This window comes from Amycolatopsis sp. CA-211722 (assembly GCF_056828465.1).
The window spans coordinates 4,782,103-5,704,848 of sequence record NZ_CP184752.1 but is presented as its reverse complement, the minus strand read 5'-3'; the positions used below and the strand labels follow the sequence as shown (position 1 = coordinate 5,704,848).

At 69.9% G+C, this 922,746-nt stretch carries 796 protein-coding genes, 5 pseudogenes and 1 riboswitch (2 of these 802 cut by a window edge); of the genes and pseudogenes, 333 read left to right on the top strand and 468 right to left on the bottom strand.

Features of this window, described 5'->3' with window-relative positions; genetic code table 11:
• From ACOCEP_RS27125 to ACOCEP_RS27090, 8 genes and pseudogenes are all read right to left on the bottom strand, one after another.
• A protein-coding gene (locus ACOCEP_RS27125; protein ID WP_482331835.1) for a TetR/AcrR family transcriptional regulator crosses the window boundary here: on the bottom strand, window positions 1–358 show its 5' portion. 14 nt of this gene lie to the left of the window's left edge; 358 of the gene's 372 nt are visible here — the first part of the coding sequence; the start codon lies at window positions 356–358; the stop codon falls past the left edge of the window.
• A 72-nt stretch (window positions 359–430) separates the two neighbouring features.
• A pseudogene (locus ACOCEP_RS27120) lies at window positions 431–496 on the bottom strand (TetR family transcriptional regulator); the annotation flags it as partial.
• Window positions 497–613: 117 nt separating this feature from the next.
• Entirely contained in the window at window positions 614–1,828 is a 1,215-nt protein-coding gene (locus ACOCEP_RS27115) for an MFS transporter (protein ID WP_482331833.1), read from the bottom strand.
• Window positions 1,829–1,935: 107 nt separating this feature from the next.
• The gene (locus tag ACOCEP_RS27110) at window positions 1,936–3,459 is read right to left on the bottom strand and encodes an aldehyde dehydrogenase family protein (RefSeq protein ID WP_482331831.1); all 1,524 of its coding nucleotides are present in this window, start codon (window positions 3,457–3,459) and stop codon (window positions 1,936–1,938) included.
• A 63-nt stretch (window positions 3,460–3,522) separates the two neighbouring features.
• A complete protein-coding gene (locus ACOCEP_RS27105; RefSeq protein WP_482331830.1) occupies window positions 3,523–4,362 on the bottom strand; it encodes an SDR family oxidoreductase in 840 nt (279 codons plus the stop codon).
• The gene (locus ACOCEP_RS27100; RefSeq protein ID WP_482331829.1) at window positions 4,359–5,519 is read right to left on the bottom strand and encodes an FAD-dependent monooxygenase; all 1,161 of its coding nucleotides are present in this window, start codon (window positions 5,517–5,519) and stop codon (window positions 4,359–4,361) included. The genes ACOCEP_RS27105 and ACOCEP_RS27100 overlap by 4 nt, the downstream gene beginning before the upstream one ends.
• On the bottom strand, window positions 5,516–12,562 hold the full coding sequence (locus ACOCEP_RS27095; protein ID WP_482331828.1) for an amino acid adenylation domain-containing protein: 7,047 nt from the start codon (window positions 12,560–12,562) through the stop codon (window positions 5,516–5,518). The genes ACOCEP_RS27100 and ACOCEP_RS27095 overlap by 4 nt, the downstream gene beginning before the upstream one ends.
• A gap of 298 nt (window positions 12,563–12,860) precedes the next feature.
• The gene (locus ACOCEP_RS27090; protein ID WP_482331827.1) at window positions 12,861–14,159 is read right to left on the bottom strand and encodes a hypothetical protein; all 1,299 of its coding nucleotides are present in this window, start codon (window positions 14,157–14,159) and stop codon (window positions 12,861–12,863) included.
• Between the two features lie 602 nt (window positions 14,160–14,761).
• Between ACOCEP_RS27090 and ACOCEP_RS27085 the strand changes: the two genes are divergently transcribed.
• The 3 genes from ACOCEP_RS27085 (at window position 14,762) to ACOCEP_RS27075 (ending at window position 16,877) form a co-directional block, all read left to right on the top strand.
• Entirely contained in the window at window positions 14,762–15,499 is a 738-nt protein-coding gene (locus tag ACOCEP_RS27085) for a sensor histidine kinase (RefSeq protein WP_482331826.1), read from the top strand.
• A gap of 3 nt (window positions 15,500–15,502) precedes the next feature.
• Window positions 15,503–16,153 (top strand): response regulator, encoded by a 651-nt coding sequence (locus ACOCEP_RS27080; RefSeq protein ID WP_482331825.1) that lies wholly within the window; start codon window positions 15,503–15,505, stop codon window positions 16,151–16,153.
• Window positions 16,154–16,253: 100 nt separating this feature from the next.
• Entirely contained in the window at window positions 16,254–16,877 is a 624-nt protein-coding gene (locus ACOCEP_RS27075) for a response regulator transcription factor (RefSeq protein ID WP_482331824.1), read from the top strand.
• Between the two features lie 6 nt (window positions 16,878–16,883).
• On the opposite strand, the gene ACOCEP_RS27070 is transcribed toward ACOCEP_RS27075, so the two are convergent.
• The 15 genes from ACOCEP_RS27070 to ACOCEP_RS27000 form a co-directional block, all read right to left on the bottom strand.
• Window positions 16,884–18,203, bottom strand: a complete 1,320-nt coding sequence (locus ACOCEP_RS27070; RefSeq protein WP_482331823.1) for a COG1470 family protein — start codon at window positions 18,201–18,203, stop codon at window positions 16,884–16,886.
• Between the two features lie 220 nt (window positions 18,204–18,423).
• Window positions 18,424–22,440: a VWA domain-containing protein gene (locus ACOCEP_RS27065; RefSeq protein WP_482331822.1), complete on the bottom strand. Its 4,017-nt coding sequence runs from the start codon at window positions 22,438–22,440 to the stop codon at window positions 18,424–18,426.
• A 200-nt stretch (window positions 22,441–22,640) separates the two neighbouring features.
• The gene (locus ACOCEP_RS27060) at window positions 22,641–23,615 is read right to left on the bottom strand and encodes a zinc ribbon domain-containing protein (protein WP_482331821.1); all 975 of its coding nucleotides are present in this window, start codon (window positions 23,613–23,615) and stop codon (window positions 22,641–22,643) included.
• 3 nt (window positions 23,616–23,618) lie between these two features.
• Window positions 23,619–24,158, bottom strand: coding sequence for a phage tail protein (locus tag ACOCEP_RS27055; protein WP_482331820.1), 540 nt, complete (start codon window positions 24,156–24,158; stop codon window positions 23,619–23,621).
• Entirely contained in the window at window positions 24,155–26,116 is a 1,962-nt protein-coding gene (locus tag ACOCEP_RS27050; RefSeq protein WP_482331819.1) for a putative baseplate assembly protein, read from the bottom strand. The genes ACOCEP_RS27055 and ACOCEP_RS27050 overlap by 4 nt, the downstream gene beginning before the upstream one ends.
• Window positions 26,116–26,526, bottom strand: coding sequence for a GPW/gp25 family protein (locus ACOCEP_RS27045; protein WP_482331818.1), 411 nt, complete (start codon window positions 26,524–26,526; stop codon window positions 26,116–26,118). Before ACOCEP_RS27045 ends, ACOCEP_RS27050 begins: the two co-directional genes overlap by 1 nt.
• A 1-nt stretch (window position 26,527) precedes the next feature.
• Entirely contained in the window at window positions 26,528–26,809 is a 282-nt protein-coding gene (locus ACOCEP_RS27040) for a PAAR domain-containing protein (protein WP_126730963.1), read from the bottom strand.
• A gap of 180 nt (window positions 26,810–26,989) precedes the next feature.
• Window positions 26,990–28,810, bottom strand: coding sequence for a VgrG-related protein (locus ACOCEP_RS27035; RefSeq protein WP_482331817.1), 1,821 nt, complete (start codon window positions 28,808–28,810; stop codon window positions 26,990–26,992).
• Window positions 28,803–29,567, bottom strand: a complete 765-nt coding sequence (locus ACOCEP_RS27030; protein ID WP_395875279.1) for a CIS tube protein — start codon at window positions 29,565–29,567, stop codon at window positions 28,803–28,805. Before ACOCEP_RS27030 ends, ACOCEP_RS27035 begins: the two co-directional genes overlap by 8 nt.
• A gap of 2 nt (window positions 29,568–29,569) precedes the next feature.
• Window positions 29,570–30,016 (bottom strand): phage tail protein, encoded by a 447-nt coding sequence (locus tag ACOCEP_RS27025; protein ID WP_482331816.1) that lies wholly within the window; start codon window positions 30,014–30,016, stop codon window positions 29,570–29,572.
• Between the two features lie 11 nt (window positions 30,017–30,027).
• Window positions 30,028–32,337, bottom strand: a complete 2,310-nt coding sequence (locus tag ACOCEP_RS27020; protein WP_482331815.1) for a hypothetical protein — start codon at window positions 32,335–32,337, stop codon at window positions 30,028–30,030.
• 58 nt (window positions 32,338–32,395) lie between these two features.
• On the bottom strand, window positions 32,396–32,554 hold the full coding sequence (locus ACOCEP_RS27015; protein WP_016333592.1) for a DUF6760 family protein: 159 nt from the start codon (window positions 32,552–32,554) through the stop codon (window positions 32,396–32,398).
• Window positions 32,551–32,991 (bottom strand): hypothetical protein, encoded by a 441-nt coding sequence (locus ACOCEP_RS27010; protein ID WP_073842281.1) that lies wholly within the window; start codon window positions 32,989–32,991, stop codon window positions 32,551–32,553. The genes ACOCEP_RS27015 and ACOCEP_RS27010 overlap by 4 nt, the downstream gene beginning before the upstream one ends.
• 4 nt (window positions 32,992–32,995) lie before the next feature.
• Window positions 32,996–33,439: a phage tail protein gene (locus tag ACOCEP_RS27005; protein WP_482331814.1), complete on the bottom strand. Its 444-nt coding sequence runs from the start codon at window positions 33,437–33,439 to the stop codon at window positions 32,996–32,998.
• Between the two features lie 15 nt (window positions 33,440–33,454).
• Window positions 33,455–34,996 carry a phage tail sheath family protein gene (locus tag ACOCEP_RS27000; protein WP_482331813.1) on the bottom strand — a complete coding sequence of 514 codons (1,542 nt, stop codon included), beginning with the start codon at window positions 34,994–34,996 and terminating at the stop codon, window positions 33,455–33,457.
• A gap of 198 nt (window positions 34,997–35,194) precedes the next feature.
• Between ACOCEP_RS27000 and ACOCEP_RS26995 the strand changes: the two genes are divergently transcribed.
• Window positions 35,195–38,554, top strand: coding sequence for a phage tail protein (locus tag ACOCEP_RS26995; RefSeq protein ID WP_482331812.1), 3,360 nt, complete (start codon window positions 35,195–35,197; stop codon window positions 38,552–38,554).
• Window positions 38,555–38,853: 299 nt separating this feature from the next.
• On the opposite strand, the gene ACOCEP_RS26990 is transcribed toward ACOCEP_RS26995, so the two are convergent.
• The 5 genes from ACOCEP_RS26990 to ACOCEP_RS26970 form a co-directional block, all read right to left on the bottom strand.
• Window positions 38,854–39,579 (bottom strand): eCIS core domain-containing protein, encoded by a 726-nt coding sequence (locus ACOCEP_RS26990; protein WP_482331810.1) that lies wholly within the window; start codon window positions 39,577–39,579, stop codon window positions 38,854–38,856.
• A 113-nt stretch (window positions 39,580–39,692) separates the two neighbouring features.
• Window positions 39,693–41,666, bottom strand: a complete 1,974-nt coding sequence (locus ACOCEP_RS26985; RefSeq protein ID WP_482331809.1) for an ATP-binding protein — start codon at window positions 41,664–41,666, stop codon at window positions 39,693–39,695.
• Window positions 41,663–42,322 carry a Pvc16 family protein gene (locus ACOCEP_RS26980; RefSeq protein WP_482331808.1) on the bottom strand — a complete coding sequence of 220 codons (660 nt, stop codon included), beginning with the start codon at window positions 42,320–42,322 and terminating at the stop codon, window positions 41,663–41,665. The genes ACOCEP_RS26985 and ACOCEP_RS26980 overlap by 4 nt, the downstream gene beginning before the upstream one ends.
• A gap of 176 nt (window positions 42,323–42,498) precedes the next feature.
• Entirely contained in the window at window positions 42,499–43,284 is a 786-nt protein-coding gene (locus ACOCEP_RS26975; protein WP_482331807.1) for a S1 family peptidase, read from the bottom strand.
• A gap of 393 nt (window positions 43,285–43,677) precedes the next feature.
• Entirely contained in the window at window positions 43,678–43,863 is a 186-nt protein-coding gene (locus ACOCEP_RS26970) for a hypothetical protein (protein WP_482331806.1), read from the bottom strand.
• A gap of 280 nt (window positions 43,864–44,143) precedes the next feature.
• Between ACOCEP_RS26970 and ACOCEP_RS26965 the strand changes: the two genes are divergently transcribed.
• Together ACOCEP_RS26965 and ACOCEP_RS26960 are read left to right on the top strand one after the other, a co-directional pair.
• A complete protein-coding gene (locus ACOCEP_RS26965) occupies window positions 44,144–45,325 on the top strand; it encodes a hypothetical protein (protein WP_482331805.1) in 1,182 nt (393 codons plus the stop codon).
• Between the two features lie 138 nt (window positions 45,326–45,463).
• A complete protein-coding gene (locus tag ACOCEP_RS26960; RefSeq protein WP_482331804.1) occupies window positions 45,464–45,658 on the top strand; it encodes a hypothetical protein in 195 nt (64 codons plus the stop codon).
• On the opposite strand, the gene ACOCEP_RS26955 is transcribed toward ACOCEP_RS26960, so the two are convergent.
• Window positions 45,659–46,180, bottom strand: coding sequence for a CGNR zinc finger domain-containing protein (locus tag ACOCEP_RS26955; protein ID WP_482331803.1), 522 nt, complete (start codon window positions 46,178–46,180; stop codon window positions 45,659–45,661).
• Window positions 46,181–46,292: 112 nt separating this feature from the next.
• Between ACOCEP_RS26955 and ACOCEP_RS26950 the strand changes: the two genes are divergently transcribed.
• Both ACOCEP_RS26950 and ACOCEP_RS26945 read left to right on the top strand, forming a co-directional pair.
• Window positions 46,293–47,171, top strand: coding sequence for an alpha/beta fold hydrolase (locus ACOCEP_RS26950; protein ID WP_482331802.1), 879 nt, complete (start codon window positions 46,293–46,295; stop codon window positions 47,169–47,171).
• 38 nt (window positions 47,172–47,209) lie between these two features.
• Window positions 47,210–47,440 carry a hypothetical protein gene (locus ACOCEP_RS26945; protein ID WP_482331801.1) on the top strand — a complete coding sequence of 77 codons (231 nt, stop codon included), beginning with the start codon at window positions 47,210–47,212 and terminating at the stop codon, window positions 47,438–47,440.
• 98 nt (window positions 47,441–47,538) lie between these two features.
• Here ACOCEP_RS26945 and ACOCEP_RS26940 read toward each other — a convergent pair whose 3' ends face one another.
• Complete coding sequence (locus tag ACOCEP_RS26940) at window positions 47,539–48,498, bottom strand: GlxA family transcriptional regulator (protein ID WP_482331800.1); 960 nt, start codon at window positions 48,496–48,498, stop codon at window positions 47,539–47,541.
• A gap of 72 nt (window positions 48,499–48,570) precedes the next feature.
• Here ACOCEP_RS26940 and ACOCEP_RS26935 point away from each other — a divergent pair, with 72 nt between their 5' ends.
• Entirely contained in the window at window positions 48,571–49,383 is an 813-nt protein-coding gene (locus ACOCEP_RS26935) for a dienelactone hydrolase family protein (protein ID WP_482331799.1), read from the top strand.
• A 23-nt stretch (window positions 49,384–49,406) separates the two neighbouring features.
• Window positions 49,407–49,916, top strand: a pseudogene (locus tag ACOCEP_RS26930) (GNAT family N-acetyltransferase); the annotation flags it as partial.
• On the opposite strand, the gene ACOCEP_RS26925 reads toward ACOCEP_RS26930, so the two are convergent.
• Entirely contained in the window at window positions 49,913–50,689 is a 777-nt protein-coding gene (locus tag ACOCEP_RS26925; RefSeq protein ID WP_482331798.1) for an endonuclease I family protein, read from the bottom strand. The pseudogene ACOCEP_RS26930 and the gene ACOCEP_RS26925 sit on opposite strands and share 4 nt — an antisense overlap.
• A 157-nt stretch (window positions 50,690–50,846) precedes the next feature.
• Here ACOCEP_RS26925 and ACOCEP_RS26920 point away from each other — a divergent pair, with 157 nt between their 5' ends.
• The 3 genes from ACOCEP_RS26920 (at window position 50,847) to ACOCEP_RS26910 (ending at window position 53,315) form a co-directional block, all read left to right on the top strand.
• Window positions 50,847–51,278 carry a PPOX class F420-dependent oxidoreductase gene (locus ACOCEP_RS26920; protein WP_482331796.1) on the top strand — a complete coding sequence of 144 codons (432 nt, stop codon included), beginning with the start codon at window positions 50,847–50,849 and terminating at the stop codon, window positions 51,276–51,278.
• Between the two features lie 482 nt (window positions 51,279–51,760).
• On the top strand, window positions 51,761–52,192 hold the full coding sequence (locus ACOCEP_RS26915; RefSeq protein ID WP_482331795.1) for a hypothetical protein: 432 nt from the start codon (window positions 51,761–51,763) through the stop codon (window positions 52,190–52,192).
• Between the two features lie 220 nt (window positions 52,193–52,412).
• On the top strand, window positions 52,413–53,315 hold the full coding sequence (locus tag ACOCEP_RS26910; RefSeq protein WP_482331794.1) for an alpha/beta fold hydrolase: 903 nt from the start codon (window positions 52,413–52,415) through the stop codon (window positions 53,313–53,315).
• A gap of 6 nt (window positions 53,316–53,321) precedes the next feature.
• Here the strand turns inward: ACOCEP_RS26910 and ACOCEP_RS26905 are convergent, their stop codons facing one another.
• Together ACOCEP_RS26905 and ACOCEP_RS26900 are read right to left on the bottom strand one after the other, a co-directional pair.
• Window positions 53,322–53,984, bottom strand: a complete 663-nt coding sequence (locus tag ACOCEP_RS26905; RefSeq protein WP_482331793.1) for a response regulator — start codon at window positions 53,982–53,984, stop codon at window positions 53,322–53,324.
• On the bottom strand, window positions 53,981–55,102 hold the full coding sequence (locus ACOCEP_RS26900) for a sensor histidine kinase (RefSeq protein WP_482331792.1): 1,122 nt from the start codon (window positions 55,100–55,102) through the stop codon (window positions 53,981–53,983). Before ACOCEP_RS26900 ends, ACOCEP_RS26905 begins: the two co-directional genes overlap by 4 nt.
• A gap of 71 nt (window positions 55,103–55,173) precedes the next feature.
• Here ACOCEP_RS26900 and ACOCEP_RS26895 point away from each other — a divergent pair, with 71 nt between their 5' ends.
• From ACOCEP_RS26895 to ACOCEP_RS26880, 4 genes are all read left to right on the top strand, one after another.
• Entirely contained in the window at window positions 55,174–55,731 is a 558-nt protein-coding gene (locus ACOCEP_RS26895) for a Chromate resistance protein ChrB (protein WP_482331791.1), read from the top strand.
• Window positions 55,728–56,150, top strand: a complete 423-nt coding sequence (locus ACOCEP_RS26890) for a YkvA family protein (protein ID WP_482331790.1) — start codon at window positions 55,728–55,730, stop codon at window positions 56,148–56,150. Before ACOCEP_RS26895 ends, ACOCEP_RS26890 begins: the two co-directional genes overlap by 4 nt.
• A 279-nt stretch (window positions 56,151–56,429) precedes the next feature.
• Window positions 56,430–58,739 (top strand): PQQ-dependent sugar dehydrogenase, encoded by a 2,310-nt coding sequence (locus ACOCEP_RS26885; protein WP_482331789.1) that lies wholly within the window; start codon window positions 56,430–56,432, stop codon window positions 58,737–58,739.
• A gap of 328 nt (window positions 58,740–59,067) precedes the next feature.
• Window positions 59,068–59,646 carry a hypothetical protein gene (locus ACOCEP_RS26880; RefSeq protein WP_482331788.1) on the top strand — a complete coding sequence of 193 codons (579 nt, stop codon included), beginning with the start codon at window positions 59,068–59,070 and terminating at the stop codon, window positions 59,644–59,646.
• A gap of 2 nt (window positions 59,647–59,648) precedes the next feature.
• On the opposite strand, the gene ACOCEP_RS26875 is transcribed toward ACOCEP_RS26880, so the two are convergent.
• The 3 genes from ACOCEP_RS26875 to ACOCEP_RS26865 all read right to left on the bottom strand — a co-directional run bounded on the left by ACOCEP_RS26875 (window position 59,649) and on the right by ACOCEP_RS26865 (window position 61,681).
• Window positions 59,649–60,083: a VOC family protein gene (locus tag ACOCEP_RS26875; RefSeq protein ID WP_482331787.1), complete on the bottom strand. Its 435-nt coding sequence runs from the start codon at window positions 60,081–60,083 to the stop codon at window positions 59,649–59,651.
• Complete coding sequence (locus ACOCEP_RS26870; RefSeq protein WP_482331786.1) at window positions 60,083–61,069, bottom strand: aldo/keto reductase; 987 nt, start codon at window positions 61,067–61,069, stop codon at window positions 60,083–60,085. The genes ACOCEP_RS26875 and ACOCEP_RS26870 overlap by 1 nt, the downstream gene beginning before the upstream one ends.
• A gap of 63 nt (window positions 61,070–61,132) precedes the next feature.
• Window positions 61,133–61,681: a cysteine hydrolase family protein gene (locus ACOCEP_RS26865; RefSeq protein ID WP_482331785.1), complete on the bottom strand. Its 549-nt coding sequence runs from the start codon at window positions 61,679–61,681 to the stop codon at window positions 61,133–61,135.
• Window positions 61,682–61,775: 94 nt separating this feature from the next.
• Here ACOCEP_RS26865 and ACOCEP_RS26860 point away from each other — a divergent pair, with 94 nt between their 5' ends.
• The gene (locus ACOCEP_RS26860; RefSeq protein ID WP_482339832.1) at window positions 61,776–63,584 is read left to right on the top strand and encodes a glycoside hydrolase family 5 protein; all 1,809 of its coding nucleotides are present in this window, start codon (window positions 61,776–61,778) and stop codon (window positions 63,582–63,584) included.
• A gap of 7 nt (window positions 63,585–63,591) precedes the next feature.
• On the opposite strand, the gene ACOCEP_RS26855 is transcribed toward ACOCEP_RS26860, so the two are convergent.
• Together ACOCEP_RS26855 and ACOCEP_RS26850 are read right to left on the bottom strand one after the other, a co-directional pair.
• The gene (locus tag ACOCEP_RS26855; RefSeq protein WP_482331784.1) at window positions 63,592–64,029 is read right to left on the bottom strand and encodes a VOC family protein; all 438 of its coding nucleotides are present in this window, start codon (window positions 64,027–64,029) and stop codon (window positions 63,592–63,594) included.
• Window positions 64,007–64,576, bottom strand: a complete 570-nt coding sequence (locus tag ACOCEP_RS26850) for a PadR family transcriptional regulator (RefSeq protein WP_482331782.1) — start codon at window positions 64,574–64,576, stop codon at window positions 64,007–64,009. Before ACOCEP_RS26850 ends, ACOCEP_RS26855 begins: the two co-directional genes overlap by 23 nt.
• A gap of 124 nt (window positions 64,577–64,700) precedes the next feature.
• Between ACOCEP_RS26850 and ACOCEP_RS26845 the strand changes: the two genes are divergently transcribed.
• Window positions 64,701–65,084: a nuclear transport factor 2 family protein gene (locus ACOCEP_RS26845; RefSeq protein ID WP_482331781.1), complete on the top strand. Its 384-nt coding sequence runs from the start codon at window positions 64,701–64,703 to the stop codon at window positions 65,082–65,084.
• Between the two features lie 93 nt (window positions 65,085–65,177).
• Here the strand turns inward: ACOCEP_RS26845 and ACOCEP_RS26840 are convergent, their stop codons facing one another.
• From ACOCEP_RS26840 to ACOCEP_RS26815, 6 genes are all read right to left on the bottom strand, one after another.
• Complete coding sequence (locus ACOCEP_RS26840; protein ID WP_482331780.1) at window positions 65,178–65,834, bottom strand: DNA alkylation repair protein; 657 nt, start codon at window positions 65,832–65,834, stop codon at window positions 65,178–65,180.
• Window positions 65,835–65,903: 69 nt separating this feature from the next.
• Window positions 65,904–69,287, bottom strand: a complete 3,384-nt coding sequence (locus tag ACOCEP_RS26835; protein ID WP_482331779.1) for a hypothetical protein — start codon at window positions 69,285–69,287, stop codon at window positions 65,904–65,906.
• A gap of 53 nt (window positions 69,288–69,340) precedes the next feature.
• Entirely contained in the window at window positions 69,341–72,421 is a 3,081-nt protein-coding gene (locus tag ACOCEP_RS26830; protein ID WP_482331778.1) for an ATP-binding protein, read from the bottom strand.
• Entirely contained in the window at window positions 72,421–73,047 is a 627-nt protein-coding gene (locus ACOCEP_RS26825; protein ID WP_482331777.1) for a hypothetical protein, read from the bottom strand. The genes ACOCEP_RS26830 and ACOCEP_RS26825 overlap by 1 nt, the downstream gene beginning before the upstream one ends.
• 24 nt (window positions 73,048–73,071) lie before the next feature.
• A complete protein-coding gene (locus ACOCEP_RS26820; RefSeq protein WP_482331775.1) occupies window positions 73,072–74,703 on the bottom strand; it encodes a CATRA system-associated protein in 1,632 nt (543 codons plus the stop codon).
• A gap of 3 nt (window positions 74,704–74,706) precedes the next feature.
• Window positions 74,707–75,375 carry a toll/interleukin-1 receptor domain-containing protein gene (locus tag ACOCEP_RS26815; protein ID WP_482331774.1) on the bottom strand — a complete coding sequence of 223 codons (669 nt, stop codon included), beginning with the start codon at window positions 75,373–75,375 and terminating at the stop codon, window positions 74,707–74,709.
• Between the two features lie 164 nt (window positions 75,376–75,539).
• Here ACOCEP_RS26815 and ACOCEP_RS26810 point away from each other — a divergent pair, with 164 nt between their 5' ends.
• A complete protein-coding gene (locus ACOCEP_RS26810) occupies window positions 75,540–76,475 on the top strand; it encodes an SEFIR domain-containing protein (RefSeq protein WP_482331773.1) in 936 nt (311 codons plus the stop codon).
• Window positions 76,476–76,575: 100 nt separating this feature from the next.
• On the opposite strand, the gene shbA is transcribed toward ACOCEP_RS26810, so the two are convergent.
• Both shbA and ACOCEP_RS26800 read right to left on the bottom strand, forming a co-directional pair.
• Window positions 76,576–77,226, bottom strand: coding sequence for an RNA polymerase sigma factor ShbA (shbA, locus tag ACOCEP_RS26805; protein ID WP_482331772.1), 651 nt, complete (start codon window positions 77,224–77,226; stop codon window positions 76,576–76,578).
• 3 nt (window positions 77,227–77,229) lie between these two features.
• Window positions 77,230–77,655: a hypothetical protein gene (locus ACOCEP_RS26800; protein WP_482331771.1), complete on the bottom strand. Its 426-nt coding sequence runs from the start codon at window positions 77,653–77,655 to the stop codon at window positions 77,230–77,232.
• A 285-nt stretch (window positions 77,656–77,940) separates the two neighbouring features.
• Between ACOCEP_RS26800 and ACOCEP_RS26795 the strand changes: the two genes are divergently transcribed.
• Window positions 77,941–80,337 carry a hypothetical protein gene (locus tag ACOCEP_RS26795; protein WP_482331770.1) on the top strand — a complete coding sequence of 799 codons (2,397 nt, stop codon included), beginning with the start codon at window positions 77,941–77,943 and terminating at the stop codon, window positions 80,335–80,337.
• Window positions 80,338–80,351: 14 nt separating this feature from the next.
• On the opposite strand, the gene ACOCEP_RS26790 is transcribed toward ACOCEP_RS26795, so the two are convergent.
• On the bottom strand, window positions 80,352–81,323 hold the full coding sequence (locus ACOCEP_RS26790) for a hypothetical protein (protein ID WP_482331769.1): 972 nt from the start codon (window positions 81,321–81,323) through the stop codon (window positions 80,352–80,354).
• Between the two features lie 263 nt (window positions 81,324–81,586).
• On the opposite strand from ACOCEP_RS26790, the gene ACOCEP_RS26785 reads away from it, so the two are divergent.
• The 4 genes from ACOCEP_RS26785 (at window position 81,587) to ACOCEP_RS26770 (ending at window position 85,931) form a co-directional block, all read left to right on the top strand.
• Window positions 81,587–81,745, top strand: a complete 159-nt coding sequence (locus tag ACOCEP_RS26785; protein WP_482331768.1) for a hypothetical protein — start codon at window positions 81,587–81,589, stop codon at window positions 81,743–81,745.
• A gap of 192 nt (window positions 81,746–81,937) precedes the next feature.
• Window positions 81,938–84,115: an ATP-binding protein gene (locus ACOCEP_RS26780; RefSeq protein ID WP_482331767.1), complete on the top strand. Its 2,178-nt coding sequence runs from the start codon at window positions 81,938–81,940 to the stop codon at window positions 84,113–84,115.
• A 153-nt stretch (window positions 84,116–84,268) separates the two neighbouring features.
• Entirely contained in the window at window positions 84,269–84,670 is a 402-nt protein-coding gene (locus tag ACOCEP_RS26775; protein WP_482331766.1) for an STAS domain-containing protein, read from the top strand.
• 22 nt (window positions 84,671–84,692) lie between these two features.
• Entirely contained in the window at window positions 84,693–85,931 is a 1,239-nt protein-coding gene (locus ACOCEP_RS26770) for a PucR family transcriptional regulator (RefSeq protein WP_482331765.1), read from the top strand.
• Between the two features lie 4 nt (window positions 85,932–85,935).
• On the opposite strand, the gene ACOCEP_RS26765 is transcribed toward ACOCEP_RS26770, so the two are convergent.
• Entirely contained in the window at window positions 85,936–86,334 is a 399-nt protein-coding gene (locus ACOCEP_RS26765; RefSeq protein ID WP_482331764.1) for an STAS domain-containing protein, read from the bottom strand.
• 92 nt (window positions 86,335–86,426) lie between these two features.
• Here ACOCEP_RS26765 and ACOCEP_RS26760 point away from each other — a divergent pair, with 92 nt between their 5' ends.
• The gene (locus tag ACOCEP_RS26760; protein WP_482331763.1) at window positions 86,427–87,365 is read left to right on the top strand and encodes a universal stress protein; all 939 of its coding nucleotides are present in this window, start codon (window positions 86,427–86,429) and stop codon (window positions 87,363–87,365) included.
• A 10-nt stretch (window positions 87,366–87,375) separates the two neighbouring features.
• On the opposite strand, the gene ACOCEP_RS26755 is transcribed toward ACOCEP_RS26760, so the two are convergent.
• On the bottom strand, window positions 87,376–87,735 hold the full coding sequence (locus ACOCEP_RS26755) for a hypothetical protein (RefSeq protein ID WP_482331762.1): 360 nt from the start codon (window positions 87,733–87,735) through the stop codon (window positions 87,376–87,378).
• A gap of 71 nt (window positions 87,736–87,806) precedes the next feature.
• Here ACOCEP_RS26755 and ACOCEP_RS26750 point away from each other — a divergent pair, with 71 nt between their 5' ends.
• Complete coding sequence (locus ACOCEP_RS26750; protein WP_482331761.1) at window positions 87,807–88,886, top strand: carboxylate-amine ligase; 1,080 nt, start codon at window positions 87,807–87,809, stop codon at window positions 88,884–88,886.
• 100 nt (window positions 88,887–88,986) lie between these two features.
• Here the strand turns inward: ACOCEP_RS26750 and ACOCEP_RS26745 are convergent, their stop codons facing one another.
• Genes ACOCEP_RS26745 through ACOCEP_RS26730 form a run of 4 tightly spaced genes read right to left on the bottom strand, consistent with a single transcriptional unit; the run spans window position 88,987 to window position 93,505 of the window.
• Window positions 88,987–89,217 carry a hypothetical protein gene (locus ACOCEP_RS26745; protein WP_482331760.1) on the bottom strand — a complete coding sequence of 77 codons (231 nt, stop codon included), beginning with the start codon at window positions 89,215–89,217 and terminating at the stop codon, window positions 88,987–88,989.
• A 36-nt stretch (window positions 89,218–89,253) separates the two neighbouring features.
• Window positions 89,254–90,177 carry an alpha/beta hydrolase gene (locus tag ACOCEP_RS26740; RefSeq protein WP_482331759.1) on the bottom strand — a complete coding sequence of 308 codons (924 nt, stop codon included), beginning with the start codon at window positions 90,175–90,177 and terminating at the stop codon, window positions 89,254–89,256.
• Window positions 90,164–92,188: a CocE/NonD family hydrolase gene (locus ACOCEP_RS26735; RefSeq protein WP_482331757.1), complete on the bottom strand. Its 2,025-nt coding sequence runs from the start codon at window positions 92,186–92,188 to the stop codon at window positions 90,164–90,166. Before ACOCEP_RS26735 ends, ACOCEP_RS26740 begins: the two co-directional genes overlap by 14 nt.
• Before the next feature lie 3 nt (window positions 92,189–92,191).
• Window positions 92,192–93,505: an ATP-grasp domain-containing protein gene (locus ACOCEP_RS26730; RefSeq protein ID WP_482331756.1), complete on the bottom strand. Its 1,314-nt coding sequence runs from the start codon at window positions 93,503–93,505 to the stop codon at window positions 92,192–92,194.
• 74 nt (window positions 93,506–93,579) lie between these two features.
• Between ACOCEP_RS26730 and ACOCEP_RS26725 the strand changes: the two genes are divergently transcribed.
• The 3 genes from ACOCEP_RS26725 to ACOCEP_RS26715 are packed head-to-tail and all read left to right on the top strand — an operon-like array spanning window position 93,580 to window position 97,220.
• A complete protein-coding gene (locus ACOCEP_RS26725; protein ID WP_482331755.1) occupies window positions 93,580–95,094 on the top strand; it encodes an FAD-dependent oxidoreductase in 1,515 nt (504 codons plus the stop codon).
• Window positions 95,094–96,191, top strand: coding sequence for a carboxylate-amine ligase (locus tag ACOCEP_RS26720; RefSeq protein ID WP_482331754.1), 1,098 nt, complete (start codon window positions 95,094–95,096; stop codon window positions 96,189–96,191). The genes ACOCEP_RS26725 and ACOCEP_RS26720 overlap by 1 nt, the downstream gene beginning before the upstream one ends.
• Before the next feature lie 18 nt (window positions 96,192–96,209).
• Entirely contained in the window at window positions 96,210–97,220 is a 1,011-nt protein-coding gene (locus tag ACOCEP_RS26715; RefSeq protein ID WP_482331753.1) for an iron-containing redox enzyme family protein, read from the top strand.
• Here the strand turns inward: ACOCEP_RS26715 and ACOCEP_RS26710 are convergent.
• Complete coding sequence (locus ACOCEP_RS26710) at window positions 97,188–97,403, bottom strand: CDGSH iron-sulfur domain-containing protein (RefSeq protein ID WP_034322975.1); 216 nt, start codon at window positions 97,401–97,403, stop codon at window positions 97,188–97,190. The two genes, ACOCEP_RS26715 and ACOCEP_RS26710, sit on opposite strands and share 33 nt — an antisense overlap.
• Window positions 97,387–98,079, bottom strand: a complete 693-nt coding sequence (locus tag ACOCEP_RS26705; protein ID WP_482331751.1) for a methyltransferase — start codon at window positions 98,077–98,079, stop codon at window positions 97,387–97,389. Before ACOCEP_RS26705 ends, ACOCEP_RS26710 begins: the two co-directional genes overlap by 17 nt.
• A 354-nt stretch (window positions 98,080–98,433) precedes the next feature.
• Between ACOCEP_RS26705 and ACOCEP_RS26700 the strand changes: the two genes are divergently transcribed.
• The 3 genes from ACOCEP_RS26700 to ACOCEP_RS26690 are packed head-to-tail and all read left to right on the top strand — an operon-like array spanning window position 98,434 to window position 101,103.
• A complete protein-coding gene (locus tag ACOCEP_RS26700; RefSeq protein WP_482331750.1) occupies window positions 98,434–98,865 on the top strand; it encodes a DUF4383 domain-containing protein in 432 nt (143 codons plus the stop codon).
• A 28-nt stretch (window positions 98,866–98,893) separates the two neighbouring features.
• Window positions 98,894–99,859 carry a glycosyltransferase gene (locus ACOCEP_RS26695; protein WP_482331749.1) on the top strand — a complete coding sequence of 322 codons (966 nt, stop codon included), beginning with the start codon at window positions 98,894–98,896 and terminating at the stop codon, window positions 99,857–99,859.
• A 29-nt stretch (window positions 99,860–99,888) separates the two neighbouring features.
• The gene (locus ACOCEP_RS26690) at window positions 99,889–101,103 is read left to right on the top strand and encodes a glycosyltransferase (protein WP_482331748.1); all 1,215 of its coding nucleotides are present in this window, start codon (window positions 99,889–99,891) and stop codon (window positions 101,101–101,103) included.
• Window positions 101,104–101,656: 553 nt separating this feature from the next.
• Here ACOCEP_RS26690 and ACOCEP_RS26685 read toward each other — a convergent pair.
• Genes ACOCEP_RS26685 through ACOCEP_RS26675 form a run of 3 tightly spaced genes read right to left on the bottom strand, consistent with a single transcriptional unit; the run spans window position 101,657 to window position 104,308 of the window.
• A complete protein-coding gene (locus ACOCEP_RS26685; RefSeq protein WP_482331746.1) occupies window positions 101,657–102,562 on the bottom strand; it encodes a glycosyltransferase family 2 protein in 906 nt (301 codons plus the stop codon).
• On the bottom strand, window positions 102,552–103,424 hold the full coding sequence (locus ACOCEP_RS26680) for a glycosyltransferase family 2 protein (protein ID WP_482331745.1): 873 nt from the start codon (window positions 103,422–103,424) through the stop codon (window positions 102,552–102,554). The genes ACOCEP_RS26685 and ACOCEP_RS26680 overlap by 11 nt, the downstream gene beginning before the upstream one ends.
• Window positions 103,421–104,308, bottom strand: coding sequence for a polysaccharide pyruvyl transferase family protein (locus ACOCEP_RS26675; RefSeq protein WP_482331744.1), 888 nt, complete (start codon window positions 104,306–104,308; stop codon window positions 103,421–103,423). Before ACOCEP_RS26675 ends, ACOCEP_RS26680 begins: the two co-directional genes overlap by 4 nt.
• A gap of 70 nt (window positions 104,309–104,378) precedes the next feature.
• Here ACOCEP_RS26675 and ACOCEP_RS26670 point away from each other — a divergent pair, with 70 nt between their 5' ends.
• The 11 genes and pseudogenes from ACOCEP_RS26670 to ACOCEP_RS26620 form a co-directional block, all read left to right on the top strand.
• Complete coding sequence (locus ACOCEP_RS26670; RefSeq protein WP_482331743.1) at window positions 104,379–105,338, top strand: NAD-dependent epimerase/dehydratase family protein; 960 nt, start codon at window positions 104,379–104,381, stop codon at window positions 105,336–105,338.
• 253 nt (window positions 105,339–105,591) lie between these two features.
• Complete coding sequence (locus ACOCEP_RS26665) at window positions 105,592–107,232, top strand: carbamoyltransferase family protein (protein WP_482331742.1); 1,641 nt, start codon at window positions 105,592–105,594, stop codon at window positions 107,230–107,232.
• Window positions 107,229–107,792 (top strand): D-sedoheptulose-7-phosphate isomerase, encoded by a 564-nt coding sequence (locus ACOCEP_RS26660; RefSeq protein WP_482331741.1) that lies wholly within the window; start codon window positions 107,229–107,231, stop codon window positions 107,790–107,792. The genes ACOCEP_RS26665 and ACOCEP_RS26660 overlap by 4 nt, the downstream gene beginning before the upstream one ends.
• The gene (locus ACOCEP_RS26655) at window positions 107,789–109,147 is read left to right on the top strand and encodes a PfkB family carbohydrate kinase (RefSeq protein ID WP_482331740.1); all 1,359 of its coding nucleotides are present in this window, start codon (window positions 107,789–107,791) and stop codon (window positions 109,145–109,147) included. The genes ACOCEP_RS26660 and ACOCEP_RS26655 overlap by 4 nt, the downstream gene beginning before the upstream one ends.
• On the top strand, window positions 109,147–109,833 hold the full coding sequence (locus ACOCEP_RS26650; protein ID WP_482339831.1) for an SDR family oxidoreductase: 687 nt from the start codon (window positions 109,147–109,149) through the stop codon (window positions 109,831–109,833). Before ACOCEP_RS26655 ends, ACOCEP_RS26650 begins: the two co-directional genes overlap by 1 nt.
• Window positions 109,824–110,768 carry a glycosyltransferase family 9 protein gene (locus tag ACOCEP_RS26645; RefSeq protein WP_482339830.1) on the top strand — a complete coding sequence of 315 codons (945 nt, stop codon included), beginning with the start codon at window positions 109,824–109,826 and terminating at the stop codon, window positions 110,766–110,768. Before ACOCEP_RS26650 ends, ACOCEP_RS26645 begins: the two co-directional genes overlap by 10 nt.
• Window positions 110,761–112,068 carry a UDP-glucose dehydrogenase family protein gene (locus ACOCEP_RS26640; RefSeq protein WP_482331739.1) on the top strand — a complete coding sequence of 436 codons (1,308 nt, stop codon included), beginning with the start codon at window positions 110,761–110,763 and terminating at the stop codon, window positions 112,066–112,068. The genes ACOCEP_RS26645 and ACOCEP_RS26640 overlap by 8 nt, the downstream gene beginning before the upstream one ends.
• On the top strand, window positions 112,065–112,676 hold the full coding sequence (locus ACOCEP_RS26635) for a flavodoxin family protein (protein ID WP_192745011.1): 612 nt from the start codon (window positions 112,065–112,067) through the stop codon (window positions 112,674–112,676). Before ACOCEP_RS26640 ends, ACOCEP_RS26635 begins: the two co-directional genes overlap by 4 nt.
• Window positions 112,677–112,712: 36 nt before the next feature.
• Window positions 112,713–113,093: a hypothetical protein gene (locus ACOCEP_RS26630; protein ID WP_482331737.1), complete on the top strand. Its 381-nt coding sequence runs from the start codon at window positions 112,713–112,715 to the stop codon at window positions 113,091–113,093.
• A 97-nt stretch (window positions 113,094–113,190) separates the two neighbouring features.
• On the top strand, window positions 113,191–113,865 hold the full coding sequence (locus ACOCEP_RS26625) for a DUF6766 family protein (RefSeq protein WP_482331735.1): 675 nt from the start codon (window positions 113,191–113,193) through the stop codon (window positions 113,863–113,865).
• Between the two features lie 33 nt (window positions 113,866–113,898).
• Window positions 113,899–113,997: pseudogene (locus tag ACOCEP_RS26620) on the top strand (hemerythrin domain-containing protein); the annotation flags it as partial.
• 380 nt (window positions 113,998–114,377) lie between these two features.
• Here the strand turns inward: ACOCEP_RS26620 and ACOCEP_RS26615 are convergent.
• The 6 genes from ACOCEP_RS26615 to ACOCEP_RS26590 are packed head-to-tail and all read right to left on the bottom strand — an operon-like array spanning window position 114,378 to window position 120,077.
• Window positions 114,378–115,049 (bottom strand): phosphate signaling complex PhoU family protein, encoded by a 672-nt coding sequence (locus ACOCEP_RS26615; protein ID WP_482331734.1) that lies wholly within the window; start codon window positions 115,047–115,049, stop codon window positions 114,378–114,380.
• Complete coding sequence (locus ACOCEP_RS26610; RefSeq protein ID WP_482331733.1) at window positions 115,046–115,783, bottom strand: metallophosphoesterase family protein; 738 nt, start codon at window positions 115,781–115,783, stop codon at window positions 115,046–115,048. The genes ACOCEP_RS26615 and ACOCEP_RS26610 overlap by 4 nt, the downstream gene beginning before the upstream one ends.
• Window positions 115,780–116,589 carry a nucleotidyltransferase family protein gene (locus ACOCEP_RS26605; RefSeq protein ID WP_482331732.1) on the bottom strand — a complete coding sequence of 270 codons (810 nt, stop codon included), beginning with the start codon at window positions 116,587–116,589 and terminating at the stop codon, window positions 115,780–115,782. Before ACOCEP_RS26605 ends, ACOCEP_RS26610 begins: the two co-directional genes overlap by 4 nt.
• Window positions 116,586–117,641: an NAD-dependent epimerase/dehydratase family protein gene (locus ACOCEP_RS26600; protein ID WP_482331731.1), complete on the bottom strand. Its 1,056-nt coding sequence runs from the start codon at window positions 117,639–117,641 to the stop codon at window positions 116,586–116,588. The genes ACOCEP_RS26605 and ACOCEP_RS26600 overlap by 4 nt, the downstream gene beginning before the upstream one ends.
• Window positions 117,642–117,669: 28 nt before the next feature.
• Window positions 117,670–118,713: an FUSC family protein gene (locus tag ACOCEP_RS26595; RefSeq protein WP_482331730.1), complete on the bottom strand. Its 1,044-nt coding sequence runs from the start codon at window positions 118,711–118,713 to the stop codon at window positions 117,670–117,672.
• Entirely contained in the window at window positions 118,713–120,077 is a 1,365-nt protein-coding gene (locus ACOCEP_RS26590) for an aldehyde dehydrogenase family protein (RefSeq protein ID WP_482331729.1), read from the bottom strand. Before ACOCEP_RS26590 ends, ACOCEP_RS26595 begins: the two co-directional genes overlap by 1 nt.
• A 105-nt stretch (window positions 120,078–120,182) precedes the next feature.
• Here ACOCEP_RS26590 and ACOCEP_RS26585 point away from each other — a divergent pair, with 105 nt between their 5' ends.
• Together ACOCEP_RS26585 and ACOCEP_RS26580 are read left to right on the top strand one after the other, a co-directional pair.
• On the top strand, window positions 120,183–121,670 hold the full coding sequence (locus ACOCEP_RS26585; protein ID WP_482331728.1) for an HAD-IIIA family hydrolase: 1,488 nt from the start codon (window positions 120,183–120,185) through the stop codon (window positions 121,668–121,670).
• Complete coding sequence (locus tag ACOCEP_RS26580; RefSeq protein ID WP_482331727.1) at window positions 121,667–122,692, top strand: glycosyltransferase family 9 protein; 1,026 nt, start codon at window positions 121,667–121,669, stop codon at window positions 122,690–122,692. Before ACOCEP_RS26585 ends, ACOCEP_RS26580 begins: the two co-directional genes overlap by 4 nt.
• Here ACOCEP_RS26580 and ACOCEP_RS26575 read toward each other — a convergent pair.
• From ACOCEP_RS26575 to ACOCEP_RS26540, 8 genes are all read right to left on the bottom strand, one after another.
• Window positions 122,655–123,509, bottom strand: coding sequence for an SDR family oxidoreductase (locus ACOCEP_RS26575; protein ID WP_482331725.1), 855 nt, complete (start codon window positions 123,507–123,509; stop codon window positions 122,655–122,657). The genes ACOCEP_RS26580 and ACOCEP_RS26575 overlap by 38 nt on opposite strands.
• Window positions 123,510–123,813: 304 nt before the next feature.
• A complete protein-coding gene (locus tag ACOCEP_RS26570; protein ID WP_482331724.1) occupies window positions 123,814–124,824 on the bottom strand; it encodes a TauD/TfdA family dioxygenase in 1,011 nt (336 codons plus the stop codon).
• Window positions 124,821–126,209: a cation:proton antiporter domain-containing protein gene (locus ACOCEP_RS26565; protein ID WP_482331722.1), complete on the bottom strand. Its 1,389-nt coding sequence runs from the start codon at window positions 126,207–126,209 to the stop codon at window positions 124,821–124,823. Before ACOCEP_RS26565 ends, ACOCEP_RS26570 begins: the two co-directional genes overlap by 4 nt.
• A 9-nt stretch (window positions 126,210–126,218) precedes the next feature.
• Window positions 126,219–127,031 (bottom strand): dimethylargininase, encoded by an 813-nt coding sequence (gene ddaH / locus ACOCEP_RS26560; RefSeq protein ID WP_482331721.1) that lies wholly within the window; start codon window positions 127,029–127,031, stop codon window positions 126,219–126,221.
• Window positions 127,032–127,049: 18 nt separating this feature from the next.
• Window positions 127,050–128,309 carry an ATP-grasp domain-containing protein gene (locus ACOCEP_RS26555; protein WP_482331720.1) on the bottom strand — a complete coding sequence of 420 codons (1,260 nt, stop codon included), beginning with the start codon at window positions 128,307–128,309 and terminating at the stop codon, window positions 127,050–127,052.
• Window positions 128,306–129,457, bottom strand: a complete 1,152-nt coding sequence (locus ACOCEP_RS26550; protein ID WP_482331718.1) for an NAD(P)/FAD-dependent oxidoreductase — start codon at window positions 129,455–129,457, stop codon at window positions 128,306–128,308. The genes ACOCEP_RS26555 and ACOCEP_RS26550 overlap by 4 nt, the downstream gene beginning before the upstream one ends.
• Before the next feature lie 102 nt (window positions 129,458–129,559).
• Window positions 129,560–131,128: a carbamoyltransferase C-terminal domain-containing protein gene (locus ACOCEP_RS26545; RefSeq protein WP_482331717.1), complete on the bottom strand. Its 1,569-nt coding sequence runs from the start codon at window positions 131,126–131,128 to the stop codon at window positions 129,560–129,562.
• Between the two features lie 87 nt (window positions 131,129–131,215).
• Window positions 131,216–132,667, bottom strand: a complete 1,452-nt coding sequence (locus ACOCEP_RS26540; RefSeq protein WP_482331716.1) for an NB-ARC domain-containing protein — start codon at window positions 132,665–132,667, stop codon at window positions 131,216–131,218.
• 187 nt (window positions 132,668–132,854) lie between these two features.
• On the opposite strand from ACOCEP_RS26540, the gene ACOCEP_RS26535 reads away from it, so the two are divergent.
• Complete coding sequence (locus ACOCEP_RS26535) at window positions 132,855–133,547, top strand: hypothetical protein (RefSeq protein ID WP_482331715.1); 693 nt, start codon at window positions 132,855–132,857, stop codon at window positions 133,545–133,547.
• Entirely contained in the window at window positions 133,531–133,881 is a 351-nt protein-coding gene (locus ACOCEP_RS26530) for an MmcQ/YjbR family DNA-binding protein (protein ID WP_192745033.1), read from the top strand. Before ACOCEP_RS26535 ends, ACOCEP_RS26530 begins: the two co-directional genes overlap by 17 nt.
• Before the next feature lie 352 nt (window positions 133,882–134,233).
• On the opposite strand, the gene ACOCEP_RS26525 is transcribed toward ACOCEP_RS26530, so the two are convergent.
• From ACOCEP_RS26525 to ACOCEP_RS26465, 13 genes are all read right to left on the bottom strand, one after another.
• The gene (locus tag ACOCEP_RS26525; RefSeq protein ID WP_482331714.1) at window positions 134,234–134,563 is read right to left on the bottom strand and encodes an avidin-fold protein; all 330 of its coding nucleotides are present in this window, start codon (window positions 134,561–134,563) and stop codon (window positions 134,234–134,236) included.
• Window positions 134,560–135,804 carry a glutamate synthase-related protein gene (locus ACOCEP_RS26520; RefSeq protein ID WP_482331713.1) on the bottom strand — a complete coding sequence of 415 codons (1,245 nt, stop codon included), beginning with the start codon at window positions 135,802–135,804 and terminating at the stop codon, window positions 134,560–134,562. Before ACOCEP_RS26520 ends, ACOCEP_RS26525 begins: the two co-directional genes overlap by 4 nt.
• Window positions 135,801–136,796: an asparagine synthetase A gene (locus ACOCEP_RS26515; protein WP_482331712.1), complete on the bottom strand. Its 996-nt coding sequence runs from the start codon at window positions 136,794–136,796 to the stop codon at window positions 135,801–135,803. The genes ACOCEP_RS26520 and ACOCEP_RS26515 overlap by 4 nt, the downstream gene beginning before the upstream one ends.
• Complete coding sequence (locus tag ACOCEP_RS26510; RefSeq protein WP_482331711.1) at window positions 136,793–138,103, bottom strand: methylaspartate mutase; 1,311 nt, start codon at window positions 138,101–138,103, stop codon at window positions 136,793–136,795. Before ACOCEP_RS26510 ends, ACOCEP_RS26515 begins: the two co-directional genes overlap by 4 nt.
• Entirely contained in the window at window positions 138,100–138,564 is a 465-nt protein-coding gene (locus ACOCEP_RS26505; protein ID WP_482331710.1) for a cobalamin B12-binding domain-containing protein, read from the bottom strand. Before ACOCEP_RS26505 ends, ACOCEP_RS26510 begins: the two co-directional genes overlap by 4 nt.
• Window positions 138,561–139,841, bottom strand: coding sequence for an ATP-grasp domain-containing protein (locus ACOCEP_RS26500; RefSeq protein WP_482331709.1), 1,281 nt, complete (start codon window positions 139,839–139,841; stop codon window positions 138,561–138,563). Before ACOCEP_RS26500 ends, ACOCEP_RS26505 begins: the two co-directional genes overlap by 4 nt.
• Window positions 139,838–141,601, bottom strand: coding sequence for an ABC transporter substrate-binding protein (locus ACOCEP_RS26495; RefSeq protein ID WP_482331708.1), 1,764 nt, complete (start codon window positions 141,599–141,601; stop codon window positions 139,838–139,840). The genes ACOCEP_RS26500 and ACOCEP_RS26495 overlap by 4 nt, the downstream gene beginning before the upstream one ends.
• A 31-nt stretch (window positions 141,602–141,632) precedes the next feature.
• Window positions 141,633–142,889, bottom strand: a complete 1,257-nt coding sequence (locus tag ACOCEP_RS26490; protein WP_482331707.1) for an MFS transporter — start codon at window positions 142,887–142,889, stop codon at window positions 141,633–141,635.
• Window positions 142,890–142,895: 6 nt separating this feature from the next.
• The gene (locus ACOCEP_RS26485; protein WP_482331706.1) at window positions 142,896–144,515 is read right to left on the bottom strand and encodes a class I tRNA ligase family protein; all 1,620 of its coding nucleotides are present in this window, start codon (window positions 144,513–144,515) and stop codon (window positions 142,896–142,898) included.
• A gap of 2 nt (window positions 144,516–144,517) precedes the next feature.
• Window positions 144,518–144,883: a cupin domain-containing protein gene (locus tag ACOCEP_RS26480; protein WP_400564203.1), complete on the bottom strand. Its 366-nt coding sequence runs from the start codon at window positions 144,881–144,883 to the stop codon at window positions 144,518–144,520.
• 23 nt (window positions 144,884–144,906) lie between these two features.
• Complete coding sequence (locus tag ACOCEP_RS26475) at window positions 144,907–146,220, bottom strand: lysine N(6)-hydroxylase/L-ornithine N(5)-oxygenase family protein (RefSeq protein WP_482331704.1); 1,314 nt, start codon at window positions 146,218–146,220, stop codon at window positions 144,907–144,909.
• Window positions 146,221–146,279: 59 nt separating this feature from the next.
• The gene (locus ACOCEP_RS26470; protein ID WP_482331703.1) at window positions 146,280–147,536 is read right to left on the bottom strand and encodes an ATP-grasp domain-containing protein; all 1,257 of its coding nucleotides are present in this window, start codon (window positions 147,534–147,536) and stop codon (window positions 146,280–146,282) included.
• Window positions 147,537–147,640: 104 nt separating this feature from the next.
• Window positions 147,641–148,126 (bottom strand): winged helix-turn-helix transcriptional regulator, encoded by a 486-nt coding sequence (locus ACOCEP_RS26465; RefSeq protein WP_482331702.1) that lies wholly within the window; start codon window positions 148,124–148,126, stop codon window positions 147,641–147,643.
• Between the two features lie 92 nt (window positions 148,127–148,218).
• Between ACOCEP_RS26465 and ACOCEP_RS26460 the strand changes: the two genes are divergently transcribed.
• Window positions 148,219–148,767: a dihydrofolate reductase family protein gene (locus ACOCEP_RS26460; RefSeq protein WP_482331701.1), complete on the top strand. Its 549-nt coding sequence runs from the start codon at window positions 148,219–148,221 to the stop codon at window positions 148,765–148,767.
• Between the two features lie 121 nt (window positions 148,768–148,888).
• On the opposite strand, the gene ACOCEP_RS26455 is transcribed toward ACOCEP_RS26460, so the two are convergent.
• Window positions 148,889–149,296, bottom strand: coding sequence for a VOC family protein (locus ACOCEP_RS26455; RefSeq protein WP_126730788.1), 408 nt, complete (start codon window positions 149,294–149,296; stop codon window positions 148,889–148,891).
• Window positions 149,297–149,456: 160 nt separating this feature from the next.
• Here ACOCEP_RS26455 and ACOCEP_RS26450 point away from each other — a divergent pair, with 160 nt between their 5' ends.
• The 3 genes from ACOCEP_RS26450 (at window position 149,457) to ACOCEP_RS26440 (ending at window position 151,048) form a co-directional block, all read left to right on the top strand.
• Window positions 149,457–150,047: a GNAT family N-acetyltransferase gene (locus tag ACOCEP_RS26450; RefSeq protein WP_482331700.1), complete on the top strand. Its 591-nt coding sequence runs from the start codon at window positions 149,457–149,459 to the stop codon at window positions 150,045–150,047.
• Between the two features lie 315 nt (window positions 150,048–150,362).
• Window positions 150,363–150,842 carry a DUF2975 domain-containing protein gene (locus ACOCEP_RS26445; RefSeq protein WP_482331699.1) on the top strand — a complete coding sequence of 160 codons (480 nt, stop codon included), beginning with the start codon at window positions 150,363–150,365 and terminating at the stop codon, window positions 150,840–150,842.
• Window positions 150,842–151,048 carry a helix-turn-helix domain-containing protein gene (locus ACOCEP_RS26440; protein ID WP_482331698.1) on the top strand — a complete coding sequence of 69 codons (207 nt, stop codon included), beginning with the start codon at window positions 150,842–150,844 and terminating at the stop codon, window positions 151,046–151,048. Before ACOCEP_RS26445 ends, ACOCEP_RS26440 begins: the two co-directional genes overlap by 1 nt.
• Here the strand turns inward: ACOCEP_RS26440 and ACOCEP_RS26435 are convergent.
• Window positions 151,045–152,358, bottom strand: coding sequence for a cytochrome P450 (locus tag ACOCEP_RS26435; protein ID WP_482331697.1), 1,314 nt, complete (start codon window positions 152,356–152,358; stop codon window positions 151,045–151,047). The genes ACOCEP_RS26440 and ACOCEP_RS26435 overlap by 4 nt on opposite strands.
• Window positions 152,359–152,429: 71 nt before the next feature.
• Here ACOCEP_RS26435 and ACOCEP_RS26430 point away from each other — a divergent pair, with 71 nt between their 5' ends.
• Entirely contained in the window at window positions 152,430–153,050 is a 621-nt protein-coding gene (locus ACOCEP_RS26430; RefSeq protein WP_482331696.1) for a UdgX family uracil-DNA binding protein, read from the top strand.
• Between the two features lies 1 nt (window position 153,051).
• On the opposite strand, the gene ACOCEP_RS26425 is transcribed toward ACOCEP_RS26430, so the two are convergent.
• Both ACOCEP_RS26425 and ACOCEP_RS26420 read right to left on the bottom strand, forming a co-directional pair.
• A complete protein-coding gene (locus ACOCEP_RS26425; protein WP_482331695.1) occupies window positions 153,052–153,243 on the bottom strand; it encodes a hypothetical protein in 192 nt (63 codons plus the stop codon).
• Window positions 153,244–153,326: 83 nt separating this feature from the next.
• Window positions 153,327–154,289, bottom strand: a complete 963-nt coding sequence (locus tag ACOCEP_RS26420) for a TIGR03557 family F420-dependent LLM class oxidoreductase (RefSeq protein ID WP_482331694.1) — start codon at window positions 154,287–154,289, stop codon at window positions 153,327–153,329.
• Window positions 154,290–154,400: 111 nt separating this feature from the next.
• Here ACOCEP_RS26420 and ACOCEP_RS26415 point away from each other — a divergent pair, with 111 nt between their 5' ends.
• The 3 genes from ACOCEP_RS26415 to ACOCEP_RS26405 all read left to right on the top strand — a co-directional run bounded on the left by ACOCEP_RS26415 (window position 154,401) and on the right by ACOCEP_RS26405 (window position 156,035).
• The gene (locus ACOCEP_RS26415) at window positions 154,401–154,733 is read left to right on the top strand and encodes a plasmid stabilization protein (RefSeq protein ID WP_482331693.1); all 333 of its coding nucleotides are present in this window, start codon (window positions 154,401–154,403) and stop codon (window positions 154,731–154,733) included.
• Window positions 154,734–154,797: 64 nt separating this feature from the next.
• A complete protein-coding gene (locus ACOCEP_RS26410) occupies window positions 154,798–155,250 on the top strand; it encodes an ATP-binding protein (protein WP_482331692.1) in 453 nt (150 codons plus the stop codon).
• Window positions 155,247–156,035, top strand: a complete 789-nt coding sequence (locus ACOCEP_RS26405) for a SigB/SigF/SigG family RNA polymerase sigma factor (protein WP_482331691.1) — start codon at window positions 155,247–155,249, stop codon at window positions 156,033–156,035. The genes ACOCEP_RS26410 and ACOCEP_RS26405 overlap by 4 nt, the downstream gene beginning before the upstream one ends.
• 176 nt (window positions 156,036–156,211) lie before the next feature.
• Here the strand turns inward: ACOCEP_RS26405 and ACOCEP_RS26400 are convergent, their stop codons facing one another.
• The 3 genes from ACOCEP_RS26400 to ACOCEP_RS26390 all read right to left on the bottom strand — a co-directional run bounded on the left by ACOCEP_RS26400 (window position 156,212) and on the right by ACOCEP_RS26390 (window position 157,593).
• Window positions 156,212–156,541 (bottom strand): DUF3140 domain-containing protein, encoded by a 330-nt coding sequence (locus ACOCEP_RS26400; RefSeq protein WP_482331690.1) that lies wholly within the window; start codon window positions 156,539–156,541, stop codon window positions 156,212–156,214.
• A 30-nt stretch (window positions 156,542–156,571) separates the two neighbouring features.
• A complete protein-coding gene (locus tag ACOCEP_RS26395; protein ID WP_126730769.1) occupies window positions 156,572–157,033 on the bottom strand; it encodes a hypothetical protein in 462 nt (153 codons plus the stop codon).
• A 98-nt stretch (window positions 157,034–157,131) separates the two neighbouring features.
• Window positions 157,132–157,593 carry an SRPBCC family protein gene (locus tag ACOCEP_RS26390; RefSeq protein WP_482331688.1) on the bottom strand — a complete coding sequence of 154 codons (462 nt, stop codon included), beginning with the start codon at window positions 157,591–157,593 and terminating at the stop codon, window positions 157,132–157,134.
• Window positions 157,594–157,729: 136 nt separating this feature from the next.
• On the opposite strand from ACOCEP_RS26390, the gene ACOCEP_RS26385 reads away from it, so the two are divergent.
• From ACOCEP_RS26385 to ACOCEP_RS26360, 6 genes are read left to right on the top strand one after another with little or no spacing between them, the layout of a single operon-like run.
• Window positions 157,730–158,143 carry a phage holin family protein gene (locus ACOCEP_RS26385; RefSeq protein ID WP_482331687.1) on the top strand — a complete coding sequence of 138 codons (414 nt, stop codon included), beginning with the start codon at window positions 157,730–157,732 and terminating at the stop codon, window positions 158,141–158,143.
• A complete protein-coding gene (locus ACOCEP_RS26380; protein ID WP_482331686.1) occupies window positions 158,140–158,445 on the top strand; it encodes a DUF3618 domain-containing protein in 306 nt (101 codons plus the stop codon). The genes ACOCEP_RS26385 and ACOCEP_RS26380 overlap by 4 nt, the downstream gene beginning before the upstream one ends.
• On the top strand, window positions 158,442–158,708 hold the full coding sequence (locus tag ACOCEP_RS26375) for a DUF4235 domain-containing protein (RefSeq protein ID WP_482331685.1): 267 nt from the start codon (window positions 158,442–158,444) through the stop codon (window positions 158,706–158,708). The genes ACOCEP_RS26380 and ACOCEP_RS26375 overlap by 4 nt, the downstream gene beginning before the upstream one ends.
• Window positions 158,709–158,710: 2 nt before the next feature.
• The gene (locus tag ACOCEP_RS26370; RefSeq protein ID WP_482331683.1) at window positions 158,711–160,006 is read left to right on the top strand and encodes an NAD(P)/FAD-dependent oxidoreductase; all 1,296 of its coding nucleotides are present in this window, start codon (window positions 158,711–158,713) and stop codon (window positions 160,004–160,006) included.
• A 13-nt stretch (window positions 160,007–160,019) separates the two neighbouring features.
• Complete coding sequence (locus tag ACOCEP_RS26365; protein WP_482331682.1) at window positions 160,020–160,523, top strand: hypothetical protein; 504 nt, start codon at window positions 160,020–160,022, stop codon at window positions 160,521–160,523.
• Window positions 160,524–160,552: 29 nt separating this feature from the next.
• Window positions 160,553–162,343: a thiamine pyrophosphate-requiring protein gene (locus tag ACOCEP_RS26360; RefSeq protein ID WP_482331681.1), complete on the top strand. Its 1,791-nt coding sequence runs from the start codon at window positions 160,553–160,555 to the stop codon at window positions 162,341–162,343.
• Between the two features lie 82 nt (window positions 162,344–162,425).
• On the opposite strand, the gene ACOCEP_RS26355 is transcribed toward ACOCEP_RS26360, so the two are convergent.
• The 3 genes from ACOCEP_RS26355 to ACOCEP_RS26345 form a co-directional block, all read right to left on the bottom strand.
• Window positions 162,426–163,187: an SDR family NAD(P)-dependent oxidoreductase gene (locus tag ACOCEP_RS26355; protein WP_482331680.1), complete on the bottom strand. Its 762-nt coding sequence runs from the start codon at window positions 163,185–163,187 to the stop codon at window positions 162,426–162,428.
• Window positions 163,188–163,219: 32 nt separating this feature from the next.
• The gene (locus ACOCEP_RS26350) at window positions 163,220–163,819 is read right to left on the bottom strand and encodes a TetR/AcrR family transcriptional regulator (RefSeq protein WP_482331679.1); all 600 of its coding nucleotides are present in this window, start codon (window positions 163,817–163,819) and stop codon (window positions 163,220–163,222) included.
• A gap of 277 nt (window positions 163,820–164,096) precedes the next feature.
• Window positions 164,097–164,465 (bottom strand): winged helix-turn-helix transcriptional regulator, encoded by a 369-nt coding sequence (locus ACOCEP_RS26345; protein ID WP_457955643.1) that lies wholly within the window; start codon window positions 164,463–164,465, stop codon window positions 164,097–164,099.
• 79 nt (window positions 164,466–164,544) lie between these two features.
• On the opposite strand from ACOCEP_RS26345, the gene ACOCEP_RS26340 reads away from it, so the two are divergent.
• Window positions 164,545–165,069 (top strand): GNAT family N-acetyltransferase, encoded by a 525-nt coding sequence (locus tag ACOCEP_RS26340; protein ID WP_192745067.1) that lies wholly within the window; start codon window positions 164,545–164,547, stop codon window positions 165,067–165,069.
• Here the strand turns inward: ACOCEP_RS26340 and ACOCEP_RS26335 are convergent.
• Entirely contained in the window at window positions 165,066–166,142 is a 1,077-nt protein-coding gene (locus tag ACOCEP_RS26335; RefSeq protein ID WP_482331678.1) for a TetR/AcrR family transcriptional regulator, read from the bottom strand. The genes ACOCEP_RS26340 and ACOCEP_RS26335 overlap by 4 nt on opposite strands.
• A gap of 106 nt (window positions 166,143–166,248) precedes the next feature.
• On the opposite strand from ACOCEP_RS26335, the gene ACOCEP_RS26330 reads away from it, so the two are divergent.
• Together ACOCEP_RS26330 and ACOCEP_RS26325 are read left to right on the top strand one after the other, a co-directional pair.
• Window positions 166,249–167,439 (top strand): cytochrome P450 family protein, encoded by a 1,191-nt coding sequence (locus ACOCEP_RS26330; RefSeq protein ID WP_482331677.1) that lies wholly within the window; start codon window positions 166,249–166,251, stop codon window positions 167,437–167,439.
• 26 nt (window positions 167,440–167,465) lie between these two features.
• Window positions 167,466–168,323, top strand: coding sequence for an LLM class F420-dependent oxidoreductase (locus ACOCEP_RS26325; protein WP_482331676.1), 858 nt, complete (start codon window positions 167,466–167,468; stop codon window positions 168,321–168,323).
• On the opposite strand, the gene ACOCEP_RS26320 is transcribed toward ACOCEP_RS26325, so the two are convergent.
• Complete coding sequence (locus tag ACOCEP_RS26320) at window positions 168,298–169,698, bottom strand: serine/threonine-protein kinase (protein WP_482331675.1); 1,401 nt, start codon at window positions 169,696–169,698, stop codon at window positions 168,298–168,300. The two genes, ACOCEP_RS26325 and ACOCEP_RS26320, sit on opposite strands and share 26 nt — an antisense overlap.
• A gap of 178 nt (window positions 169,699–169,876) precedes the next feature.
• On the opposite strand from ACOCEP_RS26320, the gene ACOCEP_RS26315 reads away from it, so the two are divergent.
• Window positions 169,877–170,620, top strand: coding sequence for an IclR family transcriptional regulator (locus ACOCEP_RS26315; protein WP_482331673.1), 744 nt, complete (start codon window positions 169,877–169,879; stop codon window positions 170,618–170,620).
• Window positions 170,621–170,958: 338 nt separating this feature from the next.
• On the top strand, window positions 170,959–172,521 hold the full coding sequence (locus tag ACOCEP_RS26310; RefSeq protein WP_482339829.1) for an amidase: 1,563 nt from the start codon (window positions 170,959–170,961) through the stop codon (window positions 172,519–172,521).
• 178 nt (window positions 172,522–172,699) lie between these two features.
• Here ACOCEP_RS26310 and ACOCEP_RS26305 read toward each other — a convergent pair whose 3' ends face one another.
• Complete coding sequence (locus ACOCEP_RS26305; protein ID WP_482331671.1) at window positions 172,700–173,239, bottom strand: TetR/AcrR family transcriptional regulator; 540 nt, start codon at window positions 173,237–173,239, stop codon at window positions 172,700–172,702.
• Window positions 173,240–173,329: 90 nt separating this feature from the next.
• Window positions 173,330–173,929 (bottom strand): TetR/AcrR family transcriptional regulator, encoded by a 600-nt coding sequence (locus ACOCEP_RS26300; RefSeq protein WP_482331669.1) that lies wholly within the window; start codon window positions 173,927–173,929, stop codon window positions 173,330–173,332.
• 37 nt (window positions 173,930–173,966) lie between these two features.
• Between ACOCEP_RS26300 and ACOCEP_RS26295 the strand changes: the two genes are divergently transcribed.
• Window positions 173,967–174,455 (top strand): anthrone oxygenase family protein, encoded by a 489-nt coding sequence (locus tag ACOCEP_RS26295; RefSeq protein ID WP_482331667.1) that lies wholly within the window; start codon window positions 173,967–173,969, stop codon window positions 174,453–174,455.
• Here the strand turns inward: ACOCEP_RS26295 and kstD (ACOCEP_RS26290) are convergent.
• The 5 genes from kstD (ACOCEP_RS26290) to ACOCEP_RS26270 form a co-directional block, all read right to left on the bottom strand.
• Window positions 174,443–176,188, bottom strand: a complete 1,746-nt coding sequence (kstD, locus tag ACOCEP_RS26290) for a 3-oxosteroid 1-dehydrogenase (protein WP_482331665.1) — start codon at window positions 176,186–176,188, stop codon at window positions 174,443–174,445. The genes ACOCEP_RS26295 and kstD (ACOCEP_RS26290) overlap by 13 nt on opposite strands.
• Window positions 176,189–176,318: 130 nt before the next feature.
• Window positions 176,319–177,356, bottom strand: coding sequence for an LLM class flavin-dependent oxidoreductase (locus tag ACOCEP_RS26285; protein ID WP_482331663.1), 1,038 nt, complete (start codon window positions 177,354–177,356; stop codon window positions 176,319–176,321).
• Window positions 177,356–177,874 (bottom strand): SRPBCC family protein, encoded by a 519-nt coding sequence (locus tag ACOCEP_RS26280; RefSeq protein ID WP_482331661.1) that lies wholly within the window; start codon window positions 177,872–177,874, stop codon window positions 177,356–177,358. Before ACOCEP_RS26280 ends, ACOCEP_RS26285 begins: the two co-directional genes overlap by 1 nt.
• 48 nt (window positions 177,875–177,922) lie before the next feature.
• Window positions 177,923–178,438 carry a winged helix-turn-helix transcriptional regulator gene (locus ACOCEP_RS26275; protein ID WP_482331660.1) on the bottom strand — a complete coding sequence of 172 codons (516 nt, stop codon included), beginning with the start codon at window positions 178,436–178,438 and terminating at the stop codon, window positions 177,923–177,925.
• Between the two features lie 61 nt (window positions 178,439–178,499).
• Entirely contained in the window at window positions 178,500–179,423 is a 924-nt protein-coding gene (locus ACOCEP_RS26270) for an NsdA family TPR-like regulatory protein (RefSeq protein WP_482339828.1), read from the bottom strand.
• 539 nt (window positions 179,424–179,962) lie between these two features.
• On the opposite strand from ACOCEP_RS26270, the gene ACOCEP_RS26265 reads away from it, so the two are divergent.
• Window positions 179,963–180,376 carry an SsgA family sporulation/cell division regulator gene (locus ACOCEP_RS26265; RefSeq protein ID WP_482331659.1) on the top strand — a complete coding sequence of 138 codons (414 nt, stop codon included), beginning with the start codon at window positions 179,963–179,965 and terminating at the stop codon, window positions 180,374–180,376.
• Window positions 180,377–180,422: 46 nt separating this feature from the next.
• On the opposite strand, the gene fgd is transcribed toward ACOCEP_RS26265, so the two are convergent.
• The 5 genes from fgd to ACOCEP_RS26240 form a co-directional block, all read right to left on the bottom strand.
• Window positions 180,423–181,427, bottom strand: a complete 1,005-nt coding sequence (gene fgd / locus ACOCEP_RS26260; RefSeq protein WP_034319550.1) for a glucose-6-phosphate dehydrogenase (coenzyme-F420) — start codon at window positions 181,425–181,427, stop codon at window positions 180,423–180,425.
• Window positions 181,428–181,772: 345 nt separating this feature from the next.
• Window positions 181,773–182,249 carry a DIP1984 family protein gene (locus ACOCEP_RS26255; RefSeq protein WP_457955657.1) on the bottom strand — a complete coding sequence of 159 codons (477 nt, stop codon included), beginning with the start codon at window positions 182,247–182,249 and terminating at the stop codon, window positions 181,773–181,775.
• A 44-nt stretch (window positions 182,250–182,293) separates the two neighbouring features.
• Window positions 182,294–182,821, bottom strand: a complete 528-nt coding sequence (locus ACOCEP_RS26250) for a hypothetical protein (RefSeq protein WP_482331658.1) — start codon at window positions 182,819–182,821, stop codon at window positions 182,294–182,296.
• 17 nt (window positions 182,822–182,838) lie between these two features.
• On the bottom strand, window positions 182,839–183,255 hold the full coding sequence (locus ACOCEP_RS26245; RefSeq protein ID WP_482331656.1) for a CBS domain-containing protein: 417 nt from the start codon (window positions 183,253–183,255) through the stop codon (window positions 182,839–182,841).
• A 59-nt stretch (window positions 183,256–183,314) separates the two neighbouring features.
• On the bottom strand, window positions 183,315–184,508 hold the full coding sequence (locus tag ACOCEP_RS26240; protein ID WP_482331655.1) for a zinc-dependent alcohol dehydrogenase: 1,194 nt from the start codon (window positions 184,506–184,508) through the stop codon (window positions 183,315–183,317).
• A 90-nt stretch (window positions 184,509–184,598) separates the two neighbouring features.
• Between ACOCEP_RS26240 and ACOCEP_RS26235 the strand changes: the two genes are divergently transcribed.
• Window positions 184,599–184,958 carry a VOC family protein gene (locus tag ACOCEP_RS26235; protein WP_482331653.1) on the top strand — a complete coding sequence of 120 codons (360 nt, stop codon included), beginning with the start codon at window positions 184,599–184,601 and terminating at the stop codon, window positions 184,956–184,958.
• Between the two features lie 289 nt (window positions 184,959–185,247).
• On the opposite strand, the gene ACOCEP_RS26230 is transcribed toward ACOCEP_RS26235, so the two are convergent.
• Window positions 185,248–185,448 (bottom strand): hypothetical protein, encoded by a 201-nt coding sequence (locus tag ACOCEP_RS26230; RefSeq protein WP_482331651.1) that lies wholly within the window; start codon window positions 185,446–185,448, stop codon window positions 185,248–185,250.
• A gap of 135 nt (window positions 185,449–185,583) precedes the next feature.
• Here ACOCEP_RS26230 and ACOCEP_RS26225 point away from each other — a divergent pair, with 135 nt between their 5' ends.
• Entirely contained in the window at window positions 185,584–186,090 is a 507-nt protein-coding gene (locus tag ACOCEP_RS26225; RefSeq protein WP_482339827.1) for a GNAT family N-acetyltransferase, read from the top strand.
• Here the strand turns inward: ACOCEP_RS26225 and ACOCEP_RS26220 are convergent.
• Complete coding sequence (locus tag ACOCEP_RS26220) at window positions 186,015–186,950, bottom strand: DMT family transporter (protein ID WP_482331649.1); 936 nt, start codon at window positions 186,948–186,950, stop codon at window positions 186,015–186,017. The genes ACOCEP_RS26225 and ACOCEP_RS26220 overlap by 76 nt on opposite strands.
• Before the next feature lie 389 nt (window positions 186,951–187,339).
• Between ACOCEP_RS26220 and ACOCEP_RS26215 the strand changes: the two genes are divergently transcribed.
• Complete coding sequence (locus ACOCEP_RS26215; protein WP_482331647.1) at window positions 187,340–189,610, top strand: tetratricopeptide repeat protein; 2,271 nt, start codon at window positions 187,340–187,342, stop codon at window positions 189,608–189,610.
• Between the two features lie 89 nt (window positions 189,611–189,699).
• Here the strand turns inward: ACOCEP_RS26215 and ACOCEP_RS26210 are convergent, their stop codons facing one another.
• Window positions 189,700–190,908 (bottom strand): cytochrome P450 family protein, encoded by a 1,209-nt coding sequence (locus tag ACOCEP_RS26210; protein ID WP_482331645.1) that lies wholly within the window; start codon window positions 190,906–190,908, stop codon window positions 189,700–189,702.
• Window positions 190,909–191,055: 147 nt separating this feature from the next.
• On the opposite strand from ACOCEP_RS26210, the gene ACOCEP_RS26205 reads away from it, so the two are divergent.
• Window positions 191,056–192,558: a GGDEF domain-containing protein gene (locus ACOCEP_RS26205; RefSeq protein ID WP_482331643.1), complete on the top strand. Its 1,503-nt coding sequence runs from the start codon at window positions 191,056–191,058 to the stop codon at window positions 192,556–192,558.
• 310 nt (window positions 192,559–192,868) lie between these two features.
• Here the strand turns inward: ACOCEP_RS26205 and ACOCEP_RS26200 are convergent, their stop codons facing one another.
• Window positions 192,869–193,816, bottom strand: coding sequence for a phosphatase PAP2 family protein (locus ACOCEP_RS26200; protein ID WP_482331642.1), 948 nt, complete (start codon window positions 193,814–193,816; stop codon window positions 192,869–192,871).
• A 110-nt stretch (window positions 193,817–193,926) separates the two neighbouring features.
• Between ACOCEP_RS26200 and ACOCEP_RS26195 the strand changes: the two genes are divergently transcribed.
• The 4 genes from ACOCEP_RS26195 to ACOCEP_RS26180 all read left to right on the top strand — a co-directional run bounded on the left by ACOCEP_RS26195 (window position 193,927) and on the right by ACOCEP_RS26180 (window position 197,387).
• Entirely contained in the window at window positions 193,927–194,616 is a 690-nt protein-coding gene (locus ACOCEP_RS26195) for a response regulator (RefSeq protein ID WP_482331641.1), read from the top strand.
• Window positions 194,613–196,025 (top strand): ATP-binding protein, encoded by a 1,413-nt coding sequence (locus tag ACOCEP_RS26190; RefSeq protein ID WP_482331640.1) that lies wholly within the window; start codon window positions 194,613–194,615, stop codon window positions 196,023–196,025. Before ACOCEP_RS26195 ends, ACOCEP_RS26190 begins: the two co-directional genes overlap by 4 nt.
• Window positions 196,022–196,519 (top strand): hypothetical protein, encoded by a 498-nt coding sequence (locus ACOCEP_RS26185; protein ID WP_482331639.1) that lies wholly within the window; start codon window positions 196,022–196,024, stop codon window positions 196,517–196,519. Before ACOCEP_RS26190 ends, ACOCEP_RS26185 begins: the two co-directional genes overlap by 4 nt.
• Window positions 196,520–196,715: 196 nt before the next feature.
• Window positions 196,716–197,387 carry a VldE C-terminal domain-containing protein gene (locus ACOCEP_RS26180; protein ID WP_482331638.1) on the top strand — a complete coding sequence of 224 codons (672 nt, stop codon included), beginning with the start codon at window positions 196,716–196,718 and terminating at the stop codon, window positions 197,385–197,387.
• Here ACOCEP_RS26180 and rnhA read toward each other — a convergent pair.
• From rnhA to ACOCEP_RS26160, 4 genes are read right to left on the bottom strand one after another with little or no spacing between them, the layout of a single operon-like run.
• A complete protein-coding gene (gene rnhA / locus ACOCEP_RS26175; protein ID WP_457955678.1) occupies window positions 197,384–197,866 on the bottom strand; it encodes a ribonuclease HI in 483 nt (160 codons plus the stop codon). The genes ACOCEP_RS26180 and rnhA overlap by 4 nt on opposite strands.
• A 21-nt stretch (window positions 197,867–197,887) precedes the next feature.
• The gene (dinB, locus tag ACOCEP_RS26170) at window positions 197,888–199,078 is read right to left on the bottom strand and encodes a DNA polymerase IV (protein ID WP_482331637.1); all 1,191 of its coding nucleotides are present in this window, start codon (window positions 199,076–199,078) and stop codon (window positions 197,888–197,890) included.
• A gap of 45 nt (window positions 199,079–199,123) precedes the next feature.
• On the bottom strand, window positions 199,124–199,417 hold the full coding sequence (locus ACOCEP_RS26165) for a putative quinol monooxygenase (RefSeq protein ID WP_482331635.1): 294 nt from the start codon (window positions 199,415–199,417) through the stop codon (window positions 199,124–199,126).
• 25 nt (window positions 199,418–199,442) lie between these two features.
• Window positions 199,443–199,862: a DUF6010 family protein gene (locus ACOCEP_RS26160; protein WP_482331633.1), complete on the bottom strand. Its 420-nt coding sequence runs from the start codon at window positions 199,860–199,862 to the stop codon at window positions 199,443–199,445.
• A 93-nt stretch (window positions 199,863–199,955) separates the two neighbouring features.
• Here ACOCEP_RS26160 and ACOCEP_RS26155 point away from each other — a divergent pair, with 93 nt between their 5' ends.
• Entirely contained in the window at window positions 199,956–200,894 is a 939-nt protein-coding gene (locus ACOCEP_RS26155) for a GlxA family transcriptional regulator (RefSeq protein WP_482331632.1), read from the top strand.
• Here ACOCEP_RS26155 and ACOCEP_RS26150 read toward each other — a convergent pair.
• Complete coding sequence (locus tag ACOCEP_RS26150; RefSeq protein WP_482331631.1) at window positions 200,891–201,181, bottom strand: hypothetical protein; 291 nt, start codon at window positions 201,179–201,181, stop codon at window positions 200,891–200,893. The genes ACOCEP_RS26155 and ACOCEP_RS26150 overlap by 4 nt on opposite strands.
• 230 nt (window positions 201,182–201,411) lie before the next feature.
• Between ACOCEP_RS26150 and ACOCEP_RS26145 the strand changes: the two genes are divergently transcribed.
• The 3 genes from ACOCEP_RS26145 (at window position 201,412) to ACOCEP_RS26135 (ending at window position 211,309) form a co-directional block, all read left to right on the top strand.
• Entirely contained in the window at window positions 201,412–202,854 is a 1,443-nt protein-coding gene (locus tag ACOCEP_RS26145; protein ID WP_482331630.1) for a glycosyltransferase family 39 protein, read from the top strand.
• A gap of 78 nt (window positions 202,855–202,932) precedes the next feature.
• A complete protein-coding gene (locus ACOCEP_RS26140) occupies window positions 202,933–204,144 on the top strand; it encodes an HNH endonuclease signature motif containing protein (protein WP_482339826.1) in 1,212 nt (403 codons plus the stop codon).
• Between the two features lie 1,675 nt (window positions 204,145–205,819).
• The gene (locus tag ACOCEP_RS26135) at window positions 205,820–211,309 is read left to right on the top strand and encodes an ATP-binding protein (protein ID WP_482331629.1); all 5,490 of its coding nucleotides are present in this window, start codon (window positions 205,820–205,822) and stop codon (window positions 211,307–211,309) included.
• Between the two features lie 83 nt (window positions 211,310–211,392).
• Here the strand turns inward: ACOCEP_RS26135 and ACOCEP_RS26130 are convergent, their stop codons facing one another.
• The 8 genes from ACOCEP_RS26130 to ACOCEP_RS26095 all read right to left on the bottom strand — a co-directional run bounded on the left by ACOCEP_RS26130 (window position 211,393) and on the right by ACOCEP_RS26095 (window position 228,142).
• Window positions 211,393–211,926 (bottom strand): bifunctional nuclease family protein, encoded by a 534-nt coding sequence (locus tag ACOCEP_RS26130; RefSeq protein ID WP_482331628.1) that lies wholly within the window; start codon window positions 211,924–211,926, stop codon window positions 211,393–211,395.
• Between the two features lie 23 nt (window positions 211,927–211,949).
• Window positions 211,950–213,707, bottom strand: coding sequence for an aa3-type cytochrome oxidase subunit I (ctaD, locus tag ACOCEP_RS26125; protein ID WP_482339825.1), 1,758 nt, complete (start codon window positions 213,705–213,707; stop codon window positions 211,950–211,952).
• Window positions 213,708–213,861: 154 nt separating this feature from the next.
• Complete coding sequence (locus ACOCEP_RS26120; protein WP_482331627.1) at window positions 213,862–215,007, bottom strand: glycosyltransferase; 1,146 nt, start codon at window positions 215,005–215,007, stop codon at window positions 213,862–213,864.
• Window positions 215,008–215,799: an alpha/beta fold hydrolase gene (locus tag ACOCEP_RS26115; RefSeq protein ID WP_482331626.1), complete on the bottom strand. Its 792-nt coding sequence runs from the start codon at window positions 215,797–215,799 to the stop codon at window positions 215,008–215,010.
• A gap of 2 nt (window positions 215,800–215,801) precedes the next feature.
• Window positions 215,802–216,101 carry an acyl carrier protein gene (locus ACOCEP_RS26110; protein WP_482331625.1) on the bottom strand — a complete coding sequence of 100 codons (300 nt, stop codon included), beginning with the start codon at window positions 216,099–216,101 and terminating at the stop codon, window positions 215,802–215,804.
• The gene (locus ACOCEP_RS26105; RefSeq protein ID WP_482331624.1) at window positions 216,098–220,345 is read right to left on the bottom strand and encodes a beta-ketoacyl synthase N-terminal-like domain-containing protein; all 4,248 of its coding nucleotides are present in this window, start codon (window positions 220,343–220,345) and stop codon (window positions 216,098–216,100) included. The genes ACOCEP_RS26110 and ACOCEP_RS26105 overlap by 4 nt, the downstream gene beginning before the upstream one ends.
• Window positions 220,346–220,348: 3 nt before the next feature.
• Complete coding sequence (locus ACOCEP_RS26100) at window positions 220,349–226,828, bottom strand: SDR family oxidoreductase (protein WP_482331623.1); 6,480 nt, start codon at window positions 226,826–226,828, stop codon at window positions 220,349–220,351.
• Window positions 226,829–227,236: 408 nt separating this feature from the next.
• Entirely contained in the window at window positions 227,237–228,142 is a 906-nt protein-coding gene (locus ACOCEP_RS26095; RefSeq protein ID WP_482331622.1) for a LysR family transcriptional regulator, read from the bottom strand.
• Window positions 228,143–228,213: 71 nt separating this feature from the next.
• Between ACOCEP_RS26095 and ACOCEP_RS26090 the strand changes: the two genes are divergently transcribed.
• Complete coding sequence (locus ACOCEP_RS26090; RefSeq protein WP_482331621.1) at window positions 228,214–229,203, top strand: YeiH family protein; 990 nt, start codon at window positions 228,214–228,216, stop codon at window positions 229,201–229,203.
• Here ACOCEP_RS26090 and ACOCEP_RS26085 read toward each other — a convergent pair.
• Both ACOCEP_RS26085 and ACOCEP_RS26080 read right to left on the bottom strand, forming a co-directional pair.
• The gene (locus ACOCEP_RS26085; RefSeq protein ID WP_482331620.1) at window positions 229,181–230,356 is read right to left on the bottom strand and encodes an MFS transporter; all 1,176 of its coding nucleotides are present in this window, start codon (window positions 230,354–230,356) and stop codon (window positions 229,181–229,183) included. The genes ACOCEP_RS26090 and ACOCEP_RS26085 overlap by 23 nt on opposite strands.
• Before the next feature lie 124 nt (window positions 230,357–230,480).
• On the bottom strand, window positions 230,481–231,377 hold the full coding sequence (locus tag ACOCEP_RS26080; RefSeq protein WP_482331619.1) for a DMT family transporter: 897 nt from the start codon (window positions 231,375–231,377) through the stop codon (window positions 230,481–230,483).
• Between ACOCEP_RS26080 and ACOCEP_RS26075 the strand changes: the two genes are divergently transcribed.
• Entirely contained in the window at window positions 231,376–232,800 is a 1,425-nt protein-coding gene (locus ACOCEP_RS26075) for an aminotransferase-like domain-containing protein (protein ID WP_482331618.1), read from the top strand. The genes ACOCEP_RS26080 and ACOCEP_RS26075 overlap by 2 nt on opposite strands.
• A gap of 37 nt (window positions 232,801–232,837) precedes the next feature.
• Window positions 232,838–233,536, top strand: a complete 699-nt coding sequence (locus ACOCEP_RS26070) for a Crp/Fnr family transcriptional regulator (protein WP_482331617.1) — start codon at window positions 232,838–232,840, stop codon at window positions 233,534–233,536.
• Here ACOCEP_RS26070 and ACOCEP_RS26065 read toward each other — a convergent pair.
• Window positions 233,508–234,068 carry a hypothetical protein gene (locus ACOCEP_RS26065; protein ID WP_482331616.1) on the bottom strand — a complete coding sequence of 187 codons (561 nt, stop codon included), beginning with the start codon at window positions 234,066–234,068 and terminating at the stop codon, window positions 233,508–233,510. The two genes, ACOCEP_RS26070 and ACOCEP_RS26065, sit on opposite strands and share 29 nt — an antisense overlap.
• 351 nt (window positions 234,069–234,419) lie before the next feature.
• Here ACOCEP_RS26065 and ACOCEP_RS26060 point away from each other — a divergent pair, with 351 nt between their 5' ends.
• Window positions 234,420–235,940 carry a sialidase family protein gene (locus ACOCEP_RS26060; protein WP_482331615.1) on the top strand — a complete coding sequence of 507 codons (1,521 nt, stop codon included), beginning with the start codon at window positions 234,420–234,422 and terminating at the stop codon, window positions 235,938–235,940.
• Between the two features lie 56 nt (window positions 235,941–235,996).
• Here ACOCEP_RS26060 and ACOCEP_RS26055 read toward each other — a convergent pair whose 3' ends face one another.
• The 5 genes from ACOCEP_RS26055 to ACOCEP_RS26035 form a co-directional block, all read right to left on the bottom strand.
• Entirely contained in the window at window positions 235,997–237,406 is a 1,410-nt protein-coding gene (locus tag ACOCEP_RS26055) for a DHA2 family efflux MFS transporter permease subunit (protein WP_482331614.1), read from the bottom strand.
• A gap of 81 nt (window positions 237,407–237,487) precedes the next feature.
• Window positions 237,488–237,955, bottom strand: coding sequence for a hypothetical protein (locus tag ACOCEP_RS26050; RefSeq protein ID WP_482331613.1), 468 nt, complete (start codon window positions 237,953–237,955; stop codon window positions 237,488–237,490).
• Complete coding sequence (locus ACOCEP_RS26045) at window positions 237,956–238,225, bottom strand: DUF1905 domain-containing protein (RefSeq protein ID WP_482331612.1); 270 nt, start codon at window positions 238,223–238,225, stop codon at window positions 237,956–237,958.
• Window positions 238,226–238,263: 38 nt separating this feature from the next.
• Window positions 238,264–238,770, bottom strand: coding sequence for a flavodoxin domain-containing protein (locus ACOCEP_RS26040; RefSeq protein WP_482331611.1), 507 nt, complete (start codon window positions 238,768–238,770; stop codon window positions 238,264–238,266).
• 88 nt (window positions 238,771–238,858) lie between these two features.
• On the bottom strand, window positions 238,859–240,067 hold the full coding sequence (locus ACOCEP_RS26035; RefSeq protein WP_482331610.1) for a nitric oxide synthase oxygenase: 1,209 nt from the start codon (window positions 240,065–240,067) through the stop codon (window positions 238,859–238,861).
• Between the two features lie 377 nt (window positions 240,068–240,444).
• Between ACOCEP_RS26035 and ACOCEP_RS26030 the strand changes: the two genes are divergently transcribed.
• Window positions 240,445–241,461: a CobW family GTP-binding protein gene (locus ACOCEP_RS26030; protein ID WP_482331609.1), complete on the top strand. Its 1,017-nt coding sequence runs from the start codon at window positions 240,445–240,447 to the stop codon at window positions 241,459–241,461.
• 285 nt (window positions 241,462–241,746) lie between these two features.
• Window positions 241,747–242,013, top strand: a complete 267-nt coding sequence (locus ACOCEP_RS26025) for a hypothetical protein (protein ID WP_482331608.1) — start codon at window positions 241,747–241,749, stop codon at window positions 242,011–242,013.
• Window positions 242,014–242,074: 61 nt separating this feature from the next.
• Here ACOCEP_RS26025 and ligD read toward each other — a convergent pair whose 3' ends face one another.
• Genes ligD through ACOCEP_RS26010 form a run of 3 tightly spaced genes read right to left on the bottom strand, consistent with a single transcriptional unit; the run spans window position 242,075 to window position 245,351 of the window.
• A complete protein-coding gene (gene ligD / locus ACOCEP_RS26020) occupies window positions 242,075–243,082 on the bottom strand; it encodes a non-homologous end-joining DNA ligase (RefSeq protein WP_482331607.1) in 1,008 nt (335 codons plus the stop codon).
• Window positions 243,079–244,158 (bottom strand): ATP-dependent DNA ligase, encoded by a 1,080-nt coding sequence (locus ACOCEP_RS26015; RefSeq protein WP_482331606.1) that lies wholly within the window; start codon window positions 244,156–244,158, stop codon window positions 243,079–243,081. The genes ligD and ACOCEP_RS26015 overlap by 4 nt, the downstream gene beginning before the upstream one ends.
• A gap of 20 nt (window positions 244,159–244,178) precedes the next feature.
• Window positions 244,179–245,351, bottom strand: coding sequence for a DUF1015 family protein (locus tag ACOCEP_RS26010; protein WP_482331605.1), 1,173 nt, complete (start codon window positions 245,349–245,351; stop codon window positions 244,179–244,181).
• Window positions 245,352–245,462: 111 nt separating this feature from the next.
• Here ACOCEP_RS26010 and ACOCEP_RS26005 point away from each other — a divergent pair, with 111 nt between their 5' ends.
• Window positions 245,463–246,983 carry an MDR family MFS transporter gene (locus ACOCEP_RS26005; RefSeq protein ID WP_482331604.1) on the top strand — a complete coding sequence of 507 codons (1,521 nt, stop codon included), beginning with the start codon at window positions 245,463–245,465 and terminating at the stop codon, window positions 246,981–246,983.
• Here the strand turns inward: ACOCEP_RS26005 and ACOCEP_RS26000 are convergent.
• Window positions 246,980–247,870, bottom strand: coding sequence for a TIGR03854 family LLM class F420-dependent oxidoreductase (locus ACOCEP_RS26000; RefSeq protein ID WP_482331603.1), 891 nt, complete (start codon window positions 247,868–247,870; stop codon window positions 246,980–246,982). The genes ACOCEP_RS26005 and ACOCEP_RS26000 overlap by 4 nt on opposite strands.
• 122 nt (window positions 247,871–247,992) lie before the next feature.
• Here ACOCEP_RS26000 and ACOCEP_RS25995 point away from each other — a divergent pair, with 122 nt between their 5' ends.
• Window positions 247,993–248,739 (top strand): thioesterase II family protein, encoded by a 747-nt coding sequence (locus ACOCEP_RS25995; RefSeq protein ID WP_482331601.1) that lies wholly within the window; start codon window positions 247,993–247,995, stop codon window positions 248,737–248,739.
• On the opposite strand, the gene ACOCEP_RS25990 is transcribed toward ACOCEP_RS25995, so the two are convergent.
• Entirely contained in the window at window positions 248,729–251,440 is a 2,712-nt protein-coding gene (locus ACOCEP_RS25990) for an ATP-binding protein (protein ID WP_482331600.1), read from the bottom strand. The two genes, ACOCEP_RS25995 and ACOCEP_RS25990, sit on opposite strands and share 11 nt — an antisense overlap.
• 110 nt (window positions 251,441–251,550) lie before the next feature.
• Here ACOCEP_RS25990 and ACOCEP_RS25985 point away from each other — a divergent pair, with 110 nt between their 5' ends.
• Both ACOCEP_RS25985 and ACOCEP_RS25980 read left to right on the top strand, forming a co-directional pair.
• Window positions 251,551–252,147, top strand: coding sequence for a hypothetical protein (locus tag ACOCEP_RS25985; RefSeq protein ID WP_482331599.1), 597 nt, complete (start codon window positions 251,551–251,553; stop codon window positions 252,145–252,147).
• A complete protein-coding gene (locus ACOCEP_RS25980; RefSeq protein WP_482331598.1) occupies window positions 252,144–252,656 on the top strand; it encodes a YceI family protein in 513 nt (170 codons plus the stop codon). Before ACOCEP_RS25985 ends, ACOCEP_RS25980 begins: the two co-directional genes overlap by 4 nt.
• On the opposite strand, the gene ACOCEP_RS25975 is transcribed toward ACOCEP_RS25980, so the two are convergent.
• Together ACOCEP_RS25975 and ACOCEP_RS25970 are read right to left on the bottom strand one after the other, a co-directional pair.
• Complete coding sequence (locus ACOCEP_RS25975; RefSeq protein WP_482331597.1) at window positions 252,657–253,088, bottom strand: DUF6292 family protein; 432 nt, start codon at window positions 253,086–253,088, stop codon at window positions 252,657–252,659.
• Window positions 253,089–253,188: 100 nt separating this feature from the next.
• Window positions 253,189–253,632 (bottom strand): MarR family winged helix-turn-helix transcriptional regulator, encoded by a 444-nt coding sequence (locus tag ACOCEP_RS25970; protein ID WP_073847073.1) that lies wholly within the window; start codon window positions 253,630–253,632, stop codon window positions 253,189–253,191.
• A 104-nt stretch (window positions 253,633–253,736) separates the two neighbouring features.
• Here ACOCEP_RS25970 and ACOCEP_RS25965 point away from each other — a divergent pair, with 104 nt between their 5' ends.
• Complete coding sequence (locus tag ACOCEP_RS25965; protein WP_482331596.1) at window positions 253,737–254,135, top strand: DUF5313 domain-containing protein; 399 nt, start codon at window positions 253,737–253,739, stop codon at window positions 254,133–254,135.
• Between the two features lie 101 nt (window positions 254,136–254,236).
• Here ACOCEP_RS25965 and ACOCEP_RS25960 read toward each other — a convergent pair whose 3' ends face one another.
• Window positions 254,237–255,175, bottom strand: a complete 939-nt coding sequence (locus ACOCEP_RS25960) for a hypothetical protein (protein WP_482331595.1) — start codon at window positions 255,173–255,175, stop codon at window positions 254,237–254,239.
• Between the two features lie 228 nt (window positions 255,176–255,403).
• Between ACOCEP_RS25960 and ACOCEP_RS25955 the strand changes: the two genes are divergently transcribed.
• Entirely contained in the window at window positions 255,404–256,345 is a 942-nt protein-coding gene (locus ACOCEP_RS25955; RefSeq protein WP_482331593.1) for a pseudouridine synthase, read from the top strand.
• A 63-nt stretch (window positions 256,346–256,408) separates the two neighbouring features.
• On the opposite strand, the gene ACOCEP_RS25950 is transcribed toward ACOCEP_RS25955, so the two are convergent.
• The gene (locus ACOCEP_RS25950) at window positions 256,409–257,014 is read right to left on the bottom strand and encodes a hypothetical protein (protein ID WP_482331592.1); all 606 of its coding nucleotides are present in this window, start codon (window positions 257,012–257,014) and stop codon (window positions 256,409–256,411) included.
• A gap of 126 nt (window positions 257,015–257,140) precedes the next feature.
• On the opposite strand from ACOCEP_RS25950, the gene ACOCEP_RS25945 reads away from it, so the two are divergent.
• Entirely contained in the window at window positions 257,141–257,719 is a 579-nt protein-coding gene (locus tag ACOCEP_RS25945) for a hypothetical protein (protein ID WP_482331591.1), read from the top strand.
• 69 nt (window positions 257,720–257,788) lie between these two features.
• Window positions 257,789–258,415 (top strand): alpha-ketoglutarate-dependent dioxygenase AlkB, encoded by a 627-nt coding sequence (locus ACOCEP_RS25940; protein WP_482331590.1) that lies wholly within the window; start codon window positions 257,789–257,791, stop codon window positions 258,413–258,415.
• Window positions 258,416–258,418: 3 nt separating this feature from the next.
• Here the strand turns inward: ACOCEP_RS25940 and ACOCEP_RS25935 are convergent, their stop codons facing one another.
• Window positions 258,419–259,693 carry a cytochrome P450 gene (locus tag ACOCEP_RS25935; RefSeq protein ID WP_482331589.1) on the bottom strand — a complete coding sequence of 425 codons (1,275 nt, stop codon included), beginning with the start codon at window positions 259,691–259,693 and terminating at the stop codon, window positions 258,419–258,421.
• A gap of 257 nt (window positions 259,694–259,950) precedes the next feature.
• Between ACOCEP_RS25935 and ACOCEP_RS25930 the strand changes: the two genes are divergently transcribed.
• Complete coding sequence (locus ACOCEP_RS25930; RefSeq protein ID WP_482331588.1) at window positions 259,951–263,076, top strand: ATP-binding protein; 3,126 nt, start codon at window positions 259,951–259,953, stop codon at window positions 263,074–263,076.
• A gap of 65 nt (window positions 263,077–263,141) precedes the next feature.
• Here ACOCEP_RS25930 and ACOCEP_RS25925 read toward each other — a convergent pair whose 3' ends face one another.
• The 5 genes from ACOCEP_RS25925 to ACOCEP_RS25905 form a co-directional block, all read right to left on the bottom strand.
• Entirely contained in the window at window positions 263,142–263,993 is an 852-nt protein-coding gene (locus ACOCEP_RS25925; protein WP_482331587.1) for an ABC transporter permease, read from the bottom strand.
• On the bottom strand, window positions 263,990–264,970 hold the full coding sequence (locus ACOCEP_RS25920) for an ATP-binding cassette domain-containing protein (RefSeq protein ID WP_482331586.1): 981 nt from the start codon (window positions 264,968–264,970) through the stop codon (window positions 263,990–263,992). Before ACOCEP_RS25920 ends, ACOCEP_RS25925 begins: the two co-directional genes overlap by 4 nt.
• A gap of 23 nt (window positions 264,971–264,993) precedes the next feature.
• Window positions 264,994–265,566 carry an NADPH-dependent FMN reductase gene (locus ACOCEP_RS25915; RefSeq protein ID WP_482331585.1) on the bottom strand — a complete coding sequence of 191 codons (573 nt, stop codon included), beginning with the start codon at window positions 265,564–265,566 and terminating at the stop codon, window positions 264,994–264,996.
• Window positions 265,567–265,667: 101 nt separating this feature from the next.
• Complete coding sequence (locus ACOCEP_RS25910) at window positions 265,668–266,567, bottom strand: ROK family protein (protein ID WP_482331584.1); 900 nt, start codon at window positions 266,565–266,567, stop codon at window positions 265,668–265,670.
• Entirely contained in the window at window positions 266,564–267,973 is a 1,410-nt protein-coding gene (locus ACOCEP_RS25905) for an APC family permease (RefSeq protein ID WP_482331583.1), read from the bottom strand. The genes ACOCEP_RS25910 and ACOCEP_RS25905 overlap by 4 nt, the downstream gene beginning before the upstream one ends.
• 214 nt (window positions 267,974–268,187) lie before the next feature.
• Here ACOCEP_RS25905 and ACOCEP_RS25900 point away from each other — a divergent pair, with 214 nt between their 5' ends.
• Window positions 268,188–268,664, top strand: coding sequence for a hypothetical protein (locus ACOCEP_RS25900; protein WP_482331581.1), 477 nt, complete (start codon window positions 268,188–268,190; stop codon window positions 268,662–268,664).
• Window positions 268,661–269,584 (top strand): hypothetical protein, encoded by a 924-nt coding sequence (locus ACOCEP_RS25895; RefSeq protein WP_482331580.1) that lies wholly within the window; start codon window positions 268,661–268,663, stop codon window positions 269,582–269,584. Before ACOCEP_RS25900 ends, ACOCEP_RS25895 begins: the two co-directional genes overlap by 4 nt.
• A gap of 6 nt (window positions 269,585–269,590) precedes the next feature.
• On the opposite strand, the gene ACOCEP_RS25890 is transcribed toward ACOCEP_RS25895, so the two are convergent.
• Window positions 269,591–270,424 carry an alpha/beta hydrolase family protein gene (locus ACOCEP_RS25890; protein ID WP_482331579.1) on the bottom strand — a complete coding sequence of 278 codons (834 nt, stop codon included), beginning with the start codon at window positions 270,422–270,424 and terminating at the stop codon, window positions 269,591–269,593.
• Window positions 270,425–270,608: 184 nt separating this feature from the next.
• Between ACOCEP_RS25890 and ACOCEP_RS25885 the strand changes: the two genes are divergently transcribed.
• The gene (locus ACOCEP_RS25885) at window positions 270,609–271,688 is read left to right on the top strand and encodes a DnaJ domain-containing protein (protein WP_482331578.1); all 1,080 of its coding nucleotides are present in this window, start codon (window positions 270,609–270,611) and stop codon (window positions 271,686–271,688) included.
• A 148-nt stretch (window positions 271,689–271,836) separates the two neighbouring features.
• Here ACOCEP_RS25885 and ACOCEP_RS25880 read toward each other — a convergent pair whose 3' ends face one another.
• On the bottom strand, window positions 271,837–274,335 hold the full coding sequence (locus ACOCEP_RS25880) for a M14 family zinc carboxypeptidase (protein WP_482331577.1): 2,499 nt from the start codon (window positions 274,333–274,335) through the stop codon (window positions 271,837–271,839).
• Window positions 274,336–274,570: 235 nt separating this feature from the next.
• Between ACOCEP_RS25880 and ACOCEP_RS25875 the strand changes: the two genes are divergently transcribed.
• Entirely contained in the window at window positions 274,571–275,260 is a 690-nt protein-coding gene (locus tag ACOCEP_RS25875) for a DUF998 domain-containing protein (protein ID WP_482331575.1), read from the top strand.
• 92 nt (window positions 275,261–275,352) lie between these two features.
• Complete coding sequence (locus tag ACOCEP_RS25870; RefSeq protein WP_482331574.1) at window positions 275,353–276,018, top strand: class I SAM-dependent methyltransferase; 666 nt, start codon at window positions 275,353–275,355, stop codon at window positions 276,016–276,018.
• Here ACOCEP_RS25870 and ACOCEP_RS25865 read toward each other — a convergent pair.
• The gene (locus ACOCEP_RS25865) at window positions 275,924–276,568 is read right to left on the bottom strand and encodes a hypothetical protein (protein ID WP_482331573.1); all 645 of its coding nucleotides are present in this window, start codon (window positions 276,566–276,568) and stop codon (window positions 275,924–275,926) included. The two genes, ACOCEP_RS25870 and ACOCEP_RS25865, sit on opposite strands and share 95 nt — an antisense overlap.
• Window positions 276,565–276,897: a hypothetical protein gene (locus ACOCEP_RS25860; protein WP_482331572.1), complete on the bottom strand. Its 333-nt coding sequence runs from the start codon at window positions 276,895–276,897 to the stop codon at window positions 276,565–276,567. Before ACOCEP_RS25860 ends, ACOCEP_RS25865 begins: the two co-directional genes overlap by 4 nt.
• 363 nt (window positions 276,898–277,260) lie before the next feature.
• On the opposite strand from ACOCEP_RS25860, the gene ACOCEP_RS25855 reads away from it, so the two are divergent.
• The 11 genes from ACOCEP_RS25855 to ACOCEP_RS25805 all read left to right on the top strand — a co-directional run bounded on the left by ACOCEP_RS25855 (window position 277,261) and on the right by ACOCEP_RS25805 (window position 287,519).
• Complete coding sequence (locus ACOCEP_RS25855; protein WP_482331571.1) at window positions 277,261–278,550, top strand: helix-turn-helix transcriptional regulator; 1,290 nt, start codon at window positions 277,261–277,263, stop codon at window positions 278,548–278,550.
• Window positions 278,547–279,296 carry a hypothetical protein gene (locus ACOCEP_RS25850; protein ID WP_482331569.1) on the top strand — a complete coding sequence of 250 codons (750 nt, stop codon included), beginning with the start codon at window positions 278,547–278,549 and terminating at the stop codon, window positions 279,294–279,296. The genes ACOCEP_RS25855 and ACOCEP_RS25850 overlap by 4 nt, the downstream gene beginning before the upstream one ends.
• On the top strand, window positions 279,287–279,883 hold the full coding sequence (gene dcd, locus ACOCEP_RS25845) for a dCTP deaminase (protein ID WP_482331568.1): 597 nt from the start codon (window positions 279,287–279,289) through the stop codon (window positions 279,881–279,883). Before ACOCEP_RS25850 ends, dcd begins: the two co-directional genes overlap by 10 nt.
• Entirely contained in the window at window positions 279,867–280,949 is a 1,083-nt protein-coding gene (locus ACOCEP_RS25840) for a thiamine-phosphate kinase (protein WP_482331567.1), read from the top strand. Before dcd ends, ACOCEP_RS25840 begins: the two co-directional genes overlap by 17 nt.
• Before the next feature lie 251 nt (window positions 280,950–281,200).
• Entirely contained in the window at window positions 281,201–281,962 is a 762-nt protein-coding gene (gene fabG / locus ACOCEP_RS25835) for a 3-oxoacyl-ACP reductase FabG (RefSeq protein ID WP_482331566.1), read from the top strand.
• 3 nt (window positions 281,963–281,965) lie between these two features.
• On the top strand, window positions 281,966–282,418 hold the full coding sequence (locus ACOCEP_RS25830; RefSeq protein ID WP_482331564.1) for a MaoC family dehydratase: 453 nt from the start codon (window positions 281,966–281,968) through the stop codon (window positions 282,416–282,418).
• Between the two features lie 90 nt (window positions 282,419–282,508).
• Entirely contained in the window at window positions 282,509–283,534 is a 1,026-nt protein-coding gene (locus ACOCEP_RS25825; protein WP_482331563.1) for a phosphotransferase family protein, read from the top strand.
• 2 nt (window positions 283,535–283,536) lie between these two features.
• Complete coding sequence (locus ACOCEP_RS25820) at window positions 283,537–284,760, top strand: acyl-CoA dehydrogenase family protein (RefSeq protein ID WP_482331562.1); 1,224 nt, start codon at window positions 283,537–283,539, stop codon at window positions 284,758–284,760.
• Complete coding sequence (locus ACOCEP_RS25815; protein ID WP_482331561.1) at window positions 284,757–285,938, top strand: acyl-CoA dehydrogenase family protein; 1,182 nt, start codon at window positions 284,757–284,759, stop codon at window positions 285,936–285,938. Before ACOCEP_RS25820 ends, ACOCEP_RS25815 begins: the two co-directional genes overlap by 4 nt.
• Window positions 285,935–287,050, top strand: coding sequence for an acyl-CoA dehydrogenase family protein (locus ACOCEP_RS25810; RefSeq protein WP_482331559.1), 1,116 nt, complete (start codon window positions 285,935–285,937; stop codon window positions 287,048–287,050). Before ACOCEP_RS25815 ends, ACOCEP_RS25810 begins: the two co-directional genes overlap by 4 nt.
• An 82-nt stretch (window positions 287,051–287,132) precedes the next feature.
• Entirely contained in the window at window positions 287,133–287,519 is a 387-nt protein-coding gene (locus ACOCEP_RS25805; RefSeq protein ID WP_482331558.1) for a DUF7715 family protein, read from the top strand.
• A 3-nt stretch (window positions 287,520–287,522) separates the two neighbouring features.
• Here the strand turns inward: ACOCEP_RS25805 and ACOCEP_RS25800 are convergent, their stop codons facing one another.
• Window positions 287,523–288,140, bottom strand: a complete 618-nt coding sequence (locus ACOCEP_RS25800) for a TetR/AcrR family transcriptional regulator (RefSeq protein ID WP_482331557.1) — start codon at window positions 288,138–288,140, stop codon at window positions 287,523–287,525.
• Window positions 288,141–288,314: 174 nt separating this feature from the next.
• Here ACOCEP_RS25800 and ACOCEP_RS25795 point away from each other — a divergent pair, with 174 nt between their 5' ends.
• Both ACOCEP_RS25795 and ACOCEP_RS25790 read left to right on the top strand, forming a co-directional pair.
• Window positions 288,315–291,098 (top strand): AAA family ATPase, encoded by a 2,784-nt coding sequence (locus ACOCEP_RS25795; protein ID WP_482331556.1) that lies wholly within the window; start codon window positions 288,315–288,317, stop codon window positions 291,096–291,098.
• Window positions 291,099–291,393: 295 nt separating this feature from the next.
• Window positions 291,394–293,760 (top strand): ATP-binding protein, encoded by a 2,367-nt coding sequence (locus ACOCEP_RS25790; protein ID WP_482331555.1) that lies wholly within the window; start codon window positions 291,394–291,396, stop codon window positions 293,758–293,760.
• A 236-nt stretch (window positions 293,761–293,996) separates the two neighbouring features.
• On the opposite strand, the gene gntA is transcribed toward ACOCEP_RS25790, so the two are convergent.
• The 15 genes from gntA to ACOCEP_RS25715 form a co-directional block, all read right to left on the bottom strand.
• Window positions 293,997–294,701: a guanitoxin biosynthesis heme-dependent pre-guanitoxin N-hydroxylase GntA gene (gene gntA, locus ACOCEP_RS25785; RefSeq protein ID WP_457955758.1), complete on the bottom strand. Its 705-nt coding sequence runs from the start codon at window positions 294,699–294,701 to the stop codon at window positions 293,997–293,999.
• A complete protein-coding gene (locus ACOCEP_RS25780; RefSeq protein WP_482331554.1) occupies window positions 294,698–295,456 on the bottom strand; it encodes a 4'-phosphopantetheinyl transferase family protein in 759 nt (252 codons plus the stop codon). The genes gntA and ACOCEP_RS25780 overlap by 4 nt, the downstream gene beginning before the upstream one ends.
• A complete protein-coding gene (locus ACOCEP_RS25775) occupies window positions 295,453–296,199 on the bottom strand; it encodes a thioesterase II family protein (protein ID WP_482331553.1) in 747 nt (248 codons plus the stop codon). The genes ACOCEP_RS25780 and ACOCEP_RS25775 overlap by 4 nt, the downstream gene beginning before the upstream one ends.
• Window positions 296,196–297,254, bottom strand: coding sequence for an HAD-IIIC family phosphatase (locus ACOCEP_RS25770; protein ID WP_482331552.1), 1,059 nt, complete (start codon window positions 297,252–297,254; stop codon window positions 296,196–296,198). The genes ACOCEP_RS25775 and ACOCEP_RS25770 overlap by 4 nt, the downstream gene beginning before the upstream one ends.
• Entirely contained in the window at window positions 297,251–298,390 is a 1,140-nt protein-coding gene (locus ACOCEP_RS25765) for an acyl-CoA dehydrogenase family protein (RefSeq protein ID WP_482331551.1), read from the bottom strand. Before ACOCEP_RS25765 ends, ACOCEP_RS25770 begins: the two co-directional genes overlap by 4 nt.
• A 12-nt stretch (window positions 298,391–298,402) precedes the next feature.
• On the bottom strand, window positions 298,403–298,654 hold the full coding sequence (locus ACOCEP_RS25760; RefSeq protein ID WP_007029786.1) for an acyl carrier protein: 252 nt from the start codon (window positions 298,652–298,654) through the stop codon (window positions 298,403–298,405).
• A 104-nt stretch (window positions 298,655–298,758) separates the two neighbouring features.
• Window positions 298,759–299,604, bottom strand: a complete 846-nt coding sequence (locus ACOCEP_RS25755; protein ID WP_482331550.1) for a 3-hydroxyacyl-CoA dehydrogenase family protein — start codon at window positions 299,602–299,604, stop codon at window positions 298,759–298,761.
• Entirely contained in the window at window positions 299,601–302,531 is a 2,931-nt protein-coding gene (locus ACOCEP_RS25750; protein WP_482331549.1) for a type I polyketide synthase, read from the bottom strand. Before ACOCEP_RS25750 ends, ACOCEP_RS25755 begins: the two co-directional genes overlap by 4 nt.
• Window positions 302,532–302,539: 8 nt before the next feature.
• Window positions 302,540–311,266 carry a type I polyketide synthase gene (locus ACOCEP_RS25745; RefSeq protein WP_482331548.1) on the bottom strand — a complete coding sequence of 2,909 codons (8,727 nt, stop codon included), beginning with the start codon at window positions 311,264–311,266 and terminating at the stop codon, window positions 302,540–302,542.
• Window positions 311,267–311,291: 25 nt separating this feature from the next.
• Window positions 311,292–322,280 carry an SDR family NAD(P)-dependent oxidoreductase gene (locus ACOCEP_RS25740; protein WP_482331546.1) on the bottom strand — a complete coding sequence of 3,663 codons (10,989 nt, stop codon included), beginning with the start codon at window positions 322,278–322,280 and terminating at the stop codon, window positions 311,292–311,294.
• Window positions 322,281–322,313: 33 nt separating this feature from the next.
• Window positions 322,314–344,009, bottom strand: coding sequence for an SDR family NAD(P)-dependent oxidoreductase (locus ACOCEP_RS25735; protein WP_482331545.1), 21,696 nt, complete (start codon window positions 344,007–344,009; stop codon window positions 322,314–322,316).
• 39 nt (window positions 344,010–344,048) lie between these two features.
• Window positions 344,049–348,362, bottom strand: a complete 4,314-nt coding sequence (locus tag ACOCEP_RS25730; protein ID WP_482339824.1) for a type I polyketide synthase — start codon at window positions 348,360–348,362, stop codon at window positions 344,049–344,051.
• Between the two features lie 392 nt (window positions 348,363–348,754).
• Window positions 348,755–358,564: an SDR family NAD(P)-dependent oxidoreductase gene (locus ACOCEP_RS25725; RefSeq protein WP_482331544.1), complete on the bottom strand. Its 9,810-nt coding sequence runs from the start codon at window positions 358,562–358,564 to the stop codon at window positions 348,755–348,757.
• An 18-nt stretch (window positions 358,565–358,582) separates the two neighbouring features.
• Window positions 358,583–358,804 carry a hypothetical protein gene (locus ACOCEP_RS25720; RefSeq protein ID WP_219152973.1) on the bottom strand — a complete coding sequence of 74 codons (222 nt, stop codon included), beginning with the start codon at window positions 358,802–358,804 and terminating at the stop codon, window positions 358,583–358,585.
• Window positions 358,804–365,193 carry an SDR family NAD(P)-dependent oxidoreductase gene (locus ACOCEP_RS25715; RefSeq protein WP_482331542.1) on the bottom strand — a complete coding sequence of 2,130 codons (6,390 nt, stop codon included), beginning with the start codon at window positions 365,191–365,193 and terminating at the stop codon, window positions 358,804–358,806. The genes ACOCEP_RS25720 and ACOCEP_RS25715 overlap by 1 nt, the downstream gene beginning before the upstream one ends.
• 304 nt (window positions 365,194–365,497) lie before the next feature.
• Here ACOCEP_RS25715 and ACOCEP_RS25710 point away from each other — a divergent pair, with 304 nt between their 5' ends.
• From ACOCEP_RS25710 to ACOCEP_RS25690, 5 genes are all read left to right on the top strand, one after another.
• Complete coding sequence (locus ACOCEP_RS25710; protein WP_482331541.1) at window positions 365,498–367,189, top strand: flavin monoamine oxidase family protein; 1,692 nt, start codon at window positions 365,498–365,500, stop codon at window positions 367,187–367,189.
• A 19-nt stretch (window positions 367,190–367,208) separates the two neighbouring features.
• Window positions 367,209–368,621, top strand: a complete 1,413-nt coding sequence (locus ACOCEP_RS25705) for a class I adenylate-forming enzyme family protein (protein ID WP_482331540.1) — start codon at window positions 367,209–367,211, stop codon at window positions 368,619–368,621.
• Window positions 368,622–368,648: 27 nt separating this feature from the next.
• The gene (locus tag ACOCEP_RS25700; RefSeq protein WP_482331539.1) at window positions 368,649–369,587 is read left to right on the top strand and encodes an ACP S-malonyltransferase; all 939 of its coding nucleotides are present in this window, start codon (window positions 368,649–368,651) and stop codon (window positions 369,585–369,587) included.
• Complete coding sequence (locus tag ACOCEP_RS25695; protein ID WP_482331537.1) at window positions 369,584–371,128, top strand: MFS transporter; 1,545 nt, start codon at window positions 369,584–369,586, stop codon at window positions 371,126–371,128. The genes ACOCEP_RS25700 and ACOCEP_RS25695 overlap by 4 nt, the downstream gene beginning before the upstream one ends.
• A 276-nt stretch (window positions 371,129–371,404) precedes the next feature.
• Window positions 371,405–374,149: a LuxR C-terminal-related transcriptional regulator gene (locus ACOCEP_RS25690; RefSeq protein ID WP_482331536.1), complete on the top strand. Its 2,745-nt coding sequence runs from the start codon at window positions 371,405–371,407 to the stop codon at window positions 374,147–374,149.
• Window positions 374,150–374,156: 7 nt separating this feature from the next.
• Here ACOCEP_RS25690 and ACOCEP_RS25685 read toward each other — a convergent pair whose 3' ends face one another.
• From ACOCEP_RS25685 to ACOCEP_RS25655, 7 genes are all read right to left on the bottom strand, one after another.
• Window positions 374,157–376,880: an AAA family ATPase gene (locus tag ACOCEP_RS25685; protein ID WP_482331535.1), complete on the bottom strand. Its 2,724-nt coding sequence runs from the start codon at window positions 376,878–376,880 to the stop codon at window positions 374,157–374,159.
• 9 nt (window positions 376,881–376,889) lie between these two features.
• Window positions 376,890–379,628, bottom strand: coding sequence for an AAA family ATPase (locus tag ACOCEP_RS25680; RefSeq protein ID WP_482331534.1), 2,739 nt, complete (start codon window positions 379,626–379,628; stop codon window positions 376,890–376,892).
• A complete protein-coding gene (locus ACOCEP_RS25675; protein WP_482331532.1) occupies window positions 379,625–382,318 on the bottom strand; it encodes an AAA family ATPase in 2,694 nt (897 codons plus the stop codon). Before ACOCEP_RS25675 ends, ACOCEP_RS25680 begins: the two co-directional genes overlap by 4 nt.
• A gap of 461 nt (window positions 382,319–382,779) precedes the next feature.
• Window positions 382,780–383,445 (bottom strand): helix-turn-helix transcriptional regulator, encoded by a 666-nt coding sequence (locus ACOCEP_RS25670; protein ID WP_482331531.1) that lies wholly within the window; start codon window positions 383,443–383,445, stop codon window positions 382,780–382,782.
• Between the two features lie 486 nt (window positions 383,446–383,931).
• The gene (locus tag ACOCEP_RS25665) at window positions 383,932–384,096 is read right to left on the bottom strand and encodes a hypothetical protein (protein ID WP_482331530.1); all 165 of its coding nucleotides are present in this window, start codon (window positions 384,094–384,096) and stop codon (window positions 383,932–383,934) included.
• A gap of 297 nt (window positions 384,097–384,393) precedes the next feature.
• Window positions 384,394–385,179, bottom strand: coding sequence for an SDR family oxidoreductase (locus ACOCEP_RS25660; RefSeq protein ID WP_482331529.1), 786 nt, complete (start codon window positions 385,177–385,179; stop codon window positions 384,394–384,396).
• The gene (locus ACOCEP_RS25655; RefSeq protein ID WP_340683043.1) at window positions 385,176–385,928 is read right to left on the bottom strand and encodes an SDR family oxidoreductase; all 753 of its coding nucleotides are present in this window, start codon (window positions 385,926–385,928) and stop codon (window positions 385,176–385,178) included. The genes ACOCEP_RS25660 and ACOCEP_RS25655 overlap by 4 nt, the downstream gene beginning before the upstream one ends.
• 122 nt (window positions 385,929–386,050) lie before the next feature.
• Here ACOCEP_RS25655 and ACOCEP_RS25650 point away from each other — a divergent pair, with 122 nt between their 5' ends.
• Together ACOCEP_RS25650 and ACOCEP_RS25645 are read left to right on the top strand one after the other, a co-directional pair.
• Window positions 386,051–386,665 carry a TetR/AcrR family transcriptional regulator gene (locus ACOCEP_RS25650; protein ID WP_482331528.1) on the top strand — a complete coding sequence of 205 codons (615 nt, stop codon included), beginning with the start codon at window positions 386,051–386,053 and terminating at the stop codon, window positions 386,663–386,665.
• Between the two features lie 158 nt (window positions 386,666–386,823).
• A complete protein-coding gene (locus tag ACOCEP_RS25645; RefSeq protein ID WP_126731884.1) occupies window positions 386,824–388,197 on the top strand; it encodes an MFS transporter in 1,374 nt (457 codons plus the stop codon).
• On the opposite strand, the gene ACOCEP_RS25640 is transcribed toward ACOCEP_RS25645, so the two are convergent.
• A complete protein-coding gene (locus tag ACOCEP_RS25640) occupies window positions 388,156–389,115 on the bottom strand; it encodes a helix-turn-helix transcriptional regulator (protein ID WP_482331527.1) in 960 nt (319 codons plus the stop codon). The two genes, ACOCEP_RS25645 and ACOCEP_RS25640, sit on opposite strands and share 42 nt — an antisense overlap.
• A 115-nt stretch (window positions 389,116–389,230) precedes the next feature.
• On the opposite strand from ACOCEP_RS25640, the gene ACOCEP_RS25635 reads away from it, so the two are divergent.
• Window positions 389,231–389,695 carry a nucleoside deaminase gene (locus tag ACOCEP_RS25635; RefSeq protein ID WP_482339823.1) on the top strand — a complete coding sequence of 155 codons (465 nt, stop codon included), beginning with the start codon at window positions 389,231–389,233 and terminating at the stop codon, window positions 389,693–389,695.
• Here ACOCEP_RS25635 and ACOCEP_RS25630 read toward each other — a convergent pair.
• Entirely contained in the window at window positions 389,692–390,951 is a 1,260-nt protein-coding gene (locus tag ACOCEP_RS25630; protein WP_482331526.1) for a GGDEF domain-containing protein, read from the bottom strand. The two genes, ACOCEP_RS25635 and ACOCEP_RS25630, sit on opposite strands and share 4 nt — an antisense overlap.
• 224 nt (window positions 390,952–391,175) lie before the next feature.
• Between ACOCEP_RS25630 and ACOCEP_RS25625 the strand changes: the two genes are divergently transcribed.
• A complete protein-coding gene (locus ACOCEP_RS25625) occupies window positions 391,176–392,126 on the top strand; it encodes a chitinase (RefSeq protein ID WP_482331524.1) in 951 nt (316 codons plus the stop codon).
• A 286-nt stretch (window positions 392,127–392,412) separates the two neighbouring features.
• On the opposite strand, the gene ACOCEP_RS25620 is transcribed toward ACOCEP_RS25625, so the two are convergent.
• The 13 genes from ACOCEP_RS25620 to ACOCEP_RS25560 all read right to left on the bottom strand — a co-directional run bounded on the left by ACOCEP_RS25620 (window position 392,413) and on the right by ACOCEP_RS25560 (window position 408,385).
• Window positions 392,413–393,981 carry a type 1 periplasmic-binding domain-containing protein gene (locus tag ACOCEP_RS25620; RefSeq protein ID WP_482331523.1) on the bottom strand — a complete coding sequence of 523 codons (1,569 nt, stop codon included), beginning with the start codon at window positions 393,979–393,981 and terminating at the stop codon, window positions 392,413–392,415.
• A gap of 20 nt (window positions 393,982–394,001) precedes the next feature.
• Window positions 394,002–396,032 (bottom strand): hypothetical protein, encoded by a 2,031-nt coding sequence (locus tag ACOCEP_RS25615; RefSeq protein ID WP_482331522.1) that lies wholly within the window; start codon window positions 396,030–396,032, stop codon window positions 394,002–394,004.
• Between the two features lie 174 nt (window positions 396,033–396,206).
• The gene (locus tag ACOCEP_RS25610) at window positions 396,207–396,755 is read right to left on the bottom strand and encodes a hypothetical protein (protein ID WP_482331521.1); all 549 of its coding nucleotides are present in this window, start codon (window positions 396,753–396,755) and stop codon (window positions 396,207–396,209) included.
• Between the two features lie 122 nt (window positions 396,756–396,877).
• Entirely contained in the window at window positions 396,878–397,147 is a 270-nt protein-coding gene (locus ACOCEP_RS25605; protein ID WP_126731876.1) for a hypothetical protein, read from the bottom strand.
• A gap of 86 nt (window positions 397,148–397,233) precedes the next feature.
• On the bottom strand, window positions 397,234–397,866 hold the full coding sequence (locus ACOCEP_RS25600; protein ID WP_482331520.1) for a TetR/AcrR family transcriptional regulator: 633 nt from the start codon (window positions 397,864–397,866) through the stop codon (window positions 397,234–397,236).
• Window positions 397,863–398,702, bottom strand: a complete 840-nt coding sequence (locus ACOCEP_RS25595) for an SDR family oxidoreductase (RefSeq protein ID WP_482331518.1) — start codon at window positions 398,700–398,702, stop codon at window positions 397,863–397,865. Before ACOCEP_RS25595 ends, ACOCEP_RS25600 begins: the two co-directional genes overlap by 4 nt.
• 68 nt (window positions 398,703–398,770) lie before the next feature.
• Window positions 398,771–399,937, bottom strand: coding sequence for an acyl-CoA dehydrogenase family protein (locus tag ACOCEP_RS25590; RefSeq protein ID WP_016333218.1), 1,167 nt, complete (start codon window positions 399,935–399,937; stop codon window positions 398,771–398,773).
• Window positions 399,934–401,886, bottom strand: coding sequence for an acetyl/propionyl/methylcrotonyl-CoA carboxylase subunit alpha (locus tag ACOCEP_RS25585; protein ID WP_482331517.1), 1,953 nt, complete (start codon window positions 401,884–401,886; stop codon window positions 399,934–399,936). Before ACOCEP_RS25585 ends, ACOCEP_RS25590 begins: the two co-directional genes overlap by 4 nt.
• 5 nt (window positions 401,887–401,891) lie before the next feature.
• Window positions 401,892–403,490 (bottom strand): acyl-CoA carboxylase subunit beta, encoded by a 1,599-nt coding sequence (locus ACOCEP_RS25580; protein WP_046199778.1) that lies wholly within the window; start codon window positions 403,488–403,490, stop codon window positions 401,892–401,894.
• Window positions 403,487–404,635: an acyl-CoA dehydrogenase family protein gene (locus ACOCEP_RS25575; RefSeq protein WP_482331516.1), complete on the bottom strand. Its 1,149-nt coding sequence runs from the start codon at window positions 404,633–404,635 to the stop codon at window positions 403,487–403,489. Before ACOCEP_RS25575 ends, ACOCEP_RS25580 begins: the two co-directional genes overlap by 4 nt.
• Complete coding sequence (locus ACOCEP_RS25570) at window positions 404,632–406,329, bottom strand: acyclic terpene utilization AtuA family protein (RefSeq protein WP_482331515.1); 1,698 nt, start codon at window positions 406,327–406,329, stop codon at window positions 404,632–404,634. The genes ACOCEP_RS25575 and ACOCEP_RS25570 overlap by 4 nt, the downstream gene beginning before the upstream one ends.
• Window positions 406,326–407,120, bottom strand: a complete 795-nt coding sequence (locus tag ACOCEP_RS25565; RefSeq protein WP_482331514.1) for a TIGR03084 family metal-binding protein — start codon at window positions 407,118–407,120, stop codon at window positions 406,326–406,328. Before ACOCEP_RS25565 ends, ACOCEP_RS25570 begins: the two co-directional genes overlap by 4 nt.
• Before the next feature lie 404 nt (window positions 407,121–407,524).
• Complete coding sequence (locus ACOCEP_RS25560) at window positions 407,525–408,385, bottom strand: NAD(P)-dependent oxidoreductase (RefSeq protein WP_482331513.1); 861 nt, start codon at window positions 408,383–408,385, stop codon at window positions 407,525–407,527.
• Window positions 408,386–408,435: 50 nt separating this feature from the next.
• On the opposite strand from ACOCEP_RS25560, the gene ACOCEP_RS25555 reads away from it, so the two are divergent.
• The 10 genes from ACOCEP_RS25555 to ACOCEP_RS25510 all read left to right on the top strand — a co-directional run bounded on the left by ACOCEP_RS25555 (window position 408,436) and on the right by ACOCEP_RS25510 (window position 422,176).
• A complete protein-coding gene (locus ACOCEP_RS25555; protein ID WP_482331512.1) occupies window positions 408,436–408,828 on the top strand; it encodes a MerR family transcriptional regulator in 393 nt (130 codons plus the stop codon).
• Window positions 408,825–409,295 carry a tetratricopeptide repeat protein gene (locus ACOCEP_RS25550; RefSeq protein ID WP_482331511.1) on the top strand — a complete coding sequence of 157 codons (471 nt, stop codon included), beginning with the start codon at window positions 408,825–408,827 and terminating at the stop codon, window positions 409,293–409,295. Before ACOCEP_RS25555 ends, ACOCEP_RS25550 begins: the two co-directional genes overlap by 4 nt.
• Window positions 409,296–409,336: 41 nt before the next feature.
• Window positions 409,337–410,176: an enoyl-CoA hydratase-related protein gene (locus ACOCEP_RS25545; protein ID WP_482331510.1), complete on the top strand. Its 840-nt coding sequence runs from the start codon at window positions 409,337–409,339 to the stop codon at window positions 410,174–410,176.
• Entirely contained in the window at window positions 410,173–410,781 is a 609-nt protein-coding gene (locus ACOCEP_RS25540; protein WP_482339822.1) for an acetoacetate decarboxylase family protein, read from the top strand. Before ACOCEP_RS25545 ends, ACOCEP_RS25540 begins: the two co-directional genes overlap by 4 nt.
• 223 nt (window positions 410,782–411,004) lie before the next feature.
• Window positions 411,005–413,995, top strand: coding sequence for a ribonucleoside-diphosphate reductase subunit alpha (locus ACOCEP_RS25535; protein WP_482331509.1), 2,991 nt, complete (start codon window positions 411,005–411,007; stop codon window positions 413,993–413,995).
• A 70-nt stretch (window positions 413,996–414,065) separates the two neighbouring features.
• A complete protein-coding gene (locus ACOCEP_RS25530; protein WP_482331508.1) occupies window positions 414,066–415,142 on the top strand; it encodes a ribonucleotide-diphosphate reductase subunit beta in 1,077 nt (358 codons plus the stop codon).
• Window positions 415,143–415,419: 277 nt separating this feature from the next.
• Window positions 415,420–415,641: riboswitch (cobalamin riboswitch) on the top strand.
• A 99-nt stretch (window positions 415,642–415,740) separates the two neighbouring features.
• The gene (gene metE, locus ACOCEP_RS25525) at window positions 415,741–418,014 is read left to right on the top strand and encodes a 5-methyltetrahydropteroyltriglutamate--homocysteine S-methyltransferase (protein WP_482331507.1); all 2,274 of its coding nucleotides are present in this window, start codon (window positions 415,741–415,743) and stop codon (window positions 418,012–418,014) included.
• A gap of 137 nt (window positions 418,015–418,151) precedes the next feature.
• On the top strand, window positions 418,152–419,597 hold the full coding sequence (locus tag ACOCEP_RS25520) for a cytochrome P450 (protein WP_482331505.1): 1,446 nt from the start codon (window positions 418,152–418,154) through the stop codon (window positions 419,595–419,597).
• Window positions 419,598–419,794: 197 nt separating this feature from the next.
• On the top strand, window positions 419,795–421,642 hold the full coding sequence (locus ACOCEP_RS25515; protein WP_482331504.1) for a diguanylate cyclase domain-containing protein: 1,848 nt from the start codon (window positions 419,795–419,797) through the stop codon (window positions 421,640–421,642).
• A gap of 69 nt (window positions 421,643–421,711) precedes the next feature.
• Window positions 421,712–422,176: a peroxiredoxin gene (locus tag ACOCEP_RS25510; RefSeq protein ID WP_482331503.1), complete on the top strand. Its 465-nt coding sequence runs from the start codon at window positions 421,712–421,714 to the stop codon at window positions 422,174–422,176.
• On the opposite strand, the gene ACOCEP_RS25505 is transcribed toward ACOCEP_RS25510, so the two are convergent.
• From ACOCEP_RS25505 to ACOCEP_RS25490, 4 genes are all read right to left on the bottom strand, one after another.
• On the bottom strand, window positions 422,163–422,693 hold the full coding sequence (locus ACOCEP_RS25505; protein WP_482331502.1) for a GNAT family N-acetyltransferase: 531 nt from the start codon (window positions 422,691–422,693) through the stop codon (window positions 422,163–422,165). The two genes, ACOCEP_RS25510 and ACOCEP_RS25505, sit on opposite strands and share 14 nt — an antisense overlap.
• A gap of 239 nt (window positions 422,694–422,932) precedes the next feature.
• Window positions 422,933–424,144 carry an LCP family protein gene (locus ACOCEP_RS25500; RefSeq protein ID WP_482331501.1) on the bottom strand — a complete coding sequence of 404 codons (1,212 nt, stop codon included), beginning with the start codon at window positions 424,142–424,144 and terminating at the stop codon, window positions 422,933–422,935.
• A 94-nt stretch (window positions 424,145–424,238) separates the two neighbouring features.
• A complete protein-coding gene (locus ACOCEP_RS25495) occupies window positions 424,239–425,495 on the bottom strand; it encodes a class I SAM-dependent methyltransferase (RefSeq protein WP_482331500.1) in 1,257 nt (418 codons plus the stop codon).
• A 22-nt stretch (window positions 425,496–425,517) separates the two neighbouring features.
• Complete coding sequence (locus ACOCEP_RS25490) at window positions 425,518–426,213, bottom strand: alpha/beta hydrolase (RefSeq protein ID WP_482331498.1); 696 nt, start codon at window positions 426,211–426,213, stop codon at window positions 425,518–425,520.
• Between the two features lie 131 nt (window positions 426,214–426,344).
• Here ACOCEP_RS25490 and ACOCEP_RS25485 point away from each other — a divergent pair, with 131 nt between their 5' ends.
• Both ACOCEP_RS25485 and ACOCEP_RS25480 read left to right on the top strand, forming a co-directional pair.
• The gene (locus tag ACOCEP_RS25485; protein WP_482331497.1) at window positions 426,345–427,073 is read left to right on the top strand and encodes a sugar isomerase domain-containing protein; all 729 of its coding nucleotides are present in this window, start codon (window positions 426,345–426,347) and stop codon (window positions 427,071–427,073) included.
• 89 nt (window positions 427,074–427,162) lie between these two features.
• Complete coding sequence (locus tag ACOCEP_RS25480) at window positions 427,163–428,311, top strand: serine hydrolase domain-containing protein (protein ID WP_482331496.1); 1,149 nt, start codon at window positions 427,163–427,165, stop codon at window positions 428,309–428,311.
• A 91-nt stretch (window positions 428,312–428,402) separates the two neighbouring features.
• On the opposite strand, the gene ACOCEP_RS25475 is transcribed toward ACOCEP_RS25480, so the two are convergent.
• A complete protein-coding gene (locus ACOCEP_RS25475) occupies window positions 428,403–430,268 on the bottom strand; it encodes an ABC transporter ATP-binding protein (RefSeq protein WP_482331495.1) in 1,866 nt (621 codons plus the stop codon).
• A gap of 146 nt (window positions 430,269–430,414) precedes the next feature.
• Here ACOCEP_RS25475 and ACOCEP_RS25470 point away from each other — a divergent pair, with 146 nt between their 5' ends.
• Entirely contained in the window at window positions 430,415–431,716 is a 1,302-nt protein-coding gene (locus ACOCEP_RS25470; protein WP_482331493.1) for a glycosyltransferase family 87 protein, read from the top strand.
• Here ACOCEP_RS25470 and ACOCEP_RS25465 read toward each other — a convergent pair whose 3' ends face one another.
• From ACOCEP_RS25465 to ACOCEP_RS25445, 5 genes are all read right to left on the bottom strand, one after another.
• Entirely contained in the window at window positions 431,717–431,926 is a 210-nt protein-coding gene (locus tag ACOCEP_RS25465) for a helix-turn-helix domain-containing protein (RefSeq protein WP_003071237.1), read from the bottom strand.
• Window positions 431,927–432,104: 178 nt separating this feature from the next.
• On the bottom strand, window positions 432,105–433,733 hold the full coding sequence (locus tag ACOCEP_RS25460) for an ABC-F family ATP-binding cassette domain-containing protein (RefSeq protein ID WP_482331492.1): 1,629 nt from the start codon (window positions 433,731–433,733) through the stop codon (window positions 432,105–432,107).
• 142 nt (window positions 433,734–433,875) lie between these two features.
• Window positions 433,876–434,544, bottom strand: a complete 669-nt coding sequence (locus ACOCEP_RS25455; RefSeq protein ID WP_482331489.1) for an acVLRF1 family peptidyl-tRNA hydrolase — start codon at window positions 434,542–434,544, stop codon at window positions 433,876–433,878.
• A 377-nt stretch (window positions 434,545–434,921) separates the two neighbouring features.
• Complete coding sequence (locus ACOCEP_RS25450) at window positions 434,922–437,789, bottom strand: S8 family serine peptidase (protein ID WP_482339821.1); 2,868 nt, start codon at window positions 437,787–437,789, stop codon at window positions 434,922–434,924.
• Between the two features lie 213 nt (window positions 437,790–438,002).
• Window positions 438,003–439,565, bottom strand: coding sequence for a deoxyguanosinetriphosphate triphosphohydrolase family protein (locus tag ACOCEP_RS25445; RefSeq protein WP_482331488.1), 1,563 nt, complete (start codon window positions 439,563–439,565; stop codon window positions 438,003–438,005).
• A 43-nt stretch (window positions 439,566–439,608) separates the two neighbouring features.
• Between ACOCEP_RS25445 and ACOCEP_RS25440 the strand changes: the two genes are divergently transcribed.
• Both ACOCEP_RS25440 and ACOCEP_RS25435 read left to right on the top strand, forming a co-directional pair.
• Window positions 439,609–440,736 carry a lycopene cyclase family protein gene (locus tag ACOCEP_RS25440; RefSeq protein WP_482331487.1) on the top strand — a complete coding sequence of 376 codons (1,128 nt, stop codon included), beginning with the start codon at window positions 439,609–439,611 and terminating at the stop codon, window positions 440,734–440,736.
• A 72-nt stretch (window positions 440,737–440,808) separates the two neighbouring features.
• Window positions 440,809–442,494 carry an EAL domain-containing protein gene (locus ACOCEP_RS25435; RefSeq protein ID WP_482331486.1) on the top strand — a complete coding sequence of 562 codons (1,686 nt, stop codon included), beginning with the start codon at window positions 440,809–440,811 and terminating at the stop codon, window positions 442,492–442,494.
• A gap of 77 nt (window positions 442,495–442,571) precedes the next feature.
• On the opposite strand, the gene ACOCEP_RS25430 is transcribed toward ACOCEP_RS25435, so the two are convergent.
• The 3 genes from ACOCEP_RS25430 to ACOCEP_RS25420 are packed head-to-tail and all read right to left on the bottom strand — an operon-like array spanning window position 442,572 to window position 445,691.
• Window positions 442,572–443,732, bottom strand: coding sequence for a sulfotransferase family protein (locus ACOCEP_RS25430; protein ID WP_482331485.1), 1,161 nt, complete (start codon window positions 443,730–443,732; stop codon window positions 442,572–442,574).
• A gap of 10 nt (window positions 443,733–443,742) precedes the next feature.
• Entirely contained in the window at window positions 443,743–444,525 is a 783-nt protein-coding gene (locus ACOCEP_RS25425) for an SDR family oxidoreductase (protein ID WP_482331484.1), read from the bottom strand.
• A complete protein-coding gene (locus tag ACOCEP_RS25420; protein ID WP_482331483.1) occupies window positions 444,522–445,691 on the bottom strand; it encodes a hypothetical protein in 1,170 nt (389 codons plus the stop codon). Before ACOCEP_RS25420 ends, ACOCEP_RS25425 begins: the two co-directional genes overlap by 4 nt.
• 87 nt (window positions 445,692–445,778) lie before the next feature.
• Between ACOCEP_RS25420 and ACOCEP_RS25415 the strand changes: the two genes are divergently transcribed.
• Entirely contained in the window at window positions 445,779–446,657 is an 879-nt protein-coding gene (locus ACOCEP_RS25415) for an IclR family transcriptional regulator (protein WP_482331482.1), read from the top strand.
• A 57-nt stretch (window positions 446,658–446,714) separates the two neighbouring features.
• Here ACOCEP_RS25415 and ACOCEP_RS25410 read toward each other — a convergent pair whose 3' ends face one another.
• On the bottom strand, window positions 446,715–447,182 hold the full coding sequence (locus tag ACOCEP_RS25410; protein ID WP_482331481.1) for a nuclear transport factor 2 family protein: 468 nt from the start codon (window positions 447,180–447,182) through the stop codon (window positions 446,715–446,717).
• A gap of 77 nt (window positions 447,183–447,259) precedes the next feature.
• Between ACOCEP_RS25410 and cysD the strand changes: the two genes are divergently transcribed.
• Together cysD and cysC are read left to right on the top strand one after the other, a co-directional pair.
• The gene (gene cysD, locus ACOCEP_RS25405) at window positions 447,260–448,168 is read left to right on the top strand and encodes a sulfate adenylyltransferase subunit CysD (RefSeq protein ID WP_482331480.1); all 909 of its coding nucleotides are present in this window, start codon (window positions 447,260–447,262) and stop codon (window positions 448,166–448,168) included.
• Window positions 448,168–449,994, top strand: coding sequence for an adenylyl-sulfate kinase (cysC, locus tag ACOCEP_RS25400; RefSeq protein ID WP_482331479.1), 1,827 nt, complete (start codon window positions 448,168–448,170; stop codon window positions 449,992–449,994). Before cysD ends, cysC begins: the two co-directional genes overlap by 1 nt.
• A gap of 8 nt (window positions 449,995–450,002) precedes the next feature.
• Here the strand turns inward: cysC and ACOCEP_RS25395 are convergent, their stop codons facing one another.
• Genes ACOCEP_RS25395 through ACOCEP_RS25385 form a run of 3 tightly spaced genes read right to left on the bottom strand, consistent with a single transcriptional unit; the run spans window position 450,003 to window position 452,461 of the window.
• The gene (locus ACOCEP_RS25395; RefSeq protein WP_482331478.1) at window positions 450,003–450,656 is read right to left on the bottom strand and encodes a response regulator; all 654 of its coding nucleotides are present in this window, start codon (window positions 450,654–450,656) and stop codon (window positions 450,003–450,005) included.
• Window positions 450,653–451,882, bottom strand: a complete 1,230-nt coding sequence (locus ACOCEP_RS25390) for a sensor histidine kinase (protein ID WP_482331476.1) — start codon at window positions 451,880–451,882, stop codon at window positions 450,653–450,655. Before ACOCEP_RS25390 ends, ACOCEP_RS25395 begins: the two co-directional genes overlap by 4 nt.
• Before the next feature lie 9 nt (window positions 451,883–451,891).
• Window positions 451,892–452,461 carry a TetR/AcrR family transcriptional regulator gene (locus ACOCEP_RS25385; protein ID WP_482331475.1) on the bottom strand — a complete coding sequence of 190 codons (570 nt, stop codon included), beginning with the start codon at window positions 452,459–452,461 and terminating at the stop codon, window positions 451,892–451,894.
• A gap of 135 nt (window positions 452,462–452,596) precedes the next feature.
• Between ACOCEP_RS25385 and ACOCEP_RS25380 the strand changes: the two genes are divergently transcribed.
• Window positions 452,597–453,769, top strand: coding sequence for an MFS transporter (locus tag ACOCEP_RS25380; protein WP_482331474.1), 1,173 nt, complete (start codon window positions 452,597–452,599; stop codon window positions 453,767–453,769).
• A 13-nt stretch (window positions 453,770–453,782) separates the two neighbouring features.
• Complete coding sequence (locus ACOCEP_RS25375; protein WP_482331473.1) at window positions 453,783–455,747, top strand: ABC1 kinase family protein; 1,965 nt, start codon at window positions 453,783–453,785, stop codon at window positions 455,745–455,747.
• Here the strand turns inward: ACOCEP_RS25375 and lepB are convergent.
• From lepB to ACOCEP_RS25330, 9 genes are all read right to left on the bottom strand, one after another.
• Complete coding sequence (gene lepB / locus ACOCEP_RS25370; protein WP_482331472.1) at window positions 455,671–456,471, bottom strand: signal peptidase I; 801 nt, start codon at window positions 456,469–456,471, stop codon at window positions 455,671–455,673. The two genes, ACOCEP_RS25375 and lepB, sit on opposite strands and share 77 nt — an antisense overlap.
• Before the next feature lie 22 nt (window positions 456,472–456,493).
• Window positions 456,494–456,823 carry a YnfA family protein gene (locus ACOCEP_RS25365; RefSeq protein ID WP_125687586.1) on the bottom strand — a complete coding sequence of 110 codons (330 nt, stop codon included), beginning with the start codon at window positions 456,821–456,823 and terminating at the stop codon, window positions 456,494–456,496.
• A 228-nt stretch (window positions 456,824–457,051) separates the two neighbouring features.
• The gene (locus ACOCEP_RS25360) at window positions 457,052–457,459 is read right to left on the bottom strand and encodes a metal-sulfur cluster assembly factor (RefSeq protein ID WP_034311811.1); all 408 of its coding nucleotides are present in this window, start codon (window positions 457,457–457,459) and stop codon (window positions 457,052–457,054) included.
• Window positions 457,456–457,905, bottom strand: a complete 450-nt coding sequence (gene sufU, locus ACOCEP_RS25355; protein WP_007029705.1) for a Fe-S cluster assembly sulfur transfer protein SufU — start codon at window positions 457,903–457,905, stop codon at window positions 457,456–457,458. The genes ACOCEP_RS25360 and sufU overlap by 4 nt, the downstream gene beginning before the upstream one ends.
• Window positions 457,905–459,191, bottom strand: a complete 1,287-nt coding sequence (locus tag ACOCEP_RS25350; protein ID WP_482331471.1) for a cysteine desulfurase — start codon at window positions 459,189–459,191, stop codon at window positions 457,905–457,907. The genes sufU and ACOCEP_RS25350 overlap by 1 nt, the downstream gene beginning before the upstream one ends.
• A gap of 54 nt (window positions 459,192–459,245) precedes the next feature.
• Entirely contained in the window at window positions 459,246–460,016 is a 771-nt protein-coding gene (gene sufC / locus ACOCEP_RS25345) for a Fe-S cluster assembly ATPase SufC (protein ID WP_016333168.1), read from the bottom strand.
• A gap of 36 nt (window positions 460,017–460,052) precedes the next feature.
• Window positions 460,053–461,225, bottom strand: a complete 1,173-nt coding sequence (gene sufD, locus ACOCEP_RS25340; protein WP_482331470.1) for a Fe-S cluster assembly protein SufD — start codon at window positions 461,223–461,225, stop codon at window positions 460,053–460,055.
• A 2-nt stretch (window positions 461,226–461,227) separates the two neighbouring features.
• Window positions 461,228–462,634, bottom strand: a complete 1,407-nt coding sequence (gene sufB, locus ACOCEP_RS25335; protein WP_435832241.1) for a Fe-S cluster assembly protein SufB — start codon at window positions 462,632–462,634, stop codon at window positions 461,228–461,230.
• Between the two features lie 38 nt (window positions 462,635–462,672).
• Window positions 462,673–463,473, bottom strand: coding sequence for a helix-turn-helix transcriptional regulator (locus ACOCEP_RS25330; protein WP_482331469.1), 801 nt, complete (start codon window positions 463,471–463,473; stop codon window positions 462,673–462,675).
• Between the two features lie 281 nt (window positions 463,474–463,754).
• On the opposite strand from ACOCEP_RS25330, the gene mptB reads away from it, so the two are divergent.
• The 5 genes from mptB to ACOCEP_RS25305 all read left to right on the top strand — a co-directional run bounded on the left by mptB (window position 463,755) and on the right by ACOCEP_RS25305 (window position 469,176).
• A complete protein-coding gene (mptB, locus tag ACOCEP_RS25325) occupies window positions 463,755–465,341 on the top strand; it encodes a polyprenol phosphomannose-dependent alpha 1,6 mannosyltransferase MptB (RefSeq protein ID WP_016333165.1) in 1,587 nt (528 codons plus the stop codon).
• 19 nt (window positions 465,342–465,360) lie between these two features.
• Window positions 465,361–466,287, top strand: a complete 927-nt coding sequence (locus tag ACOCEP_RS25320; protein WP_360970793.1) for an ABC transporter ATP-binding protein — start codon at window positions 465,361–465,363, stop codon at window positions 466,285–466,287.
• Window positions 466,284–467,081 carry an ABC transporter permease gene (locus ACOCEP_RS25315; RefSeq protein ID WP_482331468.1) on the top strand — a complete coding sequence of 266 codons (798 nt, stop codon included), beginning with the start codon at window positions 466,284–466,286 and terminating at the stop codon, window positions 467,079–467,081. Before ACOCEP_RS25320 ends, ACOCEP_RS25315 begins: the two co-directional genes overlap by 4 nt.
• A gap of 64 nt (window positions 467,082–467,145) precedes the next feature.
• A complete protein-coding gene (locus ACOCEP_RS25310) occupies window positions 467,146–468,114 on the top strand; it encodes a COX15/CtaA family protein (protein ID WP_482331466.1) in 969 nt (322 codons plus the stop codon).
• A 114-nt stretch (window positions 468,115–468,228) separates the two neighbouring features.
• Complete coding sequence (locus ACOCEP_RS25305; RefSeq protein ID WP_482331465.1) at window positions 468,229–469,176, top strand: acyl-CoA desaturase; 948 nt, start codon at window positions 468,229–468,231, stop codon at window positions 469,174–469,176.
• 78 nt (window positions 469,177–469,254) lie between these two features.
• On the opposite strand, the gene ACOCEP_RS25300 is transcribed toward ACOCEP_RS25305, so the two are convergent.
• Window positions 469,255–470,121: an ATP-grasp domain-containing protein gene (locus ACOCEP_RS25300; protein WP_482331464.1), complete on the bottom strand. Its 867-nt coding sequence runs from the start codon at window positions 470,119–470,121 to the stop codon at window positions 469,255–469,257.
• On the bottom strand, window positions 470,118–470,426 hold the full coding sequence (locus tag ACOCEP_RS25295; protein ID WP_240597397.1) for a hypothetical protein: 309 nt from the start codon (window positions 470,424–470,426) through the stop codon (window positions 470,118–470,120). The genes ACOCEP_RS25300 and ACOCEP_RS25295 overlap by 4 nt, the downstream gene beginning before the upstream one ends.
• Before the next feature lie 95 nt (window positions 470,427–470,521).
• Between ACOCEP_RS25295 and ACOCEP_RS25290 the strand changes: the two genes are divergently transcribed.
• Both ACOCEP_RS25290 and ACOCEP_RS25285 read left to right on the top strand, forming a co-directional pair.
• On the top strand, window positions 470,522–471,493 hold the full coding sequence (locus ACOCEP_RS25290; protein WP_482331462.1) for a quinone oxidoreductase family protein: 972 nt from the start codon (window positions 470,522–470,524) through the stop codon (window positions 471,491–471,493).
• On the top strand, window positions 471,490–472,017 hold the full coding sequence (locus tag ACOCEP_RS25285; RefSeq protein WP_482331461.1) for a GNAT family N-acetyltransferase: 528 nt from the start codon (window positions 471,490–471,492) through the stop codon (window positions 472,015–472,017). The genes ACOCEP_RS25290 and ACOCEP_RS25285 overlap by 4 nt, the downstream gene beginning before the upstream one ends.
• 63 nt (window positions 472,018–472,080) lie before the next feature.
• On the opposite strand, the gene ACOCEP_RS25280 is transcribed toward ACOCEP_RS25285, so the two are convergent.
• The 5 genes from ACOCEP_RS25280 to ACOCEP_RS25260 form a co-directional block, all read right to left on the bottom strand.
• Window positions 472,081–472,326: a cold-shock protein gene (locus tag ACOCEP_RS25280; protein ID WP_449698049.1), complete on the bottom strand. Its 246-nt coding sequence runs from the start codon at window positions 472,324–472,326 to the stop codon at window positions 472,081–472,083.
• Window positions 472,326–472,898: an FKBP-type peptidyl-prolyl cis-trans isomerase gene (locus ACOCEP_RS25275; protein WP_073847008.1), complete on the bottom strand. Its 573-nt coding sequence runs from the start codon at window positions 472,896–472,898 to the stop codon at window positions 472,326–472,328. Before ACOCEP_RS25275 ends, ACOCEP_RS25280 begins: the two co-directional genes overlap by 1 nt.
• Window positions 472,899–472,908: 10 nt before the next feature.
• Window positions 472,909–475,164 carry a HelD family protein gene (locus ACOCEP_RS25270; protein WP_482339820.1) on the bottom strand — a complete coding sequence of 752 codons (2,256 nt, stop codon included), beginning with the start codon at window positions 475,162–475,164 and terminating at the stop codon, window positions 472,909–472,911.
• 70 nt (window positions 475,165–475,234) lie between these two features.
• The gene (locus ACOCEP_RS25265) at window positions 475,235–476,416 is read right to left on the bottom strand and encodes an MFS transporter (protein ID WP_482331460.1); all 1,182 of its coding nucleotides are present in this window, start codon (window positions 476,414–476,416) and stop codon (window positions 475,235–475,237) included.
• A gap of 647 nt (window positions 476,417–477,063) precedes the next feature.
• A complete protein-coding gene (locus ACOCEP_RS25260) occupies window positions 477,064–478,077 on the bottom strand; it encodes a heme o synthase (protein WP_482331459.1) in 1,014 nt (337 codons plus the stop codon).
• A gap of 298 nt (window positions 478,078–478,375) precedes the next feature.
• On the opposite strand from ACOCEP_RS25260, the gene tkt reads away from it, so the two are divergent.
• The 7 genes from tkt to ACOCEP_RS25225 all read left to right on the top strand — a co-directional run bounded on the left by tkt (window position 478,376) and on the right by ACOCEP_RS25225 (window position 488,289).
• Entirely contained in the window at window positions 478,376–480,478 is a 2,103-nt protein-coding gene (gene tkt / locus ACOCEP_RS25255; protein WP_482331458.1) for a transketolase, read from the top strand.
• A gap of 10 nt (window positions 480,479–480,488) precedes the next feature.
• Window positions 480,489–481,601 carry a transaldolase gene (gene tal, locus ACOCEP_RS25250; protein WP_482331457.1) on the top strand — a complete coding sequence of 371 codons (1,113 nt, stop codon included), beginning with the start codon at window positions 480,489–480,491 and terminating at the stop codon, window positions 481,599–481,601.
• Between the two features lie 8 nt (window positions 481,602–481,609).
• Window positions 481,610–483,229: a glucose-6-phosphate isomerase gene (locus ACOCEP_RS25245; protein WP_482331456.1), complete on the top strand. Its 1,620-nt coding sequence runs from the start codon at window positions 481,610–481,612 to the stop codon at window positions 483,227–483,229.
• A complete protein-coding gene (gene zwf, locus ACOCEP_RS25240) occupies window positions 483,226–484,755 on the top strand; it encodes a glucose-6-phosphate dehydrogenase (protein WP_063270998.1) in 1,530 nt (509 codons plus the stop codon). Before ACOCEP_RS25245 ends, zwf begins: the two co-directional genes overlap by 4 nt.
• The gene (opcA, locus tag ACOCEP_RS25235) at window positions 484,752–485,753 is read left to right on the top strand and encodes a glucose-6-phosphate dehydrogenase assembly protein OpcA (protein WP_482331455.1); all 1,002 of its coding nucleotides are present in this window, start codon (window positions 484,752–484,754) and stop codon (window positions 485,751–485,753) included. The genes zwf and opcA overlap by 4 nt, the downstream gene beginning before the upstream one ends.
• On the top strand, window positions 485,750–486,505 hold the full coding sequence (gene pgl, locus ACOCEP_RS25230) for a 6-phosphogluconolactonase (RefSeq protein WP_125674957.1): 756 nt from the start codon (window positions 485,750–485,752) through the stop codon (window positions 486,503–486,505). Before opcA ends, pgl begins: the two co-directional genes overlap by 4 nt.
• 581 nt (window positions 486,506–487,086) lie before the next feature.
• Complete coding sequence (locus ACOCEP_RS25225; RefSeq protein ID WP_400943168.1) at window positions 487,087–488,289, top strand: sensor histidine kinase; 1,203 nt, start codon at window positions 487,087–487,089, stop codon at window positions 488,287–488,289.
• A gap of 154 nt (window positions 488,290–488,443) precedes the next feature.
• Here the strand turns inward: ACOCEP_RS25225 and ACOCEP_RS25220 are convergent, their stop codons facing one another.
• The 9 genes from ACOCEP_RS25220 to ACOCEP_RS25180 form a co-directional block, all read right to left on the bottom strand.
• Window positions 488,444–488,785: an RNA polymerase-binding protein RbpA gene (locus ACOCEP_RS25220; protein WP_034311760.1), complete on the bottom strand. Its 342-nt coding sequence runs from the start codon at window positions 488,783–488,785 to the stop codon at window positions 488,444–488,446.
• 65 nt (window positions 488,786–488,850) lie between these two features.
• Window positions 488,851–489,081 carry a preprotein translocase subunit SecG gene (secG, locus tag ACOCEP_RS25215; protein ID WP_016333144.1) on the bottom strand — a complete coding sequence of 77 codons (231 nt, stop codon included), beginning with the start codon at window positions 489,079–489,081 and terminating at the stop codon, window positions 488,851–488,853.
• Between the two features lie 140 nt (window positions 489,082–489,221).
• On the bottom strand, window positions 489,222–490,007 hold the full coding sequence (gene tpiA / locus ACOCEP_RS25210; protein ID WP_034311753.1) for a triose-phosphate isomerase: 786 nt from the start codon (window positions 490,005–490,007) through the stop codon (window positions 489,222–489,224).
• The gene (locus ACOCEP_RS25205) at window positions 490,007–491,215 is read right to left on the bottom strand and encodes a phosphoglycerate kinase (protein ID WP_275451466.1); all 1,209 of its coding nucleotides are present in this window, start codon (window positions 491,213–491,215) and stop codon (window positions 490,007–490,009) included. Before ACOCEP_RS25205 ends, tpiA begins: the two co-directional genes overlap by 1 nt.
• A 9-nt stretch (window positions 491,216–491,224) precedes the next feature.
• Window positions 491,225–492,229, bottom strand: a complete 1,005-nt coding sequence (gene gap / locus ACOCEP_RS25200; RefSeq protein WP_038515534.1) for a type I glyceraldehyde-3-phosphate dehydrogenase — start codon at window positions 492,227–492,229, stop codon at window positions 491,225–491,227.
• Window positions 492,230–492,413: 184 nt separating this feature from the next.
• On the bottom strand, window positions 492,414–493,595 hold the full coding sequence (locus ACOCEP_RS25195; protein ID WP_482331454.1) for a winged helix DNA-binding domain-containing protein: 1,182 nt from the start codon (window positions 493,593–493,595) through the stop codon (window positions 492,414–492,416).
• Window positions 493,596–493,636: 41 nt separating this feature from the next.
• Window positions 493,637–494,890, bottom strand: coding sequence for an acyltransferase family protein (locus tag ACOCEP_RS25190; RefSeq protein ID WP_482331453.1), 1,254 nt, complete (start codon window positions 494,888–494,890; stop codon window positions 493,637–493,639).
• A 541-nt stretch (window positions 494,891–495,431) separates the two neighbouring features.
• Entirely contained in the window at window positions 495,432–496,316 is an 885-nt protein-coding gene (locus ACOCEP_RS25185) for a helix-turn-helix domain-containing protein (protein ID WP_482331452.1), read from the bottom strand.
• 112 nt (window positions 496,317–496,428) lie between these two features.
• Complete coding sequence (locus tag ACOCEP_RS25180; RefSeq protein WP_482331450.1) at window positions 496,429–496,881, bottom strand: Imm1 family immunity protein; 453 nt, start codon at window positions 496,879–496,881, stop codon at window positions 496,429–496,431.
• Window positions 496,882–497,123: 242 nt separating this feature from the next.
• On the opposite strand from ACOCEP_RS25180, the gene ACOCEP_RS25175 reads away from it, so the two are divergent.
• The 6 genes from ACOCEP_RS25175 (at window position 497,124) to ACOCEP_RS25150 (ending at window position 502,654) form a co-directional block, all read left to right on the top strand.
• Window positions 497,124–498,590: a helix-turn-helix domain-containing protein gene (locus ACOCEP_RS25175; protein WP_482331449.1), complete on the top strand. Its 1,467-nt coding sequence runs from the start codon at window positions 497,124–497,126 to the stop codon at window positions 498,588–498,590.
• A gap of 169 nt (window positions 498,591–498,759) precedes the next feature.
• A complete protein-coding gene (locus tag ACOCEP_RS25170) occupies window positions 498,760–498,954 on the top strand; it encodes a helix-turn-helix domain-containing protein (protein WP_482331448.1) in 195 nt (64 codons plus the stop codon).
• Window positions 498,951–499,271: a WhiB family transcriptional regulator gene (locus ACOCEP_RS25165; RefSeq protein WP_482331447.1), complete on the top strand. Its 321-nt coding sequence runs from the start codon at window positions 498,951–498,953 to the stop codon at window positions 499,269–499,271. The genes ACOCEP_RS25170 and ACOCEP_RS25165 overlap by 4 nt, the downstream gene beginning before the upstream one ends.
• Window positions 499,268–499,606: a hypothetical protein gene (locus tag ACOCEP_RS25160; RefSeq protein WP_482331446.1), complete on the top strand. Its 339-nt coding sequence runs from the start codon at window positions 499,268–499,270 to the stop codon at window positions 499,604–499,606. The genes ACOCEP_RS25165 and ACOCEP_RS25160 overlap by 4 nt, the downstream gene beginning before the upstream one ends.
• Entirely contained in the window at window positions 499,603–500,352 is a 750-nt protein-coding gene (locus ACOCEP_RS25155) for a hypothetical protein (RefSeq protein WP_482331445.1), read from the top strand. The genes ACOCEP_RS25160 and ACOCEP_RS25155 overlap by 4 nt, the downstream gene beginning before the upstream one ends.
• A gap of 169 nt (window positions 500,353–500,521) precedes the next feature.
• Window positions 500,522–502,654 carry an FtsK/SpoIIIE domain-containing protein gene (locus ACOCEP_RS25150; protein WP_482331444.1) on the top strand — a complete coding sequence of 711 codons (2,133 nt, stop codon included), beginning with the start codon at window positions 500,522–500,524 and terminating at the stop codon, window positions 502,652–502,654.
• 600 nt (window positions 502,655–503,254) lie between these two features.
• On the opposite strand, the gene ACOCEP_RS25145 is transcribed toward ACOCEP_RS25150, so the two are convergent.
• Together ACOCEP_RS25145 and ACOCEP_RS25140 are read right to left on the bottom strand one after the other, a co-directional pair.
• On the bottom strand, window positions 503,255–504,835 hold the full coding sequence (locus ACOCEP_RS25145; protein WP_482331443.1) for a recombinase family protein: 1,581 nt from the start codon (window positions 504,833–504,835) through the stop codon (window positions 503,255–503,257).
• Window positions 504,836–505,239: 404 nt separating this feature from the next.
• Window positions 505,240–505,662, bottom strand: coding sequence for a nitroreductase family deazaflavin-dependent oxidoreductase (locus tag ACOCEP_RS25140; RefSeq protein ID WP_482331442.1), 423 nt, complete (start codon window positions 505,660–505,662; stop codon window positions 505,240–505,242).
• An 87-nt stretch (window positions 505,663–505,749) separates the two neighbouring features.
• On the opposite strand from ACOCEP_RS25140, the gene ACOCEP_RS25135 reads away from it, so the two are divergent.
• Window positions 505,750–506,688: an AraC family transcriptional regulator gene (locus tag ACOCEP_RS25135; protein ID WP_482331441.1), complete on the top strand. Its 939-nt coding sequence runs from the start codon at window positions 505,750–505,752 to the stop codon at window positions 506,686–506,688.
• Here the strand turns inward: ACOCEP_RS25135 and ACOCEP_RS25130 are convergent.
• From ACOCEP_RS25130 to ACOCEP_RS25110, 5 genes are read right to left on the bottom strand one after another with little or no spacing between them, the layout of a single operon-like run.
• A complete protein-coding gene (locus tag ACOCEP_RS25130; RefSeq protein ID WP_482331440.1) occupies window positions 506,672–507,085 on the bottom strand; it encodes a PIN domain-containing protein in 414 nt (137 codons plus the stop codon). The two genes, ACOCEP_RS25135 and ACOCEP_RS25130, sit on opposite strands and share 17 nt — an antisense overlap.
• Window positions 507,075–507,341 carry a type II toxin-antitoxin system Phd/YefM family antitoxin gene (locus ACOCEP_RS25125; protein ID WP_482331439.1) on the bottom strand — a complete coding sequence of 89 codons (267 nt, stop codon included), beginning with the start codon at window positions 507,339–507,341 and terminating at the stop codon, window positions 507,075–507,077. Before ACOCEP_RS25125 ends, ACOCEP_RS25130 begins: the two co-directional genes overlap by 11 nt.
• A gap of 47 nt (window positions 507,342–507,388) precedes the next feature.
• Window positions 507,389–511,852: a hypothetical protein gene (locus ACOCEP_RS25120; RefSeq protein ID WP_482331438.1), complete on the bottom strand. Its 4,464-nt coding sequence runs from the start codon at window positions 511,850–511,852 to the stop codon at window positions 507,389–507,391.
• A gap of 10 nt (window positions 511,853–511,862) precedes the next feature.
• Window positions 511,863–512,603: a hypothetical protein gene (locus ACOCEP_RS25115; protein ID WP_046199931.1), complete on the bottom strand. Its 741-nt coding sequence runs from the start codon at window positions 512,601–512,603 to the stop codon at window positions 511,863–511,865.
• A 47-nt stretch (window positions 512,604–512,650) separates the two neighbouring features.
• Complete coding sequence (locus ACOCEP_RS25110; protein ID WP_482339819.1) at window positions 512,651–514,102, bottom strand: hypothetical protein; 1,452 nt, start codon at window positions 514,100–514,102, stop codon at window positions 512,651–512,653.
• Window positions 514,103–514,211: 109 nt separating this feature from the next.
• Between ACOCEP_RS25110 and ACOCEP_RS25105 the strand changes: the two genes are divergently transcribed.
• Both ACOCEP_RS25105 and ACOCEP_RS25100 read left to right on the top strand, forming a co-directional pair.
• On the top strand, window positions 514,212–514,649 hold the full coding sequence (locus tag ACOCEP_RS25105) for a PPOX class F420-dependent oxidoreductase (protein ID WP_192745238.1): 438 nt from the start codon (window positions 514,212–514,214) through the stop codon (window positions 514,647–514,649).
• A gap of 542 nt (window positions 514,650–515,191) precedes the next feature.
• Complete coding sequence (locus ACOCEP_RS25100; protein ID WP_482339818.1) at window positions 515,192–517,696, top strand: PQQ-dependent sugar dehydrogenase; 2,505 nt, start codon at window positions 515,192–515,194, stop codon at window positions 517,694–517,696.
• Window positions 517,697–517,804: 108 nt separating this feature from the next.
• Here ACOCEP_RS25100 and ACOCEP_RS25095 read toward each other — a convergent pair whose 3' ends face one another.
• The gene (locus ACOCEP_RS25095; protein ID WP_482331437.1) at window positions 517,805–518,416 is read right to left on the bottom strand and encodes a TetR/AcrR family transcriptional regulator; all 612 of its coding nucleotides are present in this window, start codon (window positions 518,414–518,416) and stop codon (window positions 517,805–517,807) included.
• A gap of 84 nt (window positions 518,417–518,500) precedes the next feature.
• On the opposite strand from ACOCEP_RS25095, the gene ACOCEP_RS25090 reads away from it, so the two are divergent.
• Window positions 518,501–519,379, top strand: a complete 879-nt coding sequence (locus ACOCEP_RS25090; protein WP_482331436.1) for a sterol desaturase family protein — start codon at window positions 518,501–518,503, stop codon at window positions 519,377–519,379.
• Here ACOCEP_RS25090 and ACOCEP_RS25085 read toward each other — a convergent pair.
• Together ACOCEP_RS25085 and ACOCEP_RS25080 are read right to left on the bottom strand one after the other, a co-directional pair.
• The gene (locus ACOCEP_RS25085; RefSeq protein WP_482331435.1) at window positions 519,353–520,357 is read right to left on the bottom strand and encodes a glucosyl-3-phosphoglycerate synthase; all 1,005 of its coding nucleotides are present in this window, start codon (window positions 520,355–520,357) and stop codon (window positions 519,353–519,355) included. The two genes, ACOCEP_RS25090 and ACOCEP_RS25085, sit on opposite strands and share 27 nt — an antisense overlap.
• An 85-nt stretch (window positions 520,358–520,442) precedes the next feature.
• The gene (locus ACOCEP_RS25080) at window positions 520,443–521,366 is read right to left on the bottom strand and encodes a hypothetical protein (protein WP_482331434.1); all 924 of its coding nucleotides are present in this window, start codon (window positions 521,364–521,366) and stop codon (window positions 520,443–520,445) included.
• 59 nt (window positions 521,367–521,425) lie between these two features.
• Here ACOCEP_RS25080 and ACOCEP_RS25075 point away from each other — a divergent pair, with 59 nt between their 5' ends.
• The 5 genes from ACOCEP_RS25075 to ACOCEP_RS25055 are packed head-to-tail and all read left to right on the top strand — an operon-like array spanning window position 521,426 to window position 527,245.
• Entirely contained in the window at window positions 521,426–524,185 is a 2,760-nt protein-coding gene (locus ACOCEP_RS25075; RefSeq protein WP_482331433.1) for an FHA domain-containing protein, read from the top strand.
• Window positions 524,143–524,376 carry a hypothetical protein gene (locus ACOCEP_RS25070; protein ID WP_482331432.1) on the top strand — a complete coding sequence of 78 codons (234 nt, stop codon included), beginning with the start codon at window positions 524,143–524,145 and terminating at the stop codon, window positions 524,374–524,376. Before ACOCEP_RS25075 ends, ACOCEP_RS25070 begins: the two co-directional genes overlap by 43 nt.
• 3 nt (window positions 524,377–524,379) lie before the next feature.
• Complete coding sequence (locus ACOCEP_RS25065; RefSeq protein ID WP_482331430.1) at window positions 524,380–525,594, top strand: glycosyltransferase family 4 protein; 1,215 nt, start codon at window positions 524,380–524,382, stop codon at window positions 525,592–525,594.
• The gene (locus ACOCEP_RS25060; RefSeq protein WP_482331429.1) at window positions 525,588–526,295 is read left to right on the top strand and encodes a class I SAM-dependent methyltransferase; all 708 of its coding nucleotides are present in this window, start codon (window positions 525,588–525,590) and stop codon (window positions 526,293–526,295) included. Before ACOCEP_RS25065 ends, ACOCEP_RS25060 begins: the two co-directional genes overlap by 7 nt.
• Window positions 526,292–527,245, top strand: coding sequence for a prenyltransferase/squalene oxidase repeat-containing protein (locus ACOCEP_RS25055; RefSeq protein ID WP_482331428.1), 954 nt, complete (start codon window positions 526,292–526,294; stop codon window positions 527,243–527,245). The genes ACOCEP_RS25060 and ACOCEP_RS25055 overlap by 4 nt, the downstream gene beginning before the upstream one ends.
• Before the next feature lie 61 nt (window positions 527,246–527,306).
• Here ACOCEP_RS25055 and whiA read toward each other — a convergent pair whose 3' ends face one another.
• The 4 genes from whiA to uvrC are packed head-to-tail and all read right to left on the bottom strand — an operon-like array spanning window position 527,307 to window position 532,133.
• Entirely contained in the window at window positions 527,307–528,296 is a 990-nt protein-coding gene (gene whiA, locus ACOCEP_RS25050; RefSeq protein WP_005152315.1) for a DNA-binding protein WhiA, read from the bottom strand.
• 18 nt (window positions 528,297–528,314) lie between these two features.
• The gene (locus ACOCEP_RS25045; protein ID WP_482331427.1) at window positions 528,315–529,289 is read right to left on the bottom strand and encodes a gluconeogenesis factor YvcK family protein; all 975 of its coding nucleotides are present in this window, start codon (window positions 529,287–529,289) and stop codon (window positions 528,315–528,317) included.
• Window positions 529,276–530,133, bottom strand: a complete 858-nt coding sequence (gene rapZ / locus ACOCEP_RS25040; RefSeq protein WP_482339817.1) for an RNase adapter RapZ — start codon at window positions 530,131–530,133, stop codon at window positions 529,276–529,278. The genes ACOCEP_RS25045 and rapZ overlap by 14 nt, the downstream gene beginning before the upstream one ends.
• Before the next feature lie 50 nt (window positions 530,134–530,183).
• Entirely contained in the window at window positions 530,184–532,133 is a 1,950-nt protein-coding gene (gene uvrC, locus ACOCEP_RS25035; protein WP_482331425.1) for an excinuclease ABC subunit UvrC, read from the bottom strand.
• Between the two features lie 238 nt (window positions 532,134–532,371).
• On the opposite strand from uvrC, the gene ACOCEP_RS25030 reads away from it, so the two are divergent.
• Together ACOCEP_RS25030 and ACOCEP_RS25025 are read left to right on the top strand one after the other, a co-directional pair.
• A complete protein-coding gene (locus ACOCEP_RS25030; RefSeq protein ID WP_482331424.1) occupies window positions 532,372–533,109 on the top strand; it encodes a S1 family peptidase in 738 nt (245 codons plus the stop codon).
• Window positions 533,110–533,203: 94 nt separating this feature from the next.
• Complete coding sequence (locus ACOCEP_RS25025; RefSeq protein WP_482331423.1) at window positions 533,204–533,983, top strand: exodeoxyribonuclease III; 780 nt, start codon at window positions 533,204–533,206, stop codon at window positions 533,981–533,983.
• Between the two features lie 423 nt (window positions 533,984–534,406).
• On the opposite strand, the gene ACOCEP_RS25020 is transcribed toward ACOCEP_RS25025, so the two are convergent.
• From ACOCEP_RS25020 to rpe, 5 genes are all read right to left on the bottom strand, one after another.
• Window positions 534,407–534,850 (bottom strand): PH domain-containing protein, encoded by a 444-nt coding sequence (locus tag ACOCEP_RS25020; RefSeq protein WP_125674999.1) that lies wholly within the window; start codon window positions 534,848–534,850, stop codon window positions 534,407–534,409.
• 17 nt (window positions 534,851–534,867) lie between these two features.
• On the bottom strand, window positions 534,868–535,374 hold the full coding sequence (gene ribH, locus ACOCEP_RS25015; RefSeq protein ID WP_016333121.1) for a 6,7-dimethyl-8-ribityllumazine synthase: 507 nt from the start codon (window positions 535,372–535,374) through the stop codon (window positions 534,868–534,870).
• Window positions 535,371–536,645 carry a bifunctional 3,4-dihydroxy-2-butanone-4-phosphate synthase/GTP cyclohydrolase II gene (locus ACOCEP_RS25010; RefSeq protein ID WP_482339816.1) on the bottom strand — a complete coding sequence of 425 codons (1,275 nt, stop codon included), beginning with the start codon at window positions 536,643–536,645 and terminating at the stop codon, window positions 535,371–535,373. The genes ribH and ACOCEP_RS25010 overlap by 4 nt, the downstream gene beginning before the upstream one ends.
• A gap of 53 nt (window positions 536,646–536,698) precedes the next feature.
• A complete protein-coding gene (locus ACOCEP_RS25005; protein WP_016333119.1) occupies window positions 536,699–537,322 on the bottom strand; it encodes a riboflavin synthase in 624 nt (207 codons plus the stop codon).
• A 113-nt stretch (window positions 537,323–537,435) separates the two neighbouring features.
• Entirely contained in the window at window positions 537,436–538,104 is a 669-nt protein-coding gene (gene rpe, locus ACOCEP_RS25000) for a ribulose-phosphate 3-epimerase (RefSeq protein ID WP_482339815.1), read from the bottom strand.
• 145 nt (window positions 538,105–538,249) lie between these two features.
• Between rpe and ACOCEP_RS24995 the strand changes: the two genes are divergently transcribed.
• From ACOCEP_RS24995 to ACOCEP_RS24985, 3 genes are all read left to right on the top strand, one after another.
• The gene (locus ACOCEP_RS24995) at window positions 538,250–539,485 is read left to right on the top strand and encodes a sensor histidine kinase (protein WP_482331421.1); all 1,236 of its coding nucleotides are present in this window, start codon (window positions 538,250–538,252) and stop codon (window positions 539,483–539,485) included.
• Window positions 539,482–540,141, top strand: a complete 660-nt coding sequence (locus tag ACOCEP_RS24990) for a response regulator transcription factor (protein ID WP_482331420.1) — start codon at window positions 539,482–539,484, stop codon at window positions 540,139–540,141. Before ACOCEP_RS24995 ends, ACOCEP_RS24990 begins: the two co-directional genes overlap by 4 nt.
• A 174-nt stretch (window positions 540,142–540,315) precedes the next feature.
• On the top strand, window positions 540,316–541,440 hold the full coding sequence (locus ACOCEP_RS24985; RefSeq protein WP_482331419.1) for a serine hydrolase domain-containing protein: 1,125 nt from the start codon (window positions 540,316–540,318) through the stop codon (window positions 541,438–541,440).
• On the opposite strand, the gene ACOCEP_RS24980 is transcribed toward ACOCEP_RS24985, so the two are convergent.
• The 4 genes from ACOCEP_RS24980 to ggt all read right to left on the bottom strand — a co-directional run bounded on the left by ACOCEP_RS24980 (window position 541,437) and on the right by ggt (window position 546,324).
• The gene (locus ACOCEP_RS24980; protein WP_482331418.1) at window positions 541,437–541,943 is read right to left on the bottom strand and encodes a flavoprotein; all 507 of its coding nucleotides are present in this window, start codon (window positions 541,941–541,943) and stop codon (window positions 541,437–541,439) included. The two genes, ACOCEP_RS24985 and ACOCEP_RS24980, sit on opposite strands and share 4 nt — an antisense overlap.
• Window positions 541,940–543,382: an RsmB/NOP family class I SAM-dependent RNA methyltransferase gene (locus tag ACOCEP_RS24975; protein WP_482331417.1), complete on the bottom strand. Its 1,443-nt coding sequence runs from the start codon at window positions 543,380–543,382 to the stop codon at window positions 541,940–541,942. The genes ACOCEP_RS24980 and ACOCEP_RS24975 overlap by 4 nt, the downstream gene beginning before the upstream one ends.
• Window positions 543,379–544,305, bottom strand: a complete 927-nt coding sequence (gene fmt, locus ACOCEP_RS24970) for a methionyl-tRNA formyltransferase (protein WP_482331416.1) — start codon at window positions 544,303–544,305, stop codon at window positions 543,379–543,381. The genes ACOCEP_RS24975 and fmt overlap by 4 nt, the downstream gene beginning before the upstream one ends.
• A 207-nt stretch (window positions 544,306–544,512) precedes the next feature.
• Window positions 544,513–546,324 (bottom strand): gamma-glutamyltransferase, encoded by a 1,812-nt coding sequence (ggt, locus tag ACOCEP_RS24965; RefSeq protein WP_482331415.1) that lies wholly within the window; start codon window positions 546,322–546,324, stop codon window positions 544,513–544,515.
• Between the two features lie 97 nt (window positions 546,325–546,421).
• Here ggt and ACOCEP_RS24960 point away from each other — a divergent pair, with 97 nt between their 5' ends.
• Window positions 546,422–547,801 (top strand): pyroglutamyl-peptidase I, encoded by a 1,380-nt coding sequence (locus tag ACOCEP_RS24960; protein ID WP_482331413.1) that lies wholly within the window; start codon window positions 546,422–546,424, stop codon window positions 547,799–547,801.
• A 72-nt stretch (window positions 547,802–547,873) separates the two neighbouring features.
• Here ACOCEP_RS24960 and ACOCEP_RS24955 read toward each other — a convergent pair whose 3' ends face one another.
• The 13 genes from ACOCEP_RS24955 to pyrR form a co-directional block, all read right to left on the bottom strand.
• Window positions 547,874–549,964, bottom strand: coding sequence for a primosomal protein N' (locus ACOCEP_RS24955; protein ID WP_482331412.1), 2,091 nt, complete (start codon window positions 549,962–549,964; stop codon window positions 547,874–547,876).
• 196 nt (window positions 549,965–550,160) lie between these two features.
• Window positions 550,161–551,363, bottom strand: coding sequence for a methionine adenosyltransferase (gene metK / locus ACOCEP_RS24950; protein ID WP_482339814.1), 1,203 nt, complete (start codon window positions 551,361–551,363; stop codon window positions 550,161–550,163).
• A gap of 96 nt (window positions 551,364–551,459) precedes the next feature.
• Window positions 551,460–552,680 carry a bifunctional phosphopantothenoylcysteine decarboxylase/phosphopantothenate--cysteine ligase CoaBC gene (coaBC, locus tag ACOCEP_RS24945; protein ID WP_482331411.1) on the bottom strand — a complete coding sequence of 407 codons (1,221 nt, stop codon included), beginning with the start codon at window positions 552,678–552,680 and terminating at the stop codon, window positions 551,460–551,462.
• Window positions 552,673–552,942: a DNA-directed RNA polymerase subunit omega gene (rpoZ, locus tag ACOCEP_RS24940; protein WP_005152353.1), complete on the bottom strand. Its 270-nt coding sequence runs from the start codon at window positions 552,940–552,942 to the stop codon at window positions 552,673–552,675. Before rpoZ ends, coaBC begins: the two co-directional genes overlap by 8 nt.
• Entirely contained in the window at window positions 552,939–553,595 is a 657-nt protein-coding gene (gene gmk / locus ACOCEP_RS24935) for a guanylate kinase (RefSeq protein WP_482331409.1), read from the bottom strand. Before gmk ends, rpoZ begins: the two co-directional genes overlap by 4 nt.
• Complete coding sequence (gene mihF / locus ACOCEP_RS24930) at window positions 553,592–553,909, bottom strand: integration host factor, actinobacterial type (RefSeq protein ID WP_003096398.1); 318 nt, start codon at window positions 553,907–553,909, stop codon at window positions 553,592–553,594. The genes gmk and mihF overlap by 4 nt, the downstream gene beginning before the upstream one ends.
• Window positions 553,910–554,016: 107 nt before the next feature.
• Window positions 554,017–554,856: an orotidine-5'-phosphate decarboxylase gene (pyrF, locus tag ACOCEP_RS24925; RefSeq protein WP_482331408.1), complete on the bottom strand. Its 840-nt coding sequence runs from the start codon at window positions 554,854–554,856 to the stop codon at window positions 554,017–554,019.
• Window positions 554,853–558,167, bottom strand: a complete 3,315-nt coding sequence (gene carB / locus ACOCEP_RS24920) for a carbamoyl-phosphate synthase large subunit (RefSeq protein ID WP_482331406.1) — start codon at window positions 558,165–558,167, stop codon at window positions 554,853–554,855. Before carB ends, pyrF begins: the two co-directional genes overlap by 4 nt.
• Before the next feature lie 2 nt (window positions 558,168–558,169).
• On the bottom strand, window positions 558,170–559,303 hold the full coding sequence (carA, locus tag ACOCEP_RS24915; RefSeq protein ID WP_482331405.1) for a glutamine-hydrolyzing carbamoyl-phosphate synthase small subunit: 1,134 nt from the start codon (window positions 559,301–559,303) through the stop codon (window positions 558,170–558,172).
• Complete coding sequence (locus tag ACOCEP_RS24910; protein WP_482331404.1) at window positions 559,303–559,812, bottom strand: PH-like domain-containing protein; 510 nt, start codon at window positions 559,810–559,812, stop codon at window positions 559,303–559,305. The genes carA and ACOCEP_RS24910 overlap by 1 nt, the downstream gene beginning before the upstream one ends.
• Complete coding sequence (locus ACOCEP_RS24905) at window positions 559,809–561,101, bottom strand: dihydroorotase (RefSeq protein WP_482331403.1); 1,293 nt, start codon at window positions 561,099–561,101, stop codon at window positions 559,809–559,811. The genes ACOCEP_RS24910 and ACOCEP_RS24905 overlap by 4 nt, the downstream gene beginning before the upstream one ends.
• A 166-nt stretch (window positions 561,102–561,267) precedes the next feature.
• Entirely contained in the window at window positions 561,268–562,200 is a 933-nt protein-coding gene (locus ACOCEP_RS24900) for an aspartate carbamoyltransferase catalytic subunit (RefSeq protein WP_482331401.1), read from the bottom strand.
• Window positions 562,200–562,793: a bifunctional pyr operon transcriptional regulator/uracil phosphoribosyltransferase PyrR gene (gene pyrR / locus ACOCEP_RS24895; protein ID WP_192745266.1), complete on the bottom strand. Its 594-nt coding sequence runs from the start codon at window positions 562,791–562,793 to the stop codon at window positions 562,200–562,202. Before pyrR ends, ACOCEP_RS24900 begins: the two co-directional genes overlap by 1 nt.
• A gap of 260 nt (window positions 562,794–563,053) precedes the next feature.
• On the opposite strand from pyrR, the gene bldD reads away from it, so the two are divergent.
• Entirely contained in the window at window positions 563,054–563,542 is a 489-nt protein-coding gene (gene bldD / locus ACOCEP_RS24890) for a transcriptional regulator BldD (RefSeq protein WP_003096372.1), read from the top strand.
• A 110-nt stretch (window positions 563,543–563,652) separates the two neighbouring features.
• Here the strand turns inward: bldD and nusB are convergent, their stop codons facing one another.
• The 3 genes from nusB to ACOCEP_RS24875 are packed head-to-tail and all read right to left on the bottom strand — an operon-like array spanning window position 563,653 to window position 565,810.
• Complete coding sequence (gene nusB, locus ACOCEP_RS24885; protein WP_063274190.1) at window positions 563,653–564,117, bottom strand: transcription antitermination factor NusB; 465 nt, start codon at window positions 564,115–564,117, stop codon at window positions 563,653–563,655.
• Entirely contained in the window at window positions 564,117–564,680 is a 564-nt protein-coding gene (efp, locus tag ACOCEP_RS24880; protein WP_034311660.1) for an elongation factor P, read from the bottom strand. Before efp ends, nusB begins: the two co-directional genes overlap by 1 nt.
• 38 nt (window positions 564,681–564,718) lie before the next feature.
• On the bottom strand, window positions 564,719–565,810 hold the full coding sequence (locus ACOCEP_RS24875; protein WP_482331399.1) for a M24 family metallopeptidase: 1,092 nt from the start codon (window positions 565,808–565,810) through the stop codon (window positions 564,719–564,721).
• Window positions 565,811–566,102: 292 nt separating this feature from the next.
• Here ACOCEP_RS24875 and ACOCEP_RS24870 point away from each other — a divergent pair, with 292 nt between their 5' ends.
• Window positions 566,103–566,540: a B-4DMT family transporter gene (locus ACOCEP_RS24870; protein ID WP_482331398.1), complete on the top strand. Its 438-nt coding sequence runs from the start codon at window positions 566,103–566,105 to the stop codon at window positions 566,538–566,540.
• On the opposite strand, the gene ACOCEP_RS24865 is transcribed toward ACOCEP_RS24870, so the two are convergent.
• The 11 genes and pseudogenes from ACOCEP_RS24865 to ACOCEP_RS24815 form a co-directional block, all read right to left on the bottom strand.
• Window positions 566,495–567,979: a glycoside hydrolase family protein gene (locus ACOCEP_RS24865; protein ID WP_482339813.1), complete on the bottom strand. Its 1,485-nt coding sequence runs from the start codon at window positions 567,977–567,979 to the stop codon at window positions 566,495–566,497. The two genes, ACOCEP_RS24870 and ACOCEP_RS24865, sit on opposite strands and share 46 nt — an antisense overlap.
• Window positions 567,980–568,039: 60 nt before the next feature.
• Window positions 568,040–568,964 (bottom strand): annotated as a pseudogene (locus ACOCEP_RS24860) (GNAT family N-acetyltransferase).
• Complete coding sequence (aroQ, locus tag ACOCEP_RS24855; RefSeq protein WP_482331397.1) at window positions 568,961–569,392, bottom strand: type II 3-dehydroquinate dehydratase; 432 nt, start codon at window positions 569,390–569,392, stop codon at window positions 568,961–568,963. Before aroQ ends, ACOCEP_RS24860 begins: the two are co-directional and overlap by 4 nt.
• Complete coding sequence (gene aroB / locus ACOCEP_RS24850; RefSeq protein WP_482331396.1) at window positions 569,389–570,498, bottom strand: 3-dehydroquinate synthase; 1,110 nt, start codon at window positions 570,496–570,498, stop codon at window positions 569,389–569,391. Before aroB ends, aroQ begins: the two co-directional genes overlap by 4 nt.
• 8 nt (window positions 570,499–570,506) lie before the next feature.
• On the bottom strand, window positions 570,507–570,914 hold the full coding sequence (locus ACOCEP_RS24845) for a hypothetical protein (protein ID WP_482331395.1): 408 nt from the start codon (window positions 570,912–570,914) through the stop codon (window positions 570,507–570,509).
• Window positions 570,911–571,435 (bottom strand): shikimate kinase, encoded by a 525-nt coding sequence (locus ACOCEP_RS24840; protein ID WP_482331394.1) that lies wholly within the window; start codon window positions 571,433–571,435, stop codon window positions 570,911–570,913. The genes ACOCEP_RS24845 and ACOCEP_RS24840 overlap by 4 nt, the downstream gene beginning before the upstream one ends.
• A complete protein-coding gene (gene aroC, locus ACOCEP_RS24835; RefSeq protein WP_482331393.1) occupies window positions 571,432–572,619 on the bottom strand; it encodes a chorismate synthase in 1,188 nt (395 codons plus the stop codon). The genes ACOCEP_RS24840 and aroC overlap by 4 nt, the downstream gene beginning before the upstream one ends.
• Before the next feature lie 48 nt (window positions 572,620–572,667).
• Entirely contained in the window at window positions 572,668–573,279 is a 612-nt protein-coding gene (locus ACOCEP_RS24830) for a prepilin peptidase (RefSeq protein ID WP_482331392.1), read from the bottom strand.
• Between the two features lie 720 nt (window positions 573,280–573,999).
• Entirely contained in the window at window positions 574,000–574,629 is a 630-nt protein-coding gene (locus ACOCEP_RS24825; RefSeq protein ID WP_482331391.1) for an anti-sigma factor family protein, read from the bottom strand.
• The gene (locus ACOCEP_RS24820) at window positions 574,626–575,138 is read right to left on the bottom strand and encodes a sigma-70 family RNA polymerase sigma factor (RefSeq protein WP_125675061.1); all 513 of its coding nucleotides are present in this window, start codon (window positions 575,136–575,138) and stop codon (window positions 574,626–574,628) included. Before ACOCEP_RS24820 ends, ACOCEP_RS24825 begins: the two co-directional genes overlap by 4 nt.
• A complete protein-coding gene (locus ACOCEP_RS24815; protein WP_125675063.1) occupies window positions 575,135–575,503 on the bottom strand; it encodes a hypothetical protein in 369 nt (122 codons plus the stop codon). Before ACOCEP_RS24815 ends, ACOCEP_RS24820 begins: the two co-directional genes overlap by 4 nt.
• A gap of 131 nt (window positions 575,504–575,634) precedes the next feature.
• Here ACOCEP_RS24815 and ACOCEP_RS24810 point away from each other — a divergent pair, with 131 nt between their 5' ends.
• Entirely contained in the window at window positions 575,635–576,078 is a 444-nt protein-coding gene (locus tag ACOCEP_RS24810; protein ID WP_482331390.1) for a QcrA and Rieske domain-containing protein, read from the top strand.
• Window positions 576,079–576,144: 66 nt separating this feature from the next.
• On the opposite strand, the gene ACOCEP_RS24805 is transcribed toward ACOCEP_RS24810, so the two are convergent.
• Together ACOCEP_RS24805 and ACOCEP_RS24800 are read right to left on the bottom strand one after the other, a co-directional pair.
• A complete protein-coding gene (locus ACOCEP_RS24805) occupies window positions 576,145–576,600 on the bottom strand; it encodes a PTS sugar transporter subunit IIA (RefSeq protein WP_482331389.1) in 456 nt (151 codons plus the stop codon).
• A pseudogene (locus tag ACOCEP_RS24800) lies at window positions 576,597–576,842 on the bottom strand (PTS sugar transporter subunit IIB); the annotation flags it as partial. The gene ACOCEP_RS24805 and the pseudogene ACOCEP_RS24800, both read right to left, overlap by 4 nt.
• Window positions 576,843–577,066: 224 nt before the next feature.
• Here ACOCEP_RS24800 and ACOCEP_RS24795 point away from each other — a divergent pair.
• Genes ACOCEP_RS24795 through ACOCEP_RS24780 form a run of 4 tightly spaced genes read left to right on the top strand, consistent with a single transcriptional unit; the run spans window position 577,067 to window position 580,291 of the window.
• On the top strand, window positions 577,067–577,855 hold the full coding sequence (locus ACOCEP_RS24795; RefSeq protein WP_192745282.1) for a GntR family transcriptional regulator: 789 nt from the start codon (window positions 577,067–577,069) through the stop codon (window positions 577,853–577,855).
• Entirely contained in the window at window positions 577,852–579,108 is a 1,257-nt protein-coding gene (locus tag ACOCEP_RS24790; RefSeq protein WP_482331388.1) for a PTS transporter subunit EIIC, read from the top strand. The genes ACOCEP_RS24795 and ACOCEP_RS24790 overlap by 4 nt, the downstream gene beginning before the upstream one ends.
• A gap of 40 nt (window positions 579,109–579,148) precedes the next feature.
• On the top strand, window positions 579,149–579,415 hold the full coding sequence (locus tag ACOCEP_RS24785; RefSeq protein ID WP_007031200.1) for an HPr family phosphocarrier protein: 267 nt from the start codon (window positions 579,149–579,151) through the stop codon (window positions 579,413–579,415).
• 60 nt (window positions 579,416–579,475) lie between these two features.
• Window positions 579,476–580,291, top strand: a complete 816-nt coding sequence (locus ACOCEP_RS24780) for a serine hydrolase domain-containing protein (protein WP_482331387.1) — start codon at window positions 579,476–579,478, stop codon at window positions 580,289–580,291.
• Window positions 580,292–580,408: 117 nt separating this feature from the next.
• On the opposite strand, the gene ACOCEP_RS24775 is transcribed toward ACOCEP_RS24780, so the two are convergent.
• A complete protein-coding gene (locus tag ACOCEP_RS24775) occupies window positions 580,409–581,350 on the bottom strand; it encodes a D-2-hydroxyacid dehydrogenase family protein (RefSeq protein ID WP_482331386.1) in 942 nt (313 codons plus the stop codon).
• A gap of 48 nt (window positions 581,351–581,398) precedes the next feature.
• Between ACOCEP_RS24775 and ACOCEP_RS24770 the strand changes: the two genes are divergently transcribed.
• Entirely contained in the window at window positions 581,399–582,058 is a 660-nt protein-coding gene (locus ACOCEP_RS24770; protein ID WP_482331385.1) for a maleylpyruvate isomerase family mycothiol-dependent enzyme, read from the top strand.
• A gap of 3 nt (window positions 582,059–582,061) precedes the next feature.
• Here the strand turns inward: ACOCEP_RS24770 and ACOCEP_RS24765 are convergent, their stop codons facing one another.
• Window positions 582,062–583,261 carry an endonuclease/exonuclease/phosphatase family protein gene (locus tag ACOCEP_RS24765; RefSeq protein WP_482331383.1) on the bottom strand — a complete coding sequence of 400 codons (1,200 nt, stop codon included), beginning with the start codon at window positions 583,259–583,261 and terminating at the stop codon, window positions 582,062–582,064.
• A gap of 139 nt (window positions 583,262–583,400) precedes the next feature.
• Between ACOCEP_RS24765 and ACOCEP_RS24760 the strand changes: the two genes are divergently transcribed.
• A complete protein-coding gene (locus ACOCEP_RS24760) occupies window positions 583,401–583,823 on the top strand; it encodes a hypothetical protein (RefSeq protein WP_482331382.1) in 423 nt (140 codons plus the stop codon).
• Between the two features lie 17 nt (window positions 583,824–583,840).
• Window positions 583,841–584,506, top strand: a complete 666-nt coding sequence (locus ACOCEP_RS24755) for a TetR/AcrR family transcriptional regulator (RefSeq protein WP_482331381.1) — start codon at window positions 583,841–583,843, stop codon at window positions 584,504–584,506.
• 109 nt (window positions 584,507–584,615) lie between these two features.
• On the opposite strand, the gene ACOCEP_RS24750 is transcribed toward ACOCEP_RS24755, so the two are convergent.
• From ACOCEP_RS24750 to ACOCEP_RS24715, 8 genes are all read right to left on the bottom strand, one after another.
• Window positions 584,616–585,875, bottom strand: a complete 1,260-nt coding sequence (locus ACOCEP_RS24750) for a GrpB family protein (RefSeq protein WP_482331380.1) — start codon at window positions 585,873–585,875, stop codon at window positions 584,616–584,618.
• A gap of 218 nt (window positions 585,876–586,093) precedes the next feature.
• The gene (locus tag ACOCEP_RS24745; protein ID WP_482331378.1) at window positions 586,094–586,948 is read right to left on the bottom strand and encodes a shikimate dehydrogenase; all 855 of its coding nucleotides are present in this window, start codon (window positions 586,946–586,948) and stop codon (window positions 586,094–586,096) included.
• Complete coding sequence (gene mltG, locus ACOCEP_RS24740; protein ID WP_482339812.1) at window positions 586,938–588,374, bottom strand: endolytic transglycosylase MltG; 1,437 nt, start codon at window positions 588,372–588,374, stop codon at window positions 586,938–586,940. Before mltG ends, ACOCEP_RS24745 begins: the two co-directional genes overlap by 11 nt.
• Before the next feature lie 344 nt (window positions 588,375–588,718).
• Window positions 588,719–589,222, bottom strand: coding sequence for a Holliday junction resolvase RuvX (gene ruvX, locus ACOCEP_RS24735; protein ID WP_482331377.1), 504 nt, complete (start codon window positions 589,220–589,222; stop codon window positions 588,719–588,721).
• A complete protein-coding gene (alaS, locus tag ACOCEP_RS24730) occupies window positions 589,215–591,878 on the bottom strand; it encodes an alanine--tRNA ligase (protein WP_482331376.1) in 2,664 nt (887 codons plus the stop codon). Before alaS ends, ruvX begins: the two co-directional genes overlap by 8 nt.
• A gap of 91 nt (window positions 591,879–591,969) precedes the next feature.
• Complete coding sequence (locus ACOCEP_RS24725; RefSeq protein ID WP_016333063.1) at window positions 591,970–592,278, bottom strand: hypothetical protein; 309 nt, start codon at window positions 592,276–592,278, stop codon at window positions 591,970–591,972.
• Window positions 592,275–592,673 carry a DUF948 domain-containing protein gene (locus ACOCEP_RS24720; RefSeq protein ID WP_007031187.1) on the bottom strand — a complete coding sequence of 133 codons (399 nt, stop codon included), beginning with the start codon at window positions 592,671–592,673 and terminating at the stop codon, window positions 592,275–592,277. The genes ACOCEP_RS24725 and ACOCEP_RS24720 overlap by 4 nt, the downstream gene beginning before the upstream one ends.
• 130 nt (window positions 592,674–592,803) lie before the next feature.
• A complete protein-coding gene (locus ACOCEP_RS24715) occupies window positions 592,804–593,313 on the bottom strand; it encodes a hypothetical protein (RefSeq protein ID WP_482331374.1) in 510 nt (169 codons plus the stop codon).
• Window positions 593,314–593,431: 118 nt separating this feature from the next.
• On the opposite strand from ACOCEP_RS24715, the gene ACOCEP_RS24710 reads away from it, so the two are divergent.
• On the top strand, window positions 593,432–595,510 hold the full coding sequence (locus ACOCEP_RS24710; RefSeq protein ID WP_482331373.1) for a phosphocholine-specific phospholipase C: 2,079 nt from the start codon (window positions 593,432–593,434) through the stop codon (window positions 595,508–595,510).
• Window positions 595,511–595,578: 68 nt separating this feature from the next.
• On the opposite strand, the gene ACOCEP_RS24705 is transcribed toward ACOCEP_RS24710, so the two are convergent.
• Window positions 595,579–596,169, bottom strand: coding sequence for a hypothetical protein (locus ACOCEP_RS24705; protein ID WP_482331372.1), 591 nt, complete (start codon window positions 596,167–596,169; stop codon window positions 595,579–595,581).
• 153 nt (window positions 596,170–596,322) lie between these two features.
• Between ACOCEP_RS24705 and ACOCEP_RS24700 the strand changes: the two genes are divergently transcribed.
• Both ACOCEP_RS24700 and ACOCEP_RS24695 read left to right on the top strand, forming a co-directional pair.
• Window positions 596,323–596,985, top strand: coding sequence for a VOC family protein (locus ACOCEP_RS24700; protein WP_482331371.1), 663 nt, complete (start codon window positions 596,323–596,325; stop codon window positions 596,983–596,985).
• 423 nt (window positions 596,986–597,408) lie between these two features.
• Complete coding sequence (locus ACOCEP_RS24695; RefSeq protein WP_482331370.1) at window positions 597,409–599,790, top strand: chitinase C-terminal domain-containing protein; 2,382 nt, start codon at window positions 597,409–597,411, stop codon at window positions 599,788–599,790.
• Window positions 599,791–599,940: 150 nt separating this feature from the next.
• Here the strand turns inward: ACOCEP_RS24695 and ACOCEP_RS24690 are convergent, their stop codons facing one another.
• The 11 genes from ACOCEP_RS24690 to ACOCEP_RS24640 form a co-directional block, all read right to left on the bottom strand.
• Entirely contained in the window at window positions 599,941–600,519 is a 579-nt protein-coding gene (locus ACOCEP_RS24690) for a 1,2-dihydroxy-3-keto-5-methylthiopentene dioxygenase (protein ID WP_482331369.1), read from the bottom strand.
• Window positions 600,516–601,148: a methylthioribulose 1-phosphate dehydratase gene (gene mtnB / locus ACOCEP_RS24685; RefSeq protein WP_037343883.1), complete on the bottom strand. Its 633-nt coding sequence runs from the start codon at window positions 601,146–601,148 to the stop codon at window positions 600,516–600,518. Before mtnB ends, ACOCEP_RS24690 begins: the two co-directional genes overlap by 4 nt.
• Window positions 601,145–601,861 (bottom strand): acireductone synthase, encoded by a 717-nt coding sequence (gene mtnC, locus ACOCEP_RS24680; RefSeq protein WP_482331367.1) that lies wholly within the window; start codon window positions 601,859–601,861, stop codon window positions 601,145–601,147. Before mtnC ends, mtnB begins: the two co-directional genes overlap by 4 nt.
• Window positions 601,858–602,868, bottom strand: a complete 1,011-nt coding sequence (locus ACOCEP_RS24675) for a s-methyl-5-thioribose-1-phosphate isomerase (RefSeq protein ID WP_482339811.1) — start codon at window positions 602,866–602,868, stop codon at window positions 601,858–601,860. The genes mtnC and ACOCEP_RS24675 overlap by 4 nt, the downstream gene beginning before the upstream one ends.
• Window positions 602,868–603,998 carry an acyl-CoA dehydrogenase family protein gene (locus tag ACOCEP_RS24670; protein ID WP_482331366.1) on the bottom strand — a complete coding sequence of 377 codons (1,131 nt, stop codon included), beginning with the start codon at window positions 603,996–603,998 and terminating at the stop codon, window positions 602,868–602,870. The genes ACOCEP_RS24675 and ACOCEP_RS24670 overlap by 1 nt, the downstream gene beginning before the upstream one ends.
• Window positions 603,995–604,723 carry a nucleoside phosphorylase gene (locus tag ACOCEP_RS24665; RefSeq protein ID WP_482331365.1) on the bottom strand — a complete coding sequence of 243 codons (729 nt, stop codon included), beginning with the start codon at window positions 604,721–604,723 and terminating at the stop codon, window positions 603,995–603,997. The genes ACOCEP_RS24670 and ACOCEP_RS24665 overlap by 4 nt, the downstream gene beginning before the upstream one ends.
• Window positions 604,720–605,577: an ABC transporter permease gene (locus ACOCEP_RS24660; protein ID WP_482331364.1), complete on the bottom strand. Its 858-nt coding sequence runs from the start codon at window positions 605,575–605,577 to the stop codon at window positions 604,720–604,722. Before ACOCEP_RS24660 ends, ACOCEP_RS24665 begins: the two co-directional genes overlap by 4 nt.
• On the bottom strand, window positions 605,574–606,578 hold the full coding sequence (locus ACOCEP_RS24655; RefSeq protein ID WP_482331362.1) for an ABC transporter permease: 1,005 nt from the start codon (window positions 606,576–606,578) through the stop codon (window positions 605,574–605,576). Before ACOCEP_RS24655 ends, ACOCEP_RS24660 begins: the two co-directional genes overlap by 4 nt.
• Window positions 606,575–608,092 (bottom strand): ABC transporter ATP-binding protein, encoded by a 1,518-nt coding sequence (locus ACOCEP_RS24650; RefSeq protein ID WP_482331361.1) that lies wholly within the window; start codon window positions 608,090–608,092, stop codon window positions 606,575–606,577. Before ACOCEP_RS24650 ends, ACOCEP_RS24655 begins: the two co-directional genes overlap by 4 nt.
• Window positions 608,073–609,110, bottom strand: a complete 1,038-nt coding sequence (locus ACOCEP_RS24645; protein ID WP_482331360.1) for a BMP family ABC transporter substrate-binding protein — start codon at window positions 609,108–609,110, stop codon at window positions 608,073–608,075. Before ACOCEP_RS24645 ends, ACOCEP_RS24650 begins: the two co-directional genes overlap by 20 nt.
• Window positions 609,111–609,178: 68 nt before the next feature.
• Window positions 609,179–610,747, bottom strand: a complete 1,569-nt coding sequence (locus ACOCEP_RS24640; protein ID WP_482331359.1) for a purple acid phosphatase family protein — start codon at window positions 610,745–610,747, stop codon at window positions 609,179–609,181.
• Between the two features lie 476 nt (window positions 610,748–611,223).
• On the opposite strand from ACOCEP_RS24640, the gene ACOCEP_RS24635 reads away from it, so the two are divergent.
• Window positions 611,224–612,477 (top strand): HNH endonuclease signature motif containing protein, encoded by a 1,254-nt coding sequence (locus ACOCEP_RS24635; RefSeq protein ID WP_482331358.1) that lies wholly within the window; start codon window positions 611,224–611,226, stop codon window positions 612,475–612,477.
• 940 nt (window positions 612,478–613,417) lie between these two features.
• Here ACOCEP_RS24635 and ACOCEP_RS24630 read toward each other — a convergent pair.
• The 11 genes from ACOCEP_RS24630 to ACOCEP_RS24580 form a co-directional block, all read right to left on the bottom strand.
• The gene (locus tag ACOCEP_RS24630) at window positions 613,418–614,485 is read right to left on the bottom strand and encodes a hypothetical protein (protein WP_482331357.1); all 1,068 of its coding nucleotides are present in this window, start codon (window positions 614,483–614,485) and stop codon (window positions 613,418–613,420) included.
• Between the two features lie 155 nt (window positions 614,486–614,640).
• Window positions 614,641–616,008, bottom strand: coding sequence for a replication-associated recombination protein A (locus tag ACOCEP_RS24625; protein ID WP_482331355.1), 1,368 nt, complete (start codon window positions 616,006–616,008; stop codon window positions 614,641–614,643).
• Between the two features lie 43 nt (window positions 616,009–616,051).
• On the bottom strand, window positions 616,052–616,900 hold the full coding sequence (locus tag ACOCEP_RS24620; RefSeq protein ID WP_482331354.1) for an SGNH/GDSL hydrolase family protein: 849 nt from the start codon (window positions 616,898–616,900) through the stop codon (window positions 616,052–616,054).
• A 75-nt stretch (window positions 616,901–616,975) separates the two neighbouring features.
• On the bottom strand, window positions 616,976–618,163 hold the full coding sequence (locus ACOCEP_RS24615; protein WP_192745310.1) for a phosphotransferase: 1,188 nt from the start codon (window positions 618,161–618,163) through the stop codon (window positions 616,976–616,978).
• 79 nt (window positions 618,164–618,242) lie between these two features.
• The gene (locus ACOCEP_RS24610; protein WP_482331353.1) at window positions 618,243–619,184 is read right to left on the bottom strand and encodes a DUF389 domain-containing protein; all 942 of its coding nucleotides are present in this window, start codon (window positions 619,182–619,184) and stop codon (window positions 618,243–618,245) included.
• Entirely contained in the window at window positions 619,184–620,956 is a 1,773-nt protein-coding gene (aspS, locus tag ACOCEP_RS24605; protein ID WP_482331352.1) for an aspartate--tRNA ligase, read from the bottom strand. Before aspS ends, ACOCEP_RS24610 begins: the two co-directional genes overlap by 1 nt.
• Window positions 620,957–621,073: 117 nt before the next feature.
• A complete protein-coding gene (gene merB / locus ACOCEP_RS24600) occupies window positions 621,074–621,649 on the bottom strand; it encodes an organomercurial lyase (protein WP_482331351.1) in 576 nt (191 codons plus the stop codon).
• Window positions 621,650–621,969: 320 nt separating this feature from the next.
• A complete protein-coding gene (locus tag ACOCEP_RS24595; protein ID WP_482331350.1) occupies window positions 621,970–623,877 on the bottom strand; it encodes an intein-containing Rv2578c family radical SAM protein in 1,908 nt (635 codons plus the stop codon).
• A gap of 131 nt (window positions 623,878–624,008) precedes the next feature.
• Window positions 624,009–624,956 (bottom strand): sucrase ferredoxin, encoded by a 948-nt coding sequence (locus ACOCEP_RS24590; protein WP_482331349.1) that lies wholly within the window; start codon window positions 624,954–624,956, stop codon window positions 624,009–624,011.
• 85 nt (window positions 624,957–625,041) lie between these two features.
• Window positions 625,042–626,223, bottom strand: coding sequence for a cupin domain-containing protein (locus ACOCEP_RS24585; RefSeq protein WP_482331348.1), 1,182 nt, complete (start codon window positions 626,221–626,223; stop codon window positions 625,042–625,044).
• Complete coding sequence (locus ACOCEP_RS24580) at window positions 626,224–626,355, bottom strand: hypothetical protein (protein WP_255431246.1); 132 nt, start codon at window positions 626,353–626,355, stop codon at window positions 626,224–626,226.
• A gap of 172 nt (window positions 626,356–626,527) precedes the next feature.
• On the opposite strand from ACOCEP_RS24580, the gene crcB (ACOCEP_RS24575) reads away from it, so the two are divergent.
• The gene (crcB, locus tag ACOCEP_RS24575) at window positions 626,528–626,938 is read left to right on the top strand and encodes a fluoride efflux transporter CrcB (protein WP_482331346.1); all 411 of its coding nucleotides are present in this window, start codon (window positions 626,528–626,530) and stop codon (window positions 626,936–626,938) included.
• Window positions 626,935–627,309: a fluoride efflux transporter CrcB gene (crcB, locus tag ACOCEP_RS24570; RefSeq protein ID WP_482331345.1), complete on the top strand. Its 375-nt coding sequence runs from the start codon at window positions 626,935–626,937 to the stop codon at window positions 627,307–627,309. The genes crcB (ACOCEP_RS24575) and crcB (ACOCEP_RS24570) overlap by 4 nt, the downstream gene beginning before the upstream one ends.
• A 1-nt stretch (window position 627,310) precedes the next feature.
• Here the strand turns inward: crcB (ACOCEP_RS24570) and ACOCEP_RS24565 are convergent, their stop codons facing one another.
• Window positions 627,311–627,736 (bottom strand): MarR family winged helix-turn-helix transcriptional regulator, encoded by a 426-nt coding sequence (locus tag ACOCEP_RS24565; RefSeq protein ID WP_482331344.1) that lies wholly within the window; start codon window positions 627,734–627,736, stop codon window positions 627,311–627,313.
• 86 nt (window positions 627,737–627,822) lie between these two features.
• On the opposite strand from ACOCEP_RS24565, the gene ACOCEP_RS24560 reads away from it, so the two are divergent.
• Window positions 627,823–628,899, top strand: coding sequence for an NAD(P)/FAD-dependent oxidoreductase (locus ACOCEP_RS24560; protein ID WP_482331343.1), 1,077 nt, complete (start codon window positions 627,823–627,825; stop codon window positions 628,897–628,899).
• Between the two features lie 51 nt (window positions 628,900–628,950).
• Here ACOCEP_RS24560 and ACOCEP_RS24555 read toward each other — a convergent pair whose 3' ends face one another.
• The 3 genes from ACOCEP_RS24555 to ACOCEP_RS24545 are packed head-to-tail and all read right to left on the bottom strand — an operon-like array spanning window position 628,951 to window position 632,887.
• Window positions 628,951–629,901, bottom strand: a complete 951-nt coding sequence (locus tag ACOCEP_RS24555; protein WP_482331341.1) for an LLM class F420-dependent oxidoreductase — start codon at window positions 629,899–629,901, stop codon at window positions 628,951–628,953.
• Window positions 629,898–632,012, bottom strand: coding sequence for a S9 family peptidase (locus ACOCEP_RS24550; protein WP_482331340.1), 2,115 nt, complete (start codon window positions 632,010–632,012; stop codon window positions 629,898–629,900). Before ACOCEP_RS24550 ends, ACOCEP_RS24555 begins: the two co-directional genes overlap by 4 nt.
• 20 nt (window positions 632,013–632,032) lie before the next feature.
• Window positions 632,033–632,887 carry a PPK2 family polyphosphate kinase gene (locus ACOCEP_RS24545; RefSeq protein WP_482331339.1) on the bottom strand — a complete coding sequence of 285 codons (855 nt, stop codon included), beginning with the start codon at window positions 632,885–632,887 and terminating at the stop codon, window positions 632,033–632,035.
• A 156-nt stretch (window positions 632,888–633,043) separates the two neighbouring features.
• Between ACOCEP_RS24545 and rocD the strand changes: the two genes are divergently transcribed.
• Both rocD and ACOCEP_RS24535 read left to right on the top strand, forming a co-directional pair.
• Window positions 633,044–634,246, top strand: a complete 1,203-nt coding sequence (rocD, locus tag ACOCEP_RS24540) for an ornithine--oxo-acid transaminase (RefSeq protein WP_482331337.1) — start codon at window positions 633,044–633,046, stop codon at window positions 634,244–634,246.
• Window positions 634,247–634,277: 31 nt separating this feature from the next.
• A complete protein-coding gene (locus ACOCEP_RS24535) occupies window positions 634,278–635,639 on the top strand; it encodes a DUF2252 domain-containing protein (protein WP_482331335.1) in 1,362 nt (453 codons plus the stop codon).
• A 287-nt stretch (window positions 635,640–635,926) separates the two neighbouring features.
• On the opposite strand, the gene ACOCEP_RS24530 is transcribed toward ACOCEP_RS24535, so the two are convergent.
• Complete coding sequence (locus ACOCEP_RS24530) at window positions 635,927–636,802, bottom strand: FAD-dependent oxidoreductase (RefSeq protein WP_482331334.1); 876 nt, start codon at window positions 636,800–636,802, stop codon at window positions 635,927–635,929.
• A 69-nt stretch (window positions 636,803–636,871) separates the two neighbouring features.
• Between ACOCEP_RS24530 and ACOCEP_RS24525 the strand changes: the two genes are divergently transcribed.
• Window positions 636,872–637,480: a phosphatase PAP2 family protein gene (locus tag ACOCEP_RS24525; RefSeq protein WP_482331333.1), complete on the top strand. Its 609-nt coding sequence runs from the start codon at window positions 636,872–636,874 to the stop codon at window positions 637,478–637,480.
• Here ACOCEP_RS24525 and zapE read toward each other — a convergent pair.
• On the bottom strand, window positions 637,434–638,468 hold the full coding sequence (gene zapE, locus ACOCEP_RS24520) for a cell division protein ZapE (protein WP_482331331.1): 1,035 nt from the start codon (window positions 638,466–638,468) through the stop codon (window positions 637,434–637,436). The two genes, ACOCEP_RS24525 and zapE, sit on opposite strands and share 47 nt — an antisense overlap.
• A 98-nt stretch (window positions 638,469–638,566) precedes the next feature.
• Between zapE and ACOCEP_RS24515 the strand changes: the two genes are divergently transcribed.
• The 10 genes from ACOCEP_RS24515 (at window position 638,567) to ACOCEP_RS24470 (ending at window position 645,398) form a co-directional block, all read left to right on the top strand.
• The gene (locus ACOCEP_RS24515) at window positions 638,567–639,313 is read left to right on the top strand and encodes a pyrimidine reductase family protein (protein ID WP_482331329.1); all 747 of its coding nucleotides are present in this window, start codon (window positions 638,567–638,569) and stop codon (window positions 639,311–639,313) included.
• The gene (locus tag ACOCEP_RS24510; protein WP_482331328.1) at window positions 639,310–639,867 is read left to right on the top strand and encodes an RNA polymerase sigma factor; all 558 of its coding nucleotides are present in this window, start codon (window positions 639,310–639,312) and stop codon (window positions 639,865–639,867) included. The genes ACOCEP_RS24515 and ACOCEP_RS24510 overlap by 4 nt, the downstream gene beginning before the upstream one ends.
• Window positions 639,867–640,292 carry a hypothetical protein gene (locus ACOCEP_RS24505; protein ID WP_482331327.1) on the top strand — a complete coding sequence of 142 codons (426 nt, stop codon included), beginning with the start codon at window positions 639,867–639,869 and terminating at the stop codon, window positions 640,290–640,292. The genes ACOCEP_RS24510 and ACOCEP_RS24505 overlap by 1 nt, the downstream gene beginning before the upstream one ends.
• A 255-nt stretch (window positions 640,293–640,547) precedes the next feature.
• The gene (locus tag ACOCEP_RS24500) at window positions 640,548–640,997 is read left to right on the top strand and encodes an Asp23/Gls24 family envelope stress response protein (protein ID WP_457955994.1); all 450 of its coding nucleotides are present in this window, start codon (window positions 640,548–640,550) and stop codon (window positions 640,995–640,997) included.
• Window positions 640,997–641,173, top strand: a complete 177-nt coding sequence (locus tag ACOCEP_RS24495) for a hypothetical protein (RefSeq protein ID WP_276369296.1) — start codon at window positions 640,997–640,999, stop codon at window positions 641,171–641,173. Before ACOCEP_RS24500 ends, ACOCEP_RS24495 begins: the two co-directional genes overlap by 1 nt.
• On the top strand, window positions 641,170–641,526 hold the full coding sequence (locus tag ACOCEP_RS24490) for an Asp23/Gls24 family envelope stress response protein (RefSeq protein WP_482331325.1): 357 nt from the start codon (window positions 641,170–641,172) through the stop codon (window positions 641,524–641,526). The genes ACOCEP_RS24495 and ACOCEP_RS24490 overlap by 4 nt, the downstream gene beginning before the upstream one ends.
• A 15-nt stretch (window positions 641,527–641,541) precedes the next feature.
• Window positions 641,542–642,078 carry a DUF6286 domain-containing protein gene (locus ACOCEP_RS24485; RefSeq protein WP_482331323.1) on the top strand — a complete coding sequence of 179 codons (537 nt, stop codon included), beginning with the start codon at window positions 641,542–641,544 and terminating at the stop codon, window positions 642,076–642,078.
• Window positions 642,075–642,662: an Asp23/Gls24 family envelope stress response protein gene (locus ACOCEP_RS24480; RefSeq protein WP_482331322.1), complete on the top strand. Its 588-nt coding sequence runs from the start codon at window positions 642,075–642,077 to the stop codon at window positions 642,660–642,662. Before ACOCEP_RS24485 ends, ACOCEP_RS24480 begins: the two co-directional genes overlap by 4 nt.
• Window positions 642,663–642,690: 28 nt before the next feature.
• Entirely contained in the window at window positions 642,691–643,770 is a 1,080-nt protein-coding gene (locus ACOCEP_RS24475; RefSeq protein ID WP_482331321.1) for an ATP-dependent DNA ligase, read from the top strand.
• 71 nt (window positions 643,771–643,841) lie between these two features.
• The gene (locus ACOCEP_RS24470) at window positions 643,842–645,398 is read left to right on the top strand and encodes an alpha/beta hydrolase (protein WP_482331319.1); all 1,557 of its coding nucleotides are present in this window, start codon (window positions 643,842–643,844) and stop codon (window positions 645,396–645,398) included.
• Between the two features lie 356 nt (window positions 645,399–645,754).
• On the opposite strand, the gene ACOCEP_RS24465 is transcribed toward ACOCEP_RS24470, so the two are convergent.
• A complete protein-coding gene (locus ACOCEP_RS24465; RefSeq protein ID WP_482331318.1) occupies window positions 645,755–645,997 on the bottom strand; it encodes a DUF2630 family protein in 243 nt (80 codons plus the stop codon).
• Between the two features lie 90 nt (window positions 645,998–646,087).
• Between ACOCEP_RS24465 and ACOCEP_RS24460 the strand changes: the two genes are divergently transcribed.
• Window positions 646,088–646,444, top strand: a complete 357-nt coding sequence (locus ACOCEP_RS24460) for a thioredoxin family protein (RefSeq protein WP_482331317.1) — start codon at window positions 646,088–646,090, stop codon at window positions 646,442–646,444.
• 86 nt (window positions 646,445–646,530) lie between these two features.
• On the opposite strand, the gene ACOCEP_RS24455 is transcribed toward ACOCEP_RS24460, so the two are convergent.
• Window positions 646,531–647,460, bottom strand: a complete 930-nt coding sequence (locus ACOCEP_RS24455; RefSeq protein WP_219153149.1) for a proline dehydrogenase family protein — start codon at window positions 647,458–647,460, stop codon at window positions 646,531–646,533.
• Window positions 647,461–647,479: 19 nt separating this feature from the next.
• Complete coding sequence (pruA, locus tag ACOCEP_RS24450; protein ID WP_436462453.1) at window positions 647,480–649,108, bottom strand: L-glutamate gamma-semialdehyde dehydrogenase; 1,629 nt, start codon at window positions 649,106–649,108, stop codon at window positions 647,480–647,482.
• Between the two features lie 206 nt (window positions 649,109–649,314).
• Here pruA and ACOCEP_RS24445 point away from each other — a divergent pair, with 206 nt between their 5' ends.
• Window positions 649,315–650,829, top strand: a complete 1,515-nt coding sequence (locus tag ACOCEP_RS24445; RefSeq protein WP_482331315.1) for a PucR family transcriptional regulator — start codon at window positions 649,315–649,317, stop codon at window positions 650,827–650,829.
• An 81-nt stretch (window positions 650,830–650,910) separates the two neighbouring features.
• On the opposite strand, the gene ACOCEP_RS24440 is transcribed toward ACOCEP_RS24445, so the two are convergent.
• The 5 genes from ACOCEP_RS24440 to ACOCEP_RS24420 all read right to left on the bottom strand — a co-directional run bounded on the left by ACOCEP_RS24440 (window position 650,911) and on the right by ACOCEP_RS24420 (window position 654,563).
• The gene (locus ACOCEP_RS24440) at window positions 650,911–651,147 is read right to left on the bottom strand and encodes a S1 RNA-binding domain-containing protein (RefSeq protein ID WP_482331314.1); all 237 of its coding nucleotides are present in this window, start codon (window positions 651,145–651,147) and stop codon (window positions 650,911–650,913) included.
• Between the two features lie 152 nt (window positions 651,148–651,299).
• Window positions 651,300–652,340, bottom strand: coding sequence for an LLM class flavin-dependent oxidoreductase (locus tag ACOCEP_RS24435; RefSeq protein ID WP_482331313.1), 1,041 nt, complete (start codon window positions 652,338–652,340; stop codon window positions 651,300–651,302).
• Window positions 652,341–652,347: 7 nt separating this feature from the next.
• Entirely contained in the window at window positions 652,348–652,740 is a 393-nt protein-coding gene (locus tag ACOCEP_RS24430) for a DUF6221 family protein (protein WP_240597634.1), read from the bottom strand.
• 226 nt (window positions 652,741–652,966) lie between these two features.
• Entirely contained in the window at window positions 652,967–653,986 is a 1,020-nt protein-coding gene (locus ACOCEP_RS24425) for a DNA polymerase domain-containing protein (protein ID WP_482331312.1), read from the bottom strand.
• 19 nt (window positions 653,987–654,005) lie between these two features.
• Window positions 654,006–654,563, bottom strand: coding sequence for a GNAT family N-acetyltransferase (locus ACOCEP_RS24420; protein ID WP_482331311.1), 558 nt, complete (start codon window positions 654,561–654,563; stop codon window positions 654,006–654,008).
• A gap of 24 nt (window positions 654,564–654,587) precedes the next feature.
• On the opposite strand from ACOCEP_RS24420, the gene ACOCEP_RS24415 reads away from it, so the two are divergent.
• The 9 genes from ACOCEP_RS24415 to ACOCEP_RS24375 all read left to right on the top strand — a co-directional run bounded on the left by ACOCEP_RS24415 (window position 654,588) and on the right by ACOCEP_RS24375 (window position 661,694).
• Window positions 654,588–655,274, top strand: a complete 687-nt coding sequence (locus ACOCEP_RS24415; protein ID WP_482331310.1) for a TVP38/TMEM64 family protein — start codon at window positions 654,588–654,590, stop codon at window positions 655,272–655,274.
• 166 nt (window positions 655,275–655,440) lie between these two features.
• The gene (locus tag ACOCEP_RS24410) at window positions 655,441–657,042 is read left to right on the top strand and encodes a serine/threonine-protein kinase (protein ID WP_482339810.1); all 1,602 of its coding nucleotides are present in this window, start codon (window positions 655,441–655,443) and stop codon (window positions 657,040–657,042) included.
• A 72-nt stretch (window positions 657,043–657,114) separates the two neighbouring features.
• Complete coding sequence (locus ACOCEP_RS24405; RefSeq protein WP_038515722.1) at window positions 657,115–657,420, top strand: hypothetical protein; 306 nt, start codon at window positions 657,115–657,117, stop codon at window positions 657,418–657,420.
• Between the two features lie 19 nt (window positions 657,421–657,439).
• The gene (gene msrB / locus ACOCEP_RS24400) at window positions 657,440–657,862 is read left to right on the top strand and encodes a peptide-methionine (R)-S-oxide reductase MsrB (protein ID WP_037304420.1); all 423 of its coding nucleotides are present in this window, start codon (window positions 657,440–657,442) and stop codon (window positions 657,860–657,862) included.
• 67 nt (window positions 657,863–657,929) lie between these two features.
• Window positions 657,930–658,757 (top strand): TIGR04222 domain-containing membrane protein, encoded by an 828-nt coding sequence (locus ACOCEP_RS24395; RefSeq protein ID WP_482331309.1) that lies wholly within the window; start codon window positions 657,930–657,932, stop codon window positions 658,755–658,757.
• Window positions 658,750–659,532: a TIGR04222 domain-containing membrane protein gene (locus ACOCEP_RS24390; RefSeq protein WP_482331308.1), complete on the top strand. Its 783-nt coding sequence runs from the start codon at window positions 658,750–658,752 to the stop codon at window positions 659,530–659,532. The genes ACOCEP_RS24395 and ACOCEP_RS24390 overlap by 8 nt, the downstream gene beginning before the upstream one ends.
• Window positions 659,533–659,615: 83 nt before the next feature.
• The gene (locus ACOCEP_RS24385; protein ID WP_482331307.1) at window positions 659,616–660,548 is read left to right on the top strand and encodes a TIGR04222 domain-containing membrane protein; all 933 of its coding nucleotides are present in this window, start codon (window positions 659,616–659,618) and stop codon (window positions 660,546–660,548) included.
• Entirely contained in the window at window positions 660,538–661,353 is an 816-nt protein-coding gene (locus ACOCEP_RS24380) for an MbnB/TglH/ChrH family RiPP precursor modification enzyme (protein ID WP_482331305.1), read from the top strand. Before ACOCEP_RS24385 ends, ACOCEP_RS24380 begins: the two co-directional genes overlap by 11 nt.
• On the top strand, window positions 661,350–661,694 hold the full coding sequence (locus ACOCEP_RS24375) for an SCO6045 C-terminal-like domain-containing protein (RefSeq protein WP_482331304.1): 345 nt from the start codon (window positions 661,350–661,352) through the stop codon (window positions 661,692–661,694). Before ACOCEP_RS24380 ends, ACOCEP_RS24375 begins: the two co-directional genes overlap by 4 nt.
• A gap of 16 nt (window positions 661,695–661,710) precedes the next feature.
• Here ACOCEP_RS24375 and ACOCEP_RS24370 read toward each other — a convergent pair whose 3' ends face one another.
• From ACOCEP_RS24370 to hemE, 4 genes are read right to left on the bottom strand one after another with little or no spacing between them, the layout of a single operon-like run.
• Window positions 661,711–663,057, bottom strand: coding sequence for a CoA transferase (locus ACOCEP_RS24370; protein WP_482331302.1), 1,347 nt, complete (start codon window positions 663,055–663,057; stop codon window positions 661,711–661,713).
• The gene (gene hemQ, locus ACOCEP_RS24365; RefSeq protein WP_465330216.1) at window positions 663,057–663,749 is read right to left on the bottom strand and encodes a hydrogen peroxide-dependent heme synthase; all 693 of its coding nucleotides are present in this window, start codon (window positions 663,747–663,749) and stop codon (window positions 663,057–663,059) included. Before hemQ ends, ACOCEP_RS24370 begins: the two co-directional genes overlap by 1 nt.
• Window positions 663,750–663,774: 25 nt before the next feature.
• Window positions 663,775–665,154, bottom strand: coding sequence for a protoporphyrinogen oxidase (gene hemG, locus ACOCEP_RS24360; protein WP_482331301.1), 1,380 nt, complete (start codon window positions 665,152–665,154; stop codon window positions 663,775–663,777).
• Window positions 665,151–666,221, bottom strand: a complete 1,071-nt coding sequence (gene hemE, locus ACOCEP_RS24355; protein WP_482331299.1) for a uroporphyrinogen decarboxylase — start codon at window positions 666,219–666,221, stop codon at window positions 665,151–665,153. The genes hemG and hemE overlap by 4 nt, the downstream gene beginning before the upstream one ends.
• A gap of 88 nt (window positions 666,222–666,309) precedes the next feature.
• Here hemE and ACOCEP_RS24350 point away from each other — a divergent pair, with 88 nt between their 5' ends.
• The 3 genes from ACOCEP_RS24350 to ACOCEP_RS24340 all read left to right on the top strand — a co-directional run bounded on the left by ACOCEP_RS24350 (window position 666,310) and on the right by ACOCEP_RS24340 (window position 669,972).
• The gene (locus ACOCEP_RS24350) at window positions 666,310–666,873 is read left to right on the top strand and encodes a DUF3000 domain-containing protein (protein ID WP_482331298.1); all 564 of its coding nucleotides are present in this window, start codon (window positions 666,310–666,312) and stop codon (window positions 666,871–666,873) included.
• Between the two features lie 1,048 nt (window positions 666,874–667,921).
• Window positions 667,922–668,638, top strand: a complete 717-nt coding sequence (locus ACOCEP_RS24345; RefSeq protein WP_034318331.1) for a response regulator transcription factor — start codon at window positions 667,922–667,924, stop codon at window positions 668,636–668,638.
• 68 nt (window positions 668,639–668,706) lie between these two features.
• A complete protein-coding gene (locus ACOCEP_RS24340; RefSeq protein WP_482331297.1) occupies window positions 668,707–669,972 on the top strand; it encodes an HRDC domain-containing protein in 1,266 nt (421 codons plus the stop codon).
• Window positions 669,973–669,978: 6 nt separating this feature from the next.
• Here ACOCEP_RS24340 and ACOCEP_RS24335 read toward each other — a convergent pair whose 3' ends face one another.
• Window positions 669,979–670,635 (bottom strand): TetR/AcrR family transcriptional regulator, encoded by a 657-nt coding sequence (locus tag ACOCEP_RS24335; protein WP_482331296.1) that lies wholly within the window; start codon window positions 670,633–670,635, stop codon window positions 669,979–669,981.
• Window positions 670,636–670,812: 177 nt separating this feature from the next.
• Here ACOCEP_RS24335 and ACOCEP_RS24330 point away from each other — a divergent pair, with 177 nt between their 5' ends.
• From ACOCEP_RS24330 to atzF, 5 genes are read left to right on the top strand one after another with little or no spacing between them, the layout of a single operon-like run.
• Entirely contained in the window at window positions 670,813–672,279 is a 1,467-nt protein-coding gene (locus tag ACOCEP_RS24330) for an amino acid permease (protein ID WP_482331295.1), read from the top strand.
• A gap of 11 nt (window positions 672,280–672,290) precedes the next feature.
• Window positions 672,291–673,073 (top strand): DUF1989 domain-containing protein, encoded by a 783-nt coding sequence (locus ACOCEP_RS24325; protein WP_482331294.1) that lies wholly within the window; start codon window positions 672,291–672,293, stop codon window positions 673,071–673,073.
• A complete protein-coding gene (locus ACOCEP_RS24320; protein WP_400569948.1) occupies window positions 673,070–673,684 on the top strand; it encodes an urea amidolyase associated protein UAAP2 in 615 nt (204 codons plus the stop codon). Before ACOCEP_RS24325 ends, ACOCEP_RS24320 begins: the two co-directional genes overlap by 4 nt.
• Complete coding sequence (gene uca, locus ACOCEP_RS24315) at window positions 673,681–677,247, top strand: urea carboxylase (protein ID WP_482331293.1); 3,567 nt, start codon at window positions 673,681–673,683, stop codon at window positions 677,245–677,247. The genes ACOCEP_RS24320 and uca overlap by 4 nt, the downstream gene beginning before the upstream one ends.
• Window positions 677,244–678,857 carry an allophanate hydrolase gene (gene atzF / locus ACOCEP_RS24310; protein WP_482331291.1) on the top strand — a complete coding sequence of 538 codons (1,614 nt, stop codon included), beginning with the start codon at window positions 677,244–677,246 and terminating at the stop codon, window positions 678,855–678,857. Before uca ends, atzF begins: the two co-directional genes overlap by 4 nt.
• Window positions 678,858–679,098: 241 nt before the next feature.
• Here the strand turns inward: atzF and bla are convergent, their stop codons facing one another.
• The gene (gene bla, locus ACOCEP_RS24305; protein ID WP_482331290.1) at window positions 679,099–680,019 is read right to left on the bottom strand and encodes a class A beta-lactamase; all 921 of its coding nucleotides are present in this window, start codon (window positions 680,017–680,019) and stop codon (window positions 679,099–679,101) included.
• A 185-nt stretch (window positions 680,020–680,204) separates the two neighbouring features.
• Between bla and ACOCEP_RS24300 the strand changes: the two genes are divergently transcribed.
• Window positions 680,205–681,446, top strand: a complete 1,242-nt coding sequence (locus ACOCEP_RS24300) for a thiolase family protein (protein WP_482331289.1) — start codon at window positions 680,205–680,207, stop codon at window positions 681,444–681,446.
• On the top strand, window positions 681,446–683,557 hold the full coding sequence (locus ACOCEP_RS24295) for a 3-hydroxyacyl-CoA dehydrogenase NAD-binding domain-containing protein (protein WP_482331288.1): 2,112 nt from the start codon (window positions 681,446–681,448) through the stop codon (window positions 683,555–683,557). Before ACOCEP_RS24300 ends, ACOCEP_RS24295 begins: the two co-directional genes overlap by 1 nt.
• 156 nt (window positions 683,558–683,713) lie before the next feature.
• Here the strand turns inward: ACOCEP_RS24295 and ACOCEP_RS24290 are convergent, their stop codons facing one another.
• Window positions 683,714–684,262, bottom strand: coding sequence for a permease-like cell division protein FtsX (locus ACOCEP_RS24290; RefSeq protein ID WP_482331287.1), 549 nt, complete (start codon window positions 684,260–684,262; stop codon window positions 683,714–683,716).
• A gap of 78 nt (window positions 684,263–684,340) precedes the next feature.
• On the opposite strand from ACOCEP_RS24290, the gene ACOCEP_RS24285 reads away from it, so the two are divergent.
• Entirely contained in the window at window positions 684,341–685,942 is a 1,602-nt protein-coding gene (locus ACOCEP_RS24285) for a CehA/McbA family metallohydrolase domain-containing protein (RefSeq protein ID WP_482331286.1), read from the top strand.
• A 49-nt stretch (window positions 685,943–685,991) separates the two neighbouring features.
• Here ACOCEP_RS24285 and ACOCEP_RS24280 read toward each other — a convergent pair whose 3' ends face one another.
• The 4 genes from ACOCEP_RS24280 to ACOCEP_RS24265 form a co-directional block, all read right to left on the bottom strand.
• The gene (locus ACOCEP_RS24280; protein ID WP_482331285.1) at window positions 685,992–686,816 is read right to left on the bottom strand and encodes an aldo/keto reductase; all 825 of its coding nucleotides are present in this window, start codon (window positions 686,814–686,816) and stop codon (window positions 685,992–685,994) included.
• Between the two features lie 26 nt (window positions 686,817–686,842).
• Window positions 686,843–687,970: a sensor histidine kinase gene (locus tag ACOCEP_RS24275; RefSeq protein WP_482331283.1), complete on the bottom strand. Its 1,128-nt coding sequence runs from the start codon at window positions 687,968–687,970 to the stop codon at window positions 686,843–686,845.
• Window positions 687,967–688,644, bottom strand: coding sequence for a response regulator transcription factor (locus tag ACOCEP_RS24270; protein ID WP_185927010.1), 678 nt, complete (start codon window positions 688,642–688,644; stop codon window positions 687,967–687,969). Before ACOCEP_RS24270 ends, ACOCEP_RS24275 begins: the two co-directional genes overlap by 4 nt.
• Before the next feature lie 181 nt (window positions 688,645–688,825).
• Window positions 688,826–690,307, bottom strand: coding sequence for a PucR family transcriptional regulator (locus ACOCEP_RS24265; protein ID WP_482331281.1), 1,482 nt, complete (start codon window positions 690,305–690,307; stop codon window positions 688,826–688,828).
• A gap of 111 nt (window positions 690,308–690,418) precedes the next feature.
• On the opposite strand from ACOCEP_RS24265, the gene ACOCEP_RS24260 reads away from it, so the two are divergent.
• From ACOCEP_RS24260 to ACOCEP_RS24240, 5 genes are all read left to right on the top strand, one after another.
• Complete coding sequence (locus ACOCEP_RS24260; RefSeq protein WP_482331280.1) at window positions 690,419–691,870, top strand: sodium:solute symporter family protein; 1,452 nt, start codon at window positions 690,419–690,421, stop codon at window positions 691,868–691,870.
• 21 nt (window positions 691,871–691,891) lie between these two features.
• Window positions 691,892–692,845, top strand: a complete 954-nt coding sequence (gene speB, locus ACOCEP_RS24255; RefSeq protein WP_482331279.1) for an agmatinase — start codon at window positions 691,892–691,894, stop codon at window positions 692,843–692,845.
• Window positions 692,842–694,497 (top strand): thiamine pyrophosphate-binding protein, encoded by a 1,656-nt coding sequence (locus ACOCEP_RS24250; protein ID WP_482331277.1) that lies wholly within the window; start codon window positions 692,842–692,844, stop codon window positions 694,495–694,497. The genes speB and ACOCEP_RS24250 overlap by 4 nt, the downstream gene beginning before the upstream one ends.
• A complete protein-coding gene (locus ACOCEP_RS24245) occupies window positions 694,494–695,900 on the top strand; it encodes an aminobutyraldehyde dehydrogenase (protein ID WP_482331276.1) in 1,407 nt (468 codons plus the stop codon). The genes ACOCEP_RS24250 and ACOCEP_RS24245 overlap by 4 nt, the downstream gene beginning before the upstream one ends.
• 80 nt (window positions 695,901–695,980) lie before the next feature.
• Window positions 695,981–697,432 carry a purine-cytosine permease family protein gene (locus tag ACOCEP_RS24240; RefSeq protein ID WP_482331275.1) on the top strand — a complete coding sequence of 484 codons (1,452 nt, stop codon included), beginning with the start codon at window positions 695,981–695,983 and terminating at the stop codon, window positions 697,430–697,432.
• On the opposite strand, the gene ACOCEP_RS24235 is transcribed toward ACOCEP_RS24240, so the two are convergent.
• Complete coding sequence (locus ACOCEP_RS24235) at window positions 697,411–699,060, bottom strand: arabinofuranosyltransferase AftB family protein (protein ID WP_482331274.1); 1,650 nt, start codon at window positions 699,058–699,060, stop codon at window positions 697,411–697,413. The two genes, ACOCEP_RS24240 and ACOCEP_RS24235, sit on opposite strands and share 22 nt — an antisense overlap.
• A 162-nt stretch (window positions 699,061–699,222) precedes the next feature.
• Complete coding sequence (locus ACOCEP_RS24230; RefSeq protein ID WP_482331272.1) at window positions 699,223–700,038, bottom strand: oxidoreductase; 816 nt, start codon at window positions 700,036–700,038, stop codon at window positions 699,223–699,225.
• 90 nt (window positions 700,039–700,128) lie between these two features.
• On the opposite strand from ACOCEP_RS24230, the gene ACOCEP_RS24225 reads away from it, so the two are divergent.
• Window positions 700,129–700,653 carry a TetR/AcrR family transcriptional regulator gene (locus ACOCEP_RS24225; protein ID WP_482331271.1) on the top strand — a complete coding sequence of 175 codons (525 nt, stop codon included), beginning with the start codon at window positions 700,129–700,131 and terminating at the stop codon, window positions 700,651–700,653.
• 339 nt (window positions 700,654–700,992) lie between these two features.
• On the opposite strand, the gene dxs is transcribed toward ACOCEP_RS24225, so the two are convergent.
• Window positions 700,993–702,897, bottom strand: a complete 1,905-nt coding sequence (gene dxs, locus ACOCEP_RS24220) for a 1-deoxy-D-xylulose-5-phosphate synthase (RefSeq protein WP_482331270.1) — start codon at window positions 702,895–702,897, stop codon at window positions 700,993–700,995.
• Between the two features lie 254 nt (window positions 702,898–703,151).
• Here dxs and ACOCEP_RS24215 point away from each other — a divergent pair, with 254 nt between their 5' ends.
• From ACOCEP_RS24215 to ACOCEP_RS24195, 5 genes are all read left to right on the top strand, one after another.
• The gene (locus ACOCEP_RS24215; RefSeq protein WP_482331269.1) at window positions 703,152–704,561 is read left to right on the top strand and encodes an aldehyde dehydrogenase family protein; all 1,410 of its coding nucleotides are present in this window, start codon (window positions 703,152–703,154) and stop codon (window positions 704,559–704,561) included.
• Window positions 704,562–704,577: 16 nt separating this feature from the next.
• Window positions 704,578–706,089, top strand: a complete 1,512-nt coding sequence (locus ACOCEP_RS24210; RefSeq protein ID WP_482331267.1) for an APC family permease — start codon at window positions 704,578–704,580, stop codon at window positions 706,087–706,089.
• Window positions 706,086–707,639 carry a GMC family oxidoreductase gene (locus ACOCEP_RS24205; RefSeq protein ID WP_360089449.1) on the top strand — a complete coding sequence of 518 codons (1,554 nt, stop codon included), beginning with the start codon at window positions 706,086–706,088 and terminating at the stop codon, window positions 707,637–707,639. The genes ACOCEP_RS24210 and ACOCEP_RS24205 overlap by 4 nt, the downstream gene beginning before the upstream one ends.
• Window positions 707,640–707,871: 232 nt before the next feature.
• A complete protein-coding gene (locus ACOCEP_RS24200; RefSeq protein WP_482331266.1) occupies window positions 707,872–708,414 on the top strand; it encodes a DUF1062 domain-containing protein in 543 nt (180 codons plus the stop codon).
• Between the two features lie 366 nt (window positions 708,415–708,780).
• Window positions 708,781–710,037: an HNH endonuclease signature motif containing protein gene (locus tag ACOCEP_RS24195; RefSeq protein ID WP_482331265.1), complete on the top strand. Its 1,257-nt coding sequence runs from the start codon at window positions 708,781–708,783 to the stop codon at window positions 710,035–710,037.
• Window positions 710,038–710,169: 132 nt separating this feature from the next.
• Here the strand turns inward: ACOCEP_RS24195 and ACOCEP_RS24190 are convergent, their stop codons facing one another.
• The 3 genes from ACOCEP_RS24190 to ACOCEP_RS24180 all read right to left on the bottom strand — a co-directional run bounded on the left by ACOCEP_RS24190 (window position 710,170) and on the right by ACOCEP_RS24180 (window position 713,935).
• Entirely contained in the window at window positions 710,170–710,514 is a 345-nt protein-coding gene (locus ACOCEP_RS24190) for a hypothetical protein (RefSeq protein ID WP_482331264.1), read from the bottom strand.
• A gap of 191 nt (window positions 710,515–710,705) precedes the next feature.
• Window positions 710,706–711,911, bottom strand: coding sequence for a class I SAM-dependent RNA methyltransferase (locus tag ACOCEP_RS24185; protein ID WP_482331263.1), 1,206 nt, complete (start codon window positions 711,909–711,911; stop codon window positions 710,706–710,708).
• Window positions 711,908–713,935: an APC family permease gene (locus ACOCEP_RS24180; protein WP_482331262.1), complete on the bottom strand. Its 2,028-nt coding sequence runs from the start codon at window positions 713,933–713,935 to the stop codon at window positions 711,908–711,910. The genes ACOCEP_RS24185 and ACOCEP_RS24180 overlap by 4 nt, the downstream gene beginning before the upstream one ends.
• Before the next feature lie 152 nt (window positions 713,936–714,087).
• Between ACOCEP_RS24180 and ACOCEP_RS24175 the strand changes: the two genes are divergently transcribed.
• Together ACOCEP_RS24175 and ACOCEP_RS24170 are read left to right on the top strand one after the other, a co-directional pair.
• Window positions 714,088–714,753, top strand: coding sequence for a potassium channel family protein (locus ACOCEP_RS24175; RefSeq protein ID WP_482331260.1), 666 nt, complete (start codon window positions 714,088–714,090; stop codon window positions 714,751–714,753).
• Window positions 714,753–715,409 carry a potassium channel family protein gene (locus ACOCEP_RS24170; RefSeq protein WP_125780267.1) on the top strand — a complete coding sequence of 219 codons (657 nt, stop codon included), beginning with the start codon at window positions 714,753–714,755 and terminating at the stop codon, window positions 715,407–715,409. Before ACOCEP_RS24175 ends, ACOCEP_RS24170 begins: the two co-directional genes overlap by 1 nt.
• Here the strand turns inward: ACOCEP_RS24170 and ACOCEP_RS24165 are convergent.
• The gene (locus tag ACOCEP_RS24165) at window positions 715,406–716,134 is read right to left on the bottom strand and encodes a DUF3159 domain-containing protein (RefSeq protein ID WP_482331259.1); all 729 of its coding nucleotides are present in this window, start codon (window positions 716,132–716,134) and stop codon (window positions 715,406–715,408) included. The genes ACOCEP_RS24170 and ACOCEP_RS24165 overlap by 4 nt on opposite strands.
• 9 nt (window positions 716,135–716,143) lie before the next feature.
• Window positions 716,144–716,524, bottom strand: coding sequence for an OB-fold nucleic acid binding domain-containing protein (locus tag ACOCEP_RS24160; protein ID WP_192745386.1), 381 nt, complete (start codon window positions 716,522–716,524; stop codon window positions 716,144–716,146).
• 103 nt (window positions 716,525–716,627) lie between these two features.
• Here ACOCEP_RS24160 and ACOCEP_RS24155 point away from each other — a divergent pair, with 103 nt between their 5' ends.
• Entirely contained in the window at window positions 716,628–717,335 is a 708-nt protein-coding gene (locus ACOCEP_RS24155; protein ID WP_482331258.1) for an alpha/beta fold hydrolase, read from the top strand.
• On the opposite strand, the gene ACOCEP_RS24150 is transcribed toward ACOCEP_RS24155, so the two are convergent.
• Window positions 717,332–717,985, bottom strand: coding sequence for a DUF3710 domain-containing protein (locus tag ACOCEP_RS24150; protein ID WP_482331257.1), 654 nt, complete (start codon window positions 717,983–717,985; stop codon window positions 717,332–717,334). The genes ACOCEP_RS24155 and ACOCEP_RS24150 overlap by 4 nt on opposite strands.
• The gene (gene dut, locus ACOCEP_RS24145) at window positions 717,985–718,467 is read right to left on the bottom strand and encodes a dUTP diphosphatase (protein ID WP_482331256.1); all 483 of its coding nucleotides are present in this window, start codon (window positions 718,465–718,467) and stop codon (window positions 717,985–717,987) included. Before dut ends, ACOCEP_RS24150 begins: the two co-directional genes overlap by 1 nt.
• A gap of 24 nt (window positions 718,468–718,491) precedes the next feature.
• Between dut and ACOCEP_RS24140 the strand changes: the two genes are divergently transcribed.
• Window positions 718,492–718,992 carry a DUF3093 domain-containing protein gene (locus ACOCEP_RS24140; protein WP_482331255.1) on the top strand — a complete coding sequence of 167 codons (501 nt, stop codon included), beginning with the start codon at window positions 718,492–718,494 and terminating at the stop codon, window positions 718,990–718,992.
• Between the two features lie 87 nt (window positions 718,993–719,079).
• Here the strand turns inward: ACOCEP_RS24140 and ACOCEP_RS24135 are convergent, their stop codons facing one another.
• On the bottom strand, window positions 719,080–719,388 hold the full coding sequence (locus tag ACOCEP_RS24135; protein WP_005164528.1) for a DUF4193 domain-containing protein: 309 nt from the start codon (window positions 719,386–719,388) through the stop codon (window positions 719,080–719,082).
• Between the two features lie 454 nt (window positions 719,389–719,842).
• Here ACOCEP_RS24135 and cei point away from each other — a divergent pair, with 454 nt between their 5' ends.
• Window positions 719,843–720,526 (top strand): envelope integrity protein Cei, encoded by a 684-nt coding sequence (cei, locus tag ACOCEP_RS24130; protein ID WP_482331254.1) that lies wholly within the window; start codon window positions 719,843–719,845, stop codon window positions 720,524–720,526.
• 70 nt (window positions 720,527–720,596) lie between these two features.
• Here the strand turns inward: cei and ACOCEP_RS24125 are convergent, their stop codons facing one another.
• A complete protein-coding gene (locus ACOCEP_RS24125) occupies window positions 720,597–721,415 on the bottom strand; it encodes an inositol monophosphatase family protein (protein ID WP_482331253.1) in 819 nt (272 codons plus the stop codon).
• A 67-nt stretch (window positions 721,416–721,482) separates the two neighbouring features.
• Between ACOCEP_RS24125 and ppgK the strand changes: the two genes are divergently transcribed.
• From ppgK to ACOCEP_RS24110, 3 genes are all read left to right on the top strand, one after another.
• Window positions 721,483–722,244 carry a polyphosphate--glucose phosphotransferase gene (gene ppgK / locus ACOCEP_RS24120; protein ID WP_482339809.1) on the top strand — a complete coding sequence of 254 codons (762 nt, stop codon included), beginning with the start codon at window positions 721,483–721,485 and terminating at the stop codon, window positions 722,242–722,244.
• A gap of 246 nt (window positions 722,245–722,490) precedes the next feature.
• Window positions 722,491–723,891 (top strand): RNA polymerase sigma factor, encoded by a 1,401-nt coding sequence (locus ACOCEP_RS24115; RefSeq protein ID WP_482331252.1) that lies wholly within the window; start codon window positions 722,491–722,493, stop codon window positions 723,889–723,891.
• Between the two features lie 93 nt (window positions 723,892–723,984).
• Window positions 723,985–724,503, top strand: a complete 519-nt coding sequence (locus ACOCEP_RS24110; RefSeq protein WP_482331251.1) for a pyridoxamine 5'-phosphate oxidase family protein — start codon at window positions 723,985–723,987, stop codon at window positions 724,501–724,503.
• 40 nt (window positions 724,504–724,543) lie between these two features.
• Here ACOCEP_RS24110 and ACOCEP_RS24105 read toward each other — a convergent pair whose 3' ends face one another.
• A complete protein-coding gene (locus ACOCEP_RS24105; protein ID WP_482331250.1) occupies window positions 724,544–725,743 on the bottom strand; it encodes a hypothetical protein in 1,200 nt (399 codons plus the stop codon).
• 46 nt (window positions 725,744–725,789) lie between these two features.
• Entirely contained in the window at window positions 725,790–726,167 is a 378-nt protein-coding gene (locus ACOCEP_RS24100; protein ID WP_482331249.1) for a hypothetical protein, read from the bottom strand.
• A 63-nt stretch (window positions 726,168–726,230) separates the two neighbouring features.
• Between ACOCEP_RS24100 and ACOCEP_RS24095 the strand changes: the two genes are divergently transcribed.
• Window positions 726,231–727,022, top strand: a complete 792-nt coding sequence (locus ACOCEP_RS24095; RefSeq protein ID WP_482331248.1) for a class I SAM-dependent methyltransferase — start codon at window positions 726,231–726,233, stop codon at window positions 727,020–727,022.
• Entirely contained in the window at window positions 727,019–728,206 is a 1,188-nt protein-coding gene (locus ACOCEP_RS24090; protein WP_482331247.1) for a hypothetical protein, read from the top strand. Before ACOCEP_RS24095 ends, ACOCEP_RS24090 begins: the two co-directional genes overlap by 4 nt.
• Here the strand turns inward: ACOCEP_RS24090 and ACOCEP_RS24085 are convergent.
• Together ACOCEP_RS24085 and ACOCEP_RS24080 are read right to left on the bottom strand one after the other, a co-directional pair.
• Window positions 728,198–728,407, bottom strand: a complete 210-nt coding sequence (locus tag ACOCEP_RS24085; protein WP_482331246.1) for a hypothetical protein — start codon at window positions 728,405–728,407, stop codon at window positions 728,198–728,200. The genes ACOCEP_RS24090 and ACOCEP_RS24085 overlap by 9 nt on opposite strands.
• Window positions 728,404–728,991, bottom strand: a complete 588-nt coding sequence (locus ACOCEP_RS24080) for a hypothetical protein (protein ID WP_482331245.1) — start codon at window positions 728,989–728,991, stop codon at window positions 728,404–728,406. The genes ACOCEP_RS24085 and ACOCEP_RS24080 overlap by 4 nt, the downstream gene beginning before the upstream one ends.
• Before the next feature lie 110 nt (window positions 728,992–729,101).
• On the opposite strand from ACOCEP_RS24080, the gene ACOCEP_RS24075 reads away from it, so the two are divergent.
• The 3 genes from ACOCEP_RS24075 to ACOCEP_RS24065 all read left to right on the top strand — a co-directional run bounded on the left by ACOCEP_RS24075 (window position 729,102) and on the right by ACOCEP_RS24065 (window position 732,467).
• Window positions 729,102–730,301, top strand: a complete 1,200-nt coding sequence (locus ACOCEP_RS24075) for a sensor histidine kinase (RefSeq protein WP_482331244.1) — start codon at window positions 729,102–729,104, stop codon at window positions 730,299–730,301.
• Window positions 730,298–730,960 (top strand): response regulator, encoded by a 663-nt coding sequence (locus tag ACOCEP_RS24070; RefSeq protein WP_482331243.1) that lies wholly within the window; start codon window positions 730,298–730,300, stop codon window positions 730,958–730,960. Before ACOCEP_RS24075 ends, ACOCEP_RS24070 begins: the two co-directional genes overlap by 4 nt.
• Before the next feature lie 67 nt (window positions 730,961–731,027).
• Window positions 731,028–732,467 (top strand): APC family permease, encoded by a 1,440-nt coding sequence (locus tag ACOCEP_RS24065; RefSeq protein ID WP_482339808.1) that lies wholly within the window; start codon window positions 731,028–731,030, stop codon window positions 732,465–732,467.
• On the opposite strand, the gene ACOCEP_RS24060 is transcribed toward ACOCEP_RS24065, so the two are convergent.
• The 3 genes from ACOCEP_RS24060 to ACOCEP_RS24050 are packed head-to-tail and all read right to left on the bottom strand — an operon-like array spanning window position 732,442 to window position 734,366.
• Entirely contained in the window at window positions 732,442–733,110 is a 669-nt protein-coding gene (locus tag ACOCEP_RS24060) for a DUF6885 family protein (protein WP_482339807.1), read from the bottom strand. The genes ACOCEP_RS24065 and ACOCEP_RS24060 overlap by 26 nt on opposite strands.
• Complete coding sequence (locus ACOCEP_RS24055; protein ID WP_482331242.1) at window positions 733,110–733,526, bottom strand: GNAT family N-acetyltransferase; 417 nt, start codon at window positions 733,524–733,526, stop codon at window positions 733,110–733,112. Before ACOCEP_RS24055 ends, ACOCEP_RS24060 begins: the two co-directional genes overlap by 1 nt.
• Window positions 733,527–733,571: 45 nt before the next feature.
• Complete coding sequence (locus tag ACOCEP_RS24050) at window positions 733,572–734,366, bottom strand: EamA family transporter (protein WP_482339806.1); 795 nt, start codon at window positions 734,364–734,366, stop codon at window positions 733,572–733,574.
• A 339-nt stretch (window positions 734,367–734,705) separates the two neighbouring features.
• On the opposite strand from ACOCEP_RS24050, the gene ACOCEP_RS24045 reads away from it, so the two are divergent.
• From ACOCEP_RS24045 to ACOCEP_RS24035, 3 genes are all read left to right on the top strand, one after another.
• Window positions 734,706–734,885 (top strand): DUF7455 domain-containing protein, encoded by a 180-nt coding sequence (locus ACOCEP_RS24045; protein WP_016332937.1) that lies wholly within the window; start codon window positions 734,706–734,708, stop codon window positions 734,883–734,885.
• Between the two features lie 105 nt (window positions 734,886–734,990).
• Entirely contained in the window at window positions 734,991–735,854 is an 864-nt protein-coding gene (locus ACOCEP_RS24040; RefSeq protein WP_482331241.1) for an alpha/beta fold hydrolase, read from the top strand.
• Entirely contained in the window at window positions 735,835–736,440 is a 606-nt protein-coding gene (locus tag ACOCEP_RS24035) for a TetR/AcrR family transcriptional regulator (RefSeq protein WP_482331240.1), read from the top strand. Before ACOCEP_RS24040 ends, ACOCEP_RS24035 begins: the two co-directional genes overlap by 20 nt.
• Window positions 736,441–736,497: 57 nt before the next feature.
• Here the strand turns inward: ACOCEP_RS24035 and ACOCEP_RS24030 are convergent, their stop codons facing one another.
• The 5 genes from ACOCEP_RS24030 to ACOCEP_RS24010 form a co-directional block, all read right to left on the bottom strand.
• Window positions 736,498–737,679, bottom strand: coding sequence for an ROK family protein (locus ACOCEP_RS24030; protein WP_482331239.1), 1,182 nt, complete (start codon window positions 737,677–737,679; stop codon window positions 736,498–736,500).
• Between the two features lie 11 nt (window positions 737,680–737,690).
• Window positions 737,691–739,151, bottom strand: coding sequence for a sugar ABC transporter permease (locus ACOCEP_RS24025; protein WP_125675294.1), 1,461 nt, complete (start codon window positions 739,149–739,151; stop codon window positions 737,691–737,693).
• Window positions 739,152–739,174: 23 nt separating this feature from the next.
• Entirely contained in the window at window positions 739,175–739,948 is a 774-nt protein-coding gene (locus tag ACOCEP_RS24020; RefSeq protein WP_005164482.1) for an ATP-binding cassette domain-containing protein, read from the bottom strand.
• A gap of 79 nt (window positions 739,949–740,027) precedes the next feature.
• On the bottom strand, window positions 740,028–741,161 hold the full coding sequence (locus tag ACOCEP_RS24015) for a sugar ABC transporter substrate-binding protein (RefSeq protein ID WP_482331237.1): 1,134 nt from the start codon (window positions 741,159–741,161) through the stop codon (window positions 740,028–740,030).
• A 325-nt stretch (window positions 741,162–741,486) separates the two neighbouring features.
• The gene (locus ACOCEP_RS24010) at window positions 741,487–743,241 is read right to left on the bottom strand and encodes a DEAD/DEAH box helicase (RefSeq protein WP_465365674.1); all 1,755 of its coding nucleotides are present in this window, start codon (window positions 743,239–743,241) and stop codon (window positions 741,487–741,489) included.
• Between the two features lie 264 nt (window positions 743,242–743,505).
• Here ACOCEP_RS24010 and ACOCEP_RS24005 point away from each other — a divergent pair, with 264 nt between their 5' ends.
• Window positions 743,506–744,609 carry a YihY/virulence factor BrkB family protein gene (locus tag ACOCEP_RS24005; protein WP_482331236.1) on the top strand — a complete coding sequence of 368 codons (1,104 nt, stop codon included), beginning with the start codon at window positions 743,506–743,508 and terminating at the stop codon, window positions 744,607–744,609.
• A 123-nt stretch (window positions 744,610–744,732) separates the two neighbouring features.
• Complete coding sequence (locus ACOCEP_RS24000; protein ID WP_482331234.1) at window positions 744,733–747,855, top strand: efflux RND transporter permease subunit; 3,123 nt, start codon at window positions 744,733–744,735, stop codon at window positions 747,853–747,855.
• A gap of 291 nt (window positions 747,856–748,146) precedes the next feature.
• On the opposite strand, the gene ACOCEP_RS23995 is transcribed toward ACOCEP_RS24000, so the two are convergent.
• Both ACOCEP_RS23995 and ACOCEP_RS23990 read right to left on the bottom strand, forming a co-directional pair.
• Entirely contained in the window at window positions 748,147–748,983 is an 837-nt protein-coding gene (locus ACOCEP_RS23995; RefSeq protein WP_482331233.1) for a hypothetical protein, read from the bottom strand.
• Window positions 748,984–749,106: 123 nt separating this feature from the next.
• Window positions 749,107–749,349, bottom strand: a complete 243-nt coding sequence (locus ACOCEP_RS23990; protein ID WP_007033595.1) for a DUF3039 domain-containing protein — start codon at window positions 749,347–749,349, stop codon at window positions 749,107–749,109.
• 58 nt (window positions 749,350–749,407) lie between these two features.
• On the opposite strand from ACOCEP_RS23990, the gene ACOCEP_RS23985 reads away from it, so the two are divergent.
• From ACOCEP_RS23985 to ACOCEP_RS23970, 4 genes are read left to right on the top strand one after another with little or no spacing between them, the layout of a single operon-like run.
• Complete coding sequence (locus ACOCEP_RS23985) at window positions 749,408–750,214, top strand: sporulation protein (protein ID WP_482331231.1); 807 nt, start codon at window positions 749,408–749,410, stop codon at window positions 750,212–750,214.
• Window positions 750,214–750,858, top strand: coding sequence for an HD domain-containing protein (locus tag ACOCEP_RS23980; protein WP_482331230.1), 645 nt, complete (start codon window positions 750,214–750,216; stop codon window positions 750,856–750,858). Before ACOCEP_RS23985 ends, ACOCEP_RS23980 begins: the two co-directional genes overlap by 1 nt.
• A gap of 9 nt (window positions 750,859–750,867) precedes the next feature.
• A complete protein-coding gene (locus ACOCEP_RS23975) occupies window positions 750,868–751,785 on the top strand; it encodes a pseudouridine-5'-phosphate glycosidase (protein ID WP_482331229.1) in 918 nt (305 codons plus the stop codon).
• Entirely contained in the window at window positions 751,782–752,654 is an 873-nt protein-coding gene (locus ACOCEP_RS23970; protein ID WP_482331228.1) for a carbohydrate kinase family protein, read from the top strand. Before ACOCEP_RS23975 ends, ACOCEP_RS23970 begins: the two co-directional genes overlap by 4 nt.
• 73 nt (window positions 752,655–752,727) lie before the next feature.
• On the opposite strand, the gene ACOCEP_RS23965 is transcribed toward ACOCEP_RS23970, so the two are convergent.
• Window positions 752,728–753,081 (bottom strand): DUF3099 domain-containing protein, encoded by a 354-nt coding sequence (locus tag ACOCEP_RS23965; protein WP_126731478.1) that lies wholly within the window; start codon window positions 753,079–753,081, stop codon window positions 752,728–752,730.
• Between the two features lie 17 nt (window positions 753,082–753,098).
• Window positions 753,099–754,364 (bottom strand): amidohydrolase, encoded by a 1,266-nt coding sequence (locus ACOCEP_RS23960; protein WP_482331226.1) that lies wholly within the window; start codon window positions 754,362–754,364, stop codon window positions 753,099–753,101.
• Window positions 754,365–754,391: 27 nt separating this feature from the next.
• Between ACOCEP_RS23960 and ACOCEP_RS23955 the strand changes: the two genes are divergently transcribed.
• The 4 genes from ACOCEP_RS23955 (at window position 754,392) to ACOCEP_RS23940 (ending at window position 759,611) form a co-directional block, all read left to right on the top strand.
• The gene (locus ACOCEP_RS23955; protein WP_482331225.1) at window positions 754,392–755,888 is read left to right on the top strand and encodes a DUF7782 domain-containing protein; all 1,497 of its coding nucleotides are present in this window, start codon (window positions 754,392–754,394) and stop codon (window positions 755,886–755,888) included.
• Window positions 755,888–756,313 carry a D-aminoacyl-tRNA deacylase gene (gene dtd / locus ACOCEP_RS23950; protein WP_482331224.1) on the top strand — a complete coding sequence of 142 codons (426 nt, stop codon included), beginning with the start codon at window positions 755,888–755,890 and terminating at the stop codon, window positions 756,311–756,313. The genes ACOCEP_RS23955 and dtd overlap by 1 nt, the downstream gene beginning before the upstream one ends.
• A 263-nt stretch (window positions 756,314–756,576) precedes the next feature.
• Window positions 756,577–757,608 (top strand): sigma-70 family RNA polymerase sigma factor, encoded by a 1,032-nt coding sequence (locus ACOCEP_RS23945; RefSeq protein ID WP_126731471.1) that lies wholly within the window; start codon window positions 756,577–756,579, stop codon window positions 757,606–757,608.
• 344 nt (window positions 757,609–757,952) lie between these two features.
• On the top strand, window positions 757,953–759,611 hold the full coding sequence (locus ACOCEP_RS23940) for a fumarate hydratase (RefSeq protein WP_482331223.1): 1,659 nt from the start codon (window positions 757,953–757,955) through the stop codon (window positions 759,609–759,611).
• Between the two features lie 208 nt (window positions 759,612–759,819).
• Here ACOCEP_RS23940 and ACOCEP_RS23935 read toward each other — a convergent pair whose 3' ends face one another.
• From ACOCEP_RS23935 to ACOCEP_RS23895, 9 genes are all read right to left on the bottom strand, one after another.
• A complete protein-coding gene (locus ACOCEP_RS23935) occupies window positions 759,820–760,254 on the bottom strand; it encodes a hypothetical protein (protein WP_482331222.1) in 435 nt (144 codons plus the stop codon).
• 167 nt (window positions 760,255–760,421) lie between these two features.
• On the bottom strand, window positions 760,422–760,898 hold the full coding sequence (locus tag ACOCEP_RS23930) for a hypothetical protein (protein WP_482331220.1): 477 nt from the start codon (window positions 760,896–760,898) through the stop codon (window positions 760,422–760,424).
• 36 nt (window positions 760,899–760,934) lie between these two features.
• Window positions 760,935–761,732 (bottom strand): ABC transporter permease, encoded by a 798-nt coding sequence (locus ACOCEP_RS23925; protein ID WP_482331219.1) that lies wholly within the window; start codon window positions 761,730–761,732, stop codon window positions 760,935–760,937.
• Entirely contained in the window at window positions 761,710–762,567 is an 858-nt protein-coding gene (locus ACOCEP_RS23920) for a 2-aminoethylphosphonate ABC transporter permease subunit (RefSeq protein WP_482331218.1), read from the bottom strand. Before ACOCEP_RS23920 ends, ACOCEP_RS23925 begins: the two co-directional genes overlap by 23 nt.
• Window positions 762,564–763,625 carry an ABC transporter ATP-binding protein gene (locus tag ACOCEP_RS23915; RefSeq protein WP_482331217.1) on the bottom strand — a complete coding sequence of 354 codons (1,062 nt, stop codon included), beginning with the start codon at window positions 763,623–763,625 and terminating at the stop codon, window positions 762,564–762,566. The genes ACOCEP_RS23920 and ACOCEP_RS23915 overlap by 4 nt, the downstream gene beginning before the upstream one ends.
• Window positions 763,622–764,641 carry a 2-aminoethylphosphonate ABC transporter substrate-binding protein gene (locus tag ACOCEP_RS23910; protein WP_482331216.1) on the bottom strand — a complete coding sequence of 340 codons (1,020 nt, stop codon included), beginning with the start codon at window positions 764,639–764,641 and terminating at the stop codon, window positions 763,622–763,624. The genes ACOCEP_RS23915 and ACOCEP_RS23910 overlap by 4 nt, the downstream gene beginning before the upstream one ends.
• A gap of 16 nt (window positions 764,642–764,657) precedes the next feature.
• Window positions 764,658–765,332, bottom strand: coding sequence for a phosphonatase-like hydrolase (locus ACOCEP_RS23905; RefSeq protein ID WP_482339805.1), 675 nt, complete (start codon window positions 765,330–765,332; stop codon window positions 764,658–764,660).
• Complete coding sequence (locus ACOCEP_RS23900; protein WP_482331215.1) at window positions 765,326–766,438, bottom strand: TIGR03364 family FAD-dependent oxidoreductase; 1,113 nt, start codon at window positions 766,436–766,438, stop codon at window positions 765,326–765,328. Before ACOCEP_RS23900 ends, ACOCEP_RS23905 begins: the two co-directional genes overlap by 7 nt.
• A 183-nt stretch (window positions 766,439–766,621) precedes the next feature.
• A complete protein-coding gene (locus ACOCEP_RS23895) occupies window positions 766,622–767,398 on the bottom strand; it encodes a GntR family transcriptional regulator (RefSeq protein WP_125687912.1) in 777 nt (258 codons plus the stop codon).
• A 327-nt stretch (window positions 767,399–767,725) separates the two neighbouring features.
• On the opposite strand from ACOCEP_RS23895, the gene ACOCEP_RS23890 reads away from it, so the two are divergent.
• Window positions 767,726–768,532, top strand: a complete 807-nt coding sequence (locus tag ACOCEP_RS23890; protein WP_482331214.1) for a S1 family peptidase — start codon at window positions 767,726–767,728, stop codon at window positions 768,530–768,532.
• 411 nt (window positions 768,533–768,943) lie between these two features.
• Here ACOCEP_RS23890 and ACOCEP_RS23885 read toward each other — a convergent pair whose 3' ends face one another.
• Window positions 768,944–770,050, bottom strand: coding sequence for an NAD(P)H-dependent flavin oxidoreductase (locus ACOCEP_RS23885; protein ID WP_037343648.1), 1,107 nt, complete (start codon window positions 770,048–770,050; stop codon window positions 768,944–768,946).
• 8 nt (window positions 770,051–770,058) lie between these two features.
• Window positions 770,059–771,675: an acyl-CoA synthetase gene (locus ACOCEP_RS23880; RefSeq protein WP_482331213.1), complete on the bottom strand. Its 1,617-nt coding sequence runs from the start codon at window positions 771,673–771,675 to the stop codon at window positions 770,059–770,061.
• Window positions 771,676–771,733: 58 nt separating this feature from the next.
• On the opposite strand from ACOCEP_RS23880, the gene ACOCEP_RS23875 reads away from it, so the two are divergent.
• Entirely contained in the window at window positions 771,734–772,522 is a 789-nt protein-coding gene (locus ACOCEP_RS23875; protein ID WP_482331212.1) for a crotonase/enoyl-CoA hydratase family protein, read from the top strand.
• Between the two features lie 68 nt (window positions 772,523–772,590).
• On the opposite strand, the gene ACOCEP_RS23870 is transcribed toward ACOCEP_RS23875, so the two are convergent.
• On the bottom strand, window positions 772,591–774,150 hold the full coding sequence (locus ACOCEP_RS23870) for an acyl-CoA synthetase (RefSeq protein ID WP_482331211.1): 1,560 nt from the start codon (window positions 774,148–774,150) through the stop codon (window positions 772,591–772,593).
• Window positions 774,151–774,202: 52 nt separating this feature from the next.
• Between ACOCEP_RS23870 and ACOCEP_RS23865 the strand changes: the two genes are divergently transcribed.
• The 3 genes from ACOCEP_RS23865 to ACOCEP_RS23855 are packed head-to-tail and all read left to right on the top strand — an operon-like array spanning window position 774,203 to window position 777,455.
• The gene (locus tag ACOCEP_RS23865) at window positions 774,203–775,231 is read left to right on the top strand and encodes a Zn-ribbon domain-containing OB-fold protein (RefSeq protein WP_482331210.1); all 1,029 of its coding nucleotides are present in this window, start codon (window positions 774,203–774,205) and stop codon (window positions 775,229–775,231) included.
• An 8-nt stretch (window positions 775,232–775,239) separates the two neighbouring features.
• Entirely contained in the window at window positions 775,240–776,295 is a 1,056-nt protein-coding gene (locus ACOCEP_RS23860; protein WP_482331209.1) for a thiolase domain-containing protein, read from the top strand.
• A complete protein-coding gene (locus tag ACOCEP_RS23855) occupies window positions 776,292–777,455 on the top strand; it encodes a thiolase domain-containing protein (protein WP_482331208.1) in 1,164 nt (387 codons plus the stop codon). Before ACOCEP_RS23860 ends, ACOCEP_RS23855 begins: the two co-directional genes overlap by 4 nt.
• Before the next feature lie 98 nt (window positions 777,456–777,553).
• On the opposite strand, the gene ACOCEP_RS23850 is transcribed toward ACOCEP_RS23855, so the two are convergent.
• The 4 genes from ACOCEP_RS23850 to ACOCEP_RS23835 all read right to left on the bottom strand — a co-directional run bounded on the left by ACOCEP_RS23850 (window position 777,554) and on the right by ACOCEP_RS23835 (window position 780,985).
• On the bottom strand, window positions 777,554–777,754 hold the full coding sequence (locus ACOCEP_RS23850; RefSeq protein ID WP_482331207.1) for a hypothetical protein: 201 nt from the start codon (window positions 777,752–777,754) through the stop codon (window positions 777,554–777,556).
• Window positions 777,755–777,770: 16 nt separating this feature from the next.
• Window positions 777,771–778,793, bottom strand: coding sequence for a YhjD/YihY/BrkB family envelope integrity protein (locus ACOCEP_RS23845; protein ID WP_482331206.1), 1,023 nt, complete (start codon window positions 778,791–778,793; stop codon window positions 777,771–777,773).
• Window positions 778,794–778,942: 149 nt separating this feature from the next.
• Complete coding sequence (locus tag ACOCEP_RS23840; RefSeq protein ID WP_482331205.1) at window positions 778,943–779,731, bottom strand: transglutaminase-like domain-containing protein; 789 nt, start codon at window positions 779,729–779,731, stop codon at window positions 778,943–778,945.
• Window positions 779,732–779,758: 27 nt separating this feature from the next.
• Entirely contained in the window at window positions 779,759–780,985 is a 1,227-nt protein-coding gene (locus ACOCEP_RS23835; RefSeq protein WP_482331204.1) for a cytochrome P450, read from the bottom strand.
• Between the two features lie 243 nt (window positions 780,986–781,228).
• On the opposite strand from ACOCEP_RS23835, the gene ACOCEP_RS23830 reads away from it, so the two are divergent.
• The gene (locus tag ACOCEP_RS23830) at window positions 781,229–782,392 is read left to right on the top strand and encodes a steroid 3-ketoacyl-CoA thiolase (protein WP_482331203.1); all 1,164 of its coding nucleotides are present in this window, start codon (window positions 781,229–781,231) and stop codon (window positions 782,390–782,392) included.
• Here the strand turns inward: ACOCEP_RS23830 and ACOCEP_RS23825 are convergent.
• Together ACOCEP_RS23825 and ACOCEP_RS23820 are read right to left on the bottom strand one after the other, a co-directional pair.
• On the bottom strand, window positions 782,389–782,874 hold the full coding sequence (locus ACOCEP_RS23825) for a pyridoxamine 5'-phosphate oxidase family protein (RefSeq protein ID WP_073846858.1): 486 nt from the start codon (window positions 782,872–782,874) through the stop codon (window positions 782,389–782,391). The two genes, ACOCEP_RS23830 and ACOCEP_RS23825, sit on opposite strands and share 4 nt — an antisense overlap.
• A 41-nt stretch (window positions 782,875–782,915) precedes the next feature.
• The gene (locus tag ACOCEP_RS23820) at window positions 782,916–783,770 is read right to left on the bottom strand and encodes an SCO6745 family protein (protein ID WP_482331202.1); all 855 of its coding nucleotides are present in this window, start codon (window positions 783,768–783,770) and stop codon (window positions 782,916–782,918) included.
• A 55-nt stretch (window positions 783,771–783,825) separates the two neighbouring features.
• Here ACOCEP_RS23820 and ACOCEP_RS23815 point away from each other — a divergent pair, with 55 nt between their 5' ends.
• Window positions 783,826–784,701: a GNAT family N-acetyltransferase gene (locus ACOCEP_RS23815; protein ID WP_482331201.1), complete on the top strand. Its 876-nt coding sequence runs from the start codon at window positions 783,826–783,828 to the stop codon at window positions 784,699–784,701.
• A 329-nt stretch (window positions 784,702–785,030) separates the two neighbouring features.
• Here the strand turns inward: ACOCEP_RS23815 and ACOCEP_RS23810 are convergent, their stop codons facing one another.
• Together ACOCEP_RS23810 and ACOCEP_RS23805 are read right to left on the bottom strand one after the other, a co-directional pair.
• Window positions 785,031–785,945, bottom strand: a complete 915-nt coding sequence (locus ACOCEP_RS23810) for an SDR family oxidoreductase (protein WP_482331200.1) — start codon at window positions 785,943–785,945, stop codon at window positions 785,031–785,033.
• On the bottom strand, window positions 785,942–786,739 hold the full coding sequence (locus ACOCEP_RS23805; RefSeq protein WP_482331199.1) for an SDR family oxidoreductase: 798 nt from the start codon (window positions 786,737–786,739) through the stop codon (window positions 785,942–785,944). The genes ACOCEP_RS23810 and ACOCEP_RS23805 overlap by 4 nt, the downstream gene beginning before the upstream one ends.
• 92 nt (window positions 786,740–786,831) lie before the next feature.
• Between ACOCEP_RS23805 and ACOCEP_RS23800 the strand changes: the two genes are divergently transcribed.
• The 5 genes from ACOCEP_RS23800 to ACOCEP_RS23780 are packed head-to-tail and all read left to right on the top strand — an operon-like array spanning window position 786,832 to window position 791,026.
• A complete protein-coding gene (locus ACOCEP_RS23800; RefSeq protein ID WP_482331198.1) occupies window positions 786,832–787,581 on the top strand; it encodes an enoyl-CoA hydratase family protein in 750 nt (249 codons plus the stop codon).
• On the top strand, window positions 787,581–788,438 hold the full coding sequence (locus ACOCEP_RS23795) for a CoA transferase subunit A (RefSeq protein ID WP_482331197.1): 858 nt from the start codon (window positions 787,581–787,583) through the stop codon (window positions 788,436–788,438). Before ACOCEP_RS23800 ends, ACOCEP_RS23795 begins: the two co-directional genes overlap by 1 nt.
• Window positions 788,435–789,160, top strand: a complete 726-nt coding sequence (locus ACOCEP_RS23790; protein WP_482331196.1) for a CoA-transferase subunit beta — start codon at window positions 788,435–788,437, stop codon at window positions 789,158–789,160. The genes ACOCEP_RS23795 and ACOCEP_RS23790 overlap by 4 nt, the downstream gene beginning before the upstream one ends.
• Window positions 789,157–790,203, top strand: a complete 1,047-nt coding sequence (locus ACOCEP_RS23785; protein WP_482331195.1) for an NAD(P)H-dependent flavin oxidoreductase — start codon at window positions 789,157–789,159, stop codon at window positions 790,201–790,203. The genes ACOCEP_RS23790 and ACOCEP_RS23785 overlap by 4 nt, the downstream gene beginning before the upstream one ends.
• A 31-nt stretch (window positions 790,204–790,234) precedes the next feature.
• Window positions 790,235–791,026 (top strand): alpha/beta fold hydrolase, encoded by a 792-nt coding sequence (locus ACOCEP_RS23780; RefSeq protein WP_482331194.1) that lies wholly within the window; start codon window positions 790,235–790,237, stop codon window positions 791,024–791,026.
• A 1-nt stretch (window position 791,027) separates the two neighbouring features.
• Here ACOCEP_RS23780 and ACOCEP_RS23775 read toward each other — a convergent pair whose 3' ends face one another.
• Entirely contained in the window at window positions 791,028–791,504 is a 477-nt protein-coding gene (locus ACOCEP_RS23775) for a DUF2000 domain-containing protein (RefSeq protein ID WP_482331193.1), read from the bottom strand.
• A 103-nt stretch (window positions 791,505–791,607) separates the two neighbouring features.
• On the opposite strand from ACOCEP_RS23775, the gene ACOCEP_RS23770 reads away from it, so the two are divergent.
• Window positions 791,608–792,075, top strand: a complete 468-nt coding sequence (locus ACOCEP_RS23770) for an Lrp/AsnC family transcriptional regulator (protein WP_016332885.1) — start codon at window positions 791,608–791,610, stop codon at window positions 792,073–792,075.
• Here the strand turns inward: ACOCEP_RS23770 and ACOCEP_RS23765 are convergent.
• The 4 genes from ACOCEP_RS23765 to ACOCEP_RS23750 all read right to left on the bottom strand — a co-directional run bounded on the left by ACOCEP_RS23765 (window position 792,072) and on the right by ACOCEP_RS23750 (window position 795,601).
• Window positions 792,072–792,629: a sugar O-acetyltransferase gene (locus ACOCEP_RS23765; protein WP_482331191.1), complete on the bottom strand. Its 558-nt coding sequence runs from the start codon at window positions 792,627–792,629 to the stop codon at window positions 792,072–792,074. The two genes, ACOCEP_RS23770 and ACOCEP_RS23765, sit on opposite strands and share 4 nt — an antisense overlap.
• 208 nt (window positions 792,630–792,837) lie before the next feature.
• Window positions 792,838–793,962 carry a DUF1996 domain-containing protein gene (locus tag ACOCEP_RS23760; RefSeq protein WP_482331190.1) on the bottom strand — a complete coding sequence of 375 codons (1,125 nt, stop codon included), beginning with the start codon at window positions 793,960–793,962 and terminating at the stop codon, window positions 792,838–792,840.
• Between the two features lie 365 nt (window positions 793,963–794,327).
• On the bottom strand, window positions 794,328–795,083 hold the full coding sequence (locus ACOCEP_RS23755) for an anti-sigma factor family protein (RefSeq protein ID WP_482331189.1): 756 nt from the start codon (window positions 795,081–795,083) through the stop codon (window positions 794,328–794,330).
• On the bottom strand, window positions 795,080–795,601 hold the full coding sequence (locus ACOCEP_RS23750; protein WP_233224236.1) for a sigma-70 family RNA polymerase sigma factor: 522 nt from the start codon (window positions 795,599–795,601) through the stop codon (window positions 795,080–795,082). Before ACOCEP_RS23750 ends, ACOCEP_RS23755 begins: the two co-directional genes overlap by 4 nt.
• 255 nt (window positions 795,602–795,856) lie before the next feature.
• Here ACOCEP_RS23750 and ACOCEP_RS23745 point away from each other — a divergent pair, with 255 nt between their 5' ends.
• The 5 genes from ACOCEP_RS23745 to ACOCEP_RS23725 are packed head-to-tail and all read left to right on the top strand — an operon-like array spanning window position 795,857 to window position 799,336.
• Window positions 795,857–796,417, top strand: a complete 561-nt coding sequence (locus ACOCEP_RS23745) for a hypothetical protein (RefSeq protein ID WP_482331187.1) — start codon at window positions 795,857–795,859, stop codon at window positions 796,415–796,417.
• On the top strand, window positions 796,401–797,168 hold the full coding sequence (locus ACOCEP_RS23740) for a DUF4142 domain-containing protein (RefSeq protein ID WP_482331186.1): 768 nt from the start codon (window positions 796,401–796,403) through the stop codon (window positions 797,166–797,168). The genes ACOCEP_RS23745 and ACOCEP_RS23740 overlap by 17 nt, the downstream gene beginning before the upstream one ends.
• The gene (locus ACOCEP_RS23735; protein ID WP_482331185.1) at window positions 797,161–797,766 is read left to right on the top strand and encodes a ferric reductase-like transmembrane domain-containing protein; all 606 of its coding nucleotides are present in this window, start codon (window positions 797,161–797,163) and stop codon (window positions 797,764–797,766) included. Before ACOCEP_RS23740 ends, ACOCEP_RS23735 begins: the two co-directional genes overlap by 8 nt.
• 18 nt (window positions 797,767–797,784) lie before the next feature.
• The gene (locus ACOCEP_RS23730; RefSeq protein WP_007033644.1) at window positions 797,785–798,021 is read left to right on the top strand and encodes a ferredoxin; all 237 of its coding nucleotides are present in this window, start codon (window positions 797,785–797,787) and stop codon (window positions 798,019–798,021) included.
• Window positions 798,014–799,336 (top strand): NAD(P)/FAD-dependent oxidoreductase, encoded by a 1,323-nt coding sequence (locus tag ACOCEP_RS23725; RefSeq protein WP_482331183.1) that lies wholly within the window; start codon window positions 798,014–798,016, stop codon window positions 799,334–799,336. The genes ACOCEP_RS23730 and ACOCEP_RS23725 overlap by 8 nt, the downstream gene beginning before the upstream one ends.
• Window positions 799,337–799,620: 284 nt before the next feature.
• Here the strand turns inward: ACOCEP_RS23725 and ACOCEP_RS23720 are convergent, their stop codons facing one another.
• Window positions 799,621–800,073: a winged helix-turn-helix transcriptional regulator gene (locus ACOCEP_RS23720; RefSeq protein WP_482331182.1), complete on the bottom strand. Its 453-nt coding sequence runs from the start codon at window positions 800,071–800,073 to the stop codon at window positions 799,621–799,623.
• A gap of 67 nt (window positions 800,074–800,140) precedes the next feature.
• On the opposite strand from ACOCEP_RS23720, the gene ACOCEP_RS23715 reads away from it, so the two are divergent.
• Window positions 800,141–801,283, top strand: a complete 1,143-nt coding sequence (locus tag ACOCEP_RS23715; RefSeq protein ID WP_482331181.1) for an MFS transporter — start codon at window positions 800,141–800,143, stop codon at window positions 801,281–801,283.
• Here the strand turns inward: ACOCEP_RS23715 and ACOCEP_RS23710 are convergent.
• Genes ACOCEP_RS23710 through ACOCEP_RS23695 form a run of 4 tightly spaced genes read right to left on the bottom strand, consistent with a single transcriptional unit; the run spans window position 801,267 to window position 804,903 of the window.
• On the bottom strand, window positions 801,267–802,418 hold the full coding sequence (locus ACOCEP_RS23710; RefSeq protein ID WP_482331180.1) for an acetyl-CoA C-acetyltransferase: 1,152 nt from the start codon (window positions 802,416–802,418) through the stop codon (window positions 801,267–801,269). The two genes, ACOCEP_RS23715 and ACOCEP_RS23710, sit on opposite strands and share 17 nt — an antisense overlap.
• Complete coding sequence (locus tag ACOCEP_RS23705) at window positions 802,411–803,013, bottom strand: TetR/AcrR family transcriptional regulator (RefSeq protein WP_034317213.1); 603 nt, start codon at window positions 803,011–803,013, stop codon at window positions 802,411–802,413. The genes ACOCEP_RS23710 and ACOCEP_RS23705 overlap by 8 nt, the downstream gene beginning before the upstream one ends.
• 7 nt (window positions 803,014–803,020) lie before the next feature.
• A complete protein-coding gene (locus ACOCEP_RS23700; RefSeq protein WP_482331179.1) occupies window positions 803,021–803,788 on the bottom strand; it encodes an SDR family oxidoreductase in 768 nt (255 codons plus the stop codon).
• Complete coding sequence (locus ACOCEP_RS23695) at window positions 803,785–804,903, bottom strand: acyl-CoA dehydrogenase family protein (protein WP_482331178.1); 1,119 nt, start codon at window positions 804,901–804,903, stop codon at window positions 803,785–803,787. The genes ACOCEP_RS23700 and ACOCEP_RS23695 overlap by 4 nt, the downstream gene beginning before the upstream one ends.
• Window positions 804,904–804,975: 72 nt before the next feature.
• Here ACOCEP_RS23695 and ACOCEP_RS23690 point away from each other — a divergent pair, with 72 nt between their 5' ends.
• From ACOCEP_RS23690 to ACOCEP_RS23665, 6 genes are read left to right on the top strand one after another with little or no spacing between them, the layout of a single operon-like run.
• Entirely contained in the window at window positions 804,976–806,466 is a 1,491-nt protein-coding gene (locus tag ACOCEP_RS23690) for a FadD3 family acyl-CoA ligase (RefSeq protein ID WP_482331177.1), read from the top strand.
• Window positions 806,463–807,296 (top strand): enoyl-CoA hydratase, encoded by an 834-nt coding sequence (locus tag ACOCEP_RS23685; protein ID WP_482331176.1) that lies wholly within the window; start codon window positions 806,463–806,465, stop codon window positions 807,294–807,296. The genes ACOCEP_RS23690 and ACOCEP_RS23685 overlap by 4 nt, the downstream gene beginning before the upstream one ends.
• Window positions 807,296–808,429: an acyl-CoA dehydrogenase family protein gene (locus tag ACOCEP_RS23680; protein WP_482339804.1), complete on the top strand. Its 1,134-nt coding sequence runs from the start codon at window positions 807,296–807,298 to the stop codon at window positions 808,427–808,429. Before ACOCEP_RS23685 ends, ACOCEP_RS23680 begins: the two co-directional genes overlap by 1 nt.
• Window positions 808,426–809,355: an acyl-CoA dehydrogenase family protein gene (locus ACOCEP_RS23675; RefSeq protein ID WP_482331175.1), complete on the top strand. Its 930-nt coding sequence runs from the start codon at window positions 808,426–808,428 to the stop codon at window positions 809,353–809,355. The genes ACOCEP_RS23680 and ACOCEP_RS23675 overlap by 4 nt, the downstream gene beginning before the upstream one ends.
• Complete coding sequence (locus ACOCEP_RS23670; protein WP_482331174.1) at window positions 809,352–810,323, top strand: acyl-CoA dehydrogenase family protein; 972 nt, start codon at window positions 809,352–809,354, stop codon at window positions 810,321–810,323. The genes ACOCEP_RS23675 and ACOCEP_RS23670 overlap by 4 nt, the downstream gene beginning before the upstream one ends.
• A 4-nt stretch (window positions 810,324–810,327) precedes the next feature.
• Window positions 810,328–810,735: an HIT family protein gene (locus tag ACOCEP_RS23665; RefSeq protein ID WP_482331173.1), complete on the top strand. Its 408-nt coding sequence runs from the start codon at window positions 810,328–810,330 to the stop codon at window positions 810,733–810,735.
• On the opposite strand, the gene ACOCEP_RS23660 is transcribed toward ACOCEP_RS23665, so the two are convergent.
• Complete coding sequence (locus tag ACOCEP_RS23660) at window positions 810,726–811,625, bottom strand: RNA polymerase subunit sigma-70 (RefSeq protein WP_482331172.1); 900 nt, start codon at window positions 811,623–811,625, stop codon at window positions 810,726–810,728. The genes ACOCEP_RS23665 and ACOCEP_RS23660 overlap by 10 nt on opposite strands.
• 63 nt (window positions 811,626–811,688) lie before the next feature.
• Here ACOCEP_RS23660 and ACOCEP_RS23655 point away from each other — a divergent pair, with 63 nt between their 5' ends.
• A complete protein-coding gene (locus ACOCEP_RS23655; RefSeq protein ID WP_482331170.1) occupies window positions 811,689–812,057 on the top strand; it encodes a nuclear transport factor 2 family protein in 369 nt (122 codons plus the stop codon).
• Between the two features lie 738 nt (window positions 812,058–812,795).
• Here the strand turns inward: ACOCEP_RS23655 and ACOCEP_RS23650 are convergent.
• Entirely contained in the window at window positions 812,796–813,977 is a 1,182-nt protein-coding gene (locus ACOCEP_RS23650) for an HNH endonuclease signature motif containing protein (RefSeq protein ID WP_482339803.1), read from the bottom strand.
• Between the two features lie 490 nt (window positions 813,978–814,467).
• The gene (locus tag ACOCEP_RS23645) at window positions 814,468–814,752 is read right to left on the bottom strand and encodes a DUF6881 domain-containing protein (RefSeq protein WP_482339802.1); all 285 of its coding nucleotides are present in this window, start codon (window positions 814,750–814,752) and stop codon (window positions 814,468–814,470) included.
• A gap of 84 nt (window positions 814,753–814,836) precedes the next feature.
• Here ACOCEP_RS23645 and ACOCEP_RS23640 point away from each other — a divergent pair, with 84 nt between their 5' ends.
• A complete protein-coding gene (locus ACOCEP_RS23640) occupies window positions 814,837–815,886 on the top strand; it encodes a fatty acid desaturase family protein (protein ID WP_482331169.1) in 1,050 nt (349 codons plus the stop codon).
• Between the two features lie 31 nt (window positions 815,887–815,917).
• Window positions 815,918–816,268 (top strand): hypothetical protein, encoded by a 351-nt coding sequence (locus tag ACOCEP_RS23635; RefSeq protein ID WP_016332860.1) that lies wholly within the window; start codon window positions 815,918–815,920, stop codon window positions 816,266–816,268.
• On the opposite strand, the gene ACOCEP_RS23630 is transcribed toward ACOCEP_RS23635, so the two are convergent.
• The 6 genes from ACOCEP_RS23630 to ACOCEP_RS23605 form a co-directional block, all read right to left on the bottom strand.
• Window positions 816,256–817,389, bottom strand: coding sequence for a S8 family peptidase (locus ACOCEP_RS23630; RefSeq protein ID WP_482339801.1), 1,134 nt, complete (start codon window positions 817,387–817,389; stop codon window positions 816,256–816,258). The genes ACOCEP_RS23635 and ACOCEP_RS23630 overlap by 13 nt on opposite strands.
• A 122-nt stretch (window positions 817,390–817,511) precedes the next feature.
• Entirely contained in the window at window positions 817,512–818,066 is a 555-nt protein-coding gene (gene hsaB / locus ACOCEP_RS23625; protein ID WP_482331168.1) for a 3-hydroxy-9,10-secoandrosta-1,3,5(10)-triene-9,17-dione monooxygenase reductase subunit, read from the bottom strand.
• A complete protein-coding gene (gene hsaC / locus ACOCEP_RS23620; protein ID WP_038516029.1) occupies window positions 818,063–818,977 on the bottom strand; it encodes an iron-dependent extradiol dioxygenase HsaC in 915 nt (304 codons plus the stop codon). Before hsaC ends, hsaB begins: the two co-directional genes overlap by 4 nt.
• Complete coding sequence (hsaD, locus tag ACOCEP_RS23615) at window positions 818,977–819,825, bottom strand: 4,5:9,10-diseco-3-hydroxy-5,9,17-trioxoandrosta-1(10),2-diene-4-oate hydrolase (RefSeq protein WP_482331167.1); 849 nt, start codon at window positions 819,823–819,825, stop codon at window positions 818,977–818,979. The genes hsaC and hsaD overlap by 1 nt, the downstream gene beginning before the upstream one ends.
• Entirely contained in the window at window positions 819,825–821,000 is a 1,176-nt protein-coding gene (gene hsaA / locus ACOCEP_RS23610; RefSeq protein WP_482331166.1) for a 3-hydroxy-9,10-secoandrosta-1,3,5(10)-triene-9,17-dione monooxygenase oxygenase subunit, read from the bottom strand. Before hsaA ends, hsaD begins: the two co-directional genes overlap by 1 nt.
• A gap of 43 nt (window positions 821,001–821,043) precedes the next feature.
• Window positions 821,044–822,642 (bottom strand): FAD-binding protein, encoded by a 1,599-nt coding sequence (locus ACOCEP_RS23605; RefSeq protein WP_482331165.1) that lies wholly within the window; start codon window positions 822,640–822,642, stop codon window positions 821,044–821,046.
• Between the two features lie 99 nt (window positions 822,643–822,741).
• On the opposite strand from ACOCEP_RS23605, the gene kstD (ACOCEP_RS23600) reads away from it, so the two are divergent.
• The 7 genes from kstD (ACOCEP_RS23600) (at window position 822,742) to ACOCEP_RS23570 (ending at window position 829,064) form a co-directional block, all read left to right on the top strand.
• Window positions 822,742–824,412, top strand: a complete 1,671-nt coding sequence (kstD, locus tag ACOCEP_RS23600) for a 3-oxosteroid 1-dehydrogenase (RefSeq protein ID WP_482331164.1) — start codon at window positions 822,742–822,744, stop codon at window positions 824,410–824,412.
• On the top strand, window positions 824,409–825,548 hold the full coding sequence (locus ACOCEP_RS23595; protein WP_482331163.1) for a 3-ketosteroid-9-alpha-monooxygenase, oxygenase component: 1,140 nt from the start codon (window positions 824,409–824,411) through the stop codon (window positions 825,546–825,548). Before kstD (ACOCEP_RS23600) ends, ACOCEP_RS23595 begins: the two co-directional genes overlap by 4 nt.
• On the top strand, window positions 825,545–825,805 hold the full coding sequence (locus ACOCEP_RS23590; protein ID WP_350594423.1) for a hypothetical protein: 261 nt from the start codon (window positions 825,545–825,547) through the stop codon (window positions 825,803–825,805). Before ACOCEP_RS23595 ends, ACOCEP_RS23590 begins: the two co-directional genes overlap by 4 nt.
• Window positions 825,802–826,827 carry a 2Fe-2S iron-sulfur cluster-binding protein gene (locus ACOCEP_RS23585; protein WP_482331162.1) on the top strand — a complete coding sequence of 342 codons (1,026 nt, stop codon included), beginning with the start codon at window positions 825,802–825,804 and terminating at the stop codon, window positions 826,825–826,827. The genes ACOCEP_RS23590 and ACOCEP_RS23585 overlap by 4 nt, the downstream gene beginning before the upstream one ends.
• A gap of 10 nt (window positions 826,828–826,837) precedes the next feature.
• Window positions 826,838–827,701 carry a MaoC/PaaZ C-terminal domain-containing protein gene (locus tag ACOCEP_RS23580; RefSeq protein WP_482331161.1) on the top strand — a complete coding sequence of 288 codons (864 nt, stop codon included), beginning with the start codon at window positions 826,838–826,840 and terminating at the stop codon, window positions 827,699–827,701.
• 52 nt (window positions 827,702–827,753) lie between these two features.
• On the top strand, window positions 827,754–828,503 hold the full coding sequence (locus tag ACOCEP_RS23575) for a class I SAM-dependent methyltransferase (protein ID WP_449698654.1): 750 nt from the start codon (window positions 827,754–827,756) through the stop codon (window positions 828,501–828,503).
• Between the two features lie 99 nt (window positions 828,504–828,602).
• Entirely contained in the window at window positions 828,603–829,064 is a 462-nt protein-coding gene (locus ACOCEP_RS23570) for a riboflavin kinase (protein ID WP_073846827.1), read from the top strand.
• A 257-nt stretch (window positions 829,065–829,321) separates the two neighbouring features.
• On the opposite strand, the gene ACOCEP_RS23565 is transcribed toward ACOCEP_RS23570, so the two are convergent.
• The 7 genes from ACOCEP_RS23565 to ACOCEP_RS23535 form a co-directional block, all read right to left on the bottom strand.
• On the bottom strand, window positions 829,322–829,888 hold the full coding sequence (locus ACOCEP_RS23565; protein WP_482331160.1) for a DUF5134 domain-containing protein: 567 nt from the start codon (window positions 829,886–829,888) through the stop codon (window positions 829,322–829,324).
• Between the two features lie 73 nt (window positions 829,889–829,961).
• Window positions 829,962–831,131 (bottom strand): lipid-transfer protein, encoded by a 1,170-nt coding sequence (locus ACOCEP_RS23560; protein ID WP_482331159.1) that lies wholly within the window; start codon window positions 831,129–831,131, stop codon window positions 829,962–829,964.
• On the bottom strand, window positions 831,131–831,526 hold the full coding sequence (locus tag ACOCEP_RS23555) for a MaoC family dehydratase (protein WP_482331158.1): 396 nt from the start codon (window positions 831,524–831,526) through the stop codon (window positions 831,131–831,133). The genes ACOCEP_RS23560 and ACOCEP_RS23555 overlap by 1 nt, the downstream gene beginning before the upstream one ends.
• Window positions 831,523–832,437 (bottom strand): bifunctional MaoC family dehydratase N-terminal/OB-fold nucleic acid binding domain-containing protein, encoded by a 915-nt coding sequence (locus ACOCEP_RS23550; RefSeq protein ID WP_482331157.1) that lies wholly within the window; start codon window positions 832,435–832,437, stop codon window positions 831,523–831,525. Before ACOCEP_RS23550 ends, ACOCEP_RS23555 begins: the two co-directional genes overlap by 4 nt.
• Window positions 832,434–833,606 (bottom strand): acyl-CoA dehydrogenase family protein, encoded by a 1,173-nt coding sequence (locus tag ACOCEP_RS23545; protein ID WP_482331156.1) that lies wholly within the window; start codon window positions 833,604–833,606, stop codon window positions 832,434–832,436. The genes ACOCEP_RS23550 and ACOCEP_RS23545 overlap by 4 nt, the downstream gene beginning before the upstream one ends.
• 4 nt (window positions 833,607–833,610) lie before the next feature.
• Entirely contained in the window at window positions 833,611–834,675 is a 1,065-nt protein-coding gene (locus ACOCEP_RS23540) for an acyl-CoA dehydrogenase family protein (protein ID WP_482331155.1), read from the bottom strand.
• 87 nt (window positions 834,676–834,762) lie between these two features.
• Window positions 834,763–836,154 (bottom strand): WS/DGAT/MGAT family O-acyltransferase, encoded by a 1,392-nt coding sequence (locus tag ACOCEP_RS23535; RefSeq protein ID WP_482331154.1) that lies wholly within the window; start codon window positions 836,152–836,154, stop codon window positions 834,763–834,765.
• A gap of 66 nt (window positions 836,155–836,220) precedes the next feature.
• Here ACOCEP_RS23535 and ACOCEP_RS23530 point away from each other — a divergent pair, with 66 nt between their 5' ends.
• The gene (locus ACOCEP_RS23530; protein WP_482331153.1) at window positions 836,221–837,468 is read left to right on the top strand and encodes an alpha/beta hydrolase fold domain-containing protein; all 1,248 of its coding nucleotides are present in this window, start codon (window positions 836,221–836,223) and stop codon (window positions 837,466–837,468) included.
• Between the two features lie 434 nt (window positions 837,469–837,902).
• Here ACOCEP_RS23530 and ACOCEP_RS23525 read toward each other — a convergent pair whose 3' ends face one another.
• The 3 genes from ACOCEP_RS23525 to ACOCEP_RS23515 all read right to left on the bottom strand — a co-directional run bounded on the left by ACOCEP_RS23525 (window position 837,903) and on the right by ACOCEP_RS23515 (window position 844,043).
• On the bottom strand, window positions 837,903–839,087 hold the full coding sequence (locus ACOCEP_RS23525; protein WP_482331152.1) for an SWIM zinc finger family protein: 1,185 nt from the start codon (window positions 839,085–839,087) through the stop codon (window positions 837,903–837,905).
• Complete coding sequence (locus ACOCEP_RS23520; protein WP_482331151.1) at window positions 839,087–841,852, bottom strand: DEAD/DEAH box helicase; 2,766 nt, start codon at window positions 841,850–841,852, stop codon at window positions 839,087–839,089. The genes ACOCEP_RS23525 and ACOCEP_RS23520 overlap by 1 nt, the downstream gene beginning before the upstream one ends.
• 115 nt (window positions 841,853–841,967) lie before the next feature.
• Entirely contained in the window at window positions 841,968–844,043 is a 2,076-nt protein-coding gene (locus ACOCEP_RS23515) for an acyl-CoA dehydrogenase family protein (protein ID WP_482331149.1), read from the bottom strand.
• A 144-nt stretch (window positions 844,044–844,187) separates the two neighbouring features.
• On the opposite strand from ACOCEP_RS23515, the gene kstR reads away from it, so the two are divergent.
• Window positions 844,188–844,835, top strand: a complete 648-nt coding sequence (kstR, locus tag ACOCEP_RS23510; RefSeq protein ID WP_038523880.1) for a cholesterol catabolism transcriptional regulator KstR — start codon at window positions 844,188–844,190, stop codon at window positions 844,833–844,835.
• Between the two features lie 272 nt (window positions 844,836–845,107).
• Here kstR and ACOCEP_RS23505 read toward each other — a convergent pair whose 3' ends face one another.
• The 3 genes from ACOCEP_RS23505 to icmF are packed head-to-tail and all read right to left on the bottom strand — an operon-like array spanning window position 845,108 to window position 850,219.
• Window positions 845,108–846,097, bottom strand: coding sequence for a TIGR03557 family F420-dependent LLM class oxidoreductase (locus tag ACOCEP_RS23505; RefSeq protein WP_350599102.1), 990 nt, complete (start codon window positions 846,095–846,097; stop codon window positions 845,108–845,110).
• Window positions 846,094–846,939 (bottom strand): LLM class F420-dependent oxidoreductase, encoded by an 846-nt coding sequence (locus tag ACOCEP_RS23500; RefSeq protein WP_482331148.1) that lies wholly within the window; start codon window positions 846,937–846,939, stop codon window positions 846,094–846,096. The genes ACOCEP_RS23505 and ACOCEP_RS23500 overlap by 4 nt, the downstream gene beginning before the upstream one ends.
• Window positions 846,940–846,982: 43 nt before the next feature.
• Window positions 846,983–850,219, bottom strand: coding sequence for a fused isobutyryl-CoA mutase/GTPase IcmF (gene icmF, locus ACOCEP_RS23495; protein WP_482331147.1), 3,237 nt, complete (start codon window positions 850,217–850,219; stop codon window positions 846,983–846,985).
• A 135-nt stretch (window positions 850,220–850,354) separates the two neighbouring features.
• Here icmF and ACOCEP_RS23490 point away from each other — a divergent pair, with 135 nt between their 5' ends.
• The 3 genes from ACOCEP_RS23490 to ACOCEP_RS23480 all read left to right on the top strand — a co-directional run bounded on the left by ACOCEP_RS23490 (window position 850,355) and on the right by ACOCEP_RS23480 (window position 852,007).
• Window positions 850,355–850,693: an ArsR/SmtB family transcription factor gene (locus tag ACOCEP_RS23490; RefSeq protein WP_482331146.1), complete on the top strand. Its 339-nt coding sequence runs from the start codon at window positions 850,355–850,357 to the stop codon at window positions 850,691–850,693.
• Window positions 850,686–851,339, top strand: coding sequence for a DUF899 domain-containing protein (locus ACOCEP_RS23485; protein WP_482331145.1), 654 nt, complete (start codon window positions 850,686–850,688; stop codon window positions 851,337–851,339). Before ACOCEP_RS23490 ends, ACOCEP_RS23485 begins: the two co-directional genes overlap by 8 nt.
• A 110-nt stretch (window positions 851,340–851,449) precedes the next feature.
• The gene (locus ACOCEP_RS23480) at window positions 851,450–852,007 is read left to right on the top strand and encodes a dihydrofolate reductase family protein (protein ID WP_482331144.1); all 558 of its coding nucleotides are present in this window, start codon (window positions 851,450–851,452) and stop codon (window positions 852,005–852,007) included.
• A gap of 37 nt (window positions 852,008–852,044) precedes the next feature.
• On the opposite strand, the gene ACOCEP_RS23475 is transcribed toward ACOCEP_RS23480, so the two are convergent.
• Genes ACOCEP_RS23475 through ACOCEP_RS23460 form a run of 4 tightly spaced genes read right to left on the bottom strand, consistent with a single transcriptional unit; the run spans window position 852,045 to window position 857,253 of the window.
• Window positions 852,045–852,608 (bottom strand): GTP-binding protein, encoded by a 564-nt coding sequence (locus ACOCEP_RS23475; protein ID WP_007033694.1) that lies wholly within the window; start codon window positions 852,606–852,608, stop codon window positions 852,045–852,047.
• Window positions 852,609–852,636: 28 nt separating this feature from the next.
• Window positions 852,637–853,383, bottom strand: a complete 747-nt coding sequence (locus tag ACOCEP_RS23470; protein ID WP_482331142.1) for a DUF742 domain-containing protein — start codon at window positions 853,381–853,383, stop codon at window positions 852,637–852,639.
• 7 nt (window positions 853,384–853,390) lie between these two features.
• The gene (locus tag ACOCEP_RS23465; protein ID WP_005166055.1) at window positions 853,391–853,843 is read right to left on the bottom strand and encodes a roadblock/LC7 domain-containing protein; all 453 of its coding nucleotides are present in this window, start codon (window positions 853,841–853,843) and stop codon (window positions 853,391–853,393) included.
• Window positions 853,840–857,253: a sensor histidine kinase gene (locus ACOCEP_RS23460; protein WP_482339800.1), complete on the bottom strand. Its 3,414-nt coding sequence runs from the start codon at window positions 857,251–857,253 to the stop codon at window positions 853,840–853,842. Before ACOCEP_RS23460 ends, ACOCEP_RS23465 begins: the two co-directional genes overlap by 4 nt.
• Window positions 857,254–858,222: 969 nt before the next feature.
• Between ACOCEP_RS23460 and ACOCEP_RS23455 the strand changes: the two genes are divergently transcribed.
• Window positions 858,223–858,645 (top strand): DUF485 domain-containing protein, encoded by a 423-nt coding sequence (locus tag ACOCEP_RS23455; protein ID WP_482331141.1) that lies wholly within the window; start codon window positions 858,223–858,225, stop codon window positions 858,643–858,645.
• Window positions 858,642–860,216 (top strand): solute symporter family protein, encoded by a 1,575-nt coding sequence (locus tag ACOCEP_RS23450; protein WP_482331140.1) that lies wholly within the window; start codon window positions 858,642–858,644, stop codon window positions 860,214–860,216. Before ACOCEP_RS23455 ends, ACOCEP_RS23450 begins: the two co-directional genes overlap by 4 nt.
• 192 nt (window positions 860,217–860,408) lie before the next feature.
• Here ACOCEP_RS23450 and ACOCEP_RS23445 read toward each other — a convergent pair whose 3' ends face one another.
• A complete protein-coding gene (locus ACOCEP_RS23445) occupies window positions 860,409–860,978 on the bottom strand; it encodes a TetR/AcrR family transcriptional regulator (protein WP_482331139.1) in 570 nt (189 codons plus the stop codon).
• Between the two features lie 138 nt (window positions 860,979–861,116).
• Between ACOCEP_RS23445 and ACOCEP_RS23440 the strand changes: the two genes are divergently transcribed.
• Window positions 861,117–862,046, top strand: coding sequence for an MFS transporter (locus ACOCEP_RS23440; RefSeq protein ID WP_482331138.1), 930 nt, complete (start codon window positions 861,117–861,119; stop codon window positions 862,044–862,046).
• Window positions 862,047–862,669: 623 nt separating this feature from the next.
• The gene (locus tag ACOCEP_RS23435) at window positions 862,670–863,422 is read left to right on the top strand and encodes an HAD family hydrolase (RefSeq protein WP_482331137.1); all 753 of its coding nucleotides are present in this window, start codon (window positions 862,670–862,672) and stop codon (window positions 863,420–863,422) included.
• A gap of 4 nt (window positions 863,423–863,426) precedes the next feature.
• On the opposite strand, the gene ACOCEP_RS23430 is transcribed toward ACOCEP_RS23435, so the two are convergent.
• Window positions 863,427–864,338 carry a hypothetical protein gene (locus ACOCEP_RS23430; protein WP_482331136.1) on the bottom strand — a complete coding sequence of 304 codons (912 nt, stop codon included), beginning with the start codon at window positions 864,336–864,338 and terminating at the stop codon, window positions 863,427–863,429.
• Between the two features lie 161 nt (window positions 864,339–864,499).
• Here ACOCEP_RS23430 and ACOCEP_RS23425 point away from each other — a divergent pair, with 161 nt between their 5' ends.
• From ACOCEP_RS23425 to ACOCEP_RS23385, 9 genes are all read left to right on the top strand, one after another.
• Entirely contained in the window at window positions 864,500–864,970 is a 471-nt protein-coding gene (locus tag ACOCEP_RS23425; protein ID WP_482331135.1) for a hypothetical protein, read from the top strand.
• 295 nt (window positions 864,971–865,265) lie between these two features.
• Window positions 865,266–865,535, top strand: coding sequence for a hypothetical protein (locus tag ACOCEP_RS23420; protein ID WP_482331133.1), 270 nt, complete (start codon window positions 865,266–865,268; stop codon window positions 865,533–865,535).
• Window positions 865,513–865,842 (top strand): helix-turn-helix domain-containing protein, encoded by a 330-nt coding sequence (locus ACOCEP_RS23415; RefSeq protein ID WP_482331132.1) that lies wholly within the window; start codon window positions 865,513–865,515, stop codon window positions 865,840–865,842. Before ACOCEP_RS23420 ends, ACOCEP_RS23415 begins: the two co-directional genes overlap by 23 nt.
• Window positions 865,839–866,093, top strand: coding sequence for an AMED_5909 family protein (locus ACOCEP_RS23410; protein ID WP_482331131.1), 255 nt, complete (start codon window positions 865,839–865,841; stop codon window positions 866,091–866,093). Before ACOCEP_RS23415 ends, ACOCEP_RS23410 begins: the two co-directional genes overlap by 4 nt.
• A 386-nt stretch (window positions 866,094–866,479) precedes the next feature.
• Entirely contained in the window at window positions 866,480–868,063 is a 1,584-nt protein-coding gene (locus tag ACOCEP_RS23405) for an FtsK/SpoIIIE domain-containing protein (protein ID WP_482331130.1), read from the top strand.
• Window positions 868,060–869,733, top strand: coding sequence for a replication initiator (locus ACOCEP_RS23400; protein ID WP_482331129.1), 1,674 nt, complete (start codon window positions 868,060–868,062; stop codon window positions 869,731–869,733). The genes ACOCEP_RS23405 and ACOCEP_RS23400 overlap by 4 nt, the downstream gene beginning before the upstream one ends.
• A 16-nt stretch (window positions 869,734–869,749) precedes the next feature.
• On the top strand, window positions 869,750–869,962 hold the full coding sequence (locus tag ACOCEP_RS23395) for a helix-turn-helix transcriptional regulator (protein ID WP_482331128.1): 213 nt from the start codon (window positions 869,750–869,752) through the stop codon (window positions 869,960–869,962).
• Between the two features lie 39 nt (window positions 869,963–870,001).
• Window positions 870,002–871,267 (top strand): tyrosine-type recombinase/integrase, encoded by a 1,266-nt coding sequence (locus ACOCEP_RS23390; RefSeq protein WP_482331127.1) that lies wholly within the window; start codon window positions 870,002–870,004, stop codon window positions 871,265–871,267.
• A 38-nt stretch (window positions 871,268–871,305) separates the two neighbouring features.
• Window positions 871,306–871,893: an MFS transporter gene (locus tag ACOCEP_RS23385; protein WP_482331126.1), complete on the top strand. Its 588-nt coding sequence runs from the start codon at window positions 871,306–871,308 to the stop codon at window positions 871,891–871,893.
• Here ACOCEP_RS23385 and ACOCEP_RS23380 read toward each other — a convergent pair.
• The 5 genes from ACOCEP_RS23380 to ACOCEP_RS23360 all read right to left on the bottom strand — a co-directional run bounded on the left by ACOCEP_RS23380 (window position 871,890) and on the right by ACOCEP_RS23360 (window position 874,761).
• Entirely contained in the window at window positions 871,890–872,243 is a 354-nt protein-coding gene (locus tag ACOCEP_RS23380) for a DUF3817 domain-containing protein (RefSeq protein ID WP_034322453.1), read from the bottom strand. The two genes, ACOCEP_RS23385 and ACOCEP_RS23380, sit on opposite strands and share 4 nt — an antisense overlap.
• A 23-nt stretch (window positions 872,244–872,266) precedes the next feature.
• On the bottom strand, window positions 872,267–872,638 hold the full coding sequence (locus tag ACOCEP_RS23375; RefSeq protein ID WP_482331125.1) for a hypothetical protein: 372 nt from the start codon (window positions 872,636–872,638) through the stop codon (window positions 872,267–872,269).
• A 115-nt stretch (window positions 872,639–872,753) separates the two neighbouring features.
• On the bottom strand, window positions 872,754–873,638 hold the full coding sequence (locus ACOCEP_RS23370; protein WP_482331123.1) for a lytic transglycosylase domain-containing protein: 885 nt from the start codon (window positions 873,636–873,638) through the stop codon (window positions 872,754–872,756).
• A gap of 131 nt (window positions 873,639–873,769) precedes the next feature.
• Window positions 873,770–874,252, bottom strand: coding sequence for a helix-turn-helix transcriptional regulator (locus tag ACOCEP_RS23365; RefSeq protein WP_482331122.1), 483 nt, complete (start codon window positions 874,250–874,252; stop codon window positions 873,770–873,772).
• A 353-nt stretch (window positions 874,253–874,605) separates the two neighbouring features.
• Window positions 874,606–874,761: a hypothetical protein gene (locus ACOCEP_RS23360; protein WP_191254788.1), complete on the bottom strand. Its 156-nt coding sequence runs from the start codon at window positions 874,759–874,761 to the stop codon at window positions 874,606–874,608.
• Window positions 874,762–874,894: 133 nt separating this feature from the next.
• Here ACOCEP_RS23360 and ACOCEP_RS23355 point away from each other — a divergent pair, with 133 nt between their 5' ends.
• Both ACOCEP_RS23355 and ACOCEP_RS23350 read left to right on the top strand, forming a co-directional pair.
• Window positions 874,895–875,680 (top strand): crotonase/enoyl-CoA hydratase family protein, encoded by a 786-nt coding sequence (locus ACOCEP_RS23355; protein WP_482331121.1) that lies wholly within the window; start codon window positions 874,895–874,897, stop codon window positions 875,678–875,680.
• Window positions 875,681–875,690: 10 nt separating this feature from the next.
• Window positions 875,691–876,215: a GNAT family N-acetyltransferase gene (locus ACOCEP_RS23350; protein ID WP_482331120.1), complete on the top strand. Its 525-nt coding sequence runs from the start codon at window positions 875,691–875,693 to the stop codon at window positions 876,213–876,215.
• 74 nt (window positions 876,216–876,289) lie between these two features.
• Here ACOCEP_RS23350 and ACOCEP_RS23345 read toward each other — a convergent pair whose 3' ends face one another.
• Together ACOCEP_RS23345 and ACOCEP_RS23340 are read right to left on the bottom strand one after the other, a co-directional pair.
• A complete protein-coding gene (locus ACOCEP_RS23345) occupies window positions 876,290–877,438 on the bottom strand; it encodes a CaiB/BaiF CoA transferase family protein (RefSeq protein ID WP_037343411.1) in 1,149 nt (382 codons plus the stop codon).
• 28 nt (window positions 877,439–877,466) lie between these two features.
• A complete protein-coding gene (locus ACOCEP_RS23340; protein WP_482339799.1) occupies window positions 877,467–878,618 on the bottom strand; it encodes an acyl-CoA dehydrogenase family protein in 1,152 nt (383 codons plus the stop codon).
• A 104-nt stretch (window positions 878,619–878,722) separates the two neighbouring features.
• On the opposite strand from ACOCEP_RS23340, the gene ACOCEP_RS23335 reads away from it, so the two are divergent.
• The 3 genes from ACOCEP_RS23335 (at window position 878,723) to ACOCEP_RS23325 (ending at window position 881,967) form a co-directional block, all read left to right on the top strand.
• A complete protein-coding gene (locus ACOCEP_RS23335; RefSeq protein WP_482331118.1) occupies window positions 878,723–879,337 on the top strand; it encodes a TetR/AcrR family transcriptional regulator in 615 nt (204 codons plus the stop codon).
• 103 nt (window positions 879,338–879,440) lie between these two features.
• Entirely contained in the window at window positions 879,441–880,238 is a 798-nt protein-coding gene (locus ACOCEP_RS23330) for a hypothetical protein (RefSeq protein ID WP_482331117.1), read from the top strand.
• 115 nt (window positions 880,239–880,353) lie between these two features.
• A complete protein-coding gene (locus tag ACOCEP_RS23325) occupies window positions 880,354–881,967 on the top strand; it encodes a succinic semialdehyde dehydrogenase (RefSeq protein WP_482331116.1) in 1,614 nt (537 codons plus the stop codon).
• A gap of 73 nt (window positions 881,968–882,040) precedes the next feature.
• Here ACOCEP_RS23325 and ACOCEP_RS23320 read toward each other — a convergent pair whose 3' ends face one another.
• From ACOCEP_RS23320 to ACOCEP_RS23280, 9 genes are all read right to left on the bottom strand, one after another.
• Entirely contained in the window at window positions 882,041–885,067 is a 3,027-nt protein-coding gene (locus ACOCEP_RS23320) for a helix-turn-helix transcriptional regulator (protein WP_482331115.1), read from the bottom strand.
• Between the two features lie 63 nt (window positions 885,068–885,130).
• Window positions 885,131–885,343 (bottom strand): hypothetical protein, encoded by a 213-nt coding sequence (locus tag ACOCEP_RS23315; protein WP_482331113.1) that lies wholly within the window; start codon window positions 885,341–885,343, stop codon window positions 885,131–885,133.
• Between the two features lie 160 nt (window positions 885,344–885,503).
• Window positions 885,504–885,713 (bottom strand): DUF397 domain-containing protein, encoded by a 210-nt coding sequence (locus tag ACOCEP_RS23310; RefSeq protein ID WP_482331112.1) that lies wholly within the window; start codon window positions 885,711–885,713, stop codon window positions 885,504–885,506.
• 12 nt (window positions 885,714–885,725) lie between these two features.
• Window positions 885,726–886,613, bottom strand: a complete 888-nt coding sequence (locus tag ACOCEP_RS23305; protein ID WP_482331111.1) for a helix-turn-helix domain-containing protein — start codon at window positions 886,611–886,613, stop codon at window positions 885,726–885,728.
• A 442-nt stretch (window positions 886,614–887,055) separates the two neighbouring features.
• Window positions 887,056–887,955: an acyl-CoA thioesterase II gene (gene tesB / locus ACOCEP_RS23300; protein ID WP_465434612.1), complete on the bottom strand. Its 900-nt coding sequence runs from the start codon at window positions 887,953–887,955 to the stop codon at window positions 887,056–887,058.
• 327 nt (window positions 887,956–888,282) lie between these two features.
• Window positions 888,283–889,707 (bottom strand): pyruvate kinase, encoded by a 1,425-nt coding sequence (gene pyk / locus ACOCEP_RS23295; protein WP_126734855.1) that lies wholly within the window; start codon window positions 889,705–889,707, stop codon window positions 888,283–888,285.
• Window positions 889,708–889,817: 110 nt separating this feature from the next.
• Window positions 889,818–890,483, bottom strand: coding sequence for a DUF2461 domain-containing protein (locus ACOCEP_RS23290; RefSeq protein ID WP_016332804.1), 666 nt, complete (start codon window positions 890,481–890,483; stop codon window positions 889,818–889,820).
• 73 nt (window positions 890,484–890,556) lie between these two features.
• A complete protein-coding gene (locus ACOCEP_RS23285; protein WP_482331110.1) occupies window positions 890,557–891,777 on the bottom strand; it encodes a glycoside hydrolase family 18 protein in 1,221 nt (406 codons plus the stop codon).
• A 209-nt stretch (window positions 891,778–891,986) separates the two neighbouring features.
• Entirely contained in the window at window positions 891,987–892,328 is a 342-nt protein-coding gene (locus tag ACOCEP_RS23280) for a winged helix-turn-helix transcriptional regulator (RefSeq protein WP_482331109.1), read from the bottom strand.
• A 104-nt stretch (window positions 892,329–892,432) separates the two neighbouring features.
• On the opposite strand from ACOCEP_RS23280, the gene ACOCEP_RS23275 reads away from it, so the two are divergent.
• Both ACOCEP_RS23275 and ACOCEP_RS23270 read left to right on the top strand, forming a co-directional pair.
• Window positions 892,433–892,903 (top strand): group II truncated hemoglobin, encoded by a 471-nt coding sequence (locus tag ACOCEP_RS23275; RefSeq protein ID WP_482331108.1) that lies wholly within the window; start codon window positions 892,433–892,435, stop codon window positions 892,901–892,903.
• 39 nt (window positions 892,904–892,942) lie between these two features.
• On the top strand, window positions 892,943–894,385 hold the full coding sequence (locus ACOCEP_RS23270; RefSeq protein ID WP_482331107.1) for an aromatic amino acid ammonia-lyase: 1,443 nt from the start codon (window positions 892,943–892,945) through the stop codon (window positions 894,383–894,385).
• Window positions 894,386–894,461: 76 nt separating this feature from the next.
• Here the strand turns inward: ACOCEP_RS23270 and ACOCEP_RS23265 are convergent, their stop codons facing one another.
• A complete protein-coding gene (locus ACOCEP_RS23265) occupies window positions 894,462–895,979 on the bottom strand; it encodes an amidohydrolase family protein (protein WP_482331105.1) in 1,518 nt (505 codons plus the stop codon).
• 132 nt (window positions 895,980–896,111) lie between these two features.
• The gene (locus ACOCEP_RS23260; protein WP_034322513.1) at window positions 896,112–897,137 is read right to left on the bottom strand and encodes a 6-phosphofructokinase; all 1,026 of its coding nucleotides are present in this window, start codon (window positions 897,135–897,137) and stop codon (window positions 896,112–896,114) included.
• 281 nt (window positions 897,138–897,418) lie between these two features.
• On the opposite strand from ACOCEP_RS23260, the gene ACOCEP_RS23255 reads away from it, so the two are divergent.
• Entirely contained in the window at window positions 897,419–898,495 is a 1,077-nt protein-coding gene (locus tag ACOCEP_RS23255) for a 3-deoxy-7-phosphoheptulonate synthase (protein ID WP_482331104.1), read from the top strand.
• A 107-nt stretch (window positions 898,496–898,602) separates the two neighbouring features.
• Here the strand turns inward: ACOCEP_RS23255 and ACOCEP_RS23250 are convergent, their stop codons facing one another.
• Window positions 898,603–899,088, bottom strand: a complete 486-nt coding sequence (locus tag ACOCEP_RS23250) for a polyadenylate-specific 3'-exoribonuclease AS (RefSeq protein WP_482331103.1) — start codon at window positions 899,086–899,088, stop codon at window positions 898,603–898,605.
• Window positions 899,089–899,108: 20 nt separating this feature from the next.
• The gene (locus ACOCEP_RS23245; protein ID WP_016332794.1) at window positions 899,109–899,870 is read right to left on the bottom strand and encodes a lysophospholipid acyltransferase family protein; all 762 of its coding nucleotides are present in this window, start codon (window positions 899,868–899,870) and stop codon (window positions 899,109–899,111) included.
• 214 nt (window positions 899,871–900,084) lie between these two features.
• Between ACOCEP_RS23245 and ACOCEP_RS23240 the strand changes: the two genes are divergently transcribed.
• From ACOCEP_RS23240 to ACOCEP_RS23230, 3 genes are read left to right on the top strand one after another with little or no spacing between them, the layout of a single operon-like run.
• Entirely contained in the window at window positions 900,085–900,855 is a 771-nt protein-coding gene (locus ACOCEP_RS23240; RefSeq protein WP_482331102.1) for an alpha/beta hydrolase, read from the top strand.
• Window positions 900,852–901,343 (top strand): hypothetical protein, encoded by a 492-nt coding sequence (locus tag ACOCEP_RS23235; protein WP_482331101.1) that lies wholly within the window; start codon window positions 900,852–900,854, stop codon window positions 901,341–901,343. The genes ACOCEP_RS23240 and ACOCEP_RS23235 overlap by 4 nt, the downstream gene beginning before the upstream one ends.
• A gap of 20 nt (window positions 901,344–901,363) precedes the next feature.
• A complete protein-coding gene (locus ACOCEP_RS23230) occupies window positions 901,364–902,506 on the top strand; it encodes a glutamate--cysteine ligase (RefSeq protein WP_482331099.1) in 1,143 nt (380 codons plus the stop codon).
• A gap of 62 nt (window positions 902,507–902,568) precedes the next feature.
• Here the strand turns inward: ACOCEP_RS23230 and ACOCEP_RS23225 are convergent, their stop codons facing one another.
• The 7 genes from ACOCEP_RS23225 to ACOCEP_RS23195 all read right to left on the bottom strand — a co-directional run bounded on the left by ACOCEP_RS23225 (window position 902,569) and on the right by ACOCEP_RS23195 (window position 907,786).
• Window positions 902,569–903,441 carry an NUDIX domain-containing protein gene (locus tag ACOCEP_RS23225; protein WP_482331098.1) on the bottom strand — a complete coding sequence of 291 codons (873 nt, stop codon included), beginning with the start codon at window positions 903,439–903,441 and terminating at the stop codon, window positions 902,569–902,571.
• Between the two features lie 4 nt (window positions 903,442–903,445).
• A complete protein-coding gene (locus ACOCEP_RS23220; protein ID WP_482339798.1) occupies window positions 903,446–904,405 on the bottom strand; it encodes an ROK family protein in 960 nt (319 codons plus the stop codon).
• A 16-nt stretch (window positions 904,406–904,421) separates the two neighbouring features.
• Window positions 904,422–904,841: a hypothetical protein gene (locus ACOCEP_RS23215; RefSeq protein WP_482331097.1), complete on the bottom strand. Its 420-nt coding sequence runs from the start codon at window positions 904,839–904,841 to the stop codon at window positions 904,422–904,424.
• Entirely contained in the window at window positions 904,838–905,980 is a 1,143-nt protein-coding gene (locus ACOCEP_RS23210) for an ArsA family ATPase (protein ID WP_482331096.1), read from the bottom strand. Before ACOCEP_RS23210 ends, ACOCEP_RS23215 begins: the two co-directional genes overlap by 4 nt.
• A 14-nt stretch (window positions 905,981–905,994) precedes the next feature.
• A complete protein-coding gene (locus tag ACOCEP_RS23205) occupies window positions 905,995–906,435 on the bottom strand; it encodes an SRPBCC family protein (RefSeq protein ID WP_465412053.1) in 441 nt (146 codons plus the stop codon).
• Window positions 906,436–906,564: 129 nt separating this feature from the next.
• Window positions 906,565–907,353, bottom strand: coding sequence for a metallophosphoesterase family protein (locus ACOCEP_RS23200; RefSeq protein ID WP_482331095.1), 789 nt, complete (start codon window positions 907,351–907,353; stop codon window positions 906,565–906,567).
• 22 nt (window positions 907,354–907,375) lie between these two features.
• Entirely contained in the window at window positions 907,376–907,786 is a 411-nt protein-coding gene (locus ACOCEP_RS23195) for a polyketide cyclase / dehydrase and lipid transport (protein ID WP_482331093.1), read from the bottom strand.
• 125 nt (window positions 907,787–907,911) lie between these two features.
• Between ACOCEP_RS23195 and ACOCEP_RS23190 the strand changes: the two genes are divergently transcribed.
• Window positions 907,912–909,702, top strand: a complete 1,791-nt coding sequence (locus ACOCEP_RS23190) for an AMP-dependent synthetase/ligase (RefSeq protein ID WP_482331092.1) — start codon at window positions 907,912–907,914, stop codon at window positions 909,700–909,702.
• A gap of 213 nt (window positions 909,703–909,915) precedes the next feature.
• Here the strand turns inward: ACOCEP_RS23190 and ACOCEP_RS23185 are convergent, their stop codons facing one another.
• The 3 genes from ACOCEP_RS23185 to ACOCEP_RS23175 all read right to left on the bottom strand — a co-directional run bounded on the left by ACOCEP_RS23185 (window position 909,916) and on the right by ACOCEP_RS23175 (window position 913,409).
• Window positions 909,916–911,010, bottom strand: a complete 1,095-nt coding sequence (locus tag ACOCEP_RS23185) for an FAD-dependent oxidoreductase (protein ID WP_482331091.1) — start codon at window positions 911,008–911,010, stop codon at window positions 909,916–909,918.
• Between the two features lie 65 nt (window positions 911,011–911,075).
• The gene (locus tag ACOCEP_RS23180; RefSeq protein ID WP_482331090.1) at window positions 911,076–912,020 is read right to left on the bottom strand and encodes a ferritin-like domain-containing protein; all 945 of its coding nucleotides are present in this window, start codon (window positions 912,018–912,020) and stop codon (window positions 911,076–911,078) included.
• A gap of 144 nt (window positions 912,021–912,164) precedes the next feature.
• Complete coding sequence (locus tag ACOCEP_RS23175) at window positions 912,165–913,409, bottom strand: aspartate aminotransferase type Ic (RefSeq protein WP_482331088.1); 1,245 nt, start codon at window positions 913,407–913,409, stop codon at window positions 912,165–912,167.
• A gap of 177 nt (window positions 913,410–913,586) precedes the next feature.
• On the opposite strand from ACOCEP_RS23175, the gene ACOCEP_RS23170 reads away from it, so the two are divergent.
• A complete protein-coding gene (locus tag ACOCEP_RS23170) occupies window positions 913,587–914,090 on the top strand; it encodes a hypothetical protein (RefSeq protein ID WP_482331087.1) in 504 nt (167 codons plus the stop codon).
• Here the strand turns inward: ACOCEP_RS23170 and ACOCEP_RS23165 are convergent, their stop codons facing one another.
• The 9 genes from ACOCEP_RS23165 to ACOCEP_RS23125 all read right to left on the bottom strand — a co-directional run.
• The gene (locus ACOCEP_RS23165) at window positions 914,091–914,585 is read right to left on the bottom strand and encodes a hypothetical protein (RefSeq protein WP_482331086.1); all 495 of its coding nucleotides are present in this window, start codon (window positions 914,583–914,585) and stop codon (window positions 914,091–914,093) included.
• Window positions 914,582–915,070: a hypothetical protein gene (locus ACOCEP_RS23160; protein WP_482331085.1), complete on the bottom strand. Its 489-nt coding sequence runs from the start codon at window positions 915,068–915,070 to the stop codon at window positions 914,582–914,584. The genes ACOCEP_RS23165 and ACOCEP_RS23160 overlap by 4 nt, the downstream gene beginning before the upstream one ends.
• Entirely contained in the window at window positions 915,070–916,305 is a 1,236-nt protein-coding gene (locus ACOCEP_RS23155) for an MCE family protein (RefSeq protein ID WP_482331084.1), read from the bottom strand. Before ACOCEP_RS23155 ends, ACOCEP_RS23160 begins: the two co-directional genes overlap by 1 nt.
• Window positions 916,302–917,507 (bottom strand): MCE family protein, encoded by a 1,206-nt coding sequence (locus tag ACOCEP_RS23150; RefSeq protein WP_482331083.1) that lies wholly within the window; start codon window positions 917,505–917,507, stop codon window positions 916,302–916,304. The genes ACOCEP_RS23155 and ACOCEP_RS23150 overlap by 4 nt, the downstream gene beginning before the upstream one ends.
• Complete coding sequence (locus ACOCEP_RS23145) at window positions 917,504–918,685, bottom strand: MCE family protein (protein ID WP_482331082.1); 1,182 nt, start codon at window positions 918,683–918,685, stop codon at window positions 917,504–917,506. Before ACOCEP_RS23145 ends, ACOCEP_RS23150 begins: the two co-directional genes overlap by 4 nt.
• Entirely contained in the window at window positions 918,682–919,713 is a 1,032-nt protein-coding gene (locus ACOCEP_RS23140) for an MCE family protein (protein WP_482331081.1), read from the bottom strand. Before ACOCEP_RS23140 ends, ACOCEP_RS23145 begins: the two co-directional genes overlap by 4 nt.
• Complete coding sequence (locus ACOCEP_RS23135) at window positions 919,710–920,747, bottom strand: MCE family protein (RefSeq protein WP_482331080.1); 1,038 nt, start codon at window positions 920,745–920,747, stop codon at window positions 919,710–919,712. Before ACOCEP_RS23135 ends, ACOCEP_RS23140 begins: the two co-directional genes overlap by 4 nt.
• 301 nt (window positions 920,748–921,048) lie before the next feature.
• A complete protein-coding gene (locus ACOCEP_RS23130) occupies window positions 921,049–922,383 on the bottom strand; it encodes an MCE family protein (RefSeq protein WP_482331079.1) in 1,335 nt (444 codons plus the stop codon).
• A protein-coding gene (locus tag ACOCEP_RS23125) for an MlaE family ABC transporter permease (protein ID WP_034322613.1) crosses the window boundary here: on the bottom strand, window positions 922,380–922,746 show its 3' portion. It continues 482 nt past the right edge of the window; 367 of the gene's 849 nt are visible here — the last part of the coding sequence; its start codon lies off the right edge, out of view; its stop codon occupies window positions 922,380–922,382. Before ACOCEP_RS23125 ends, ACOCEP_RS23130 begins: the two co-directional genes overlap by 4 nt.

Genomic DNA, 922,746 nt, shown 5'->3' with positions numbered 1-922,746 from the left:
AGATCGCCCGCTCGGGCAGCAGGAACCGAAGCATCCGTTCGAAATCGTCCGGCGTGGGCGGATCGTCGGTCAGGAGAGCCTGCAGAAGCAGTCCGTCGATGGCGCCGACGAAAACCTGCACTCGGGTGGGATCGGCGGTGTAGCGGGCGGCGAAGTCCGCGACCGCGGCCAGCCAGCGGTTGGTCGCGGCGCGGAGGGAGGTGTCCTTGGCGGCGAGCAGGTACAGCTCGTACTCGGCGAGCAGCGGACCGGTCTCGCGGACGACTCGCGCGAGCAGTTCGGCCAGTGCGCGAAGGCCGTCCGCGCCGTCGTCGGTGGCCTCCGCGAGCGCCTGCATCCGAGCGGCGTCGGTGTCCATGCAGCCGGTGAGCGCGGCCCTGAGCAGTTCCTGGATGCTGCTGAAGTAGTAGGAGGCCGAGGTGAACGGCTGTCCGGCTTCCCTGGCGACACTGCGGTGGCTGACCCCGGCGACCCCGTCACGGGCGACTACGCGCAGGGTCGCGTCGATCAGCTCACGTTTCCGCCGTTCGCCCTTGAGCCGGCGCCCGTCGGTGGTCGTCTCGTCCAGTGGAACACCTCCTCGTCCGACCTGTGCGGGCCCAACGATACCCAGTCACACCGCGGGGACCGGCTTCTCCTCGCCGGTGGCGATCGCCTTGGTGAGCAGCGGATAGCCCGCCAGCCCGATGACCACCGCGAGAAGACCGGCGACCAGGGCGACGTAGAAGCCCGCCTCGGCGCCCGCCGTGTCGACGACGCCACCGGAGATGGCCGCGCCCGCCGCGACACCGACGTTCAGCCCGGTGATGGCCCACGTCATCCCCTCGGTCAGGGCGGCGGCCGGGACGATCTTCTCCACCAGCGTCATGATCACGATCATCGTCGGCGCGAAGAACACACCCGCGAAGAAGATCGCGACGGCGAGTCCCGTGATACCGGAGACGACGAGCAGCGGCAGCGTGGTGATCGCGGTGCCGGTGACGCCGAGCAGGAGCAGCCGCGGCAGCGGCACGGTGAGGTTGAGCGTGCCGAACAGCAGACCCGACACGGCGGAGCCGACCGCGTAGACGGAGACGACGATCCCGGCCGCGGCCGGGCTCCCCTGCTGTTCGGCGAACGCGACGCTGACGACGTCCACGGTGCCGACGATCGTCCCGCCCGCGACGAGCGCGAGCACCAGCACGAGCACCGACGGCGACTTGATCACCGTGCCGTTGCCGGAAGCGGCCGCGTCGTGCACCGGGGGTTCGGTCGAGCGCTGTGCGGTGAACAGCAGGCCACCGATCAAGAGCAGGACGGCGGCGAGCAGCGGGCCCGCCTGCGGGAACAGGGTGGTGCACAAGGCGACCGAAAGCGCCGGGCCGATCACGAAGGTCATTTCGTCGACCACGGACTCGAACGAGAAGGCGGTGTGCAGCCGGGGCGAATCACGGAAGATCACCGACCAGCGGGCCCGGATCATGGCCGCCATGTTCGGGATGCAGCCCGCCGGGACGGCGAAGACGAACAGCAGCCAGGCGGGAGCCCCGTAGCTGGTCGCCAGGAGCAGCCCGCCGAGCGCGGCGACGCTGATCCCGGTGGCGGGCAAGAGGATCCGGCTCTGACCGCGACGGTCGATCAGCCGTGACACCTGCGGGCCGAGCAGGGCCATGGACAGCGTGAAACAGGCCGAGACGGCTCCGGCGAGCGTGTAGTCGCCGCGAAGCTGGGAAAGCATGGTGATGATGCCGATGCCGACCATCGGCATCGCGACGCGGGCGACGAAGCCGGCCGCGGTGAAAGCCAGGGACCCTCGGGCCGCGAACAGTTCGCGGTACGGGTTAGCCATGACGGATCCTTCGTGGTGTGAGGCCGAGACGGACCAGGAACTTGAACGAACGTTAGAGATTCTACAGCTCACCTCGACCGGTCACGTCAAGGAGGAAGTGACGCAGGTCACTCGATCTGCCGGGAGAGCTGTATCCAGCGAAACCGGTCGGCGACGTAGGCGGAGTCGCAGAAAGTGGCGTTGGCGGCGGGCGACGCCGCGCCGTGGAAGTCGGAGTAGACCGCCGACTGACTGAGGAACCAGTCGCCGGTGAGGTTCGCCGTGACGGAGACGCCCAGGTCGGCCCCGAGCGCCTCCCACACCTCGTGGCGCCGGGTGTGTGTCCCGATGACGTACGCGCCCTGCCGCTCGACGATCTCGCGCGCCACCTCGACCGGATCGTCGGCGACGGTGACCTGGAAGACCGGTCCCGGTTTGCCCGGCCGGTCGGCGGCCCGGTCCTGGCCGACCCGCACCAGGCCGGGCGAGCGGACCCGGGCCCGCGGGAAGCCGGGGTGCCGCACCGGGCCGGGCGCCAGAAGGACGTCTTCGGCCGGATCGATCTCGTCACTCGAGGGATCCACCAGCGCGCCGAGCAGATACGCCGCGGAGTCCTCTTCGGCGACGATCGCGCCGATCCCGGCGATCAGGTCCGCGATCACCCGGTCCGGGGCGAGGACGCCCGAGCCGGTTTCGACGCCGGTCACCGGGAGCACCACCGTCCGGATCGAGGCGGGCAACTGTCCACTGTAGAGGCAGAGCGAGGTGGCCGTGTTCCGGATCAGGCCGCGGTAGTCGCCGGTGGCCTCGATGACCAACGGGGTGGCGCCATGGCTGTGGTAGCGGCCGGTGCGCGGCACCGCCGTCCCCGCACCGTCCACCATGGACACGAGCGGGTGGCCGCTCAGGTCGTCCCCCGGGGCCAGGCACACCAGGTCCGGGGAGAAGCCGCTTCGTTCCAGCACCGAGCGAGCGGTCCGCACCACCAGCGCCAGCGGAAGGATCGCGCCGGGATGCGGGGTGAGCACGACGGCGTTACCCGTGGCCAAGGAGGCGAACAACGGCGGGAAACCGTTCCACAGCGGGAAGACGTCGCAACCGTGCACCAGCCCGATCCCGCGCGGCACGGCGCGGAACGACTTCGCCAGCGAGATGCCCGCCTTGGTCCAGACCACGTTCCTGGGCACCCGGGTCTGCTCGACGGTCGCCATGGCGACCGCCTCCAGCGCCCGGTCCAGCGCGTGCCGCGTCCCGTGCCAGGCCATCAGGGTCCCGTGCCCGCTCGCGTGCATCGCGGCGTGCGCCAGATCCCCGGACAACTCCTCCAGCGCGAGCACGATCCGTTCGCAGACCTGGGATCGCACCTCGATCCCCGCGTTCGCCCAGCCGGGGACGGCGGCCCGCATCGCGGGCAGCAGGACGTCGGGATCCAGGCGCGGATAGGTGATCCCGAGGTCGAAACCGTACGGGGACCGTTCACCGCCGACGGTGCCGATCGCACCCGGCTGGCCGAGGTCGAAAGGCGAGCCGAGCAGCGCCCGGAACCGCCCGTCCCCCGAATCGAACAGGGAGACGTCCTCGGAAAACGGTGTCCAATAACGGTTTCGGGTGGCCATCTCGGCGATGGCCCGTTCGACGAGCGTGGCGGTCATGGGTGTCCTCGACGGTGGGAAGGCCGCGGCCGTGCCTGGGGGACGAACGGCCGCGGCCTGGCTTCACGGGCGGGTCAGCGCGGTGAACCGGCGGTCGAGCAACCGGTCCGGGAGCAGGCGGGCGAGGCGGGCGGCCGCCCGGGAGTCCTTGCCGACGCGGTAGCGGGTACGCGGACGGCGTGCGGTCAGCGCGTGCAGCACGGCTTCGGCGAAATCGTTCGCCGAAGTGGTGCTGGCGCGGGCGCCCGCTTCGTTCGCCTTGAGGAACCGTTCGAAGGGGACCCGGTAATGGCCGCCGCGGGGCGAGCCGTCGAGGACCGATCCCGACGTGTCGGCGAGCTTGCCCCAGATCGGGGTCAGGATCGCACCGGGCTGCACCACCGAAACGCTTATCCCCCAAGGGGCCAGCTCACGGCGCAACGCGTCGCTCATGGCCTCCTTGGCGAACTGGGCCATCGCGTACGGACCGAGGTAGGGCACCACCAGGCTGCCGAGACCGGAGGTCACGTTGACCACCCGCCCCCTTGCCTCCCGCAACTGCGGCAGGAACGCCTGGGTGACCGCGACCTGGCCGAGGACGTTCGTCTCCAGCTGATCCCGGAGCCGGTCGGCGGGCACGCATTCCACCGGTGCGGACACACAGATGCCCGCGTTGTTCACCAACGCCTTGGCACCGCCCGCCCGTTCGCCGACGGTCTTGGCCGCCAGCACCAGCGACGCCTCGTCGGTGACGTCGAGGTGCACCGGGATCACCGACCCCGCGGGCGCTTCCGCGGCCACCGACTCGCCGTCCGGCAGCCGGCGCACGCCGGCCACCACGACGTGGCCCTTCCTGGCGAGGGTGAGCACGGCCTGCCTGCCCAGCCCGGACGATGCCCCGGTCACGACCACCGCCCCGGTCACGACGCCACCGCTTCCAGGCCGGGGAAGGCCAGCGTCGCCCGCGCCCGTTTCACCAGCACCGAACGCGGGATACCGCGCATGTACAGGTACCGGTAGAACCGGCGCAGGGGCGGCTCGATCTGTTCCATGTCGCTGATCGCCCGGGAGTTCGCGACCATCGCCCTGGTCCGTTCACGCCGCGCGTCCTCGTAGCGGCGCAGCCCGGCCACCGGGGTCTCGGCCGAGGCCACCGAATGCGCGAGGACGACGGCGTCCTCGATGGCCATGCACGCACCCTGGCCGAGGCTGGTCAGCATCGGATGGGCCGCGTCGCCGAGCAGCGTGACCGGCCCGTCTCCCCACGATTCGAGGAAGGCACGGTCCCGGCTCGGCACCGCGATGATGTCGTCGCCGTCGGTGCGGGTGATGGTCGCGGTCACCTCCGGCGCCCATCCCTCGAAGACGCGCTCGACGTCGCCACGGTCGCCACGCCAGTCCGCCGACCGCTCGGCCGGCATGTTGAGCGTGCCCCACCAGTAGATCCGGCTGCCGACGTCGACCAGGCCGAATCGCCTGCCGGCACCCCAGTAGTGCCCGATGTAGCCGGGAGTCACCTTCGGGTGCCGGTAGCCGGTGAGCGCCAGCCAGCAGACATAGCCGCTGTCCCTGGCCACCTCCGGACCCGCGATCCGCTTGCGCACCACGGAGTTGAAGCCGTCCGCGCCGATGAGGAGGTCCGCGGCGACGGTCTCGCCGTCGTCGAACTCGACCACCACGCCGCCGTCCTCGTGGCGGTAGCCGGTGACGGTACGGCCCAGCCGCAGCGCGCCGGTGTCGAACGCGTCGAGCAGCGCGCCCTGCAGTTCGGTCCGGCTGATGCACACGCTGGGGGCGCCGAACTCGTCGCAGATCTCCGCGAACGGCATGTCGCGCATGAGACCGCCCCCGGCGGTACGGATCTCGAAGCGGCGGACCACCGCGCCCCGTTTCTCCAGGCCGAGGTCGATGCCGAGGCCGTCCAGCGCGGCGACGGCGTTGCTCATGACCGACAGGCCGGATCCGGCGGCCAGCAGCTCGGGCGCACGTTCGTACACGGTGGCGTCGATGCCGAGGCGGCGCAGGGCGATGCCCGCGGTCAATCCGCCGATACCGGCGCCGACGACGATCGCGGTGGTCACTTCCCCACCTCCGCGTGGTCGAGCGCGCGAGCGATGACCTTGGCGACGTACCGCACGTTGGGTTCCTCCATCAGATCGAGGTGGTCGCCCGGCACGTCGACGATGTCGAGGTGCCCGCCGGTCCACCGGGTCCAGCCATTGCCGGGATCGCGGTGCTGCGTTCCCAAGGTGTCGTGCATCGGCGCGAGGACCGGCGGAAGCGGGCCGGTCGCGTGCAGGAGGGTCATGTCCTGGTCCACCACCGGCGGCCGGTAGTTCCGCAACGCCTCCCAGTGGGCCGCGAACATCGTGAACAGCCTGCGCACCAGCGCGCCCGTGCTGCCCGGTGGCAGGACTCCGGCGTCGACCGCGAGGTCGGCGATGAAGGCGAACTTCTCGTCGCCGGTCAGGTCCTCCGGGATGGTGGTGACCGGGGCGGCGCCGCCGTGCTCCAGCCAGAGCAGTTCCCAGAAGAACCAGCGGATCAACGCGTCCGGATCCGCTTCGGACCGGCCGTCGTCCGACGGGGCGATCGAGTCGATCAGGAGCAGATCGGCGATCTCCTCCCCCGCCTCCCTCAATTGCCTTGCCACTTCGAAGGACACGAACCCGCCGAAGGACCAGCCTCCGATCGAATACGGGCCGTTCGGCTGCACCCGGCGGATCGCCGTGACGTAGGCCGCGGCGATGCGCTCGACCGAGTCGATCGGTTCGCTGCCCGGGTCGGTCCCCGCCGCCTGGAGCCCGTAGACCGGCAGGCCGGCGGGCAGGTGGCGGGCCAGCGGGAGATAGCAGAGCACGTTGCCGCCCATGGGATGGACGAGGAACAGCGGACGGCCGTCGCCACGGTTGATCGGGACCAGCGGGTCGTATTCGGCCCGTGCGCCGCCGGTGCGCAGCAGCGCGGCCAGGTCGGCGACGGTCGGCGCGGCGACGAACGAGCCGAGCGGGACCGACACGCCATACCGGCGTTCGATCAGGACGACGAGCCGCATCGCGGTCAGCGACGTGCCGCCGAGCGCGAACACGTCGTCGCGCACGCCGATCCCCGGTACTCGCAGCAGTTCCTCGACCATGCCGAGCAGGACACGTTCGTAGTCGTCACGGGGCGCGACCGGCGGCTCCGTCCGGACCGTCCGCAAGGGTGTCGCGCGCAGGGCGCGGTCGTCCCGTTTGCCGCTGGGGGTGAGCGGAAGCGCGTCGATCCACTGCACCTGGCCCGGGATCAGGTGATCGGGCAGCGTGGCCCGCAGCTCCTTGCGGATATGCGCGGTGAGGTCGGCGTCCTCGGTGCCGACGAGGAAGGCCACCAGGTGGGCGTCGGTAGCGTCGCGGCGAATCGCGACCACCGCGACGTCGTGCACCGCGTCGCCGCCCGCCTTGGCGATGGCGAACTCCACCTCCGCCGGCTCGACGCGGAACCCGCGCACCTTGACCTGGCTGTCCGCCCGGCCCAGGCAGGCCACGGCCCCGTCCGGCAGCACGATCCCGAGATCGCCCGTGCGGTAGAGCCGCTCCCCCGCGCGCAGCGGATGGGGCACGAACCGCTCGTCGGTCAGGTCCGGCCTCCCGACGTACCCGTCGGCGAGGCAGACACCGCCGAGGTGGATCTCCCCCTTCGCGCCGGGCGGGACCGGCCGCCTCCGTTCGTCCAGCACCAAGACCTCGGATCCGGCCACCGCCGTGCCGATCGGCGGCAGCGCCGGGAAGCGCGCCGGATCACCGGTCAAGGTCGAGGCGGTGACGACATGCGACTCGGTCGGGCCGTACTGGTTCTCCACGACGACCCCCGGGAGGCCGGCGCAGAACCCGCGGATGGATTCGGTGACGCGCAGCTGTTCGCCCGAAGAGTTGATCACCTTAAGCGCCGAAGGGACGATGCCGAGGGTGACCGCGGTTTCGGCGAGCTGCTGCAGGGCGACGTACGGCAGGTAGATCCGCTCGACGCGCTCGCCGTCGATGAGCCGCAGCAGGCCGGGCAGATCGCGCCGGGTGTCCTCGTCGACCAGGACGAGCGTGCCCCCGCCGCAGAGGGTGGAGAACACCTCCTGGAAGGAGACGTCGAAACTCAGCGGAGCGAATTGCAGGGTCCGCCCGCCGACGGCGCCCGACGGCCGGCTGTTCTGCCAGGCCACCAGGTTCGCCAGTGAGCGGTGCGGCATCGCCACCCCCTTAGGCTCCCCGGTCGAGCCGGAGGTGAACAGCACGTACGCGGTGCTCTCGGGCACCGGGCCCTCGAGTTCGGCCGCGGGCGGCGTCGCCAGCAGCGCGTCGACGTCCAGTACCGGTGTCTCACCCGCGATCCGCGCGTGCTCCGGCCCGGTGATGACCGCGACGGGCGCGGCCTGCCGCACCATGGCGGCCAGCCTGCCCTCCGGGTAGCCGACGTCCAGCGGGAGACTCGCGCCGCCTGCCAGGGCCACACCGAGCACGGCGGCGACCAGTCCGGCGGACCTCGGCAGCGCGATACCGACCGGCGCGCCGCGGCGAAGGCCCGCGGCGAGCAGACCGCCCGCGATGGACGCGGCGCTCTCGTGGAGCCGCCGGTAGGTCCACTCTTCGCCGCCGTCGATCAGCGCGATCGCGCCGGGGTGGTCCTCCGCCCGCTCGACGAACCAGCGCGCGACGGTGTCCTCCGGCGCGGCGGCCGGCGCGGTTCGCGGCGAGCCCGCCTCGGCCAGGAAGTCGAAACCGGCCTCCTCGTACGGGAACTCGACGATCCGTTCCAGCACGCCGGCGTACGCCTGCTCGAAAAGCGCCGCCTGCGCCGGGGTGATCGACGCGCCGTCGTAGTCCAGCCGCAGGTACAGGCTGCGATCACCGGGATCGGTGAACGCGTTGACGAGCAGGGTGAACTCGGTCTGTTCCCAGGTGCGGAACTCGCGCAGCAGCACCCCGTCGGTGGTGTACAACGGCTCCAGCACATGGAAGTGGACGTAATTGAACGCGGTGTCGAACACCGGCTCGCCGCCCTGGCCGTCCTGGATCGCGCTGAGCGGGTAACGACGGTGCGGATGGTCGTCCTGTTCCCGGCGGAACGCGGCGCGGACGGCGTCCAGCCAGGTCCCGCCGGTGTCGACCCTGGTGGGCAGCGTGTTGAGGAAGAGACCGACCACGCGTTCGGCATGGGCCCGCTCCGGCCTTCCGTGTGTCACCAGACCGGTGACGATCTCCGGGGAACCGGTGAACAGCCGCAGTGCCAGGCAATGCGCGGCGAACAGCACCGATTTCACCGGCACCGCGTGCTCCGCGGCGAAACCCCGGACCGCGGAGGTCAGCCTGCCGTCGATGTCCAGCCGGTTGGTGAAGAAGCCGCCGTCTCCCGGGCCGGTCATCTGCGCGGTCGGCTCCAGCCTCGTCCTCGGCGCGTCGTCGAGCACCGCCGCCCAGTACGCCGCGTCCACTTCGGACTCGAGGGCGGCGCGCTCGGCCTGCGCGTACTCGGCGGGCGAGGGCAGCTCCGGCTCCGGGACGGCCGGGATGTCCTTGCCGATGCCGTGCAGATAACCCTGGACGATCTCGCGCAGGACGTTCGCCATGCTTCCGCCGTCGAGGACGGCGTGGTGGAAGCTGACCACGAGTTCGACCGAATCCTGCAGCAGGTGCACGCGGAACAGATAGAGGCCGGGGACGTCGAACCGGTAGTCGTGGAACCGCCGTTCCTCGATATGCCGGGCGATCTCGGCCTCCGCGGCTTTCGCGGTGTGCTCACGCAGGTCGACGATCTCCAGGGTGCCGCTCACCGACGGATGCACCACCTGCAGCGGCTCGGCGTGACCGGCGAGGGCGAACGAGGACCGCAACGCCGGATGCCGGGCCACGACCCGCTCGACCGCGGTGACGAACTCCGGCTCGGACCATTCGAGCTCGAAGCCGTACCGGAAGACGTCCCGGTAGAGGGCCGATCGTTCGTTCCTGCGGCTGTGGAACAGCATGCCGAGCTGCAACCTGGTCACCGGGAAGGCGTCGTCGGCGCCCGCCAGTCTGCTCCTGTCCACTTTGGACACGAGGGCGAACGGAGCGGTGCCGGGGTCCGCCGTGTCCGCTCCCGTCCCGGCGACCGAGGCGAGATCGGCGACGGTCGGGTTGCGCAACAGGTCGCTGAGCGAGAACCGCACTCCCCGTTTCCCGGCCTCGGCACGGACCCGCAGCATGAGGATCGAATCCCCGCCGAGGACGAAGTAGTTGTCCCGCACTCCGACCGAGGGGACCCCGAGCACGTCGGCCCACACCTCCGCCAGCACGGCCTCGACCGGGCTGGACGGTTCACTGGAGCCGACGGTGACGGCGCCGGGCTCGGGCAGCGCCCGTCGGTTCGTCTTTCCGTTGGGCGTCAACGGGATCCGATCGATCCGGAGGAAGCGGGACGGGATCATGTAGTCGGGCAGCGACTCGGCCAGTCCCGCGCGGAGAGTCGCGGGCGCGATCTCGGCGCCGTCGCCGGACACGTAGTACCCGACGAGATGGGTGCCCTTGACCTCGTCCGTCCGGTCGATGACGACCGCCTCGCGCACCCCGGCCAGCGCGGCGAGCGCGTCGCGCACCTCGCCCAGTTCGACCCGGTTGCCGCGGATCTTCACCTGGTCGTCCAGTCTGCCCAGGTATTCGAGGGAACCGTCGGAAAGCAGGCGCGCGAGATCTCCGGTCCGGTAGATCCGCTCGCCGGGCGCGAAGGGCGCGGCGACGAACTTCGCGTCGGTCAGTTCGGGGCGATCGAGGTAGCCACGCGCCAGGTTGATCCCGGCGACGCACAGTTCGCCGGGCAGCCCCGCGGGCTGGTGGTTCCCGTGCGGGTCGAGGACGTAGAGCGACGTGTTGTCGATGGGCTTGCCGATCGGGACCCGTTTCGGCGCCCGGACCGCCAGCGTGTCGCAGTCGTGATAGGACACGTCGACCGTCGCCTCGGTCGGCCCGTAGAGGTTGACCAGCCGCACACCGGGGCCGAGCGTCCGCGCGCAGAGTTCGACGTGCCCGGGCGGCAGGGCCTCACCGCTGCAGAAGATCCGCCGCAGTGAGCCGAGGTCCGTCCGGCCGGGCCGATCGCCGATCGCGCGCAGGAACGGGCCGAACATCGACGGGACGAAATGCAGCACGGTCACCCGGTGCTCGGCGATCCTGGCGATGATCCGCTCCGGATCGCGCTGCGCCCCCGGGGCCAGCAGCGAGACCGCCGCGCCCTCGATACCCCACCAGAACAACTCCCAGACCGACACGTCGAACGATGTCGGCGTCTTCTGCAGGACGACGTCGCCGGGACCGATCGGGTACGCGCGCTGCATCCACGCCAGCCGGTTGACGACCGATCGGTGTTCGACCATCACCCCCTTGGGGTTTCCGGTCGTGCCCGAGGTGTAGATGACGTACGCGACGTCGTCCGGTCCCGCCTGCCGGCCGGGGCGGGCGGCAGGGCCGTGGAGGAGATCGGTGACCGGGACACCGGGCACGTCGATCCCCGGCCCGGTGAGCGTCACCTTCGCCGCGCTGTCGGTCAGCAGGAACGAGACGCGGTCCGCGGGATAGGCCGGGTCGATCGGCACGTAGGCCGCGCCCGCCTTGAGCACCCCGTACAGGGCGACGATCAGCCGAGGGTCGCGCTCGTGCAGGACCGCGACCCGGTCGCCGGGACCGATACCGCGCTCGATCAGGCCGCGGGCCACCTGGTTGGCCTGTGCGTCCAGTTCGGCGTAGGTCAGCGCGCCGGCGACGGCGACGGCGTCCGGAGTCCGATCGACGACGTCTTCGAACCGCTCGACGACGGTGCGCTCGACGTCGTGCGCCACCGAGGGCCCCGCCGTCACCGCGGCGAGGAAGGCGCGCTCGGCCTCGCTGGTCATGACGAGACCGGTGACCGGCCGGGCCGGTTCGGCGAGCCCGTGCCGCAGGAGCGACAGCACGTGGCCCGCGGCGGCCTCGATGGCGAGGTCGCCGTCGAAGACGTCGGCGGCGAAGGCGAAATCGATGTCGATCCCGCCGTCCGGCGTCGTGTGCAGATGGATCGCCAGCGCGTCGCTCTCGTGCGCGGAGGCCGCGTGCGTGGTCGCCCGGCCCACCCCCGGGATCTCGACGGGCTCCGGATGACGCAGGTACGAAACGGTGACGTCGAAGAGTGTGCGCCCGCCCGCCGCGGGCAGCTCACGGATCAGGTCGCCGAGCGCCAGCCGTTCGTGGTCCTTGAGCAACGACGTCGCGGCGCGCACCTCGCCCGCGAGGTGGCGCAGGGTCTGACCGGAATGGACGAACAGGCGCAGCGGCAAGGTGTTGGCGAACTGGCCGACGACCTCTTCGGTTCCGTGCGCGGCCCGGTTCAGCAGCGGTACCCCGACGACGACCTCCTCCGCGCGGTGCAGCCGGGACAGGTAGACCGCGACGGCGGCGGTGAAGAAGGAGAACGGCGACTCGCCCAGCTCCAGCATGCGGCCGACGGTGCCGGCGTCGAGGCGTTCCCGGTGCCTGCCGCCGTCGACCGCGGCGACCTCACGGCTGAACAGCGCCGGGGTGGCGTCGGCCAGTTCACCGAACAGGGCCCGCCGGTCCCGGACGTGTTCCTCGGAAGCCCGGTACTCCGCCTCCGTGGCCAGGAAGTCCACATAGGACGGTGCGGAGGGCTGCGGGGTGCCCGCCAGGTCGGCCAGCACGGAGTCCACATAGAGCGTCAGCGACCGGGTGTCGGCGACGATGTGGTGCGCTTTGACGACCAGTACCGTGTCGTCGCCGTCGGCCAGTACCGTGACCTCGGCCAACGGACCGTCGAGCGCGACGGCGGTCCGCGCCGCTTCGCCGATCCAGGCGTCGGCGCCATCGGGTGGGGTGACGACGCCGACCTCCGGCAGGTCGGGGCCGACCCACTGCTCCGGTGTGCCGTCCCGGTCCGCGATCCGCAGGCGCAGCGCTTCGTGCCTGCCGAGGCCGGCTCTGGCCCGGTCCGCCAGCGCCGCCCGGTCCACGTGACCGGTCAGCCGTTCGGCGATCACCACGGTGAACTGCGGGTGGTCCGGCCGCCTGACGGCCGTCGCCCAGATGTCACGTTGATACGCGGACAACGCCAGGTGCATGAAATCCCCCATCGGGTGTGGTTTACGGGAATCGGCACGATGCATTCGACGAGCCGTTCAAGAGCGTGTCACCGGAACGGGGATTTCTCGATGCCCGCGACCAGAAGAATGCCGCGAATGGCCATCTCGATAACGGTTTACACCGTCGACCACCCCCGGCCGTGAGGCGGCTCACAATACCGGGGCGGAAACGAAAAAAAGGCGTCCGCCCTTTCGGGCAGACGCCGTATCCACTGCGGACAAAAGGCCTCGGTCGGCCGGATTTCTCACCGGCCGGACATTACCGGCAGGTGAACCGCGGCCCCGTGACTCAATAGCGCGCGGTCAGGTGGCGGAACCGGGAGCGGACCGGATCGAGCGCGGACGCGACCTGATCGCCGATTCGTTCCGGGCAGGCGACCAGAAGGGAAACCCGATCGCTCGTCGCGACCGGATCCACGCGAACCACTTCTTCGCCGGGCTGCACGTGCGCGAGCAATTCGGCGACACGTCCGCGGGCACCGTCCAGTGTGCCGACCGTCGCCGGGCTCATGGTCCGCAGTGCGCGGCGTACCCGCTCGTCGTCGAACCTGGCGCCCTCGGTGAGCACCCGGAACGCCGCGATCGCGGGCGAGACCACTGGGTCGGACGCCGCGATCGCGGCCAGCACCCGCCGGACGACCTCCTGGTCCACCGCGTACGCCAGCCGTTGCCTGCTCACCACGAGCAGCCACACCGCCGATCGGTCCGGCGCGGCGAGCCCGGCCTCCGTCGCGTCGCGCAGCACGTCGAGCGCGGCCCTGTCGAACGCGGTTTCCAGGCAGGCCAACGCGTTCGCGGTCTGCGCCGCGAGCCGGGCGTAGGTGGTGGCGAACACGTCGGCGAGCCGCGCGCGCATCAGGCCGGATTTCTCCCGGCCGAGCGCCCGCGGGACCGTCAGCCGCACGACGTCGAACCGGCCGACACTCTCGGCCAGCGGAATCCCGTGGTGGGTATAGATATCGGGTTCCCCGAGCGCGCGATGACGCGGGTCCTGGACGGTGATCCGGAGCGTCCGGTCACGCTGGAGATCGGCGCGGAGCTTGAGGACGAACGAACGTCCGTCCAGTTCGATCAGGTGCATGCCGCCGCCGACCCGGGTGGCTTCCGGCGCCTCGCGCAGGACAGCGCCGGCGGCCAGTTCGAGCAGCGCGTCCTCGAAGCGATCGAGGCTCTCGGTGAAATCGCCGTGCGACGCTCCGCAGAGCGGCTTGCCGAGACGGGTCAACGCGTCCGGGGACGGATCCGGCGCGGGACTCTTCAGCAGCCGCAGCTCGGCGCGGGGCGCCGGGACCGGCCGGTGGGCGCGCTCCCCGCCCACCATCCTCATCGCGGGCCGAGGGCCTCCGGTCGCCTCGTACCAGAGAGCGCGGAAGCGTTCCGGGTCGCCGCGCAGGAAACCCACCACGCGCTCCAAGGACTCCCACGACAGCAACTGCGGAGTCCGGAAGAGTTTCGAAAGCGTGGTGTGACTGCACCCGACACCCCGGGCCATACTGCGCAGACTCGGCCAGCCGGCCCGATGATGCAGGTCGTGCAGAGCGTCCTGCAGATTCTTGACCGGGCCTTCCGGCAAAGGCGGTTTCGTCAACGGCTTCACCACTCGCGCCCTCCAGCGTCACTTTTGTGGCGCGTCACCGGCCGACGCCGGGCTCACTCCGCCACACCCCCGGGCCGCCTGGTCCAGACGGCTTTGAAAGTCTAACAACTGTGCAAGTAACTACGAGTCTAGCGACGCATGCGATCATCCGACCAACACCGCGCGAACATTCGACGAACCGCATTTCGTTCCCTTGAACGAAATGCGGCGCGCGGAGTTGTCAACCGATGTCACCCCCCTGCCGCAGCCGGTATCGACGTCGCCTTACCCCGGGGAATTCGCCGAAATCGCAGCGGCAGGCGGGTTCCACTCAGGAAACCGCACCGATCACGGACCGCCGCCGTCCTCCAGCGTCGGCCCGACGGCATCCTCGCGACTCCGCTCGACACTCGCGGTCCATCCCAGGATCCGGAAACCTGAGCGACCGCTGTATGACGAAGGGGATTTTCCCCGCAGGCGGCAAGTCGAACGTCCGGCGGCACGTTCGCATCGGCCCCAAACCGTTACCCGGCCAGGCGGCGGACGAGGAAACGCCGGAGCCACGTTCCGCGACTAGTACAGCGAGTGACCAGAACGCTACGCACGATCTAGTCGTGAGAACTGGTTCCCCCGGACGCCATGGGTTCCAGCTCCTGCCGCCGGACGGGGGAAGAATGCGCCGGACCTTCGTCGTCACCGACGTCGTTCGTCCTGCCGGGTACGAAAACCGGCTCAGGACGGTGCTCGACGATCTCCACGACGGCGTCGGACCGACCCTCGCCGTCGCGGTGCTCGGGCTGCGCGCGGCCCGCGATCTGCTCGGCCGCGACCGGGCCGGGGCCGAGCGCCTCCTGGCCCGGCTCGAGGAGGAACTCCACGGAGCCATCACCGAGTTGCGCCGCATAGTGACCGACGCGCGCCCGCCCGCGCTCGACGAAGCGGGCCTAGTCACGGCCGTGCGCCGGTATGCCGGGCTGCTCGCCGAACGCGTACCCGCCGAACACGGCCCGCTGGCCGTGGCGGTCGAGGTCCGCGGTGAGCTGCCGCCGCTGTCGGCCGAGGTGGAGGTCGCCGCGTACCGGATCATCCGCGAGGCGCTCGTGAACATCGCCCGCCACTCCGGCGCCCGGCAGTGCGCGGTGCGTCTCTGGCCGCTGGACGGCGATCTGCGCGTGGAGATCGTCGATGACGGCGTCGGCCCCGGCGGTGAGGCGCCGCCCGTGCTCGGCGGGACCGGGCTGCGGTCGATGCGGGAACGCGCCGCCGGCCTCGGCGGCGGCTGCGCGATCGAGCCGGTGTCCTCGGGCGGCACCCGGATCGCCGCCTGGCTGCCGCTGGCCACCAAGGAGTGAGCGATGCTCCCGGCCCTCCGTGTCCTCGTGGTGGACGACCATCCCGCCTTCCGGGCGGCCATCTGCGCGATCCTCGACGGCACCGACGGCATCGAGGTCGTCGGCCAGGCTCCGGACGGCCTCACCGCCGTCGCGGAAGCGGGCCGGGTGGAGCCCGACGTCGTCCTGATGGACCTGAACCTCCCGGACCTCGACGGCGTCGAGGCGACCCGCCGGATCGTGGCCGCCTGCCCGCACACCGGTGTGCTCATGCTGACCATGTTCGAGAACGAGGCCGCCGTGTTCGCCGCCATGCGCGCGGGGGCGCGCGGTTACCTGCTCAAGGGCGCGCGCAACGAGCAGGTCGTCCGCGCGGTACGGGCGATCGGCGACGGCGAGGCGATCTTCAGTCCCGCGATCGCGACGCGGGTGCTTTCGTTGCTGGGCACGGAATCCCGGCGCGACGAGTCCTTTCCGCAGCTGACCGCGCGCGAGCGGGAGATCATGCTCCTCATCGCGCGGGGCATGGGCAACGCCTCCATCGCCGACCTGCTGGTGCTCAGCCCGAAAACGGTGCGGAACCACGTGTCCCACATCTTCCGCAAGCTCCAGGTCACCGACCGGGCCCAGGCCATCGCCAAGATCCGGAGGGCGGGCGTCGCCCGATCGGAGTAGCGAAGCGGGACATATCGGGACTCCGGGTCCCTGTTCGCGGAACGCCGGCCGCACGATCCTTGAGCAAGGAGGAAACACCGTTCGCGGGGAGGGTTCATCGATGCTCGTCGACCAGATCCCGGTGCTGCTTCACGCCACCGACACCATCACGCACGCGGGTGTCACCGCCGCGCTGCGCTCACGCCCGGAGATCCGCTTCGCCGAAGACTCCGACGAGACGGCCGTCGTCTTGGTCATCGTCGAACGGCTGAACGAACAGGCCCGGCAGTTGCTGCGCAGCCTCCACTGCGCCGGCCGCGCGCGGATCGTGCTGGTCGCCGGCGAGGTGGACGACTCGGAATTGCTGGACGTCGTGGGCAACGGCGTCTCCGCGATCATCCGCCGGGGCGACGCCACCCCCGACACCCTGGTGCGGCTCGTGAAGGCCGCGGCCGCCGGGGAAGGCGCGCTGCCGCCGGATCTGCTCGGCCGTCTGCTGTCGCGGGTGTCGCGGTTGCAAAGGGACGTGCTGCAACCGAACGGCTGGGATCTGGCCGGGATGTCGCAACGCGAGACCAAGGTGCTGCGGATGATCGCCGACGGGTTCGAGACGAAGGAGATCGCCGACCGGCTGAGCTACTCCGAGCGAACGGTCAAGTCGATCCTGCACGACGTCACCAACCGTTTCCAGCTCCGCAACCGCGCCCACGCCGTCGCGTTCGCCTTGCGCGAGGGACTGATCTGACCCGGCCTATTCGATCCGGCCGGAGAAGGAGACCGACGGGGTGCACCGGGCGCCGCCTCCCGGAGCCTGGCAGCTGACCGCGAGCACGATCTTCTCCCCCGGGGCGAACCGCCAGGCCTGCAACCAGTGGTGGTCGAGGTCGCGGAAGTTCGCGAGGCCGACTTCCAGCAGGACGGTCTTGGTGCCGCCGGCGTCCCGCAGCAGCCGCAGGGTTCCGTTGTCGCCACGCGGGTTCTGCAGGATCAGGTCGGTGACGACCAACGTTTTCGCGGCGTCCGGGAGGGTGTAGGGGAATTCGGCGAAGCGGTTGACGTTCGAGTCGACGGCCGCGTCCGCCGCCACGCGGAAGTCGGTCGGGGTTCCGGCGGCGGTGCCCGCCGGGTTGGGGACGCCGTTCGACGGCCTGGGGGCCGGAGCCGCGCCGTCCACGGGCGGGGTCAGGCCGACGGCCTTCATCGCGTCTTCGGAGTTCTGTTTGGCCTGCCCGGCGTCCTTCTTCGCCTCGCCCGCGGCGCCACCCGCGTCCTGCGCCGCCTTGATCACCTCCTGGTTCTGTTCCTGAGCGGCTTCACGCGCGGCCGATTTGACCGCGGGCCTCAGCACGGTGAACCACAGCGCCACCAAGGCCAGCGCCAACAGCAGCAACGCGGCCAGCGCCGGCAGGAGCCATTTCGGCAGCAACTGCCGCTGCACCATGGTGCCTTCGGTCTTGAGCGGTTCGGCGTCGTCGGCGATGACGAACACCTGGAAGCGACGCCGGACGGGCTGCCCGCGCAGGAACCGTTTCCGGGGCCTGGCCCGGAGACGGACGAACGCGGCCGTGCCCGGCGCGAGGTCGGCCCGGTTCCGTTCGAGCTCGAAGTCGAGCTCGTCCTCGGGGTCGAGCGCGCTCAGTTCGACGGCGACCGGATGGTTCCCGCGGTTGTCGACGGCCACTTCGAAATCGGCCTTGGCACCGGCCTCCACTTTCGCCGGGACGACTTCGGCGGTCACCTCGGTGAAGGCGCCGACCCGGATGGTGCCCTCTTCGACCACCGACCCCGCCGGGTCCTCGCTCGAAAAAACCCTGACACCGAAAGGGATCACGCCGGCCTGGACGTCGGACGACCGCGGCGGCGCGAACCGGACGACGACCGTACCCGCCTCCCCCGGCATCAGGTTCACCGTGGCCGGCTCCGCGGTGGCCCAGGCACCCGGATCGCCGACGACTTCGATCGCGAACTGGTCGACCACCCGCCCGGCGTTGCGAACGGTCACCGAGCAGCTGATCTCCTGGCCCGGTTCCGCGACCAGGCCCGCCTCCGACAGCGTCGCCGTTGCTCCCATACCCGGAAGTCTGCGCGTCCGGCGCTCCCACCGGCACCGGCGGACGGGAGTGCGGCCGTGCGGCGGTCGTTGCCCATAGGGGCAGCGTCTTCCCTCAGCCTGACGGCGGGGCCGGTGGTGGGCTGAAGGCCCCCATCGCCGCGCCTGACGCGACGAAAGGAGCCTTCAGCCCGGCGGCGGGAAATCGTGACCTACCCGACCCGAATCCGCCGGCGGACACTCAACCCCGGGTGACGAACGGAGGTTGCAGGGTGCGCAGCACCACCAGGATCGGCTCCGACCGCGCCTGCCCGAATTTCGGGCCGCCCACCGAGGTCACGGTCACGGTGCGCGGGCCGATCAGGTCGTGATGGAAGATCAAGAAGCGTGCCTCGAATCTTCCGTCCGCGCCTACCGTGACCAGGCCCGGCGCGGAGATGCCGGCCGACCAGGCCAGCCGGACCACCGCGCCCGGCGGGAAGTCCGTTCCCCGGACCCGGGGGACGAAGCCGAGTGTGCCGACCTTCGGGTCCAGCTCGACCACCGGCTGCCGGACCACCACTCGCGCGTCCGCCGTGTTGTCCGCGGGGTTGTCGTCCGGTCCCGTCGTGCTCACCGTTCCGGACACCTGGCCTTCGAAAGCGGCCTTCGCGGCCAACGAGATCCGGACCGTCACGGTCTGATCGGGCGCCAGCGTCCCGAGTGCGCAACTTCCGCCGCCCGGCGCGCATCCGGGTGCGGCCGAGGTCGCGGGGAGTCGCGGTGGAAGCTGGGTCACGAGCCGGACGCCCGGCATCGCGGCCCTGGATCCGTTGTGCACCAGGTACGTCAGCACCACGTCGTCGCCGCCGGCGAACAGCGGGACCGCCGAGACGGACATGCCGACCGACAGGGATCCGGGGATCACCGGTGGCGCGGGCTTGCCGCCGACCGTCACGACCGCGGTCGCGGAGTTGTCCCGCGGGTCGGCGTCCTGGCCGCTGGTGGTGATCGTGCCGGTCGCCGCCTGCGTACCCGCCGTCAGGCCCGTCGCGCCGAACCGCACCCGTACCTCCTCGCCCGGCACCAGCGTGCCGAACGCGCACACCGGCCCGGGTGTGCAGGTGCCCTTGGTGGGCAGGGCCGCCGACGTTCGCAGCCCGGCGGTCAGCCGGACGAACAACCCCACCACGGGTGACGCGGTGGCACCGCGATTGGTGACGACGAACTCGAACGTGGTGAGCCCCTCGAACGGGATCGCGGCGGGCACCGCGGTCGCGCTCACGGCGAGGTCGGGAATCCGCTGGAACGCGGGCTGTTCGGCCCCGCCGGGGCCGGCGATGAGGATCCGGCCCTCGCCGCCGGTGAACGGCACGACCGCGACGTGTGGCGGGGACTCACCCAGGGCGTTCGTGTAGGCGATGAGCCCGCCGTCCGGCGACCAGGCCGGGTCGTCGACGAATCCCGTGCGCTGCACCAGGATCCGGCCCGGCCCGCCGTCCGCGGGGGCGACACAGACCTGGGTGTCGCCGCTCTGGAACGCCAGCGTGGCCCCGTCCGGCGAGACGTCCGCCGCGCCTTCCGCGCCCGCGCCGCAACCCGGCCCGAACAGCGTCGAAAGGTCACGCTGGTCTCCCGGCACGACGACGTCGGGCGACGGCTGCGTCAAGGACACCTGCCACACCCGTTTCCGCCGGTCTTCCCCCGGCGGGACGACCGCCATGACCGCGGTCTCGGCGGCCGTGCCGTTCTTCCCGGTCGCCCGGCACGTCACCGTGGTGGCCCCGACCGGGAACAGGCTGCCGGACAAGGGCGTACAGCTCGTCGTGAGCGGGCTTCCGTCGACGTCCACCGCGCTCGCGGGATACTCGATCACCGTGGGGCCGGTCCCGGTCACCGTCCGGTCGTGCAGGGTGATCAGGGGCAGAGCGGGATCTTTGACCCGCACGGTGACGTTTTCGGTGTAGCCCGGCCGCACGACGGTTTCCCCGTTCAACCGGAACTCCACGCGGCAGCGCGGGAAGGAACCCGGCGCGGCCGTCGGGGCCACCGTCACCGTTTCGGTGAATCGCGCGTCCGTGCCGCCCGGAACACGAAGCGGGCCCGCGGGATCGAACGTCATCGTGAGCCCGGGATCGCAGAAGCTCACCGGCTGGACGCTGACCGGGAGGTCGCCGATACCCGCGATGATCGCCTCCGCGATCTGGCCCGCGTCGGTGCCGGGCGTGAGGACTCCGTCGGTCGCCTTGGTGATCGCGGTCGCCTGCCCCCGCGCGTCGAGTCCGTGGTCCGGATCCTCGCTCGACCCACCGGTGACCGCGGGCACCGCCACCACGCTGATGTCCGCGGCGTTCAGTGCGGCGATCACCTCAGCCCTCGCCGGGTTCTCGTGGCTCGCCGCGTCTCCGACCAGGACGACGATCCGGCTGCTGCCCGGGCGGAAGGTGATGGCGCCGCTCGCGACCTGGTGCAAGGCCAGAAGCCAATCCTCGGCGGTGTCTCCACCACCGTCCGCCTTGATCCGCGCGAGCGCGTCGGACAGCAGCTTCCGCTCGGCTTCGGTGCCCGCCGGGGTCAGCGGCTGCTGAACGTAGAACGGCCGCGGGGCCGGGTCTTTCGCGTCGCCGAAGGCCACGACGGCGAAGTTCGCTTCCTTCTCCCGCTCCCGCACGCTGTCGATGACCGTGCCGAGGTTCGTCTTGACCCCGTCGATCACTCCGCCCATGGAGCCGGTCTGGTCCATCAGCAGGACGACGTCCGGCAGCGACCGGATCCGGTCGGTCTTCACCGTCTTGCCGATCCGCGCCGAACCGCCGCGCCCGACGGGGACGTCCACCACCGCTGGGTCCACTTTGGACGGTTCCGGCGGCCCGACCCGGGTGGCGGCCCGGGTGAGCGTGATCTTCGTACCGTCCGCCGACCACACCGGCTGAGAATCGTCACCGCGCAGATGCGCCGGGATCGGGACGTCGCCGAGAAGGCGGCCGTCTGCGACGCGCACGATCCGCACGAAACTGTCGGAACCCTCACCGCTCGAAACGGTCCGGGTGAACGCGATCTTCGCCGCGTCCGGCGACCATGCCGGATGGCGCTCCCGTTTGCCGTCCTCGGCTCCGGTCAGCGGCCGCGGCGCGCCCCCGTCGGCGTTCGCCACGACGATCCGGCTGTTCCGGGATTCACCGGCGTCGAATTCCGTGTAGGCCAGCGAAGCCCCGTCCGGCGAGAAAACGGGATCGGTTTCGTCCGCGTCCGGCCGGTTCGTGAGGTCGCGGCGATCGCCGCCGCGCGCGTCCGCGCTCCAGATGTCGGTGGTCTCCCCACCGCGGAGCTGGGTGAACACCGGCTGCCCACCGGCGCGGAACGTCGGTTCGGTCTCGCCGGCCCCGGGCTGCCCGGAGATCACCGAGACCTGACCGCCGGGCGGGGCGACCTGTTTGACGTCGCCGAGCGGATCCGGTTGACGCGTGGTGAAGGCCAGCCGCGCGCCGTCCGGCGACCACGCGGGCTCGGACGAGTCACCCGGCTCCGGCACCGCGGGGATGACCGGGCCACCGGTGTCGGCCATGACCACGACGTCCCCGGCCGGGTCGAACCTGGTGGTGGTGAACGCGATCCGGGAACCGGTGGGCGCCCAGGCGGGCTGGGTGTCCGCGCCGGGTTCGGCGGTCAGGCGAGCGGGCGCGCCGCCGCTCGCCGGCACGGTGTAGAGGTCACCGGCGGGGTCGTCACCGGTGCCGCTGAACACGAGACGGCCGCCGTCGGGCGACCAGCTCGGCGAATCGTCCGCCGCCGGGCCGGAAGTCACTTGCCGCAGACCTCGGCCGTCGACGCCGATCACGAAGATGTCCTTGCTGCCCGCGCGTTCCGAGACGAACGCGACGGAGGAACCGTCGGGCGACAACGCCGGACGCGTATCGGCGGTCGCGTCGTCGGTCAGGCGGGACGGCACCCGGGTGCCGTCCCGGAGGTACCAGATCTCGCCGTCGCGTTCGGCACCGTCGCGGACGGGCCGTTTGCTGACCCACACCAGGCCGCCGTTGCCCGCGGACGCGTCGGAATCGACACCCCCGGCGCCCGGGGGCAGCGCCGCCACCACGCCCTCGCCGGTGGCCTGGACCAGGCCGGTGGTCGCGGCGCTGACGTAGCCGACGCGGTAGGGCGCGGCGGGCGGCGCGGGCTGCTGCGCCGCGGTCGGCGCGAACACCCCGGTGATCGCCGCTCCGCCCAGCACCGCGACGAGCGCGATCGATGCCACCGCTCGGTTCGGGCGCATGGTCATCCAGTCCTTCCTCAGTGGTCGCCGCCGGAAGGTGTCGCGAAAGCCACTTTCGGGACATCACACGTCGCGAAAGTGGCTTTCGCGACGCCTGATCGCGAGGGGTCGAAAGCCACTTCCCCCGCCGTTGCCAAAGCCACTTTCACAACCTCCAACGTTGCGAAAGTGGCTTTCGCGACACGCCACCCTCGCCTTACTTCACCTCAGCCGGCCTCGAACAGCTCGATCTCGGAGATCGCCACGTCGCCACCGTCCAACGAGCGATGCAGCCCGACCACGTGCAGCTCGACCCCGGTCGCGCCCGCGCTGTTCTCGATCGGGACCTCCTGGGCGTCCGGCGTGTCGGCCAGCACCATGTCGTAGGTCTTGCCGGTGGAGAACACGAGATGCAGGGTCTTCGGCCGGTGCGCGGCCTGGAAGTTCGCGCCGTCGCCGGAATGCACGATCGCCTTCCGCAGATCCACCGGACGGTCGAAGGTGAACACCAGTACGGGTTCGCCCTGGGCGGCCGCCGCCCAGAAGGTGTTCTTGGCGTTGTCGCTGACCAGGTTCCCCGGATGGCCCGGCGACTGCGCGTTCGCGGTCACCTTGCTCGGGCGCACCGGGTTCAGCTTCGTCTCGAAGATCCCCGTCACCTGGCTCCACAGGCCGACCGCGGCGGTGTTGATCGCACCCCGGAACGGCTGGTACAGCGCGTAGATCAGCGCCGAGAGCACCAGCATCACCGCGATCACCCGGCGGACGGCCCTGCCGACGCTGCGTCGCGCGGCACCGGCCCGTCCGACGCGGCGGCGGACACCGTCCTTGCCCGGCCGCTCCCCCGCCTTGTGCTCCCGGGGGCCGCGGCGGAACAGCCGACGCCACCACGACGTCTTCACGACTTCCGACTCGGCCAGGGACGCGCCGCAGCGGCCGCAGAAGTTACGGGTGGGGACGTTGCCCTTGCCGCATCTGCCGCAGATCAGGTCACCTGGTTTGAGGACCTGCTCCTCGGCCGTCCGCTGCTGCGGCTGCCGTACCGGCGCGAGCGGTTCGGCGGGCTGCACGACCTGGGCCTGGGCGACCGGTTGACCCACCGCGACGGGTTCCTCGTCGTCCCATTTCAGGTACCGCCCGCATTCGCCGCAGAACTCGACGTCGGCGGGGCCCTGATGCCCGCACTCCCGATAGATGACCATCCGCTACCCCTCCACCACTTCCACCGTGACGCGCACGTGGGCGGGCACCGAGTCCACGACCGTCGCCGTCAGCCGTCGTTCGTCGATCCGGTCCCGCCCGGGCACCCGCACGCGCACGTGGACCCACGGCGGACCCGGATCCGGGAGCGGCGCCCCCGGCTCCGGTGATGCCACGACGCCGCCGCTGTCGGTCACCTCGACCGCCCCACCGGTCAGCAGCCGCACGTGCTCGGCGAGCCCGCGCTGCGTCCCGCGCCACCGATGCAGCTCGACCGACCGGAGCACGAGTTCGCGCAGCCGGGCCTCGCTCCAGCCCTCGTCGACGCGCAACGCCACCCACCGCGCCAGCCAGCCGACGAAGTCCGCCGGCGCCAGCTCCGGGTCGAGGTAACCCGGGAAGTTGTCCAAAGTGGCGAAGACCGGTGCGAGCACTTCGTCGAGCGCGCCGGTGAAGCCCTGGACGAACCGGTCCTCGGCGTAGACCGAGGGCAGCTGCTCGCCGATCGGATGCGGGCTCGGCAACCCGGGCACGGCCGTTCTCATGGGCCACTCTCCCGGACCCGGACCTGGTGCCCGAACGAGAACGCGAGCGCGTGCGGCGGCAGGTCGAGCCGCTCGACCTGCTCTCCGCGTTCCCGCGTGATCGGATTGGCCGCGAACAGGCGGACGTCCTCGACCAGCTCGACCCCGGGAAGCCGTTGCAGCACCGCGAAGACCTCGCCGGACTGCACCGGACGCCCGAACGGCCAGCCATCGCCGTCCGGCCCGCCGGTGAGCGGGTTGAAGTAGTCGTAGAGCGCCTGCGTCGCCCGCGGGCCGAGGGCGCCGGGGCTGGTCCGGCGGCGCGCCTTCAACCGGGCGACGACCGTGACCCCGTGGTAGAACGGCGCTTCCACGGACACGAGGGCGCCGACACAGCGGCGTTCGTCCAGATACCGCTCGATCCGGGTGCGCATCCCGGGTTCGAGCATCAGCGTCGCGAAGTTCAGCTCGCCGGTGTCGGGAACCGCGGGCACGACGAGGACGCGGATCGCGCCGGTCTCGCGGCCGTCGGGGCCGTGCGCGGGGACACAGCGCACCCTCGCCGCCTCGGGCGCCGCTTCGCGGGCGAGCTGCTCGTAGTCCTCGGCGGTGACCGCGCGGTCGCGGGTGCGCAGCAGCAGCGGGCCGCGGACCGCCGCGTCCCGCACCGACTCGCCGTCCACCCCGCCGGTCGCCGGCCGGCGGTTCGCCACGGTGCTGACGAACGGGATCGGATCCCGTTGGACCTCGAGTACTTCGCGGGCGACGTTCCCCCGCCGTCCGCCTCCGGCCCGGTAGGCCGGCACGCGGATCGCGGCGGCCTTGGCCGGAACGGCACCGTAGAACCGCATGCCGCCTTCGGGCTGGCGCACGGCCGGGCCGAACGCGATCTCGCCGGTGACCCGGTCGAGCTGGACGTGCCGATCGTCCGGACCCGACTCGGCGAACGAGGACACCTCGGTCCACACCTGCCAGCCGTCGGGACCGGACACCTCCACCACCAGCTCGTCCCCGCCGGCGACCACCGGACGCCTGCCGAGCGGGAACCGCTGGCCGGGCAGACCGTCCGAGGTGCCCACGATCTCGCCGCGCACGACCTCGGCGTGCACCGCGCCGACCGTGCCGCCGATCGTCGACGCCTCGACCGCACGCAGCCGCGGTGGCCGCTGGAAGAACGGCTGGTGTTGCTTCGGTTCCGTCAAACGGCACCGGATCCAGCCCGCGTGCCTGCCGGCGAGCACCGATTCCGCGTGCCCCGGCGGCACATGCAGGACGACGTCGCCGGGCCGGTTGAACGCGCCGGTGCTGTCCCGGTCGATCTCAGCGGCCGCCCAGCCGTGCCCGTCCCATGCCTCCCACACCCACGGCGGGTCGTGCGGGTCGACGCCCTGTCCCTCGACCTCGCAGTCCATCCGCAGCAGCACCGCGCAGCCGGGCACGGCGTCCGACAGTCCGAAGTAGACGGAATCGCCGGGCGCGGGACTTTCGGCGAAACACGCGGGTTCGCCGCCGACCAGCAGTTCGTCGGTGCGGTCGACCGGTGGCGCGCCGGTGTCGGACCCACCGGTCGCCAAGCCGTGGAGCGAACACGGCACGATCGTCAGCGTCCGCTCCACGGTGAACACGACCGGGTCCTCGACCTCGTCGCGCACACTCGCGACCTGGTTCCCCGCGGGGACGACCACCGGGACCTCCCGCGCCGCCGAAAGCCAGAACGTCACGTCGGCGCGCGCGGCGGCCGGCGGGAACAGCCGTACGCCGATGAGGTCGAGGAATCGCAGGTAGTGCAGATCCGGCACCCGGTTCAGCCGGTAGAGCACCTGGTCGACCATCTGCGCGAACGTTTCGATCAGGGTCACGCCGGGGTCCGAGACGTTGTGGTCCGTCCATTCCGGACAGTTGCGCTGGACGAGGTACTTGGCCTCGTCCACCAGGTCCTGGAACCGGCGGTCGTCGAGGTTGGGCAGGGGCAGCGACATCACGCACCGTCCGGAACGGACTCGTGCGGCGGGATCACGTAGAACGGGAAGACCAGGTTGCGCGGGTCGTTGGTCCCGCGCAACCGGTACTTGACGTCGATCAGCAGCGTGCCGCGTTCGGCCTCGGAGAACCCGACCACGACGTCGGTGAGCGTGATCCGCGGCTCCCACCGTTCCAGCGCGGTGCGCACCTCGTAGGCGATCTGCCCGGCGGTGGCCGCATCGGCGGGCGCGAACACGAGATCGTGCACCGCGCAGCCGAACTCCGGGCGCATCGGCCGTTCACCGGGAGCGGTGGCCAGTATCAGCCGGATGCTCTCGACGACCTCGCGTTCCCCGCCGACCAAGGCGATCGAACCCGTCGCGTCGGTGCGCACCGGGAAAGCCAGTCCCCTGCCGAGGAAATCCACGTCAGCCTCCGATCAGGACGGTCGGGCAGCCGAGGACGATCGGTGCGCCGCAAGCGGCGAGATCGCCCATCCGCGCCGCGGGCAGGCCGCCGATCAGCACCGTCGGGCAGCCCGGTGGCGCGATCGGTGTCGGCGGATGCACCGCGGGCGGCGGGAACGAGCAGGTGTGCACCGTGCCGACGGTGGCGGCGGGCATCCCGCCGATGAGCACGGTCGGCACCCCGGGTCCGGCGATGACGCCCGGGTGCCCGGTCGGGTCGCCGACCCTCGCGGCTGGTGGCATTCCCACTCCCCTCACTGTCTGCCGGCGGTCGAAGACCGGGCCGGTCTCGGTCGCCGGTCCGGCTGGTGTGCGGAGCGGCCGGTGTGTCGCGAAAGCCACTTTCGGGACGTCAGGTGTCGCGAAAGTGGCTTTCGCGACATGCCACGAGCGTCTGTCGCATACATCCCAGCTCCGCCCCCTTCAGTTGATCTTGACCACGCTGCCGCGCACGGTCACCATGCCGCTCGCGGTCAGCTCCGCCTGGCCCTGTCCCTTGACCGAAACCGTCGCGCCTTCGACCTGCACGCCCGCCGTGCCCGAAAGTTTCAGGCTGCTGCTCGCCTCGACGGTCGCTTCGGTCATCGACTTCACGGAAACCTTCTGTCCCTTGAGCTCCAGCGGACCGCTGCCCGCGTCGATGCTCACCCCGTTCCGCGCCTTCACCGTGACACCCTTGCCGCTGGTCACTTCGATCATCTGGTTCTTCTGGTCGAGCTTGACCGCCAGCTTCCCGTCCCCGGAGGCGACGACGATGCCGTCCTGTTCGGCGAATTCGAGCTTGTGCCCCTTGCGGGAAACGAAGCCCCGTACGGCGATCTCGCCGCTGTTGCCGTCGATCGGCGACGCGGTGAACTTCGGCACCGCGTCTACGCCGTTATACAAACCGCCGAGGACGTACGGCGCCTCGAAGTCGCCTTGTTCGAAGCCGACGAGCACTTCGTCACCGACCTCGGACAGGACCATCGCGCCCCGCCCGTTCCCGGCGCCGGGCTGCACCGTGCGCGCCCAGTTGCTGGTGAAGTTCTGATCCAGCCAGGGAAAGGTCAGCTTGACCCGGCCGAGCCCGGCGGGATCCCTCGCGTCGCTGACCACGGCCGGCACCACTCCGGGCCACGTCGACGCCCCGGAACCACCGGCGATCAGCCCGTAGAGGGAGCGTTCCTGCCTGCCGGAGACGGCGAACTCGGTGGTGTAGCCGACTTCCGCGTTGAACAGGTGCCGGGTGCTGGTGAGCGTGTACTTGCCGGCGAACGGTTTGCCCACGCCGGTCAGCGTCACCGCCGCGCCGGCCCGGAGCTTCGGGTTGCCCTTGGCCACCCCGTCGAGTTCGGTGCACGCGCCGCCGAGCCGTTCGGCCAGCGCGACCGCCGCGGCCTTGGCCTCGGCCTGCGTCCGCCGCGGCGTATCCGCCGAGACGTACTTGGGGCTGGCGAACTTGTTCGCGAGCGCGACCGGGTCGACACCTTCGACCTCGGTTCCCGCGTTCGCCGGTTTTTCGACGGCCACCAGGGGTTTCTTCCGGTCCATGTCCCAGCCGCGGGCTTCGACCTCGGGCACCTGCTCGGCCGCGGTGACGCTGGCGCGCAGGCTGACCAGGGTCCGATGCGCTTCGAGCACCAGCGGGTCGGTGTTGGCCTTCGCGGTGACGGCGGGTGCGGCCGAAGGCTTCTCGGCGAGGCTGAAGTCCAGCGCGCCGCCGCGCACCGCGATCTGGGCGCCGACCGATTCGGCCAGCCGGGACAGGAACTCCCAGTCGCTCACGTTGTCCTGGCTGAACTGCGTATGCGGGCGGCCGCCGACACCGCGGACCGCGTCGATCTTGCCGACCTTCAGCCCGGCCCGCTGGGTCACCTTCCGGACGACGTCGGCGAGGCTCATCCCCGGGTAGACCGCGACCCGGCGGCCGCGGAACAGCCGGTGCGCGTGGTCGTAGCCGCGTACCTCGGTGAAGGTGCCGATCCGGTCGAGGTCGATCGCGACCGCGGTGACCTCGCCGGAAAGCAGCTCTTGCGGTCCTTCGGGATCGGAGGTCTGCACCTTCAGCTTGACGGGCACACCGACCGTGAACTTCCCCTTGTCCAGCACCACGTGCCCGGAGTCGCGGAAGCGCAGGACGAACATGTCCGGCAGGTTCCGGCTGTCGTCGACATAGGCGTACGAGAGCAGCGTCTTCACGTCGTCGGGAAGTGGACCACCGGCGACTTCGACGATGAGGTTGTTCGCGAAGCTCTCGTTAGCCATCGAGTTCCTCCAGCGCCGGTACGAGCAACCGGGTGCCAGGACGCAGCCGCATCGGGTCGTCGATGTCGTTGGCGTCGGCGATCTCGCGCCATTTCCCCGCGTCGCCATAGGCCCGGAAAGCCACCGCCTGCAGGGAATCGCCGGCGACGAACACGTGGGTGTCCCGTGCCGCCAGCGCGCCCGAGGTCGGATTCTGCCCGCTCAGCTCGCCGGCGATCTCCTCCAGGTTCACCGTGCACACCGCGCGCACCGGGGTGCCCGACGGCGTGAACAGCGTGTACTTAGCGGTGACGTTGGCGACGTAAGCGGGGAAGCCGGTCATACCGCCCCATTTGAAGATCACCCACGGCGGCGAACCCTTGCCGTGCTGGCGGCTTTCCTCGGTGGCGACACAGCAGGTGAAAAGCTGCTCGACCTTCTTGACGACGGCGTCGTCCATCTTGTCCGTGGCGTCGAGGAACATCTCCAGCGCGAGCTTGCACGGGTCCGAGCCCTTGAACTCCGGCGGGCCGCTCTTCTTCGCGTTGCGCTGCGGATCACGGCCCCATTTGGCGTTCTTGGTGAGCGAGAGTTCCTTGGGGTTGAACTGGAACTTGATCTCGAACAGCTTGGCGCCGGGCTGCCCGGTGCCACCGGACTGCGGTGGTTTGCGGACCTCCAGCAGCGCGCGCTGGAGATTGTTCGGCGCCGGTTCGCCGGAGCCGTACGCCGCGGGCGGCTGGGATCCGGCGGAGGTGAACGTGACGGGCGAGGACATGGTCAGCCCTTCTTCGCCGGGCTGAGAAAGCCGTGGTGGGCCAGTTCGAGGGTCTCGGTGGCGACCTTCGGGGAGTCGGGCGAGAGTTGCGGCCCGCTCCAGCGCACGGGGACGACACCCTCCAGCGACCAGCTGGCGATCACGGTGCCGTCGAGGGTGCGCGCTTCGATGGTCGCGGTCTTGCGCTCGATGCCGCCCGCCATGCCGGCGAACCATTTCGTGATCTGCGCGCTGGCCTCGGTGACCGGGCGAGAGAGCTTGATGTTGGAGTACTTGATCCGCGTCGGGAGCTGCCAGACCATCCCGTTGTTGCCGCCCTCTTCCCGCTGCTCCATGACGAACTCGCAGCCCAGCCCGTCGCAACTGCTGAACGCGCCGAGGTTGCCGAGGTTCTTGTCGTCGAGCTTGACGACGTAGCAGACGGCGACGGCTTCTTCCGCGTCCGGCATCGGTTTCTCCTTCAGTGCGGGCGATCGGTGAGTGCGCCGCGGCGCTCACGGTCGAGGCGGAGTTCGGTCTTGAGCCGCCGGAGCAGCGGGTCGAAAAGCTTCTTGACGAGTTCCTCGGTCTCCGGCTGCGCGGCCGGTGCCGCCTGTGCGGGTACCGGCGCTACGGTTGCCGGCGCCGGTGCGACGGGCTCCGGCGGTGGTGCTTCCGGCTCGCGTTGGAGGACCTGGGGTTCCGGCTGTCGCGGACCGCCGACGGGTGGCAGGTTGAACACAAGGCCCTTGACGTCGGCGACGGGCTCGCTGGGCACAGTGCGTTGCACGGATCGCGTTTCGGCGGGTCTCGCCAGCGGAGGCATCGTCGTCGGCTGTTGGAAGGTTTCCGCGTCTTGGCGTTGAACAACCGGCTTGGCCGTAAACGTCTCCGGCATGAGCGGAGTCCTCGGTGATACGGAAGGCAGCGGCGTGGCACCGCCCCCGCTCGGCAAGGCGGCCAGGGTCGGGCGCTGGTCCACCACCGACGGTGCGGGCGAGACCGCGTCCGTGCCATCGACGACTCGTGCCACCGGCAGCGGTGACGTCGAGATCACCGATACCGGTGGCGCGCTCACCGAGCCGTCCGGCGTCCCGGGCGGCTCTGGGGTTGCTGTCGTCCCGGACCGGACTCGCGGGGGTTCGGGCGGGTGGAAGGTGGTGTCGGGTGAAGAGCGCGACGAGGTGACCGTCGGCAGGCTCGGTGGCGGTTCGAGCGCCCGGGAGACCAAGATCGGCGCCTCTGCATGCTCCTGTGGCGGTTCGTCGCGGAAGCGCTGCACCGGCCTCTGAACGAATGTATGCTCCCCCACCGATTCGTCGCGGAGGCGCTGCACCGGTCTCTGAGCCGGTATCGGTCCCGCTGGCGACTCTTCCCGTAAGCGCTGAACCGAAGCCAACGCCCCTGGCGATTCGTCACGTAAACGCTGAACCGGACTGTGAGCCGACGCAGGCTCCCCCAGTGAGTCAGGGCGCTGCACCGGCCGCTCAACCAAAGCGGGCTCCCTGAGTGACTCATGGCGCCGCGCCGGCCCCTGGACCGACAGCGGCCTTACTGGCGACTCGTCGCGCGAACGCTGCACCGGCCGCTGAACCGAGGCAGGCTCGCCTGGCGATTCATGACCCGGTACTGGCCCCCGGCCCGAGGGCGGTTCCGCCGGCGATTTGTCGCGCCCCACCGGCGACTCATCACGCAAACGCTGCACCGGCTTCCGAACCGAAGCCCCGGCCTGCGGCACGTCGCGGTGTTCCGGCGACGGAAGTTCCAGAGCCGATTCGACGACCGAACGCTGGACGGCTGGTGCGGAAGTCGGCGTCTCCACGGGCATGACCGGAAGAGTCCGCTCCTCCCGCGCCACCTCAGCCGGCGCCGAAACCGTGGGCAGCACCGGGGTCTCGACGTCGCCCGCCAGCGGCGCGTCCACCTTGGTGACGTTTTCCTGTACTGCTGGTATGTCGACGATCGGCGCCTCCGTCTGGACCGAGTCCGGCAAGATCGGCGCGCCGAGCCCCAACCGCCGCGGGGCCGCCTCGACTTGTTCCGTCCTCTGGACGACCGGCAGCGCGGGCCGCGGCGTCACCACCTCCGGCGTGGGTGGCTCGGCGGGGAGCGGGCCCGGAACAGGGACCGGCACGGTCTCGACATCGACCGGCTCGGACGTGGACACGAGAAGATCGTGGTCAGGCTCGAAAGTCTCGCCTGCCCGCGGTTCGGCCGCGAGCTCCGGCGTGGGGACCGGAGCGCTCGGGGATTCCGACCGGATCGCTGGGACCGTCCTCACCGGCGGGCGCGCCGACGAGCCCGCGGTGGTCAACGGCATCGACGGCCGCTCGGCGTCACGCGACGCCGCCGCGACGGCCGGTAACACGAGCGTCGCCGTCGGCTCCAGCGCGACTGTCGGCTCCGGCTCGTCCGGAATCGGCTCCTCATACGACTGCACGGCAGGCACGGATTCCTGTTCAGGGCCGAAGCTCCCGGTCACCGGACCGTCCGGTTCGGCGGCGCGCTGCGCCGACATTCCCCAAAGTCTCGACAGCACACCACGTTTGCGGGCCGACCGTTGCACCACAGGCAGATCCGGCGGTGCCATCGGTGCCCGCGCGAGACCCTCGACGACTCCCGCGGGCTCCGCCGGACCGACCCGATGCCCCAGCGGCTCCAGATACGCCGGACTCCGCCAAGACGTCAGCGTGGCACTGAAATCCCGCACCGGATTGATCAGCGGATGCTCGGCGACGGCGCGCTGGATCGGCGGCAGGCTTCGCCATTCGGCACGGGTCACCGGCAGCATGGCCGGCGCCTCCGGGGGCGGGCCGGGCTCCTTCCTGCGCCACCTCCACATCGCCACGTCACCGTCCCTCGCTCATCCGAGTGTTGATCCGGGCGATCTCGGCGACGTAGGTCAACCGGTCGTGGTGTTCGAGGTCGAGGATGTCGTCGAGCGACCAGTGCAGGTGGTAGGCGACGTACGCGACTTCCTCGTGCAGCCGTCCGGCCGCGTACGTCACGATTCCCCCAGGCGGCCACCGGCGACGTCGACGACGAACTCGTGGCCGCACTCCGGACAGGCGACACCCGCCCGCGTATGGCCTTCGCTGTTGATCCGCCGGTACATGTCCTGCAGGAACGCCAGATCCGAAGCGAACAGGTTCTCGATGACCCCGGCGTGCACATCGGTGACGTCACCGATCCGGGTGATCACCCTCGCCAGCAGCACCACCGTGAGGAACGCCGAGTTCTCCCGGACCCGGTCGTCCCGGAGCGGGACGAGCTCGTCCCGCGCGGTCGCCAGGCGCATCACCCCGGAGTGGTGCACGTTGCCCGCGTCGTCGACGTAACCGCGCGGGAGTTCGAACGCGAACTCGGTCCGCAGCTTCGGCCGCGCCTGCGCTTCCGGCACGACGGGGGCTTCCTCGGCCGGCGCCGAGGCCATCACCCTGCGCATCGGCTCACTCGACTTCCATCTGCTCGTAGGTGACCACGAGCTTCTCGGTGAGCACACTGGTGTCGCCCGCCTTCAGCGCGCCGATCTCCAGGCTCTTCGGCCACGCGTTGGTGAGTTTGTAGCGTTTGAGCGGAGTGCCTTCGTAGTCGTAGACGATGATCGCGCCGCCCTTACGAGCGGAACCCATCTTGCCGAAGTGCGCGTCCTTGACCCACTTCTCGAAGCTGCTGTCGTCGGTCAGGCCGCGGGTCAAGGTCACCTCACCCGCCTTCGGGCGGCCGGGGAGCTTCTTGATGACGTACTTGCCGTCCACGGTGTTCTGTTTGAGCTCGATGACGTCCTGCTCCATCTTCAGCCCGGAGACCTCGGAGATCTGCTTGATCTGAACGCCGTCGATCTCGAGCCCGAAGGAGCAGCCGACGGCCTTGTCAAGATCGGGAAGTGCCATTTCGGAGCCCTTTCACTATTCGTTGACCAGGCTGGTGCCGCCGGACATCTGGGCCAGCCGGAAGATCACGAACTCCGCCGGTTTCACCGGCGCGATGCCCACTTCGCAGATCACCTGGCCGAGATCGATCCCCTCGGCCGGGTTGGTCTCCCGGTCGCATTTCACGAAGAAGGCCTCGTCGGGAGTGAGGCCGAACAACGCGCCCTTGCGCCACTCCATCACCAGGAAAGCGCTGATCGTGCGCCGGATGCGGGCCCACAGCGCGTCGTCGTTCGGCTCGAACACGACCCACTGGGTGCCGTTGAGGATCGACTCTTCGAGGTAGTTGAACAGCCGCCGCACGTTGAGGTAGCGCCACGCCGGGTCGCTCGACAGCGTCCGCGCTCCCCAGATGCGGATGCCCTTGCCGGCGAAGGAACGCACGCAGTTCACGCCGATCGGGTTGAGCAGCTCCTGCTCCGCCTTGGTCAGCTGGGTCTCGAGCGCCAGCACACCGCGGACGACCTCGTTCGCCGGTGCCTTGTGGACACCGCGGGTCGCGTCGGTGCGCGCCCAGACCCCCGCCATGTATCCGCTCGGCGGCACGAACGTGTTGGTCCCGCTGGCCGCGTCGAGCACCTGCACCCACGGGTAGTACAACGCCGCGTACTTCGAGTCGTACCCGGCCTGGTCCATGCGCCAGGTGCGGACGTCCTGCGGGGTGAGCCCTGGCGGCGGATCGACGATCGCCATCCGGTCACCCATCAGCTCGCAGTGCGCGATCATCGCCAGCTGCACGGCCTTGACCCCGTCGAGGTCGATCAGATCGCGCTGGTGGGCGGCCATCAGGTCCGGCACCGCGACCATGGTGATCTCGTCGATCGCCTCCAGGCCACCGAAACCGGTGCGATCGGCGACGTCGCCGACGTAGTCGTCGGCCGCGATGCGACGCGGGACGGGCGGCGGCTGCGGCGGCTCGGTGAGCACGGCGGTGCCCCGGTCCGGTTTCGCCACCGCGCCACCGGTCGCGAGTTCTTCGATGGTGATGAAGCTCGACTTCTCGCGCACCAGCGTGACGACGTTCTCCTTGGTGCGCTTGGTGGTCACGTTGTGGGTCTCGACGACCTTGCCGTCCTTCTTGACGAGCACGGTGAACCGGTCGTCGCCCGGGTTCTCGCCGCTCGGTTCCGTGACTTCGACGGTGAGCTCGCCCGGTTGCCCGCCACTCGTGAGCTCTTTCGCGACGAAACGGTAGCCACCGAGCACGGCCTGCCGTGTCGCGGCCTTCGCCGCCGCACCGTTTTCCCGGTCCCGGGGCCCGCCGATCCGGACGATGTAGCAATTGGCCCCGCCATTGAGGAAATATCCGTAGACCGACTGCGCCAGATAGCAGCCTTCGACGAAGTCACCGAAGGTCTGGGTGAACTGGGTCCAGTTGGACACCAGGGTGGGCGTGTTGAAGGGGCCGTCCGCCGCGAAACCGACGAAGGCGGCGACCGCGGTGCCCACACCCTCGATCGGCCGGGCGCCCGCCTCGATCTCCTCGACGTACACACCCGGGGTGAGATAGGTGGGCATGCGGGGCCTCCCTTGTCGGCACTGTCGGCGCGCTCTCTGTCATCGGCGATGCTCCGGTGTGGACGCGCACGGCGAAACGACCAAGCGGATAGGTCGGCGGGAACCAATCTCTGCCCGAAAAGGCAGCTGCCCGTTCGGGCAGCGGGGCCCGCCCTTCCGGCTGTTGGCAACCGGCCCGGCGAAGCCGAAAGTGAAGACATGCCGGCGGGCCGGGACAAGGTGGGACAGGCCCCGGCCGCGCAACCCGCGCGGCCGGTCAAGCCCGCGCGCCGTGCCACCCCGCCGACGCTGCTGCGGCTGCAGGCCGCCGCGGGCAACGCGGCGGTGACCCGTCTCGTCGGTTTGCAGCGCAGCGGCTGCCCCGCTCCCCCGGTCGCGCCCACCGGCGTGACCCCGGCGTCCGACCCGAAGTTCGGTTCGCTCAAGAAGGACGTCAGCGGGCAGGCGAAGGCGGCCAAAGCGCATCCGCCCGCCTCCGCCGAGGTGAAAAAGGCGCAGGACGCCGCGGTCGCGCCCGCCGACGACAAGGAAGCCCAAGCCAAGGCGGCGCAGGCGGACAAGATGGCCGCCGCCGAACCGGCCGGGTTCGACAAGGCCGCCTTCGTCGCCGCGGTGAACGCCGCCGTCGCCAAGCAGGCGCCGCAGAATCTCGACGAGGCCGACAAGTTCGCCTCGTCCGGCAAGGCGGACCAGATCAAATCCGAGGTGATGGGCAAGGTCACCAGCGGCAAGGACGCTTCCGCCAAGGACGTCACCGAGCGCACCAAGGAAACGCCGGATACCGGCAAGGCAACGGAAAAACCGGTGAAACCACTACCGGAAACCCCGCCGCCGCCCGCGTTGTCCCCGCCGGACGCCCGCAAGGCCACCCCGGACAAGGCCCCGCCCGCCCAAACCGACCTTCGCGCCGACCACTGCGAAACCCAAGGCAAGATGGCCGAAGCCGGGGTCACCGACCAGCAGCTGGCGCAGTCCAACGAGCCCGAGTTCACCGGCGCGCTCGTCGCGAAACGGGAGGGCGAACAGCACACGGCGTCGGCGCCCGCGGCGGTTCGCGAGTCGGAGGCTGGCCAGTTGGCCGCTGTCACGGGCGCGGCACAGGCGTCCGGCCAGGCAGCGATGGCGGGGATGACCGGCGCGCGGGCGTCGTCCGGGCAACGCGGGCAAGCGGCGAAGTCGGCCACGAAGACCAAGGACGAGCAGGACCGGGCCCGGATCACCGCGGAGATCAAGGCGATCTTCGACGAGACCAAGACGAAGGTCGAGGGTGTCCTCGGCGCGCTCGACGACCAGGTGGCCAAACGGTTCGAGACCGGCGAAGCGGCGGCGAAGGCCGCTTTCACAGCCGACCACCAGGCGCGGATGAAGAAGTACAAGGACGAACGCTACGACGGCGTCACCGGCGCGGCCCGCTGGACCTACGATCTGTTCGCCGGCCTGCCCGCCGAGGCGAACAACCTCTTCCTCGAAGCCAAGAAGGTCTACGAGTCGAAGATGCGGGGCGTCATCGGGGAGATCGCCGATTTCGTCGGCAAGCAGCTGACCGACGCGAAACGGCTGATCACCGAAGGCCGCGAGCGCGTGCGCCAGAAGGTCGACTCGCAGTCCCCCGCCCTGCGCAAGATCGCGGGCGAGGCCGCCAAGGAGTTCGGGAGCCAGTTCGACGAACTCGAGAGCTCCGTCGACGAGAAACAGCAGGCCCTGGTCGACGATCTGGCCCAGAAGTACAGCGAGGCCCGCAACGCCGTCGACGAGGAGATCAAGGCACTGCAGGCGGAGAACAAAGGCCTGTGGGACAAGGCGAAGGAGGCGGTCGGCGGCGCGATCGACACGATCCTCAAGCTGAAGGACATGCTGCTGAGCGTGCTGTCGCGGGCGGCGAACGCGGTCGGCCTGATCATCGCCAAACCCATCGAGTTCCTCGGCAACCTGGTCACCGCGGTCAAAACCGGTGTCGTGAACTTCGGCGCGAACATCGTGCAGCATCTCAAGGACGGCCTGAAGGGCTGGCTGCTCGGCAACCTGGCCGCCGCGGGCATCGAGATCCCGGAGACCCTGGACGCCAAGGGCATCCTGAAGATGATCATGTCGATCCTCGGGCTGACCTGGGCGAGCGTCCGCGCGCGGATCCTCCGCTTCATCCCCGAACCCGTGCTCGCCAAACTGGAGCAGACCTTCGAGGTGGTCAAGATCCTGATCACCGAAGGCGTGCCGGGGCTCTGGCGCTGGGTGGTCGAGAAGCTGGGCGACCTCAAGGAGATGGTGCTGGGCCAGATCAAGGAATTCGTGATCGAGAAGATCGTCAAGGCGGGGATCACCTGGATCATCTCGATGCTCAACCCGGCGGCCGCGTTCATCAAGGCCTGCAAGGCGATCTACGACATCGTCATGTTCTTCGTCGACAAGGCCGCCCAGATCAAGGAGTTCGTCTCGTCCGTGCTGGACTCGGTCGAGTCGATCGCCCGCGGCGGGGCCGGCGCGGTGGCCGGGCTGATCGAGCGCACGCTGGCGAAGGCGCTGCCGATGGTGCTCGGGTTCCTGGCGAGCCTGCTCGGGCTGGGCGGGATCTCGGAGAAGATCAAGTCGATCCTGGAGAAGGTCCAGGCCCCGGTCGGCAAGGTGATCGACACGGTGGTCGGGACGATCGTCAAGGCGGGCAAGAAGATCTGGTCGAAGCTGAAGGGCAAGGGAGCCAAGGTCCTCGAAGGCGCGAAGGCGCTCAAAGACGCGCTGTTCGCCAAACTCAAGAAGAAGACCGCGGTCACCATGAAGGGCAGCAGTCACTCCCTCTACATGGAAGTCCGCGGCGGCCGTCCGGTCCTGATGATGGCGAGCGACGCCGACCCCCTGGTGGACAAGATCGACCGGGCACTCAAGCACGACATGATCAAGAGCAGGCCCGCCGTGGCGACCCAGCTGTCACAAATGCGCGGCATCGTCGTCGGGCACGAGACGAAACTGAAGGACGCCCTCGCCACGAACGCCCGGGAGGAAATCCAGCGGGCCGAGGCCGAGATCTGGCAGGAGCGGCGCCTCATCGCCTCCACTCTGCAGGCGATCGGTCACGAGATCGACCTGGACATGCTCAAAGAGTCCACCTACGTACTGGGCGGCGAGGTCCGCGCCGAGTTCCGCACGGACGGCAAGTTCCGCCCCACGTTCTACGGGGGCTTCAACGGCCCCGCCAAACTCAAGCGCCAGTCGGAGCTCAGCCGCCTGATGAGCCAGAAACTGCGGGAAGCGACTCGCTGGCAGCACGACCCGGTGTACAAGATGAGCACCTCCTACATCTGTCCCGGCAAGGACTACAAGACGCCGCACCTGGTTCCGGGAATAGGGAATTCCGCGATAAACCTCGATCACAAGGAACCTTCCGTGATCAAGCACTGGAACGCCACCGGACGAAAATCCGACCAGGATGCCCGCACGAAGTTCTTCAACGACCTCGAAAATCTCCACGGCATGTGCGGAACCTGCAACAAATCCAATGGGGCCGCGGAAAGCGGAACAGGTATCTGGACCATCCAGCCTGGTTTCAAGGGGCCGGACGGCACCTGACGGACCCCTTCCAGGGACTCGTGAGTGGTGAGGACGGTTATTGAGCCGTAGGGCAAAGGTGTCCTGTCGGGTGGCGAGTCCGTGGTGCTGGGCGAGGTGAAGGGAGCTTTCCCCGCATCGCACGCGAGGAAAGTCCCCTTCGCCACAGGTGGTGCGGTCCTTCTGCCTGACTGAAGGCTCGGACACGTCGCGAAAGCCACTTTCGCGACGCCTGATGTCCCGAAAGTGGCTTTCGCGACACCGAAGCCCGCATCCAGCAAGCGCCCGAACACGCCGTATTTGCCTTACGGGTCAGGGAACTAAGCCTCTTCGTCGGTCTCTTCCTCGCGCTGTACGTAAGTCTGCGCCATCTTCTCCTCTTCGCCGTCCTCGGCCTCGGGAGCTTCTTCGCGCTGGACGTGCGTCTCGCCGTCGTCCGCACACCGCTGGACCGCGGGCCCGGCGGCGGGCGCCGGGGCGGACATCAGCCGGTCGGCATTGGCGACGGCCTCGCGCTCGAACCGGTCCGAAGGATCCGAGACCTTCACCCCGCCACCGGCGTCGGTCCCGTCCACCGGCCCGCTCCGCTGCTGGACGACGTGCGTCAGCTCGTGCGCCAGCATGTGCTTGCCCGCGTCCGACCCCGGGTCGTACTTGTCCCGCTGGAACACGATGTTCGAGCCGACCGTGTAGGCCTGCGCGTTGACGGATTTCGCCGAGTCGTGCGCCGCGCCGTCGGTGTGCACCCGGACGTCGCCGAAGTCGTGCCCGAAGCGGCCCTCCATGTCCGCACGCGTCGAGGCGTCCAACGGCGCGCCGCCGGAGGTGACCACGTCGTGGACCGGGGAGCGCTCCTCCTCGACCAGGGTGCTCACCCCGGAGTTGCCCACCGCGCGCTGCAGATCCAGCATGCCCGCCGGACCGAGGACGTCGGGGCGCCCGGCCGCGGCGGCGCGGCCCAGCAGGCCGCCCTCGTCCCGCTCCGGCCGGTCGCCTTTCGGCCGCAGGCTCGCTTCGAAGTCGTTGTCGTGGCTGTGCCCGCGCATGGTCCGCTCCCTCGGGTCGCTACGCCGCCTGTCCAGCTTGCGCCGTCGCGGCGCGACGCACCAGGCTGCCCCGCACGGCCGAACGGGCGGCATCGGCCGCCCGAACGGGCAGCTCAGCCATCGGTCACCAGTGCCAGGTACGGGCCGAACTCGCGGTCCAGGCAGAGCCTGCCCAGCTTGCGATACTCCCGCGCGACCGCGCCGACCAGATCCGTCATCGCCACCGGGCGGCCGGCCTCCGCCGCGAGATACGCGCCGGTCACCGCGGCCGAGCGGATATGCCCTCCCGCGAGCTCGAACGCTTCGGCGAGGAAGCCCAGGTCCAGGTCGTCGGCCCGGGGCAGCCGGGCGCCGAGGCAGCGGTCCCACAACTGACGCCGCAACTCGACGTCCGGCAACGGGAAGTCCACGATCACGTCCAGCCTGCGGGTGAACGCCTCGTCGAGATTCGCCCGCAGGTTGGTGGCCAGCACCGCGATGCCGTCGAAGGTTTCCATCCGCTGCAACAGGTACGCGCTTTCGATGTTCGCGTACCGGTCGTGGGCGTCACGGACCTCGGACCGTTTGCCGAAGATCGCGTCCGCCTCGTCGAACAGCAGTACCCCGTTGACACCGGCGGCCTCGGTGAAGATCCGTTCGAGATTCTTCTCCGTCTCGCCGACGTACTTGTCGACCACGGTCGCCAGGTTCACGGTGTAGAGGTCCATCCCCAGCGAGGCGGCGATGACCTCGGCGGACATCGTCTTGCCCGTCCCCGAATCCCCGGCGAACAGTCCCGTCACACCCCGGCCCCGTCCGCCGCCCGGCCGCATCCGCCACTCGTCGAGCACCTGGTCCCGGTAGCGCGCCCGCGCGGCCAGTTCGTCCAAAAGGGACAGTACGCCCGCGGGTAGCACCAGGTCGCTCCAGCCGACCCCGGGTTCGATCCGCCGGGCGAGCCGCTGCAGACCGGCCGCGTTCTGGCTCCGCGCTCCCGCGCGCAGGTGGGACGTCCGCACCGGCCCGCCATCCGCCAGCGCCGTCACCGACGCCGCCTTCGCCGCTCGGGCGATCTGCCCCGGTCCCAGCACGAAATGCGCGGTCGCCTCCCCCGGGTCGACGTCCGGAGCGAGCCTGCCGTCGAGATGGCCGCGCCAAAGACCCACCCGGCTCGCCGCGGACAACGGGAACGCGTCGAGCTGCAAGGGCGGGACGACACTCCACCGCGGGTCCCAGGCCCCGGTGCCGTGGACGATCACCGGAACCGCCGGATGAAGGAGTCTCTCCAGTCGCGGCGAGTCTTCGACCGGGCCCAGCACCAGCCCCGCGCCGCGCAGCAACGCCTCCCGCACGAGCGAACCGGTGAGCTCGTCCTGCCACCGCGCCGCGTCGACCACCAGCGCGGGAAAACCGGCACCGGCCAGCGCCGCGGCACCGAGTTCTGCGGCACCCCCACCGGGATGTTCCCTCAGGTGGACCAAGCCGACCTGGCCGCTGATCGCCCGGGTGAGCCGGTCCGCACCGGCCACGTCGGCGGACTCCGTGCCGAGGCGGGCGCAACCGGCGAGTTCCGGGGCGAGCCGATCGTCGCCCAGCAGGTGGTTCACCACCCGGTCGGGGACACGAAGCGTGCGTGACAGGAAGGGACGGTCCTGCTCCTCGAGGGTGAGGAGGCCACAAGTGATCAGTGGAGCGTCGGCGTCGAGCCGCGCCCGGCCGGCGGCCGACGCTTCAGGGATTCCGCACAGGCGCAAGGCCAGACCCGCTGTCGCCCGGCGGCGGGTCACGTCGTCGTTCAGGTAGCCGTAGAACTGTTCGAACCGGCTGTCGAGGTCGGGCGCGAGCGCGACCAGCAGCAGTTCGACGTCGACGCCGGTGAGTCCCGCGCGCTTCGCCAACGGGTTCAGGCGGCCGTCCGGCACGGAATCCGTGAACGGCGGGAACGGCTCACGGTGGCCTTCCAGCAGCGCGTCGATCGTCTCGTTCGACAGGTACAGCCCGCGGAAGGGGTCGTCGGGGTTCGGGTCGGCGGCCCGGCGGCTCTCGACCGCGTCGCGGATCCGCCGTTCGAGCCGGGCCAGCCGCTCGAACAGGTACTCCAGGCTCATCGGGTTTTCCGGTGGGTGCGCGCCATCGCGACCCGGCGTTGCCCTTCGACCGCCCCGCTCTCCGCCACATGGTGCCCGGTCACCTCGCCGTCGCCGGTGTCGAGCTTCAGGCCTTCCTGCGGCGGCCGTTCCGCCGGGTACACCCGTCCACTGTGGACAGGAGCGGAGATGACGACGTCCAGCGAAGGTTTCAGTTCGCCGCCCAGCGCGGTCCAGACATCGGCGAACGCGCGGTCTTCGGGCGGCGGCAACGCGACCGTCATCGGCACCGGCAGGCCCATCCGCGCCAGCGACCCGGTGAGCACCGACTCCGGGACCGCGTCGTGGGCGAGCAGGCCGAGCAAGAGGTCGGACAGCACGCGGTGCTCGTCTTCCGGTCGCTGCGTCCACGCGGTGACCAGATAGGACAGCTTGATGTGCCGGGGCGGCAGGTGCCGCGCCGCGACCTTGCCGAGCGGGTCGTACTCGTTGAGCAGTCCCCGAGAGCGACGGCGCAGATCCTCACGGACGTCGTAGAGGTAGACGTTCACCGTGGGAGCGTTGCGCCGCGACGCCCACTCCTTGGTCGGCGCGTCGAACGCGACTTCGATCTCGCTGCCACGCCGGGCCTCACCCCGTACCAGCCGCCGCAGCGCCTCATCGACCTCATGGATCACTGCGGACCTCCTCGGACGGCGGTCTTCCCACGATGGCCGCGGCGGCGCCGGCCGGCCAGCCGCGCGACGGCAGACCTTCGGGTACACCCGGCTGCCCCAACGGGCACCAGGCTCGGCCCGCGCCGGGCGTGCCGCGAAAGCCACGTCCGCGGTGGCTTTCGCGGCACGCTCCGGAATCACGCCACGGTCGGCGTGCGGCCCGTCTGCTCGGCGATCCAGTCCCGGTACACCGTCACGTCGGTCCAGATGCCCAGCCCGCTGGCGCATTTCGGATCCGCGTCACCATCGCGGCTGGTCGCACCGACCAGTTCCCACTCACCGGGCCTGCCCTTGATCTGCGGCCCGCCCGAGTCGCCGTGGCAGCCCATCGCGTCCGGCGTGTCGGAACCGGTGCAGATCTCCTTGCCCGCGACGAGGCTGCGGCAGTCTTCCGCCGGCCTGACCTTGGTGTCCAACTCCTGGAGGATCTCCGGTGCGCCGCAGTTCTGCTCGACGCAGTGCTCGCCCCAGCCGAGGATCCGGGTCCCCGTCCCCGCGCCGCCCACGGTCTCGGCGATCTTGATCGGCTTCTCGGTCACCGGTTTGTCCAACCGCACCAGCGCGATGTCCTGGCCCAGCGGCTCCTTCCCGGTGAAGTCCGGGTGCACGACGATCCGGCTGACCCCGGTCTCCGTCCCCCCGCTGTTGTGCTGCCGCGCCCCGATCCTGGTCCTGATCTGCCCCGGCTGCGCTCCCCGCACGCAATGCGCCGCGGTCACCACCCAGTCCTCACTGATCAGCGAGCCGCCGCAGAAGTGCCGCCCGCCCTCCTGCAGCGACACCATGAACGAGTAGTCCTCGGTGGCGTCGTGCCCGCCGATGACGTAGGGCGTCGGCCCGTCGGCCGCCGCCGCGATCCCCGGCACCAGCATCGCTCCCGCCGCGGCCAGACCGACCATCAGTACGCCTGTTTTGCGAAGCATTATCGTGAACTCCCCGTAGACGACGAATTGCTGACAGTCGTCACGCTATGGGGTGATGATCACAGCTGGATCGGCTCATCGGCCGGGTGTACCTCGGCCGAATGGCCGACCCAGCGTGACAAACCGGGGGCCGAGCGGTGACCTGATGAACGGACGCCTGTCGGCGCACCCGGTGACGGTCGCGACGGCCGGCAGGTCAGCGATGGAAGCCCATTCACGACAGACCACGGCCCCTCATCCCGGAGACGCCGTACCTTTGCCCGATGACCTTCGGCCGAAGCGACGGCGGCCACCCCGGACTTGACGAGTTCGGAGAGCCACCCGTGGCCCGCCCGTCCTCGGCGCTTCGCGCTCCGGCATCGCTGCCAGTCGTTTTCACCGCGCCTCGCAAATTCAGCCACGGCTCTCGATCCAGAGCATCACCATGCTGATCACCGCGCCGCCGGCCGCCGTCGCCGCTCCACGCACGAAACACCACCACACCAGTTCGCCGAACTTCGACCTTTTCCGGCCGGATCGCCGCGCCGGCCGGTGCGGCCGTCGCATTTCCGTCATGTCGCCGACGATTCGACGCTTCATTCGCTGACTCCTCGAACATTGCCGCATTACTGCCTGATTGAGGGCAACCCTAGGTCGCGTCACCACGGCCGGTCACGTCATCGGCGTTCGCTCGAGGTGGATCGCGATCCACCAATTGTCGACGCCCACGCTCGCCGACACTCCAAGGCCACTCAGCGCGTGATACTTGACGCCTGCCACAGGTTTGCGGCGTACACCCGGCAGGTAGCATCGCGACATGTCACTCCACGAAGTCGACGATTCCTGGCCCGGAACACCTTGTTCTTCCGATGGATGGGTCATGACGATGGACACGTACGAGTTTTTGGCACGACATGCCGTCATCCGCCTTTCCGCCTGGCGAAATCCCGAAAAACCCGATGGGCCGAGCCGACGACGGCAGGCCTGTTTCGACCATCTGCGCGCCGTCCGGCAACTTCAAGTGGAACTTCGCACCCAGGAATCGACCATCGCCGGCGAAGCGATCTTCCACAAGATTCCTTTTTCGACGATCGGACGTGCGCTGTCCATCGAAAAGAGTTCCGCGCACAAGGCGTACGCGACGGTTTCCGCCGAGGCGCCACGAATTTCTTGCCTGGCCGCCGAATGGCGATCCGGGCCACCGGGCACCTCGGTGGCCCGCAACGCCATCCGCCAAGGCGTCAACGTCACCCGCATCGACCTGCCGGAAAAGGCCGATCCCGCACCCCGGGAATGGGTCGGAATCCTCGTCTTCCTCAAGTCGGCTCGATCACTGCGGGCAGCCATCGATCAGACGGAGAGGGACATAGTCGCCGAGTTGCGGTCCCTCGGCGTCCCCTGGAAGACGATCGCCGGGGTGCTGGATTCCAAGACGACCGCCACGCAGAAAAGATTCCGCGGGGGATTGCCCGAGAGAAGACTGACCGCTCTGGCTCACGAGGCCGAAGCCATCACCGCCCTCCAGGAGGGGCATGGTGACCCAGAGGATTACGATGCGATGACAGTGGGGCGCGCCATGCGCTTCGCGTTGCACAAGTTCAAGTCGGTGCGGAGCTCGACTCTCGATTACGTCGACCGGCTGCTGGATCGGCCCCGTTCCGGAGTCACCGCACGGTCGAACTCCGACGCGAATTCCCTGTGGCAAGCCGAAACGGCGGAAAGAATTTCGCAGGCTGTTCTTCCAGTCCTGATTCCGGGCGTGTGCAACCTGGCTGTCGAAGCCATGCTGGAGTTCGAAAGATTGGCCGAGGGCGACGGCGTCGAATACGCCACCTTCACCCTGTACCTCTTCTTCCTGTTCGCCCTGTCGTTCAGCTACGTGGCGAATCTGTACAGGATCACCTTCGCCCTGGGCGAATCGACCAGGGGTCTGACGGCCGAAGAAGCGCAAACCTGCATGGAGGCCGCGGTCGCCGGTGCGGGCGTCGCGAAGATCGCCGTGGAGATCGCAGAGGCCTTGCTCATCGACGAGCTCGTCCAGAACATCGATCGTCCACGATGACGGACAGCTCCAACCGGCTGCGAGGTCAGCAGAGATCGGGGACGTGGGGACGGAAGACGACCTGGCCGAGGGTGCCGCGTTCGCCGGGCTCGGCCCACGCGCTGTTCGCAGGCGAAGTCGTCGAGGCCGACGACTCCCGTGAACACCGTCACCGGCAAGGCATTCCATCGGATCAGGGTCCGCACCATCGCCGCGATCGAGCTCGACGTCGCGGACACCGGCCTGGAGCGTTCGCCCGCGCCCGGCGACATCGTGACCGGGACCTTCTTCCTGACCGGGAGCCTGGGACCGCAGGAAACCGCGGTGAAGCAGCGCGGCTGGTTCAAGCGGTAGCTAGGCCGTGCGTTCGCGGCGATAGTGACGAGCGGCTTTCGCCCGGTTGCCGCAGGTCTCCATGGAGCACCATCGTCTGGTGCCGTTCCGGGTCGTGTCGTCGAAGTACAGCGTGCACACCGGATACGCCGAGCACCGCTTGATCCGTTCCGGGCGTCCGCGAAGCAGGCTCAAGTAGCCGTACGCCGCGAGCCACGCGGGTCGCCACGCAGCTTCCCCGACCTCGATCACTTCCTCGGGATCGCCTTGCCGCAGCTCCGGCCGCAACCGCCCGCGCGCCAGCACCTCGTTCAAGGCTCGTTCGGCTGAAACGCCGGGGCTTTCGAGCGCCGCGCGCAGCACGGAACGCGTATGCCGCAACGGTTCCTCCGCTCCCGGTGTCTCCGGAAGTCCGTGTTCGGCCAGCCAGGCAGCGACCCCGCCGGGCTCGTCGAAGACGTCCCGCTGCTCACCACGGTCGGGCCACGTGGTGTTCAGCAAGTCCAGAGCGATCGGCTCACCGACCAGGGGGCGTTGCGGCACAGCGTCATCCTACCCTCCGTCAACCGCTTGACAGGTTAGGTCTCCTCCTGCTTATCTCTAACCGTTCTCAAGTAGTTAGACAGTTAGATTCAGTCGCGAGGAGCACCCACCCATGTCCGAAGCCCTCCAGTCCGTTCAGCACCGCACGGCGACCATCGACGGCCGCAGCGTGTTCTACCGGGAAGCCGGGGACCCGACCGCGCCGACCGTGGTACTTCTCCACGGTTTCCCCACGTCGTCGCATATGTTCCGCACGCTGATCCCCGCACTGGCCGACCGCTACCACGTCATCGCCCCCGACCACATCGGCTTCGGGTACTCGGACGCCCCGCCCGTCGACCGGTTCGACTATTCGTTCGAGAAGCTGACCGCGATCACCCTGGGCCTGATCGACACACTCGGCCTGGACCGCTTCGCCCTCTACATCCAGGACTACGGCGCCCCCATCGGGCTCCGCATCGCGAGCCGTCACCCGGACCGGGTCAGCGCTCTGCTGGTCCAGTCCGGCAACGCCTACGTCGACGGCTTCACACCGTTCTGGGACGTCCTGTTCGCGCACGCCAAGGACCGCGAAACCCACGAAGGCGCCGTGCGCGAGCTCCTGAAGCCCGAGGCGACCCGCTGGCAGTACACCCACGGCGTCCCCGCCGAGCGGCTGGACCGGCTCACCCCGGACACCTGGACCCTCGACCAGACCCTGCTCGACCGCCCCGGCAACCAGGAGGTGCAGCTGCAGCTGTTCTGGGACTACCAGTTCAATCTCGACGTCTACCCCGACTTCCAGCGGTACTTCCGCGAGCACCGTCCGCCGACGCTCATCACCTGGGGCGAGCACGACGAGATCTTCGGTGCCGACGGCGCCCGCGCGTTCCTTCGCGACCTGCCCGACGCCGAACTGCACCTTCTCGACGCCGGCCACTTCGCACTGGAGACACACGGCACGGAGATCGCCGCCCTCATCAGGGACTTCCTCGGCCGCCTCCCCCGCTGACCACGGCCGTATCCTCGAGGTGAGGCGGAGGTGGGAAAGTGACGGACGAACAGCTGCTCATCGAGTTCGCGCTGACCCGCATGGACCATCCCGGCCTCGACCTCGAGGAAGTGGCCACGCTGACCGTCCGTCGCCTCGGCGAGGACCGGATGCTGGACTTCGCCGGGCGCACGCTCGCCAGCCGCGGTGAACTACGCGGAGCCGCCTTTCCGGCCGCGGTCGAACACGTGCTCCGCGTGGTTCTCACCCTGCGCGGCCCGGACGACTGACCGGCGGAGATCTTGCGCCGGCAGCAGACAGAGAGCGCCGTCGAGAATCGGCATCAGATTCCTGCCGGTGAAGTCCGAAGCCGACTACTGGAGGAGTGTCACACGCGTCGGAAGGCGGCCCGATAGTCACCGGGCCGCCGTCCGGTGTGCTTCGCGAAAAGCGCCGCGAACGTCCCCGGATCCCGGTAGCCGACGGCGGCGCAGATCGCGGCGACCGTCCGATCCGTCGTTTCGAGGAGATGACGGGCGCGCCGGACGCGCGAGGAACGCAGGTACTCGAGGGGCGTCTGCCCTGCCTCCTCCGCGAACCGCCGCAGCAGCGTCCGGGTGCTGACGTCGAACCGTCCGGCCAAGGCCGCGAGGTCGTAGCGGACGGCCAGGTTCTGGTCCAGCCAGCGCATGACGCGACGGGAGAACGCGTTGCCCGGCTGTGGCAGGAGCCGCGTGTCGACGTAGGGCGTCTGCGACGTCCTCGCGTCGTCCACCAGCGCCACCCGCGCCGTCGTCCGCGCCACTTCGGCTCCGCTGTGCTCGCGGATCAGCTCGAGCGCGAAGTCGTACATGGCACTGAAGGCCGCCGTCGTCGTGACTCCCCTGTCGGTGACGACGAGCCGCTCTGGCCGGACTTCGGTTTCAGGACACCGCTGAGCCAGTTCGTCCGCGAAGAGCCACGACGTGGTCGCGCGGCGATGGTCGAGCAGCCCGGCCGCGGCCAGCAGGAACGCGCCGACACAGAGCGAGACGACGACGTGGCCCGCGGCGGCGTGCGACCGGATCGCTTCGATCTCCGGTGAGAGGTTCGCGATCTTCGCGTCGATGTCCTGCCCCGGTACGAGCTCGAACCCCGGCACGACGAGGACGTCGACTTCGCGCAGCGGCGCGACGGCCACCCCCACACCGCCCGACGCCGCGACCCGGCGACGAGGGGAAACGACGGAGACCTCGTACCCGGCCCGGCCCGGCCCCGCGACGTGCGTGGCCATCGTGAGGAGATCGGGAACACCGAACACCTCCGACGCGAAACAGCCCGGGTAGGCCAGGACCCCCACTCGCAGCATATGGCGAGATTACCCCGGCATGCGGCGATCCGGCCTATCCCCGCGAAGGCCGCGCCGGTCGAGACTTTCGCCATGCGTGGACACCCTGACGATGCCCTCACCGACTTCTCCCACCGGCTCGTGGAGGTGGACGGCGTGACGAAGACGGTGCACGTCGCGGGATCCGGGCCCGGCGTGGTGCTGATGCCGGAGATGCCCGGCATCAGTCCCGACGTCCTCCGGTTCGCGCGATGGATACGGGACGCCGGCTTCACCGTCTACGTCCCCTCGCTCTTCGGACACGACGGTGCCTATCCCACCGCGGAGGCCGGCGAGGAAGTGGTGCGCCGCGCGTGTGTCAGCGCGGAATTCCGGGCGTTCGCCGGAGGTGGGACCAGCCCTGTCACACGGTGGCTGCGGGGGCTCGCGCGGATCGCCCACGCCGAACGCGGCGGCCCCGGGGTCGGTGCGATCGGCCTGTGCTTCACCGGCAACTTCGCCCTCACCATGGCGCTCGAACCCGCCGTCGTCGCACCGGTGGTCAACCACCCCTCACTGCCGCTGGACGATCAGGGCGCGCTCGAACTCTCCGACGACGACGCGACCGAGGTCCGGGACCGGATCGCGCGCGACGGCCTGAAGGTGCTCGCCTACCGCTTCGAAGGGGACCGCTGGTGCACCGGACAGCGGTTCGCCGCCTACCGGGCTCTCCTCGGCGACGCCTTCGACGGACGGGTACTGCCGGACAGCGCCGCGAACACCGGCCCTCCCCCGTTCTTCCGTGATCTGGTCGGCACGCCGCACAGCGTCTTCACCGCCCATTTCGTCGACTCCGAGGGGCATCCCACGCGGCGCGCGAGGGACGAGATCCTCGCGTTCCTCGCCGACCGGCTGACGGCAGGGTAGAAACGGGGTGGCGTCGAGATCGAAAGGGGACCGCCATGTCCGAGCCGCGCCGAGCCCACGTCTCCGACCACGACGCGATCGTCGACCGGGTTCAGCGGTGGTGGGGCGATTCGCGCACCCCCGCCGAGGCCCGGGAACTCTCCCTGCTGCTCCCCAAGCTGTTCCTGCAGTTCTTCTCCGGAACGAGCCTGGTCCTGGAGGACGAGACGGGAATCCGCGCGTTCCTCGTCGGCTTCCACTCCCCCGACGACGAAGTCCAGGCATACATCCATTTCGTGGGCGTGGACCCGGAACTCCGCGGACAGGGGACGGCACGCCGCCTGTACACGACCTTCTTCGAGCACGCCGCGGAGGCGGGCCGCACGGAAGTCCGGGCGATCACCTCGCCGGGGAACGCCGGATCCATCGCCTTCCACCGCGCCATGGGGTTCACCCTCGAACCCGGTGATCGGCGGATCGACGGTCTCCCCGTGCACACCGACTACGACGGCCCTGGCCAGGACAGGGTGTGCTTCGTCCGGAGGCTCGCCTAGCCGTAGATGGAGGCGGCCCATTCCGGGTGGTCGATGAACGGGTTGCGGTTGTGCTGGAACTGGTCGTGGATGACCTGGTTACGCCGCTGCTCGGTGGCGTCGGGCGGGTCCTGGGTGTGCCAGCTCAGCAGGACCGAGATCCGGCCGATGTTGGGCTTGGACCCGTTGCCGACGGCGTCGTTGGGTTCGAGATCGGGGAAGCCGTCCGTGCCGTCGTAGCGGACGCCCATGTACAGGATCATGCGGGCGACATCGCCCTTGACCGCGTCGCGCGGTTCGAACGAATCGTCATCGGTCAAGCTGCCGGGCGCTTCCTCGACCGGGGAACCGCCGGCGTCGAAGTCCTTGTTCCCCCGCGTGCTGTTGACCGACGCGTCCTCCGCGCGCAGATGGTGCAGGTCGGTACCGGGGCCGACAGCCGTGCCGAAGTCGCCGTGCGACTTGGCCCAGACGTGTTCCCGGTTCCAGTCGTCGACTCCCCCGCCGTTGGCCGTCTTCGCCTGGGAGCGGCCGCTGTAGAGCAGCACGACGTTCGCCTTGTTGGCCGGATCCTCGTCGGTGGCCCTGATCCCGTCCCAGACCTGGTCGTAGGTCAGTTTGGTGCCGGTACTGATGATCTTGTGCAACGCCGCCTTGAGCTCGGGCCCGGTCTTGCCGAGCGCGTCCTGGTAGTAGTCGTCACCGGACGGACCCGCGAGGGTCGGCGACGCGAAAGCGATCCCCGCCGTGACACCGAGCGCGAGTACGACAGAGATCCGGCGGGCTGGCCGCATGGACTGTTCCTCTCCCCAGAGGCGCCGGCCCGGATCGTCGTCTCGTCTGCCACGACCCCGGCAACGCACAAGTCGTATGGTTGGAAAAATACTTTCATGTCTGTCAAGGGGCAGCCCCAGGTGCGACAATCGTCGTCCCGACCCGCCGGAGGACCACGTGGCCGAGTTGAGCGAACAGATCCGCGAGTGGGTCGCGGCACCGAGGTTGTGGCACCTGGCCACGGTGAACCAGGACGGCTCCCCCCAGGTGTCCCCCCTGTGGATCGACGTCGAAGGCGACCACATCGTGTTCAACACCGCCGTCGGCCGGGTGAAGGAAGAGAATCTGCGCCGCGAGCCTCGGGTGTCGTTGTCCTGCCTGGACACGGAGAATCCGTATGACCGGGTCGTCATCCACGGCCGGGTCGTCGAGTTCGTCGAAGGCGAGGAGGCGGGTCGATGCCTGGACCTGCTGGCGAGGAAGTACGTCGGCACAGACCGGTCCGAATGGCGGAGACCGGGCGAACGGCGGGCCAAGGTCCTCGTGGAGCCGATCCGCTCCCGTCAGGTTGTCGGGGTCGAACCCTTCCGGCAGGGACATCGGCCGTAGCCGACGGCGAGCGCGCACCCCTTGTCCACAAGGGACACCAGGGCTCGCCCGAGGCCCGATTCGAGCGCTTCGTGCCGAGGGTCGTGAGTGGCAATGCTCGTTCTAGTGAGCCGTAGGGCGAAGGAGCCCTTCACGGACCGGCGCTCGGGGTGCTCGGCGAGGTGAAGGGAGCTTTCCCCTCATCGCACGCGAGGAAAGTCCCCTTCACACAGCTGGTGCGGTCCTTTGAGCGACGGAAGGCTCGGACACGTCGCGAAAGCCACTTTCGGGACGTCACGTGTCCCGAAAGTGGCTTTCGCGACACCGAAGCCCGCATCCAGCGAGCACCGAACACGCCATATCCGCCTTACGGGTCGATAACCGTCTTCACCACTCACGACCCCGCGCGAAATGTCCTGTGTGGACACTCCGCGCCGCGAACTGATATCGCTTCGAGACCCGAACGACGCAACCGCGAGCCTGGTCCGCTACGTCCACGTCGCATGAGATGGATCGCGGTATGCCTCCTGCTGCTCGTGGCGAGCTGTGGCACCGGCCCGGCGCAGGCGGAACTGGAGGCCTTCACGAAGCTCGGCTCGGCCGCCGGCCTGGCGGGCTTGGAGCCCGTGGAGCTGGGAACGGCCGGCGCTCCAGGGTTCCTGCGAACCCTGGAGCAGGCCAAGATCCCGCATCCGGACGAAGCCCGTGCCGCGCTGGCGTACGCACCGCCGTCCGACCGGCGCGGTTTCGCCTTCGTCGTGCCCGGTTGCGCCGAGGACGGCGCCGAACTGACCGTCGAAGGCGACACGCTGACCGCGGAACTCACCGGCGGGGAGAACGTCAACTGCGCTACAGCGAACTACTTTCTCACCGTTTTTTCCGTTGAACGCGACTCGATCCCGGCCACACCGAGGCTGTCGACGATGCCGCGCTAGCCCCGCCGCGGTTCCACACTCGCATCAGGCAGGACGAGCGCGGGCCGTGCGGGCAAGGCGGGGATCCTCGCCGACGGCGTGGACGTGTTCCTGCGCGCCTACGGCTGACGTCCTGTCCCCCGGGCGAGCTACACACAGGTGTCCTCCGCATGGTGACGATTCGCGGCTGCCGGATCCGTAGCGTGCCAGGTGAATCGTTCCCCGGTACCAGGAGTTCATCATGTCCCGTAAGGCATCCGCTCTGATCGCGCTGTGCTGCGCAGTGGCAGGCGTGGCATTGTCGGCCTGCGACGAAGCCACGGAAGCGGAACCGGAGGCGCCCGCGAACAGCACCGCCGCCACAGAGGATCGAGCCGCGTTCACCGGAACGCGGAAGATCAAGGTCGGCGAGCGTTCGGTGAACGTGTCGTGCGCCGGTGAGCCGGTCGTGGGACGGCCGCTCGTCGTCCTGCTGCATGGTGGGGGCGACGACGTCACGAAGCTGGCCGGGCTCCAGAACACGCTGGCCGCGCAGGGCCGGGTCTGTTCCTACGACCGGCTCGGCGCGGGCGCCAGCGACCAGCCCGACGGACCGCAGAGTTTCGAAAGCACCGGGAAGATCCTCACCGGAGTGCTCGACCAGGTCGCCGCCGGCGAACCGGTCGTGCTGGCCGGGCATTCACTCGGCGGGCTGATCGCCGGCAGGTACTCCCCCGACCACCAGGACCGGATCAAGGGCCTGGTGCTGATGGACGCCACCTCACCGACCCAGGAGGCCGATCTGCGGGAGCAAATCCCGGATTCGGCCACCGGTATGGCCGCCGAACTACGGCAGCAGACCTTGGCGGTGTTCGCGGGTCAGGGCCCGGAGAAGCTGGTGGTCACCGACGGCGAGGTCCGCTCCGCCGGGAACATCCCGGTCGAGATCGTCCAGCACGGAAAGCCGTATCTCACCGCCGTCCCCGAGTACGGCGAGGGCCTTGAGCGCGCGTGGTCGGAGGGCCAGCGGAAGTGGCTCGCGCTGTCCGGCCGCAGCAACCTGAGCACGGCCACCGACAGCGAGCATTACATCTACGTGGACCAGCCGGATCTCGCCGCGCGGGCGATCCAGCGCGTCGCCGACGAGGCGGCGAAGTCCAAATAGGACGGTTCAGGTGGCGAGGCCGTGCCGGAAGGCATAGATGACCGCCTGCACCCGGTCGCGGAGGCCGAGTTTCGCGAGCATGCGCGACACGAACGTCTTGACCGTCTCCTGGCTGATCATGAGGGTCGCCGCGATCTCGCTGTTGGAGAGGCCGTCCGCGAGGAGACGGAGCACCTCCAGTTCCCGGGGAGTCAGCGGACCGCCGTCCGGGCCCTGGCCCTCCGGGGGCCGGATCCGGGCGGCGTACCTGCCCACCAGCTGCCGGGTCACCTCGGGATCGAGCAGGGCCGCGCCGTCGGCCACGGTGCGGATCCCGTGCAGGAGCCGCTCGGGCGGGCTGTCCTTGAGCAGGAACCCGCTCGCGCCGGCACGCAAGGCCCGGTAGACGTACTCGTCGAGGTTGAACGTCGTCACCACCAGCACCTTGCCGGGCTCGGCCACGCCGGCGCCCGCCAGCAGGCGGGTGGCCTCGATACCGTCGAGCACCGGCATGCGCACGTCCATCACCACGACGTCCGGGCGCAACCGGGCGGCGAGGTCGACCGCGGTCCGCCCGTCGCCGCATTCGCCCGCCACCTCGAGATCGGGCTGGGCGTCGATGATGGTCACCAGCCCGGTGCGGACGAGCATCTGGTCGTCGCAGACCAGCACCCGGGTCGGGGTGGTCACGACGGGTTCCCCGCGGGGATGCGGGCGCGGACGGAGAACCCGCCGTCGCCTCGGCGGCCCGCGCTGAATTCGCCGTTCAGGACGTCGATCCGTTCGCGGAGTCCGGCAAGGCCCCGGCCGCTACCCTCCGGGGAATCCGGCGTCCGACCGGACTCGTCCGTGTCGACGGCGACGGTGATCTCCCCGGCGCCGTGGCGCACCAGCACCGAGGTGCGGCTGCCGCGGGCGTGCTTCAGCGCGTTGGTCAACGCCTCCTGCACGACGCGGTAGGCCACGGGACCGGCGTCCCCCGCCGCGGGCACGCCCTGCTCGGAGAACTCGACCGGCTGCCCCGCCCGGCGCGTGCGCTCCACCAGGGTCGGGATCGCTTCGGCGCCATGGCCGGGGTCGATCACGTCGAGCAGATGACGTAGGTCGGAGATGGCCAGCCGCCCGGTGTCGGCGACGGCGGTCAGGCTCTGATCGAGCCGCGCGCCGGTCAGGTACCGGGCCGCTTCGGCCTGGACGACCATCGCCGTGACGTGATGGGTCACGACGTCGTGGAGTTCGGCGGCGATCCGGGCGCGTTCGGCCGTCCGCGTCTCTTCGGCGACGCGGAGCCGTCGTTCCTCCTCCGCGACCCGGCTGGACCGCAGCCACGTCCCGATCCCCCACGCCAGCACCAGCGCGAGGTAGAAGGTCACGTACCCCGAGACGGGCTCCGTCCCGCCGAGCGAGGCGAACGCGATCGCCGTCGCGAGGAAAACCGCCGAGAACGCGATCGCCGCCACGCGGCGGTGCCGGTCCAGCCGGAGCCCCACGGTCAGCAAGGCGATCGGCAGGGCCGTGCCCGCCACCGAGTGGTAACCCCCGAACTGGTCGATGGCGAAACCGAGTGAGACCAGCGCGAAACAGGCCACCGGCCACCGGGCGCACACCACGAGCGGGACACATTGAAGTGCGATCCCGGCGACGGCCAGGAGGTCGTACGGGCGGTTCGGCATCCCGCCGAACTGCGTGCCGTGGCTCTGCAGCGCCGGGAGCAGTGATCCGGCGAAGAGGGTCAAGGCGACTGGGAGATACCAGACCGGGCCGAACAGCCGACGCCACTGCTCCGAGACCCGCCGTAGGGAGACCACGAAGCGGATCTTATTCCGAACGGGTGAATGGCCCCCGCCTGAGCTCGATGTTACGGATGTAACATGTCGATGTGACAGATGAACCGCGCGAAGAGGACTGGCTGGTGATCAGCGTGTCCACCGCCGGCGGCCCGGACTCGCTGCGTGTCCAGGTCTGGCGCAAGCTCCGCTCCCTCGGCGCGCTCTACCTGCAGCAATCGGTGTGCCTGCTCCCCGCGCGACCGGAGGTGACGCGAGAGGTACGCCGTCTCGTCGACCGGGTACGCCATCAAGGCGGGTCGGCGCGCGTGCTGCCGATGGCGTTCACCGACCCGTCCGAGGAAAAGTCGGTGATCGCCGAGCTGAACGAGGCCCGCGACGCCGAGTACGCCGAAGTCCTCGAGCGGCTTCCCGAACTGCGGCGGGAACTCGCGGACGAGCAGGCGCGCGGCAACGCCACCTACGCGGAAGTCGAAGAATCCGAGGCCGACTTGAACCGGTTCCGCGGCTGGCTGGGCAAGATCACCGCCCGCGACTATTTCGCCGCTCCGGGCGGTCAGGAGGCCCGCGACGCCGTCGAACAGGCCGCGGTCGAACTCGCCGCCTTCGAGGCAGCCGCCCTGCGCGCCGAAGCCCCCGGGCCACGATGACCGGGTCGTTCTGGTGGGATCTGCTGCTCGGCCTCGCCGGCGCGCTGCTCGTCGCCTGGCTCGCGCTCGTCGTGGCACTCGCCATCGCCCGGCCGCGCGGCGGACTGCTCCGTGAGGCGCTGCGGCTGCTGCCCGACGTACTGCGGCTGATCCGCCGTCTGGCCGCGGACGAGACCCTGCCGCGCGGCGTGCGGATCAGGCTCACGCTGCTGCTGGTCTACCTCGCCCTCCCCCTCGATCTCGTCCCCGACTTCATCCCCGTTCTGGGTTATGCCGACGACGCCATCATCGTCACCCTCGTGCTGCGTGGCGTCGTCCGCCGCGCCGGGCTCGACGCCGTCCGCGCGCACTGGCCCGGCACGGACGACGGATTCGGCGCGCTCGCCCGCCTGACCGGGTTCCCCGCCGCCACGGGCTGAGGTGGGCACGACCCGTCCGGAAGGCACGGGCGGTGTGGATTTTGGTGCGTTGGATGACCCGAAATCCACACGGTCGCCACAGCGGCCACGCGGCGCGGCGGAGCAAGGGACCTTTGCTCTCGTTTCTCTCGATGTTGAGACAAGTGGTAGCAAAGGTCCCTTGCTCCCCTCAGCGTCGTGTGCGCGTTTTCTGGCAGCCGCGTAACAACTTCCGGCCTTCTCGCGGCATACCGGAGAGCCGTCTTTGTTCCGGCCGGTCCCCGCGCAGGAGGAGTTCGTGTGCTGACTTCCCGTCGTTTCCCGTTCCCCCGAAGATCACGGCGCGCACTGGCGGTGGGCGTGGTCGGCCCGCTGGCCGGCGCGCTCGTGGTCGGTCTCGTCACCGTCGCACCCGCCGAAGCCGCGGTGCCGGCCGGATTCACCGACACGGTGGCGATCGGCGGGCTCAGCTCGCCGACCGCCACCGCGTTCGCGCCGGACGGCCGGGTGTTCATCGCCGAGAAGAGCGGCCTGGTCAAGGTCTTCGACTCGCTCGCCGATGCGACGGCGACGGTGTTCGCCGACCTCCGCCCGCAGACGCAGGACTTCTGGGATCGCGGCCTGCTCGGCCTCGCCGTCGACCCCGCTTTTCCCGCCAGGCCGTACGTCTACGTCTCGTACACCTTCGACGCGGAACCCGGCGGGACCGCGCCGCGCTGGGGTGACACCTGCCCGACCCCACCGGGCGCGACGGACAAGGGTTGCGTCGTGACCGGCCGGGTCTCCCAGCTGACGATGGGTTCGGCCGGCACGGCCGTCAGCGAAAAACCGCTGGTCACGGGATGGTGCCAGCAGTTCCCCAGCCACTCGGTCGGCGCGCTCGCCTTCGGTCCGGACGGTGCCCTGTACGCGGGCGGCGGCGACGGCGCGAGCTTCACCTTCGCCGACTACGGCCAGGCCGGGAACCCGTGCGCCGATCCGCCCTCGCCTGCCGGGACGAACCTCGCGCCGCCGACGGCGGAGGGCGGCGCGCTGCGTTCGCAGTCGCCGCGGCGCCCGGCCGGGCAGCCGGTCCTGCTCAACGGCACGGTGCTGCGCATCGACCCGGACACCGGCGAGGGCGTCCCCGGCAACCCGTTCGCGAACAGCACCGACGCCAACGCCAGGCGCGTGATCGCCTACGGCGCACGGAACCAGTTCCGGTTCGGTTTCCGGCCGGGTACCGCCGAGCTCTGGGCGGGTGACGTCGGCTGGGACACCTGGGAGGAGATCAACCGCGTCGCCGACGTCGGCGACGGCGTGGCGGAGAACTTCGGCTGGCCCTGCTTCGAAGGCAGCGCCAGACAGGCCGGTTACGACGGCGCGAACCTCGACCGCTGCGAATCCCTGTACTCCTCCGGCGGGCATTCCGCCCCGTACTACGCCTACAACCATCGTGCCAAGGTGGTGGCGAACGACCCCTGCCCCACCGGGGGCTCGTCGATCAGTGGGATCGCGTTCGAATCCGGCAGCAACTACCCCGCCGAGTACTCCGGCGCGTTGTTCTTCTCCGACTCGTCCCGTGGGTGCATCTGGGCCATGCAGGCCGTCGGCGGTCAGCCGAGCCCGAGCCGTCTCGTCCCCTTCGTGACCGGCGCCAACGTCCCGGTGCAAGTGCTCACCGGACCGGGCGGCGACCTGTTCTACGTCGCGCTCGGCAGCGGCGAACTCCGTCGCGTGAGCCATCCCGGCGGCACCAACCGGCCGCCTTCCGCGGTGGCCACGGCGACTCCGACGAGCGGACCGGCGCCGCTGACGGTGCGGTTCGACGGCACGTCCTCCACCGACCCGGACGCCGGGGACACCCTGTCCTACGCCTGGGACCTCGACGCGGACGGCGCTTACGACGACTCGTCGGCCCCCGACCCCACCTGGACCTACACCGCGGCCGCCGCCGTCGACGCCGGATTGCGGGTGACGGACTCCCACGGCGCGAGCGCGACCACGACGGTGCGGGTGACCGTCGGCAACCCGGAGGGCCTCGACCCGGTGCCGGTCATCGACAGCCCGGCGAGCACGCTGACGTGGTCCGTCGGCCAGAGCGTGCCCTTCTCCGGCCGCGCCGTCGACGCCCAGGACGGGCAACTCCCCGCTTCGGCCCTGTCGTGGCGGCTCGCGATCCGGCATTGCGCGACCAACGGCACCTGCCACACGCACAACGTCCAGGACTTCCCCGGCGTCGCGGCGGGATCGTTCGTCGCACCGGACCACGACTACCCGTCGTACCTGCAGCTGACCCTGACCGCGACCGACTCGACCGGCCGGACCGGCAGCAAGACGGTCGACCTCCAGCCGAAGACGGTGGCGCTGAACTTCACTTCCAATCCCAGTCAGGCGATGCTCACCGTCGGCGGCACGCAACAGCGCACGCCGTTCTCCCGGACGGTGATCGCCGGATCCACCAACTCGATCAGCGCGGACAGCCCGCAGAATCTGCCGCCGCTCAACCTGAAGTACGCCTACACCGGCTGGGCGCACGGCGGGGCGCGGACGCAGAACATCATCGCGCCGGGTACCTCCACGACCTATCAGGCGAAGTACCGGCTCTGCTGGCTGTTGAACCCCTGCTGAGCCGTCGCGAAAGCAGGTCGTGAGTGGCGCCGCCGTTTCCAGTCCGTGAAGGCCTCCTTGAGGGACTCTGGGTCCCTCAAGGAGGCCTTCACGGACCTGACCCCGATCAGCCGCGGCAGGGCCGAAGGCTCCTTTTGTCGCACAGGACTCGGCGAAGGGAGCCTTCAGCCCCACCACCGGCCGAACCCGGCGCGTCGCCGAAAACGTCCATGATGGAGTACTCCAGCACGCTTTTCGTGAAGCCGTAAGAACCCCGAAAGGATCGGAACCCCCACCGGAGAACCCCCGTCGGATCGCCCATCCAGATCCCGCACGGAAGGTGCCTCCGATGACCTACCCAGGCCTGCCCGACCAGCAGAACCCACGCCCCGCGACCATCAAACCCGGTGTCGCCATCGGGATCCTGGTCGCGGTGATCGCGCTGGTCGCCTTCTGCGTCACCGCGTTCGCCGCACCAGGGTTCCTGCTCCGCAAGGGACCAGGGATCTCGCTGCCCGTCCCGCCCACCAGCACGACGACCACCTCGTCACCCACGACCACCACGGAAAGCCCGAGCAGCACCAGGGTCAGCCGTCCGAGGATCACCATCACCAGGCGTCCGGCCCGGCCGCCCGAAAAGGGCGTTCAGGTGATCGCGGACTTCCTCGCCAAGATCGCCGCCGGGGACAAACCGTCGGCGATCGCGCTCGCTTGCGAGGCACAGAAGAGGTTCATGGACGACAAGATCGATTCCCTGATCCCGCTGGGTTCACAAGTGCACGTGACGACCACCAGCGGAACGGCCGCGTTCGTCCTGGCCGACGTCGCCGGAGTCGCCAAAGGACGGTCCGCCAGGGGCACCGTGATCTCGGATCGCACGGCGGACGGGAACTTCTGCGTGACGACGTTCAGCATTCGCACCGCCTGACGTCAGTCGAGACAGAACTCGTTGCCCTCGATGTCCTGCATGACGATGCAGGACTCGTTCTCCTCGTCGGCGAGCATGACCCGCTCGCAGACCGCGCCGAGCGCCTCCAGGCGGGTGCGCTCGGCCTGGAGGGCGGCGAGACGCTCTTCACCCACGAGCCCGCTGCCCGCGCGCACGCAGAGATGCACGCGGTTCTTGACGACCTTGCCTTCGGGAACGCGCTGGAAGTACAGCCGCGGGCCCACGCCGGTGGGGTCACCGCAGACGAAGCTGGCGTCCTGCTTCTCGGCCGGGAGCGTGCTGCTGTAGTCGTCCCAGGTGGCGAACCCCTCCGGCGGCGCGGGCACGACGTAGCCCAGAACCTCGCACCAGAATCGGGCGAGCCGCTCGGGTTTCGCGCAGTCGAACGTGACCTGGACCTGTTTCACCGACGCCATCAGACCACCCTAATCGCTGTCGAACGGATCAAGCCCGCGGCCCGCAGATCGGCCCAGACCTGTGCGGGAACCTCCACGGCGAAGGATTCCACGTTCCGCCGCGCCTCTTCGGCGGACCGCATCCCGACCGCGACGCCGGCGACGGCCGGATGCTGGAGCGGAAAGGCCATGGCCGCTTGGGGAAGCGTGACACCGTGCGCCTCGCACACGTCGGCGATCCGGTTCGCCCGCTCCACGACTTCCGGGGTGGCGGTCGCGTAGTCGAAGTGCGCTCCCTCGACCGGCCGAGGAACGGCGAGCAGCCCGGAGTTGAACACCGACGCCGCGATCACCGACACACCGCGTTCCTCGCAAGCGGGCAGGAAGGTGTCGAGCGCGCTGTGGTCGAGCAACGTATGGCGGCCGGACTGCATGATCACGTCGACATCGGTCTCCTGGACCAAAGTGGTCAGCATCGCCGTGTCGTACATGCCGGCGCCGATCGCACCGACGATCCCTTCCGACCGCAGCTGGGCGAGGGCCGGGTAGCCGTCGCGCAGCGCGTCGTCGAAGTACTCCTCGGCGTCGTGCAGGTACAACACGTCGATCCGGTCGAGGCCCATCCGCTCCAGGGAATCCTCGACGCTGCGCCGGATCCCGTCGCGAGTGAAGTCCCGCACCCGGCGGTGCGCCGCGGGGACGTGGAAGCCCGCCGGATCCATCTTCCCGGCCGGATCCTGGGGTACCAGCAGACGGCCGACCTTCGTCGACAGGACGAAGGAATCACGCGGCATCGTGCGGAGGAACTCGCCGACGCGGCGTTCGGAATGCCCGATCCCGTAATGCGGTGACGTGTCGTAGTACCGGATCCCGCCGTCCCACGCCGCGGCCAGCGCGCCCGCCGCGGTCTCGTCGTCCAGCGGCGCGAACAACCCGCCGAGCGGCCCGCCGCCGAAACCCAGCCGCGTCACCTCGACGTCGGTGCGCCCGAGTCGTCTTGTCTCCATCCGTGGCCCCCTTGGTCAGCTCGCCGATCACCGTGCCACATCCGGGCGCTTCGCTCGCGCGATTTATTCGCCGGGCCAGTCCTCGCAGGAGACGACCTCGAAGCCCCGGCTCGGGAACACCTTGCCGACGAAGAAGTCGTGCGTCTCCGGATCGCCGTCGGCGCAGCCGTCGCGCAGCACGGTCACGTGGTAGCCGCGATCCGCCGCGTCGTAGGCCGTCGCGGCCACCATGGCGCTGGTCGCGACCCCGGCGATCGCGACCGTGCCGACCCCCCTTGCGCGGAGCACCAGATCGAGGTCCGTGCCGGCGAACGCGCCGGCCCGGCGTTTCAGGACGACGACGTCCTCGTCGGCGACCGGCAGATCGATCTCCGTCCCGGCCGAACCTTCGTGGAAGGTGTCCCCCGCCTCGTGGAACGACGCGAACAGCGCGTTCCCGGGCGGCAGGTCGGCTCCGTTTCCGCGGAGTGCGAAGTGGACGAACACGATGAGCGCACCGGCCGCGCGCGCACGCGGCAGCAGACTCCTGATCGGCGGCAGGACTGTTCCGGTGAACGGGTAGTTGCCGGTGATGCCTCGCTGGAGGTCCCCGATGATCAGCGCGGTGGTCATGAGCGGAAGCTACCCGATCGTCCGTATACAACCGGCCGCGTGACTGGCTAGCCTCCGGCGGGTGAGGATCGAGAGTGCGCTGCTCGCCGCCCTGATGATCGCCGGGACCGTGGTCCCCTCGCCCGCCGTCGCGAGTGCGGACCCGTCGGGCTGGGTGGCGCCGCTGAGCACGCGCGGCCGCTACATCGTCGACGCGGCCGGCGACCGGTTCAAGCTGAAGGCGGCCAACTGGCACGGCGCGAGCGGGACGTGGACCGGCTCGGGTGACGTGCACGATCCGGCCGCGCACCATGCCGGCGAGATCGCCTACCAGACCCCGCTCGGGCTGGACCGGGCTTCGATCGACACGATCATCGACGGACTGGCCGAGCTGGGCCTGAACAGCGTCCGGCTTCCGTTCTCCAACGCGATGATCCACGACAGCAGGCCGGTCCCCGACCTTCCGGCGAACCCGGAACTGCGCGGTCTCACCCCGGTGCAGGTCTACGATCGCGTCGTCGCGCGGCTGACCGCACGCGGGTTCGCGGTCATCCTCAACAACCACACCACGACCTCCCGCTGGTGCTGTGGGCTCGACGGCAACGAACGCTGGAACACCGCGCAGACCGAGCAGCGGTGGCAGGAAGACTGGCTGTTCATGGCCCGCCGCTACGCCGCGAACAAACGGGTCGTGGGCGCGGATCTGTACAACGAGGTCCGCCGCGACGTCTTCGACGATCCCAACTGGGGCTGGGGAAACGGCACGGACTGGCAGCGCGCGAGCCAGCGGGTGGCCGACCGGATCCTGACCGAGGCCAATCCCGACCTGCTGCTCATCGTCGAGGGCATCAACTGGACCGGCCTGCCCGTGGACGGTCTTCCCCACGGCAGGCCCACACTGGAGCCCGCCCGTACGTTGTCGCATACGCTCGTGGACTCCGGGAAACTGGTGTACGCCGCGCATTTCTACGGGTACACCGGGCCGAACCATTCCGGGGCGACCGGGACCGGCGAGACCCACGATCCGCGCTACCGCGACCTTTCGCCGCAAGAACTGCGTGACGTGCTTTACCGGCAGGCGTTCTTCGTCTCGGCGGAGACGGGAAAGCACTACACCGCGCCGCTCTGGATCAGTGAGTTCGGCGAAGGGCGGCACACCACCGACGCGGCGAGCCGAGCGTGGTTCGAAAACTTCGTCGGCTATCTGGCGGAGACGGACACGGACTTCGCCTACTGGCCCGCTGTCGGGTTCCACGAGGGCGACACGGGCAACGGCTGGTCCTTGCTGTCGTGGGACACCGCGGGCCGGCGCGCGGACGTGCTCGACGGCACGGACTGGCGCGGACCCGCGTGGCGTCGGCTGGTGAGCGCTCCGTCCCGATCCGGGCGGATCCCCGAGCCGGACCGCTGGTCGATGCTGAACCTCGACTACGCGGATTTCCAGGCCTCGCGCAAGGTTCGCGCGATGGCGGACTGGAATCCGGGAGCGCGCAAGGGAGCCTGCCCCGACGGCCAGCGGCTCGCCGGACTTTCCCATACCGGGAACCGGGGTTTGTGCACCGGCAGGCTCGTCGTCCCGGCGGGCTACGCCGTGGTTCGCGGGGAGACCTACGTGGACACCGACTGGGCGTCCGGCTACACCAAGGTGCAATGCCCGCCCGAGCACGCCGCGGTCGGCTACAGCGTCACCGGCGCGGCGTTCTCCGCGCTCCTGTGCGGCAAATCCGCCACTCCGCTCGGCAGGGCGGGCCGGACCGTCTGGTTCGACCGCGGCGACGACCGGCCGTCCGGGAATCCCGGTGGCGATTACGCTTCGGGCCACTACAAGGGCCAATGCGCTCCGGGTGAACACGTCGCCGGTGTCGCGTATACCGGGCGGGTCGGTTCGAATCGCACTCCTGACGCGTTGTTGTGCCGCGCCTGAGCGCGGTTCAGACGACGAAGACGCAGAACGGATGCCCGGCCGGATCCGCGTAGACGCGCAAGGGTTCCACCGGGTCTTCGCTGCGGTCGTACCGGAGCCGACCGCCGAGTTCGAGGACGCGGGCGTGCTGCGCGTCGAGTTCCTCGACCGAATCCACGGTGAGGTCGAGGTGTAGCTGCTGGGGCACCGGTTCGGCGTCGGGCCAGCTCGCTTCGGCCAGCCTGTCGACCTGCTGGAACGCGAGTTGCGCCCCGCCGTCCGGATTGCGCAGGACCAGCCAATCCTTGTCCTCGGTTCCGGGCGGTGGCGCTTCGTCCCCCGGGCGGTAGTCCCACACCAGCAGCCGCCGGTAGAACTCCGCCAGCCCACGGACGTCCGTGCCGTCCAAGACCACCTGGCGGAACTTCGGACCCGTTGTCCGCTCAGCCAAGCCGAGCACCCCCATCACGTCGATCGAGCACCGCGAGAACCGTTTCGCACCAACGAATGTTCTCCTGTTCGAACGCTATCCCACGGGCGAGGGTCAGATACGGCCCGACACGGGGCGCGCCGGCGAGGAACTCCGCCTCGGCGGACTCTCCGAGCAGACGCTCGCGAAGGCGCTCGAACCGTTTGAGCTTCGTCTCGGCGATGGCCATCCTGTCCGCGACCGCGCGCCGGACCTCCTTGTCGTCGCCTGCCTCCAGGGCTTGGACCTGGACCAGCAGCTCGTCGCGGATCGCCGTCGGCTTCGGTGCCCGGGTGGTGAACTCGGCGAGCTCGGCCGCACCCGCGTCGGTCAGGGAGAAGAGCCGTTTGTTGGGGCGCCGTTCCTGCTCGACCACCCGGGCCGCCACCAGGCCCTGCGACTCCATCTTGTCCAGTTCGCGGTAGAGCTGCTGCGGTGTCGCGGTCCAGAAGTTGGCGACCGACGCGTTGAAGCTCTTCGCCAGGTCGTAGCCCGAGGACTCGCCGTCCAAGAGCGTCGCGAGGATCGCGTTCCGCAGCGCCATGGCGTGATGATAGTGCCACGCGGATTAGTCGCAAAGTTGATTAGACACTTTGATGGACAGTAGCTCGATGATCACCTACGCTCGGCGACATCTACTCAACAAGTTGACTATGAGGAGATCGCCCATGCCCACGTTCCGTGAAGCGGTCGAAGCGAAGGACGCCGCCGCGATCGAGGCGTTGCTCGCCGACGACGTGGTCTTCACCAGTCCGGTGGCGTTCAAGCCCTATCAAGGGAAGGCGATCGCGGCGGCGATCCTGCGCGGTGTGCTGCGCGTGTTCGAGGACTTCCGCTACGTCCGCGAGATCCACGACGGCGCGCATCACGTGTACGAGTTCGAAGCGACCGTCGACGGGTTGGAGATCAACGGCTGCGACCTCCTGACCTTCGACGCCGACGGCAAGATCACCGACTTCAAGGTGATGGTCCGGCCGCTGCGGGCGGCCGAAGCGCTCGCGGCGCGGATGGGCGCCCAGTTCGAGGCCATCAAGGCGGACGCGCTCGGCTGAGCGGCCCGTCGGGAAGTACGTGAAGGACCCCTTCATGTACCTAGGCGCAATGAAGGGGTCCTTCACGTACTTCGGGGACAGACGACCCGCGGGTCAAGCCTGCCGTCGCACCATTTCGGCGATCCAGACGGGCGCGAACGGCGAGGTGCAGTTCGGCGGCGTCGGATAGTCCTTGAGCACTTCGAGCCGCTCCCCGATACCGATCGCCCGGGCACGGTGCTCCGGGTGCTCGATCCCGATCTGCGCCAGGCAGTGGTTCATCGCCCATTGCAGGCGATCCGGCGCGGTCTTCATCTCCGCTTCGACGACGTCGAGCAGCCGGGCGAGGTCGAGCCCCTCGGGCTTCTTCACCACACGTTCGGTGGTCAAGGCCCACCCGGCGCTCGCGACCACGGGATCCGGATCGGCGGACCACGCCAGGCGCAGCTCTTCGGCGTGCGGACTCTTCTTGACCACGTAGTTCACGAGCCAGTCGTGCACCTTCGGGGTACGCGCCTCGCGCACCATGCGGTCCAGCTCGTCGCGGTCGAAGGCCTTCGGACGGCAGATCAGGAGCGCGAGCAGTTTCGCCGCCGTGTCATCCGTTTCCCACAGCTCGCGCGCGAGTTCCTGCTGGGTTTTCAGCCGTTTCGCGATCGCACGCAGCTTGCCGAGGTTCACCCCGTGGTCGTCGCCGTGTTTCTCGTTCACCTGCCGTGCGCGCGGATCTTCGAGCGCGGCCAGTTCGGCCATCACCTCGGCTGTCGTCATTTCGGCCTCCCGTGAGGTCAGCCTACGAGGCGCCCGGGTGAAGTGCCCCTCCACCCGGGCGCCGCGACGTCAGCCGCGTCGTGCCAGGTCGTCGGCGTGCTCTCGCAGGAGCGCGGCCACGCGCGGCCAGCCGACGTTGATCCGCCGGGCCCAGCCGCGATGCCGCCGCGCGAGCTCTCCCGAGTCCCCGTCCTGGACGGTCAGGCCGGTGGCGAACCCTTCCCGGAGGTACCCGCCGTCGGCGACGTCGAGGACGTCCCGGACCGGCTCCGGCGGCCAGCCGTCGCCGGCGACCGGGGAACCGCTCGCCAGCAGGGTGCCGATCGCCCGGTCGCCGAAGTGGGCCCTGCCTCGTTCGGCGAACTCCGCCCGGGCGCGCGCGACCCAGGTCTTGAGCGCCGCACCGTCGAGATCGGAGCCGGTGGCGCCCGGCATGACGCGGCTCTCGAAGATCGTCAGCCACGCGCCGACCAGTTCCACGCTCGGGGCGCCGTCGTCCTCGGGCTGGATCCGGGTGCAGAGGTCGACGAACGCGCCGGGGTTCTCGGCGAGGATCCGCTGGAGGCTCCGCGGCTTCCGGTGATGCTTGAGCGCCGCGTGGAACCGCAGCTCCAGCCGCGCGACCGCGACGTCCGAACCGCCCGCCTCGACCAGATGGTCCAGCAACGGTCCCACGTTCGCGAGGGCCTTGCGGTCGGGTGCCTCGACTCCGTCGGCGGACGCCTGGAGCAGCACGTCCTCGATCAGGGACACGGGCAAGGACGGCGGTTCGGCCGCGCGCACGGCCAGTGCGAGCGCCTTGACCGCGGCCCACGGGCGGCGCCGCGCGAGCTGCGTGACGAAGACCGATTCCTGTCCTTCCGGAAGCGGCCACGGGGCGACGTGCGTCCAGTAGCCCTCGAGGACCGCGTCGTCGGCGGCGTCGAAGAGCGCCGGCGCGTGGTCCACCGGAATGGCCAGGAGGTAGTCGACCAGCCTGTCCTGTTCCTTGAGCTGCGTCGCGACCCCGTGCCGCCACTCGTCGCCCTGAGAGCGCGCCATCTCGCCCGCCCAGCCCGCCGCCCAGTCCTCGCGCCCGAGTTCCGCGAGCGCGTCTTCCTGGAGGTCGTCCGCGGCGACCTGGGCCGCGACCGCTCCGACCAGCCTGGGCAGGGCGCTCTCGGCCGCGAGGGCGCTCAGCCCGGACGCACCGTGTTCGCGCAGGACACCACTGACCGCGTCGCGGCGAAGACGTTCGATCTCGGCGGCACGTGCGTCCGGGTCGAGGGAGTCTCCACCGTCCAGGTACGGATTACGGCCGAACAACAGGCCGTGCCGCCCTGGGTTGACCGCGGGCTCGACCATTTCGGCGCAGGATTCCAGCCACTGCAGCAATTCCTCCGGCAGCGTCCAGCCGGCGCCGTCGTAGTGACGATGCTCGGCGATCACTCCCGTGAGCAGGCCCCACAGACGAAGCCGTTCGTCCGTGGAAAGGCGTTCGGCGTCCAGCCTCGTGAAGGCCTCCACGACGCGATCCCACTGCGCGGTGTTCAGCTCGGGCAGGCGCTCGAAGAACTCGCACCACCGATGAGGCCGTTCCGCCAGGGCCGCCAGCGCCGAAGCGACCAGCTCGTCTTCGAACTCCGGCCCGTCGGCGACGGCGACCGGCGGCGCCGGGACCGTCCATTCGAGACGGACCTGGGGCCGCTTCGGGCTCGCGAGAAGGTGTCCGCGCGGACCGCGCAGCAGAGCGAGAGCCAGCCGCCAGCCCGCTTCCGGAGACCGCCTGCCGATCGCCTTGACCAGCTCGGTCCGCTGACCGGCGGGCAGATCGAGGTACGGATACCACGGTTGCACGAGGGTGATCAGGGATTCCAGCGGCTGGTCGCCGGCCTCGCGGCCGGGCCGCGTCAGTTCGGCCAGCAGCGAGACCACCATCGGCAGCGCGTCGTCGGACCGGCTGACCGTCTCCAGCGCCGCGATCAGTCCCTCGGAACTGCCGCTCAGCGGTGACGGGTCGCTGGTCAGCGCGTGATCGACGGCGCCGAGGAACTCGTGCGGAGCGGCTTCGGCGAGCAGGGGCAGTACGTCCGCGAGCGACCGCCAGAGCACACCGTCCGCGTCGTCGTTGGCTCGTCCGAGCAGTTCGCGGACGAAACGCGTGGCGTGCTCCGCGCACGCGATTCCGCCCGGCGGTGTCGTCTCCCCCTCGGACGCCAGAAGTGCCGCGCTCCGCGCCAGCCCGTGCCGCAGCTCCGACGACCACTTCCGGCCGGGCTCCCGCTCCGTGAGCACCTTGACGGCTTCCTCGTGCCAGCGCCGCAGATCCTGCGCGCCGAGCCTGCCGTGCAGGAGCGCCCAGGCATCGTGGGGATCCGCCAGCCGCACCGTGTCGCCCGACCGGGCGAGCAAGGGATCGTCTCCGGCCTCGGACCTGGCGAAGAAGCGCGTGAGCTCGTCGATCTCCCGTCCGGCGATCGCGGCGATCTCGTCCAGATCGTGCCGCGATCCCGCCGACCACCGGCCGATCAGCAGGAGCGGCGCGGCGAGATCGCGCTCCAGCGGGTTCACCCACTTCGGGAGATCAGCGGCGACGGCGAGCCTCCGGCGCAGGGCGCCGAGACTCAGCCGGGCGATGTCCGCGCAGGCGGCCGCGTCGGCGGGCGGGATTCCGGCCGCGGCGAACGTCTCGACCGCCTCGTCACGCGGAATCCCGGGCAGCTCCAGGAGATCGGCACCGTCGCGGTCCGGCGTTCTCCGCACCACGACGACGTGGCCGCCGGCGGTGTCCTCCCCCACCTCGACGCCGTCCACCACGGCGACGAACGGTCCTTCCAGGTCGCGACAATGCCGCCAGCCCTCCGCGCTGGACACCCGGACCGCGCGGAGGCCCGGCCGGTGGGCCGCCACCGCGGTCGCGACGAACGCAGCGACCTCGGTACGGCTGCCGGCGTACACGGGCAGCACCGACGGCGAGGCGTCCAGCCAAGCGCAGAGCCGGTCCACTTCACGGCCCCGGCCGAGCACCGGAAGTTCCTCGGGCAGGACGGGACGCGTCTCGTTCCGCCAGGATTCGAGCCACTCGGCCAGGTCTTCGAGACCCTGGACGACGCCGATACCCAGCTCCGGGGCGACGCGAGTCAATTCGGTGATCAGGCCCGCGATGTCCTGTTCCGCCGTGCGACCGCCGAGCCGCCGGTACCGCGGCCGGGAAAGCCCGGCGATCTCCGCGGGCATCACGGCGTCGTCGACGAGGACCGGAACGACCTTCTTCCCGAGGCGCGACGCCTCGGCGATCTCTTCCTGGGCCGCCTCGTCGAGCCCCTCGGTGCCGATCGGCACCACCAGGACGGACGCGGCGTCGCCGGACCGGACGACCCGGTCCCTTCCGAACACGTGACCGAGACTCCGGTCGAGACCCCCGAGCCGGTCCTGACCGTCACCTTCCCGGGCGGTGATGAAGATTCCTGCCATGGTGCGAAATCCTTTCCAGCGAGCACAGTTGCTGAGGCGTACGGGCTGCGGTTTCACTCGGCTTCGCGGCGGGCGCGGGCGAGCACCTCCTCGACGCTGAGCGGACTGGCCGGATGGTGGGTCAGGCACAGCGGGGTGGTGACCCTCTGGAAGCCGAACGCCTCCCCCGACACGTAGAACTGGGCGCGTTCCAGCCGCGAGATGTCGTCGACGGGGCTGCCCTTGGCCCTGGCGAGTTCGTTGGCGGCGGCGATCTGCGCCGGGCTGTTGAGCCTGCCGAAGAACTGCGTCATCGCGTTACCGACGACCTGGTTGTGCAGTCCCTTGGGCGCCTGGGTGGCGAACAGCAGCCCCAGGCCGTACTTCCGGGCCTGCGAGGCGAGCACGATGGTGCTGCGGGTGCTCGCGGTGAGCGTCCCGGACGCGGCGAGCATCTGCGCCTCGTCCATGACGAAGAGGGCGCCGAGTGGCCGGTCGCCGGCCGGATTCCGCTTGGCCCAGGCGAAAAGCTCCATCTGGAGCTGGTTGACGAAGTTCTGTCGCTGTTTCTCCGACGGCAGCCCGACGAAACTGATGACCGAAACCCTCGCTCGCTTGCCTTCCCCGGGAGCGAGCAGAAGCGCCGGATCGACGGGCTCGCCGCCGCCCGCCAGCAGCGGGTCGTTGACCATGGAGGCCTTCAGCAGCTCGGCGAGCTCGGCGGCCAGCCTCCTCCCGTTGTTCAAGGTGCTCACCCCGTCGGGCAGGTCTTCGAGCACCTCGATGAGTTCGGGCAGGCTGCGTGATCCGGTACGGGCGTGGTGCACGACGGCCTGCCGCAGCACCGCGAGCCCGACGGTGGTCTTGGCCGTTCCGCCGGTGAGCTTCACTTGGGGAGCGAGGGTCGCCACGGCGACCTCGACGGCCGCGTTGAACTCGTCCTCGTCGTCGAGCACACCGGCGAAATCGGGCAACGGCTGGAACGCGAGCGGCCTCCCGCCCGCCCGTCCCGGTGTCCACACGACGACGTCGGTCTCGGCCAGGTACCGCTTGGCGAGTCCGGCGTCGTCGGCTCCCCACGCCTCGGGTGGCTCCGGCCAGGCGTCCCCGAGCCGGGCGAGGTCGTTGTTCGGATCCAGCACGATCGCCGAAACGCCCTGCAGCGCGCATTCCTCGACGATCCGCCGCAGCAGCACCGTCTTCCCGGAGCCCGAACCCGCGAACACCGCCGCGTGCTTGCGCAGGGCAGCCAGTTCGATGCGGACCGGTTTGCCGTTTCCCGCCACCGTTCCCAGGGTGATCTCCCCCTCGACGGCCGGCGCGTGTGCCTCACCGGCAGGCTGCCGTTGGAGGGGCTCGGGCAGGACTTCCGCGAGGAGTTCCGAGCGCCCGGCGGGGCGCCGGTCGACGAGCCACTCGTGGAGTTCACGGCTGCCCTCGGCGAACATCTTGTCCAGCGCCCAGAACGTGCGGATGTCCGCGTCGGTCAATTCGCGCGCCCGGCCACCGTCCTGTTTGAACGCCTTGAGTTCCGCTTGGGTCTTGACCCCTCTCGACCACGCCAGATTCCGGATCACGACCAGATGGCGGTTCTCGGCTCCCTTCCGGACACCAGCCGCCGAACGCGCCTTGCGGAAGCGGTGCAGCACGGCGACGGGATTCGGCGCCGCGATCGCGCGGAACGCCCAGTGCTCCTCCAGATCGGAGGCCTCGTCCACCGTACGGGTGAGCCAGGCGTGCAGTTCGTTCCGGTCGCTCTTGGCCCCGTAGACCCACTCCAGGTTGTCGTCGCCGACCTCGGTGATCCATCCCCGCAGTGCCGCGGACAGCAGGCGGGGCATCACCTTGTCCTCGACCTTCGCGTCGAGCAGCTTCGCCGGGTCTGCCTCCGAGCGATGCTCCTCGAACCGTTTGTCCAGCTCGGCGAACCGATCGGCGGTCATCGCCGGACGCGGCGGTCCGGCCGACCGCACGCCGCCTTCGTCGAACGTGGTCAGCTCGGCGATCCGGCCCGCCCGCACGCAGGCGTCGATATGCGCGCCGATCCGTTTCAGCACGTCTCGCGGGGACATCTCCTCCCAGTCCCCGTCGAAGGCGGCCGGTGACACCGGCCAAGTCGGGTGCGGTGGCACGAACTTCATCGCCTCGTAAGCGACGCCGAGTCGCTTCTCCACCAAAGCCCTGCCGACTTCGGCGTCCCGGACCCGGCCGAGGATCAGGGCTTCCCGGAAGCGGTCCGGGACGGTGTCGGTGGCCTTCTCCTTGAGCAGTTCCCACGTGCCGGGGAGGCAGGCGAGCACCGTCATGGTCCGTTTCGTCGCCTCCCTCAACCCCATCAGCCCGTCCGCGATCTGCGCGACGAGCAAGTCCTGTTCGTCGCTGTTCCGCACCCGGTGGAAGGTGGCCGCGGAGCGGGCGACCAAGGTGTCGAGCTGGTCGACGGCGATCACGATCGGACCGGTCAGCGCGAGCAACCGCGTGATGTTGCGGACCTGGGTCTTCGCGGATCTGGGATCGGAGCGGATACCCCATTTGCGGCGGTCCCCCGATTTCGACTCCGGGAACACGCCGAGGTAGTCGTCCCCGACGTAGTTCTTGTTCGGGTCCTCGCTCGCGTAGAGCACCAGCGCCCGGGCCGTGTCGGCGCATTCCCTGGCGACGTCCCGATCGAAGGCGCTCAGGCCTTCGACGAACGTGTCGACGTCGCTCTTGGACAAGCCCCGCTCGCCCAGGATCCTCTTGGTACCGTTCGCATCGATGCTCGCGCGGAGGCAAACGCGCCGGAGAAAGCTGGTGAGCTGTGGGAAGCCCGAGCCGTCGAGCCGCGAAAGACCCCGGCGCATCGCCTCCGCGGTGTTCTCCCAGAACGCGTCGCCCGCAGTGAGGTCGTTGAGGAAGAAGTAGCCACGGGCACCATGGGCCTGTTTCCGGACGAGGCCGAGCAGGTGGGTCTTGCCCACGCCCTTCTTCCCTTGGAGGACCAGCCCGATCGGGCTCGGGCCGTCGCTGGCGACGGCCTCCCTGATCCCCGCGCTCACCTGTGTCAGCACGCCGGTGTGCAGGCCGTCGACGTGATACGGCGAATCACGCCACACATGGTCGGGTGTGTCGGCCCAGTCGAAGCGCAGGGCGGCGAGCGCGCTCAGCTCGTCCATCACGGCGCCTCGATCGAGATCAGATGGTTGTCGTCACCGCCGACGCGGATCGCCGCCGCGTGGTCGGCGGCGGTGAGCGCCTTGCGGTTCGATTCCGGCACGAGGTCCGCCTGGCCCGACCGGCTGAGTTCCTTCAGCACCGAGTCGACGTCCGCAGTGGACGCTTCGCCGAGCATCGGCCGCAGCTCCACCAGCGCGACCCAGTCACGCGGCGAGCGGGCGAGCTTGCGGTAGGCGATCCGGATCCGGGACTCGATCTCCTCTGCGGTCACCTCGACCTCGGGCATGAAGAGGTCGGCGAGCCGGAGCTTCTCCCGCCGGAGGTGCCTGCCGAGTCCGCCGAGCAACACGTACAGCGCGCTGCCCAGGCTGGTCCGGGGCGACGGCGCCTCTGCCTCGCTCAGCTCGTCGTCGCACCAGGCCCAGCCACGCTCGGTCAGCTCGTGGACGAAGGCGCGCCCGCGCTTTTCGCTGGCCACCAGGTCGAGGCCGTTGAGCTGACGACGTACCTCACCGTCGAGGGCGAAGCCCACGATCTCGCGCAGCTCAGGGTTCGACACCTCGCGTGCCAGCACCATCAGCGTGAGCATCGCCGCGGTCTGCTTCTGTCCCAATCGATCCGTCATCCGTGATCCTTCCGTACCTGGTTGCTACTGATCGAGGAATCCGCTGAATCCTTGGCTCGTCGCCCTGGCCTCCGAGGTCCGCACGGCCCACTCGATCGCCATGCGGGTGTCGGACGGTGGGAGCACACGGCGTTCCCGATTCGGTTCGGTCGTCCGGGTCCGCGTCACCGACATGAGTTCCTGGGTGAGGTCCTGTACCCGCTCCCGGTCCCCCGCGCCGATCGCGATCTGCAGATCGGCGACGATCTCGTCCACCAGTGCCCACATCAGCGGGCGCAGCCGCGCGTGCGCGGCCTGCCGGAGCACGCCTGCCACATCGAGCTCGCCCGGGTCGACGAGCGCCGTCGTTCCGGTGAGCTGGTCCACGAGGCTGCGGGCGATCTCCATCGGCCCCCGGGACGGGCCGAACTGGAGATGACGCAGATTGCCGACGTAGCCCGGCAGGGTGTTCGGCTTGGTCTCCTCGGTGAGCACCGGGACGACTCGGCGATCCTGGCCGAGCGTCCGGTGCAGGAACAGTTCGACCTCGGCCGACTGCCACCGGCTCACCTCCCGATCGACGATCAGGCACAGATGTTTCGCGTCGTCCTCGGTCTTTTCGAGCATCGACCGTTCGCCGGAGAACGACAGCACCGGCCGGAAGCCGAGCTCCACCAGGTATTTCATGAGTTCCTCGGCGAGCCGCATCGTCGGCCTTGTCGTGCTGACGCGGACGTCGCGGGCGAACGTGCGCTTCTCCGCGCGGACCGCGGCGACGTAGGCGTCCCGGTTCTCCGCGAGCAGATCCGTCCGGTCGAAATCGTGCGCGACGACCGCCGCGACCGTCTCCAGCGCGAAGCTGACCTGGTCGGCGGTCGGGCTGAGCTCCGTCATCACCGGGAGCTGCTCGCCGAAGGTCCAGAAGGAGACATACGGCAACGTCAGATGACGGGACATCACGTCGGGAGAGACGTCGCGGTCGAGCCAGCTGCGGAACAGGTCCTTGGTCTCTTCGAGACAGATGCGGCGCCACTCCTCCGAGCGGGCGTATTCCTCGCGGGCGTCGAATCTGGACAGCACCGGGAGAACGGTCAGCTGCGGACGGTCGTAGGGCATACGGTCGCGGGCGGCGTTGGCCCGGTCGGCGATGTCGACCGCGCCCTTCATGCTCTGCACGTTCGCGGTGAAGAGGACGACGAGCCGGTCCGGAAGATGGGCGGTGCAGATGCCCCCGATATCGGAGATCCCGGTGCGGCTGTCGATGAGGACGTAGTCGTAGGCGGCCGTCCACTGTTCCCGGCACAGTTCGAGATAGTCGCCGAAACCCTGTTCGTACAAGGCTTCCCAATCGAGGTCCTGCACACGCCGGAAGTAGTCGTCGTCCGCCCGGCCGGCCGTGATGACGTCGAGTTTCACCTTCCCGGTGAGCCGGGTCGTATGCGCGCCGGGACGGAGCCTGCCCTCGCGGAAGTCGTCGATCAGATCCACGACGCCACCCGACGGCGGCGCGCTCATCATCGGCCGGAAGTAGGTGTCCAGACCGGGCGCTTCGAGGTCCCAGTCCAGGCACAGCACCCGATTTCCCCAGCGGGCCAGGAGAACGGCGATGTTGGCCAGCGTGAAGCTCCGCCCCACACCGCCCTTGAAGGAGTAGAAGGTGACCACGGTTCCCGGCATGGGTCAGAACCTCGGCAGCTTCGACGGCCTCGGCGGGTCGGGCGGCGGCGTCTCGACCGGCCACTCGGACGACCACGGCGGCGCCTGGGCGATGATCTCCACCAGTTCCTCCACCATCCGTTCCAGCTCGCGGTCGAAGTCGAGGTACTCGTGAGTGTTCTGATACTGCGGATGCGGCTTGTTCCAGTTCCGGAAACTGCGCATTCGGCGCTCGTGGGCGTAGCCGGGGTAGTATTCCGAGTCGCTGAAGATCACCGGGTAGATCAACCTGCCGGGTTTCGCCGCGCCGACGGCGACGATTTGCTCCCGTTTCGCCATGGTGTGCCATTCGGCGAGGCACCCCTCGTCGCGAAAGTATTTCGGGGAGCAGACCGGGATCAGGATCCGAGCGCGTTGCAACGCTTCACGGACCTCCTCCGACCACTTTCCGCCGACCGGAACACTGTCCTTCAGAAATATCTTGACGTCATAGTCGACATTGTCGTCCAGAATTCTCTGCAACCGAGGATGGAAGTGATTCCGTACCCAGTCCTGCGCGTCGCCCCCGTCTCGGCGATAGCTGATGAACACGTCGTACTCGTACACGAGCGCCATCGCCCCTTCGCACCCCGATCCGTTTGACAGCACCGATCGTAGGGGTCTACGACCCTTTCGAAAAAGGTACAAAAACACGACAAAAACTGGACACGGCAGCACGCACGACGCGGTCAAGGACACCGGCGATCCCGGAAAAGACAGAAAGATGACAAGCGGGCGACAATGGATGACCCACGGCCCGAGGATCGTCGAGAATGCGACCGGGCCCGGCCGGGTCCCTTCACCGGACAGGAGTTTCGATGGCCGACAACGAGCCGCCGCGTGTGTTCGTCACTTACGCACACGATTCGCCGGAGCACAAGGAGCGGGTCCGCCTCTTCGCGGAATTCCTGCACGGCCGGATCGGCCTCGACGTACATCTTGATCAATGGGACGACGGCGAACGGCGCGACTGGTCGTTATGGGCGTTGGACCACCTCGACACGGCGGATTTCGTGGTCGTCATCGCTTCGCCGGACTACAAACGCCGTGCCGAGGGCAGGGCCGCGTTCGACGAGGGCCGCGGCTCCCAGTTCGAGGCGGCACGGATCCGCGACCGGATGACCAGGAATCTCGGTGGCGAGATCAAGCGGATCCTCCCGGTCGTGTTCGCCGGGCAGTCGGTCGACGACATCCCGAACTTCCTCAACCCGCACTCCACCACGAGGTACCCGGTCGAGGCGTTCACCGAGGAGGGGGTGGAGGATCTGCTGACCGCGATCACCGGCAGGGCCCGGCACCAGCGGCCCGAACGGGGCCAATGGCGTGGCGGCGCGCCGGCCGGGACCGTCCCCGGGCGGACGTCCCTGGCGACCGGCCTGGAGTGGCGCGCGTGCAGCAGCGGGATCCGCACGGAAGGCGCGCGGATCAACGACGTGCACTATTCGGACAGCATCGTCCTGCGGGCGGCCGAGCGGCTCGCCTTCGTCGAAGTGGGCCTCGGGATGGCCTACCGGAGGCTGACCGCGGTGGCCGGCGTCCTCGACGACGCCGCCGAACCCTTCCAGGTCGGGCACTTCCGTGTGTTCCTCGACGGGAGGCCGTCACCCGAGGTCAAGGTGGCGCTGGGGAAACCCGCGGAGATCGAGGTCGACGTCACCGGTGTGCTGACGCTCCGGCTGGAGTTCCACCGTCCGGGCACGACGGAGAGCAGGTGGCTACCGGAACTGGCCTGGGGCGACCCCGCCGTGGAGTAGCCCGCGAGGACGGCTTGCCCCGCGCGTGTCGCGAAAGCCACTTTCGGGACGTCTGACGTCGCGAAAGTGGCTTTCGCGACACGCCACCTTCGCCCGCACCTCAAGAGAAGTCGTCCTCCGCCACCAGTTCCCGGAGCTTCACCAACGCCCGGTGCTGTTTGACCCGCACGTTCCCCGGAGTCAACCCGAGCGCGGCGGCGGTCTCGGTGGCCGTCAGCCCGACGACGACGCGCAGGGCGAGTACCTCTCTTTGCAGCTTGGGGAGCCGGGCGACGTGCCTGCCCAGGCGCGCGCCGAGGTCGATGCCGAGCGCGTGGCGTTCCGGCTCGTTGAGCACCGGTCCGGCCTCCGGCAATTCGGGTACCGGGTCGGATCGGTCGCGGGACACCACCCGGAAGGCGTCGGCCACCTTGTTGGCCGCGATCGCCCGGACGAGGTAGAGGAACGAGCCGCCTCGGTCTTCGTACACCGGCAGCATTTTGAAAACCGCGAGGCACACCTCCTGCGCGACGTCGTCGGCCGACAGATAGGAGAGGTCGCGGCCGCCCATCCGCGCGCGGCAGTAGCGCACCAGCATCGGCTTCACGACCGCCAGCAGCGTTTCCACCGCGTCCTGGTCTCCGGTCTTCGCGGCCGCGACGAGCGGATCGAGCGTCTCTTTGGTCAGCCGGCCCGAAGGGCGCGGCAGGGTACCCAGCGGGCGATAGCCCCGGAGTTCGCCGTCGATCGGGCGGGTGTCGAGGGTCGGCATGGTTCAGCCCGTCACTTTCGCGGTGGAGTCGAGTCGCCGGACCTGCGCGAGGAAAGCGTTCATCCGCCACCGCAGGCTGTGCGCCTTCGCCGTGTCACCGAAGAGTTTCTTCTTGTGGAGGACCGCGGCCAGTTCCCCGATCGTTCGCCCGTCCGCCTCGGAGATCGCGAGGGAGATCCCCTCCCGGACCCCGCCGGACCGGGCGATCATCGGATTGCCGTCGTCCGCGACGGACCAGCCCTTCCCGGCGATCTTCTTCTTGAAGACCTGGCGCAGCTGCTGCCCGCTCAGTGCCGTCTCCACGCGCCGCGGCCGGAACCCGTGTCTCTTGAAAGCGGTGTAACCCAGGTACAGAACGGCGATCACGAGGAGGATCAGGGCACCGGCGGTGCCCTTCCCCTCGGTGGTGGTGTCAGTGGCGATTCCCATGCTCTCTCCCGGGCGTTCACGGTCCGAATGCCCGATAGTCGGGTACCGCGCCGCCGGCGTTGCGGAACGACGCTTCTTGTCTTCGTTTTGTCCGTTGTCCCGAAAGCGAAAGCGGGCAGAACAAGGACAGTTCTCCCGGCGGCGCGATCAGCGGTAGCGAAACCGTTCCGTGGATCGATCCCTGCGCTGGCGAACCGGCACGATCACTGGGAGCGAGCGCTGATGATGGATCGTTTCGATGTCTTGTTGTGTTGCACCGCGGCCGATCCTGACGGAGTCGCGCGGATGGGCGAGGTCGAAGCGGCTCTTCGCGACGCGGGGCTCCGCGTTTTCCGGGACACGGCCGGCGGCGAGGTCACCCGCGCGACGGCCGACGTGCTCGCGAATTCCCGTGCCGTGCTCGTCCATTACTCGCGGCCCGGCCGGGTGCACGTGCTCGATCCGGAGTCATGCGGCGAACACGGCGATCCACGGGATTCGGCGGCGCTCGTCGAACTCGTCCTGCGCAAGGTGGCCGACGCCCGTCGTCCGCCCGGCGCCGGGAGCCGGCTGGTCGGCCGGTACCGGGAGCTCTCGGCGATCCATCATGGCCTGCGTGCCCGGCCGGCGCTGGTGGTGCGCGGGCTGCCGGGCGTCGGCAAGACCGCGCTGGCCGAACGGTACGCCGACCTCTTCCAGGACGCCTTCGACGGCGGTGTGCTGCGGCTGGGCCCGTTCGGACATCATGCGCCCGAGGAGGTCCCGCCCCAGTACCACCTCGCGTTGGCCCGCGCGGCCGGGGATCTGCTGGGCACCGACATGACGGGAATGGACTTCGACCGGCTGCGCACCCACGTCGCCGACCGAATCGGGGCCGCCGGCCACCGCGTTCTCGTCCTCGTCGACGACGTACCGGCCGGGCTCCCGCCGGATCTCCTCGACCGGCTGCTGCTCCCCGCGCCCGAGGTGTCCACTGTGCTCACCTGCCGGGCCGGGCGGTCTCCGTGGGACGTCGAGACCCTGGATCTCGCCGGATTGTCCCCAGCCGAAGGTCTCCGGTTGTTCATTGAGCACCGCGCGCCGGCCGACGAGGCCGGGCGAGAGGCCGCGCTCCGGCTCGTGGAACACTGTGACGGGCATCCGATCGCGGTGCGCGCCAACGCTTTCCTCGGCGCCGTCGCCGGTACTGACACCGCGCCGCCGGCGGTCCGTGCGTTGCTCGCGGGTCTCGGGCCGGTCGCTGCCCGGATCGTCCGGCTGGCCGGGCTGCTGGCACCGGTCCCCTTCCCACCCGGCATCGCCCTGGACGTCCTCGGTGCCGGACACGGTTTTCCCGAAGCCGTCGACGAACTGCTGACGTGGGGCCTGGCGTCCCTTGTGGACGGTTGGCTGCGAATCCAGCCGCTCGTGACGGAGGTCGCCGGTCTCGATCCGGGGAACCTGCCGGAATCCGCGGCGGAATCCTTGCTGGAACTGCTTTCCGACGACCGCACCGGCTACCGGGACTTGCTGCTCCAGCACGCCCGTTCGCTCGCCGAGCACACGGGCGCGGCGTACCGGATCCGCCTGCTTCGCCCGATCGCGGCCGCCCACGAACGACACAGGGACTTCTTCGCGGCGGGTGAGATCCACGCGATGATCTTGACCACCGAAGGAGTCACGAGCGACGACTTCGTGGCGGCGGCGCGGGTGGAGATCGCCTGCGGGCTGTATCCGGAGGCCGCGCGGCACGCCCGGCGCGCACTGCTGTCGGCGGACACCGACGACCTGCGCTACGCGGCCGGACTGGTGGCCGCGCGGGCGTTCGACTGCCAAGGTGACTACGACGCCGGCGAGCGGATCTTCTGGCACAGGCCGCTCGTCGTGGGTGAAGCCCGGTTGCCCGTGGTCGTGGCGGGCGCACAGGCGATGCGCCTCAGAGGCCGCCCCAGGGAGGCCGTCGCGTCGCTCGGCGCGATCCTGCCGGAGCTCGACGCCTTGCCGCACGGTTCTTCGCGCGAAGAGCTCCTGGCGTCCGCGCTGTTGGAATACGCGCGTGCTCTGCTGCTCGACGACCGGCCGCGGCAGGCACGCGACGTCGCGGCGGAGGTGATCGCGGCCTCCCGCGCGGCCGGCCGGCCGCGGCACTTCCGGTGCGCTGAAGCCGAATTGCTGTGGGCGGAGGCGACGGTCGCCCTCGACCTGCGAGACCTCGACGCGGACCGCACCGTGCTGCGCGAGCTGGCGCACAGGTACGGACAACGCCACGGGCCGGAAAGTGCGGTGGCCTTGACCGCCGCGGCCATGGCCGACCGCGCGCTGCTGATCCCGGGACAGTCGGAACGGGCCTTGCGCGCGCTCAGCGCGACAGAACGCACCGTGATCCGTGTTCTCGGCGGCGATCACCGGCTGCGTTACCGGGTCAGGCACGGCATGGCCCTGGCACACGGGCACATGCGTGAGTTCGGCCGTCAAGCCGAACTCCTCGAAGAGATCGTCCCGCCCCAGATCAGGCTGCTGGGCACGCTCCATCCGGAAACCCTGGAGAGCAGGCTCGATCTCGGTCTCGCGCTGGCCTTCAGCGGGCGCGACCAGTACCGGCGTGCCACGGAGCTGGTCGACGGCGCCGCGGACGACATCGTCGCGACGCTCGGGAGCGCGGCGAACCTGTCCGAGAAGGCGATCGCGGCGAAACGGGTGCTGCGAGGAACGCCAGTGCCGTGACTCCACAGAGGAACTCAAGACCCGTTCGACGGCCGCCAACGCACACCGTAGGCGAAACCCGGTGTCAACTTCCGGAACTGGACGTGGATCTCGCCGGAAGCGTCCGGCGTCAACGGGTATCCGCGTGCCGCCTCGTCGCTCGCGTCGTCCTGGAAGACCCGTTCGAGTTGCACGACCTCCACCGGGATCGGCAAGGCGAACCGGACGTGCAGGTCGAACAGGTCGACCGGATGCCGGGGAACGCAGACGAAATGCGGGTGCCGGAATTCCGCCCGGAACCGCAACGCGATCTCGTGCTTGCTCGACCGTTTGAGCGGTTCGGGCAGCCGTAACGCCAGCCCGACACGATCGGTGGACTCCATCATCCGGCCGGTCAGCCGTCCACCGTGGAACACGTCCACGCGCAGGTCGTCGCTGCCGATGGCTTCGCCGCGATAGACCGAGTCGGTCAGCGTCAGCGCGAGATCCAGTTCGGTGATGTCGTCGGCGTCCGCGACGATCCGGCGGGATTCCAGGACCTCCGGGACCGGCTGGTCCAGCGCCACCGCGACCCGCAATTCCTCCGTGTGCCACCGTCTGCTCGGCTCGTCCGGTCCGCTCACGTCGGATTCGCTCGTGGACGCGGCGGCGGCCTCGGCGAGCCGGGCGATGCCTTCGTCGATCCGGCGACGGGCCGTCCGGTCGTCGCGCTGCAGATGCCTGGCCAGCCAGCGCACCCGATCCTGATAGAAGGGATGTGCCGCCTCCGGGTGCAGCCCGAGCGCGGCCAGCACGGAAGTGCACAGGTCCTCGGGCAGCGAACGCGCCCACCCGGCCAGGCTCTCGCCCAGTGTCCGGCGGATCGCGGCGTTCCCGTCACCCTCCGACGCGCCGCAGACCGCGCGCAGCGCGGGGCCCGCGCGTTCGGCGAGCTGAGGGGCCGCGATTCCCCTGCCCCGCCGAAGCAGCTTCAATTCGACGGCCAGTTCCGCAGCGCTGACGGTCACCAGTCCTCCCCTAGTGGTTCAAGCACGGTCGTTAATAGTCGTCAGCCCGGCGGCCCGTGTCCAGCCGATCGCGGCCGGGTATCGCCGATCGTTATTTTGGGTTTTCCTTTCCCGCTCATACGGGAAACAGGAAACTCCTTGTCGCTCACAGACCGGCGACGCATTCTTGGTGAGCCGCTCCGATTAGCGGCGAATAACACCCCAACCAGCGGTTTTCCCGCGTTGTCGAGTGCTGCCCGGACGCGCATACCGAAGGAGTCGAAATGCAGGTCATGTGCTCGTTTTCGCTGCTCTTACGGCTGGCTTTCTGGCTGTGGCTGGTCGCGCTCGTCATCGGGGTGGCGCTCGGCGGCGCACAGGGAACCGCGCCCGCGAACCCGGTCTCGCCCGCGGTCGCCACACACGGAAAGGAGGTGGACTGACATGCAGACCCACGCCATCGACCTGATCCTGGCCCTGCTCGGCCTCGTGTTCGGCTGAGGACACGGGTGATCGACGACATGAGACGTCCACGCGTCCGCCGGCCGGAACCGCGGATCCGGCCGGCGGACGAAGGCCTCTGCCGAAACACCATCCGCACGGCCATACTGATCCTTCGAAGAGGATGGGGGCCGATGACCGAGAGAGCCACATTCGGAGCGGAGCTGAGGCGCCGTCGCAAAGCCGCGGGCCTTTCGCTCACCGAACTCGCCGCCCGCACCCACTACAGCAAGGGTTACCTCAGCAAAGTCGAAACCGGGCTGTCCGCGCCGAACGCGGCACTGGCCGCTTTGTGCGAAACCGAACTCGGCGCGGAGGGAGAACTGAAACCGCTGCTCCCCGGCGAACCCGCGCGGCGCAGGACACGGCCGGACGTCCGGCCGTCCGGTCTGCCACCGGCGACGGCCTCCTTCACCGGACGGGCAGCCGAGTTGCGGGCGATCCGCACCGCGCTCGAAACCGACGGCGGTGTCTGCGTCGTGTCCGGCATGGGCGGTGTCGGCAAGACGGAACTGGCGGTGCGGTGCGCGCACCGGATGGAATCCGGGTTCGCCGACGGCTGCCTGTTCGTCGACCTGCGCGACGAATCCGGCGAGCCCGCCGCGGTGCACGACAGGCTGCTGCGCGTGCTGGGTGTTCCCGCCGATCGCGTCCCCGCCGCGCCCGCCGATCGCGCGGCGCTGTACCGGTCCCGTCTTCGCGGCCGCAGCCTGCTTCTGGTGCTCGACAACGCGATCAGCGCGGCCCAGGTGCGCCCGTTGCTTCCCGCCGAGCCGAAATGCCGGGTGCTGATCACCAGCAGGTTCCGGCTGAGCGCACTCGACGACGCCGCGCACGTCCCGCTGGACATGCTGCCACTCGACGCGGCGGTGGACCTTTTCACCACGGTCGCCGGTGTTCCAGCCGGAGCCGCCGTCACCCGGGTGGTCCAGCGGTGCGCCCGGCTCCCCCTCGCGATCCGGATCGCCGCGGCGCGGCTTCGCGCGCATCCGGCGTGGGACGTCACGGAACTCGACCGGAGGCTGGCGGACGAATCGGCCCGCCTCGGCGAACTGGACGACGGTGAACGCTCGCTCGCCGCGGCGTTCCGGCTGTCCGTCCATCAGCTGGGCGCCGCCGAGGCGCGACTTTTCGGATTGCTCACCGTCCATCCCGGGAGCGACGTCGACATCCATAGCGCGAGCGCGCTGAGCTCACTCCCGTTCCGGGAGACCGACCGGCTGCTGGACCGTTTGCACGAAGCGCATCTGCTCACCCAACCGGAGGCCGGCCGCTACGGATTCCATGACCTGCTGCGGGCGTTCGCGACCGAGTTCGTACTCACCGACGCGGAGGACGGCATGAAGGCGTTCGGCAGGCTGGCCGCTTTCGCGGTGCGGACCACCGCTCAGGCCGACAAGGAACTCACGCCGCACCGCTTCGTACCGGCGATCGACTTCGCCCCGGACCTCCCGGAACCGGCCCGCCTGGACGACGGCGAGATGGCGTTGTCCTGGTTCCGCGCCGAATGGCCCGGTCTCGTCGCCCTGTGCCGGGCCGCGCGGGACCGCGGCGAGCACGAGCGATGCTGGCAGCTCGCCTACTTCCTGCGCGACTTCTTCTTCGTGGCCAAACTCTGGGACCCCTGGCTGGAAACCCACCGGTGGGCGCGCGCGTCCGCGCAGGTGATCGGGGACCGGTGGGCGCTCGCCGTCACCACGGCCAACCTCGGGGTCGCGCACGTCGATCGCGGCGACCTGGACGAGGCTTCGGCGTGCTACCGCGAAGCGCTCGCGCTGTTCCGGCGGATCGGCGACGAGCACGGGGAGACCACCACGCTCGCGCACAGCGGCTGGGCCGAGCACTACCGCGGCGACCACGAGGGCGCCTTGCGGGATCTCCGGCAGGCGCACGCGTCCTTCGTCCGTGTCGGTAACCGCCGCAACGCCGCGATCACCGAACGCGGGATCGCGCTGGTGCTGATCGCGCTCGGGCGGCCAGGCGAAGCCGCCTCCCTCGCCGCCGGGACGGTGACCGTCTTCGACGAGCTGGGCCTGGACCTCGACGCCGCGATGGCCCTCAACTGCGTGGGCTGGGCCTGGTACAACGCGGAACGCCACGACCTCGCCGCCTCGGCCTATCGCTCCGCCGCGGAGCGGGCCGAGGCTTGCGGGAGCCGGTACGAGACCGCGCGCGCCTACGTCGGACTCGGCAATGTCGCGGCCGCCGAAGGCGCCGCCGAAATGGCGGCCGAACTGTGGGAGCTGGCCGACGAGACGCACCCCGATCTCGATCGGGTGATGGTCGGCGAAGCGCGGGCGCGGACGGCGTGACGACCTGCCGGGCACCGCTCACCCGGCGTGCCGGGCCACAAGGCTGCTACGGTTGACCCGTCGCGGTTCAGACACCAGCCGCCGGGTCCCGCTTCCGGGTCCGGCATGCCCATCGGGCAGCAGCCGGTCCCCCAAAACCGGCAAGGAGTCAACTTGACCGATTACCGCGCACCTACTTCTTATCCGGCCCGTTCGACGCGCAGATTCGTGTCCTCACTCGACATTTCGATCACCGCTTCCGCCGACGACACGGTGGTCGCCGTCTCCGGTGAGATCGACCTGGGCGTCTCGGACGACCTGCGGCGAGCGCTGGACGAGGAGCTCGGGTTCAAGCCGTCGGCACTGATCGCGGATCTGTCCGCGGTCAGCTTCTGCGATTCGTCCGGCTTCACCGTCCTGGTCCAGATCCGCGCGAAGGCTGAAGAAGCGGGCGTCCCCTTCATCATGGTCACCCAGGAGCGAGCCCTGCTGCGGCCGATGTCGCTGCTCGGCCTCGACGCCGTCTTCACGGTGCACCCGACCCTCGATTCGGCACGGGACGTGCTCACTCGCTGACCAGGTGTCATGATGGGCGGTTGTGACGAGTGACAAGCACTCCGCCTTCCGTATCGGCGGGCGTCCCCTGACGGAACGGCTGAGCGAGGCCCTGCCATCGCTCACGAAGACGGTGCTCGCCGAGATCGTCTCCCGGGTCCCCGAGTACGGGCTGCTCCCCGCCGAGGAACTCAGCGGCGACATCACCCGGGTGATCGAGCAGAATCTGCGCTCGTTCATCGACACTCTGCGCACCGGGTCCACGCCGACTCCGGAAGAGCTCGGCTTCCTTCGCGAGTCGGCGGCCCGGCGCGCGGAGGAAGGCATCCCGATCGACATCGTGCTCACCGCGTACCACATCGGCGTCCAGGTGGTCTGGGCGTCGGTGCGGCCGGACGCGCGCCCGGAGGAGGTCGCCGACGTCCTGGCCGTCAACGCGCTGACCCTGCGTTACCTGGAGGTGGTCACGCCCGCGGTCGGCGCCGGGTACCTCGACGAGCGGCAGACGATGTTCGACGACGAGCGCTCGGCACGGCACACGGTGCTTTCCGCGCTGCTCGACGGCGAACCTCCCGAAGTCGCGGCAGGACAGGCGGGGCTGCGGCTGCCGCCGTGCTACGTCGTCCTCGCCGCGTCGGTCGGCGCGCATCCGGACGAGGAGGTCGACGGGGTCGACCCGCTGGTCGCCGGGCGCCGGAAGCTCCGGCGGCTTCGGGTCGAGCTGGAGCGGCAGATCCGGGGAACCGTTCTGACTTCGCTCACGTCGGAAGGCGGCATCGCCCTGCTGCCGCACGAAAGCCCGGCGGGCGAACTGTCCACACGGGACTGGACGCGGCTGGAACGCGTCCTCGCCGACGTCGCCCGCACGGCCGGGGCGGAGGTGATCGCCGCGGCGGCCGCCGCCGAACCCGCCGGGGTGCCCGACGCGGCGAAGCTCGCGCAGGACGTGCTCGCCGTCGCCATCGGATCCGGGCGACCGCCCGGGCTGTACCGGCTGGACGACGTCCTGCTCGAATACCAGCTGTCCCGCCCCGGGCCGGCTCTCGACCGGCTGGCTTCGCGGCTCGCGCCGCTGGACGGCAACGAGGAACTCCTGCAGACCCTGGAGACCTTCCTCCGCCGGGGAGGGCGCCGTCAGACCGCCGCGGCCCTCCACATCCACCCCAACACGGTCGACTACCGGCTGCGCCGGATCGCCGACCTCACCGGGCTGGATCCCACCCGGCTCGACCACGTCGCACTGGTGAGCGCGGCGCTCGCCGCTCGTGCGACCCGGTTGTGACTCGTCACAGGGTGTGGAGGCCGTTGCCCTCGCAGAGGCCGAGCATCCGGCGGGCGGACCGGCATTCGCCGGGGAAGACGAAGAGGCTCGTGTGATGGTCCTCGGCCAGCAATTGCGCCCGTTCGAGCACCCGGATCCCCGTCGCGCCGAAGAACTCGAGTTCGGACAGGTTGAGGATCAGCGTGGTGCCGCTGCCGTGAAGCCGCTGGGAGAGCATGTCCCACAGGCGCGGCCCGGTCCCGAGATCGACCTCGCCGTTCGCCTTCACGACGGCGGTCCCCCTCGTCGGCCTGCTCACGTGCAGCCGCAGGCGTCCCCGAGGTTCGTCGAGGGCCCGCAGTTCGGAGGCCGCTGAGAAGGCGCGCTTCTTGTCAAGCGCGCGGGGCGTCGACAGGGAAGTCATATGTGGAGGTACCCAGGCACGCGGTCCGGTGAAACCGATCGCTTGAAGAGCGCCCGCAGCGGGTATCACCACCGCGTCGGAGGTGATGTTCCATGTCCGCTGCACAGAGCGGTACCGGGCCGGTCGTGACCGGGTTCGACGGGTCGCCCGAAGCGCGCCGCGCCGTTCGCTGGGCGGTCGCCGAGGCGAAGACCCGCGACCTCGGCCTTGTTCTCGCGTACTGCACCCGTGACCGGCTGCCCCCGCCCGGCGCGGACCCGGTCGCGACGCCGTTGAACGAAGCGGTCCCCCAGGCCGCCGACGAGGCGGCGGAAGTGGAGCCCGCGCGACGGCAGCTCGCTTCGATGGCCGAAGCCCTCAAGCGCTCCGACCCCGGCCTCCACGTCCGCACGGTCGTCCGCGGTGGCACTCCGGAGGAGGTCCTGACGTCGGTCGCGGACGAGGTGGACGCGGCGATGATCGTGCTGGGCGAATCCCACACCGGGTTGTTCACCAGGGCGGTCCTCGGTTCGACCGAATCGGGCGTGACCAGGACCGCCGGTCGTCCCGTCGTGGTCGTGCGCGGCGACGAGCCTCCGCCGGGCGGGCCGGTGATCCTCGGGACCGACGGCTCCGAACAGAGTGCGCAGGCGGCGGGGTTCGCGTTCGATTTCGCGGCCCGGCACGGCCTCACCGTGCACGCGGTCCACGTCGCGCGGATGCCGATCTGGGGGCCCGCGAGCGAACCCCTGCTCGGCGGCCCGGTACTGGATCCGGCCCCCGGTCTCCCGCAGGAAGTCGCCGACGAACTCGTCGCCCGGCAGCTCGAACCGTGGCGGGAGCGCTATCCGGACGTCGCCGTCGAGATGGTGCACGGGGTGGGCCCTGCCGCGCAGGCGCTGACCGTGCAGTCCAGCGAGGCGGCGCTGCTGGTGCTCGGCCGGAGCGATCACGGCGATCTGCGGCGTCTGCTGCTGGGTTCGGTCAGTGACGACGCGTTGCACCACGCACACTGCCCGGTGGCGGTGGTCCGCGCCCAGCCGGTCGGCTGAGCGCGGAGAGTCACGAAGAGGCCAGCTCTCCTAGTGTTCTCTGGGAAACGCGCAGTTCAGCGGCCAACAGGAGGCCGCCCGTACGCGCCTGCGCGAGCGCGTAACCGACCTCGGAGACCTTGTCCCATGCCGCGGCCGGCGTTTCACCCGCGCCCACCTGGCCGTCCAGCAGGCTCGCTTCGAGTTGCTTCTGCAGGCCCGGCAGGACGTTGGCGAGGTCGTCGGCGAGCCGCTGCAACGCCCCGATGGTGCGGCAGAGGTCGGCGGGCGAGGCCGGCTCCTCGTCCCGCAGCCTGGTGTACAGATGACGGACGACCGACCCGGCCTGTGCGGCCAGCAGGTACGGCGGCTCCTCCGGCTTCGGTGTCATGGCCCTGAAATACCCCGTCCACGACCTGCGAAAACAAGTTTGTGCGGAGAGGGCCGGGGGTATCAGCGGTTGTGAACAAGGACGTACTCACCTTCGGGGTCGAGGAAGAGTTCTTCGTGGTCGACCAGGCCGGTCACCTCGCCCCGGCGGGCGACGCCGTCGTGGACGCCGCGGACGAAGAGCAGGGCGAACTCCAGCGGGAGCTCACCCTCTCCCAGGCCGAATCGGCCACCGGTATCTGCACGACCCATGACCAGGCGGAGCGGCAGCTGACGACGATGCGGGCGGAGCTGGCCCAGGCCGCCGCCCGGCGAAGGTGTCGCCTGCTGCCCAGCGGCAGCGCACCGCTCGCGGAGTCGGCCTTGCCCGCCATCACCCCGGATCCGCGCTACGAGCGGATGTCCGAACATTTCGGGGCCACCGCGCGGACGTCGCACACCTGCGGCTGTCACGTCCACATCGCCGTCCCCGACCGGGAAACCGGGATCCGGGTGATCAATCACGTCCGGCCCTTCCTGCCCGCGCTGCTGACGGTGACCGCCAATTCCGCGATCTGCGACGGCTACGACACCGGGTACGCGAGCTGGCGTTATCAGCAATGGAACCGCTGGCCGTCGGCCGGTTCACCGCCGATGTTCACCTCGCTGGACCACTACGAAAGCGTCGTCGACGCGTGGCTCCGGGCGGGCGCCATCCTCGACCGCGCGATGGTCTACTGGGACGTGAGGCTTTCCGAGAAGCAACCGACCGTGGAGTTCCGGCTCGCCGACGTCGCGGCCACCGCAGGCGAAGCGGTTCTGCTCGGGGTGCTGATCCGGGGCCTGGTCGGCACGATCCTCGCGACGGAAGAGGATCCCTCGCACCTGTCCAACGAGGTGCTGCGGGCGCAGATCTGGCGCGCGTCGCGGGAAGGGATTTCGGGCCGCTGCCCGCATTTCCGGACCGGCGACCTCGCTCCGGCGAGCGACGTGCTCCGCGACGTCGTCGCTTTCGCGGCCGGCGCCCTCGAAGAGACGGGCGACCTCGATCTCGTCCGCGACGGCTGCGACCGGCTCGTCGCCGAAGGGAGCGGGGCGGACCGGCAACGGGCCCGGTTCGAGAAGCGGGGACGCGCGGAGGACGTGGTCGACCTGCTCGCCGTCCGCCCGTAACTCGCGTGCTTGTACGCGTAACTCGCGTGATCGAACGCGTAACTCGTGAGTTACGCCTCCAATCACGCGAGTTACGGCTTCAAGCACGCGAGTTACGGCTTCAAGCACGCGAGTTACGCGTTCGGCCGAGTTCGGGCGGCCGGCACAACGGGCCCCAGTCCGCGTCGCGCCGCCGGACCAGAGCGGCGAGCTCCTCCAGTGATTCCAGCCGGTTCATCGAGCGCTCGAGCAGGACAGTGGACTCGGTGACCGGCGCGCCGGCGTCCCTGCCCCGCCGGGGTTGCCCACGCCGGTCCACCTCACGGCCGGCGGACGTACAACCTCGCTGCACCGGCCGTTGCTTTCCGGTTACCCGTTCTTCACCCGGCTACACCGATTTCACGAGCGTTCGATCGACGAGATGCGCGATCTCCTCCAAGGCCAGTTTCGCCTCCGGGATCGAGGCCAGCATCCACGCATGGATCATGCCCTCGTACTCGTGGTAGCTCAGCGCCACTCCCTGTTCGGTGCACAGCGTGTGGAGACGCCGGGCGTCGGAGAGCAGGACGTCCTTGGTTCCGATGTAGACGGTCAGCGCCCCGAGCCCCGAAAGGTCGCCGGACAACGGCGTGAGCCGTGGATCGGTGCGCGGCAACCGTCCACTGTAGAGCCGCGCCGCCTCTTCGAGTCCGGTCAGCGCGAGGTACGGGTCACGCTCGTCCAGCGCGGGTTGCGCCGGATGGCTCATCGTCAGGTCCAGCCACGGGGACAACAGGACGGTCTCCTTCGGCACCGGCCGCCCTTCGTCCCGCAACGCCTTGGTGAGCACCAGCGCGATCCCCGCGCCGGCGGAATCCCCCATCACGATCTGGTCCTCCGGGTCGACGCCGGCGGAGAACCCGTCGTAGGCACGGCGGACGAACGCGGTGGTCTCCGGGCACTGGTGGTCCGGGGCCAGCGGATAGATCGGCACGGTGACCGAGCAGCCGGTGCGGCCGATCAGCCGTCCGAAGAACCGCCAGTGGTCGTGCTGGATCTGGTGCACGTAGGCACCGCCGTGGAAGTACAGCACCTTCTTGCCGTCTCCACCGCCGGGCGGCCCGATCGTGTAGCAGGGTCGTCCCTCCACTTCGGACCGCTGGACGTCGAACCGGCGCCTGATCGAGCGGATCGGCCCGCGATCTCCCTTCGCCTGGCTGCTTTCGATGCTCCGGCGGAACCGGTCGAGCTCGGCGTAGGTGCGCTTCCGGCTGGTGAGGCGCAGCCACGCGAGCAGCGACTTCGCCGCGAGACTCGTCTTAGACCTGATCACGGGGAACCGTCCGATGCCAGTTGCGGGAGAACGTCCTTCGCTCGCCTTCGTAGGCGTCGAGCTGTGCGTCGATCACGAACTCCGTGGGCGTACAGGACACCCGGGTGCGGGTCTCGGACCTCGCTTCCCAGTCACCGCGGGCGAACGTCATCGACCAGGCCGTCTCCGCCACCGGGGAGCAGAAGTCGTCGGCCACCCAGGAGTAGCGCTCGAAGACGTTCCTGGTCACGTCGAGATCGATGTCCTCGAACCGGACCTTGCCCTCGTTCTTGACGATGTCGAGCGAGGACCGGTAGTCGATCAGGTCACGCGAGACGGTCCAGCGCTGCTCACCGGGCTCGACCTGGGTCGCGGGCAACGGTTCGGCGCCCTCGGGTTCGCCGAACGGCCGCGCCGGGACCTCGTCGGCCTCGGCCATCGGCCGCACCGGCAGGGTGAGCGAACTGTGTCCCGTGTGGACGGTCACCATCGCCGGTTCCGGTGGCGGCCACGCCAGCGGCCAGTACGACGACGAGAGCGACAGCCGGATCCGGTGCCCGGCGGGGAACGCCTGCGCGACGGCGTTGAGTTCGACGCGCACCCGGTACCGCCTGCCCGGTTCGAGCGGCTCCGGTTCGTCGTGCCCGTCCCGGTGGGTCAGGTTCAGCAGCCCGTAGGTCACGCGGGTGGCCCTGCCGTCCGGGGCGACGTCCGACAGGCGGACGGCGACCTGCGCCACCGGCTTGTTCGCGGAGACGTCCAGCTCCACCACGGGCGAGCCGAGGATTTCACACGGCTCGGTGAGTTCGTCGGTATCGAAGACCAGCGAACCGCCGTCCTCCTCCCGCTGGTCGTACGGCAGATCGGGCGGAGCGCTGTAGGACGCCCACTTCCCGGCGAACTGACCGACGGAGAGCGGCGATTCCACCGACAGGCTCTCCTCCGGGACGTCTTCGCCCGGGCGGGCGATCCGATGCCGGGAGAGCCGGTGCTCGGACGGGCGCACGTGCGGCGAAGGCCAGGACGGCTCGCCCACCCAGCGGCCGGGGCGGTCCTCGTACGAGGTCGACGGCGGCACGCTGTCCTGCATCCAGGTCTGGAGCATCGGCCCGTCCATGACGCCGTTCTCGACGTCCTTCAGCCAGTGGTCCCACCAGTGGACCAGTTCCTGCAGATAGCCGATGGCGGGGCCGGGCCGTCCGAGATGCGGGTACTTGTGGGACCACGGACCGATCAGCCCGCGCCGCGGCACGTCGAGATTGGCCAGCAGCCGCGAGACCGCGTTCGAGTAGCCGTCCGCCCAGCCGCTGGAGGCGAGGACCGGTACCTGGACGTCGCTGTAGTTCTCGCAGACCGACGCGTGCCGCCAGTAGTCGTCCCGGCGCTGATGGCTCAGCCATTCGCCGGCCCAGAGGCCGCAGTTCTCCAGCCGTTCGTGCCACAGCTCGCGCCACCGTTCACCCGCCAGCGCCGGGTCGGGCGGCAACGTGGCGTAGGCGAACATCGTGGAGGCTTCGGCGACGTTGTCCGAGAGCAGGCAGCCACCCATGTAGTGCATGTCGTCGGCGTAGCGGTCGTCGGTGAACGACGAGATCGCGATCGCGGTCAGGCTCGGCGGTTTGCGCGCCGCCACCTGCAACGCGGCGAACCCGCCCCACGAGATCCCCATCATGCCGGTCCGGCCGGAACACCATGGCTGCGCGGCGATCCACTCCAGGACGTCCTCGGCGTCGAGTTGCTCCCGTTCGAGGTATTCGTCGGCGAGAACGCCCTCCGACTCCCCCGACCCACGGATGTCGACCCGGACACAGGCGTAGCCGTGCCCGGCGAGGTACGGGTGGTGCACCGAGTCCCGCACCGAGGTCAGGTCGCGGTGGCGGTACGGGATGTACTCCAGGATCGCGGGGACCGGCTCACCGTCCGAAGCGACCGGCCGCCAGATCCGGGCCGACAGGCGGACGCCGTCGGACATCGGGATCCGGACATGGTCCTCCTCGGTGATCTCGTACGGCAGCGAGGCCACCGTCCGCATGGGCTATCCCTCCTCGAAGTCGAACCGCAGCGCCTCGACGCACCGGCGGTATTTGCTCTCCATCTCCCGTTCGGTCTGTGCCGCCACGAAGATGTGCGCGAGCTCGTAGCTGTAACTGTCCTGTTCGGGCAGATCGGAGAGCCGGATCCCCTTCTCGGCCACCGGCTCGATCTTCACGCCGGGGATCTCGGCCTCCAGGTCCGCGATCTCGCCGCGGGTGGGCACCCTGGTGACCAGCCCGTCGCGGAAGCGGCGGTAGTACCACTTGCCCGCGATCCGGTAGTCACCCCGGTTCCGCCGCGTCCGGGGATCCTGGCCGAGGCCCAGCTGGACCATGATCTGGTGGTTCGCCACCCCGTCGACGTATTCGAACAGCTCCGCGTGGGACTGCGAATGCCGCGGATTGATCTCCAGCAGACAGGCCTGCCCGGATTCGGGGTGGCAGAAGAACTCGATGCTGAACGTGGCGTTGTCGAAGCCGATCTGCTCCATCACGCGGACGGAGATCTCCTTCATCCGCTCGACGGCGTCCTCGGGCAGCTGTGACGGGTACTGATGCCGCTGGAACGAAGCGGTGTCAGGGTAGTTGATCGAATCGAGGACACCGTAGACCGTGACCTGTCCTTTGTAGACATAACCTTCCGTGGCGGCCTGCACGCCGTTGAGCTCGCCTTCCGCGAGACAGGCGGCTCCCCCGGCGGCGGCCACCTCGGCGGGGAGGTCGACCGTGGCGAGCACCCGCTCGAAGGGCTTGCCGACCCGGTCCACCCCCGCCCGGATCTCGGCGACGGCCTTGTCGAACTCGTCCTCGTCGGCGACGTGGAAGGCCAGCTCCGACGAGAAGGACTTCACCGGCTTGAGCCACATGGGGTATCCGACGCCCTCCGGTGGCCGTGGGTCGTCCTCGTCCAGGTCGACGATGCCGAACGCCGGTACCTCGTCGATCACCTTCGATTGCTCGAGCCTGCTCCAGTACTTGTGCTCGCATTTCAGCACGGCTTCCAGCGAAACACCGGGAAGACCGTACTTCTCGCACAGCATGGCCACCATCGTCGAAGACGGGAAGTCCCAGTAGCTGACGATCGCGTCGATCGAGCCGTCGAAGGCGTCCAGCCGCGCCTCGGCCTTCTCCACGAGTTCCACGATCGGGATCTCGCCGTGCTGGAGTTCCTCGGGCTCCAGCAAGCCGTGGAAGCGATACCGGCCGGCACCGGGCACTCGTCTCAGCACCTCGTCGTTGCCGTCGTCGAGACCGATGACGAAGATGTTCTTTTCCGCTGCGCTGTTTTCCTCTGGGGGCCTGGAGGATGTGGTCATAGGCCAGTGCTACCCGCTCCGAAGTGCCGGAAAACCCGGGTTTGCCCCCGTCGCCGCCCGGGAATCCGGCCGTCATGACGGAGTTGCCCGGAACGCGTTCACTGTGGCTCGACACCGCCCCCGCTCCCGACCGCACCGGGACGCCGCTGCCGCCGGAGGTCGACGTCGCCGTGCTCGGCGGCGGTATCGCCGGGCTCACGACGGCGTACCGGCTGGCGAGGGCCGGGCGCTCGGTCTTGGTGCTGGAGGCCGGCCGCCTCGCGGCGGGGGTTTCCGGCCACACCACGGCGAAGGTCAGCACCCAGCACGGGCTCAAGTACGCCACGCTGGCCAAGACGAAGGGCTCCGAAGCCGCCGCGACGTACGCGTACACGCAGGCGGCCGCGTTGGACTGGATCGCCGCCGCCACGGCCGAACTCGGTATCGACTGCGGGTTCACCCGCGCCGACAGCTTCGTCTACACGACCCACCCCGGGACGATCGAAAGCCTCGAACGTGAGGCGGAAGCGGCCGCGGAGGCCGGGCTCCCGGCCTCCTATGTCACCGAGGTCGAGCTCGACGTGCCCGCCCTCGGCGCGGTGAAGTTCGCGTCGCAGGCGCATTTCCACCCACGCCGCTGGCTGCTCGCGCTGGCCGGCGAGATCGAACGCGCGGGCGGGACGATCATCGAGGGGGTCCGGGCGGAAGGCGTCGACGAACTCGGCGGGGTGAAGGTGCGGACGAGCTCCGGTGAAGTACGGGCGGGCGAGGTCGTGGTGGCGACCCACTACCCCGTTTTCGACCGTGGCCTGTACTTCGCCCGGCTCGACCCGGTGCGCGACCTGGTCGTCGCCGGACCGGTCGAAGGCAACCGCCCGCCGGAGGGGATGTACCTCGACGCCGACACCCACCGCTCCGTGCGGAGTTATCTCAAGGACGGCGTCCCGTACGCGATCGTGGGCGGCGAGCACTACCGCGTCGGCGATTCCGTCGACGTCGAGAGCCGGTACGAACGCCTGGCGAGCTGGGCGGGCGAGCACGCCGGCGTGCACCGGGTCACCCACCGGTGGTCCGCCCACGATCTGTCCACTTTGGACTCGGTTCCGTACGTGGGGCGGTACCACCCGGCGAGCCGCCACCTCTGGGTCGCCACCGGCTTCGGCCAGTGGGGCATGACCGGTGGCACCGCGGCCGGGCTGTTGCTCGCGGATCTCCTGACCGGACGCGACAACCCGTCCGCGGGTCTGTACGACCCGAACCGGTTCGACCTCCGGTCCGCGATCTCGACCGTCGAGAACAACGCCACCGTGGCGAAGTTCCTGGTGGGCGACCATCTCAGCGCGTTGCGCGAACCCGCGTCGGTGGACGAGATCCTGCCCGGCGAGGCGAAGGTGACCCGGGACGGCGGCGAACTCGTCGCCGCCTACCGCGATCCGGGCGGCGGACTGCACGCCGTCGGCGCCCACTGCACCCATCTGGGGTGCCTCGTCGCGTTCAACAACGCGGAGAAGACCTGGGATTGCCCTTGCCACGGTTCACGATTCAGGCTGGACGGGTCGGTGATCCAGGGCCCGGCGGTGCGCGCGCTGCCGAAGAAGCGGGAGCGGTGATGACCGGTATCGGAATCGAAGAGGAGTTCCTGCTGGTCGATCCCCGGACCGGGGTGAGCTGTCCCCGCGCCGGGGCGGTGCTCGAACGGCACCGGATCTGCTGTCCGCTGCCGGACGGCGCCGCGGTCCACCGCGAACTGCGGCCGACCCAGATCGAGGCCGCCACCGGGATCTGTGAAACCGCCGACGAGCTGTACGAACACCTGACCGCCGGGCGCCGCACGCTCGCCGAGGCGGCCGCGGGCGAGGACTGCGCGGTCATCGCGTCCGGCACTCCCCCACGCCGCTCACCCGAACGCGGCTACGGTGCCGACGACCGGTTCGGCAAGGTCGACGCGCTCTACGCGGGCGTGGTCAAGGCGTACGAAGCCTGCGGATGCCACGTGCACGTCGGCGTGCCCGACCGGGAGACCGCGGTCGCCGTCGTCAACCACCTGGGTGAGTGGCTGCCCACGTTGCTGGCGCTGTCGGGCAACTCGCCCTTCGAGGGCGGTCGCGACACCGGGTACGAGAGCTGGCGGATGGTCGAGCAGAGCCGTTTCCCCGGTTCGGGCGTCGCACCGTACTTCGCCGACGCCGCCGCCTACGAGGAACAGGTCGGGCGGCTGGTGGACTGCGGTGTCCTGGTGGACGGGAACCAGACCTTCTGGCTCGCGAGGCCTTCCCCGCGCTGGCCGACGGTCGAGGTCCGCGCCGCCGACACCGCCTCCACCGTCGACGAGGCCGTCCTTCAAGGCCTGCTGACCCGCGCCTTGGTGCGCACCGCCCTCACCGACCTGGACCACGGGGTGGAGGCGGCACCGCTGGATCCGCAGATCGCCGCCGCGGCGGTGTGGTCGGCCGCGCGGTACGGCCTTTCGGGACCGGCTGTCGACCCGGTGGCGGGAAAGCCCGTCCCCGTGGGCGACCGGATCGCCACGCTGCTGGCGCATACCAAGCAGGCGCTGGAGGAAACCGGCGACGCGGAACTCGTCCGCATCCTGCTCGGGCAGCTGGAACGGGAGGGTACCGGCGCCGAACGGCAGCGCCGGGCCGCCGCCGACGGCGAGATCGCCGTACTGCGGATGCTGACCGAAGAGACGGTTCCGCACGCCTAGATCGGGTACTCCCGGGGCATGACGACGATCGACCAAGAGGTGGCCGCGAGGCTGCCCGAGATCCGCGGCCCGCTCTCGGCCGCCGTGGTGGACACCCTGGCGGGCGGCCGCCGTGACGACTTCGACCTCGAGGCGGCGACCGACGCCGACCCGTTCGGCGAAGACCTGCAACTGGCGCTGTACGTCTGTTACGAGCTGCACTACCAAGGCTTCGACGACGTCGGCTCCGAATGGGAGTGGGACTCCCGCCTGCTGGGCTTCCGGTCCGTTCTGGAGCACGCGTTCCTCGACGGGATCCGCGCCGCCGTCCCCGGCGGGGACGACGTCGCCGGGTTACTGGACGAGCTGCTCGTCGAACCGGTCGAGGCCGGCGGCGTCTCCCATTTCCTGCGCGACGAGGGCGAATGGTGGCACGTCGAGGAATACTTCGCGCATCGGTCGATCTACCACCTCAAGGAGGCCGATCCCCACGCTTGGGTGATCCCTCGGCTTCGGGGCAAGGCCAAGGCGGCGCTGGTCGCCGTGGAATTCGACGAGTTCGGCGGCGGTCGCGCCGAGCAAGCGCATTCCCGTCTTTACGCGGATCTGCTGACCGCGGCGGGCCTGTCCGCCGGCTACCTCGCCTACCTCGATCACGTCCCCGCGCGCATGCTCGCGACGGTGAACATGATGTCGCTGTTCGGCCTGCACCGGAGCCTGCGCGGCGCGCTCGTCGGGCATTTCGCCGCCGCCGAGATCACCACAGCGCCCGCCGCCCGGCGCATGGACCAGGCGCTGGAACGCCTCGGCGGGCCCGCCGAATGCCGGTACTTCTACACCGAGCACATCGAAGCCGACGCGGTGCACGAACAGGTGCTGCGGCACGACGTCGTCGGGGACCTGCTGGAACGGGAACCGGAACTGGCGGCGGACATCGCGCTGGGCATCCAGGCCACCGATCTGCTGGAGGGCCGGCTGACCGAGCACCTGCTGGGCGCCTGGTCGGCCGGCGAGAGCTCACTCCTGAGGCCGCTGCACCCCTTGGCGTGAACGGCGGCGGTGGCTGGTGTCGCAGAAGGGGTAGCGCTTGCTGCGGCGGCAGGCGCAGAGGGCGACCACGAAGCGATCCGAGGTCACCGTCTCGCCGTCCTCGGTGACGATCTCGACCGGCCCCTCCACCAGGAGGGGCCCGCCGGGTTCGATCCGGACCCTGGTCTCACGGCCGGTCGGCACGGATCACCACCAGTTCCTCGTGGCGCTGGCCGGCGCCGATCAGGCCCGCCGCTTCGAGGAAGGCCGCCCGCGCCCGCATGACGGGTCCGAACGGGATCGACCGGGTGGCGACCACCGAAGGCGTCATTCCCGCGGCTCGCAACTGCGCCAGTGACTTGCCGGGGTCGGCGACGGCGGAGTGGACCATCATCAGGTAGCCGCCCGGCGCCACCAGGGACGACGCCCCGGCGCACACCTGGTCGAGCACGATCCGGCCGTCCGGTCCGGCGTCCCACGCCTGGGCGGCCCCGGCCGCGGGCACCGGGGACGGCACATACGGCGGGTTCGCCAGCACGACGTCGAACGGCCCGCCGGACGCCGCCTCGGGCAGGCCGCCACGAAGCGGCCGGACGGAAAGCCCGCGCAACCGTGAGTTGACCCAGACCGCGGCCAGCGCTCTCCGGGAGATGTCCACCGCGGTCACCGAACCCGCCCCGTGCGCCGCGGCCGTCAGCGCGAGGGCGCCGGTCCCGGCGCAGAGATCGAGAACTCTCGCCCCGGCGGGCAGTCCTGACGCGCTCAGCGCGCTCGCCAGCATCCAAGTGTCGTGTTGTGGCCGGTACACGCCCGGCGGGCGCAGCAGCCGGGGCCGCGCCGGGGCGAGTGGAATCGCTGCTGCGTTGGAGATCGCGGTCATGTCCCCTCCGGGTTCGCCGATGTTGCTCCCGGCTACCCCGGCCGTGTGGGGCCAAACGTCCACAATGGCCTGGGAGCCGAGGGTTGGACGCGCCCGTCAGGGGGTAGCCGCAGGACGAGCGACCGAAGGAGGCCCAGATGGAGAAGAAGGCCGACCCCGGCGAGAAACGGGACGAGGAAGAACGCGAAGAGGTTCGCGGGGAGCAGGGCACCTCGTCCGGCGACCCCCACGACGACACCGACCCGCAATCCGGCTGAGCCGGTGCGCGGCACTCCCCCGGCCCGCGCGGCCGGGGGTTTCGCGACGTCCGCACGGGGTACCCGAAGGGCTCGCGGCGATACGGAGGCGTTTCCGATGAACCTGCGTACGACAGGCTTCCTTCTCCGACCGGTGGTCCTGGTCCTCGCATTGGTCCATCTCGTGGTGGGGGTGCTCGGCTTCTTCTTCCTCCCCGAGGCGAACCAGGGCGGCGAGAACACGGTGTGGATCTTCAGCGCGACCGGCATGCTCGACGTCATCCGCACCGTGCTCGGGGTGCTCGGCGTACTCGCGTTCTTCAAACCGTCCGCGATCCCGGCCTACTGCTGGCTCGCTTTCGTGGCGTTCGCGGGATTGACCGCGTTCGGCGTGCTCTCGGCGGGGACGGACATGTCCGGTGACGCCGTCAATCTCAACTGGGCCGACAACACCCTCCACGCGCTGAGCTCGCTCGCGGCCCTTGTGGTGGGTATCGCGGCCACTCGTGTTTCCCGGCGAAAGCAAAGTAAGACAAGGGAAAACGTTTAGTCCGTCCACAACGGGCAACCTGGCGGGTATGACGAAAACGGCCCCGCTCCGGATCCTGCTGTGGCATCTCCACGGATCCTGGACCGAATCCTTCGTGCGGGGCGGCCATCGCTACCTCTTACCGCTGCTCGCCGAGGGCGGGCCTTGGGGACGTGGCCTGAGCGGACGTGACTGGCCCGCCGCCGAGGAGATCCCGGTCGACGATCTGAAGGATCTCGACATCGACGTCGTCGTTCTGCAGCGGCCCGAGGAGATCCACCTGGCCGCGCGGTGGCTGCGCCGCCGTCCCGGCAAGGAAGTGCCCGCCGTCTACGTCGAGCACAACACGCCCCGGGAGCACGCGGCCACGACCCGGCACCCGCTGGCCGACCGGGACGACATCCCGCTGGTCCACGTCACCCACTTCAACGAACTGATGTGGGACTCAGGTCTCGCGCCCACCGTGGTCGTCCCGCACGGGATCCCCGATCCGGGTGAGCACTACACCGGGGAGATCCCCCACGGCGCCGCCCTGATCAACGAACCGGCGAGGCGCGGGCGGATCACCGGAACCGATCTGCTGCCCGCCTTCGCGGAGATCGCGCCGGTCGACGTGTTCGGGATCGGCAGCGAAGAACTCGAAGGCCGTCATCCCGCCGTGTGTCCGGGCGGAGACCTGCGCAGCCGGGAACTGCACGCCGAGGCCGCCCGACGCCGGGTCTACCTGCACACCGCCCGGTGGACGTCGCTGGGGCTTTCGTTGCTCGAAGCGATGCACCTCGGCATGCCGGTCGTCGCACTGGCGACCACCGAAGCCGTACACGCGGTCCCGCCCGACGCCGGCGCCGTCTCGACGGACATCGACGTACTGGCGCGGGCCTACCGCGAATTGATCCACGAACCCGATTTCGCCGTATTGGCCGGAAAGTCCGCGCGCGAGTTCGCTTTGAGCCATTACGGGCTCGACGCGTTCCTCGCCCGCTGGAACGCCCTGCTGGCCGAGGTGACCGCTTGACCACGCCCACCGCGGCGGGAAGGATTCCGATGAGGATCGCGATGGTTTCCGAGCACGCCAGCCCGCTCGCCGCCCTCGGCGGAGCGGACGCCGGTGGCCAGAACGTCCACGTCGCCGAGCTTTCCGCCGCGCTGAGCAGGCAGGGTCACGACGTCACCGTCTACACGCGCCGAGAGAACCGGCGCGTCGCCGCGACGGTCGAGACTCCGGACGGCTACCGCGTCGTCCATGTCCCGGCGGGCCCGGCGCGGAAGCTGCCGAAGGACGAACTGCTGCCGCATATGGGCGAGTTCGGCCGGATGCTGCGGTCGCGCTGGGCCAAGGACCGGCCGGACGTCGTCCACGCGCATTTCTGGATGTCCGGCCTGGCCTCGATTCTCGCGGCGAAGGATCTCGGTATCCCGGTGACGCAGACCTTTCACGCGCTGGGCGTGGTGAAACGGCGCTACCAGGGCAAGAAGGACACGAGCCCGCCCGAACGGATCCGGTTCGAGCGGATGATCGCCAAACAGGCCGACCGGGTGATCGCGACGTGCTCGGACGAGGTCTTCGAACTCGTCCGGATGGGCCTGCCGCGCTCACGGGCGTCGGTCGTCCCTTGCGGGGTGGACCTGACCGAGTTCACCCCGGACGGTGAAACCGCACCCAGGACGGCCCGGCAGCGGATCGTCAGCGTCGGCAGGCTGGTGCCGCGCAAGGGTTTCGACCTCGCCATCGCCGCGCTGCCCTCGCTCCAGGACACGGAACTGGTCATCGCGGGAGGCCAGGACTCGGGCTCGCTCGCCGGGGCTCCGGAAGTGCGGCGGCTCCGGGAGATCGCCGACCGGGCCGGCGTCGCCGACCGCGTGCGCCTGCCAGGGTTGGTGTCCCGCGCGGACATGCCCGCGCTGCTGCGCTCCGCCGACGCGGTGGTGTGCACGCCTTGGTACGAACCGTTCGGCATCGTGCCGCTGGAGGCGATGGCGTGCGGTGTCCCGGTCGTGGCGACCGCGGTGGGCGGGCTGACCGACACCGTCGTCGACGGCGTCACGGGGCTGCTGGTTCCGCCTCGCAGCCCGAAGGACCTGGCAGGAGCGCTGCGGCGGCTCCTCGGCGACGCTTCGGCGCGCGAGTCGTTCGGGATCGCCGGCACCGACCGGGTGCGGGCGCGGTACTCGTGGGACCGGGTGGCCGCGGACACCTTGCGTGCTTATGGGCGTGTTTCGAGCGGGGAGACGGTGGCGACCGCCGCTTCGCCTTCTTGAACTTGGGTGTCTCGGCGCGGCACGCTCGGTCGCGCCCCTCGGCGCGCCGTGTCGCGAAAGCCACTTTCGGGACGTCTGATGTCCCGAAAGTGGCTTTCGCGACATCGCCCGAGCCACCCACCCCGGTCGCCGTTGCGAAAGTGGCTTTCGCAACGTTCAAGGTTGCGAAAGTGGCTTTCGCAACCCCCGCGGCGAGGTGTGTGGAAAGAGAGACACTGAACGTCCCTATTTCCACACACCCACCACGCTCCGCCACTGAGCCCGATCCGGCGCGCCCGAGCCACCCACCCCGGTCACCGTTGCGAAAGCCACTTTCGCAACGTTCAAGGTTGCGAAAGTGGCTTTCGCAACCCCCGCGGCGAGGTGTGTGGCAAGAGAGACACCGAACGTCCCTATTTCCACACACCCACCACGCTCCGCCACTGAGCCCGATCCGGCGCGAAAGCCACTTTCGGGACGCCTGATGTCCCGAAAGTGGCTTTCGCGACATCGCCCGAACTACCCACCCCGCCGACGTTGCGAAAGCCACTTTCGCAACACCTCAAGAACCCGCTCACCCCACATACCGTCGCGCGACCGATTTCCGCTGCGACTCCTCCAGCAGCACCAGCCCCCGCTCCACCCGGTCCGGAACCACCGCGCGCTCCCGCAGCACCCACGGGATCCCCCGCACCGCTTCTGCCACCGCCGCGAACGTCGCCCGGTCGAACGGCGCCGACCGCAGCACCGCGACCATCCGGCGCGTGATGCTGCCGAGCGGGCGGCGCAGCCACAACGTCCACAGGGTGTTCCGGATGCCGAGCTGCCGTCGCCGCCGCGGATCGCGGACGGCAGAGGGGGCGTGGTGGATCACCATCTCCTCGTCCCAGCACATCCACCAGCCCTCGGCGGCCAGATCGAGAGCGAACAGCTCTTCCTCTCCTCCGAGCCACATCCGGCCGGAGAAGCCGCCGACGTCGTGGAAAGCGCGCACGCGGACGGCCGACAGGCCCGCCATGACACCCAGCAGTGCCGGGCCGGGAAGCCAGTCCGGGCCCGGGACCGGGGAGTGCCGCAGCTCCGGGGTGATCGGGTCCTCGGTCAGCGCCGGCTCCACGAGGCACCGCCCGGTCACCACCCCCAGCCCGGGATGGGCGTCGAGCTGCTCGACGGCGCGCCGCAGCGATCCCGGCTGCCACCGGGTGTCGTCGTCGCAGAACGCCACATACGGCGTGTCCACCTCACGGACGGCGAGATTGCGCGCGACGGCGCCGAGGTTCCGCGGCGAGCGGATCACCCGGACAGACGGGAACCGCTCCTCGACCGCGTCCGTCGTGCCGTCGCCGGAAGCGTTGTCCACCACCACGATCGGCGCCGCGTCGGGTAACGCGGTCATCGAGCCGAGGGTCTCCAGCAGTTGCGCGCGCCGGTTGTGCGTGATCACCACGACCGTGATCCGGTCCGTCACTTCATCCTCCATGGGCGTGTTCCAGAACGCGGATGCGGCGTTCCACCGAAGCGGGCAGGCGTCGCCGCTCGGCGAGCGCGCGGGGCAGCCGCCGGAGCACCCCGGCGAGCGCGCCTATCACGTGTGGTTCCCGGGGAATCCTTGCCAGCGCGTGGAATCCTTCGGCCAGGCATCGGCGCACGGGCCGTCTCATCACCGTGATCAGCATCCGGTTGCGGAGTTCGGCACGCTCACGCCACGACGGCGAAGGCCGCACCGGCGACGGGTGGTGATGGGCCCGTACGTCTTCCGCGTAACAGAGCCACCAGCCGCGCGCCGCCAGATCGTAGGACAGCAGCCGCTCCTCGGCACCGAAATGCAGCAGGGGGTGGAAACCCGCGGCCTGCAGATAGGCGGTCCGCCGGACGACCGCGGAGCAGGCGAGGAACCCGAGCACGGCCGGCCCGGGAAGCCCGTCGGGCCTGCCGAGGGGGCTGGCGGCCATCAGCGAGACGACCGGGTCCTCCTGTTCTGCCTCTCCCACCAGGGTTTTCGCGGCGACCAGGCCGACGTCTTCGTGTGCGTCGAGAATGCGCTCGGCCTCGGCGAGCGCGTCTTCGGCCCACCAGGAATCGTCATCGCTGAAGGCGACATACGGCGTCCGAGCCACCGCGACCCCGAGATTCCGCGCGGACACCCCGATGTTGCGCGGCAACCGGACGACGCGCACTCCGGGGAACGCGGCGGCCGCATCCGCCGTCCCGTCGGACGATCCGTTGTCCACCACCACGATCGGCGGTGGCGGCCGCAACGCCGTGAGCCGCCGCAACGTCCGTTCGAGTTCCGGTGCCCGATCGCGGGTGGCGATGACCACCGTCGTCGCGGGTGCGCTCATCGCACCGGCCTGGTCTTGAGCGCCTTCACCATGTCCCGCACGAGCCCGTCGTCACCGGGCAGCGCGCGCAACGCGGCCACCGCCCGGCCCTGCACCGAAGAGCACCAGCGCCACCAGGAGTCGAGCACGTCCCGGTTCCCCGCCTCCTCGGCCGGGACGAGGGCGGGCCAGCCGAGTGCGTCGGCCTGGGCGCTGACCTTGCCACCGCCCTCGACCGGGTCGATGGCCAGCACGGGCACGCCCGCCTCAAGGCCCAGTACCAGCCCATGCAGCCGCGTCGTGACGACGACGTCGAGATGCGACAGGATCGACGTGAACTGGTCCGGTGTCTCACACCGTTCCCAATCCGAAGCCGCCAGCCGCGTGTCGAGCGGCACCCGGGCGCAGTCCACCCCGGCGATCCAGTCCTTCACAGAGGTGTGCACCGCTGCGTGACGGCCGGAGTCGCCGTATTCCCGCTGCTCCGGCGCCAGGATCACCCCCGTCACGAGTACCGGGTCCGTCGGCACGCCGAGGGAGAGATCCGGCGCGCCGGCCCCGCCCCGGTCCCGCGCGATGACCTCGTCGAAGTCCGTGACCGTGTCGTCCTCCGGATCGATCACCGTGACCCCGACGGCGATCCGGTGGCAGTGGGCGAATCTGCGGTGCACCTCGCGCACCTGCTTGCCGTGCGCGGGCCCGCAGACGAACACCACGTGGCTGTACCGTGCCGGATCCACCTCTTCGTAGTTCACGTCGCCCGGCCGGTACACCGGGCTCCACGCCAGGTCGTGCGGAAGCCCCATGGCCGACAGCGCTTCGTCGACCCTGCGCATACTGAGAACGTCCCCTGCCGTCGCCTCGCCCTGCCGGAAACTAGCCCAGCCGATCACCAATGCACGCATATCGGAGACATACCCGGCATCGCCGGATTCACACGGTTTTTCCGGCACTCAGCGCGGGTAGCCGGTCGCCATGGACAGAGTGCTGGTGACCGGGGGCGCGGGTTTCGTCGGCTCGCATCTGTGCGAACGCTTGCTGGACGCGGGCTCGGAGGTGGTCGCGGCCGACAATTTCGCCACCGCCGCCATGGCCAACGTGGCGCATCTCCTCGACCGCCCGGGGTTCCGGCTCCTCTCCCGTGACGTCACCGGCCCGATGAGCGCGCCGGGCCCGTTCGACGTCGTCTTCCACCTGGCCTCCGCCGCCTCGCCCCGTGACTACTTCCGTCTTCCGCTGGAGACGCTGCGCGCGGGCTCGCACGGGACCGAGCGGGCACTGGACATCGCCGAACGCGACGGCGCCCGATTCGTCCTCGCTTCGACGAGCGAGGTCTACGGCGATCCGCGGGAACACCCGCAGCGTGAGGACTACTGGGGGCACGTGAACCCGATCGGGCCGCGAAGCGTCTACGACGAAGCCAAGCGGTACGCCGAAGCGCTCACTTCGGCCATGCGCCGGGAACGGGACACGAACACCGGCATAGCGCGGATCTTCAACACCTACGGCCCGCGGATGCGCCCCGACGACGGCCGCATGATCCCGACGTTCATCGGTCAGGCGCTGGCGGGCCGACCGCTCACCGTCACCGGCAGCGGCGACCAGACCCGTTCCCTCTGCTACGTCGACGACACGGTCCGCGGGTTGATCGCGCTGGCCGGTTCCGGCGTACCTGGCCCGGTGAATCTGGGCAACCCGCACGAACTCACCGTGCTGCGGATCGCGGAGGAGATCTTGGCGGTCACCGGCAGCGCGTCGCGGATCGAGCATGTCGAAGCGGCGGTCGACGATCCGGCCCGCCGCTGCCCGGACATCTCCCGTGCCCGCCGGGAACTCGGCTGGGAGCCGGAAGTCCCATTGGCGGCAGGGCTTCCGCGCACGGTCGCCTGGTTCGCGCGGCCACGGTCCGGCCCGTACCCGGCCGCCGGCGCCTGAAGGCGTAACTCACGTGCGCCAAGGCGCGACACGCGTGTTTGAAGCCGGATCACCTCCAATCACGCGAGTTACGTCCCTGATCACGCGAATGACGCGTCGGGCACCTGCTCGCGGAAATCCCCGGAGAGACGCTTCGCGCAGTAGCGACGTCCTGGGCTTTCACGCCGCGTCGTTTATCGCCGATCGCACCGGGTAGCGCTACGGGAGTAAGCGCGGGTCACGCCCCGCGTCCCCCGACCGGAGAGGTGTCCCGGTGCGCATACTCGGTGTCAACGCCGTTTTCCACGACCCGGCCGCGGCCCTCGTGGTCGACGGCGAGATCGTGGCCGCGGCGGAGGAAGAACGGTTCAGCCGCCGCAAGCACGGCAAGCGGCCGGTGCCGTTCTCCGCTTGGGAACAACCGGCCGAAGCCGCCGCGTGGTGCCTGGCGGAGGCGGGGATCTCCGCGCAGGATCTCGACGCCGTCGGCTATTCCTACGATCCGACGCTCGTCGAGCCGGGTCTGGCGGGCCACGACGGCAAGAACGAATGCCTCCGCACCGACTTCGCCCGCCGGGCTCCCGCGTTCCTCAAGGCGGCCTTGCCGGGGCTGGATCCCGCGACCGTCCGGTTCGTCCGCCACCACGTCGCGCACGCCGCCTCGGCCGCGCTCGCCGCGCCGTTCGGGGATTGCGCGGTACTGGTGGCCGACGGGCGCGGCGAGAGCACCTCCTACCTCGCGGGCGAGTACCGCGACGGCAAGTTCGAGGAGATCGCCGAGCAGCGGCTCCCCCATTCACTCGGGCTGATGTACGAGGACCTGACCGAACACCTCGGGTTCGCCCGGTCCAGCGACGAGTACAAGGTGATGGCGCTGGCCTCCTACGGCACGCCCCGGTTCCTCGACCGGATCGCGGAAAGCGTGCACACCAACGGGATGGGTTTCCGCACCGACGAGATCGACTGGGCCGCGTTCGCGCCCGCCGTCGAGCCGGGGCGGGAACCAGGGCAGGTCCACGCCGACCTGACCGCGAGCGTGCAGCGCTGCCTGGAAGACGTGCTGCTCGAACTCGCCACCAAGATCCACGACCACACCGGGCACACCGATCTCGCGATGGCGGGCGGGATCGCACTCAACTGCGTGGCCAACACCCGGCTCCACGCCGAGGGACCGTTCGACCGTGTCTGGGTCCAGCCCGCCGCCGGTGACGCCGGGACCGCGCTCGGCGCGGCCCTGCAGCTCGCGGCCGACTTCGGCGAACGCGGAGGCCCGATGACCGGCGTGGATCTGGGCCGCGGCTGGACGGACGACCAGCTGGAGAACGCGCTCAAGACCGCGAACGTACGCTACGAACGGCCGGACGACGTCGCCGAGGCCGTCGCCGAAGCGCTGGCCGAAAACCGGATCGTGGCCTGGTTCCAGGGCCGATCCGAATTCGGCCCGCGCGCGCTGGGCCACCGATCACTGCTCGCGCATCCCGGGCACGAGGCCAATCTCGAGCGGCTGAACGACGTCAAGGGCCGCGAACAGTTCCGCCCGGTCGCCCCGATGGTGCTCGCCGAACGCGCGGGCGAGCTCTTCTCGCGCGGCCCGCTTCCCAGTCCGTACATGCTTTTCGTGCACGACGTCGCGCCGGAATGGCGGGATCGCGTCCCCGCCGTCACCCACGTCGACGGGACCGCCCGCGTACAGACCGTCGACGCGGGCGAGGACCCTCTCGTGGCGCGGATGCTCGGCGCGTTCGAGCGGCGTACCGGCCTCCCGGCGGTGGTCAACACCAGCCTCAACACCGCGGGCAGGCCGATGGTCGATTCCCCGCGAGACGCGCTGGAGTGCTTCGGTTCGGCCCCCATCGACCTGCTCGCCCTCGGACCGTTCGTGGTCCGCCGTCCCAGTCTTGGAGGTGTGTCGTGATCGAAGAGCACTTCGCGGCGTTGAGCGAGGCCGCCGGGAGGTCCGCTTCCTGGTCACCGAAGATCCGTGACTGGGGTGGGCATCTGGCCACCGTGCTGTCGTCCGGCGGACGGCTGCTCGCGTGCGGCAACGGCGGGAGCGCCGCAGAAGCGCAGCACCTCACCGGCGAACTGGTGGGCCGGTTCCGCAACGACCGGCGGCCGTTCTCGGCGATCGCCCTGCACGCGGACACCTCCGCCGTGACGGCCATCGTCAACGACTACGGCGAGCACGAGGTGTTCGCCCGGCAGGTGCGCGCGCACGGCCGTCCCGGCGACATCCTCGTCTGCCTGTCGACCAGCGGGGGAAGCCAGAACGTCGTCGCGGCCGCCAAGGCCGCGCACGAACTCGGCATCACCACCTGGGCGATCACCGGCCCCTCCCCCAATCCGCTCGCCGCGCTGTGCTCGGACGCGATCCCGGTGGAGGCACCGTCGACGGCGACCGTGCAGGAGGTCCATCTCGCGCTGGTGCACGCCCTGTGCACCGCGTTCGACGACGCGCTCGGGGTGCCCACGTGAGGCCGCTGGTCGTCCTGGGCGACGCCCTGCTGGACGTCGACGTCGACGGCACGTCGGACCGGCTCTGCCCGGACGCGCCGGTCCCCGTGGTCGACCTCGCCCGCGAATGGCGGCGGCCGGGCGGCGCCGGGCTGGCCGCGTTGCTCGCCGCGCGGTCCACCGCCGAGGTCGTCCTCGTCGCCCCGCTGGGCGGCGACCAGGCCGGCCGGACCCTGGCCGGGCTTCTGGAGCGTGAGGTCCGGGTGGTGCCGATGCCGTTGTGCGGCACCACCGTCACCAAGACCCGGGTCCGCGCCGCCGGGCAGTCGCTGGTCCGTCTCGACAGCGGTGACGGGAGGGCGGAGCACTCGCCGCTCACCGACAGCGTCCGTGAAGCGCTGCGCTCGGCCGGGGCGATCCTCGTCGCCGACTACGGCCGAGGCGTGACCCGCCATCCGGAGCTCCGCGAGCTGCTCACCGAGCTGGCGGGCACGATCCCGGTCGTCTGGGATCCGCATCCCCGCGGCTCCGAGCCCGTGTCGGGAATCCGTCTCGCCACCCCGAATCTCGCCGAGGCCGAGCAGCTCACCGAGGCCCGCGCCGACGCCGAGGACCTGGCGAAGCAGGTGCACTCGCGCTGGAAGGCCGACGCGGTCTGCGTCACCACGGGCTCGCAAGGCGCCGTGCTGACCGAGGGCGGTTCCTGCACGACGTTCCGGCCTCCGTCGGGCGTCGTCGCGAAGGACACCTGCGGCGCGGGTGACCGCTTCGCGTCCGCGGTCACCGCCGCCCTGCTCGACGGCGCGTCCACCGCCGACGCGGTGGCCGCCGGTGTCGAGACGGCGGCGCGCTTCGTCGCCACCGGCGGCGCCGCCACGTTGTCCACTGTGGACAACGAACCGCGGCCGGACACCGCGCATCACGGCGATTCGGCGTTCGACGTGGCCGCTCGGGTCCGCGCGCGGGGCGGCAGGCTCGTCGCCACCGGCGGCTGTTTCGACCTGCTGCACCCCGGGCACGCCAGTCTGCTGAGGCAGGCGCGCGCCTTGGGCGACGCCTTGGTGGTATGCCTCAATTCCGACGCCTCCGTGCGCGGCTTGAAGGGACCTGGGCGGCCGATCGTGACCGCCCGCGACCGCGCCAGGCTGCTCACCGAACTCGCTTCGGTCGACGCCGTCGTGGTGTTCGACGAACCCGATCCCGCCGCGGTACTGGACCGCCTCCGCCCGGACGTCTGGGTCAAGGGCGGCGACTACGCGGGCACGGAGCTCCCCGAAAGCGCCGTCGTGCGCCGGCACGGCGGCGAGATCGTCCTGATCCCGACCATCCGCGGCTATTCCACCTCCCGGCTGGTGGCCGCGGCGGAAGGAGCATGATGCGCCCTCTCGGCAACGTCCTGATCACCGGCGGCGCCTCCGGACTCGGTGCCGCGACCGTCGAAGCCGTCCGCGAAGCGGGTGGTACGCCCCTTGTCATCGACCGCGCCGAACCGGCGTCCGGCGTCGCCTTCGCCCAGGCCGACCTGGCCGATTCCGCCGCCGCGGCGCGCGCCGTGGACGAACTCGCCGAACGGGCGGGCGGGATCGACGGCGTCTTCACCGCGGCGGGGACCGACGCGTGCGGCGCGCTCGACGAAGTGTCCACAGAGGACTGGGAACGCGTGGTCCGGGTCAATCTGCTCGGCACCGCCGCGGTCGTCCGCGCGGCGCTGCCCCATCTCCGGCTGAGCCACGGCACGGTGGTGACCTGCGCGTCGACACTGGGGTTGCGGGTGGCCGGGGACGCGAGCGCCTACTGCGCCTCGAAATTCGGCGTCGTCGGGTTCACCAGGGCACTCGCCATGGAGCTCGCCGGCCGGGTCGGGGTGACGCTGCTCGTCCCCGGCGGCATGCACACGGCGTTCTTCGACGACCGGGCCGAGCAGTACAAACCGCCGCCGGACGCGAAACTCAACCAGCCCGAGCACGTGGCGGCTTCGGTGGTGTTCGCCCTCTCCCAGCCGCCCGGCTGCGAGGTCCGCGAACTCGTGGTGTGCGCTTCGGAAGAAGGGTCCTGGCCGTGACCGGCGGCATCCTCGTGCTGCGCGCCCTCGGCCTGGGGGATCTGCTCACCGCGGTTCCCGCGTTGCGGGCACTGCGCCGCGCCTTCGACGGCGAACGCCTGGTGCTCGCCGCACCGGAGAAGCTGCGCGACCTCGTCGAACTGGTCGACGCGGTGGACGAGTTGCTCCCGACGGCCGGGCTCGGTGAGCTGTCCTGGCCCGGCGAGCCGCCCCGGCTGGCGGTCAACCTGCACGGCCGCGGCCCGGAGAGCATCCACGATCTGCTCGCCCAGGACCCGCTGGAACTGATCACGTACCGGCATCCGGACTTCCCCGGCGTCGACGGCCCGGACTGGCCCGCCGAAGCGCACGAAGTGGACCGCTGGTGCCGTCTGCTCGAGGCCGCCCGCATCCCGGCCGACCGCACCGATCTCGCGCTGCCGCCGCCTCCCGGTCCCAGCACGGCGGCGGGCGCGGTGGTCGTCCATCCCGGCGCCGCCTTCGCCGCCCGGCGCTGGCCGCCGGACCGGTACGCGCGGGTGGCGCGGGCGCTCTCCGGCAGTCACCGGGTGGTCGTCACGGGAAGCGCTGCGGAAGCACCGCTCGCCCGCGAGATCGCCGAAGCGGCCGGGCTACCGGCCGAGGCGGTGCTCGCCGGTGACGGGCTCGCCGAACTGGCCGCGACCGTGGCCGAAGCGCGGCTGGTGATCTGCGGTGACACCGGCGTCGGGCATCTCGCGACGGCGTACGGAACTCCGTCGGTCCTGCTGTTCGGGCCGACCCCGCCGCGGCTCTGGGGCCCGCCTCCCGAGGCCCGGCAGCATACGGTCCTCTGGGTGGGCGACGTCGGCGATCCGCACGGCGAGGCACCCGATCCGGGGCTGCTGCTGTTACGCGCGGAGCGCGTCCTCGCCGCGGCCGAAGACCTGCTGGCGACGGGGGCTCCCCGTGGGTGAGCGGGTGGGGGTGATCGGCGCCGGCTACGTCGGGCTCACGAGCGCCGCGTGCTACACACGCCTGGATCATCAGGTGGTCTGCGTCGACAACGATCAGTCCAAAGTGGACGCGCTGCGGCGCGGCGAGGTCACGATCGTCGAGCCGGGACTCACGGAGCTCGTCCGGGACGGCCTCGGCCGCGGACGGCTCCGGTTCACCGCCACGGCGGCCGAGCTGTCCGATGTGGACTTCGTGGTGCTCTGCCTGCCCACTCCGGAGGGAAAGGACGGCGCCGCCGACGTCCAGGTCCTGGACGAGGTCGTGGCCACACTCCCCGGCCTGCTGCGGCCGGGCTGTGCCGTCGTCACCAAGTCCACCGTCCCGGTCGGCACCGGGAACCGGCTGGCGGGGCTGCTCGGGCCGGATCTGCCGGTGGTGAGCAATCCCGAGTTCCTCCGCGAGGGGCACGCCGTCGAGGACTTCCTGCGGCCCGACCGGATCGTCCTCGGCGCGACTCCGGAGAACCGGGCGGCCGCCGAACGGGTGGCCGCGTTGTACGGCGAGACCGACGCGCCGGTGTGGTTCACCGATCCGGCGAGCGCCGAACTCGCGAAATACGCCAGCAACGCGTTCCTGGCGCTGAAAGTGTCCTATGTGAACGTCCTCGCCGAACTCTGCGAACACTACGGCGCCGACATCCGCGATGTCGGGCGGCTCATGGGACTCGATTCCCGGATCGGCCCCGCGTTCCTCGTGCCCGGCCCCGGCTGGGGCGGCTCGTGCCTGCCCAAGGACACCGCCGCGCTGCTGCGGACGGCCGACCACGCGGGCGTCGACTTCGGCATCCTGCGGGACGCCATGAAGGCCAACGCGCGCCAGCGGGCGGCTGTCGTGCGGAAGATCCGCCGCGCGATCACCGGTGTTTCGGACGGCTCGCTCTCGGGCATCCGTATCGGGTTGCTCGGGCTGGCGTTCAAGGCGGGAACCGGGGATCTGCGCGAGTCTCCCGCGCTCGCGGTCGCGCGGGAGCTCGCCAGGAGCGGCGCGGTGCTCACCGCGTACGACCCCGGCGTCGAGACCGTCGAACCGGACACCGTCCAGGTCGTCGACGACCCGTACCTGGTCGCGAAGGACGCGGCGGCGCTGGTGGTGCTCACCGAGTGGCCCGAGTTCCGCGAGCTCGACTGGGAACGGCTCGCCGCCGCGACCGAACGAGCCGTCGTCGTCGACGCCAGGAATCTCCTGGACCCGGCGACCGTCGGCGAGGCGGGCTTCACCCATACGGGGCTCGGTACCGATCCGAACAGGAGGACAGGATGACCCAGCCGTTGAAGGCTCTCGCACTGGTGTGCTCGCTCAAACCCTCCCCCGCGCCGTCGAGCAGCGCGCTGATCGCCCAGCAGCTGCTCGACGAGCTGGCCGGGCACGGCGCCACCGGCGAACTCGTGCGCGTGGTCGACCACGACGTCAAACCCGGTGTGGAGGGCGACATGGGTGACGGCGACGCCTGGCCCGAGATCCGCCGGAAGATCGCAGCCGCCGACATCCTGCTGATCTCGACGCCGACCTGGGTCGGCCACATGTCCAGCGTGGCCCAGCGCGTTCTGGAGCGGCTCGACGCCGAACTGTCCGAAACGGACGAAGAGGGCAGGCCCGCGATGTTCGGCAAGGTCGGTGTCACCGCCGTCGTCGGCAACGAGGACGGAGCGCACAAGATCACCGCCGACCTGTTCCAGGCCCTCAACGACGTCGGTTTCACCGTGCCCGCACAGGGCGGGACCTATTGGAACGGCGAGGCGATGAAGGGCGGCGACTACAACGACCTCGACGAGACACCGGAGGCGGTCGCGTCGACGAACGCGACCCTCGCGCGCAACGCCGTCCACTTGGCGAACCTGCTGCGGGAGAAGCAGTACCCCGCTTCCTGAGGTGTGAACGAGAGCGGGAACGGGTACCCGGTTCCCGTGATCGTCAAGACGCTGGCGTTCGGTGTGTGCCTGCTGCTCGCCGGCTGCACCGGAGCGAGCGGGCAAGAGCCGGTGAAAGAGGCCGCCGCGCGGTTCCTCGGCGCGCTCGCGTCGGGTGATCACCGCTCGGCGTGCGCGCTGCTGGCGCCCCGGGCGCGGGAGTCCTGGGCTCCGGAAAGCTGCGAACGCGGGCTGGCGGGCGCGAAGGTCCCGGACGGTACACCCGAAACGGTCGCGGTCTGGAGCGAAGAAGCCCAGGTGAAGACCGCCCGCGACACCCTTTTCCTGCACGAATCGTCCACCGGCTGGGTGATCACGGGCGCGGGCTGCCACCACCGGAACGAACAGGTCTACGACTGCGCGGTGGGTGGACCGTGAAAGCGCGCCCGGTGTTCACCGTCTATCTCGTCTTCGTCGTGGCCGTGCTCGGCTATTGCGTCCTACTCGGCCTGCTCCATCGGTGAAGGAGGCGGAGATGCGGCGCTTTCTCCGGGACAACGCCCTCTCTCTGGCGTTCGGGCTCCTGTTCCTGCTGAGCCTCGGCGGGCAGGCGTTCGCGGGCCTCGCCGCCTACAACGACCGGCGGCTCAGCCACGCGGCCGAACCGACCGGCCTGCTCGACTATCTGACGTCCGCGGATTTCGCCGTCGACGTCGCCGAAAACTGGCAATCGGAGTACCTGCAGTTCTTCCTGTACGTGTTCGCGACCGTGTGGCTGCTGCAGCGCGGCTCCCCGGAATCGAAACCGGCGGGCCGGGCCGGACTGGAATCGGACAAGGAGCAGCAGATCGGCCCGCATTCGACGGCCGACTCGCCGAAATGGGCGCGAGCGGGCGGCTGGCGCACGGGGATCTTCTCGATGTCACTCGGACTGGTGATGCTGGGGTTGTTCCTGCTGTCCTGGCTGGCCCAGTCCGTGGCCGGGATGAGCGCCTACAACGCCGAGCAGCTCACCGAATTCGGTGATCCGGAGTCGTGGTTCGGCTATCTGGCGTCGTCGGACTTCTGGAACCGCACCCTGCAGAACTGGCAGTCGGAATTCCTCGCCATCGGCTCGATGGCGGTGTTCAGCGTGTACCTGCGCCAGCGCGGCTCCCCGGAATCGAAACCCGTGGGCGCGCCGCATCACGTCACCGACGAATCCGGGTGAATGAATCGCGGGGAACGGGTATCCGTGCGGCGTCCCGCCGCCCCGGACCGGCCGCCGGCGAACCGGATCCTGGCCCCGGGGACGGCATTCATCGACAAGATCCGGGACGCCCTGACGGACCGCGCCATCTGAGCTTTCCGGCGTTCCGTGAAGGCCTCCTTCCCTCCTCTCAAGGTAGGGAAGGAGGCCTTCACTGCGTCTTGCCGGTGGTGTGGCGGCTCCGGTGGGGAAGGGTGTCGCGAAAGCCACTTTCGCGACGTCTGATGTCCCGAAAGTGGCTTTCGCGACACACCACGCTCCGCAGCCTGCGCGAAAGCATCCTCAGGTGGGCCGACGAGGGTTTCCCACCACAAGGGTTGCGAAAGCCACTGTCGCAACGTTGAAGGTTGCGAAAGTGGCTTTCGCAACCCTTCAGCCACCGACGCTGCTCCAGCAGACCCATAGCGCGTGAAGGCCTCCTTCCCTCGGCTGAGCCGAGGGAAGGAGGCCTTCACGCGCTAACCGAAGCGACCTCAAAGCTCCGCCGGCACGTCCCGCACCGACGACTCGGGCAGCTTCCCCGTGAGCGCGAAGTCCACCCGCCGCGCCACGGAAACCGCCTGGTCCGCGAACCGCTCGTAGAACCGCGCCAGCAGCGCCACCGAGATCGCCGGCGCGACGCCATGGGGCCAGCCCGGCTCGGTGACCAGCGTCATCAGCTCCTCGTACAGCGCGTCGACCCGCTGGTCGGACCGGGCGAGCGAGTGGAACACCTCCGCGGTCGGTCCCTCGATCGCCGCGCCGAGGTCTTCCGCCATCGAGCAGACGAGCCCGGCCATCTCACCGAACCGGCCGGCGAGTGCGTCGGGGACGGCGAATTCCGGCGCTCGCGCGGCTTGCTCGGCGATGTGCTGGGCGAGGTCGCCCATCCGCTCCAGCCGGTCGGCGCAGTACACCGCCGCCAGCACCGTCCGCAGGTCACCCGCGACCGGCGCCTGCAGGGCGAGCAGTTTCTGCGCGGTCTCCTCACAGGTGGTCCGTGCCGCGTTCAGTTTCGCCTCGACCGCCGCCAGTTCGGCGGCGGCTTCGACGTCCCGGTCGAGGAAGACCCGGTTCGCGAGACGTAGTTCCTCGCAGGCCATCCCGCACATGCTCGACAACAGTTCGCCGAGAACGCTCAGCTGGCCATGGAATCGATCCCTCATGTCAGCACTTTCGCAGGTTCGAGCACGTACGTCGCGTACGCCGCGCGGATCACCGGCTGGGCGACGTTGCGCACGGGAACCCCGCCCGGGCTGACGCCTTGCTCGCTGCCGTAGTGCGCGTGCCCGTGCACGGCGAGCGCCACCTGGGCGTCGTCGATCGGTTCGCACAGCAGGTACGAACCCAGGAACGGGTGGATTTCCGGCGGTTCGCCGTGCAGGGTGCCGGGGATCGGCGAGTAATGCGTCAACGCGACGGTCACGTCGGGCGCCTCGTGTTCGAGCCCCTCCAGCGCGGTGCGCAGCCGCTTGGCGGCCGCCATGGTGTGTTCGACGAAGTCCTTCATCTCGCGTTCGCCGAACCGGCTCGCGCATTTGCCCGCGAAACCGCCGCCGAAGCCTTTCACCCCGGCGATGCCGAGTTTCCCGCCGTCCAGGTCGACGGTGGTGGCCGAACCCTCCAGAACGGTGATCCCGCTTTCCTCCAGCAGCCCGCTGACCGCTTCCGCCTCGTCCGAGTGGTAGTCGTGGTTGCCGAGCACCGCCACGACGGGGACGTCGAGCCCGGCGAACTCGTCCGCCACCACCCTGGCCTCGTCGACGCTGCCGTGCCGGGTGAGGTCACCGGCGAGCAGCAGCACCTCGGCGTGTTCGGCGATGTTGTCCAGTGCCGGCCGCAGCAGGCCTCGGTTGTCCTCCCCGAGGTGGACGTCCCCGACCGCGGCGACCCGGATCACCGGATCTCCTCGGCGTGCGACGGCTCGCGGACGTCGGCGGTCCGGATGTCGTCGTGCACCAGCTCGGCCGCGATGTGTTCGCAGACGACCGCCTCGATGTCGGCCTTGCGGTTGGCGCACGGGACCTCGCCGCCGAGCCGGACCTGGTCGCCGCGCACGGTGACGTGCACGCCGAGTTCGGCGGTCCTCGGATCCTCCGCCAGCGCCTTGGTCAGCCTGGCGACCAGGTATTGGGGCGCTTCCTGGGGCATCGGAAGCTCCTTTCCGTCGATGATGGACAGTGCCGCGAGCAGGGTCAGGAAAGACCAGGCGTACGGCGATTCGGCGGTCTCCTCGGCCACGCGGTGCCAGTCGACCTGCTCGCGGAGGTCACGGGCGATCCGCAGCAGCGGCCCGAAATCGCAGCGGTGCGGGCTGAGCACGAGCGTCTTGTCGACGAGCAGATCGGTCCCGTCGAGCACGGGCGCGGCGGTCGCGCCGACCCGCATCAGCGAAGCGCGGTCGAGCATCTCGTCGGTGACCGGCCGGTGGTTGGGCCGGAAGATGAGATCGACGAGGCAGTCTCCGTCGTAGACCTTGGTGAGCCAGTCCTCCGGCGGACGAACCCGTCTCAGCCCCGCGGCTTCCAGCGCTTCCGCCGCTTCCTCGATGTCCTCGTGCTTGAGGAACAGGTCGACGTCGTGGTCGGACGGAGGTCCGCCCCGCGCGTACACGGCGAGGCCGCCCGCGACGGCGAACCGCACCGAAGTACCGTCCAAAGTGGACACCACCCTGGTCAGCGTGTGCAGCAGTTCCTTCTCGTTCACGGTCGCTCCCCCACTCCCGTGGCCAGTTCGTGCCACCGGCCGGCGTCCGGTTTCAGCGGTTCGGTCGGGAATCCCTCGCCCTCCCGCAGCCCGTTGAGGAACGCTTCGATCGCGTCCTCCGACGAGTGTCGGGGCGTCCAGCCCAGCTCTTCCCTGGCGCGCGTGCAGTCCATGACCGGGAGATGCAGTACCGCTTCGAAGAGCCCCGGGGTGGCCGGGATCAGGTGCAGCGTCCAGGCCGCGGCGAGCGCGCGCCGGACCAAGGGAGCCGGGACCTTCACCGGTTTGGCACCGAAGATCCGGGCCAGCGCGCGAGTGTCCAGTACCGGGTCGGCGGCGACGTTGAAGGCGCCCTTGACGTCCTGGAGCGCGCAGCGGCGGTAGGCGTCGGCCACATCCTCGGTATGCGCGGTCTGGATCCTCAGCTGCGGGATGTCCGGAAGGATCGGCACGAGCGACGGCCGCACGAGCTTGCCGGGCACGAACGGTCCGCCGAAGAGACGGCGTTGTTCGGGCGCCGCGGCCTTCTGGAACAGGAATCCCGGGCGCACGCGCACCACCCTCATCCGCGGGTGACTGCGGTCGAAAGCTTCGAGAACGCGTTCCACATAAGCCTTTTCCCGGGTGTACGCCGCCTTGGGCGAGCCGTGCGTCGGCCAGTCCTCGGCCACCGGGTGGTCGTCGTCCCGCGGCGAGTACGCCCCGATCGACGACGCGTGGACCAGTGACGGCACCCGCATCGCCTGCGCGGCTTCGAACACCCTGATCGAACCCAGCACGTTGGCCTGCCAGGTGACCTCGGGCCGATGGGTGGGCTGGAAGAGCCAGGCCAGGTGGATCACCACGTCGGCGCCGTCGAACACGGCCCGCAGGTCGTCGCGGGCGACGTCTGCGGTGACGAACTCGGTTTTCGGGCTCTCCCAGCGGCTGGGCCGCCTCGCCAGCCCGACGATCGAGCCGACCTCGGGGTCCGCACCCAGCGCGCGCACCACCGCCGTCCCGACGTTGCCGGTGGCGCCGGTGACCACGATCCGTTTGCCACTGCTGCTCATGGGTACGGTTACCCGCGGTCGCCCCGGCCTAATCGGCGCGGAGCCGCTGCACGAGACGGCGAGCGGGCAGCGCCATCGCCCCGAGGCCGATCGACGTGGTGACCTCGTCGGTGGGTGTGACGAGCAGGTGGTCGATCTCGTCGAGCAGCCTGCGGCACCGGTCGAGCTTGTCCGGGTCACCCGACCGGGCCACCTCGGCGAGTGCTTCGAGCAGGTCGCCGACGACCCCGCGCGCGTGTTCGCCGGGATGCCGGAACGGCTGATCCCGCCGGGCGGCCTCGCTCACGGCATCGATCAGCTGGGCGAGCGGCTGCCACAGGGAGACGAGGTTCGACAAGGGCTCCTCGCCGTCACGCCGTCCGCGCAGGTTCAGATACCGGCCCTCGCGGGTCCAGCCGATCGCGTCCTCCGCCTCCGCGGCCAGGCTGCGGACGTCCTGAAGCCGGTCGTCGAGGCCATCGGCCGACTCGCCACCGCGGACCAGTTCCGCGGTCTCGTCGAGGACTTCGGCGATCGCCGCGGCCAGCCGGGAGGTCGCCTCCCGCAGCCGCTGGCCGTGCAGCGGGGGCAGGATCACCGCGTTGAGGATCGCGCCGATCCCCGCCCCCAGCGCCGTTTCCAGCAGCCGGTCGGCGAGCAGGACGGGTTCGGTCGCGTTGCCGTAGGAGATCAGCAGCATGCCGGTGATCCCGACCCATACCCCCGAATCGCCGAAACCGCGCCATGAGCCGATCAGCAGCCCGACGAAGATGACCAGCCCGAGCGCCACCGTCACCGAGGGGACGAGCTGCCCGGCACCCGCCGCGAGCAGCACCCCCACGCTGACGGCCCCGACCTGCTGGGCCCAGCCACGCAGGGAGCGGTAGACGGTGGCCTGCACCAGGAACACCGCCGCGTACGGCGCCAGAAAGGGTTGCGGCAGCCGCAACACGGCCGTGGCGACGATCCACGCGATCACCGCCGCGGCGGCGGCCTTGGTGGTCTGGATGAGACTCCGGCGTTCCTCGCCCGGGACCCGGAACGCCCGGGCGGTCCAGGCGAACGGCGCCGTCCATCGGGGCCGGGCGTCCATCACGGCCCCGGGGGCGCCAGGTGGACGACCTTCGTCTGCGTCATCTCGTCGAGCAGCTCCGGCCCGTAGCCGTAACCACTGCCGCTGGCACCCCGCGGATGGGCGGCTCCGCCGGGCGCGCCGCCGAAGACGTTGTTGATCTTCACGGTCCCGACCGGGAGTTCGCGCCAGGCCCGCTGCGCGTGCGCCATAGACGGGGTCAGGACCGTGGCGGCGAGCCCGTACTCGCCGTCGGCCGCCTGACCGAGCGCCTGCTCGAAGTCCGCGACCACGGTCACGGGCGCGACCGGGCCGAACGTCTCCTCGCGGAGAATCCGCATCCCGGAGGTACATCCGGTGAGGACGGTCGCCGGGTAGAAGGCGCCCGGGCCGTCCGGCACGGTACCGCCGACGAGCGGATCGGCACCCTGCGCGATCGCCTCCGCGACCTGGGCGTGCACCCCGTCGCGGTGACGCCGATCGACGAGCGGGGCCAGTTCGCGATGGCCCGCCTCGGCGACCAGCGCGGTGAGGAAGGCTTCCGCGACGTCCTGGTGCACCAGGATCCGCTCGACCGCGACACAGATCTGCCCTGAGTTCGCGAAGGCCCCGGTCGCCGCCTGAGCGGCCGCCCAAACCGGATCCACGCCGGCGTCGACGACGAGCGGATCGTTGCCGCCGTTCTCCAGCAACGCCTTGGCGCCGGTCTTCGCCGCGCTCGCCGCGATCGAACGCCCCGCGACGGTACTGCCGACATGCGCGACGACGTCGACGTCCGCGTGGGCCGCGAGTTCGGCGCCGACGCTGCCGTCACCCTGAACGGTTTGCAGCACTCCCTCAGGCAGCGCCTCCGCCAGCACGTTCCCCAGCCAGGTGCCGGTGTGCGGGCAGCGCTCACTCGGCTTGTGCACCACCGTGTTCCCCGTGACCACCGCGGCACCCAGCAGCCCGCAGGCCACGGCGACCGGGTCGTTCCACGGGGTCAGCGCCACGACCACGCCCCGCGGTTCGGGCACCATCAGATCGGTGGCCGACGGATCGCCCAGCAAGGACCGTCCACGGTGCACCGGGCCCAGTTCGGCGTACTGCTCCAGGGTTCCGGCTCCGGCGAGGACACCTTCTTCGGCCTCGCCCCGGGGCTTCCCGGTCTCGCTCTCGATGAGGACGGCGAGTTCGCCCGCCCGCTCCCGGAGTGCCCTGGCCGCGTCCTTCAGCGCGATCCCGCGGTCGGCCGCCGGTGTGGCGGCCCAGCCCGGGGCCCGCCGCTTCGCCGTGGCGATCGCCGCCGCGACACCGCCGGGGGTCGCCGCCGTGACGCTCCCGACGAGCCTGCCGTCGGCGGGGTCACGGATCTCCAGTACGGCAGGCCGGTCCACCGTCGTCATTCGCACCTCCTCGAAGTCTCCTGCCCGGTTACCCGGTGTCGTTTCGCCGAAACAGTGCCGGGACACCCGGAGTTTGCGGCTCTGGCACCCGGGTACCGGAAGAGGGTGAGCGACCTCGATTACACGATCGTGATACCGACGACCGGCCGGGAGAATCTCCGCACGCTCCTGGCCGGGATCGAAGCCGCCGGGGAACCCCGGCCCGCGCGGATCGTCGTCGCCGACGACCGGCCCGGCGGTGAGGACCTGCGGCTTCCCCCGTCCGGTACGGAAATCGAAGTGGTCCGCTCCGGCGGACGCGGCCCAGCCGCGGCCCGCAACGCCGGCTGGCGGCGGGCGGAGACCGAGTGGATCGCCTTTCTCGACGACGACGTGATGGTCGGCTCGGACTGGCCGCGGAAACTCGCCGCCGATCTCCTCCCCCTCGGGCCGGACACGGCGGCGTCGCAGGCGCGGCTGGTCGTGCCGTTGCCGCCGGACCGCCGTCCGACCGACGACGAACGCGGAACGGCCGGGCTGGAGACGGCCAGGTGGATCACCGCCGACATGGCCTACCGGCGGTCCGTGCTCGCCGAAGTCGGCGGTTTCGACGAACGTTTCCCCCGTGCCTACCGGGAGGATTCGGATCTGGCCTTGCGGGTGGCCAAGGCGGGCCATCTCATCGCACGGGGTGAACGCGTCACCGTCCATCCGCCCAAACGGTCGGGTCCGCTGGCCAGCCTCCGCGCGCAGCGGGGCAACGCCGACGACGCGCTCATGCGGCACAAGCACGGTGTCCTCTGGCGTCAGCAGACCGGCGCCGGCCACGGACGGCTCGAACGGCACGCGCTGGCCGCCGCGAGCGCGGCCGGTGCCGTGGCGCTGTTCGCGCTGGGTCGCCGCAAGGCCGCGGCCGCGGCGGCCGGGATATGGGCCGGGGTGACCGCCGAATTCGCCGCACGCCGGATCGCGCCGGGGCCGCTCACCCCGGGCGAAGTGTCGCGGATGCTCCTGACCAGCGTCCTCATCCCGCCCGCGGCCTGCTGTCACCGGCTGCGCGGGGAGCTGCGGCACCGGCTGACCCGGCGCCCCCAGGCTCTGCTGTTCGACCGGGACGACACCCTCATCGTCGACGTGCCCTATCTCGACGATCCCGACGGCGTCCGTCCCGTGCCCGGGGCGAAGGAACTGCTCCGTGGCGTGCGGGCGGCGGGGATCAGGATCGGCGTGGTCAGCAACCAGTCCGGGGTGGCGAAGGGACTGATCACGCCGGATCGGCTCGCCGCCGTGAACGCCCGCGTCGAACAGGTCCTCGGCCCGTTCGGCACCTGGCAGGTCTGCGTGCACGACGACGGTGACGGCTGCGTCTGCCGCAAACCCGCGCCCGGGCTGGTGCGCCAGGCCGCGGAGGCGCTCGGGGTGGACGTCCGTCACTGTGTGGTCATCGGTGACACCGGCGCCGACGTCGACGCCGCTCTCGCGGCCGGCGCCCGCGGGATCCTCATCCCGACCGCGCGGACCCGGCCGGAGGAGATCGCCCGCGCCCGCCGCCGGGCGACCGTCGCTCGGGACCTCGCCGAAGCCGTCCACCTGGCCGTCGCGGGTGCTCGATGAACGTCCTGGTCGCGAGGATGGACAACCTCGGCGACGTTCTGCTGGCCGGTCCCTGCGTCCGCGCGGTCGCGGCCGGGGCCGACCGGGTGGTCCTGCTGACCGGGCCGAGGGGCCGGGCCGCGGGCGAACTGCTGCCCGGCGCCGACGAGGTCGTCACCTGGTGCGCGCCGTGGATCGATCCCGAGCCCCCGCCCGTCACCCAGGCGGACACTGACGCGCTGGTCCGGCGCTTGCGCGAGTACTCCTTCGACGCGGCCTTGATCCTGACGTCGTTCCACCAGTCCCCGCTCCCGCTGGCGCTGCTGCTGCGCATGGCGGGCGTGCCGTGGATCGGCGCGATCAGCGAGGACTACCCCGGATCGCTGCTGGACCTGCGGCACCGGGTGGCGGGCGACCCGCCGGAGCCGGTGCGGATGCTGTCCCTGGCCGAGGCGGCGGGCTTCCCGTTGCCGCCCGGCGACGACGGCGGTCTCGCCGTCCGCTGGCCCTTGCCTGCGGTGGAGGAACTGGTCGGCGACGAGGACTACGTGGTCGTCCACCCCGCCGCGTCGGTCCCGGCCAGGCAACCCTCCGCCGAGCGTTCGGCCGCGATCGTGCGGGCACTGCGGTCCGCCGGACGTCGTGTCGTCGTCACCGGGTCGCCGTCGGAAAGCGCCCTGACCAGGCAGGTCGCCGGAGACGCGCTCGACCTCGGCGGCCGGACGGACCTGTCCGAATTGGCGGCCGTGCTCGCCGGGGCGGACGTCGTGGTGGCGCCGAACACCGGACCCGCCCACCTCGCGGCGGCTGTCGGGACTCCGGTGGTCTCGCTGTTCGCGCCCGTCGTTCCGGCGGCGCGCTGGGCGCCGTACGGTGTGCCGTCCGAAGTGCTCGGCGACCAGCACGCGGCGTGCCGGGACAGCCGGGCCCGGGTCTGTCCCGTGCCCGGCCATCCGTGCCTGGACCGCCTCGCGCCCGAAGCCGTCGTCGACGCCGTGGGGCGCCTCAGCCGGGTGTGGTCTCGCCGCCCAGCGCGGCGATGACCTCGCCGCTGTAATAGGACGAAAGCCGGTTGGACGCCAGGAAGACGTACGACGGCGCGAGGTCGTCGGGATGCGCCGCCCGCTCGAACGGGACCTGGAGACCGAACTTCTCCACCTTCTCGGGCGGGAAGGTCGACGGGATCAGCGGTGTCCACACCGGACCGGGCGCGACGCAGTTGATCCGGACGCCGCGATCGGCCAATGCCTGCGCCATCGCGTAGGTCCAGGCGTGCACGGCACCCTTGGTCGCGGAGTAGTCGATCAGCGATTTGTTGCCGCGCAAGCCGTTCACCGAGCCGGTGTTGATGATGACCGAACCCTCACCCAGATGGGGCAACGCGGCGTTCGTCACCCGGAAGAAGCTGTGGATGTTCACGTCGAACGTGTGGGTCCACTGCTCGTCGGTGAGCTCTTCGGGGCTGTCGACCGGCCACTGCGTGGCGACGTTGTTGACCAGGATGTCCAGGCCGCCGAGCTCCTTCACCGTCCGGTCCACGATCGCGCGGCATCGCGCCGCCTCGGCGAGATCACCCGGCAGGAGGAGACACTCGCGGCCTTCAGCGCGTACGCGTTCCTCGGTGTACTTCGCGTCTTCGTGCTCGTTGAGGTAGGCGATCGCCACGTCGGCGCCTTCCTTCGCGAAGGCGATGGCGACCGCGCGGCCGATCCCGGAGTCGCCGCCGGTGATCAGGGCACGCTTGCCTGCCAAGAGCTCACGGCCCTCGTAGTCCGCCATGGAATCGCGCGGCGGCGGATCCATTTTCGACGTCACGCCCGGCGGTTCCTGCTGCTGCGGCGGCCGTAACTTCTCTGCCATCGGTTTCCTCCCGTCGGGTGCTTTCGCCGACGGTTACCCGGATGGCCGCTTTCTCGAACATGCCCGGTCCCGGGCCCGGCCGAGCGTTGCGAAAGCCACTTTCGCAACGTTCAAGGTTGCGAAAGTGGCTTTCGCATCACGGCCCGACGCGCGGTTTCGCGTGATCAGATGGACGACGCGACGAACGCGGGCCCAGGACGTGATGTCCGCTCAATCACGCGTGTCGTCCATCGGATCACGCGTGTCGTCCGTCCAGTCACGGGTGTCGTCCGTCCAGGCACGGCGCGACCGCGAGCAGGAAGACTCAGTGCACCCGCCGGTCCTCAGCCGTCCCCCGGTACCGGATCGTCCACAGGCTGCGCCGGATGTAGGTCCGCTGCAACCACCGGTCCCGTCCGTTGTGCCGCGCGAAGAACTGCGACCGCGCGTGCAGGCCCTTCCGGTTGTTGATCAGCAGCGCCGTCCCCGGCTCCAGCTTGACCTGGTGCGCGACCTCACGGCACACCCGTTGCAGCTCCTCCAGCGCCTGTTCCGCCTCGACGGTTTCCCCCACCACACCGTTGGCTGAGATCGCGACTTCCGGCGACTCCGACGGCCCGGAGATGACCGCCACGAGGTCGGAAAGCACGTCGGCCCCCTTGGCCACGTCACGCACGTAGCTGCCGGGCGCGTTGAGCCGGAAGAGCGGCCGGCGCAGGACATCGAGCACCTCCGGCGCCAACGCGGCCGAGATGTCCCTGCCGTCGGCGTAGTAGGTGACGGCCTCCTTGTTCCCGTCCTGGCGGACGCAGTTCAGCACCAGGAAGTCCGGATTGGACACGTCGTAGCGGCCGAGGGCATCGTGCACGATGTCGTTGTGGAAGTTCAGGAACACGTGCGAGCTCTGGTTGGTCTGGCTCCGTGCCCCCGCCGACACCGGGACGACGTCGTGCACGAGCCGCCCGCTCTTCTCGGTGGTGAACCCGACGGGCTCGCCGAGCAGCTGGCTCAGTCCCAAAAGGACGGTCTCGGCGACGTAGGTCTTCTTGTCCTTGCTGGGCTCGCCGTCGATCGGCGTCTCCGGCAGTTCCGGATCCACCGGCAGGTTGCGCACGAGCGCGACGCCGGGGGTGTCGACGTGCCTGCCGAAGTCCAGGATCGTCTGCAGCTGCTCGATCGGCAGCTTCGAGAACGCGACCCGGAGCATCGCCAGCGAGCGGTCGATGTCGTCGACGGGATTCGGGAAGGAACGCAGGTCGCTCCCGATGGTGTCCCGGACTTCGTCGTCGAGGACGACCTCGGCGAAGGTGCTGACTAGGGTTTCCTTGCTGGTCATGGCGTCCTATCCACTTTCCGCCGCCGCTGGACCGGCGGTCTCGTCTTGAGTTTGGCGATGAGGCCGAGTGCCGGGGCGGTCGCGATCGTCGACACCAGCGTCATGATCACGAGCATCGCGAACACCGCCGGGCTGATCACCTTCAGCTGGAGGCCGACGTTGAGCACCACCAGTTCCGTCAGCCCCCGGCAGTTCATGAGCGCCCCGAGCGACAGCGATTCGCGCCAGCCGACCCCGGTCAGCCGGGCGGCCGTGGTGCTGCCCACCCACTTCCCGAACACCGCCACCGCCGTGATCACCACGGTCCACAGCCACAGCGAGCCGGAGCCGAGCAGGCTGAACTCGGTGTGCAGCCCGGTGTAGGCGAAGAACAGCGGCAGCAACAGCGTCAACGTCACGCTGCCGAGCTTCCCGGCCGCGCGGGTGACGACCGGATCGTTCCTCGGCGCGATCACCCCGAAGAGGAAGGCGCCGAAGATCGCGTGGATGCCGATCTCGTTGGTGGCCAGCGCCGACAGCATGATCCCGCCGAGCAGGATCGCGAGCACCGCGGACTCCGGCACGCGGGCGAGCGCCTTCGCCAGCAGCGGCCGGACGACGTAGAGCATGACCATGACGAACACCAGGGTCAGCCCGACGGTCAGGAACACCTCCGACGGCGTCCCGCCCTGGCTGACGGCGACCACCACGGCCAGCAGGCACCACGCGGCGACGTCGTCGACGGCGGCACACGTGAGTGCCAGCGCCCCCAGGGGCGTCTTCGACAGACCGCGGTCGGTGAGGATCCGCGCCAGGACCGGGAACGCCGTCACGCTCATGGAGACCGCGATGAACAGCCCGAAAGCGAGGAAACCGACGTCACCGCCGAAGGTCGGATACATGCCCAGCGCGAGCACGATGCCGCAGACCATCGGCAGCGCGATGCTGACCTGGCTGACCGTCACCGCGGTGAACCCGCGCCTCCGCACCGCGGCGAGATCGATCTCCGAACCGACCAGGTACATGAAGAAGATCAGGCCCAGCTGCGAAAGAATGTTGATCGCCGAGACCACCCCGCCGGGGAACAGCCAGCCGAACGCGCCGGGCCAGACCAGCCCGAACAGCGACGGCCCCAGCAGGATGCCGGCGACGATCTCGCCGATCACCGCGGGCTGGCCGAGCCTCCGGGCCAGGACGCCCGCCAGGTAGCAGGCGCCCAGGATCACCGGCAGCGCGACCAGCAGGCGCGCGTAGGTGTCGGGCCCGCCGCCCGCGGCCTTGGCGCCCGTGCTCGCGACAGGCGCGTAAGCCGACCCCAGGCCGAGCACCACGACGACGACCACCGCCGGGACCGCGATCAACGCCGTCCCGACGACGATCCGCCGCGGCGTGACAGCCGAATCCATCGAATCTCCCTAACCGGCACGCAGTTCCAGCGTGCAGCATTTGACGCTGCCGCCGGCCTTGAGCAATTCGGACAGGTCGGCGCCGATCGGTTCGAAGCCGTGTTCCCGCAGCTGCGCGGTCAGCTCCGTGGTCGCCTGCGGGAGTACGACGTGCTTGCCGTCGGAGACGGCGTTGAGCCCGAACACGGCGGCGTCGCTCTCGGTGGCCAGGATCGCGTCGGGATACAGCTCCTTCAGCAGCAGAAGGCTTTCCTCGGAGAACGCGCCGGGGTAGTACATGACCGTGTCCTCGTCGAGGACGGCGAGCGCCGTGTCGAGGTGGTAGTACCGCGGGTCGATCAGCGTCAGCCTGGTCACCGGGCGGCCGAAGAACTCGCGCGATTCGTTGTGCGCCTCGGGGTTCGTGCGGAATCCGGTCCCGGCGAGGATCGTCTTCCCGGCGACGAGGTAGTCGCCCTCCCCCTCGTTGACCCACTGCGCCTGCCGCACGTAGCGATATCCGTTGTCCCGGAACCAGTTCAGATACGCGGCGGACTCGCCGGCGCGTTGCACGTGGTGGAAGCGCGCGACGAGCACCTGCCCGTCGACCACGGTGGCGCCGTTGGCCGCGAACACCATGTCGGGCAGGCCGGGCAGCGGATCGAGCAGCTCGACACGGTGGCCCAGGTCGACGTACAGGTCGTGCAGCCATTCCCACTGCGCGATGGCCAGCTCGGTGTCCGTCGGTTTCTTCGGGTCCATCCAGGGATTGATCGAGTACTCGACGTCGAAGTACGTCGGTCTGACCATCAGGTAGTGCCGTTGGGTGGCAGTCCGTGACACGCTTCCTCCACGCGGAATTCAATGCTGTTTCTGGGTTTCGGAGAGTTTGACCTCGATCTTCCCGGCGAGGTCGTTCGCGTTGCGCATGGCTTCGTCGAAGGACGCGCCCAGCGCGCCGATACCGCCGAAGATGTTGTTGCCGAGCGGCGGGCGTTTGATCAGGTCACCCGGTTTCGCGAAGATCTTGAGGTAGTACAGGGAGTCCGATTCGTTCACCGCGGGCGGGACGTCGATCGAGGCGATCACCCCGCCGGGGCAGATCAGGCACATCGCGGCGGTGTGCAGTCCCGTCGGGCTGAAGTGCCCGACGTCCGGCCGCACGCCACGGGAGACGTCCATGAGCCCCTTGATCGGGTCGTACCCGGCCGAAAGCCGGGCCATGTGGTCGAGTCCCCCGCCGCCGGGCCGGACGGCGATCTCCAGCAGGAACGGTTTGCCCTGGTGGAACCGGACCTCGGCATGCAGCGCGCCGCGGGTGAGCCCCTGTGCCCGCACTCCGGCGGCCACCACGGCGTGCACTTCGGCCACCTGCTCGGTGGTGAGCGACGTCGGCGCGTGGTGCACGTCGTCGTCGAAGGTCTCACCCTCCGACGTCACTCTGTCCACAATGGACCCGAGGTACACCTCGTCGTCCCAGGCCACCGCTTCGATGAGGTGTTCGTGACCGTCCAGAAAGGACTCGACGAGCAGGCCGTGCGGGCCGAGGTCCAGCCCTTCGGCCTCCATGTTGTACCAGGACATCCCGTCGATGCCTTCACGCGCCTGCGCATAGCGCTCCCGCATCTTCTCCTCGTCGTCCACCCGGAAGACGAAGTTGCTGGCCGCGCCGAGGGTCGGCTTGAGGATCACCGGATAGCCGAAGTCGTCCGCCGCCTGGATGGCCGAATCGAGGTCTTCGACGAACCGGTAGTCCGGGTGCGCGGCGCCGCCCTTCTCGTGCGCCTGCCGCATGATCAGCTTGTTCCGGCTGGTCCGCGCCGCGTCGACACCGATACCGGGCAGGCCGAGCGCTTCGGCCACCGCGGCGACCAGGACCACGCCGGACTCGGAGAAGGTGAGCACGCCGTCGAAGGACTCTTCCGCGTGCCAGGCCTTCGCGTGCCGGACCAGGTCGTCGATGTGGTTGCTGCCGGCGATCCGGTAGCGCTCGGACGGCCAGAGATCCTCGGTCCCGACGCCGTTGAGCACGTACAGCACCCCGCCGAAGTCTTCGATCTGCTGATACCGGGGCAGGTAGTAGTAGGAGTTCTGGCTGGCTTCCAGCGCGAGCAGTTTCACGACACACCTCGTAGGGCAGGACGGATCGGATGGGCACCGCCCGCTCGCACGAGCGGCCGGTCGAGCGGTTCGAGTCCGGTCGGGACCGGCTCGGCGCCGGTGAGGCGCGCGGCGAGGGACCGGGCGATCAGCGGGGCGAACTTGAACGACGAGCCCCCGCAGGCCGCATAAGTCAGCACCCGGTCGCCGAGAACGGCCAGCATCGGGCCGAGAGTGGAGCGCCGGGCCAGGTAGTGACAGTCCCGGGTGTCGACCAGCCAGTCCCGGCGGAAGCCCGGGATCAGCGTGGCGAACGTGTCGATGAGGTGCTCGCGCCACCAGGAGGGCACTGTGGCGCCGCCGATCTCGTCGACGACGCGGCACGCGCTCGCGGCACTGAGCTTCAAGGGCGTCCCGGCGACGGGTGGCACCAGCCACGCGCCACCGTCGGAGCCGAGCGAAGTGATCGCCGGGGTCGCGGCCCACGCGGCGGCGTCGGCGGGCGGGACGTCGCAGTAGAGCATCGTCTGCCGGTGCAGCACGAGTTCCCTGGACAGCGCTGGGGCCAGCAGGTCCCGGGACCACGGGCCCGCCGCCACCAGGACGGCGTCACCGCGGAGGGTCTCGCCGTCGGCCAGGCGGATCTCGGCCCGGTCGGCGTCGATCCCGGTCACCTTGCGGTGCGGGTGGAGTTCCGCGTTCGCGTGCCACCGCAACCGGGTGGCGCACGCGGTCAGGACACGATCGGCGAGCAGGACCCCGGCCTGCGACTCGAAGACCGCGCTCGTCCCGGGGACGAACCCGGCGTGCGGGAATTCCGCGGCGAGTTCGTCGGCGCCGAGTACCTCGGCCTTCGAACCGGCCGCCGTCAGGAGATCCCGCGCGGCCTCGGGCGCCGGAAGCGCGGTGAGCGCGCCGACCTGTACGTACAAGGACGTTGCCAGCAGATGTTCGAGTTCGATCCACGCGTGATGCGCGCCGACGGCGGCCGCCGTGGTGGCCGGGTCGCCGGCGTGCAACGCGCGCAGCACACGGTGCCGGTCGAACGAGGTCGAGCCGGAGAAGGGGATGTCCGCCTGGTCGGCGATCACCACTTCGTGCCCGGCGGACACGCATTCCAGCGCGGTCAGCAGCGCGATGACGCCGCCGCCCGCGAACACGACTCGCATGGTCTTCCCCTCCGGGCGAGACTTCGTTCGGGCAGGACGAGGTACCCGGATGCCACTGCTGGGTGGTGGCATCCGGGCCTTACCCCCGTCGGGCAAGGTTCGTCAGGAAGCGCGCGGGGTCACGAACGTGTCGTTGATGACGTAGCCGTCGAGGCCGTACGTCTCCCCGTACTCGATGAGATCGCTGGTGCGGTTGAGGAAACCGCGCCCGTTGTTGTTCAGCGACGTGTTGCACAGCACGCTGAACCCGGTCTGCTCACGGAACGCCTCGAGCAGGTCGGTGATGCCGGCGTTGCGTTCCCGCGTCACCGTCTGGGTGCGTGCGGTCCCGTCGACGTGCGTGATGGCCTTCAGCTCGTCGGAGGTGACGTGGTTGAAGTACAGCATGTACGGGTCCTGCACCGAGCCGACGAACCACCGGGGGGCGTCGGATTCCAGCGCGATCGGGGCGATCGGGCGATAGTCCTCGCGGCGCTTGATCTTGTTGAGCCGTACCGTGGTGTCCACGGTGAACGGCGCGGCGAGGATCGAGCGGTTGCCCAGCGCCCGCGGGCCCATCTCGTACCGGCCGCGCGCCCAGCCGATGATGTTGCCGTCCTTGAGGTACTTCGCGACCTCGCTCGCCACGAGCGGCCGCGTCTCGTACTTGGCGGGATCCGGGACGACGTCCTCGACGAAGTTCTCCCCCGCGTAGACGTCCCAATCGATGGTCGCCTGCCCGGTGTAGAACCACTGCGCGTCGATGGCGGTACCCAGTGCGGAACCGCTGTCGTTCGGGCACGGCGGCACGAACACCGAGGAGAACAGGCCGCTCTCCCGCCACAGCCGGTTCCAGTCGCAGTTCAGGCCGCAGCCGCCGGAGATCAGCAGCGGCAGGCCTTCGGTCAGGTTCTTCTCGGCGTAGTCGTAGAACCGGTTGAAGATGGCCTGCGAGTGCTTCGCCGCCGCGTTGCGGTATTCCTGCGACCAGACACCGGCGTTGTACAGATGGGACCAGGACATCTCCTCTTTGGACAGACCGAGGATGATGCCGTCGCGGTCGAGGATGAAGTCGATGGTCTTCTGCTCGTCCGGCGTGAGCGGGCCCGCCTCGGCGAACCCGGTCAGCGCCATCTGCTTGCCGGCGTCGTTGAACCGGAATTTCCCCTTGCCCAGCGGGAAACCCGGGTCGGCCAGCGCGAAGAGATACGCGTACTTCGCGCCGGGGTCGGTCAGGACGTGCTGCAGATGGGTGGCCTCGCCGCGCTCGTCGATCCGGTAGAAGTCACCGATGTTCCCTTCCCACACCAGGGAGTAGTACGCCTGGCCGGGGGCCGCGGGAGCCATCCCGAGGGAGGTGTAGATATGCGAGCGCTCGTGGGTCGAGGAGAAGTACCGCACGTCCTTGCCGAAGAACTTGCCCGCCTCGTCGGAGATCGCGCCTTCGCCGACACCGAAGTATCCGGTGCGGGACGGCGGTTCCACCGAGAACTCCCCCTTGACCCAGCCGCCGAGCGCGACCACGTCGGGCTGCTTGTCGAGCATGCCCGCCGCGCGCGCCATCAGCTCGCCGGTGATCCGGTCGTAGCGCGGGTAGTTGTCCTTTTCCGACTCCAGCGCGAACAGCAGCTTGCCGTCCTCGATCGCCACGATCCCGCCATCGTGACCCTCTTTCATCGACAGAATCAGCATTGTGTCACCGAATTTCGCTCGCCTTCATTCGTCGACTCATTCAAGCCGCGCGGCCCGTTGACCGGAAGCGCCGCGCGGGGAGAACAATCAACCTTCGGACGAGCCGCCCGGCAGGGTGCGCACCGCCTCGTGCCGCAGCGATTCGAACGCGTTCTTGCGTGTCCTGCGGCCGGCCATCGGGACGGCGGCGGCCAAGGGTGCCGGCTCCCGTCGCCGTTCGGCGGCGAACGCGCTGACCAACCGGGAGACCGCGTAGCGTCCGGCGACGTTGGCACGCTGGAGAAGTCCGGCGTCCACCACGGATTCGAGGAGTTCGTCGGCGGTCTCGATCATGATGCCCATGGCGGCGGCGACGCCGATCGACGTCGTCCACCCCGCACCGCTCTGCCCGAAGTGCTGGATGGCTTCCCGTTCGGTGGGCGACAGATGTTCGTACGCCGCGGAGAACCGGTCGCGCACGTTGACGTCGCCGACGCAGAGACTGTCCATGAGCCGTTCGCGATCGGCGAGCTGACCCGCGGTGTACGCGATCGCCCATTCGGGGCGCGCGGCGATCTTGCGGCCGACGATGCTGACCGCCAGCGGAAGATCCCCGCACAGTTCGGCGATCGTGTCGGTGGCGTCGTGCTCCGCCCGCACCCGGCCCGGTCCGGCGATCCGGCCGATCAAGGCCAGCGATTCCTTGCGGGAGAACGTATCGAGCTCGATACGGTTCGTGTCCTCCAACCCGAGCAGCCGGGCGCGGCTGGTGACCACGACCTGGCTGTGGGGGGCCTGGCCGAGCAGCGGCCGCACCTGACCCTCGTCCCGGACGCCCGTGAGGAGCACGAACAGCCTGCGTTCGGCCAGCAGGGACCGGTACAGCCCGATCCGCTGCATCGGATCGTCGGGCACCAGATGTGCCGGCACGCCGAGCGCGCGCAGGAACCCGCGCACGATCCCGTTGGCCGACCGGCCGCCGGAGCCGCTGTCACCCAGGTCGGCGTAGAGCTGCCCGTCCGGGAAGTCCGCCGCCACCTCTTCCGCCAGCCGCAAGGCGAAAGCCGTCTTCCCCACCCCGATCGGGCCGCTGACGAGCAACGGCACCTTGACCGGCCCGCTCGCGCCGATCATCTCGGCGGCGTCGGCCAGATCCCTTTCCCTGCCGACGAAAGTCCTCGACGCCATCGGCAGCTGGGCCGGACGGGCGAGGCGGATGACTCCGGATGCCGTCGCGTGCGTGCCGTCCGGCGGTGTGTCGGCCGCACGGTCTTCCCGTGTCTCGGCGCCGGTTCCCGGCTGCCCGGCGACACTGCGCCAACGCCTTTCCCACACCGCACGGTCCCCACCGCACGCGGAGACGAACGCCAACGTCACGGCGAGCGTCGGCAGGCGATGGCCGCTCGCCGCGCTGGACAGCACGGAAGGTGCGAACAGTGCGGTCCTGGCGAGTTCCCGGTAACTCGGGTTTCCCGCCCGGTTCCTCAAAACGCGCAGATCGTGAGCGAATGCGGCGATCGGACCAGTGGAGCCGTCCAACGGTCGCTCGGGTCTGCCCATGCCCTCTCCTCCCCTGGATGGGTTAACGCAATCGCGCTGCGTGACCACCATCCCTGTGACCTTCCTGGCCACAACCCTAAAGGACCAATGAAGGATGCAGCAGATACAAATAGGTGACTCAATGTACAAAGTCCAATAGTTGGACGTGGAAATTCACCCCCTTGGTGGCACCGGATAGGGTTCGCCCATGTCTGACCCCCTGCCCCCGCTCGCCGAACTCCGGCGGGCCGCCGAAGTGTTCAACGGCTTCGCGAATGTGGACGCTTCTTGGCTTCGACTGCTCGAAGAAACGCACTCCGCGATCGACCTGTCACAGCCCGCGCATCGCACAATTCTTCTTCGCTGGCTGAACTCGTGGGGATGCCGTATCCGGTACCCGCGGGACGGCGAACCCGCCCCCTTCGACGACGGCGTCCGTACCTGGTGGGCACTCTGGGGGACCGCCCTCCCGTCGGCCGACCTGGCCGGCCTGACGGACGCGGAGATCGACATCGCCGCGAAGGCCTACGCGGATCTCTCGGGTGTCGTCGTCTCAGCGGGACGGACCAGGCGTACGCTGGGCCCGACCGCCGCGGCCAAGGCGCTGTATGCGTTGCGGCCCAACACGATCATGCCGTGGGATGCCGCCATCGCGGCCGCCCTCCACGGCGCCCGTGACGGCTCCGCGTTCGGCGCGCACCTGCGACTCGGCCGCGCGTGGGCCACCGCGGTGATCGCCGAGGCGGAGGACGGCGGGGCGGACATCCCCGCCCTGGTGGGCAGGCCCGTGTCGCTGGCGAAGCTCCTCGACGAATACCTTTACGTCGCCTTCACCATGGGCGCCACGGGTGACTGGGGAACAGACAGCGGAGAATGGTGGAAAAATGGTAACCGGGGATGACGTCAGACGGATCGTTTCGGACCTGCCTCGTGCCTATGAGGCACTGGTCCGTGACCGGGCGAAGTTCCGCGTGGGGCGAATCGTCTTTCTTTCGCTCTCACCGGACGAAACCGTGATGGGATTCGGCTATCCCAAAGAGGAGCGGGAAGCGCTCGTGGCGGGTGAGCCGGAGAAGTTCATGATGCCGATTCCCTCCGATATGCGCTATCAGTGGGTCCGCGTCCGGCTGTCCGCGATCGATTACGAAGAGTTACGAGAGCTGATCGTCGACTCGTGGCGAATGTGCGTACCGAAGAAGGTCTGGGCGGAATACCTGGAAAAGAACCCGAGCTGAACCACTCCTTTCGGCGTGCGCCGTTCAGCCCCCTCGCTTGCCCTTTTCGGTCGCGTGAATTCGCCTTTCGGGCGACGGACGCGGGTAAGAATCCCGTGCCGCGCCGGCCTGAGCCGTGAAGGCCTCCTTCCCCACCCTGAAGGTAGGCAAGGAGGCCTTCACGGCACACCCGGCTCGCGCGAAACCAGCCGGACGCGTCGCGAAAGCCACTTTCGCGACGTCTGATGTCCCGAAAGTGGCTTTCGCGACATGCTCGCCCGCTCGACCCAGCTCCTGCCGCACCCCGCAAGCGCGTGAAGGCCCCCTTCCCTCGGCTGAGCCGAGGGAAGGGGGCCTTCACGCGCGAAACGACTTACTCGGCCACCTCTTCGATGGCGGAGGTGCCGCGAGAGCCCGGATTCCCGTACCGCTCCCACACCTCGTTCAGCCGGATCCGCCCGTCCGGCAGGAACTCCGGGGTGTTCGTGCTGTGCCCCGCGATCACCTGGCCGCTGGCCAGCACCATCGTGTAGGCCATGTCGATCGTCCCGTCCGCACCGCACTTCCCGGTCAGCGAGCCGAGCCGCACCCCGCCGCCGGTCAGCTCGGCCCACACCAGATCGTCCTTCTGCCGGTACAGGGTCACCGGCGCGTTCGGATCCGTGCTGACCTTGCGGAACCGTTTCCCGTCGTAGTTGATCATCCGTCCTGCTCCGTCCGTGCCGGGAACCAGAGGTCGTCCGCGGTGAGATCCGCGAGGTCGTACTTCCCGAGCGCGCTGGCGAGCAGCCTCAGTTCGAGTTCGAGGCAGCGCACCAGCCGCACGAGCCCTTCGTCCGGGTCCTCGTCGACGGCGAGCAACGCCGCCCGGCCCAGGCCGACCGCGGAAGCGCCCATCGCCAGGCACTTCAGCGCACGTGCCCCTTCCCAGATCCGGCCCGACACCAGCAGCGACGCGTCGTGCTTGCCGACCCGCCGCAGGCATTCCACCAGCGGCAACCCCACCTGGTCGAGGAAGACCGAAGGCGCCCAGCCGGTGCCGCCCTCGGCACCGTCCACGGTGACGGCGTCCGCTCCCGCCGCCCACGCGACCCGCGCCGCCTCGCCGACGTCGCGACCCGGGTGCAGTTTCACCCAGGCGCGGGCCCGCGGGTAGTTGTTGCGCATCAGGTGGATCTGCTGGCGCAGGATCTCCCCGGTGAACGTGCCGGGACTGCTGGACCGCAGCACCATGGCCTGGTCCCTGCCGAACGCTTCGTCCACTGTGTACTGTTCGGCGACCTCACCGGCGGCCGTGCGCGAGAGCACGGTCATCCCGCCGAGACCCGGTTTGGCGCCCTGACCGACCTTGAGCTCGAACGCCAGCCGCCCGGTCTCCAGCAGTTTCGTCGCGGACGGGTCGCTGTAGACGAGGTTCCACACCTCCGCGTCCGCGTCTTCGGTGCTCTGCTGCACGACGACGCCGCCCACCCCGTCCGGCACGGCGCCGGCGTACGCGCGGACCCGTCCGAGCAGGCCGTCCTCGACGCTCTCGCCCATCCGGCCATAGCCGTGCATGGGCACGACGTTCTCGCCGATCACCATCGGCATCCCGAGCCTGCCCGCCTGCTCGCTCACGGCGATCCCGAGCCCGCTGCCCGCGACCTGCGTGGACCCGAACGCGCACAGGAACACCGGCGACGGCGCGGTGAACCCGCCGAGCACGGTCGACAAGCCGACGTCGCCGTACACAGGTTCGCGGGCGAGGTCGAACATCTTCTCCAGGCGCCGCGGGACGAACACCGGCGGCACGATCCGCGCGCGGTCGAGTTCGTCCGGCGGGGTGCCGACGTCCGCGCCGAACAGCGACCGGCCGTATCCCGCGACGTCGGGGAAGATCGCCGCGCTGCCTTCTCTGGCCCTGGCCCGGATCGCGTCCTCCGGGAGCTGCCGCGCGGTGATCACGGCGCCGCGATCCCGGGCAGCTTCGGATACGCGTTCGCCTGCCAGATCGCGTCCAGCCCGGCGATGTAGCGCGTCACCCGTTCCAGCCCCATCCCGAAGCCCGCGCTCGGCGGCAGCCCCTCGCGCGCGAGGTCGAGGTACCAGGCGTACTTCGCCGGGTTCTCCCCCGTCTCCCGCATCCGCTCGATGAGCCGCCGGTACTCGTGCGTGCGTTCGCCGCCACTGCACAGCTCCCCGAACCCGTCCGAGGCGATGAGGTCGAAGTTCCGCAGCACACCCGGTTCGGTGCTGGACTCGCCGTCGGTGAACCCGCGCGACCCCTTGGGGTAGTCGACGATGAAGAACGGCCGGTTCGTCTGCTCGGAGATGATCCGCTCGCCCTGCCAGTCGATCTCCGCGTCGGCGCTCTGCCCGTGCCGCAGACCTTGCAGCCGCGACACGGCCTCGCGGTGCGTCATCCGCTCGAAGTCCTCTTCCAGCAGCGCCGTGAACGCCGCCTGGTCCCGGCCGAGTGTGGCGAGGTCCACTTTGGACTCCCGCAGGGTGTGGGCGACGATGTGCCGCAACAGGCCCTGCGCGATGTCGAGGACCTCTTCCCGGCTCGCACGGGCGACCTCGACGTCGATCTGGGTGAACTCGACCAGATGCCGTCCCGTGGTCGAGGTCTCCAGCGGCTCCAGCCGCACGTTCGGGGCGACGTAGAAGATCTTGTCGAACGCGAGCAGCGACGCCTGCTTGTACAGGATGACACTGGTCATCATCTTGTACTTGTGCCCGTAGTAGTCGACGTCGACCTGTTTGGCGCCACGGCATCCCGGATCGGTGACCGGCCCGATCAGCGGCGGTTGCAGTTCCACGAACCCGTTCATGCCGAGGTATTCGCGGGTGCCCGCGGTGATGCTGTTCTGGATGCGCAGGGCTGCCTGCGTCACCGGCGACGTCAGATGTTCGCGGGTGCCCGGCGGCAGCGCCGCGTCCGATGGTGCGGTCATGTCCTACTCCCCTGTGTCAGTCGGTTCACGGTCTCGATTCCCGGCAGCCCGTACTTCTCGTCGAACGACCGCTCGACGTACCGGAGCGCGTCCAGCAGATCGCCCGAGGTCATCCGCCGATCCGCGGGCAGGTCGACGAGGTCGCCGAGCGGCATCGCGCCGATCCGCTGCCACTCCAGCCGTCCACCGGCGGCCAGCCGTCCGCGCGCGCGGCCGGCGTTGTCCGGGTGCAGGCAGAACGGGACGTCCAGCTGGCCCCGCGCGAACGCGGTGACCAACGCCCTGCCGAGATCGGTGTCGAGCGAAAGAACGTTGTCCACCAACGCTTTCGCCTGCGCGTGGATCCCGGTGTCGCCGAGCCTGCCGATCCGGGAGACACCCCGCGCGGCGTCGGCGGCGTGTTCCAGCGCGGTCACGTTCTCCGCCACGGTCGGCAGCCGGTGCGCTTCGGCGGTGGTCTTGACGATCAGCCTGCTCGCCCCGGTGCGGGCGGCCAGCCGCGCGGACTCCGCGATCAGCTCCAGCGCGCCGCCCGGGGTCCTCGGGTGGACGCCCATGTAGCCGTAGATCACCACATGCGTCCGCGCGTGCGGCACGTATTCCCTGATCAGCGCGTGCAGCGCGGCGACGGCCTCCTCGTCCTGCCCGGCGTGGGTCTGCTGCGCGTAGCTGAAGGACAGGCAGCGGATCCCGTGCCGCCAGAAGAACATCCCTTCCAGCACGCTCAGCGCGACCAGCAGCGCCGGCGGGCACAGCTGGCCCATCATGCAGCCGCCGAAGGTCTCCAGATGCGGTTCCAGCTCGGGGCCCCGGGCCTCGGCCAGCGTCTCGCACGAACGCCGCCAGTTGTCGACAGCCGCCGACAACGGCATCCGGCTGTACGGCAGGCAGTACGACACCGGGCCGCCCTCGGTCGCGTGCAGCCCGAAGTCCAGCAGCGCCCGGACGATCCGGCGGGGATCCGCCGAACCGTGCCGGACCTGCACCGGGAAGTCCCCGGTCAGCACGCCGTCGAGCAACGCCGCCGTCGTCGCGGAATCGTGGTCGACGAGCGGGTACCCGTTGAGATCGGCACCGTCCGCCAGCGCCGCGCGAGCCGCCTCGTGGTCACCGACCCTGGTGTAGCTGTCGATCGTGATCGTGCCGACCGTCGCGGCCCGCGCCGCCCTGGTCGCCAGCAGCCCCCTGCTCATCCGCCCCGGATCGGCGAACCCCATCCGGGGCTGGACGACCAGCTCCCCCTGCGCGTGGTGACGTGCGACCACCTCGCCGAACGAAAGTCCCCGCCGTGGGGCGAGCACGTTCATCCCGCGCCCAGCGGGACACCGGGGGCCCGCACGGACAAGGTGCGGAGGAACGTCCGGAACGGCGTCAGCCCGCCGGAGTCCTCGAACACCGCGTCGAAGCCGGCCTCCAGCAGCCGCGCCGCGTTGCTGCCGCCCGTGACGTCGAGCTTCCCACCGATGACGACCGGCATCGTGACCAGCTCCGCCCGCGCGCGGAAGCGTTCCATCAGCCGGACGCCGTCCTGCCGGCCGTGCCCGTTGAGGCTGCCGATCACCAGCAGATCCGGCCGCCGGGTGACGCATTCGCGCACGATGGTCGCGTCCGGGACGCAGGCGCCGAGGTTGGTGACCCGGCACCCCAGTTCCTCCAGCAGCAGCTCCAGGTACACCAGGTTCCAGGTGTGCGCGTCGGACGAGAGCCCGGTGACGAGCACGTCGAGCCCGGCGTCCGGGAGCGTGGACTGGACGGCTTCGATGGTCATGGTGCGGCGCTCTCCCTCTCTCCTCGATCCGGCCGCACGTCGATCTCGATCAGCGCGACCGCCTCTTCGGCCAGGCGCGACGCCTCCGCCGGGCTGTCCGCGGTCACCATCAGATCGCCGACGCGGTCCCACGAACTACGCAGCCCGTCGAACCGATCACCCGCCGACACGCTGACGTCGCACATGAACACGCCCTCGGCCTGTGACGCCTTCTCCACCCCGCGTACGTCCTCGATGACACCTGGCTCGATCGACAGGAACCGGACCGCGGCGCCACGTTCGGCCTTGCGCGGCAACAGGTCCACGATCGGCTCGTCCTTCATCACCGAGAAGTAGGCGCGGTTCAGCTCCACCGGATAGGCCCGCTGGATCAGCTCGATGATGCCGTCGCCCGCGAACCGGCCGGCGCATTCGACCAGATACGGGACGCCGTCCGAGACGATCCATTCGCAGTGGACGATCCCGGTGCGGAACCCGGTCGCGGCGGTGAGCCGCCGCGTCTCCTCGGTCAGCGTCGCGGTCAGCTCGTCCGGGATGTCGGCGGGGACGATATGCGCGAGTTCGATCGGGCGCGGGCCGGGGAACAGCCGTTTGCCGGTGACGTTGGCGAACAGCGGCTCGCCGTCGCGCAGCAGCATCTCGACGCTGAACTCGTCTCCCTCGACGAAGCTCTCGGCGAGCATCTTCAGTTCCATCGCGCGGTCCGGGACGAAAATCCCCTCGTCCTGCACGACACAGTTCGTCCACGCCTGCTCGGCCTCGGCCGGGTCGGTGAGCACCTGCGTCCCCACCGACGCCTGCCGGTTCGCGGGCTTCAGCACGGTCTTCCCCGGATGCCGCGACATGAACTCCCGGACCTGAGCCGGGCTTTCCACGCGCGCCGACGCCGGGTTCGCGATCCCCGCCGCCCGGCTGACCAGGCGCAGCACCGCCTTGTCCCGCAGGATCTGCGCCGCGCCGAACCCCGCCCCCGGCACGCCGTAGCGTTCCGCGAGCCGGGCGGCGAACGGGGTCGCGTACTCGGTCAGCGGCACGACGGCGGCCGGGTCCAGGTCGTGGTGGACGTGGTAGAACTCGTCCGCCTTGCCGGGCAGGTGGAACTCCCACTCGATGAGCTCGCGCACCAGCGCCGAACCGGCCACCGTCTTCCGCGCGTCGCGTTTGCGGACGACGTCGGGCTCTTCGACGAAGATGACCGAACCGTCCGGCTGGAAGTCCTTGATGGACGATCCCAGCGCCGCGGCCACGAACCCGACCAGCACCACCGGGCGGGTCATGACCCAGCCTCCACTGTGTTTTCGATGTAGTACCAGTTCTCGGGGTTGATCAAGCCGTACGGGTTGATCGGCGAGAAGCCGCGCAGGTTGCCCGCGACCTCGAACAACCGCCGCGGGAACGTCGGCATGAAGATCACCGGCGCCTGCTCGGCGATGTACTCCTGGTACTCGTACAGCGCTTCGAGCGAGTCGGTGGTGACGGTCTTCGCGATGAGCTCGTCCGCCTTGGCGTCGCGCCAGTTGCTGAAGTTGCAGGCGGCACCGCTCTGGAAGAGGTTCTCGCCGGTCGGATAGTTGTAGACCCAGCCACCGCCCCAGCAGGACAGCTGCCACATCCGCTTCTCGCCGGGACCGTCCTCCGCCACCAGGACCGAACCCATCACCTCTTCGAGGCGGATCTCGATGCCGGCCTTGGCCGCGTCGTCGCGGAACTGCGCCATGAGCCGCGCCAGCGACGGCCGTCCTTCCCAGTAGCGCAGGGAGAAGCTCAGCTCCGTGCCCGCCGGGATGCCTTCGCCCGCTTCACCGGGGCCGGTACCGGGACGCACGCAAACCGCGGGCGAAGCGCTGACGTCCCAGCCGTTGTCTGAGAGCAGCTGCCGAGCCTTCTCCAGGTCGAACGGCCAGAACCCGCCGCGCTCGGTGATCTTCGGCGACACCAGGTCGCTCTTGGGCAGCACCGGGATCGACCCCGTCTGGCTCCAGCCGTAACCCTGGTAGACCTCGCGCGCCCCGTAGTCCTGGTCGAAGCAGCTCTGCAGGGCCTGCCGGACGTAGGGCTGCCTGATCATGTTCCCGGCGACGGTCGGGTTGCTGAAGTTGACCGCCATGAAGTTGATGTTGAACAGGATCTGCGGTTCCAGCTGGAAGCCGTCGCCCAGCGGGTTCGGCCCGCCCTTGGTCGGGTCGCCGTCCGGCTGGACACCCATCCCCGGCGGCAGGAAGCCGACCTGGACGTCGCCGGATTGCAGCAGCTCGTACTGCTGCTCGTCCGACGTCGTCGAAACCTGACGCAGCTCGTCGAGATGCGCCGGGTTGGGCCCGCTGTAGTGCTCGTTGGGAACGAAGGTGACGACGCCTTCCTCGGTGTAGCTCTTGAGCCGCCACGGGCCGTTGACGACACTCCACACAGGACTGTCGGCCCAGCGTGTGCGGTGCGAGTTGTCCTCTTCGACGACGTCGCCGTTCTCCGCCATCAAGAACTCGTAGACGGCTTCCGCCTGCCCGATGTCGTGCGTCGCGTCGGCCGGGCCCTCCGCGGTGCGGTCCCACGCCTTCGGCATCGGCGTGATCATGGTGAGCTGGTTCAGCAGCACCCAGTTCTTCGAGTACGCCTTGTCGAAGGTGAAGCTCACCGTGTCATCGGCGACCTTGCCGAACGAAACCAGGTTGTCCGGGAAGTAGCCCTCGGAGTACGCGCCGAACCTCGGCCCCTTCACCTTCAGCATGTTCATCCAGAAGATGACGTTGTCCGCGCAGAGGGTCTCGCCGTTGGACCACTTCCACGGTTTGATCCGGACCGTGCAGGTGCGGCCGGTCTCGTCCCACACCGGCTCCTCGCCGACGCTGAGGTCCCAGTCGATCTCCGGCGCGCCGTCCCGGCCCAGCCAGTACAGCGGCCGGTACATCAGCATCTGGAACTCGTAGAGGCTCCGCACGCCGAAGCGCTCGCCCGGGGTGAAGGGGAAGATCACCGCGGGCGGGAACCCGGGAAGGCAGGCCCAGGTGGCGACGCCACCCTTGATCGGCTTGTCCGTCATGACTTTCGCTTCCTCCGCATGTCGGCCGCGCTCAGGCGGCGGTCGCCTCGAGAACCTCGGCCGGCCGCTTCTCTTGCGCCGACAGCGGTTTCGCCAAGCTGAAGTAGGTGCCGATCACGATCGCGCCCTGCAGGATCGCCAGCCCCCAGAAGGCGTAGGGCACCGTCGTCGCGTCCGCCAGTGAGGACAACGCGACCGTCGCCCCGACGCCGAGCCCGAGTCCGAGGGCCTGGGTGCTGCCGAAGATCCGGCCGACGCGTTCCTCCGGGCTGGCCCGCATCAGCAGCGTGCGGGCCGCGATCCGGCCCTGCGCGAAGCAGAACCCGGCGAACGGGATCGCCGCCATCAAGGCGATGTAGTGCAGGGGCTGGATCGCGAGGCAGATCAGGTTCCCGAGCGTGCCGAGCACGGCCAGATGGATGCCCTTGACCCGCTTGCTGACCTTGCCGTACGCCGCCGCGCCGACGATGAACCCGACGCCGGCCAGCGCGTCGACCACGCCGATCATCCACGCGCCCTGGTTGAACGTCTGCAGAATGAGCGTCGTCAGGATGACGTTGGCGACCATCAGGCCGATGTTGCCGTTGGCGTACAGCAGCGCGAGCCGCTTGATCGGCTGCCGCACGGGGACTTCGGCCGGCGCCGACGGGTCGGTGGCTGTGGTCTCCTCGGTCACCGGGGCCTTGGCGGGCTTGCGGCCGATCGCGTAGACCAGCACGGCCGACAGGATGAAGCTCAGCGAGTTGAACACGAACAACGGGGTGGCGCCGAACCAGATCACCAGGAAGCCCGCGAGCGAAGACGCCAGCAGCATCCCGGAGTTGCTCGCCATCTCGAAGTGGGAGTTGAACTTCCCGAGCCGCTCGTCGCGGATCCTTTCCTTGATGAGGCCGTTGCTGGCGGGCATGAACAGCGCCGCGGTGCACGCGAGCATGAAGTTCGCTATATAGGAACCGAGGTTCGCCGGCCCGCCGATCCACAGCCACACCGGCAGCGCGAACGCGGTCATCGCGCTCACCAGGTCCGCCGCCACGCACAACATCCGGCGATCGACCTTGTCGACCAGCTTGCCGAACAGGACCGCGAGCGCGACCTGCGGGATGGACACCGCGATGAACAGCCAGCCGACGGCCAGGGTGGTCTGCTCGGCGTGGAAGACCAGGATCGCCGCGGCGGTGATCTGGAAGGCGTTGCCCGCCGTGGTGATGAATCCCGCCGGGACCAGCAGGCGTTCGGCGAGCCGGGAACTCCGGGCCGCGTCGGCGGAGAGGGTGCTGTCGAGTGACATGGTGGGTCAGACCTCGCTCGTCGGGGGGAATTCCAGTGAGGGCACGGGGAAGGCCGTGGTGTGGGTGACGTCGAAGGCGGCCGCGGTGATCCGGAGGGCGAACCCGCCCGCCGTGGCGGCGCGTTCGGCGAGGTCGATCAGGATCGGCGAGGCACAGCCGATCAACGCCCGCAGTTCGAGGAAGAGGTCGCCGAGCCGCGCGCGGAGCATCTCCTGGTCGAGGTTGCCCTTGAGCGTGCGTTCCGTCGCCGCGCGCAGGCGTTCGACGTGCTGCACGATCAGATCGGCGGCGCGGCTGAGGCTGAAGTCCTCCAGCTCGTAGTTCAGGGCGAACCGGGAGACCATCGCCGCGGCACGTTCCGTGGCTTCGGTGGACACCGGGAGCGAGCCGTTCTCGCCGCCGACCTCGGCGGTGAGCTTGGCAAGCGTCTCGGCGAGCTCGTTCCAGGGCTTGACGAGCCGCTCCCCCGCGACCTTTTCCAGTGCGGCGCGGGAGAAATTCGTCCGCGCGAACTCGGGGGCGGTGAGATTGAGGTGGAACCGCGCGATGTCGCGGGGCACCTCGGCCGCCAGCTCCCGGGCCCAGACCACGTGTCCCTTGCTGGTGGAGAACTTCTCGTTCTCCAGTTCGTAGAACTCGTTGACCAGCAGGGTGTCCGGGAGGACGTAGCGGCCTTCGAGGGCCATCAGCTCGGCGACGTGGACGACGCCCCAGGTGAACAGGGGGTCGAATCCCATGAACACCACGACCCGCGCGTCGTTCCCCGCGAGCCAGGCGTCGTCGTCGGCGACCTTCGGCTTCCCGTTGCGCCGCAACGCGTACTCGGTGCAGTACATCGAGGCGGGCATGCCCTCGACCCAGGCGTTGAGCCGCTGTCCTGGCGTCTGCAGGAAGGGCGCCGGCAGACCCCATTTCACCGGGTAGGTGATCGCGAAGTCGGGCAACGGCCCGGCGAGCAGTTCCCGCATCAGCCCGAGCACGTGCGGCCGCCACGCGGGACCGCGTTCCTCGTAGTAGGCCAGGAGCTGTTCGCGGTACTCCGAAACCGGGAAGACCATGATCTCGGTCTCGCGGTAGGTCACCTCGTCGGCCGGGTCGAGCACCGAGTACGGCTCGATGAGCGCGTCGAAGTCGATCGGATGCCCGCAGCCCTCGCAGAATCCGCCGCGGCTGTCGGCGAGGCACGTCGGGCAGCCACCGCCGACGAAACCCTCGACCAGGAACTCGCCCTTGCTCTCGCTGTAGGGCAGCCGCACCTTGCGCAGACGCAGCTTTCCCTTGTCGTACAAGCGCTTGACGTAGTCGTGGACGAGCGCCTTGTAGCCGTCGTCGGTCGGCGAGAAACCGTCGACCTCGACCCCCATCGCCTTGAACGTGCGCTGGATGTTCTCCGTCGACTGCTCCACCAGTTCGGGCGGCGTCAGCCCGGCCCTGGCCGCGCTGGTGACGAGGTAGGTCTGGCTGTCGTCGGTGCAGGAGGCGAACACGGCCTCGCGGCCGGCCGCGCGCAGGTACCGCCGGTGCACGTCGGCGCCGAGGTACGGGCCGGCGATATGCCCGATGTGCAGGTCGCCGTTGGACGTCGGGGGGCCGCCGATGATCACCACCGGTCGCTCGTCGGTCATGCTCACGCCTCCGCTTCATGCCGGGCGGCGAACTTCACCGTCATGTCGGAGTCCCACCAGATCGCGTACATCTCGAAGTCCCCGGCACCGTCGTTGAGGATGCGGTGCTCGGTGCCGGGCTTGTGGAACTCGATGTCGCCGGGCCGGAAGGCGCGGCGCTCTCCCCCGGACTCGACGACCGCCTCACCGCTGACGGCGATGAAGATCTCGTACTCATGGTGGGAATGCGCGCCCGTCGCGCCGTGCGCGGGCACCGTCACCCAGGCTCCTTCGAACGGCGCGTTCAGCGCCGCCCACGGCAGGAGCCGCTGGCCGTAGGCACCGTTCTCGAAGACCATCTTTTCCCGCTCGAGCGGACGGATCTCCATGACTTCTTCTTCCTTCTCGTTGGTCAGCGGGTGACGGCGATGGGCGCGGTTCCCGAAGTCGGCTGCGGTGGTACCGAAGGGCGCTCGCCGCGGTGGGCGAGGAGGTCCTGCAGGATGTCGTTGGCCCGCGGGGCGAGGACGCTCAGCAGCGAGTCCGCGATCCCGTGCGTGGCCTCGTTGACACCCTGGAGGTACACGGCCGCGGTGGCGGGCTGGTCGATCTCCAGCCGGTAGTCGCGGGTCACCTTGATCTCCGACAGGCCGATCGACTTCGCGATCTCCTGGACCATCCTCGGCATCTCCGGGGAGAAACCGGTGCCGAGCAGTACCAGATCGGTCCGCAGCTCCTGGGTCTCTCCGGTGCGCCGGTCGGTCAGCTCCAGCACGATCTCGTCGCCGTCGTCGCGGGCGTCGGTGATGTCGTTCATCGTGATCATCGCCAGCCGCGAACGTCCGGAGAGCCGGTCCAGGTAGATCGAGCGGTAGAGCGCGTCCATCGTGCCCGGCGCGAGCCCGGAGTAGTTCGTGTGGTGCATCTCCTTGAGCATCTGCTCGCGCGCTTCGGGCCGCGCCTCGAAGAACTTGTCCACATGGGACGGGAAGAACAACTCGTTGTTGAACTTGCTGCTCTCGTAGTAGTTCAGGCCGATCGATCGCATCACCATGGTCGGCTTGCATTCGGGCAGGTCGGTCTGCACCGAGCTGAACAGTTCCGCCGCGCTCTGCCCGGCGCCGATCACCGCCACCCGGTACGGCAGGTCCTTGCGCAGCTTCGCGATCCTCGGCAGGTACTGCGTGCTGTGGATGACGCGCTCCTGGTTCACCGTGCGGAGCAGGTCGGGGATCCGCGCGTCGCGCCCGGCGCCGACCACCAGATAGCGGCTGCGGATGACCTCGCCGTCGGCGACGTGCGTGTCCCAGCCGGTGAGCGTGCCGTCCGTCCACACGGGAGTGATCTCGCGGCACTCCCGGCCACGCTGCAGGTCCACCAGGGAAAGCGAATCGGCCGTCCACTTGAGATAGTCGGCGAGCTCCACCCGGTACGGCACGAAACTGCCCATGTTCACGAATTCGTTGAGCCGGTTCGTGGCGTGCAGGTAGTTCAGGAACGAGAAGCGGCTGCGCGGGTTGCGCAGGGTCACCAGATCCTTGAGGAACGAGACCTGCGACAGCGCCTCCGGCAGGAGCATGCCCCGCTGCCAGGAGACCTCTTCGTCCCGTTCGAGCAGGACCGATTCGCGGGCCAGGCCGGGCGCGAGCTCTTCCAGTGCCACTGCGAGCGCCAGGTTGGACGGTCCTGCTCCGACTGCGAGCAGCTCGACATCACGGTTCGCCATTTGTTTGCTCCGCCATCGTTGAGAGTGCTGGGAAGGTGTGCTGCGGTGCCGGTGCGCGATCAAGCGCCGGCGGCCACCGAGGGCAACAGGGGGTGCGCGGTCAGCCGGACCTGGGCCATGGCCTTGTCCAGCACCGCTTCGCAGTCTTCGGGATCGACGCCCGCGCAGATCACGTACGCGTGCCGCGAGATGAATTCCGCCGGCGGCAACCGCAGGCGCGCGCCCGGCTCGACGAGCCGGTCCGCGGCGAGGATCCCGTTGTTGCGCAAGGAATCCGGCACGGACACGGACTCGACGACACAGTCCTGCTTCGGGTAGCCGAACCGCACGCCGACCCAGCGGGGCTCGGCCTCGTGCGGGAGATGGGGACGCATGCCGAGCGCGACGTCGACCGCGGCCGCGCCCGGGTCGACCCCGGTCGCGAACTTGGCGAGCAACGGGATCAGGTCGCCGCCGAGCCTGCCGTTGACCTCCACGATCACCGGGCCGCGTTCGGTGAGCTTGAGCTCGGTGTGGGTGATGCCGTACCGGAAGTCGATCGCGCCGTGCGCGCGGGCCAGCGTCGAGCGCAGGGCCGGGTCGGCGAGCAGTTCGTCCGCGGAGCTGACCAGGTGGCCGAGTTCTTCGAAGTACGGATGCATGCCGACCGTCTTGCGTGCCACGAACATCGGCGTGTACTCGCCGTCGACGACGGCGCCGTCCACACTGATCTCCGGGCCGCTCAGGTACTCCTCGACCAGCGCTCCGCCCTTGTATGTGGGAGAGCCGTTGAAGCTGGCGTCCTCCGCGGTCCGGAACGCCTTCCGTACCGCCTCGGCGTCTTCCGCGAGGCTGACGCCGATACTGGCCCCGCCCCCGCGCGGCTTGACCACGACCGGGTACCCGATCCGCTCGGCCACGCGGACGGCCTGGTCGTCGTCGTGCACGAACCCGAAATCGGGCTGCGCGACACCGGCCGCGGTCAGCGTGCGGCGGCTGAACCACTTGTCACGGCAGCCTTCGATCGCGGAGATCCCGGCGCCCGGCACGCCGAGCTCGTCCGCGACATGCGCCGCCGCCACGATCAGCGCCTCGTCCCAGGACACCACGCCGAGCACCGGCGTGCCGGCGGCGAGCGCGCGGGCCGCGGCCAGCACGGCGTCCTGGTCCTGCGTGTCCAGCACCGTCGCACCGGTGATGTAGCGCTCCTGCCAGGTCGGCTCCGTCCCGGTGAACAACCACAAGGGATGCCGGTGCCCGGCCGACGCCAACAGATACTCCCGGTACGGCCGCGCCCCGCAGCCGATCACCAGGACAACACCTTCCGCTGAGCTCATTCCCTCTCCCCACCAGCCCGTCGCTCCGTCGCGGGCTACTACATCCCGGGGGCGGGTTGACCGGAACCCTTGATTCGGGAAGAACAATCAACGAGGGCGTGGCTTCAGAGGGCCGCCTCGTACGCGGCGGCGAGGCGCTCCAGCACGCCGGGGCCGTCCTTCTCGGGTGCCGGCGCGCCGAGGTGGACGACCCGGAGTTCGGCCATGAACTCCGACCACAGCTCCGGCCCGCCCGCGGCGAGCAGTTCGGCCCGCACCCGCAGGCGCTCGGTCGTCGGGCGATGTTCGAGACCCCAGGCCCCGAGGTGCGCGAACACCGGCACCAGCTGGATCGACGCCTCGGTCAGGCTGTACGCGGCCCGTTTGCCGGGGCCGGCGTCCTCTCGGGTCAACAGACCGGCCTTGACCAGCCGCTTCAACCGGTCGGCGAGGATGTTGGACGCGATCCCCTCTTCGGATCCGGCGAGCAGTTCCCGGAAATAACGCCGGGTGCCGAACATGATGTCCCTCAGCACGAGCAGGCTCCAGCTGTCGCCGAACGCCTCGACCGCGGCGTTGATCGGGCAGCCGGAACGGGCGGGTTCCGCCATCCTCACACCTCCACACGAAGTGGTTGCAATCTACCATCGCCCACCTTATCGTGGGTGAACCGATTGCATAGCGCAAGCACTGGGAGGCCTGGATGCTCGGACCACAGACCGCGGACGGGAAAGTGCTGTGGCATTTCACGATGTCCCTCGACGGCTTCGTCGCGGGACCCGGCCACGGCATGGACTGGATGACCGGGCTCACTTTCCGGCCGGACCTGATCGACGAATACGCCACGACCACCGGCGCCGTCCTCGGCGGCCGCGACGGCTGGGACGCCTACCCCGACCCGAGCGGAATCTATGGCGGCGCCTGGAAAGGCCCGCTGTTCGTCCTGACCCACCACCCCGAAGACGCCACGCCCGCCGACGGGGTGACGTTCCTGAACTGCGGCGCGGAAGAAGCCGTCCGGATCGGACTGAAAGCGGCGAAGGGGAAGAACCTCGAGGTCTTCTCACCGAGCATCGGCCGTCAGCTGCTCACGCTCGGTTTGATCGACGAGATCGACCTGCACGTCGCGCCGGTCCTGCTCGGCGACGGCATCCGCCTGTACGACAACCCCGGCGGCGCGCCGATCCACCTTCACGGGCTCGGGCGGGAAGATCCGCGAGGCGTACTCGACGTCCGCTTCCGGCCCCTGTGATCGAACGCCCCGGTCGCGAGCGCTCCGGGCCGCCGAAGCCGACCGTGTGCGCGGACGACGCACGGGACCGCCGGTATCGGCGCCGACCTCGCGGCCACCGATACCGGCAAGCCGGAAGGCGCTAGGAAAGAACGACGTTCACCATCCACGAGATGCCGAACCGGTCGATGCAGGCGCCGAATTCGTCGCCCCACATCTGCTTTTCGAAGGGAACCGAAACAGTGCCGTCGGCGGAGAGTTTCTCCCAGTAGCCGCGCAATTCCTCGCCGTCTTCGCCACTGAGGCTGATCGACACGTTGGTGCCCGGATTGTGTTCCATTCCCGGCGGCGTGTCCGAGGCCATGATCGTGTAGCCGCTCGGGGATTCGAGCTGGCTGTGCATGATCTGGTCCTCCGCCGGCGTGCCGGCCATACCGGACTCGCCGAACGTATTCAGCGTCAGTTCTCCGCCGAACACCGACTTGTAGAACTCCATGGCCTGCCGGGCGTCGCCGGCGAAGCTGAGGTAGGGATTGAGACGGGAAGCCACTGGAACGCTCCTTCTGGTCGGGTCACGAGCATCCTGGCAGACGCCTCCCGGCGCGACAACGGCTCGACTACGGCCGGGTGAATTCCTTCGCGCAACGAAAATTCAACGCCGTCGGCCGAATGCGGTGAGCGATTTCCCGAATACCCCTTAGGGTCCCCGTATGCCCCCGTTCCGGATCCACCCCGCGACGGCCGACCGGTTCGGCGACGTCGCGACCATCCTCAATCCGAACGGGAACGACCGCGCTTGCTGGTGCCTCGCCTACCGCGCGAAACCCGCGGACTACAGCCGGCTGCGCGGCGACGAACGCGCCGAACACGTCCGCGGCCTCTGCGCGGCGGACCCCGCGCCCGGTGTCCTCGCCTACGACGGCACCACGCCGGTCGGCTGGTGCGGCGTCGGCCCGCGCGCCCAGCTGCATCGCCTGACACGTTCCCGCACGATGCCGCCGATCGACGATATTCCGGTGTGGACGGTCATCTGTTTCGTCGTCCGGGCCGGGCATCGCCGCCAGGGTGTGGCGCACGCGCTGCTGGACGGCGCGGTCTCCTACGCCAGGTCGCACGGCGCGCCCGTCGTCGAGGGCTACCCCGTCGATCCGGGTACGGGACGGATCAACTCCTCCGCGGCGCACGTCGGGACCATCGGGCTGTTCGCCGCCGCCGGGTTCGAACTCGTGGAAGAGACCAAGGCGCGCTCGGACCGGAAGCCGCGCTGGCTGATGCGGCTCGATCTGCGCTCTGGCTCGTGAGCCCCCTCGGCCATGTCGCGAAAGCCACTTTCGGGACATCAGGTGTCCCGAAAGTGGCTTTCGCGACGCCCTCCGGCGCACCGAGACGCACCTGACCGTGCGGGGACCCACCCGACCTCCGCGCGGAGTGAGCAACGTTGCGAAAGCCACTTTCGCAACGTCGAGGGTTGCGAAAGTGGCTTTCGCAACCCTCCGCGCATCGCACGGCGGCCGTCGCGCCCCGAAGATCCCACCCCAGAGGCGACGAGAGACGCCCCCATCGACAACCGAGTGCTACCGATTGACTTTCGATAGATAACGCGCGAAACTCGATGCATGATCACAGGACAACGGGCGGTCGCGCCTCTCCGAGTGTTCCTCGTGCTGCTGTTCGGGGTCCTCGTCCTCTTCCAGACCATGTCCTTGCCGGGGCAGTTCGCGCATATGGCGCGCCAAGACCCCGAAATGGCGTACCTGCGCTGGCCGGCGACGGCGGTCTCCCTCTTCTGGGTGCTCTGCGTCCAGGTCGTGGTCGTTGCCACCTGGCAACTGCTGACACTGGTCAAGAAGGACCGGATCTTCACCGAGGCGTCCCTGAGATGGGTCGACGCCATCGTGTGGGCGATCCTCGCCGGCTGGCTGGTGCTGGCGGGCGTGTTCCTCTACGTCGGCTTCAACGCCGAAGACCCCGGCCTGCCGCTGCTGTTGTTCCTGGGATTGATCGGCGTCGCCGTGCTGGGCCTGCTCATGGTCGTGCTGCGCACGTTGCTGCGGCAGGCCACCACCCTGCGGTCGGACCTGGAACAGGTGATCTGATGCCGATCGTCGTCCGCATCGACGTCGAACTGGCCAAGCGCAAGATGAGTGTCGGCGAATTCGCCGAACTCGTCGGGCTCACCCCGGCGAACGTGGCGGTGCTGAAGAACGGCCGCGCCAAGGCCGTCCGGTTCAGCACTCTCGAAGCGATGTGCCGGGTGCTCGAATGCCAGCCCGGCGACCTGCTCGAATGGGTCGCAGACTAGGCCACCGAGAATTTCAGGTGGAAGTTGTCGAGCGTCGCCGGCAGCGGCCGCTCCGGCCCGAGGACGGCCCCGGAGACCAGTTCGAAACGCCGGTCCTTGATCAAATGCGCCAGCGTCGTGCTCGCGCAGAACAGCACGAGATCCCGGCCCGGGCAGATGGCCGGGCCGGCGCTGAACGGGACCAGCGCCGGGTTGGCCGCCGCGCTGCCGTCCAGCCAGATCGCGGGTTCGAACCGGTCGGCGTAGGGCAGGGATTCCGGGTCGCGGTGGAAGAACGGCGTGAAGATCAGCACCGTCGTCCCCGCGGGTCCCCAGGCGGTCTCGGCCGTGCTCTCGCGCAGCAGCGCGGGTGTGGTCGGCCACAGCCGGACCGATTCGAGCGCACAGGCACGCAGGTACGCGAACTGGCCGGGCGCGGTCAGGTCGGCGGCCCCGACCTCCTCGTCGGCCCGCTCCCGTGCGCCGGGGTGGGTGGCCAGCAGCGCGAGGGCGCGGAAGGTGACGATTCCGGCGGCGTCGAACGCGAAGAGCCAGTGGGCGACCTGGTCGGCGACGACGTCCATCGTCCGTTCGCCCGACGGGCCCGCCGACGCGATGGCTTCGGCGAGACTCCCCGGCTCCGCCCGTTCCAGGTGACCGATGAGCCGGGTGCGGAACTGCTCGTGGAGCCGGTCGCGCCGGGGGTGCGCGTACGCCCAGTTCGCATCCTTCCGCAGCCGGTCGAGCGCGTCGGTCAGGCCGTCGTCGCCCGCCGCGGACTCGCCGAGCGTGACCCTCCGGACCATCCGCCACCAGGCCACGTTGAAGGTGGCCCAGTCCAGCGTGCCGCCGTCCCAGAGCGACGCCGCCTCGTCGCCGATGGCCGCGGCGAAGGGCGCGGCGAGGTCGTGCAGCGGCTTCCCCGGTTCGAGGACGTCTTCGGTGAAGCCGCGGCGCGGCGCGCGCTCGACCGCGTCGGAGATCAGCACGCCATGCGGCTGGAAATGGCCCAGCGCCGCCCGCTTCTCCTTGGTCGACGGGCTGAACGGCACCGGCGCGGCGGCGAGCACCTCGCCGACGTCTTCCCCGGACAGCGCCAGGTCGATCGTGCGGCCGGGCACCCGCAGGCGCAGCGGGCCGGGACCGTACTGGGACCGGAGCCGTCCCAGCAGCCGCACGGCAGTGCGGTCGAACTGGAGTTTCTGTGCCGCGGCCATCCCCAACGGCCGCCGTTTGATCACCCCACCGGCGAGCGTGGGCAGCACGACCTGCAGCGCGACACGCATGGTGTCCTGGACGGAAGCGGTGGCCGGTTCGGTCGAAGTCGCCATACCCGAGGGCTACCCGGCGTGGCGCGCGCGTAACCGGTTTGTCCCACGACCGGGCGGGGAATCCGGCCGCCATGGCGACCAAGGCACCAGGGGCGGACCCGCCCGAGACCGCGGATCTGGACCGGCTTCGTTCGGCGGCGGCCGGCTGCCGCGGCTGCGACCTCTACCGCGACGCCACCCAGACCGTCTTCGGCGAAGGCACCCGCGAGGCGGAGATCATGGTGGTCGGCGAGCAACCCGGCGATCAGGAGGATCGGCAGGGTGTCCCGTTCGTGGGACCCGCCGGACGGCTGCTCGACCGGGCCCTCGACGAAGCGGGCTTCGATCGCCGGAAGATCTACGTCACCAACGCGGTCAAGCACTTCAAGTTCGACCGGGACGAACGCGGCAAACGGCGTATCCACAAGACACCGTCCAAGACCGAGGTCGTGGCCTGCCGTCCATGGCTGCACGCCGAACTGTCGGCGGTCCACCCGGAGCTGCTGATCTTCCTCGGCGCGACGGCGGCGAAGGCGCTGCTGGGCGACGACTTCCGCATCACCCGGAGCCGTGGCGAGCGGATCGACCTCGCCGAGTTCGCCACCACCGCCGTCGCCACCGTGCACCCATCGGCGGTGCTGCGCGCGCCGGACCGCGACGAGGCCTACCGGGCCTTCGTCGCGGATCTCGTGGCGGCGCGCGGCGACCGCTGAATCACGCCACTTCGGAGCTGCGGCCGCCGTCGTGCAGGCCCAGCATGTCCAGCAGGGTCGCGCAGTCTTCGGGGCTCCTCGCCCGCGAAGCGACGGCGAGGGCGGCCTTGCGCCGGATCGCCTCCTGCTCCGGCGTGTCCTGGCCTTCCGGCAGCAGGTCCGGTACGGGATGAAGGCCGAGTTCGTTGCTCATCTGGTCCCCCTTGGGCTGGTGGATGTGTCGCTCAGGTACCCGCGGTCCGCGGGTTTGAACACGGGTGGCTCCGTCCGGGTGAATCACCCCCGCAACGCCGGGAGCAGTGTGTCCTCGGCGAAGCGGAGAAAGCCCTCCTGCTGGTCGCCGCCGATCTGGATCAACGCCAGATCCGTGAATCCGGCGGCCTCGAATTCACCCACCTGCTTCACGATCCGGTCGACGTCCGGCCCGCACGGGATCGCCTCGGCGACGTCCTCCGGTTTGACGAACTGTGTCGCCCCGGCGAACCCCGCGGGGCCCGGCAGTTCGGCGTTGACCTTCCAGCCGCCGGCGAACCAGCGGAACTGCTCGTGCGCGCGCCGGATCGCGGCGTCGCGATCCTCACCCCACGAAACCGGCAGCTGGGCGATCTTCCTGCTGGGCGGGCCCACTTTGGTGGCGTCCCACTCCCGGCTCAGCGACTCGTCCGGTTCCACCGCGATCATCGCGTCGGCGATCGGGGCGAACCGCGTCACCGATTGCGACCCGGACACCGCGACCGCGATCGGCACCCGCTGCTCCGGCAGGTCCCAGAGCTTGGCGGAGTCCACCCGGAAGTGGTCACCCTTGTAGTTGAAGTAGCCGCCGTCGAACAGCCCGCCGATGATCTGGATCGCTTCGGCGAGCATCTCGTGCCGGACGTTCGCCGGCGGCCAGCCTCGTCCGACGACGTGCTCGTTGAGGTTCTCCCCCGCGCCGAGCCCCAGGGTGAACCGGCCGTCCGACAACGCCTGGACGGTCGCCGCCTTCTGCGCCACCACCGCGGGGTGATAGCGCATGGTCGGGCACGTCACGAAGGTCATCAGTTCGATCCGTTCGGTGCTCTGGGTGACCGCTCCCAGCACGCTCCACGCGTACGGCGAATGCCCCTGCTCCTCCAGCCATGGCGAGAAGTGATCGCTCATGACCTCGAAGTCGAATCCCGCCTTCTCCGCCCCTGCGGCGTATCCCACCAGGTCTTTCGGCCCGGCTTGTTCGGTCATGAGGGTGTAGCCGATGCGCATCGATGCCTCCTTCGCGTCGTCCCCCGCGTACCCGCCCGGCGCCGCGATCAACCGGACGTTTACCCGGCGAATCGAACGGGGTACCTGACCCGGGAAAGGGAAGGAGCCGCGATGCCGCAGCAGGCTTGGAGCGACAAACGAGAACGCCAGTACGAACACATCAAGGACTCGGCGAAGGATCGGGGCGCGAGCACCGGCCGGGCCGAGGAGATCGCCGCCCGCACGGTCAACAAGAACCGCGCGCAGGCGGGCGAATCGCGCGAAGCGAGCCGTACGTCCCTGGAGGACGTGTCCCCTCAGCGGCGGGGTGGCAAGCGGTCAGGGAACCGGTTGGGCCCGAACGGCCCGACCAAGGACCAGCTCTACAACGAGGCGAAGCAGCGCAACGTCGAGGGCAGGTCGAAAATGTCCAAAAAGGAGCTTCAGCGAGCCCTGGGCCGTTGATCACGCGTCACGCGGCGGGGCACCGCCGCGGTCACCCCACGGCCACGGACGGATGGGTTTCGTAATGGATGCACACGGACGGGGCGGCCTGACCCCCCAGACCCGGCCTCAGTCGGACGGCCTGTCCGACCTGGTCGAACTCCGCCTCCCCGCCGAGGCGGAGCAGATTCCTCTCGTCCGCACGCTCACCCATGGTGTGGTGGCCCGTGCGGACTTCGGCTTGGACGCCATTTCAGACGCGAAGATGGCCGTCGACGAAGCCTGTTCCCAACTTGTCCAGCCCGCTGAGCTGGGAGCCGTTCTTTGTTGTGTCTTTCACGAGATACCGGAAGGAATCGCCGTCTCGATCTCGACGCGGACGAGCAGGCCGTACCTGCCGAGCGAGACGACGTTCGGCTGGCACGTCCTGACGACACTGACCCATTCGGTACGGGCGCGGTGCGAACCGATTCCCGGCGAAGCAGGCGGCACCACGACGATCGATCTCGTGTTGGCCCCGGGAACGAGCGACGGGTGAGTGGGGAGCGCAAAACTCTCACCCGGCAGGCGGACGACTACGCCCAGTGCGAACCGCTGTTCGAGGAGATGTCCTCCCTGCCGGAGGATTCACCGGGCCGCCGGGACCTGCGCGCCCGCCTCGTCACCGAGCTCCTGCCGCTCGCCGAGCACATCGCCACCAGGTTCTCCGGCCGGGGCGAGCCCCGCGAAGACCTGGTCCAGGTGGCACGGATCGGCCTGATCAACGCGGTCGACCGGTTCGACCCCGGCCGTGGGCACGACTTCCTCTCGTTCGCCGTGCCCACGATCATGGGCGAGGTCCGGCGGCACTTCCGGGACACCGGCTGGTCGGTCCGGGTGCCGCGGCGGCTCAAGGAGCTGCACGTCTCGCTCAGCCAGGGCACCGCCGCGTTGTCACAGCGGCTCGGCCGTGCGCCGACTCCGACCGAGCTCGCCGAATACCTCGGGCTCGAGGTCAACGACGTGCGGGAAGGACTGCTCGCCGGCCAGGCGTACCAGACGTTGTCGGTCGACAAACCGGTCCACGACAACGCCACCGAAGCCCTCTCGCTCGCCGACACGATCGGCGAGGAAGACCACGAGATGGCGCTGGTGGAGAACCACGAGGCGCTGCAACCGCTGTTGCGGGAGCTCCCCAAGCGGGAACGCGCGATCCTCGTGATGCGCTTCTTCGGGGGCTACACCCAGACCCAGATCGCGGAGCGGATCGGCATCTCGCAGATGCACGTTTCGCGGCTCCTGTCGCAGACGCTCGACCAGCTGCGGGGAAAGCTCTCCGAGTAGCGGCCGGCTCCCAGGCGTAACTCGCGTGATCGCAGGCGTAACTCTCACATACGTCTTCGATCACGCGAGTTACGCCTTCGATCACGCGAGTTACGTGTTCGGGCACAAGACCAGAAGTACGTGAAGGCCCCCTTCACCGCGTCCAGCGCGGTGAAGGGGGCCTTCACGTACTTGCCTCACACGGGTTTCAGCGGATCGTGCCCCATCGACATGAGCTTGTGCCGCCAGTGCGCCTGGCCCGCGACCGGTTCGAGGTCGTCACGCCGTTGGTCCTCGACCCGCCGGACGACGGAGCGCATCACCCGCTCGTCCTCGGCGGTGAGGTCGGTCCTGCGCTTGCCGAGGATGCCCAGCACGTGCCGCCCGGTCGGCGTGCCCGCCTGGTCAGGCAGCGCTTCGTCCTCGTCGTCGGCCGACCTCGTGCGCAGCCAGTCGGCCAGTTCCCGCGAGGTCATGTTGACCACGCGATGGAATTCGTCCCACAGTTCGTCTTCGATCTCGTGCACGGCCCGAACCTCCTGCCAGCACTCGACTTCTTACGGCGTCGTGTACGGCGCCCGCTGTTCGATGGACGGGCTCGCGGCCGGGTAGCGGCCGTCCTGCCCGGGCACCGGGGTGACCGTCGTGCCCTGTTGCTCGGGCTCGACGCGCCTCGGCCGGTTGATGACCGCTTCGGCCTCCTGCTCACCGCGGATCCGCGAAAGCACGCTGAGCGTGATCGCGTGGGCGACGGCCAGCACCAGCAGCAGAACACCCAGCCTGCCCACCACACCGGGAAGGTCACTGCCCCCGATGTCGACGGTCGACAGCAGCGCCAAGACGCCCAGCGTCGCGAGATGGAACAGCACCGTGACGAGCCAAGTCATGGAAGCGCCCGCGGCCGGATCGCCGTGGGAACCTCGCAGGTAGCGCTTACCGCTCTGGTAGATGATCAGACCGTCGAGCATGACCAGCGCCACCCCGATGACGAGGAAGGCCACGTATGCGTTGGTAGTCATGCCGGAACGCTCCCTTCGTAATGGACCCTCACCCCGAGAGATACCCGGGACCTCCCCCGGGAAAACGCGTCTTTCCAGGGGAGGTCCCGGGTCGTCGGTCAGCTGCCGGGGCGGTCCACGTCACCGCGCCAGGCGCCGGACTCGTGGCCGCGGCTCTCGATGAACTCCTTGAACCGCTTCATGTCGCCCTTGATCCGGCGGTCGAGCACGCCGAGTTTGTCGGCGAAGTTCTCCGCGAAACCCTCCGGATCGATCTCCATCTGCGCCGTGACCCGCGTCTTGTTGTCCCCCAGGCGATGGAAGGTGATGACGCCCGCGTGGTCGGGACCGGAATCCGACGTCCACGCGACCCGCTCGTCGGGATGTTGCTCGGTGATCGTCGCGTCGAATTCCCGGCTCACCCCACCGAATTTGGTCACCCAGTGGGTGTGGGTCGCGTCGATCTGGCGGATCTCCTCGACCCCCTCCATGAACTGCGGGAAGCTCTCGAACTGCGTCCACTGGTTGTACGCGGTCTTCACCGGTACTTCGACGTCCACCATTTCGGTGATCGTGCTCATGCATCCTCCTCCTCGGTTGGGTGCTTTTCGAGCCGGCAACCCCCGGCTACCCGGCGCTCAGCGGGGCGAAACACGCTGTGATTGACCGGCCGGGTCGCCGGGTACCCGGCGGGCAGAACGCTCCAAGGAGGTGCTCATGATCGAGGAGGCCCACCGGAAGCCGGCGGGAGAGAAGTCGGTCGGCGAACTGGTTTCCGATCTCGGCGACGAGGTCAAACATCTCGTCCGCGACGAGCTGCGGCTCGCCGTGTTCGAGTTGCAGCGCAAAGGGAAGAAGATGGGCTTCGGTGCCGGATTGTTCGGCGCCGCGGGTGTCTTCGCGCTTTTCGGGCTGGCGACCCTGATCGCCGCGGTGGTGCTGGCGCTCGCGCTGGTGATGCCCGCGTGGCTGGCGGCCGTGGTGACGGGCGCGGCACTGTTGCTGGTCGCCGGCCTTGCGGCCCTCGTCGGCAAGAAGGAGGTCTCCAGCGCGACCCCGCCGGTGCCGGAAGAGGCCGTCGAAGGTGTGCGCAAGGACGTCGACACCGTCAAGCAAGGAGTGCGCTCATGACCGATTTCCCCAAGAACGCCGAAGAAGCCCGCGCCGATCGCGACGTGACGCGGGAGGAACTCACCGAAACCCTTGACGCGCTGGGAAAGAAGATGGACGTCAAGGCGAGGGTCAACGACAACCTCGACACCAAGGTGGACGAGGCGAGCGCCAAGATCTCCGAGAAGGTCTCCGAGCCCGCGGCGCGGAAGTTCCGTCAGGGCACCGAAGTCGTCCGCGCGAACCCGGTGCCGATCTTCGCCGGGCTTCTGGCGCTGCTCGTCACCATCCGGCTGATCATGCGAAAGAGGTCCACGTCGTGAACAAGGTTCTCTACAAGCCGCTCAACATGGTCGTGAGCGCCGCGGGCGGTGTGCTCGCCGGGATCGCGTTCAAGCAGATCTGGAAGCGCGTGAGCGGCGAGGAAGACGCGCCCAACGCCACCGACCGGGACTTCACCTGGACCCAGGTGCTCGTCGCGGCCGCCGCGCAGGGCGCGATCTTCGGTGTGGTGAAGGCCGCCACCGAACGGGCGGGCGCGGTCGGCTACCGCAAGGCGACCGGCGACTGGCCCACGGAGGACTGACCATGCGCGTGGTGATCATCGGAGGCGGGTTCGCCGGTTACAACGCGGCCAAGACCCTCCTCAAATCGGTCGGCGACGACACGGAAGTCGTCGTGCTGAACCCGACCGACTATTTCCTCTATCTCCCCCTGCTCCCCGAGGTCGCCGCCGGGATCCTCGAACCGCGGCGGATTTCGGTGTCCATCCCCGGCACGTTGAGCGGTGTGCGCCTGGTGCTCGGCACCGCCAGGTCCGTCGATTTCGACGGCCGCAGTGTGAGTTACACCGACCCCGAGGGCCGTGAACGTTCTCTGGGCTACGACCGTCTCGTACTCGCCGCAGGCAGCGTGAACAAGCTGCTGCCGATCCCCGGTGTCCCCGAGTACGCCCATGGCTTCCGTGGCCTGCCCGAGGCCCTCTACCTGCGCGACCACGTCACCCGGCAGATAGAACTCGCCGCGTCGGCGCAGGATCCGGCCGAGCGCGACGCGCGCTGCACTTTCGTCGTGGTCGGCGCCGGCTACACCGGTACGGAGGTCGCCGCGCAGGGGCCGGCGTTCACCGCCGCGCTCGCCGCCCGGCACCCCGAGCTGAAGGACCAGAAGATCCGGTGGCTGCTGCTGGACGTCGCCGAGCGGGTCCTGCCGGAACTCGACCGGCGGCTCGGCGCCACCGCGGACGGGGTGCTGCGGGATCGCGGCGTCGAAGTGCTGATGAAGACGTCGATCGACGACGCCGGCGAAAAGGGGGTCACGCTGACCTCCGGTGAATCCGTGCCGACCCACACGCTGGTGTGGTGCGTCGGGGTCCGGCCGGACCCGCTGATCGAGGATCTGGGGCTGAAGACGGCCAAGGGCAGGCTCGTCGTGACGACGCAGCTGAACGTCCCAGGACGCCGTGACGTCTACGCGTGCGGGGACGCGGCCGCCGTCCCGGACCTGACCAGGCCGGGCGAATACACGCCGATGACGGCCCAGCACGCCGAACGGCAGGGCAAACTCGCCGGACGGAACGTGGCCGCGTCCCTCGGGCACGGCTCGCACGGTACCTACCGGCACCACGACCTCGGCTTCGTCGTCGACCTCGGCGCCCATCAGGCCGCGGCGAATCCCTTGCACATCCCGCTTTCCGGGTTCGCGGCCAAGGCGGTGACCCGCGGCTACCACCTGCTGGCCATGCCGGGCAACCGGCTGCGCACCGCCACCGACTGGGTGCTCGAAGCGGTGACGAAGCGCCAGACAGTCCAATTAGGACTCGTACGATCGGGTTCGGTGCCGCTGGACACGGATTCCCCCGAGCTCCCCCGCACGAACTGTTAGAGGAGAGGCACCCATGACCACCGGATCCGATCCCGTCCGCGCCGAAGGCCCCTCGGTCGTCACCGACGGCGGCCACGAAGGGGCGAAGCTGCTGGTCCTCGACCCGGCGGGCGAGGGCAAGCACGGCGAACTCCCGGCGACGTGGCGGCCCCTCGCGGCCCAGCGCCAGATCATCTGGTGCAGGCTGCCGGTGGACGGCGCGCTCAGCCAGGCCGAAGACGTGCTCGGCGACGCGGAACCCGGTGGCCCGCCGATCGACGTCGTGGCCGCCGGCGACTCGGCCGCGGACGCGCTGCGGCTGGCCGAACGCCATCCCGGCGCCGCGTCGCATGTCCTGCCGGTCGACCCGGTGCCGGACGAGTCCTCCGACCTCGCCGAACGGGTGCGCTCGGCCGGGACCGCCGTCGACGTGCTCCCCCACAGCGCCGGCGAACCGTACAACCGGGTGCCGCCGCCACTGCCGCTCGGGCATCCCGACGTCGTCGCGGGGATCACCAAGATCCTCGAGGACGTTTAGCCGCCGGAGGGCGGCGGTATCCGGCGGCCATGAGCGAAACCGTTGCGGACCATGTTCTGGCCAGGCTGCGCGAATGGGACGTGGAGCAGGTCTTCGCCTATCCCGGGGACGGGATCAACGGGCTGGTGAGCGCGTTCGGCGCGGCGGGGAACGAACCCCGTTTCGTGCAGACGCGGCACGAGGAGATGGCGGCGTTCGCGGCCGTCGGCTACGCGAAGCTGAGCGGACGGCCCGGTGTCTGCATGGCGACGTCCGGCCCGGGGGCGATCCACCTGCTCAACGGCCTCTACGACGCCAAACTCGACCACGTGCCGGTGGTGGCGATCGTGGGCCAGACCGCGCGCAGCGCGATGGGCGGCAGCTACCAGCAGGAAGTGGACCTCCAGGCGTTGTTCAAGGACGTCGCGAGTGAGTACCTCGTCGAGGTGAACGTCCCCGAACAGCTGCCGAACGCGCTCGACCGCGCCCTCCGCACGGCCATCGCGCAGCGCGCGCCCACGGCGGTGATCATCCCCGCGGATCTGCAGGAGGAGACCTACCAGCCGCCGCGGCACGAGTTCAAGCACGTGCCGTCCTCCCCGCCCGATCATCCGCGGGCCAGCGTCATCCCGCCGTCGGAAGAGGTCGCCCGCGCCGCCGAAGTGCTGAACGCGGGCGAGAAGGTGGCGATCCTGGTCGGGCAGGGCGCGCGCAACGCCGTCACCGAGTTGCGCGAGGTCGCCGAACTGACCGGCGCCGGAGTGGCGAAAGCATTGCTGGGCAAGGATGTCCTGTCCGACGACCTGCCGTACGTCACGGGCTCCATCGGCCTGCTCGGCACCCGGCCGACGTACGAGATGATGCGGGACTGCGACACGTTCCTGATCGTCGGCTCGAATATGCCGTACGCGCAGTTCCTGCCGGAATTCGGCCAGGCCCGCGCGGTCCAGATCGACATCGATCCCCGGTTCCTCGGCCTGCGGTATCCGACCGAGGTGAACCTGCTCGGCGACGCGAAGGGCACGCTGCAGCAGCTGATTCCGTTGCTGGAGCGCAAAACCGATCGGGCCTGGCGCGAAAAGATCGAGAAGAACGTCGGCGAATGGCAGGAGACGCTGACGCGACAGGCGATGCTGGACGCGGACCCGGTCAACCCGATGCGGATCGTGCACGAACTGGACGAGCGGATCCCCGAGGACGCCATCGTCACCGCCGACTCCGGTTCGGCGACCAATTGGTACGCCAGGAATCTCCGGATCCGCGGCCGCATGCGGGGCACGCTCTCCGGCACCCTCGCGACGATGGGCTCGGGAGTCCCGTACGCGATCGGCGCGAAGTTCGCCCATCCCGACCGGCCGGTGATCGCCCTGGTCGGCGACGGCGCGATGCAGATGAACGGGATGGCGGAACTGCTGACCATCGCCCGGTACCGCGAACTGTGGGCCGATCAGCGCTGCGTCGTCTGCGTGTTCCACAACGGTGACCTGAACCAGGTCACCTGGGAACTGCGCGCCATGGGCGGCTCGCCGAAGTTCGACCCGTCGCAAACCCTGCCGGAAGTGTCCTATTCGGACTTCGCGCTGGAGATCGGCCTCGGCGGGATCGCCGTCGACGATCCCGACCGGCTCGGCGAGGCATGGGAGGTCGCGCTTTCGGCCACTGTGCCGACCGTACTCGACGTCCGCTGCGATCCCGAGGTGCCGCCGATTCCGCCGCACGCCACCTTCGAGCAGGTGAAGGCCATGACCGAAGCCGTCCTGAAGGGTGAACCCGACGCCTGGCACCTGGTGACGCAGGGGATCAAGACGAAGATGCAGGAGCTGCTGCCCTCGCGGCGCTGAGAGATGTCATGAAAGGGTCGTTCAGGACATTTTCCGTCCTGAACGACCCTTTCATGACATCCGGGAAGGACCTCGGCAGGGCTCAGGCGCTCGCGCCACCGTCGAGCACGATGTCGTGCCCCACGACGTAAGCGGACTCGTCCGAAGCCAGCCAGAGCACCGCCGCCGCGATCTCTTCGACCGCGCCGATCCGGCCGAGCGGGATGACCGAACCGAGCCGTTCGGCCCGGTCTGCCTCGGTCTCACCGGGCCGGAACGACATGCCGGTATCGGTGGCGCCGGGGCTGACGGCGTTGATCCGGATGCCCTCGCCGATATGGTCACGCGCGGCGGTGCGGGTCAGCACGTCGACGGCGGCCTTCGACGCGGCATACGCGGCCATCCCCGGGAGCCGGTGGTGCGAGCCGATATTGGAGGACATGTTGACGATGACTCCCCCACCGCCCGCCCGCATCTGGGCGATCTCGTGCTTCATCGACAGCCACGTGCCCGTGAGATTCGTCCGCACGACGGCGTCGAACCCCTCTTCGTCCAGGTCCGCCGCCGGCCCGGGGCTGCCGAGCACGCCGGCGTTGTTGAACGCGATGTCGAGTTTGCCGTGCCGCCGCACGGTCTCGGCGACGAGACGCTCGACTTCCGCGCCTGCGCTCACGTCGGCGGTCACCGCGTCGGCCGTTCCGCCGCCGGCTTCGATCTCCTTCACCGTCTGACGGAGCTTCTCGCCGTCCCGCCCGGAGACGAGGACCTGAGCACCCTCGCGCGCGAAGGCCGCCGCCGTGGCACGGCCGATCCCGGAACCTCCCCCGGTGACCAGGACGACCTTGCCGCTGAATCGCTTCCCCACAGTTGATACCACTTTCTGTTCCGATCGTTCCATTATGAGTGTTTGCGAGCGGCTTCGAGCACCGCGACGGCCTGCTTCGCGGTCGCCCTGACCCGCGCCGCGGGATCCGGTCCCTTGCCCAGCACCCGCATGCCCTGCAGGACGGTGAGCAGGAAGCCGGCCAGCTCTTCCGGGTCCGTGGCGGCGTCGAGTTCGCCCTGCGCCTTCGCGCGGCTCAACGCCATCCGCACGGCCAGCTCGAGCGCGTCCCAGCTGCGCTCGACCACCCGCGCGACCTCGGGATCCTTCGGCATCATCTCCATGGCGGCGTTCACCACGAAACAGCCTTTCCGCCCCGATTCGCCCAGTATTTCGGCGAGATAGCGGTCGATGAGCCGCCGCACTCCCGCGAGCGCCGGACCCGGCCCGGCGAAGTCCTCGACGAACCGCTCGTTGCCCCGGGCGATATAGCGGTTCAAGGCCGTCAGGTACAGCTCGTGCTTGGTGCCGAACGTGGCGTAGAGGCTCGCTTTGCCGATGCCGAGCTCGGCGACCAGATCACTGACCGAGGTGGCCTCGTACCCCTGCCGCCAGAACAGTTCCAACGCGGCTTCGCAGGCCGCGTCGACGTCGAATTCCTTCACCCTGGACACGAGAGAAGCCTAGCCACATCTGGACCGATCGGTCAAATAAGCGCCGGTCGATTAAGGCTCGGGGACGGCGGAGGCGGTGTCGCGAAAGCCACTTTCGGGACACCAGACGTCTCGAAAGTGGCTTTCGCGACATGCTTCGCCAGGGCGGTGCCGGGCCCGGCCACGGCCGACGTTGCGAAAGCCACTTTCGCAACGTTGAAGGTTGCGAAAGTGGCTTTCGCAACCCTCGCGCAGGGCGAGGTGAAGGATTCAAGGAGGTGGCAAGGGAACCGGTGTCTCAGGAAGCGGAGTCGTAGGCCGACCGGGCCTCTTCCACCTTCGGCAGGTTCTCCGTCGACCAGTCCGCGAGGGTCGCGAAAAGCGGCGCCAGGCTCCGCCCGAGCTCACTGATCTCGTACTCGACCCGGGGCGGCACCTCGGCGTGATAGGTCCTCGTGAGCAGACCGTCGCGTTCCAGCTGCCGCAGCCGTTGCGTCAGCACCTTCGGCGTGATCGACCCGATGCGCCGTTCGAGTTCGACGAACCGCTGCCTGCCGAATTCGTTGAGCGCCCACAGGATCGGCGTGGTCCAGCGGCTGAACACGAGGTCGACCACCGGGGCGATCGGGCAGGCCTGTTCGGGGGTCGTCGAGGCGTCGGCGCGCATGGGCCCAAGGTACGCCGGGTTGCCGAGTTGTCATGATCCGGACACCCCACGGCCGTGCCGGGGCGCGTAACGTTCTGTTATGGACTTGACCACCGAAAGGCTCGTCGTCCGCGAGTGGTCCGAGGACGACGCCGAAGCCGCGCTGGCGATCTACGGCACCACCGACGTGACCCGCTGGCTCACCCCGGCGATGGACCGCGTGACCGACGCCGCGGCCATGCGTTCGGTTCTGCAGGCCTGGCAGCAGGCGCAGCCGAATCTCGTGCCGCCACGCGGGAGATGGGCGGTGCAGCGCAAGGAGGACGGCGTCGTCGTCGGCGGGCTGGGCATCCACCTGCTGCCACCGTACGAAGAGGACCTGGAGATCAGCTGGCAGCTGCATCCGGACGCCTGGGGCGAGGGTTACGCCTCCGAGGCCGCCCGCGCGCTGATCGGCTGGGCGTTCACCCAGGACACCGACGAGCTCTTCGCCGTCGCGCGGCCGAACAACACCCGCGCCATCGCGACCGCGAAACGGCTCGGGATGGTCTGGGTCGGGGAAACCGACAAGTACTACGGCCTTCGCCTGCAGGTGTACCGGATCCGGCACACGGACACCGTCTAGGCGCTGTCCACACGGGACACTTCGCCCGAGACGGCGTGTCCCGCGCCGTGCCCGTCCGCCGTGGCGACGACGCGGCCGCCTTCGACGCGGATCGCGGCCTCGGTCTCGTCGCTGACCGCCGGCACCCCCGCGGCCGCCGCCAAGGCCCCGGTCGCGTCGCACACCACGCGCAGCCGCGGCCAAGACGGCTCCGGGAAAGCCTGCCGCAGCCCCCCGCAGACTTCCGCGACGATCAGCCGGGTCAACGGCACCAGCTCGGCGGGCTCACTGGTCACGACGACGACGGTGACATCGCCGCCGTGAGCCCGGACGGCTTCTTCCGCGGCGCCGAGCCGATGCGTGCCCAGGACGACGACCACGCCGTCGGCGGGTACGAACGATTCCGCGCGCACGAGGTCGACGGCTTCTGGCGGTGACCACGGCCGGTCGGCCGCCCGTGCCGTGGGCGCGATGACCGGCGGCGCCCACCAGTCGTTGAAGGCCAGTCCCGCCAACCGTTCGCAAGCGCTCACGACGTCGAAGGGCTCGACGAGGGCCGGCGCGGCGACCGCCAGCTGACCGGCGCCGTGCAGCGTGGTCAGCACGGTCTCCGCGAGCCGGACCCGGCGCGGGATCGGCGAGCCCGGCGGCCGCTCCGGCGGGGCGAGCCGTTCCAGCGCGAGTCCCAGCAGCAGGCCGTTGAGCTTCACCAGCTGAGCGAACGGCCCCCGGACACGCTCGTCCGCGAGCACTTCCGGCATCAGGTCGCGCGCGAGGCCCGCCTGCTCGTCGCCTAGGGGGAACGCGGCCACTCTCGACCTCGCCAACGCGCCCAGCGCGCCCTCGATCGTCTCACCGGGCGCCGCGTGGGGCGCTCCCGCGGGCCGCTCGGCCAGTTCGGCCAGGACGGCGAAGTACAGCGCGCGTTTTCCCGGGAAGTTCGAGTAGACCGCGCCACGGGTGAGCTCCGCCCGCTCGGCGATGACGTCGATCTTGGCGTCCCGGAAGCCCTGTTCCGCGAACTCGTCGCGCGCGGCGGCCAGCACCTTCGCGCGATTGCGCTCCTGCGTCTCCGCCCTGCTCAGCCGGACCATCGGCCTCCCGTCTGCCGGCACGTTGCTCTTGGACCCGGATCAAGATACCTTGACCATTAAGATGATGAGAACATCTGATTTGAACATCCGAACTGGGAGAGCCGCTTTGTCCGAAGTTCCCGAGATCCTCCTGACCGACCCCGAGGTCATGCGCGACCCGTTCACCGCCTACGCCCCGGCCCGCGAGCGCTCCCCGATCGCCAGGCTCAGCGCACCCGGGTTCGCCATGTGGGCGGTGCTGCGTCACGAAGAGGCGCGGAAGATGCTGAGTGACCCGCGGTTCGCCCTGAGCGCGAACAGCTACCAGCGAATGGACATCCCCGACCACTGCCGCCCGTACATGCGCACGATGCAGGAGGTCGAGGGGCCGGAACACCTCCGGCTGCGGCGGCTCGTCGCCCCCGCGTTCACCCCACGCAAGGCCGCCGCGCTCCGCCCTGGCATCGAGCGGCTCGTGGACGACCTCCTCGACGAACTCTCCGGCGAGGACCGGATCGACCTGGTCACCGCCTTCGCGCGGCCACTCCCGGTCGACGTGATCTGCGCACTGGTCGGCATCCCCGCGGCCGACCGCCCGAGGTGGCGCGAATACGGCGCGCTGGTCTCGGCAGGCGACGGCGCGGGACTCGCGAAAGCGGTCCCCGGGATCGTCGAGGGCGCGCTCGCCGCCATCGCGGACCGGAAACGCGAAGCGGGCGAGGACGTCGTCTCCCAACTGCTCCGGATCCAGGCCGAAGACGGCGATCGGCTCAGTGAAACCGAACTGGTCGCCCTGGTCTGGCAACTCGTGCTGGGCGGACAGGTCCCCGGCAACCTCATCGCCAACGCCGTCGAGATCCTGCTCTCCCACCCCGGACAGCTCGCCGAGCTCCGCGAGAACCCCGAGCTCATACCCGGCGCGGTCGAGGAGGTGATGCGCTGGCAGAGCCCGCAGCTGCTGACGATCCCCCGGTTCGCCACCACGGACGTCCGGATCGGCGACGTCCTCATCCCCGAAGGAGAACCTGTTACCGTCGCGATCGCGGCCGCGAACCGGGATCCCCGGGCCTTCGAAGACCCGGACGTCTTCGACATCCGGCGCCCGGCGGGACCGGCCTGGCACCTCGCCTTCGCCCACGGGCCGCACTTCTGCCTCGGCGCTTCCCTGGCCAGGGTTCAGGTCGAGGTCGCGCTCACCGCGCTGCTGCGCAGGTTCCCCGATCTCGCCCTCGCCGACGGCCTGCTGCGGATCCCGGACCCCGGCACCTGGCGGCTGAACGCCCTGCCGGTCACGCTGCACGCCACGGTTGCGAACTGAAACACGTTCTAATAGCGTGAGCGGCTGTGAGACACGGGATAGTGCTGTTCACCAGTGACCGGGGGATCAGTCCGGCGGCGGCCGCTCGCGCGGCCGAAGCGGCGGGTTTCGACACCTTCCACGTGCCCGAACACACGCACATCCCGGTCAAACGGGAGGCTCCGCATCCACGCACCGGTGATTCGTCGCTGCCCGACGACCGCTACCTGCGGACACTGGACCCGTGGGTCGCGCTGGCCACGGCTGCCTCGGTGACCACCCGGATCCGGCTCGCGACGGCGGTGGCCCTCCCGGTCGAGAGCGATCCGATCACGCTGGCGAAGACGATCGCCAGCCTCGATCACCTCTCGGCCGGGCGGGTCACCCTCGGCGTCGGCTTCGGCTGGAACGTCGACGAGCTGGCCGATCACGGCGTCCCCGCCGGCAGACGGCGCACGGTCCTGCGCGAGTACCTGGAGGCGATGCGCGCGCTCTGGACCCAGGACGAAGCCTCGTACGCGGGCGAGTTCGTCTCGTTCGGCGCAAGCTGGGCTTGGCCGAAGCCGGCTCAGGCCCCTATCCCCGTGATCGTCGGCGCGGGCGCGACGGAGAAGACGTTCCGCTGGATCGCGAAATCGGCCGACGGCTGGCTCACCACCCCCGGCGACACCGACATCGAGGACAAAGCCCGGCGGCTCCGCGAGATCTGGCGTGAAGAGGGCCGCTCGGGCGAGCCGGAGATTTCGGCACTCGGCGTCCGCCCCGATCCGGAGAACCTGGCCAAGCTGGAAGCGGCCGGGGTCACCGAAACGATCTTCGGCCTCCCGGACCGCTCCCCCGAAGAGGTCGAAGCCTGGCTTCAGCGTCTCGCCGGGAAACTCAGCCTGCCCGCTGGGAGTCGATGAGGTACCTGCCGTTCTGCTGGACCAGGACGAAGGTCTCCCTCCCCGTCGTGGTCCCGCCGGAGGCCCGCACGTAGGTGAGCGTCGCCGTCACCGTGTTGCCGGATTCGGTCACGTTCGACACGGTCACGGCGTTGAACTGCTTCCAGTAGTTCGAATAGCGCTCGAAGCTCTGGTTCCGGTTCTGTTTGAAGCTGTCGGTCAGCGTCGCGAACCCGGCCTCGAGGTTCCCCGGGATGAGCGCGTAGTACGCCGCGAGTGCCTGCCCCGGCGTCTGTGCCGGAGGTGGCGCGGACGAAGACGACGAAGACGGCGGCGTCGAGGGCGGCGGCGAGGACGGCGGAGGCGGCGGCGCGACCGGTTCCGACGTGGTCGGGACGGCGGACTGCGACTGGGAGGCCGGCGGCGGCGCCTGACCGGACGGGGTGTCGTCGTCGCGGTTGAGCACCACGACCACGGCCGCGGCGGCGGCCGCCGCGAGCACGAGGAACACCGCGATCACGCCGACCAGCATTCCCTTGCGCGCCTTCGGCGGCGGTTCCTCGGCGACCAGTGTCGTCGGCTCCCCCGCCGCGAGTGCCCGCAGCTCACGCTCGGTCTCGGCCATCGTCGGCCTGCTGTCGGGACGGACGTCGAGGAGCCGGTTCAGCAGCGGCGTCAGGATCCCCGACTTGACCGGCGGGGTGATCTCGCCGCTCGACGCGCGGTACAGCAACGCGATCGGGTTCTCGGCCGTACCGTACGGCGTGCCGCCTTCGAGCGCGGTGTACAGCGTCGCGCCGAGCGAGAACACGTCGGAGGCGGACGTGGCGTCCTCGCCACGGGCCACCTCCGGCGCCAGGAACGCCGGTGTCCCGGAAATCTCGCCGGTCGCGGTGAGCTGGACGTCGCCCATCGCCCGCGAGATCCCGAAGTCGGTGATCTTGACGGTGTCGTCGTCGCCGAGCAGCACGTTGCCGGGCTTGATGTCGCGGTGGACGATGCCCGCCCGGTGCGCGGCCGCCAGCGCCGAGCACAGCTGGATGCCGAGGCGGATGACGTCGTCGACCTCCATCGGCCCTTCGCGCAGTTTGTCCGCGAGGCTGGTCGAGGGCAGGTACTCCATGATGATCCACGGGCGGTCCTGCTCGTCGATCACGCCGAAGACGGTGATGGCGTGCGGATGCACCAGCCGCGCGGCGATCCGCGCCTCGCGCAGGGCGCGGTTCTTGGCCTCGTCGGCCTTCTGCTCACCGGCCCCGTGCGGCAGAAGGAGTTCCTTGACCGCGACCGTGCGCTCCAGGTTCTCGTCGCGCGCCCGCCACACGGTGCCCATGGAGCCACCGCCGACGGGCTCGATGAGATCGAACCGGTCGGCGAGGCGGCGGATCTCCTCCATTGTCGACGTCCCCCTGGAGCTGTGTCGTTCGCGCGAACCTTGCCAGCATGCCAGGAACGCGCCGGGAGGCAGGACCCGGCAGGGTGGTTTCCGGGGCGGTGTCGGTCACGTCGCCCGCTGGACCGTTCAGCGGAACCTCGCCCCATCGGCTGCCCCGAAGTTCGTATCCCGTCCCGCCGTGGGCGCACTTTACTTCTCCGGTGTGACCTGTTTCCGGGAAAGGGCGGCGATGCGGGAAACGATCGGTGGACGCGGCGTGCTCGAAGGCGCCTTCGCGTTGCTCGAAGCACTCGACGAACACGGCGGGCAGGCCGGGCTGACCCAGCTCGTGCGGGCGACCGGGCTGCCGAAGACCACCGTGCACCGGCTGCTGGACCAGCTGGCCGACCTGGGCGCGGTCGAACGGGCGGACCGCGGCTACCGGATCGGTTCGCGCGTCTTCCGCCTCGGGCGGTTCTGGCAGCCCGAACTCCGGGACCTGGCCAAGGAACGGCTGCCGTCGCTGTCGGCGCGGATGCGCGCGAGCCTGGTGCTCGTGGTCCCGAGGGAGGGCCGCGCGCTGGTCGCCGCGGGCGCCGTCCTCCCCGCCGACGACGTCCCCGTGTACCCGGGCCGCCCGCTTCCGCCGGGAACCGCCGCCGGACGACTCCTCGCCGCCCACCACCCGGCGCTCGCCGAACCGGACACGGACGCGCTGGAGATCCGCGAGACCGGATACGCGGCCGAATCGGAGACGATCACCGCGGGGCTCGGCTGCGCCGCCGTCGGCATCAGGACCCCGGACGGCCGGGTCGGCGCGGCCCTCGCCGCCGTCCTGCCCGCCCGCCGCGACCCGGTTTCCGCGGTGGCCGGGTTGACGAGTACCGCACGCGCGTTCGGCGCCGCGCTCGCCGAATGCGCGCGGCGGAACCGGGCGGGATGATCGGCGAAGCGCGAACAATCCGCGAACAAACGCGAAACCGGATGCCTCACCTAATTCAGGCGGAATATTTCCGACGGTACCCCTCACCGTGCGTCCACACCCGGCGGCACCCAGTGCCGAAACCAAGATCACCCTTGCCCGGCATACTGTTTGCGTGACCGATCGCCTACCGGACCGGCCGGCAGGCGGCGATCAAATCACCGTTCTCCCGCTTTTCGAGGTGCTTCCGAAACGGAGCGGCGCACGTACTGTTCAGGAATTCTTTCGGACAAGGAGGGAATTCCTTGAGAAGACATTCCTGGAAAAGACGGGGCGTGGCCGTAGCCGCGTTTCTCATCATGGTGTCGGCGGCGTCGGCCACCACGGCGGTCCCGGCGTCGGCCACCGGGGTTTCCGGCCGCCCCGTGGTGGCCGGGATCGACCTGGAGCGGGCCACGATCCCCGATCTGCAGCGGGCGATGCGCTCGGGACGGCTGTCCTCGGTCCAGCTGACGGCCTTCTACCTGCAGCGGATCCGCAAGCTGAACCCGACGCTCCACGCGGTCCTCACCACGAACCCGGACGCGCTGCGGCTCGCCGCGGAAAGCGACCTGCGGCGGCACCGGCACCGGTCGAAGGGCCCCATGGACGGGATTCCGGTGCTGCTCAAGGACAACATCGACACCGCGGACCGGCAGCCGACCACGGCGGGCTCGACGGCGCTGCTGGAATCCCGCCCCTACCGCGACGCCGGAGTGGTCGAAAACCTGCGTGAGGCCGGGGCGGTCATCCTCGGCAAGGCCAACCTTTCGGAATGGTCGAGTTACCGCTCCACCAGCTCGTCGAACGGCTGGAGCCCGCTCGCCGGGCAGACCGCCAATCCCTACGTCCTCGACCGCAACCCGTGCGGCTCCTCGTCCGGCCCGGGAGTGGCCGTCGCCGCACACCTGGCGACCGTCGCCGTGGGGACCGAAACGGACGGTTCGATCAGCTGCCCGTCCGGCGCCAACGGCATCGTCGGGGTCAAGCCGAGCCTCGGGCTCGTCAGCCGCAGCGGGATCGTTCCGGTGTCGAAACAGCAGGACACCGCGGGCCCGATGGCGCGCAACGTGGTCGACGCCGCGATCCTGCTCGCGGCACTGAACGGGGCCGACCGTCGTGACCCGATCACCGTCGACGCCGCCCGCCAGTCACTCGACGACTACACGCGATTCCTGCGCCCCAACGCTTTGCGCGGAAAGCGGATCGGCGTCTGGCGCGAGGTCTACACCCCGGACGACACGACGAAGGCGGCGTTCGACCAGGCATTGAGCAGGCTCCGGAAGCTCGGCGCGACCACGGTCGAGATCACCATCCCCTATCTGGACGTCATCGCGGCCAACGAGTTCCCGGCGATCCGGACCGAGTTCAAGCACGACATCAACGCCTACCTCGCTTCCACCGGCGGCAAGCACCCCGCCGACCTGGCCGGGCTGATCCAGTACAACCTGGACAACGCGGCGATCGAAATGCCGTACTGGACGCACAACCTGTGGGACCGGTCGCAGGCGACCACCGGTGATCTCAACGATCCGGCGTACCGCGCGATGCGGGAGGCCGCGACGAGCGCCGCCCGGCGGGGTCTCGACGAGACGCTGCGCGGTGAGAAGCTCGACGCGATCGTGGCGCCGACGAACAACGCCGCGTGGAAGACCCAGCTCGGCGTCGGCGACGGCGCGTTGCTGATCGACTCGTCCGGCCCGGCGGCCGTGTCGGGCTACGCCAACATGACCGTGCCGATGGCGTACGCCGGACCGTTGCCACTGGGGCTGTCGATCATGGGCGGGCGGTTCAGCGAACCGTCGCTGCTGGCCATCGCCTACGCCTTCGAACAGGACACGAAGGTCCGGCGGCTGCCGACCTTCATCCCGTCGATCGGCTGATCCGGGGTCGCGGGGTAAGGCAAGGGTGGCCGGCTGAGGTGCAGAAGTGTCACCGCGAGTGAGGGGTGTGTGGAAATAGAGACGTTCGACGTCCCTATTTCCACACACCCCCACGTCGCAGGAGGCACAGTGTGGATTTCTGGTCACCCAACGCACCAAAATCCACACACCTCCTCGCCTAATGGACCAGCAGCCCGAGGCTGCGCTCCACTTCGGCGACCGCCGCCTCCCGCTCGACGTGACCGTCGATCACCAGCGTCGCCAGCCCGTGGAGCAGGCACCAGAGCGTGACGGCGAACCCACCAGGATCGTTCCGCTCCCCCACGCGGTCGGCGAGCAGCGCACAGGTCACCCGGTGGGCCTCGGCCAGTTCCGGATACGCGGCGCGGTCACCGATACCGGCGCCCGCCATCAGGCGATACAGCGCGGGATGCTCCAGGGCGAAGCCGAGGTAGGACCGCCCGAGCGCGGTGACCGTCCCGGCGCCGCAGTCACGCAGCCGTCCCTGCACTTCGGCATGACCCTCCAGCGCGACCGCGACCAGCAGCGCGTCCTTGTCGCGGAAATGCCGGTACGGCGCCGCGGTGGACGCACCCACCTTCGCGACCGCGGCGCGCAGGCTCACCCCCTCCGGACCTCGTTCGACGAGGAGCTCCCGTGCGGCGAGGACGAGCGCACGACGAAGATCCCCGTGGTGATAGGCACGTTTGTTGATCATGGCGGACCCCCCAGCCCTTGATGCCACGCGAACGCCCCACCTTAACGGGTGCGGAACCGGCCGTGAGCGCTTCGGGGCGTTCCGTGTCCGTCAGTCCCGCCGAGCGGCACCGCAGAGCCGCAGCACACTCTCGGCGAGCGCGTCGACACCGTCTTCCAACGTCATCTGCTTCGCGTCCACGGCCTGCCCGGCGGCGTGCCCGAGCGCCACGATCGCGCTGACGAGCCAGGGATTCGCGAGCCGCCGGTCGAACTCGCCCGACGCCTTGCCCCGGGTGAGCAGCCGGTCCAGATGATCGGACACCGCCGAGTGGCGGTCCCGATCGGCTTCGGGGTCGTTCTCCTCGGCGGCGCCGGCGGGCAGCAGCGGGTAGCGCCGGAACATCTGCCAGCCGACGTCGAGCAGGCGCAGCATGGCGTCGGCCGCGAGACCCTCGTCGAGCCGCGCGGCGTCCATCTCGTTCGCGGCCTCCTCGGACACCGTGTCGATCACCGCGCTCAAGAGCGCTTCACGGGTCTTGAAGTGCGCGTACACGGTCTGCCTGCTCACCCCGGCCGCCCTCGCGATGTCCTCGACGCTCGCCTGGCCTTGTGTGCCAAGGACTTCCTTGGCCGCGGCGAGGATCGAAGCGACACTGCGGTCGGCGTCGGTCCTCCGCCGCCGCCGCCGCCCCTCGGCCACCTCAGACATGTTGTCAACCTTAACCCAGGCCGCTACCTTTGACAGCATGTCAAAGATAAGCCTCGCGACTGGTGTCGCCCTTTTGTCGACAGGCCTGCTCGCGGGAGCGTTCGGGTACGGCATGGTCAACGTCGCCGCCACATTCGACGTCGTCCCGCTCGACGTGCGGCTGACCTTCCACTCCGCCCTGATGCAGCGGAACGGCGTCGTCATGCAGACCGCCATGGCGCTCGCGGCGATCAGTTCCCTCGCGCTCGCCTTCCTGAGCCGAGGGCGGGCACGGCTGCTGGCCGGCGCCGCCGCGGCCTTGGCGGTGACGTCGTTCCTGGTCACCCGCTTCGGGAACGTGCCCATCAACGGCCGGATCAAGGTCTGGGCGGTCACCTCCGCACCGGGCGACCACGCGGCGATCCTCGATCAGTGGGAGGCCTACAACGTCGTCCGGACCGTCGCCGCGCTCGCCGCTTTCGTGCTCGTGATCGTCGTTTCACGACTCAGGGTCGCCGACCGTGCCCTCGTGGCTCAGCCGGGCTGATCCGCGAGATCGTTCGCCGCGACGTACCCGAAGGTCATCGCCGGGCCGATCGTCGACCCCGCCCCCGCGTAACTGTTGCCCATCACCGCCGCGCTGGCGTTCCCGGCGGCGTAGAGGCCCGGGATCACCGAGCCGCCCGCCCGCAGGACCCGGGCCCGCGCGTCGGTGCGCATCCCGCCCTTCGTGCCGAGGTCGCCCGGGACGATCTTGAAGGCGTGGAAGGGCGGCTCCCAGAGCGGCGCGAGGCAGGAGTTCGGCAGGACGTACGGATCGGTGTAGTAGTGGTCGTAAGCGCTGGCACCCCTGCGGAAGTCACTGTCCACACCGGACAGCGCCTGCCCGTTGAACCGGTTGACCGTCGCCCGCAGTGCCCGCGGCGGGACACCGATCGCGGCGCCGAGCGACTCCACGGTCCACGCCTTCTTGACCGCTCCCGACGAGTACCACTCGTCGGGAAACGGCAACAGCGGCGCGACGTCGCGGAAGAGGTACCGGTTGCGGTAGTGCTGATCGACGACCAGCCACGCGGGAATCGTCGGCGACGTCGGATTCCGGTCGTACATCGTGTGCACGACGTCGCTGTAGGGCGCCGCTTCGTTGACGAAGCGTTCGCCCGCCGCGTCCACCATCAGCCCGCCGGGCAGGGTCCGCTCGGCGAGGCAGAAGTACGGCTCCCCGGGGAGCGGGATCGCCGGACCCCACCAGGCGTCGTCCATCAGGTCCAGTGCCGCTCCGGCCCGCTTTCCCGCCAGGATCCCGTCCCCGGTGTTCGACCGGGCCCCGACAGTCCATTGTGTACCAATGGGTTGGCGCTGGTATTCCGCCCGCATGGCGGCGTTGTGCTCGAAGCCGCCGGAGCCGATGATGACACCGCGCCGCGCCTTCACCACGCCCGCCGCGACGGTCACGCCGGTGACCGTCCCGTTCTCGACGACGAGATCGGTCAACGGCGTGTTCAGCCAGACCGGCACCCCGGCGCGCTGCAACCCGGCCCGCAGTCCCGCGGCCAGCGACTGCCCCATGGTGAGCGGTTTCTGCCCGGCGAGGGCGGCGGCCGTGCCGCGGGCGAGGCAGGCTGCCGCCACCGCGGCGCCCTTCGGGTTGACGGCGGCCAGCGCGAGCCATTTGTAATCGGCGCTGAAGACGACCATCCCCGCGGGCGTGGCGAGGTAGGGCGGGTTCAGATTGGCCAGTTCGGCACCGAGGACGTTCCCGTCGAGCTGGTCGGGTTCGATCGAGCGGCCGCCGGGCATCCCGCCGGGCAGTTCCGGGTAGTAGTCGCTGTAGCCCTCCATCCAGCGGAACCGCAGCGGGCTGTTGGCCATCACGAACGACAGCATCGCCGGGCCGTTGGCGAGGAAGGCCTGCTGCCGCGAGGCGGGGATCGACGGGCCGACCACGGCGGCCAAGTACCGTGCGGCCTGTTCCGGGGTGTCGCGGACGCCGGCCTCGGCCAGCACCGGGTTGCACGGAATCCAGATCCCCGCCCCGGACCGGGCGGCCGAACCACCGAACTTCGCCGCCTTCTCCAGCACCACACAGCTGAGCCCGCGTTTCGCCGCGGTCAGCGCGGCGGTCATCCCGGCCGCGCCCGCCCCGACCACGACGACGTCGTACTCGCCGAGCACCGCGGACGCGGCCGAAGCCGTCCCGGCGAACGGCAGTCCCGAAGCGAGCGCGAGCCCGGTGCCGACAAGGACCTGGCGCCGGGACAGACCGGAATCGGGACCCATGAAGCCTCCTCGCGTGGGGATCGAGCGAGGTCATGGTCTCCGGACGGCGGCAAAAGTGGAACAAGTTCTACCCGCTTGGAGCAGGCGGGACCCGCCGCGCTCGGCCGGTCACCTCAACCGGCGCGGACATTCAGCCCAGCGCGCGGACCAGCTCCAGCGCGCGGCCGAGGGTGGCGAGCCGATCGGCGACCGTCTCCCCCGCCGGGTACAGCCGGACCGTGTCCACACCGGCGTCCCGCCAGACGCGCAGCCGTTCGGCGACCATCGGTTCGGTGCCGATCAGGGTCGTGCCGAGCACCATCTCGTCGGTCACCAGCGCGGCGGCGCCCTCCCGGTCGCCCGCCTGCCAGCGTTCCCGCACCGCCGCGGCCGCCTCGGCCCAGCCTTGCCTGCTGTAGGCGTTGTTGTAGAAGTTCGTCTTCGCCGAACCCATCCCGCCGAGGCTGAACGCGAGTTCGGCCTTGCGGCCCGCGACCATCCCGCGCAACTCGTCCTCGTCGGCGGCGAAGGCGACCTCGGCGCCTTGGCAGACTTCGAGATCCGCCCGCGTGCGGCCCGCTTTCGCGAGGCCGGCGTCGAGATGCGAGAAGTAGGCCTGTGCCCCCTCAGGGACGAAACTGGTGCCCAGCCAGCCGTCCGCGATCTCGCCGGTCAGCTCCAGCAGCTTCGGCGAGAGCGTGGCGAGGTGGATCGGGATCTCCGGATTCGGCGCCGCCGACAGCCGCATCGGCCTGCTCTCACCCGGCAGCGGGATCTCGAATTCCTTGCCGGAGAACGAGATCTTCTCCCCCGCGAACGCCTGACGGATGATCGCGACCGTTTCCCGCATCCGCGTCAGCGGCCGGGCGAACGGGACCCCGTGAAGCCCCTCGATCACCTGAGGCCCCGACGCGCCGAGCCCGAGGGCGAACCGGCCACCGGAGAGCTCCGAAAGGGTCAGCGCGGTCTGCGCGATCGCCACCGGGGTCCGGGTGCCGAGCTGGATGATGCCCGAGCCGAGCCGGATCCGCTCGGTCCGCGCCGCGAGATAGCCGAGGACGGACGGCGCGTCCGAGCCCCACGCCTCGGCGACCCAGCATTCGTCGAGACCGAGCTTTTCGGCCTCCAGCACGAAATCCAGCGTCTCCCGCCAGCCGCGGGACGCCTCGACCGTGGTCGCCGTCCGCATCACGCGCCGCCCGCCTCGGCGCGCTCCTTGATCGCGGCGAGGGTCCCGGTCATCGCGTTCTCGAACTCGCGCAGCCGGACGAAGACGATCTTCTCCTCCTTGTCCGGCATCCGATCGATGGCCAGCGAGAGCCCGGACCGGCCGGGCCCCATCCGCATCCACTGCCGGAGCTTCGTCCCGCCGTTCTCGGGCTCGAGGGTGAACCGCCACACCGCGGTCGGCGTTTCGGGATCCTGCACCGCCCAGGCGAAGACCCGTGGCGCCTCGCATTCGACGACGTACGACGTGGTCGACCATTCGCCGAACGAGTCGTGCTTGCTGTGGCCGACGAACCGCCTGCCGACGGCGGGCGCGTCCTCGGGGCCGTCGCACCACTCGACCGAGTGGACTTCCTGGCTCATTTCCGGCATCAGGCGCACATCGGACACGATCGGCCAGACCCGCTCCGGGGCTGCATCGACCCAGGCCTCGACCTCGACCGTCGGCCCGTCGGCGTACTTGGCGCCCGTCCACTCCATCGTGGTCACCCTCCCATGCCTGTGACCTCGATAGTTGCGTAGATGGACTTAGGTTGTCAAACCCTCCTGCGCGGCGAACCGGCGGATGACGTCGGGCCGGCTCGCGAGCTTCGGCGGATAGCCCGCGCCAAGCCGCGCCCGGGTGTTCTCCGCGGTGAGCGGCCGGGAGCAGTGCGCGCAGACGACCTCCGCGTGGGTGTCGTGCCCGCAGGTCTCGTGATGGAGGGTGATCGGCGGCCCGTCGTCCCCGGAGAGCCACCGGTCGCCCCAGCGCGACATGGCGGCGAGCACCCCGTAGAAATCCGAGCCCTTCTCGGTCAGCACGTAGTCGTAACGGACGGGGTCGGCCTGGTAGGCGCACTTTTCCAGCAACCCTTCCGCGACCAGGCGGCGCAGCCGGTCGGCGAGGGTGTTCCGCGCGATGCCGAGCTGCTGCTGGAACTCGTCGAACCTGCGGATCCCGTAGAACGCCTCCCGCAGGACCAGCGGCGTCCACCAGTCGCCCAGCAGGTCCATGGTGCGCGCGATCGAACACGGCCACTGCGCGAACGAAGTCCGTTTCATACCCGCGAGCCTACGCCCGGCGAAATTGATCCGGTCATTCCTCCACCCATTCTCGCCGCGCTCAGGCGCTGGCGCGGAATGTTGCGATCCGGTCAAGGATATCTCGCGCGTTAATATCGCCCACCCGCTTCCGCACGCTTTCCGACAGCGGCCGTAAACGATCTCGCGTCCGCGCGGAACGGATTCCGTCCGCGATGTCCATCGCGGCGAGACCGACCTCCGCCGCCCGGTCGAGATCACCCTCCAGCGCGTGGTCGACCGCGAGCCAGATCATCGTCAGCGAGCGGCTGCGCAGCATGTCCGGCCCGTAGCCGTCGATGGCTTCGGTGAGCGCGGGAATGGCCTGCCTGCTGTGCCGGACGTCGACGAGCCTGGCGAGTTCGGTGCGCACCGTGCCGATCATCGCGGCCAGGTCGGTGGCCGTGAAGAACGCCGACCACGACGGGACGGTGTCGCCGACCGAGTCCGCGAATTGTTCCGGCGCGAGGGAAATCTTGTCGAGCGCCTGACGGACGTCGCCGAGCAGCGCGTAGGCCCAGGCCTCGTTCGCCGACAGGATCGCCTGTGACAGCGGCCGCCCGGCACGGCGTGCCGCCACCTGCCCCTGGCCGAACTGCTCGAGCGCCTCCGAGGGCGACCGGTGATGCAGGTACATCCGGCCGAGCCGGTAGCGGACGTTGGCGAGGAGATCGTCGTCGCGAGCCTCCGCCGCGAGGTCGAGCGCGCGGCGGAAGTGCCGCTCCGCCCGCACGGGACGGCCCGAGTCGAATTCCGTCCAGCCCTTCAGGTTGTGCAGATCCGCGACCACTCCGGCCAGCCGCCGGGCCAGCGGCTCGGACATCATCCCGCGCCGCAACGCGGCACCGTAGGGCTCCAGTACGCGCAGCAGCTCCCGGCAGGATCCACCGCCTTCCCGGTAGTCGCGCGCCCGGAGCGCGGCGATGACACCCTCCAGCCGGTCGATGTCGGCCTGCCCGACGCGCATCGGGAGCCGGTCAATCACGGCGACGCCCCTGCACGCGGGGCACCGCCGGCGCGGTCCCGAAGCCCGGCGGGGGCAGGACCGGCACGGGCACCGTCCGCCGGCGCGGTCCCCGATTCACATCCCGCCGCGCGGAGTCTTCCCTCGGAATGACGACGGTGATTCGTACGCCCATTATCGCTCCCTCCCGATCCACAACGACCAAGCTCGCCGAGGTCCAGGACGGAGCCACGCCGGTCTCCTGGAAATATTTGAACGACGCGTGCTGATGGTAAACCGCCGACAATACGGATTCACTCCGCCGAATGGCTGCCCACATTTCCTTCACCGGAATATGCACGTGCGAAGTATCTTTCTTTTGCACGGATGATCGCATTTCCCGCTTGCTCACCCCACGTGCCGACCGAAGACGGTCCGTGAGCACGTGAGACGCAGCTCTCAGCCGAACGTGTGAACCTTGTCAACTCGGGTCACGAAAAGACTTCACATTGCGTTATCCATAGCTGAAGATCAACAGCAACCGAACGTAAGGGGCTGAAGCATTGGACAAGGAAAGCGACCTCATCCGGGGGACGATCGTCTTCGGCCTGCGCACTTTCGGTGCGGACCCGCTCCCCGTGCGGGCCGACCTCGAATACGACCCCGAAGACCCCTACGCCGTCGTGGTGGCCTACCACTCGGGCGGCGGGACGGTGCGCTGGATGTTCGGCCGCGATCTCCTCGCGGACGGGCTCCTCACCCCATCGGGTGAGGGCGACGTGATCATCAGCCCGGCCGACGACACCTCGATCGTGATCTTCGCCCTCAGCGCGCCCGACGGCTGCGCGGTCCTCGAAGCCCCGGCACAGGAACTGGCCGAATTCCTCGACCGCACCTACGACGTCGTACCCGCCGGCTCCGAGCCGGAATGGTTCGACTTCGACCAGGAGATCGGCAAGCTCGTCACCGAGTCCTGACGGCCGGTGGCGGCACCGCTCGCCCGGTGCCGCCCTCCACCTCGGGTCAGGCGAGTTCGCGCAGCCCCGGGACCACCTGCTCGGAGAACGAGCGCAGGAACCGCTCCTGGTCGTGGCCGGGACCGTGGAAGACGAGGTGGTTGAAGCCCGCCTCGACGTACGGCTTGATCTGCTCGACGGCGTCCGCCGGGTCGGAAGTGACGATCCAGCGGCGGGCGACCTGCTCGATCGGCAGCGCGTCCGCGGCCTTCTCCATCTCCGCCGGGTCCTCGATACCGGCCTTCTGCTCCGGCGTCAGCGAGAGCGGCGCCCAGAACCGGGTGTTCTCCAGCGCCTGCGCGGGATCCGGGTCGTAGGACAGCTTGATCTCGATCATCTTGTCGATGTCGCCGGTGCTCCGGCCCACCTGCTCCGCGCCTTCCGCGACCGCGGGCAGCAGCTTCTCGGTGTAGAGCTCCATCCCCTTGCCGCTGGTGCAGATGAAGCCGTCACCCTGCTTGCCGACGTACTTCGCCATCACCGGCCCACCGGCCGCGATGTAGATCGGCACGCCGCCCTCGGGGCGGTCGTACACGGTGGCGTCGGTGGTCTGGAAGTACTCGCCTTCGAACGTGACGCGCTCCTCGGACCAGAGCTTGCGCATCAGCTCGATCGCCTCGCGCAGCCGCGCGAACCGCTCCTTGAACGCCGGCCACTCGATGCGGGCGACCGCGACCTCGTTGAGGGCCTCACCGCTGCCGACACCGAGCAGCACCCGGCCCGGGTACAGGCTGCCGAGGGTGCCGAACGCCTGCGCCACCACGGCCGGGTTGTACCGGAAGGTCGCCGTGAGCACGCTGGTGCCGAGCACGACCCGCTCGGTGCGCTCGCCGACCGCCGCCATCCACGCGAAGGAGAACGGCGCGTGCCCGCCCTGGTGCCGCCAAGGCTGGAAATGGTCGCTGACCATCACGCTGTCCAGCCCTACCTGCTCGGCGAGCACGGAGTACTCGACGAGGTCGCGCGGGCCGAACTGCTCGGCCGACGCCTTGTAACCGATCTTCAGTGCCATCCGGGGTCACCACCTGGGCTCATGGGTTGTTCCGCTTTTCACCTTGGCACAGAGTCGATCAGCCCCGCCCATGCCTCGACGGGGTGAAGAGTGTCGGGAACACCACTGTGTCTGCTGGGAATGTCCCCGGGAATGCGTGGAAAGACCCCGTACCCGCCCTCACCCTCCGGGATCGGCACGTGGTGATGAACTGTGCCGGTTGCGCCGTCACCTGTGCGTGGTGCTGGGCGGAGTTGTGACCGGGGAGTCGAACCCCACGCTGCCCGCCACGTACCAGGAGGTGGGCCGGAGTACCGCCGGCCCTCGGCTTGTGCCCGCTTCCCGGAGGGCTACCCGCTTCCACGTTCAGTCCAGGAGATCGGTCTCCCAGTTGGTGCGCTGGATCTCGACGTCGACCGCCCGGATCTCCCCGGCGACCCGGTCCGCGCGGGACCGCAGCTCGGCGACCGGGAGCGCGGAGAGGTACCGCAGCTCCGACCGGAGCTGACGGCCGTAGCCGCCCTGGTTGCGGCCCGCCGCGGCGTCGGCGGCCGCGGTGAGGACGCCGTGCCTGAGCCGGAGGACGTCGCGGCGCGCGATCGCGTCGGTGATCGTGCCCTCCCCGAGCGGGGTCGCGGCGTTGGTCCGGTTGATCCGCCGGATCAGCGACTCCAGTTCGTCCAGCGCGGTTTCGGCTTCGACGAGCAGGGCGGACGCGTCTTCCGACGGTTCCTCGCCCTCCTGGTGGCGCGCGTTGTCGACGATCCTGGAGCGCAGTGCCTCCACCTTCTTGGTCGCGTCCGCGCGCAGCGCGAGCGCTTCGGCCAGTTTGATCCGGGACATGCCGGGAAGTATCACCAAGATCGAAGACCGCCGCATCCCGTTTTTCAGCCCGCCACGGAGTGCCTGTCGTAGGACGAATCCGGCTCGGTGAACTCGATCCCGTTCTCGTCCAAGGCGTTGAAAACGGTGAACCGTCCCTGGGGGAAGACGAAACCGAGCGCGACCATGCCGTTCGCCATGTCCCGCGTCACGCAGCCGAGCAGCTCGACGTCCTGGAGCACCTGCCCCTCCAAAGCGGACAGTTCCGGGAAGACATCCTGCCGCCAGCGCAACGGGCTCGGCTCGGTCGGATCACCCCAGTCCCACGAGGACTTCCCGTACGGGTCGATCGTGTTCCAGGTCAGGGAAACCTCGTCGAACTTCCAGTGCGTGATCTCCAGCCGTTCGCCGCCGAAGTCGGCCACGACCGGCGCGCCCGAAAGCCATTCGTCGTATTCGACGAACCAGGTGAGGTGGACGTGCCGAAGCCTCTTGCCGATCAGCGCGCGCAAACGATCCCCGTGCGCCCTCCGGATCGTCTCGAGTCCGGAGAGCCACACGGGTTCATAACCCTCGATGTCTAAGAACGCCACCGAAGGAGTATGGCGCGTCAGTCGTAGGACAGGGCTTCCACCAGTTCGCCGCTGTCCGGGTTGGGCAGTGCCCTGGCCACATCGGCCTGCGCCACGATGCCGACCAGCTGGTGCCCGTCGATCACCGGCAGCCGCCGGACCTTGTGGTTCGCCATGGTGCGCATGATCTCCTCGGCGTCGTCGTCCGCGCCGATCGTCACCGCCTCGCCCTGGGCCAGCTCGGAGGCGTGCAGCGCCCTCGGGTCCTTGCCCTCGGCGAGCACCTTCACCACGATGTCGCGGTCGGTCAGCATGCCCGTGAGCTTGCCGTCCTCGCCGCAGATCGGGACCGCGCCCACCGACTCGGCGGCCATCTTCTTCGCCGCGTCGAGCACGGTTTCCGACGCGGACACGCAGGTCGCCCCCGCGGTCATGATCTCTCGTGCCGTGGTCATCGCATCGCTCCCATCGTCACTGTCCGATAGCGGATACCCGGCATCCGCGTGGCGACACCTCAAGCCGCCGACGGCTCCAGCAGGACCTTGACCGCGCCGTCCTGCTTCTTCTGGAAGATCTCGTAAGCGCGCGGTGCCTCCGCCAGCGGGAGCTTGTGCGTCGCGAACCCCTCGACGCCGAGCGGGTCGGCGGAGTCGGTGATCAGCGGCATGATGTCGTCGATCCAGCGCCGGACGTTGGCCTGTCCCATCCGCAGGGTGATCTGCTTGTCGAACAGGTCCATCATCGGCAGCGGGTCGACCATGCCGCCGTAGACGCCGCTCAACGAGATCGTCCCGCCACGACGGACGCAGTCGATGGCCGCGTACAGCACGCTGAGCCGGTCGATCGCCGCCTTCTCGGTGATCTTCGCGCCGATCGGATCGGGCAGGAGCGCGACGAGATTCTGCGCCAGCCGCCCGACCGGGGCGCCGTGCGCCTCCATCCCGACGGCGTCGATCACCGAATCCGCTCCCCGGCCGCCGGTGGCCTCGCGGATGACGTCGCCGAGGTACTTGTGCTCCCGCGTGTCGTAGGTGACGACGCCGGCCGCGGCGGCCTTCGCGAGCCGTTCCGGCACCAGGTCGATGCCGATCACCTTGCCCGCGCCCCGGTGTTTCGCGATGCGGCAGCAGAACTGGCCGATCGGGCCCAGCCCGAAGACCACGACCGTGCCGCCCTCGGGGATGTTCGCGTAGTCGACGGCCTGCCATGCCGTGGGCACGACGTCGGAGAGGTACACGAACCGCTCGTCCGGCGGACCGTCCGGCACCTTGATCGGGCCGTAGTGGGCCTGCGGGACGCGCAGGTATTCGGCCTGGCCGCCGGGGACCTGGCCGTAGAGCTTGGTGTAGCCGAGCAGCGCCGCGCCTTTGCCGCGGTCGGTGACCTGCGTGGTCTCGCACTGCGACTGAAGGCCGCGGTCGCACATGAAGCAGTGGCCGCAGGAGATGTTGAAGGGGATCACGACGCGGTCGCCGGGCTTCAGGTTGGTCACCCCGGACCCGACCTCTTCGACAACGCCCATGGGCTCGTGGCCGAGGATGTCGCCCTCGTCGATGAAGGCACCGAGGACCTCGTAAAGGTGCAGGTCGGAGCCGCAGATACCGGTCGAGGTGATCCGCACGACGGCGTCGGTCGGTTCGACCAGTTTCGGATCCGGGACGGTGTCCACCCGGACATCGCGTTTCCCGTGCCAGGTGACGGCCTTCATGGTGCTCCCTTCGGCAAGTGGCTCTGGTCCCCCGCCGGATGCCCCTCCGCGCGTCCGGCAAACCTCGCCGTTCCGTGCCACCGTGGATCCATGCGAACCCGGATGCTCGCCGTCACCGTCGACTGCCGTGAGGCCGAAGCGCTGGCCGCGTTCTGGAAGGAAGCACTCGGCTACCCCGAGACCGAACGGTGGACCGACGGTCACGGGGTGACCTACGTCGAGCTGAAGAGCCCCGACGTGCCGAGCCTGCTCTTCCAGCCGGTCCCAGAGGGCAAGCCGGGCAAGAACCGGCTGCATCTCGACATCGCGCCCACCGAACTCGAACAGCGCGAGGAGGTCGCCCGGCTCGTGTCACTCGGCGCGAAGATCCTCGAAGACCCGGAGTCGGACGACTGGGTGGTCATGGCCGATCCGGAAGAGAACGAATTCTGCGTGCTTCCGCGGCGCTGACCCACTCGGGCTTGTGAGTGGTTCTGGTGACCCGTAGGGCGAATGTGGCGTGTTCGGGCGCTTGCTGGATGCGGCCTTCGGTGTCGCGAAAGCCACTTTCGGGACATGTGGCGTCGCGAAAGTGGCTTTCGCGACGTGTTCGAGCCTTCCGTCGCCCATAAGGACCGCACCATCTGTGGCGAAGGGGACTTTCCTCGCGTGCGATGAGGGGAAAGCTCCCTTCACCTCGCCGAGCACCCCCCAGCGCCGGTCACCCGACCGTCCTAACCACTCACCAGGCCGCCGGGGCTCAGGCGGCCTCGTCCTCGGTCCGGACCGGCCGTTCGGAATGAAGCCCCAGCATCTCCAGCAGCATCCGGCAATCCGTCGCGTCCCGGGCGTTCGCGACCACCGCTTCGGTCGCCTTGCGCAGTACGGCCGCCCGCACCGCGGTCGCCCCACCGTCGACCAGTTCCTCCACCGGACGCATTTCCTCGAACGGGTTCCCCATGACCCACCTCCGTCGTCCCTTTCGTTGATACCGGATTCCGGCGGCGAACGCCCCCGCGTTCTTGCGGTTTCCAGCGGCGCCCCAGGCGGTTTCTCCCTAGACTGGCGCCATTCGGACGAGCGGACGGAGCGGGAACTGACCACCGAGTTGCACGGGGAGTTCGTGACCCTGACCCCGGTCACCGAGGCCCATGTCCCGGACTTGCGGCGGATCCGCGGCACGGCCGAGGTCGGGGCCCGCTGGGGTTCGGTCGACGATTCCCCCACCTGGCCGTTCGACGACCCCACGACCACCTGCTTCACGGTCCTGGAAGGCGGTGTCGTCCGCGGCTTCGTCCAGTACGGCGAAGAGGAAGACCCGATGTACCGGCACGCGTCGGTCGACCTCTTCCTGGACCCGGCTGCCCACGGCCGCGGGCTGGGCACGGACACCGTCCGCACGATGGCGCGGCATCTCCTGCACGATCGCGGGCACCGGCGGCTGGTGATCGACCCCGCCGTGGACAACCACGCCGCCATCCGCTGCTACAAGGCCGTCGGCTTCCGGGAGGTCGGGGTGATGCGCGGCTACGAACGCGACACCGACGGCGAAGGCTGGCACGACGGGCTGCTGATGGACTTGCTCGCCGAAGACCTCACGTAGCGGGTCAGCGCGACACCGAACAGCACCACGGCCATTCCGGCGAGCACCCTCGGGCCGAGTTCCTCGCCGAGCACGAGCGCGCCCAGCGCGACCGAGACGACCGGCAGCAGGTAGCCGACGGTCGCCGCGGAAGTCGCGCCTTCGTCGGCGATGAGCCGGTAGTTGAGGTAGAAGGTGACCCCGGTGCCGAAGATCCCGAGAACGACGACGGCGATCACCGCGGTCACGTTCAGCGGCCCGGACGGCGCGGCGTCGAACGGCAGCGCCAGCGCGCTCAGGCCGGTGGCGGTCAGCAGTTGCGCGGCGGAGATCGCGATCGGACCGCCTTCGCCGACGAGTTTCCTTCCCATGTAAGCGAAAGCGATGGCATAGCTGATGCCGGCGCCGAGCAGGGCCAGTGTCCCCCAGCCCAGCAGGCCGCTCGTCTGCCAGGGCGCGAAGATCAGCAGGATGCCGGCGAAACCGAGGACGAGGCCGCCGACCCGGACCGCGGTGATCCGGCGTTCGGTGCCGATCCCGATGCCGATCAGCAGCGACCACAGCGGGGTCGTCGCGTTCATCACCCCGGCGACACCGGAGTCGACGGTCAGTTCGCCGATGCTGAACAACGCGAACGGCAAGGCGTTGCAGAAGAAGGCGGCGACGAGGAGCCTGCCCCAGATCCGGCGGCCTCGCGGGAGGCGCTGCCCGGCCCAGCGGCTCAGCACGAGAAGGACGGCCGCGCCGAGCGCGCAGCGGATGACGGTCACCTGAACGGGCGGCAACCCGGTCAGGGCGAGCTTGATCCAGAGGAATCCCGATCCCCACAACAGGGCGAGAACGCCCATCCGGACCAGGGTTCCCGGCGCGCCGATGCTCACTTCGTTCCTTTCGCCGGGCAGCTCGATACCTCTCCAAGCTGCCTCGGGCGACTCGTCAGGACAAGTGAAAAGATCTACACCGACGTTAAGCGGTCCTACATGTTTCGAAGGGTCCCGGCCGTGGCCGCGGGGAACGGCGGCCACGGCCGGTTTCCGAGGAGATCAGTACTCGCCCGGTCGTTCGCGAGGCGGAACAGGGCCTGCTCACATTTCGCGGTCGCGCATGATCCACCTCCCTTTCACCTGGCGCACCGGTGGGGAACGGGCGCGTTCTCGCACAGTTTGGGGGCTGTCTTCGCACCCGCGCATACCCGGTGGCCAGGTTGTGACCCAGGCAATGGGAAGGTTGTGGCACCATCTGCCGCGCAGCGGGGAGAAAGGTGCTTCTGGTGACCGAGAATTCCGGCTCGGCCGGATCCGGGGAGACCGGTGGAGCACGCCCGGTTTCGACGGCCGCGCTGACCTTCGGGCGCGCGTTGCGGCAACGACGGCAGGCTCGCGGGCTGGCCTTGCGGGATCTGCAGAAACTCGCCTATGTCGACAAAAGCCTCATCAGCCGGGTCGAACGCGGGCTCACCCCGCCGAGCGCGGAATTCGCCGAAGCGTGCGATCGCGCGCTGGGCGCGGGCGGCGCCCTGATCGTGCTCGCCGAGGCCGCCCGCGCGGAACCCTATGTGCACCTTCCCCCGCCGCCCGGCCATTTCGTCGGCCGTGCGGAACATTTGGCGCTGCTGGACGAAAAAGTGTTCACCGAAGCGGCCGAAGTGGTCTTCGTGGCCGGGCCGCCCGGGGTCGGGAAGACCGCGCTCGTGCTGAAGTGGGCGAACCGGCGGCAAACGGAGTTCGACTGCGTCCTCTGGTCGGATCTTCGCGGTTACGCGGCGGGTTCTCCCGCGCAACCCGCCGACATCCTCGACGATCTGCTGCGCTGCGTCGGGGTACGTCCCGACCGTGTCCCCGCCGAGGAACACATGCGGCTGGCGCTCCTGCGGGGCCTGTTGCGCGGCCAGCGCACACTCGTCGTGCTGGACAACGCCCTCGATTCGCACCAGGTGCGGCCGGTGCTGCCCGGCACCCCGGACACCACCGTGCTGATCACCAGCAGGCGCCGGTTGTCCGGTCTGGTCGTCGGCACCGGCGCGGTCCAGGTTTCCTTGGAGCCACTGGAAGATCTCGAAGCGGCGCGCCTCATGGCCGATCTCATCGGTGACGACCGCGCGGCCGGCGATCCCGAAGGTGTCGGCAGGCTCGTCCGGCTGTGCGCGGCGCTCCCGCTCGCGGTGAACATCGCCGCCGAACGGGTCGCCACGCATCCCCATCAGAGTGTCGGCGACCTCGCCCGTGAACTCGTCGCCGAGGGGCGAAGGCTGGAACTGCTCGCGGTCGACGACGACGCCGTCGGGGTCCGGGCCGCGTTCAGCTGGTCGTACCGCGCGCTGGAGTCCGACACCGCCCGGATGTTCCGGCTGCTCGGTCTCCATCCCGGGCCGCGGTTCACCGCCGGCGCGGCGGCCGCGCTCGCCGGTCTCCCGGACCACGAGGCGCGACGGGTGCTCGACAAGCTCGTGCACGCGCATCTCGTCCAGCAGGTCGGCGCGCGGTACTACCGGTTCCACGATCTGCTCCGCGTCTACGCCGCCGAAGAGGCCAACGCCGAGCGATGGCGGGACGAGCGGCAGGAGGCGGTCTCCCGGCTGACCCACTGGTACCTGTATGCCGCCAACGCGGCGAGCTGGACGCTGACCCCGGCCCGCGACCACCACGTCGACCTGGGGCCCGCGCCCGAGGGTGTCGAGCCGCTCCGGTTCGCCACGTTCGACGAGGCCTACATCTGGTGCGCGTCGGAGATGCCGAGCATCACCGGTGTCGCCCGGCTGGCGCTGGACCACGGGCTCTACGAGATCGGCTGGCGGCTGCCGGTGGAACTGTTCGACTACCACCTGCTCGGCAGGCCGTGGCAGACGTGGATCTCCAGCCACGAGGTGGCGATCGAGTCCGCGAAGGCCGGCGGTGACCTCGGCGGGCTGGCGTGGTCGGCGATCAACCTCGCCGAGGCGCACCGGCGGCGCGGCGACCTCGACCGCGCGCGCGAACTGTTCGGCCAGGCCGTCGAGCTGTCGGAAGAGATCGGCGAGAACCCGAGCCTCGGCTGGGCGCTGGTGGGGCTCGGCAACATCGCGCACGAGCGGGAGGACTACGCCGAAGCCGTGCGGCTCGCCGGGCAGAGCGTGGAGGTGAACGTCCGGATCGGCTACCGGCTCGGCGAAGCGACCGCGCGGGTCCACATCGGCCGCGCGTATCGCGACCTCGGCGAGCGGGACCTGGCCCTCGACCACGGCCGGCGCGCCTTCGACGTCTACGCGAAGGACGCCGACCAGCACGGCATGGGTTTCGCCCTCGTGCCGCTGGCCAGGACCTGCCGCCGGTTCGGCGATCTCGAGCAGGCGCTCGGGTACTGCGAGCAGGCGCTGACCGCGTACCGGAACTGCGGCGACGTCTGGGGGCAGGCCGACGCGCTCGACGAACGCGGCTGCGCGCTGGCCGCGCGGGGACACACCGGCGAGGCCATGGCCGTCTGGCGCGACGCGCTCCAGCTCGTCATGGATCTCGACGACCGGAAGGCGAGCGTGCTGCGGGGCCGTCTCGAAGGCGCGGTCTAGAGCGGGCTGAAGGGGACCTTCACCGCATGCGACGCGGCGAAGGGCGCTTTCACCGCGTCGCATGCGGTGAAGGACGCTTTCAGCCCGCCCTAGAGTTTCACCGGCAGGTTGTGCAGGCCCCGCGTGATCGCGCTCGGCCACCACACGAGCCGGTCCTCGGGCACGGTCAGCGTCATCGACGGCGCGCGGCCGAACAACGTCTCCAGCGCCGCGGACGCCTGCATCCGCGCGAGCGCGGCGCCGATGCAGATATGCGGCCCGACGCCGAAGGCCACATGCCGCACCGGCCGCTCACCCGGCCGGAAGGCGAGCGGTTCGGGGTGCACCTCCGGATCTCGATTGGCCGCCAGCAACGACAACAGGATCGGATCGCCCGCCGCCATCCGCTGCCCGGCGAGTTCCATCGGCTCGGTGACGAAGCGCCAGCTGGTGTTCTGAAGCGGGGTGTCCCGGCGCAGGACCTCCTCGATGATGAGCGTCAGATGTGCGCCGTCGGCACGGGCGCGGGCCGCCTCCTCCGGATGTGTGATGAGGGTCAGCGCGGTGGACGCGATGAGGCTGATCGTCGTCTCGTGCCCGGCGATCAGGGAGAGGAACGCCGTCGCGGCGACCTCTTCACCGGTCAGCTTCCCGGTGGCCTCCTGTGCGAGGAGGTCGCTGATCAGGTCCGCCCCCGGTTCGGCGCGTTTGCGGGCGACGACGTCGGCCAGCAGCGCGTCCAGCTCGTCGGTCGCCTGGAGCATCGACGCCATGTCCGTGACGTCGCCGGCGGCGACCACCAGAGCGGGTGGGCGGACCTGGTCCAGCAGGTCGTCCGGGATGCCGATCAGCTCGCAGATCGACCGGATCCCCAGCGGGTACGCGAAATCCTCGACGAGATCGCCCTCGCCGCGCTCCAGTATCGGATCGAGCAGTTCGTTCGCGAGCCGGTGCGTGCGGTCGCGCATGTGCTGCAGCCGCCGCGGCCCGAACGCGCCGGCACAGGCCTTGCGCAACCGTGCGTGTTCTTCGCCCTCGAAGTTGTTCATATGCCCGATGAGCGTGGGCCGGTGGTCGGCGGGCAGCCCGAGATTGGCCTTGCGCCAGTGGTCCGCCGCGACGGACGGGCATTTGGACAGCCGCGGGTCGGCCATCGCGGAAACGACGTCCGCGTGCCGGGTCAGCAGCCAGGTCCAGGTGTCGCCGGGCAGCGGCAGCCGGAACGCGGGGGCGTTCGCCCGGAGCCATTCGTAGGCGGGCGAGGGGTCCCGGTCGAATTCGGGACCGAACAGCACGGGAACCTCGGCGGCGTCAGGCATACGAGCCACGATGCCAGCTCGTGGCGGAACGTCGTCCGGCGAACGCGGGCATCGGCGTGTCTCACGAGATCGTCAACGCGGTCCCCCTGTCACCCCCTCGTGGTCACCCAGCAAGATCGAAGCGGGCGCGGTGCGTAGCGGTGGGAGGTGACCCTCGTCAGCGAGTTCGGCAAGCACGACCCTGACGCGGTCTCGGAGCGGCCGCGCGGTTCGCTCCGGGGTTTCGCCGACACCGTCGGCCTCGCCGCCGCCCGGGTGTGGCGGCTGCGCGGACGTGCCTGGAACACCCTGCGTCATCCGGCGGGCTGGGAGCTGTGGCGGCTGCCGCCCGCGGCGGTCTTCTGGATGCTGGGCACCGAGATCGCCGTCGCGGTCTGGGCGCTGTACAGCGGTTTCAAGGCTTCCGTCACGACCACGGATCTCGTCCGCTTCGGCGTGATCGCGTGCTGCGCGATCTGGTACGTCGTCCAGACGCAGCATCCGGAGGAGCAGCGCCGGGCCGACGACCGGCGCGGCGAGCACATCGACCAGACCGCCGTCTGGCTGGGCGGCGCGGCCGTCCTGCTGCCTCCCACGTTGTCACTCACGTTGCTGCTGATGGTGCGCGTGCAGCGCTACTCCATCGCGCACAAGGCGATGACGACGTTCCTCTTCACCACCGCCGCGCACGCCGCCTCCATCCTCGGCGTGCACACGATCACCGAGCTGACGGCCCTGCACACCTGGCTCGAATCGGGCACGCTCCCCCAGCGACCGGGAGACATCGCGGTCGCCGCCGTCGCGCTGGTGGGCGCCGCGCTCTGGTACTTCGCGTCGCAGACGCTCCTGATCAGCATCGCGCGCGGTCTGGCGTGGGGCGGCTGGCGGCGGCAGAAGCTGATCGGCAGCTGGGCCGACAACGCGGACTTCGTCTACGCGCTGCAGCTCGCCGCGTGCACCACGATCCTCGGCGCGGTCAACATCGCGCTGGTACCGCTCGTGATGGTCGGTGTCGCGCTGCGGTCGACCCGGCTCTCGCAGGCGCTGGCGGACACGATCGCGCGCAGCCAGCGTGACCGGAAGACCGGACTGCTCACCGAGGACTCCTTCCACGCCCCCGCGGCCTTGCGGCTGCTCGAAGACCAGACCGGACGGCGGCCGACGGCGTTCCTGATGCTGGACCTCGACCACTTCAAGCAGTGGAACGACAAGTACGGGCATTCCGGCGGCGACATCGTGCTCGGCTGCGTCAGCGCCGTGCTGCGGCAGAACACCCGCTCCACCGACCTCGTCGGGCGCTGGGGCGGTGAGGAGTTCTCGGTGCTGCTGCCGGACACCACGCGCGACGAGGCGATGCGGATCGCCGAGCGGATCCGGGCGGCCGTCGCGAAGACCGCCATCACCGGCCTGACCGAACTCGCCAGCGGGCACGCCACCAACGAACCCCGCGCGGTGGGGCCGATCCACGGCTGCACCGTGTCGATCGGCGTCGGGCTCTCGCCCGAACACTCGACGGACTACGGCGAGCTCTTCCGCGCGGCGGACGCGGCCATGTACGAAGCGAAACGGGGCGGGCGGAACCGCGTGGTCGTGGCGCCGTCCGTGGTCCCGCCCTCGCCCCGGGCGCCGACGTCACCGCTGACCTGGGCCGGAGACTCGCGCCGGGAGTGACGCATTTAGTCCTCTGAATGCGTTCGCCGAGCAAGGCCGGTCCTTTACTCAAGGCGCGCGTGCATGTCGCGAAAGCCACTTTCGGGACACCAGACGTCGCGAAAGTGGCTTTCGCGACATGCACGCCACTCCCCCCGGGCCAGCCGACCAGTCCTGGCCGCGACCTGACGTTGCGAAAGCCACTTTCGCAACGTTGAAGGTTGCGAAAGTGGCTTTCGCAACACACCACGCGTAGCGAAGCACCGATGTCACGTACGGGACCCGAAAGGTCCCATACGTGACATTCCGGAGCGCCTCCGAAACCCGAGCGTCAGCGCCGGGTCACGAGGCGGGTCTCGAGCAGGTCGTCGACCACCCGGGTCTCCACGCCGGTCCGCCGTTCGAACGCGGATCCGCGCAGCGGCCACAGCGCGACGAGCACGATGCCCACCGCCGCGCCCGCGGCCAGCACCAGCGCGGCGACGAACTGGGCGGCGCCGGCGGTCGCCGTGCTGAGCACCGCGAAGCCGGTCAGGACGATCCCGGTGGGCAGCACCGCGGCCAGCGCGACCAGGGAGGCCGGCGTGCGGCGCAGGTCGCGGCGCCGGCTGGTGAGCCAGGCGGCGAGCAGGCAGGCGAACGACGCGCCGAGCAGGCAGGCGCCCGCCGTGTCGCTGAGCCGATGCCAGCCCAGCGCGATGGTCGACGACGAGACCCAGGCGACGGCGACGCCGCCGATCCCGATGATCGCCGGGCGGAATCGGTGCGGCAGAACGAAAGCGAGTGCCATCAGGATGGCCATGGCGGCGCTGACGTGCCCGCTGGGGAAGCTGTTGTGGCCCGGCCCGCGGCCGCCGTCGGGCAGTTCGGGACGGACGAGGACGTAGAGCTTGAGCAACTGCGCGGCGACGAGCGGGAGCACGAGAACGCTCAGCGCGGGGACCAGGAGGCCGGGTTTGCGCCGGAGCAGCGCCAGGACGACGAGCCCGATCCCGGCGGCGCCGATCACGAGCACCATGTCCTGGTCGCGCAGCGGCCCAGCCCAGTCCATTGTGGACCATTGGCCGGACTGCGCGCTGCGGACGACGCCGTTCTCCGCGAGCTGCCCGGCCGACGTGTGCACGAAGAGCACATAGGTCACGAGGAACGCGACGGCCAGGCCCAGTCCGGTGGCGAGCTGGAACACGGCCCTGGACAGGGTCCGCCTGGTCTCGGCGTGCCGTCCCGGCAGCGGACGGCGGACAGGGGTCGGCTTCGCTTCGTGGATGAGTAGGGCCATGCGTCCCACTGTCCCCACGGCGTTTAGCCGGGAGGTCCGGACAATGTCATGGTTCTGCTACAAGATCGAGCCGAGTCGCACACGAGCGGCGGCATCCGAATAATGGCGGCGTGGCCAGTGTCCTGTTGATCGAAGACGACGCGTCCGTGCGGGAGGGACTGGAACTCGCGCTGCGCCGGCAGGCGCACACCGTCCACACCGCCGAGAGCGGTGAGCTCGGGCTGGAGAAACTGCGGGTGTTCCAGCCCGACATCGTCGTGCTTGACCTGATGCTGCCCGGCATCGACGGCTTCGAGACCTGCCGCCGGATCCGCGCGGCCGGCGAGGTGCCGATCATCATGCTCACCGCCCGCAGCGACGACTTCGACATCGTGGCCGGGCTGGAGGCGGGAGCCGACGACTACGTGACCAAGCCGATCGAACCCCGCGTGCTCGACGCCAGGATCCGGGCCGTGCTGCGGCGCGCGGTGAGTGAGAAGCCCGCGAGCGACGCCGCCGCCGGTGAGCGGCACGGCCGCCTGGTCATCGACCGGGCGGGGCTGGTGGTCACGAAGAACGGCGAGCCGGTCTCGCTCACCCCGACCGAGCTGAAGCTGCTGCTGGAGCTGTCGCGCACCCCCGGACAGGTCTACAGCCGCCAGCAGATCCTCTCCGCCGTCTGGGATCACGACTACCTCGGCGACTCCCGGCTGGTCGACGCCTGTGTCCAGCGGCTGCGCGCGAAGATCGAAGACGTTCCCGCGAAACCCGAACACGTCCAGACCGTCCGCGGCTTCGGATACCGGTTCGGCCGTTCATGAGATGGCTCTCCGGGCTGCGGCCCCGGCTCATCCTGGCCTTCGCGGCGATGGCGATCATCGGCGCGGCGGCCGCGGCGGGGGCCAGCTACGTCTCGGCGAGGAACGCGATCCTCAAAGCCGTCCAGGACGCGGCGATGGACCAGCTGAAAGACCGGGTCGGCGCCTACGGCCGCCCGCTGTCCACGCCACCGACCCAGGAGCAGCTCAACGACTTCGCGGGCAGCCTGCGGTTGAACGCCGTCGCGGTCAGCGGGAAACTGCGGTCGGTCAACGGCCCGGACCTGACCCGGTTCTCGACCGAACTGCGGCAGACGGTCGCGGGCGACAGCCGGATCCAGTTCCAGCGGCTGGACCGCGACACCGGCCCCGAACTCCAGATCGGCCTGCCGGTGCTGGCGCGGCGGCCCGACGGGTCGACGGAGGCCAGCGGTATCGAGGTGTATTCGCTCACCTCGCTCGTCCAGCAGCAGCAGGCCATCGACGAACTCGCGAAATCCGCCTGGCAGATGGCGGCGCTCGTCCTCCCGCTGGCCGCGGCGCTCGCCCTGCTCGCGGCGAGACAGGTGCTGAGACCGGTACGGGCGCTCAACACCGCCGCCGCGCAGCTCGGCGAAGGCAGGCTCGACGTCCGGCTGCCCGCCAAGGGGTCCGACGAGCTGGCCGAACTGGTCACGACCTTCAACAACACCGCCGCCGAACTGGAACGCACGGTCGGCGAGCTGAGGGCCATGGAGGCCGACGCCCGCCGGTTCGTCGCCGACGTCTCGCACGAACTCCGCACACCGCTCGCGGCGATGAACGCGGTCACCGACGTCCTCGACGAGGACGCGGAGGCACTGCCGCCGGACACCGCCGTCGCGGCGAGGCTGGTCTCGGGCGAGACCCGGAGGCTGACCCGGCTGGTCCAGGACCTGGTCGAGATCTCCCGGTTCGACGCGGGCCGCGCCGAACTCGTGCTCGACGAATGGGATCTCGCCACCGCGATCCGGGACAGCCTCGACGCGCGCGGCTGGCGCGAGGGCGACGACCTGGTCACCGACCTGCCGGAGGGCGTCTTCGCCCGCGTCGACCGGCGGCGGCTCGACCTGATCGTGGCGAATCTCGTCGGCAACGCGTTCCGGCACGGTGCGGCGCCGGTCGGAGTCCGCCTGCGCGGCGGTGGCGACGGCGTCACCCTGGAGGTCGAGGATCACGGCCCCGGTATCGATCCCGAGGTCCTGCCCCATGTGTTCGACCGGTTCACCAAGGCCGACACCGCCCGTGCCCGCTCCGAAGGCAGCGGGCTGGGCCTGGCGATCGCGCTGGAGAACGCTCGCCTGCACGGCGGCGACATCACCGCCGCCGACACCGGGCACGGCGCCCGGTTCGTCCTGCGCCTGCCGCACCGGCCCGAAGGAGGGACGCGATGAGCAGGAGCCGGGTACTGCCCGTCCTCGCGGCCGCGGCGCTGCTGGCGGCCTGCGGCGTCCAGCCGACCGGCGTCGTCCCGGCCGGGCCCGGCCCGTCGATCCGCGCCACCACGGGAACGAGCGTCGTCGGCGGCCTGACGCTCTTCTTCGTCTCCGACGGCCGGGTCATCCCGGTGACGCGGCCCAGCGAAGGCTTCATCTCCCCCGAGGGCGCGGTCACGCTGCTGCTGCAGGGGCCGACGGACCGGGAAGCCGCGCAGGGGCTCACCACGTTCGTCCCGCCGGAGTTGGGCAAGCTCCGGGTCTACTCGGGTGACCCGTCGAGCCTCGCGCTGCCGTTCTCGGTGCGCAAACTGTCCGACCAGGCCATCAATCAGCTGGTCTGCACCGTGATCGCGGCCTCGAAGGCCGGCGGGCGGCCGGCACACTCCCAGGGAGTGAACGTGATCTCGCCGAACGAGGACGTGTATTTCCAATCCTGCAAAGCGGACTGAATCCGTCACTCACCGTGCTCACATAAAAGCACTTCTCGTATCTGTACGGACGTGAGCCACTTTTGGTTCACCGATCAAGGTAACTGTGGGCGAACACACTCGGGCGTGACATTGCCGTGTCCTTTTCGTAATGTTGCCCGGAGCTCGCGGCCCCCGACGCGAGTTCCCGTCCCCGAAGTGGTGAGTGATCAGAGAAATGGCCGGCAGACATCGCAAGCACAAGGCTCCGCAATGGAAGCTCCCCGCGGGTATCGCGGCAGCGGTCGCCACGGCGCTCCCGGCGTCGATGTGGCTGACGTCCGCGGGTACCCCTGACGTCGAAGCGGCCAGCGCCGCGCTCGCGCTGAAGTCTCCCCCGGTCTCCAGCGTGACTCCCCCGCCGTCGACCAGCAGCACCCCGCCCTCCAGCACGACCACGACACCGCCGCCGTCGACCTCCTCGGCTCCCCCGAAGCCGACGACGCCGACCAAGGCACCCGCGCCGGTCAAGAAGACCGTGCCCGCCGCGACGGCGTGTTCCACCGACCTCGCCGGCACCAAACCGCACGTGGCCCAGGTCGGAAACCACGTCAAGGCGAAGTTCGGCGTCAAGACCGTCGGCGGCGTCGCCGGCCGGGCGAACGCCAGCGACCACCCCTCCGGCCTCGCGCTGGACTTCATGGTGGACACCGCCACCGGCAACGCCATCGCCGAGTACCTCATGGCCAACCAGAAGGACTTCGGCGTCACCTACGTCATCTGGCGCCAGCGCTACAACGACGGCAGCGGCTGGGACACCATGGAGGACCGCGGCGGCGCGACCGCCAACCACATGGACCACGTCCACGTCTCCTTCGCCAAGAGCGCGAAGGTGACCGTCAGCTGCTAACGATTCCGGGCGGGCCGCTCGCCGGGCTGGATCACCGGTCGTCCGACGACCTCTTCCACGCCTTTGACGGCGAGGCGGTCCGCCCGCTCGTTCTCCGGATGCCCGGCGTGCCCCTTGACCCAGTGCCATTCGACGTCGTGCTGTGAAGCGGCTTCGTCGAGGCGGCGCCACAGGTCAGCGTTCTTGACCGGCGTTTTCGCCGACGTCATCCACCCGTTGTTCTTCCAGTTCCGCACCCAGCTGGTGATGCCGTTCCGGACGTAGGTGCTGTCGGTGTAGATGTCGACCGACACCCGGCGCTTCAGGCTTTCCAGCGCCTCGATGGGCGCGGTCAGTTCCATCCGGTTGTTCGTGGTCGGACCGGGATCCCCGCCGTAGATCTCCTTCTCGACGGTGCCGTACCGCAGTACCGCGCCCCAGCCGCCGGGACCGGGATTCCCGCTGCACGCGCCATCGGTGTAGATCTCGACTTCCGCCACCGGGACACCCTAGCGACGGGTTCAGTCCGGCAGCAGCGGCACCCACGGCTCCTCGGCCTGCCCGAGATGCACCGCGCGCGTGATGGATTTCGACCCGAACCGGTCCCGGACGGTGTCGAGCGTCGTGTCGAGCGCGTCCCTCTGCTTCGCCCCGAACGGCAAGGCGAGCTGGATCGCGTCGTCCTTCGACAGGTTCGTGAGCGCGAGCCCGATCAGCGTGAGCCCGCGTTCGTCGATCAGCGGTCTCGCCGCGGCGAGCAGGTCACGGGCCGCCGCGACGATCGCGCCGGTCTGCTCCGTCGCCTCCATGAGGGTGTGCGAACGCGTCGCCTTGGTGAAGTCGGCGAACCGCATCCGCAGCACGACGGTGCGGCACACCCGGTGCGCCGACCGCAGACGACGGGCGAGGCGATCGGCCAGGGTCAGCAGCATCGCGTCGAGTTCGGCGGGTGACCGCGGCCTCCCGCCGAGCGCGTTCTGCGCCCCGATCGACCGGCGGCGACGGCCCGTCTGCACTCGGCGCGGGTCGTCGTTGTGGGACAGGGCGTGGAGATGGGCGCCGACGCCACGGCCGAGCATCCGGACGAGTTCCTTCTCCCCGAACCCCTCCATCTGCCCGACCGTCGTCACGCCACGCTCGCGAAGCTTCTGGGCCGTCACCTTGCCGACGCCCCACAGCCGCTCGACCGGAAGCGGATGCAGGAACTCCAGCTCCTTGTCGTGTGGGACGACGAGGAGGCCGTCGGGTTTCGCGACGCCGCTGGCCACCTTCGCGAGGAACTTCGTCCTGGCCACGCCCACCGTGATCGGCAGGCCGACCTGCTCCAGCACGTCCTCGCGCAGTTTCGCCGCGATCCGGCTCGGTGAGCCCGCGATCTTCCGCAGCCCGCCGACGTCGAGGAAGGCCTCGTCGATCGAGATGCCTTCGACGAGCGGCGTCGTGTTGCCGAAGACCTCGAAGACCGCCTTGCTCGCCGCCGAATACGCGTGCATCCGGGGCGGGACCACGATCGCGTCCGGGCACAACCGCCGCGCCTGGCCGCCGCCCATCGCCGTGCGGACTCCGTACGCCTTGGCCTCGTAGCTGGCCGCCAGCACCACACCGCCGCCGACGATGACGGGACGCCCGCGCAACTTCGGGTCGTCACGCTGCTCGACCGACGCGTAGAACGAGTCCAGGTCGGCGTGCAGGATGGGACCCTCGGTCGTCATAGAACATATGTTCGCATCAAACGGCCCAACGGCCAAGCGCCCGGCTCAGTCGAACGGCGGCCCGGAGTGGGAAACCCGGTGCTTGAAGACCTGCCCGTCCCGGATCTCCGCGGTGTAGGTCGGCCTCGGCGAGATCGCGCGCCAGGCGTTCAGCACCTCCTCCGACTCCCAGTGCTCGAAGATGTTCACCCGGCCCGGTTCGAGCGTGTCCGCCGAGATCACCACGTCGAGACACCCGGGGCAGGCCCGCGCCTTCTCGACGATCACCTGGTGCCCGGCCACGTACCGGTCCCGTTCCTCCGGGTCGACGTACACCTTGCCCGCCACGATCACGGTCATCTCGACTTCCCTTCGTTCGATCAGTTCACCCCACCGACGAACGCCGGCGACGGGAATCGACACGGGCGCGGACGAAATCCGTGACCGATCGCCCACCCGCGAAACACCAGATCGCGATCACCGGATCGCAGATCGCGCAGCCGAAGGACGAATGCTCGGCGAACGGGATGATCGGAGCACCCTTGAGATGGTGGACGACGTCCCAGCCGGTGTGCAGCAGCCAGGCCATGCCGATGAACGTCCATGATTCCAGGCCTTGGTACGCCACAGCGGTCACCACCGCGGTGAACACGAACTCCCAGATCCCGAGGCCGCCGCCGCTCAGGTAGGCGGCGCCTGCCCCCGCCACCATCACCGCGTTGAAGCGGCGGCGGTGCGGTTCGTGGATCAGCGACATCAGCACGACGTAGCCGAGGCCGACGAGAATCGGCGCGATGATCATCATGGCTCGACGCTAGAAGCGGCGGCGGCCCGCTCCCAGTGGCGTGAACGACGCCTTCCAACGGGATCCCGCCATCGGGTGGGTACGGTGCCGCTCATGCACACCGTCGCGGTCCTCGCGCTGGACAAGGTGATCCCGTTCGACCTCTCGACACCGATCGAGGTCTTCACCCGGACCCGGCTCGCCGACGGAAGCGCCGGCTACCGGCTGCTCGTCTGCGCGGAACACCCGGACGTCGACGCCGGGCACTTCACCCTGCGCGCGCCGTGGGGGCTGGAGGCGCTGCGCGAAGCCGACACGATCATCGTCCCCGGCACCGCGGATCCGGGCGGGCCGCTGCCGGAAGCCGTCCGCGACGCGCTCACGTCGGCCGCCGCGAGGGGTACGCGGATCGCCTCGATCTGCTCCGGCACCTTCGTTCTCGCCGCCGCGGGCCTGCTCGACGGCCTCCGCGCCACCACGCACTGGATCGCCGCCGAGACGCTGGCCGCGGCCTATCCGGACGTCGATGTCGACCCGGACGTGCTCTATGTCGACAACGGGCAGATCCTGACCTCCGCCGGCGCCGCCGCCGGCCTGGATCTGTGCCTGCACCTGATCCGGCGTGACCACGGCTCCGCGATCGCGGCCGACGCCGCCCGTCTTTCGGTCATGGCGCTGGAGCGCGAGGGCGGACAGGCGCAGTTCATCGCGTTGCGGCATCCGCCCGCTCCGCGCGGCGCAGCGCTGGAACCCACCCTGCTCTGGATGCAGGAGAATCTCGCGCGCGAGCTCACCTTGGCCGATATCGCCGCCCGCGCCGGGATGAGCACACGCACCCTGATCCGGCATTTCCGCGAGCAGACCGGCACGACACCACTGCAATGGCTGCACCGGGCGCGGGTCCGGCAGGCGCAGCATCTGCTGGAGACCACTCAGCACGCCGTCGAACGGATCGGCGCCGAAGTCGGTTTCGGGTCGCCCACCGCGTTCCGCGACCGGTTCAAGCGCACGACCGGCGTCAGCCCCGGCACTTATCGACGTGCTTTCCGTTAAGCGGCGACGGCCAGTGCGGTGTCCGAGGCCCGCGCCCTGGCCTGGTCCGCGAACCGTTTCCGGGCGGCGACGACTCTGAGCCAGCGTTCCGAGCGCTCGGCGTCGAGATCGAGGGTGGCGCGGGCGAGCACTTCGGCGGCGCGGGCGGCGGAATCGATCTCCGCGGCGGCGCCGAGGTAGTCGCCCGCGTCGATCAGCTTGTAGGCGTGACGCATCTCGGTCTGCGCGGTGGAGTAGATGGCGTAGGCGGCGAGGTTGTTCGCCAGCGGGCCCAGTGAATGCGACATCGGATTCTCCGTTCCTTCTCTTACCCACACGTCGAACGGGACCCCGCCGGTTCGACACGGCGGGCGGATTTTTCCCGAAGGTCGCGCCGAGTGGTCGCTTCACGACGGTCTGAAGCGCGTGCCGGCCTGGGCGGCGCCGGCTCGACCTGCCGATCGGCGGCAGGGCGGCCGTGACAGGGTCGAATTGGCGCCGCCCGCGCAGTAGGCTTCGCCTCGTCTGGGGAGGCGCGATGGAGCGATTCGCTCGGGGTCCGGTCGGCCTGGTGGTCGGGATCCAGGTCCTGGTGCTGACACTGTTGTCCGGCCGGTACGGCTTCCATCGGGACGAGCTGTACTTCATCGCCGCGGGGAAACGGCTCGACTGGGGTTATGTCGATCAGCCTTCGCTGACGCCCTTGCTCGCGAGGATCTCCACCGATCTTTTCGGCGCCACTCCCGCCGGTCTGCGCGTGGTCGCGACGCTGTGCGCCGCCGCGACGGTGATTCTGCTGGCGCTGGTCGCCCGTGAGTTCGGTGGTGGGCGCGGCGCGCAGGTCCTCACCGCCGCGATGACCGCGCTGGCGGCGTTCGTCGTGGTGGACGGGCACATGCTCTCGACGGCCACCGTCGACGTGCTGATCTGGAGCGCGCTGGGCCTGGTGGTCCTGCGTCTGTTCCGCACGGGCGACGGACGGTGGTGGCTCGCGGTCGGCGCCGTCGTCGGCATCGGGCTGGAGGGCAAATGGCTCGTCCTGCTGATGGTCGCCTCGATCGGCCTGGCAGTACTCGTCACCGGCCCGCGGACGGTGTTCCGCACCGGCTGGCTCCCGGCCGGGATCCTGCTCGCGCTCGTGCTGGCCGCTCCGGGCCTGATCTGGCAGGCTGCGCACGATTTCCCTTTGCTCACCGTGGCTTCCGGCATCAGCGAGGACGACGGCGCGGAGAACCGGATCCTGTTCGTACCGATGCAGCTGCTCTACCTCTCCCCCGTGGCCGTGCCGGTCTGGATCGCCGGCGGCATCAGGCTTTGGCGCGATCCTGACCTGCGCTGGGCCCGGTCACTGGCGCCGGCCTATCCGGTGTTGTGCGTGATCTTGCTGGTACTGGGCGGAAAACCGTACTACTCGGCCCCCTTTCTGCTGCTGCTCGCGGCCGCCGGCGCCGAACCCTGCCTGCGCTGGCTCGACCGCACTGGGCGCCGCGCTCTGGCCGCCTTCCTGGCATTCGTGGGCGCGGCCGTGTCTCTCGTCGTCGGGCTGCCCCTGTTACCGGAGTCCGCGCTGGCTCCGGTTTTGGCGGTGAACAAGGAACAAGGCGAGCAGGTGGGGTGGCCGGAGCTGGCCTCCTCGGTCACCCGGGTCTGGGAGCGGATCCCGGCCGAGCAGCGCACGACCGCGGTGATCTTCACCCGGAATTACGGGCAGGCGGGGGCTTTGGAGCACTACGGGCTTCCGTCGGTGTACTCGGGCCATATGTCCTATTCGGACTGGGGCCCTCCTCCCGCCGACGCTGTCGGCCCGGTGGTCGTCGTGGGGCCGTACCTTCCGGCATGGTTCACCGGATGCCACGAGGCGGCCGTGCACGACAACGGGTTCGGAGTGGAGAACGAGGAACAAGGAGTGCGGATTTCCTTGTGTGCGGGGACTTCGCGTCCCTGGTCTTCGTTGTGGAGCGAATTGCGGCATTACTACTGACCGGGTTGCTCCTTGGCGGGCGCGAAAACTGTCGGTGGTCGGTTGTAGCTTCGGTGTGTGGATACACGGAACGCGCTTGTGGCGCTGCTCGAGGAAGTCACGTCGGCTGATCGGCTTCGGGAGGTCAATGCTTCACTGGGTTCGTTGGGGGATGAGGATGTTGTGGCGGCTGCTGTGGCGGCGTCGGAGGGGATCGCGCGGTTGGAGGCGGTGCGGTTTCGTGCGTTGGCGCAGCTGAGCCGGCATCGTGACGGCGCGTCGAGTGTGGTGCAGGAGGTCGCGCTCGCGTTGTCTGTTGTGGATGGTCACGCGGCTGGGCTGGTGTCGACGGCGGAGGCGTTGACCACCCGTCTCCCGCGCACCCTCGGTCTGCTGGATGAGGGCAAGGTGGGTGGTTACGGGGCGATGAAGGTCGCTGCCGCGACCGCGTGGTTGTCGGATGAGGACGCGCGTGCGGTGGACGAGGTGCTGGAGGACCGGTTGCCGGGCCGGAATTCCGAGCAGGTCCGGAAAGCGGCCAGTCACGCGGCGATGATGGCCGACCGTGACGGCGCCGACCGGCGTGCGGAACGACAGCGGGCGGGGCGCCGGTTGTCGATCCGCCAGGGCGAGACCGGGGTGGCGTCGATCGAGGTCGAGGACGGCCCCGTGGAGAAGGTCACCGCCGCCTACACGAGGATCGACCGCGAGGCACGCGCTTTGAAAACCGGTGACGAACCCCGCACTTTGGATCAGCTGCGCGCGGACGTCGCGCTCGATCTGTTGCTGGGCGGGCAGGGTGGACGTGAACGGTCCGAGGTGTTCCTCTACATGGACCTCGACACTTATCTCGGGGTGAACGACGCTCCGGCCGAGCTGGCCGGGCACGGGCATGTTCCGGCGTCGCTGGCGCGGCATATCGCGTCTGGCCCGGACACGGTGTTGCGGCGGATCATCACCGATCCGCTCTCCGGGCAGGTGCTGGATCTGGGGCGGGACCGCTATCGGCCGACTGCGGGGTTGGGTGAGTTCGTGCGGGTGCGGGACCGGGAATGCCGAAGACCCGGCTGCCACCGGGCCGCCCAGGCCTGCGATCTCGACCACGCGGTGCCCTGGCAACACGGCGGCCACACCGCCGACACCGAACTGATCGACTTCTGCCGCCGCGACCACCGATTGAAAGACGAACCAGGCTGGGTCTACCGGCTCGCTTCTGACGGCACCTTGACGATCACGACGCCTACTGGGCAAAGCTACGACAGTGCCCCACCGCCCCTGCACGAACCCCGCACCGACGAACCACCATTCTGACCCGACCACGATTAGGGTCGTCGCCGAAATTCGACCAGCGCTTGAGAGCCGGGACCCGGCTGGGGGTCTACGGGCTTGCGGCTGCGAGCTGGCCACCAGCTCTGCATGAATCGTGCGCCAAAGCGACTGTTCTAAACCCGCCGTCGGAACCGACCGCGGTTGGGGTCGTTGCCGAAATTCGACCAACGCTCGAGAGCCGGACCCGGCTGGGGGTCTACGGGCTTGCGGCTGGCAGTCGGTCACCTCGCCAGGACGATCCCCACAGCGATGAGTCACCGTTCTGAACCCGTCGCCGAAAAGCGGCTATGGGGCGACGATGCGTTGCCGAAATTCGGCCATCGCTCGAGAACCAAACCCGGCTGCGGCCCACCGGCTTGCGGCCGACAGCCGGCCACCACCCCTGCGCGAACCCCACAACGAACAGCCAGCACTCCGAACCGTCGCCAGAAAACGGCCACGGCACCCACGATTGGGGTCGTTGCCGAAATTCGACCAACGCTCGGGAGACAGACCCGGCTGGGATCTACAGGCTTGCGGCTGCGAGCTGGCCACCACCCCTGCATGAATCGTGCACCAAGCGACTGTTCTGAACCCGTCGCCGAAACCGACCACGGTTCAGGTCGTTGCCGGAATTCGGCGAGTGTTCGAGAACCAAACCCGGCTGGGGCTCACCGGCCTGCGGCCGACAGCCGGCCACCACCCCCGCACGAACCCCACAACGAACAGCCACCACTCCGAACCGTCGCCAGAAAACGGCCACGGCACCCACGATTGAGGTCACTGCCGAAAGACGGCCATCGGGGCAGACACACCACGCGATGGCTCTCGCGGCTCGGGACCATGCCTCATGCAGCCGGCGCCCACCGCCCTGGCCACACACACCCGACGCCGTCGCCAGAAAACGACCATGCTGCCACGTCTGGTGGTCGCCGGAATCCGGCTACGGAACAAGGGCCGGCACACCACGCTATGACGCCTCGCGACCACGTAACGTCCCCACCCCGCCGTCGCCGGAAAACGACCACGGAACAAGGGGCGGCACACCACGCGACTGCGATACGCGTCCCGAGCCAAGCACCCCAAACCAGACCCGGACCGCCGCCGACGAACGACGACCCCATTGCCAAATACCGACCGCGGAAGCAAACCCGGCACACCGCCGGGATGGCTCTCACGCCCCGCCGCCGTCGCCGGAAAACGACCACGCCCCGCGATATCGCGCTCCCCGGAAAGCCACCATCGCCGTAACCCGCCCACCACCCGATCAAGTGCGCACCACACCCCGACGGCGAGCTGCCCGGACACCCTCGACCTCCGCGGCCAGAACGACGCCCACCCCGGCCCCGAGCCGCCGAGAACGACATCCCAACCCGAAGGCCACCCGATGCAACCTGCCCCGAGCACCCTGATGAAACCGGCGTGAACACCGGATGACACCTCGCGAACCCGGCTACCAAGCCCGACCCCCAGTTGTCCACTTCATCACGTCATCAGCCCCCTCTACTAGGTGTTCCAGGACACTTTTTGGCGGGTTCCTACAACGCCCGGCCCTCGGCATGCGCCACCGACGACATTCTCGTACCGGCCGGTAAGAGGCAGGCTGTTGGACAGGAACAGAAGACTGTCCCGCACGTGATCCGGCGGGACGGTGTCGCGCACTTGGGAGGCTCAGTCGGTGTTCAGTCGTGTCGCCATCGTCAACCGCGGGGAAGCCGCGATGCGGCTCATCCACGCCGTCCGCGAGCTTTCGGCGGAGACCGGACGACGGATCGAGACCGTCGCGCTCTTCACGGACGCGGACCGGTCGGCGACGTTCGTGCGGGAAGCCGACATCAGCTACAACCTCGGTCCCGCGTCGGCGCGTCCGTACCTGGATTTCGCCGTGCTGGAGCGGGCGTTGACCGAGACCAGGGCCGACGCGGCCTGGGTCGGCTGGGGGTTCGTGGCCGAGGATCCGGCCTTCGCCGAGCTGTGTGAGCGGCTGGGCGTCACCTTCATCGGCCCGAGCGCGGACGCCATGCGCAAGCTCGGCGACAAGATCGGCGCGAAGCTGATCGCCGAAGAGGTCGGCGTCCCGGTCGCCCCGTGGAGCCGCGGCGCCGTCGCGGATCTCGACGCCGCCATCAAGGCCGCCGACGAGATCGGCTACCCGCTGATGCTCAAGGCGACCGCGGGCGGCGGCGGCCGCGGTATCCGCGTCATCACCTCCCCCGACGAGCTCGAGGACGCTTACGAGCGCACCAGCCTGGAGGCCGAGCGCGCCTTCGGCAGCGGCGTCGTCTTCCTGGAGCGCCTGGTCACCGGCGCCCGGCACGTCGAAGTCCAGGTCATCGCCGACGGCCAGGGCACCGCGTGGGCGCTCGGCGTCCGCGACTGTTCGGTGCAGCGCCGCAACCAGAAGATCATCGAGGAGTCCGCCTCACCGGTCCTGGCGCCCGAGCAGGCCGACGAGCTCAAGCGGTCCGCCGAGCGGCTCGCGCTCGCGGTCGAGTACCGCGGAGCGGGCACGGTCGAGTTCCTCTACCACCCCGGCGACAAGCTGTTCGCGTTCCTCGAGGTCAACACCCGCCTGCAGGTCGAGCACCCGATCACCGAGCTGACCACCGGCATGGACCTGGTCAAGGCCCAGCTGCACGTCGCTTCGGGCGGCAAACTGGACGGGGTCCAGCCCGCCGAATTCGGGCACGCCGTCGAGGCGCGGCTCAACGCCGAGGACCCGGACCGCGACTTCGCGCCGTCCCCGGGCCGCATCGCGCGCCTGGACCTGCCCGCCGGCCCCGGTATCCGGGTCGACACCGGGGTCAGCGAAGGCGACACGATCCCGGCCGACTTCGACTCGATGATCGCGAAGATCATCGCCTATGGCCGCGACCGTGACGAGGCGCTCGGCCGTCTGCGCCGCGCGATGGCCCAGACCACGGTCATCATCGAGGGCGGCGCGACCAACAAGAGTTTCGTCCTCGACCTGCTCGACCAGCCCGAGGTGATCGACGGCAGCGCCGACACCGGCTGGATCGACCGCGTCCGCGGCGAAGGCAAGCTGGTCACCCACCGCCACTCGGCGATCGCGCTGGCGGCCGCCGCGATCGAGGCGTACGAGGACGAGGAAGCCGTGGAACGCCAACGGCTTCTCTCCACCGCGCACGGCGGCCGCCCGCAGGTCCAGCACGAGAGCGGCCGACCGCTCGATCTCAAGCTGCGCGGCGCCGCGTACCGCGTGAGCGTCGCCCGGATCGGCCACCGCCGGTTCCGCGTCGGGGTCTCGGCGGGCGGCGGCGACATCCACCCCGCCGACGTCGAGGTCGACCGGTTCGACGAGCACACCGGCCAGATCACCGTCAACGGCACCCGGTTCCGCCTGGTCACCGGCACGCACGGGCCGATCCACCTGGTCGAGGTCGACGGTGTCACCCACCGCATCAGCCGGGACGAGGGCGGCGTCGTCCGCTCTCCCGCGCCCGCGCTCGTCGTCGCGACCCCGCTGGAGGTCGGCGCGGAGGTCGAGGCCGGCGCACCCGTGCTGGTGCTGGAAAGCATGAAGATGGAGACGGTGCTCCGCGCGCCGTTCCGCGCGAAGCTGCGCGAGTGCGTCGTCTCGGTCGGCAGCCAGGTCGAGACCGGCGCTCCCCTGCTGCGGCTCGAACCGCTGGCGGAGGAAGGCGCCGAGGTCGCCGAGGACACGGGCAGTGTCGAGATCGAACTGCCCGCGGAGCCGGACGGCACCTCGGCCGCGCAGCGGGTCGCGCGGGGCCAGCAGGATCTGCGCACCCTCCTGCTCGGCTTCGACGTGGACCCCCACGACGAGCGCCGCACGCTCAGCACCTACCTCGCCGCCCGTGCCGAACTGGACGGCAACGGCGATCGCCCGCTGGAGGGCGAGGTCGAGCTGCTGACCGTGTTCGCGGACCTCTCCGAGCTGATGCGCAACAAGCCGGCCCGCGAAGACGCCAAGACGGACACCCGGGTGCACAGCTCCCGCGAGTTCTTCCACACCTATCTGCAGAGCCTCGACGTCGAACGCGCCGGGCTGTCGGAGTCGTTCCAGAACAAGCTCAAGAAGGTGCTGGCGCACTACGGCATCAAGGATCTGGAGCGCACACCGGAGCTGGAAGAAGCGGTCTTCCGCATCTTCCTCGCCCAGCAGCGGACCTCCTCCGACGTCGCGGTCGTCACCGCGTTGCTGCGGCAGTGGCTCACCGAGCCGCAGCCGTTCGAGTCGATGCGCGAGCCGGCGGGCAAGGCGCTGGAGGCGCTCATCGCCGCCACCCAGCTCCGTTTCCCGGTGGTCGGCGACCTGGCGCGCAGCGTGGTGTTCCGCTGGTTCGCCCAGCCGCTGCTCCGCCGCACCCGCGCCGAGGCGTACAGCGAGGTCCGCAAACACCTGCGGCACCTCGACCTCCACCCGGATTCCCCGGACCGCGCCGAGCGGATCGCGAGCATGCTGGCCAGCGCGCAGCCGCTGGTCCGCCTGCTCGGGCAGCGGATCGGCCGCCCCGGCACCGATCACGGCCCGCTGCTGGAAGTCCTGAGCCGCCGCTACTACGGCAACCGCGCGCTCACCGATGTCCGGCAGGTGACCGTCGGCGGCTGCGCCTTCGTCACCGGTGACTACGCCGACACGAACGAGCGGTTCCACATGGTCACCACCGCGGTCGACCGCGCCGGGCTCCCCGGGGCGATCAAGGCGGTCGCCGATCTCGCCGCGCAGCTGCCCGCCGACACCGACGTCGAGGCGGACCTCTATCTCACCTGGGACGACGAGTCCGCCGACGACGACACGATGGCGGCCGGGCTGCGCGAGATCCTCACGGCCGAGTCGCTGCCGAGCCGCGTCCGGCGGATCACCACCACCGTCGCCGGTCACGGCGGCGCGGTGATGCACCACCACTTCACCTTCCGGCCGTCCTCGACCGGGTTCAGCGAAGAGCGGCTGATCCGCGGCCTCCACCCGCTGATCGCCCAGCGGATGCAGCTGCAGCGGCTGGCGAACTTCGACCTGACGCGGCTGCCGTCGGGCGACGAGGACGTCTACCTGTTCAAGTGCGTCTCGCCGATGAACCCGTCTGACCAGCGGCTGGTCGCGCTCGCCCAGGTCCGCGACCTGACCCCGTTGCGGGACAACGACGGCAAGCTGCTGGCCCTGCCCGCGGTCGAAGGCACGCTGGCGGGCTGCCTCGACGCGATCCGCGAGGTGCAGGCGAAGCTTCCGCCGAGGAAACGCTTCGACACCAACCGGATCATGCTGTACGTCTGGCCGACCAGCGAGCTCACCGGCGAGGAGCTGGACACCGTCGCGCAACGTGTGCAGCCGTCGACGGCGGGTGCGGGTCTCGAAGAGGTCCAGTTCCTCGGCAGGCAGCGCGACCGCGCGACCGGCGAGGTCAAAGAGGTCGCCGTGCGGATCGGCTACGACGTCAGCGGCGGTGTGCAGATGTCGCTGTCCGAGCCCACCACCGAGCCGATCCTGCCGCTCGACGACTACCGCCAGAACGTCCTGCGCGCCCGTCGCCGCGACACGGTGTACCCGTACGAGCTGACCGAGATGCTCGGCTCGTTCACCGAGTACGACATGGACGACACGAAGACCCTCGTCCCGGTCGACCGGAAGAAGGGTCGCAACAAGGCGGCGATCGTCGCCGGCGTGGTCACCACGCCGACCGAACGGCACCCCGACGGGGTCAAGCGCGTGGTGCTGCTCGGCGACCCGACGAAGGCGCTCGGCGCGCTGTCGGAGCCGGAGTGCTCGCGGGTGATCGCGGCGCTGGACCTCGCCGAGCGGCTCCAGGTCCCGCTGGAGTGGTACGCGCTGTCGGCCGGTGCCCGGATCTCGATGGAGTCCGGTACCGAGAACATGGACTGGGTCGCGGCCGCCCTCAAGCGGATCGTGCACTTCACCCAGAACGGCGGCGAGATCAACATCGTCGTCGCCGGGATCAACGTCGGCGCCCAGCCGTACTGGAACGCCGAAGCGACGATGCTCATGCACACCAAGGGAATCCTGGTGATGACGCCGGATTCCGCGATGGTGCTGACCGGCAAGCAGTCGCTCGACTTCTCCGGTGGTGTCTCGGCGGAGGACAACTTCGGCATCGGCGGCTACGACCGCGTGATGGGCCCGAACGGCCAGGCGCAGTACTGGGCGCCGAATCTCGCCGCGGCGCGTGACGTGCTGATGTCGCACTACGACCACACCTACGTGGCGCCGGGCGAGCCCGGCCCCCGCAAGGCGGTCACGAACGACCCGATCGACCGGGACATCTCGCCGTTCCCGCACGCGGCCGTCGACAGCGACTTCACCACGGTGGGCCAGATCTTCTCGCGGGAGGCCAACCCGGACCGCAAGAAGCCGTTCGACATCCGCACCGTGATGCGCGCGCTGTCGGATCAGGACCACCCGGTGCTGGAGCGCTGGCCGGGCATGGCGGACGCGGAGACCGCGGCCGTGCAGGACGTGCACCTCGGCGGGCGGCCGGTGTGCCTGCTCGGCATCGAGTCGCGTTCGGTGCCGCGCCGCGGCTTCCCGCCCACCGACGGCCCGGACACCTACACCGCGGGCACGCTGTTCCCGCGGTCGTCGAAGAAGGCGGCGCGGGCGATCAACGCGGCCAGCGGCAACAGGCCGCTGGTGGTGCTGGCGAACCTGTCCGGCTTCGACGGCTCGCCGGAGTCGATGCGGAAGCTCCAGCTGGAGTACGGCGCGGAGATCGGCCGGGCGATCGTCAACTTCGAGGGCCCGATCGTGTTCACCGTGATCTCGCGGTACCACGGCGGCGCGTTCGTGGTCTTCTCGAAGGCGCTGAACCCGAACATGACGGTGCTGGCGCTGGAAGGCTCGTTCGCCTCGGTGCTCGGCGGCGCGCCCGCCGCGGCGGTCGTGTTCTCCGGTGAGGTCAACGCGCGGACCGCGGCGGATCAGCGGGTGCGGTCGCTCACCGAGAAGCTCAGCGGGGCGACCGGGGCCGAGCGCGCCGCGCTGGCCGCGGAACTGGCCGACGTCCAGGCGTCGGTGCGCGCCGAGAAGCTGGGCGCGGTCGCGGCCGAGTTCGACGGCGTGCACAGCATCGAGCGTGCGGTGAAGGTCGGTTCGGTGGACGCGATCATCAGCGCCGCCGAGATGCGGCCGCGCATCATCGAGGCGATCGAGCGGGGCCTGGCGAAGCAGTAGCAGCCGCCCCTCACGAGTGCTATGAACGGGACGTTCCTTGCAAATTTCGCAAGGAACGTCCCGTTCATAGCGTTTCCGCAGGGCTAGTCGGTGGGCGGCGGGTCGCCGAAGTCCTCCGGCGCGATCTTGTCCAGCGCCGCCCGGAACTCCTCGACCTCCCGTTCCTGCTCGACCGGATCCGGGGGCACCGACGGCAGTTCCGCGTCGGGCCCGCTGCCCACGATCTCGACCCGTACGGAAGCGACCTCCAGTACCGCGTCGGCCACCTCGATCCCGACGCCGGCGCGCAAGCCGATGGCGACCGCGTCGCTCGGCCGCGCCGAGACGCGGATACCGGAATCGAGCACCAGGTCGGCGAAGAAGATGCCGTCCCGCAGCGCGGTGACCTGGACCCCGGTGACCCGGTGCCCGAACGACTCGACCACCTGGCCGATCAGTTCGATCGTGCCCGGCCGCGGCAGCCGGATCCGCTCCTGCGCGAGCGCCACCGCGCTCGCCTCGGGGCCGCCGATCGTGATCGCCAGCCAGCGGCGTTCACCCTCCCGCTCCCGCAGCAACATCACCGGTGCCGCTTCCGGGGCCAGGACTGCCATCCCTTCGACGTCCATGGGGATCATGCGCGGTACCTCATTCCCTCGCCTCAGGCGCTGTCGTCGTCCTTCAATGCCTTGTCCGCCACCACTTCCGACGGGGTGGCCTGGTCGCGGCGCTGGAACGGGGTCGTATGCCCCTCCGCTCGCAGCCTGGGGATCATGTGGGGGTAGTGGAGTTCGAACGCCGGGCGTTCGGACCGGATCCTCGGCAGATCGAGGAAGTTGTGCCGCGGTGGCGGACAGGTCGTCGCCCATTCCAGGGAATTCCCGTGTCCCCACGGATCGTCCACCTCGACGATCTCGCCGAACCGGTAGCTCCGGACGACGTTCCACAGGAACGGCAGCACCGAAGCGCCGAGCAGGAAGGCACCGATGGTGGAAATGGTGTGCAGCAAGGTGAAACCGTCGGTGCTCAGGTAGTCGGCGTAGCGGCGCGGCATACCTTCGTTGCCGAGCCAGTGCTGCACGAGGAACGTCGTGTGGAAGCCGATGAACGTGGTCCAGAAATGGAGTTTCGCGAGCCGCTCGTCGAGCATCCGCCCGGTCATCTTGGGGAACCAGAAGTAGATCCCGGCGAAGGTGGCGAACACGATGGTGCCGAACAGCACGTAGTGGAAGTGCGCCACCACGAAATAGGTGTCGTGGATGTGGAAGTCCAGCGGCGGCGCGGCCAGGATGATCCCGGTCAGCCCGCCGAGCAGGAAAGTCACCATGAATCCGATCGACCACAGCATCGGTGACTCGAAGGTGAGCTGCCCCTTCCACATCGTGCCGATCCAGTTGAAGAACTTGATCCCGGTCGGCACCGCGATGAGGAAGGTCATGATGGAGAAGAACGGCAGCAGCACCGCGCCGGTGGCGAACATGTGGTGCGCCCACACGGCGAAGGACAGCGCGGTGATCGCAATCGTCGCGAACACCATGAGCTTGTAGCCGAAGAGCGGTTTCCGGCTGAACACCGGGACGATCTCGGTGATGATGCCGAAGTAGGGCAACGCGACGATGTACACCTCGGGATGGCCGAAGAACCAGAACAGGTGCTGGAACAGGATCGCCCCGCCGTTGGCCGGATCGAAGACGTGCGCGCCGAGGCGCCGGTCGGCCATCAGCCCGAACAGGGCCGCGGTGAGGATCGGGAAGACCGCCAGGATCAGGATCGTGGTGAACAGGATGTTCCAGGTGAACAACGGCAACCGCCACATGGTCATCCCGGGCGCGCGCAGGCAGAGGATCGTGGTGACCATGTTGACCGCGCCCAGGATCGTCCCCAGCCCGGAGACGATCAGGCCCATGATCACCAGATCGGCGCCGACGCCCGGGGTGTGCGCGGCGTTGGACAGCGGCGTGTACATCGTCCACCCGAAGTCCGGCGCGCCGCTCGGCGTGAGGAACGCGCTGAGCGTCATCAGCCCGCCGAAGAGATACAGCCAGTAGGAGAACGCGTTCAGCCTCGGGAAGGCGACGTCTGGTGACCCGATCTGCAGCGGCAGGATGTAGTTGGCGAAGGCGAAGAGGTTCGGCGTCGCGTACAGCAGCAGCATGATGAGGCCGTGCATGGTGAACAGCTGGTTGTACTGCTCCTGCGAGAGGAACTGCATCCCCGGCCTGCCCAGTTCGCCGCGCATCAGCAGCGCCATGAAGCCGCCCACGAGGAAGAACGCGAACGAGGTGCTCAGGTAGAGCACACCGATCGTCTTGTGGTCGGTGGTCCGCACGACGTTGAGGAACACGCTGCCCTTCGGCGCCCGGCGCCGCCCGCCGAAACGGACGGCCTCCGGGCGGGGCGAGGTCTTCACCGCGGTCATGGCGACTCCCAGCACGAGGACGCACCTTCTGAAGGCTGGTACCCCTCCAGGAGAGTCCCTACACGCGGGCTTTTCAAGAGGCTGAAGGGGACCATGCCCGCGTCTGATGAGGTGAAAGCGCCCTTCACCGCGTGCGACGCGGGGAAAGTCCCCTTCAGCCGCCGAGCAGAGCCTCCAGGTGATCCGCCGCCGCGGCGGCTCCGCCCGCCGAACGGAACGAGGCGCCCACCTTTTCGGCGGCCGACCGGTACCCCGGATCGTCCAGCACCCTGGTCACCGCGGCCGCGATCCGGTCGGGTTTCGCGCCGCCGAACCGCAGGCGGACGCCGGCGCCCGCGTCGACGACCTGTCCGGCGACGATCGGCTGGTCGTCCCGGATCGGCGCGACCACGAGCGGCACCCCGTGCCACAGGCTTTCGCAGACCGTGTTGTGCCCGCCATGGCAGACGACGGCGTCCACGTGGGCCAGAAGCGCCATCTGGGGCACGTGGGGCACCACCAGCACCTCGTCCCCCACCGGCCCCACGGCGCCGCCGGGGTCGGCGACGACGGTCCGGATCCCGTCGATCCGGGAGAGTCCCCGTGCCGCCGCGCGGAGGAAGTCCCCGGCGGCGTCGGCGTTGGCGGTGCCGAGGGTGACGAACACCGTCGGCACCGCCGGGTCGAGCCGGTCCCAGGGGAAGCCGCAGGTGGGCGCGCGGCCGCCGAGGGACGGCCCGACCAGGCGGACCTGGTGCGGCAGCGGGACGGGGCCGAGCAGTTCGCGGGTGGTGAAGGCGAGCACGCCGTGCGGGGACATCCTCGGATCGGCGGGGCCGCCGTCCACCCGCGTCCGCAACGCGCCGAGGAGTTCGTCGAGCCAGGCCGCCACCTTGGGCATCCCGGCCAGGGGGTCGACGAGTTCCGCGGACGTCGTCGCGAAGGTGACCCACGGCAGGCCGAGCCCGTCGGCGACCAGGCCGCCCGCGATGGCCTGCTGGTCGGCGACCACGACCTGCGGGCGGAACCGGCCGATCGCGGCGCGGACGCCGGGCGCCATCGCCTCGGCCAGCGGGATCAGGAACTCCTCCCACAGGAACCGGAACGCCGCCGGGCCCTTGAGGCTCGCGTCGCGTTCGGGCAGTCGGCGCGGGACGGCGCACGGGAACACGTCGGCGCCGTCGCCGGCGAGCCGCCGGATGATCTCCGGCCTGCCCGCCCACGCGACCTGGTGACCGCGCGCGGTGAGGGCGGCCGCGACCCCGGCCGCGGGGTTCACGTGCCCGGTCAGCGGTGGCGTGACGAAGAGGAATCTGCCCACTCAGGCCGCCGTCTCGCACGAGTGTTCGCGGACCCAGTCCAGGATCAGCGCCGACGTCTCCGCGGTGCGCTCGACGAGCACCGAATGCCCCTGGTCCGGCAGCACGACGGTGCGGCAGCGGTCCAGGTTCGCCTCCAGGTCCGGGACCTGTGCCGCGAGCCCGGACAGATCGCCGAACAGCGCGAACACCGGGCAGCGGACCGCCGCGAGGTCGTCGTCGACGGTCCGGCTCAGCGGGATGTCCTCGGCCAGGGTGGTGGCGGCCAGGATCTTGTACGCGGATTTCGACAGCCGGGCGGTGTGCGCGCCGTGGTTCTCGGCGATCCAGCCGATCACCTCGTCGTGGGCGAGCCGGTCCTTCGCGTCGGCGAGCCCGTCGGCCATATGCCCGATCCAGGCCCGCACCGGCGGTTCGGCCTCGATGGCGACGACACTGGCGACACGCTCGGGACGCGAAGCCGCGAGCCCGAAGGCGATCGACCCGCCGAACGAGTTCCCCGCCACGTGCACCGGCCGGTCGATCCCGAGTGCGGTGAGCAGGCCGTCGAGGTCGGCCACGAAGTCCTCCAGGCGGTAGCCGGTGGCGGGCCGCGTCGTGCGGCCGTGCCCGCGAAGGTCGTACATCACGACGTCGATGCCTTGCGCCGCGAAGGCGGGCCCGAGCGTGAAGTAGTAGCTCGCCAGGCTGTCGGTGAGGAGACCGTGGACGAACACCACGACCGGCGCCTCACCGTCGGCGGGTCCGAGGCGCTGGACGTGGACGTCGAGATCGCCGACCTTGACCTTCGCCATGTTCAGTCCTCTCCGGCCAGGGAGCGGACGACATGGTCGACGAGTTCACCGACGGTCAGCGCGATGATCTCGTCCAGTTCGCGTTCCGCGATGAACTCGGCGAGGTTGACCTTGTCGCCGTAGTGGTCGCGCAACCGCCCGGCGAGCGTGACGAGATCGATGCTCTCCAATTCGAGGTCGTCGTGGAACCGCGTGTCCCGGCCGATCTCGGCGTCGTCCAGCCCGTACTCCTCGAGCAGTTCGCGCAGCATCACGGTGATGTCGGCCAGCACGGCCCCGGCCGCGACGGTTTCTGTGGTCATTGTTCGCTCTCCGTCCAAGCCACGACGTAGTCCTTCGCCGTTGTGGTGATCGTGGTGTGCCATACCGGATACCGGGTACCGTCCGCCTCCACGGTGAGCCGGCCGTCGTCCACGTCGACGACGGTCGAAGCACGCGGCCCCGTGCGGAGCCGTTTCGCGACGGCTTGCTTCGCGGCCCGGAATCTGGTGGACCACAAGGCGTCCGGTTCACCTGCCAGTGCTCGTTCCCCGTCGTCGAAGGCGGCGCCCGTGCGTTCTTCGACGGCTTCGACGTCGATGCCGCACGGCCCTCGGCGGGCGATGGCGACGCCGAGCGTGTCCCGGTGGGCGATCGAGACGGTGAGCTCCGGCAGCGTCCTCCCATAGGCGCCCGAAACGACCGGCGCTCCCGAGGAATCGTTCCCGACACGGATCTCGGCGGGGAAGACGCCACCCGCACCGTCTGTCCACAATAGACGCCGGATGGCGTCCTTGGCCGCGATACGGCCGAGCAGCCAGGCCCGCTTCCGGCGCGGCGGCTGGCCGGCGTACGCCTGCCGTTCCTCGCCGGCCAGCACGTTCCGCATGATCAGGTCCCGGGTCGCCAGATCGGGCCACTGCTCGCGGACCAGCGCCCAGCCACCGGGCCGCTCTTCCGACAGCGTGGCGCGTTCGGGCCGCCGGTCCATCGCCCGGATCACCGGATTGCTGTCGAAGCGGCGATCGCGCCAGCCCTCGACCTCCGCCCAGACCCGGCCGCCGCGGATCAGCTGGACGTCCGCTTCGAGTTCCGCGTCGGTCACCGACACGACGCGGACGACACAGTCGACCCGGTCGCCGGGTAACGGATGCTCGCCGTAGAACCGGATCCGCCGCATCCCCACCGGGAACACCGTGGTGCGGGCGGGCAGCCGGGACATGATCCAGTACCCGAGCAGCTGTCCGGCGTTGTCCAGCAGCGCCCCCGGCGCCTCCGGGGTCCGCAGCACGCCGCGCACGTGCCGGTCCCCCACCGCGACCAGTTCCTCGACCCCCTGGAACTTCGGCCCGTGGAACATCCACCGATCGGTGTACAGCCGCTCGGCGCCCAGCTCCGGGGTCCGCTCCTGTTCGGCCGGGAAGGTCCAGGGGCCGGGTGGATCGGCGGGGAACCCGGCGTCCAGATCGATGACGGCCCTGGAGTAGTCGCCCAGCGACACGCCTGCCCGCGACGAGCCTTGCGGCACCACGGTCACCGGGACGTCCAGCGCGGGGATCGCGGCGATCCACTGGTTCAGCCGGACGTCCTCCAGCGCGACCGCGCGCCTGCCCGGCGCGGCCTGTTCGGCGAAGTCCATCAGGTGCCCGATCACCGTCGTGGCCGGCACGACCGGCCACGAGTCGGCGGGATCCGCGCCAGGTGGCTGCTTGAAGAAACAGTGGTCCAGCAGGTACGGCATCGCCTCGATCGAGATCCGCAGCTCGGTGCGCAGCGGCCGGAGCCGGGACGGCGCCGGCCTGGCGGCGAACAGTTCGGCCGCCAGACCGGCGGTGTCGGCCAGCAACCCGGAGAATTCGGCCGCCAGCGGGTTCCGTTCCCCGATCCGGTCCAAAGTGGACGTATTCGCCCCGGACGGCCGGAAACCGCGCCGGACACTCTCGTCGAGCGACACCAGCGCGCCGCCGAGATCGAGCCGGATCGTCCGGCCGCGGTTCACCCCGCCTTGGCCAGGCAGGAGTTCGAACGCCGGATCGGCACCGTCGGCCCACAACGCCGTCGCGACCCGCAGCAGTTGCGGGAGCCCCGGCCGGTGCGCGGAATGCGCGGCGACCACGAGATGTTCGCGGTCGTGCAGGGTGTTCCCGATCAGCGACCCGAGCTGTCCCGCGCCCGTCTGCACGAACGCGCGGAAACCCGCCGCGTACATGTTCTCGACGAGGGCGCGGAACCGCACCGGCTCCAGCAGATGCCGCACGAACAGTTCCCGAACTCCGGCGTCCGACGCCGGGTAATGCCGTCCCGTCGTGGCCGACCAGACGGGCAGGCCCGCCGGGTGCAGCGTGTAGCGCTCGGCGGCCTCGCGGATCGGGCCGAGATACGGCGCGAGCATCGGGGTGTGGAAGCCGGATCGGAACGGCAGCACCTGGGAGATCACGCCGTCCGCGCGGAATCGGCGCACGAATCCCTCGACGGCCTCCGCCTGCCCGCAGATCATCGACTGGTTCGGCGCGTTGTCGTGGGAAAGGACCACTTCGGACTGTCCTTCGAGGACTTCGAGAACCGTCGAGGCCGCCGCGCCGATCACCGCGAAGGCCAGCCCAGGCACCCTGAGCGCGTCGGGATCGAAGCCCGCCAGGAACGAGTCGACCTCCGTGTCCGAGTGGATCCCGGCGACGGCCATGGCGGTCCACTCCCCCAGGCTGTGCCCGGCGAGCGCGTCCGGGGTCACGCGCAGTCCGCGTAACGCCTTGTCGAGAAGCCTGCCGAGCTGGAACACGCCCTTGCCGTGCCTGCCGACGTCGCCGACGGTGACGTCCGGCGCTTCCCAGCGGACGCCGAAATGCCGGGCGACGTCCTCGGCGTGTGGCTCGAATTCGTTCTCCAGCCCGGGGAAGACGAACGCGAGTTTGCCGCCGCCGTCGCCGAGCAGCGGCTCCGGGACGAACCAGAGATCGTTGCGGCCGCGCCAGGGTCTGCCCTTCGCGACCACCTTCCTGGCCAGGTTCAGCCGTTTCGGCGTCGGGTCGACGAGACCGAGGCGGACCCGGCCGCGACCGCCGTCGCCGGCGCTCAGGACGTCGTCGCGGTCGAGCAGGCAGCCCATCTCCGCGACGGTCGGCGCCGAGAGCCGCAGGACGCGTTCGGGCTCGGAGACCTCGACGCCCGCCCGTGTCGCGGCCTGTTCCAGGACGACATGCGCGTTGATCCCGCCGAAGCCGAAGGCGTTCACCCCGGCCCGCCGCACCGGCCGCCGGTCGTCGGTGTCCCAGGTCTTCGCTGCGCCGAGCGTCTCGAAACGGGTCGCCGCCAGGGCCGGATGTGGCTCCTCGCAATGCAAGGTCGGCGGCAGAACCCCGTGGTAGACGGCCAAAGCGGCCTTGATCAGCCCGGCGGCACCCGCCGCGGGCATCGTGTGCCCGATCATCGATTTGACCGAGCCGAGCACCGCCGTCGGCTCGTCCGCCCGCCCGAACACCTCCGCGATCGTCGCGAGTTCGGCCGCGTCACCCGCCGGGGTCGCGGTCCCGTGCGCTTCGAGCAGCCCGATGGTGGCGGGATCGACACCCGCCGCGGTCCACGCCTGCCGGACCGCGCGGACCTGCCCGGCGGTGTCCGGATTGGACAGTCCGGCGGTCCGCCCGTCGCTGGCCACACCGGTCCCGGTGACGACGGCGTAGACCCGGTCCCCGTCCCGTTCGGCGTCCGCGAGCCGTTTCAGCACGACGATCCCGGTGCCCTCACCGATCAGCACCCCGTCCGCGTCCCGGTGGAACGGCCGGATCCGCTGGCTGCGGGACAACGCGCCCAACTGCGAGAACACACTCCAGAAGGTGACGTCGTGACAATGGTGCACGCCACCGGCCAGCACGACGTCGCAGCGTCCGCTCGCCAGTTCGCGAACGGCGTGGTCGACGGCGACGAGCGAGGAGGCGCAGGCGGCGTCCACCGTGTACGCGGGCCCCCGCAGATCGAGCCGGTTCGCCAGCCGGGAAGCGGCGAGGTTGGGCACGAGCCCGATCGCGGCTTCGGGGGCTTCGGGACCGAGCCGGTCGGTGAAGGCCTGACGGACCTCTTCCAGCCGCTCGCCCCCGAGATCGGGCATCAGTTCGCCGAGTGTGCGGACGAGCTGGGTGGCCGTGCGGACCCGCTGGTCGAGCCGTACCAGCCCGGGAGTGAGGTAGCCGCCGCGGCCGAGGATGACGCCGGTCCGCTGCCGGTCGGCGGGCAGCCGGTGCTCGCCGCCCGCGTCGGCGATGGCCTGCGCGGCCACCCGCAACGCGATCAGCTGGTCGGGTTCGGTCCCCGGGATCGACGACGGCATCACGCCGAAGCCGGTGACGTCCACCTCGACCGGTTCACCGACGAAACCGCCGCGATGGCAGTAGAGCCGGTCCGCCCGTGGTGCCGCGCCGGGCTGGTAGAAGCCGGGATCCCAGCGGTCCGGCGGGACCTCGGTGATCGCGTCGACGCCGTCGACGACATTGCGCCAGTAGGTGTCCAGATCGGGGGCGCCGGGGAACAGCACCGACATCCCGACGATGGCGATCGGGGGCGTTTCGGCCACCGGTCACCACCCCGACGCGGTGTAGGTGACGGCCGTGCGGTTCTCGTCGCCCCACGCCAGTTCGCGCAGCAGGCTCAAGGTGCCCTCCTCGGGGTCGATCAGCTCGATCCCGCGCCGGGCGTAGTCCCGCATCAGTTCCGGGGTGACCATCCCGTCGTTCGTGCCGGTGGGCGCCCACGGTCCCCAATGGACGGTCAGCCCACGCCGTCCGTACACAGTGGACCAACGGTGGCCCAAGGCCTCCAGCGCGTCGTTCGCCGCGGCGTAGTCGGCCTGCCCCCGGTTCCCGAGTGTCGCGGCGACACTGCCGAACAGGACCGCGAACTTCGGCGCCTCCGGCAGTTCACCCACCGCCGCGAGCAGAGTGCTCGCCCCTTCGACCTTGGTGGCGAAGACACGGTCGAACGACGCCGGGTCCTTCTCCGCGATCAGCTTGTCCTCGATGACACCCGCCGCGTAGACGATGCCGTCGAGCCGTCCGTGTTCGGCGTGGATCTCCTTGACCGCCCGGTGCACGGCTTCGGCGTCGAGGACGTCCACGGAGTGGTAGCGCACCGGGCTGCCGAGGTCGCCGATCCGCCGCAGCGTCCCGCGGACCTCGCGTTCGGCCTCGATGAGCCGGAGGGTCCGCTCGATCTCGCCCGGTTTGGTCAGCCCGCTGCCGATCAGGGCCGCACGCAGTTCCTCCGTCGTCGTGGCCTTGGCGATCCCCGGTTCCTCACCGTCGATGGGCACGGCGGTGCGGCCGAACAGTTCGACCCGGCAGCGCGACACCGAGGCCAGCGTGGTGGCCAGCCGCGCGGTGATGCCCCTGGCGCCGCCGACGAGCAGGACGACCGAATCGGGGTCCAGACCCAGTGCCTCGGCTTCGGCCGTCCCGTCACCCGCCGGACCCGCGCCTGTGCTGCCGAGCAGGCCGAGTCCTTCCTCGGTCAGCCGCAGGCCACGCCGCGCGCCGTCGCGGCGGACGACGACGGGTTCCCGGTCCCCGGCGGACAGCTCCGCGAGAAGGGTCTCGACCTGATCGTCCACAGTGGATTCAGGGTGCTGTTCGACCACCCTGGCGACCGTGTCCGGATACTCCTTCGCCACCGTCCGGAAGAAGCCGCGGGCGCCGTCGGCGGGCCCGTTCGCGATGACCCAGCGCGGCCCGCCCGCCAGCACCGCTTGGTACAGCGCGAAGTCGTCGGGGAAGGACGGGGACAGATGGAACACGCCGTCCGCGCCGTGCCGCGGTACGCCCTGGACCAGTTCGGTTTCGGCGCCGTACCCGGCGAGCCGGGCGGTGAGCATCTCGGCGACCTGGCCTTCTCCGACCACGGCGAAACGGAGCCCGGCCAGTTCCTCGTCGACCGGGACGCCGGCGGCGAGGTCGAATTCCCGCATCAGGTAGCGCTTCGGCGCCGCCACGACGGCGTCCGGCCCCACGGCCGGCGAAGCCGTTTCGGGATCGCCGCCGGAGATCAGGTCCGCCAGCTCCGCCGCGGTCCTGGCCTTGGCGAGCACCTCGGGATCGCCGCCGGTCAGGCCGAGCCGGGTCGCGAGTTCGCCGGCGATCTCGGCCCGTTTGATCGAATCGACGCTCAGATCGGCTTCCAGGTCGAGGTCAGGCTCGATCATGTCCGCCGGATAGCCGGTGCGCTCGCCGATCACCTCGACGACCGTGTCGAACACCGAACGTACGGGAGCGGCCTCGACGGCTACCGGCTCGACAGCTACCGGCTCGGCCGGAACGACGACGGGTTCGGGGGGCCGGACGCCGGGATCGGTTCCGAGATAGCCGAGCAGGACGTCCCGTTGCGCGGCGATCATCTCGCGGCTGGTGCGGAGGAACTCCGAGATGAGCGCCTCACCGCCGTCGGTGCCGGGCCGGGAAGTCACGATCGCCTCCGTGGGGATTCGCTGGGCGGGGTGCAGGGCGGTGGCGGGGATCCGGCCGTCGGCGGTGCGGACGAGGTGTCCGTCGACGGTCCAGCCCGCCTTCTTCGGCGGCCGGGTGGACAGCGCGTCCACGCACGAACGGCCGGTGAACAGGCGGCCGGTGCGGACGTCCGCTCCGGCGACCGCCAGCCTCGCCAACGCGGCGAGGTAGCCGGTGATCCCGGTACGGCCGCCGCCTTCGAACCCGACCGTCCTATGTGGACGGTCGCCGAGCACGGCACCGACGAGCCGGGTGAGGACCGACCCGGGGCCCGCTTCGACGAACGTCCGCGCGCCCGCCTCGTACATGGCCTCGATCTGGTCGGCGAAACGTACCGGAGCGCCGATCTGGGCGGCCAGCCCGGCGCGGATCGCGTCCGGGCCGTCCGCGTAGGGCCGGGCCGTCCGGTTGGCCCACACCGGGATCTCCGGTTCCGTGACCTCGACGGCGTCCAGCACTTCGGCGAACACCGCCTCCGCCGGAGCGACCAGCGGACTGTGGAACGCGCACGCGACCTGGAGGGATTTCGCCCCGATCCCGCGGTCCCGCAACCGGTCCACGGCCAGGGCGACGGCGGTGGTCGGTCCCGAGATCACCGTCTGTTCCGGCGAGTTCCGGTTGGCGGTGACGACGCTTTCGGCCAGCCCCTCGGCGACGAGCACGGCCGTGACGTCGGCGGCCTTCGCGGCGACGGCCGCCATCGTTCCCGGGTCGCCGTCGCCGGTCGCGCCGAGGATCGCCGCCGCCCGCGCCCGGCTGAGTTCGAGCAGCGTGGCCGAACTGAGCGCGCCCGCCGCGGCCAGGGCGACCAGCTCGCCGTAGCTGTGCCCGGCCACCATCGAAGGCCGGACCCCGGCCGTCCCCAGCAGATGGTGGGCGGCGAGCCCCACGACCCCGAGCGCGGGCTGCGCGGCGCTGGTGTCCGTCAGCCGCGCGCGCTGGGCCGCGCGCCCGGCCTCGTCGAACGCCGCGGGCGGGTACAGGGCGTCGGCGGTGCTCCCGGCGTGCGCGAGATAGCGCCGCAACTCCGGGAACGCGACGAACAGCTCCGCGAACATCCCCGGCCGCTGGCTGCCCTGTCCGGGGAAGAGGAACGCGATCTCGCCCGCCGGTGCTTCGTCGGCACCGAAGATGCCCGCCTTCTCGTCCCGTTCCCCCGCGATGGCCCGCCGGAGCAACGAGGCCAGTTCGTCCGCTGTGGACGCCAGGATGGCGAATCTCGTCCGGCCTCCGCGTCCCGCCCGGCGGGACGCGGCGAGCGCCAGATCCCGCAACCGCCATCCCTGTCCCACGGCGGCCAAGAGATCCTCTGCGTCCTTGTCGTCCTTGCCCGCGAACAGGAACAGCTCGGCGGGCCATTCGTCGAGGGTTTTCGCGGGCGGTACGGCGCCTTCGTGGGCGGTGAGGACGACGTGGAAGTTGGTGCCGCCGAAACCGAAGGCACTCACCCCGGCGACGCGTTCACCTTCCGCCCACGGTCGCGCTTCGGTGTGGAACACGAACGGGCTGGTCTCGGAGTCCCACGCGGGATTGGGCTTCGCCAGATGGGACGTCGGCGGCTTGACCCCGGTGTGCAGCGCGAGACTCGCCTTGATCAGCCCGGCCAGCCCGGCGGCGCATTTCGTGTGCCCGATCTGGGATTTCACCGAACCGAGCACGCATCGGCCCGGCTCCGCGCCCGCCTCGGTGAAGACCTTGGTCAGCGTGGCGAGCTCGGTGCGGTCGCCGACGACGGTGCCGGTGCCGTGCGCTTCGACCAGGCCGACCCGCGACGGCGAGATCCCGGCGTTGCGGTACGCCCTGGTCAGCGCGGCGTGCTGTCCCTCCGGCCGGGGTGCGGTGAGCCCGAGCGCCCGGCCGTCGCTGGCGCTGCCGACCCCCTTGATGACGGCGTAGACGCGGTCGCCGTCGCGCTCGGCGTCCGCCAGCCGCTTCAGGACCACACACGCGACACCTTCGCCGAGCGCGATCCCGTCGGCGTCGCTGTCGAAGGTGGCCGAACGCCCGGACGGGGAGAGCGCGTGCACCGAGGAGAACAGCAGGTAGTCGTTGATGCCGTTGTGCAGGTCGGCGCCGCCGCACAGGACGAGATCACTGGTACCGGTGACGAGTTCCTTGCAGGCGACGTCGACGGCGGTCAACGACGAGGCGCAGGCCGCGTCGACCGTGTAGTTCGCGCCGCCGAGGTCGAGCCGGTTCGCGACGCGCCCGGCGATGACGTTGGCGAGCACACCGGGGAACGAGTCTTCGGTGAGGCGTGGCAACCGGCGGTCGAGCTCGGCGGGAAGTTCGCCGAGGTAGGACGGCAGCACGGTCCGCAGGGTCATCGCGTTGGACAGGTCGCTGCCGGCTTCCGCGCCGAAGACCACCGACGTGCGGGAGCGATCGAAGGCGCGTTCGGCGTATCCGGCGTCGGCGAGCGCCCGGCGCGACACCTCCAGTGCCAGCAGCTGGACGGGTTCGATACTCGGGAGCGACGCGGGCGGGATGCCGTGGTCGAGCGGGTCGAACGGGATCTCCGGCAGGAATCCGCCCCAGCGCGACGGGGTCTTCTCGCCGTCGCCGCCGGGCGCGTAGTAGAGCGCGGGATCCCATCGCACGTCCGGGACCTCGGTCACCGAGTCCACTCCGGACAGGATGTTCGCCCAGAACGCCGGGAGATCCGCGGCCTGCGGGAAGACACCGGCCATCCCCACGATGGCGATGTCGAGCGGTTCCGGTGCGGGCTCCGCTTCCGGGACGTCCAGCAGCTCGGCGGCGCGGGCGGCGAGGAACACCCGCGCCCCCGGGCCGACGGCCTCGTGCAACCGGGCGATCGTCGTGATCTCGGACCGCAGGACGGAGACGTCACCCGCCATGTACATGCCCTCGGCGAGCCGCCGGTCCTCGGCGACCGGGCTCAGTGTGTCCCCGACGCGCTCGATTCCCTTGCTGGCCAGGCGGAGCCGTCCGACGTTGAGCTGTTCCAGTCGTTCCCAGGCCTCGCGGTCGGGCACGGCCTGGTCCTTCAGCGCGCGTTTGAGGTCCGCGAACTCGGTGGTGAACGCCGACCGCACGCATCGTGTCGCGTGTCCCGGCGCGGTCTCCAGCAGGTCGGTGCGGGTGGCTTCGACGATCTGGCGCTGGAACGACGGCAGGACGGCGCCCGCGCGGACGGCCTCCTCGGTGAACAGGTACGCGGTGCCCATCAGCAGGCCGACGGTCGCGCCGAGCCGGGTCAACGGCGCCGCCGCGGCGGTGACCATCGCGGCCGAACGCTCGTCGTGTATCCCGCCGGCGAAGTACACCTCGACCTCGGCCGCGTAGTCCCGGAGCACGTCGATCTGGGCTTCCCACAAGGGAAAACTCGCCCGCGGGCCGACGTGGCCGCCGCATTCGGAACCCTCGAAGACGAACTTTCGCGCGCCGGCTTCGAGGAACTGGCGCAGCAGCCCGGGCGACGGGACGTGCAGGAAGGTCGAGATGCCGACGTCTTCCAGCGCCTTCGCCTGCGCCGGACGCCCGCCGGCGATGATCGCGTGCGTCGGCCGGATCTCGCGGATCACCTCGAGTTGCGCGGCACGGACGTCCTCGGCCGCGAACCCGAGTACACCGACACCCCAGGGAGCGTCGCCCAACGCGGCCTTCGTCGCTTCGAGCATTTCGCGAGTCTGTGCGGGGCCGGACAACGCCAGCGCCAGGAACGGCAGCGCTCCCCCGGCGGCGACGGCCTCGGCGAACTCGGGCTGATCGCTCACCCTGGTCATCGGGCCCTGCGCGACCGGCAACGGGCCACCGGAAACGGTGAGCCCCTCGGCGATCGACGAGCGAACCCCGTGGATCGCGGCCGGGAGGGTTCCCCAGCGGTCACGGAAGCGCTCGGGCAGGAAGGCGTCCTGCCCCGCCTCCAGCGGACGGCGGCGGAGTCGCCGGACACCGTCGTCCACAATGGTCTCGGAACCGTCGAGACCTTCCAGTGCCATCGTGACGTCCGACGGGAGTTCCGCTTCGGGGAGCAGCGCGAACGCCGTGTCGAGGACGACACCGGCGGCGCCTCCGGCCACGGCGGCGGCCGCGGTGTGCGCACCGATCCCGCCGTACGCCCAGACCGGTACGTCGATCACCGGATCGCCCAGCAACCGCTGCAGGAACACGAACGTGCCGAGGTCACCGGCCCGGCCGCCGGCCTCGTGACCACGGGCGACGAGACCGTCGGCACCGGCGGCGACCGCCCGTCCGGCTTCGTCGCGGCTCGTGACCTCCACCAGCACGCGGCGCCCAGCGAAGTCCATAGTGGACAACGGGGTACCGGCGGCGAGCAGAACCGTGTGCGCCGCCGGGGGAAGCTCGACCGGGCCCGCGACGCGGACGCCGAAGCCGGTGGCGAGCCAGTCCGCCGCCAGGTCGAGTTCTTCACGGGCGGCACGGTTTCCGCTGGTCAGGTCCAGTACACCGAGCGCGCCGGCCCGCGTCGCCGCGGCGGTGAACCGCGCGGAGGGCACGCCGAAGGGGTGCACCGCGACGAGCAGATCCGCCGTACCGGTCAACGTCGAGGTATCGGCGCCAAGAATCGACTTACCCACGGGAAGCCTCCGGCACACGGAAGAGTGAATTGGTTACCGGGCGTACTTAAACGCAGGCGAGAGCTCACGTCAATACTCGACAGTAGGGTTTCGGGTCACAGGGACCGGATGGCGGAACGCCGACCTGCGAAACACGAAGGGACGTCGCGGAAATTTAGCGTTCCGGATACACCCGCGACATCCAGGTGACCCGGTTTTTTCCACAGTGACAAGGAAGAACGGTCGGCCACCGGCCGGTACGCCATCCGGAGCTGTTACCCGGAGTCCACCGTTCCGCTTTCCTCGGACCAGCGGGAATGGTGGTCTGCACCTATTTCCGGAATTCGACGGTGATTCGTCCTATCGTCGGTAGCCCGCCGGTGACGGATTCGGTATCACGCGCGTTCACGAAGAGAAACATGAAAGGATTCAGCGGGCTTTCGCATTCCGGACCGCGATGCTCAGCAGTTCCGCGGCCGGACCGGCGAGCCGCCGCCCGGCGGGCCACACCGCGCGCAGTTCCCGGCCGAAGTCGACGCCGTCCACCGGGACCGGGACGAGCCTGCCTTCGGCGACGTCCCGGACGATGGCGAGTTCACTGATCACCGCGGGACCGGCGCCCGCGATCACGGCGTTGCCGACCGCGGAGGCGGACCCCAGTTCCAGCAACGGTTTCGCCGGGCCGACGCCGGCCTCGCGCAACGCGGCGTCCACGGTCTCCCTGGTCCCGGAACCCGGTTCGCGGACCACGAGCGGCGTGATCGCCAGTTCGGCGGCGGTCACGGGCCGGCGCTTGCGCGTCCACGGATGCCCCGCGGGGACGACGAGGACCAGGTGATCGGTGGCCACCCGCCGCGACGAAAGGCCGGGCAGCGAACCGGGCGACTCGACGAACCCGAGGTCGACCTTGCCCTCCCGCGCCAGTTCGGCGGCCTGGTCGGAATTGGTGACCTCCAGCCCGAGGTACAGCCCGGGGTCGCCGCGTTTGAGCTCACCGATCCAGCCGGGCACCAGGTACTCGGCCAGTGTCATGCTCGCGGCGACCCGCAGGTGCGCCTCGTGCTGGGTGCGCAGCGCCTCGGCGCCGTCGAGCAGACCGTCGAGTTCGGACAGCACGCGGTGCGCCCAGCCGGCGATGACCCGGCCGTCCGGGGTCAGCGCGGAGCCGCGCCGCGTGCGGTCGACCAGCACCAGCCCCAGCCTTCGCTCGACTGTGGACAGTCGTTTGCTCGCCGACGGCTGGGCGATCCCGAGGCTGGCCGCCGCCTGCCCGATACTGCCCAGCTCGTCCACGAGCACCAGCAGGCGCAGGGAGTCCAGATCGGGTGTGGTCATAGCCCAAGTGTATGACCTACCCCCCGTAGTCCCGGCTACCGAGGCCGCCCCGTCCGGGCGAGGCTCGAACCATGAGCACCACGCACGCGAGACCGACGAAGCCCTACCTCACGGCCTTGGCCGTCACCGGCGCCGGAGTGGCCGCCGCGTACCTGGTCGGCACCGCTTTCCCGGTCGTCAGCGCGCTCACCATCGCCGTCGTGCTCGGCATCATCGCCGGATCGCTGCCCTCGCTGTCCGACGGGACCCGGAAGGCCATCGCCGGGATCACCAAGAAGCTGCTTCGCGCCGGTGTCGTGCTGCTCGGTCTTCAGCTGTCGCTCCCGGCCGTCCTGGCGCTGGGCCCCGGGACCCTGATCGCCGTCGTGCTCACCGTCGGCATCACGTTCCTCGGCACCCTCGGCCTCGGCAGGCTCCTCGGGGTGCCCCGCGGCCTGGGGATCCTGGTCGCGACCGGGTTCTCGATCTGCGGGGCGTCGGCCATCGCCGCCATGGAGGGCGTGGTGAAGCGCGAGGACTCGGACGTCGCGACCGCGGTCGCCCTGGTCACCTTCTACGGCGGGCTGGCCATCGCCGCGGTCCCGCTGATCGGTGGCTGGCTGCGGCTCGACGCGGCCAGGATCGGCGAATGGGCGGGCCTCAGCGTGCACGAGGTCGCGCAGGTCGTCGCCGCGGCCACCCCCGCCGGGAGCGCCGCCATCGCGGTCGCGATCGTGATCAAGCTCAGCCGGGTGGTCCTGCTGGCCCCGATGGTCGCCGCGGTCGGCGTGCACGAGCGGCACCGGCCCGCCGACGGCAAGCGGCCGCCGCTGGTCCCGCTGTTCGTCCTCGGCTTCCTCGCCATGGCCGCCCTGCGCAGTACCGGGATCGTGCCGGGTTTCGCGCTCGACGTCGCCAAGGTCGCCTGCACCCTCCTGCTGGCCGGGGCGCTGTTCGGGCTGGGCTGCGCGGTCCGGATCGGCGAACTCGTCCGCACCGGGGGCCGCGCCCTGCTGCTCGGCCTGCTCTCGACGCTGCTGGTCGGCACCACCGCGCTGGTCACACTGACCGTGCTCGGCTGAGGGCGGCGGCCGCGAGCAGCGCGACCACTCCTCCGGCGACCATCACGGCCGGAACGGAGACCGCGTCGACGACCAGCCCGCCGAGCAGCGCGCCTGCCGACAGGGTCGCCTGGAACGACGAGGTGAACAGCACCGACGCCGCTTCGGGCGCGTGCGGCGCCGCCCGCGCGAACCACGTTCCCGAACAGACCGGAACGGCACCGTAGGCGAAACCCCAGACCACCAGCAGCGCGAGCGCGCCCGCCTTCGAATCGCCGAGAAACGGCAACGCGCACGTCACGACACCGATCAAGCCCGCCGCGGTGAGGAAGGTCAGGCGGAGATCGCGGGCGATCGCCGCGCCCGCGACGAAGTTGCCGGCGATCCCGGCGGTGCCGTAGACGAACAGGAAGACGGTGATCAGCTCGGGGCTCACTTGCGTCACCTGACGCAGGAGCGGCGTGACATAGGTGTAAGTCCCGAAATGGGCGAGCACGACCAGCACCGTGACGAGCAGGCCGAGCCGGGTCGCCCGCTCGCGGACCATCCCGCGGAGGACGCCGAGCCGGGTCGCCTCCGCCGACGGCAGCGGAGGCAACGCGAGCGCCAGCGCGGCGAGGACACCGATCGTGAAGACCGCCATCACGGCGAAAGCCGCCCGCCAGCCGAACAGCTCGCCGAGGAACGTTCCCGCCGGCACGCCGAGAACCGAGCCGAGCGGGACCGCGGAGAAGATCACCGCGGTCGCCCTGCCCGCGTGCCCTGGGCCGACGAGCCGCTCGGCGAGCCCGGAACCGATCGCCCAGAAGGCGCCGATCACGAGCCCGACCAGGACTCGGGAGGCCAGCATCGCCCAGTACGCCGGTGCGGTCGCGGCGAGGACGTCGGCCGAGGCCAGCACCACCATCAGCGCGCACAGCAGGATCCGGCGGTCGAGGCGTCCGGCGGCGACGGTGACGGCCGGGGCCGCGAGCGCGGCCAGGAACCCCGGCAGGGTCATGGTCAGGCCCGCCGTCCCCGGCGTGATCCGGAAGTCCTCACCGATCGGGGTCAGGAGGCCGATCGGCAGGATCTCCGTGGTGACGAGGGAGAAGATCCCGAGCGTCACCGCGAGGACGGCGAGCCATCCCTTCAGCGGGGTCCGCGCGGAGGTGTCGAGGGTCGAAGCGGTCATGTGCTTCAGCCCATCACCACGCGGGCACCGCGGTCTGGCGGATTCGCGACGTCGATCTGGCTGGGGGCTGAAGGGGACTTTCACCGCGTCGCATGCGGCGATGGGCCCCTTCAGCCCACGGGGTCTAGCTGCGCGAGCGTTGGGTCACGACGATGCAGGCGACGACGATCAACGCGGTCACCGGCGCGGCGGCGGGGAGGTGTTCGCCGAGCAGCAGGACCGCCCAGACCAGGGTCAGCAGCGGCTGGGCGAGCTGCAACTGGCTCGCCCGCGCGACGCCGATCTCGGCCATTCCCCGGTACCAGGCCAGGAATCCGCCGAATTGCGAGACGAGCGCGATGTAGAGCAGACCGGCGATCCCCTCGCCGGTGACGTGCAACGGCTCGGTCGCGAGCCCGAAGACGGCGAACGAAGCGGTGACCGGGAGCGCGAGGACCAGCCCCCACGCGATCACCTGCCAGCCGGGCATCTCCCTGGCCAGCCTGCCGCCCTCGGCGTATCCGAACGCGCACAGCACGAGCGCGCCGAACAGGAACAGGTCCGCTGTGGACAGTCCGCCGCCGCTCTGCGCGACGGTGAACACCACGACCGCGCTCGCGCCGACCGCGGCGGCGAACCAGAACCGGCGGGACGGCCGGTTCCCGGTCAGCTTCGAGGAGATGACGGCGGTGGCCAGCGGCAACAGTCCGATCACCACGGCGGAATGCGCCGTCGACGACGTCTTGAGCGCGAGCGTCGTCAGGATCGGGAACGCGAGGACACAGCCGAGGGAGACCACGGCCAGGCCCCGCCATTGGTCGCGCCTCGGCAGGGGGACGCGGAAGACCCGGAGACAGGTACCGGCGACCAGCGCGGCGAGGACACTGCGCAGCCCGGTGGCGGTCCACGGATCGAAGCCCTTGAGCGCCCACACGGTGGCGGGGAACGTGAACGAGAAGGCGAGGACACCCAGCGCCGCCAGCGCGGTCCCGGAGCGGACCGCTACTGCCCGGTCCGCGATAGCGCTATCATCCAGTCTCATGTCCGATGGTAGCAGTGTCACCAGCCTGGTCATACAGCTGCGGTCCACTTTGGATCGCTATCCGATCGATGGAAAGCTGCCGTCCAGCCGGGAGCTGGTCCGGGAGCTGAAGGTGAGCCCGGTGACGGTGTCGCGCGCCATCGCCGCGCTGGCCGCCGAAGGGCTGGTGATCACCCGCCCCGGAGCCGGCGTCTTCCGCGCGCCGCCGCCCCGTGAAGCGGCGGTGTCCGGTGACGTGTCGTGGCAGGAGGTGGCGCTGAGCTCGCAGTCCGGCACCCGCGCGATCGACGCGAGCGGCGTGCTCACCGCGCTGAGCGACCCGCCGTCGGGCGTCATCGACCTCAACGGCGGCTACACGCATCCGAGCCTCCAGCCGGAACGCGAACTCGCCGCGGCGTCGGCCCGCGCCGGACGCCGTCCCGGTGCCTGGACGCGGCCGCCGATCTGCGGCCTGCCCGAACTGCGGGCCTGGTTCGCCCGCGACATCGGCAGCCCGGTGAACGTCGAGAACGTGCTGGTCACCTCTGGCGGGCAGAGCGCGCTGACCACGGCGTTGCGCGCGCTCGGCGCTCCCGGCGCGCCGGTGCTGGTCGAATCCCCGACGTACCCGGGGATGCTGGCCATCGCGCGGGCGTCCGGGCTGCGGCCGGTCCCGGTGCCGATCGACCGCGACGGCGTCCGGCCCGGACTGCTCGCGGACGCCTTCCGCGACACGGGCGCCCGGCTGTTCGTCTGCCAGCCCGCGTTCCAGAACCCGACCGGCGCGGTGCTGTGCGCCGAGCGCCGCGCCGAGGTCCTGCGGATCGCCCGGGACGCCGGTGCTTTTGTGATCGAGGACGATTTCGCCCGGCTGATGGCGCATCCCGGCAGCCCGGCTCCCCCGCCGCCGCTCGTGGCCGACGACCCCGACGGCGTCGTGGTGCACATCCGCTCGCTCACGAAACCGGCGTCGCCGAGCCTGCGGATCAGCGCGCTGGCCGCGCGCGGCCCGGCACTGGAACGCCTGCGCGGGCTCCACGCCGTCGAGAGCTTCTTCGTACCGCGGCCGCTGCAGGAAACCGCGCTCGAGCTGGTGAGTTCCCCGGCTTGGGGCCGCCACCTGCGGAGCCTCGCGGCCTCGTTGCGGGAACGCCGCGACGTCGCCGTCTCGGCGCTGCGGGAGTTCCTGCCCTCCTGGACCGCCGTCCCGGTCCCGACCGGCGGTTATCACCTGTGGCAGCCGCTCCCCGGCTTCGTCGACGAAGTAGCGCTGACCAGCGCCGCTTTCCGCGCCGGAGTAGCGGTCACCCCCGGCAGGATGTACTTCGCGGCCGAGGCTCCGGGGCCGTACCTGCGCTTGAGCTACGTCAGCGCCGCGACCGGCGCGCAGCTGCGGGAGGGGGTCCAGCGCCTTTCCCAGGCGTACCAGGAGATCCCCGGCTGACGTCTCGTACGATCGCGCACGGAGGCGACGAAAAGGCATGACACAGCCGGCGGCGACGCCGCACGATCCACCCGGCAGGCTCTGGGAGCTGCTCGAAGACGGCCAGCGCAAGGCGCTGCGGGCCGGGGCCGAACTGCGCCGGTACCCGGCGGGCACGGTGATCATCCGCGAGGGCGACCGGTCGGACTGGGTGCTGATCCTGATGACCGGGCGGGTCAAGATCACCTCGGTGTCCACCGGTGGTTACGACGCCGTGCTGGCCGTCCGCGATCCGGGCGACATCATCGGCGAGATGGCGTCGATGGACGGCAGCCTGCGCTCGGCCACGGCGATCGCCGTCGAGCCGGTCACCGGCCTGTGGCTGTCCTCGCGCGCGTTCAACGCCGTGCTCCGCGAGCATCCCGGCATCTCCGTGGTCCTGCTCCGGATCATCACCGCCCGCCTGCGCTACGCCAACTCGCGCCGCACCGAATTCGGGGACAGCACCGCCGCCGAACGCATCGCCGCGATCCTGGTCGACCTGGCCGAACGGTACGGCGTGCCCGTCGCCGACGGCACCCTGATCGCCCTGCGGATCAGCCAGCGCGACCTGGCCGGGCTCGCGTCCGCCTCGCGGGAAGCCGTCGCGCGGACCCTGCGGACCCTGCGCGCCGACGGGCTGCTGAGCACCGGCCGTCAGCGGCTGGTCGTGCGGAGCGTGAACGACCTCAGGCAGCTGGCGCCGGACGACCGCTGACCCGCCACGGCAGGCCGAAATGCCGTTCCACCCGCGCTCCGGTGGCCAGGAACAGCTTCCGCACGCGCGGTTCGTTCTCCGGATCGAAATCCGGGGTGGACTCGATCAGCGTCGCGAGTTCGCGGACGAGCTCGGCCGCGGACTTCCCCGGCACCAGCAGTACCCGCACCGGCGCGAGGCTGCGCACCGCGGGCGGTGGCGCGATGAGGTCGACCCGGGTACGGACCAGGCCGGTCAGCCTCAGCAGGCGGAGAACGGCGCCCGTCACCGCCCAGGCGACCAGTTCCGCCATGAGGACGGGCGACAGGATCAGCGCCACCCCGGCGGCCTGCCCGACGGCGATTCCCAGCATCAGCCAGTCCCCGAAGCCGAGGCGTTCCTCCTCCGCGGACCGGCCGCGGTGCCGGGTGAACGACACTTCGCGGTAGCGCTCGCTTTCGGTGACGATCGCGAGCGGGCGGATCCGGCGCAACCAGGGCGCGAACCGGCGCACGATCAGCCACTCCCCGCCTTCGGCGTCGGTCACTCGCATCGGGTTCCCTCTCGTCGGTGTGCACTGCTCCGACGAAGCGCCGGCCGATGCCGTTCCCCCGGGCCGGCAACCGCCGGTGGGCCCCGCCATCGGCCGGACCCACCGGCGCCACGACGCGAACCGGTGATCGGCCGCCCCTCACCCTCTCCGGATCGATCACCGTCATCGGCCCTCCCTTCCGATCTCGCGCCGTGTCCGACGGGAACGAGCCTGGCAGGGATGACCGAGTCGTTCTGCGTCACCTGACACAAAGCGCGAAACCGGGTTGTACGCGCCTTGTACGACGGCTGTACGAGCCGGAAGGACTCTGATGCCCCGTCACCTGAACCGAATCCAGGACGGAGTCATCCCGTGAAGATCTCCCGCGTCGCACAGGGCCTGTTCGCGGCCCTCGTCGCCACCGCGGCGGTCGGCGCAGCGCCGGCCACCTCCCTCGCCGCGCCGGCCACCGGCGACCGGTTCTCGGCCGCCGCGGTCGGGAACACGGTGGTGTACAAACAGAAAACAGAAGGTTACGACTGTTTCAGAATCCCCGCCATCGTCAAGGCGAACAACGGCGAACTGCTCGCCTTCGCCGAAGGCCGCAACGGCGGAGCCAGCTTCTGCAACGACCGCGGCGACATCGACCTCGTCGTGAAACGCTCCGCCGACAACGGAAAGACCTGGAGCGCCCCGAAGGTCGTCATCGAAGGTTTCGGTGACACCAAAGGAAACCCGACGCCGATCGTGATCCCGTCCACCGGGCGGATCGTGCTGCTCTCGGTGATGGAATGCGTCAAGAACCCCGACTGCAACCGGATTCCGCGCGTCTCGATCAGCGACGACCACGGCAAGACGTGGACCGCGCCCAAGGTGCTCACCACACAGCTCGGCTTCAGCGCCGCGCCCGGCTGGCTCGCGACCGGACCCTCGCACGGCATCGTGCTGACCCGCGGCGCGCACGCGGGCCGCATCGTCGCCGGGATGAGCTACACCATGGACGGCAAGAACAGCGGCTCGCTCATCTACAGCGACGACCAGGGTGTCACGTGGAAGCGCGGCGCCACCGACACCCCGGCGTCGACGGCCGGGCTGAACCCGCAGGAGATCAGCGTCACCGAACTGCTCGACGGCCGGGTCTACGCCGCGGCGCGCAACCAGGCCAACAACGACGACAAATGCCTCAGCGGTGGCGCCAAGAACCGCGCCTACGCCCTCAGTTCCGACGGCGGGGCGAGCTTCTCCACCAAGTTCACCTTCGAGGAGGACCTGATCACCCCCGTGGTGCAGGCCTCGACCGCGCGGATGACCGCGACCGACAAGGCGGGCAAGTACAACCGGATCCTGTTCGCCGCGCCGTCGGTCTGCGACCGCCGCAAGGAACTCGTCGTGCGATCGTCGTTCGACGAGGGCGCGAACTGGCAGGGAAACTCCACCGGAACGCTGGTCTGGAGCGGTGACGCCGCGTACTCCGACATGGTCCAGCTTTCCTCGGGTTCGGTCGGCGTGCTGTACGAAGCGGGTCCGGCGGGGAACGCCAACGAGACCATCCGCTTCTCGACCGTCACCGAGACGACCCTCGGCGCCCCGGTGTGCGGCGGCGGATACGGCGTGATCGACTCGGCCCCGCTCGGCACCGCCGGCACGGTTTACCTGTCCTACAACGCTTCCAACGGGCAGAACTGTGTCAGCACGATGAAGAGCGCGGCCGCGGGCACCGCGACCGCGACGTCGGCCTACCTCGAAGTAGCGGGCTCGTCCCGGATCACCGACTCCGGGTCGTTCTCGTGGTTCGCCGGTCCGGTGAAGGCGGCCGCTGCGGGCAAATGCGTGAAGTGGGGCGGTTCGGCGGGCGGGACGTCGTACAACAGTCCGTCGGAACACTGCGGCTGAGCACTGGGTCTCGTGAGTGGTAAGGACGGTTCTAACCGTCCTTACCACTCACGAGGTCACCTGCGGCGCGTCACCCACCAGAGCCGCGCGCCCAGCACCGCCGCGATCACGGCCGAGGCGGTGAGCCACCAGAACGTCGCCCGGAACGCCGAGTCCGCGCCCGCGGGCAACAAGTTCGCCAGCACGACGGCGAACAGGGCCGTCCCGGCGGCGCCGCCGACGCGGCTGACGATGTTGATCTGCGCGGCCGCGTCGGGCAACTGCTCCTTGGTGACGGCCGCGTACCCGGCCGTCGTCGCGGGCATCAGCAGGAACGCCACGGCGATTCCCCTGGCCAGCAACAGGATCTGCACGACGACACCGTCCGGCGGGAACCCGCCGATGGCGAAGGGAACGGTGGTGGCGAGCGTCGCGACACTCCCCCAGGCGGCGACCAGTCCCGCGCCGTAGCGGTCGGTGAGCTTGCCGGAGATCGGCAACGCGATCGCCGTGCCGACCCCGAGCCCCATCAGCAACAGCCCCGTCTCGACGACCCCGCTCCCGCCGAGCACCTGGAAGTACAGCGGCAGCAGGAAAAGCGCGCCGAACAACGCCGGAGCGGCGAAGAAGGACAACACGACCGCCGCGGTGTAGACGCGGCTCCGGAGCAACGTCAGGTCCATGACCGGGTTCTCCCGGCCCCACGTCCGCCGGACGAACAGCGCCAGCAGCACGACCCCCGCGACGAGCGGCACCAGCACCCCGGCACCGAACTCCTCACCACCTTCACCCCAGGTGGTGAGCGCGTACAGCAGGGCTGGGATTCCGGCGCTCACCAGGACGAAGCCGAACCAGTCCGGCCGGATCGCCGCGCCCTTCTCACCACGGGGAACCAGGCGCAGACCGAGTATCAGCGCGATCACGCCGACCGGGATGTTGATCAGGAACAGCCACTCCCACGAGAGACCACGCAGCAGGACGCCGCCGAGGACCGGGCCGAACGTCGGGCCGACGCTCATCACGATTCCCAGCGTGCCCATGACGCGGCCGAGCCGGGCGGGCCCGACCGCCTGGCCGAGCACCGTCTGCCCGGCGGGTAGGAGCAACCCGGCGGCGAGCCCCTGCAGCACCCGCAGCCCGATCAGCCAGCCCACGTTCCCGGCGAGCGCGCACAGCACCGAAGCGACGGTGAACGCCGCCAGCGAAGCCAGCCAGACCCGGCCGGCGCCGAACCGGCGGCTGAGCCAGCCGCACAACGGCAGCGCGACCGCGAGCGCGACCAGGTACGCGGTGAAAACCCATTGCACGGAAGCGATCCCGGCGCCGAGTTCACGGGTGAGCGTCTCGGCGCCGACCGCGAGGACCGTGGTGTCCAGCATGGTCATGAACGCGCCGAGCACGATCACCCAGGCCATCCGCCAGGCCTCGGCCGGAACCTTGTCCGGCGGCGGGGCCGCGTTCGCCCGTCGTTCCAGCGAAACAGCCATCGGAGTGTTCTCCTCACGTGCCCCAGGGATCTTGACCTGGCTCACGCTAAGACCTCGACTTAACTCAAGGTCAAGCGAAGATCACTTCGGCGGACGCTGCCGAGGGGAAAGCTTGGTGAGCGCCAGCTTCTCCAGCCCGCTCGAGATCTCCGCGATCCCGGCGTCGAACCGGTCCAGGTCCACCCCTCTGGCGGCCAGGTCTTCGCGGACGTGCTTCTCGACCTTCGCCCAGTCGTTGCGGTACTCGGTGGCGAGTTCCTTCCACGGCACGCCGGCCAGCCCGGCGGTGAGACCGCCGTCGTAGGCGAGCACGCCGCGCTCCATCAGGTACGCGATGCCCGGGTATCCGAGATAGCCCTGCCAGTAGGACCCGTTGTCGTTGGCCGTGATCGACCCCGCCGCGGGATCGTGGCGGACGTCGTACGTCTTGGCCTTGTCCGACGACGCGACCCGCGCGGTGTCGCCGTCGACCTCGACCCGCCCGTCGGCGACCGCGCCGAGTGCCTCGTAGATCTTGATGACCGGGGACGGCTTCCAGCCCGCGGCCACTCAGCCCTCCAGCCGTTCGAGCAGGACGACCTCCACCGTGTCGCCCTCCTCCTTGCCGATCGCCTTGCGCACGTCGGCCTTCACCGGCAGCTTGTGGGTGCCGTCGCCCAGCGCCATGAACGAACTCCGGAACGGATGCCCGTCGACGGTGCCACGAACCTTCACCAGCCCCTTGGTGCCGAAGAATTCGGCGGAGCCGGGCATGACCACGTACGTCCAGCCGCCCTTCTCCGGGCTCTTGAGCAGCGTCGCAGTGAACCGTTTGTCCATGGGGGCACCTTACGGCAGGGCACCGACAAAACGGTCCTTCAGAGTGCGACCCGGATGCGCACGCGGCGGCCGACGTCGCGGGCCCACGCCCGGATCGACGGCCAGTCCCGGAAGTCGCCCGCCCACGGGCCCGCGGCCATGATCTTCCAGAACAGGCCGCTCGCGGTGGCCGGGGTGAGCCTGCCGCCGAAGGTGGCCGTGCGCTCGGCGTCGATCCTCGCGGCCAGCAGGGCGACCCCCGCCGGGAGGCTCACCCGTTTGCCCGCGGCGAGCGGCCCGCACGGCCCGCTGTGGAACAGCCAGACCGGCCGGCCGCGGAGCGCTTCCTCGTGCTCGGCGAGCAGGCGCACCGCCTCCGGGCGCCAGCGCCGGTGGTACAGCGCGCTTCCGACGATCACCGCGCCGTACGGCTCGACGTCCTCGACTTCGGCCGCGTCCAGCAGATCGGCCGTCAGCCCGCCTTCGCGCAGCTCCGCGGCGATCACCTCGGCGATCTCCCTGGTCCCGCCGGACCTGCCGGCGTGGGCGACGAGCACTGCGGTCATGCCGCCATTGTCCGCGTGGCCGCCGGCCAAGCCACCGGCCGGCCCATCGACACGCCGCATTCGGCTCACCTCTTCACCCGTCGGTGCGCTACCCGGGAGGCAGGAACGCCGGTCTCGCCGCCGGATCGGGTTCGTCGTAGTAGCGGTGGAACACGGCGGTCTGCCCGCCGGACAGCGGCGGGACTATCCAGCTCCACTCGGCCTGGCAACGGCGTCCCGCGCGCTCCTCCTTGGCGACATGCGTGAGGAACCGCCGTGATTCGGTGTGGTGGTCGGCGACGGTCACGCCCGCCGCGTCGAAGGAGTGCTGGACGGCCAGCGTCAGTTCGACGAGCGCGCGGTCGCGCCACAGGGTGCGTTCCGACTTCGTCGACAGTCCCATCAGATCCGCGATCACCGGCAGCAGGTCGTAGCGGTCGGCGTCGGCCAGGTTGCGCGCGCCGATCTCGGTGCCGAGATACCAGCCGTTGAACGGCGCCGCCGGATAGGTGATCCCGCCGACGACCAGGCGCATGTCGCTGATCGCCGGTACCGCGTGCCAGCGCAGCCCGAGCCCGGCGAACCAGCGGTGGTCGGGATGCGACAACGGGACCTCCAGCACGGCGTCCGGCGGCAGCCGGAACAGGCGCCGCTCCCCCGGCCCGGATTCGATGAGCAACGGAAGGACGTCGAAGGATCCTTTGCGCTCGGGCGGACGCCAGCCGTGTTCCCGGACGATTTCGGTGAAGCCGGCGTAGCGCGGATCGCCCAGCACCGAGCCGTCGCTCAGCCGGTAGCCGGCGTACCGGACGAGCTGGTCGTTGTGGATCCTCGGCCCGGGCCCCGCCGGACCGTCCGGCGCGAACACGGTGATGGTCGGGCGGATCCGGCCGCCCCGGGTCGCTTCCCGCAAATGGGTGACGCACTCCTCGGCGATGGCGGCGGCTCCGGCGACGTCACGGCGGTCCCGCACCCTCAGCCCCTGCCAGTACAACCTGCCGATGCACCGGGCGGAGTTCCGCCAGGCGACCCGCGCGCCGAACTCGACCTCGGCCGTCGTCTGCCGGTACGTGCCGGTCTCGCCGATTTCGGCGCGAACCCGGTCGAGCCGCTCGCGTAGCCGCGTCGGCCCGCCGTCCGTTTCGGCGTGGAAGAGCCGAAGGAAGTCCTCCGCCTCGGCGACGTCCACGCTCCGTTCCCGCGACACCACCTCCGGAGGCAAGCGAGGGATATCCGTCACCCGCATGGAGGCCGTCGCCACCTCGGCTTCCCACTCTCCGAATTCGACGCCGGCACCGGCGGCGGGAACGATCACCATTCCTCCTGCACTCGGAAATGCCCGGAGAGATCATGCCTGATCGGCGAGATGGCCGGGTCCGGACCAGACGAAAGACGATACCCCACGGCAAGACCGCCACGATCCTCCAAATGGCAGAAGCTTCGTCCATGGTGACATTTCCGCAGCTAGAACGCTTGCAGACGACAATATTTGGAATTGCGTAAGACTTCGCAGGATATTCACCGAAATGACCCAACGCGAAATGATCACGCGCGGCCAAGATCACTTTATGATCGTCGTTAATCACTCTTTCGAGCGTATTCGACGACGAGCCCTTCTGTTCTTTCCCCGTGCCGGTGTATTGGCCCGCTCCGGGCGTCGCTAGAGTGCGGAGAGCGCCGACGGAAAGGAAAATCGTGGTCGACAGGCGGATTCCGGTCATCCTGGTCGCGGGCTTCCTCGGCTCCGGCAAGACCACCCTGCTCAACCACCTGCTGGCCAACCGGCAGGGCGCGCGGATCGGGGTCGTGGTCAACGACTTCGGCAGCATCGCGGTCGACGCGATGGCCGTCTCCGGCCAGGTCGACACCATGATGTCGTTCGGCAACGGCTGCCTGTGCTGCGCCGTGGACGCGAGCGGGCTCGACGCCATGCTCGCGAAGCTCTCCGAGGCCGAGGCCGGGATCGACGTCATCGTGATCGAAGCCAGCGGGCTCGCCGAACCGCGTGACCTCATCCGGCTGATGATCGCCAGCGAGAACCCCGCCATCGCCTACGGCGGCCTGGTCGAACTCGTCGACGCCGCCGAGTTCGAGTCGACCAGGAAGCGGCATCCGGAGCTGGACGAGCACCTCGGGTTCGCCGACCTGGTCGTGCTCAACAAGACCGACCGGGCCGACGAGGACACCCTGGCCAAACTGCGCGGCACGATCGACGAGATCGCACCCGGCACGCCGGTGATCGCGACCTCCCACGGCCGGATCGACCCTGCCCTGTTCTTCGACGCCCGGCCGCGCGAACGAGTGGGCCAGTTGTCGTTCGACGACCTCCGCGAGGAGGAGCACGACCACGAGCACCACTTCCACACCGCGTACGACAGCGTCGCCTTCACCACCGAACGGCCGCTGGACCCGCGACGGCTGATGGACTTCCTCGAACAGCGTCCCGGCGGGCTCTACCGGATCAAGGGTTTCCTCGACTTCGGCCCGAACGGCCCGCGCTCCCGGTTCGGCCTGCACACCGTCGGCTCCTTCATCCAGCTGGACCGGTCGGTGTGGCCCGCCGGCGTGGCGCGCCGGAGCGAACTGGTGCTGATCGGTTCCGGGATCGACACCGCGGCCGTCACCGCGCGCCTCGAAGCATGCGTCGCGGACGATCCCGGGCTCGTCGACGACCGGGCCATGCTGCGCGTGCTGCGGTTCATTCAGGACTGACCCGCCGAAGGCCGCCGATCTCGCGTGTCCAGGCCCGCATCTCACGTGATCAGAGACGTAACTCGCGTGATTGAGCCCGTATCTCACGTGATCGAGGGCGTAACTCGTCCCGGCGGCGAGTTACGCCTCCAAACACGCGAGTTACGGCTCCAAGCACGCGAGTTACGCCTCTGATCACGCGAGACACGCCGAAGGCGGAAATACCGAAGATCGCGGCGTGTCTCGCCGACACTGGCCTGCGGAAGGAATCTCGAGCTGGACCACCTGTATCGGGAGGACAGTTCCATGACGAACACCGCCGGACGCTGGTATCTGGTCGGCGCGCTGCCGGAGGACTCCCCCGCCGCGCATCTGATGACCCGCTCCGAAGACCTCCGTTACCGGCGTTCCGCCTGCGGGGAAAAGGAAGCCCGGCTCTGGACGCCGGTCGATCTCACCGCCACCGACGTCGCCCCGTGCCCCCGCTGCGCCGCGACCCTCCCCGGCCACCGGTCCACCCGCAAGGCCGAACCCGCCGCGAACACGCAACTCGCCTTCGACCTGCCGCTCTAACCCCACGCGTTTAGTCCTCTAGATGCGGTAGTTGCCCAGCGCAAGCACCGCATTCAGAGGACTAAACGCTGTCTTTCTTGGCCCGGCTCGGCGCGACCCGGGGCGGCTCGTTCGGCATCTTCGGGTAGACGGGCGGCCAAGGCGCGTCCATGAGACCGTTCGCCATGTCCTTTCTGGACATGGCGAGCAGCGGCTCGATCGACTGGGGTTCCGTTCCCGCCCAAGGGTCTCCGCGTTCGGCGAGCAGAGCGGGCACAGTGGACAGCGTGAGCTTGTCCGGCTCGACGGTCTCCAGTTCGTCCCAGCCGATCGGCGTCGAAACCTGCCCACCGACCCGGGGCCGGACGCACCACGCGCCGAACACCGTCCGGTGTGGCGCGTTCTGGTTGAAGTCGACGAACACGCGGGAGCCGCGTTCTTCCTTCCACCACTGCGCCGTCATCTCGTCCGGGTGGCGGCGTTCGAGCTCGCGGGCGAGCGCCACGGCGGCCGCGCGGACCTCGTAACCGTCCCACTTCGGTTCCAGCGGCACGTAGAGATGCAGACCGCGCGAGCCCGAGGTCTTCAGCTGCGCGGTGATGCCCAGCTCTTCGAGCAGGGCCTTCGACAGGACGGCGCCGTGCCGCAGCTCGGGGAACCCGATCCCCGGCGACGGGTCGAGGTCGATGCGGAGCTGGTCGCTGATGTCCAGCGCGTCGGCCCGGTTCGGCCAGACGTGGAAGCCGAGGCAGCCCTGGTTCACCGCCCAGATGATGTGCGCGAGGTCCTTGGCGACGAGCGCGTCCGAGGTGGTGCCGTTCGGAGTGGACACCACCGTCGTGGTCAGCCAGGCGGGCGCGTTCTTCGGGACCCGCTTCTGGAACCACGACTTCCCGCCCGCGCCGTCGGGATAGCGTTCCAGCAGCAGGGGCCTGCCGCCGAGCTGCGCCAGCAGCGGCACCGAGACGGCGCGGTAGTACTCGACGAGGTCCAATTTGGTCTCGCCGTTCTCCGGGAAGTAGACCTTGCCCGGATTGGACACCGTGAACTCGACGCCGTCGAGGTCCAGCGTGACCGGCTCTGCCTTCATGTCTCCCCCAGCTCGGTGAACAAGGTGGCCAGCTCGGCGGGCGGGACCTCTTCGAGCTGCGCGTACGTGCACGAGGCGGGTTCGCGGTCGGGGCGGAAGCGCACGAGCCGCCCGCCGTGCCGGAACCTCGTGCCCTCGACGTGTTCATAGCGGACTTCGGCGACCCATTCGACGCGGAGCGGCTCCCAGCTCAGGTCCTTGTGCGGCGCCCACCGGCTCCCCGCGCCCGGCATGCGCCCGCCCGCCTCTTCGTGGGTCTCGGCCCACTCGCGCCACGGATGGTTCTCCAGCGCGTTCTCCCGAAGCGGTGCGAGCTCGTCCACCAGCTCACGACGCCGCGCGGCGGTGAAACTGCTGGCCACGCCCACACTGTGGAGGACACCTTCGTCGTTGTAGAGCCCGAGCAGCAGCGACCCGACGCCGGCGCCGTCCTTGTGCCACCGGAATCCGGCGACGACACAGTCCGCCGTCCGCTGGTGCTTGACCTTCCACATCACCCGCTTGTCCTGTTCGTACGGCGCGTCGGCGGGTTTGGCCATCACGCCGTCGAAACCGGCGCCCTCGAACCGGGTGAACCAGTCCTGGGCGACGTCGGGATCCTCGGACAGCGGGGTGAGGTGGACCCGGGCGAGCTTCGTGTCGACGACGCCTTCGAGCAGCTTCCGCCGCTCCGCGAACGGCTCGGGCGTCAGATCCCGGTCGTCCAGCGCGAGCAGGTCGAACACCACGAAACTGGCGGGCGTCTCCGCCGCCAGCTTGTTCACCCGGGACGCCGCCGGATGCAGGCGCAGCTGGAGCGTCTCGAAGTCGAGCCCGCCCTCGGTGACCAGCACGATCTCGCCGTCGACGACACAGCGCTCGGGCAGGGCGTCCTTCAGCAGCTCGACCAGCTCGGGGAAGTACCTCGTGAGCGGCCTGTCGTTGCGCGAGCCCAGCACGACCTCGTCGCCGTCGCGGAAGACCACGCACCGGAAGCCGTCCCACTTCGGCTCGTAGAGCAGCCCCGGCGTGCGAGGCAGCTCGTGCACGGCCTTGGCCAGCATCGGCTTGACGGGTGGCATCACGGGCAGTTCCACGAGGCCGATCCTAGGCCGCGTCACCGACAAAAGCGCGACTTCTCCAGTTCGGCCAGCAGGAGCCCGCTCCGCGGTTTCGGCGTGAAGTAGGTGGCCTTCCTCGGCATCCGCGACCCGGCCGCGTGCACGGCGAGCACTTCCGCGTACGGGACCGGGGCCAGCAGCAACACCGCGTCCGCGTCTTCGGGCACCGGCACGCCCGGCAGCAACGGGCGCACGTTCGGCCCTTCCGGGTCGACGCCGAGCGCCCCGCGAAGCAGCTCCTGCTCCACCACCGCGTGGTCGCCGCCCGCCCTGCCGAGCGGCACCCGGAACGCCGACCCGCCCGCCAGCACGGTCACCTCACCCGGTTCGGCCGGCGGCCCCGGCGGACCGGGATGGACGTCGAACCCCGCCTCCGTCCAGCGCCGGACCAGGGTGGCCGCGTCGAGACCGGTGCCGGCGAGCACCCGGTGGATGGGCCCGATCCGCAGCCCCGGCCCGCCGGTGACCAGCGCCAGCAACGCGCCGCGACCCGAAGCCGCGGCGGCCGCGACCCGGTGGTTGCCGTCCGCGACCAGCAGGTCCAGGCCGTCCAGGGCCGCCAGCAGTTCGTCCTGGTTCCCGCCGGGACCGACGAGCCACAGTTCGTGCTTGCGCCCCGCGCCGTCCACTGTGGACAGGCTGGGCACCTGTCCCCGGCAGATCCGTTCGATCAGCGCGGTCAGCCCGCGGCCGCCGGTGGCGGGGACCAGCATGGCGGCGCTCGTCGCGACACCGAGCCCGGCCAGCATCGCCGCCCGCTCCGCGACGACGTCCGGATAGACGTCCTCGGTGTGCCGCACCCGGGTCACCCCGTCGTCGCGGACCGCGGCCGGATCGACCAGGCACAGCACGCCCAGCGCGACCCCGTCCGGCCCGTCGATGCGATACGGCGCGACGACGTCGGCGACCGGCCGGTAGTGCCGCTCCCGGATCCGCTCGAACGTAGCCCTGGCCTGCGGCAACGCCGCCTCGATCGAGAGGCCGCCCGCCAGCGCGGCCGACGTCCTCGCCGGATGCTGGACCGCCAGCAGGCTGTCGCCGGGCGCCCCGGCGAGCGCGGCCTCCACCCGGTCCGGGTCGGCGAACTCGTCGACGTCCGGCCCCGGGACGCTGTCGCGGACGGCCCAGCCGCGGCCGATCGGGCGGATCCAGGTGCTCATCCGATCCATTTTGCGGGATGGCTCACGGAAAAAATCGGTCCCATGACCGGGTGTCTCCATGGAATGCTTACCCATGCGAAGTAGTTGACGACGTTCATGAGCCCGAGGAGACCGCCACAGATGACGACCCCGGCCCCGGTCACCACGAAGGAAGGGGTCGGCTTCCGGTCCGAACGCGGCCCCGTCCTGATCGCCGTGATGCTGTGCTCCGGCCTGATCGCGCTGGACTCGACCATCATCGCCACGGCGGTGCCGTCGGTGGTCGCCGATCTGGGCGGGTTCTCGCAGTTCCCGTGGCTGTTCTCGATCTACCTGCTGACCCAGGCGGTCACCGTTCCGCTGTACGGCAAGTTCGCCGACGTCCTCGGCAGGCGGCCGGTGATGTTCTTCGGGATCGCGGCGTTCCTGCTGGGCTCGGTGCTCTGCGGCGCGGCCTGGAGCATGCCGGTGCTGATCGCCGCCCGCGCGGTGCAGGGCATCGGGGCGGGCGCCATCCAGCCGATCGCGCTGACCATGGTCGGCGACATGTACTCCGTCGAGGAACGCGCCAGGGTGCAGGGCTACCTCGCCAGCGTGTGGGCCATCTCGTCGGTGGTCGGGCCGACGCTCGGCGGGGTGTTCGCCGAGTACCTCGACTGGCGCTGGATCTTCTTCATCAACCTGCCGCTCGGCGCGCTGGCGGCGTGGATGCTGTTCCGGAACTTCCGCGAACGCGTCGAGCGCCGCTCGCACCGCATCGACTACCTCGGCGCCACGCTGCTCACCCTCGGCTGCTCGCTGCTGATCCTCGGCCTGCTGGAGGGCGGGGTCGCCTGGGGCTGGGCGTCCGCGCCGAGCCTGGGGATCTTCGGCGGCGCGGTGGTGCTGCTGGTGGCGTTCGTGTTCGTGGAGCGCAAGGCCGACGAGCCGGTGCTGCCGCTGTGGATCTTCACCAAACGGACCCTGATCGGCGGGAACCTGGTCGCCGTCGTCGTCGGCATGCTGCTGATGGGCCTCACCTCGTATCTGCCGACCTTTTCGCAAGGTGTGCTCGGGACGGGCGCGCTCGTCGCCGGATTCGCGCTGGCGGCGCTGACCGTCGGCTGGCCGATCTCGGCGTCGCTGGCCGGCCGGATCTACATGCGGATCGGGTTCCGGGACACCGCGCTGATCGGCAGCGGGATCGTCATCGCGGGGGCGGCGCTCACGGTGTTCCTGACCGCCGGGTCGTCGATCTGGCTGGCGGCCGCGGCCGCGTTCGTCCTCGGCCTGGGGCTGGGCCTGGCGTCGAGCCCGACCTTGATCGCCGTGCAGTCCACGATCGGGTGGGAACGGCGCGGTGTCGTCACCGCGACGAACATGTTCAGCCGCTCGCTGGGCAGCGCCGTGGGCGTGGCGATCTTCGGCGCGATCGCGAACGCCACGCTGGCGAGCCGCTTCGCCAACCCGCCCGCCGGGGTCACCGGGCTGCCGTCCGGGGTCGACGCGACGAGCGTCGTCCTGGAGGGGCACGGCCCGGACACCCCGACGACGACGTTCGTGCGCGGCGCCCTCGCGGACGCCACGCACCACGTCTTCCTGGTGATGCTGGTGGTCGCCGTGCTCAGCGTCGGCGCGCTGCTGCTGATGCCGCGGCGGACCGAAGAGCTGAAGTTCGACTAGTTCTGCAGCGGCACGGCGTGCTCGACGAAGTTCTCGACGAACCGCTCGATCGGCTCCGGCCCGGCCGGGTACAGCACGAACTTGCTCAGCCCGGCGTCGACGTACTCGGCGATCAGGTCGCGGGCGGCGCGCCAGCCGCCCGCGACCAGGCGGGACGGATCCGCGTCGGACCGGGCCGCGACCGAAGCCGCGAGCGCGTCCGGGATCCCGTCCTCCGCGACGATGAGGCTGACGCCGAAATGGTCGGCCTCGATTTCCCGGCCGGCCTCGGCCGCGGCCTCCTGGATCGCCTCCCGGCCGGCACGCGCGTCTTCCGGCGTGAGGAAACTGGCCAGCCAGCCGTCCGCGAGCCTGCCTACTCGTCTAAGCGCGCCTGGCGCCTTCCCGCCGAGCCAAAGGTCGAGCCGCTTGACCGGCGGCATGCCGAGACCCGTGCCCTCGACGCGGAAGAACTCGCCCTCGAAGGTCACCTCTTCCTGTTCGAGCAAGGCCCTGATCAGCCGCAACGACTCGTCGAACACCGCGGCGCGACGGCCCGGCGGCACCGGGAACAACGGCAGTTCCGCGTCGCGCGCGGGCTTCAGCCCGAAGACCGGCAGGACCCGTTTCGGCGCGAGCGCGGCGAGGGAGGCGAGCTGTTTCGCGACCAGGACCGGGTCACGGCCGGGCAGCACCATCACCCCGGTGCCGACCTTCAGTTTCGTGGTGCGGGCGAGCGCGTGTGTCAGCCCGACGACCGGGTCGATCCGCGGCGAGTACACCGCCTCGGGCAGCCAGAGCGAATCGACGCCGGCCCGTTCCAGCAGGTCGACCGCCGCGCCGAACTCCCCTGGCGCCGTCCCGCTCCCCAGCCCGGCACCGATCCTGATCTTCAGATCCTCCGCCACACTCGCTCCTTTCCCGTGCCCCCAGCGTGAACAACCCCGCACAAGCATGGACTCATTCCGCGAATCCCCCGTACATTCCACTGTCGTGCGGGCCGCTCCCGCACGGAATGGGGGATTTTTCGATGGCAGGGCAGGCTCCGCAGAGCTGGACGCGATGCTTCCACCGGGCGCCGTCGGCCGGGATGCGGCTCCTCGCGTTCCCGCACGCGGGTGGCTCGGCGAGCGCGTACCGCTCGTTTTCGGCGGCCCTCTCGCCCGCGATCGAGGTGCACACCGCCCAGTACCCGGGACGGCAGGACCGGATGGGCGAGCCGGTGATCGACGACGTTCACGTCCTGGCCGAGCGCCTGGTGGACGTCGCCGCCGCGCTCCCGCGTCCCTTCGCCCTCTTCGGGCACAGCATGGGCGCGATCGTCGGCTTCGAGGTCGCCCGGCGGCTCGAAGCACGGGGGATCGTCCCGGCGGCGTTGTTCGTCTCGGCCCGCCGCGGCCCCGATATCCAGAAGGAGAAGTCGCACCATCTCGCCGACGACGACACCTTCCTCGCCGAGGTGAGCCGTCTCGGCGGCACGGACCCCACGATCTTCGCCGACCCGGACATCCGCGCGCTCGCGTTGCCCGCGTTGCGCGGCGACTACAAGGCCGTCGAAACCTATCGCTACCGGCCCGGTCCCGACGTGAGCTGCCCGATCGTTGCGCTCGCCGGGAACGCGGACCCGGTCCTGCACCTGCCGGACGTCGAAAACTGGCGTGAACACACCACCGGCTCGTTCGAGACGGAGGTGTTCGAGGGTGGTCACTTCTTCCTCGAAGCCAACCTCGACACCGTCGCCGCGCGCATCCTCGGCAAGCTGACCGTCAGTCCCTGAGACCTTCCCTGCTCGCCCACGCGACGACCTCGGTCCGGTTCGCCAGGCCCAGTTTCGCCAGGATGCTCCGGACGTGGCTTTCCACCGTACGTTCGGAAAGCACCAGCTTCTCGGCGATCCGGCGGTTGCTCAGCGCGTCGGCGAGCAGGGCGACGATCTCGCGTTCCCGGCCGGTGAGCGGGTCGGCGGCGCGGCGCCCGGCGCGGATCCGGTCGAGCAGCGCCGCCGCCCGCGCGAGCGGTCCCGGCAGGCCCAGGCGCCGGAACTCGTCGAGCGCGTCGCGCACGATCCCTTGCGCGCGAACGAGATCACCCCGGGCGACCAGCGTTTCGGCGAGCAGCAACCTCGCCTGTGCGACACCGGGCCGGGCGCCGATGGCTTCGTTGACGGCGATCGTCCGCTCGTACAACCGCACCGCGTCGTCGTGGCGGCCCAGCACGGCGTTGAGGCGGGCCGGCTGCTCAAGGGTCGAACCGGTGCAGAAGACGCCGGCGCCACCGGACACGATCGGCCGCACTTCTTCGAGGCGCCGCAACAGGTATTCCGCCATGGCGGTGTCGTGGAAGGCTTCGACCAGCGGCACCAGATTGGGCAGCGCACCGGTGGTGTGCAAGGCGAATTCCGGGCTCCGCACCAGCGGGACCAGCTGCTCGTACCGGACCCGAGCCTCGTCGAGGTCGCCGTTGATCAGGCTCAGCAACGGACGGGAGACCAAGGTGACCGGCAGATGCGGGGCCCGCTCCAGCAGGCTCGCGTAATCCCCTCGGAGATCGCCGGGATCACCCGTGAGCAGCACGAGCTGGGTGCGGAAGGCGTAGGACATCCCTTTCGCGGAGAAGTCGTCCGCGAGTTCGGTGTCCGCCAGTTCCTCCGCCGCGAGGTCGAGCTCGCGCGCCTCGGCCAGATCTCCGCGCAGCACCAGCACCGAACTGCGCAGCCGCAGGTCGTGCCAGCGGACCAGCGGCAGCCTCGTCAGCCGTGCCAGCGCCGTCACCGCGACGAGCTCGTCGTCGACGAGCGCCATCCGCCCGTCCTCCAGGGCCGCGTCGATCCGCCATTTGTGGCCCCACAAGGAAACCAGCGGTTGCCCGGTCCGCGTCCCCAGCTCGGCCGCCAGCGCTCCGAGCCGGAGCCTTTCGGGTAACGGCAGCTTCTCCGGTGCGACCTTCATCCGGGCGCGGACGGCGTCGACCAGCGCTTCGGGATCAGCTGAATCCTCAGCGAGCGCGAAGGCCTCGTCGGCGAGCTTCCCCGCTTCGGCGAACCGGCCGTAGTCGGCTTCCACCGACGCGCTGTGCGCCAGCAGACGTGCCCGCGTCGTCCGGTCGACGCCGTCCGCGGCGAGTGCGCGGGAGGCCAGCTCCCGGATACCCGGCAGGAGATCCGGTGCCGCGACATCGCGGACCACCAGCGCCGCGCGGGCGAGCAGCCCGGCGTCGGCGGCCTGCCGCGCGTGGTCGAGACTTCGCGCGAACCGGCCGGTCCGGTATTCGGCGACGGCGAGGTCGAGCAGCAGACCGGCACGGTCCACTTCGGACAGTCCAGTCCTGGCGCGGGCGTCCAGCGCGATCGCGAGGAAGCGCGCGGCCTCGTCGAAGGCCAGCGCCCGGTTCGCCTCCACGGCCGCGATCGCCGCCCACTCCGCCGTCTTCTCCGGCGCGGACGCCGAGCGCAGCCAGTGCCCCGCGACGGTCCCGGCGAGCGCCGGATCGCGCCGGGCACGTTCTTCGAGCGTGGCCGCCACGCGACCGTGCAACGCCTCCCGCTCGGTTCGCCCGAGATCCGCGTAGACGCCGTCGCGGACGACTGCGTGGGCGAACCGCCCGTCGCCCAGCACCCCGGCCTTCGCGGCTTGATCGAGCCCGTCCGTCACCGCTCCGGGCGGCAGGCCGGACACCTCCGCGAGAATGGCCGCTTCGACGTCCTCGCCGATCACCGCCGCGATGGCGAGCAGCCGCCGAACCTCCGGCCCGAGCGCCGCCACCGTGGCACGCACGAGATGGCCGAGTTCCGCTCCGCCCGCCGAACGGGCGATCGCGCCGAGGTAGAGCGGGTTCCCGCCGGACCGGCGATACGCCTCGCGTGCTTCCTCCTCCGCCAGCCCGGTGAGGAGTCTCCGGGCTTCGGGCTCGGCCAACGGCGGCAGCGAGACGCTCCGCGCGCCCGGACGGCGCAGGAGATCCGGCAGGGCCGCGTCGAGCGCCGGTGTGTGCCCGGTGTCGCGATACGTCGCGATCACGACCAGCTTCGAACGCCGCAGCTCCCCCGCCAGATGCCGCAGCAGGCGCAAGGACGCCTCGTCCGCCCAGTGCAGATCCTCCAGGACGACGACCAGGCCCGCCGGTTCCGCGGCGGCCACCAGTGCGTCCGACGCGGCGGCGACCAGCCGGAACCGTGCGGCCTGGACGTCGGCCACGCCCTCGGCCTCGGCGAACGCGGCCGTCACGGCCGAATCGACCGACGGCAGCGCCTCGACGACGCGCCGCCACGGCCACAGCGGCGGCGCTCCCGGATCGTCGGCGCACCGGCCCCACACGACCGCGGGCGCCGCGGCCACCGCCTCCTCGACCAGCCTGGTCTTGCCGATCCCTGGCGGCCCCGAGACCAGCACGAGCCCGCCGGAACCCGCGGCGGCGTCCGCGAGCCTGTCGCGCAGACTCGCCAGCTCGGCCACCCGGCCCACGAACGGTTCCCGGTCCACGAAAGGAGTATCGCTCCGTGGACCGATTCCGTACCGCATTGCGTACTGGCACTGATGTCCGGAGGTGGCCGGAAGCGCAGAGTCGGCGTGTCCGACGGAAAGGAAAGCCCATGTACGCCACCGTCCACCAGTTCCGGCGTTCGCACGCCGACGAGTCCGCGGGCTGGGGCCACGCCCTCGCCGCCGAACTCCACCCCGGCACCGGATCGCCCGGGACCTGCACCCTCGCCCAGGTCGGCGGCCTGACCGGGCTCGTCGTCGCGGTGTGGCGCGACCGCGGGTCCGCGCTCGCCGCCGCCGATCGGCGCGCCCCCGGCACCTTCGACGCGCGCGTCTTCGAGGTCTCCGACGTCGAAGGCGGCGCGGCCGAGCCCAGGATCGCGCAGGCGACCTGGTTCGACCGGCCGCTCACCCAGGCCCAGGCCGACGCCGCGCGGTTCGGCGGGCGCGAACGGATCCGGCCCGCGGTCCGGGGACTCGACGGGGTGGGCGGCTTCTACGTCCTCACCGCCGACGACCGGTCCATGCTCGTCCTCGGCTTCACCGGGTCGATCGAGGCGATGGAAGCCGTCCAGAAGGCGATCATGAGCACGGAACTGCTGCCCGGCGAGGATCCCGCGCTGCTGCCGGGCCCGGACCGGATCGACGTCCACCGCGTGCTCCACACGTCCCTGCCCTCGCTCGGCCTGGTGGGTGAGCCGCGGTGACCGCCGGGACGTCCGCGCGCGTCGGCACCTGGACCGTGCTCGCCGAACGGACCTCGGCCACGTTCACCGTCCGGAACTTCGGCTTCCGCGTGGTCCACGGCTCGATCCCGGTCAGCCTGGGTTCGGTGCGGGTCTCCGCGGACGGTGTCACCGCCGTCGAGGCCGCGCTGGACCTCGACGGCATCGACACCGGCAACGCCAAACGCGACGCCGACCTGCGCGAACCGGGTCTGCTGGCGATCGACGCGCATCCCGTGCTGACCTTCGCGGCCGACCTGGTCGAGGGCGGCCCGGACGAGTGGTCGGTCCACGGCTCCCTCGGAGCGAGAGGTGAGTCCTGCCCCCTGACCATGACCGGGACCGGGCCGGTGGACAACGGCGACGGCACCTGGCGGGTGGTCGCCGGCGGCGTCTTCGACCGGCGGGCGATCGGTCTCCGCGCGCCGAGGCTCCTCATCGGCCGGGAGATCACGATCGCGCTCGACGTGGTCCTCGCGCCACCCGCGTGATCAGGCCCAGGCGGAAAGCTCCTTGGCGAGCGCGGACGGCCCGCCGGCGGTGCGCAGCGTCGGCGCGCCGGGCCAGCAGTCCTGGTGGTCGCCGGTGCGGAGGGTTTCGGCGAACCTGGCGACCAGCCGCGGCTGCGACGCCACCGTCCGGCCGCCGAGGTAGGCGACGACGACGTGGTGATCGTCGTCGGAATGCGTCGCCACGGCGGCCGACCAGCCGTGTTCCTCGTGCCACATCAGGTCGACGTCGCGCTCGGGGAAGCCGGGAAGACGCCAGTTGAGCCTCATCCGGGCGGTGACCGGACCGGTGAGGTCGACCGTGGACGCCTCCATCCGTATCCCCAGTGCCGCGGCCACGTCCTCCAGGTAGGCGTTCAGCCTGGTGGTGAGCTCCAGACCTGCTTCCGTGGGCGCGGGGGTCGAGGTGGTCACGGTCCCTCATCTTCCTGTCACTTTGAGTTGGCGTGACGGGAATTACCCACCCCGGAGCGGCTTCACACCCTCATTTCGTCACACCACGGTTTCGGTTCGCTCAAGCCGTGGCTTCGATGACGCGGGTCAGCGCCTTGTGCAGCGCCTCCAGCTCGGAGACCTCCATTCCGAGCTTCTCCACGACGCGGTACGGGATCTTTTCCGCCTCCGCGCGCAAGGCGCGACCGGATTCCGTCAACTCGACCGTCAGCAGCCGCTCGTCCTCGGAGCTGCGCCTGCGCGTGACGTATCCGATCGTCTCCAGGCGCTTGAGCAGCGGTGACAGCGTCGCGGGCTCGGCCCGCAGAGCGACACTCAGGTCCTTGACGGCCTGCGGTCCACGCTCCCACAGCGCCAGCATGACGAGGTACTGCGGATGGGTGAGCCCGTGGGGTTCCAGCAGCGGACGGTAGATGGCGATCACGCTGCGCGACGCGACCGACAGCGCGAAACAGACCTGACGCTCCAGCGCGAGCGGGTCCTCGCCCAGATCGATCGACTTCATCTCCGGCCCCTCCGAGTTCATGCCGCCGATCCTAGCGGCGACGCTAATGTTTAGCGTACTAATCATTAGTGTACTGTGATGGTATCGACGGAAGGAGTCGCCCGATGCCCCGCAAGCGCCCGGACGTGTTCCGCTGGCTGTGGTACTCACTCGGTGGCAGGCTGCCCGAGCGCTACCACGCGTGGATCCTCCACGACGCGACCACGGGAAGCTGGCGCTGGCGGCACGTCGCCCGCAGCACGGTGATGATCGCCCCGCTCTGCGCCGTGTGGCTGCTCCTGCCCGGCCCGCTCACCCTGCGGCTGGCGATCGTGCTGATGGCGGCGCTCGTCGCGTACTTCTACTCGATGGCGTACATGGAGGAGAGCATCGAGCACCGGCTCGCCAAGAACGGCTTCCCGCCGGGTATCGGGCGCCGGACGCGCGCGGAGGCGGACGCGATCGCGGAAGCCGAGGTGACCGAGCGGTACCTGGCGCGGTACCGGGACCAGGCCGGCTCCTGATCCGCTGAGGCACCTTCGCCTCCGCTCCGCCCGGTGTTGCGAAAGCCACTTTCGCAACGTCGAAGGTTGCGAAAGTGGCTTTCGCAACACCGGCACCGCCGTCAAGCGGCTCGATTGCGGGCAATGGCGGCTCGATAGGCCGCGGCGAGCTCCTCGGCCACCCGCTTCGGCTCCGTTCGTAACCGGCTCGGCAAGGTCTGGAGAACGACGATCCCCGCTGCCGCGTACCTGGCGTTTCTCGCCACCGTCGCGGCGTACTGCTGCTTCCCGAAGTGGAAGTCGTACGAATCGATCTCCCAGGCCATACCGGCCAAGGCGAAGTACCCGTCGGCGGTCGCGACGTATTCGCCGTCCTCGTCCCGCAACTCGTGGTTCCACAAGGGTTCCGGCAAGCCGCTCATCCGCCACACCTTCATCGCGTCGACCTCGGCGGCCGAGCGGGCTCCGTCGGCGATCCGATGCAACGCCTCGCGCGGGATCGCGGTGCCGCGACTGCTTCCGGCATCGAGTTCGGCGAACAGCTCCGGCAGGCTCGCGCCCCGCTGCACCGCCTCCGCCAGCAGAGCGGAAACCTCGTGGCGCGAGCCGAGGCGGCGACAGCAGTCGAGTACCGAACGGTCCAGCGGTGCCAGCGGCACTCCATCGACGACGATCGCCTGTGGCAGGCGGGTCGTACGTTCGATGACGACGTGCCCGGCACTGCCGACTTTGTGCTCCAGCGGCACCAAGAGATGAACGAGAAAGGGATGGGCCGGCAAGCTCCGCAGCCCCTGCCTCCGGCAGGAGACTGCTCCTGTCACCACGGCGTCCGGCCCCGCGTACAAGAGCGCGGCATCGATCAGCTGCCGCCGCGTAGGCACCCCGGAACTCAGCAGTACGACACCTGGCAACAGCCGTTGCCACGGCTTCCCGGGACGGCACCGGCGATAGCAGGTCATGGACGGAACGCCCAGTTCCCCGAGTCTGGCAACGGTGATCACACCGCCGCGGCTGTGTCGATAGAGCCCCTCGGGGTCGCGGGCCCAGTCTCCGGTTTCCACCTCTTGATCGTCGGCATCGGTCCGAATGCGCGCCAGCCCTTTCCTCGGGCCTGTGGACAACTCGTCACACCAGCCACACTGTGGATAACCTCGGGATGTTGCGAAAGCCACTTTCGCAACACTGAAGGTTGCGAAAGTGGCTTTCGCAACACCCGGGAGACCAGGCACGCCCAGCGGAAGCCGCCCGCGACCAGGCCAGACGAGCCCTCACGGCTAGAGTGCCCGGTGATGAGACGCAAGCTCCGCCCGCCGCTCCCGCCCCGGCACGGGCTCGACCCCGCGAGGCTCAAGATGCCCGCCGAGGGGCCGTGGACGACGCTGCGCGAGCACCTCGTCGAGCGGCTCCCCCGCGTCGCGCCCGAGCGGATCGAGGAGATGCTCCGGGAGGAGCGCATCGTCGGGCTCGACGGGCCGCTGGACGTCGATTCCCCGTTCGTGCCGGACTCGTTCGTCTGGTTCCATCGCGATCTGCCCGACGAGGTCGAGGTGCCGTTCGAGGTCACCGTCGTACACCGCGACGAGCATTTCCTGATCGCCGACAAACCGCATTTCCTCGCGACGATCCCGCGCGGGCGGCACATCCTGCAGACCGCGCTCGTCCGCCTGCGCCGCGAACTCGACCTACCTCAGCTCAGCCCCGCACACCGGCTCGACCGGGTCACCGCGGGGCTCATCCTCTTCGTGATCACCCCCGAAGCGCGCGGCAAGTACCAGACGATGTTCCGGGATCGCTTGGTACACAAGGAATACGAGGCGATCGCGCGCCACGATCCTGCCGTCGCGATGCCGCGCGAGATCAGCAGCCGCATCGTCAAGGAACGCGGGGTCATCGCCGCGCAGGAGGTCGACGGGCCGCCCAACGCCGAAACGCGAGTCGAGCTCGTCGAGCACCGCGACGGCCTCGGCCGGTATCGCCTGATCCCCGCGACCGGCCGCACCCACCAGCTCAGGCTGCACATGAGCGGTCTCGGGTTGCCGATTCTCGGCGACGACTTCTACCCGGAGCTGACCGAAACCCCGCTCGACGACTTCACGGAACCCTTGCAGCTGCTGGCGAAGGTCCTCGAATTCACCGATCCGGTCACCGGGGAACGCCGCCGGTTCGAGAGCAGGCGGACACTCCAGGCCTGGACGGACCTCGACGCGTGGCGCCGCGGGCCCTTGCCGTGAAGGCCTCCTTACCTACCCTGAGAGTAGTGAAGGAGGCCTTCACGGACTCGGCGCGCGGAGAGCTTACTTCCGCCAGAACTTGATCCCGCTCCACGTCACCTTGACCGGCCCGGCACCACTGGCCGTCCGGTAGGCGCCGAACTTGTCGTAGTAGCTCCCGCCGCTGCTGCTCACGGTCTGTTTCAGCGAACCGTTGATGTACACCTTGTGCGTGCTCCCGACCTGGTGCACGGTGTTGACCCGCACGGACGTCCCGACGGTCGCCCCGCTCCCCAGGGTGTCCCCGCCGTGGACGGCGTAAAGCCGCCCGCCGCGTTCGACCGCGAGCATGAAGTACGGTCCGGCGGTCGGCGCGTCGCGGAAGGTCTGCTTCAGGCTGATCCTGCTGCCCGCCATGCTGGCGATCCGGAACGATCCCTCGAACTGCCGCGTCCCGCCGGTGTAGGTCACGTAGCGCCGTTCCGCCCGCTGATCCCCGCTGCCGGTGGAACAGGTCAGCTCGAAGTTCAGTCCGTCGACGGTGCCACAACCGCGTTCCTGGACCTTGAACGACGGATTCTCCGCCGTCCACGGCCCTGTGCCGACCTGGGCGTTCGCCGGCATCGCCGACGCGATCAGGCCGAGCACGGCCGCCGCGGCCACCCCGGCGGTCCGAAGTCGTCTCCGCATCCTGCCTCCTGCACACTCAGGGCGGCGGTGATGGTCCAGACCAGGACCAGGCTGCGACTGTACGAGCGCGGGGCGTCATCGGACAAGACGTTGACGCCCCGGTGTCCCGCTGATTGGGTAACGACGGTGATCCTCTCCTTGACGGTCCTCGAAGGACTCGCGGCCGGGACGATCGACCTGGCCTTCCGGCGCTGGTCGAAACAGAACGTCCACCCGGGCGACGTGATGCGCCTGGAGGCCGGCGTGATCGAGGTCGTCTCGGTCGAGGTCGTCGATCCCGCCGCCATCTCCGACGCCGACGCCCGCCGGTCCGGCGCGGAGTCGGCGAACGCGGTGCGGGGCACCCTGCGCGGCCCCGCGGACGCCCCGGTGTACCGCGTCCGCCTGCGCCACCTCGGACCCGATCCCCGGCGCGCGCTCGGCGCGGACGCCGAACCGTCCGAAAAGGACATCGAGGAGATCCGCGATCGCTTGTCCAAGATGGACAGACGGCGGCCGTGGACGCACGAGACCCTGCGGCTCATCCGCGACAATCCCGGACGCCGGGCCCAGGATCTCGCCGAGCTTCTCGGCCGGGAGAAGGTGCCACTGAAGGCCGACATCCGAAAGCTCAAGAACCTCGGCCTGACGATCAGCCTCGAAGTCGGCTACCGGATCTCCCCGCGGGGTGCGGCCTACCTGCGCCACACCGAGGGGCTCCGGTAAGGCGCGCCGATCTCCGCGACTCGAACACCCGTTCGACAAACGAGCGGAACGCGGGTACGTTCGGGTGCCATGACACCCGCGCTTCAAGCCTCGCTGTTCGACGAGTGCGCCGCGCTCGGGCTGGGCTCGCTCGACGGGCTCCGGCGCACCGAGCTGACCCGTGGCGCCTGGATCGACGTGCTGCCGGGCTGGCTCTCCGGCGCCGACGAACTCTTCACCCGGCTCGCCGAAGACGTGCCATGGCACGCCGAAAGACGGCAGATGTACGACCGCGTCGTCGCCGTTCCCAGGCTGCTGAGCCACTACCGCGAAGGCATGCCGCTCCCCCACCCGCTCCTCACGGAGGCGAGGGAGGCGCTCTCCGCGCACTACGCGGAGGAGCTCGGCGAGCCGTTCGTGACGTCGGGCCTGTGCTTCTACCGGGACGGTCGCGACAGCGTCGCCTGGCACGGCGACGACACCGGCCGGTCCCGCACCGAGGACACCATGGTGGCGATCGTCTCGGTCGGCGCCGCCCGGCAGCTGGCCCTGCGGCCGCGCGGCGGAGGCGAGACGGTCCGGCACGCCCTCGGCCACGGCGACCTGATCGTCATGGGCGGCAGCTGCCAGCGGACCTGGGAACACGCCGTCCCCAAGACCGCCAAACCGGTCGGGCCGAGGATCAGCATCCAGTTCCGCCCGAGAGGAGTCGCCTGAGGATCAGTCCAGCAGTACAGGCAACGCGTCGACGCCGTAGACGATCGAGACCTTCCGGAAGCCGACCGCGTCCGGTTCGATCGCGAGCCGCATCTCGGGGAACCGGCGTACCAGCGCGGGATACGCGGTGCGCAGTTCCATCCTGGCCAGCTCGGCCCCGATACACCGGTGGATGCCCCAGCCGAAGGCGAGGTGTGACGTCGGCTCGCGGGTCGCGTCGAACTTCTCCATGTCCTCGCCGAGGTCGCCGTCACGGTTCGCGACGCTGAGCGAGACCAGCACGATGTCGCCCTTCGCGATCCGGACGCCCGCGACCTCCATGTCCTCCTTGGCGAACCGCGGGAAGGCCATCTGCACGACGGTCAGGTACCGCAGCAGTTCCTCGACGAACTTGTGGACCGCCTCGTCGTCGCCGCGGACGGTCTCGAACAGCGAGCGGTCCTTGAGCAGCACGAGCGCGCCGAGCGCGATCATGCTCGCCGTGGTCTCCAGCCCGCCGGTGAGCACGCCGTCGGCGAGGCCGGCGAGTTCGCGGTCGTCGATCTCGTCGCCGTGCTCCTTGATGAGCATGCCGAGCAGGCCGTCGCCCGGGCTCTCGCGCTGTTTCTTGACGATCTCGTCCAGATAGGACAGTGATTCGGTCATCGCTCCGAGCGACGCGCCCGCGCCGCCGAAGAGGTCGAACCGGGCGGTGCTCAGCCGCTGGAAATCGTCGCGGTCCTCGTACGGGACGCCCAGCAGTTCGCAGATCGTCAGCGACGGGATCGGCAGCGCGAAGGCCTCCCAGAGGTCGACGGGGCCGTCGGCCTTCGCCATCGCGTCGAGCTGGTCGGCGACGATCTCGTCGATCCGTGGCGCCAGGCGCGACAGCCGCCGCATGGTGAACTCCGGCGTGAGCAGCCGGCGCAGCCGGGTGTGCACCGGCGGATCGGCGAACCCGAGCCCACCGGGGTTCTGGTCCTCGGTCACGCCCGCGTTGCCGACGAGGTTCGTGAAGTCGTTGCTGAACTCGCTCACCTTGCCGAGTACGGCCTTGGCCTCGTCGTAGCCGGTGACGAGCCAGCCGTTCATCCCGAACGGCAGGTCGAGCCTGCTGATCGGCTCCGTCGCGCGGGTCCGGCCCAGCTCGGCCACCGGGTCGAGGCCGTCGCGCTTGAGCGGCAACAGCGCGTTGTCCGGGATGATCGACATCTTGGACAGGTCGAAACCGTTCTTCTGCTGACGCGCGAGGTAGCGCCGGCCGATCCAAGCCAGCACGCGCGAGCGAATGCTCCCCATACCCCGCACCCTACTCCAGCCGTCGACCACCTGACCTGGCACAACAGGTCGCCTTCGCCCGGCAGGGCAGGAATTTCGACGGCTGTTCACCCGCCGTCCCACTCGATTGATCACGTCCAGAAAGTCGGTTTTCGCACGCCAGGGGTTCCCGGCGGGCAGGAGACGTCGGTCACCGTCGGTCACGGCGAACCAGGGGGTAACGCCTGACATCGAGCGCGCGTCGTGAGATTGTCGGACCTTACTGGGAGGATTCGGACATGTCAGCCGCGCTCATCGGACGTGACCATCCCGCGGGGGTTCTCCGCGCGGAGATCGCCCGCGCCGCCGAAAGCCACGGCGGGCTGGTGCTGGTCACCGGCGAGGCCGGGATCGGCAAGACCACGCTCGTCACCGGCGCCGCCGACGAGGCGAAACGCCTCGGCGCCCTGGTGCTCAACGGCTCCTGCTGGGACTCGGCGAGCGCACCGGGCTATTGGCCGTGGACACAGGTGGTCCGCGGGTTGCGGCGCGCCGTCGGGCAGGGCCGCTGGGCCGCGATGGCCGACAGCGAATTGGACGTCCTGCTCGGTGAGGCGCGCGGAGACGGCGCGGCCGACGGATTCCGCCTGTACGACGCGGTGACCAGTGTGCTGGTGGCCGCCTCCCAAGACCGGCCGATCGTGGTGGTGCTCGACGATCTGCACTGGGCCGACGCCGCGTCGCTGCGGTTGCTCGAGTTCGCCGCGCAGCACACCTGGTTCGAGCGGCTGCTGCTGATCGGCACGTACCGGGACGTCGAGGTCGAGGCGGCCGATCATCCGCTTCGCTCGCTCATGATGCCGCTGCTCACGAAGGCCACTTCGGTCACGCTCACCGGCCTCGAACCGGACGAGGTCGGCGCGCTCATGACCAGGACGGCGGGCGCGGCGCCCGACGACGCGCTGGTCGCCGAGGTCCACCGCCGCACCGGCGGAAACCCGTTCTTCGTCGAGCAGACGGCGCGGCTCTGGCACAGCGGCGGTTCCGCCCAGACCATCGCCCCGGGCGTGGCCGACGCCCTGCAGCGACGGCTTTCCCTGCTCCCCCAGCCGGTCCTCGATCTGCTGACCACCGCGTCGGTGCTCGGCAGGGAGTTCCACCGCCGGCTGCTCGCGGGCGTGGCGTCGGCCCCCGTTCCCCAGGTGGACCGGCTGCTCGACCAGGCCGTCGCGGCACGGCTCGCGGTGGTGCAAGGGCAAGGGCGCTTCGCATTCGCCCACGACCTCGTTCGCGAAACGCTGTACGCGAGCCTGTCCGAGTCGGACCGCCGCAAACAGCACGCCGCGGTCGTCGCGGCCGTCCGCGAGTCGCCGACGTCGCGGGACAGCCTCTTCCCCGCGGACCTGGCCCGCCACGCGCTGCTCGCCGGCCGGGAACTCGATCCCGACGAGGCCATCGACCTGTTGCTGGCCGCCGCGATCGACGCCACCGGCCGGATGGCGATCGAGGAGACGACCACCCATTACCGGCGGGCGCTGGAGATCGCGGAGGACCGGCGGCGGCAGGCGGTCATCGCCCTCGAACTGGGCACGCATCTGACCCGCCATCACGAGACGGACGAGGGCCGACAGGTCCTCGACGAGGTTTCGGCGCTCATCCGCGAACTCGACGACGACGATCTCCTCGCCCGGCTTGCGCTGACCCTGGTCCGCGCCGATCACAAGAGCCTCCGGGTCGACGAGACGGTCGAGGTGCTCACCGAGGCGCACGCGCGGCTTTGCGGCCGCGAGCCCGGGCAGGAACTCACCGTCCAGGAGATGACGCAGGAGCTCTCCGCCCGCATCATGATGACCGCCCGTGCCGACCAGGACGATTCCGCGCTGTTGTTCGGTCTGTGGGCCCGGCACGACGCGATCTGGGGGCCGGGCAGCGCCGCCGAGCGGGAACGGCTCACCGACGAGCTGGTCGCCGTCGGCCGTCGCACGGCGAACCCGGAATTGGAGCACTACGCGGCGTCCTTCAAGTGGGTGGCGCAGCTCGAACAGGGCGAACCCCGGTATTTCGAGCAGTACCAGGAGTTTCTCGCCCTGGCGGGCACCGGCAGGGCGCCGAGTTCGCAGCTGGCGTCCCGGATCGACCAGAGCATCATCGCCACCCTCCAGGGCCGGTTCGCCGAAGCGGAGGCGTACATCGAGCAGGTGATCTCGTGCCACAGCGGCGACGAGCATCCCCATTTCGCCGACCTGCACCAGCTCCAGCGGTGGATCCGGTGGTGCCTGGAGGGGCGGTTCGACGAGCTCACCGGGCTGCATCGCGAGATCTCGCGCAGCGGGTACACCTACGGCCGGATGCTGGAGGCGATCACCGCGGCCCAGCGCGAGGACGTCGGGGAGGCCATCCGGCTCACCGATCTCGCCGCCGACGTGAAGCCGTACCCTCGCGATCTGGAAGCCTTGTGGTTGCGCTGCCAGGCGCAGACGGCGGCGGTCTCACGCGATCCCGAACGCTGTGAAGCGGCCCGCGCGCCACTCGCGCCCTTCAGCGGGGAGTGGCTCGTTTCCCTGTACGGCTGCGAGATCTCCGGTCCGGTCGACCTCTGGCTCGGCAGGCTCGACCTGGCGCAGGAACGCTGGAACGACGCGGTGGACCGGCTGCGCGGCGCCGCGCTCTCCGCGGATCGGCTCCGGTCGACGGTCTGGGCGGCCGAAGCCAAGTCCTGGCTGGTGACGGCGCTGCTCGGCCGGAACCTCGAAGGCGACGCGGCGGCCGCGGCTGCCCTGCTGTCCGAAGTGACCGAGGAAGCCACCGCGCTCGGCCTGCGCCCGGTCGTGGCCAGGCTGGCGAAAGCACGGGAGCAGACGCGGGCGCAGGCGGCGCCGAGGGCGGAGTTCCGTCGCGACGACGCCGTGTGGACCTTGCACTTCGACGGTGTCACCACCCACCTTCCGGACTCGAAAGGTTTGCGGGACCTGCATTTCCTGCTCGGCAGGCCGGGTTCGGAAGTGCCGGCCGTCCGGTTGCTCGATCCCGAAGGTGGCGAGGTGGTCGTCGCCGCGAAGAGTCTCGGTGGAGACGCCGTCCTCGACGACGAGGCGAAGGCCCGCTACCGCGCGCGGCTCGACGAGCTGGACGAACTGATCGACAACGCGACCGGAACGGGCCAGGACGCGCGTGCCGCCGCGCTGGACCGTGAACGGGACGCGCTGCTCGCCGAACTGCGGTCCGCGGCCGGGCTCGGCGGGCGCACACGGCGGCTCGGTGACGAGGCGGAACGCGCCCGCAAGACGGTGACCGCGCGGATCCGGGACACCCTGCGCAAACTCGACGAGCAGCATCCGGCGCTGGCCACACATCTGCGCGCGGCGGTCACCACCGGTTCCTCGTGCCGGTACGCGCCGGAAGACAAGGTCCCCTGGCGGCTGTGAGCCACCCCGAACTCGTGAGTGGCTAGGACGGTTAGAACCGTCCTAGCCACTCACGAGGTTGAGGCTCACTTGCGGTTGTAGAGCCGCATCGTCAAGGTGCCGAAAATCGCCAGGATGACCGCGCCGGCGATCAGCACCCAGGTGATCTCGCCGCCGTCCCAGTTGCCGTCCATCATCGAACGGACCGCAGCGACCACGTGGGTCACCGGGTTGACGTCGACGAAGGCCTGCAGCCAACCCGGCATCGTCTCCGGGCTGACGTAGATGTTGCTGAGGAAGGTCAGCGGGAACAGCACCATCATGCTGACCCCCATCACCGACTTCTCGCTGCGCAGCAGCAGGCCGAACATCGTCCAGATCCACGAGAACGCGAACGAGAAAGCCAGCAGCAGAAGGATCGCGGCGGCCACGCCACCGAATCCGCCGGCGGGACGGAAGCCCATGATCAGCCCGACGCCGAGGATCACCAGCGAGGCGATGAGGTAGCGCAGCATGTCGCCGAGCAGATAGCCGACCATCGCCGACGGCCGCCAGATCGGCAGCGTGCGGAACCGGTCGAAGACACCCTTTTCGATGTCGGTGTTGACCGAAATCCCGGTGTACATGGTGATCATCAGGATGCTGCTCGCCATGATGCCCGGCAGCACGAACTGCAGGTATTGCGTCGGCGAGCCGGACAGCGCGCCGCCGAACAGGTAGGTGAACATCAGCGTCATCATGATCGGGAACGCCGTGACGTCGAACAACTGCTCGGGCACGTGCTTGATCTTCAGCATCGCGCGCCACCCGAAGGTGACCGAAGTCGACAGCGCGCTGGGGCGCTGGGGACGGCTCTTCGCGATCAGGACGGCGGCGAGATCCTCCGCCTTCGGTGCCGCGAGAACGGGTTCGTTGTCTTTGACTGCCGTGGTGCTCAAGCTGCACTCTCCTCAGGCGTGGCGGTGCGGTCGGTCAGGGCCAGGAAGACCTCGTCGAGGCTCGGCTGGCCGAGGGAGAAGGTGTCGACGACGATGCCGGCGCGCGCGAGCTCGGACAGTGCGCGCGCGGCGTGCTCGGCGGCGCCCTGATCGGTGCTTTCGCCCGTGAGCCGCGCGGTGAGCGCGACCGGGTCCGGCTCCAGCAGCACCTGTGCCTCCAGGTTGCGGACGAGCAGCGCTTCGGCCTCGGCACGCTGGTCGGCCTCACGCAGCCGGACGTGGATCGCGCCGGCCCCGACCGACGCCTTCAGCTGCCCCTTGGTGCCTTCGGCGATCACCTTGCCGTGGTCGATGACCGCGATCCGCGAGGCCAGCTGGTCGGCCTCGTCGAGGTACTGCGTGGTCAGCAGGACCGTGGTGCCGTGCTTGACGATCGCGCGCACGATGTCCCAGACCTGGTTGCGGCTGCGGGGATCGAGCCCGGTCGTCGGTTCGTCGAGGAAGAGCACGTCCGGGGTGTTGAGGATGCTCGCGGCGATGTCGATCCGCCGCCGCATGCCGCCGGAGTAGTTCTTCACCTGCCTGCCCGTGGCTTCGGTCAGGCCGAACGCCGCGAGCAGTTCTTCCGCCCTGGCGCGGGCGGCCGGTTTGCGGTGCCCGGTCAGCCTGCCGATCAGGACCAGGTTCTCCGTGCCGGTCAGGTCTTCGTCGACCGAGGCGTACTGCCCGGTCAGGCTCACCATGGACCGGACCGCGTCGGCGTCGCGGACGACGTCCTTGCCGAAGACGCGCGCTTCACCGCCGTCGGGGCGGAGCAGGGTCGCGAGCATCTTCACCGCGGTGGTCTTGCCGGCGCCGTTCGGCCCCAGGACGCCGTACACGGTGCCGGCGGGGACCTTCAGGTCGATCCCGTCGACCGCCCGGTTCTCCCCGAACACCTTGACCAGCCCCGAGGCTTCGATGGCCAGTTCACTCATTTTCCGTTTCCTTTCAGAAGCATTCAGCAGACGTAGGGGCGAGCGGCGCGCGCTTCGCGCAGGGCGAGGCCCCACCAGGCGAGCTCGTCGAGCAGGGTGGTCGCGGCCTGTCCCTGCCCGTCGCTGTCGAAGGGGGTGCCGTCGCGAGCGAAGGTGCCGTCGAGGAGGTTGAAGGCCACGGTGTCGCGCATGGTCACCGTGTGCAACTCGGTGAAGATCGTGCGCAGCTGCTCCACGGCGTAGAGCCCTTGCGAACGGTAGCCGTAGGAGACGAAACCGACCGGCTTCGCGCGCCACTCGTCGTAGGCGCAGTCGATCGCCTGCTTGAGCGACGCCGGGAAACTACGGTTGTACTCGGGGGTGACGACGACGAACGCCTCCGCCTCGTCGACCAGCCCCGCGAACCGCTTCATGTCGGACGTCGGATGCTCCGGCAGCCCCGCGGGCAGGTCGAAGTCGACCAGGTCGAGCACTTCGGTGACGAGATCCTCCCGATGTTCCGCCCGGCTGGTGAACCACTTGCCGACGGTCTCCCCCACCCGTCCCTCGCGGGTGCTTCCGATGATCACCGCGACCCGCAGCGGACTGGCGTCCATGACCGACCTCCTCTCGCTTCACCCCTTGGGCGCGAGAAAGCCGCCGGACATTCGCTAGATCGGATCTAGCGGGCGCCCGGCGGCTTCGGTCGGTGATCTCGCTAGGCGTCCAGCGCGATCGCGATCGCGCCCAGCAGCGACGCGTCCTGGTCGAATTTCGCCGACACCAGCTCCGGCGGGAACGGCACGGCCTGGGCGAGCCGTTCCCGCAGCGCGGGCAGCAGGATGTCGGCCGAGCGCACCAGTCCCCCGCCGACGGCGACGCGCTGCGGATCGAGCGCGATGGCGAGGTTCGCGACGTGCATCGACAGTTCGTCGAGGGCCGCGCCGACGAGTTCCTTCGCCTGCGCGTTCTCCCTGGCGAGGCCGAAAAGCTCCCCCGCGGTCACCGGGCGGCCGAGCAGCGCACTCGCCCGGCCGCCCAGCCCACGCCCACCGACGGCCTCCTCCAGCGGCGCCGCTCCGCCGGCGAACCCATCGGTGTCCTGCGGCGAGAGAAGGTTGTACCCGATCTCTCCCGCAGCGCCGTTGGCGCCGGTCAGCAGCCGGCCGCCGACCAGGACCGCCGCGGCGATCCCGGTCCCCAGCGAGAGGAACACCGCCGGATCGGTGTCCGCCAGTGCCCCCCATCGCCATTCCGCGAGCGCCGCCGCCTTGGCGTCGGTGCCCACTTCGATCGGGACGCCCTCGAACTCGGCCGCGACGAGTTCGCGCAGCCGCAGTTCCTCCCAGCCCGGCACGTTGGGCGCGAGCAGGATGCGGTCCTCCAGCACGATGCCGGGGCTGACGACGCCGATCGCGACGAGCCGGTCGGCGGCGCCTTCGTCGGCGAGCAGTTTCCGCGCCGCGGCGAGCGCGCGGCTCACCACCTGCTCGGCGCCCGCTTGCGCGTCGGTGTCGAGCCTCCGGGTGACCAGCAGGCTCCCGGCCCGGTCGGCCAGGCCGATCGCGACCTTCGTCCCGCCGAAGTCGATCCCCAGGATCAGTTCTTCCCCCGTCACTTCCCGTTCCCCTCTGTCGCCCCCGCGAACGCTTCCTGAATCCCCTTGGGCCCGAACGGCCACACGCGCTCCGCCTTGGCATAGGCGAAGAACGCCGCCACCCCGAGCACGATCCAGCCCACCGAAAGCCCGATCGAGAGCCAGGTGGCGGAGAAATAGATGTAGACCCACCCGAAGAGCGCGATGATCGTCGGGATCGGGTAGAGCCATTGGCGGTACGGCCGTTCCAGCTCCGGCCGTCGCCGCCGCAGCACCACGATCGCCGCGACCTGCGCGAGCGACTGGACGATCACCAGCACCGTCACCGCCGCGTTGATCACCGCGGTCAACGTGAACAGCGAGCCGATCGCCGCGATGACGCCCATCGTCAGCACCCCAGCGGTCGGCAGGTTCAGTTTCGGGTGCAGCTTGGCGAACACCGGCAGGAACACCTTGTCGCGCGCGGCCTCGAACGGGACCCGCGATCCGCCGAGCAGGCCCGCGAACACCGAACCGATCGCGGCGATCACGATGAACACGGTGATGACCTTGGCCGCGCCGGTGCCCCACGCCTGTTCGAGCACGGTGGAGGCGACCGAAGTGGCGTTCTTCAGCTCTTCCAGCGGGATCGAGCCGAGGACACCGAGCTGCAGCAGGAAGTACAGGCTCATGATGCCGAGGATCGAGAAGATGATCGACCGCGGCAGCGTGCGGCCCGGGTCACGCACCTCGCCGCCGAGGTAGGCGCTGGTGTTGTAGCCGAGGTAGTCGTAGATGGCGATGATCAGGCCGGCGCCGAGCCCGGCCCAGAACGCGCCACCGTCGAACGAGAACGCGCCCGGCGTGAAGGCGAACGCTTGCGCGCCGTCGAAATGGGTGAAGGCCGCGACGATCACCGAGAGCGCCGCGAACAGCATGATCCCGAACAGGACGGTGGTGAGCTTCCCGATCTCGCCGATCTTGCGGAACAGCGCCAGCACGATCAGCACGATGACGCCGAGGCCGATGATCTTGCCGAGCGCCGTCGTCCCGCCGTCGTCGGCGACCCCGGGGACCAGATACCCGAGGTACTGGACGAGCCCGATGATGCCGGTGGACATGATCAGCGGGATGAACAGCACCGCGCTCCAGGCGAACAGGAACGGCATGAGCCTGCCGGTCCGGGAGCCGAAAGCCTCGCGCAGATAGACGTAGGTGCCGCCGGCGCCGGGGAGGGCGGCGCCGAGTTCGGCCCAGATCAGGCCGTCGGCCAGCGCGATGACCGCGCCGATGAGCCAGCCGAACATGGCCTGCGGTCCGCCGAGGGTCACCACCATCGCGGGGATGGTGACGAACGGGCCGATGCCGCACATCTGGGTCATGTTGATGGCGGTCGCCTGGAGCGGCCCGATCTTCCGCTCGAGCCCCGGCAGCGGGGATGAACTCAAAACGCGCCTCCTGTTAGTTAGTAAAGTTTCTTAACATAATTTCGGGCGTGTCGGAAGGCCGGTCCGCGAAGTTGTCGCGCTCCGGTCCACCCGGAATTGCCCGAAAGGGCGGATTCCCCGGGAATACGCCCGAACGGACCAATCCGGGACGTATCAGGGGCCCGCCGTTCCGCGTCCTTATCCAGAAGGACGTCTTCCAGGGACGGTGAGGTCCATGAAACGGCTGTTCGGCACGGCACTGGCGATCGCCGCACTCGGGTTCGCGGCGGCCTGCGGAGGGACGTCCACACCCCGTGACACGGCGCCGGGGGATCTCACGACCGACAGCGGGGTCACCACGGAAACCGCCCCGACGGCGTCTTCCGAGGCGATCCCGACGAAGGACTCCCCTCCGCCCGGCGTCGTACCCGGGAGCCCGATCAGATACAACAGCGACCTGCTCGGCACCGACCCCGAGACCGCCAAAGGCGCGATCGAACAGAACCTCGAACGCCTCTGCGCGAGTTCCCGGCGGTGCGGGGTCTCGGTCGTGATCGCGGACGAGGAGGCGGGGAACTGCATCCGGAGCATCGGCCCGAATCCGGTCCGGCCAGGCAAGACGATCACGATCCGGGCCAGGGCCTGCGAAACCGAAAGTTCGGCGCCCTCGAAGTCGGAAAGCGAGCAGCCGAGCGAAACCACGAGCGGATGAGCACCCGGCGGCCACTACGGCGGGGGCTCCGCGCCCCCGCGCCTCCGGAGCCCGAACCCGCGGCGGGCCCGGCGCACGCGCTCAAGCTGGTCGGCACGGTCCTGGCCAACACGACCCTGCTCACCGCGCTGCTCTACTACTTCGGGCTCGTCTCCACGCAGACGTACTTCGGCTACTTCCGCGTGCACTACACCCTGCTCGGCCAGACACCGGACGAGATCTTCGGGCGCGGCGTCGACGGGGTACTGCTTCCCCTGACCGCCGCCGCGGGCGCCGCACTGCTCTTCCTCGTCCTGACCAGGTTCCTGAAGATCCGTCTCGGCGAGGCTTCCTGGGCCCGGCTGCTGCGGATCTGCTCCCCCGTCGCCGGTGTCCTCGGCCTCGCGCTGCTGGCCGTGACGACGGCGATCGCGCTCGACCCGGAACCTTTTCGGGACCGCCCCGGAGCTCCGGGAGCCGGCTTCGCGATCGGGGTCCTGATGGCGCTGTTCTCGTGGCGTCACTGGACCTCACGCAGGACCGGAAGCACGCGGTCGAACGTCGCGGAGCTGGTGACCGGTTACGTCCTGGTGAGCATCGGCCTCTTCTGGGCGGTCGGCGACTACTCGGGAGCCGTCGGCACGAGCCGCGCCTTCGAGGCCTCCGGGGTGATCCCGGCCAGGCCGGCCGCGACGCTGTACAGCGCGGAAAGCCTCAACCTGACCGCGAACGGTGTCACGCAGGTGAAATGCGCGGACCCCGGATCGGCCTACAAGTACCGGTACACCGGGCTGAAACTGCTGCTCCAGTCCAGCGGTCAGTACGTCTTCCTGCCCTCGAACTGGCGGGCCTCGACCGGCGTCGCGTTCGTGATCCCCAAGACCGACAAGCTGCGCCTGGAATTCGGACCGTCCCGGTCGGTGCCGCCACCGGCCTGCTGACGCGCGTCAGAGCAGGTGACGTTCCAGCCACTCGGTGACCGCTTCGTCGGCCAGCTTGGCGATCGGGAGCTGCGGCGCGGGATCGATGCCCGGGTCTTCGGCGAGCGGGTGAGCGAGACCCGGAAGCCTGCACAGCCGGACGTCGTCGGCCACGGAGTACTGGGCACGCAACGCGTCGACGAGTTCGTCGGCGTCCGCGCGGAACGTCGGGAAATCCTCTTCGCCGCTGACGACCAGCAGCGGAACCTGCGTGTCCCTGGCCGAGATTTCACCCGATCGTGCGACGAAGTCGAGCTGATCCGCCGCTTGGTTCGCTTCGTCCGTCCACGAATAGGGCTTTTCCAGCATGGTTTCCACCACGCCGACCAGCGACCGTGCCCGGACGGCGGGGTTGACCAGCGCGGCGGCCCGCACCGGGATCTCCCTCGTGGCAAGGATCGTGAGCGCCACGGCACCGCCGAGGGAACCGCCGGCCACAGCCATCCGCGAGGTGTCGAAACCGAAGCGTTCCCGCAGCTCAGCCAGCGCGGCGGGGAATTCCAGCGCCGCCTGCCGGACGAAAGGGTCGGCATAGGCGAGCACCGAGTCCCGGACGGCCCGTTCGACCACCGCGTCCATGCTGCCGTCGACCATTCTCGCGCCGCACAACGGCATTCCGAGATACACCCGCCACGCGGGCACCCCGGCCAGCGGCAGCGCGGCCGCGAACGCCGCGTCGGTGCGGGGCGCGTCGATCATGTGCCAGGCGACGACCACCGGCGCGGGGCCGCTGACCTCGGCCGATGGCGGCAAGACGGTGAACGGCACCCCCGCCGCCGTACCCGTGACCGGTTCTCCCACCACTGTTCCCCCTAGCGTGCTGTCGATCTCCACGATATCCAGGACGCGGCGGAGGCGGACCTCGTTCCGCCACAAGCGAAACAGTATGCCCGCGGCGTCACCCCGACGCGCCGCGGAGGTGGTTGCGGGTGACCGGCGGCGGCCGAATAGTGTTGCGGCCCGGCCCTTTGGAGGTGAACCGCCCGTGCCCGATGTCGACTACTACGAGGTGCTCGGCGTGGGCAAGGCCGCCTCGGTCAACGAGATCAAGACCGCCTACCGGCGGCTGGCGAAATCGCATCACCCGGACGCCGGCGGATCCGCGCTCACCTTCCAGCTGGTCCGCGAGGCCTACGACACGCTCAGCGACCCGATGCGGCGCGCCGGCTACGACGCGGACGGCCGCTCGGTACGCGCCCCGATCCGGCCGCGACCGCGCCGGCGCTTCGGCGAAGAACCGGGCTACGAGCCCGAACCGGTCGTGATCGACCCGGACGACCTCGAATGGTGGGAGTTCGCCGCGCAGGACGGGCGCGTGCGGCACGGGCGGCGGCGCGGCCCCGGGCACACCCCGGTGGTGGCCGCGGTCGGTGGGATGGTGCTGGTGCTGCTGCCGGTGCTGACCGGGGTCGGTTTCTCGGCCCCCACGCTGATCGTCTGGCTGATCCTGACCGCCGGGACCGCCCTGCTCGTGCAACGGCTCGCGCGCGGCTACCTGGCGGCTTCCCGCGCCAAGAACCGGTTCGCCGCCGAGTTCGGCGGGAAACGCGTGTTCGGCACCCCCGGCGTCGAGACCGACGAACTCGCCGAACGGCTCACCGCCGACCTGCTCGAGCGCTATGTGACCCGGCTGCCCGGCGCCCGGATCTTCCACGGCCTTTCGTGGCCGGATTCGGTGTTCGCCGACGTCGACCACGCGGTGCTGTGCGGAAAGCGGCTGGTGCTCATCGAATCGAAGCTGTGGTTGCCGGGGCACTACGAGACCGATGACGACGACCGTCTGCTGCGCAACGGCCGGGCCTTCCGCGGGGGCGGGAGCAGGCTGACCGAAAGTCTCGCCGAATACCGGCGGATCCTGCCGGGGGTCGCGTTGCGCGGGGCGATGGTCGTGTACCCGAGCCGGACCGGGGAGATCACCACGGATCTCGAGGATCCCTCCCCCGCGCCGCCGATGACGCCGGAACAGTTCCTGCACGAGATCGGCGGGTGGCTGGCGGCGGAGCCGTCCACTGTGGACGCCGCGACGATGCGGGTGGTGCGGGACCGGGTCGTGGGCACCCCTTAGCCCCCTCCGCGTTTCGTCCTCTACTTGCGGTAGTTCGCACTGCCAACTACCGCATTTAGAGGACGAAACGCGTTCGGGCGAACGCGCGTGAAGGCCCCCTTCCCTCGACTGAGCCGAGGGAAGGGGGCCTTCACGCGAGAGAGCGGAACTACCGGACCGAGCGCTCCTTCTTGGCCCGCGCGGAACGGGTGCAGACCTCACCGACGTCGACCGTCTGGCCGCGGTCGATGTAGACGTCCGCCAGCCCGACGAGCTTGCCCTTCGGCGACGTACAGGTCAGCTGGTACGCCTCCTTGGGGCCGTAGGTCGGCGGGATCGGCGACTGGAACGACACACCGCCGGTCCAGTCGTCCACAGTGGACGGATTCGCCTGCGAGTAGTTGACCAGCACGGCCGTGTAGTCCCCGGCGGGCGGGTCGTACAGGATCGCGTGCTCTTCGGTGGTCGAACCGTTCGCCGACGACGAGACCATGTTGCCCGCGGAGTCGAAGACGTACAGGTCCCAGTCCGTGTCCTGGCTGGCCCACTTGACGTCGACGCTGAACTTCCCGTTGTCGACCTTGGGGAGCCCGTCGACGTGGAACGTGAAGCTCTCCGAGGTCGGGTCCGTCGGGTAGTTCTGGTTGATCGCCGGGACCCCGGCCGGGTTCACGGCCTGGATCGCGGGCTGCGCCGGACCCTGCGGCTCGCGGCCGTAGCGGCCCGCGACGTAGGGCCGGGTCGACGGGTTGATCGACCACGCGAACCGGCCGCCGGTGGAGGACAGCGACGAGTTCAGGTCGTCGGTGACGTAGATCGGCGGCTTGGTCGAGCCGTCCGGCTGCACCACCGGCGAAGTCGGCGTCTGGAAGGTCTTGTGCAGCTTCAGCTGGTAGCCCTTCGGCGCCGTACCGATCAGCGTCGAGTGCGCCGCCGGGTCGGCGGTGTTGGCCAGCATGTCGACGAAGGCCTGCCGGTTGCCGCCCTTGCCGGCGCCCGCCGCGGGGGCGACACCGGTGTATTCGGCGACGACACCTTCGGCGAACGGCGGGTGGAACTCGTTCGGGCCGACCTCGAAGGTGAAGCCCCAGCCACCGGTGGCCCAGTACGACCAGTCCTCGGTCGAGCCGGTCGTGTCGTAGAGCGCCCACGACGGCTGGCTGGTGTATCCGTTGCGCGAGGCCATCTTGTCGCCGAGCGCCTTGTACGCCGGCTCGTCGAGCGGCGGGCGGACGGCGGCGACACCCGGGACACGCAGCACCAGGTTGGAGTAGGTGTGCAGCGTGATCAGGTTGGTCACCTGGCGGTTGGACACGATCGAGCGGATGTTCTGCGTCTCGGGCTCGGAGAACGGGCCGGAACCACGGAACGTGTCACTGCGCCACAGGGTCGACGCGCCGGCGCCACCCCAGAAACCCGCGTAGTTGCGGTTCGGGTCGGTTCCGCGTTCGCGGCCGGCGGGGTTGGCCTTGCAGACCCCGGTCGCAAATTCCTTGGGCGAGTCGTTGACGTTGCAGTTCTTGCGCTTCATCTCGTAGTCGAACCGCGAGAAGTCGCCCTTGGGCTCGGCCTCACGGGAGATTTCGAAGCCGTCGGGGTTGACGATCGGCACGATGATGTTGCGCGTCCGGCCGACCAGGCCGCGGATCTCGGCGTTACCGCCGGAGTAGCCCTTGACCAGCTCGTGGGCCCATTCCATGGCGTGCTCGCCGGCCGGCCACTCCCGGGCGTGGTGCACGCCCATGGTGAAGTTGACGGGTTTGCCGTCGGCGATGTTCTTGACGTCGCTCGCGACCTCGAGACCGATGACGTCGCGGCCTTCCCAGGTCGGCTGCGGCAGCGTGAACGCCGTGACGAGCTTGGGGTTCTTGCGAGCCAGTTCCTTGACCTCGAACTGGTAGTCGTAGAGGTGCCGGTAGCTCGTCCGCCCGGACGGCAGCGTGGAGCCCGGCGTCTTCGCGGCGTACTCACGGTCGGTCTTGGCGTTCTGGACCGACTTCGCCGAGAGGTCGGCCTCGACCACCTTCGACTTGAAGCCGTTGTCCGCCAGAGTCTTGCGGTCGGCGTCGTTGGCGAGGACGACCTCGACGCCGGTGGCGTCGGCCTTCTCGGTGACGTCGAGGCCGAGCCGGAGCAGCTTGTCCTTGTCCTGCTTGCCCGGGGTCTCGACGCGGACCAGTTCGGCGCGCTGCGGCGCGTGCGCGGCACTGGTCGGTGTCCCCTGCGGCGTAAGGGCGAGGAAGTCGACCCCCAGCAGCGCGTCGCGCGTCTTCCCGTCGTACCGGCAGGTCTGCACGACCAGCTGCTGGTCCTTCTTCACGAAGCCTTCGGCGAGTTCGTGGCTGCGCAACGCGGCGGACGCGGCGACCACGGCGCCGGTGGCCTTGTCGAAGACCGCGAGGTCCCAGTCGCCCTCGGCGCCACCGCGAGGCGCGATCCGCGCCTGCAGCAGACCGTCCACTGTGGACGTGAACTCACGCCGGTCGGTGCCTGCCGTGCCCGGCTTCTGGAGCGCGGCGAAACAGGAACGCGGCACGGCCTGGTTGGCCCGGACCACGTTGTCCGCGGCCACCGCCGTCGTGGCGGACGGAAGTGCCACGAAGGTGCCGGCGAGCACCAGGGTCGCCGCCGTCCATCCCGCTCTTCGCCGGTTTGGTGAATACCCCACAGACTGACCTCCTTGGACAGTCCGGTGACCGGGTGAGGTCACCGGTAGCGAGACCCTAGACCCGGGACACCGCCGGAGGGACCCGCCACAAGTCGGCTACACCCCTTTCGGCCCAACGATCTCACCGACCGTGCCGGAACGATCACCCGTACCCGCACCGTAGAATGGGACTTTCCTGTCGATTCCGACAGGAAAGCCTAAGAAAACCTTCAGGTTGGGTGGTTACCTTTCAACCATGACGACGCCCCAGGTCACCGCCAGGTCACCGCTGGCCCTGCTGGCCGCCGTGGCCTCGGTCGCCGGCGGAGCGCTGCTGATCCTGCTCCTGCAGGTCCTCCCCGCCACCAGCGACATCAGCCCGATACGCCGCACCATCAGCGAGTACGCGCTCAGCGAGAACAAGTGGATCTTCGACGTCGCGGTCCTGCTGGTCGCGCTGGGTTCGGCGATCGGCTTCGGCGCGCTGATCCGCCGCGAACACCTTCCGGTCCGGTCGGCGGCCTCGGTCTTCTGCGCCCTCTGGACGGTCAGCCTGGTGGTGATCGTGGCGTTCCCCAAGAACAACTGGGCGATCGGTCCGAGCACCGGCGGGACGGTGCACCGGATAGCGAGCGTCGTGGCGTTCGTCTGCCTGCCGCTGGCCGTCTGGTTCGCGGCGAAGGCCGTCTTCCCCTCCTCCCCCGCGCGGCGCGCGGTGACGCGGGTGCTCGCGGCGGCGGCCCTGGCCTGGTTCGGCGTGATACTCGGGGCGATCGTGGTCTCGATGAACGGCGGCGAGCCGTGGTGGCGGGCGATCCCGCTCGGGCTGGTCGAGCGTGCGATGGCGTTGACCGGGCTGCTCGCGCTGGCGTCGCTGCTCATCCCCGCGCGCGTGGTCGCCGCGCCGGTGACCGAGCAGGCCGACGCGCTGGAGATCGCGTCCTGACCGCCGAACAGCTCGCCCGCGCCTGGGACGAAGCCGCCGCCGGCTACGACGCCTACTACGTCCCCCGGTTCGCGCCGTGGGTCCACGCCGCGGTGCGCGCGCTCCCCGCCGCGCTGCCCGACGGCCCCGTCGTCGTCCCCTGCTGCGGGACCTTCCCGGAGCTCGACGTGCTCGGCGGGCATCTGCCCGGCCGCGAGATCGTCGGCATCGATCTCTCCGCCGGCATGGCCGCGAGGGCGAGGCGGCGGGCCGGGGGCGACCCGCTCGTGCGTGTCGTCGTGGGTGACGCCTCGGAACTCGAACCGGCCTCGGCCGCCGCGATCGTCTCGGTCTTCGGTCTCCAGCAACTACCCGAACCCGATACCGCACTCCGGTCCTGGGCGCGCGCACTGCGCCCGGGCGGCGTGCTTTCGGTCGTCTATTGGCCGCACAGTACAGAACCGGGCGGGCCGTTCACGGTGCTGTCCGAGGTGCTGCGCGAACGCGTCCCGGCGGGCGACCGCTCCTGGGAGGAACGGCTCGTAGCCGCCCTGGAGGACACCAGGCTCGACCGGGACGAGCCCTTGTCGTTCCCCATGGTGCACCCGGACGCCGGCACGTTCTTCACCGCGCACACCCGGTCAGGACCGATGCGGCCGCTGGCGGACGCGCGCGGTGAAGAGTTCATCGCCGAGCTGCGCGCGGAATTCCTGCGAAGGGCGCCGGAAGGGGAATGGCGCCACCGTCCGGCTGCCCGGCATATCGTCGCACGGGCGTGAGCTCGGCGACGTCGTCGTCGGCGTCCTTGCGCAGGCGTGCGGTACAGACCGAAAGGTGCACCACGTTGGCGCGTTTGTGATGGCGGTACACGTGGACGTCGGAGGCGAAGCACGCCGCCGCGAGCAGGGCCCGGCGCTGCTCGATGCGCTCGTAGCCGACTCCGGCCGGGCAGAACAGGGTGACCTCGACCTCGTCGCCGCGCGGTTTGGTCCACAGGATCACCGGCAGCTTGCCGTCGAGCGTGCACACCCTGGCCCGGGCGAACCCGGTCCGCAGCCGGTGCTGCACGACGATCGAGCGGAGCCGGTCGCGGAGGAATCGCCGCGCCGAGCGCCAGTAGAACAGCCAGTTCGCGACACCGAACAGCACGACCGCGCCCCAGATCGGGCCGACCGCCTGGAAAAGCGAGAACAACGCGTACGGGAGCACGACGAGCGCGCCGATCTCGTACCGCCAGTGATACAGGGCGGTGACCGGGTTGGGCCTCCTGACCACCGTGATCTCCCTGGCCAGCTCGGCGATCGCCTGGGGTTCCTGCCAACGGCTCATGACCTTCCTCCTGTCCGTCCGGCGGTTTGCTCGGCGGCCACGGCCGCCGCGGGAATGGAGCGGACGACACCGGCACCGGCGCAGTCCGGGCAAACGGCGTCCTCGTAGGGCCACCACCCCGTGCCGCCGCAGGGGGCGCACGCGTGGACGGTGTCCCAGCGGGGGTCGCGGTAGACGCGGCGCCTGCTGTTCGGCACCCGCGACACCTGCCAGCCGCGAGCGGCCGCGCGCGTGTCTTCGCGGGTCGCGAAGAGCCATTCGTGGAAGCGTTCGAGAAGCCGATCGAACCGCGACCGGCGCGCTGCCGTGTGGTTCTCGTGGTGGGACATGAGGTTCACCCCCGATGCAGCCAAGCGCGAACTCGGGTCGGCCCACACGGCGCCTACTCCGGCATTCGTGTGGTCCACAGGCGACGCGAACCAGGTCGGATGCGCAGCGTCACATTCAGATGGCTGTCAGCATCCGCTCTCCGGCCGTGCCCGGGCCTGACCAGTGCTCGTGACCGGGCGGGTCGCGCACACCAGGACCAGGTAGAACAGGGTCTGACGCGGCTCTCGACACGTTTTGACGCGACGTTGACCCATGCGCCAGCACGGTCCGATTCGCTTGCTGTACTCTCGCCGTTGTGTGCACGTTCAGTCACCGCCCTACATTGCCTACCAGAGGTAGGTAAGCCCGTGTCTAGTGCCTACATGAAGCCTACATCGGCCGGGCGGCGGCCGGTAAGCCCCGATGCGGAAACCGTTACCGCGTCGGATGTCGGACGTGAGCTGCGGCGGCTGCGCAAGGCCGCGGGCCAAACGCAGGCGGAGACCGCCCGGATCATCGGCGTGACCAGGGCGAACCTGACCCAGTGGGAGACCGGGAAATACCTGCCGTCGGCGCACAACGCGCGCCAGCTCGACGACCACTTCCGCGCCGCGAACGCGCTGGTCACCCTGGTGGAGACCGCCCGTTCACCCCACGAGCACACGCCACCCGCCGCCGGCGACACCGCCGTCGTCGACACCTCGCGATCGCTGCTGCAGGTCTTCCACACCGTCGGCGCCAAACTCGCCGAGCGGTTGATCCGGGACGAGCACGGGAAACCGCTGGGCTGGCGGCACAACCTGCAGAAGAGCACCGGGCCGAAAGCGCTCAGCACCGCGTACGGGATCAACACCATGCTGGTGGTAGGCGATCCCTACATCGACCTACATACGCTCGCCGAAGATCTGTACCGGTTGCAGTCTGCACAGGGCTGGCGTGGCCGCGCGGGCGGGAAACGGCCGGAGACGACGGCGTCCGTGGTGGACGCGCTCTTCCGCACCAGCACCATGTCCGCCGACGAGGGGCTGGACCAGCTCGAAGGGTCACTCGACCCGTACAGCAGGACCCGCCCCTACCTGTTGTCCGCCGTGCTGCACACGGCGGTCCGGCTCCGGCCGGACGCCCCGCTGACCGACCGGCTGATCGACGCCCTCCTGGCGGCCCGGCTCGACTTCGACGGCTCACAGCTGTGGCCGGAGAAGAACGAGGCCGGGCTCGTCGCCCCGGAGGCGTCGGTGGTGCACACCGCCCGGTCGGTCGTCACTCTGCGGGAAGTCCTGCACAGCCGTGAAGATCGCAACGACGTCCGTGAAGCGGCCGACGAAGCCACACAATGGCTCATCGACCGGTCGCATTCGGACGATGGCGTGGCCGAGGATCTCGAACGGCCTCGCCCCGACGGGGAAGGAACGACCCGGATCATCATCCGGCACTTCACCGCAGCCTGGGTCGTCCAAGCGCTCGCCACCGCCCCCTTCCTGCCACTCCCCCGGCTCAACCGGGCGCTCGGAACCCTTTGGGAGCGCTACGACGCCGACCAGGGACTGTGGGCCTGGGGAAGCGGCGACCTACCCATCTGGCAGACGTTGGACGCCGTCACCGCGCTCCGCGCGGCCGCCTTGGCCGCCGCCGGGCCCCCGCTCAGTCCTCCAGGAACTCCAGGAACTCCATGATCGACACCCCGCCCTCGACCCTCACGGCCGCGCCCGCGGGCGCGCACGCGTTCCTCCGTGAGGTCACCGGCAGTCGCCCCGGCCACGGCGACGCGGACCTCGCCTGGCTGCGCACGGTCGCGCGCCGGGTACAGGACTCCCCCGGCACTTTCCTTTCGTGGCTCGAAGAAATCCTCGGCGACGAGGACGCCGTCCGCGCCGCGGCGAAGCGTTCCTACTGGCATCCCAACGGATTCGCCAAAATGGTGCTGCACGCCTCGGCCGATTTCCGCGTCCGGCTCCATGTCTGGCCGGAATCCGCGGAGCCGTCCCGCGGCGAGTCCAACCCGCACAGCCATCGGTGGGAGTTCGCCTCGGCCATCGTCGCGGGCGAAGGGCTGCACATGGTCGAGTTCCACGAAACGACCGCAGGCGGGAAACCGTACGACCGGTACCGCTACGGCGCGGATCCCGCGAATCCGGCCGCGTTGCTCGCGGACGGGGCCGCCCGCCTCGCGGTGGACAAGACCCCGCACGTCCGGCTCGGCGACGTCTACTCGTGCGACACCACCGTCGTGCACACCGTCCGGCCCATCGCGGCGGGCTTGACCGCGACGGTCGTGGTCCAGGGGCCGCACCGCACCGGCACCACGGTCGTGTACTGCGAGCCCGGCGAGTCCGACGACCAGCCCAACGGCGAACTGACCGAGACCGATTTCCGTGTCCTGGTCGGCGCCGTGGCGAAAGCGGTGGCGTCATGCCGATGACCTGGCCCGCCCTGCGCCGCGGGATCCTGACCGACCGGGCCATCAAACGCGCGCACCGCGCCGGGGAACTCACGATCACCCCGTTCGAGCCGAGCCTCGTCCGCCCGGCCGCGATCAGCCTGCGGCTCGGGCACGAGGCGTTCGCGCTGGAGTCGACCGGGACCGTCGACATCGCCGACCGGAGCACGTATCCGGACCTGCGACCGAAGGAACTCGACGCCGAAGGCAGGCTGCGCGTCGAACCCGGCGAAGTCGTCCTCGCGCCGACGCTGGAGAAGATCGGGCTATCCGAGAAACTCGCCGGGCTCGTCGACGGCACGAGCGACTACGCGCGGCTCGGCATCAGTGTCGTCCTGTGCGGTCAGGTCAGCCCCGGCTTCGGCAGCGGGACCGGCGCCGTGCTGACCCTGGAGATCGTGAACCATCTACGGCATGCCGTGCTCCTGCATCCCGGAACGCGGATCTGCAACCTGATGCTGTTCGCCTCCACGGGCAGCGACCAGCCCTACGGCACGATGCCGAACAACTACTCGAGCGACCACAACGTCGCCCCGTCCCGATTGGCGGATCATGTCGGGCGTAACTGAACTTTCGCCGGTGGGTGACGACGTCCGGCTCGGCGAGCTGGGCGAGCACGCGATCCTGGAGCACATCCTGCGGCCGCGCTACGGCGGTGTCCGCGGGTTCGGGGACGACTGCGCGGTCCTCGACGCCACGGAAGGGCTTCGTGGCGAGCTGGTCGCCACGACCGACACCTGCCCCGCACCGCTGGTCACCATCCTGGGTGAAACGGATCCCTACCACGCCGGATGGCTGCTGGCGACGATCAACCTCTCCGATCTGGCCGCGGCCGGCGCCACCCCGCTCGGCCTGGTCGTCAACTACACGCTGCCGAAGACGACCACGGCCGGAGAGTTCCGGCGGCTTCTCGACGGCGTGGACGACTGCACGAAGGTGCACGGCACCCAGGTCGTCGGCGGCGATCTCCGGGACGGCCCGGTCCGACAGCTCACCGCGACCGCGATCGGCCGGTGCGTACCCGGCGGGCGGCTCGGGCGCGCGGGCGCCGAAGCCGGGGATCGCCTGCTGCTGGTCGGTTCGCCCGGCTATCTCTGGGCGTACGCGCTGCTCGTCGAAAAGCAGGCACGGCTCGCCGGACCGCTTTTCGAGGACGTCCGCGAGCGCGCCTGCCGTCCGATGGCCCAGGTGACCGCGGGCAGGGTTCTCGCCACGGCCGGGCTGGCGCGCGCCGCGATGGACGTCTCCGACGGTCTCTTCCCGACCGTGCGAACCCTGTGCGGCGCCAACGGTCTCGGCGCTCGGATCACCACGGACATCCGGCTGGACGACGCGCCGGCCGACGTCTGCGCGCAGTCGGGGCTCGGCCGGTTCGAGCTCGCGCAGGCCTGGGGCGACTGGACGCTCGTGGCCGCCGTGCGGCCGCAGGACGTCGAACTCGCCAAGAAGACGCTCGCCGGTGAAGGTGTCGCGGCTCAGGAGATCGGCACCCTCGTGCCCCGCGAGGAAGGTATTTCGCTGGACGACGGCGAACTCTGGGAAGGGATCGCGCAGGAGCGGTTCTCGCCCAGTTCCTGGCACGGCGGCGAGGTGCCGAAGCTGATCACCGAGGTTCTCGGCAGGCGGGCGGGCTGACCTGCGGCTGGGCTTGGCCGGACCCAGTACTGCCTTGGCGCTCATGCCGCGAAAGCCACTTTCGAGACGTCTGATGTCCCGAGAGTGGCTTTCGCGGCAGGTCCTCCACCACCGCGCCGAGCGAGTGATTGCGGTCACATTCGCCCGCTTTCACGCGGGTGCGCTCCCCGAAAGCGGCATTCCCCCTACAAAGCAACCGCTTAGTACGGCAGACTCGGCGTCACTTCCACTCGACGACGAGGAGAACACCCGTGACCGAACACCCCTCCCGTGTAGCGATCGTCACCGGCGCCGGCCGCGGCATCGGGGCGGCCGTGGCCCAGCGGCTCGCTTCCGACGGGTTCGCCGTCGGCTTGCTGGACCTCGACGAGGCCGGCGTCAAGCAGGGGGCCGAAGCGATCGTCGCCGAGGGCGGCAAGGCCGTCGGTGTCGCACTGGACGTCAACGACGCCGCTCAGGTCGAGGCCGCGGTGACCCGGGTGGCCGAGGAGCTCGGCGCGCCGACCGTGCTGATCAACAACGCCGGTATCACCCGCGACAACCTGCTGTTCAAGATGACCGAACAGGACTGGGACTCGGTGCTGGGCGTGCACCTGAAGGGCTCGTTCCTGATGACCCGCGAGGTGCAGAAGTACCAGACGCAGGAGAAGTGGGGCCGCATCGTCAACCTGTCCAGCACCTCGGCGCTGGGCAACCGCGGCCAGGTCAACTACTCCGCGGCCAAGGCGGGTATGCAGGGCTTCACCAAGACCCTCGCGATCGAACTGGGCAAGTTCAACGTCACCGCGAACGCCATCGCCCCCGGGTTCATCGCCACCGACATGACCGCGGCGACCGCCGAGCGGATCGGCATGTCGTTCGAGGACTTCAAGGCGGCGGCCGCGTCCCAGATCCCGGTGCAGCGCGTCGGCACCCCCGAGGACATCGCCAATCTCGCGTCGTTCCTGGTGAGCGACGGCGCCGGGTTCATCTCCGGCCAGGTCATCTACGTCGCCGGCGGACCGAAGGACTGAGCCATGCGCGAATTCGCCTCCCTGCAGGAGTTCGAGAACGCCGTCGGCGAGCACTTCGGCTACAGCGACTGGCTGACGCTCACCCAGGACCGGGTGAACCTGTTCGCCGACGCCACCGACGACCACCAGTGGATCCACGTCGACGTCGAAAAGGCCGCCGAAGGCCCGTTCGGCGGCCCGATCGCCCACGGCTTCCTGACCCTGTCGCTCATTTCGGGCTTCGTCGGGAAGCTCTACCGCGTCCACGGGCTCACGATGGGCATCAACTACGGGCTGAACAAGGTCCGGTTCCCCCAGCCGGTCAAGGTCGGCGCGAAGATCCGGGCGGGTGCCGAGCTGATCGAGGTCACCGACGTCGCCGGCGGCAAACAGGCCGTCGTCAAATGGACGATCGAGATCGACGGCCAGGCCAAACCGGCGTGCGTCGCGGAGATGGTCGTCCGGCTGATCGCCTGAGAAGGTGACGTCCGGCACCTCTCCGGACCACCACTACCCGACATACCGACTGGTCGGTACTGTAACCGGAAAGCGAGCGCTGGAGGCAGCATGAACCAGTCCGACCTGCCGGGCCTCGACCTGGCCAGGCTCAAGGCCCATCTGGACGAGCACCGCCCCGGTCTCACCCAGGGCGAACTGAGCGGCCAGGTCGTGGAGGGAGGCCGGTCCAACCTCACCTACATCGTGGGCGACGGCCGGTCCCGGTGGGTGGTCCGCCGCCCGCCGCTGGGCCACGTCCTGCCGACCGCGCACGACATGGGCCGCGAGTACCGGGTGATCACCGGGCTGCACGGCACGGCGGTCCCGGTGCCGGAAACCGTGCTGCTGTGCGAGGACACCGACGTCATCGGCTCGCGGTTCTACGTGATGGAGTTCGTGGAGGGCACGCCCTTCCGCTCCGACACCGAACTCGCCGCGCTCGGCCCCGCCCGGACCAAGGCGATCGCGGAGGAACTGGTCGACACCCTGGTCGCCCTGCACGCCGTCGATCCGGAATCGGTGGGGCTGGGCGATTTCGGCCGCCCGGAGGGGTTCCTCGAACGCCAGTTGCGACGCTGGAAGAAGCAGCTCGACGGCAACCGCAGCCGCGACCTCCCCGGCGTCGACGAGCTCCACGACCGGCTCGCCTCGTCGGTGCCCGAATCGGGCAAGCCGTCGATCGTCCACGGCGATTACCGCCTGGACAACGTGCTGGTGAACGCGGACGACCGGATCACCGCGGTGCTGGACTGGGAGATGTCCACCCTCGGCGACCCGCTGACCGACCTCGCGCTGCTGGTGGCCTACGCCGAACGCGACAAGGTCTCGCTGCAGTTCGTGTCCAACGCCAGCTCGGCGCCGGGTTATCCGCGCAACGACGAGGTCATCGCGCGGTACGCCGAGCGGTCCGGCCGCGACGTCTCCCGGCTCAACTGGTACGTGAGCTTCGCGTTCTTCAAACTCGCGGTGATCCTGGAAGGCATCCACCTCCGCTACAGCAAGGGACAGACCGTCGGCGCCGGATTCGACGGCATCGGCTCGGGCGTCGTCCCGTTGATCGCGCACGGCAATGAGACTCTCAAGGAAGAGGGATAGCGATGGACTTCGCCTTCGACGCGAAAACCGAGGAACTGCGGGGGAAACTCCTCGAGTTCATGGACTCGCACATCTACCCGGCCGAGGCCGTCTTCGAGGAGCAGCTGGCCGAGCGCGACAGCGAATGGTCGCAGCCGCCGATCGTCGAAGAACTCAAGGCCGAGGCGCGCAAGCGCGGGCTGTGGAACTTCTTCCTCCCCGGTGACCACGGCGCCGGGCTCACGAACCTGCAGTACGCACCGCTCGCCGAGATCACCGGCCGCAGCCTCCGGCTCGCACCGACCGCGCTGAACTGCGCGGCGCCGGACACCGGGAACATGGAAGTCCTCACCATGTTCGGCACCGAGCAGCAGAAGAAGCAGTGGCTGCAGCCGTTGCTGGACGGCGAGATCCGGTCCGCCTTCGCGATGACCGAGCCCGACGTCGCCTCCTCCGATGCGCGCAACATCGCCACCAGCATCCGCCGCGACGGCGACGAGTACGTCGTGAACGGCCGCAAGTGGTACATCTCCGGGGCGATGAACCCGAACTGCAAGATCTTCATCGTGATGGGCAAAACCGATCCGGACGGTCCCCCGCACAAGCAGCAGAGCATGATCCTGGTCCCCCGCGACACCCCCGGCATGACGGTGAAACGCGGTATGCACGTCTTCGGCTACACCGACGGCGATCACGGCGGTCACGCCGAAGTGGTCTTCGAGGACGTCCGCGTGCCCGCGGAGAACCTCATCGCCGGTGAGGGCGACGGGTTCGCCATCGCGCAGGCCCGCCTCGGGCCGGGGCGGATCCACCACTGCATGCGCGCCATCGGCATGGCCGAACGCGCACTGGAACTGATGTGCCGCCGGGCGCTTTCGCGTGAGACCTTCGGCAAGCCGATCGCCGAACAGGGCGTGGTGCAGGACTGGATCGCCGAGGCGCGGGTCAAGATCGAGCAGCAGCGCCTGCTGGTGCTCAAGACCGCGTGGCTGATGGACACCGTCGGCAACCAGGGCGCGCACACCGAGATCCAGGCGATCAAGATCTCCACGCCGATCACCGTCGAGTGGATCCTCGACAAGGCCGTGCAGCTGTTCGGCGCGGGCGGCGTCAGCCAGGACTTCCCGGTCGCCGAGATGTGGGCGCAGGTGCGGACGCTGCGGCTCGCCGACGGGCCCGACGAGGTGCACAAGCGCTCGCTGGCGCACCGTGAGCTGAAGAAGTACCGCGGAGAGGTGACGAAGTGACCACTGTGGACGATCTCGAGCGGCGCGTGGCCGGGCTGCTGGCCGCGTATCCGCCGGAAAGCACGCCACGTCAGGACTTCCTCGACGCGCGGTTCGACGCCGGGCTGGCCTGGATCCACTTCCCCGAGGGCCTCGGCGGCCTGAACGCGCCGCGGTCCCTCCAGTCCGTCGTGGACAAGGAGCTCGCCGCGGCGGGCGCGCCGGACAACGACAAACGACGGATCGGGATCGGCCTCGGCATGGCCGCCCCGACCATTCTCGCCTTCGGCACGCCCGAACAGCACCAGCGCTTCCTCCGTCCACTGTGGACCGAGCGGGAGGTGTGGTGCCAGCTGTTCAGCGAGCCGGGCGCCGGATCCGACCTGGCCGCGCTGGGCACCCGCGCGGTCCGCGACGGCGACGACTGGGTGGTCACCGGCCAGAAGGTCTGGACGTCGGGCGCGCACAAGTCGCAGTGGGCGATCCTGGTCACCCGCACCGACCCCGACGTGCCGAAACACCGTGGCATGACGTACTTCCTGTGCGACATGACCGCCCCAGGCGTCGAGGTCCGGCCGCTGCGCCAGATCACCGGTGAGGCCGAGTTCAACGAGGTCTTCCTCAGCGAGGTCCGCATTCCTGACGCCCACCGTCTCGGCGCGGTCGGCGAGGGCTGGAAGGTCGCGCAGACGACGCTGATGAACGAACGCGTCGCCATCGGTGGCACCGAGTTCCCGCGCGACGGCGGCATGGTCGGCGTCGTCGCGCAGACCTGGCGGGAGCGCCCGGAGCTGCGCACGTCCGAACTGCACGACAGGCTGCTGAAGCTGTGGGTGGAGGGCGAAAGCCTGCGCCTGGTGAGCTCACGGCTGCGGCAGCAGCTCGCCGCGGGCGCGCCGGGACCGGAGGGGTCCGCGGTCAAGGTCGCGTTCTCCGAACTGAACCAGGCCGCGTCCGGGCTGGAGATCGAACTGCTCGGCGACGAGGGCCTGCGTTACGACGACTGGACGATGCGGCGTCCCGACGGCGTGAACTTCCTCGGCCGCGAAGCCGGCTACCGCTACCTGCGCGCGAAGGGCAATTCCATCGAGGGCGGCACCTCGGAGGTCCTGCGCAACATCATCGCCGAGCGCGTGCTGGGGCTGCCGTCCGAGCCGCGGATCGACAAGGACGTCGCCTGGAAGGACCTGCCCCGATGACCGACCTGCTGTATTCCGAGGTCGAAGAGGACCTTCGCGCCAGCATCCGCGACCTGTTCAAAGACCGCGCGGAGCCCGCTGCCCTGATCGCCAGGACCGAGACGGCGGAACCGTACGACCTGAAGCTGTGGCGCACACTCGCCGCCGACCTCGGCGCGGCGGGCCTCGCCGTCCCGGAGGCGCTGGGCGGGCACGGCGCTTCGGCGCGGGAAGTCGCCGTCGTGATGGAGGAGCTCGGGCGCAGCGTCGCCCCAGTCCCCTATCTCGGTAGCGCCGTCCTGGCCACATCGGCCTTGCTCGCGACCGACACCGCGCAGGCGGAAGTGGCGGAAGCGCTCGGGAAACTGGCCTCGGGCACGCTCATCGGAGCGCTGGCCGTCCCGCTGTCGACCGCGCCCGGCGCCGAGTTCCCCTCGACGGTCACCGCGGCCGCCGACGGCACGCTCAGCGGCCAGGTCCGCAGCGTCGCCGACGCGTCGGTGGCCGAACTGATCGTCGTTCCCGCGGTGGGCCCCGACGGCCCCGGCCTGTACACGATCGACGTGCCGGCGGCGGGGGTGACGGTCACCGAGGCGATCTCGCTCGACCTCACCCGGCGCATCGCCGACGTCACCTTGGAGAACGTGGCCGCGAAGCGTGTCGCCGGCGCCTCGGTGGCCGCGTCCGGGCTGGACACGGCACTCGTGACCGCGGCGGGGCTGCTCGCCTCGGAACAGCTCGGGATCGCCGAATGGGCGCTGACCGAAACGGTGCGCTACCTCAAGGAGCGCTACCAGTTCGGCCGTCAGGTCGGGTCCTTCCAGTCGCTGAAGCACCGGCTGGCGAACCTGTACACGGATCTGGTCAACGCCAGGGCGACCGCGCGGTACGCCGCCGACTGCCTGGCTTCCGGTGACGACATCGCGATCGCCGTCGCGGTGGCACAGGCCCGCAACTCCCCCATCGCCGTCCACGCCGCCGAAGAGGCGATCCAGCTGCACGGCGGGATCGGCATGACCTGGGAGCACCCCGCGCACCTGTACCTGAAGCGCGCGAAGAGCGACGAGATCGCGTTCGGCACTCCTGGGCGGCATCGCGCCGCCCTCGCGCCGCTGATCGATCTGCCCGCCTGATCCCTCCGGCGGGGTCCGTCCCGGAAAGTGTCGGACCCCGCCGGTATACCTGTTCGAACATCAGATCGAACAGGGAGTCATCATGAAACTGCTCGTGGCCACCTCGAAGACCCAGGGCGCGAGGGAGAACGACTTCGACCACTGCGTGGAAGGCGAACTGCTCTGGGTCGCCCCGCCCTGCGGCGACGGCGAGACCTCGCCCGATTCCCGATGCGGCTGCGGCCGGGCGTTCGGCGGGCTGAGCTCGCACCGCGGGACGACGACGGCGCTCGTCGCGGAACTGCCCGGCTACACCTATTCCGACTACACCGAAGCGTTGCGAGTGAGTCTGGCCGATCAAGGCTGGCCGCCCGAAGCCGCCGAAGACGTGGCCACGGATCTGCTCGCGCTCGCCTCCGGCTGGGAGGTGGGGACGGTGCTCGAACGCCGCGAAGACTGGTTCGCCGAACGGCTGAGACCCGGGGGCTGAGCGCTACTCGGGGCGCAGCGCGGCCAGCAGGAGCTCGGCGAAGTGGTCACCGATCTGGCGCGCCGAGAGCGCGCCGCCACGCCGGTACCACGAACCGAGGTGGTGCACCGACCCGAAGAAGAAGTCGACGATCACGTCGGCCGGTTTGTCCGCGCGGAACTCGCCGGACTCCTGGCCTTCCTCGATCAGCGTGCGGAACCGCTCGTGGTACTTGCGGCGTTCCGCGCGGACGGCCTTCTGCTTTTCCACGCTGAGCTGGTGCATGGACTGCATGAAGATCGTGTTGTCGTCGAGGTTGTCGATCGTGCTGACGACGACGTCCGAGGCGGCGGAACGCAGCCGTTCCCGGAGCGGAGCCTCGCTCGAAACCACTTTTTCCAGTTGCTCGGTCTGCGCGCGCAGCACCCGGGCGTAGATCTCGTAAAGGAGGTCGTCCTTGGAGCCGAAGTAGTGGTACATCGCGCCCTTGGTGACCCCGGCCGCCTCGACGATCTCTTGAACGGAGGTGCGGTCGAAACCCTTCTTCGCGAAGAGCTTCGTGGCGTGCGACAGCAGACGGCGCGGGACGGCGGCCTGGTCTTCGCCGCCGGCCTCGGCCTTCCTGGTGGTCGCTCGTGTCATGGCCGGCCCCTTCTCGTTCGGACACTCAGCATACCGGCCGGTTTGTCGACGCCCGGGCAACCGCCGGTTCCCGGGACCGATCACCGGGCCCCTGGGCGGCTGGGCGGACCTTGATCACCCGATTCATACGGTTGGGTGACGGCCAGCCTGGTCCCGTCCTGGTGAACTGGGCGCATGAGCACCAGGCACCCGGGCGCCGGGACGGGACCACGGGCGGACGTCCGCGTCGAGGAGGTCGGGATCCTGCGAGACGAAGCCGCGCTGGGCACGACCCCGCTGACGGTGCTCGCCGGGGAGCCGGGCTGCGGCCGCGGCACGGTGCTGGACAGGCTCGCCGAGGAGCTCACCCCGTCGGCCAAGGTGCTGGTTCTGCGGCTGGCCGAGCTCGACCGGACGCTCCCGTACGGGGTGATCTTCCGGCTGCTCGTCCTGCTCGGCGAGGACCGGGCCGAGGAGGAGCCCGCGCGGCGTTCCGTGCTGGCCATGCTCGCCAGGGCGGGCGAGACCACGCCGACCCCGGAGACCGTCGCGAAGATCGCGACCGCCGTGTTCGCGCTGCTCCGGGTCCAGACGCCGCTGGTGGTCCTGGTCGACGACGCGCAGTGGGTCGACGAGCACACCGCCCGGCTGGTGAGCGCGCTGCTGCACCGTTGTACGGCGGAGACACCGATCAGCGTGGTCGCGACGGTGCGGATCGGTGCGGGGGACGACCTGTCCGGGAGTCCGGCGCTGAAAGGCGCCTTCGCCCGGCTCAGGGCGGGCGGGCGCGCGAAGGTGCGGTTCCTCCGTCCGCTGTCGCGGGCGCAATCCCGGTCACTGCTGACGGGGCTGGTCTCGGCCTTGCCGAACGACGGCCTGGTGAGCGAGCTGCACACCGCCGCCCGGGGCAATCCCGCCGCCCTGACCGCGCTCGTGCGCGGCTACCGGGCGGCCGGGGCCCTGCGGATCGTCGACCGCACCGCGTACCGCGTGGAGCGGGTCGACCAGCCGGTGGCCACCGAGGTCCATCCGCTCCTGCTGGCGGTGACCGAGGCCGGTGGCGGCGTCAGGGAAGCCGCCGAGACGATGGCGGTGCTCTGCCCGCTCGGCACCTCCGCCCCCGGCCTGGCCGCGACCGCGCTCGGATGGCGCGAGGAGGACCTCCGGACGGTGCTCGACAGGCTCGTCGCCGAACGTGTCCTCGTGCGGGAGCACGACGGCGGGCACCGGTTCCGGGTCCCCGCCGTGCGGGACGCCCTGCTGGCGAAGATCGGGCCGTACGCCGCGCGCAGCCTGGCCGCTCAGGCGGTCCAGGCGGTGTGGTCCGGCTCCGCGTCCGTCTCGGATCCGGATGTGGCGCTCGACTGGATCACCCAGGCCGGATCGCTCGTCGACACGCGGCGCGCGGCGCGCGAGCTCCTCGAAAACGGCAAGCGGGTCCTGTTCACCGACGGCGCGAAGGCGGAACGGTGGCTTCACGCGACGTTGTCCTGGGTCACCGAACCGCCGGCACGGACGGTCGTGCTGATGCTGTTGAGCGCGGCGAAGGCGTTGCACTACCGGGCGGCCGAGGCCGGGGACTGCGCACGGCAGGTGCTCTGCAAACATCTCGGCCACCTCGAACACGCGGAGGCACAGGAACTTTCGGTCGTGTTCATCTCCGGGCTCGCCGCCCGCGGCGACCTGGGTGAGCTCGCCGAAATCGCCGCGGGCGCGTCGCCGGTGCTCCCGGACGACCCGGCGCTGATGGTGATCAACCGGGCCTATGCCCTGGTGCTGAGCCATCGCTGGATCGAGGCGCGTGACCTGTTGGAGCGGACGCGCGCGGTGTGGACCGGCGGCAACCACATCACCGCGGACTTCGGCACGATGTTCCTCGCGGCCTGCGGCGTCGTGCTCGGCGACACGTCCCAGCTCCACACGCTCCTGGCCCATCCGGAACTGTGGCGTGCGGGGCATCTTCCGCAGTACCGCGTCGAACAGCGCCGGTTCGAGGTGGAGATGTTGCTGCAGCTGGGAGAACTCCGGCAGGCGCGACGGCTGGTCATCGAGGCCGGGATGACGCTGGACCAGTTGCCGGGGCCCAACCTGTTCGCGCTGAACTACCTCGGCGGGGACTGGCCGGAGGCGATGGAACTGGCCCGGCGGACGATACTGGGCGGCACCGATCCGGCCAGGCCGCTGCACTGCCTGCTGACACAATGCGCGATCCGGATCCTCGGCGCGCAGGGCCGGCTCGCCCGGGCCAGGGCGCTGGCCGCCGACAGCCGCCCGTCCGGGATCCAGCACACGATCGATCACGCCGAATCCAGCGTGCTCAGCAAACTCGGTGACACCGAAGGCGCGGACGCGTTGCTGTACTCCGCCGCGCGCAGCGCCGACGCGGGCGGCTATCTCCTGGGCACCGAAGACCTCTGGGCCGACCTGGCGCGCTCCGCCCTGGCGCGGGACAAACAACGCGAGGGTGAACATTGGGTGCGGCGGTCCGCGCGCACGGCGACCCAGCTCGACACCGCCCGCGCGCACCAGAACCACCACCTCGCCCGCGCGGTGGTCCATCGCGAACCGGCCTCGGCCCGGCGCGCCGCGGCCATCGCGCGCGAACGCGACGACGTTCCCTACGAGTCGGCGATGACGCTCCTTCAGGCGGGCCTCGCCGGGCACCGACCGGAGCAGTCGTGGACCGACGCGTACGAGATGTTCGGTGAGGTCGGCGCCTGGTACTGGCGTGGCCGGGTGCGGAAACTGTTGCGCGACAACGGCTTCGCCGGACCCGGCCGCACGGAGACGACCGCCGAGAACGAGCGCCTCCTGGCGATCCTCGTCGCCGAGGGACTCACCAACCGGCAGCTCGCCGTCGTCCTCGAAACCAGCGAGAAAAGCGTGGAGGGCAGGCTCAGCAGGCTCTTCTCGCGGACCGGATACACCTCCAGGGTGGAACTCGCGGCGGCGATCCTGACCGGCGAATACCTGACCTGACCCACCTCACCCAGAGGACTAAGGGGTCCGCGGCGCTATCCCCCTGGCCGTGAAGGCCTCCTTGAGGGACTTCATCACGCACAGAAGCCTCGCATCCAGAGGACTAAATGCGGAGGGCGGGCGCGCGCGTCTAGCAGAGGCGAACGTCCACAGTCAACACATCGGGCGGTAACTGGCATCGTTCTCGGGTGCCACTGGCACCGAGCCAGTATCCGCGCCGTGGCGTTGTCCGGGGGCGGGGTGCGGGGCCACGGTGGAGATCGTCTTCGCAAGTCCCGAACAAGGTGGTGACCCTGTGCGTTTCGACCTCCTCGGCCCCTTCACCGTCGTGCACGACGGACGTCCGGTCGTGTTGCGCGGGGCGACCCAGCGGGCCGTGCTCGCCTATCTGTTGTTGCGGCACAACGAGGTCATCGCGACCAGCACGTTGCTGCAGGCGATCTGGGCGGACGAGATCCCGGCCACCGCGCGCAAGATGGTGCAGAACGCCGTTTCGGGGCTGCGCTCGACGCTGGCCCAGCGCACCGGCGCCACCGAACAGGCGATGCTGCTCACGCACGCGCCCGGTTACCTACTACGCGTCGACAGCGAGCAGGTCGACGTCGCCCGGTTCCGGCGGCTCGCCGCCGAAGGGCGGACTGCGCAGGCGGCCGGTGACGTCGAGCAGGCCGTGTCGGCTTATCGCGACGCGCTCTCGCTGTGGCGTGGCCCGGTGCTCGCCGACCTCACCGAGACCGGTGTGGTGTGGCCCGAGCTGGTCGCGCTGGAGGACCAGCGGATCGCCGTCCACGAGGATCTTTTCGGGCTGGAGCTGGACCGCGGGCACCACCACGAGGTGCTCACCGATCTGCGCGGGCTGGCGGAGGCCAACCCGAACCGCGAGCGGCTCAACGCCCAGCTCATGACCGCGCTCTACCGATGCGGCCGTCACGTGGACGCGCTCGAGGTCTACCGCGCGACGCGGGCCAGCCTCGCCGAGGGGCTCGGACTGGAGCCGGGCAAGGAACTGCGCGAGCTGGAACGCGCGATCCTCCAGCATGACGAAACCCTGCTCACCCGGCGGCCGGATCCGCGTCCCGAACCCGGGCCCGCCCCGGTGGTCGAGCCGCTCCCGTTCACCCCCGCGCCGGTGATCGCGTTGCCCCGTACGGAGCCCGTCGAGAGCGAGCGGAAGCCGGTCGTCGCGGTCGGGGTCGCGCTCGCCACGCCGGACGACGATCCCGAAGAGGCCGTGGAGGCGCAGGCTCGCCTGCGGACCGTCGTCGAGGAGGAGGCCATCGCCGCGGGCGCGTATCCGCCCGGCGAGTCGGGGCCGGTCGTGCTGGCCCTGTTCGGGCTCCCCCGGACCGGTGACGACGACGCCGTCCACGCGACCCGGACGGCGTTGAGGATCCTCGACCGGCTGGCCACGGCCGGGATCGCGACCCAGATCGGTGTCGACAGCGGGGACGTGCTCGTCGAGTTCACCGCCGCCGGTCCCGGGCAGGTGGCCGGCCCCGTGCTGGACCGCTGTGTCCGCTCGGCCCTGCGGGCGCCCGAGGGCCGGATCCGCGTGTCGGACGCCGTCCGCGAAGCCTCCGAACCCGCCGTGGTGCACGAAGCATCCGAAGACTCGCCTGGCTGGTGGCACGCCGTCTCGGCCCGTCAGCATCCGATCGCGGAGCCCGCCGATCCCGGCGGCTTCGTCGGCCGGGACCATGACCGCGATCTGTTGAACCACCTTCTGGGTTTCGTCGAGCGGAGCCGGCGCCCGCATCGGGTGACGGTGTTCGGCGAGCCCGGGATCGGCAAGACACGGCTCCTCGCCGAGTTCGCCGAGACCCTGGCCGAGCAACCCCGGATCCGGGTGCTGGACGCCGGGGCCGACGTCGCCGAGGCGTTCGCCGTCGTTCCCGGGCTGCTCCCCCAGACCGCGTCCCGGCTGCGCGCCGAGGGTGGCGACGCCGCGCTTCGGGCCGCTGCCGCCGAACTGACCGCCTACGGGCCGCTGGTGGTGCTCGCCGACGACCTGCACCGCGCCGACGCCGAGACCCGCGACTCCGTCGACAGGCTCGGCGAAGCCTGTGCGGGACTGCCGGTGCTGATCGTCGCCTCCGCGCGGCCCGGGCTCCTGGAAGGCGAACCCGGCCATCACTGCGGCACGACGGTGACGCTGGCGCCGCTCGCCGACGACGCCGTCGGCAAGTTGCTCGACAAGCTGCTTCCCGGTACCGCCCGGCTGATCCGCGGCAGGCAGGAACTGATCGCCAGGATCGGCGGGAACCCCAGGTTCGCGCACGCGTACGCCGAGGAGGTACACGGCCGCACCACCCCGTTTCCGGGGCTCGGCCAGGCGATGACGCCCCCGCTGGTCCGCCGGACGCTCGCCGCGCAGCTCGACAACCTGCCCGCCGCCGAGAAGTCGCTGCTGAAGGCGGCCAGCCTCGCCGGGGACGCCTTCACCGCCGAGGACGTCGCCGCGGTCTGCGGCCGCGACACCGCCGAGATCGAGGGGACGCTGTCCCGGCTCGCGAGCCTCGCTGTGTTGCGCCGTGAAGACGACGAGGGCTACACGTTCCGCCGCGCGACCTTGCGGGAGCTGGTCTACCAGCGGATCCCGCGCGCGACCCGCACCGCCCTGCTCCGGCGCCCGGCCCCGCGCCGCGTCGAAGCCCTCGCCTGACCGGAACGCCACCGGGCCCCAAGACGCAACTCGCGTGATTGAGCGCGTAACTCGCGTGATTGAAGGCGTAACTCGCGTGATTGAGCGCGTAACTCGCGTGATTGAAGGCGTAACTCGCGTGATCAGGTGAGTTACGCCTCTGGACACGCGAGTTACGCCTCTGATCACGCGAGTTACGCGCTCCGCCACGACGAAAGCCCCCGGCCGAGGCGGCCGGGGGCTTTGTCGTGAGGGAATCAGCCGGTGGGGCGCTGCATGACGTCCGAGGTGTACTTGACCGAAGAGGGCTCGTGCCGCGAGGTGAACGGGCACTTCCAGTCCTCTTCGGTCATCCGCCCGGAGAAGTGCCGGGACGGCATCTGGTACTCGTAGGTGGTGAAGCTCGGGTTGACCGAGCCGTTGTTGGTCGTCTCGCGTTTGCGGATCGCGTCCTGCATCGAAAAGAACTTGTCCCCCAGCAACATGAACTGCATCAGCGAGTTGAACGCGATCGCCGGCCGGGAGAACCGGCGGCTCGCCCGGGACGAACCCGGGTGCATGCCGACGACGAAGAACGAGTGCCCGGCGACGTGGAATCCGAAGTTCGGTTCGTTGGGGTCCGAGGTGGCGCCCTCGTCGAGGCCGTAGGTGCGGCTGTCGATGTCGTGGATCAGCTGAAGGTGGCGCCACAGCAGCCGTTCGTACTCCTCCTCGTCCAGAACCCCGCCGGGCTCCTCGAAGGTGGACACGAACGTGCGGAAGCTCTTGTCCGACAACGTGGGCCGGATGTCGCGGGCGTAGCCGAGCATGTCGCGGTAGTGGGCACGCGCCGACTCCGGATCGCCCAGCGCCGGGTAGTGGCCGTGGACGATCGAGCCCTTCTTCAACGCCGCGCGAGCTCCGAGGCAGCTGAACTCCGTGGTCTGGATGAACGCTTCGAGCTCCGCTTTCGGGTCGCTCATTTCACTCCGCCTTTCCGATACTCCCCGGCCGTTCGACGCCTGCCGGGAAGCCAGTCGAAGGCGCGCACGGTGACCGGGCGCGCCGGGACGGCCAGCGCGGCCGCGTTGCCGGCGCCGGCGTCCAGTTCCGTGATCGTCCACTCAGGACGGTCGTCGAGGGCGACGTCGCCGCCGGTGAGGGTGAAGGAGGGCCCCGGCAGTCCGGCCAGTCCGGTGCCGTCGACCTTGAGGTAGGCCTCCTTGCAGGTCCAGTACCGGAAGAAGGTCAGCGGCTCGCGGACGGCGTCGGCCTCTTCCGGCCGCAGTGTCCGCGCGGCCAGGCCGTGATGGTCGACCTCCCGGACCTCTTCGACGTCGACGCCGACCCGGACCCCGGCCGCGACCGCGACCAGCGCCAGCGCGCCGGATCGGGACAGGCTGAACTCGATCCCCGTCGGGCCGGCCAAGGCCGGGCGGTCACCGTCGCGGGTGAACCGCAGCTCGGACGGCAGAGTCCCCGTGTAGGACGCGAGGATGTCGCGCAGCGCGACGTGCGCGGCCAGGAAACGGGCCCGTTCCTCGTCCACCGTGATGGCGGCGGCCCGGCGCAGCTCGTCTTCGGAGAGCGCGCCGAGCAGACCATAGGCCTCTGCCGAGCCCGGGCCGAGCACCCGCGCGAGGGCGACTCGCCACACGTGCACGTCCCGGCCGGGGCGGAGCCGTTCCCCCAGCGCGCCCGAGGGCTGCTTCCACGCCGTGAACCACTGCGTGGTCATCGGCCCAGCTTCCGGTGGATCACGTCCAGCAGCGCCGGCCTGTGCTGTTCGAGATAGAAGTGCCCGCCCGGATAGGTCACCATCGTCGAGTCGGTGGCGAGTTCGAGCCACGCCGCCAGCTCGTCCGGATCGGCCCGCGGGTCGCGGTCGCCGCCGAACACGGTCAACGGCACCGGCAACGGTTCCCCCGGGACATGCCGGTAGGTCTCGTTGACCGCCAGATCGGCTCGCATCAGCGGCAGGAACATCGCCAGCAGCTCGCGCTCGCGGCGCAGGACGTCCGGCAGACCGCCGAGGGCGTGCAGTTCGGCGGCGAGCCGCTCGTCGGGCAGCGCTCGCAGCTGGAGCCGGGTGTCGGGCAGCTGCGGGGCCGCCCGCCCGGACACGAACAGGTGCTTCGGCAGTGTGGCCCCGCGCTCGGCGAGCCTGCGGGTGAGCAGGTACGCGGTCAGGGCGCCGACGCTGTGCCCGAAGAACGCGAAGTCCCCCGTGAGTGCGTCGCCGAGCCCTTCGATCGCCGCCTCGACCAGGCTTTCGACGTCTTCGTGCGGTGTCTCGCGACCGCGTTCGGCACGGCCGGGCAGCTGGACCGGCAGGACGACCAGCTCGTCGCCCGCCGCGAGGACCCAGTCCCGGTAGACCGCCGCGCTCGCGCCGGCGTGCGGAAAGCAGAACAGCCTGGTCACCCCGCCCGGCGGGAGCCCGCCGGGCAGCCAGGGACGTGCCGTGCTCGGAGCGGTCATCGCAGCTCCATCGTCAGATAGGGCGGCGGCGGCTGGATCGTGCTCAGATCGGACTCCAGGACGAGCCGGTCGCCGTCCCGCGAGATCTCGGTGAAACCCGCGAACGCGTAGGTCACGTACATGACCCGGTTGCGGCCGGTCTCGACGAAGTCCGCGCGCAGTTTCGCGCCGTCGTCCTTCGCCAGCCCCATGATGTGGTTGAGCAGGACCGTGCCGACCCCGCGTGACATCACGCGGCACGACATCAGCATCATCCGCAGATGCCAGGCGGGCGCGCCGCGTTCGGCCAGTGCCAGGCCGATCTTGCCGTAACCGCCGTACTTGTCGGAGAGGGACGCGACGAGCAGCACGTGGTCCGGCGAGGTGCGCAGCTCGTCCAGCTCGTCGTAGGAGTAGGTCCGGCCGGTCGAGTTGAGCTGGTTGGTGCGGACGGTCAGCTCCTCGGCCCGCTGCAGATCCTCCCGCTGAGCACGGGCGATCGTGAACTTCATGTCCAGAGTGGACAGGAATTCCTCACTGGTGCCCTCGTGGTCCTGTTCGACCTGCTCCCGCACGGCGGCCGCGCGATAGAGCTCGCGGCGCACCCGCGACTCGTCGGTGACGAACTTCGGCCGGAACTCCTCCGACGCCAGCGCCTCCCCCAGCGTCGCCACGTCGACGGTCTTGACCGAAGGCAGCGCGTGCGCGACCTCGGCGAGCTCGAACGGCTGGTCGTCGACGAACGCGATCGCGTCGAGGCCGATGTTGAGCGCCTTCGCGATCCGTTCCACGGACCCGGATTTGGGGTTCCAGCTGATCTGCGGGTACAGGAAGTACTCGTCGAGCCCGGCCGCCTTCAGCCGCGCCATCGCCGCTTCGTGGTCGTTGCGGCTGGCCACCGAATGCAGGACACCCAGTTCGTCCAGCCGTTTGATCTCCGCCACGACCTCCGGCCGTACGGTGACCTCGCCGTCCTCCAGCAGGGTGCCGTCCCACAGCGTGTTGTCCAGGTCCCACACCACGCATTTGATGCGGCCGCGCTTCGGTTTCTCCAAAACTGTGCTGTCCCTGATCATCCCGGCACCTCCCGGTAAGCCTCGTCCGCGATGGTCAGCTCCTGGATCTGGGTGCTGCCCTCGATGATTTCCATGACTTTCGCGTCGCGGTACAGCCGGGCCACCGGATAGTCCGGGCCGCAGCCGTTCGCGCCGTGGATCTGGACCGCGTCCGAAGCCGCCTTGGCCGCGGCCGTGGACGCGAAGTACTTGGCCACCCAGGTCGCCATGATGGTCGCCGGATCGCCCGCGTCCTTGAGCCGTCCGGCCTTCTCGCACAGCAGGCGCGCGGCGTCGCGCGCGGTGACCATCTCGCTGATCTTGGCGCGGATCTGCGGCAGATCCCGCAGCAGCCCGCCGCCCGCCGAACGCGCCGAGGTGTAGGCGGCCGACGCCGACAGCGCCGCCCGCACGATCCCGACCGAACCGCACGCCACACTGTAGCGCCCGAGGTCGAGCGCGCCGGTCATCACCGTGCCCGCGGCCCAGCCCGGCGGCCCGACCAGCGCGGACGGGTCGAGCCGGACGTCGTCGAACTCGATGGTCGCCAGCATGCTCGCCGTGGTGCCGAGCATGTGCCGGACCGGGGTCACCCGGACCCCCGGCTGATCCGCGGGCACCAGGAAGGCGCTCATCCCGGTGGCCGTGCCGGCGAACACCAGCAGCAGCCCGGCGACCTGGCCGCCGGTGATCCAGGTCTTGCGCCCCCGCAGTGTCCAGACGCCGTTCTCGGCGACGGCCACGGTGCCCGCGGCCGTCGAGTCGCTGCCGCTGAAGTCCGGTTCGGTCAGGCAGAACGCGCCCAGCGTCGCACCGTCGGACAGGGCGGGCAGCCAGCGCTCGCGCTGTTCGTCGTCACCCCAGCGGTTCACCGTCGCGGTCACCATCGTGTGCACGGTGAGCAGGCTCCGCAGTGAAGAACAGCCGCGGCCGGTCTCCTCGTGCAGCCGCCCGAGGGTGACCATGTCCAGCCCGGCGCCGCCGGCTTCGGCGGGGAGGAACGGGGCCCACAGTCCCAGCTCCCCCACCCGCCGCAGCACCTCCGGGGGGATGCGCTCGGCCCGGTCCCACGCGTCCGCGTGCGGGCCGACCTCCTCGTCGACGAAACGCCCGACCACCTCGACCGCCGGCGTTTCGGGCCGTGTCCTCGCCCTCACGTCGTTCTCCGTTCAGTGCGCGGCCGCGGCGGTGCGCCGCTCGACCAGCTCGGTCATCCGCGTGACGGTGCGGAAGTTGTCCAGCTTCAGTTCCTCGTTGGGGATCCGCGTGGCGAACGCCTTCTCGATGAACATGACCAGCTCCATCGCGAACAGGGAGTTCACGAAGCCCAGCGCGAAGATGTCCTGCTCGTCGGTGAACGACAGGCTGGGGAACTTCGCGCCGATGAAGCCGCGGATCTCACCGCGGACGTCCTGCGACATGGTGGATGCCTTTCGTGAGTATGAAGATGCGATGCGGCGGCCGATGGGCCTCGTGAGTGGTAAGGACGGTTAGAACCGTCCTTACCACTCACGAGGGCCGCAGCTCAGCCGCTGTAGTTGTAGAAACCCTTGCCGCTCTTGCGTCCGTGCAGCCCGGCCGCGGTCATCTGCTTGAGCAGCGGGCAGGGCCGGTACTTGCTGTCGTTGAACTCGTCGTAGAGCACCTCGACGCTGTAGAGGATCGTGTCGACGCCGATCAGGTCGGCGGTCTCCAGCGGGCCCATCGGATGCCCGAAGCAGCCGCGGAACACCTCGTCGACCGTCTCGGCGTCCGCGACCCCTTCGTGCACGAGGAAAGCGGCCTCGTTGACGGTGAGCATCAGCACGCGGTTCGAGACGAACCCTGAGGCGTCGTTGACCGGGATCGGCTTCTTCCCCATCGAGAGCAGCAGCTCGCGCACTGTGTCCTTTGTGGACTCGCTGGTGTGGTAGCCGGGGATGAACTCGCACGACGGCTTCATCGGCACCGGGTTCATGAAGTGCACGCCCATCACCTTGTCCTGGCGCCGGGTGAGCGCGGCGACCTTGGTGATCGGGATGGCGGAGGTGTTGACGACGAACACGGTGTCGGCCTTGCAGGCCTCGTCGAGTTTCGGGTACAGGCGGGACTTGAGGTCCCAGTTCTCGGTGATGTTCTCGATCACCACTTCGGCCTCGGAGAGCAGTTCGAGCTCGGTGCCGAAGGTGATGCGGCCCAGCACCTCGGCCGCGTCGATCTCGGGCCCGCCGAGCATGCGGCTCATCCGGCATTCGAGTTCGATCCGGTCGCGGGCGTCGGCCAGTTTGCCCGGGTCGACGTCGACGAGCACGGCGTCGTGCCCGCTGGTGGCGAGATTCTGCGCGACCCCGGTGCCCATCACACCGGCGCCGACGACTCCGACGAGGGTCATCGTTCCTCCTTGGCTGCGTTGCTCGTGGTCAGGTCCAGCACGCCGTCGAGCCGGCCGTGGGCGGCACGGACGGCGTCGGCGCCGCCGGGGTGCTCCTCGGCGAACACGACGGTCGCGCCCAGTTCGGCGCCCAGCCGGGTGGCCAGGTCGCGGGCGGTGACGTCCAGTTCGCCTTCGATCAGGTAGACCGGGGTGTCGGCGGACCGGGCGCCGAGCGCGACGTCGGCGACGGCCCGGGTCGGCTCGATCCAGTAGCGGTCGCGCTGGAACGGATAACCCGGCAACGTGGTCTTCCGCGGGTCGCGGCCGTCGTGATAGGCCCGCCAGTCGATGTCCGCCCCGGAAAGCCAGGCGCGGCCGAGCGCTTCGGTGAGCACGGCCGTGTCCTGGCGGGGGTCGGCCTCGCCGGGCAGGGTCGGAACCAGCAGCGGCCACGAGGTCTGCGGGAAATCGGGGTGACCGCGGAACATCGAGCCGAGCGACTGCCCGGCTCCCAGTTCCAGCAACACGGTATCCGGGGAAACACTGGCAAGATGCTCGATCATCGCGGCGAACCGGACGGGACGGCACATGTGCTCGGCCCAGTAGCCGGGATCCTTCAGTTGCTTGAGCGTGATCGGCGCGCCGGTGACGTTCGACAGGTAGGGCACTTCCGGCTCGCGCGGGGTGAGGTTCTTCCGCGCCCACGCGGTCAGTTCCGCCGCGGCCGGGCGCAGTGCCCGCGAGTGGAAGGCATGCGTGGTGCGCAGCGGCCTGGCGGGGATACCGTGCCCGGCGAGTTCGGCGGCCAGCTTTTCGACGCCGTCGCCCGTGCCGGACACGACGATCATCCGCGGCCCGTTCACCGCGGCGACGTCGACGCCGAACGCCGTCACGTCGCCCACCAGCGCGGTGAGTTCGGCGGCGCCGAGCGGGACCGCGGCCATCGCGCCTTCCGGCAGCTTCTCGATCAGCCTCGCGCGGGTGGCGACCAGCGCGGTGGCTTCTTCCAGGGTCAGCGCGCCCGCGAGGGTGGCGGCGGCGAACTCGCCGACGCTGTATCCGGCGAGCACGGACGGCTGGATTCCCCACGCGCGCAGCAGACGGCCGAGCGCGTAGCCGAGGGTGAACACGGCGGGCTGGGTGACCGACGGAGCCGCGTCCTCGCTGTCGGTCGCGCGACCCAGCAACCGGGCCAGGTCGCCGCCATCGGAACCACGGGAGCCGTGCAGGCTCGCCGTCGGGTCGGTGCCGAGGTGCTCGCGGAACAGTGCGGCGCATTCGTCGACGGCGGCCTTGAACTCCGGCTCGCTTTCGTAGAGCCCGCCTGCCATGCCTCGGTACTGTTCGCCGACCCCGGCGAGCAGAAAGCCGGCCTTCCGCGGTTTTGAGTCCGCTTCGGCCATCACGGACGCGAACGCGTCGGCGGCGTCTTTCTCGGAGGACACGACCGTCATCCGCCGGTGCTCGAACGCCTTCCGCCCGTTGTGCAACGTGTACGCGACATCGGCCAGGTCTGTCCACTCAGGACTGTGCGCGGCGAGCCTGCCGGTCATCGCGTCCGCCGCTTCGGAGGTCCGCGCGGACCACACGAGCAGCTGATGCGGACGGGCGGACGGACGTTCCGGGCAGTCCTCCGGCGCTTCCTCGATGACGACGTGGGCGTCGGTGCCGCCGAAGCCGTAGGCGCTGACGCCTGCCAGCCGCGGCCGCTCGCCGCGTGGCCAGTCCCCCAGTTCCGTCTGCACGACGAGCTTGTCACCGCTGTGGGCGAGCTGCGGGTTGGGCTTCTCGAAGTTGACGGCGGGCGGCAGCTTCTCGTGGTGCAACGCCAGCGCGGCCTTGATCAGCCGGGCGACGCCGCCCGCCTGGTTGATATGCCCCAGGTTCGCGTCGATCGAACCGAGCGTGACCCGCTCGACCCCGTCGACGTCGAAGATCTTCTGCAGCGCGGAGATCTCGGCGACGTCGCCGAACGGAGTGCCCAAAGTGGACACTTCGACATGGTCGATCTCGTCCGGCTCGACGTCGGCGGCGGCCATCGCCTCGGCGACGACGGCGGCTTGACCGGGCACGCCCGGCAGGTTGAACCCCTGCCGCGCGCGATTGCCCTCGTGGTGGATGGCCCAGCCCCGGATCACCGCGTAGACGCGGTCGCCGTCGGCCAGCGCGTCCTCCAGCCGCCGCAACACGACGACGCCGAGACCGTTGCCGGGGACCTTGCCGTTGGCGCCCGCGTCGAGGATCCGGTTGATCCCGTCGGGCGCGAACCGGCTGCCTTCGCGGTAGAGGTAGCCCGGTTCCTGAGGCACCACAACGGAAACCGAGCCGGAGACGACCAGGTCGGATTCGCCGGTGAGCAGGCTGGAGCAGCCCTGCGCGACGGCGGCGAGCGCGGTCGAACTGCAGCTCTGCACGCTGACCGACGGGCCGGTCAGGTCGAGCGCGTAGGACAGGCGGGAGGCGAGCAGATCCTTCTCGTTCTGCAGGATCAGCTGGTCCGGGCCGACGGTCAGCGCGGTGACGTCGTTGGACAGCAGGTTCGACAGCAGGTACGTGCTCGGGGCGCCGCCGGCGAATACCCCTGCGAGGCCCTCGATCCGGTCGGGGTCGACGCCCGCGTCCTCCAGCGCGTGCCACGCGCATTCGAGGAACAGCCGGTGCTGCGGATCGAGGAGTTCGGCGTCGGCGCGGCTGTAGCCGAAGAAGTCGGCGTCGAAGCGGTCGATCCCGGGCAGCAACCCGGCGGCGGGGACGAAGGCGGGATCGTCGGCGACTTCGGCGGGCACTCCCGCGGCCAGCAGTTCGGCGCGCGTCATCCGGGTGATGCCGTCGCGGCCGGCGCACAGATCGGCCCAGAACTTGCCGATGTCGGGCGCGCCGGGGAAGTTCCCGGCCATGCCGACGATCGCGATGTCGTCGCCGGTGTCCCGTTCTCGCGTGGTCATGGGGTGGTTCACCTTCCGGTCCGGCTCGGGCGCTTGCGGAGCTTCGCGGTGCGGGCGCGGCGGCGCTCGCCGCGGGCGGAGACGTCTTCGGCGGGCTCGGCGGCCGGCTGCGGCGCGCCGGGTTCGCCGAGGAGCGTGACGAACTCGGCGATGGTCGGTTTCTCGAACAGGCTCGCCGGGGCCAGTTCGACGCCGAACTCCTTGGCGACGCGGCCGATCAGCACCAGGCCGATCAGCGAAGTACCGCCGAGGTCGAAGAAGGGGTCGTGCACGCCGACCTGCTCAAGGCCCAGGCAGTCGCACCAGGCGGCGGCGACGCGCTCTTCGGCCGGGGTGCGCGGGGCGACGTACGCGGTGCGCAGATCGGGCCGCGGATACCGCTCGCCGGTGGGGATCGCGGCGTCGGCGCCGACCAGCGCGTCGACCGAACCCATCCGGGCGAGCGCGGCCAGCACGTCGGCCAGCGGGAGCGGCAGCACGGTCACCAGTGGCTCGCCGGAGACGATGATCCGCGAGAGCAGTTCGGTGCCTTCTTCGGCGCCGATGCCGAATTCCTCGCGGAATTTGCGGGAACCCTCCTGCGCTTCAGCGGAACCCGAGAGCCCTGACGCCGTCCAGGCGTCCAGCTGCCAGGGCCCCCACGCGACCGAGACGACCTGCTTCGCCGGACCGCGCCCGCCCGCCGAAGCCGAGGCGACCCCGTCGAGGAAGGCGTTGGCGGCGGAGTAGTCGATCTCGCCGACACCGACGGTGAGCGTCACCGTCGAGGAGTACAGGACCAGCAGGTCGACCGGTTCGACGCGCAGCGCCTCGGTCAAGGCGAGGGTGCCGTCGACCTTCGGCGCCAGCACCGCGGCCGCCTGCTCGCGGGTCTTGTTCTGCAGCAGGCCACCACCGGCGATCCCGGCCGCGTGCACCACACCGTCGAGATAGCCGAAGTAACCGCGGACCTCCGCCAGCAGCGCCGCGGCCTCGCCGGGGGCGCTGACGTCGGCGCGCAGGGTCAGCACGTCGGCGCCGAGGGCGCGCAGATCCCGGATCGCCAGCAGCACTTCGCTCGTGCGGTCGTCGACGCCGTGGTCTCGGATCCAGTCGTCCCAGGTCTCTTCTGGCGGCAGCTCGGACCGGCCTGCCAGCGCGAGGTTCACGCCCAGTGGCGCGAGCCGCCGGGCCAGCGCGAGGCCGAGGACGCCGAGCCCGCCGGTGATCAGGTAGGTCCCGCCGGGCTTCCAGGCCTGCGAGTCGTCGACCTCAGGAAGCTCGACGACGTCGAAACCGCGCAGCCAGCGGCGTCCGCCGCGCCAGGCGGCGACGGCGACTCCGTCCACTGTGTCCGATTTGGACGCAGCCAGCAGGTCGAGCTCGTGGAGAGCCTGGGCGACCTTGTCCCCGGCGCGGTCGAAGTCCGCGTACTGCGCGTGGACCAGCGGGTACTCGGCGGCGATCGCGTCGGCCGTGGCGGCGATGGTCGGGGCGAAGGTGTCGGTGGCGTCGCCGCCGAGGACGTCGAAACCGTTGCGTCCCAACGCGAGCAGGTCGACGCGGCGGCCAGCGCATTCGGCACCGATGGCCTTGCCGAGCTCAAGGAGGCTGTAGAAGCCGGTTTCGAGGCCAGTGGCCGTGAGCCCGAAAGCGTGCACGATCCGCAACGGACCGTCCCCGGTGAGCGCCTGGCGGTCCATTTCGGACGCGACCGTGACGCGGTGCCCGGCGGCTTCCGCGGCGGCCGCGAAGTCGTCGGCGAAAGCACCCGGCTCGGCGAACAGGACCAGGTCGCCCGGCGTCGCGGCGACACGGCGAGTGGAGTCGCGGTGCCACGTCGGAGTGTGCGCGGCCAGCCCGGCACGGGTCGGCGTCTCCGGCTCGGACATCTGGTTCAGCGACCACCCCGAGCCGCGCGAAGCGACCTCGGGCCAGTAGCGGGTGCGTTGGAAGCGGTAGGCGGGCAGCGAGACGAATCGGCGGTCGGGTCCGGCGCCGTCCGCCCAGCCGATCTCGACGCCGTGCTCCCACAGCGCGCCGAGCGCAGCCAGCCAGGCACGCCGTCCCGCACCGGCCGCCGGCTCCGGCAGCAGCGAGACCACCGGCGTCTGCGGCAGGTAACGTCCGGCCGCCTCGGCGCCGTCGTCGCCGAGACCCGCCTCGACGAGGACTCCGGCGTACTTCGCCAAGGCCAGCAGGCCGTCTTCGAAGCGGTCGTCCGCGATCCGCCAGTGTGCCGGGTCCGCGGCTTCTGCGGCGGTGAGCACCGCGCCGGTGCGGGGCGAGATCACCGGCACCGTGGGCGTTCCCGCGTGCGGTACCGGTCCGCCCAGCGCGAGTTCGAGGCCCTCGGCGAGCCCGAGCAACCCGCCCGCGACGGCGGCGACACATTCGCCGGTGCCGCGTCCGAGTACCACGGCCGGTTCGAGTCCCCATGCGGTCAGCAGCCGGCAGAACGCGTACTCGACGGTGAAGACCACGGCTCGTTCGTCGGCCTCGGCCGTGCCGTAGAGCGCGCCGAGGAGGTCGGCCCGGCCGTCCAGCAGTGCCGCGCATTCGTCGATCGCGGCGCGGAAGGCGAGTTCCGTGCGGTACAGCTCGTCGGTCGTGCCCTGCCAGGCGCGGCGGGTGCCCGGCAGCAGAAGCCCGAAACGCCGCTTGTCGGTGACGGCCGAACCGCCGGTGACCGCGCGCAGTGCCGTGACGGCGTCGGCGTGGTCACGCACCAGCACCGCCTTGCGCACTGAGAGAGCGCTGCGTCCGGCCTGGGTGGTGAAGGCGACGTCGGCGAGTTCGAGGTCTTCGGTCAGGTGGTCGGCCAGGGCCTCGGCGTTCGCGCGCAGCCCGGCTTCGCTCTGTCCGGACATCGTGAGCAGCTGCCATTCCGGGCCCGGCGCGGGCATCGGAGCGGGCGCCGCCTGATCGAGGACGAAGTGGACATTGGAACCGGACCAGCCGAACGAGCTGACGCCCGCGCGCAGCACCCCGTCGGCGTTGGCCGGGAACGGACGCGCTCCGGGGACCGGGCGGACCGGGCCGTCCACGGTGACCACCGAGTTCGGCGTGTTCAGGTGCAGGTTGCCCGGCAGGGTGCCGTGTTCCAGCGACAGCACGGTCTTGATCAGCCCGGCCATCCCCGACGCGGCGAGCGTGTGGCCGACGTTCGTCTTGACGGCGCCGACGTAGAGCGGCTCGGGCGCGTTCCGCTCGCCGAAGATCTCGCCGAGCGCGGTGAACTCGATCGCGTCACCCAGTTGCGTGCCGGAGCCGTGCGCCTCGACGTAGCCGACCTCATCGGGGGCGACGCGAGCGTCGGCGAGCGCCGCCCGGATGACCGCGTTCTGCGCCGCGCGGTTGGGTGCGGTGAGCCCGTTGCTGCGGCCGTCCTGGTTGGTCGCGGTGCCGCGGATGACCGCGCGCGTCCGCCTGCCCTGGCCGACCTCACCCGCCCGGCGGAGCACCACGACACCGCCGCCCTCGCCGATGACGTAGCCGTCGGCGCTCTCGTCGAAGGTCTTGGTGCGGCCGTCGGCGGCCAGCATGCTCATCTTGCAGGACTGGATGAACACGTCCGGGTTGATCATCGCCGAGGCCGCGCCGACGATCGCGATGTCGCATTCACCGCGGCGGAGGCTCTGCACCGCCAGGTGCGCCGCGCTCAGCGCCGACGAGCAGGCGGTGTCGACGGTCAGACAGGGCCCGCGAAGGTCGAGCAGATGCGCGATCCGGCCGGCGGCGGCGGAAAGCGAGCTGCCGAGCCCGAAGTAGGGGTCGTCGGCCGCGTCCATGCCGTCGGCTTCGAGCTGCCGCATGCTGTACTGCATGGTGTCGATCAGCCCGGCGAACACGCCCGTGCGGCTGCCGCGCAGTTCGTCGGCGGTGAGCCCGGCGTCCTCGATGCCTTCCCACACCAGCTCCATGAGCAGGCGGAAGGTCGGGTCGAGCCGCCGCGCCTCCTGCGGTGACAGGCCGAAGAACGCCGCGTCCCAGCCCGCGATGTCGTCGACGAACGCGCCCTGCTGCGTGTACGCCTTGCCCGGCGCGGTGCGGTCGGGGTCGTAGTAGTCGGCCGCGGTCCAGCGGTCCGGCGGCACCTCGCGGATCAGATCCTTGCCCTGGACCAGGTTCTCCCAGAACTTCTCCGGGGTGTCGCTGCCACCGGCGAAGCGGCAGGACAGACCGACGACGGCGACGTCCTGTCCGGCGGCGGCCGGTCCGGTGACGACGGTCCGCGTCTCCTGGGCCACGGGGGTGAGCGCGGCCAGCAGATGCGCGGCGAGCGCGGCCGGGGTCGCGTGGTCGAAGACCATCGTCGGCGGCAGCGCGAGTCCGGTTTCGGTGTTGATGCGGCCGCGCAATTCGATGGCGGTGAGCGAATCGATGCCCAGTTTCGTGAACTGCTGCCCGGCCGGGACTCCGTCGGTGTGCCCGAGGACGGCGGCGGTGTGGGTCAGGACCAGTTCGGTGAGCACGCGTTCGCGTTCGGCCTCGGGCAATCCGGCGAGCCGGGCTCGCCACGCGTCGGCGGCTTCGGCGCCTTCCTCGGCGCGGGCGGCTTCGGCCTCGGCGATGGCGAGGACCTCGGGCAGGCCGGCCAGCAGCGGGCTCGGCCGCAGCGCGGCGAACGGCGGCGCGAACTTCTCCCAGGTCAGTTCGGCGACGGTCAGCGCGGTCTCGTCCCGGTCGAGTGCCTGGCCGAGCGCGACCAGGCCGGTCTCCGGTGCCATGGCCGGGACGCCGAGGCCGCTGAGCAGTTCGTCGAGGTCCGCGCCGACGCCCATGCCGACCTCGCCCCAGCGGCCCCACGCGATCGACGTCGCGGGGAGCCCGTTCGCCCGGCGGCGTTGCGCGACGGCTTCGAGATGCGCGTTCGCGGCACCATAGGCGCTTTGGACCGCGTTGCCGATGGAGGCGGCGATCGAGGAGAACAGGACGAAGGCGTCAAGGTCGAGACCCTCGGTCAGCTCTTCGAGGTTGCGGGTCCCGGCGACCTTCGGACGGAGGACGTCGGCATAGCGGGCGCGGTCCATCGACTCGATGAGGCCGAGTTCGAGCACGCCGGCGAGGTGGAACACCGCGCGGAGGTCGTCTCGAATGGGCTCGATGACGGCGGCGAGGGCGTCGCGGTCGGCGACGTCGCACGCGGCGATGGTGACGTGCTCTCCGGCCAGCTCGGCCGCACCGGGAGCGTCTTCTCCTTGGCGGGAAACGAGAACGACGTGTTCGGCGCCGTGCTCGACCAGCCAGCGCGTGACGATCCCGCCGAGTCCGCCGGTTCCGCCGGTGACCAGCACCGTGCCGCGCGGCCGCCAGGACCGCTGGGGCTCCGCGAGATCGGCGTGGGCGAGCCGCCTGCCGAACGCGCCGGTGGCCCGGACGGCGACCTGGTCCTCACCGCGAGGGCCGGTGAGGACGCCGCGCAGGAGCGAAACGATCCGCTCCCCCGGCTCGGCCGGGACGTCGACGAGGCCTCCCCACGCCTGCGGGTTCTCCAGCGCGGCCGCCCGGCCGAAGCCCCACAGCTGGGCCTGGGCGGGGGAATCCGGCGCGTCGTGGGCGCCGGTCGAGACCGCGCCGCGGGTGAGTGTCCACAGTGGACCTTGCGGATCGCGGGCGGCCAGCTCCCGTACCAGTGCCATCGTGGCTTCGGCACCGAACGAGAGCCCGTCGGTCTCGGTCTCGTCGAGGGCGAGCAGGGACAGGATGCCGTCGAAGGTCTCGTCGGGCAGCTCCACCCGATCGGGCTGCTCGACGACGAGCCGCCGCACCTCGGCACCGGACAGGGCTTCGGCGGCGGCCTCGACCCACGGGTGTTCCTGGGCCGAGGTGACGAGCAGCCAGCGTCCGGTGGCCGTGGTCGCCGCGGGGGTGAAGGGCTGCCAGCGAACGTGGTAGGCCAGCGAAGCCGCTTCGGCAGACAGCGACCGTGCGCGGCGGTAGCGCGACAGCGCGGGCAAGACGGTGCCGAGCGGCGCTTCGACGTCGGACAGCTTCAGCTCGGCGGCGAACTCGCCGACGTCGCCGGACTCGACGACCGACCAGAACCGGCCGTCCTCAGCGGCGACCACGTCCGCGCCCGGGTCTTCCAGCCAGAAACGCCTGCGCTGGAAGGGATAGGTCGGCAGGGTGACGATCCGCGCGCCGCTGCCGCCGAGGTAGGCGGCCCAGTCGACGCGGGCGCCGTGGGCGTGGATCAGCCCCAGCGCGGTGAGGAGCGTGGCGGCCTGGTCGCGGTCCTTGCGCTGGGCCGCGGCGAAAACCGCTCCTTCCGGCAGGACCGAACGGCCCATCGGCGTGAGCGCGGCGTCCGGGCCGAGTTCGAGGAAGGTCGTGACGCCTTGGCCGTGCAGGGTTTCCACCGCGTCGGCGAACCGGACGGTGCCGCGGACGTGCTCGGTCCAGTACGCCGGATCCGTGAGCCGGTCGGCGATCTCGCCGGTCAGGGTCGAGACGACGGGAATGGTGGGCTGGTTGAAGGTCAGGGTCCGCGCGACGTCCGTGAAGTCGGCGAGCATCGGCTCCATCAGCCCCGAGTGGAAGGCGTGGGACACCGAGAGCCGGGTCGTGCGGCGGCCCGGGAAGCGTTCCGCGACAGCGGTGGTCGCCGCCTCGGCGCCGGACAGGACGACCGCGCGCGGGCCGTTGACCGCGGCGAGGGCGACGTCGGCCGACAGGTACGGGCGGACCTCGTCCTCGGTCGCCTCCAGCGCGATCATCGCGCCGCCCTCGGGCAATGCCTGCATGAGCCGGCCGCGAGCGGCGACCAGGCGAGCGGCGTCCGCCAGGGTCAACACTCCGGCGACGTGGGCGGCCGCGATCTCGCCGACCGAGTGCCCGGCGAGGAAGTCGGGGGTGACACCCCAGGAGGCGACAAGGCGGAAGAGCGCGACCTCGAACGCGAACAGGGCGGGCTGGGCGAATTCGGTGCGGTCCAGGCGCGCCGCGTCGGTGCCGAAGACGACGTCCCGGACGCCGGGCAGGTGTGCGCAGGCTTCGTCGAAGGCTTCGGCGAACACCGGGAAGGCTTCGTGCAGCCGACGGCCCATGCCCAGCCGCTGTGCGCCTTGGCCGGTGAACAGCACGGCCAGCCGTCCGGCGGTGTCGCTGCCGGTGACCGTGCCCGCTTCGCCGCCCGCGAGGGCGCGGAGACCGGCGGCCAGTTCGGCGCGGTCGGCTCCGGTGACGACCGCGCGGTGTTCCATGGCGGCGCGGGTGGTGGCCAGCGAGAGCGCGACGTCGACCGGTTCGGCACCGGATTCGTCCACAGTGGACAGCAGGGCGGCCGCCTGCGCGCGGACGGCTGCGGGCGAGGCGCCCGACAGCACGTACGGGACCACTGGCGGGGCCGCGATCTCGCGCTCCCCGAGGGGTTCTTCGGCGGGCTGTTCGAGGATGACGTGCGCGTTGGTCCCGCTGATCCCGAACGACGACACGCCCGCGCGGCGCGGCCGGTCCGTCGCGGTCCACGGGCGGGCCTCGGCGAGCAGTTCCACCGAGCCGGCGGACCAGTCCACGTGCGGGGAGGGCGCGTCGACGTGCAGGGTCGCGGGCAGCGTGGCGTGGTGCATCGCCTCGACCAGCTTGACGATCCCGGCGAGACCGGCGGCGGCCTGGGTGTGGCCGATGTTGGACTTCACCGAGCCCAGCCACAACGGCGTTTCGCGGTCGCGGCCGTAGGTGGCCAGCAGGGCTTGCGCCTCGATCGGGTCGCCCAGCGCGGTCCCGGTGCCGTGCGCCTCGACTACGTCCACAGTGGACGCCTCGATTCCGGCGTTCGCGAGCGCGGCGCGGATCACGCGTTGCTGCGACGGGCCGTTCGGGGCGGTCAGGCCGCTGGAGGCGCCGTCGGAGTTGACCGCGCTGCCGCGGACGAGCGCGAGGACCGGATGGCCGTTGCGGCGCGCGTCGGAAAGCCGCTCCAGCACCAGCATCCCGGCGCCCTCGGCCCAGTTGGTGCCGTCGGCGGCGGCCGCGAACGGCTTGCAGCGGCCGTCCGGCGCGAGCCCCCGCTGCCGCGAGAACTCGACGAACGCCCCCGGCGTCGCCATCACCGTGACCCCACCGGCCAGCGCCAGAGTGCACTCCCCCGACCGCAGCGCGCGGGCCGCGAGGTGGACAGCGACCAGCGAAGACGAGCACGCCGTGTCGATCGACACCGACGGCCCTTCGAGGCCGAGCGCGTAGGAGACACGGCCCGACACGACGCTGCCGGAAGTACCGATGCCGAGGTAGCCCTCGTGTTCCTCAGGCAGCGCGGTCAGCCGTGACGCGTAGTCGGTGAATCCGACCCCGGCGAACACCCCGGTGGCGCTGCCCTTGAGCGAAAGCGGGTCGATCCCCGCCCGCTCGACGGCCTCCCACGCAGTCTCCAGCAGCAAGCGCTGCTGCGGGTCGGTCGCCTCGGCCTCGCGCGGCGAGATGCCGAACAGCTCGTTGTCGAACTCCGCGGCGTCGTGCAGGAAGCCGCCCTCACGGACGTAACTGGTGCCGGGCACGGACGGGTCGAGGTCGTGGATCGCGTCGGTGTCCCAGCCGCGATCGGCCGGGAACGGCGAGATCGCGTCACCGCCGCCGTCGACCAGCTCCCACAGCTGTTCCGGGGTGCGGACACCGCCGGGGAACCGGCAGCTCATCGCGACGATCGCGATGGGCTCGGTCTCCTTCTCCCGCGCGTCCGCCAGCTCGCGGCGGCTCTCCCGCAGGTCGGCCGCCATCCGCTTGAGGTAGTCGACGTACTGCTCTTCCGAAGGCATGTCACGGCTCCTGAATGGATGAGGGTCAGCGCGGGCCGAACTCGTCGTCGATCAGCGCGAGGAGGTCGTCCGGCGAAGCGGCGTCGAGATCGGCGTGAGCGGGTTTCTTCGCCGCCCAGGCCGACAGCAGCCGCTTCAGCCGTCCGTCGATCTCCGGGTCGCCGGGGTCGGCCCCGTCGAGCAGGGTTTCGAGCCGGGTGATCTGTTCGGTCACCGCGTCGGCCGCTCCGGTCTCGGGGGCGAGTTCGGTTTGGAGGTACTTCGCCAGCGCGTCCGGCGCCGGGTAGTCGAAGACGACCGTCGTGGGCAGGGTGAGGCCGGTCGCGGCGGCCAGCGCGGTCCGGAACTCGACCGCGGTGAGCGAATCGAAGCCCAGATCGAGGAAGCCGCGGCCAGGGGCGATCGCGGCGGCCCCGGCGTGGCCGAGGACGGCCGCGGCATGCCCGCGCACCAGGTCGAGCAACGCGCGTTCCTGCTCCGCTTCGGCCAGCCCGGCGAGTTTGACGCGCAGCGCGCCCGCGTCGGCGGCCGCGGCCGTGCGCCGGACCGCGGGCACCAGGTCCCGCAGGACGGGCGGGAGCTGTCCGGCCGCGGCGGCGTCGGCGAGGCCGGCCTTGTCGAGCTTCACCGGGACCGACGCGGCCACGTCCGCGGCCAGTGCGGCGTCGAACAACGCCAGTCCTTCCTCGGCGCTCAACGCGGGGAAACCGTTGCGGCTCAAGCGTTGCCCGGCCTGAGTGCCCAGCGCCCCGCCCATGCCGTCCGCCCAGCGGCCCCAGGCCAGCGAGCGGGCGGGCAGGCCGAGCGCCCGCCGGTGCACGGCGAGACCGTCGAGGAAGGCGTTGGCGGCGGCGTAGTTGCCCTGGCCCGCGTTGCCGAAGACACCGGCTGCCGAGGAGAACAGGACGAACGCCGCGAGTTCGTGCCCCTTGGTCAGCTCGTGAAGATGCCAAGCGGCAGCGGCCTTGGGACCGAACACGGCGGCGAGCCGGTCCGGGGTGAGCGCGCCGACGAGACCGTCGTCGAGGACACCCGCCGCGTGCACGACGCCGCTCAGCCGCGGGATCCCGGCCAGGAGACCTTCGACGGCGGCACGATCAGCGACGTCGCACGCTTCGACACGGACGTTCGCGCCGAGTGCCTCCAGTTCCCTGGCCAGCTCGGTCGCGCCCGGGGCATCCGGACCGCGGCGGCTGGTGAGCACCAGTTCCGTGACACCGTGCGCCCGGACGAGGTGCCGCGCGACATGGGCGCCGAGCCCGCCGGTGCCGCCGGTGACGAGCACCGCTCCCGCGGTCGGCACCGGAGCCGCGGTGGGAGCGTGCACCAGCGTGAGCTTCGGCGCGTACAACTTGCCTTCTCGCATCAGCACTTGGTCTTCGCCGGTGGCCAGTGCCTTGCCGAGGAGCGTGGTGTCGCCGTCGCCGTCGACGAGGACGAACCGGCCCGGCTGTTCCGACTGCGCCGCGCGTACCAGTCCCCAGACCGCGGCGGCGGCCGGATCCGCACCGTCCTCTTCGGACAGTGCGACGGCGCCGGCGGTCAGGACGACCAGCCGGGTGCCGGTGTACGCCGGGTCCTGGAGCGCCGTGAGCACGGTCGCCGTGGCCGCACGCGCCGCGTCGGCCACGTCACCGGCCGGTTCGGCGAGTTCCAGGACCACGGCGTCGGGCAGCTCGGCGCCGACGTCTTCGAGCCGGGCCCACGACACTTCGGCGTCACCCGCCGGGACCGGCGACCAGACGATCCGGTGCAGCGACTCGCTCGGCGTCGTCACGGCGGCCGGGCGCTCCCCGAAGGTCACCTCGGCGGACAGCACCGGGGCGCCCGCGAGATCGAACACCGCCAGCTCCCCCGCCGGGCTCAGGTGCGCCCGGACGGTGGTGGCCCCGGTGGCGTGCAGGGTCACGTTCCGCCAGGCGACCGGCCAGCCGTGCCCGGCCAGGACCGGGTCGAGCAGGCTCGGGTGCACGCCGTACAGCCGCGCGGAGTCGTCCGGCAGGGTCAGCTCGGTCAGCGGACCGTCCGGGACCGGCGGCGCCTGGGCCGGGGTGGTGACCAGGAATCCGGTTCCGTGCCGCTGCCAGCCCTGTCCCGCGCGGGTGTGGATCGAGACCTGGCGACGGCCGTCGCTCTCGGCACCGACGGCGACCTGGACCTCGCGGTCCCCGGTCAGCGGCGCCTCGACCGCGAATTCGGCCAATGTGCCCGCGCCTGCCTCGTCACCGGCACGGATCGCCAGCTCGACCAGCAGCGTGTCCGAAGGGTCGGCGGGGAGAACTCCGGTGCACAGGACCGAACCGTCGTCGGCCGAGGTCACGGCGTTGGCCAGCACCGGATGACGCAGGCCGCCGGCGACGCGCGCCACAGCGGGTTCGCGCAGCCAGTACCGCTCGTGCTGGAAGGCGTAGGTCGGCAGGTCGACGACACGCGGTTTCGCGGGTGCGAAGAACGCGGCCCAGTCGATGTCGATCCCTCGGACGTGCAGGCGGGCCAGCGCGGTGACCGCGGTCGCCGGCTCGTCCTTGTCGTCGCGCAGGGCGGGGATCGCCTCGCCGGACCCCGCGGCCAGCGCCGAAAGCACCGCCGCCGGGCCGATTTCGAGGTAGGTGGTCACGTTCTCGGCGGAGAGCGCGGTCAGCGCGTCGGCGAACCGGACCGGTTCCCGCACGTGCCGCACCCAGTACGCCGGGTCGGTCAGCTCGGTGGCGACGGCACCGGTGACGGCCGAGACGACCGGGATCGACGGCTCCGCGTAGGTCAGGCTCCGCGCGACTTCCGCGAAGTCGTCGAGCATCGGGTCCATGAGCGGCGAGTGGAACGCGTGGGAGACGTCGAGCCGCTTCACCTTGCGGCCACGGGCTTCCAGCGCCGACGCGGCCGCGAGCACCGGTTCCTCCGCGCCCGAGAGCACGACGGCGTCCGGGCCGTTGACCGCCGCGACGGCCACGCCGAATTCGGCGACCTCGGCCTCGGTGGCCTGCACGGCGACCATCGCGCCGCCTTCGGGCAGCGCCTCCATCAGCCTGCCTCGCGCTTCGATCAGCTTCGCCGCGTCTTCCAGCGAGAACACGCCCGCGACGTGCGCGGCGGCGATCTCGCCGATCGAATGCCCGGCGACGAAGGCCGGGCGCACGCCCCAGGATTCGAAGAGCCGGTGGAGCGCGACCTCCAGGGCGAAGATCGCGGGCTGCGCGGTTCCGGTCCGGCTCAGGTCACCGTCGAGCGGGAGCAGCGTGGCGATTTCGTCGTAGGCCTTGGCGAAGGCGGGGAAGACTTCGTAGAGCCCCTGCCCCATGCCTTCGCGTTGAGAACCCTGTCCGGTGAACAGGAAGGCGAGGCGGCCGGACGCGGGTTCGCCCGAAGCCAGGGTCCGCAGGCCCGCGCCGGGCTCGCCGACGACGACCGCGCGGTGCTGGTGGTGGGTGCGAGTGGTGGCGAGCGAGTAACCGGCGTCGACGGTCAAGTCCACTGTGGACAATCGGGAAGTCTGCGCTGCCAGCGCCTCCGGCGTGCGTCCGGAGACCACCAGCGGTACCACGGGCAGCGTTCCCGAAGGCTCGGGCTCGGGTTCGGCCGGGGCCTGTTCGAGGACGACGTGGGCGTTGGTGCCGCTGATACCGAACGACGACACCCCGGCGCGGCGCGGGCCGCCGGTCTCGGGCCACGGCGTCCGCTCGGTGAGCAGCGAGATGTCACCCGTCGTCCAGTCGACGTGGGGCGTCGGCTCGTCCACGTGCAGGCTCGCCGGGACGATCCCGTGGTTCATCGCCTCGACCATCTTGATGATCCCGGCGACCCCGGCGGCGGCCTGCGTGTGGCCGATGTTCGACTTGACCGAACCGAGCAGCAGCGGCCGCTCACGGCCCTGGCCGTAGGTCGCGAGCAGGGCCTGTGCCTCGATCGGGTCGCCGAGCGGCGTGCCGGTGCCGTGCGCCTCGACGACGTCCACAGTGGACGCTTCGACCCCGGCGTTCGCCAGCGCCGAACGGATCACGCGCTGCTGCGAGGGTCCGTTGGGGGCGGTGAGCCCGTTGGACGCGCCGTCCTGGTTGACCGCGGAGCCCTTGACGACCGCGAGGACGCGGTGCCCGTTGCGGCGGGCGTCGGAAAGGCGTTCCAGTACCAGGATCCCGACGCCTTCGGCCCAGTTCGTACCGTCGGCGGCCCCGGCGAACGGTTTGCAGCGGCCGTCCGGCGCCAGTCCGCGCTGCCGCGAGAACTCGACGAACATGTCCGGCGAGGCCATCACGTTGACGCCGCCCGCCAGCGCCAGCGTGCACTCCCCCGACCGCAGCGACTGCGCGGCCAGGTGCACGGCGACCAGCGAAGACGAGCAAGCGGTGTCGACGGAGACTGCCGGGCCTTCCAGCCCCAGCGAGTAGGCGACGCGGCCGGAGACGACGCTGCTGAAGGACGCGGTGCCGAGGAAACCCTCGACCTGCTCGGGAATCGCGCTCAGCCGCGAGATGTAGTCGTTGGACAGGGCACCCGCGAAGACACCGGTGCTGGTGCCGCGCAGGGACGCCGGATCGATACCTGCCCGCTCCAGCGCCTCCCACGCGGTCTCGAGCACCTGGCGCTGCTGCGGGTCGATCGCCAGCGCCTCGCGCGGCGAGATCCCGAAGAACTCGGCGTCGAAATCGCCCGCGTTGTAGAGGAAGGCGCCTTCGGACGCGTAGGTGGTCCCGCGGTGATCGGGGTCCGGATGGAACAGCGAGTCCAGCGGCCAGTCTCGGTCCGCCGGGAAGTCCCCGACGCCGTCGCGGCCCTCGGCGACCAGCTGCCACAGCTCCGCCGGTGAGGTGACCTTGCCCGGATAACGGCAGCCCATGCCGACGATGACGACCGGATCGTCGTGGATACCGGCCCCGGTCGCGGCGGGGGTGACCGCGACCGGGGCCGGCGTCTCGTCCCCGACCAGTTCGCCGCGCAGGAAGACCTTCAGCGCGTCGGGCGTCGGGTGGTCGAAGACGAGCGTCGCGGGCAGCCGGAGACCGGTCGCGGCGCCGAGACGGTTGCGCAGTTCGACCGCGGTGAGCGAGTCGAAGCCGATTTCGTTGAACGCGCGGGTCGCGGCGATCCCGGCGGCGTCGGCGTGCCCGAGGACCAGCGCGACCTCGCGGCGCACCAGGTCCAGCAGGAGTTCGTCCCGGTCCGGCGCGGGCAGCCCGGCGAGTTCGCGCCGCAGTTCGCCCGCCTGCTCGACGGTGGCGGTCTTGGCCTTGGCGCGGCCGGAGCCGCCGACGAGCGCGCGGATCAGCGGGGAGATCGGGGCGTCGCTGCCGCGCACGGTCGCACGGTCGAACTTGAGGCCGAGCAGGACGGCGTGGTCGAGCCCGACCGCGCGGTCGAACATCGCCAGGCCCTCTTCGGGGGCGATCGGCGGGAAACCGCTGCGGCGCATACGTTCTTCGCCCGCGTCGCCGAGTTCGCCCTTCATGCCGCCGGACCACAGGCCCCACGCGACGGACTGCGCGGCCAGGCCTTCGGCGCGACGCCGGGTGGCGAGGCCGTCGAGGAAGGCGTTGGCGGCGGCGTAGTTGCCCTGGCCCGGATTGCCGAGCACACCCGCGGCGGAGGAGAACTGGACGAACCAGCGCAGCGGAAGATCCGCGGTCAGCTCGTGCAGATGCCAGGCGGCGTCGGCCTTCGGGGCGAGGACGCGGTCGAGACGTTCGGGATTCAGCGCGTCGATCGGGGCGTCGTCGAGGACACCGGCCGCGTGGATCACGGCGGTCAGCGGGTGCTCGGCCGGGACCGAGGCGAGAAGCGCGGCGACGGCTTCGCGGTCCGCGCTGTCACAGGCGGCGATGGTGACGGTCGCGCCCAGCGCGGTCAGCTCTTCGGACAGCTCTGTCGCGCCTGGGGCGTCCGGGCCGCGGCGGCTGGTCAGGAGCAGATGCCGGACGCCGTACTCCGCGATGAGGTGCTTGGCGAGCATGGCGCCGAGGCCGCCGGTGCCGCCGGTGATCAGGACGGTGCCGCCGGGCTCCGGGCCGCGCGGGATGGTCAGCACGACCTTGCCGATGTGCTTGGCCTGGCTGAGCAGCCGGAACGCCTCGGGCGCGCGGCGGACGTCCCAGACGTGACGCGGCAACGGCTTCAGCACACCGCTCGCGAACAGTTCCAGGACTTCGGCCCACATGCGGGAGAACTGCCCGGGACCGGCTTCGATGAGGTCGTAGGGCCGGTAGTGCACGCCGGGGTGCCGCGCGGCGACCTCGCCGGGGTCGCGCAGTCCGGCCTTGCCCATCTCCAGGAACCGGCCGCCGCGTGGCAGCAGCCGCAGGGACGCGTCGACGAAGTCACCGGTGAGCGCGTCGAGGACGACGTCGACGCCGCGGCCTTCGCTGGTGGCCAGGAAGTGCTGTTCGAAGTCGAGGGTGCGGGAGTTGCCGATGTGGCCGTCGTCCAGCCCGGCTTCGCGCAGCACATGCTGTTTGGCGGGGCTGGCGGTGCTGTAGACCTCGGCGCCGAGATGCCGGGCGATCTGGATCGCCGCCATGCCGACGCCGCCGGCGCCCGCGTGGATCAGGACGGACTCCCCCGCCTGCAACCCGGCGAGTTCCTTGAGGCCGAAGTAAGCGGTGAGGAACACGAGCGGCACGGACGCGGCTTCCTCGTCGGTCCAGTTCTCGGGGATGCGGGCGCACATCGAGCGCTGCGCGGTGGTGATGGAGCCGATGCCGCCGATGGCGACGCCCATCACGCGGTCGCCGGGGGCGAGATCGTCCACTTCGGACCCGGTTTCCAGGACCACACCGGCGATCTCGTTGCCCAGCGGTCCGGGTTCGCCCTCGAACATGCCGAGGACGTTGAGCGCGTCGCGGAAGTTGAGGCCCGCGGCGGCGACGGCGACCCGGATGTGCCCGGGTTTTAGGGGTTCCAGGACTTGGGGGCAGGGTTCGAGCCGCAACTCCTCCAGCGTTCCGCGGGCGGCCATGCCGAGGCGCCACGCGGGTTCGGCGGGCGGGCTGAGCTCGTCGGCGCCGGGGACCGGGGCGAGCCGGAGCGCGGCGAACTCGCCGTCGCGCAGGGTCAGCTGGGGTTCGCCGGTCGCCAGCGCGGCGACGAGTTCCGTTTCGGTCAGGTCGCCGGTCTCGGTGTCGACGAGGACGACCCGGCCGGGGAGTTCGCTCTGCGCCGAGCGGCCGAGGCCCCAGACCGCGGCGGCGGCCGGGTCGACGCGGCCGGGTCCGATCGCGGCGCAGGTGACTAGGACGATTTTCGCGTCGGCGAAGCGGTCTTCGGTCGAGAACTGCTGCAGGACAGCGAGGAACTCACGGGTGGCGATGCGGGCGCCCGCCGGGTCGGTGAACACCGGGAGCACGACAACCGGCGGCACGGCTCCACCGCCGATCCGCCCGTGGTAGGCCCACTCGACGGGAGCCGGATCCGCCGGAGTGGGCACCGGCGTCCAGTCGAGGCGGAACAGCGAGTCGAGACCGGGGGCCGTGGCGGTGACGGGGGCGAGTTCGCGCAGGGTCAGGGAGCCGATGGTGACGACCGGGGCGCCCGTGCCGTCGGCGGCGCGCAGGGTGACGGCGCCGGACGGTCCCGGCGTGAGCTTCAGCCGCAGCGCGGACGCGCCGGTGGCGTGCAGCGTGACGTCCTGCCAGTGGAACGGCAGCTTGGCGCCGCTCGCTTCCCCGGCCAGCAGGCCGATCGCGTGCAGACCGGCGTCCAGGAGCGCGGGATGGAGGCCGAAGCGCTCGACGTCGGCCTTCGCGGTGTCTTCCGGCAGCGCGGTCTCGGCGAAGATCTCCTCGTCCAGCCGCCAAGCGGCCTTGAGTCCTCGGAAGACCGGGCCGTATTCCAGTCCGGCGGCGGCGAACACCGGGTAGACGTCGGCGACGTCGATCGAGACGGCGTCGCGAGGCGGCCACTCGGCGAGGTCGAAACCGGCGGCCGGGGCCTGTGGCGCCAGGGTTCCCGAACCGTGCAGCGTCCAGGAACCCTCACCCGAGCGGGAGTACACGGCGACGGCACGACGGCCGCTCTCGTCCGGCCCGGCCAGGACCACCTGGACGTCCAGCGGACCCGCCAGCACCATCGGCTCGCGCAGGGTGAGCTCTTCCAGGTGCGCGCAGCCGGCTTCGTCACCGGCCCGCAGCGCGAGCTCGACCAGGGCCGTACCGGGCACGATGACGGTGCCCGCGACCGAGTGATCGGAAAGCCAGGGATGAGTGGACGGCGAGATCCGGCCGGTCAGCACGACCCCGGCGCCGTCGGCGAGCGGGACCGCCGCACCCAGCAGCGGGTGGGCGGCGTCGGCGAGGCCGAGCCCGCCCGGGTCGCCCGCGCCGCGGCCGCCGCGCAGCCAGTAGTTCTCGCGCTGGAAGGGGTAGGTCGGCAGATCGACCGTGCGGGCCCCGGTGCCGTCGTAGAACTCGGTCCAGTCGACGCGGGCACCGCGGACGTGCAGTTCGGCGAGCGCGGTCATCGCCGTCCGGGCCTCGGCCCGGTCCTTGCGCAGCACCGGGACGACGAGGGTGCCCTCGGGCGGCAACGTCCGCGCGGCCATCCCGGCCAGCACCGCGTCCGGGCCGATCTCGACGAACCGGGAGACCCCTTCTCCGCGCAGGAATCCGACGCCGTCGGCGAACCGCACCGGCTGCCGGACATGCCGCGGCCAGTAGCCGGGCACGGTGACCTCGTCGGGACCGGCGAGACGGCCGGTCACGTTGGAGACCACGGGGATCGACGGCGTCCCGTGCGGGATCTGTTCGGCGATGGCGCCGAATTCGGCGAGCATGCCGTCCATCCGCGCCGAATGCGAAGCGTGGGAGATGTTGAGCCGCTTGATCTTCCGGCCGCGTTCGGCGAATTTCGCCGCGAGGGCCTCGGCGGCGGCTTCCTCACCGGACACGACGACCGAGTCGGGGGCGTTGAGCGCGCCGATGGCCAGACCGTCGGTCAGTTCGGCGGCGACCTCCTCCTCGGTGGCCTGGACGCCGATCATCGCGCCGCCCGGCGGCTGGGCCTCCATCAGCCGTCCGCGCGCGGTGATCATCCGCGCGGCACCGGTCAGATCCCAGACTCCGGCGACATGGGCGGCGGCCAGCTCACCGGCGGAATGGCCGACGACGTAGTCCGGGTGCACGCCCCACGACTCCAGCAGCCGGAAGAGCGCGACCTGCACGGCGAACATCGCGGGCTGCGCGAAGGTCATCCGGTCGAGCAGCTTCTGGTCGCCGCCGAAGACGACGTCGGCCAGCGGCCGGTCGAGGTGCGGGTCGAGCGCGGCGCACGTCTCGTCGAAGACGGCGCGGTAGGCGGGGAAGGTGTCGTACAGCTCCCGGCCCATGCCGCAACGCTGGGAACCCATACCGGAGAACAGGAACGCCGTGCGCCCGAGCAGCGGCTCGCCGGTGACGACGCCGGGAGCGGGTTCGCCCTCGGCGAGCGCGGTCAGCCCGGCGGCGAGGTCCTCCCGGGTGCCGCCGACGATCGCGGCACGCGATTCCAGCGCGGTCCGGGTGGTGGCCAGCGACCAGCCGAGATCGAGCGGGTCGACAGTGTCCACTGTGGACAGAAGTTGCGCGGCGGCGGCCTTCAGCGCGGCGGGGCCACGAGCTGAAAGGGGCCAGGTCTGGACGGCGGGCGGCGTCCGGTCCGGTTCGTCTTCGTCCGCGGGGGCCTGCTCCAGGATGACGTGCGCGTTGGTGCCGCTCATGCCGAAGGACGACACCCCGGCGCGGCGTGGGCGATCCCCGGTCTCCCACGGCCGGGGTTCGGTGAGCAGTTCGACCGCTCCGGCCGACCAGTCGACGTGCGGGGAGGGCTCGTCGACATGGAGGGTGCGGGGCAGTACGTCGTGCCGCATGGCCTCGACCATCTTGATGATCCCGGCGACCCCGGCGGCGGCCTGGGTGTGCCCGATGTTCGACTTGACCGAGCCGAGCCACAGCGGGTTCTCCCGCTCGCGGCCGTAGGTGGCCAGCAGCGCCTGCGCCTCGATCGGGTCGCCCAGCGTCGTGCCGGTGCCGTGCGCCTCCACGGCGTCGACGTCGGCGGCGGTCAGCTTCGCGTTCTTCAGCGCGGCACGGATGACGCGTTGCTGGGCCGGGCCGTTGGGCGCGGTCAGGCCGTTGGACGCGCCGTCCTGGTTGACCGCCGTTCCCTTGAGCACGGCGAGGATCCGGCGCCCGTTGCGGCGCGCGTCGGACAGCCGCTCCAGCAGGAGCATGCCCGCGCCCTCGCCCCAGCCGGTGCCGTCGGCGCCGGCGGCGAACGCCTTGCAGCGCCCGTCCGGCGCCATCCCGCGCTGACGTGAGAACTCGACGAACGTCTCCGGCGTGGCCATCACCGTGACGCCGCCTGCCAACGCGAGCGAGCACTCCCCCGATCGCAGCGCGTGCGCCGCGAGGTGGACCGCCACCAGGGACGACGAGCAAGCCGTGTCGATCGTGACCGCCGGGCCTTCCAGCCCGAGGGTGTACGAGAGCCGACCCGACAGCACACTGTTGGAGGAGCCGGTGCCGAGAAAGCCTTCGACCTCTTCGGATCCGCCGTCGAACCCGGAGACGTACTCGGTGCGCATGGCCCCGGCGAACACCCCGGTGGCGCTGCCCTTCAGCGCCGCGGTGTCCAGCCCCGCCCGTTCGAAGGTCTCCCACGTGACCTCCAGCAGCAACCGCTGCTGCGGGTCCATCGCGAGCGCTTCCCGCGGCGAGATCCCGAAGAAGCCCGCGTCGAATTCCCCGGCGTCGTGCAGGAATCCGCCCTGGTCGCTGTAGCTGGTGCCCCGGTGTTCCGGGTCCGGGTGGTACAGCCCGTCGGTGTCCCAGCCCCGGTTCGCCGGGAAGCCCGTCATCCCGTCCCCGCCGCCGTCGACGAGGTCCCACAGTCCTTCCGGCGAGGTGACCCCGCCCGGGAACCGGCAGGCCATACCGATGACGGCCAGCGGTTCCGAGCCGCTCTCCTCGGCCTCGCGCAGCCGGCGCCGCGTCTCGCGCAGTTCGGCGGTCAGTCGCTTGAGGTAGTCGAGCGTCCGCTCGTCGGTGGTCATGACGGTGGTCCTCCTCGCGGCGGCGGGCCGGGGTCAGAGTTCGTTGTCCAGCAGGGCGAACATGTCGTCGATGGTGTCCACTTCCAGATCCGCGTCGCCGCCGGACGACGGGCGCGTCCGGTCCTGCCACAGGGACACCAGGTTCCGCAGCTTCGCCTCGACCTCGGCACCGTCCGCGCTCGCCAGGTCCACTGTGGACAGCTCGGCTGCGAGCTTGTCGATCCCGGAGGCCAAGCCGGTGTCCGCGGCCGGGATCACTTCGGACTGCAGGAACTTGGCGAGGTCGTCCGGGGTCGGGTAGTCGAAGATCAGCGTCGCGGGAAGACGCAGCCCGGTGGCCGCGTCGAGCCCGTTGCGCAGCTCGACCGCGGTCAGCGAGTCGAAGCCCAGTTCGGTGAACGCCCGGCCCGGCTCGATCGAGTCCGCGCCGTCGTGCCCGAGCGCGGCCGCGGCCTGGCCGCGCACCACCCCGAGCAGCACCAGTTCGGCGTCCGCCTGCGACAGCCCGGCGAGCCGTCGTTTGAGCCCGTCGGCCTGCGCCGCGGCGTCCACCGGTGCGGCACGCCGCACCGGACCGCGGACGAGACCGCGCAGCAGCGGCGGCACCGGTCCGGTCATCGCCCGGAGCCCGGCGACGTCCAGCTTCACCGGCACCGAGACCGGCTCGGCCAGGCCGGTGGCCAGGTCGAACAGCTCCAGTCCCTCGGCGGGGTCGAAACTGCCCACCCCGTCGCGGCCCATGCGGTCCGCGTCGGCCGAGTCGCCCATGCCGTCGGCCCAGAGACCGAAGGCGAGCGACGTCGCCGGGAGGCCGAGGCCGCGGCGGTGGTGCGCGAGCCCGTCGAGGAAGGTGTTCGCCGCGGCGTAGTTCGCCTGCCCCGGCGCGCCGAGCACCCCGGCGGCCGAGGAGAACAGGACGAACATCGTCAGGTCGTGACCGCGGGTCAGCTCGTGCAGGTTCCACGCCGCGTCCACCTTGGGCCGCAGCACCTTTTCCAGCCGTTCGGGGGTGAGCGCGGTGAGCAGGCCGTCGTCGAGGACACCGGCCGCGTGCACCACCCCGGTCAGGCCCGGGGTGCGGTCCAGGACCGCGGCGAGCGCCGCGCGGTCGGCGGCGTCGCACGCCTCGATCCGCACGGTCGCGCCCAGCCCGGTCAGTTCCGCCGCCAGTTCGGCCGCGCCGGGCGCGTCCGGGCCACGGCGGCTGGTGAGCACCAGATCCTTGACGTCGTGCCGGGAGACCAGATGCCTGGCCAGGACCGCGCCGAGCCCGCCGGTGCCGCCGGTGACGAGCACCGTGCCCCCGATCGGGCGGCGCGGCACGGTCAGCACGACCTTGCCGACGTGCTTGGCCTGGGACAGGAAGCGCAGCGCCTCCGGTGCCCGCCGCAGATCCCAGGTGCGGATCGGCAGCGGGGTGAGCGCGCCCTGGTCGAACAAGGCGATCAACTCCTCCCATATCCGCGCGATCCGGTGGTTGCCCGCGTCGATCACGTCGAACGCCTGGTAAGTCACACCGGGATGGTGCCCCGCGGCGCCGCCGTCCGGACGGACGTCGGTCTTCCCCATTTCCACGAACCGTCCACCGCGCGGTAACAGGCGCATCGACGCGTCGATGAAGTCACCCGTCAGGGCGTTGAGGACGACGTCCACACCCTTGCCGCCGGTGGTCTCGAGGAACCGTTCCTCGAAGTCGAGCGTCCGCGACGACGCGATGTGGTCGTCGGCCAGCCCGGCGGCGCGCAGGTCGTCCCATTTGCCCTCGCTGGCGGTGCCGAACACCTCGGCGCCGAGATGCCGCGCGAGCTGCGTGGCGGCCATCCCGACCCCACCGGCGGCGGCGTGGATGAGGACCGACTCGCCCTTCTTCAGTCCGCCGAGGTCGGTCAGCGCGTAGTAAGCGGTGAGGAACACCAGAGGTACCGACGCGGCCTCTTCGAACGTCCAGCCGTCGGGCATCTTGGCCAGCAGATCCCGGTCGGCGAAGGTGAGCGGGCCGAACCCGCCGTGCACCAGGCCCATCACCCGGTCACCCGGCGCGAGGTCGGTCACCTCGGAGCCGACGTCGGTGACGACACCGGCGGCCTCGTAACCGATCCGGCCCGCGTCACCCGGGTACATGCCGAGCACGTTGAGCACGTCGCGGAAGTTCGTCCCGGCCGCCCGGGTGGCGATCCGGACCTCGCGCGGCAGCAACGGTTCGAGCACATCGGGGTAAGGCTCGAAGGAGAGCCGGTCGAGGGTGCCCTTGACGACGCTGTCGAGGCGCCAGGCCGGTTCGTGCCACGGCGGCGCGAGATCCGGCGACGACGCGGCGGTCAGCAGCCGCGCGGCGTGGACGACGCCGTCCCGCACGGCCAGCTGCGTTTCATCGCCCAGCACGGCCAGCGCGGTGTCGAAGTCGGCTTCGGCCGCGTCGAGCAGCACCAGCCTGCCGGGATTCTCGGACTGGGCGCTGCGGACCAGGCCCCACACCGCGGCCGAAGCCGGGTCGACACTGTCCGAAGCAGACACGGCGACCGCGTTCTCGGTGCGCACCACGAGGGTGGCGCCCTTCTCCTCGGCCAGCCATTCCTGCAGCTTCTCCAACGTGCCGCGCAGAAGCGCGTGGGTGGCCGCCGGAGTCTCGCCTGCTTCGGGTACCGCCGAAAGCAGTTCCGTCGCCGTAACCGGGGAGCCGGTCGTGATCGCGGACCAGCCGAGCCGGAACAACGAGTCCGAAGTGGACGGAGAAGCCGGTCCGAGATCGGTGACCTCGCGGAGCAGCAACGATCCCACCGTCAGTACCGGCGCTCCGGCGCCGTCGGTGAGCTCCAGCCGTACCGAGTCGGTCCCGGAGGCGGCGACCCGGACCCGGGCGGCGGTGGCGCCGGCCGCGTGCAGAACGACGTCCCGCCAGAGGAACGGCAACCGGGTGGTCTCGGCGTTGCCCGGCAGCAGACCGATGGCATGCAGCGCGGCGTCGAGCAGGGCCGGGTGCAGGCCGAACTTCCCGGCGTCGGCATGCGCCACCGCGGGCAGTTCGAGGTCGGCGCAGACCTCGTCGTCCACGAGCCAGGCGGCGGTGAGGCCTCGGAAAACCGGCCCGTACTCCAGGCCCGCGTCGGCGAGCCCCGGATAGAGCTCGGTGACGTCGAGAGCCTTGGCTCCGGCGGGCGGCCACGCGGTGTCCTTGGCCGCCGGGTCCGCGTCGCCGGGGGCGAGCAGGCCGGTCGCGTGCTCGGTCCACGGGGCCTCGTCGAGCCGGGAGTGGATCGACACCGGACGCCGTCCGTCGTCGTCCGCGGCGCCGACCACGACCTGCACGGCGAGCCCGCCGGTCTCGGGCAGCACCATCGGCGCGGCGATGGTCAGTTCGGCGACGCGGGCGCAGCCGAGTTCGTCGCCGGCCCGGACGGCGAGTTCGACCAGGGCCGCGCCGGGGACCAGCACGGTGCCGAGCACCGCGTGATCGGCCAGCCACGGCTGTGCCGCGCGGGAAAGCCTGCCGTAACCGACGAGACCGTCCTCACCCGCCGTCGGCACGGTCGCCCCGAGCAGCGGGTGCCCGGCCGCGGCCAGGCCCAGCCCGGCGGCGTCCCCGGCGACGGCGGGCGGATCGAGCCAGAACCGCTCGCGCTGGAACGCGTACGTGGGCAGCGGGACGGCACGGGCGCCGGTGCCGTCGAAGAACTTCGTCCAGTCGACCTCGGCCCCGGCCGCAATTAGTCGGCTAAATGCGTGGGCGGCAGTGCGTCGCTCGTCGCGATCCTTGCGCAGGAGCGGGACGAACATCGCGTCGGGGGCGCTGTCGAGGCCCATCGCAGAGAGCACGCCGTCCGGGCCCAACTCGGCGAACCGGGTGACGCCCGCTTCGGTGAGCGCGCGGACGCCGTCGGCGAAGCGGACGGTCTCCCGCACGTGGCGCACCCAGTGGCCCGGGTCGGTCAGATCAGCCGCTTCGGTCACTGTGGACACGATCGGGATCCGCGGTTCGGCGTAGCTCAAGCTTTCCGCCACTTCGGCGAACTCCGCCAGCATCGGCTCCATCAGCGAGGAATGGAACGCGTGCGAGACGACCAGCGCCTTGGTGCGGCGGCCTTCCTTCGCGAACCTGTCGGCGACCGCACGGACCGGGCCGTCCACACCGGACAGAACTATCGCCTGCGGACCGTTCACCGCCGCAAGGCAGACCTCGTCCGACAGGTACCCGCGCACCTCGTCCTCGGACGCCTGGACCGCGACCATCGCGCCGCCCTCGGGTAGCGCCTCCATCAACCGGCCGCGTGCTTCGACGAGCTTCGCCGCGTCCTCCAGGGAGAACACCCCGGCCACGTGGGCCGCGGCGATCTCACCGATCGAATGCCCGGCCAGGAAATCGGGCCGGATCCCCCACGACTCCACGAGCCGGAACAACGCCACTTCGAGGGCGAAGATCGCGGGCTGCGCCGTACCGGTGCGATCGAGGTCGCCGTCGAGCGGGAGCAACGCGGCGACCTCGTCGTAAGCCGCCGCGAACACCGGGAACGCCTCGTAGAGCCCCCGGCCCATGCCGAGCCGTTGGGAACCCTGCCCGGTGAACAGCAGCGCCAGTTTTCCTTCCGTGGCACGGCCGGTGACGACCTCCGGGGTGCTCCGGCTACCGGCGAGCGCGGCCAGCGCGGTGCGCAGCGTGTCGGCGTCGCCGGTGAGCACGGCCCTCCGCTCGAACGCGGTCCGGGTGGCCGCCAGCGCGTAGCCGATGTCGACCGGGTCGGCGAATCCGACGGTGCCGAGAAGCCGTCCGGCCTGGGCTCGGAGCGCGTCTTCGGTGCGGGCGCTGAGCACCCACGGCAGCAGCGACGGCACCGCCGAGGCTGTGTGCTTTTCGGGATCCGGGCCCTGCTCCAGGATCACGTGCGCGTTGGTGCCGCTGATCCCGAACGCCGACACCGCCGCCCGCCGGGGACGGCCCGCTTCCGGCCACGGCCGCGCCTCGGTGAGCAGCCGGACCTCGCCCGCTTCCCAGTCGACGTGCGGGGACGGCTCGTCGACGTGCAGGGTCGCGGGCAGGACTCCGTGCCGCATCGCTTCGACCATCTTGATGATCCCGGCGAGACCGGCGGCGGCCTGCGTGTGGCCGATGTTGGACTTCACCGAGCCCAGCCACAGCGGTTCTTCGCGGTCCTGGCCGTAGGTGGCCAGCAACGCCTGCGCCTCGATCGGGTCGCCCAGCGCCGTCCCGGTGCCGTGCGCCTCAACGGCGTCCACAGTGGACGATTCGACACCCGCCGCGGCCAGCGCGCGGCGGATCACCCGCTGCTGCGACGGACCATTGGGCGCGGTCATGCCGTTGGACGCGCCGTCCTGGTTGACCGCGCTGCCGCGCACGACCGCCAGCACGTGACGCCTGTTGCGGCGTGCGTCGGAAAGCCGTTCCAGCAGCAGGAATCCGGCGCCCTCGGCCCAGGCGGTGCCGTCGGCCGCGGCCGCGAACGGCTTGCAACGGCCGTCGGCGGCCAGGCCCCGCTGACGCGAGAATTCGATGAACGGGTTCGGGCTGGCCATCACGGTCGCACCGCCGACCAGCGCCAGCCCGCATTCACCCGAGCGCAGCGCCTGCGCCGCCCAGTGCAGGGCGACCAGCGAAGACGAACACGCCGTGTCGACCGACACCGCCGGGCCTTCGAGCCCGAAGGTGTACGCGACCCGGCCGGTCAGCACGCTGCTCGCGCTACCGGTGCCGAGCAGGCCTTCCATCCCGTCCGGGGTGGCGGTCAGCCGGGAGGCGTAGTCGTCGTACATGACGCCCGCGAACACGCCGGTGGCGCTGCCGCGCAGCGAGACCGGGTCGATCCCCGCCCGCTCGAACGCTTCCTGTGCGGTCTCCAGCAGCAACCGCTGCTGCGGGTCGACGGTGACCGCCTCCCGCGGCGAGATTCCGAAGAACTCGGCGTCGAAGTCGGCCGCGTCGTGCAGGAAGCCGCCCTCGCGGGCGTAGCTGGTGCCGGGGTGGTCGGGGTCCGGGTGGTACAGCCGGTCGAGATCCCACCCGCGGTCGGAGGGGAACGGCGTGATCGCGTCGGTTCCCTCGGCGACCAGGCGCCACAGGTCTTCCGGCGAGCTCACCCCGCCGGGGAACCGGCAGCTCATCGCCACGATGGCGATCGGCTCGTCCGGCTCGGCGACCCGGACCGGCTCGGTGTCCACACCTGCTTCGTCACCGGCCAGTTCGCCGCGGATGTGGGTCGCCAGCGCCACCGGGTTCGGGTGGTCGAACACCAGCGTGGCGGGCAGCCGCAATCCGGTCGCCTCACCGAGCCGGTTGCGCAGTTCGACGGCGGTGAGCGAATCGAAGCCGAGTTCGGTGAACGCGCGACCGGCCTCGACCGACGTGGCGGTGCCGTGTCCGAGCACGTCGGCGACGTGGCCACGGACGAGGTCGACCAGATGAGACAGCTGATCGGCGGGCGAAAGACGGGCGAGCGTCGCGGTCAGCCCGGCGGCCGCCGCGGCGTTGGCCGCGCCCCGCCGCTTCGGCACCCGGACCAGACCGCGCAGCGCGGGAGCGGGCTCGCTCGTGCGGGCCAGCGTGCGCAACGTCGCCAGGTCGAGCTTGACCGGCACCGGGACCGGCGTCGAGGCGGCCAGCGCGGCGTCGAACAGCGCCAGACCTTCTTCGTCGGTCAGCGCGCCGAAACCGGCACGGGCCAGACGGTCCACATCGGACTGACCGCCCATGCCGTTGGCCCACAACCCGTACGCCAGCGAACGAGCGGGCAGGCCTTCCGCGTGACGGCGGCGCGCGAGGTCGTCGAGCAGGGCGTTGGCCGCGGCGTAGCTGGCCTGCCCCGGGCCGCCGAGGATCCCGGAAACCGAGGACACCAGCACGAACTGGGTCAACGGCCTGCCGAGGGTGAGTTCGTGGAGTGCGAGAGCCGCCTCGGCCTTGGGCCGCAGCACGGTGTCGAAGCGCTCCGGGGTCAGCTCGGTGACGACGCCGTCGTCGAGCACACCGGCGGCGTGCACGATGCCGGTGAGGTCTTCGATCCCATCGAGCAGCGCGGCGAGCGCGTCGCGGTCGGTGACGTCGCAGGCGACGACCTCGGCGCCGAGCTCTTCCGCCAGCTCCGCGGCGCCGGGCGCGTCGAGGCCGCGGCGGCTGGTGAGCACCAGCCGGGTGACCCGCGGCGCGAGATGCCGGGCGATGGCCGCTCCGACCCCGCCGGTACCGCCGGTGACGAGAACCGTGCCCTCGCCCCAAAGAGCGGGTTCTCCCGCCGTGGTCCTCGCGAGCCGTGGGGCTTCCGCGACGCCGTCGCGGATCCGGACCTGCGGTTCGCCGGTGGCCAGCGCCTTCGCCACGTCATCCCCTTCGAGGACGACGAACCGGTCCGGGTGCTCCGACGCGGCGGTGCGGACGAGCCCGCGGACGGCGGCTCCCGCCGGGGTGGCGCCGGTGCGCACCACCAGGCGCGGCCCGCCGTCGGCGAGGAATTCCTGGACGGCGGCGAGCGTCGCGGCGAGCGCGGCGCGCGGCTCGCCGTCCGGCGCGGTGAAGACCTCGACGTCTTCGCCGGCTTCGCCGTCGGCCGGCACTTCGACCCAGGTGAGCTCGTAGAGCGAATCCGTGCCGCGCTGCCTCGGTGCTTCCGCGGCCCGGACCGCGACGGTGCCGATCGTGGCGACGGGCGCACCGGTGGTGTCGGTGGCCAGCAAGGAGAATCCGGATCCGGCGGGCGTGACCCGGACCCGGAGCGCGGTGGCGCCGGTGGCGTGCAGGGTGACGTCGCCGAACAGGAACGGCAGGCGGGTGCCCTCCCCCGGTGTGAGCCCCAGAGTGTGCAGCGCGGCGTCGAGCAGTGCCGGATGCAGGCCGAAGCCGTCGACTTCGGTTCCCTCCGGCAGCTCGACCTCGCCGAACACGGTGTCGCCGTCGCGCCAGGCGGCGGTCAGCCCGCGGAACGGCGGGCCGTAATCGAGGCCCGCGGCCGCCATGTCCGCGTACAGCCCGTCGAGGGGGATCGGCTCGGCTGCGGGCGGCCACTCGGTGAGGCCGGACGGCACGGTGGCCGCCTCGGGAGCGAGGGTGCCGGTGGCGTGCTCGGTCCACTCCCCTTGCGGGGCACGGGAGTGCACCGAAACCGGGCGTCGTCCGCCCGTGCCCGCCGCGCCGACGAGCACCTGGACGTCCAGCGCGCCGTGCGGCGGCAGCACCAGCGGCGCGGCCAGGGTCAGTTCCTCCACGCCTCCGCAGCCGGCTTCGTCACCGGCGCGGACCGCGAGTTCGAGCAGTCCGGTGCCGGGGACGAGCACTTCGCCGAACGCGGCGTGCCCGGCCAGCCACGGATGCGTGGTGATCGCAAGGCGTCCGGTGAGGACCCAGCCGTCGCCGTCGGCGAACGGCACGGCGGCGCCCAGCAGCGGGTGCCCGGCGGCCTGGAGCCCGGCCGTGGTGACGTCGCCCGCGCCGGATCCGGCGGCGAGCCAGAAGCGGCGGCGGTCGAACACCGACGTCGGCAGGTCGACGACACGGGCACCGGTCGGGCGGAACACGGCGGCCCAGTCGACGGCGACACCGCGGGTGTACGCGGCGGCCAGCGTGGTGAGCGCGGTCTCCGCCTCGTCGCGGTCGGCGCGCAGGAACGACGCCGCGAACGTGTCCGGGCCGTCGTCCGCGAGCGCGGTCAGCACGGCGGCCGGGCCGACTTCGAGGAACTTGGTAGCCCCGGTCTCGCGCAGCCACGCGAGCCCGGCCGAGAACCGGACGGTGGCGCGGACGTGCTCGACCCAGTACTCCGGCTCGGCGACCCGGCCGGTGGACTCTCCGTCCACAGTGGACACGAACGGGATCACCGGGGCCGAGAAATCGAGCTCCCGGACCACGGCGGCGAACTCGTCGAGCATCGGCTCCATCAGGGCCGAGTGGAAGGCGTGCGAGACGTCCAGGCGCTTCGTGCGGCGGCCGAGTTTCTCGAACTTCTTGGCCAGTTTGAGCGTCGGCGACGCGGCACCCGACAGCACGACCGCGTCGGGGCCGTTGACGGCGGCCAGCGACACCTTCGGCGTCAGGTGCTCGCGCACCTCGTCCTCGCTCGCCTGGACCGCGACCATCGCGCCGCCCTCGGGCAGCGCCTCCATCAGCCGTCCGCGCGCCTCGACGAGTTTGGCCGCGTCCTCCAGCGAAAGCACGCCCGCCACATGCGCGGCGGCGATCTCGCCGATCGAATGCCCGGCCACGAAGTCGGGCACGATGCCCCACGACTCGGCGAGCCGGTACAGCGCGACCTCCAGCGCGAAGATCGCGGGCTGCGCGGAACCGGTACGGCTCAGGTCACCGCCGGCCGGGAGCAGCGCCGCGACCTCGTCGTAAGCCGCCGCGAACACCGGGAACGCTTCGTAGAGCCCCCGGCCCATACCGGGACGCTGCGATCCCTGACCGGTGAACAGGAACGCCGTCCGGCCGGGCAGTACCCGTCCGGCGACCACCGACGGCATGGCGGTGCCTTCGGCCAGCGCTTCGAGGCCGGCGCGGAGTTCCGCGTCCGTAGTGCCGAGGACGACGGCGCGCCGCTCGTGCGCGGTCCGCGTCGTGGCGAGAGCCAGGCCGACATCGACCGGTTCACCGTCGCGGCCGAGCAGTCGCCCCGCCTGTTCGCGCAGGGTGTTCTCGGCGCGGCCGGAGAGCACCCACGGCACGAGCGCGGGAGCCACGACCTCGCGCGGGGCAGGTGTTTCGGCCGGAGGCTGTTCGAGGATGACGTGCGCGTTGGTCCCGCTGATCCCGAAGGACGACACGGCGGACCGCCGCGGCCGTCCGGTCTCCGGCCACTCCCGGCCTTCGGCGAGCAGCTCGACGTCACCGGCTTCCCAGTCGACGTGCGGGGTCGCCTCGCCCAGGTGCAGCGTCGGCGGCAGGACCCCGTGACGCATCGCCTGGACCATCTTGATGATCCCGGCGACACCCGCCGCGGCCTGCGTGTGGCCGAAGTTCGACTTCACCGAACCGAGGTACAACGGTTCGCCGTCACGCTCGCGGCCGTACGTGGCCAGAAGCGCCTGCGCCTCGATCGGGTCGCCCAGCGTCGTACCGGTGCCGTGCGCCTCGACGGCGTCCACAGTGGACGACGGGACACCGGCGGCGGCGAGCGCCTGACGGATCACGCGCTGCTGCGAAGGACCGTTCGGGGCGGTGAGGCCGTTGGACGCGCCGTCGGAGTTGACCGCCGAGCCCTTGACGACCGCGAGCACGCGATGCCCGTTGCGGCGCGCGTCGGAAAGCCGTTCCAGCACGAGCATCCCGGCGCCTTCGGCCCAGCCGGTGCCGTCGGCGTCGGCCGAGAAGGACTTGCAGCGGCCGTCGGCGGCGAGGCCGCGCTGCCGCGAGAACCCGATGAAGGTCTCGGGTGTCGCCATCACCGTGACACCACCGGCCAGCGCCAGCGAGCACTCCCCCGACTTGAGCGCCTGCGTCGCCCAGTGCAGGGCGACCAGCGACGAGGAGCACGCCGTGTCGACCGAAACCGCCGGCCCTTCCAGCCCGAGGGTGTAGGCGACGCGGCCGGACAGCACGGAACCCGAGGTGCCGGTGCCGAGGAAACCCTCGACGTCGTCGGGAACGTCGTCGCCGAGCCGGGTGCCGTAGTCGTGGTACATGACACCGGCGAACACCCCGGTCGGGCTGCCCTTGAGCGACGCCGGATCGGTGCCGGAGCGTTCGAGCGCCTCCCACGCGACTTCGAGCAGCAGCCGCTGCTGCGGGTCCATCGCGAGCGCTTCCCGCGGCGAGATCCCGAAGAACTCCGGATCGAAGTCGCCCGCGTCGTGCAGAAAACCGCCCTCACGGGTGTAGGTCTTGCCCGGCCGGTCGGGGTCGGGGTCGTAGATGCCGTCGACGTCCCAGCCGCGGTCCTCGGGGAACCGGGTCACGCCGTCGCGGCCGCCGGCCACGAGGTCCCACAGCTCTTCCGGAGACGTCACGCCGCCCGGATAGCGGCAGGCCATGCCGACGATGACGATCGGGTCGCCGTCGGCGCGGGCGGCGGTGAAGACCGGGGTCGTGTCGGCGGGTTCGTCGAGCAGTTCGGCGAGCAGGAATTCGGCCAGCGCGACCGGGGTCGGGTGGTCGAAGGTGAGGGTCGCCGGGAGCCGCAGCCCGGTGACCGTGCCGAGCCGGTTGCGGAACTCGACCGCGGTGAGCGAGTCGAAACCGAGGTCACCGAAGGCGCGGTCGGCTTCGACGGCGTCGGGGCTGGGGTGGCTGAGGACCTGCGCGGCCTCGGTGCGGACCAGTTCGGTCAGCAGGCGCGTCCGCTCCCCGGCGGGCACGCCCGCGAGACGCTGCCGCAGGCCCACGGCTTCCGCTTCCTCCGCCGCACGGCGACGTCGTGGCCGGACCAGGCTCCGCAGCACATGCGGGACCTCGGTCTCCGCCCGCAGCGCGGCCAGGTCGAGCTTGGCCGCGACGGGCCGCGGGTCGTCACCGAGAGCCAGCAGATCGAACAGCTCCAGCCCGGCTTCCACGGGCAGCGCCGCGCCGCCGCGGCCCTCGCCCATGCCGGTTTCCCAGAGGCCGTAGGCGATCGACGTACCGGGAAGCCCCTGGGCGCGCCGGAGGGTGACGAGCCCGTCGAGGTAGCCGTTGGCGGCCGCGTAGTTCGCCTGACCGGCGGCGCCGAGGGCACCGGCGATCGAGGAGAACGTGACGAACAGCTTCAGGTCCGAGGTCAATTCGTGCAGATGCCACGCGGCTTCGGCCTTCGGTCCTGCCACGGCGGCGAGCCGCTCGGGTGTCATCGCGGAGAGGACACCGTCGTCGAGGACGCCCGCCGCGTGCACCACCCCGCTGAGCGGCGGTTCGGCGAGGGCGAGGACGGACTCCAGCTGGGACCGGTCGGCGACGTCGCAGGCGGCGATCGTCACTTCCGCGCCGAGGGCGGTGAGCTCGTCCCGCAGTTCTTCGGCGCCGGGGGCGTCGGCGCCCCGGCGTCCGGCCAGGAGCAGATGCCGGACACCGTGCCGCTCGACGAGCCGACGGGCGACGTGCGCACCGAGTCCGCCGGTACCGCCGGTGACCAGCACGGTCCCGTCGAGCGTCCAGTCGGGATCGGCCGTGGCGCGGGACCTCGTCAGCCGGGGAACACGCGGACCGTCGTCGGTGAGCATGATCTCGGGCTCACCGGTGGCGGCCGCGATCCGGGCGTCACCGGAACCGTGGACCAGGACGAACCTGTCCGGATACTCGGCCTGCGCGCTGCGCACCAGTCCGGCGGCGGCGGCGTGCTCCGGGCTGTCGCCGGACAGGTGCACGACGAGCCGGTCTTCGGCGGCCTGCAACGCCTCCAGGGTCGCCTCGACCGACGCGGCTTCGTACACGGCGACGTCTTCGGCCTGCGAAGGCAGCGCGACGGGAATCCAGTCGATGCCGAACAGCGCGTCGGAGGCGGCGCTGGGCAGTGGCCCGTCACCGACCGGCCGCAGGCTCAGCGACGCGACCGAGAGCACCGGCGCACCGGCGCCATCGGTGACACGCAAGGAGACTGCGTCCTGACCGGCCGGGGTGAGCCGGGCCCGCAGGATGGTCGCGCCGGTGGCGTGCAACGCCAGCCCGGCCCAGGAGAACGGGAGCCGCGCCGGGCCGCCGGTCAGGCCGACCGCGTGCAGAACGGCGTCGAGCAGGGCCGGGTGCAGGCCGAATCCGCGGACGTCGGTGCCCTCGGGCAGCGCAACCTCGGCGAAGACTTCGTCGCCCTGGCGCCAGGCGGCCCGCAGCCCGCGGAACGGGTCCCCGTAGGTGAGCCCGGCGTCGGCGAGCGTGGAGTAGAAGCCATCCAGGTCAACAGGTTCCGCGCCGGGCGGCGGCCATTCCGGCTCCGCGGCGGGCTCCTGGACGGCCGTGGTGAGCGAGCCGGTGGCGTGCAACGTCCAGTCGCCGTCCTCGGGACGGGAGTGCACCGCCAGGGCACCACTGTCCGAAAGGGACACTCGCAGCTGTACCGGGGCCGAGGTGAGCACGAGCGGTGCCTGCAGCGTCAGTTCTTCGACGGTGCCGCAGCCGATCTCGTCACCCGCCCGCACGGCCAGTTCGGCGAACGCGGTGCCGGGCAGCAGGACGGCGTCGCGGACGCGGTGCCCGGCCAGCCACGGCTGTTCGTCGAGCGACAACCTGCCGGTGAGCACGATCCCGCCGCGTTCGGGCAGCGCGACGGCGGCGCCGAGCAGCGGATGGTCGAGCGCGCCGAGGCCGAGCGCGGTGGCGTCGCCGGATCCCGGTGGGGCCAGCAGCCAGAAGCGACGGCGCTGGAACGGATAGGTGGGCAGGTTCACCGGCCGTGCGCCGCTGCCGCCGAAGAAGCGGTCCCAGTCGACGGGGGCACCGGCGGCGTGCACGGCACCCAGCGCGGTCATCGCGGTCCGGGCCTCGTCCTGATCCTTGCGCAGCGCGGGCACGCAGGCGTCGACCAGCGCGCTGAGCACGGCGTCCGGTCCGAGTTCGAGGAACGTCGTGGCGCCCTCGGCGGTCAGCGCAGCGAGCCCGTCGGCGAACCGCACGGTTTCGCGGACGTGCCGCACCCAGTACGCCGGGTCGGTCAAATCCGCCGATCCGGCCACTGTGGACACGATCGGGATCCGCGGTTCGTGGTACTCCAGGGATTCCGCGATTTCGGCGAACTCCGCCAGCATCGGCTCCATCAGCGCCGAATGGAACGCGTGCGACACCACGAGATGCTTGGTGCGGCGCCCCTCCTTCGCGAACCGGGCGGCGACCTCGCGAACCGGACCATCCACACCGGACAGAACGATCGCCTGCGGACCGTTCACCGCGGCCAGGCACACCTCGTCCGACAAGTACTCGCGCACCTCGTCCTCGGACGCCTGCACCGCGACCATCGCCCCACCCTCGGGCAACGCCTCCATCAACCGGCCACGCGCCTCGACCAGCTTCGCCGCGTCCTCCAGCGACAACACCCCGGCCACGTGCGCCGCCGCGATCTCACCGATCGAATGCCCGGCCAGCAGGTCCGGGGTGACACCCCAGGACTCGAAGAGCCGGAACAGCGCCACTTCCAGCGCGAAGATCGCGGGCTGCGCCGTACCGGTGCGGTCGATGTCGCCGTCGAGCGGGAGCAACGCGGCGACCTCGTCATACGCCGCCGCGAACGTGGGGAAGGTCTCGTAAAGCCCTTGCCCCATACCGGCGCGCTGGGAGCCCTGGCCAGTGAACAGGACCGCGAGCCTGCCGGTGACCGCCCGCCCGGAGACGACGTTGGCGGCCCGGCCGGTGTCGGCGAACGCGGCCAGCCCGGCGCGCAGCACCGACGGGTCGGCCCCGACGACGACCGCGCGACGTTCGTGCGCAGTGCGGGCGGTGGCGAGCGTCCAGGCGACGTCGAGCGGGTCGGCCGTCAGGTCCGCGAGTCGTGCGGCCTGCGCCCGCAGGGCTTCCTCGGAACGTCCGGAAAGGACCCAGGGCAGCATCGCGGGCTGTGCGGCCGGCTTATCGGTCTCGGGTGCGGGAACGTGTTCGAGCACGACGTGCGCGTTGGTCCCGCTGAACCCGAACGAGGACACCCCCGCCCGGCGCGGACGGCCGGTCTCCGGCCAGCCCGCGGACTCGGTGGCCACGCGGATCGCGCCGGTCTCCCAGTCGACCTGGGCCGAGGGCGCGTCGACGTGCAGTGTCGCGGGGACGACGCCGTGCCGCATCGCCTCGACCATCTTGATCACCCCGGCCACGCCCGCCGCGGCCTGTGTGTGCCCGAAGTTCGACTTCACCGAGCCGAGCAGCAGCGGCTCTTCGCGGTCCTGGCCGTAGGTGGCGAGCAGGGCCTGCGCCTCGATCGGGTCGCCCAGCCTGGTTCCGGTGCCGTGCGCTTCGACGACGTCGACGTCCGAAGTGGACAGTCCGGCGTTGGCGAGTGCCTGCCGGATCACGCGTTGCTGCGAAGGCCCGTTCGGCGCGGTGAGACCGCTGGACGCGCCGTCCTGGTTGACCGCGGAACCCTTGAGCAGCGCGAGGACCGGATGCCCGTTGCGGCGCGCGTCGGACAGCTTCTCCAGCAGCACGAACCCGGCGCCCTCACCCCAGCTGACGCCGTCGGCCCCGTTGGCGAACGCCTTGCAGCGGCCGTCGACCGCCATCGCGTTCTGCTTGCTGAAGTCGACGAACGGGTCGGGGTTGGCCATCACCGTGACACCGCCCGCCAGCGCGAGCGAGCACTCCCCCGACCGCAGCGCCTGGCTCGCCAGATGCATCGCGACCAGCGACGACGAGCACGCCGTGTCCACCGATACGGCGGGCCCCTCGAATCCGAAGGTGTACGAGACGCGGCCGGACATCATCGCGCCGGACGTGCCGGTGCCCAGGAAACCTTCGACCTCCTCCGGGATCTTCGTCAGCCGGGAGGCGTATTCGTGGTAGATCGCGCCGGTGAAGACGCCGGTGTCGCTGCCGCGCAGGGTGCCCGGCGGAATCCCCGCGCGTTCGAAGGCCTCCCACGCGATCTCCAGCAGCAACCGCTGCTGCGGGTCCATCGCGAGGGCCTCTCGGGGCGAGATGCCGAAGAACTCCGGGTCGAAGTCGCCCGCGTCGGGCAGGAATCCGCCCGTCCGGGTGTGCGAGACGCCCTGTTTGCCCGGCGTCGGGTCGAACAGGGCCGCCAGGTCCCAGCCACGGTCGGTGGGGAACTCCGTGAGCCCTTCGCGGCCCTCGGAGACCAGGCGCCACAGGTCTTCCGGCGTGTTCACGCCACCGGGGAACCGGCAGCTGGTCGCGACGATCGCGATCGGCTCGCCGTCGTCGGTGACGCGGGCACGGGTACGCGGTCCGGCGGTCAGGTCACCGAGGAGTTCCGAACGCACGTATCCGGCGAGCGCGACCGGGGTCGGATGGTCGAAGATCACCGTCGACGGCAGCCGCAGGCCGGTCACGGAGCCGAGCCGGTTGCGCAGCTCGACCGCGGTCAGCGAGTCGAAACCGAGGTCCATGAACCCGCGGCCGGGTTCGACGGTGGCCGCGTTGACGTGCCCGAGCACGAGGGCGACCTGGGTGCGGACGAGGTCCAGCAGTTCGCGGTCCTGGTCGGCCTCGGTCAGCCCGGCGAGCCGCCTGGCCAGCGACGAATCCTGCCCACCGCCCGATTTCGCGGTCCGGCGGCCGGGTTTGACCAGCGCGCCGAGCAGCGGCGGGAGCGGCCCGGACGCGGCGAGCACGGGCAGGTCCAGTCGCACCGGGATGGCCAGCGGCGCCCCGGCGGCGATGGCGGCGTCGAACAGCGCGAGGCCGTCCTCGACGGCGAGCGCGGGAGTTCCCCCGGCGCGAAGGCGCGCGAGGTGGGCCTCGCCGAGGGTTTCCGCCATGCCCGCGGCCCACGGTCCCCAGGCCAGCGATTGCCCGGCCAGGCCGAGCGAACGGCGGTGGGCGGCGAGACCGTCGAGGTAGCCGTTGGCCGCCGCGTAGTTGCCCTGCCCCGGCGCGCCGAGCACGCCCGCCGCCGAAGAGAAGGTGACGAACAGTTCCGGGTCACCGGAGAGTTCGTGCAGATGCCGGGCCGCGTCGGCCTTCGGTCCGAGCACGAAGTCGAGCCGCGCCTGGGTGAGCGCGTCGATGGTGCCGTCGTCCAGGACACCGGCGGCGTGGACGACACCGGTCAGGTCGACGCCGTCCAGCAGCGCCGCCACGGCGTCGCGATCGGAGACGTCGCAAGCGACGACCTTCACGTCGGCATCGAGCTCGGCCACCAACTCCCGCGCGCCGGGCGCGTCCAGGCCACGGCGGCTGGTGAGCAGGAGCTTCCGGACGCCGTGCGCGGTCACGAGATGACGGGCGATCAGGGCGCCGAGACCACCCGTGCCGCCGGTGATCAGCACCGTCCTCTCCGGGTCGAGCGGCCGCGGCATGGTGAGCGCGACCTTGCCGATGTGCTTGGCCTGGCTGAGGAACCGGAACGCTTCCCGCGCCTCACGGACGTCCCACGTCCGGGTCGGCAACGGGGCGAGCGCGCCCGAATCGAACAGGGCGGTCAGCGCGTCCCACATCTGCGCGGTCCGCTCCGGCCCCGCGTCGATCAGGTCGAAGGCCCGGTAGTGGACGCCTTCGGGCTCGCGGATGTCGGTCTTGCCCATCTCCAGGAACCGGCCGCCCGGCGCCATCGTGCGGATCGAGGCGTCGACGAAGTCCCCGGCGAGCGCGTTCAGGACGACGTCGATACCGCTGAATCGCTGCTCGAAATCGAGTGTGCGGCTGGAGGCGATGTGCGCGTCGTCCAGACCGGCGTCGCGCAGCACGTACTGCTTGCTCTCGCTGGCCGTGCCGTAGACCTCGGCGCCCAGATGGCGCGCGAGCTGGGTGGCGGCCATCCCGACGCCACCGGCGGCGGCGTGGATGAGGATCGACTCGCCCGCCTTGAGCCCGGCCAGGTCGACCAGCGCGTAGTAGGCGGTGAGGAACACCAGCGGTGTCGAAGCGGCCTGTTCGTAGGTCCACTCCGCGGGTTTGCGGGTGATCATCGGCCGTTCGGCGACCGCGACCGGGCCGGCGCCGCCGGAGACGAGACCCATCACCTGGTCGCCGGGGCGCAGGTCGGTGACGTCGGCGCCGACCTCGAGGACGGTCCCGGCGAACTCGCTGCCGAGCAGCCCGGCCTCGCCGGGGTACATACCGAGCGCGTTGAGCACGTCGCGGAAGTTGAGCCCGGCGGCGCGGATGGAGACGCGGACGCCCTGCGGGCCGAGCGGCTCGTCGGGCAGCGGCTCCAGGGTCAGGTGGTCGAAGGTGCCCTTGCCGGACAGGCCGAGCCGCCAGTTCCCGGGCGGCGGGAGCAGACGTCCCGTGGATTCGGGCGTGACGAGACGCGGCACGCGGAGTTCGCCGTCGCGGAAGGCGACCTGCGGCTCACCGGAGGCCAGTACGGCGTCGGTCAGCTCGTCGGCGTCGGCGAGCAGGAACCGGTCCGGATGCTCGGACTGCGCGCTGCGCACCAAGCCCCACACCGCGGCGGCCACCGGATCCACATCGGACTGTCCAGTGTGGACAAGAAGTTTCGACGCGGTGAAGCGGTCTTCGGCGAGGAAGGTCCGGAGGACGTCCAGCGCGGCGCCGGTGACGGCGTGCACGTCGTCACCCTCGGCGCGGTACACGACGACCTCGGGCGCCTCGCCGGTGACGTCGGCGAAGCGCGCCCAGCTCGGCGCTTCAGTTTGCGGCGCGGCGATCGGGCGCCAGGCCAGCTCGTACAGACCGTCGCGGGTGGCCACCGGCCGCAACTGACCGGCCGAAACCGGACGGACGACCAGCGAACCGACGGTCGCGACCGGCGCACCGGTGCCGTCGGCAACGCGCAGGCTGACCGCGTCGGCACCGGACGGGGTGAGCCGGACACGCAGTTCGGCCGCGCCGGAGGCGTGCAGGACGACGTCGCTCCACGCGAACGGCAGGCGGGCGGGGCCGTCGCCCTCGGCGAGGGCGTGCAGCGCCGCGTCCAGCAGCGCAGGGTGCAGGCCGAACCTGCCCGCCTGGTCCCGGGCGGCCTCGGGGAGGGAGACCTCGGCGTAGGTGTGGTCGCCGTCGCGCCACAGGGAACGCAAGCCCCGGAAGATCTCGCCGTACTCGAGACCGGCCGCGGCCAGTTCGGCGTAGCGGCCTTCGAGGGACACGGCTTCGGCGCCGGGCGGCGGCCACTCGGTCAGCTCCCGATCCGGCGTGGGAGCGGCCGGGGCGAGCGCGCCCGTCGCGTGCAGTGTCCACTCCCCCGTGCCGTGCGGGCGCGAGTGCACGGTGAGCGACCGATGGCCGGAGTCCTCCGGCGCGCCGGCCCACAGCTGCACCTGGACCGCGCCGCTTTCGGGGAGCACCAACGGGGTTTGCAGCGTCAGTTCTTCCAGTACCGCCAGGCCGGTTTCGTCGGCGGCGCGTACGGCGAGTTCGACCAGCGCGGTGCCCGGCACGACGACCTGACCGTGCACCACGTGGTCGGCCAGCCACGGATGCGTCCGGAGCGAAAGGCTGCCGGTGAACAGGAATCCGCCCGCGTCGGCGACCGAAACGGCCGCACCGAGCAGCGGATGGCCGAGCGAACCGAGGCCCAGACCGGCCGCGTCACCGGCGGCGTGGGTCGCGGGAAGCCAGTAGAACTCGCGCTGGAACGGGTAGGTGGGGAGGTCGACCGGGCGTGCGCCGTCGAACGCGGCGGCCCAGCGGACCCTCCCGCCGTGGACGTGCATGGCGGCCAGCGCGGCGACGAAGGTCTCGGGTTCGGGCCGGTCGCGGCGCAGCGCGGGCACGAACAAGCCCTCGGCGCTTTCCTGCCCCGCGGCCGACAGGATGCCGTCCGGGCCCAGTTCGAGGAAGCGGGTGACGCCCGCGTCGGCCAGCGCGCCGATCCCGTCCGCGAACCGCACGGCTTCGCGCACGTGCCGTACCCAGTAGGCCGGGTCGAGGATTTCGGCGGTGTCGGCGATATGGCCGGTGACGCCCGCGATCAGTGCGATCTTCGGTGTCTTGTAGGTGACCCGGCGGGCGACGGCGGCGAAGTCGTCGAGCATGCCGTCCATCAGCGCCGAGTGGAACGCGTGGGACACCGCGAGGTGCTTGGTCCGGCTGCCCTGCCCGGCGAACACCTCGGCGACGGTCCGCACGGCGTCCTCGGTGCCGGAAACGACGATCGCGCGCGGACCGTTGACGGCCGCGACGTCCGCTCCCGCGACCAGTGCGGCGCGGACCTCGTCCTCGGTCGCCTCGATCGCGCACATCCCGCCGCCGCGCGGCAAGGCGCTCATCAGGCGGCCACGCGCGGCGATCAGCGCGGCCGCGTCTTCCAGCGACCAGACCCCCGCGACGTGCGCGGCGGCGAAGTCGCCGACGGAATGCCCGATCAGGAAGTCCGGGACCACACCCCATGATTCGGCCAGCCGGTAGAGCGCGACCTCCAGCGCGAACAGCGCGGGCTGGGCGTTCGCGGTGTCGTTCAGGGCGTCGGAGTCGTCACCGAAGACGATCTCCCGCACCCCCGGCAGCAGCTCGCAGACCTCGTCGAACGCGGCGGCGAACGCCGGGTACGCCTCATACAGCTCGCGGCCCATGCCGAGCCGTTGCGAACCCTGCCCGGTGAAGCAGACCGCGAGACCGCCGTCGGTCGCTTCAGCGACGCCCGGCTCTCCTTCGGCGACCGCCCTCAGACCCGCGCGCAACGTCTGCTCGTCCCGGCCGGTGACGACGGCGCGATACTCGAAGACGGACCGGGTCGCGGCCAGTGACCAGCCGATGCCGGCCGGGTCGCCCTCGACGCCCAGCAGCGCGCGGGCCTGGGCGCGCAGCGCCGCCGGAGTCCGGCCGGACAGCACCCACGGCACCACCGGCGGAGCGACGGCGTCCACTGTGGACTCTTCGGCCTCGGGTGCCTGCTCCAGCAGGACATGGGAGTTGGTGCCGCTGATGCCGAACGAGGAGACACCCGCCCGGCGGATCTCCCCCGACGGCCAGGGGCGGGCGGAGGTCAGCAGTTCGATCGTGCCCGGCGACCAGTCGACCTGCGGGCTCGGGGCGTCGATGTGGAGGCTCGCGGGAAGGATTCCGTTGCGCAGGGCCAGGACCATCTTGATGATCCCGGCGACCCCCGCCGCGGCCTGGGTGTGCCCGATGTTCGTCTTGACCGACCCGAGCAGCAGCGGGCCGCGCTCGCCACGGTCGCGGCCGTAGGTGGCCTGGAGGGCCTGGACCTCGATCGGGTCGCCGAGCGTCGTACCGGTGCCGTGCGCCTCGACGACGTCCACATCCTTTGTGGACAGTCGAGCGTCGGCCAGCGCCTGGCGGATGACACGCTGCTGCGACGGCCCGTTCGGCGCGGTGAGACCGTTGGACGCGCCGTCCTGGTTGACCGCCGAGCCCCGCACCACGGCAAGGACCGGGTGACCGTTGCGGCGGGCGTCGGAAAGCCGCTCCAGCACGATCATTCCGGCGCCCTCGCCCCACGCGGTGCCGTCGGCCCCGGCGGCGAACGCCTTGACCAGGCCGTCACGGGCCAGGCCGCGCTGACGCGAGAACTCGATGAACGCGTCCGGGCTCGCCATCACGGTGGCGCCGCCGGACAGCGCGAGATCGCACTCACCCGCACGCAGCGCGCGGACCGCGAGGTGCAGCGTGACCAGCGACGCCGAGCACGCCGTGTCGACGGTGACCGACGGGCCTTCCAGACCGAGCACGTAGGAGATCCGTCCGGAAAGGACACTGCCGGAGATACCGGTGCCGAGGTAGCCCTCGACGCCTTCGACCCCCCTGGGCAGGTCACGGCCGTAGTCCTGGCCGTTGGTGCCGACGAAGACCCCCGCGCGGCCACCGGACAGCGAGCTGGGGTCGATCCCGGCGCGTTCCAGCGCCTCCCACGACGTCTCCAGAAGGAGCCGCTGCTGCGGATCCATCGAGACGGCCTCACGCGGCGAGATACCGAAGAACTCCGGGTCGAATTCCCCGGCGCCCTCCACGAAGCCGCCTCGGTCGACGTAGCTGGTGCCCAGGTGGTCCGGGTCCGGGTCGACGAGCGCGCCGACGTCCCAGCCGCGGTCTTCGGGGAACCCGGTGATCCCGTGCTCCCCGGCGGTCAGCAGTTCCCAGAACCGCTCCGGCGTGCGGACGCCGCCGGGGAACCGGCAGCCCATGCCGACGATCGCGATCGGTTCGGCGGCGCGGTCCTCCAGTGCGGCCAGCCTGCCGCGCGTGCGCTGCAGTTCGCCGGTGACTCGCGTCAGGTAGTCGCGAAGCTTGTCGTTCTCACCCACGGTGTCCCCACTCATCGGTCGAGGTCGCGTGCACCCGGCTCAAGCGCCGAGTTGCTGGTCAATGAAGGCGAAGAGTTCGTCGTCCGAAGACGGCGTGAAGCCGGGCCCGTCGAGGCTCTCGGCGAGTTTTCGCAGGCGGGCGCCCGCTTTCGCGTGTTCGTCGCTGCCTGGGTCGAGACGGCTCAGCGCGGCCCCCAGGCCGTCGAGCAGGCCCTCCACGTCGTCGTCCGCCCCGGCGAGCTCCTGCCAGAGGTAGGCGGCCAGCGCCTGCGGGGTCGGATGGTCGAAGACGAGCGTCGCGGGCACGGCGAGGCCGGTCGCGGCGTCGAGCCGGTTGCGCAGTTCGACCGCGGTGAGCGAGTCGAACCCGAGTTCGGTGAACGCGCGGTCCGGCCCGATCGCCGAGGTGTCCGGATGGCCGAGCACCTTGGCCACGGTCTCGCGGGCGACCTTCAGCAGCAGCCGCCGCTGTTCGGGTTCGATCAGGCCGGTCAGCCGCGACCGCAGATCCGCCACCGGTGCCTCGACGGCCGCGGTCTCCGGTCGCGGCAGCTCGGCGAGCATCGGCGCGGAGCGGAAGTCCTCGAAGAACGACGGCCAGTCGAAGTCGGCGACGGTGACACAGGTGTCTCCGGCGGCGATCGCCCGGACGAACTCCTCCGCCGCGGACTCGGGGGTCATCGGGCGCAGGCCCTTGCGGCGGACGGCGTCGTCGACGGCCTCGGCCATGCCGCCCTCGGCCCACGGGCCCCAGGCGATCGACACCGCGTTGACACCTTCGGCCCGCCACCGGGTCGCGAGCGCGTCGAGTTCCGCGTTCGCGGCGGCGTAGGCGGCCTGCCCGCCGTTGCCGAGCACCCCGGCGACGGACGAGAACAGCACCAGCGCGTCGAGGTCCTCCGTGAGTTCCCGCAGGTGCCGCGCGGCGGTCACCTTCGGCCGGGCGACGGCCTCGAAGCGTTCGGGCGTCGCGTCGTCGAGCATCGCGTCGTCGAGGACGCCGGCCGTGTGCACGACCACGCGGAGATCGTTCAGGCCCGTGACCGCTGTGGACAGTGCGTCCCGGTCGGCGGCGTCGCAGGCGTGGATGCCGACGCGGGCGCCGAGACCTTCCAGCCGTTCGCGCAGTTCCGCCGCACCAGGCGCGTCCTCGCCACGCCGGGACAGAAGCACGACGTGCTCCGTCCCGGCGCGGATCAGCCGTTCGGCCACGAGCGCGCCCAGAGCCCCGGTGCCGCCGGTGATCAGCGCGGTTCCGGAGGTGGTCCACGTCGCTCCGGACGCGGGCGCGGCGGGCACGAACCGGCGGGCGAAGATCCCGTCCGCGCGGATCGCGACCTCCTCTTCGGGACCGTCGAGCACGTCGCGGAGCCGGGCGGCCTGGTCCGGCCGCTCGGGCAAGGTCACGCAGCCACCCCAGCGGCGGGGCTGTTCGATCGCCGCGACCCTGGCGACCGCGGCGACGCCGGGATCGCTGGTGGCGCACCACACTTTCGCCGGGGTGTCCCGCAGGAGAGCGGCGAGGGCGGCCCCGTCCGCCGGGAACGCGAGGATCGGGCCGGTCTCCGGGACTTCCGACACCAGTGGCGCGTCGAGAGCCTTCGCGGCGGCTTCCGCCCATGCGGTGTTTTCAGGGGCGTAGACGGTCCAGGACTCCTGCGACGCCACCGGCTCCATCGGGCGCCAGGCGACTTCGTATCGCCGGGCCGGGGGCGCTGTCTGCTCGGCGGCGAGCCAGAAGCGGTCGCGCCGGAAGGGATACGTCGGCAAGTCGACACGGGTGGCTCCGGTGCCGTCGAAGATCCGGGCCCAGTCGAGCCGCACCCCGGCGGTGAAGAGCCTTCCCCGCGCCAGGTCCGCGGCGGCGGCCTCGTCACGATCTTTCCGTTGTGTGGCGATGAAGACGCCTTCGCTGACGCAGTCGGCACCGAGCGCGGTCAGGGAGGCGTCCGGCCCGATCTCGACGAAACGCCGGACACCGCGGGCGTGCAGGCTCGCGACGCCGTCGGCGAACCGGACGGGTTCGCGCACCTGCCGCACCCAGTACTCCGGGTCGCGGACGTCACCGGCGACGATCGGGATCCGCGGCTCGGCGTACGTCACGCTCTCGGCGACCACGCGGAAGTCGTCGAGCATCCCGTCCATCATCGCGGAGTGGAAGGCGTGGCTGACCGCGAGCCGCTTGGAGCGCCGTCCGGGGAAGGCCTCGATCACCGCGGCGACCGCCTCCTCCTCACCGGAAAGAACGAGGGACGAAGGACCGTTGATCGCGGCGATGCTCACGCCGTCGGGTAGGTCGAGTTCCGCCTCGGTGGCCTGCAACGCGACCATCGCGCCGCCCTCGGGCTGCGCCTGCATCAGCCTGCCGCGGGCGGCGACCAGGCGGGCGGCGTCGTCGAGCGACCACACCCCGGCGAGGTACGCCGCTGCGAGTTCGCCGATCGAGTGCCCGAGGAGGAAGTCCGGCTCCACGCCCCAGGACCGCACGAGCTCCGCCATCGCGACCTCGAAGGCGAACAAAGCAGGCTGCGCGACGTCGGTCCGGTCGATCCTGGTCTGGTCTTCGCTCGCGAGGACTTCGGCGAGCTTGAAGCCGGTATGCGAGTCGAGCCGGTGCGCGACGCGCTCGAAGGTCTCGGCGAACACAGGGAAGGCCGCGGCGAGCCCTGCGCCCATCGCGAGCCGCTGCGAACCCTGCCCCGTGCAGAGGAAGGCCAGTTTGCCGCCGCCCGCGCGGCCGGTGACAACACCGGGCGCGGACTCGCCGCGGGCCAGTGCGCCCAGGCCGGCGCGGAGTTCGTCCTCGCCGGCGCCGGTGACGACCGCGCGATACGGCAGCGGCGCCCGGCCGGTGGCCAGTGACCAGGCGATGTCGGCAGGGTGACCGCCGGTCTGGAGCAAGCGGTCCGCCAGCTCGGGCAGCGCGGCCTCGCTGCGTGCGGACAGCACCCACGGGAGCCGGGCTTTCCCCTTCGCGGGTTCGACGGGGGCGGGCTCCGGGGCCTGGCGGAGGATGACGTGCGAGTTGGTGCCGCTGATCCCGAACGACGACACCGCCGCCGCGCGCGGGCGGCCGGTCTCGGGCCAGGGCCGGTGCTCGGTGAGCAGCTCGACCGCGCCGGAATCCCAGGCGACGTGCGGGGAGGGCGCGTCGGCGTGCAGCGTGCGCGGCAGCTCGCCGCGGCGCAGCGCCTCGACCATCTTGATGATCCCGGCGACCCCGGCGGCGGCCTGGGTGTGCCCGATGTTCGACTTCACCGAACCGAGCCACAGCGGGCTCTCCCGGTCCTGGCCGTACGTGGCGAGCAAAGTGTCCGCCTCGATCGGGTCACCGAGCTTCGTTCCCGTTCCATGGGCTTCGACGACGTCGATGTCCGAAGTGGACAGCTGAGCGCTCGCCAGCGCGGCGCGGATCACGCGTTGCTGGGACGGCCCGTTGGGCGCGGTGAGGCCGTTCGACGCGCCGTCGGAGTTGACCGCGGAGCCCTGCACTACGGCCAGCACCCGGTGTCCCTTGTGGATCGCGTCGGACAGCTTCTCCAGCAGCAGCACTCCGGCGCCCTCGCCCCAGCCGGTGCCGTCGGCGCCCGCGCCGAACGACTTGCAGCGTCCGTCCGGGGCGAGCCCGCGCTGACGGGAGAACTCGACGAACGTGTCCGGGACCGCCATCACGGTCGCGCCGCCCGCCAGCGCGAGCGAACACTCCCCCGCCCGCAACGCCTGCGCGGCGAGATGCACGGCCACGAGCGACGACGAGCAAGCCGTGTCGACCGACACGGCCGGGCCCTCGAAGCCGAACGTGTAGGCGACGCGGCCGGAAAGCACGCTGCCGGCGGTGCCGGTGCCGAGAAAACCTTCGACGCCTTCGGGCAGCTCGGAAACGCCCGCTCCGTAGTCGTGATACATGATCCCGGCGAACACGCCGGTCGCGCTGCCCTTCAACGCCGACGCGTCGAGCCCGGCGCGCTCGATCGCCTCCCAGCTGATCTGCAGCAGGAGCCGTTGCTGAGGATCCATCGCGAGCGCTTCGCGCGGCGAGATGCCGAAGAACTCGGGGTCGAATTCGGCGGCCTCGTGGAGGAATCCCCCTTCACGCGCGTACGACGTGCCGGGGTGGTCGGGGTCGGGGTGGAACAGCTCGGCGAGGTTCCAGCCGCGGTCGGCAGGGAACCGCGAGACCGCGTCGCGGCCGTCGGCCACCAGATCCCACAACGCCTCGGGCGAATCGACGCCGCCCGGGTAGCGGCACCCCATACCGATGATCGCGACCGGTTCCCGCGCCGCGTCGGCGAGTTCGCGGTTGCGCGCGGCCAGCCTGCTGTTCTCCTTGACCGACTCCCGCAGCGCGGTCACCAGTTCTTCGGGTGTCGCCATCAGATTCTCCGGACCGGACGAGACGGACGCAGCTCGGGCATGGCCTCATCCTGGGCGGGGGCGCCGCTCGTCCCGGGCGCTGTTCGCCACCCCGGCCCCATTGCCCGGTAACCGGGGGCCCACTGGTACGTGAAGGCCCCCTTCACTGCGCTAGGCGCAATGAAGGGGGCCTTCACGTACTTGGGCGGGTTCGCGTGGCTCGGGCGGCTCGGGCGGGTTCGTGTGTTGCGAAAGCCACTTTCGCAACGTTGAAGGTTGCGAAAGTGGCTTTCGCAACCTGTGCGCTGGGGTCCCGTCCGTGAAGGCCTCCTTCCCTACCCTCAAAGTAGGGAAGGAGGCCTTCACTGCGTCCGACGCGGCGAAAGCGTCCTTCAGCCCCGTTCAGCGGAAGACATCGCCCGGCTGATCAGGTCCCCCACGTCCAGCTCGTCGATCGACTCGGCGGAAACCTCGGACTCGGCGTCAGGCAGCTCCTCGGCCAGCCGGACGAGCGCCTCCAGCACCCCCAGCTCCCGGAGCCGCTCCACCGGCGCACCCGCCAGCGCCCGCCGGAGACGCGCCTCGTCGGGCACCACGACTTCCGGGAACAGCAGCGTCCGCAGGTGTGCCGCGAGCGCCGAGGGGGTCGGGTGGTCGAACACCACCGTCGCCCCCAGCTGCCGTCCCGCAGCGGCCGCGAGCCGGTTGCGCAGATCGACCGACGTCAGCGAATCGAAGCCGAGATCGGTGAACGCGTGGTCGGGATCCACCTCGTCCGCCGTGGTGAAGCCGAGTACCTGCGCGGTCTGCGTCCGGACCAGGTCCTCCAGCGCCTCCGGCGTGAGTGCGACGGCTTCGGGGGAAGCCGCCCGCCGCACGGGAAGCCGGACGAGCCCGGTGAGCAGCGCGGGCAGCACGCCCGCCCGGGCCTGGTCCCGGAGCCCGGCCAGGTCGAGTTTGACCGGTACGGCCACCGGCCCGGGCGCGAGGTCGAACAGCGCCGCACCTTCTTCGGGTGTGAGCGCTCCGAAGCCGTCGCGCCGCATCCGGTCGATCAACGCCTGGTCGAGCACCCCGCCCATCCCCTCGGCGGCCCACATCCCGTACGCGAGCGACCGCGCGGGCAGGCCGTCGGCGTGCCGTCGCTCGGCCAGCGCGTCGAGGTAGGCGTTGGCCGCGGCGTAGTTGCCCTGCCCCGGCCCGCCGAGCACGCCGGACACCGACGAGACCAGCACGAACTCGGTCAGCGGCCGGTCGAGGGTCAGTTCGTGCAGGTGACGGGCCCCATCGGCCTTCGGGCCCAGGACCCGGTCCAGGCGTTCCGGGGTCAGCGCGGTGACGACGCCGTCGTCGAGGACCCCCGCCGCGTGCACGACGCCGGAAAGCTCGGGGATGCCGTCCAGCAGGGCGGCGACCGCGTCACGATCGGCGACGTCGCACGCTTCGACGCGCACCTCGGCGCCCAGCTCGCCCAGGCGGGCGGCCAGTTCTTCGGCCCCGGGAGCGGCGAGGCCACGCCGGCTGGTGAGGACCAGCCGTTCGACGCCGTGTTCGGTGACGAGCCGTTCGGCCAGTTTCGCCCCGACCCCACCGGTACCGCCGGTGATCAGCACCGTGCCGGCGGATTCCCAGTCCGGTTTCGGGCCGGGTTCGGCCCGGACCAGCCGCGGTACCTCGGCGCGGCCGTCCCGCACCCGGACCCGGGGCTCGCCGGTGGCCAGCGCGGTGTCCACATCGGACACTTCGCCGTCGAGGAGGACGAACCGGCCGGGGTTCTCGGCTTGCGCGGACCGCACCAGACCGGCCGCGGCCGCGTCGTCGAGCCCGTCGCCGGTGACCACGGCCAGCCGCGAGCCCGAGAACCGGGGCTCGGTCAGGAATCGTTGCAGGACTTCGAGAACGGCGTGGATCCCCGCCGGCGGCACCGGCAGGACGACGACCGGCGGAACCGGCTCGGTCACTTCGTCCCATCGCACCCACGGCACCGGCGTGGCCGACGCGGATTCGGCAGCGACGTGCTCGACGCGGAACAGCGACCGGTCTTCGCCCGCCCGCATCCGCTCACCGGTGACCGCGCGGACGACCAGCGAGCCGACCGACAGTACCGGCGCACCGGCGAGATCGGCCAGCTCGACCGCGACCTCCCCCGGCGCGAGGAACCGCAGCCGCGCGCGGACCGTCGTGGCGCCGGTCGCGTACAGGCTGACGTCGCTCCAGCTGAACGGCAGCGCCCCCGATTCCTCGCCCTCGCCGAGGAACATGCCGTGCAGGGCGGCGTCGAACAGCGCCGGATGGATCCCGAAGCGAGCCGCCTCCTCCCGGGCGTCCTCGGGCAGCGAGATCTCGGCGTAGCGGTCTTCACCGTGTCGCCAGGCCGCACGCAGGCCTTGGAAGAGCGGACCGTAGACGAACCCGCGGTCGGCGAGGTCGTCGTAGAACGAGGCGAGGTCGATGGGTTCGAGACCGTCCGGCCACACGAAGCCCTTCGCGGGCGGCTCGGCCTCGGCCAGCAGGCCGAGCGCGTTGAGCTCCCAGTCCTCGCCGGGGATCCGCGAGTGGATGGTCACCGCCGCCGCGGCGCTGACCGCGACCTGGAGTTCGATCGGACCGCTCTCGGGGATCACGACGGGAGCGTGCAGGGTCAGTTCAGCCAGCCGCGGCCGCCCGGCCTCGTCACCCGCCCGGACGGCGAGTTCGGCGAGCGCCGCGCCCGGCAGCAGGACGGTGTCGTGCACCGTGTGCCCGGCGAGCCAGGGATGGGTCGCGAGCGAGAGCCGTCCGGTGAGGACGGTGCCGTCACTCTCGGCGAGCGAGAGCCCGGCCGCGAGCAGCGGATGCCCCGGCGTGTCCAGCCCGGCCGACGTGAGGTCGCCCACCGGCGTGGGTTCGAGCCAGAAGTGCTTGCGCTGGAACGGATACGTCGGCAGGTCGACGACGCGGGCACCGGGCAGCACGCCGTCCCAATCGACGTGGACACCTTGGACGTGCAGGGTGGCGAGCGCGGTCATCGCCGTCACGGCTTCGTCGTGTCCCTTGCGCAGCAGAGGGATGCCGTCGGTGAGTGGCGAAAGCACCGCGTCGGGGCCGACTTCGAGGAACTTCGTGACCCCGTCGGCGCGAAGCTCCTCGACCGCCGCACCGAACCGGACGGTGTCCCGGACGTGCGAGACCCAGTACTCCGGGTCTGCCACATCCGACACCATCGGAATCCGCGGTTCCGAGAACGTCAGCTCCCGGACCACCGCGCCGAAGTCGTCCAGCATCGGCTCCATCAGGACCGAGTGGAACGCGTGCGACACATCCAGCCGCTTCGTCTTCCGATCGCCGAACCGGGCCACAACGGCCAGCGTCGGCTCTTCGGCACCCGACAGCACCACCGACGACGGACCGTTGACCGCCCCCAGCGAAACACCCTCCGGCAACTCCCCGATCTCGTCCTCAGACGCCTGCACCGCCACCATCACCCCACCCGGCGGCAAAGCCTGCATCAACCGGCCACGAGCCACGACCAGTTTCGCCGCGTCCTCCAACGACAGCACACCCCCGACATGCGCCGCCGCGATCTCACCGATCGAATGCCCCGCCAAGTAATCCGGCCGCACACCCCACGACTCCACCAGGCGGAACAACGCCACTTCCAACGCGAAAATCGCCGGCTGCGCGAACTCCGTCCGCGACAGGTCCCCGAACTCGGGCAGCAGCGCACACACCTCGTCATACGCCGCCGCGAACACCGGAAACGCCTCATACAGCCCCGCACCCATCCCCGGTCGCTGCGAACCCTGACCGGTGAACAGGAACGCCATCTTGCCTCGCGACGCGCGACCGGTGATCCCGCCACCGGCGGCGACGGCTTCGAGCCCGGCACGCAGACTCTCCGCGTCCGCGCCGACGACCGCGGCCCGGCGCTCGTGCGCGGTCCGCGTCGCGGCCAGGGAGTACGCCACGTCACGAGGATCCGCGGTGTCCACAAGGGACAGTAGAGCGCGGGCCTGGTCGGCGACGGCCTGATCGGTTTTCGCCGACAGCACCCACGGCACGACGCCGTGCGAGATGGGCTCGACCGGTGTTTCGGCCGGGACCTGTTCCAGGACGACGTGCGCGTTCGTCCCGCTGATCCCGAACGACGACACCCCGGCCCGGCGCGGTCGCCTCACTTCCGGCCACGGCCTCGAATCACGGAGCAGTTCCACGGAACCGGCGTCCCACTCGATCTCCTCGGACGGGTCCGCCGCGTGCAACGTCCTGGGCAGCACGCCCCGGCGCATCGCCTCGACCATCTTGATGATCCCGGCGACCCCGGCGGCGGCCTGCGTATGCCCGAGGTTCGACTTGACCGAACCGAACCACAACGGTTCGTCCCGCTCGGCGCCGTAGGTCGCGATGAGCGCCTGCGCCTCGATCGGGTCACCCAGCCGCGTGCCCGTCCCGTGCGCCTCGACCGCGTCGATGTCCGAAGTGGACAGATCGGCGTCGGCCAGCGCCGCACGGATCACACGCTGCTGCGAAGGACCGTTCGGAGCGGTGAGACCGTTGGACGCGCCGTCCTGGTTCACCGCGGAACCACGCACCACGGCCAGCACCGGATGCCCGTTGCGCCGAGCATCCGAAAGCCGCTCCAGCACGAGCACCCCGGCGCCTTCCGACCAGCCGGTGCCGTCGGCGCCGGCGGAGAACGACTTGCAGCGCCCGTCCGGCGAAAGCCCGCGCTGGCGGGAGAAGTCGAGGAACGTCTCCGGCGTCGCCATCACGGTGACCCCGCCGGCGAGCGCCATGTCGCACTCCCCCGAACGCAGCGACCGCGCGGCCAGATGCAGCGCGACCAGCGACGACGAGCACGCCGTGTCGACCGACACCGCCGGGCCTTCCAGCCCGAGCGTGTACGCGATCCGCCCGGACAGGACGCTGGCCGAGGTCCCGGTGCCCAGGAAACCGGCGACGCTGTCGGGCACGCTGGCCAGTTTCGCGGCGTAGTCGTAGTACATGATCCCGGCGAAGACACCGGTGGCGCTGCCCTTCAGCGACGCCGGGTCGAGCCGGGCGCGTTCGAGCGCTTCCCAGCTGATCTCCAGCAGCAGGCGTTGCTGCGGGTCCATCGCCAGGGCTTCCCGCGGCGAGATGCCGAAGAACTCGGGATCGAACTCGCCCGCGTCGTGGAGGAATCCGCCGTGCCGGGTGTAGGTCTTGCCCGGCAGGCCGGGTTCGGGGTCGTAGATCCCGTCGACGTCCCAGCCTCGTCCACTGGGGAACGGTGAGATCGCGTCGGTGCCCGCGGCCACCAGATCCCACAGCTCTTCGGGTGAACGGACGCCGCCGGGATACCGGCAGCTCATCGCGACGATCGCGATCGGCTCGTCCGCGGCGCGCCGGGTCACCGCCGGACGCGCCGGTTCCGGGGCGCCGAGCAGTTCGGCGCCGAGGAACGCGGCCACCGCCGCCGGGCTCGGATGGTCGAAGACGAGCGTCGCGGGCAGCCGCAACCCGGTCTCCGCGGTCAGTTCGTTGCGCAGTTCGACGGCGGTCAGGGAATCGAAGCCCAGTTCGGTGAACGGCCGCGACGGCTCCACGGCGTCCGCGCCCGCCCGCCCGAGAACGGCCGCGACCCGGGCCCGGACCAGGTCGATCAGCAGGGTTTCCCGGTCGGTTTCGGACAGCCCGGCGAGCCGTCCCGCCAGCCCGGTGTCGGTGCGGCGGGCGGCTTCGCGACGAGCCCGGACGCGGACCAGCCCGCGCAGCAACGGCGGGACACCGGCGTTCCGCGCGGCGGCGAGGTCGAGCCGCACGGGGACGAGGACAGCACCGCCGTCGGCCACGGCGGCGTCGAACAGCGCGAGTCCTTCTTCCGGTTCGAGGGCGCCGAAGCCGTCCCTGCCGATCCGGTCCCGGTCGGCGCCGCTCAGCGCGGCACCCATCCCGTCTCGCCACAGACCCCACGCGAGTGCCTGCGCGGGCTTCCCCGCGGCGCGGCGTCGCCGGGCGAGGGCGTCCAGCTCGGCGTTCGCCGCCGAGTAGGCCCCCTGCCCCGGCGAGCCGAACACGCCCGCGATCGAGGAGAACAGCACGAAGAAGTCAAGGTCGCCGGTGAGTTCGTCCAGCAACCGCGCGGAACCGGCTTTGGCCCGGTACACCGCGTCGACCCGCTCCGGGGTGAGCGACGTGACGACGCCGTCGTCGAGGACTCCGGCCGCGTGGACCACACCGGTGACCGGCGGCTCGGCCCGGTCCAGCAGACCGCGGAGCTGCTCGCGATCGGAGACGTCGCAGGCCTCGATCCTGGCTCCGAGTTCGTCGGCGAGCTCACGGGCGCCCGGCGCGTCCGCACCACGGCGGCTGACCAGCAGCAGATGCCGGACGCCGTGTTCGGCGACCAGATGCCGGGCGAGACGCGCGCCGAGCCCACCGGTACCGCCGGTGACCAGGACCGTTCCGGAAGTGTCCAGTGTGGACTCACCGGAGCCCGCCCTGGCCAGTCGCGGCGCGAACAGGCTTCCGGCGTCGGCGTGTACCTCGGGTTCGCCGGTGGCGAGTGCGGCCTCGACGTCGGCGTGGGTACCGCGGACCAGGACGATCCGGCCCGGATGCTCGGCCTGCGCGGCCCGGACCAGCCCTTCGGCCGCGCCTTCGCGAGCGGTCAGCACCACCAGCGGGCCGGGCTCGTCCGTGGCCAGGAAGTCCTGCAACCCGCGCAGAGTGGTGTCGAGCGAATCGGCTTCCAGGACCGCCGCCGCCGTGGTGTCCGAAGAACCGGCGGGGAGCGGCACCTCTTCGACGCGGTAGAGGCCGTCCCGCACCGAGCTCGTGGCCGTGACGGCGCGGACGCCGAGCCCGCCCACGGAGGCGACGGGCGCGCCCGTGCCGTCGGCGAGGTCGAACGCGAAACCGTCGCTGACCGGCCGGGCGTGTACGCGCATTTCCGTCGCACCCCGCGCGTGCAGCACGACGTCACGCCAGGCGAACGGCACCGAACCCTGGTCCTCACCGGGAACAGCGGTGGCCTGGAGTGCGGCGTCGAGCAGTGCCGGGTGCAGACCGAACTTCGCCGCCTGCTCGGGCTCAGGAAGGGCGACCTCGGCGAAGATCTCCGAGCCGCGACGCCAGACCTTGCGCAGGCCGCGGAACATCGGCCCATACGCGAGCCCGGCGGCGGCAAGCCTGTCGTAGGCGTCTTCGAGTCCGACGGCTTCGGCGTTCTCCGGCGGCCAAGTGGTGTCCATAGTGGACACCGGCGGAGTGCCGAGGAAGCCGGTCGCGTGGGTGACCCACGGCCGCTCCGGAAGCCGTGAATGGATCGACACCGGACGGCGTCCGTGCTCGTCGGCGGCGCCCGCGACGACCTGGACCTCCGGGGCGGTGCCGGGTTCGAGGACCAGCGGTTCCCGCAGGATCAGCTCTTCCACGCCCGCGCAGCCCGCCTCGTCGCCCGCGCGGACGGCGAGTTCGGCGAACGCGGTGCCGGGGACGAGCACGCGGCCCGCGACTACATGGTCGGCCAGCCACGGATGCCGGTCGAGCGAAAGGCGTCCCGTGAGCAGGACACCGTCGTCGGTGGCGACGGACACGGCGGCGCCGAGCAGCGGGTGGTCGGCGGCGGCGAGCCCGGCCGCGGTGACGTCGGCGTCGCTCTCCTGGCCGAGCCAGAAGTGCTCGTGCTGGAAGGCGTACGTCGGCAGGTCGGTCAAGCGGCCGCCGCCGAGGTAGGCGGCCCAGTCGACGGGGACACCACGCGTGTGCAGCGTGCCGAGCGCGGAGACCAGCTGGCGGGCTTCGTCGTGACCGCGGCGCAGCGCGGGCACTCCCCCGTCGACCAGCGCGCTGAGCACGGCGTCCGGCCCGAGCTCGAAGAACTTCGTGACCCCGGCGGCGGTCAGGCGCTCGGCCGCGCCGGCGAACCGCACGGTCTCGCGGACATGCGCGACCCAGTACGCCGGGTCCGTCAAGTCCGCGTTCTCCGCCACGGTGGACACGATCGGGATCCGCGGCGCCGAGAACTCCAGGCCTCGCACCACCTCGGCGAAGTCGTCCAGCATCGGTTCCATCAGCACCGAATGGAACGCGTGCGACACGTCCAGCCGTTTGGTCTTCCGGTCGCTGAACCGTTCCACGAAAGCGATAGTCGGTTCCTCAGCGCCCGACAGCACCACGGAGGAAGGCCCGTTCACCGCGGCCAGCGAGACTCCCTCGGGCAACTCGCCGAGTTCCTCCTCGGACGCCTGCACCGCCACCATCACGCCACCAGCGGGCAGGGCTTGCATCAACCGGCCCCGCGCCACGACGAGTTTCGCCGCGTCGGTCAAGGACAGCACTCCGGCGACGTGAGCGGCCGCGATCTCACCGATCGAATGCCCAGCCAGGTAATCCGGCCGCACACGCCACGACTCCACCAGGCGGAACAACGCCACTTCCAACGCGAAGATCGCCGGCTGCGCGAACTCCGTTCGGCCCAGATCCCCGAACTCGGGCAGCAGCGCACAGACCTCGTCGTAGGCCGCCGCGAACACCGGAAACGCCCGATACAGCCCGGAACCCATCCCAAGGCGCTGCGAACCCTGACCGGTGAACAGGAAAGCCAGCCCGCCCTCGGTCACCCGGGTGGCGGCGATGTCGGCCAGCCCCGCCGACAGGGTTTCCCAGTCCGTGCCCGTGACGACGGCCCGGTACGGCAGCGCCGCCCGGGTCGTCAGCGTGTACGCGACGTCGATCGGCTCCGCGGTCCCGGCCACCGAAAGCAGCCGGGACGCCTGCGCGGCCAGCGCCGGTTCCGTGGCGGCGGACAGCAGCAGCGGCACTACGACGGGCGCCTCCTGAGCGGCGGCGGGTTCCTCCGGCGGAGCCTGTTCCAGCACGACGTGCGCGTTCGTCCCGCTGATCCCGAACGACGACACCGCCGCCGACCGGGGCCGCCCGGTCTCGGGCCACGGCGTGCGCTCGGTCAGCAGCGTGACCGGCCCGGCCGTCCAATCGACCTCGCGGCTGGGCGTGCCGACGTTGAGGGTGGGCGGCAGGACACCGTGCCGCATCGCCTCGACCATCTTGATGATCCCGGCGACCCCGGCCGCGGCCTGCGCGTGCCCGAAGTTCGACTTGACCGAACCGAGGAACAGCGGCCGGTCACGATCGCGGCCGTAGGTGGCCATCAGCGCTTCGGCCTCGATCGGATCGCCCAGCCTGGTGCCCGTGCCGTGCGCCTCGATGGCGTCGACGTCCGAAGTGGACAGTCGCGCGTCGGCGAGCGCGGCGCGGATCACGCGCTGCTGTGACGGGCCGTTGGGCGCGGTGAGACCGTTGGAGGCGCCGTCGGAGTTCACCGCGGAACCCCGTACCACGGCGAGGATCCGGTGCCCGTTGCGCTGGGCGTCGGACAGCTTCTCCAGTACGAGCATCCCGACGCCCTCGGCCCAGGCGGTGCCGTCGGCGTCGTCGGAGAAGGACTTGCAACGTCCGTCCGGCGCCAGGCCGCGCTGCCGCGCGAAGTCGACGAAGATCCCCGGGGAGGCCATCAGGTTGACGCCACCGGCGAGAGCGAGGGTGCATTCCCCCGCGCGCAGGCCTCGCACCGCCGCGTGCACCGCGACCAGCGACGACGAACACGCCGTGTCGATCGAGACCGCCGGGCCCTCCAAGCCGAGCTGATAGGCGATCCGTCCGGAGTGGACACTGCAGGTGGTGCCGGTCAGCAGGTAGCCGTCCACCGTGTCGCCCGGGTTGTGCAGCCGCGGACCGTACTCCTGCGCGGAAACGCCGACGTAGACACCGGTCGGGCTGCCGCGCAACGCGGCCGGGTCGAGGCCGGCGCGTTCGACGGCCTCCCAGCCGACCTCCAGCAGCAGCCGCTGCTGCGGTTCCATGGCCAGCGCCTCACGCGGCGAGATCCCGAAGAACTCGGCGTCGAATCCGGCGGCTCCGGGCAGGAAGCCTCCGGTGCGCACGTAGGTGGTCCCGCGTTTCCCGGGGTCGTCGTCGAACAGGCCGGAGGTGTCCCAGCCGCGGTCGGCGGGGAACTCGCCGATACCCTCGCGGCCGCCCTCGACCAGGTCCCACAGCGCGGCGGGCGTGTCGGCCCCGCCGGGGAACCGGCAGGCCATGCCGACGATCGCGATCGGCTCGTGCCGTCCGTCCTCGGCGTCACGCAGCCGTTCGCGGGTCCGGTGCAGGTCCCCGGTCACCCGCTTCAGCAGGTCGAGAAGCTTCTCTTGGTCCGCCATCACACCCTCGCTCGGTGGTCAGAAGATCTCGTCGGTGAGGAAGTCGAAGACCTTGTCGACAGCGGCGTCGAAGAGCAGGTCGTCGAATTCGTCGTCCTTGTCGCCCGCCGCGTAGGCCAGCAGCAGCTTCTTCAGCGGCTTGGCGACCTTCTTGCGGTCTTCGGGATCCAGTTCGCCGAGGCGTTCGCCCAGCCGCTCGATGTCGGCCAGCACCTTGGCGACGGCTTTCTTGTCCGCCATCACGAAATCCCCAGCTCGGTGGCCAGGAAGTCGACGACCTCGTCCGCGGTCGCGTCCTCCAGGCGTCCACCGACGTCGCTCCCCGGCGTGGCGATGCCGTCGAGCAGGGCCCGCAGCCGTCCGGCGACCGCGGTCCGGCCGTCGTCGTCGACCGCGGTCAGGCGTTCTTCGAGCCGGTCGAGTTCGGCGAGCACCGCGTCGGCCGCGCTGAGCGACGGCGGCGCCAGCTCGGTCAGCAGGTGCCCGGCGAGCGCGGCGACGGTCGGATGGTCGAACACCGCGGTGGCCGACAGGCGCAGGCCGGTGACGGCGTTGATCCGGTTCCGGAGTTCGACCGACGTCAGCGAGTCGAAGCCGAGGTCCTTGAACGCGCGTGCCGGATCGATCATGCCGCCCGCCTCGTGCCCGAGGACGGCGGCGGCGTTGTGCCGCACCAGATCGATCAGCAGAGCCACGCGTTCGTCGTCGGGCAGTGCCGTCAGCCGCTCCGCGAGACCGGCGCCGCCCGTGGCCGCGGGCGCCGCCGCGCGCCGGGTGGTGACCTTCGCGAGACCGCGCAGCACAGGAGCGACTTCGGTGGTCCTGGCGTGGGCGCGCAGCGCGGGACGGTCGAGTTCGATCGGCAGGACGGTGGTGAACCCGCCGTCGAGGGCGGCGTCGAACAGGGCCAGCCCGGACTCCGCGGTCAGCGGCGGCAGGCCCTCGCGGGCCATCCGGTCGACGTCGTGCTCGGCCAGCCCGCTGCCCATGCCCTCCCGCCAGAGTCCCCACGCGAGCGAGACCGCGGGCAGGCCTTGTGTCCCGCGGTGCGCCGCCAGGGCGTCCAGGAACGTGTTCGCGGCGGCGTAGGAGGCCTGGCCCGCCGAGCCGACGATCCCGGACACCGACGAGTAGAGCGCGAAGAGCGCGAGATCGTGGCCCAGGGTGAGCTCGTGCAGATTCCAGGCCGCGTCCACCTTGGGGCGCAACACTTTCGCGAGCCTTTCGGGAGTCAGCCCGGTGAGCACGCCGTCGTCGAGGACACCGGCGGTGTGGACGACGCCGGTCAGCTCGACGCCGTCCAGCAGCGCGGCGAGCGCGTCCCGATCGGCGACGTCGCAGGCCACGACGCGGACTTCGGCGCCCAGTCCGGTGAGCTCCGCCGTCAGTTCTCCCGCACCGGGCGCGTCCGGGCCGCGGCGGCTGGTGAGCAGCAGCTTGCGGACGCCGTGCGCGGTCACGAGATGCCGCGCGACGAGCGCTCCGAGGCCGCCGGTGCCGCCGGTGACGAGCACCGCCCGTTCCGGGTCCAGCGGCCGCGGGATGGTGAGCGCGACCTTGCCGACATGCCTGGCCTGGCTGACGAACCGGAACGCGTCGGGCGCGTGCCGGACGTCCCAGGTCCGCACCGGCAGCGGGGTGAGCGCCCCCTGGTCGAACAGGGTGATCAGCTCGGCCCAGATCTCGGCGGTGCGCGTGCGGCCCGCCTCGATCAGATCGAAGGCGCGGTAGGCCACGTCCGCCGGTGCGCGGAGGTCGGTCTTGCCCATTTCGAGGAACCGGCCGCCGGCCGCGGTCACGGCGAGGGAGGCGTCGACGAACTCTCCCGCGAGGGAGTTGAGCACGACGTCGACCCCGTGTCCGCCGGTCGCGGTCCGGAAGGCGTCGGCGAAGTCGAGAGTCCGTGACGAGGCGATGTGGTCCGAGGGCAGCCCGGCGGCGCGCAAGACGTGCTGCTTGCCCTCGCTCGCGGTGCCGAACACCTCGGCGCCCAAATGGCGGGCGAGCTGGGTCGCGGCCATCCCGACCCCGCCCGCGGCCGAATGGATCAGGATCGACTCGCCCGCCTTCAGTCCGGCGAGGTCGACCAGCGCGTAGTACGCGGTCAGGAAGACGAGCGGGACGGTCGCGGCCTGCTCGTCGGTCCACGCGTCCGGGACCCGCGTCAGGAACGGGCGTTCACCGACGGCGACCGGGCCGATCGCGCCGTGCACCATGCCCATCACGCGGTCACCTGGCACCAGATCGGCCACCGCGGTGCCGGTGGCCAGCACGGTCCCGGCGATCTCGCAGCCCAGCGGCCCGGCCTCCCCCGGGTACATGCCCAGGACGTTCAGCACGTCGCGGAAGTTCAGCCCCGCCGCGCGGACGGCGACGCGCACGTCGTCCGGTCCGAGGTCCGGTTCGACGGCGCTCTCCAGGACGAGGTCGTCGACCGTGCCCTCGCCGGACTTGCCCAGCCGCCAGTGCCCGTCGGGCGGCAACAGCACTCCCGTTCCCGCCTCGGCGATCCGCGGCACGAGCGGGACGCCGTCGCGCACGGCGACCTGCGGTTCCCCGGTCGCCACGGCCATCGGCACGTCTTCGGCCTCGCCGTCGACGAGGACGAATCGGCCCTGATGCTCGGCCTGGGCACTGCGCACCAGGCCCCAGATCGCCGCGGCCGCCGGATCGGTGCCGTCCGGGCCCGCCGCGTGTCGCGTGTGGACGACCAAAGTGGACTCTTCCCGCGTCACCCAGCCCTGGAGGACTTCCAGGACACGGGCGGCGAGATCGTGTGCCGAGGTGACCGGGTCGCCTTCGGGCAACACCGACAGCACTGTGGGCTTGCCGGAAACGACCTCCGGGTACGCCGTGCACGGCACCGGTTCCGGGGCCGCGACCGGCGTCCAGTCCACAGTGAACAGTCCACTGGGAAGTTCCCGGCCACGCGCCGCCGGGCGGCGGACGACCAGCGAGCCGACGCTCAGCACCTCCGAACCCGACGGATCGACGGCGACCAGCGACACGGTGTCCGCCGCGTGGAACGTGATCCGCAGCCGCAGCGCGGTCGCGCCACTCGCCCGCAGGCGGACGTCCGACCAGGAGAACGGCAGCCCACCGGCGGATTCCGCCGACTCGCGGAAGAACATCGCGTGCAGCCCGGCGTCCAGCAGTGCCGGATGAACGCCGAAGCCGCCGTCCTCGTCCGCGGGAAGCTCGACCTCGGCGTAGACATCGTCGCCGTCGATCCACACGGACCGCAGGCCGCGGAACACCCCCTCGTAACCGAAGCCGGGCAGGTCGTCGTAGAACCCTTCCAGGGACTGGGATTCTCCCGGCGGTGGCCATTTGACAGCCGCGGGTACGGCATCGGTGTCGGGAACGAGGGTGCCGTTCGCGTGCCGCGTCCAGTCCTCGCCGTGTTCCGGTCGCGAATGGACGGAGACCGCGCGGCGGCCGTCCTCGTCCGCGGCGGCCACCACCACCTGTACCTCGGCCGCACCCGACACCACGAGCGGGGCGCCCAGGGTCAGGTCCTCCACGCGGCCGCAGCCCGTTTCGGCGCCGGCGTGCAACGCGAGTTCGAGGAAACCGGTACCGGGGAAGAGAACGTCGCCGCCGACCCGGTGGCCGTCCAGCCAGGGCTGGTCGGTCGTCGAGAGCCGCGCCGTGAACACGGTGTCGCCGCCGGGCGTCGCGACCACCGCCCCGAGGAGCGGATGTTCGGCGCGGCGCAGGCCGAGGCCACGCGCGTCTCCGCCCGGGCCGGGGGTGAGCCAGTACTTCGACCGCTGGAACGGGTAGGTCGGGAGGTCGATCCGGCGCCCGCCGGGAGCGAGCGCCGCGAAGTCGACGTCCACCCCGCGGACGTGGGCGGTGCCCAGCGCGGTCAGGAGTTCGGGGACTTCGGGCCGGTCCCGGCGAAGCAACGGTCGCGCGACACCGTCGTCGACCAGCGCCGAGAGGACGCCGTCCGGGCCTAGTTCGAGGTAGGTGCCGCAGCCGTGGTCCCGCAGGACACCCAGCGCGTCGGCGAAGCGGACGGTCGCTTCGACGTGGCGGATCCAGTACCCGGCCGAGTCGTGCCCGCCGATCTCGCCGGTGACCGTCGAGACGATCGGCAGGTTCGCCGGGTGGTAGTCGGCGAGCCGCGCGATCCGGGCGAAGTCGTCGAGCATGTCGCGCATCAACGGGGAGTGGAACGCGTGGCTGACGTTGAGCCACTTGACCTTGCCACCGAAGCCGCCGATCGCCTTCTCCAGCGCGTCGCGGGCGCCGGACAGCACGACCGCGTCCGGACCGTTGACGGCCGCGATCCCGGCGCTCTCTTCATACCCGGTCAGCAAAGTCCGGGCGGTCTCCTCGGAGGCACGCAGGGACACCATCGCGCCGCCTTCGGGCAGCTCTCGCATGAGCCTTCCGCGGGCGGTCACCAGCATCGCCGCGTCGGACAGCGACAGCACACCGGCGACGTGCGCGGCCGCGAACTCGCCGACGGAATGCCCGCACAGGTAGGCGGGGGCGACACCCCAGGACTCCAGCAGCCGGAACAGGGCGACCTCGACGGCGAACAACGCGGGCTGCGCGTAGTCGGTGCGGTCGAGCGACGCCGGGTCGGTCTCGCCGAACACCACGTCCCGCAGCGGCGGATCGAGCTGCAGGTCGACATGTGCGCAGACGTCGTCGAAAGCCTCGGCATAGACGTCGTAGGCGTCGTAAAGCTCACGGCCCATCGCGATCCGCTGGGCGCCCTGCCCGGTGAACAGGTACGCGAGTTCGGCCGGCTCCTGGAGCGGACCGCCGCGCAGCACCCGCTCGTCGAACGCGGTCAGCGCTTCCGTCAGGCCCGCGGCGTCCGGGGCCAGGACGAAGGCGCGCTCTGCCAGTGTCGCGCGGGTCTTGGCGAGGGAGAACCCGAGGTCCTCCGGGTGCGCGTCGAGGGCGGCGAGCCGGGCCGCGTGGGCACGCAACGCGTCCGGATCGGCGGCCGAGAACGCGAGGGCGATCGGCGACCGTGCCGAGGGCGCGGATTCGGCGGGCGGGGCGGGCGCGGGTTCCTCCAGGATCAAGTGGGCGTTCGTGCCGGAGATGCCGAACGACGACACGGCGGCCCGGCGCGGCTCTTCGCCCCGCGGCCAGGAGACCGGCTCGGCCAGCAGCGAGACCGCGCCGGCGGACCAGTCGACCGCCGGGGTCGGATCGGCGCCGTGCAAGGTGCGCGGCAGGCGGCCGTGGCGCAGCGCCATGATCATCTTGATCACTCCGGCCGCCCCCGCGGCCGCCTGCGTGTGCCCGATGTTGGCCTTGACCGAACCCAGCCACAGCGGCGTTTCCCGGTCCCGGCCGTAGGTCGCGAGCAGCGCCTGAGCCTCGATCGGGTCGCCGAGCGTGGTCCCCGTGCCGTGCGCCTCGACGGCGTCCACAGTGGACGATCTGACGCCGGCGTCGGCCAGCGCGGCGCGGATCACCCGCTGCTGGGACGGGCCGTTCGGCGCGGTGAGCCCGTTCGACGCGCCGTCGGAGTTGACCGCGCTCCCCCGGATCACCGCGAGTACCGGATGGCCGTGCCGTACGGCGTCGGAAAGCCTTTCCAGGACGAACATCCCGGCACCTTCGGCCCACGCGGTCCCGTCCGCCGCGGCCGAGAACGGCTTGCACCGCCCGTCCGGCGCCAGGCCGCGCTGGTTCGAGAAGGCCACGAACGGGCCGGGGGTGCCGAGCACGGCGACCCCACCGGCGAGCGCGAGACCGCATTCGCCGTTCCGCAGCGCGCGGACCGCGAGATGCAGCGCGACCAGCGAGCCGGAGCAGGCGGTGTCGACGGTCAACGCCGGTCCCTGCAGGCCGAGGGTGTACGCGATCCTTCCGGAGACGACGCTCGGCGCGCTGCCGGTGAGCAGGAGCCCGTCGAGCCCCTCGGGCGCATCGGCCAGGCGGGTGCCGTATTCCTGCGGCTCGGCGCCGACGAACACTCCGGTCCGGCTGCCGGTCAGGGTCCCGGCGTCGATCCCGGCGCGTTCCAGCGCCTCCCATGCCGTCTCCAGGACCAGCCGTTGCTGCGGGTCCATCGCCAGCGCCTCGCGCGGCGAGATCCCGAAGAACCCGGCGTCGAATTCCGCCGCGCCGGACAGGAATCCGCCGTGGCGCACGTAGGTCTTGCCCGGGGTTCCCGGGCGCGGGTCGTAGAGGCCGTCGACGTCCCAGCCGCGATCACGGGGGAATTCCGTGACCACGTCCCTTCCGTCGTCCACAATGGACCACAGGCCCTCGGGTGAGTCCGCGCCGCCGGGGAAACGGCAGCCGATACCGACGATCACGATCGGTTCGCCGGTGGCCGCGCCACCTTCCGCGGCGTCCTCGGGCCCGGCGCCGAAGAGGCACTCGTCGAGGAAGGCCGCCAGCGATTCGGGTCCGGGATGGTCGTAGGCCAGGGTCACCGGCAGGTCGAGCCCGGTCTCGGTGGTCAGCCACGCGTGCAGCTTCACCGCCAGCAGGGAATCGAACCCGAGATCGGCGAAGGTGCGGCCGGGCGGGAGCGGCCCGTCCAGCACCGCCGACGTCGCCCGGCGCACCAGGCCCAGCAGTGTCCGGCGCCGCTCGGCGCGCGGCCTGCTTTCCAGCCGTCGCAGGGAATCCAGCTCGGTCATGCGCGCACTCGCCACCTCGGGTCGCCCGGCACAGGGAAGTCGCGGTCCAGCTAGCCACAGCGGCCGCCGCCGACGGGGCGGAACTGTTCCACCGCCGGGTAACCGGCCGCTCCCCTGCCCGGTTTCCGTGCCGTGGGCAAGCGGTGGAAAAGGTATCCGGCGCGCCGGGACGGAATCGTTAACGTGGCTTTCGGCGAACCGGATTTCAGCGCCGAGACCCGTAGCCGCACGAGAACGCCGGCGTCAGCCGTGCCGGCCCGCGGTCGTCCGCGCGACGCCAGAACCAGTGCCGGAGGTAACGCCGATGACCCTGTCTCCCGTCGAAGAACGCATCCTGCCCGGCCCCCGCGCCGAGGCGGCGCCGCCGGCGAGCATGCTGTGCCCCGATTTCCCGTTCGCCTACGACGACTGGCTCCGCCATCCCGCCGGTCTCGGCCGCGTGCCACGCCAGGCGCACGGCACCGAGGTCGCGGTGATCGGCGGCGGCCTGTCCGGGATGGTGGCCGCCTACGAGCTGATGAAGCTCGGCCTCAAACCCGTGATCTACGAAGCCGAACAGCTCGGCGGCCGGATGCGCTCGGTGAGCCTGCCCGGCTACCCGGACGCCGTCGCCGAACTGGGCGCGATGCGCTTCCCGCCGTCCGCCGGGGCGTTGTTCCACTACATCGACAAGGTGGGCCTGGAGACGACGCCGTTCCCCAACCCGCTCTCCCCCGCGTCACCGAGCACGGTGATCAACCTGCACGGCGAGAACCATTGGGCGCGCACGTCCGCCGACCTGCCGCCGGTGTACCGCGAGGTCAACGACGCCTGGACGAAGACGCTCCAGGAGCAGGCCGACATGTCGCTGATGGAGGACGCCATCCGGCGCCGCGACATCACGACCATCAAGGCGCTGTGGAACCACCTGGTCACGAAGTTCGACAACGTGTCGTTCTACGGCTTCCTCACGTCGTCGCCGCTGTTCTCGTCCTTCGAGCACCGCGAGATCTTCGGCCAGGTCGGCTTCGGCTGCGGCGGCTGGGACACCGACTTCCCCAACTCCGCGCTCGAGATCCTGCGGGTGATCTGCACCGACACCAGCGACGAGCACCACCGGATCCTCGGCGGCTGCCAGCAGCTGCCGCTCGGGCTGTGGGCGGACGAGCCCGCCGATCTCGAGTACTGGCCGTCCGGTACCTCGCTGAAAAGCCTGCACGGTGACGAGCCGCGCCCGGCGGTGGTGCGGATCGACCGCACCGGCCGCGGGTTCACCATCGAGGACGCGGACCGCGACGTGCGCACGTACCCGGCGGCGATCTTCGCCGCGCAGAACTGGAACCTGCTCTCGGGGATGAAGAGCGACGATGCCCTGCTGCCGCAGCCGGTCTGGACCGCGCTGGAGCGCACCCACTACATGGGCGCGTCGAAACTGTTCGTCATCACCGACCGGCCGTTCTGGCTCGACCAGGACCCGGCGACCGGCCGCGACGTGATGAGCACGACGCTCACCGACCGCATCCCGCGCGGGGTCTACCTGATCGACAACGGCCCCGACGAACCCGGCACGATGCTGCTCTCCTACACCTGGAACGACGACTCGCTCAAGGTCGCGTCGCTGAGCCCGGACGAGCGGCTCGACGTGATGCTCTCCGCGCTGGCCAAGATCTATCCGGGCGTCGACATCCGATCGCACATGATCGGCCCGCCGATCGCGATCACCTGGGAGACGCAGCCGCATTTCAAGGGCGCCTTCAAATCCTGCCTTCCCGGCAGCTACCGCTACCAGCGGCGCCTGTTTACCCAGTTCATGCAGCGTGACGCCGCCGAGCACCACCGCGGCTTCTTCCTCGCCGGCGACGACGTCGCGTGGATCGCCGGTTTCTCCGAGAGCGCGGTCACCACCGCCCTGAACGCCGTATGGGGTGTCGTCGAGCACCTCGGCGGCGGCACCCATCCGGACAACCCCGGTCCCGGCGACGTGTTCGACGAAATCGCCCCGGTGAGCCTGGATTGACAGCGGAAAGGACTTCCCCATGTTCGCGAAGATCTATTCCCCCGACGCGGTCACCGGCGGCGCGGCCTTCGAACAGCAGGCCCTCCGCGTCGCCGAGGTGCTGCGGGACCGAGGCGTCGGCTCCGGCGACCGTGTCCTGCTCAAGGCCGACAACACGCTGGCCTATCTGACGATCCTCGTCGCGCTGATGCACGTCGGCGCTTCGGTGGTGCTCGTCGACCACATGGAGCACGCCGACCGCACCGCCGAGACGATCGCCGGTTCCGGGGTCGTGCTGGCCGTCATCGACGACGACGCGCCGATGCCGCCGGACGCACCGTCGGCCTACACCTACGAGATCATGGTCGCCGCCGCCGACCGGGCCCCGACGGACGTCCAGTTGCGTTTCGACGTCTGGGAAAAGCTGCCCGACAGTCTCGTGATGTGGTCGTCCGGTTCGACCGGCGTCCCCAAGGGCGTCGCCAAGAACGGCGCGCGGTTCCTGAAGAACCTCGAACGCAACGCCGACCTGGTCGGCCACGTCGCGGACGACGTCCTCCTGCCGCTGCTGCCGTTCAACCATCAGTACGGCCTTTCGATGGTGATGATCGCGTGGCTGCGGGACTGCTCGCTGGTGATCGCGCCGTACCGCCGCCCCGACCGCGCGCTGCGCCTGGCCGGACGCGCCGGGGCGACGGTCGTCGACGCGACGCCGTCCACCTATCGCAGCCTGTTCAACATCATCGGCAAACGCCCTGCGCTGAAGGAGGAATTCTCCCGGGTGCGCATGCTGTGCAGCGGCGCCGCGCCACTCGAACCCGGCGTCGTGGACCAGGCCGAAGAGCTGTTCGGTATGCCGCTGCTGGACAGCTACGGCAGCACCGAGATGGGCAACGTCGCCTTCGCCAACATCGGGAACCCGCGCGGCTGCGGGCAGATCGTCGAAGGACTGGCCCTGGAGGTCCGCGCCGACGACGGCACCGTGCTGCCCCACGGCGAGATCGGCGAACTGTTCGTCCTCGACCCGGATCTCATGGAGGGCTACCTCGACGCCGGCGGCCAGGTGATCCCCGTCGACCGCGGCTGGTACGCGACCGGCGACCTCGGCCGTCTCGACGCGGACGGGAACCTGTTCGTCGTCGGGCGCAAACGGGCGGTGCACCGCAACGGGCACACCCTGCATCCCGAGGTGATCGAGCACCGGCTGGCCGCCGACGGCTGCTCCGCGAAGATCGTCGCGCTGCCCGACCAGCGACGCGGGTCGAGCCTGGTCTTCGTCGTCGAGGACGACGCGCTGCGGGACTCGCGCTATTGGCGCGACCGGATCTGTGGTGTGCTGCCGCCCGCCGAGCAGCCGAACCGCGTCCTCGTCACCGACCAGTTCCCGTTGAACCGCAACGGGAAACCGGACCGGAAGCGGCTGGAGCACTTCGCCGCCGCCGAACAACTCTGATCCCCACCACGAAACCGGGTGTGCGCAGTGGAAAGTTCCACCGATGCCGTCCTGTTCCCCGGCATGGGCCCGGCCCGTGCCCGCGAACTGGGCCGCTTCCTCGTCATCGATCCCCTGGCCCGGCGCCTGCTCGGCGTGGCGGAGCGGGCACTCGGCCGCTCCCTGCTGGATCCGCTCGCCAGAACGGACGAGGAGTACAACGAGCACACCCAGATCGCGTTCGTACTGGCGTCGCTGGCGCTGGCCGAACGCGCCGAGCGGGAGCACGGGCTGGCGCCGGTCGCGGTCGGCGGCGCCAGCTTCGGGGAACGCGCCGCCGTGGCCCGCGCCGGCGCCCTTCCCGTGGCGGATCTCGTCCGGCTCGTCGACGCCGTCGCCCGGCGGGAACGGGAGTACTTCGAGACGACACACCAGGATCTCGTCAGTCAGTTCGTCGTGCGCACGCCGGGAGCGGCACTCGGCGGGATCCTCGACGGGATCGGCCACGAACTCTCCGGCCGGTTCGACGACGAGGTCCACCTGGTGACCCTGCGCGAGTCCGATTTGGACGAGTTCGTCCGCCGGGTCCGGGCCGCCGGCGGCTACGCGCTCACCACCATGCGTCCCGCGGCGCACGCGCGGACGCTCGGCGGACTGCGCGACCGGCTGGCGGAAGAGGTCTTCGGCGGATTCGGTTTCGCGGATCCGGAGCTGCCGATCGTGTCCGATCAGGACGGTGAGCCGGTCCGGACCGGCGACGAGGCGGCGTCGCTCCTGCTGGAGTCGACGGTCAACGCGGTCCGGCTGCCGGGGCTGGTCCACCGGTTCGCCACCCTCGGCGTCGGCCGGGTCCTCGTCGCCGGTCCGGACCACCTGCTGCACCGGCTGCCCGGGCTGACGTCGGCGTTCACCCTGCTGCGCGCCGACCTCCGGGACACCCTGAAGCCGAGACGGCGCGCCCGCCCGCGAGAGGCGGTGGCCGCATGAGCGCCAAGGTCCGCGACATCGCGACGATCATGGTGTCCTGCCTGGCACAGCTGATGGTCGCGATCGACATGACCGTGCTGCATCTGGCGGTCCCCGCGCTGACCACGCAGCTCGGCGCGTCGGCCGAGGAACTGCTGTGGATCGCCGACGTCTACGGGTTCGCCATGGGCGGCCTGCTGGTGACGATGGGCAATTTCGGCGACCGGTTCGGCAGGCGCCGGGTGCTGCTGATCGGCGTCGCGGCGTTCGCGCTGGGCTCACTGGTGGCGGCCTACGCCCCGAGCGCCGAGCTGCTCATCGCGGCCCGCGCGCTGCTGGGGATCGCGGGCGCCGCCGTGCTGCCGTCGACGACCTCCTTGCTGCGCGCGGTTTTCACCACGCAGCGGGCCCGGACGGCCGCCGTCGGGGTCACCGCCGGGGTTTCGGCCGCGGGTTTCGCCATCGGCCCGATCGTCGGCGGGGTCCTGCTGGAACACTTCTGGTGGGGTTCGGTGTTCCTCGTCAACATCCCGGTGGCGCTGCTGATCCTCGGCGCCGCCCGCGTCGTCCCGGAATCCCGGTCCAGCGGCCGGTTGCGGCTCGACCTGCCCAGTGTCCTGCTGTCCATCGTCGGGCTGGTCGCCGTCGTGTACGCACTGAAAGGCGCCTTCTACGTCGGGCTTTGGTACCCGGAGGTGCTCGGCGCGTTCACCCTCGGGGGCGCGTCCCTGCTGTGGTTCGCCCGGCGTCAGCGACGGCTGGAGCAGCCGCTGATCGACCTCGATCTGTTCCGGCGTCGCGGTTTCTCGGCCTCGGTCGGCTCGAATCTGGTGTCGGTGTTCACGATGTCGGCGTTCGCGCTGATCTCCAGCCAGTACTTCCAGCTCGTGCTGGGCTGGAGCCCGCTGCGCTCCGGGCTGGCGTTCGTGCCCGGTGCCGTCGCCGCGCTCGTCGCGGGCGGTGTCGTGGCGGCCAAGGCGGTGCGCCGGTTCGGCCGGGCGCCGACGGTCGCGGGCGGGCTGGCGCTGGCGTCGATCGGCTTCGGGCTGTTCGGCGCGATCAGCACGGACTCGTCGTACCTGCTGGTGCTGGCCGCGCAGGTGGCTTTCGGCGCGGGCGCCGGGCTCACGCTGACCGTCACCGGCGACACCATCCTCGGCACCGTCCCCCGGGACCGGGCCGGCGCCGCGTCCGCGATCTCCGCCACCGCTTACGAACTCGGCGGCTCGCTCGGGATCGCGGTGGTCGGCAGCGTGCTGTCGGCGGTCTACCACGCCGAACTGACGCTGCCCGCCGGGGTGCCGCCCGATCTGGCCGCGCAGGTGCGGGAATCGTTCAGCGCCACCGCCGCGGTCGCGACCGGCCTGCCCGAACCGGTGGCGACGGCGGTCCGGACCGCGGCCGAGGAGTCGTTCGTCGGCGGCATCCGCACCAGCATGCTGGGCAGCGCGGCGGTCATGACGATCCTCGCGCTGGTGGCGCTGCGGAGCCTGCGGGGCGTACCAAAGGTGATCGAGACCGATGTGCCGCCCCCACAACCCGCTCCGACCCCGCTTCCCTGACTTGGCGGGCGTCGCGCAGGTCCGGCGTCGAAGTACGTGAAGGCCCCCATACTTGCGCCTAGGTACATGAAGGGGTCCTTCACGGACTTGGCCGGGCGTGACCGTGTGGCGCGCCGCCCCGTACGACGAACGAGTCGACCGTGGTCCGCCGGGGCAACTATGCTGGCCGAAGGTGCCCCGGCCGCCTGACCTCCCGACCGCACGGTCCTCCTTGCGCCATGCTCGGAAAGACCGTCGCCCGGCCGCGCCGTGGTCCCGCGCCGGCCGAGGAGGGAAATGGGAGCGACGGCCGTCACGAGCGCCGGACCGGAGGACGCGCAGGCCGCGTTGGACCGGGTGCTCGCCGGGCCCGGCGCGATCTGGGTGGTGCACGGGCCGCCGGGCAGTGGCCGCAGCACCGTCCTCTCCGGTCTCGTCCAGCGCGGCCGCCGCGCCGGCGCCGCCGTGCTGGCCGTACCCGCCGGCCCCGAACCCGAGACAGCCCTCCTCCGGCTGACGACCCAGCTGGTCGAGCTGATCACCGCCCTCGCGCGCCCCGAGCTGGTCAGCATGCTCAGCGCGGTCGCCTGGCTGCGGACCCGGCTGGAGTCGGGTTCCGGTGCCGGGCCGCGGACGACGGCCCACGACCTGGTCACCGTCCTCGCCACGCTCGCCCCGCGCGGCCGCGTCGTGCTGCAGTTCGACGACTTCGACCTGCTCCCCCCGGATCTCGCCACCGTGCTCACCCTGGTCGCCGAGGGCGCCCGCGCCACCGGGACGGTCACCGTCGCGTCCGTGACCGGCCGGGACAGGCGGGACGGCCCGGTCGGCAAGGTGTTCGCGGTCGCCGACGGCACGATCGGTCTCCGGCCCCTGACCGCCGAAGAGACGACGGCGCTGCTCCCCGGCTGGACGACCCGCGCCGGGCGGATCGCGAGCGATCCCGCGTTCGTCACGACGGTCCGCGCCGCGCTCGGGCCGCTGTTCGGCAATCCCGGCACGGTCGGCGCGACGGTCGCGGGACTGCGCGCCACCGGCAGGCTGTCGGTCATCGACGAGCACGTGTGCCTGACCGGCGCGGGAACGCCGATCGTGCTGCCCGGCGGACATCCCGAGACACTCCGGCTGCGGCGGCTCGGGCCGCGCGCCCGCCGGCTGGCGGCCATCGTCGCGGTGCTGAGCGAGCAAAGCGCTCCCACCCTCGAAAGGCTGCCCTGGCTGGCTTCCGCGGCGGCGCTGCCGCCCTCCACCGCGGGACAGGCCCTCGACGATCTGGTCCGCGCCGGGATTCTCCGCACCGGGACCGGCGGCGCGATCGAGTTCGTCGTCCCCGCGCTGGCCGACAGGCTCCGGCTGGAGCACGGCACGCGCTGGCGCACCGCGCTGCACCGGCGGATCGTCCGGGAGCGGCGATCCGAGGAGATCGCCCCGTATCTCGCGGAGCTTCCGCCGTCGCCGCCGGATCCCGAGGCGGCGGGCCTGCTGCTCGAAGCGGCGGCGAAAGCCGACTTGCCGGCCGCACGCCGCTACCGGAGGGCGGCGCTGCGGCTGCTCGCTCCGGCCGACACCCGTTTCCCCGGAACGCTTCGCGCGCTGCTCGCGGACGGCCTCGCGGCCGGTGAGTACGGCGCGCTGGCCGACGACCTGGCGACCGTCGTCGCGCCGCGGCTCACCGGCGCCGAGCCGTCCGCCACCGCCCTGCTGTGCTGGCTGGGCGCGCTCGCCCACGATCAGCGGCTCGCCGAACTCGACGTCGTCCGGCCGCTGGCCACCGAGGTCGGCCGCGCCCTCGACGCGGGACACGACTGCCGCCGCCTGCTGGACGCGGTCAACCGGGCCGACCGGCCGGTGGCCGCCGAGGCGGTCCGGGCCCTCGCGCGGGCCGCCGGCGCCGAGGACGACCGCTTGTTCGCCCTCGGCGCGGGAACACTTCTCGGCTCCCTGCCCGGTGACGGGGGCAGACCGGCCGAAGAATGGCTGGTGTCGACGGACATGCCGCCACACGAAGACGTCGCCGAGGCCGCCGACGTCCTCGACACGGTCAGCGTGCTGAAGGTCCTGTTGCGCGGCCGCTACCAACCACCCTCGTCCGGGTTTTCGAGTGACTGGCACGCCGTCCGGCAGGCCTACCGCGAGGGCGAGTGGGACACGGCGTTGTCGCTGGCGCGGCGGCTCGAAGGGGGCCGCCTCTGGTGGGACCCACCTCGCCGCCACCGGTTCGCGAGCGTGTTCGCCGCGGAGATCTGCGCCCAGCGCGGCCGGCCGGACCGAGCGGCGGAGTGGTTGCGCCGCTTGCCTTTCCGGACGTCCGCCGACGCCTGTGCGGCCTGGGTGCGCTGCCGCCTGCGCCAAACCGAAGGAAGGCACGACGAGGCGGTGGAGCGCGGCTGGCGGGATTACCTCGACTGCCGCGAACGCGGCGTGCGGGCGGGGATGGAACGGCTCCTCGCGCGGCTCCTGTACGGCGCGCGGCGCCACGGTGACACCGAGAACATGACCCGTCTGCTCGCCGAGCTGGAGAGCCTCGCGACCCGGTGCCCGACCGCGTCGGTCCAGGAGGCGGCCCTGGTGTGCGGCGGTCTCGTGCGCGGAGACCTGGAATCGGTACGCGCGGGGATGAAACTGGCCCGGCAGTCCGGCGACGTGTTCCGCGTCGCCGAGGCGTGCACGGCGTTCGGCGAGGTGAGCCCGGCCCCGGCGCCGTCACTGCTGGAAGCGCACCGGACGCTGGAGCGGCTCGGCGCGGTCGCCGAGCTGACATCCGTTTCGGCGCTGCTCGACCGGCACCGCATCGCCTTCGCGCCGGAGGAGGCGGACCGGACCGGCCGGGCGGCGCTGGATCCCTTGGAGCGCCACATCGTCGGCCTGATCGCGAGCGGCCACACGAACCGGCAGATCGCGGCGGCCCTGCAGGTCAGCGAGAAACGCGTCGAAGCCCGGTTGACGTCGCTGTTCGAGCGCACCGGCAGTCATTCCCGGGTGGAGCTGGCCGCGGCGTGGCTGCAGGGCCGCCTCGGCACGGCGGCGCCCGCCGGATCCTGACCGGGGCTCACCCCGCCCGGTGGCCCCGCATCGCCGCCGCCAGCTGGGCACGGCCGGTGATGCCCAGTTTGCGATACGAACTGGTGAGATGCTTCTCCACCGCGCGCACCGTGACCTCCAGCAGTTCCGCGATGTCGCGGTTGCGGCGCCCGGACACCGCCAGCTCCACCACGCGCTGCTCGGTCGCGGTCAGCAGGCCGTCCGCCTGATCAGGTGGCTCCCCGGAGCCGGTCAGCCAGCTCGCGCCGCATCCGGCCGCGAGGCTCCGTCCCTCCAGCAACCGTTCCCGGGCGTCGGGCCCGGATCCCCGTTCGCCGAGCAGTACCAGGGTGCGCGCGAGTTCGAGCCGGTCTCCCGAGCGGGCCAGGGTCTCCGCGGCCTCGCGCAGCACCGGGACGGCGTCCTCGTCCCGGTCGAGCAAGGTCGCGCGGATCCGCAGCGCGCGTCCGATCGACGACGGCGCGCCCCACGACAAGGCCCGCTCGACCTCGCCCTGCGCGACCGCCTCGGCCCGCTTCGGATCGTCCGTCGCCGCCAGCAGCAGCGCGATCTGACCGCGCAGCGGCAGCAGCACCCGGTTCCCGAACCGCTCCAGCTGATGCACGCAGTCGAGGAAATACTCGGCGGCCGCGGTGTGATTGGCCTCGGTCAGCGCCAGGGTGCCGTAGGCCAGTGACCGCAGCCAAGGGTCGTGGTCGGCCTCCAGGTTGTCGACGAGCAGCCGGGCGAGCGCCGGATCTCGTTGCTCCATCGCGATTTCGGCCAGCACACGCATCGCCGTCATGGTGATCCCGACCCGGCTGGGGCCCGCCGAGGCGAGCACCGCCTGCGCCCGGTCGCGGGCGACGCCGAGCAGTCCCGTCGCCGAGGCCACCAGCGCCTGGCCCGCCCAGGCGACCAGCGTCGGGAGGTCGGGGTCGGCGGCGGGGCCGCACGCCGCCGCGAGCCACGAGTCCACTCCGTCGAGCGAATCCGCCGCGGCCAGCACCAGCACGGTGAGCGGGAACGTGGTGTACATCTGGTCCGGTGAACCGGGTTCCCGTTCCAGCACCTGCCGGGACAGGTCCACAATGGACTCCCGGGGCGCGGCGCCCGCGACGGTCATCAGGTACAGCAGGACCGCGACCAGTTCCCGCTGGGCCGAAGACCCCTGGGCGGGCGCGGGACCGAGTTCGGCCAGCCGGTCCGCCGCCGCGTCCCCCGCGCCGGGCACTCCTCGTTCGAGGTAGCGAAGCCGGGCTTCCATGCGCAACGCCGCTTCGGCCGCGGCCGGGCCGGGGACCTCCCGCAGTTCCACGAGCACCTGCCGGAGACGGCGGACGTCCGCGGCGAACCGGAGCCCGGCCACCACCGGGAGCAGGCCGAGCGCGAAGGCGCGATCGACCGGATCCCGCATCAGGCCCAGCGCCTGATGCAGATGCCGATGGGCGGCGGGCAGGTCGTAGCCGCGTTCGACGGCGGCGAGATCGACGAGCAGTTCCGCGCGGTCGGCGCCCGGATGCGCCAGCGCGTGCCGCAGGTACTGGGCGGCCGTGCGGGGCGACGAGTTGGCCAGCGCGGCACTGGCCGCGGTCCGCAGCACGTCCGCGGCCCACGGCTCGGGTTCGGCGACCGTGGCGAGCAGCTGACGGCCGATCTGTTCGACCGGCCTTCCGTTGCGATACAGGACGTTCGCGGCACGCAGGTGCAGGCTGTCCTGTTCCTCGGCGCTCAACTGGTCCGCGACGAGATCGCCGGCCATCCCGCCGGCGAACCGCAGCAGGCCGTCGGCGGGGGTCTCGACGATGCCCAGCCGCCGCAACGCCCGCAGCGCCGCGTCGAAGTCCGGGGAATCGAGCCCGGCGAGTTCGGCGAGGACGCCGGACTCGGTCTCCTCGCCGAGCGCGGCCATCGCCTTGGCCACCGCGCGGACGTCATCCGGCTGGGCGCGCAGGCAGCGGGTCAGCCGGGCCGCCGCGGGCGAGGGACGCAACGCGCCGAGTTCGGCCGCGGCCAAGGCGACCGGGCGCAGCCCGTGCCCGAGCATCGTGTTGACCAGCGCGTCCAGCAACATCGGCGAACCACCCGTGCGGGCGAGGCAGGCGTCCGCGAACCCGGGGTCGGGTTCGGCTCCGCAGCGGGCGGTCAGGTAGGCCCGGACACCGGCGGCCGAGAGCGGCGTGGCGTGCACCGTGCGCGCCGCGGTGCGGGCGATGTCCTTGACCACGATGTCGTCGGCGGAATCGTCGCCCTCCAGCAAGGTCGCGACGACGAGAACCCGCAGCCTGCTCATCCGCTTGGCCAGATACGCGAGCCAGCGCGCCGAAGCCGCGTCCGCCCATTGGAGATCGTCCACGAGCAGGGCCACCGGGCCGGTGTCGCGCACCATTTCGGTGAACAGCTCCAGCAGCTCGTGCAGCACGAGGTGGGCACGGCGCGGGTCGGGCGGGTCGGCGGGGAACTCGCTGTCGGCCCGGACGGCGGTGAGCAGTTCCCCGCGACGGCCCGCCTCCAGCAAGGGTTCCAGCAGCAGCCAGACCACGCCGTGGGCGACTCCTCGTTCCAGCGGTGTCGCCGCCGCCCGGACCACCCGCACCCCCCGCGCGGCTGCCTCCTCCCCCGCCGCGTGCAACAGGGCGGACCGTCCCGCCCCCAGTCCGCCGCGGACGACGACGAACTCGCCCGCCCCGGCACGGGCTTCGGCGACCGCCCCGGCGATCGCGGCCAGCTGATCCGCTCGCTCGATCATCATGACGGCGGCTCAGAGCTCCTTGTCCAGCGCGTCGAACAGCTCCCGCAGCTCGGCCCGCCCGGTCACCTCTAGCTGCCGGTAGATCGCGGTGAGCCGCAGCTCGACGGCGCGTTTGCTCACGCCCAGTTCCTCCGCCAGCTCGGCGTTGGAGGCATTCGCGAGCACGCGGCGGACGAGGTCGGTCGCGGCGGGCGAAAGCGCCCGCCAGCGCCGGGAAGCCGTGCGATAGGACCGCCGCGGCCGGTCGGACAGCCGTTTCCCGAGGTCCGCGATCCGGGACGTCGCCCACGCGAGCCGGTACGCGGTGGCCAGCCGTTCGGCTTCCCGCAGCAGCCGCGGCACGCCGCTGGTCTGGCCGCGGTTGAGCTGGGCGGCCGCGAGCAGAAGCAGGGCCTCGACGTACAGCACTCTGGCCGGCGACTGCTGGAGCGCGTTGACCGCCTGGGTCAGCCGGAACACCGCGTCCTCGGACCGGACGGCGACGCCCGCGCCCAGATGGGTCCGCCCGATCGCGGTGCGCGTGCCCCAGTTCTGCGCCAGCCGCCATTCCTCGCTGATCATCGCGGCGGCGGTGTGCTCGTCGCCGAGCGCCTGCGCCGCGATGGCGACATGCGAGCGCCACGGCACCAGGCCCGGGTTCAGCCAGCCCGCCGCGTTCATCCGCCTGCCGCATTCCTGGAACAGGCCCAGCGCCCGGCGGTGGCGTTTCAGGTCCAGTTCCAGCAGCCCGCGCATGAAGAGCAGATAGGGCGCGGAATACAGCGGCCCGCCGTCGCCCGCGGCGTCGACGGCGCGCTGGGCGGCGTCGAGGTTCCCGCGGGTGAGGGCGGCCGCGATCTCGATGGTGCGCAGCGACGTGGCGACCGTCGACGGCCTGCCGTCCGGCGGACCGGAGGCGGCGGCTTCGGCGAGCGCGTCCTCGGCGGCCTCGACGCGACCACGCTGCAGATGGACCCAGGCCTTGCCGGTGAGCCCGAGGGCGAGCGGCACGCCCGCCCCGGCGGCGCTCGCGTCAGCGATCATCTCCTCGTAGACCGAAAGCGCTTCCAGGACGTCGTCGGTCTGGGTGAAGGTGATGGCCAGCGCCAGCCGCGGCGAGTAGAGGCCGATGGGTTCGCGGGACGGATCCGCCGCGCGCCGGGCCAGGCGGCGGGCGGCTTTGCCGTCGCGGCAGGCGATCGTGGCCAGCCAGGACGCGGCGGCCGCCTGCGCGGGAGTCAGTGCCGCCGGGTCGAGATCCCGCAGCGCGGGGATGCCGAGATGGACGGCGCCCGCCCCGCTCCCGTCGGCCAGCCAGTACAACGCCGTCAGATCCGCGCGGTCCCGGTCGCCGACCGCGGCCTCGCTCAGGATCGCCAGCTCGCGCAAGGCGTCCTCACTGGCGCCCCGCTGCATCATCAGGTCCACAGCGGACAGTCGCGTTCGGACGGTGTCGTCACCGGAGACCCTGGTCGCCCTCGCCAGCCGCAGCCCGCCGGTGAACGGGCACGACGACGCCTCGACGGTCTCGAGTTCCAGGCGCAGCCGCGCCGACATCCCCGGCGGCGCCGGTTCGGCGAGTGCTCTCCGGTAGTAGCGCGCCGCTTCGGTGTGATCCCCGGCTTCGCGACGGCGCAAGGCCGCGGCGTGCAGCGTCTCCAAGGCCCAGGCCTCGCCGACCGGTTGCGAGCCGAGCAGCAGCCCGGCGACGTCCTCCTCCGGGGCGGCCCGGCGATGCCCGAGTTCGGCGGCCCGGCGGCGCGTCCCCGCCCGCTCGTCCGCTCCGGTCTCGGCCAGCACCCAGGTGGCCACCTGCGGGTTCATCGGTTCGACGGGATCGGTGCCGATCAGGCCGGCGTCCGCCAGCACCCGCAGCGCCCGGCCCAGCGGCATCCCGAGCGGCCCGGCCAGCGGCCGCAGGTACGCCTCGTCGAGGGTGCCGATCGCGGCGATCGTCCGGACCAGCGCGGCGAGATCGGACGGCAGCCGGGCGAGCAGGTCGAGCACGGTGTCGCGGCGCACGTCCGCGGTGACCGCGGTGATCTCCGGACCGGCGGACGACCGGGCGAGCACCTCCGCGAGCAAGGCGGGATTCCCGCGCGTGGCCGCGTAGACCTCGGCCACCGGCGGCCGCGGCGCGGGGACCGCGTGCACCAGCCGCCGGACCGCCGCCTCGCTCAACGGCCGCAACCGCACGACATGCCGGTTCTCCCAAGGAAGACCGCCGAGGGACAAGGGATCCGCTTCGTCGGCGTCCTCCGGGCCGGAATGCGCGGCGACGAGCAGCACGGGATCGTTGCCCCGGCGCCGCTGCAAGGCGGCCAGCCAGGCCTCGGACTGCTCGTCGACCAGGGCGAGATCGTCGACGACCAGCAGGACCGGACAGCGCCGGGCCGACTCCAGCAACCGCTGGCAGAGCAGTTCGTGCAGGACCTGCGCGTCGGTGCCGTCCGAGAGCGCGGCATGCAGCCACGGGACGTCCGCGAGCTCCGGGATCGGTGCCAGCAATTGGGAAAGGAGCCCGTACGGCAGCTGTGCCTCGGTGGCCGAGCCCCGCGCGGTGAACACCTGCAGTCCCCGGCCGGCGGCCAGGGACGCGACCTGGTCCAGCAACGCCGTGCGTCCGCTGCCCGCCGGGCCGAGAACCGCCGCCGAGCCGCCGTGGCCGTGTTCGAGATCCCCGATCAGGCGAGTGAGCAGACGCAGCTCGGTCTCGCGTTCGACGAGTTCGTCCGCGCCGTCGGCTTCGAGCCGCCGGACGGCGCTCACCGGGCACCTTCGAGGACGGCCGCACGCTCGTCGGTCTCGCCCAGCACCACGGCCAGTTCGGTCCGCCCGCTGATCCGCAGCTTCCGGTACACGCTCGTCAGATGCGTCTCGATGGTCCGGACGGTGACGAAGAGCCGTTCCGCGATGACCCGGTTGCTGACCCCGCGACCGGCGAGCCGGGCGATATGCCGCTCCGCGGGGCTCAACGAGGCGAACGGGGACAGCTCGCTCGGGATGCCCGCGTCGGCGGCGATCCGCTGCGCGCGGCGGAGCAGGAACCGGTCCCCCGTCCGCAGGCTCAGCTCGGCGCAGCGACGCAACCGGGTGCGCGCGGCGACGCTGTCCCCCGCTTCGAGGAGCGCGCGGCCGAGGTGGTACTCCGCCAGCGCCTCCTCCAGCCGGGCGGGTGAACCCGCCAGGATGCCCGCCGCCTCTTCGATCAGCGCTGTCCGGCCGGGTCCGCGGGTGGAGACCGCGGTCGCGAGCCGGGCCATCCCGACCGCTCTCGGGGTGCCCCAGCGCAGTGCCGGCCTGGTTCCTTCGGCCGCGAGCTCCGCGGCGGCCTCGAAACGTCCTTCGTCGGCCAGCATGCAGGCGCCCTCGAACCACCACGGCGCCAGCAGCGGGTTGGCGATGCCGACATCGGCGAGGCTCTCCCCGCACCGGTTGAAGAGCTTCAGCGCCGTCTCGCGGTCCCCCGCCGCCCAGTGCACTCGCGCGTCGACGAGCTGGAACCACGGTCGCATCACCGTGTGCTCCCACAATTGCGGGGAATCCGCTTCCCGCAACAACTTCATCGCCTTCGCGGTCTCGCCCTGCTGCGCTGCGACGGTCGCGTACGCGATCCGCGGGACGACACCGCCGGTCCGGCCCTCGGCGCGACGGCTGAGCGCGTAGGCCTGTCCGGCGTCGGCCGCCGCGGTGGCGAGATCACCGCACCAATGCCCGAGCAGGCCGCGGAAGGCGAGGTATTCGCTGCGCTGGGCCGGGACGAGTTCGATGGCCCTGGTCAGTTCGTCCCTGGCGACGTCGACCTCGTCCGCGAGCAGCAGGGCCAGCACGGCGGAGCTGACGGCCGAATCGTCGGTGGTCGGGGTGTAGCCGCGGATCGCCCGCATCGCCCATTCGGCGGCTTCGCGCGGCCGGGTGCCGTCGAGCGCGGCGACGACGGCACAGACGGCCAGATGCCTGGCGTCGACGACCGCGTCCGCCGACCGCGGCTGGATCCGGGTGTCGAGCTTCGCCAGGCTGTCGCGGTCTTCGATGCCCACCAGGCACAGCAGCCCTTCGAGCTGCCCGCGCAGTTGCTGGTCCATCTCACCGCCGAGCACGGTCAGCACCCGGTCCAGCACGGTGACGGCGGTCCCGCAGCGGCGGGCGACGAGCGCCGCGCGGCCCAGTTTCACCGCGGCCCTGGCCTGGTCCACCGGATCCTGTTGCAGTTCGAGCGCGCGGCGCAAAAGGTCGAAGCCGCTGTCGGGCTCCAGCAGCGCGACCGTCTCCGCGAGCTGGACGGCCAGTCCGGCGTCCGACGGCCGGGCGGCCGCGGCGGGCCGGAGATAGCGCAGCGCGTCCCAGGGGGCGCCCCGGTCGCAGGCGCAGGTCGCGGCGTCGCGCAGCAGGTCGACCATCCACGTGTCGAGTTCGGCGAGTTCGAGCAGGTGCTCCGCCACCTCCTCCGGCGATCCGGCCGCGTCGCTCAGCAGGATCGCCGCGGTCCGCCGCCACCGGCCGAGCTCGGCGGGTTCGAGAGCGTCGAGCAGCCCTTCCCCCACCGGGTCGTGCCGGAAGGAAAGCCCTTCCGCGGCGAGGATGTGCCGGTTCCGGAGGAGCTCGACGGCGGTTCCGGCGGTGCGGGCGGGCACCTTGGCCAGCCGGGCGACCAGCGACAGGTCCTGCCCGCCGAGTACCGCGATGGCGGTGGCGACCGCCCTGGCGTAGTCGGGGACGCCGGCGAACAGGGAGCGGATCAGCGCCGCCCCCGCCGCGGATCCGGCCACCGGGGCGATCCCGGACGCGACCTTGCCCAGTTCGTCGAGCATCTCCCGCAGCAGCAACGGATTCCCGCCGGACTGCTCGACGCAGTGCCGCACGAACGGCTCACCCGGCTCCGATCCGACGGCCTCGCGCGCGAGCGAGGCGACCGCCTCGGCCGGCAGCGGGCCGAGGTCGAGCACCTCGGTGCCGTACCAGGATTCGAGGTCCGCCAGGTGTTCGGCCGCGCCGTCCGGTCCGTCGGTGGCCGACCGGACCAGGACCATCCGCACCGGCAGCCGGGTGGAGTGCCGGGCGAGCAGGCTCAGCCACCGCACCGCCGGTTCGTCACACCAGTGCACGTCGTCGACCGCGAACACGATCGCCCGCCCGCGCGCCCACTCCGCGAAGGCCTCGTACCAGGCGGCGAAGTCGTCCGGATCCGGGACGCGGGCGCCCGCGCGGCGCAGGTCCGCGAGCAGCTGCCGCGAGACCGCGGCCCCGTCACCGGGATCACCGGTCCCCCGGCAGACGACGGTGCCGGTGAGTGCCGCCAGAGCGGTGTCCAGCAGGCTGGACTTGCCGATGCCCGCCTGCCCGCGCACGACGATGACGGAGACCTCGCCGGGCGCGCCGGGGCTCAGCCGAGCGGCGAGCCACCGCAGCTCGTCGTCACGTCCGGCCAGCGCGCGTCCGGGTCTGTTGGCGTCCCTCATCTCCCGCCTCCCTGTCGTCCCATCGGGGCCAGTGCCGTCACACAGAGCGAACAATCGCTTACGTGCTTCCATCTCATCGTGTGATCGTCTTACCGAATAGAGCGTGCAACCTCGATAAGGGATATCCCTCACTACGAGGACGGCGAGCGCTCATATGAGCAGGGTGCTCGTCGGCGACCGGATTTCGAGCGCGAAGCGGCGCGGACCGGCGCACGGGATCGAGTCGATCAGGACCGACAGAAGTCAGGACAGAAGGAAACACGACGTGAACCGGCGACACCCTTGAGATGACCATACGGCCCATCAAGCGGGCCATCATCCGCTCAAACGAGCGAAAATGCCGCAGGGTTCATTACGAATTCTGCCGAAATACGTGCAAGGAAAGTGGCCGTTCACTGGGACCGCACCGTGTTCGCACGAGCACGTCACGCGATAGCCACCCAGGCGTCAGGTGCCGTCGATCAGCTCGCGCGCCGGGACTCCGGGACTCGCGGCGGCCAGGCCGTCGAGTCGAGCAAGCCGGTGGCGAAGGCCCGCGAGACCAGCTCGACCCGGTTGCGCGCCTTGAACTTCCGCTGCAAGCGGGCGACGTGGTAGTCGATGCCCTGGCGGCTCAGGTAGTACTTGTCGGCCATCTCCAGACTGGACAGGCCGCTGGCGATCCCCTGGAGGATCTTCGCCTCGATGTCGGTGACCGAGCCCAGATGCTCGGCGCGAGCGGCGGCCGGCGCCGCCTCCGGGAGCATGGTCAGCAGGATCGCCGTACCCGGCGCTCGCATCCGGCCGGCCACGATGGTCAGCCTGTCGGAGCCGCCGGAACCGAGCCCGGTGACACTGCCGCGGAACCGCTGTTCCCAGCCTTCGGCGACCCGGTTCAGCCGGTCCCGTAAATGGTCCGGACCACTGGTCACCAGCTCGGGGAACGATTCACCGAGCACGTCGGCGGGACGACGGCCGAGCAGGCGGAAGAACGCGGCGTTGCCGCTGCCGAGCCGCAACCCGGCGTTGAGCGCCGCGAGCGGCATGTCGGCGACTTCCACGAATTCGCTGATGGTTCCTGGTCGCACGGAGCGACCCGCGTCGAAAGCGTGCGCGCCGATCGGGGAAATCGTTCGGATGCCGGCCATGGAAAGCCCCCTTCTGCCTGAGCCAAATGTGTCCACCAAAGCCGTCCCTGCCCAAGACTCGGCAAACACTACGAAGCGGCGATCCACGGGGTCAACGAATTCCGGAGCAGTTCGTGGCCACCGAACCCACCGTGCGGACGGACCGCACCGAAGGTTCGGTATCGGGGCTCCAGCAGGAGAATCCTCAGCTCAGCGGCCGGTTCGGTGACCGAACCCCGCGCCGCGCGGGAGGCGAAGCGAATTCCACGTGAAGAAACTCTCGCGTTTTCGCTCCGCCACGATAGCACCGAATCCGCCGATCCTTAACATTGATTTAAGGTGGGCATGGATCCGGATTCCCGAAGCGGTGACCCGGTGATCGGCACACTCCTCGCCTCCGCCTGTCGATCGACCGAATGGTCTTTAGCAAGGGAAACGATCAACCGACCGGAACAATGGTGTCCATTGTAGACACGAAGCCGCCCCGGGCGACTCTCCGCTGGAGAATCAGACGGTTTCGCACGTGGTCACCGCGTCCTTCTCCGCGGCCGGCGCGGTGCACGTGCGCACCCACAGCTCCCAGCCGCGCAGCGCCTGGTTGCAGTGCCAGCCGGTCCAGCGGCCCGGCGAGCACGGCATCACGGAGCACGAAGCGTTTGTTACCGCGAGCAAGACCCCTGCCCACAGTGGCCGATCCGCCGACGAAGATCAACCGCCCCGCTCCGAGTTACGCCTCCGATCACGCGAGTTACGCCCCTGATCACGCGAGTTACGCCTTCAATCACGCGAGTCACGGCCCCGATCACACCGGTCCCGCCCCACCGGTCACGCGAAGCCCCACGTGCCGCCATCCGAACCTGCGCGAACCCCCGGCCGCCGTATCGCGAAAGCCACTTTCGGGACATCAGACGTCGCGAAAGTGGCTTTCGCGACACGTCACGACCACGCACCAAGATGAGCGGGCACCCATCAGTCGCCGATGACCTGCTCCACCTTGCGCTGCAGCTTGTTCATCCCGCCGAGCCAGCGGTCGGTCTGTGTGGCCCGCGCGGCGTAGTAGTCCGCGACCTCGGGATGCGGCAGCACCAGGAACCGATCCTCGGCGATGGCCTCGAACAGCGCGTCCGCCACCTGCTCCGGCTGGATCGCCGACGCGCCCATCAGCAGTTCGCCCGCGGGGCCGGTGTTCTCCAGCATCGCCGTCCGCACACCCTGCGGGCAGATGGCCTGCACGGTGAGCCCTCGGTGCCGATAGGTCGCCGACAGCCATTCGGCGAAGGCGAGCGCGCCGTGTTTGGTCACCGAGTAGGACGCCGAACCGAGGCTGGTCAGCAATCCCGCCGCCGACACCGTCGAGACGAAATGCCCGCGGCCGCGCTCGAGCCACGCCGGCAGGAGCAGCCGCGCCGCGCGCACGTGCGCCATGACGTTGACGTCCCAGATCCGCGCCCAGTCCTCTTCGGGCGCGTCCACGCCGCCCATCGGCGCGATCCCGGCGTTGGCGCAGAAGACGTCGATCTCGCCGAGGGTTTCGCGCGCCGCCTCGATCAAGGACCTGACACCCGCTTCGCTCGCCGCGTCTCCGGCGACGGCGGTCCCGCCGATCTCCCCGGCGACTTCGGCCGCGGCCTCCCCGTTCAGGTCGCCGACGACGACCCGGGCGCCCTCGGCGGCGAACCGGCGGGCGAGCACGGCTCCGATTCCGCCGCCCCCGCCGGTGACGACGACCCCGGAACCGGTGAACGACGCGCTCACAGGCCACCCGCCAGCGTGACGCCGCCGTCGAGGACCACCGTCTGCCCGGTGATCCAGCCCGCCTCCTCCGAAAGCAGGAACGACACGGCGCTCGCGATGTCCGCCGGAACGCCGAGGCGCTTCATCGGGTACGACTCGGAGACCTCTTCCTCGCGGCCTTCGTACAGCGCGGTCGCGAACTTGGTCTTGACCACCGCGGGCGCGACGGCGTTCACGCGGATCTTCGGGCCCAGCTCGAAGCCGAGTTCCTTGGTGAGCCGGATCAGCGCGGCCTTGCTGACGCCGTACATGCCGATCCCGGGCGAAGCGCCGAGCCCGGCGATGGACGCGACGTTCACCACCGCGCCGCCGTGCTCCCCCATCCACGCGTCGCGCGCCCGGCGCGTCCACGAAAGCGGCGCGAGCACGTTGACGGCGAAGATCTTCGCGGCGGCCCCGGGGTCGATGTCCAGGGTCGGCCCGAACACCGGGTTGATACCGGTGTTGTTGACGAGCATGTCGAGCCGGCCGAAGGTCTCGATGGTCTTGGCGACGGCCTCGTCCTGGTGCGCCTCGTCGTCGGCCTTGCCGGGGACGGCGATGGCGACGGCCTCGCCGCCCAGTTCGGCCACGGCCTCGGCCAGCGGCTCCGGCTTGCGCGCGGTGATGCACACCTTCGCGCCGCGCTCGACCAGCTCCTTCGCGATCCCGAGGCCGATACCCCGGCTGGCGCCGGTGACGATCGCGACGCGATCCTTGAACGAGTTCACTCTTCGATCTCCTCTGTGTTCACTGGCGACGCAATCACTAAGCGAGCGCTCACTTACAATGGAAAGGTCCGGAGACGGTGTCAAGCCCGTCATCCGGAACGAGCGTCTGGGAGGATCTGCGGATGACCATGTCGCTGTCGGCCGAACTGTGGCCCGACGTCCAGCCGGAGACGGCACGGCGGCTGATGCTGGCCGGGGTCGAATCCTTCGCGCGGCGTGGCTATCACGCGACCACCACCCGGGACATCGCCTCGGCGGCGGGTATGAGCCCCGCGGCGCTGTACGTGCACTTCCCGTCGAAGGCCGCGCTGCTGTTCGCGATCTCGAAGTACGGCCACGAACAGACGCTTTCACTGGTCGAGAGCGTCGTGGCGCGCGAGAGCGACCCGGTCGAGCGGATCCGGCTGCTGGTCGAGGACTTCGTAGCGTGGCACGCCCGCAGGCACACCGTGGCCCGCGTGGTGCAGTACGAACTGCACGCGCTGCCCGACGAGGAGTTCGAGATCGTCGCGAAACTGCGCCGCCGTATCGAGCAGGTCGTGCGCGAGGTCATCACCGAAGGCGTCGGAGCGGGCGTGTTCACCGTCGGCGACCCGCACACCGCCGCCCGCGCCGTGCTCTCGCTCGGTGTCGACGTTTCGCGCTGGTACAGCGAGCGAACGCGCCAGACCCCCAAGAAGCTCGGCCAGGAGTACAGCGAGCTGGTGCTGCGCATGCTCGGCACGAAACTCTCCTGACCAGTACTGTTCGGCCTTCGTCGGCGATACCGCCACCAGAGTGACATACCAACCGGTCGGTATATAGAATTACCCGTTGAGACGTTGACCACATACTAAGCGGTTGTTAACTTGCCCGGACTGCATCGCCGCAGCAGCGCCGAGCGAAGGGCAGCCACATGGCCGACACCGCACCGAACGCCCCCGAAACCGCCGCCGAACCGACGATCACCGTGTCCCAGCGCAGGAGGGCCGCGACCGCGGCGGCACTCGCCTCCTCGGTCGAGTGGTACGACTACTTCGTCTTCGGGATCGCCGCCGCCCTGGTCTTCGGGAAGACCTTCTTCCCCACCAGCAACGCGGCGGCCGGCGTCCTCGCCTCGTTCGCGACCTTCGCGGTCGGCTTCCTCGCCCGGCCGCTCGGCGGGATCATCGCGGGCAGCCTCGGTGACAAACGCGGCCGGAAACCCGTGCTGGTGCTGGCGATCGCGCTGATGGGCGCGGCGACCACGCTGATCGGCCTGCTGCCGACCTACGACTCGATCGGTATCGCCGCGCCGATCCTCCTGGTGCTGCTCCGCCTCGTGCAGGGAGTCGCCGTCGGCGCCCAGTGGGGTGGCGCGATGCTGCTCGCCACCGAGTACGCGCCGCCCGGCAAACGGGGGCTCTACGGCAGCCTCGTGCAGCTCGGCGTCCCGATCGGGGTGGTGCTGGCGAACACGGTGTTCCTGATCGCCGCCCAGCTCGCGCCGCCGTCGGACTTCCTGGTCTGGGCGTGGCGGATCCCGTTCCTGGTGGGCGTCCTCGTGCTCGGGCTGGCCTGGTACATGCACGTCAAGATCGACGAGACACCCGAATACCGCCGCGCCGAAGCGAAACTCGCCGCCGAGGAACGCGGCCGCGCCAAGTCGCCGCTGCGTGACGTCCTGCGCCACCACAAGGGCACGGTGCTGCTGGCCGGCGGCTCGTTCATGGTCAACACCGCCACCTTCTACATCCTGCTGAACGGCGTCCTCGACTACGCCACCCGCCACCTGGGGATGTCGCGGACCACGGTGCTCGTCGCGACGCTGCTGATCAGCACGTTGCAGCTCGCGATCATCCCGCTGTCGGCGAAACTGTCCGACCGGATCGGCAGGCTCAAGATCTACACCTTCGGCGCGGCGGGCGTCGCGCTCTGGGCGATTCCGATGTTCCTGCTGATCGACACGGCCTCGCTGCCGCTGTTCGTGGTCGCGTCGTTCGTCGGGTCGCTGTTCCTCGGCATCATGTACGGCCCGCAGGCGGCGTTGTTCGCCGAGCTCTTCACCGCCGAGATGCGCTACACCGGCGCCTCACTCGGCTACCAGATCAGCGCGGTCGTCGGCGGTGGGCTCGCGCCGTTCATCATGGTGCTGTTGCTGGAATCCACCGGGACGTCGATGTCGGTGTCGCTCTACATCATCGTGCTGGCCCTGATCTCGCTCGGTTCGATCGGCCTGCTGGCCAAACGCGCACGGTCCACTTCGGACTCAGACGACCGCGCGCGCGAAGCGGTCGGCGACCAGCCGTAGCCGCTCCTTGACCTCGTCCGGCGCCTCTTCCACGACGAAGTCGACGTCCCAATGGGCGAGGTAGTACGGCATCACGGACAGGTCGTTGGAACCGACCCGAACCCGGCAGGTGTGCTCGTCGATGGCCTCGATCGTCCCGGCGGTCGGGGACACGTGTTCGGCGAGCGCGTCCGCCGAGGCGCTCACCCGCAGCACCATCTGGTGCGGGTACGGCGAAGACGTGATCCCGCGGGAGACGTAGGCCGCGAGGTCGTCGGCGGGCGGTTCCCTCGGCGTGAACCGGAAACTCGTGTCCGGGACGCCGTCGACGCGGTCGACGCGGAAGGTCCGCCAGTCGTCACGGTCGAGGTCGAACGCGACCAGATACCACCGGCGCCCGGTGTGCACCAGGCGCAACGGCTCGATGTAGCGCTCGGTGACGTCACCGTGGTGGCTGCGGTAACCGAACCGGAGCCGCTGATGGTCACGGCACGCGGACGCGATGACCGTCAGGGCCGCCGCGTCGATGACGGGGACGACTCCGCCGAGCGGGATCATCGCCGTGTTCAGCGCGGTGATCCGGTGCCGGAGCCGCGCGGGCAGCACTTGTTCCAGCTTCGTGAGCGCGCGTACCGACGTCTCCTCGATGCCCGAGACCGTCCCGTTCGCGGCCGTGCGGAGCCCGACGGCGACCGCGACCGCCTCGTCGTCGTCCAGCAGCAGCGGCGGCAGCGCGGCCCCCGCGCCGAGCCGGTAGCCGCCCGCGACGCCGGGGGTGGCGTGCACCGGGTAGCCCAGCTCGCGCAGCCGCTCGACGTCGCGCCGGACCGTGCGGACGTCCACCTGCAGCCGGTCGGCGAGGTCGGCGCCCGGCCAGTCACGCCGCGCTTGCAGCAGGGAGAGCAGCCTCAGCAGCCTGGCCGACGTGCCCGTGGTCATCGGTTCGCTCGCTTCATGGGAGGAGTGTCGCAGATATTCAGGACAGGTCCGGTCCGCATTGCCTCGTGAGTGGTAAGGACGGTTAGAACCGTCCTTACCACTCACGAGCCCTAAGCTGGACGTCGTGATCGATCCCGCGCAGCTGCTGTCCGTCGCCCGCGAAGAGGCCGAACTCGGCAAGGCCGAGGGTGGGGTCCCCATCGGCGCCGCCCTCTTCGACACCGGTGGCGTCCTGCTCGGCCGCGGCCACAACCGCCGGGTCCAGGACGGCGACCCGTCCATGCACGCCGAGACCTCGGCCTTCCGGAACGCGGGCAGGCGGCCGCACTACCGGGACACGATCATGGTCACCACGCTGTCACCCTGCTGGTACTGCAGCGGACTCGTCCGCCAGTTCGGCATCGGCCGGGTCGTGATCGGCGAGGCCACCACGTTCGAAGGCGGGCACGGCTGGCTCGAGGAGCACGGCGTCGAGATCACCCTGCTCGACGACCCGGCGTGCACCGCGCTGATGACCGGCTTCATCCGGGATCACCCGGACCTGTGGTTCGAGGACATCGGCGTCCCGGCCGAAGGCTAGGTTTCGGCCTCGAAGACGACGGTCCGGTTGCGCCCGGCCCCCTTCGCCGCACGCAACGCCTGATCCGCCGCGCCGACGAGCCGGTCGAGCGTCTCGCCGCAGGCCGGATGCGACGACACCCCGATCGAGACGGTCGTTCCCGCGAACGTCCCGCCCAAGGAGACGAACGTCGAGGAGATCCGCAGCCGGATGCGTTCGGCGATCGCGTGCGCGTCGAACCGGCTCGTACCGGGCAGCAGGACCACGAACTCCTCGCCGCCGAACCGGCCGACCAGGTCCGCGGCACGGACCTCGGCCCGCAAGGTGTCCGCCACGGCGCGCAGGACGTCGTCACCGACATGCCTGCCGTGCCGGTCGTTGAGCCGGGCGAAATGGTCGAGGTCGAGCATCAGCAGCGAAAGCTCGGCGCCACGGCCGCGAAGCAGCTCGAACTGGGTGCGGGCACCGTCCAACCAGGACGAAGCGGTGAGCAGCCCCGTGCCGGAGTCCGTGCCCGCGTGACCGCGCAGGGCACGCATCGTCCCCGCCCGGTGAAGTACCACGAGCGCGCCCGCGAGTACCACGGTGACGAACGGCCAGTCCGCCGCCGACCACGCGAGCAAGAGTCCGAACGCGACCATCGCCGCGTCGAAGGCGAAACCCGACGGTTCCGCCCCGAATTCGGCCGCCGGGGCGGCCAAGGCCGCGTCGACGGACAGGAACACCAGCCCGGTCGCGAAAACCAGGGCGAAACTTTCGAAATCCCTTGGCGCGACGAGGAACGGCGGCGCACCCAGCAGTACCGGGGTGATCGAGGCACCGAGCGCCGAAAGCATCGTCGCGGACGCCGCGAACACCTGCCGGTGCGGGATGCCACGCCGGATCCGGAACCAGCGATATACCGCCGAGGTGACCACGAGTACCGCGGCCAGCGCGGGCGGCAGCAGCAACGCGCCCGCGAAGATCCACGCCGCGTCCAGCCCGGCGCCGAGCCGGGTGTCGGCCCGGGAGCGCTCGACGGGGCGGGAAAGCTCCGAGCAGAGGATCATTCCGGTCACCAGAGCGGAAAACGGAAGAAAGTACGACGGCGAGGGTGGCCGCAGGACGAATAGGTAGGCGGTGGCGGCGATGGCGGCGAAGTCGACGAGGAGCAGATACCCGATCAGGCCTCGCCTGGGTAGTTCCCACAGGCTCCAGGACCCCAGTATCCGCCGCGGCGCGGCGAGCCGGTCTCTCCGGTCGCGGCTTCCGGTCGCCATCAGGGAGTCCCCCACCATTTCGGCAAACTAGCCGGTAATCGCGGTGGTGTCGATCCGCTTTCCGGGTCATGACCCCCCTACTAAGGTCGGTCGTTTCCGGTGGGTGTTCCGGTGAATTCTTGACAGTCCTCAATGGTCTAGTCCACCGTGGGATAGCGCACCCTCCAGGTTGATCCGCCGCGTCAAGACGGAGGTGCTCCACACCTGCGCGCCTCGCCGCGCGCGTACCAGTTGGAGGACCGATGAAATCCTTACGACGCTGGGCAACCCTGGCCACCACTGTCGGCGCCGCTCTCGCCACGGCCGCCGGCCTCGCCCCCGCCGCCTCGGCGGCCCCGGACCCGGTGCTCGCCTCGCCCTATCTGTACCAGTGGTCGGGACAGCGGGATCCGATCGCCGCGATGAACGCCACCGGCGTCAAGGCCTTCACCCTCGCGTTCATCCTCTCCGACGGCGGCTGCAACCCGAAATGGGACGGCAGCCGTTCCCTCACCGGCTCCGACGCCACGATGATCACCAACATCCGGGCCAAGGGCGGCGACGTCATCCCGTCGTTCGGTGGCTGGTCCGGCACGAAACTCGGCCCGAAATGCGCCACCCCCACGGCACTCGCCGGCGCGTACCAGAAGGTCATCGACGCCTACAAACTCAAGGCGATCGATCTCGACGTCGAGAACACCGACGAGTTCGAGAACTACACCGTCCAGGACCGGATCCTGAACGCCGTCAAGATCACGAAACAGAAGAATCCCGGCCTTCGCGTGGTCATCACCATCCCGACCGAGGTCGGCGGCCCCAACGCGCACGGCAAGCGGCTGATCAACCGGGCGAAGGCGCTCGGCGCGGGGGTCGACGCGTGGTCGGTCATGCCGTTCGACTTCTCCAGCGGCGGTGACATGGCGGGCAAGACCCGCAGTGCCGTGGACGGGCTGAAGAACGTCGTGAAATCCGCCTTCGGCCTGAGCGACGACGCGGCCTACCGGCGCAGCGGGCTTTCGTCGATGAACGGGAAGACCGACGTGGCGGGCGAAACCGTCAGCGTCGCCGACTTCCGCGCGATCCGCGACTACGCGGCGAGCAAACATCTCGCGCGGCTGTCGTTCTGGGCGGTGAACCGCGATTGCGACAACTGCGCGGGAATCGCCCAAGGCAAGTACGACTACACCAAGATCGTGGCGGGTTACACCGGCTGACTTCCGTTCCCCACCGGTGTCAGTCCGTGAAGGCCTCCTTCCCTGCTCGCGTGGCAGGGAAGGAGGCCTTCACCGCTTCGCGCCTCGGGCCCGGTTGCTCAGGTCGCGAAAGCCACTTTCGAGACATCAGACGTCGCGAAAGTGGCTTTCGCGACATGCCTCGACGGCGCCCGAGACCCCGTCCGACCGGCCGGCCGCACACCCGGGCCGGCGTTGCGAAAGCCACTTTCGCAACGTCCAAGGTTGCGAAAGTGGCTTTCGCAACCTCCCGGCCCCGGGCCACTCCTCAGCGCCCGCAGTCCGGCGCCGTGTTCAGCGGCCGCCCGCGCGACCACACGAGGTCGACCGGATGCACCGAACCGTCCGGATCGATCGACAGGATCGGCAACGCCTTGTCGAGCTGGTTCCCCGTCGCCTGGTCGAACGCGATGAAGCCGGTCGCGCCCGGCACCGGGGAATTGCAGTCGATGCTGCGCAACACGTTCGACACCGAGACCGGATCCGCCGACACGTTCTGCACGGCCGCTTCGACCGCCGCGGCGACCGCGTCGTGCTCGATCATCGCGGCGCCGTCCCAGAGTTCCGCCTTGGGAAAACCGTGCGTCCCGGTGAATTCCGCGACGAAGTTGTCGTAGTTCTTCTTGTACGTGGGATGTGCCGGATCGGCGGTGAACATGTCCCACTGGTCGGGATAGGCCAGCGCCGTGTAGCGAAGCCGGACACTGATGTCCTTGTTCAGTTCCAACGGCTTCCCGGCGAGAGTGCTCGCGTCGTCCCCGGTCATCACGGTCACCGTGTCGAGCCCTTCGCAGGCACCGTCGCCCGCCAGCGCCGCCACGAGGGCGCCGAGGTCGAGCCCGCGACCGGCGAAGTAGATCAGATCGGGTTTCGCGCCGCAGATGTCGTTGTGCCATCTGCTGAACAGCCCGCGCAAGTACGCCTCACGCGACGTGTCGACGAGCGGTTTGACGTCGTAGGTCTTCGTGAAGACGACCGGGACCTTGGACGAGTTCTGGAACGCCTCGGCCAGGGTGGTCGCGTAGGTGTCCTCCTTGCTGACCCCCTGGATCATCATCACGCGCCGGAAGCCGTGCGCGGCGATGTATCCGGCCGCGGCGCGGGCCTCGTCGGTGTTGGTCGGGCCCACGCGGAAGAAGTTGTCGATCCGCGCGCCCTTCGGGTCGGTGTTCATGTTGTCCGCGGTGACGGTCGCGCCGATCGTGGCGATCCCGTGCCGGGACAGTTCGGCCACCAGCGCCCGGCTGCTCTCCGTGCTGATGCCGATGTCGGTGACCGCCACGATGCGCTGGGCGGCGGCCGCGGCGATGATCTCCTCGGCGACGACGCGCCAGTGATCGGCGTTGCTCCCGTAATTGGCCAGCAGCAGCTTGATCCCCGGCGGCCCGTTCTTCGGCCACGCGGCGGTGATCGCGCCCTGGACCTCCCGCCGCACGAACGGGAACGGCTGGCTGTCGACCTTCGGATCGGGCGCGAGGTTCTCCAGCACCACGATGGTCTTGAAGTTGTCCCCCGCCATCTCGTTGCGGCTCTTGATGAACTTCTCCAGCGGGTCGAGCGGGTCGTCGGCCCGCATCGGACCGGAGTCGAGGTTCAGCCCGACGCAGACGTAGGACGAGCCGATCGACTCCTCGTCCGCGTCCACCGACCGCAGTCCGGCACCGCAGACCTCCCACGGTCTGGTCAGCGCCGGAACGGCGGCCAGCAGGGCGGCCACGACCACGATCAGCAGCACCCGATGACGGCGTGCCCAGCCTCGGGGCCGTACCGGCGGCCCCGTCGCCGCGCCGTCACGGGCCGCGGACATGCGTGTTCTCAACGAATCGAGCCAGGACATCACAGGGTTCCGTTCCGGGGTCAGGGGAATTCGCCGCGGCGCGCGGCTTCCTTGGCCGACACGAGCGCGCCGACGTCGGGCTGATGCGAGGTGGTGGCCAGCGCGGCGAAGGCGTTCGCGATCACCTGGTGCTGGTCCTGTCCGCGAACGGCGAAGGGGTTGGCGGTCAGCCAGCCCGCCGCGATGAGCCGGGCGACGTTGTTCCGGATCTCGGACCGGTCGTTCGGGCGGCGCGCGTTGTCCAGGTTGACGAGTTCTTCGTACAGTTCCGCGTGATCCCGCTCGGGCGGCAGATCGTCCGGCGCGTTGAGGACCAGTTCGAGTTTGGCGATCCACTCCGCGTGCGGGATCCGGTTGAACTCGCGCTCGAAGAAGGTGACCACCTCGCCGATGTCGCCGAGCGCGAGGTTGCAGTAGGCCAGGCGCACCGGATCCTGCGCGGTGTCCGGATCGTCGCGCAGGGCCTTGAACTGGTCGGTGTAGGTCGGCCCGTCACCGTCACCCCGTCTGGCCAGCGCGGACACCAGGTTCGCGGCGATCCACGGATGCAGTGCCGCCTGGTCGGTCGTCGAACCGGGCGAGTTCTTCGCCCTCACCCACAACGAGGTGCGCAGTTCGGTCAGGATCCGCCCGACGTGCGGCTGGTCGATCCGGCTCTGCGCCGCGTCCGGGATCAGCCAGGGCGCGGTCGCGAACGGGGCAGCCGTGACGAAGTCGTCGACGTGGACGTCGTCGAGGTGCTCGGTCAACGCGAGCTCGGTCAGCCTGCGGTAGCAGGGATCCTGGTCGCCGCGGGGATCGGTGGTGAGCAGGTCCCGGTCGCCTTCCCGCGCGTCGCTCGCCCGCAACCGCGCCGCGAGCTGCTCCACCGCCGACGGCAGTCCACCGGTCGCCCGGTGCGCGAGCGTGACCTTCGGCGTCCGCGCGCCGGAATCGAGGATCCGCGCGATCCGCCCGATCGACTGGGGCGAGATCCGGACCGGGTAATAGGCCGAGTCGAGCGCGCCGTTGGCCGGGTTCGCCCAGTCGTCGTACGACGCCTCCTCGCAGTCCACGATCGGCCGGACGGCGGGCGGAGCGCCGGACGCGGGCCGCCACGGCGCCAGCCAGGCGGTCCCCCAGTCGTCGTGCCACCGCCCGCTGGTGGCGATGACCAGCAGCGCGTCGTGGGCCTCGCGGTCGTTCGGATGCTGGACGGCGTACCGTTCCCGCGCGGCGATCAGGTCGGCGAGGAACTCGGTCCCGCCGGGGTGGTCGACGTCGTCGAGCACCACCACCCAGTTGTGCCAGTGCCTGCGCTGCGGCGAGATGTCGCAGGTACAGGGGCTCTTCTCCTCCGGTTTGGCCATCCGCGGGTGGTTCTCCCGGACGTCGCCGAGGAACGCCGCCATCAGCCACTCGGTGACCGCCTTGGCGTCACGGGCGCTGCCGTGCGCGAGGCGGTTGAGTTCGAGCAGCGCGTCGAACGGGGATCTCCCCTCGGCGTGGGGGAAGTCGGCCAGCGACCGCAGCGCCTTCCCGAGCCTCGGCCGGATGTTCCGGACCAGATGCGGGAACGTCTGGCGGAACAGGTCGGCGTACGGGGGCTCGACGAGACCGGTCGCCTTCGCCGTCTCGGTCAGCGTGTCGAGCGTGCTGTCCATCGCCGACGTCCAGATGACCCGGTCGAGACTGCCGAGCAGCATCTTCAGTTGCGCGAGGTCTTCGTCGCGATTTCGACCGGAAAGCTCAGCCTGGACCGCGATCAACGCGATCGTGAAACGAACGAACTGCGGTTTCGGTCGATTTCGCCATTTCCCCGACAACGAATAGGCCAGTTTCGTGAGCACGTCGATCGTGCCCGCCCTGCCGCCCTGCCCGAATTCGAATCCGGCGTGCACGACACCCCAGCCGAGATCACGGCGGATCGCTTCCAGTGCCGTGGTCTTCCCCGAACCGACCGGCCCGAGCAGCAGCGTCACCGGCTGCAGGCGGGACGGATTCCCCGTCTCGCGGTTGATCAGCATTCTCCGGGCGAGCTGCACCGCGGGAGAATGTCGGTCCACGTTCATTTGTCCTGTTCAGCCCCTAGCGTGCCCGGAAGGAATGGAGAGTGCGGACCATCGTAGGTACGCCGCCGAGAGCGGGACACCGGAAAAAGGACACCAGACACGAACGGACGAGATCAGGGATGAATCGTGATTCTTGGTCGACGATACGCGACGCCGTCGATCACCCGATCGGCGCTATCTGCCCCACTGTGGCCAGCGGCCACCACCGGGATATCCGCCGTGATTCCAGTCGTAGTACCACTCGTGGTGACCGGCGCGCGGATCCGGCCGTTCCTCGGGTGGCGGCGTGGGTGCCGGGGACGGCGTCTCCGAGCCGTGCATCGACGCGGTCATCGGCGGCGGAGGAGCGACACTGCCGCCCGACGGCCCGGACGGGACGGGCGGAGACACCGCGTCGTCCGGGACCTCGACGGCCTGCGGGGCGATGGTCAGCGAGGGTGGCAGGAGCGGAACCCCCGGGACGACCTCGGCCTGTTCGCCCGGGGTGAGCAGCACGGCCAGCAGTCCGCCGACGAAGACACCGCCCGCCGAAAGCGCCGAGATCCGGCGGATCCGCCGGCTCCCGGAAGCCTTGTCCGGAGCCCGGTGCTTCGGCCCGCGCGGTCCCCGGCGGCGAGGTGCCGCGCCGGCTTTCCGCATCAACTCGCCCAGTGTCTGCTGGTGGACCCGCGTCCGCGATCTCGGCGCGTCCCCGCCGCCGTCATGGCGAGCCGTGCGTGCCATCGGCACCTCCTACCCGGTCCGCCGCTCGACGGCGACGGCCTCGTCCCGGGGTGGATCCTAGGAACGCGGGAGGTGGTTGTAAACGGTCGTCGTCCACTGCGGACAGACGATGCGGTGAAGGGTCAGGCGGCCGCGGTGACCGCGATGGCGGCTTCGCCCGCCTCGGTCAGCTCGGCGGGCACCCGGCCGGTGACCGCGGCGGGGCCCGTGGACTCGCCGGGGCGGATGTAACCGCCGCGGGCCAGCGCGTGCGCGGTCATCTGGTCGCAGCAGGCGAACCCGTCGATGAAGAGATCCGGCTCGCAGCTGCACGACATCTGGGCACGGCGCGCCGCGACCGCTCGCAGCATCGCCATCGCGCGATGGGACAGTTCGACCTCTGAACCGGACACCGGACGGACCTCTCTCGATCAGCCACCTGAATCAGCAGCACTTACACCGTGTTATCGGCCGCTGCTCCATCAGTGTTAACAAGATCTCAGACGTTGTCGGTGGCTTCTTGGTTCCGGGAGATCTTCGCCGCCGCCAGAGGCGGTTCCAGGACCCGTGCCCACTGGGCGACGATCTGCTTGCGCCGCTTCGTGTCGTCGGTCAGCAGGTTCGCCAGTCCCAGGCCGCGGGCAAGATCGAGAGTGGCCTGGACCAGCTCGCGAACGCCCTGGTGGGACTCGTCGACGCCGAGCAGCTCGACGGTCACCCGGTGCGCTTCGCGGCCGACGCGCGCCTCCAGCGGCACCAGGGTCGCCCGCAGTGACTCGTCGGTCGACGCCGCGACCCAGAGGTGGAGCGCGGCGCGGAACAGCGGCCCGCTGTAGAGGTTGAGCACCATGTCGACGGCCCGCTCGATCCGCGACCGCCCCGATGGCAGTTCCGCGGCGCGGGCGCGCAGTTCCACGATCTGGATCTCGCCGACGTGCTCGACCGCGGCGGCGACCAGGTCCTCCCTGGTCGGGAAGTGGTGCTGGGCGGCGCCGCGCGAGACACCGGCGCGTTCGGCGATGACCGCGACGGTGGTCCCGTTCCAGCCCAGCTCCCCGATCGTCTCGACGGCGGCTTCGACCAGCCGCCGCCGGGTCGTGCGGCTGCGCTCCTGCTGTGGTTCGCGAATCACGGGGTGCGGCTCTCGACCCAGAAATCGAGCTGCAGGTCTTCCTCACGCTCGCCGATGCGGTACTTCGAGAAGTCCGTGACCCCTTCGGCGGCCAGCACCTCGTCGTCGAGGTAGAAGTTCCCCGTCGCCTCGGTGCTCGGTTTGGTGAGGATCGCGTGCGCGGCGTCGGCCATGATCTCCGGCGTCCGCGACTTCGCCGCCAGCTCCGCGCCGACGACGTTGCGGATCGCCGCGGTGTCGATCGTCGTGCGCGGCCACAGCGAGTTCGCCGCGATGCCGTACTGCCGCAGCTCCGCGGCGAGCCCGACGGTCACCAGGCTCATCGAGTACTTCGCGATGCTGTACGCGAGATGCCCGGCCTGGAACCACTTCTCGTCGAGGCTGATCGGCGGCGACAGCGTCAGGATGTGCGCGTTCTCCGCGAGCTTCAGATACGGGATGGCGAGTTTCGACAGCAGGAACGATCCGCGCGCGTTGATGTCCTGCATCAGGTCGTAGCGTTTCATGCTGACCGATTCGGTCGGGGTCAGGTCGATCGCGCTCGCGTTGTTGAGCACGATGTCGATGCCGCCGAACTGCTCCGCGGTCCGCGCGATCGCGGCCTCGACCGACGTGTCGTCCCGGACGTCGCCGACGATCGGCAGCGCCTGCCCGCCGGCGTCCTCGATCGCCTTGGCCGCGGTGTAGAGCGTGCCCGGCAGCTTCGGATGCGGCTCGGCGGTCTTGGCCAGCAGGGCGATGTTCGCCCCGTCGCGGGCGGCGCGGACCGCGATGGCCTCGCCGATCCCGCGGCTGCCGCCGGAGATGATGATCGTCTTGCCGTGGAGAGTGCTCATGGAGCTCGCCTTCCGTGGTGGGCTCGTGAGTGGTAAGGACGGTTAGAACCGTCCTTACCACTCACGAGTCAGTAGGAACGGGGCAGGCCGAGGCTGTGCTGACCGACGAAGTTGAGCACCATCTCGCGGCTCACCGGCGCGATCCGGCCCAGCCGGACGGCCGTGACCAGCGTGCCCAGCCCGTATTCGCTGGCCAGCCCGTTGCCGCCGTGGGTCTGCACGGCCTGGTCGACCGCGCGGATGGCGACCTCGGCGGCCGCGTACTTCGCCATGTTCGCCGACTCGCCCGCGCCGAAGTCGTCGCCGGAGTCGTAGAGCGACGCCGCCTTCTGCGTCATGAGCTTGGCCAGTTCCAGCTCGATCTTGATCTCGGCCAGCGGGTGCGCGAGACCCTGGTGGGTGCCGATCGGCGCGCCCCACACCTTGCGCTCGTTGGCGTAGCCGACGGCCTTCCCCAGCGCGTAGCGCGCGATGCCGAGCGAGAACGACGCGCCCATGATGCGTTCGGGGTTGAGCCCGGCGAACAGCTGCGCGATCGCCGCGTCCTCCTCGCCGACCAGCGCGTCGGCGGGCAGGTGGACGTCGTCGAGGAACAGGCCGAACTGCTTCTCCGGCGAGACGATGTCCATGTCGATCTGCTTGTACTCGAAGCCGGGCGTGTCGGTCGGCACGGTGAACAGCGCGGGCTTGAGCTTGCCGGTCTTCGCGTCCTCCGTGCGGCCGACGACCAGGACGGCGTCCGCCTCGTCGACGCCGGAGATGTAGACCTTCCGTCCACTGAGGACCCAACCGTCGGCGTCCCGCTTCGCGGTGGTGGTGATCTTGTGCGAGTTCGACCCGGCGTCCGGTTCGGTGATCGCGAAGACCATCCGCCTGCTGCCGTCGGCGATGCCCGGAAGCCAGCGCTTCTTCTGCTCGTCGGTGCCGAACCGCGAGATGACCGTGCCGCAGATCGCCGGCGAGACGACCATGAGCAGCAGCGGGGAGCCGGCCGCGGCGAGTTCTTCGAGCACCGCGGCGAGATCCGCGATGCCCGCTCCTCCGCCGCCGTACTCCTCGGGCAGGTTCACGCCGAGGTAGCCCAGCCGTCCGGCTTCGGCCCACAGTTCCTCGGTCTTGAGCCCGGCACGCGCCTGCTTGGCGTAGTACTCGTACCCGTACTTCTTGCCGAGTTCGGCGACCGCGGCCCGCAGCGCGACGCGCTCTTCGGGCTCGGTGAAGTTCATCGCGTTCATTCGTCGTCTCCTACCACCGCGAGGATCGTGCCCACTTCGACCTGTTGTCCGACCACCACCGGGAGTTCCGTCACGACGCCGTCGGCGGGCGCCGCGATCCGGTGTTCCATCTTCATCGCTTCGAGCCACAGCAACGGATCACCGGTCTTCACGGTGTCGCCCGCCTCGACCGCGAGCCGGACCACCGTGCCCGGCATCGGCGCCACGAGCGATCCGGCGGCGAGCGCCGCGTCGGGGTCGGTGTACCTCGGCACCACGCCCAGCTCGACGGAGCCGTCCGGAGAATCGACGTACACCGTGTCGCCGTACCGGGCGACGGCGAACTTCCGCCGCACCCCGGACACTTCCAGGACGACGGCACCGCCCTCGGTGGAAACCAGTTCGACACCTTCGAATCCGTCGGCGCGCAGACCGTCCCGGCCGAGGCTGTAGCCGACCTCGATCTCGTCGTCGCCGTGACGAAAACGTTTGCGCTGCCCTTGGGAACGGACGTTGCGCCAGCCACTCGGCAGCCTGCTCTGGACCCGGGCCTCCGAGCGGTTCACGGCCGCACCCGCCAAAGCCGCGGCCAGCGCGGAAATCCGCACGGTGTCCACAGTGGCCAGTGGAGCCGCCAGGGTTTCGAGACCGTGCCGGTCGAAGAACGCCGTGTCGGTCTCCCCGGCGAGGAAAGCCTCGTGGCGCACCACGTTCACCAGCAGGTCACGGTTGGTCACCACACCGTGGATCTCCGCGCCCGCCAAGGCTCCGGCCAGTGCCCGCGCCGCGCTCCGGCGATCCGGCGCGTACGCGATGACCTTGGCGAGCATCGGGTCGTAGTGCACACCCACGGTCTGCCCGCTGACGAAACCCGAGTCGAGCCGGACACCCGGGCCGACCTCGAACTCCCGCCGCGCGGCGGGAAGCTCGAAACGGTGCAAGGTGCCGCTCTGCGGCTGCCAGCCCGCGGCGGGGTCTTCGGCGTAAAGCCGGACCTCGATCGCGTGCCCGGTCGTCTCCGGCTCGTCGATCGGGAGATGCTCGCCCTCGGCGATCCGCAACTGCAGCGAGACGAGGTCGAGCCCGGTCGTGGCCTCGGTGACCGGGTGCTCGACCTGGAGCCGCGTGTTCATCTCCAGGAAGTAGAACCGCCCGTCCGGTCCGGCGAGGAACTCGACCGTCCCGGCACCGACGTAGTCGATCGCCTGCGCGGCCTTGCGGGCGGCGTCGAACAGCGCCTCCCGCATGGCCTCGTCGACGAACGGCGACGGCGCCTCTTCGACGACCTTCTGGTGACGGCGCTGGATCGAGCACTCACGCTCCCCCACCGCCCACACCGTGCCGTGGGTGTCGGCGAGCACCTGCACCTCGATATGCCTGCCTGTCTCCAGGTACCGCTCGCAGAACACGGTCGGGTCGCCGAACGCCGACGCGGCCTCCGCGCTCGCGCCTTCGACGGCCTCGGCGAGTTCGCCGAGCGTGCGCACGACACGCATACCGCGCCCACCACCTCCGGCGGAGGCCTTGACCAGCAACGGAAGGTCGGCTTCGGTGACCTCGGCCGGGTCCAATTCGGACAAGATCGGGACACCCGCCCCGGCCATCATCCGCTTGGACTCGACCTTGGAACCCATGCTCTCGATGGCTTCCGGCGGCGGGCCGACCCAGGTGAGTCCCGCGTCGACCACCGCGCGGGCGAACGCGGCGCTCTCGGACAGGAACCCGTAGCCGGGGTGGATCGCGTCGGCACCGGTCTCCACGGCCGCCTTGATCAGCAGTTCGGCCCGCAGGTACGTGTCGGCGGGCGCGTTGCCCGGCAGGCGGACGGCGACGTCCGCCTCGGCGGTGTGCGGCGCGTCGGCGTCCGCGTCGGAGAACACCGCGACCGTGCCGATCCCGGCGTCGCGGCAGGTGCGGAACACGCGGCGGGCGATCTCCCCGCGGTTGGCGACCAGAAGTTTCTCGATCATGCCGCTCACATCCTGAAGACGCCGAAGCCTTCGGCGCCCTTCACTGGTCCATTGTGGATCACGGACAGGCTGAGCCCGAGCACCGTGCGGGTGTCTCGGGGATCGATGATCCCGTCGTCGTAGAGCATCCCGGAGAGGAACATCGGCATCGACTCGGCTTCGATCTGGCCCTCCACCATGGCACGCATGGCGGCGTCGTGCTCCTCGTTGTACTCCTGCCCGCGCGACGCGGCGGCGGCACGGGCCACGATGGACAGCACACCCGCCAGCTGCTGCGGGCCCATGACCGCGGATTTCGCACTGGGCCAAGCGAACAGGAACCGGGGATCGTAGGCGCGCCCGCACATCCCGTAGTGCCCGGCGCCGTACGAGGCGCCCATGAGCACCGAAAGATGCGGCACCTTCGAGTTCGACACGGCGTTGATCATCATCGCGCCGTGTTTGATGATGCCGCTCTGCTCGTATTCCTTGCCGACCATGTAGCCGGTGGTGTTGTGCAGGAAGACCAGCGGCGTGTCGATCTGGTTGGCGAGCTGGATGAACTGCGCGGCCTTCTGCGATTCTTCGCCGAACAGCACACCTTGGGCGTTGGCGAGGATGCCGACCGGGTAACCGTGGATACTCGCCCATCCGGTGGCGAGGCTGCTGCCGTACAAGGGTTTGAACTCGTCGAAGTCCGAACCATCGGCGACCCTGGCGATCACCTCGCGCGGGTCGAACGGCACCTTGAGATCGGTGGGCACGATGCCGAGCAGGTCTTCGGCGGAGTACAGCGGCTCGGCGTAGTCCGGCTTCGGCGTCGGACCCTGTTTGGTCCAGTTGAGCCGTTTGACGATGCTACGCCCGAGGCGGATCGCGTCCTCTTCGTCCGCTGCGAGATAGTCGGCGAGACCCGAGGTGCGGGCGTGCATTTCGGCGCCGCCGAGCGATTCGTCGTCGGACTCCTCGCCGGTGGCCATCTTCACCAGCGGCGGGCCGCCGAGGAACACCTTCGCCCGTTCCTTGACCATCACGACGTAGTCCGACATGCCGGGCAGGTACGCGCCGCCCGCGGTCGAGTTGCCGAACACCAGCGCGATCGTGGGCACCTTCGCCGCCGAAGACCGCGTGAGGTCACGGAAGATCCGGCCGCCGGGGATGAAGATCTCCTTCTGCGTCGGCAGATCCGCCCCGCCGGACTCGACGAGGTTGATCACCGGCAGCCGGTTCTGCGCGGCGATGTCCGCGGCGCGGTAGCTCTTCTTGGCCGTCCACGGGTTGCTCGCCCCGCCTTTGACCGTCGGGTCGCTGGCGGAGATCATGCATTCGACGCCTTCGACCACGCCGATGCCGGTGATCACACTGGCGCCGACCTGGTAGTCCGAACCCCAGGCCGCCAGCGGCGACAGTTCCAGGAACGGCGAGTCCTCGTCGAGGAGCAGCTCGATCCGCTCGCGGGCCAGCAGCTTGCCGCGTTTGCGGTGCCGGGCGACGTACTTCTCACCGCCGCCCGCGATCGCCTTGGCGTGCTCGCCGTCGATCTCGGCGAGTTTGCCGAGCATGGACTCGCGATTCTCCGCGAACTCCTCGCTCCGCGTGTCCACTGTGGACCGTATCGTGCTCATGCGGTGTATCCCAATCGCTTCGCGGCCAAGCCGGTGAGGATCTCGTTGGTCCCGCCGCCGATGCCGAGGATGCGCACGTCACGGTAGTGACGCTCCACTTCGGACTCCCGCATGTAGCCGAGTCCGCCGTGCAGCTGCACGGCCTCGTTGACCACCCATTCGGCGGTCTCGACGGCGGTGTTCTTCGCGAAACAGGCTTCGGCGATGACCTCTTCGCCCGCGACGTGCCGCTGGGCCACCTGACGGGTGTAGGTGCGGGCGACGTCGATCTTGCGGGCCATCTCGGTGAGCTTGTGCTGCACCAGCTGACGGGAGATCAGCGGACGGCCGAAGGTCTCGCGCAGGCGGCACCAGTCCAGCGTCAGGTCCAGAGCTCGCTGCGCGTGCGCGTAGCCCTGCACGGCCAGCGAGACCCGTTCGGTGACGAACTGCGTGGCGACCTGCGCGAATCCGCTGTTCTCGGCGCCGATCAGGTTCTCCGCCGGCACGCGGGCGTCCACATAGGACAGCTCGGCGGTGTCCGAGCAGAGCCAGCCCATCTTCTCCAGCTTGCGGGAGACGGTGAAGCCCGGCGTGCCGCGTTCGACCACGATGAGCGAGATCCCGTGGGCGCCGGCTTCCCCGGTGCGGACCACGGTGGTCACGAAGTCGGCGCGGCAGCCCGAGGTGATGAAGGTCTTGGCGCCGTTGATGACGTACTCGTCGCCCTCTCGCACCGCGGTGGTGCGGATCCCGGCGACGTCGGAGCCGCCGTCGGGTTCGGTGACCGCGAGCGAGCCGATCTTGGCGCCTTCCAGCGTCGGCCTGACCCAGCGCTCGATCTGCACCGGATCCCCGGCCGCCGCGATATGCGGGACGGCGATACCGCAGGTGAACAGCGAGGCGAACAGGCCACCGGAACCGCCCGCGTAGTGCAGTTCCTCGGCGATGACGACTGCGTCGAGGTAGTCGCCGCCCCCACCGCCGACCTCTTCCGGGAAGCCGACGCCGAGCAGCCCGAGCTCCCCGGCCTTGCGGTGCAGGTCGCGGGGCAACTCGCCCTCGCGCTCCCACTCGTCGAGGTACGGCAGGATCTCGGTTTCGGCGAACCGCCGGACGGTCTTGCGCAGTTCGGCGCGTTCCGGCGTGGCGAAGGGGTCGGTCACAGGAGGGCCTCCGGGATGTCGATCTCGCGGGAGCGCAGCCATTCCCCGAGCGCCTTCGCCTGCGGGTCGAACCGCGCCTGCGACGCGACGCCCTCGCCGAGGATGCCTTCGACGACGAAGTTGACCGCCCGCAGGTTCGGCAGCAGATGCCGCCGGACCTCGAGGTCCGCGGTCTCCGGGAGCAGCAGTTTGAACTCGGTGACGGTCAGCCGGTGCGCGAGCCAGCGCCACGCCTCGTCGGAACGTGCCCAGACGCCGACGTTCGCGTTGCCGCCCTTGTCGCCACTGCGGGCACCGACCACCCTGCCCAGCGCCGCGCGGCGGACCTGGGCCTGCGTGAACGGCGCGGGCAGGGCGGATTCGTCCACTTCGGACAGAGGAAGGGTCTCGACGGCGGGCGCGATGTCGCGGCGCGTTCCGTCCGGCAGGACGGCGACGTGCGGTACCTCTTTCGCTTCAACGAAAGCGGCGCGATAAACGCCGTAGGGCGAGGCGGCCGCGGGCGGCGCGGTGACGTGGAAGCCCGGGTAGCTCGCCAGCGCGAGCTCGATCGCCGCGCCGCTGAACGCGCGCCCCGCGACCTCCGGATCGGCGTCCTTCACCGCGACGTGCAGCAACGCGCTCGCCTGCTGCTCGGTTTCGGCGTCGGGCCGATCGGTGCGGGCCAGGGTCCACCGGACGTCGGCGGGCGGCCGGGCCTTGAGCGCGCCTTCGAGTTGTTCCTTGACCAGAGCGGCTTTCGCCTCGATGTCGAGCCCGGTGAGGACGAACGTCGTCTCGTTGCGGAAACCGCCGAGCCCGTTCAGGCAGACCTTGAGCGTCGGAGGCGGCGGCTCACCGGTGACGCCGCTGATCCGGACGCGGTCCGGGCCGTCCTCGGTGAGGGTCAGCGTGTCGAACCGCGTCGTGACGTCCGGCCCGGCGTAACGGGCGCCGGTGATCTCGTAGAGCAGTTGCGCGGTAACGGTTCCGGTGTTCACGACACCGCCGGTGCCGGGGTGTTTCGTGATCACGCTGGAGCCGTCGGCGGAGATCTCGGCGATCGGGAACCCCGGGACGCCGATCTCGTGCTCAGTGAAGAAGGCGTAGTTGCCGCCGGTGGCCTGTGTGCCGCATTCGATCACGTGCCCGGCCGCGACCGCGCCCGCCAGCGCGTCGTAGTCGTCGCGGGCCCAGCCGAAATGCGCGGCGGCCGGGCCGACGATCACCGACGCGTCGGTGACCCGGCCGGTCACCACGATGTCGGCGCCCGCGTTCAGGCATTCCGCGATCCCCCACGCGCCGAGATAGGCGTTGGCGGTCAAGGTCTTGCCGAAGCCGAGCTCTTCCGCGCGCTGGATCAGGTCGTCGCCCTCGACGTGCGCGATCGCGACGTCGACGTCGAGCTTCGCGGCCAGTTCCCGAAGGGCGTCCGCGAGCCCGGCGGGGTTGAGCCCGCCCGCGTTCGCGACGATCTTGACGCCTTTTTCCTTGGCCAGCGCGAGATTCTGTTCCATCTGGCGCAGGAAGGTCTTGGCGTACCCGCGGTTCGGGTCTTTCATCCGGTCGCGGCCGAGGATGAGCATGGTCAGCTCGGCCAGGTAGTCGCCGGTCAGCACGTCGAGCGGGCCGCCGGTGAGCATCTCGTGGACCGCGGAGAACCGGTCGCCATAGAACCCGGACGCGTTGCCGATCCTGATCGGAGCCGGGGTCACGCGAACTGCCCCGGTTTGCGCCCGGCGCCGGGAGGCCCGGCGAAGGCCTGCGCGATCCCGAGCCATTCCTCGACGTCCTCGCCGGTGGCGACCAGGTCGGTGTCGGCGGGATGACGGCGCTGGGTGATCACGAGGCAGAAGTCGGCCGCGCTGCCGGTGAGCCGCTGCGCGGCGTCCTCGGGCCCGAACGCCCAGGTGGTGCCGTCGGGCGCGGTCAACTCGACGCGGAACTCCTCGGTGGGCGGGGCGAGCGAGTTGAGCTTGTAGGCGAAGTCGCGGGTGCGGGTGCCGAACCGGGCGATATGCCAGATCCGGGCGGTGTTCTCCCGTTCGAGGCCGAGCGCGTCATAGATGTCCTGACCGTGCGCCCACGTCTCCATGAGGCGCGCCGTCACCATGGACGCGGCGCTCATCGGCGGGCCGTACCAGGGGATCTTCTGCCCGTCGGGCACCGCGGCGAGCGCTTCGGCGAGCTCCGCGCGACCGGCGCGCCACTCCTCCAGCAGCTCGCGGGGCGACGCCTTCGCGCCTTCTGCCGCGCCGTCGTCGACGTAGGACTCGCCCGTCGCGAGGAGCCCTTCGATCTCGGCTTGCCACTCGGCCTCGGATCCGCGCGCCGCGATCAGCGCCTTCTTGTCCGTCCAGGCCAGATGAGCGATCTGATGGGCGATCGTCCAGCCCTCGGCCGGGGTCTTCTTCGCCCAGTCCGACGCCGGCAGCTCCGCCACCACGTCGTCGATGGCCTGCGATTCCGCCGCGAGATCCCCAAGGATCACGCCAAGGTCAGCCATGCCCGCCTCCTCGCGTCTCCCTCAGGCTGGCACCCCGGGCCGGAAAAATCAAGCACGCCTGATTGTTTTCTCGGGCCATGGCACTCCCTGTGTGGATTCCGGTGCGTCAGATGACCTGAAATCCACACGGTCCGGCCTCGCGGCCGGAACCGAGTGAGGGTGTGTGGGAATAGGGACACTCAACGTCCCTATTCCCACACACCCCTCACCCAATGTCACCCGTCCGAAGGGACGATCCGGTCCAGCCGCGAGCACAAGGACGCTTGATCGTGTCCTCGGCCGAACCTTCACGGACAGCGGGGACCAGTCCGGCGACCCCAATGTGGCATTGGAGACGCTCAGTGTCCCCAATGCCACATTGGGGACACTGAATCCTCACGGACATCACGGACAGCGTGGACAGCTCAGCTCCCCGGCCGCTCGAACTCCCGGATCAGCACCGGGTACTGCTCACCCCCGTGCCCGGCGGCGATCGCGCGGTCGGCCATCGCCTTGATCAGCTTCGGCAGTTCGGCGTTCACGCCCAGCCCCTCGCTCTCCTCGACCATGTGCGCCATCGCACGCGCGTCGGTCTCCAGCGCCGACACCTCGGCGGGGAAGGAACCCTTGTCGATCTGCTCCGCGTAGCCGGGCAGCCAGTCCGCCACCCCGGCGGCGATCTGCCGCGCGAACGGCGCGTACGTCGCGGCGTCGACACCGGCCGTCTTGAGCATCGCGGTGCCCTGGAGCCACGCGTTCAGGACGCTCCACATCATCGTCAGCCCGGCGACGTCGTACAGGGAGGCGAGGCCGGGGTCCTCACCGAGATGGCTGATCGTGCCGAGCGCGCCGAGGTCGAAGTCCGGCACTGGTCCGCTCAGCAGGATCACCGCCTCTTCGGTCCCGATCGACGACGGGATGGCCATGATCGCGCCGTCCACGTACCGGGCGCCCCGCTTTTCGGCCCAGACCGCGGTCTCGCGCGCCTGCGCGGAGTCGCCCGAGGTCAGGTTGACCAGTGTCGTGCCCGCCAGCCCGGCGTCCCCGAGCAGTTCGCGCACGGCGGAATAGTCGGTGAGGCACACGATCGTCACGCCGTCCGGGCCGAGCGCGTCGCCGATCGCCGGCGCGAGCCGCGCGCCTTCCGCCACCAGGGAATCCGCCTTGGCGGCCGTCCGGTTCCACACGGTCGTGGGATGCCCCGCCTTCAGGAACGCGCGGGCGAGCGCGGTACCCATGAGACCGAGGCCGACGACCGAAATCGGGGTGTTCTCGTTGTTCGTCATGGCACGATCGTCAACGTTGATACCGGTATGAAGGTCAAGTGGGGAAAGCGATGAAGATCGGTGAACTGAGTCACCGGACGGGCGTCAACGCCCACCAGCTGCGCTACTACGAGGCCCAAGGCCTCCTGGAGGCGAGCCGCGGTTCGAACGGTTACCGCGAATACGACGAGACGGCTTTGCTGCGGGTGCGGCAGATCCGTCACCTGCTCGCCGCCGGCCTCTCGTCCGAGGACATCGCGTACCTGCTCCCCTGCGCGATCGGCGAGGAGCCCGAGCTGATCGGCTGCCCCGAACTGCTGGCCGCGATGCACGAGCGGCTCGCCCGCGTGGACGAGCAGCTGGCCAAGCTGTCCCGGTCGCGCGACGCGCTGGCCGAGTACATCGTCGTGGCCGAGCGGGTCGGCGCCGAGAACTACCCGCCGTTCGACGGCACGGCCGCGTGAACGAGGCGATCCGGCTGCGGGAGCAGGGCACCGCCGAGGCACGCCTGCGGCTCATCGAGCTGGCCGGGAAGAATCCGCGGGACGCCGTGATCGCCTACCAAACCGCGTGGGCGCACGATTCGGCCGGGCTGGAAGCCGAAGCCGCCCCGTTCTACGAGCAGGCGCTCGCGGGCGAAGGTCTGTCCACAGAGGACAGGCATGGGGTGTTCGTCGGGCTCGGCAGCACGTATCGCGTCCTCGGCCGGTACGACGAGTCGCTCGCGACGCTGCGGCGCGGCCTCGCCGAGTTCCCGGACGACGCGGCGCTCAGGACGTTCCTCGCGATGGCGCTCTACAACGTCGGCGAAGCGCGCGAGGCGGCGGGAACCTTGCTGAAGGTGCTCGCGGCGACCAGCGCGGACGACGGTGTCCAGCGATACCGGCGAGCGGTCGAGTACTACGCGGACCACCTTGACGACGTCGAGTGAGCCTTATTGACACCTTGTCAACGTAGCCTTACTTTCACGTCATGAGCGCGTACGCCGAAATCACCTACGAGGTCGAAGACCGCATCGCGACGGTCACGCTCAACCGGCCCGAGGCCCGCAACGGCTACACCATCCGCATGGCCGACGAACTTGGCGACGCGATGGACCGGGCCGACCGCGACGAAGAGGTCCGCGTGGTGATCCTGACCGGCAACGGCAAGGATTTCTCGGTCGGCGCCGATCTCTCACAGGGCGGTTTCGACTTCGACCCCGAGTCCGGGCCGGACGCGGCGTGGCAGGAGCCGGCGGGACGCTGCTCGAAACGGATCTTCACGATGAACAAGCCGGTGATCGCGGCCCTGCGGGGCGCGGCCGTCGGCGGCGGCGTCACGATCACGCTGTCCTGCGACTACCGGCTCGCGTCCACGGACTCCCGGTTCGGCTTCGTGTTCGTCCGCCGCGGGATCTACCCCGAAGGCGCGTCCGCGTGGTTCCTCCCGCGGCTCGTCGGGATGGGCACGGCACTCGACTGGATGATCAGCGGACGCGTCTTCGACGCCGAAGAGGCGAAGACCGCCGGGCTGGTCCACAGTGTCCACGAGCCCGGAGAAGTGCTCGGCAAGGCCCGCGAACTGGCCACCGAGATCGCCACGACCACGTCGCCGGTGTCGGTCGCCGTGACCCGGCAGCTGCTGTACCGGATGGCGAGCGCGGAGTCGCCGTTCCCGGTGCACGAACTGGACTCCCGGCTGATCGGCGGTCTGGGCTCCAGCCCGGACGCGGTCGAAGGGGTCATGTCCTTCCTGCAGAAACGACCACCGGAGTTCTCCATGCGCGTCGACACCGACCAGCCCGCCTACCTGCCGTGGCTGAACAAGTGACCGCCTATCCCCCGGAACCCTGGAACCTGGCGGGTCAGGCGTATCTCTCGGTCTGGCGCGTCCCGGTGAGCGATCTGCCCGAGCTACCCGGCGGCGGCGAGCCGATCACCCTCGGCGGCCGCGCCCAGGTGTTCACCGCGTGGATCGACTACCAGGAGCCCGGACAGCTCCAGTACCACGAGCTGCTGGCGACCGTCGCGGTCCGCGGCGAACGTCTCTCCAGCTCCATCACCGACATCTGGGTCGACAGCGAGGTCTCGCTCGCCGGCGGGCGGGCACTGTGGGGCATCCCCAAGGATCTCGCCGCGCTCGACTTCGCCCACGGGCGGACCTTCACCGGCTCGGCGGCCACGCACGAAGACTGGATCGCGACGGCGGCTTTCACGCCCCGCCCGAGTCTCCCGGTACGGATGCCCGCGGCCTTCGACGTCGTCCAAATGCTGGACGGTCGTCTCAAAAGGAGCCCCGTCCGGGCGACGGCGCGTCCGCGCCCGGCGGCCGCGGACTGGCGGATCAACGAGTCCGGCCCGTTCGGCTTCCTCGCCGGTCAGCGGCCCGCGCTGAGCGCCTGCCTGCACGATTTCAAGATCGTCTTCGGCGGTTGACCAGCCGCTCAGCGTGATCGGCTAACCCGCCAGGGTGAGCCGACGACACGCCACCCATTGGGGCACGTGCAGCCTCCGACCCCTACATGTAGTCTCTGGGAACCGGCACCGCCCAGCGACGGGGAGACCGCTCGGGAGCGGTGGTCGGACAGCTTTGTGAACGTGCAGCGCACGGCCTTGTGAGGCCTTGTGGTGCTTCAACGCGCCCTTTTGGAGTTGACGAATGTCAGTCGATACCGGTCAGCGGCCACCCTCGTCCTCGGACACCACACCCGCGACCGTGCGGGTCATCCGGCGGGACGGCAGCGTGTCCCCCTTCGACGCGAACAAGATCTCGGTCGCCGTGACCAAGGCCTTCCTCGCCGTCGAGGGCGGTGACGCGGCCGCCTCGTCGCGGATCCACCACCTGGTCAAGGAACTGACCGAGCAGATCGAGACCACCCTGCTCCGCCACGCCGGTCCCGAGACCGCGCTGCACATCGAGCAGATCCAGGACATCGTCGAGCTCGCGCTGATGCGCGGCGAGCACCACAAGGTCGCCCGCGCGTACGTCCTGTACCGCGAGGAGCGCGCGAAGGCCCGCGAGGCCGAGAAGCCCGCTTCGTCCGACGTCGCCATCAGCGTCAAGGCGGCCGACGGCTCGCTCCGCCCGCTCGACTGGGCCCGCGTCTCGCACGTCGTCGGCGAGGCCGTCGCCGGCCTCGAGGACGTTTCGGCCGAGCCGGTGCTGGCCGAGACCAAGCGCAACGTCTACGACGGCATCAGCGCCGACGAACTCGCCCTCGCCCAGATCATGGCCGCGCGCGTGCTCGTCGAGCAGGAGCCGAACTACTCCTACGTCAGTGCCCGGCTGCTCGCGGACAAGCTCCGCGGCGAGGCGCTCAGCTACCTCGCGGGCGTGCCGCAGCAGGCCAGCCAGGACGAGATGACCGCGCGGTACCCGCAGTACTTCCGGGACTACCTCAAGCGCGCCATCGAGCTGGAGCTGGTCAACCCCGAGCTCCAGACCTTCGACCTGGACAAGATCACCGCGGCCATCCACGCCGAGCGTGACCTCGACTTCGGCTTCCTCGGCCTGCAGACCCTGTACGACCGGTACTTCCAGCACCACGACGGCGTCCGTTTCGAGCTGCCGCAGGCGTTCTTCATGCGCGTCGCGATGGGCCTGGCGATCCGCGAGGACGACCGGGAAGCCCGCGCCATCGAATTCTACGAGCTGCTCTCGACGTTCCACTTCATGGCGTCCACCCCGACGCTGTTCAACTCGGGCACCACTCGCCCGCAGCTGTCGTCCTGCTTCCTGACCACCGTGGACGACGACCTGGACTCGATCTTCCAGGCGTACAAGAACAACGCGCTGCTGGCGAAGTACTCGGGCGGCCTCGGCAACGACTGGACCCCGGTCCGCGGCCTCGGCGCGCACATCAAGGGCACCAACGGCCAGTCGCAGGGTGTCGTGCCGTTCCTCAAGATCGCCAACGACACCGCGGTCGCGGTGAACCAGGGCGGCAAGCGCAAGGGCGCGGCCTGCGCGTACCTCGAGACCTGGCACGTGGACATCGAGGAATTCCTCGACCTGCGCAAGAACACCGGTGACGACCGTCGTCGCACGCACGACATGAACACCGCGAACTGGGTGCCGGACGAGTTCCTGCGCCGCGTCGAGGCCGACGCGCAGTGGACCCTGTTCTCGCCGAACGAGACCCCGGACCTGCACGACCTCTACGGCAACGCGTTCGCCGAGCGCTACCGCGAGTACGAGGCCGCCGCCGAGCGTGGTGAGCTGAAGGTGTTCCGCAAGGTCCGCGCGGTCGACCTGTGGCGCCGCATGCTGACCATGCTGTTCGAGACCGGCCACCCGTGGATCACCTTCAAGGACCCGTGCAACCTGCGTTCCCCGCAGCAGCACGTCGGTGTCGTGCACTCGTCCAATCTGTGCACCGAGATCACCCTGAACACCACCACCGACGAGGTCGCGGTCTGCAACCTCGGCTCGGTGAACCTGCTCAAGCACGTCACCCCCGAGGGCCTGGACACCCAGCGCCTCGAGAAGACCGTGCGCACCGCGGTCCGCATGCTCGACAACGTGATCGACATCAACTTCTACACGATCCCGGAAGCGCGCCGCTCCAACCTGCGTCACCGCCCGATCGGGCTCGGCCTGATGGGCTTCCAGGACGCGCTGTTCGAGATCGGTGTCCCGCTGTCCTCGGACGAGGCCGTCCAGTTCGCGGACACGAGCATGGAGCACATCAGCTACTACGCGATCTCGGCCTCGACCGACCTCGCCGAGGAGCGCGGCCAGTACCAGACGTTCGAGGGTTCCTTGTGGAGCAAGGGAATCCTGCCGATCGACTCGATGCAGCTACTGATCGACGCGCGACAGGGTGACGCGCTCGACGTCGACACCTCGTCCACTTTGGACTGGGCGCCGCTGCGCGAGCGGGTCAAGACCGTCGGTATGCGTAACTCCAATGTGATGGCGATCGCGCCGACCGCGACGATCTCCAACATCTGCGGGGTGGGGCAGTCGATCGAGCCGCTGTTCCAGAACCTGTTCGTCAAGTCGAACATGTCCGGCGACTTCACCGTGGTGAACCCGCACCTGGTCCGCTCGCTCAAGGAGCGCGGGCTGTGGGACGAGGTGATGGTCTCGGATCTGAAGTACTTCGACGGCAGCCTCGGCCAGATCGACCGCGTGCCGGACGACCTGAAGGCGCTGTACGCGACCGCGTTCGAGATCGAGTCCAAGTGGCTGGTGGACGCCGGTTCGCGGCGCCAGAAGTGGATCGACCAGGCGCAGTCGCTGAACCTGTACATCGCCGCGCCCAGCGGCCGCAAGCTCGACGAGCTGTACCGCTACGCCTGGCACAAGGGCCTCAAGACCACGTACTACCTGCGGGCGCGGTCCGCGACGCACGTGGAGAAGAGCACCCTGCGCGGCACCGACGGCAAGCTGAACGCGGTCTCGGCCACCCCGGCCCCCGCTTCGCCGAAGCCCGCCGCCGCTCCGGCTCCCGCCGCTTCGCCCGCCCCGTCGGCTTCCGCCGCGGTGCCGCCGTCGCCCGCCGCCGCGGTCCCGGCCGTCCCGGTGACCGCCCCGGCCGCCAAGCCGGAGCCGAAGGAGATGCCGCAGGTCTCGGACGTCGACTTCGTCGCCACCGACGGCGCCGCCTGCCGGATCGACGACCCCGACTGCGAAGCCTGCCAGTAAAAACATCCTCGTGAGTGGTAAGGGCGGTTCTAACCGTCCTTACCACTCACGACGCCCTCTTGGAGCTTTCATGACCACCTTTGACGCTTCCGCCGACGCCACCGGCCTCGGCGAGATCGAAGTCGGCGCCGCCCGCATCAACGTCGACGACAAGCGGATGATCAACGCCCGCGCCGACGTCAACCAGCTGCTGCCGATGAAGTACACCTGGGCGTGGGAGAAGTACCTCGCCGGCTGCAACAACCACTGGATGCCGACCGAGGTCGCCATGCAGGCCGACATCGCGCTGTGGAAGTCGCCCGACGGCCTCACCGAGGACGAGCGCACCATGCTCAAGCGCAACCTCGGCTTCTTCGCCACCGCGGAATCGCTGGTGGCCAACAACATCGTGCTCGCGGTGTACCGGCAGATCACCAACCCCGAATGCCGCCAGTACCTGCTGCGCCAGGCGTTCGAGGAGGCCGTGCACACGCACACCTTCCAGTACATCTGCGAGAGCCTCGGCCTGGTCGAGGGCGAGCTGTTCAACATGTACCGCGAGGTCCCGTCCATTTCGGACAAGGACGCGTGGGCGCTGAAGTACACCCAGAACCTGGAGAACCCGGACTTCGAGACCGGCACCCCGGAAGCCGACCAGAACTTCCTGCGTGACCTCGTCGCGTTCTACGTGATCTTCGAGGGCATGTGGTTCTACACCGGCTTCGCGCAGATCCTCTCGCTCGGCCGCCGGAACAAGATGGTCGGTATCGCCGAGCAGTACCAGTACATCCTGCGCGACGAGTCGATCCACCTGAACTTCGGCATCGACTGCATCAACCAGATCAAGATCGAGAACCCGCACCTGTGGACCGACGAGTTCCAGGCCGAGGTCCGCACCATGCTGACCGAGGCGTGCGAGCTCGAGGTCGCCTACGCCCGCGACACCATGCCTCGCGGCATGCTCGGGCTCTCGGCCGAGCTGATCGAGCAGTACATGCACTTCATCACCGACCGGCGGGCCCAGCAGATCGGCCTCGCGCCGATCTTCGGCGAGACCGAGAACCCGTTCCCGTGGATGTCGGAGGCGATGGACCTCAAGAAGGAGAAGAACTTCTTCGAGACCCGCGTCATCGAGTACCAGTCGGGCGGCGCCCTCGACTGGGACTGACCCCCGAACTCGTAACTCGCGTGTCTGAACACGTAACTCGCGTGATCAGACACGTAACTCGCGTGATTGAACGACGAACTCACGTGACCATATGGACGACACGCCGGGCGGCCTCCGCCCGGCGTGTTCCGTCTCCAGACACGCGAGTTACGCCCCCAATCACGCGAGTTACGCCCCCAAACACGCGAGTTCGCCGTTCAATCACGTGAGTTCGCCGTCTAGTCACGCGTGGCGTCCGGTTCGTCACATGTCCAGCGGGCCACTAGCGCGTCTGAGTACGCTCGACGGTGCTACTGGTTCGCCCGGCCTCCCAGGCCGGTCGAGGTAACAGGGAACCCGGTGCGAATCCGGGACTGCCCCGCAGCGGTATGTGGGAACGAAAGCCGTCACCGTGCGAGACACGGTAAAGCACTGGGCATGGCGTCCCGGGAAGCGACGGCCGGTAGGAGCGAGCGAGTCGCCCACGAGTCCGAAGACCTGCCCGTGGTACGCGCGCCGACGGCGTGCGTGAGTCCGGGCCTCGTGGGATGGGCACGACCGAACGGCGGTCACTCCTGCGCGCTCCGGGCTCTCACGACAAGCTCGCGAGGAGAGAGCTGTGACCGAAATCGGCACGACGGTGCTGGGCTACCCGCGGATCGGACCGGACCGGGAACTCAAGCGTTCGCTCGAACGCTACTGGGCGGGCAAGATCGACGAGGCCGAGCTGCTCGGCACCGGCCGCGCACTGCGCACCCGCGCCTGGCGCGAACTCAAGGACGCGGGGCTGGATTCCGTCCCCTCCAACACGTTCTCCCATTACGACCAGGTGCTCGACACCACCGAGCTGTTCGGAGCGCTGCCGGAGCGCTTCACCACGCTCGGCCTCTCACCGCTCGACACCTACTTCGCCGCCGCGCGCGGCGTGCAGGACGCGCCGGCGATGGAGATGACGAAGTGGTTCGACACGAACTACCACTACATCGTCCCCGAACTCGGCCCGGACACGACGTTCTCGCTCGCCGGCACCAAACCGCTCGACGAGTACCGCGAAGCCCGCGCGATCGGCGTCGAAACCCGGCCGGTGCTGGTCGGCCCGGTGACGTTCCTGCTGCTCGCGAAGCCGTCGGAGACCGCGCCGGAGGGTTTCCGCCCGCTGGAGCTGCTCGACAACCTTCTCGACGGCTACGTCGAACTACTGCGTCGCCTGCACGACGAAGGCGTCGAGTGGGTCCAGTTCGACGAGCCCGCCTTCGCCGCCGACCGCACCGAGCGGGAGCTCAACGCGCTCATCCGCGCCTATCACCGGCTCGCGAAGGAGACCGCGCGGCCCAAGATCCTGGTCGCCGGGTACTTCGGCGGTCTCGGTCGCGGTCTGGGCGTCCTCGCCCGCTCCCCGATCGACGCGGTCGCCGTCGACCTCGTCACCGACGAGTCCTTTGTGGATGCCGTCGCCGCCGAACCCGCCTTGCGGGACAAGGAGGTCCTGGCCGGTGTCGTGGACGGGCGCAACGTCTGGCGTACGGATCCGGCTCGCGCGCTCAGCCGGGCGGCGACCCTGCTGGGCACCGCGCGGTCGGTCAGCGTGTCGACGTCCTGCTCGCTGCTGCACGTGCCCTACGACGTCGAGCGGGAGGACGGGCTTCACCCGCGCCTGAAGGGCTGGCTCGCCTTCGCCAGGCAGAAGGTCGACGAGGTCGTCCTGCTCGGGCGAGCGCTGAAGGAAGAGGGCGTCGACCTCTCCGCCGCCCGTGCCGCGGCCTCGGACCGCACGACGGCCGCCGACTTGGCCGACTCCGGAGTGCGTGCCCGGCTGGAGGCGCTGCGGCCGGAGGACACCGTCCGCTCCCCCTACGCCCGGCGCGCGGCGGCACAGCAGGCCGCGCTGGACCTGCCGCCGTTGCCGAGCACGACGATCGGCTCGTTCCCGCAGACCACCGAAGTCCGCAAGGCGCGCGCCGCGCACAAGGCGGGTTCGCTGGACGACGCGGGCTACGAGGCCGCGATGAAGGCCGAGATCGAGCGCGTCGTCCGGCTTCAGGAGGACCTCGGGCTGGACGTACTGGTGCACGGCGAGCCCGAGCGCAACGACATGGTGCAGTACTTCGCCGAGCGGCTGGCCGGATTCGCGGCCACCGACTTCGGCTGGGTGCAGTCCTACGGTTCGCGGTGCGTCCGGCCGCCGATCCTGTACGGCGACGTCTCGCGTCCGGAGCCGATGACCGTCGAGTGGGCACGCTACGCACAAAGCCTGACCGGCAAACCCGTCAAGGGCATGCTGACCGGTCCGGTGACGATCCTGGCGTGGTCCTTCGTCCGCGACGACCAGCCACTCGGCGAGACCGCCCGCCAGGTGGCGCTGGCCATCCGCGACGAGGTGCACGACCTCCAGGAGGCAGGTATCCGCGTCATCCAGGTGGACGAGCCGGCACTGCGGGAGCTGCTCCCCCTGCGCGCGGCGGCGCATGAGGCGTACTTCGCGTGGGCCGTTTCGTCGTTCCGCCTCGCGACGTCCGGGATCGACGACGCGACGCAGATCCACACGCATATGTGCTACTCGGAATTCGGCGACGTGGTCAAGGCGATCGACGCGCTCGACGCCGACGTCACCAGCATCGAGGCCGCGCGATCGAAGATGGAGGTCGTCACCGACCTCGGCGCGGCGGGCTTCGGCCGCGGCGTCGGGCCGGGTGTCTACGACATCCACTCGCCGCGCGTCCCCGACGTGGACGAGGTCAGCGGGCTGCTGCGGACCGCCGTCGGCGCCGTGCCCGCCGAGCGGATCTGGGTCAACCCGGACTGCGGCCTGAAGACCCGCGGATACGCCGAGGTCGAGCCCGCGCTGCGGAACCTCGTCGCGGCCGCCCGCACGGTCCGCTCCGAGCTGGCCTGACGCCGCGTGAAGGCCCCCTTCCCTCGGCTCAGCCGAGGGAAGGGGGCCTTCACGGAACTTCCATCGAGGTATTGTCAGGACGTCAACAAGGGTGCGATGGTGGGCAGGTAGCCGATCTCAGCGGGGAGATGGTCACCATGGCGAACGCCGTCGAAAAGGTCACCGGGGCGCTGCGCGAGCGGGTCCCGCCGCTCACCTCGATCCCCCTGCCACGTTCGGTCGACCAGCGCTGGCTCGGCGCGTCGTGGCCGGTCCGCGAACTCGCGCCCGCGCCACCGGGTCTCAAACCCGTCCTCGGCGACGAGGGTCCACCGGTCATCGGGCACGCGCTGGACTTCATGCGCTTCGGCATCGAGTTCGGGCTGAAACGCTACGAGACCTACGGACCGGTGTCGTGGATGGGCGCGTTCGGGCGCCGCATCGTCGCGCTCACCGGCCCGGAAGCCACCCAGATCGCCTTGGTGAACAAGGACAAGGCCTTCTCCCAGGAGGGCTGGAAGTTCTTCATCGAGCAGTTCTTCGACCGCGGCCTGATGTTGCTCGACTTCGGCGAGCACCACCTGCACCGCCGGATCATGCAGGCGGCGTTCACCCGGCAGCGGCTCACCGGTTACGTCGACCAGATGGGGCCGGCCCTGCGCGAGGGTGTCGCCGCGTGGGCGGACCGGCCGAACCCGCGGATCTACTGGTCCCTCAAGCAACTCACGCTCGACGTCGCGACGCGTGTGTTCATGGGTATGCGGTCCGGCGACGACGCGGCCGCCATCAACCGCGCGTTCGTGAATTCCGTGCGCGCCGGCACGGCCATCGTGCGCTTTCCCGTTCCCGGCGGCCGCTGGGCGGCGGGCCTGCACGGCCGCAAGGTCCTCGAACGCTACTTCTCGGCGAACCTGCCCGCGAAACGGGCGGGCGACGGCGACGACCTCTTCACCGCGCTGTGCCACGCCACCACCGAAGACGGTGACCGCTTCACCGACTCCGACGTCGTCAACCACATGATCTTCCTGATGATGGCCGCGCACGACACCTCGACCATCACCAGCGCCGCCGCCGTCTACCACCTCGCCAAGAACCCGGAGTGGCAGGAACGCGCGCGCCAGGAGTCCCTTTCGCTCGGCGACGACGTGCCGGACATCGAGGCGCTGGAAACCCTGACCACTCTGGACCTGGTGATCAAGGAATCCTTGCGCCTGGTGGCCCCGGTTCCTTCCCTGACAAGGAAGACCGTGAAGGACACCGAGGTCCTCGGTCACTTCATTCCCGAAGGGACACTCGTCGGGGTTTCCCCCACCGTCAACCATTTCTCGCCCGAGCACTGGACCGACCCGATGCGTTTCGACCCGGACCGCTTCGGCGAGGAGCGCCGCGAGGACAAGTCGCATCGCTACGCGTGGATGCCGTTCGGCGGTGGCGCGCACAAGTGCATCGGCCTGCATTTCGGGACGTTCGAAGTGAAGGCGCTGCTGCACGAGATGCTGCGGGCGTATCGGTGGTCGGTGCCGGAGGACTACACCGCGCGCTGGGATTACGTGTCCCTGCCGGTTCCCGCGGACGGCCTGCCGATCCGCCTGCGGCCTCGGTGAAGCCACGCCACGATCGAGTACTCTTGGTAACTTCCGGTCACCACTCGTGTAGCAGCGATCACCCTTTCAGCCGGTAGACACCCCGGATCGCGCATGATGCCGTGGCACTACACCCGGCCGGCTCATACCTAGTGTGGGCCCATGGGCTCGGACACCCGGTCTGAGCTGGCCATCAACCGCGCATGAAGAGGTGAAGTGTGCCCGAACCTGGTTCCGCGCCAGGGTTGGTGGACGTCGCTCGGAGATGGGCCGAGACGCTCGCTGACACTAAAGGAGTATCGCTTCCCAAGGAGCAACTCGAACAGCTGCTGCTCGGTGTCGCCCAGGACGCCGTCTTGGCCGAGCCCGACCATCAGCCCGCCGTGCTGCGCTTCTCGAAGCTCTATTCGGCCTCGCCCATAGGAATCGCCCTCGCCGACACCAACGGCGCGATCGTGGAGGCGAACGCCGCGCTCGGCCGTCTCCTCGGCTGCCGTCCCGCCGCGTTGCGCGGGCGGGAGATCCCCGATCTAGGCGCCGCCGAACACGACGTCGCCCGGCTGCGGAACGGGCTCGCGCAGCTCATGACGCACGGCCAGCCGACGCAACAGGAACGCCTGCTCCTGGACCACTGCGAGGAGGGCACGCTCTGGGTCGACGTGACCCTGACCGACCTCCCCGGCGACCGGCCCGATTCCACCTATCCGGTGCTGATGGTCGCCGACGCGAACGAGATCCACCTGCTGCAGGAACGGTTGCTGCACCAGAACGTGCACGACCCGCTGACCGGCCTGCCCAACGCCACCGCGTTCGGCAACGCCCTCGAAACCGCGCTGGCCGGGTCCGGCACCGAGCAGGTCGCGCTCGTCTATCTCGACGTCGACGGTTTCAAGGTGATCAACGACGGCCTCGGGGCCGGCGTCGGCGACCAGGTCCTGCGCGGGGTCGCGAAGAAGCTCACGTCGGTCTTCACCGGAAGGTACGACGGATCGGTCGCCCGCCTGTCCGGCGACGGGTTCGCCGTCCTCCTGCGCGGCGACTTCACCTCGCCCCAGGTGATCGCGTTGGTCGAGCAGGCCTTGGACGAACTGGTCGAGCCGATCTACCTCGGCGGGCACGGGATCGGCGTCAGCGCGAGCGCGGGCATCGTCGTCCGCGGGGTCGCCGAAGGTGGTCCCGAGGATCTGCTTCGCGCCGCGGAAATCGCCCTGCACCGCGCCAAGGAGGCGGGCAAGGCACAGTGGATGCTGTTCGATCCGGAACTCGACGCGCGTGACCGGAGCCGCTACCAGCTCGGCGCGGTCATCGCGGGCGCGCTGGAGAACGGCGAGTTCTCGCTGATCTACCAGCCGACGGTGAAGCTCGCGAATCCCGACCAGCTGGCCGCGGTCAACGCCGGTTTGCGCTGGAGTCACCCGGAGAAGGGCGAACTGGACTCGGACGAGTTCTATCCGCTCGCGCAGATCACCGGGATGACCATCCCGCTCGGCCGGTGGCTGCTGGCCGAATCACTCGCCGCCACCGCGAGATGGCGGAGCAGGTTCGGTGAAGCCGCGCCCGACGTCTGCGTGCGGCTGCCGAACCGGCTGGCCATCGAGCCCGATCTGGTCCTGCTGGTCAAGGAACAGCTCGACCGGCACAACCTGCCCGCCCAGGCGCTGCGGCTGTGCACGGACCGCGAATCCATCCTCGACGAATGCGGCGAGGTGCTCGACTCCTTCGCCGTACTGGCCGACCTGGGCGCTCAGCTGGTGCTGACCATCTCCGGTTCGGACGATCTGGAGCTGATCCCGCGGCACGGGCTGCCGGTCCGCCACGTGATCCTGTCCGGAGCGGTCGTCGACGCGCTGGCAGACGGGGAGGACGAGGCCGACGTCCGCCACCTGTGCCAGCTGGTCACCAGGGCCAAGGAGCTGAAGCTGCGCATCGGCGCGGAGGGCGTCCTCAGCCACGAACAGGCCGAACGGCTGCGGCGGTACGGCGTCCTCGCGGCGCGTGGTTCGTTCGTCGCGGATTCCGCGACCGGGGACGAGGTCGACGAGCTGATCGAACGGCACGCCCACTGAGCTGTGTTCTCCGGTGAACCCGCGCCGGTCACACCTCAGCTCCGCCCACCGACGTGACAGGATCGGTCCATGGACCAAGGTGACATCGCCCCGGACTTCACCCTGCCCGACGACAAGGGCGAGCAGCGCACGCTGTCGGACTTCCTCTCCTCCGGCCCGGTCGTGCTGTTCTTCTACCCCGCCGCGATGACCAGCGGCTGCACCGCGGAAAGCTGCCACTTCCGCGATCTGGCCGCGGAATTCGCCGAGGTGGGCGCGCACCGCGTCGGCATCAGCCCGGACGCCGTCGCCAAACAGCAGGAGTTCTCGGCCAAGCACGGTTTCGACTATCCCCTGCTGTCCGATGTGGACGGTGTGGTGGCGAAACAGTTCGGTGTCTGGCGCAAGTTCAGCCCGCTGCACGCCAAACGGCACACCTTCGTCATCGACACCGACCGCAAGGTGCTCGAAGTGATCAAGAGCGAGCTGAAGTTCACCGTGCACGCCGACAAGGCGCTCGCGGCCCTGCGGGAGCGCGAGACTAAGGACGCTTGAGCCGCCAGATCCGGCTGACTCCCGCGCAGGCGGGGGCGAGCGGTGGTTCGGTCTTCTTCTCGCCGATCATCGTGAACCCCAGCCGCGCGGGCACGGCGCCGCTCGCGTGATTCTTCTCGTCGTGCCGGATCTCGACCTCCGGCGCGCCGAGCCGGAAGGCTTCGGTGGTCAGGAGCCGCGATGCCCTCGTCGCGTAGCCGCGGCCGGTGTGGTGGCGGCTGAGCCAGTAGCCGATCTCGATCCGGTCCGGATGGACGATCATGCCCGTACCGCCGACGAGTTCGTCCCCGGCGAGGATCGCGAAGTCGTGGGTCTTGCCGTCGGCCCAGTTCTTCGCGCTCCGGTCCAGGAAGTCGGCGGCTTCGCGACGGCCGTACCCGTAGGTGGCCCAGATCATCCACGCGCCGAGGTGTTCGGCGGAGTCGCCCGCGACGGCGGCGAGGGTTTCGAGCTGCTCGGGCTTCCAGCGGCGCAGGGTGACGACTTCGTCGGCGAGGGTCTCGGCGGGCGCTTCCATCCACCCATGGTGACGCGCCTTCGCTCCGGGCGCCTCCGGTTTTCGGCGCCGAACAGGTTTCGCGGGTGTCATGAAAGGGTCGTTCAGGACATCTTTCGTCCTGAACGACCCTTTCATGGCACCTGGCGGGAGCAGCGGACGCCTCGGGCACGCGAACGCCCCCGAATGCTATGAACGGGCCGTTCCTTGCGAAATTTGCAAGGAACGGCCCGTTCATAGCGCACCAGAGCGGCCGGAGATCAGGTCAGGATCGCGCTGTCCGGGATCTCCGTGTCGTTCTTCAGCGCGTCGAACAGCAGCTTCGACTTCGTCTTGTCCCAGTTCTCCGCCGAACCGCTGGTCACCGGCACCGTCGTGGTGACGACGCCGCCCGAGGAGATCCCGCGCATCGCCAGCGCCAGTCCCACCAGGTTGTGCACGTGGTCGCCCGAATCCATCGTCAGCGCGTCCGGCGCCGTCGACAGCAGAGGGAACAGCGAGAACGGGTTCAGCAGCGTGCCGGGGCTGCCGATCTCGCTGACCATCGCGCCGATGAACTTCCGCTGGTTGGCCACGCGGTCGAGGTCCGAACGCGGGGTGGCCTCGCTGTGCCGCATCCGGACGAACCCGAGCGCCTGCGGGCCCTGGAGGTCCTGGCAGCCCGCGGGGATCTTGATCTTGGTGAGGGTGTCCTCCATCGGCTTGTCCAAGCACATGTGGACCCCGCCGATAGCGTCGACGATCTTCGCGAAGCCGCCGAAGCCGATCTCGGCGTAGTGGTCGATACGCAGACCCGTGGCACCTTCGACGGTCTGCGCGAGCAGCGTCGGGCCACCGATCGAGAACGCCGCGTTGATCTTGTTCTTGCCGTGCCCGGGGATGGTCACCTGCGAGTCGCGCGGGAGGCTCAGCAACGTCGGTTTGACGCTGTTGGACGGGATGTGCGCGACCATGATCGTGTCGGTGCGCTTGCCGCCACCGGCGGCCTTGCTGTCCCCGGTGACGAGCTTCTCCTGCTCTTCGGGGGTCAGCCCGTCCCGGCTGTCGGAGCCCACGATCAGCCAGTTGGTGCCTTCGGCCGCGACGGGGCGGCCGGAGTAGTCGGCCAGCGCGTCGACGCGGTTGATGGAGAACTCCAGGTACACCCACACGCCGGCGAGGAACACCACGAACACGGTCAGCAAGGTGAGCAGCACCTTGCCGAAGCCCCAGCGCTTACGCCGCCGCGGCGGGCGCGCGTCGTCCATCGGGCGCCCCGGAGGGGGCTGCGGCGGGCCTGGGCGGCGCGGTGGCGGGCCGGAGGGCCGCTCCTGGCCGCCGTGCCCCATGGGCCTCGTCCGCTCGTCGTACGGGCTGCTCCCCCGGCCCGGCAGCGGCATCATCTGCGCGGGCTGATGCCGCCGGGGGCGGCCGGACGGCGGCCGCTGGGGCGGCGGCATCCGTCGCCCTCGGTCGTCGCCTCCATACGTCATGCCGAATCACCCGTCCCGATCTCGCGTGTAGGGCCCAGTCAACCGCAGACCCTAGGTGAAGGACGTCCGGCACCCCGCATCGGTTGGGTGGAGCTCACCGTCCGTTTTCGGCGAATCCGAACTGGTGGACCTTGAGGTACCCCGACCGGAAGCCCGCTTCGGAGTACGCCAGATAGAACTCCCACATCCGCTTGAAGACGTCGTCGAAGCCCCATTCGGAGATCTCGTCCCACCGCTGGGTGAACCTCTCCCGCCACAACCGCAACGTATGGGCGTAGTCCTGCCCGAACTCGCGCACGCCCTGCAGTTTCAGCCGGGTGTGCGCCAGCACACCCTGCTCGACCGAAGTGGTCGACGGGATGAGCCCGCCGGGGAAGATGTACTTGTGCACCCAGGTGTACGACCGGGCCGCGGCGAGCATGCGTTCGTGGTCCATGGTGATGGCCTGGAGCCCGAACCTGCCGCCCGGCTTCAGCCGCTTCCCGATGGTCTCGAAGAACGTCGGCCAGTAGGCCTCCCCGACCGCTTCGATCATCTCGACGCTGACCACGGCGTCGTACTGACCGGTGGAGTCGCGGTAGTCGCACAGCCGGACGTCGACCCGGTCGGCGAAACCCGCCGCCGCGATGCGCTCGGTCGCCAGCTTCGCCTGTTCCTCGGAAATGGTCAGTGACGTGACCTTGGCTCCGCGCGCGGCGGCCCGGATCGAGAGTTCACCCCAGCCGGTGCCGATCTCGAGCACGGTGCCGCCATCGCGGACCCCGGCGTAGTCGAGGACGCTGTCGATCTTGCGATGCTGGGCGGCGGTCAGATCGTCGTCCGGCCCGAACAACGCCGACGAGTACATCATCGACGGGTCCAGGAACGCGCCGAACAAGTCGTTCGACAGGTCGTAATGGCGATGGATGTTCGCCCGCGCGCCCTCGACGGTGTTCTCCTCGCCCGCGGGGTGGCCGCGGTCGACGAACCGGCGGAACCGTTGCAGCAACGGCGGGATGAGCGTCGCCATCCGCTCCGCGAACGGGGTCAGCACCTCGGCGAGCGCGTCGCTCGTCCAGTCGCCGACCATGTAGGCCTCACCGAAGCCGATCTTCGCGTCCACGCCGAGGCGGTGGAAGAAGGCGGCGGGGCGGTTGAGCCGCATCTCGGGCGCGTCCGGCCCGCCCGCGCCGAGCCGCGAGCCGTCGGGCATGCGCACGCGGACGTTCAGCGGGCGCACCGCCTGCCGGAACAGCTGCTCGGCGATCCGCGCCCGGAACGGGGAATGCGGCGGGGTGGCCAGTCCCGGCCACCGGTTTTCGTCAGGCAGGCCGGACGAACCGGCCGTCCGATCGACGCTCGACGTGGACATGAGAAACTCCCTCCCACCCGGTCTAGACCGGGATCCGCAGCCGTTCCGAGCTCGGCCGCCCCCAGGCGCCGCTCAGCGTTTCGTCGCTTCCGCCGGCTTCGACCAGCTCGAGGGTGAAAGCCCGGACGAGACGGTTCCAGACGCGAGACCTTCGTAGCATCGCGTGCCCCTCGCCGCCTATTTCAAATCGCGCCGACCGCGATGTCACCTTTTCGGCGCGTTCCGCGAAAGCGTGTGACGCCACCGGATCGGTCATCCGGTCCTTGGTCCCGTGCGCGATGAGCACGGCACGGCCGCCGACGGCACCGATGGGTTCACCCGGTGGTGTCCACGGGGCCAGCGCGCAGACCCCGATGACGGCCGGATCGTCGGCGACGCGCAGGGCGACCCGCCCGCCCATCGAATGACCGACGAGGATCACCGGAACCCCAGGGTGCTCGTCGTGGATCCGGTCCAGAGCCCAGCGCGCGTCGGCGAGCGCGTCGGTGCCGTGGTCGTTCCAGCCGTAGATCCGGTTGCGCAGGAGCCGCACCTCGACCCCGTGCGCCCGGCCAGCCCGGTGGACGTCCCTCGCCAACGGCACCATCCGCTGGTAGGCCAGCCGCCACGGCGCCACGCGGGCATGACTGTGCTCCGCGCCGCCGTGCAGTACCAGCACCACGGCTTTCACCTGGCCGCGTGCTCGCCAAGTCCGCACCGCGGGATCAGCCTCGCTCACCCTGGACCCTCCAGTCTCCGAAACCCCGGCCGCAGTGATCGGGTCAACCTCGATCATGACCCGATGTATTCCACTTCGGCCATTGGTCCACGCGATACATTCGTCGCTGATCTCCAGACGGAAGGGCGGATGTGGTGAGCACCACCGAACGTTGTGCAGACGTCGCCGAACGGCTCGCGGAGGCCGAACGGGGTAACGCGGAGCAGATCCGGAAGTCGGCCGAGCTGATCCTGGGGGTCATCCGGGCGGACGCCCTGGTGTTCACCGCCGGGGCGGGGCATTCATTGGCCGCGGTCGCCGAGACCTTCTACCGGGCGGGCGGGCTCGCCTGCGTGTACCCGGTCTACCACCCCGAACTGCTGCCGCTGCACGGCGCGCAGCACAGCACCAAGACCGAACGCCGCTCCGGGCTCGCCGAAGAGGTGCTCGCCGAGCGCGCCCCGGGACCGGACGACCTGCTGGTGGTGTTCTCGACGTCGGGGGTCAACCCGTATCCGGTCGAACTGGCCGCCGGGGCGCGCAAGCGCGGGGCGTCGGTCATCGCGGTGAGTTCGGCCGCGTCGGTGGCCGCGGCGCCCCGACGCGCGGCCACGACGCTGATCGAAGAGGCGAGCATCGTGCTCGACTCCCACGTCCGTCCCGGCGATTCGAGCTACCCGCCGGAGGCGCCGCGAACCGCGCCGCTGTCCACGGTGATCAACGCGTTCCTCTGGAACCTCGTGCTCGCCGAGGTCGTCGACCTCGGCGCGGCACAGGGCGTCGACATCCCGCTGTGGCGCAGTTCCAACGTGGACGGTGGCGACGAGGCCAACGCCGCGCTGCTGGCCAAGTACGGCGCGCGGGTCCCGGCGCTGCGGTAGCGATCCGCGGGGGCGGGCCTCTTGACTCGCCCTCGCGGCACTTCTACGGTCACATACCGACCGGTCGGTGTCCGCAGGAGGTCCGTGCCATGACCGAGATCCACGGCGAGTGCGCGGCGGGCTTCGAACCCGTCCGCGCCGCCTTCGAAGAGAACTTCGCCGAACGCGGCGAGCTCGGCGCCGCGTTCTCGGTGACCCGGCACGGCGAGACCGTGGTCGATCTCTGGGCGGGCTGGGCCGATCCGGACCGGACGACCCCGTGGCGGGCGGACACGCTCACCAACGTCTGGTCGACCACCAAGGGCATGACCGCGCTCTGCGCGCACCACCTCGCCGACACCGGCGCGCTCGACATCGACGCGCCCGTCGCGAAGTACTGGCCGGAGTTCGCGGCCGCGGGCAAGCAGGACATTCCCGTGCGATGGCTGCTCTCGCACCGCTCCGGGGTGACCGGGATCGGCGTCGACCGGCCGGTGAAGGTCGAGGAACTCTACGACTGGGACCACATCACCGGGCTGCTCGCCGCGCAGGCACCGCTCTTCGAACCGGGCACCGCCAGCGGCTACCACGCGCTGTCGTTCGGGTTCCTCGTCGGCGAGGTGATCCGCCGGGTGAGCGGGCAGGACGTCCGCGCGTACTTCGCCCGTCACGTCGCCGGCCCGCTGGACGCGGATTTCCGGATCGGCCTGGACTCCGAAGCCGATCTGGCGCGGTGCTCCACCCTCGTCGAGCCCGTGCTCAGCGAAGAGATGACGACCGCCCTGACCCAGGCGTTCGCCAACGCCGGACCGGCCGCCCTCGCGGCGCTGGCGAATCCGCGCGTCCAAGGCCGCGACGCCAACGAACCCGAGTGGCGACGCGCGATCCTGCCCGCGCTGAACGGGCACGGCACGGCCAAGGCCATCGCGACCGTCTACGGAGCGCTCGCTTCGGGCCGGCTGCTCTCTGCCGGAGCGCTCGCGACCGCCCGCGAAGGACAGGGGCGCGAGGCCGACGTCGTCGGCGGGCTGGGCAACGAATGGGCGCTGGGGTTCTACCTCGGCAGCGAGGAACGCGGCTTCGGCCCGAACCCGAGGGCTTTCGGGCACGACGGGCTCGGCGGCTCGTCCGGTGGCGCGGACCCCGAGAGCGGGATCGCCTTCGGCTACACGATGAACCGGATGGGGCCGCTCATGCGGGACGATCCGCGGAAGATGGCGTTGGTGAACGCGACCTTCGCCTCCCCTGCCCTCGCCTGACCCGCTCCGGATGTCATGAAAGGGTCGTTCAGGACGAAAAACGTCCTGAACGACCCTTTCATGACACATCAGGCGGGAGCCGAGCCCTCGGTCACGCGGCCGCAGGCTCCTCCGAGAACTGCGTCAGGTAAAGCGACGCGTAGCGCCCTTCGCGCGCGAGAAGCTCTTCGTGCGTCCCCCGCTCGACGATCTCCCCGTGCTCGATCACCAGGATCTGGTCCGCCGCCCGGACCGTCGACAACCGGTGCGCGATGACCAGCGCGGTCCGCCCGTCCAGCGCGTCGGTCAGCGCCTCGCCCACGGCCGCCTCGGACTGCGAGTCCAGATGCGCGGTCGCCTCGTCGAGGACGACGACCCTCGGCTGCGCCAGCAGCAACCGAGCTATGGTCAGCCGCTGCCGCTCCCCGCCGGAGAGCCGGTAGCCCCGCTCCCCCACCACGGTCTCCAGCCCGTCCGGCAGCTCCCGGATCAACTCGGCCAGCCGCGCCTTCTCCAGCGCCGCCCAGATCTCGGTGTCGGTGACCCCGGGCCGCGCGTACTCGAGGTTCGCGCGGATGGTGTCGTGGAAGAGGTGCCCGTCCTGGGTCACCACGCCGACGGTTTCCCGCAGCGAGGCGAAACCCAGCTCTCGAACGTCCACATCGGACAACCGGACCGATCCGGCGTCGACGTCGTAGAGACGCGGCAGCAGTGACGCGATCGTCGACTTGCCCGCGCCCGACGATCCGACCAGCGCCACCATCTGCCCGGGTTCGGCACGGAAGCTGATGCCGTGCAGCACCTCTTCACCGCCCCGGTGGTCCAAAGTGGACACGTCCTCCAGCGACGCCAGCGAGTACCGGTCCGCCGCGGGATAGGCGAACCGGACGTCTGAGAACTCCACCGAAACCGGGCCTTCGGGAACGCGGCGCGGGTCCGGCTTCTCTTCGATCATCGGCTTGAGGTCGAGCACCTCGAAGACCCGCTCGAACGACACCAGCGCCGTCATCACGTCCACCCGGACGTTCGCCAGCGCGGTGAGCGGCGAGTACAGCCTGGTCAGCAGCAACGCCAGCGCCACGACGGTGCCCGGCGCGAGCGCCCCGGTCAGCGCGAGGTAGCCGCCCAAACCGTAGACCAGCGCCTGCGCGAGCGCGGAAACCGTGGTCAGGCTGGTGAGGAACCAGCGCGTCAGCATCGCCGTGCGCACGCCGATGTCGCGCACGCGCCCGGCCCGCGCGCCGAACTCGCCCGCTTCGCGAGCGGGGTCGCCGAACAGCTTCACCAACGTCGCACCGGGCGCGGAGAACCGTTCGGTCATCTGCGTGGTCATCGACGCGTTGAGCTGACCGGCTTCCCGCTGCAGGGCGGCCATCCGCCTGCCGAGCCGCCGCGTCGGCAGGATGAACACCGGCAGCAGGACCAACGCCAGCAGGGTGACCTGCCAGGACAGCGTCACCATGACCACCAGCGACAGCACGAGCTGGATCACGTTGGTGACCAAACCGGACAGTGTCGCGGTGAAGGTCCGCTGCGCGCCGATGACGTCGTTGTTGAGCCTGCTCACCAGCGCGCCGGTGCGGGTGCGCGTGAAGAACGCGACCGGCATCCGCTGCACGTGGCGGTACACCGCGAGCCGCAGGTCGAGGATGATCCCCTCCCCGATCCTCGACGACTGCGCGCGTTCGGCCAGCCCGAGCCCGGCGTCGATCAGCGCCAGCGCCGCGATCACGACGGCGAGCCACACCACCAGCGAGACGTCGTGCCCGCCGACGATCGCGTCGACCACCTTCCCGGCCAGCACCGGCGTGCTCACCGCCAGCACCGCCGAGACGACGGTGAGCACCAGGAATATCAGCAACCTTCGCCAATGCGGCCTGGCGAACCGCGCGACCCGGCGCAGCGTGCCCTTGTGCAGCCCCTTCGGAACGTCGGCCGACTTCATCGCCGAGTTCATCAGCGACCAGGTGTTGTCCATGAGAACCCTCTCTTTGCCCCCAGAACCTCGATATTAGTCGAGAGTTTTCCCGGATATACGCATGACCAACACCGGATCGCGCCGGATGCTTCCCGGTTTCCGCGTCCTCTTTCCGGCGCATGCCGCCGCGTCGGTAGCCTGAGCCGGTGACCACCGACCCAGACCGGCGACGACTGACCATCGACCTGGTCTTCTACACGGGATGCCTGATCTTCGCCGTCGTGAACACGGCCGTCGCGGAGTTCTACGGCTATCGCGTGTGGGCGAACTTCGCGGTGGCGGGTTACGGCCTCGCCGTGGTCCACACCGGCTGGCTGACGATCGCCGCCCGGCGCGGCAAGCCGCTGTCCGGCGCGCTCGGTTCGCGGTGGCTCGGTATCGGTGCCATCGGCCTGTTCGCCATGATCCTTCCGTTGGGAATGCTCGTCATTCGCCGCCTGACCGGAGTGGACTGGCTCGTCACGCCGAACTCGTGGGCCGCGCAGCCCGAGGTCTGGGTCATCGAACGGTCGGCGAAACTCCTGCTGGAGAACGGAACCCCGTACGTCGACGTCACCGCGCTCGGTCGCGCGGTGGAAGTAAACGATTACACGCCCTACGGTCCGGTGATGACCGTCTTCGGCTTGCCGCGCGCGCTCTTCGGCGGCGGGCCGGTCGCGAACGCCCTCACCGACGCCCGCTGGATGTTCGCGCTGGCGGCCGTCGCCTGCGTGCTGCTGACGCTGCGACTGCTGAAGTGGCCGGAAATCCCGGTCAGCGCGGCGCAACTCGCGCTCGCCTGCCCCCTGACGGCGCTGACCTGGGCGGTCGCAGGCCCGGATCTGGCCATCGCCGGGCTGCTGGTGCTGTCCTTCGCGCTGGCCGCGACGGGCCGCGCGATCCTGTCGGGTCTGGTGCTGGCCTTGGTGGTCAGCGCGAAACTCATCGTCGCGCCGGCGATCGTGGTACTGGGTGTTCTGTTGATCACGCGGCGTGGCCTCCGCGCACTGGGCGGATTCGCCGCGGCACTCGTGGTGACGACCCTCGTCCTGCACGTCCCCGTCTACCTGGTCGACCCCAAGGCGTTCGTCGAGCACGTCTTCCGGTTCCCGATGGGAATCGGCGTGATCAAGTCACCGGCGGCGAGCCCGTTGCCCGGTCACCTCATCGCCTCGCTCGGCCCGGTGGGCACGGCGGTTTCGTTCGCCCTGCTCGGGATCGCCGCCGTCGCGATCCTGGTCTGGCTGCTGCGCCGTCCACCCGCGACCGGCTCGGACGCGCTGCTGCGCATGGCCGTCGGGCTCGTCGCGCTGATCATGCTCACTCCGGCGACGAGGTACGGCTACCTGGTGTATCCGCTGGTCCTGCTCGGTGCCAGGCTGGCCTTCCTGGCCGCGGAAACCCGTGAAACAGCGGTCCCTGGAAAGGGAACTGCGCCCCCCGCGCAGCAGTCCGCTACTTCCTCGTGACTACTTCTTCTTGACCCTGGTGGCACCGCCACGGCCGCGCAGCTGGACGCCGGACTCCGAGAGGACCCGGTGCACGAACCCGTACGAGCGACCCGTGGACTCCGCGAGAGCGCGGATGCTCGAGCCCTTCTCGTATTTCTTCTTCAGGTCAGCGGCCAGCTTGTCACGCGTGTTGCCGGTGATCCGCGCGCCTTTCTTGAGATCAGCCACGTCGATCGCCTTCCCGCCGAGAGTGTTCTGGGCCACATAACGGCCCCTGTCGCCGCAATGATCGAACACTGAGCGCCGGAATGCCAGACGACGAGCGCAAAACTGCTGAAACCGCGATCACATTGGGCCATTTCAGTGGCCGGATGGCATCGATCAAGCACCCGAACGGACGCAGGCCTCACGCAAGCTGGACAAGTTCCAGATAATCCGCCGACCAATGGTCCTCGGTTCCGTCCGGCAGGAGGATCACGCGTTCCGGCTCCAGCGCCTCGACCGCGCCCGGGTCGTGCGTCACCAGGACGACGGCTCCGGCGAAGCTGCGCAAGGCGTCCAGGACCTGGGCACGGCTGGCCGGGTCCAGGTTGTTCGTCGGCTCGTCGAGCAGCAAAACGTTGGCAGCGCTGGACACCAGACCGGCGAGCGCGAGCCGCGTCTTCTCGCCGCCGGAGAGCGTGCCGGCGGGCTGATCGAGCTGCTCGCCGGTGAACAGGAACGAGCCGAGAAGGTTCCGCAACTCCTGCGCTCCGGTGTCCGGCGCGAGGTGACGGATATTTTCCCACACGGACGCATCGTGGTCGAGCGTTTCGTGTTCCTGTGCGTAATAGCCCAAACGCAATCCGTGACCTGGAATGGTCTCGCCGGTATCCGGAGTTTCCATTCCGCCGAGCAGCCGGAGCAGTGTCGTCTTTCCGGCACCGTTCAATCCGAGCACGACGACCTTCGACCCGCGGTCGATGGCGAGGTCGACACCGGTGAAGATCTCGAGCGAACCGTAGGACTTCGACAGCCCCTCGGCGGTGAGCGGCGTCCGACCGCACGGGGCGGGCTCGGGGAACTTGATCCGGGCGACCTTGTCGGCCTGCCGGGTCTCGTCGAGCGCGGACAGCATCTGCTCGGCGCGGCGGGCCATGTTCTTGGCGGCCACGGCCTTTGTCGCCTTGGCCCCCAGTTTGGCGGCCTGCTGCTGCAGCGCGGACGCCTTCTTCTCGGCGTTCGCGCGCTCGCGGCGACGCCGCTTCTCGTCGGTGGCGCGCGCGTCGAGATAGCGCTGCCAGCCCATGTTGTAGAGGTCGAGCTCGCCGCGGGTCGCGTCGAGGAACCACACCTTGTTGACCACGTCCGCGAGCAATTCGACGTCGTGGCTGATGACCACGAGACCGCCGTCGTGCTGCTTCAGGAAGCCGCGAAGCCAGTTGATGGAGTCGGCGTCGAGGTGGTTGGTGGGCTCGTCGAGCAGCAGGATCGTCTCGGATTTGCCGCCCGCGCCCGCTTCGGCGGCGGCGAACAGGATCCGGGCGAGCTCCACGCGGCGGCGCTGACCACCCGAGAGCGTCTGCAGCGTCTGCGCGAGCACCCTGTCGGCCAGGCCGAGGTTGGAACAGATCCGCGCGGCCTCGCTCTCGGCAGCGTACCCACCGAGGGAGGCGAAGCGCTCTTCGAGACGGCTGTAGCGGTTGACCGCCTTGTCGCGTTCCTTCTCGTCCACCAGCTCCGACATCGCGTTCTGCGCTTTTTCCATGTTGCGCAGCAAGGTGTCGAGGCCGCGTGCGGAGAGCACGCGGTCCTTCGCGGTGACGGACAGGTCGCCCTCACGCGGGTCCTGCGGGAGGTAGCCGAGCTCGCCGCTGCGGCGGACCTCGCCCGCGTACGGCTCGCCCTCCCCCGCCAGCACCTTGAGCGAGGTGGTCTTGCCGGCGCCGTTGCGGCCGACCAGGCCGATGCGGTCGCCCTGCTGGATGCGGACGTTGGTGTCGTCGAGCAGGATGCGCGAACCAGCGCGCAGCTGCAGGCCAGAGGCCGTGATCACGGGAACTCCCGGTACAAGGGGTGGATGAGCGGACAGCTTCGACTCGTCTGCCGGTGGGCAGACGAGGAGCTACTCCAAGAGGATGTCCACGCGATCAGTGTACGGGCCGGTGTCGAACGGTTTTATCCGACCGTGCCCGACGTCACGGCCCGGAAAGGGTGATCTCGACCGCGACCGCCCGTTCGGCCGCGTCTTCGAGCACCGTGCGGCGCGGTTCGGCGATGTCGAGAACGCGGGCCTCGGCACGGTGGAACAACGGCGCGAGACGCTTGTCCTCACACAGGGATTCCAGGGCGCGGCGATCACCGCCGAGCACGACGGCGTCCACTTCGGACAGTTGCGGGACGAGCACCTCGAAAGCGTCGTCCGCGGCGGAACGGAGCGCCGAGCGCGCCTGCCCTTCCCGCCGCCGCGCGAACCGCTGCTGCGACCAGCCGCCCGCCGCGGACCGGCCCTGCACGAGATGGCGGTCCGTCCTGGACTGGACGACCGCTCCCCCGCGCGCGATCCCGACGCTGTGCCCGCCGCGGCGCACCAGCAGGAGCGCGATCCTCCGCGAGATCAGCGCGTGCTCAATGAGCGGGCCGACGGCGAGGCCTGGCATGGTCCCTTCGGCGTTCAGCGGTCCGAAAGGGACGGTCGCGACGGCGACGACACCGTTGTCCGCGACGACCGTGACGGTGTCCGGCTTCAGTTCGGTGAGGCGGACGCCTTCGTTGCGGGCGGCGAAGCGGGCGTACCAGCCTTCGAGGCGATCCGGCGCGATTTCGACCGCGCGTCCCCCGCCCGCCACCTGCCGCTCCCTCGCCATGGGTCCAACGTACGGGGCCCAGCCGGATCGGCAACCGATTCGTCTCGTGTCGTTTCGCGGCGACGCTCGCGGGCAGGTCGCGAAAGCCACTTTCGGGACATCAGACGTCGCGAAAGTGGCTTTCGCGACATCGACCGCCTGCCGGCTACCCACGCTGCCGTTCCCTTGCCCCGTCCCCCGCATTCGCGTGCTCAGGCACGGAACTCGCGTGACTGGCGCCGAAACTCGCGTGATTGAAGGCGTAACTCGTGAGTGTCGTCTCCAAGCACGCGAGTTACGTCTCTGATCACGCGAGTCACGCCTTCCGACTCCGCGTGAAGGTCCCCTTCCCTCGGCTCAGCCGAGGGAAGGGGACCTTCACGCGCATGGCCAGAGGACTAGACCGGCTTCACCGGCCCACGCCCCACCGACTTCCCGACACCCGCGGGCCGCTCGGCCACACCGGGCTGCACGAAACCGTTGATGTGCAAGGAGATCGAGCGGATCGACCCGGTGTCGCCACCGGCGACGTCGACCGCGGTGAACTTCCACGTGCCGTCGGCCGCCGCACCGGTCAGGCCGCCGAGCGCCTGCGCCGGCTTGTAGGTGCCGGTGAACGGGGCGTTCGCCGCGCTCACCGAACTGAACGCGGCGGCCGCGGTGTCGGCGAAGACGACCTGGCACAGGTTGTTGCCCGAGCCGCCGCTGCGCTGGAACACCGTCGCCTTCGCGCCCGAAGGCGACGTCAGCGTGCCGACCAGGTCACCGACGTACGAGTGGTTGATACCCACCGTCGCCGAGGTCTGGTCGGTGTTGCAGGTCGCGCCGTCCACCGAGAACGTCAGCTTCGACGCGCGCCCGACGCCGCTCACCGTGATCGGCACGGTCACGCCGGTCGGGTCGCTGTCCGGGATCGCCACGGCGTCCCCGGCGTAGGCGAAGTCCCGCGTCACCGGCGACGGGGTGCCGACCGGCAGCGAGAACGTGGACGTCGTCGGCGAGTACGAACCCGCGAAGGTCACGCGCGCGTTCAGCACCACCGGCACGCCGAGTTCCTGCGTGGCGGGGACGGTGATGGTGAAGTCGTTCACGCCGGTCTGCCCGGGGCTGATCGTGCCGTACGACTTCGACCGCGGCGCCACCGTGACACCCGGGGTCGGGCTGGAGAGCACGACGCTGGTCGACGTCGCGGTGCCGTCGCCGCGGTTGGTCACCGGAAGGGTGACCTTGGCGGTGTCGCCCGGGTCGAGCGCGGAGCCTCCGTCGGCCGGGGTGACCGTCGGCTGGCCCGCGGACGCGAGCGGCTGAGGGCTGGCGCCGGTGTAGGCGAGCACCTTGTCGGCGAGGATGACGCCCGCGCCGCTGGAGTTGTCGCGCCCGGGGGCGAGGATGTCGACGGCGGTGTTGATCAGCGCTTCACGCACCTCGGCCGGGGGCAGCCCCGGGTTGCCCGAGAGCACCAGGCCCGCGATCGCGGCGGCGTGCGGTGCGGCGGCCGACGTGCCATAGAACGTGGTGAAGCCGGTGACGCTGGTGGAGACCCCGTCGGCCGCGGTGATGTCCGGTTTGGCGCGGACCTCACCACCGGTCGCGGACACGTTGCCCGGGGTGATCGGCGTGCCGTCGGCCTGGTAGAACACCCGCCGCGGACCGTCCGAAGTGAACCGTTCGACCTTCGTGGCCGCGCCGAACGCGCCGGGGAACGGACCGGCCGGGTTGGCCGGGTCGCCCGGTTCGAGGGCGCGGGGGAACGCCTTGGCCGCCGGTGCCGCCGCGACACTGAACGCGTCCCGCGCGGCCGAGTGGCCGACGGTCACGCCGGGGCTGGTGTAGGCCTTGAGGCCGTCGGCCGAGTCGGAGAACCGGCCGCGCAGCGCGGACAGCGAAAGGTAGCGGCCTTCACCGGAGAACTTGACGATGGCCAGGCGCAGCCCGGCGACACCGGTGGTGTCCACCCGCTCGTAGGCGTCCTGAGTGCCGCTCTGGACGTCCTGGCTGAAGTCGACGACGTTGCCCGCCGCGTTCAGCAGGTACAGGTCGTAGTCGTTGTTCGAGGCGCCCAGCGGGTCGGACCAGAACAACGTGACCGGCACCCGGCCCGACGCGTTCGAGAGCGGCTGGAAGATCTGGTTGCCCGCGGCACCGGCGAAGTTGTGCGCGGTACCGGCGTATTTGCCGACGCTCTTGCCGGAGTCGACGAAGTCGCCTTCCCAGTGGCCGGAAGTGCCGTCGGTGACGTTGCCTTCGTTACCGGCCGAGGAGAAGTACAGCGCGCCGTTCGCGGTCACGTCGTTCACGGCCTGGGCGATGATCCAGTCCTGGAACGGCGATTCCTTGAAGTACAGGACGTCGTCGACGATGACGTCGCACCCCGCGTCGAACCGCAGTTTGCGGATGTTGTCGGCGAAACTGGCGTCGGAGTTGAACGCGCTGGCGAAACCGAGCTCCGCGTTCGGCGCGAGATCGTGGATGATCTCGAGCATCGCGGTGCCCTCGTCGCCGTCGCCTTCCTGGCCGGGGATCACGTCGACGCCCGCCGGAAGTTCGCCGCGTGCCTGCGAGGTCGCGAGCGAGTCGATACCGTCGGACAGCGCGCAGATCTTGGTGCCGACCCCGGTGACGCCGAACTGCTGGCGGGCGGTGTCGGCGTTGTGCGCGCGGTCGCCTTCACTGTTCGTCGGACCGGCCGCGATGCGGGGTTGTCCCTTGGCCTCGACGGCCTTCTTCAGCTCGTCCGCGATCCGGGCGGCCTTCTCCTCCTTGCTCTCCCGTTTGCCCGCGGTGGCGGGTTCGGCGAGCTGGCGGGCGGTGAACGCCTCGTTGGCGGTCTCGACCTTCTTGACGTCGGCGCGGGCCGCGATCGACGGGACCGCGTTCAGCGGAACCTCGGCGCGCACGCTGCCGTACCGCTCGGAAACCGCGCGAATCCCCGCACCGGATTCACGCAGTCCCTTGAGGAGTTCTTCCGAGACCTGGCCCCGGATGTCCACGAGAACGGTGCCGGCCGCGGAGACATTCGCCCCAGACCCCAGTGCGGGAACCGCGGAGGCCGACATCCGCTGCGCGCGGAGCTTCTGTTCGACGAGCAGCCGGCTGTCCACTTTGGACTCGCCGGCGTTCTGGCTCTTCTTGATCGACTGCAGGGCCTCGATCTGCCGGACGGTGTTCGCCGAGAACGCGTCCGGGGATCCGCTTTCCGCCGCCGCGCCGGGCGGGCTCACCAGGCCGAGCGCGGTGACGAGGGCAGCGGTGCCCGCGGTCAGGATCGTTCTTCTTCTCCTGCTAGAACGGGTTGGACGCACGTGCGCCTCCGATTCCTAGGCGCGTGCCCCGACTCACGCTGACCGACGCCGGCGATCACCGGCTGGATCAAGCTAAGTACCGGGCGTGCACCGGCGGGAGGCGCCGTTCGGGTGACGTCGGATGGGTATTTTCCGGATTCGGCCGCAGACCGTGGGCCGTTCAGGGTAATCGTGTCGTCACAGGACGAACGAGTCCGACCATGGTTGCGAAGCGCGGCCCGACAAGCCGTCCAAAAGGGTCACCGCCTGCTTGTCCGTCAGCGACGCCACGAAGTCGACGACCGCCCGCCCGCGCGCCAGGCCCCGTACGGCGTCGGCACCGGTGACCGGTTCCCCGGTCGCTCCGATGAGCAGTTCCGGCGACGTCCGCGCCAGCGCGGAGAACTCGGACCGCGCCAGTTCCACCAGATCGTGCAACCGTCGCGGGAGCCGGTAGAACTCGTCGCGGTCGAGCAGCCACGCGTCGAGCGCGTCGACCAAAGTGGTCACCAGGCTCGCCTGCCCGCGCTGGTGCAGCGCGAGTTCCGGGCGCAGCAGCACGAACCGCCGGTGCACGAACTTCAGCACCTGCACCTCGTGCCACTGGGCGGGACGCAGGGTGAGATGCCCTGTCCGGGTCGACGGCGAAGCCACCACCTGGACACCGTCGACGAGCCGCGCGGTCCATTTCGCCGAGAACGCGGCGGTGGCCTGCTCGGCCTCGATGGACCCGTCGAAGCCGGTGGCGAGCAGGCCGTCGACGAGTTCGGCGCGGACACGGGCGACCGCGCTGGTGAAGGCGTCGTCGTCGACGATCCAGCCGTCCTTGGCGTGCATGCGGCGGCGCAGCCGTTCCAGCGAACGGCCGGGCAGCCGCCGTTCGGCGGTCAAGGTCGCGTCGTCCAGCGCGGCCAGTTCCAGCGCGTGATCGACCCAGCCGGAGAACTCGGCGGCGACCGGAGCGTGCTGCAGGACGCCGATCCGGTGGAAGTCCTGGAGGTCGTGGATGGCGTAGGCGATGTCGTCGGCGGTGTCCATCACGGACGCTTCGACGGTCTGCTGCCAGGGTTCGATCCGGCCGTCGAACGGGGCCCGCGCCTGCGTGAAGTCGTCGAGTTCGGTGCTGTAGGCGGAGAACTTGCTCGCACCGGTGCCGGGGGCGTCGGCGGGTTCGGCCGCGCCGCGCGGCTGGACGGGCATCGACGTCGGATGCGGGTCGGGCACGTGCAACCGCGCCCACGGGTACTTCAGCACCGCGGCGCGCACCGCCGTGGTGAGGTCGAGCCCTGAGGCGGACGGGCCGCGCACGTCGGTGGTGGTGATGATCCGGAACGACTGCGCGTTGCCTTCGAAACCGTCGGCGAGGCCGAAACGGTGGCGGGCGATCCGGTCGAGGGTCTGCTCGCCGAGGTGCCCGAACGGCGGATGCCCCAGATCGTGCGCGAGCGACGCGGCCTCGGCGACGTCCGGATCGCAGCCGCCCAGTTTCGCGGCGAGTTCGGCGGAATCGCTGCTCGCGTTGATCCGCTCGGCGATGGCGCGCGCGACCTGCGCGACCTTGAGGCTGTGCGTGAGCCGGTTGTGAAGCAGCCCGGAACCGCCGGCGCTGACCACCTGCGTCACCCCGCCGAGCCGGGCGAAGAACGGCGACGCGGCGATCCGGTCACGGTCGATCCGGAACGGGCTCGTGGCGAGGTCGGTGAACCCGGCGCTCTCGCTCTCCGGATCGCGCCGCCACGTCCTCGGGTCCGTCTGTTCCATGCGTGACACCGTATCCGTCGCGGCGGCGTGATGAGATACGCAGGTGGCGGACGTGGTGATCGCGGGTGGCGGCCCGGCGGGCCGGGCGCTCGCGCGTGCCTGCGCCCGGCGCGGGCTGGAGACGGTCCTCGTCGACCCGGCGCCTGGCCGGCGCTGGCGGGCGACCTACGGGTTGTTCGCCGACGAACTGCCCGCGCTGCCCGCGAGCGCCATCGCGTGCGCGCCTGCGGCCACGCTCGCCTTCGGGACCAGACGGCACCTCCTGGAGCGGCCCTACCTGGTGATGGACAACGCCGGCCTGCGCCGGTGGCTCGACGGAGGTTACGACGTCATCACCGGGACGGTGTCCGGCGTGGACCACGGCGGGCAGGGTTCGTCGGTGCGTCTCGAGGACGGTCGAACGCTCGCGACCGGCCTGTACGTCGACGCGTCCGGGGCCCGGCCGCGCGGCGTCCGGTACGAGCAGACGGCGTTCGGCGCCGCCCTCCCGGCCGAGGACGCGCTGCGGCTGGTCGACGCTCCGGACACCGCCGTGTTCATGGACTGGCGGCACACGGAGTCCGGATTCCTGTACGTTCTGCCGCTCGGCGACGGCACCGTTCTGGTCGAGGAGACCTCGCTGGCCCGCAGGCCGGGCCTGCCGCTCGACGTTCTGGCAGCGCGGCTGCGAGCCAGGCTGAGTGCCGTCGGTCTGACGTCGCGCGGGCGCGAGGAGCGCGTCCGGATCGTGCTCGACGTGCCGGTGCCCCGCCGCGGCCGGACCGTTCCGTTCGGGGCGGCCGGCTCGCTGGTGCACCCGGCGACCGGGTACAGCGTCGCGACGTCGATCCGGCTCGCCGAACCGGTGGCCGACGCCGTGGCCCAGGCTTGGGATCGAGGCCCCGCCGCGGCGGCGTCGGCCGCGCACCGGGCGCTGTGGCCGTCTTCGGCGCGCGCCGTGCACGGATTGCGGCGGTACGGGCTGCGGGCGCTGTGCGGAATGCCGCCCGAACTGGTCCCGGTGTTCTTCGATCGGTTCTTCACCTTGCCCATCGCGCATCAGCGGGCATTCACCAGCGGTCGCGAAGATGTTTCGGGTACCACCGAAGCAATGTCGGCGCTTTTCCGGATGTCACCATGGCCAGTAAGAAAACACCTGATCGGGTGGCGTGCGTTACGCCGTTCTAGGTAACCCAGGTGCCTTCACGATGAACATCAGTTGACACGTATTTCGTTTCGTGCCGCCACCCGCGAACATTCGCTTGTGACGTTGCAGATCGCTGTCCGCTTCGCTTACCAGCCGTTGTACAGCCTGCACACCGGTGGCGTCGTCGCGTTCGAAGCCTTGGCCCGGCCAGGCCGCGGCACCGCCCACGAACTGCTCGCCGACGCGCGGCGCAGCGGCAGGCTGGCCGAGGTCGACGTCGGCCTCGCCGCCGAGGCCGTCCGGCAGCTGCGCGAACCGCAGGCCACCCTCCCCCTGCACCTCAACCTGTCCGCGCGGACCGTGGCGGCGCCGCCGTCGCAGTTCGACCCGCTCACCGACGCGCTCAGCCTGGCGGGCCGCCGGACCAGGGACGTCGTACTGGAGATCGGGCCGCCGTTCACGCAGATCCCCGCGGACCTGCTGCTCACCGGTATGCGGCGGCTGACCGAAGTCGGGTTCCGGCTCGCGCTCGACGGCCTCGGCCGCGGCGACCTCCCGCTGACACTGCTCGCATCGGCGCCCGTCGACCTGGTGAAACTGGACCGCAGCGTGTTGCGCGGCCTGCCGCACGATCCGGCCGCCGTCGCCGTGGTCGAGGCGGTGCTGCACTTCGCGTCACGCACCGACAACCGCCTGGTCGCGACCGGGCTCGAAACCACCGAGCAGCTGGAGTCCGCACGGCGGCTCGGCGTGCGGATCGCGCAGGGCAACCTGCTCGCCCCGCCGGACGGCGATCACGCGCCGCTGCCCGCGCCGGACGCGCCCGGGCCGTTCATCCCCGGCACCGCCCGCGCCCGCCGCGTCGGCGACTTCCTCCGGCCCGCGACCACGTTGCCGGAGGACGCGACCTGCGACGACGTACGCGAGGTGCTGGCGGCCGCCGACGGGCCGAGCGGCATCGTCGGCATCGACGACCGGCACCGTCCACAGTGGTCGATCGACCGGACGCGGTTCCTGGTCGCGGTCACCGGGTTGTACGGCCACGCCCTGCACGCCAAGCGGCCGGCTTCGCGGCTCGCCGACCGGCCGCACACGATCCACGCGGACGCGAGCGCGCTCGAATTCCTCGAACTGGTCACCGACGCGGACTGGGGCCGGACCGGCGACGACGTCGTGGTGGTCGACGACCGCGGCCGGTGCGTCGGCGTGGTGCTGGTGAACGAGGTCGTCCGCGGGGTCGCGGAGGCGAAGGTCGAGGAGGCGGTCTCGCTGAGCCCGCTGACCCGCCTGCCCGGCAGCGACGCCGTCGCCAGGGACGTCGACCGCCGGATCAACGCGCGGGAGCCGTTCGTCGCGGCCTGGCTGGACGTCGACTCGTTCAAGACGGTCAACGACACCGCCGGGTTCGCCGCGGGCGACGACCTGATCCGCACGCTCGGCCGGACCCTCACCGACCTGGAGACCCGGCTGCGCCGGATGCGCGTCAGCCACGTCGGCGGGGACGACTTCCTGATCGCCTGCGACGTCGACGAGATCGGCACGGTCGCCGCCGCGCTGCTGGACACGCCGTGGTCGGCCGACGGGCTGCCGGTGACGGTCTCGCTGGCGACCCTGGTGTGCGGGCACGGCGCGATCCGGTCCTACAAGGACGCGTCCCGGCTCCTCGCACCACTGAAGAAACGCGCCAAGGAGGTCCCCGGGTCGAGCTGGGTGCTCGGGCGGCCGGGTTCGGACCGGGTCGAGGTCCTGCGCGGGATCACGACGCGCGGCCTGCCTTCCCAGCGCGCGGCCGCCGGCTTCTGACCCCTCCCGCGTTTCGTCCTCTGGATGCGGTACTTGCGCGTGCAACTACCGCATCCAGAGGACGAAACGCGGGAGTTTCAGAGGTCGTAGGCGGCGCGGTAGGCCGAGAAGCGTTCGTCGACCTCACCGGCGGTGAGCCCGAAGTCCGCGAGGTCGTACCGGTGCACGGGTTTCCTTTCCCCGGAACGGCTTTCGGCGTGCACCACGGTCATCGCGTCCCGGGCGGCGTCGCTCAGCGGCAGCCCGAAACGCCGGTAGACGCCTTCGACCGTGCCGATCGGGTCGGCGACGAAATCCTCGTACCGGACATCGCAGAATTGCGCCGGATCGTGGCGTTTCCTTGCCTCCAAAGACTTTTCCGCACCGCGTGCCCACAGGTCCAGCTGGCCGCGGCCGATCACGTCGCCGTGGAAGACGTCGGACCAGCCCGCCGAAGCCTGCTCGTTCAGGCTGCACACCGACGCGACGATCGTGCTCGGCGCGCGATGGGTCTGGACGATCAGCGCGTCCGGATACACCTCCAGCAGCGCGTCGAGCGCGAAAAGATGGCTCGGATTCTTGAGCACCCAACGGCGCCCGGCGTCGGGCAGACCGATGAGCTGCAGGTTGCGCCGATGCCGCTGGTAGGCGTCGGTCCAGCTCTGCCCGTCCAGCCAGCGCGAGTACGAGGGCACGTGCGCGAGACATTCGTAGGACACCGATTTCAGCGACTGCCGCAGGAGCTGCCAGCATTCCTCGACCTGGTCGGCGGACATGTGGTGCAGGCCCATGAACTCGGGATGTTCGACGTGGTGCTTCTCGTAACCCGCCTGGATTCCTTGGAAGACCGGGTTCTCCGCCCACGTCTCGCGTGGCGGACGCGGTTGCGGCACCTCGGTCAGCCAGACTTCCAGCCCCTGATGCGCCGGATCCTCGGTGAGCAGGCGGTGCAGTGCCGTGGTCCCCGTGCGCGGCAGGCCGGTGACGAAGATCGGCCGCTCGATGGGAACGTCGGCATACTCCGGATTCCGTTTCCACGAGGCCTCGCTCAACGACCTCGCCACCAGGGCGCCGCGCAGGAACGCGCGATGGATCTTGTTGCCATACGGGGTCAGCCCCGCCTCCGTGGCATACGAATCCAGCAGTACTCCGAGACCTTCGAGATGGTCCTCGCCCCCGAAGTCGTCCAACCCGGTGAGTTTCGCCGCCGACGCGTGCAGATCCTCCACGGTGCCGACGTTTTCCCGCCCTGGCAGCATGTTCTCCCTCTCAGTGGTGGTATTCGCCGGCGTTGACGTCGAGGCACTGACCGGTGACGCACCGGGCGAGCGACGAGGCCAGGAACACGACGGTGTCGGCGATCTCGTCCGGTTCCGGCAGGCGGCGCAGGTCGATCGTCTCGGCCGTCTCGGCGTACACCTGCTCCGGCGGCACCCCGCGTTCCTTGGCCAGATAAGCGAAATACCACTTCAGCGAGTCCGCCCAGATGTAGCCGGGCGCCACGGAATTGACCCGGATCCCGCGCGGCCCGAGTTCCGAGGCGAGGCTCTGGGCGAGCGCGAGCAGGCTCGCCTTCGCCATCTTGTACGCGCCGAACGTCCGCCGGGAATGCCGGAGCACGGCCGAATTGATCATCACCACCGAGCCGCCGCTCTCGGCGAGCGCGGGTGAGAACAGGCGCGTGAGCCGAAGCGCGGCGAGCACGTTGGTCTCGAAGCCCGCCCGCACGTCGGCGAGGTCGACGTCGGCGAGATCCATGATCGGCGGGATGGCGAAAGCGTTGTTCACCAAGGCGTCCACCCGGCCGAACGCCTTCAAGGCAGCCTCGGTGAGGTTCGTCGCCGAAGTGTCGTCGGTGATGTCGGTGGGCACGGCGACCGCGCGACGGCCGAGGGCGTCGACCTCCTTGGCGACCTCGGCGAGCCGGGATTCGGTGCGGGCGGCGAGAACGACGTCCGCCCCCGCCACGGCACAGCGCACGGCGATCGCCCGGCCGAGCCCCGGCCCGACCCCGGAGACCACGATCACCTTGTCCCGCAACAGATCCGTCATCCCAGCATCCTCGCCGCGACCGCCTGCTGACGGGCCGAGATCCGGTCCGCCCATTCCCGCGGGGACACGCGCGCCTCGTCGTGGAACGGCAGCCGGTCGGCGAGTTCGCCGAACTTCACGACCTCGACCTCGGGACCGTCGGCCTTGTCCAGCGCGCGGGACAGGCGCTGCCACCGGATCTGGACGTAACCGCGGTCGTGTCCGGTGCGTTCGAGCCAGTTCGCCAGGCCGGGGTCCCGTTCGCTGATCACGAAGCGGATATTGCCGTCCGGGTCGACCCGCGCCTGGTCGGCGGTGAGGCTCGTCTGATGGTTGATGTAGTCCAGCGAGAGATACCAGACGCTGCCGAGCTGGATGCCCTGGTACGGCGCGTCCGAACGCGGCACCGTCACGATCATGACCTCTTCGTCGCCGAGTTCGTAATGCCCGGCCGACGAGTACTGCGTGGTCAGGCCGCCCGGCGTGGGCCGCGGCTCGGTCATCGTGTTCACCGGCAGGTTCAGGTAGAACCACTTCGGGAAGGCAAGGAAGGTGCGGAGCCTGCTCAGCAGGATCTTGCCGGTCACGCCGTAGCGTTTGGCCAGCCCGTCACGGGTGGGCGGCGCGGGCGCGCCACCCGCGGTGTCGGCGCACTGGATCTGGATCGTGCCGCGCCGTTCGGTGGCCCAGTCGCTGTAGACCTCACGCACCACGAGCATCGACGAACCCGGGCCGAGCACGAAATAGTTGGGGCCGGGGTCGGGTTTCGCCGGCCCGAAGCGGAGTTCGAACGAGCCATCCTCGGCGATCTCGATCTCACGGTCGTCGAAGGCGGCGAGGCTGTCCGGCACCTCGACCGGCGAGTAGTCGCCGTTGAGGACCTGGAAACTGACGTCGGCCGTGCTCCCCCGCGTCCCGGTGACGACGTATTCGCGGTCCTCGCGGATGTTCGCGTTGAAGTACAGCGTGTCCGGGTTGTCCAGGCCCATCTTCGTGTACGGCCCGGTGGACTGGGTGAAGAACGGGTAGTCGCGTTCGTAGGCCCACGCCATCTGCAAGGACGCGCGGATGCTGCCCGCGAGGTATTCGTATCCCTCGGCCAGATCCTGCTCGGTCCGGATGTGCGGCGCCTCCGCGATGACCTTCTCGGCTTCGGCGATCGCGTCCGCGAACGGTCGAGTGAGCACCGGCGACTCCTCATACTGGTACAAATACGTACCGACCTGGTACGTTCTTCGTGCCCTCAGACTAGAACGCGTTCTAAGGATGGGTCAATGACCCGGCGCTCCCCGCCCACCGAGCGAGTCGTGCGGCTGCTCGACTTCTTCGCCGCGCACCCTGGCCGCCGGTTCGGCCTGTCGGAACTCGCCCGCGAGCTGGAGCTGGCCAAACCGACCTGCCTCGGCATCGTCACCGAACTGACGGCGGGCGGCTACCTGGTCCGGGATCCCCAGCCGGTCACGTACCGGCTCGGCCCGGCGATGGTCGCCGCCGGCCGCGTCGCGAGCGAGGGCTTCGGCGCTAGCGAGGTCGCGCGCCGTCACCTGGAGGAGCTGAGCAGGCGATACGGCGCCACGTGCACGGCGTCGGCCGTCGTCGGCGACCGGATCCTGATGTTGCAGAGCGCCGGCCCCGGCCGGATCAAACTGGGCGAGACCTACCCGTTCGCGCCGCCGGTCGGCCTGATGTACGTGCTGTGGGATTCCGACGCGGCGTTCGACGCGTGGCTCGCCAAACCGCCGACCGTGCCGGTGCGGCTCGACGAAGCGCATCTTCGCCGTGTCGTCGCCGAATGCCGGGAGCACGGTTACCTGGTGGAGAGCCTGACTTCCGCGGGCCGTCGGCTCTACGCGCTGATGGCGGGCGTCGGAGCGGAGGAACTCCCGCCGGAAGTGCGGGGCCTGGTGGGAGAACTCGTGTCGAGCCTCGGCGAACGCGTCTACCTCGGCGCCGATCTGGAACCGCGCCGCAAGCACGCGGTGAGCCTGCTCGCCGCGCCGACGTTCGACGCTTCGGGACGGCAGGAACTCGTGCTCACGCTTTCGGTCGGCGAACCGATCACCGGCGCCGAGATCGCGCGGCGGGGTGCCGCCCTGGTCGCCACCGCCGACGCCGTCACCGCCGAATCCGGCGGCCGCCACCCCCGCGTTTAGTCCTCTAGTTGCGGTAGTTGCACGCGCAAGGACCGCAACTAGAGGACTAAACGCGGGTCAGGAAGACCAGCGGTTCGCGGTGAGCTTCAGGCTAGGCACGTCGTCCATCGACATCATCGTTTCGTACAGCCGGTCGTACTGGGTGGACGCGGTCAGCCACACGCCGTCCACCCGCCGATAGGTGTCCTCGTAGTACGCCGCACCCTCGATGATCACCCGATGCTCGGGAACGATCACCTTGTCCCGCATCAGCCAGGTGCCCGTCGCGGTGTCGCCGTCGACGTCGATCTCCGGCTGCCCGGCGAAGTGCACCGTCGTGACACCGGGGCCGACAGCGTTCCGAAAGAACTCGACGATCGCTTCGCGGCTTTCGAAGGTCAGCGGTTTGCCGTACGACGGCGTGCCGTAGCGCGCGTGCGCGTCGGCGGTCAGGGTCCCGGCCATCTCGTCCCACAGCTTGAGGTCGAGGCAGCGGAGGTAGCGGGCTTTGAGGCGACGGATCTCTTCGAGCGCGACCAGGTCCATGCCGACAGCGTCCCCCAGCGCTTGACCAAGCACAAGAACTTGTTCTACTTTTCTGATCTCAAACCACGGAGGTCACGATGGCGTCCCCGGCCTACGAGCTCACCCATCTCGAAGCACTGGAAGCCGAAGCCGTGCACATCTTCCGCGAGGTCGCGGCGACCTTCGAACGGCCGGTGCTGCTGTTCTCCGGCGGCAAGGACTCGATGGTGATGCTCCATGTGGCGGCCAAGGCGTTCTGGCCGTCGCCGCCGCCGTTCCCGGTGATGCACGTCGACACCGGGCACAATTTCGACGAGGTCGTCGAATTCCGCGACCGCACCGTCGACAGGTACGGGCTCCGGCTCGTCGTCTCCAGCGTCCAGGACGACATCGACGCGGGCCGGGTCGTCGAAGACCCGAAGGCCGGCCGCAACCGTCTGCAGACCGCCGCCCTGCTCCGCGGGATCCGCGAGCATTCCTTCGACGCCGTGTTCGGTGGAGCGCGGCGCGACGAGGAGAAGGCCCGCGCGAAGGAGCGCGTGTTCAGCTTCCGCGACGAGTTCGGCCAATGGGACCCGCGCGATCAGCGGCCGGAGCTGTGGAATCTCTACAACGGCAGGCACCGCAAGGGCGAACACATCCGCGTCTTCCCGCTGTCGAACTGGACCGAACTCGACATCTGGCAGTACGTCGAAGCCGAGAACGTCGACCTGCCGTCGATCTACTACTCGCACCGGCGCCCGGTCGTCCAGCGGGACGGCATGCTGCTCGCGCACACCCGGTTCCTCACCTTGAGCGAAGACGAAAGCCCTTACGAGGCAACGGTTCGCTTCCGGACCGTCGGCGACGCGACCTGCACCGGCTGTGTCGAGTCGACCTCGACGTCACCGGGTGAGGTGGTCGCCGAGGTGGCGGCCAGCAGGCTCACCGAACGCGGCGCCACCCGCGCCGACGACCGGATCTCCGAGGCGGGCATGGAAGACCGGAAGAAGGAAGGCTACTTCTGATGAGCGCTTCGCTGGTCCGCCTCGCGACCGCGGGCAGTGTCGACGACGGGAAGTCGACCCTGATCGGCCGCCTGCTGTTCGATTCGAAGACGGTGTTCACCGACCAGCTCGAAGCCATCGAACGCACCAGCCGCGACCGCGGCGAGGCATACCCGAATCTCGCGCTGCTGACCGACGGCCTCCGCGCGGAACGCGAACAGGGCATCACCATCGACGTCGCCCACCGCTACTTCGCCACGCCCCGCCGGAAGTTCATCATCGCCGACACCCCTGGCCACGTGCAGTACACCCGGAACATGGTCACCGGCGCGTCCACCGCCGATCTCGCGCTGATCCTGATCGACGCCCGCAAAGGCGTGCTCGAACAGTCGCGCCGGCACGCGTTCCTGGCCAGCCTGCTGGGAATCCCGCATCTGGTGCTGTGCGTCAACAAGATGGACCTCGTCGGCTGGTCGCGGGAACGCTTCGAGGAGATCCGCGAGGAGTTCCGCCGCTTCGCCATGAAACTCCAGGTGCACGACCTCACCTTCGTGCCGATGTCGGCGCTGCACGGCGACAACGTCGTGCACCGGGGCGCCAGTATGCCTTGGTACGAAGGGACTTCCCTGCTGCATCACCTCGAACAGGTGCACGTCGCCTCGGATCGCAATCTCATCGACGCGCGATTCCCCGTGCAGTACGTGATCCGGGAGCACAGCCGCGACTTCCGCGGGTACGCGGGCACGGTCGCGGGAGGGGTGTTCAAACCCGGTGACGAGGTCGCCGTGCTGCCGTCCGGCTTCACCACGACGGTAAGCGCTATCTGGGGGCCGGGTGGCACCACGGTCACCGAGGCCTTCGCCTCGCAGGCCGTCACGATCGAGCTCGCCGACGACCTCGACCTCGGCCGCGGTGACCTGATCTGCCGCCCCGGCAACCGGCCCCACACCAGCCGGGACGTCGACGCGATGGTGTGCTGGTTCTCCGATCGAGGAGCTTTGCAAGCAGGGAACAACTTCCTCGTGCGGCATACCACCCGGGAGACCAAGGCCGAGATCCGAGGCTTGGACTACCGGCTCGACGTCACCACCCTACACCGCGACGAGACCGCGGAGTCGTTGTCCCTCAACGAAATCGGCCGGATCCGGCTGCGCACGCGGCAGCCGTTGCTGTTCGATTCCTACCGCCGCAACCGCTCCACCGGCGGTTTCCTCCTCGTCGACGAGCACTCCGGGGCGACGGTCGCGGCGGGCATGATCACCGGCCCGAGCGTGACCGCGGCGAACGTCGTCTGGCACACCGCCGCGGTCAGCAGGGCGGAACGGGCGACCCGCGGGCTCACCGTCTGGCTCACCGGGCTGTCCGCGTCCGGGAAGTCGAGCGTGGCCGTGGAACTGGAGCGGCGGCTGGTCGCCTCCGGCAGGCCCGCGTACCTGCTGGACGGCGACAACCTCCGGCACGGGCTGAACGGGAACCTCGGCTTCAGCCCCGCCGATCGCGCCGAGAACGTCCGCCGTGTCGCCGAGGTCGCGAAGCTGTTCGCCGACGCCGGAGTGGTGTCGGTGGTCTCCCTGATCAGCCCGTACCGGGCCGACCGCGAGCTCGCGCGCGCCGGGCACGAGGCGGCCGGGCTGCCGTTCCTCGAAGTCTTCGTCGACACCCCGCTCGAAGTCTGCGAAGACCGCGATCCCAAGGGAATGTACGCGAAGGCGAGGGCGGGTGAGATCAGCGGGTTCACCGGGGTCGACGCTCCCTACGAACAGCCGGAGAGCCCGGATCTGGTGCTGTGCCCCGAGAACGGGGATCCGGCCGCGATGGCCGCGCTGATCCTCGCTGCCCTCGACTGACCTGAGCCTCAGCCTGCCGGTGTGACGAAACCGGTGTCGTACGCCTTGATCACCGCTTGGGTCCGGTCCCTCGCGCTGAGTTTCGCGAGCACGTTCCCGACGTGGGTCTTGACCGTCTGCACGCCGAGGTACAGCTCGCCCGCGATCTCCACATTGGACAGTCCGCCCGCCATCAGCCGCAGCACCTCGCTTTCGCGTTCGGTGAGCCCGGCGCCGGCGAGACCGTCCTGCGGGCCCCGGTTCGCCTGCTGCGCGGCCAGCCGCCGGATCGCGGCCGGGAACAGCAGCGACTCCCCCGCCGCCACGGTGCGGATCGCCGCGACGATCTCCTCGGGCCGGGCCCGCTTCAGCAGGAAGCCGCTCGCGCCGGCGAGCAGGGCGTCGTAGACGTAGTCGTCGTTTTCGAAGGTGGTCACCACGATCACCTTCGGCGGATTGTCCATAGTGGACATCAGATGGGTGGTCGCGCGGATCCCGTCGACCGAGGGCATCCGGACGTCCATCAGCACGACGTCGGGCCGGAACCGCGAGACCAGCCCCGGCACCTCGGCACCATCGGAGGCTTCGCCCACGACCTCCAGGTCGGGCTCGGAGGCGACGATCGCCCGCAGCCCCGCCCGGATGAGCTGTTCGTCGTCGACCAGCAGCACCCCGATGCTCATCGCCGATTCCCCCATGGCACCGCCACCTCGACCTTCCAGAATCCGTCCGCACGGCCCGCGGTGATCGTGCCTCCGAGCACTTCCACCCGTTCCGTCATTCCCCTCAGCCCCCGGCCGCCCCCGTCGCGCGACGGCTCCGCGGCGCCGAGCGGGTTGGACACCCGCAGGCACAACAGCTCCGATCCGGCGTCGACGAGGACCGTCACCGGAACCTTACCGGCGTGCCGCAGCGCGTTCGTCAGGCATTCCTGCAAGATCCGGTACGCCTCACGGGAGACGACCGGCGGCACCGAGGACGGTTCGCCCCGCACCTCCGCCGCCACCTCGGCGCCCGCCAGCCGCGTCGCTTCGATCAGCGCGGGCAGCTCCGCCAGCCCTGATTGCGGCGTCCGGGACGACGCCTCGTCACGCAGCAGCCCGAGCACGTGGTCGAGATCGTCCAGCGCCGCGCGGGCGGAGTCCTCGATGGCGGTGAGCGCCTGCTCGGTGAAATCGGGATCCGACCGCAGCGTCCGGCGCGCCGCCCCCGCCTGGATGGTCACGACGCTCAGCGCGTGCCCGACCGAATCGTGCAGTTCGCGGGCGAGCCGGTTGCGCTCGGCGAGTTGTTCGGTGCGCTTCTCCAGCTGGGCGATCCGCTCCGCGGCCGAGATCCCCAGCAGGCTCTTGGCGCAGCGGGTCAGTACCGCGCCCGCCGCCCATACGACGTAGGCCAGCACGACGACGCCGAGCAGGAACACCACCGGGATCCACGCGCTCGCCCAGCCCTTCGGCACCTCGATCGCGCTCTGGTCGGTCAGGGCGATCCGGCCGCTGAACGGGGCCGCGATCGTGAAGCCGAACGCGACCGGGATGAACAGGCTCACCAGGCTGACGACGCAACCGGTGCTCACGTGCAGCAGGAACATCGCGGTCGAACGCAGGCGGACGGGCCAGCTCCCCGCGGGTCCGAACACGACTCCCGGCACGGGATCGTCCAGTAGTTCCCGCACGGCCGCGCCTTCCAGCACGCGGACGGCCGGGATGAACGACGACGCGACCATCACCACCACGACGGTGACCAGCCCGATGACGGTCCCGCGTTCCAACGTCACGACGAGGGGCAGCAGCGACGGCACGATGATGGCGGCGAAGAGCACATACGGCACGCTCAGCGCGCCGCCGAGGATGAAGTAGACCCATCGGCGATAGGTCGCCCGATCCAGGAGCGGGCCGAAAAGTCGCATGCGCTCTTTCTAGCGTGTGCCGGCCGTACGCGGATCCCGCATCAGTACCTCCGCGATCTCCCTCGCGAGGGTGACCCGATGCGCGTCGCCGTCGATACCGGTGTGCGCGACAGCGCCCTCGACGAGCAGGAAGAGCTGTTCCGCGAGCCGTTCCGGATCGGCCGCGCCGGGAGCGTCCTCGCGAAGGAGTTCGGCGAACTTGGCCCGCACCGCCGCCTTGTGCCGCCGGATCACGTCGAGGCCGGGATGCCCCGCGGGCAGCTCGGCGGCCGCGTTGAGGAACGCGCAACCCCGGTCGCTCCCGAGCCGCGGGTGATCGACGTAGGCGTCGAACACCACGAGCGCCCGAGGACGATCGGCTTCGGCCAGCCGCTCCTCCAGGTATGCCCACCAGAGGTCATGACGACGCCGCAAATACGCGACGGTGAGCTCCGTCTTCGACCCGAAGCAGGCGTACAGGGTCTTCTTCGTGACGCCGGCGGCTTCGGCCACCGCCGCGACACCCACCGCGTTGATGCCCTCTCGATAGAAGAGCTCGCTCGCGGCGCTCAGGACACGCTCGCCGGCTGGGGTCAGCATGATTCCGAGTATACCGATCGGTTGACCCGAGCGCGAAATGCGGGAACACTCGTGAACTATACCGCTCGGTATACCCATGGAGGAGAGCTGATGGTTTCTTAGTACAAGCGCGAGCTGACCCTCACCGCGGCCGGGTTGTCGCTGATCGCGGTCTCCTACGGACTCGCGAGGTACGCGTACGGCCTCTTCGCGCCGACCCTCCGGACGGAGTTCGACCTCGACGGCAGCGCTCTCGGCGCCATCGCGGCGGGAAGCTATGTCGCGTATTGCCTCGCCGTCGTCGCCTCGACCGCCATCACGACCCGCTGGGGTGCGCGGGCGGGCGCACTGGCCGCCGGGACGACGGCCACCGCGGGAACCGCCTTGATCGCGGCCGCGCCGAACGCCGGTGTGCTCGCGCTCGGCGTCGTCCTCGCCGGCGCCAGTACCGGTCTGGCCTCCCCGTCCCTCGCCGACGCCGTCTCCCGCGTCGTCCGGGCCACCCGCCGCGACCGAGCCCAGTCCGTGGTGAACGCCGGAACCGGGCTCGGCGTGCTGATCTCCGGCCCGGTCGCCCTGGTCGCCCTCGGTGACTGGCGAATGGCCTGGTGGGCCTTCGCCGCGGCCTCGGCGCTGGTGACCTGGTGGATCGCCCGGGTCGTGCCGCCGATCAAGGAAGAGCGAGCACGCGGGCTGCCGGCGCCGGTGATCCCGCCCGCCACCGGACGACTGCTGCCCGCGGCCGCGACCCTCGGCCTGGCCAGCGCCGCGATCTGGACGTTCGGCCGGGACATCGTCGTGAGCGCGGGCGGGCTCGGTGAGACCGAGTCGACCGTGGTGTGGATCGTGCTCGGCGCGGTCGGCCTGGCAGGCGCGTTCACCGCCGAACTGACCTCCCGGGCCGGACTGCGCCGGGCCTGGTCGGCGGGCATGGTCCTGTTCGCCGCCGCCACGGCGCTCTTCGCCCTCGCCACCAGCTCGCTCCCCGCGCTCGTCATCGCGGCCGCGCTCTTCGGAGCCGTCTACATCGGACTGACCGGTGTCCTGATCCTCTGGGGCACCAGGGCTTACCCGGCGGCACCCGCGTTCGGTGTCGGTGTGGCCTTCCTGGCGCTGGCGCTCGGCCAGGCCGCCGGGGCGCCGCTCATCGGTCTCCTCGGCGATCTCCTCGACCTTCGCGCCGGCTTCCTCGCGGCGGCGGCGATCGCCGTCCTCGGCGTCCTGTTCGCGCCCCGGGAGGCGACCACCACCTACGACTTCGGGGTCCGCTCCCTCTCGAGGGTGAGTACCGTCCCGCCGGAGCGGGAATCCGGCGTGGACCGCGCGTGATGTGCTCTTCGGCATGAACCTGCTGCTCGGCCTGCTCACCCTGCCCGTCTACGCGCTGATGCTGTGGCCACTCGTCGTCGCGGCCCGCCGCGTGCTGGGTGTGCGGATCGGTGTGGTCCGCGCGTTCTGCGCGGCGGGCTTCGGCTGGCTCGTCGCGGGCGGCATCCTCAGCGCGTTCCCGCAGGCGATGTACGCGGGCGGCGCTGTCGCCGGACTGGTCATCCCAGTGGCGGGCGGCGCTTTCCTGGCGACGCTGATCTTCCTGTTCGTCGCGGAACTCGCGCTGCCCTCCGGTTCGGGGCTCGGCCTGATCGGCAGGGTCCGCTCGGTGCGGCGCCGCGTGGCCCGGACGCGGCGCTACTCGCAGATCACCCGGATCGCGATCAAGCACGGCCTCGGCCGGTACCTCACCGGCCGTCGCGAACCCGGGCTGGCCCAGGTCCGGCACGCCAAACTGGCGCGGTCACTCCGCCGAGCGCTGGAAGAGGGCGGCGTGACGTTCGTGAAGCTCGGCCAGCTGCTCTCGACGCGGTCCGATCTGCTCCCGCCGGTGTTCGTCGACGAACTCAGCAAACTCCAGGACCAGGTCGCCTTCGCCGACGCGGACGAGGTCGCGACGGTGCTGCGTGAGGAACTGGGCGGCGACCCGGGCGAGATCTTCGCCGAATTCGACCCGGAACCGATCGCGGCCGCGTCGATCGCGCAGGTCTACCGTGCCAAGCTGCGCGACGGGCAAGAGGTGGTCGTGAAGGTGCAGCGCCCCGGCGTGCAGGCACTGGTCGACCGGGACCTCGACATCGTCCGCCGGGTGGCGGCCGCGCTGGACCAGCGCGCGGGATGGGCGCGTTCGCTCGGCGTCGTCGACCTCGCCGAAGGATTCGCCGACGCACTCGTCGAAGAGCTCGATTTCCGCACCGAGGCCAGGAACATCGAAGCGGTCGCGGCGGCTTACCCAGGCACCGAGGTCGCCTTGCCGACCGTCCACAAAGAACTGTCGACCGAACGTGTGCTGGTGATGCGGCGTCTCGACGGAAAACCGCTCGCCGCCGCCCGCGAGCAGGTCCCGGCCGCGGAACGGGCCGGCCTCGCACGGTCCATGCTGCGGTGTGTGCTCGGCCAGGTGATGGGCAGTGGCGTGTTCCACGCCGACCCGCATCCCGGCAACGTCCTGCTGCTCACCGACGGCAGGCTCGGCCTGCTCGACTTCGGCTCCGTCGGCCGGCTCGACTCGGGCCTGCGCGGCGGGCTGCAGAACCTCATCCTCGCCCTCGACCGCGGTGACCCGGCCGCGCTGCGCGACGGCCTGCTGGAGATCGTCGACCAGCCGGACGAAATCGACGAGCGTCGCCTGGAGCGGGCACTGGGTTCCTTGGTGGCCAAGCATTTCAACCATGGGCAGGCACCCGATCTCGACATGTTCACCGACCTGTTCCGGGTGATCGCCGACTTCCGGCTCAGCGTCCCCCCGCCGATCGCCGCCGTGTTCCGCGCACTGGCCACACTGGAGGGAACGCTGGCCGCGCTGGCGCCGGGATTCAACATCGTCGTCGAATCCCGCGCCTACGCCGCCGAGCAGGTGGGTGCCGGGTTGCGACCGGAATCGCTCCGATCCACGGCCACCAACGAACTGATGGCGCTCCTGCCGGTGCTGCGACGGCTGCCGCGCCGCGTCGACCGGATCGGGAACGCGCTCGAACAGGGCAGGCTTTCGGTCAACGTCCGGCTGTTCTCCGACGAGCGCGACCGCGACGTGGTCACCGGGCTGGTGCACGAGATCCTGCTGGCGTTCGTCGGCGTGGCCACCGGGCTGATGGCCGTGCTGCTGCTCGGCAGCGCGACCGGCCCCGACGTGCTGGACGGGGTCACGCTGCACCAGATGTTCGGTTACAACCTGCTGGTGGTCAGTGCGCTGGTGGGATTGCGGCTGCTCTTCGTCGTCTTCCGGCGGAGCGGACAACGGTCACGATCGTCCCGATGACACCGAGGACCACGAGCCCGGCGCCGGCGAACATGAGGTTCCGTGAGGTACGGAACCCGGTGTCGGACACCGGGTCGCCGGGAAGCCCGGCCTCGACGAAAGCCGTGGTCTGCGGGAAGGGTTCGGCGTTGAGCGTGCCCCCGATGCCGACGACGACCCCGTTCACCTTCGACAGCGGCACGGCGCCGTCGCCCGGCATGCCGACGTAGAGCCGCGAATCGCGGGAGTTGTTCCGCTGATCCCCCACGACGAACACGGCGCCCGGCGGGACCCGGACGCTGAACGGCAGGTACTCCTTACGGCCGTAACCGTTGTCGTCGTCGGTGTACGGTTCTCTGACCGGCTTCCCGTCGACGGTGATCAGGTTGTCGTTCGTGCAGCAAACGACCTGATCACCCCCGACGCCGATCACCCGCTTGATGATCTGACCGTCGCCGGGGCTCGCGTCCGGGAACGAAGAAAGCTCCACGAGCACGACCGCGCCGCGAGGGATCTCGGCGAGCGGGGTCCAGCGGTAGAGCACGACCGTCCCTGGCTGGACCGTGGGCAACATCCCGCCGCTGGGAACACTCGCCATGCGATAGTTCATCAGGGTCACGAACCCGTATCCACCGGTGCCCACGCCGACGACCGCCAGCAGGATCATCACGAACAGGAGCGGCGAGAATCTTCGCTTCGGCCCGGGTCTGTCGGCGGGCGGAGCGGGGAAATCCGTTTCAGTCACAGCGCAGACTAGCGCCGTTCGCTCAACCTCGGGGCGCGTACATGATGACTCCGACCCCGGCGAGACAGATCAAGGCGCCGATCACGTCGTAGCGGTCCGGCCGGTAGCCGTCGGCGACCATCCCCCACGCCAGCGAACCCGCGACGAACACTCCGCCGTACGCGGCGAGGATGCGGCCGAAGTTCGCGTCGGGCTGCAGGGTCGCGACGAAGCCGTAGAGTCCCAGCGCGACGACTCCCGCGCCGATCCAGAGGTAGCCGCGGTGCTCCCGGACGCCCTGCCAGATCAGCCAGGCGCCGCCGATCTCCAGCAGCGCGGCGAGCGCGAACAGCGCGATGGACCGGACGATCATTCCGTCAGCTTATTGCGGCGTGGTCCGACCCTCGTGTCCTGAAGGGCCCCTTCGAGACGTTGATCGTCTCGAAGGGGCCCTTCAGGACACTAGGTTTCGCGTGCTTGACCGGACGACACGCGCCGGCGACGCGGTATAGCCGTTATACGAACCGCCCCACCAGCGCGTGAAGGCCCCCTTCCCTCGGCTGAGCCGAGGGAAGGGGGCCTTCACGCGCAAAAGCAGGAATCAGACGGTGAAGCCGAGCGCCCGCAGCTGTTCGCGGCCGTCGTCGGTGATCTTCTCCGGGCCCCACGGCGGCATCCAGACCCAGTTGATCCGGAAGTCCTTGACCAGTCCCGTTCCCCCGCCGACGAGCGCGGCACCGGTCTGGTCCTCGATGACGTCGGTCAGCGGGCAGGCCGCCGACGTCAGGGTCATGTCGATGGTGGCGGTGTTGTCCGCCTCGACGCGGATGTCGTAGACCAGCCCGAGGTCGACGACGTTGATGCCGAGCTCCGGGTCGACGACGTCGCGCATCGCCTCTTCGACGTCCTCGACCTTCGCCACGTCGGCGGCGTCCGGGGCGGCGGCGGTCTCGGCGTCCAGGTCGGCGGCCGTGCGCCCCTCGCGGGTTTCGGTCTGCTGTTCGGTCATGCCGTCTCAACTCCGTTGGTCGTGCGGGCGACGGCGTCCTTGAACGCCATCCACCCGAGCAGGGCGCATTTCACGCGGGCCGGGTACTTGGCCACGCCGGCGAAGGCGATGCCGTCCTCCAGCACGTCCTCGTCGGGTTCGATCTGCCCTTTGCCCTGCATCAGCTCGACGAAGGCGTCCATGGTGGTGAACGCCTCCTCCACGGTGTGCCCGACGACGAGATCCGTCAAGACCGACGTGGAGGCCTGGCTGATCGAACAGCCCTGTCCCTCGTAGGAGACGTCGGCGACCTTCCCGTCGTCGACCTTCACCCGCAGCGTCACCTCGTCGCCGCAGGTCGGGTTGACCTGGAACGACTCGGCGTCGAACGGCTCGCGCAGGCCGCGGCCGTGCGGGTTCTTGTAGTGATCCAGGATGATCTCCTGGTACATGCTTTCGAGGTTCATCACGCCACCCCGAAGAACTTCTGCGCCTCACGCACCCCGTTCACCAGGGCGTCCACTTCGGACAGGGTGTTGTAGACGTAGAACGACGCGCGCACGGTCGCGGGCACCGAGCAGGCCCGGTGCAGCGGCCACGCGCAGTGGTGCCCGACGCGGACGGCGACACCGAGACTGTCCAGCACCTGCCCCGAGTCGTGCGGGTGGACGCCGTCGATGACGAACGACACCAGTCCGCCGCGGTCGACCATGTCGGTGGGGCCGACGATCCGGACGCCCGGGATCTCGCCGAGCCCGGCGAGCGCCGCCTCGGTGAGGGTGTGTTCGTGCGCGGCGACCCGGTCCATGCCGATCGCCGACAGGTAGTCGGCGGCCGCGCCGAGGCCGACGGCCTGCGACGTCATCGGGGTGCCCGCCTCGAACCGCTGCGGCGGCGCGGCGAACGTGGTCTGCTCCATGCGGACCAGCTCGATCATCGAGCCGCCGGTCAGGAACGGCGGCATCGCTTCGAGCAGCTCGCGGCGGCCGTAAAGGACACCGATGCCGTACGGGCCGACCATCTTGTGCCCGGCGAAAGCGGCGAAGTCGACGTCCAGCGCGTGCAGGTCCACCGGGAAATGCGGCACCGACTGGCAGGCGTCCAGCACGACCAGCGCGCCGACCTTGCGGGCCTTCTTCACCAGGAACTCGACCGGGTTGATCGTGCCGAGCACGTTGGACTGGTGCGTGAACGCGATCACCTTGGTCCGCTCGGTGATCAGCTCGTCCACATTGGACAGATCGAGCCGGCCGTCGGCGGTGACGGAGAACCACTTCAGCGTCGCGCCGGTGCGCTGGCTGAGCTGCTGCCACGGAACCAGGTTCGCGTGGTGCTCCATCTCGGTGATGACGATCTCGTCGCCCGGTCCGAGCTTGAACCGCTCGGCCTCGGGACCGGCCGTGGCGGCGTTGCTCATCGCGTAGGCGACGAGGTTGATGCCCTCGGTGGCGTTCTTGGTGAACACCAGCTCGTGCGGGGAGGCGCCGACGAACTCCGCGATCCGCACGCGGGCGGATTCGTAGGCGTCGGTCGCCTCCTCGGCGAGCTGGTGCGCGCCGCGGTGCACCGCGGCGTTCGAGGTCTCCAGGAACCGGCGCTCGGCTTCGAGCACCTGCGCCGGCTTCTGGGACGTCGCACCGGAATCCAGATACACCAAGGGTTTCCCGTCCCGCACCGTGCGGGTCAGGATCGGGAAGTCGGCCCTGATGGCCGCTACGTCCAGCGGAACAGAGTTAGCCGTGGTGGTGGTCATCGGGCCAACTCCTCTCGGTGTAGTCGTGAAGTTCAGTGATCAGGCTGTACGAGCTCAGACCGCGGCGGTCTCGGCGGAGCCGGTGTACTTGACGTACCCGTTCTCCTCGAGCTCGTCCGCGAGTTCACGGCCACCGGACTCGACGATCTTGCCGCCGGCGAAGACGTGCACGAAGTCGGGCGTGATGTGCCGCAGGATCCGCGTGTAGTGCGTGATCAGCATGACGCCGGCGTCGTTGTTGGCCTTGAACTCGTTGACGCCCTCGGACACGACGCGCAGCGCGTCGACGTCGAGGCCGGAGTCGGTCTCGTCGAGGATGGCGATCTTCGGCTTGAGCAGCGCCAGCTGCAGGATCTCGTGGCGCTTCTTCTCACCGCCGGAGAAGCCCTCGTTCACCGAACGCTCGGCGAACTCGGCCGAGATCTCCAGCTTGCCCATCTCCTCCTTGACCTCCTTGACCCAGTGGCGCAGCTTGGGGGCCTCGCCACGGACCGCGGTGGCCGCGGTGCGGAGGAAGTTGGACATGGACACGCCCGGCACCTCGACCGGGTACTGCATGGCGAGGAACAGGCCCGCGCGGGCGCGCTCGTCGACGCTCATCTCCAGTACGTCCTCACCGTCGAGCAGGACCTGCCCGGAGGTGACTTCGTACTTGGGGTGACCGGCGATGGCGTAGGACAGCGTGGACTTGCCCGAACCGTTGGGGCCCATGATCGCGTGGGTCTCGCCCGACTTGATGGTCAGGTTGACGCCCTTGAGGATCTCCTTGGGGCCCTCCTCGGTCGTGACCGAGGCGTGCAGATCCTTGATTTCCAGCGTAGGCATTTCTTTCCTAAAAGTCTCTTGTGGACGGACGCGCGCTCAGGCGCCAACAGCTTCGAGTTCGGCTTCGATCGCGGCCTCGAGACGCTCGCGCACCTCGGGAACGCCGATCTTGACCAGGATCTCGTGGAAGAACCCGCGTACGACCAGGCGGCGCGCGGCGTCTTCGCCGATTCCGCGCGACTGGAGGTAGAACAACTGCTCGTCGTCGAACCTTCCCGTCGCGCTCGCGTGGCCCGCGCCTTCGATCTCGCCGGTCTCGATCTCCAGGTTCGGGATCGAGTCGGCCCGCGCCCCCGGCGTGAGCACCAGGTTGCGGTTGAGCTCGTAGGTGTCGGTGGCCTCGGCGGCCGCCCGGATCAGCACGTCGCCGACCCACACGGTGTGCGCGTCGTCGCCCTGCAGCGCACCCTTGTACATCACGCGCGACTTGCAGTTCGGCACCGCGTGGTCGACGAAGAGACGGTGCTCCTGGTGCTGGCCCGAGTCCGCGAAGTACAGGCCAAGCATCTCGACGTCGCCGCCCTTGTCGGCGAAGGTCGCCGTCGGCGAGACGCGGACGAGGTCACCGCCCAGGGTGATGACGATGTGCTTGAGGCTGGCGTCACGCCCGAGCTTGAGGTGCTGCTCGGAGACGTGCACCGCGTCGTCGGCCCAGTCCTGGACGCTGACCACGGTGACGTTCGCCGAGTCGCCGATGACGAACTCGACATTGTCGGCGTACGTGCCGGAGCCGACGTGGTCGAGGACGATGACGGCCTCGGAGAACTGCTCGGCGCGCACCTGCACGTGCCCGTAGGCGACCTTGCCCTCGCCGGGGCCGGTGATCTTCACCGTCGACGGCTTGGACGTCTTCGTCTCCTTGGGCACCGTGATGACGGTGGCCTCGGTGAAGGTGGAGTACGCCTGCGCGGCGATCCGGTCGCTCGGGACACCCGCGACGCCGAGACGCTCGTCGTCCCGGCCGACCGTCTCGATCTTCAGCTCGGGCGCGGCGTCGGCGTCCACTGTGGCCGAACCCGAAGCGGCGGCGGACCCGTCGTGCAGGCCGCGCAGCCGCTTCATCGGAGTGAAACGCCAGTTCTCCTCACGGCCGCCCGGGACCTCGAAGGCCTGGACGTCGTAGGAGGTGAAGCGCTCCGCGCGGGACGTGGCCGGGATGACCACGCCCTCGCGCATCGCTTCGGAAACGTTGTTCTCGGTAACCGACATGACTAGCCGACGGACCCTTCCATCTGAAGCTCGATCAGGCGGTTCAGCTCGAGCGCGTACTCCATCGGCAGCTCACGCGCGATGGGCTCGACGAACCCGCGCACGATCATCGCCATGGCCTCGGCCTCGTCGAGACCGCGCGACATGAGGTAGAACATCTGGTCTTCGCTGACCTTCGAGACGGTCGCCTCGTGGCCCATGGAGACCTCGTCGTTGCGGATGTCGACGTACGGGTACGTGTCCGACCGCGAGATCGTGTCGACCAGCAGCGCGTCACAGACGACGCTGGAGCGCGAGTGGTGCGCCCGCTTCGCGACCTTGACCAGGCCGCGGTACGAGGTGCGGCCACCGCCGCGCGCCACCGACTTCGACACGATGGTCGAGGAGGTGTGCGGCGCCAGGTGCTCCATCTTCGCGCCGGCGTCCTGGTGCTGGCCCTCGCCCGCGAACGCGACCGAGAGGACCTCGCCCTTGGCGTGCTCGCCCATGAGGAACACGGACGGGTACTTCATCGTGACCTTGGACCCGATGTTGCCGTCGATCCACTCCATGGTCGCGCCCTCTTCGCACTTGGCGCGCTTGGTGACCAGGTTGTAGACGTTGTTCGACCAGTTCTGGATGGTCGTGTAGCGGCAGCGGGCGCCCTTCTTCACGATGATCTCCACGACCGCCGAGTGCAGCGAGTCGGACTGGTAGATCGGCGCGGTGCACCCCTCGACGTAGTGCACGTAGGCGTCTTCGTCGACGATGATCAGGGTCCGCTCGAACTGACCCATGTTCTCGGTGTTGATCCGGAAGTAGGCCTGCAGCGGGATGTCCACCTTGACGCCCTTGGGCACGTAGATGAACGAACCGCCGGACCACACCGCGGTGTTCAGCGCGGAGAACTTGTTGTCCCCGGCCGGGATCACGGAGCCGAAGTACTCCTTGAAGATCTCCGGGTGCTCCTTGAGCGCGGTGTCGGTGTCCAGGAACAGGACGCCCTGGGCCTCCAGGTCCTCGCGGATCTGGTGGTAGACGACCTCGGACTCGTACTGCGCGGCGACACCGGCGACGAGGCGCTGCTTCTCCGCCTCGGGGATGCCCAGCTTGTCGTAGGTGTTCTTGATGTCCTCGGGCAGGTCTTCCCAGGAGGTGGCCTGCTTCTCCGTGGACCGCACGAAGTACTTGATGTTGTCGAAGTCGATCCCGGAGAGGTCCGCACCCCAGTTGGGCATCGGCTTCAAGTCGAAGAGCTTGAGCGCCTTCAGTCGCGCTTCGCGCATCCACTCCGGCTCGGACTTCTTCGAGGAGATGTCGGTGACGACGTCCTCGTTCAGTCCGCGACGGGCCGTTGAGCCCGCCTCGTCGGAGTCCGCCCAGCCGAACGCGTACTTGCCAAGGGACTCGATGGTCTCTTCCTGGCTCATGGGCGCGGTGGTGGGAGTGCGCTGCTCGGCAGCGGCAGTCATGCGGGTTTCCCTCCATTCGGGATCCGTGCTGTGCGCCCTGGAGAGGGCGCCGTGCTTCCCGGCCCGGGTGTGGCCGGGTGACCCGTCGAGACGACGGGTACGTGTGTGGTGCACGCGTTGTCACCGCGTGCGATGGTCGCCAGCCGCTGCACGTGAGTACCCAGAAGTTCGGCGAAAGCCTCTGTCTCGGCTTCACACAACTGAGGGAACTCGGCGGCGACGTGGGCGACCGGGCAATGGTGCTGGCAGAGCTGTTCGCCGACACCGACCTGACGGGTCGACGCAGCGTAACCCTCCCTGGTCAACGCCGCAGCGAGGGCCTCGGCCCGCGATGCCGGGTCGGTGTGCTTGGTGATCGCGTCCTGATGCGGGCCGACCAGCGAAGCGACCCGGGCCTCCGCGAAGGCCTTCACCGCGTCCTCGCCGGCGTGCTCGGCGAGGAAACGGATGGCCGAGGAGGCGAGGTCGTCGTAGGCGTGCCCGAAACGGGCGCGGCCGGCTTCGGTGAGGAGGAAGTTCTTGGCGGGACGGCCTCGTCCGCGGGGGCCCCGGCGGGGCGCGTCCCGGGTTTCGGCCTCGCCGTCGGCGAGCAGGGCGTCGAGATGACGGCGGACGGCGGCGGCGCTGATCCCCAGCTGCTCGGCCACCACGACGGCGGTCATCGGCCCCTGTTCCAGCAGCAAACGGGCCACTTCGTGCCTGGTCCGGCCCTCGGGTCCGATCTGCACGGGGACAGGCTGGACCTCGGCGCGGGGCATGTCGCCACCGGCCTCGTCCTGCGTCCCCGTCTTTTTCACAACACAAGTGTGACGTATTTCCGGAGCGACGGCAAAGAGGGGTGCCTCACGGAGTGGCGTGGGTCACGTCGCGGCGGCTGAAGGACGCTTTCCCCGCATGCGATGAGACGAAAGCGTCCTTCACCGCATCGCACGCGGCGAAGGGCCCTTTCAGCCCTCGGTAACCACGTACCCGCCCGGTCTGTTCCCGGCATCGCTACCCTTCGTGCGTGGTAGTGGGCGATCACCCGGCACAGCGGGACACGGACGGGGCAGCGCCGGAAGACCGGGCGGCGGGGCCGGTGGCGACGCTCGTGCCCGGGCGCCCGCACGATCCGGAACCGCTGGACGACAAGGAACTGCGCGGACTGAACGTGGTCCGCCGGTTCGGCGCGGTCGGCTCCCTGTTCCTCGCCCTCGGCTCGCTCGGCGCGGGTGCCGCCCCGGTGATCAACCCGGTGCAGGAGATCCCGGTCCTGCGGCTGTTCACCCGCATCCCCATGGTCTCGCTCGCGATGGGCCTGGCGGGCATGGCGATCATCGTGCTCAGCTGGCTGCTGCTCGGCCGGTTCGCCCAGCCCGCGCGCCGCCGCCTCGCCACCCAGGGCCAGCTCGCCCGCACCATCGCGCTCTGGTGCACGCCGCTGCTGTTCATCCCGCCGCTGTTCTCCCGCGACGTCTACAGCTACCTCGCGCAGAGCGAGATCGTCGCCCGCGGGATGGACCCGTACTCCCTCGGCCCGGCCGAGGCACTCGGCGTCTCCGACCCGCTGACCTCGGGCGTCTCCAACATGTGGCGCGAGACCCCGGCGCCCTACGGCCCTCTGCTGCTGCGGCTCGGCGGCTGGCTCGCCCCGCTGAGCAGCGGCAACATCGTCACCGGCGTGCTGCTGCAGCGCGGGCTCGCGCTGATCGGCGTCATCCTGATCATCTGGGCGCTCCCCCGGCTCGCCCGGCGGTTCGGCGTGCAGCCCGCCACCGCGCTGTGGCTCGGCGCGGCGAACCCGCTGCTGATCTTCCACTTCGTCGCCGGCGCCCACAACGACGCGCTCGCCATCGGGCTCATGGTGGCCGGGCTGGAGGTCGGTCTCCAGCGGATGCCGGTGCGGTTCAAGAACGACGAGCCGCCCCCGCTGGCCAAGGGCGAACTCCTCTACATCGGGCTCGGGGTGGTGCTCATCACCCTCGGCGTCGCGGTGAAGATCAACGCGATCCTGGCGCTGCCGTTCTTCACGGTGATGGTCGCCAGACGCTGGCACGGCCGGATCAAGGACCTCCTCACCGCCGCGGTACCGATGGCGTTGCTGTTCGGCGTGACCCTGGTGGCGGTCTGTTACGGCACCGGCCTGGGCTTCGGGTGGGTCGGCGCGCTCGGGACGCCGGGGCTGGTCCGCTCGTGGATCTCGCCGACCTCGGAGCTCGCCGCGCTCGGCGGTGTCCTCGGCATCGCGCTCGGCCTCGGCAACCACACCAACGCGATGGTGCCGATCCTGGGCGCGCTCGGCTATCTCGTCGCGGGCGCGGTGACGGTGAAGTTCCTCTGGGACAGCTTCAAATGGCGCTACCGGCCGATCATCGGGCTCGGTGTCTCCCTCGGCGCGGTGATGGTGCTGCACGTCGCGCTGCAACCCTGGTATCTGCTGTGGGCGATCATCCCGCTCGCCGCGGCGGCGGGGACCTCGCGGTTCCGCATCGCCGCGACGATCGTCACCGCCGTCCTGCCGTTCCTGCTGCCGACGACGGGGAGCACCTTCGAGGGCCGCGGGTTCGTCCTGCCGTTCGCGTGGGCCGCCGCCGGGGTCGTCACGCTACTGGGGCTGTTCATCGTCCACCGCCTCTCACCACTGCTGCTGTCCAGACCGTCCCCGGAGCATTCGGTCCCGGCGTGAGGCCGTATCGTGACCTGTCGTGAACGCCCCCGCCGTCGAGATCACCGGGCTGGTGAAACGCTACGGATCCACCACCGCCGTCGATGGACTCGACCTGCGGATGGAACGTGGCACCCTGCTCGCTCTGCTCGGCCCGAACGGGGCCGGCAAGACCACCACCGTCGAGATCTGCGAAGGCTTCCTGCGGCCTGACGGCGGCGAAGTCCGCGTGCTGGGCCTGAACCCGGCGCGCGACGGCGCGGCGCTGCGGCCCCGGATCGGCGTGATGCCCCAGGGCGGCGGCGCGTATCCCGGCGTTCGCGCCGACGAGATGCTCGGGCTGGTCGCCGCGTGCGCGGCGAATCCGCTCGACCCGGCCTGGCTGCTGGACGTCCTCGGCCTTTCGGGAGCGAGGAAGACGCCGTTCAAACGGCTTTCCGGCGGGCAGCAGCAACGGCTCTCGCTCGCCTGCGCGCTCGTCGGACGGCCGGAGCTGCTGTTCCTCGACGAGCCGACGGCGGGGATGGACCCGCAGGCCCGCCGCCTGGTCTGGGATCTGCTCGAAGCGCTGCGCGCCGACGGGGTCAGCGTGCTGCTCACCACGCATCTGATGGAGGAGGCCGAAACGCTGGCCGACACCGTCGTGATCGTGGACCACGGCAAGGTCGTCGTCGAAGGTTCCCCGCAGTCGCTGACCGTCGAAGCCGGCGAGACCGCGCAGCTGCGGTTCAAGGCGCGTACGAAACTCGACACCGCGCTGCTGACCGCGGCGCTGCCCGAGGGGCATCTCGTCCACGAATCGGCGCCGGGCACGTACCTCGTCGAAGGCGCGATCGATCCGCAGGTGGTGTCGACGGTGACGGCGTGGTGCGCGCAGCAAGGTGTCATGCCGGAGGAGCTGCAGGTCGGCAGGCGCACGCTGGAAGAGGTCTTCCTGGAGCTGACCGGACGGGAACTGCGCGCATGACGACTTCCACGCCCCGGTTCCCCGCGGGCACGTTCACCCCCGCTCCCGGCCGCGGTTCGCTCGGCAAGATGCTCCGCACGCACGCGAAGGTCGAAGCGAGCCTGACGCTGCGCCACGGCGAGCAGATCCTGCTGACCCTGCTCATCCCGCTCGCGCTGCTGATCGGCCTGTCCCTGCTGGACATCCTGCCGTCGTCGCAGCTCGGCGATTCGTCCAAAGTGGACTGGATAACGCCGAGGATCCTGGCACTGGCGGTGATGTCGTCGGCGTTCACCGGGCAGGCCATCGCGCTGGGCTTCGACCGTCGTTACGGCGTCCTCAAACGGCTTTCCGCCACCGCGCTGCCCCGCTGGCTGCTCGTCGCGGGCCGGGTGGCCGCCGCGCTGGTGGTGGTCGCGCTGCAGGCGGTGATCCTCGGTGCCGTCGCAGCGCTGCTGGGCTGGTCGCCGTCGCTCGGCGGGATCCTCGGCGCGATCCCGTTCCTGATCGTCGGCACGCTCGCGTTCGGCGCGCTGGGCCTGCTGCTCGGCGGGGCGCTGCGCGCGGAGGCCGTGCTGGCGCTGGCGAACATCGTCTGGTTCGTGCTGCTGCTCGCGGGCGGCATCCTGCTGGCGCCGTCGACGATGCCGTCCGGCGTCGCGTGGATCGTCGAACTGCTGCCCTCGGGCGCGCTCGCCGAAGGCCTGCGGTCGGTGCTGCTGGACGGTTCGTTCGGCTGGGGCCCGTTCGCGGTCCTGATCGGCTGGGGTGTCGTCGCGGGCGCGCTGGCGAGCAAGACCACTCGCCTGACCTGAGGCGACCGACACAGCGGACGCGGCCGGTGGAACGCTCTCAGGAACGGCGTTCTAGCATCGGACGGTGCCGTTCCAGAGCCTTGTAGCGCGTCTGCCGTATCCCTCGTTCGCGGTCCAGCGAGCGGTCGCGATAGCGGCGGTGATCGCCCAGGCCGGAATCGGCGTCACCGGATCGGTCGTCCGGGTCACGGGTTCGGGTCTCGGCTGCCCGACCTGGCCGCAGTGCGTCGAAGGCAGCATCGTGCCGGTCGCGCACCCCGAGTTCGACGCGCTCACCCAGTGGATTGAGTTCAGCAACCGGATGCTGACCGGAGTGGTCATCCTGGTCGCCGCGCTGTGCGTGATCACCGCGTGGCGCGTGCAGATCGAGCACCCGAGCCGCCGCCGTCTGGTGAAACTGGCCTGGACGATGCCCGCCGGCGTGATGCTGCAGGCCGTCGTCGGCGGGATCACCGTGCTCGCGAAACTCGAATGGTGGACCGTCGCACTCCACTTCCTCGCCTCCACTCCCCTGGTCTGGCTCGCGGTGCTGCTGCTGCGGGCGTTCAAGGAGGGTGACGAGCCCGCCCGCTGGCTGATCCCGGACGCGGCCCGCAAGACACTGATCGTGCTCGCCGGGTCGATGTGGGCCGTGCTCGTCGCGGGCACCGTGGTGACCGGCGCGGGCCCGCACGGCGGCGACCCCGGCACCCACCGGCTCCAGGCCCCGATCGAGACGCTCACCCAGATCCACGGTGGACTGCTCGTGGTCTACCTGATCGTGCTGGCCGTCTTCGGGCTCCAGCTGATGCGTGGCGCGACGCCGAAGCAGTTGTGGCAGCGGTACACCATCGTGTGGGTCGTCGCGGTCCTCCAGGGTGTCGTGGGCTCGGTGCAGTACGCCCTGGGTGTCCCGGAGGCGCTGGTCTCGTTCCACGTCCTCGGCTCCGCGCTGGTGATCATCTCGACCGCCGCGCTGTGGTGCGGTTCACGCGATCGTGGTTCCGCGCCGGTTTCCCCCGCCGCCGACCGGGAACTCGCCACTTCGAACTGACCCCCTGGCAAACCGGACGTAACCCCCGGGCGGCGTGCTCGCCAGACACTGCCCTTACGCTGCGCTCGGTGCCCCGCACGGGGGTCACCACCGAGTCGAGGCACGAGGTGTCGCATGACCGCCAGCACCGAGCCGGACGCACCGGCCAGTCCGTCCAAACCCCTGATCTCCCACCGGCGAGGCTCCGGGGAGATGCTGATCCTCAAGACCTTCCTTCTGGTCCCGTTCGTCGCGCTGCTCGCCGCCGTGCCGATCGTGTGGGGCTGGGGCATGACCTGGGTCGATCTGACGCTGGCGGCCGTGTTCTACACCGTCGGGACGCTCGGGGTGACGGTCGGATACCACCGCTACTTCACCCACGGCGCCTTCAAGGCCGGGCGTCCGCTGCGCGTGGCGCTCGCCATCGCCGGCAGTTTCGCGGTGCAGGGTTCGGTCATCTTCTGGGTGGCCAGCCATCGACGCCACCACGCCTTCGCCGACCGCGAAGGCGACCCGCACTCTCCGTGGCTGTTCGGGACGTCGCCCGGCGCGCTGCTGCGCGGCTTCTGGCACGCGCACATGGGCTGGATGTTCAGCCGCGAGGTGACCAACTACGACCGGTTCGCGCCGGACTTGGTGGCGGACAAGGATCTTCGCGTGGTGAACCGGTACTTCTGGCTGTGGATCACGCTGAGCCTCGCGCTGCCCGCGATCCTCGGCGGGCTGATCAGCTGGTCTTGGTGGGGCGTGGTGACCGGGTTCTTCTGGGCCGGGCTGGTCCGGATCGCGTTCCTGCACCACGTCACCTGGTCGGTGAACTCGATCTGTCACCTGGTCGGTGAGCGCCCGTTCGCCAGCCGGGACAAGGCGGCGAACTTCTGGCCGCTGGCGATCCTGTCCATGGGCGAGTCGTGGCACAACTCCCACCACGCCGACCCGACCTGCGCGCGGCACGGTGTCCTGCGCGGACAGGTCGACGTGTCCGCGCGTGTGATCTGGCTGTTCGAGAAGTTCGGCTGGGCGCGGGACGTGCGGTGGCCGAAGCCCGAACGCCTGGCCGCGAAACTCGTCAAACCCGCCTGACCCCCCGATCGCGTTTCGTCCTCTAGTTGCGGTCCTTGCGCGTGCAACTACCGCATTCAGAGGACGAAACGCGGGGCGTCAGGCGAGTTGCTGGCGGACGGCGGAGGCGAAGCGCCAGGCCGCGGCGGCATCGGTCTGCCGGAACCCGAGCGAAGGCTCGACGAGCTCCAGCTCCAGCAGACGCGGCCTGCCGTCCGGGCCGGCGACGAGGTCGACGCGGGCGTAGAGCAGCTCCGCGCGCAGGATGCCGAGCAGCGCCGCCGTCGCGTCCAAAGCGTCCTCGGCCAGCGCTCGGAAGCTTGCCGCGGGCTGCACGGGCGCGAGCTTTTCCGTCACGTACAGCCCGGATTCGTCGAGTTCCCGGCCCAGCATCGCGGCCTTCGAGAACGCGTGCGAGTACACGCCGCCGAAGTACACCAGCGCGATCTCGCCCGCACTGTCCACACTGGACTGGTACGGCTGGAGCAGCACGGTGTTCCCGTCGGCCTGCAACCCGGAGAGGTGCGCGGCGGCCGCGTCACCCGCGGTGAACCGCCCGGCTCCGCGTGAACCGGCGCCGATGGCGGGCTTCAGCACGAACTCGCCCTTGGGCCAGCTCGGAGCCTTGTCGTCCGGCGCGATCAGGGTCGTCGGCACGACCGCGACCCCTGCGTCGCCGAGTTCGGCAAGGTAGGACTTGTCGGTGTTCCAGCGCACGACTTCGGCCGAATTGGACAGCGACGGCACGGACTCGGTCCAGGACAGGAACTCGTCGTGACGCTCCGCGTAGTCCCAGGTGGCGCGCAGCACGACGATGTCCGCGGCGCCGAAGTCGACGGTCGTGTCGTCCCAGGCGGCCCAGCGGGTCTTGAAGCCGAGGTCGGCCAGCGCCTCGGGAACGGCATGCTCGTCGCCGTCGCCTTCCGGCAGCGTGGAGCAGGCGACGAAGATCGCGGACCCGGTCACTTCCCCGCCATCCGGCGGCGGTGCTCGGCGCCGATCTTGGTGGCCTTCACGGTCTCGCTGTCCCATTCGGCGGGTTCGAGGTCTTCGACGGCCTCGACCAGCGCCTCGCCCGCCTCCACGGAGGCGACGACGACGTCGCCGAGCGCGCCGTCGGCGCCCACGAGCACGACCCGCGCGCCGACCCGGCCGATGTTCTCCACCACCGCGCGCGACGGCTTCCCGTGCCGCTTCACGAAGTCGCGGGCGGCCGCGACCTGGCGCGACGTGGGGGCGGCGGTCTCGGTCTTCTCTTCGGTCTCAGCCACGCGCCGAGCTTAACCGCGAAAGGCCCGGGACGCGGAATAACCGTGGCGTCGGCCATAGTTGTGCCGGTCGGAACGACCTTGAACGAGGAGGATGTATGCCCGCGGCAGTGCAGATCCGGCGAACCGGTGGCCCCGAAGTCCTTGAACTGTCCGAAGTCGAGGTCGGCGAACCCGGTTCCGGTGAACTGCTCGTGGACGTCGCGGCGGCGGGCGTCAACTACATCGACACCTATCACCGCGAGGGCATCTACCCGGTCGACACCCCGTTCGTCCTGGGCATGGAGGGTGCGGGCACGGTGGCCGCGGTCGGCGCGGACGTGACCGGTTTCGCCGTCGGCGACCGGGTCGCCTGGCAGGGTTCCCTGGGCAGCTACGCCCAGCGCCGTCTGCTCCCCGCCACGATCGCGGTGAAGATCCCGGACGGCGTTTCCGAGGAGACCGCCGCCGCCACGATGCTCCAGGGTGTCACCGCGCACGCGCTGATCGCCTCGACCTACGAGGTCAAGGCCGGTGACGACGTGCTGATCCACGCCGCGGCGGGCGGGATGGGCCTGCTGCTGGTCCAGCTGGCCAAGGCGCGCGGCGCCCGGGTCATCGGCACCGTCTCCACCGACGAGAAGGCCGAACTCGCCAAGCAGGCGGGCGCGGACGACGTCATCCGCTACGACCAGGTGGACTTCGCCAAGGCCACCCGCGACCTCACCGGCGGCAAGGGGGTCGAGGTCGTCTACGACGGCGTCGGCAAGTCCACTGTGGACGGCAGCCTGGCGAGCCTGAAGATCCGCGGCCTGCTCGCCCTCTACGGCGCGGCCAGCGGCCCGGTGCCGCCGATCGACCCGCAGCTGCTCAACCGCAGCGGCTCGGTGTACCTCACCCGCCCGACCTCCGCGCATTACGTGCTCACCCGCGAGGAACTGGAGTGGCGCGTGAACGAACTGTTCACCGCCGTGCAGGACGGCTCGCTGAACATCCGGATCGGCGGCCGCTACCCGCTGGCCGACGCCCGTCAGGCGCACGAAGACCTTCAGGGCCGCCGCACCACCGGCAAGCTCCTGCTGATCCCGTGACGACGCTCTGGCCGGAGCAGGTCCGGCTCACCGGCGAGGGGCTCGTCCTGCGGGAGTGGGTCGAAGACGACATCGCGTTCATGCCGGGGCTGTTCGACAATCCCGCCGTCGCCAGGTTCACGCCGCTGCCTTCCCCGTTCGACGAGGTGGCGGCGAAGGCCCACTACGCGAAGTCCGTCGCCCGCCGCGCCGAGGGCAACGGGGTGCGGCTGGCCATCACGGCCGATGGCGGCGAGCCGCTCGGCGAGGTGGTGCTGTTCCTGAAGGAGGACGCGGCCGAACTCGGGTACGCCGTCGGTCCCGCCCACCGCGGGCAGGATCTGGCGGCGCGGTCGCTGGGGGTGCTCACCGCGCACGCGCGGGACCTCGGGCTCGGACCGCTCCAGTTGAAGATCGACGCCGAGAACGCGGCCAGCGCGGCCGTCGCCCGCCGCGTCGGCTACGCCCTGACCGACGCGCCTCCCGAGCCCAAGGTCGAAAAGGGACTGGAGATCAGCCTGCTCACCTGGGAGTACGCCGGCTGACGTCCGAGTACATGATGGCCCCCTTCCTGTACCTAGGCGCAAGGAAGGGGGCCTTCATGTACTTCAGCGGGCCGACCGCACCCAGAGCCCTCGCAGCCGGAACTCGTCCTGTTCCGCGTGCTCGACGGTCAGCTCGACCTCAGCGCCTACGCGCAACTGCCGGAACTCGCCGGGGCCGAAACCCTCCAGCATCGAATAGTGGACCCAGATCGGGTCGGCGAAATCGGCCGACTCGACCACTCCCCAGCCGTCGTCCGCCAGCCAGGAACGAACCCGGCCCCGGTGGACGCGGCCGTCGGAAGTCCCCATCAGCCCTTGTCGGTCGGGACGCTCACCGCGTCGGTCACGAAGACCAGCGTCTCGTTCGGCTCGATGCCGTTCCCGCCCTGGCCGTAGCCGAGGTCCGGCGGGATGATCAGCAGCCGCCGCGCGCCCTGCTTGATCCCTTCGAGGCCCTGGTCCCAGCCCTTGATGACGTCACCGGCGCCGAGGGCCAGGTCGAACGGCTCGCCGCGGTCGAACGAGCTGTCCAGCTTCTGCTTGTTGGACCAGGTGACCAGTGAGTAGTTCATCTTCAGCTTCGCGCCCGCCTTGGCGCCCTCGCCGGTGCCGGGCTCGAGGTCCTTGGTGATGAGCTTCTTCGGCGGATCGCAGTCGTCCGGGATGGTGATGGTCGGCGCCTCGCCGAACTTCCCGGTGGTCTTCACGTCCTCGGCCGTGCATTCCTTGCCCTTCGGGGCGGCCGGAGCCGACGACGACGCCGAGGCGGGTGCCGCGCCGGAGGACGACTGGGCCGAACCTGCGGTGTTCTGTTTCTCGCCACAGGCCGCCAGGGCGAGGACGCCCGCGCCGATGACCACGATCTTGCCGAATGTGCGCATGCGGCCGACCTTAGCCAAGACCCTCCAGCGCGGGAACAAGGTCACCGGTCTGCACTACGCCCATCCGACGGGTCGCCCTGGTCAGGGCCACATAAAGATCGTTGAGCCCGCGCGGCGACTCGGCGACGACCTCGTCCGGGGCGACCAGCAGGACCGAATCGAACTCCAGCCCCTTCGCCCGCTCGACCGGCATCACCGACACCCGGTCCCCCGACTCGCCGAGCGTCTCCGACAGGGCCGGGACCAAGGACGACGGGCACAGCACCGCGACCGTCCCACCGTCCACAGCGGACAGTTCGGCGTCGACGAGACCGGGCAGTTCCGCGGTGAGCTCCGCCGGGTCCACCGCGCGCAGCCAAGGCTCGAAACCCGTCTCCCGCACCGAAACCGGCGCCTCCAGCTCCGGGTTGACGTCGGCGAGCACCCGCGACGCGACGGCCATGATCTCCGCCGGGGTCCGGTAGTTGACAGTCAGTTCTTCGAGCCGCCAGCGGTCGGCGACGTACGGTGAAAGCGCCTCTCCCCACGACTTCGCCCCACCGGCCGCGCCGGTCTGGGCGACGTCGCCGACCAGCGTCATCGACCGGTTCGGCGACCGGCGCATCAGCAGCCGCCAGTCCATCGCGGTCAGTTCCTGCGCCTCGTCGACGATCACGTGCCCGAAGGTCCAGGTCCGGTCCTGGGCGGCCCGCTGTGCCGCGGTCATCTCGCTGCGGCGCTGCTGACGTTCGGCGAACAGTTCGGCGTCGAGGACGTCGCCCACCCGCAGCAGTTCCTCGTCGACGATCTCCTCGTCCTGTTCGAGGATGTCGAGCACGCCTTCCGCGTAGGCGCGGTCCTCCCGCTCGCGGCGGGCGGCCTCGGCGCGGGCGTCGGTGTCGTCCTCGCCGAGCAGTTCGGCGAGTTCGTCGAGCAACGGGACGTCCGACGGGCTCCACTTCGCGTCCGTCGGGCTGTAGAGATGCTCACGATCGGTGTCCGACAAGGCTTTCCCCGCCGCGCTGCGTAGCCGTTCGCGGTCGGCGAACAGCTCGTCGAGCACGATCTCCGGGGTGAGCTTGGGCCACAGCCCGTTGATCGCGGCGGCCACGTTCTTGTCCGCGGCGACCTCGGCCCGGATGTCCTGGACGTCGCGCGCGTCGAGCAGGTCCTCCCCCAGTTTCCGGGCGGCCTGCCGGGTCAGCGCGTCGAGGAGGTCCGAGACGAAGATCCTCCGCGCGAGGTTGTGCGGACGGCGCGACCGCCGCGCCCGTGTCCGCGCCTCGGTGCAGGTCTTGCGGTCGAGCATGAGGATCTCGCGTTCGAACTCGATCTCCAGCACCGGCTCCGGCACCCGCTGACGATCCCGGACCGCGTTGGCGAGCACGTCGGCCATCACCGGGCGCCCCTTGATCTCGGCCGCTTCGCGCGTGACCGGCCCGGCGGCGTCCAGCCCCGGGTACAGCTGCCCGATCGTGGCCAGCAGCACCCCGGTCTCGCCCAGCGACGGCAGGACCTGCCCGATGTAGCGGAGGAACGTGCTGTTCGGCCCCACCACCAGCACGCCGCGCGTGGTGAGCTGCTGGCGATGCGTGTAGAGCAGGTACGCGGCGCGATGCAGCGCGACGGCGGTCTTGCCGGTGCCCGGCCCGCCCTGGACCACGAGGACGCCGTTCGGCGACGCGCGGATGATGCGGTCCTGCTCGGCCTGGATGGTGGCGACGATGTCGCTCATCTCGCCGGTGCGGCGGCGCTCCAGCGCGGCCAGCAGAGCCGCCTCGCCTGCGAGCCCGAGGTCCTGGCCCTGGTCGGCGGCGGAGAGGTCGAGGATCTCGTCGTCGACGCCGACGACCTTCCGGCTCAGCGACCGGATGTGGCGACGCCGCCGGACGCCTTCGGGCGAGGCCGCGGTGGCGAGGTAGAACGGCCGCGCGACCGGCGCGCGCCAGTCGACGAGCAACGGGCGGTAGTCGTCGTCCTCGTCGAACAGCCCGAGCCGCCCGATGTAGGTGGTCTCCTCCGCGTGGTCCGGCAGGAAGTCGAGGCGGCCGAAGCACAGGCCCTGCTCGACGGAGCTCAGCTGGGACAGCCTGTCGGTGTAGAGCGTCGTGGCGACGTCGCGTTCGGTGCGCGCCTGCGGGGTGCCGCCGGTCTGGCGCAGCGTCTCGTCGAGCCTGCGCTGCGCGTCGACGCGTTCGGTGTCGAGCTTGCGGTAGAGGGTGGTGACGTACTGCTGCTCGAGCGCGACGTCCTGCTCGAGCGCGTCGAGTTCCCGGTCCGGGGACACGGACAAAAGCAGCCTGCTTTCGAGAGGTGGGACAGGGGCCGAACGAAGTACAACGGCGCCCTCCATCATCTCATTCCCGCACTTTCACCCGGACCAGGAGGAAGGCCGCGAGGGACAGCCCCGTGGCGACGCTCGCCCACACGACGTTCTCGTGGAGCAGCGCGGCGAAGGTGGCCACGACACCCGCGATGGACTGCGCGACGAACCCGCACAGCGCGACGGCGTACGCGCCGTGCCCAGGCACCTCGCTCACGGCGACGGCCATGCTGCTCGGAAAGAGCGCGGCCTGACCGAAGGTGGTCCCGCAGTAGAGCGCGACGAACGTCACGAAAGCGGCCGTGAGCGGAATCGCGGGCACGAGCCACAAGACGATCGTCAGCAGGCCGGCGCCGGTCATGACCAGCGCTCCCGCGCGCATCAGCCACGGCGAGCCCTTGCGCCCGGCCAGCCGATTCACCAGCAGCGCTCCGGCGAAGTACGCCAGCCCGAACAAGAGCCCGAGGCCGCCGTACTGGTCCGCGCTCAGCCCGAAGTGCTGCTGGAAGACGAACGGCGCGACCTCCTGGAGGAGCACGATCGTCGCGAAACCGAGCCCCGCGGCGATCGTCGGCCGCAGGAACGCCGGGACGGTGAGGATCCGGAGGTAGATGCGGACCATGCCGGTCTTCTCGGATCGGCCCTTGCCGATCGGAATCGTCAGCGTGCCCAGGACGCACAACACGCCCGCTGCCGTCAGCACCACGAACCCGCCCTGCCACCCGCCGATCAGCCCGCCGGCGAACTGTCCGCCGCCGAGTGCGGTGACGAACGCGATGGACAACACCGAAAGGCGTTTCGCGAGCGCGTCACCGTCGCCGAGGTCGCGCACGACGATACGGGCGACGATGGCCGCGCCTCCGGCACCGATCCCTTGCAGGGAACGGAGAACGAGCAGCCACGCCGGGGAGGCGTTCACGATCAGGACCGCGCTGGACGCGACGAAGAGGCCGAGTGCCGCCAGCATCGCCGCCCGCCGCCCGAGCCGATCGGCCGCCCGGCCCCACAGCACCACCGGGGCCGCCGCACCGACGACGAACAGCGACACCGAGAGCGCCGCGAAGCTGCGCGACACGGCGAAGTCGCGCTCGATCATCGGGAGGGAGGGGAGGTAGATCGTCGTCGCCATCTGGGCCGTGAAGACGATCAGGCAGGCGACCGCCATGGTCGCGCGGCCGGCCCGGACGGTGGCCGGACGCTCGGTCGTACTCGTCACTCCGCCGGACGGTACCGACGGGTAACCCGGGTGGGCAACGCGCGCCAGCAGGTGGGAAGCCGGGCTGGGGCAGGCCTCTTGGTCACGCGTCTCGTGAGTGGTGAGGACGTTGGGGCACCGCACTCACGTGATCGAAGGGGAACTCCCCGAATGCCGCCTTCAATCACGCGAGTCACGTCCCTGATCACGCGAGTTACGCCTGCGCTCACCCCCGCGCCTGGGTGTCCAGTCCGTGAAGGCCTCCTTGAGGGACTCTGGGTCCCTCAAGGAGGCCTTCACGGACTTCGGACCAGTGGTTACAGAGGACACGGTTGGCTCTGACCCGAATCGCCACTCACGAGACGCGCCCCCTACGCCACTGTCACACTCGCTCGCCCCAAGTACGTGAAGGCCCCCTTCATTGCGCTAGACGCAGTGAAGGGGGCCTTCACGTACTTGGGAAGGTGTGAAGGTCGAGTTTCCTCGGCTGAGCCGAGAGAAGGGCCCCTTCACGCGCATCCGCTGTAACTGCTGGGGCTGGTGGTGCCGTAGAGCCGCGGGTGGCGATCGTGCAGTTCGTGAACGCGCACCACACCCAGCCCCGACACGCGTGAAGGCCCCCTTCCCTCGGCTGAGCCGAGGGAAGGGGGCCTTCACGCGCTACAAGATCAGAAGGGCAACCCGATGGCCGGCAGCCCGATCGCCGAGTCCACCGCCAGCGCGACGAACACGATCATCAGGTACGTGTTCGACCGGTGGAACAGCGACATCGGCTTGGTCTCCTCGCCGCGCCGCACCGCCGCGTTCAGGCTGTGCGCGTAGAAGAGGAACCAGCCGCCCGCCAGGATGGCGAACGTCGTGTAGATCCAGCTCGTCACCGGGACCAGCAGCAGCGTCCACGCGACCATTACCCACGAGTAGATGACGATCTGCCGCGCCACGTGCTGCGGAGTGGCGACCACCGGCAGCATCGGGACACCGGCGCGCTCGTAGTCCTCGCGGTACTTCATGCCCAGCGCCCAGGTGTGCGGCGGGGTCCAGAAGAAGATGACGCCGAACATCACGAACGCGGGCCACTCGACGGTGCCGGTGACGGCGGCCCAGCCGATGACGACCGGCATGCAGCCCGCCGCGCCGCCCCAGACCACGTTCTGTGACGTACGCCGCTTCAGCACCAGCGTGTAGACGAAGATGTAGAAGAGGATCGTCACGATCGCGAGGATCGCCGAGAGCAGGTTCACCGTGAAATAGAGCACGGCGAACGACAGGACACCGAGCACGAGACCGAAGATCAGCGCGCCGCGCCGGGGAACGGATTCCTTCACCAGCGGCCGGCGCTTCGTGCGGTTCATCACCTTGTCGATGTCCGCGTCGATGACGCAGTTCAAGGCGTTGGCGCTGCCGGCGGCCATGGTGCCGCCCACGAGCGTCGCGAGCACCAGCCACGGCGACGGGATTTCCCGGCCTGCCAGGAACATCGCAGGAATCGTGGTGACCAGGAGGAGCTCGATCACCCTGGGCTTCGCGAGGGCGGCGTACGCGCCGACGACCTGGCGGATCGTTCGCCGGCCACCGTGCGGTCCGTGCCCATGGCTCGGGCCCGCAAGCGACCCTCGCGCACCGGTCGGATGTACGGCGCTGGTGCTGTCACTGCGTCCGTGCGCAGCGTTCACCAACGACATTTCACTCCCTGCGTCAGTTTTCGGGGCGGGGCCCACCAGGCTTCCGGGTGATGTGGCGGCCCCGGATCCCGTGTACTGAACCCTTCCCCGATGTTAGACGTGCTGTTTCCAGAGGGTGATCGCGGGTCCTCGACCGGCCGAACCATTAGGCTGGCCGCGGTAGCTCGCGGCGTACCTCTGCGAACGGCCCGGACCAGGAATATCGTCCCTTCCGGATCGATTGAGATTAGTAGCGGTACACGTGGGTTACCCACGAGGGAAGAGAAGCCACAACCTGATGACGGGGAGTTCGAGTTCAGTGTCCGAAACCGCCTCTACCAGCGAGAAGAACCCACTCCTCCGGCGCAACGTGCCCGCCGACTGGACCGAGAACGACACGCGGGCCGTCGACACCGTGCGGGTGCTCGCCGCGGACGCGGTCGAGAACTGCGGCAGCGGTCACCCCGGCACCGCGATGAGCCTGGCGCCGCTCGCGTACACGCTCTTCCAGCGGACGCTGCGTCATGACCCGGCCGACCCCGAGTGGCCCGCCCGTGACCGCTTCATCCTCTCCGCCGGTCACTCGAGCCTCACCCTCTACATCCAGCTGTATCTCGCCGGGTTCGGCCTGGAGCTGGAAGACCTGAAGCAGCTGCGCAAGTGGGACTCGAAGACCCCGGGTCACCCGGAGTACCGCCACACCAAGGGCGTCGAGACCACCACCGGCCCGCTCGGCCAGGGCCTGGCCAACGCGGTCGGCATGGCGATGGCGGCCCGCCGCGAGCGCGGCCTGCTGGACCCGGACGCCCCGCAGGGCGAGAGCATCTTCGACCACTACGTCTACGTGATCGCTTCCGACGGTGACATCGAAGAGGGCGTCACCGCCGAGGCCTCGTCGATCGCCGGCCGCCAGGAGCTGGGCAACCTGATCGTCTTCTGGGACGACAACGAGATCTCGATCGAGGACGACACCAAGATCGCGCTGTCCGAGGACGTCGTGAAGCGCTACGAGGCCTACGGGTGGCACACCCAGGTCGTCGAGGGTGGCGAGGACGTCGTCGCGATCGAAGAGGCCATCAAGGCCGCGAAGGCCGAGACCGAGCGCCCGTCGTTCATCGCGCTGAAGACCGTCATCGGGTACCCGGCGCCGAAAAAGATGGGCACCGGCAAGGCCCACGGCGCCGCGCTCGGCGCCGAAGAGGTCGCCGCGGTCAAGGAGATCCTCGGCTTCGACCCGGAGCAGAGCTTCCAGGTCGACGACGAGGTCATCGCGCACACCCGCCAGGCCGTCGACCGCGGCAAGACCGCCCGCGCCGAATGGCAGGAGAAGTTCGAGGCGTGGGGCGCCGCCAACCCGGAGCGCAAGAAGATCGCGGACCGGATGGCCACCCGCTCGCTGCCCGAGGGCTTCGCGGACAACCTGCCGACGTGGGAGCCGGACGCCAAGGGCATCGCGACCCGCAAGGCCTCCGGTGAGGTGCTCAACGCCCTCGCCGACCCGCTTCCCGAGCTGTGGGGCGGTTCCGCGGACCTCGCGGAGAGCAACAACACCACCATGAAGGGGGCCGACTCGTTCGGCCCGGAGAAGGCTTCCACCGACATGTGGAAGACCAGCCCGTACGGCCGGACGCTGCACTTCGGCATCCGCGAGCACGCGATGGGCTCGATCCTCAACGGCATCGCGCTGCACGGCGGCACCCGCCCCTACGGCGCGACGTTCCTGATCTTCTCCGACTACATGCGCCCGCCCGTCCGGCTGGCCGCGCTGATGAAGGCGCCGGTCACCTACGTGTGGACGCACGACTCGATCGGCCTGGGCGAGGACGGCCCCACCCACCAGCCGATCGAGCAGCTCTCCTCGCTGCGCGCGATCCCCGGCCTCAACGTCGTCCGCCCGGCGGACGCCAACGAGACCGCGTACGCGTGGAAGGCCGTCCTGGAGGACGTCCACCACCCGTCGGGTCTCGCGCTCACCCGGCAGAACGTGCCGGTGCTGGAGGGCACCAGCGCCGAGGGCGTCAAGCGGGGCGGTTACGTCCTCGCCGAGGCGTCCAACGGCAGCCCCGAGGTCGTGCTGATCGCGACCGGCTCCGAGGTCCAGCTGGCCGTCGAAGCCCGCAAGACCCTCGAAGCCGACGGCATCCCGGCGAGCGTCGTCTCGATGCCGTGTGTCGAGTGGTTCGACGCGCAGGACCAGTCCTACAAGGACTCGGTCATCCCGCCGTCGGTCAAGGCACGCGTCTCCGTCGAAGCCGGTATCGCCCAGTCGTGGCACCGCTTCACCGGTGACGCCGGGGTGAACGTTTCGATCGAGCACTTCGGTGCGTCGGCCGACGCCGCCACACTGTTCCGTGAGTTCGGTTTCACCGCGGAGGCAGTCGTCGAGGCCGCCCGTCGCTCGATCGCCAACACCAAGAACTGAAGGGGAAAGCATGAGCAACGACAAGCTCGCGCAGCTGTCCGAGGCCGGGGTGTCGATCTGGCTGGACGACCTGTCCCGTGAGCGCCTGAACACCGGCAACCTCGCCGAACTGATCCGCGACAAGCACGTCGTCGGCGTGACGACCAACCCGACGATCTTCGCCAACGCGATGTCGAAGGGCGAGGCGTACGACGAGCAGACCAAGGAGCTCGCCGCCCGCGGCGCCGACGTCGAGGCCACCATCCGTGAGCTGACCACCACCGACGTGCGCAACGCCGCGGACCTGTTCCGCGACGTCTACACCGCCACGAACGGGGTCGACGGCCGGGTGTCCATCGAGGTGGACCCGCGGCTGGCCAAGGACTCCGACAAGACGGTGGCCGAGGCGCAGGACCTGTGGAAGACCGTGGACCGGCCGAACGTGCTGATCAAGATCCCGGCCACCGAAGAGGGTCTCCCCGCGATCACCAAGACCCTGGCCGAGGGCATCAGCGTCAACGTCACGCTGATCTTCTCGGTCGAGCGGTACCGGGCGGTCATCGAGGCCTACTTCGCCGGTCTGGAGCAGGCGAAGGCCAACGGCCACGACCTCAAGGGCATCCACTCGGTCGCGTCGTTCTTCGTGTCCCGTGTGGACACCGAGATCGACAAGCGCCTCGACGCGATCGGCACCGACGCGGCCACCGCCCTGCGCGGTGAGGCCGCCATCGCCAACGCGCGGCTCGCGTACGCGGCGTTCGAGGAGCTCTTCGCTTCGGACCGCTGGAAGGCGCTCGCCGAGGCGGGTGCGAACCCGCAGCGTCCGCTGTGGGCCTCCACCGGCGTGAAGGACCCGCAGTACTCCGACACCCGCTACGTGGACCAGCTCGTCGTCAAGGACACGGTCAACACGATGCCGGAGAAGACCCTCGACGCCGCGGGCGACCACGCCGAGATCACCGGCGACACGGTGACCGGCAAGGGCCCCGACGCGCAGGTCGTCTTCGACAAGCTGCGTGTGGTCGGCATCGACATCGACGACGTGTTCAAGGTCCTCGAGGACGAGGGCGTCGAGAAGTTCGAGAAGTCGTGGACCGAGCTTCTCGAGACCGTCACCGGGCAGCTGGAAAAGGCGAAGGACTGATCTGGACCATGGCAGGGGAAACGACCGGCGTCGAAATCGTCGACGCCGCCCTGGCCGGCGAAGCCGCTCCGTTCGCGGAGCGGCTCGTCGCCGACCAGGTCGCATCGAAACTGGCGTCCCAGGACGCCACACTGTGGGGTCCCGAAGCCGAGTCCGAAGCGTCGATCCGTCTCTCGTGGACGACGCTGCACAAGTCCTCGCGGCCGTTGATCGGCGAGATCGAGGCACTGCGGACCGACCTGCGTTCCGAGGGCGTCGACCGCGTCGTCCTCGCGGGCATGGGCGGTTCGTCGCTGGCCCCCGAGGTCATCACCGCGACCGACGGCGTCCCGCTGACGGTCCTCGACACCACCGACCCCGGTCAGGTCGCCGACGCGCTCGCCGGTGACCTGGAGCGGACGGTCATCGTCGTGTCGTCGAAATCCGGCGGCACCGTCGAGACCGACAGCCACCGGCGGATCTTCGCGAAGGCCTTCGCCGACGCGGGCATCGACGCGGCCCGGCGGATCGTGGTCGTCACCGACCCCGGCTCGCCGTTCGCGGAACTGTCCGAAAAGGAGGGTTACCGCAAGGTCTTCCTCGCCGACCCGAACGTCGGCGGCCGCTACTCGGCGCTGACCGCGTTCGGGCTCGTCCCGGCCGGTCTCGCCGGCGCGGACGTCGCCCGCCTGCTCGACCAGGCCGCTTCGGTGGCCGACGAGCTGGCCGCCGACTCCGTCGACAACCCCGCGGTCAAGCTCGCGGCGGCTTGGGGCGCGGCGCACGAAAAGGGCGCCGAGAAGGTCGTCATCGCGGACACGGGATCGGGCATCAAGGGCTTCGCCGACTGGGCGGAGCAGCTCATCGCCGAGTCCACCGGCAAGCAGGGCACCGGTCTCCTGCCGGTCGCCGTCGAGGGTCCGGACTCCCCCGGTTTCGCCGACGCCAAGGGCGACGCCACCCCGGTGGCCGTGGGCCAGGCGGAAGGCGCGGCGAAGATCGCCGTGACCGGCTCGCTCGGCGCGCAGTTCCTGCTGTGGGAGTTCGCCACCGCGCTCGCCGGACGGCTGCTCGGGATCAACCCGTTCGACCAGCCCGACGTCGAAGCCGCCAAGAAGGCCGCGCGTTCGCTGCTCGACAACCCGGACAAGCTCAAGGGCGGCGAAGAGCCGTCCACTGTGGACGGCGCGGTCGAGGTGTTCGGCTCGGAAGGCGTCGTCACGGACGGGAAGCTCGCGGACATCCTGCGGGCTTTCTTCGATTCCGCGCCCGAAACCGGCTACATCGCGGTGCAGGCGTACCTCGACCGGCTCGACGACGCGTCGACGGCGGTCCTGCGCGGCGAGATCGCCAAGCGGACCGGACGGCAGACCACCTTCGGGTGGGGGCCGCGGTTCCTGCACTCGACCGGGCAGTACCACAAGGGCGGGCACCAGAACGGTGTCTTCCTGCAGATCACCGGCGCCGTCGAGGACGATCTCGACGTCCCGGACCGGCCGTACACGCTCGGTGTCCTGCAGCACGCGCAGGCGCTGGGTGACGGCCAGGTGCTCGCCGAGCACGGCCGTCCGGTGCTGCGCCTGCACCTCACCGACCGGGCCGCCGGCCTGGCCGAACTGGTCCGCGCGGTACAGGAGGCCGGCGAGTGACACGAGCCTGGAACAACCCGCTGCGCGACCCGCGCGACAAGCGGCTGCCGCGGATCGCCGGGCCGTCCAGCCTGGTGATCTTCGGTGTCACCGGTGACCTCGCCCGCAAGAAACTGATGCCGGCGATCTACGACCTCGCCCACCGCGGTCTGCTGCCCGCCGGGTTCTCCCTCGTCGGGTTCGCCCGGCGGGACTGGGAGCACCAGGACTTCGGCGAGCTCGTGCACGACTCGGTCAAGGAGCACGCGCGGACGCCGTTCAAGGAGTCGGTGTGGAACCGGCTCGCCGAAGGCATCCGGTTCGTCCAGGGCACCTTCGACGACGACGACGCCTTCGACAGGCTCGCTCAGACGGTCAAGGACCTCGACGCCGAGCGTGGCACCGGCGGCAACACCGCGTTCTACCTGTCGATCCCGCCGAGCGCGTTCCCGGTGGTGACCAAGCAGCTCGCCCGCTCCGGCCTCGCCGAGGCGAGCGAGGACACCTGGCGCCGCGTCGTCATCGAGAAGCCGTTCGGCCGCGATCTCAAGAGCGCCAAGGAACTCAACGAGATCGTGAACGACGTCTTCCCCGAGGAGTCGGTGTTCCGCATCGACCACTACCTCGGCAAGGAGACGGTGCAGAACCTGCTGGCGCTGCGCTTCGCGAACCAGCTGTTCGAGCCGATCTGGAACGCCAACTACGTCGACCACGTGCAGATCACCATGGCCGAGGACATCGGTCTCGGCGGCCGCGCGGGGTACTACGACGGCATCGGCGCCGCACGCGACGTCATCCAGAACCACCTGTTGCAGCTCCTCGCGCTGACCGCGATGGAGGAGCCGGTCTCGTTCGCCCCGCGCGCGCTCCGAGCGGAGAAGGTCAAGGTGCTCTCGGCGACCAAGCCGCTGGCGCCGTTCGACGAGACCACCGCGCGCGGGCAGTACGCGGGCGGCTGGCAGGGCGGTATGAAGGTGCCGGGCCTGCTGCAGGAAGGCGGTTTCGCGAAGGACTCGACCACCGAGACCTACGCCGCGGTGACGCTGGAGGTGCAGAACCGCCGCTGGGCGGGCGTGCCGTTCTACCTGCGCACCGGCAAGCGGCTGGGCCGCCGGGTCACCGAGATCGCCGTGGTGTTCAAGCGGGCGCCGCATCTGCCGTTCGACTCGACCTCGACCGAGGAACTGGGCCAGAACGCGCTGGTGATCCGGGTGCAGCCCGACGAGGGCATCACGCTGCGGTTCGGGTCGAAGGTGCCGGGGACCACGATGGAGGTCCGCGACGTCACGATGGACTTCGGGTACGGGCACGCCTTCACCGAGTCGTCCCCGGAGGCCTACGAGCGGCTCATCCTGGACGTGCTGCTCGGCGAGCCGTCGCTGTTCCCGGTGAACGAAGAGGTCGAGCTGTCCTGGGAGATCCTGGACCCGATCCTCGACCACTGGGCCAAGAAGGGCGCGCCCGAGGCGTACCCGCCCGGTTCGTGGGGACCGCCGTCCGCGGACGAAATGCTGGAGCGTACCGGCCGGAACTGGAGGCGTCCGTGATCATCGACCTGCCGTCGACCACGACGTCGCAGCTGAACAAGAAACTCGTCGAGATCCGCGAACAGGGCGGGCAGGTCGCGCTCGGCCGCGTGCTGACGCTGGTCATAGTGGCCGACGACGACGACAAACTCGAAGAGGCGATCGAAGCCGCCAACGAGGCCAGCCGGGAACACCCCTCGCGGGTGATCGTGGTGGCCAAGGGCGCGCGGACCGCGGCGCCGCGGATCGACGGCCAGATCCGGGTCGGCGGCGACGCCGGCGCGAGCGAGGTCATCGTCCTGCGGCTCTACGGCCCGCTCGCCGCGCAGGGGCAGAGCGCGGTCGTGCCGCTACTGCTGCCGGACGCTCCGATCGTCACCTGGTGGCCGGGCACCGGTCCGAAGGCTCCGGCCAAGGACCCGCTCGGTGAGCTGGCCCAGCGCCGGATCACCGACTCGGCGGCGGAAAAGGCGCCCATAAGGGCACTCACCACACGGGCGAAGTCCTATGTGGAGGGTGACACCGACCTGGCGTGGACCCGGCTGACCCGGTGGCGCGCGCAGCTGGTGTCCGCTTTGGACCTCCCGCCGTACGAGAAGGTCACCGGCGCGACCGTGACCGGCGAGGCCGACTCGCCGTCGACCGAACTGCTCGCCGGCTGGCTGGCCGAGTACCTCAAGGTGCCGGTGAAGCGGGTCAAGAGCAGCGGTGCCGCGGGCATCATCTCGGTCACGCTGGACCGGCGCTCCGGCCCGGTGGAACTGCACCGGCCGGACGGGCGGGTCGGCATGCTGACCCAGCCGGGCCAGCCGACGCGCCGGATCGCCCTGCAGCGGCGGGACAACAAGGACTGCCTGATCGAGGAGCTGCGGCGGCTCGACCCGGACGAGGTCTACGAGGCTTCGCTGAACGGCCTCGGCAAGATCTCGTCGGGCACCGCGAAGCCCGCTCCGGCGAAGAAGGCGGCTCCAGCGGCGAAGAAGGCTCCGGCCGCCAAGACCGCGAAGAGCGCCTCATGAGCAAGACCGAGGTCGTCGTCTACGAGAACCCGGACCTCCTGGCCGCCGCCGCGGCGGCCAGGCTGGTCACCCGGATCGTCGACGTCCAGGCCGCCAAGGGCTCCGCTTCGGTGGTGCTCACCGGCGGCGGCACCGGGATCGCGATCCTGCGGGAACTGCGCGACTCCAGTGCCCGCGACGCCATCGACTGGTCGCGTCTGGACCTCTACTGGGGAGACGAGCGCTTCGTCCCGGCGGATTCGGACGACCGCAACGAGAAGCAGGCCCGCGAGGCGCTGCTCGACCACGTCCCGCTCGACCCGAAGCGGGTGCACGCCATGGCACCCTCCGACGGCGAGTTCGGGGACGACGTCGACGCGGCGGCCGCAGCCTACGCGGAGGTCCTGGCGGCCAACGACGCGGCGTTCGACATCATGCTGCTGGGCCTCGGCGGGGAGGGGCACACCGCCTCGATCTTCCCGGACAGCCCGGCGGTGCACGAGAAGGAACGCTCGGTCGTCGCGGTGCGGGACTGCCCGAAGCCGCCGCCGACCCGGATCTCGCTGACCCTGCCCGCGATCCGTCGCGCGCAGGACATCTGGCTGGTCACCGGCGGCGACGCCAAGGCGGACGCCGTCGCGCAGGCGCTGGCCGGTGCGGGCGAGGTCGAGATTCCGGTCGCCGGGGCACGCGGCTCACGTCGCACGCTCTGGCTGCTGGACCGAGGCTCCGCCTCGAAACTCACGAAGGTCTACCAGCCCCCTACGGGCTGACGTTTCGCGCGTGAAGGCCCCCTTCCCTCGGCTGAGCCGAGGGAAGGGGGCCTTCACGCGCATCCGGCCAACGTGTTCCAAGGCGTAACTCGCGAGTTACGCCTCTGATCACGCGAGTTACGCCTCCAGACACGCGAGTTACGCCTTGGGTCACGACCCGTCCGGCGGCCGCGGCGGTGACACCCTCATGGCGGAAGTCCGTGAAGGCCTCCTTCCCTACGCTGAAGGTAGTGAAGGAGGCCTTCACGGACTTCGCGCGGCAGGGTCACCGCGCGGCCACGAAACGTGACATAGATCAACTTCCGACGGCTTTCGCATCAGAGAGGACTTGTTCGCGCGTCGAAACGATCAACGGACCACCGAGCCCGGGTGGTCCGGTGTGGATTCGACCGACCGAACGTTCATGCACTTGTCCGCAGAACGGACAGTGACCACCCAGTCGCTAGCCCGACTGGGGGAAACTTACCGCCCTTGTACATCCACCCGTTAGCATCCGCACATTTGTTCGTTCCTGCGCGTCCCGATCGGGCGAAGAACACGTCTCACCATTCAAGTCCACAAGACGAGTGAGGTCGCCAGCGATGAGCACAGAGGGTCTCTCGATGCCAGGTATCTCGGTGGGCGGCTCCGGAGCGGACGCCGCCGACCGGATGCGCCGTGCCGCCGGGGTCATGTCGTTCGCCAAGATCAAACGCCCGGCGCTGGTCGCGCTGGGCATCGACACGCTCGCGATCTTCCTGGCCGCGCTCGACGTGTGGCTGGTGATCCCCGAGAAGGCCCAGCCGTACTCGATCTACCTGTCCGGTGCCGCGTGCCTCGGCCTCGCCTTCCGGCGCAAGCTGCCGTTCCTCGCGGTGATCGTCACCGTCCCCGGGTTCCTGGCGGGCTGGTCGCAGCTGGCCGCGATGATCGCGCTCGGCTTCCTCGCCACCCGCAAACAGATGCACTGGCAGACCTGGACCGGGTTCGCGCTCGTCTTCACCTGCCGGTTCGTGCAGTGGCCGCTGGCCGACTTCGTCGAGCTCAGCTGGCGCGAGCACGTCCTGGACGGCATCTACGGCGTCATCGTCGCCGGCATGCCGGTGGCCATCGGCCTGCTCATCGGAGCGCGAACCGAGATCTCGCAGAAGCTGTCGGAACTCGCCGCCAGCCGCGACCGCGAACGCCGCTTCCACGCCGACGCCGTCCGCGCGGAGGAGCGCGCCCGCCTCGCGCGGGAGATGCACGACGTCGTCTCGCACCAGATCACGCTGATCGCGATGCAGGCCGGCGCGCTGCAGGCGCAGACCACCGACGCCCGCTCGCTCGAAACCGCGCAGGTCATCCGGAAGCTGAGCACCAAGACACTCGAAGAGCTGCGTTCACTCGTGAGCGTGCTCCGCTCGGGCTCCGAGGACGACGGGCCCCGGCCGGGGATCAACGAACTCGACCGGCTGATCCGCGGCTCGGACGTCCCGGTGCACCTCACCGTCGAGCGGATCCCCGACCTGCTGCCCAGCCAGGTTTCGGCGGCGGCCTACCGGACCGTGCAGGAATGCCTGACCAACGTGCACAAGCACGCACCGGGCGCCACCGCGACCATCCGGATCCAGGGCGAGCACGGTTCGCTCAAGGTCGAAATACGCAACGAGCGCGCCCGGACCCCCGGTTCGGCCCTGCCCTCGGGAGGGCACGGGCTGACCGGGCTGGCCGAACGCGCTCGACTGCTGGGTGGGAGCTTCGAAACCGCCGACACCGAGGACGGCGGGTTCCGGGTGCGTGCCCGGTACCCGCTCGACCGGTGAGCGGCCGGTGGCCGGCGGAGCCGCGCTGAACGCGCCCGGCCGCAGGCCTCGCGATCCCGGCGGCAGGGCACACTCACCGCCTGGCGCCGACCTGCCGGACGGGCGCCCTGGCGACGGGATCGCGGACGCGGGCTCAGCCCTGGAATAGCAGCTGCTAGATCTCCCGGCGCTGGCGCAACCGCTCCAGCGCCTCGGCGAGAATGGCCTCGCCGTCGGCGTCGGAACGCCGTTCCTTCACGTAGGCGAGGTGAGTCTTGTAAGGCTCGGTCCGCGGCGCGGCAGGAGGGTTCTTCTCGTCCTGCCCACCGGGGAGCCCGCAACGCGGGCAGTCCCACTCGTCGGGAATCTCGGCGTCCATCGAGAACGAGGGCTGCGCCTCGTGCCCGTTGGCGCACCAGTAGGAAATGCGGCGCCTCGGCGCCGACTCACCCCGTTCCGATTCGCCCGAAGGACCGGCACCCACACGGGTGCCCCGAATCGCGTTACCGCCAACCATGAATCCTCACACCTATAGGGATCGGCGGCGCGCCCCCCATAGGCACGCCGAAACACCTGGATCGATCAGACCTTGAGCAGGAGCCCGAGGCCGATGATGCTGATCAGCCACACCGCGCCCAGCAGCAGCGTGATCCGGTCGAGGTTCTTCTCGGCCACGCTCGAGCCGGAGAGGCTCGACTGCATACCGCCACCGAACAGCGAAGACAGACCGCCACCACGGCCGCGGTGCAGCAACACGGCGACCACCAGCAGCACGCTGGAGGCGATCAACAGGATTTGCAGGAACAGCTTCATGTCATCCTCTGCGCTCTTGGAGAATGCAGGAAAACGGTGTGCCACCAGCGGCTCTTGACCGCCAGAACACACCGTACTCCTGGACTCGTCCACTGCTGTGTGACGGACCGGATACCCAGGTTACCCGGTAGGTGCCCCGATCAGGGCAGGGGCCCGCCCGCGGCGAGTGCGCAGAGTTTGGTGAACTCGTCACCATCCAGGCTGGCACCACCGACGAGCGCACCATCGATGTTCTCGCAGGCGACGAGGTCACTGATGTTGTTGGCCTTGGCCGAGCCGCCGTAGAGCACGCGGACCGAGGACGCGACCTCGGCACCGTACTTCTCGGCGAGGGTGGCGCGGATGGCTCCGCACACCTCCTCGGCGTCCTGCGGGGTCGCGACCTTGCCGGTCCCGATCGCCCAGACGGGCTCGTAGGCGACGACGACGTCCTTGACCTGCTCGGCCTTGAGCCCCTTGAGGCCCTCGACCAGCTGGGTCGTGGTGTGGGCGATGTGCTCCCCGGCCTCGCGGACCTCGAGCTTCTCCCCCACGCACAGGATCGGCGTGATGCCGTGCTTGAGCGCGGCCTTGACCTTCTTGTTCACCAGTTCGTCGGACTCGCCGTGGTACTCACGCCGCTCCGAGTGCCCGACGGTGACGAAGCTGCAGCCCAGCTTCGCCAGCATCGGGCCCGACACGTCACCGGTGTAGGCACCGGAGTCGTGCGGCGACAGGTCCTGGGCGCCGTAGGTGAGCGACAGCTTGTCGCCGTCGGTCAGCGTCTGGACGCTGCGGATGTCGGTGAACGGCGGCAGGACCGCGACGTCGACCTTCGCGTAGTACTTCTCCGGCAGGGCGAAGGCGATCTTCTGAACCAGCGCGATGGCTTCGAGGTGGTTCTGGTTCATCTTCCAGTTGCCGGCGATGAGCGGTTTGCGCGCCACTAGTCGTTCTCTCCCAGCACAGCGACTCCGGGCAGTTCCTTGCCCTCCAGGTACTCCAGCGACGCGCCGCCGCCGGTCGAGATGTGCGAGAAGCCGTCCTCCGGCAGGCCGAGCTGCCGCACGGCCGCGGCGGAGTCGCCACCGCCGACCACGGTGAAGGCATCGCTCTTCACCAGCGCTTCGGCCACGGCACGGGTGCCGCCGGCGAAGGACTCGAACTCGAACACGCCCATCGGGCCGTTCCAGAACACGGTCGCCGCGTCGGCCAGCTTGCCCGCGAACAGCTCCCGCGACTTCGGGCCGATGTCGAGCCCCATGCGGCCGGCCGGGATGGCCGTCGCGTCGACGACGTCGAACTCCGCGTCGGCCGCGAAGCCCGTCGCGGCGAGGACGTCCACCGGCAGGATCAGCTCGACGCCGCGCTTCTCCGCCTCGGCGAGGAAGCCGCGGACCTGGTCCAGCTGGTCCTCCTGCAGCAGCGAGTTCCCGACCTCGTGGCCCTGGGCCTTGAGGAAGGTGTACGCCATTCCGCCGCCGATGAGCAGCCTGTCGACCTTGGTCAGCAGGTTGGCGATGACGCCCAGCTTGTCCGACACCTTCGCGCCGCCGAGGACGACGACGTACGGCCGCGCGAGGTCCTCGGTCAGCTTCTTGAGGACGTCCACCTCCGCCAGCACGAGACCGCCCGCGTACGCCGGAAGCGCCCGCGCGATCTCGTAGACCGAGGCCTGCTTGCGGTGCACGACCCCGAAACCGTCGGAGACGAACGCGCCGCCGGGGACGAGCGCGGCCAGCTCGGCGGCCAGCTCCTGACGCTCGGCCTCGACCTTGCTGGTCTCGCGCGCGTCGAAACGCACGTTCTCCAGCAGGGCCACCTGGCCGTCGGTCAGGCCGGCGACGGTGGCCTTGGCGGACTCGCCGACCAGGTCACCCGCCAGCGGGACGTCGACGCCGAGCAGCTCGGTGAGCTTCGCGGCGACGGGCGCGAGCGAGAACTTCGGGTCCGGCTCGCCCTTCGGACGGCCGAGGTGCGCCGTGACGACCACCTTCGCGCCCGCCTCGGCGAGCCGCTTGAGGGTCGGCAGGGCCGCGCGGACGCGGCCGTCGTCGGTGATGGTCTCCCCGTCGAGCGGGACGTTCAGGTCGGAACGCACGAGCACGTACCGGCCTGAGACGTCCTCGCCCAGCAGGTCTTCGAGGTTCTTCAGCGCCATGGCTCAGGAGAGCTTGGTGCCGACGAGCTTGACGAGGTCGGCGAGGCGGTTGGAGTAGCCCCACTCGTTGTCATACCAGCCGACGACCTTGACCTGGTTGCCGATGACCTTGGTCAGCGGCGCGTCGTAGATGCAGGACGCCGGGTCGGTGACGATGTCGGCCGAGACGATCGGGTCGTCGCTGTAGCGCAGGATGCCGGCCAGGGGGCCCTCGGCGGCGGCCTTGTACGCGGCGTTGATCTCCTCGAGGGTCGCGCTCTTGGTCAGCGTGACGGTGAGGTCGGTGGCCGAACCGGTCGGGACCGGGACGCGGACCGCGTAGCCGTCGAGCTTGCCGTTGAGCTCCGGCAGGACCAGGCCGATGGCCTTGGCGGCACCGGTCGAGGTCGGGACCATGGACAGCGCGGCGGCGCGGGCACGGCGCAGGTCCTTGTGCGGCGCGTCCTGCAGGTTCTGGTCCTGGGTGTACGCGTGGATCGTGGTCATCAGGCCCTGCTCGATGCCGAAGGCGTCGTTGAGGACCTTGGCCAGCGGGCCGAGGCAGTTGGTGGTGCAGGACGCGTTCGAGATGATGGTCTGCGAACCGTCGTACTTGTCGTCGTTGACGCCGAGCACCACGGTCAGGTCCTCGCCCTTGGCGGGCGCGGAGATGATGACCTTCTTGGCACCACCGGCGATGTGCGCCTTGGCGGCGTCGCCGTTGGTGAAGAAACCGGTCGACTCGACGACGACGTCCACGCCCAGGTCGCCCCAGGGCAGGTTGGCCGGGTCGCGCTCGGCGAGGGCCTTGATCGTCTTGCCGTCGACGACGATGCCCTCGTCGCTGACGCTGACCTCGCCCGGGAAACGGCCGAGGATGGAGTCGTACTTCAGCAGGTGGGCCATGGTGGCGACGTCGCCGAGGTCGTTGAACGCGACCACCTCGATGTCGTGACCGGCGGCCTGCACGGCCCGGAAGAAGTTGCGGCCGATGCGGCCGAAGCCGTTGACACCTACGCGAACCGTCACTGCTGCCACTCCCTTGAGACTCGTCCGGGATCGCCCCGGTAAGACGTCCTTTACTCGGGCGCAACCCTAGCGTGCGCGCTCGGGCCACCCTCTTTGCCCTGACGAGACTTCCACCACTCGGTGGGTCAGGTCAAGAATCGATTAAGTGCGTCGCTACCAGGACGTCTTGGGAAAACTCTCAGCTTCACTGTGCTAGCCGTCGCTCCAGCGGCGTGCGCATGCGTGGCGTGACTCGCACCTCCCCGAACCACTCGGCCAGGTGGTTCGCCTCCGCCTCGACGGCCCGTTCGACGTCCGCGCCCACATCCTCCAGGAGGTGATGGACGACCTCGCCGTCCGGCTTTTGCGCCCAGCCTCCGACGATGCGGCCGTCGGCCCAGACGGTGGGCCCGATGTTCCCGGTGCCGTCGAACAGCGGTGCCTTGTGCGGGCCGAGGTACCAGTCGCGCTCGATCCACCCCATCGCCGTCGGGTCGAGGGACGGGAGCAAGGCGACCCAGGGCCGGGGATCCGCGACCGGCTCCAGATCGTCGGCGAGCACCACGCCGGGGACACCGTCGAGATCCACCTCGACCGGCTGAATCTCCGCGAGCGCCTTCTTCGTCTGGCCCGCCGTCCAGCCCGTCCACCAGCGGAGGTCCGCGATCGGGGCGGGCCCGTAGGCGTAGAGCCACCTTCGGGCGAGCTCGACCCTGGCGGCGTCGGCGTCCCAATCGGGGAGGCCCTGCGGCAGCCAGCCCGTCATCGGGGCCCAGTAGTACTGGCTGCTGATCCAGCTGCCGCGCGGGCGGCCGCGCACGATGCGGCCGTCGACCGCGAGCTGGAACAGGACCCGGCTGGTGACGTTGGCGATCGCCTCGTACGGCTTTCCCTTCGCCATCAGGAGTTGCTGCTTCAGGCGCGGCTCGTCCTGGGAAAGCTCCTGCGCCGTGGCGGAACCGCGGGCCTTCAGCGCGCGCTCCGTCGCGTCCTCGACCTCGGCCAGCCAGCGTGCCGGCTCCGGCACGTTCTCCGGATGTCCCTGCGTGCCAAGGTGTTGTTCGAGCAGGCGGCGCTGCTTCCTGGCGATGTCGGCGGAACAGGCGGCCTGCACGAGGGCCGCGTTCTCGTGTCCGAGGACGAAGACCGTGCGGCGCATGCCGAGCATCCGGATCAGCGTTCGCTCCTCGTAGAGCGCGCTCTCCAGCTCGGCGACGCCGTCGCCCTTCACGCGCGCCCACGCCGAGAGGTGCACCGACGCCGGGTCTGTGGCGTGCAGCGCGACGACCGCGTCCGCGGCGGCGTGCACCGACTCGGCGGGCGTGACGAGGCGATGACGCGTGGCGAGACGGGCGCGGCGCTGCGCGATGTCGATCTTGGGGGTCACGGATCGGTTCTATCACCGGGGTCCGACAAAACCCCGGCTCGTCAGTTCCGATGCTCCCGGCAGTGGGCCACCGGCGGCACCGGTGCCCCGGGCCGCGGCTCGAAGCGAGCGACTTGAGGCGCCGGCAGGCGAGGCGGCCGAGGCGGCACGGCCGGGATCACCTGGGTGATCTCCTCGTCCGGGTGCGGCGCGCGTCTTCCGCCGCCGGACCGGGTTTCGTCCGGTGCCCGGAGATAGACCCGCAGTTTCTGGGTCGGCCGTTCGATCAGCCGCCAGGAAACCAGCCCGCAGACGTACGCGGTCGGCACCGCGAGCACGATCAGCAGGTACGAGTTCCGCACCCCGGCGAGGGTGTACAGCTGCTGGACCGGCATGCCCCACACGTACATCCCGTAACTGGGATAGACCCACTGGTCGTACCCCTCCAGCCGGCGCGGCCAGTGGTAAGCCCAGGTGATCGCGCCGTAGCCCGCGGCGATGGGCAGGATGAAGCGGGTCGCGGGTTCGAGGGGCGGGGTGAAGTTCGCGACGAGGTAGAGCGCCACCAGCGCGTACGCGACGGCCGGGCGCAACGGGATCAGATCCCGGTAGCTGTGCAGCAGCATGCCGAGGACGAACGCCACCAGGAACGCCACCATCGACCCCAGCGGGACGCTGAACAACGAGCCCGCGTCGCCGTGGAAACCGACCGAGGCCCCGATGATCCCGTCCGCCACCATGAACGCCAGCAGCAGCGGGATCAGGACGATCCGTCCGCGCGCGAGGCCGCCCACCAGGCCGACGACGAGCACGATCAGATATCCGGTGGTCTCCATCGGGAGCGTCCAGATCGACCCGTTCGCGGAGAACGGGTACGGGTTCTCGGTGAACACCCCCGGGAGCAGATGCTGCAACGGGTACAGCATCGCGTTGTGCGCGACGTAGCCCCAGGTGCCGGGGTTCCCCCAGTACTCGCGCGGGCTGAGCACCGTCACCAACGGCCCGATCACGAACGCCGTCACCATGACCACGAACAGCAGCGGCGGCCAGATCCGCAGCACCCGCTTGAGCAGGTACCGCCACCACGAGGAGTCACGCCGCCAGCTGTCGGCGATCTGGTAGCCGCTCATGGCGAAGAAACCCATGAGCGCGAAGTACCCCAGCGAGATGTTCCAGCTCGACGGCAGGCTGGTGATCCGGCTCGGTTCGATGATCGGGAAACAGTGCTCGAAGACGACCAGGATCGCCCCGATCATCCGCAGCCAAGCGAACCCGGTGTCCGGTTTCGCGTACGTCTTCCCAGCGGGGCTACTCATGGATCACCGGCGGTACACACCTGGAGTCTTCCGAACCCGCCATGCGCGGGAGGCTACCGGGGCCTTGCCGGGCCCGTGCGGGATACCGATACTTCTGGTGGGAAAGTATCAACCGCAGACCGCCGCCGAACACCGAGTGCACAGAGGGAGCGACCCACCGTGACCGAACCCGATCGTTCACGCCGGGAACGCAACCTGGGGCTCGTGGTGATCCTGGTGCTGGTGGTCGTCCTGGAGACCGCGGTGATCGGTTACCTCGTCACGTCGAACTGAGCGACCGCCGTAGTGGCGGGAACGGCGATGTTCGGCCTGCTCGCCGCGTCCGTGAAGGCCTCCTTCAGGGACTCTGGGTCCCTCAAGGCGACTACCGTTTTGTTTACCTACTTGTGACCACGGGATCTGTACTTCGCTGCCCTAGGCGGGCCGCTTGGTAGCAAGGAGCCGCCCAGCCCGCGCCCTTCTCAGGGGCGGGCTGGGCGGCTCGACTCTGGCGATCTTCGCGGGGTGGCTGTGGTGCCACGCGGTGGCGTGGACGACTTTGTCACCCGCCGTACGTCTCTAAGGTGTTCCGTTCGAGTTCGCTAGTCCGGTTGACGATCCAGCTCCGGGACTGCTCATGGTCGAGTGCTGTGGTCGCGAGGTGACTGAGGAAACCCCGGTAGAAGGTGATAGCACTGTCGTCTTCCAGGAATAGACTGGCGGTAAACGCGTCGATGTGGACTACGGGCGGATTTCCTTCGTCGCAGAAGATGCTGAACTCGCGGCCGCTGTCGGGTTGCCCAATCGTGTTGGGTATGACGTGAATATGACAATACGGGAGAGATGAGGCGATCTGGAGATGAAGTAGCTGCTCGTACATGACTGTCGAGTCGCCAACCATCGTACGTAAGGCTTTTTCGTGAATATAGAAAGTGAGGCTAGGGCGAGAGTGTCGGGCGAACAGGGCATGGCGATCAAGTCGAGCCTCTACGGCGTTCTCAAGATCGGCGCCGGTATAGCCGTATCGCAGCGAAACGGCGCGAATATAGGCGTCTGTCTGGAGCAGTGCGGGAATCGCCTCTGAACTGTAGGTGGCGACCGCCGTACTGCACATTTCGAGTAGAATGAGGGTGCGAAGCTGATCCGGCAACCCTGGACTATGGAACCTTAACTGGTATCCGCGAGGCTCGTCAGCAAGTGCGACAAGCTCTTCGAGTTCCTCCGGGGTGGCGCGAGCGCGGGCAAGATACACCGCAACGTCTCCTGTCGACACCGAACGTTGGCCGCTTTCCAGCCGCGAAACCTTGGGAAGACCCCAGCCTAGCTTTCGCGCCATGTCAGTGCCGCTGTACCCGGCACGTTTGCGAATCCGCCGAAGCTCATGCCCTAATTCCCGGCTACGTGCGGTCGATGTTTCATTTCTCGCCGTTGTCGCCGATTCACTCACGATCTACTCCTGCTAAACCCAATCTAGTACTTGTCATACAGAACCCTGGAGAAACTTTCGACGTCGACTTGTCCCTCTCGTTAGCTCGAAGACTGGCGAAGGCATTACCAGACTAGTATTGGTCGTATGGACGCCACTGCACGTTAGTCGGGCGTTTTCTTGTTTTGAGCCATTCAATTAATGCGCGGCGCGCGTCGTCGATCGAAATTGCCGCAGATCGTGGAAATACCGAACCGACTTCGCCGTTAAAGATGAGATGCTTCGCGCGAGGAAGCGGTCGTTGAGAGTTGAATGAGTTTGCGATTAGCATTTCCGCATCATCATGGTCGGTGTAATTTAGTGCCGCTAGGCCGATGGAAGGTCGGGCACTAACTCTCATTTGATGATTGGGAAACGGGCCCTGCTTGCTGCGGTGAAACTCAACCTCTCCCACTGACAAGGTGGTTTCAGAATCGACGTGCTCCATGCTCAAAATTTCGTCCACGAGTGCAACCGATTCGGCCATCCCGTGCGTGACTCGGGCTACGCCAGAAGAAAGTAATGCCGTGACAATCATTGCTTCCATGTCACCCGTCGCTCAATTTGAAGCCGGTCTTTATCCCCTCGCAGGGAGCTTGCCTAACCTACGGTCGTGGGACGCAACGCCGAGGTCTATATCGACTTGGGCATGCCGCATGCCGGGTCCCGCATACCCGCAGGTCACGAGGCACTTCGGGACGAGGTGACCTTCACTCGGTGGTGGCGAACCAGGGTGCTAGGTAGGCTGGTCAGAGGTTGATCGGCTTGAGCCTCGGCAAGGGGGATCGCATGGGTGAGCCCGGTAGTTCGCGGAGTTGTCCGGAGTGTGGAACTCTGCTGGCCGCCGACAACACCGCCCGAATGTGCAGCAAGTGCCTCCGGGAACAACGCGACCAGCTTAGAACTCCCCCCGCGCAATTGAGGAACGAATTCTTTCAGACTGACGAGTTCCAAGCAGCATTCGCGAGTCATCACATGGGGAAGGTTTTCAAAGCCTACCGAAATCACCCACGCCACCGTGAATTGTTCGGAAAGGCTCTCAATCAAGAGTTGCTAGGCCGTTGGCTTGGACTCAACCAGGCTCAAGTCAGCAGGCTTGAAAACGGTAAAGCCGAAAAGAACATCGACGCCCTTACCGAGTACGCCCAAAAACTACACTTGCCGCAACATCTCCTTTGGTGGGATTTTCCGGGACAGAGTCGCCTAGCCTTTCCGGAATCTGTGAAATCAAAGAGCGCAGTTGTTCCCGCGAGTGCGCGCGACGAACTATTGGTCGTTAATACGGGAATGGACACGCTCGAACTTTTGCGACGACTACGAGCGTCCGCTATTAACTCATCGACAATGGATGCAGTAAGCATCACCGTCGAGCAACTATGCTGCGACTATCCGCATTCAGACGCGCGAACACTGATGACCAAAGGCAAGAACTGGCTAAGCCAGATGACGAACTTGCTAGAAAACCGGCTTACACTCGCGCAGCACCGCGAAGTTCTCAGCAAGGCGGGAACCTTGGCATTGCTCGTTGGTTGCCTTGAATATGACACTGGCGACTTCCGTGCGGCAGAGGCGACGCGCCGCATGGCAATGGAACTGGGAAAAGAGGCTGGCGATCAAGGGATTGTGGGCTGGGCGCACGAAATGCGCGCATGGTTCAATCTGACGACTGGCAATTTCCGTGCTGTAATTGCGGCGGCCGAGGAAGGCATTTTGGCCGCTCCGTCCCACTCCGTTGCGGTTCAACTGTATGGGCAGCAAGCGAAGGCTTATGCCCGCATGGGAAAGCCTGACGAGGTTCGTCAAGCGCTGGATAGTGGCAGCGCCCTTTTGGATCAGCTTCCCTTCCCAGAGAGGCCGGACAATCATTTCGTGGTCGATCCGGATAAGTGGGATTTTTACGCAATGGACACGTATCGAATTGTTGGCGAAGACCAATTGGCCCAACGCAATGCGGAAGAAGTGATCCGGCGCGGCGTCAGCCCCGAGGGTGTCCAGTTGTCTCCGATGCGCATAGCGGAAGCTGAACTGACGCTAGCGGTCATTGCAGCACGGCGTGGCGACGTCGAGGAGGCGGCAGGGCTAGGACTGCGAGCAATCCAGGGTGGCCGACAGAGTCGTCCGTCGCTGTTGATGGTCTCGGCTGAACTGGATGACGAGTTGGCGACCTATGGCGCGGGCGCGGGCAGGGACTTCCGCGACATGCTTGCTGAGATCAAGCGCGCCCCCAAAGCCGATATTCCAACCGAGAATATTTAATTCTTTCTCGGAATATCGGATCGAATGCCCGCGTCGCCTACCTGCGGTTATCCTTGAGTGGAATAGTTTATTCCCTCGATGGCATAGTTGATTTGCTGCTCTGGCGCCTTACTTGATGGCAGCGGCTCGCAATTCCGCGAGTCGCAGCCAACAGTAAGGGTTAATAACCATGAGTAACGCTATGCGAAGTGCCGGTGATCCGGCGTTTCTTTCGATCCGTCAGACCGCGCGGGTTCTCGGTGTCTCTGAGTCCGAGGTGTGCCGCGCTGTCCGTGTCGGCACGCTGCGGGCGGTGCGTCGTCGTTCGCGGCTGGTGGTGCCTGCTGCTGAGTTGCGGCGTGTGCTCGGTGGTGGTGCGCGATGACTGCGGACGAGTACACGGAGATGGCTGCTCAGCTTGACCGGTTGTCCGCTGCGTCGGATGACGTGTTGTCCGATGTGGTGTCGCGGGATGGTTTGTGTTGGTGGGCGTTCGACCGGGGCGGTTTCCCCGAGGCAGGGACGGACAGGGCGACGGCGGCCCGGTTGTGTGCCGGGTGCCCGGTGATGGACGAGTGCCTTGAACTCGACTTGCGCACGGCGGGGCCGGACACGGTCGGGGTGTGGGGCGGTTTGCCGGACACGGACCGCCGGACGCTGTTTCCGGTGTGGGTGCGTCGTCGGGGTGGTGAGGTCCGATGACGGTCTCTCTGACGACGACGCAGATTCTCGCCGGGGCTGGTGTCCTGGTGTTGCTGTTCACGGTGTGGCGGGCCAGTGCCCGCAAGGCACGGGCGGCGGCGGACGTGGCACGGGCTAGTGCCCGGGTGGTGTCGCTGGCCGGGCGGGTGCTGTTCACGGGTGCCGCGTTCGTGGGCGTGCAGTGGTTGGTGATCACGCACCCGGGTAGTCCGCTGCTGCTGCTCGTGGTGCTGGCGGTGCCTGATCTGATCGCGGCGCACGTTCTGACACGGGCGTTGACGGTGACCACGCTGGACACCGGAACAACCAGGCGTCGGGGTGGTGGTCGCCGATGACCACGAGTGCTGAGCAGATGGCGCGGGACGCTGCCGACGCTGCCGAGGTGCGGCGCTGGCAGTCCCACCCGGACGTGATCGCGTGGCGGGTGGAGCGGGTCCGGCGTCAGGTGGACCGGTTGTGCTGGTCGGGGATCGTGCTCGGGCTGGCGTTCACGACGGCGAACGTGCAGTGGTTCGCTGCCGCTGGTGCCGGGGTGGGTTCGCTGCCGTGGCTGACGGCGTGGCTGCTGGACCCGACCGTGTGCCTGGTCCTGCTGGCCATCCTGCGGGCGGAACAGGTCACCGCCCGGTACCAGGTCCGCACGGGCCGGTGGGTGCGTGCGGCGAAGTGGCTCACGCTGGCGGCCACGTATGTCATGAACACGTGGTCATCGTGGGCGGCCGGAACGGCGGCCGGGGTGGTGCTGCACTCGGTGCCTCCGGTGGTGGTGTTCGTGGCCGCCGAGGCGGTGACGGACCTGCGGGACAAGCTCACCGATGCGGTCCAGGTCGCGGTCAGCACGTCCATGAACCGAGCGCCGGTTCATGAACCGGCCGTGAACGAACCGCCCGTGACCGTGGCCGAGGAACGGCCGGAACGGCGGAAGCTGTTCGCCGATTACCTGGCGGACGCGCGGGCGGCGTGGTCGCCGGATGTGGAGATCACTCCGGCGTGGGTGCGGGAGTCCACCGGGTGTTCACGTGGCCTGTCGTCCCGGCTGGCCTCCGCGCTGGCCGCCGAGGTGGTGCGCCATGACCAGTGAGGCACGGAAGTCCGAAGTGGAGTACGTCGGCCCCATCCTCGACGGGGAACTAGTCGATGACACGTTGCCGCAGCCACGACAGCGGACGATGCGACGACGGGTCGTGCGATGGCTGCTTCGTTGGCTGCGCGGGGTGTGGCAGTCCGGGCGGATGGTGCGGGCGCGGTCGGTGGCCGCGTACCGGGTGCGGCAGGCACCGCGCGATGTGGTGCGGCTGGTCTGGTTCGTGGCGCGTGGTGTGTGGCGGTGGCTGGTCAAGTTCTGGTCGTGGGCCACGTATTCGGACCTGCGGGCGGACGCGAGGCGGGCGCGGCTGGCAGGCGACGCGGAGGCACGCCGAGCCGCACAGGAGTTGATCCGTTCGGACGCGACGGCACGATGGGCCAAAGTCGGTATCGCCATCCGGCGGGCCGTGATCGCGGTGCGGGTGGCCGCTCCGGTGGTGGCGGTGTTGTGGGCGGTGGCCGCGTTCCTGGACCGGGCGGACATGTGGACGTGGCTTGCCGAGGTCTACACCGGACTCGACGCGGCATGGTCGCTGCTGACCACGGTCGGCCCGTGGGTGTTGTGGTTGCTGCCGTTGGCGTTCGTGGTCGCGGCCGCGTTCGAGGGACGCGACCGCACGCCGGGCACGGGCTGGCTGGTGCGGCCGGACCGGGACGACGCGGATTCGTGGGTGGACGAACGGATGATTTCCCGCGCTCTCGCGCACTTGGGTATCGCTCCGCTGGACAAGTTCTACCGCGACGGCGGGGAACTGGTGTACACGGTGGCCGCCCGCCGGGACGGTGACGGCACCGCCGCACAGATCCGGCTGCCCATGGGCGTGACGGCTGACATGGTCGCCGCGCGCCGGTCCAGGCTGGCGGCGAACCTCGGGCGTTCGGCACTGGAAATCTGGCCCACCAAAGGAGAAGAGGACGGAATCCTTGATCTATGGATCGCGGACAAGGGTGCCCGCGGCGCCGGCGACTGGCCCCTGGTCCACGAAGGACAGACCGATGTTTTCGAGGGCGTCCCGTTCGGACTTTCCCAACGTGGCACGGTAATCAACGCCCCGCTGATCGGGGTCAACTGGCTGATTGGTGGTCGCCCGGGGCAGGGCAAGTCATCCGCGCTGCGCACGCTCATGCTCGGTGCGGCACTCGACCCGACCGCAGAGTTGTGGGCGTTCGTGATGGGCGAGTCAACCGATTTCGCTCCGTTTGAACCTCGATTGTCCCGCTACCGCATGGGAATGGACGACGGCGTGGCCGAGGCGGCGACGCAAGCCCTTGCGGACTTGCTGACCGAAATGGAGAGACGCGGCAAGACCCTCGGACAGCAACCGGGACGGCCGCCGAAGGTGTCGCGGAAGCTTGCCGACAAGCGCGCGTTGGGCCTGCACCCGCTGGTGTGCGGGATCGATGAGTGTCACGAGTTGTTCCAGCACCCCAAGTACGGGAAACGGGCGGCTGAGCTGGCGGTGCGGCTGATCAAACGCGGCCGCAAGTACGGGATTGTTCTTCTGCTGGCGACCCAATCGCCCACCAAGGACAGCATCCCGCGTGAGATCACGCGCAACGTCGCGTGTGGTGTGGCGTTCTCGGTGGCCGATCAGGTCGCCAACGACGGGCTGTTGGGGTCAGGGAAGTACGCGGCCGGTATCCGCGCGACCGATCTGCGGATCAACAGCGACAGGGGAACGTGTGTCGCGGTCGGCATCACCGATGAGATTTTCGAGTTGGTGCGGACGTTCTATGTGCCGTTCGAGGATGAGGCCGACGACGTGACACCGGTCATCGCCCGCGCCATAGCGTTGATTAAGGAAGCAGGCCACGCCATCGAGACCAGCACACGGCCGGAACTCGACACGGCACCCGTCGCTCTCGCGGATCATCTGGCCGACGTGGACACGGTGATGAACGGTGACCGTCGCGTAAGGACACAGGTCGTCCTGACGCGGCTGGCGCGGCATGACCCGGACGAGTACGAGGGATGGACGTTCCGGGACCTCACAGCCGCACTCAGCGCCTACGGCGTCGCTCCGGTGAAGTCGGACGGCGTGAAGGTCATCCGCGCCGAAGACGTCACCGCAGCACTGGTCGCCCGTGCCCGCGACGGTGGGGACCCGGACAGGGACGCGACAGGGACACAGGGAGATCTCCCTACCGGGTCCCTCGGTGAAAGTCACGCTGTTGACCAGGGCGAACACGGTTCAGGGACCCGAGGGACCCACCAGCCCGGCACCCCGGAATCCGGCCGAAACCCGGGTGTCCCCGAGACCCGCGAAGGTCCCTCCCCCACAGACGGCGGGAGGTGACCGCCCTTGCCTGACCGTCCCCGTTCGACACGACCAGCGACCGCAGAGACCAGCCTGAAAGGCAGCGACCATGACCAGCACACCGACACAGCCGAGGACCGACACCACCCCGCAGACGGCCGACCGGGCACCCCGGACGGTGACCACACTGACAGCCCGCAGGACGCGGACCAGCCGGACGCCGACACGCCCCGGGACGGTGGACAGAGCACCACCGCCCAGGACGCTGAGACGACCGTAGACGGCTCGACACGGTCTGCGGCGGGTCATCCTCGGGCTGGTGGGCCATCCGGCCGCCCTGAGGGCGACGCAGGCGGACGGGTCTCGCGTATCAGTGAGGAATCCCGCGCCTACTGGCGTCCCATCGTGGCGAGTATGGCGCCGATGACGAGTGAGGAACTCGCGGACGTCGCCGCTATTCTCCGCCGGATCGATGCCCGACGTCGTTGACCAGCGCTGCTAGGTAGCGTCCCGGTTGATCCGGGCGCATCCTGACTAGATGGGTGGAGGGCCAGGGGTCTTTGATCGGATGGCAGAGGCAGGCGAACGCGCCGCCGCTCGTGAGCGGCGGCGCGTTGCCGTTGAATACCGTAACCCGGACTAGCTCCGCGAGTCCGTTGCCGCGTTCCCTTGTTTGGCGTTCCACTCCGCAATGACACGGGCGAACTCGTCCGGGCCTAGGTTCCGCAACCGGGTGCGGTCAAACACCCGCTTACCGGTGCGGGCGCCGGGAAACACGACCAGTTTGCCGGTGCCGATCGCGCGCGTAAGCATCGCGCGCTGTTCCTGGATGTCCTCGGTCTCCCAGTCTGCTTCCAGGGTCGAGGCGGCCTCGGCCTGTGTCGGCCCGGCAGTCGTCACACTGGCCAGCGCGTCTCGTTCCGCCGTCAGCCGTGCCAGGTCAGCCGCGAGGGGTTCGTTCATGACGTCGAACGCCTCCATGGAGATCTTCCGCTTGCCGAGTCGTTCGCCGATCCCCGCTTGAAGACTCATCACCTCGGCGATTTCTTTCCGCAGCGTTTCCAGGCGCTTACTGGCCTGTGATCGCCTGGCGGTCACTTCGGCGGCGTGCCGTTCGTCGGAGAGCCGTTCCACCACGAACGTCAGCAGTTCGTCATCGACCGCGCGACGGTCGATGAACACCGTCCCGCAGCCCCGGCGCTGCTTGGGACAGAAGTAGGTGGAACGTGGGGTGCCGTCCGGATAGGTCCTGTCGTTCGTCGTGCGGCCGGTGAGCTTCCCGCCGCAGACCCCGCACCGCAGAATCCCCGTGCCGACATACGAGCGGCCCGCTACCCGTCCCCGCTTGCGCCCGGCGAACAACGCTTGCAGCCGGTCATAGGTGCGCTGGTCCAGGATCGGCTCACCCGCCAGCTTCCCCACGATCTTCCCGTCATGGACCAGGTACCCACCCAGCGAATGCCGCTTCATCGTGGGCAGCACCGTATTCGGAACCCACGTCAGACCCGTAACCGAGAGCAGTCCAGCTGCGTTCCACAGGTCGGCGACCTTGCTCGCCGAACCGTCCTCGGACAGCAGCAGCGCCGCGCCGTCCCGCAATGCCTGCCGCTCACGCTCCACCAGTTCGGCGGACACGTCCGGGCGGTCGGCGTTCGTCTGCCCCTCGTCCGGAGTCCACCACGTGTCTTTGCCCGGGAACCCGAACCGGCGCGTACCGCCCGTCTCCCGCCCCTGTGCCCGGAACGACTCGAACCGCCGCTTCAGCCGCCGCGACGTGTCGTCACTCGACCGGGCCGCGTGCGCTACCTCAATCCGCAGGATGAAGCGGTCATCCGGGTCGGCTAGATCACGCTCACCGTGCGCCGAGTACACCTTGTAGCCGTTCTCCGCGAGATCGATCAACGCCTCCAGGTCACGCGGCTGACGGAACAACCGGTCCGTGTGCCATACCACGCACCCATCCGACTCACCCGACTGCACACGCTCCAACAGCCGCTCCCAGTCCGGACGCCGGACCCCGCGCTTCCACGCCGAGAGCCCATCCGACAACTCAAGACCCAGCACACCGCCAACCCGCTTGATCACCTTCGCGTTGTCGGCGTGCTGGGTCTCGACCTTCTCCAACTCGCCCGTCTCCGGGACTTTGGACAACCGGCCGTACGAGTCCAGAACCGGCCGCCGTCCATCCTGACCAGCGCTAACCTTGCCGTCGTCACCCATGCCAACGACAGTAGGTCAACAAATCAGCAGTCGCTAAGGAGGCCTTCACGGACCAGAAACGCTGGGTGCGCGGCACCACCGCCTCGTGAGTGGTCGCGGGCGGGTCGGTGGTGGGGTGTGAAGGCTCCCTTCGCCGCGTCTGATGCGGTGAAGGGAGCCTTCACCCCGGCCACTCGCCCGCGCAGGCCACCTCGCCACCGATGCCCGTGTCGCGAAAGCCACTTTCGCGACACCTGATGTCCCGAAAGTGGCTTTCGCGACACGTTCGATAGGCGGAAGCCCGCGAAAGCCCCCTTCCCGCCCCCAGAGGCAGAAGGCCTCCACGGACCGGCAGAGCGCGGTGACCCTCTACGCCACCTTTGACTTACGGGTCGATAGAACCGTCCTCACCACTCACGAGGGGCCTAGACCCGCTCCAGCTCGAAGACCGGGATGACCCGGCTGGTCTTGCCCTGGTACTCGGCGAACTGCGGCATGACGGCGGACTGCCTGGCGTAAACCTCGTCGCGCTCGGCGCCGGCGAGCAACCGCGCGCGGACCGGGAAGGTCTCGGCGCCGAGCTCGACCTTGGTGTCCGGGTTGGCCACCAGGTTGTGGAACCACGCCGGGTTGTCGTCGGCGCCGCCCTTGCTCGCGAAGATGTAGATCCGGTCGCCTTCGAGGAGCGGGACGAGCGGCGCGATGCGCTCGGTGCCGGATTTCGCGCCGGTGTGGTGGACGAGGACCAGCGGGTATCCCTCGAACATGCCGCCCGCCTTGCCGCCGGTCTCGCGGAACTCGGCGATCACGGTGCGGTTGATCTGGTCGAAGTCGAACGTGTCAGTCATGACCTCGATCGTATGACTCACCAGGTGACCATTTCGATGCCCGAGAACACCATGAACATATCCGTTTGTCGCACTACCCTCGATGTCATGGATCTGTTGGCCGAAGCACTCGCCGTGGGCGGCGTCCGCGGTACCGCCGGCGCGCGGATCGAGGCGTCCGGACCATGGGGCATCCTCTGGCACGGCATCGCCCGCGCCGCCTTCTACGCCATCACCTGCGGCACGGCCTGGCTCGAACTCGCCGGGCACCCGCCGCGAAGGCTGATGCCCGGCGACGTCGTCCTGTTGCCGAACGGCCCGGAGCACACTCTGCGCAGCGCCCCGGACGTCGCGATCATTCCCAACCTGTGCACGGCGGCGGAGAAGGCGCGTGACTGCGGCGGCGTCCTGCGCCTCGGTTCCGGCGACGTGGACACCCATGTCCTCGGCGCGTCCTACGACTACGACCCGGCGGTGTCCACTCAGGTGCTGGCCACGCTCCCGGAGCTGGTGCACATCCGCGCGAACCACGTCGGCGGCGGGCTGGACGACACGGTCCGGCTCTTGTCGCGGGAGCTGGCCGCCCCGCAGATCGCCACCGAGTTCGTCCTCAACCGGCTCGTCGACATCCTTCTCGTCCAATTGCTCCGCGCGTGGCGGACCGAGAAACCGGCCGAGGCGCGGGGAACCTGGCTCGGTGTCCTCGGCGATCCGCTGATCAGCGTGGCACTGGCGAAGTTCCACGAAGACCCGGCGAAACCGTGGACCACCGAACTGCTCGCGGCGGAGCTGGCGACCTCGCGCAGCACGCTGACCCGGCGCTTCCGTGAGACCACCGGCCGGACACCCGGCGAGTACCTGACCCAGTGGCGGATGGACCTGGCCGCCGTCCGGCTGCGCGACACCGGCGACACGGTCGACACCATCGCCCGCTCGGTCGGCTACACGTCGGTGTACGCGTTCAGCCGGGCTTTCCGCCGCGCTCGCTGTCAGGCTCCTGGGCAGTACCGGGCCTCGGCCCGGGAAGGCTTCAAGCCGGCCGGGTGACCGGAACGACCTCGAGAAGTTCCTTCAGGCCTTCGAAATCCTGCGGATTCGTTGTGTAGAGCGGCATCCGGTGTGCGATGGCCACGCTGGCGATCATCAGATCGGCCACCCGGCGCCGGGGCGTCCTGCCCATCGCGAGCACGGACGCCGACACCCGGCCGAAGATCCTGGCCGCCTCGGTACCGAAGGGCAGCGGGTCGAATTCGGACTCCACCCGTTGCAGCAGATCCGTGCGCCGGGCTCGTTCGGCCGGGTCGGCGGCGTAATGCGGGCCCGCCGAAAGCTCGGCGAGCGTGATCGTGCTGATCGACATCAGATCCGGCAGCTGGGCATGATCGATCGACCGCCGCAGAATGAGGATGTTCGTGTCGAGCAGGCCGTGGACCTCAGCGGCCATAGGGATCGTCCGCCTCCCCTTCGAAGGCCTCGTCGATGTCCGCGCGGAACCTGTCCGGGTCGATGAGCGGCGCGTTCGCCGAGCCGGCGGCGAACTGGTCGCGGGAAACGGCGTGCCGTCGACACAACGGGACCAGCTGGGCGATGGGCGAACCGCTGCGGGTCACGGTGAAGGTCTCACCGTGCTCGACCGCGTCCATGATCTCGCCGGACCGGTTCCGGAGATCACGCTGAGAGATCTCGTGCTGAACGCTCATGAACGCACTATAGCGCTCATGTGCCCCCATGTGCCACCTTGTGCCACCTAGGCGGTCTCCTCTTCCTCTGGCTCGTCCTGCGGCCGCGTGAACAGCCGCGTCGCCGAGAGCCGCGCGACACCGTCCGGCTCGCCGAGTTCGTCGGTCGCGTTCCGGATCGTCGCGTCGACGGACAGGTACTTGCGCCCCGCCCGCAGGTCCGCGTCGTTGCGCAGCCGCACGATCAGCGGGAACTCGCTCAGCGCGCCGGCGTCGAACAGGCCGGTGGTGTAGATCAGCTGGACACCCAGCGCCTCCGCGACCGCGCGCTGCAGTTCCAGCAGATAACCCGCCGACGCGCGGCCGATCGGGTTGTCGAGGAACAGCACACCGGAATGCCGGTTGCGCGCCTTGCCGCGGTTGTTCGCCCGCAGCGCGGCCAGCGTGCAGTACAGGATGATCGCCGCGGTCAGCTGCTGCCCGCCGGAGAACACGTCCCGGATCTCGGAGACCCGCTGGCGTTCGGTCCGCAGCACCGAGTCCGGCTTCAGCATGTCGACCCGGAAACCCTTGGGAGCGGCGGCCTGCACGCCGCGCAGCACGAGCGAAAGCCCGTCCCGTTTGACATCCCGGCCGTCGGCGGTCTTCCCCACCGCGGCCTCGTCGACGACCTCGCCCAGCTTCTCGGCGAGCAGGTTCTCCTCGAGCTCGGTGAACCGGATCCGCAGGAACTCCTGGCCCGACCAGTCGCCGAGACCGTCCGGCAGCCGCGAAACCCGTTGCGCCGCACGGAGAGTGCGCAACGCGCCGTCGACCATGCCCTGCAGGCGGGTGATGATGCCGCCGCGGTGCCGGTCGATCTGCGCCAGATCGTCGGTGAGCGTGCGCAGCCGTGGCCGCAGCGCCTCGGCCCATTCCCCGGCGTGGGCGGGCAGCTGATCACGGCGGACCGAGATCACCTGCTGCCGCACGGGCGTGCTGAGCTTTTCGAACCGCTTGTCCGTGGCGTACTGCGCCAGCTGGTCCGCCGCGGCACGCACCCGGCGGTCGCCCGCGTCGGCGGCGTCCTGCGCCTCGGTGAGCGAGGTGTTGAGCCGGGAGTGCTTGGCGCGCGCGGATTCGACGTCGCCCTCGAAGGCCGCCACTTCGTCCTCTTTGGACAAAAGGTGCGCCATGGATTCGGCCAGCAGGCCGAAGCCGGACGCGGAGGTCTTCGCGGACTCCAACGTCGCTTCGGCGGCGGCGCGGCGCTCCTGGAGTTCTTCCCATTTCCGCGCGGCGGCGGACACTTCGAGACTCGCCTCGTCGATCAGCTCGAGGCCGTGCTCGATGTCCTTCGGCCGCGCGTCGGAAGCGATCGCGGACGGCTGTTCGGGCAACTGGCCCAGTTCCGCCTTGCGGGTCGCGACGAGGCCGACGATCTCGGTGCGTTCTTCCTCCAGCACCGCGACCGCACGGTTCGCCCGCGCCTGCGCCGCCGCCCGCGCCGAAGCGTCGGATCCGTCCGGAGTCTCCAGCAGGGCCGAGGCCCGCTCGCGGACGGCGTCGTCCAGCGCCTCGACGGCCGCCCGCGCGGACGCCTCGACACTCTCGGCCTGGTCGAGTTCGGCGCGGAGGTCGCTGCCGACCTCGACCTTCGCGTACGCCTCGGAAGCCGACGCGAAGGTGCGCCGCAACGCGTCCACCGGCTCGGCGGGCGCGGGGTCGTCTTCGGTGACGTCACCGGATCCCGGCACCTCGGCCAGTTCCGCTTTCGCGGTCGTCGCCGTGCGCCGGTGCCCGTCCGCGGTGCGCTGCTCCTCGCTCGCCTGCTCGCGCGATCGGGACGCCTTCACCGCGGCTTCGGCCGCCGTCGCCTCCGCCCGTTCGGCGGTCTCGGTCGCGCGTTCGACGTCGTCCGTCCACTCGGGAATCTTCGCGGCGCGCGCGGTGAGGGTTTCGAGCCCGCGGGCCCGCTCCCCCGCCTCGGCCGAAGCCGCGCGCAGTTCGGGAACCCGTTCCCGGAGCCCGGCCGCCTTCTCTCCGAGGCGCTGGAACTCCTTCTCCGCCTGCTCCAACGCCGTCCGCGCGGTTTCGTGCGCGGTACGCGCGTTCTGGAGCTGCTCGGCCAGTGTCGCGACGCTGCCGGGCGGATAGTCCTCGCGCCAGGTCTTGAGCTTCCACGACAGGGCGCTGTCGTCGGCCAGCGACGTCGCCAGCGCTTCCAGCCGTCGCTGACGTTCCGCGTGCCGGAGTGCGATGGCCTCGCGCTCGGCGTCGGCGGCTTCCTCGTCGTACATCGCCGGATTGGGCGGCACGAGGAATTCGATCCCGGCCTCGTCCGGCAGGCGGTCGGTCGTGGTGGCCTCGGTCGTGGCGACCGGGATGATCGTGGTGGGCAGCAGACGCCGCTCCGCCAGGACCTTCTCCGCGAGCCGCACCTGCTCCGGCTCGTTGAGCAGGATCCCCGAGACCAGCTGAGGCGCACGGGCCAGCACGGCCGCCCGCCGCTTCTTGTCCAAAGTGGACAGGTAACGCCAGCCGGACCACGCGTTCATCCCGGCCGCTTCCAGCGCGTCCAACGCGGCCTGGACCTCTTCGGTGGCGGGCAGGAGACCACCCGAGCCGAGCGCGTTCAGCGCGCGCTCGTCGACCGATTCCTCCATCCGCAACGCGGTCTGTTCCTTCTCCGCGGCCGAACCCGCCTCACGAAGACGCTCCAGCAACACCGGGAGGTCCGTCTCCAGCGTGACGTCGTCCGCGCCGAGGAGTTCGCTCAGCCGCGGTTCGACGGCGAGCGCGTCGGTACGCCGGTTGGCCCGGTCGAGTTCGTCGGCCGCCCGTTCCAGCCGGTCCTTTGTGGACCCCGCGAGCCGGTGCGCGTCGTTCACGGTGGCCTGCGCGGACCGCAGGTCCTCGGCGACGCGTTCGAGTTCCTGTTCCCGCCGGACGAGTTCCGCGGCGGTCGCCTCGGCCTCGGCCCTGGCCGCGCGCGCCGCTTCGGCGACGTCGGCACCGGCCTTGAGCGCGCCGGACCGGACGGATTCCGCGATCTCCTCACGGATTTCGGCGATCCGCGCGCCCAGCCCCCTGGCCTCCGCGCGGCGCGAGGCCGCGAGGTTCGCGGACTCGTCCCGCTCCGCCTGGGCCTTCTCCGCTTCCGCACGCAGGGCGCCGACATGGGCTTCGGCCTTCGCCGCCTGCTCGGTGGCGTTCTTGGCCAGGGCCAGCAGCCCCCGCGCGAGCGCGGCCGCGGCGGCGTTGCGCGCCTGCAGCGCGGGCTGCGCCTTCTGCTCACGATTCCCCACCAGTTCCCGGAAATCGCGGGCCTTGCGGGAGGCGTTGAGGTGGTTGAGCACGGTGGCGCATTCACGCCAGGCCTCGGCGGCGGTCTTGGCCTCGGCCAGTTCGCCGTCGATCCGCTTCTTGCCCTCCTGCGCCTCGTCGAGCCGCAGTTTCCCGACCAGGCGGCGGAGTTCGGTGACCCCGGCGGCGAGGCGGCGGTGGTCGCCCTCGGCCAGTTTCTCCGCGGACTTCACCTCGTCGACGTGCTGTTCGAGCCCGCTCAGCCGCTCGTTCTCCAGCTTGTCGCGCGCGGCGACCTGACCGGCCAGCGTCCGCATCTCGGCGCGGGCCGCGTCGGCGAGCTTCCGTGACGCGGCGGCGACGCCTTCTTCTTCCGCCAGGGGGGTGAGCAGATCGAGGGCACCGGCGACGAAATCGCGCTCCGACAGCAGATCACCGCGCTGGGCGAGGTTGTGCGCGTACGTCGCGACGACCTCGGCGAGATCCTTCGGCTCCTCCTCCGAAAGCACCGCGCGCAACAGGAACTCGACGAACGCCTCGTCGGTGCTGAACGCGAAGGCGTCCGCCGCCTCGCCCTCACCGGCGTTCATCGCGCGCTGGTACCGGAAAAGCTCGGTGTCGAGACCGAGCCCGTCGAGCCGGGACGTCCATTCGTGGTGACGCCGGGTCCAGAACAGCTCCAGTTCCGGCTCGCCGCCGTGCACCTTGTCGAGCTGATCGTGGAAGCCGGACATCGTCAGCAGCCTGCCGTCCGACGTCAGCGGGAGCGAGTCCAGGTCGAGCGAGGGGGTCGGCCGGAAGCAGTACCAGGAATCGACGAGGTTCTCCGAATCGGCCGACACCACGTGCCCGCGCCACTCAGACACCTTGCCGGTGATCACCCGGTGGCCGGTCTCGACCTGCAGCCACTCAAGCACGACGTGCGAGACGTCCTTGGCGGCGACGAACTTCTCCAGCACCTTGGTGTTCGTCGTGCCGACGACCTGGCGGCGACCGGGCAGCATGACCGAGAAGATCAGCTTGATCAGAACGGATTTGCCGCCGCCGTTCTCCAGGAACAGCACGCTCGCCGGCGACGGGCGCCGCGGCGGCCCCTCCCCCGCGAGGTGGATCCCGGCGCTGAACAGCGCGTCCTGTTTGGGCGCGGTGATGGCCGCGCCGACGCCGCTGAAGTCCAGCACGACGTCCTGGTACCGCGCGCCCGCCGGGCCCACCGAGTGCAGGCGAACCCGCGAAAGCTCGTACATCTCTTCCCCTCTAGAGCGTGTCCGACGCGGCCGCGCGCAACGTCCCGCCGCCATTGGCGACCGAGACCACGTTCAGTTCCAGCAGATCGTCGAAGGCCGCGTCGGCGGCGAGTTCACGCACCTGCACCTGATAGCGCGGTGTCGTCCGGTAGGTCCCGCCCTGTTCTCCGCTGACCTGGACGAGAAAGCCTTGGTCGGCGAGGAAACGCAGGGCGCGCGCGACCATGCCGCGCGTGGTGTCCGAGGCCAGCCTGCCGTCCTTGGTCGCCGCCGCCGCCGGACGCCGGGCGTAGGCGCGCCAAGCCTGTTCGAGTTCGGGCGCGTCGGCCAGCGGGTCGTTGTTCGCCTCCGCCTCCGCCGCGCGCTCGTCGAGGATCCGGCAGGCCTCGCGCACCATCGCGTCCACCTGCTCGACGCTGACGCGGCCGATGTAGGTGTCGTTGGCGAGATCGTCCGGGCGCGGGTAGCCGAGCGCGGCGGTGGCGAGGTGGACGAGCCCGTGCAGGACCTTCTCGGTCTCCCGGCGCTCGCGGATCTTGCTCTGCCGCGCGTAGCTGTCCATCTTGATCTCGAAGACGGACTCGTCGGTCGCCGCCAGTACGGCACCGGCCTGGAGGTTGACCTCCAGCACCATCAGCCCGAGCCCCGCCGCGACCGCGTGCGTGAGCTGTTTGAACGCCCTGTCCTCGCCGTAGCGCCGGACGAGATCGCCGTACACGACGTCCCGCGACGGGAGCTGCTTCGGGCGCATGCCGAAGGAAACCAGCCTGGCCGCGGATTCGACGTCCCCGGTTGTCGTCACGCGACCTCCTCCTCTTCTTCGCGGCGGTCGACCGCGGCCGACGAAAGCAGCAGGTCCGCTCCGCCGAACTCCGGGTCTTCGAGCAGCGTGCCGTCGTCGACGGCCAGCAGCACCTGGCGCTCCCCCTGCCGGAGCGCCGCGCCGACCTCGGGACTGTAGGCGTGCACCGCCCGCAGGGCGACCAGGGCCGGCAGCCCGGGATCGATCCGGCGGGCCTCTTCGAGGAGCCCGGACAGCCGCCGCGGCACCTCGGGCAGGTCGAGCAGGTCGTCGGCGAGGCGCCATTGCTCGTCGCCGAACCGGTCGGTGACCTCGGCCGGCATGAGTTCGGGTTCGGGGATCTCGCCGACGAGCTGGTCGCGTTCGGGGGCGGGCCTCAGCAGCAGTGACACCAGCGACGACAGCGACGGCACGGTCGGCGGGGAGATCCCGGCGCCGGCGTGGAAGAACGATTCGGCGGGCGCGACGGCTTCGGCGATCGGCAGGCCCAGCGTCGGCATCAGGAGCTGGCCGAACAGGTCGATCGTCGCGCGCTGCGGCGGCCCGGAGAACTGCTGGCGGTCCTGTTCGGCGCGGAACACCGCGCCCGCGTCGGCCAGCCGTGACTGGAGCCGCGTGTGGCGGCGGATGCAGTCGCCGACGATGTCGACGAGTTCGGCCGCGCGGCGTTTGCGGTCGAGGTCCTCGGTCTCGTCCCTCGACGCGGTGATGTTCTTGAGGATCGCGTTCTCGGCGCGGAACCGGGACTCGATATGGGACAGCGCCTGGTCCAGCAGGTCCGGGACCTCGCGCTCCCAGTCGACCGCGCGTACGTCGCGCCTGGTGGCGTCGAGCTTGGCGCGCAGGGTCTCGCCGTACTGGACCGTCCGGTAGCGGGCCTGTTCGGCGGCGAGCTTCGCGTCGGCGAGGCGGCCGCGGTTGATCAGGTTCTCCAGTTTGACCTCGGCCGCGATCTGGGCGGACTCGACGTCGGTGTCCAGCGCGCCGACGAGCACGTTGATCGCCTCGTCGGTGGCGCGCAGGTAGACCTCGCCGTCGGGCGCGGCCAGCTCGACGAGCAGTTTGAAGTCGAACTGGCGGCGCTGGTAGCCCCCGCCGGGACCGATGGAGCCGTAGACGCGGCGGAACCCGCGATCGGTGGTGCCGACGTTGATCAGGTTGTCGAGGACCCAGCGGGCGACCTTGGCGTGCTCGTCGGGGGTCCGGCCGGGCGCCTGGAGCGCCACGAACGGCAGCAGCCGCGCGATCACCTGGTCGTGATCGGCGCCGGTGTCGAAGTCCATCGAGACGGTGACCTGGTCGATCGTGTGCAGGGCGATCTCGGCCATCTGGTAGATCGTGGCGTCCGCCCAGTCCAGCTTCGCCTTGCGCGCGTCGAGGTCGTGCAAGGGCGCTGTGCAGGCCAGCGCCTTGAGGCGGCGGGTCAGCCCCTCGTCGGCCAGCCCCATCCCGGTCAGCTCGTCGTCTCGCACAGCAGGCCAGGCTAGTCGCCGCCCCCGTCACCCCGCACGGGTGACCGGGGTGCCCGGTGTTCGAGGCGGCGGTAGCGTCTGGTTCATGCGTGAAATGAGCAGGGACGAATGGTGGGAGTTCGCGAGCGAGGGCACGCGCACGGGCATGCTCGGCCTGGTCCGCGCCAACGGGGCGCCGATCGTGACGCCGGTGTGGTTCCTGCTGAACGAGGGGCCGGACGGCGACGAGCTGATCTTCACCACCGGCACGGACACCCTCAAGGGAAAGGCGCTGCGGCGCGATCCGCGGCTCTCGCTGGCCGTCGACGACCAGAAGCCGCCGTATTCCTACGTGCAGTTCACCGCCGAAGCCGTGTTGCACAGCGACCTCGACGAGATGCTCGAATGGGCGACCAGGCTCGGTGGGCGGTACATGGGCGAGGACAAGGCGGAGGCCTACGGCAAGCGGAACGCCGTCCCCGAGGAGTCGTTGGTGCGGGCGCGGATCACGAAGGTGATCGCGCGGGCGGACATCGCCGGCTGACGCTTTTCGTCTCCGCGTGAGGTGGGGTGTGGTCGCCGGCTTGAGGGTGTCGCGAAAGCCACTTTCGGGACATCAGGCGTCCTGAAAGTGGCTTTCGCGACGCCTGCGCCCGGTGCGCGGGCCAGCGCCTTACCGGACGTTGCGAAAGTGGCTTTCGCAACGCTGAAGGTTGCGAAAGTGGCTTTCGCAACCCGCCGGTCCCCGAAGCCGCGTCCCGCTGGCCGCGACATCTCCCCCATCGCGTTTAGTCCTCTGGTTGCGGTCCTTGCACACGCAAGGACCGCAACCAGAGGACTAAACGCATTGAGGGAGGCATGACTCTCCGTGTTGATGTTGGTCAAGTATTGACACGAAGCACCCGCTGGTGTGTGATCTGACCCATAGATAGGAAAGTTTCCTAACTAAAACGCCCACGTCCCCCGCCGGGCTCGCCCGGTCCGCCGCCGTTGCACCCTCCCGAACCCCGAACTTCACGCATGGAGGCTCCAGTGGCACCCCGACCACCGTGGCGCGCTCTGCTCACGTGCGCCGCCGCGACGGCGATGACCATCGCCGTCCTGCCGGCTCTGCCCGCCGGCGCGGCACCGACCGAGCACGAATCCGAAGCCGCGACGATCTCCCAAGGCGCCGTCGAAAAGAACCACGCGGGCTATTCCGGCACCGGGTTCGTGAACTTCGACAACGTCATCGGCAGCTACGTCGAGTACACGGTGAACGCCGCACAGGCCGGAACCCAGACGCTGACCTTCCGCTACGCCAACGGAACCACGATCGACCGGCCGGTCTCCCTCAGCGTCGACGGCACCGCCGCCGGGACACTCTCCTTCCCCGGCACCGGGGCGTGGACCACCTGGAAGACCGTCACGAAGGACGTCACGCTGGCCGCCGGCGCCAACAAGATCCGCACCACCGCGACGACCGCGAACGGCGGGCCCAACGCGGACAAGCTCACCGCGAGCGGGGTGCTCGACGCGGAAGCGCCGACCCCGCCGAAGAACCTGGCCGCCAAGGACATCAAGGCCCGCAGCGCCACCTTCACCTGGGAGGCCGCGACCGACAACGTCGGCGTGGTCCGCTACGACGTCATGCGTGGCGGGAACGTCCTCAAGACCGTCGACGGGAACACACTCACCACGACCGTCGAGAACCTGCAGCCCAACACGGCCTACGACATCTCGGTCGGCGCCTTCGACGCGGCCGGAAACCCCTCGCAGCAAAGCAATGTCGTCCAGTTCACGACGCCGCCCAGCGGGGACACCACGCCGCCGACGGTGCCGGGCGACCTGCGCTCGACGTCGGTGACGGCGAACAGTGTCTCCCTGGCGTGGAACGCTTCCACGGACAACAGCGGCACGATCGCCGGTTACGACGTGTACCAGGGCACCACGAAGGTCGCGACGACGCCTTCGCTCGAAGCGACGGTGACCGGTCTGACCGCGAACACGTCGTACACGTTCACGGTGAAGGCGCGAGACCTCGACGGCAACGCCTCGGCCGCGAGCAACGCCGTGACCGCGAAGACCAGTGGCGCCGCGGGCGGCGGAATTCCCGAGTACGACAAGGACATCACGAAGGCGGACCTCGCCTGGTCGGTCGATTTCCTGCCGGACGGTACGGCGCTGGCGACCGAACGCGACCGGTTCGAGATCCTGCGGATCACGCCGTCGGGTGAGAAGACCACGGTCGGCAAGGTGCCCGGCGCGGTCGGCACCAACGGGGAGGGCGGCTTGCTCGGCATCGCGATCTCGCCGAACTACGCCACCGATCACGCGATCTACCTGTACCACACGGCATCCGGCGACAACCGGATCGTGAAGATGACCTACGAGAACGGAAAGCTGTCTTCGTCCTCGACCCCGGTGCTCACCGGGATCGCCAAGAACCGGTACCACAACGGCGGAAGGCTGCGGTTCGGTCCGGACGGCAAGCTCTACGCCACCGTCGGCGACGGGCAGAACAAGGACACCGCGCAGAACAAGGGCTCGCTCAACGGGAAGATCCTGCGGGTCAACCCGGACGGGTCGGCGCCGAGCGACAATCCGTTCTTCTCCACCGGCGGCAACGCCCGCTACGTGTGGAGCTTCGGGCACCGCAACCCTCAGGGCCTGGCCTGGGATTCGCGCGGTCAGCTATGGGCTTCGGAGTTCGGTGACGGCAAGCTCGACGAGCTCAACCTGATCCAGAAGGGCGGCAACTTCGGCTGGCCCCAATGCGAAGGCACCAGCGGCTCCTGCGGTGGCACGGTCGCGCCGAAGAAGACCTGGGCGACCAGCTCCGGCGGGCCGAGCGGGATCGAGATCGTCAACGACTGGATCTACGTCGCGGCCGTCACCAGCGAGCAGCTCTTCGCCACCCAGATCACCGCGGCGGGCAACGGCGTCGGCCCGGTGCAGTCGCTGTTCTCCGGCCGCTGGGGCAGGCTCCGCTCGGTCACCAAGACCCCGGACGGCGGCCTGTGGGTCACCTCGACCAACGCGGACAAGAACGGCGGAACCCCGAGCGGGATCGACAACGTCGTGGTCCGGCTGAAGTTCCCCGGCGCGGCGCAGCCGGGGGCGTTCAAGCTGACCAGTTCCGCGTTCGCCGACAACGCGTCGATCCCGGACAAGTTCACCTGCGCCGGTGACGGCACCGCCGGCCAGGACACGTCTCCGCCGCTGACATGGGACGCCGGGACCACCGGCGCCAAGGGATACGCGATCGTCTTCGCCGACGTGGCCAACAACGGCAACAAACTGCACTGGGCGATCTGGGACATCCCTGGGTCCACGGTGTCGCTTCCCGAAGGCCTGGGAGCGGGCTACACCGTCCCGAACCAGAACGGCGCCAAGCAGAAGGCCATGGGCAGCGGGGCGAACTCGCAGAAGTACTTCGGCCCCTGCCCCGGCGGCTCCAGCCATCCCTACACCTTCACGCTCTACGCGCTGAAGTCGGCGACGGTGCCGGGCTTGTCCTCGTCCTCGACGATGGCGCAGATCGAGACGGCGATCAAGAACGCTTCGACGGCCAACGTCAAGCTGCGCGGCAAATCCAGCGCCGCGTCCTGAGCACGGCCGGGGTGTCCGGAGCGGCGCCGGGCACCCCGACCGTATCCAGTGTGAGCTGGAGGAACACCACCCCGTCCGGGTCTCCCGGCGGGGTGGTGTTTCGTGTGCTCACCAGCCGAACAGGTTCCGCATGATCCGCCCGCACCGCTCGGTCATCGCCGCGGCGTCCTGGTCCGGCTGGTCGATCCACCAGCTGATCAGCGAATCGACCACGCCGGTCCACACCTGCGCGATCGCCTCGATGTCGCGGTCGTCGTCCAGGCCCCGCGAGCGCATCAGCTGGGCGGCGCCGACCAGCGCGAACCCGTCGAGCCGGTAGCGGTAGTCGATCGCGACGCCGGCGATCTCACCGGTCGAGGGCACCGTCGGGTCGCGGAGCAGCTTCCAGGCGTACCGGTCGTTGTCGAACGTCTCGAAGATGGCCGAGAGCACCGCGAGCGGCATCCGTTCCGGCGGCTCGCCCTCCTCCGCCATCGTCTCGGCGACCCCTTCGGTCAGCCTGTCCCCCGCCCGGTGCAGGCAGGCGAGGTACAGCCCGTCCTTCGAGCCGAAGTACTGGTACAGCAAGGGTTTCGTGACGCCGACCCGGCGGGCGATCTCCACCATCGACGCCCCGGCGTACCCGTTCCTGCCGAACTCCTCCGTCCCGGCGCGCACGATCTGGGTCTCCCGCTCTTCGCGGGGCACCCCCTTCGTGCCGACGGCCCTTGCTTCTGTCACGGCGGTTATCTTACCCTGAGGTAAGTGACCCTTGGGTAAGTTACCTGATGGTCAGATAACGCGGACGGACGAGGGAGCGGTGCGGTGGCGGATTTTCTTGCCCATCTGAGTGACCCGGTGCTGATGGCGACACCGGTGTTCCTGCTGTTCGTCGCGATCGAGATCCTCGCGCTGCACGTGCTGGGCCATGACGACAACGTCATCGGCTACAGCGTCAAGGACACCCGCACGAGCATGTCCATGGGCGCGGTGGCGGTGGTGATCAACGGCGTCTTCCGCATCGCCATGCTGTTCGTGTTCGCCGCGCTCTACGAACTGGCGCCGGTGAAGTTCAGCCCGCACGACTGGTGGACCTGGGTCCTGATGCTGCTGGGCCAGGAGATCGTCTTCTACGCCTACCACAGGGCGAGCCACCGTGTCCGGCTCATGTGGGCGGGCCACCAGGTGCACCATTCGAGCGAGCACTACAACTTCTCGACGGCGTTGCGGCAGAAGTGGACCCCGTACTTCCAGCTGCCGTTCTGGTCGATCCTCGCGCTGGCCGGCATCCCGCCGTGGATGATCCTCACCGGCCTGTCGATCGACCTCGTGTACCAGTTCTTCGTGCACACCGAGAAGATCCGGAAACTGCCGCGCTGGTTCGAGTACGTGTTCAACACGCCTTCACACCATCGTGTGCACCACGGCAGCGATCAGGAGTACCTGGACGCGAACTACGGCGGCATCCTGATCATCTGGGACCGGATGTTCGGCAGTTTCGTGCCGGAGGGCAAGCGCCCGACCTACGGGCTGACCAAGAACGTCGAGTCCTACAACCTGCTCAAGGTCGGTTTCCACGAGTACGGCTCGATCCTGCGCGACGTCCGCGCCGCCGGCTCGTGGCGGGACAAACTCGGGTACGTGTTCGGCCCGCCGGGCTGGCGGCCCAAGGAGGCGCTAAGCGCTCCTGCGCAAGGCGGGTGAGTTCGCCGGGCGGAGCTCCGGCGGCAGGCTCTCCAGCGGCGGCCGCTGGGTGAGCGCCACGTCGGTCAGCACGAGTTCCCGCTCGACGGCCTCCCCCGTGCCGCGCCGGAACTGGGCGAGCGACGTCGACGGGGGCGCCGCGGAGATCACCCGGCCGCCGCGTTCCAGCCGGTCCATCAGGGTCAGCATGATCTGCGCGGACATCCGGCCGAGTGCCTGGGTGCTCTGGTGGCGGTGGGTGCGGTGGCCGAGGTCGACCTGCGCGAGCGCGTCGAGCCCGTGCAGGTCGAGCAGGTCGATCAGATGGCCGACCTCGACGCCGTAATGCGTCACGAACGGGATGCCTTCGAGCACTTCGCGCCGTCCCGCGTACTCGCCGGCGAGCGGCTGGACGAACCCGGCCAGCTCAGGCCAGTACATGTTGAGCAGCGGACGGGCGACGAGTTCGGTGACGCGGCCGCCACCGTCGGGTTCGACGCCCGCCGTCCCGGCGAGCGGACGGTGGTAGAAACCTTTGACGTAGGCGATCCCGGGGTCGGTCAGCAGCGGCCCGAGCAGTCCGGTCACGTAGTCCGCGGTGAAGTCGCGGAGATCGCCGTCGACGAAGACGACGAGGTCGCCGGTGGTCTCGGCGACGCCCTTCCAGAGCGCTTCTCCCTTGCCCGTCAGGCTTTCCAGCTCCGGGAACACCGCGTCCTGCGCGACGACGTCCGCTCCGGCCGCGCGGGCGACCTCGGCGGTGGCGTCGGTCGAATGGCTGTCCACCACCAGGATCTCGTCCACCAAGGGGAACCGTTCGACGAGTTCGCGCCGGATGGTGCCGACGATCGCGCCCACCGTCTCCTCCTCGTCGCGGGCCGGGATCACCACCGAAACCCGGGTCCCGCGTTTGGCGGCGACCAGCTCCGCCGCCCACCAGTCCCCCGCCCGGCTGCTGCGCCGCGCGAGCCACGTGCCGACTTCCGCCGATACCCGCATGGCTTCACCCTTCCTCGAAGATCACCTCTCCGGCGATCTTCGAGGGCGGCTGTTTCGATCGGTCGTCACGGCGGAAACCGCCGCGTTACGCCTGCCCGCCGCGGGTTAACGCCTGAGAGAGGACCTCGCCGGTGCGGCGCTTGGCGAGGTAGAACGCCGCCTCGTGCGGTTTCGCCCCGTTGTCGACGGTGTAACCGCTGTCCAGGACACCGTCGGCGCCGGGGAACATTCCGCTGAGGTCCGGGCGGGCGGCGACGAGATCGTCCCGGTCGGCCAGGTTCACCCAGCGAGCGACGCCGGGCGGGACGGACGGCGGCTGCGGTCGGGTCCGTTCGTAGACCACCGTGCGCAGGCCCAGCGGCGAGCCGAGGGTGAGCAGCAGCGGCAGCGGGCGGCCGTGCCGATGGGCGGCTTCGTAGGCGACGACCGAACCGAGCGAATGCCCGACGAGCACCTCGGTCTCCGGCCCGATGTGCTCGGCGACGCGCTCCTGCACGCGTTCCCGGATCGACTCGTCGGTGAGGTACAGGGTCACCTGTTTGAGCGCCTTGACCACCACGCGTTCGGCGAACGCCACCCCGAGCCTCGCGAACGGCTTCAGCCGCACCAGAGCGTTCAGCACCGGGCGGGCCGCCGCGCGCACGCCTTGCGTCTCCCCCGCCGGACCATCGAGCAGGTCCAGTTCGGCCTTCGCCCGGTTCCGGTCCGCCTCGCGGGACGCCGACGAAGCCGCGTTCCGGAGCCATTCCGCCGCCAGGGTCTCGGCGAGCGCCCATTCGTCCGCGGTGAGTTCGTCCGCGCCGCCCTGCTGGCCGTCCTTGCGGAACAGGTCACCGTAGAAGGCCATCCGCGCGTCACCGGGCCGGGCGTCGCGCCACACGGCGTCGGCCAGCGCGGAGTCACCGGCGAGGCGGACACCGCCCGCCAGACTGGGCAGCCATTCGGCCTCGAGGGTGTCCGCGGACTTCTGTTCCTGGGCGATGCCGTGCACCAGAACGATCCGAGCCATGGCGCACAGTATCGCGGCCGCTCTTGCCGGTGACCGTCCGATGAGACAAAGTGATCTCCGTGGGAGAGCGGAGGTCGTTGGTGGTCGCGTCGCAATGCGACTCACTGAACCTGCTTTCGTTCCTCCCCGACGCGGGCCATCAGGTCTCGACGGCCTTGCTCGACCCCGAGGTCGGCGGCTGCGTGCCCGCCCTCGAAGACGGTCGCGGCCTGCTCGTCGACCCGACCATGGTCGAGCTGGACGACGCGCTCGTAGAGGCTTTCGAGCGCGCGTCGGACGACGAAGCGACGCTCTTCCTCTCGCTCGTCGGGCACGGCGAATACGCCGACGACGACTTCTACTTCCTCACCAAGGACACCGGTCTGCCGGTGGACAGCCGCCGGTCGTTCCTGTTCGCCCAGCGGATCAAGGAACTCCTCGGCCGGTACTCGATGCTGGACGGGCTGGTGATCCTGCTCGACACCTGTCACGCCGGCATCGGGGCGAGGCAGGCGGGCCAACGCTGGCTGCGGATCGTCGGCGAAGCGGGTAAACGCTTCGACCTGCTCACCGCCTCGGACGACCGCGTCGCGGCGAACGGGTGTTTCAGCCGGTCGCTGGTCTCGGTACTGCGTTCGGGGCACGCGGAGTTCGGCGAGCGCGTCCGGTGCGCGGATCTCAAACGCGTGATCACCGGCCTGTGCCCGATGCAGACCGCCATCCATCTCGGTTTCGACGGCACCCGCGAGGTGACCGAGGCCGATCAGGGGCTGTGGCTCGCGCTGAACTCCTCCCCCGCCTGGCGGCGTTCGCCGCTGGCCGGCAACCCGGCCGCGCCCACCATCGAACGGCTGACCGCGCACTATCAACCGGACCCTCAACTCGGCAAGACCGTCGGGCAGCTGCTCACCGGTGCCCGGCTGGTCGCGATCACCGGCGCGGAGGGGGCGGGGAAGTCGACCATGCTCGCCGCGCTCGCCCGGCCTTCGGTGGCCGGATCCTATGTGCCGCCCGACTTCCTGCACGCCGTGCTCTTCGCGAGCCGCGGTGACACGGCGGAGCGGCTCGCGAGCGAACTCGCCCGTCAGCTGCGGCGCGGCGTGCCCGGTTTCGCCGACGCCGAGCAGGCGCACCGGGCCGGGCTCGACGACGCCGCCCTCAGCGGTGCGAGTGCTTTCGACCTCGCGCTGCTCGGTCCCCTTCGGACGCTCGCTCCACAGTGGACCGGAACACCGGTGCGGATCGCGATCGACGGGCTCGACGACCTCGATCCCGACGTGCGGGAACGGCTGTGCGGGCTGGTCCGGAGCCTGTCGACGGAAGCGGGCTTGGAACCGGTGACGACGGTCGTGGCGACGCGGGAGCCGTCGCGCCTTCCGCCCGCGGTCGAGGTTCGCCTGGAGATGGCCGGCGGCTTCGAGCCGCCCGGAGGCTGGGGGCCGCCTTCCGTCGAGCCGGCTCCCGTGGTGCGGGAACCGGCGGACAGCGGCGGCTGGGGCGGCTACGACACCGGCTCACCCACTTCACCGAGGATCACCCCCGCCACGCTGATCATCGACGTCCCCGGGCAGCCGCCCGCCCACCACGAACTGTCCTTCGGGCTCACGAAGCTCGGCCGCAGCAGGAACGCCGCGGTCCGGCTCGGCGACTCACGGGTGTCGCGGCTCCACTGCAAGATCCGCTGGGACGGCACGGATGCTTGGCTGACCGACCTGGGCTCCGCCAACGGCACCTTCGTCAACGGTCAGCGCGTGCCGAGCGCCCGGCTGGCACACGGGGACATCCTCCGGCTCGGCGATTCGACGGTCACCTTCATCAGCGTGGCGCAGGAGGAGACCGACCGCGAGCAGGACACCGGTGCGGTGGCCTCACCGCGGCCCGGTCACGCGGTCCTGCTGGAGCTGCTGGGTCTCGCCGCCTCCCGCGGGCCCGTCCCGATCTCGATCCTCACCGCGGCGAGCAGGACGAGCGGCGGCCCGTCGAAGACCGTCCACATCCGTGATCTGCTCGCGGGTCTCGGAACCGAGGTGACCCGGACCCAGCCAGGGCTACCAAGCGAAACCGTGCTGTGGACCGTCGGTCGCGTCACGGTCTCTGCGGGCACCATGGCGCGCCTGCATGCACACCTGGCCGACGCGACAGCGAGGGTGGCCCCCGTGGCCGGAAACGACGAACCGACGCAAGAGCAGGCCTACGCGATCGCCAACGAAGCCGAACTGTTCTGGCTCGCGGGACTCCACGAAGACGCCCTCGCCGCGTTGGAGCGCCGGGCGTCACACATTCCCGTCGAGAACCGGGAACGGTGGGCGGCCTGGGCGCGTCGCGCGGACCGGGAACTCGGCGGGACCGACCGGATCACGTTGCGCTGCAAGGCACGGCACGCGACGTGGACCGGCAAGGCCGGCGACGCGGCCGCGGCACTCGCCCGGTTCGAGGAACTGCTGCCGATCGCCACGGCCACCCTGTCGAGTGGCGACGAAGAGGTCTTGAGCATTCGCCACAACATCGGCTACCTGCTCATGGAGCTCGGCCGCTTCGAAGAGTCCCAGGCTGCGTTCGGAGCCCTTGTCGGGGACGCAACGCACGCTCTCGGAGCCGATCATCGCGAGACGCTGCACGCCCGGCACCTACTCGCGGTGGCGACGGGCAAGACCGGGAACGGGGAGGAGTCCCTCCGCCTCTCCCGTGAGCTGCTGCCGGAGGCGAAACAAGCGCTGGGCGACGACGAGATCGTCAGCCACGTGCGGCACAACATCGCGTTCTGGAGCGCCGAAATCGAGCACCCCCCCCCGTCGTTTTGGAGTACCGAAGGCTCCTCACCGAAGCGACGGGACGGCTGAATGAGCGGCATCCCGACGTCCTCGACCTCCGGTTCGGTCTCGCGCTCGCCCTGGCCAAGGCGGGCCGGGTCACCGAGGCGCTCTCGATCTGGACCCTGCTGCTGGACGATTCCGTCGAGGTCCGCGGCGAGCGGCACGACGAAACCCGGAAGATCCGCGAGCAGCTCGAATACTGGGGTACGCGGGAGTGAGCGGTGAGCGCACTGCGCATCGCGCTCCTGACCTACCGCGGGAACCCGCTCAGTGGCGGTCAGGGCGTGTACGTCCGGCATCTGAGCCGCGAGCTCACCGCGCTGGGGCATCACGTCGAGGTGCTGTCCGGGCCTCCGTATCCGGAGGTGGATGAGGGCGTGCGGCTGACGAAGATCCCGGGGCTCGACCTGTTCGCGGAGCCGAATCCCTTCCGGACCCCGCGCCCGCGGGAGCTGCGCGATCTGCCGTCGTGGGTGGAGTTCCTCGGCATGCGGCGCGGCGGCTTCCCCGAACCTCTCGCGTTCTCCCTGCGCGCCGCGCGCCATCTCGCGAAACGCCGGGGCGAGTTCGACCTCGTCCACGACAACCAGGGGCTCGGCTACGGCATGCTCCACTGTGGACTGCCGACGGTCGCCACCGTCCACCATCCCATCGCCGTCGACCGGGCTTTGAAGCTCGCCACCGTCACCGGGCGCGACGCGGCACGGGTCGCGCGGTGGTACGGGTTCGTGGAAATGCAGCACCGCGTCGCGCGGCGGCTGCCGACGCTGACGGTGTCCCAGGCGTCCCGCGCGGCCATCGGCCGGGACATGGGTGTGCCGGCGGACCGGATCCACGTCGTCCCGCTCGCCGCCGACAGCAGGATCTTCCGGCCTCGGCCCGAGATCCCGCGGGTTCCGGGGCGCGTCGTGGCCACCGCCAGCGCCGACGAGCCGCTGAAGGGGCTCGAACACCTCCTGTCGGCGTGGGAACGGATCGAGGGCGAACTGGTGATCGTCGGCAAACCGAAACCCGACGGCCCGGCGGCGCGGGCACTCGCCCGGCTCGGGCCCGGCGCCGGCGTCCGCTTCGTCGGCGGGCTGACCGACGACGAACTCGCGCGGTTGCTGTGCTCGGCCGAAATCGCTTGTATACCTTCGCTTTTCGAGGGGTTCTCGCTTCCGGCCGCCGAGGCGATGGCCTGCGGCACACCGGTCGTCGCGACGACCGGCGGGGCGCTTCGCGAAGTCGTCGGCGACGCGGGGATCCTGGTGCCGCCGGGTGACGTGCCCGCGCTCGCGGAGGCGCTCACCAAGGTCCTCGGCGACGAACACCTGCGCGCCGACCTCGCGGCCCGCGGGCTGGCGACGGCCGGGGCACTGAGCTGGCGGCGCACCGCCGAGGAGACCGCGGCGTACTACCGGCGTGTCCTCGGCCAGGAGCGTGCGGAGTGCTGACCGTCGACTTCGGACGGTTCCCCGTCGGCCCCGGGGACCGGGTGCTGGACCTCGGCTGCGGGGACGGCCGTCATGCCTACGAAGCGTACAAACGCGGCGCGGACGTGGTCGCCGCCGACCTCGACGACACCGCGCTCAAACACGTGCGGGACATGTTCGCCAACCTGGCGGAGGCGGGCGAGGCGCCCCGCACGGCCTCGGCGCTGGCCGTCCGCGCGGACGGCCTGCGGCTTCCGTTCCCGAGTGGTTCCTTCACCCGGGTGATCGTCGCCGAGACCCTGGAACACATCCATGCCGACCGCGCGGTGCTCGCGGAGGCGAGCCGTGTGCTGGCACCCGGTGGAAGGCTGGTGGCGACCGTGCCGCGCTGGTGGCCGGAGCGGATCTGCTGGCTGCTCTCGGACGCGTATCACGAGGTCGAAGGCGGGCACATCCGGATCTACCGCCGCCGTGAACTGCTCGGCAAGCTCGCCGAAGCCGGGCTGAGGACGACAGGCGGCCACCACGCCCACGCCCTGCATTCGCCGTACTGGTGGCTGAAATGTGCCGTCGGCCCGGACGAGGAGCACCGGCTCTGCGCGCTGTACCACCGGTTCCTGGTCTGGGACATCATGCGGAGCCCCCGGCCGGTGCGGTTCGCCGAGTGGGCGCTGAACCCCGTGCTCGGCAAGAGCCTCGTCGTCTACGCGCGCAAACCGTGAAGGCCACCGCAGCCGCCATCGTGGCCGTGCAGCGGCCCGACGGCGGGATCCCCTGGGAACCCGGCGGGCACCTCGATCCCTGGAACCATCTCGAAGCCGCCATGGGGCTGGACGTGGCGGGATTCAGGGCCGAGGCCGAAGCCGCGTACGAGTGGCTTCTCCGGAACCAGCGTCCCGACGGATCCTGGGCGGCCCGGTACCGCGACGGCGGAATCGACTTGTCCACTATGGACACGAATTTCACCGCCTACGTCGCGGTCGGCACACGGCACCATTTCCTGCTGACCGGGGACCGCGCCTGGCTGGAGGGGATGTGGCCTGTCGTGGACAACGCCGTCGACGCCGTGCTGCGGCGGCAGCAACCGTCGGGCGCCATCTCCTGGCGCGACGACCCCGAAACCCGGCTGGTCACGGGATGCAGCAGCATCCATCACGCTCTGACGCAGGCGCTGGCGCTCGCGTCCACAGTGGGACTGGACCGTCCACAGTGGCGAGTCGCGGCACGCCGGCTGCGCGCGGCACTGGTCGGCGAGCCGCGGCTGTTCGCGCCGAAACCGCACGCGATGGATTGGTACTACCCGGTTCTGGGCTCCGTCGTCACCGGCGCCGACGCGACGGAACGGCTGGCGGCGGGCTGGGACCGGTTCGTCGTGCCCGGGCTGGGCGTGCGCTGCGTGCATCACGAGCCGTGGGCGACCGGCGGCGAGACGGCCGAACTGGCGCTCACCCTCGCCACGCGCGGCGACCGGGCCCGCGCGGGCGAACTCCTCGCGTGCCTCGCCCGGCTACGCCACGACGACGGCTCGTACTGGACCGGATACCAGTTCGTGGACGAGGAGTTCTGGCCGGACGAACGCACCACGTGGACCTCGGGCGCCGTCCTCCTGGCGACCGCCGCTTTCGAAGGCGACCCCGCCACCTGCGACGTCTTCGGGGAGCACCGCGTTTAGTCCTCTTGTTGCGGTCCTTGCACACGCAAGTACCGCAACAAGAGGACTAAACGCGGGTGGGTCAGGCCTCGTCTTCTTCCAGCATGTCCGGGGTGACGGCGGATTCGGTGTCCGGAATGCCTTGTTCCTTCGCCTTCTTGTCGGCCATCGCCAGCAAGCGGCGGATCCGGCCGGCGACCGCGTCCTTGGTCATCTGCGGATCCGACAGCTGGCCCAGCTCTTCGAGCGAGGCCTGCCGGTTCGACAGGCGCAGTTTGCCCGCGGCGAGCAGGTGCTCCGGCGCGGATTCGCCGAGGATGTCCAGCGCCCGCTCCACCCGGGCCGCCGCCGCCACGGCCGCGCGGGCCGAACGCCGCAGGTTCGCGTCGTCGAAGTTCGCGAGCCGGTTCGCGGTGGCGCGCACCTCGCGGCGCATCCGCCGCTCTTCCCAGGCGAGCACGCTCGTGTGCGCGCCGAGCCGGGTGAGCAGGGCACCGATCGCGTCGCCGTCACGCACGACGACCCGGTCCGCGCCGCGGACCTCGCGCGACTTGGCCTGGATGCCCATCCGCCGGGCGGCGCCGACGAGCGCCAGCGCGGCCTCGGGGCCAGGGCAGGTGACTTCGAGCGACGACGAGCGTCCGGGTTCGGTGAGCGAACCGTGCGCCAGGAACGCGCCGCGCCAGGCGGCTTCCGCGTCGGCGACACCACCGGACACGACGGCGGCGGGCAGCCCGCGCACCGGACGGCCGCGCTGGTCGATCAGACCGGTCTGCCGGGCGAGCCCCTCGCCGTCCTTGACCACCCGGACGACGTACCGCGTGCCTTTGCGCAATCCGCTGGAGGAGATGACGTGGACGTCGGACTGGTGTCCGTACAGTTCGTGGATCTCCTTGCGCAGCCGCCTCGCCACCGAACCGGTGTCGAGTTCGGCCTCCACCACGACGCGGCCGGCCACGATGTGGAGCCCGCCCGCGAATCGCAGCATCGACGCGACCTCCGCGCGGCGCGGGCCGATCTTGGTGATCTCCAGCCGGCTCAGCTCGTCCTTCACGGCGGCGGTCATCGCCATCGCTGCCCCTCCATACCTTCAGCTCCTCCCCCGGTGAGACTCCAGAGCGTCTCGCATACAGCCCGCGAGCGCATCAGGATCATGCCGCCCCGTCACGACCGGGTCAGCCACCGCCCCCAGCAACGCCCGCGCGCCCAGTCTCCCGGCCGCGTCCCGCAACCGGGCTGGTGAGGGCACCGAGTCCCGGTCCGCGATGACCGCGTCCACCCGCAATTCCGGGGCGTGCTCGAAGAGTACGTCCAAATGCTTTTCCGGCGAGAACCCCGCTGTCTCCCCCGGTTGGGGGATCAGGTTGAGGATCACGACCTTCGTGGCGTCCGTCCGGAGCAACGCGTCGTGCAGATCCGGTACCAGCAGATGGGGCAGCACGCTGGTGAACCACGACCCCGGGCCGAGGAACACCACGTCCGCGCCGAGCACGGCCTCGATCGCCTCCGCGCAGCCGCGCGGCGGCCGATCGGCCTGGCCCGCCGGGTGCAGGCTGATCCGGTGCACCTGCCCCGGAGTCGTCGCCACCGCCACCTGACCGCGGATCCTCCGGAGCGCTCCGGGATTCTCGGCGTCCAGCCCCGAAACCTCGCCCTGGATCTCCAGCGGTTCGGGTGACATGGGCAGGACACGGCCGGAGATGCCCATGAGCCTGCTCGCTTCGTCGAGCGCGGCGACCGGATCCCCGAGCACCTCGAACAACCCGGCCAGCAGCAGGTTTCCGACCGCGTGCCCGGCGAGCGCGCCGTCGCCGCCGAAGCGGTGCTGGAACACCTCCGCCCACAGGGTCCCGCCGTCTTCGGCGGCGAACGCGGCGAAGGCCTGCCGCAGGTCGCCCGGCGGCAGCAGCCCCAGCTCCCGGCGCAGCCTGCCGGACGAGCCGCCGTCGTCCGCGACGGTGACCACGGCGGTGACCTGCGAGGTCACCCGGCGCAACGCGGTGAGGGTGGCGTGCAGGCCGTGCCCGCCTCCCAGTGCGACCGCGCGCGGATCACTCGCGGCCAAGGTCGCGGTGCACCACCTTCACGGCCATACCGTCCTCATTGGACAGACGCTGGGCGAGCTCCTCGGAAATGGCGACACTGCGGTGCTTACCGCCCGTGCAGCCGACGGCCAGCGTCAGGTACCGCTTGCCCTCGCGCTTGTAGCCCGCGCCGATCAGGCGCAGCAGCTGGTGGTAGCGGTCGAGGAACTCGTCCGCGCCTTCCTGGCTGAGCACGTAGTTGCGGACCTCGCCCTCGAGACCGGTGTGGTCGCGCAGCTCCGGGATCCAGAACGGGTTCGGCAGGAAGCGGACGTCCATCACCAGGTCGGCGTCCATCGGAAGGCCGTACTTGTAGCCGAACGACAGCACGGTGACCCTGGTCTGCGTGCTCGCCTCGGACCCGAAGGCGTCCTCGATCTTGGCGCGCAGGTCGTGCACCGAAAGCGACGACGTGTCGAGCACGAGGTCGGCCTCTTCCCGCAACGGCTCCAGGAGCGTGCGCTCGGCGGTGATCCCGTCGGCGAGCCTGCCGTCACCCTGCATCGGGTGGCCGCGGCGGACGGCCTCGAACCGGCGCACCAGCACCTCGTCGGTGGCCTCCAGGAACAGGACGCGCGGCTTGTACCCGCGGGCGTCGAGGTCCTTGATGACCGAAGCCAGGTCGTCGGTGAACGCGCGCGAACGCACGTCCATCACCACGGCGACCTTGGTGATCGCGCCCCGCGCCTGCGCGCCGAGCTCGACCATGGTGGCGATCAGCTCGGGGGGCAGGTTGTCCACCACGAACCAGCCCAGATCCTCCAGGCATTTCGCGGCGGTGCTGCGGCCGGCGCCGGACAGACCGGAAACGACCGCGACCTCCATCCCCGAACCGCGGCCTTCTTCTTGCGCACTCACGATGGTCCTTTCACCGGTCACGTACTGGACTCCCCCGTCGCCGCGGGCTCCCCTGCGAGCGCCGCGACGACCGCTTCGGCGGTGCGCCTGCCGAAGCCGGGCACCGCCTCGATCTCCTCTATCCGCGCTTCGCGGAGTTTCTTCACCGAGCCGAAATGCTTGATCAGCGCGGTACGGCGAGCCTGCCCCAGCCCGGGCACACCGTCCAATGCGGACACCTGCATCCGCTTGGACCGCTTCTCCCGGTGATACCGGATGGCGAAGCGGTGCGCCTCGTCGCGCAGCCGCTGCAGCAGATACAGCGCGTCGGAGGTGCGCGGCAGGATCACCGGATCGGGATCGCCCGGCAGCCACACCTCCTCCAGGCGCTTCGCCAGGCCGACCACGGCGATGTCGGTGATGCCCAATTCGGAAAGAACGTCCGCGGCGGCGGTGGCCTGCGGGCCCGCGCCGTCGACGACGAGCAGATTCGGCGCGTACGCGAACTTGCGTGGCTTGCCGGTCTCCGGGTCGATGCCCGGGCGGTCCGGATCGACCCCTTCGGCGTTTTCCTTGAGATATCGGTAAAACCGGCGGCGGACGACCTCCGCGATCGACGCGACGTCGCCTTCCTCCGCGGCCTCACGCAACGCGAAGCGCCGGTACTCGGACTTGCGCGGGATGCCGTCCTCGAACACCACGAGCGAGGCGACCACGTCACTGCCCTGGATATGGCTGATGTCGACGCATTCGATCCGCAGCGGCGCGGTTTCCAGGGCCAGGTAGTCCTGCAGTTCCGCCAGCGCGGCCGAGCGGGCGGTGAGATCGCCCGCGCGTCGCAGTTTGTGCTGGGTGAACGCCTCCCCGGCGTTGCGCGTCACCGTCTCCGCGAGAGCGCGCTTGTCGCCGCGCTGCGGCACACGCAGGCTCACCTTCGACCCGCGCAGCCCGGACAGCCATTCGCCGAGGGCTTCCGCGTCGGCGGGCAGTTCGGGGACGAGCACCTCGCGCGGCACCGGAGAGCCGCCGTCGGGATCGTCCGCGCGTTCGGCCTGCTCACCGTAGAACTGCGTGATGAAGTGGTCGACGAGATCCTTGACGTCCATCTCTTCGGCCTTGTCGATCACCCAGCCGCGCTGCCCGCGGACCCGGCCGCCGCGCACGTGGAAGACCTGGACGGCGGCTTCGAGCTCGTCGTGGGCGAAGGCGACGACGTCCGCGTCGGTGCCGTCGCCGAGCACGACGGCCTGCTTCTCCATCGCGCGCCGCAACGCGCCGAGGTCGTCGCGCAGGCGCGCGGCGCGCTCGAACTCCAGCTCTTCGGACGCGGCCGCCATTTCCTGTTCCAGGCGGCGGATCAGCGCGTCGGTGCGGCCGGCGAGGAAGTCACAGAAGTCCTCGACGATCTCGCGGTGCTCGTCGGCGGAGACCTTGCCGACACAGGGAGCCGAGCACTTGCCGATGTAGCCGAGCAGGCAGGGCCTGCCGATCTGGCCGTGCCGTTTGAAGACGCCCGCCGAGCAGGTGCGGGCCGGGAAGACGCGGAGCAGCAGGTCGAGCGTTTCGCGAATGGCCCAGGCGTGCGCGTACGGCCCGAAGTACCGCACGCCTTTCTTGCGCGCGCCGCGATAGACGTGCAGGCGCGGGTACTCCTCGTTCATCGTGACGGCGAGGACGGGGTAGCTCTTGTCGTCGCGGTACCGGACGTTGAACCGCGGGTCGAACTCCTTGATCCAGTTGTATTCGAGCTGGAGCGCCTCGACTTCGGTGCCCACGACGGTCCACTCGACGCTCGCCGCGGTCGTCACCATCTGACGCGTGCGCGGGTGCAAGCCCGTGAGGTCGGCGAAGTAGGAGTTCAGCCTGCTGCGGAGGCTTTTCGCCTTGCCGACGTAGATGACCCTCTTCGTGGCGTCACGGAATTTGTACACGCCAGGGGCGTCCGGGATGCTCCCCGGCGAGGGACGGTAGGTGGTCGGGTCAGCCACGCCGCCAAGCCTATGGGGCACCACCGACAGTCTTGCGAGCCCCCATGCTCTAGCACTCATTCGAGTGGCGGCTACCACGATGCGGTCCGTGTTTCATTACGTATACCGACCTAAGTCGGGTCTTCGGCCGGATCAGACGTTCGTTGGTTCCTAGCGAGTGAACCTGGTGATTACTTTCCGTCCCAGTTCCACTTCACTCGGTTCGTCGTCAGATGACGCTCGAAAGGACTCCTGCACCGTGAGCCGTCTTCGTACGCTGGGCGCCGCCACCCTCGCCGCCGCAGCCCTCACCATGACCGCCGGCGCGGTCGCCTCCGCGGGCACCCCCACCGGTGTCCAGCCCAACATCGTGGGCGGCGGCACCGCCCCCACCGTGAGCTGGGGTGCCCAGGTCTACGTCAACACCCCGGGCCGTCAGTGGGACGGGTTCAACTGCTCCGGCAGCGTCATCGCCCAGCGCTGGGTCCTGACCGCCAAGCACTGCCTCGACTCCGACGGCAGCGGCATGCGGGTCCGCGTCGGCAGCAACCAGCTCCAGGGCGGCCGTGAGATCGCCGTCGACCGCAAGGTGTCCTCGCCGAACGGCGCCGACATCTCGCTGCTGCACCTGGCCTCCGACGCCGGCGTCACGCCGATCTCCCTGGCGAGCTCGAACCCGTCGGTCGGCAGCACCAACCAGCTCTACGGCTGGGGCCGCGAGACCCCGACCGGCCCGCCCGCCTCGGCGCTGAAGGTCGCCAACGTGCGCGTCACCGGTAGCTCGACCGACGCCTACGGTGGCCCGGCCATCCAGAGCGTCGGCATCAACGGTTCGGCGTGGAAGGGCGACTCGGGCGGCCCCCAGGTCTCCAACGGCGTCCAGGTCGGTGTCGCTTCGACCGTGCAGAACCAGAGCGGCTCGAACATCCGCGGCACCAACAACTACGGCAGCGTCGCTTCGGCCCGCTCCTGGATCCGCTCGACCACCGGGGTCTGACCTCCACCCCGGTGAAAGGGCCCTCCGAGACGCGACCCGTCCCGGAGGGCCCTTTCGCGTCGGGGTGTCGGTGGGGTGTGGGACGCTCGCGGGCATGCGGATCGCGACCTGGAACGTGAACTCGATCGGGCCCCGGCTGCCGAGGGTGCTGGACTGGCTCGGCTCAGTGCAGCCGGACGTGCTGTGCCTGCAGGAACTCAAATGCGGCACCGACGCCTTCCCCTTCGACGCCGTGAAGGAGCTGGGCTACGAGACGGCCGCGTACGGCATCGGTCGCTGGAACGGCGTCGCGATCCTGTCGCGCGTCGGGCTGGAAGACGTGACACGCGGGCTGACCGGCGAGCCCACCTTCGAGGACAAGGCCGACGCGCGGGCCGTCGGCGCCACCTGCGGCGGGGTGCGGCTGTGGTCGGTGTACGTGCCGAACGGGCGTGACCTGGAGAACGCGCACTACGGCTACAAACTCGCCTGGCTCTCGGCGCTGGAGGCGACCGTGCGGGAAGAGCAGGCGCGCGGCCTGCCGTTCGCGGTGCTCGGCGACTTCAACATCGCGCCGACCGACGCGGACGTCTGGGACATCGGCGTATTCTCCGAATCGACGCACGTGACCGAGCCGGAGCGAAAGGCGCTCGCCGCGCTGCGGGACCTCGGGCTGTCGGACGTGTTCCCTCGGCCGCTGAAGTACGACCACCCGTTCACGTACTGGGACTACCGGGCCGGGAACTTCCCGAACAACAAGGGAATGCGGATCGACCTCGTGTACGCCGACGCCGTCGTGGCGGGTGCGGTGACGGATTCCTATGTGGACCGTGAGGCACGGAAGGGAAAGGGGCCCTCGGACCACGCGCCGATCGTGGTGGATCTTTCGCTCTGAACGGCCTGCGGGTGCCGGATGTCATGAAAGGGTCGTTCAGGACGTTTTTCGTCCTGAACGACCCTTTCATGACACTTGAGTGAGCCCGGCGAACGCCGCCTGCCCCGGATGCTAGGAACGGTCCTTTCCTTGCAAATTTTGCAAGGAAAGGACCGTTCCTAGCACTTGAAGGAGCCGGAGAGCGGCGTCAGCCTCGCTTGGAGGATCACCACAAGCGCCCCACCTGCACCACTGGTCACAACGGCCGCGCGTGAAGGGCCCCTTCCCTCGGCTCAGCCGAGGAAACTCGACCTTCACACCTTCCCAAGTACGTGAAGGCCCCCTTCACTGCGTCTAGCGCAATGAAGGGGGCCTTCACGTACTTGCCACACGCAAGCACCGCATCCAGAGGACGAAACGCGGCCGGTCGGGAAAAGGCGAGCGTCAGCCTTCCCAGGCCGCCTTGTGCAGCCGCCGCAGCGCCCGCACCGCGGCCACCGCGCGTTCCCGGTCCACCGCCTGCACCGCCATGACCGAGTAGTACTCGTCGTCCGGCAGTTCCAGCCGCGCCCACGAGGCCCCGTCCGGGAAGCTCACCGAGAGCACCTCGCTCCACGCGAACTTCTTGGTCATCAGCACGTTCCGGACCTCGATGCCGTCGGCGTCGGCCTTCACGCGCGCGGTCGCGAACAGCATCGTGCCCGCGGCGAGCAGGACCCCGATGCCGATCATCGCCGCCTGGTCGGACGGCTGGAAGATCACCCCGGTGTCCGAGCCGCGCAGCAGCACCGCGACGACCACGAACGTCGCCAGCATGATCACCGCCAGCACCGAGCACATCACCAGGGCACGGCGGGGCCGCACCACCACGACCTCGGACTCCGTCATCACATCCGCCTCGACGCTCACACGAATCCCCGCTCGGTCCACGGCTGGCGCAGGTTCCGCAGCGCGTGCGCGGCGTCCAGCGCGGCGACCGTCGCTTCGTAGCCTTTGTCCTCGACGGAGCCGGGCAGCCCCGACCGGTCGAGCGCCTGCTGCTCGGTGTCGCAGGTGAGCACGCCGTTGCCGACCGGGGTGCTCTCGTCGAGCGCGACCCTGGTCAGGCCCGCGGTGACCGCGTCGCAGACGTACTCGAAATGCGGCGTCCCGCCCCGGATGACCACGCCCAGCGCGACGACCGCGTCGTGCGTGCGGGCCAGCGCCTGTGCGGCGACGGGCAGTTCGACGGCGCCCGCGACGCGCACGACCGTCGGCTCTTCCTCCAGGTCGGCCACCTTCGCCGCCTCGAGGGCGCGTTCCAGCAGCGCGCCCGTGATCTTCGTGTGCCAGCGCGTGGCCACGATCCCGAGCCGGATGTTCTTACAGTCGGACAGGTCGAGTTCGACGTCCGGACGGCCTTCGCCGCTCACCGCGTGCCACCTCCGTTGCCCTGGTCGACCTCGGCGCCGACCTGGTCGAAATGCTCCAGCTGGGACAGGTCGTGCCCCATCCGGTCCCGTTTGGTCTTGAGGTAACGCAGGTTCTCCGGGTTCGGCGAGATCGGCAGCGACACCCGACCGCTCACCCGCAGGCCGTAGCCCTCCAGCCCGACGCGTTTGGCCGGGTTGTTCGTCAGCAGCCGCATCGAGTGGACGCCGAGGTCGCACAGGATCTGCGCGCCGGTGCCGTAGTCCCGCGCGTCGGCCGGGACGCCGAGCTGCAGGTTCGCGTCGACGGTGTCCGCGCCCGCGTCCTGCAGCTGGTAGGCCTGCAGTTTGTGCAGCAGCCCGATGCCGCGGCCCTCGTGGCCGCGGATGTAGAGCACGATCCCGCGCCCTTCCTTGGCGACCGCTTCCAGCGCGGCCTCCAGCTGCGGTCCGCAGTCGCAGCGCAGCGAGCCGAAGACGTCACCGGTCAGGCATTCGGAGTGCACGCGGACCAGGATGTCCTCGCCGTCGCCGATCTCGCCGTACACGAACGCGATGTGTTCGATCCCGTCGAGCAGGCTGTCGTAACCGACCGCGCGGAACGTGCCCGCGTTCAGCGGGATCCGCGCCTCGGCGACCCGCTCGACCTGCTTCTCGGTGCGCCGCCGGTACGCGATCAGGTCGGCGATGGTGATCATCTTGAGATCGTGGTCCGCGGCGAAGACCTCGAGTTCGTCGCGACGGGCCATGTCGCCCTCGTCCTTCTGCGACACGATCTCGCAGAGCACACCGGACGGCGAGAGCCCGGCGAGCCGGGCCAGGTCGACGGCCGCTTCGGTGTGCCCCGGGCGCCGCAGGACGCCGCCCTGCTTGGCGCGCAGCGGGACCACGTGGCCGGGCCGCCGGAAGTCCGACGCCTTGGACGCCGGGTCGGCGAGCAGCCGGACGGTGTGCGAGCGGTCGGCCGCGGAGATACCGGTGGTGATGCCCTCGGCGGCGTCGACCGTGACGCTGTACGCGGTGCCGCGCTGGTCCTGGTTCGTGTGGTACATCGGCGGCAGGTCGAGCCGGTCCGCCTCGGGCTCGGTCAGCGCCACGCAGACGTAACCCGAGGTGTAGCGCACCATGAAGGCCATCAGTTCGGGCGTGGCCTTCTCGGCCGCGAAGATCAGGTCGCCCTCGTTCTCGCGGTCCTCGTCGTCCACCACGACGACCGGACGGCCAGCCTTGATGTCGGCGATGGCCGCCTCGATGGCATCGGCGTTCACGGCCACCCCGCCTCCACAGGGGGTCAGCCCGGCCGACCCCGGAATCGCACTCGTCTCACTCACGCCCGCTCCTCCGTACCGCCATTGTCCCCCTGCGCGCGCAGGTGCGGCATGGCCAGCTTCTCGACGTATTTGGCGACCACGTCGACCTCGAGGTTCACCAGGTCGCCCGGGGTGTTCCGGCCGAGGGTGGTGAGTTCGAGGGTGGTCGGGATCAGGGCGACGGAGAACTCCTCGTCGGTCACCGAGGCGACCGTGAGGGAGACGCCGTCGACCGCGATCGAACCCTTCTCCACGACGTACCTGGACAGCTTCTTCGGCAGCGCGAACGTGGTGAGCCCCTGCTCGTCGCGCTTGAGGAAGACGCCGGTGCCGTCGACATGGCCCTGCATGATGTGCCCGCCGAGCCTGCCGCCCGCCGGCGTCGCGCGTTCGAGGTTGACGACGTCGCCGACCTGCACCTTCGCGAGGCTGGAGCGCTGCAGGGTCTCGTGCACGACATCGACGGTAAACTCACCGCCCGCCACCGCGACCACGGTGAGGCACACGCCACTCACCGCGATGGAGTCGCCGTGCCCGGCGTCGCTGGTCACCAGCGGCCCCCGCACGGTCAGTCTCGCGGCGTTCGGAACCTGCTCGACCGCGGTGACCTCGCCGAGTTCCTCGACAATGCCGGTGAACACTCCTGCTGCCCTCCTCCTGGCTCGCACCGTCGCTGGAAAACGGTGCCGCCTTCATCCAACACCCATCGGGGCCGATTCCTTCTCCTGACCCGACGGCGGATCACGAGGCGGGATCAGCCACGGACGCGGGCAGCCTGCTCGCGCAGCGCCGCGACGGCCTTACCGGGGTCTTCGGCGCCGTAGACGGCGGAACCGGCGACGAAGCAGTCCACCCCGGCTTCGGCGGCCTGCTCGATGGTGTCGGCGTTGATCCCGCCGTCGATCTCGACGACGAGCTTGAGGTGGCCGGTGTCGACCAGGCGCCGCGCGGTGCGCACCTTGTCGAGGACGCCCTCGATGAACGACTGGCCGCCGAAACCGGGCTCGACCGACATCACCAGGAGCGTGTCGTAGTGCTTCAGGGTTTCGAGGTGGTCCTCGATCGGCGTGTTCGGCTTGATCGACAGGCCGGCCTTCGCGCCGGCGGCGCGCAGGTTCTTCGCCAGCGCGATCGGGTCGTGCGCGGCCTCGACGTGCACGGTGACGTTGTAAGCGCCCGCTTCGGCGTACCCGATGGCCCACTTGTCGGGGTTCTCGATCATCAGGTGGCAGTCGATCGGCACGTCGGTGGCCTTGAGCAGCGACTGCACCACGGGCAGGCCCAGGGTCAGGTTCGGCACGAAATGCGCGTCCATGACGTCGACGTGGACCCAGTCCGCGCGCGTGTCCCCCTCCCCCGCGACGGCGCGGATCTCTTCGCCGAGCCGGGCGAAGTCCGCGGAGAGGATGCTGGGTGCGATCAAAGGTCGGTGAGCCACGCGCCCGAGTGTAGGAGGGCGCCGCTAACGCCCGCTAACCGGCTGTGACCGGCGACCCGGTCTGGAGTATGACGCGAAATGGCACCGCAGTGGGAGGTGCGCGCACGCGCCGCCGAATAGCGTTCCGGTCATGGTCAACCCCTTGAAACCCCTGGTGCGGATCGGCAGCTACCGCAGTGTGCCGTTCGGCCTGCTCGGCATGGTGATGACGGCGGTGCCGTTCCCGATCGCGCTCGTCCCCGCCGTGCTGATCCCCGGCGACGTGCGGCTGAAGCTCGTCTACGGGATGCTCGCGATGGCCGTGCTGGTCCTGCTGGCCGGGCTGCCGGGACCGATGCGGCGGGCGGGCATCTGGTTGGCCGACCAGATGCTGGGCACCCGGATCGCGCAGCCCCCGCCGAACACGAAGATCGCGTGGGCGGAGCGCTGGCGTTCGGCGGCCTGGTTGCTCGTGCACACCACGCTCGGCTGGGTCCTGTTCGGCCTCGGCTCCTTCTTGATGCTCGGCTTCGTGTTCGCCGTGGTGTGGGCGGGAGGCGGCGGCAGCCCCATCGAGTTCTTCGGGGAACGGGTGACGATCGAACCGGGCACCGGCGGGCTGTGGACGCTGCCGATCGCGCTGGTCACCCTGGTCGTCATCGCCTACGTCCTCGCCGGGTTCACCCGGTTGTTCCAGTACTGCGCGGTGGCCCTCCTCGGGCCGTCGGCCGCCGAACGCCTGGCCGCGGCCGAGGTGCGGGCGAACCACTTCGAACAGCGCAACCGGCTGGCCCGTGAGCTGCACGACTCCATCGGCCACACGCTGACCACGTCGACCATCCAGGCCGCCGCGGCCGCCGAACTGGTCGATTCCGAACCGCGGCTGGTGCGCCGGGCGCTGGGCACCATCGAGGAGTCTTCGAGGGCGGCGCTCGAAGACCTCGACCACGTACTCGGCCTGCTGCGGGACGACCGGTCCTCCCGTGAACCCGAACGGCGGCTGATCGAGGCGGGCACGCTGGCCGAACGGGCTCGCGCGGGTGGCGCGGTGATCGACTACGAGCTGACCGGCCCGGCCGCCGAACTGCCCGCGACCCTTTCGCGCGAGGCGTACCGGATCGTCCAAGAAGGACTGACGAACGCGTTACGGCACGCCCATCCCGGCCCGGTGACCGTGCGGGTCGCGGTGCTCGCCGACGCGTTGCGGATCGAGATCGTGAACCCGCTCGTGGAGCACGCGGCCGCGTCCGGCCGCGGCGGCAACGGGCTGCCGGGGCTCACCGAACGCGTCGAAGCGCTGCGCGGCGAGCTCGTCGCGGGTCCCGCCGTCGACGGAGAACCGCTGTGGCGGCTGGTGACCACGATCCCGCTACGGTCACGCTCATGACCCTGCGTGTCCTGATCGTCGACGACGAACCGTTGCTGCGTGCGGGATTGCGCTCGCTGCTGGACAACCAACCCGATCTGACCGTGGTCGGGGAGGCCGGTGACGGCGGCGAAGTGGTCGACCTGGCGCGGCGGACGCGCCCCGACGTGGTCCTGATGGACGTGCGCATGCCCGGGGTGGACGGGATCGAGGCGACCCGGCGGGTGCTGGCCGGGATCGCCGCCCCGCCGAAGGTCCTCGTGATCACGACGTTCGACAACGACGACTACGTCTACGACGCGCTGTTGGCCGGGGCGAGCGGATTCCTGCTGAAACGGGCGCGCAAGGAGGAGTTCGCGCACGCCATCCGGACCATCGCCGCCGGGGAGACGCTGCTGTTCCCCGACGCCATCCGGCGAATGGTCACCGCGCGCCCGGCGCCGTCCGGCCTGGCTCCCCGCCCGTCGTCGCTGACGAAACGGGAGACCGAGGTGCTGCGGCTCATCGCCACCGGACTGTCCAATGTGGACATAGCGGCCGAGCTGGTGATCAGTCTCGAAACCGTCAAGACCCATGTGGGGAACATCTTCGGGAAGCTGGGCGCGGCCAACCGCAGCCAGGCGGTGGTGTTCGCCTACGAGACGGGCGTCGTCGCGCCGGGGCACAGCCTGCGCTGAGCCTCTCGGCGCGCGGCCGTGTTGCGAAAGCCACTTTCGCAACGTTGAAGGTTGCGAAAGTGGCTTTCGCAACACACGCCACGCGACGGCGGCCGGCATGGTGGGGCAAACCTCAGTACGGCGTGGGGGCACACCCCATGGCCACCGCGCCCGAGCCTCCCTAGCGTGGTGTCCATGCGAAAATCCTTGCCAGGCAAGAAGATCATCGCCGTCGGTTCACTGGTCGCGCTGCTCGCCGCGACGACCGCCACGCCGGCGCTGGCCGTGACCCATCCGCGGGACGAAGTCGACAACGCGCTGAAAACGCTGGTGCAGGACGGCGTCCCCGGCGCACAGGCGACCGTGTCGGGCCCGACCGGGCGGACATGGTCGGAACGCGAAGGCGTCGGGAACCTCGAAACCGGGACACCGTTCCCGCACGGCTCGAAGTTCCGGGCGGCCAGCATCACCAAGACCTTCGTCGCCGTCGTGGTGCTGCAGCTGGTCGCCGAAGGAAAGGTCCGGCTGGACACGCCGATCGACCGCTACCTGCCCGGTCTCGTCCGCGGGAACGGCAACGACGGCACCAAGATCACCGTGCGACAGCTGCTCCAGCACACCAGCGGGATCTACAACTACCTCCGTGATCTCGACCTCGAGGAGTGGCGCCATCGCGGCGCCGAGCCCGAAGAGCTGGTGGCGATCGGCCTCGCGCATCCGCCGCTGTTCGCGCCCGGCACGAGCTGGTCGTACTCCAACACGAACTACATCATCGCCGGGATGCTGATCGAGAAGCTGACCGGTCGTTCAGTCGCCACCGAGATCCAGAGCAGGATCAGCGACCCGCTGGGCCTGCGCGGGACCTCACTGCCGGAGCGCGGTGACGAAGAACTGCCGTATCCGCACGCCAGGGGTTATGCTCCCGGCCCCGGCGGCACCACCGATTACACCGAATTCGATCCGTCCGCCGCGGGTGCCTCCGGCGGCCTCATCTCGACGGGCGCGGACTTGAACCGCTTCTACGGCGCGCTCGTCGACGGCAGGCTCCTTCCACGCGCGCAGCTCGCGGAGATGCAGCGGACCGTTCCGGCGCCCGTCGGGCTCCCGGGCGCGCGGTACGGCCTCGGGATCGCGTCCGTCCCCTTGTCGTGCGGCGGCACTTTCTGGGGGCACGGCGGGAACATCGTCGGCTACGCGAACCTGTCGGGCGCCGTCCCGCACGGCAGGCGGGTGAACGTCGTGGTGAACCTGAATCCCGCGCCGGCCAAGGTGGGCGAAGACCTCACCAAGGCGCTCGACACCGGGTTCTGCGCGCGCTAAACCGGCGGCAGCAGGTCCAGCACGGAGGTCCACGAGGCCTCTGGGCCGAGCCTCGCGGTGACGACCCCGGCGGAGGCGAGCGTGTCGAGGTGGCGCCGCCAAGCCGGGTGGTGGATCCGCGTGTCCTGGATCTGGTAGCCCAGCACGATCGTGATCCCTGGCGTCCCGAGGACGTCGCCGAGCAGGGTCAGCGCCTGGTTGTCGGCGATGCCCAGCGCCAGTTTCGCCACGGAGTTCGCGGACGCGGGCGCGAAGAGGAACACCTCGGGATCCGGATGCGGGCGGGGTTCGCCGGGCAGCCGGGAGGTACTGCGGACCGGCAGCTCGGTGTACTTCTCGAGGTCACCGAGCCCGCCGGTCGTCTCCAGCCAGCGGGCCGCGGTGGGGGTCAGCGTGATCGCGAGCTCCCAGCCGCGGTCCGCGGCCGGGCTCGCGAGCTGCGCGGCGAACCGGGTGTCCAGTCCGCCGCACGAGCTCGCGACCAGGCCGAGGACCCTGCTCACCCGGCGGAGTCCGGCTTCCGCAGGACGGCGCAGAACATCGCGTCCGTGCCGTGGCGGTGCGGCCACAGCTGGACGTACGGTCCGTCGCCGAGCTGCGGCACGTCGGGGAAGAACTCCCGCGCGTCGACGATCTGGGCCCCGGCGCGGCGCGCGGTCTCCCCCACGACGCCTTCGGTCTCGGCCAGATGCGGCGAGCAGACGACGTAGGTGACGATGCCACCGGGCCGGACCAGGTCCAGCGCCGCGGTGATCAGCTGGCCCTGCAGTTTCGTCAGGTCCGAGATGTCGCTGGGCTGACGGCGCCAGCGCGCCTCCGGGCGGCGCCGCAGCGAGCCGAGACCACTGCACGGCGCGTCGACGAGGACACGGTCGTAGCCCGGTTCGAGACCGGTCTCGCGGCCGTCGGCGACGTGCACGGTCACCGGCAGGTCCTGGACGGCCTTCTCGATCAGCTTCGCCCGGTGCGGCGCCTTCTCGACCGCGTCGACGGTCGCGCCGGCGGCCACCGCCAGCGCGCCGAGCAGCGCCGCTTTGCCACCAGGGCCGGCGCACAGGTCCAGCCACCGCACGTCGGCTCCGGAGCCGGAGACCGGGACCCTCGTGACGGCGACGGCGCACAGCTGGCTGCCCTCGTCCTGGACCGCGGCCAGCTTTTCCTTGATCGGTTCGAGATCGCCGGGGTCACCGGAGCCCGCGGGCAGCCGGACGCCGTAGGGCGAGTACGGCGCGACATCGCCACCGGTGATCGCGGCCAGCTCCTCGGCGCTGATCTCGCCGGGCCGGGCGACCAGGTGGACGTCGGGGCGGTCGTCGTCGGCCTCCAGGGCCGCCTTCAGCTCCGCTCCCTTGTCCCCCAAGGCTTCCGCGAACGACCGCGCGACCCAGCGCGGATGCGCCGTCCGCAGGGCGTAGGCCCCGATCGGGTCGGCGGCCTCGTCGGGCGCGAGTTCGTTCAGCCAGGCCTCTTCGTCCTTTTCGGACACCGAACGCAGCACGGCGTTCACGAAACCCGCGATCCACGAACCGACTTCGGCACGGACGAGGTCCACAGTGGACCCGACGGCGGCGTGCTGGGGAATGCGGGTGCGCAGCAGCTGGTACGCGCCGAGCCGCAGCCCGTCCAGCACGATGGCGTCGACCTTCTCCAGAGGCCGATCCAGGCAGGCGGCGATGACGGCGTCCAGCATGCCGACCGCGCGGCAGGTGCCGTAGGTCAGTTCGGTGGCCAGCGCCGCGTCGCGGCCCGAGATCCGGCGGTTGCGCAGCAGCTGCGGCAGCACCAGGTTCGCGTACGCGTCGTCCTCACGGACCGCGCGCAGGACGTCGAAGGCGACCTGACGAGCCGGGTCGATCTGCGGCGGGCGGCTCGGCCCCTCTTTACGCTGGCCGGGACGGCCGCGATCCGGCCTCGACGGCCGGCGTTCCCTACGCTCGTTCACTGCAGGCGCTCTCCTTGTCCGATCCTCGTACCGCGCGCCCAGTCGGTGGCCGCCATCCGCTTCTTCCCCTGCGCCTGCACCTCGCCCAGCCGCACCGGCTTCGACGCCGTGCCGACCAGGACCCGCTTGCGCTCCACGACCAGTTCGCCGGGCGGGGGCCCCGGCTCGTCGACGACCGTCACCGGGCCGAGCTTCAGCCGCTCGCCCCGGAACTCCGCCCACGCGCCCGGTTCCGGCGTGACCGCGCGGATCTGCCGGTCGACGGCGGCGGCGGGGTCGGCGAACGAGACTCGTGCGTCCTCGACGGTCACCTTGGGCGCGTAGGTCATTCCGTCACCGGTCTGCTCCACCGCGCGCAGCGTTCCGTCGGCGATTCCGTCCATCGTGGACTCGAGCAGCTTCGCCCCGGACTCGGCCAGCCTGGCGAGCAGTTCCCCGGCGGTGTCGGTGGCGGTGATCTGCTCGGTGACCACGCCGAAGACCGGGCCCGCGTCGAGTTCCTTGACGATGCGGAAGGTCGAGGCACCGGTGATCTCGTCCCCGGCGCGGATCGCGGCCTGGACGGGCGCGGCGCCGCGCCACGCGGGCAGCAGCGAGAAGTGCAGGTTGACCCAGCCGTGCGCCGGGATGTCCAAGGCGGCCTGGGGCAGCAACGCCCCGTACGCGACCACCGGGCACGCGTCGGGCGCGATCTCCGCGAGCCGGGCGAGGAACGCGGGGTCGCTCGCCTTCGGCGGGGTCAGCACCTCGATCCCGTGCTCGTCGGCCAGCGCGCCGATGGGCGACCGGACGACCCGGCGGCCGCGGCCCGCCTGCGCGTCCGGACGGGTCACGACGGCGACGACCTCGTGCCGCTCGGACGCGAGGAGCGCGCGCAGCGACGGGACGGCGGGTTCGGGGGTGCCGGCGAAGACGAGGCGCATCAACGCACCTCCGCCGGGGGGACGGGTACCTCTGACTGGGCGAACATCGCCGCTCAGTCTAGAAGGAGCTCACCGCCGGGGCGCGCTCGCTCTCCCCGTGCGCTGCGGCGGCTGCAATGAACGGTCCTTTCCTTGCAAATTTCGCAAGGAAAGGACCGTTCCTAGCACGCGAGAGAGCTGCGAGAGGCCTTCGCGAGCGAAGCGTCCTTAACGCGGCGGCCAGGGCAGCACGACGGCCGCCGAGCCGCCGCCCCGCCGGGTCGGTTCGGCCGCGGCGAGCCACCGGCCGTCCCGCAGCCGTTCGACGCCGGTCGCCGCCCCGATCTCCGCGGGCGTCGCCGAGAAGCCCTGCCCCTTGGCCTTCAGCACCTTGAGCACCTCGGTCTGGTCCAGGAACGCCTGCTCCACCTGCGCGGCCGCGGAGTTCCGCTGCGAGGCGCGCGGTTCGGCGATCGCGTCGACCAGCTTCAGCCCGCGGTCGATGCGGCCGGTGAGGATCTGCAGCACCGTGGTGATGATCGACGCGCCACCGGGCGAGCCGACGGCGAGGAACGGCTTGCCGTGATCGAGCACGATGGTCGGCGCCATCGACGAACGCGGCCGCTTCGCCGGGCCCGGCAGGTTCGGATCGGGCACGCCCGGCGTCACCGGGGTGAAGGAGAAGTCGGTCAGTTCGTTGTTGAGCAGGAACCCGCGGCCCGGCACGACAATGCCGCTGCCGCCCTCCTGCTCGATGGTCAGCGTGTAGGCGACGACGTTGCCCCACCTGTCGGCGACCGTGAGGTGCGTGGTGTTCTCGCCCTCGTAGGGTGTCGGCGCGGGGTTCGCCCCCGCCACGCACGGCGTGGGCTTGCGCGGGTCGGCCGGCGCGACCGGGCTCGTCCCGGCCTTCGCGGGATCGATCAGGCAGGCGCGGCTGTCGGCGAACTTCTGGCTGATCAGTTCCTTCGCCGGGACGTCGACGAAGGCCGGGTCGCCGATCCACCGGTTGCGGTCGGCGAAGGCGTACCGCGTCGACTCCAGGAAGTAGTGCAGGTAGTCGGCCTTCTCCAGCTTGGAGAGCTTCGTGTTCTCGAGGATGTTCAGTGCCTCGCCGACGGTCAGCCCGCCGGACGACGGCGCGGGCATGCCGTAGACGTCGAGGCCCCGGTACCGGGTCTTGGTCGGCTTCCGCTCGACGACGCGGTACTTCGCGAGGTCCGCCGCCGTCATGTCACCGGGGCGCACCTTCAGCGTCGACGCGGGGTCCACCGGCGGCTTCCGCACGGTGTCGACGACGTCCGCGCCGATCGGGCCGCGGTAGAGCACGTCGGTGCCCTTCGCCGCGAGCTGCGCGTACGTGCCCGCGAGGTCCGGGTTCTTGAACGTCGAGCCGACCGCGGGCGGCGCGCCGCCGGGCAGGTACAGCGACCTGGTCGAGGGGAACGCGGAGAAGCGGGCGGCGTTGTTCGCGATCTGGGCGTTGAAGGTCTGGTCGACGGTGAAGCCCTTGCGGGCGAGGTCTTCGGCGGGCTTCACAGCCTTCGCCAGCGACCTGGTCCCCCATTTGCGCAGGGCTTCGTCCCAGGTGGCGGGCGTGCCGGGCACGCCGACGCCCAACCCGCTGGTGACGGCTTCGGGGAACGGGATCGCCTTCCCGTTCTCGACGAAGAGGTTCTCGTTCGCCGACGACGGCGCGGTCTCGCGGCCGTCGAGGGTGTGCACCTTGCCGGTGCGCGCGTCGTAGTAGACGAAGAACCCGCCACCGCCGAAGCCGGCGGAGAACGGGTCGGTGACGCCGAGCGCGGCGGCCGTCGCGACGGCCGCGTCGACGGCGTTGCCGCCCTCGCGCAGGATCTTCGTGCCGATCGCGGTCGCGTCCGCGTCGATGCTCGACACGGCCCCCAGATAGCCGACGGCGGTCGGTGACTTGGGTGTCGGTGGTGCCGCGGCCGCGGTACCCGGCGCGGCCGTGCCGACCAGTGCGGCGATCGCGGTGACTGCGGTGATCCGTCCCAGAGTGCTTCTGTGCGCGGCCATGGCGCGAGTCTGCCCCGCCTGTCCACCCCGGACAAGACCCGCCGAGACCTGCGTTCGTCGGTGGTGCGGCCCGGGCGGGATGAGCAGAATGCGGGCCATGAAGACTCCCGGCAGGCGGTGGGGCGCCTTCCTCCCGCTGCTCATCGCTCTTCCCGTCCTCGCTGTCCCCGGTGTCGCGCAGGCAGAAGGCGCGAGTGCCTGCTTCGACGGCTCCGCCGCGATCACCGTCGAGGAGAAGCGGCTCACCGCGACCATGCCTTCCGGCGGCCCGGCGGTCGGTCCGGAGCTCGTCCGGCTCGCCGGGTTCGACAAGCTCGTCTCCGACTTCACCGCTCGCCTGTGCGCGACGAAGACCGCTTTGCGCGCCGGGAAGCTCGCCGAGACCGCCGGTGACGGTCTCTGGCGCACGGCGGTCGACCGGGCGCAGGGCCGCCGTCCCGATCTCGGCAGCATCGACAAGGCCGACGACCGGCCGCTCTATTGGGCGCGCCTGCAGATGAGCAAGGCGCTGCGCCAGTGGACGCCGCGGTTCCCGCTGTCCGCATCCGCCCGCGCGGAGCTCATGAAGACGTTCGATTTCGGCGCCCGCGGGCTCGACGACGCCCGCTTCGCGTCCGGCCAGAAGCAGCGCCGCGTGCTGGTGAGCGGCTTCGACCCGTTCACCCTCAACGGCGCGGGCGTCCGCATCGCGAACCCGTCGGGCGCGGCCGCGCTGCACCTGGACGGCAAGGTGATCCAGACCCCGGCCGGGCCGGCGCGGGTGCAGGCGGTTTCGTTCCCGGTGGTGTGGAGCTACTTCGACGCCGGCATCGTCGAGGCGGCCTACGGTCAGGCGTTCCAGGATCGCTTCCGCCGTCCGGAGCTGATCATGACGATCAGCCAGGGCCGTCCCGGCCGGTTCGACATCGAGCGCTGGGCCGGCGCTTGGCGCGGTGGTTCGCCGGACAATCTCGACGAGCCGGTCCGCGGCCCGGTCCCGCCCGCCGACGGCTGGCCGCAGCCGGACGTCCAGTTCATCGAAACCACGCTGCCGTACGAAAAGATGCTCGCCGCGCCCGCCGGGGCGTACCAGGTGCTGTACAACCAGGCGTTCTGCGTCTGGCCGGACAGCACGAAGCCGGGGACCGGGACCGCGGTCTGCCGGACGGACGCACCGAAGCCGGGCGAGATCGCCGCTTCGGGCGGGGGCGGCAACTATCTGAGCAATGAATCGATGTTCAGAAGCAACCGGCTTCGGACAGGCCTCGGCCTGAACGGGATCGCGGGCGGGCACCTGCACACGCCCGTCCTCGGCACGCCCGCCGACCCCTCGGCGCTGACCGACGCCGACTTCGAGGCGCGGCGAGCGGCGATCTCGGCTCAGATCGTCACCCTGCTCACCGCCGCCCTGGGTGGCTCCGCCACGAAGCCCGCTTCGCCAGCTCCGGGCTCTTCGGCCCGCGCCGACGTCCTCGCGACCCCCGGCACGACCCTCTGACCCCCTGCGTTTCGTCCTCTAATTGCGATCCTTGCACGCGCAACTACCGCATCCAGAGGACGAAACGCGGGGTTAGATGAGCTCCAGGGGGTCCAGCTGGATCCGGATGGGTTCCGAGGCCTTGCGCGCGTCCCGGCGCGCGGCCGCGGCGTGGATGGCGGCGGCGAGCGCCTTCCCGTCCCGACGCGCCACGCGCACCAGTGCCCGCTCGCGTTCGGCGTTGCCGTCCTCGTCGACGTCGCCGAGCGGCACCGGGCCCAGCACCTCGCCGGTCTCCGGGAGGGCGAGGTCGTCGAGCAGCCCGGCCACCGCGTCCGGCGTGCCTTCGACACTCGCCATCCGCATCGCGGGCGGGAACCCGAGTTCGCGCCGCTCGGCCAGTTCCAGGCTCGCGTGCCAGCCCGGGTCCCACCGCACGAGAGCCTGGACGACCGACAAGCCCGCTTCCGCGCCGACGAACACCCGGCCGCCGTCGGTCCCCGGCCGCACCAGGGCCGCGGCCGCCATCCAGCGGCGCAAGGTCTCCTCCCCCGCGCGCAGGTCCTGCCGCCCGAGCAGTGCCCAGCCGTCGAGCAGCAACGCCGCCCCGTAACCGCCTTCCGCGACCGGCTCGGCGCCCGGCGTGCACACCACCAGCGCCGGTTTCCCGGGCACCGACGCCAAAACCTCCGTCGCTCCCGAGGTCCGGACGGGGAAACCGGAGAACGCCCGGCCCAGTTCTTCCGCGGTCCGCTTGGAGCCGACGACGACCGCCCGCAACCGGACGGAACCGCAAGCGGCACAATGGAAGTTCGTCTCGGGGACACCGCACCACCGGCAGGCGGGCGGCCTCGGCGAGCCGTCGATCAGCCCGCCGGGCAGCGACAGCGGACCGGCGCAACGACGGCAATGCGCCGAAGTCCGGCAATTGCCGCAGGCGAGCCCCGGGACGTAACCGCGACGCGGAACCTGGACCAGCACAGGGAATCCGCCTGCCAGCGCCTGCCGCGCCGCTTCGAAGGCGACCGACGGGAGGCGCGCGGCCTTCGCCGCTTCGTCCCGGGCGACGTCGAAGTCCTCACCGACCGGCGTGACCCGCGGCGCGGCCGCCCGCAGTTCGGGGCGGGCCGCGACGAGAGGTTGCGCCCAGCCCGATTCGACCAGGAACTGTGCCTCGGCGGTCCGCGCGAACCCGGCGACGAGCATGGAGCCCTTCGCGGCGTGCGCGCGATCCATCAGCACGTCGCGGACGTGGGGATACGGCGCGTGCTGGTCGAGGTGGACGTCGTCGCCGTCGTCCCACACCACGAACAGGCCGGGATCGGCGACCGGCGCGAACATCGCCGCACGGGTGCCGACGACGACGCGCACCGCGCCGCGCAGGACCGCGAGCCAGCGTCGATACCGCTCGGCGGGGCCGAGCCCCGCGATCAGCGCGACCACGGAATCGGCGCCCAGCAAGGACACACACGCGTCGTGGAGCCTCGTCAGGTCGCGATGGTCGGGAACGACCATGACGACACCCCGGCCCGCGGCGGCCGCGACGGCGGCGGCTTCGGCGAGGCGGCGAGGCCAGTCCTCGCCGGGTAGCGCCTGCCAGACGGCGTTGGCGGGACGCCGTTCCGCGACAGCCTCCAGGAACGCCGGACCGCTCTGGTACTTCTCCCAGGCGGTGGTTTCCGGCGGCTCCGGGACCGGCGCGGGTTCGGCGGGCGGTTCGGCCTCGACCTTCGCGTGCCGGGACGGGATCGCGAGCCGCAGGACGTCGCTGAGCGTGCCGCCGTAGCGGTCCGCGACCGACCGGCAGAGCGCGTGCAGCGCCGGGGGCAGCACGGGCTCGCTGGAGGTCACCCGGTCGATGTACGCGAGCTTCCCGGTGAACTCCGTGGTGTCGGCGCGTTCGACGAGGTACCCGTCGACGAGCTGGCCCGCGAACCGGACACGGACCCGGCAGCCGGGTACGGCGGCTTCGTGCAGCTTCTCGGGGATCCGGTAGTCGAAGGTGCGGTCGAGGTGCGTGAGCGGGATGTCCACGACGATCCGCGCGACCGGGTTCTCGGGCGCGGGGTTCTGCGCGCCGCGACGGCTGGCCGCCTTCGCGCGCGCCGGCTTGGCCTTCCGCGCCGGCTCGGCCTTCGGCTCGGGAAGGTCCCACAGCGGGGTCGGTTCGGGACTGCTGCTCACCCGGTGATCTCTACCAGACTCCGCCGCCAGTGCCCGCCACCGCGTGCGATGAACGGTCCGTTGCTTGCGAAATTTGCAAGGAAAGGACCGTTCATCGCACGCGCTGCTGGAGCCATCTCGCTGTGGAGCGCCGTGAAGGCCTCCTTCCCTACCCTCAAGGTAGGCAAGGAGGCCTTCACGGAACGAACGGAACGGATCAGGCGCCCGCGGCCGACTTCAGGTCCGCGGCCCGCGCCGTGCTCTCCCACGGCAGCTCCAGCTCCGGACGGCCGAAGTGGCCGTACGCGGCCGTCGGCGCGTAGATCGGGCGAAGCAGGTCGAGGTCGCGGATGATCGCCGCCGGACGCAGGTCGAAGACCTCCTGGATGGCGGCCTGGATCTTCGACGGGTCGACCGTCTCGGTGCCGAAGGTCTCGACGAAGAGACCCACCGGAGCCGCCTTGCCGATCGCGTACGCCACCTGGACCTCGGCGCGCGAGGCGAGCCCGGCGGCGATGACGTTCTTCGCCACCCAGCGCATCGCGTACGCGGCCGAGCGGTCCACCTTGGAGGGGTCCTTGCCGGAGAACGCGCCGCCACCGTGACGGGCCATGCCGCCGTAGGTGTCGACGATGATCTTGCGGCCGGTCAGGCCGGCGTCGCCCATCGGGCCGCCGATGACGAAGCGGCCGGTCGGGTTGACGAGCAGCCGCACGTCAGAGGTGTCGAGCCCGAGCTCGGCGATCTCCGGGGCGACCACGTGCTCGCGGACGTCGACGCCGAGCATCTGCTCGAGGTCGATGCCGTCGGCGTGCTGGGTGGACACGACCACCGTGTCGAGCCGCACCGGCTGGTCACCGGCGTACTCGATGGTGACCTGCGTCTTGCCGTCCGGGCGCAGGTACGGCAGCACACCGTCCTTGCGGACCCTGGTCAGCCGCTGCGAGAGCCGGTGCGCCAGCGCGATCGGCAGCGGCATCAGCTCGGGGGTGTCCGAGCAGGCGTAGCCGAACATCAGGCCCTGGTCGCCCGCGCCCTGACGGTTGATCTCGTCCTCGTCGGACTCGACGCGGGACTCGTACGCGGTGTCGACACCCTGCGCGATGTCCGGCGACTGGGAGCCGATCGCGACGTTGACGCCACAGGAGTTGCCGTCGAAGCCCTTGGCCGAAGAGTCGTAGCCGATCTTCAGGATCACGTCGCGGACGATGGTCGGGATGTCCGCGTAGGCCTCGGTGGTCACCTCGCCGGCGACGTGCACCTGGCCGGTGGTGATGAGGGTTTCGACCGCGACCCGGCTGCGCGGGTCCTTCGCCAGCAGACCGTCCAGGATCGAGTCGCTGATGGCATCACAAATTTTGTCGGGATGACCTTCGGTCACCGATTCCGACGTGAACAGTCTGCTCGTGGACGCGCTCACGGTGGCCGTCACTCCCTCACCTAGACGTCTGATGCCCAGTAAGTTAGGCACCCCTCAGCTTGCACTCAAGCCTACTGACTATCGCTTGGGGGACTCTCAACGCTTCATCAAGGTCACAACAGCGTCCCACAATGTGGACGCGAGTTCGGCCTTGGCGCCGAGCGGGATCGGGATTTCGGTGCCGTCCGCCCCGAGCAGCCAGCCCGAGTTGTCCTCGGTCCCGAAGGCCTTCCCCTCGCCGACGGCGTTCACCACCAGCAGGTCCGCACCCTTGCGCTTCAGTTTGACCCTGGCGTGATCGAGGACGCCGCCCTTGTCGTCCCCAGTTTCGGCGGCGAACCCGACGACCACCTGGCCGTTCGTCCGGTTTCGCACCAGTTCGGCCAGGATGTCCGCGTTGCGGGCGAGCTCGACCACGGGGTCCGGCGAGTCGTCGGACTTCTTGATCTTGTGGTCCGCCCGGTTCGACGGCCGGAAATCGGCGACGGCCGCGGCCATCACCAGCACGTCGGCGGAGGCGGCCTCGGCGTGCATGGCCTGGCGCATCTCCTCGGCCGTCGACACGTGGACGACTTTCGCGCCCGCGGGCTCCGGCAGCGCGATGGTGTGCGCGGCGACCAGCGTGACGTCGGCGCCGCGCTGGGCGGCGACGCGGGCCAGCGCGTAGCCCTGCTTGCCCGACGAACGGTTGCCCAGATACCGGACCGGGTCCAGCGGCTCACGGGTGCCGCCCGCCGAGATGGCCACGCGCACGCCTTCGAGGTCGCGCGGGAGGGCCTTCGGCACGGCGAGCAGGAGCCGGGCGAGGTCGACGATCTCGGCCGGGTCGGCGAGCCGTCCCTTGCCGGTGTCCTTGCCGGTCAGCCTGCCGGCGGCGGGTTCGGCGACGACCAGTCCACGCGAGCGCAGCAGCGCCACGTTGTCGCGGGTGGCCGGGTGCTCCCACATCTCGGTGTGCATCGCCGGGAAGAAGGCGACCGGGCACCGGGCGGTGAGCAGGGTGTTGGTCAGCAGGTCGTCCGCGATGCCGTGCGCGGCCTTGGCGAGCAGGTTCGCCGTGGCGGGCACGACGATCACCAGGTCGGCTTCCTTGCCGACGCGGACGTGCTGAACCTCGGGCACTTCGGTGAACACGCCGGTGTGCACCGGGTTCCCGGACAGTGCCTCGAAGGTGGCCGCGCCGACGAAGTTCAGCGCGGCTTCGGTGGGGACCACGCGGACGTCGTGACCGGATTCGGTCAGTCCGCGCAGGACCTCACAGGCCTTGTAGGCGGCGATCCCGCCACCCACGCCCAGTACTACGCGGGGTTTACTCACCCTCGGTGTGCTCGAGCAGTCCGCCGTGGATCTCGCGCAGCGCGATGGACAGCGGCTTCTCGCGCGGGCCCGGCTCGACCAGCGGGCCGACGTACTCCAGGAGACCCTCGCCCAGCTGGGCGTAGTAGTCGTTGATCTGGCGAGCGCGCTTGGCCGAGTAGATCACCAGCGCGTACTTCGAGCTGACCTTCTCGAGGAGGTCGTCGATGGGCGGGTTGGTGATGCCTTCGAGCTCTTCGTGCAGCGTGGCCTGAGTCGTCACTCGTGGTGCTCCGAATCTTCGGTAGAGATGTCGCCGGTTATCAAGTTTAGCAACTGCTCGGCGGCCTCTCGCACGTCGGCGTTGACGACGCGCTCGTCGAACTCCCCGGCGGCGGCGAGTTCGCGTTCGGCCTCGGCCAGCCTGGCCTTCACGGCGGCTTCGTTCTCGGTGCCGCGGCCGGTCAGCCTGCCGACCAGTTCTTCCCACGACGGCGGCATCAGCATCACCAGCCGGGCCTCCGGCATCGCCTTGCGGACCTGCCGCGCGCCCTGGAGCTCGATCTCCAGGATCGCGTTGCGCCCCTCGGCCAGCACCCGCTCGACGGGCCCTCGCGGGGTGCCGTAGCAGTTGCCCGCGAACTCGGCGTGTTCGAGCAGTTCGCCGTCGGCGACCATGCGGTCGAACTCGGCCCGGTCGATGAAGTGGTAGTGCTCGCCGTCCACCTCACCCGGCCTCGGCTTCCTGGTGGTCACCGAGACGCTGAAATAGATCTTCGGATCCAGCTTGCGCAGCTCCCCCGCCACGCTCGACTTCCCGACCCCCGAAGGCCCCGATACGACCGTGAGCCGGTGCCGGGATGAAACTCCCGCCACCGGCTCACCGCCGCGGTCAGCGCCCGGGTTCACCGGGTGGTCCTGACCGGTGCCGCTCACTCGCCGCTGAATTCGGCCAGCAGCGCCTTGCGCTGCCGGTCGCCGAGGCCGCGAAGACGACGGCTGGGTGCGATCTCCAGTCGTTCCATGGTCTGCTGGGCACGGACCTTGCCGACGCCCGGAAGAGCCTCGAGCAGAGCCGAGACCTTCATCTTGCCGAGGACTTCGTTCTCCTCGGCCTGCTTCAACACGTCGACCAGAGTGGTACCGCCCCGCTTCAGCCGCTCCTTCAGCTCAGCACGGATGCGGCGGGCGGCGGCGGCCTTCTCCAGCGCCGCAGCGCGCTGTTCCTCTGTCAGCTGGGGAAGTGCCACGTTTTCCTCCGGTAGTTCTCAAATCTGGGTGGGTGTGGCGACGGTACCCACCCGTTACCTCGGCCCACAATGCGGGGGTGGCTGGTCATGACGGATTCCCGGGCCTGCTATTGGCCGTTTTCCAGGGGTCCGAGGGAATCCCGGGTCCGCCGGACGGCCGCACGCAACGCCTCCGGGTCCGGCCCGTGCCTGAGGACGTCGCGGGACGACGCGGGCAGCACACCCGGCAGTCCCGGCCCGAAAAGGGCCCGCAGATCGGCCGGAGTGGCCCCCTGCGCCCCGAAACCGGGCGCCAGGACGGGACCGTTCAGCTTGCTCAGATCGAGCTCTCCCGGCGTGATGGTGGCGCCGACGACGACACCGATGTCACCCAGCGGCCCGACTCCCGCGTTGTACGCGGCCGCCGTGTCGACGATGTCCTGCGCGACGGTCTTTCCGTTGGGCAGCAAGGCGTTCTGCAATCCGTGCGCCTCCGGGTTGGAGGTGCGCGCGAGCACGAACAGCCCCTTGCCCTGCGTCTGCGCGACGTCGATCGCGGCGGCCAGCGAACCGAAGCCGAGATACGGCGACACCGTGATGGCGTCCGCCTCGAGTTCCGCGCCGCCGGGCAGGAACGCCGCCGTGTACGCCGCCATCGTCGAACCGATGTCGCCGCGTTTGACGTCCAGCAGGACGAGCGCGCCCGCCTCCCGGCACACCTTGATCGTCTTGGCCAGAACGGCGACCCCAGGAGGCCCGTAGGCCTCGAAAAAGGCCGACTGGGGCTTGATCACCGCGACCTCGGGCGCGAGCGTCTCAGCGGCCGTGAGGGCGAACTTCTCCAGCCCGCCCGCGTCCGCCGGGAGACCCCACGCTTCGAGCAACCCGGGATGGGGGTCGATACCGGCGCAGAGCGGTCCCTTTTCCGCGACCGCCCGCGCCAGCCTCGCCCCGAACCGCTCGCTCATGCCTTGGCCTTCAGCGCCGCCTGCAGGCTCTGCAGCGACCGCACGCCGATGTCGCCCTTGATGACGGCCTCTATCCCGTGCACGGCCGCCGCCGCGCCCTGCACCGTGGTGATGCAGGGGATGTCGCGCGACACCGCGGCGGTGCGGATCTCGTAGCCGTCGATGCGGGGACCGCTGTTGCCGTAAGGGGTGTTGATCACCATCTGCACCTCACCGCTGAGGATGACGTCCACGACGTTCTGTTCGCCCTCGGCGGAACCCTCGTAGTGCTTGCGCACGACGGTGCAGGCGATCCCGTTGCGCCGCAACACTTCCGCGGTACCCGAGGTGGCGAGGATCTCGAAGCCGAGATCCGCCAGCCGCTTCACCGGGAACACCAGCGAACGCTTGTCGCGGTTGGCGACGGAGACGAACACCTTGCCCGACGTCGGCAGCGAACCGTAGGCACCGGCCTGCGACTTGGCGAACGCCTTGCCGAAGGAGACGTCCACGCCCATGACCTCGCCGGTGGACTTCATCTCCGGGCCGAGCAGCGAGTCGACGCCGTGGCCCTCCGGGGTGCGGAAGCGGTGGAACGGCAGGACCGCCTCCTTGACCGCGACCGGCGAATCGGCGGGCATGTGGCCGCCGTCACCCTCGGCCGGGAGGACGCCGGACTCGCGCAGATCCTTGATCGACGAGCCGGTCATGATCAGCGCGGCGGCCTTCGCCAGCGGCACCGCGGTCGCCTTCGACACGAACGGCACCGTCCGCGACGCGCGCGGGTTGGCCTCCAGGACGTACAGGACGTCGTCCTTGAGCGCGTACTGGACGTTCAGGAGCCCGCGGACGCCGACGCCGCGCGCGATGGCCTCGGTCGAGCGGCGCACCGTCTCGATGTCGGTCCGGCCCAGCGTGATCGGCGGCAGCGCGCACGAGGAGTCGCCGGAGTGGATCCCGGCCTCCTCGATGTGCTCCATGACGCCGCCGAGGAAGAGCTCGTCGCCGTCGAACAGCGCGTCGACGTCGATCTCGATGGCGTCGTCGAGGAACCGGTCCACCAGCACCGGGTGTTCCGGGGTGACCTCGGTGGCGCGGTGGATGTAGCCGGCGAGGGACTCCTCGTCGTAGACGATCTCCATGCCGCGTCCGCCGAGCACGTAGGACGGACGCACGAGGACCGGGTAGCCGATCTGGTCGGCGATCCGCTTCGCGCCCTCGAACGAGGTCGCCGTGCCGTACTTCGGCGCGGGCAGCCCGGCGTCGGTGAGGACCTCGCCGAACGCGCCGCGGTCCTCGGCGAGGTGGATCGCGTCCGGGGAGGTGCCGATCACGGGGACACCGGCGTCGGCGAGGCGCTTCGCGAGGGAAAGCGGGGTCTGGCCGCCCAGCTGCACGATGACCCCGGCGACGGTGCCCGACTCCTGCTCGGCGTTGACGACCTCCAGGACGTCCTCGAACGACAGCGGCTCGAAGTAGAGCCGGTCCGAGGTGTCGTAGTCGGTGGAGACGGTCTCGGGGTTGCAGTTGACCATCACTGCCTCGAACCCGGCCTCGCGCAGGGCGATCGCGGCGTGCACGCACGAGTAGTCGAACTCGATGCCCTGCCCGATGCGGTTCGGCCCGGAGCCGAGGATCAGCACCTTCGGCTTCTCGGTCTGCGCGGTGATCTCCGACTGCGCCGCGGGGTCGGTCTCGTAGGCCGAGTAGTGGTACGGCGTCTTGGCCGCGAACTCGGCCGCGCAGGTGTCGACGGTCTTGTACACCGGCCGCACCCCGAGACGGCGGCGCAGCGCGCGGACGCCGTCCTCCCCGGCCAGTTCCGGCCGCAGCGAGGCGATCTGGCGGTCGGAGAGACCGATCCGCTTGGCGCGCCGCAGCAGCGGCTCGTCGAGCACCTGGGCGTCGCGGACCTCGGCGCCGACCTCGCCGATGAGGGCGATCTGGTCGATGAACCACGGGTCGATGCCCGACGCCTCGTGCACCTGCTGGACGGTGGCGCCGAACCGCAGCGCGCGCTCGACCTCGTAGAGACGCCCGTCGTGCGGGGTGCGCAGGGCCTCCAACACGGATTCCAGCGTCGCGCCCTCGGGGTCGGGGCGGGTCCAGAAGCCGGTGGCCTTGGTGTCGATGGACCGCAGCGCCTTGCCGAGCGCCTCCGGGAAGCTGCGGCCGAACGACATCGCCTCCCCGACGCTCTTCATCGTCGTGGTCAGCGTCGGGTCGGCGCCCGGGAACTTCTCGAAGGCGAACCGCGGCACCTTCACCACGACGTAGTCCAGCGTCGGCTCGAAGGCCGCCGGGGTCTCGCCGGTGATGTCGTTGCGGATCTCGTCGAGGGTGTAGCCGATGGCGAGCTTCGCGGCGATCTTGGCGATCGGGAACCCGGTCGCCTTCGACGCCAGCGCGCTGGAGCGGGACACGCGCGGGTTCATCTCGATGACGACCATGCGGCCGTCCTCGGGGTTGATCGCGAACTGGATGTTGCAGCCGCCGGTGTCGACGCCGACCTCGCGCAGCACGGCGATGCCCACGTCGCGCATGTGCTGGTACTCGCGGTCGGTCAGGGTCATCGCGGGCGCGACGGTGACCGAGTCGCCCGTGTGCACGCCCATCGCGTCGATGTTCTCGATCGAGCAGACGACCACCACGTTGTCGTGCCGGTCGCGCATGAGCTCGAGTTCGAACTCCTTCCAGCCGAGGACGCTCTCCTCGATGAGCACCTCGGTGACCGGCGACTCGGTGAGCCCGGTGGAGGCCAGGCGCTCCAGCTCTTCGTCGGTGTGCGCCATACCCGAGCCGAGCCCGCCCATGGTGAACGACGGCCGGATGACCACCGGGAGGCCGACCTCGGCGACGGTCGCGCGGACCTCGTCCATGTCGTGGCAGACCCGCGACCGCGGCACCTCGGCGCCGATCGTGCGGACGATGTCCTTGAACTTCTGCCGGTCCTCACCGCGCTGGATGGCGTCGACGTCGGCACCGATCAGCTCGACGCCGTACTTCTCCAGCACACCGCGCTCGTGCAGGGCGACGGCGCAGTTCAGCGCCGTCTGCCCGCCGAGGGTCGCGAGGATCGCGTCGGGGCGCTCCTCGGCGATGACCTTCTCGACGAATTCCGGGGTGACCGGCTCGATGTAGGTGGAGTCGGCGAACTCGGGGTCGGTCATGATGGTCGCCGGGTTCGAGTTCACCAGCGAGACGCGCAGTCCCTCTTCGCGGAGTACGCGGCAGGCCTGGGTGCCGGAGTAGTCGAACTCCGCCGCCTGGCCGATCACGATCGGCCCGGAGCCGATCACCAGCACGTGCTGGATGTCTGTCCTCTTCGGCATTACTAGGCCTTCTTCTCCATCAAAGCGACGAACTCATCGAACAGGGGGGCCGCGTCGTGCGGGCCGGCGGCGGCCTCGGGGTGGTACTGCACCGAGAACGCGGGGACGTCGAACGCGCGGACACCTTCGACGGTGTCGTCGTTCGGGCAGTAGTGCGAGATCTGCGCGGCGCCGAACGGCGTCTCGAACCGCTGGCCCGGCTCGCCTTCGAGGGCGAAACCGTGGTTCTGCGCGGTGATCGCGACGCGTTTGGTGGCCACGTCGATCACCGGGATGTTGATCCCGCGGTGGCCGTAGCGCATCTTGTACGTGCCCAGCCCCAGCGCGCGGCCGAGGATCTGGTTGCCGAAGCAGATGCCGAACAGCGGGATCTCCCGCTGCAGCACCGATTTCGTCAGCTCGGTGGCGTGCGCGGTGGTCGCCGGGTCGCCGGGACCGTTGGAGAGGAACACGCCGTCCGCCTCGACCGCGAGCAGATCGTCCACAGTGGACGACGAGGGCAGCACGTGCACCTCGATGCCGCGGGCGGCCATCAGGCGCGGGGTGTTGGACTTGATGCCCAGGTCCAGCGCGGCGACGCGGAACTTCCGCTCGCCCTGCGCCTCGACGACGTACGCCTGCTTCGTGCTGACCTCGCCGGCGAGGTCGGCGCCCTTCATCTGCGGGCTCGCCTGCACCTGCGCCAGCATCTCGTCGTCGGAGCCGAGCGCGTCGCCCGAGAAGACGCCGGACCGCATGGCGCCCTGCTCGCGCAGGTGCCGGGTCAGCGTGCGGGTGTCGACCTCGGAGATCCCGACGACGCCCTGGCGCTCCAGCTCCTCGTCCAGCGTGCGCTTGGAGCGCCAGTTGGACGGGGTGCGCGCGGGGTCGCGGACGACGTAGCCGGAGACCCAGATGCGCGAGGACTCGTCGTCCTCGTCGTTCCAGCCGGTGTTGCCGATCTGCGGCGCGGTTTGGACCACGATCTGCCGGTGGTAGGAGGGGTCGGTCAGCGTCTCCTGGTAGCCGGTCATCCCGGTGCAGAACACCGCCTCACCCAGGCTGCGGCCACGGGCGCCGTACGCGGAACCGCGGAACACCCTGCCGTCTTCGAGGACCAGCGCGGCGGGGGTCCTGGTGCTGTTCGCGGTGCTCATCAGGCACCTCCCTTGATGTCGTTGCGGGTGTCTTGCAAAGCTTCGATCCACTGTGGATAGTCGTCGACCTCGTCGCCGCGGAATCCGGTGTCCAGCTCGACGTCGCCGGCCAGCCAGGTGATGACCAGCAGCGAGTCGATGCCCATCACCTTCCCGGCCATCCCCTTGTCCTTGCGGACGCCGGTGACCGAGGCGCGCGGGATCCAGAAGTCCGGGGCGCCGCCGCGTTCGATGGCGATGCCGCCCTCGTGCAGGCGCCACACCGCGCCGGTGCGCAGGCCGGCGCCGCGGGTGACGACGCGGTCCTGCCAGTGCCCCGCCGTCGTGGTGCTGATGTAGACGCCGGTCGATTCGAGTGACGCCTCGCCGGGCTCCGCGGGGATCTCCGGGAACGGCGGCACCTGGACGCTCTGCGCGCGGGACTTCCGTCGCCAGCCGCGCCACATCAGGAAGACGCAGAACAGGAAGAAGGCGAAGACCGCCAGGGTCAGCAGAAGCCGGTCACTCATGATGCGATCTTCCCTTCCCGCGCGGTGATCCGCCCGCGCAGCAACGTCGCCGTCACCACGCCGGGGAGCCGCATTCCTTCGTACGGGGTGTTGGCCGCGATACTCGCGAACTCGGCCCCTCGCACGGTCCATTCGGTGTCCGGGTCCACCAGCGTCAGGTTGGCGGGCTCGCCGACCTCGATCGGGCGGCCGTGGTCGGTCAGGTTGCCGATCTCGGCGGGCCGCTCGCTCATCACCCGCGCGACGCCCCGCCAGTCCAGCAGGCCGGTGCGGACCATGGTCTCGACCACGATCGACAGCGCGGTCTGCAGGCCGAGCATGCCCGGCCGGGCCGAGCTCCACTCGCAGTCCTTGTCCTGGACCGCGTGCGGCGCGTGGTCCGTGGCGACGCAGTCGATGACGCCCTCGGCGAGCGCGGCGCGCAGCTTCTCGGCGTCGGACTCCGTGCGCAGCGGCGGGTTGACCTTGTTGACCGGGTCGTAGGTCGCGAGCCGCTCGTCGGTCAGCAGCAGGTGGTGCGGGGTGACCTCGGCCGAGACCTTGGTGCCGCGGTCCTTGGCCCATTTGAGGATGTCCGCGGTACCCGAGGTCGAAACGTGGCAGACGTGCAGCCGCGCGTTCGCGTGCTCGGCGAGCAGGCAGTCGCGGGCGACGATCGACTCCTCCGCCGAAGCGGGCCAGCCGGTGTAACCCAGCCGCGCGGCCTGCTCGCCTTCGTGCGCCTGAGCGCCGACGGTCAGCCGCGGTTCCTCGGCGTGCTGGGCGATGACCACGCCGAGCGCCGTCGAGTACTCCAGCGCGCGGCGCATGAGCAGCGGGTCCGCGACGCAGAGGCCGTCGTCGGAGAAGACCTTGACCTGGGCTTCGGACTTCGCCATGGTGCCCAGCTCGGCGAGCTTCTCGCCCTTGAGACCCACGGTGACCGCGCCGACCGGGTGCACGTCGACCAGCCCTGCCTCCTGGCCGCGCCGCCACACGTGGTCGACGATCACCGCGTTGTCGGCCACCGGATCGGTGTTGGCCATGGCGAACACCGCCGTGTAGCCGCCGAGCGCGGCCGCGGCCGAACCGGTGGCGATGGTCTCGGTGTCCTCGCGGCCGGGTTCGCGCAGATGGGTGTGCAGATCGACGAAACCGGGGAGCAGCACCTGGCCGCCCGCTTCGATCACTTCGGCTTCTTCTGGCGCGTCGAGCGAACCGATGTCGGTGATGACCCCGCCCTCGACGAGCACGTCGACCGGATCGCCCTCGCCGTAGGGTCGGGCGCCCTTGATCAGGACGGTGGTCACGCGGCTACTCCTTTGCCGGTCTGCGCGCTGCCGCGATCACGCCGCCAGGGCGCTGTTTCCGATCGCGACCGCGACTTCGTTGAATGGCGCCCTGCCGTCGCGATAGCGGGGCCTTCGGCCATGAGCGCGCTCTCGGGGCGATTTGCGTTCCGCGAAATCCTCGACCTCATGCGTCGACCCCTTCGCTGGCGAGCAGGTGGTAGAGGACCGCCATGCGCACGTGGACGCCGTTGCGGACCTGTTCGGTGATGGCCGAGGCCGGGGAGTCGGCGACCGCCGAGGCGATCTCCATCCCGCGCAGCATCGGGCCGGGGTGCAGGACGACGGCGTGCTCGGGCAGGAGCTTCATCCGCCGTTCGTTGAGGCCGTACGCGATCGAGTACTCGCGGGCGCTCGGGAAGAAGCCCCCGTGCATGCGCTCCGCCTGGACCCGCAGCATCATGACCGCGTCGAGCGCGGGCAGTTCGGCGTCGAGTTCGTGCGACACCGTGACCGGCAGGCTCTCCACGCCCGCGGGCAGCAGCGTCGGCGGCGCGACGAGCACCACCTCCGCGCCCAGCGAGGACAGCAGGTGGATGTTCGACCGCGCGACCCGGCTGTGCAGGACGTCGCCGACGATCCCGATGCGGCGGCCCTCGAACGAGCCGAGACGCTCCCGCAGCGTCGCCGCGTCGAGCAGCGCCTGCGTCGGGTGTTCGTGGGTGCCGTCCCCGGCGTTGACGACCGCCGTCCCCGCTTCGGCGAGCCAGCCCGAAAGCCGCTGCGCCGCACCGGAGGCGGGATGCCGGATGATCACGCAGTCGGCGCCGGCCGCGGCCAGCGTCAGCGCGGTGTCCCGCAGCGATTCGCCCTTGTTGACCGAGGAACTGGACGCGGAGACGTTGATCACGTCGGCGCTCATCCACTTCCCGGCGATCTCGAACGAGACGCGGGTGCGGGTCGAGTTCTCGTAGAACAGCGTGATGACGGTGCGGCCGCGCAACGTCGGCAGTTTGCGGACCTCGCGGCCCAGCAAGGTGTGCTTGAGCTCTTCCGCGGTGTCCAGCACGGCTGTCGCGAGCGCCGGGTCGAGCCCGTCGGTGGCGAGCAGGTGCTTCACTATCGATCTCCTTCTGGTTGCGCGCGAAGCAGAACAGTGTCCCGTCCGTCCACTTCGGACAGCAGAACCTCGATCCCTTCGGCGCGCGAGGTGGGCACGTTCTTGCCCACGTAGTCGGCGCGGATCGGCAGTTCGCGGTGACCGCGGTCGACCAGCACGGCCAGCTGGACCGCGCGGGGGCGGCCGTGGTCGCGCAGGGCGTCGAGGGCGGCGCGGATGGTGCGGCCGGAGAACAGCACGTCGTCGACCAGGATCACCACCGCGTCGTCGATCCCGGTCGGCGGCAGCTGCGAATGTTCGAGCGCGCGGGGCGGGCGGCGGCGGAGATCATCACGGTAGAGCGTGATGTCCAGCGCGCCGGTCGGCGGACGGATGCCGGAGAACTCGGCGATCTTGTCCGCGAGCCGCAGGGCGAGCGGGGTCCCCCGGGTGGGGATGCCCAGCAACACGGGCGGAGTCGAGCCACCGGCACCGAGAGCGGTCTTCTCGATGACCTGGTGGGCCATTCGGGCGATCGTGCGCGCGACATCGCCGGACGAGAGCAGCTCGCGCTCTCCCGCCGGTTCCGCCGCGCCACGCGGGCGTGACGACAAGGCGGACCTCCTTCCCCGCCTCTCTGGACGGGTCCTTAAAGGACGTCGACTTCCTGCTTGGCGAGGAAATCGAACCGACACTAGCAGGAGCGGACGCTCATTCTTACGAGTGGCGCGCCCCAGGTGACGAAGGCCTCTCGAAAGCACCCGCTTGACCTGGTGACAACTATGCGTAACCATTACTCTGAGTATTCGACTCTAGGAGTCCCCTGGATCGGTCACCCCGACCGGTTGGGGGTGAGGAAACGGAGAACCACCAGATGGGCGATTACGCCAAGGCGCTCGGGGCCAAGCTCCGCGGGATCCGCCAGCAGCAGGGCCTGTCCCTGCACGGGGTCGAGCAGAAGTCCGGAGGCCGCTGGAAGGCCGTCGTCGTCGGTTCGTACGAGCGCGGGGACCGCGCCGTCACCGTGCAGAAGCTCGCCGAGCTCGCCGATTTCTACGGCGTCCCGGTGGTCGAGCTGCTGCCGGAGGGCCGGGTGCCGTCGGGCGCCGAGCCCGCCACGAAGATCGTCATCAACCTGGAGCGGCTCCAGCAGCTCCCGGCGGAGAAGGTCGGGCCGCTCGCCCGCTACGCGGCCACCATCCAGAGCCAGCGCGGCGACTACAACGGCAAGGTGCTCTCGATCCGCACCGAGGACCTGCGTTCGCTGGCGATCATCTACGACATGACGCCCGGCGAGCTCACCGAGCAGCTGATCGACTGGGGTGTGCTGCCGCCCGAGGCTCGACCGTCCAAAGAGGACTAGAGATGGCGACGTTTTCGGTCCGGGGGGACCGGAAACGCCAACCCGCACCACCGAGCACGAGAACGGGCCGTGCCCTCGGCAGAGGACACGGCCCGTTGTAGTACGTCTTCTTACAGGACCGCGCGGAGCCGGTCCGCGATGGTGCCGATCCGGCCGAGCACGCCGTTCACGAACCGCGGCGAGTCGTCGGTCGACAGCTCCTTCGCCAGGCCGACGGCCTCGTCGATGGCGACCGGGTCCGGCACGTCCTCGGCCCACAGCAGCTCGTAGACGCCGACGCGGAGCACCGCCAGGTCGACCGGCGGCATCCGGTCCAGCGTCCAGCCCTGAGCGTGCTCGGAGAGCAGCTCGTCGATCTGGGTCTTGCGGCCGGTGACGCCCTCGACCAGCGAGATCGTGTAGTCCGCGATCGGGTCCACCTCGACCGAACCGACGCGGTCCGCCAGCAGCGTCACCGCGTCGGCACCGCGCTGGGCGGCTTCGTACATCATCTCGACGGCCCGCTTACGGGCCTGGCGACGGCTGATCGGCCCGCCGCGGTTCGGCGACTTGCCGGATTTGGCTGAGTCGGCCATCAGCTGGAAACGCGGCCCAGGTAGCGGCCGTCACGGGTGTCGACCTTGATCTTCTCGCCGGTGGTGAGGAACAGCGGCACCTGGATCTCGGCGCCGGTCTCCAGGGTGGCGGGCTTGGTGCCGCCGGTGGAGCGGTCGCCCTGCAGACCCGGGTCGGTGTGCTGGACGACGAGCTCGACCGAGGTCGGCAGCTCGATGTACAGCGGAACACCCTCGTGCACCGCGACCTGGACCTCGGTGTTCTCGAGGAGGTAGTTCGCGTTGTCGCCGACGGTCTCGTTCAGCACGGTGATCTGGTCGTAGGTCTCCGCGTCCATGAACACGAAGTCCTGACCCTCCTTGTACAGGTAGGTCATGTTGCGGCGGTCGACGGTGGCCGTATCGACCTTCGTGCCCGCGTTGAAGGTCTTGTCGACGACCTTGCCAGTCAGCACGTGCTTGAGCGTCGTACGGACGAACGCGCCGCCCTTGCCCGGCTTGACGTGCTGGAACGCGGTGACGGTCCAGAGCTGGCCGTCGAGGTTGAGGACGAGCCCGTTCTTCAGGTCGTTGGTGGTGGCCACGAGTGTGCAGTCTCCTGTGTCGATCTTCCGGGCCGCCGTCAGACGACCACGAGTTCCTTGGTGCTCAGCGTGAGGAGTTCGGGCGTACCTTCCCGCACGACCAGCGTGTCCTCGATGCGCACGCCTCCGCGTCCGGGCAGATACACACCAGGCTCGACGGTGACGGCCATACCGGCGGACAGTGTACCGACGCCGGTCGCGGCGAGGCTGGGCGCCTCGTGCACCTGCAGCCCGACGCCGTGGCCGAGACCGTGGCCGAACTCCTCACCGCGCCCCGCGCCGACGATCACGCCGCGGGCCGCTTTGTCCACTTCGGACACTTCGGCGCCGGGGAGGACGGCGTCGCAGCCCGCCTCCTGCGCGCGCTGGACCAGCTCGTAGATCTCCTCCTGCCAGGCCGCGGGCTTGCCGATGACGAACGTGCGCGTCATGTCGGAGTGGTAGCCGTCGACCGTGGCACCGAAGTCGATCTTGACGAAATCGCCCGTCGCGAGCACGGCCGGGGTGGGCCGGTGGTGCGGGATCGCGGAGTTGGCGCCCGCCGCGACGATCGTGTCGAACGAAGGGCCGGTCGACCCGTGGCCGAGCATGCGATTCTCGAGGTCACGCGCGACGTCGAGCTCGGTGCGGCCCGGCCGGAGCCCGCCGGCGGACACCAGGTCCTCCAGCGCCCTGTCGGCCGCCGCGCACGCCTGGCGCAGCGCCTCGATCTCCTGCTCGTCCTTGACCAGACGCAGCTGCTCGACGAGGCCGGGCGTCCGGACCAGTTCGACGCGGTCAAAGCGGACCTTGAGATCTTCGTGCTGCTCGACGCTGACGTGCTGGCTCTCGAAGCCGGTCTTGCCGAGCTTCTTTTCGGCCGCCAGGTCGGCGAGCTTCGCCGCGCTCGCGCGGTCCAGCACCCGTTCGAGGTCGGGGACCTCGGTGGCCGACTGGACCTGGTAGCGGCCGTCGGTGCAGAAGATCGTCTTGTCGTCGCCGCTCCCGTGGACGAGGAGAGCGGCGTTGGACCCGGTGAAGCCGGTCAGGTACCTGATGTTGAGCAGGTCCGTGACCAGCAGCGCGTCCACCCCGGAGTCGGCCAGCAGGGAACGCAGCGCCGCGCGGCGGCGAGAGAAGTATTCACGCACGTGATGGAGTTTAGGGGGTGGGCGCCTCCCGACACGCGTTTCGCCTGCTGCTTGCGTTCACTGTGGGGCGCGGTGGTCCGTGAAGGCGCCCGTTCGCCCTGACAACCCCACCAGTCACAGCATCGTCGCGTGAAGGCCCCCTTCACGCGGCTGAGCCGAGGGAAGGGGGCCTTCACGCGCGTTCATCGTGACTACTGGTGTACCTGGGGCGAATGTGGCGGTCGTCCAGTCCGTCCGCCATCGAGGGCCGCGGCGGGCACGACCATCGCTACTGGCGAGTTAAACTCCCCCAATGGCACCGTGGCTGACTCGTGGACTCGTGATGGCACTGCTGCACGGCGCGGCCGTCACCGTGCTGGCCAAGTACGAGGTCTTCAACCCCACCGACAAGACCCTCGTCACCGCCCTCACCCTCGCCGTCCTGGTCGGCGCGGCCGCGGGCTGGGGCGCCGTGGACGCCTGGCAGGGCAAACCCGAACGCGGCAAGAACTGGTTCATCGCGGCGCTGATCGCCGGACCGGTCTCGGGCGTGCTGTACGTGATCGGCCGTGCGGTGTTCGTCGATCAGACCGGCGCTTCGGAACTCGGCGGCGCGCTCACCGGCGGCGCCGCCTTCTCGGCCCTGCTGGTGCTCATCCCGGCCGGGCTCGGCCTGTTCGTCGGCGGCCGCATCACCAAGACCGCTCAGCCCACGAGCGAGAAACCCACCGGGAAGCCGTCCCAGGCCTGATCCGCGATCGTCTCGACGGCGGAGTCGTTCAGCGCCGCCGCCCCGCCGTCGGGTAGCGCGAAGAGCTTGCCGTCGAGCACCACGCCGAACCCACGGCCGGGCGCGTGCACCATCCGCGCCCCGGCGCTCAGCCGCGCCGCCGCCGGCAGGGTGTCGACGACCTTGAGCCGCTGGTTCAGCAGCTCGCCCGCGAGCGCCACCGCCACCGAGCGCCGGTCGACCCGCACCAGGGTGCCGTCGGCCACCAGGTCGATGGTCCGCTGCGGCGACGGCATCGCGACGCCTTCGAACGAGGTCCGGATCCGGGCCTCGTCCTCGCACGCCCGCGAACCGCGGACGTCCAGGCCGAAGTGCTTGAGCTCGGTCGGTGCCGCCGCGCCCCCGATGACCGTGGCGCGGACGACGTCGAACGGGACCCGGTCGCAGACATCGACCGAGGAGAGCGGCGCGTGCCCGTCGGGGCGCCGGACGAGCCCCGGGCCTTCCTTCCACGCGCCGGGGATGAGCGCCGGCCGGTACGGCTGCGCCGTGAATTCCCTGTTCCAGAACGTGAGCGTGGTGCCCTTTTCGGTCTCGTGCGCGATCACGAAGGCGTCGAGCGAACCGACCCACATCAGATCGGTGCTGAACGCGTCGACCAGCGAACGGGGGCGCGGCGAGTTCGTGCTGGGCTTGGCGACGAAGCCCTGCTCCCCCAGCGTTTCCACGTTCCGGGTGAACGCAGCGTCCCTGGCGCGGAGCAGGAACTGCCCGGCGCCGTTCCATCCGGCGCCCTTCGCCGTGGTGTCGGTGAAGAGGACGTAGAACCAGCCGTCGAGGTACACCGCCGAGGGCTGGCCCGCGCCGTAGACGTTGGCGCGGTGCACGTCGTGCGACGGCCCGATGATCGGCTTCCCGCCCGCCGCCCGCGTCCAGGTGAGGCCGTCGGGGCTGGTCGCGAGGCCGATCGAGTTGCCGAGCGCGTGATCGCCCGCCGCGCCGGTGTAGTACATGTAGAAGGTCGAGCCGACCCTGATCACCGACGGATCGCACGTGTGCATCCCGTCGAAACCGCCGGGAGCGCCCGAGAACACCGCCGCCGGGCCACCACCGGACGGACCGGTGAACGGACCGTCGAGCGAGGACGACTGCGCGTAGAGGACGTCGTCACCGGGCGGCTGGGCGCTGCCGTACTGGCTGCACCACCACATCTTGAGTTTGCCGCCGTCCCGCATCACGGTCGGGCTGTAGTTGTAGACCGCGTCCTGATCGCCCGCGGCCACCACCCCGCCGCTGGCCCGCGGATCGCTCGTCACGAGCTCGACGTTCATCGGACGCGGCTTTTCCTTGGGCGCCTGCTGAGCGCCGCCGATCCCGCCGCCCTTGCCGTCGGCCTGGGACTGCACGTTTCCGTCGCTGCACGCAGCGAGGACCGCGCCCACCGCGACGACGGCCACCACGGCACGGGCGGGTCGCCGACCCCCACGAAAAAGGCGCATGATGGCCGAGTGTAGCGAGGCTTAACCCGGCCGGGTGACGTCAGCCCGGAAGGGCGACCAATTCCACTTCGAAGCCGTCGGCGTTTTCGAGGTAGGCGGCGTAGTGATGGTCACCGCCCGCATACGGATATTCGTCCCCGAACATGGGCGACCAGCCGTGTTCGAGCGCCTTCGCGGCCAGCTCGTCCACCCGTTCGCGTGACTCGACATGCAGGGCGAGATGGTTCAGGCCCGGGGCGGTGCGCTCGTGCTTTTCGCCGCTGAGCGCTGGAGAGCGCTCGACGACGAGATAGGTCGCGCCGTGTTTCCAGCTGACCCCGGCGGGCCAGCGCTGGAACTCCCGCCAGCCGAGCTCGCCGAGCAACCAGCCCCAGCTCCCCTCCGCGCGCCCGAGATCGGGGACCCACAGCTCGATGTGGTGCGCGCGGCCGTGGTCCGAAGGCAGCGCGACGAAGACGCGGTGCGGACCGCTGCCGTAGTGATCGCCACCGCCGACGTCGAGAAAACCCAAGCGCCGCACCAGGTTCTGACTGGCCACATTGGACTCACCGACCAGTGCCCACACCGACGACAGGCCGAGCCCGGCGAGTCCGTGCTCCAGCAGGGCCTTCCCGGCCTCGGTCGCCAAGCCCTGCCCGCCGTGCGCACGCGACAGGTAATAGCCGATCTCCGGCACGTCTCCGGGCAGTTCCTGCGACGGCCGGAGATGCGCGAGGCCGATCACCTCGCCGTCGCGCTCGATCACCCAGTGCCCCATGCCCACCGGGCCGTCGTAGGACAACCTGCGGCCGACCATTTCGCGGACGCGATCCGGCTCGGTGAGCGGCACCGCGAAATGCGCGCTCATCGCCGGGTCGGCGAAGAGCTCGACGATCGCGTCGCCGTCCGCCTCCGTCAGCGCGCGCAATCGCAGCCTCGCGGTCTCGAGCGTGGGCGGGTTGTTCATGTCGCGTTCGTGGCCATCCACCGCAGGGCCAGGGGGTAGCCGTCGACCCCGAGCCCGGCGATCACCGCGGTGGCGATGTCCGACAGCACGCTGTGGTGCCGGAACGCCTCGCGTTTGTGCACGTTGGAGATGTGCAGTTCGATCAGCGGCGCCTTGAGCTGGGCCGCGGCGTCGCGGACGGCGATCGAGTAGTGCGTCCACGCGGCGGCGTTGAGCACCACCGGCCAGCCCTCGTCGGCGGCCTCGTGCAGCCAGCCGACCATCTCGCCCTCGTGGTCGGTCTGCCGGACCTCGACGTCGATCCCCAGCTCCTTGCCGGTTTCGACGCAGGTGGAAGCCAGATCCGCGTGCGTGGCCGAACCGTAGATGCCGGGTTCGCGCAGGCCGAGCCTGCCGAGGTTGGGGCCGTTGAGGACGAGCACCTTCACAGCAGCACGCTCCCGCCGGGCTTGGGGGCTTCACCGGCCACCACCGAGTACGCGGCGGCGAGCAGCGACGGGTCCGGGCCTTCCAGCCTGCCAGGCTTCGCGAGCCCGTCCAGGACGACGAAACGCAGCACGCCCGAGCGGGTCTTCTTGTCGCCCTTCATCGTCTCCAGCAGCTGCGGGAGCGCATCGGGGTCGTAGGTGGTCGGCAGGCCCAGCAGCTTGAGCACCTTCGCGTGCCGCTCGGCGGTGGCGTCGTCGAGACGGCCGGCCAGCCTCGCGAGCTCGGCGGCGAACACCAGGCCGACGCTGACCGCCGCGCCGTGACGCCACCGATAGCGCTCGCGGCGTTCGATGGCGTGGGCGAGCGTGTGACCGTAGTTGAGGATTTCGCGCAGATCCGATTCGCGCAGATCCGCGGCGACGACGTCGGCCTTGACCTGGATCGAGCGGCGGACCAGCTCGCCGAGGACCTCGCCGGTGGTGTCCAGCGCCGCGGCCGGGTCCTGCTCGACGAGCTCGACGATGCGCGGGTCGGCGATGAAGCCCGCCTTGACCACCTCGGCCATTCCGGCGACGAGTTCGTTGGGGGGCAACGTTTCCAGCGTCGCGAGGTCGACGAGGACCGCGCTCGGCTCGTGGAAGACGCCGACCAGGTTCTTGCCTGCCTCGGTGTTGATGCCGGTCTTCCCGCCGAGGGCGGCGTCGACCATGCCCAGCAGCGTGGTGGGCACGTTGACCAGCCGGACACCGCGCATCCAGGTGGCGGCGACGAATCCGGCCAGGTCGGTCACGGCGCCGCCGCCGAGCCCGACGACCACGCCCTGGCGGTCGAGACCGATGCGGCCGAGGACCTCCCAGCAGAAGCTGGCGACGGTGAGCGCCTTGCCGTCCTCGGCGTCGGGGATCTCGACCCGGTGCGCGTCGATCCCGGCCTCGGCCAGCTCGTCGCGGATGGCCTCGGCGGTGGTCGTCAGCGTCGGCGGGTGGATCAGCGCGACCTTGGAAGCGTCGGCGAGCTGCTCGGTGAGCTCGCCGAGCAGGCCGCGGCCGATGACGACGTCGTAGGGTTTGGCGGTGTTGACGGTGATGCGGACCGGCTCGGTCATCGTTCCCCTCACTTCGGCGGGAGCCGCTTGGCCCTCGCGACCTCGCAGGTGATCTTGCCCTTGACCGGGGTGTCCCCCGGGATCTCTTCGGTCACCTTCTGGCCGGGCGTCATCCGGTTCTTCGCGAACAGCGCCTCACCGGAGGGCTTGCCGTCGGCGTCCTTGATCGCGATGGTGACGGCGTACCGCGCGTCCTCGCCGGTGCTGTTGGTGACCTCGATGGTGACCTTCGGGGTGTAGCTGCCACTGTCGCATCCGGTGACCTTGACGTCGGCCGCGACATCGGCCTCCGACGCGGCGCTGGTGGCCGCGCTCGTCTGGATCACGTCCGCGCCGGGAGGTTGCCTCTCCTCGCCGCACGCGGTCAAGGTCAGGGCGGCGACGGCGAGCAGGACACCGGTGGTGGTGCGTTTCATGCTCGGTCCTTGCTGATCTCGGTCAGCCCGATGAGGGCGGCCTCGACGACCTCGTCGGCGGTCAGCTGGTCGGTCTCGATCTCGAACGTGGCCACCTCGCGGTACACCGGCAGGCGCGCGTCGAGGAGCGCCTTGTAGGTGGCGCGGGGGTTCACCCCGGCCAGCAGCGGGCGCGCGGTCGAAAGCCCGGCGCGCTGGACACCCGCGGCCATCCCGACGTTCAGGAAGATCACGGTGTGCCCGGCCAGCCGTTCACGGGTGCCCGGCGTGATCGGCGCTCCCCCGCCCAGGGAGAGGACGCCTTCGTGTTCGGCCAGCGCCTTAGCGACCATCTCCTCCTCCAGCGCGCGGAAGGCGGGCTCGCCCTCCTCGGCGAAGATGTCGGTGATGGGCTTGCCCGCGCTCGCGACGATGTCGTCGTCGCTGTCGCGGAAGGCGAGACCGAGCCGGGCGGCGAGTGCCGGGCCGACCGTGCTCTTGCCCGAGCCCGGCGGCCCGATGATCACCGCGCGAGGGGTCACCAGCGCTCCTCGAGCGCCTTCAGGTAGGCCTCGACGTTGCGCTTGCCCTCGGCCAGCGAGTCTCCACCGAACTTCTCCAGCGCGGCGTCCGCGAGCACGAGCGCGACCACCGACTCCAGCACGACCCCGGCGCGGGGTACCGCGCAGACGTCGGAACGCTGGTGGATGGCCACCGCGGGTTCGCCGGTGGTGACATCCACTGTGGACAGTGCTTTGGGGACGGTCGAGATCGGCTTCATGGCGACGCGCACCCGCAGCGGCTCACCGTTGGTGATGCCGCCTTCGAGCCCGCCCGCGCGGTTGGACCGGCGGGTCACCCCGACGGGACCGGTGCCACGGTCGATCTCGTCGTGGGCCTGGCTGCCCCAGCGCTTGGCCGTGGTGAAGCCGTCGCCGACCTCCACACCCTTCATCGCCTGGACGCCCATGAGCGCGCCGGCGAGGCGGGCGTCGAGCCTGCGGTCCCAGTGGACGTGCGAGCCGAGGCCCGGCGGCAGGCCGTAGGCGATCACCTCGATCACGCCACCGACGGTGTCACCCGCCTTCCGCACGGCGTCGACCTCGGCGACCATCGCGTCGGTCCCCTCCTGGCCGAAGGCGCGGACCGGGCTCTCGTCGATGGCCGGAAGGTCCGACGGCACCGGCAGCGGCCCCTCGGGCGCCGAGGCCCCGCCGATGGACACGACGTGGCTGAGGATCTCGACCCCGAGCAGCTGCTTGAGGTACGCGCGGGCCACCGTGCCGAGCGCCGTGCGGGACGCCGTCTCGCGGGCGCTCGCGCGCTCCAGCACCGGACGGGCCTCCGGGAAGCCGTACTTCTGCATGCCGGGCAGGTCCGCGTGGCCGGGCCGGGGACGGGTCAGCGGCTCGTTGCGCGCGAGGCCTTCCAGCTCCTCGGCCGGCACGGGATCGGCCGACATGACCTTCTCCCACTTGGGCCACTCGGCGTTCTCGATCTGGACCGCGACGGGGCCACCCTGGGTGAGCCCGTGCCGGACGCCGCCGGTGAACTCGATGTGGTCGGTCTCGAAGCCCATCCGGGGGCTGCGGCCGAAGCCGAGCCTCCGGCGCGCGAGCTGCTCGCCCACTTCGGCGGTGGTGACCTCGACCCCGGCGGGCATCCCTTCCAGGATGGCGGCGAGGGCGGGTCCGTGCGATTCCCCTGCGGTTATCCAGCGCAACACCTGATAGATCCTGTCACAACCTCCTCTGAAGTCCGGGTACAGGCCGGGCTATCCCGGACCGGGTCCGGCGAAGACGGCGAGCGCCCACGCCGCGACCAGGAGACCGGGCCCGTGCGGCACCGTGGGATGCCGTGGCCCGCCCACCGCGAGCGCCACGCTCAGTAACGCGGCGGCGACGGCGCCGAGCACGACCGACGGCCAGCCCGTCGCGGCGAGGACCGCTCCCAGGCTGCCCGCCAGCTTCACGTCCCCGGCGCCGAGCGAGCGTGGCGACACCGCGTGGACGAGCGCGTGCGCCCCGCCGAAGACCAGCGCGCCGAGCACGGCCCGCCACGCGATGGCCGCTCCTCCCCCGTGCGCGGCGACCGCGAGCGCGGCGGCGAGCGCCGGGTACGCGGGCAGAGTGAGGACGTCGGGCAGGCGGCGGTACTTGAGGTCGGCGAGCGCCAGCGGGACGGCGAAGACGGTCAGCACGGCCGGGACCGCGAGCCACCACGACGGCCAGGCTCCCGATTGGTGCCTGAGGCAGACCGCGACGAGCGCCGCCGCGGTGAGGGCGGCGGCCCACGCCGTGATCGGCGCTCCGGCCCGGCGCAGGCAGGAGCGCGTGGCGAGCGCCGATCCGGCGCCCGCCACCGCGAAGGCGATCGACGTGAACACAAGATCAAGAGTGCGTCCGGCGGGTCACGGGCGGCAAGGTTTTCTTTTCGTGACAGGGACTTTCACGCACTTTCGGCAGGTGGGGCGGGGGTGCGGAAGTCGTGAATGGACCGTTCACGTCCGGGCTGGCGGGTGAGGGTGGAGGGAGCCGGTGGGAGTCGGGGGCGCGGCGGCGGGAGCCGAACGGTAGTCGGAGGCGCGGCAGCGGGAGCCGGGCGCGCGGCGGGAGTGAAGGGCCCCAGACGCGCAGCGGTGGGAGCTGACGGGAGCCGGGCGCACGGCGGCGGGCTGAAGGCGCCTTTCACCGCGTCACATGCGGCGAAGGGAGCTTTCACCACGCGTCTCACGCGGCGAAGGGAGCTTTCGTCGCATGGGATGCGGGAAAGCTCCCTTCAGCCCCCGTGGGAGGCGGCGCCTCAAGGATCAAGGCTTCCCTTGAGGGGCAAGGCAAAGGTGGCACGTTGCGAAAGCCACTTTCGCAACGTTGAAGGTTGCGAAAGTGGCTTTCGCAACGTCCACGCAGGCGGGAAGGTCGCGAAGGAGGCCTTCGCTACGCCACCGATATGGCTTCGGTGAGTCCAAGCGCCCAGGCACGTCGCGAAAGCCACTTTCGCGACGTCTGACGTCCCGAAAGTGGCTTTCGCGACATCGGACATCGCGCCCGGAACTCACTCCAATCCGCATCGCGTCCGGTGCCGAAGACCTGTCATGACACCGGGATCAGGGATTCATCCGCAGCAGCGGGAGACCCGACGGCGTGCGGATCTCGAGCGCCTTGATGTCCCCGGCGCGCATCGCGGTGCCGACCACGATGTGCGCGGTGTCCTTGGGCATCGCGCGCCAGGACGCCAGCTCGCTGGTGCCGCCGTCGGCGCCGACGGCGACCAGGAGGTAGTCCCCGGCGCGGTTGCCGCCGTAGCTGCAGGTCATGTCGACCTTCGTGCCGGTGTCCGTGGCCGACATGGCGACTTCGGCGGTCACCGGGTAGTCGCCGAGCGGGGTCATCGGGTCGCCCGCCGCCGCCATCGGCCCGGTCAGGACGACCGCGAGCGCCACGCACGCGGCGACGGCGGCCCCGGCCGACGTGGTGGTGATCGCCCGTTGGATCCGCCTTCCCCGGCGGACCCGTTTGAGCACGGTCGGCAGCAGCTCCGGCGAGGGCGCCGGTTCGTCCTCCAGCAGCGCCGGGGCGCCGGCCTGGGCGAGCAGCCCGGGGATGCCGGCCAGATCGCGCACGGACGCCGCGCACCGGTCGCAGACGCGCAAGTGCTGCTCGTAGGCGGACCGGTCTTCCGGGGACAACGCCCCGAGCACGTAGGCCGCGTCGTAGGTGGCGAAGGGGTCGGTCATTGAGTCACCCCTCTTTCCTCCAATATCAGTCGCAGCGCCCGCAACGCGTAGTGCGTCCGCGACTTGATCGTCCCTTCGGCCACACCCAGCCGTTTCGCGGCGTCGGCGACGGAGTAACCCTGGAAATAGCACAGGACGAGGACGTCCCGGTGTCTCGGCGAAAGCTCACCGAGCGCTTCCGCGACCAGCCAGCCCTGGACCGCCCGTTCCGTGCCGTCGGTGACCGCCGTTTCGGGCGGTTGGCCGGTCACGACCTCGGGATGGGCCTCGGAAGCGCGCCAGTCGTCGATGGCGATCCGTCTCGCGACGGTGAACAGCCAGCCCCGCGCCGACCCTTCGGACTGGTCGAGCACCTTGGCGTTGCGCCAGGCCCGCAGGAGCGTCTCCTGGACGACGTCCTCCGCGCGGACCCGGTCGCCGCTGGTGAGGTGCAGCGCGTAGGACCAGAGTGCCGCCGCGTGCTCGTCGTGCAAAGCCCGCATCAGCCGGTCCTCCGCGAATTCCTTCACCGATCCGTGCTTTCCCGGTTCAACAGCAGCGGGAGCGCGAAGACCACGCAAGCCACTTCGGTGATCAGGCCCCACAGCTCGGCCTGGGTGGTGAAGCGCTCCGAGACGCCGAAGAATCCCGTGGTCAGCGAGAGCACGTACGCGCCCAGCGTCGCCAGGCCGAAGCCGATCGCCGCGAGCGCGGGCAACCAGTGGTGCCAGACCAGGACGGCGACCGCGATGACCACGCCCGCCACCACGTTCACCAGGAAGAGCGGGCCGACCACGTCCGTTTCCGAGGCCCAGTCCTGCCATACGACGTAATGCACCCATGCCGAGCCGAGCAGGCCCGCCGCCACGACCGCCCGCAACAACCACCGGATCATGTCCGTATCTCTTTCCGCGTGTTCGGTTCCCCTATGCCTTTGAACACGGAAAAAAGGGCCTCCCGGTTCACTCCGCCACCCGATGGCCGCCGAAATTGAACCGGATGGCCGCCTGGACCGTGTGTATGGGCATGACTGCCGAACTCCACTCCCGCCGCACCGTCCTGACCACCGGGGCCGCCGTCGCCGGCGCGGCCGTCGGGGCCGTGGCCCTCACGGCCTGCGGAAGCGACAGCAACCCCTCGTCCGGTTCGACCGCCGCACCGCCCGCCTCCGCCCCCGGCGAAACCCTGACCGCGCTCTCCGACATCGAGATCGGGAAGGCGAAGGCCGCCAAGACGGCCGACGGCAAGGACGTCATCGTCACCAGGACCGCCGAAGACACGGCGGCCGCGTTCAGCGCGATCTGCACGCATCAGGGGTGCGCGGTGGTACCCGAGGGCGCGGAGCTGAAATGTCCCTGCCACAACTCGATCTTCGACGCCTCGACGGGCGCGGTCAAAAAGGGACCGGCGGACCAGCCGCTGCCCTCGATCCCGGTCAAGGTCGCGAACGGCCAGGTCGTCACGGCCTGACGAACGCGAGAAGGGTCCCTTCAGGACGGAAGTTCCGTCCTAAAGAGACCCTTCTCGCGTGTGCTTTCAGCTGTCCCAGGTGAAAATCGGGTCGCCCGCCTCGACGTCGCCGCCGGTGAGCAGTCCGGAGAGGACCTCGGCCTTCGCGTCGAGCGCCACCACGGGCACGATCGGCGAGTAGCCCGCGGACTTGACCGCGTCCGGGTCCCAGCCGACGACCGGCTGCCCGGCGCGGACGGCCTCGCCCTTGACGACGTGGAGGGTGAACCCCTCGCCCTTCTGCTTCACCGTGTCGATCCCCAGGTGGACCAGCACGCCGCGGCCGTCCTCGGTGGCCACCACGAACGCGTGCGGGTGCAGTGTGACGACCGTCCCGTCCACCGGGGCGACCGCGTCCTGGCGCCCGCCCGAGGGCAGGACCGCGATGCCGGGGCCGACCATCGCCTGCGCGAAGACCGGATCGGGCACTTCGGTCATAGCGGTCGTCCTACCGCTCACCGGGCTGAGGATCTCGAGACTCACAGCAGATCCTCGATCTCACTGGCGATGTTGTCGGCCTCGGGGCCCACGATGACCTGGACACCGGCCCCCATGCGCACGACGCCCATCGCGCCGGCGGCCTTCAACGCCGGTTCGTCGAGCAGGCTCATGTCTTCGAGCTCACAACGGAGCCGGGTGATGCATCCCTCGACCTCGATGACGTTCTCGGCACCGCCGAGCCCCGCGAGGATCTTTTCCGCCCTGTCATCCGCCATCGCGGTCTCCCTGTTCCCTGTCGGTTTCCCACATGCGAACCAGCTGTACTACGCCGTTCGCCGACTCGCACCCGATCCCTGGCCACGAACGCGTAACGGTGGTTGACACCCGCTCGTGCGACGGAGCATCCTGCCCCATCGGATCATTGGTCTAGACCGGAACGTACCAATCTTCCGGACCAGATGCGAGTACGGGTTCCCCGACCGACCGGCCCGAAAGGACGGTGACCGTCATGAGCGCTTCGGCGCAGCTGCCGCCGTCCGACCGTGTGATCAACGGACCGACGCCCAAGCACGCCCAGCTGCGGGAGATTCTGCGCCGCACGGTGGAGCGTGAGCTACCCCCCGGCTCGCCGATCCCCTCGGAACGTGACCTCGCCGAGACCTACCAGGTGTCGAGGCTCACGGTCCGCTCGGCGATCGGCAAGCTGGTCGAAGAAGGGCTCCTGTCGCGGGTGCGCGGCAAGGGGACGTTCACCGCCGCGAGGCGGATGGAACTGCAGCTCTACCTGATGTCCTTCACCGAGGACATGCGCCGCCGCGGGATGACCCCGACCACGGAGGTCGTCAAGACCGCCACCGAGGTCCCGCCCGCCCCCTCGGCGCACGCGCTCGGCCTGGCCGCCGGGACTCCGGCACACCGGATCGTCCGGCTCCGCCGTGCCGACGGGGTGCCGCTCGCGGTCGAACGTGGCTGGTATCACGCGGGCCGGATGCCCGGCCTGCTCGACCTCGATCTCACCCGATCGTTGTACGTCCAACTCGCCCAGTCGTACGACCTGCGCCCGGACCACGCGTGGCAGACGGTCTGGGCCGAATCCGCGGACCGCGAAACGGCACGCCTGCTCGGCATGCGCGCCGGCAGTCCGCTCCTTGTCTTCCGCCGGGTCTCCAGCGTCAACGGGGAACCGATCGAAGACATGACTTCCTGGTACCGGGGCGATCACTACCAGGTCACCATGCAGCTGGACCGGAACACCCCGGATTCCGGTCATCATCCTCACTACGGAGGTACCCGATGAGCTCCACCACCGCGGAGGGGGCGAAGGGCAAGGGCAAGGGACTGGCCGGGCTTCAGCGCTTCGGCCGCAGCCTCATGCTCCCCATCGCCGCCCTGCCCGCCGCCGCGCTCCTGAACAGGTTCGGTCAGCCCGACCTGCTCGGCAAGGACGGCCTCGGCTGGGACAAGGTCGCCGAAGTCCTCGGCGCGGCAGGCAACTCGCTGTTCAACTGGCTGCCGCTCCTGTTCGCGGTGGGTATCGCCGTCGGCTTCGCCCGGAAGAGCGACGGCGCGACCGCGCTGGCCGCCGTGGTCGGCTTCTTCGTGTTCACCAGCGTCCTCCAGGTGTTCACGCCGTTCTCCGAACTGCCGGGCTGGAACCCCGAGAAGCCCGCCGGCCTGATGCTCAACCCGATGAAGTGGTCCTACAGCGTGCTGGCCGGTGTGATCGTCGGCCTCGTCACCGCCTTGCTGTGGCAGAAGTTCTACCGCATCAAGCTGCCGCCGTACCTGGCCTTCTTCGGCGGCCGCCGGTTCGTGCCGATCATCACCGCCGTGACGCTGATGCTCCTCGCGGTGCCCTTCGGCCTGGTCTTCCACTGGGTCAACGAAGGCATCCAGGCCGCGGGCGAGGCGGTCACCGGTGCCCCGGTCGTCGGTGGCGGTATCTACGGTGTGCTGAACCGCCTGCTGATCCCGGTCGGTCTGCACCAGCTGCTGAACGTGCCGGTGTGGTTCATCTTCGACGGCGGTGACCTGACCGAGTTCTTCAACGGCGACGCCACCCGCGGCGCCTTCATGACCGGGTTCTTCCCGATCTTCATGTTCGCCATCCCCGCCGCGGCGCTGGCGATCTGGCAGAGCGCGAAGCCCAGCCAGAAGAAGATCGTCGGCGGCGTGATGATCGCCGGCGCGCTGACCTCGTTCCTGACCGGTATCACCGAGCCGATCGAGTTCTCGTTCATGTTCGTCGCGTGGCCGCTGTACCTGATCCACGCGCTCCTGACTGGTACCTCGATGGCACTGGTGAACGCGCTCGACATCCACCTCGGCTTCGGCTTCTCGGCCGGTGCGATCGACTTCGCGCTCAACAGCGGTCTCCCGGCGGCGAGCAGCAACGTCTGGTTGCTCATCCCGATCGGCCTCGCCTACGCGGTCGTCTACTACGTGATCTTCCGTTTCGTGATCAAGAAGTGGAACCTGCGGACCCCCGGCCGCGAGGACGACGCCATCGAGGCGGATCTCGAGGCCACCGCGGCGAAGCCCGTCAAGTAGTTTCAGCTCAGTAGAACCGAAGGCACGAAAGGGAAAGAACATGCCGGAGAAACGCGTCACCGTGGCCAGCAAGGTGGGTCTGCACGCCAGGCCCGCGGCGACGGTCGCCAAGGCGGCCGCGGCGCAGCCCGTCGCGGTGCACATCGCCAAGGCGGGCGGTGACCCGGTCGCGGCCGGCAGCGTGCTGAACCTGATGACGCTCGCCGCCGGTTACGGCGACGAGGTCATCATCAGTGCCGAGGGCGAAGGGGCCGAGGCGGCCGTCGACGCCATCGCCGAGCTGGTGGCGACCGACCTCGACGCCTGATCCCGACCGCTGCGAAGCCCGGGCCGCCCCGACCGGCCCGGGCTTCGTAGGGTGTGGGGCATGGACAGCGTGCGCAGGATCGAACAGTGGCCGGTGGACAACGCCGCCACGGCCGTGGTGACCGCCGCCGGTGACGTGCTGGGCACGCACGGCGACACGACGAAGGTGTACCGGCTCGCGTCGGTGACCAAGCCGCTCACCGCCTACGCCGCGTTGATCGCCATCGAAGAAGGCGTCGTCGAGCTCGACACACCCGCTGGGCCGGAGGGCTCCACGATCCGGCATCTGCTCGCGCACACCTCGGGCCTCGCCTTCAACGAGCACAAGCCGATGGCCGCGCCGGGCAACCGGCGCCTGTACTCCAACGCCGGGTTCGAGCAGCTCGCCGACGCGCTCACCGAGCACTCCGGCATCCCCTTCGCCGACTACCAGGCCGAAGCGCTCTTTCAGCCGCTGGGCATGAAGGCGACCAAGCTGACCGGCTCCCCCGCTTCGGGTGCCGAGTCCACTGTGGACGACCTGATCGCGTTCGCCGCCGAGCTGCAGGCTCCGAAGCTCATCGCCGCCGAAACGGTGCGCGAGGCGACCTCCGTGGTCTTCCCCGGGCTTTCCGGAGTCCTCCCCGGCTTCGGCCACCAGAAGCCGAACGACTGGGGACTCGGTTTCGAGATCCGCGGCGAAAAGAGTCCACATTGGACAGGTTCGTCGAGCTCGCCGCGGACCTTCGGCCACTTCGGGCAGTCCGGCACGTTCCTCTGGGTCGATCCCGACGCCGGCGCCGCCTGTGTCGCGCTCACCGACCGCGCCTTCGGCCCGTGGGCGGCCGAGGTGTGGCCGCCCTACACCGACGCCGTACTGGCCGAACTGGGGTCGTGAGCGGCGTTCCGGCTTCCCGCGGATTCGCCCGCCCCGCCGCTCATGTCGCGAAAGCCACTTTCGCGACGCCTGATGTCCCGAAAGTGGCTTTCGCGACACCCTGCCCCCTGCGCGGCCTCACTCCATGACGCGAATCGGCGAACCGGCCTGGAAGGCCGCGATGTCCTCGACCGCGTCGCGGTAGAAGATCTCGTAAGCCTCCCGGGTGACGTAGCCGATGTGCGGGGTGAGCACGACGTTGTCCAGTGTCCGCAGCGGATGCGCCGCGGGCAGCGGCTCGACGTCGTAAACGTCCAGCGCGGCGACCGCGATCTCCTTGCGGCGCAAGGCGTCCACCAGCGCGGCCTCGTCCACGATCGGCCCGCGCGAGGTGTTGACCAGCATGGCCGTCGGCTTCATCGCGGCGAGTTCGGGCGCGCCGACCAGCCCGCGGCTGCGGCGGCCGAGCACCAGGTGGATCGACAGCACGTCCGCGCGGGCGAACAGTTCGTCCTTCGACACCGCCGTCACGCCGTGGGGATCGGCCTTCTCCTGGGTCAGGTTCTGGCTCCAGGCGATGGTCTCCATGCCGAACGCCTGGCCGATCCTGGCCGCGCCGGCGCCGAGCCTGCCGAGCCCGAGCAACCCGAGGGTCTTGCCGGACAGGATCGTGCCGACGGTGGTCTGCCAGCCGCCCTCGCGCATGTTCCGCGACTCCACCGGCACGTTCCGCGCGGCGGCGAGGATCAGCGCCCAGGTGTGCTCGGCCGCCGGGGCCGCGATGTACCCGGTGGAACAGACGACCACGCCGTTGCGCCGGGCGGCGGCCACGTCGATCGCGGCGTTGCGGTGCCCGGTGCTCACCAGCAGCTTGAGCGCGGGCAGCCGGTCGAGGACCTCGGCGGGAAACCGGGTGCGCTCGCGCATCGCGACCACGACGTCGAAGTCCCGGAGGCGGCCCACCACGTCGGCCGGGTCCGCGAACGGCTTCGTGAACACCTCGATCTCGGCGCCGAGGGAGCCCCAGTCCCCGAAACCGAGCGCCACTTCCTGGTAGTCGTCGAGAATCGCGATCTTCATGCCTTCCAGGCTAGAGTCGGCGCCGGCGCTGTGCCTGGGGAGGTCACCGTGATCCATGACCGGGAACGAGGAGCGGGGATGCACGACGGCGAGATCCTGGCCTGGACCGAGACCGAACGGCGGAGCTTCGCGGACCTGCTGGAGGGCCTCCCGGAGCGGGACTGGTCGGCGAAGACCCTGTGCACGGAGTGGACGGTCCACGCGATGGCGGGCCACCTCGCGCAGACCACCAGGAACCGGCTCAAGGACACCCTCGCCGGCATCGTGAAGGCCAGGGGCAACTGGGATCGGATGAACACCGATCAGGCCATCGCCTACGCCGCGCGGTACACCCCGGCCGAGCTCGTCGCCCAGATCCGTGAGGACGCCGGATCGGCCCGCCGCCCGCCCGGCGCCAAACCCGTCGACGAGCTCGCCGACGTCCTCATCCACGGCCAGGACGTCGCCCGCCCGCTCGGCATCGACCGTCCGATGCCGGAGAAGCCGGCGATCGCGGCGCTGGAGCACCTGCTGGTCAGCCCGTTCTGGGGCGCCAAGAAGCGCTGCAAGGACCTCAAGCTGATCGCCACTGACGCCGAATGGTCCGGCGGAGCGGGCACCACAGAGGTCCGGGGCCCGCTCGCCGACCTGCTCCTGGCGGTGAGCGGGCGCGGCGCCGGGCTGACCACGCTCACCGGCCCGGGCGCCGCGCTGCTCGGCGCCCGCTGAGGGCTACCAGCGCGGGACGAACACGTCGACGCGCACCAGGTGGTGGTCCGAAGCGTCGTTGAGCCGCGCCAGCGGTGAATCGGGCAGCGGCCAGAAGACCTCGGCGCGCCAGGGGAACAGGCCCTTCGACGGCAGGACGTAGTCGATCCGCAGGTTCCCCGGCGCGTTGTCGTTGAAGTCGCCGGTGTCGAAGTACGGGTCACCCTTCTGACCGATGTTGGCGCCGGCCTGGTCCTGCGCGGCCCGCACACCGCCTTCGCTGCCCGGCCGCGTTTCGATGACGCGCGGGGCGTTCAGGAGCCGCGAGATGGCCCCGGGAACGCTGTCGCCGTCGAGCGGGTCGGAGTTCTGGTCGCCGGCGACGACGAACTTCTCGTGCGCGCCCAGCCCGCCGCGGCGGCCGCTGTCGTCGCGGATGTAGCGGCCCTTGCCCGGGGTCACGTAGTCCGCCCAGAAGCGGATTTCGTCGTGGTTGCGCGTGCCGTTGCGGTCTTCGGGACCGTCGAAGGTGGGCGGCGTCGGATGCGAGGCCAGGAAGTGCACGGTCGAGCGGCCGATCCGGACCGGAACGTCCCAATGGGACTTCGACGACAGGCGCAGCACGTCGAGCGCCTGCGGCGAGTACCAGTCGTTCGGCGCCGCGGTGGCCGGGTCGTCGGGCAGCAGCGCGCCCGGCATGTCCTTCCAGAGGAACTTCTGGAACGTCCGCACACTCTTGGTGTCGATCGGGTACTTCGACAGCACGAGCATGCCGTACTGGCCCTCGAAGAGACCGAAACCGTGCGCGTCGTTACCGCCGCCGACCTGGCCGTTGCGGTCGAGATCGAAACCGGTCGCGACGCCGGTGTTCGAGGGCGCGGTGAAGGCGTACGGGTAGTCGATCGGGGCGGCGCCGTTCTGGCCGCGCATCAGGTAGTTCTCGCGGAACAGGTCCGCGGCGCGGTTGCCGGGCACGTAGTCGAACTCGTTGATCAGCAGCACGTCCGGCCGGTTGCGCTGGATCACCTCGGCGACCTCGCCCGCCTGCGCGTTGCCCGGCTGCGAAAGATCGGTCACCAGCTGACCGGCGGCTCCGCGGTTGAGCGAAGCGTTGTACGTCGCGAAGCGGATGTTCTGCCCGACGGTGGCTTCCGCCGGTGTGGCGGCCAGCAGCGTCCCGGCCAGCAAGGCGCCCGATGTGAGCACGGCGGCGATGCGTTTCACGGTCTTACCTCCCAGAGTCCGGTGCGACCTTACGCACCCCGTGCGGCCGCAGGGGTGAGCTTCAGGTGAACAGCGTCTCTTGAACGCGTTCAAAATCTGAGCTACGGTTCTTCTTGAACACGTTCAAAAGGAGGTCCCCATGCAACCCGTAGTCGTGGCCTACGCGCTCTACCTGGTCATCGCCGTCCCACTGACCGTGCTGGTCGCCCGCACCCTGAGCAGGCACGGCAAGACGTTCCTGGAAGACGTCTTCCAGGACAAACCAGCGCTGGCGCATTCGGTCAACCAACTGCTCGTCGTCGGGTTCTACCTGGTCAGCCTGGGTTTCGTGACCCTGTTCCTGACCAGCGACGACACCGTGCTCGACGCGCGTGACGTCTTCGAGATGCTGTCGGTCAAGGTCGGCACCGTCGCGCTCGTGCTCGGCGTGATGCACGTCGGGAACGTGCTGGTGTTCAACGGCATCCGGCGCAAGCACCTCAACCACGCGGCCGCGCGGCCCATCCCGGTGCCGCCGCCCTACCCGGGCTACCCGGCGCCCGCTCCGCACCCCGCGCCCTGACCGGATACCGTGCAGTGGTGGCGAAGAGTGAGGAAACCAGGTCACTGATCGTGGCGACCGCGTTGCGGCTGTTCGCCGAGAACGGCTACGACCGCACGACCATGCGGGCCATCGCCGCCGAAGCGGGCGTGTCGGTGGGAAACGCCTACTACTACTTCGCCTCCAAAGACCAGCTGATCCAAGGTTTCTACGACGAGATCGCCAACGCGCACCTGACGACCGCGCGCGAGACGATCGAAGGTGAGCGGGACTTCAGCGCCCGGCTCAGGACCGTCCTGCTCACCTGGCTCGACGTCGCCGAGCCGTACCATCGCTTCGGCACCCAGCTCTTCGTCAACGCCGCCGACCCGGACTCGCCCCTGAGCCCGTTCAGCGACGAGTCTTCGCCCGCCCGGGACGCCTCCGTCGGGCTGATGCGCGACGTCATCGCCGATTCCGACGTCAAACTCGACCCGGACCTGCGTGCCGACCTGCCCGATCTGCTGTGGCTGTACCAGATGGGGGTCGTGCTGTTCTGGGTCCACGACCGGTCCGCCGGGCAGAAACGCAGCCGGATCCTGGTGGAACGGACGGTCCCGCTGATCGCGCGGCTGGTGGGGCTTTCGCGGCTGCGGGTGCTGCGGCCGGTGAGCCGGGAGATCGTCTCGCTGATCCGGGACCTCTCGAAGCGGGACGACGGCTGAGCGACGGGACCCGGCGACCAGGTCGCGAAAGCCACTTTCGCGACGCCTGATGTCCCGAAAGTGGCTTTCGCGACGCCTCCGGCATCCCGGACGAGCCGCATTCAGAGGACTAGACGCGGGACTCCCGGACGGCCCGGAAGTACAGGAACCGCGGTTCGGTCCGCAGTTTCGCGTACCACTTCGGATCCGATCCGGCGATCGCCTCGTCCGGCATCGGCTCGACCAGCCGGTCGACGGCGAACCCGGCGTCCCGCACCGCGTCGAACGTCCGGCTCAGCGGCCGCCGGTAGAACCGGACCCGCTGGCCCGCCGGGAACTCGTCCTCCAGCAGTTCGAGCTGGAAGTAGTTCCGTTTGCCGAACCAGCGCCAGTCCTCACCGGGATGGTGCACCGAGAACACCAGGAGCCCGCCCGGTACGAGCACCCGCCGGAACTCCGCCAGCGCCGGCGCCCAGTCCTTCAGGTAGTGCAGCACCAGCGACGCCGTGATGACGTCGATCGAGCCGTCCTCGAGGAACGGCATCGGCCGCGAAACATCCGCCGCCTCGAAACGAGCGACGTCCCCGAACTTCTCCCTGGCGATGGCGACCATGCCCTCGCTGGCGTCGACGCCGAGGACGTCCGCGCCCTTCGCGGCGAGCAGGGCGCTGAGGTGTCCCGCCGCGCTGCCGACGTCCAGCACCCGTTTGCCCGCCACGTCCCCGGCCAGTTCCACGATGGCGGGACGGTCGTAATGAGCGTTGGTGCTGCTGGTCTCGGCGTGCGCCGCGTAGAGCCGCGCGAACCCGTCGTACTGGGCGGCGCGCGCCCGTTCGATGATCTCGTCGACCACCTCGGTCTTGGCGTCGGCGTACTGCTGGATGTACTTCCAAGTGCGTGACGCCAGTTCGCGTTTCTTCGCTTCGTAGAGCTTCCGCTCGTCCTCGTGCGCGATCAGGCGGTCACGGAAGAGCCGGTAGCGCTCGGTCTGGCCGTTGTCCGGCGAGTAGACGTGCAGATTGATGTTCGTGTCCGGGCCTTTGAAGCAGCGATGCTTCTCCCAGTCCGGCTCGCGGATGACGAGCCGGTAGCCCTCGGCCTCCAGCTGCGGCACGTAGGCTTCTTCGTCGTCCGAATCGGCGACGATCAGCATGATGTCGATGATCGGTTTCGCGCAGAGCCCCGGCACCGACGTGGAGCCGACGTGTTCCAGGACCAGCGCGCGCTCGCCAAGGATCCCCCTGAGGCGCTTCGCTTCCCGGTCGAACAGCTCGGGCCACTCCGGGTCGTATTCGGCCAGCGTGACGGTGGAATTCAGTACCGGCGGCTGATCGACCCACGAGTTGTTGATGTCTTCTTCGGTGTAGTCGTCTCGATCGGGTTTAGGCATCGACCCCTTGTTCCTTCCTCGGCACTCTTCGCGTGTTCTGCGCGCGACGCGATCGCGTCGCCAGGGCGCGAGCAGGAACAAGACGTCCCGTCCCCCATCAAGAGCGCCCTGCCGCCGAGATCGCGGGACCGTTCGGCCAGGGGCGCGCGGTGGTCACCTGGTTGCCGCGACGCCCCTCTCGAGGCAGTCGGCCAGATTATCGAACCCGGGCGATCTTGTCAGCCGATCGGCAGAGAAAGAATGCCGCCGGTCGCCTCGCGCAGCGCGTCCCGCATCTCGGCCCGCGGCGCCGGCTGTCCGGTGAAGTACTCGGACTGCCCGAAAGCCTGATGCAGCAACATGTCCAGCCCGGTCGCGAGCCGCCCTCCCCGCTCCGCGACCGCTTCGGCGAGCGCGGTCGGCCAGGGGTGGTAGATGACGTCGAGGACGCAACCGATCCGGGACAGCTCCGCCAGATGCGGCCGGACGGCGTCCGGGGGCACGGTGTTCACCAGTACCGCCGAATCGGCCGCGAGTTTCCCGAAGTCGGCGTCCGCCCAGCGGAGGACCTCGGCGTCGAGCCCGGCCCGCTGAGCCGCCTCGACCGTTTCCGCCGCCCGTGCGGGATCCCGCACGACGAGCCGCACCGTCCGCACGCCGAGCGACGCCAGCCCGACGACGGCCGCGGCCGCGGTCCCGCCGGCACCGAGGACGACAGCGGCGTCGTCGGCACCGGGCGAGTACTCCCCCGCGATCCGCAGCGCCTCGGTGACCCCGTCGACGTCGGTGCAGTCGGCGAGCCATCCGGTTTCCCGGCGCACCAACGTGTTCGCCGCGCCGACGGCCGCCGCGCGCGGCGTGACCTCGCCGGCGTGCTCCAGCGCGGCCCGTTTCCCGGGCATGGTCACCGAAAGCCCGGTCCACTCCGGGCCGAGGCCGTCGACGAACCCGGGCAGCCCGGGACCGTCCATCTCGACCCGCTCGTAGGTCCAGCCGTCCAGCCCCAGCGCGCGGAAGGCGGCGCCGTGCAGCACGGGCGAGAGCGAGTGTTCGACCGGTTTCCCGAGTACCGCGGCCTTCCGGCTAGATGACACCTCGCCTCACCGCGTCGTCTCGGTTCTTCCGGTGGTCGTCGAAGTTCACCGCGAAGCAGGAAAGCCCGTTCTTCTCGCACTTGACGAAGAACAGCCACTCTCCGGCCGCCGGCTTCAACGCGGCCTGGATCGCCTCCGCGCTCACGACCGCGATCGGTGTCGGGGTCAGGCCGACCGACTTGTAGGTGTTGTAGGCGCCCGCTTTTTCCCGTTCTTCGGGTTTGGTGAGCAGGGTCGGCCGGTCGAGGACGTAGTTGACCGTCGAGTCCATCTCGAGCCGCATCTTCTTGTCGATCCGGTTGTAGATGACCCGCGAGATCTTCCCGAAGTCGGCCTTCACCGCCTCGCGTTCGACGATCGACGCGATGACGAGCGTCTCGTAGGGGGTCTTGCCCTCCCCCTTCGACTGATCGCTCAGCCCGGCGTTCAGGATGCGCTCCGCCGAGGTCTTGACGACGAACGTGAGCAGCTCTTCGGCCGTCCACCCGGGCTTGACGTTGTAGATGCCCGCGGCGATCAGCCCTTCGAGCCGCCGGTCCTTGTGCTCGGCGTTCGTGGCGGCCTCGACGGCCCACGACGGGACACCCAGCTTCGCCAGATCCGCCGTCTCGATCGTCTTGCGGAGTTCCTCGACCGGGATACAGGTGCTCGTGCCGTTCAGATCGGCGCAGGAAGCCTTGGACAGCAACGAATACACCCCAGGCGTCACCTTGCCGTCGGGCTGGGTGATGTCGTGGAACTGGGTGTACGGCCGGATCTCGACCTGGCCGACCTTCGTCGCGGGCGCGAGCATCTTCTCGACCGCGCTGGCACCGGACATCTTCGTCTTCATGACGTAGTAGCCCTGCTGGAGCTTCGAGACGGCGGTGTTGTCCTCGCCCGCCTTCACGAACGCCTTGCCGCTGGCGACCACCCCGGCCGCCTGCAGCCGGTTGCCGATCGCCGACGTCGAATCGCCCTTCTCCACCGCGACGAGGACGTCGCTCTCGCCGGCGCCTTCGTAGTCGTCGTACCCGAAGATCTCGTTGAAGCCGTAGTAGGCGCCACCGGCGAGCAGGACGAGCACGGTCAGCGCGGCGATCCAGCCCAGCGCGCGCTTCTTCTTGCGCTTCTTGGGCGGCGGGCCCTGACGTTCCGGGCGCTCGTCCTCGATGCGTTCCGGCTCGGCACGGTCCTCGTCGTCGTAATCCTCGTAGTCGTCGTACTCGTCATAGTCGTCGTACGGGTCGTCACCGAAGATCTCGTTGTATTCCTCTTCGCTGCCCTCGGGCGGCGAAGAGGGGTTCGCGCCGGGACGCCGGGCGATCGGCGCTTCCTGGATCGCGGGGAGGATGTCGGTCGGCCGCTCGTCCGGGAGCGGGCCGTCGTCCTCGCGGCGCCTGCGGCGGCCGGGGGGCGGTGCCTCGTCCTGGGCGTACGCGGGCATGCCGAGACCCCGGTCACCCGGCTGGGCGGACCGCCGCTGCGGCGCGGGAGGCGGTGGGGGGACCGCGGGTTCCGGCGCTCGTCTCGGGGCGGCCGGGCGCGGCGGCCCGTCGGCGGCGCGCCGGGCACGCGGCGGTGGCTCTTCCGGCGACCGGCGGGCACGCGGCGGTTCTTCCGCCGGACGCCGTACCGGCGGCTCGGGCGGTTCCTGCCGGACGTGCCTTCGTCCCGTCGGCTGGGGTTCGGGCCGTCGACGCGGCGGTGCCGGCGGTGGGGTGGCCTCTTCAGGCTCCCGCAACCGTCGTCTGCCGCCCTGACGGCGCTCGGGCCGGCCGTGGGGCTCGGTCATGTATCGCCCTTCCGTGCGCGATGTGCCGCTACCGCGTCGATCCACGCCTGCAGGATCTCGACCGCGGCCGCCTGATCGACGACGGCACGTTGCTTACGTCCCTTCACCCCACGCTGCGACAGCATCCTGGATGCCGTCACCGTGGTCAACCGCTCGTCGGCCAGTCGCACCGGCACCGGCGCGATCCTGGCGGCGACCTTTTCGGCATAGTCCAGCGCCGCTTCGGCCGCCGGGCCATGACGGTCCTTGAGCGTCCTCGGCAAGCCGACGACGACTTCGACCACGTCGTGTTCCGTGACGAGTCCGACGAGCTGGTCGACGTCCTTGTCGCCCGCCGCGTCGCGAGTGAGGGTAACGAGAGGGCTCGCGAGGATGGGGTCGGGATCGCTCAACGCGACCCCGACCCGGACGGATCCGACATCCACGCCAAGCCGCCTGCCGCGCCCCGGATCGGACTCTCCTGGTCGATCCGGGCGCCGCTGGGGGGCGTCGTCAGGCACTCTGGGCGACCGCCGCACGCAGGGAGGCGATGGCCTGCCCGGCCCCGGCCGGGTTGGTGCCCCCGCCTTGCGCCATGTCCGGCTTGCCGCCGCCACGGCCGCCGATCGCCTCGGCGAACGACGGGACGAGCTTGCCGGCCGCGATGCCCTTCTGCTGTGCCGCCTTCGTGGTGGCGACGACGAAGGCGATCTTCTCGCCCTGCGGGGCGAACAGCGCGACGATGCCGGGACGGTCGCCGAGCCTGCCGCGGATGTCCGAAGCCAGCGCGCGCAGACCGTTCGAGTCGACGCCCTCGCCGAGCTTCTCCGCCACGACCGCGACGCCGCCGATGTCCTCGGCCTTGTCCGCGAGCGAGCCCGCCGAGCCGAGCACCTGCTGGGTGCGCAGCTGCTCGATCTCCTTCTCGGCGTTCTTGAGCCGGGTGAGCACGTCGTCGATCCGCGACGGCAGCTGCTCCGAGGGCACCTTGAAGGTGTTCGCGAGCTGCGAGACGAGCAACTGCTCCTTGCGGACGTACTTGAGCGCGTCCGTGCCGACGAGTGCCTCGACGCGGTGCACGCCGGAACCGATGGACGAGTCGCCCACCAGTTTCACCAGGCCGAGCTGGCCGATGCGGTCGACGTGGGTGCCACCGCAGAGTTCGCGGGAGTACTCGCCCATGTCGACGACGCGGACGTCGTTGCCGTACTTCTCGCCGAACAGCGCGACCGCGCCCAGTTCGAGGGCCTTGTCCTTGGTGGTGACGAAGGTGTTCACCTCGACGTTGGTCTGGAGGTAGTCGTTGACCTCCTCCTCGACCTCGGTCAGCACGTCGGCCGACACCCCGCCGGAGGTGGTGAAGTCGAAGCGCATCCGGCCCGGCGAGTTCAGCGAACCGGCCTGCGCCGCGCGCTTGCCGTACGCGCCGCGCACGGCGGCGTGCACCAGGTGCGTCGCGGAGTGCGACCGCTCGATCGACAGGCGGCGGTGCTGGTCGACCGAACCGGTCAGCGCACTGCCGATGCCGACCTCGCCGTCGAGCACCTCGACGCGGTGCACGAATAGGCCCGGCACGATCTTCTGCACGTCGTGGACCTTGAGCTCGACGCCGTCGCCGAGCAGCACGCCGGTGTCGGCGACCTGGCCACCGCTCTCGGCGTAGAACGGCGTGCGGTCCAGGACCAGCTCCGCCTTCTTGCCCGCGCCGACGCTGGAGACCGGCACGCCGTCTTCGAGCAGCGCGACGACCTTCGCCTCGGCCTGCAGGTCGGTGTAGCCGAGGAACTCGGTCTCGCCGTTGCGCTCCAATACCTTGCGGTACTCGGACAGGTCGCCGTGACCGGTCTTGCGCGACGCCGCGTCGGCCTTCGCGCGCTGCCGCTGCTCGTTCATGAGCGTGCGGAAGCCCTCTTCGTCGACGGTCAGGCCCTGCTCGGACGCCATCTCCAGCGTCAGGTCGATCGGGAAGCCGTAGGTGTCGTGCAGCTGGAACGCCTTGTCCCCGGCCAGCAGCGAGCCGCCGGAACGCTTGGTCTCCTCGGCCGCGAGGTCGAAGATGCGCGAGCCGCTGGTGAGCGTGGAGAGGAAGGCCTCCTCCTCGACGCGCACGACGTCCTCGATGCGGTCGAATCCGGAGACCAGCTCGGGGTACGTCGGGCCCATCGTGTCGCGGACGACCGCGGCGAAGGCGGGCAGCACCGGCTCGTGCACGCCGAGCAGGCGCGCGGAGCGGATGATGCGGCGCAGCAGACGGCGCAGCACGTAACCGCGGCCGTCGTTGCCCGGGGTGACGCCGTCGCCGATGAGCAGCACGCCGGTGCGGGCGTGGTCGGCGATGACGCGGAAGCGGACGTCGTCCGTGTGGTCGGAGCCGTAGCGGCGACCGGAGAACTCCTCGGCGCGACCGATGACCGGGCGGACGAGGTCGGTCTCGTAGACGTTCTCGACGCCCTGGAGGATCGTCGCGACCCGCTCGACCCCCATGCCGGTGTCGATGTTCTTCTTCGGCAGCTCGCCGATCGGCTTGTGGCCGTGCTTCGGGCTCTTGTCGCCCCGCACGTCCTGCATGAAGACGAGGTTCCAGATCTCGATGTAGCGGTCCTCGTCGGCGACCGGGCCGCCCTCGCGGCCGTAGTCCGGGCCGCGGTCGTAGTAGATCTCCGAGCAGGGGCCACCGGGACCGGGCACGCCCATGTCCCAGTAGTTGTCCTTGCCGTCACGGGACTGGATGCGCTCGCCGGGCAGGCCGGTGAGCTTCTTCCACAGGCCCGCGGCCTCGGAGTCGTCCTCGTAGACGGTCGCCCAGATGCGGTTCGGGTCGAGGCCGTAGCCGCCTTCGCTCTGGGGCTTGGTGATCAGCTCCCAGGCCGCCTCGATGGCGCCTTCCTTGAAGTAGTCGCCGAAGGAGAAGTTCCCGGCCATCTGGAAGAACGTGTTGTGCCGGGTGGTCTTGCCGACCTCGTCGATGTCCGGCGTGCGGACGCACTTCTGGACGCTGGTCGCGCGCGGGTACGGCGGCGGGGCCTCGCCGAGGAAGTACGGCTTGAACTGGACCATGCCGGCGTTGACGAACAGCAGGTTCGGGTCGTCGAGGATCAGCGGCGCGCTGGGGACGCGCGTGTGTCCCTTGTTCTCGAAATGGCTGAGAAAACGCTGGGTGATTTCGTGTGTTTCCACGGGATCGTCCTTGTATACGGGCTCGCGCGAAGGCGCTGGGAATGCGGACAGGCGGGAACGGCGAAGGGCTGGGCTTCCGGACGCGGCCGGATCAGCCCTCCGCCCGGCGAGCTCGCCGGACCGGGCGCCGCGACGACGCCGCGTGCCTGCCCTCGGTCACGGGGGCCGTGCTCAAGCCGGTCCGTTCGGACACCATGTCGTGCAACTCCTGTTCCCGTTCGCTCATCCCGGCGCGGACCTCCGCGCCGAACGAACCGACGGCGCCCGCGAGTTCCCGCACGGCGTCGCCCAGGTTCGAGGCTAACCCCGCGGGCGTGGCCTGGCGAGCGGTTTCCGTCGCTTTGCGTGACAGGGCGACACCGGCGACCACACCGACGCCGAGCCAGAACAGGCGCTTCATTTGCGGCCCCGCTTCTTCGCCGGACGAGAGGCCTTCGCTTCCGCTTTCTTCCGGCGCGCCTTGATGGCCTTGCTGAGGCCGTAGGACAGCGCGGCCGTCTTCACCAGCGGCCCGCCGAGCGTCGCGGTGAACACCGAGGACAGCGCGGACACGTTGCCGGACACGGCCTGCGCGTTGGCGGTGATGCCGTCGACCCGCTCCAGCTGCGTGTTGACGTGCGTGATCGTCTCGTTCGCGCCGATCAGCAACGGGTCGGTGTTCTCGTGCGCCTTGCGGATGGCGATCGTGGCCTCGTCCAGGGTCCGGCCGAGCTTGAACAGCACGATCGCCAGCAGCACGACGAGTACGACGAATGCTCCTGCGGCGATCAGCGCGGCGATCTGCCCTGCCGACACGGGCCCTCCTCAAGGGTCTGCGGTCTTTGGTGCCCGTGAGGTTACCGCGCAGGCGCCCGTTCAGCGGTGTCACCCCGCCGAACGGTCACTCAGCGCAGCGACCTCACGACCGGCGGGCGGGAACCGGAGGTCAGCGCCTGCTCTTGGGCGGCGTGGTCTTCGCCTTGCCGTGCGGCTCTTCGGGCGCGTGGCCGTTGCGGCGCTCGGTGTCCGGTCGCGGGGAGGTGGCGGGGGCCCGCACCTCGGACCGGGCTGGCGGGGCGGACCAGGCGGGCGGGGCGGGCGGGACGGGCGGGACCGGCGGGGCCGCGGCCTGGACCGGATCAGGCTCGGCGCCCGTGGGCGAGGTTTCGCGAACCGGCTCGGGCGCTCCCCGCGATTCCGGCGGCGAAGCCGGGCGAGAAGGCGCGTCCGGCGTCGTGGTGGGCGGCGCCACGGTGGACGGCGGCGTCACGGGCGGGCCGGGCGTCACCAGTGGCGCGGGAAACGGCCTGGGGTCCAGCGCGGTGGGCAGATCCGGCACGCCGGAGAACGCGACGAGAAGGAGGGCTCCGTAGCCGGCGGCGGCACCGGCGCCGATCGCGGCCCGGCGCGCGAAGACACGCCGACGGCCGCTCGGGTCGGCGAACATCGATCTCACGAGGCCTCCCCGCCGTCGTTTCGTCGTGCTGCCAGGGAACCACGGACCTCCGGCTACCGACGCCGAGTCGACCCGTTCGGTTCTTGTGACGTTCATGTTACTCGGTCAAGGTTCCGGCATGCCTGAACTGTCACGCCGTACGTTGCTGGGTGCCACCGGCGCCGCGGCCGCCACCACTCTCCTCCCGCCGTCCGTGCACGCCGCCATGGCCGAACCCATGCGGCGGGGCGGGCTCGACGCCATCGAGCACGTGATCGTGCTGATGCAGGAGAACCGGTCGTTCGACCACTACTACGGCAGCCTGCGCGGGGTCCGGGGCTTTTCCGACCCGCGTCCGCTCGAACTCCCGTCGGGGACGTCGGTGTTCGAGCAGCCGAATCCGGCCGGCGGCACGGTGCTGCCGTTCTCGGTACGCGAGGCGGCCGAGCTCGCCGGGCGGAAACCGGACGACATCCAGTACCTCGGCGACCTCGACCACAGCTGGAACGGAAGCGGCAAGGCGTGGGCGCGCGGCTGGAACAACGGCTGGATCGCGGCGAAGACGCCGGCCACCATGACCTACTACGAGCGCCGCGACATCGCGCTCCAGTACGAACTCGCGGACACCTTCACCCTCTGCGACGCCTACCACTGCTCGGTCTTCGGCTCCACCAACCCGAACCGGAACTTCCTGTGGACCGGGACGACCGGGTTCGAACCGGGCAGCACGACGAACCGCGCGGTCACGAACGCCGCGTACTCCTACGACCACAAGGGCTACGACTGGACGACGTACCCGGAGCGCCTGGAGGCCGCCGGGGTGCCGTGGCAGATCTACCAGGAGTGGGACAACTTCACCGACAACGCGGTCGAGTACTTCGTGCCGTTCAAGAAGGTCGGCACGAAGATCCTCGCTTCGGTCGAAGAGAAGTTCCGCACCACCGAAGAGTTCTACGACACCTTGCTCAAGAAGACCCCCGAAGAGCGCGCCAAGCTGCTGGCGCAGTTCGACGCCGGGGTCGCGAAACTGACGCCCGCCGAGCGGAACCTGTTCCAGAAGGCCATGTACCGCAGCGAGCCGGAGACACTGGTGACCCGGCTGAAGGCGGACATCCAGGCGCGGCGCCTGCCCGCGGTCAGCTGGCTGGTGCCGTCCGCGAAGGACTCCGAGCACCCCGGCGCGTCCACCCCGGTCGGCAGCGCGAATCTGATCTACCGCGTGCTCGACGCGCTGGCGTCCGACCGCGAGACGTGGTCGAAGACGGTGCTGCTGATCAATTTCGACGAGAACGACGGCTACTTCGACCATGTCCCGCCGCCGATGCCGCCCGGGAACGCGGCCAACGACGCGGACCACTTCAACGGCCAGCCGCTCGGCTTCGGCCCGCGCGTGCCGATGACGGTCGTCTCGCCGTGGTCGATCGGCGGCAACGTCGACTCCACCGTGTACGACCACACGTCGGTGCTGCGGTTCCTCGAACGCTGGACCGGGATCGCCGAGCCGAACATCAGCGAGTGGCGGCGGACCGTCGCGGGCGATCTCACCGGCGCCTTCGACTTCTCGCGCGCCGGACGGCAGCCGCGGGTGAACCGGCCCGGTCCGGTGCCCGCGCCGATCAGCCGCTGGCGGCCGTCCGCCCCGGCGGAGCAGAGCCTGCCCGTGGCCGAGCCCGGCAACCGGCCGTCCCGTCCGCTGCCGTACCAGGTTTCGGTGTCCGGCGCGGTGGACAAGTCGGGGAATCTGGCGCTCTCACTCGCCAACAGCGGCTCATCTTCGGCGCATTTCGCGCTGTACCCGTACAAGGGCGAGTTCGCCGAGCCCGCGCACCGTGACGTGCGCGGCGAGGCCCCGGAACTCGTGAAGCTGGCCGGTGACGAGTACCGCGTCGTCGTCCAGGGGCCGAACCGGTCGTGGTGGGAACTGCGCGGAAACCGGCGCGGGGCCGCCGCGGGTGTCGACGTCCGGACGCGGTTCCTGACGTGGCGCTCGGGTGTCGAGTTCAAGCTGTCCAACTCGGGCGCTTCGGCGCTGACGCTGCGGCTGTCGTCTTCGCGGCTCACGCGCGTGGTGCGGGTCGGGGCCGGGCGTTCGGTCACGGTGGACTGGCCGGTTTCGGGCGGCTGGTACGACGTGAAGGTCACCGCGGACGGGGATCCGTCGTTCCTGCGGACGCTGACCGCGCGGGTGGAGAACGGGCGGACCGGCGTCTCCTGCTGACCGTTCCGTGAAGGCCTCCTTGAGGGACTCTGGGTCCCTCAAGGAGGCCTTCACGGACTTGCGCTCGGTCACTGCCGCCGCCTGCGCCAGTACGCGAAGCAGACCGCCGCCAGCAGGGGTCCCCAGAGCAGGAGCGGGGCGTAGGTGAGTTCGAAGAAGGCGAGTTCCCAGCCGTGCAGTGACTTCGTGGGGTAGTCGGCCGGGAGGGGATCGCCTTGGAGGGTGATCCCGGCCATCTCGGTGGCGACGGCGGCGGTCCACAGCACGGTCAGGACCGCGGCGCCGAGTGCGGCGGGCACCACAGCGGCGAGCAGCGGCACCCGGCGGCCGCCCAGCAGCGGAATCCAGCGCGGGAAGACCTCGCCCCACCCCGCGATCAGCCCTATCGCGGTGAAGGCGATCAGCTCGGAGAGGACGGACAACCCGACGACGTACACCGGCCCCGGCAACCACGACGGGAGCTGGCCCGAACCGTGCGGGCCGTCGCCGCCGATGTCGAAGACGACGGTCATGATCCGCCACACGCCGGACGGGAGCACGGTGAAGGGGATGGCGTAGGCCGCGACCTTCGCCCACCTGGGGACGCCGGGCACCGGGGCGTGCGCTCTGCTCCACGCGGCGCGCAGTCTCCCGGTCGTGGTGGTTCGGTGGACGGTCATACGGGCTCCTCGGGTTCCGCTCGCTTGATCGCTTTCCACGATCACCACCGCCGCGGCCCGACGGCTCCCCCGCCGGAGGGAAGCGGGTCCGCTCCGTGGGGGAACGCGCCTTATTCGGTTGCGTCGAGGTCGCGGGCGCTTTTAGCGTCACTCATGACCGTCACCTTGCGAGCGCTCAGTTTCGCCGCGCACGACCCGCGTCGTCTCGCCCGGTTCTGGACGGGCCTCCTCGGCCCGGGAATCGAAGACGACACCGGCTTCCGGCTCGATTTCCTGCCGTCCGGCGAACCGAAGACCCGCCAGAACCAGATGCATTTCGACCTGACGAGCGAGTCCCTGGAGGACCAGGAGCGGACGGTCGCGAAGGCACTCGAACTCGGCGCACGGCATGTCGACGTCGGCCAGCGCCCCGCGGAGGGGCACGTGGTGCTCGCCGACCCCGAGGGCAACGAATTCTGCGTCATCGAGCCGGGCAACGACTTCCTCGCCGGCTGTGGTTTCCTCGGCGCCGTCACGTGCGACGGTTCGCAGGAGGTCGGCTATTTCTGGAGCGAGGCCCTCGGCTGGCCCCTGGTGTGGGACCAGGACCAGGAGACGGCCATCCGTTCGCCGCGCGGCGGGCCGAAGATCACCTGGGGCGGCGCACCGTTCACGCCGAAGACCGGACCGAATCGCCTGCGGTTCGTCCTGACCGGATCCTCGCCGGAAGTCGAGCGGCTCGTCACGCTCGGCGCGACCAGGCTCGCGGCAGGAGACGGACAGGTGGAGATGACGGATCCCGACGGGAACGAGTTTTCCTTCGTGGTGCGGGCTTAACACGTGCCGGATGTGGCCGGGGTGCCGGACGGCCTCCCTCCACCAGACCGCGTCCCTCACTGTGTGGATTTTGGTGCGTTGGATGACCCAAAATCCACACAGTCCGGGCACCCGCTAGCCGACACCGTCGAGCAGGGCCCGCCCGCCGCGACGTTCTCCCCAGATGCCGTGGTCACCGGTCGGTGGAGACGACGGACCCCGACGGGAACGAGTTTTCCTTCGTGGTGGGGGAAACGGCGGTATAACACGCGCGGGATGTGGCCGGAGGTATGGCCACCGCCGGCGAAGCCGGACCTGACGAACCACAGGTACGCTCCGTCGTACGGCACCGGATGGAAATTGGTCTACACCTATTGACGCGCGACTGGTCAGCGGCTCAAGCTGCTGGGACCGAGGGCCATCTTCCACTGTCGGAGGTTCGGCGTGCCAAGGAGAACCAGGAAACTACTCCCCCTGCTGGCGTCGCTCGTCACGCTGGCCGGACTCATGATCGTCGTCGTCACCCCGTCCCCGTCGAGTGCGGCCGGCCATGAGGACTGCCGTCCCGACGGGCTGTACCGGACACCCGGCGCCGACACCCCCTACTGCACCGTCTACGACACCGCGGGCCGCGAATCCCTGGGAGAAGGGCATTCCCGCCGCGTGATCGGCTACTTCACCAGCTGGCGCACCGGCAAGAACGGCGCACCGGCCTATCTGGTCAACAACATCCCGTGGTCGAAGGTGACCCACCTCAACTACGCGTTCGCGCATGTGGACGCGCAGAACAAGGTCTCGGTCGGCGCGCCGAGCGCGACCAACGAGTCGATCGGCATGGAATGGCCGGGCGTGCCCGGCGCCGAGATGGATCCGGCGTTGCCCTACAAGGGACATTTCAACCTGCTGACCAAGTACAAGAAGCAGCACCCGAACGTGAAGTCGCTGATCTCGATCGGCGGCTGGGCCGAGACCGGCGGCTTCCTGAACCCCGACGGCACCCGCAACGCCTCCGGCGGGTTCTACAAGATGACGCAGACACAGGCGGGTATCGACGTCTTCGCCGATTCCGTCGTGGAATTCCTGCGCACCTACGGTTTCAACGGCGCGGACATCGACTACGAGTACGCGACGTCGGCGAACTACGCCGGAAACCCGGACGACTACTGGATCGCGCAGGCCAACCGGGGCACCCTCTGGGCGGGCTACGAGAACCTGATGCGCACGCTGCGCGAGAAGCTCGACCGGGCGGGCGCCACCGACGGCAAGCACTACCTGCTGACCGCCGCCGTACCCGCCTCCGGCTGGCTGCTGCGCGGCCAGGAGGTCTACGGCGTCACGCGTTATCTCGACTACGCCAACATGATGAGCTACGACCTGCACGGCGCGTGGAACCAGTTCGTCGGGCCGAACGCCGCGCTGTACGACTCCGGCAACGACGCGGAACTCGCGCACTGGCAGGTGTACACCACACCGCAGTACGACGGGCAGGGTTACCTCAACACCGACTGGGCCTATCACTACTTCCGCGGCGCGATGCAGGCCGGCCGGATCAACATCGGCGTCGGGTTCTACACCCGCGGCTGGCAAGGCGTGTCCGGCGGGACGAACGGGTTGTGGGGCAAGGCTCCGCTACCGGACCAGAAACAGTGTCCACCGGGAACGGGGTCGAACGTCGGTTCGACCGTTCCGTGCGGCAACGGCGCGATCGGCATCGACAACCTCTGGCACGACCTCGGCCTGGCCGGCGGCGAGGTGCCCGCCGGCGCGAACCCGATGTGGCACGCGAAGAACCTCGAAAACGAGATCACCCCGGACTACCTGGAGGCGTACGGGCTGACCCCGAAGACCGACCCGGCGGACCGGATCTCAGGCTCCTACACCAGGTTCTACGACAACACGATGGTGACGCCGTGGCTGTGGAACAACGACAAGAAGGTGTTCCTGTCCACTGAGGACGAAGCCTCGCTCGCCACGAAGGCCAAGTACGTGGCCGACAAGGGCATCGGCGGCATCATGATCTGGGAGCTGGCGGGCGACTACGCCTTCGACGAAGCCAAGGGCCAGTACTTCATGGGCGACACGCTGATCACGAAGATCAACGACGGCCTGCGCGGCGCCGCCCCGTACGGCAACGCCAAGTCGCCGCGTCCCGCTCCGTCTTCGGTGCTGAACGCGAACGTGAACCTGACCGGCTTCGCGCTGGGCGACGCGAACTACCCGATCACCCCGCGGATGCGCGTCACCAACAATTCGACCACCACCATCCCCGGCGGGACGAAGATCGAGTTCGACTACGGCACCAGCGCGCCCGGCAGCATGTCCGATCAGTCGGGCTTCGGCCTGACGGTCACGAGCAAGGGCCACAGCGGGCCCAACGTCGGCGGGATGAAGGGAGACTTCCAGCATGTCGCGGTGACCGTGCCGACCTGGCAGAACATCGCCCCGGGCGCCACGGTCGAGATCCGGCTGAACTACTACATGCCGATCGCGTCGCCGTCGAACTTCACGTTCACCTTCGGCGGGACCACGTACGCGATCGCGTCGGATCACCCGCGTGGCGGCGGCACCCCGCCGACGACCACCACGACCACGGGAACGACGACGGGTACGACCACTACGACCAGCCCGACGACCACGACCCGGACGACCACCACCACGCCGACCACGACCACGTCGGTGCCGTCCGACGCCTGGAAGCCGAACGTCGACTACGCCACCGGCGCCAGGGTGACCCACAACGGCGCGGCGTACGTGTGCCGCCAGGGGCACCGGTCCCTGCCCGGCTGGGAGCCGCCGAACGTGCCTGCCCTCTGGTCCCCCGCCTGACAGAGCCCGGCAGCGCGCTAGGAACGGTCCTTTCCTTGCGAATTTTGCGAGGAAAGGACCGTTCCTAGCGTCCGGATATGTCATGAAAGGGTCGTTCAGGACACAAAACGTCCTGAACGACCCTTTCATGACATCCGGGAGAAGCGATCCTCAGTAACGCCCGGCGGTCAACTCGTCGAACCCCGGGAAGTCCCCCGCCAGCGTCGCCCCGGTGAAGTTGCCGACCCATCCGCCGTCGTCGTGGAAGAACCGGACGGACACGTAGTCGGGCCGCGTCCCCATGTCGAACCAGTGCGTGGTGTTCGCGGGCACGCTCAGCAGGTCCCCCGCCTCGCACAGCACCGCGTACACCTTTCCCCCGACGTGCAGGTAGAACACGCCGGACCCTCGCGCGAAGAAGCGGTCTTCGTCATCGTCATGGGTGTGTTCGGCGAGGAACTTCTGCCGGGCTTCGGCGGCCTCGGCCGCCCAGCCGGGTTCGTCGGACGGGGTCATGCGCACGGCGTCGACGAACGTGTACCCCTCGGCCGCCGAGACCTTGGCGATCGGCTCCTCGTAGGCGGCCAGCACCTGCTCGGGCGTCACTTCGCGCGGCAGGTCCTCGACGAGATCCCACCGTTCGAACCGGACGCCGAGCCGCCCCAGTTCGCCGGTGATCACGGCCGGATCCTCGGTCCTGAGCGCGATCTCACCGGGCCGGTCGTCCGGCCACACGGTCAGCAGGGTCATCGCACTCCCCTTTCCTCTCCCACGAGTCTCGTCTCTACCCGGAACCGGAGCAACCACTCCAAACATTCCAGGCGATGACGAGCGTGGCGCAGGTCATCGCCCCAGACGTAGATCCCGTGCCGCGCGACGATCACCGCCGGCGTGTCCGCCCGGAACCCCGCCTCGAACGCGTCGCCGAGGACACGCATGTCCTGGCCGTTGGCGATCACCGGGATGGTCACCAGGTCGTCGTGCGCGGCGCGGCCGAAACCCTTGAGCATCTCCAGGTCACGCAGTTCCACGCCGTCCGGCCAGTGCTCGGCGGCGACCACCGGCGCGAGCGCGTGCACGTGGATCACCGCGCCCGCCCCCGACACGGCCGCGATCCGGGCGTGCAGTCCCGCCTCGGCCGAGGGCACCTTGTCCGGATGCGGCTGGTCCGCGACGGCCAGCCCGTCCTCGCCGACCACCACGACGTCGTCGCTGGTCAGCTCGCCTTTGTCCCGGCCGCTGACGGTGACCGCGACCCGCAGCGGGTCACGCCCGAGCACCACCGAGAGGTTGCCGGACGTGCCCCGCATCCAGCCCAGTCCGGCGAACCGGGCGGACTCCTCCGCCAGCGCGCGTCCGGCCAGCTCCAGCACGCTCATCGAGGGACGACCTTCACCTCGTCGAACGTCCGGATCGCCCGGTGTGTCCCGAAATCGGCGTCGCCGAACGGTTCACCCTCGCGGGCGAGCCCGACGGTCTGCCAGCCGTCGGCCGCCGCGCCGTCGAGTTCGGCCGGGACGTCGGAGAAGAACACGATGTCACCCGGCTCGGCCTCCAGCGCGGAGGCGATCGCGCGGTACGACGGCGCCTCGCGCTTCGGCCCGGCGTTGACGGTGTCGAAATGCCGCTCGAACAGGCCGGTGACGTCGCCCTCGGTGGTCCGCGAGAACGACGCGATCTGCCCCGCGACCGAACCGGACGAGAACACCGCGAGCCGCAACCCGGACTCGTGCCACGACCGCAGGGCCGGGGCGACGTCGCCGAAGAACTCGGTCGTCAGGTCACCCTCGGCGTACCCGCGCTGCCAGATGAGGCCCTGCAGCGTCTTCAGCGGCGCGATCTTCTGATCAGCGTCCATCCAGCCGTGCAGCACCCGCACGACGTCCACAGTGGACGCGTCCGCCGGGAGCCCGCCGAGTTCCTTGATCTCGGCGACGGCGCGGACGACTTCGGGATCGTCCGGGTGGTCGTCGATCCACGGGCCCAGCCGCGGGCGCGCGTAGTCGTAGAGGGTCACGTGCACGTAGCTGGTGGCGGTCAGCGTGCCCTCGATGTCGAGGACCACCCATCGGGCGGTCAGCGTTGCGGTCACTGGTTCGCTTCCCCTTCTGCGTAGTACTCGCGGAGCCGTCCCGGTTCGAAGGCCCCGCGGTCGGTCACCACCGTGGTCACGAAACGCGGTGGTGTCACGTCGAAGGCCGGATAGAGCCCGCGGACGCGTTCGCTCGCGACGCGGTGGCCGAGCGCGCTCAGCACCTCGTCGCCGTCGCGGTATTCGATCGGCACGTCGGCGCCGGTCGGCGTGGCCTGGTCGGGCGCCTGGACCATGGCGTGGAACGGCACACCGAACGCCTCCGCCGCCACCGCGAGCCCCAGGGTGCCGATCTTGTTGACGACGTGACCGTCCATGGTGACGCGGTCGGCCGCGGTCACCAGCGCACCGACCTCGCCTGAGGCCAGCACCGCGGCACCCATGCCGTCGGTGATCAGCCGGGTGTCGGCCCCCATCTCGGCGAGCGTCTCGGCGGTCAGCCGCGCGCCCTGCAGGTACGGCCGGGTTTCCGTGCACAGGAAGGAGAACTCCTTGCCCTGCCGCCGCGCGGCGAGCACGAATTCGACCAGGTACAGGTCCGCCCAGCAATGCGTCAGCACGGTCGCCCCGGCCGGCACCAGCGTGGCCGCGTGCTCACCGAGCGCCCTGCTGCGCGACCGATACAGCTCGTCTCCCGCCCGTGCCCCGGCCGTCGCGGCTTCGACGAGGTCGCCCGCCGACTTGTCCACTTCGGACAGTACGGCGGCCACGGCCTTGCGCAGATGGTTGTTGGTCTTGCGGGTCGCGACGATCCGCTCCCCCGCCCGCTCCAGGTACGCACGGGCGTCGGCGAGACCGGACGCCTCGCGGGCGGCGAGCACCATCGCGCCCAACGCGGCGAAGTACGGCCCGGAAGACTGCGTGACCATCTCTTCGATGGCCACCGCGACCTCTTCCGAAGTCCGGCAGAGCACCCATTCCCGTTCGAACGGGAACACCCGGCGGTCGAGGATGTGCACACCTTCGTCGTCGATGCGGACGCTTTCGGCGAGGATCGGCAGCGTCATCAGCTGTACCCCGAAAGGCACGGCGGGATCCCGTTGAGGAAGTGGTCGCCGACCTCGCGCGCCTTGTACGTCACGGGGTCGTGCAGGGTCAGCGTGCGGGCGTTGCGCCAGAAGCGGTCGAAGCCGTACTTGGTCGCCGTCGCCCGCGCGCCGGTGAACTCGAAGACCTTGCTCGTGGTTTCGACCGCGGCCCGGCTCGCGACGATCTTCGCCGACGAGATCGCGATGGCCGCTTCCGCGCGCTCGGCCGGGGTCAGCTCGAACCCGCGCTCGTCGGCCTCGCCGAGGGCGGAAACCGCGGCGTCGACGGCGAATCCGGCCGCCCGCGCCGTCGCGACCAGCTCGCCGTATCCGGCCAGCGTGTACGGATCCTGGGTCGCTTTGTCCACATCGGACAGTGTCCAGGGCCGCGCGGACTCCCGTGTGTACACAGCCGCCGCGTCGAGCGCGCCGAACGCGAGGCCGACGTACACCTGCGCGAGCATGAGCTGGAAACCGATCGCGGCCAAGGAGATGCGGGGCACCTTCGGATCCGACTGGTCCTCCGGCTGGGCGCCGAGCACGTCGTCCTCGGCGACGCGGACGGCCTCGAACCGCACCGCGCCGCTCGCGGTGAGCCGCTGGCCGATGTTGTCCCAGTCACCGGGGAAGGTGATCCCCTCGGCCCGCGCGTCGACGACGAAGGTCAGCTTCTCGCCGTTGTCGGTCCTGGTCGCGCTGACCACCAGACGGTCGGCGACGGCCGCGCCGGTCGCGAAGGTCTTGGTGCCCTCGACGGTGAACCCGCCGTCGGCCGGGGTCAGGAGCAGGGCGGCGTCGAGCGGGTTGCTCACGCCCGCCCAGAACCAGCCCGGCTCGCTCGCCGCACGCGGTCCGAACAGGCCGGTGCGCCACAGCTGCAGGTAGTGGTAGCCGAGCAGATGGCCGACCGACGCGTCCGCGGCGGAGACGATGCGGGTGGCCTCGTTCGCGGCCGCCCAGCCGGCGGTGTCGAGCAGGGGCAAGAGCCCGGACTCGCGCAGCAAGCCGACTTCGTGCACCGGGAGACGTCCGGCGAGATCCCGCTCGGCCGCGTCCGCCGCCAGGGTGCTCGCCAGCTCGTGAGCCGCCTTGCGCCACACTTCGGTCATTCCGCCCCTTCCACATCGACGAGAGCGTCAAGGGCCACGCGAGTAGCCCTCGCCACCCCTTCGGCCACGACGTCGCGGTGCGGGTCGTAGGCCGACGGGTCGGGGTGGTCGGGCCGCGCGTCGCCGTCGATCACGAGCACACCACCGGCCCGCAGGCCGCGCAATGCCGCGAACACCAGCAACGTGGAGAGTTCCATCTCAATGGCGATCACCCGCGCGGCCAGGTATTCGGCCATCGGGAGGGTGAGCACCAGCGGGCTGAACGCGGCCCGCGTCCACACCACGCCGCGGTGGGCCTCGGGAGCCACGCGGCTCAGCGCCACGACGAGCTCCGGAGTGGCGAACGCCGGGTACTCCGGATGGATGAGCTGCTGGGTGACCCCGTCGTCGCGGACCGCCGCCTCCGCGATGACGAGGTCGCCATCGGTGATCCCCTCGGCCAGCGAACCGGCGGTGCCGAGCCGCAGGAACGTGCGGACACCCGCTTCGGCCAGCTCGCCGAACTGGCACAACGCGCCGGGCCCGCCGACACCGTGCGACGACACGACGACCGGGACGCCCTTCCAGGTGCCGGTGTAGCTGCGGTACTCGCGGTTCTGCCCGACGAGGACGGCGTCCGTCAGCGACCCGGCCACCGCGGTCGCGCGGTCGGGATCCCCCACGACGAGAGCGCGCGGCGGCAGTCCGTGCCGGGGGATCTTGGTGATGGGCAGGACGTCGCTCACGCGGGCTGTCCCTTCTTGCGCTTGACGTTGGACAGGAACAGCGCCACGAGCGTGACGACATACGGGGCGGCGTCGGTGGCCTGCTGCGGCAACCCGATGCCCTGGAGCCGGAAGCCGAACGCCTCGGCCAGGCCGAACAACAGCGCCGCGAGCAGCACCCCGAGCGGATGCGCGCGGCCCAGCATCACGGCCACAACGGCGATCCAGCCGCGGCCGGCGGTCATGTTCTCGGCGAAGAGCGTCACCGAGCCCAGCGCCAGTTGCGCGCCACCCAGACCGCATAGCGCTCCCCCGGCGAGGATCACCCCGTAGCGGTATTTGGTCACGTTGACACCGAGGCTGGACGCGGCCTCCGGACGCTCCCCGACCCCGCGCAGCCGCAACCCCCACGGATGCCGGTAGAGCAGCACCGCGAGCGCGGGCACGGCCAGCCAGGACAGGTAGACCAGCAGCGACTGCCCCGGAATCGGGCCGAACTGGCCCAGCCCCTGCAACGACGGGTCGCTGAACGAGCCTTCGGTTCCGAAGACGGTACGGATGAGGAAGCTCGTCAGGCCGACCGCCAGCAGGTTGCTCGCGACGCCCAACACGATCGGGTCGCCGTCGAAGGTGATCGAGCCGATCGCGAGGATCAGCGAGTAGGCCGTCGCCGCGATCACCGCCACGACGACGCCGATCCACGCGCTGCCGGTGTACCAACTGCCGGCGACCGCGCCGAAGCAGCCGACCAGCAGCGAGCCTTCGAGGGAGATGTTGAAGACCCCGGCCCGCTGGCACAACGCGCCCGCGAGCGCGGCGAACAGGATCGGCGTCAACGCGGTGAGCGCCGAGGAGAACAGGCTCGCGTCGATCATGCGCGCCTCGCCTTCCGCTTGAAGACGCCCGACGTCGCCGCCAGGAAGATGATCAGCACCGCCTGCAGGACCGCGGTGAGTTCGCGCGGGACCTGGGTGGCGCGTTCCATCGCGAACCCGCCGCTGGTCAGCGCGGCGAAGAAGACCGCCGCGAGCAGCGTGCCGAGCGGGCTGGCCCCGGCGAGCAGCGCCGCGAGCAGGCCGATCCAGGTGTACTGCGGCGTGATCAGCGCGCCGTCGATGAACCGGTACGGGAAGCCGAGGACGGCGATCGCGCCGACCAGTCCCGCCGTCCCGCCCGAAGCGGCCAGCAGCCGCAGCGTGAGTTTCGGCCGGTCGATCCCGGCGTAGGCGGCGCACCGCGGCGCCCAGCCGGTCACCTTGGTCTCGAAACCGGCGGGAGTGCGGGCGTCGATCACCGTGTAGACGGCGATCACCGCCACCACCAGGAAGATCCCGGTCGTCACGCCGTCGATCTCGGGCAGCCGCGCGCCTTCGGTCAGTTGCGGGCTCTGCGGCAGGCTGGAACCGGCGTCCTTCAACGGGAACCGCACCAGGTACCCGGCGAGCGACATCGCCGGATAGCTCAGCAGCAGCGTGCTGATCAGCAACGGGACACCGAGCCTGTTCTCGCAGACCGCGGCCAGCGCGGCGTACGCGGCTCCGGCGATCACCCCCGCGAGCAGCGCGAGGATCACCTTCACCGGTCCGGGGCCGGGCACGTACAGGCCGACGGCTAGCGCGCTGATCGCGCCGAGCACCAGCTGGCCCTCACCACCGAGGTTCACCATGCCCGCGCGCAGCGGGATCGCGAGCGCCGTGGCCATCCCCGCGACGGGGACGGCGTAGGCCAGAGTGTCGCCGATGCCGTCGGGGCCGAAAGCGCCGGAGACGATCGCGCCGTACGCCGCCAGCGGGTCGGTTCCGGTGGCCAGCAACAGGATCGCGCCGAGGACGAGCGCCGCGGCGACCGGGACGGCGATGAGACGGACGCGGCTCATCCGGCACCTCCGGCCATCGCGAGCCCGACCGTGTGCTGATCGGCCTCGTCCTTGGTGAACTCCGCGACGATCCGGCCTTCGAACAGCACCAGCACCCGGTCCGACAACGCGAGGATCTCACTGAGCTCGGCGGAGATCAGCAGGACGGCGTGCCCGGCGTCGCGATGGGCGACGAGCCGGGCGTGGATGTTCTCGATCGCGCCGACGTCGACACCGCGGGTGGGCTGTTCGACCAGCAGGAAGGGCGCGTCGTGGCTGAGCTCGCGGCCGAAGATCGCCTTCTGCTGGTTACCGCCGGACAACGTGCCCATCGCGGCGGCGGGGCCGGACGCGCGGACGTCGTAGTCCTCGATGATCGCCGACGCGTGCTCGTCGATCGCCTTGCGGCGCAGGAATCCCTTGCGCACCAACGGTCGTTTGCGGTGGAAGCCGACGGCCAGGTTCTCCCGGAGTCCCGCAGTGGGCGCCGAGCCGACCTCGGCACGGTCTTCCGGGACATGGGCGAGTCCGGCGTCCCGCCGCGCACGTACGGACAGTCCATCGAGCTTCTGTCCATTGAGGACGATGGTGCCGCCGGTCTTCAAGAGGCCGGTGATGGCGCCGGAGAGCTCAGCCTGCCCGTTGCCCGCGACCCCGGCGACGCCGACGATCTCCCCGGCACGCGCGGTCAGGGAAACGCTGTCCAGCAACGGTTTTCCTTCCACGCCGGGAACGGTCAGGGAACGGGCTTCGAGGACGGTGTCGCCAGGCGTCCCAGGCGGATGGACGCGATCGAGGTCGACCTCGCGTCCGGTCATCGCCGCGGCGAGCCCGGCGGCGGTCTGGTCCGCCGTGCGCCCGCGGGCGCTGACGCGGCCGTCACGCAGCACCGTGACATGGTCGCTGACGGCGAGGACCTCCTGGAGTTTGTGCGACACCAGCAGGATCGTGCGATCCTCGGCGGCGAGGGCGCGCAACACGCCGAAGAGCCGCTCGGTCTCGGGCGGGGTCAGCACGGCGGTGGGTTCGTCGAGGATCAGCACACCGGCGTCGCGGTACAGCAGCTTGAGGATCTCGACGCGCTGCCGGAGCCCGACCGGCAGGTCGCGGACCCGGTCACCGGGCCGCAGCCGCAGTTCGTGCCGTTCGATCAGTTCGGTGACGCGGGCCGTCGCCGCCTTGCGATCCAGCAGGCCGCGGCGGGTCGGTTCGCTGCCGAACACGACGTTCTCGGTGACGGTGAGTTCGCCGAACAACGCGAATCCCTGCTGCACCATGCCGACACCCGCGTCGATGGCCTGCGCGGGCGAACCGAAGGAGACTTCCTTGCCGTGCAAGGAGATCGTGCCCTCGTCGGGCCGGTGGAGGCCGTAGAGCACGGACATGAGCGTCGACTTGCCCGCGCCGTTCTCGCCCATCAGCGCGTGGATTTCGCCTCTGCCGACGTCGAGGTCGACGTGGTCGTTCGCGAGCACTCCGGGGAACCGCTTGACGATCCCCCGGAGTGAGACGGCGTCAGGATTCGGCGGGGTCATCGACGACGATCGCGCCCGAGATGATCTGGTCCCGCAGTTCGCCGACCTTGGCCAGCACGTCGGGGTGGCTCGCGACGACGCACTGCGACGTCGCGGCGTCGGGTTCCAGCCCGGTCAGGGAGATACCCTTCTCCTTGACACCGTAGGACTTCGTCTCGCCGGTCTTGCCGCCGAGGATCGCGTCGACACCGTCGCCGATGACGACGTTGGTGCGCTTGATGACGTTGTCCACGACCTGGCCCGGGCCGGCCGGGCACTGGTTCGCGTCGACGCCGAACGCGAAGAAACCACCCTGTTTGGCCGCCTCGAACACGCCGAGGTTGCCCGCCGCGGAGGCCGCGCCCATGACGTGGTCGACGCCCTGACCGGCGAGTGTGGTGGCCAGCGCCTTCGCGCGGGCGGGGTCGTTGAACGGGTTCGCGCCGCCGATGAACAGCGGGGCGAGCGTGGTGCCGGGCTTGGCCTTTTCGGCGCCCTGCCCGAACGGGATCGAGTACCGGCGGAACTGGGGCGCGTCGAGCACGACGACCGCGCCGACCTTGCCGCTCTTGCTCAGCAGCCCGGCTTCGGCGCCGGCGAGGTAGCTGCCCTCGTGCTCGCGGAACACCGCGCAGGTGACGTTCGGGAACGGTTTGGTGGTGCAGGAGTCCACGAACAGGAACTTCTGCCCGGGGTTGCGTTCGGCCTCGGCCGCGATCGCGTCGGCGAAGTTGAAGCCGACGGCGACGATCACGGCGGGCTTCTCCCGCACCGCGGCCGCGAGGTTCTGCTGGATCGAAGCCGGATCGGTGCTCTGGTAGACCTTCTGCGTCCCGTTGTGCTTCTTGGCCGAGTCCTCGATGCCCTGGACGGCGAGCTTGAGGAAGTCGTTGACGCCGACCGGGCTCGGCGTGATCAGGACCAGCGCGGGCCCGGCGGCGTTCTGGGCGGCCGGATCCTTGGCCGAGGCGTTGCACGCGGCGAGGAGCGTGACGGCGGAAACGGCCATGACGGCCCGCAGGAGGGTTCTCGGCGACATGTCCCGGACTGTATGTCTCCGGTCCACGATATGGCACCGAGTCCCACCATGCGGAACCGTGTAGGACGTTATACGTCGCCCGGGTCGGCGCCGAGGACTGCGTGCCGTGACCGATGAAGACCCGCGGTGCGACGCAGGGTGAACCGGTCGATCTCGGCGCCGTCGTTGCGCAGGGTCCGCACGGTCAACGTCGTCCGGCGGCCGGGCCAGGCAGGCTCGACGTCGATCGCGAGGAACGAGTACCCGGTGTAGCGCACGCGGGACCAGGAGACGGTTTCGGTCACCTTCTCACCGCCCTTGACCCAGTGATACGACTGGAACTCACCCACGAACGTGTCGGGCACCGGGAAGCTGTAGAGACTCTTCCCGCCGCCACCGCAGGTCGCGTACACGGTGCCGTCGCGGTCCGGCTCGACGGTGTCGCCGATCTTGACCTCGCGGGTCACCTTGCCGCCGCGCAGGGCGTCAGTGCGTTCGTAGATGTGGTTGTGCCCGTTGATCACGAGGTCGACCCGGTACTCGTCGAACAGGGGCACCCATTGTTCACGGACGCCGCCCTCCGACGCGTGCTGATTGGTCGTCGAGTAGGCGCAATGGTGGAAGAACACCACGATGAAATCGACGTCCGGCTGCGACCGAAGGTACCGCAGGCGGCGCTTGAGCCAGGCCGTCTGGGAGCCGTGTGAGTAGCCGAGGTTGGCGGGGATCTCGTAGGAGACGTCGTTGGCGTCGAGCGAGATCACGCCCACGTTGCCGTAGATGAAGGAGTAGACGCTGGGGCAGTCGTGCGGGCCGGTGCCGGGGAAATCCCAGCGTTTGACCTGGCCGCCGTAGCCGTCGGGCGAGTAGAGGGCCTCCATGTCGTGGTTGCCGGTGGTGACCATCCACGGCACCGATGCCGCGACACCCTCGATCTGCCGGTAGTAGGCGTCCCAGACCTTGGGGTCGAAGAGATCGTGGTCCGCATCGGGCTTGGTCCCGGGCGGTTTGCCCGCGCCGCTCGGATCGGCGTACGCGATGTCGCCCGCCAGCAGGTGGAAACGCGGGTTCTGGCGCGCGACGGCACCGTCCTGCGCGAGCGCCGTCGTCGAGACTCCCTGGTCACCGAACGCGGTGAAGGTGAACTTGCCCGCCGGGATCCCCCGCGCGGGCGCGGTCGTGAACGTCGAGATCGCGGCGGGCCCGCCGTCCCCCGAAGCCGGGTCGAAACCCTCGTGCCCGACGGCGTACCGGTAAGTGTGGCCAGGCCAGAGATGGTCGGCCTCGGCGTGGAGGTAATACTGGTCGTACGGTGCGATGACCCCGGCGACCTCGGAATGCAGCGCGCGGACCTCAGCCGGGATGCGATGACTCCAGCCGCCGTGCCCGTCGGCGATCCGCAGGAACGGCTTCCGCACCGGTGCCGGAACCTGCCACGCGACCCGCATCGACGTCCGCGGATTCCGGCCGAACGCGAGATGCCGCCCCGCCGGAACGACCTTGTCGCCGTCGGCGTACGCGGTGCCCTGCAGGAGAAGCGGCCCGGCCGCGAGGACGGCGCCCTTGAGAATCGTGCGGCGCCTGAGGTACTCGTGTTGTTCGGCCATCGGCAGGCGCGAAGCCAGCGCGTCGGGTACACCGACCCTCGGGATTTCCATACGCGGGATGGTCGCTGACGGATGTGTTCGGCTCGCGACGGCGAGACGAACAGGAGTGGTCGAACTGTCCATCTTGGACTCAAGGAATTCCCAAGCCCCCTTTACCTTCCAGGCTCCCGCACTTAGTCGCCTGACTGCGGCACCTCCTTCGCATTTAGTCGACTAAATGCAGCGCACGCCTCACACGTAATCGGCTACCACGGCGATCCCTTCGCGTTTAGCCGACTAAATGCGAAGAGGTCGCCCTGGATGACTCGGCGCTTGCGGCTGTTTCAGTGTTCAGCGTCAGGGAGTGCGGCGGCAGTGTCGCGCTCGCGATCGGGGCTCTTCTTCGCGTTTAGTCGACTAAATGCGAAGAGGTCGCCCTGGGTGATCCGGCGCTTGCGGCAGCGTCACCCTTCAGTGTTGTTCGCGCGTTTCGCTGGTCGCTTAAAATTACGAACACCTGTTCGACATTGTTGCGGTATTATGGAGTCGTGTCCGAGACCTTTCTTCCCGAGTTGCCGCAGGAGTTGTGGCGTGCCGGCAAGCTGGAGCTTGCCCAGGGCGTGCAGCACGCCCTGCAGGTGATCCGGATGGCCAGTGCCGCGTTGGGGCAGTTCCTGGCGGAGATCGAGAACCGGGGCGTCAAAGACCTGTACGGGCATGGCAGCACAGCCAGCTGGTACGCGGACATGGCCGGGTTGTCGCGGGGTGAGGCGGGTGCGGTGGTGAAACGCGCGATCGCGTTGAACCCCACCCGGGCTTTGGACGGCACCGAGGTCCCGCCTGTTGCTCCTACCACTGCGGCGGTAGCGGCGGCGGGGTTGGTCGGGGATGAGCGGATCGATCAGATCCTGGACATCGTGAAAAAACTCCCCGCTGATACTTCTGCCGAGGACCGGGCCACCGCCGAACAGATCCTTGGTGAGCTTGCCCCGAACGCGGGTCCTCGCCAGCTTGTCGAGGCTGAGGCGAAACTGCTGGCCTGGCTCGACCCCGACGGCAACGAACCCAAAGACCCCGAACCCAAAGAACCACGCCGCGAAATCACGCTGGAACGGCGCAGAGACGGGTTCTGGAAACTGACCGGGCTGTTGGACGACGAGACCGGCGCCCGCACCGCCGCCGCCCTCGACGCGTATGCCCAGCCACGGCCCGTCGACGAATTCGGGCAAGCCGACCTGCGGATGAAATGCGAACGCCTCGGCGACGCCTGGGCCGAGCTGCTGGACTTGGCGATCGCCTGCCCGGACCAACCGGGCACCAGCGGCTACCGCACCCTGGTGAACGTCACCATCGGACTTGAGGAGTTGAAGTCCGGCCTCGGGACCGCGTGCCTGGACTTCGTCGGCACGATGACCGCGCGGGAAGCACGGCTCGCGGCCTGCGACTGCCTCATGCTGCCGGTCGTCATGAGCGCAGCCGGGGAGCCCCTCGATGTGGGACGACTCAGGCGGTTCGTCACACCGGGCCAGAGACGGGCGTTGAACATCCGCGACGGGGGTTGCGCGTTCCCGGGCTGCCATCGGAAACCGAAGAACTGCCACGCCCACCACATTCACCACTGGGTGGACGGCGGCCCCACCGACCTGCGGAATCTCGTGCTGCTGTGCGGGTTCCACCACCGGCTGATCCACCACGGTGACTGGGAAGTACGGATGGCGGCCGATGGGTTACCGGAATTCATCCCACCCCAGTACCGGGATCCGCTCCGACAACCCCGGCGTAACACCCTGCACCACACCTGAACCCCCGAAGAGCCCGTCGGCCACACCGACGACGGGCCCTTCGGCATGCCCACAGACAAAAAGCCTGCCCAGCCTCAAGACAAGCGCCCGCCGAACCGGTGGGCTACTGGGGCCCCGGTTGAACCCCACCCAAACAGCGGAAGGCGCGTACCAGCAGAGGCCCAGCCCAAGCTGAGCGTCTGGTCCCGGCGACCGGCAGCCGGAACACATCCCGCCCCAGGACCGAGACGACACCCCGCACCACCATTGACCCCCGATAGTCCCGTAGGCCACACCGGCGACAGGCCTTCGCCATGTCCCCGCCGTTCGCCGGCCCTGCCTGACCGGACCGATCAAGCACGACTGTGTGGATTTCGGGACATCTGACGTCCCCATATCCACACAGCTCGCGAAAGCGGAAGACTCGAACCAACAGAGACCACACGCTCGAGCCGAACGTCTCGTCCTGACGGCAGGTAGCCGGAACGCTCCCCGTCCAGTAGCGGAATCCGCTCCGGAAATCCCCGGCGCGACACCACTGAACCCTGAGGAACCCGCCAGCCACCCAGGCAACGGACGCTTCGGCATGTCCACCGACAGAAGCCGGCCCCGGCGACAGACCGAACGTCTCGCCCGACCCGCTGGGCTACCAGGATTCACCCGGCCAATCCGAAAACCTCGCCGAACACCCCCCACCACCACTGAACCCCGAGGATCCGCCGGCTACACCGGCGACGGGCCCTCGCGATGCCCACACCCGTTTGCAGGATGGTGAAGGCCTCCTTCATTGCGCCTAGCGCAATGAAGGAGGCCTTCACGTACTTGGAGAGGGTCGAGCCACCGTCACGTATTCCCGCTGAGGCTCACGGAAAGGTGTCCCGCCGTGAGGGAACTTCGAGGGACTCTGGGGCCCTTCACGGACGTCGGCTTCAGCAGGAACTCAGACACAGACCAGCGACGGTCAGGACTTGTCCGCCGCCTCCGCGACGAAGATGTCCGTCTCCAGGAAGACCCGCCACTGGGCGGGAGATTCGCTTTGCAGGGCCCGATAGGCGGCCGCCTGGACGTGGCTGCCGGACTCCGCCCGGGTCCAGATTTCGCGGACCAGGGGACCTTCCTGGAGATACCTGGCATATCCGGCCTCGATACCGACGACGGCGGCGGCGCGGACCTTGATGGCGTCCACCTTGTCCTTGGCCGCGGCCTCGAAGATGCCGGTGTCGATGAAGGCCCGCCACTGCTCCGGCGTCCGGCTGTGGAAGGCCTGGTACCAGACCTCGGAATCCTCGGGCGCCAGGTCACGGGTCCAGATGTGCTGGACGAAGTACTCGTCCGTCAGCTGCGCGGCCAGCGCCGGATCCATGCCGACGACAGCGGCCGCCTTCACCCGCGCGTCACGGAGCTTCTTTTCCGCGGCTTCCTTCTCGGCCGCTTCCTTCGCCGCGTCGACGTCTCGCTGGTGCTCGACGAAGATGCCGCGGACGATGAATTCCTTGTGCTCCACCGGTGTCGCGCGGAAAGCGGCGGCCGCGCCCGCCTTCACGAACGAACCCTTGGCGGCCCGTTCCCACAACGCGAAGACGAAGTTCGCGTCGTCCTTGGCCAGCAGGATCGAGGTCAGCTCGAAACCGAGCAGCGTGGCGGCGGGCTGCCGCTCCGTGCGCCGGACCTGATAGACCGCTTCGCGATCCAGGTCCCGCTGATGCGCCTCGTGGATCCCGGTCGTGAGGAACGACGAGGTCCAGCCGCGGTTGTAGGCGTCGAGCGCCGCGAACTGGACCTCCTGGGCGATCTCGCCACGCCGCTTGGCGGCCTGGTAGATCTCGTGGACGAAGTCACGTTCTTCGATGCGCAGCAGTTCCGGGGTGACCGTGAGCCCGACGACCGCGGCGGCCTTGGCACGGACCTCGGACGAAGTCACGACCGAAGCCCCGGCCGGTGCGGCGGTCGCCACAGCGGGCGCCGCGGCCGCCGCGGCGAAAGCGGCGACGGAAACAGTGATGAGAACGCGAAGCCTGAAATCAGCCATTGGTTGAGGTTGTCGGTTCAGTTCTGCTCGCCATCGTGGTCGAGCACGGGGGATCCCACCCAGCGTGACAACCCGGCATCCCCCAGCCACAGGGCTTATAGCCTCATGATCGTCGAACGTTACCGATCACCCTGACATTGCTCCGAACGCGAAAATCATCGCTCGCCTCGGACCGTGCGCCGCAGCTTCGGCACCCGCTCGTACAACGTCCGCTCCGCCCCGCGCTGGGTCGGCTCGTAGTAGTCCCGTCCCACCAGCTCGTCCGGCGGATACTGCTGCGCCAGAACACCTTCCGGCACTTTTTGCGGATGCCGGTAGCCCTTCGCGTTGCCGAGCTTCTCCGCGCCCGCGTAGTGCCCGTCCCGCAGATGCGGCGGCACCGTCCCGATCCGCCCGGATCGGACGTCACTGAGCGCGGCGTCGATACCGGTGACGATGGCGTTCGATTTCGGCGCCGTCGCCAGGTGCACGGTCGCCTGCGCCAGCGCGAGACGGCCTTCCGGCATGCCGATGAACTGCACCGCGTGCGCCGCCGCGATGGCCGATTGCAGTGCCGTCGGGTCGGCCATGCCGATGTCCTCGCTCGCGTGCACGACCAGGCGCCGGGCCAGGAATCGCGGATCCTCCCCCGCCTCGATCATCCGCGCCAGGTAGTGCAGCGCGGCGTCCACATCGGACCCCCGGATCGATTTGATGAACGCACTGATGACGTCGTAATGCTGGTCGCCGTCGCGGTCGTAGCGCACCGCCGCCTTGTCCACTGTGGACTCGACGATGGCGAGGTCGATCGTCTTGGCCTCGGTCGCGCTCGCCGCGTCCGCGGCCGCTTCCAGCGCGGTGAGCGCGCGCCGCGCGTCGCCGGAGGCGAGACGCACCAGATGTTCCCGCGCGTCTTCGGTCAGGGTGAGTTCGCCGCCGAGGCCGCGTTCGTCGGTCAGGGCTCGCTCGATCAGCGCGACGATGTCGGCGTCGGTCAGCGGGCGCAACTGCAGCACCAGCGACCGCGAGAGCAGCGGCGAGACGACGGAGAACGACGGGTTCTCCGTGGTGGCGGCCACCAGCAGCACCGTCCGGTCCTCCACGGCGCCGAGCAGGGCGTCCTGCTGGGTCTTGGAGAAGCGGTGGACCTCGTCGATGAACAGGACGGTGTTCTCGGCGTTGTAGTTCCGGCGCCGCCGGGCCTCTTCGATGACCCCCCGCACCTCTTTCACCCCGGCCGACAGCGCCGACATCGCCACGAACCGGCGGCCGGTCGCGGCCGAGACGAGGTTCGCCAGCGTGGTCTTGCCCGTCCCCGGCGGGCCGTAGAGCAGCACGGAAGCGGGCGCCGCGCCTTCGACGAGCCGCCGCAGCGGCGCGCCCTCACGCAGCAGGTGCTGCTGCCCGACGACCTCGTCGAGCGACCGCGGCCTCATCCGCACCGCCAGCGGCGAGCCCGCCGGGACGGCGAGGTCCGTCGGCTCGGCCGGCTCCGGCGGCGGCCCGAGGTCGGGGTTCACGGTGAAGAGTTCGTCCTGTGCCACGGTGTCGACGGTAGCCGCACCCACCGACGGTTCCGGCCACAGGTCAGCGCAGCCGCTCCCGGAACGCGTGCCACATGATCACGGCCGCGTACGGCACGAACTCGCGGCCACGCCGCCACACCCACGGGATGCCCTTGAGCACCAGCCAGCCGACGTGCCCGGCGGTACTCGGCTCCACGCCTCCCGAGCAGGTCAGGCTGACCGGCCGCGGCACCGCGAACCCGGCCTCGACGAGCCGTTCGGTGAACCCGGTCGCCAGCATCCGGTGACCGAGTTCCGACGGATGCAGCCGGTCGACGCTCCACGCGGTGAGGTCGTAGGCGCCGGGCAGCAGTTCGAGGTCGAGACACGGCACGCCCTCGCGTTCGACGACCTCGTCGATGGCGGCGTTCAGCTCGGCCACCCGCTGGCTCAACGCCCGGCGCAACGACTGCGGAAGGCGGAACACCTTGCCGTGGTCGTGGTACCGCACCGGGACCACGGTGGTGCCGACGGCGGCCAGTGCGTGGATCACCTCCGTGAGGTCGGCGGCGATCTGCTCGGCGCTGAAATCGGGGCGCAGCGTGTCGTTCATGCCCGCCACCACCAGCGCGACGTCCGGCCGGTGCGCCACGGCCGCGGGGAGCTGCTTCGTCAGCACACAGCTCATGCGCGCCCCCGTGAACGACGGGTTCAGGTAGCCGTCCGGCTCGACACCCAGCGCCTCGGCGACGAGCGGGCCGACCCCGCGCCAGCCGCCTCGGTCCGGCAGCGGGTCGCCGAGGCCCACGGCCGTGGAATCGCCGAGCACGACCAGTCTGCGCGCCGACCGCGGCACGGCGGGCGCGGGAGGAAGGAGAGGTTCGGGACTCGGGGTGACTTCGACACTGATCACGGTCACGGTAGCCACCATCGGCCACGCAGACTCACCCGCGGTGATGCCTGGGTAACGCGGTGAGGACGGTCGAGCGAAAAGTCCGTGCGGTGGCTATCGGAACGCCGGATAGAAGGCGAGGTCCGCGTGCGGCCCCAGCCTCGCGCCGAGCGCCGCGGCGACCCGCGTGGCGTGCTCGGAGATGTGGGTCAGGCGAGCGCGCAGCGAATGCTTGGCCAGTTCCCGCCACCAGGTCACCAGCGCGGCCTCCCGGCTGATCGGCGTGGCGTGCCGGTCCAGGTCCAGCTCCGGGAGGATCTCCCAGGTGATGACCCACAGCAGGAGCAGCTGACCGTCCATCAGATGCTCGGCCAGCGCGTCCTCGTCCGCGAGCCCTGGCCAGACCGAGACGACCTCGGCTCGCCAGGCCGCGATCATCGCCTCGCTCATCCCCGGCGGCAGCGCCAGCGCGTCCTCGCTCGACGCGAACGGGAGCCGCAGGTACGCCGCGTCCATCAAGGTGCTGCGCACGCGACCGCGTTCGAAGTCGAGGAACCGCACTCCCCCGCTGGTCACGAGGTTGTTGTCCGGGCTGAGATCCACGGGGCTGAACGCGCGGTACGACGGCGACCCCGCCCGCTCGGCGACCTCCATGACCCGTCGCTGCACCGGCTCCGGCGTCTCGACGTCGAGCAGTTCCTCCAAAAGTCCCGGCAGCTGGGCGCAGACCGCGGGCAGCGGCGCGTCCTCGTTCTTGACCGGGCCGCCGAGGCGGCGCAGCAGCGCGTTGAAATCGGGCTCGCGGCTCGCCGTGCTCGCGTGCAGCCTGCCCAGCGACCGGGCCCAGGACAGCAGCGCGCGCTCGGCGCCGCGCGCGTCCCGCGCGTGGAGCTTGTCGTGCAACGTCGGCACGCCGCCGAGGTCCTCGATCACCAGGACACGGTCCCGGCCGTCGTGGGCCAGCAGCTCCGGGCACATGCGGTCTTCCGGCGCGAGCGCGGTGAACAGCTGGTAGCTGACCGCCTCCTGCGCGAACGGGTCGGGCCGTCCCGGTTCGGGTGGGTCCGGGTAGTGCTTGATGACCAGGGTGCGCGGCAGCGCGAACGGCGACGACGCCACCCGCGCCCGCACGACCGTGGCCGGACCGCTGCCGGCGAGGTCTTCGGGGGCGACGAGGGTGATCGCGCTGCCGAATCTGCGCGAAAGGACCGACTCGCCGGCGGCGACCGCGGCCGCGATGGCGAGGGTTTCGGCTCCAGCTCCGACGGTCGAATCGTCGGCAGAGGAGGTATCGACTGTCATTGCCACCGACCCTACTCGTGACTGAGCAACCATGACCACTGAGATCCGGGCAATCGCGCGCCCTGGCGCGATCTGGGACTCATCCGCGTGAAAGCGGACGTTCCGTCACCCTCGATCGTTGCCCACGGCGGCGCAATGTCAGCACAATGGCCGCAGCTGCAACGATTCCGATGAGATTGACCAGCAGCTGACCGGCCGAATACAGGCACCGTTCCCACTGACCGGCAACCGCCGCGACCACCGCGTAACCCGCCGCGGGAACCGTCGTCACCGAGATGAACACGCCGACGAGCGCGGCGGATTTGGCCGAAGTCATGGAAAGCATCCCGGCCGCCCCGGCGAGCAGCGCGACGATCAGCGAAGCGATTCCCACCTGGTAAACGAAATCGACCTCGTGGTTGTCGGCGAGTTTGCTGACCTCCAGCACACCGGTGGCGTTGCCGGCCACGACCACACCGAGCGTGATCACCATCGCGATCGGGAACCCGCCGATCAGCGCGACGGCGCCCTGCTTCACGAGATCCTTCCGGCGCAGCACCAGACCGACCGCGATCGCCGCCAGCGGGCCGAATTCCGGCCCCACGACCATCGCGCCGACGATGGTGACCGCCGAGTTCGTGATGACACCGACCGACGCCAGCAGGCACGCGATGGTCAGGAACGCCTGAAATGTCCAGGTGAGCCGTGACTCCTCGCCGGTGCGGCCGACGAGTTCCTGCCACACCACCGCGTCCGCGGCCTCGCCCGGCGCCGCCTCCTCCGCCTTGTCGGCGGCGTCGGACACCGCGGTGTCCAGCGCTTCCAGCGTGATCCCGCCGGTGTGGTCGAGGTCGAGACCGCACAATGACTCGACGATGTCGTCGGTCGCCTCGCGCGCGATGTCCGCCTCGATCAGGTCGCCTTCGGGCGCGACGGCCACCCCGCGATGCACGACCAGATGCGCCGTCCCGGCGTGTGCCCGCAGGATCCGGACCGCTTCGTCGGTCCGGTCCGGCGGGCACACGGCCCTGAGGTGGAGCATCAGTTCTTGACGGTCGGCGCGGGCTTGGCGTCGATGCCCGCCTCCTTGCGCTGCTCCGCGGTGATCGGCGCGGGAGCCGCGGTCAGCGGGTCGAACCCGCCGCCGGTCTTCGGGAAGGCGATGACGTCACGCAGCGACTCGGCCTTGGCCAGCAACATGACGATGCGGTCCCAGCCGAACGCGATCCCGCCGTGCGGCGGCGGGCCGAAGGCGAAGGCGTCGAGCAGGAAGCCGAACTTCTCCTGCGCCTCCTCCTCGGACAGGCCCATCAGCTCGAAGACCTGCTTCTGCAGCTCCTGCTGGTGGATACGGATCGAACCGCCGCCGATCTCGTTGCCGTTGCAGACGATGTCGTAGGCGTAGGCCAGCGCGTTGCCGGGGTCGTCGGCGAGTTTGCCGATCCATTCCGGGGTCGGCGAGGTGAAGGCGTGGTGCAGCGCCTTCCACTTGCCGCCACCGACCGCGACGTCGTCGGACTCTTCCGCCGAGATGAACATCGGGAAGTCGACGACCCAGACGAACGACCAGGCGTTCTCGTCGATCAGGCCGAGACGGCTGCCGATCTCCAGCCGGGTGGCGCCCAGCAGCGCCCGCGCGTCGGCGGGCTTGCCCGCGGCGAAGAAGACGCAGTCGCCGGGCTTGGCGCCGACGGCTTCGGCGACCGTCTCGCGCTCCTTCTCCGACAGGTTCTTCGCGACCGGCCCGCCGAGCGTGCCGTCCTCGTTGACCAGGATGTAGGCGAGGCCGCGGTGGCCGCGCTGCTTGGCGAAGTCCTGCCAGGCGTCGAGGGTGCGGCGCGGCTGGTCGGCCCCGCCCGCCATCACGACGGCGCCGACGTACGGCGCCTGGAACACGCGGAACGGGGTGTCGGCGAAGAACGCCGTCATGTCGGTGAGTTCGAGGTCGAAGCGCAGGTCCGGCTTGTCCGAACCGTACTTCTCCATCGCCTCGGCGTAGGTGATGCGCCGGAACGGCCGCGGGATCTCGGCGCCGATCAGCTTCCACAGCGCGGTGACGATGTCCTCGCCGAGCGCGATGACGTCGTCCTGTTCGACGAAGCTCATCTCGATGTCGAGCTGGGTGAACTCCGGCTGCCGGTCGGCGCGGAAGTCCTCGTCCCGGTAGCAGCGCGCGATCTGGTAGTACCGCTCCAGGCCGCCGACCATGAGCAGCTGCTTGAACAGCTGCGGCGACTGCGGGAGCGCGTACCAGGAGCCGGGCTTGAGCCGGGCGGGGACCACGAAGTCGCGGGCGCCTTCGGGGGTGGAGCGGGTCATGGTCGGGGTCTCGACCTCGACGAACTCCTGCGCGTGCAGCACCTCGCGGGCCGCGCGGTTCACCTCGCTGCGCAGGCGCATCGCGGCCGCCGGGCCGCTACGGCGCAGGTCGAGGTAGCGGTGCTTGAGCCGCACCTCCTCACCGACGTCGACCCGGTCGTCGATCGGGAACGGCAGCACGGCGGCCTCGGACAGCACCTCGAGCTCGGTGACCAGCACCTCGATCTCGCCGGTGGGGATCTCGGCGTTCGCGTTGCCCTCGGGCCGCTTGGAGACCTCGCCAACGATGCGGACGCAGTATTCGGAGCGCAGCTGGTGGGCGCGCTCGGCCATCTCGCCCTCGCGGAAGACGACCTGGCTCACGCCGCTGGCGTCGCGCAGATCGATGAAGATGACGCCGCCGTGATCGCGCCGCCGGGCCACCCATCCGGTGAGGGTGACCGTCTGACCGGCGTGCTCGGCACGCAAGGTGCCGGCTTTGTGGGTGCGAAGCACTGCGGGTGCTCTCCTTCGGCATCACGATTCTGCGATTCGACGGCCTGTCGCCGACGACTCGATAGGCTATCGAAAGACCCCGAATGCCTCGCGACCAGGTACAAACCCGACGGTTCCTCAGATCGTCGGCCAGGCCTCCAGTGCCGCGACCATCCGGCGCGTGTGGGCCAGATAGCCGGGCACGGACAGGACCCGGCCGTCGATGTTCTCCAGCAGCCAGCCCGATGCCGCCTCCTGCGACGCGAAGAACTGCGTGCAGACCAGCGCCTCGACGTAATCCTGACCGAGGGTGAGGTCGATCCCGGACAACCGCGACGCGGCGACCACGGCCTGCGGCGGATCGACGCTCAACACCCGTTCCCGGGTGAAATGGACCCGGACGTGGGCCCCGGTCGCCGGGCAGACCGCGTCCGCGTGCACGGGTTCACCGGTGGCGACGGCCAGGAGGAACAGGTCGACGCGGTACCGGTCTGAGCCCGCCCGGCCGGCCGGGCGCGAGCCTCGGTCCATCACGACCAGGCCGTCGCGGAGGGCGAAGCCCATCAGGTCCATCAGCCTGCGGGCTTCGGCGGGGTCCATGCCGACGGTGGCGGCGAGTCTTCCGATGGCGATGGGGTGTCTGCCCGCTCTGGTCAGCTTGGTCGCGGCCCAGGCGATGCGGACAGCGGCGGTGCGATCCGTACGGGTGGTCAACAGGCACCTCCTCGCCTTCGTCCCGTTGAGATTAAGCACGAAAAGGTTTTCCGCCAAGTCACTGCGCCGAACGGCCGAATCCGTTGTGCGGTAAGAAAATTCACAGTGCGTATCGAGCAACGGGACGCCGTTCGCGCGGAAAGGCACACACTTTCGGCCACGATAAGCGAAAGTGGCCTGTGGTGCCTCGGACCTGCCGTGAGCTTCCGGCGACGTTGCGAAAGCCACTTTCGCAACGTTGAAGGTTGCGAAAGTGGCTTTCGCAACACGCCATCGGCGCAGGTGAGCGCGCCGCGAGAGCCGCATGACGCCGGACCGCTTCACAGCAGTTTCAGTTGTTCCGCCGCCGGGATCACCACCTCCTCCGAACGCTGCACGGGCATCGTCACCTGCGTTCGCTCCCCGTCGTCCGCACGGGCATCGAAGCCGTGCCGTCGCAGCAACGGGCCGACGCGGGCACCCAGCCGCTCCCGGTACGCCTTCGGCAGATAAGCGCCGCGCGAGTACAGCTCGCGGTACTTCGGCACGAGCTCCGGATGCTCCCGGCCGAGCCAGCGGGCGAACCATTCCCGCGCGCCCGGCCGCAGATGCAACGGAAGGACGGTGACCCGTGTGGCGCCCGCCTCGGCCAGCTTCGAGAACAAGGCGTCGAGGGCGGCCACCGAATCGGTCAGGTACGGCAGCACCGGCGCGACCAGCACCGAACACGGCAGCCCCGCGTCCCGCGCCTTGCGGATCAGGTCGAGCCTCGCCCGCGGGCTCGGCGTCCCCGGTTCGAGGCGGCGCTGCAGGTCTTCGTCGAGCAGCGCGAGCGAGATCGCCAGCCCGGCGGGCACGTCCTTCGACACCGATTCCAGCAGCGGCAGATCCCTGGCCAGCACGGCGCCCTTGGTGAGGATCGACAGTGGCGTGCCCGAATCGGCCAGCGCGGTGATGATGCGCGGCATCAGCTTGTACCGGCCTTCGGCGCGCTGGTAGGGATCGGTGTTCGTGCCCATCGCGACGTGCTCACGGGCCCAGCTCGGCCGCCGCAGCTGCGCGGCCAGCACTTCGGGCGCGTTGACCTTCACGATCACCTGGGTGTCGAAGTCACGTCCGGCGTCGAAGTCCAGGTAGGTATGCGTGTTCCGGGCGAAGCAGTTGTGGGTGACCATGCCGTCGGCGATGAAGTCGCCGGTGCCGGTGGTGATGTCGAACAACGGCAGCTCGATGCCCAGCGGCTCGATGGCCGTCACCTTCCGCCTGGTCCGGCCGATCGCGAGGCCGTCGAGCGACCGTTTCCAGCCGACGGCGGGATCGGCGAGATGGAAGAACCGCACCTCCTCCGACGGCCCGCCGAGCAGCTGCACCGTCCACAGCGGACGGAACTTGACGTTTTCGCTTCTCACGTAACGGAAACCGAAGTTGTCCAGCGCGGAACAGAAGGTCGAGACGATGTCCTGCTCGTCGTGCGTGACACGCAGCGCACCGTGCCGGTAGCTGCCGGAGATGTCGAACAACCCGGCGAGGAATCCCCGCTGCCAATGGGAATCCGGCGACGGCGGCACCTGCACGAAACCGACCGACGCGCCGAAATCGGGCAGGTACTTCAGCGCGCGGTCCGCGGCGTCCTTTTCGGCCGAGAACCCGCCGGAGCGCAGCATCCCGCACAGGTATCCGGCGCGATAGCCGAGGGTGTCGTCCGGGGTGCGGGCGAGCTTCCCGACGCCGACCAGTTCGGTGCCGCCGACCAGATGCGGCCGCTGCGCGGCGCCGAACCGGGTGCCGGTGACGTGTTTCCATCCGCGCCCGGTTAGGAACCGGTGGTCGCCGCTGGCCACGATGGACGTTCCGTCGTCGAGGGTCAGGCGGTACGCCGGCTTCAGCGTCGACCAGTGCGCGAGCACCTTCGTCGGCACCAGGCGGCGGCCCGCGCCACGCCCGCGCGTCCCGTAGATGGCGTCACCGGGCGCCAGGTCCGCCAGCGCCTTCGTCCGGCCGTCGGCCATCAGGACCGGTGTCGCGCCTTCGAGGCAGTAGGTGCACGCGTGAGAGCAACCGCGGTAGGGATTCACCGTCCATCCGAACGGGACACCCGACCCGTCGGGCACCTTGTTCAGCACGGATTTGGCGTGCACCTCGTGAAAGGTGACGCCGTCGAACTCGGGCGTGCGCACCGAACGCAGCAACCCGTCCAATCCGGGCAGCACCGGCTCGCCGCCGTCCGCCCGCTGTCGATCCCATCGCACCGGGCCAGTCGAACACACGTTCTAGACGGGTGTCAAACGTATGTTCGAACGCGGGTGATCTTCGCGGCGTTTCGTCCTCTAGTTGCGGTAGTTGCGCGCGCAACTACCGCAACTAGAGGACGAAACGCGAGTTAGAGCTTCGTGATCTCGTCCGCCACGTACCCGGCAGGCTGGATCAGTCCCGCGCACCGGCTCTCGCCGCGCGGCGTCGCCGAGCGGCGGCGCACCGTCACCGCGTAGAAGTCCTCGCCGCCGCGCACCGTGACGACCCGCGCGTCGGATTCGAGCAGCGGCTCCTCCTGGACGGCGAGCACGTCGTCCAAACCGGACAGGTCCAGCCGCCGCCGGAGCGCGATCTCCGCGAATTGCGCCCAGGCCGTCCGGGCGGACGTCCGGCCGCGAAGCTGCTCCGGCTCGACGTGACCGCGCAGGGCGGACTTGGCGACAAGCGCCGCTTCGGCCGGGTTGAGCTGGCCGTGCAGGAATCCGTCGGGGACCACCAGGAGATTGCCCGCCCAGCGGTCGCCACCGACATGGCTGACCTCCCAGGCCCGGCCGGGGTGGTTGGTGTTGAGCGTCGAAGCCAGCGGGCGGCCGAGCACCGCGCAGCACATGTCCTTGGTGCCGTGGGTGCAGACCAGGAACAGCGGCCCGTCCACTCGCGTGCCGAGCCCACCGGTGCCTTCCGCGACCGCTTCGAGGTCCAGGCCGGCCAGCTCGTCGAGGTCGTGGATCTCCATGCGCTCGAGCCAGCGGTTGCCCGGTTCGCCTCCGCCGACGTACACCGACCGGGGACGATCCGGATCGCGCTGGTGCTTGCCGGGACGACGGATGAGCAGCGGACGGAGCCCGTGGGACCGTCTCAGGGATTCGAGCAGCTCACGGCGCTCGGCGGGGAACGCCTCGTCGAGGACGTTTTCCAGCGCGTCCGCGGGCCAGGGGCCGGGCTGCTCGACGAGCAGCCAGCAGCGCATGTCCGCCGCGGTACCGGCCGGGCTCGCGCCCAGCATGCGCGCGACGGTGGCGCAGCCCGGCAACGCGGCGGGCGGCGCTGGGGTGTCCGAGAGCTGAGCGGTCATCGGCTGACCCCTCCGGACCTCACCTTAGGCATGCCTTAGCTTACCCTGCCCCGCCTCCCTTCACACTTCTCGTCCACTGTGACTTTCAGCCGATCGAGAGCAGCCCCTGCGTCGTGAGCTCGCCGAGGAACGCCCGCACCGTCCCCCGATCGAGTTCGGACAGCTCGGCGAGCCGCTTGACCGCCTGTGGCGTTCCGTCGAGAAGCGCCTTCAGCAGCGGGGCCGCGGCGCCCGCGAAGACGAACCGTTTTCCGTCCGCGAGCAGCGTCACCCGGCCGTCTGCCTCTTCGAGCACCGCCCTCGGGACGAGGAACCGGACCTCGGTCTCGTCGCCGTCCGGCAGCAACCCGGGGGTCGCCGCCCAAGGCAGCCCGACCCGTGGATGCGCCGGGGCCGCCGAATCGCGTTCGGCGAGGAACCCGCCGACGACGTCGCCGGTCAGTGCGGCTTCCAGTTCGGCCCGCAGCGCGGCGGTGCGGGCCGCCCGCTCCTCGTCCGTCCCGAACCTCGGGAGGTCCTGCCGGAACACGGCGCTCGCCCGGAGCTTGTCGGCGAGCCAGGACACCAGGTCGATCCCGGTGGCCGGGCTGAACCCGAGCGTGAGGTGCAGCGACATCTCCCCCACCGCGGTGACGTCGTGCCAGTGCCCGCGCGGGACGTAGAGGACGTCGCCGTCTTCGAGGACGAAGTCGTCGATCGGCTCGCCGGGCCGCTCGGGCTGCTCGACGTCGCGATGCAGCGGGGCCTGCCTGGTCGGGCCGTGCATCCGCCAGCGTTTGCGGCCGGCGACCTGGATGATGAACGCGTCGTGGTCGTCCCAGTGCACGTCGAAACCGTGGGTCACGCCCCAGCCCGCGTACAGGTTGACCTGGACGCTCTCGCGGAGGTCGTGTTCGAGGCTCCTGGCGAGATCGCCGATCGGGTCGCTGAGTTCCTGGATGGCGTCGAGCACCATCGTCGCGCCGCCGCGGAGGTGCTCGGTGAACGGAGCGGCCTGAAGGCGGGGGACGGTGCCACTGCGGCGGGTGGGGACGAGATCGGTGTAGCTCTCCATGGGCACCGGGGTGCCATCGAGCGCGAGGCGCAGCCGCGGGAACTCCAGGCGGTGCTGCCGGAGGATCGCGTTCAGCGCCGGCCACGGCAGCAGGTCGGCGAACCGGCCCGCGCGGCCTTCGAAACGGCGGTAGGTCTCGCCCTGGACGTCTTGGAAGAACTGGCTGACCCCGAGCGGAGCCACGAGGTCAGCCAGTGTCGGCGTTTCGGGCACTCAGCCGTCGTTGCCGTCGTTGTCGGCGGCCGCGCCGTTGGCCTTCCCGCGATCGACCGCGGTCGGGATCATTTCGACCTCCAGCAGCAAACCGCTGTCGGGAGCCTGCGTACCTGACTGTTCCTGTGCCATCCTGCCACCTTTTTCTCAGACGAGCGGACGGACCGAAAATCGGTCTGGAGCGCCGCCCAGCCTACGACACGTTTCGAGAAAATTCACTGCCCAGCAGGGAAAAACGGCCTTGTGAGCGATCTTCGACACCGTGGCGCCGGTTCACCCGGACAGCGGTTCTAAGCTGGCATTCATGGCTGATGCGGCATCCGTTCCCCGTCCGCGCTGGGACGTGCTCGCGGCCGTCGGAGCCGGTGGCGCACTGGGCAGCCTCGCCCGCTACGGGCTTTCGGTCGCGATCCCCCACCCCCGGGGTCAGTTCGCGTTTTCCACCTTTGCCACCAACGTTTCCGGCTGTCTGCTGATCGGGATCCTGATGGCGTCGCTGGCCGCCGCGGCCGATCCGCACAGGTTGCTCCGGCCGTTCCTCGGAGTCGGGATCCTGGGCGGTTACACCACGTTTTCGACCTACGCGACGGACACACTCGATCTTGTGACGGCCGGGCGCCCGTTCACCGGGTTGGCCTACGCGTTCGGCACGGTGGCCGCGGCACTGGTAGCCGTCTATGCCGGGCACGAGATCACCCGCGCGGTGAAGAAATGACCCTCTTCTTCGTAGCGCTCGGCGGCGGTTTCGGGGCGATCGTCCGTTTCCTGACCGATCTCCGGACGCGCGCGCGGCGGGGCGACGCCTTCCCCTGGGGCACGCTGACGGTCAACATCGCCGGCTCGCTGATCCTCGGCGTCCTGACCGGCTGGGCCCTGTACGGCGGGCAGCCGGACGGCGTCCGCTCGCTGCTGGCCGTCGGATTCTGCGGCGGGCTCACCACGTTCTCGACGTTCGGGTACGAAACCCTGCGCCTGTTCACCGGGAAGACGCGAGCGCGCGCCGTGGTGAACGTCGGCGTCACGATGGCCGCCGGGATCGGCGCCGCGGCGGCCGGGTTGCTGCTCGCCGCCGCCGTCTGGCACTGACTCAGCCTTCGGGCGCCATCCGCCAGGCCGCGGCCGCGATCGCCGCACGCTGCGCGGCGGGGAGCTCCGCCGCCATCTCCTCGAGCTTTTCGACCACGCCTTCGTGCGCGGCGTTCGCGAGCCGGAGCCCCTCTTCCGTCAGCGTGATCTTCAGCGCGCGGCGATCGCAGGAATCCGCCACCCGCTCGACGAGCGCGCGCCGCTGCACGCGGTCCACCAGGCCGGTGACGCTGGACTTCTCCAGGTTCAGCATCCTGCCGAGATCGGTCATCCCGACGCCCGACTCCCCCTGCGCCAGCACGCAGAGCAGCTGGGCCTGCTGCGGTGTGAGGTCATGGGACCGGCCGACGTCGATGAAGGCGCGCTGCACCAGATGGGAGAGCCGCACCAGCGCCGTCGCGAATCCGAGGTCTTCGGCCGTGGTCATGCCGGGAGTCTACTTGACGATCGTTCGGAGTACGAACTACTGTAGTTCGTAGTACAAACATTCCGTACTACGAACTAGGGGATCTCATGACCACGACCGTGGCCGTCATCGGCGGGGGATACGGCGGCACGACCGTCGCCAAGGAGCTGGACTCGTTCACCGACGTCGTGCTCGTCGAGCCGCGCGAGGATTTCGTGCACCACGTAGCCGCCTTGCGGGGACTCGTCGACCCCGAGTGGACGGATCGGCTCTTCTACCCGTACGACCGGCTCCTGGAGCGCGGCCGGGTGCTCCGCGACCGCGCGGTGAGCGTGGACCAGGACGGCGTCACGCTCGCGTCGGGTGAACGGCTCACGCCGGACTACGTCGTGCTGGCGACCGGTTCGGCGTACCCGTTCCCGGCGAAGATCGATTTCCACGACAGCGCTTCGGCGAAGGCGAAGATCCGTGCCACCCGGGAGGAACTCGCGGGCGCGGAGAGGGTGCTGCTGCTCGGCGCCGGCCCGGTGGGCCTCGAACTGGCGGGCGAGATCAAGGCGGTGCGGCCGGAGAAGGCCGTGACGATCGTCGACCCGGCGACGGAGATCCTGCCCGGTTTCCCGGAGGACTTCCGCGCCGAGATCCGCCGCCAGCTCGACGGGCTGGGCGTCGAACTGCTGCTCGGCACTTCGCTGACCGAGCCGCCGGTCTCGGAACCGGGGCAGGCCAAGACGTTCACCTCGGAGCTCACCGGCGGCGGCGAGGTGACCGCCGACCTGTGGTTCCAGTGCTTCGGCGGGGCGCCGCACACCGCGTACCTCGACGGCGACCTGGCCGCGGCGCGGCAGGCGAACGGCCGGGTGGAGGTGACTCCCGAACTGCGTCTCCCGGGGCAGCCCGGCGTGTTCGCGCTCGGTGACATCACCGCGCTGCCGGAGGGGAAGCTGGCGAAGGTGGCCGGCGATCACGCCGAGGTCGTCGTGGCCAACATCCGGGCCCTCGTCGAAGGCGGCGAGCTGCGCGCCCACACCCCGGGCGGGCCGATGATCTCGTTGCCGCTCGGGCCTTCCGGCGGCGCGACCTACGCCGAGGAGGTCGGGATCCTGGACGCGGCGACCACCGCGGAGATCAAGGGTTCGCACATGATGGCGTCGCGGTACGACGAGCTGTTCGGGAAGGCGTAGCGCTCGTGAGTGGTAAGGACGGTTAGAACCGTCCTTACCACTCACGAGTCTCTAGCGCGGAGCGAGGCCCCGCACGTGCGCGAACGGGTCCTCACCCGTCGGCAGCAGCGCGATGATCGGCGTCGTCAGCCCGTTGTCCACATAGGACCGCACCTGCTCCCGGCAGGATTCGAGGCTGCCGTGGACGATCAGGTCGTCGACGACCTCGTCCGGGATGACCTGGTTCGCCTTCTGCCGGTCGCCCGCCGCCCACGCCTCGTGCATCGGCGCGAGCGCGTCGCCCCGGCCGAGCCATTCGTGGAACGCCGCGTACACCGGCACGGTCAGGTAACTCGAGATGAGCATCCGGCCGAGTCCGCGAGCGGCGGCCTTGTCCTCGGTGGGACACACGAAGATCCGCGCCGCCAGCTCGACGTCCGGCCCGATCTCCGCCCGTACCTTCGGCACGTCGGAGGCGGCGAGCCAGTTGGTGATGGCGCCGTCGGCCTCCTTCGCCGCCAGCCGCAGCATGCCCGGCCGCAGCGCGGCGAGCATGATCGACGGCGGCGGGTCGGCGGGCCGCTCCAGCCGGAACTTGCTGACGGAGAACGACTCGTACTCCTCGGTGACCTTCTCCCCCGCCAGCGCCGAACGCAGGAAACGCAGGGTGTCCCGCGAACGCGCGAACGGCGCCTCGAACTCGGCGGCGTTCCAGTTCTTCACGATCACCGGCGACGACGCGCCGATGCCGAGCACGAACCGGCCGGGCGCCAGTTCCGCGACGGTCGCCGCGCTCATCGCCAGCAGCCCGGGCCCGCGCGTGTACACCGGCACGATGGCGGTGCCCAGCCGCAGCTGCGGCGCCCACTGCGAGGCCAGCACCAGCGGCGTGAAGGCGTCGTGGCCCGCCGTCTCGGCCGACCACGCGTCGGTGTAGCCGAGATCCGGCAGTTCCCGCACCATCTCCTCGTGCGCCGCGAGCGGCACCCCGGTCAGCGGAATGGTGATGCCCCACCGTTTCATGCGTTCTCCTCGCTCTTGACCGCGGCACCGGACAGCTCACGCACGATCCAGTCCACCTGCGTGCGCATCAGGTTCTCCGCGACCTCTTCGGCTTGCGGCGTCATATGCGTCGCGCCGGCCAGCGGCAGGAACACGTGCGCGCGTCCCTTGGCCAGCAAGGCCGACGACAGGCGCAACGAGTGGGCGACGAAAACGTTGTCGTCGGCCAGCCCGTGCACGATCAGCAGCGCCCGCGAGAGGTCACCGGCCCCGGCGATCAGCGAGTTGTGCTCGTACGAAGCCGTTTCTTCCTGCGGCAGCCCGAGGTAGCGCTCGGTGTAGTGCGTGTCGTACAGCGACCAGTCGGTCACCGGGGCGCCCGCGACACCGGCGTGGAAGACGTCGGGGCGCCGCAGCACGGCCAGCGCGGACAGGTAGCCGCCGTAGGACCAGCCGCGGATCGCGACCCGTTCCAGATCCAGTTCCGGATGGAGCGCGGCCGCCGCGTGCAGCGCGTCGACCTGGTCGGCGAGGGTGACGTCGGCGAGTTTGCCCGCGATCTCCTTCTCCCAGGCCGAACCCCGGCCCGGCGTCCCGCGCCCGTCGGCCACCAGCACCGCGAAACCCTGGTCCGCCAGCCACTGCGGGGTCAGGAACGCGTTGCGGGTCTGCAGGACACGCTGGGCGTGCGGGCCGCCGTACGGGTCGAGCAGCACCGGGAGCTTGCCCTCGCTCTCCTCGTACCCGGTCGGCAGCACCAGCGCGGCGCGCAGGCCCCGCTCCCCCAGCGTCAGCCAGGTCAGGTTCGGCACGACGTCGGGGTCCACGGTGTAGGAACCGATCCGTGCCACCGTCTTCTCGCCGGACACCACGGTCACCACCGGGCCGCTGCGCTCCAGGCTCCACGACGAGAGCACGGTCAGCGAAGCGGTGCCGGAGCCGACGTGCACACCGTCCTCAGTGGACAGACGACGGAGCTCGCCGCCCTCGGTGCGGAAGACGTGGATCTGCGTCGGGTCGGTCTCCGAGGCGCTGAACAGCACCTCGTCGCCGACGTGCAGGATCGAGCGGACCTGCAGCCCCGGCGGGGTGACGGCCACGCCGTCCACGATCAGCCGGTGGTCGCCGTCGGCGGCGCTCTCGCGCACCAGACGGCCGTCGGCGGTCCACGCCGGGACGCCCGCGGCGAGCTCGACCCAGTGCTCGTCGGTCTCGGTGTGCAGCACCTCGATGGAACCGGTCGCCGGATCGACCGCTTGGATCTCCAGTTTCCGCTGGTCACGCGACTGGACCGACAGCAGCGGCTGGCCCGCGGCGGACCAGTGCACCGCGGCAAGGTACTCCCAGCCGGTCTTCGTGACGTCGACGCGGGAGCCGTCGAGGCCGAGGATCGCCAGCGTCACGTCCGCGTTCGTGGTGCCCGCGGCCGGATACGCGACGACGTTCGCCGCCGACTGCGGGTTGGCCGGGTCGGCGATCGTCCAGCGCGGCACCGCTGCCCGGTCTGACCGCTCGACGAGCAGGCTCTTCCCGTCCGGCGACCACCAGTAGCCGCGGGTGCGGCCCATCTCCTCGGCCGCGATGAACTCCGCGAGCCCCCAGGCGATGTCGTCACCCGCCTCGTCGATGAGGAGGCGGTCCTCGCCGGTCGCCCGGTCGATCACCCGCAGGCGCCGGTCGCGGACGTAGGCGACGTGCGTGCCGTCCGGGCTGGGCCGCGGGTCCACGACCGAGCCGTCGACCAGCACCGCGACCTCGCCGGTGGCCAGGTCGAGGGTGTGAAGCTTGCCCGAGAGCGAGAACGCGGCGACGGTGAAGGCGTCGTCCAGCGCGTAGCCGACCACGCCGCCGCCGGTCTCGCGGCTGCGCTCGCGGCGGGCACGCTCCTCCGGCGGCAGGTCCTCTTCACCGGGCAGCAGCTCGGCCGCGTCGACCAGCTTCGTCTCCTCGCCCGACGCGACGTCGAACGACCACAGGCTGTGCCGCGGGTCGGTGCCGGACTCGGTCCGCAGGAACAGGATGCGGGAGCCGTCCGGGGCGACCTTGAACTCTTTGGGCGCGCCGAGGGTGAAGCGCTGGGTGCGGGCCTGGCGGCGGAGGAACGGGAGATCTTCGAGGCTGTTGTCGGTCACGTCCGCACTCTTTCAGACGATCAAGTGCGGACGCCAACGCCTTCGAGCTTCTTCAGTTCGGTCTCGGGGTCGAAGTCGGCGGGCGGGAACTTCGGGTCCATCTCCTCGATCGTCTCGATCAGCAGCCGCGCGACCAGCCAGTTGCGATACCACTTGCGGTCGGCCGGGACCGCGTACCAGGGCGCGGCCGCCGTGGAGGTCTTGGCGAAAATGTCGGCGTAGGCCTTCTGGTAGTCGTTCCACTGGGCACGCGCGTCGAGATCGGCGGGGTTGTACTTCCACCACTTCGCTGGGGTCTCCAGCCTGGCCTTGAGCCGCTTCAGCTGCTCCTCCGGCGAGATGTCGAGGAAGACCTTCACGATGGTCGTCCCCGCCTCGGTCAGCTCCTTCTCGAACGCGTTGATCTCGGCGTAGCGCTTGCGCCACTCCGCCGCGGGGACGAGCTTCTGGACGCGCGGCACCAGGATGTCCTCGTAGTGGGAGCGGTCGAAGACCCCGATCTGCCCCGGTCCGGGGAGTTGTTTGCGGATCCGCCACAGGTAGTGGTGGCGCCGCTCGGTCGCGGTCGGCGCCTTGAACCCGGCGTACCGCACACCCATCGGGTTGACCAGGCCGAGGACGTGGCCGACGGTGCCGCCCTTGCCGGAGGTGTCCATCCCCTGCAGGACCAGCAGAACGCTCCGGTTCCCGCCGCCGACGCCCTCCGCGTACAACGCCTCCTGCAGCTCGGCGAGCCTGCCTCCGGCGTCCGCGAGGTCTTTGAGCCCCTTGGGCTTCTTGGTCGGCCCGATCGGGAACGAGCCGGGATGGTGCCGCTCGGCGCCCTTGCCGATCCTCAGCGTGTCCCGGACGGAGACGGTGTCCTTTTTCGCCATCCGGCGACGATAACCGCGCTCCGTGCCCCGCGCCTCCGGTGATCGAGTGCGCCGATGCACGATTTCGCCACCCGAAGGAGTCGATACGCAACGAACAACGGGTCAAAGCAACGTTTCCCGGATGAAAGCCGCCGGATGGACATCTAACCTGAACGCATGACGACCGCCGACTTCATCGCGCTCGACGAGCAGTGGAGCACGCACAACTACCACCCCCTGCCCGTGGTGATCGCCACCGCCGAAGGCGCCTCGGTCACCGACGTCGAGGGCAAGACCTACCTCGACTTCCTCTCCGGCTACTCGGCGCTGAACTTCGGGCACCGCCATCCCGGGCTCATCGCCGCCGCGGTCGAGCAGTTCGGCCGGGTGACGCTGACCTCGCGCGCCTTCCACCACGACCAGCTCGGGCTGTTCTGCCGGGAGCTCGCCGAGCTGACCGGTACCGAGATGACCCTGCCGATGAACTCCGGCGCCGAAGCCGTCGAGTCGGCGGTGAAGATCGCCCGGAAGTGGGCGTACCGGGTCAAGAGCGTCCCCGACGGGACCGCGGAGATCATCGTCGCCGGCTCCAACTTCCACGGCCGCACGACGACCATCGTGTCCTTCTCCACCGACGAGACCGCTCGCGCCGACTTCGGCCCCTTCACTCCCGGCTTCGTCACCGTCAAGTACGGCGACGCCGAGGCGCTGCGCGACGCCATCACCGAGCGCACCGCCGCGATCCTGCTGGAGCCGGTGCAGGGCGAGGCGGGCGTGATCGTGCCGCCCGCCGGCTACTTCGCCGAGGCCCGGCGGCTGTGCGACGAGCACGACGTCCTGCTGATCGCCGACGAGATCCAGTCCGGTCTCGCCCGCACCGGCACCGTCCTCGCGCTCGACCACGAAGGCGTCCGTGCCGACGTCTACACGCTGGGCAAGGCGCTCGGCGGCGGCATCATGCCGGTCTCGGCCGTCGTCGGAAGCAAAGACGTGCTCGGCGTGCTGCGGCCGGGTGAGCACGGCTCCACCTTCGGCGGGAACCCGGTCGCCTGCGCGATCGGGCGGGCCGTGGTCGGGCTGCTCAAGACCGGCGAGTTCCAGGAGCGCTCGCGGGAACTGGGCGCCCACCTGCACTCGCGGCTCGGCGAACTGGTCGGCAACGGGCTCGCCGAGGTCCGCGGGCGCGGGCTCTGGGCGGGCATCGACATCGCGCCCGGCGGGCCGACCGGCCGCGAGGCGTCCACCGCGCTGGCCGAACGCGGCGTCCTGTGCAAGGAGACGCACGACCACACACTGCGGATCGCGCCGCCGCTGGTGATCAGCCGTGAGGAACTCGACCGCGGTATCGACGCCATCACGGAGGTCGTCAAGACGCGGTGAACCTTTCGGACGGGCTGTACGTTGCCTGTCCATGGGAGACGAGCGGGAGTGGGTGGAGCGGCCGCTGGTCGGCACCGAGTCGGTGTCGCCGGAGGACTGGTTCGCGAGGGGTAAGGCACTGCGGGACGAGGCGCCTTCGTCCGCGCACGACCACGCGGCGGCGGGCGAAGAACGGCCGAGTGTGGCGGAGTTCTTCGCGCGCACCAACGATGGCCGCCTGCCGGAGCTGGTGGAACTGCGGCGCGAGCGCATGCTGGCGTCGCCGTTCACCTTCTACCGCGGGGCCGCCGGGCTGATGGCCGCGGATCTGGCGGGGTCGCCGTCGTCCGGGCTGACGGCGCAGCTGTGCGGGGACGCGCACGCCGCGAACTTCGGGCTGTACGGCACGCCCGAAGGCCAGATCGTCATGGACATCAACGACTTCGACGAATCCGTGCCGGGCCCGTGGGAATGGGACCTCAAACGGCTCGCCGCGAGTCTCGTCCTGGCCGGACGCGAGGGCGGAATCGGCGAATCGGGCTGCCGTGAAGCCGCCGAGGACTCGGTGAAGTCGTACCGGCGCACCATCCGCGGGCTGGCGGAGCTGCCGTTCCTGCAGTCGTGGAACGCGTTGCCGGACGCGTCGGTGCTGAGCAAGGTCAAGGCGCACGACCTGATCGACGACTTCGAGGAAGCGGCCGAGAAGGCGCGGAAGAACACCAGTGCCAAGGTCACCGCGAAGTGGACCAGGCGGATCGACGACCACGAGACCGGCCTCGAACGGCACCGTTTCGTCGAAGACCCGCCCGTGCTCACGCACGTCGACGACGCGACCGCCGAAGCGATCGTCGCCGGACTGGTGTCCTATGTGGACACGCTACGCGAGTCGCGGCGGACGCTGCTCTCGCGGTACCGGGTGTCCGATGTGGCCTTCCGGGTGGTCGGCACCGGCAGTGTCGGGTTGCGCAGCTACGTGGCACTGCTGCACGGGAACTCCGGCGAAGACCTGGTCCTGCAAGTGAAACAGGCCATCCCGTCGGCGCTCGCGCCGTTCCTCGGCCTGCCCGCCCCGGAGCACGAGGGGCGACGGATCGTCGAAGGCGCGCGGCTCGTGCAGGCCGAGACGGACATCCTGCTCGGCTGGACGACCATCGACGGCGTGCCGTACATCGTGCGGCAGTTCCGGAACCTCAAGGGCGACATCGACCCGGCGGAGCTGAAGAAGGACCACCTCGACGACTACGGCCGCCTGGCCGGCGCGTTGCTGGCGCGGGCGCACGCGCGGTCACTGCATCCGCGGATGCTGGCGGGGTACTTCGAGGACGACGAAGACCTCGATGAGGCCATCGGGGCCTACGCGGTGCGGTACGCGGATCAGACCGAAGCGGACTTCGAGGCCTTCGGCCGCATTTAGTCAGCCGTAGGGGCAAAGGTGTCCTGTCGGGTGGCGAGTCCGTCGCTCCGGGGGTGCTCGGCGAGGTGAAGGGAGCTTTCCCCTCATCGCACGCGAGGAAAGTCCCCTTCGCCACAGGTGGTGCGGTCCTTAAGGGCGACGGAAGGCTCGGACACGTCGCGAAAGCCACTTTCGCGACGCCTGATGTCCCGAAAGTGGCTTTCGCGACACCGAAGCCCACATCCAGCAAGCACCCGAACACGCCACATTCGCCCAACGGGTCAATAGTTCTCTGAATGCGGCGGGGCTCAGACCAGGGCCAGGACGTCGTCGGCGCAGCCCCAGGCCACCGTGATCCCCGCACCGCCGTGCCCGTAGCAGTGCACGACCCGGCCGTCCCGCTCCAGCCGCACCTCGGGCCGGAACGGCCGCAGGCCGACCTTCGCGCCCATCACGGGCGCGTCGGCCAGCGCGGGCACGAGTTCGCGGCACCGCCGCACGATGTCGGCGGTCACGCCGGGGTCCGGCTCGACCGAAGAGCGGCCGGGCTCCTGCGTGCCGCCGCAGACGACGTGCCGTCCGTGCGGGATCACGTGCCGCAGCACCGGCGTGGCCCCGTCGACGATCCATTCGGTGAGTCCCGGGTCGGCGAGGTGGACGACCTGGCCGCCGACCGGCACCACGGTGCCGTCCCCGGCGAGCCGCCCGCCACCGAGCCCGGCGGCGTTCACGACGAGGTCCGCGTCGAGGTCGTCCAAACGCGACACGGTGCGGTACTCGGTGCGCACGCCCAGTGCGGCGACCTCGCCGGCGAGCCAGTCGAGATACACCGGGGTGTCGACCAGCGCGGTCGTGAACGTGAGGCGGCCGGGTTCGTGGTCGAGGCCGGGCATCGACAACGCCCACGAAGGCAGCGGCGCCTCGCGCGGGACGAGGTACGTCCCCCTGGCCATGCGGATCCCCGGCGCGCCCAGGACGCGGTACTCCTCGACGCTCGTCGCGGTCCAGCGGTCGACCCGGGCGGAATTCGCCGACAGCGGCGGGAAGAGCACCCCACCGGCGACCGCCGACGTCGTTTCCCCAGGGCGCGCGTCGGTGAGCACCGTGACGTCGTGCCCGGCCGCGGCCAGCCGGTGCGCGCAGCTCAGCCCGATCACCCCGCCGCCGACCACACTGATCCGCATCGAAACCCCCTTCGTCCTCGCGAGCCGTCCCTGCATGGTGACTGATCACCCGTCACGTAATCTCGCCGGATGAGCGGAAGAGGGCCGTACGGGCCGGTCGCGGTGACCTGCGCCGCGATCATGGTGGTTCTCGGCTTGCTGGTCTCCGGTGACGGCCCGTCCGTCCCCGACGAGGTCGCGATCAGGTGGGTGGAGCGGTTCTTCGGCCCCGACACCGCCCTGCTGCGGCTCCTGGTGCTGCCGACCGAGGCCTACGTCCTGATCCCGGTCGCGGTCCTCGCCGCCGTCCTCTGCCTGCTCGGACGACGCAGGCTCGAAGCGGCGCTGACCATCGCCGGCCCGCTCGTCGCGATCCTCGCGAACACCTGGGTGCTCAAACCGCTCTTCGACCGCTGGAAGTACACCTATCTGGCCTACCCGAGCGGGCACACCGTCGCGCTGGCCGCGGTGCTGACCGTGCTCGTCCTGCTCGCCCGCCCCGGCGTCGGCAAGGCGGTCATCGCGACGGTGGGCGCGGTGGTGCTGTGCGGCGTGACGATCGGCATGATCGGCCTCGGCTACCACTACCTGACCGACGTCGTGGGCGGCGCGCTGTTCGCCGTCGCGACCGTGTGCGCCACGTGGGTGCTGCTCAGCTGGGCTGCACGGCGTCGCGCGCCAGCGCCGTCAGACGGCTGACGGCGCGCAGGTACTTCTTGCGGTAGCCGCCGTTCACCATCTCCTCGGTGAACAGCTCCGGCACCGGCTCGCCCGAGACCACCAGGGGGATCGCGCGGTCGTAGAGCCGGTCGGCGAAGGCGACCAGCCGCAGTCCGACGTTCTGATCGGGCACCGGGTGGATGTCGCGCAGGTGCACCCGGGTCACGCCGTCGAGAAGCCTGCCGTAGCGCGACGGATGCAGGCCGCCCAGGTGTTCGCACAACGCGTCGAAATCGTCCACTGTGGATTCGGGATGCGCGGCGGCGGAGGCTTCCAGCTGCTCGGGGCTCGCGGGCGGCGGCGCGTCCGGCAGGCCGCGGTGACGGTAGTCCGGGCCGTCGACGCGGCAGACGCCGAACCGGGCGGACAGCGACTGGATCTCGCGCAGGAAGTCCGCGGCGGCGAACCGGCCCTCGCCGAGCTTGTCCGGCAGCGTGTTGGACGTCGCCGCGACGAACACCCCCGCCGAGATCAGTTCCTGCAGCAGCCGCGTGACGAGCATGGTGTCGCCGGGGTCGTCGAGTTCGAACTCGTCGATCGCCAGGAACCGGTGCTCCGACAGCCGTCGCACCGCCTCGGCGAACCCCAGCGCGCCGACGAGGTGGGTCAGCTCGACGAAGGTCCCGTACGCCTTGGGCGACGGCGTCTCGTGCCACGTCGAGGCGAGCAGGTGTGTCTTCCCGACGCCGAAACCGCCGTCGAGATAGAGCCCCATCGGCCCGGACGGCGCGTCCTCCCCGCCACCGAAGAACGCGCGCAGCTTCGACTTCGGCTTGCGGTTCGACGATTCCGCCACGCGTTTCGCGAACGCGCCACAGGTGACGACCGCCTCGGCCTGGCTCGGCTCGTCCGGATTGGGCACGTACGTGGAGAACCGGACCGCGTCGAACCTCGGCGGCGGGACGAGCGCGGTGATCAGCTCGTCGGCGGACAGCTCCGGACGGCGATCGATCAGGCGGGCGGGCATTCGCCGAGCGTAACGGCACCCGCGTGGCGGGTTCACCCTCCCTGACCGGGCGTATCCCCCGCTCAGCGGTGCCATCGGGCGCGTGCTGGGATGTCCGTGTGCAGCTTTTGTGGCCAACGACACCGGCGGAACCTGTCTCCGACGGCGACCTCGAACGGCTCTACGGGTATCCGGAAGACCTGACCCGTCCCTGGGTCCAGGTCAACTTCGTCAGCTCCGCGGACGGCGCGGCGGCGGTCGACGAGCTGTCCGAGGGGCTTTCCCACCCCGCCGACAAGCGGATCTTCCTGATGGGACGGCTGCTCTCCGACGTGATCCTGGTCGGCGCGGGCACGGCGCGCGCCGAGGGCTACCGCGGCGCGCGTGTCACTCCCGAACGCGCCGCCCGCCGGGTCGCGCTCGGCCTTTCCGAGGTACCCCCGATCGCGGTGGTGACCCGTTCCGGTGAACTCGACCCCGAAGGCCCGTTGTTCACCGACACGAAGGTCCCGCCGATCGTCATCACCACCGAGACGGCGCCGCGCGCCGGATTGGAGCGCGCGGGTGCCGAAGTGCTCGTGGCGGGGGCCGGCGACGTCGACCTCCACCGGGCACTCGCGCTGCTCGGCGAGCGCGGGCTGCGCCGGGTCGACTGCGAAGGCGGGCCGGCGCTCTTCGCCGACCTGATCGCCGCCGACCTCGTCGACCAGCTGTGCCTCACCGTCGCCCCGCTGCTGGCGGGAGCGGGTGAGAGCCGGATCGCCCGCGGCCACCCGTCACCGGAACCGCGGCGGATGGAGCTCGCGTCCGTGCTCGTCGAGGACGGTTTCACCATGCTGCGTTACCGCCGCCGGGAGAGCGGGTGAGCGAGGCCGTGCCGGTTCCGGACGAGGAACTGGTGGCCAGGGCCGCCGCCGGGGACCACGGTGCGTTCGACACCCTGGTCCGGCGGCACACGCCCCGGATGTACCGGGTGGCGCTGCGGATCACCGGCAGCTCGTCCGAGGCCGAGGACGTCGTGCAGGAGGCCTGGCTCTCCGCGTGGCGGGCGCTGCCCGGCTTCCGGTTCGAAGCCGCGCTGTCGACGTGGCTCTACCGGGTGACGACGAACGGCGCGCTCGGCGTGGTCCGGCGCCGGAAACCGACCGTGCCCCTCGACGAGGGCGACGCGGGTGTCGTGCCTGGTCCGGAGGGCCATGTGGTGAGCGCCGAGCGGGTCGGCACGGTGCTGCGCGCGATCGCCGAACTGGACGTCGGCCAGCGGATCCCGCTGATTCTGCGAGAATTCGAAGGGTTGACCTACGACGAGGTGGCCGAGGTGCTCGAAGTCAGCGTGCCCGCTCTGCGCGCCCGCCTGCACCGCGCGAGGGTGGCGCTGCTGGCGAAACTCGGCGACAACTTCCGACCCGGGGAACGGTGATGAGCGAGGATCCGCGCGACGACCCCCGTTGGCAGCAGGTGCGCGCGGCCGCGAGCCGTCCGGTGCCGACGCCGCCGGGACTGGTCGAGCGGGTGCTCCGCTCGGTCGGCGGTGCCCGGGGCAGGCAGACCACCGCTCCGCTCGACCTGCCCTCCTCGGGCGGCAAGACCCAGGTGTCCGAACGGGCGCTGGTGCTGATGACCAGGAGCCTCGCCGCCGAGATCGGCCGGGAGCTCGGCGGGGTGCACGTCGCCGCCGTCGCGCTCGAAGAGGACGTGCTCCAGGTGCTGGTGACGATCCGGTTCGGCGTCGAGGCGGCCGTCGCGGACTTGCTGCGGCATCGGGTGAGCGCGGCCCTGACCGGTCAGCTCGGCTCCGCCCCGCCCGCGATCAACGTCCACGTCGTCGACGTCCATCCGGACTGATGAGCGGCACAGTGGCAAGGCGACGTGCCGCGAAAGCCACTTTCGGGACGTCAGATGTCTCGAAAGTGGCTTTCGCGACGTCAGCCGCGCCGGGACGCGACCTTGCCGGTCTCCCGGACCGAATCCCGGAACTGATTACCCCATCCGGGGGACATCGCGTGACGGCTCGGCATGCGCGCGTGTCGTGGTCGGTGAGAGCGTAGGAACCGCCGCGCGCGCAGGTCGCGCGGCACCGGCCGAGAAGGAGCGAACTTCATGGCGCAGCCGAGCGCGAGCAAGCCCGACACCCCGGTCGCCGGGGCGTCCCTCAACGAGGAAGGAGCCGCCGGCAAGACCACGATCTCGTCGGTGGTGGTGCAGAAGGTGGCGGGGCTCGCCACCCGCGAGGTCACCGGGATCCACGCGCTGGGCGGCGGGGTGTCCCGGGCCTTCGGCGCGATCCGCGAGCGCATCCCCGGCTCCGGCACGGTCACCACGTCCGGGGTCTCGGTCGAGGTCGGCGAGAAGCAGGCCGCCATCGATCTCGACGTGGTCGTCGAGTACGGCGCCCGCATCGTCGACGTCGCGCGCGCGGTGCGCCGCAACGTGATCGGCCAGGTCGAGCAGATCACCGGTCTCGAGGTGATCGAGGTCAACATCGCGGTCAACGACATCCACCTGCCCGACGAGAACGGCGGCGAGACCGAGTCCTCGCGGGTCGAGTGATGAACGGGACCCAGACCGGCCTGCTCGCCGGCCTCATCCTCGGCCTCGCCGCGACCCAGGGCTTCACCGCGTTCCTGGTGACACTGGCCGTCGGCGTCCTCGGCCTCGTCCTCGGCCGCGTGCTCGACGGCGAACTCGACCTCGGCGACCTGTTCGGCCGGGGCCGCGACAAATGACCGTCCCGCCCGAACCGGAGGATCGCGGCACCCTCACCATCTCGCCGTCCGTGGTCCGCAAGATCGCGCAGCACGCCGCGGACCAGGTCGACGGGACCACGCGCGCCGAGCGGCGGATCGCCGGGCTCGGGCTCGGGACGCACGGCACCAGCGCGAAGGTCGGCGGTGAGGGCAACGACGTCGACCTCGTGCTCGACGTGGCGCTGCACTATCCGGCGCCGGTGCGGCGGATCGTCGGCGACCTGCGCGCCAGGGTCACCGAGGAGGTCGAGCGGATCACGTCGTACCAGGTCCGGGACGTCTCGGTGAAGGTCTCCGCGCTCCTGCCCGACATCGCGCCCCGCGTCCGCTAGAAGGAGCGAACGGCTATGCGTTTGATCGTCCGCCTGCTGTCGGCCCTGATCGGGCTGGCGCTGGCCGCCGCCGGTGTCCTGCTGGCGCTGGAGGTCGGCTGGGGCTGGTGGCGGCCTGGCCGGGGCCCGCTGTTCCTCCCCTGGGACGACTGGCGCGACAGGCTCGCGGAGCAGTCCTGGAACGCTTCCACGGTCCGCTATCTCGCGATCGCCGTCGCGGTCGTGGGGCTGCTGCTGATCCTGGCGGCGGCCTCCGCCGGGCGGCGCGCCATCCGGCTGACCGATCCGGCGAACGAGGTCAGCGTGACCACGTCGCCGCGTTCCCTGGCGAGGCTCGTCGGGGTGACCGTGCGCGCGCAGGACAACGTCGCGGGCGCGAAGGTCACGGCCACCGCCAAGAAGATCCGTGTCCGCGCGACGAGCAGGCTGGAAACCGAAGGCGAGCTGCGGCCGCGGCTGCTGGAGACGGTCTCCGGTCTGCTCGAAGACGTCCCGTTGGCGCGACGGCCGAAGGTGTCGGTCGTCGTCGACTCCCCGAAGGACCGCCGATGACCCGTTCGGTCTCCGCCAAGGCACTCGGCCGGTCCACCGGCACGGAACGGACCTTGACCGTCCTCATCGGACTCCTCGCGCTGCTCGGCGGGGCGGCGGTGGTCGTGGTCGGCGCGGGCTGGCTCGGCACGCACCGCGCCGGCCGGCCGCTCGTGGACCCGATCGCCCTCGACTGGCTGTCGCGGCACGCGCTCCCCTCCCGGATCGGCGCGATCGTGCTCGGCGTTCTCCTGCTGTGGCTGGGGTTGTGGTGGTTCTTCCGGTCGCTGCGCCCGGAAGGCCGCCCGGACCTCGAACTCGCCGACGACCTCGTGGTGACCTCTTCGGCCATCTCCGAGGCCGTCCGCGCCGACGCCGAAACGGTCGACGGGGTCGGGCGCGCCCGGGTCCGCGCGGTCGGCGACAAGGAGCACCCCGCGCTGCGGATCACGCTCTGGCTCGTCGAGGGCACCGACCTGAAACGGGTCTGGGAGCAGCTCGACCACACCGTGCTGGCCCGCGCGCGGGAATCGCTCGGAGTGGACGTGCTGCCGACGGCCGTCCGGATCGAGCTCGACACGACAGCACCGCAACGGGTGCGCTGACCGCGCCGGTGCGGCGAGAATGGCCGTCATGTCGCTTCCCTTGACACCGCCGATCAAACCGATGCTCGCCAAACCGGCGAAGGCGATCCCCGATTCCGGCGGGCTGCTGTTCGAACCGAAATGGGACGGGTACCGCTGCCTGGTGTTCCGCGACGGCGACGAGCTGACCTTGCAGTCGCGGTCGGAGAAGCCGCTCAACCGGTACTTCCCCGAGGTCGTCGAGCGGCTGAAGGCGGCGTTGCCCGAGCGGATCGTGCTCGACGGCGAACTGGTGGTCGCCCGGGGCGGGAAGCTGGACTTCGACGCGCTCACCGACCGGGTCCACCCCGCCGAAAGCCGCGTCAAGCTCCTGGCGGAGGAGACGCCGGCGGAGTTCGTCGCCTTCGACCTGCTGGCGCTGGGCGACGAGTCCTTTCTGGACGAGCCGACGTCGAAGCGGCGGGAACGGCTGGAGAAACTGGCCTCCGACGGCGTCCACCTGACCCCGGCCACCGCGGATCCGGCGATCGCACGGCACTGGTTCGAACTGTTCGAGGGCGCGGGGCTCGACGGCGTCATCGGCAAACCGCTCGACGAGCCGTACACGCCCGGCAAACGGGTGCTGCTGAAGTACAAGCACTCCCGCACCGCGGATTGTGTGCTCGCCGGGCTGCGCTGGCACGTCGACGGTGAACCGGGCGAGATGGTCGGCTCGTTCCTGCTCGGGCTCTACGACGAGGACGGCGTGCTGCACCACCCCGGCGTCGTCGGGTCGTTCCCGGTCACCCGTCGGCGTGAACTGGCCGAGGAGCTGGCCCCGCTGATCACCGACGGCGCCGATCACCCCTGGCTGGGTGACAACGTGCGGGAGAACCAGCGGATCCCCGGCGGTATCACCCGGTGGAAGTCCAAGGAAGCCCCGTGGGTGCCGCTGAAGCTGGAAAAGGTGGTCGAGGTCGGCTACGAGCACACGGAGGCCGGATTCCCGTCGCGGTTCCGGCACACCGCGCAGTTCAAACGCTGGCGCCCCGACCGCGAGCCGTCCTCGTGCACCTACGCCCAGCTGGAAGAGGTCGCCCGCTACGACCTGGACGCGGTGTTCCGCGGCGAGGTGAAGCGCACCCGCTAACCGTGTCCTGACATCCGACCTGCGAAGCTCTGTTCCGAGCTTTGTCATGCCTTGGAAGTGAGGACCAGACCGTGAGCACCGCCCGCCGCACGCCACGGCTGTTCCTGACGACCATCGTGGTGACGGCCGTGCTCGCGGGCTGCACGGCCGGGCCGTCGGCGAGGCCGGCGGTGATCGACAACGACGGCAAACCGGATCCCGGCGGCCAGACGACGGCGCGGCAGGTGCCGCTGCCGCCGCTCGCCGAACCGCGGTCGCCGTCGATCAAATGGGAGGACTGCGACGAAGCGACCCGGCAACGGCTGGGGCAGCCGTCCGTGCCGGACACACTGAAGTTCTCCTGCGCCAGGGTGCCCACCACGCTCGACGCGCCGGATCTGCCCGGTCGCGGGCTCTCGCGGCTGTCGGTGGTCAAGACCGAGGGCGGGCCGATCCCGCTCGTCGTGGTCAACGACGTCGACGGGGAGCCGGGGTCGCTGTACGCCGCACGGCTGGCGGCGACGCTGCCGCCCGAGTTCCTGCGGAAGTTCTCGCTGATCGGTGTGGACCGGCGCGGGACGGGGACGTCCATGCCGGTGCAGTGCATCCCGGCGGAGATCCGCGCCGACCTGCTCGGCGCCGATCCGGCCGCCGCCGACCTCGAAGGCGTCGTCGACGCGGCGCGCCGGGCCGGGCAGCAGTGCGCGATCGAACTGGACGACTCGCAGTTCGCGATGGACAGCTGGCGGGCGGCCGGCGACCTCGAAGTACTCCGGGAGCAACTGGGGCTGGACAAGCTGCACGCGCTGGGCCGCGGCGACGGTTCGAAGGTCCTCGCCGAATACGCCGTGCGGTTCCCGGCCCAGGTCGGCCGGGTCATGCTCGACGGGCTGCCCGACCCCGCCCCCGACGCGGCCGCCACACAGGAAGCCATCGCGGCGGGCGCGGAGGCGACCCTCGACGCGTTCGGCGCCGACTGCGTCGCGCGGGGCTGCCCGATCGGCGACGCCCGCTCGGCCGTGTCCGCCGTCGCGGACCGGCTCCGGTCGGCGTCCGCGACGACCTCCGACGGCGAAGAGATCACCCCGGGGATCGCGCTGTACGCCATCTACTCCGGGCTCGCGCAGCGCTCGCGCTGGGTGGAACTCGCCGAGGCGCTCAAGACCGCGCAGACCGGCGACGTCACGCCGCTGGCCGCGTTCGCCGAGCCGGTACTGAAGGACACCAAGGCCCGGCCGTCGCGGCTGGACGGCACGATCGCGACCAAATGCAACGACAGCGCGACCCGGCTCTCGGCCGAGGAACTCACGCGCGCGACCACGACCCTGCGCGACAAGTACCCGCAGTTCGGTGTCTTCGCCGCGCAGCAGCTGGCCTGGTGCAGCCCGTGGCCCGTGCGCCGCGAACCGCTGCCGCCCGCGGGAGCGCCGGGCGCCCCGCCGATACTCGTCGCGGGGACCGCGACCGACCCGGTCACGCCGGAGCAGGGCACCGGACGGGCGGCCGACCAGATGCCGAGCGCGGTCACGATCACCTGGCAGGGCGCCGGGCACGGCGCCCTGAGCCTCTCTCCGTGCGTCACGGACGCGACGCGGGCGTTCCTGATCGACGGGAAGGTGCCCGTCGACGGGACCCTCTGCCCGGCCTGAGCCCCATCGGCCTCGTGAGTGGTAAGGACGGTTAGAACCAAAGCTGTCTTAGCTACCTACTGAATGTGGGTAGCAGTTGACTCGCGATCGCCATCCGCAGCCTCAGCAATAACACCAGTCTCAGCAGTCACCACGGGCGGCGCGTGAAGGACCCCTTCCCTCGGCTCAGCCGAGGAAACTCGACCTTCACACCTTCCCAAGTACATGAAGGCCCCCTTCACTGCGTCTAGCGCAATGAAGGGGGCCTTCACGTACTGCAGCTGCGAGCGAGCGTGGCAGTGGCGTGGTGGGGCGCGGCTCGTGAGTGGCGATTCGGGCTATATCCGCCCTTTACCACTCACGAGACCCAGCGCCCGCTACTGCCGGTAGGACTCCACCTCGGAGATCGACCGCGCCGAAGCCTGGTCCGGATCGTCGTCGAACTCCACCCGCGCCCGCCGCTGACGCAGCAGATCCCAGCACTGGTCCAGCTGCTGTTCCACACTCGCGAGCCGGGACCGGTCGTCCGAGCTCAGCCCGGTGCCGATCGCCCGCGCACGGAGCTCGTGCTCCTCGCTGACCAGCTCGTCGATCCGGCTGAGGATGTCCCCGTCGGCCATACGCACCTCCCGCGAAACGTGGGTTGCTCCATCCGAGACGCTACGCGCACTCGCGGGAATGCGCGTCCCGCCCGATTCGTTACGCCGGGCATGAGCACTGTGGAGCTGACCGCCGCCAACTTCGATCAGGTCGTGTCGGAGAACGACTTCGTGATCATCGACTTCTGGGCGGGCTGGTGCATGCCGTGCCGCCAGTTCGCGCCGACCTACGAGAAGGTGTCGGGCAACCACGACGACATCGTCTTCGCGAGTGTCGACACCGAGGCCGAGCAGCAGCTGGCCGCGGCGTTCGACGTGCGGTCGATCCCCACGCTCGCGGTCATCCGCGACAAGACGGTGATCTACGCGCAGCCGGGCGCGCTGCCCGAGAAGACGCTCGAAGACCTCATCCAGCAGGCGCGCGACGTCGACATGGACAAGCTCAAGGAAGAGGCCCAGGAGGCCTGACGAGCGTGGAGAAGGGGCCCTTCCCGGCGGGTTTCGCCGGGAAGGGCCCCTTTGTCTTTCAGCGGGGCAGCGCCACCGGGACCGGGTCAGCCCCGGGTGGCGAGCCCGCGCAGGAAGAACGCCAGGTTCGCCGGGCGTTCCGCCAGCCTGCGCATGAAATAGCCGTACCATTCGTCGCCGTAGGGGACGTAGACGCGCATCGTCTTGCCGTCGCCCGCGATCCGGCGCTGCTCTTCGGGCCGGATCCCGTACAGCATCTGGAACTCGTGGTCGTCCGCCTTGCGGCCCGCGTCGGCCGCGAGCTTCTCGGCGATCGCGATCATCCGCGGGTCGTGCGAGGCGACCATCGGATACCCCTTGCCCTGCATGAGGATCTTCAGGCAGCGCACGTAGGACCTGTCCACTTCGGACTTGTCCTGGAACGCGACCTCCTCGGGTTCGGCGTACGCGCCCTTGCACAGCCGGACACGGGAACCCTCGGTCGCCAGGTCGCGGCAGTCCTGCTCGGTGCGCCGCAGGTAGGCCTGCAGCACCGCGCCGACCCAGGGGTACTCGGTGCGCAGTTCCCTGAGGATGCCCAGCGTCGAGTCGGTGGTGGTGTGGTCCTCCATGTCGAGGGTCACCGTGGCACCGACCGCTTCGGCCGCCGCGCAGATCTTGCGGGCGTTCTCCAGCGCGACCTTCTCGCCGTCGGCGGGCAGGAACTGGCCGACCGCGGACAGCTTCACCGACACGTCCGCGCCGAACGCGAGGCCGTCGGCCGCCAGCGCGGTCAGCAGTTCCTCGTAGGCGCGGACCGTGGTCGCGGCCTGCTCGGCGTCGGTGGTGTCCTCGCCGAGGTGGTCGAGGGTGACCCGGAGGCCTTGGTCGGCCAGTTCGCGGACCACCCGGGCGGCGTCGGGCGTCTTCGAACCGGCGACGAACCGGCTGACCACCGATCGGGTGGCGGGGACGACCTCGACCAGCTTGCGCATCCGCTGGGATCGAGCGGCGGCGAGCAACGGGGCACGCAACATCACGGACTCCTGGAGAGACTCAGCCCTGGTGGGGGTAGCGGACGCTGGTGGGCGGAACGAAGGTCTCCTTGACCGAGCGCGGGCTCGTCCAGCGGAGCAGGTTGAACACCGAACCGGCCTTGTCGTTGGTGCCGGACGCGCGGCCGCCGCCGAAGGGCTGTTGGCCGACGACCGCGCCGGTCGGCTTGTCGTTCACGTAGAAGTTGCCGGCGGCGAAGCGCAGCGCCTCGGACGCCTTCGCGACGGCGGTGCGGTCGTTCGCGATGACCGCGCCGGTGAGCGCGTAGTCGGCGGTCTCGTCGACCAGCTTCAGCACGTTGTCGAAGTCCTCATCCTCGTACACGTGGAGCGCGAGGATCGGACCGAAGTACTCGGTACGGAAGATCTCGTGGTCCGGGTTGTCCGACACCAGGATCGTCGGGCGCACGAAGTAGCCGACGCTGTCATCGGCGGTGCCACCGGCGATGACCTCAATCTCGGGGTCCTCGGCCGCGTTCTTCAGCACGGCGGCGTGCTTGTCGAAGGCGCGGCGGTCGATCACGGCGCCACCGAAGTTGGTCAGGTCGTTGACGTCGCCGTAGGTGATGGCCTCGGTCTCGGAGACCAGCTCGTCCTTCAGGCTCGCCCAGAGCGACCGCGGGACGTAGGCGCGGGACGCGGCCGAGCACTTCTGGCCCTGGTACTCGAAGGCGCCGCGGATCAGCGCCGTGCGCAGGATGTCGACGTCGGCGGAAGCGTGCGCGAGCACGAAGTCCTTGCCCCCGGTCTCTCCGACCAGGCGCGGGTACGTGCGGTAGCCGGAGATGTTGGCGCCGACGGTGGCCCACAGATGCTGGAAGGTCGCGGTGGAACCGGTGAAGTGGATCCCGGCCAGGTCGCGGTGGGTCAGGGCGACCTCGGAGACGGCCTTGCCGTCACCCGGAAGCAGGTTGATGACACCCGGCGGCATGCCCGCCTCTTCGAGCAGCCGCATCAGCATGTGCGCGGCGTAGCTCTGCGTCGGCGACGGCTTCCACAGCACGACGTTGCCCATCAGCGCGGGCGCGGTCGGCAGGTTGCCGGAGATCGCGGTGAAGTTGAACGGGGTGATGGCGTACACGAAGCCCTCGAGCGGGCGGTGCTCCATCCGGTTCCAGATGCCGGGCGAGCTGACCGGCTGCTCGGCGAGGATCTGACGGCCGAAGGCGACGTTGAAGCGCCAGAAGTCGATCAGCTCGCAGGCGGAGTCGATCTCGGCCTGGAACGCGGTCTTCGACTGGCCGAGCATGGTGGCGGCGTTCAGCTTGGCGCGCCACGGGCCGGCGAGCAGGTCGGCCGCGCGCAGGATGATCGCGGCGCGGTCGTCGAAGGACAGCGCGCGCCAGCCGGGAGCGGCGGCCTTGGCGGCGGCGATCGCGTCGTGGGTGTCCTGCGCGGTCGCGCTGTGGATGACCCCCAGCACGGCCTTGTGGTTGTGCGGCTGGACGACCTCGATCTTCTCGCCGCCACCCTTGCGCTGCTCGCCACCGATGGTCGCGGTGATGTCGATCGGGTCGGCGTTGCCCAGCAACTTGAGCGCGCCCTCGAGTTCAGCGCGCTCAGCGCTGCCCGGCGCGTAGTTCAGCACCGGCTCGTTCTTCGGGGCGGGGGTCTGGGTCACGGCGTCCACTGACTGCTCCTGACTGCACTTCGCCGGGTAGAGGTCTCACCCCGAACGGTAGACCTGACGGCTCACTGACGGCTTGTCCGACTGGCTAGAATCAGGGTGACCATCTTGTCCGATCGGCTTAACTCGGTGATGATCTGACCACGGATACGACCACAGGCGCCTCACTCCGGCACGTCCTCGCCACGCTCGGGGAACCGCTGGTCAGGGTGCTCGCGGCCCCCGGCGGGCTCGGCGTCCCGGTCGAGGACGTCGTCATCCACGATCCGGAGGATCCGCCCGACGCCCATCCGGGTGATCTCGTTCTGGTGATCGGTGCCCGCGGGCGGTCGGCCGCCGGCGCGATCCGGGCGGCGGGGCGGTCCGGCGCGGCCGCCGTCGCGGTCAAGAACGGCATGGCCGTCGTGAACGTCGCGAACGACGCGGGTGTCGCGCTGATCGAGGTCGGCCACGAGGCACGCTGGGAGCAGGTCGAAGCGCTGGCAAGGGGCGTCGTCGACGCGGCGCGCGCGGGCGGCGAGGCCGACAGCGGAGAGGTCCTGGGGGATCTGTTCTCCCTCGCGCAGACGATCGCGACACTGACCGGCGGCCTGGTCAGCATCGAGGACACCGCGAGCCGCGTGCTGGCCTATTCACGGGCGGGCGACGAGGTGGACGAGCTGCGCAGGCTCTCGATCCTCGGCCGAGAAGGGCCGGAGCGATACCTCGCGATGCTGCGCGAATGGGGTGTCTACCAGCGTCTTCGTGCCGGCGAGGGCATCGTCCGCATCGACGAGCGGCCCGATCTCGGCATCCGGCGGCGGATCGCGGCCGGGATCCACGCCGGAGCGCAGCCGCTGGGCACGATCTGGGTCCAGGAGGGCGCGCATCCGCTCACCGAAAGCGCGGAGGTCGCCTTGCTCGGCGCCAGCCGCGCGCTCGCGCCGCAGCTGATCCGGCACCGGACGCTGCCCAGCCCGGAGCTCCGGCTGCGCGAGGATCTGCTGGCCGGGCTGCTCGACGGCCGTCTCGACGCCGAGTCCGTCGCCGACGACATCGGCGCGGACCCCGGGAAACCGGCCATGGTGCTGGCGTTCTCCCTCCCCCGCGACCGGGCCGCGACCGACCGGCAGCTCCGGCGCGCGGAGCTGGTGCACCTGATCACCGTGCACACCGCCGCATATCGCCGGAGCGCGCTGGTGAGCGTGATCGGCGGCCGGGTCTACGCGCTGCTGCCCGACCTCCCCGAGCACGCCGAACCGCGGACCCTGGCGCTGGCCAAGGAAATCGTCGGCACGGCGCAGCGGCATCTCGACGTCCGGGTGCGCGCGGCGCTGGGCGGCGTGGTCACCGGCCTCTCCGACGCGGCGGCGTCGCGCGGCGACGCGGACCGCGTGCTGGCGGCGATGGCGCGCGGGCACGGGACCGCGGACGTCGCCTCGCTGGCCGACGTCCGCGCCGAGGTCCTGCTCTCGGAGGTGCTCGCGTTCCTCGGCGAGCAGCCGAGGATCCGCGATCCGCGGCTGACCGATCTGGTCGCGCACGACGCCGAACACGGCGGCATCCTGGTGCCCGCCGTGCTCGCGTACCTCGACGCCTTCGGGGACGTCCGGAAAGCGGCGCGCGAGCTGAACATCCACCCGAACACGGTCCGCTACCGCGTGCGCCGCGCGGGCGAGGTGTCCGGGATCGACCTGGACGACCCCGCGCAGCGCATCCTCACCCAGCTCCTTTTGCGCCTCTAGGGTTTCCCCTCCCGCAATTCGTCCTCTAGTTGCGGTCCTTGCGTGTGCAAGTACCGCAACCAGAGGACGAAACGCGTGGGGTCAGGCCAGGGTCAGGCTGAACCGGCGGTTCTGGACGTCCAGTTTGTCCAGCCGTACGGCGACGGCCGCCCCGGCGGCGAACGGGCCGGTTCCGCCGACGGTCGGCAGCAGCCCCTCCATCCCGGGGGCCACTTCGACGAACGCGCCGAACGGGAGCACCCGCGTGACGACTCCGTCCAGAACGCCGCCATCGGCGTGCGCGACGACGAACTCGCGCCAGTTCTCGATGGGAGACATGCGATTCACCTCCTTTCCGCGCATGGTCCACATGAGGACACCTACGCGGAGGCGGGCTGCGGGCCCGCGCGGAGATCAAGCGGCGGCCGGGGAACCCGTCCGCTCACGGCACGAGGCCGACCCGGCAGTCATGGCCGTGACCCTAGCAAAGGTCACGACACGGCCACCAGGCTGCGAAGTTCGGCGACCTCGGCCAGCGCGCGATAGGAATCCAGCCGCTCCGCCTGGTCGAAAGTGCTGGTGGTCACCAGGATCTCGTCGGCGCCGGTCTTGGCGACGAGACCGGCCAGCCGGTCGCGCACCTCGTCCGGAGTGCCGGCGAGCTGACCGTCCAGCGCCCGGTCCAGCCGTTCCCGGTCGCGATCCGACAGCGGCCCGGCGAGGATCTCCTCCACCGGCGACAACGGCGGGAAGACACCGTGCGTCCGCGAGTAGACCGTCGACCACGCCTCGGGAATCAGGAGCCGCCGGGCCCGTTCGGCCGTCTCAGCGACGGCGATCGCCGTCGACACCACGACGTACGGCCGCGACGCCTGGGCGGACGGGCGGAACCCCGCGCGGTACCCCTCGATGGCTTCGAGCAGCGGCCCCTCGCCCCGGACCGGCGCGATCACCAGCGGCAGCCCCAGTTCCGCGGCCAGGCCCGCGCCCGCGCCGGTGGCCAGCAGGAACGCGGGCACGCGCAAGCCTTCCGCGGGAATGGCGTGCACACCCGGATGGCTCGTCTGGTCGCCCGCGAGGAAGCCCAGCAGTTCGCGAACCTGGTCGCCGAAGCGATCGGCGTCGTCCTTCTCGTGCCCGAGCGCCTGCCGGACCCCGCCGGTGAACCCGACCGACCGGCCCAGCCCCATGTCGATCCGGCCGGGGAAAAGGGATTCGAGCACACCGAACTGCTCCGCGACCACGAGCGGCCGGTGATTCGGCAGCATCACGCCGCCGGTGCCGACCCGGATCCGCTCGGTCGCCGAGGCAACGGCGGCCGCCAGCACCGTGGGCGCCGAACCGGCGACACCGGGCACGCTGTGATGTTCCGACACCCAGAACCGGTGATAGCCGAGCGCTTCGATGTCCCGCGCGAAGGCGACGGTGTCCCGGAGCGCGCGGGGCGCGTCGCCGCCGCGGCGGGTCGGGGACCGGTCCAGTACCGAAAGCGTGATCACCCTCGGGTCAACGCGTCCGGGCCCGGCGGGCATTCCCCGCTCAGGGGCGCCAGCGCTCGCTGTAGTCCGGGTGGTCGGCGTGCGGCAGGGCCAGCAGCCGCAGGGTCAGGCACCAGTTCGTCCCGGCCTCGTCAGCGGGCACATGGCAGGTCTCGCACCAGTACTCGTTGCCGTACAAGGGGAATCCGGGCACCTTCTCCGAGACCGTGGTGCGGTGCGCCTGCAGGAGCCGCCGGGTCGCTTCGATCTCGTTGATCATCTGATTGACCGCGTCGAGTTCGATGTCGTTGAGCGAGCGGATCTTCTTTTCGATGACGACCTTGGTCTCACCGCGGGTGAGCGATTCGTTGATCTCGGTTTTCTTGACCGCCTGCATGATCAACGCCTGGCGTTGCCCCACACGCGCGGCGAGAAAGGCGATCAGGTCGTCCACGGGTACTCCTTCGTCCTCCCCCAGCCTAGTGTTCGGAGGGAAATGTCGCTGGCAGGAAGCCCGGCGTTACGGCCGGGTCCCGTGCGTCACACAGTCTCGTATCGATCCACCGCCCAGCCGTGACTGGTTTCTGGATCGACACGAAAGCGCAATCACTCCGCGAGCAAGAACGAAGGAAAAACGTGAATTCGTCACCGACGCCGCACGCGTCGTCACTTGATGCGTGCTAAGTGTCGTCCCGCGCCTTGCTCGGCTGGACGCGCTTCGGCTCGCCGGGCATCTTCGGGTAGTCCGGCGGATACGGCATCTCGCCGAGGCCGTGGTCGCGCTCGTCCCGCGCGTACCACTCCAGCAGCGTTTCGATGCCGAACGCCTGCTCGTCCATCGGCGCGTGGAGGTCGCCGCGCTCGGCGTAGAAGGCGCCCGCGGTGAGGACGTCGAAGTCGTCCGGGTCCACTTCGGTCAGCAGATCCCAGGTCAGTGGCGTCGACACCGTCGCCCGCGGGGTGCCGCGGACCGACCAGGACGACGCCACCGTGCGGTCGCGGGCCGCCTGGTTGTAGTCGATGAAGACCCGGCCGCCGCGTTCTTCCTTCCACCACGCGATGGTCGCCTTGTCCGGGATCCGGCGCTCGACCTCGCGGCCCAGCGCGATCACCGCGTGCCGGACGTCGATGAAGTCCCACTCCGGCCGGATCCGCACCAGGACGTGCACGCCGCGGCCGCCCGAGGTCTTCGGATAGCCGGTCAGTCCCGCCGAGTCGAGGACCTCGCGGACCACGCCCGCGACCTCGACCGCGTCGGAGAAACCCGCCTCGTCCGGCGGGTCCACGTCGATGCGGAGCTCGTCGGGGTGGTCGACGTCGGGCCGCCGCACCGGCCAGGGGTGGAAGTCGAAGGTGCCCAGGTTCGCCGCCCAGGCGAACACGGCGGGCTCGGTCGGGCAGACCTCCTCGGCCGTCCGGCCCGACGGGAAGGTGATCTTCGCGGTCTCCACCCACTCCGGGGCACCCTTCGGCACGCGCTTGGCGTAGAACCACTCGCCCTCGACGCCGTCGACGTACCGCTTCAGCGTCGTCGGCCGCTCCCCGATCGCGCGCAGCAACGGCTCGCCGACCGCGACGTAGTGCTCCACGACCTGGCGCTTCGTGATCCCCCGGGCCGGGAAGTACACCTTGTCCGGGCTGGACACGCGGACCTTGCGCCCGCCCGCCTCGACCTCGATCGGCTCACCGTTCTTGGGCATGCGCCCACCGTATCGCCGATCAGGGCCGGGGATCGGTCTTCAGGATTGCCATCGTGACGACGTCATGCCACTCGCCGTCCCACCACAGCGCCTGTCGCTGAAGCCCCTCCCGCACGAACCCTGCCTTCTCGTAAACGCGCTGGGCGCGCGGGTTGTGGTCGAAGACCTCCAGCGAGACCCGGTGCAGGCCGACGACGCCGAACGCGTAGTCCAGCAGCAGCCTGGTCGCCTCGGTGCCGTAGCCACTGCCGAAGAACTCCGGCCCGTTCAGCGCGATGCGGAACGACGCGGAGCGGTTGTCCTTGTCGACATCGGTGAGGGCGAGATCGCCGACGTGCACGCGATCCTCCTTGCGCACGATCGCGTAGTCCGCCCGGTCGTCGAGCCCCGGCCGTCCGGCCAGCCAGGTCCGGATCTGCTCGGGGGTGAACTTGGTGTGCGTACCGGTCAGCCGGATGGTTTCGGGCTCCTGCAGGGCCTTCCACGCGGTCTCGAAGTAGGTTTCGTCGAGCTGGGTGAGCACGACGTGCCCACCGGCCAGTTCGGGCTGCGTCCGCAGCGCCTCGGTGTCGATCACAGCGGACACGGTACGGTTGAGGCGGTGTCCGGCCGTACCAAATTAATCCTCGCGCTCACCGTGCTCGCCCTCTTCGTGGCGGCCGCGGTCCTGCTGCCGATCCCGAGTCCGGCCGGGCTGCGGGCCTGGGCCGCCGAGACCGGCCCCGCCACTCCCCTGGTGTTCTTCCTGGTCTATTCGGTGCTGACGGTGGCGCCGATCCCCCGCACCGTGTTCAACCTGGCGGGCGGGCTGCTGCTCGGCGCCACGACGGGCATCCTCGTCGGCATCCTGGCGACCACGGTCGCGTCCGCGCTCTCGTTCGCGCTTTCGAGAGCACTCGGCCGCGATCTGGTCACCCGGCACCTGCGCCGGGCGAAGGTCCGCGCGGTCAACGAGCGGCTTTCGGACGGCGGCGTCCTGGCGATCACGTCCTTACGGCTGATCCCGATGGTGCCGTTCGCTCCGTTCAGTTACCTGTGCGGAGTGTCATCCGTCCGTTTCGCCCCGTATCTGATCGGGACCGCGCTCGGCAGCCTGCCGGGGACGGTCGCGGTCGTCGTCCTCGGCGACGCGCTGACCGGGGAAACACCGCCCGCCCTGCTGATCTGTTACGCCGTGTTCGCCGCGGCGGGGGCCATCGGGCTCGTCAAGGTCTTCCGGCGCAAGGCCCGGCCGGTGCCCGATTCGAGCGAGGAAGAAGAATTGCCCGCCTCCGCACCGGCGAGCTGACGGGGAGCCGAAACCGCCGCCCGCTACACTCGATCGGGTGCGCGGGACCTGTCAGGCCGCGTAGCGCCACCATCACCCGGAGAATGTGTCAGGAGCAGTCGCCATCGACACCGGTCAGCTGATCGCTGGGCACTATCGCCTGGTCGAGCAAATTGGTAGCGGTGCCATGGGGGTGGTCTGGCGTGCCATCGATGTCCGCCTCGAGCGCTCGGTGGCGGTCAAGCAGATCCTCCCGCAGCCAGGTGTCTCCGAGGCCGAACGCGACAACATGCGCCAGCGCGCCATGCGCGAGGCGAAGAACGCGGCCCGGTTCCAGCACCCGAACGCGATCGTGGTGTTCGACATCGCCGAGCACGGCGGCGACCCCTGCCTGGTGATGGAGTACCTGAACGGCCCGAGCCTCTCGGCGATCATCTCCGACGAGGGCACGCTGCCGCTGGGGCGCGTCGCGAAGATCGGCGAGCAGGTCGCGTCGGCGCTGGTCGCCGCGCACCGTGCCGGGATCGTGCACCGGGACGTCAAACCGGGCAACATCCTGATCGACGAATCCGGCACCGCGAAGATCACCGACTTCGGTATTTCCCGCGCCGCCGGTGACATGACGCTCACCCAGACCGGCCTGATCGGCGGCACCCCGGCGTACCTCGCGCCCGAGCTGGCGCGCGGCTCGGACCCGGTGCCCAGTTCCGACGTCTTCGCGCTCGGCGCGACGCTCTACCAGGCGATCGAGGGCCAGACCCCGTACGGGAACAGCTCCAACCAGCTCGCGCTGCTGTACGCCGCCGCGAACGGCCAGATCAACCCGCCGCAGCAGGCGGGCCCCGCGACGGCGTTGCTGATGAGCCTCCTGCGCACCGAGCCGACCGAGCGCCCCAGCATGGCCGAGGCCAGGGAACGCCTCGCCGCGCTGGCGGCGAACGAATCCGCCGCGGGCACGGCGGCGTCGCCCCGGCTCTTCGGAGCGGGTGGCGGCAGACAGCCGGCCGTGCCCGACACCCCGGGACACGGCCTTCCCGGCGGAGACCGGCCACCGTGGCAGCGGACCGACAAGCCGGCCCAGTCCGCGGCGGCTCCGCCGCAGCCCACCAAGACCCACTCGCCGACGGCCGCGTTCATCCCGATGCGCTCGCCGTCCGCGCCGCCGAACACGCCGCCGCGTCCGGTCGCCGCGATGAGCCCGCCGCCGTCCGCGGCCGCCCCGATGCGGCCCTCCCCGGCCAAGCCCGCCGACGCCAAGCGCAAGGCCGTCCTGTTCGCGGGCGCCGGTGCCGCGGTCGTGGTGATCGCCGTGATCGTGTTCCTGGTGCTGAATTCGGGTAACGGGGGCAACACCCAGGGCGGCAACAACGCCGGGGCGAACCCGCAGCCGGGCACCTCCGCGCCCAAGTCGAGCGGCTCGTCCTCGTCGCGGCCCGCGCCGGCGGGCCTGGGGAAGACCCCGAGCGAGAAGGTCACGAGCTACTCGAGCGTGGGCACCTTCCTCCTGGACTTCTTCGACACGGGCAAGATCGGCACGTCCGCGAGCTGGAACAAGCTCACTGACGCCGCGAAGGCCGTGTACGGCTCAGAGCAGGCTTTCGCCGAATACTGGGCCGCGCACAAGGTCACCGGTTCCGAAAAGGCGCGGGCCGACAGCGGCGGCGGAAACCCCGACGGGTCGATCGACATGAACATCACCATCAACGGCGGCCCGCGGCCGGCACTGCGCGTGGTCCAGGTCGGTGGGCAGTACTTCATCGACGCCGACACGCGAGTACTCGGCAACTGACGCAGCGTGGCGGGGGTGAGACCCGCCTCGCTGGTGGTAGGCCAATCGCCGCTCGTGGCTTACTGTGGCTCCATGGCCGATAGCGGACCTTTCGGACCTCGCCAGAATCCTCGCTTCCAGGAAGACCTGGTAGGCCTCGACCCGCACGACCCCGAGGCCCGGGCCTTCGCCGAGCATCTGGACCGCATCGAACGCTGCGGCCCGAACTTCACCGTGGAGGCCTGCCTCGACGGTGTCTCCGATTTCGCCGACTCCAGCAACCGCCTCGGCGGCTTGCGCTGGTGGGTTTCGGCACTCGTCGTGGTCCTCATCGTGCTCGGCGTGATGGTCACCGCATGGGACATCATCGGCCGGGCCATCGCGTGGCTCGCGGGGTAACGTGGAACCGGTGAAAGGCATGAAACCCGTTGTCGGAGCCACGCCGCGCGTGGTCAAGTCCGAGCAGGAATGGCGGGAGCAGCTCAGCCCCGACGAGTACGCCGTCCTCCGCCAGGCGGGCACCGAGCGCCCCTTCACCGGTGAGTACACCGACGAGAAGACCACCGGTGTCTACCAGTGCCGAGCCTGTGGCGCCGAACTGTTCCGCAGCGACACGAAATTCGAGAGCCACTGCGGGTGGCCGTCGTTCTACGACCCGGCGGACAGCGACGCCGTCCTCCTCCGCGAGGACACCACCATGGGGATGCGCCGGATCGAGGTGCTGTGCAAGTCGTGCCACAGCCACCTCGGCCACGTCTTCGAGGGCGAGGGCTACGCCACGCCGACGGATCAGCGGTACTGCATCAACTCGATCTCGCTGAAGCTCGTTCCCGAGTCGTAACCGACCGAAGCGAACCACCGCCCTCTCCGACGCGTTCACGAGAAAACACGTCAGGAGGGCGTGCCGTATGAACGAACCCTGGGGGATCTCGGGGCCGGCCTTCGCGTGGCTCTACGGCTGTCTCGTCGTTCTGCCGTTTCTCGTCGCCGGTCTGTGGGCGCGGTCGCTCCGGCGTACGCCCGCCGACGAAGGGCCGCCGGGCCCGTACCACCTCGCCGCGCTGGCCGGAGGCACCGAGCGGGTCGCCGACGTGGCGGTGGCCACCATGGTCGCCGAGGAGCGGATACGGCTGGACAGCCGAGGGCGGGTCACCGTCCTCCGGGCCGCGTCGGGAGATCCGCTCACGCGTGCCGCCGCCGCACTCGTCCCGCAGGCGGGTGCCGGCGGGCTCCACCGGGTGAAGAAGCTGCTGAGCGGGAGCGCCGCCGTCCAGGAAGTACGCAACGAACTTCAGCTGAGCGGCCTGCAGGTGGACGAACGTCGCCGTCGCGCCGGGTGGCGGGCGGCCTTGATCGTCTACCTGCCCGTGCTCGCCCTGGGAGTGGCGAGGTTCGCCAACGCCATGCCGCTGGGGCGCCCGGCGGGCGTGCTGGCTGGTCTCCTCCTGGCGGTGGTCGCGGCCATCGCCGGGACCGCGCTTCTCCAGCGGCCGAGCCGCACCGTCCTGCCGACCGCGGCCGGACAGCGCGTCGTCGGCGCGGCGCGGCGGGACCCGCTTCTGGTCCCCGGAGTGGCGGGCGCGGTGGCGCTCGGCGGGCTGGCGGCGTATCCCGATCCGGTGCTGGCGGACACGCTCGTCCGGACCGGCGACACCGCTCCCAAGGGCGCGGAAAGCTCGCCCAGTGGTGGACGCGGCTGCGCGAGCGGTTCCTGCGGGAGTGGTTGCGGTGGCTGACTTCGGATGGCTCGCCACACCGGCGGTCGCGCTCCCCGTCCTGGTCGCGGCGCTCCACGTGCTTTGGCTCCGGCGCGGCTTCCACGACGGCGGCAAGCTGCCGAGCGTGCGACACGTGGCGGCCTTGGCGGGTAGTACCGCGCGGGTCACCGAAACGGTGGTCGCCTCGATGCTCGAACGCGAACAGGCCCGGCTCGGCCGTTCGGGCAGGCTCTACCGCACCCCCTTGGTCCCGGCCGACCCGCTGGGGCTGGAGCTCTACGGCGAGCTGTCGTCGTTTCCCGGCTACGCACTACGGGCGACGATGAGCCGCGGCCCCGCGATGCGGGCGCTGTGGGCCGACTTGAGCCGCCGAGGTCTGGTCGTGGCCGAAGGACGACGACGGCTCACGTGGCGGATCACCGCCGCCGTCTACGCCGTCCTCCTGGGCATCGGGACGGTCCGCTGGATCGTCACCGGCGGCACCGTGGCCCTGATCGTGCTACTCGTCGTCGCGCTGGCCCTGCTGATCGTCAGCCTCCGGCTGGGCCGGACCGACTACGCGGGCAGGACGACCACCGCGGGCCGGGCGGTGCTGGCCGAGGCGGAGACGGATCGAAGCCTCGTCTCGGGTGCGGCGGGCGCGGTGGCCATCGGCGGCTTCGCCGCGTACCCCGATCGCGAGGTCGCCGCCATCCTGAGCCGCTACGGCGGGCGTCCGGGCAAGGACACCCGCACGTTCGCCTGGGGCGGCGGGACCGACTACAGCGTCTCGGGAGGCAGCGGCGGCTTCTGACGTCCGCCGAATCACGGAACCACGACCGGACGGGAAAGCGTCCGGCTACGGTAAGCGTATCTGCTCGTGAAAGGGCCCTTGCGATGGAAGACACCTGGGGTATTCCCGGACCCACGTTCCTGGCGCTCTACGGCGCCCTGATCGTGTTCCCGGTGGTCGTCGGTCTTGTGTGGACGATCGTCGCCAAACTGGGCGCCAAGGCGCCGCGCGCCGAAGTGAGCGGCCAGCAGCCGACGATGTACGAGTTCGCCTATCTCGCCGGCGGCCCGGACCGGGTGGTCGACACGGTCATCGCGACGCTGGTCGACCGCGGAACCTTGCGGGTCAGCAGTGCGAAGCAGCTCCAGCTGACGGGTCCCGCACCCGCCGACCCGATCGAAAAGATCGTCGCCAAGGGCGCCAATCCGGGCTACAACGCCACGACCCGCGGCATCCGTGACCGGGTGCGGCTGTCGGGTCCGATGCAGGCGCTCGCCAAGGATCTGGAAGCACGAGGGCTGGTCGTCGTCGACCGGACGCCGCGGATTCGCCGGGTCGTGTACTTCCTGTACCTCGGCGTCCTGGTGCTCGGCGTGGCGCGCCTGATCGCCGGGATCGCCGGCGACCATCCGGTCGGATTCCTGATCCCGCTCCTGATCTCGGCCGTGTTCGCGACGGTGATCTCCCGTGCGCTCAAGAACAAGCGGCCGGGCCCACGTCCGACCAGCGAAGGCGCCCGGGCCCTCCACAAGGCCAAGTCCGCCCACGGACGGGAGCGCAAACGCGGCATCCCGAACGAACCGGGATACGCCGGCGGCGCGGTGCTCGGCGGCGCCGCCGCGGCGGTCGCGTTCGGCGGACTCGCCTTCTACCCCGACGAGGAGCTGAGCGCGGCGCTGATCCCGCCGCCGATCCCGGGCGGCGGTCCCGGCGGCGGTTCTTCGGGTGGCGGCGGCGCTACGTGCAGTGGCGGAAGCTCGTGCAGCAGCGGAAGCAGTGGCGGCGGCGGTTGCGGTGGCGGCGGCTGTGGCGGCTGACGCGCCGGGCAGGCTCGGGATCGGCATCGGCTGGCGGCACGAGCTGGATCTGTCGATCGCGCGGCTGCCCGGCGTCGACTGGGTCGAGGTCGTCGCCGAGAACCTGCACGCCGAACATCTTCCCGAAACCCTGGTCGCGTTGCGCGACAAGGGAATGCCGGTCCTGCCGCACGCGGTCTCGCTGTCGCTGGGCGGAGCAGAACCGCTCGACACCGCGCGCGTCGAGCATCTCGCGGAGGTCACCCGGGAGCTCGGCGCGCCGCTGGCCAGCGACCACGTGTGCTTCGTGCGCGCGGGCGGCCTCGACTCGGGGCATCTGATGCCGCTCCCCCGCACCCGGGAAGCGCTCGACGTCCTGGTGGACAACGTCAAACTGACCCAGTCGATCGTGGAGGTCCCGTTCGCGCTGGAGAACATCGCGGCGGTGCTGGAATGGCCGGACGCGGAGTTCACCGAGTCCGAGTTCCTTCGGGAGCTCACCGACCGGACCGGCTGCCTGCTGATCGTCGACGTCGCCAATCTGTACGCCAACGCCCGTAACCTCGGCACGGATCCCGAGCGCTTCCTCGACGAGATCCCGTGGGAACGACTGGCGTACACGCATATGGCGGGCGGGGTCGAACGTGACGGCGTCTATCACGACACGCACGCCCATCCGGTGGTCCCGGAGGTGCTGGACCTGCTGCGCGAACTGCGGCGGCGCACCGAACCGCCCGGCGTCCTGCTGGAACGCGACGACGACTACCCGTCCGACACCGAACTGGCGGCGGAGCTGGCCGCGCTGCGGGAAGCGGTCTCGCCGTGACGTCGCCCCGGGAGCGGCTCGCCGGGCAGCAGGCGGAGCTGCTCAAGGCGCTTCTCGCGGGAGGCGACGCCCCGGCGGGCTTCGACGCGAACAGGCTGCGGATCGAGGCGAACGTCTTGCGGAACAAGCAAAGCAGACTGGCCGCCTACCTTCGGCCGGACCTCGCCGAAGCACTCGGTGACCGGTTCGCCGCGCTCTTCCGCGAGTACGCGACGGCTCACCCGAAGACCGACGCGATCCGCGCACGGGCTTACGCGGACGCTTTCGGCGCATGGCTCGTGGAACGCGGCGAGGTCCCGAAGCCCCGGGGCCGGTTCGCGCGCCTACTACGCCGCATTTAGTCCTCTAAATGCGGTTTCACCAAACCGGGCGGTCGCTCCCCGCCACGTGCGTCGCGTCCGTCCACTGTGGATTCGAGCCCGGCAGGGTGCCCGCCATCTTGACCCGGGTGACCCGGCCGAGCTGGCCGTCGACGTCTTCGAGCCACTCGCCGCCGTCGAAGCCGGAAGGCCCGGCTTCCTTGCGCCCCAAGGAGTTCAGCCACTCCCCGGTCCCGGCGAGCGAGGTGCGGACATGCCGGCTGCCGCCTTCGGTGGCCGCCTGGCGGACGGCGGTCATGATCGCCGCCGCGGTGAGCCAGCCGGTCGCGTGGTCGAGCGCCTGTACCGGAAGGGGTCCGGGACCGTCGAGCCCGGCGGTTTTGCCGCCCTCGTCGGCGATGCCCGACGCCATCTGCACCAGGCTGTCGAAACCGCGCCTGCGCGCCCACGGCCCCTCCCAGCCGTAGGCGGACAGGTCCGCGACGACGATGCCCGGCCGGAGCTCGGCGATCGCTTCCGGCGAGAAACCCTTGGCCGTCAACGAACCCGGCCGGAAACCCTGCAGCACGACGTCGGCGCGGGCGATCAGCTTGCGCAGCCGCGAGCGCCCGGCTTCGGTCTCCAGGTCGACGTACGCCGAGAGCTTCCCCATCCCGGTGTCGACGGCCAGCGGCGGCACGGTCGGCAGCTGCGCCGAACCGATGTGCATGACGGTCGCCCCGTGCGCGGCGAGCACGCGGCCCGCGACCGGCCCGGCGATGACGTGGGTCAGGTCCAGGATCCGCACCCCGCCCAGCGGCCGGTCGGATTCGAAGAGCCGCACGGGGTCCGACGGGCCGAGCGGCCGGATGTCGGCGACCGGCAGCGCGCTCGACGCCTGTCCTTGCTTGTGCGCCAGCCACTCGTCACGGGTGCGCAGCACGGCCGCGGCACCGCCCGCACCGACCACGGCCGACTCGACCTCGTACTTCGACTTGGCCGCCACGACCTTCTCGAACGCCGCCCGCGTCGCGGGTACGCCGAGACCCCAGCACACGGCGGACACGTGACGCGGGTAGTTGCAGTGCAGCCGCACCCAGCCGTCGTTCGCGCGGTAGTCGCCGGACAACGGCGCGCTGAACGGCACCGGCTCGCCGTCGACGCGGAGGTACTGCTCGCTGTGGAAAGCCGCCACCGCGTGCCGGGTGTCGACCGAGACCTTGCCCGGCTCGATTCCCCGCAGCCGCAACAGTTCCCCGGCCGCGAGCGTCGCCGCGGCGATGCTCGTGGTGGCCGCCTCCTCGACCCGGAAGGTCCCGGGCAGCACCGACTCGGGTCCGGTGATCTCGACGGCGTCTTCGGCGAGGGTGTCGCCGGTGAGCGTGGTCCAGACGCGGGTGTCCACTAGGGCAGCAAGGCGATCAGCTCGGCGGGCGCCACCTTCGTCCCGGTGTAGAACGGGATCTCCTCGCGCACGTGGAGGCGGGCCTCGGTGCCGCGCAGATGCCGCATCAGGTCGACGATGCGGTGCAGTTCGTCGGCCTCGAAGGCCAGGATCCACTCGTAGTCGCCCAAAGCGAACGACGCGACCGTGTTGGCGCGGACGTCCGGGTAGTCGCGGGCCTCCTTGCCGTGGTCGGCGAGCATCTTGCGGCGCTCGTCGTCCGGCAGCAGGTACCACTCGTAGGAGCGCACGAACGGGTACACGCAGATGAACTTGCGGGCCTCTTCACCGGCGAGGAACGCCGGGATGTGGCTTTTGTTGAACTCCGCCGGGCGGTGCAGCGCGACCTGGCTCCACACCGGTGCCGACGCGCGGCCGAGCGGGGTGTGCCGGAAACCGCTGTACGCCGCCTGGACCTGCTCGATCTCCTCGGCGTGCCACCAGATCATGTAGTCGGCGTCGGCGCGCAGCCCCGAGAGGTCGTAGACACCGCGGACGACGACGCCCTTGGCCTCCAGCGCGTCGAGGTACTCGGTGGTCTCCGCGGTCGCCTTCTCGCGGTCCTCGCCGAGCTTGCCCTGCTCGGCCCGGAAGACCGACCAGGCGGTGTAGCGGATGGTGTCGTTGAGCTCGTTGTAGTTCAGCCGCGCCATACCGCCATCTTGGCACTGCCCGCGCTCAGGAGCCCTCGTGGGTCGGTGTGATCCCGGCGATGCGGCGGGCGGCGGCGTCGGCGGTGGCGATACAGGCCGGAAGCCCGACACCGTGCAGCGTCGCGCCCGCCACGGCGAGCCCCGGGACGTCGGCAATGGCGCGCTCGATCCGCTCGACGCGCACGAGATGCCCGGTGCCGTACTGCGGGAGCCCGCCACCCCACCGGGTCACCAGGGTGTCGATCGGCTCGGCGGTGACCCCGGTCAGCCGGGCCAGGTCTTCGCGGACCACGCGCACGAGCTCGTCGTCGTCGGCGTGCAGCGCGCCCGGTTCGCCGAAGCGACCGACCGAGCCACGCACCAGCACCGGACCTTCGCCGTACTGCGCCCACTTACGGGAGGAGAAGGTGAACGCCTTGGCGGCGAACGGCTTCCCCGCCGCGTCCCGCTCCCCGGCACCGATCAGCACCCCGGACGAGTCCGGCAGCGCGGTCCCCGGCGGGAGCGCGAGCGCTACCACCGCCATCGACGCGAGTTCGATCTTGGCGAACACCGACGACGCCACTCCCGCGACGCCGTCGAGCAGCCGGCGCGCCGAGGGCGCCGGGACGGCGAGGAGGACGGCGTCGGCGTCGAGGTCGTCGACCTTCCAGCCGGTGGAGGTGCGTTCGAGCGCGGTCACCGTGGTCCCGGTCCGGATCTCGGCGCCGGACAGCTCCGCGAGCCGGGCGATCAGCGTCCCGAGGCCGCCCAGCAGGGTGCCGAAGACCGGCGCCGTACTCGGCGAGGCGGGCATGAGGGAGGCGGCGCCTTCGGTGAGCGAAGCCGCCCCGCGATCGATCGCGGAGGCGAGACCGGGCATGGTCGCACGCAGGCCGAGCCCATCGGCTCCCCCGGCGTACACCCCGCCGAGCAGCGGATCGACGAGCCGGTCGACCAATTCGTCGCCGAACCGTTCGCGCAGGAGCGGGCCGAGCGGCACATCCTCCGCGGGCAGTTCCAGCGGAGGCAGCGACGCCTCGGCCTCGACCAGCGCGCGGCCCTTCTCCGACAGCACCCCGGCGACCGCGCCGGCCGAGGCGGGAACGCCCATGACCGTGCCCGGCGGCAGGCCGAGCACGGAACCGCCGGCATGGATCTTCGCGCGGGCCTTGGTGGGATGGACCAGGCTTTCGCCCAGGCCGACCTCACGCACCAGCGCGAGCGCTTCGGGACGGCGGGCGAGGAAGGCCTCCGCGCCGACGTCGTAGCGCTCACCGGCGAGTTCGACCGTGCGGAGCTTCCCGCCGAGCGAACCGGTCGCCTCGAAGACGACGATCCTGGCGTCCTCGCCGAGCAGGGTCCGCAGCCGGTACGCCGCGGTCAGTCCCGAGATACCGCCACCGACGACGGCGACCGTGCTCATCGCAGCTCGTGCACCAGCCCGACCACGCGCGTCAGAACGTCCGGGTCGACGCCGGGCAGCACGCCGTGGCCGAGGTTGAAGATGTGGCCGTCGGCCGCGCGGCCCTCGGCGTGGATGCGCCGGACCTCGGCCTCGATGACCGGCCAGGACGCGTGCAGCAGCGCCGGGTCGAGGTTGCCCTGGACGACACCGCCGCCGAGGCGCCGGACCGCTTCGTCGAGCGGGATGCGCCAGTCGACGCCGACCACGTCCGCGCCCGCGTCGCGCATGGCCACCAGCAGCTCGCCGGTGCCGACGCCGAAGTGGATCCGGGGCACGCCGTAGCCCGCGACCGCGGACAGCACCTTCGCCGAATGCGGCAGGACGAACTCGCGGTAGTCCCGCTCCGAGAGCGCGCCCGCCCACGAGTCGAACAGCTGGATCGCGTCGGCGCCGGCGTCGAGCTGCGCGGAGAGGAAGGTGATCGCCATGTCCGCGAGACGGCCGGCCAGCTCGTGCCACAGCTCCGGGTCGGAGTGCATGAGCGCCTTGGTGTGCTCGTGGTTGCGGCTCGGCCCGCCCTCGATGAGGTACGAGGCCAGGGTGAACGGCGCGCCCGCGAAGCCGATCAGCGGCGTCTCGCCCAGCGACCCGACCAGCAGCCCGACGCCCTCGGCGACCCGCTCGACCTGCTCCGGCTCCAGCACCGGCAGCGCGCGCACGCCCGCGGCGTCGCGGATCGGCTCGGCGACGACCGGCCCGGTGCCCGCGACGATGTCGATGTCGAGGCCCGCCGCCTTGAGCGGGACGACGATGTCACTGAAGAGGATGGCCGCGTCGACGCCGTGACGGCGGATCGGCTGGAGCGTGATCTCGGCGAGCATCTCGGGGTCGAAGCAGGCCTCGAACATCGAGGTGCCCTCGCGCAGCGCCCGGTACTCGGGCAGCGACCGGCCCGCCTGGCGCATGAACCACACGGGGGTGTGAGCCGGGCGTTCGCCGCGCGCGGCGGCCAGGAACGGCGCACCGGGCAGGGCGCGACGGGCCGCCGGGACGGTCTGCGCGGGAGAAGCAACTGAAGGAGACATCACGGTTCATGGTGCCATGTGCGCTCGGAGGCCTTACTCTCGGCGCGCCTGCGCCCCGAACCGGACGATCGCGTCTTACAGTCGGTTGGTGACCGCGATGACGTCAGTACCCGATCTCTTCCGTGAAGCCGTCGCGGCGTTGCAATCGGTCCGGCCCCGTCCCGAAGTGCGGCTGGAGAAGATGCGGCCTCCGCAGCGTCTGGCTCCGTGGTCCTACGCGGTGAGCTGCGAGGTGGAAGGACCGGCGGACGTGCTGGCGTCGGGACGGCTGGTGCTGCTGCACGATCCGGAAGGCCAGGAGGGCTGGGACGGGGTCCTGCGGCTGGTCATGTACGTCCGCGCGGAACTCGACCGGGAACTGGCGACCGATCCCTTCCTGCCCGCCGTGGGCTGGTCATGGCTGACCGACGCGCTGGAGAGCTCAGGCGCGGAGTGGACGGCGCTGGGCGGCACGGTCACCGAGACGTCTTCGGCCCGCTTCGGCGACATCTCCGGGCCCGCGCGCACCGACGATCTGGAGCTCCGGGCGTCCTGGACGCCGACGGACGCCGCGCTGCGGCCGCACGGGCAGGCGTTCTGCCAGGTGATGGCGAGTGTCGTGGGGCTGCCGCCGGTCGGCGTGACCCTGTTCGAGCAGCGCCAGTCCTCCTGAGCCGCTTCGGTCGCTACCGCCTCAGCAGCCCCACCTGCCACAACGGCTGCGCGTGAAGGCCCCCTTCCCTCGGCTGAGCCGAGGGAAGGGGGCCTTCACGCCTTCCCCAAGTCCGTGAAGGACCCCTTCACTGCGCCTGGCGCAATGAAGGGGTCCTTCACGTACCTCCGTCACGCCAGCGCTCCCCGGGCCGAGTCCGTGAAGGCCTCCGTGAGGGACTCTGGGTCCCTCACGGAGGCCTTCACGGACTCGCGACACGCCGGATTCCCAGCAATCGAGACATAGCATTCGGGTTATATTGCGGGCTTCGGCCATCTAGCAACGCTAGGAAAGCTAGCGGCACTAAAGGTCCCTTGCTTCCGCCCGCGAATCCGCGAAGACCTTCCTTCCCGTCATCGACCTAGACAAGGAGGCCTTCACGGACGGCCGCGACGCTTGCGAAGCGCCCAAAGACGCCTCGGCTACTCCGTCTGCGAGGCTCCCAGAGCGTCCGCAGGCACTTCGCGGCCATCTGGACTAGACCAGCCCTCACCAGCGCGAAGCCGGTCGCTCAGAGGTCTGGACCACCCCGTTCGTGCTAACCCGGCTGTCACCGTCCGCAACAAGATCGAATCCGCTCCCGAACACGACCGAAAGCTTCCGGAGCGTTACCATCACGGTCACCGAGCGGAGCGATCATGACGCTCCGCGAAGTTGATCAAGCCCCACGCCCGAGGCGCATTCCGGCCGCCCCGTGAAGGTCCCGGGCAGCGGCACCGGCAGGTGCACGCCCCATCTGCACAGTCGGTCGCGCCCCGGTAACTCAAGTCCATCGCGTTCTTTCGGCGATGTGTTAGCCACCGGCTGTGTACTAGCCCGATCGTGTTACTACGAACTCCCTGAGTGACCACTGGTTTGAGATAGATACCCATTCGATCCCCCCGCGAAGGCCTCAGGGCGGCTACAGTGCCATCGACGACACCACTTTCGGTCTAAAGCTGGCGCGGCTAAACGGCCGAAAGTCCCGGTGCCGGTCGGGGGGCACGACCGACTCCAGGGAGGTAGTGACGTGGCTACCGTCGGCATTTCTCAGGCCGTCCGATCCACGCCAGCCGGTTCATTGCCGGCGAGCATGGTTCCGCACCCGCGGGAAGAGCTTTTTTCCGTGTTGGTGGTCGATGACCACCCGCTGTTGAGGGAGGCAATCTCAGCAAGACTCGCACAGATGGGTGCGGGCACCGTCCACGAGGCCGCCACGGTGGCCGAGGCGAGGGCGCGAGCACAGGCCACCGGGCCTTGTGACCTGGCGATCCTCGATCTCGGACTGCCGGATGGCAGCGGCATCGAGCTGGTTACGGAACTCCGTAGCCACGGCTGGCCTCGGGTAGTGGTGCTCGCTTCATCAGACGACCCGTACGCGGTCAGGTCGGCGTTCCAGGCCGGCGCCCAGGCATACCTGCTCAAGTCGGCTTCGCCGGTCGTAGTGACCGACGGCGTCCGCAGGGTGCTCGAGGGCGGCGTCTACGCGGACCCGAGCGTCGCACCGGTCTTGGCCACCGGCACCCGGGTCGCCGGCACCGACAACACCCCGCGCGAGCTTTCGGCGCGCGAGGTCGAGGTGCTGCAGCTCGTGGCCGACGGCCAGAGCAACAAGGAGATCGGCGAGGAACTCAGCCTCTCCGCTCTCACGGTGAAGTCTCACCTCTCCCGCATCGGGCGCAAGCTCGGCACGGGTGACCGGGCTCAGATGGTGGCGCTGGCCATGCGTGCCGGCGTGATCCGCTGACAAAGGCGAACAGCCCTGCGGGGCGGGCGGACCAGGCGCGGCCCGCTCGTCCCGTAGGGTCTTCACCTATGGAAGGCGACCGACCCGGAGAACCGCAGACGGACCCGAAGACCGGCACCGATGACACCGGTGGACCGGTCCTGCTGCGCGAGCCCGCCGAGGGCACTCCGCCGGTGATCGCCGACGCGACAGCCCTCGCCGAAGCCTGCGCGAAGATCGCGGGCGGCAGCGGGGCCATCGCCGTGGACACCGAACGCGCGTCCGGCTACCGATACTGGCCCAAGGCCTATCTCGTGCAGCTGCGCCGCGAAGGTGCCGGCTCCTTCCTCATCGACCCCATTCCGCTCGAAGGGCAGCTCGAACCCCTCGCGGAAGTCCTCAACAACGCCGAATGGGTGCTGCACGCGGCCTCTCAGGACCTGCCGTGCCTCGCCGAACTCGACCTGCACCCGAAGAGCCTGTTCGACACCGAACTCGCCGGACGGCTCGCCGGGTACGAGCGCGTCGCCCTCGGCACTCTCGTCGAGCTCCTCCTCGGCTACCAGCTGGAGAAGGGGCACAGCGCCGCCGACTGGTCGAAGCGCCCGCTTCCCGTCGATTGGCTGAACTACGCCGCTCTCGACGTCGAGCTGCTCATCGAGCTCCGCGAGAAGCTCGAAGCCGACTTGGCCGCCCAGGGCAAGCTCGAATGGGCCCAGCAGGAATTCGAGGCCGTCCGCACCGCGCCGCCGCCCGCCCCGCGGGCCGAGCCGTGGCGCCGGACGTCCGGCGTGCACAAGATCCGCAGCGCCCGCGGTCTCGCCGCCGTGCGCGAGCTGTGGCAGGCACGCGACGAGCTCGCCCGTAAACGCGACCGCGCGCCGAGCCGGATCCTGCCCGACAGCGCGATCATCAACGCCGTCACCGCCGACCCGAAGACCGTCGAGCAGCTGCAGTCGCTACCGGTGTTCAGTGGCCGGGTCCAGCGCAAGTACACCGCGAGCTGGCTGCGGCATCTGCAGGCCGCCCGCGCGCTCCCCGCCGACGAGTTGCCGACCCCGGCGCAGCAGACCGACGGACCGCCGCCGGTGAACCGGTGGTCGGACAAGGATCCCGAAGCCGCCGCCCGGCTTTCCGCCGCCCGCGCGGCGCTGTCCGCGATCGCGGAGGACCGGCGGCTCCCGGTGGAGAACCTGCTGCTGCCGGAGCTGGTGCGCCGCACCTGCTGGCGTCCGCCCGCGGACCTGAGCGAGGATTCGGTCGCCCAGGTCCTCCGCGACGGCGGGGCCCGGCCTTGGCAGATCGAGCTGACGGTGGCGGCGCTGAGCAAGGCGCTCCACTCCACGCCCGCCTGACCGCGTTCAGCCCTCCAGTAACGCCCGCGCGCCCCCGTGCAGCGCGGCGTCCGGCTCCCCCAGACCGGCGAGCCTCAGCACGCCGTCGGCCCCTTCGACGGCGTGCGCCTCGACGTCCAGGTCCGGCTGGTCGCGCCGGACGATCGCGATGCTCTCGACGAGCCCGAACACGAGATCGGTCCGGATGCCGCGAAGCTCTCCGGGGACGCCGGCCGCCGCGACGAGCGAGCCGTAGACGCGTTTGAGCTCCGCGCGCTCGGCCCGGAATCGCGCCAGCCGCGGCGACGAGATCTCCGGCAGCAGGTACAGGGCGCCGAGGTTGTGCCGCGCGCTGCCGAGCAGGTGGATGTCCGCGTAGGCCAGCGCCCACAGCCGCGTGCCGACCGGCGCGAGCTTGGCCGACAGCCCGCCCGCGACCTCCAGTGACGGCCGGACGGTGTCCTCCAGCAGCGCCGCGAGAATGTCCTCTTTGGACGGAAAGTGGTAGTAGAGCGACGCCTGGCGCAGGCCGGCGCGTTCGGCGATGGCCCGGGTGGTCGTGGCCGCGTACCCGGCCCCGGTGAACAGCTCCCCCGCCGCGTCCAAGACGGCGAACCGCGCCTCCTGTTTGCTCGCGGCGGCGCCGCTGGCTCTCGGCCTGCCCACCCCGGTCGTTTTCGTCATCTATCCGATCCTGCCATTTCTCCGCGAAGATCTTTGTTACGTCCGGCGGTCGGCCCAGGTTACCGAATCCGGTATCTGTTAACACCGCGCTTACCCGGCGGAGATCGGAAGGATCCCGCACGCGCTTAATTTCGGTCAGCCGATCGAAATCCGGCCCTTGAGACAGGAGCCTCCGCAATGCCTTCCGAGGACCTTTCCGCCTTCGGGTACCGTCAAGAACTTCGCCGTACACTGGGCGGTTTCTCCGCCTTCGCCGCCGGTTTCTCCTTCGTTTCCATCCTTACGACGGTGTTCCAGCTGTTCGCCTTCGGCTATTCCTTCGGCGACACGCTCTTCTTCTGGACGTGGCCGCTGGTGATCGCCGGGCAATTGCTCGTCGCGCTCAACTTCGCCGAACTCGCCGCCCGATTCCCGCTGGCAGGATCGGTTTACCAGTGGGCGAAACACCTCTCCCCCGGATTCGCGGGCTGGCTCGCCGGCTGGATGATGCTGGTGGGCTGCGTCGTGGCCCTCGCCGGTGCCGCGATCGCGCTGCAGGTCGTCCTCCCGTCGGTCTGGAGCGGGTTCCAGCTCGTCGGCGGGGATCCGGCGATCACCTCCCCGACCGGCGCCAGCAACGCGGTCCTGCTCGGCACCCTGCTGATCGTCCTCACCACCGCGATCAACGCGGGCGGCGTGCGGCTGATGGCGCGCATCAACGACGTCGGGGTCGCGGCCGAACTCGTCGGTGTCCTCGTGCTGATCGCCGGGCTCGCGCTGTTCGCCGTCCGCGGTCCTCAGGTCGTGCTCCAGCCCGCCGGCGAAAGCCCGGGAGCCGGAGCCGTCCTCGCCTCGGCGTTGATGGCCGCGTACGTGCTGTACGGCTTCGATACCGCCGCCTCCGTCGCCGAAGAGACCAAGGACGCCCGCCGCACAGCCCCGCGCGCCGTGCTTCGCGCGCTGTTGATCTCGGGGGTCGGCGGGCTCGCCGTGGTCATCACCGCGCTGATGGCGGCACCGAGCCTGACCGACGGGCAACTGGCCGGGAAGGGCCTGCCGTATGTGATCACGGCCGTCTTCGGCGACACCCTCGGCCGGGTCTTCCTCGCCGACGTCGCGATCGCGGTCGTCGTCTGCACCCTGACCATCCAGACCGGCACCGTCCGCCTGATCTACTCGATGGCCCGCGACGGCGCGCTCCCCGGCGCCAAACGTCTTTCCGCGGTGAACGCCCGCACCGGGACGCCGATCGCGCCCGCCGTGCTGTCCGGGCTGCTCGCCATCGGGCTCCTGCTGCTGAACCTGGGGAATCCGACCATCTTCAGCACCATCACCGGCACGTCGGTGGTCGTGGTCTATCTGGCCTATCTGCTGGTGACCGGACCGCTCCTGGTCCGGCGCCGTCAAGGCCGTTTCACCGCCGAACCCGGCCATTTCTCCCTGGGGCGATGGGCTATTCCGGTCAACATCGCGGCAGTAGGGTACGGCGCGATGATGATCGTCAACATCGCATGGCCACGAGCCGAGATCTACGACCTGGCGGGCACCGGCTCCGTCTGGGTCCTGTTGTTCCCGATCGAGTTCGTCGGCGCCGCGCTGCTCACCGGCTACCTCTGCTGGCGCCGCCGCTCCGCGCTCACCACGGTTCCCGTCCCCGCGACCTGAAGGAAGGTTCCATGAGCACGACATCGACCACGTACGGCGCTCGCGACCACGCGCGCGCCCAAGCGGGCACGGTCACCGAAGCGATGCCGGCCATCCCGGCGTCCACCTGGCCGGACCCGCCGCCCGGGATCGACCCGGCGAAGCTGACCTGGGCCGAGACCGTCGCCGGCGGCGGCTACACCCACAAGGTCCTCGCCCGCGGCACCGAACTGCGGCTCACCGACGTCGAAGGCGACGCCTGCGCGCATGTCCTGCTGTACAACGCCGACCAGCCCTGGGAACGGCTGAATGTCGCGGACACGGTGAAGGTCCAGTGGAACGCCTATCTCGGCGAGGCGATCGCGCTGCTTTCGGACCAGGCGCGGGTGCTCGCGACCGTCGTCACCGACGAGAGCGGGAAACACGACGCGCTCTGCGGGACGTCCACTGTGGACGGAATCGGGCTGTTCACCCTCGCCGCCGCCAAACACGGCCTCACCCCACGCGACCTCCCGCCGAGCCTGTCCTTCTTCCAGGGCGTCCACGTGGAGACCGACGGCGGGCTGACGTTCACCGGTTCGGCGGGCCCCGGCAAATCCGTGGTCCTGCGCACCGAACTCCCGGTGATCGTCCTGATCGCCAACGTGCCGCATCCGCTCGACCCCCGCCCGGACTCCCCGATCACCCCGCTGCGCGTCCTCGCCCAGCGCTCCGCGCCGTCCACTCCGGACAGTCCTGAATGGACAGCGTCGCCCGAAGCACAGCGGGCCTTCGAGAACACCGCCGACTACCTCACCGCTAGGGGCCTGGCATGACGACGATCATCTCCGACACCGAGGTCGCCGCCCGGGCGCCGTACTCCACCGTGCTGCGGAAGGGCGAAACGCTCGCGATCATCGATCTCGGCGGGAACCAGGCCGTCGACTTCCTCTGCTACGACGCCGCCGACACGGCGAAGAGGTACAGCGCGGCAGCCACGATCGCCGCGCAGCGCAACATCTTCCTCACCACCGGCAGCGTGCTGCGCACCGGCGAGGGCGCGCCGCTGCTGACCGTCGTCGAGGACACCTGCGGACGGCACGACACGATCGGCGGCGCCTGCAGCAAGGAATCGAACAGCCTCCGCTACGGCCAGCACACGCGGTACCAGCACGCCTGCGTCGAGAATTTCCTGACCGAGGGCGCCAAATGGGGCCTCGGCAAACGGGATCTGGTCAGTAACGTCAACTGGTACATGAACGTGCCGGTGGAACAGGACGGCACGCTCGGCATCGTCGACGGCATCTCCGCGCCCGGTCTCGAAGTCAAGCTGCGCGCCGAGACCGACGTGCTCGTGCTGGTGTCGAACTGCCCGCAGATCAACAATCCGTGCAACGGCTTCGACCCGACGCCGGTCCGGATGATCGTCACCGGCGGTGGCGCGTGAAGCTGCTCGTCGCCAACCGGGGGGAAATCGCGGTCCGGATCATCCGGACGGCAAGGGAGATGGGCATTCCGACGGTCGCCGTCTATTCGGACGCCGACCGTACGGCCGCGCACGTACGGCTTTCCGACGAAGCCGTCCGGCTCGGCCCGGCGCCGGCGAGGGAGAGCTATCTCCTCGTCGACGCCATCATCGAAGCCGCGCTGAAGACCGGGGCGGACACGATCCACCCCGGCTACGGTTTCCTGTCCGAGGACGCCGGATTCGCCAGGGCGGTGGAAGCGGCCGGGCTGCGGTTCGCCGGTCCCACGGCGGACCACCTCGAAGTCTTCGGCAGCAAGCACACCGCACGGGAGAAGGCCGTCGAAGCCGGTGTCCCGCTGCTGCCGGGCACCGGACTGCTGGCCACCCTGGCCGACGCCGAAGCGGCCGCGGACGGGATCGGCTACCCCGTGATGCTCAAGGCCACCGGCGGTGGCGGCGGCATCGGCATGCGGGCCTGCGCGTCCGCCGCGGAGCTCCGCGACGCCTGGGAGGCGGTGCAGAGCATCGCGGCCAAGAGCTTCTCGACTTCTGGCGTGTTCCTCGAACGGCTCGTGACGCACGCGCGGCACGTCGAGGTCCAGGTGTTCGGCGACGGTACGGGTGAGGTGCTGGCGCTGGGTACGCGGGACTGCACCCTGCAGCGACGTAATCAGAAGGTGCTCGAAGAGTGCCCGGCGCCGGGACTTCCCGAAGTGGTGCGGGAGAAACTGGTCTCGGCGGCCGTCGACCTCTGCGCGTCGGTGCGCTACCGGTCGGCCGGGACGGTCGAGTTCATCTACGACCCGGCCCGTGAGGAGGCCGCGTTCCTCGAAGTCAACACGAGGCTGCAGGTCGAACATCCGGTCACCGAGGCGGTGTACGGCGTCGACCTGGTCTCGTGGATGCTCCGGCTCGCCGACGGCGACACCGGGATGTTCGCCACCACGCCGTCCCCACGCGGGCACGCGATCGAAGCCCGCGTCTACGCGGAGGATCCGGCCGCCGGGCACCGGCCGAGCGCGGGCCTGCTGACCCGCGCCGATTTCCCCGCCGATGTCCGGGTCGACACCTGGGTCGAGGCCGGGGCGAACGTGACGACGCATTACGACCCGCTGCTCGCCAAGGTGATCACCGTCGGCGCGGACCGGGACGAGGCGCTCGCCGCCTTGAGCGAGGCGCTCGGCGAGAGCCGGGTGGACGGGGTCCGGACGAATCTCGGTCAGCTGCGCGCGGTCGCCGCGGATCGGCGGCTGCGCGAGGTCACGCACGACACCGCGACGCTCGACACGATCACCGACCCCGAACCGCGGATCGAGGTGCTGCGGGGCGGCACGATGACCACCGTCCAGGACTGGCCGGGGCGGCTGGGGTTCTGGCACGTGGGTGTCCCGCCGAACGGGCCGATGGACGATCTGTCCCTGCGGCTGGGCAACCGCGCCCTCGGCAATCCCGAAGGCGCGGCGGGCCTGGAGTGCACTGTGGACGGTGTCTCACTGAGGTTCACCGAGGACGCAATCGTTTGCGTCACGGGATCGCCGTCACCGGTGAGCGTCGACGGCTCCCCGGTTCCACAATGGACACCGGTCGCGATCCCCGCGGGCGGCGTGCTCGACGTCGGCACCGGGACCGCCGGGCTCCGCGCGTACGTCCTCGTGCGCGGCGGGATCGACGTGCCGGACTTCCTCGGCAGCGCGGCCACGTTCACGCTCGGCGGTTTCGGCGGGCACGGCGGACGCGCGCTGGCGACCGGCGACGTCCTCTCCCCCGGGCCGCTGCCGGCGTACGCCGTCACCGGGCCGGTTCCCGACGCCGAACGCCCGGTTTTCGCCACACACTGGGAGATCGGCGCGTCGGAGGGGCCGCACGCGGCGCCGGAGTTCTTCACCCCGGACGACGTCGAGACGTTCTACGCCACCGACTGGGAAGTGCACTTCAACTCCGCGCGGACGGGTGTCCGGCTCGTCGGGCCGCGGCCGCGCTGGGCACGGGAGGACGGCGGCGAGGCGGGACTGCACCCGTCGAACATCCACGACACGCCGTACTCGATCGGCGCCGTCGACTACACCGGAGACCTGCCGATCCTGCTGGGCCCGGACGGGCCGAGCCTCGGCGGGTTCGTCTGCCCGGCGACCGTGGTGACCGGGCAGCGGTGGAAACTCGGCCAGCTGCGGCCGGGCGACACCGTGCGGTTCGTGCCGGTCACCACCGAGCACGCGGGCTCTTTGCGTGTCTCGCCGAACACGACGGTCAAAGCGAGCCGGAAACCGATCGACGACGGCGGCATCCTCGGTCGTCTGTCCACAGCGGACGAGAACCCCGAAGTCACCTACCGGCGCAGCGGCGACGACAACCTGCTGATCGAGTACGGGCCGATGAAACTCGACCTGGCCCTGCGGATGCGGGTCCACGCCCTGGCCGATCGGCTGGCCAAGGAAGGTCTGGAGGGCGTTGTGGACCTGACCCCGGGAATCCGCTCACTTCAGGTGCACGTCGATCCGGACGTCCTGCCGGTGCCGAAACTGCTCGGTCTCGTGCGGGAGGTGGAGCACGACCTGCCGCGCACCGGCGACCTCGTGGTGCCGAGCCGGACCGTGCGGATGCCGTTGTCCTGGGACGATCCGGCGACGCGTGAGGCGATCGAGCGGTACATGGCCGGCGTGCGCGACGACGCGCCGTGGTGTCCGTGGAACATCGAGTTCATCCGCCGGGTGAACGGTCTGTCCAGTGTGGACGACGTCTACCGCACGGTGTTCGACGCGGAGTACCTGGTGCTCGGCCTCGGCGACGTCTATCTCGGCGCGCCGGTGGCCACTCCCTTGGACCCGCGGCACCGGCTGGTCACCACGAAGTACAACCCGGCGCGCACGTGGACCGCGGAGAACTCGGTCGGCATCGGCGGCTCGTATCTGTGCATCTACGGGATGGAGGGCCCCGGCGGCTACCAGTTCGTCGGGCGGACCGTGCAGGTGTGGAGCGGCTGGCGGCAACGTGGGTCGTTCGAGCCGGGTTCGCCGTGGCTGCTGCGGTTCTTCGACCGGATCTCCTGGTACCCGGTGACCGCCGAGGAGCTGCTCGACCTGCGTGCCCAGAGTTCGGCCGGGGAACTGGAACTCGACATCACCGACGGCGAGTTCGCGCTGGCCGACCACGAACGCTTTCTTGCCGACAACGCGGCCGACATCGCCGCGTTCCGGGCGAAGCAGAGCGCGGCGTTCGAGGCGGAGCGGCAGGCGTGGGCGGCGGCGGGCGAGTTCGACCCGCGGCCGGAGCCGGTCGGCGCGAAGGTCCCGACCACGAAGGTCGAGGCCCCGCCCGGCGGGCACGTCGTCGAGGCGCCGTTCGCGGCGACCGTGTGGCGGGTGGACGTCGAACCCGGCAAGAAGGTCGACGCGGCCGAGACGCTGGTGATCCTCGAAGCGATGAAGACCGAGGCGCGGATCCCCGCCCCCGCCGGCGGCGAGGTCGTCGAGGTCCTCGTCTCGCCCGGTGATCAGGTCGCCCCCGGCACGCCGCTGGTGGTTCTGGGAAGGAGCGCGGGATGAGTGTGCGGGAGCGGGTGCGCGCCGCGTACCACCGGATCGCCCGGGTCGACCGGCCCGAGATCTGGATCGACCTGCGTCCCGAGGAGGACGTGCTCGCCGACGCGGAGAAACTGGAAGCCCGTCGGGAGGCGGGGGAATCCTTGCCTCTGTACGGGAAACTCGCCGCGGTCAAGGGCAACATCGACGTCGCCGGGCTGCCTACGACGGCGGCTTGCCCCGAGTACGCCTACTCGCCCACCGAGGACGCGCCGGTGGTGGCGCGGCTGCGCGCGGCCGGGGCGCTGATCCTGGGTACGACCAATCTGGACCAGTTCGCGACCGGGCTGGTCGGGACGCGCAGCCCGCACGGCGCGGTGCGGAACGCGCTCGATCCGGCGTACGTCTCGGGCGGGTCGAGTTCGGGATCGGCGGTCGCGGTGGCGCTCGGGATCGTGGATCTCGCGCTCGGCACGGACACCGCCGGATCCGGCCGGGTTCCGGCGGCGTTCAACGGGATCGTCGGGCTGAAGCCGACGCGGGGGTTGCTGCCGACGACGGGTGTCGTGCCCGCGTGCGCGAGCATCGACTGCGTGACCGTGTTCGCGCGGACGGTCGACGAGGCGACGTCCGCGTTCGCCTGTCTCAGCGGGCCCCGGGATCTTCCGGTGCTGAACCGTCCTTTCCGGATCGGCGTGCCGTCCGAGGTGGGACCGCTCCAGGACGGGTGGGCTGAGGCGTTCACCGCGGCGGCCAGCTCGTATCGGGACGCGGGCGCGGAACTGGTTCCTGTCGACATATCGCCGTTCCTGGCCGCGGCGCGCCTGCTGTACGAAGGCGCCTTCGTGGCCGAGCGGTACTCGGCGGTCGGCGAGTTCATCGACGCGCATCCGGACGCCGTCGATCCGGTCGTGCGGCGGATCATCGGCGCGGCGAAGGACATCCCGGCGCATCGGTTGTTCTCCGACCTCGCCACGCTCGACGGTCTTTCTCGTGAAGCCTCGGCCGTTCTGTCCACTGTGGACTGCCTTCTGCTGCCCACGACGACGGAACACCCGACGATCGCCGAAGTCGAGGCCGATCCGCTGGGTGTGAACGCGCGGCTGGGCCGGTTCACGAACTCGACGAACCTGCTGGGCCTGTCGTCGCTCGCCGTGCCCGCCGGGACCGTCGGCGGGCTGCCGTTCGGGGTGATGCTGGTCGGGCCCGCGTACGCCGACCGGATCCTCGCCGACGTCGCCCGCTCGGTGCCGCGGCGGACGCGGATCGCGGTCGTCGGCGCGCATCTGCGCGGGCAGCCGCTGAACCACGAACTGACCTCGCGGGGCGGACGGTTCGTCTCCGCAGGGCCGACGGCGGCCGAGTACCGGTTCTACGCGCTGGACACCGTGCCGCCCAAACCCGGTCTCGTCCGGGTCGCTTCGGGCGGCGAGCCGATCGAGGCGGAGGTGTGGGACCTGCCGCTGAGCGGCTTCGGCGAGTTCGTGGCGGGCATTCCCGCGCCGCTGGCCATCGGGAAGGTGCGGCTGGCCGACGGGAGTGAGGTGCCGGGGTTCGTGTGCGAGCCCGGTGCGGTGGAGGGTGCACGGGACATCACGGAGTACGGCGGGTGGCTCGGGTACTTGAGTCGTTGAGTCGGGTCTCGTGAGTGGTAAGGACGGTTATTGACCCGTAAGGCACATATGGCGTGTTCGGGCGCTTGCTCGATGCGGGCTTCGGTGCTCCCCAGCGCCACCGGCAACTAGCGCGTAACTCGCGTGATTGGACGCGTAACTCGCGTGATTGGACGCGTAACTCGCGTGATTGAAGGCGTAACTCGTCCAGACACACGAGTTACGCCTTCAATCACGCGAGTTACGCCTTTAGTCACGCGAGTTACGCCTTGGCCAGCGTTTCGACGACGTACTTCGCGGCCTCGGCGAGTAGCGCTTCGTCGTAGGGAGCGTCCTTCGCCGCCTTGCTGGACATGATCGCCAGGACGATCGGGGCCTTGCCCGGCGGCCACACGACGGCGATGTCGTTCAGCGTGCCGTACTCGCCGGTCCCGGTCTTGCCTGCCACGGTCCAGCCGGGCGGGAGGCCCGCGCGGATCCGTCCGGCGCCGGTGACGGTGCGCTGAAGCAGGTCGCGCAGGAAGTCCCGTTTGTCGGCCGTCAGCGCGTCGCCCAGCACGATCTCCCGGTAGTCGGCGGCGAAGGCACGCGGTGTCGTGGTGTCGCGAAGGTCGCCTGGCGTCGCTTCGGTGATGGCCGGTTCGACCCGGTCCATCCGCGTGACGGTGTCGCCGAGGCCACGCGTGAACGCCGTCAGCTCGGCGGGGCCGCCGAGATCCCGCAGCAGCAGGTTGCCCGCGGTGCCGTCGCTGAACCGGACGGCGGCGTCGCACAGCTGGCGGATCGTCATGCCGGTGGCCACGTGCCGCTCGGTGACCGGAGCGTGTTTCATCAGGTCGGCCCGCGAGTATTCGACCCGGGTTTCCAGATGCGACAACGGATTGCGGTGCAGGACCGCGGCGGCCGCCACACCTTTGAACGTCGAGCAGAACGCGAACCGCTCGTCGGCACGGTGCTCGACCGTGGCGCCGCCTCCGGTGTCGACCGCGTACACGCCGAGCCGGGCGTCGAACTTCTTCTCCAGCTCCATCAACCGATCGTGGAACTGGCGCGTGGTGGACGGCGGCGGGGGTGGCGGAGGCGACGGCGCGGGCGGGCTCGCCCGCGTGCAGGCGGCCAGCGACGCGAGGACCGCCATCCCCAGTAGCGCGCGTCGGGTGACGGCCGGCCCCGGCGAGTTCATGGTGATCCCTCCCCCTGATCACTTCGAACATAGCAACTTCCCCACCGCTCCCGGATCGGCCAAGCGGCCGAGGCGGGTGACCCCGGGAGTGTGCCTTCGCCCACTCGACCGGGCCACCATCCTGGTTACCGACGGGTAACCGGGGCTAGGGTGCGGTCAGGACTACCTCAACTTCAGGAGCATTCGTGGCCGCAGGAGCAACACCGCTCGCGCCGAACGCGCGGTCGGTACGCAATGTCGCCTTCGTCGAAGGGGTGCGAACGCCCTTCGGCAAGGCAGGCGAAAAGGGTATGTACGCCGGCACCCGTGCCGACGATCTCGTCGTCAACGCCATCCGTGAACTGCTGCGGCGCCATCCCGAGCTGCCGCCCGAGCGCGTCGACGAGGTGGCGATCGCCGCCACCACCCAGATCGGCGACCAGGGCCTGACCATCGGCCGCACCGCCGCGCTGCTGGCGGGCCTGCCGAAGTCGGTGCCCGGTTTCGCGCTGGACCGCATGTGCGCGGGCGCGATGACCGCCGTCACCACCACCGCGAGCGGGATCGGCATCGGCGCGTACGACATCGCCATCGCCGGCGGCGTCGAGCACATGGGCCGCCACCCGATGGGCGAGGGCGTGGACCCGAACCCGCGCATCATCGCCGACAAGCTCGTCGACCCGACGGCGCTCGTGATGGGCCAGACCGCGGAGAACCTGCACGACCGGTTCCCCGCGATCACCAAGCAGCGCACCGACGCCTTCGCCGCGCGCAGCCAGGAGAAGTACGCCGAGGCCGTGAAGACCGGCAAGATCGGTCCCGAGCTGGTGCCGGTCGCCACCCGGTCCAAGGAACTCGGCTGGGGTCTCGCGACCGAGGACGAGCCGCCGCGTCCCGGCACCACCGTCGAGCAGCTCGCCGGGCTGAAGACGCCGTTCCGCCCGCACGGCCGGATCACCGCGGGCAACGCGGCCGGGCTCAACGACGGCGCCACCGCGGCCCTGCTCGCCGACGAGGACACCGCCCGCGAACTCGGCCTGCCGATCGGCATGCGCCTGGTGGGCTACTCCTTCGCCGGCGTCGAGCCCGAGGTCATGGGCATCGGCCCGGTGCCCGCCACCGAGAAGCTGTTCAAGCGCACCGGCCTGTCGATCGACGACATCGGCCTGTTCGAGATCAACGAGGCGTTCGCCGTTCAGGTGCTCGCGTTCCTCGACCACTTCGGCATCGCCGACGACGACCCCCGCGTCAACCAGTGGGGTGGCGCGATCGCCTGCGGTCACCCGCTCGCGTCCTCCGGTGTCCGGCTGATGACGCAGCTTTCGCGTCAGTTCGCCGAGCGCCCCGACGTGCGCTACGGCCTGACCACCATGTGCATCGGCATCGGCATGGGCGGCACCGTGATCTGGGAGAACCCGGCCTACAACGGCTCCGAGGGGGCGAAGTAATGACTTTCACCGCTGAGCAGGCGAAAGCCGCCTTCCCCGACGAGGTCGTCACGAACGCGGTCACCCGACTGGTGAAGGTGCCCGGGCTCGACAAGCCGGTCGCCCTCATCACCCTCGACAACGGCCACGACCACACCCGGCCGAACACCTTCGGCCCGCAGGGCCTGGTGAACCTCGACGCCGCGATCGACGCCGCCTTCGCCGCGGAACCCGCCGCGATCGCGGTCACCGGCAAGCCGTTCATCTTCGCCGTCGGCGCCGACCTTTCCGGTGTCGAAGCGGTCGCGGATCCGGCGCTGGCGCGGGAGATCGCGCAGACCGGGCACGACGTGTTCCGGCGCCTCACCGAAACCGAGATCCCGACCTTCGGGTTCATCAACGGCGCGGTGATGGGCGGCGGGCTCGAACTCGCGCTCTCCTGCCACTACCGCACGCTTTCGGAGAACACCGCCGCGATCGCCTTCCCCGAGGTCTTCCTCGGGCTGTTCCCGGGCTGGGGCGGCACGCAGCTGCTGCCGAACCTGATCGGGCCGGACGCCGCGGTCACCGTGATCATCGAGAACGCGCTGGCGCAGAACAAGATGCTGAAGGTCGCGCAGGCGGCGGAGCTCGGCATCGTCGACGAGGTCTTCGGCTCGGCCGACTACCTGGAGCAGTCGCTGCTGTGGCTGGCGAAGGTCGTCAACGGCGAGGTCACCCCCGCCCGCCGCGAGATCGACCGCGGCGCGGGCTGGGACGCCGCGATCGCCCGCGCCAAGGCCATTGTGGACGGTCGCACGAAGGGCGCTTCCCCTGGCGCGACCAAGGCCGTCGAGCTGCTGGAGCTGGCCCGCGAGAACGATCTGGACCGCGGTTACGCGGCCGAGACCGACGGGCTCGCCGAACTGCTGATGGACGACACCCTGCGCGCCGGGCTGTACTCGTTCAACCTGGTCAACAAGCGGGCCAAGCGGCCGGCCGGCGCGCCGGACAAGTCGCTGGCGCGCAAGGTGAACAAGGTCGGCATCGTCGGCGCGGGCCTGATGGCCAGCCAGATGGCGCTGCTGTTCGTCCGCCGCCTCAAGGTGCCGGTGGTGCTCACCGACGTCGACCAGGAACGCGTCGACAAGGGTGTGTCCTATGTGCACGGTGAGATCGACAAGCTGCTGGCCAAGAAGCGGGTCTCGCCGGACGGCGCGAACCGGCTGAAGGCGCTCGTCACCGGCTCGCTCGACAAGTCGGCGTTCGCCGACGCCGACTTCGTGATCGAGGCGGTGTTCGAGGAACTGGGCGTCAAGCAGAAGGTCTTCGCCGACCTGGAGCAGTACGTCTCGCCCGAGGCGATCCTGGCGACGAACACCTCGTCGCTGTCGATCACCGCGATGGCGTCGCAGCTGAAGCATCCGGAACGCGTGGTCGGGTTCCACTTCTTCAACCCGGTCGCGGTGATGCCGCTGCTGGAGATCGTCCGCGCGGAGAAGACCGACGACGCCGCGCTGGCGACGGCGTTCGCGCTCGGCAAGCAGCTCAAGAAGTCGAGCGTGCTGGTCAAGGACGCGTCCGCGTTCGTGGTCAACCGGCTGCTGCTGCGGTTCCTCGGCGAGGTGCTGGTGACCGTCGACGAGGGCACGCCGTTCGACGTCGCCGACAAGGCGCTCGAACCGCTGGGCCTGCCGATGACGCCGCTGACGCTGATGCAGCTCGTCGGCCCGGCGATCGCCCTGCACGTCGGGGAGACCCTGCACGGGGCTTTCCCGGACCGGTTCACCGTCAGCGAGAACCTCGACCGCTTCGTGAAGGCGGGCAAGAAGGGTGTCTGGCAGTGGGACGCTCACGGCAACGCCACCGTCGATCCCGAGGTGGCCGAGCTCTGGCAGCGGGGAGACTCGCCGTCGACGTCCGAGCAGGTGCGTGACCGCGCGCTGGCCGCGATCGCCGAGGAGATCCGGATCATGCTCGACGAGGGCGTGGTCGCCCAGGCGCAGGACATCGACCTGTGCCTGATCCTCGGCGCGGGCTGGCCGTTCTGGCTGGGCGGCATCACGCCGTATCTCGACCGTGCGGGCGTGTCCGAGAAGGTCAACGGCAAGCCGTTCCTGGCCCCGGGCGTGGCGAGCGTGCCGCTCTCCTGAGCCTGAACGAAAGGCCACCGTCGGCGATCCCTTGATCGCAGGCGGTGGTCTTTCGCGTTTTTCGTGGATTCTGTGGCGATCGACTGCGTTTTCGTGAAACCTTGTCTCCGGGCCCGGAGGTTCGTCTCCCCGGCCATCCCCCGGGGAGACGGGCTGTCAGCGTTCGCCCGAGGGCGGGCAGGGCGGCGGAGTGGTCGTCATCTGAGCGGCGATCCGCGCGGGATCGAGCACGTCGACCTTCTCCACCCCGGGGAAGCGCTGTCGCAGCTCGTTCGCCCACCCTTCGACGTCGGTTCCGGCGACGGGCACGAGATGGACGGCCGCGGGAAGCGTGTCCCGTGTCACCAGTTCCAGCAGGTCCGGCCGGTCCGCGAAGAGCTTCTTGAAGCGCTCGTAAGCCTGCGCCTTGGTTTCGGTGAGCACCCGGCGGGCTTTCGGATCGTCCCGGAGCGCCTGAGCGGTGGCGGTCATGTCCGTGTCGTCACTGAGGGCCATGAGCAACCGGAGCCCGCACAGTTCCCGCTCCCCCAGCGGAACGGGCGCGGTGTCCCGTGGCAACGCCGCCGGGACGGGCTTCCCGGTGACCTGGTTCAGGACGACGGCGGCCGTCGTCACGACGGCGGCGGCGACGACCAGGACCGCGACGACTCCGACCACCCAGAGCAACCGCCGCGGTGCCTTGGGTGCCGGTTCCGGCTCATCCACAGGGACGATCATCACACGGCGCGGTTCATTCGCCGTCCGGCCATCACCCGTTCAGCCGGGCTCTTTACCGTGCCGCCGGTGAACAGCGAAAAACCCGGCGTGGACCGCCGCGGATTCCTCAAGCGCGCGGGCCTCGTGTCCGCGGCGGCCGCGGGCGCCCCGCTCGCCGCCGCGGCACCGGCGGACGCCCTCGATCTGGATCTGGACCTCGATCTCGGCCTGCTCTTCGGCCGGGACCGCTACCGGTGGCTGGTCGGCGATCACCACATCCACACGCAGTACTCCTACGACGCGATGTACACAGTGGACGGAATCGCCGCCGACGCGCGCCGCCACGGGGCGGACTGGGCGGTGATCACCGATCACGGCCACGCCGCGCACGAGAAGTCGTCGGTGGAGCGCACGAACGCCGCGATCCGGGCCGCGCAGCGCGAACATCCCGATCTCCTGCTGTGGCAGGGCATGGAGTGGAACGTGCCGGGCGCCGAGCACGCGACACTGTTCTTCCAGGCCGGCGCGGCCCAGGCCGCGAAACTGCGGGAATTCGAGCGCGCCTTCGACTGGCGGCTGACCGGGACCGAACCGGGCACTCCGGACAACGAGGCGCTGGCCGTCAAGGCTATCCGCTGGCTCGCCGCCGAAGAGCGGGCACGCCGGATCCACGCTCCGGTGGTGGTGATCAACCATCCGCTGCGCAACGGCCGGATCGCCCCGCACGAGATCCGCGCGCTGCGCGACGCCGCGCCCGGGATCGTCATCGGCATGGAAGGCGCGCCGGGCGCCCAGGCCGACGGTTTCCCCGAACCGCTCGGAAGCGGCGGGGGCGCGCGGGGCGGGTACGGCAACTCCCCCGGTTCGAACTCGTGGCCGGGTTTCCCCGCGTCGGCCTACCGCACCTACGGCGGCTTCGACTGGAGCACCGCGACCGTCGGCGGGCTCTGGGATTCACTGCTGGCCGAAGGAAAGCCGTGGTGGATCACCAGCAACTCCGACTCGCACTACAACCGCGGCGACACCCACGTGCGGCCCAGCGTCCCCGACGGTTACTACGACGAGCACGGTGGCTACCCGGACCCGATCGACACCGGCGTCCCGCAGACCCTGCCGCCGTACGCGGACTTCGCGCCCGCCGAGTTCAGCCGGACCGTCGTCGGTGTCTCGCGCCGAAGCCACGAAGGCGTGCTGGAGGGCCTGCGCGCGGGACGCGTCTGGGTGGTCCACGGCGGGCTCGCGCAGGAACTGGAGTTCGGCGCGTACAGCGGCTGGGGCTCGGCGACGATGGGCGGCAGGCTGCGGGTCCGGCGCGGGTCCGACGTCACGGTCGTCGTCTCGGCGAAGCTCGCGGCCAGGCCGAACGGCGGCGGCACGATCCCCCGCCTCGCGCGGCTCGACCTCGTGTCCGGGCCGGTGACGGGCCCGGTCTCCGACCGGGACACGCAGACGGCCCCGGGCACCCGGGTGGTGCGGTCGTTCGAGCCGCGGTGGGCGCCGGGGCGGCGGGTCACCTTCCGGCACACCTTCCGCGACGTGCGCGAGCCGTTCTTCGTGCGCACGCGCGGCACCGACGGCAGAAAGCACGTGCCCGGCGGGATCGAACCGAGCGCCGACGTGATCGGGCAGGCGAACCCGTTCGAAGACCTGTGGCTGTACGGGAACCCGATCTTCGTGGACGTGCGGTAACCCCTTGTGCCTCGTGAGTGGTAAGGACGGTTAGAACCGTCCTTACCACTCACGAGCCGAGGGTGTCCGGGTCCGGGCCCAGGCGCTTCCCCTGCTCCAGCGTCGCGATCGCGGCGCCGTCGTGCGCGTCGAGCGCGAAGTCGAAGACGTCGATGTTCTCCTTGATCCGTTCCGGTGTGACGGACTTCGGGATCACCAGGTGGTTCATCTCGACATGCCAGCGCAGCACGACCTGCGCGGGCGTCTTGCCGTGCTTCTCCGCGATCGTGGTGATCTTCTCGTCGGCGAGCAGGTCCCCGCCGCGCGCCAGCGGACCCCAGGCCTCGGTGACGATCTCGTGTTTCTCGTGGAAGTCCCGCAGCAACGGCTGCTGCAGCCACGGGTGGCATTCGATCTGGTTCACCGCCGGGACGATCCCGGTCTCCTCGATCAGCCGCTCCAGATGCGGGATCTGGAAGTTCGAGACGCCGATCGCCTTCGCCCGGCCGTCGGAGGCGATCTTTTCCAGCGCCCGCCACGTTTCCACGTACTTGTCCTGCGCGGGAAGCGGCCAGTGGATCAGGTACAGGTCTACGTAGTCGAGGCCGAGCTCGCTCAGACTGGTGTCGAAGGCGCGCAACGCCGATTCGTAGCCGTGCTCGGTGTTCCACAGTTTCGTGGTGACGAACAGTTCCTCGCGTGGCAGCCCGCTGGTGCGGACGGCCTCGCCGACACCGCGCTCGTTGGCGTACAGGGTCGCCGTGTCGATGGCGCGGTACCCCGCCTCGATGGCGGCGCGGACCGCGCCGACGACCTCGTCGTCGCCGATCTTGTACACCCCGAACCCGAGTTGCGGGAGGGACGTTCCGTTGTTCAGCCGAATGCTGGGGACCATGCTCGAACAGTAACCCCAGCCGGGGGTCAGGGCAGAGCGGGCAGGTGGACGGTCACCGAAAGACCGCCGCCCACAACGGGTTCCGCGGACACCGTGCCACCGTGCGCCTGGACGGCGGCCCGCACGATCGAAAGCCCCAGCCCGGCGCCGGTGCGGGCGGTCCTGGCGACGCCGGCACGGCGGAACGGTTCGAACAGCTCGGGGACCGCGGCCGGGTCGAGCAGTCCGCCCGAAGACCGCACCCGAAGCACCGACCACTGTGGACCCGCCTGCGTGACGACGTCCAGCCAGCCGCCGTCGACGTTGTGCCGCACGGCGTTCTCCAGCAGGTTTCCCGCGATCCGTTCCAGGAGCGCCGGATCACCGAACGTCGGCGCGCCCTGGGTCGCGAATTCGGCGCGGAGGCCGCGTTTCTCCGCGTCCGGTCGCGCAGCGCGCCAAGCGGTCGCGACGATCACCGCGAGGTCGACCGGTTCCCTGGCCACCAGCCCGGCGCCGTCGGTGCGCGCGAGCAGCAGCAGCGAACCGACCAGCCGCTCGGCCCGCTCGGTCGCGTCACGGACCACACCCGCCATCCGGCGTAATTCGGCTTCGTCCGCGTGCTCGTCGGCGAGGGTGACGTCGAGTTCGGTGCGGATGACCGCGAGCGGCGTCCTCAGTTCGTGGCTGGCGTTCGCGACGAAATGCCGTTGCGCGTCGAACGCTGCCTGCAGCCGGTCGAGCATGTCGTCGAAGGTTTCGGCCAGTTCGGCGAGTTCGTCCTTCGTCCGGACCTCGCCGATCCGCTCGCCCATCGATTCGATCGAGAGGCGCCGCGCGGTGCCGGTGATCTCGCGCAGCGGCCGCAGGACCCGCGCGGTGAACGTCCACGCGAGGATCCCGGCGGCCAGCACGACGAAACAGAACGCGACCGCGCCGAACAGCAGCACCCGGTTCCGGGCGTAGACCCGCAGGTGCTCGGTGACCGCGGAGGCGTCGACGTCGACGCCGTCGACCCGCACCGTGGTCCCCGGCGGCAGCTGTGGCACGGCGGAAACGGCGTCGCCGACCAGGTTCCAGGTCAGCCAGAGCAACAGGAGGCTGACCAGTGCCACCAGCCCGGTCGCGAGCAGCGTGACCCGCGCGCGCAGGCTGCGGGCACCGGACAGGTTCACCCGCGTGCGGTCCCCTGCTCCGGCACCCGGTAGCCGGAGCCGACGACGGTCTCGATGATGCCCGGCTCGCCGAGCTTCTTCCGCAGGGTCATCACGGTGACCCGGACGGTGGTGGTGAACGGGTCGGCGTTCTCGTCCCATACGCGTTCGAGCAGTTCCTCGCTGCTGACCACCGAACCGGCGGCCGACAGCAGCACCTCGAGCACGCCGAACTCCTTGCGGGTCAGCTCGATCGGGCCGCTCGCGCGGCGGACGGTCCGCCTCGCCGGGTCCAGCTCGACGTCACCCGAGGTCAGCAGCGGCGGCGCGGCCGGGGTCGCGCGGCGGCCGAGCGCCCGCACGCGCGCGACGAGTTCGGGGAAGGCGAACGGCTTGGCGAGATAGTCGTCGGCGCCGAGGGAAAGCCCGTCGACGCGGTCGGAAACGGAACTGCTCGCGGTGAGCATCAGGACGCGGGTCAGCTCCCCGGACGCGACGATCTCGCGGCACAGGTCGTCGCCGGACATACCGGGCAGGTCGCGGTCGAGCAGCACGACGTCGTACCGGGTGACGGCGGCCTTCTCGTGCCCGTCGTCACCGGTGAGCGCGATGTCCACCGCCATGCCCTCGCGCCGCAGGCCGCGTGCGATCGCGTCGGCGAGGGGTTCTTCGTCTTCGACTACCAGAATTCGCACGACCCTACGTTGCCACACGTTCCTGAGAGTGACCTTATGGGACCAACCGGGGCGGTCTCCGGGTCCGAGGTTCCGGAGGGGGTGTCGCGAAAGCCACTTTCGGGACACCAGATGTCCGGAAAGTGGCTTTCGCGACCCGGTCGCCACGCCGCCCGCGGCAGGTGGTCACCCGAACGGCCGCTCACGCCCAGCGCAGGGCGAACCACAGCCGCATCCGGGTCTCGGGATCCGCCAGGTCCACCCCCAGCGCCCGTTCGATCTGCCCGATCCGGTGCCGGACGCTGTTGCGGTGCACGCCGAGTTCGGCGGCGGTGCGGTCCCAGCCGCCGTGGTGGGCGAGCCAGACGCGCAGCGTGCCGACCAGTTCGCGGTCACCCTTCCGGTCGAGTTCGCGCAAAGGCGCCAGCACCTGGGCGGCGAACCCGGCCGCCGCGCCCGGATCGATCAGCGCGTCCAGCCCCGCGGTGCCTTCCGCCACGATCGGCCGTTCCAGCGCGGCGGCCCGCGTCAGCAGCAGCTCGACTTCGCCCGCCGCTTCGGGAAGCCGTCCGGGTGGCACGGGCGAACCCACGACCGCGAGCCAGCCGTCGGCTCGGAGCCGGTCGAGGTCGCCGATCTCCGGCGCCTCGCGGACGATCGCGTCGAACCGCGGCCCCGGCCGCAGCCGCACGAGCGGGGTGTCGAGCCGGGCGCGCAGCCAGTCGTGGCGGGCGGCGACCTCGTTCGGCCCCTTGCGGTACGCGATCCCGGCGACCAGACGGCGTTCGTCCCCGCCGATCACGCCGGTCTCCCCCAGCAGCAACGCCGTGGCGGTCGCGCCGAGGCCCGCCGCGTCCGAACCCGCGCGGCCCACCAGCCCGAGCAGCGCGGCGCCGACCGACAGGATCGAGCGGTCCGCGCCGTCGAACCGCGCGACGCGGCCGACCACGACCAGATGCGACGCCGTCGCCTGCGGGTACACCGGCTGCGCGACGACGTGGGTGCCGTCGGCCAGTTCCGTGGTCGCGCTGCGGATCCCCCGGCCGGTCCGAAGAGTGGCGAGGAGCTCCAGGACCTCGTCGGGCAGCGGTGACGGCGCACCGTGGTCCGCGGCCAGTACGTCGTCGACACCGACCAGCGCCACCCAGGCCCCGAGCCGTCCGGCCAGCGCGCCGGCCAGTTCACCGAGCCCGTCGCCGGCCGCCCTGGTCAGCGCCTCGCGCGCGACCGCGATCCGCCGCTGTTCCCGCTGCCCCGCCTCGGCGAGGGCCACCGACACCGCCCGGCTGATCGCCAGGAACGGCGTCCGCGGCTGGACGACCAGCAGCGGGAGCCCGTGCCGGGCACACGCCGTCCGCAGCGGCGGCGGCAGCGTCTCGTACGCCCCCGGCGTGAGCCCGAATCCCAGCGCGGAGATCCCGCTGTCGGCCAGCCGCCGGACGTAGCGGTCGACCTCGGCCGGCTCGACCGGCAGGTTCACCCCGGCGGTGAGCAGCAGCTCCGCCCCGAGCAGGTACGGCACGGGATCCAGCAGCTCGCTGACGTGGGCCCAGCGCACCGGCGCGTCGAGCGCGCCCGGCCGCAGGGTCTCCACGACCGGGTCGAGTGCCAGCTCCGGGTTGCCGACCACGGCCCGTAACGGGACATTCACATCCGAGTCGAACGAATCGTGGCGTTGGGTCATTTCATCCTCAATCACACTGGACTTCGGATGGATCATCCCATGTCGTTCAAGGTGCGAACGAACCTACGGTGACCCGAACGAAGCGAACAGCCCCAAGTCAAGGAGGACACCGTGGCCGGTGACTACGCGGTGATCGCGCTCTACATAGCGGGCATGATCGGGGTCGGCTGGTTCGGGCTGCGGCTCGCCAAGACCAAATCCGACTACCTCGTCGCGGGCCGCCGCCTCGGCTGGTTCATGTACTCGGGGACGATGTCCGCGGTCGTCCTCGGCGGCGCGTCGACGGTCGGCGGGGTGAAGCTCGGCTACACCTACGGCATCTCCGGCGCCTGGCTCGTGATCGCGATCGGCGTCGGCATCCTGGTCCTGCACACGCTGTTCGCGCGGCGGCTGGTGAAACTGCGCGTCTACACCGTCGGCGAGATGCTCGACCTGCGCTACGGCGGTTCCACCAGCACCATCTCCGGCGTGGTCATGTGGGGCTACACGCTGATGCTGACCGTCACCTCGACGCTGGCGTTCGCCACCATCTTCAAGGTCCTGTTCAACGTGCCGAGCTGGGCCGGTATCGCCATCGGCGGGTCGATCGTGGTGCTCTACTCGGTGCTCGGCGGCATGTGGTCGATCACGCTGACCGACATCGTCCAGTTCGTCATCAAGACCATCGGCATCCTGCTGATCCTGCTGCCGGTCTCGATCGTCTCGGCGGGCGGCTTCGACGGGATGGCCGCGCGGCTGGACGAGAGCTACTTCGAACTGACCGCCATCGGCGGCGACACGATCTTCACCTACTTCCTCATCTACAGCTTCGGCCTGCTGATCGGCCAGGACATCTGGCAGCGTGTGTTCACCGCGCGGACGCCGGGTATCGCGACCGGCGGCGGCGTCATCTCCGGCGTCTACTGCCTGGTCTACGGGCTCGCCGGCGCGCTGATCGGCACCGCGGCCAAGACGCTGTACCCGAACCTCGCCAGCGCGCAGGACGCGTTCGCGACCATCGTCGAGCAGCAGCTGCCCGCCGGGATCCGCGGGCTGGTGCTCGCGGCGGCGCTCTCGGCGATGATGTCGACCGCGAGCGGCGCGCTCATCGCCTGCTCCACGGTCAGCACCGCGGACCTGCTTTCCAAGCTGGGCCTCAAAAAGGCCGGCAACGAGGTGACGAGGAACCGGGTCACCACACTGGTCCTCGGCCTCGCCGCGATCGGCATCGCGATGGTCGTGGACGACGTCGTCAACGCGCTGACCATCGCCTACGACATCCTCGTCGGCGGCCTGCTGGTCGCGATCATCGGCGGGCTGGCCTGGAAACGCGGCACCCGCCAGGGCGCGCTCGCGTCGATGGTCGTCGGCACCGTCGTGGTCATCACGTTCATGTTCGTCGACGGCGTCGAGGCCAACAGCCCGATCTACTGGGGCCTCGGCTCCAGCCTCGCGGTGTACCTGCTGGTCAGCTTCCTCACCCCGCGGACCTCGGACGAAATCCTCACCGTGTGGACCCGCCGCCTGAACGGCAGCGCGGCCGCCGAAGAAGAAGAGGCGAAACTCGCCGCTTCGCAGTCCTGACAACCATTCGAAGGAGACACAGTGCCTGAGCAGACCCCGATCGGACCCGTCGACTCTTCGAGGGTGCCCCGGTTCGCCGGTTTCGCGACCTTCGCGAGGCTGCCGCGGATCGATCAGGTCGAGCATGCCGACGTCGCCGTCGTCGGGGTGCCGTTCGACGCCGGGGTGTCCTACCGCCCCGGCGCGCGGTTCGGACCGGCGGCGCTGCGCGAGGCCAGCCGCCTCCTTCGCCCGTACCACCCGGAACTCGACGTTTCCCCGTTCGCCGAAACGCAGGTGGTCGACGCCGGTGACATCGCGCTCAACCCGTTCAACATCGGCGAAGCGATCGAGACCTTGCAGAGCGAGGCCGAAGCGCTGACCGCGGGCGGGACGCGGCTGGTGACCGTCGGCGGCGACCACACGATCGCGCTGCCGCTGCTGCGCGCGGCGGCGAAGAAGCACGGACCGGTGGCACTGCTGCACTTCGACGCGCACCTCGACACCTGGGACACCTACTTCGGCGAGCCGTACACCCACGGCACCCCGTTCCGGCGGGCGTCCGAGGAAGGCCTCCTCGACACCGAAGCGCTGTCCCACGTCGGCACGCGCGGCCCGCTGTACGGCAAGCGGGATCTGGAAGAGGACCGCCGCCTCGGATTCGGCATCGTCACCTCCGGCGACGTCATGCGCCGCGGGGTCGCCGAGACCGTCGACGCGCTGCGCCAGCGCATCGGCGGCCGCCCGCTCTACATCTCGGTCGACATCGACGTGCTCGACCCCGCGCACGCGCCGGGTACCGGAACCCCCGAAGCGGGCGGCATGACCAGCCGCGAACTGCTGGAGATCCTGCGCGGGCTGCGGGACTGCAACCTCGTCGGAGCCGATGTGGTGGAGCTGGCCCCGGCTTACGATCATGCCGAGATCACCGCCATCGCGGCTTCCCACGTCGCCTACGACCTGGTGAGCCTGCTCAGTTTGGGGAAGGGCGCATGACCAGCACTGAACGGATAGGCGGCGACGTAGTCGTCGAAACCCTCCACGCGCTCGGCGCGGACACCGTGTTCGGCCTGCCCGGCCAGCACGCGCTCGGCCTGTTCGAAGCGTTGCGGCGCACGGACAACCTGCGCGTCATCAGCTCGCGGGTGGAGAACAACCTGGCGTTCGCGGCCGACGGGCACGCCCGCGCCCGGCTCGCGGCCGCCCCCGAAGGCCCGGTCCCGGTGACGCCGATGATCGTGTCGACCGGCCCCGGCGCGTTGCTGACTTTGGCTTCCTTGCAGGAATCCCGCGCCGCCTCGGTGCCGGTGCTCGGGATCTCCAGCCAGATCCCGGTCGCCGGGCTCGGCGGCGGACGGCACGGTTACCTGCACGAACTGCCCGATCAGCAGGCCAGTTTCCGCGATGTCGTGAAGTCGGTGCACGTGGTGCGCACCGTCGGCCAGATCCCGACGGCGTTGCGCGAGGCGTGGGAATCGGCGGCGACCGCGCCGTACGGCCCGGTGTGGGTCGAGATCCCGCAGGACATCCTGCTCGCGCCGACCGATCTGCCGCGGATCACGTCCGTGACCGCGCGGCCCGCACCGCTGGAGCCCCTGCCCGAGCTGATCACCGAAGCCGCGAATCTCCTTGGCGCGGCGAAGAATCCGGTGATCCTCGCCGGTGGTGGCGCGCTGCGCTCCGGCGCGCACGCGGAGCTGAAGGCACTCGCGGAGGCACTGCGCGCGCCGGTGCTGTCGACGTTCGGCGGCAAGGGCGTCTTCGGCTGGGATCACGAACTGTCCGGGCAGTCGTGGCTGGAGGACTGGCACAGCACCGAGTTCCTCTCGGCCGCGGATGTGCTGCTGGTGCTGGGTTCCGGGCTCGGCGAGCTGTCCAGCAACTACCGCGAGTTCGCCCCGCGCGGCCGGGTGATCCAGGTCGAGGCCGATCTCGGGAAGCTGGAGTCGAACTACCCGGCCCTGGGTATCCACGCCGACGTCCGCCTTGCCCTGCAAGGACTTCTGGAGCAGGTCCCGTTCCGTCAGAGCGACGGTGCCGCCGAGAAGGCGGTCACGGATCTGCTGGCCAAGGTGCGCGAACGCCTCGACGGCCAGCCCCTCGAAGCCGAGCGCAAGCTCATCGACGACATCCGCGCGGCGATCCCCGACGGCACCCAGACGTTCTGGGACATGACGATCGCGGCCTACTGGGCCTGGTCGGCGTGGAATCCCGAGGGCGCGCCGATCCACACCGCGCAGGGCGCCGGCGGGCTCGGCTACGGCCTGCCCGGCGCGCTCGGCGGCGCGGCGGCGACCGGCGGCCCGGCGCTCGCGGTGTCCGGCGACGGCGGCGCGATGTACGGCATCGCGGAACTGGCCACGGCGGTCCAGCACGGGCTGGACGTCACCTGGCTCATCGTCGACGACGGCGGCTACGGCATCCTGCGCGAGTACCTGACCGGCGCGTTCGGGCAGTCCACCGCCACCGAACTCGCCCGCCCCGATTTCGCCGCGCTGGCACAGTCCTTCGGCGTCCCGGCCACAGTGTCCTCTTTGGACACCGTCGGGAAGGACCTGGCCGGCGCGCTGGCCACCCCCGGCCCGTCCGTGGTGGTCCTGCCCGCACTGCTGAAGATGTTCGAGCCGACCCACCTGGAGAAGAAATGACTCAGGTCCTGAACTTCGTCGACGGCGCCGAGGTACCGGCGTCGGGTTCGCGGACACTCGACCTGGTGGATCCCGCCACCGGCGAGGTCTTCGGCACCAGCGTCCTGTCCGAGCAGTCCGATGTGGACACCGCGCTGGCCGCCGCCGAGCGGGCGTTCGAGGTGTGGCGCAAGAGCACGCCCGCGCGACGTCAGCTCGCCCTGCTGAAGATCGCCGACGCGGTCGAAGCCCGCGCGGAGGAGTTCGCCGAGCTCGAAATCCGCGAGACCGGCAAGGTCCGCGCCGTCGTGCTGGACGAGGAGATCCCGGAGTGCGTCAGCGCGCTGCGGTTCTTCGCCGGTGCGGCGCGGCAGCTCGAAGGCACCGCGTCCGGGGAGTATCTGCCGGGGCACACGTCCGCGATCCGTCGCGAGCCGGTCGGTGTCTGCGCGCAGATCGCGCCCTGGAATTACCCGCTGATGATGGGTGTCTGGAAGATCGCCCCGGCGCTGGCCGCGGGCAACACCGTCGTGCTGAAGCCCGCGGAGACCACGCCGTCGACGGCCGTCCTCCTGGCCAAGGTCGCGGCGGAGTTCCTGCCGCGGGGCGCGTTCAACGTGCTGTGCGGCGATCGCGACACCGGCCGCGCGCTGGTGAAGCACCCGATCACCGAACTGGTGTCGATCACCGGGTCGACCCGCGCCGGCATCGACGTCGCCACCGTCGCGGCGGCCGATCTCAAGCGCACGCACCTCGAACTCGGCGGCAACGCGCCGCTGCTGGTCTTCGGCGACGTGAACCTCGCCGAAGCGGCCGAGGGCATCGTCGGCGCGGCGTTCTACAACGCCGGGCAGGACTGCACCGCGGGCAGCCGGGTGCTGGTGGACGCGGCGATCCACGACGAGTTCGTCGCGGAACTCACCAAGGCCGCCGCCGCGCAGACCCCGGGCGAGGACTTCGGCCCGCTCAACAGCGAAGCGCAGTTCGGCCGGGTCCGCGGGCTCGTCGAGCGGCTGCCGTCGCACGCCCGCGTGGAGACCGGCGGCACCCCGGCCGGTGACCGCGGGTTCTTCTTCTCCCCCACCGTGATCTCGGGCCTGAAACAGGACGACGAGATCGTGCGGGAGGAGATCTTCGGCCCGGTGATCACCGTCCAGTCCTTTGTGGACGAGGACGAGGCGGTGCGCCTGGCCAACGGCGTCCCGTACGGGCTCGCGTCGTCGATCTGGACCAACGACCTGTCACGCGCGACCCGCGTTTCGGGCGAACTCGACTTCGGCTGCGTCTGGGTCAACACCCACGGGCCGCTGGTCTCGGAAATGCCCCATGGCGGCTTCGGGCACTCGGGCCACGGGAAGGACCTCTCGTCCTACTCCTTCGCCGAGTACACCCGCGTGAAGCACGTCATGACCCGCTTCGCCTGATCGCGTTTCGTCCTCTTAATGCGGTACTTGCGTGTGCAAGGACCGCATTAAGAGGACGAAACGCATAGCTGGAGGTCCCCATGGGTGACAAGGTCACCGAAGTCGAGCAGCACGGCATCGCGCCGATCCCGCCGGAGGAACAGACGTCGCGTCCGCGCGACCTGTTCCGGATGGCGTTCGGTGGCGCGAACACCTTCGCCACCATCATCCTCGGGACCCTCCCGATCGCTTTCGGCCTGAGCTTCTGGGCGGCGGTCGCGGCCACCGTCGCGGGTGTGGTCGTCGGCGCGCTGGTGCTCTCGCCGATGTCGTTGTTCGGTCCGCTCACCCGGACCAACAACGCCGTCTCCTCCGGCGCGCACTTCGGCGTCGTCGGCCGCTGTGTCGGTTCCTTCCTCTCCCTGCTGACGGCGATCACCTTCTTCGCCATCTCGGTCTGGGTGAGCGGCGACGCCGTCGCCGGTGCGGCACAACGGCTTTTCGGCTTCGACGGCGGCGAAGTGCTCCGCGGCGTCGCGTACGGCGTCATCGCGATCGCCACGCTGGTGGTGTGCATCTACGGCTACCGGTTCATGCTGCTGGTGAACCGGGTCGCCGTGGTGCTGGGCACGGCGATCATGCTGCTCGGGATCGTGGCCTACGGCGGCACCTTCGACCCCGGGTTCGCCGGCACCGGCACCTACGCGCTCGGGGACTTCTGGCCGACCTGGATCCTCGCCGCGCTCACCACGATGGCGAACCCGATCTCGTTCGGCGCCTTCCTCGGCGATTGGACGCGCTACATCCCCGCGCGCCACAGCCGCCGTTCCCTGCTGGCCGCGCCGTTCCTGGCGCAGGTGGCGACGTTGCTGCCGTTCGGGTTCGGCATCGCCACCGCCACCCTGGTCGCGGATCCGGCCGACTACATCACCGGCCTGACCGCGATCTCCCCGCTCTGGTACGCGATCCCGCTGATCGTCGTCGCGCTGATCGGCGGGCTGTCCACCGGGACGACGTCGCTCTACGGGACCGGGCTGGACTTCAGCTCGATCTTCGTGAAGCTGAGCCGGGTGCAGGCGACGCTGCTGATCGGCTCGCTCAGTGTCGTGTTCATCTTCGTCGGCAATTTCGTGCTGGACATGGTGTCCAGCATCAACGCCTTCGCCACGCTGATCGTGCTGTGCACGTCGCCGTGGATGGTGATCATGATGATCGGTTTCGTGCTGCGGCGCGGGTTCTACGACCCGGACGACCTCCAGGTCTTCAACCAGGGCCGCAAGGGCGGGCGCTACTGGTTCACCCGCGGCGTGAACTGGCGCGCGATGGCCGCGTGGATCCCGGCGACGACGCTGGGCCTGCTGACGGCCAACACCCCGATGATCGCCGGGCCGTTCAAGGACATCGCGGGCGGCGTCGACGTCAGCATGGTGGTGACGCTGTGCACGGCGGCGATCGCGTACCCCGTGCTGGTGAAGCTCTTCCCCGAGCCGCGGGAGGTCTACGGTCCGGCGCCCGGACCGGTCCGGGAGGCTCAGCCGCAGTCGGTGGCCTGACGCGGATCCGCCGGGTACCGCAGGGCGCTACGGCCGAACGCGCCGGTCAGGTTGTCCCAGAAACGCCCCGCGGTGAGCGGTGCCCGGACCGAGTCCAGCATCTCGCGCACCGCGGGGCACTGGACGGCCTTCCTCGCCGCGAGAATGTCTTCGGGGGCGAATCCGTTGGCGTCGCCACCCGTGTCGACCTCCGCCGTGCCGGCCTCGCCGATGGCCCACACCGGACTGATGTCCTTCTCGTGCCCGCTGCGGCTGGCCGAGACGAGCACCGTGTGGGAAGCGATCGAGTTCACGAGGCCGTACCCGTCGTGCACGCGGACGTCGAGCGGCATGACCAGCCCGAAGGCGCCGATGCTGCCGGAGAAGACCGTGCTGTACGGCTTGTCGGAGGCGTACTGATGCCAGGCCCCGGCCCGGTACACCAGCACCGAGGGGCCGGGCAGGCTCCGGACGGCCGTGATCGCCGACGGAAGGTCGAGGTCGGGCGACTGCGAGTAGTCCTCGATGGTCACGGGGTGCTCGTGCCGGGTGACCGCGGACCAGTAACCGCGTTCGTCCGCGATACCGGTGGCCTGGTTGTACGCCTTGGGCGCGTCCTCGTACGGCACGCGCAGCCAGCCCAGGGTGACGAACGCCCAGACGCCGATCCCGGCCAGCGAGACGGCGGTCCACCGCGTGAACGGCACGGCCATGACCGGGAGCAGGGCGGCGAACAGCGCCGGCAGCAGCATCCGGCCGTGCATGAAGTCGCCACCGAGCCGGATGACGTACAGCGCGAGCACCAGGGCGGAAAGCAGCGGGAACACCGTGAGCACCCAGAGCGCCCGGTCTCGCCGGACCCGGATCACCAGCAGCACGAATCCGGCCACCAGCAGCAGGAGCGGTATCCAGAGGTAGTAGGGCCCCACGAGGTCTGCCAGGTACCGCCAGCCACGGCCCCAATGCGCGAACGACGCTTCCTTGGCCAGCGCGGTGTTCGGCGTGATCAGCCCGTAGTAGCCCATCCGGAAGATCTGGTACGCCACGGGCAGCGCGCCGGCGACAGCGAGGAAGCCGAGCAGGCGCCACCAGCCGCGCCACGCGACGAACAGCGTCGCGACGAAGGCGATCGCGCTGAAGACGGCGAGATCCGGGCGCACGAGCGGTCCGAGCCCGATCACCAGCGCGACGGGCCAGGCACGCACCGCGTCCCCGCCGAGGGCGAGCCGGACGACGAGCCACCACGTGAGACCCAGCCAGAACGTGATGAGCCCGGTTTCCAGGCCGGAGGTGGCGAAATCCCGGAACGGAGGCAGCACGCAGACCAGCAGCGCGCCCGCCGGGACCACCAGGCTCGACCCGGTGGGCCGGTGGAACCGCCGGGCGCCGTCCATGGCGAACCACAGACCCGCGACGGCCAGTACCAGGCCGGAGCCCACAGCGGCCCACTCCAGTTTGATCCCGAGCGCCCCGAGCCCGCCGACGAGGAACGTCCACAGCGTGCTCGTGTTCGCCTCGACCCGCTCACCCGCGTTGAACACCGGGCCGTTGCCCTCGAGGAGGTTCCGGACCGTCCGCAGCACGATGAGACCGTCGTCGCTCATCCACCGGCGGCGCCAGGCCAGCTCGGCGAACACCAGTGCGGCCAAGCCGAAAAGAATCCACGTCCACACCCGTGGCCTGCGGTACCAAGCCTGGGTGGCCCCGGATTCCCCGGATTCTGCCTCGAGTAGCCCCGTAGTCGACACTGGTCGTCCCCTTCTCGGCCGATGGCGACGGCACATCAAGCCGGGGGCTACCTTATGGGGCGCCTAGGCGAAGCGGCGCAGCGCCCCGAGGAACAACGCGTCGAAGGCGCGGTCCGGCAGCACCCGGCGCACGAACAGGATCGGCTTCGCCCCGAAACCGGCGGCGTAGCGGGTCTTCGGGCGCCGGGCCCGGACGGCCTTCAGGATGACGTCGGCGATCACCTTGGGCTGGGAACCGCGCGCGGCCCCGTCGAACAACTTCGCGAGTGCCTTCGCCTGCGGCGCGTAGGCGGTGCCGCCCGAGGTCTTGAGGAGGTTCTCGACCGCGATACCGCCCCATTCGGTCTTGATGGCGCCGGGTTCGACCACCACGACGTCGATGCCGAACGGCTTGAGCTCCAGCCGCAGTGAGTCGCTGAGGCCTTCGACCGCGAACTTCGTCGAGTGGTACCAGCCGCCGAGCGGTTCGTAGATCTTGCCGCCGATCGACGAGATGTTCACGATCTTGCCGGAGCCCTGGGCACGCATCTGCGGCGTGGTCAGCTGGACGAGCCGCGCGAGCCCGAACAGGTTGACCTCGAACTGGTACTTCCCTTCCGAGAGCGGCACATCCTCGAAAGCGCCGTACGAGCCGTAGCCCGCGTTGTTGACCAGGACGTCGATGCGGCCGGACTCCTCGATGATCCGCTCGATACCCGCGACCATCGACGCGTCCTCGGTGACGTCCATCTCGAGGATCTTGATGCCGCGTTCGGCCAGCCCCGCCATCCGCTCGACGCGCCTCGCGGCGCCGTACACCGTGTAACCCGCTTCGTGCAGCGCGAGCGCCGTGGCTTCGCCGATGCCCGCCGAGGCTCCCGTGACCAGTGCGACCTTCATGCCATCTCCTAACTAACCGGTTGGTTGCCAATTCAGGCTGCCACGAGCCCGGGCTAGCTGTCAACCAACCAGTTAGTTAGACTGGATCACATGGTCAGGGACAAGGAAGCGACCAAGCGGAAGCTGCTGGACGCGGCGACGACCGAGTTCGCGACGTACGGCATCGCCGGCGCCAGGGTGGATCGCATCGCGAAGAACGCGGGCGCGAACAAGGCGCTGATCTACGCCTACTTCTGCAGCAAGGAAGAGCTCTTCGACAGGGTCGTCCAGGAGCAGGTGGACCTCGCCGTCCGGACCCTCACGATCACCCCCGAAGACCTGCCCGGCTACGCGGGGAAGCTGTTCGACCGCTACCTGGAACGCCCGCACCTCTTGCGGCTCATGGGCTGGCTTCGGCTGGAGAACGGCTTCGACGCGACACCGGAAGCCGAGGTCCGGGCGCACGCGGACAAGGTCGCCGCGATCCGGGAGGCGCAACGCGCGGGCACCGTGCCGGACCACTTCGACGCCGAGGAGCTGCTGAGCCTCGTCGTGCACCTGTCGATCCTCGGGTTCTCCTCCCCCACCGCGACGCGTGACCTCGTCGTCCGCGCGGTCGGCCGGATCGTGGGCTGAGCCGGGCTTGGCGCGACCACTGGCCATGCGGCGCCGAAATCCCGGGTGTCATGAAAGGGTCGTTCAGGACATTTTTCGTCCTGAACGACCCTTTCATGACACCCAGGGGGATGGCCGGATCACCCGCCCGGGCTCGATCAGTGGGTCGCGAGTGGCGACTTGTGTTCTCACCACGCCACTGCCACGCTCGCCCCTGAAGTACGTGAAGGCCCCCTTCACTGCGCTAGACGCAATGAAGGGGGCCTTCACGTACTTGGGGAAGGTGTGAAGGTCGAGTTTCCTCGGCTGAGCCGAGGGAAGGGGGCCTTCACGCGCCACTCACGACCATCGACGGCAGCCTCAGCGGCGCGTGTCCTCCGGCGCCGGAGCCCGGCTCGCCAGCTTCGCCGACCATTCGGTCACCCGCCGCGCCACGTCCTGCGCGGTGAGCCCGACGCGGGCCAGCACCTCCTCGCGCGAACCGTGGTCGTGGAACACCTGCGGCACCGCGAGATCCCGCAGCGGCACGTCGCATTCGGCGTCGCGGAACAACGCGGCCAGCGCGGAGCCGAAGCCACCGTGCCGCCCGCTGTCCTCGACGGTCACGACGAGTTTGTGCTGTTCGGCCAGGGCGACCAGTTCGGCCGGGGCCGGGACGACCCAGCGCGGGTCCACCACGGTCACGCCGATGCCCTGGTCGGCCAGGCGGTCCGCGGCGGCGAGCCCGAGCATCGCGAACGCGCCGACCGCGACGAGCAGGACGTCGGCGTCGCCGCCGGGTTTGCGCAGCACGTCCACCGTGCCGACGCGTTCCACCGCGGGCACCGAGTCGATCACGCCACCCTTGGAGAACCGCAGGGCCGTCGGCCCGTCCGCGACCGCGACGGCCTCTCGTAGTTCTTCGCGCAGGGTTCCGGCGTCACGCGGAGCGGCGACCCGCATACCCGGCACCATGCCCAGCAGCGAGAGGTCCCACATGCCGTGGTGACTGGGGCCGTCCGGTCCGGTGATGCCCGCGCGGTCCAGCACCAGCGTCACCGGCTGGCGGTGCAGCGCGACGTCCATCAGAACCTGGTCGAAAGCGCGGTTCAGGAAGGTCGAGTAGACGGCGACGACGGGGTGCTTGCCGCCCATCGCGAGCCCGGCGGCCGAGGTCACCGCGTGCTGCTCGGCGATGCCGACGTCGTACCAGCGGTCCGGGTACGCCTCGGCGAACTTGTGCAGCCCGGTCGAACGCAGCATGGCCGCGGTGATCGCGACGACGTCCTCGCGGTCGGCGCCGATCTTCACCAGCTCGTCGGCGAAGACGCCGGTCCAGCTCGGGCCCTTGACCGGCGGGAGGCCGGTTTCCGGGTCGATCGGGTCGGTCTGGTGCATCTGGTCGGCCTGGTTGGTGACCGCGGGCTCGTAACCGTGCCCCTTCTCGGTGACCACGTGCACGATGACCGCGCCGCCGAAGTCACGGGCGCTCTGGAACGCCTTCTCCAGCGCGACGAGATCGTGCCCGTCGACCGGCCCGAGGTACTTGAGGCCGAGGTCGGAGAACATCATCTGCGGGCTCAGCGCGTCCTTGAGACCCGCCTTCGCCGCGTGCAGCGCCGCGTAGATCGGCTTGCCGACGACGGGCGTGTGCCGCAGCAGCTCCTTGCCGCGGTCCAGCACGCGCTCGTAGCCCGGCTTGAGCCGCAGCGACGCGAGGTGGTCCGCGACGCCGCCGATGGTCGGCGAGTACGAGCGGCCGTTGTCGTTGATGACGATGACGACCGGGCGGCGCGGGTTCGCGGCGATGTTGTTGAGCGCCTCCCAGCACATGCCGCCGGTCAGCGCGCCGTCGCCGACGACGGCGATCGCGTGCCTGCCACCGCCTTCGAGTTCGAACGCCTTCGCCAGACCGTCCACATAGGACAGCGCGGTCGAGGCGTGGCTGTTCTCGACGAGGTCGTGCTCGCTCTCGCAGCGCGCCGGGTAGCCGGTGAGGCCGCCGAGCTGGCGCAGCTTGCCGAAGCCGTCATGACGACCGGTGACGATCTTGTGCACGTACGCCTGGTGACCGACGTCCCACACGATGGCGTCGTCCGGCGAGTCGAAGACGCGGTGCAGCGCCATCGTCAGCTCGACCACACCCAGGTTCGGGCCGAGGTGACCACCGGCGAGCCGCACCTTTTCGACGAGGAAGTCCCGGATCTCCGCGGCCAGCTCGCCGAGCTGCTCGGGGTTCATCCGCTTCAAGTCGGCCGGTCCGTGCACGGACTCGAGCAACGTCACTCTCCCACCTCGCCTGGTTCCTCTTCCGCCGTTCCGGCCAGTCTACGGAGGTCGCCTGAGAGTCTTCCGTCCGCCGCGTCACGGGTCACATGTCAGAAAATCACCACTCGACACCCAAGGGTGTGAACATGGTCTCTTTTGCCAAGTAGCGGTCACGTCGGGTGGCCGCGATAATCGCTGATCGGCGGTCAGTTCGAAGTACGTTTTCCCGCTGAGAACTCATCAGCGCAGCAGGAGCCGGTTCGGAGGGCTTGATGGCGGACTTTTTCATCGATGGCGAGTGGGTCGACGCGGTCGGCGGTGGTCGCCGGGAAATCCGCTGCCCCGCCGACGGGTCGCTGGTCGCGGAGGTCGCCGAGGGCACCCGTGAAGACACCGAAGCGGCCATCGCCGCCGCGCGGAAGGCGTTCGACACCGGCCCGTGGCCGCAGACGCCCGCTCCGCAGCGCGGTGACCTGCTGTTGAAGGCCGCCGACCTGCTCGACCGCGATGCCGCCGCCTTCGCCCGCGCCGAATCGCTCGACACCGGGAAACGGCTGGTCGAGAGCGAATACGACATGGCCGACATCGCCGCGTGCCTGCGCTACTTCGGCAAGCTCGCCGCGAACGACGCGGGCCGTGTGGTCGACACCGGCAACCCGGACGCGTTCAGCCGGATCGTGCACGAGCCGGTCGGTGTCTGCGGCTTGATCACGCCGTGGAACTACCCGCTCCTGCAGACCATCTGGAAGGTCGCCCCGGCGCTCGCGGCGGGCAACACCTTCGTCCTCAAGCCCAGCGAACTGACCCCGCACACGTCGATCATGCTGATGAAGCTGCTGACCGAGGCCGGGCTCCCTGGCGGCGTCGCGAACCTCGTGCTCGGCGCCGGCGCGCAGGCCGGAGCACCGCTTTCGGAGCATCCGGACGTCGACCTCGTGTCGTTCACCGGCGGCCTCGCGACCGGCAAGATCATCGCCGCCTCGGCCGCGGCCACCATCAAGAAGGTCGCGCTCGAACTGGGCGGCAAGAACCCGAACGTCGTGTTCGCCGACTCGGATTTCGACACCGCCGTCGACTACGCGCTGACCGCGGTGTTCCTGCACTCCGGACAGGTCTGCTCGGCGGGCGCGCGGCTGATCGTCCAGGAGGAGTGGCACGAGAAGTTCGTCGACGAACTCGTCCGCCGCGCCGAACTGATCCGACACGTCGCCGCGGCGCTCGAAGAGGGCGCCGTCCTGCGCACCGGTGGCAAACGTCCCGACGATCGCGAGCTCGCGAAGGGGCATTACTACCTGCCGACCATCCTCGACAACGTGAAGCAGGGCAGCAGCGCCGTCGTCGACGAATCGTTCGGCCCGGTGCTCACCGTCGAGACCTTCACCGACGAGGACGACGCCGTCCGCATCGCCAACGACACCCACTACGGTCTCGCCGGCGCGGTGTTCACCTCGGACGCCTCCCGCGCGCAGCGGGTCGCGAACCGGCTGCGGCACGGCACGATCTGGATCAACGACTTCCACCCGTACCTGCCACAGGCGGAATGGGGCGGCTACAAGCAGTCCGGCTTCGGGCGCGAACTCGGCCCGACCGGGCTCGCCGAGTACACGGAGGCGAAACACATCTACCAGAACCTCCGGCCCGCACCACAGCGCTGGTTCTCCGGGGAGCCGGCGTCCAACTAAAGAGGGGAAACTGCCGATGAGCAATCCTTCCGACGACGGCTTGGCCGGTTTCGGCTACAAACAGGAACTCGAAAGAACGCTCGGCAATTTCCACACCTTCGCCGCCGGGATCAGCTACATCTCGATCCTGACGGGCACCTTCCAGCTGTTCTACTTCGGCTTCAGCTTCGGCGGGCCGGCGTACTGGTGGTCGTGGCCGATGGTGTTCGTCGGCCAGCTCATGGTGGCGCTGTCCTTCGCCGAACTGGCCGCGCACTATCCGGTGGCCGGGTCGATCTACAACTGGTCGAAACGGCTCGGCAGCCCGCACGTCGCCTGGCTGGCCGGGTGGATGATGCTCACCGCGTCGATCGTCAGCATCGCCGCAGTCGCGCTCGCGTACCAGATCACGCTCCCCCAGATCTCGTCGTTCTTCTCCTTCTCCGGCGACAGCGCGGTCAACGCGGTCATCCTGGGCACGGCGCTGATCGTGTTCACGACGCTGGTGAACGCGTGGGGCGTCAAGCTGATGGCGCGGATCAACAGCGCCGGGGTGTTCATCGAACTGATCGCCGCGGTCCTGCTGATCGTCGCGCTCGCGGTGAACATCACGCGGGGCCCGGAAGTCGTCATGCAGACGAACAACACCGGCGCCGACCAGCCGTGGGGCTACTTCGGGGCGTTCCTGGTCGCTTCGCTCGCGTCGACCTACGTCATGTACGGCTTCGACACCGCCAGCTCGCTCGGTGAGGAGTCGCACGACCCGCGCAAGAACGCGCCCAAGGCGATCCTGCGCGCGCTGATCGCGTCGTTCGTCATCGGCGGGCTGATCCTCATCCTCGCGCTGATGGCCGTGGGCGATATCAACAACCCGGAGATCGCGACCGGCGGCCTGCAGTTCATCGTGCTCGACGTCCTCGGCAGCACCATCGGCACGATCTTCCTGCTGGCGGTCGTCATCGCCATCACCGTGTGCAACCTGGCCGTGCAGTCGGCGGCGATCCGGATGATGTTCGCGATGGGCCGCGACAACAACCTGCCCGCCGGGAAACACCTGGCCCGGGTGTCACCGAAGACGAAGACGCCGGTGATCCCCGCGATCGTGTCCGGCGTGATCGCCGTGCTGATCCTGGTGGTCAACGTCGGCCAGCCGCAGATCTTCACGGTGATCACCAGTATCGGCATCATCATGATCTACCTGGCGTATCTGCTGGTCACCGTCCCGATGCTGGTCAAACGCTTCCGCGGGCAGTGGCCGCCGCCGAAGGTGGCGGGCACCAAGTACTTCTCGCTCGGCAAACTGGGGCTGCCGGTCAACATCCTCGGCGTGCTGTGGGGCGGCGCGATCGTGGTGAACCTGGCCTGGCCGCGGCGCGAGGTCTACAACGCGACCGAGCCGTATCACTGGTACCTCGAATGGGGGGCCGTGCTGTTCGTCGGCGCGGTGGCGGTCGTCGGTTTCGCGTATTACTGGTTCGTCCTGCGGCACAAGAGCGGCGTCCTGGCCGATCACGCCGCGGAAGCACATCCCGAGGAGGCAGCACAGTGACCGGAGAGTTCGACTACATCGTCGTCGGCGGCGGGACGGCGGGTTCGGTGGTCGCGGCGAGACTCTCGGAAGATCCGGACGTCACCGTGGCGCTCCTCGAAGCCGGACCGTCCGATGTGGACGATCCGGCGGTGCTGGAGCTGACGAAGTGGATGGCCCTGCTGGAATCCGGCTACGACTGGGACTACCTGGTGGAGCCGCAGGAGTCCGGCAACTCGTTCCTGCGCCACGCCCGCGCGCGTGTGCTCGGCGGCTGCTCGTCGCACAACTCGTGCATCGCGTTCTGGGCGCCGGCGGAAGACCTCGACGAATGGTCGTCGCTCGGCTTGCCCGGCTGGTCTTCGAAGGATATTTTCCCGCTGTACCAACGCCTTGAGACCAACGACGGCCCCGGCGACCACCACGGCCGCTCGGGTCCGGTGACCATCCGGTCGGTGCCGCCGAACGACCCGACCGGGGTCGCCCTGCTGCAGGCGTGCGAGCAGGCGGGGATCCCGAGGACCGAGTTCAACTCGGGCAAGACCGTGACGCACGGGGCGAACTGGTTCCAGATCAACGCGCGCGAGGACGGCACGCGGTCGTCGGCGTCGGTGTCGTACCTGCACCCGATCATCGGCAAGCGGCCGAATCTGGAGATCATCACCGGCGCCCGCGTCCGGCGGCTGCTGTTCGACGGCAAACGCTGCACCGGCGCGGAATACCTGGCCGACGACCTGATCCACGGCGTCCAGCTGCGCGCGCGGCGTGAGGTGATCCTGTCTTCGGGCGCGATCGACACCCCGAAGCTCCTGATGCTGTCGGGAATCGGCCCCGCTTCCCATTTGCGCGAGGTCGGCGTGGACGTGCTGGTGGACTCCCCCGGCGTCGGCGAGAACCTGCAGGACCACCCCGAAGGCGTCATCCAGTGGGACGCGCTGCAGCCGATGACGACCGAATCCACGCAATGGTGGGAGATCGGCATCTTCACCACCACGGAGGAAGGCCTCGACCGGCCGGACCTGATGTTCCACTACGGGTCGGTGCCGTTCGACATGAACACCCTCCGGCAGGGCTATCCCACCACGGAGAACGGTTTCTGCCTGACCCCGAACGTCACGCGTTCGCGGTCGACCGGGACGGTACGGCTGCGCAGCCGCGACTACCGGGACAAGCCGAAGGTGGATCCGCGGTACTTCACCGACGAACACGACATGCGCGTGATGACCTACGGCATCAAACTGGCGCGCAAGATCGCCGAGCAGCCCGCGCTGGACGAATGGGCGGGCACGGAACTGGCGCCCGGCAAGGACGTCAAGACCGACGACGAGATCGCGGACTACCTGCGCAAGACGCACAACACGGTCTATCACCCGTCGTGCACCGCGAAAATGGGCGGCGACGGGGACCCGATGGCCGTACTGGACGCCCGGCTGCGCGTGCGCGGCGTCGAAGGCCTGCGGGTCGCCGACGGTTCGGCGATGCCGTTCCTGGTCGCGGTGAACCCGTGCATCACGACGATGGCGATCGGCGAGAAGTGCGCGGACATGCTGAAGGAGGACGCGCGCTCCTAGCACTCGCTCGTCCGGCCCCCTGGTTTCGGCCAGGGGGCCTTCTTCTTGCCCGGAAAACCGGTGGAGCGGCCGGTGCCGGGCCATTACCGTGCTGCCGGACCACGTCGCCGAGCCGAAGGCCTGCCGTTGTACACCCTGTGAGACCTCCCGAGCGCTGACTTCGTCGCGCGTCGCGTCTTTCGCGCCGCGCTTCCTTTTGCTGCGGATTTCTCACTGAACGGGTGTACTTCCCATGCTCGAAAACTGGGTGGTCGTTCCCACCTGCCTGCCTGTCGTCCTCCGCCGTTGCCACGCCTGCGGATCCGGGCGTTTCCGGGCGAACGGCAAATTCCGGGTCAACGCCCACCACAAATTGCTCGACGTGTGGCTTCTCGTGCGCTGTATCGCGTGCGGGGGCACCGTGAAGCTCACGATCCTGGAGCGGGTGAACGTGCGCTCCATCCGGCCCGAGTTGCTGGACCGGCTGCACGAGAACGACCTCGGTCTCGCCGCCGAACTGCTCCAGGATCCGGCCGTGCTCCGCCGTAACCACGTCGCCCTCGATTGGGAGGGCGCTTGGCGGCTCGATACCGGTTCCTTGTGTCATGGGGACTTTCGCGACGTCTCGGTTCGCTTCGAGGCCCGGATTCCGCTTCGGCCCGTGCGGCTGATCGCGGAAGGCTGCGGTCTTTCGCGGGGTGAGGTCGAGAGGCTGATCGAGGAGGGGAAGGTGGTTTCGGCGGTGCGGTTGCGGGGGAAGGTGTCGGGGGACTTCACTTTTACGCTGAAACGCTGACCCCTTGGGGCTCGCACTCGCGTGATCAGCGGCGTGACTCGCGTGATCGAAGGCGTAACTCGCGTGATCAGAGGCAGAACACCCGAGTGCGGCCTCCAATCACGCGAGTTACGTCCCTGATCACGCGAGTCACGCCGCTGATCACGCCGAGCCCTGTGTGCCCAAGTCCGTGAAGGCCTCCTTGAGGGACCCAGAGTCCCTCAAGGAGGCCTTCACGGACTTCGGACCAGGAGGTACTGGACCTTCACGAATCGCGAGAGTCACGACGCCCAGCACTCAAATCACCCATCAGTGGCAAACGTGCAATTACCATTGTTGCTGAAAATTACGAATGATTCCCTGTGCATTTTTCGGTAATATGGAGACGTGCCCGAGACAACCATTCCCGAACTGCCGCAGGAGCTGTGGCGCGCCGGCAAGCTGGAGCTTGCCCATGGCGTGACGCACCTGCTGCAGGTCATGAGAGTGGCCTCCGCCGGGCTGGGGAAGTTCCTGGCGGAGATCGAGTCGCGGGGCGCGGAAGACTTGTTCGGCTACGGGAGCGCGGCGTCGTGGCTCGCCGACGTCGCCCGAATCTCCCGGGGCGACGCGCAAGACATGGTGAACCGGGCTCTGGCCTTGAACCCAGCGCCGTGCGTCGGTGGCGAGGTTGCCGTGTTCGCGCCCGCGACCGCCGCCGCGGCCGAGGACGGCGCGCTCGGGGAGCAGCACATCGACCTGATCCTGGAGATCCTGCGCAAGATCCCGTCCGACGTGCCCGTGGAGGACCGAGCCGGGGCGGAGAAGATCCTCGCCGACCTCGCCCGCGACGCCGGACCGAAACAGATCGCCGAGGCCGGAGCCGATCTGCTCGCACACCTCGACCCCGACGGGAACGAGCCGAAGGACCCAGAACCGAAGCCGCCACGCCGCGAGGTGTTCGTCGAGCGCCGCAAGGACGGCTTCTGGAAGCTCTCCGGCTTGCTCGACCCCGAAACCGGCGCCCGCACCGCGGCCGCCCTGGACGCCTACGCGGCGAAGCGGCCCGTCGACGAGTTCGGCCAGGCCGACCACCGGACCATGCCCCAGCGCCGAGGCGACGCGTGGGCCGAACTCCTCGACCTCGCCATCGCCTGCCCCGACCAGCCGGGCACCTCCGGCTACCGCACGCTGGTGCACGTGACCGTCGGGCTCGATGCGCTGAAGACCGGACTCGGGACCGCGTGCCTCGACTTCGTCGGCCGGATCACCGCCCGCGAAGCCCGGCTGGCCGCCTGCGACTGCCTGATGATCCCGGTGGTGCTCGGCGCCGCCGGCGAACCCCTCGACGTCGGACGGATGAAACGTTTCGTCACCCCCGGCCAGCGCCGGGCCCTGAACATCCGCGACGGCGGCTGCGCGTTCCCTGGCTGCCATCGAGCGCCGAAACACTGCCACGCGCATCATATTCGGCACTGGGCCGACGGCGGCCCGACCGATCTTCGGAACCTGGTCCTGCTTTGCTCCTTCCACCACCGGCTCATCCACCACGGTGACTGGCAGGTCCGGATGGCGCCCGAGGGGATACCGGAATTCGTGCCGCCCCAATACCTCGACCCACTACAGGTGCCACGGCGCAACACCCTCCATCGCGTCGTGACCTGACCTTCGCCCCATCCCGAGGAGCCCGCCGACCGCACCGGCGACGGGCTCCTCGGCATGCCCCTATTCAGCCCAGACGCTTGCGCGTCGCGAAAGCCACTTTCGCGACACGTACCCAGACCACAGGCCTTTTCCTCAAAGGTGAATGGCCGCCGGAGTTCCCCGGTTCCCCGTCATCTGGTCCAGCGCCCATGCCCGTCCGAACTCGGCCAACGCGGGGCCCGACCAATACGCGGGAATACTGATCCCCTTCCACAGCGGCATCTTCGGCCCGCTCAGGGTTCCGTGACTGACCTGCACCTGGACCGCGCCTTCCACCCAGGTGAAGACGAAATGCGCGTACATGAACATCCACGCCTGCCTGCCCAGCAGATCACGCGCGAGCACCGGCCCCTCGGAAGGATAGGGCGCCGTGTAGATCACTTGCTTCCGGCCGCTGCGGTAACTGATCTCCTGCGCCGTGATACCAGGAGGAAGCATTGAGGGTTCCATTCGATCAGTCCTCCACAATGGTGATCGTGCCGTGCCCGTCACAGCCGGAACAACCTTTTCCATCACAGTCGCCACAGACCGAAGTAAGATAGTTCATGATTTGAGAAAGTTAGCGAGCACGACAACGCCCGGACAAGCCGAACGAGGCCACACCATTCCGACGGATTACAAATCCGGAATTATTGCAGCAACGCAACGCATTCGACGTGGTGCGTCATCGGGAAAGCGTCGAAAGCGCGCAGATCCACCAGCCCGTATCCGTGCTCCTTGAACAGCGCGATGTCGCGCGCCAAGGCGGCCGGGTCGCACGCCACGTAGACGATCCGGTCCGGGGATCCCTCCACAATGGACTCCACGACGGCCTTGCCCGCGCCCTTGCGCGGCGGGTCGAGGACGACGACGTCCACCGGTTTGGGGGCATCGGCCAGCAGGTGTTCGACGCGGCCGGAGCGCCAGCGGACCTGCGGGAGGTCGGCCAGGTTCTCCTCGCCGTCGGCGACGGCACGCCGTCCTGATTCGATGGCCAGGACCCGTCCGCGCGGGCCGACCTGCGAAGCGAGCACGGACGCGAAGAGGCCGACGCCGGCGTACAGGTCCCAGGCCACGCCGTCGCGCGGCGCCTCCGCCCATTCCGCGACGACGGCGGCGAGCGCGTCGGCGGCGGCCGGGTGGACCTGCCAGAAGCCGTGGGCGTCCAGGCGCCAGTCGCGGCCGGCGGCGTGCTGTACGGCGATGCCGCCCGCCAGCTGCCTCGACCGGGCCTTCCCGTGGACCGTGGACAGGTCGCGAAGGTGCACTTGCCCCTCGCTGTCCTTGGTGACCTCGATTTCGCTGCCGGGCCGCCAGTTGCGTGACACGACGTCGTCGAGCGCGCCCGGGACGGTGATCGGGCAGTCTTCGATCGCGATCACGCGGTGACTGTGGTGCGCCCGGAAGCCCGCCTTGCCGTCCTTGCCCGCGACGAGCCGGACGCGGCTGCGCCAGTCCAGCGGGCCGCCGTCGAGCGCTTCGACGACGACGTCGCGCTCGATCCCGGCGAGCCGCTTCAGCTGTTCCATGACCACCGCGGCCTTGAGCTCACGCTGATGCTCGGGCGTGGCGTGCTGCCAGTCGCAGCCGCCGCACTCCCCCGGCGCCGCGAGCGGGCACGGCGGCTCCACGCGTTCGGGCGATGCCTGCAGGACCTCGACGGCGTCGGCGCGGCAGAACGAACCGCCCTTGTCCTCGGTGACCGAGGCCAGGACCCGCTCACCGGGCAGCGCGTGCCGCACGAACACGACCCGGCCCTCCGCCCGCGCGACGCAGTGGCCGCCGTGCGCGACCGCGCCGACCTCCAGCTCGATGGTTCGTCCGAGCCAGGTGCCGGTCGACGCGTCCACACTCATTCTGCTTTGTCCTTAGTTTTCTCGGGTTGCTTGACGACCGGGGAGAACCCGCGCCGCACGTCGCCCGCCGCCGGGCGGGCCTTCCGGTCGCGTTTGATCGCCTTTTCCGACGATTCGAGCTGCCAAGGCACGCTGGTGACCATGACGCCGGGCTGGAACAGGAGCCTGCCCTTGAGCCGCAGCGCGCTCTGGTTGTGCAGGACCTGCTCCCACCAGTGCCCGACCACGTACTCGGGGATGAACACGGTCACCACGTTGCGCGGATTGTCGCCGCGGACGCGCTTCACGTAGTCCAGCACCGGTTTCGTGATCTCGCGGTACGGCGATTCGATCACCTTCAGCGGCACCTTGAAATTGTGGTCGTCCCATTCCTGGACGAGTTTGCGGGTCTCGACGTCGTCGACGTTCACCGTGACGGCTTCGAGGACGTCCGGCCGCACGGCCTTGGCGTAGGAAAGCGCGCGCAGGGTCGGCAGGTGCAGTTTCGAAATCAGCACGATCGCGTGGTTGCGCGAAGGCAATACGGTCGGTTTGCGGTCCATCTCGCGCAGTTCCTCGGCGACCCGGTCGTAGTGCTTCCGGATGGCGGTCATCAGCACGTAGATCGCCACCATGGCCGCGATCGCGATCCAGGCGCCGAGCAGGAACTTCGTCACCAGCACGATGATCAGCACGGTGCCGGTCATGGTGAGGCCGATCGCGTTCACCGTCTGCGAACGCCGCATCCGCCGCCGCACCGCCGGATCGGTTTCCCTGGCCAGCAGCCGGTTCCAGTGCCGGATCATGCCCGCCTGGCTCACCGTGAACGAGACGAACACGCCCACGATGTAGAGCTGGATGAGCTTGGTGACCTCGGCGTCGAACGCGATGATCAGCACCAGCGCGAACGCCGAGAGGAACAGGATGCCGTTCGAGAAGGCCAGCCGGTCGCCCCGGGTGTGCAGCTGACGCGGCAGGTAACGGTCCTGCGCGAGGATCGAGCCGAGCACCGGGAAACCGTTGAACGCGGTGTTCGCGGCCAGCAGCAGGATGATGCCGGTGGCGAAGGAGATGTAGTAGAACGCGGGGGTGAAGTCGGCGAACACCGCCTGCGCGATCTGCGCGACGATCGTCTTCTGCTCGTAGCCCGCCGGGGTGCCGGTGAGCTGCGTTTCCGGGTGCTCGGCGAATTTGACGTCGGTGATGATCGCCAGCGTGATGATGCCGACCAGCATCGTCACCGCGAGCACGCCCATCATCAGCAGGGTGGTCGCGGCGTTCTTCGATTTCGGCTTCTGGAACGCCGGGACACCGTTGCTGATCGCCTCGACCCCGGTCAGTGCCGCCGCACCGGAGGAGAACGTGCGCAGCAGCAGGAAGAAGAACGCGAAACCGGTCAAAGAGGCTTCTTCGTGCAACTGGAAGTCCGCGCTCTCGGCGCGCATGTCGGCGCCGGAGGCCGCCTCGATCAGACCCCAGATCACCATGCCGAGGATGCCGATGATGAACCCGTAGGTCGGGATGGCGAACGCTTTGCCCGATTCGCGAACTCCGCGCAGATTCAGCGCGGTCAGCACGACCACGATGATGACCGCGGCGATCACCTTGTGCTGCGCCACCCACGGAATGGCGGACCCGATGTTCGCCACGCCGGACGACGTCGACACCGCGACGGTGAGCACGTAGTCGACCAGCAGCGCGCTGGCGACGGTGAGACCGAATTTGCCGCCCAGGTTGGTGTTCGCGACTTCGTAGTCGCCGCCGCCACTGGGATAGGCGTGCACGTTCTGCCGATAGGACGCCACCACGACCAGCATGACGAGCGCGACGGCGACGCCGATCCACGGCGCGAACGCGTACGCCGACAAACCGGCGACGCTGAGGGTCAGAAAGATTTCCTCAGGCGCGTAGGCGACGCTCGACAACGCGTCGGACGCGAAAATCGGCAGCGCGATGCGCTTCGGCAGCAGCGTATGCGAGAGGCGGTCACTCCGGAATGGACGTCCGAGGACGAGCCGCTTCAATACGGTCGGGAACTTCGACACCTGGGAAGACTAACTGTGACGCACCGCGTCTCCGTTGAGGGTGGCGGAGGGGAGGATGGTGGAGGTAACGGGCGGTGCTCACGGTAGGTTCGGCGCTGGTATGTCTGGGTACCTGCGGACGGGTGAACGTCCGACGACTAAGGAGGCAGGGCGTGCACGTGGTGATCATGGGATGCGGCCGGGTAGGCGCATCCCTTGCCGCGGCGCTGGAGCGGCTGGGGCACGAAGTCGCCATCATCGACAAGACCCAGCAGGCGTTCCGGCGGCTCGGCAGTGATTTCCACGGTCAGCAGGTGGTCGGCGTCGGCTTCGACCGGCAGGTGCTGATCGAGGCCGGGATCGAACGCGCGGGAGCCTTCGCGGCGGTGTCGAGTGGCGACAACTCCAACATCATCTCGGCGCGCGTGGCCAGGGAGAACTTCGGCATCGACAAGGTCGTCGCCCGGATCTACGACCACAAACGCGCGGCGGTCTACGAACGGCTCGGCATCCCGACCGTGGCGACCGTGCCGTGGACGACCGACCGGTTCCTGCGCACCCTCCTCCCCGACGGCGTCGCCTCGGTGTGGCGGGACCCGTCCGGCAGCGTGGCGTTGCTGCAGCTGCCGCTGAACGAGGGCTGGGTCGGGCGCAGCGTGCGGGAACTGCAGGACACCACCGGCGCGCGGGTCGCGTTCATCATGCGGTTCGGCACCGCCGTCCTGCCCGACACCAAGGCCGTGATCCAGGCCGACGACGTCGTGTACGTCGCCGCGAAATCGGGCACCGTCAGCGACGTGACCACCGTCGCCGCTCGCGAACCGGAAGAGGAGAACTGATGCGGGTCGCGATTGCCGGGGCCGGCGCGGTGGGCCGGTCGATCGCCGCGGAGCTGATCGACGGACGGCACCAGGTGATGCTCATCGAGCGTGAGGCCGACCAGTTCGAGCCGCACACCGTGGAGCAGGCGGATTGGGTGCTGGGCGACGCGTGCGAGGTGTCGATCCTGGAGGAGTCCGGGATCGAGGAGTGCGACGTCGTGATCGCCGCGACCGGCGACGACAAGGCGAACCTGGTGGTCTCGCTGCTGGCGAAGACCGAGTTCGCGGTGCGCCGGGTGGTGGCGCGGGTGAACAACCCGGCCAACGAATGGCTGTTCAACGACGCCTGGGGGGTCGACGTCGCCGTGTCGACCCCGCGGATGCTCGCGGCGATGGTCGAGGAGGCGGTGAGCGTCGGCGATCTGGTGCGGCTGATGACGTTCCGCCAGAGCCAGGCCAACCTCGTCGAGCTCACCCTCCCGGAGGAGACGCCGCTGGCGGGCAAGGCGGTCAGCGAGCTCAACCTGCCGCGTGACGCCGCGCTGGTGACGATCCTGCGCGGCGACCGGGTGATCGTGCCGCAGCCGGAAGACCCGCTGGAGCCGGGCGACGAGCTGCTGTTCGTGGCGACGTCGGACGTGGAGCCGGAGATCCGGACCGCGCTGGGTTATTAGTTGTCGACGGCGGGTGCCTGCGCGTACTTCGCGCGCAGGCGCGCCTCGACCTCTTCGTCGGTCTCCTCACGCGGAGCCTCTTCGGCCAGCGCCTTGAGGTGCTTGTCCGAACGCCGCACCGCCCAGACGACCGTGAGCAGGCCGAGCGCGTACAGCGGGTAGCCCATCGCGATCTTCGCGAAGGCCAGCCAGCCGGTGTAGTCCTCGTCGTACAGCCAGCGCTGCACGACGAACCGGGCGCCGAAGATCAGCGCCATGGCGCCGGTCGCGATCGAGTACGAGATCAGCGACTTCTTGTCCTTGCGCCAGGCGTGCCCGCTGCCGTTGAGCGCGTTCCACACCACGCCGGCGAGCGGCCAGCGGACGACGATCGAGAGCACGAAGACACCGCAGTACACCAGGCTCGTCCAGATGCCGAACAGGAAGAAGCCCTTGGCCGAACCGGTCCGGTAGGCGATGAACGCCGCGATCGCCACCCCGAAGAACCCGGAGATCGCGGGCTGCAGCGGCTCCTTGCGGACGATCCGCAGCACGGTGATCGCCACCGCGCTGCCCACCGCGGCCCAGATCCCCACCGTGAGCCCGAAGATCGCGTTCGCGATCACGAACACGATGACCGGCAGCGAGGAATAGAACAGTCCGGACAGCCCGCCCATCTGTTCCAGCAGGGTGGGCTGGGGCTTCTTGTCTTCGGTCTTCTCTTCGCCGCCGACGGGTTCAGTCACGATGCGGGATCAACTCACAGGGCTCTGAAGTTCGTAATAGGGGTTGTACAGCACCTTCTGACCATCACGTTCGGCCATCCGGCCGCGCACCTTGATGGTTCGCCCGGGTTCGATCCCGGGGATCCGGCGGCGTCCGAGCCAGATTAGCGTCACACCCTGTGTGCCGTCGAACAGCTCGGCCTGCAGGGTCGCCGCCTCGTTGGTCGGGCAGAGCTCCACGCTGCGGAGTCTCCCGAGCACCGTCACCTCTTGACCCGACCGGCAGTCGCAGGCGCGCTGCGCTCCGCCGGCCTCGGATTCTTCGGACAGATCGTCGGCGTCGAGATCCTCGACGTCGCTGGTCAGCTTGCGGACCAGCCGGCTGAAGTAGCCGCCGTCTTTGGCGGACATAACGGTGCTCCTGTGCTCCGGGGCCCCCGACTTGAACGGCCCGTGCGTAATCCAGCGTAACTGTGCTCGGACCAGGACAACGGGTTTGGGAGAAGATCGCAACGTGACCTCCGCTATTCCGCCTACGACGGCAGTAGTACTCCCCGGCACCGGGTCCGACGAAGTGTTCGCGCGCGCCGTGTTCGGCGGTCCGCTGCGGGCGCTCGGCATCCGGTTGATCGCCCCGCCGCCGCCTCCCGGCGAGAGGCTCGCTGAGGGCTATCTCGCTGAGCTCGACAGGCTGGCCGACGAGCACGGTCCGCTGCTCGTGGGCGGCATCTCGTTCGGCGCGCACCTGTCGGCGGAGTGGGCGGCGCGGAATCCGGGCCGCTGCACCGGCCTGCTGGCCGCTCTCCCGGCCTGGAACGGCCCGGCCGGACGAGCACCCGCGTCGCTCGCCGCGCGCCTGTCAGCGGATCTGGTGGCCGAAAACGGGGTCGACGGCGCCCTGGCGAAATCCTCCGACGGCGTCCCGGAGTGGCTCGCGGCGGAGCTCGGCCGCGCGTGGCGGAGGCACGGTGACGGCTTGGCGGCGAGCCTCCGGACGGCGGCGGGCCATCCCGCGCCGTCGCTCGACGACCTCGAAGGTCTCGACGTGCCCGCGGGGATCGGCGCGTGCGTGGACGATCCGATCCATCCGGCGGAGATCGCCCGCGCCTGGGCGGACGCCCTGCCACGCGCCGAGGTCGGCGAGTCGACGCTCACCGCCCTCGGCGCGGACCGGGAATCCCTGGGCCGGGCGACCGTCCTGGCCTGGCTGAAAGCCCGCTAGCCCTGCTGCTCGGCGATGTGCTGCGCGACGGCGTCGGGCAGCGTGATGGTCAGCGGGGTGCGGACCGGCATCGGCGCGTCACCGCGGTCGACGATGGTGTGCCGCACGATCTCCCGCAGCACGGCGGGCGCCTGCGACGCCTGCGACTGCGGCCCGGCGATGACGCCGCGGAGCATCCAGCGCGGGCCGTCGACCCCGACGAACCGCAGCGCGACGTCGCCGACGATCGCGGACAGCTCCAGCCCCCACTCCCCCATGCCGACCGAGACCTTGGCGCCGTCGGCTCGCAGCTGCTCGGTGAGCTCGGTGCTGACGTCCTTCCACAGGCCGCCGGACCGGGGCGCCGCGTAGCCGCTGACGGTGATCTGGCCCTGCTCGGTGACGACGTGCACCGCGCGGACACCGCCGCTCTCCGGGTCCATTTCGACCTGGACCTGGGAACCGTCGGGCACCGGCACCTTCACCGAACCGAGGTCGATCCGCGGGATGCCGTCCTCGGGCGCGTCGGCGAGGTCGAAGGGGCCGTCGGAGGTCTCCGACAGCTGCGGCTCGATCTCCTCGTCGGCGTCGTCGGCGATGGGACGCTCGTCGACCTCGGGCGCGGCGTGCCGTCCGGTCGGCTTCGCGCGCTTGCGTCCGAAAATCCCCACTAGTTCTCCGTTCCTTCCCTGGCTCCGGCTCCCAGTGTGGCGTGTCCACCTGTGGAGCCATACCCTCCCTCGCCGCGCTCGGACGGATCGAGCTCGGCGACCTCGACGAACTCGGCCTGTTCGACCCGTTGCACGACCAGCTGCGCGATCCGGTCGCCGCGGGTGAGCACGACCTTCTCGGAGAGATCATGGTTGATCAGGCAGACGCGGATCTCACCGCGGTACCCGGAGTCGATCGTGCCCGGGGTGTTGACGACCGAGAGGCCGACGCGGGCGGCGAGCCCCGAGCGCGGGTGGACGAAGCCCGCGTAGCCGGGCGGCAGCGCGATCGCGACGCCCGTGCCGACCACGCCGCGTTCACCGGGCGCGAGCACGAGATCCGAGGTGGTGACGAGGTCGGCGCCCGCGTCGCCGGGGCGCGCGTAGGCGGGAAGGGGGACCGAAGGATCGATCCGGGAAAGCAGTACCTGAACGGTGGACACGGGCGGCGAGACTACCCTGAAGAGGTGGTTGAAAGTGTGAGCGCGGCCGAAGGCGGCGACGTCAAGCATTCAGAGCGGCTCTATGTCCCGTGGTGGGGCTGGCCGTTGCCGCTGCTGGGCGGCGGGCTGCTGGCGGCGGAGATCGACATGGGCTACCCCGGGCTCCGCGGCTGGCTGCCCTACGTGGTGCTGATCCCCGCGGTGATCGCGCTGATGGTCTCACTCGGCCGGTCTCGCGTCCGGGTGACCGGCGGCGCCGAGCCGGAGCTGTGGCTGCGCGACGCGCATCTGCCGCTCGAGTTCGTCGGCGACGTCGACGTCATCGACAAGGAAGCGAAGCGCAAGGCGCTCGGCCGCGACGCGGATCCGGCGGCGTTCGTGCTGCACCGGGGCTGGGTCGGGCCGGTCGTGCGCGTCTGGCTCACCGACCCCGACGACCCGACGCCGTACTGGCTGTTCAGCACCCGGCACCCGGAGAAGGTGGCCGCGCTGCTGCGCCATCCCGTCTCGAAGCCCCAGGCATAGGAAAGGGGGCCGACCACCCGGTCGGCCCCCTTTGTTCCTGTTTCAGTCCCCGAAGCCCCTGTCGCGCCGTCCCCTGTGCCCGTAGGCTCAGGCGCAGTCGCGGCAGATGAGCCGTCCGCCACTCTCCTCGGCCAGCCTGCTGCGGTGGTGCACCAGGAAGCAGACGGAGCAGGTGAACTCGTCGGCCTGCTTGGGCACGACCTTGACGGTCAGGTCCTCACCGGAAAGTCCGGAGAGGTCCGCGCCCGGCAGCTCGAAGTTCTCGGCGGTCGCGTCTTCGTCGACGTCCACGACGCCGGACTGGTTTTCGTTACGCCTTGCCTTCAGCTCTTCCAACGAGTCTTCGGCCAGCTCGTCGGCTTCGCTGCGGCGCGGAGCGTCGTAGTCGGTCGCCATTGATCCCTCACCCCTGCGATGCTTTCGATGTCGATTGGCCCGGACCCGCGAGCGCGCGGCTCGTGAGTCCTTCGTGCCGCTGGTTAACGTCCCAGCGCCCCTGTTTGTGCCCGGCTGGGCAGTGAGCGAGGTCTCTCTTTTGCGCCTCTTACTGCCGCCTGAGCCCGCGAAGGGTAGCTCACGCTGATACCGGCTCTGCAACGAGTCAGACATTGCCGCGATTACGTCACCCAACAGGGGGAAGCCTGCTGTCAAGACGCTTGTCGTCCGAATGGGTTGCCCCCGCGTCGGGTACCTCACCCCTTGGGCCCGGTCGCTTGCCCGGAGTGGCCAAGGCGTGGTGCTATCCGGAGGCCCGCGCCGATCACCTCCGCCGCAACGCATAGGCTGATCGGACACGATGGTGAGATGAAGCACCGTCCGGGGATCCGGGCTTTGGGGAAGGGACTGGCAGGTGGCGTCGGGGAACGGCATCGGGGACCGCGGGGCGAGGCCGTATCGCAAGCGCAAGCCGCTGCCCGCGCTCATCGTCATCGGGGTGATGGCCTTGGGCGCGGTCATCGTCTGGGTGAACGTCGTCGCGAGCAGGTCCGACATCGACGCCAGGGTCCGCTGCGATCCGCCGCCCGTCCCCCAGGAAGGTGTCACCTACACGCCGATGGCGCACAACGGTCTCGACGACCGCGCGCCGGTGCCGCCGGACAAGGTCGCCGTCCAGGTGCTCAACGGATCCCAGGTCCGCGGCCAGGGCGGCATCGTCACCAGCACGCTGAAGGAACTCGGCTTCGCCCAGATCGTCGAACCGGACGTCGATCCGGCCTACGAGAAGGCCGAAGCCAAGTGCCGCGGCCAGATCCGCTTCGGTGAGAACGGCGCCGCCGCGGCCCGCACGCTGAGCCTGGTGGTCCCGTGCGCCGAACTGGTCAAGGACAACCGCAAGGACGCCTCGGTCACGTTCACCACCGGCACCCTGCTCGGCGACATCCGCCCGAAGGCGGAGGCGCGCCAGGTGCTCGACCAGCTCGCGAAGTGGTCGAAGGCGCAGCAGGGCAGTGGCGGCGGTGAGCAGTCCGCGGGCGGCGGTGCCCCGGTGATCGACCAGGCACTGCTGAAGGCCGCCCGCGAAACCCCCTGCTGACCCGCTCTCTCAAGCGCTATGAACGGTCCGTTCCTTGCAAATTTTGCAAGGAACGGACCGTTCATAGCATTCAGATCGTGCCCACGCCCGAGTCGATCAGCGCCTGGCGCAACGGAGCCGCGATCGACGGCGCCACCGCGAACGTCGCGTCCGGCCCCAGTTCCGCGTCCTCGCCGGGCAGCGACACCTGGGCACCCGCCTCGGCGGCGATGAGCGCGCCGGCGGCCCAGTCCCACTGTCCGAGGCCGTGCTCGACGTAGGCGTCCAGCCAGCCCGCCGCGACGGCGCACAGATCGAGCGAGGCCGCCCCGTTGCGCCGGACGTCCCGCACCCGGGTCGCCAGTTCGGCGACGAACCGCGCCTGCTTCGTCCGCCGTTCGACCTTGTAGGCGAATCCGGTGCCGACGAGCGTCAGGTCCAGCCGGGAAGGGGCGTTGACGGACAACGGCCGACCGTCGAGGAACGCGCCCTGCCCCCGCGCGGCGGTCCAGCGGCGCCCGCTGACCGGTTCGACGACGGCGCCCGCCACCGACACCCCGCCGACCTGCGCGGCCACCGACACGGCGAACCACGGCAGCCCGTAGAGGAAGTTCACCGTCCCGTCGATCGGGTCGACCACCCAGGTCACCCCGTCCCCGGCGATCCCGCCGCCCTCCTCGCCGAGCACGGCGTCGTCCGGGCGGAGCTCGGCGAGCCGGGCGCGCACCAGCCGTTCCGACTCGTGGTCCACCGCGGTCACCACGTCGGTGTCGGCGGATTTGGTGTCCACGCGCACCTCGCGGCCCGCGTTCATCCCGGTCCAGGCCTCGCGGACCAGTTCGGCGGCCTCGCCCGCGACACGCTCGGCGACACCCTTCAGCAACGTCTCGTCAACTCCCACGTCCGCCATGTCACCACATCCGGTTAAAGTCTCCGAGGCAGGCTTCTGAATCGTGCGAGAAGGGACCACGTCCGTGGTGGAGGCGACCCGAGGTTTCGGTATCGACATCGGCGGCAGCGGGATCAAGGGCGCGCTGGTGGACTTGGCGCGGGGACAGCTGATCGGCGACCGGATCCGCATCGACACGCCGAAGCCGTCGACCCCGGAGGCGGTGGCGGACGTCGTCGCCGAGATCACCGGCCAGGCGGGCTGGGACGGCCCGGTGGGTGTCACGCTGCCCGCCGTGGTCAAGAAGGGGGTCGCGCACACCGCGGCCAACATCGACCGCAAGTGGATCGGCACCGACGCCGACGCCCTCTTCGCCAAGCGCCTCGGCCGCGGCGTGGACGACATCGCGATGCTCAACGACGCGGACGCCGCCGGCATGGCCGAGATCCGCTGGGGCGACCCGGCCGCGCGGCGCGGCGTGACGGCGCTGCTGACCTTCGGCACCGGCATCGGCAGCGCGGTCTTCCAGGATGGGAAGCTCGTGCCCAACACCGAGTTCGGCCACATCGAGGTCGACGGCTTCGACGCGGAGAAGAAGGCCGCGGCGTCGGTGAAGGACAACGAGGAGCTCTCGTATCCCGAATGGGCGGAACGGGTGAACAGGTATCTCTCCGTGCTGGAAAACCTGATCTGGCCGGATCTGTTCATCGTCGGCGGCGGGGTCAGCAAGAAGTCGCACAAATGGGTCCCGCTGCTCGACATCCGCACACCGGTGATCGTCGCGTCGTTGCAGAACAACGCGGGCATCGTCGGCGCGGCAGCCGCCGCCGCGGAGGGGATCGAGCACTGACGCGCGCACGCTGACATCCGCGCCTCGGATGTCACTTCGGCGGGTCGCACGGCGTGTCGCGCCCGCCGGGTGGTGGTCCGCGCCGCGACGCTGTCACGTATCGTCGTTACAATGGAACACGGCCCACGGCGGCGGCACCCAGGAGAACAAGGGAAACCGCAGGCCGAGGGGTGTTCCCCGAAGTTTGAGGCAGCCGAGACCATCACGCCTCGGCTCGTCATGATCGACCGCTGCGAAAGGGCGTAAGTGGCAGCCGCAAGAACCGCAACCCGAAGCGGGACGAAGACAGCGACCGCAGCCGGCGAGCCGGCCGACGAGGCAGCCACCGACGCGGCGAAGCCCGCGGCGCGCAAGACCGCCGCCAAGGCGGCCGGCGCGAAGAAGGCCCCGGCGAAGAAGGCTCCGGCCAAGAAACCCACCACCAAGGGTGCCAAGACAGAAGACGGCGACCCGGAAGACGGTCCCGGCGACCTCGACGAGGCCGACCTCGAGACCCCGGATCTGTCCGACCTCGAAGAGGTCGAGGTGGACGTCGTCGACGCTTCCGTCACCGAGGAGACGGAAGAGGACGCGGAGTCCGACGAGGACGTCGAAGAGACGCCCGCCCGCGGGCGCCGCACCTCGACCGACAAGAACGCCGGAAAGACCTCCGACAACCCGGACTTCGTCTGGGACGAGGAGGAGTCCGAGGCGCTGCGCCAGGCTCGCAAGGACGCCGAGCTCACCGCTTCGGCCGACTCGGTCCGCGCGTACCTCAAGCAGATCGGCAAGGTCGCCCTGCTGAACGCCGAGGAGGAGGTGGAGCTCGCCAAGCGCATCGAGGCCGGGCTCTACGCCGCCGAGCGCGTCCGCAACGCCGAGGAGGAAGGCGAGAAGCTCGTCACCCAGATGCGGCGCGACCTCAAGTGGATCGTGCGCGACGGTGAGCGGGCGAAGAACCACCTCCTGGAGGCGAACCTCCGGCTCGTGGTCTCGCTGGCCAAGCGTTACACCGGCCGCGGCATGGCGTTCCTGGACCTGATCCAGGAGGGCAACCTCGGTCTGATCCGCGCGGTCGAGAAGTTCGACTACACCAAGGGCTACAAGTTCTCCACGTACGCCACCTGGTGGATCCGTCAGGCGATCACCCGCGCGATGGCCGACCAGGCCCGCACCATCCGTATCCCGGTGCACATGGTCGAGGTCATCAACAAGCTCGGCCGCATACAGCGTGAACTGCTGCAGGACCTCGGTCGCGAGCCCACCCCCGAAGAGCTCGCGAAGGAAATGGACATCTCCCCGGAGAAGGTCCTCGAGATCCAGCAGTACGCCCGCGAGCCGATCTCGCTCGACCAGACCATCGGCGACGAGGGCGACTCGCAGCTCGGTGACTTCATCGAGGACTCCGAGGCCGTCGTCGCGGTCGACGCGGTGTCGTTCACGTTGCTGCAGGACCAGCTCCAGTCGGTGCTGCAGACGCTGTCCGAACGTGAGGCGGGTGTGGTGCGGCTGCGGTTCGGCCTCACCGACGGCCAGCCGCGCACGCTCGACGAGATCGGCCAGGTGTACGGGGTGACCCGTGAACGCATCCGGCAGATCGAGTCGAAGACGATGTCGAAGCTGCGCCACCCGTCGCGTTCGCAGGTCCTGCGCGACTACCTGGACTGAGCCCAGGGTTCACGGAAGACCCCGTCACCGTTTCGGTGGCGGGGTTTTTCGCGTCCGGTGTCGAATCGGAGCCCGCCCGTTCGACGCGTGGGTATGACGAACCCTCACGCCACCAAGAACCTCGACCGCTACGGATCCGCGGAACTCCCCTGGAGCCGCGCGCGGGACGTCCTCGCCGAGGACACCCCGACCGCCGACCTGACCTTCTTCGTGACCACCGTGCGTCCCGACGGGCGGCCGCATTCCGCGGGCGTCGGCGCCGTCTGGGTGGACGACGCCCTGTACTTCAAAGGCGGGCCGGGCACGCGCCGGTCCCGCAACCTGGCCGCGAACCCGGCGTGCGCCGTTTCGGTGCGGTTGCGGGGAATCGACCTCACGCTGGAGGGCGAGGCCCACCGCGTCACCGACCCGGCGACGCTGGAACGCGTGGCGGCGGTCTACCGGACGGGCGGCTGGCCCGCGACGGTGGAGGGCGACACGCTCACGGCCCCCTTCAGCGCACCGAGCGCGGGACCGCCGCCCTGGTATCTGTACCGCCTCACCCTGCGGCGGGCGATCGGCGTGGCGAGCGCCGAACCCCATGGCGCCACCCGCTGGGACTTCGCCCCGTGATCTCGTGAGTGGTAAGGACGGTTAGAACCGTCCTTACCACTCACGACCTCCCCGTCAGGGTGGTCCACGGGACGTGCACGGTCACCCGTTCCCGCAGCTGCTCGTTCATCAGCCACAGCTCCCCGGTCGCCGGCCAGTACGACAGGTTCTGCGAGTTCACCGGCGCGCGGCCGCTCAGCCGCGACGTCGAGGTGCCGCCGACCCCGCCGTGCAGGCACGAAGGATGGTCGCCCGCCACCCCGGCGTACTCGGGGCAAACACCGGTCAGCACGAAATACCCGTTGCGCGCCACCGCTCCCTGCATGCCCCACACCGGCGACACGAAACCCTCCTTCGCGTGCACGGTGCCGTCGGCGGACACCTTGGGCAGGCCGGTCGCGCGGTCGAACGGCCACCGCAGCACCCGGCCGCCCGCCGCGTTCGGGATGTGCTCCGCGGTCACGATCGAGCCGTCGCCGTGGTCGAACGACATCGTCGCGAGACACGGCCGCGTCCCGGGCGCGTTGGTGCAGGCGCCGCCTCCCGGATACCAGTACGCGCCGATCTGCGGCATCGCGTAGTCGTAGAACGCCGCGTGGTACTTGCCGTCCGGGCCCTTCCCGACGACGCCGGAGCTGTCGTCGACCTTCCAGAAGTGCGTGGTGTCGAAGACCCGCACCACTCCCCCGGTGGTCGCGACGAACAGCCGGTTCCCGATCCAGGTCATGCCGTGCCCGTGTCCTCGCACGACGGCGAAGTTGTCGTCCGACGTCGGTTCGACGAGCAGCACGTGCCGGTAGCCCAGTCCGTCCGCGTCCACAAAGGACAGCCGGACCATGGTGTCGCCGGGGGTGTGCCAGGACGTCGCGACGACCCGTTTGCCGCCGACCTTCCCGGTCGCCGCGTCCGCGTCGCCGGAACCGGTCAGTCCCTGCGGGATCCAGTCGTTGGTCTTGTCGTCGTTCGCGTCTTCCCAGCAGAATCCGGCCGGTTTCAGCGCCGTCGCGAGATACGTGGCGTGGCACAGCGGCCGTGCCTTCCGGTTCGCCGACGACAGGATCTCCGGCAGCCCGCGAGCCGGGAGGTGCTTCTCCAGCGCGGCGATCCGGGCGCCGTAGGTGCCGAACGTCGAACCCGACGTCCAGCGGAAGCCGTCGACCGTGGCGGCGGCCATCTTCGGGAACGCGGCCGCGGCCGACGCGACCCCGGGGATGAGCCCGAACACCAGCAGGAGCGCGGCGAGAAGTCCCAGCCTCTTCATACCCGCGAGCCTCCCGGCCGCGCGCATACTTTCGATACAAATCCCGTCAGGACACCGAAAGCCCGCGCTCGGCCAGGGATTCCTCGATCCGCAGCCGTTCGATCTCCCGCTCGAAACCCTCCGGCAGGGTGTCCAGCCGGTGGTCGACCTCGACCTCCCGGCAGGCTTGGACGAGCAGCGCGTCGTACGCCTGCCTGGTGCCGTACCGGCGGACGGCGGAAGCACCGGACGGAAGCTCCGCCAGCAGGCGGTGCACCCGGCGCAGATCGGCGGCGAGTTTCTCGATGGGCGGGCCCGCCGGGATCTCGGGTTCACGGCGGCGGCGCCACCGGCGCACCACCGCGGGGACCTTCAGCGCGCACCAGAAAAGAACCGAAGGCGCCACGGCGACAACGGCGTACAGCGCGACAGGCCCGATGGCCACGACTCGATGGTAATCCCGCGCGGAGCGCCGGAGAACCCGCGAATCCGGGCTATATTCGCGACTGTGCTGACCGAGAGCTACCGCTACCCGGACACCGGCGACCACGTCACCGGCGCCTTCATCCGACGGCACGAACCCTACGACGGCTACTGGACCGCCAGTGAGGACCGCGCGCTCGGCAAGGTCGCCGAAGAGCTCACCGCGATCCTCGGCCCGCGCGAAGAAGTCAAGGCGCTCGACGCCGGCTGCGGAGAAGGCCGCCTCCTCCCCTGGCTCGCGCGGTTCTCCGCCGTCGTCACCGCCGCGGACCCGGACCCGGACAGGCTGGCCAAGGCGCGCGGAACCGCCGTCGCGGACACCGATTTCTCCTTCACGGTCTCGCCGATCACCGGACTGGACGGCGGCCCGTACGACCTCGTGCTGTGCAGTCACGTCATCCAGCACGTGCCGACACCGGACGTCGGACCGATCCTGCGCCGGCTGGCCGGGGTCACCGCGCCCGGCGGCGTCCTGGTGCTGGCCTACAGCCGGTCACCGATCGGGCGGGGCGCGTTCAGCCTCGACAGCGTCGAAGCGGGCACCGGAGTCCGCTCCCGCCGCGTTTCGCGCGAAGAGTTCGACAAAGCGCTGCATGACGGAGGCCCGGCGCTCCCGGTTCGCCACCTCGATCCCGAGGAGGTCGCCGCCGACGCGGCCGAGGCGGGCTGGCGCACCGAGTGGGAATGGACGTACCACGTGCTCGACGATCTCGGCCCGGCCGACGAGCACATCGACCGCGACGAACTGGTCAACGCCTCCGGCCCCCTGCGCCGCCATCTCGGCCGGGACCTGATCACCCTGCTGCGCCGCGGATGACCGCGCTGCTCCTCACCTTCGCGTGGGCGGTCCCGCTGTCGGAGCGGGAGGCCGGGAAGGTGCTGGACGGCGGCCGGGACCGAGGGCTGCTGGCCCACCTCGACGGAAAACTCGGCGAGGAGTGGACGGCGGCGGAGAACTTCCTGGCCAGTTACACGCGACCGCCGCGAAGACGGGTCCTGCGCAAACGCAGGATGTCGATCCGTGTCGGCGCGGCCGGCCTGCCGTGCGAGCTCGTGGTCACCTGGCATCCCGCCTATCACGCGATGACGCTGGTCCTCGCCACCACGATCACCGGCGCGGCGGACGGCCCCGCGGCCGAGTTCGATCTCGCCATCGCCGTCCTGCAAAGCCTTCAGGGCCGGGAGACGACGAACGGGGAGAACGGGCTGCACGGCGGCTACGGCGAGAAGACGTTCCCCTCGCTGCTCAAGACCGTCACGCATATCTTCGAGGATCTGACCAGGGGCTGCGGCCTCACCGAGGGGCTCGGCCGCAAGGGCTGGTGTGTCGAGCTGCGGTCCCACGACGGGCATCCGCCCGCCCAGCGGGTCGCCGCCGATCCCCGGCCGTACTACGGGCTGGCGACCAGCGACGAGGGCTGGCGGTTCGTGCCCCGTGAGGTCGCGAGGGACGCGCTCGGCCCGTCGTGGGGCACGCGCTCGTTCGTCGCCGCCTACACGATGGCGGGCGGGATCGTGTGCCTCAACAGCAAGGACTCCGACTACGTCGAGCACCAGGACGAGCTGATGCGCGGCCCGTTCGGCGCCGCCGAACCGTACTTCGGCATCGACAGCGAGATCGGCGGGCTCGACCACGGGATGCTCTTCATCCTCGAACGCGTCCTGATCCGGATGGCGCTCGCCGACCAGTGGCTGGCGTCGATGAAGAAGTCCGGGAGCCGCACCCGGCTGCTGCGCGGCTCGCTCGACGACATCCTCGAGATGCTGCATTCGGTACTGCCGCCCGAGATCGATTCGCTGGAGCGCCGGCTGGTCACCAGCATGGGCGTGGAGCGGATCATCGCCCAGCTCGACCGCCAGGCCGAGGCGATGGACGAGGAGACCCGGTACGCCTACGAGAACACGGTGAGCTCGCGGGTCACGCGGCTCACCGTGGTCACCGTCGTCCTGACGGTCGTCACCATCGTCCTCGGCGTCCTCCAGGTGGTGGTCTCACTCTGACCGGCGGCGCTGTTTGCGGGCCCGCTCGCCGAACAGCAGCCCCACGCCCCCGGCCACCATCAGCGCGCTCGCCACCACGTGCATCCCCGGCGGGAGCAGATGGAGCTGCACGAACCAGCTCGGGTCGTCGCTGCCGAGCAGCCGGTTGATCAGCCCGCCCCCGCCCTGCACCAGCAGGACGATTCCCAGTAGTTCGATCATCGTCGAGCCCCTTCCTTGACCCTCTCGTCCTTGAGGGAGAGTTCCTGCCACAGCGGCCCGGTGGCGAACCAGATGGCCGTCACGACCCCCAGCCTCGGCAGCCAGCCCCACAACGGGTCGACCTGCTCGGTGTCGCCGACCATGAAGATCAGCAGGAGCAGCACGCCCGCGGCCAGCCCGCAGGCCAGCACGCATTTGAACCAGTCACGCCATTCGGCGCGCAGCTTTTCCCGGCCCCTCGGCTTGGGCGGCGGTGGCGGCCCGCCCGCGAACCGGTGGGCGAACCGGACGTCGGCCCACTTGATCATCGAATGCCCGAAAACGACGCTGAAGCCCAGGTACACCGCGGCGAGGCCGTGCACGAAGTTCGCCGTGGCGCCGTTGCGCAGGTCGATGACCGTCGCGACCAGCACGACGAGGTCGATCACCGGGGTCAGGAGCAGCAGCACGACACTGGTCCGCTTCAGCTTCAGCGGATAGCGGGCCACGAGGCCGGCGACGATGGCGACCCAGAAACCGATCTCCCCGCCGGCGACCACGGCCGCCATCGGGTTTTCCGCGATGAAGTCCCAGATCTTGTTCACGCGGTAAGCCTCGCCCACCGCGCCGGTCCCCCGCGTCGGCGTACGGCACGAGATCGCCGTCATCAGTTAGTAGGACCCCGTGGCCCGTCCCGGTGTGCTGGGATGGGGCGGTGCCCACGTTCGTCCCGCGCCTGAACCACCTCGCCGAATGGAAACAGGACCTCGTCATCGCCTTCGGCACCTGGGTCCTCGGCGTGCTGGTCTACGTGAGCGGGATGCAGGTGCTGCTGGCGGGCCCCGACGACACGCCACTGTGGATCCGGCTGAGCGAGCTGACCGTGCTGTGCGGGCTGGAGATGCTGCGCCGCAAGGTCCCGCTGGCGCTGATCTGCGCGCTGGGCGTGCTCGCCGTGGACGTCACGTTCGGCCCGTCGCTCCCGATCCTCATCGTCTTCACCGATTTCCTGTACGCGACGACGCTCTACGGCTCGCGGCGCACCAGCAGGCTGATGATCGGCGTCGCCGCGATCGGCACCATCGGGGTGGTCTGCCTGGCGCTCCTCTTCTCCGCGCAGTGGCGCACCGCGATCCTCGCCGCGTTCGCCCTCCTGCCGTTCCTGGTCACCCCGGTGTGGTGGGCGGCCAACGTGCGTCAGCAGCGGGACATCGCCGACAGCGAGCGGGCGAACGCGGTCCAGCTGGCCACGATCGGCGAACTGGACCGGAAGGCCGCCGTCGCGGGGGAACGCTCGAAGATGGCGCGGGATCTGCACGACGTGATCGCCGGGCATCTCTCGGCGATCGCGATCCAGTCCGAGGCCGCGCTGTCGATGGCCACCGCCGACCCGAAGCTGTCGAGGAAGGTCCTGGAATCGGTGCGGGAGAACAGTGTGAGCGCGCTGGACGAGATGCGCGCGATGATCGGGCTGCTGCGCGCGGATCCCGCCACCGGGGACGCCGAGATCGAACCGACCGCGCCCGCCCGGCTGGCCGAACTGTCCAAACTGGTCGAATCCGCGCGCGCGAGCGGGCTGGAGGTCGAGATCGGTTCCAGCCCCGGCCAAGCCGCCCACCTGCCCGCCGCGGTCGATCTGACCGCGTACCGGATCGCGCAGGAGGCGCTCACCAACGCGGCCAAACACGCCGCGGGTGGCCGGGCCGTGCTCGACATCCGCGCCGACGGAGGCATACTCACCGTCGAAGTGCGCAACGATCTTCGTCCCGGCTCCGGCTCGGCTGACGACGGCGGGACCGGACTCGGCCTGCTGAACATGCGGGAACGCGCCGCCGCGGTGGGCGGCACCCTCGCCGCCGGGCCGTCCGGCGGCGGCTGGCTGGTCCGTGCCGAACTGCCTCTGGAGGGGTCTTGAGCGACGGGAACATCAAGGTGCTGGTCGCCGACGACCACGGCGCCATCCGCGCCGGGTTGATGATGATCCTCGGCAACGCCGAGGGGATCGAGGTGGTCGGCGAAGCGGCGGACGGCGCCACCGCCGTCCGCCAGGCGAAGGCGCTGAAACCGGACGTCGTGCTGATGGACGTGCGCATGCCCGGCGTCGACGGCATCGCGGCCACGCGGGAGCTGACCGCGGAGGGGTTGTGCGAGGTCCTCGTGCTGACGACCTTCGACCTCGACGAGTACGTCCACGCCGCGCTCCGGGCGGGCGCGGCCGGGTTCCTGCTGAAGTCGGTCGAGGCGTCGCGGCTGATCGAGGCGGTGAAACTGGTCGCGGCGGGCGAAGGAGTGCTCGCCCCGCAGGTCACGCGGAAGCTGATCGCCGCCTTCGCCGCCGGGACCCGTGAGCCTTCGCTGGTCCCCGACGGGCTCGAAGACCTCACCGAACGCGAGCGCGAAGTGCTGGCGTGCCTGGGCGGCGGCCTGTCCAACGCGCAGATCGGGACCCGGCTGCACATCGGCGAGACCACGGTGAAGACCCACGTCTCCCGGGTGCTGACGAAGCTGGAGCTGCGGTCGCGGGTGCAGGCGGCGATCCTCGCGCAGGAGAACGGTGTCGTGCTGGACGGGTGAGTTCCCACCGATCTGCGAGGTGGCCGGGGATCTTCTAGCGTGACCCTTCATGCGGCGAACTCTGGACGTGGACGAGGTCCTGAAACGGCAGGATTCGGGTGAGCTGAAACGCCGCCTGCGCGGGCGCGACCTCATCGGGTTCGGGGTCGGCATCATCATCGGCACCGGGATCTTCACCCTCGCCGGTGTCGAGGCGAAGACCCACGCGGGCCCGTCGGTCACGTTGTCGTTCGTGCTCGGCGCCGTCGTGGCCGGGATGGCCGCCCTCTGTTACGCCGAACTCGCCTCCAGCGTGCCGACGGCGGGAAGCGCCTACACCTACGCCTTCGCCACCCTCGGCGAGACCTTCGCCTGGATCATCGGCTGGGATCTGCTGCTCGAGTTCGCCCTCGGCGCGGCCGTCGTGTCCCGCGGCTGGTCCGGCTATCTCGCGAACCTGATGGGGCTCTCCCCCGAGTGGTTCGGCGAAGACGCGAAGGTGAACATAGGCGCGGTCGCGATCATCGCCGTGCTGACCGTGATCGCCGTCCTCGGGATCAAGGAATCGGCACGGGTGACGAATCTGCTCGTGCTGGTCAAGGTCGCGGTCTGCGTGCTGATCCTCGCGGTCGGCGTGTTCTACGTCCGTGGGGAGAACCTCACCCCATTCATCCCGGCCGCGCAGCCGCCGACCGAGACCGCCGGGGCACTGCACCAGCCGATCGTGCAAGCCGTGCTCGGGCTCGAACAGTCCGTCTACGGGATCGCCGGGATGGTGACGGCCGCCGCCGTGGTCTTCTTCGCCTACACCGGTTTCGAGGCGCTCGCCAACCTCGGCGAGGAGACCGTGAACCCGAAACGCGATCTGCGGGTCGGCATCCTCGGCGCGCTCGGGGTCTGCGCGCTGCTCTACATCGGGGTCTCGCTGGTGCTGACCGGGATGGTGCCGTTCACCGAGATCGACACGGGCGCCCCGCTCGCCGACGCCTTCGACCGCGTCGGGCAGCACTGGGTGGGCGCGCTCATCTCGCTCGGCGCGGTCACCGGGCTGACGTCGGTGATGATGGTGGAACTGGTGACGATCGGCCGGATCGGGTTCGCGATGGGCCGCGACGGGCTGCTGCCGAAGAGGTTCGGCACGGCGCATCCGCGCTGGGGCACCCCGCACCGGATGACCATCGCCGGCGCGGTGCTGATCGCGGCGCTGGCGGCGTTCGTGCCGATCTCCGAACTCGCCGACATGGTCAGCATCGGCGCGTTGTCGGCGATGATCATCGTCGCGGTGGCCGTCCCGGTGCTGCGGAAACGCCGCCCGGACCTGGAACGGCCGTTCACCGTGCCGTTTTCGCCTTATCTGCCCATCGTGGCCGCGCTGGCGTGCTTCTACCTGATGCTGAACCTGGACGTGATGACGTGGCTGCGCTTCGCCGCGTGGCTGGGGCTCGGCATGCTGATCTATCTCTTCTACGGCCGCAAGCATTCCCGGTTCGCGAAGGACGATCTCAGCTCCACAGACCGGCCGTCGTGATCGCGGCGACGGCGGCCTCGGCGTCGCCGTGGTCGACCACGACCAGCATCCGCTGGACCGCCGCGGCCACCCACTCCACCGGCTGGTCGTGCAAACCGTTGTCCCCCAAGGACGGGTAACCGTCCATAATGGACACCAGGGTGCCCTCGGCGCCGATCCGCATCCCGGCGGCCAGCACGTGATGCGCGGCGGGCGGGCGCCAGCGGGAGGACCACAGCGGCGGGATCCCCGTGTCGAGGTAGTCGAGCAACGCCCGCGCCGGGGTGTCGTGCGCGCCGAATTCGCCCGCGTCGACCTCCGCGATCAACGCGACCCGCGGCAGCCGCCACAGCGCGGCCAGGAGCATGAACAACGAGTGCGGCGCCCAGTTCCCGCTGGCGGACACGGCGGCGAGCCGTCCGTCCGACAGTGTCCCGATCGCGCGGGACAGTCCTTCGGTCGTGGTGCCGGAAAGCGCCGCGACCTCGTCCTGGCCCGCGACGTCGAATCCCGCCGCGCGCAGGGCGGCCAGCGCCGTGAACGGCCCGGCGAGCCCGTCCTTCTGCGGGAGTTCGGCCCGCGCGACGGCGACGAGGTGCTCGCCGCCGGGCAGCCAGCGCCGCCCGGACAGGCCCGTCCGGTCGCCGTCGATTCCGGAGGACATCAGTCTTCGAACGTCCACGACTGCATGATGAACGGCCCGTCGTTCGAGGCGCCGGCCGAGGTGTAGGTCGCCAGCGCGGCCTGGTTGTCCGTCTCGACCCCGACCCACATCCCCCGGCAGCCACGCTCCCGCGCGATCCCGGCCAGCGCGTCGACCAGGTCGCGGCCGATGCCGCGCCGCTGGTAGTCCGGGCTGACGTCGAGTTCGTTGAGGAACATCTCGGTGCCCTTGTCCGGATGCGTCACCTCGGTACCGGTGATCATCCCCGCGGGTTCGCCGTCCTCGTAGGCGATCAGGAGATGGTTCTCCACCCCCGCCAGGAACTTCTCGGACGCCTCCCGTTGGGCGGGCCCGTCGAACAGGTGCTGAGCGGCGACGACCTCCTCGACGGTGACCGCCCGCCGGATCTCGGCCACATGTCCTCCCCGTGCTCGCAGCGCCACAGACTGGCAGTATCCCGCTCAGAGGGGCGCCGAGTCATCACGTTTCCCCGGCGACCGCAGCGCGACCCCGGCGACGACGGCCAGGGTGCCGAGGGCCTCGGGCAGGGTCGGGATCTGGCGGAGCCACAGGAAGCCGACCAGCCCCGCCGTGACCGGCAGCAACGCGAGCAGCAGCGCGAACCGCGCCTGGCCGGCCTTGCGGAGGACGACTTGGTCGAGCGCGTACGGCACGACGGTCGAGAGCACGCCCACCCCGATGCCGAGCAGCAGCAAACGTGGCGAACCCCACACCGCGCCGGTGCCGAGCGCCAGCGGCGAGAGCACCACCGTGCCGACCGCGAACCCGACGGCCAGCCCGTCGATCCCGTTCCCGCCGACCGCGACCCGCTTCCCGAGGAGGATGTACCCGGCCCAGGCGGCCGCCGCGCCGAGCGCGAACAGCACGCCGAGCAGGCTGCCTTCGAGCCGCACGTCCGCGATGGCGACCACCCCGGCCACCACCAGCAGCAGCGCGAAGACGTCACGCCGCGTACGCGAACCGAACGCGGCCACCACCACGGGCCCAGCGAACTCGAGGGCGACCGCGGTGCCCAGCGGCAGCCGCGCGATCGCCTCGTAGAAGAGGACGTTCATCCCGGCGGTGACGACGCCGAAGGCACCCGCTAGCAGGAACGCGCGCCCGGTCCACGCCGAGCGAGGTGGCCTGCGCCACGCGAGGAGGACCAACGCCGCCCCGAGGCAGCGGAGCCACGCCACCCCCGCGGGGGAGGCGACCGAAAAGAGACCTACGGCGACGGCCGCACCGGCGTACATCGAAATTCCGCTGAGAACGAACAAGACCGGCGACGGCACGCTCGCGACACGGTTCCGGACGGCTGCGATTCCCACCCTCGCATGGTGCCTGACGTGGGAAAAGCCGGTTCGACGGGGAGTCATCTCCCACGTTGCGTGATTACGCTACGGCATCCGAGGTAATTACCAGTGACAAATGAGACACCCGCACGGGAACACTTGCGGGTCGCCAAACGTCTGGAAGAGTGGAAGCACGAACACGGCGGGGCCGGGAACGAACGTTGCCGGCATCAGTGCCGAAGTGGTCGTAGCTGGATCGATGGCACCGGGCCACCGGTGCCGGGACGGAGGGAGACTCCAATGACTTCACCGACGCTCACCCGCCCCGAACTGACCGCTGCCGACCGATGCGACCGGTGTGGAGCTGCAGCCCAGGTTCGAGCCATTCTCAGCACCGGTGGCGAGTTGCTCTTCTGTGGTCACCACGCCCGCGCACACGAGACGAAGCTCAAGGAAATGTCCGCGGACATTCAGCGGTAACCCACCAGTCCACGACCACCGGCGGCCGGCTACTCCCTCGGGAGAGAGCCGGCCGCCCTGTTTTTCGTCTTCAAAAACATACATGCAGAATGTATGTTGGTTCGCATGACGACCTGCGACCTCCTCGGCGAGGCACACGTGGTGGATCTCGGCGACGCCCGCATCCGCTACCGCGACCGCGGCGAAGGCCCTCCCGTGGTCTTCGTGCACGGACTGCTGACCAACGGTCTGCTCTGGCGCAAGGTGGCCCCGGCGGTCGCCGACGCCGGCTTCCGCTGCCTGACGCCGGACTGGCCGCTGGGTTCGCACGAGATCCCGGTCCCGGACGCCGAGCTGAGCCCGCCCGGGGTCGCCGCGCTCATCGCGCGGTTTCTCGAAGTGCTGGACCTGACCGACGTCACCGTGGTCGCGAACGACACCGGCGGCGCGCTCACGCAACTGCTCATGATCACGAACCCGGAGCGGGTGGGCCGGGTCGTGCTGACCCCGTCGGACTCCTTCGACCGCTTCCTGCCGCCGTTGTTCGCGGGGCTGAGCCCGCTGGCGCGGATCCCCGGCGGCGTCGGGCTGATGACCGCGGCGCTGCGCTGGCGGTGGCTCCTGAAGACGACGGACTTCCTCTGGCTGGCCAAGCACCCGGTCCCGGACCACATCCTCGACGCGTACCTGCTGCCCAGCCGCCGGAGCGCGGAGATCCGCGACGATCTGCGCCGGTTCACGGCGAGCGTCGACAACCGGTACACCCTGACCGCCGCCGAGCGGCTGCCCGCGTTCACGAAGCCCGTGCTGCTGGCCTGGGCACCGGAAGACCGGCACTTCCCGCTGTGGCTGGGCCGCAAGCTCGCCCGGGTCCTGCCGAACGCCGATTTGAAGACGATCGAGGACTCCTACGCCTTCGTGCCGGAGGACCAGCCGGAGCGGCTGAGCGGCATGATGGTGGAATTCCTGCGTGCCCACGCCACGACGTAGCCAGACCGAACGCTCGCAGTCGACGCAGACCGCGTTGATCACGGCGGCGCGGACGCTGTTCGCCGAGCAGGGTTACGCCGCCGTGCCCGCGGACGAGATCGTCCGGGCGGCAGGCGTCACCCGCGGCGCGCTGTATCACCACTTCGGGGACAAACAGGGGCTGTTCCGGGCGGTGATCGAGCAGATCGAAACCGAGATCACCGAGGAGCTGAAGACCGTCCTGCGCGCCACGGACGATCCATGGGCAGGAGCGCTCGGCGTGCTGGGCCGGTTCCTGGACCTGTGCCTGCGGCCCGAGGTGGTGCGGATCGCGCTCACCGACGCGGTCTCCGTGCTCGGCTGGCAGGAATGGCGCGAGCTGGAGGCCCGGTACGGGCTGGGCCTGATCACGGAGATCCTGGAGTCCGCCGCCGCGGACGGGCTGCTGATCGACGCGCCCATCCCGGAGCTGGCGCAACTGGTGCTGAGCGCCTGCGCCGAGTCGGCGCTGATGATCGCGCACGCCGACGACCCCGCCGCCGCGAAGGAGAAGTCCCTCGCCGCCCTGGTGTCCCTGCTCTCCGGCCTCGTGAAAGAACGCGTTTAGTCCTCTAGTTGCGGTCCTTGCATGTGCAACTACCGCAACTAGAGGACTAAACGCGAGCTAGACGGTGTCCAGAATCATCTCGAACGCCGCCTCGGCCGCCCCCAGCAGCTTCACGTCCGCCCCGAGCGCGGAACTCACGATCTGCGTCCCGCCGACGGCCCGGCTGACCAGGCTCCGCCGCCGGACCTCGGCCGCCACCGACTTCACGACCGAATCGGGCAGCACGGTGAGCAGGTCGCCCAGCACGACCAGCTGCGGGCCGAGCAGGTTGACCACGTTCACCAGGCCCAGCGTCAGCCATTCCGCGAACTCCGAGAGCCGTTCCCCGGCCGCGTGCGGATCCCGGCCCAGCTCGCGCAGCTCGAACAGGATCGCCCCGCGCGGGGTGTCCTCGGGCAGGTCGAGGGCGCGGCACAGCGCCGCCTCGCCGACCTCGGTCTCCCAGCAGCCGCTGGACCCGCAGTAGCAGGGCCGGCCGCCGGGCCGGATCGCCATGTGCCCGATCTCGCCGACGTAACCCGCCCCGCCGCGCAGCGACGAGCCGTCCGCGATGATCCCGCCCCCGACACCGACGTCGGCGGAGACGTACACGGCGTCCGACGAGCCCCGCGCGGCGCCGCGCAGGTGTTCGGCGATGGCCCCGAGTTCGGCGTCGTTGCCGACCAGGACGGGAATGCGCAGCACACCGCCGAGCCGTTCCCCCAGCGCCACGTCGGTCCAGCGCAGGTTGGGCGCTTCGTGGACGTGCCCGTCGGCCCGGCGGACGACGCCGGGTACGGACACCCCCGCGGCGATCGGCTGTACGCCGAGGTCGCCCGCCAGCACGGTGGTCGACTCGATCACGTGCGTGATCACTTCGTCGGCCTCCCGCGTCCGGCCGTGGAGGTTCCAGCTGTTGCGCCCGAGGATCTGGCCGCCGAACCCGACCAGCGCGATCGCCACGTGTTCGACCTGGAGATCGACCGCGAGCACCACCGCCGCGTGCGGCTGCGGCAGGACCAGGAGCGAGGGGCGGCCCGCCCCTCGTCCCGGCCTCGGGACCCGCTCCTCGACGACACCCGCTTCCGCGAGGCCGTCGACGAGGGTCTTGATGGTGCTGCGGTTGAGCCCCAGCTCGGTGGCGAGGGTCGCCCTGGTGCTCGGGCCGCTGACGTGCAGCAACCGGAGCAAGGTCGTGCGGTTGTGCCTGCGCACCTCGTCTGGTCGTGCAACGGGTGTGCTGGTCACGGACTTCATCATTCCATGCGGACTCAGCGCGGCGACGCAGCCGCGCGGCGCCGGGACAGCGCGTCCACCGTGGCCGCGAGAAGCAGCACCAGACCGGTGACGATGTTGACCACCGCCGCCGACTGCTTCAGCAGGCCCAGCGCGTTCTCGACGACCGCCAGCACGAGACCACCGATCACCGCGTCGACGACCCGGCCCTTGCCGCCGAACAGCGAGGTACCACCGATGACGGCGGCGCCGACCGCGAACAGCAGCGTGTTGAGGCCACCGGCCTGCGGGTCGACCGAACCGACCTTCGACGAGTAGACGATCGCGCCGACCGCCGCCACCGCCGAGCAGATGACGAACACCGAGGCGCGGATCTTCTCGACGTTGATACCCGCGCGGCGGGCCGCCTCGCGGTTGCCGCCGACGGCGTAGATGTGGCGGCCGTACTGGGTGCGGTTGAGCACGTAGGTGCCGAGCACCAGCAGGCCGAGCACGATCGGCACGACGTACGGGACACCGGAGATGACGATGTTCGGGTTCGGCGCGCGGTTCAGCGTGAGCAGATAGGTCGCGATCGCGGCGACCACGGCGATCGCGCCGACCTTGAACAGCACCATCGGCGTCGGCTGGGTGACCAGGCCGCGTTTGAGCCGGGAGAAGTGCTGGCCCAGTGTCACCGCGGCGAACCCGCCGGCGGCGATCAGGAACAGGACCCAGCTGCCCACAGTGGACAGATTGCCGTTGGCGACCTTGAACAGCACGTCCGAGGTGCTGATGCCGAGCGTGCCGCCCTCGCCGATGAACTGGAGGATGACGCCTTGCCAGGCAAGGAAGAGCGCCAGCGTCACCACGAACGAGGGCATCCCGATCTTGGAGACGAGGAACCCGGTGAGGACACCGATCGCGCCACCGACGCTGATCGCGAGCAGCATCTCGATCCACGGGTTGGCCGCGGTTCCCGAGAGCACGAGCGCGATGGCGAGCACGGCGAACCCGACGCCCGCCCAGATCCGCAGGACCACACCGAGCAGCGCGGCGATCGCGAGCACGACGAGGAACGCGATGAACACGCCGTTCCCCATGCCGCCCAGCAGGTTTCCGTTGCGCACGTAGTGCATCGCCAGCACCGCGGCGGTGACACCGGACGCGGTACCCGCGGACAGGTCGATCTCGCCGAGCAGCAGCACGAACACGATGCCCATCGCGATGATCGCCTTGCCGGCGCCCTGGGCCATCAGGTTCGCGATGTTGTTCATCGTCAGGAAGGTGTCCGACAGCGAGGCGAACACGATCACCAGCACGAGCAGGCCGAGCAGCGCCGGGAGCGAACCCAGCTGTCCGGCCTTGAGCCGGGAGAAGTAGTCGCCGACGGCTTCGCGCGTCGACATCGAGGTCGTGTCGATGCCGAAGTCCGTGATGGCCGCCGACGGGTTGAGCGCGGCGGCCGCCGACTTGCCCCCCTCCGGTGAGGCGGGCTTTGCAGGTGTCTCAGTCATTTCCGGTTCTTTCTCGCCTCGGATCAGAGGACGGCGGCTTCGGGGCGGGCAAGGCCGAGGTCGCCGGAGCGACCGGCGGTGATCAGTTCCACGACCTGGCCGTGGGTGACGTCCTTGGTGTGCACCTCGGCGACGAGACGGCCGAGGTAGAGCACCGCGATCCGGTCGGCGACCTCGAAGACGTCGGCCATGTTGTGGCTGATCAGCACCACACCGAGGCCCTGTTCGGCGAGGCGGCGGACGAGGTCGAGCACCTGACGGGTCTGCGCGACACCGAGCGCGGCGGTGGGCTCGTCGAGCAGGACGACCTTCGAGTCCCACAGCACGGATTTGGCGATGGCGACGGTCTGCCGCTGCCCACCCGAGAGGGCGGAAACGGGCGTGCGGACGGACTTCACGGTGCGGACCGACAGCGACGCGAGCGTCTCGCGGGCGGCCTTCTCCATGCTGGCCTCGTCGAGCAGCCATTTGCTGCCGCGTTCCCGGCCGAGGAACATGTTCTGCACGATGTCGAGGTTCTCGGCGAGCGCGAGGTCCTGGTAGACGACCTCGATGCCCAGATCGGCGGCGTCGCGCGGGCCGTGGATGTTCACCTGCTTGCCCTGGAACGTCACCGTTCCCGAGTCGTAGCCGTGGATCCCGGCGATCGACTTGACCAAAGTGGACTTACCGGCACCGTTGTCGCCGACCAGCGCGGTGACCTCGCCGGCGCGCACGTTGAAGTCCACGTCGTGCAGGACGTGGACCGGCCCGAAGCTCTTGTTCAGCTGCTTCAGTTCGAGGATGGGTTCACTCATGGGGGTTCTCCCGGCTGGGTACCGGACCGGTGCGCTCCGTCGGGGGAACGCACCGGCCCGGTCGTCTGGATTTAACGGGTCAGGAGATACCGAGCTGCGTGCACGCCGCGGCCAGGTCGCCGCCGCAGATCTCGGCCGCCTTGACGTAGCCCTGCGTCACGACCTCCTTGACGCCGTCCTTCGTGGTCAGCTTCGGCTCGAGGAGCACGGACTTGACCTCGCGGTTGCCCTTCGGGTCCTTCGCCTTGCCGGTGGCCAGTGCGTCGGCGCCCGCCTTGTCCCCCTTGGCCAGCAGGACGGCCAGCTTCGCCGCGGCTTCGGCCTCTTCCTTGATCGGCTTGAAGACGGTCATGTACTGGTCGCCGCGCAGGATCGCCATGAGGCCGTCCGCGGTGGCGTCCTGGCCGGTGACCGGGACCTTGCCGTTGAGGCCGTTCTTCTTCAGCACGGTGATGACCGCGCCGGCGAGACCGTCGTTCGCGGCGACGACGCCGTCGACCTTGCCCTTGTTGTCGGTCAGGATCTGCTCGAAGGTCTGGCCGCCCTTCTGGTTGTCCCAGTTGTCGATGGCCTGCTCGCGCACGAGCTTCAGGTCGCCGCTGGCGAACTTCGGCTGCAGCACGGACTTCTGGCCGTTGGCGAACAGCGTCGCGTTGTTGTCGGTCGGGGCGCCCTCGATCATGACGACCTCGGCGCCCTTCTTGTCCTTCAGCGCGTCGGCGAGACCCTGGCCCTGGAGCTGGCCGACCTTCTCGTTGTCGAACGAGACGTAGTAGTCGGAGCTGCCGCCGAGGTTGAGGCGGTCGTAGTCGATCGTCGGGATGCCCGCGGCCTGAGCCTTGCGGGCGACCGCCGAGCCGACCTCGCCGTTGATGGCGGCGATGATGAGGACCTTGACGTTCTGCGCGATCATGCCGTCGGCCAGGGTGGTGAACTTCTGGACGTCGCCCTGGGCGTTCTGGACGTCGGCGTCGAAGCCCGCGTCCTTGAGCGCCTTGGTCAGGAACGGCTTGTCGAAGGACTCCCAGCGCGCCGAGGTGGCGGTCTCCGGCAGGATGACGCCGACCTTGCCACCGGCGGCGGCACCGCCCGGGGCGGGGGCGGACTGCGAGGAGTTGCCGCTGCCCGAGTCGGCGGTATTGGCGCCACAGGCGGAGAGCACCAGGCCGGCGCCCACTGTCGCGGCGAGGAGGGTAAGGGTTCTGCTGCGCATCCTCGTTCCTTCCGGATCTTGCTCGCGGGCGGCGATCCTCGAGGACCGGTCGCACCATCGCGCATATGTTGTGGGCGACAACATATGCCGCCGAACGGGTTTCGCGGAAGACGGCTGAATCGATTAAGCCTCATCAAATGGACACGGTTTGGCAACGTGGCCGTAGCAAGACGTACGAAGTCTAGGTGCGCTGACGGTGTGACCGCCACCACTCACTCAGCGTGATCGGCGCAGCTCCGGTTCTCCGCCCCCGAACGCTATGAACGGTCCGTTCCTTGCAAAATTTGCAAGGAACGGACCGTTCATAGCGCTTGAACCGGGGCGGTCACCAGGAACGCAGGGTGACGATCCGCTCTTCCAGCTGCTCCACCGAAGCCATCGCGGTCGGCGGCCCGCCGCACACCCGGCGCAGTTCGTTGTGGATCGCGCCGTGCGGCTTCTTCGTCCGGTGGTGGTGCACGCCCACCAGCGCGTTCAGCTCCTTGCGCAGGCTGCCGAGCCGTTCGCTGACCGACTGCGGCCGCGCGACCGGCGCCGCCTCCTCGGCCTTGGGCTTGCGCCGTTTCTCGTCGGAGAGCTGCTCCTCCTGCCGCTTCCGCAGCAGGGCGCGGACCTGGTCCGGTTCGAGCAGCCCCGGCAGGCCGAGGTACTCCTGCTCCTCGTCGGAGCCGGAGAACACCGCGGTGCCGAACGAGTTGCCGTCGTAGATGACCTGGTCGAGCTCGGCGGAGGCGCCCAGCGAGGTGAACGCCTTCTCCTCCTCACCCGGTTCGTCCTCGGTGCGGTTGGCCTGGGCCAGGAGTTCGTCGTCCCAGCCCTCCTTCTCGCGGTGCGGCTTGCCGAGGACGTGGTCGCGCTGCGCCTCCAGCTCGCTGGCCAGTTCCAGCAGCACCGGCACGCTCGGCAGGAAGACCGAAGCCGTCTCGCCGGGTTTGCGCGAACGCACGTACCGGCCGATGGCCTGCGCGAAGAACAGCGGGGTCGACGCGCTCGTGGCGTAGACACCGACCGCCAGGCGCGGCACGTCGACGCCTTCGGACACCATCCGGACCGCGACCAGCCAGCGGTCCGTCGAATCGGAGAACTCCTTGATCCGCCCCGACGCCTTGGGGTCGTCGGAGAGGACGACCGTCGGGTTCTGGCCGGAGATGCGCTGCAGGATCTTGGCGTAGGCGCGCGCGGAATCCTGGTCGGTGGCGATCACCAGACCGCCCGCGTCCGGGATGCCGTTGGCCCGGAGCTGCGCGAGACGCGTGTCCGCGGCCTGCAGCACCGACGGGATCCACTCGCCCGCCGGGTCGAGCGCCGTACGCCAGGCGCGCGCGTTCTGCTCGGCGGTCAGCGGCTCGCCGAGCCGCGCGGTGAACTCCTCCCCCGCGCTCGTGCGCCAGGAGGCCTCACCGGAGTAGGCGAGGAAGACGACCGGCCGGACCACGCCGTCGGCGAGCGCGTCGGCGTAGCCGTAGGCATGATCGGCCTTGCTGCGCTGGAAACCCGAACCGTCCGCCTCGTAGGTGACGAACGGGATCGGCGAGTCGTCGCTGCGGAACGGCGTCCCGGTGAGCGCCAGACGGCGGACGGCGGGGGTGAACGCCTCGCGGATCGCGTCGCCCCACGACTTCGCGTCCCCGCCGTGGTGGATCTCGTCGAGGATGACCAGGGTCTTGCGGTTCTCGGTGCGCACGCGATGCAACGTCGGATGCGCGGCGACCTGCGCGTAGGTGACCGCGACACCTTGGTAGTCACGCGAGGTGACACCGGTGCCGTTGCGGAAGTTCGAGTCGATCGCGATACCGGCGGCCGCGGCCGAGGCGGCCCACTGGTGCTTCAGGTGCTCGGTCGGCGCGACGATGGTGATCCGCTCGACGGTCCGGTCGCTCAGCAGCTCGGCGGCGATCCGGAGACCGAACACCGTCTTGCCCGCGCCCGGCGTCGCCACGGCCAGGAAGTCCTGCGGTTTCTTCGTGAGGTACTTCGTCAGCGCTCGCCGCTGCCAGGCACGCAGCGGGCGGGCCGTGCTGTCCTTCGCCGCGGGAGGCGCGCCCAGCTCGCCTCGATCGCGTTCAACGGTTTCCGACATGCAGGTCCCCCTCCTCCCTCATCCGAAACGCCTGGTCATCCACCCTGACACAAGCGAAAACCCCCACTTGGGTATCCGGCCGCGACGCCGGCGCCTGAGGTGAGGGCACTCGGATGAGCCTACCTCGGGGCCCCGTGGAACGCCGGAAGCGCCACCCCCGTTGTCGGTTTACTCACCCGAAAACCCAGGGGTGGCGAGCCGAATGGCGCGGCATGGACCATGCTGGACACCGTCAAGGGCGCTCGGCGCCGGCGGAGGAGCTGCATGAGCGAGGAGAACGGCCGTCCCGACACGGCCGCCGAGGTCGCGAAGGGCCGCAGGGGGCCGTTGCGCCTGCTCAGCCGCACGCTCAGCAAGGCGTGGGACGGCAACATCTTCTCCGAGGCCGCCGAGGCCGCGTTCTGGCAGACGTTGTCGCTGCCGCCGCTGCTGCTCGGTCTCCTCGGTTGCCTCGGCTTCGTCGGCGACTGGTTCGGCCAGGAGGTCGTGACCGCGGTCCACGACCGGATCATCACCTTCAGCAAGACGATCTTCAGCGACAACGCCGTCCACGACATCATCGAGCCGACGGTCAACAGCATCCTGTTCGTCGGCAAGGGCGAGATCGTCTCCGTCGGCTTCCTGATCTCCCTGTGGGCGGGTTCGTCGGCGATGTCGTCGTTCGTCGACGCCATCACGGTGGCGCACGACCAGTACGGCGTCCGCAACGACGTGTGGCAGCGGATCTTCGCGCTGCTGTTGTACCTGGCCGGGCTCGTCATCCTGGTGGTCGGGCTGCCGTTGCTGGCGATCGGGCCTGACCTGCTGCCCCAGTTCTTCCCCACCGACTGGCGCGACACGGTGTCGTACTGGGTCGGCACGCTCTACTACCCGGTGCTGGCCGTGATGATCGTGCTCGCGCTGACGACGCTGTACAAGCTCGCCCTGCCGCGCAGGCTGCCGTGGCACCGGGGGCTGCCGGGCGCGGTGCTCGCCATGGTCGTGTTCCTGCTCTCCAGTATCGGGCTGCGGATCTACCTGAACTGGATCACCAAGACCGGCTACACCTACGGCGCGCTCGCCGCGCCGATCGCGTTCCTGCTGCTGATGTTCTTCATCGGGCTCGCGGTGGTCGGCGGCGCCTACTTCAACAGCGCGATCCAGGAACTGTGGCCCGCCAAGGCGACGAAACGGCAGCGCCGGAAATGGCGTCGGCTGGAAATGGAACGCGCGAACGAACGAATCCGCGCCGAAGAGGGCCGCAAACTGTGGGAACGGACGACCGTCCCGCTCCGCCGCCCGCGCCAGAACGGCGAGAGCGAACCGGAACAACCGGTGAACGAGGAACCGCAGAGCGAAGCCGATCAGGTGTCCGAACGGCGAAGTTGAGCGGGACCTCATCCCGAAGTCGTACCCGGGTTCCACCCGTGGTGTGAATCCCTTCCGCCCCCCGCCGTGAAAAGCTCGCGGTAATCCGCACGTTCCCGAGCTTTCTTCCTGGGGGATCCCGTCATGTCCACGCTGGCCAGACTGAGCCTGCGCAACCGAAGTCTCATCGGGCTGCTCGCCCTGGTGGTGATCGGCTTCGGCGCCTTCGCCCTGCCGCAGCTGAAGCAGCAACTGTTCCCGTCACTGCAGTTCCCGCAGGCGCAGGTCATCACGCCGTACGCGGGCGCGTCGCCGGACACGGTCGACCGTCAGGTCACCGAGCCGCTCGAAGGCGGGCTGCAGGGTTTGAAGGGGCTCGAAGAACTGAGCTCGACGTCGTCGGAGGGGCTGTCGCGGATCACCGCGCAGTTCGAGTTCGGCACGGACATCGACGCGGCGGTCGGGCAGATCCAGCGCGTGGTCGACGGGCTGAAGACACGGCTGCCGCAGAACAGCGAGCCGACGGTTTCGGCGGGCTCCACCGACGACCTCCCGGTCGTGCTCCTGGCCGCCGGGACCACCGGTGACCCGCAGGCGCTCGCGCCCGCGCTGACCGGGGAGGTCGCGCCGGAACTGCGGAAGATCGACGGTGTCCGCGAGGTCGAGGTGACCGGTGCGCGGCAGCCGAGGGTGACCGTCGCGCTGGACTACGCGAAGCTGGCCGCCGCCGGGGTCGACCCGTCGTCGATCGCCACCACGCTGCAGACCGCCGGCGCCGCCGTCCCGGCCGGGACGCTGACCGAAGGCGGCAAGACGCTCACCGTCCAGGTCGGCGGCGGACCGACCACAGTGGACACGATCAAGAACCTGTACCTGACGCCGGCTTCGCGTCCCGGGGCATCGGCTGGCAAACCGGTGAAGCTCGGTGATGTCGCGGACGTGCAGGCAGGCTTCGCGCCGCCGACGTCGATCACCCGCACCAACGGCAAGCCGAGCCTCGGCCTGTCGATCACCATGGTGGAGAATGGGAACGCGGTCGCGATCTCGGAAGCGGTGCGGGACAGGCTGCCCGAGCTGTCGAAGAAGATCGGCGCCGAGATGAGCGTCGTGTTCGACCAGGGCACCCCGGTCAAGGACGCGATCAGCGGCCTGACCACCGAAGGGCTGCTCGGGCTGACGTTCGCGGTCGTGGTGATCCTGCTGTTCCTGTTGTCGGTGCGCTCCACCCTGGTGACGGCGGTGTCGATCCCGCTTTCGGTGGTCGTGGCACTGCTGGCGTTGTGGACCGGCGATCTCTCGCTGAACCTGCTCACCCTCGGCGCGCTCACCATCGCCATCGGGCGGGTGGTCGACGACTCGATCGTGGTGCTGGAGAACATCAAACGACATCTGGCGTACGGCGAGGAGAAGGAGCGCGCGGTCCTCGACGGCGTGCGCGAGGTCGCGGGCGCCGTGACGTCGTCCACCCTCACCACGGTCGCGGTGTTCCTGCCGATCGCCTTCGTGGGCGGGTTCGTCGGCGAGCTGTTCTCACCGTTCGCGATCACGGTCACCGTGGCACTGCTGGCGTCGCTGCTGGTCTCGCTGACGATCGTCCCGGTGCTGGCGTACTGGTTCCTCAAGCCGCCCAAGACGCCGGCGGACGAGCGCGAGGCCGAGCTGACGCGCCAGGCCGCCGAGGACAAGGAACGCCGCGGGCTGCTGCAGCGCGGGTACGTCCCGGTGATCCGGTTCGCCACCCGGCGCCGCGTCACCGTCGTGCTGCTGGCGCTGATCATCTTCGGCGGCACGGTGGGGCTCGCCTCGCAGCTGAACACGAACTTCCTCGACCAGTCCGGCTCGACGACGCTGAGCCTTTCGCAGAAACTGCCGCCCGGCACCAGTTCCGAGGCCAAGGAGAAGGCCGCGGGCGCGGTGGAGCAGGCGCTCGCCGCCGAACCCGCCGTCGAGACCTATCAGGTGAGCATCGGCGGGGGCGGCTTCTTCGGTGGCGGCGGGACGGCGACCAGCATCCAGGTCACCGTCGCCAAGGACACCGATCTCGACGCGTTGTCGGATCGCTTGCGGGGCAAGCTGGACAAGCCGGAGCTCGGCGAGGTCAAGATCGGCGCGGAAGCGGGCGGGTTCAACTCCGACCAGATCTCGATCACCGTCACCGCGCCGGACGAAGCGGCGCTGAAGCCCGCCGCCGAGCAGGTCCGCCAGGCGCTGTCCGGCGTCCCGGACCTCACCGAGGTGACCAGTGACCTCGTGCAGGGCTCGCCGCGCGTGCAGGTCGAGGTCGACGCCGCCAAGGCCGCCGCGAGCGGGCTTTCGGCGACCACGATCGGCCAGATCGCGAACCAGGCCATCGCCGGCCGCACGGTGACGCAGCTGCCGGTCGACGGCCGGCGCACGGACATCGTGCTGCGCGCGGGCACGGCACCGGTGTCGGTCGACGCGGTCAAGGCGCTGCCGATCCCGAGCGCGACCGGCGTGGTGCGGCTGGACTCCGTCGCCACTGTGTCCACAGTGGACGGCCCGGCCGCGGTGCACCGCACCTCGGGCGAGCTGAGCACCACGGTCACCGCCAAGAACACCGGCGCGGATCTGGCCGCCACCACGAAGGCCATCCAGGCCAAACTGGATGGACTGACCTTCACCGGCGGCGCGGCGTACCAGCTCGGCGGTGTCAGCGAGGATCAGCAGGAGGCGTTCGGGAACCTGTTCCTCGCGCTGCTGGCCGCGGTCGCGATCGTGTATCTGATCATGGTGGCGACGTTCCGCAGCCTGATCCAGCCGCTGATCCTGCTGGTGTCGATCCCGTTCGCGGCGACCGGCGCGATCGGGCTGCTGCTGGCCACCGGGACCGCGCTGGGCCTGCCCGCGCTGATCGGGATGCTGATGCTCGTCGGCATCGTGGTGACCAACGCGATCGTGCTGATCGACCTGGTCAACCAGTACCGGGCCGCGGGGATGAGCGTCGCGGACGCGGTCGTCGAAGGCGGCAGGCGACGGCTGCGGCCGATCCTGATGACCGCGGCGGCGACCATCTTCGCGCTGGTCCCGATGGCGCTCGGGCTGACCGGGCAGGGCGGGTTCATCGGGCAGCCGCTGGCGATCGTGGTCATCGGCGGCCTGGTCAGCTCGACCCTGCTGACGCTGATCCTGGTGCCGACGCTGTACACGATGGTCGAGACGCGCAAAGAGCGTCGCCGTGCGAAGAAGAACGCCCGCCGGTCTTCGGCCCCGGCCACCGAGACGCTGACGCCGGAGCCGGCTTCGTAGACCTGGGGGCGGGGGGAAAGCGCGCCGGGGCCGGGTGGGCACCCGGCGCGCCTTCCGGCATTCCGCCGACTGAATGCGCCTGCCCCGACGGCAAGTACGTGAAGGCCCCCTTCACTGCGCTAGACGCAATGAAGGGGGCCTTCACGTACTTGGGGGTCGCAACCTCCGCGCCGGCGTGGCAAGGCGTAACTCGCGTGTTTGAAGCCGTAACTCGCGTGTTTGGACCAGGTACGCCTCCAATCACGCGAGTTACGCCTCCAATCACGCGAGTTACGCGTCCGATCACGCGAGTTACGCCTTCCGGAACCGCCAGGTCTTGCTGTCGAAGGCCACGCACCACGACGGCGAAAGCATGACGACCCGCAGGGTCCCGTCGGCGGCGACGTCGATGCCCTCGGTCTCGAAGTTCCCGCTGCAGGTGCTCTTCAGGGGCAGCTGCCCCAGCGACGTGACCCGCCCGGTCACGTCCGAACCGGACAGCGCGCCGGAGAGGTCCACCTGCAGCAGCGGCTTCGTGGTCCCGAACAGGGAGCCCTCGGGGTCGTCGGAGGCGCACAGCAGCCGGGTCGCGCTCACGAAGTCGCAACCCTGGATGTCCCGCACCGGCTTGTCGAGCCGGATCGCGGACGCGTACGGCAGGTTCGCCGACGGGTTCGTATGCGCGACGCCGGGCATCGGGTGCACGAGGAGCCGGTCCATCGTGCCCCACTCACCGGCCACCATCCAGCGGGCGTCGGGCGTCACGGCGGCGAACGAGTTGTTGTTCGCCTCCCAGGACTCCAGCGTGTGCGTGTAGTTCGCCCAGGTCCCGTTGGGCGACTCGACGCGGAAGAGCTTCGCTCCCCGGTCGTCGCGCTGATACGGCTCGACGTACCAGCCTTGGGCGGAACCGGGGTCGCCGACGTGGTTCCAGCCCTGGGTCGAGAGGCTCATCGGGACGGTCGCGATCCCGGTGTAGCGGTAGATCGTCCCGGACGGCCGCTCGATGGTGGCCAGGCCCTGGCCCTCGTCGAGCGGGCGGGCGTTGTCCGAACCGACGGTGGTCCAGCCGGTGACGGCTTGGGCGGCGGCGGGTGAGAACACCGCGACCAACGCGGCGATGGCGAGCACGATCCCGGTTCTACGCATGAAGGCTCCGTCCCGGCTGGGTTTCGCTGGCGCGTACTGATTACCAGCGAAGACCGGGACGGGCAGCCGCCATGTGAAGGATTTTCAGATTTTGTCCGGTTTCGGACACCGGACGGCCATGGCTCAGTCGCCGGGCTTGAGGCCGTCGTAGATCTTCTTGCAGTCCGGGCAGACCGGCGAACCGGGCTTCGCCGACTTCGTCACCGGGAAGACCTCACCGCACAGCGCCACCACGTGCGTGCCCATGACCGCGCTTTCGGCGATCTTGTTCTTGCGCACGTAGTGGAACATCTTCGGCGAATCGTCGTCGGTGCCGTCGGTGCCCTCGGGACGGGTATCCGGCTTCGGAAGGGTCTGTGTACTCACCCCTCCATAATGCCCCAAATCCTCCTGCGCACACCGACGACCTGGCAGGATCTCGCCCATGTTCCAGAAGGTGCTCGCGACATTCGGCTCTGGCGGGGCGAAGATCGACGCCCGGCTGCTCGACCGCACGGTCTCCCCCGGCCGCCCGTTGCGCGGCGAGGTTCTGCTGCTCGGCGGCGAAGTCGATCAAGAGATCAACGGCCTCTCGGTGAAACTGCTCGCCAGGGTCACCCTCCCGGACGAACGCCGCCCCGGCGTCGAGGACCTCGAATTCGGCACCCAGCAGCTCGCGGGCAACGAGCGGATCGGGCCGGGACAGCAGGTCCGGATCCCGTTCGAAGTGGCCCTGCCCTGGGAGACGCCGATCTCCAGCGTCTTCGGCAAACCGCTGAACGGGATGGCCGTCGGCCTGCAGACCAGCCTCGACATCGCGAACTCCGTCACCGACCCGGTCGACGTCGACACCGCCGCGATCGAGCCGCTGCCGGCGCAGAAACGGATCTTGGACGCCTTCAGCCGGATCGGTTTCGTCTTTCGCGAGGCCGTGCTGGAACGCGGCCGGATCAACGGCGCCGTCCAGCAGCTCCCGTTCTTCCAGGAGATCCGCTTCACCCCTTCGCCGCGGTTCGCCCCCGTGTTCACCTCGGTGGCGGTGACCTTCCTGTCGTCGGCGTCGGAGACCCAGGTCGTGCTGGAGGTGACCAAACGGGTCCGGGTGTCCAAGAGCGGCGGCTTCGGCGGGCGCGGCCAGGAGTTCCTCGGCCTGTTCAAGGTCGACCACGCGGCGCTGGAGCGGGTCAAGTGGGAGCCGCAGCTCGAAGGCTGGCTGCACGAGGTGGCCAAGGCACGCGGGATCTTCGACTGATGGAGTGGCCGACCGCGATCACCCGGCTCGGCGGCGATCACCGGATCGCCGCCGTCGCGTGGGACGACCTCCAGGCCCGCTACGCCGAACCGCATCGGCGCTACCACGATCTCCGGCATGTCACGGAGGTCGCCCGCGACAGCGGCGACCTCGCCGTCGCCTTCGGCCTCGGCGCCCGCGAACGTGCCCTCGTCGCCGTCGCCGCGTGGACGCACGACGTCGTCTACGACGCCCGCCCCGGCGAGGACGAACAGGCGAGCGCCGCCTGGACACGCGACGAACTCACCAACGCCGGCGTCCCCGAGCCGGATGTGAAGCGCGCCGAAGAGCTGGTCCTGAGCACGATCCACCACGCCGCCCCGGACGACGACCTGCTGGCCACGGCGCTGCTCGACGCCGACCTCGCCATCCTCGGCGCCGCGCCGGAGCGCTACGAGGAGTACGCGAGCGGTGTCCGGGAGGAGTACTCGATCTACTCCGACGAGGACTGGCGGGCGGGACGGGCGGCCGTGCTGGAGGGCCTGCTGGCCAGGCCGCGGCTGTACCGAAGCGATATCGCGCGGGCACGCTGGGAGAGCAAGGCACGCGGGAACCTCGCGGACGAACTGACCCGATGGCGTGACGCGGACCCACATCACCGATGATGTTCGTTCGTGACTCCGCAACTGTCCCTTCACGAAGAGGTCGCCTCCGCCCTCGCCGCCGGTGATCCCGTCGTCGCGCTGGAGAGCACCATCCTCTCCCACGGTCTCCCGCCCGGCCGCAACCTCGACGTCGCCCGGCGGCTGGAGAAGGTCGTGCGCGACGGCGGCGCCGTCCCCGCGACCATCGCCGTCCTCGACGGCGTCCCGCTGGTCGGTCTCACCGGCGAGCAACTGGAACGCGTGTGCGCGCCCGGCGCGGACCTGGACAAGCTCTCCCTGCGCGACATCGGCCCCGCCGTCGGCCTCGGCCGCTCCGGCGCGACCACGGTCGCCAGCACCGCGGCGCTGGCCGCCGCGGCCGGGATCGGCATGTTCGCCACCGGCGGGCTGGGCGGCGTGCACCAGGGTGCGGCGCAGAGCTGGGACGTGTCGGCGGATCTGGGCGTGCTCGCGAAGGTGCCGACCACGGTCGTCTGCTCCGGAGTGAAGTCGGTGCTCGACATCGCCGCGACCCTCGAAGTGCTGGAGACCAACTCGGTACCGGTGCTGGGTTACCGCACCGGCGAGTTCCCCGCGTTCTACCTCCGCTCGTCCGGTTTCGAGGTGCCGTGGCGGGTCGACGACGCCGCGCAGGCCGCCGCGGTCGTCGCCGCCCACCGGGCGCACGCGGATTCCGGTGTCCTGCTGGCGAATCCGATCCCGGAAGCGTCCGAAATGGACAAGGAGCTGCACGACCGGCTGCTCGCCGAAGGGCTGGAACTCCTCAGGTCGCGGGGCGTGCACGGCAAGGACGTCACCCCCGTGCTGCTGGAGCACTTCCACACCGCCAGCGAGGGCGTGAGCCTGGACGCGAACGAGGCCCTGGTGCTGTCCAACGCGGAACTGGCCACCGAGGTCGCCGTCGCGCTCGCCGGGACCGCGGCATGAGCGGCATCGTCGTCGTGGGCGACGTCGGCCTGGACGTGGTCGCTCGGCACGAAGGCCCCATCCCGCACGGTGGCGACATCCGCGCGAAGGTCCACTTCACCAGCGGCGGCGCGGGGGCGAACACCGCGCTGTGGCTGCGGGCCGAAGGCACGGAGACCACGCTGGTCGCGCGGATCGGCGACGACTCCGGCGGCCGCATGGTCAAGAGCGAACTGGAGGCGGCGGGCGTCCGCTGCGAGTTCGCGGTGGACCCCGAGGAACCGACGTTCTGCGTCGTCGTGCTCGTCGACGGCGCGGGTGAGCGGAGCATGCTCGCCGACCGCGCGGCCAACGCGAAGTTCAGCCCGGAGGACGTCACCGAGGCGGCGTTGCGCGGGGCGAGCCACCTGCACCTTTCGGGTTACGTCCTGCTGTACCCGTCGTCGCGGCCCGCCGCACTCGCGGCGCTGGCCGCGGCGAAGAAGGCCGGGCTGACGACGTCGGTCGACCCGCAGGCGGCGACGCTGATCACCGATCCGGCGGCCTTCCTCGACGACGTGCGCGGCGTCGACCTGCTGATGCCGAACACCAGCGAACTGGTCGCGCTGACCGGGTCGAGTGATCCCGAGGCGGCGAAGGAGCTGCTGGACTACGTCGGCGAGGTCGTGGTCACCGCCGGTCTCGACGGCGCCAGCTGGGTGGACGCGAGCGGCATCATCACCTCGGTGCCGTCGCAGCCCGCGGAGTGCGTCGACTCCACCGGTGCCGGGGACGCGTTCGACGCCGGGGTGCTGGCGGCGTGGCTGCGCGGCGAGTCCACCGTGGAGGTACTTCGGGCGGGGACGCGGCTGGGTGCCCAGGCGGTTTCGAAGGTCGGGCCGCAGCCTTAGTCACACGCTATGAACGGTCCGTTCCTTGCGAAATTTGGAAGGAACGGACCGTTCATAGCACGCGCGAAACGAGTCAGCCGCCGTCGATGACGCGGTGACCGGAGCTCTCGATCCGCGTCGGCTCGGCCTGGTAACGGTTGACCTTCTCGCTCTTGCGCGGCGGCCGGTCGTTGGCGATCAGGACGGCGACCCAGGGCAGCGGGATCGAGATCGCGATCAGCGCCAGCGCGAGCCACCAGGTCTCGTAGAAGATCCCGGCGAGGATGAGACACGGGATGCGGAACGACATCATGATGATGTACTTCCGCTTCCGCTTGGCCAGCTGGTCTTCGTAGGACGGGGCGGCTTCGGTGATCAGCACCGGAGCGGGTTCCCTCGGTTCGGGACCGTGGGCGGGCGCGTTCACAGCACCACCTCCGGCTTCCATGCTCCCACTCGCCGGGCTCATCCGACACCCGGGTGGGTGAGCCGGTGCAAAGCCGCGACCACGAGCGTCTCGACGCCGGCCGCAAGCGTCGGATGCGGGATCGGCGCGAAGAGCGGCGAATGGTTCGACGGGATGTCCTGTTCGAAGCGCCCGGCGGTCATCGCGGCGATCACCGCGCCCTCGTCCATGCCGCCGACCAGCCAGAACACCGAGGGCACCCCGGCGGCGCGGCCGAACTCGCTGAAATCCTCGCTGCCGGTGACCAGCGGCGCGGGCATCACCCGGCCCTCGCCGAAGTGGTCGCGGAAGGCCGCGGTGAGCCCCTCGGTGGCCGCGTCGTCGTTCTCGGTGACCGGGAACGCGCCGATCCGCTCGATCTCCGGCGCTTTCGGCGCGCCCGCGGTGGCCGCCTCGCCCTGGACGATCCGTTCGACCGCCGCGACGACCTTCTCCCGCACGGCCTGGTCGAACGACCGGATGTTGACCTCGAGGACGGCGTGGTCGGCGATGATGTTGTGCGCCGTGCCGACGTGCAGCGACCCGACGGTCACCACCGCCGACTCGGTCGCCGAGATCTCCCGCGACACGATGGTCTGCAGCTTGAGCACCACGGACGCGGCGAGCACCGCGGGATCCACCGTGGTCTCGGGGCGCGAGCCGTGCCCGCCGCGGCCGTGCAGGGTGATGCGGAGCGCGTCGGTGGCCGCCATGATCACGCCCGGCCTGGTCAGCACCCAGCCCGCCGGGCCGGGCACGACATGCTGGCCGAGCACGACGTCGGGTTCGCCGGCGGGCCCGAAGACCCCGTCGCGGACCATGCCGGCCGCGCCGTCCCCCGCCTCCTCCCCCGGCTGGAAGACGACCATGAGCGTGCCGGACCAGTGCTCGCGTCCGGACGCGAGCAGCGACGCGGCGCCGGAGAGCCAGGTGGCGTGCATGTCGTGGCCGCAAGCGTGCATCACCGGGACTTCGCGGCCCCCGGCGTCGATCCCGCGCGCGGTGCTCGCGTACGGCAGTCCGGTCTTCTCCTCGACCGGTAGCGCGTCGATGTCGGCGCGCAGCATCACCTTCGGGCCGGGGCCGTTGCGCAGCACACCCAGCACACCGGTGCGGCCGATGCCGGTGTGCACGTCGTAACCGTCGGCTTCCAAGCGCCGCGCCAGCTCGGCCGCAGTGCGGGTTTCGGCGAACGACAGCTCCGGATGCCGGTGGAGGTCGATGTACAGGTCTTCCAGTCCGGGCAGCGCCGCCTGCAGCGGTGCCAGGACACTTTCGAGGCTCACCACGTCATCCTGGCAGTATTACCGAACGTGAGCACACGAGCGGCCCTCCCCGACCTGTCCGACGACGTTTGCGCGAGGCTCCGTGACGCCTTCCGCCGGACGGGTTACGACGCCGACGGCGTGGTCGGCGCCCTCGGTTCCGCCCACGGCGCCCTCGGGCGCGGCGAACCCGAACTCGCCTACCGCGCGACGCGCGACGCGGGTGAGCTCGGCACGCTGATCCGGCTGTTCCTCCTGGGTTCGACCGAACCGGAGAAGGACGTCGAGGCCGCTTTCGCGCCACTCTCCCTCGATGACGCGGTCGCCGCCACCCTGCTCGTGCCCGTGGCAGACGGCTACCGCGCCGGTCTCGACGTCCGCCCGCACGGTGACGACGAAGGCTCGTGGTGGGTCGTCGCCGACCTCGACGCCGACATCCTGGGCCGCACCGTGCCCGAAGACCACGTGCTCGGGGTCGGGCACGCCTCCCTCAGCCTGATCCGGGCCACCAGCCGCCGCGAGGTCGGCAGCCTGCTCGACGTCGGCACCGGCAACGGCGTCCAAGCGCTGCACGCCACCCGGCACGCGAAGAAGGTCACCGCGACCGACGTCTCGGCCCGCGCGCTGGCGCTCGCCGCGGCCACGTTCCGGCTCAACGAACTGGACGTCGAACTCGTCCGGGGCGAGTGGTTCGCGCCGGTCGCGCGGCGCCGGTTCGACCAGATCGTGTGCAATCCGCCGTTCGTGGTCGGCCCGCCGCGGGTCGACTACACCTACCGCGACTCCGGCCTGGCGGGTGACGACGCCAGCGCGCTCGTGGTGCGGCAGCTTCCCGGGTTCCTCAACGACGGCGGTACCGGCCAGCTCCTTGCCTCCTGGCTGCACGTGAAGGGCGAGGACTGGGGCGATCGGGTGACCCGCTGGCTGCCCGCCGAGACCGACGCGTGGTTCGTCCAGCGGGACATCGCGGACCCGGGGCTGTATGTCGGCACGTGGCTGCGCGACGCCGGCATCGACCCGCGGTCTCCCGAAGGCCGCGCGAAATCCGGAGCGTGGCTCGACTGGTTCGACGAAAACGACGTCCAGGGCATCGGGTTCGGCTTCGTCACGCTTCGGCGGGCGGGCGGCGCGACCCCGACGATCGTGTGCGAGGACCTGCGCCAGGCCTACGACGACCCGCTGGGCGCCGAGGCCGCGAATTGGCTGGATCGGGTGGAATGGCTTCGCGCCAACGGCGATTCGCTCCTCGATGTCCGTTTCCGCGTACCGGACACCGTACTTCTGGAGAGCGTCGCCGAGCCGGGCGAGGAGGGCTGGGCCACCACGGTCCAGCGGCTGCACCGCACCGACGGTCCCGGGTGGTCGCACGAAGTGGACGAACTCGCGACACGGCTGCTCGCGGGCTGTCAGGGCGCGCTTCCCCTGGAGGACCTGATCGTGCTCCTGGCGGCCGCTCAGGGCCTCGAACCCGAGGAGCTGGCCGAGGCCGCGCTGCCCGTGGTCCGGGAGCTGGTCCGCCACGGCATGCTGCTGCCGGCCGTCTGATGCGGGCGGTGGTGGCGAGGGTCACGGAAGCGAGCGTGACCGTCGGCGACGAGGTGACCGGTGCCATCGACGAGCCGGGTTTGCTGGTGCTGCTGGGGATCCACGTCGACGACGACGTGTCCAAGGTGCCGACGATGGCCCGCAAACTGCACGAAGCTCGCATACTTCGCGACGAGGAGTCCTGCGCCACCACCGGCGCTCCCCTGCTCGTCGTAAGCCAGTTCACTCTTTACGGCGACACCCGCAAAGGCCGCCGTCCGTCCTGGACGGCGGCCGCCCGGCCCGAGGTCGCCGAACCCCTCGTGACGGCCGTCGTCGACGCGTTGCGCGAACGCGGCGCGCGGGTCGAAACCGGCCGCTTCGGGGCCATGATGGCGGTGCGGAGCGTGAACGACGGTCCGTTCACCCTTGTCATAGAGGTCTAGACCACACGTCTCTTCGATTGGGCACTGCTTTCTCCCGGGCACGGGCATTCTCAGGAAAAGCTCAGGGTTGGTGGAGCAACGCCCCAGGTCAGCCGCCCGTCTCCTCTGTAGCGGCCGGGAACGTTTTCGGACCTCCCGGCGTTGAGCCAAGTGTCCAGCCAAGCTGGGCCGAGGAGGAGTAGCCGGTTTTCCACAGGGCCTGCTACCCGAGCCGGACCCGGCGGACGACAGCAGCACGTTCAGCCCGTGACCGGGGAGGCAGAATGTCAGTCCAGACTCTCGAACGCGAAGCGCGCGGGATTCGCGAGCGCCGTATCCCGGCGCAATCCACCCAGGAGCCGGTGAGCACGGGGGCGCTCACCGACGCCGACCTCGACGCCCAGAGCCCGGCCGCGGACCTCGTTCGCGTGTACCTCAACGGAATCGGCAAGACGGCGCTGCTGTCCGCCGCCGACGAGGTCGAGCTGGCCAAGCGCATCGAAGCCGGCGTGTTCGCCCAGCACATGCTCGACACGGCCGAGGGGCTCACACCGAAGCGGCGTTCGGAGATGTCCGCCCTCGTGCGTGACGGCCACATCGCGAAGAACCACCTGCTGGAGGCCAACCTCCGCCTCGTGGTCTCGCTCGCGAAGCGCTACACCGGCCGGGGGATGCCGCTGCTCGATCTGATCCAGGAGGGGAACCTGGGCCTGATCCGCGCGGTGGAGAAGTTCGACTACTCCAAGGGGTTCAAGTTCTCGACGTACGCCACCTGGTGGATCCGCCAGGCCATCACCAGGGGGATGGCCGACCAGGGACGCACCATCCGGCTGCCGGTCCACCTGGTGGAACAGGTGAACAAGCTGGCCCGGATCAAGCGCGACCTGCACCAGCAGCTCGGCCGGGACGCCACCCACGAGGAGCTGGCCGCCGAATCGGGTATCCCGGCGCACAAGATCTCCGACCTGCTCGACCACTCGCGTGACCCGGTGAGCCTCGACATGCCGGTCGGTACCGAGGAGGACGCCCCGCTCGGTGACTTCATCGAGGACTCCGAGGCGACCGACGCCGAGAGCGCCGTGATCTCCGGTCTGCTCCAGGACGACCTGCGCCGTGTGCTCGCGACGCTGGACGACCGCGAGTCCCAGGTGATCCGCCTGCGCTACGGCCTCGACGACGGCCAGCCGCGCACGCTCGACCAGATCGGCAAGCACTTCGGGCTCTCCCGTGAGCGCGTTCGGCAGATCGAGCGAGAGGTCATGTCGAAACTGCGTCAGGGTGAGCGGGCGGACCGCCTGCGCGCCTACGCTTCGTAACGCCATAGAGCCTTTCGGCGCGGAAAAAGCAACACCCGTTCGGCAGCGTTGACTTATGACCTGCGTCACGAGACCGTCGAGCAGGTAATAAGTCTTCGCGGTCGGGTGTTCGCGCCCGGATCGCTTTCCCCGGGAGGTCGGGTCCGTCGGGGTGGGCCCGGCCTCCCGAACTCTTTGTGGGGCGCGGCGACAAAATGCAGGGCGGGAATTGCACTCGGTCCCGCGTCTCGTGAGTGGTAAGGACGGTTCTAACCGTCCTTACCACTCACGAGGCCCTCTCCGGACCGGGCCCGGGGCTTGGGTACCGTGGGCGGGTTCCCGATGCCGGCAAAGGAGCCCGCGCAGTGGCGCCCACCACGTTCCAGCACACCGAAGTCCTTCCCCTCGCCAAGGACACCCGCACCGAGTACCGGCTGATCGGCACCGAAGGTGTCGAGGTCGTCGAAGCCGCGGGCCGGAAGTTCCTCAAGGTCGCGCCCGAGGTGCTGACCAAGCTCGCCAAGACCGCGATCACCGACATCCAGCACCTGTTGCGCTCGTCACACCTGGCGCAGCTGCGGGCGATCGTCGACGATCCCGAGGCCAGCGGCAACGACCGGTTCGTCGCGATGGACCTGCTGCGCAACGCGGCGATCTCCGCCGGCGGTGTCCTGCCGATGTGCCAGGACACCGGCACCGCGATCGTGATCGGCAAACGCGGCGAAGGCGTACTCACCGGCGCCGACGACGAGCGCGCGCTGTCCCGAGGTATTTTCGACGCCTATCAGGAGTTGAATCTGCGCTATTCGCAGATGGCGCCGGTGAATTTCTGGGATGAGCGCAATACCGGCACCAACTTGCCCGCGCAGATCGAGCTCTATCACAAAGATGGACAGGGCGACCCCAGCTACGAATTCCTGTTCATGGCCAAGGGCGGCGGCAGCGCGAACAAGACGTTCCTCTATCAGGAAACGAAAGCCGTCCTGAACCCGAAGCGGCTCGCGAAGTTCCTCGACGAGAAGCTGCGCGGCCTCGGCACCGCGGCCTGCCCGCCGTACCACCTCGCGATCGTCGTCGGCGGCACGTCGGCGGAGTTCAACCTGAAGGTCGCGAAGCTCGCTTCGGCGCGGTATCTCGACGACCTGCCCACCGAGGGTTCCGAGCTGGGTCACGGTTTCCGCGACGTCGACCTCGAACAGCAGGTGCTGGAGATGACGCGCCAGTTCGGCATCGGCGCGCAGTTCGGCGGCAAGTACTTCTGCCACGACGTCCGCGTGATCCGCCTCCCGCGCCACGGCGCGTCCTGCCCGGTCGGTGTCGCCGTGTCGTGCTCGGCCGACCGCCAGGCGAAGGCGAAGATCACCGCCGACGGCGTGTTCCTGGAGCAGCTGGAGCGCGACCCGGCGCAGTTCCTGCCGGACGTCACCGAGGACGACCTGTCCGACGAGGTGGTGACCGTCGACCTCAACCGGCCGATGGCCGAGATCCGCGCCCAGCTCTCGCAGCTGCCGGTGAAGACCCGTCTGTCGCTGACCGGTCCGCTCGTCGTCGCCCGCGACATCGCGCACGCGAAGATCGCCGAGCGGCTCGACGCGGGTGAAGAGATGCCTCAGTACCTTCGCGACCACCCCGTGTACTACGCGGGCCCGGCGAAGACGCCCGAGGGCTACGCGTCGGGCTCCTTCGGGCCGACCACCGCGGGCCGCATGGACTCCTACGTCGAGCAGTTCCAGGCCGCGGGCGGTTCGCTGGTGATGCTGGCGAAGGGCAACCGGTCCAAGAAGGTGACCGCGGCGTGCAACGAGCACGGCGGGTTCTACCTCGGCTCGATCGGCGGCCCGGCCGCGCGGCTCGCGCAGGACTGCATCAAGAAGGTCGACGTGCTCGAGTACGCCGAACTGGGGATGGAAGCGGTCTGGAAGATCGAGGTCGAGGACTTCCCCGCGTTCATCGTGATCGACGACAAGGGCAACGACTTCTTCGAGGCCACCTCGGAACCGGTGCTGCAGATCAGCTTCCGGTAGTCCACGCTCCGGTCCGTGAAGGCCCCTTCCCTCGGCTGAGCCGAGGAAACTCGACCTTCGCACCATGTCGCAGTACGTGAAGGCCCCCTTCACTGCGCTAGACGCAGTGAAGGGGGCCTTCACGTACTTTCGCCAGGGCAGGACGCTAGGAACGGTCCGTTCCTCGCAAATTTTGCGAGGAACGGACCGTTCATAGCGTGCGTAGGGGTTATCGCATCTGCTTCAGGACCACGGTCCGCTCCCCCAGCGGCGCCGACAGCGTCACCGAGAGCACCGGATGCCGGATGTCCATCGTGCACATCTGGCCGGTCTGGCCCTTCAGTTCGGTCAGGTTGACGGTGACCCTGGTCCCGTCCTGCTGCGCGGCCTCCGCCGTCGCGTGCCCGCAGCCGCCTTCCTGGCCGCGGACGTTCAGGATCGTCCCGCCGTTGCTGGTGTACACCTCACGCGGATAGTCCGCGGGCAGTGCCGACGCGTCGAGCTGCTTGTCCGGCAGCTTGGTGCTGCCTTCCGGAACCTCCTGGCGAGGCGCGCCCGGCACACCCGGCTGGCTTCCCGGCTTGCTGCTCGGCGCGGGGGCCGGCGAGGAGGACGGCGAGGAGGACGGCGAGGAGGACGGCGGCGCGGTCGGGGACGGCGGCACGGTACTCAGGGTGCCGCTCCCGGGTCCGGCCGCGGGCTCCGCTGCCTGGTTCTGCGCCCCGCAGGCGGATACCGCAACGACGATCAGGCCAAGGCCGATGACATTCGTTAAGTACCTCATGTGACTGGGACGGAACGAGACCGCCGCGGGGTTGCATCCCGGACCGTTCACAGAACGACGGTCCGGGTGCCGAGCGGCTCGGCGAGTTTCACCGGCAGGACGGCGTAGCGGATCACCTGCGGGCACATCTGCCCCGGCTTCCCGTGGTCGATGGTCACGGTGACCACGACCCGCTGCGTGTTCTCCTCGGCGAGGTTCGCCCTCGCCTCGTCGCAGCCGCTCAGTTCGAGGTGCACGTTCAGGCCGCTGTTCTCGGCGCTGACCTGAGCGGGCAGTTTGGTCTCGACCTGCGACGGCGGCAGCATCTTGTCCGAGGGCGGCGGGCCGGCGGTCGGCCGCGACATCGGTGGTTTCGCTCCCGGCGGGCTCGCCGGGAGCGAGGTGGGCAGATCCGAAGGTGTGGTGACTGTGGTGACGATCGGAGGGGTGCTCGTGTTCGCCGGAGCTCCGGGGCCGCCCGCCCCGCAGGCCGCCGTCGCGGCGAGCACGAGCCCCGCGCCCAGCGTCTTCGCTGCGTTGTTCATGGCTTCAGGACGGAACGAAGCTCACCGAGGGTTGCGTCAACGCTGGGCCGCGCGGCCGCGGACCAGGCCGAGGATCACCACCCCGGCGAGCGTCATGGCCAGCAGGAGCACGGTGCTCGCCGACGCCAGGAACACCTGGCCCCGGTCCGTGAGCGCGAAAATGCTCGCGGGCAGCGTGCGCCAGTCCGGTGGATACAGCATCATCGTCGCGCCCAGTTCGCCCATCGACATCGCCAGCGCGAGGCTCGCCGACGCCGAGATCGACGGCAGCAGGACCGGCAGCCGCACCCGCAGCAGCACGCGGACCGGCGACGCGCCGAGACTCGCCGCGGCCTGTGCCAGCAGCGGGTCCATCCGCGCGATGGCGGCGGAGACCGTGCTGTAGGAGAACGGCAGCAGGATCATCACGTGGCCCAGCAGCACGATCCAGCGCGTGCCGTTGAAGGCGAGCGGCGGACGGCTGAAGGCGACCAGCAGCGCCAGCCCCAGCACCACCGACGGCACGGCGATCGGCAGGTGGAACAGGGTGTCGACGGCTTTCCGGACCCGGTCTCCAGCGGACTGTGCGGCGAGCGCGGCCCACGTCCCCAGCAGCACCGACACCAGCGACGCGATGACACCCGTCTGGATGCTCACCGAGAGGCTCGCGAACGTCTCCCCGGACAGTGCCTGCGCGAAATGCGAGCCGGTGAGCGCGCCCGGCAGCAGTCCCGTCCAGTTCCCGGCGACCGACGCCAGCACGATCATCAGCAGCGGCGCCAGCACGATCGCGGTGAACAGCACCGCGAACACCGCCCACAGCAGGACGCGGCTACGCCTGGTCCACAGCAGCACGACGGCCTCCCTTCGTCAGACGCCGATAGGTTCCGTACAGGGCAAGGGAGAAGACCACGTTGACCACCGCGATGACACAGGCCTGCGGGAAGTCGAAGGTGACGATTCCCTTGCCGTAGACCAGCATCGGCAGCGTCGTGACATCCTTGGCGCCGAGGAACAGCACGATGCCGAACTCGTTCATCGCCAGCAGCATGGTCAGGCACGCGCCGGAAGCCAGTGACGGCAAGGCCTCCGGCAGGATGACCTGGCGCAGCACGCGGCCCGGTTTCGCGCCGAGACTGGCCGCGACCTCCATCTGCGCCGACGAGACCTGGCCGAACGCGGCGAGCGCGGGCCGCATCACGAACGGCGTGTAGAAGGTGATCTCCGCCAGCAGGATCCCGAACGGCGAGTACAGGAACCCGCCCGCGCCCAGGATCCCGGCGCTGCCGTAGATGAAGGTGAACGCCAGCGCGATGAGGAACGACGGGAACGCGAGCACGGTGTCCACCAGCCGCGAAAGCGTCCGCGCGCCGGGGAACGGCACGAACGCGATCACCAGCGCGAGGAACGTCCCCAGCACCACGCAGCCCGCGGTGGCGCCGAGCGCGAGCGCGACGGTCTTCCAGGCGGCGTCCCGGAATTCCGCCGAGCCCAGGACGTCCAGCCACACCGAAAACCCGAACTCACCCGTCTTCGATTCGAGGGACTGGAGGACGACCAGCACGAGCGGGTAGCCGAAGAAGCCGAGCAGGACGAGCACCGGCGGCAGCAGGAACCAGCCGCGCCCGGGTCGCTTCTCCCGCCGCCGCGCCGGTGCCGCCGCCGTGGTGGCGAGCGCGAGGCCGGTCATCCGACGCCCACCAGCGGGCAACCGTCCGGAATGGACACTCCGACCCGCTCCCCCACTTTCGGCAGCCCTTCGATGTCCGGTACTTCGGCCCGGACCTCGTCCCCGTTGTGCGCGAGTTCGAGGTCGAGCCGGAAGCCCGTGCCCCGCCACTGGACGCCGCGCAGCACCGCGGGCAACGCACCGGGGGCGTCCGCCTCGGTGATCCCGACCCGATGCGGCCGGACGCCGAGCGCGACGGGCTGCCCCGCCCGGAAGGTCCCGGACGGATCGGCCGCCAGCTCGCGGTCACCGAGCCGGACGCGGGTGCCGTCGGCGTGGATCAGTTCGACCGGGATGAGGTTGGAGGCGCCGAGGAAGCTCGCGGTGAACTCGGTCGACGGACGCTGATACAGCTCACGGCTCGGGCCGAGTTCGACGAGCTTCGAGTCGCGCATGACGGCGATCCGGTCGGCCAGCGCCAGCGCCTCGCCCTGGTCGTGGGTGACGTAGATCAGCGTGGTGTCGGGAAGTTCGGCCCGCAGCCGCAGCAGCTCCGCGACCATGTCCTCGCGCAGGGCGGCGTCCAAAGCGGACAGTGGTTCGTCGAGCAGCAGCACCCGCGGCCGGATCGCCAAGGCCCGCGCGAGCGCGACGCGCTGCTGCTGCCCGCCCGAAAGTTCACGCGGGTAGCGGCGGGCGTACTTGCCCATCCCGACCAGTTCCAGTGCCTCGGCGACCCGGCGCGCCGTCTCGGCCCGAGGTGTTTTCCGTGCCTTGAGGCCGAACGCGACGTTGGCCTCGACCCGCATGTGCGGGAACAGCGCGTAACTCTGCACGACGACGCCGAGGCCGCGCCGGTGCGGCGGTAGTCCGGTGACGTCCTCGCCGTCGAGCAGGACCCGGCCGGTGCTCGGCACGACGAAACCCGCGAGGGCCTTCAAGGCCGTCGACTTGCCGGAACCGGACGGCCCGAGCATCGCCAGCGTCTCCCCTCTCGCCACGGTGAGCTCCAGTGGCGAGAGGGCGGTCGTCTGGCCGAAGCGGACGGACACCCCGCGGAATTCGACCGCCGGGGTCATCGGCCGACGGCCTTCTTGTACGCGGCGAGGTCGGCGTCGAGCTTCGCGAGGACGGCGTCCCAGTCCGGCTGCCAGATCTCGACGCCGTCGAGGGCGGCCTTCACCTTGTCCGCCCGCGGCCCGGACGGCGTGACGTCGGTCCGCGACGGGGCGCCGAAGGCGTCGACGACCTTGCCCTGCACTTCGGACGAGAGGAGGAAGTCCAGGAACTTCTTGGCGTTCTCGGCGTGCGGCGCGTTGTTCACCAGGCCCGCGTAATACGGGAGGGCGAAGGTGGAGCGCTTGCCCTGCGCGTCGGCCGGGAAGAAGACCTCGAAACCGCTGCTCTTCTCGATCGCGGCGAGGTTCATCTGGACGTCGCCGTTGGCCACCAGGATCTCGGCCTTGGCCACCTTCGGCTGCAGTTTGCCGGTGGAGGACGACGGGCCGACGTTGTTGGCTTCGAGCTTCGCGAGGTAGTCGAGCGCGCCCTGGTCGCCGAGGACGTGCTGGAGCTGCAGCAGGACCGCGGTGCCGTCGCCCGCCTCGCCGGGGGTCGAGTACTGGAGCTTGCCCTTGAGCGACGGGGACAGAAGGTCGTCCCAGGTCTTGGGCGAGGCCTGCGGGTTGCGGATGAAGCTGAGGTAGTTGTTCATGATCGCGAAGTAACGGCCCTGGCCGTCCTTCTGCCCGGCGGCGACCTGGTCGATCCCGGCGGGCGCCGTGGCGGCGAGCAGGCCCTGCGACGCGGCCCGCTGGATGAACGGCGGGAGCGTGACCAGGATGTCGGCCTGGGTGTTGGCCTTCTCCTTCTCCACCCGGGAGGCGACCTCGCCGGATCCGGCGGTCACCGCCTGGACGGTGATCCCGGTCTTGGCCTTGAACTCCTCGATGCGCTGGGCGTACCAGTCTTCGAGACCGTCCACTGTGTACAGCGTGACGGTCTGGTCGCCGGACGCGCCACCGGCGGTCCCGCCGCAGGCGCCCAGGGTGAGGGCGAGCAGCCCGGCGAGGGCGGTGGCCGCGAGTTTCTTCATGTCGTCAAAGCTCCTTTTAGGACAGCAGGGTGGGGAGGTCGCGGACGGATTCGAGGACGTGGGTGGCGCCGGCTGCTTCGAGTTCCGGTTTCTTCGCCGATCCGGTGAGCACGCCGGCGACGATCGAGGCGCCGGACCGCAGCCCGGTCTGGACGTCCGAAGCGGTGTCACCGGCGACGGCGACGCGGCGGACGTCGGTGATTTCGAGCCGCAGCGCGGCAGCGAGGACGAGGTCGGGGAACGGGCGGCCGCGCACTCCGTCGCCCGGCGCCAGCACGGCGTCGGCGAGGCCGTGCCAGCCCAGCGCGTCCAGGATCGCGTTCTGCGTGGCAGGAGCGAAACCGGTGGTGAGCGCGACCTTGACGCCGCGGGCGCGCAGGTCCTGGATCGTCTCCTCGGCGCCGGGGATCGGCTCGCAGTGGCCGTCGGCGACGAGTTTCTCGTAGGCGTCCTGGAAAGCGGTGTTCGCGCGCTGGGCGCGTTCCTCGTCCCCGTCGAGCAGGGCCCGGAAGACGACGATCTTGGACTGCCCCATCGTTTCGACGACGTAGTCGAGCATTCCGGGGAAGCGGCTGTCCTCTTCGGACACTCCGGCGGCGGCGATCGCGGCGGTGAAGGCGCGGATGACCAGGCCGTCGTCGGCGACGGTGGTCCCGGCCATGTCCAGGACGACGAGTTCGGTGTTCACCAGGAGAGCTCCTCTGCGGTGTCTTCGGCGATGGCGGGGGAACAGGTCATCCCCCGGCCACCCGGTCCGGTGACGAGCCACGCGTTGTCCGCGACGCGGGCGCGGTGCACGATCCGGGTGGGGTCGGTGGTCTGGGCGTAGACCCCGGCCCAGCGGCGGGCGATCCGCGGGAGCGGCCGTCCGAGCAGCGCGCCGGCGACCTCGGCCAGATGGTCGTACGGGGCTTCGGTGGTGTCGAACGAGAAGGGCTCGTCGTATTCGTGGGTGTCGCCGATGGTCAGCGAGCCGTCGAGACGCTGGACCATGAGCAGCTGCATCTTGTGGGCCGCGGCGATCTCACCCTGCGGCTGCCCGGTGTTGAGGCCGTCGAGCGCGTCGCCGCGGTATGCCGGGTAGTAACGGAAGCTGTCCGCGTCGGCGACCGTGGTGGTGAGGGTTTCCCCGAGCGGCTCGGTCTGGGCCATCTGCAGCCGCACGCGGCGGACCGGGGCCGGCCCGGCGAGCTCCTTGACCAGGCCCCCGGTCCAGGCTCCGGTGCACAGCACGACGACGTCGCCTTCGTGGGTCTCACCCGTGTCGTCGACGACGCCGCGATCGGTCAGGTCCCGGATCTCGCGGCCGGGCACCCAGGTGTAGCGGCCGGATTTCGCCAGCTCGGCGCGCAGGGCGGGCTGGGCGACGCGCGGTTCGACGGCGGCGTCGCGGTCGCACCAGAGCGCGCCGAGGAAGTCGCCGCGCAGCGCCGGGTTCAGCTCGCGGATCTCGGTGGCGTCGAGCAGCTTGAAACCGCGGTCCTCCGTGCTCGCGGCCGCGGCCTCGGCGACCGCGAGTTCGGCCTCCGTGCGGACGACGGTGAGTGAGCCGTTCGGCCGGAAGCCGATGCCATCGACGCGTTCCCCGATGCGCTCCCACAGCACTCGCGCCCGGGCGGCCGTCTCCAGTTCGGGACCACTGGCGCGGCCACCGACCCAGACCAGGCCGAAGTTGCGCACGGACGCGCCCCTGGCCTCGGGTTCGCGTTCGATCTGGACGACGTCGTGGCCGCGTTCGACGGCCTGCCAGGCGTGCTGAGTGCCGAGCACTCCGCCGCCGATGATGAGGATTCGCACACCGCAGACGCTCGCCTGCGCGCACCAACGCTCCGTGACCCAGGTTCTAACTCCAGGTGAAGCGCCACCGAAATGTGGACCAGACCTGTTATCTTCGCGTTACATTACCCTCGCGTTTCGCCCTCTAAATGCGGTCGTTGAAACCGCAAATATCGCGTTCAGAGGACCAAATGCGGCAGGTGGCTACTCCACGCGGCCCAGCCGGGTCTCGAAGGAGAGCCGGTCGCCGCGGAACAGTGACCGGACGCGCTCGAACGGGACACCGTCGGGCCCCCACGACGTCCGGTGCATCAGCAGCATCGGCAGCGCCGGGTTCGTCCCGATCAGCAGAGCCTCCCGGGGCGTGGCGAGCACGGTCTCGACCCGCTCCTCGGCGCCGTCGAAGACCACCCCCAGCCGTTCCCGCAAACAGGCGTACAGCGACTGTGTGGGATCGAACACATCCATCAGCGTCGGGAATCGCGCGGCGGTGAGATAGGTCGATTCGAGCCCGACCCGCTCGTCGTCGGCGAGCAGCACCCGTTCGATGTGGATGACGTCGTCTTCGGGATCGATTTCCAGTTCCGAAGCCAGCGACGGGCCCGCCTCACGGCGTTCCAAAGAGATCAAATTCCGGCCCGGCTGAATACCCTGCCTCCTGAGTCCTTCGGTGTAACTCACCAGAGCGAGCGGCTGGACGAGCTTGGGGCCCGCGACGTACGTGCCGCTCCCCTGCCGCCTGCTCAGCCGCCCTTCGAGCACGAGTTCACCGACGGCCTGGCGGACCGTCGCGCGGGAAACCTCGAATCTTTCGGATAGTTCCCTTTCAGTGGGCAGTACCGCTCCTTGGCCCAATTCGGAGATCACGTCGAGCAGATCGACTTTGACCGCGTAATAGCGGGGAATGCGGCCGTGCTCGGGAATTCCGTCCCGGACCGGGCCGTCGGCGGGGGGATGCAGTCTAGGCGAACGCGCTTTCACGATCCAGATCCTAGGCCCGATTCCCCATGCCTGTACTGACCCGAACGAAGTGTTCATGCCACGCTCACACTCGTGGCCGAAAGGGCACCTCTCGACAGGCGTTCAGCCTTCCGGCGGTTCCGGCGGCCGCCCGTCCAGGAGTAGAGGCGTTGGGCGCTCCGGACTACGCCATTGGTCGGCAGGCGGGCACGGACGTCCGTTAATCACCACCATCGGCCGAAAGATCCGAAGAAAGTTGGTTGTCCCGGTGTATGCCCACCTGCTGTAGTCAGTTGGCCGCAGTCAGTCTCCCTGCCTCCACTGTGGACAGCCGGAAGGAATGAACCCTTGAACATCAAGCGTCGGTTCAGCCTGCTCAAAAAGTCCCTGATCGCCGTCGCGGCGGCCGGAACCCTGGCGGGTCTCGCCACGGCTCCGCAAGCCGTCGCCGCGCAGCCGCCGTCCACCGACGTGGTCGGTGGCACTCGCGCCGCTCAGGGCGAATTTCCTTGGATGGTAAGGCTTTCCATGGGTTGCGGCGGTGCGCTCTACACCCCGCAGATCGTGCTGACGGCCGCGCACTGCGTGTCGCGGACCGGGGCCAACACGGGGATCACCGCCACCCTCGGCGTCGTGGACCTGCAGAGCACCGCGGCCAAGAAGGTCAAGTCGACCTACGTGCACCGGTCGCCGACCTACCCCACCTCCACCGGCGGTGACTGGGCCCTGATCAAGCTCGCCAGCCCGGTCAGCGGCATCCCGACGCTGCCGATCGCCACCAGCACCGCCAACAACAGCGGCACGTTCACCGTCGCCGGCTGGGGCGCGGCGACCGAGGGCGGGGCGCAACAGCGGTACCTGCTCAAGGCCAACGTCCCGTTCGTCTCCGACTCGACCTGCAAGGCGCAGGGCGGCAGCTACGCCGACCTGATCGACAGCGCCGAGATCTGCGCGGGCAACGTCGCCTCCGGCGGCGTCGACACCTGCCAGGGTGACTCGGGCGGCCCGATGTTCCGTCGCGACAGCGCCGGTGCCTGGATCCAGGTCGGCATCACCAGCTGGGGCGAGGGGTGCGCGCGGGCGCACGCTCCCGGCGTCTACACCGAGGTGAGCACCTTCGCGACCGCGATCAAGAACGCGGCCGCCGGTCTCTAGCCTCTCGCACGGTATGCCCTGAAAGCTCCCTTCACCACAACGGCGTGGTGGAGGGGGCTTTCTGCTTTCGGAAGCCTGGACGGGCGCAAGGGACTTTCCGCACATCGCACGCACTGAAAGTCCCCTTCACCTCGCTCTGCGAACGTGGTGTCGCGAAAGCCACTTTCGGGACGTCTGATGTCTCGAAAGTGGCTTTCGCGACGTCCGAAGCGGCGGTGAGGTGTCGGGCGGGGTAGCCCTGCGGCGGGTAGGCGCCGACGCGTTGCGAGAGCCACTTTCGCAACGTTCAAGGTTGCGAAAGTGGCTTTCGCAACCCTTCCCGGGAACCGCCAACCGGCGGAGTCGAAGCGAAGGGGGACTTTCCCCGCATCTCACGCGGGCAAAGTCCCCTTCAGCTCACCTGACACGACGTCAGCGGGTCTTGTCCAAACGCGACAGTGTCTCTTCGTAGCCCGACACCAGTTCCGCGATCACGTCGGCGACCGGGCGCACCCGGTCCATCCGCCCGACGATCTGCCCCACCGGCATCGAGACCACGCTCGGATCCGCCGCGTGGTGGATCCGGTTGTGCGCGTGGGAGACCAACAGGTTCTGCAACGGCATCGGCAGCGGCTCGGGCGCGTCGGGCGCGGCCCACGCCTCGGTCCACCGCGTCTTGAGCAGCCGCGCCGGTTTGCCGGTGTAGATCCGCGTCCGGACGGTGTCGGACGACCCCGCCGCGACCAGTGCCCGCTGCATCGCCTCGGATTCCCCCATGGTTTGGAGGTATTCCTCGGTGGCGAGCCAGAAGGAGCCCATCCAGACCCCGGACGCGCCCAGCGCGAGCGCGGCCGCGACCTGCCTGCCCGAGCCGATCCCACCGGCGGCGAGCACCGGCACGCGGTCGCCGACGGCGTCCACCACTTCGGGCAGCAGGACCATCGACGCGATCTCGCCGGTGTGCCCGCCCGCCTCATAACCTTGTGCCACAACGATGTCGACGCCGTTGTCGACATGCCGCACGGCGTGTTCGGCCTTGCCCGCCAACGCCGCGACCGGCACGCCCTTCGCGTGACACTGCTCGATGACGTCCACCGGTGGTGACCCCAGCGCGTTCGCGATCAACCGGATCGGGTGTTTCAGCGCGACCTCGACATGGGACCGGGCGACCGAATGCAGCCAGCCCAGCACACCGGCGCGTTCGTCGGTGTCGTCCGGCAGCGGCGGTACCGCGAGGTCGCGCAGCGTCCGTTCCACGAAGTCGCGATGCTCCTGGGGAATGTGCTTCGCGAGATCGATCGACGTCCCTTCGGCCGGGATCTTCGCCGGCATCACGATGTCGACGCCGTACGGCTTCCCGCCGGTGTTCTCGTCCATCCAGGACAGGACGGCGTCGAGCTCGGCCGCGTCGTTGAACCGCACGCAACCCAGCACGCCCAGACCACCCGCCCGGCTGATCGCCGCGGCCACGTGCTCGGACGGGGTGAACCCGACGATCGGCAGGTCGATCCCGAGCCGGTCGCACAGAGACGTCCGCATGAAACTCCTTACGCCGGTTGGATGGTGACGGGCTCGTGCTCGGCGGCGTAGCGCTGCGCCCAGGGATAGTCCGGTTTCCCGCTGGGCGAGCGCCCGATCTCCTCGGCGAGCCAGAGACTGCGCGGCACCTTGTAGCCGGCGATCTCGGTCCGCACGTGGGCTTCGAGCGCGGCGACGTCGAGCTCCTTGCCCGAGCGTGGCTGGATCACCGCGGCCACCCGCTGGCCGAGCCGGTCGTCGGGGATGCCGATGACGAGTGCGTCGAAGACGTCCGGATGCGATTTGAGCGCGCCCTCGACCTCTTCCGGGTACACCTTCTCGCCGCCGGTGTTCACGCATTGCGACCCCCGGCCGAGCAGGGTCACCGTGAGGTCTTCCTCGTAGCGCGCATAGTCACCCGGGACGACGTACCGCTTGCCGTCGACCTCGACGAAGATCTTCTCGGTCTTCGCGGGATCCTTGTAGTACCCGAGCGGGACGTGCCCGCGCCGGGCGATCAGGCCGATCGCGCCCGGTTTCGGCTCGACCAGCGCGCCCTCGTCGTCCACCAGGATCGCGTCCTTGCCGAAGTTGACCCTCGGCCCGGCGGAATGATCGCTGTCCTTGCTGACCATGCCGATGCCGGTGAACCCGCTTTCGGACGAGCCGATCGCGTCGGTGATCACCACATGCGGGAGCAGCGACAGGAATTCCTGCTTCACCGACTGGGAGAACAGGGCGGCGTGACTCGACACCGCCACGATCGACGACGCGTCGTAGTCGCCCTCGCGGTAGGCGTCGATCAGCGGCCGCGCCATCGCGTCGCCGACGATGGTGAGCACCTGGACCTTGTTGTCCTGCACGGCTTTCCAGACCTCGTGCGCGTCGAACCGCGGGACGAACACGACCGGGCTGCCGGTGAACAGCGCGCCGAACGCGGCCCACTGCGCGGCACCGTGGATCAGGGGCGCGGCCGGGAGCCGGACCAGGCTGCCCGACTTGCCCTGTTCGGCGAGCGTCCATTCGTCCGGGACGTACTCGCCGGTGACGAAGTTGATGCCGCCGCCGAGCGCGCGCCAGATGTCCTCGTGGCGCCACAGGACACCCTTGGGATAGCCGGTGGTGCCGCCGGTGTAGAGGATGTAGATGTCGTCGGCACTGCGCTCGGCGAAGTCCCGCTCGGGGGAACCCTCGGCGAGCGCGGCTTCGTAGTCCACGCCGCCGTAGGACGAGTAGTCGCCGTCGCTTCCGTCTTCGACGACGACAACGTGTTTCAGTTTCGGGGTTTCCGGCAGGACGGCGGCGACCTTGTCCGAATACCCGCGTTCGTGGACCAGCGCCACGAGGTCGGCGTTGTCGAACAGGTACCGCAGTTCGCCGTGGACGTAGCGGTAGTTGACGTTGACCGCGATCGCGCGCAGCTTGTACGCGGCGATCATCGATTCCAGGGCCTCGATCGAGTTCCGGGAATAGACACCGATGTGGGATCCGGGTCCCACGCCGTGTGCGGCGAGGTGGTGCGCCAGCCGGTTGGCGCGCTCTTCCAGTTCGGCGAAGGTGACCCGCCGATCGCCGCAGACGACCGCGATGCGCTCCGGCACGGCGTCGACGGCGTGCTCGAGTAGATCCGCGATGTTGAGTGCCACTTCCTCAAAGTAGAACATGTTATCGTTCTGGGCAATGGCCGCTCTATGGGAGGTTCAGGTGGGCGAACCGCATGCGCTGGTGGAAAAGATCGGACACACCCTCGTGGTCACGATGAACCGACCGGAGGCCCGCAACGCGCTCAGCGGCGAGATGCTCGGGATCATGGTCGAGGCGTGGAACCGGGTCGACGAGGACGACGACGTCCGGTGCTGCGTGCTCACTGGAGCGGGCGGCGCGTTCTGCGCGGGCGCGGATCTGAAGTCGATGTCGAAGAACTCGCCGTCCGATTCGTTCGAGAAGGGCACCTTCGACCCCAGCAAGATCGAGGGACTGTTGAAAGGGCGGCGGCTGACGAAGCCGTTGATCGCGGCCGTCGAAGGACCGGCGATCGCGGGCGGGACCGAGATCCTTCAAGGTACCGACATCCGCGTCGCGGGCGAGAGCGCGAAGTTCGGCGTGTCCGAGGCGCGGTGGAGCCTGTTCCCGATGGGCGGTTCGGCCGTGCGGCTCCCCCGCCAGATCCCGTACACCGTCGCCGCCGACCTGCTGCTGACCGGACGCCACATCACCGCGGCCGAGGCGCTGGAGATCGGCCTGATCGGCCACGTCGTTCCGGACGGCAAGGCACTCGACAGAGCGCTGGAACTCGCAAGCCTCATCTCCGCCAACGGCCCCTTGGCGATCCGCGCGATCCTCAAGACGATGCGCGACACCGAGGGCATGCACGAGGAAGAGGCCTTCAAGCTCGACGCCCAGTACGGCATCGAGGTCTTCGCGAGCGAAGACGCGAAGGAAGGCCCCCGCGCCTTCGCCGAGAAGCGCAAGCCCGTCTTCCGAGGCCGCTGACTCCCGCGTTTCGTCCTCTGGATGCGGTAGTTCGCCGGCGAACTACCGCATCCAGAGGACGAAACGCGTCAGGGGGCGCGGTGGCCCTCCCAGTACGGGTCGCGGAGCTTGCGCTTGTAGAGCTTCCCGTTCGGGTCGCGCGGGAGTTCGGGCAAGTAGTCGACGGAACGCGGGAGCTTGAACTTCGCCAACCGCGACGCCGCGTACTCGAGGATCTCCGCGGTCAGCTCCTCGGAGGGCTCGACCCCGTCCGCGGGCTCGACGACGGCCTTGATCGCCTCGCCCCAGTCCTCGTGCGGGACACCGAACACCGCGACGTCGGCGATCTTCGGATGCATCACCAGCTCGCCCTCGATCTCCGCCGGATAGATGTTGACCCCGCCCGAGATGATCAGGTCCGCCTTGCGGTCGTGCAGGAAGAGGTAGCCGTCCTCGTCGAGATGCCCGACGTCGCCGAGGGTGAACAGGTCCCCGACCCGCGCCTTGTCCGTCTTCGCCCGGTCCTTGTGGTACTCGAACTTCGAGTCGCCCATCTTCATGTACACCGTGCCGGTCTCACCGGCGGACAGCTCCGTGCCCTCGTCGTCGAGGATCTTGATCGTCGAACCCGGCCACGGCAGCCCCACCGAACCCGGTTTCTTCAGCCATTCCTCGCCCGAGATCGCCGTCCCACCGCCTTCGGTGGCCGCGTAGTACTCGGTGACGACCGGGCCCCACCAGTCGAGCATCCGGCGTTTGACCTCCAGCGGGCACGGGGCGGCGCCGTGGATCATCACGCGCAGCGAACTCAGGTCGTAGGCCGCGCGGACGTCGTCCGGAAGGGCGAGCAGGCGGCGGAACTGCGTCGGGACCATATGGCTGTGCGTGACGCGGTGCCGCTCGATCAGCCGCAACATGTCCTCGGCGTCCCAGCGGTCCATCAGCACCGCGGTATGGCCCAGCTGCAGGGAGATCGCGACGAAGTTGAGCACGGCCGTGTGATAGAGCGGCGATCCGCACAGATGCACATGGGCGTCGTGCGGCGCCAGGCCGAAGATCCCGAAGAACCACGTCGACGCGGCCGGAACGGAGTCGGGGTCGGCGCCGGTCAGCGGCCGCCGGACACCCTTGGGCCGCCCCGTGGTACCCGACGTGTAGAGCATTGGCGAGCCCGCCGTGCGCCGCTCCGGACGGCCGTCGCCCTCACCGGAGCCGAGTTCCTCGATCCGGCGGAAACCCTCGACGTCGCCGACGGCGAACCGGCCGCGTTCCGGGATCCCGGCCTCGTCCGCGGCGGCGATCGCGACGTCGGCGAACCGTTCGTGCGCGAGGAAGGCCTTGGCGCCGCTGTCGGACAGGATGTACGCGACCTCCGGCCCGACCAGATGCCAGTTGACCACCACGATGTACAGACCGGATTGGATGGCGGCGAAATAGGCCGCCACGAGTTCGTCGCCGTTGGGCTGCAGGACGACGACCACGTCCCCGGCCTCCAGCCCGAGCGCCTGCAGCCCCCGGGCGTACGCGTTCGCTTTCGCGGCGAGGTCCCCGTAGCCGATCGAACGGCCGTCCGGATCGACGAGCGCGACCCGCTCGGGCTCCTGCGCGGCGATATTCCAGACCCCAAGGGTCCCGGTAGCAGTCGACATACCGCGAATCTAGAACGCGTTCCACTCAAGGGCAACCGCCAGCCAAGCCTAGATGGCCGATCTTGCCGAGAAATCGAGAACATGTTTCACTCAGAACGTGAGCGCACCTGAACTCCCGCTGTCGGCCCCGCTCAACGTGGGCTTCGACTACACGCGTTCGGTCGGCCCGGTACTCGGCCGGTTCGTCGACGCCCTGCGCGAGCGCCGCGTCGAAGGCGTCCGGGGCAGCGACGGCCGCGTCCACGTGCCCCCCTTGGAGTACGACCCCGTGACCGCCGAAGCCCTGTCCGAGTTCGTCCCGGTGGCCTCCGAGGGCGAGATCGTCTCCTGGTCCTGGATCGCCGAACCCGTCGACGGCCAGCCGTTGTCACGGCCGTTCGCGTGGGCGTTGATCCGGCTCGACGGCGCCGACACCTCGATCCTGCACGCCGTCGACGCGGGCACGCCCGGAAGAGTCCACACCGGACAACGCGTGCGGATCCGCTGGGCGGACGAGACCGTCGGCCACATCCGGGACATCGCCTACTTCGTCCCCGCCGACGGGCCCGACACCGAACCCACCGAGGCGCCTCCCCCGGTCGCGAAACGCGAGGAGGGCGCGCCGGTCAGCGTGGTGATCACGCCGATCCACCTGCGCTACGAGCATTCCGCGTCGCCCGAGGAAAGCCGGTACCTGCGCGGGCTCGCGGAGGGGAAGCTGATCGGCCAGCGCTGCCCGTCGTGCGAGAAGGTCTACATCCCGCCGCGCGGCGCGTGCCCGACCGACGGCGTGCCGACCACCGACGAGGTCGAACTGCCCGACACCGGCATCGTCACCACGTTCTGCATCGTGAACGTGCCGTTCCTCGGCCAGAAGATCAAACCGCCGTACGTGGCCGCGTACATCCTGCTCGACGGCGCGGACATCGCGTTCCTGCACCTGGTCCTCGGCTGCGACGCCGCCGACGTCCGGATGGGCATGCGGGTCCGGGCCGCGTGGAAACCGCGCGACGAATGGTGGACCTCGCTGGAGAACATCGGCCATTTCGAACCGACCGGCGAACCCGACGCGCCGTACGAATCCTTCGCCCACCATCTGTGAGGACCACCGTGCCAGATGTAGCAGTCGTGGGCTTCGCGCAGGCCCCCAACGTCCGCAGCACCCCGGGCACCACCAACGGCGTGGAAATGCTGGTGCCGATCTTCGCCGAGGTCTTCGACCGCACCGGTCTGTCCAAAGAGGACATCGGGTTCTGGTGCTCGGGTTCCTCGGACTACCTCGCCGGCCGCGCGTTCTCGTTCATCGCCGCGGTCGACGCCATCGGTGCCTTCCCGCCGATCCACGAGTCGCATGTCGAGATGGACGCCGCGTGGGCGTTGTACGAGGCGTGGCTGAAGATCCGGATGGGCGAGGTCGACACGGCGCTCGTCTACGGCTTCGGCAAGTCTTCCGCCGGGCAGTTGCGCCGGGTGCTCGCCCTGCAGATGGATCCCTACGTCGTCGCGCCGCTGTGGCCGGATTCGGTGAGCGTCGCCGGGATCCAGGCGCGGCTGGGGCTCGAATCCGGGCTCTGGTCGGAAAAGGATCTCGCCGAGGTCGCCGCCCGCAGCCGTGCGGACGCCGCGGGGAATCCGGCCGCACAGCTCTCGGGAACGGTCGAGGTGGCGGAGCTTCTCGATGCCCCGTACTTCGCGGATCCCTTGCGGGCCCACGACATCGCGCCCATCACCGACGGCGCCGCCGTGCTCGTGCTCGCCTCGGCGGAACGGGCGGCGGATCTCGTTGACAGCCCCGCGGTGATCACCGGGATCGAGCACCGCGTCGACTCCCCCGCGCTCGGTGTCCGGGACCTCACCAAGTCGCCCTCGACGGCGGCCGCCGGACGGGCACTCGATCTCGACGGCGTCGAGATCGCGGAACTGCACGCGCCGTTCACCCACCAGGAGTTGATCCTGCGTGAGGCGCTCGGCCTCGGCGACCAGGTGCGGATCAATCCCTCCGGTGGCGTCCTGACCGGCAATCCGATGTTCTCGGCGGGGCTGGCGCGGATCGGCGAGGCGGCGAACCGCGTCCTCGACGGCAGCGCGCGCAAGACCCTCGCCCACGCGACCAGCGGCCCCGTCCTCCAGCAGAACCTGGTCGCGACCTTGGAGGTCCTCTCGTGAAGCACCTCGCGGCCGTACTGGGAACCGGCCAGACGCACCACAAGGCCAAACGCACCGACGTGTCCATGCCCGGCCTGCTCCGGGAGGCCATCGACCGCGCGATGCTCGACGCGGGGACCGGCTGGGACGACATCGACGCGGTCGTCCTCGGCAAGGCGCCGGATCTGTTCGAGGGCGTGATGATGCCCGAACTGTTCCTCGCCGACTCGCTCGGCGCGACCGGGAAACCGTTGCTGCGCGTGCACACCGCGGGTTCGGTCGGCGGGTCGACCGCGCTCGTGGCGGCGTCGCTCGTGCAGGCCGGCGTGCACAAGCGGGTGCTGACCGTGGCCTTCGAGAAGCAGTCCGAATCGAACGCGATGTGGGGCCTGTCGATCCTGCCGCCGTTCCAGATGCCGGTGGGCGCCGGGGCGGGCGGCTATTTCGCGCCGCACGTGCGGTCCTACATCCGGCGATCCGGAGCGCCCGACCACGTCGGGGCGATCGTCGCGGCCAAGGACCGCCGCAACGGCGCGCTGAATCCGTACGCGCATCTGCGGCAGTCCGACATCACGGTGGAGTCGGTACAGGCGTCGCAGATGCTGTGGGATCCGATCCGCTACGACGAGACCTGCCCGTCGTCCGACGGCGCGTGCGCGATGGTGATCGGCGACGAGGCGTCGGGCGACGCCGTTCCCGGTGGCGCGGCGTGGATCCACGCGACCGCGATGCGCACCGAACCGACCACGTTCGCCGGACGCGACCAGGTCAACCCCCAGGCCGGCCGCGACGCCGCGGCCGCGTTGTGGCGCGACGCCGGGATCACCGACCCACTGTCCGAAGTGGACGCCGCCGAGATCTATGTGCCGTTCTCGTGGTTCGAGCCGATGTGGCTGGAGAACCTGGGGTTCACCGACGAAGGTCAGGGCTGGAAACTCACCGAAGCCGGCGAGACCGCGCTCGGCGGGCGGCTGCCGGTCAACCCTTCGGGCGGCGTGCTGTCGTCGAACCCGATCGGGGCGTCGGGGATGCTGCGGTTCTCCGAAGCGGCCAAACAGGTGATGGGCCGGGCCGGGGACTACCAGGTCGACGGCGCGCGGATCGCGCTCGGGCACGCGTACGGCGGCGGTTCGCAGTTCTTCTCGATGTGGGTGGTGGGGTCGGCGAAGCCCGGTTCCTGAACCAGCGACCGTCCGATGTCAGGAAAGGGTCGTTCAGGACGTTTTTCGTCCTGAACGACCCTTTCCTGACACGCCGAGCCGCGCCGGCAAGCGCTCCCTCAGCCGCGTTTGGCTTCTTCGACCTTGCCCCGTCTGACATACAAGCGGATCCTGTTCGGCCGGTGGTCCAGGGTCACGAATTCGTGGCGTTCCCGGTCGACCACCTGGACCTCGAACCCGGCGGCCTCGCATATCGAGCGCGCTTCATCCACCCGCGAACCCTCGAGATCGGCCAGAGACGGTATCCGGTCACTCGACATCGAATCCTCCTTCACCTCAGGGACGGCGGCGCGGCCGGAGGCGTTGCGCGGCCAAGGTCGCGACCACCCCGGTCACCGCGCCCACCAGCACCGGCTTGAGCCCGTGCCGATCGGGCGCCGCCACCACGGGCCGGACCACGACGGGCGGGGGCGGCCGCACCGGGTCCGGCGGGGCGTCGCGCGCGGTCGCCGTCCAGGCTGTCACGAACACCAGCATCCGGGCCACCAGCGAGATGAAGAAGATCAGGCCGATGATGGAGCCGAACGCGACCCCGGTCGGCGAGTTCCCGATCAAGCGCAGATAGATCCCACCGGCCAGCTTCAGGAGTTCGAAGCCCAGCGCCAGCGCGACCGCGCCCCGCATCGCGCTGCGGACCCCGACCGGTTTCCGCGGCAGCCGCGTGAGCACCCAGAGGAACACGAGCCAGTTGGCCAGCAAGGCCAACGGAATCGAGATCGCCGACAGCACGTTGTGCCCCCAGGCGGTGTCGTCCACCCCCGCCAGCCCCAGCAGGTACCGGCCGAGCGCGGACCCGGAAATGGTGATGGCGAAGGACACCAGCAGCGCGCTCGCGAGGCCGAGCAGCGCGAGCAGGTCCGCGGCGATCGTGCGCAGGAGCGGGAGATCCGACCGGTTCTGGCCCCACAGCGCGGTGAGCGCGTCGCGGAGCGAGTTCATCCAGTTCCAGCCGGAGTACAAGCCGATGATCAGACCGATGATCCCGACGCTGGTGCGCTGCTCGACGAATCCGGTGAGAAGCTCCCCCGCCTTGTCACCGAGGCCGCCGGGCAGGGTGCCGGTGATCGCGTTCAGCATCGACTCGATCAGCTGCGGCTGGCTGGCCAGCACGAAGCCCGCCACCGAAACCGCGACCATGAGGATGGGCACCAGCGAGAACAGGCTGAAATAGGTGATCGACGCGACGTAGTGGTAACCGCCGTACTCGATGTAGCGGTTCACGGCCCGCGCCACGTGGTCCAGCCAGCGGTGGCGGGCACGCAGCCGCTGCCATTTCGTCGGTGTTCGCTTCTCCCTCACACGCCAATGTCTACCTCAGAGCGGGTTGGCGGAGCTGGAGACTCACCCTCAAAGCGGCCGAACGCGTGAAACGGCCCCGGCCGAAGGCCCGCTATCGCGGGTTCACCGGCAGGCACGCCGTGAGGTCACGGCTGGTGGTCACCACGCGATCAAGCGAGCGCGATCAGCCGCGAGCCGTCGTCCTCCGGCAGCGACGGGCCCGCGGTCGCCAGCACGGTGTTGCCGAGGAAGTCCAGCTCACAGCCGAGGGTGGAGAGGAACGCGGTGTCGGCCGCGTCCCGCCCGGTGGCGATCCGGCAGAGGCTCTGCCTCGGCGCGAGGCCGGTGGCGTCGAACACGTACCAGCGGCCCTCGATCGCGGCCTCGAACACGGCGTGGAAGTCCATTGGGGACAGTCCGGGCGCGTAGACCGCCGCGAACCGGGCCGGGATGTCGAGCACGCGGCACAGCGAGACGCAGACGTGCGCGTAATCGCGGCAAACCCCTTCCCCGGCGAGGTAGGTGTCGACGGCGTCGTCGGTCGGCGAACCGGAACCGACCACATAGGACAGGTGCTCGCCCACGTGCCGGACGATCGCCTCGACCTGAGCCCGCGCGCCGGGCAGGCCGCCGAAGCGGGACAGCGCGAGCCCGCCCATCCGGTCCGAGGGGCAGTACCGGCTGGGCCTGGTGTAGCGGATGACGTCGTCCATGGTGACGGGTTCGGCGTCGGCGGGATCGAGCGTGCGTTCGGCGCGGTATCGCACGACATGGTCCCCAGGCGGCAACTCGACGACCTGGGCCCGGGTCCCGTGTTCGAACGCCACCTGGCGCGGCGGCGCGGGATAGGCGAATTCCTCCTGCGAGGCCCCGCCGGCGAGCGCGACCACGAACGCGGCGGGGCCGGGTTTCGTGACCCGGAAGGACATTTCGACGTCGACCTGAACGTGGGGACCCATGGCCCCATGGTGCCCCACGGCCGGGGTTCAGGCGTAGCGGACCTGGTAGTGCTTGATCCCGTTGAGCCAGCTCGACCGGAGCCGGTCCGGCGGGGACACTTCCGCGATGTCCGGCATGACGTCGGCGATGGCGTTGAAGATCAGGTCGATCTCCAGCCGCGCGAGATTGGCTCCGATGCAGTAGTGCGAACCCGTGCCGCCGAAGCCGACGTGCGGGTTGTCCTCTCGGAGGATGTCGAACTTCTCCGGCTGCTCGAAGTGGTCCGGGTCGAAGTTCGCGGAGCTGTAGAACATGCCGACCCGGTCGCCCTTGCGGATGTGCTGCCCGCCGAGTTCGGTGTCCCGGGTCGCGGTGCGCTGGAAGGCGACCACCGGGGTGGCCCAGCGGACGATCTCGTCCGGGGCGGTCTTCGGCCGTTCCTTCTTGTACAGCTCCCATTGATCCGGGTGATCGAGGAACGCCTTCATCCCGTGGGTGATCGCGTTGCGCGTGGTCTCGTTGCCCGCGACGGCGAGCAGGATGACGAAGAAGCCGAACTCGTCCGACGCCAGCGACTCGCCGTCGACGTCGGCCTGCACCAGCTTCGTGACGATGTCGTCCATCGGGCACTTGCGCCGCTCTTCGGCCATGTTCCAGGCGTAGCCGACGATCTCCGCGGAGGCGGCGAGCGGTTCGACTTCGTACTCGGGGTCGTCGTAGGCGACCATCTGGTTGGACCAGTCGAACACCTTGAGCCGGTCTTCCTGCGGGATGCCGATCAGTTCGGCGATGGCCTGCAAGGGAAGTTCGCACGCGACGTCGACGACGAAATCGCCGGAGCCCTTCTTCTTGGCCTCGCTGACTATCCGCTCCGCGCGGTCGCGCAGGGTGTCCTCGAGCTTCGCGATCGACCTCGGCGTGAAGCCCTTCGACACGATCCGCCGCAGCTTCGTGTGCTGCGGGGCGTCCATGTTGAGCAGGACCAGACGGTTGGCTTCGAGGCTGTCGTCGGTCATGTTCTCGTCGAACCGGATGATCGCGGTCTTCTCGCGGGAGGAGAACAGCTCGCTGTCCCTCGACACCGCCTTGACGTCATCGAGCCGGCTGACCACCCAGTAGCCGTCATCGCGGAAGCCCGCGGTGTTGTGCGGCTGCGGGTTCCACCAGACCGGTGCCGTACGGCGGAGTTCGGCGAACTCCTCCAGAGGCAGTCTGGTGGCGTAAAGATCCGGATCGGTGAAATCGAAACCGGCGGGGATCAGGGGAGCGGCCACGGGCTACCTCCTACGCGGTTCGCCAATGAAACACGTTCTAGACCCGATTGAAGCATACGGCGTTTACCAAGTGAAGAGTTTTTAGTGAAACCCGTTAACTCGATCATCGCGGATCATGCGACCCGGCCAAGCGTCAGAACCGGCTCTCGGTGATCAACATCGAGTCGACCCTGCGGCGACTTGCTCAAATCAAGAACGTGTTCTACTTTTTCGGTAGTGAACAGTGTTTCCCGGGAGGCGAACGTGGGTAGTCCGGTGATCGTCGAGGCGGTCCGCACCCCCATCGGCAAGCGCAGGGGTCACCTGGCGGGGCTGCACGCCGCCGAGATCCTCGGCGCGGCACAGCGCGCCCTGCTCGAACGCGCGGGACTGGATCCCGCGCTGGTCGAGCAGGCGATCGGTGGCGCCGTGACCCAGGCCGGCGAGCAGGCGGGCAACGTCACGCGTACCGCGTGGCTGCACGCCGGGCTCCCCGAGACCACGGGCGCGACCACCATCGACGCCCAATGCGGCTCGGCGCAGCAGGCGACGCACCTGATCGCCGGGCTGATCGCGGCCGGCGCGATCGACGCCGGCGTCTCCTGCGGGGTCGAGGCGATGAGCCGGGTCCCGCTGGGCGCGAACCGCGGCGAGGACATCGGTACGCCTCGCCCGGAGTCGTGGTCCATCGACATGCCCAACCAGTACGGCGCGGCCGAGCGGATCGCGGAACGCCGCGGGATCACCCGCCAGGACGTCGACCGGTTCGGCACCGAGTCCCAGGCCAAGGCCGCCGCCGCGTGGACCGCGGGACACTTCGACCGCGAGGTCGTCGCGGTGAAGGCCCCGGTGCTCGGCGAGGACGGCACGCCCACCGGCGAGACCCGGCTGGTGTCCCGCGACCAAGGACTCCGTGAGACGACCGTCGAAGGCCTCGCCAAGCTCAAGCCCGTCCTCGAAGGCGGCGTGCACACGGCCGGGACGTCGTCGCAGATCTCCGACGGCGCGGCCGCGCTCCTCCTGATGGACTCGGACCGGGCCAAGGCACTGGGCCTCGAGCCGCGAGCGCGGATCGTCTCGCAGGCGCTGGTCGGCGCGGAGCCGTACTACCACCTCGACGGCCCCGTGCAGGCGACCGAACGCGTCCTCGCCAAGGCGGGGATGACGATCGGCGACCTCGACCTCTTCGAAGTCAACGAGGCGTTCGCTTCGGTCGTGTTGTCGTGGCAGCGGGTACACCGGCCCGACGAGGCCAAGGTCAACGTGAACGGTGGCGCGATCGCGCTCGGGCATCCCGTCGGCAGCACCGGCGCCCGCCTGCTGACGACGGCGCTGCACGAACTGGAACGCCGTGACGCGAGCACCGCGCTGGTGACGATGTGCGCCGGCGGCGCGCTTTCCACCGGCACGATCATCGAACGGATCTAGTTCGAGCCGACCTCGACCACCGGACCGTTGTCCGGCCTCGCGAGCCTTTTGAGCCCCTGACCCTCCTTCCAGAAGTCGAAATAGATGGTGTTGCCCTCGACCCAGGTCAGCACCGCCTCGGTGAGGTCGAGCCGGAAGACGTGCGCCTCCCCGTCGTCACCCTGCAGGCGGGCGACCTCCGCCGGATCGGTGATCTCGACGGCCTTTCCCGACACCTTCGCGTCCGCGCCGCCCTCGTCGATCGCCGAGGCGGCGTGGATCGCGAACCTGCCGTCGTGCTGCAAATCCTTCGCTTTCATCGCGCCGATCATCGAACCGATCAGCAGGTCCTGCTCACGAAAATCGACTTCACTGCCACTGACCCTTGGCGAGCCGTCCCGCCGGACCGTCGCCAGCACATGCGACTTCGCCGCGGTGAACCGCTCCTTGATCTTCTCCGCCAGCGCGGGTGCCTCTTCACTGAACTGCTGCCAGGTCGCCATGCGGAACAGCGTCCCACCGGGGTCCGACAATTTTCGAGACCTCAGGGCCGCGGCGCCCCCATCGGGTTCGGCGACGGGATCGCCCCGGCGTCGAAGATCCGGCGGCTCAGCGGGACGGCGATCCGCACGGCCTCGGCGGCCCCGTCCTCGCCGAGCGCTTCGAGCGGACCGACGGCGAGACGATCGGTCTCGTCCTCGATCCGTTGGCGCAGCACGATTCCCGGACCGGTGAGCGTCAGATCGCCGTCGAGGATGCCCCGACCGGACAACCGCGCGACGCTCTCGTCCCACTCGTCGTCGGACCAGCCGCGGTTGATCTGGACGACCTCACGGGTCACCGCTCCGCTGCCGATGTGGGTCAGCGTCGTGTCGAGTCCGCGCAGTCCGGCGGCGACGGCGGAGAGCACGTGACCGTCCCCGCGATGCTCGCGCAACACCGTCGCCGCGAGCCAGACCCGGCCGGCCGGTGTGGCGGGCCTGGCGACCGAGGACCAGGCGGCGGCGAGCGGCCTGGCCGCGTAATCGCAGCCGGAGACGGCGAGTTCCAGCAAGTCGGCGAGTTCCGCGAAGGGCGCGTCGGCGGGCAGGATCCGGTTCAGGGCCGCTTCGACGGCGGCCATCCGGCTCTGGAGCACCGCCGCGGGTCCGGCGTACTTCCACGCGTCGGGCAGGGATCGCGCGACCATCCTCGGAGCGAACCCGAACAGCATCGCGGTCGCGGGCGGTTCCGGCAGCGGCCCGAGCGGTGCGACCCGGCCGGCGAAATAGCCCATCCACCAGCTCGGCAGGCCCACCGCCTTGGCCGCGGCCGCCGTTTCCGGGGCGAAGTAGACGACGGCGTGCAGCGGCTCGACCGCTTCCCAGAGACGGCGCTGAAGTGACTTCACCCCGCCCATCTTGCCGCGCCGAAAACCGGATGCGACCGATCACGGGATGGTGTGTGATCACCGCATGGCGATCATCGTGGAGAAGCCGGGCCCCGACGGACTGAACGAGGCAGTGGAGGTCTTGCGGGAGTGGCAATCCGACGGCGTGGCTTGGCAGCTGCATCCCGGTGATCTCGGCTGGTACTGGCGCAACGGGACGGCCGGGACGGCCGAGGCGGTCCGGATCTGGCGCCGGGACGGCCGGATCCTCGCCGTCGGCTTCCTGGACGGAGCCGATCTCCTGCGGCTCACGACCGCGCCGGACGTCCGTCGTGACGAGGAACTGGCGCGACGGCTGGCCGAAGACGTGACCGCACCCGAGCGTGGTGTCCTGCCCGCCGGGCAGGTCGCCGTCGAGGCGCCGATGGACGCGCTGCTCCAGGAGGTGCTGCCCGGGCAGGGCTGGCACGTCGACGAGGAAGAGCCCTGGACGCCGCTGAGTCTCGACCTCACCGAGCCGGTGAAAGCCCCGGACCTGCGGATCGAGACGGTCGGACCAGACCTGGCCGCCGCGTGGGCCGACGTGATCGGGGCGGCGTTCGGCGGATCGACGTTCACCGCCGAAAAGTGGCGGACGATGGCGGCCGGGGCGCCCTACGCCGACGCCCGGTGCCTGCTCGGCTTCGACGAACGAGGGGATGCCGTCGCGGCGGTGGCCGTGTGGTCGGCCGGTGCCGGCAAGCCCGGGTTGCTCGAACCGATGGGCGTGCACCGGGACCGGCGCGGCCACGGATACGGCCGGGCGATCACCGTCGCCGCGGCTGCCGCGCTCCAGGAGCTCGGCTCGTCGAGCGCGACCGTGAACACCCCCAGTTCCAACGTCGCCGCCGTGACGACCTACGCGTCGGGCGGGTTCCGGACCTGGCCCGAGACCCGGGATCTGGTGCGGGACGCCTCGTGAGTGGCGTTTCGGGGTCGGGTCCGTGAAGGCCTCCTTGCCCACTCTGAAGGTAGGCAAGGAGGCCTTCGCTACTCCTCAGGGGTTCGTCACCTGCAACTCACCCGTACCAGCGACCACAACAGTCACAACGTTGACGCGTGAAGGCCCCCATCCCTCGGCTCAGCCGAGGAAACCCGACCTTCACATCTTCCCGAGTACATGAAGGCCCCCTTCCTTGCGCCTGGCGCAAGGAAGGGGGCCTTCATGTACTCGAGAGCGTCACGTGACTCGCGTGATCGGATGCCGCGCTCGGGGTGTTCCGCCGCTGATCACGCGAGTTCCGCCTTCGATCACGTGAGTGCGGTGCCGTAAACGGGTTCAGGGACCGGCGCCTCCGCCAGCAGTTCCGCCACGACGGGACCGAGTTCACCCGGTGACCACCGGGATCCCTTGTCCCGCACCGCGCCGTGCCGCCAGCCCTGCGCGATCGAGACGCGTCCGCCGTCGACCTCGAACACGCGGCCGGTGACCGCGGACGACTCCTCGCTGCCGAGCCACACCACCAGCGGCGACACGTTTTCCGGTGCCATGGCGTCGAAACCGTCGTCCGGGGCGGCCATGTCGTCGGCGAAGGCGACTTCGGTCATCCGGGTGCGGGCGGCCGGGGCGATCGCGTTCACGGTGACGCCGTAGCGCGCGAATTCGGTCGCCGCGACCAGCGTGAGACCCAGGATTCCGGACTTCGCGGCCGCGTAGTTCCCCTGTCCGACGCTGCCGAGCAGGCCGGCGCCGGAGCTGGTGTTGATCACCCGCGCGGCCCGCGTCCGGCCCGCTTTCGCCTCGGCTCGCCAATATTCGGCGGCGTGCCGCGTCGGCGCGAAATGGCCCTTCAGGTGGACGCGGATGACGGCGTCCCATTCGTCCTCGCCGAGGTTGACCAGCATCCGGTCGCGCAGGAAACCCGCGTTGTTGACCAGGACGTCCAGCCCGCCGAAGGTCTCGACGGCCGTCCGCACCAGTGCCGCGGCGCCGTCCCAGGAGGCGATGTCGTCGGTGTTCGCCACCGCTTTGCCGCCGAGCGCCTCGATCTCGCCGACGACGTCCTGCGCGGGCCCGGCGGATCCGCCGCTTCCGTCGATCCCGGCGCCGAGGTCGTTCACCACCACCCGCGCGCCCTCGGCGGCGAACGCGAGCGCGTGCGCCCGTCCGATGCCACGACCGGCTCCGGTCACCACCACGATCCGGCCGTCGGCGATCCCGCTCACACCGGCTCCTTTCGTTCTTTCACCAGGGAATTGGAAGCGGCGAGGAAGGCAGGCACCTCTCCCCCGCCATGGACGGTGAGGCAGGCTCCGCTGACATAGGAGGCCAGCGGGGACGCCAGGAAGACCGCACAGGAACCGATCTCGTCCGGATCCGCCAACCGTCCTAACGGGACTGTCGCGCCCACCGCCGCGATGCCCGCCTCGTCGCCGTAGTGCAGATGCGAGTGCTCCGTCCGCACCATGCCGACGTCGAGCGCGTTGACCCGCACCTTCGGCGCCCACTCGACGGCGAGCGACGCGGTCAGGTTGTCCAGGCCCGCTTTCGCCGCGCCGTAGGACGCAGTCCCCGGCGACGGTCTCGTCGCGCTGACGCTGCTGATGTTCACGATGACGCCGCCGTTTTCCTGCTCCTGCATGACGGCGTTCGCCGCACGCGCGACCGCCAGCGGCGCCAGCAGGTTCAGCGCGACGATCTTCTCGTGGAACCGCGGTGAGGCGTGCGCCGCCTCGGCGTACGGCGCGCCGCCCGCATTGTTGACCACGACGTCGATCCTGCCGTGGCGCCGGACGATCTCCTCGATGAGCGCGTCGACCTCGCCCGCGTCCCGGACGTCGCAGGAGATGAAGGTCGACGCCCTCTCCCCGGAGCACACCGGCCGCTCGGGCTCGGTGCGCGCGCAGGTGACGACTTCGGCTCCGGCACGCAGGAAAGTCCTGGTGACACCGGCGCCGACGCCGCGGACCCCACCGGTCACCAGCACCACGGCGCCATCGAGCCGGAGTTCGAGTGCCATGCCGGGCCTCCTTCACGGTCGCTGTACCCGGGCCTGACGTCCTGCTAACGTACCAAGCAAGTGCTAGGTTTGGTAGCGGAGAAGGGTGCCCGATGACCGTTTCCACCCACTCACCGGAGCCCGGCATCGCCGTGGTCACGGTCGACGCGCCCCCGGTGAACGCGCTGAGCGTGAAGGGATGGTTCGCCCTCGCCTCCGCCGTCACCGACGCCGGGCGCGACCCCGAGACCCACGTGGTGGTGCTGCGCGCGGAGGGCCGCGGGTTCAACGCCGGGGTCGACATCAAGGAGATCCAGCGCGATCCGGGCTACGGCGCGCTGATCGGCGCGAACGAGGGCTGCGCGGCGGCGTTCTCCGCGGTGTACGACTGCGCGGTCCCGGTGATCGCCGCGGTACAGGGTTTCTGCCTCGGCGGCGGGGTCGGCCTGGTCGGCAACGCGGACGTCGTGGTCGCCAGTGACGACGCCACTTTCGGGCTGCCCGAGGTCGATCGCGGCGCGCTGGGCGCGGCGACCCATCTCGCGCGCCTGGTCCCCCAGCATCTGATGCGGGCCCTGTACTACACGGCTTCCACGATCACCGCGGCCCAGTTGCACCACCACGGTTCGGTGTACGCCGTCGTCCCGCGGGAGGAACTCGACGAAACCGCGCTCGGCGTCGCACGGCAGATCGCGGCGAAGGACACTCGCGTGATCCGCGCCGCGAAACAGGCCATCAACGGCATCGACGTCCAGCCCGTGCACCGCAGCTACCGCTTCGAGCAGGGATTCACCTTCGAACTCAACCTGGCGGGCGTCTCGGACGGTGCGCGCCAGGAATTCCTGGACGGTAAGGGGAAGTGATGGCCGACAAGCGGATGACGCCGGACGAGATCGTCGCCGAACTGAAGGACGGCATGACGATCGGGATCGGCGGCTGGGGCTCGCGGCGCAAGCCCATGGCGCTGGTGCGCGCGATCCTGCGCTCGCCGGTCAAGGATCTCACCGTGGTCTCCTACGGCGGCCCGGACGTCGGGCTGCTGGCTTCGGCGGGCAAGGTCAAGCATCTCGTCTTCGGCTTCGTCACGCTCGACACGATCCCCTACGACCCGTGGTTCTCCCGGGCGCGGGAATCCGGGTCGATCACCGTCACGGAATACGACGAGGGCGTGTTTGGCACCGGTCTTTCCGCTGCCGCGCAACGACTTCCGTTCCTGCCGACCCGCGCGGGCCTCGGCTCCGGAGTGATGGACCTGAACCCGTCGCTGCGCACTGTCCGCTCGCCGTACGACGCCGAAGAGCTGCTGGCCGTGCCCGCGCTCAAGCTCGACGCGGCGTTCGTCCATCTCAACCGCGCCGACGCCCGGGGCAACGCGCAGTACCTCGGGCCGGATCCCTACTTCGACGAACTGTTCGCCCTCGCCGCCGACAAGTGTTACGTGTCCACGGAAAAGATCGTCGAGACGGCCGAGCTCACCGAAGCGGGCCCGGTACAGAGCCTGCTGCTGAGCCGGATGCTCGTCACCGGGGTGGCCGAAACACCGAACGGCGCGCATTTCACCACCGCCGTCCCGGACTACGGCCGCGACGAACGTTTCCAGCGCCACTACGCCGAAGCGGCCAAGGATCTCGACGCGTGGCCGGGTTTCGTCGACAGGTTCCTGTCCGGGGACGAAGCGCACTATCAGAAGGCCGTCGCCGAGTTCGGGGAGTCCGCGTGAGTGACATCAGCCGTGCCGAAGTGGCCGTCGTGGCCTGTGCCGAATTGTTCCGCGGAGACGGCGAGATCGTGGTGAGCCCCATGGGGTTCATCCCGTCGCTGGGCGCGCGGCTGGCCAGGCTGACTTTCGAGCCGGACCTCCTGCTGTCCGACGGCGAGGCGTACCTGATGACGCCGGACGCCGTCGTCGAAGGCTGGCAGCCGTTCCGCAAGGTCCTCGACACCGTGGTGCCGCGCGGAAAGCGGCACGTGGTGATGGGCGCCAACCAGATCGACGGCGAGGGCAATCAGAACATCTCGGCGATCGGCGACCATTCCCAGCCCAAGAAACAACTTCTCGGCGTACGAGGCGGGCCGGGCAACACGGCCAACCACCGCACGAGCTACTGGGTTCCCCGGCACGGCAAGCGGGTTTTCGTCGATCAGGTCGACGTCGTGTCCGGCGTCGGTTACGCCCGAGCGCGTGCGGCCGGCTTGCGGCATCACGACGTCCACCGGGTCGTCACCAACCTCGGAGTCCTGGATTTCGGCGGCGAAGACCACGCGCCGCGGCTGCTTTCCGTACACCCAGGGGTTTCCGTGGACGAGGTCGTCGAGGCGACGTCATTCCCGCTGAGCACCGACGGAGTCACCGAGACCCGGCTGCCGACCGAGGCCGAGCTGCTCCTGATCCGCACCAGCCTGGACCCGAAGTCCTTGCGGGACAAGGAAGTCCCGTCATGAAAACGGCGCTGACCGAACTGGCGGGCATCCGGCACCCGATCGTGCAGACCGGGATGGGCTGGGTCGCCGGGCCACGACTGGTGTCCGCGACGGCGGAAGCGGGCGGTCTCGGCATCCTCGCGTCCGCGACGATGACCTACGACGAGCTGGCGGCGGCGATCAAGGAGGTCAAGAGCCGCACGTCGGCGCCGTTCGGAGTCAACCTCCGCGCGGACGCCGAAGACGCCGCGCGCCGGGTCGAGCTGCTCATCACCGAGGAGGTCCGCGTCGCGTCCTTCGCGCTGGCGCCGAAGAAGGACATGATCGCACGGCTCAAGGACAACGGTGTCCTCGTCGTGCCCTCGGTCGGCGCGGCCCGGCACGCGGAGAAGGTCGCGGGCTGGGGCGCCGACGCCGTCATCGTGCAGGGCGGCGAGGGTGGTGGGCACACCGGAGGGGTGGCGACGACGCTGCTGCTGCCCTCGGTGCTGGACGCGGTCGACATCCCGGTGGTCGCGGCGGGCGGCTTCTTCGACGGGCGGGGGCTGGCCGCCGCGCTCGCCTACGGGGCGGCCGGGGTCGCCATGGGCACCCGGTTCCTCCTGACGAGGGAGAGCACCGTGCCCGACGAGATCAAGCAGGCGTACCTCGCCCGTGACCTCAATGGCACCGTCGTCACCCGCAAGGTGGACGGCATGCCGCATCGCGTGCTCCGGACGGAACTGGTCGACGCGCTCGAGTCCGCCGGTCCGGTGAGCGGGCTCGCCCGCGCCGCCCGCAACGCCGCGAAGTTCCGGAAGCTGACCGGGTTGTCGTGGCGGTCCCTGGCCACCGAAGGGCTGCGGATGAAACGCGGCGGCGACCGGACGTGGTCCCAGGTCCTGATGGCCGCCAACACGCCGATGTTGCTGCGCGCCGGCCTGGTCGAGGGTGATCGGAGCGCCGGTGTGCTGGCGTCCGGGCAGGTCGTCGGCCTGCTCGGCGACCTGCCCGCGGTCGGCGACCTGATCGAGACGATCGTCGCGGACGCCGACGGCATCCTGCGGCGGCTGGCCTCGGAGTGAGGGCGTGGGCGCGCTGTGCTTGACTTCGGCCATGATCTCGGAGAGTCGTTGTCCGGTCGAGGACGGTGAGCTGTACGTCCGCAGTACCGGCGAGGGGCCGCTTCTGCTCCTGATCGCGGGCGGGCTGGGCTCGGCGGACACGTTCCGGGCGATGACGAAACTGCTCGCGGACGACTACACCGTCGTCACCTACGACCGGCGCGGTCACTTCCGCAGCACGGACACCAGCACCGGCCCGGTCAGCGTGCCGAAGCAGGCCGACGACGCCCACGCGGTGCTCCAGCACGTCGGCGGCGGCCCCGCGAGCGTGTTCGGGACCAGCGCGGGCGCCATGATCGGCCTCGACCTCGTGGCCCGGTACCCGGACGCGGCGACGACACTGATCGCGCACGAACCGCCCGCCATCCAGCTGCTGCCCGACGCGCTCGGCTGGCTCGACGAGGCCAACGCGCAGGTCCGGCTCGCCCAGGCGGGCGACCTGATGGGGGCGTTCAAGCGGTTCACGGACGGGATCGCCGGTGCCGCGCTGCCCGAACTGCGCGCGATCCGGCTGCCGAACGAGGAGGACTGGAAGCGGCTGTTCGGCCGCGAGCTGGCCGAGATCCTCGACTACCTCCCCGATCTGCGGGCCCTGCGCCGGAGCAGGACCGAGATCGTCCCCGTCGCCGGCGTCGGCAGCCGCGGGCATTACCACTACCAGCCCGCGAAGGTTCTCGCGCTGGAGCTGGGATTACCGTTCACGGAGGTCCCCGGCGCGCATCTGGCGCCGCAGCGGAACCCCGCCCAGTTCACCGAAGCGCTGCGGGGTCTGCTCGAAGGCTGAGTCACGGCATCAGCGGCAGCTTCCCGACCAGCTTGTCGATCCGGTTGCGCGGGCCGACGAGGCCGATCGCGCAGAAGTCCATCTCCTCGGTCGGGATCTCCTTCATCGTCGCGAGGAAGTCGGTGTACACCCGGATCTGCTGGGCGACGGCGGGCATGTCGGCGACGTGGCAGCCCGGCGACGCCGCCGCCTTGGCCCGGATGGTCCGGAGCTGCTCGGGATCTGCCGACAGGATCGAGCAACCGACCCAGGGCAGGCCCGTGTAGTGCTCGCCGCCGGCGTCGACCGCTTCGTCTCCCAGGAGCCCGGTCACCGACTTCGAGGTGGCGACGGCGGTGCAGACCGCCGCGTTGACCGCGCGGCCGGGCGGCAGCTCGCTGTTGACCACGATCACCCATTTCAGGCGGGCCGACCGGGTGGACGCGGTGAAGTCGATCTCTTCGGGGGCGAATCCGATGGCTGTACCGTGCTCGGACATTCAGCTGGTCTCCTGCTCACTTCAACGGACGAACACGACCAAGCTAGGGAGACGTACGAGTACAGTCCACCGTGTTCGTACTTAATACGGCGGGAGGGCCACGATGGCGCGGTTGGACGAACTTGATAAGGCGATCCTGGCGCAACTGCAGTCGGACGCACGGAAGACCAACCGCGAAGTGGCTGCCGCGGTGGGCGTTTCGCCGACCACCGCGCTGGACCGCACCCGCGCGCTGCGCGAACGCGGCGTGATCCGCGGCGCGCTGCTGGACGTGGACCTGCCCTCGATCGGCCGCGGGGTGCAGGCGCTCATCGCGGTGCGGGTGCGGCCACCCTCGCGGCGGAACATCGAAGGCTTCCGGAACTGGGTGAACGCGCTGCCCGATCTCGTCGGGCTCTACGTGACCACCGGGACCGAGGACTTCATCCTGCATGTCGCGGTGCCCGACAACGACGCCCTCTACGCCTTCGTGATCGACAAACTGACCGAACGCCCCGAGGTGGCGGACGTGCGCACCTCGATGGTGTTCGAGCACAGCAGGCGCACCAAGATCACGCCCGTGGACCGCTAGAGCTCCCGGATGACGCGGGCCGGGTTGCCCGCGGCGAACACCTTGGACGGCAGGTCACGCGTGACGACACTGCCCGCGCCCACCACCACGTCGTCCCCGATGGTGACCCCGGCGCACACGATGACCCCGCCGCCGAACCAGGCGTTGTTCCCGATGGTGATCGGCGCGGCCGATTCCCAGCGCTGCCGCCGCAGTTCGTGGTCCTCCATGGGGTGCAGCGCGGTCAGCAGCTGGCAGCGCGGGCCGATCGAGCAGTCCGAGCCGATCCTGATCGGCGCGCAGTCGAGCAGGATGGCGTCGTAGTTGAGGAAACTGTTGGCGCCGATCTCGATCAGGTAGCCGTAGTCGCACTGGAACCGCGGCATGATCCAGGAGCCCTCGCCGAGCTTTCCCAGCAGCTCGCGCAGAATCGTGTCCCGCTCACCGGTCTCCTCGGCGCCGGTGCCGTTGAACCGGTCGACGAGGGCCTGCGCGCGCCTGCGATCCGCGACCAGTTCGGGGTCGTTGTCCCGGTACAGCTCGCCGCGCAGCATGCGGTCCTTCTGTTCACCCATGCGGCCAACCTACCGAAAAGACCCTGCCGACGACTTCCCTCGGGAAGCCGCCGGCAGGGCTGGGTGAATGCTTGCGGAGCGTTCTTCAGTTGTGTCGATCGGGTTTCCGGGTAGGGCCGGCCCGGCGGGTGGGTGAGGTGTAGGGGGGACCCGCCGGGCCGGAGTTCCTTCCTTTCTCTTCGCAGGATCCTGCTTCCGCTTCAGGGCGTCATTCGCGGCACTGGCGGCCTTCGTTGACGCAGTCGACGAGCCGGTCCATGACCCGGCCCGGCATCACGTTCGCGAAATCGTCGTGGTCGGAGAAGGGGTTGTGGTCCTCCTCGGGGAACGAGTCCACTTTGTACTGTCCGTTGACCTGGATCTGCCGCGGGATCTCGTAGGTCAGCGAGATGGTGAGTTCCGGGACGGCGGTCAGGCCGTTGGCACATTCGCCGTTCTCGTCCGGGTACTTGATGTGGTCCCGATGGTTCTCGCTGTCGATGTTGTTCCCGTCCAGACAGCTCGGGAACGTGTGCACCCGTTTGACGTCGCTGCCCTCGGGACAGATCGGGTACTGCTTGATGAGCCTGTTCTCGAAGCCGGTGCACGTCCAGCTCTCCCGCGCGTTGGCGGGTCCGTTGGTGCTGACTTTCGCGTCACCGTAAAGGATACGGAGGAACTTCGGCATCTCCTTCACCTTCTCCCGGGCGTTGCCCTTGAAGGTGATGTCGACGACCGCGGGACGCTGGATCTCGCCTTCGTTGCCGGCGAGTTCGTTGTCCGCGTCCGGTTCTTCGAGCTGAGCCTGCTCCTGCTCGTTGTCCTGGTTCTGGTTGTCCTGGTCCTGGTTGTCCTGGTTCCGCCGATTCCGGTCGCCGTCGCGGTTCTGCCGCTGTCCGGCTTCCTCCTCGGTGTCGATCCGCACCACCGGCCAGAAGTACGCGGATTCGTCGCCGTTCGCGCAGGTGGTACCGGCGCCCAGCAGGCTGTCGTTGTCCGAATCCGCGTTCGTGGACAGGTTTCCGACGTAATCGTGCAGATGCTGGGCACCGTTGCGGATTCCCGGCTGCGCGATGAAGTTGTCGGGATTGAAATGCCCGTTCTCGTTCCTGCCGCAGTCGACGGTGAACGAACCCGTGGACGCGTTCCGGCCCGGCCGCGGCTCGTCGACGTTCGGCCGCACCTTCGTGATGTCCACGAACTGCGACTTGTCCACCTCGTCCGCGGACGCGCGCTCGGGGTCGCCGGTCGTGGTGGACACCACCAGCCCGCCGACCGCGATCGACAGGCCCAGCAACGCGGTCGCGATCTTGGTCCTGCGGGCGATACGATGGCGCCCTTGATTTCGTGCCATTGGCTGCTCACCTCATTCGTTTCCGGGCACGCCGATCACTCGCGCCCGGGCATGAGCCACGCATTCGTCGAATACGGGAAATAGCCGCATTCGCGGCGAACCCTTCTGTTCGCCCGCCGATTCAGATCCGGCTATCTGGAGATACGGCCCCCTTGTGGATCCGGTTCAAAACGCGATCCGGCCGTTATCTTTCCGTTATACTGAGAGGAGGTAAGGGTTTTGCGGTCGTCAGCTGGACTGAAGGGCGCTCTCGCTGCGTCTGATGCGGCGATGGGCCCCTTCGCGTCGTGTCGGTGATGCCGGGAGCCGAGCGGTTTCGCGTGACCGCAGGGACGACACGCGTGTCCAGGCGGACGGCTCATGGCTTACCGGCGCACGATGGCCAGCACGGTGCCGTCCCGCTTGTGGACCTCGAAGCGTTCGATGTCGGCCTTCCGCAACGCCGTCGAACCGGTGATGACGAGCGGAGCCGGGGACCCGGGCACGCCGTATCCCTTGGCCGGCACGCTCCAGTTGTTGACGGCGTAGGCCTCTCCGCCGTGGGAGTAGGCGAAAAGCTGGCAGGTCATCGGGCCGACGAGACCGCGGAGTTCGAGCTCGACCGCGCTGCCCCATTCCTTGTCCTGCACCGTGACCTCGGCGGCGACCGCGTTGCCCGCCTCGGACCAGCCGAACGGGGCGGCGCCGCCGTCCGGCCCGGTCTCGCGTTCTCGCGACGACGACGGAGGCGGAACCACCGACGTGACGACCGTGGGGGCGGCTTGCGTCACGACCGGTTCACGGTCGGTGAGCGAAAGAACGGTGAGCGGTCCGCCGACGACGAGCGCGAGCACGGCGGCCGCCGTGGCGAGCCGGATGACCTTGCGGCGACGGCCCGCCTTCGCCGCGTCCGCGAGCAGCATCCGCAGCACCCGCGGCCCCGGGCCCTTGACCGGCGGATCCGGCCAGCTCTTCTTGACCATGTCGAGAATGTCGGGCAGGTGGTACATCTCCACCAGCTCGACCTGACATTCGGGGCATTCCAGCAGATGCGCTTCGAACCTGGCGTGGTCCTCCTCGCCGAGGACGCCGAGCACGTAGGCGGCGATGTCCGTGTGGACAGCTCCGGACACCTCGCTCACCCCCGCTCCTGCAGCGCCCTGCGCAACGCGCGCACAGCGTGGTGGATCCGCGATTTCACCGTACCCGGCGGGACCCCGAGCGTCGCCGCGACCTCGTTCACGGTGCGGTCACGAAGATAGGTCTGCTGAACGGCCTCACGTTGTTCCGGGGAAAGATTGCGCAGGGCCTCGTAAACGATCATGGCCGCGAGCGTCTTCTCCGATTCGTCCGGCACTCCGATCGAATCCGACTCCAGTTCCTCCACCTCTTGAGGGCGGGCGCTCCGGCTCCGCCAGCCGTCGATGACGATGCGCCTGGCCACGGTGAACAGCCACGCGCGCAGCATTTCCGGCTGCCGGTCGAGTTTGCCGGCGTTGCGCCACGCCTTGATGAGCGTCTCCTGGACCACGTCCTCGGCCCACTGGCGATCGTGGCCGGTCAGCTTCAGCACGAACGCCATCAGGCTGGATCCGAACTCCTGGTACAACGCCCTGATGAGGTCGTCATGCCCGTTCGAAGCGGGTTCATGATCGACCATTGGCTGCAGTATCCGAGAGTGGCGTCCCACGCGGCACATCTTTGTGGGCTCAGGGGCGATTAGTCCAGTACGAAAGTTTTTTGAACCGTTTCCCGCTCGTGACCGTATCCCCTACCGAAGACCCCGACCCGGCGCTGTCCCCCGCACCGCCGAATCCACTGTGGATCATGACTGTCCATAGTGGACTTGAACCTGCCCGCGCACCATCTCCCCGCGGTGATGGCGTTCTCCTCTGGCCCCGACAGGAGGATTTCCGTGAACCCCGTGTCACGCTCGGTCATACCTCTTACCCTCGTTTTGGCCGCGGTCGCGCTGACCGCCGCCTGCACCACCGGTACCGCGGGACCGAACGGCTCTCCGGGCGCGGCCCCGGCCGCCGGAGCGGCCCGGCTCCCCGGAATGCCCGACCCCGCGGCCGAACCCGCCCCCGGTGTCACGGCGGCGATCCTGTTCGACCTCGGGCCGATCGTCACCGACACCGGAGGCTTCACGCTTTACCGCTACGACAAGGACTCGGTGAATCCGCCGAAGTCGAACTGCGCGGAAACCTGCGCGCGGACCTGGATCCCGGCCAAGGCGGACGGCGACCTCGTGGTCACCGGGATCGACCGCGCCCTGGTCGGCACCGTGACCAGGGACGACGGCACCGAGCAGGTCACGCTCGCGGGCTGGCCGCTCTACCGCTACGCCAACGACGCGATGCCCGGCAACACCGGCGGGCAAGGCGCCGACGACGCGTGGTTCCCCGCCAAGCCGGACGGCACGAAAGTGCTGCTCACCGCGGACACCTGGCAGGCCGATGACCTCGGCATCTGACCTCCCCAGACCCGTCCGCCCGCTGCTCGTCCTGCTGACGGCGGTCACGGTGGGCCTCTTCGGCCCCGTCGGCGACGCGCACGCCCAGGAGCTCTCCGCCGCGGACAAGAACCTGATCGTCAACGTCAAACTCGCCGGGCTGTGGGAAATGCCCGCCGGGATGTGGGCGCAGGAACGCGGGAAGAGCAAGCGGACCCGCGAAGTCGGCCGGACGCTGATGATCGACCACGGCAGGCTCGACACCGCGACGCACGCCATCGCCGACCGGTTCGGCCTCGCCCTGCCGTCCGAGCCCTCGGATCAGCAGTCCGCGTGGCTCGGCGAGATGAAGGCCGCCCGCGACGACAGCGAGTTCGACCGGATCTTCGCGAACCGGCTCCGGTACGCGCACGGGATCCTGTTCCCGGTCATCGCGCAGGTCAGGGCCGGGACCCGCAACGACGTCGTCCGTGACTACGCCACGACGGCCAACCAGGCGGTGCTGCGGCATATGACCCTGCTGGAGAGCACCGGCGTCGTCGACCAGTCGCTGATGCCGGAAGCCCCGGTGCCGCAGTCGAATTCGGCGAACGCCGCGATGGACGTCGGCTTCGGCGACTTCGCCCTCGGCCTGCTGCTCACGGTGGTGCTCGGCGGAGGGCTGTTCTACGCCCTCCGGGCAGTGCGCGGCAAGAACACCCGGAGCCGCGACCGCGCGGCCGCCACCGAACCGGATCCGGTTCCCAGCGCCCCAGGAGAGATCAATGTATGACCAGTGGTCCGAGGTGGTGATCGTGCTGACCCAGAAATCGGACACCGACCCCGGGATCAAGGGCATGGCGCAGACCTCCGCCCGGATCTCGTACGGTTTCATGTGCCTCACCCTGTGCTGGGGCGTGCTCACCGCGACCGGCTGGATCAAGTCGCTGACCGGCCGGAAGGCGCTGCGGAACTCGCATATGGTGCTCGGCATCCTCACGCTGTCGTTCGGCGTCGTGCACGCGATGTCGTTCCTGTTCCTGCCCGACGGGTTCACCCTGGCGCAGGTCACGATCCCGCTCCTGCCGGGCACCCTGGCGCGGCACGAACTCGGCGTCATCGGGCTCGAAGTCATGCTCGCCGTCGCGCTGACCGGCGGGATCAGCCGCTTCAGTTCCTACCGGCGCTTTCTGTGGATCCACCGGCTCGCCTATCCGGCGGTCGCGATCACCGCGCTGCACGCGTTCTTCGGCGCCATGGCGAACGGGCATCTGGGCCTGCTGTGGTTCGGCGGGATCACGCTGCTGGTCCCCGCGCTGGTGCTGACCGCGCTGCGGTTCACGCCGACCCGGTACCTGGAGCGGCTGGGCCTGGTCGAAGAACTGGTCTGACGACTTGGAGAACGAGAAATGATCTTCGGAAGCATCCGGCGCGGCACCCGCGTCAGCGTCGACAACGAGCGGTGCGAGATCTTCGGCTTCTGCGAGATGGAGGCGCCCTCGACGTTCAAGATCGGGCCGGACGGCAAGCTCCGTATCCGCCGGATGGTCGACCGGGACGGGCTGGACCAGGCCATCTCCGCCGCCCGGCTGTGCCCGAAACAAGCCATCAGAGTCAAGGGAGAAGGAGCGTACGACGATGAGTGACGGAGATCGGATCGTCATCGTCGGCGCGGGCGTCGCCGGCCTCCGCTCGGCGGAACGGCTGCGGGAACTCGGTTTCGACGGCGAGATCGTGCTGGTCGGCGACGAGCCGCGGAAGCCGTACCACCGGCCGATGGTGTCGAAGGAGCTCATCACCGGCGGGGTGAAACCGGTGGCCGCGAGCCTGGAGCCGTACGTGGACCTGGACGTCCATTGGCGGCTCGGCACCCGCGCGACCTGGCTCGACAGCAAGGAGCGCACCGTCCACCTGCCGGGTGGCGAATCCCTTTGGTACGACGGATTGATCATCGCGACCGGCGTCCACCCCCGCCATCTTCCCGGCTCGCCGCGCCACGACCCCCGGGTCCGGGTGCTGCGCACCGTGGAGGATTCACTGGCCGTCCGGCGGGCTTTGGGGAACAGCAACAAATCCGTCGTGGTGATCGGCAGCGGCCTGATCGGGAACGAGTTCGCCGCGTCGATGCGGTACCTGGGCCGGGACGTCACGCTGATCGGGCACGCGAAGGCGCCCTTGCACCGTTTCGGGGAGCGGATCGCTTCGGCGCTCACCAAGGAACATCAGCACCATCGCGCCAAGCTGGCGATGAACACCGAGGTGCGGAACTGGATCAGCACCAAGGAGACGGTGGGGCTGCACCTGACCAACAACCAGTTCCTGGTGGCCAGTTGCGTGGTGCTCTCGATCGGCAGTGTGCCGGCCGTGGACTGGCTGCGCGGGTCGGAGCTGACCATCGACGACGGCGTACTGTGCGAAGCGACCCTGTTCGCCACCGGGGCGGAAGACGTCGTGGTCGCCGGTGACGTCGCGAAATGGCCGAACCTGCGGATCGACGAGACCCCGCGGCGGGTCGAGCACTGGATGAACGGCGTCGAATCCGGGCGCGCCGCGGCGGAAAGCCTGATGCTGGGCCGGGGCAACGCGCGGCCCTACACGCCGCTCCCCCGCGCCTGGTCGTCCCTGTACGACGCGCGGTTGCAGACCGTGGGGATGCCGTCGCTGGGCAGGGACACGATCGAACTCTCCGACGGGGTAACCGGTTTCGTCCGCGACGGCAGGCTGATCGGCGCGGCGGGCTGGGACCGGCCGAAGGCGATGATCCACTGGACCGCCGAACTCGACCGGCGGCTGCCGGTGCCCGAGCCGGTGTTCCCCGCGCCCGCCGCTCCTTCGCCTGCGGAGACACCGATCGGGGAGGACATCCTGGCCCCGTTCGAGCGGGACTTCCTGTCCGAGACCCCGACCGAGGCCGTTCCCGCGCCGGAAAGGATGCCCTGGGCTCGCGTTCCCGCCGGGTGACCCGGGATCGCGAACGGACCGGGGCCGCGCGCGGCGGCCGCGGTCCCCTCAGGTGGCGGTGGGTCGCTGGGCCTCCGCACCCACCGCCACCCCCTGGGGACGCCGGGAGGTACCGGGACCGACGGTGATTCGGGCTCCGCCGGGTACCGCCCTCCGGGCTCCCCGCTTCCGGTCGGGGTCCTTCCAGGCTTGACTCACCTGGGAGGGCCCCGATCCATGGCCGCCGAAGGCCCTCGATCCAGGGCCTCGTGAGTGGTAACGACGGTTAGAACCGTCCTTACCACTCACGAGGGCGGTGGCTTCACGACCACGGTGTCCTCCGGCCCGACGACCCGCCCGTCCGAAGCCCGGATCTCCAGCTCCCGCAACGGAAGCGCGCCGTCGCGGTCCACCAGTTCCGAACGCGGCTCGCCCTCGGCGAAGAAGTGCGCCTCGCCCCATTGCCGCAGCGCGACGATCACCGGGAACAGGTCGCGCCCCTTCGGCGTCAGGACGTACTCGCTGTACGTGCTCCCGTCCGAAGCCGGGACCATGTCGAGCACCCCGTGCCCGACGAGCGCCCGCAGCCGCGCGGACAGGATGTTCTTCGCGACGCCGAGGCTGCGCTGAAACTCCCCGAAGCGGCGGACGCCATCGAAGGCGTCGCGCACGATCAGGAGTGACCACCAGTCGCCGATCGTGTCGACCGAGCGCGCCACCGGGCACGAAGCTTCGTCGAACGTCGTCCGCTTCACCATGGTTGCATCTTACTACCAAAGTCCTCTACCGTCCGGTGGTAGCAACTTGAAACCATCTGGAGGGTCCGTGCATCGCGGTGTCGTCCTGTTGTTCGCCGTGGCCGCCGGGACGGCCGTCGCCACGATCTACTTCGCGCAGCCGTTGCTGGTCACGATGGGCGCCGACCTCGGCGTCGCCACGTCGACCGTCGGCGGCATCGTCACGCTCACCCAGCTCGGCTACGGCCTCGGCCTGTTCCTGCTGGTCCCGCTCGGCGACCTGCTCGACCGGCGGCGGCTCGTCACCGGTCAGCTGGCGCTGCTGGCGATCGCCGAACTGGTCGCCGCGACCGCGGCGAACGGCTTGACGCTGTTCGCCGGGATGGCGGCGATCGGCGTGCTCGCGGTCGTCACGCAGCTCCTGGTCGCGTTCGCCGCGTCGCTCGCGGACCCCGGCGAACGCGGACGCGTCGTCGGTCTCGTGACGACCGGCGTCGTCCTCGGGATCCTGCTCGCGCGCACGGTGTCCGGCACGCTGGCCGACCTCGCCGGCTGGCGCGCGGTGTACGTCGTGTCCGCGGGCGTGACCGTGGTGATCGCGATCGTGCTGTATCGCGTACTTCCCGCCACGCCCCCGGGAAAGTCCCTGAGCTACGGACGGTTGCTGCGTTCCACGTGGTCGCTTTTCGTCGAGGAACCCGTCTTCCGGACACGCGGCACGCTCGCGCTGCTGATCTTCGCCGCCTTCGGCACTTTGTGGAGTTCGGTCGCCCTGCCACTCAGCGAGGACGGCCTTTCGCACACCGCCATCGGCGCTTTCGGGCTGGCCGGGGCGGCGGGCGCGCTGGCGGCGGCCCCCGCCGGACGGCTCGCCGATCGCGGCCGCGCGCGGTGGACGACCGGGCTCGCCCTCGGCCTGCTCCTGCTTTCCTGGATACCGTTGGGTTTCACCCGCTCGTCACTGTGGGCGCTGGCGGCGGGCGCGATCCTGCTCGACCTCGCCGTCCAGGCCGTGCACGTCACGAGCCAGACCTTGATCTACCCGCTCCGGCCGGACGCCGGAAGCAGGTTGATCGGCGGGTACATGATCTTCTACTCCGTCGGCAGCGGCCTGGGCGCCATCGGCTCGACCGCCGTCTACGCCGCCGCCGGCTGGACCGGCGTCTGCCTGCTCGGCGCGGCCTTCAGCGCTCTCGCGCTCGTAGTGTGGCGTGTCAGAGACGTTCGATGATGGTGACGTTCGCCGTTCCGCCGCCCTCGCACATCGTCTGCAATCCGTAGCGCCCGCCGCGCCGTTCGAGTTCGTGCAGCAGGGTCGCGAACAGTTTCGTCCCGGTCGCCCCGATGGGATGTCCGAGCGCGATCCCGCCGCCGTTGACGTTGACGCGGTCCGGATCGGCGCCCGTTTCCTCGATCCATGCCAGGACGACACTCGCGAACGCCTCGTTGACCTCGAACAGGTCGATGTCGTCGACGCCCAGCCCGGTCTTCCGCAGCGCGTGCGCGGTCGCCGGGATGGGCCCGGTCAGCATCCACACCGGATCCGCCGCCCGCACGGAAAGGTGGTGGATCCTGGCCCGCGGGGTGAGCCCGTGCTCCTCGACGAACTTCTCCGACGCGATGAGTGCCGCGCTGGCACCGTCCGAGATCTGGCTGGCCACGGCCGCGGTGATGCGCGAACCCTCGCTCAGCGGTTTCAGCCCGGCCATCCGCTCCAGCGTGGTGTCGCGCCTGGGCCCCTCGTCCAGGGCGGCACCGGCGAACGGAGCGATCTCGGCGGCGAAGCGGCCTTCGTCGATGGCCGCGATGGCGCGCTGGTGGCTGCGGAAGGCGAACTCCTCCATCGCCTCACGGGTCAGATCCCAGTGCTCGGCGATCATGTCGGCGCTGCGGAACTGCGAGACCTCGACGCTGCCGTACCGCTCCTGCCAGCCCTTCGAGCCGGAGAACGGGTCCTCGAAGCCGTACTCGCGCCCGGCCAGCATCGCCGCGCTGATCGGGATGGCGCTCATGTTCTGCACGCCGCCGGCGAGGACGAGATCCATCGTCCCGGACAGCACGGCCTGCGCGGCGAAGTGCACGGCCTGCTGGCTCGAACCGCACTGCCGGTCGATGGTCACGCCCGGCACGTGATGCCCGAAGCCCGCCGCGAGCCAGGCCGTGCGCGCGATGTTCCCGGACTGCGGGCCGAGCGTGTCGCAGCAGCCGAGGATGACGTCGTCGACCAGGTCGGCCTCGACGCCGGTCCGCTCGACGACGGCCTGGATGACGTGGGCGCCGAGGTCGGCGGAATGGACACCGCTGAGCGCTCCCCCGCGTTTGCCGACCGGGGTCCGGACCGCGTCCAGGACATAAGCTTCAGCCACGCCGCCTCCTCTTCGTCGCGATGCCGTCCAGCAGGATCCCGAGGTATTGCTGCGCGACGTCGTCCGCGCTCAGCGTGCCGCCGGGGTTGTACCAGCGCACCGCCACCCAGACGGTGTCGCGGATGAACCGGTAGGTGAGTTCGACGTCGAGGTCCTCCCGGAACACGCCGGCCGCGATACCGTCGGTGAGGATCCCGTTCCACAGTTTGCGGAATTCGGTGTTGCGGTCGTTGAGGTAGTCGAACCGCGGCAACTGCATGAGATGCTTCGCCTCGGATTGGTAGATCGCCACCTCGGCGGGCCGCCGGTGAATGGATTCGAACGACGCCACGACCACGGCTTCGAGGGTTTCCCGCGGGCCTTTCCCCTCCGCGACGATCTCGGCGTAGGCGCCGAAGAGTTCGTCGAGGAATCCGGTGAGGATCTCGTCGGCCATCGACTCCTTCGAGTCGAAATGGTGGTAAAGGCTGCCCGAGAGGATGCCTGCCGCGTCCGCGATGTCCCGCACGGTGGTGGAGACGTACCCGCGCTCGGCGAACAGCTTCGCCGCCAGGGCGAGCAGTTCGGCGCGGCGGGACCCTGGGCTGGCTTTCATCGCTACCTCACGCATGCTGGGAACTCACGGACACGACCTCGCCGGTGAGGTACGACGAGTACTCACTGGCGAGGAACACCATCACATTCGCCACTTCCCACGGTTCCGCCGCCCTCCCCGAGACCTCGCGGGCGGTGAGTTCGGTGAGCAGTTCCTCGCTGGTCACCTTGGCCAGGAACGGATGCATCGCCAGGCTGGGCGCGACCGCGTTGACCCGGATGCCGTGCTCGGCGACGTCGACGGCCGAACACCGCGTGAGCGCCATGACACCGGCCTTCGCGGCCGCGTAGTGGGCCTGCCCGGCCTGCGCGCGCCAGCCGATCACCGACGCGTTGTTGACGATCACCCCGCCGTCGCCTTGGGCGATGAACCGGTTCACCGCGGCCCGCGTCGCCCGGAACGTACCGTTGAGGGTGACGTCGATGACCCGCGTCCATTCGTCGTCCGCCATGTCCACAATGGACTTCGTGCCGCCGAGCCCGGCGTTGTTGATCAGCACGTCGATCCGGCCGTAGTGCGCGGCGGCCCCGTCGATGAGCGCCTGCACCTGATCTTCCTGCGTGACGTCGCAAGGGATCGCCTGGACGTCACCGAGCTCGGCGGCCTTCTCGCCCAACCGCCGCTCGTGCCAGTCGCTGATCACGACACGGGCGCCTTCTTCCAGCGCGCGTTTCGCCACCGCGGAACCGATCCCGGTGCCGGCCGCCGCCGTCACCACGACCACCTTGTCCCGCAGGAGATTCGCCCCCTCGGGGTACTTCGGCACCGGGATCACGGGCGTACCTCCCTTGGCAGGCCGAGCACCCGCTCGGCGATGACGTTGCGCTGGATCTCGTTGGAGCCGCCGTAGATCGTGTCGGCGCGGGTGAAGAGGAAGAGCCGCTGCCGGGCGTCGAGCCCGTCTTCCGCGACCATTCCACGCGCGCCGCGGACGAGCATCGCGAGCTCCCCGAGGTCGCGATGCCAGTTCGCCCAGACCAATTTGGACACTTCGGCCACGCCCGGCGACGAGTCGCCCAGGGTGCGGATCGCCTGTGCCCGCATGACCTCCAGGCCGACCCAGGCGCGGTCGATCCGGTCGGCGATCACCGGGTCGTCCGGTGCGATCCTGGTGAGTTCTTCGAGTTCGCGGCGGAACCCGACCTGCTGCCCGAGCGTCGCGACGCCACGCTCGAACGCGAGCGTGCCCATCGCCACACGCCAGCCGTCGCCCGGCTCGCCGACCACGAGGTTCTTCGCCGTGCGAGCGCCGTCGAAGAAGACTTCGTTGAACTCGGAAGTCCCGGTGAGCTGCTGGATCGGCCGGACTTCGACGCCGGGCTGGTTCATCGGGACGAGCAAATAGGACAGTCCTTTGTGGCGTTTCGAGCCAGGCTCGGTGCGAGCGAGCACGAAACACCAGTCGGCGACGTGCGCGAGCGACGTCCACACCTTCTGGCCGTTCAGCACCCACTCGTCGCCTTCGAGGGTCGCCGTGGTCGACACGGCGGCGAGGTCGGATCCGGCGCCGGGTTCGGAATAGCCCTGGCACCACAGTTCTTCGACGGCCACGATCGGCGGAAGGAACCGCTTCCGTTGCTCCGGCGTGCCGAACGCGATCAAGGTGGGGCCGAGGAGTTCTTGCGCGAGATGACTGACCCTCGCCGGGGCGTTCGCTCGCGCGTACTCCTCGTGGAAGACGACCTGCTGGTCGAGCGTCGCGCCCTGGCCGCCGTGCTCGACCGGCCAGCCGACGCAGGTCCAGCCCGCCGCCGCGAGCCGCCGCTCCCACTCCACGCGTTCGTCGAAGGCCTCGTGCTCCCGGCCGGGACCGCCCAGGCCGCGCAAGTCCGGCGGCAGGTTCTCCGCCAGCCAGGTGCGCACGCGGTCACGGAAACCGTCTTGGGCCACGCCTGCCTCCTCTAGCCAAACCAGAGCCTGCTGCGTAGGCTACCCTACCAAGCACTTGCTAGGGAGACTTCGATGACTGAAGGAACCATCCCGGCGGCGCTCGACAGGGCCGCGGAGCGCTTCGCCGCGCGAGAAGCGCTGGTCGACGGCGAAATCCGGCTCACCTATGCCGAACTCGCCCGCCGGGTGCGCCAGGCGGCGCGGTTCTTCGAGGGCCACGCGCGGGTCGCGATCTGTTCCCCCAACACCTGGCATTGGGTCGTCGCCGGGCTCGGCGCGCTGTACGCCGGTGCGACGCTGATCCCGGTCAACACCCGCTTCACCGCGCGCGAGACCATCGACGTCCTCGAGCGCGCGAAGGTGTCCGCGCTGGCGATCACCGGAACGTTCCTCGGCACGGACCGGCTGGCGGATCTCGGCTCCGCTCGCCCGGGAACCGTGTTGCGCGTTCCGGTCGAAGGCACCGAAGAACCCGTCGACGGCGTCACGGAATGGGACGCGCTCTCGGGTCTCGACAGCGATTTCGTCAGTCCCGCCCGGCCCGACGACGTCAGCGACATCCTGTTCACGTCCGGGACCACCGGCCGCAGCAAGGGCGCGATGAGCAGCCACCGGCAGGCATTGAGCGTCGCCGAGGCCTGGGCCGGCTGCGGCGGGCTGACCGAAGAAGACCGCTACCTCGTCATCAACCCGTTCTTCCACAGCTTCGGCTACAAGGCGGGGATCCTCGCCGCCGTGCTGCGCGGTGCGACGATCCTGCCGCAACGCACCTTCGACGTCCGGGAAACCCTGCGGCTCATCGAAACCGAGCGGATCACCGTGCTCCCCGGCGCGCCGACGATCCACCAAGTCCTGCTGGACGCGCCCGAACGCGGGAACCACGATCTGTCCAGCCTCCGGCTCGCCGTCACCGGCGCCGCCACCGTGCCGGTCACGCTGGTCGAGCGGATGCGGGCCGAACTGGGTTTCGACACGGTGCTCACCGCGTACGGGCTCACCGAAGCCGTGGTGGCCACGATGTCCCGCCCCGAAGACGACGCCGAACTGGTGGCGAACTTCTCGGGCCGCGCGACGGCCGGCTTCGAGGTGAAGCTCGGCGAGCACGACGAAGTCCTCCTTCGCGGTCCCAATGTCATGCTCGGCTATCTCGACGATCCGGACGCGACCGCGAAGGCCGTCGACGCCGACGGCTGGCTGCACACCGGTGACGTGGGCGTGCTGAACGACCGGGGGTACCTGAAGATCGTCGACCGGATCAAGGACATGTACGTCTGCGGCGGGTTCAACGTCTACCCGGCCGAGGTCGAGCAGGTGCTGAGCCGCTTGGCCGGGGTCGCCGAAGTCGCGGTGGTCGGCGTACCGGACGCGCGGCTCGGAGAGGTCGGCAAGGCCTTCGTCAAGCCGAGTCCCGGGGTGGAACTGTCCACAGAGGACGTTTTGGCGTACTGCGAAGGCCGGCTGGCCAACTACAAGACCCCTCGATTTGTCGACTTCGTGGCGGAACTCCCACGGAATCTCTCGGGGAAGGTACTGAAACGCGTGTTGCGGGAGGAGAACGGATGACCGTCGAGTACGAGCGGCGCGGGCCGGTGGCCGTCGTCACGATGAACCGGCCGGAGTACCGGAACGCGCAGAACTCGGCGATGACCTACGCGCTCGACGCCGCGTTCGGCCGCGCCGTCGACGATCCCGAGGTCAAGGTGATCGTGCTGGCCGGCGCCGGGAAGCATTTCTCCGCCGGGCACGACATCGGGACGCCGGAGCGCGACGTGGACGTCTCGTTCGAGCGCAAGGCGGTGCTGTGGTGGGATCACGTCGGCGCCGAGGGCGGTGATCAGCGGTTCGCCCGCGAGTCCGAGGTCTACCTCGGCATGTGCCGCCGCTGGCGCGAGATCCCGAAACCGACCATCGCGAGCGTGCAGGGCGCGTGCATCGCGGGAGCGTTGATGCTGGCGTGGGTGTGCGACATGATCGTCGCCTCCGACGACGCGTTCTTCGCCGATCCCGTGGTGCGTATGGGGATTCCCGGTGTCGAGTACTTCGCGCATCCCTGGGTGCTCGGTCCGCGCGCGGCCAAGGAGGTGTTGTTCACCGGCGAGCGCTTCACGGCGCAGCAGGCCAAGGAATGGGGCATGCTGAACCGCGTCGTCCCGCGCGCCGACCTCGAAACCGAGACGATCGCGCTGGCGGAGAAGATCGCGGTGATGCCGCGGATGGGGCTCGCGCTCGCCAAGAAGGCCGTGAACCAGGCCGAGGATCTGATGGGTCTCCGGTCCGGGATGGACTCCGTGTTCGGGCTGCACCACTTCGCGCACGCGCACAACGCCGAGGTGTCCGGCGGTGACTCGCTGGGCGGGCAGGACGCGCGCTCGATGCGGGACGCGAGTTCATGATGAACCTCGACCTGGACGAACGGACCCTCGCCTTCCGCGACGAAGCACGGTCCTGGCTCGCCGCGAACGTTCCCGCCGAACCGCTGAAGTCGTTCGACACCGCCGAAGGATTCGCGCAGCACCGCGAGTGGGAAACCCGGTTGGCCGACGCACGCTGGTCGGTCGTCTCGTGGCCGCGCGAGTTCGGCGGGCGGGACGCGAGCCTCTTGGAGTGGGTGCTGTTCGAGGAGGAGTACTACGCGGCGGGAGCGCCGCTGCGGGTCAACCAGAACGGCATCTTCATGCTCGCGCCGACGCTGTTCTCCCATGGCACGGAAGACCAGCAAGCCCGCATCCTGCCGAAGATGGCGCGCTCCGAGGAAGTCTGGGCGCAGGCGTGGTCGGAACCCGAGGCCGGCAGCGACATCGCCGCCCTGCGGAGCACCGCGACCCGCTGCGACGGTGGCTGGCGGGTCAGCGGGCAGAAGACGTGGAGCTCGCGGGCGACGTTCGCCGACCGCGCGTTCGGCCTGTTCCGTAGCGACCCGGACTCGGTGCGGCACAAGGGACTCACCTATCTGATGGTGGATCTGCGAGCCGAGGGCGTCACCGTCCGGCCGATTCCGCAGCTGGGCGGCGAACCGGGGTTCGCCGAGATCTTCTTCGACGACGTCTTCGTCCCCGACGAGGACGTGATCGGCGCCCCGGGCGAGGGCTGGCGGGTCGCGATGACGACCGCGAACAACGAACGCGGCCTGTCCTTGCGCAGTCCCGGCCGGTTCCTCGCCGCGGCGGACCGGCTGGTCTCGCTCTGGCAGGACGCCGGGTGCCCGGCGCACACCGCGGACCGGGTCGCCGACGCGTGGATCGGCGCGCGGGCCTATCAGCTGTACACCCTGGGCACGGTCACCCGGCTTTCGGGCGGTGCCGAGCTCGGCCCGGAATCGAGTGTCAACAAGCTGTTCTGGTCGCATCTCGACGTCGCCCTGCACGAAACGGCGCTCGACGTCCTCGGCCCGGACGCCGAACTGCGGGGCGCCTGGAGCGACGGCTGGCTGTTCTCCCTGGCCGGGCCGATCTACGGCGGGACCGACCAGATCCAGCGGTCCATCGTCGCCGAACGGCTGCTCGGCCTGCCGAAGGGGGCTCGATGAGGTTCGCACTCTCCGGCGAGCAGGAGCAGTTCTCCCGCAGCCTGCACGACCTCCTGTCCGGTGTGGACACCGATGCGGCCAACCGGTCCTGGGCGGCGGGCGATCCCGGGCCAGGCCTCAAGATCTGGCGACGTCTGGCGGAACTCGGCGTGACCGCGCTGGCGGTCCCCGAGAAGTACGACGGACTCGGCGCCGCACCGGTGGATCTGGCCGTCGGCTTCGAACGGCTCGGGTATCACTGCGTTCCCGGGCCGTGGACCGACACCGTGGCCGTCCTGCCGTCCCTGCTCGACGACGAACTGCTGACGTCGGTCGCGTCGGGCGAGACGCTGGCGTCGGTGGCTTTCGCGCCGCATGTGCCGTATGCCTTGGATTCCGACGTCGCGGACGCGCGGCTGGCCGTCGAGAACGGCAGGTTGCGCGCGTTCACACCCGGCGCGCTTCTATCCTCTGTGGACAGTTCGCGGCGGCTGTTCCCGCCGGTCACCGGCGACGATCTCGGCACCGCGCTCGACGCGGACCGAGCGTTCGAACTGGGTTGTCTCGCCACGACGGCGCAACTCCTCGGCGCGGGACGGTGGCTCCTCGACACGTCGGTCGCCTATGCCGCGCAACGCAAGCAGTACGGCCGCGAGATCGGCGGGTACCAGGCGGTCAAACACCTGCTCGCCGACGTGGCGACCGCGCTCACACTGGCCGAGCCGCTGCTGTTCGGCGCGGCCGTCACCCTGGACCGGCGCGACGTCTCCGCTGCCAAGGTGGCGTGCGGCGACGCCGCGCATCTCGCCGCCCGGACGGGGCTGCAGGTGCACGGCGCGATCGGCTACACCGCGGAGCACGCGCTCGGCCTGCGGTTGACCAGGGTCCGCGCGCTGGTCGGCGCCTGGGGCACACCGCGGTTCCATCGGGAGCGGGTGCTGTCATGACGTTCACCGCCGAACAGGACGCGCTGCGGGACAGTGTCCGCAAACTGCTGGACCGGGAAGCGGATCCCTGGCCGGAGCTGTGCGAGCAGATCGGGGTGGCGGCGTTGGCCGTTCCCGAGCGGTTCGGCGGGCTCGGCGCCGGGACCACGGAACTGCAGGTGGTCGCCGAAGAACTGGGCAGTGTCCTCGCCGACGTCCCGTTCCTCGGCTCGGCCGTGCTCGCCGTGCACGCCGTCCTGGCCACGGGCAATGACGAGGCTTGCGAGCGCCTGCTCCCCCGCCTCGCCGAAGGCACCGTCGGCGCGGTGGCCTGGACCGACGCCGACGGCCGTTGGGACACGCCCGCCTGCCGCGTCGTCGGCTCCGCGGTGGACGGCGAGGCGCACTATGTCCTCCACGGCGGCGAGGCCGAAATCCTCCTGGTCGTAGCGGACGGCTCGCTGTACGAGGTCTCCGATGCCCGGCGTGTGCGGACTCCGGCGATGGACGAAACGCGTCGGCTGGCTCGCGTGGGTTTCGAGAGCGCTCCTGCCCGGCTGCTCGGTCCCGTCGACCTCGGCGCGCTGCGGGACATCGCGTGTGCCGTCCTGGCCGCCGAACAGGCCGGTGCCGCGGCGCGGGCTTTCGAGCTGACGGTGGAGTACAGCAAACAGCGGCACCAGTTCGGCAGGCCGATCGGCGGTTTCCAGGCGTTGAAGCACCGCATGGCGGATCTCCATGTCCTGGTGGAGACCGCGCGTTCGGCGGCTTACTCGGCTCCGGAGTCGAGCAGGCTGGCCGCGGTGGCCAAGGTGCACTGTTCGGAGGCGCTGGCGACGGTGGCGGGCGAAATGATCCAGCTGCACGGCGGGATCGCGATCACTTGGGAGCATCCGGCGCATCGGTATTTCAAACGGGCGCATGGCGCGGCGCACCTGTTCGGCTCGCCTGGAGAACACCTGGGGCGGGTGCGGCCGCCGTTATCGTGAGCCGGTGGAGTGCGCGATCTGTGCCAAGCACCGTGGCGAAGGCCCGCTGGTGGGGCCGGTCGTCTGGACTGACGACATGGTCGTCGTGTCGCATCGGCCCGGCGCCTTCCCCGGCTACCTGTTCGTCGAGACCCGGCGGCACGTGGCGGCGCTGGACGGGCTGACCCCGGGCGAGGTCACGGCGGTTTCGCGGGCGGCCTGGTGCGCGGCCCGGGGCCTGCGCGCGGAGCTGGATCCGGAGCAGGTGTTCTCCGCCATCGCCGGGCGGAGCGTCGCGCATTTCCATCAGCACGTCTTCGTGCGGTATCGCGGAACGCCCGCGGAGATCGGGTGGATGGACGGTCCCTCGTGGACTGGCGCGCCGGTCGTGGACATCGGCGCGCTCCGCGGTCGTCTGGCGGGCTACTTCTGATCCAGGAACCGGGTGATGGCGCGGATACGGTCACCGTCGAGGGTGAGGACCATGAGGCCCGCCGGAGTCTCACCGTGACGGCAGACGAAGGCGGGCTGATTGTTGGCGCGCGCCGGGGTCATGGTGAAACCCTCCACCGGAACGGCCATGGTGACGCGCAGGAAGCTCGCGATCGCTTCGCGGCCGTGGTACTCGTGTGGCGCCGGCGGCATGGCGAGCCAGGCGTCGTCGGTGAGCAGGCTGAGGACGCCGTCGAGGTCACCCGCGGTGAACGCGTCGGCGAATCGCCTGGTCAGCTCGCGCTCGCCGGGTGACGGCCGATGCCCGGCGCGGTCGCGATGCTTGTCGAGCGACGCGCGGGCGCGCTGGAGGATGCCTTTGACCGCCGTCTCGGTGGTGCCGAGCATGCCGGCGACCTCCCCGGCGGGGAAGCACAGGACGTCCCGCAGGACGAGCGTGGCGGCTTGCCTCGGCGGGAGGAGCTGGAGACCGGTGATGAAGGCGAGTTCGACGGCCTCCCTGGTGCTGTAGCGCGCTTCGGGACCGGGTTCGTTGTCGGCGAGTTCGTCCGGATACGGCTGCAACCAGGTCGCTTCACCGCGGCGGCTCGGCTCCGGCGGGTCGAACGGCGGCACCGGCTCCGGCGGGCGACGGCGGACCGTGTCCCGCAGGGCGTTGAGGCAGCGGTTGGTGGCGATGCGGTACAGCCAGGTGCGCAGCGACGAGCGCCCCTCGAAGCCGTCCAGGCCCCGCCATGCGGCCAGGAGCGTCTCCTGGACGGCGTCCTCGGCGTCGGTGCGGGAGCCGAGGATCCGGTAACAGTGCAGGTGCAGCTCATGCCGATAGGTGTCGGCGAGCTCGCGAAACGCCTGCTCGTCCCTGCTGCTCACAGACCGTTCCTTTCACGGCGGGCGTGGTGTCTGACCGGGTGAAGACCGACGAAAGGAACCATCATGACCAGTCCCGCCTTGGATGTCGCGCTCTCCTACCACCACGCGTGGACGGGCAAGGACTTCGAGAAGGCGATGACCTACGTCGCCGACGACATCGTCTGCCACACACCCGGCGGGCCGCTTTCCGGGGCGGAGGCGTTCCGTGGGTTCATGGGCCCGTTCACCGAGATCCTGACCGGCTCGACCCTGCTTTCGGCGTTCGGGGACGAGACGACGGCGTTGCTGATGTACGACACGGCGACCCTGCCGGTGGCGAGCGCGCCGGGGGCCGAGCTGCTGACGGTGCGGGCGGGGAAGATCGTGGAGTTGCGGATCGTGTTCGACCGGGCTCCTTTCGATGCGGCGCGGGCGGCTGCTGCTGGGGCGTAGGGGTCGTGGTCACCTCGGGGCTCCTTCACTCGCCCGGCTTCTAAGTGGGTGCGGAGTCGCCGCCCTGGGCACGCCGGTTCGAGAGTGCCTTGGTGATCTACCCGTCGTGCGTCCGGATAGCCGCGGCAGGTCCGTGCCGATCAGCGCGCACCTTTCCATGCAGCAGGGAGGCCACTGCCGAGTCTTAGCGAATAGGGCCTCCTCGGGGACTCCCGCACCTGGCAGGTGCGGGTGTCGCCGGCCTTGTGGTCCCGAAGCACGCCAGTTTCGACGGCGCGTTGGTGCCTAACCGTCGTGCGTCCGGGTAGCCGCGGGCAGATCCGTGCCGATCAGAGGGCGCTGGGGACCGAGCTGCTGACAGTGTGGGAGGGACGGATCGTGGAGCTGCGGCTCGTGTTCGACCGGGCTCCTTTCGGTGCGGCACGAGCGGCTGCTGCGGGGGCTGCGGTCACCTCGGTGGCGCGTGAAGGACTCCTTCCCTCGGCTCAGCGAAGGGAAGGGGACCTTCACGCGCATGGTTTCGGGCGCGTGGGGAGGCGCCGCCTGACGGGCGCTCGGGTGGCCATCAGGACGCGCCTCTTCTCTGTGCGGTTTTCACTCGGACGGTCCCTGGGCGCGCTGGTGTTGCCACCCGGGCGGGTTTCCAGGCGAGCCTGGTTTCCGGACGTGCCTGTCCGAGGGCGCGTTGGTGCTCTACCCGTCGCGCGTCCGGGTAGCCGCGGGGCAGGTCCGCGCTGGTTAGAAGGGTGGGGTGTCGTCCTCTGGTTCTGGTCGTGGGTCGTGGAGTGGTTCGGGGGCTGCGGTGTAGGTGTGGCCGGTGGGGGTGGTGATGGTCGTGCCGCCGTTGCTGGTGGGTTCGGTGGTCCAGCCGGGTTCTTCTTTGAGCATGTTGTGGGTTTTGCAGGCGGCGTGGCAGTTGTGGTGGTCGGTGTCGCCGTGGCGGGCCCAGGTGGTGATGTGGTCGATTTCGGAGAACTCGGCTGGCCGGTGGCAGCCGGGGTGGGTGCATTCCCGGTCGCGGGCTTTGATCAGTCTGGTGAGTGAGGCCGGGGGCCGGTAGGTGCCGGGGCTGGCTTCGAGGAGCTGTCCGGTGGTGGGGTCGGTGATCAGCCGCGACCAGGTCGAGCCGGGATCGGCGGCGATCTCGCGGGTGAGCCAGCCGGGGATGGGGCCGTAGCCGGCCAGCGTCGCGGGGTCTTCCCGGGCACCGGTCAGGGTCAGTAAGTCGACATAGACATGGATATGCGCGCGGGGTGTGCCGTGGCCGTCTTCGGCCAGGAGACGTTCGGCGAAGATGTCCGCGCGGTGCTGATCCAGTGTGCGGGACTGGTCGGATCGGCGGCGGGCCTTGGCCGCACGGGACAGGGACGCGTAGACCGAGCTGGCGACTTCGGCGGGAAGGTAGCCCGTCAGCTTCGACATGGTCTCGTCTTCGTGGTCCAGCGCCACATGTCGTAGCGCGCGTTTCCGCTCGGCGCGTTCCCGGTAACCGTCGGGATCATATTTCTGCACCGCGTGGTCCACCGATTTCCGGATCGCTGTCGGGTCACGCTCGGCCAGACGCTTCGCCATCCACGCGTCCACCTGGGCGGCGACCGCGTCGGACACCTCCCGGGTCAACTGGGACACCTTCGACGCCTTGTACAGATCGATATCGCCGTTTTCCAGCGCCGCCAACGTGTTCGGCAACCGCGCCACCAACGCACACGACGTCTCGACCAGCAGATAGGCCTGATTACGAGAGACCGAGAAGACCAGAGCGACCTCCTCGGTCACCGATCTTCGCGAGCCACCCACCCCGGCGTACTGGGCTATCGAATGCACCTGCCGTCCCTGCGCACGGCGAAGCACTACCTCCTCGTCATAGGCGACGTCGAGAAAACGAGCGGCTTTCGGGTTAAAAGCAAGAGACTGGGTCATGACCAAGATCATACTCGAACCTGTGTTCGAGCGCCACTGAATCGATGGGTAGGGCAAACCCTGGCCTTGCAACACTTTGCCGAACGCCTCGATCGGCTCAAGCCATCCCAGCGTCTGCCGCGGCCGGTCATTGAGTTCGCCTGCGACGGCATCGAGTTCATCCTGTGAACACCCGGATAGGCCAGTTCCTTTGGAAGGGAACTGGCGCAGCAATCCATTGGGGTGGTTCAACTGGTGAGTGCACCACCTCTACTCCAGCAACACTTTGCCGAACGCCTCGACAGGCTCAAGCCATCCCAGTGTCTACAGTCGTGTGTCATTGAGTTCGTCTGCAATGGCATCACAAGTGCGCCACCCCAGTGCCTGCCTGTGAATACGGAAGCGGCTCCTAGGCAGACCCTGGCGCCACAACCCATTGACGATCTCATCAGCGCGGATCGCAAAAAACGACACCCGTGGCCAAAAGACACACGCCGCCAGGCCGAAGGCATCACCGCTCACCGAGCGCTTGCCGCCACGCCCGCTCGAATTCCGCACCGGTGATCCTGCCCGCCACGAACTCCGGCTGCGCGTTGATCTCGGCAAGGGGTGGGACGGGAACCTCACCCAAACCGGTGCCGCCCACCTCATCCTTGTCGTCGGCCCAACCGACCCTGCCGTCCCGGAACCGCTCGACTTTCCGGCACTCATAACCATCGGAGCCGACCTCGCTGAGGATCTCCACCGGCTCCTCGCCGAAGTCATGCGACCACACGACCCGCAGGTACCACATCATCACGCACCCAGGGTAGGGCCAACCCCCGCACCAACCCACCGGCGCACCGCATTCACCCCACCCCCGCCCCGCACCAGACTCACCATGGTGACCGCAAACCTCCGCACAGGCAGCGATTTCGCCCGTCTGTCCCGCCGCGTCAGCGAAGCGGGCCTCCTCGACCGCCGTCCCGGCTACTACGTCTTCCGCATCGGCCTGGTCGCCACCCTCTTCATCGGCGGCTGGATCGCCTTCTTCGCGATCGGGGATTCCTGGTGGCAGCTGGGAATCGCCGTGTTCCAGGCGGTGATGTTCGGCCAGATCGCGTTGCTGTCGCACGATCTCGCGCACCGCCAGGTGTTCCGCACCCGCCGTCCGAGCGAGATCGCCGGGCGGATCGCGGGCAACCTCGGTGTCGGCATGAGTTACGGCTGGTGGATGGACAAACACACCCGTCACCACGCGAATCCGAACCACGAGGACCTCGACCCCGACGTCGATCCGGACATCCTCGTGTGGTCGAAGGAACAGGCGCGGGCCAGCAAGGGACTTCCCCGGTTCATCGGCCGCTACCAGGCGTTCCTGTTCTTCCCGTTGCTCACCCTCGAAGGCCTGAACCTGCACTTCTCCGGAATCCGCGCGGTCTGGAAGCCGGGCCTGCGGCGGCGCGGGCTCGAAGCGGCGTTGCTGCTGACGCATTTCGCGCTCTACTTCAGCGCGCTGCTCGTGGTCCTCTCGCCCGGCAAGGCACTCGCCTTCTTCATCGTCCACAAAGCACTGTGGGGTGTCTACATGGGATCGATCTTCGCGCCCAATCACAAGGGCATGCCGATCCTGTCCGGCGACACCGAGCTCGACTTCCTGCGCAAGCAGGTGCTCACGTCCCGTAACGTCCGCGGCGGCCGCGTCGTCGACGTCGCGCTCGGCGGGCTCAACTACCAGATCGAGCACCACTTGTTCCCGAGCATGCCGTCGCCGCATCTTCGCCGCGCCCGGCCCATCGTCCAAGAATACTGCGCGGAAATCGGCGTCCCGTATCACGAGACGGGGCTCCTCGAGTCGTACTCGCTCGCGTTGCGGAGCCTGCACGAAGCGGGTGAGCCGATCCGACTTTCGTCGGGTTCACCGGCTGAGACGCCCGCCGGACGCCGTTGACACTCCAGATACGGCTTCTTACTTTCAGTGCATGTCGCCCCCGAAGATCTTCCCCGGCGCCACCCTGCATCCAGAACCGTTCCCGCGGGCCCTGCGCGCGGCGATCACGGCCAGCGGCCTCCCGCTCGACCGGATCCGCCATCGCCTCGAACTCCGCGGCGTCTCCATCAGTGTGCCGACGCTGAGCCATTGGCAGTCCGGCAGACGGAGACCGGAACGCCCGGAATCGCTCCGGGCGCTCGCCGAACTCGAACAACTGTTGTCGTTGCCGCCGTTGGCCTTGCGTTCCTTGCTCGGCCCGCCCCGGCCCCGCGGACGAAAGAGCTCGGTCCCGGCACAGCGCCGGGACCGAGCCACCCCCGAGGGAACCTATCCGACGTAGAGCGTGCGGTTCGGGCTGCCGCTACCGGGGTTGGTGACCTTCCCCGGAGTCGAAGCGCTGATCAGCGCCTGAGCGACCTGCGCCGCGGTGGCGCCGGTGTGCGAGGACAGGTACAGCGCCGCGGCACCCGCCACGTGCGGCGCGGCGAACGAGGTGCCGTTACCGGTGTAGGTCGCGGTGTCGTTGTCCTTCCAGGCCGAGGTGATCGAGACGCCCGGCGCGAACAGGTCGACCACGGAACCGTAGTTGGAGAAGGAAGCGCGGCGGTCGGTGCGGTCCGCCGCGGCGACCGTGAGCGCCTCGGTGACCCGCGCGGGCGAGGTGTTCGCGGCGTTCACGTTGGAATTGCCGGCGGCGATCGTCCAGGTGACCCCCGACTTGATGGAGTTCCGCACCGCGGTGTCCAGCGCGGTCGACGCGCCACCGCCGAGGCTGGCGTTGGCCACGGCGGGCTTCTTGGCGTTCTTGGTGATCCAGTCGACGCCCGAGATCACCCCGGCGGTCGTGCCGCTTCCGTCGGAGCCGAGAACGCGCACCGGATACAGCGAAGCACCCTTGGCGACACCGTATTTCGCCCCGGCGATCGTCGCCGCGACATGGGTGCCGTGGCCGTAACCGTCGTCCGCGTTCGTGTCGTTGTCGACGAAGTCGTAACCCTGCTTCACTCGCCCACCGAAATCGGTGTGCGTGGCGCGGATTCCGGTGTCGAGAACGTAGACGTTCACATTCGAAGCGGTCGTCGGGTAGGTGTACTTGCTGTCCAGCGGAAGATTACGCTGGTCGATGCGGTCGAGGCCCCACGACGGCGGATTCGTCTGTGTCGCCTCGGCGCGCAGCACCTTGTTCTGTTCCACGAAGGCGACCGCCGGGTCTGCCGCGAGCCGTTTGGCCTGCCGCTCCTTCAGCGCCACCGAAAAACCGCTGATCCCCTGCGTGTACTGCCGCCCGATGGCACCACCGAACTTGCTTGCCAGCGAAGGCTTGTCGGCGGTCGAGCCGTCCTTGAGCACGACGATGTAGCTGTCGGCGACGGCGCCTTCCGCACCGGCGCCGACGATCGCGCCCTCGGCCGCCTGCGCCGGCGTCACACCTGCCAAGACCGCGGCGACGGCGGCGGCCAACCCGATTCCGGCCAGTCTGCGAGAATTCACGTTGCTGTCCCCATTCCTTGGTGAGCTTCCGCCGAAAACGCTAAGCGGAAGCCGCAAGAAAGGACAGCTTTACGTTTTTTCGTTTATACGGATTAAAGCCAATCGTCGGGACGCGGCCACGGCATGAGCGCGGCTAGCGCGTCCGTCACCGGTTCGGTCACCGTGTACCGCCCGCGGTGGAACAGCAACGGCCGATCGTCGGAAGGTTCCCCGAGCGCGGTGACCCGACCGACGACGACGTAATGGTCCCCTGCCTCGTGCACCGCTTCGAGCGTGCAGTCGATCCACGTCAAAGCCCCGGTGAGCAAAGGAGATCCGGACGGAGCGGGCGTCCAGTCGACCGACGCGAACTTGTCCGCGCCCCGCGCGCCGAACACCGCGCTGACGTCTTGCTGGTCTTCGGCGAGCACGTTGACGGCGAACCGGCCGGACTCGGCGAGTACCGCCCACGTCCGGGAAGTCTTGGCAGGACAGAAAAGCACCAGTGGCGGATCCAGCGAAAGCGCCGCGAAAGACTGGCACGCGAAGCCCACCGGAGCCTCGCCGTCGTGCCCGGTCACCACCGCGACGCCGGTGCAGAAATGCCCGAGCACCGTACGGAACCGTGCCGGATCGATCTCCGCGCCGAGGTCCGTCACCGGGCTCACGACTGCCCCGGCGGACGGGCGCCGACTGAAAAGTCGTGTCCCCACAAGGAAACCGCCGTACTCTCTCGGGCGATCCAGCTTTCGTCGTCCACTTGACGTCCCTCGCAGCCGTATTCGACATCGAAGCCGCCGGGGGTCTTCATGTAGAACGAGAGCATCAGATCGTTGACGTGCCGCCCGAGGGTCGCCGACATCGGCACCTTCCGGCGGATGGCCCGGTCGAGGCAGAGACCGACGTCGTCGGTGTTCTCCACTTCGACCATGAGGTGCACGATGCCGCTGGGAGTCGGCATCGGCAGGAACGCGAGACTGTGGTGACGCGGGTTGCAGCCGAAGAACCGTAGCCACGCCGGGGCGCCGTCGGCGGGCCTGCCGACCATCTGCGGCGGCAGTTTCATCGAGTCCCGCAGCCGGAAACCGAGCACGTCGCGGTAGAAGCGCAGGGACGCCTCATCGTCGTGTGTGGACAGGACGACGTGCCCGAGCCCCTGCTCACCGGTCACGAACTTGTGCCCGTACGGGCTCACCACGCGCCGATGTTGCAGCGCGACCCCGTGGAACACTTCGAGCGTGTTGCCCGAGGGGTCCTCAAAGGACACAAGGCCGTCGACCCGGCGATCGGCCAGCTGATCCGGCGTGCCTTCCTTGTACGGCACCGAGTGCGCGTCGAGCGACGCCCGGATCTCGTCGAGTTCGCCGGCGTTGGCGACCTCCCAGCCCGCGACGGCGAGCCTGTCGCGCTCACCGGGGAACACCACCAGCCGCGCCGGGAAATCGTCCATGCGCAGGTAAAGCGCCTCGGGATTCGTGCCGGAACCCTCGACCATGCCGAGGACCTTCAGCCCGTATTCGCGCCACGCGGCCATGTCGGTGGCTTCGATACGCAGGTAGGCGAGCGAACGGATACCCATCAGGAGGCTCCCAGGAAGTCGAGTGCCAGCCGGTTGAACTCGTCGAACTTCTCCAGCTGCGCCCAGTGCCCGCAGCCGCCGAACACGTGCAGCTGCGCACGCGGGATCGTCTTGAGCGCGAGCAGCGCGCCGTCGAGCGGGTTCACCCGGTCTTCGCGCCCCCAGATGAGGAGCACGCGCTGGCGCAGGCGATGCGCCTCACGCCACAGCATGCCCTCTTCGTAGGAGTCCGGCTGGGCGAAAGACTTCCCCATCGCCTTCATCGCGGCCAGCGACTCCGGCGCGCTCGCGGCGGCGAACCGCTCGTCGATCAGTTCGTCGGTGATCAGTGACTGGTCGTGCACCATGATCCGCAGGAAGGCTTCGAGCTTCTCGCGGCTCGGCCCCGGCGGGGCACTGAACCGGCCGAGATTCTTGATGCCTTCGGTGGGATCGGGGGCGAACAGGTTCACGCTCAGGCCGCCCGGTCCCATCAGGACGAGCCGCCCGGCGCGCTTCGGATGGTTGAGCGCGAGCCGCACGGACGCCCCGCCACCGAGCGAGTTCCCGACGAAATGCGCCCGCTCGATCCCGAGTTCGTCCATCAGCCCGACCACGGCGTCCGCGCTGTGCCGGAAATACTGCGGATGCTCGGTCGGTTTGTCCGACCGGCCGAACCCGGGCTGGTCGACGGCCAGCGTCCGGTAGCTCTTGCCGAACACCGGCAGGTTGCGGCCGAAGTTGCTCCACGCCGACGCGCCGGGCCCGCCTCCGTGCAGCAGGATCACCGTCTCCGCGTATTCCGCACCCGCCTCGTGGTAATGCAGCTTGAGTCCACCTTGGACGGTGACGTACTTGCCTTCGGTCATCAGACCATCGCATTCTCGACGGGCAGCCCGAAGGCGCCGGTTCCGAACATGACGTAGGCGCGCTCGGCGTCGTTCGCCGCGTGCACGCGGCCGGCGTGGGCGTCGCGCCAGAACCGCTGGATCGGGGTTCCGGCCTGCAGCGCGCGGCCGCCGGAGTTCTCGAAAAGCCGGTCGATGGCGAAGATCGCGCGTTCCGTACCGCGGACCTGGTCGCGGCGGACCCGCAGCCGGGTGGGGAACGGGAGCTTCTCACCCTGGCACGCCAGCTGGTAAAGCTCGTCGATGTTGTGCGTCAGCTGGAGCCAGGCCGCGTCGATCTCGCTGGCCGCCTCGGCGATACGCACCCTCGCGAACGGGTCCTCTTTGGACTGTTCGCCCGCGTACGCCGCGCGGACCCGCTTGCCCTGGTGCTCGACGTGCGCGTCGTAGGCGCCCTGCGCCATCCCGATGATCGGCGCGGTGATCGTACTCGGATGCACCGAACCGTACGGCAGTTTGTACAGCGGCCCGGGGTTGATCTCCTGCCCCGGCGTCTTGCACTTCGACGTCGCGATGAAGCTCAGCGCGCGGTGTTTCGGGACGAACACGTCGTTCACGATGATGTCGTTGGACCCGGTGCCGCGCAGGCCCACGGTGTCCCAGACGTCTTCGATCGTGTAGTCGGAGATCGGCACCAGATAGGTGCAGAAGTCGACGGGTTTCCCGTCCTTGAACGTCGGCCCGCCCAGCAGCACCCAGGTCGCGTGGTCGCAGCCGGAGGAGAAACTCCAGCGCCCGCTGAGCCGGTAGCCGCCCTCGACGACGTCCGCCTTGCCCATCGGCGCGTACGACGACGAGATCCGGACGTCGGCGTCGTCACCCCAGACGTCCTGCTGCGCCTGCGCCTCGAACAGCCCGAGGTGCCACGGGTGGACGCCGAGGATGGAGGCGACCCAGCCGGTGGACCCGCAAGCGCTCGCGACGAGTTTGACCGCGGTGTAGAAGCTCACCGGGTCGGCTTCGATGCCACCGAAGGTCTTCGGCTGCAGCATCTTGAAGAACCCGGTCTCCTGCAGGGATTTGACGGACTCCTCGGGAACGCGCCTGGCGTCCTCCGCCTCCTGCGCCCGTTCCCGCAGGACCGGCAGCAGCTCCCGGATCCCCGCGATCACGTCCTGCGCGGCGTGCTCGCTCATATGCGTTCCCTCTCTCGCCATACTCCGTGAACCGGATCCAAGACTAGAACACGTTCTCGTTTTTGTCGACCGATCCCCGGTCGAGCGCACTGTGCAGTCCGGCACGCCGACCGGAAAACACGCAATCGGCCAGCGACAGGCCGCTCACATAAGACCTAGAACAGATTCCCACCGCGGACCGGCCCGCCGCGTACAGACCGCGGATGGGGACACCGGCCCCGGAACGGACGGCACCGGTCTCCTCATCGACCACCAGGCCGCCCAGGGTCAGCATCGGGCACGGATAGCCGAGGTTCGGCTTGATCGAGACGTCGATCAGCGAATACGGCGCCCGATCCAGCGGCCGCGCGAATTCCGCGGGCTTACCCGTCGGATCCGCGCCGGAACGCGCGGCCTCGACGGTGGCGGCAAGCCCGCCCGGGTCGACGCCCGCCTTGCGCGCGACCTCGTCCAGCGACCCGGCGACGACCCGTTGCCGCAGGAGATAACGCACCTGAAGTCCTTGGAACCATTGGCTTTGCCCGCGCGCGTCCCGCCGGACCTCCTGGACGATGTCGTCGTCGACCAGCAGCCAGCCGCGGCCACCGTGCTCGGCGATCATGCGTTCGCCGACGGCCGCGCCGTACCGGGACTCGTCGATGATCCGCCCGCCCGTCTCGTCCACGAGCAGGCCGCCGAGGAACGCCGACGGCGGGGTGATGAACCGCCAGGCGGAGATCCGCCCGAGTTCGGCGGTGGCCCCGCCCGCCTCGACACCCATCCGGATACCGGATCCGTCGTCGGCCGAGGTCCCGAGCGCCAGCCCGCCCCGGTACGCGGGCGCGTGCTCGCGCACCATCTCGCGGTTCGCGATGAACCCGCCCGCCGCGAGAACGACCCCGCGTGTGGCGGAAATCCGCAGCTCACGGCCGTAGCGGCGCTCGATCCGCTCCGCCCGCCGGTGCAGTGACTTCCGCAGCGAGGGCACGTAGATCCCGGGTTTGGCGGCATACGCGGACAGCTTCCGATGCGCGGCCCGCACCCGAGCGGGAGCGTCCCGCAGGGTGGACACCACGACGCCGGTGACGGTGCCGTCGTCGTCCACGATCAGGTTCCGCGCCGCCGTCTGCGGCAGCACCTGGATCCCGCGGCTCCGGACCGCCTCGGCCAGGCGTTTCATCAGCAGTTTCCCGGAAGTGCCCGGCCCCTTGACACGATGCCCCCGCGGCGCCGGCTTGGCCGCCTCACGGAAACCGCCTGCCGCCTCGCTGCCCGAGTAGTACAGATAGTGCTTGTCGCTCGGATAAGACGTCTTGTACGGGCACAGACTGCCCTCGAAGGGGACACCGTTGCCTTCCAGCCACGAGATAATCTCCGTACTCCCCGCACAGAACCGCCGCAGGGTCTCCTCGGAGACGACGTCGCCGACCTCGAGCCGCAGGTAGTCGTACATCGCGTCGACGCTGTCGTCGACGCCCGCGTCCCGCTGCTGCGCCGTCCCGCCACCGGCGTAGACGACACCGCCGCTGACCGCGCTCGCGCCACCGCCGGAGAACCGGTCCAGCACGAGCACCCGGGCACCGGCGTCGGCCGCTTCGATCGCCGCGCAGGCGCCCGCCGCACCGAAACCCACGATCACCACATCCGCGACGAGGGAGTCCATGGCCCCACCCTAGAACTAGAACACGTTCTCGTCTATGGTGACTGGAGCAGCGCGGATGCTGCTCGATGCTTCCTACAACGTGTTTCAGGTGAGGGGCGTATGGAGTTCGACGTGATCGTGGCGGGCACCGGTGCCGCCGGGATGACCGCCGCACTGTCCGCAGCCCACCGGGGACTCGAGGTCCTGGTCGTGGAGAAGGCCGCCCACTTCGGCGGCTCCACCGCGCGCTCCGGCGGCGGCGTCTGGATCCCCGGCAACCACGCGCTGCGGGCGGCCGGGATCTCCGAGCCCCCGGAGCGGGCGCGCGAATACCTCGAAGCGATCGTCGGTGACGTGGTCCCCGCCGAACTCCGGTCGGCCTTCCTCGACCGCGGCCCCGAGGTGCTGTCCTTCGTCTGCGACCACACGCCGTTGCGCTTCCGCTGGGTCCGCGGCTACTCGGACTACCACCCGGAGGCCCCCGGCGGGCGCGCCGGCGGACGCTCGGTCGAACCGGTCGCGCTCGACGGCAACCTGCTCGGCCCGGAACTGGCGAATCTGGAGCCGCCGTACAGCGCTCCCCCGCTGGGCGCGCCGATCACCCAGGCGGACTACCGGTGGCTGAGCCTGCTCGCCCGGCACCCGCGCGGCGTCCTCCGCGTGCTGAGCCTCGGCGGCCGCTGGCTCGCGGGCCGGATCCGCCGTCAGCGGCTGCTGTCCATGGGGCAAGCGCTTGCGGCCGGGCTGCGTGAGGGACTGCGACGGGCCGAGGTGCCCGTCTGGCTGAACACGCCGCTCGTGGATCTGGAGATCGAAGGCGACCGGGTGACCGGCGTCGTCGTCCGCCACGAGGGTGAGGACAAGACGATCCGCGCGCGGCTCGGCGTCGTCCTCGGCGCGGGCGGGTTCGAGCGCAACGAGGAGATGCGGGTCAAATACCAGCGCGCGCCCATCGGTACGGAGTGGACCGTCGGCGCGGAGGCCAACACCGGCGACGCCATCGACGCCGGGCTCAAACTCGGCGCGGCCGTCGACCTGATGGACGACGCCTGGTGGGGTCCGTCCATCCCGCTCACCGGTGGCCCGTGGTTCGCGCTCGCCGAGCGGTCGCGGCCGGGCTGCCTGATGGTCAACGGGCGGGGTGAGCGTTTCGTCAACGAGTCGGCGCCCTATGTCGAGGCCGTGCACGCGATGTACGGCGACGGGGACGGACCCGGCGAGAACTTCCCGACCTGGCTGGTGTTCGACCAGCGCAACCGCAACCGGTACATGTTCACCGGTCTCGGACCCCGCCAGCCGCTGCCCGGCCGCTGGTTCAAAGCGGGCATCGCGGTCAAAGCGAGCACCATCGCGAAACTCGCCGAGCGGATCGAGGTCCCGGCCGACGCGCTGGAGAACACCGTGCGCCGGTTCAACGGCTTCGCGAAAAGCGGCGTGGACGAGGACTTCCACCGCGGGCGCAGCGCGTACGACCACTACTACGGCGACCCGCGGAACAAACCCAACCCGAGCCTGGGCCCGCTGGACGTCGCGCCGTACTACGCGGTGAAGATCGTGCCCGGCGACCTGGGCACCAAGGGTGGCTTGAGGATCGACCCGCACGCCCGCGTCCTGCGCGAGGACGGGTCGGTCATCGACGGGCTTTACGCGGCGGGCAACACGAGCGCGGCGGTGATGGGCCGTACCTACGCCGGCCCCGGCGCGACGATCGGCCCGGCGATGGTGTTCGGCTACCTTGCGGCCGAGCACCTCGCGCAGCAAGATCACACCAAAGCGGGAGGCAGCCGATGACGACGGAATCCGTACGGCAGATCGACGCGGGCGCACCCCCCACGCGGTTCGCGCGCGGGTGGCACTGCCTCGGCCTCGCCGAGACGTTCCGCGACGGGAAACCGCACGCCATCACCGCGTTCGGGACGAAACTGGTGGTCTTCGCCGATTCGTCCGGCAAGCTGAACGTGCTCGACGGGTACTGCCGCCACATGGGCGGCGACCTCACCCAGGGCGAGGTCAAGGGCGACGAGATCGCCTGCCCGTTCCACGACTGGCGCTGGAACGGCAACGGCAAATGCGTGTCGATCCCCTACGCCAAACGGGTTCCGCTGCGGGCGCGCACGAAGTCGTGGCAGGTGCTGGAGGAGAACAAGCAGCTGTTCGTCTGGCACGACCCGGAGGGCAACCCGCCGCCGGACGACGTCGTCATCCCCCGGATCGAAGGCATCTTCACCGGCGAGTGGAGCAACTGGACCTGGGACTCGGTGCTCATCGAGGGCTCCAACTGCCGCGAGATCATCGACAACATGGTCGACATGGCGCATTTCTTCTACATCCACTACGCCTTCCCGACCTACTTCAAGAACGTGTTCGAGGGCCATATCGCCACGCAGTACCTGAACACGAAGGGCCGCCCGGACAAGGGCATGGCGTCGAACTACGGCGGCGAGGAGAACCTGCTGCGGTCCGAGGCGTCGTACTTCGGCCCGTCGTACATGATCAACAAGCTGCTCAACACGTACCAGGGTTTCGAGATCGAGAACGTGCTGATCAACTGCCACTACCCGGTCACCGAGAACTCGTTCGTCCTGCAGTGGGGCGTGAGCGTGAAGAAGTTCGAGGGTGTCTCGGACGAGCACGCGGACAAGATCGCCGGGAAGTTCGCCAAGGGTATCGGCGTCGGCTTCCTGCAGGACGTCGAGATCTGGCGCAACAAGACCCGTATCGACAATCCGTTGCTGTGCGAGGAAGACGGGCCGGTGTACCAGCTGCGCCGCTGGTACGACCAGTTCTATGTGGACGCGGCCGACGTCACCGAGGACATGACGCGGCGGTTCGAGTTCGAAGTGGACACCAGCCGCGCCAACGAGGTCTGGGCGGCGGAGGTGGCCGAGAACCTGGCACGGCAGCAGGCGGAAGAGGCCGGGGTGTGAAGCCCGAGACCGTCGAATTCCTCACCGCCGGGCTGCGGCCGCTGACCTGCCGCTCGTGCGGGACGTGCGTGCTGGTCAAGAAGAACAGCATGCAGCACACCAGCATCCAGTGGACGAGCGACGCGTCCCGGAGCTGCCCGGTGTTCGCCGAACAGAAGGCGTCCGGGGCGCAGACGGCGTTGCTCGACACCTGCGGCAATCTCAGTGAGAGCATCGAGATCGCCTTGAAAGACGGCCTGCTGGAGGTGCCCGAATGAGCGGTCCCGTCACCGTGACCGTGGCCGAGGTGATCACCGAGACGGCCGACGCGCGGTCGATCGTGTTCGACATCCCGGCCGAGCACGTGTCCGCTTTCGCTTACGCCCCAGGGCAGTTCCTCACTGTCAGGGTGCCGAGCGACCGGACCGGTTCGGTGGCCCGCTGTTACTCGCTCTCCAGCGCGCCCCACGAGGGCCGGGTGCAGGTCACCGTCAAACGCACCGCCGACGGCTACGGGTCGAACTGGCTGTGCGACAACCTGCGGGCGGGGCAAGAGGTCCAGGTGCTCCCGCCGGCCGGGGTGTTCAGCCCCGCGTCGCTCGACGAGGACTTCCTGCTGCTCGCGGGCGGCAGCGGGATCACGCCGGTGATGTCGATCCTCAAATCCGCGCTGGAGCACGGCACCGGCAAGGTGGTGCTCCTGTACGCCAATCGCGACGAGGGCTCGGTGATCTTCGCGCGGGAACTGGCGGACCTCGCCGCCCGGTACTCCGATCGGCTGGCCGTCGTGCACTGGCTGGAGAGTCTCCAGGGGCTGCCGACGGAAGCTCACCTGCGCGCGCTGGTGGCGCCGTACACCGCGCACGAGGCGTTCATCTGCGGCCCGGGGCCGTTCATGGACGCGGCACGCACGGTGCTCAAAGACCTCGGGCTGCCGCGCAAGCGGATCCACCTGGAGCGGTTCCTGTCGCTGGGCGGGAACCCGTTCGAGGTGGCCGAGCCCGTCGCCGTCGAAGAGGCCGAGACCCCGGCGTCGGTCGAGGTCACCCTCGACGGCGAGACCAGGAACCTCGCGTGGCCGCGCCGGACGAAACTGCTGGACCTGTTGCTGGAAAAGGGTTTCGACGCGCCGTACTCGTGCCGCGAGGGCCAGTGCAGCGCGTGCGCCTGCCGGATCGTCACCGGTGAGGTGAAGATGCTGAACAACGAGGTCCTCGACGGCGACGACATCGCCGAAGGCATCGTGCTGGCGTGCCAGTCCCTGCCGCTGACCGACGAGGTCACCGTCACCTACGAGTAGGAGTTCCCCCGTGCCCATCGATCCTTCGGTCGCGATCGGCGCCGACCTCGGCGAGGTGAGTTTCGCCTGGACCGCGTCCGACGTGCAGCTCTACCACCTGGCGCTGGGCGCCGGCGCGGATCCGATGAGCCCGCGCGAACTGCGCTACACCTACGAAGAGGGCCTCCAGGTGCTGCCGACGTTCGCCACCGTGGCGGCGAACCTGCGCGTGTTCGAGCCGCCCGCGGTCTCGTTCCCCGGCGTCGAGGTCGACCTCGGGAAAGTGCTGCACGGCAAGCAGGAGGTCATCGCGCACCGGCCCATCCCGGTCTCGGGGAAGGCCGTGGCGCGGACGCGGATCGTCGACGTCTTCGACAAGGGCAAGGCGGCCGTGATCGTGAACGAGACAGTCGCCACCGACTCGGACGGCACTCCACTGTGGACGCTGCGATCGAGCATCTTCGCCCGTGGTGAAGGAGGTTTCGGTGGCGAACGCGGCCCGTCCGATCGCGTCGAGCTTCCGTCGCGGGAGCCGGACGCCGTCATCGACACCCCGACGCTGCCGCAACAGGCGCTGCTCTACCGGCTCTGCGGGGACCGCAACCCCCTGCACGCCGATCCCGCGTTCGCCGCGGCGGCCGGGTTCGACAGGCCGATCCTGCACGGCCTGTGCACCTACGGCGTCGTCGCGAAGGCGGTCACAGACGCGTGCCTCGACGGCGACACCGCCCGCGTCGCGTCGTTCTCGGCCAAGTTCGCCGGCGTCGTCTTCCCCGGCGAACCGCTGCGGACCCGCGTCTGGCACGAGCCCGCCGGGCTGCTGATCGCGACCACGGCGCCGGACCGGGACGACGCGCCCGTCCTTTCCGACACTTTCTTGACCACGACAGACTGAATCCTCGTTCCCGCAGGTAGCGCACCTGGCTAGACTCGGCCGGGTGCGCCCCTTGATCTCGGACCCGTATGCCGAACTCGGCCGGGACTACGCGCGATCGAGACGGCCGGATCCCCGCGTCGCCGCCGCCATCACCGCGGCCCTCGGCGACGCGCGCTCGGTGGTCAACGTCGGGGCCGGAGCCGGTTCCTACGAGCCGGAAGACCGCGACGTGGTGGCCGTCGAGCCGTCACGGCGGATGATCGCGCAGCGTCCCGCCACGGCTGCGCCCGCCGTCCAGGCGTGCGCGGAAGGCCTGCCCTTCGCCGACGGCGCCTTCGACGTCGCCTTGGCGGTGCTCACCGTGCACCACTGGACCGACGTGACCGCCGGGCTGGCCGAGTTGCGGCGCGTGTCCCGCCGCCAGGTGATCGTGACCTGGGATCAGGCGGTGTTCGCGCGGTTCTGGCTGGTGCGGGACTACCTGCCCGAGATCGCCGAACACGAGAGCAGACTGGCCTGTCTCGACCGGGTCGTCGAAGAACTGACCGAGGCGGGCCAGGTACCCGCGGTGGCACCGCTGCCGGTGCCGTCGGACTGCGTCGACGGCTTCCTCGGCGCGTATTGGCGCAGGCCGGAGGCGTACCTGTCCGAGCGGGTGCGCGCGGGGATGTCCGGGGTGGCCCTGCTGGACCAGAACGTCGTCGCGACGGCGGTCGAGCGGCTGCGCGCCGATCTCGCGGACGGGCACTGGCACCGGCACCACGTCGGGCTGCTCGGCCGGACGGAACTCGACCTGGGCTACCGGCTCGTCACGACGTGACCGAGTACACAGTGGACACTCCCGCGACGTGAACGGCGGTCGACCCCGGCCGCGAGGCATGGTATTCATGGCTCTCGTGACGGCAGGGACGGGAGCGGCATGACGACGGAGTACTTCGTGGTCCGTGGCCAGGTGGAGAAGGGCGACCAGCGGGGCAGGGAGCTGGGCTTCCCGACCGCCAACATCGCGCTGCGCGACCAGGACGGCCAGGTCGGCGACGGAGTGTGGGCCGGCTGGGCCGAACGTGCCGACGGCACCCGGATCGCGGCGGCGGTCTCGGTCGGCAGGCGGCCGACCTACTACGGCGCGGACGGCTACCGGCTCGTCGAGGCGCATCTGCTGGACTTCAGCGGTGACCTCTACGGCGAGGTGCTGACCGTCTGGCTGGGCCACCACCTGCGCGAGCAGGAGGCGTACCCGTCTTCGGAAGCGCTGATCGTCGCGCTCAACAAGGACATCGCCGACGCGCGCAAGTGGGCCGCGGAGAACCCGGCCGACGGCTTGCCGGACGCGGGTGCCGCGGAGGCCGGTGTCGTGCGGCGCGTGCCGCTCGGTTCCTAGACCGCCGCAGGACATCTGCTTCAAGCGGTCTGATCGCCCACGACCGCCGCGTGGCGAGGGCGCGAAAGCCACTTTCGCGACCTTAGATGTCTCGAAAGTGGCTTTCGCGACACGTCTTCCAGCCCGGCTCACCACTTACGCCCTAGAACCGGCACTTCATCCAGGACTTCAGGACCGGCGTCCCACGGGCGTTGCGAAAGCCACTTTCGCAACGTTGAGTGTTGCGAAAGTGGCTTTCGCAACACACCCCCGAGACGTCAGACCGCCGCGCCCAGCAGCATGTAACCCATGCCGAGTCCCATGATCACCCGGCACACCCGCCGCGACGTCTGGCCATCGCCGCCACCCCGCGCCGCGAGTACCCCGGCGCGCACGGCGTCCGCCGCGAAATACGCGGCCACGGCACCGAAGATCAGCGAAAGCCACAAGGCCGAAGTGCCACCAGGGCCGGACATCACCAGCCACGGCCCGTGGGTCACGTCGCTGTGCGGCATGAAGGTCACCATGAACAGCATCGCGACGGCGGACACGGCGTGATGCCCGCACGACGAGTGCCCGGAGCGCCGCCCCCGCCACCACGAGACGGCGAACCAGCCCGCGGTCAGCGCCAGCACCGCCTGCCAGCCCGCCGCCGGGATCGGGCCGCCGACCGGGGACAGCATCGCGACCATGGCGACGACGAGCAGCAGTTCGGCCAGGTCGCCGTTGCGGACCGCCGCGCCCTGCCTGCCGTAGTCCAGGCGGACGAGTCTCAGCACGCAGGGCAGGACCAGCGCGGCGAACACCGCGGTCAGGGTCCACGCGACGACGATTGGTCCAGACATGGCACCTCCCGGCCGGTAACCCCTTCACCGTGGCAGGTGGCGCTCTAGTACACCATCGGGCATTGAGGTGATCTCAGCCCGCGGTCAGGACCAATCCGCTCGTAGGTACGCCGGTACCGGCGGTCACCAAGACCCGGGACGCCCCGTCGACCTGGTTGACGGCGTCGCCCCGGAGCTGCCGGACCCCTTCGGCGATCCCGTTCATCCCGTGGATGTAGGCCTCCCCCAGCTGCCCGCCGTGCGGGTTGAGCGGGAGTTTCCCGTCGAGTTCCAGGGTGCCGCCGCCGATGAAGTCCTTGGCCTCGCCCTTCCCGCAGAAGCCGAGTTCTTCCAGCTGCATCAGGACATAAGGGGTGAAGTGGTCGTACAGCACGGCGAGGTCCATGTCGCCGGGGCCCAGCCCGGACTGCTCCCACAGCTGCCGTCCCACGACACCCATTTCGGGCAGCGCCGGCAGATCGTCGCGGTAGTAGCTGGTCATCACGTACTGGTCCGGCCCGCTCCCCTGCGCGGCCGCCGCGATCACGGCGGGCCGGTGCGGCAGGTCTCGCGCCCGCTCGGCGCTGACGACGACCAGGGCGACCCCGCCGTCGCTCTCCTGGCAGCAGTCCAGCAGATGCAGCGGTTCGGCGACCCAGCGGGAGGCCTGATGCTCGTCGAGCGTGATCGGCTTGCCGTAGAACCACGCCTTGGGGTTGGTCGCCGCGCGGGCACGGTCGATAACCGCCACCCGGCCGAAATCCTCGCTGGTCGCGCCGTACTCGTGCATGTAGCGCCGGGCGAGCATGGCAACGGTCGCGGCCGGCGTCGCGATCCCCATCGGGTAGTGGAACGCGTTGTCGACGCCGGACGAGTTCACCTGCCCCGCGGCGGCCGAGGACACCTGCCCGAACCGCATGCCGGACCGTTCGTTGAACGCCCGGTACGCGACGACCACGTCCGCGACCCCGGTCGCGACTGCCATCGCGGCCTGTTGCACGGTCGCGGCCGCGGCTCCGCCGCCGTAGTGGATCCGGCTGAAGAACTTGAGCTCCGGGATGCCGAGCTCCCGCGCGACGGCGATCTCGCTGTTGCCGTCCATGGTGAACGACACCAATCCGTCCACATCGGACGGAGTGAGCCCGGCGTCCTTCAGCGCGCTCGAAACCGCTTCCGCCGCCAGCCGCAGCTCACTGCGCCCGGAATCCTTCGAGAACTCCGTCGCACCGATCCCGGCGATGGCCGCCCGTCCCGACAGGGTCATCACTCGCCTCCCAACGTGATCGCCACGGTGCCCACCACATGTTCACCGAGACTGTCCACACCGGACACCGAGACCACGACGTCGTCGCCGTCCCGTTCCGTGACCCGCCCGGTGAAGGTCAGCGTGTCGTAGGCATAACAGGGCACGCCGAGCCGGATCTTGATCGAGCGCACGAACGCCTCCGGGCCCGCCCAGTCGGTCACGAACCGTTGCACCAGGCCGGTGTCGGTGAGGATGTTGAGGAAGATGTCCTTCGAGCCGCGCTGGACGGCGGCGTCGCGATCGTGGTGGACGTCCTGGAAGTCCCGCGTCGCCAGCGCGGTGCTCACCACGAAGGTCGGGGTGGCCTCGATCGTCAGCGGCGGCAGCTCGGTGCCGACCGGACAGTCCTTCATCGCGCGACCCTCCAAGCGGGCAACGTCAGTTCCTCGTCGATCTTCACGAAGGCCGATTCCACCGGGAGTCCGATGTGGACTTTCTCGGGATCGGCGTCGAGCAGCTCGCCCATCACCCGGACACCCTCCTCCAGTTCGACGAGCGCGACCACGAACGGCAGCTCCTTGCCGGGGACCTTCGGATGGTGGTGCACCACGTAGCTGTAGACCGTGCCGCGTCCGCACGCGACGACGTAGTCCGGCTTCGCGCCGAAGTCGCCGTCCGGCGGCATGGGTCCGGGCGGATGCCGCAAGGTCTCGCCCCAGCGCTGAATCCGCAGCTCGCCTTCCCGCAGACCGGCCCAGAAGAACTCGGTGTCCTTGCTGATCACCGGCCGCAGCACGGGCGCGGCGGTTTTGGCGGGCTCGGCACCCGGCGGACGGAACTTCAGCACCCGGAACACCATGTCCGCGACGGCCTCGTCGCCGACGTACCAGGTGGTCTTCGTCGTCACGAACCAGCCTTCGCCCAGCGCGGTCCGTTTCGGCCCGACCACACTCTCGAGTTTCGCGGTCGCTTCGACCCGCTCGCCGTGCCGCAGATACCGGAAGTAGTTCTGTTCGGAGTTCGTCGCGACCACCGAGGTGAACCCGGCCTCGTCGAGCACCTCCATCATCGCGCCGAGCGGATCGTCCGACGCCCTGGTCCAGTGCAGCCCGCCCATCGTCCACACCTGCGCCATCGCGGGCGGCGCGACGAGTCCCTTGTGGACACTCGTGGCGGCGAACTCCTCGTCGACGTACACGGGATTGCGGTCGCCGATGGCTTCGACCCAGTTGTTCACCATCGCCTGGTTGACCGCGTCGCGCGCGGCCCTCGGCGCGGATTCCCCGCGCGCGGCGATGCGTTCGGCCGCTTCCTGGATGCTCATCGCGGCACCCTCGGCAGGCCGAGCCCGGCGGTCGCGATCAGCTCGCGCTGGATCTCGCTGACGCCACCACCGAAGGTCAGGACCAGATTGCGTTTGGCCACCACGTCCAGCCACTGCGCCAGTTCCGCGGTTCCGGCGTCGGCCTGATCGCCGTGTCGCGCCACGATCTCCTCCAGTTTCCTGGTCAGCCCCTGGATCCGCTCGGAGCCGACGATCTTGGTGGCCGACGCGTCGGCCACCGCCACCGGCGCGGTCGCGGACGACGCCGCGACCTGCCAGTTCAGCAGTTCGTTGATGCGCGCGGTCGCCAGGGTTTCCGCGAGCACGGCCCGGACGTCGGGCAAGTGGAGCAGAGGTGTCCCGTCGGGGGTCTTCCTCGCCGCCGCCCACTCACGGACGCGGTCGTGGAGACCGCCGATCCGCCCGGCGGGGCCGAGCATGACACGTTCGTGGTTCAGCTGCGTGGTGATCAGCCGCCAACCCTCGTTCTCCTTGCCCACCAGCATGTTCGCCGGCACGCGGACGTCCGAGTAGTAGGTGGCGTTCACGTGGTGGGCGCCGTCGCAGGTGATGATCGGCGTCCACGAGTAGCCCGGGTCGCGGGTGTCCATGATGAGGATCGAGATGCCCTTGTGCCTGGGCGCGCCGGGATCGGTGCGCACGGCCAGCCAGATGTAGTCGGCGTCGTGCGCGCCGGTGGTGAAGATCTTCTGGCCGTTGACGACGTACTCGTCCCCTTCGCGCACCGCCGTCGTGCGCAGCGCCGCGAGATCCGTTCCCGCGTCGGGCTCGGTGTAACCGATGGCGAAATGCACCTCGCCCGCGAGGATCTTGGGCAGGAACAGGGCTTTCTGCTCTTCAGTGCCGAACGCCTGCACCGTGGGGCCGACGGTCTGCAGCGTCACCGACGGCAGTTGGACGTCGGCACGGGCGGCCTCGTCGACGAAGATGTGCTGCTCGATCTCGCCGAAACCCCGGCCGCCGTACTGTTCCGGCCAGCCGACGCCGAGCCATCCGTCGCGGCCCATCCGGCGCACGATCTCGCGGTACACCGGCCCGTGCCGCTCCCGCAGCATCGCGCGCCGCTCGTCGGCGCTCACCAGCCCGGCGAAGTACTCGCGCAGTTCGGAGCGCAACTCGTGTTGCGCCGCGGTCAGTTCGATCAGCATCGGTTCACCCCGCCACCAGTTCGCCCAGGCCGGCCAGCCGATACGAGGCGCCGCCGAGCGTTCGTCCCAGATCCTTGACCGCCGACGAGAACCGGTGCAGCGGATACGTTTCGTCCACGCCGATCCCGCCGTGCAGGTGATGGCAGACGGCCAGCGCCGCGGGCGCCTCCTCCGCCAGCCAGTAGGCCGCGATGTCGAGTTCCGCGTCGGCGTCGAGCCCTGCCGCGAGCCGCCAGACGGCCGACCGCGCGGCCAGCTGGACCGTCCTCGAAGCGACGTAGACGTCGGCGATCTGCTGGGCCACCGCCTGGAACGTCGCCAGCGGCCGCCCGAACTGCTCACGTTCGCCGACGTGTTTCGTGGTCAGCGCGAGCGCGCCGGCGAGCAGCCCGTCGCCGAACGCCACGGCGCCCGCGAGCGCGAACCGGTGCAGCGTCGCGATCGACTCGCCGGGACCGTGCCCGTTGAGGAGATCGGCGTCGGTGACGGTCACCGAGTCCAGCGTCATCGTGTAATCCGGTGTGCCGGAAGAGGTTCTCGTCGGCGTCAGCGTCACGCCGTCCGCGCGCGGATCGACGAGGAAGACGCCGGTACCGCCGGGCAGCGAAGCGGGCGTCAGGATCCGGGTCGCCTCCGCCGCGAACGGCACACCGATCTTGACGCCACTCAGCCGCCAGTCACCGGCCGACTCCGCGACCGTCGCGGGCCGCGTGGTGAACGGCGCGGAAGGCTCGTGCAGCGCGGCGGTGAGCACGGCTTCGCCCGCGGCGACCGGCGGGAGCAGCGCCGAACACTGGTCGGGCCCGCCCAGCGCGGTGACCGGCAGGACGCCGAACGCCAGCGACGCCAGCGCGGGCGTCGGCGAGGCGACGCGCCCGAGTTCGGTCAGCACCAAGGCGACTTCGGCGACGCCCAGACCGTCACCGCCGAGTTCGGCGGGCAGCGCCAGGGCGAGCAGACCGGCGTCGGCCAGCGCGCGCCACGTGTCCGCGGACTCACGCTCCTTGCCGAGGACGCGCGCGGCCAGCGCGGTGACCTCGGTCTGCGTCTCGTCGAACTGGAAGTCCACACTGGCTCCTCACCGGGGCGAACGGGCACAATATTGAAACCTGTTCTAGTCTTAACCGGAAGGAGCCGCGACGGCAAGGGGGAGGATCTAGGAGGTGGCCTTGAGCAACTCCGCGAGCGCGTCGGGGAAGTGGTCGGCGAGCGGCCACAGGTCGCCGGTGAGTTCGCGGGCGCCGAGCAGACCGACGTCGACCCGGCCCGCGTTGGACAGCACGGTGACGTTGAGCCCCGCGCCGTGGAACACCGGGCCGAGCGGATAGAGCCCGGTGATCCGGCAGCCCAGCAGGTACAGCGGCATCGGCGGGCCCGGCACGTTGGAGACCACCAGGTTGTGCACCACCGGATGCCGTTCGGCCAGGCGCAGCGCGGAATACGCGCGCACCGCGAGGCCGAACATGGTCGCCGCCGAGAACTGCGCCCAGTCCTGGAGCATGTCGGCGTCGATGGTGTGGTGATGTTCCTTGGACAGCCGGTTGGATTCCGCGAGCATGAACAGCCGCGCGGCGGGGTCGTCGAGATGCGTCGGCAGCGAGGCGAAGAAGGCCGACACCTTGTTGCTGCCGTGCTCGCGCTCGGTCCGGCCGTGTACCGACACCGGCACGGTCGCCACCAGCGGATCCTCCGGCAGTTCGCCCCGGTCGCGCAGGAACTGCCGCAGCGCACCGGAAACCACGGCGAGGACGACGTCGTTGACCGTCACCCCGAAGGCGTCCTTCACCTGCTTGACGTCATCGAGATCGAGGGAAGCGTAGGCGACACTGCGGTGCGCGGTGATCGTCCCGTTGAAAGAGGTGCGCGGCGCGGTGAACGGGACCGGCATCCCCTTGCCCTGCAACGCTTTCCCCAGCCATCTCGGCACGAGTTCGAGCAGGTCGGGCAGCAGCTTCACCAGCTCGACCGGCCGCTTCGCGAACGACGTCAGCCCCGCGCCGAACAGCGCGCGCCTGCCGGGAACGCCCGCGTTGCTCCGGTCGTCCTTCGCGATCTCAGGCGGCGGGGCGTCCGGATCGAGCCCGGCGAGGTAACTGATCAAGCTGGCACCGCCGACTCCGTCGACGCTGGCGTGATGCATCTTCAGCAGGACCGCGACCTCGCCGCCGGCCAGGCCCTCGATGACGTACAACTGCCAGAGCGGCTGCGCGCGGTCCAGTCGTTGTCCCGCGATGTGGGCGCAGAGTTCGGCCAGTTCCCGCCGGTCGCCGGGGGCGGGTACGCCGATCCGGTGCACGTGGGCTTCGAGGTCGAAGTCCTCGTCCTCGACCCAGACCGGATGCGCCGGATTCCAGAGCGGGTTGTGCAGTTTGCGCCGGAACGCCGGGATCAGCTCGACCCGTTCGGCCAGCTTCTCCTTGAAGCGTTCGAAATCGTAGCCGCCGGGCATGGTCGAACCGTCCACGGTGAGCAGCCCGCATATGTGCAGGACCTGGGCCGGTGTCTCCAGGTAGAGGAAACTCGCGTCCAGACCGCTCAATCTCTGCATGAGAAGCACCTTAAGTGAACTTTGCAACCCGTTCTAGGCGGTCACCCGGCGGTAGGATCGGTGCCCATGCAGCCGAGTTTCGTCGTCCGCCAGGCCCTCCAGCTCGCGCTCACCGCCAACGCCCTGAAGCCGCCGAGGGGTGCCCGCACGGCGATCCCGGCGTTCTTCGCGGGCTGGCTCACCGGGGAGCTCGCGCCGCATCTGCTCGCGCTCACCGCGGCCGACGCGGCGGCGCATGTCGCCCGGCACCGGGGCGGTTCGAGCAAGGCCGGGCTCGCGCTCGCGGCGGCGTCGGCGGCCGGGCTCGGCACGCTGATCGCGCAGTCCCAGCGGGCCCGCGACGAGATCGAGACGGCGCTGGCCGAAGGCATCGGCGAGGCCTACGCCGGCGAACTCGAGCACCCGCCGAGCCCGACCGACCTCGCGACGCCGTGGGGCCAGCTGGCCATGCCGTTCCGCATGCGCGACCCCGACGTCCGGCGTACCCGGAACATCGCCTACGCGCCCGGCGGGAAACGGTTCCTGCTCGACGTCTACGCCCCGCGCGAGCCGGTCACCGGCGCGCCGATCCTGCTGCAGGTGCACGGGGGCGCCTGGGTGATCGGCAACAAGGACCAGCAGGGACTGCCGCTGATGCTGCACATGGCCAAACGCGGCTGGATCTGCGTCGCGATCAACTACCCGCTCTCCCCCGCCGCCCGCTGGCCCGCGCATATCATCGCCGCGAAACGCGCGCTGGCCTGGATCCGGGACAACGCCGAGACCTACGGCGGCGACCCGTCCTTCGTCGCCGTCACCGGCGGTTCCGCGGGCGGGCATCTCGCCGCGCTGCTGGCCCTGACCGCGAACGACCCGGCCTTGCAGCCAGGCTTCGCCGAAGCCGACACGAGCATCCAGGCGTGCGCCCCGCACTACGGCGTGTACGACTTCGCCGCGACCAGCGGACGGCGCTCCAGCCAGGCCCGGTTGAAAACGCTGATCGCCCGGCACGTCTTCGAGGCGGACCGCGATCCGGTGAACTTCCTCGACGACTACATCGCGGCGTCACCGCTGGACCGGATCACCGAGGACGCGCCGCCGTTCTTCGTCATCCACGGCGTCCGCGACTCGCTGGTACCGGTGGGTGAGGCCCGCGAATTCGTGCGGCGCCTGCGGGACAAGTCCCGGCGTGAGGTCGCGTACGCGGAGATCTCCGGCGCGCAGCACGCCTTCGACGTCTTCCCCTCGATCCGCAGCGCCCATGTGGTGCGCGGGGTGGAACGGTTCCTGGAGTGGAGCTATCGCACCTGGCTGCGCCGCTCCGGCTCCTCGTGAGTGGGATCGCTCCCTTGCCCGGTCCGTGAAGGCCTCCTTCACTACCTCGCGATCGTCACCGCAGCCTCAGTGGCACCAGCAGTCACAGCGGCGGCGCGTGAAGGCCCCCTTCCCTCGGCTCAGCCGAGGAAACTCGCCCTTCGCACCTATACCCAGTACGTGAAGGACCCCTTCATTGCGCCTGGCGCAATGAAGGGGTCCTTCATGTACTGCCGGGGCAAGCGTGACAGTGGCGTGGTGGGGCGCGGCTCGTGAGTGATGAGGACGGTTAGAGCCAACCGCGTCCTAAGGACCTACTGGTCGGAAGTCCGTGGAGGCCTCCTTGAGGGACCCAGAGTCCCTCAAGGAGGCCTTCACGGACTGGGAACACAAGGCGCGGCGTGAGCAAAGCGTAGCCCGCTCGATGCGGTGCCACGTCCTCGTGAGTGGTGAGATCAGGGCGGGTAGATCACGTCGGTCGGCCGGGCGGAGGACGGGCCGTCGACCCGCCAGCCCTCGCCGTCGCGCACGAAGCGATACCACCGGTCGTCCCGGCCGTAGCGCAGTTGCAGGTCGCCCTGCGTGATCCGGTTCCGCCACGTCTTGGGCTCGCCCGGCAACCCGGATTCGGCCAGGTCCGCCTTGGCCTGGGCGAGCGGTGCCTGCGCGGGCCGCCAAGCCTCCCGGACCACCGCCATCCCGCCCCGGCCCGCCTCCCGCCAGGCCTGTGCCCAGAGGGTCAGATCCCGCACCGCGACCCCGGCCGCCTCGGCGAGTTCGGCGACCATCTCGGGCTCGCTCGCCGCCGCGCGGCGAGCGAGGTCTTCCTCGAACGACAGCTCCACCTCGCGCTCGGGACCCATGACCAGCAGCTCCCAGGCCCGCGCGGCGGCGTCGGCCGCCAGTTCGACGAACATCTCACCGCTCCAGCCGGTGCGGTGCGGCGGATCGACGTCGAGAACCGCGGGTGGCCCGACCGTGGCCGGGAGCGCCGGCCGCGGCGGGAGTGCGGCGATCCGCCGGGTGTAAGCCCGCTTCGGGTCCACCCCGGGCGCGGCGGGGGCACGCACCCGTTCGCCCGGCGTGGTCGCGGGGGCTCGGCGGGACCGCAGTTCCGCGAGCACGGCTTCCCTCGGCCTGCCGCGCAGCAGGAACAACACGAACGGATCGGCGTCGACCTCGTCCGCGACCAGGTAGTACACCGCGGCGACATGCTTGCACGGGTTCGCGCTGTCGGGGCAGGAACACTTCGGGCGCAGATCGCCGGGGCCGGGCAGCAGGTCCGCGCCGGCGGCTCGCGCGTCCTCGGCCAGCTCGCCGGGCAGTTCGCCGTCTAGGAGGGCCGCGACGTGCCCGAGCCGCGAGCCGACCATGCCTAGCAGGCTCTCCCACTGCGGCTCCGTGAACGCCCGCATGTGGATGGTCACCCGGTACGGCACCGACCGGCTGCCCTGCACCCAGGCCGTCACCTCTCCCACGCCGACGGCGAGCTTGGTGACCGTGCCTTTGCGCGCGTACGTCCGCCCTCGCGGTAACCGGTTCGGATCGAGTTTGGCGCGTTCCTCCAGGGCCTCGACCCACGCCTTGCCCCACCACGTGTTGCCGAAGGTGCGCCGTTTCCGCCCTGTCACGCCGGGCATCAGGGCTCTCCGAGCCGGACGAGGTCGGCGAGTTCGTCGTCGGACAGTTCGGTGATCCAGTTCTCGCCCGCGCCGACGACCGCGTCCGCCAGCCCGCGTTTGGTCTCCAGCACCCTGGCGATGCGCTCCTCGAGCGTGCCCTCCGCGATCAGCCGGTGCACCTGGACCGGCCGGTCCTGCCCGATGCGGTACGCGCGGTCGGTGGCCTGGTCCTCGACCGCCGGGTTCCACCAGCGGTCGTAGTGGATCACGTGGGTGGCCTTGGTCAGGTTGAGCCCGACACCGCCCGCCTTCAGCGAGAGCAGGAACACCGGCACCTCGCCCGCCTGGAACCGGGCGACCATGTCCTCCCGGACCTTGGGCGTGCTCGATCCGGACAGCAGCATCGTCGGCAGACCGCGTTCGGCCAGGCGTTTCTCCAAAAGACGGCACAGCTGGACGTACTGGCTGAACACGAGCACGCTGTCGCCCTCGTCGAGGACGACGTCGAGCAACTCTTCGAACGCGGCCAGCTTGCCGGACCGGCCGTGCAGCACCCCCGGTTCCTTGAGGTACTGCGCCGGGTGGTTGCAGATCTGTTTGAGCTCGGTGAGCAGTTTGAGCACCTGCCCACGCCGGGCCACCCCGTCCAGCTCGCGGATCATCGCGAGGTTTTCCCGGACCACGGCCTCGTACAGTGTCGTCTGCTCGGCGGTGAGCGGGACGAACCGGTCGGTCTCGGTCTTGCGCGGCAGCTCGGGGGCGATATCCGGGTCGGTCTTCTTGCGGCGCAACAGGAACGGCCGGACGGTCGCGGCGAGCCGTTCGGTCGCCGCGGTGTCCCGGTCCCGCTCGATCGGACGCGCGACCTTGCGGCGGAACCCGTCGAGCGAACCGAGCAGCCCCGGCGTCGTCCAGTCGATGATGGACCAGAGCTCGGTGAGCCGGTTCTCCATCGGCGTCCCGGTCAGCGCGACCTTCGCGGCGGCCGGGATCTTCCGCAATTCCTTGGCGGTGACCGAAAGCGGGTTCTTCACGTGCTGCGCCTCGTCGGCGGCGATCATCCCCCAGTCCACTTCGGACAGTGCCTCGCGATCGCGGCGGAGCACGCCGTACGTGGCGAGCACGACCTCGTCCGGCGCGACCTCGTCGAGATGCCGCCCGCCACCATGGAACCGGCGCACCGGGATGTCCGGCGCGAACCGGGCGAACTCCCGTTCCCAGTTGCCCAGCAACGACGTCGGGCACAGGACCAGGGTGGGCCCCTCGCCGAGCGGACGGCGATGCAGGTGCAGGGAGATGAGCTGGATCGTCTTGCCGAGCCCCATGTCGTCGGCGAGGCAGGCGCCGAGACCGAGCCCGGTCATCGTCGCCAACCAGGCGAGCCCGGCCTTCTGATAGGGCCGCAGGGTGGCCTTCAGATCCGCCGGCTGCTCGATCGGTTCCGCGGCGCTTTCCCGGATCCGCTGGAGCAGCCCCGTCACCGCCGACGGTGCGGTGAACTCGACCTTTTCGCCGTCCAGCTCCAGTTCGCCGGTGAGCGCCGCGGCCAGCGCCTCGGCTCCCGACAGCTTCTTCGCGCGGTGGGCGCGCACCTTGGCGAGCAGGCGCGCGTCGACCTTGACCCATTTCCCCCGCAGCCGCACCAGCGGTCGCTTGGCCTCCGCGAGCGCGGTGACCTCGGCGTCGGTGAGGTCTTCGTCGCCGAGGCTGAGCCGCCAGCGGAACTGCAGGAGGCTCTTGAGCGTGAACTCTGGGCCGGTCACGCTGCCGGGAGCCTGGGTCGCGCTCGCCTTCGCCTTGAGCTCGCCCGCGAAGAGGTCCTTCGGCCACTGCACCTCGATGCCGGCGCCACCGAGCGCCGCGTCCCCGTGGGTCAGCAGATCGACGACCTCGTCGTACTCCAGCATCAGCCCGGTCGGCGCGGCGGACCGGAGCATGCGGCCGAGCGGAGCCCATGCCCTGGCACCTCGGCGCAGGCCTAACAGCAACTGCGTCTCGACCTGCTCGCCCATCCGTTCCAGGACCGCTTCGGGCGCGTCCCACAGCGTCGCCGCCTCGACGATCAGGCTCGGGTCGGCGGCGCTCCGCACGGCGAGGACGGCCTCGAACATGGGCTCTTCTTCGGGGTTTTCGGGTTCATGGACCTCCATGCGCAGGACGAGATGCGCCCCCTGGGCCTGCCGGGCGCTCAGCTCCGCCAGCCAGGCGGCACCGTCCGGCCCGACCAGCGTGGGCTCGGCCGCCGCGAACGCCGGACCGCCCGCCGCGACGCTCGCGGCGGGCGTTCGGACCAGCACGTCCGCCGTCGCGTCCCAGAGCGCGCGGATCAGCGACTCCGGTGAATGCAGCCGGATCCGTTTCAGCCCGGACAACGGCAGCGCGTGTGCCTCGGGAGGCAGCGCGGCGGCGAGCCCGCGCAGCATCTCCTCGTCGGCGACGTCGAGCGGACCGACCCGCCACGAATCCACCCCGCCGGGTGAGGCAGCGGGCAGCAGCCTGCCACGGGCGATGAGGTTCACCCCGGCTTCGGCGACGGCCGACCACGCGGCGATGGCCGGGCTCAGGTCGCCCTCGGCGGTCAGCAGCCGCGGAATCGCGCGTGACAGCGGGACGAGTGCCGCGTCGACCTTCGTACGCCGGAAGACCTTTCCCACCGGCAGCACGAGTTCGATCGCGGTGTCACCCGCTACGCCGTCTCCCCAGAGCGCCAGCACACCGTCCCGCGGGGGATCCGAGGGGACGAAGGTGGCCTGGGTTCCTGTGCCGAACTCCACGACCCGCACGCTAGAGCACCGGACCGACATCCCTCGGGCGGCGGTGCTATGAACGGTCCGTTCCTTGCGAAATTTGCAAGGAACGGACCGTTCATAGCACGCGAAAGGGGCGTGACAGGGACGTTCAGGACCGGGGCAGCCCCAGCAGCCGCTCGGCCGTCAGAGACAGCAGCACCTGGGTGGTCCCGCCCGCGATACTGAGGCACCGGGTCAGCAGGAACTCGTGCTGCGCCGGGTCGCCGGCCACGAGCGCCTTCTCCTCCAGCGCCTCCAGCGCGAACTCCGCCACCGCCTGCCGATGCCGCACGCCCAGCAGCTTGCGCACACTCGACTCGGCACCGGGATCCTGCCCGTCGAGCCGCCGCAGCGTCGCCCGCAGATCCAGCACCGAACACGCGCTCCCATCGGCGATCAGCGCCCCGAGCCGCTCCCGATCGGCGTCCGCGCCAAGCGTGGCGAGCAGGTTCTCGACGCCCTCCCCCACCGCGGATCCGCTCCCGAGGGCCACGCGCTCGTTCGCCAGCGTCGTCCGTGCCAGCCGCCAGCCGCCGTCGACCTCCCCGACCACCATCTCGTCCGGGACGAAGACGTCGTCGAGGAACACCTCGTTGAAGACGGCGTCGCCGGTGATCTCGCGCAGTGGACGCGTGCTGATGCCGTCCGCGGTCATGTCGACGAGGAAGTAGGTGATCCCCTTGTGTTTCGGCGCGTCCGGATCGGTCCGCGCCAGGCAGATCGCCCAATCGGCTTCGCGCGCGAGCGAGGTCCACACCTTCTGGCCGTTGAGCAGCCATCCGCCGTCGACGCGGCGGGCCGTCGTGCGGAGCGACGCGAGATCGGAACCCGCTTCGGGCTCGCTGAACAGCTGGCACCAGACGATCTCGCCGCGCAACGTGGGCGCGGCGAACCGTTCGCGCTGTTCCTCCGAGCCGTGTTCCAGCAACGTCGGCACGGCCCAGCCGCCGATGACCAGATCCGGTCGGCGGACACCCGCTTCGTCGAGCGCGGCGTCGATCCGCAATTGCTCGGCGGCCGTCGCTCCCCTGCCGTACGGAGCCGGCCAATGCGGGGCCAGCAGACCCGAATCGGCCAGCGCCACCCGCCGCTCCGGCTCGGGCAAGGTGGCGATTTCGCTTACCACGTCACGAAGTTCGGCGTCTTCACCGACGTCGACGCTCAAGGTCCGGCGGTCACCGCGCAGCGCGAGATCGGCCGCGCGACGGCGCCAGCGGGCGGAACCGCCGAGCCATTGGCGCAGGGCGGCGGCGCGGCGCAGGTAGAAGTGCGCGTCATGCTCCCAGGTGAAGCCGATACCGCCGAGGACCTGAATGCAGTCCTTCGCGTTGGCCACGGCCGCGTCGAGCGCGTAGGCCGCCGCGGTCGCTGCCGCGAAGGCGTGCTGCGCCGGGTCTTCGGCCGCTCTGGCCGCGTCCCACGCGAGCGCGTCGGTGGCTTCGGCCCGGCACAGCATCTCCGCGCACAGATGCTTGATCGCCTGGAACGACCCGATCGGACGGCCGAACTGTTCCCGCACCTTCGCGTACTCGACGGCGGTCCGGAGACACCATCGAGCGATCCCCGCGGCTTCCGCGGCGCCGAGTGTGGCAGCGTAGGAATCCACCGGCAGCGCCTCGAAAACCGCTTCGGCCCGCACCTGCGCGCACCGGATCCGGCCGACCGGCCGGGAGACGTCGAACGGCTCGCCCGGCTCGATGTCCACGCCGGACGCTCCGGGCGGGATGAGCGCGGACACGGTGCCGTCCGAGACCAGCGTCCACGCCGACGGATGAACGTCGAGAGCCGGGCCCGATTCGCCGTCGACCACCGAGTCCGCGATCCGGAAACCGCCGCCGAGCACCACCGCCAGCCGTTCGGTCCCCTCCGCGATATCGGGCAGGAGTTCCTTGGCGGCCTGGGGAACCGTCGCGAGCAACGCCCCGCCCAACGCGGTCCCGAGGACCGGACCGGGCACGAGCGCTTCGGCCGCTTCGGCGAGCCCGGCGGCCAGATCGGCGAGCGTGCCGCCTCCGCCACCGACGTCTTCGGGAATCGCCACGCCGAACAGGCCGAGTTCCGCCAGCCCCCGTGGCAGCTCGGTGATCCGGCCACTTCGGACGGCGTCGACGGGACGGGCGGACGCCGCCCACGCCCGGATCGACGCGGCCAAGGCAGCCTGTTCTTCGGTGAGCGCGATCGACACGGGTGAGACCTCCTCGCCGGACCTACCCGCGAGTGTAGAACGTGTTACAGTTTCTTGCCCAGTGGGTCACGTCTTGAACAGTTCGTCCGCTTAGGTACGCTACGTGAGGAAAGTGGAACAAGTTCCGACGAAGGGGACGTGGCGATGCCAGGGAAGGCCAAGGCGCCCACGAGCGCGAAGGCGCGAAGCGGCAATGGTCTCTCCGCGCTGGGCGGCGAGGAACTCGGCTCCGCGGCCCAACGCGACCGGCGGCGCCGCATCATCGACGCGACCCTGACGCTCGCCGCGAAGGGCGGATACGACGCGGTCCAGATGCGGGCGGTCGCCGAAAAGGCGGACGTCGCGCTCGGCACGCTGTACCGCTACTTCCCCTCGAAGATCCACCTGCTGGTTTCCGGGCTGGCCAGGGAATTCGAGCGCGCGCAGGAGAAACTCGACCGCGCCGCCATCCCCGGTGACACCCCGAGCGAGCGGCTGATGTTCGTCCTCGGCCGCAACACCCGGCTGATGCAGCGGGATCCGCATCTGACCGAGGCCATGGTCCGCGCGTTCATGTTCGCCGACACGACCGCGGCCGCCGAGGTCGAGCAGGTCGGACGGCTGATGGAGAACATGTTCGCCAAGGCCATGGGCATCGAGGACCCGACCGAGGCCGATCGCGACATCTTCCACGTCATCGCCGACGTCTGGATGGCGAACCTGGTCGCCTGGGTGACGCGGCGCGCGTCGGCGGCCGACGTGGCGAACCGGCTGGAGCTGTCGGTGCACCTGCTGCTGGACAAGAACGTCTGAAACCTCGTGAGTGGTAAGGACGGTTAGAACCGTCCATACCACTCACGAGACCAGACCCAGTCGGTACCGGGGTTCTGCCGGGTGCTGGGCTTGGCCGGGCCCGCCACCGCCCTGGTGAGCATGTCGCGAAAGCCACTTTCGAGACGCCTGATGTCCCGAAAGTGGCTTTCGCGACGCCCGGCTCCAGACCCTCATGCCTTCACGGACCAGGCTCGGAGATCACCAGCGGCCGGAAGCCAATGGGTACCTGAGGCCAGAACCGTCGAGGCGGGTCAGGCGGTCAGCTTCGGCAGCACGTCCCGCCCGAAGGTCTCGATGAACGCGTCCTGGTTCCGCCCCACGTTGTGGATGTAGATCCGGTTGAAGCCGGCGTCCACGTACTTCTGCAGCGCCGCGCGGTGCACGTCCGGATCGGACGAGACGACCATGCGCCCCTCGAAGTCCTCACGCCGCACCAGTTTCGCCATCTGCGCGAAGTCGAACGGCGAGCGGATGTCGGCCTTCGGGAACTTCATGCCGCCGTTGGGCCACTGGTCGAGCGCGTTGGCCCACGCCGTCTCGTCGTCCTCGGCCCACGACAGGTGCACCTGCAGCAGCTTCGGCATCGAGTCCGGGTCCTTGCCGGCCTTGCGCGCGCCGGTGCCGAAGTTGTCGAGGATCCCCGCCAGCTTCTCGATCGACGCGCCCGGCGTGATCAGCCCGTCCGCGAGCTCACCGGTCTTGCGCGAGGTGTACGGACCGGCCGACGCGATGTAGATCGGCGGCGGCTCGTCCGGCAGCGTCCAGAGCCGGGTGGTGTGCAGCTTGAAGAACTCGCCGCTGTGCTTGACGTCCTTGCCGGTGAACAGCTTCCGGATGACTTCGAGCGCCTCGAACATCCGCCGGACGCGCTCGGGCGCTTCGGGCCAGTAACCGCCGATGATGTGCTCGTTGAGCGCTTCGCCGGATCCGATGCCGAGCCAGGTCCGGCCCGGATAGGTCGCCTCCAGCGTCGCCGCGGCCTGCGCGACCATCGACGGGTGCAGCCGGAACGACGGGCAGGTCACGCCCGGCCCGAGGTCGCCGGTGGTGTTTTCCGCCAACGACGCGAGCACGCTCCACACGAAGGACGCTTCACCCTGTTGAGGGACCCACGGCTGGAAGTGGTCGGCCGCCATCTGGCCGGAGAATCCATGCTGTTCGGCCAGCGCGGCCAGCCGGATCGACTCGCGCGGGGAGAACTGCTCCAACGCCGCGGCCAAGCCGATTTGAACCTCAGTCACGCCTGCTGCCCCTTTCGAAAGCTCTCGGCGACCTTCGCGAACTGGTCGAGTCGGTCCAGTGTCGCCGCTTCGGGCTCGGTCGGCAGGAAGAGCGTCGCCTCGTCGACGCCACCCTCGGCCAGCCTGCCCAGCGCGTCCTCTTCCGGGGTGGCGCCGAAGGCGGAGAACTTGATGTCGCTACGCCCCTGGTCGGCGAGCCACTGACGCACCCGGCGAAGCTCCTCCGGCGGCGTATGGGCGTGCGGCAGCCAACCGTCGCCGTACTTCGCGATCCGCTCCATGGCCTTCTGCCCCGCGCCGCCGATGTAGATCGGCGGATGCGGCTTCTGCACCGGCTTCGGCCACGCGAAGATCGGATCGAAGTCGACGTGTTCGCCGTGGAATTCGGCCTCGTCCTTCGTCCAGATCTCCTTCAGCGCGGCGAGCTGCTCGTCGACGAGCGCGCCGCGGGTGCGCGGATCCGTGCCGTGATTGCGCATTTCCTCCCGGTTCCACCCGACGCCGACGCCGAAGTCGAACCGGCCTCGCGAGACCAGGTCCAGCGAGGCGACTTCGTTCGCCGTGTGGATGACGTCGCGCTGCTGCAGCAGCGCGACGCCCGTGCCCAGCCGCAGGTTCGAGGTGGCCCCGGCCGCCGCCGTCAGCGCGACGAACGGGTCCAGCGTCCGGTAGTACACGCGCGGCAGTTCGCCGCCGCCCGGGTACGGCGTTTCCCGGCTGACCGGGATATGCGAATGCTCCGCGATGTGGAGCGAGCTGAACCCGCGTTCTTCGGCGGCCGCGGCGAGGACGTCCGGCCTGATGCCTTCATCGGTGACGAAGGTGGCGATTCCGATCTCCATGTCCAGCAACTACCCGGACACGCACCGCGATATTCCCGCGCGGCTAGACGTTGCGCCGGTACTGCCCGCCCACCTCGAAGAACGCCTCGGTGATCTGGCCGAGCGAGCAGACCCGCGCCGCGTCCATCAGGACACCGAACAGGTTGCCGCCCCGGGTCGCCGCCTCGCGCAGCGTCTTGAGCGCGACCTGCGCCTCGGCGTGGTGACGGGTTTGGAAGTCCTCGAGCCGCTCCAGCTGCGAACGCTTCTCGTCCTCGGTCGCCCGCGCGAGTTCCACTTCGACGTCGTTCTCGCCGCCGTTCGGGTTGCGGAAGGTGTTGACGCCGATGATCGGCAGCGTGCCGTCGTGCTTCTGGCGTTCGTACAGGATCGACTCGTCCTGGATCTTGCCGCGCTGGTAGCCGGTCTCCATCGCGCCCAGCACGCCGCCGCGTTCGGAGATCCGGTCGAATTCCAGCAGGACGGCCTCTTCGACCAGGTCGGTCAGCTCGTCGATGATGAACGAGCCCTGCAACGGGTTCTCGTTCTTCGACAGGCCCCACTCCTTGTTGATGATCATCTGGATGGCCATCGCGCGCCGCACGGAGCTCTCCGACGGCGTGGTGATCGCCTCGTCGAAAGCGTTGGTGTGCAAGGAGTTCGCGTTGTCGTAGAGCGCGCACAGGGCCTGCAGCGTGGTGCGGATGTCGTTGAAGCTCATCTCCTGCGCGTGCAGCGACCGGCCGGAGGTCTGCACGTGGTACTTGAGCTTCTGCGAGCGCTCGTTGGCGCCGTAACGCTCCCGCATCGCGACGGCCCAGATCCGGCGCGCGACCCGGCCCAGCACCGAGTACTCGGCGTCCATGCCGTTGGAGAAGAAGAACGACAGGTTCGGCGCGAAGTCGTCGATGTTCATCCCGCGCGCGAGGTAGCTCTCGACGTAGGTGAAACCGTTCGACAGGGTGAACGCCAGCTGCGAGATCGGGTTCGCCCCGGCCTCGGCGATGTGATAGCCGGAGATCGACACGGAGTAGAAGTTCCGGACGCCGTGCTCGATGAACCATTCCTGGATGTCGGCCATCATGCGCAGGCTGAACTCGGTCGAGAAGATGCAGGTGTTCTGCCCCTGGTCCTCCTTGAGGATGTCCGCCTGCACGGTGCCGCGGACGTTGCGCAGCGCCCATTCGCGCAGTTCGGCGGCCTCGGTCTCGGACGGCTCGCGGCCGTGCTCGGCCCGGAACGCCGCCATCCGCTGGTCGATCGCGGTGTTGAGGAAGAACGCGAGGATCGTCGGCGCCGGCCCGTTGATCGTCATCGACACCGACGTGCTCGGCGAGGTCAGATCGAAGCCGTCGTAAAGGACCTCCATGTCCTCCAGCGTCGCGATGGAGACGCCCGAGGTGCCGACCTTGCCGTAGATGTCGGGGCGGGTGTGCGGGTCGTGGCCGTACAGCGTCACCGAGTCGAAGGCGGTCGAAAGGCGCTTCGCATCGGAATCGGCCGAGAGGAGCTTGAACCGCTTGTTGGTCCGGAACGGGTCACCCTCGCCGGCGAACATGCGCGCCGGGTCCTCACCCTCGCGCTTGAACGGGAAAACGCCCGCGGTGTAAGGGAAGTATCCGGGCAGGTGCTCGCGGCGCAGGAAGGACAGCAGCTCACCGGATTCGGTGTAGCGCGGCAGCGCCACGCGCGGGATCCGGTTGCCGGACAGCGTGTCGCGCCAGAGCTGGGTGTGCAGTTCCTTGTCGCGGATCTTCACGACGAGCTCGTCGGCACGGTAGGACTCGGCGAGTTCCCGGAAGCGGGCCAGCAGATTCGTCGACTCACCGTCCACATCGGACTCGGCGGCGGCGAGCAGGCCGTCGAGCGCGTCGGTGCCCGCGTCGACGGCGGCCAGCGCCTCCTTGGCGGCGGCGAGGTGCTCACGTTTGCGCAGCGCGGCGACCTGCTGCCCGGTCTTGGCGTGGTACCCGCGGACGGTCTCGGAGATCTCCGCGAGATAGCGCGTCCGGTTGGCCGGGATGATCGTGCTCGCGTCGGTCGAGACCTTGCCCTCGACCTTCGGGAGCACCCCTGCCGAGACAGTCAGCCCGCGTTCGGCGAGGGTGTCGCGCAGGTGCTGGTAGAGCGCGGTGACGCCGTCGTCGTTGAACTTCGCGGCGCTGGTGCCGTAGACCGGCATGTCCTCGGGCGAGGAGCTGAACGCCTCGCGGTTGCGCACGAGCTGGCGCGCGACGTCGCGGCGGGCGTCTTCGGCGCCGCGGCGCTCGAACTTGTTGATCGCCACCGCGTCGGCGAAGTCGAGCATGTCGATCTTCTCCAGCTGCGACGCCGCGCCGAACTCCGGCGTCATGACGTACAGCGACTGGTCCACGTAGTCGACGATGCCGGCGTCGCCCTGGCCGATACCGGGCGTCTCGACGATCACGAGGTCGAACCCGGCGGCCTTGCAGGCAAGGATCGACTCGGAGAGGCCGGTGGGGATTTCGCCGCTGGTGGTCCGCGTGGCGAGCGAACGGAAGTAGACCGGGCTGCCGTCGAGGCAGTTCATCCGGATGCGGTCGCCGAGCAGCGCTCCCCCGCCCTTGCGGCGTGACGGGTCGACGGCGAGCACGGCGATGCGGAGCTTGTCCTCCTGGTCCAGCCGGAACCGGCGGATCAGCTCGTCGGTGAGCGACGACTTGCCGGAACCACCCGTCCCGGTGATGCCGAGGACCGGCACCGTCCGCGACTTGGAGGCCTCGGTGATCTTGTCGAGCACGTCCTGCGGCAGCGCCTCGCGCTGAAGCTGCGTGATGACCCGCGACAGCGCCGGGATGTCACCCGAAAGCAGTTTGTCCAGCGAGCCCGGCGACTGTGCGGACAGGTCCGTGTCGCAGGCCTTGATCATCAGGTTGATCATGCCCGGGAGGCCCATCTCGTAGCCGTCTTCCGGCGAGAAGATCCGCGCGACACCCCGCGAGTGCAGCAGGTCGATCTCCTCGCGGACGATGACGCCGCCACCGCCGCCGAACACCTTGATGTGCCCCGCGCCGCGCTCGTTGAGCAGCTCGACCAGGTAGCTGAAGTACTCGACGTGCCCGCCCTGGTAGGCGCTGATGGCCACCCCCTGGACGTCCTCGGCGATGGCCGCGGTGGCGACCTCGTCGACCGACCGGTTGTGCCCGAGGTGCACGACCTCCGCGCCCTGCGACTGCAGGATGCGCCGCATGATGTTGATGGACGCGTCGTGCCCGTCGAAGAGGCTCGACGCCGTCACGAAACGAACGGGGTTCACGGGCCGGTGCAGGTCGCTGCTCATCCCTCCAAAATACTTGGACTTCCTACTGTTTTAAACCCATCCACTCGCGTGATGACGCTCTCATCCGTCCTTGACAGATCGACTCGCACCAGTATATTCAACCTTAGGGTTAAACAACCGATTGATTGAGCAGCGATGACCACTGATCAGCTCAGCGCCACGTTCGCCGCCTTGGCGGACCCCACCCGGCGGGCGATCCTCGCCCGGCTCGCCACCGGCGAGGCCAGCGTCAACGAGCTGGCCGAACCCTTTCCGGTCAGCCTCCAAGCCATCTCCAAACATCTCAAGGTCCTCGAGCGCGCGGGCTTGATCAGCCGGAGCCGGACCGCGCAATGGCGGCCCTGCCGGCTGGAGGCCGCCCCGCTCGGCGACGTCTCCGAATGGGTCGAGCGCTACCGGCGTTTCTGGGAAGGCGGTTTCGACCGCATGGAAGAACACCTGGCCGAACTTCAGAAAGGCGAACGAAATGACTGAGACCGTCACCCTGCCGGCCGTCGTCTCGCACGACGAGTGGCAGATCGCCCGAGACGCGTTGCTGGCGAAGGAAAAAGAGCTCACCCGCGCCGCGGACGCGATCGCCGCCGAGCGCCGCCGGCTGCCGATGGTCCGCTTCGACGGCACCTACGAGTTCGACGCGCCCCAGGGCCGGGTCACCCTCCTGGACCTGTTCGAGGGACGCCGTCAGCTGATCGTGTACCACTTCATGCTCGCTCCCGGGCAGAAGGCGGGCTGTCCCGGCTGTTCGATGCTCGTGGACAACATCGGCCACCTCGCCCACCTGCACGCCCGCGACACCACGCTGTACGTGGTCGCGCCGGCGACGTTGCCGGAGATCGAGCGGTACAAGGAGCGGATGGGCTGGACCGTCCCGTGGGTCTCGACCGCCGACGGCTTCAACCCCGACTGCGGTATCGACGGCGGGTTCGGCGTCAGCGTCTTCCTGCGCGACGGCGACGAGGTGTACCGGACGTACTTCACCACCGCCCGCGGCGGCGACCAGCTGGTGGGGACGCTGCGCTACCTGGACCTGACACCGCTCGGGCGGCAAGAGGCCTGGGAGGAGTCCGGCCGCGGGACCGACGGCCCCGGGCACTGGTGGAAGCGCCACGACGAGTACTGACGCATTTAGTCCTCTAAATGCGTCGAGGGCATGTCGAGAACTCCTCGGCCGCTCCGACCCCTCGGTGTCCGGCGCCCGGAAGGCGGGCGCCACACCGGAGGGATCAAGCCATGCGCAAGCTCGTCTACGCCGTCCACACCTCGCTCGACGGCCGTGTCGAAGGCCCGGGCGGCGAGTTCGACTGGGCCGAGATGGGCCCGCAGCTGTCCGCCCACTCGCAGGAGCTCACCGACCGCGCCGACACCCTCGTCTACGGACGGCGGGTCTGGGACATGATGTCGTCCTACTGGCCCCGGGCGGAAGAGATCTCGGACCACCCGCACGATCTCGCGTACGCGCCGGTCTGGCGCAAGACGCCGAAGGTCGTCTTCTCCCGGACGCTGAAAGAGGCGGACTGGAACACCGAGGTGATCGGCGGCGACCTCGCCGGACGCGTGACCGAACTCAAGGGCAGGCCCGGCAAGGATCTGCTGCTGATGGGCGGGGCAGAACTGGCCACCGCGGTCGCCGACCACGGCCTGGTCGACGAGTTCCACGTCGTCGTGCACCCGGTGGTGCTCGGCGGCGGCAAGCAGGTGTTCGGCGGCGGCGTGCGCGCCGGCCTGCGGCTGACCGGCACCCGGACGATGGACGGGCGCGCGGTACTGCTGACCTACGAAAAGGCGTGAAACCTGGGCGGCAGCCCCTACGCTGCCGCCGTCAGGTTCACCTCGCGTTGCTCGCCCGCAAGGCGATCCACTGCCTCATCGCGTACTCGACCAGCGTGATCAGCGTCTGCTTCGTCGACTCCCGCTCCCGCGCGTCACAGCGGACGATCGGGATGTTGGGGTCGATCGACAGCGCTTCACGCACGTCGTTGATGTCGTGCTCGAGGATGCCGTCGAAGGTGTTCACCCCGACGATGTAGGGCAGGCCCCGGTCCTCGAAGAAGTCGATCGGCGCGAACGAGTCGGCCAGCCGTCGCGTGTCGGCCAGCACCACGGCGCCGATCGCGCCGCGGACGAGGTCGTCCCACATGAACCAGAACCGCTGCTGCCCGGGGGTGCCGAACAGGTAGAGGATCAGGTCCGCGTCCAGGGAGACCCGGCCGAAGTCCATCGCGACCGTGGTGGTCGATTTGTTGGGCGTCTGGTCGAGGTTGTCGATCCCCCGACTGGCGTCCGTCATCATCGCCTCGGTGGTGAGCGGGACGATCTCCGACACCGAACCGACGAAGGTCGTCTTACCCGCACCGAAGCCACCCGCCACGACGATCTTCGCGGATGTCATGGTCGGGGGCGCGGTTTCCCGCGGTGCCTTAAAGCCGACGGAGTCCACTCAAAACCCTTTCCATCAACACCAGATGTGCCTCGGCGCCGTCATTGCCCGAAATCGTCTTGTGCACGCTGACCAGCCCCGCGTCCGCCGCGTCGCTGATCAGCACGCGTGCCACACCCAGCGGCACGCGCAGGGTCGCCGCGATCTCGGCGACCGAACGCGGGGTGCGGCACTCCTCGATGATCGAAACGCACTCGATCTGGTCCGCGGCGATCGCGGGAAGGCTACCCGCGGCGACGTGGTCCTTGGTGGAGATGAGGGTCTCCAGCTCGAGAGCGTAGTTCGCCTTGGTCCGGCCCCCGGTGAGGGCATAGGGACGGACGATCGCCGTCTCCTCGAGCGGCGACGGCGCCTGCTCGAAGACGGCGGGCATGATGAACTCGCCACTGGGTGGCCCCGGGTCGAACAGACCACCTGGTCTCGGCCCGACGGCGCCTGCGCCGCTGTCGGGTGGAGAAGCAAGTGAGGTCACGCGGTCTCCTTGATCGGTCGGCTGCGGGACTGCCGATTCCCCGGCGGCGGCTGCTGCGCCCGCCTGGGAATCCTGAGGGTGCTTGTTCTTCTTGCGCTTCCGACGACCACGTCCCGAATCCAGGGTGAAGCCGTTCAGGACGTCGGCGAAGGTGCCGTCGTCCCGGGAACCGGCAGCATGGCCAGCCCCCGCGTGCGGAGGCTGGTGTTCACCCGTCCCCGGCGGTTCGCCGAAGGATCCGGACCCGGTGCTCATCGGGACATCATCCCACCGGTTCGCCGATCAGCGACCCACCGGCGCCCTGCAATTGCGCGCGAAGTTCCGGCGTGAGGATCTGGCCGACGCGATCGACGAGCATCGTCATCTCGTAGGCGACCTGTCCGATGTCGCAGTTCGGGGCGGCGAGGATGGCCAGGCAGGAGCCGTCGCTGATGGACATCAGCACCATGATGCCCAGTTCCATCTCGACGACGGTCTCGTTGACCGCGCCCGCCTCGAAGCAGCGCGCGGCGCCCTGGGTGAGGCTGACCAGGCCGGACGCGACGGCGGCCAGCTGGTCGGCGCGGTCCAGCGGGAGCCTGCTGGACGCGGTGAGCAGGAGGCCGTCAGCCGACACCACCACGGCGTGCGCCACTCCGGGTACCCGCTCGGCGAAGTCGTTCACCAGCCACCCGAACTGGTTCTGCTGGGGCTGGGCCGGGTTCGGCGAGGTCATTCACCCTCCAGGGTTTCGTGGTTGGCTTCGGTCGCCTGGGCTGTGTGGTGCCGTCCGCGCTGGATGCCCTGCTGGAAACTGCTCAGGCGACCGCGCACGTCGTGCGCGTCTCGCTGTGGTCGGGGGGTGACCGCCCCGGCGGGCGGTCCCGCGCTGCCCGGGAGCAGCTGCTCCCCGCGACGGCGCCTGGGTAATCCTGCCGAAGTCATCCGCGAGGGCACGGACTGGGACACCGCTTGGGCGGCTTTCCAGCCCTCGTCGGAGCCGAAGTTCCAGGCGTCCGTCCGCTCGGTGGCGGCGACCGGTTCCGGTTCCGGGCTCGCTGCCTGCGGTTTCCTGCTCGGCAGCGCGGCGGGCGGGGCCGCCGGGCGCGCGGCCGTCTCCGATGTGTTCGCCGCCTTCGCCGCCTTCGCGGGCTCGGGTGCCTTCGGCGCCTCGGGCTTCGTGTCCGGCTGGGCGGCAGCGGGCTCGGCGGCGGCCGGCGCGGCCTTGTCCGCCGCGGCCTTGCGGCCCCGCTTGACGCCCTGCTGGAAGCTGCTCAGCCTGCCGCGCACGTTCGCCGGGTCGCGAACCGGCAGCTCCGACTTGGCGGCGGGTTCGGCGGCCGGGACCGACGACGCCGCGCTGCCCGGCAGAAGCTGCTCGCCCTTGCGGCGACGCGGCAACCCGGCCTGGGTGAACGTCGACGGAGCGTTCTGGGAGACCTCCTGAACCGTGCGGAAGGCCTTGTCGCTGGCGAAATCCCAGGTGCGGGCCTCCTGCTCGGCGGTCGGAGCGGGCTCGGCCGTCTTCTTCTCTTCGGCTTCCTTCGCCCCCGGCTTCTCCTTCTCGGCCGCGGGCTTCTCCCCCGCCTTTTCCGGAGCGGGCGCGGGCGAACGGAACCACGCCGACAACATCTCGTCGAAGATCGGCGTCGTCTCCGACTTGGGCGCTGCGGTGGGCGCCGCCGGTGCGGCAGGCGGCGTGGTCGCCTGGCTCCACCATTCGCTCAGCGCGGTCCCGGTGGAGGTCGCAGCGGTGTTCTTGGCCTCGAACAGCTCCTTGCCGCTGGGCAGATCGCCTTCCGCCGGGGCGGGCTTCTCCGCTTCCTCGGCGACCGGCTCGGGTTCGGCGGCGGGCTCCGGTTCGGGACGGCGGGGTTCCGGAGCGGGCGGCGGTGTCGTCTCTTCTTGGGGGATCGGGCTGAACAGCGCCGTTCCGGAGATCTCCAGATCGGACGGCGGCCGTGTCTCCTTGGGGCCGTGCCCGTTGACCCCGGATTTGGTGTGCCCGGCCAGATCGCCTGCCGACGGCCACCGCTCGCCGCCCTGCGACGGGACGCTCGGCATCGCCGGACGCGAACCGTTCGCGGGCCGCTGGCGCCGGGGCAGGCCGCCCGGCTGCTGCGGCGGCAGCGGCGCGAGGCGCTGGGTGATCGGACCGGTGGCGGGGCCGGGGTCTCCCCCGGGCGGGGCCATCACGAGATCCGCCGGGACCGAGACGGTGGCGCGCACGCCGACGATGTCCTTGCCGCCGTGCAGCGAGACACCGATACGGTGCCTGCTCGCCAGCCGCCCGACCACGAACAGGCCCATCCGGCGGGAAGTGGTGAGGTCGACGTTGGGTGCCTCGGTGAGCCGGGCGTTGGCCTCGGCGACCTCGGCCTCGTTCATGCCGATGCCCTTGTCGAGGATGTCGATGCCGAACGAGCCGTCTTCGACGAGCCTGGTCGCGACCGTCACCTGGGTTTCCGGGGCGGAGAAGGCGGTCGCGTTGTCCAGCAGTTCGGCGATCAGGCGCATCAGATCGTTGGCCGCGTACCCGACCAGCCGCACCGGCGGCGGGCTCTGCACGGTGACCCGCTGGTACTGCTCGATCTCGGACACCGCCGCGCGCACCACGTCGGTGGCGGAGACCGGCTGCCCGGAGCGCCTGCCCGGCTCGGCGCCGGAGAGGACCATCAGGTTCTCGTTGTTGCGCCGCATCCGGGTGGCGAGGTGGTCCAGCTGGAACAGCGTGGCGAGCTGATCGGCGTCCTCCTCGTCGCGCTCCAGCCGCTCGATCAGCTGGAGCTGCCGCTGCACGAGGCTCTGGCTGCGGCGGGAGAGGTTGACGAACACGTTGCTGTAGCCGGTTCGCATCGAGGCCTGCTCGGTGGCCAGGCGCAGCGCCTGGTGGTGCACCTTGTCGAAGGCCCTGGCGACCTCACCGATCTCGTCGTCGCCGCCGACCGGGACCGGCCGCACGTCGGTGCCCTGCGAACGCCCCTCCTGGATGTTGCGGACCGCGTCGGGCAGTTGCTTCTCGGCGACGTCGAGGGCGCTGGCGCGCAGGACCTTCAGCGATCGCAGCAGCTGACGCGTGATGAGGAAGACGACGGCGACGGCGAGCACCATCGCGCCGAACAGCAGGACCGCGAGGAGACCCGCGCCGCTGCTGGCGTCGTCGACCAGTTCGGCCGACACCGCGCTCGTCTCGGCGCCGAATTTGTTCGCGACCTCGCCGACCTTGCCGATCACCGCGGTCGAGGCGTCGGTCCAGCCCTGCGCGGACAACGACCGGAACGCTTGCGCGGACGGGGTTCCCTGCTCGCCGAGGGCGGTTTTCGCGAGCCTGTCACGGTTTTCCATCGCCTGATCGGTGACGGCGGCGCCGAACTCCTGGCGCTGCCGTTCCGAAGCGGCGGCACGGAAGTCGGTGAGGCGGTCGGCCAGCCGGAGTTCGGCGGTACGCACCTGGTCGAGCTCGCTGGGCGCGAGGCTGGACCGGGCGATGCCGAAGGAGACCAGGGCCTGGCTGAGCGACAGCTGTTCCTTCATCATGGCGAGGTCGTGCAGCGCCGTCGGGGTGCCACCGAGGACGTCCTGGCCGGCACCGGCCGCCAGCGCGGTGTCGAGGGCGAGCAGCGCGGTGGTGACGTCGGTGTACTCACCGATCGCCTGCACCGGGTCGAGCTGGCCGGACGAGGCCCGCTGCCGGATGTCGGGCAACCTGTCGAGCTGGGCCGCGGCCGCTTCACGTGCCTGACGCAGCGACGGCTCGTTCTCCACCGCACGGGTCGCGGCGGCGCCGTAGAGCGGGATGGCGGTGTCGACGTCGGCGCGCGCCGACGCGAGCTCCAGGGTCCCGCCGACGGTGCCGGTGGTCAGCCCCGCGGCGGACTGCGTGCGTTCGCGGCCGAGCCCGTCGGCGAGGGTGCGGATGTGCCCGCTCAGCGCGACGAGCCGGTCCAGCCGCTGGTAGCCGTCGGATCGGCCGACCTGGCCGGCGATGGTGGCGATGCCCAGCGCGAGCGCGATGAGGATCGGCACCAGCGTCACGGCCGACAGCTTCACCGGCAGGCTCCAGTCCCGCCAGCGCACGAGCGCGCGCCAGCCGGTGGCCCACCGAGATGGCCGGGGAGTGCGTCCCAGCAGCTCCCCGACCGGCACTTGGCCTTCTCCTGCAACGGTCACGTAGGTGACTCCCTGTCCGGCGTCCTGGCACGGTCTGAGGCGTGCGTTCCCGCGACGTACCCGCCTGCGGGGAACTCGGCCCCGGTCTGACCGCGTGATCGATCGTGACGTGAGGGAACCCGTCCGGCGATCCGGGTGTCACTGGGTACACCGGTCCGCGTCGGGAGTTCTTGCACCTGCACGTGCAGGTCGCAACCTGCGAAGTGCATGGTCGTCGAGATCAACTTTTCTTTGCCAATCGATCACTGCGGGTCAGCCGGGCCAAAGAATCGTACACCAATCCGGGTGCCGTCAATTCCGTTCAGTACACGGGTGCTGACCAGCGAAAAGCGTGCGTCCGAACGATCCGCGGGCCCGGAAAACCGTCCGCGCGGCACAATCGAGGGAATTCCGGTTACGGGTTGCGCGGATACACAGGGTGCCCTAATCACCCGATCAGCCTACGTACCGTAGCCACGTCGCCCGGACGAACTACTTTCCGTGCCCCCAACGGGTGGGTCAAGCCCAAATATGTGCCCGATGTTGTGGCCTTGCCCCCCAAGCCGGTTCGATGTCGCCCGACATGGTGATTTCTTTCGAGACGCCCGGTCAAGCGGGGGATCTTCCCCGGGCCGGGATGGCGGGCACGGTATCGGAACCCGCGCCACCCGGGTAGCGAAACTACGATCTGTCACCACAACGAGGGACAGAGCGTGGTCGTCGTCCTTCGTTTGCCGCAGTGGGCCGTTCGGGCGACAACGGCGCGTGACAACTCCGCTCACTATGACGAGTGATAAAGCCGGTTCATTCCGGCCGAAACGATTTCCGGAAACACTAAAGGAAGGTAAAACCGAATACCGGTTCACGCCTTCGCGGAACCGGGGTCGCCTATTCAGACCGGGTGAAGCCGTAGTTAGTATGTGCGCTCCCCGTACCGCGCCACGGATGCAAGCCCCGGAGGAACCCATGCCCGACGTCGCGCGTCCTTACGCGGCGAGCAACGCCCTGGAGGACACCGGGCAGATGCCCGCGCTGTTCGTCCGCGAGCGCCAGCCCGCTCCCCCGCCACCGCGCGCCACCGGTCCCGACTTCGACCGGATCCAGCACGGCAAGGAGTTCGTCTCGCTGCGCAAGACCTTCCGCCGGTTCGTGTTCCCGATGAGCCTGCTCTTCTTCACCTGGTACATGACGTTCGTGCTGCTGGCGGCCTACGCGCACGACTTCATGAGCCGGAAGGTGTGGGGCGAGATCAACGTCGGCATGCTGCTCGGGCTCGGCCAGTTCGCCAGCACGATCCTGATCACGATCGCCTACCTGAAGTTCGCGAAGAAGCGGCTCGACCCCAAGGTCGAAGCGCTGCGGGCCTCCGTCGGGGCGGGTGAGCGATGAGCATCCCCGACAACGACCCGGTGCTGAACATCGCGGTGTTCGCGCTCTTCGTCGCGATCACCCTGTACGTGGTGTACCGCGTCAGCACGCGCAACTCGTCCACTTCGGACTACTACGCCGCGGGCAGCGCCTTCACCGGGCGGCAGAACGGCATCGCGCTTTCGGGTGACTTCCTCTCGGCGGCGTCGTTCCTGGGTATCGCCGGGGCGATCGCGATCCACGGCTACGACGGCTTCCTGTACTCGATCGGGTTCCTCGTCGCGTGGATGGTCGATCTGCTGCTGATCGCGGAACTGCTGCGCAACACCGGCCGCTTCACCATGGGCGACGTGCTGAGCTTCCGGATGAAGCAGCGCCCGGTGCGCGCCGCGGCGGCGACGTCGACCCTGGTGATCTCCTTCTTCTACATGCTCGCGCAGATGGCGGGCGCCGGCGGCCTGGTGGCACTGCTGCTGGACATCCACGGCGGTATCGGCCAGGCGCTGGTGATCGGTGTCGTCGGCGTCATCATGGTGCTGTACGTGCTGGTCGGCGGGATGAAGGGCACCACGTGGGTGCAGATCATCAAGGCGACGATCCTGCTGCTGACCGGCGCGCTGATCACCGTGTTCCTGTTCGGCAAGTTCGGCTTCAGCTTCTCGAACCTGCTCGCGGCCGCCGCCGACAACAGCCCGCTCGGTGACGAACTGCTGGAGCCGGGCGGCTCGTACGGCAAGAGCGAGGTCACGAAGCTCGACTTCGTCTCGCTGGCGCTGGCGCTGGTCCTCGGCGCCGCCGCGCTCCCGCACGTGCTGATGCGCTTCTACACGGTGCCGAACTCGCGCGAGGCGCGGCGTTCGGTCGTGTGGGCGACCGCGTGCATGACGATCTTCTACCTCTGCACGCTGGTCATCGGCTTCGGCGCGGCCGCGCTCGTCGGCCCGGAGGCGATCAAGAACGCGCCCGGCGGGGAGAACTCGGCGGCACCGCTGCTCGCGCTGAACATCGGCGGCACGGTCCTGCTCGGCGTCGTCTCGGCGGTGGCCTTCGCGACCATCCTCGCCGTCGTCGCCGGACTGACGATCACCGCTTCGGCGTCCTTCGCGCACGACGTCTACGCGAACATCTTCAAGCGCGGCAAGGCGGAACCGGCCGCGGAGGTCCGGGTCGCCCGGCTGACCGCGGTCGCCGTCGGGGCGCTCGCGATCGTCGGCGGCATCCTGGCGAACGGGCAGAACATCGCGTTCCTGGTGGCACTGGCGTTCGCCGTCGCGGCGTCGGCGAACCTCTCGACGCTGCTGTACTCGCTGTTCTGGAAACGCTTCAACACCACCGGCACCCTGTGGGGCATCTACGGCGGGTTGATCGCCAGCCTGGTGCTCGTGTTCTTCTCGCCGGTGATGTCCGGGGCGGCGGACTCGATCATCAAGAGCGTGGACTTCCACTGGTTCCCGCTGAAGAACCCGGGCCTGGTGTCGATCCCGTTCTCGTTCCTGTGCGGGTTCGTGGGCACGTTCGTCGGCCGGTCGAAGGCCGATCCGGTCAAGCACGCGGAGATGGAGGTGCGGTCCCTCACCGGGATCGGCTCCTGACGCGCACCGGCGAGTCGCGACCCCCACGACACGTTGCGAAAGCCACTTTCGCAACGTTGAGGGTTGCGAAAGTGGCTTTCGCAACACCGGCGTTGGTCGCCGGCGCGCGGGCTGCGCTCCAGCCGGCCACCCACCGCGCGGCACCTCCCGACGCGCGCGATGAAGGGTCCTTGCAGAATTCGCAAGGACCCTTCATGGCACCCGGAGGCCGTCCAGCACGATCGAGAGAAGCCGCTTCGTGTCCTCCTCCGAAGCCTTGCTCGCGGCCGACCCCAGCCCGTGGCCCAACCGCAGGATGTCGACACCGGCGACGTCGGCCCGGAGCGCTCCCTCGTCCTGCGCCGCCTTCACGATCGTGTCGGCCGCGGCCCGCAACCGTGCCTGACACCAGCCGAAGACCTCGGAGCCCGCGTCGACGGACGCCTTCAGCGTCATCGCGAGCCCGTGCTTCTCCACCACGTAGATGACGTGCGTGGCCAGCCACGTCTCGAGCGCCTTCCCCGGCGGCAGTTCGTCGAGCAGGTCGTACGCCTGCTGCGCCAGCCCGTCGATCTCGTCGCGGTAGACGGCCTCGATCAGCTTGTCGCGGGTCGGGAAATGCCGGTACAACGTGCCCGCGCCGACACCGGCGCGTTTGGCGATGTCGTCGGCGGGCACGTCCACACCGTCGGCGGTGAACGCCTCCTTCGCCACGGCCACGATGCGCTCGTAGTTGCGCCGCGCGTCCGCGCGCATGGGGCGGGCCGGATCGGCCGTGACCATCTGCACCTCCTCGGGGCGACGAAAACGGAGAAGCTCTCCGAATTCACTTGCGTAAGCGGAGAGTGTCTCCATATCATCGCTCACGACCTCAAGTGGAGAGTCTCTCCGCTTCATCTCGTTACGTCTTCGGAGTATTCCTTGACCGAGCGAACCCTGCGTGCCGAGCCTAGGCCCGAAACGGCCGGGGCCCCACCACCTCCGCACCGGCTGGTCCTCCCCCTCATCCTGACCTGCCAGCTCATGCTCATCCTCGACGCGACGGTGATGAACGTCGCGCTCCCCCGCATCCAGTCCGAACTCGGTTTCACCGACACTGGCCTGTCCTGGGTGATGACCGCGTACAGCCTGGTCTTCGGCGGCTTGCTGCTCCTCGGCGGCCGGGCGGGCGACCTGTTCGGCCGCCGCCGGACGTTCGTCGCCGGCACGGCCGTGTTCACCGCCGCCTCCCTCCTCGGCGGGCTCGCCGGTTCGGCGGAACTGCTGATCGCGGCCCGGGTCGCGCAGGGCGTCGGCGCCGCGCTCGCCGGGCCGAGCACGCTGGCGCTGATCACCGGCACGTTCACCGAAGCCAAGGCCCGGGTGCGCGCGCTGGCGTTGTTCTCGGCGATGTCCAGCAGCGGTTTCGCGATCGGCCTGCTGCTCGGCGGCCTGCTCACCGAATGGATCTCGTGGCGGGCGGCGCTGTACATCAACGTCCCGTTCGGGCTCGCGATCGTGCTGCTCACCGCCCGGTACGTCGCCGAACCTCCCCGGCGGCGCGCCCGGCTGGACCTGCCCGGCGCGTTCACCGGCACCCTCGGTGTCGGCTCGCTCGTGTTCGCCTTCACCCACGCCGCTTCGCACGGTTGGGGCGACACGATCACCCTCGGCGGTCTCGCCGCCGGGCTGGCACTGCTGGCCGCGTTCCTCATCATCGAGACCAGGGTGCGCGAACCGCTGATCCCCCTGCGCCTGTTCGCCGAACGCGACCGTGCCGCGGCCTACGTCAACTTCTTCCTCGGGCCGATGGCGATGATGTCGATGTTCTTCTTCCGCAAAAAGCAGACCAGCGCGCCAACCACGTCGTAGGCCGCTGATCTGCTCTTTTGCCCTGGTTGTGTCCGGTTGGGTCTGGTCCTGTCCGGACGTCTGACGGCCTGTAGACGGCCTGGCGCTGGTCGCTGCCTCGGACCAGCGAGCAAGTTCAAAGAGGCTGAACAGAGCCGTTTGGTTCGGGCTGAGCTGACGGCCTGCCTGCTTCATCCTGGGACCTCCCGTGAGTCGACGACGGCGGTTGAGATGCCCGGGTGCCTGTTCGCCCCCGCTTCCCTTGCCCCTGCCGCGCCTTGCGCTGAGTCGGTCGTGTCAAGGCACGCTTTCCCGCCTTGATGCGGGCGGCTCGGCGTAAGACGCTGAGAAGCGAGGGACCCCACGTGACCACTGCACGTCGGCTGGGCGGGTCGGGTGATCTCGCCGTATGGCTCCTACGTCTCCGTCGTCGTTGGCGGCGCGCTGCGGGTGCTGCCCTGCGGCGGGCTCGCCCGGCGGCGCCTGCCGGAGCGGAGCGGGAGGCCGGCGTCGCCTCTGGGGCGTAGCCCGCCGAACGGGTGGTGACCCGCGCGCCGCCAACGGCGGCGCCTTGATCCCATAGAGCCAAATTCGGCAGGCAACACATGGCCTGGCTGGCTACGCGGATGTGGAAGTATGGCCGCATGACTGAGAGCCCGGAGAACGTGGCCGCGTCGCTGCCGGAAACGCTTGTGCTGTGGGACGTCGACCACACGCTGATCGAGAACGGCGGAGTAAGTAAGGCGACGTATGCCTCCGCGTTCGAGCTGCTGACCGGACGTCCGCCGGAGGTGCGTCCACAGACTGACGGCCGGACGGACTTTCAGATCATGCGTGAGCTGCTGGCGGCGAACTCGGTAGACGTCGAGGGGTACACCAGTATCTCGCAGTTCGAGGAGCCTCTTATCAAGGCGATGGAGCGGAACGCTCCGGACCTTCCTCGCCTCGGCCACGTCCTGCCGGGCGTCGTGGCTGCACTCACGTTGCTGTCGACTGTTCCGAGTGTTGTGCAGTCAGTTCTTACCGGCAACATCGCTCCGAACGCGCTAGCCAAGCTATCGCCGTTTCACCTGGAGCAGTGGGTGGACCTGGAGGTCGGCGGCTACGGTTCCGATGATGTAGTTCGGTCCAATTTGGTCGGTGCGGCACGCGGGAAGGTTCAGCGGAAATACGACCGCACCTTCGACGAGACGTCGACAGTGCTGGTCGGTGACACGCTGCTCGATATCAAGGCTGCACATGATGGTGGCGCGAAGATTATTGCTGTTGCCACAGGGATCTACGGCGTAGACGAACTCTCTGCGGCTGGCGCGGACGCCGTCCTGGAAGACCTGTCAGACTTGGATCGATTCCTGGGCGTGCTGCATCGCGTCCGAGCAGGAATAAGTCCGGCGTAGCGTCTTACTGCTCGGCCCGCACGTCCCGAATGTCGTACGCTTCCTCGTCCCACACCAGGTTGAGACTCTTCATGTAGGTGTCGAAAAGGTCCCCCTCGGGTGACTTCCGAAGGTGAAGAATAGGGGCTATGTACCCATAGGTGCCGTAAATGTGCTGGTTTACGAGCATCTGGTCATCATACCGGAATATCGAGTTGTACAGCGACGTTCCATGTAGCCGGAAATCGATTCCATCAATGCCAACTAAGGGCCGATAGTAGGCAAGCGCCATCCTGATACGACCGACGAGCCCTTCGAAAAGACGTTCTTCTTTGCCGCGTAGCTCCATCGCGGGCTGCTCGGGATCGCCGAGTAAGATTCGAATCTTGACACCGGCTTTTGCCTTACTCTTGATAATCTGAATTGCATCCGGGTTGTCTTCCGGCAGAAACAGACTCGCATTGGCAAACAGGTCAATTCGCTCTTGCGCTCCGGCGAGCAGGTCCATCCAGAGCTGTTTGGGAACGCTCGCCCGGTGCGCGTAGAGGGCAACCATGTCTGCTGGCTGGTTGGCGGGAGCATCCATTGACTGGCTGATCGCTGGGATAGGCGGCTCCGAGTTGGCACTCGGCGGCTCGGGAACGAATTCGATTCCGCCGTCGTGTGGCTCGAAGAGCTGTTCGACCTGCCAGCCGGGCAACATTGCTTCAAGGATCCGGCAGTGGTCGGCGTAGGGCAGGCCGACGAGTTCACCGGACAACCATCGATAGAACTGCGCCTTGCTGGGGTAGCCACCTCGCAGGGCCTTATCCAGAGTGGCCGCCACCTTGTCGTACTCGCGACAGAACGCGCGGTAGCTCTGCAAGTGCCGTCCCCGAAGCAGGACCTTGAGGACGATTGGTCGGGCTTCCGGGGCGGCGGCTGTGTCGGTGGTCACGAGACCAATCTAACACAGGGGACGAGACAAGACGAGACCAAGTGAGTGCTAGACGCTCTGAGGTGAGACCGAGACGGTGTCGTGACGGGACACTCGTTTGGCCGATTGTTGTAGGTACGCCGGTAAAGGCGTATCCGACAAGCGGGAAGGTTCAACACGATATGGCGATCGAAAAGGGCATCCGATTCAGCGTTGAGCACGACGATGCGTTTCCGCAGGGCTTGGTGATGGTTGGCGAGGTGTCGCCGGACAACGAGTACCAGTCGCGTGAGGACAAGGCGCAGGGGCGGCCGGTGCGGCAGCGGATCGACGAGACCACTGGAAAGCGGCAGTGGAAGTTCATGGCGACGGATTTGGGTGAGACGAAGGCGAAGCGTGCTTCGTTTGAGATCACGCTCCTGGCTGATGTGCAGCCGGTGCCGACAACGGCTGAGGTGATGCCGGGGATGCGGCCGGTGGAACTGGACGGGTTGACGGCAGAACCGAAGGTGGCCGGGCAGGGTGAGTTCAAGTACCTGGCCTATGTGTTCCGCGCTACCGGGTTCAAGGCGGCGGCGAGTGGCACAGGCTCGTCTTCGGGCGGAAAGGCGCCTCGGTCGACGGCTGGTGAGTCCTCGGCCAAGGCCGCGTGACGGCACCGACTTCTAAAGGGAAGTGGTGTCGTGATGCCGAACAAGCAGGTGTCAGCGTGGGAGGCGGCTTACCGCGCCTATCGGGACGCGTCGGACGCGGTGGCTCGGTCACGGGGCACGAATCCGGATGTGGCGCGGGAGATGGCGGCGGTGTCGTGGTCAGTCGCGCACGCCTGGCGCGCTCTTGCCGGTGACCCTGATCAGCCGTGGTGGGTAGTCGCCGCCGTGGGCTCGGCCGCGCAAGCCTTCGAAGAACAAGCACGGGAGTGGGAACGCAGGGCGGGAGGTGACGAGTATGCGGGAGGGGTTCGGCCCAACGTGGGTGATCAGCCCGTGGGACGAGGTGACGGTGGAGGAGACTGGTTCGGGTCCGGGGTCGCCACCGGCGCTGGTGCTGTCGGGCACGGCTGGCCTGCTGATGATCAGGCCGCCGGACGACCGGGGCGCCTGGCTGGATCGGGCCGCCTTCCTTCGCCGACTCCGCGATTGCGCGGACGAGCTAGCAGTGCTGCTCGAAAGCCGCGCACGGAACGGGGTCTGTGATGACGGTTCCGGGCAGGTTTGAACCGCAAACGATGCCAAAGAAGGTCGCGCCGTTCAAGACGCCGGACGTTGACCAAGGACGATACGTGCCGCTTGGGGTACTGGTGTCGCGCGTTCGGCTCTGGCATCGCTGGACTCTCCAGACGACCGCGAACAAGGCTGGCATGGGCGTGTCCACGTTGAGCCAGATTGAGCGCGGCGTGAGGCATCTGACGTACGTTCCCACGATCATGCGGCTGGCGGATGCCTTGGAGATGCCGCGCGAACAATTGTTCAACTGGGTCGTTAGGGAGCGAGAGCACCGCGCGGCACAAAAAGAGTTGCGATGACGACTCCGGACAGGAATGAGCCGCAAACACTCAAGGATGCGCACCACGTCGCGGCGTCCACTCGACCACTACCTGACGCGAGTCTCGCAACCTGGCTGAAATGGCGACAGGCCAACGCAAGGATGTACAGGGCTGTGTCCGATGTAGACAGGTTCCATCATCACGAGATTCGGTACTGGGTCGCACACGAGGACGCCAAGGCCGAGGAACTGCAAGCGAGGATCCAGGAACAGAAAGCGGATGGCAGCTAGACGGCGGTGCGCTGCGCGTGTTCAAGGAGCGTGAGCATCTGCACAAATGATCATTGAGCAGGGAAACTGAATATCGAAATTTTCACGCGTGGGGACGCGTGACGGATAAACGCGTCCCCACGTGACTAAAAGTGTCCCTATAAAACGCAGAACCGGCCCTTGGCTACCAACCTGTTCCGGTTCTGCGCCTGTCCACTGGAGCAGTGAACAATGAAGAAGATAAATGATGCCAAGCAGTGCGAGTCAACGGGGGTCACCCGAACGCGCTGTACGGAATGCAAGAGGTTCGCTCGGCTGCTGCCGGGTGAGGAGAAGTGCTCCCCGTGCCTGGGGATGCTGCCGCTGCCGATCGTGGTTCCCGCTGCTGGTCTGCGGGGTGGTCGGCGATGAACACACAGGAGATCATGACCACCCTTGCGGTCGGCGGCGGCCTGGCTGTGGTGCTGTGGGTGCTGGCCAAAGTCGGCCGTGCCCTGGCGGCGGTGTTTGAGGCGCTGGCCGCGCTGGCCGTCCTCGGCGTGGCGCTGTGGGGACTGCTGCGGGCGGTCGGCTGGGTTGTTCGGCAACTGGTCACGCACTGGCGCACCTGCCTCGCCCTGCTGGGGTTGTGGGCTTGGTGCACGGCGCTGGGCTGGGTCTCCCTCGTCGTCACGGTCGGCGTGCTGGCGGCTGTGCTGCTGGTGTGGTGGCGCCTCGATGCGGTCGGGTATGACCAGTGGTGTGGGCGGTGGCTGCGGGCGTGGTGGCTGCGCTGGGCGCTCTACGGCCGCAAGCTCGCCGGTTGGCTGCACGCCTGCGGCCTGACGGTGCGCGATGACGCGATTCCCGTTGACGTGACGGTGAACCTGGTATCTCGTCGGCGCAAGCGTGAGGCGGTCGCGAAGGCTCGTCAGGCGTCCGGTGTGGCGGTGCCGAAACTGCTGTCGGTCCGCTCCGGCCCGTCCTGGGATGAGGTTCGCGTGCGGCTAGTTCCGGGGCAGAAGCCGGAAGACTTTGATGAGGTCGCGCGGGAGCTGGCGGTGGCGCGCAAGGTCCAGCGGTGCCAGGTCCGGGAACTGGAACCCAATGTGGTGTCCATCGACTACATGCGCCGGGATCTGCTGGAGGCGGCGGTGACATGCCTGCCGGTTCCGGAACTCATGCCTACGGATGGCTCAGGGGTGGATCTGCGGGCGGTCTACGCGGGGGCGACGGAGTACGGGAAGCCGTGGACGGTCCCGCTGATGGGCCGTGGCGCGCACACGTTGGTGGCTGGCGCGACGGGTGCGGGTAAGGGGTCGGTGATGTGGTCGCCGCTGGTGTCGGCCGCCCCGGCGATCCGCGCGGGCCTGGTGCGCATGTCGGGGATCGACCCGAAAGCGATGGAGCTGTCCTACGGGCGCGGGATCTTCACCCGCTACGGCCAGAGCGGTAAGGAGGCTCTGGAGATCCTGGACGCGCTGATCGATGAGCTGGAGAACCGCAAGCGCGTCTTCGCCGGGCACACGCGTGAGGTGCCGCTCTCGACGGAGTATCCGTTGGAGTTGCTGGAGTTCGATGAGATCGGCGCTCTGACCCGCTACACCGATCGCAAGACCCGTGAGGCCATTGTCGAGCGGGTGGCGATCCTGGCCACACAAGGGCGTGCGCTGCTGTTCACGGTGCGCGGCTATGTGCAGGAGCCGACGAAGGAAACCGTTCCGGTGCGCGAGTTGCTGCCCCGGCGGGTGGCGCTGCGGGTGACCTCGAAGTCGCAGGTTCCGATGGTGTTGGGCGACGGCGCCTATGAGCGCGGGGCGTGGGCCAACCGGATCACCGAGGATTCGCCCGGCGTCGGCTACGTGTGGGGTGAGGGCATCCGCGAACCGCTGCGCGTCCGCGCCGGATGGGTGTCCGATCAGACCGTCAAGCATCTGGAGCACTACGTCACCAACGGTGGCGCCTCGGTGGTGCACCTGTCAGAGCGGCGCGGCGAGAGGGGGACGGCATGACTAGCACAACCACAGATCACCAGGTCGGAGCTGGTACGGTCGCCCCGCCGGCACCCCCGAATGGAGTAGGGGTCAGGGCAAGCCGCGGGGCGCTCTCTGCGGAGGTTGTGAAGGCCACTGCGGAGAAGCACGGGGTGTGTGTCCGGCCGTTCACGATGGAGGTCGGGGACACCGAAACCGGCGAGATCCGCTACGTCCCGGTGCCGTGCGGGTCGACGGTGGAATCGGTGTGCCTTCCCTGCGCTCGCAAGGCAAAGGCGCTCCGTCAGGCGCAGTGCCGTGAGGGTTGGCACATGACCGAGGAACCCGTCATCGAACGGGAAACCCCGTCGGAGACGCAAACGGAGTTGCTGACGTTCCGGGCTGATCTGGCAGCACAGTACCGGGATGTGATGGCGGCCGGTGACGAGGTTGAAGCGGAGGAGCTGCGGGCAGAGGTCGCCTCGGTGGACGAGGAGCTGCGCGCGTCGGGCATGACGGGCCGTCTGCCTGCCCTTGACGTTCCGGAGAAGCGTCCGGTGAAGCGTTCGACCAAGCGGCGGCAGGATGCGCCGAACCTTCCACGCCGCAAGGTCTCCAAGGCCACTGTTGGGCGTGAGTTCGCGGGGAAGTTTCGGCCGTCGATGTTCGTCACGCTCACCTGCGACACATACGGCCCGGTGCGGTCTGATGGTTCGCCGGTGAACCCGTCGACGTATGACTACCGGCGGGCCGCTCGGGATGCGGTGCACTTCTCGGCGCTGGTGGATCGGTGGTGGCAGAACCTGCGGCGCGTGGTCGGCTGGGATGTGCAGTACTTCGCCACCGTGGAACCTCAACGGCGGGCGGCGCCGCACCTGCACACCGCCCTACGCGGTTCCATCTCCCATGAGGTCATCCGGATGGTCACTGAGGCCACCTATCACCAGGTGTGGTGGCCCAACCATGACGAGATCGTCTACACGGACCGGGAGCCGTTGTGGGACGTGGATTCCCGCTCCTTTGTGGACCCGGACACGCGGCAGCCTTTGCCGTCGTTCGATGAGGCTCGGGAGGCGGTGGAGGAACCCGCGCACGTGGTCACGTTCGGCCGTCAGGTGCACTCTAAGGGCATTCTCGGCGGCACGGAGGAATCCGGGCGTCACATCGGCTACCTCACCAAGTACTTGACGAAATCCACCGGTGAGGTGGTCGAGGCAGATTCGGCCGCGCAGCGGGATCACCACGACCGGCTTCACGCTGAACTGTCGGTGACGCCGTGTTCGCCTCGGTGTGCGGTGTGGTTGCTGTACGGCATCAACCCTAAGGGAGCCAACGGAAAGACTGTCCCCGGACGCTGCAAGGGACGCGCTCACCGCCGAACGACACTCGGACTTCCTGGGCGGCGGGTGCTGGTGTCGCGGAAGTGGTCGGGCAAGACCGTGGCCGATCACAAGGCGGACCGGAAAGCGTTCGTGGTGTCCGCGCTGGCCGATATCGGAGTCGTCAAGGAAGAACCGTCGCCGGATCGGTTCGTGTGGCGCAAGGTCGAACCCGGCGACACCCACTGTCCACCGAGGGATCACCTGGTGATGCGCGCCATCGCGGAGCGGATCACCTGGCGAGCCGAGTACGACCGGGCACTACTGGCCGCGCAAGGGCCACCCGGTGACGACAGTCCGGAAACTTCGGCAACTCGGCAAGCGGCCTGACCATTTGGGGGATGACATGACCGTGCGAATCAGGGTGGTGAGCATCGAAGGTCTGTGGACACCGGACGAACTGGCCACCTTCCTTGGCATACCAGAGAAGACGCTCCGGGACTGGCGTCTCAAGGGCTACGGCCCCTCTTGGATCAAGATGGGTAAACACGTCCGCTACAGCCCCGACGTTGTCCGCGACTGGCTGACCTACCTCACCGAGACCACCGGCGCCGCATAGCCGCACATCTTTCGGCAATTCAAACAGAGAGGCATCTTCATGGCACACATTCAGGATCGCTGGTACCAAGACAAGAAAGACCCGGCAACCGGCGAAATCGTGTTGAACAGCAAGGGAAAGCCCGTACAGGAACCTACCGCAGACCACGGAAAGGGCCTGCGATACAAGGTCCGCTATCTCGACCCTGACAAGATCGAACGCGCGAAATCGTTTCCAGATAAACAACTCGGCAGGGCCAAGGAATTCAAGACCAAAGTAGAGAACGATCTTTACGCGGGCACTTACGTAGACCCCAATGCAGGGAAGGTGGAATTCAGGGTCTACGCAAAGACCGTCCTTTCTGGTCGATCACAAGACGAGTCCACCGTTACCGTGGAGCGGATACGTCTGGAGAATCAGGCGTATCCGTTCCTCGGCCGGAAACTGCTGTCGTCGTTCAACACGCCTGACGTCATTCGAAAGTGGCTGGCGTGGATGAATGAGCGGGACCGGGAAACTTCGGCAACGTATCAGCGGCTCGTGTTCGACCTCGTGTCCTCGATCCTGGATGCGGCGGTGGCGGACGGAAAGCTCAAGGCCAACCCGTGCCGCGACAAGTCGATCCAGGCTCCGAAACCGATCCGGCGGAAGGTCACTCCGTGGTCGGATGCACGGTTGCGTCGCGTAGAGCTGGCGCTCCCGGCTCGCTTCAAGCCCTGCGTGCCGCTCGGGGCCGGGCTGGGGCTGCGGCAAGGTGAGATCTTGGCGTTCAGCCTCGACAACGTCGACCGGGAAGAGATGGTGTACCACTGCACCCGCCAGATGGTCACCGTCGGCGGTGTACGCAAGTTCAAGCTCCCGAAGGGCCACAAGACCCGCTCTATCCCGCTGGGGCGGGGCGTGCTCGAACTGCTCGACGCGTACGCCGAGACCTACCCGCCCGTGTCGATCACCCTGCCTTGGGCGGAACGTGACGGGCGGACTACCGAGACAATCCGGGTTCTCATGGTCAACGATGCCGGGGACCTCTACACGGGCCAGACGTTCAACAAGTCCGTGTGGAAGGCCACCTTCAGGCGGGCAGGACTGCCTTACCAGGATCGTGAGGACGGCATGCACGCGATGCGGCACCTGTTCGCCTCGGCGATGCTCGCGCGTGGTGTGTCGATCAAGGAACTCGCGGCGTTCCTCGGGCACGCGGACGAGGGGTTCACGCTCAAGGTGTACACGCACCTGATGCCCTCCAGTTATGACCGTGCGCGCGTGGCCATCGATGACGTCTTCAAGCCCCGTCAGGCACCACCAAGCGCCGAAGAGACGGCCTGACGGCCTGTAGACGGCCTGAGCACGTAGAGGAGCCCGGAATGACCCCTAAAATGCCTGCTCAGGCGCTAGATCCGGTTAAGACGTCGATGTTCTTCTTCCTGACCCAGTTCCTGCAGGACATCGCGGGGTTCGCCGCGCTGGAGACCGGCTTCGCGTTCCTGCCGATGGCGGTCTGCATGTTCCTGCTGAGCAGGCTGATCCCGAAGCTGCTCCCCCGGTTCGGGCCGAAACCGCTCGCCCTGGCCGGGACCGCGCTGATGACCGGCGGGGTCGTCTGGCTGACCACCCTGTCCACGGACAGCGGCTACTTCTCGCATCTGCTCGGGCCGATGCTGCTGATGGGCGTGGGCGCCGGGCTGGCGTTCTCCCCGCTCAGCGTGATCATCATGGCGACCGTGCCCACCGGCGACGCGGGTGCCGCGGGCGGCGCGCTGCAGACGTTGCAGCAGGTCGGGGCGACACTGGGACTGGCGATCCTGATCACCGTGTTCGGCGCGGCGACGAGGACCCCGTCGGGAAGCCCGGCGGAGACCACGGTCACCGGGATGACCGCGGCCTTCACCGCCGCGGCCGTCGTGACGGCGGTGTCCTTCCTGGTGGCGCTGACCTTCCGGCGCCGGGCCTAGAGCTTGACGCCCGCCTGGACCTTGTGCGTGACCTTGCGCTCCATCACGAACGAGAAGAACGGGATGCAGCCGGCGATCAGCACGAGCAGGGTGCCCTTCATCGACCAGCGTGCCTTGATCGCGAGGTCGACCGCGAGCAGCAGGTAGATCAGGTAGAGCCCGCCGTGGACCATGGGGATCATCTTCACGAACTGGGGAAGTTCCACGCGGAAGACGTACTGCAGCAGCATTTCGACGACCAGCCCGAGCAGGGCCACACCGGTGGCGTACGCCGCGACACGGAACCGGATCAGCGGTCCGCCCAGCGAGACCGGGCGGGCCGGGGCGGCGTCGTCAGTTCGGGTGGTCATAGGGTCTCGAACCTCTCTGGGGACTACTTGTCGCGGGCGTTGAGTTCGCGGAGGTACTTGTTGTACGCGGCGAGCTCGTCGTCCTCGGGGGGTGGCGGCGCCGGGGCACGCCGCCGCCGGGGCGCGGGCACCTCCGGGACGGTGGTCTCGGCCACCGGTTCCCGGGTCTCGGCCTCGGCGGCCTGGCGGCGGAGCTTGCGGATCCGCCAGAACATGAACGCGGGGAACAACCCGAACAGCGGCCACTGCAGGACGTAGCCGAGGTTCTGGAACGTCCCGCTCGCCGAGGAGAACCGCTCCCACTGCCACCACGCGAGCCCGCAGCACAGCGCCAGGCTCACCAGGCAGACGGCGGCTATGCCGAGGCGGCGCAGGAGGACGGGCGAAGCGGACACACATCGACGCTAGCACTGGGCGCGCGGCGAATCCCCGCCGACCTGGGCGCTCGGGACCTTGGTCCCGGCTGCGGGTCTCGTGAGTGGTAAGGAAGGTTCTAACCGTCCTTACCACTCACGAGGCGGCGGCGACGGCCTTCGCGTAGTCGTCCGCCAGCCCGAAGACCTTCTGCGCGTACTCGGTCGAGTTGTTGTACGACAGGATCCCCTGCCACCACCCCGACGCGGCCGACATGTCGCGGTTGTTCACGCACAGGTAGCGCCCCGCCGCCAGTGTCGCGTCGTCGATCTGCTGCGGATCGCCGAGGCCGTCGCGGTTCCCGTCGGCGGCGTACCGGCGCCAGGTGCTGGGGATGAACTGCATCGGGCCGACCGCGCGGTCGACGGCCGCGTCCCCGTCGAACTGGCCGCCGTCGGTGTCGCCGATCGCCTTCACCCCGGGCGACCCGTCGAGCGGGACGCCGATGATCGGCTTCGACGGCCGTCCGTCCTGGCCGAGGACGGCGCCGCCGTACTGGCCGTGGTTCGACTCGATCCGGCCGATCCCGGCCAGGGTCGCCCACGAGATCTTGCAGTTCGGCTGCAGCTGCCGCATCGCCAGTTCGGCGTTGCCGTAGGCGAGCAGCGCCCTGGCCGGGATGCCGGTGGCCTGGGCCGCCCGCTCGGTCCAAGCGGTCAGCGGGTCCTTGCCCGGTTTCGGTTGCGCCTGCTGGGGCGCGGTCTGCTGGGTGCCGCCTCCCGCGAGGGTGGCGTTGACCGGGGCGACCGAACCGGGTTTGACGTCCGCCGCCTTGACCTGCAGCGCGGGGATCTCCATCGTCGTCGGACTCGCGACCGGGGCGGACGCCTTGGTCACCAGCCAGATCCCGCCCGCGGCGAGCCCGAGCACGGCCAGCACGATCACCAGCCTGCCGAGTACGGCGGCGCCCGCCCCGCGGCGTCGCGGAGCGGGCGTGGCCGGGTCGGCGACGAGCTCGTCGTTTTCCGGGGTGGTGCGCACGAAGCGAGTCCTCCAGCGTGGGCGGCGATCACGACCGATGCTCGAACAACGAGCCCGCGCAGGTTAGCGTTACGCGGTTGCCGAGATCGCCTCTGCCACGCCGGTTCACCCGCGCGTGCGAGAAGTTCTCATCAGGCGGACTTCTGCTGCCTCGCCAGCCGCGCCACGCACCAGGCCGGGGCGCTGCCTCGGCGGAGGTGCTGCAGAACGGTCATCGGCCCGAGCCGGCGGCTCAGATCGGACGGGGCGAGCCCGGCCGCGCGGTAGTCGAGCGCACGCTGGTCGAGCGGGCTGATGCCGGCGTCCCACCAGGCTTCGGCCTCGGCGACCCCACCGACCATCTGCCACCAGCCGGCGGCCGCGACGAGCAGGTCCCGAGGGACCTCCGGGAGACGACGGCTCATCGCGTCGAGGTAGCCGGGATCGGCGGCCTCGACCGGCGCCCAGCGCCCCTGGCCGGACTGCTGACGCTGGCCGGGGATCCCGGGAGCCTGCCTCGGCACGTCGGCCAGCCACGCCGACGCGATGCGATCGGCTTCCTGCTCCTCGGGGGTCTGCTCACGCTCGGCCGCCCACTGCCGGATCAACGCATCGACTCCGGGATCTCCGGTCATCCCTGCCTCCTCATGATTCCCCGACTGACAAGCCCTGACTTACTTGCCCGGCTGAAAGTTCCCGCTGCCCTGGGGCTTGCACCTGCGGAAACTCCTCGCCCAGGAGGCCGGCTCCGGCGCCTGGAGGACCAACCGATCACGCAATGTGAGCACCGTAGGGGCGCGGAGGTCTTTTCCGCCAGAGCTTCCCGGGCACGAATTCGTCGACCAGCGGGTTTTCGGGGGCAATCCACCCGGATGGTCGAGTCATCCGACCGAAATGCGAGACGGGTGACGCTGAGTGATACCCGCAGGTGAGTGCGCACGGTGATCACCGGCGTCACCAAGGACACCGGTGATCACCGGAACGAGGGTCAGGAGAAAAGGCTCCGGACGAACGTCACGATGGCTTCGGCACCGGACCGGAGCCAGCCGAGCGCGGTGTGGACGGCGTCCGCGGATTGCGTCGGCTTGCTGATCAGAAAGAAGAGCACGAGCGCGACGACGGCGATCACAACGAATTTCTTCAAGCCGGGCGACATGGCTCCATCCCATCACACCGTAGTGTCCAGACGATGACTCCGCGCGCACTGCGGACTTTGTCACCACTTTAAGGAGAATCGGGCCCTGTTGCCCACCCGTATTCGCCTGAGGGAGCGATCGATGAGCGAAAATGTTCTCGTCCACCGGGACGGACCGGTGACGACGATCACGCTGAACCGCCCCGAGTCGCGCAACGCCGTGGACGGACCGACCGCGAACGCGCTCGCCGGCGCGTTCCGCGCGTTCGACGCCGACGAGGAGGCCGCGGTCGCCGTCCTCACCGGTTCGGGTGACGCCTTCTGCGCGGGAGCCGATCTGAAGGCCGTGGGCACCGGTCGCACCAACTCGCTCAGCCCGGCGGGCGACGGCCCGATGGGCCCGACGCGAATGGCCCTGTCGAAGCCGGTGATCGCCGCGGTCCGCGGGCACGCCGTCGCGGGCGGGCTGGAACTGGCGCTGTGGTGCGATCTGCGGGTCGCCGACAGCACGGCCGTGTTCGGGGTGTTCTGCCGCCGCTGGGGCGTGCCGCTCATCGACGGCGGCACCGTGCGCCTCCCCCGGCTGATCGGCCACTCGCGGGCGATGGACCTGATCCTCACCGGCAGGCCGGTCGACGCCGGTGAGGCGCTCGCCATCGGGCTCGCGAACCGGGTCGTGCCGGACGGCGAGGCACTGGCGGCCGCGCAAGCGCTGGCCCGCGAGCTGGCCGCCTTCCCCCAGGCGTGCCTGCGCGCGGATCGCGGATCCGCGTACGGCCAGTACGGGCTGACCGAAGACGAGGCGATGCGGGCCGAGTTCTCGAACGCGCTGATCGGCGGAGGACTTGCCGAAGAGGCTGTCGCGGGCGCCGGCCGGTTCAGTGACGGCGCGGGGCGTCACGGCAGTTTCGACGGCCCTCGGCCCTAATGTCTGTCGGATGACAGAAACCGGAGTCGCGCTCAGACCGGTGTCCGAAGAAGACCTGCCGATGCTCGAAGCGCTCACGAACGATCCACGGGCCGCGGGCCCGTTCGAGTGGCACGGCTGGCACGATCCGCATTTCCTGCGCCGCCGCTGGGCCGAGACCGGCATGCTCGCGGCGGACAACGGGATGCTGATGATCGATCTCGACGGGCAGCGGCTCGGCTTCGTGTCGTGGCACAAGACCAGGACCGGCTCGACGTCGTACTGCTGGAACGCCGGGCTCGTGCTCATCCCCGAGGCGCGCGGCCACGGCTACGGCACCGAGGCTCAGCGGCTGCTGGTCCGCTACCTCTTCGCGCATACGCAGATGAACCGGGTCGAGGCGTCGACGGAGGCGGAAAACGTCGCCGAGCAGCGCTCCCTGACGAAGGCGGGCTTCACCCGGGAGGGTGTGCTGCGCGGCTACGGGTTCCGGGACGGGGCCTGGCGCGACCACGTCCTCTACTCGGTGCTGCGATCCGATCTCGACGTGGGCTGAAAGCGTCCTTCACCGCATGAGACGCGGTGAAGGACGCTTTCGTCGCGTCTCATGCGGGGAAAGTCCCCTTCAGCTCACGCGATGGTGCCCGCGGCCCGGAGCCGTTCGATCCCGTCGGCGTCCACGCCGAGTTCGGCGAGGACCTCGGCGGTGTCACCGCCCTTGGGCCGCGGCGGTTCCGGCGTCTCGGCAGGCGTGCGGTCGAACCTCGGCGCGGGCGCAGGCTGCAACATGCCGCCGACGTCGACGAACGTCTTGCGCGCGACGTTGTGCGGATGCGACGGCGCCTCCTTCGGGGAGAGCACCGCCGTCAAGCACGCGTCGGTGCCCTCGGCCTTCGCGACCAGCTCGTCGCGGGTGTGCTTCGCGACGGCCTCGGCGACGATCTTGCGCAGTTTCGGCCACTCGTTCTTGTCGACGTGGACCGGCGTCTCCTCGGGGTCGAGCCCGAGGACTTTCACCAGGTCGCCCCAGAACCGCATCTCGATCGCGCCGATGGCGACGTACTTCCCGTCGGCCGTCTCGTAGGTGTCGTAGAACGGCGCGCCACCGTCGAGCATGTTCTCGCCGCGCCCGCCGGACCACAGCCCGGAGTCCAGCAGCCCGTGCAGGCTGGTGGTCAGCAGCGCCGCACCGTCCACCATGGACGCGTCGACCACCTGCCCCTTGCCGGACGTCTGGCGTTCGAACAACGCCGCCAGCACACCCATCGCGAGCAGGAGGCCACCGCCGCCGAAGTCACCGACGAGGTTGAGCGGCACCACCGGCCGCTGCCCGGCGTGCCCGATGGGTTCGAGCGCGCCGGAGATGCCGATGTAGTTGATGTCGTGCCCGGCGACGGTCGCCAGCGGGCCGTCCTGGCCGTAGCCGGTCATCCGGCCGTAGACCAGGCGCGGGTTGCGGGCGTGGACCTGTTCCGGCCCGATGCCCATCCGCTCGGCGACGCCGGGACGGAAACCCTCGATGAGCACGTCGGCGTCGTCGGCGAGTTTCAGCACCAGTTCGACCCCCTCGGGGGTCTTGGTGTTGATCCCGATCGACCGCCTGCCGCGGGCGAGCGGATCGTTCGGGAACCCGATGACGTCGTTGCCCGGTGTCGCCCGGTCGATCCGGACGACCTCCGCGCCGAGATCGGCGAGGATCGTGCAGGCGAACGGCGCCGGGGCGAGCCCGGCCAGTTCGACGACCTTGAGCCCGCTCAGCGGGCCGGCCTTCTTCGCCACGTATTTCCTTCCTACGCCAACGTTTTCCCTAGAGCGTGCGGGAGATGATTTCCTTCATGATCTCGCTGGTGCCGCCGAAGATCCGGGAGATCCGGATGTCGGCCCACGCGCGCGCGATCGGGTACTCGGTCATGTAGCCGTAGCCGCCGAAGAGCTGCAGGCAGTCGTCGACGACCTTGTTGACCCGTTCGGTGGTCCACAGCTTCGCCATCGCCGCGCCCTGCACGTCGAGTTCCTTGCGCAGATGCCGCTCGATGCACTGGTCGAGGAACGCGCGGGACACCGCGGCCTCGGTCGCCGCCTCGGCGAGCTTGAACTTCGTGTTCTGGAAGTTGTAGACCGGGCGGCCGAACGCCTGGCGGTCCTTGGTGTAGGCGATGGTCTGGTCGATCGCGGCCTCCATCCCGGCGACCGCGGTGACGGCGATGATCAGCCGTTCCTGCGGGAGCTGCTGCATCAGCTGGATGAAGCCGAGGCCTTCCTGGGCGCCCAGCAGGTTGGCGACGGGGACGCGGACGTCGTCGAAGTTCAGCTCCGCGGTGTCCTGGCCCTTGAGGCCGATCTTGTCGAGGACGCGGCCGCGGCTGAAGCCCGGCGTGTCGGTCTCGACGGCGATCAGCGAGACACCCTGCGCGCCGGCCTCCGGGTCGGTCTTCACCGCGACCACGACGAGGTCGGCGTGGAAACCGTTGGTGATGAACGTCTTCGCGCCGTTGATCACGTAGTGGTCGCCGTCGCGGACCGCGCGGGTCTTGATGTTCTGCAGGTCCGAACCCGTGCCGGGTTCGGTCATCGCGACGGCGCCGACCATCTCGCCGGAGGCGAACTTCGGCAGCCACGCCTTCTTCTGCTCCTCGTTCGCGTACTCGAGGAGGTAGTGCGCGACGATTCCATTGTGGACGGTGACGCCCCAGGCGCTGTCACCGGAGCGGGCCTGCTCCTCGTAGAGCACGGCCTCGTGGGCGAACGTGCCGCCGCCACCGCCGTACTCCTCCGGGATGGACAGGGCCAGCAGCCCGACCTCGCCCGCCTTCGTCCACAGCTCGCGGTCGACCTTCTTCTCGGCCGCCCAGCGCTCCTGGTTCGGCACGAGTTCCTTCTGGCAGAAGGTCCGGGCGAGGTCCCGGAGGTCTTCGAGCTCCGTCGTGCTCCACGAACTCTTCTGGATCTGCAAGGGCACGGCCAACGCCTCCTGATCGGACCTGGAAAACATGACGCTTAGGATGTAAGTTCCATTCGGAATGTACATCCGTACCGAGCTGCACGTAAAGGGGGCGGGATCCGGTGAGCGTGCTCGGCAAGACCCACCGCACTCAGGCCGAGCGGCGGGCGCAGACCCGTGCCGCCCTGCTCGACGCGACCATCGACTGCCTGGTCGACCTCGGCTACGCGCGCACCTCGGTCCAGGAGATCTGCGCCCGCGCCGGTGTCTCCAAGGGCGCCGTGCAGCATCACTTCTCCGCGAAGGCCGAGCTCATGGCGGCCGCCGTCGAGCATCTGACGGAGAAACTGCGCGGGCGCCTCGCGGCGTCGATCACCGCGCTCCCCGGCGGGGCGTCGGGCGTGGCGGCGGCGATCGACCTGCTGTGGGAGGGCTACTCGGGGACGCTGTCCACGGCCGCCACCGAACTGTGGGTCGCGGCGCGCACCGACCCCGAACTCCGGGCGGCGATCCGCCCGGTCGACCGGGCGCTGGGCCGCTCGACCCTGGAGCACATCACCGCGGTCGCCGGGGATCTCCCGAAGGAACGCGCGGAGATCCTCTTCTGGCTCACCGTGAACCTCACGCGCGGGCTGGCGCTGGACGCCGAACTCGGCGGCGATCCGAAGCGGCGACGGCAATTGCTCGACGAATGGAAACGCGTCGCGGTGATGTTGTACGAGGACGGCTCCGCGTAGCACGCGCGAAAGCCCTTGACCAGAGCACAGCTGACACTTATCCCGTCGGCCGATCCGTGGTGGAATTCCTTGCTGGACAACGGAACCGGCGGAGGAGTCGACCATGAACGCGCCGCAGCAGCAGCCGTACCAACCGACTGGCCCGTTCGGCGTACTACCGCCCGCCGCCGTCCCGCGCCCGCCGTCCGACCTGCGGCTCCCCCGGCTTTTCGCCGCGATGATGGGGGTTTTCGCCGGCCTGCTGGTCTTCATCGCGACTTTCCTCCCGCAGTCGACGTACGAGCAGATCTCCGACGGCAAGGCGGTGTCGAAATTCGCGGAGACCGGCTGGACGCGGATCTTCGACATCGAACCGTCGGCGGAGGAGAAGGAGTTCTACGACAAGACGCATGTCGCCCGCTACGGCATCCCGCTGTCCGCCGCCGCGCTGACCCTGTTCGCCGGGGCGGCGGTGGGATTCGCCGCGTACCAGCGCAGTTCGGGTTCGCCCGCCGCGACGACGTCGAGGACGCTGCTCATCGCGGGCGGGGCGGGGACCGCGGCCGGCGTCTGGATGCTCGGCATGGACATCTCGGCGAGCCTGAGCTTCGGACAGGACACCGGCCGCTTCGTCTCGCGTTATGGGACCGGGAGCGGATTCTGGATCCTCCTCGCGGGCGGGCTCGTGGCGTTGCTCACGATCGGGCTGGCGGTCGTGGCGAACCGTCGTGAACCGGCGCCACGCCCGCAGGCCCCGTACCCGGCCACCTACACCCCTTACCCGCCCGCTGTCCCTCAGCAGCAGTATCCGCAGGCCTACGAGCCGCCGTCGCCGCCGACGCCGCCCGCGGGCTCCGCGTTGCAGCAGCAGGACATCCTTCGCCCGTCTCCCGACAATCCGCCCCAGCCCGGCAATACGTGAAACTGATTCACATCAGCGGTGGACAGTCTCCATACCGGCGGTATGCTGTACTCGTCGGTAACACCTGGGCTCTGCGTGGCGCCTCCGGCTCCGCGCGGCATGGAACGGAGACGGCATGACGAGCACGACACCGGCGAGCGCGGGCCACCACACCGAAGGACCGGCCACCATCGGCGACGTCCCCGGCGCCCCGGCCGCGGCCAGGGCGGAACGGCTCGTGCGCCGGGTCGTGGGCGGGGCGGATTCGGCGCCGGTCCAGATGCGCGCGCCCTTCACCGGGCAGCCGATCGCGACGCTGCCCCAGGCCACCGACGCCGACGTCCGCGCCGTGTTCGGCCAGGCGCGCGAGGCTCAGCGCGCGTGGGCCGAGCGGCCGGTCGAAGACCGCCAGCGCATCCTGATCCGCCTGCACGACCTGGTCCTGAAGCGCCAGGAAGAAGCGCTCGACCTCGTGCAGATCGAGGCGGGCAAAGCCCGGATGGACGCCTTCGACGAGGTCAGCGCCACCGCGCTCGTCGCCGCCTACTACGGCAAGCACAGCGCGAAGTTCCTGTCGCCGCGCCGGGCCGCCGGGCTGATCCCGGTGCTTACGAAGGTCGGCGAGATCCGGCACCCCAAGGGTGTCGTCGGGATCATCTCGCCGTGGAACTACCCGCTCGCGCTGACCGCGATGGACGTCCTGCCCGCGCTCGCGGCGGGTAACGCCGTCGTGCAGAAGCCGGACAACCAGACCGCGCTTTCGGCGCTGTGGCTGCAGGAGGTCGCCGAGGAGGCCGGGCTGCCCGCCGGTGTCTGGCAGATCGTGCTCGGACGGGGCTCGCAGATCGGCGACGCGCTGGTCGAGGAATCGGACTACCTGTGCTTCACCGGGTCCACGCCCACGGGCAAGGGGCTCGCCGCGAAGGTGGCGGAGCGGCTGACGAGCTACTCACTGGAGCTCGGCGGCAAGAACCCGATGATCGTGCTGCCCGACGCGGACATCGCCAAGACCGCGACCGGCGCGGTGACCGCCTGCTTCTCCTCCGCCGGGCAGCTGTGCGTCTCGGTCGAGCGCATCTACGTCCACGAGTCGATCCGTGAGGAGTTCACCCGCGCGTTCGTCGCCAAGACCGCCGCGCTGCGGCTCGGTGGCGCGCTGGACTACCAGGCGCAGATGGGATCCCTGACCTCCGAAGCCCAGCTGGACACGGTGTCGGCACACGTCGAGGACGCCCGGGCCAAGGGCGCGAAGGTGCTCACCGGCGGTAAGGCGCGGCCCGACCTCGGCCCGCTGTTCTACGAGCCGACGGTGCTCACCGACGTCACCGAGGACGTCAAGCTGTTCGCCGAGGAGACCTTCGGGCCGGTCGTGTCGATCTACGGCTACACCGACGTCACCGACGCGATCGAGCGCGCCAACGACACGAAGTTCGGGCTGAACGCGAGCGTGTGGTCGCGCAACGGCCGGGCGGGCTGGGAGGTCGCGGCGCGGCTGAAGGCCGGGACCGTCAACGTCAACGAAGGCTTCGCGGCGACCTTCGGGACCGTGGGGCTGCCGATGGGCGGGATGAAGGAGTCCGGTGTCGGACGGCGCAACGGCGCCGAAGGCCTGCTCAAGTACACCGAGGCGCAGGCGATCGCGGTGCAGCGCGGGATGCCGCTGCGGCCCGGCCGCGGAATCCCGCCGAAGCTTTGGGCGCGAGGCCTGAGCGCGGGCCTGAAGGCCCTCCGCCGCCTCCCCCGCCGCTGACCCCCTCCCCGCGTTTCGTCCTCTAAATGCGGTAGTTGCACGCGCAAGGATCGCATTTAGAGGACGAAACGCGTTAGGAGGACGAGGTGGGGGCGGCCAGGAGGCCTCGGTCGTAGGCGATCGCGACGGCCTCCGCCCGGCGGCTCGCGCCGAGTTTCGCCATCACGCGCGAGAGGTGGACGCTCACCGTCTTCTCGCTGATGTACAGCTCTTCACCGACCTGACGGTTGGTGCGGCCGAGCGCGACGCGCTCCAGCACGTCGCGCTCCCGATCGGTGAGCGGATCCACGACGTCCCGGCGCGCCGGGACGGCCTCTCCGGGCAGCTCGACGCGCGCCCGGTGGCTGAGCTCCCGTACGGCTTCGCGCAGCGGGCAGGCGCCCAGCCGATCGGCCACCGCGTGCGCGGCCAGCAGCTCCGACGTGGCGAGCGCGGTGTCGCCGTCCGAAGCCAGCAGGGATTTCGCGTGCTGCAGACGGCACATCGCCTGCTCGTACACCGCGCCGTACCCGAACGCCTCGACCGCCTTCGCCCACAACGCCGGGTCTCCCGCGCCGCGCAGACAGCTCCCGAGCGCCTCCAGGCGGGCGAGCCACGCCAGTGCTTCCGGGCCCAGCGACACCGAACGCGGGATGCCGTGTTCGGCGCAGTGACGGCCGTGCGCGAGGAACTTCTCGCCGGACTCCACCGCGGCCTCGGCCGTCGCCAGGTCACCGCGCACCCGTGCTTCGGCCGCCTGGGCGACGGCCGCCGTGAGCCCGTGCACGCTGATCCGGATCCCGCCGAGCACGGCCGGCTCGACCTCTTCGAGCCAGTCGATCAGCTCGTGCGCCTGCCGCGCCGCGCCCGCGTGGTCCCCACGCCACGACGCGAGCTGGATCGCGGCGTCGGCCGACGCGAGCGCGATCGAGTAGTCCGCGCTCCAGTGCTGACGGAGGCTGGGCAGGATCTTGTCCGCGTCCGCGAAGCGGCCCCTGCCGACGACGAACTGCGCCCAGATGCTCAGGAACCGCCCGGCGACGACACTCGAAACACCGCGGCCCGCGCGGCCGGCGTCGTCGTCTTCCGGCCAGTCCCCGCTGACGTAGCGGAGCGTGAGGTGCTTGGTCCGCAGCTCGATGCCGAACGAGCTCCAGGTCAGCCCGGTCTCCTTGGCCCGTTTGATGCCCTTGGCGTAGTACTTCAGCGCGGACCGGATCTCGGCGCGGTCGTCGTAGCTCAGCCCGAGGAAGTGCAGGGCCCGTAATTCGCCGTTGAGCGCGCCGGAATCCCTGGCCTTCCGCTCGGCCTCGCGCAGCCGCTCCCGCGCCTCCTCGACGTCGCCCGCCGAATCGGCCAGCGTCCCGAGCGAGACCAGCGCCGCCGCCTCCGCCCCGCCCGCGCCGACGGCCCTGGCGTCGGCGACCGCGGCCAGCGCGCACTGCAGCGCTTCGTCGTGCCTGTCGATCAGCCGCAGGATCCCGGCGCGGGTGGCGAGCACCCAGGCCCGCGCGGCGCTCGCTTCGGTGTGTTCCACCAGCTCCCAGGCCTTGTCGATCGCCTCGACGACCTCGTCCAGCGTGCCGTCGACCGATAGCAGCGCCTCGGCGTGCCGTCGCCAGACCTTGGCGGCCCGCTCGTTGCCGGTGTCCGGGCCCAGCGCCTCGGTCGCGGACCGTGAATAGGCGACCGCGCGCTCCGGCTCCCCCGCCGTGCTCGCGAAATACGACGCCTCGTGCAGGAGGCGGAGCTCGTCGACGTCCAGCGGCCGGTCCGCCGCGGGTACGGCGTCCCAAATGGACAGTGCCTGTTCGACGTGCCGCAGCGCGGAACCGGGCGCGCCCAGCTTCTCCGCCTCCTCCATCGCGCGCAGCAACGCGGCCAGCGCGGTGACGAAGTCCTTGCTCTCCAGGCTGTGGTGCGCGAGCCGGGCGTCCTGGCCGCGGCCCTGCGCCCGGTCACGGATGCGGGCCGCGTACGCCGCGTGCATCCGGACCCGCTCCCCCGGCAACAGGTCGCCGTACACCGCTTCCTGCAGCAGCGCGTGGCGGAAGGTGTAGAAACCGTTCTCGATCACCAGCACGTGATGCTGCACGGCCTCGCGCAGCGCCTCGTCGAGTTCGAGCTCGTCGAGCCCCGAGATCTCGGCGAGCGCGGCGTGCGCCACCGCGTCCTTCGCGACCGAAACGACTCGCACCACACGGCGCGTGATCTGGGAAAGCTGCTCCACCCTGGCGAGGAGCACTTCGGCCAGCCCGGCGGGAAGCTCACGGCAGTCCTTCGCGGACGCGAGCAGCTCCTCGACGAAGAACGGATTGCCCTCGGACCGGGTGACGATGTCGGCGATCATGTCCTGGCCGATCGGCTCGTCGGCCAGCGCCTCGACGAACGCGCGCGCGTCCTCGGCGCCGAACGGCTTGACCTCGACGCGTTCGACGGCGCCCAGCCGCACCACCTCGGACAGGACCGCCCGGAGCGGATGCCGCCGGTGGACGTCTTCCTCGCGGTAGCTCGCCACCACCAGCAACCGCTGGGTGCGCAGCCTCGTCAGGAGGAAGGACAGCAGGTTCCGGGTGGAGCCGTCGGCCCAGTGCAGGTCTTCCAGCAGGATCACCACGGGCCGGCGCTGCGCGATGACGGTCAGCACCCCCAGTACCGCGTCGAACAGCTGGAGCTGGCCGAGGTCCCGTTCGGGCCCGAGGCGTTGCGTCGACACCCGTTCGCTCGCGGTGAGCTGACCGTCTTCGATGGCGGGGTAGTCCTCCGCCTGCTGCATCTGCGGGAGCAGCCTGCCCAGCGCCGGCCGGGCCCGGACCGCGGCGGTGACCGCGGGATCGGACGTCGTCGCCAGCGGCGCCAGCGCCTCGGCGAACGGAAGATAAGGAAGACCGCCCTCATGGACGTCGATACAGCGCCCGGTGAGCACCAGGGCGCCCGCGCCGGCGGTGTACTCGCCGAGGGCGGTCAGGAGGCGGGTCTTGCCGACGCCGGCGTCACCGGAGAGCAGCACCGCGCCGGCCTCGCCCCGTTCTGCACGGGCGAAGGCGGCGCGGAGCTGCCGCATCTCCTGGGTGCGGGCGACGATCGGGATTCCGGAGCCAAGACGGGGCACGAGGTGCATTCTTGCCTACCGGACCGACAACTTCGCCTGGGTTTTCGCCGAGAGCTTCATCGCACTCGACCTCTACCGGGTGATGTCGCCGCTGCGGGCGGGCGCCTGCCGGACCTCTCGGCGCTCCTGGGCGGGCACGTGGACTTCGTTGCGCTGCGCACGGATCCGCTTGCTCGCCCGGCGGGCGCGGTCGACCCATACGCTGCGGCCCGCTCGCCGCAGCTCTTCGCGGCGGTACTCGACCTCGGCCAGTACGCCGGTGAGCAGGGCGTCGTTCGTGTTCATCTTTTCCCCTTAGGAACTCTCTGCCTTGGTGGTAGTGACGAGATTCGTCCTGAGGGGTGCCTCGCGGCATCGGGTGATCACCTACACCCGGACGTGATTCGACCCCTTACGCCGGCCCATCCCCTGCTCGGGGGGCGTAAGGGGTCGAGTTCGAAGGCCTCTATTCGTGAGCCGGGCCACTCGTGCGCACGGCGCCGAGCAGCCCGCGCCAAGCCTGTGGCGAGAGGCGGAAGGCACCTCCCTCAGGGTCCTTGGAGTCCCTCAGCGCGGCACCGGAACCGGTGAAGGCGACCTCGACGCAGTCGTTGCCGCCCCCGCTGTGGCTGCTCTTGAACCACCGGGCCTGGGAAAGATCATCGTTGGGCGTCATGCTCCCCACTCCTTACTTCGTTTCCAGGGACTTCTCCGGAAGAGCCGCCTGCTCGGCGAACCTTCCGGCGGCCTCGGCGATCACCTCGACCGAGTCGTCCGGCTTCAACGCGGCGGCACGCAGATGGTCGAACATCAACGCGTATCGCCGGACGTCCGGGGGTTCCTCCAGATAGAGGCCGCTGGAGGTGCTGTCGACGTAGACCACGTCGGTGTCGGCCAGTTCGGGGAAGCCCATGACGAGGAACGGACCCTCCATCCCGGGATGGGCACCCGCGCCGAACGGCACGATCTGGACGGTCACGTTCGCCCTCCCCGCCATCGTGACCATCCGGTACAGCTGTTCCGCCATCACCTCCGGGCCGTCGACCACGCGGTGCAGGACCGCTTCGTCGATGACGGCCCAGTACTCCGGCGGCGACGGATCGGTCAGCAGTTCCTGCCGGGCCATCCTCGCCGCCACCCGGCGCCTGATCTCGGCGTCCTCGGCGTCGGGCCGCATCGCCCTGATCACGGCCCTGGCGTACCGCTCGGTCTGCAGCAGGCCCGGCACCAGCAGCGCCTGGAACGCCCGCAGCGAACTCGCGTCCGCCTCCAGCCCGACGAAGGTGCCGGTGAACACTTCGTTGTACGCGTGCCACCAGCCGCGTTTGCGGGCTTCCCTCGCCAGCTGGACGAGCGCCTCCTGCTCGTCACCCGCGATGCCGTACAGCTCGAGCATGTCGCGCGCGTCGCGCGGGGTGACACCGACGTGCCCCGTCTCGATGCGGCTGACCTTCGACGCCGAGCATTCGAGCTTCTCGCTCACCTCGTCGATGGTGAGGTCGGCCGCCTCACGCAACCGCCTCAGTTCGCTCGCCAGCCGCCGGCGGCGCACGGTGGGTCCTTGACCCCTCGTCATCACGGCACCTCCACAAGCTGTCCGAGCACCAACGATCACGACACGGCGAGGAGAACAGTGTTCAGCAACCCCGCACGAAGCACATCTAACCAGCCCGAGACACATTCGGTGAGATGGTCACACGCCCATTTTCACCCTCGCGTCGATTTTCATCCTGCAATTTGCAGATTGCCGTTGTAGGTTGAGCATTGTGCAACGCGGTACGCCCGCTCTCACCGGCGGCAGCGGATCCGCTCGCGGCACGGGCGCGGGGCCGCGAGCTGCACCGATGGGCTTTCGGAAGAGACCCGTCGAAGCCGGATTCACCCCCAGTGCAGGGCCGGAGCCGTCCCCCGATCGGTTCCGGCCCGCCCTTTAATTCGTAATGCTCTGGCTCCAGATGTTAATGCGTTTCGCCATTCCCTCTAAAGGGTGGACTAGGCCGGCTCCCGACTGCGGAACGTCACACGACTCGGAGAAGACCCTCCTGCACAACGGTGGCGATATGCGTTCCGTCCGCGGCGAAGAACCGGCCGGTCGCCAGCCCCCGGGCACCCGACGCGGTCGGCGACGCGCTGTCGTAGAGGAACCACTCGTCGGCCCGGAACGGGCGGTGGAACCAGAGCGCGTGGTCGAGGCTCGCGCCGAGGACCTTGTCGAGATCCCAGTAGACGCCGTGGCGCGCGAGGACCGAGTCCAGCAGCGTCATGTCGGAGGCGTAGGTCAGCACGCAGACGTGCAGCAGCTGCTGGTCGGGGAGCTTGCCGTCGGCCCGCATCCAGACCTGGTTCCTGGCGGGACGGTCGCCCGACTTCCTGGTCACCCAGGGCGGATCGTTGACGTACCGGAGGTCGATCGGGCGCGGCCGGTCGAGATGGCCCATGAAGTACCCCTCGGCCCGCTCCTGCAGCGTCGGGAGCGACTCGGGATCGGGGACGTCCGGCATGGTCTCCGAGTGTTCGATCCCGCCTTCGTCCTTCTGGAACGAGGCGGAAAGCGAGAAGATCGCCTTGCCGTGCTGGATGCCCACGACGCGGCGGGTGGTGAAGGAGCGGCCGTCGCGGATGCGGTCGACCTCGTAGACGATCGGGACGCTCGGGTCGCCGCCGCGGATGAAGTACGCGTGCAGCGAGTGGACCTTCCGCTCCTCGGGGACCGTGCGGCCGGCGGCGACCAGCGCCTGCCCCGCGACCTGCCCGCCGAACACCCGCACCGGCGAATGCGCGGGCGAGACGCCGCGGAAGATGTTCTCCTCGATCTTCTCCAAGTCCAGCAGCGCGACCAGCCGGTCGAGCACGGGCTGCCCACCCATCCCGCCGGCGTTGTCGAAACCGGCCGCGGCTTCCCTGGCCATCTCAGTCATGCCCTGAACTTTAGGCCGTGCGGGTGCGCTGGGCCCGGGTGAGGCGGGACGTTTGTCGCGAAGGCCACCTTCGGGACACCTGGGACGCTAGGAACGGTCCTTTCCTGGCGAAATTCGCCAGGAAAGGACCGTTCCTAGCACGCGCCGACGGGCTGAAGGGGCCCTTCACCGCATGACATGTGGCCAAGGGCCCCTTCACCACGCGGACGCGGCGGCCTGAGCGACCTCCTCACCGCCTTCGGGACCTCTCGAACGCTATGAAGGACCCTTTCCTTGCAAAATTTGCAAGGGAAGGGTCCTTCATAGCGTCGACAGGAGGCGGCGGGGTCAGGCGTGGTCGTCCTCGCCAAGGCGGTGCACCCGGATGAGGTTGGTCGACCCGACGGTCCCGGGCGGGGAACCGGCCACGATGACCACCAGATCACCCTTGGCGTACTTGCCCATTTCGAGCATCGCGTGGTCGACCTGCTGGATCATCTGGTCGGTGGAGCCCACCTTCGGCACGATCCGCGTCGTGGTGCCCCAGGTCATCGCGAGCTGGCTGCGGACGCTCTCCTCCGGCGTGAACGCCAGCAGCGGCAGCCGCGTGTGCAGCCGCGCGAGCCGCCGGACGGTGTCACCGGACTGGGTGAAGGCGACCAGGGCCTTGGCGTTCAGCCGCTCGCCGATGTCCCGCGCCGCGTAGGAGATGACGCCGCGCTTGGTGCGCGGGACGTGCGACAGCGGCGGCACGACGGGCGAGTCGGTCTCGACGGCTTCGATGATCCGGCCCATGGTCTTGACCACGTCGATGGCGTAGCGGCCGACGCTGGTCTCACCCGAGAGCATGAGCGCGTCCGCGCCGTCGAGCACCGCGTTGGCGACGTCCGAGGCCTCGGCGCGGGTCGGGCGCGAGCTGTTGATCATCGATTCGAGCATCTGCGTCGCGACGATGACCGGCTTCGCGTTCTCGCGGGCGATCTGGATGGTGCGCTTCTGCACCAGCGGGACCTGCTCCAGCGGGAGTTCCACGCCGAGGTCGCCGCGGGCGATCATCACCGCGTCGAAGGCCAGCACGATGGCTTCGAGGTTGTAGACCGCTTCGGGCTTCTCGATCTTCGCGACGACCGGGAGGCGTCCCTTGCCGACGCGGTCCATCACCTGGTGGACCAGGTCGATGTCGGCCGGTGAGCGGACGAACGAGAGCGCGATGAAGTCCACGCCGAGTTCGAGCGCGAACTCGAGGTCTTCGATGTCCTTTTCGGACAGCGCCGGCACGGAGACGTCCATACCCGGCAGGGAGACACCCTTGTTGTTGCTGACGGGGCCGCCTTCGGTGACCTCGCAGACGACGTCCGGGCCCTCGACCTCCTTGACCACGAGGCCGACCTTGCCGTCGTCCACGAGGAGACGGTCGCCGGGCTTCGCGTCGTCGGCGAGTCCTTTGTAGGTGGTCGAGACGCGGTCGTGCGTACCCGCGACGTCCTCGACGGTGATGCGCACGATGTCGCCGTTGTGCCACTCGACCGGACCGCCGGCGAAGGTGCCGAGACGGATCTTCGGCCCCTGGAGGTCGGCGAGGATGCCCACCGCGCGGCCCGATTCGGCGGCGGCGGTGCGGATGAGGTCGTAGACCTGCTTGTGGTCGCTGTGCGTCCCGTGGCTGAAGTTCATCCTCGCGACGTCCATCCCGGCGTCGACGAGTTGCCGCATCTTCTCCGGCGTAGCGGTCGCGGGGCCCAGGGTACAAACGATCTTCGCGCGTCGGCTCACGTTCGCACAGCGTAGTCCCTCATCGCGGCTACGTCTGTACCGATACCGAAAGTTCAAGAAAAGTGTCAGTTCACCTGGGCGGCGGACAACCGCCGACCAGGGTTCGGTGGTTATCGCCGCGGCTTCTCGCTCGGCCCGACCCGGTCCCGCGCCCACTCGTTGAACGCGCGCACCTGCCGCCACGCCTTCCGCACCCGGTCGAGCGCGCCGCGTTCGTGCAGGACGTCGTCCGGCTCCCAGCCGCGGACGGCGTACACGGAGCGGTACTTCAGCAGGTCGATGCGGGGATGGTCCTCGGCGAACCCGCGCGGCTTCGACTTGAGCCTGTCCCCCTTGATCTCCCAGCCCGCCTTCTCCAGCTTCGCGAGGATCTTGGCCAGCTCGGCGCCGCGCAGCTCGGTGTCGACGGCCTTGCGGAAGCGGGCGAGCTGATCGGACTCGAAGTGGAAGCAGCCGCCGCCGACCCGCAGGCCTGCCGGGCCGACCTCGACGTAGTACGCGCCGCCGCCGCGGCCCTGTTCGATCACCGCGCCGCAGTGGGTCTTGTACGGCGTCTTGTCCTTGGCGAACCGGACGTCGCGGTACGGGCGGAACACCTTGCCCTCGCCGAAGCCGTCACCGAACTCCGGGACCAGCTCGGCGAGCAGCGCCTCCATCGGGGCGCGGACGTCGGCCTTGTAGGTGGCGAGGTTCGCGTCCCAATAGGACTTGGAGTTGTCCGCCTCGAGACCGTCGTAGAAGTCGATGGCGTACTCGCCGAATCCCTCGAAACCCATGCGGTGAAGGTAATCCCCGGCACCGACAGAAGCGCGCGAAGGGGGCCTTCACGCGCTTCCGTCGGAGACGGGCTTACTTGGCCAGCGCGGTGATCAGCTCACCGTCGGTGGTGTCACCGGACAGCTCCCAGAAGAAGGCGCCGCCGAGGCCCTGGTTCTTGGCGTAGGTGACCTTGCCCCCGATGGTCGCGGGGGTGTCGTAGCTCCACCAGTCGCTGCCGCATTTGGCATAGGCGGTGCCCGCGACGGTGCCGGTGGCCGGGCAGGTGTTCTTCAGGACCTTGTAGTCCTGGATACCCGGCTCGGTGCCCGCCGCCGGGCCGGTCGCGGTGCCACCCGGGGCCTCCTGGGTGACGCCGGTCCAGCCGCGGCCGTAGAAACCGATGCCCAGCAACAGTTTGCCCGCCGGGACGCCCTTGCTCTTCAGCTTCTGGATCGCGGCGTCGGAATGGAAGCCGGCGGTCGGGATGCCGTCGTACCCGGTCAACGGCGAGTGCGGGGCGGTCGGGCCCTGCGCGGCCCAGGCGCCGAAGTAGTCGTAGGTCATGACGTTGTACCAGTCGAAGTACTGCGACGCGCCGCCGTAGTCCGCCGCGTCGATCTTGCCGCCGTCGGTGCCGTCCGCGGTGATCGCGGCGGTGACCAGCTTCGAGCCGAACTTCTCCCGCAGCGCCTGCGCGAGGTTCTTGATCGCGGCCGCGCCGCTGGTGTCACACGAGAGACCGCAGGCGTTCGGGTACTCCCAGTCGATGTCGATCCCGTCGAAGACACCGGCCCAGCGCGGGTCGTTGACGAGGTTGTAGCAGGACTCCGCGAACTTGGCGGGATTCTTCGCCGCCTCGCCGAAACCGCCGGACCAGGTCCAGCCGCCGAACGACCACAGCACCTTGAGGTCCGGGTACTTGGCCTTGAGCTTCTTCAACTGGTTGAAGTTCCCGCGCAGCGCACCGGTGTCCCAGCTGTCGGCGACCCCGTCCACGCTGCCCGCGGCGTCGTAGAACTTGCTGGTCGCGGCCTCCGCGTCGCCGATCGCGCACCCACCGTTCGTCACGTTGCCGAACGAATAGTTGATATGCGTCAGCTTGCTCGCCGAACCCGACGTGTCGATGTTCTTCACATGGTAGTTCCGCTGGTAGACGCCCCATTCGGCGAAGTACCCGAGTACCTTGCCGACCGAGGCCGCCGGAGCTTCCGGTTCGGCCGCGGCCTGCTGCGCCGGTGCGGCGACGGCCAGCGCGCCCAGCGCGACGGCCGCGGCACCCGCGATCGCGGTGAACCTGTTCAAACGGGACATGCGTTCTCCCTTCCCGGTCACCAGCGGTGACGAGAGGACTGCGGCGGGACACGCACAAGCTAAGTGGACTAGACCACACCGTCAATGGTTCAGACCAAGACTTTCGGATGGACATTTTCGAACATTCCCCGATGGGAATACAAGGAGCGCCTCGCAGAGCTGGTCCAGGCCCGCCGGCCGGGCCGTCGGCCACGGCGGGATGGCGACAGTCAGTGAATGGGTAACGGCTCGAACGTGATGCCGCGATCCGCCGCGCGCCGGGTCCCCCAGTCGTAGAGCGCTTGGAGTGCGGGGCGTAACCGGTCCCCCTCCTCGGTGAGCCGGTACTCGACGTGCGGCACGCGGCCTTCCCGGCTCTCGCGGAGCACGAGGCCGTCCGCCTCCAGTTCGCGCAGGTGCTGGATGAGCATCTTCTCGCTGACACCCGGCATCCGGCGCCGGAGTTCGCCGTAGCGGTGCACCCCTTCCTTCAGGTGCGCCAGGATCACCGGCTTCCACTTGCCGCCGATGACGTCGACCGCGAGCTCGACCGCGCAGTGGTACCGCTTCATCGTCACTCCCGTTGGCACGCACCGAAAAGTAAGCGGTTGTCCCGAGTGATCCGGGGTGGTTGCCTTGCCGGACCGGAAGATCAGCGCCGCTGGGAGGACCCTACGTGACCGAGACGCCGACGTTGTACGAATGGGCGGGCGGGCTTCCCGCCCTGCGACGGCTGACCACCGTCTTCTACGGCCACGTGCTGAAGGATCCGTTGCTGGAACCGGTCTTCCGCGACATGGACCCCGGCCACCCCGAGCACGTCGCGGTCTGGCTCGCCGAGGTGTTCGGCGGCCCGGAGACCTACAGCCGTGACCACGGCGGCCACCGGCACATGGTCGGGCGGCATCTCGGCCGCGCCATCACCGAAGAGCAGCGCCGCCGCTGGGTGAACCTGCTCTTCGACGCCGCCGACGAGGCCGGGCTGCCCGCCGATCCGGAGTTCCGCTCCGCGTTCGCCGCGTACGTCGAATGGGGCAGCAGGCTCGCGGTGATGTTCTCGCGGCCGGGTCGCGAGGTCACCGTTCCCGAGCCCATGCCGAAATGGGACTGGGGCAACCGGCCGCCCTGGCAGCCGCCGTCGGACTGAAGGCGTCCATAGTGGAGGCGGTCGTGAAAGGAGGCCGCCGTGATCCGGGTGGACGGCCGGACCCTGCGCTGCGCGGACGTCGTGACCGCCGCGAGCACCGAGGGCCCGCTGGGTGTCGATGTCTCGATCGCCGCGTTGCGCGGCGCGGAGAGCGCGTGGAAACTCGCCGAGGAGCTGAGCACGCGCCGCATCGTCTACGGCCGCACCACCGGCGTCGGCGCCAACAAGGAGGACCCGGTCGGTGAGGGGGAATCGCCGGACCACGGGCTGCGGCTGCTGCGCAGTCACGCGGGTGGCAGCGGCGACGTCATGTCCCCCGGCCAGACCAGGGCGATGATGCTCATCCGGCTCAACCAGCTGCTGGCCGGGCGCTCGGGGCTCAGCCCGGAGCTGATCGGGGCACTGGCCACCGCCGTGCGGACCGGGGCGCTGCCGCTGGTGCACCGGCTGGGCGCGATCGGCACCGGCGATCTCGCGCCGCTCGCGGAGACCGCCCTCGCCCTCACCGGCGAACGACCGTGGCTGGCCGGCGATGTGCCTCCCGTGCCCGTGCGGGCCGGCGACGCGCTCGCGTTCATGAGCAGCAACGCCGCGACGCTGGCCGAAGCGACCCTCGCGGCGATGCGGCTCGACACCCTGACGCGGGCGAGTCACGTCGTCGCGGCGCTGACCTACATCGCGCTCGACGGGAACCCGGAGGCCTACGCGACTCCCGTCCACGAGGCGCGCCCGCACGCCGGACAGGTCGCGTACGCGGCGGAGATGCGGCGGCTGCTCGGGATGGAGGGCACGCCCAAGCCCGGCAGGCGGATCCAGGACCCGTTCGGTCTCCGTGCCTTCCCGCAGGTGCAGGGGCCGGCGCTGGACGCGATCCACTACCTGCGCGACGTGCTCGCGGTGGAGATCAACGCCAGCACCGAGAACCCGATGATCTCGACGGTGCACCAGGACGCCTACCACCACGCGCATTTCCACACCGCGTACGTCTCGACCGCGCTCGACCAGGTGCGCGCGACCGTCCATCAGGTCGCCGAGCTGTCGGTGGCCCGGCTGGGCGACCTGGTGGAGCCGGAGTTCACGGGGCTGCGGCCGTTCCTCGCGGCCGGGCCGTCGGGCAGCTCGGGCGTGATGATCCTGGAGTACGTCGCGCACGACGCACTCACCGAACTGCGGCAGGCGGCGCTCCCGGCGACGCTGGGCACCGCCGTCGTCTCACGCGGGATCGAGGACCACGCGAGCTTCTCCACCCAGGCCGCGCGGGCGGCGACCGCGGCGGGCTCGGCGTACCAGCAGGTGCTGGCGTGCGAACTGGTCGCGGCCGTCCGGGCGCTGCGGATGCGGAAGGCGGATCTCGTCTCCCTGCCCGCGCGGGACGCCTACGAGGCGGCCGCGGCGGTGCTCGACCCCAGCGTCGAGGACCGGCCGCTCACCGAGGACATCGCCCGCGCCGTGTCGCTTTTGGACACCCTCGCGCTCGTCTGACGTCCCCGCGTTTCGTCCTCTAGTTGCGGTAGTTGGCATCGCGAACTACCGCAACTAGAGGACGAAACGCGGGAGGTCAGCAGCAGCAACCCCGCCGGGCGAGGGAGTGGAGACGGGCGCTCGTGGCCGGCTCCGGCCGGTTCGCGGCGGCCTCGACGGCGTCGAGCATCCGCTGGCGCTCCGCCCGGTCGAGGATCCGGCCGCGGGTGATCACCGTGTCGATCTTCGCGACGTTGCGGATGTCCGCGGCCGGGTTCGCGTCCAGCAGCAGGAGATCCGCCTCCTTCCCCACCGTCACCGTGCCCGACGTCGCTTCCCTGCCCAAGAACCTCGCCGCGTCACCCGTGACGGTCTTCAGCGCCCGCACCGGGGAAAGGCCGGCCTCGACCAGGAAGGCGAGTTCCTCGTGCAGCCCGCTGCCGGGGAAGGCGTACGGGTTGAGGCAGTCGGTGCCGCCGATGAGCCCGACGCCCGCTTCGTGCGCGACACCGACCAGCCGCAGCGTCTCCTGGTGGTAACGCTCGTGCAGCGCGATGTCCTCGGGGGTCTTGGGCGCGAGCCGTTCGATGCCCTTGACCCAGCTCTCGCGCATGTCCGCGGGCACGTATTTCAGCCGCGGGTCCTGCTGGTGGGTTTCGGCGGGCTGCGTGACCACCCGGTTGATCGTCAGCGTCGGCGAATGCCAGGTGCCGTTGCGCCGCAGCCTGCCGAAGTAGGCCTGCGCCCTGCCGTGGTCGTAGGTGGTGACCGACTCGAACTCCAGCCGTCGCGCCAGATCGAAGAACGCACGCGGCGCCTCGGGGTCGTAGGGCGTCTCCGTCAACCTGCCGAGGATTTCGTCGCGCCGCGACGAGCAGTGGATGGACACCCCGAAGAAATGCTCGAGGCTGTGCTGGCCGAGGTCGCTCACTTCGAGGTGGGACACCTTGTACGGCCAGTGCCCGGAGAACCGGAGGCCCTGCGCGCGGGTTTCGTCCGCGACCGCGCGCACGGCGTCGGGTCCGAGGTAGGAGTAGGTCTTGACGAATTCCGCGCCCGCGGCCTTCTCCGCGCGGACGACGGCTCGCGCTTCGGCCGCCGTCGACACGTGGAGCACCGGTGGCGCCAGCAGCGTGACCGGCCCGTCGACGATCCCGCTCGCGAGCACCATGCGCGGGCCGAGCAGTTCACCGCGTTCGATCTTGGCCTTCGTCTCGCGGTTCTCCGCGTACCCCCACATCTCGCGGACGCCCGTGACACCGTGGATCAGGTGCAGGGGCGGGACGACTTCTTCGAGGTCCGCGCCGTGGGTGTGCATGTCCCAGAGCCCCGGGACGAGGTATTTGCCGCGGCCGTCGATCACCCGGACGCCGCCGGTCTCCGGCAGGTCGGCGGCAGCGCCCACCCGGACGATCCGGTCACCCGCGAGCACGACCGAAACGCCCGGCCGCGGCGCGGCACCCGTGCCGTCGATCAGGGTGACGTCGGCGATGACGACGATCTCGCCGAGGTCGGCGCCTGCCGTGCCGGGCAGTAGCCCGGCGAACGCCACCCCGGTGCCCCCGGCGGCCAGCAACCTCAGGAACTCGCGCCTACTGGATCCCGCACCCGCCATGAGAACCGCCGTCCCTTTCACCCGGATCCCCAGATGGCCGATTCAACTTGCCGCGGAGGCCGGGCCGCAAGAAAACGAAGGCCCCTTACTCGAATTCAGCACGAAGTAAGGGGCCTTCTCCTGGAACCGGGCTCAGCCGAAGAAGACCTCGGCCTCTTCGTACCGCTCGACCGGGACGGTCTTCAGCTCGGCGGTGGCCTCGGAGAGCTTGACGCGGACGATGTCCGTGCCGCGCAGCGCCACCATCACACCGAAGTCCCCGTCGGCCACGGCGTCGACGGCGTTGAGGCCGAACCGGGTGGCGAGCACGCGGTCGTACGCCGTCGGGGTGCCACCACGCTGGACGTGCCCGAGCACGACCGCGCGCGACTCCTTGCCGGTGCGGGCGGCGATCTCGTCGGCCAGCCAGGTGCCGATACCGCCGAGCCGGACGTGCCCGAAGGCGTCCTTCTCCCCGGTCAGCAGCTTCTCCTCGCCGCCCTCGGGCAGCGCGCCCTCGGCGACCACGATGATCGGCGCGTACTCCTTCTCGAACCGGCGCTCGACCCACGAGACGACCTGGTCGACGCTGAAGTGCCGCTCCGGCACCAGGATCACGCTCGCGCCGCCGGCGAGACCGGAGTGCAGCGCGATCCAGCCCGCGTGCCGTCCCATGACCTCGACGACCAGCGCCCGGTGGTGCGATTCGGCCGTGGTGTGCAGCCGGTCGATGGCCTCGGTGGCGATCGAGACGGCCGTGTCGAAGCCGAAGGTGTAGTCGGTGGCGCCGAGGTCGTTGTCGATCGTCTTGGGCACCCCGACGACGCCGACGCCGTCGTCCGTGAGCCGCTTCGCGACGCCGAGGGTGTCCTCGCCGCCGATCGCGATCAGCGCGTCGACCTGCTGCTCGGCGAGCACGGCCTTGATCTTGTCGACGCCGCCGTCGACCTTGTACGGGTTGGTCCGCGACGACCGCAGGATCGTGCCGCCGCGGGTCAGGATGTCCTCGACGTCGTTCAGGCCGAGCGGGCGGCTGTCCCCGGTGAGGGGACCGTTCCAGCCGTTGCGGAATCCGACGATGTCCCAGCCGTGCACCTCGATGCCCTTGCGCACCACAGCGCGGATCACCGCGTTGAGCCCCGGGCAGTCGCCACCGCCGGTCAGCACACCGACACGCATGAGAAGCCTCCGTCTTGTGTTCCGTAGAGATGACAGTCACATGTCCCGACGCCAGCGTAGCGGGAGTTCTCTGGATCGGTGCAGGGCGGACCACCTCGGGAATCGGTCCGCGTCCGCGATGTGCTAGCTTGGCCCCGTGCAGCGCTATTTCTGGTTTACGAAGCCGGCCCCGGGTGGGCACGGCCGCGTGAACCTGCGCTGACCTCCACCCGAGCCGGAATCACACCGGCTCGGCGAGTTCCCGCGGGTCGGTATCCCTTTCGAAAGGAACCAGACCCGCGATGTCTCCCTCCGCTGACACCCTGATCGCCCTCGACGGGCACCGCACGGCGGCCGTCAGCCCGCTGCTGTCGCCCGCGATGCTGCGGCACGAACATCCGATGACGGCGGAGATCGCCGATACCGTCCTAGCCGGGCGGGCCTCGGCCGTCGACATCCTCGACGGCCGGGACGACCGGCTCCTCGTCGTCGTCGGGCCCTGCTCGGTGCACGACGCGGACGCCGCGCTCGACTACGCCCGCCGCCTCGCCGTCAAGGCCGAAGAACACCGCCGCGACCTGCACATCGTCATGCGCGTCTACTTCGAGAAGCCCCGGACCACGCTCGGCTGGAAGGGCCTCATCAACGACCCCGGCCTGGACGGGACGTACGAGGTCAACCACGGTCTGCGGATGGCGCGCAAACTGCTGCTCGACATCTCCGCGCTCGGCCTGCCGGTGGGCTGCGAGTTCCTCGACCCGATCACCCCGCAGTTCATCTCCGACACCGTGACCTGGGGTTCCATCGGCGCGCGGACCGCGGCGAGCCAGGTGCACCGGCAGCTGTGCAGCGCGCTGTCCATGCCGGTCGGGATCAAGAACTCGACCGAGGGCGACGTCCAGGTCGCCGTCGACGCCACCCGCGCGGCCGGCGCGAGCCACGTCTTCGCGGGGATCAACCCCGACGGCCTCGCCGCCTTGATCACCACGGCGGGCAACGAGGACTGCCACGTGATCCTGCGCGGCAGCTCCGCCGGTCCGAACTACGACCCCGCGACGGTGGCCGACACGCTGGCGCGGCTGGCGAAGTCGGGGCTGCCGGAGCGCGTGATCATCGACGCGAGCCACGGCAACAGCGCGAAGGACCACGTGCGGCAGGCCGCGGTCGTCCGCGAACTCGCCGGCCGGATCGGTGCCGGTGAGCGGGGTATCGCGGGGCTGATGCTGGAAAGCTTCCTGGTGGAGGGGCGGCAGGACCTGACGCTGGGCTCGGCCGCTTCGCTGACCTACGGGCAGTCGATCACGGACGCGTGCCTCGGGTGGGACACGACGGCGGAGCTGCTGGACACCCTCGCGGAGGCGGTCGACTCGCGCCGCTGACTCCCGGCCTCGGACTGGGACCGCAAGGTGTGCGGCGTGCGTAGCCACGCCCTCGTGAGTGGTAAGGACGGTTAGAACCGTCCTTACCACTCACGAGGGCGAAGGGCCTACCGGTGCCAGTAGGACTCGATGATCTGCCAACGCTGGAAGTTGTGCCGCGCGTCCGCCAGCGCGTCGTGCTGGTCGTCCGGCGCCGACGGCAGCTTCGGCTTGCCCGTGTCCTCCCAGCGTTGCCGCAGGTCACGCGTGAACCGCGGCAGCTGACGCGGCAGCGCGGGCATCGGCCCCCACAGCTGCGCCAGCGCGACGTGGTCGTAGGCGGCGAACCAGGCCCACAGTTCGATCCCGCCGGGCGGCTTGCCGAAGAATTCGAGCAGATCCGTGCGGATCTTCTCGCGGCTGCGCCACGCCGGGTCGGCGGGCGACGGGAGTTTCGGGAGCACGTTGTCGCGAACCCAGGGGCCGGCCTTGCCGGGATCGAAATCGGTCGAGACCGCGTAGAACTCGCGTCCTCTTTCGTCCACGACACCGATCGACACCAGATCGATGGTCACGCCGTCCTCAATGAATTCGGTGTCGTAGAAAAAGCGCACCGGAGAACCCTAGTGGGGCCTCAGCCGACCTTGGTGTCCGGGATACGGGCGACGTCCTGGGCGGACGGCTGCGCGGGCACCTTGGGGCGGACTCCCGCCTCCTCGGCGGCGAGCAGTTCCTTCGCCTTGGCGGCGTAGATATCGACGTACTCCTGGCCGGACAGCTCCATGAGCGCGTACATGATCTCGTCGGTGATGGACCGCTCGATGAAGCGGTCGCCGGCGAGCCCCTCGTAGCGCGAGAAGTCGAGTGGCTTGCCGAAGCGGATCTCGAGGCGGCGCGGCCACCACATCTTCGAGCCGATCGGGTTGACCTTGTCGGTGCCGATCATGGCGACCGGGACCACGACACCACCGGACTCGAGCGCGATCCGCGCGACGCCGGTCTTGCCCTTGTACAGGCGGCCGTCCGGGGAGCGGGTGCCTTCGGGGTAGATGCCGAGGAGGTGGCCCTCCCGGACCAGCCGGGTCGCAGTGTCGAGCGCGGCCTGCGCGGCGTTACCGCCGGAGCGGTCGATCGGGAACTGCCCGACGCCGGTGAAGAACCACTTCTTCAGCAGGCCCTTGAAGCCCTTTTCGGTGAAGTACTCCGATTTGGCCGGGAAGGTCACCTTGCGCTTGACGCGCAACGGCATGAAGAAGGAGTCGGCGACCGCGAGGTGGTTGCCCGCGAGGATCGCGCCACCGTCGTCGGGGATGTTCTCCGCGCCGACGACTTTGGTGGGCCACAGCGCCTTGAGCAGTGGCCCGATAAACACGTGTTTCATGAGCCAGTACAGCACTGCGAAAACTCCTCCTAGCAGCTCAACCCCTGCGCCCGATGGTCAAGACTACGAATCGCGCACCCCCGGCACAACGAAGTCCACCCGGTTACCCGCACCCAGCGACGGATCTCACACCCGATCCGGCCCGATTCCGGCAGTGGCCGGGGCCCCACAAGCCGCTCCGGTCGTGCGAACATGGTAGACCTACCCAGCTCTCACGGAAGGCGATCGCATGGCCGTCCTCGCCGGCGCGGAACCGTTCGCTCACACCGGTTCGACCGAAGCAGGGTTCCTGCTGTGCCACGGATTCACCGGCACCCCCGCGAGCATGCGGCCGTGGGGAGACCATCTGGCCGAAGCCGGTTACACGGTGCGCTGCCCGCTGCTCCCCGGGCACGGGACCCGATGGCAGGACATGAACCGGACAGGCTGGGAGGACTGGTACGGCGCGGTCCGTGAAGAGCTCCTGGCGCTCTTCTCGACCTGCGAGACGGTGTTCGTCGCCGGGATGTCGATGGGCGGGACACTGACGCTGCGGCTGGCCGAGGAGTTCGGCGACCGGATCGCCGGGATCGTGCTGGTGAATCCGTCGGTCCTGACGCTGCGCTGGGACGCCAAGCTGCTGCCGGTCCTGTCGAGGATCCTGCCGTCGGTGCCGGGAGTGGCGAACGACATCGCGAAGCCCGGCGAGACCGAGCTGGCCTACTCGCGGACGCCCGTGCGCGCCGCGGCGAGCCTGGCGAAGCTGTGGAAACTCACCCGCGCGGATCTGCGCAAGGTGACCCAGCCGGTACTTCTGCTCCACTCGGCCGTCGACCACATCGTGGAGCCGGTCAACTCCCAGGTGATCCTGGACGGGATCGGCAGCGACGACGTGACCGAGGTGGTGCTGGAGAACAGCTTCCACGTCGCCACGCAAGACCACGACGCGGGCCTGATCTTCACGCGTACGGTGGACTTCGCCCGGTCCGTGCGCCGGGCGGGACAGGTGGACGCCGGATGAGCAGAGGCAAGGACGGGCCGGAGGACGTCGACGCGACGTTCGCCGAGATCGTGGCCGACCTCCGCGCGGAGGGCGTCGGCCTGTTCCCCGACGACGGCCCGGAGAAACCGGCGGAGAAGCCCGCCGAGAAGACACCCCGGCCCGAGCCGTCGGACGCCGAAGCCGAACCGGGCTGGCGCGGCGGCGGCACCAGCTGGGACAAGACCCTCTTCGAGGACGACCCCGCCGGGGCGGGCGACGACGAGGGCCACTTCGTGCCGCCGGAGCCGCCTCCCCTGCCGCGTCCGCGCAAGGGCGCGTTCATCGTCCTGCTGTTCTTCCTCCTCGGCCTGCTGCTCCTGATCGCGCCCAACCTGATCGGCATGGGCACCCGGCTCGGCACCCCGCTCGGCATCCTCGCCCTCGCCACCGCGATAGCCCTGCTCCTGCTGCGGGTGCGCCAGGGGCCGCCGCCCGGCGCGGATCCGCACAACGGCGCCCAGGTCTGATCTGCCGGACAATTCGGAAGATGAAGATCGACTTCACTCCCTCGCGCCGGTCGACGGTCGGCGCGGAATGGGAACTCGCCCTCGTCGACCGGCGGACCGGTGAGCTCTCGTCCGTCGCGGAGCAGGTGCTCGACGCCGTCCGTCCCGACGGCGAGGAGGAGCACCCGAAGATCAAGCAGGAGCTGCTGCTCAACACCATCGAGGTGATCAGCGGGATCTGCGACACGATCGCCGAGGTCAAAGCCGATCTGAACGACTCGCTGGACGTCGTGCACTCGGTGCTCGACCCGCTGGGCGTCGAACTGTTCTCCGCGGGGTCGCATCCGTTCTCGACGTGGTACCAGCAGAAGGTCACCGACAAGGAGCGCTACGCCAAGCTCATCGACCGGACCCAGTGGTGGGGTCGGCAGATGCTGATCTACGGCGTCCACGTGCACGTCGGCGTCGACCACCGGGACAAGGCACTGCCGATCATGGACGCGCTGCTCAAGTACGCGCCGCATCTGCAAGCGCTTTCGGCGTCGTCGCCGTACTGGGGCGCGGAGGACACCGGGTACGCGTCGAACCGCGCGCTGATGTTCCAGCAGCTGCCGACGGCCGGGCTGCCGTTCCAGTTCCGGAAGTGGACGGAGCTGGAGAGCTACGTCGACGACATGTTCACCACGGGCGTGATCGACCACTTCTCCGAGATCCGCTGGGACATCCGGCCCGCCCCGCATTTCGGGACGGTCGAGATGCGGGTGTGCGACGGGCTGCCGACGCTGGAGGAGGTCGGCGCGATCTCCGCGCTGACCCAATGCCTGGTCGACGATTTCAGCGCGCGCCTCGACGACGGCGAGATCCTGCCGACGCTGCCGCCCTGGCACGTCCAGGAGAACAAGTGGCGTGCGGCGCGCTACGGCGTCGACGCGATCGTCATCCTCGACGCGGCGGGCAACGAGCGGCTGGTCACCGAAGACACCTACGACCTGCTGAACCGGCTGGAGCCGGTGGCCCGGCGCCTGGACTGCGCCGACGAACTGCGGTCGGTGGAGACGATCCTGACCTGCGGCCCCAGCTACCTGCGTCAGCGCGCGGTGGCGAAGCAGTACAACGGCAGCCTCCGCGCGGTCGTCGCTTCGCTCATCGCGGAGATGCGGGACGGAAAGATCGCACGCCCCTGATCCTCCCCGCGTTTCGTCCTCTAAATGCGGTCCTTGCGCGTGCAACTACCGCATTTAGAGGACTAAACGCGGGCATCGAGGTGCCCCAGGAGGGTGCCGGGGCCGAAGGTCGTGGCACCCAGGGCCTCGACGCGGGACCGCAGCTCCCGGTCGGCGGTCACCACGACGACGTGGTCGTCCGGGACGGCCTCCCGGGCTTCCCGCGCGACGGCCACGATCCGGGAGTCCCCGTCGGACTCGGCGTCCACGACCTCGACGCCCGGCACCGGCGCTACTCCCCGCGCCTTGCCTTCGACGACCAGAACGACCTTCGGCCACCACGACCAGCCGCCGCCACCGGGCAGCGCCGGATCGGCGAGTCCCGTCTCCGCCAGGGTCGCGAGCTTGTCCCGCAACCGTTCCGCGGCGCCACGCCGGTCGCGCCACCAGCCGTCCGGCCGCGACCCGACGACGTTCGCGCCGTCGACCACCAGTATCAGCCTGCGATCCAAGTGTTCCCTCAATCCCGGCCACGCCGCCGCGAAATCCCGGTGCAGCCGGAAGTCCGCGACCTCGGCCGCCCGGACCCACCGCAGTTCCGCGCTCTCCGCACTCCTCACCCTGGCCGAAAGCGGGCCGATCGGCGCGGCCAGGACCGTGGTGTACCGCCAGTTCCCGTGGTCGACGTGCGACGCCGCCAGCGCGTGCACCCGACTGGGCGGGATGTCGGCCTCCTCGTGCGCCTCGCGGGTGGCGGCCTCACGCGGGCTCTCCCCCGCTTCGACGGCGCCCCCGGGCAGCGCCCAGGTGCGTCCATGATGGACCCACCAGGCCCGTCGCTGCAGCAGGACACCGCGCGCGGGATCGGACAGCAGCAGCCCGGCGGCGCCGTTCAAGCCCCAGTGAAGATGCCCGAAGTCGCACTTCACGAAGCCGTTGCCGTCTTGCCGGGTCACGGCTTCAGCCTGTCACACCGACCTCGGCGCCGGGAGCCTTCGCCGCGTCGACCGCGAGCGCGGCGGCACCGACGATCGCCGAATCGTCGCCGTGGTGCGCGGCCCGGATCCGCGCCAGCGGGCGGTGCCCGGCGCCGGTGATCTTGTCCGCGTACCGTTCGCGCGCCTCGTCGAGGAACAGCGGCGCCGATTCGGACACCCCGCCGCCGATCACGATGATCTCGGGATCGAAGACGTCGGCGACCAGGGCCAAGCCCTCGGCCAGCCACTTCGCCAGTTCGGTCATCGCGCGCTGGGCGATCGGGTCGCCGTCGCGGGCGGCACCGGCGACCCGGCGGCCGGTGACCGAGCCGGGGTCTCCCCTGGTCTCGCGCGCGAGCACGGTCGAGCGGCCGGGATGCCGCGCGAGCAGCTCCACCGCCGTCGCGGCCAGCGCCGTCCCGCTGCAGTACCGCTCCCAGCAGCCGTACTTCCCGCACGGGCAGGGCCTGCCGCCGGGGACGACGGTCAGGTGCCCGAGTTCCGGTGCGACGCCGTACGCGCCGCGGTAGATCTTGCCGTCGAGCAGCAGTCCCGCGCCGATCCCGGTGCCGAGGGCGATCAGCGCGGCGACCTGAGCGCCGCGGGCGGCCCCGAAGCGGTATTCGCCGACCGCGGCGGCGTTCACGTCGTGCTCCAGGGTCACCGGCAGGCCGACCCGCTTCTCGATGCGTTCGGCGACCGGCGCGGCACGCCAGGACAGATGCGGCGCGAACATCACCGTCCGCCGGTCCTTCGCGACGAATCCGGCGACCGCGAGCCCGACGCCGGACACTTCGTGCCGGTTGCGGAGGTCTTCGACGACACCGGCGATGGCGTCTTCGAGCGCGTCCTCACCGCTGGGAGTCCCGACCCTGGCCGTGTCCATCAGCGAGCCGTGCTCGTCCACCACGCCGGCGCGCACACTCGTGCCCCCGACGTCCACCCCTACCGTCAGCAACTCAGTTCTCCCGGTCCGGCTGCCAAGCGTCGCGCCTGGTCACCGTGATGTGCTGGACCCGCGAAGCTCCCACCTGCACATCTTCGGCCGTGGGCTCCTTCCGCGCAGGCTGGAACCCCGGCATGTGCACGCCGGCCTCGGGTTCCCATCGATCGGCGAGCACCGCCCGCAGCAGCGCGACGAGCTGCGCGGCCTGCTCCATCAGGCGGGCCACGAACTCGGGCCGCTCCCCGCGGAAGATCCCGACGATCGCGCAGAGCGGGCACCACCCGCCGGAATCGTGGTCGGTGCAGCCGTGCCCGGCGGAGATCAGCCCTTCCAGCCACGGCGCGGCATGCTCGACGACCAGCTCTACCAGCAGCCGGATCTCTTCGGCCAGGTCGAGCGGGCCCGATCCGGTCTTCTCGTCGTTCTCGCTCACCCGGGTCCCCGGTTCCCGGCCAGGTTCACGACCAGGCCGTGCGCGTCGGATTCCGCACCGGTGATCCGGCACGGGCGCAGCATCTCCGGCAGCGCGATCAGCCGCCGGAAACCGTCCACGGTGACGGCGAGATCATCGTCCACTCTGGCCAGGTCCACTTCGGAGTCGCGGTGCAGCGGCACCGCGATCCGCAGCTCGTAGCCACTGTCCGATTCAGACACCCGCAACAGCGGGGTCACCCCTTTTTCGTTACCGGCCAAGGGGTCCAGGCCTCGATAGAGTTCGTACGCGATCTCCCGCAGCGCGTCGAGCCCCACCGGCTCGACCGCGCGGTACTCGACGGGCCTCACCTGCTCCGGCCCGAAGCCCGCGTCGGCGAGTTCGGCGAGGACGGTGTTCTGCTGCGCGCGCCGGGTCCGCATCCACGAGGCCGCCGCGCCGCGCCAGAAGCCGGGCGCGGGCATCAACCGGTTGACGATCAGGCCGTCGACCAGGATTCCGCGCAGGGCAAGGGAACTGAGTGTACGGCGGGCTTCCGCGACGACGACGCGTTCCGGCGTCAGCACGAGCCGCACGGTCGTGGTGGCGGGATCGGTCAGCAGGGTGCGCAGCGACTCCAGATGGGCGCCGAGCCGCCGCACCGCGGCCGCCGTCCGCCGCGCGCCCGGTTTGAACATCCTCGACAGGTAGCCGGCGACGGCTTCGGGCAAAGCCAGCAGGCGCAGCGTTTCCGCGGTCGGTCCACAGTCGACGACGACCGTCTCCCAGGGACCGTGCTCGGCGAGGCGCTGGACCTCGGTGAGGGCGAGGAGCTCGTCCACTCCGGGCACCACGGTGAGCTCTTCGGCGTCGAGCGAGTCGAGGCCCGCTCCCGCGAGCGCGGCCTGGAGTTCCTGCCGGAGTTCGCGCCAGCTGCTGTCGACGAGGCCGCGGGTGTCGATCTGGGCGGCGTGCAGAAGCTCGTCCACTTCGGACGGTTCACCGCCGAGCGCGCGGCCGAAGGCGTCACCCAGGGAATGCGCCGGGTCGGTCGAGACCACGAGCGTCTTCCTGCCCCGCCCGGCCAGTGCCGCCGCCGTCGCCGCGGCCAGCGTGGTCTTGCCGACACCCCCCTTGCCGGTGAACAGCAGGATCCGCATGCCTACCCTTCGACTCAGGATGCTTCAGCGCGCTTCTTGAGCTCCTTGAGCGCGGTGTCCATGACCATCTTCTCGGCCTTGCGGCGCAGCAGCCCGATCATCGGCAGCGCCAGCTCGACGGACAGCGTATACGTGACCTTGGTGCGGCCGGCGCCCAGCGCTTCGAGCGCGTAGCGGCCGTTCTGAGCCTTCTGCATCTGCCCCTTGACCAGGTGCCAGCTGACTCCGTGGCCGTCGGCGTCCCAGTCGTACTCGAGGGTGTAGACGTCCTTGATGGGTCCGGCGTCGAGGGTGAGTTTCACCTGCTTGGCGCGGCCGTTGTCGTCCTCGCCGAGAACCTCGGTCTCCCGGACGGCCTTGGCCCATTCCGGGTACGCGGGAAAGTCGGCGATGACGGCCATGACCCGCGCGGGCTCGGCGTCGACCTCGATGGACTGCGTGGACTGCTCGGCCATGGAGTGAAGCCTAGAGCGTGTCGTGCGGTTCCCGGGCGGGCGGGTGACCACACGCGCGCGTTTCTTTTCGCCGAAGGCCCGGATCCGGGGAGACGGGCCCGAGGATCAGGCTCTGGCCGGGACCGACCGTCACCAGCGAAGCACGTACGGCTGAGAGGTCTCTTTGAAGTGACCGACGTTACGGCATTCGGTCCTGCCGAGCCTCGTCCGCGGCGTCAGCGGCTGGTGGACGTGGCCGAAGACCGACCAGCGCGGCCGCTGTTCGCGGATGAGATCCACCAGCGCCGCCGACCCGATCTCGGACCGCCGGGCGATCACGTCGTAGGTCAGCTCCGGGACGGCGGGCGGGATGTGGGTGCACAGGACGTCGACGTTCTCCAGCCCGGCGACCGCGACGTCGTACTCCTCGCGGGTGCGCAGATACGGCCGCCAGAAGCCGTTGCGGCGCGGGACCACGTTCGGCGGGAGCAGCGCGCCGCCGAGGAACCCGAAGCGCAGCCCGCCGAACTCGGCGACCTCGCCGTCGAGGACGGTGATGCCGTCGCCGGCGAACTCGGGCCACAGCGACGGGTCGTCGACGTTGCCGGGGGTCGCGAACGTCGGCGCGGTCAAAGCGCCGAACAGGACGGCGTACTGATCCTGGATCGCCTCGCCGACGGCGGCCGCGGGATCGGCCAAAGTGGCCCACAACGATCGCGAGAAGGCAACGGTCTCATCACGAGTGCCCTCACGGCGGAGGCGGGCGAACTCGCCGACCTTCTCGGCGCCGAACAGCGCGCCCATGATGCCCTTGTCGTGCTCGCGGTAGTCGACGAAATCGAGCAGGTCGCCCAGAACGATCAGCGCGTCGGCGCCGTCGCCCGCGCGTTTGAGCGCGTCGGCGTTGCCGTGCACGTCCGACACCACGTGAACCCGCATGCTCTCCCCTGTGTTCCCGTGCCTACCGAGCCCGGGGGCCGACCCCGGGCTCGCGCCCGTCCTCCAGGACCTCTTTGAGCCCGAGCGCGATCGCCTTGGCGGCACGGGCCCTGCGGTCGAACTCCCGCCGCAGGTCACGGGCCTGGAGCGGACGAGGTTCCCCGTCCGGGCCGGCGGGAGTGGCACGCAGGAAGTAGTGCAGCAGGGTGCCGTCGAGCACCGGCTCGAGCCAGACCTCCATGGTACCGATCAAGGCACCGCGCACGGTCCAGCGCAATCCTTGGTCCCCGCGGTCGGTGTAGACCTCCAGGACGAGGTCCGGCCAGTAACGTGACCAAGATCGCGGATCGGCGAAAGCGGCGGCCACGGTGGAGGGCGGGACCACGAGGAAGGTCTCGTCGACGATGTCGAGAGCTGGCGGCGCCTGGTTCACAGCGGCAGAATGTCATGCCCTGGGTATGGCCGATCCGTCAGCATGGTCTTAAGGTGCACGGCACGCTAAGTTGACTGGCGGGTAACACCGGTCACACCACTTGCACGCGAACACGGAGGTTCCTCGTGCGCGAATACAGCGCCCCCGCCGCCACTCCGGTGAACGACGACGAAAATCTCGCCGACGTCGTCTGGGCGAACGCCGAGCGGTTCTCCGATGTGGTGAGTTTCCGCCGGCAGGTAGACGGTACCTGGTTGGACGTCACCGCCAAAGACTTCGCCGCCCAGGTTCTGGCCGTGGCCAAGGGAATGGCCGAGGCGGGCATCGCTCCGGGCGACCGGATCGGGCTCATGTCCAAGACCCGCTACGAGTGGACCCTGATCGATTTCGCGATCTGGGCCGCCGGCGCGGTCACCGTCCCGATCTACGACACGTCCTCGGCCGAGCAGGTCCACTGGATCCTCTCGGACTCGGCCGCGAAGGCCGTGTTCGTCGAGACCGACGACCACGTCGCGACGCTGGAAACCGTCAAGGGCCGTCTCGACGCGCTCGAGCACACCTGGCAGATCGAGGCGGGCGCCGTCGACCGGCTCACCGAGCAGGGCGCCGGGCTGAGCGACGACGACCTGCACGAGCGGCGCCGCACGGTGAAGGCCGGCGACCTGGCCACGATCGTGTACACCTCGGGGACGACCGGCCGCCCCAAGGGCGTCGAGCTGACCCACCGGAACCTCCTCGCCGAGATCCGCGCCGACATCGCCGCGTTCCCGCAGCTGATGGAGCAGGGCAACTCGCTGCTGGTGTTCCTGCCGCTCGCGCACGTCCTCGCCCGCGCCATCGCGGTGACCGCGCTCAGCGCGCGGGTGACCCTCGGGCACACCTCGGACGTCAAGAACCTCGTAGCCGACCTCGGCACTTTCCGGCCGACGTTCGTCGTCGCCGTGCCGCGGGTGTTCGAGAAGGTCTACAACGGCGCGAAGCAGAAGGCGCACGGTGACGGCAAGGGCAAGATCTTCGACGCCGCCGAAGCCACCGCCGTCGCGTACAGCCAGGCCCAGGACACCGGCGGCGCCGGGCTGGGCCTCAAGATCAAGCACGCGCTGTTCGACAAGCTGGTGTTCACCAAGCTGCGCGCGGCCCTCGGCGGCCGGTGCGTGGCCGCGGTGTCCGGTGGTGCCCCGCTCGGCGTGCGGCTCGCGCACTTCTTCCGCGGCATCGGGGTCCCGGTGTTCGAGGGCTACGGCCTGACCGAGACGTCCGCGGCCGCCTGCGTCGGCACCCAGGACGGGTTCCGCGTCGGCACCGTGGGCCGTCCGGTCGCCGGCACCTCGGTGCGGATCGCCGACGACGGCGAGATCCTGCTCAAGGGCGACGTCGTGTTCGGCGGATACTTCAACAACGCCGAAGCGACCGCGGAAGCGCTCGAGGACGGCTGGTTCCACACCGGCGACCTCGGCGAGCTGGACAGCGACGGGTTCCTGAAGATCACCGGGCGCAAGAAGGAGATCATCGTGACCGCGGGCGGCAAGAACGTCGCCCCGTCCGGGCTCGAAGACACCATCAAGGCGAGCCCGCTGGTCAGCCAGGCGATGGTCGTCGGCGACCAGCGGCCGTTCATCGGCGCGCTGATCACCATCGACGAGGAGTACTTCCCGTCGTGGAAGTCGCAGCACGGCAAGCCCGCCGACGCGTCGGTGTCCGATCTGGCCGACGACTCCGAGCTCCGCGCGGAGATCCAGACGGCTGTCGATCAGGCTAACAGCGCGGTTTCGCAGGCCGAGGCGATCAAGAAGTTCACGATCCTCTCGAAGGACTTCACCGAGGCCGGGGGCGAGATCACGCCGAGCCTGAAGCTGAAGCGCAACATCGTGAACAAGAACTACGCGACCGACATCGAAGCCCTGTACAAGAAGTAGGCCAAAGTACGTGAAGGCCCCCTTCACTGCGCTAGACGCAGTGAAGGGGGCCTTCACGTACCTGAGCGGGCCAGGCTGGGTGTTGCGAAAGCCACTTTCGCAACGTTGAAGGTTGCGAAAGTGGCTTTCGCAACGCTCCCGACGATCATCCACTGTGGACAGAGCCGCCCCGAAGGGCTTCAGGACGCCCCGCCTGCGCGGCGAAAGCGTCCTTCAGCCGATCTTCGCGTCCCAGTCGATGTGGTGCCGGTAAAGCCAGTTCCGGTCCCGGTCGGAAGTCGTCCCCGACGACACCGCCGCGCTGCCGGCCACCAGCTCCTCCACCCGCGCCCGCCGCAGCCGCTCATAGGCCGCGAAAGCCGTTGGCGCGTCGGGGAGATCCCGCAAACACTGCGCCAGGACGACGCTGTCCTCCAACGCCATCGACGCGCCCTGCCCCGCGGCGGGCGACGCCGCGTGCGCCGCGTCGCCCACGAGGACCATCGACTCGGTGAACCACACCGGCGTCGAGGGGACGTCGTAGGAATGCCCGCCGAAGACGTCGTCTCCGGTGGACTGGATGATTTCCGCGGCGGGCAACGGTTCCCCCTCGAAAGCGGCGAACGCGGCCGAGCGCCATTCTGCCGATGTCAGGCCGGAGCGCACGCCCTCGGCCGTGGGAAGCCGCGCGAACCAGTACGTCGCGCCGTCGGGCGTGCTCGTGTAGCCGAAGAAGGCGTGCAGGCTCTGAATCATCCGATAGAGGGACGGCGCCCGCGGGATGTCCGGGTCGGTCGTGTAGCCGTAGACGACGTCGAGTCCCGTCGAACGCGGCGGAGGGCAGTCCGGGTCGATGATGGTGCGGACGACCGAGCGCAGCCCGTCGGCGCCGATCAGGATGTCGCCTTCGGCCACCGAACCGTCCTCGAAACGAGCCACCCCCGGCGACGCGGAAACCAGCCGTTTCCCGCGCTCGAAGGCGATTCCGCGCGAGATCGCCTCTTCTTGCAGCGCGCGATAAAGGGCCGCCCGCGTCATCGTGCGCGGCCCGGCGAGACCGTCGATCTCGAAGGAACGCCGTTCGACCGTCCGCCCGTCCGGGGTCACGAGTTCCAGGCCCACCGCCTCGAAGGAGTTGTCGATCACCGGCGCCTCGGCGCCGATCGCGCGCAGGGCGTCCATGCCGTTGTGCATGATCGTCAGGAACGCGCCCGCGTCCTCGCCGCCGGACGGATACGCCTCGTGGACGCTCGCCTCGATCCCGGCCCGGCGCAACGCCATCGCGGTCACCGTGCCGGAGATACCGCCGCCGATGATGACTGCCTTCACCGCTGACCCCCTGTCGTGTCGCCGTCACCCGAACCTACCGGGAAACGGCGACACGACAGAGAGGGTCACGCGCCGCCGCTGGCGACGATGTCGCCGTTGACCCCCTTGGGGAAGAACCCACCCTCCTTCACCGGGCCGGGGTTCAGGTAGACGACGTTCAGCACCCGGTCGGCGCCGCGGCCGAAGCAGATGCCGTTGGCGTCGGCGGGCACGATGTTGGCCTGGTTGCCGAGCAGGATGCCCTGATCGCCGTCGCCCGGGCCGTCGAGGGTGTCGCGGGCGTTGGAGATCTTGGCCGCCGCGTCACCGAGGCCCCGGTCGAACAGCGAGGTCCGGATGGTGGCGGCATGGTAGGCCTCGGCGGCCAGGATGCCCGCGGCCGCGTCCAGGAACGTCTTGTTGGTGATCAGCGGGGCGGCGCCCTTGTAGGCCGTCACGCCGACGTCCTCGAACAGGAACGCCGCCAGCAGGAAGTTCTTCTCGTTGGCGAACGGGTCGAACTGCTGGTATTCGCTGATCAGCCCGGCGGCGCGGGCGGCGGCCGTGAAGCTGTTCTTCAGGTCGATCTCGGGCCGCGACACCGCGGCCTCGCCCAGGGCGCCGCGCAGGAACTTGACGTGCGCGACCTCGTCGCCCGCGATCTCCTTCGCGAACTGGTGCAGCGTCTTGTCGTGGAACATCACCTTCTTGCCGCCGACGACGCCACCCTGGGCGCCGACACCGCCGGTGAGGTCGTCCGGCAGCCCGCGGCCGTGGACGGCGAAGGAGTAGAACTCGGCTTCGAGGTACTCCAGGTTGAGCGCGAAGTTGAGCACGGCCGCGTCGCTGGGGGCGGCGGCCGCGGCGGCGTCACCCGTGGCCGAAGCCGACGAAGTGGCCTGGACCCCGAGGTAGGTCGCGCCGACGACACCGAGCCCCGCCGCGCCCGCGGCCTTCAGGAACCGGCGGCGATCCGTGCGGTTCTGGGCGCTGCGGGAGATCAGGGTACGAACGAAGGGCTTTCCGAACACGAGTGGTTCCTCTCGTCTTTGCGGTGCACACCCACCCACTCGGACGTTCGGAACCACCCGTGACCCGGATTGGAGAAGATCTCGAACTTGTTTCTTCGTCGCCGCGCCTGTGCGCCTGATCCGTGAAGGCCGCCTTACGGCTACTTATTCCTTCGTCGCCGCGGCGAGGCGAACGCAGACCGCGAGCCCGCGGATGGCCTCTTCCACCTCGGCCAGCTCGGGGTACGTCGGCGCGATGCGGATGACGGCGTCCTCGGGGTCGTCGCCGTACGGGTGGGTCGCGCCGGCCGGGGTCAGGGCGATCCCCGCCTCCTTGGCCAGCCGCACGACCTCCTTGGCGGTCCCGGACGGCACGGTCAGCGAGATGAAGTACCCGCCGGTCGGCTTGGTCCAGGACGCGAGGCCCGATTCGCCCAGTTCCTTCGTGAGGATCTCGTCGACGGCCGCGAACTTCGGCCCGATGAGCTCGGCGTGCTTGCGCATGTGCTCGCGGACGCCGTCCTCGTCGCGCAGGAACAGCGCGTGACGGAGCTGGTTGACCTTGTCCGGGCCGATGGTCCGCTTGCCGATGAGGCCGGTCCACCAGGCCAGGTTCGCCTCGGACGCGCCGAAGAAGCCGACGCCGCCACCCGCGTAGGTGACCTTCGAGGTGGAGCCGAAGACGAACACGCGGTCGGCGTTGCCCGCCTCGGTGGCCAGCGCGAGCAGGTCGGCCAGCTGCGCCTCGTCCTCGGTCAGGTGGTGCACGGCGTAGGCGTTGTCCCAGAAGATCCGGAAGTCCGGGGCGGCCGTGGTCATCGTCGCCAGGCGGCGCACGGTGTCGTCGCTGTAGGTGACGCCGGTCGGGTTGCTGTACTTCGGCACGCACCAGATGCCCTTGACCGCGGCGTCCTCGGCGACGAGGCGCTCGACGACCGCCATGTCCGGGCCGGTCTCGGTGAGCGGCACCTGGATCAGCTCGATCCCGAAGCGCTCGGCCAGCGCGAAGTGGCGGTCGTAGCCCGGCACGGGGCAGAGGAACTTGACGCTCGGCTCGTCGGCCCAGCGGCGCTCGGCGCCCGGCAGCTTGCTGAGGAAGGCCTGCACGATCGAGTCGTGCATCAGCTCCAGGCTGGAGTTGCCCGCGGCCAGCAGCTGCTCGGCCGGGACCTGCAGCGGTCCGGCGAAGATGCGGCGGAGCTCGGGCAGGCCCTTGAGGCCGCCGTAGTTGCGGACGTCCGTGCCGTCTTCGGCCTTGCGCACGTCTCCGGGGAGGGCGAGCAGCCCGTCGGCGAGGTCCAGCTGGCGAGGGGACGGCTTGCCGCGGGTGATGTCCAGGGAGAGGCCACGGTCGACGAGGGCCGCGTAGTCGCGGCGGGCGCTCTCGACATCGACAGGTGCAGTGGTCATGCCTAACGCTAAACCCGGCGGCGTCCCGGCGTGAGACGAGGGTGGCCCTAGGCCCCGCGCCCACAAGATCCGATAACGGTTCCGACGTCTTTTTCATCGTTCGTAACGAGGCCAAATCCCCTATTGCCCCGCCGTCTTTTCCCGCATTCTCGGCAGTACGAGGAAAAGGGGAGAGAAATGGGAGCGAAGAAATGGGCGGCGATGACGCTGATGGCGGCGGGCACGCTGGCCGCGTGCGCGGTACCGAATCAGGGAACGGCGGCTCCGGCCGTCGCGGTGGCCCCTCCGCCGAACACGATCGTGATCCAGCCACCCGCCGTCGCGGCCCCGCCGCAAACGGTTTACGTCGCACCGCCCGCGACGCAGACCGTCTATCCCGTACCGTCGGTTCCCGTCGCGCAAACGGTGATCGCCTTCTACGACGCGATCAACCGGCGTGATTTCCTCACCGCGTGGAATCTCGGTGGGCAACGGCTGGCGAAAGGCGGAACCTTCGCATCCTGGTCCAGTGGGTACACGACGACTTCGTGGGCCGCGGTCACCGTGCGGAGCGTGCGCGGGAACACCGTGTACGTCGACCTTTCGGCCCGGCAGACCGATGGCTCGCTGCGTACTTTTTCCGGTTCCTACACCGTTTCCGGCGGCGTGATCACCGCCGCGAACATGAAACGCGTCTCCTGATCACAGCGGGATGAGCTGAGAGATCTTCCATCGGCCGTCGATCCGCACCGCCGCGACCGAAAGCTGGGACACCGACGACTGCGGGGCACCACCGCCCGCGGTGAGCGTCTGCTGGTCGAGGAACAGCAGCACTTCCGCCTGATCACCGCGCAGGGACCGGACGCCCAGCGACCGCACCGTCGTCGTGCGCACCAGCTTCCCTTCCTCGGCACGCTTCCGTGCCGACGCGAACTGGTCCCGGTACTGGCCGGTCGCCTCGCCGGTCAGCACGTCGCCCGCGGCCCGCTCCGTGCGCGCGAGGTTGCTGTAGTCGTAGGAGAAAACGGCCTTCACCCCGGCACCGACCTGATCCGCGACCTCGGCCGTGGCGGCCTGGTCCACCAGGGCCGCGTTTCCGTCCGAGCCCAGCGAGGACGCCTGGAAGCCGAACCACACCGCGCAGCCGGTGGCCACCACGATGATCGCGAGCAGGATCCGCGGGACGCGTCCGGTCATGATCCCGCCGCCTGGACCGCGCTGACCTTCCAGCCGCCTTCGACCCGCTGGTAGTCCACGGTCAGCCTGCTCACCTTGGGCGCGGCCGAGCCACCGCCGGTGCTGACCCGCACGTCCAGCACGGCCATCAGCCGCGCCGTCCCGGCCACGGCGTCGAGTTCGGTGACCGCGGCCTGTTTGAGCTCGGCGGTGGCGACGGTCTTGCTCGCGGTCGCCCGGTCGATCTGGATCTGCCGGTCGCCGGTGAGATCCTTGCCGAGCCGTCCCGTGGTGACACCGAGCCAGCGGTCGACGTCCTGGGCGCCGCTGCGGTAGTCGATCGTGTTGAGCACTTCGAGCTGGCCGGACGCGGCGGCCAGGACGGCCTCACGCTCACGGCCCCTTGCCAAGCCATCATCGCCCGCGGCGCTCCACCACGACCAGCCGAACCAGGCGGCCGCGAGGACCGCCAGCGCGGCCACGACGGTGAGGGCGCGGGTGAGCACTACTTACCGCCCAGCAACGCGCCGAGTCCGCCGGGGGCGGTTCCGGAGAGCAGGCTCAGCACGCCCGGCAGCTGAGCGGATTCCGCCGCCTGCGGGGTCTGCTTCGGCCGCTCCGGGACCGCGGGCGGTTTTCCGGCGTACGGGGCGTTCTGTGAGCCTCGCACGCCGGTCGGGCTCCCTGGCGGCTCGGCGCAGTACGCCTGGGTGTTCACCGGCGCCTCGGTGGTGTCGTTGGCAGGACGCTGCTTCGTGCCCTCGTACCCCTTCGTGCACGAGACCGGGTCGAAGAAGTTGAACACCACACCCAGGTGACCGGTGCCGTCCGGCGACGTCGAGCGCGAGAACGCCGAGATGATCGGGTACGCGACGAGCAGTTCCTCGATCGCGTCGGTACGGGCGGAGGTGATCTGGGCCGTCGTGAGCGTGTTCGCGAACAGCACCCCGAGGTCGGTCCCGGACACCGCGAGCACGTCGCTGATCTGGCGGCTCAGCTTCGGCGCCTCGTCGATCACGCGGCGCAGGTCCGGGTCGGAGGTCTTCAGCTGCGCGGCGATCGTCTTGAGCCCGCTGGAGAACTGGGTGATGTTGTCGGCCTGCCGCCGTTGGGTGTCCAGGACCGTCCGGGAGTTGGCGAGCAGGCCCTGGGTGTCGGGCAGGTACTGCGTCGCGGTCGCGGTGAGCGAACCGGTGCTGTTCAGCAGCTGCCGCAGATCCGGGCCGGCGTTCGCGAACGCCTCGTAGGTCTCGTCGACGACGGTCTTCAGCGATTCCGGTTTCACACTCGACACCAGTTTGTCCAAATTGGACAACACGGTCTCCGGCCCGAGCGGGATCGAGGTCTTGTCGCGTTTGATGACCGAACCCTCGGCGAGGTACGGCCCGTTCTCGTGCATGGGCAGCAGATCGACGTACTGCTCCCCCACCGCCGACCGGTTCGCGACCGCGGCCTTGGTGTCCGCGGGGATCTTCGGCGCGCCCGAATCGATGTCGAGACCGAGGTCGATACCGTGTTCGGTGAGCGTCATCGACGCGACCTTGCCGACCGCGACACCGCGATAGGAGACCTCGGCGTTGACGAAGATCCCGCCGGAGTCCGCGAGCTGCGCGGTGACGAGGTAGCCACGGGTGCCGAAAAGCCGGTCCAGCCCGGCGTACTTGCCGCCCGCGTAGACGACCGAAACCACCGCGATGACGACGAACGCCGCCAGCTGGATCCTGGTCTTGCGGGTGATCATCTGCCACCTCCGAGCAGCGGCCCGAGGATCCCGCCCAGTACGTCGCCGAGCACATCCCCCTGCGGTGTCTGCGGAGCCTGCGGGAGATCCCCGGCGGGGAGCGGCAGCACCGGTGGCGCGGCACCGGTGTTGAACGGGATCGCGCCGGGCGTGCCTGTGCCCTGCGTGCCCGGCAGCTGGATGATCGGCTGCGACGAGTTGTTCATGTTCTCCAGGAACGTGTCCAGCTTCAGGTCGATCTTCGCTTCGACGTTCGCGTAGTCGCCCTTGATCACGTTGCCCGCGTAGTCCGGGAACGGGTACGTGAGCAGGATCCGCAGCGCCGTCGGCAGGTCCTGGCCCGCCTCGGTCAGTTTCTTCAGCGTGGGCTGCAACGCGCGCAGGTTCGCCACCAGCGTGTCCTTGCTCGCGTTGATCGTCTCGGTGGCGACACCGGAAAGGGTGTTGAGCGACTGGAGCATGCCGACGAGCTGATCCCGTTGCTCGGTCACGACCTTGAGCCCCGGCGAGAGGTTGTCCAGCGCGTTCGTGAGGTTCTGCGTCTGGCCGACGAGGGTCTTGGACAGCTTGTCGAGACCGTCGATCGCGCGCAGGATCTCGCCCTTGTGCCCGTCGAGTTCGGTGGCGATCTTGTCCACTTGGGACAGCAGGGAGCGGACCTCGGCCTCGTTTCCGGTGAGCGCTTCGTTGAGTTCGTGGCTGATCTTCTGGATCTGCTCGACCCCGCCGCCGTTGAGCAGCAGGGAAAGCGCGCCGAGGACCTCTTCGACCTCGGGGTTGCGGTTCGTGCGGTCCAGCGGGATCTTCGCGCCCTCGGCGAGGGTCCCCTCGGGTTTCTCGGGGGCGTGCAGGTCGACGAACTTCTCCCCGAGCAGGCTCGACTGCCGCAGCTCGGCGCGCGTGTTCGCGGGCAGCGCGATGTCGCCGTTGACGACCATGCTCACCCACGCCGAGCGCGTGTCCGGCGCGAGATCGATCTTCTCGACCCGGCCGACCGGGACGTCGTTGACCTTCACGCTCGCCTGCGGCACGAGGTCGAGGACGTCGGAGAACTGCGCGGTGAGCCGGTACGGATGGTCACCGAGATCCGCACCGCCCGGCAAGGGCGTGTTGTACAGACCCGAGAAACCGCCGTCACTGCAGCCGGCGAGAACGAGGACGCCCGCCATCACTCCCGCGATCTTCTGCCGCTGCCGCTTCATTTCGGGATCCCCTTGGTCATGACGTCGACGAGCGGGAGCGGCAGCGGCGGCAGCTCGCCGCTCTGCAGCGACGCCAGCACCTGCGGGACCGACGGGAGTTTCAGCGTGCCGTCGAGGACGGGTGCGAGCTGCTTGCAGATGGTGCCCAGCGCGTCCGGGATCGGCTTCGGTGTGCTCGCGCTGATCAGGCGGCACACGGTCAGGATCGGCGGATGCGTCAGCTCGTTCAGGTTGTCCCGCACCGCGATCGTGCCGGACGCCGCGTCGTAGGAGTTGATGAAGTTGGTCGCCCCGGTCGGCGCGATGTCGATCACCTCGGCGAGCGAGGCCCGCTGGTCCACGAGCACCTTGGTCAACCCGGCCAGCTTGTCCACATTGGACGAGAGGAGATCCTTGTTCTCCGCGACGAACTTCTCGACGTCGCCCATCGCCGTCGCCAGTGAGTTCAGCGCGGCGCCGACGTCGGCGGAATCCGCGGCCAGGAAACCGCTGACGTCCGCGGCACGGCGGTAGAACTCGTTGAGCTGCTTGTCGCTTTCGGCCAGCGCGCCGGTGAAGGAGTTCAGGTTCCGCACGGTGGTGAACAGGTCGCCCTTCGAGCTGTCCAAGGTCTTGGCCAGTTCGGACAACCGCGTCACCGTGGTGTTGAGGTTCTTCCCGTTGCCGGCGAGGTTCGCCGCCGCGGTGTCGAGCACGTCGGACAGCGCGCCGTTCTTGTTGGCACCGTTGGGTCCGAGGCTGGTCGAGAGCTTGTCGAGACTGGTGTAGAGGTCGTCGAGCTCGGCGGGCGTCGCCGTCTTCTCCTTGGCGATCACCGTGTCCGTCGCCATTTCGGGGCCGCTCTCATACGCCGGGGTCAGCTGGACGTACCGGTCGCTGACCAGGCTCGGCGCGACGACGACGGCGCCCGCGTCGGCGGGGATCGGGGTGTCGCCGTCGATCCGCATGTCGACCCGGACCGCTTCGCCTTGCGGGGTCACGCCGGTGATCTCCCCGACCTTCACGCCGAGCACCCGGACCGACGAACCCGCGTAGAGCCCGACGGTCTTGCCGAAGTAGGCGCTGATCCGCGTCCCGCCCGGTTCCTTGAACACCAGCCACAGCCCGGCGGTCAGGAGCAGCACGAGGACGCAGGCGAACACGACCCAGTCGTAGACCGTGCGGGTGCGCGCGCTCATCGTCCGCCCACCCCCTGGTTCGGCGCCGCGATCGGCGGAGTGCAGCCCTCCGGGTTGACCTGGAACGCGCCCGCGATGATCGTCGGCGGCAGCAGCCCGCACAGATAGCCCTCGAACCAGCGCCCGTTGCCGGTCGCGTTGGCGCCGACGCGGGCGAACGGCGCCATCAGCGCGAGGCTGCGGCTGAGGTTGTCCTGGTTGCGCTGCAGGATGTCGGTGACCTTGCCGAGTTTCTCCAGCGTCGGCTTCAGCTGTTGCCGGTTGTCGGCGACGAGACCGGACAGCTGCGCGGAAACCTGTTGCGTGCCCTTGAGCAAGGTGCTGATCGCGTCCTTCCGGTTCTGCAGTTCGGCGAGCAGGAGATTGCCGTCGTCGAGGATCCGTTTCAGCTGGGCGTTGCGGTCGGACAGTGTCTTGGACACCTTGCTCGTGTTGGCCAGCAACGTCTTCAGGTCACCGTCGCGTGAGGACACCGTCTTGGACAAGGACGAGAGGCCGCTCAGCGCGTCCTTGAGGTACTGCGGGCTGTCCTTGAGCGCGTCCGAAAGGACGGTGAAACTCGTCGCCAGCTGTGCCGTGTCGATGTCGCCGACCGTGCCCGACAGCTCTTGGAACGCGTCCTGCAGCTCGAACGGTGTCCGCGTGCGGTCGAGCCCGATGGTGGTGTTCGGATCCTGGTTCGCCGTGCCCTTCGGCGTGAGGGCGAGGAACTTCTCGCCCAGCAGTGTCTTGATCTCGATCGACGCGGCGGTCGCGTCGCCGACCCGCACGTCCTTGACCCGGAACTTGACCAGCACCTTCTTGCCGGCCAGCTCCACCGAGCTGACCTGGCCGACCTTGACCCCGGCGACCTGGACCTCGTTGTCCGGTGCCAGCCCGGCCGACTCGCCGAAGTACGCGGAGTACGTCGTCCCGCTGCCGAACAACGGGATCCGGTCGGAGAAGTAGGTCGTCGCCGTGATCAGCACGATCAGGATCAGGGTCACGCCGCCGACCACGGCCTGGTTGCGTTCCTTGAGCGGCTTCACGGCCCGCACCTCTCCGGTCGCTGCGTGCCGGGCAGCGGCGTGATCGGCAGTTCGATGTCGAGCGACTTGATGCCGATGCTGCCGGAGATCCCGCACAGGTAGTAGTTGAACCAGCTGCCGTAGCTCAGCGTCCTGGTGAACTTCTGCAGGTTGCCCGGCAGCACCTGCAGGAGATGGTCGAGCAGCTGTTCCGAATCGCCCAGGTTCTGCGACAGCGCGCCGAGCTGGACGACGTCGTCCTTGAGGGCGGGCCGCGCGTCGGCGAGCAGGCCGGTCGTGGCGACGGTGAGGTCGCCGAGGGCCTTGACCGCCTCTCCGATCGGCTGCCGCTGCTCGGAAAGCCCGGTGACCAGCCGCTGGGTCTGGTCGATCAGCTCGCCCAGCTGCGGCGAGCGCCGCTCGACGGTGCCGAGCACGGTGTTGAGGTTCGCGATGACCTCGCCGATGATCTTGTCCTTGCCCGCGATGGCCGACGTGACCGAGGCGGTGTGCGCGAGCAGGCTGGTGATCGTGCCGCCCTCGCCCTGGAAGACCTGGATGATCTCGTAGGAGAGCTTGTTGACGTCCGCGGGGTTCAGCGCGCGGAAGAGCGGTTTGAACCCGTTGAACAGCACGGTCAGGTTCAGCGCCGGTTTGGTGCGTTCGGGCGGGATGACCCCGCCGCGCGGCAACGACTTCTCGTCCCCGATATCCGTGCCGAGCGAGAGATACCGCTGGCCGACGAGGTTGCGGTACTTGATGGTCGCGGTCACCGACGCGGGCAGCCGGTGCGAGGTCTGGACGTCGAAATGGACCTGGGCGAAGCTCTTCTCGCCCTCTTCTACCTCGATCTTGCCGACCTGGCCGACCTTCACGCCGACGATGCGGACGTCGTCGCCCTCCTTGAGCCCGGACGCGTCGGTGAACTTGGCCGTGTAGCCCGAGGTCTCGCCGAAGTTGGTGTTCGCGATGGTGGCGCCGAGGATCGCGGTGAGCAGCACCGTCACGACCGCGAAGACGAGGATCTTGACCAAGTCGGGGACGAAGGACCTCATCGGGCGCCCCTCCCGTCTCGTGAGTGGCTAGGACGGTTAGAACCGTCATTACCGCTCACGAGGCCCCAGCGTGTCCGGTCGCTTCCTGCCGTCGCGGGCCGAGCACGTTGCGAAAGCCACTTTCGCAACATTGAAGGTTGCGAAAGTGGCTTTCGCAACGTCGGCCGGGCGACCGGCGGGCAGCCGGGGGTCACGCCCGCACCCATCACGCGCGTGTCGCGAAAGCCACTTTCGGGACACCAGAGGTCTCGAAAGTGCCTTTCGCGACGTGGCCCGGCGCCCGGCGAGCTCGGCACGGTCCTCATCGCAGCTCCACCTCCGCCCCGCGGTACAGCGGCCCCACCAGCAGACTCCCCCAGTTCGGCACCTGGTCCGGCGTCGTGCCCATCGCCGGCGACACGAGCAGATCGATCAGCCGCTGCTCGTCCGGCGAGTTCACCACCGAGCCGCCCGCGTTCCCGCCCGCGGGAATGGTCCCGTTCGACGGCAGCCTGCCGTCGGGGTCGCGCGGCGGCGCCGGCTTCGAGGATCCGTCGTCGATGGCGCCGTCCGGCGGGTATTGCGGCCAGCGGCCCGGCGGCGGCACCTCCGGGTAGCACCGCGGGCCGCGTTTGTCGTTGTACTTCGGCTCGTCGACGCCGGGCAGGTACTTGCCCCGGCTCGGCGTGAACTCGATCGTCACCCGGCTGACCTCGGGATGCGCGGTGCCCTTGCCGAACGCGAGTTCCGCGCGCGGCACCGATCCGGCGAGCTGTTTGAGCAGGCACGGGTATTCCGGCGCGTATTTCGCGAGGACGTCCAAAGTGGGCTGCAGGTTGGTGGTGAGGCGGATCAGGTTGTCCTGGTTGACTTTCAGGAAGCTCGTCAGATCGATCGAGGCCGCGGTCACCGTCGAGTAGACGTCGGCGAGCCCGCGCTGGCTCTCGACCAGGGTTTTGCTCGTGGTGGTCAGATCCGAAAGCGCGGCCAGCAGATCCGGCGCGGCCTTGTCGTAGATCGCGGCGGCGTCGGCGACGCCGGTGATGTCGGCCTTGAGATCCGGCAGCGACGGGTTCACCTTGCCGAGGTAATCCGAAAGCCCCGCCATCGTCGCGCCGAGCTGCTTGCCCTGACCGTCCAAAGCGGACGCGACGGCGTTGAGCGTGCTGGCCATCTTCTCCGGCTGGACGGCCTGCAGCAACGGCATCACGTTGCCGAGCACGGTTTCCAGCTCGATCGCGCTGCTGCTGCGGTCCTGCGGGATGACGTCGCCCTCACCGATGGGTCGTTCCGGCTTCTCCGGCACCTGCAGAGCGACATACCGCTCGCCGAACAACGTCTTCGGCAGCAGCCGCGCGGACACGTTGGACGGGATGACCGACGTCTTGTCCGGCTGCAGCGCCAGATCCATCGTCGCGCGGTCACCGTGGGCCTGGATCGCCCGGACCTCGCCGACGACCATCCCGCGCACCTTGACGTCCGCGCCTTCGCGCATCTGGTTGCCGATGCGGTCGGTCTCCAGTTTCACCAGGGTCACCGAGGTGAAGGCTTTCTGATAGAAGGCGATGGTGGTGACGAAGAACAGCACGACGACCACGAGGAAGATCAGCCCCAGCACCTGGTGCCGGAGCCGCCGCAGCAGAATCCCCCTGTTCACCCGGAAATCCTCACCGTCGTCGTGGCGCCCCAGATCGCGAGGCTGAGGAAGAAGTCGAGGACCGAGATCAGCACGATCGACGTCCGCACCGCGCGCCCGACCGCGACGCCGACCCCGGCCGGCCCACCGCTGGCGGTGTAGCCGTAGTAGCAGTGCGAAAGGATCACGAGCACGCTGAAGATGATCACCTTGAGGAACGACCAGAGCACGTCCTCGGGCGGCAGGAACAGCGTGAAGTAATGGTCGTAGGTGCCCGCGGACTGGCCGTAGAGCCAGATGGTGATCTGCCGCGAGGCGAGGTACGACGAAAGCAGGCCGACGGCGTAGAGCGGGATGACCGCGGTGACGCCGGCGATCACCCGG

Bases quoted from the DNA above. Each gene is read 5' to 3' on its own strand.
- ACOCEP_RS24710 (WP_482331373.1), top strand. From the start codon at position 593,432: ATGCCTGAACTGTCACGCCGTACGTTGCTGGGTGCCACCGGCGCCGCG.
- ACOCEP_RS24785 (WP_007031200.1), top strand. From the start codon at position 579,149: ATGCCGGAGAAACGCGTCACCGTGGCCAGCAAGGTGGGTCTGCACGCC.
- ACOCEP_RS23840 (WP_482331205.1), bottom strand. From the start codon at position 779,731: ATGGGTCCCCACGTTCAGGTCGACGTCGAAATGTCCTTCCGGGTCACG.
- ACOCEP_RS24780 (WP_482331387.1), top strand. From the start codon at position 579,476: ATGGACAGCGTGCGCAGGATCGAACAGTGGCCGGTGGACAACGCCGCC.
- ACOCEP_RS24815 (WP_125675063.1), bottom strand. From the start codon at position 575,503: ATGATCCGGTGGTTGTTGCGGGCGGTCGTGGCGGCGGGCCTGCTCGGC.
- ACOCEP_RS23405 (WP_482331130.1), top strand. From the start codon at position 866,480: ATGAACACACAGGAGATCATGACCACCCTTGCGGTCGGCGGCGGCCTG.
- ACOCEP_RS23135 (WP_482331080.1), bottom strand. From the start codon at position 920,747: ATGAGGTCCTTCGTCCCCGACTTGGTCAAGATCCTCGTCTTCGCGGTC.
- ACOCEP_RS26975 (WP_482331807.1), bottom strand. From the start codon at position 43,284: ATGCTTCGCAAAACAGGCGTACTGATGGTCGGTCTGGCCGCGGCGGGA.
- ACOCEP_RS26490 (WP_482331707.1), bottom strand. From the start codon at position 142,889: ATGTCACTCGACAGCACCCTCTCCGCCGACGCGGCCCGGAGTTCCCGG.
- ACOCEP_RS25965 (WP_482331596.1), top strand. From the start codon at position 253,737: ATGCCCCGCAAGCGCCCGGACGTGTTCCGCTGGCTGTGGTACTCACTC.
- ACOCEP_RS23170 (WP_482331087.1), top strand. From the start codon at position 913,587: ATGGGAGCGAAGAAATGGGCGGCGATGACGCTGATGGCGGCGGGCACG.
- ACOCEP_RS26035 (WP_482331610.1), bottom strand. From the start codon at position 240,067: ATGGTGATCGTTCCCGCCGCCGGTGCCGGCGTCGAATTCGGAGAGTGG.
- ACOCEP_RS25555 (WP_482331512.1), top strand. From the start codon at position 408,436: ATGAAGATCGGTGAACTGAGTCACCGGACGGGCGTCAACGCCCACCAG.
- ACOCEP_RS24565 (WP_482331344.1), bottom strand. From the start codon at position 627,736: ATGACCACGGCCGAAGACCTCGGATTCGCGACGGCGCTGGTGCGGCTC.
- ACOCEP_RS24560 (WP_482331343.1), top strand. From the start codon at position 627,823: ATGACCACGACCGTGGCCGTCATCGGCGGGGGATACGGCGGCACGACC.
- ACOCEP_RS25875 (WP_482331575.1), top strand. From the start codon at position 274,571: ATGACGACGCCCCAGGTCACCGCCAGGTCACCGCTGGCCCTGCTGGCC.
- ACOCEP_RS23535 (WP_482331154.1), bottom strand. From the start codon at position 836,154: ATGCAGAGATTGAGCGGTCTGGACGCGAGTTTCCTCTACCTGGAGACA.
- ACOCEP_RS26635 (WP_192745011.1), top strand. From the start codon at position 112,065: ATGACCCAGCCGTTGAAGGCTCTCGCACTGGTGTGCTCGCTCAAACCC.
- ACOCEP_RS23800 (WP_482331198.1), top strand. From the start codon at position 786,832: ATGACCGTTTCCACCCACTCACCGGAGCCCGGCATCGCCGTGGTCACG.
- ACOCEP_RS23825 (WP_073846858.1), bottom strand. From the start codon at position 782,874: ATGGCGACCTGGCAGCAGTTCAGTGAAGAGGCACCCGCGCTGGCGGAG.
- ACOCEP_RS24790 (WP_482331388.1), top strand. From the start codon at position 577,852: ATGAGCTCCACCACCGCGGAGGGGGCGAAGGGCAAGGGCAAGGGACTG.
- ACOCEP_RS23690 (WP_482331177.1), top strand. From the start codon at position 804,976: ATGACTGAAGGAACCATCCCGGCGGCGCTCGACAGGGCCGCGGAGCGC.
- ACOCEP_RS25565 (WP_482331514.1), bottom strand. From the start codon at position 407,120: ATGGCTGACCTTGGCGTGATCCTTGGGGATCTCGCGGCGGAATCGCAG.
- ACOCEP_RS24535 (WP_482331335.1), top strand. From the start codon at position 634,278: ATGGGAGACGAGCGGGAGTGGGTGGAGCGGCCGCTGGTCGGCACCGAG.
- ACOCEP_RS27110 (WP_482331831.1), bottom strand. From the start codon at position 3,459: ATGACCGCCACGCTCGTCGAACGGGCCATCGCCGAGATGGCCACCCGA.
- ACOCEP_RS24650 (WP_482331361.1), bottom strand. From the start codon at position 608,092: ATGACCCCGCCGAATCCTGACGCCGTCTCACTCCGGGGGATCGTCAAG.
- ACOCEP_RS24030 (WP_482331239.1), bottom strand. From the start codon at position 737,679: ATGATGAAGTCCGTGACCAGCACACCCGTTGCACGACCAGACGAGGTG.
- ACOCEP_RS25760 (WP_007029786.1), bottom strand. From the start codon at position 298,654: ATGTCGCAGGACGTCCGCGGTGAGATCCGCGGCTTCATCGGCGCGAAG.
- ACOCEP_RS23850 (WP_482331207.1), bottom strand. From the start codon at position 777,754: ATGTCGAGTGACCGGATACCGTCTCTGGCCGATCTCGAGGGTTCGCGG.
- ACOCEP_RS25375 (WP_482331473.1), top strand. From the start codon at position 453,783: ATGAACCTGCTGCTCGGCCTGCTCACCCTGCCCGTCTACGCGCTGATG.
- ACOCEP_RS27065 (WP_482331822.1), bottom strand. From the start codon at position 22,440: ATGACCATGCGCCCGAACCGAGCGGTGGCATCGATCGCGCTCGTCGCG.
- ACOCEP_RS25365 (WP_125687586.1), bottom strand. From the start codon at position 456,823: ATGATCGTCCGGTCCATCGCGCTGTTCGCGCTCGCCGCGCTGCTGGAG.
- ACOCEP_RS24455 (WP_219153149.1), bottom strand. From the start codon at position 647,460: ATGTTGCGTGCCCCGTTGCTCGCCGCCGCTCGATCCCAGCGGATGCGC.
- ACOCEP_RS25500 (WP_482331501.1), bottom strand. From the start codon at position 424,144: ATGACGTATGGAGGCGACGACCGAGGGCGACGGATGCCGCCGCCCCAG.
- ACOCEP_RS25190 (WP_482331453.1), bottom strand. From the start codon at position 494,890: ATGAGTAGCCCCGCTGGGAAGACGTACGCGAAACCGGACACCGGGTTC.
- ACOCEP_RS24040 (WP_482331241.1), top strand. From the start codon at position 734,991: ATGACGACCTGCGACCTCCTCGGCGAGGCACACGTGGTGGATCTCGGC.
- ACOCEP_RS25085 (WP_482331435.1), bottom strand. From the start codon at position 520,357: ATGCGGGTATCGGCGGAAGTCGGCACGTGGCTCGCGCGGCGCAGCAGC.
- ACOCEP_RS24265 (WP_482331281.1), bottom strand. From the start codon at position 690,307: ATGACCCAACGCCACGATTCGTTCGACTCGGATGTGAATGTCCCGTTA.
- ACOCEP_RS25685 (WP_482331535.1), bottom strand. From the start codon at position 376,880: ATGATGATCGAGCGAGCGGATCAGCTGGCCGCGATCGCCGGGGCGGTC.
- ACOCEP_RS25850 (WP_482331569.1), top strand. From the start codon at position 278,547: ATGATCGACACCCCGCCCTCGACCCTCACGGCCGCGCCCGCGGGCGCG.
- ACOCEP_RS25145 (WP_482331443.1), bottom strand. From the start codon at position 504,835: ATGGGTGACGACGGCAAGGTTAGCGCTGGTCAGGATGGACGGCGGCCG.
- ACOCEP_RS25950 (WP_482331592.1), bottom strand. From the start codon at position 257,014: ATGCGGAGACGACTTCGGACCGCCGGGGTGGCCGCGGCGGCCGTGCTC.
- ACOCEP_RS26685 (WP_482331746.1), bottom strand. From the start codon at position 102,562: ATGGAGGATGAAGTGACGGACCGGATCACGGTCGTGGTGATCACGCAC.
- bldD (WP_003096372.1), top strand. From the start codon at position 563,054: ATGGGCGATTACGCCAAGGCGCTCGGGGCCAAGCTCCGCGGGATCCGC.
- ACOCEP_RS24480 (WP_482331322.1), top strand. From the start codon at position 642,075: ATGACCCGTTCGGTCTCCGCCAAGGCACTCGGCCGGTCCACCGGCACG.
- ACOCEP_RS23675 (WP_482331175.1), top strand. From the start codon at position 808,426: ATGAGGTTCGCACTCTCCGGCGAGCAGGAGCAGTTCTCCCGCAGCCTG.
- ACOCEP_RS26110 (WP_482331625.1), bottom strand. From the start codon at position 216,101: ATGACCACAGAAACCGTCGCGGCCGGGGCCGTGCTGGCCGACATCACC.
- ACOCEP_RS24215 (WP_482331269.1), top strand. From the start codon at position 703,152: ATGGCGGACTTTTTCATCGATGGCGAGTGGGTCGACGCGGTCGGCGGT.
- ACOCEP_RS24435 (WP_482331313.1), bottom strand. From the start codon at position 652,340: ATGCCCGCCGGGCCCGGACGCGTTGACCCGAGGGTGATCACGCTTTCG.
- ACOCEP_RS25140 (WP_482331442.1), bottom strand. From the start codon at position 505,662: ATGACTGACACGTTCGACTTCGACCAGATCAACCGCACCGTGATCGCC.
- ligD (WP_482331607.1), bottom strand. From the start codon at position 243,082: ATGAAGGCAGAGCCGGTCACGCTGGACCTCGACGGCGTCGAGTTCACG.
- ACOCEP_RS24545 (WP_482331339.1), bottom strand. From the start codon at position 632,887: ATGGCGAAAAAGGACACCGTCTCCGTCCGGGACACGCTGAGGATCGGC.
- ACOCEP_RS25305 (WP_482331465.1), top strand. From the start codon at position 468,229: ATGACCGCCAGCACCGAGCCGGACGCACCGGCCAGTCCGTCCAAACCC.
- ACOCEP_RS25120 (WP_482331438.1), bottom strand. From the start codon at position 511,852: ATGTACGAGCTTTCGCGGGTTCGCCTGCACTCGGTGGGCCCGGCGGGC.
- ACOCEP_RS27075 (WP_482331824.1), top strand. From the start codon at position 16,254: ATGCTCGTCGACCAGATCCCGGTGCTGCTTCACGCCACCGACACCATC.
- ACOCEP_RS24795 (WP_192745282.1), top strand. From the start codon at position 577,067: ATGAGCGCTTCGGCGCAGCTGCCGCCGTCCGACCGTGTGATCAACGGA.
- ACOCEP_RS26045 (WP_482331612.1), bottom strand. From the start codon at position 238,225: ATGGACAAACGGTTCACTGCGACGCTGCTCAAGAGCCCGGAGAAGGGC.
- ACOCEP_RS24580 (WP_255431246.1), bottom strand. From the start codon at position 626,355: ATGGCACAGGAACAGTCAGGTACGCAGGCTCCCGACAGCGGTTTGCTG.
- ACOCEP_RS25615 (WP_482331522.1), bottom strand. From the start codon at position 396,032: ATGAACGTGGACCGACATTCTCCCGCGGTGCAGCTCGCCCGGAGAATG.
- ACOCEP_RS26085 (WP_482331620.1), bottom strand. From the start codon at position 230,356: ATGACCGCTTCGACCCTCGACACCTCCGCGCGGACCCCGCTGAAGGGA.
- ACOCEP_RS24010 (WP_465365674.1), bottom strand. From the start codon at position 743,241: ATGTCGGAAACCGTTGAACGCGATCGAGGCGAGCTGGGCGCGCCTCCC.
- ACOCEP_RS25455 (WP_482331489.1), bottom strand. From the start codon at position 434,544: ATGGCGAGGGAGCGGCAGGTGGCGGGCGGGGGACGCGCGGTCGAAATC.
- ACOCEP_RS23385 (WP_482331126.1), top strand. From the start codon at position 871,306: ATGACCCCTAAAATGCCTGCTCAGGCGCTAGATCCGGTTAAGACGTCG.
- ACOCEP_RS27095 (WP_482331828.1), bottom strand. From the start codon at position 12,562: ATGGGGGATTTCATGCACCTGGCGTTGTCCGCGTATCAACGTGACATC.
- ACOCEP_RS25130 (WP_482331440.1), bottom strand. From the start codon at position 507,085: ATGGCCGCTGAGGTCCACGGCCTGCTCGACACGAACATCCTCATTCTG.
- ACOCEP_RS26580 (WP_482331727.1), top strand. From the start codon at position 121,667: ATGAACGTCCTGGTCGCGAGGATGGACAACCTCGGCGACGTTCTGCTG.
- ACOCEP_RS23450 (WP_482331140.1), top strand. From the start codon at position 858,642: ATGAGCATCCCCGACAACGACCCGGTGCTGAACATCGCGGTGTTCGCG.
- ACOCEP_RS26190 (WP_482331640.1), top strand. From the start codon at position 194,613: ATGAGATGGCTCTCCGGGCTGCGGCCCCGGCTCATCCTGGCCTTCGCG.
- ACOCEP_RS25180 (WP_482331450.1), bottom strand. From the start codon at position 496,881: ATGGAAGCAATGATTGTCACGGCATTACTTTCTTCTGGCGTAGCCCGA.
- ACOCEP_RS26840 (WP_482331780.1), bottom strand. From the start codon at position 65,834: ATGACGACAGCCGAGGTGATGGCCGAACTGGCCGCGCTCGAAGATCCG.
- ACOCEP_RS24675 (WP_482339811.1), bottom strand. From the start codon at position 602,868: ATGACGCTGCCGATCCTCGCCGAAAGCGTCCGCATCGACGACGAAGGT.
- ACOCEP_RS25520 (WP_482331505.1), top strand. From the start codon at position 418,152: ATGGCGAACGCCGTCGAAAAGGTCACCGGGGCGCTGCGCGAGCGGGTC.
- ACOCEP_RS24060 (WP_482339807.1), bottom strand. From the start codon at position 733,110: ATGTCCTCCGGAATCGACGGCGACCGGACGGGCCTGTCCGGGCGGCGC.
- ACOCEP_RS25940 (WP_482331590.1), top strand. From the start codon at position 257,789: ATGACACCCGCGCTTCAAGCCTCGCTGTTCGACGAGTGCGCCGCGCTC.
- ACOCEP_RS26025 (WP_482331608.1), top strand. From the start codon at position 241,747: ATGACGAACACCGCCGGACGCTGGTATCTGGTCGGCGCGCTGCCGGAG.
- ACOCEP_RS24410 (WP_482339810.1), top strand. From the start codon at position 655,441: ATGGGGGTGGTCTGGCGTGCCATCGATGTCCGCCTCGAGCGCTCGGTG.
- ACOCEP_RS23155 (WP_482331084.1), bottom strand. From the start codon at position 916,305: ATGATCACCCGCAAGACCAGGATCCAGCTGGCGGCGTTCGTCGTCATC.
- ACOCEP_RS24385 (WP_482331307.1), top strand. From the start codon at position 659,616: ATGGAAGACACCTGGGGTATTCCCGGACCCACGTTCCTGGCGCTCTAC.
- ACOCEP_RS26500 (WP_482331709.1), bottom strand. From the start codon at position 139,841: ATGACCCGCCCGGTGGTGCTGGTCGGGTTCGTGGCCGCGGCGCTGGGA.
- atzF (WP_482331291.1), top strand. From the start codon at position 677,244: ATGAGTGTGCGGGAGCGGGTGCGCGCCGCGTACCACCGGATCGCCCGG.
- ACOCEP_RS23910 (WP_482331216.1), bottom strand. From the start codon at position 764,641: ATGAAGAAACTCGCGGCCACCGCCCTCGCCGGGCTGCTCGCCCTCACC.
- ACOCEP_RS24645 (WP_482331360.1), bottom strand. From the start codon at position 609,110: ATGTCGCCGAGAACCCTCCTGCGGGCCGTCATGGCCGTTTCCGCCGTC.
- ACOCEP_RS25915 (WP_482331585.1), bottom strand. From the start codon at position 265,566: ATGGACGCCAGTCCGCTGCGGGTCGCGGTGATCATCGGAAGCACCCGC.
- ACOCEP_RS26535 (WP_482331715.1), top strand. From the start codon at position 132,855: ATGTCTGACCCCCTGCCCCCGCTCGCCGAACTCCGGCGGGCCGCCGAA.
- fmt (WP_482331416.1), bottom strand. From the start codon at position 544,305: ATGCGCCTCGTCTTCGCCGGCACCCCCGAACCCGCCGTCCCGTCGCTG.
- ACOCEP_RS23650 (WP_482339803.1), bottom strand. From the start codon at position 813,977: ATGACCCAGTCTCTTGCTTTTAACCCGAAAGCCGCTCGTTTTCTCGAC.
- ACOCEP_RS26380 (WP_482331686.1), top strand. From the start codon at position 158,140: ATGACCGATTTCCCCAAGAACGCCGAAGAAGCCCGCGCCGATCGCGAC.
- ACOCEP_RS26160 (WP_482331633.1), bottom strand. From the start codon at position 199,862: ATGATGATCATCGCGCCGATTCTCGTCGGCCTCGGCTACGTCGTGCTG.
- ACOCEP_RS25935 (WP_482331589.1), bottom strand. From the start codon at position 259,693: ATGGGGAGCATTCGCTCGCGCGTGCTGGCTTGGATCGGCCGGCGCTAC.
- ACOCEP_RS23605 (WP_482331165.1), bottom strand. From the start codon at position 822,642: ATGGACTCCCTCGTCGCGGATGTGGTGATCGTGGGTTTCGGTGCGGCG.
- ACOCEP_RS25860 (WP_482331572.1), bottom strand. From the start codon at position 276,897: ATGTCCCACCACGAGAACCACACGGCAGCGCGCCGGTCGCGGTTCGAT.
- whiA (WP_005152315.1), bottom strand. From the start codon at position 528,296: ATGGCGATGACCGCCGCCGTGAAGGACGAGCTGAGCCGGCTGGAGATC.
- ACOCEP_RS24525 (WP_482331333.1), top strand. From the start codon at position 636,872: ATGAGCGGAAGAGGGCCGTACGGGCCGGTCGCGGTGACCTGCGCCGCG.
- ACOCEP_RS25225 (WP_400943168.1), top strand. From the start codon at position 487,087: ATGAGCACAGAGGGTCTCTCGATGCCAGGTATCTCGGTGGGCGGCTCC.
- ACOCEP_RS24000 (WP_482331234.1), top strand. From the start codon at position 744,733: ATGTCCACGCTGGCCAGACTGAGCCTGCGCAACCGAAGTCTCATCGGG.
- ACOCEP_RS26295 (WP_482331667.1), top strand. From the start codon at position 173,967: ATGTCAAAGATAAGCCTCGCGACTGGTGTCGCCCTTTTGTCGACAGGC.
- ACOCEP_RS25580 (WP_046199778.1), bottom strand. From the start codon at position 403,490: ATGAGCACGATACGGTCCACAGTGGACACGCGGAGCGAGGAGTTCGCG.
- ACOCEP_RS24090 (WP_482331247.1), top strand. From the start codon at position 727,019: ATGACCGCGCTGCTCCTCACCTTCGCGTGGGCGGTCCCGCTGTCGGAG.
- ACOCEP_RS26565 (WP_482331722.1), bottom strand. From the start codon at position 126,209: ATGGATTCGGCTGTCACGCCGCGGCGGATCGTCGTCGGGACGGCGTTG.
- ACOCEP_RS25155 (WP_482331445.1), top strand. From the start codon at position 499,603: ATGACCACGAGTGCTGAGCAGATGGCGCGGGACGCTGCCGACGCTGCC.
- ACOCEP_RS25115 (WP_046199931.1), bottom strand. From the start codon at position 512,603: ATGCGCCCGAAGCAGCTCCCGTCGCGGGACGTCGTGTACGGCGATCTC.
- ACOCEP_RS26360 (WP_482331681.1), top strand. From the start codon at position 160,553: ATGAGCGAAACCGTTGCGGACCATGTTCTGGCCAGGCTGCGCGAATGG.
- ACOCEP_RS25750 (WP_482331549.1), bottom strand. From the start codon at position 302,531: ATGACCACGCGAGAACGGGACACCGGCGACGACATCGCGATCGTCGGC.
- ACOCEP_RS24210 (WP_482331267.1), top strand. From the start codon at position 704,578: ATGAGCAATCCTTCCGACGACGGCTTGGCCGGTTTCGGCTACAAACAG.
- ACOCEP_RS26675 (WP_482331744.1), bottom strand. From the start codon at position 104,308: ATGCGTGCATTGGTGATCGGCTGGGCTAGTTTCCGGCAGGGCGAGGCG.
- ACOCEP_RS26210 (WP_482331645.1), bottom strand. From the start codon at position 190,908: ATGCCTGACGCCGCCGAGGTTCCCGTGCTGTTCGGTCCCGAATTCGAC.
- ACOCEP_RS25510 (WP_482331503.1), top strand. From the start codon at position 421,712: ATGGACCAAGGTGACATCGCCCCGGACTTCACCCTGCCCGACGACAAG.
- ACOCEP_RS26570 (WP_482331724.1), bottom strand. From the start codon at position 124,824: ATGACCAGCAAGGAAACCCTAGTCAGCACCTTCGCCGAGGTCGTCCTC.
- ACOCEP_RS23145 (WP_482331082.1), bottom strand. From the start codon at position 918,685: ATGAGCGCGCGCACCCGCACGGTCTACGACTGGGTCGTGTTCGCCTGC.
- ACOCEP_RS25290 (WP_482331462.1), top strand. From the start codon at position 470,522: ATGCCCGCGGCAGTGCAGATCCGGCGAACCGGTGGCCCCGAAGTCCTT.
- ACOCEP_RS23720 (WP_482331182.1), bottom strand. From the start codon at position 800,073: ATGGTGAAGCGGACGACGTTCGACGAAGCTTCGTGCCCGGTGGCGCGC.
- ACOCEP_RS25620 (WP_482331523.1), bottom strand. From the start codon at position 393,981: ATGTCCTGGCTCGATTCGTTGAGAACACGCATGTCCGCGGCCCGTGAC.
- ACOCEP_RS26845 (WP_482331781.1), top strand. From the start codon at position 64,701: ATGCCCACGTTCCGTGAAGCGGTCGAAGCGAAGGACGCCGCCGCGATC.
- ACOCEP_RS27050 (WP_482331819.1), bottom strand. From the start codon at position 26,116: ATGTCGCTGCCCCTGCCCAACCTCGACGACCGCCGGTTCCAGGACCTG.
- ACOCEP_RS23330 (WP_482331117.1), top strand. From the start codon at position 879,441: ATGAACGCGCCGCAGCAGCAGCCGTACCAACCGACTGGCCCGTTCGGC.
- secG (WP_016333144.1), bottom strand. From the start codon at position 489,081: ATGAAGCTGTTCCTGCAAATCCTGTTGATCGCCTCCAGCGTGCTGCTG.
- ACOCEP_RS26860 (WP_482339832.1), top strand. From the start codon at position 61,776: ATGATCGCCGGGACCGTGGTCCCCTCGCCCGCCGTCGCGAGTGCGGAC.
- ACOCEP_RS24995 (WP_482331421.1), top strand. From the start codon at position 538,250: ATGGTCAACCCCTTGAAACCCCTGGTGCGGATCGGCAGCTACCGCAGT.
- ACOCEP_RS26410 (WP_482331692.1), top strand. From the start codon at position 154,798: ATGGATGCACACGGACGGGGCGGCCTGACCCCCCAGACCCGGCCTCAG.
- ACOCEP_RS26680 (WP_482331745.1), bottom strand. From the start codon at position 103,424: ATGAGCGCACCCGCGACGACGGTGGTCATCGCCACCCGCGATCGGGCA.
- ACOCEP_RS24660 (WP_482331364.1), bottom strand. From the start codon at position 605,577: ATGATCGACGCGAGCCTGTTCTCCTCGGCGCTCACCGCGTTGACGCCG.
- ACOCEP_RS23310 (WP_482331112.1), bottom strand. From the start codon at position 885,713: ATGACGCCCAACGATGATCTTTCCCAGGCCCGGTGGTTCAAGAGCAGC.
- ACOCEP_RS23320 (WP_482331115.1), bottom strand. From the start codon at position 885,067: ATGCACCTCGTGCCCCGTCTTGGCTCCGGAATCCCGATCGTCGCCCGC.
- ACOCEP_RS26590 (WP_482331729.1), bottom strand. From the start codon at position 120,077: ATGACGACGGTGGACCGGCCTGCCGTACTGGAGATCCGTGACCCCGCC.
- ACOCEP_RS24690 (WP_482331369.1), bottom strand. From the start codon at position 600,519: ATGACCCTGCTGACCGTGTGGCCGGACGACCGGCCCGGTGAGATCGCG.
- ACOCEP_RS26525 (WP_482331714.1), bottom strand. From the start codon at position 134,563: ATGATCAACTACGACGGGAAACGGTTCCGCAAGGTCAGCACGGATCCG.
- ACOCEP_RS26550 (WP_482331718.1), bottom strand. From the start codon at position 129,457: ATGCGAGTCGTGTTCGCGGGCGGCGGCGTCATCGCGCTGCTGACCGCG.
- ACOCEP_RS23325 (WP_482331116.1), top strand. From the start codon at position 880,354: ATGACGAGCACGACACCGGCGAGCGCGGGCCACCACACCGAAGGACCG.
- ACOCEP_RS26335 (WP_482331678.1), bottom strand. From the start codon at position 166,142: ATGGTCCGGCTGAGCAGGGCGGAGACGCAGGAGCGCAATCGCGCGAAG.
- ACOCEP_RS25175 (WP_482331449.1), top strand. From the start codon at position 497,124: ATGGGTGAGCCCGGTAGTTCGCGGAGTTGTCCGGAGTGTGGAACTCTG.
- ctaD (WP_482339825.1), bottom strand. From the start codon at position 213,707: ATGACCGCGGTGAAGACCTCGCCCCGCCCGGAGGCCGTCCGTTTCGGC.
- ACOCEP_RS25820 (WP_482331562.1), top strand. From the start codon at position 283,537: ATGGACTTCGCCTTCGACGCGAAAACCGAGGAACTGCGGGGGAAACTC.
- shbA (WP_482331772.1), bottom strand. From the start codon at position 77,226: ATGCCGACCCTCGACACCCGCCCGATCGACGGCGAACTCCGGGGCTAT.
- dtd (WP_482331224.1), top strand. From the start codon at position 755,888: ATGCGGGCGGTGGTGGCGAGGGTCACGGAAGCGAGCGTGACCGTCGGC.
- ACOCEP_RS23380 (WP_034322453.1), bottom strand. From the start codon at position 872,243: ATGACCACCCGAACTGACGACGCCGCCCCGGCCCGCCCGGTCTCGCTG.
- ACOCEP_RS26055 (WP_482331614.1), bottom strand. From the start codon at position 237,406: ATGGCTGTTTCGCTGGAACGACGGGCGAACGCGGCCCCGCCGCCGGAC.
- ACOCEP_RS25970 (WP_073847073.1), bottom strand. From the start codon at position 253,632: ATGAAGTCGATCGATCTGGGCGAGGACCCGCTCGCGCTGGAGCGTCAG.
- mltG (WP_482339812.1), bottom strand. From the start codon at position 588,374: ATGCCCGCGTACGCCCAGGACGAGGCACCGCCCCCCGGCCGCCGCAGG.
- ACOCEP_RS27005 (WP_482331814.1), bottom strand. From the start codon at position 33,439: ATGGCACTTCCCGATCTTGACAAGGCCGTCGGCTGCTCCTTCGGGCTC.
- ACOCEP_RS25690 (WP_482331536.1), top strand. From the start codon at position 371,405: ATGGGAGCGACGGCCGTCACGAGCGCCGGACCGGAGGACGCGCAGGCC.
- ACOCEP_RS25745 (WP_482331548.1), bottom strand. From the start codon at position 311,266: ATGCCTTCGGAAGAGCAGTACGTCGACTACCTCAAGCGGATGGCGGCC.
- ACOCEP_RS23285 (WP_482331110.1), bottom strand. From the start codon at position 891,777: ATGTCCCGTTTGAACAGGTTCACCGCGATCGCGGGTGCCGCGGCCGTC.
- ACOCEP_RS23465 (WP_005166055.1), bottom strand. From the start codon at position 853,843: ATGACCTCGCCGAACCCGGCCCAGCCCCAGCAGAACCAGTTCGGGTGG.
- ACOCEP_RS25020 (WP_125674999.1), bottom strand. From the start codon at position 534,850: ATGACGGAGTCCGAGGTCGTGGTGGTGCGGCCCCGCCGTGCCCTGGTG.
- ACOCEP_RS25110 (WP_482339819.1), bottom strand. From the start codon at position 514,102: ATGGGGCTGGCCGACGAGGGGCTGACCCGCCGCCTCAAGGCGCTGGCC.
- ACOCEP_RS25275 (WP_073847008.1), bottom strand. From the start codon at position 472,898: ATGCGCACATTCGGCAAGATCGTGGTCATCGGCGCGGGCGTCCTCGCC.
- ACOCEP_RS26695 (WP_482331749.1), top strand. From the start codon at position 98,894: ATGACGAAAACGGCCCCGCTCCGGATCCTGCTGTGGCATCTCCACGGA.
- ACOCEP_RS23305 (WP_482331111.1), bottom strand. From the start codon at position 886,613: ATGACGAGGGGTCAAGGACCCACCGTGCGCCGCCGGCGGCTGGCGAGC.
- ACOCEP_RS26830 (WP_482331778.1), bottom strand. From the start codon at position 72,421: ATGGACGAGCTGAGCGCGCTCGCCGCCCTGCGCTTCGACTGGGCCGAC.
- dcd (WP_482331568.1), top strand. From the start codon at position 279,287: ATGCCGATGACCTGGCCCGCCCTGCGCCGCGGGATCCTGACCGACCGG.
- ACOCEP_RS23400 (WP_482331129.1), top strand. From the start codon at position 868,060: ATGACTAGCACAACCACAGATCACCAGGTCGGAGCTGGTACGGTCGCC.
- ACOCEP_RS24775 (WP_482331386.1), bottom strand. From the start codon at position 581,350: ATGAAGATCGCGATTCTCGACGACTACCAGGAAGTGGCGCTCGGTTTC.
- ACOCEP_RS26235 (WP_482331653.1), top strand. From the start codon at position 184,599: ATGCGAACCCGGATGCTCGCCGTCACCGTCGACTGCCGTGAGGCCGAA.
- ACOCEP_RS25695 (WP_482331537.1), top strand. From the start codon at position 369,584: ATGAGCGCCAAGGTCCGCGACATCGCGACGATCATGGTGTCCTGCCTG.
- ACOCEP_RS23785 (WP_482331195.1), top strand. From the start codon at position 789,157: ATGAAAACGGCGCTGACCGAACTGGCGGGCATCCGGCACCCGATCGTG.
- ACOCEP_RS26995 (WP_482331812.1), top strand. From the start codon at position 35,195: ATGCCGGCGGGCCGGGACAAGGTGGGACAGGCCCCGGCCGCGCAACCC.
- kstD (WP_482331164.1), top strand. From the start codon at position 822,742: ATGGAGTTCGACGTGATCGTGGCGGGCACCGGTGCCGCCGGGATGACC.
- ACOCEP_RS26165 (WP_482331635.1), bottom strand. From the start codon at position 199,417: ATGACCGTGATCGTGGCGGGCAAGGTGTACGTCGACCCGGAGGAACGG.
- ACOCEP_RS23530 (WP_482331153.1), top strand. From the start codon at position 836,221: ATGCAGCCGAGTTTCGTCGTCCGCCAGGCCCTCCAGCTCGCGCTCACC.
- ACOCEP_RS25135 (WP_482331441.1), top strand. From the start codon at position 505,750: ATGGATCTGTTGGCCGAAGCACTCGCCGTGGGCGGCGTCCGCGGTACC.
- ACOCEP_RS24045 (WP_016332937.1), top strand. From the start codon at position 734,706: ATGACTTCACCGACGCTCACCCGCCCCGAACTGACCGCTGCCGACCGA.
- ACOCEP_RS26230 (WP_482331651.1), bottom strand. From the start codon at position 185,448: ATGGGGAACCCGTTCGAGGAAATGCGTCCGGTGGAGGAACTGGTCGAC.
- ACOCEP_RS26270 (WP_482339828.1), bottom strand. From the start codon at position 179,423: ATGCGCGTCGGGCAGGCCGACATCGACCGGCTGGAGGGTGTCATCGCC.
- ACOCEP_RS25840 (WP_482331567.1), top strand. From the start codon at position 279,867: ATGTCGGGCGTAACTGAACTTTCGCCGGTGGGTGACGACGTCCGGCTC.
- ACOCEP_RS24500 (WP_457955994.1), top strand. From the start codon at position 640,548: ATGGCGCAGCCGAGCGCGAGCAAGCCCGACACCCCGGTCGCCGGGGCG.
- ACOCEP_RS23795 (WP_482331197.1), top strand. From the start codon at position 787,581: ATGGCCGACAAGCGGATGACGCCGGACGAGATCGTCGCCGAACTGAAG.
- ACOCEP_RS26545 (WP_482331717.1), bottom strand. From the start codon at position 131,128: ATGCTGATTCTGTCGATGAAAGAGGGTCACGATGGCGGGATCGTGGCG.
- ACOCEP_RS23395 (WP_482331128.1), top strand. From the start codon at position 869,750: ATGACCGTGCGAATCAGGGTGGTGAGCATCGAAGGTCTGTGGACACCG.
- ACOCEP_RS23255 (WP_482331104.1), top strand. From the start codon at position 897,419: ATGTCTCCCTCCGCTGACACCCTGATCGCCCTCGACGGGCACCGCACG.
- ACOCEP_RS26320 (WP_482331675.1), bottom strand. From the start codon at position 169,698: ATGGAGGAGATCCGCCGCCTCGCCGACCGGTTCGATCTCATCGAGCCC.
- ACOCEP_RS26345 (WP_457955643.1), bottom strand. From the start codon at position 164,465: ATGCGCGCCGACGCCTCGACGACCCCCGAACAGGCCTGCCCGATCGCC.
- ACOCEP_RS23455 (WP_482331141.1), top strand. From the start codon at position 858,223: ATGCCCGACGTCGCGCGTCCTTACGCGGCGAGCAACGCCCTGGAGGAC.
- ACOCEP_RS26890 (WP_482331790.1), top strand. From the start codon at position 55,728: ATGACCGGGTCGTTCTGGTGGGATCTGCTGCTCGGCCTCGCCGGCGCG.
- ACOCEP_RS24245 (WP_482331276.1), top strand. From the start codon at position 694,494: ATGACTCAGGTCCTGAACTTCGTCGACGGCGCCGAGGTACCGGCGTCG.
- ACOCEP_RS23260 (WP_034322513.1), bottom strand. From the start codon at position 897,137: ATGCGTGTCGGTGTGCTGACCGGCGGTGGCGACTGCCCGGGGCTCAAC.
- ACOCEP_RS25390 (WP_482331476.1), bottom strand. From the start codon at position 451,882: ATGCGACTTTTCGGCCCGCTCCTGGATCGGGCGACCTATCGCCGATGG.
- ACOCEP_RS24395 (WP_482331309.1), top strand. From the start codon at position 657,930: ATGAACGAACCCTGGGGGATCTCGGGGCCGGCCTTCGCGTGGCTCTAC.
- ACOCEP_RS24185 (WP_482331263.1), bottom strand. From the start codon at position 711,911: ATGAGTGTGGACGCGTCGACCGGCACCTGGCTCGGACGAACCATCGAG.
- ACOCEP_RS23490 (WP_482331146.1), top strand. From the start codon at position 850,355: ATGACCACTGATCAGCTCAGCGCCACGTTCGCCGCCTTGGCGGACCCC.
- gntA (WP_457955758.1), bottom strand. From the start codon at position 294,701: ATGAGCGACCCGAAAGCGGAGCTCGAAGCGTTCATCCAGACCACGGAG.
- ACOCEP_RS26865 (WP_482331785.1), bottom strand. From the start codon at position 61,681: ATGACCACCGCGCTGATCATCGGGGACCTCCAGCGAGGCATCACCGGC.
- ACOCEP_RS23280 (WP_482331109.1), bottom strand. From the start codon at position 892,328: ATGAAGCGGTACCACTGCGCGGTCGAGCTCGCGGTCGACGTCATCGGC.
- ACOCEP_RS26795 (WP_482331770.1), top strand. From the start codon at position 77,941: ATGGGCGAGGTCGAAGCGGCTCTTCGCGACGCGGGGCTCCGCGTTTTC.
- ACOCEP_RS26735 (WP_482331757.1), bottom strand. From the start codon at position 92,188: ATGCGGACGGTGGCCTCGCTGCCGTACGAGATCACCGAGGAGGACCAT.
- ACOCEP_RS25160 (WP_482331446.1), top strand. From the start codon at position 499,268: ATGACGGTCTCTCTGACGACGACGCAGATTCTCGCCGGGGCTGGTGTC.
- ACOCEP_RS27010 (WP_073842281.1), bottom strand. From the start codon at position 32,991: ATGCGCAGGGTGATGGCCTCGGCGCCGGCCGAGGAAGCCCCCGTCGTG.
- ACOCEP_RS23240 (WP_482331102.1), top strand. From the start codon at position 900,085: ATGGCCGTCCTCGCCGGCGCGGAACCGTTCGCTCACACCGGTTCGACC.
- ACOCEP_RS23965 (WP_126731478.1), bottom strand. From the start codon at position 753,081: ATGGAAGCCGGAGGTGGTGCTGTGAACGCGCCCGCCCACGGTCCCGAA.
- ACOCEP_RS25410 (WP_482331481.1), bottom strand. From the start codon at position 447,182: ATGGACCTGGTCGCGCTCGAAGAGATCCGTCGCCTCAAAGCCCGCTAC.
- ACOCEP_RS25260 (WP_482331459.1), bottom strand. From the start codon at position 478,077: ATGTCGTTGGTGAACGCTGCGCACGGACGCAGTGACAGCACCAGCGCC.
- ACOCEP_RS23235 (WP_482331101.1), top strand. From the start codon at position 900,852: ATGAGCAGAGGCAAGGACGGGCCGGAGGACGTCGACGCGACGTTCGCC.
- hsaD (WP_482331167.1), bottom strand. From the start codon at position 819,825: ATGACCGAAGGCAAGTACGTCACCGTCCAAGGTGGACTCAAGCTGCAT.
- ACOCEP_RS26040 (WP_482331611.1), bottom strand. From the start codon at position 238,770: ATGACCGCAGTGCTCGTCGCCCACGCCGGCAGGTCCGGCGGGACCAGG.
- ACOCEP_RS26460 (WP_482331701.1), top strand. From the start codon at position 148,219: ATGCTCGGACCACAGACCGCGGACGGGAAAGTGCTGTGGCATTTCACG.
- ACOCEP_RS24230 (WP_482331272.1), bottom strand. From the start codon at position 700,038: ATGAAGGTCGCACTGGTCACGGGAGCCTCGGCGGGCATCGGCGAAGCC.
- ACOCEP_RS26725 (WP_482331755.1), top strand. From the start codon at position 93,580: ATGACGGAGTTGCCCGGAACGCGTTCACTGTGGCTCGACACCGCCCCC.
- ACOCEP_RS23205 (WP_465412053.1), bottom strand. From the start codon at position 906,435: ATGGCCGAGCAGTCCACGCAGTCCATCGAGGTCGACGCCGAGCCCGCG.
- ACOCEP_RS23985 (WP_482331231.1), top strand. From the start codon at position 749,408: ATGTTCCAGAAGGTGCTCGCGACATTCGGCTCTGGCGGGGCGAAGATC.
- ACOCEP_RS25315 (WP_482331468.1), top strand. From the start codon at position 466,284: ATGACGACTTCCACGCCCCGGTTCCCCGCGGGCACGTTCACCCCCGCT.
- carA (WP_482331405.1), bottom strand. From the start codon at position 559,303: ATGAGCACCGCGAACAGCACCAGGACCCCCGCCGCGCTGGTCCTCGAA.
- ACOCEP_RS23150 (WP_482331083.1), bottom strand. From the start codon at position 917,507: ATGAAGCGGCAGCGGCAGAAGATCGCGGGAGTGATGGCGGGCGTCCTC.
- ACOCEP_RS26600 (WP_482331731.1), bottom strand. From the start codon at position 117,641: ATGAGCAGCAGTGGCAAACGGATCGTGGTCACCGGCGCCACCGGCAAC.
- ACOCEP_RS23555 (WP_482331158.1), bottom strand. From the start codon at position 831,526: ATGAAGGACTGTCCGGTCGGCACCGAGCTGCCGCCGCTGACGATCGAG.
- ACOCEP_RS25675 (WP_482331532.1), bottom strand. From the start codon at position 382,318: ATGAGGGACGCCAACAGACCCGGACGCGCGCTGGCCGGACGTGACGAC.
- ACOCEP_RS27030 (WP_395875279.1), bottom strand. From the start codon at position 29,567: ATGTCCTCGCCCGTCACGTTCACCTCCGCCGGATCCCAGCCGCCCGCG.
- ACOCEP_RS26245 (WP_482331656.1), bottom strand. From the start codon at position 183,255: ATGACCACGGCACGAGAGATCATGACCGCGGGGGCGACCTGCGTGTCC.
- ACOCEP_RS25740 (WP_482331546.1), bottom strand. From the start codon at position 322,280: ATGACCACCGACGAGCGGACGCTCGACTACCTCAAGCGACTGACCGCC.
- ACOCEP_RS25645 (WP_126731884.1), top strand. From the start codon at position 386,824: ATGGCCGACACCGCACCGAACGCCCCCGAAACCGCCGCCGAACCGACG.
- ACOCEP_RS26075 (WP_482331618.1), top strand. From the start codon at position 231,376: ATGTCCGATGGTAGCAGTGTCACCAGCCTGGTCATACAGCTGCGGTCC.
- ACOCEP_RS25895 (WP_482331580.1), top strand. From the start codon at position 268,661: ATGAGCACCCGGCGGCCACTACGGCGGGGGCTCCGCGCCCCCGCGCCT.
- ACOCEP_RS26415 (WP_482331693.1), top strand. From the start codon at position 154,401: ATGCCGCAGCAGGCTTGGAGCGACAAACGAGAACGCCAGTACGAACAC.
- ACOCEP_RS23480 (WP_482331144.1), top strand. From the start codon at position 851,450: ATGCGCAAGCTCGTCTACGCCGTCCACACCTCGCTCGACGGCCGTGTC.
- ACOCEP_RS25985 (WP_482331599.1), top strand. From the start codon at position 251,551: ATGTACGCCACCGTCCACCAGTTCCGGCGTTCGCACGCCGACGAGTCC.
- cysD (WP_482331480.1), top strand. From the start codon at position 447,260: ATGGCGTCCCCGGCCTACGAGCTCACCCATCTCGAAGCACTGGAAGCC.
- ACOCEP_RS26870 (WP_482331786.1), bottom strand. From the start codon at position 61,069: ATGGAGACAAGACGACTCGGGCGCACCGACGTCGAGGTGACGCGGCTG.
- ACOCEP_RS23175 (WP_482331088.1), bottom strand. From the start codon at position 913,409: ATGACCACTGCACCTGTCGATGTCGAGAGCGCCCGCCGCGACTACGCG.
- ACOCEP_RS26785 (WP_482331768.1), top strand. From the start codon at position 81,587: ATGCAGGTCATGTGCTCGTTTTCGCTGCTCTTACGGCTGGCTTTCTGG.
- ACOCEP_RS26810 (WP_482331773.1), top strand. From the start codon at position 75,540: ATGGCCGACAACGAGCCGCCGCGTGTGTTCGTCACTTACGCACACGAT.
- ACOCEP_RS23645 (WP_482339802.1), bottom strand. From the start codon at position 814,752: ATGATGTGGTACCTGCGGGTCGTGTGGTCGCATGACTTCGGCGAGGAG.
- ACOCEP_RS25080 (WP_482331434.1), bottom strand. From the start codon at position 521,366: ATGGCTCGGATCGTTCTGGTGCACGGCATCGCCCAGGAACAGAAGTCC.
- ACOCEP_RS24330 (WP_482331295.1), top strand. From the start codon at position 670,813: ATGCCTTCCGAGGACCTTTCCGCCTTCGGGTACCGTCAAGAACTTCGC.
- ACOCEP_RS26700 (WP_482331750.1), top strand. From the start codon at position 98,434: ATGAACCTGCGTACGACAGGCTTCCTTCTCCGACCGGTGGTCCTGGTC.
- ACOCEP_RS26800 (WP_482331771.1), bottom strand. From the start codon at position 77,655: ATGGGAATCGCCACTGACACCACCACCGAGGGGAAGGGCACCGCCGGT.
- ACOCEP_RS25360 (WP_034311811.1), bottom strand. From the start codon at position 457,459: ATGACCGAACAGCAGACCGAAACCCGCGAGGGGCGCACGGCCGCCGAC.
- ACOCEP_RS23770 (WP_016332885.1), top strand. From the start codon at position 791,608: ATGGCGCGGTTGGACGAACTTGATAAGGCGATCCTGGCGCAACTGCAG.
- ACOCEP_RS24475 (WP_482331321.1), top strand. From the start codon at position 642,691: ATGTCGCTTCCCTTGACACCGCCGATCAAACCGATGCTCGCCAAACCG.
- ACOCEP_RS25425 (WP_482331484.1), bottom strand. From the start codon at position 444,525: ATGACGGATCTGTTGCGGGACAAGGTGATCGTGGTCTCCGGGGTCGGG.
- ACOCEP_RS26180 (WP_482331638.1), top strand. From the start codon at position 196,716: ATGGCCGGCAGACATCGCAAGCACAAGGCTCCGCAATGGAAGCTCCCC.
- ACOCEP_RS26385 (WP_482331687.1), top strand. From the start codon at position 157,730: ATGATCGAGGAGGCCCACCGGAAGCCGGCGGGAGAGAAGTCGGTCGGC.
- ACOCEP_RS25585 (WP_482331517.1), bottom strand. From the start codon at position 401,886: ATGATCGAGAAACTTCTGGTCGCCAACCGCGGGGAGATCGCCCGCCGC.
- ACOCEP_RS26615 (WP_482331734.1), bottom strand. From the start codon at position 115,049: ATGAGGGATCGATTCCATGGCCAGCTGAGCGTTCTCGGCGAACTGTTG.
- ACOCEP_RS25955 (WP_482331593.1), top strand. From the start codon at position 255,404: ATGAGACGCAAGCTCCGCCCGCCGCTCCCGCCCCGGCACGGGCTCGAC.
- ACOCEP_RS25650 (WP_482331528.1), top strand. From the start codon at position 386,051: ATGACCATGTCGCTGTCGGCCGAACTGTGGCCCGACGTCCAGCCGGAG.
- ACOCEP_RS26825 (WP_482331777.1), bottom strand. From the start codon at position 73,047: ATGACGGATCGATTGGGACAGAAGCAGACCGCGGCGATGCTCACGCTG.
- bla (WP_482331290.1), bottom strand. From the start codon at position 680,019: ATGAACTCGCCGGGGCCGGCCGTCACCCGACGCGCGCTACTGGGGATG.
- ACOCEP_RS26990 (WP_482331810.1), bottom strand. From the start codon at position 39,579: ATGCGCGGGCACAGCCACGACAACGACTTCGAAGCGAGCCTGCGGCCG.
- ACOCEP_RS26985 (WP_482331809.1), bottom strand. From the start codon at position 41,666: ATGAGCCTGGAGTACCTGTTCGAGCGGCTGGCCCGGCTCGAACGGCGG.
- ACOCEP_RS25710 (WP_482331541.1), top strand. From the start codon at position 365,498: ATGACCCTGTCTCCCGTCGAAGAACGCATCCTGCCCGGCCCCCGCGCC.
- ACOCEP_RS26910 (WP_482331794.1), top strand. From the start codon at position 52,413: ATGTCCCGTAAGGCATCCGCTCTGATCGCGCTGTGCTGCGCAGTGGCA.
- ACOCEP_RS25705 (WP_482331540.1), top strand. From the start codon at position 367,209: ATGTTCGCGAAGATCTATTCCCCCGACGCGGTCACCGGCGGCGCGGCC.
- ACOCEP_RS24110 (WP_482331251.1), top strand. From the start codon at position 723,985: ATGACGAACCCTCACGCCACCAAGAACCTCGACCGCTACGGATCCGCG.
- ACOCEP_RS24810 (WP_482331390.1), top strand. From the start codon at position 575,635: ATGACTGCCGAACTCCACTCCCGCCGCACCGTCCTGACCACCGGGGCC.
- ACOCEP_RS26970 (WP_482331806.1), bottom strand. From the start codon at position 43,863: ATGAAGCGTCGAATCGTCGGCGACATGACGGAAATGCGACGGCCGCAC.
- ACOCEP_RS26005 (WP_482331604.1), top strand. From the start codon at position 245,463: ATGACGACCCCGGCCCCGGTCACCACGAAGGAAGGGGTCGGCTTCCGG.
- ACOCEP_RS23545 (WP_482331156.1), bottom strand. From the start codon at position 833,606: ATGCTGATCGAACTGACCGCGGCGCAACACGAGTTGCGCTCCGAACTG.
- ACOCEP_RS23315 (WP_482331113.1), bottom strand. From the start codon at position 885,343: ATGAACACGAACGACGCCCTGCTCACCGGCGTACTGGCCGAGGTCGAG.
- ACOCEP_RS25125 (WP_482331439.1), bottom strand. From the start codon at position 507,341: ATGAGCGTTCAGCACGAGATCTCTCAGCGTGATCTCCGGAACCGGTCC.
- ACOCEP_RS26420 (WP_482331694.1), bottom strand. From the start codon at position 154,289: ATGCGCATCGGCTACACCCTCATGACCGAACAAGCCGGGCCGAAAGAC.
- ACOCEP_RS23420 (WP_482331133.1), top strand. From the start codon at position 865,266: ATGCGGGAGGGGTTCGGCCCAACGTGGGTGATCAGCCCGTGGGACGAG.
- ACOCEP_RS26940 (WP_482331800.1), bottom strand. From the start codon at position 48,498: ATGCTGCGAGTGGGGGTCCTGGCCTACCCGGGCTGTTTCGCGTCGGAG.
- ACOCEP_RS25855 (WP_482331571.1), top strand. From the start codon at position 277,261: ATGAAGCCTACATCGGCCGGGCGGCGGCCGGTAAGCCCCGATGCGGAA.
- ACOCEP_RS23865 (WP_482331210.1), top strand. From the start codon at position 774,203: ATGGCCGATCTTGCCGAGAAATCGAGAACATGTTTCACTCAGAACGTG.
- ACOCEP_RS24495 (WP_276369296.1), top strand. From the start codon at position 640,997: ATGAACGGGACCCAGACCGGCCTGCTCGCCGGCCTCATCCTCGGCCTC.
- ACOCEP_RS26705 (WP_482331751.1), bottom strand. From the start codon at position 98,079: ATGACCGCGATCTCCAACGCAGCAGCGATTCCACTCGCCCCGGCGCGG.
- ACOCEP_RS23390 (WP_482331127.1), top strand. From the start codon at position 870,002: ATGGCACACATTCAGGATCGCTGGTACCAAGACAAGAAAGACCCGGCA.
- ACOCEP_RS26395 (WP_126730769.1), bottom strand. From the start codon at position 157,033: ATGACTACCAACGCATACGTGGCCTTCCTCGTCATCGGGGTGGCGCTG.
- ACOCEP_RS24005 (WP_482331236.1), top strand. From the start codon at position 743,506: ATGAGCGAGGAGAACGGCCGTCCCGACACGGCCGCCGAGGTCGCGAAG.
- ACOCEP_RS23730 (WP_007033644.1), top strand. From the start codon at position 797,785: ATGATCTTCGGAAGCATCCGGCGCGGCACCCGCGTCAGCGTCGACAAC.
- rocD (WP_482331337.1), top strand. From the start codon at position 633,044: ATGACGACCGCCGACTTCATCGCGCTCGACGAGCAGTGGAGCACGCAC.
- ACOCEP_RS23485 (WP_482331145.1), top strand. From the start codon at position 850,686: ATGACTGAGACCGTCACCCTGCCGGCCGTCGTCTCGCACGACGAGTGG.
- ACOCEP_RS24085 (WP_482331246.1), bottom strand. From the start codon at position 728,407: ATGATCGAACTACTGGGAATCGTCCTGCTGGTGCAGGGCGGGGGCGGG.
- ACOCEP_RS25930 (WP_482331588.1), top strand. From the start codon at position 259,951: ATGTCAGCCGCGCTCATCGGACGTGACCATCCCGCGGGGGTTCTCCGC.
- icmF (WP_482331147.1), bottom strand. From the start codon at position 850,219: ATGAGCAGCGACCTGCACCGGCCCGTGAACCCCGTTCGTTTCGTGACG.
- aroB (WP_482331396.1), bottom strand. From the start codon at position 570,498: ATGACCGAGCCGGTCCGCATCACCGTCAACACCGCCAAACCCTACGAC.
- dinB (WP_482331637.1), bottom strand. From the start codon at position 199,078: ATGACGACCGAGGGTCCCATCCTGCACGCCGACCTGGACTCGTTCTAC.
- ACOCEP_RS25830 (WP_482331564.1), top strand. From the start codon at position 281,966: ATGCGCGAATTCGCCTCCCTGCAGGAGTTCGAGAACGCCGTCGGCGAG.
- ACOCEP_RS26370 (WP_482331683.1), top strand. From the start codon at position 158,711: ATGCGCGTGGTGATCATCGGAGGCGGGTTCGCCGGTTACAACGCGGCC.
- ACOCEP_RS26625 (WP_482331735.1), top strand. From the start codon at position 113,191: ATGCGGCGCTTTCTCCGGGACAACGCCCTCTCTCTGGCGTTCGGGCTC.
- ACOCEP_RS23365 (WP_482331122.1), bottom strand. From the start codon at position 874,252: ATGACCGGAGATCCCGGAGTCGATGCGTTGATCCGGCAGTGGGCGGCC.
- ACOCEP_RS26670 (WP_482331743.1), top strand. From the start codon at position 104,379: ATGGACAGAGTGCTGGTGACCGGGGGCGCGGGTTTCGTCGGCTCGCAT.
- ACOCEP_RS26925 (WP_482331798.1), bottom strand. From the start codon at position 50,689: ATGCGGCCAGCCCGCCGGATCTCTGTCGTACTCGCGCTCGGTGTCACG.
- ACOCEP_RS26935 (WP_482331799.1), top strand. From the start codon at position 48,571: ATGCGTGGACACCCTGACGATGCCCTCACCGACTTCTCCCACCGGCTC.
- ACOCEP_RS26145 (WP_482331630.1), top strand. From the start codon at position 201,412: ATGGAGCGATTCGCTCGGGGTCCGGTCGGCCTGGTGGTCGGGATCCAG.
- ACOCEP_RS26390 (WP_482331688.1), bottom strand. From the start codon at position 157,593: ATGAGCACGATCACCGAAATGGTGGACGTCGAAGTACCGGTGAAGACC.
- ACOCEP_RS26875 (WP_482331787.1), bottom strand. From the start codon at position 60,083: ATGGCGTCGGTGAAACAGGTCCAGGTCACGTTCGACTGCGCGAAACCC.
- ACOCEP_RS23915 (WP_482331217.1), bottom strand. From the start codon at position 763,625: ATGACCCCGGCGGTCGAATTCCGCGGGGTGTCCGTCCGCTTCGGCCAG.
- fgd (WP_034319550.1), bottom strand. From the start codon at position 181,427: ATGGCACTGAAGATCGGTTACAAGGCGTCGGCCGAGCAGTTCGGCCCG.
- ACOCEP_RS24825 (WP_482331391.1), bottom strand. From the start codon at position 574,629: ATGACCGACCCCTTCGCCACCTACGACGCGGCCTACGTGCTCGGGGCG.
- ACOCEP_RS24530 (WP_482331334.1), bottom strand. From the start codon at position 636,802: ATGCGGATCAGTGTGGTCGGCGGCGGGGTGATCGGGCTGAGCTGCGCG.
- ACOCEP_RS26575 (WP_482331725.1), bottom strand. From the start codon at position 123,509: ATGGCAGAGAAGTTACGGCCGCCGCAGCAGCAGGAACCGCCGGGCGTG.
- ACOCEP_RS25755 (WP_482331550.1), bottom strand. From the start codon at position 299,604: ATGACCCTCGTCGGAGTCGTCGGCGCCGGTGTGATGGGCACCGGGGTC.
- ACOCEP_RS23635 (WP_016332860.1), top strand. From the start codon at position 815,918: ATGTCGCCCCCGAAGATCTTCCCCGGCGCCACCCTGCATCCAGAACCG.
- mtnB (WP_037343883.1), bottom strand. From the start codon at position 601,148: ATGAGCGTGCTGGAGCTGGCCGGACGCGCGCTGGCGGAGGAGTCCGCC.
- ACOCEP_RS26010 (WP_482331605.1), bottom strand. From the start codon at position 245,351: ATGGATCGGATGAGCACCTGGATCCGCCCGATCGGCCGCGGCTGGGCC.
- ACOCEP_RS24250 (WP_482331277.1), top strand. From the start codon at position 692,842: ATGACCAGCACTGAACGGATAGGCGGCGACGTAGTCGTCGAAACCCTC.
- pyrF (WP_482331408.1), bottom strand. From the start codon at position 554,856: ATGAGCGAGCGGTTCGGGGCGAGGCTGGCGCGGGCGGTCGCGGAAAAG.
- ACOCEP_RS26095 (WP_482331622.1), bottom strand. From the start codon at position 228,142: ATGACCACACCCGATCTGGACTCCCTGCGCCTGCTGGTGCTCGTGGAC.
- ACOCEP_RS26130 (WP_482331628.1), bottom strand. From the start codon at position 211,926: ATGATCCCCATGGACGTCGAAGGGATGGCAGTCCTGGCCCCGGAAGCG.
- ACOCEP_RS25475 (WP_482331495.1), bottom strand. From the start codon at position 430,268: ATGGACAACACCTGGTCGCTGATGAACTCGGCGATGAAGTCGGCCGAC.
- ACOCEP_RS26480 (WP_400564203.1), bottom strand. From the start codon at position 144,883: ATGGAGATCCGTCCGCTCGAGCGGGAAAAGATGGTCTTCGAGAACGGT.
- sufD (WP_482331470.1), bottom strand. From the start codon at position 461,225: ATGTCGGTTACCGAGAACAACGTTTCCGAAGCGATGCGCGAGGGCGTG.
- ACOCEP_RS25800 (WP_482331557.1), bottom strand. From the start codon at position 288,140: ATGACACGAGCGACCACCAGGAAGGCCGAGGCCGGCGGCGAAGACCAG.
- ACOCEP_RS25245 (WP_482331456.1), top strand. From the start codon at position 481,610: ATGGCAGGGGAAACGACCGGCGTCGAAATCGTCGACGCCGCCCTGGCC.
- ACOCEP_RS24340 (WP_482331297.1), top strand. From the start codon at position 668,707: ATGGAAGGCGACCGACCCGGAGAACCGCAGACGGACCCGAAGACCGGC.
- ACOCEP_RS25900 (WP_482331581.1), top strand. From the start codon at position 268,188: ATGAAACGGCTGTTCGGCACGGCACTGGCGATCGCCGCACTCGGGTTC.
- ACOCEP_RS26310 (WP_482339829.1), top strand. From the start codon at position 170,959: ATGGTGTCGGCGGCGTCGGCCACCACGGCGGTCCCGGCGTCGGCCACC.
- ACOCEP_RS23560 (WP_482331159.1), bottom strand. From the start codon at position 831,131: ATGACCCTGTCGGGACGGGCGGCCATCGCCGGGATCGGTGCGACGGAG.
- ACOCEP_RS25505 (WP_482331502.1), bottom strand. From the start codon at position 422,693: ATGGAAGCGCCCGCCGAGACCCTCGCCGACGAAGTCGTCACCCTGCGC.
- ACOCEP_RS24725 (WP_016333063.1), bottom strand. From the start codon at position 592,278: ATGAAGCGCCTGTTCTGGCTCGGCGTCGGTGTGGTCGCCGGTGTCGCC.
- ACOCEP_RS27020 (WP_482331815.1), bottom strand. From the start codon at position 32,337: ATGCTGCCGGTGACCCGTGCCGAATGGCGAAGCCTGCCGCCGATCCAG.
- ACOCEP_RS23735 (WP_482331185.1), top strand. From the start codon at position 797,161: ATGTATGACCAGTGGTCCGAGGTGGTGATCGTGCTGACCCAGAAATCG.
- ACOCEP_RS26730 (WP_482331756.1), bottom strand. From the start codon at position 93,505: ATGACCACATCCTCCAGGCCCCCAGAGGAAAACAGCGCAGCGGAAAAG.
- ACOCEP_RS26200 (WP_482331642.1), bottom strand. From the start codon at position 193,816: ATGGCCCTACTCATCCACGAAGCGAAGCCGACCCCTGTCCGCCGTCCG.
- ACOCEP_RS25595 (WP_482331518.1), bottom strand. From the start codon at position 398,702: ATGAGCACTCTCCACGGCAAGACGATCATCATCTCCGGCGGCAGCCGC.
- ACOCEP_RS24200 (WP_482331266.1), top strand. From the start codon at position 707,872: ATGCTCGAAAACTGGGTGGTCGTTCCCACCTGCCTGCCTGTCGTCCTC.
- ACOCEP_RS27055 (WP_482331820.1), bottom strand. From the start codon at position 24,158: ATGAGAACGGCCGTGCCCGGGTTGCCGAGCCCGCATCCGATCGGCGAG.
- ACOCEP_RS25640 (WP_482331527.1), bottom strand. From the start codon at position 389,115: ATGACCACGGGCACGTCGGCCAGGCTGCTGAGGCTGCTCTCCCTGCTG.
- zapE (WP_482331331.1), bottom strand. From the start codon at position 638,468: ATGCCCGCCCGCCTGATCGATCGCCGTCCGGAGCTGTCCGCCGACGAG.
- ACOCEP_RS26155 (WP_482331632.1), top strand. From the start codon at position 199,956: ATGCACACCGTCGCGGTCCTCGCGCTGGACAAGGTGATCCCGTTCGAC.
- ACOCEP_RS23775 (WP_482331193.1), bottom strand. From the start codon at position 791,504: ATGTCCGAGCACGGTACAGCCATCGGATTCGCCCCCGAAGAGATCGAC.
- msrB (WP_037304420.1), top strand. From the start codon at position 657,440: ATGAAACCCGTTGTCGGAGCCACGCCGCGCGTGGTCAAGTCCGAGCAG.
- hsaC (WP_038516029.1), bottom strand. From the start codon at position 818,977: ATGGGTATCCGTTCGCTCGCCTACCTGCGTATCGAAGCCACCGACATG.
- ACOCEP_RS24670 (WP_482331366.1), bottom strand. From the start codon at position 603,998: ATGACCGAAGTGTGGCGCAAGGCGGCTCACGAGCTGGCGAGCACCCTG.
- ACOCEP_RS27025 (WP_482331816.1), bottom strand. From the start codon at position 30,016: ATGCCGGACGCGGAAGAAGCCGTCGCCGTCTGCTACGTCGTCAAGCTC.
- ACOCEP_RS23470 (WP_482331142.1), bottom strand. From the start codon at position 853,383: ATGAGCACCGGGTCCGGATCCTTCGGCGAACCGCCGGGGACGGGTGAA.
- ACOCEP_RS25350 (WP_482331471.1), bottom strand. From the start codon at position 459,191: ATGACCACCACCACGGCTAACTCTGTTCCGCTGGACGTAGCGGCCATC.
- ACOCEP_RS25430 (WP_482331485.1), bottom strand. From the start codon at position 443,732: ATGCTGCCAGGGCGGGAAAACGTCGGCACCGTGGAGGATCTGCACGCG.
- ACOCEP_RS24105 (WP_482331250.1), bottom strand. From the start codon at position 725,743: ATGAAGAGGCTGGGACTTCTCGCCGCGCTCCTGCTGGTGTTCGGGCTC.
- nusB (WP_063274190.1), bottom strand. From the start codon at position 564,117: ATGGCCGACTCAGCCAAATCCGGCAAGTCGCCGAACCGCGGCGGGCCG.
- ACOCEP_RS23355 (WP_482331121.1), top strand. From the start codon at position 874,895: ATGAGCGAAAATGTTCTCGTCCACCGGGACGGACCGGTGACGACGATC.
- ACOCEP_RS23410 (WP_482331131.1), top strand. From the start codon at position 865,839: ATGACGACTCCGGACAGGAATGAGCCGCAAACACTCAAGGATGCGCAC.
- ACOCEP_RS26505 (WP_482331710.1), bottom strand. From the start codon at position 138,564: ATGACCATCGAAGCCGTCCAGTCCACGCTCCCGGACGCCGGGCTCGAC.
- ACOCEP_RS26425 (WP_482331695.1), bottom strand. From the start codon at position 153,243: ATGAGCAACGAACTCGGCCTTCATCCCGTACCGGACCTGCTGCCGGAA.
- tal (WP_482331457.1), top strand. From the start codon at position 480,489: ATGAGCAACGACAAGCTCGCGCAGCTGTCCGAGGCCGGGGTGTCGATC.
- ACOCEP_RS24985 (WP_482331419.1), top strand. From the start codon at position 540,316: ATGCGAAAATCCTTGCCAGGCAAGAAGATCATCGCCGTCGGTTCACTG.
- ACOCEP_RS25280 (WP_449698049.1), bottom strand. From the start codon at position 472,326: ATGGGGACTTCCGACGGCCGCGTCCACCGGGGCCGGGTTCGTTCCTGG.
- ACOCEP_RS23265 (WP_482331105.1), bottom strand. From the start codon at position 895,979: ATGGCGGGTGCGGGATCCAGTAGGCGCGAGTTCCTGAGGTTGCTGGCC.
- ACOCEP_RS25725 (WP_482331544.1), bottom strand. From the start codon at position 358,564: ATGGCGGACCAAGAGAAGCTTCTCGACCTGCTGAAGCGGGTGACCGGG.
- ACOCEP_RS25545 (WP_482331510.1), top strand. From the start codon at position 409,337: ATGAGCGCGTACGCCGAAATCACCTACGAGGTCGAAGACCGCATCGCG.
- ACOCEP_RS26855 (WP_482331784.1), bottom strand. From the start codon at position 64,029: ATGGGGGTGCTCGGCTTGGCTGAGCGGACAACGGGTCCGAAGTTCCGC.
- ACOCEP_RS26720 (WP_482331754.1), top strand. From the start codon at position 95,094: ATGACCGGTATCGGAATCGAAGAGGAGTTCCTGCTGGTCGATCCCCGG.
- ACOCEP_RS26965 (WP_482331805.1), top strand. From the start codon at position 44,144: ATGACGATGGACACGTACGAGTTTTTGGCACGACATGCCGTCATCCGC.
- ACOCEP_RS26185 (WP_482331639.1), top strand. From the start codon at position 196,022: ATGAGCAGGAGCCGGGTACTGCCCGTCCTCGCGGCCGCGGCGCTGCTG.
- ACOCEP_RS26465 (WP_482331702.1), bottom strand. From the start codon at position 148,126: ATGGCGGAACCCGCCCGTTCCGGCTGCCCGATCAACGCCGCGGTCGAG.
- ACOCEP_RS25995 (WP_482331601.1), top strand. From the start codon at position 247,993: ATGGCAGGGCAGGCTCCGCAGAGCTGGACGCGATGCTTCCACCGGGCG.
- ACOCEP_RS23970 (WP_482331228.1), top strand. From the start codon at position 751,782: ATGAGCGGCATCGTCGTCGTGGGCGACGTCGGCCTGGACGTGGTCGCT.
- ACOCEP_RS24485 (WP_482331323.1), top strand. From the start codon at position 641,542: ATGCGTTTGATCGTCCGCCTGCTGTCGGCCCTGATCGGGCTGGCGCTG.
- sufC (WP_016333168.1), bottom strand. From the start codon at position 460,016: ATGCCTACGCTGGAAATCAAGGATCTGCACGCCTCGGTCACGACCGAG.
- ACOCEP_RS24160 (WP_192745386.1), bottom strand. From the start codon at position 716,524: ATGTCCGCCAAAGACGGCGGCTACTTCAGCCGGCTGGTCCGCAAGCTG.
- ACOCEP_RS26540 (WP_482331716.1), bottom strand. From the start codon at position 132,667: ATGGGCAGACCCGAGCGACCGTTGGACGGCTCCACTGGTCCGATCGCC.
- ACOCEP_RS26435 (WP_482331697.1), bottom strand. From the start codon at position 152,358: ATGGCGACTTCGACCGAACCGGCCACCGCTTCCGTCCAGGACACCATG.
- crcB (WP_482331346.1), top strand. From the start codon at position 626,528: ATGGCTGATGCGGCATCCGTTCCCCGTCCGCGCTGGGACGTGCTCGCG.
- ACOCEP_RS24460 (WP_482331317.1), top strand. From the start codon at position 646,088: ATGAGCACTGTGGAGCTGACCGCCGCCAACTTCGATCAGGTCGTGTCG.
- hemE (WP_482331299.1), bottom strand. From the start codon at position 666,221: ATGTCTCCTTCAGTTGCTTCTCCCGCGCAGACCGTCCCGGCGGCCCGT.
- ACOCEP_RS27115 (WP_482331833.1), bottom strand. From the start codon at position 1,828: ATGGCTAACCCGTACCGCGAACTGTTCGCGGCCCGAGGGTCCCTGGCT.
- ACOCEP_RS26760 (WP_482331763.1), top strand. From the start codon at position 86,427: ATGTCCGCTGCACAGAGCGGTACCGGGCCGGTCGTGACCGGGTTCGAC.
- ACOCEP_RS25670 (WP_482331531.1), bottom strand. From the start codon at position 383,445: ATGGCCGGCATCCGAACGATTTCCCCGATCGGCGCGCACGCTTTCGAC.
- ACOCEP_RS25630 (WP_482331526.1), bottom strand. From the start codon at position 390,951: ATGGTGGGGGACTCCCTGATGGCGACCGGAAGCCGCGACCGGAGAGAC.
- ACOCEP_RS23550 (WP_482331157.1), bottom strand. From the start codon at position 832,437: ATGAGCATCCAGGAAGCGGCCGAACGCATCGCCGCGCGCGGGGAATCC.
- ACOCEP_RS23980 (WP_482331230.1), top strand. From the start codon at position 750,214: ATGGAGTGGCCGACCGCGATCACCCGGCTCGGCGGCGATCACCGGATC.
- kstR (WP_038523880.1), top strand. From the start codon at position 844,188: ATGCCAGGGAAGGCCAAGGCGCCCACGAGCGCGAAGGCGCGAAGCGGC.
- ACOCEP_RS25025 (WP_482331423.1), top strand. From the start codon at position 533,204: ATGCGGATCGCGACCTGGAACGTGAACTCGATCGGGCCCCGGCTGCCG.
- ACOCEP_RS25385 (WP_482331475.1), bottom strand. From the start codon at position 452,461: ATGCTGACCCCAGCCGGCGAGCGTGTCCTGAGCGCCGCGAGCGAGCTC.
- ACOCEP_RS24630 (WP_482331357.1), bottom strand. From the start codon at position 614,485: ATGGCTGATTTCAGGCTTCGCGTTCTCATCACTGTTTCCGTCGCCGCT.
- sufU (WP_007029705.1), bottom strand. From the start codon at position 457,905: ATGAACCTCGAAAGCATGTACCAGGAGATCATCCTGGATCACTACAAG.
- ACOCEP_RS23165 (WP_482331086.1), bottom strand. From the start codon at position 914,585: ATGACCGGACGCGTCCCGCGGATCCTGCTCGCGATCATCGTGGTGGCC.
- ACOCEP_RS26780 (WP_482331767.1), top strand. From the start codon at position 81,938: ATGACCGAGAGAGCCACATTCGGAGCGGAGCTGAGGCGCCGTCGCAAA.
- ACOCEP_RS23685 (WP_482331176.1), top strand. From the start codon at position 806,463: ATGACCGTCGAGTACGAGCGGCGCGGGCCGGTGGCCGTCGTCACGATG.
- ACOCEP_RS27040 (WP_126730963.1), bottom strand. From the start codon at position 26,809: ATGCCACCAGCCGCGAGGGTCGGCGACCCGACCGGGCACCCGGGCGTC.
- hemQ (WP_465330216.1), bottom strand. From the start codon at position 663,749: ATGGCGCGGCTGAACTACAACGAGCTCAACGACACCATCCGCTACACC.
- ACOCEP_RS25170 (WP_482331448.1), top strand. From the start codon at position 498,760: ATGAGTAACGCTATGCGAAGTGCCGGTGATCCGGCGTTTCTTTCGATC.
- ACOCEP_RS26835 (WP_482331779.1), bottom strand. From the start codon at position 69,287: ATGGCAGGAATCTTCATCACCGCCCGGGAAGGTGACGGTCAGGACCGG.
- ACOCEP_RS25775 (WP_482331553.1), bottom strand. From the start codon at position 296,199: ATGACCGCTCCGAGCACGGCACGTCCCTGGCTGCCCGGCGGGCTCCCG.
- ACOCEP_RS23595 (WP_482331163.1), top strand. From the start codon at position 824,409: ATGACGACGGAATCCGTACGGCAGATCGACGCGGGCGCACCCCCCACG.
- ACOCEP_RS23740 (WP_482331186.1), top strand. From the start codon at position 796,401: ATGACCTCGGCATCTGACCTCCCCAGACCCGTCCGCCCGCTGCTCGTC.
- ACOCEP_RS24845 (WP_482331395.1), bottom strand. From the start codon at position 570,914: ATGAAACGCACCACCACCGGTGTCCTGCTCGCCGTCGCCGCCCTGACC.
- ACOCEP_RS24590 (WP_482331349.1), bottom strand. From the start codon at position 624,956: ATGACCGCTCAGCTCTCGGACACCCCAGCGCCGCCCGCCGCGTTGCCG.
- ACOCEP_RS23565 (WP_482331160.1), bottom strand. From the start codon at position 829,888: ATGTCTGGACCAATCGTCGTCGCGTGGACCCTGACCGCGGTGTTCGCC.
- ACOCEP_RS23680 (WP_482339804.1), top strand. From the start codon at position 807,296: ATGAACCTCGACCTGGACGAACGGACCCTCGCCTTCCGCGACGAAGCA.
- ACOCEP_RS25780 (WP_482331554.1), bottom strand. From the start codon at position 295,456: ATGACCACGCAGTGGTTCACGGCGTGGAAGCAGCCCTCGGGCGCGCTG.
- ACOCEP_RS23870 (WP_482331211.1), bottom strand. From the start codon at position 774,150: ATGTCGACTGCTACCGGGACCCTTGGGGTCTGGAATATCGCCGCGCAG.
- ACOCEP_RS26340 (WP_192745067.1), top strand. From the start codon at position 164,545: ATGGACTTGACCACCGAAAGGCTCGTCGTCCGCGAGTGGTCCGAGGAC.
- ACOCEP_RS24280 (WP_482331285.1), bottom strand. From the start codon at position 686,816: ATGGTCCCCAGCATTCGGCTGAACAACGGAACGTCCCTCCCGCAACTC.
- ACOCEP_RS26950 (WP_482331802.1), top strand. From the start codon at position 46,293: ATGTCCGAAGCCCTCCAGTCCGTTCAGCACCGCACGGCGACCATCGAC.
- ACOCEP_RS24440 (WP_482331314.1), bottom strand. From the start codon at position 651,147: ATGTCTCCCATCGAGAACTGGCGCGAGTTCGTCGTCGCGCACGCCGAT.
- carB (WP_482331406.1), bottom strand. From the start codon at position 558,167: ATGCCGAAGAGGACAGACATCCAGCACGTGCTGGTGATCGGCTCCGGG.
- ACOCEP_RS26510 (WP_482331711.1), bottom strand. From the start codon at position 138,103: ATGAACGTGCTCGCCCCACGGCGGGGACTTTCGTTCGGCGAGGTGGTC.
- ACOCEP_RS23920 (WP_482331218.1), bottom strand. From the start codon at position 762,567: ATGACCGGCCTCGCGCTCGCCACCACGGCGGCGGCACCGGCGCGGCGG.
- ACOCEP_RS26475 (WP_482331704.1), bottom strand. From the start codon at position 146,220: ATGGCGAACCGTGATGTCGAGCTGCTCGCAGTCGGAGCAGGACCGTCC.
- ACOCEP_RS23435 (WP_482331137.1), top strand. From the start codon at position 862,670: ATGACTGAGAGCCCGGAGAACGTGGCCGCGTCGCTGCCGGAAACGCTT.
- ACOCEP_RS23525 (WP_482331152.1), bottom strand. From the start codon at position 839,087: ATGCCCGGCGTGACAGGGCGGAAACGGCGCACCTTCGGCAACACGTGG.
- tesB (WP_465434612.1), bottom strand. From the start codon at position 887,955: ATGACTGAGATGGCCAGGGAAGCCGCGGCCGGTTTCGACAACGCCGGC.
- ACOCEP_RS24555 (WP_482331341.1), bottom strand. From the start codon at position 629,901: ATGAAACGGTGGGGCATCACCATTCCGCTGACCGGGGTGCCGCTCGCG.
- ACOCEP_RS23230 (WP_482331099.1), top strand. From the start codon at position 901,364: ATGAAGATCGACTTCACTCCCTCGCGCCGGTCGACGGTCGGCGCGGAA.
- ACOCEP_RS26715 (WP_482331753.1), top strand. From the start codon at position 96,210: ATGACGACGATCGACCAAGAGGTGGCCGCGAGGCTGCCCGAGATCCGC.
- ACOCEP_RS24295 (WP_482331288.1), top strand. From the start codon at position 681,446: ATGACTTTCACCGCTGAGCAGGCGAAAGCCGCCTTCCCCGACGAGGTC.
- ACOCEP_RS25220 (WP_034311760.1), bottom strand. From the start codon at position 488,785: ATGGTTGGCGGTAACGCGATTCGGGGCACCCGTGTGGGTGCCGGTCCT.
- ACOCEP_RS23350 (WP_482331120.1), top strand. From the start codon at position 875,691: ATGACAGAAACCGGAGTCGCGCTCAGACCGGTGTCCGAAGAAGACCTG.
- ACOCEP_RS24960 (WP_482331413.1), top strand. From the start codon at position 546,422: ATGAAGACTCCCGGCAGGCGGTGGGGCGCCTTCCTCCCGCTGCTCATC.
- ACOCEP_RS26430 (WP_482331696.1), top strand. From the start codon at position 152,430: ATGGCGACCAAGGCACCAGGGGCGGACCCGCCCGAGACCGCGGATCTG.
- ACOCEP_RS23500 (WP_482331148.1), bottom strand. From the start codon at position 846,939: ATGGAGATCGGAATCGCCACCTTCGTCACCGATGAAGGCATCAGGCCG.
- ACOCEP_RS23725 (WP_482331183.1), top strand. From the start codon at position 798,014: ATGAGTGACGGAGATCGGATCGTCATCGTCGGCGCGGGCGTCGCCGGC.
- ACOCEP_RS23705 (WP_034317213.1), bottom strand. From the start codon at position 803,013: ATGAAAGCCAGCCCAGGGTCCCGCCGCGCCGAACTGCTCGCCCTGGCG.
- ACOCEP_RS23750 (WP_233224236.1), bottom strand. From the start codon at position 795,601: ATGGTCGATCATGAACCCGCTTCGAACGGGCATGACGACCTCATCAGG.
- ACOCEP_RS24320 (WP_400569948.1), top strand. From the start codon at position 673,070: ATGACGACGATCATCTCCGACACCGAGGTCGCCGCCCGGGCGCCGTAC.
- ACOCEP_RS24655 (WP_482331362.1), bottom strand. From the start codon at position 606,578: ATGAGCCGCGTCCGTCTCATCGCCGTCCCGGTCGCCGCGGCGCTCGTC.
- ACOCEP_RS24050 (WP_482339806.1), bottom strand. From the start codon at position 734,366: ATGTACGCCGGTGCGGCCGTCGCCGTAGGTCTCTTTTCGGTCGCCTCC.
- ACOCEP_RS25805 (WP_482331558.1), top strand. From the start codon at position 287,133: ATGAAACTGCTCGTGGCCACCTCGAAGACCCAGGGCGCGAGGGAGAAC.
- ACOCEP_RS24610 (WP_482331353.1), bottom strand. From the start codon at position 619,184: ATGCTCCACCTCAGGGCCGTGTGCCCGCCGGACCGGACCGACGAAGCG.
- ACOCEP_RS26080 (WP_482331619.1), bottom strand. From the start codon at position 231,377: ATGAGACTGGATGATAGCGCTATCGCGGACCGGGCAGTAGCGGTCCGC.
- ACOCEP_RS26065 (WP_482331616.1), bottom strand. From the start codon at position 234,068: ATGCGAGTGACCGACGCCGAAGGCGGGGAGTGGCTGATCGTGCGCCGG.
- ACOCEP_RS24015 (WP_482331237.1), bottom strand. From the start codon at position 741,161: ATGCGCAGCAGAACCCTTACCCTCCTCGCCGCGACAGTGGGCGCCGGC.
- ACOCEP_RS24640 (WP_482331359.1), bottom strand. From the start codon at position 610,747: ATGGAAATCCCGAGGGTCGGTGTACCCGACGCGCTGGCTTCGCGCCTG.
- ACOCEP_RS25590 (WP_016333218.1), bottom strand. From the start codon at position 399,937: ATGAACGCGATGAACTTCACCGAGCCCGAAGAGCGCGTCGCGCTGCGG.
- ACOCEP_RS24325 (WP_482331294.1), top strand. From the start codon at position 672,291: ATGAGCACGACATCGACCACGTACGGCGCTCGCGACCACGCGCGCGCC.
- ACOCEP_RS26915 (WP_482331795.1), top strand. From the start codon at position 51,761: ATGAGATGGATCGCGGTATGCCTCCTGCTGCTCGTGGCGAGCTGTGGC.
- ACOCEP_RS23570 (WP_073846827.1), top strand. From the start codon at position 828,603: ATGACGACGGAGTACTTCGTGGTCCGTGGCCAGGTGGAGAAGGGCGAC.
- ACOCEP_RS24020 (WP_005164482.1), bottom strand. From the start codon at position 739,948: ATGAGTGAACCCATCCTCGAACTGAAGCAGCTGAACAAGAGCTTCGGG.
- ACOCEP_RS26090 (WP_482331621.1), top strand. From the start codon at position 228,214: ATGAGCACCACGCACGCGAGACCGACGAAGCCCTACCTCACGGCCTTG.
- sufB (WP_435832241.1), bottom strand. From the start codon at position 462,634: ATGAGCCAGGAAGAGACCATCGAGTCCCTTGGCAAGTACGCGTTCGGC.
- ACOCEP_RS26285 (WP_482331663.1), bottom strand. From the start codon at position 177,356: ATGCGGACGGCGACCACGGTCGAGGCGTCCCGCGGCTGGCGGGAGACG.
- ACOCEP_RS26440 (WP_482331698.1), top strand. From the start codon at position 150,842: ATGCCGATCGTCGTCCGCATCGACGTCGAACTGGCCAAGCGCAAGATG.
- ACOCEP_RS23945 (WP_126731471.1), top strand. From the start codon at position 756,577: ATGTCAGTCCAGACTCTCGAACGCGAAGCGCGCGGGATTCGCGAGCGC.
- ACOCEP_RS25720 (WP_219152973.1), bottom strand. From the start codon at position 358,804: ATGGCGGACAAGAAAGCCGTCGCCAAGGTGCTGGCCGACATCGAGCGG.
- ACOCEP_RS23445 (WP_482331139.1), bottom strand. From the start codon at position 860,978: ATGGTCACGGCCGATCCGGCCCGCCCCATGCGCGCGGACGCGCGGCGC.
- ACOCEP_RS26880 (WP_482331788.1), top strand. From the start codon at position 59,068: ATGACCTACCCAGGCCTGCCCGACCAGCAGAACCCACGCCCCGCGACC.
- ACOCEP_RS24505 (WP_482331327.1), top strand. From the start codon at position 639,867: ATGAGCGAGGATCCGCGCGACGACCCCCGTTGGCAGCAGGTGCGCGCG.
- crcB (WP_482331345.1), top strand. From the start codon at position 626,935: ATGACCCTCTTCTTCGTAGCGCTCGGCGGCGGTTTCGGGGCGATCGTC.
- ACOCEP_RS26650 (WP_482339831.1), top strand. From the start codon at position 109,147: ATGCGCCCTCTCGGCAACGTCCTGATCACCGGCGGCGCCTCCGGACTC.
- ACOCEP_RS24135 (WP_005164528.1), bottom strand. From the start codon at position 719,388: ATGGCGACCGACTACGACGCTCCGCGCCGCAGCGAAGCCGACGAGCTG.
- ACOCEP_RS27080 (WP_482331825.1), top strand. From the start codon at position 15,503: ATGCTCCCGGCCCTCCGTGTCCTCGTGGTGGACGACCATCCCGCCTTC.
- ACOCEP_RS26850 (WP_482331782.1), bottom strand. From the start codon at position 64,576: ATGGCGCTGCGGAACGCGATCCTCGCGACGCTCTTGGACGGCGAGTCC.
- kstD (WP_482331665.1), bottom strand. From the start codon at position 176,188: ATGGGTCCCGATTCCGGTCTGTCCCGGCGCCAGGTCCTTGTCGGCACC.
- ACOCEP_RS23670 (WP_482331174.1), top strand. From the start codon at position 809,352: ATGACGTTCACCGCCGAACAGGACGCGCTGCGGGACAGTGTCCGCAAA.
- ACOCEP_RS24465 (WP_482331318.1), bottom strand. From the start codon at position 645,997: ATGGCCGACGGGGACATCCTCAGCCGGATCGACGAGCTGGTCAGCGAG.
- ACOCEP_RS24620 (WP_482331354.1), bottom strand. From the start codon at position 616,900: ATGGTGGCTACCGTGACCGTGATCAGTGTCGAAGTCACCCCGAGTCCC.
- ACOCEP_RS23210 (WP_482331096.1), bottom strand. From the start codon at position 905,980: ATGCGGATCCTGCTGTTCACCGGCAAGGGGGGTGTCGGCAAGACCACG.
- ACOCEP_RS23475 (WP_007033694.1), bottom strand. From the start codon at position 852,608: ATGACATCCGCGAAGATCGTCGTGGCGGGTGGCTTCGGTGCGGGTAAG.
- ACOCEP_RS26755 (WP_482331762.1), bottom strand. From the start codon at position 87,735: ATGACACCGAAGCCGGAGGAGCCGCCGTACCTGCTGGCCGCACAGGCC.
- ACOCEP_RS23290 (WP_016332804.1), bottom strand. From the start codon at position 890,483: ATGGGTTTCGAGGGATTCGGCGAGTACGCCATCGACTTCTACGACGGT.
- ACOCEP_RS25810 (WP_482331559.1), top strand. From the start codon at position 285,935: ATGACCGACCTGCTGTATTCCGAGGTCGAAGAGGACCTTCGCGCCAGC.
- ACOCEP_RS24760 (WP_482331382.1), top strand. From the start codon at position 583,401: ATGCAACCCGTAGTCGTGGCCTACGCGCTCTACCTGGTCATCGCCGTC.
- ACOCEP_RS25165 (WP_482331447.1), top strand. From the start codon at position 498,951: ATGACTGCGGACGAGTACACGGAGATGGCTGCTCAGCTTGACCGGTTG.
- ACOCEP_RS26070 (WP_482331617.1), top strand. From the start codon at position 232,838: ATGACACAGCCGGCGGCGACGCCGCACGATCCACCCGGCAGGCTCTGG.
- ACOCEP_RS26470 (WP_482331703.1), bottom strand. From the start codon at position 147,536: ATGAGCTCAGCGGAAGGTGTTGTCCTGGTGATCGGCTGCGGGGCGCGG.
- ACOCEP_RS26445 (WP_482331699.1), top strand. From the start codon at position 150,363: ATGATCACAGGACAACGGGCGGTCGCGCCTCTCCGAGTGTTCCTCGTG.
- ACOCEP_RS24750 (WP_482331380.1), bottom strand. From the start codon at position 585,875: ATGCCTAAACCCGATCGAGACGACTACACCGAAGAAGACATCAACAAC.
- ACOCEP_RS26240 (WP_482331655.1), bottom strand. From the start codon at position 184,508: ATGAAGGCCGTCACCTGGCACGGGAAACGCGATGTCCGGGTGGACACC.
- ACOCEP_RS27035 (WP_482331817.1), bottom strand. From the start codon at position 28,810: ATGGCTAACGAGAGCTTCGCGAACAACCTCATCGTCGAAGTCGCCGGT.
- ACOCEP_RS25100 (WP_482339818.1), top strand. From the start codon at position 515,192: ATGACCATCGCCGTCCTGCCGGCTCTGCCCGCCGGCGCGGCACCGACC.
- ACOCEP_RS23765 (WP_482331191.1), bottom strand. From the start codon at position 792,629: ATGGGTGAACAGAAGGACCGCATGCTGCGCGGCGAGCTGTACCGGGAC.
- ACOCEP_RS23200 (WP_482331095.1), bottom strand. From the start codon at position 907,353: ATGCGGGTTCACGTGGTGTCGGACGTGCACGGCAACGCCGACGCGCTC.
- ACOCEP_RS23655 (WP_482331170.1), top strand. From the start codon at position 811,689: ATGACCAGTCCCGCCTTGGATGTCGCGCTCTCCTACCACCACGCGTGG.
- ACOCEP_RS25610 (WP_482331521.1), bottom strand. From the start codon at position 396,755: ATGGCACGCACGGCTCGCCATGACGGCGGCGGGGACGCGCCGAGATCG.
- ACOCEP_RS25530 (WP_482331508.1), top strand. From the start codon at position 414,066: ATGACCACCTTTGACGCTTCCGCCGACGCCACCGGCCTCGGCGAGATC.
- ACOCEP_RS26365 (WP_482331682.1), top strand. From the start codon at position 160,020: ATGACCACCGGATCCGATCCCGTCCGCGCCGAAGGCCCCTCGGTCGTC.
- ACOCEP_RS25560 (WP_482331513.1), bottom strand. From the start codon at position 408,385: ATGACGAACAACGAGAACACCCCGATTTCGGTCGTCGGCCTCGGTCTC.
- ACOCEP_RS25105 (WP_192745238.1), top strand. From the start codon at position 514,212: ATGCGTGAAATGAGCAGGGACGAATGGTGGGAGTTCGCGAGCGAGGGC.
- ACOCEP_RS26515 (WP_482331712.1), bottom strand. From the start codon at position 136,796: ATGACCGCACCATCGGACGCGGCGCTGCCGCCGGGCACCCGCGAACAT.
- ACOCEP_RS26495 (WP_482331708.1), bottom strand. From the start codon at position 141,601: ATGACGGACAAGCCGATCAAGGGTGGCGTCGCCACCTGGGCCTGCCTT.
- ACOCEP_RS27070 (WP_482331823.1), bottom strand. From the start codon at position 18,203: ATGGGAGCAACGGCGACGCTGTCGGAGGCGGGCCTGGTCGCGGAACCG.
- ACOCEP_RS24335 (WP_482331296.1), bottom strand. From the start codon at position 670,635: ATGACGAAAACGACCGGGGTGGGCAGGCCGAGAGCCAGCGGCGCCGCC.
- ACOCEP_RS23815 (WP_482331201.1), top strand. From the start codon at position 783,826: ATGGCGATCATCGTGGAGAAGCCGGGCCCCGACGGACTGAACGAGGCA.
- pgl (WP_125674957.1), top strand. From the start codon at position 485,750: ATGAGCAAGACCGAGGTCGTCGTCTACGAGAACCCGGACCTCCTGGCC.
- ACOCEP_RS26690 (WP_482331748.1), top strand. From the start codon at position 99,889: ATGAGGATCGCGATGGTTTCCGAGCACGCCAGCCCGCTCGCCGCCCTC.
- cysC (WP_482331479.1), top strand. From the start codon at position 448,168: ATGAGCGCTTCGCTGGTCCGCCTCGCGACCGCGGGCAGTGTCGACGAC.
- ACOCEP_RS24910 (WP_482331404.1), bottom strand. From the start codon at position 559,812: ATGAGTGACCGGCTTCTGCTGACCCTGGCGGTCTTCGCCTTCTTCCTG.
- ACOCEP_RS24025 (WP_125675294.1), bottom strand. From the start codon at position 739,151: ATGACTGAGACACCTGCAAAGCCCGCCTCACCGGAGGGGGGCAAGTCG.
- ACOCEP_RS23995 (WP_482331233.1), bottom strand. From the start codon at position 748,983: ATGCGTAGAACCGGGATCGTGCTCGCCATCGCCGCGTTGGTCGCGGTG.
- ACOCEP_RS24705 (WP_482331372.1), bottom strand. From the start codon at position 596,169: ATGACCGTCCACCGAACCACCACGACCGGGAGACTGCGCGCCGCGTGG.
- ACOCEP_RS25445 (WP_482331488.1), bottom strand. From the start codon at position 439,565: ATGGAACAGACGGACCCGAGGACGTGGCGGCGCGATCCGGAGAGCGAG.
- ACOCEP_RS26280 (WP_482331661.1), bottom strand. From the start codon at position 177,874: ATGGAGTGGACGGGCGCCAAGTACGCCGACGGGCCGACGGTCGAGGTC.
- ACOCEP_RS25795 (WP_482331556.1), top strand. From the start codon at position 288,315: ATGAGCACCAGGCACCCGGGCGCCGGGACGGGACCACGGGCGGACGTC.
- ACOCEP_RS24700 (WP_482331371.1), top strand. From the start codon at position 596,323: ATGACCGTCACCTTGCGAGCGCTCAGTTTCGCCGCGCACGACCCGCGT.
- ACOCEP_RS25535 (WP_482331509.1), top strand. From the start codon at position 411,005: ATGTCAGTCGATACCGGTCAGCGGCCACCCTCGTCCTCGGACACCACA.
- ACOCEP_RS23585 (WP_482331162.1), top strand. From the start codon at position 825,802: ATGAGCGGTCCCGTCACCGTGACCGTGGCCGAGGTGATCACCGAGACG.
- ACOCEP_RS26530 (WP_192745033.1), top strand. From the start codon at position 133,531: ATGGTAACCGGGGATGACGTCAGACGGATCGTTTCGGACCTGCCTCGT.
- ACOCEP_RS26485 (WP_482331706.1), bottom strand. From the start codon at position 144,515: ATGACCGACGAGCGACCGGTGGTGATCATCGGCGGCCCCCCGACGTCC.
- ACOCEP_RS27060 (WP_482331821.1), bottom strand. From the start codon at position 23,615: ATGGTCATCTATCGGGAGTGCGGGCATCAGGGCCCCGCCGACGTCGAG.
- ACOCEP_RS23780 (WP_482331194.1), top strand. From the start codon at position 790,235: ATGATCTCGGAGAGTCGTTGTCCGGTCGAGGACGGTGAGCTGTACGTC.
- ACOCEP_RS23885 (WP_037343648.1), bottom strand. From the start codon at position 770,050: ATGCGGACGTCTCTGTGCGACCGGCTCGGGATCGACCTGCCGATCGTC.
- ACOCEP_RS23820 (WP_482331202.1), bottom strand. From the start codon at position 783,770: ATGGGCGGGGTGAAGTCACTTCAGCGCCGTCTCTGGGAAGCGGTCGAG.
- ggt (WP_482331415.1), bottom strand. From the start codon at position 546,324: ATGGCCGCGCACAGAAGCACTCTGGGACGGATCACCGCAGTCACCGCG.
- rapZ (WP_482339817.1), bottom strand. From the start codon at position 530,133: ATGGAGGTCGCGGTCGTTTCCGGTCTGTCCGGCGCCGGCCGCAGCACC.
- ACOCEP_RS25825 (WP_482331563.1), top strand. From the start codon at position 282,509: ATGAACCAGTCCGACCTGCCGGGCCTCGACCTGGCCAGGCTCAAGGCC.
- ACOCEP_RS26300 (WP_482331669.1), bottom strand. From the start codon at position 173,929: ATGTCTGAGGTGGCCGAGGGGCGGCGGCGGCGGCGGAGGACCGACGCC.
- ACOCEP_RS26275 (WP_482331660.1), bottom strand. From the start codon at position 178,438: ATGAAACGGACTTCGTTCGCGCAGTGGCCGTGTTCGATCGCGCGCACC.
- ACOCEP_RS26150 (WP_482331631.1), bottom strand. From the start codon at position 201,181: ATGTCGCATTCACTGGGCCCGCTGGCGAACAACCTCGCCGCCTACGCC.
- ACOCEP_RS26450 (WP_482331700.1), top strand. From the start codon at position 149,457: ATGCCCCCGTTCCGGATCCACCCCGCGACGGCCGACCGGTTCGGCGAC.
- ACOCEP_RS24615 (WP_192745310.1), bottom strand. From the start codon at position 618,163: ATGACAGTCGATACCTCCTCTGCCGACGATTCGACCGTCGGAGCTGGA.
- ACOCEP_RS25395 (WP_482331478.1), bottom strand. From the start codon at position 450,656: ATGAGCATCGGGGTGCTGCTGGTCGACGACGAACAGCTCATCCGGGCG.
- ACOCEP_RS24190 (WP_482331264.1), bottom strand. From the start codon at position 710,514: ATGCTTCCTCCTGGTATCACGGCGCAGGAGATCAGTTACCGCAGCGGC.
- ACOCEP_RS24870 (WP_482331398.1), top strand. From the start codon at position 566,103: ATGGCACCGTGGCTGACTCGTGGACTCGTGATGGCACTGCTGCACGGC.
- ACOCEP_RS25625 (WP_482331524.1), top strand. From the start codon at position 391,176: ATGAAATCCTTACGACGCTGGGCAACCCTGGCCACCACTGTCGGCGCC.
- ACOCEP_RS26820 (WP_482331775.1), bottom strand. From the start codon at position 74,703: ATGCCGGGAACCGTGGTCACCTTCTACTCCTTCAAGGGCGGTGTGGGG.
- ACOCEP_RS24425 (WP_482331312.1), bottom strand. From the start codon at position 653,986: ATGCCCAAGAACGGTGAGCCGATCGAGGTCGAGGCGGGCGGGCGCAAG.
- ACOCEP_RS24240 (WP_482331275.1), top strand. From the start codon at position 695,981: ATGGGTGACAAGGTCACCGAAGTCGAGCAGCACGGCATCGCGCCGATC.
- ACOCEP_RS23415 (WP_482331132.1), top strand. From the start codon at position 865,513: ATGACGGTTCCGGGCAGGTTTGAACCGCAAACGATGCCAAAGAAGGTC.
- ACOCEP_RS26595 (WP_482331730.1), bottom strand. From the start codon at position 118,713: ATGGACGCCCGGCCCCGATGGACGGCGCCGTTCGCCTGGACCGCCCGG.
- ACOCEP_RS27000 (WP_482331813.1), bottom strand. From the start codon at position 34,996: ATGCCCACCTATCTCACCCCGGGTGTGTACGTCGAGGAGATCGAGGCG.
- ACOCEP_RS24990 (WP_482331420.1), top strand. From the start codon at position 539,482: ATGACCCTGCGTGTCCTGATCGTCGACGACGAACCGTTGCTGCGTGCG.
- ACOCEP_RS23425 (WP_482331135.1), top strand. From the start codon at position 864,500: ATGGCGATCGAAAAGGGCATCCGATTCAGCGTTGAGCACGACGATGCG.
- ACOCEP_RS24170 (WP_125780267.1), top strand. From the start codon at position 714,753: ATGCGGGTCGCGATTGCCGGGGCCGGCGCGGTGGGCCGGTCGATCGCC.
- ACOCEP_RS23930 (WP_482331220.1), bottom strand. From the start codon at position 760,898: ATGAACAACGCAGCGAAGACGCTGGGCGCGGGGCTCGTGCTCGCCGCG.
- ACOCEP_RS25415 (WP_482331482.1), top strand. From the start codon at position 445,779: ATGACCCGGCGCTCCCCGCCCACCGAGCGAGTCGTGCGGCTGCTCGAC.
- ACOCEP_RS25480 (WP_482331496.1), top strand. From the start codon at position 427,163: ATGACCGAGATCCACGGCGAGTGCGCGGCGGGCTTCGAACCCGTCCGC.
- ACOCEP_RS26115 (WP_482331626.1), bottom strand. From the start codon at position 215,799: ATGGCGAAGGTCAAGGTCGGCGATCTCGACGTCCACGTCCAGCGCCTC.
- ACOCEP_RS24125 (WP_482331253.1), bottom strand. From the start codon at position 721,415: ATGGCGGACGTGGGAGTTGACGAGACGTTGCTGAAGGGTGTCGCCGAG.
- ACOCEP_RS23805 (WP_482331199.1), bottom strand. From the start codon at position 786,739: ATGGCACTCGAACTCCGGCTCGATGGCGCCGTGGTGCTGGTGACCGGT.
- ACOCEP_RS23640 (WP_482331169.1), top strand. From the start codon at position 814,837: ATGGTGACCGCAAACCTCCGCACAGGCAGCGATTTCGCCCGTCTGTCC.
- ACOCEP_RS26255 (WP_457955657.1), bottom strand. From the start codon at position 182,249: ATGTCCCGGATCAAACTGGCCGAAGCGCTCGCGCTGCGCGCGGACGCG.
- ACOCEP_RS25865 (WP_482331573.1), bottom strand. From the start codon at position 276,568: ATGAGCCGTTGGCAGGAACCCCAGGCGATCGCCGAGCTGGCCAGGGAG.
- ACOCEP_RS26765 (WP_482331764.1), bottom strand. From the start codon at position 86,334: ATGACTTCCCTGTCGACGCCCCGCGCGCTTGACAAGAAGCGCGCCTTC.
- ACOCEP_RS25770 (WP_482331552.1), bottom strand. From the start codon at position 297,254: ATGATCAGGGACAGCACAGTTTTGGAGAAACCGAAGCGCGGCCGCATC.
- ACOCEP_RS25495 (WP_482331500.1), bottom strand. From the start codon at position 425,495: ATGTCCACGTCGAGCGTCGATCGGACGGCCGGTTCGTCCGGCCTGCCT.
- ACOCEP_RS25920 (WP_482331586.1), bottom strand. From the start codon at position 264,970: ATGAGTGAACTGGCCATCGAAGCCTCGGGGCTGGTCAAGGTGTTCGGG.
- ACOCEP_RS24225 (WP_482331271.1), top strand. From the start codon at position 700,129: ATGGTCAGGGACAAGGAAGCGACCAAGCGGAAGCTGCTGGACGCGGCG.
- ACOCEP_RS26305 (WP_482331671.1), bottom strand. From the start codon at position 173,239: ATGATCAACAAACGTGCCTATCACCACGGGGATCTTCGTCGTGCGCTC.
- ACOCEP_RS25715 (WP_482331542.1), bottom strand. From the start codon at position 365,193: ATGACCGAGCTGGATTCCCTGCGACGGCTGGAAAGCAGGCCGCGCGCC.
- ACOCEP_RS23760 (WP_482331190.1), bottom strand. From the start codon at position 793,962: ATGGCACGAAATCAAGGGCGCCATCGTATCGCCCGCAGGACCAAGATC.
- ACOCEP_RS24405 (WP_038515722.1), top strand. From the start codon at position 657,115: ATGGCCGATAGCGGACCTTTCGGACCTCGCCAGAATCCTCGCTTCCAG.
- ACOCEP_RS24490 (WP_482331325.1), top strand. From the start codon at position 641,170: ATGACCGTCCCGCCCGAACCGGAGGATCGCGGCACCCTCACCATCTCG.
- hemG (WP_482331301.1), bottom strand. From the start codon at position 665,154: ATGAGCACGGTCGCCGTCGTCGGTGGCGGTATCTCGGGACTGACCGCG.
- hsaA (WP_482331166.1), bottom strand. From the start codon at position 821,000: ATGAGCGAGCACGCCGCGCAGGACGTGATCGCGGGGATCCGGGAGCTG.